This is a genomic window from Pseudomonas sp. SL4(2022) (assembly GCF_026625725.1).
GTDB lineage: Bacteria > Pseudomonadota > Gammaproteobacteria > Pseudomonadales > Pseudomonadaceae > Aquipseudomonas.
Genome location: NZ_CP113060.1, coordinates 3629447 through 4440564, shown reverse-complemented (window position 1 = coordinate 4440564; position 811118 = coordinate 3629447). Strand labels below are relative to the sequence as shown.

Genomic DNA, 811118 nt, shown 5'->3' with positions numbered 1-811118 from the left:
ACAAACCAGCCACTGTCGCGGCTTTTTTGATCAGAATCAGCGCGCCCGTAGGGCACGCCAGTGCTTAGTTAATGGCGTCGCTAAGTGCTTTTGCTGGAACGTATTTGACAACTTTCTTTGCTGCAATTTGCAGCGTCTTGCCTGTTTGTGGGTTGCGCCCTGTGCGTGCTGGCCGTTCAGTGACCTTGAGTTTACCTATGCCGGGCAGGGTGATTTCATCACCATTTTCCAGAGCGTCTGAGACTATTTCGCCGAGCTGCTCAAGGGCTGCACGCACTGTGCTTTTCGGTGTATCGATAGCCTCAGCAATATCGCTGATCAATTGGTCTTTAGTGATGGCCACGTATAACTCCTTTGAGTGAGGGATTGGTGCATTCGGTGCTGCCGAGCGCGCTTAATCATGGGATGTGGATTCTAACGGCCATATGGATAGGGGGCGACTCCCCATCTTCAGTAGCAGCTGGCTTTAGAGTCCTGGGCCAATGTAACGGCTTTCGAGGCCAGTTGCTCGGCATAGGCCGATGGGGTTAGCCCACCAAGCCCTTTCTTCGGTCTCTCTTCGTTATATTCCCTCCGCCAGGACTCAATCACCACCTTGGCGTGCTGCAGACTGGTAAACCAGTGTTCGTTCATCCCGTCGAACTTGCTGCGCCAGACGTAGTCACTGGCCTCTCAAAAACCGTGCCGACGACACAGTTCCTTGATCGGCAGCCCAGCCTCGGCTTCTCGGAGGAAACCAATGATTTGCTCTTCAGTGAAACGCCTCTTCATGTCCAATCTCCTGGTTACTGGGATTGGACTCTAAAGCTGAGCGCTACTCAAATCGGGTGGGATGTCGATGAAACGACGGCACAGATTGCCACTGCTTGTGAAGAACAGAGCCGCGTGACCGAAGAGATTGCTCGCCACATCAGTGATATTCGCGATTTTTCCAATGAGGCTGCGTAGACTTCTGAGCAGGGCGCGCAGGCGAGTCAGCGTCTTCGGAGCTGTCACAAGGGTTGACCAAATTGGTTGGTCGGTTCCGCGTCTGATGGCCGATTCAGTTGGCTAAGTGATTGAAACGGTTGTAACTTCAATTCAAGCCGGTACAATGGCGCAGCTCGCTTCTCGTGAGCTGCGTTATGGTGGCCCTGCCGGTCCCCTCGCAACGATCAGCCGTGAACCCGGTCAGGCCTGGAAGGGAGCAGCCGCAGCGGTGACATTGTGTGCCGAGGTGTGGCTGGTGGGGTTGCCTCCAGTCTTTTATCTGGTTGATTTATAAAGGTTTTTCACTCCAAACCACGCGGTGGTACAAGGAGTGATACAACCGTGTCGACCGTCCCAACCTATCTCCTGTTATCTCGCCACTCGGTCTATTACTTCCGAATCGTGGTGCCTGACGTCATTCGCCCGTTGTTTCATCGCAGGGAGATACGGCGCTCTCTTCAGACCCGCTGCAGACGTGAAGCCCTGATACGTGGGCGTGAGCTATTGCTGCAAGCTCAGCGGCTATTTACCGAAGCTTTCCAGGGTATTAAGCCGTCGGTCGAGCGCCTGCGTGGTACATGGGAGTCGGGCGGCAAAAGGGTCGCGAGTTGGGCGCTATGGCTTAGACAGCAGCAACTTGAATCGCTGTCCTCCAGCGCGCTGCCGGCATTGCCGGAGAGGCCCATAGAGCCTCCGCAGGTGATTGCTCCGGTTAAGCCGATGACAGTGCAGCGGGAAGCCCCAAGCGCGTCTCCAACGCTGTTACAGGTGGCTGAAGAGCATCTGAAAAACCAGCTGCGTGAAGGGCTACCTATCAAAACCCTGGATGACAAGCGCGCCGTTGCGACGTTGTGCGCTCGCATTATTGGCGACCTGCCTGTTGACCAGATAACCCGCAAGCACGCCCACCAGTTCAAAGAGACAGCTCTGAAGCTGCCGCCACGTATGCATCAGTTACCTGTGCAGCCGCTGGAGAAAATCATCGCTGACGCCAAGGCGACCATCAGCCTGACCACGTTCAACAACTACGTGAAGAACCTGACCACTTTTTTTAACTACGCAGTTCGGGAGGGTTACTGCCCACGGAATCCCTTCGACGGCCTGCGGGTTCGGCAGCGGAGGAAGGCCAGCGAGGAGCGCAGTGTGTTCACTGGGGATGACCTGAAGCTGCTGTTCAATAAGGCCGTCTACGCCCCTGCCAATACGTCCAAACCACACCAGTATTGGCTTCCGCTGCTTGGCCTTTACACCGGGGCCAGGCTGAATGAGTTGTGCCAGCTTTACTTGGACGACGTCGTCACCATGAGTGGCATCCCGTGCATCCATTTCCGGGAAACGAGACCTGACCAGAAGTTGAAAACGGACTCGTCTGAGCGCCTAGTACCGATCCACTCCAAGCTTCTTGAGCTGGGCTTCCTTGAGTTTGTTGAGACGCAGCGAGGGCTGGGGCAGCAACGCGTTTTCTCCGAGCTGACACTTCACAAGAAGCATGGTTACAGCGCAATACCGTCCAAGTGGTTCGCCCGGGTCAGGGCGCAGATGGGCTTCGAGGGGAAGAAGGATTTCCATAGTTTTCGGCACACACTTGCGGACCACCTCAAGCAGAAGGGTGTATCGGAGGCGCTTGTCGGCGGCATCCTTGGGCATCAAACCGGGGGTATAACTTTCAATCGCTACGGGAAGGACTTCAGGCCGGAGGTATTAGTTTCTGCGGTTGAGTCGGTTAGCATATCGGTCCTTTGAGCACTGCATGTAAGGGCAGCTACTGGATGTAAGTGTATCAATGTGGGCATGGGTCTTTACGGAGAGGTAAATGAGTAGAACGGTGGGAGATGTTGTTGTTGCTCTGGGGAAGGGAATATGGACGTTTAAACTCAAGAGTTTGGCGTTATTGGCTGGTGCCATTGTGGTTATGTTTGGTGCCTGGAAAGTCGGAGAGTGGTCTTGGGGCCAACTTGACCAGCAAGCCTCGCAAGCCAGGTGGGATATTCAGTATTACCGTCAAAAAGGCTCTGTGAAAAATACTGATTGGCTAGAAAGGAAGCTGTTGTCAGGCAAGGAGGTAGGGAAAGAGGTCGAGCACAAATGCGCCCAATACATCATGGAGCAGCAGAGTTTACTTGGCGTGTGGATTTTCCTGTCGTCGTCGGACCAAGCCGTACATCGAGATGCGGCACGATTCATCTGCTTTGTTCGTGCAGCCAACGAAAAGCATTTCCTCATTCCATGGGAATCGCCGAAGCCACGGGACTCTGACTTCAATAAGTTGTTTACTCTAGGGTATAAGCGCTCCTACGAATGAGCCTTGCGGCTATGTCTGCAGACATTCGCATGCCCCTATCCCAGTAGTTCAGGTAGGCCAGGGTGAGGGCTGGAGGATCGCGGTCTTCGTGTGTTCAGGGTGCCCACGCTTGCCAGGCCGAAGCGGTTCATGGGGCCGGCTTCAGGGTATCCGCGCTAGCCTTCTTTAAGGCACTTCTTCAGTGCGGTGCGGGCAACCTTCTTCAGGTGGTGGAGTGGTCTTGGTGAATACCGCAAGGCTGGCGTCTACGCGGCTCATTCAGCCGCCTCTTGGATAAGTCATGGAGTTGGTATTCAGCCTCTGATGGTCAGCAGTTCATCCCAGCGTGTCGTAAAGCACTGGCTTTTCATATCCCGGCGCATGGCCCAGTCCGGTACGGCAGGTATTAAACCCAGGCGCACCGTACCCCTACCTTCACGCTGGTTGATGGTGTCGATGACCTTCATTAGCCGGTCACTACCAGGGCGTTGCGGTGGTGCAAATAGGTCGGGAGTGACTTCGCCCCTTTGGCTAAGGTCCATCAGCAGGATTGCGCACTTCGAGTATGCATACCCTGGCCTGTAGATACGCTCCAGGGCCTTCAGTGCGGGGCTTAGAAGGTCCCTTGTGTCGTCAGTAGGGAAAGGCAGCGCCACGGTCATTGCGTTGGCGTAGCGCGGCAAGTGGGGGCTGTGGAGCTGTGTCTGAAGGCTGACTTGCAGTGCCCCGCAAAGGGACTGCTGCGACCGGAGTTTTTCTGCTGCCCTGGTGACGTAGGACTCCATAGAGAGAATAGGCAGAAGCGGACGCTTGCTCCTTTAGCAATGCCACTTTTTACTGCCCAGTGAGCGGCGAATGAATTTAATAGAGTTCGAAGCGCGCTATCTGCTATTGCTCCCAAGCATGTTCCGGGTCTGGATCGGGATAGCCTCTAGCTGTGTTTCAAGCGGCGTTCGGCCTTGGGGCATCCGTTCAAGTCGACGGCCTTCTGGTAAAACTCGTTGCGTTGCGCGCGGTTATGGTCGCCTTGCAGGCGGTAGATTTCCGCTTGGAAATCCTGACTGTCGCCGCTGAGCATCGCCATCCCGGTGGGCATTCTTTGCTGTTGGCATTCCAGCATCACCACCGGCTGCGGGTAGTAGTGTTCATAGCGCTCCTGGTTCGCCTCTATGCTGGCGAGGGCGCTCAGAAAGTCTGCACTGGCAGCGAACTCAGGGCAGTAGACGGCGACCATCAATGCTGGGGGCGCAAAGCCCTGGCCAACGCTTTGCAGAAGCAATGGGCAGACCTTCGGCTCAGTCTCCGGGGTGTTGAACTCGTACTCGTAAATTAACGCCAGACGGTACTGCGCTACCGGGTGGCCGAGGGCTGAAGCCTGTTCCAGCAAGGGTAGGGCGACCTTGAGCTGTTGGCCGGCGGCTTCAATCAGAACCATCGCCTGCTTCTTCACCTCGGTATTGGCTCTGGGCGTATCTGCCGGCACGGCATCCAGTTTGGCGCGAGCTTCGTTCAGGTGGGGGGCGGCCTGTTGGTACAACGCTTCACCCTTTGGGTGGAAGGCGACCGGCTGGGCTTGGCAGAAGAGGGGCAAGACACTAAGCAGCAGCGTGCTCGGTAGGGCATGGCGGGACATTGATACGTTCCTTGTCGTGGCGGGTATGGCTCTGTAGCGGCGGATCATAGCGCAAGGCAGCAATGCGGCATGCGGTGTTCCTGCGCGAGGGCTATTTGTGCTGGCGGAAAGGTGGCCGCTCACACTGCGCTGAGACCGACATTACGTTTCGTCGCGCTGAAGCCGACCTGCATAACCTCATCCCGAGCATCGGGGAGGTGAATGGAGACCGGAGCAACTTCGGCTTTGGTTGGCTTCCGCAACAGCCTAGCCAGTACGGCGCATGCCCTATGGTGGTCGACTTCAAGGCGCGTAAGGCGATGCCCCGAAAGGCTGTGCGTGGGATGGTTGCAAGGACCTACTTCTACATGGCCGAACGCTACGCACTGAGGCTGTCCAAGCAAGACCAGCAGCTCTACGCCGCTTGGAACAAGACTTATCCAGTACAGAAGTGGGAGCTGGCCAGGAATCAAAAGATTGCCTGTGTGACGGGGCAGGGGAACCCGTATGTCGGGCCCGTTGATCTGAAGGCTTGTCGCTGACTATTCGGAGGTTGCGGCTAGTGGCGAAAACTTCAGGGGGGGGCGAAGGCATGGACCTCATCCAAGGAGCCCCTAATAGGGGCCCCAAGGAAGTGACGCTAGACGGTTATGCCCGGCGATGCGCTGGTCAGCAGACGATAGGGTTTCTGAAACATAGCAGCGTTCTCCGCCAGTGCATCAGCCTTGTCGTTTCCAGGGTGACCACTGTGGCCTTTCACCCATGTGACGGTGATTTTATGAAAGGCCAGCAATGCTTCGACCTCCAGCCATAGGTCCAGGTTTTCCACGGGCTTCTTAGACGACGTTTTCCAGCCACGGGCCTTCCAGTCCTTCATCCATTCATTGATGCCTTTCACGACGTATTGGCTGTCGGAGTAGAGGTCGAACTGAGCAGGCTGTGGGGTGGCCTTCAAAGCCATGATGGCGGCTGTCAGCTCGGCTCGCTGGTTGGTCTGGCGTTCGCCTTCCAGCGGACCAGCAATTTCTAAGGTGGCTCCTTTGGGGTTGTGTATTAGCGCTCCCCAGCCTGCTCGGGCATTGCTTTTGCCGTTGTTGATGCAAGCACCGTCTACGTAGGCGATGTAGGTATTCGTTGTCATGTTGTTTTCCTTAAAGGTGATTTTTGGGTGTGGGGTGTCCCGCAGCCTCGGGTTCGAGGGCGCGTGATAGGTATTGGGTTGGTTGATGATGGGCGCTGGGCTAGGACGGACCAGCTACGGTCATAGATGTAGGAGGTCCGCTCCGGCGGAAGACCATCTGAACTTCAGGTGCATCAGGACAGGGGCGGGCGTGGAAGACGGCAGTAGCGAAGCTGCTGTCGGCTTTCCTTCGAGACCGACCAAGGAACAGGGACTGAAGATAATTGAGGATGACAACGACGGAGAGGACTTCGTCCCTAGTCTCCTAAGTCCTTTCGGGCCGAACGGCTTTACAACCCCGACAGCAGCTTCGCTACTGCCTGGGTCTCGCCTGGCCATGGTCTATTTATAATATCAGGCAAGTGATTGGCCCCCTGCTAACACTGGTCTGTAGGCATCATTGTCCGCCAAAATCGACGGATCTGAGTACACCAACCCAGTCCAGGCATGCAGCGTCGCGGAAGAGAATATCGCCCCTCCATGCCAACCACGGGTGAACGCTGATTCTTGTCGGCCAGGTTTTCCCCTGGCGGCGAAGTCTCAGGGCGTTAATCGTCGTCAACTCGTTCAGGCTTCTTTCAAGTGTCCTTTTGGGAAGCTGGAGAGCTGCTGCCGGTCGTCGATGGTTCCGAACCAATGATTCCGTGCGGTCAGGTTCTGGGATACGTACCTTAGCGCACGCACCGCGTTGGATGAGACTCGAGTATCCAAGAGGTCGAGGAGCTTGTTTCCGCTTAGGTATTGCTCATCGGTCCAAAAATCAAATGGGGCCGTAGCCGCACGCAACTCATCCGCGTCTCGCGCTTCTGAGGGCCACTTGGTATCGATGCCGACAGCCACACTCACAGTTCGAACAACCCGACGTCTGGGAAGCTTTCTGGTCGAGTGAATTACTTCGCCTGTATCGAACGCTACGAAATAGCTGTGCCCCCGGTCTTGTAAGACGACTACCGACCTGGCTGGAACCTGGGTGATTGCAGCAGGTGCAGTGGAATTGGAGTTTTGGTCTGTCATGGTCATTAGCTAACCCTCGCTGCCGTAGGAAGAAGGGCTATTCCTCCATGACGATGTACCGGACCTACTTGGAGCCAATGACCAGCAACTTTGTCTGGTTCTACCAGGTCCAGTAGATCCTGGTCTTTCCAGGCGAAGCCGGCAGTGAGTGCAGCTTCTAGTGCTTCTCCAAGGCGCACGTCCCGCCCCTTTCGCTTGGCTATTTTGTCTGCCAGCAGGGCGAGTCGAGTGACATGGTCGCTGCGGATATGGAGGTTGACGCGGACCAGCGGGGCTGGCGTTATGTGTCGCATGGGTAGGTTCCTAATGGGGTTGATAGACAAACGCCAGTGTCCGCCAGGATTTTGGCCTGTTAGGGGCAGGTGTTTGTGCTGCGTTAAGAGCTGCGGAGATGGGCTTAGGCCGCGATAGCTGTGCCGGCTTCGGCGGTAACGTCTGCGGTGTCCTGGAGGCGTCTGGTCGTTAGCAAGAAAAGGCGGTGGGTGTGAAGCTCATGCAATGCGTTGAGCATTGTTTTAATGATTAACTCTGAGGAGAACTCCCCTTGCAGGACAGGCAAACCATCGATCAGGTGTTCGAACAAGTCATCAAATGCGGGAAGGTCGATCTTCAGGGCGACGGCAAGATCGCTAACCGCCTGAGCAGTCTCTAGCACGGCGTTTTGAAGTGCGTTTGGAAGCACGCTGCCATAAACCTCATTGACCATCAGGGCACGGGTAGTGCCGTCTTCAGCGGTGGTTTCTTGGTAAGGGAGAGTTTGCTTTTTCATCTGTAGGTTTCCTTTTTTGCTGATGCAGATGCCCGTCGCGAAGAATGTCGACGCGATTGGTGGGCTGTTTAGTGGGGGAGACGAGCCAACTCAGACGGTGGGCTGGTTTGTCGTGGACTGGCCGTAAAGTTTCAGTGATAGTTGGCGATTGCCTTAATCACTGATTTTTATTTTGCTGAGGCATTCACTCAATCGTGCAGCGCTGATGGGCAGGCTTAATACAGGGCGCTCCTTTGTGTTGAGGGCGGGGCGTGTGGAAGTTGAAGCGGGTCAGCTTGCTTGGTGTGTTGTGTCACATGGCGAGGGTTCCTTAGGGCTTCGATAGGTGAACACAGATGCCCCGCCTAGAAGTGTCCGGGCAGGGTTGTCGTGGGTGCGTCGCCGTGGTGGTAAGACTGTGGGCAAATAGCCTGACTGCTCACCTCTGATGCAGGGAGAGTTCCACAGTGCTCAGGAAGTAGGCCGGGTGCTCTTTACTATGTCTGGCCGTAAATGCTCAGCGGATAGGTTCAAAGCCACGAATTTAAAGGGTTTCGTGCCTTTTCAGGTGCTCGTCGTGGCCTGCTCCTGGAGCCTCTTAGCACGCTGCACGGTTGCTGTGCTGGTGCTGGTTACTTTGGCTGTTTCCCGGATGCCCATGCCCTTGGCTAGGCACGCCAGGATGGCCGCATGCTTGCCCTGGTCAATGGACTTGCCCTGATAGCGCTTGTCGCCCTTCGCTTTCTCGATGCCCTGGCGTTGGCGGCGTATACGGTCGTCGTAGTCCTTCCGGGCAACTGCAGCGAGCATATCCAGGAGCATGTCATTGATAGCTGCCAGTATCCGGGCGGTGAAGGCGTCGGCGTCGGTGCTGGCCTTATCCAGGAACTGGTGGGAGGTGGGTAAGTCCTGGGCGACAACCTTAACGTCCTTAGCTTTGATGATGGCCCGGAGCTGCTGCCAATCGCCTTGGGTCAGACGTGATAGCCGGTCTACCTGCTCGACCAGTAAGACGTCCCCTGGCTGCGCGTCATCCAGTAGGCGGAACAGCTCCGGGCGTTGCAGTGATGCCCCGCTCTCATTCTCCGTGTAGTAGCTGGCGACCTTGTGTCCCTTCTCCTGGGCAAACGTGGTCAGAGCATCGCGTGCCCGGCTGGCATCCTGTTCGGCTGTGCTTGCTCGGAGGTAGGCGCGGATGAACATGGCGGAGCGTCCTGTAGTCGTTAAAGTGTGGTCATAGTGGGTGTGGTCGAATAAATAGTCAACAGTATCTAAACGGCCACGAAACTACAGGCCCTGGAGCGTAGTTGTTGAGGTATACCCAAATGAACACGGAAGACACCAATCCAGTTGCTCTTACAGGCGTCTTAGATGACTGAAGAACTCGAGGGCTCTGAGGCATAAGTAACCCCAGATAGAAAGCTCTCTACGTTCCAGCAAAGGCGTGGTTCAAATAGAGCATCGAAAGGTAGAGAACCACGACTAGCCAACCTGGTTAAGTGCTCAGAGCTTGAGATGCTCCGCAGTATGGACGCGGGTGCTGCCTATGAACTGCCAACGTGGTGGAAATAGGGGTTGGTTGTGTATGAACGTGTGCCGTTATGAAAGGTGCCTACCCCGGTAGGGGGGAATCGCGCTCCTTTCTATATTACAAACGGTTGACAGATTTTTCGGCCAAAATGAGTCGCCTTAATCTTTCTTGGCGCTTCTAATGCCTCCTGATTGATGCATTTGGACGACTTGCTTTGGCTCATGGATTGATAGTGGCTTTTGTGGTGAATAGGTTCAGGGTGCTGGTTTAGGCTCAATCGGTTATTGACTAGGATCCCCGTGGCGCTTTTATCCTTTGATGGTCGACATGATGACGTTGATTACATGCTTCATGGCCCTTTCAGGCATGTAGAGAGCGAGACAGGTGGCCGAATAGCTATCGTTCGATCCGAAGCAGCCTCCCTGTAAATAGCAGATAGCCATATTCGCTAGAAATTCATGTACGCATCAAAGTAAACCCATCACAAACCATCGCGCACTAGACGAATCTCGAATAACATGAAAATTTAAAAGCACTAGTGATAAATTGCGAGAACGCAACTATAGAGTTCTCACGCAGACTACCACCACTGTAGACCCGATCGATAATGCAAAAATCCACGATTGATACCCAGCTTTTCTTGAAAATCCCTATTCACTGCGAACAATCCGGATCGACCGGAAACGTAATTTTCAAAGATATTCAGGCACAACCACTGAAACTAGGCGACTGGTTTGCTTTTTCAGATTCAAATGAATTAAAAATTAAAATATTCGGTACGGTTGCCAAAAAGCCTGAATGGGCGATTGAGTACCCACCGGTTGGAAATGGATTTAAAGCCGATTTCACCGTTGATCCAGATCTTAAAAACTCATGTTTCGCTTTGGTAAAAGGTGGATGGCTCCCGCTTATTTATACCTTTTCCAATAGCAACATTATTGCAGACAGGAACATAGTTTCTGAGATTAAAGCTAGATTTTCGAAGGGGGCAATATCACCACCTAATAGAGATCGTGACGATTTTATAGATTACATGAATGACAAAAATTGCTCGTGCACCATCCATACCATATCGTACGCACTAGAAAGCAATCAACGAAAATTGCCCTCCGTAGCCACGATGAAGGAACAGCATCGTGCCGCCCTGAAGACTATATCTAATGCATTGCCTCATATAAAAACCTGGCCAAAATCAGACTCGGATCTTCAGTATCTGACGGATCTTATGGATCAGCTCAGAGGCTACTTTAATGAAGGGGTTAGACTCCTTACTAAAGTAGCTCCATTACTGGTTAACTCACCATCGCGCCGTATGAGAGTAGAGAGATGGAGGAAGATGGCCGAAACAGCAGAAGCTGAAAATATCTCTAAAAACCATGTGGCATTTATTGCATGTTTAAGCGCTTCAGCGGCAGACCAAAGCTTTAACCCTGCCCAGAAGCTAATTAAGCCAAAAATTAATTACACCGTAGAAGATGCCTACAACTCGATGTATGACTTATTTTTGGTTATGCTTTCAAACCTACTCCAAACACAATCACCAGAACGTAAAGTTTCTCTTGTGACGCGCGACAAAAATTTAGCGCTGTTCTGGATGGGGCTTACATTCGCGGACCCCTCAAATTCTGGGCAACAAATGATCGGACTGCATGAAAAGTTTCTACCTGTCTCACAGGAAGAGATGGAAGAGCTTGCGAAGATTCTTGGGGAGGAACGTATAACCCAAACTTGGTGCCTTCCTCGAAGTACCAAATTTTAATTGCATAGTGGGAAAGAATGTGGGCAGAATTATTTTTCGCATTCTAAGCGTTCTCATCTGGGTTGTTTTTCTGCCACGGCTAACCGGCAGCTTCGATTAGATAATTTCCAATCGTAACAGGCTGAGGTCGGCCAAAAGCTGCCATACACGATCGGCATTTTGGGGCCAGAAGGGCTTCTCGGGAAGATGTCTAATGCCTCGTCACAGGCAGTAGTCGCCTGTTAAATACAGGTCGTGGACACGATGGTTACGACTACGTAATCTTATTGCAGGCCATGTCGCTTTTTCTTCCCACCTCATGTCGCGCTTTCACCGTGACTTGCAGGGCGTTTAAGGGCTGACTGGCGACAAGGTACGTTATACGATCGACATTAGAGCCTGCGCTCCGCTTCTAGCATTTTCCCGGCTGAGCGATTAGGCAATAGAAAAGTCGGCATTTGTCGCCTAAGAAAAGCATCAATTAGGACGATCACAAGCTCGCGTCTACTGCGCGGGCGTTAGAACCCAAGGAACCCCATATGTCGATACAGGACACAATCGACGAGATTTTTGATCTCGAGGCGGCTGTTAAATCACTCTGCGGAGAATTCAAGCAGATTGAGGCTGTATATATTTTTGGCTCTCGCAGATACCAAACTCGAAGCACTCGCTCCGACATCGATATCCTTCTTGAGTGTAATGATCATATTAAGAAGTCTAGTCTCAGGGACTTTGTTTTTAGACACAGAACTGCGTTGGATCTTTTCGTTATGGAGAATGGAAGAGCTGAAAGTGTGGCAAATGAGAGCTTTATTACAGAGAAGAGTGATGAGGATTTAATATCCCGCCTTGATGCCGTTGAATTGTACAGGCGAGGAAGTGGCTCCACCGCCTTTTTTACTCAGTACAAAAAGCAGAGTATTGACCGGCGCGTCCAGTTCAAGATGACAGTTCTGCCAGGTGATGCGAATGAAGTATGTGAAGTGCAAGCTCTACAGAAATTTTTCGCAACAGCAAGTGAACATGGACTTCCCAGTCGCCCTTACATAGGGATCTCAACATGCGAGGCGTGCGATTTTATAATATCGGTGATTCGGGCGATTCCCTCAGCAAACCAAAAGGTCAGCAAACATGGCTCAGCAACTTCAGGCTGGACCATTAAGCTTGCGAGTGAGTATGACTTCCAAAACATTTTTTGGATTACAACTAAGCCCTGGCTACCTGGTTTGGGTCGTGAGGAAGTGGCCATAACCTATGACGGAAAAGATAAGAAAGCTGATTTTAATTTGTTTGGGAGCCAGCTTCTCATCGAATTTAAGCATATAAAGGATGCAGGTGATGTCAGAGAGACAACAAAAACACTCGCAGGCCTCGCAGACTTCTATCAGCGTCATCCTAACGTTCGCGTCATTCTCTTCGCAATCTTGGTGGATCCCACGGTTGAAATGGATGACTTCAAAATTGAATCAGACTACTCATTCGATGCGCAGACTCCGAAGGTCGTAACCGTGGTCGTTCGAAATAATTAGAAGATAGGCCTAATATTTCATTCAAGCCGACGCCGATCTGTGGCGTCGCTTAAGTCAAACATTAGGCCTGCTTGTTCTCAAAGCTAAATTGCTCTTACAGCGGCTTCTGGCCGTCACACTTCTGTTATGGCCGGCATGGATCGGCCAAAGGCAGACCTTTAGAGTCGGGAAAATTAATCTGCCTATTTTTCTTCGTGGCATCTATCCCGGAAACAGTGGAGGCCTATAAGCGAATCAAATTATTTTTACATCGAAACTGAAGGTGTCTGTAACTTTCGATTCGCCACCTTTTGCGGCAAGATAGTTAATCTTCAGAATGCTACTTGGCCTTTGAAAATCAAAAATCACCCTAACTATTACCCCGTTTCCTAGAGAAGTGTTCCCATCTCTTGTTTCGAATCCAATAATTTTTCCATCTATCAAAAGATGTTTATCAGGAAAAATTTTATCATCGCCATCTAGCAACTTCAAAAAGTCCGGATAAATCTCATCTCCCAATTCAAAGAATTTTTTTAAATCAAAGCATATAACAACTACAATCTCACCACCAAGTATCCTATTCAGATTCTCGGTAGAGACATCTAAGAGAGCCAATGGCTTAGCCATGGGGTCAGAGAGCGAGTCTGTTAGATTATAAATAGGAAATTTGCAATCCATCGCATGCATCCAGGAATTAAATCCTACGAAACCCATTTTTGGCTCGAGATATGCCCCAATATAAACACAGCCCTCAACATCCCGAATACTCCACGGCTTATCTTCACTGAGACTCTCGATACATGAATTTACCACATCAGCGAAATATTCAGGGGCGACCATAGTTTGGGAAATACGGAGTGGCATACCTGTCAAGCCATCGATCCCTTCTCCTGTGTTAATGGTATTAACCACGTCCGCCATTCGCTTGATCTGCTTTTTAGCGCGAAAATAGTGCTGTTTATCCTTTTCGGTGAAGCCCGATAAAAACTGCTCATCAAAATGAGGGCACTGACTTTCCACTGCGAATTTTGCGCCTTTAGAGATATTGATGTTTTTCACACCCTTCTTTAACTCTAAGAGTTCGGCCCCTCCGCCCACTCTCCGCCTTACGACATCCCCCGAATGTATAAATGTAGTCAGATCCGAGGCAATAGAAATCACAAGCGGATCTGTATTCATCGGAGCAAGTGCGTCTCTAATATAGGTCAATGTATCCAAACTCAAGTTGTCTACGCCACCACGCATCGGTAGTCGTCGAATAGATGAGTGTTCGCAGTCAAGTACAGCCCATACGATGGCATCGATATATTTTCTTAAGATCAGATTTTCCAAAGCTATTAATTCAATCAGGCGGATGCACTCTGTCTTTTGCACGCCATCCTTAAGCTTATGAAATTTTATCTTGTCTTCATTCAATAATTTTAAGTCATGAAAGTTATGAATCAATCGATCTAGCACTAAATTTTGAGCCTTTTTCCAGCCCTCATGAACAGTGGACATATATGCATGGATATTGGATCGATCATTCTCTAAAGGGACTTTGGTTCGCCCGTATTCTCGTAAAAGAGGCATCAACTCTTCGGATAGCCCTTTGAATTCATCCGTCAGATTGAATCCAATGCGAATGAAAGCTCGCATCCTTTCTTCCATGACTTTATCGTTCGCATCGCCATATCCTTTGAATTGGAACATCTGAACCTCCTACTTCGCCTCAGGCTTGGCGTTGCTTCACCCTATCCCAAAGTCCACCGGTGGCTCAATTTAAGGGTTGTGCGATAAGGTAAATATTAATTCTTCTACTCTAAACGTCTGCTTCTGGCCGAAGGCGTTCGTATTATATTTAGCTCCTTGCCACCCCTTCCCAGGCGAACGGAACAAGATCAAAGACCTTATAGGTCTCGGCTAGGTTCATGAGCGTTCCCTTCGGGCGAAGGAGAGCTTCGGTAACCATATATAAGCGCCACTTAGGATTGCTAAGATATTTCTGTTCATTACGCGTCATGAAGAAATGCATGACCTTAGTACTGGTTCCCTTAACTTCAACGTGAAGTTCTTCACCAGTTTTTTTGTGGATTAGGAGGAGGTCGTAGCCACAATTATCATCCTGGCGATCCGTTACTCGATACTCAGTTTCAAAAACGCGCTTGGCCTCGTTGACGGCCGCAATCTCTACCTGCTTTCTGTGCTCAGCATCGGGGAATTTGAATGTGGGCGCTTTGTCATTATTGATGCTTGGCGCAAGCTCCAAAATGGATTCTGCGAGCACCGCAAACTCTTGGCGCCAAGCCTCATTGCGACCGTTTCCTCGTGCGTAGATTATTGGAGACCGTTTGAAGTGGTCGCCCGAAACTACCGTTTGGCGCAGATGTAGTGGAATCAGCGTAGCTCTATCGGCGCTAAAGCAATAGCTGTAGTGATTGCCATGGATATCCATCTCGAAGTCGCCAACCTCATACTCAGGTCGGGTAACGTAGGCATACTCGAACACCGCATTTTCATACCAGCCGACCACAGTCAGGGGCCCATTCCCGTTCCGGGCAGCCACGAATATCAAGAGCCAGCCACTAGAGTCTCGTGGGCTCGGGGCACTCTCATGGCGCCCCAAGGGAGGTATATATCCGTAGAACCTGCCGTCAGGTGCCTTCCTGAAATTGAACCGCTCATGCGCTTCGTTGAATTCGCCGATGTGAGCATGCCTACCGACAACCTCTTCACCTTCGTACGATGTGGCCCAGCCGGTTTTAACGAATGCGATTCGGTCCATGAGTTCTGGTGTCCTTGAGAGCGCAGCCGTGAGGCTAGTTTTCCTGTATCAGCCGGTCAACCTTGAGTCGCTCTAACTAGAACTCTGGATGCTCCATGCCAAATCAGGCCGGTGTCGATACCTGAAGCATTCGGCCGGTAGCTGCCCCTCCAAACCAGCACCAATCAGCCAAAAGCGGACTAATTGCCCTGTAATAAATCTCCCCATTCCCGTTTTTCACATGACCCGCACCACCCGCGAAGCACTTTTAGGGTGGCCAAGTGATATCGCGGGCGGTACATTCCTTTTCACGTTGTGACATGGATAAAGGAATGGGGCCGTGGCTCCTGTAGTAACAAGGATATGGACTGCGAGATGGACCGATGAAAGACCCAGAAGCTAGCCCCAGTGCCGCAGGGTATGGCTATCAGTACGAGCGTGCGCTGTACCGGATCTTCACTGCACCGAATACGCAAACTCGATTTGGCATCGAAACCGCCGATGATGTGGAGGAGATCAGTCAGACCCCATCAGGAACTCGACGGGTATCAGAGCAAGCGAAACTTACTGTCCAGTCGCGTAAAAATCCGCTACAGGACAGCAGCCCAAATCTTTGGAAAACCCTTCGTATTTGGATGCGCGGGTTAGCAGCGGCCCGTCAGGAACATGATGAGCTTGAATACCTGCTCGTCACCAACCGCATACTGAAAGTTGGCACCCTCGCCATACAATTGTCTGAAGCTACCTCAGAACAGGAAGTTGCCTTGGCGCTGGTAGCTTTACGTAATCGCGCCAGCAGCATGACCGGGAAGACAGGCGAGATTGCCAAGGAAGTCGCTGCATTCTCCGACGACGATCTCGCATTTCTGGTCAAACACATGCGTGTAGAGGACGGTCAGTTCAATGCGCAGATGAAGCAACACATCATCGCCTCACTACACCTACCTGAGGATGCACTCGCATCATGCGACACAATCTACTGCGGCCTGGTTGGTTTCTTGTTCGATCAATGCCAACAAAGCTGGGTAAATCGCAGGCCCTTCTGGACTAGCGCACAGCCTTACTACAACCAACGCCAAGCCTTGGTGGATGCATTCATCAATGGCCCTTGGGAGCCTTTGCCCTTCGAAAGAACTGGATTTTCCGAGTGGGCGCAGAAGATTGACCCTGCTGACATGCTGTTCATAGGGCAGCTTAACAAGCTCAGCATGCCCAATGACTTGCTCATGGAGCAATTCAGCTTCTTCTGCGCAACCTACTCGGAGCGTATTCGCCTTTTGGAGTCCGGCCGGGTACTGCTGGGTGATTTTGATAGTGCTGAGAGAGTGTTGAGTGACCGTTGGCGGTCGATTGGGAGTTCTCACCGCATGAGCACGGGCAAGTCTCTAGATCAATTCGATATCCCAGATTATAAAGCCGTGCTGGCTAAAACCCTCTTCCCTGAGACTTTTCCCACAATGAAGGTTGGGCGGATGAACTCATCGGCCCAATACCTGTTCAGTGGGTCATATCACCGGATGGTCAATGGTGTTGAAACACAGTCGCCCATCCATTGGCACCGTGACGCTTCGGAGACGGAAGGTGAGACGTGAGTGAGGCGTACTTGGATCTTCAGTTAATCCACAACTCGTCATTGGCATGCTTTCTGTTGACTCACTTCATTGGTCAATATCAGGACGCCGCATCTGGCCAGACACCCGATCTATCGAAATTGATGCTGGTACTACCTCTGGCCTGGAGCGAAAGCTCGCGTGAGGAGTTAAGCAAACGTAACGCCCGATCAGCCTTGGCGGCGGTACTCAGAGAGTCGCCCGTCTTGAAGATCGACCTTCAGCAAAGGGTTGCCGCTCATGCAGGTGCCACATTGCAGGGGCTCAATCTCGCGGTATCCACACGACTAATTGGGAAAGTTGATTCGACGGCTACCGGTGTGAGATTTCAGGTACTTGTCGATCGCTGGCCGAGGGGCATCAAAAACACGATTCCTACTGCGATGATGCAAACCACCGAGAGGCTCGCCAAGTGGTTCGCTACCGAGTCCACAGAAAATCTGTACAAGCTCTTGTTTGGGATTCCCAATGAAATTCACGATTGACGCTGTCATCCTCTGGCCTCGGCAACCTGGCATGGAGCCACGAGTCATTCCCTTCCATGAAGGGAAGATCAACATCATCCACGGATTGAGCGGCACTGGTAAGTCGTCAATCGTCCACATCATCGACTACGTACTTGGTGCAACTAAGTGCCAAATCCCGATCGGGATCATCCGCGATACGGTTGAATGGTTCGGCCTGAAAATCCGCCTTTTGGATGATATCTATATTGTTGCACGGCGTACTCCAGGTAATTCTCAAGGTTCCAACGATCTGTCCATGAAGCTCGCCGACGATGACAGCATCCCCGATACCGTCGCCAAAACCCATTCGCTAAATCAGTATAAGGCTGCTTTCGATGGCATGGTTCGGGTAAGTGATCTGCCACACTCGGACGATGAGGAGCCGTCCAGTTTTGATCGTCGAAGCTCCTACCGAGACATGGCCGCGTTCAACTTCCTGCCGCAGCACATCGTTGCTAACCCCAATACCCTGTTTTTCAAAACCGACTCGTTCGCTCACAAAGAGCGTCTGACCCGGGCAATGCCCTACGCGTTGGGGATGGTTGACGCCACTTACGTGATGAACGAGCGACGTCGGGACGAGGCATTGCGTGAGCAGGATAGGCTTCGCAAACAAATGGCGGTACACGATGCCGCCAAGGCGACCCATTATTCCGACGTCGATCAATTGTTCGATCGCTGCATTCAACTGGGGCTGCTTCCGACATCCAGTTCATCGGGCCAAGAAAAAGCGGAGCTCCTTAAGCGTGTATTGACCGCTACGCATGAAGGGAGGCTTGAGCAGACACTACTGGAGCCTCAAAGGCTGCATATCTCTCAAAAGCTCAAAGAGATCATTGAGGCGGTCGCCAAGCAGCAGCAAATCGTTGATGACCTAGACGCTAAAATCGATGGTTTCGATCAACTCGCCCTAACCAGCAAGCGATTCGTCGCGGCGATCGAGACCGAGAAATCTCATGTCATCGGGCTCGACTGGCTCAAGCAGAGCGTATCGGAAGGCGGGCATTGCGTAGCCTGCGGCTCGTTCACAAACGTGCTACCCATGGTCATTGAGAATCTGGAAGAGAAGGTCAACAAGGTCACTCGGATCTCCGATGCGCTTCGTGACAATCCGGTCGTCGACAAGCAGCTGTCTATCCTAAAGCGGCAGCGAGCGAAGGAGGAGCGCGAGTTGTCTCGGTTAAAGCGCGAGCAGAATCGCCTGGTTCTGGAAGATGAGCGTACCCACACCGCAATAGGCCAGATCTACTACGTCGCAGGAGAAATCAGCCGACTCCTCAAGCAACTCGACGGCTCAGCGGCTGACGAAAGTCTGTTGAAGCGCACGATTGAGTTAGAAAAGCTGATCCGGCACTACAATTTCGTGATGTCGTCGACTGATATGGCTGAGCAGGAAAGAAAGGTAGATGCCCAGCTGTCCCCCATGTTTGATGACTACGCCAATCAGTTTGGTTTGAATGGCACCCCTGGTGCTCAGATATATCTGGATAGGAAAGAACTCACGCTTCGCTTCGAGTCGGAAGGCAAGAAGGATTATTTGTGGGAGATTGGGAGTGGTGCCAACTGGATGGGATATCACATTGCAACGTTCTTGGGGATCCATGAATACCTTTCCAAGAAAGAGAATCGTAATCTTCCCCCATTCAGCTTCATTGTGATCGATCAGCCAAGTCAGGTTTATTTCCCGAGTAGCACTGGTGGGGCCAACGCACTAGATGAGGGCTTTGAGGCTGTTAGCCAGGCTAGGCTAGCTGATGTTATCGCGACCCGTCGCATCTTCGAAGTTCTCGCGGAGGGTCTTAAGCGTGCTAATCATTTTGTTCAGATCATAGTGCTAGAACATGCCGGGCCTGACATCTGGGGCGAGGTTGATGGCACTGTGAGTGTCGAGGCCTGGGAGCGTAAAGGTGACGGCCTTATTCCTGGTCATTGGATTCAGAGTGCATAATTTTGCGCACACTCATTCAACCGGTTGTGTTGAGTGGTTATTGACGGACTAGGGGACAGATTTTTTAAGTGGAAACAGGCCGTTTTTGGCCGACTTCGGCCTGATGCTTAAGGCTGGAGTCTGCAGATTGTTGTCAGCGGCTAAATGGCGGGCACTAGTAGTTAGGCCTGCCTGTCCGATTAAATGTGAAACGCCGGCTCTATAACAAAACTGAAAGCTACATACTGACTCTGCTTACCGATGAAGCAACCCTTGCTTAGTAACTCCAGCTTTTAGCCGTATCGGCCCGCATGCCTAAGACATCATCAATGATTATCGGCTCAGGATACCGGCGCCAGCCCACCTCAATCTCGTTAACGGCCAGCAAAGACATACGGTCGGCGAGCTCGTTGCCCTCGATACCAATGTGTCCATTAACGTGATGGACCTCGACCTTATCTTTCATCTGCAAGTAGACAGTGTAGATTTCCTGGATCTGCTCAAGGTTCTTGATGTCACCAGCTTTACGCTTCCAACCCATGCTCTCCCAGCCTGCTGCATACTGGGTAATGCACTTGATGGCATACTCTGAGTCGGCGAATACAGCTGCGCTAAGTCCTTTGTTGATTTCCTCTCCGGCGAGTACCAGCCCAAAGTGAAGCGCAGCCAGTTCAGCGGTATTGTTTGTACCCTTCGGCTGGTACCTGCCATACCACAGACTCGACAGAACGCCATGCTTGTAGACGGCCGCACCGGAACCAGCTTCACCAGGGTTCGGATTGCACCCGCCATCGACGAAGATTTTGACGTCGGCTTCTACTTTTCCAATTTGGTGCTTCGATAGGGTAGTTAGGCCTGATTTGGCCCGGCCTGGAGTTGCACGGGAATTGGCAGGGCGGCCAGAAGAACTGGCAGTGGGCTTCGACCCGAAAGCTGCCTCTGCCTCCGCCTGCGAACTGAAGCTTTTGAAACGTGCTCCGGGGAAACCATCAGTCTGTAACTTGCAACTTGCCCAGTCCTGATAGATGCCAGGGATGCGTCCTGCCCAGACGACGTACCATTTTCGGGGGGCATTCTTGGCCATATTTGCTTGGGTATCCTTGGCATACACGGGATCTGGTGGCGCATGTAATGCCAAACCAGGTGGCGGGGTTGATGCTGCTCTGCCGGATCATATCCCGCTGGTTTTGCGCCGTCCGCCAGGTGGTACAAAAGTGAGGCATGTTGGTGGTACAAGCATGGCTTGCTGGCCTCCCTGGTGGTTGGCCTAAAATGACGTCGAATTCAATTTCGTGTGGTCGGTGAAGAACCGAATCAGGACGTAGCCTCAGCCTGAAACCCTCTATGTAGAGGAGGTGAGCTGCGTTATGGTGGCCCTGCCGGTCCCCTCGCAACGATCAGCCGTGAACCCGGTCAGGCCTGGAAGGGAGCAGCCGCAGCGGTGACATTGTGTGCCGAGGTGTGGCTGGTGGGGTTGCCTCCACCTACTGGCTAAGAAATATACGGGTCTAGCCTGTCAGCATACGCCAGTATCGGTATTCCTCTTTTTAGCTTCTATATTCTTGGCATGGCTTTCGGCCAGTCGCCTGCTGCTGTACGCAAATATTCTGCGCGTTTTCTTCCGTAGCTCTTTTCACGTATGCGGCTGTGCTAAGCGGTGCTTGATGGGTAGGCGAGACCCGGCGTAGCGCGGGGCCTCTGCCTGATTCAGTTGGCGTGATAGCTGAGTACGCTGTCCTGTTCTTTGAGCGCCTTGCGCATATCGGCGGGAATGCTGCCGGAGCGCATGGCGAGCTCAAGGCGGATGTCTTCCAGACTTTGTGCAAAGGCTTGTGGGTCTGCACGCTGGGCGGCGCTGAGTACGCGGCTGTAGGCGGTCGTGTCACTGGCATCCAGCAGTGAAAGGATCACGCCACCGTCTGGGCGTGGTGGGCTGAAGGTGGCGCGCAGTGGCGCGAACAGTTGTTCAACAAGTTCGCGGTTAAGGCTATCCATGACGATGCTCCATCCTGAGGGTGATCGATTCAGACCTCAGGATGGCACGATAGTTCGTCTGTTTGTGCTCAGACCGTCAAGGATTGGCGTGCGCGTTCAATTACTTGCTGCAGGTGTGCACCGCTGTACTGGCCAGGGTACAGGCGCTGGCTATGCTGGGCGATGCCGGCATGGTTGACGATGGTGAAGCTGAAACAGCCTTTGCGGGCAGCCAGAATGCGGCAATCAAAGGGTGCAAATGCACTGGATAGGGTGCGAATAGCATCCTGAATTTGGTGTTGTGTATTCATTCTTTTGGTACTTCCTAAAACAACGTGCGCGTCATTGCGCTGAATAAAGCTCCAGGCTGTCGACTTGTTGAGTCGATTGCATGTCTGTGTTGGAGCTGGACTACGCGCACAAGTTCCCTTTAGGGCTGTGCGGGTCGGTACTTCGGAGGCGGGCTTGAATCAGCGCTTGCGCGTGATGGCCAGATCAGTCAGCAGGTTGGGGTCATGGGCGAGAGCTGTGCGGCATTGATGGGGCAATGCGCTCTTTGCCTGGAAACCAGCAAGGTGGGCCAGAGGCCTAATTGACTTACAGCGTGGTACGAACGGTGGGGATGATAATCGATTGATCGTTTTTTCGCCAGGATAATCTGCTGCCTGGTTTTGCTCCTGCTTCATGCGGGCTGCGCATCGGATGCAATTTGCCCCATGCTCCGTTAGGATTAGCCCACTTTTGCTTTCCTCTCGTGACGGGTTTCGATGAGTTATCAGGTTCTTGCACGCAAGTGGCGTCCGCGCTCGTTCAACGAAATGGTTGGTCAAACCCATGTGCTTAAGGCGCTGATCAATGCGCTTGATAGCCAGCGTTTGCATCATGCCTATTTGTTCACGGGGACTCGCGGTGTAGGCAAGACCACTATTGCGCGAATTATCGCCAAGTGCCTGAATTGTGAAACGGGGATCAGCTCGACTCCCTGCGGTGTGTGCTCGATCTGTCGGGAAATCGACGAAGGGCGCTTTGTCGATTTGATTGAAGTCGACGCCGCCAGCCGTACCAAGGTTGAAGATACACGTGAGTTGCTGGATAACGTGCAGTACTCGCCTAGTCGTGGACGTTTCAAGGTCTACTTGATCGACGAAGTGCACATGCTCTCGACCAGCTCATTCAACGCGTTGCTGAAGACCCTGGAAGAGCCGCCACCTCACGTCAAGTTCCTCCTGGCCACTACTGATCCGCAGAAACTTCCGGTCACCGTACTGTCGCGTTGCTTGCAGTTCTCACTGAAGAACATGCCACCAGAGCGCGTGGTTGATCACTTGACCCATGTACTGACGGCAGAGCAGATTCCGTTCGAGAACGATGCGCTGTGGCTGCTCGGGCGTGCCGCCGACGGTTCCATGCGTGACGCCATGAGCCTCACCGATCAGGCAATTGCCTTTGGCGAGGGCCGGGTGCTCGCTGCTGATGTGCGTGCAATGCTGGGGACCTTAGACCATGGTCAGGTTTATGGCGTGCTGCACGCTTTGCTGGAGGGCGATGCTCGCAGCTTGATCGAGGCCGTACGTCATCTTGCCGAACAAGGTCCGGACTGGAATGGCGTGTTGGCCGAGATACTGAATGTGCTGCACCGTGTGGCTATCGCTCAGGCATTGCCTGAAGCCGTAGACAATGGTCAGGGTGATCGTGACCGCGTGCTTGAACTGGCGCGGGTCCTGCCCGCTGAAGATGTCCAGTTCTACTATCAGATGGGCTTGATCGGTCGCCGAGACCTGCCACTGTCACCCGATCCACGCAGCGGCTTCGAGATGGTGCTGCTGCGTATGTTGGCGTTCCGCCCCGCGGACACCAGCGCTGCACCTAGGGTGGCGCTAAAGCCGCTGGGGATTAGTCAGGCCACTGCTGATCCCGCGATCAACCCAGTGGCCGGTGCTGCTATACCAGTACCGGCCAGTGTTGCTGTTGCACCAGTCGCCGCTGTTCTACCTGTTGTCACACCCCAGTCGCCTGCCGCTGTAGGGGTTGCACAAGTGCCGGAGGCGCTGGATTCTCCTGCACCTGAACCGGCCTATATGGCTGTTCAGCCAGCGCCTGAGCAACGTGCCGAGGCTGCTGCGATACCGGCCGTTGAACCTGAGGTTGCGGTCGTCGTCGATTTGCCTTGGGAAGAACCGCAGCGGGTCCCGGCTATGGTTGTCCAGCCTGTTACAGAGGTTGCGCTGGCTGCGCCAGCGCCAGTTGTATCGCCTGAGCCTGAGCAGGCTGCTGCCGCGCCTGTAGTCGATGTTGACGATGATGAGCCGCCCTTGGGCGACTACGACTATGTCGAAATGGATGCCGATTCATTCGATTATGACTTTGATGCCGCCAAGCGCGATGCGTCGGTCGAGCCTGAAGTGCTGCCTGCCGCGCAGCCGGCCACTGGTTTGGCTGCCGACTGGCTGGAGCTGTTCCCCAAGCTTGGCTTGTCGGGGATGACCGGAAGCATTGGTGCCAACTGCACGCTGATGTCTGTAGATGGTGATCACTGGCTTTTGCACTTGGATCCCGCCCATTCGGCGCTGTTCAACCCCACTCAGCAGCGTCGCTTGAATGATGCGCTCAACCAGTTTCATGGTCGCGAACTCAAGGTACAGATCGAGTTGCGCAAGCCTGAACAGGAAACCCCGGCGCAAGCGGCCGCGCGCAAGCGGGCCAATCGCCAGCGTGAAGCCGAAGCATCGATTCACCAGGATCCTGTGATCCAACAAATGATTCAGCAGTTCGCCGCGGTTGTCCGGGCGGACAGCATTGAACCCCTGGATATTTCCGTTAACCCCTGATTACCGAGGATTTGCACCATGATGAAAGGTGGCATGGCCGGCCTGATGAAGCAGGCACAGCAGATGCAGGAAAAGATGCAAAAGATGCAGGAAGAGTTGGCCAATGCTGAGGTCACCGGGCAATCCGGTGCCGGTCTGGTCAGCGTGGTGATGACTGGCCGCCATGACGTCAAACGCATCACTCTGGACGACAGCCTGATGCAAGAAGACAAAGAAGTGCTGGAAGACCTGATCGCCGCCGCCGTGAACGATGCGGTGCGCAAGGTTGAGCAGAACAGCCAGGACAAAATGGCCGGGATGACCGCCGGCATGCAACTGCCGCCTGGCTTCAAAATGCCGTTCTAAAAGCTTTACGGCCGGCATGGCTGCACTGCCCATGCCGGCCGCTGTCGGTTCCTCCCAATCGCTGTTGCCCTTGAGTTGTCCTGCTATGAGTTTTAGCCCGCTGATTCGCCATCTGATCGACTCATTGCGCACCCTGCCTGGGGTTGGGCAAAAGACGGCTCAGCGAATGGCTTTGCAGCTGCTTGAGCGTGATCGGCATGGCGCGTTACGCCTGGCACAGGCGCTGACCCAGGCAATGGAGGGGGTCGGTCACTGCAAGCAGTGCCGCAGCCTGAGTGAAGATGAGGTCTGCCAGCTGTGCCTCGACCCGCGGCGTGACGACAGCTTGCTGTGCGTGGTTGAAGGGCCTATGGATGTCTATGCAGTGGAGCACACGGGCTTTCGCGGGCGCTACTTCGTGCTCAAGGGGCATCTTTCTCCGCTTGATGGCCTGGGGCCGGAAGCCATCGGTATTCCCGAGTTGCTTGCGCGTATTGAAGCCGGCTCCTTCAGTGAGGTGATTTTGGCGACCAACCCGACTGTGGAGGGGGAGGCAACAGCTCACTACATTGCACAGCTACTGGCCGGCAAGGGGCTTATCGCATCGCGCATTGCTCACGGCATGCCTCTGGGTGGCGAACTTGAGTTGGTGGATGGCGGAACCCTGGCGCACTCGATTGCGGGGCGCCGGCCGATTCTGCTTTGACGCAATCGCTTACGGCTTGATTGCCCTTGTACATGGCGTGATCCTCTTCTTGTAAACCAAGCAAGCGCTTGGTAATTTCCCTGAAACCTCAGTGGAAATACCCTCATGTCTGCTTCTCAGGAATATTTTGATGAGTCCCACCAATTGGTGCGTGATTCTGTCAGGCGTTTTGTCGAGCGGGAAATCCTGCCGTATATCAACGATTGGGAAGAGGCCGAGGAGTTTCCTCGCGAGCTTTATCTCAAGGCCGGGGCCGCCGGGATTCTCGGTATCGGCTATCCAGAAGCCTTTGGCGGCAGTCATGAGGGCGATGTTTTTGCCAAAGTGGCTGCCAGCGAGGAGTTGATGCGTTCAGGCTCTGGCGGCCTGGTTGCGGGGCTTGGTTCTCTGGATATCGGTCTGCCGCCAGTGGTCAAGTGGGCCAAGCCGGCGCTGCGAGAGCGCATCGTGCCGCAGGTGTTGGCAGGTGAGAAAATCATGGCCCTTGCAGTGACCGAACCTTCCGGCGGCTCTGATGTGGCTAATTTGAAAACCCGCGCGGTACGTGATGGCGATTATTACCGAGTGAGCGGCAGCAAGACCTTTATCACCAGTGGGGTGCGTGCGGACTACTACACCGTTGCCGTGCGAACTGGGAGGGATGGTTTTGCGGGGGTCAGCCTGCTACTGGTTGAAAAGGGGACGCCGGGTTTCACGGTCGGCCGCAAGCTGAAGAAAATGGGCTGGTGGGCATCCGACACGGCCGAGCTGTTCTTCGAAGATTGCAAAGTGCCGGTGGATAACCTGATCGGTGCGGAGAACATGGGCTTTGCTTGCATCATGGCCAATTTCCAGAGTGAACGCCTGTCGTTGGCGATCATGGCCAATATGACGGCGCAATTGGCGCTGGAAGAGTCGATGCGCTGGGCCAAGTCGCGTGAGGCGTTCGGTAAGCCCATCGGCAAGTTTCAGGTGCTCAAGCACCGTTTAGCTGAGATGGCGACCCAGTTGGAGGTGTCCTGGGAGTTCACTTACCGGCAGGCAGCGAAAATGGCGGCAGGTAAAAGCGTGATCAAGGAAATCTCCATGGCTAAGAACTTCGCCACTGACATTGCCGACCGACTGACCTACGACGCTGTGCAAATCATGGGTGGCATGGGCTATATGCGTGAAAGCCTGGTGGAGCGTCTGTACCGCGACAATCGCATTCTCTCGATTGGCGGTGGCTCACGAGAGATCATGAACGAGATCATCAGCAAGCAGATGGGCCTGTAGCCCAAATGACAGATTGCAGATAAAACAAACCCCGCGAGCGCGGGGTTTGTTTTCAAGCGGACAGGGGCTTAGGCCACCTGTACCTCTTCAGCTTGCATACCTTTCTGACCGCGGGCGGCCACGTAGGTAACAGTCTGGCCTTCTTTCAGGCTTTTGAAACCGTCGCTTTGGATAGCTTTGAAGTGCACGAACAGGTCATCGCCACCGTTAGTCGGGGTAATGAAGCCGAAGCCTTTTTCATCGTTGAACCATTTGACGGTGCCAGTTTCGCGATTTGCCATGGTGTGTCTCTTAAATCGATACGAATTGCGGTGCCAGAGTGCTCATAGCACCTATGCGGTTTTGCTGATTACTACAGTTCAGCTCGACCATCATAGGCCGTTTTCACCATGAGTGTTGGGCTTAACGTTAATTATTCATGTTTTTATTGGGACGAACCCTGGTAGGTCGCTATTTTCCTGGGCTGCATGGCCTCTTGTATCTGAACGCTGCATCGAGGTCCGCTATTGTGGTGCCATGCAGGCCATCACCAGGGCACTGCCGCTGGATCAAGGCCGCCAGTTCTGTCTGGCGCGGGGCCAGGTTGTCGTCGAGAGGATATGGCATCGGGCAAAGCTTCTGTGATTGCCAGCAGCCTATTCCGGTTTTTCAGGCACGTCTGCCGTGCGCGTACTACATAGCAGGATCAGGCATTAATTCGCCAGAAATCGCCTAACTCTGAATGCGCCATCTCGCTGCATCTGTTGTTGTCGCGGCAGCTCTGCCTGCATGCCAGGGCGGGACGCACCGAACAGTAGGGATTGTGTCTGGACGACTTGGCTGAATTCATACAGACCATTCCTGGATGCCTGGATGCCTGGATGCCTGGATGCCTGGGTGTTGAGTTGCAGCAGCTGCCGGATGATACGGCGCAGTGGCTGTTGCAACGCCGCTGGCATTCTTCGCTGTGCCGCTGTTGCAGCAGGTGCTCGACCAGGCTTTGCAGCAAGGCCTGCTGCGTAACCTGTAATGCCAGGCCGTTTGAACAGCAGAACGCCCCGGTACGCTAGCGTATCGGAGTGTTCTGTTGTGACGCGGGTTACTTGAGGCTAGCTTTCAGCGCGGCTGCAGCTTGCTGCATGGCGCTTTGCGTGCCGGGGATCTGGCTGATCACGTTGAGCAAACCGAAATCGTGAATCATGCCGTTGTAGCGCACGGAGGTCACGTTGACCCCCGCCGCATCTAGCTTGCGCGCATAGGCTTCGCCTTCGTCACGCAGTACGTCGAACTCGGCGGTTTGCACCAGGGCTGACGGTAAGCCTTTCAGTTGTTCCACCGATGCCTGCAGCGGCGAGGCGTAGATTTCGGCGCGCTGTTTTGGGTCGGTGGTGTAGTTATCCCAGAACCACTGCATCAGGCTCTTGCTGAGGAAGTGACCGTCGGCGAACTGGTTATAGGAGGCGTTGTTTAAGTTGGCGTCAGTTACCGGCCACATCAGCAGCTGGAATTTGATCGCTGGGGTGCCTTTGTCTTTGGCCATCAGGCTGACGACTGCAGCCATATTGCCGCCCACACTATTGCCGGCCACTGCCAGACGCTTGCCATCGACACCAATCTGCGCGCCGTTCTGCGCCACCCACTGGGTCGCGGCGTAGGCCTGGTTGATCGCGGTCGGGTACTTGGCTTCGGGTGACGGGGTGTAATTGACATACACCGCCGCCGCGCCAGAGCCCACTACCAAGTCATGGATCAGACGTTCGTGGGTCGGGTAGTCGCCCAGTATCCAGCCTCCACCGTGGAAGAACATGAAGACCGGCAGCGTGCCCTGGGCATCGACCGGGCGCACGACTTTCAGCTGGATCGACTGGCCATCGACCTCGATGGTCTTGTCGACCACCTTGATGCCCGATACATCGACCTTGACCCCGGCCTGCGCGCCGACCAATACGGCGCGCGCCTCTTTCGGGCTCAGCTGTTCGAGGGGCTTGCCACCGCCAGCGGCGAGGGCATTGAGAAAACCTTGAGTATTACGCTCCACCCCTGGGCTACCAGCGGCAAACGCGCTGTTGACGGCAAGGGCGAGTACGGCGATCGACAAACGGTGTTTGATGTTCATGTTCAGCCTCCTGGGGCGAGCCGCTGACTGGCAGCGGCCGGATGAGTAGTGAGTTAGTCGATCAGCGTCAGGGTGACGTCGATATTGCCGCGGGTGGCATTGGAGTAAGGGCAAACGATGTGTGCACGCTCGATCAGGGTCTGCGCTTGCTCACGGTTCATGCCCGGCAGGCTGATGCGCAGTTCGACTTCGATGCCGAAACCGTTGGGAATCGCGCCGATGCCCACGACACCTTCAATCGAGGCGTCTGCTGGCATCGCCAGCTTGTCGCGGCCCGCGACGAACTTCATCGCGCCGATAAAGCAAGCCGAGTAGCCCGCAGCGAACAGCTGCTCAGGGTTAGTGCCCGCGCCGCCAGCACCGCCGAGTTCTTTCGGGGTGGTCAGGGCGACGTCGAGTATGCCGTCGGAGGAAATGGCACGGCCGTCACGGCCGCCGGTGGCTTCTGCATAGGCACGGTAAGCAATGGTTTGAATCGACATGGTGGTAGTCCTCTAAAGTCAGTTTGGGTTGGTACGCGTTGCAGGTGTTGCGGTATCTGTGGTTGATCAGCCGGCGTGGTTGATCAGCCATTCTGGGTGCAGGCCTTTGCCATCCTGTTGCTGCTTCTGGCTGTGGTCCGCCAGTACGGCAGCGGAGAGCGTGATGGCGATGGTGAATGTGATCAGGGTTTGCATAACGGTTCTCCTCAGCTGCTGGGTTGTTTGGTTGGTTAGTCGCCGGTTTATTAGCGCTAAAATTTTGCGCGCCAAGTAGTTCGATGAGGCGAACTCTAGTTCGCATTAATTTTGCGCGCAATATATTTTTTTGAAGATTTTGCGATAAGCACTGCTGTGTTTAGGCATAAGCGAGGAATGGCGGGCTGTTGCGCGATTTTTCGAGAGCTGCGGCAGGACGAAATTGTCGACTGGAGCAGGGGGATGACGGGTAAGAGTGGCGCGATGTGGACGACGAGGCGGGCGGCAGCCTGTCGCCCAGGTACTTACACGGCCTGTTGCAGGCTGCTGCGCAGGGCGACCAACTCAGCCCTCAGAGCGCCGAGTTCCGCGGTGGATTGCTGGGTGGCGGTGAGGATGCAGCTGGGGATGCTTTTGGCCTGTTCGCGCAGGGCGCGGCCTTTCTCGGTGAGGAACAACTCAACTACACGCTCGTCGACACTGCTGCGGGTGCGCTTGAGCAGACCTTCGGCTTCCAGGCGTTTGAGCAGTGGGGTGACGGAGCCAGGGTCGGTGAGCAGGCGGCTGCTGATGTCGCCCACGGTGATGCCATCGCCTTCCCAGAGCACCATCATCGCCAGGTACTGCGGGTACGTCAGGCCCAGCCCCTGCAGCAGTGGCTTGTAGACCTTGGTCAGCAGTAGTGAGGTCGAATACAGGGCAAAGCACAGCTGGTTATCGAGCAGCAGTTCGGCGCAAGGGTCTTGCGTGTTCATAGCGTTCTCCGGCGGTACAGGACAGTTGGCGACAATTTATCGTGCTAACTACTGTTATGCCAATTGAATGCACGCGTGTTTATCCTGCGCAGGCAAACGTTGGACGTAAAAAAGCCCCAGACACCTGTGGCGCTGGGGCTTGGGCTTGGGCGTTAGCCGATTACTCCACGGCAGCCTGGGCTTTCTTGCTTGAGCCTTTCGGCGCAAAACGTGCGGCCAGACGCATAGAGGCGGTCACCAGGCGTTGATAGAGCGCTGGCCATAGGCGTTGCATGCCATCCAGAGCGTAGGCGTCCGGGCCGATCAGGATGCGTCGCTTGTTCGCCAGAGCGCCGTTGATGATCACCTGGGCCGCTTTCTCCGGCGTGGTGCGTAGCAACTGATCGTTGAACTGCTGGCGCGCCTGGTCGGCATCCTGACCGGTGACGCTGCTCAGGCTGGTGTTCATCCGCGCGGTTTTGGCGATGTTGGTCTTGATCCCGCCCGGGTGCACGCAGCTGGCCGATACACCACAATCGGCCATGTCCAGCTCCTGGCGCAGCGACTCGGTAAAGCCGCGCACGGCAAACTTGCTGGCGTTATAGGCGCTCATGCCCGGCTGGGCGAACAGGCCGAAGACGCTGGAGACGTTTACGATATGACCCTGACCGCTGGCTTTGATATGCGGCAGGAAGGCCTTGGTGCCGTTGACCACGCCCCAGAAGTTGATGTTCATGATCCACTCGTAGTCGGCGTAGTCGTTGCCTTCCACGGTGCCGCCCTGGGCCACGCCGGCGTTGTTGAAGATTGCATTGATCCGGCCGAACTCGCTCACTACTTGATCGGCCCAGGCATGCACGGCTTCACGGTCGGCGACGTTGACCAGGGTTTCACTGACTTGCACACCGAGCTTGCGCGCCTGGGCGGCGGTTTCCGCCAGCCCTTCGGCATTCACATCGGAGAGCGCCAGTTGGCAACCCTGGCGAGCCAGGCCGAAAGCCAGGGCGCGGCCGATGCCGGAACCGGCGCCGGTGATGGCGGCTACCTTGTTTTCAAACGACTTCATGCGCTGGCCTCCTGGGCAGTCAACTGGATAGCGCTGTTCTGCGCCGGGTGGGCCGCGTGTTTACGGCTGAAATGATAGGCCGCTGGGTCAAAGTTGCGCGTCAGCAAGCGGAAGCGCCAGGTAAAGCCGGGCCACACCGTGCAGTTGCGGCCACTGACCGGATGCAGGTACCAGCTCTTGCAGCCGCCGGCATTCCACACGGTGTTGCCCAGACTGCCCTGCAGCATGCCGTTGAACTTGTCCTGCACCGCTTGCTTGACCTCAAGGCTCTGCAGCTCTTGCTCACTAATCAGCTTAAGCGCACCGAGCACGTAATGGATCTGCGACTCGATCATGTAGACCATCGAGTTGTGCCCTAGGCCGGTGTTCGGCCCCATCAGGAAGAACAGGTTGGGGAAGCCGGCAGTGAGGGTGCCTTTGTAGGCCTGCGGGCCTTCCGGCCAGGTGTCGAGCAGGTCGACGCCGCCGCGACCAAACACCACGCCGCGCGGCAGCGGGTCGCTTGGGGTGAAGCCGGTGCCGAAGATGATCGCGTCAATTTCGCGCTCCTTGCCATCCACGGTGCGGATGCTGCCGCTGCGGATTTCCTCGATGCCGTCGGTGATCAGGTCGACGTTGGGCTGGGTCAGCGCCGGGAAGTAATCGTTGGAGATCAGCACGCGCTTGCAGCCCATCAGGTAATCCGGGGTGACCTTGGCGCGCAGTACCGGATCCTTGATCTGCTTGTTGATGTACCACTTGCCGACTTTCTGCGCGACGGTCATCACCTTGGGTAACATGGCAAAGCCGATTACCCGACTTTCCAGCAGAGCATAGATAGCGCCGCGCCAGAGTTTCTGCAGCAGCGGGAAGCGCTTGAAGCGGTTGCGCTCACGCTCGCTGATGGCGCGGTCCGGCTTGGGCATGATCCACGGCGCGGTACGCTGGTACAGATCGAGCTGGCTGACCTGTTTCTGGATCTGCGGAACGAACTGGATCGACGAGGCGCCGGTGCCGATGACTGCAACGCGTTTACCGGTAAGGTCATAGCTGTGATCCCACTGTTGTGAGTGGAAGATTTTGCCGGTGAAATCGCCCAGGCCCTTGAGCGCCGGAGTCGATGGCGTGGACAGCGCACCCATGCCGGAGACTACGAACTGTGCGGTGTAGCTGTTACCAGCGCTGTCACTGATCTGCCACAGCTCTTGCTGCTCATCCCAAGTCAGGCGGGTGATCTCTGTATTCAGTTGGGTGTGGTTCTGCAGGCGGTACTTGCTCCAGCAGCCTTCCAGATAACCCTGGATTTCCGGCTGTTTGGCGAACATGCGCGTCCAGTTAGGGTTCTGCTCGAAGGAGAACGAATACAGGTGTGATTGCACGTCACAGCCGCAGCCCGGGTAGTTGTTCACCCGCCAGGTGCCGCCGACGCCGGCTTCTTTCTCGAACAGCAGAAAGTCATGTTCACCGGCCTGTTTCAGGCGGATGGCCATGCCCAGGCCGGAGAAGCCCGTGCCGATAATGGCCACCTTGCAGTGGCGGGTGGCAGTTGGGGGTGAGACGGGTGCATTCATGGCCAAGCTCCTGTTATGTTTATTGCTGGCGTATACAGCTGTATACCAAGGTAGACAAATGTATACTCGCCAGCAAGCAGCATTCTCACAAGCCAACTTTTAGGTAGGGTTCGTCATGCAGGCAGACGCCAGCGAGCAGCAGCCAGCCGCAGAAAAAGCCACCGAGGCCCCCGGCAAGACCCTGTTACTGGAGGCCGCGTTACGTCTCACCTCAACCAGTCGCAGCCTCAGCAACCTGGGCTTGCGCGAGTTGGCGCGTGAGGCGGGGCTCAATCCCAATACCTTCTATAGGCACTTCAAGGATGTCGATGACCTGGGGCTGACGGTGATCCGGCAGATCTCTGCCCAGTTGCGTCAGCCGCTGCGCGACCTGCGCCGTGAAGCCGCCGAACGAGCGGTGCAATCGCCTAGTAAAAGCGTGGCTTTACTGTTTGGTATCGACCTGGATCGCGGTCGGCGGGTGTGCCATGAAACCGTGCAACTGTTCTTCGATTTTGTTGCGCAGAACCCCGAGGCCTTCATCATCGGCGTGCGTGAGCTGCATGGCGCCTCGGCCGTGCTGCGGGCGGCGCTGCAGGAGGTGATGGATGAGTTTGGCGCGGACATGGCCGAGGACATCATTGCTTTCAAGCTGCTGCCGGACATGGTCAATCCGGCGGTGGTGCGGCAGGTGTCGAACCTGATCAGTCGCAACCTGTTCCAGCTGTCGCTGGACTATATCGGTCAGCCTGAGTGGCAAGCGGCGATTCGTGCGTTGGCCGAAGAGCAGATTGTTATGCTGTTTACCGGAGCCAGCGTATTGCAGGGGCTTGGACAGCTTAAATTGCCTGTCGATGATTTGTAGCGTTGGCTAAGTAGGTGTTGTGTTTAGTTGCACATAAAAACGGCACCTGAGGTGCCGTTTTTTATTTCTGTTGGCCGTGCACTCAGTTGTGCAGATGCTCGGCGGCATGTAGCGTATTTTCCAGCAGGCAGGCACGGGTCATCGGGCCAACGCCACCTGGCACCGGGGTGATCCAGCCGGCGCGGGACAGGGCGGTTTCATAGACCACATCGCCAATCAGCTTGCCGTCGGTCTGACGGTTGATGCCCACATCAATCACGATGGCGCCAGGCTTGATCCACTCGCCATGCACCAGGCCCGGTTTGCCGGCAGCAACTACGACGATATCGGCCTGACCGACATGCATCGGTAGGTCTTTGGTAAAACGGTGGGTCACGGTCACCGTGCAACCAGCCAGCAGCAGTTCCATCGCCATCGGCCGGCCAACAATATTCGATGCGCCAACCACTACGGCGTGCATTCCATACAGGTCGGCGCCTGTGCTTTGCAGCAAGGTCATGATGCCTTTCGGGGTGCAGGGGCGCAGTAATGGCATGCGCTGTGCCAGGCGGCCAATGTTATAAGGATGGAAGCCGTCAACGTCTTTATCCGGGCGAATGCGCTCTAATAATAAAGATGCGTCTAGATGTTCCGGCAATGGCAACTGCACCAGGATGCCGTCAATGCATGGTTCGTCATTTAGACGGTCGATCAATGCCATCAGCTCGTTCTGGCCGGTGGTGGCTGGCAGGTCGTAGGCCTGCGAGATGAAACCGACTTCTTCGCAATCCTTGCGTTTGTGCGAAACATAGACCTGGGACGCAGGGTCGCTACCGACGAGAATCACGGCCAGCCCGGGTGCGCGCAGGCCTTGCTGACGTCGTTCGGCGACACGTTGGGCTATCTGCTGGCGCAGGCTGGCGGCAATTGCTTTGCCATCGATCAGTTGTGCGGTCATTGCGCTTGGTTAACCATAAAGAAAGGATGGAAAAAGAACGCGCATTCTCGCATGGCCGTGCTGCGGGGCAAAGGCGCGTGCCACGGTTTTCGCGTAACTCCTTTAAATGGCTGAATTTTTTTAACTTTTTCTGTTGACGACCTGAAATGGCATCTATAACATTCGCCCCGCTTGTCGAGCACAGCCAGTCGCTGGGTAAGACGGCAAAGGTCGAAGCTGCAAAGTTTTTTCCGAAGCCGAAAGCTTTAAGTCTGCATATGCAGATGGATAGGCGCCCGTAGCTCAGCTGGATAGAGCATCCGCCTTCTAAGCGGATGGTCGCAGGTTCGAGTCCTGCCGGGCGTGCCATTTGGCGGTCTTGGCTCAAGCAAATGCAATATGGTGGGCGTAGCTCAGTTGGTAGAGCACAGGATTGTGACTCCTGTTGTCGTGGGTTCGATCCCCATCGTCCACCCCATATTCCAAAACGCCAGGTTAACGCCTGGCGTTTTTGTATAAGGCTTTACCACGCGGACGTGGTGGAATTGGTAGACACACTGGATTTAGGTTCCAGCGCCGCAAGGCGTGAGAGTTCGAGTCTCTCCGTCCGCACCATCTTTTAGAACTCCCTCCCGTTTGCCGCCTGCATCTAGGGTGACTTCTGCAAATTGACCCTCTAGAATGCATGCCCTTGATTCGGGGCCGGTAAACGGCCGGCTTATGTCTGTGCAACGAGGATTATCCATGCAAGTTTCTGTTGAAAGTACTTCTGCGCTCGAGCGCCGTATGACCGTAGGCGTCTCTGTTGAGCGCATCGAGACTGAAGTCAACAAGCGTCTGCAGCAGACTGCCCGTCGTGCCAAGGTTCCTGGTTTCCGTCCTGGCAAAGTGCCAATGAGCGTGATTCGTCAGCGTTATGAAGATGCTGCGCGCCAGGAAGCCCTGGGTGATCTGATCCAATCTACTTTCTACGAAGCTGTTGTTGAGCAGAAGCTCAATCCAGCTGGCGCTCCGGCTGTTGAGCCGAAGTCGTTCGAGAAAGGCAAGGATCTGGAGTACGTTGCGACCTTCGAAGTATTCCCTGAGTTCACCGTTGCTGGCTTTGACTCCATCGCTGTTGAGCGTCTGCAGGCTGATGTGGCTGATGCTGACGTCGACAACATGCTGGAAATCCTGCGAAAGCAGAACACCCGTTTCGAAGCCGCCGAGCGTGCTGCCGAGAATGGCGATCAGCTGAACATCGATTTCGTTGGCAAAATCGACGGCGAGGCATTCGCTGGTGGCTCGGCCAAGGGCACTCAGCTGGTTCTCGGCTCCGGCCGCATGATTCCTGGCTTTGAAGATGCACTGGTTGGCGCCAAGGCCGGTGAAGAGCGCGTAATCAACCCGACTTTCCCGGCTGATTATCAGAATCTCGATCTGGCTGGCAAAACTGCTGAGTTCACCGTTACTGTTAACGGCATCGCCGCGCCTCAGCTGCCTGAGCTGAATGACGACTTCTTCGCCTTGTTCGGCGTAAAAGAAGGCGGCCTGGAAGGCTTCCGCGCTGAAGTGCGCAAGAACATGGAGCGCGAGCTGCGCCAGGCCATCAAATCTAAGGTTAAAAACCAGGTGATGGATGGTCTCTTGGCTGCAAATCCGATCGAAGTGCCGAAAGCATTGATCAGCAATGAAGTGAACCGTCTGCGCGTGCAGGCTGTTCAGCAGTTCGGTGGCAACCTCAAGCCTGAGCAGCTACCCGCTGAGCTGTTCGAAGAGCAAGCCAAACGCCGCGTTGTGCTGGGTCTGGTTGTGGCTGAAGTGGTCAAGCAGTGCGAACTGAAGCCGGATGATGCTCGCGTTCGCGAAATGATTCAGGAAATGGCTTCTGCATATCAGGAGCCTGAGCAGGTTGTTGCCTGGTACTACAAAAATGACCAACAAATGAACGAAGTGCGTTCTGTTGTACTGGAAGAGCAAGTTGTAGATACTGTTTTGCAGAAGGCCAACGTGACCGACAAAGCGGTCTCGTACGAAGAAGCTGTCAAGCCGGTAGAAGCACCACAAGCCGCCTGATTTCTTTACCTCGTTCGAACACGCCATAAGCCAGCCTCCGCGCTGGCTTATGCGTATTTGTGACATGACTATTTAGGGAGCGAGTGCAGCATGTCCCGCAATCCTTTTATGCAGCAAATGCCCGATATCCAAGCCGCTGGTGGCCTGGTACCTATGGTTGTTGAGCAGTCGGCTCGTGGTGAACGCGCCTACGACATTTATTCGCGCCTGCTCAAGGAGCGAGTTATCTTTCTTGTCGGTCCTGTAGAGGACTACATGGCCAACCTGATCTGTGCGCAATTGCTGTTCCTTGAGGCGGAGAATCCAGACAAGGACATCCACCTTTACATTAACTCTCCAGGTGGTTCGGTAACGGCAGGTATGTCGATCTATGACACCATGCAGTTCATTAAGCCGAATGTGTCCACGACCTGTATTGGGCAGGCATGCAGTATGGGTGCATTCCTGCTGACCGCAGGTGCTGAGGGTAAGCGTTACTGTCTGCCGAACTCACGTGTGATGATTCATCAGCCGTTGGGCGGTTTCCAGGGTCAGGCGTCGGACATTGAAATCCACGCCAAGGAAATTCTCTTTATCCGCGAGCGTCTCAACACATTGATGGCCAAGCACAGCGGACGCACCCTGGCAGAAATTGAACGCGACACCAATCGTGATAACTTCATGAGCGCACAAGCCGCTCGTGAGTACGGTTTGATCGATGAAGTGCTTGAAAAACGCCCCGCTTAATATAAGCAGCTAAAAGGTCGGCATGTCCGGCTCCAGTGGGCTTGAAAAAGCCCGCTTAAGCCTTCATCTTGTGTTGCAAGCATATCGGATTTGGATCGAACGAATGACTGACACCCGCAACGGCGAGGACAACGGCAAGTTGCTTTATTGCTCCTTCTGCGGCAAAAGCCAGCATGAAGTACGCAAATTAATTGCCGGCCCCTCGGTCTTTATCTGCGACGAGTGCGTTGACCTGTGTAACGACATCATCCGTGAGGAGGTGCAAGAAGCCCAGGCCGAGAGCAGCGCACATAAATTGCCTGCCCCCAAGGAAATCAGCACGATTCTCGATCAGTATGTGATCGGTCAGGAGCGTGCGAAGAAGGTACTGGCGGTAGCAGTGTACAACCACTACAAGCGTCTGAATCAGCGTGACAAGAAAGATGACGTCGAACTCGGCAAGAGTAATATTTTGCTGATCGGTCCAACAGGCTCGGGTAAGACCTTGCTGGCTGAAACGCTGGCGCGCCTGCTTAATGTGCCGTTTACCATCGCTGACGCGACCACCCTGACCGAAGCCGGTTATGTGGGTGAGGACGTTGAGAACATCATTCAAAAACTGCTGCAGAAGTGTGATTACGATGTGGAAAAAGCCCAGATGGGCATCGTCTATATCGACGAAATCGATAAGATTTCACGTAAGTCAGATAACCCGTCGATAACCCGCGACGTGTCGGGGGAGGGCGTGCAGCAGGCTCTGCTGAAGCTGATTGAAGGTACTGTTGCTTCGGTGCCGCCGCAGGGTGGGCGCAAGCATCCTCAGCAGGAATTCCTGCAGGTCGATACGCGTAATATTCTGTTCATCTGTGGTGGCGCTTTTGCAGGCTTGGAGAAAGTCATCCAGGGGCGTTCGACCAAAGGTGGGATCGGTTTCAGTGCCGAGGTTCGTAGCAAGGAAGAGGGCAAGAAAGTCGGCGAGTCGCTGCGTGCCGTTGAGCCAGATGACCTGGTCAAGTTTGGTCTGATTCCTGAGTTCGTGGGCCGCTTGCCGGTTATTGCCACGTTGGATGAGTTGGATGAAGCCGCGCTGGTGCAGATCCTGACTGAGCCGAAGAATGCACTGACTAAGCAGTACGGTAAACTGTTCGAGATGGAAGGTGTTGAGCTGGAGTTCCGTCCAGATGCACTGAAGTCCGTTGCTCGCAAGGCCCTGGAGCGTAAAACAGGTGCTCGCGGCTTGCGTTCTATTCTGGAAGGCATTCTGCTCGACACCATGTATGAGATTCCGTCGCAATCGGATGTCAGTAAGGTGGTCATTGATGAAAGTGTCATCGATGGTGCATCAAAGCCCTTGCTTATCTATGAGAATAACGAGTTGCCTGCAAAGGCCGCTCCGGACGCTTGATTGCGCTGTAACATGTTGAAAGCAAGGGGCCTGCGGGCCCCTTTTGTTTTCCTGTTGTTGTGCTTGTTTTTTGTTTGGGGTGCCCCCATCTTAGCGTTAAGGGTTATCCCATCTGTTTACGGCCGTAAGGCCGCCGTAGAGCCGAAATCATGAAGACAACCATCGAATTGCCTCTCCTGCCGTTGCGCGATGTTGTGGTCTATCCGCATATGGTCATCCCGTTGTTCGTCGGGCGTGAAAAATCTATTGAGGCCCTTGAGGCTGCAATGACGGGCGAGAAGCAGATTCTGTTGCTGGCCCAAAAGAACCCTGCTGATGATGATCCGGATCAGGATGGTCTTTATCGAGTGGGCACCGTGGCCACTGTGTTGCAGTTACTGAAACTGCCGGATGGTACGGTCAAGGTACTGGTCGAAGGAGAGCAGCGCGGAGAGATTGAACGCTTTATTGAGGTCAGCGGTTATTGCAGGGCTGAAGTACAGCTGATCGATGAAGTGGATGCTGCTGAGCGCGAATCTGAGGTCTTTACTCGCAGTCTGCTGAGTCAATTCGAGCAGTATGTACAGCTGGGCAAGAAGGTTCCCGCCGAGGTGCTGGCTTCACTGAATGGTATCGATGAGCCAGGTCGTCTGGTTGATACCATGGCCGCGCATATGGTGCTGAGAATCGAGCAGAAACAGGAAATTCTGGAAATTACTGACCTGGCTGCGCGAATTGAGCATGTCCTGGCCTTGTTGGATGCTGAGATCGATTTGTTACAGGTCGAAAAGCGTATTCGTGGCCGGGTCAAGAAGCAGATGGAGCGCAGTCAGCGTGAGTACTATCTGAATGAGCAGATGAAGGCCATCCAAAAAGAGCTTGGCGACAGCGAGGATGGCCATAACGAGCTCGATGAACTGAAAAAACGCATTGAGAACGCCGGCCTGACGACTGAGGCCCATACCAAGGCCAGTGCCGAGTTGAACAAGCTTAAGCAGATGTCGCCGATGTCGGCTGAAGCCACGGTGGTGCGCTCTTACATCGATTGGTTGGTTAATGTGCCGTGGAAGGCGCAGAGCAAAGTGCGTCTCGATCTAGCAAGGGCGGAAAGTATTCTGGATGCAGATCACTATGGTCTGGAGGAAGTCAAAGAACGCATCCTTGAATACCTTGCTGTGCAGAAACGGGTGAAGAAACTCAAAGGACCTGTGCTTTGCCTGGTTGGGCCGCCTGGTGTGGGTAAAACCTCACTGGCCGAGTCGATTGCCAGCGCCACTAACCGCAAATTCGTGCGTATGGCCCTTGGTGGTGTGCGTGATGAGGCTGAGATTCGCGGTCACCGACGCACCTACATTGGCTCCATGCCGGGTCGTCTGATTCAGAAGATGACCAAGGTCGGCGTGCGTAACCCTCTGTTCCTGCTCGATGAGATCGACAAGATGGGGCAGGACATGCGCGGTGATCCAGCTTCAGCGCTGCTTGAGGTGCTGGATCCGGAGCAAAACCACAATTTCAATGACCATTATCTAGAGGTCGACTACGACCTGTCCGATGTGATGTTTCTGTGTACCGCGAACTCGATGAACATTCCGGGTCCGTTGCTGGACCGTATGGAAGTGATTCGTCTTCCGGGCTATACCGAAGCTGAAAAGATCAACATCGCCATCAAATACCTGGTGCCCAAACAGGTTCAGGCCAATGGTTTGAAGAAGGCCGAACTGGTTTTTGAAGAGTTGGCGATTCGCGACATCATTCGTTACTACACCCGCGAAGCCGGGGTGCGTGGTCTTGAACGGCAGATTGCCAAGGTATGCCGCAAAGCGGTCAAGGAGCACGCGGCCGAGAAGCGCTTCCAGGTGACTGTCACTGCGGATTCACTTGAACACTTTCTGGGTGTGCGTAAGCACCGCTATGGCCTGGCCGAGCAACAGGACCAGATTGGGCAGGTGACGGGCTTGGCCTGGACCCAGGTCGGTGGTGAGTTACTGACAATCGAGGCCGTAGTTGTGCCTGGTAAAGGTCAGCTGATCAAAACCGGCTCATTGGGCGATGTGATGCTGGAGTCGATCACCGCAGCGCAGACTGTTGTGCGCAGTCGGGCCAAGAGTCTAGGTGTGCCTGTGGACTTCTATGAGAAGCAGGATATCCACATCCACATGCCAGAAGGTGCTACGCCTAAAGATGGGCCCAGCGCCGGTATTGGTATGTGCACAGCGCTGGTTTCGGCACTGACGCAGATTCCTGTGCGCGCGGATGTCGCCATGACCGGTGAAATAACCTTGCGCGGCCAGGTTTTGGCTATCGGTGGTCTGAAAGAAAAACTGCTGGCCGCACACCGTGGCGGAATCAAGACCGTGATCATTCCAGAAGAGAATGTGCGCGACCTGAAGGAGATTCCGGACAATATTAAGCAGGACCTACAGATTAAACCGGTTAAATGGATTGACGAGGTCCTGCAAATTGCGCTGCAATACGCTCCGGAGCCCTTGCCTGATGCGGCTCCCATAGTTGCAAAGGATGAAAAGCGCGAGACTGATTCCATGGAGCGAATCAGCACGCATTAGCAGGAGAGCTTCCTTGACACATTTTTAGAGCCCTTGTTATAAAGCGGCTCATATCGTGTCAGCAGGCTCTTCAGCATCAGCTTCGCTTACATTTAAAAGCAAGAAATAAACTCAACAGAAATTAAGGGGACTTAAGAGTGAACAAGTCGGAACTGATTGATGCCATCGCCGCATCTGCTGATATCCCGAAAGCTGTTGCCGGCCGTGCGCTGGACGCAGTTATTGAATCCGTTACTGGCGCTCTGAAGGCTGGTGATTCTGTCGTACTGGTAGGCTTCGGTACTTTCGCAGTCAAAGAGCGTGCTGCTCGTACTGGCCGTAACCCACAGACTGGTAACCCGATCAGCATCGCTGCTGCCAAGATTCCAGGCTTTAAAGCCGGCAAAGCTCTGAAAGACGCTGTTAACTAAGCCTCCTTCTGTTTTGCCTAGCAGGTTGGCTGAATGGCTAATCTGAGGCAGGCGGGATGTTCAGCCAATCACATTTGACTGAATACGACGAATCAGTTGCTTGCGTTCGCTCCGCTTTGCCAGTTACGAGAAGGCGCATCCCTGATGCGCCTTTCTTCTATCCGGAATTTACCCACACTGCGCGGCTGCTTTTTTGTACAGCCGTTCTGGGGGATGCATGCTGCAGAACATCAGGGACAATTCACAAGGTTGGATTGCCAAAACCATTATCGCCATCATCGTCGCGCTCATGGCTCTGACCGGTGTCGATGCCATTTTTACCAGCACCAGTAACAGTCAGAATGCCGCTGAGGTGAATGGCGAAAAGATCACCTCAGTTGAGCTTAGTCAGGCTGTCGAGATGCAGCGTCGTCAGCTGCTGCAACAGTTGGGGCGCGATTTCGACGCCTCCCTGCTGGACGAGAAGCTGCTGCGTGAGGCCGCCCTCAATGGCCTGGTTGAGCGCACACTGCTGCTCGAGAGCGCCAAAGATGCCAAGTTCGCCTTTTCGCAGCAGGCGTTGGACCAGGTAGTTCTGCAGACGCCAGAGTTTCTTGTGGATGGCCAGTTCAATGCGGAGCGCTTTGATCAGGTGATTCGTCAGCTGGGCTACAGCCGCCTGCAATTCCGCCAGATGCTTGAGCAGGAAATGCTCATTGGCCAATTGCGTGCAGGTCTGGCCAACAGTAGTTTCGTCACTGATGCTCAGGTGCAAGCGTTTGCGGCATTAGAGAAACAGACCCGTGACTTTGCCACGCTGACCCTGAAAGCAGACCTGGCTGCGGTGACACTTAGCGATGATGACATCAAGGCTTACTACGATGCTCAAGCTGCAGAGTTCATGAGTCCTGAGCAGGTTGTGCTGGACTATGTCGAGCTGAAGAAAGATGCCTTCTTCGATCAGGTAGAAGTCACTGACGAAGCCTTGCAAAGTGCTTATCAGAGTGAAATTGCCAACCTTGCCGAACAGCGTCGTGCGGCTCACATTCTGGTTGAAGTGAGCGACACGCTGAATGACGATCAGGCCAAAGCTAAGCTGGTCGAGGTGCAGAAGCGCTTGGAACAGGGGGAAGATTTCGCCGCGCTGGCCAAAGAGTTTTCTGATGACTCGGGTTCAGCTGTTGACGGTGGTGATCTGGGCTTTGCCGGTCCTGGTGTATATGACCCGGCCTTCGAAGAAGCACTCTATGCGCTTAGCGAGAATGCTGTGTCGGCACCCGTGCGCAGCGAGTTCGGCTGGCACCTGATTAAGCTCCTGGGCGTCCAGGCGCCGGAATTGCCGAGCTTCGCCAGTCTGGAAGATAAACTGCAGCGAGATCTCAAGGCGCGTCAGGTTGAACAGCGTTTTGTTGAGGTTTCCAAACAGCTTGAAGACGCTGCATTTGAAGCCTCGGATCTAAGTCAACCGGCGCAGGAACTTGGTCTGCAGGTTAAGACCACTGAACCGTTTGGCCGTCAAGGCGGCGCTGAGGGTGTGTCTGCTAACCGCCAGGTCGTGCAGGCAGCGTTCAGTGATGAAGTGCTGGAAGACGGTAGCAACAGCAGTGTGATCGAGCTTGATCCGTACACCGTGGTGGTGGTGCGCGTTAAAGAGCACAACAAACCTGAGCAACTGCCGCTTGAGCAGGTTGCCGATAGTATCCGTGCTCAGCTGACCAAGGTTCGTGCAAGCGAAGCCGTTAAAGCCAGGGGTGAAGAGCAGCTGACTGCTCTGCGCGCAGGTCAGACGCCGGTTACTCAGGCCGATGCCAAGCAGGGCTGGAACGTGGTCGAAGCCGCGACGCGTAGCCAGGAAGGCGTTGAGCCGGCAGTGCTGCAGGCGTTGTTCCGCATGCCCAAGCCTGAGGCTGCTGACAAGCCAACTTTCGCCGGTATCAGCCTGAGCAACGGCGATTTCATGATCATCCGTCTGAATGGTGTGAGCCAGCCGGAGCAAGCGCTGTCGGATGAGGATAAGGCCATGTACAGCCGCTTCCTCGCCTCACGCGTCGGTCAGCAGGACTTTGCTGCGTTCCGCAAGCAGCTGGAAGAAACAGCGGATATCGAGCGCTTCTGATCGAGTCTGCTGAATGTAAAAAGGCCGCTTACTCAAGCGGCCTTTTTTATGCTTGCCATCCGTGGCAGCAACGGTGCTGATGGCGCAGGAAGAGCTGGTCTCCCTGCACAGCCACACTTACTCTTCCATGGCGCCCATGGCGGTGGTGTTGAAACCGCCGTCGACGTACATGATCTCGCCGCTGACGCCCGAGGCCAGGTCAGAGCAGAGGAAGGCACCGGCGTTACCGACTTCTTCGATGGTCACGTTGCGCCGCAGTGGGGTCTGCTTTTCATTGGCAGCGAGCATCTTGCGGAAGCTCTTGATCCCGGAAGCCGCCAGGGTACGGATCGGGCCCGCGGAGATGGCATTGACGCGAGTGCCTTCTGGACCGAGGCTGCCGGCCAAGTAGCGTACACCGGCTTCCAGGCTGGCTTTGGCCATCCCCATGACGTTGTAGTTGGGCATGGTGCGCTCGGCGCCCAGGTAGGACAGGGTCAGCAGGCTGCCATTGCGGCCTTTCATCATCTCGCGGCCAGCTTTGGCCAGGGCGACGAAGCTGTAGGCGCTGATGTCGTGGGCGATGCGGAAGCCTTCACGGGTAGTGACGTTGGTAAAGTCGCCATCCAACTGATCGCCTGGGGCGAAGCCCACGGAGTGAACGATACAATCCAGGCCGTCCCATTTCTTGCTCAGGGCTTCGAATACCGAGGCGATTTCCTCATCGTTGGCTACATCGCAAGGGAAGCACAGATCTGCGTTCGAGCCCCAGCCAGCGGCGAACTCTTCGACGCGGCCCTTGAGCTTTTCGTTCTGATAGGTGAAGGCCAGTTCGGCGCCTTCACGGTGCATGGCTGCCGCGATGCCGGAGGCGATGGACAGTTTGCTGGCGACGCCAACGATCAGTACGCGCTTGCCGCTTAGAAAACCCATGTGTGTTGTTCCTCTTCCTGTCTACAAGGATTGGCAGGCAGTTGAAGAGCTACCTGCGTGGCCATCACTGTATTTACCTTGCGCTGGCGGCATCGCCAGCGCTTTTCAATAGCCGGTTAATTCGCTGGGGCCATAAAGGCTGCTTCCAGCAACTGCTGTGTATAGATGTTCTGTGGCGCAGCAAAGACACGTGCTGCTGGACCTTGCTCGACTACTTTGCCCTGCTTGACCACCATCACCTGATGGCTCAGGGCCCTGACTACCGCCAGGTCGTGGCTGATAAACAGGTAGGTGAGGTTGTATTTGGCCTGCAGCGAGCGTAACAGCTCGACTACCTGGCGCTGCACGGTGCGGTCGAGGGCCGAAGTCGGCTCATCCAGCAGGATCAACGCCGGTTTAAGTACCAGGGCGCGGGCGATGGCGATGCGTTGGCGCTGACCACCGGAAAACTCGTGGGGGTAGCGGTGGCGGGTTTCCGGATCCAGACCTACCTCCACCAACGCGTCGATAATCGCCTGTTCCTGTTCGGCTGCGCTGCCCATGCGGTGGATCTGCAGGCCTTCGCCGACAATTTGACCCACCGACATACGCGGGCTAAGGCTGCCGAAGGGGTCCTGAAACACCACCTGCATCTGCCGGCGCAGCGGGCGTACATCATCTTGCGACAGGCTATCGATCGCCTGGCCCTGGAAGCGGATGCCGCCTTGGCTGCCGAGCAAGCGCAGGATCGCCAGACCCAAAGTGGATTTACCTGAGCCGCTTTCGCCAACGATGCCCAGGGTATGCCCCTGCGGCAGGTTGAAATGAATACCGTCTACCGCTTTGACGTGATCGACGGTGCGGCGCAGCAGGCCTTTTTTGATCGGGAACCAGACGCGCAGGTTGTCGATTTCCAGCATGGTTTTACCCGGTGGCTGATCGACCGGGCCTCCCGTGGGTTCGGCGCCCAGCAGCTCACGGGTGTAGGGGTGCTGCGGATCTTTAAACAGTGTTTCGCAGGTCGCCTGTTCGACGATATGTCCGCGTTGCATCACGCAGACTCGATGAGCAATCCGTCGCACCAGGTTGAGGTCGTGGCTGATCAACAGGATGGCCATGCCCAGGCGTGCCTGTAGGTCCTTGAGCAGCTCAAGGATCTTCAGCTGCACGGTGACGTCAAGGGCGGTGGTGGGTTCGTCGGCGATCAGCAGTTCCGGCTCGTTGGCCAGGGCCATGGCGATCACTACGCGCTGGCGTTGGCCGCCAGAGAGCTCATGTGGGTAGGCCTTGAGGCGCTTGTGCGGTTCGGGAATGCCGACCAGATCAAGCAGCTCCAGGGTGCGCGCTGTAGCCGCCTTGCCGCGCAGGCCTTTATGCAGGCCCAGCACCTCATTGATCTGTTTTTCGATGCTGTGCAGCGGGTTGAGCGAGGTCATGGGCTCTTGGAAGACCATGGCGATGCGGTTACCGCGAATACCGCGCAGCTTGTTCTCGTTCAGTTTGAGCAGGTCTTGCCCGGCGTAGTGAATGCTGCCGCTGGGGTGTTGGGCCAGGGGGTAGGGCAGCAGGCGCAGGATGGAGTGCGCGGTGACCGATTTGCCCGAGCCGCTTTCGCCAACCAAAGCTAGAGTTTCGCCGCGCTTGATGTCGAAGTTGACGCCTTCGAGCACGCGCTGTTTCAGGCTGCCGGTGACGAATTCGACCGCCAGGTCGCGGACCTCGATGAGGGTGTTGGAGTCGGTCATGTCATTTCCTCGGATCGAAGGCATCGCGCGCCGCTTCGCCGATAAACACCAGCAGGCTGAGCATCAAGGCCAGTACGGCAAAAGCGCTGATCCCGAGCCAGGGCGCTTGCAGGTTGGATTTGCCCTGGGCCACCAACTCGCCGAGTGACGGCGCGCCAGGCGGCAGGCCGAAGCCGAGGAAATCCAGTGCGGTGAGGGTGCCGATCGCGCCGGTGAGGATAAACGGCATAAAGGTCATGGTGGAAATCATCGCGTTGGGCAGGATATGGCGGAACATGATCGAGCCGTTCTGCATCCCTAAGGCGCGGGCGGCGCGTACATATTCCAGGTTGCGCCCACGGAGGAACTCGGCACGCACCACATCCACCAGGCTCATCCAGGAGAACAGCAGCATGATGCCCAGCAGCCACCAGAAGTTCGGTTGTACGAAGCTGGCGAGAATGATCAGCAGGTAGAGCACCGGCAGGCCTGACCAGATTTCCAGAAAGCGTTGCCCAGCCAGGTCGACCCAGCCGCCATAGAAGCCCTGCAAGGCGCCGGCAAACACGCCGATCACCGAGCTGGCCAGGGTCAGGGTCAGAGCAAACAACACGGAAATGCGGAAGCCGTAGATCACCCGTGCCAGCACATCGCGGCCCTGATCATCCGTACCCAGCCAGTTTTCCGCCGAGGGCGGCGCGGGGGCGGGCACTTGTAAGTCGTAGTTGATGCTGGAGTAGCTGTAGCGGATCGGCGGCCAGATCATCCAGCCGTCCTTTTCCTTGATCAGCTCTTGGATGTAAGGGCTTTTGTAGTTGGCCTGCAGCGGGAATTCACCGCCAAAGGTGGTTTCCGGGTAGCGCTTGAATACCGGGAAATACAGCTCGTTGTCGTAGCCCACCACCAGCGGTTTATCGTTGGCGATCAGTTCGGCGCCGAGGGTGACGAAAAACAGTGCGAGGAACACCCACAACGACCACCAGCCGCGTTTGTGCGCCTTGAACAGCTGGAAGCGGCGTTGATTGATTGGTGACAGTTTCATCTCAACCCTCCCGGCTTTCGAAGTCGATACGCGGATCGACCAGGGTGTAGGTAATGTCGCCGATCAATTTCACCACCAGGCCCAGCAACGTGAAGATAAACAGGGTGCCGAAGACCACCGGGTAATCACGGTTGATCGCGGCCTCGAAGCTCATCAGGCCCAGGCCGTCGAGGGAGAAGATCACTTCGATCAGCAAGGAGCCGGTAAAGAAAATACCGATAAAAGCTGCCGGGAAGCCGGCGATGATGATCAGCATGGCGTTGCGAAACACATGCCCATAGAGCACGCGGTTGTTGCTCAGGCCCTTGGCTCGGGCTGTGACCACATACTGTTTGTTGATCTCATCGAGAAAGCTGTTCTTGGTCAGCAGCGTCAGGGTGGCGAAGTTGCCTATCACCAGGGCGGTGACGGGCAGCGCCAGGTGCCAGAAATAGTCGAGCAGCTTGCCGGTAAAGCTCAGCTCGTCGAAATTGTTTGACGTCAGCCCGCGCAGCGGGAACCAGTCCCAGTAGCTGCCGCCGGCAAACAGCACGATCAGCAGGATGGCGAAGAGGAAGGCGGGGATGGCGTAACCGACGATGATCGCCGAGCTGGTCCACACGTCGAAGGCGCTGCCGTGGCGAGTGGCCTTGGCGATGCCCAGCGGGATCGACACCAGGTACATGATCAGCGTGCTCCACAGCCCCAGGGAGATCGACACCGGCATCTTCTCGATGATCAGGTCGATGACCTCGGCATCGCGAAAGAAGCTCGAGCCAAAGTCCAGCTGCGCGTAGCTCTTGAGCATCAGCCAGAAGCGTTCCGGGGCGGATTTGTCGAAGCCGTACATGCGCTCAATTTCCGCCACCAGCTCGGGGTCCAGGCCCTGGGCGCCGCGGTAGTTGGAACCGGCCACCGAGACTTCGGCACCGCCGCCGGCGATCCGGCTGGTGGCGCCGTCAAAGCCTTCCAGTTTGGCGATCATCTGCTCAACTGGGCCACCGGGGGCGGCCTGGATGATGATGAAGTTGATCAGCAGAATGCCGAACAGCGTGGGGATGATCAGCAGCAGCCGACGAACGATATACGCCAGCATCTTATTGCTCCACGTCGACAGTGTTTTTTGTGGCAGCTTCGTCGGCCGCCGCTTCAGGGGATTTCTCGCGGGCCCACCAGGTGTAGAGGCCTACGTCGTATTTCGGGCTGATCTTGGGGTGCTCAAAACGGTTCCAGTAAGCCACGCGCCAGGTCTTGATATGCCAGTTGGGCACCACGTAATGACTCCACAGCAGCACACGATCAAGGGCACGGGTGTGGGCGATCAGGCTTTGCCGCGAATCGGCATTGATCAACCCGTCGACCAGGCTGTCCACGGCTGGATCTTTGAGGCCGATAAAGTTACGGCTGCCGGGGTTGTCAGCGCTGCTGGAGTGCCAGTATTCGCGTTGCTCGTTGCCGGGTGAATTGGATTGGGCGAAGCCGCCGACGATCAAGTCGAAGTCACGTGAGCGCAAGCGGTTGACGTACTGAGATACATCGACGCGGCGGATCACCAGTTCAATGCCCAGGTCGGCTAGGTTGCGTTTGAACGGCAGCAGGATACGTTCGAATTCGGTTTGTGCCAGCAGGAATTCGATGCTCACCGGTTTGCCGGTATTGTCGAGCATCCTGTCGCCATCGACACGCCAGCCGGCTTCCTGCAGCAGTTGATAGGCGCGGCGCTGCTGCTCACGAATGATGCCGCTGCCATCGGTGACCGAGGGCTGATACTCGTCGGTAAATACCTGGGATGGAATCTGCGTGCGCAATGGCTCCAGCAGCTTCAACTCATCCGCTGAGGGTAGGTCGACGGAGGCCAGTTCCGAGTTGTCGAAATAACTGCGCGTGCGGGTGTAGGCACCGTTGAACAGTTGACGATTGGTCCATTCATAGTCAAACAGCAGCCCCAGGGCTTCCCGCACACGGCGGTCGCTGAACTGTGGGCGGCGGGTATTGAAGATAAAACCCTGCATGCCGGTGGGGTTGCGATTGGCGATCTCTTCCTTGATCAGCTGACCATTGGCCACCGCGGCAGTGTTATAGGCCGTGGCCCAGTTCTTCGCGCTGGTTTCCAGCCAGTAATCAAACTGCCCGGCTTTGAGTGCTTCCAAGGCGACGGTATTGTCGCGGTAGTAGTCAAACTGCAAGGTGTCGAAATTGTAGAAGCCACGGTTGACCGGCAGGTCCTGGCCCCACCATTCCTTGACTCGCTCATAACGAATTGAACGACCCGCCTGAACATCAGCCACCTTGTAAGGGCCGCTGCCAACGGGGATGTCGAGATCGCTTTTGCTGAAGCCGCGTTCAGCCCACCAGTGCTTGGGCAATACTGGCAACTGGCCGACAATCAGCGGCAGTTCGCGGTTACCGGCATGTTTGAAAATAAAGCGCACGCGCTGTGGGCTTTCGACTTCAACCCGATCGACATCGGCATAGTAGCCGCGGTACATCGGTGCGCCTTTGCTCATCAGGGTGTCGAAGGTGAATTTGACGTCCTCGGCGGTTACCGGTTGGCCGTCATGAAAGCGGGCCTTGGGGTGCAGGTAGAACCGTACCCAGGCGTTGTCCGGCGCTTTTTCGATTTTTTCCGCGAGCAGGCCGTAAACAGTAAAGGGTTCATCCAGACTGGGGCGTGTCAGGCTGTCGTAGATAATGCCTATGTTTTCTTCAGCAACGCCCTTGGAAATGAACGGGTTGAGGCTGTCGAAGCTGCCGAACCCGGCTTGGCGCAGGGTGCCGCCTTTGGGGGCATCCGGGTTTACGTACTCGAAGTGCTGGAAGCCGGCAGGGTATTTCGGCGGTTCGTCATACAAGGTCTGTGCGTGCTTGGGGCCGGCCAGGACCAGGCCGGCAACGCCAAGTAGGGCAAGGCTGCTGAAGCGGATAATCAGGGCGCGCACGGCATGGGTCATTCAGCGTTCTCCATGGATTTCAGCCACCAGGTACGCAGGCCCAAGGTGTAGGGTGGCGTGGTGACGAAGGCAAATCGGTTGCGGTAAGCCAGGCGGTGGTAATCGATATACCAGTTCGGAATGCTGTAGTGCTGCCACAACAGTATCCGGTCAAGGGCGCGTGTAGCGGCAATCTGTTCGTCACGGTTCTGCGCCGAGAGCAGTTTTTCGATCATGGCGTCGACCACCGGGTGGGTAACGCCGGCGTAGTTCCTGCCGCCCTTGACCTTGGCTTGCGACGAATGGAAATACAGCGACTGTTCCAGGCCGGGGCTCAGGGTTTGTGGCAGGGTGACCAGAATCATGTCGAAATCGTATTGATCGAGGCGCTGTTTGTATTGCGCGCGGTCAACGGTGCGCAGCCTGGCCTGGATACCGATGCTGGCCAAGTTTTCGGTAAAGGGCTGGAGAATGCGTTCAAGGTTCGGGTTAACCAGCAATATTTCAAAGCGCAGGGGCTGCCCCTGACTGTTGAGCAGACGCTGGCCGGAGGGCTTCCAGCCTGCATCGGCCAATAGACCGAGGGCGCGGCGCAAGGTTTCCCGTGGGATGCCGCGGCCATCGGTTTGCGGCACGCTGAACGGTTCGCTGAACAGGCGTGACTGAAGTTGCTTGCGGTAAGGCGAGAGCAACAGCCACTCGGCGCCTTCCGGTTTACCGCTGGCGGCGAATTCACTGTTGGGGTAATAGCTCTGGGCGCGGGTGTAAGAGCTGTTGAACAGCGCGCGATTGGCCCATTCGAAGTCGAACATCAGGCCCAATGCTTCGCGCACCTTGCGCTCGGCAAACACCTCGCGGCGGGTGTTCATAAACAGCGCTTGGGACTGGGTAGGAATCTTGTGCGGGATTTCGGCGCGGATTACCTCACCACGGCTGAGTGCCGGAAAGCGATAGCCGTTGGCCCAGTTCTTCGCCTGCTGTTCGATATAAATGTCGAACTCACCGGCCTTGAAGGCCTCGAAGGCCACATGGCTGTCGCGGTAAAACTCCACGTCGACCCGGTCGAAATTGTATTTGCCACGGTTGACCGGCAGCTTGGCGCCCCACCAGTCCTTGACCCGCTCAAAGCGCAGACTGCGTCCGGGGCTGACCTGGGTAATACGGTAGGGGCCACTGCCCAACGGCGGTTCATAGGTGGTGGCTTTGAAGTCGCGATCTTTCCAGTAATGTTGCGGCAGCACCGGTAATTCGCCCAGGCGCAGAATCAGTAGGGAGTTGCCGGCGCGCTTGAGTACAAAACGGATGCTGTGGCGGTTGAGGATATCGACCCGTTTGACTTCCTGCAGGTTGGTGCGGTACTGCGGGTGACCTTCCTTGAGCAGCAGGCGGTAGGAGAAGGCCACATCATAGGCGGTTATCGGTTTGCCATCGTGAAAGCGTGCTTCGGGGCGCAGGTTGTATACCACCCAACTGCGGTCATCGCTGTATTCCACCGACTCGGCGATCAAGCCATAGCTGGAAGCCGGCTCGTCACCTGAAGGGTCATAGGCACCGGTGCCGACCATCAGCGGCGCATTCAGCTCATTGACGCCGTACTGCAGGAAGTTGGCGGTACTGATCGGGCTGCTGCCCTTGAAGGTATAAGGGTTGAGCGTGTCGAAGGTGCCGTTGGCCATCATCCGTAGCGTGCCGCCCTTGGGCGCTTCCGGGTTGACCCAGGCGAAATGGGTAAAACTGGCAGGGTATTTCAGCTCACCAAACTGAGCGTAGCCGTGACTTTTATACAGGGTCGCCCAGGCAGATGAGCTGATGGCCAGGCAGAGAAACAGCGAGAGGAGGGGACGTATCAAGTGAAATATCCGATCCGTGGCGTCTTGTGGGCTGCTGGTCAGGCACATTAACAGCTTGTATCAGCAGGAAAAAGGGTCGTATCGAGAGCCGGTGACGAGAGCACTTTGACTACACTCAGACTATCCACTGCGAGGGCATCATTTTGCTGACAGCCTGCCATGGTTTGCAGTCATGGATTGATCGCTTCAACCAAGCCGAATTACCTGCTCTGGCCACAGTGGTGCATGACTTGCATCGTTTGACTCAGGGGCACACGTCCTCGGTGCAGCAACTGGCCGATGTCTTATTACGGGATGCGGCTTTGACCACGAAGGTCTTACGCGTCGGCAACAGCGTGTTCTACAACCCCTCTCAAGAGCCCATTCGGACCATCTCCCGGGCCATTGTGCTGATTGGCTTTGATAACGTGCGCCAGATTGGTCTGTCGATCAGCCTGATTGATGGCCTGTTGGCGCGCAGCTCTCGCGAGCAGCTCGCCGAATTGCTCGCGCAGTCGTTTCATGCCGCTGTGCAGGCGCGCAATATTGCCGGCTACGTGCTTACCCGAAGTGACGAGGAGGTGTTTATCGCCGCCTTGCTGCATAACGTGGGTGAACTGGCATTCTGGGGCTGCGCCGGTGAAGTGGCTGATGAATTGGCCAGTGCCCTGGCGCAGCCGGGTGTAAATGCCGATGAAGTGGTGATGAGCGTGCTGGGCAGCAGTTTTCGGCAAATGAGTTTGGCTTTGGTGAAAAGCTGGAACCTCGGCGATACCCTGAGTCTGGCGCTGCAGTCGAGCAGTCAGCATGACCCTGCCGGCAAAGCCGTGGCTCTTGGCGCGAAGATCAGTCAGGTGGCGCTTGAAGGCTGGGATTCACCGGCCATGGACGCTTTGGTCGGGCAACTGGCCGGTTTTATCGGCGTGAGCCCGCAGGAGGCTATGCAACAGGTGCTGGCCAGCGCTGAAGAAACTGTAGCGATGGCTGCCACCTTTGGCGTGGGCCAGCTAGGCAAGCTGATTCCCAATACCGATCCGGAGCAGATTCGCCTGCAGCAGGAACAGCGCAAGGCGCGGCTGTTGCAACCTGATCTGCTGATCTTGCAGCAAGCCCTCCAGGACCTTGGGCTGTTGGTTTCGCGGCGTGCCGATTTGGGATTGGTGCTCGATACCCTGTTCAAGGGCCTGCATCAGGGCGCTGGGCTGGAGCGCATCATGTTGGTGGTACTGGCGGACGGGCAGAGTTGCTTTCGCTGCAAGCGGGTGATCGGTGAGGGCACAGGCGGTTGGGCGCATGACTTTATCCTGCCGGTTGAGCAAGCCGAGCAACCGCATATTTTCAGCTATGCCCTGCGTAACAAAGAGGCGCTATGGATGGGGGTGCCGGCCAGTTACAACCTCAATGAATTGGTCACTCAGCCAATCCGTCAGCGTCTGGGACAGGGCATGTTCTTTATTGCGCCGCTGTTGGCAGGAACGCGCGAAATTGGCTTGCTGTATGCCGATAGCCGGGTATCAGGGCGGGCGCTGAAGCATGAGCAATTTGTCGCTTTTCAGCGCTTTACCCAGTTGACCGGGCGCTGCCTGGACGCAATGAGCAAGAAGGCCTGATCAGTTTACGCTGTACAGAGTCAGGGTCTGCCCAGGCTTGAGTGCCTTGCCGGCTCTGGGGTTCCAGTTCTGCAGGCTTTTCATCGGTACCTTGAAGCGCTTGGCGATCAGATACAGGGAATCACCCTGGCGTACTGTGTAGTAGGTGGCTCCTTTGCGGGGCGCGCCGCCGCTTCCCCCGGAAGCTGCCTGGCCGGCTTGCATGGTCAGTACCTGGCCGACGCGCAGGCTGTTGCCGGACAGCTTGTTCCAGCGCTGCACGTCCTTGACTGACACATTGTGGTGCTTGGCAATTAGCCAGAGATTGTCACCATTTTTTACTCGGTAGGTGCGTACCGGCTGACTCTGTGCCACTGGGCGCTGAAACAGTGGTTCATGTGGCGTTACTCCGGGCTGAGTGGGAATGCTCAGAACCTGGCCGAGGCGCAGGTTGTTGCTGGACAGTTTGTTGATGTCCCGGAGGGTATTGACCGTTAATTGATGCCGATTGGCGATGCTGTGCAGGCTGTCGCCCGAGCGCACGCGGTATTGCTGCCAGTCGACTCGTTCCTGAGGCTTCATCAGTGACAGGTTGGCGGTGAGCAGATCAGCCTTGTCGGTGGGTACCAGCAGATGCTGTGGGCCATCGAGGGTAATCCCTTTTTTGAATGCGGGGTTGAGCAGGTAAAGCTCATCTTCATCCAGATCGGCCATGGCGGCGACGCGGGCCAGGTCCATGCGCTGCTTGAACTCGACCTTCTCGAAATAGGGTTCATTGGCGATGGGGTTTAGGCTGACCCCATAGGCCTGCGGCGTCATGATCACCTGAGACAGGGCCAGCAGTTTGGGCACGTAGTTCTGTGTTTCGGTTGGTAGCGAGAGATTCCAGTAGTCGGTCGGCAGCCCAAGTTTCTGGTTGCGCTCAATCGCCCGGCTGACACGGCCTTCCCCGGCGTTATAGGCGGCCAGCGCCAGTAGCCAGTCACCGTTGAACATTTCCTTGAGGCGTGTCAGGTAATTAATGGCCGCGTCGGTAGAGGCCATCACATCGCGGCGGCCGTCATACCAGCTGGTCTGGCGCAGGTTGAAGTTGCGCCCAGTGGAGGGGATGAACTGCCATAGCCCGACCGCGTCGGCTGGCGAGTAGGCCATGGGGTCATATGAGCTTTCAATAATCGGCAGCAGGGCCAGCTCCATGGGCATGTTGCGCGCTTCCAGGCGCTCGACAATGAAATGGATATAAGGGCTGCTGCGTTCGCCGGCTTTTTCGACAAACGATGGATTACTGACAAACCACAGGCGTTGCTGCTCAATGCGTGGGTTGAGGGTTATGCTGTCTTGCAGTTGATAACCGCTGCGTACGCGCTCCCAGATGTCTTTGGGTTCATCGGGGAGCTCTGAGGCCTGGCTGCTGAGCCACTCGGGTTCCTGCTCCAGACCTACTGCGCGATCGGTATCGCGACCGCTGTCGTGGCGATAGTTGCTAGTGGTTTGGCAGCCGGCCAAGACCATGCACATGATCACCACAAGCGTCTGAGCGCATTGTATCAATGCCTTTAAATTCAAGGTCTTGCGTGGTGATAGAGGCATTGGCGGCGGTGTATATCCCGGCAAAAAGTTCGGGGGATTCTAGGAAGCAGCCTGCGCTTGGTCAAGTTTTAACCAGTCTTTTGTGGGGCTGTCGAGGTTTAGAAATGATCCTTCCAGGCCCTTAAGGCGGCGAACACCTGTGTCGGCGTCAGGTTTGCCGCCGCTTCTCGTTGGGCCGCTATGGTGATGACAGCCGGTTCGTGGCAGCGCAAAAATGGATTGGTCGCACGTTCGAGTGCAATGGATGATGGCAGGCTGATTTGTCCGTCCTCGCGCCATTGGCCGACTTGCGCCAGACGCTGCTGGACTTGCGGATTATCCGGTTCAACAGCCGCTGCAAAGCGCAGGTTGCTCAGGGTGTATTCATGGGTGCAATACACCTGTGTCTGTCCGGGGAGGGCGGCCAGGCGGCTGAGCGAGGTGTGCATCTGCTCGGGGCTGCCTTCGAACAGGCGACCACAGCCGCCAGCAAACAGCGTGTCGCCACAGAACAGCCAGTGCTGCTCGGGCTGGATATAGGCGATATGTCCGAGTGTGTGCCCCGGCACTTCATATATATCGAATCGCTGGCCCAGCACGTCAACCTGGTCGCTGTCGTACAACCCCAGGTCACGCCCTTGAATCTTCTCATTGGCCGGACACAATACCCGGGCACCGGTTGCCGCCTTTAGCCGTTCAATACCGCCGACGTGGTCGAAATGATGGTGGGTGATCAGAATGTCGCTCAACTGCCAGCCGGGATTGGCCGCCAGCCAGGCTTCGACTGGCGCAGCGTCACCCGGGTCAACCACCGCGCAGCGACGCTGCTTCTGGTCTTGCAGCAGCCATATATAGTTGTCGGAGAATGCAGGCAGGGCGTCGATTTTTATCATCAGCGGGTCGCTAAGCAGAACACAAAGGTGCATCTTAGGGCGCAATGGCGGTGCTGGCTACGCCGCACGATCTGCTGCGGGTCGGCCCTGCTGCGTTAAAAACAGGCTCGGAATGCTCATGTACAAAAGTACACTCCGCTTCCTCGCCTCTTTATGCCTTGCATGGCTCTAGCTCGCGAGATCGTGAGTAGGTTCTAAGTCCCCGCTCGGTCGTGAATATTACGGGAGTAGCCCCTTATGTCCGATCACCCTTTTGCCCATGCAGACCGTGAATGGCTCGACCTGATTGGTTCCGCGCGCACCTGGCTGAGCGGCCCGCTCGGGCAGTTGTTGTTAGAGCAGGAGCGGCAGTTGCTGGAGGAAGAGCTGGCGCGTTTTTTTGGCGGGTACCTGGTGCATTACGGCCCTGCTGCAGACACGCCGCCGAATGCTCGGCAAATTCAGCGCAGCGTGCGCCTGGGCGCGCCATTCAAGGGGGTGGAGATTGTCTGTGAGGAACAATCCTGGCCGCTCACCGAGCATGCTGCGGATGTGGTGGTGGTGCAGCATGGTCTGGATTTCAGCCTGTCGCCCCATGGCCTGCTTCGTGAGGCAGCGCGTAGCGTGCGGCCAGGCGGTCATCTGCTGATCGTCGGGATAAACCCGATGAGTAGCTGGGGTGTACGCCATCTTTTTTCTCGCGACGCGTTCCGTCTGGCCCGATGTATTGCGCCTAGTCGGGTCAGCGACTGGTTGCACCTGCTGGGCTTCGCGCTGGAGAAACGCCGCTTCGGGTGCTATCGTCCGCCGCTTTCTGCGCCGGCCTGGCAAGCACGCCTGGTTGCGCTGGAGCGCATTGGGGCGGCCTGGCAGCCACCTGGTGGCGGTTTTTACGTGCTGGTGGCCCGCAAGCTGGTGGTGGGGCTGCGACCGTTGCGCCAACCCAGCCGGCAATCGGTGGGCAAGCTGTTGCCGATGCCGGTGGCCAAGGTCAGCCGGCGTGAAACACCGCAGAAGTAGCTGGCATAGGCAGTAGAACCGGCCGGACTAATTGAGCGAGAGATTGCAGATAGATGAGTGAACAGGTCGAGATCTACACCGACGGCGCCTGCAAAGGTAATCCTGGCGTGGGTGGCTGGGGAGCGTTACTGATTTGCAAGGGTGTGGAGAAGGAACTGTGGGGCGGTGATCCCAATACCACCAATAACCGCATGGAGCTCATGGCGGCAATCTGCGCCTTGATCGCACTGACGCGGCCCTGTTCGGTGCGCCTGGTTACCGACTCACAGTATGTGATGAAGGGCATTCAGGAGTGGATGCCGAACTGGAAGAAACGCGGCTGGAAGACCGCCGCCAAGGAGCCGGTAAAGAATGCCGATCTTTGGCAGGCGCTGGATGAGCAGGTCAATCGTCATCAAGTGACGTGGCAGTGGGTACGCGGCCATACCGGCCATCCAGGTAACGAGCGCGCTGACCAGTTGGCCAACCGCGGTGTTGATGAAGTAAGAGGGTTGAAGCATGCGTAGTGTGGTGCTCGATACAGAAACCACGGGTATGCCGGTGGCTGATGGCCATCGGATTATCGAAATCGGCTGTGTTGAACTGATCGGCCGGCGTCTGACCGGGCGGCACTTTCACGTTTACCTACAGCCTGATCGCGAAATCGACGAAGGCGCGATTGCGGTGCACGGCATCACCAACGACTTTGTCAAAGACAAGCCGCGCTTCAAGGACGTCGCCGATGAGTTCTTCGAGTTCATCAAGGGCGCGCAGCTGATCATCCACAACGCGGCGTTCGACGTTGGCTTTATCAACAACGAATTTGCCTTGGTCAAGCAGGACGACCGCGCTGATATCAGTGAGCACTGCTCGATCCTCGACACCCTGATGATGGCCCGCGAGCGCCATCCGGGGCAGCGCAACAACCTCGACGCCCTGTGCAAACGCTATGGTGTCGACAACTCTGGTCGTGATCTGCACGGGGCCTTGCTCGACGCCGAGATTCTCGCTGACGTCTACCTGACCATGACCGGCGGACAGACCAACTTGTCCCTCGCTGGTGACGGCTCGGAAGGTGACAGCAATGGCCGTCAGCAGCCCAGTGCAATTCGTCGGTTGTCGGCTGAGCGGCCTCGCACACGGGTGATCCGCGCCAGTGACGACGAGTTGAATGCCCATTTGGCGCGTTTGGCAATCATCGAGAAGTCGGCCGGTGCTCCGCCACTCTGGGTTCAGCTTGAGCAGCCCAAGGTGGAGGCCTGATCGGCCGCCAGGCGGTTGCCGTTAGCCTGTAGGTGAACGGCTCTAGCGAGTGTTGAGTTATCCACTCGCGACCTTTTCGTACAGCGTCACGCAGAGGGGGTTCCGCCTGGCGGAGCCAGCCTCTACCCTGATGAGATAGGCAGGCTCAGCCTGTCACACTCAGGGACGCCACAATGTATAAAGACCTCAAGTTCCCCGTCCTGATCGTGCACCGCGACATCAAGGCCGATACCGTGGCCGGTGACCGGGTACGCGCCATCGCCCAAGAACTGGAGCAGGACGGTTTCAGTATCCTTTCTACCGCCAGCTCCGCCGAGGGGCGCATCGTGGCCTCCACGCACCATGGTTTGGCCTGCATTCTGGTCGCCGCCGAAGGTGCAGGGGAGAACAAGACCCTGTTGCAGGACATGGTCGAGCTGATTCGCATCGCTCGCCGCCGTGCGCCACAACTGCCGATTTTTGCCTTGGGCGAGCAGGTAACCATCGAAAACGCGCCGGCCGAGGCCATGGTCGATCTCAATCAGCTGCGCGGCATTCTCTATCTGTTCGAAGACACCGTGCCATTTCTGGCCCGCCAAGTGGCTCGCGCCGCGCGCAATTACCTGGATTGCCTGTTGCCGCCGTTCTTCAAGGCGCTGGTGCAGCACACTGCGCAGTCCAACTATTCCTGGCACACGCCCGGCCATGGTGGCGGTGTGGCTTATCGCAAAAGCCCGGTGGGGCAGGCGTTTCACCAGTTTTTCGGCGAGAACACCCTGCGTTCTGATCTCTCGGTATCGGTGCCGGAACTGGGTTCGCTGCTCGATCACACGGGCCCGCTTGCTGAGGCCGAAGCTCGCGCGGCGCGCAATTTCGGTGCCGATCACACCTACTTCGTGATCAACGGCACCTCGACGGCGAACAAGATTGTCTGGCACTCCATGGTCGGCCGCGACGACCTGGTGCTGGTGGATCGCAACTGCCACAAGTCGATCCTGCATTCGATCATCATGACTGGGGCGATTCCGCTCTATCTGTGCCCGGAGCGTAACGAGCTGGGCATCATTGGTCCGATTCCGCTGAGCGAATTCAGTCGTGAGTCGATTCAGGCGAAGATCGATGCCAGCCCGCTGGCGCGCGGCCGTGTGCCAAGTAGCAGTGGCGCGATGGTCAAGCTGGTGGTGGTGACCAATTCGACCTACGACGGCCTCTGTTACAACGCCGAGCTGATCAAACAGACCTTGGGCAACAGCGTCGAGGTGCTGCATTTCGATGAGGCCTGGTACGCCTATGCGGCATTTCATGAGTTTTACCGCGGGCGTTACGGCATGGGCACCGCGCGCAGCGAAGACACGCCACTGGTGTTCACCACCCATTCCACTCACAAGCTGTTGGCCGCGTTCAGTCAGGCTTCGATGATCCATGTGCAGGACGGTGGCAAGCGTCAGCTGGATCGGGATCGCTTTAACGAAGCCTTCATGATGCACATCTCCACCTCACCGCAGTACGGCATCATCGCTTCACTGGATGTGGCCTCGGCGATGATGGAAGGCCCGGCCGGGCGCTCACTGATTCAGGAAACCTTTGATGAAGCCCTGAGTTTCCGCCGTGCCCTGGCCAATCTGCGGCAAAACCTCAGTGCCGATGACTGGTGGTTCAGCATCTGGCAGCCGGCCAAGGCCGAAGGCACCGATGATGTGGCCACCCAGGATTGGCTGCTGCAACCGCAAGCCGACTGGCACGGTTTTGGTGAGGTGGCCGAAGACTATGTGCTGCTCGACCCGATCAAGGTGACCCTGGTGACGCCGGGCTTAACTGCAGACGGCAAGCTGGATGCGCGTGGCATACCGGCGGCGGTGGTCAGCAAGTTCCTCTGGGAGCGCGGCCTGGTGGTAGAGAAGACCGGGCTGTACTCCTTCCTGGTGCTGTTCTCTATGGGTATTACCAAGGGCAAGTGGAGCACGCTGCTGACCGAATTGCTGGAGTTCAAACGCAGCTATGACGCCAACTTGCCGTTGAGTGATGTGCTGCCGTCGATTGCTCAGGCCGGCAAGACCTTCTATCAGGACATGGGCCTGCGTGATCTGTGCGATGCACTGCATGCCTGCTACCGCGAAAACGCCACTGCCAAGGCCCTCAAACGCATGTACACGGTGCTGCCAGAGGTGGCGATCAAGCCCGCCGATGCTTATAACCAACTGGTGCGTGGTGAAGTCGAGGCGGTGCCAATCGAGCAGTTGGAGGGGCGCATTGCTGCGGTGATGCTGGTGCCTTATCCGCCAGGAATCCCGCTCATCATGCCCGGTGAGCGGTTTACCGCGCAGACCCGTTCGATCATCGATTACCTGGCGTTTGCCCGTACGTTCGACCGCAGCTTCCCCGGTTTCGATGCCGATGTGCACGGTCTGCAGCGTGAGGATGGGGCTTATACCGTCGACTGCATTAAGGCCTGACACTTGACCAGCCTGCCGCGTTAAGCGGCAGGCTGGTTGTGCTGTGCGGCTTACCTCTGTAGATCAAGCGCTTATCGCCGATAGGTAAAAATTGAGCTTAACTTTAATGACGTGCCCTGCGTCACAGTGGCCAGCATCGACATTTGTCGGTTGGTTGTTATAGTTGCTCGATTTTTACCATAAGAAAATTTCCATCTTGCGCTTGCGCCCCTGCTGAGGATGACTGCCGTGTCCGACTACAAAGCCTTTAATGTCGTGTTGGCAGATAAGGTCGCCCATGTGGTGATCAATCGCCCGGAAAAGGTCAATGCGATGAACGCGGACTTCTGGCGCGAGATCATCGAGATTTTCCGCTGGATCGATGACACCGATGAAGTGCGTGCGGTGGTGATCTCCGGTGCCGGTAAACACTTCTCCTCAGGCATCGACCTGATGATGCTGGCCTCGGTCGGTAGTCAGTTGGGCCCGGATGTCGGCCGTAATGCCGAAAAACTGCGGCGCAAGATTCTCGAACTGCAGGCCTCATTCAATGCCGTGGACAACTGCCGCAAACCAGTCCTGGCGGCTATTCAGGGTTACTGCCTGGGCGGCGCCATTGACCTGGTATCGGCCTGCGACATGCGCTATTCGACGGTTGATGCGCAGTTTTCGATCAAGGAAATCGACATCGGTATGGCCGCCGACGTTGGTACGTTACAGCGCCTGCCACGCATCATCGGCGACGGCATGATGCGCGAACTGGCCTTTACCGGGCGCACCATCAACGGTGAGGAGGCGCGCAGCATCGGCCTGGTCAACCGTACTTATGCTGACGCTGATGCTTTGCTTGATGGTGTGATGGGCATTGCCCGCGAGATCGCCAGCAAGTCGCCAGTGGCCATCCGTGGTACCAAGGAAATGATTCGCTACATGCGCGACCACCGTGTCGACGATGGCCTCGAATACATCGCCACTTGGAACGCGGCCATGCTGCAGTCGGCCGACCTGCGTGTGGCCATGACGGCGCACATGAGCAAGCAGAAACCGGAGTTCGCTGATTGATGCGGCCCTTACAGTTATTTTTCATTCAGGCGCGGGAGGCGTAATTGCCCATGGTTTCCGGAGCCACGTCGCTTAATCTGGTGCGCGATGAACTGTTCACCACCATGGAAGAGGCCGAGTCGAGCCTTGAGCAATTCATTGCCGATCGCAACAACGGCAGCCTGCTGCAGCAGGCGGTGGAAAGCCTGCATCAAGTGCGCGGCACGCTGAACCTGATCGAGCTGGCCGGTGCCGAACTGCTGGCGCAGGAAGTACTCGATCAAGCCACCGATATCCCAGCCGGTGCCGGTGAGGAACGCGACGTCCAGTTGTCTGCCCTGAGCAATGCGCTGCACGTATTGCGCCGCTACCTGGAAAACGTCGAGGCACATCGTCAGGAAATGCCGGAACTGCTGCTGCCGGCCATCAATGATCTACGTCAAGCGGGCGGTCAACCTGCCTTGCCGGAAAGCTTCTTTTTCAGCGTGCGTCTCGACCATGCCCGGCCACGCACGGCGCCTGCCTCGATTGATGGCGCAGCGCGCGAAGGGGAAGGCCGTCGTCTGCGTCACATGTATCAGGTTGGTCTGCTCGGTTTCCTTCGTGAGCAGAATCCTCAGGCCAGTCTCAAACTGATGGGGCGTGCATTGACTCGCCTCGACAGCCTGTTCGCCAATGAGCCGCGCGGTCGTTTGTGTTGGGTGGGTTGCGCAGCAGTTGAAGCGCAGGTTGATGGACAACTGCTGCCACGCAAGTCGCGCAAGCAGCTGTTCTCGCGGATTGATCGCGAACTTAAGCAGTTGTTGATCAATGGCCAATACGAAGCGCCGCGTAACCTGCTTAAAGAGTTGCTGTATCTGGTGGCATTGGCCGATACCCGCGGTCCATTGGCGACAACCTTGAGTGACGTATTCGGGCTGATGCCGCTGCCATTTACCGACCACATGTTGGAAGAGGAATACCAGCGTCTCGCCGGCCCGGGGCAGGCGGTTATGCGCTCGCTGAGTTCGGCTATCCGCGAAGAGCTCAATAGTGTCAAGGATATGCTTGACCTGATCGAGCGCGGCACGTTGCAAGGCGAAAGCCTTGTTAGCTTGCATGCGCTGCTCGGCAAATTAAGCAAAACCCTCGGTATGGTGGGGCTCAGCTCAGCGGGCAATGCGCTGGGTGCGCAGTTGCAAACTGTGGCCAGCTGGAGTGAGGCGTCCCCGCCGCACGCCCAGGAGCTGCACAGACTGGCGGATGCCGTGCTGTATGTCGAAGGTATGGTCGCCAGCCTGGAGCGTGGTGAGCATCGTGATGCGCGTCCTGCACAGGTGCAACCGGGTGATGAGGCAGAGTCCTTTGCCCTGCACCAACTCACCGAGGCGCGGATTGTTGTGGTGGATGAAGCTCAGGCAGGCCTAGCTTTGGCTAAGCGGGCAATCACGGCATACCTGGAGTCAGGCGGCGAACGCATGCACCTGTCCAATGTACCGTTCAGTCTTCAAGCTGTGCGTGGCGGCTTATGGTTCCTTGGGCAGGAGCGTGCGGCAGGGTTGGTGGGTGCCTGTGCAGATTACATCCAGACGCAGATGTTCGATGCCCAGCAAATGCCGGCCGAACAGATGTTGGAAACCCTGGCCGATGCCCTGAGCAGCCTTGAGTACTACCTCGAGGGCGGCGCTGTGCTGAGGCCGGAAACTCAGCCGAGCGTGCTTGATCTTGCAGCCGAGAGCGTGCGCGCGCTGGGCATGTCGTTGGAGGTTTGAACATGCTCCCTTGGCAACCCAAGGTGCTTGATTGTCAGCAGCCGGGCGGCTGGGCGCTGGTACATTGTCAGCAGCACTTTCTGGCAGACAGCAATGGCGTATTGTTTCCGCGCGAGTGGTTGAAAAAACAGGACTTATCGGTGGTCGCCGAGCATGGCCTGGGTTATTTCAAGGGCGATGCTGTCTATCTGCTTGAACTGCAGCAGTTACATGACATGCCGGGTTTCCTCTGGCAAGGCCTGCGCCAATTCATGCTGCAGGGCGATGATAGCGACACCTTCCGTTTGCTCAGTTACGCCGCGCAAACCTCCACCTGGGCTGCGCAGCACCGCTTCTGTGGGCATTGCGGTGCCGCGATGCAACAGGTGCCTGGTGAGCGGGCCATGCGCTGTGCGGGTTGCGAACAGCAACATTATCCGCGCCTGTCGCCGAGCATGATCGTCTTGGTTACCCGCGGCGATGAAATTCTTCTGGCTCGTTCGCCACGTTTCGTGGCCGGGGTGTACAGCACGCTTGCGGGTTTTGTTGAGCCGAGCGAATCGGTGGAGCACTGCGTGGCGCGCGAGGTGCGCGAAGAGGTCGGTGTGGAGATCTGCAACCTGCAGTACCTGGGTAGCCAAGGCTGGCCGTTTCCGCATTCACTGATGCTGGGGTTTCATGCCGAATACGCGTCGGGCGAGATTGTCATGCAGGTGGATGAAATCGAGGATGCGCGCTGGTTCAGTGTCCATGACCTGCCGCCTCTGCCAGCTCCGCGCTCAATTGCCCGCTACCTGATCGACGTCTATGTCGCGCGTCGTCTAGGCCTGCCCGAACCAGTGCTGCCAGGCTAAGCGAGCCGTCAACGCCAGCACCATCATGATGAATACCGGGCGGATAAACTTTGAGCCGCCTTTGATCGCTGTCCGTGCGCCAAGAAACGCCCCGGCCATCAATGCCAGGCCCATGCTGATGCCCAGCAGCCAGGCGACCTTGCCGCTGATGATGAAGATGCTCAGGGCGCAGGCGTTACTGATGAAGTTCATGCTACGTGCCACGCCACTGGCCCTCACCAGATCGAGCGGATACAGCAGCAGGCTGCTGACTGTCCAGAACGCGCCGGTGCCGGGGCCAACTACGCCATCATAGAAACCCAGCGTCAGACCCTGCGGCCACTGACGCCCCTTGGCAATCGCGGCATCGGTTGTCAGCGGTGCGGTGGGCGGTTTGCTAAACAGCAGGTACAGACCGCAGGCGAACACCACCACAGGCAAGAACTGGTTGAGCCAGTCCGATGGCAGCCAGTGCGCCAGTATCGCGCCCATCAGGGCGCCCATGGCTGTGGCGGTCAGAGCGTTACGCCATTGGCTAGGGTTGAACAGTTTGCGTCGGTAAAAGGTGTAGCTGGCCATCGCAGAGCCAAAGGTGGCGCAGAGTTTGTTGGTGCCCAAGGCCAGGTGGGGCGGCAGACCGGCGGTGAGCAGGGCGGGAATGGTCAACAGGCCGCCCCCTCCGGCGATTGCATCGATAAAACCAGCCGTAAAGGCCACCAGAGCCAGAATCGCCAGGGTCGACAATTCCATGCCGAAATCAAACGGGAAAGCCATGAGCAATTACCGGAAGAGGTTTGATCGCGTGTAGCGTCGGCTTATCACCGGCAGCTTGCCAGATAAGCCGGCAAAATACGCGCTGTGTCTAATTGTGCGTGACTTCGTCTGTTCGCCAGTCAGGTAGCTGCGCATAATGCCGTCAATTCACCGCATAAGGAATGCAAGGCGATGCAATACGGCGGACTGGCTTGGGCAATGGCATTGCTGGCGCTACTGGCGGCATTTGTGGCCGCACGCATTTTGTTCAGTCGGCAGTGGTTTTTGGGTTGGTTGCGCGGTACTTGCGGCCTGGCCTTTGTCGCGCTGACGGCGTTGATTGCTGTGCTTGCCTATGACTTGTACAGCTACGCACCGGTTGCCGCAGGCAAGCCACTGGCGACCCTGAGCTTCAAGGCCGATGGCCCGCTGTACCGTGTGAGTGTGCTGGAGGGCGCCCAGGAGCGTACGCTGACGATGGAGGGCGATCTTTGGCAGCTGGATGCACGCCTTCTCCAGTGGAAGGGGTTGGCTGCGTTGATTGGTCTACAGCCGGGCTTTCGGCTGGAAAAGCTCTCCGGGCGTTTTCTTTCCATTGAGCAGCAGAGCCTGGCACAGCATACCCGTGTCGAACTGGCGCGCAGCCCCTATGGTATTGACCTGTGGCGCTGGTTGCGGCTGGGTTCGCATGATCTGTTCATTTTCGACCCACAGGCGCGTCGGGTGAACTATCTGCCGCTGGCCGACGAAGCCGTTTTCAGTATCAACCTGACGCCTGCCGGCCTGCTGGCTGAACCGATGAATCCGGCGGCCAAGCAGGCGCTGAAAGACTGGCAATAAACTCTCCGCAATAAGAAAGGCCACCGTCACGGTGGCCTTTCTTGTGCAGCAAGAACAGGGGGTTACTTGCCTGCCCAGCGCTTGAGCACCAGGGTGGCGTTGGTGCCACCGAAGCCGAAGCTGTTGCTCATCACGGTGTCGATCTTGGCGTTCTCAACGGTTGTACGTTGAATCGGCAGATCGGCAATTTCTGGGTCTATTTCATCAATGTTGACTGATCCGGCAATGAAGTTGCCTTCCATCATCAGCATGCAGTAGATGGCTTCCTGTACGCCTGCAGCACCCAGCGAGTGGCCAGACAGGCTCTTGGTCGAGCTGATCGCCGGTGCCTTGTCACCGAACACTTCACGTACTGCGCGGCTTTCGGCCACGTCGCCGACGGGTGTCGAGGTGCCGTGGGTGTTGAGGTAGTCGATAGGTGTATCGACGGTGGCCAAGGCCTGCTGCATGCAGCGCACCGCACCTTCACCGCTCGGTGCGACCATGTCGTAGCCGTCGGAGGTGGCACCATAGCCGACAATTTCGGCGTAGATTTTCGCGCCACGCTTGAGGGCGTGCTCGAGTTCTTCAACCACCACCATGCCACCGCCGCCGGCGATCACGAAGCCGTCACGTTTGGCGTCGTAGGCACGCGAGGCTTTCTCCGGGGTTTCGTTGTACTGGGTGGAGAGGGCACCCATGGCGTCGAACAGGAAGCTCTGGCTCCAATGTTCTTCCTCACCGCCTCCGGCAAAGACGATGTCTTGCTTGCCGAGTTGAATCTGCTCGACGGCATTACCGATGCAATGTGCACTGGTGGCGCAGGCCGAAGAGATTGAATAGTTAACGCCTTTGATCTTAAACGGCGTGGCCAGGCAGGCGGATACAGTGCTGCCCATGGTACGCGGCACGCGGTACGGGCCTACGCGCTTGACGCCTTTCTCGCGCAGGATGTCCATTGCTTCCATCTGGTTGAAGGTGGAAGCACCGCCGCTGCCTGCAATCAGGCCGATGCGCGGGCTGGAGATCTCTTCCGCGCTGAGCCCCGCATCCTTAATCGCCTGTTCCATCGACAGGTAGGCAAATGCCGCAGCATCACCCATAAAGCGATAGACCTTGCGGTCGATCAGCTCTTCCAGATTCAGGTCGATTGAGCCGGATACCTGGCTGCGCAGGCCCATCTCAGCATATTGCGGGTTGAAACGGATACCCGGACGGCCAGCGCGCAGGTTGGCTGAGACGGTTTCTTTGTCATTGCCCAGGCAGGAAACGATACCCAGGCCGGTAATCACGACGCGACGCATGTAGAGAATCCTTTAGAAACTGTCGGTAGAGGTGAACAGGCCAACACGCAGGCCTTCGGCACTGTAAATTTCGCGGCCATCGACACTGACGGTGCCATCGGCAATGGCCAGTACCAGGGAACGGGCGATGGTGCGCTTGATCTGGATGTTGTAAGTGACTTTCTTGGCAGTCGGCAGGACCTGGCCGAAGAACTTCACTTCGCCCGAACCGAGGGCGCGGCCACGGCCGGGGTTGCCCTGCCAGCCGAGGTGGAAACCGACCAGCTGCCACATGGCATCCAGGCCCAGGCAGCCTGGCATCACCGGATCGCCTTCGAAATGGCAGGCGAAGAACCACAGGTCAGGAGTGATATCGAGCTCGGCGACTATTTCGCCCTTGCCGTACTTGCCGCCGGTGTCGCTGATGTGGGTGATGCGATCGATCATCAGCATGTTCGGCGCGGGCAGTTGCGCATTACCTGGGCCGAATAGTTCGCCGCGACCGCAGGCGAGCAGTTCTTCCCGGGTGAAGGCGTTTTGTTTGGTCATGCGAGCTCCTCAATATGTCCCATGCGCCAAGGCTGGGCGAATCGTCCTGGCTGGCGACGCAGCCTCTGCGCCTGCCAACAGCCTAGTCATAGACTGTTGCGTTGTGGTGAAAGTCACAGCCTTGTGAGTACAGTTGTACTCCGCTTTTACGCGACTGTTCTGAATGCCTGGCTCTAGCCTGCAGCAGTTGGGCCTTCTTGACTACCCGTCGAAGGTCGAGGGGGTAGCCAACGCTGCAGTATTTGCTGCAAATCGGCACGTTTGAACGGCTTTGCCAGGTAATCGTTCATCCCCGCCTGCAGGCAGGCCTCGCGGTCGCCCTGCAGGGCATTGGCGGTGAGGGCGATGATCGGCAGTTCAGCGCAATCTGCCAGGCGGCGGATCTGCCGGGTGGCTTCGTAGCCATCCATGATCGGCAGGCGGCAGTCCATTAGAATCGCCGCGTAATTCTGCTGGGTGACCTGGTGCACAGCCTGAGCGCCATCGCCGACCAGGCTGACTTGGTAGCCCAGGCTGCGTAGCATGGCCTCGATCACGGTCTGGTTGACCGGGTTGTCTTCAACCAGCAGTACCGGCTGACCCTGGCCACTCTGGCCTGGAGGCCGGTGGTCATGGGCCACCTCGGCGGCCTGCTGGGAAAACGGCAGGGGGATTTCCAGGGTGAATACCGAACCCTGACCTTCTTCGCTGACCGCGCGCAAAGTGCCGCCCATACGCTCAGCCAGCGTGCGAGCGATGGGCAAACCCAGCCCGGTGCCGCCGTAACGTCTTGAAATAGAAGTGTCGGCCTGCTGGAAAGCATCGAACATGTGCTCCAGGCGCTTAGGTGAGATGCCAATGCCGCTGTCGTGCACGGCGCAGCTGAACCACAGCACCTGGTTATCCAGCGCCTGCCAGCTGGCATGCACGCGAATGCTGCCGCTTTCGGTGAATTTCAGGGCATTACCGATCAGGTTGACCAGAATCTGCCGAATCCGCGTTGGGTCGCCCTGCACCTGGAGGTGTTCCACACCGCTCTGCAGTTCCAGTTGCAGTTGCAGGCCGCGCTGCTGAGCGCTGTGCTGGAACACCTGGATCGAATTATGCAAAAGATCCAGCAGGCTGAATGGGATGCGCTCCAGTTCCAGCGCGCCGCGTTCGATGCGCGAGAAGTCGAGAATATCGTTGATGACTTTCAGCAGGTGCTCGGTGGACTCGGTAGCCAGGGCGGCGTATTCCGCCTGCTCCTGGGTCATCTCGGTGGTTTCCAGCAATTGCAGCATGCCCAGTACGCCATTCATCGGCGTGCGCAACTCGTGGCTCATCATCGCCAGGAAGTCAGATTTGGCGCGGTTGGCCAGCTCCGACTGTTCGCGCGCCTGAATCAGCAGGGCCATGGCCCGTTGTTGTTCTTCACTGGCGCTGGCCAGGCCGTGTGCGAGGTTGTTGATATGCCGCGCGAGCGCCTGCAATTCCCCTTCACCGACTTCGGGCAGGGTGGTCTGGTAGTTACCGGCCTGAATCGCACTGACGGCTTCACCCATGGCGCTAAGCGGCTGCGACAGGTGGCGAGCCAGGCGGCGGGCGAGAATAAAGGTCAGGGCCAGGGCGAACAGAGCGAGCAGGGTGGCCTTGAACAGGATTTCCTGTTGGCGGGTGTTGAACGCGTCATTGGACATGCCGACGACAACATAGCCCAGGTAGGCATCCGCACTAGCTGCTGCGGCAGGGTTACCTATGGCAAGACTGGGACGCTGTATCGGCGCCTGGAAAATTTCAACCTGGCTACTGGCATGGCCACTGCCGGGCGTCTGCTCGACATACACGAGAATCTTGCCCGTGCGGTCGCGTACTTCGAGAAAGCGCACATGTGGAGTTTCCAGCGTCGCCTGTAACAAGGCATCGAGCACGCCGAAGTTGCCGGAAATCACACCGTAGGTACTTGCCGGAGCTAGTTGGTTGGCAATTAACTGGCCGTAGTGGTTAAGTTCCTGACGCAGGTCCTGCAAGCGGGCGAAGGTAAAAAAGCCGGTCAGCAGAAGGGTCAGCAGCAAGGCGGGCCCGACACTTATCAGCTGCGTGCGGGTATGGATATTCCAGCCGCGGCGCAGAATCATCGGGCTCCTCCGCTATTACGCAGGCGTTGCGAAAACTGGCGAACCGGCCGATTGTGTGAGGTCTCGGGGAGAAGCCGGGCTTGGGTGCAATAGATCACGCCACAACCTTGTTTGCGTTTTAAAGGTTGCATGTTAACCGAGCGGCCTGGCTTTGCCAGTACCAGGCAAACTGCTAAAAGCTGGCTGCATACAGGTGTCGCCGTATAATGCGAGAAATTCGCCACTTTTAATGGTTTACCACGGATGCGTTATGACTGATCAGCACCCCATTGCTGTGCTTGGCGGCGGTAGCTTCGGCACAGCGATTGCCAATTTGCTGGCCGAGAATGGTCAACAGGTTCTGCACTGGATGCGTGACCCGCAACAGGCTCAGGCGATTCGGCTGACCCGGGAGAACCCCCGTTACCTGAAAGGCATCAAGATTCACCCGAGTGTTGAGCCGGTAACTGACTTGAGCGCGACCTTGAATGCCTGTCAGCTTATTTTCGTGGCCTTGCCCTCCAGTGCCTTGCGCCAGGCCTTGCAGCCAGCGGCCGAGCTGCTTAGCGGCAAGTTGCTGGTGAGCACCACCAAGGGCATCGAGGCGCAGAGCTTTCTGCTGATGAGCCAGATTCTCGAGGACATTGCTCCGCAGGCGCGCATTGGCGTGCTGTCTGGGCCGAATCTGGCGCGCGAGGTGGCTGAGCATGCTTTGACGGCCTCGGTGATTGCCAGTGAGGACGAAGACCTCTGTCGGCAGGTGCAGGCCGCGTTACACGGTCGCACGTTTCGCGTATATGCCAGTGGCGACCGCTTTGGCGTCGAACTGGGCGGGGCGCTGAAGAACGTCTACGCGATCATCGCCGGTATGGCGGCGGCCATGGGCATGGGCGAAAACACCAAGAGCATGCTGATTACCCGCGCACTTGCGGAAATGACCCGTTTTGCGGTCAAGCTGGGCGCCAACCCCATGACCTTCCTCGGGCTTGCGGGGGTTGGGGACTTGATCGTCACCTGCTCGTCGGCCAAAAGCCGCAACTACCAGGTTGGTTTTGCCCTGGGGGAGGGATTGAGTCTGGAGGAGGCCGTAGCGCGTCTGGGTGAAGTGGCGGAAGGGGTGAACACCATCAAGGTGCTGAAGTCCAAAGCCGAGGAGTTGCAGGTGTACATGCCGTTAGTGGCTGGCCTGCATGCCATTCTGTTCGAGGGGCGCACGTTGGATCAGGTGATCGGCGCTCTGATGCGCGGTGAGCCGAAGACCGACGTCGACTTTATCCCCATCAGCGGTTTTTGAGTTTTAACGTTACGACCCTTAAGGAGATGAGCATGAGTGAAAGTAATCAGGATATTGAGCGTGAATCGATACTGTTGCGCATTCTCTGGATGGTGATTTTCGTCATCGTTTGGCAACTGGCGGAAATCCTCCTGGGGGTCGTGGTGCTGCTGCAACTGGGATATCGCCTGTTCTACGGTGCACCGAATGCCGGCCTGCTGGGCTTTGGTGACAGCCTGAGCCAGTACCTGGCGCAGATTGGCCGCTTCGGCACCTTCAATACGGACGATAAACCCTGGCCGTTCGCTGATTGGCCAACCGCGCAAGCACCACGGGGTGAAATCCCGCACAGCATTGCCCCCGCGCCCCATCCGGCACGTGACGAAGAACCGAAACTATGAGCTGTTGTGCAGGGAGGCGCGTGCGGTGAAGCTTTGGTTGTTACGGCATGGTGAGGCTGAGCCGCAGGCCCGCAGCGATGCCGAACGCAATTTGACGGCCTATGGTCGGCAGCAGGTGCGTGAGGCTGCCAATTACATGCTGGGACAGCCGCTGCAGGCGGTATTGGTGAGCCCCTATGTACGAGCCCAGCAGACCGCCGATTTGTTTTGTGAGGCGCTGGGTTTCAGCGGACTACGGGCAACCGTGCCCTGGCTGACGCCGGAAAGCGATCTGCGCCAAGCTCTGCGTGAGTTGGGTGGCGTTGTCCTCGATGAGCTGCTGCTGGTGACCCATCAACCGCTGGTGGGGAGCCTGGCAGGGCTGTTGATCCACGGCCACCGCCAGCAACCGTTGCCAATGAACACCGCCAGCCTGGCGTTGCTGGAAGGCGATGAACTGCTGGCCGGATTAATGAAATTGTCGCTCCACAAGCACCCGGCATATCGCTGACAGCGCACTACACACCGAAACATTTCTCCTCTTGCGGGCCGCCTTTGTGCGTGGAATAGTCCGACCAAGCAATTGCTTGGTTGGCTCCACAAAAACAACAAAGGAGGAAGCCCTGTGGCTGATGCTATCCGTTTGCCGCTTGAGGTGTTTTATGAGCGTGAGGCTCGGCACCCGAATAAACGCTACATGGTGCAGCCGCTGCCGGGCGGCCAGCTGCAGGAACTGAGCTGGGCCGACGTCGGCGAGCAGGCGCGCCGTGCGGCCAACTGGCTGCGCAGCCGCGAATTGCCGCAGGGCAGCCGCATTGCGATCATTTCCAAGAACTGCGCGCACTGGATCGTCACCGATCTGGCGATCTGGATGGCCGGACACGTCTCCGTGCCGCTGTACCCTAACCTCACGGCCGATTCGGTCGGTCAGGTGCTGCGCCATTCCGAGGCAGCATTGGTGTTCGTTGGCAAGTTGGACGATTGGCCAGCCATGTTGGCGGGTGTGCCTGAGGGCGTGCCGACCATTGGCCTGCCGCTGCGTCCGCAGGGTGAGTTCAGCTTTACCTGGGATGATTTGCAGGCCTGTACGCCGATTCAGGACAACCCCAAACCGGCCGCCGATCAGCTGGCCACCATTATCTACACCTCCGGCACCACCGGCACGCCGAAAGGCGTGATGCATCACTTCAGCAACTTTGGCTTTGCCGCCAGCCGCGCCACCGAGTTGTTTGGCGTCGGCGAAAATGACCGGGTGCTGTCCTACCTGCCGTTGTGCCACGTGGCCGAGCGCATGTTTGTCGAGTTGGCTTCGATCTACGCCGGGCAGACGATCTTCTTCGCCGAAAGTCTGGACACCTTCCTCGAAGACCTCAAACGCGCGCGGCCAACCGTGATGTTCGGCGTGCCGCGTATCTGGACCAAGTTCCAGATGGGCGTCTACAGCAAGATGCCGGCGGAGAAACTGGATTTCCTGCTCAAACTGCCGATCATCGGTCGCATCGTCGGCAAGAAGGTGCTGGTCGGCCTCGGCCTGGACGCCGTGCGCTACGCTCTGTCTGGCGCCGCGCCGGTGCCTGAGGCGCTGCTCAACTGGTACAAACGCCTGGGCCTGGATGTGCTTGAGGTCTACGGCATGACCGAGAACTGTGGTTACTCCCATGTCTGCCGGCCGGGCAAATTCAAACAAGGCTGGATCGGTCAGAACAGCCCTGGCGTTGAGGTGCGCATCGCCGAGGATGGTGAGGTGCAGGTGCGCAGCGGCGCGACCATGCAGGGCTACTACAAGGACCCGGAGAAAACCGCAGAAACCATCACCCGCGACGGCTTCCTGCGTACCGGTGACAAGGGTGAGCAGGACGGTGAAGGCAACCTGCGCCTGACCGGGCGAATCAAGGAAATCTTCAAAACCAGCAAGGGCAAATACGTCGCCCCGGCACCGATCGAGAACCTGCTTGGTGAGCACTCGCGCATTGAGCAGGTCTGTGTGGTCGGCGATGGTATGCCACAGCCGATGGCGCTCTGTGTGCTCTCCGATGTCGGCCGCAGCGAGTCCGCCAGTGGCCGTGGCGAGTTGGAGAACAGCCTGAAAAAACTGCTGGAAGAGGTCAATCAGAGCCTCGACAAGCATGAGCGTCTGCAACGCTTGGTGTTGGTCAAAGAAGTCTGGGCGGTGGATAACGGCTTCCTCACCCCGACCCTGAAGATCAAGCGCGCGGTGGTGGAAGGCACCTACAGCGAACGCTTCGGCGAATGGACCGAACGCAGTGAAACGGTGCTCTGGCACGAGTGATCTGGCATGTGGCCGGCAGCTGTGTGCTGGCCGCGTTCTGGCTGAATCGACCTTAAAGGACAAACCATGGCCCTCTGGCAGCAAACCCCGAACCTGGCTCAGCTCAATGGCTTTCTGAAGAACACCATTGGCGAACAACTGGATATTCGTTTTGACGCCTTCGATGACGAGTCGCTGACCGCCAGCATGGTGGTCGATGCGCGGACCCACCAACCCTACGGCCTGCTGCATGGCGGTGCCTCGGTGGTGCTAGCGGAAACCCTCGGTTCCACCGCCAGCCACCTGTGCATCGACAGCAGCAAGTTCTACTGCGTCGGCCTGGAAGTGAACGCCAACCATCTGCGCGGTCTGCGCAGTGGACGGGTTACGGCCGTGGCGCGGCCTGTGCACCTGGGGCGTACCACCCATGTCTGGGATATCCGCCTGAGTGGCGAGGATGGTAAGGCCAGCTGCATTTCCCGGCTGACTATGGCCATTGTGCCGTTGGGTGAGAACGGCCCGGCGCAACGCTAGAACCTGCGCAAAGTTTGCTGCTTGTCGGTCCTGCTGCATTACAAGCAAGCTCGGCAAGCCGCTTGCGGCTAACGCGACCCGTCAGCGTCGAGTCAACTGGCGGGCCTCCCATCAGCTTTGGCTATAGTGCCGTCATTCACTGGCCGTTTTGTCATTGCCGCATCGGCAAGGCTGCCGGACAATCATCCGTAACTTCCCTGACAAGCCGCCGCCATGAACCAGCCCGTTTTTTTTGCCCATGCCAACGGCTTTCCGTCGGCCACCTACGGCAAGCTGTTTGCCGCGCTGGCGCCTGACTACTCGGTGCAGCACCTGGAACAGCATGGCCATGACCCGCGTTTCCCGGTGAACGACAACTGGAGCAACCTGGTCGATGAGCTGATCCACCATCTTGAAGCCAGCCAGCAGCCAGTCTGGGGTGTTGGCCATTCCCTCGGTGGCGTACTGCATTATCACGCCGCTTTGCTGCGCCCCGAGCTGTACCGTGGGGTGGTAATGCTTGATTCGCCGGTGCTGACCCTGGCAGACAAAATGGTGATTCGCGCCGCCAAGCGTTTTGGCTTTATCGACCGTATTACCCCGGCCGGGCGTACCCTGGGGCGGCGGGAAGAGTTTGTTGACCTGGCCGAGGCGCGGGGTTATTTCGCCGGCAAGGGGCTGTTCCGTCGCTTTGATCCGGACTGCCTGGATGCCTATGTGCAACACGGCCTGCAAGCAACGGGCAATAACCTGCGCCTGCGCTTTGATCCGGCTACGGAAATCAGTATCTACCGCAGCGTGCCGCACACCAGCCCTGGTCGTCCGCAGCAGCTGAAGGTGCCGCTGGCGATGGTTCGCGGCCGGCACAGCCGAGTGGTTATGCCGCATCACGCCCATCTGGTGCGCCGCGTGCCGAAGGGCGAGTACCTGACGTTGCCTGGCGGGCATATGTTTCCCCTGGAACGCCCACAAGACACCGCGGAGTTGCTGAAAAAGCTGTTCCAGCGCTGGGCTGGACACCCTGTAAGCGAGCAACGTGCATGAGCCTGAATTTCGAAGAAGTGCGTCTGCGCCTGCCACATATCGAGCTTGCAGCCCATCTGTATGGCCCGGAAGACGGTCTGCCGGTGATTGCCCTGCACGGTTGGCTGGACAATGCCGCCAGCTTCGCCCGTCTGGCGCCGCTGTTGCCGGGGCTGCGCATCGTGGCTCTGGACTTTGCCGGCCACGGCCATTCCGATCACCGCCCGCCCGGTGGCAGTTACGCCATCTGGGACTATGCCCACGATGTGCTGCAGGTTGCCGAGCAGTTCGGCTGGCAGCGCTTTTCGTTGCTCGGGCATTCCATGGGCGCGATTGTTTCGGTGTTGCTGGCCGGTGCGATGCCGGAGCGAATCGAACGTCTGGCGCTGATTGATGGACTGATTCCCTACACCGGTGAGCCGGACACGGCGCCGCAGAAGCTGGGTGAAGCGCTCACGGCGCAGCTGGCCCTGGCTGGCAAGAGCAAACCGGTGTATGACGAGTTCGACCGAGCTGTGCAAGCGCGCATGCGTGGGGTAGGTGCGGTCAGTCGTGAAGCCGCAGAGTTACTTGCTCAGCGTGGCCTGATGCCGGTGCCTGGTGGTTATACCTGGCGCACTGACAGCCGCTTGACCCTGCCGTCGCCACTGCGCCTGACACACGCCCATGCGCTGGCATTTGTGCGCAGCCTGCAATGCCCGACCAAGCTGGTGATGGCGCAGCAGGGCATGTTGCTGGTGCAGCCAAGCATCCGCGAGCTGGTTGCCGATCTTCCCCTCGAGGTGGCTCAGCTGCCTGGTGGCCATCACCTGCACTTGGATGACGACGCGGGTGCTGGCTTGGTAGCAGACTGTTTCAAAGCATTCCTGGGTTCGCCTTGACTTGCTAAAGGCAACTGGGGAAAGGTGTGGTCGATAGCCATGGAGACCCACATGATCGACCTGTATACCGCCGCCACCCCCAACGGCCATAAAGTGTCCATCGCACTGGAAGAGTTACAGCTGCCCTATAACGTCCGGGCACTGAGTTTTGACAAGCAGGAACAGAAGAGTCCCACCTTTCTCAAGATCAACCCCAACGGCCGTGTCCCGGCAATTGTCGACCGCGCTAATGATGATTTCGCCGTGTTCGAATCCGGTGCCATTCTGCTGTATCTCGCTGAGAAAACCGGCCAGTTGCTGCCCAGTGACGTCAAGGGTCGCTCGCGGGTGATTCAGTGGCTGATGTTCCAGATGGGTGGCGTCGGCCCGATGCAGGGGCAAGCCAACGTGTTCTTTCGCTATTTCCCGGAAAAGCTGCAGGGGCCGATCGACCGTTATCAGCACGAAACCCGCCGCCTCTACGAAGTGCTCGACAGCCGCCTGAGCGAGTCGCAGTACCTGACTGATGACTACAGCATCGCCGATATTGCCACCTACCCCTGGGTGCGTATCCATGGCTGGGCCGGTGTTTCCGTCGATGGCCTGGAGCACCTGCAGCGCTGGATGAGTGAGCTGGCTGCGCGCCCAGCTGTGCAGCGTGGTTTGCTGGTGCCACAGCGCGAAGCAGACGGTGAAAAAGTCGTCAAAGCTGCCCAAGCGATGCTGATCAAATGAGCGGCGTTAATCGTTACGGCCTCGGATTGAGTCTGCTGCTGACCAGTGCCGTGGCCTGTGCTGATGTTCCAGGCAGCCAGGACCTTGACGTCCTTCCGCGCTTCGCGAACAGCAAGATTGTCAGTTTCAAAAACCTCACCGAACAGGAGCGCATCTACCCGCAGGGGGCGATTCGTCGCATCAGTGGCACCTTGCGCTATGAGCGTGAAGTGACGGTGCAGGGCCCGCTGACCGCCGTGACCTATGAGCTGCCACGCACCCACACGGCCAATGAAGCCTTTGCTAGCGCCCGTGAAGCTCTGCAGGCGCAGGATGCGCAGTTGCTCTACTGGTGTGTGGGTCGTGAATGTGGCTCCAGCAGCCTGTGGGCCAACGCCGTTTTTGACAACGCGACCCTGACCGGATCGGATGAGCAGCAGAGCTATGCTTTGCTGCGATTGGCCGCGCCGCACCAGGACAGCCTGCTGGCGTTGTACAGCATCACCCGTGGCAACAAGCGTGCGTACCTGCATGCCGAACGGCTGGCGGCGAATGCGCCATTGGCGGATGTGATGCCGACACCGGCCACCCTGCAGCGCCAGCTCAAGGGCAGCGGTGCATTGCAGTTAAGCAAGCAGGTTGAGCCCAGCGCGGTCTGGGTCGAACTGCTGGCGCGTACGCTTAAACTCGACAGCACACTGCGGGTCAGCATCAGTGGCGCTCAGGCCGAAGCCTGGCGTGAAGCCCTGATTGAACAGCGGGTGCGTGCCAGTCGGCTGGAGCTGGGCGAGCCTGATGTCAGTGGCGTGCAACTCAACGTGCTGCGCTGACCCCCTATTTGCCGGTAACCTTGCCGCACTTTACTGCCGTGGCTCTGCCCCTTGTGGCAGAGCCTTTTTGCGCTTTTGCTGGGAGCTGTTTGAATGGCCAATAACGATCGCTTGCTCGTGCAGATCCTGCTACTGGCCTTGCTGGGCGCCAGCCTGTGGGTGCTGGCGCCGTTCTGGTCAGCGCTGTTCTGGGCGGCCGTATTATCGTTTGCCAGTTGGCCGGTGATGCGTGTGCTGACCCGGCTGCTCGGTGGCCGTCAGGCAACGGCCGCCGGTGTGCTGACGCTGGTGTGGACCCTGTTGGTGGCGGTGCCGCTGGTGATGCTTGGGCTGAACCTGGCCGACCACATCAAGGACCTGACTGGCATGCTCAAGGACTTCCAGGTTGACGGCCTGCCGCCGGCTCCGACCTGGTTGGCTGATGTGCCGCTGATTGGGGAAAACCTCCTGGGTTTCTGGCAAACCATCGACCAGCAGGGCGCGGCATTGTTCGCCACGGTGCAGCCGTACCTGGGGCAGGTGGGCAACTGGTTGCTGGCGCGCAGTGCGCGGATCGGCGGTGGCATGGTCGAGCTGGCCTTGAGCCTGGTATTGGTGTTCTTCTTCTACCGCGACGGCCCACGCCTGGCGGCCTTTGCCGAGAGCCTGCTGGAGCGTCTGATCGGTGAGCGTGCCGAGCATTACCTGGAGCTGGTCGCCGGCACCGTGCAACGAGTGGTCAATGGGGTGATCGGGACCGCTGCGGCGCAGGCCATTCTGGCCTGGATCGGCTTCACCATCGCCGGGGTACCGGGGGCGCTGATACTGGGCATTCTGACCTTCGGTTTCAGCCTGATCATGGTACCGCCGCTGATCTGGGGGCCCGCCGTGGCCTGGCTGTTTTGGCAGGGCGAAGTTGGCATGGGGATCTTCATGCTGGTCTGGGGGTTCTTGGTGATCAGCGGCGTGGACAACATCCTCAAGCCGTACCTGATCAGCCGTGGCGGCAACCTGCCGCTGATCGTGGTGCTGCTGGGGGTGTTCGGTGGCATCCTGGCATTTGGCTTTATGGGGCTGTTCCTCGGGCCCACCCTGCTGGCAGTGGCCTACAGCCTGCTGAGCGACTGGGTTGAGGCGCCGCTTGGCCAACCGGTTGCACAGCAGCCGGAGAACCGCGACACGTCGCACAGTTGAGCCTCGTTGCTGGAAACCCGCCGACTTGTTCGAGCGGGTTGGCATTTTCTGTGGATTTTCTGCGGCCCCGCTTGGTCGCCGCTGGGCCGGGTGGTAGCCTTGCACGCGCTTTGCAGCAGCCATTGGCGGCTGCACCTCAAACCACATGTCGCGTCTCTGGCGCTGCCTGTGGCAACAGGGAAGACCTCTTAACCAAGCAACGGATATACCCTTCATGAAGAAAATTCTAGGCAGCGCCATCGGCGTTATTGTTGCCCTTGGCGCATTGAGTACGGCAGGCGCCTGGTACACCGGCCAGCAGTTGCCTACGGTGCTGGATACGGCGATCAAGAACGCCAACGAAGACATGGCCAAGACGCTGCCGGCTGTCGGCTTCAGTGCCACGGTCGAACTGGTTTCACTGGAGCAGCAGCTGTTCAGCAGCGATGCGCGCTACCGCATCAAACTGGTGGGGAGTCTGGACGGCGAGGCCCCGGCCAACTTCGAATGGACCATGATCGATCATATCGAGCACGGTCCTTTCCCGTTGTCGCGACTCAAGGCATTCAAATTGCTGCCGGTCATGGCCACCAGCAATTACGCCCTGGAACGCAGCCCGGCGCTGGACGCCTGGTTTGCCGCCAGTCAGAGTGGTGCACCGCTGCAAGGCCAGGTCAGCCTTGGTTATGACCGTTCAATGCAAGGAAATCTGCGCCTGCAACCCTTGCAGCTGGATCTCGATGAGCAGACTCGCATCGATTTCACTGGTCTGAATGTTGACTTTGATACCACGGCCGACGCCGAGCAGATCAGCGCCACGGGCTTGATGGACAGCTTCAAGATCAGCGCCAAACTGGACAGCGATGAAGACCTGCGTATCGAATTCAAGGGCATGAACCTGGACAGCAACACGCGTAAAGGCGTCAGTGATTTCTACCTGGGGCAGAACGAAGTGCGCCTGCAACTGATCGAGTTGCAGGTTGGCGAGAATGCCCCGGTACTGATCAAGGATTTTGTCCAGCGCGATGAAACCAGCGAAGCCAACCAGCAGCTCTCGGCACGTTACAGCTATGACGTCGGCATGATCAGCTACCAGGGCACGGATATCGGTTCTTCGCAGATGCACTGGAGCGTAAAGAACCTTGATGCCGCTGCACTGAAATCCATGGTCGAGCTTTACGGCACGCTGCTAAAGGACGGCAAGATCGACAGTGAAACCGGTATGCCGGAAGTAACCGACGTGCAAACCGAGCAGTTCAAGACTGATCTGGAAAAACTGCTGGCCGGCAAACCGGGTTTGGCCCTGGAAAAGCTGGCATTCAAGACCGCCAACGGCGAGAGCAGCTTCAGCTTTGGCTTGGACCTGAACAAGCCGGCGTCCTTCGACCTGCCGGCGCCTGAACTGGCCAAGCAGTTGATCGCCCAGCTGGATGCCAAGTTGTTGGTCTCCAAGGCGATGATTACTGATGTGATTGGCGTGCAGGCCACCTTGGCCGGGGAAACCGACAAGGAAGCGATTGCCCAGCAGGCGGCGATGGTGGGTGAAATGGCCAGTGGCATGGCGGTGGCCAGCGAACTGGCGGTGGTGCAGGGGCAGGACATCAGCTCCAGCCTGCAGTACGCCAACGATCAGGTGACCTTCAACGGCAAGCAGATGACCGTAGAACAGTTCGTGGCACTGGCCATGAGCAGCGGTGGTGGGTTGGCGGGCATGGCCCCTGAAACCCCGGCTGAGGAAATGCTGCTGGACGAAAGCGAGGCTGAAAGCCCCATTCAGTAACGCCTTCAGTGCTACGCCCAGGGCGTAGCGAGCGCCACATACGGCCAGACGACCTGTAAAGCAGGGCGCCTGGCCGTTTTTGTTTGTCCGTGGCCCACGATCTTTACGCTTTCTTTATGCCGGGTGGCATCCCCCGCACTCGTTCCTTTACGCCCTGGTTGCCGACAATTTGCCCCAAGCGGTAGCCACCGCAATAAGGAGCAAACACATGAGCATTCTCGACGGGGTGTCCCTGGGCCTGGCCTTGGGACTATTCATTTATCTGCTGGTTGCGCTGCTGCGCGCCGATCAGGCGTAGGAGCGCATATGCACAGTTACGATTTCACCTTGATCCTGGCGTTCTTCGCCCTGGTCCTGCTGCCAGCGCCCTTTATCGGGCGTTACCTGTACCGGGTGATGGAAGGCGAGAAAACCTGGCTGAGCCCGGTGCTGCAGCCGGTCGAGCGTCTCTGCTACCGGATTGCCGGGATCGATAGCAAGACTGAGCAAGACTGGAAAACCTACGCCCTGGCGTTGCTGGCCTTCACCCTGGTCAGCCTGTTGACGCTGTTCGCCATCCTGATGCTGCAAGGCAGTCTGCCGCTCAACCCCCAGCAGTTGCCGGGTCTGGAGTGGACGCTGGCGTTCAACACCGCCGTGAGTTTCGTCACCAACACCAACTGGCAGGCGTATAGCGGCGAAGCCGCGCTCAGCTACTTCAGTCAGATGGTTGGCCTGGGTGTGCAAAACTTTGTCAGCCCGGCAGTCGGTCTGGCCGTGCTGGTGGTGTTCTGCCGCGGCATTGCCCGTCGTTCGAGCAACAGCGTCGGCAACTTCTGGGTTGACCTGACCCGTGCCACGCTCTATGGCCTGCTGCCGTTCTGTCTGGTGCTGGCGCTGTTTCTGGTGTGGCAGGGCGTGCCGCAAACCTTCCTTGAATACGTTACGGCGCACACTCTTGGCGGCACCGATCAAGTCGTACCGCTTGGCCCGGCAGCCAGTCAGATTGCCATCAAGCAGTTAGGCACCAACGGCGGCGGCTTCTTCGGCGTCAACTCGGCGCACCCGTTCGAGAACCCCACGGCCTGGAGCAACCTGTTCGAGGTGGCCTCGATCATCCTGATTCCGGCGGCCTTGTTGTTCACCTTCGGTCATTACGTCAAGGATCTGCGCCAGAGCCGTGCGCTGTTGGCCTGCATGTTGATCATCTTCGTGCTCGGCTTGGGTGTGACCCTGTATGCCGAGCATCAGCCGAACCCGGCCCTGGCTGCGCTGCCGATTGAGCAGAGTGGTTCGCTGGAAGGCAAGGAAAGTCGCTTCGGCATCGCCGCTTCGGCGCTGTGGGCGGTCACCACTACCGCAGCGTCGAACGGCTCGGTCAACGCCATGCACGACAGTTTCAGCGCGCTGGGCGGGATGATCCCGATGTTCAACATGATGCTTGGCGAAGTGATCTTCGGCGGCGTCGGTGCGGGGCTCTACGGCATGCTGCTGTTCGTGCTGATCGCGGTGTTTCTCGCCGGCCTGATGATCGGTCGTACTCCGGAATACCTCGGCAAGAAGCTCGAAGCGCGCGAAGTGCGCCTGCTGGTGGCGACCCTGCTGGTGATGCCGGTTGGCGTACTGGTACTCGGCGCGCTGGCGGCCAGCTTGCCGGGCCCGGCGGCTTCGGTCACCAACCCGGGCGCGCACGGCTTCAGCCAGATTCTCTACAACTACACCTCTGGTGCGGCTAACAACGGTTCGGCCTTCGGTGGCTTCGGCTCCAACACGCCGTACCACAACCTGATGATTGGCCTGGCCATGCTGATCGGTCGCTTCGGCTACATCCTGCCGATCCTGGCCATTGCCGGCAGTCTGGCGGCGAAGAAGCGTGCGCCCGTAGGCAGCAACAGCTTCCCGACCCACGGCCCGCTGTTCGTCACCTTGCTGACCCTGACCATTCTGTTGGTTGGTGGCCTGACTTTCCTGCCGGCACTGGCCTTGGGCCCGATTGCTGAGCACATGACTATGTTCCAGGGCTTCTAAGGGAGAACCATGATGAACGCCCGTACCGAACCGGTGCTGAACAGCGCCGCGCAACAACCGAAAACCTCGATCGCCGCGCTGTGGAAACCCGCGCTGCGCCAGGCCTTCGTCAAGCTTGACCCGCGTCAGTTGGTGCGCTCACCGGTGATGCTGGTGGTCGAACTGACGGCCGTGGTGACCACTGTGCTGTGCTTTATCCCCAACCCTCAGGTGTCTACCGGTCTGGCCGTGCAGATTGCCCTGTGGCTGTGGTTTACCGTGCTGTTTGCCAACTTCGCCGAAGCACTGGCTGAAGGGCGTGGCAAAGCCCGCGCTGACAGCCTCAAGGCCGGCAGTCAGGGTCTGAATGCGCGCCGCAAGAATGGTCAGCAGTTCGAGACCGTGGCGGCCAGCAGCTTGCGCCGTGGCGATATCGTGCGGGTCGAGGCCGGTGAATTGATCCCTGGCGATGGCGAGGTGATCGAAGGGATTGCTGCAGTCAACGAAGCGGCGATTACGGGTGAATCCGCGCCGGTGATCCGTGAGTCCGGCGGCGACCGTTCGGCCGTGACGGGCAACACCCGGGTGGTGTCCGACTGGCTGCTGGTGAAGATCACCAGCAATCCCGGTGAGTCGACCCTGGACCGGATGATTGCCTTGGTCGAAGGTGCCAAGCGGCAGAAGACGCCCAACGAAGTGGCGCTGGATATTCTGCTGATTGGTCTGAGCCTGATCTTCCTGCTGGTGGTCGCGACCCTGCAGCCGTTTGCCCGTTACTCTGGCGGTGATCTGCCTTTGGTGTACCTCGCTGCACTGTTGGTGACGCTGATCCCGACCACCATCGGCGGCCTGCTCTCGGCCATCGGCATCGCCGGCATGGACCGTCTGGTGCGTCTGAATGTGATCGCCAAGTCCGGCCGCGCGGTGGAAGCAGCGGGGGACGTGCATGTGCTGCTGCTCGACAAGACCGGCACCATTACCTTCGGTAACCGCCGTTGCAGCGCGCTGTACAAAGCACCGGGCGTATCCGGCAAGCAGCTTAGCGATGCGGCATTGCTGGCTTCGCTGGCGGACGACACTGCTGAAGGCAAGTCGATTGTCGAATACCTGCGCGGGCTCAGTACCATGCAGGAGCCGGAGCGCAGTGAAATCAAGTCGATCGCGTTCAGCGCCGAAACCCGTCTGTCCGGTGCTGATTACAACGGTCACAGCTACCGCAAGGGCGCGGTGGATGCGGTGCTGCTTTATCTGGGCATCCAGCGCAGTGACGTGCCGCCGGTATTGGCCCGCGAGATCGAGAAGATCGCCCAGAGCGGCGGTACTCCTTTGCTGGTAGCCGGCGACGGTCAGTTGCTTGGCGCCATCCACCTCAAGGACGTGGTCAAACCCGGCATCCGCGAGCGTTTCGCCGAGCTGCGCGCCATGGGCATCCGCACCGTGATGGTGACCGGTGACAACCCCCTGACCGCTGCTGCGATTGCGGCCGAAGCGGGTGTCGATGACCTGATCGCCGAAGCCACCCCGGAGAAGAAGCTGCAACGCATCCGCTCCGAGCAGGCCGAAGGCAAGATGGTCGCCATGTGCGGCGACGGCGCCAACGACGCACCGGCGCTGGCCCAGGCCGATGTGGGCCTGGCGATGAACGACGGTACACAGGCGGCGCGTGAGGCGGCCAACCTGGTCGACCTCGATTCCGATCCGACCAAGCTGCTCGACGTGGTGCAGGTGGGCAAGGAGCTGCTGGTGACCCGTGGCGCACTGACCACCTTCTCGGTGGCCAACGATGTGGCCAAATACTTCGCCATCCTGCCGGCGCTGTTCGCGGGTATCTACCCGCAGCTTGGCGCACTCAACCTGATGCAGCTGCACAGCCCGCAGAGCGCGATTCTCTCGGCCATCGTGTTCAATGCGCTGATCATCGTCGCGCTGATTCCGCTGGCCCTGCGCGGGGTGCGTGTACAAGCCGCTGATGCGGCGAGCCTGCTACGGCGCAACCTGCTCATTTATGGTCTAGGCGGTTTGGTCGCGCCTTTTATCGGGATCAAGCTGATTGATCTGCTGTTGGTGGCGATCGGACTGGTTTAACCGCCTAGCGAACCTTATCGCGCAATGGTGGACATGCCCTGTGCTGTCCACCTTACAAGTGAAGAGTGGAGAATCATCATGCTTAAACAACTTCGTCCAGCCATCAGCGTGCTGGCGTTTATGACCCTGGTCACCGGCGTGGTCTACCCGCTGACTGTCACCGGCGTGGCGCAACTGGCCTTCCCAGCACAGGCTAATGGCAGCCTGATCACGGGTGCTAAAGGCGAGGTGCTCGGCAGCAGCCTGCTGGCGCAGCCATTTAGTGGGGCCGAATGGTTTGCGCCACGCCCCTCGGCGGCGGGCTTCGCCACCGTGGCCAGCGGTGCCAGCAACCTGGCACCGAGCAACCCGGTGTTGGCCGAGCGGATCACCGCCGATGCCCAGCGTTTGCAGGCTGAAGGCCAAGGCGCAGTGCCCATGCAACTGGTGACCACCTCGGCCAGTGGCCTTGATCCGCACCTGTCGCCGGCAGCGGCGCAGTTTCAGATCGCCCGGATTGCCGCAGCACGCGGTATTCCCGCTGCCAGTCTGGAGCGACTGATCGAACAGCACGTGGAAAAACCGCTGGTAGGGCCGGCGGTGGTCAATGTGCTGGCGCTGAACCTGGCGCTGGCCGACAATTCGCCTCCCGCCAAGACTGAGTAAGTTGCATGAGTGATGCCGTACGGGCCGATGCCCTGCTTGATGAAATGCCGCGAGAAGGGCGCGGTCGGCTAAAGGTCTTTCTCGGTGCGGCACCGGGCGTGGGTAAAACCTACGCCATGTTGCAGGCGGCGCAGGCGCAGTTGCGCCAGGGCGTCGACCTGCGCGTGGGCGTGGTCGAGACTCACGGCCGTGCGGAAACCGAGGCGATGCTCACCGGCTTGCCGCAACAGCCGCAGCAGCGTCTGGAATACCGTGGCGTGGCGCTGAGCGAGATGGACCTTGACGGCATTCTGGCCAAGCCACCGAAGCTGCTGCTGGTCGATGAGCTGGCCCACAGCAATGCGCCGGGCAGCCGCCACAGCAAGCGCTGGCAGGATGTGCAGGAACTGCTGGATGCCGGCATCGACGTGTACACCACGGTCAACGTGCAACACCTCGAAGCACTGAATGATCAGGTGCGCGACATTACCGGGGTGCAGGTGCGCGAAACCCTGCCGGACTGGGTGTTGCAGGAAGCGGATGAGATTCTGCTGATCGACCTGCCGCCGCGTGAGCTGCTGGAGCGTTTGCGTGAGGGCAAGGTGTATGTGCCGGAACAGGCGCGCGCCGCCATCGATGCATTTTTTAGCCAAACCAACCTCACGGCTCTGCGCGAGCTGGCGATGCAGACAGCGGCTGCGCGGGTGGATGCTGACCTTAATCGACGCTACCGCCAGCAAGGTCAGCAGGCCCCGACGGTACGCGGCCGATTGTTGCTTGGTATCGACGGCGACGCCCAGGCCGAGCGATTGGTACGGCATGCCTGCCGTGTGGCCGAGCGGCGTCATCTGCCCTGGTCGGTGTTGCACGTAGACACCGGCGGCACGCGCGACGAAGAGCGTCTGGGTAACTTGCAGGCCGCGCAGCAACTGGCCGAACGCCTCGGTGGCGAAGTGGTGCTGCTGCGGGGCAACTCGGTGGCCGACACCCTGGTCGAACATGCCCGCGAGCGTCGCGCCAGCCTGATCCTGGTGGGGCGCAGTCGTCAGCGCCTGCGTCGGCGTTGGCGTTTTGGTCGCGGCCTCGCTGAGCGGCTGTTAAGTCTTGGCGAGGGGCTGGAAGTCAGCGTCTTGGACACCGAGGTTGACCAAGCTCCGGCCGTACGCCGGAGCGCGCCACCGCTGGCCTGGGCCGATTACCTGCTGGCCTTGCTCGCGACCATGGTGGCGGCCGGTGTTGCGCTTGGCTTGTCGCGGTTTCTTGAGTTGCCGAATATCTCGCTGATTTTTCTTATTGCCGTGCTCGTGGTGGCGGTACGCAGCAGGCTGGGACCCGCGCTGGCCTGCGCCGGCCTGTCGTTTCTGGCCTACAACTTTCTGTTTATTCCGCCGACCTTTACCCTGACCATCGAGCGTCAGGAGGATGTGCTGACCCTGCTGTTCTTCCTGATCATGGCTGGCCTGACTGGTAACCTGGCCAGCCGTCAGCGCCGCCAGCTGCAGGCGTTACGTCAGACCCAGGGCGAAACCACCGCTTTGCTTGAACTGTCGCGCAAACTGACAGCCGCCACCGACCGCCAGGCCGTACTGGCCGCAGCGATTCAGCAGTTCAGCCAGTGGCATGAGGTTGAAGTCAGCCTGCTGGCGCGCAGCAGTGACGGCGTATGGAAAGTCGAGGCCGGCGTACAGCGCCTGCTCACCGAGCAGGAACGGGCAGCGGCGGATTGGTCCTGGCAGCACGATCAGCCAGCCGGCCTGGGCACCGGCACCTTGCCGGGTGGGCGCTGGTGGTGGTCGCCTCTGTCGGGCGAGGACGGTCCGTTGGTGCTGCTTGGCATCAGCCCCAAGGATGGCGGTGCACTGCCTGCCGAGCAGCGCCGCTTGATTACCGCCCTCGGCCAGCCACTGGCGCAGGCCCTCGAGCGCGCGCAACTGGCCGAGGATTTGGAAGCCGCACGCCTGCACGGGCAGACCGAGGAGCTGCGCAGCGCGCTGCTGGCCTCGGTCTCCCATGACCTGCGCACGCCACTGACCGCCATGCGCGGCTCAATTGATAGCCTGCTGGCGCTGGGGGAACAGATTCCCCTGGCGGACCGCCGCGAGTTGCTGGAGGGCACCCGCGATGAGGCCGAGCGCCTCGACCGCTATATCCAGAACCTGCTGGACATGACGCGCCTGGGTCACGGTGGGCTGAAATTGGCGCGTGACTGGGTCGCGCCGGCGGATATCGTTGCCAGTGCAACCCAGCGTCTGCGCCCGGTATTGTCTGCCTTGCAGCTGGAAATTCAGGTGCCGCAGCAGCTGCCGCTGCTCTATGTGCATGCCGCACTGATCGAACAGGCGCTGGTCAATGTGCTGGAGAATGCTGCGCGTTTTTCCCCGCCCCAGGGGCGTTTGTGCGTGGCCATCGAGGCGGATGCCGAAGAACTGCGCTTTATTGTCAGTGACCAGGGGCCGGGTATTCCTGAGCATGAGCGCACGAAGATTTTCGATATGTTCTATACCGCTGCCCGGGGTGATCGCGGCGGGCAGGGCACTGGTCTGGGGCTGGCGATCTGCCAGGGCATGCTCGGCGCTCATGGCGGCCGGGTAACAGTGGGCGAAGGGCTGGATGGCCTGGGTGCAAGCCTGACCCTGCACCTGCCGTTGCACACCCAGCCGCCGATGGAAGAAGAACAGTGATGGACAGCCAATGAGCCAAAACCCCGCGACCATTCTGGTCATTGATGACGAAGCGCAGATTCGCAAATTTTTGCGCATCAGCCTGACGGCCCAGGGCTATAAGGTGCTGGAAGGTGCTACGGGGCAGGAAGGCCTGGCTCAAGCTGCGCTGGGCAAGCCGGACCTGGTGGTGCTCGACCTTGGCCTGCCGGATATGGACGGTCAACAGGTGCTGCGCGAGCTGCGCGCCTGGTCACAGGTACCGGTACTGGTGCTATCGGTGCGGGCCAGCGAGGGCGAAAAGGTCCTGGCGCTGGATGGCGGGGCTAATGACTACGTGACCAAACCCTTCGGCATTCAGGAATTCCTCGCCCGCGTGCGCGTGTTGCTGCGTCTTGCCGGTGGCGCGGAACAAGCCAGCTCTGCGGTCTGCAGCGGCCCGCTGCAGGTGGATTTCGCCTACCGTCGGGTCAGCCTGGATGGCGTCGAGGTCAGCCTGACCCGCAAGGAGTACGCCGTACTGGCACAACTGGCCAAGCATATCGGCCGGGTGGTGACCCAGCAGCAACTGCTCAAGGACATCTGGGGCCCCACCCACGGCGAAGACAGCCACTACCTGCGGGTGGTGGTGGGTCACCTGCGGCAGAAACTTGGCGACGACCCCACCGCGCCGCGTTTTATCGTCACTGAGGCCGGGGTTGGCTATCGCCTGCGCGAGAAATTGTGAACGACCATTCGCATTCTGGCGTCGTGCTAGACGGCTTTCTGGAGTCTGCATAGACTGCGCCGCAAAACTGATCTGCACGCGTCTCAGGAGCTGTCATGAATCGCAAGGGTGTCGCTGTTGCCGCATTATTGGGAACCTTGGGCTTACCGCTATATGGACAAGCGTCCGAGTATGCCGAAATCAGTCGACAGGCCGAGCAACAGGCGCGTTGGGGCTCGTTGGGTGCTGCCATCGCTGCGTATCGCCAAGTGCTGGCCAACCCTGATTTAGAAGCGTCGCACAACACCGCTCGGTTGCGTCTGGCGCGCCTGTATCTCGACAGCTTTGATTACCCGGCCGCCCGCAGTGAACTGGCGCAGTTGATCGCGACCGCGCCTGACAGTGAAGAGGCCAAGCAGGCGCGTAAGCTGCAGCGCAAAGCAGCGAGCAAGACCAAAGCGCACAGCTACGGTGGCAAAGTCCAGTTTGCCCTGATCCATGACACCGATACGGCCAATGCTTCTTCTGGCAGCCCGGTCAGTGAACCGTCATTTAATGATGATGACGATGAAGACCTCGACGACGAAGACGGCGATTTTGACGAAGATGATGACTTCGCTGATGCCGATTTTGACGATGATCTGCTCGAAGACGTGGACCTGGACGAGGATGACCTCGACGAAGAAGAGGGCCTGGACGGCGGGGAAGATGAAGAGGGCGCGGATGATGATGCAGATGCTGACGCGGGGGATACCGCTACTCCCGCCAAGCCCAAGCGTTCTGTGCATGACAATCGTCGTCAAGCGTCTGCTGCGCTGCGTTATTCCTATGGCCTGAATGAGCGCGGCGATCGCTGGAATCTCGCCGGTAATTTCAGTCAAGCCCGCCAGGACGACCAGGACACTCTGAACCGAGAGACGATTGCGCTTTCCACGGGGCCGGTTTTTCTGGTGCCGGATTGGCGTTTGAAGGTCAATCCATCGGTCACTTACCTGCAACTGTACAAAGATCACCGCTATGACGTTTCCAGCACCATCTGGTCGCTGGGTGTCAGCCACAAGCTTAATCGCGTGCTGGAGTTAGGGGTTCGCTACAACTACGAAAACCGCGACCTCAACAGCGAGAACAGCCCAGACGTTGAAATCGATACGCTGAAGTTTTCCGTCAAGTTCAAACCCACAAGCCATGACAGTTTCGACCTGAGTTATTCCCCCAAGGTCGAGGACAATGATCAGCGCAAAAAAGACAAGGATCAGGGCGGCTGGAAAGTGGCGTATGCACGCAAATTGCCCTGGGACAGTTTTGCCGGCATCGCCTATACCCGTCGGCATACCGACTATGGCAATGACCCCAAGGGTAAAGAAGAGGATGAAGACAAGTACGCCCTTACATTGGGCCATAAACTGACCAAGGACCTGCTGGTTGCCGTCAGTTATGAGCACAAGGAAAAGGACTCCAACCAGGTCGGCAAGGACAAGAACAACGAGAGCACCTCGTTGAGCCTGTCCTATCGCTTCTGACCCTGGACCTCAGTGATCCCCGCGTTCGTACTTATCCAGCGTATCGCGGGCGATCTGCCGGCCGAGCATGATCAGCTCCGGCGCCTTGTAGAACTCGAAGAAGCGGCACACCCGCTTGGGCACGTTGATCAGGATGTCCGGCGGGTAGCCGGCGATCTTGTATTGCGCCAATGAGGTCTGCATCACTTCGAAACTCTGGTTGATCAGCTCCAGCAGTGACGCCGGGCCGCTCAGATCGGCCACCCGTGAGCCGCTGGCGGATTTCGGGGCCGCCGGTTTATCCAGGTTGCCACGGGCATTCTGCTGCCAGGGGTTGATCGCTTCAGGTTGCACGGCGTGGCGCTGGTCTTCCAGCAGAAGCAGTTCGTCATCCTCACCCTGTTTGCGTTTGAACGAGGGCAAGCGGGAACCGAGGGAACTCATCAGCAGGTCGAAGCGTCCCTTGAGCGCTGGCGTGCGTTCGATCACCGGCAATTCGTAATGCCGCTGCTGGGTCGAGTTGAGGTTGACCGCAATGATCAGATCGCAGTGGCTGGATACCACCGGCACGATGGGCAGCGGGTTGAGCAGACCGCCATCGACCAGCATGCGCTTGCCCTGCACCACCGGGGTGAACAGGCTGGGAATCGCCGCTGAGGCGCGCATAGCCTGGTGCAGGCAGCCTTCCTGGAACCAGATTTCCTGCTGGTTGGTCAGGTCGGTGGCCACGGCGGTGAAGGGGATCGGCAGCTCTTCAATATTGATCTCGCCGACTATTTCGCGAATTTTGCCGAAAACCTTTTCACCGCGAATCGCCCCCAGACGAAAACTCACATCGAGCAGGCGCAGTACGTCCAGGTAATCCAGGCTCTGTGTCCACTCACGGTAGTCATTGAGTTTGCCGGCGGCGTAGATCCCGCCGACCACCGCTCCCATGGAACAGCCAGCGATACAGGCGATTTCATAGCCGCGGGCTTCCAACTCCTCGATTACGCCGATGTGCGCGTAGCCGCGCGCGCCGCCGGAACCCAGTACCAGCGCAATGCGTTTGCTCATGCCGATGCCCTCCGAAACAGATGCCGCGAACATACGCGCCACAACCCCAGTCGCCAAGGCGCGATTTGCTAGTATCCAGTGCAGTGGCCATTGAGCGACCTGGCACTTTTGTCTGTTATGTGCGTCAGAGTGCAGGGATTGATGCAGCGCTATGATGCGTTTTGCTACCGAGTTCTTCGTGGATCTATTTGCAGGAGTTACCTGATGAAACTGTGGATTGTGTTGCCCATGCTGCTGGTGTTGAGCGGTTGTGCGGGGAAAACGGCTTATCGCAACAGTTGCGCCAATCAGCTGGATGCCGCCTGGCGTGAACTGGATCTGGCCAAGGCTGAAGGTTTTGCCGGTACGGTGAGCTATTCCAAGGCCCTGTCGCTGCTTACAGCAGCGAAAACCCAGCAACAGTTTGAGGGCTATGAAGGCTGCACGGCGAAATCCGAGCGCGCCCGTTTCTATATTCGCGAGTCGCGGGCTGGTCGCTGATGCAACTGGACTTTACCTCACTCACACCGCTTGAGCGTTACCGCTGGCTGGCTTCGACCATTACTCCGCGACCGATTGCCTGGGTGTCCAGTCAGTCGGCTGAGGGCGTTAGCAACCTGGCGCCGTTCAGCTTCTTTCAGGTGATCAGCGATGATCCACCAACCTTGATGGTTAACGTCAATCACCGCGCCGATGGTGGCCTCAAGGACACTCTGTTGAATGTGCAGGCCAGTGGCGAACTGGTGATTCAGCTGGTGTCGTTTGCCCAGGCCGAGGCGATGAATGCCAGTGCGGCGCTATTGCCCTACGGCATCAGCGAGTTCGAACAGTGCGGCATCGCCAGCCTGCCCTCGCAGCGAGTCGCACCGCCTCGGGTGGCCGGCGCGGCGGTGGCCTTTGAATGCCGGGTGGCGCAGATCCAGGCCTACCCGGCAGATAAGCCCAATTGCCATCTGATCTTCGCCGAAGTGCTACTGGCGCATATCGACGATGCGGTGCTGAATGAGCAGGGTCGTATCGACAGCAGTCAGCTCGACCTGATTGGCCGTCTTGGCGGCAGTGGTTATACCCGCACCTTGCAGCGCTTTGAGTTGCAGCGTCCCTAAGGGCCTTGCCGCCGCAACAGCCACTTCTCCGCTTCCACGCAGGCGCATACGCCCAGCGCTGCCAGCAGGCACCAACCCCAGGCGTATGCCGGCAGGGCGGCGGTGGTGAAGACCTGCTGCATGGCCGGCCAGTAGGTGAGTATCAGCTGCAGGCTGAGCAATAGGCCAGCCATGCACCAGATCATCGGGTTGTCGTGTAGGCCAAAGTTCGCCGGCCCTTCGAGGCGACGGCTACTGAACAGGTAGCCGATTTCACAGGCAACCACGGCGTTGACCGCCAGGGTGCGGCTGCTTTCAAGGCTCCAGCCAAGAGTCTGGGTGTAGAGGAATAGGCCCAGGCTGGCCAGGGTCATCAGCACCGCGATAAACACTACGCGCCAGAGCAGGTGGTGGCTGAGCAGATTGACCTTGGGATCACGTGGTGGGCGGCGCATCAGGTTGGCTTCTGCCGGCTCAAACGCCAGTGCCAGCGCCAGGGTCACAGCGGTGATCATATTGATCCAGAGAATCTGCAGTGGGGTGATCGGCAAGGTCAGTCCCAGGGCGATGGCCGCCAGTAGAGTAAGTGACTGTCCACCACTGGTGGGGAGGATAAACAAAATGGATTTTTCCAGGTTGTCGTAAACCACCCGGCCTTCTTCGATGGCGTGGGTGATGGTGGCGAAGTTGTCGTCGGCCAGCACCATCTGCGCGGCCTCCTTGGCAGCTTCCGTGCCCTTGATGCCCATGGCCACGCCGATGTCGGCGCGTTTCAGCGCGGGCGCATCGTTGACCCCATCGCCGGTCATGGCCACCCTCGCGCCGCAGGCTTGCAGGCGTTCAACCAGGCGTAGCTTGTGCGCCGGGCTGGTGCGGGCGAATACGCTGGTGATGGGGAGTAGCAGATCCAGCTGGCTGTCGCTGAGGCTGTCGAGTTCGGCCCCGGTCAGCGGTTTGCCACCGCCCAGGCCAAGGCGTTGGGCAATGGCGCTGGCGGTGCCGGCATGGTCGCCGGTGATCATCTTCACCGCGATGCCAGCGCTGTGGCAGTCCGCAATGGCGACAATGGCTTCCTCGCGTGGCGGGTCGAGCATGCCGACCAGGCCGAGCAGCACGTAATCGCCGTCCAAGTCCTGATAATCGAGGCTCTGCTGCGGTTCGCCGAGCGGCCGAATGGCCAGGCCAAGCATACGCAGGCCCTGGTGGGTGCCGCTGTCCAGGGCCTGATGCCAGTGGCGTGGGTCCAGCGGTTCGGGATGGCCGTCACGCCATTGGCGGTTGCAGGCTTCGAGCACGCGTTCCGGGGCACCGATCATATAGATCAGACCATGGCGAGCATGGTCATGGTGCAGACTGGCGGTGCAGCGTTGCTCGGAACTGAAGGGGATGACATCGACCTGCGGCAGGTTGTGCGCCTCCTGCTGCAGCTCCAGACCGACCTTGCCGGCCAGGGTCAGCAGGGCGGCTTCGGTGGGGTCGCCAGTGATGCACCAGCCGTTCTCGCCACTGCGCAGGCTGGCGTTAGTGGCCAGCAGCCCGGCACGCGCGAGTTCACGCAGATCATCGGCAGCGCCTAGTTGGCACAGTTGGCCGTCATCACCGTGAATGCTGCCCTGGGGCGCATAGCCGACGCCGTCTACGCGGTAATGGTGAGCGGCGGTAAACACCTGCTGTACGGTCATTTCATTGCACGTCAGGGTGCCGGTCTTGTCCGAGCAGATCACTGTGACCGCGCCGAGGCTTTCCACCGCTGGCAGGTGGCGAATGATCGCCCGGCGCTTGGCCATGCGCTGCACGCCGAGGGCGAGGATGATCGTCAGCACCGCCGGCAGGCCTTCCGGAATGGCCGCCACCGCCAGGCTGACTGCGGCCAGCAGCATGTCCTCGGCGCTGTAACCCCGCAGCAGGATGCCAAAGGCAAAGGTCAGCAGCGCCAGAACGAGAATGCCCAGGGTCAGGTGGCGGGCAAATTTGGCCATGTCGACCAGCAGCGGCGTTTGCAGGCTGACCACGCTTTCAAGCATGTGACTGATCTTGCCCAGCTCGGTCTGCTTGGCCGTGGCCACCACCACGCCCGCAGCGCTGCCGGCATTCACCAGGGTGCCGGAATAGGCCATGCTGCGGCGGTCGGCCAGGCTGGCCGAGGTGGCTACGGCATCGTGGTGTTTATCCACGGGTAGGGATTCACCGGTCAGTGCGGCCTCGTCAATACGCAGGTCGCGGGTCTCCAGCAGGCGCAGGTCGGCGGGCACGCGGTCGCCGGCCTCCAGCAGCACCCAGTCGCCGGGTACCAGCTGTTCGGCGGCAATGCTGTGCACCTGGCCGTTGCGCCGTACCCGGCTTTCCAGGCTGAGCATCTGCTGAATCGCCAGCATGGCGTGCTGAGCTTTGCCTTCCTGAACAAAACCGACCAGCGCATTGATCAGCACCACGGCAAAGATCACCGCGCTGTCGAGCCATTCGCCCAGTAGCAGGGTGAGCAGGCAGGCGCCGAGCAGGACGTAGATCAGCAGGTTGTGAAACTGCAGGGCAAAGCGCTTTAGCGGCCCGTTGGCCTGTTGTTGCGGCAGCAGGTTGAGGCCGTGCTCGCTGAGCCGCTGGGCGGCGTCAGCACTGTCCAGGCCTTGGCTGCTGCTGTTGAGGTGCTGCAGGCTTTGATGCGCTGGCAGGGCGTGCCAGTTATGGCCAGATGGCGCTTGCATTTGATCTGCTCCAGCGCTGTTCGGGTCTTTAGCCTAAACACCACAAACGAGGTGGGTGTTAGCTTTGATCAATTGAATGGCTCACAAGTTCGTCAGTAAAGGTTTCCAGCCGCTATGCCGTGGCAACGCGGCGCAGTAGCATCACCAATCGGTTTTAAAGGAGTGATACATGCGCGCCAAATTGGAAACTGTGCTGCAGACGGTCAATCACGTGCTTCTGGGCAAGGAGCCGCAGGTGCGTTTGGCACTGACGTGTTTGTTGGCCCAGGGCCATCTGTTGATCGAGGACTTGCCCGGTATGGGCAAAACCACCCTCAGCCATGCCCTGGCCAAGGTGCTGGGCCTGAGCTTCCAGCGCATCCAGTTCACTTCCGACTTGCTGCCCGGTGACATCCTCGGTACCTCGGTGTTCGATAAGGACAGCGGGCAATTTATCTTCCATCCGGGGCCGATTTTCGCTGAGCTGGTGCTGGCCGATGAGATCAACCGCGCCACGCCGAAAAGCCAGAGTGCGCTGCTCGAAGCCATGGAGGAGGGCCAAGTGACCATCGAAGGCGCGACCCGGCCACTGCCGGAACCCTTCTTTGTAATCGCCACGCAGAACCCGGTCAGCCAGGGCGGCACCTTTGCCTTGCCTGAGTCGCAGCTGGACCGTTTTTTGATGCGTCTGTCGCTCGGCTATCCCGGTAAGGCCGCGGAAAAGGCCCTGCTGCTGGGCGACTCGCGGCGCTCCCTGCTGCCCACTTTGCCAGCGCTGCTGGACCACGCTGAACTGGCGCTGGTGCAGGCCGAAGTGCCGAAAGTGCGCGCCAGTGATGCATTGATCGACTACGTGCTGCGCCTGGTCGATGCCACCCGCACCCAGCCGCAATTCGCCTGGGGCCTGTCACCTCGGGCCAGCCTGGCACTGCTCGCGGCTGCGAAAGCCTGGGCCTTCCTCGCCGGGCGTGATTATGTGATTCCAGAAGATGTACAGGCCGTGCTGCCGTCAGTGGTCGGCCATCGCCTGCGCGAGCGCGCCGACCCCGCTGGGCATGGTGCCGGCAGCCTGGTGCAGTGGTTGCTACGTGAGGTGCCGGCGCTTTGATCGCCCAGCTCCGACCGCGCTGGAACCGCTGGCTAGCACGGCGCATTCCGGCAGCCAGCAGCGTACGCCTGAACCAGCGGCGGATCTTTATCATCCCCAGCCGTGTCGGTGGCGCCTTTATGCTGGCGCTGCTGTTGATGCTACTGGCGGCGATCAATTACCAGAACAGCCTGGCCTATGGCCTGACCTTCCTGCTGGCCTCGGTGTTCGTCGTGGCCATTCTGCACACTTACCGGAACCTCGCCGGGTTGATCCTCAAGGCCGGCAGTGCGCCGGCAGTATTTGTTGGCGAGCCAGCCGGTTTTCGCCTGCGCCTGGAAAGCAGCCAGCGGGCCCATCAGGCCGTCAGTCTGGGTTGGCCACCGGCCGAATTGCAGACGCTGGATGTGCCAGCCGAAGGCGTGAGCGAATGCCAGTTGAACCTGCCGGCACTGCAGCGCGGCTGGTTGCGGCCTGGTCGGCTGAGGGTCGAAAGCCGTTTCCCGCTGGGCATTCTGGTGGCCTGGAGCTGGGTCGATCTGGATCAGCGTGTGTTGGTTTACCCACAGCCTTTGCCCGGTGATCTGCCGCTGTCCGCCGGTGCCAGTGAAGATCCGGACGAGGAGGGTAGTCGGCCCCATGGTCAGGGTGTGGATGACTACCAGGGGCTGAAAACCTATCAGCCGGGCGATTCCAAGCGTCGCCTGCATTGGAAAGCCTACTCCCGTGGCCAGGGTTTGCTGGTCAAGGACTTCGCCTCGATCACCGGGCGTGACCTGTACCTGGATTTCGACGCCTTGTCCGGAGATATGGAGACGCGCCTGTCGCTGCTCTGCCATTGGGTATTGCAGCTGTCCGAGCGGCAGCAACCCTTTGCCCTGAGCCTGCCTGGCCAGGTGCTGGAGGTCGACAGCGGCGAATTGCACCGTGATGCCTGCCTGCGCGCCCTGGCGCTGTTCGGGCGTGCACCATGAGTCGGGTTACGACGATTCCGCGCATCAGCCTGACCTGGCTGCTGGTGGCGCAGGTGCTGGTGATCCTTCCGCATCTGACGCATTTGCCGCTGTGGATTATCGGCCTGTGGCTGGGGAGCGCAGCCTGGCGTATTCAGATTTTCCGCATGCGCGCGCGTTATCCGAATGCCTGGGCCAAGGGTGCTCTGATGCTGGCCGCAGCGCTTGGCGTGTTTCTCTCCCGTGGCAGCCTGATTGGCCTGGATGCCGGGGTGGTGTTGCTGGTCGCTGCCTTTGTCCTGAAACTGCTTGAGATGCGTACACGACGCGATGCTTTGGTACTGGTGTTTCTGGGCTTCTTTGTGGTGGTCACCGCTTACCTGTTCGATGACAGCATGCTGGTGGCCTTCTACAGCCTGCTACCGGTCACCGCTTTGCTCGCGGCCTTGATTGGCCTGCAGCAGAGCCGCCTGGCCACTCAGCCCTGGCCGACCGCGCGGCTGGCGGGCGCGATGCTCCTGCAAGCGCTGCCGGTCATGCTGCTGCTGTTTGTATTTTTCCCGCGTATGGGGCCTCTGTGGTCCTTGCCGGTGCCGAATGACAAGGCCACCACCGGTCTGTCGGACAGTATGGCGCCGGCGGATATCGCCGATCTGAGTCGTTCCGCGGCCCTGGCGTTTCGCGCCAGCTTCAACGGCGAAACACCGCCGCGCAGTGAGCTGTACTGGCGTGCACTGACCCTGGATCGTTTTGATGGCCGGCGCTGGTCACAATCCGATTACGCCGAGTTTGGCCCCGGTGCGCAGTGGCAGAAGCAGGGCGAGTCACTGAGTTACAGCATCGTCATGCAGCCCAGTGCGCAGCGCTGGCTGTTTGCTCTGGATGTGGCGGAAACCCCGCTGGAGCAGACTCGGCAGATGAGCGACTTTCGCTTGCAACGCCGTCAGCCGGTGGATCGCTCGCTGATCTATCAGGCCACCTCCTGGCCACAGGCGCTACGCGAGCCGCAGCCGGCCCAGGAGACCCTGCGCCGTGCGTTGCAGTTGCCGGCTCAAGGTGAGCCGCGCAGCCGCGCCTGGGCCGAACAACTTAAACGTGAGCACCCACAGCCCGAACAGCTGGTGCAGGCGCTGCTTAGCCATTTCAACCGTGAGCCCTTTGCTTACACCCTGACTCCGCCAACGTTAGGCGTAAACAATATTGATGATTTTCTGTTCGAAACCCGCAGCGGCTTCTGCGCCCACTACGCCGGAGCCATGACCTATGTGCTGCGTGCGGCCGGCATTCCAGCGCGGGTGGTGGCGGGTTATCAGGGCGGTGAGTACAACCCCACGGGCAATTACGTACAGGTGCGTCAGTTCGATGCCCATGCCTGGGTCGAATACTGGCAAGAGGGGCAGGGCTGGGTCAGTGTCGATCCGACCTTCCAGGTAGCCCCCGAACGGGTCGAAATGGGCCTGGAAGAAGCCTTGGCTGACGAGCAGAGTTTTCTTGAAGACTCGCCCTTTTCCCCACTGCGCTACCGCAATCTCAGTTGGTTGAATCAATTGCGTCTGGCCTGGGACAACATCAACTACGGCTGGCAACGCTGGGTATTGGGCTATCAGAGTCAGCAGCAGTTGGAGTTTCTCCAGCGCTGGTTGGGTCGGGTGGATGCCCAATCGCTGGTGATCGGCCTGGTCGGCGGCGGGGCGCTGCTGCTCGGTTTGCTTTCACTTTGGCTGTTCAAGCCCTGGCAGCGCGAGCGCGATGTGCAGCAGCGCTTGTTCCGCCGTTTCGAGGGTTTGCTGGCGCGTCATGGTGTGCCACGCAAACCCGGTGAAGGCCCGCGCGACTATGCCGCGCGGGCAGCCCAGCAGATGCCGGCCCAGGCGCAAGCGATTGGCAACTTTGCAGCCGCGTTCGAGGCTCAGCGCTATGCCGGGCAAGAACCTTCTGCTGTGCAGTTACGTCAGCATCTAAAGGCGCTGCGGCAGGCATTGCCTTGGCGGCTTACTCGTTTGGACTCATAGCGACCATTGGCCACTTGTGGCTAATCAACCAGTGCATAAGCTGGGTGCGATATCACAGGAGTGAGGCGATGCAAGGCATGATTGATGAAATACCGCGACACGTACTACGCATTCAAATGCGTTTGTTTGCCTGCCGCGAGCGGCTACGTGTGTGCACCGATGACGAGGCCTTGCACGATCTGCGTATTGCCTTGCGCCAATTACGCAGCCTGCTGCGGCCGTTATCTTCGGTCGCGGTCTGTGAGGCCTTGCAGCAGCGTGCGGCCGAGCTGGGGCGCTTGAGCGGTCCACTGCGCGATCTTGAAGTGCTGCAGGCTTATCTGCAACAGCAAGGTCACGAGAGTGCTGCGTACTCGCGGATGCCACTGCTGCAGCAAGGCTATCTGCAGCTATTGGACAGTGCACCGTTGGCGCATTTGCTTGATGCATTGGATGACTGGCCAGAGCAATGGCGCCAGGCTGCCAGCAATGGGCAACTGCACGGCCTGCATAAACTGATCAAGGAACGCTTGCGCAAGGATCGTAAACGCCTGGCACAGGCTCTGCTTGACCCCGCCCATGACCGTCATCGCCTGCGCTTGTTGGTCAAGCGTCTGCGTTATGCCGCCGAGGCCTATCCAGCGTTGGCCGATATGCCTGGGCGTATGCGCTTGCAGCTAAAGCAGGTGCAGTCAGCGCTGGGTGATTGGCACGACCACTGGCAGTGGTTACAACGTGCCGAAGCGGAGGTGGATCTGCAGCCTTGCGTGCTTGCTTGGCGTGACGCTATGCAGAGTGCCGAGCAGCAAGCCAGTCTGGCCTTGCAAGGATTGACCGCAGGGTTTGTTCACGCCAGCAGCTGAGTTGGCTGAAGAGTCGTTATACATTCGGCTTGTTTGGCCGAAATGTCGTGTCATTCATCGCTGCCTTTACCCTAAGATCATCCGCATCTTCAGATTTCGAGGTGGTTATGGGTTTTTCCGAGTTACTTCAGGCCGTGCGCGACAACCCGCAGGCGGTGTTGATTCCCGCGCAGTGGGGACAGGGTCGCGCCAGCTTTGGTGGCCTGGTGGCTGCGCTGGTGTATGAAGCCATGCGCGCCCAGGTGTCGAGCGGGCGACCGCTGCGCTCCCTGGCCATGACCTTTGTGGGCCCGGCGGCGCCGGATGTGCCGGTGCGTTTTGAAGTGGACGTGCTGCGCGAAGGCAAGGCCGTCAGTCAGGTGCTCGGCCGGGCGATACAGGATGGTCAGGTGGTGACCATCGTGCAGGGCAGTTTCGGCGCCGGGCGTGAGTCGCACATCGCGGTCGCAGCTGAGCCGGCACCGCAGGCCACGGCCGTGGAGGCCTGCCAGGAGTTACCTTATATCCCCAACGTCACCCCTGAATTCACCCGTTACCTGGCCATGCGCTGGGCCTTCGGTGGCGTGCCGTTCAGCGGCAATACATCGCGGGACATGGGCGGTTGGGTACGTTTGCGTGATCAGGCGGCGGTTGAACCTGTCAGTGAGGCTCACCTGCTCGCCCTGGTCGATGCCTGGCCGCCCGCCGTGTTGCCGCACCTGAGTGCGCCAGCGCCTGGCAGCACGTTGACCTGGACCATTGAGTTCGTGCAGCCCATGAGTGCGTTGACGACGCAGGACTGGTGCCTCTACCGCGCGCACATCGAGCATGCCCGTGATGGGTACGGCCACGTGGCGGCAGCAATGTGGACGGCCAATGGTGAGTTGCTGGCCATCAGCCGGCAGACGGTGGCGGTGTTCGGTTAAGCGCCGGTTACTGCCGTTGCAGCAGTGTGCAGCACGGCAATAGCTGCTTGGTCCTCTACAGCTTGAGTTGGCGGATAGCCTTGTTCAGTTCGCCGGCCAGGTTGGCCAGGTTGGCGCTGGTCAGCGCCGACTCGCCGGTCTGTCCGACGGTTTGCTCGGTGACATCGCGGATGCGGATCACCGCGCGGTTCATCTCTTCAGCTACTTGGCTTTGCTGTTCGGCCGCCACGGCGATCTGCGTGTTGCTTTCACGCATATGCGCCACGGATTCGGTGATGGCTGCCAGCGCCTGACCCGCTTCATCCGCCTGCTTGACACATTCATCGGCCTTGATCGAGCTGTCCTGCATAAAGTCCACAGCATCGCGTGTGCCGCTTTGCAGGGTATTGATCATCTGGGTGATGAGGTCAGTGGAGTCCTGTACACGCTTGGCCAGGTTGCGCACTTCATCCGCTACCACGGCAAAACCTCGGCCCATTTCACCGGCGCGGGCGGCTTCAATGGCCGCGTTGAGGGCGAGCAGGTTGGTCTGTTCGGCAATTCCATGAATCTCGCTGACCACACCACCAATCTTCTGGCTGTCGGCGGCCAGTTGCTCGATCATCTGCGCGGTCTCTTGCACACCGCTGGACAGGCCGGAAATTGACTGCGTGACTCGATTGACCACCTGTTGGCCGCTGCGTGCCAGTTGTTCGGCATTCTGGGACTGATCGCGGGTGTCGGCAGCATGTTCGGCAATGTGGTGCACCGTGGCGGACATCTCGTTGATCGCGGTGGCCGCCTGTTCGGTTTCACTCTGCTGATCAAGCATGCCCTGGCGTACGTCACGCATGCTGCTGGCCATGCGCTCGGCGCCTTCATCCAGCTGCGCTGCCGATTGTGCGACGATGCCGACAACTCGCTGGTAGCCAGCTTGCATGGCATTGAAGGCACTGGCCATCTGGCCCACCTCATCGCGGCTGTCGAGGGGGACGCGGGCGCTGAGATCGCCGCTTTTCTCCACTTGCAGCATGACATCCTTGAGGGTGTTGAGGTGGCTTAGCAGGAAGCGGATTAGCAACTGTGAGGCGGCCAGGAGCAGCAGCATCAGTAGGGCAACCACCAGCGCATAGCTGGGCGCACGGTCAAGGAATATGTCGGTCGGGCTTGGCGCTGTGGCGGTGACAGCCAGGCGCTGACCGTCCTGGCGGGTGATGACCTCGGCACCGATCAACCCTTCGCTGCCATTGAGCTCGACCCAGCCGCGAGCATTGGCCAGAGCGCTGCCTTGGTTGTCCGGTAGGCGCGGCGTTTGCCCATTGGTCAGTTTCAGCAGGTTATTAGCGCTGGGCAAGGCTTGCTCTGCCGGCCACAGGCTCAGTAGGCGGGCTTGCTGCTGGGCGGCAAGCTTGGCTGCGTCCAGATGGGTTTGATGTTCCAGATGGAGGGCATACAGCACCAGCAGCAGCGTAGTGAAGAAGGCTACCGCGTTGACGGCCCAGAATTTGTACTTCAGGGAAAGATCGCTAATCCAGTGACTCATGCACATCTCTTCCTTGTGGAGGTTGGCTGCTTACTCGCAGGGCGTTATGGGATGTTCGGTATGCAATGGACGGCACAGTCTGTATCGGCGAAGTCCCTGTCGGGTTTAGGCCGATGGCAATAAAAGCATTTGCCACCGTGCCACCAGTATCGGGTAAAACCTGCGCAGGCCTATTGACCCTTATCAACCGCGGGCTCAGGTGTGTGGCTGGCTATTGCCGGGTGCAGGCAATTGGAAAAACGCCTGCGCCGCAGCGCTGGTATGGGCCGCCAAAATCTGTTCGGTTTCACCGCGGTGCAATGCGACTTCACGCAGCACCTCTACCAGAAAAGCCGGCTCATTGCGGCCGTTCTTCGGTTTCGGCCGAAGGCTGCGGGGCAGCAGGAACGGCGCATCACTTTCCAGCATCAGGCGGCCACGGGGTATTTCCTTGACCAGTGGGTGCAGGTGGCTGCCACGGCGCTCGTCACAGATCCAGCCGGTGATGCCGATATGCAGGTCCATATCCAGGTAGTTGAACAACGCGCGTTTCTCCCCGGTAAAGCAGTGCACCACGGCAGCCGGTAGCTGATCGCGGTAGTGACGCAGGATCGCCAGCAGGCGCTCGTCAGCATCGCGCTCATGCAGAAACACGGGCAGCTGCAACTCCACGGCCAGGGCCAGTTGTTGCTCCAGCACCTGCTCCTGCTGTGGCCTGGGGGAAAAGTCACGGTTGAAGTCCAGGCCGCATTCGCCCACGGCGCGAACTCGGACATCGTCCAGCAGAGCCTTGAGTTCGGCAGAGCTGTCACTGTTCCAGCTGCTGGCATCGTGAGGGTGGACACCGGCGGTACTGAACAAATGTGTGCCGCTGCTATCCAATTGCCGGCACAGTTCCAAGGCATGGCGGCTTTCGTCGAGGCGGGTACCGGTCAGCAGCATTTGCTGGACGCCTGCGGCATAGGCCCGAGTGAGGAGGGCTTCGCGTTGCTCGGCAAAGCTGGGGTGGGTCAGATTGACGCCGATGTCGATGAGTTGCATGGTGCTACCTGCTGAATTGACCGGGCAGCATAGCAGAGCTTTTTTGTCTATTTAAAAGGTCAATAAATACAAATAGTTATCCTGTTTATGTGATGTTTTGTGTGACAACTGGCTGGCGTCCATGGGTGGGCTGTGCGAACCTCCGCGCCCCGCGCGAGCGGCCAGTCATGTGTTAGCCGACAGGCGTGTTGCTGATCTGTCGAGCATTTTTCCCTGGAGCCCAGATGCTGCGAGTGTTGCTCACCTGCTGCCTGTTGCTGCTGTCCTGTACAGCGGTAGCACGTGTGGCTGGGCCGCTGGAAGTCGAGCAGCCCAAGGCTGCCCGAGACTTGGCGAGCATTCGTAGCAGTGGTGAACTGCGTGTGCTGGTCAATCAGAGCCGCAACAGCTCGGGGGAAGTCAAAGGCCAGAGTATCGGCGTTGAGTACCACCGTTTGCGAGCCTTTGAGCAGTACCTCAATCGCAACGCGCGCGATGACCGTAGCCTCAAATTGAAGCTTATCCCGCGAGCCAAGGATCAGTTGCTGGCGGCTCTGCAGCGCGGTGAGGGCGATCTGGTGGCCCCCGGAGAGCTGCTTAATATGCCGCGTGGCAGTAAGCTCAGCGCCAGTGCTGCAATACGCCAGGATGTGCCGCTGATCATCGTGGCTCGCCAGGGGAATCGGCGATACCAGAATCTTGAACAGCTCTCCGGGCGCAGCCTGGCATTACCTGCGGGTAGTGTGGCTGCCGAAGCGATTCGGCTGCTTAATCAGAAGTTGATTGATAAGAAGCGCTCGCCCATTGTCATCGAATGGGTCGACCCGAGCCTTGCCGTCGAAGATGTACTGGAGATGGTGCAGGCAGGAATTTTCGCGGTAACAGCGGTCGAGCAGCCGATTGCCGAGCGTTGGGCCAAGGTGATGCCCAAGCTGCGCCTGGATCGTCATCTGCAGCTATCCAAGGACGGTGACATGCGCTGGTATGTGCGGCGAGATACGCCAATGCTCGGCGCCAGCATTGATCGCTTTCTCAAGGGGTACAAAGATCCTGCGGATCTGGATGCCGTGTTCCAGCGCGTTTACCGTCGTCTGTACAAGGTGCATTACCCGCTTGGGCGTACCGAGCGCCAGCGCCTGGAGAAAGTTCGTCCAGTCTTGCAACGCTACGCCTCCCAGCATGATTTTGACTGGCTGGCCCTGGCAGCACTGGCCTTTAAGGAGTCGACCCTCAATCCAGCCGCGCGGGGGGCAAGTGGTGCCACCGGCCTGATGCAGATCACCCCAGTGGCCGCCCGCAGCGTTGGGGTGAGCAATATCAGTGCGCTGGATAATAACGTGCAGGCCAGCGCGAAGTACCTGGCGATGATTCGCCGCAACTACTTCAACAGCCCGCAACTCAATGAGCGCGAGCGCATGGCATTTATTCTGGCCGGCTACAACCTGGGGCCGCAGCGGGTTCAGGGGCTGCGTGCTGAAGCGCGCCGACGCGGCCTGAATCCCAATCAGTGGTTTTTCCAGGTGGAGCGGGTGGCCATGGAGCAGATGGGTATGGGGGTCGTCAGCTATGTGAATAGTGTGAATAAGTACTACCTGGCGTATGACCGTGAGCGTTATCTACTGGAGCCTTGATGCAGCTCAGTGAATAATTAATCTATTTATTAGATTGTTTATAGCAATTTTATTCGCTTTAAGTATTCGATTTTTAGTTTAGTCTGCACCCCATCAACTTCTCACTACAGGACTGCTGCACATGAACGCTCTGATCAAAACCGTTGTTGCAACTCAAGCAGGCTATGGCCTAACTGTCCTGCGTATCATCGCTGGCATCACCTTTGCCGCTCACGGTGCACAAAAGTTGTTTGGCTGGTTTGGTGGGTATGGCCTGGAAGGCGTGGCTCAGTGGATGGAAAGTATCGGTCTGGCACCGGGTTACCTGATGGCCCTGATGGCCGGTAGCGCCGAGTTCTTTGGCGGCTTGGCCTTGATCATTGGCCTGCTGGCGCGCCCAGCTGCTGCGGTACTGGCGCTGACCATGGTGGTGGCGATTGCTACTGTGCATTTGGCCAATGGCTTCTTTATGAGCAATAACGGCTACGAGTTTGCCCTGGCTCTGCTGGCAATCAGTATTGCGGTGATGATCGAGGGGGCTGGCAAGCTGTCACTGGACAAGCGCATCGCCGGTTAAGCGAAGCCTGCGTAAACTGCGGAAAGCCCACTTCGGTGGGCTTTTTGCATTTTAGGGTTGTGCTTTGTTCTGTGTCGCCAACTGTTCAGCGGCTTCCAGGCGCAATCGTTCGCGTTCATCGAAGTTTTCTGCTGCCAGTTGGGCAATCGCTGCGCGCTTATCGCTGGTACTCAGGCCAGGGTTGTTTTCGATTGCGGCCTTGTCGATGCGGTATTGAGCAATCCGCTTCTTCCAGGTCTGTCGTTGTTGGTCGAGCACTTCTAGACGTTGGGTGGCTGCTGCGCCCACCAGTTGTTGGCGCAGTTGGCGAATTTGCTCGGGTTTGGCCCCTGCGGCGTGTAGCTGAGCAGTCTGTTGGCGCAGTTCATTCTGCAGCTGAGGCAGGACAGCATCCTGCATCTCGGCAGGCAGGCTGTTGCGCAGTTGATCGACGGCAGTGGCCTTACCGGCATCGTCCAGTTGGCTGTCGTGCAGGATGGCCAGGCGTTGCAGGGTGAATTGGTTGTAGGCGTCTTCGCGGGCGAAGAATGCCTGTTGCGTTGCCGTGTCGAAGATTCGCGCACGCAGTGCCTGCACGGTTGTTTCTCGGTGCCGCAAGGCGTCCAGGTTGGCAACCTGTGGTAGGTCATGTTCCAGCAAGACCAGCTCGCGTTTGTAGTCGAGGTATTGATCGAGCAGGGCCAGCGCCTGTTCACGAGCATTTGCCGGCAGTTGCTCGGCGATATAGGCCCGCAGCCGCTCCACGCTGGTGCGCAATGGCTCTTCGCCCACGGCGGCGAGGAAGTAGTCGAATATCCGTCGGATGTCTTCGCTGATCAGTAGGTTACCTGCTGCGTCGAGACGAAATGTACCGTCCACCATGGTACCGCTGAAGGAGGCTGGCAGGCTCTGCAGCGCATGTGCAGCCTTAGTTGTTCCGGCTTGCAGCAAGGGGGGGAACGTTGTGGCTGGGGCGTGGCTGCTGCGAGAGGATTGCCGTTGAGTTGAGCAGGGATATCCACCGGTTTCAGGTACAGCGCCAGAGTCACGCAAACGGCAAACACCAGTGGCGATAGCAGCAGAAATTTCTTCACGGGAACTCTTCATCTGGTGTGGAAACGGTTGCACTGAAACCGGGGGCTGTCGCCAGCCCCCGGTCCTGTATTACAGGCCGTCGTTTTTCAGGCGGTTGGCATGTTGGCGGTAGACCGTAACCGGGTCGGTTTCGAACAGGCTGGTCAGCCCCAGTGTCTGGTTGACCTCGTCGAGATGATTCATCCGGTAGTTATCGCGGATCACCTTGCCCATACGCGAGCTGCAGCGGCCGACCAAACCGTCGTTGGCTTCACCCTTGAAGGTCAGAGCCGTAGCGCCTAGCAGTAAATCGCTGGGATCGATGATGTTGGTCATCGGGCTGGTCCCACTCCAAGAGTAGTAGCGCACCCCATTCACGCTGTAGGCCCCTTCACCGCAAGCCGTGGTGGGAATACCCTGCGGGAACTTGGCGTTGAACCGCGCCGCGCCTTGGCTGTTGAGCGACTCCAGGGAGCCGAGGGCGTTCTGCGGGCTGGTACTGGAACTGCCTGAGAGGAAGTTGATCAGCGTGCCGAGGCCATTGACGATGCCGGCTAGCAGGGTTTCACCGGCCGAGCCTGCTGGAACCTGGCGGATAAAATCGGCGGTGGCCGAGCCCTTGTGCGGTGCGCCGACGCTGGTGGCGGAGGCAATCAGGTTTGGTTTGACGGCAGCGACGTAGCGGATGGTCGGCCCGCCATGGCTATGGCCGATCAAGTTGACCTTGGGCTTGCCGCTGATGGCGACAATCTCTTCCACCTGGTTCAGCAGTTCTTCGCCGCGGGCTTCCGAGGTGTTCAGTTGACTGACTTCGGTGATGTACACGCTGGCACCGTCGCGACGCAGCGCGGCAGGAATGCCGTACCAGTAGTCGACTCCCAGGATACTGTCGAAGCCGAGCATGCCGTGGGCCAGTACAACTGGATACTTGGTCTGGGTGTATCCAGAGGAGCCGAACCAGAAGGCATGGGTGTTGCCAGAGGCCAGCAAGCCGGCGCCCAGGCAGAGGGCGAGCAGGGTTTTATTGTTGTTCATTGGTGCTCTCGCTAGGGTTTATCGGGCAGTTAAAGGCAGTCCATGCAGCCAAAACGCCCGTCCCATGGCGCGTACTTCAGCCCCAAGGCAATGGCAGAAAGCATGCCATTCCAGCACAAAATACGTGCAAGGCTCTGCCACGGGCCTTGCGTCTGGTCTGTTGCGCGCCTGTCGCAAACAGGTTGCTGCGCGGTTGTTACGGGCTGAAACGGCCCAACCTTGCTGGCAGGCCCCAGATGTCGGGGCGAGAGGCTAGTGCACGCCGGCTTATTGATGGATTGGCAGGCTGTTTATCTGCTTTTCCAATCGAAGGTTGGGTGGCGGTTGGGCGCGCCGCTGACTTGACAGTTTTGCGCGTGCTTCTCTAGGATGCTGACCCAGCGCCGATTTAAACAGCTACTTGCGGGGCGCCGGGTTACCTGCTGATTGCAGCGCCCTGAGAAGTACTCTCTTGGAGGCTTCGAAATTCCGCTAAAGCGCTGGTTCGGTGTCGCCTCTCACCGCTGCCCAGCGGACTCAATGAGGCGGAGACATATCGATGCACTGTCCCCAACCGCTTATTCGCCTGGCCCCGATCACCTCTGGGCTGACCCTGCGCAATCCGAAAATACTCCTTGGCGGTAGCCATCAGCCGACGCTGTTGCGCTATCTCGATGGCTGGCCCAAGCGCTGGGCAGGGCCACGGACCTTTCTGATCAATTTCGTTCACGATGGCGAGTCGCTTGCGCGCTTTGCCAGCAATCATTTCGATATGGCGGTGATCCAGGCGCCAACGGCCGCGCAGCTGGATGAAACCGTGCGTCAGTTGACGCGTGTAGCCAAGCAGGGGCTGATCACTCGGCGCTGAATGAATCCCGCAATAGCTTTGGCCAAAGCCACTGCCGATCCGCTAGGCTCAAACGATAATGTCAGGGAGTGGGCTATGTTCGAATCCGCCGAGATCGGCCGCCGTATTGATAAAGAAACTTTTGAAGCCGAGGCTCCCGCGCTACGCGAAGCGTTGCTTGAGGCGCAGTACGAGTTGCAGCAGCAAGGACGTTTTGCCGTGCTTATTCTGATCAACGGGATCGAAGGTGCGGGTAAGGGAGAGACGGTCAAGCTGCTTAACGAGTGGATGGATGCGCGGCTGATTCAGGTCAATACCTTCGACCAGCAGACCGATGAGGAGCTGGCGCGACCGCCGGCCTGGCGTTACTGGCGGCAACTGCCCCCCAAGGGGCGTATCGGCATCTTCTTTGGTAACTGGTACAGCCAGATGCTGCAGGGGCGGGTGCATGGGCGGATTAAGAATGCCGTGCTTGACCAGGCCATCGATAGCACCCTGGGGATGGAGCGCATGCTCTGCGATGAGGGTACGCTGATCTTCAAGTTCTGGTTCCATCTATCCAAGCTGCAGATGAAAGCGCGCCTCAAGGCGCTGCAGGACGACCCGCTGCACAGCTGGCGGATCAGTCCGCTGGACTGGCAGCAATCAAAAACCTACGACAAATTTGTACGTGTCGGCGAGCGTGTGTTGCGCCGCACCAGTCGCGACTACGCGCCCTGGTATGTGGTGGAAGGCGTGGATGAGTATTACCGCAGCCTGACGGTCGGGCGCATTCTGCTCGATGGCTTGCAAGCCGCGTTGAAGGCCAAGACGCGCCCCGTGCCCCATCCTCATGCTGCGCCGCTGACCTCCAGTCTCGATCAGCGCGGGCTGATCGACAGCCTGGACATGAGTCAGGCGCTGGATAAGGAGTTGTACGCTGAACAGTTGGTTATCGAACAGGCTCGCTTGTCCAGCCTGATGCGTGATAAGCGCATGCGTCGCCATTCGTTGATTGCAGTGTTCGAAGGCAATGATGCGGCCGGCAAGGGTGGGGCGATTCGTCGGGTGATTGGTGCGCTCGATCCCCGTCAGTACCGCATCGTCCCGGTTGCCGCGCCGACCGAAGAAGAGCGCGCGCAGCCCTATCTGTGGCGTTTCTGGCGGCACATTCCGCCGCGCGGCAAGTTCACCGTGTTTGACCGCTCCTGGTATGGCCGAGTGTTGGTGGAACGGGTCGAGGGCTTTTGCAGCACCGGCGACTGGCTGCGCGCCTATGGCGAGATCAATGACTTCGAAGAGCAGCTCAGCGAAGCCGGCGTGGTGTTGGTGAAGTTCTGGCTGTCGATCGATCAGCAAACCCAGCTGGAACGCTTCAAGGCGCGCGAGCAGATTCCTTTCAAGCGTTTCAAAATCACCGAAGAAGACTGGCGCAATCGCGAGAAATGGCCGCTGTACCGCGATGCAATTGGCGATATGGTCGATCGCACCAGCACCGAGATCGCCCCGTGGACGTTAGTGGAAGCCAATGACAAGCGCTTTGCCCGGATCAAGGTGCTGCGCACTATCAATGAAGCGCTTGAGGCCGCATTCGGCAAAGACTGAGTTACACGGGCAACAGGATGGTCGCGCATACGGCTGATGAATGATTGTCGCTGAGTGAGATTGTCCAGCTTTATTCTTGTTGGCAACTCAACCCAATTACAATGAGGTGCGACATGCGTGAAGTGGTGATCGTTGACAGCGTACGGACTGGTTTGGCCAAGTCCTTTCGTGGCAAGTTCAATCTGACCCGTCCAGACGACATGGCGGCTCACTGCGTCAATGCACTGCTGGCGCGCACCGGTATCGACCCGGCGCTGGTGGATGACTGCATCGTTGGTGCCGGCTCCAATGAAGGCGCTCAGGGCATGAACATTGGTCGCAACGTGGCCGTGCTGTCCGGCCTGGGCACCAATGTGGCGGGCATGACCCTCAACCGTTTCTGCTCCTCGGGCCTGCAGGCCATTGCGATTGCAGCCAATCAGGTGGCGTCGGGTTGCAGCGATGTGATCGTGGCGGGTGGCGTCGAGTCGATCACCATGACCCTGAAAAGCATGAACACGCAGAACCTGTTCAACCCGGTGCTGCAAAAAGATCTGCCGGGTATCTATTACCCCATGGGTCAGACCGCCGAGATCGTTGCTCGTCGTTACAACGTCAGCCGCGAAGCCCAGGATACCTATGCCCTGCAGAGCCAGCAGCGCACTGCGCGGGCGCAGGCTGAAGGTCTGTTCGATGATGAAATCGTGCCGATGCACGTCAAGTATCAGGTCGAAGACAAAGCCACCGGCGAGAAGAGCATCATCGATGGCATCGTCGCTCACGACGACTGCAACCGTGCCGACACCACTCTGGAAAGCCTGGCCGCGCTCAAACCGGTATTTGCCGACGACGGGTCGGTCACCGCTGGCAATGCCTCGCAGCTGTCCGATGGCGCCTCGATGACTCTGGTGATGAGCCTGGAAAAAGCCATCGAACTAGGCCTCAAGCCGCTGGCGTTCTTCCGCGGCTTTGTGGCCGCCGGCTGCGAGCCGGATGAGATGGGCATTGGTCCGGTGTTCTCGGTGCCTAAGCTGCTCAAGGCCAAGGGTCTGAGTGTTGCCGATATCGACCTCTGGGAGCTTAACGAGGCGTTTGCTTCGCAGTGCCTGTACGCGCGCGACCGTCTGGAAATTGACAACGCCAAGTACAACGTCAATGGCGGCTCGATTTCCATCGGCCATCCGTTCGGTATGACCGGCTCGCGCCAGGTTGGTCATCTGGTGCGTGAGCTGCAGCGACGTAACCTGCGTTACGGCATCGTCACCATGTGTGTGGGCGGCGGCATGGGCGCGACCGGGTTGTTTGAAGCCGTGCGCTGATCGTCCTGCGTCCAATAAAAAACCGCGACGTGTCGCGGTTTTTTATTGGCTGGTCTTTGTATTCAATATTTACGAAGTTTTGAAAATGTTGATATTGGTATGCAAATCAATCAAACGCTTGGCAATTTTTTCACTGGCATCAGAAGTCTCTCGGGCACCGTCGGCGGTTTGCTGAGCAATATGGGTTATTCTCAACAGCGTGTTGTTGATCTCTTGAGACACGAAAGCCTGCTGCTCTGACGCCGCAGCAACTTGCGTATTTAGATCAGAAATCCCATCAACGGCAGTCGATACATCGTCAAACGCTTTGGTAGTCTCAACGACTTTTTCAAAGCACAGGGAAGTACTTCTTTTACCGCTGGCCATGCTATTAACAGCTTTATTGGCTTGCTCTTGCAGTCGCTGCACCAACCCCTGAATATCCACAGTTGAATCTCTTGTGCGTTTTGCAAGAGAGCGCACTTCGTCAGCCACTACAGCAAACCCGCGCCCGCTGTCACCCGCCCTAGCGGCTTCAATGGCAGCATTCAGGGCCAGTAGGTTAGTTTGCTCGGCGATGGACTGTATGGTATCCGTCACTTGGCCAATATTGTTGGTTTCCGCCATTAAACCTGAAATAACTTCGGCCGCCTGCTCTACCTCAGTGGCCAGCTGTTCTATGATTTTTTGTGTGTTCTGAGCAATATTCTGGCCTTCACGAACTTTATCTCGAACTGCGTCGGCTACCTGACTGGCTTCGTTGGTAGTTCTGGCAATCTCATTAGTGGTGGCGCTCATTTCTTCAACAGCCGCTGCCACTTGCTCCGTTTCACGATGCTGTGTATCTACGTTCTTAACGGTAATCTCCATCACCCTAAGGCTGACTTCTGCCGAAGTCCCAAGCTCATCAGCCTGAGTGGACACACTTTTGATAACCTTATTCAACACCATCATAAATTTATTAAAGGCTTTAGCCACCTCGCCGGTTTCATCTTTTGCAGAGTCATCAAGACGCAGGCGCAAATCGCCGTCGCCATCAGCAACCTCTCTAAGCCTAGTGAGTAGGTTGTTGATAGGGACAACAATGGAACGGCTTATGAGAAATGGCAGCGCAATCGAAAGAGCAAGCGACACGATGAACAGGCCGGCAATGAGTTCGATGGCAGACTGCTCATCGGCCTCAGCCTGCGATACAGACCGCTGAGTGAAATTTTGGATAGTGTCTAGCAACTCGATAAGTTGAGCATTGACTTCAGCTTCCAGTGCTTCAATGACTTTGGCCTGCTCGATAACGCTGTCAATATCGCCAGCCCTGGCAGAGCTGATAACTTTAGCCGTTAGCCCCTCCAGTACGGTCAATTCAGACGAAACTGCCGCAAGGTCAGAAACTATTGCGCGATACTCTGTCTTGGCTGTTTCGGTATGTAACTTGCTCATTGCGTCCTGTGCAAAGTTCTTCGCGTTATTCAATTCTGCCTGGGCGCTCTTTTGGTACTCAGAAACCTTTTGAATATTTTTATCCAATTCAGACTGGGCACCTGAGTAACCTTCCTTCACTAAGGTGGCTTTAAAGAAGACTCTTTCTAAAACAATAGCTTGTTGTAACTGGTAGTCAGTTGTTTTCGTAATTTTTCGCGTCAGAGGAATATCCTCTTCGGCAACTTCAAGTATTTGAGTGCCTATTTTCGCCATCTGCGCTATTGAAATGCCTCCGATTAAAATCAGCAAGCCTAACTGCACAACACCCATCAAATAGACTTTATGAGATATCTTCAAGAGCGACAGCATATATTCAACCTCAACCTAAGTAACAATTAAATATCATGTTTATCTTCTGTCTCAGCCAATGCCTGCTGCCTAAAGTAAGACAACATCCTTAAAGCAAAACCTGATTCCGTTTGTACTTTTTGATTAAAGGTATCTGGCGAAACATTCAAGAACTCAGAAAAACCATTCAGGCTGGTTATTTCAGGATGATCTAATGAGCGAAAACCCATACTCCAGCCCCCAAACGAACGCTCGTGGATTTCGTGGATGCCGAGCAAATTGACTCTCTTGTGCCGGCTATCGGCTTTGATAACATCAAATAACGACTCTATTATTTTATTATCACCTTCAAGGGCCTGAATAAAGGTGCCGGTTCCGTCATAGAGTAATAGACCCGTAATGCCAAGACGCTGATTTTTTGCTCTTACCTGGGTCAGTAACTGCACCAAATCTTTTGATTTGTATCTCTCATTGGCACTACTGACATAACAAAGCTCAATCATAGTTCAGCCCTCCGATGTAATGAGAACCGTTAGTATAGGAATAGGTTAAATTGTAGACCATCTCGCGGCGGGAGTAGGCTTGACTGAGCACAGGAGTATTCATGCTGCGCAGCTTATCGAGGCGGGTGTTCAACTGCCTCCGCTCGTTTTTTGAGTAGGAGAAAACAGGGGATCTGCATGGAAATGGTGGGCAGAATTCGCCGAATGTATTTCCACGACAAACCATTGCTGCATGAGATATACGCTTACCCCTATCGGCATTGCAGCCATGGTGTGTAAGCCTTTCGCTACAGGCGGGCCATTACCTGAACTGGATCTCGTGTGGCGATACCATCACCGTCATGATGAGGGTGACTACATTGGCGCTTTTTTCTGAAAAGCTCTGTTGAGGTCAGGTTAAAGGCCTGTTGCAAGCCCCGTTCTATGGCCCTCACTGGCTTAGAGAGGGCTGGCTGGGGTGATTCAGAATGCACGGCTTTCGATGATCTCGTTGGCCTGAGCCATTCGACGGATATAAAAGGCAATCTCTCGCTCGGCATCCGTTCGGTTGAAGTAGGGGCCTTCCAGGGTGCCCTCGCGGGTGGAGAAGAAGTATTGGCCGTTGACCGCGCTAACGCGTTCACTGCGGTAGTGGGTGCCAGGGCTGTGATCGACATTACGTTGACCGAACATGGATGAACCTCCCGCAAGATGAGCTGATGAAAATCAGTCTAAACGGCGTTTTTCTGGCTGCTGAATTTAACGACAAATGGTCGTTTTCGCCGAATATCGCCATCTTTTTCCTTGATTTTGTATTTTTGGCGTCAATTGGGTGACTTGATGTTGCCTGGCTATCAGTACAGTTGCAGTGAATAGCACTGCCTAGCTGTGGCTGTGCCGGTCCATGGGCGCGGCCTAGAATGCTGGTTTGCGGCTGCAACCTGCATCAGTCGATGGTTGTAGCGCTGGGTTTAGAGGCGTTTATGCATGTTTCCTCCGGTCGTTGGCTGTATGGGTTGTTCCTGGCACTGTTAACGGCGTTGTTATGGGGCGTACTGCCGATCAAGCTCAAGGAAGTGCTGCAGGTGATGGACCCGGTTACGGTGACCTGGTTTCGCTTGCTGGTTTCCGGCTCTATCCTGCTCGCCTATCTGGCGGCCAGCAAACGCTTGCCCGCCTTCCGTCCGTTGGGCAAGAAGGGCGTATGGCTGTTGCTGCTGGCGATAGCCGGGTTGACCGCCAACTATGTGCTTTATCTGGTTGGCCTCAATTTGCTCAGCCCCGGTACTACGCAGCTGGTGATTCAGGTTGCGCCAATTTTGTTGTTGATCAGCAGTCTGTTTGTCTTCCGCGAGCGTTTCAGCCTTGGCCAGGGGCTGGGCTTGTTGGTGCTGCTGATCGGTTTTGTCTTGTTCTTTAATCAACGTCTGGATGAGCTGCTGACTTCACTGACGGCCTACACCACCGGTGTGTTGATCGTGCTGCTGGCGGCGTTTGTCTGGGCGTTCTATGGCTTGGCGCAGAAACAGTTGCTGACGGTGTGGAACTCGCTGCAGGTGATGATGGTGATCTACCTGGCCTGCGCCATGCTGCTGACGCCTTGGGCACATCCGCTGCAAGCGTTGGAGTTGAGCCCGCTGCAGGGTTGGTTGCTGTTTGCCTGTTGCCTGAACACGCTGGTGGCTTATGGCGCGTTTGCCGAAGCGTTGGCGCATTGGGAGGCTTCGCGGGTCAGTGCGGCATTGGCGATTACCCCGTTGGTGACGTTTGCCTCGGTGGCGCTGGCTGCCAGCTGGTGGCCTGATCATGTGCAGCCTGAGCAGATCAACTGGCTAGCCTATGGTGGCGCAGTACTGGTGGTGCTGGGGTCAGCGTTGACGGCGCTCGGCCCATCCCTGGTCGCCAGCTGGAAAGCCCGCAAGAGCGGCGTGATGCCTGTAGGAGCCCTGAAATGAGTACCGATGAACTGGCGCGAGTCAACGGCAAGATACTGGCTGCCGGAGAGCCGTCTTTACCGGCGGTGACCTTGCGTGATGGCAGCCGAGTCCAGACGGGTACGGTCGCCACCATGCTGCACAATATCGAACTGTACAACCAGGGTGAGCGCGGCGAGGTCGAGCGTGAGTTGGCGTTGGCCGTTCCTACGCTCTGCCGCATTGGCCTGTTCCAGCTGTTTTCCCCTGAGGAGTGGAGCGCCAGTGAAGATAACCCCGGTCGGCGTTATGTCGGTTTGAAAGCCCGTGAGTACCTCGGCGACTAGGCTTTGCCGCCAAGGTTTTCCGCGCGGCGCAACCAGCTTTGGCGCTGTTCTTCGCTCGAGGGGCGTACCGGCGCAAATTCGGCCAGGCGGCGGGTTTTGATGCCGCTGAAACCGAGGATGGTGCGGGTCATCTGCCGATGCCCAGGCGCACCGTAGATCCAGCGGAAGTACCAGGGCGGCGTATCCATGGTCACCAGCAGGTCGGCAGTGCGTCCCGTCAGCAGCTTGTCCCAGAGTTGCGAGCGGTTGCGGTACTTGAAGGCGAAGCCTGGTAGAAAGGTGCGGTCGAAGAAGCCCTTGAGCAGTGCGGGAATACCTCCCCACCAGACCGGATAGACGAATACCAGGTGTTCGGCCCAATGAATCTGCCGCTGTGCTTCCAGTAGGTCGGGTTCCAGTGGCTGGCTTTGCTCATAGCCGTCGCGCAGTACTGGGTCGTAGTCCATTTCACCCAGCTTCAGCTGGCGTACCACGTGGCCCTTGCGGCGTGCGCCTTGAGCGTAGGCTTCACCGAGGGCATGGCAGAAACTGTTGGCCTTGGGTGTGCCGAGAATCATCAGGATGCGTTTACCATCACCTTCCAGTGGTGTTGCGCCGCTCTTTACTGCGTCACTCATGTTGACCCGCCTCCAGCATGTTTTCGGGACGCACCCAGGCGTCGAATTGTTCATTGCTCAGGTAGCCCAGTTGCAGCGCTGCGTCACGCAGGGTAGTGCCATCCTGATAGGCCAGCTTGGCGATTTGTGCGGCCTTGTCGTAGCCGATATGCGGGTTCAGTGCGGTGACCAGCATCAGACCGTGTTCCAGGTGCTCGGCCATTTTCCCTGCGTCCGGTTGCAGGCCCGCGACGCAGTGCTGCTGGAAGTTATGGCAGCCGTCCGCCAATAAACGTATCGATTGCAGCAAGTTGTGAATGATCACCGGTTTGAACACGTTGAGTTGCAGATGGCCCTGGCTAGCGGCAAAGGCAATCGTGGTGTCGTTCCCCAATACCTGGCATGCCAGCATCGACAGCGCCTCGCATTGGGTTGGGTTGACTTTGCCTGGCATGATTGAACTGCCCGGTTCATTGGCCGGTAAACGCACCTCGGCCAAGCCTGCGCGAGGGCCGGAGCCCAGCAACCGCAGATCGTTAGCCAGTTTCATAAGGGCCACTGCCAGGGTTTTCAAGGCACCTGAGAGCGCCACCAGCGGTTCGTGGCCGGCGAGGGCGGCAAACTTGTTCGGCGCACTGACCAGTGGCAGGCCACTCAAAGCGGCCAGTTCGGCAGCCATAGCATCGGCAAAACCCTGTGGTGAGTTCAACCCAGTGCCCACAGCTGTCCCCCCTTGGGCCAGTTCGCAGACGGCCGGCAGAGCGGCCTGGATAGTATGTTCGGCATAACCTAGTTGCGCGACAAAGGCCGATAGCTCCTGGCCGAAGGTCATCGGTGTAGCATCCATCATGTGTGTGCGCCCGGTTTTGACCTGCCGCGCATGCCGTTCAGCTTGTTCCTGCAGTCCAGCACGCAGTTCGCGCAAGGCGGGCAGCAATTGCTGCTGCACGGCGTGCACGGCGGCGATATGCATGGCGGTGGGGAAGCTGTCGTTGGAGCTTTGCGCGCGGTTGACGTGGTCGTTGGGGTGCACCGGCGTTTTACCGCCACGGTCGTTGCCCGCCAGTTCGTTGGCCCGCCCGGCAATCACCTCGTTGACGTTCATGTTGCTTTGCGTGCCGCTGCCGGTCTGCCAGACCACCAGGGGAAATTGCTCATCATGTTGGCCGGCCAAGACTTCATTGGCGGCCTCCTCGATCAGTCGGGCCAGGTCGGCCGGCAACTCACCGATACGCTGATTGACCCGCGCGGCGGCTTTCTTGATCAGCGCCAGGGCATGCACGACCGGTAAGGGCATGTGCTCCTGACCGATGGCGAAGTTGATCAGCGAGCGTTGGGTTTGCGCGCCCCAATAGGCTTCATCGGGTACTTCGATGGGACCCAGGCTGTCGGTTTCAGTGCGGCTCATGGTGGCTCTCCTGATGGTTGCGCATGCAGCATAGGGATTGCCAGGCCAGCGACTGCCAGCCTGGGCGTATCTCAGCTTAGGTCGCTGTGCATCAGCAGAGGTTCAACTGCCGCAGTTAACTACCAGCGGGCGCGGGTTTCACCGAGCCAGCCAAGGGCGTTGTTGACGGGTACGCGCTCACCTTCCGGGCCGCGCAGAACCCCCTCGAAATGCCCAAACCACTGCTGCGTGTCAGCAAAGAACGGCCCAAGCCGGCGGTAGGCCTGGTGGCGCTGGCGCGGGGAAAATGTCAGTTGTACGGCATCATCCTGGCTGCGCAGTTGCCAGGGCGCCAGGCTGGTGTTCGGGCCTTGGGTGATGGCGATAGGGCTGTCCAGGTGCAGCAGTTCACCGCCAAACCACAAGGTGTTTTCGGAGAGCCCGCTATGATCTGTCCAGCCAGCGCCGAAATTGCCAGCGATGCCACCCGGTGCCGCAAAGGCCGCCCGCGTCCAATGGCTATTAAGCGGCCAGACACCGCGACCGAAGTCCAAGGAAGCAAAACTCTGCCCAGGTAGACAACCATATTGGCGTTTACCCAACTGCACTGTTCCACAGCAGGGGAGGCCCAGTTGCCGGCTTGTGGCGTGAAAGCACTTTCCTTTGAGTGGAGCCACCAGGTTCACTGAGTCAAGGTGGGCGGGGCGTTGGATATCCAGTGATGCCTGTAACGGCTGCCCGCCGAGATCAGGTGCATTTATGGTGATACGGGTACGGCCAGTATGTTCCGACACACGCAATTGCAGGCGAGGGTGGTTGAACTCATGGCTGATCTGGGGGTGATCCGGCAGCTCGCAGCCTCGGCCGAACAGGCGGAATTGGCTGTAGGCCATGCCTTGTCCAGACTGCAGGTCCAGAAAGTAGGCCGCGGCGTAGCCCAGGTAATCCAGGTCGGCAATGGTGAACGCAAGCATCCACTGTGGGGTGGTGATGCACCAGTGATTCCAGCGTTTTCGGCGGCCCAGGTTACCGGGAATGGCACAGTCGACCATTGGCCTGGGTGCCCAGCCAACCGCCTGAGGGTTCAACTGGCCATGACTATCGCACAGGGCAATAGCGGCGAAGGGTTCGGGATGAGTAAAGCTGTTCATCAAACACGTCCATGTGTGCGCAACCTTACGAGTCTGGCGGTGCGCTGAAACAGAGATGGCCAATGCTGTGAGCATGCACAGGTGCACATCAACACAGCAATTACTGGCATTTTGAACTTTAAGCAGGTTGTGCGCCAGTGCACAGTTGTAGCTTGATCTGGTTAAAGCGGCGTGCAGGCTTGAGTAGGACAAGCCCTTGGGCACAAAATGCCGCAAAGTGAGTCAAACACGGCTCTTCTCTCATTCAGGAGTAGTACATGTCACGTTTACCTGCCTTTTGCGCTGCCCTAATACTGACGTGCGGTAGTGCTCAGGTGCTCGCCGATGCCAAGGGCCACGCTGCTGATGCCGAGCGTTTTCTCGTACTGGCCCGTGCTGACAAGCTCGCTGTACCGGTGTTTGCCCAGGTGCAGCAGATGTTTGCCCAGCGCTTTGCCGAGAGCAATGCGCCGCAGAGCGAGAAGGCTGTGCTGGAAACCTACCAGGCTCAGGCCAATGCGGCTCTGGAACAAGCCGTGGGTTGGGACAAGCTCAAGCCGGATATGGTCAAGCTCTACACCAGCAACTTCAACGAGCAGGAAATGAAGGACCTGATCCGTTTCTACGAGTCGCCGCTGGGCAAGAAAGTCCTGGAGAAAATGCCAACGCTGACCGCACAGTCGGCGCAGCTGACTCAGGGCAAGCTGGAAACCGCCGTACCCAAGGTCAATCAGCTATTGGCGGAAATGACCACCAAGCTGACTCCAAAGAAGCCCTGAGTGACAGTCCCTATGCCGAAGATCGATTTGTTGCAGGCCGCTCTGGCAAGCTTGCAGCCCCAGCAGCTCGATGTGCTGGATGAAAGCCATATGCACAGCCGGGGGCTGGAAACCCATTACAAGGCGGTGATCGTCAGCGAGCATTTCGCCGGCCTGAATGCGGTCAAGCGGCATCAGGAGGTCTATGCCGCCGTAGGCGAGCTTATGGGGCAGATCCATGCCCTGGCACTGCATACCTATACACCCGATGAGTGGTCACAGCAGGGCGTGGCTCCGGCTTCGCCGACCTGCAAGGGCGGCCACTGAGAACCTGCTTACGATCTCGCGAGCTAGAGCGCCGTAAGGCAAAAGCAGGCGAGGAAGCGGAGTGTACGAGTTGTACATGAGCATCCGAGTCTGCTTTTAACGCAGCAGGGCCGACGCGCAGCAGATCGTAAGCAGGTTCTGAGGCAATTCGCCTCTACACGGTTCCCCTCAAGGGCAGTAAACTGCGCACCCCGCCGGCCTAGCGCCGGCGCTTTTGTTTGTGGCTCAGCAGCCTGTCAAAGCCGCTGCTGGTCACGTTTGTGTCCCGGTCCGCCCTTTACGTGGGCGACTACTGAAGGATTTGCTTATGACTGACAAGATCGTTGTCGCCGCGCTGTATAAATTCGTTTCCCTGCCTGACTTCCATAACCTGCGTGAGCCGCTGCTGCAATGCATGCTGGATAACGCGGTAAAGGGCACCTTGCTGCTGGCCGAAGAGGGCATCAATGGCACCGTCTCCGGCTCGCGTGCCGGTATTGATGCCCTGATGGCCTGGTTTGACTTGGACCCGCGCCTGGCCGACATCGACCACAAGGAATCCTACTGCGACGAGCAGCCGTTCTATCGCACCAAGGTCAAGCTGAAGAAGGAAATCGTCACCCTGGGCGTGCCCGGCGTTGATCCGAACCAGAAGGTCGGTACCTACGTCGAGCCCAAGGACTGGAATGCGCTGATTAGCGATCCCGACGTGCTGCTGATCGATACGCGCAACGATTACGAAGTGTCGATTGGCACCTTTGAAGGCGCGGTCGACCCGAAAACCAAGTCGTTTCGCGAGTTTCCCGACTACATCAAGGCGCACTTCGACCCGGCCAAACACAAGAAAGTGGCGATGTTCTGCACCGGCGGCATCCGCTGCGAGAAGGCTTCCAGCTATATGCTCGGTGAGGGTTTTGAGGAGGTGTTCCACCTCAAGGGCGGCATCCTCAAGTACCTCGAAGAAGTGCCGCAGGAAGAGACCAAATGGCAGGGCGACTGCTTTGTCTTCGATAACCGGGTTACTGTGCGTCACGACCTCAGCGAAGGTGACTACGACCAGTGCCACGCCTGCCGCACCCCGGTGTCGGTGGCAGATCGTCAGTCCGAGTTCTACACCCCTGGCGTCAGCTGTCCGCATTGTTGGGACTCGCTGCCGGAGAAAACCCGCGCCGGCGCCCGCGAGCGTCAACGGCAGATTGAATTGGCTAAAGAGCGCAATCAGCCGCACCCGCTGGGCTACAACCCCCGACAAAATCGCGAGGCTTAAGCATGCACGCACGCCTGCTCTATGTGATGGACCCGATGTGTTCATGGTGCTGGGGTTTTGCCCCGGTACTTGAGTCCCTCGCTGAGCAGGCTGCTGCCGCAGGTGTGGGGCTGGAACTGGTGCTAGGTGGCTTGCGCCGTGATGGCGTGGCCATTGATGCGGCGGCGCGGGTGCGTTACCTGGGCTACTGGCAGGCGGTCAATGCCAGCACTGGGCAGTTGTTCAACTTCAATGCCGGACTGCCTGAGGGTTTGGTCTACGACACCGAGCCGGCTTGCCGCGCCCTGGTCACTGCGCGCAGCCTGGCACCTGAATTGACCTGGCCATTGGCCCGGTTGATTCAGCGGGCGTTCTACACCGAAGGGGTGGATGTCACCCGCGCCAGCGTGTTGGTGGAGTTGGCCGAGCGCGCCGGGATTCCACGTATCGTGTTTGCCGAAGCCTTTGACAGCGCTGCACAGCGCGCCGCCACCGCCGCTGACTTCAGCTGGACCCAGGATCTGGGCATTGCCGGCTTTCCCACGCTGCTCGCTGAACGCAACGGCCAACTGGCGCTGCTGACCAACGGCTATCAACCCCTTGAAGTGCTGCAGCCCTTGCTGACGCGCTGGCTGGAGCGGGTTGCCCATGCCTGATCGTTTGAGTTGGGCGGAAGTTCGTCGGCTGGCCCTGCAGCACAAGAAGGCGCTGATCTGGGCCAACCTGGTTGCCGTGCTGGCGACCCTATGCAGCGTGCCGATCCCGCTGTTGCTGCCGCTGTTGGTCGACGAAGTGCTGCTCAACGACGGTGACGCCGCGCTCAAGGTCATGGACAACTTCCTGCCCGCGCACTGGGAAACCGCCGCCGGCTACATCGGCCTGATGCTGGTGCTGACCCTGTTTTTGCGCGGCGGCGCGTTGGTCTTTAACGTGGTGCAGGCGCGGCTGTTTGCGCGTCTGTCGAAGGACATTGTGTACCGCATTCGTATTCGACTGATCGAGCGGCTCAAACGCATTTCCTTGGGCGAATATGAAAGCCTGGGCGGCGGTACCGTGACCACGCATTTGGTCACCGACCTGGACACGCTGGATAAGTTTGTCGGCGAAACACTCAGTCGCTTTCTGGTGGCCATGCTCACCCTGGCCGGCACCTCGGCGATCCTGATCTGGATGCACTGGCAGTTGGCGTTGCTGATCCTGCTGTTCAATCCGCTGGTGATCTACGCCACGGTGCAGCTGGGCAAGCGCGTCAAACACCTGAAGAAGCTGGAGAACGACAGCACCTCGCGCTTTACCCAGGCGCTGACCGAAACCCTCGAGGCGATTCAGGAAATCCGTGCCGGCAACCGCCAGGGCTTCTTCCTCGGTCGCCTGGGTGGTCGGGCCAAGGAAGTACGCGACTATGCCGTGGCCTCACAGTGGAAAACCGATGCCTCGAACCGTGCCAGCGGCCTGTTGTTCCAGTTCGGTATCGACGTGTTCCGCGCGGCGGCGATGCTCACTGTGCTGTTCTCTGACCTGTCGATCGGCCAGATGCTCGCGGTGTTCAGCTACCTGTGGTTTATGATCGGTCCGGTCGAGCAATTGCTCAGCCTGCAATACGCCTATTACGCGGCCGGTGGTGCGCTGACGCGGATCAACGAACTGCTGGCACGCAAGGATGAGCCGCAGTACCCCGGTCGCGTTGATCCGTTCAAGGGGCGCGACACGGTGGGCATCGAAGTCAGCGGGTTAACCTTTGCCTACAACGATGAACCGGTGCTGAACCAGCTCAACCTAAGCATTGCTCCCGGCGAGAAGGTCGCCATTGTCGGCGCCAGTGGCGGTGGCAAGAGCACCCTGGTGCAACTGCTGCTCGGGCTTTACACGCCGCAGGCTGGGACCATCCGCTTTGGCGGCAGCAGCCAGGAAGAAATCGGTCTGGAAGGCGTGCGAGAGCACGTGGCGGTGGTGCTGCAGCATCCGGCGCTGTTCAACGACACGGTGCGCGCCAACCTGTGTATGGGGCGTGAGCGGGGCGATGACGCTTGCTGGCGTGCGCTGGAGATTGCTCAATTGGCTGACACCATTCACGGTTTGCCACAAGGCCTGGACAGCATCGTCGGGCGTTCCGGCGTGCGTCTGTCGGGCGGTCAGCGTCAGCGTCTGGCCATTGCCCGCATGGTGCTGGCCGAGCCGAAAGTGGTGATTCTGGATGAGGCCACCTCGGCCCTGGATGCCGCCACCGAATACGCCTTGCACCAGGCGCTCAATCAATTCCTCCAAGGCCGCACCACGTTGATCATCGCTCACCGCCTGAGTGCGGTTAAGCAGGCCGATCGGGTGTTGGTATTCGACGGTGGCAGCATCGCCGAAGACGGCGGGCATCAGCAGCTTATCGCCGAGGGCGGGCTTTACGCCAAGCTGTATGGGCATCTGCAGCACTGATAGCTGCGCTGGGCAAGCGTCATCCACCTTACGGTTTCTTCTGATTGCACACTTTTTCGTGGGTCATGACCTTGCCAGGACGCGCTGCTGCCCCGCGCCTGGCAGTTAAATCGACCGCTTTGTAAATTTATCGTTACGCATGGTGGGTGCTTTCGGTCAGCATTCCCGCTGTTTTTCTCGCTGTATTAAAAACTTGCCGAAAGCCATGGCCACACTTGGGGCAGGGCGCTCTGGGCCGGCTTGTGAGCAGGGCTGTGCTCGGTTGTTATGAGGTCAATCCGCGCCGTTGCATCGCGCAGCGGTTGATCAAAACAACAACGAGGAGGCGCAATGAACGCCGTGAACAAGATCCAGCAGCACAACCCCATCGGCACCGACGGCTTCGAGTTCGTTGAATACACCGCGCCGACCCCGGAAGGCATCCAGCAGCTGCGTGAGCTGTTTACCGCCATGGGCTTTACCGAAACGGCCAAGCACCGTTCGAAAGAGGTCTGGCTGTTCCAGCAAAACGACATCAACTTCGTTCTCAACGGCAGCCCCACCGGGCACGTGCGTGAATTCGGTCTGAAGCACGGTCCGAGCGCCTGCGCCATGGCCTTCCGTGTGCAGAACGCGGCTCAGGCGGCCGCCTATGTAGAATCCCAGGGTGCCAAACTGGTCGGTAGTCACGCCAATTTCGGCGAGCTGAATATCCCCTGTGTGGAAGGCATTGGGGGTTCGCTGCTGTACCTGGTGGATCGTTATGGCGACAAGACCATCTACGACGTCGACTTCGAGTACATCGAAGGGCGCAGCGCCAGTGATAACGCGGTTGGCCTGAAAGCGCTGGATCACCTGACCCACAACGTCAAGCGTGGGCAGATGGACGTGTGGTCAGGCTTCTACGAGCGTATCGCCAACTTCCGCGAGATCCGCTACTTCGACATCGAAGGTAAGCTCACCGGACTGCTGTCGCGCGCCATGACCGCGCCGTGCGGCAAGATTCGCATCCCGATCAATGAGTCGGCCGACGACAAGTCGCAGATCGAGGAATTTATCCGCGAGTACCAGGGCGAGGGCATCCAGCATATCGCCCTCAGCACCGAAGACATCTACACCACCGTACGCCAGCTGCGGGCCAATGGCGTGCAGTTTATGGTCACACCTGGCACTTACTACGACAAGGTCGACACCCGCGTGGCCGGGCATGGTGAGCCGAGCGATGTGCTGCGTGAATTGAGCATTCTGATCGACGGTGCGCCGGGCGATGACGGCATCCTTCTGCAGATTTTCACCAATACGGTGATTGGCCCGATCTTCTTCGAGATCATCCAGCGCAAGGGTAACCAGGGCTTTGGTGAGGGCAACTTCAAGGCGCTGTTCGAGTCGATTGAAGAAGACCAGATTAAGCGCGGCGTGATCTCCGAGGAGTAATGCCATGAGCCGGCAATGGATCCGTTTCCCTTTGCGTGAAGGCGAGTGCTCGCGTCAGGCGCACTGCGACTTTCCCGAAGGCACCTACGAGCGCGAGATGGGCCGCGAGGGCTTTTTCGGCCCCACCGCGCACCTGCACCACAAGCATCCGCCCACCGGTTGGATCGACTGGCAGGGGCCACTGCGCCCGCACGCGTTCAATTTCAACACCATTGCCAGCGAGCGCGACTGCCCGCTGGCCGCGCCGCTGACCCTGCATAACAGCGATGTAAAACTGCGCGTGTGGAAAACCCACGGTGCCATGCGCCATTTGGTGCGCAACGCCGATGGCGATGACCTGCTGTTTATTCATGAGGGAGCAGGGCACTTCTATTGCGATTTCGGTCATTTGACCTACCGCGACGGCGATTACCTGCTGATCCCCCGCGGAACCGCCTGGCGTATTGAGGCCTGCGAGCCGACCTTTATGCTGCTGATCGAAAGCACCGACGGCGCCTATCAGCTTCCGGACAAGGGTTTGCTCGGCCCGCAGGCGATCTTCGATCCGGCGGTGCTTGATCATCCACGCATCGATGATGCCTTCAAGGCGCAGCAGGACGAAAACACCTGGCAGATTCGCATCAAGCGCCGCGGCCAGATCAGCACCGTGACTTACCCCTACAACCCGCTGGATGTGGTCGGCTGGCATGGCGACAACACGGTGGTGCGCCTCAACTGGCGCGATATCCGCCCGCTGATGAGCCACCGCTATCACCTGCCGCCGTCAGCGCACACCACCTTTGTCGCCAATGGTTTTGTGATCTGCACCTTCACCCCGCGTCCGGTGGAAAGCGACCCCGGCGCGTTGAAGGTGCCGTTCTATCACAACAATGACGACTACGATGAAGTGCTGTTCTACCACCGGGGCAACTTCTTCAGCCGCGACAACATTGAGCAGGGCATGGTCACGCTGCACCCATGTGGCTTCCCCCACGGCCCGCACCCGAAGGCATTGAAAAAAGCGCAGACCGATCCAGCGACCTTTATCGATGAAGTGGCGGTGATGATCGACACCCGCCGCGCCCTGGAAGTCGGCGAAGCCGCCGCCAGTGTAGATGTTCCCGAATACGTGAATTCCTGGCGTGCGCCGGGCAAGGAATCCTGATGAAACTCGCCTCACTGAATCAAGGCCGCGACGGTGTACTCGTCGTGGTATCCCGCGACCTCAGCCGCGCCACCGAAGTCCCGGCGATTGCCGCGACCCTGCAAGCGGCACTGGATAACTGGACGATCAACAAGCCCAAGCTGGAAGCGGTCTACCAGCGCCTCAACGATGGTCTGGAAGAGGGCGCGTTTGCCTTCGAGCAGGCCGCCTGTCACAGCCCGTTGCCGCGTGCCTATCACTGGGCCGACGGCAGCGCCTACGTCAACCACGTGGAGCTGGTGCGCAAGGCGCGTGGCGCCGAAATCCCGGAAAGTTTCTGGCATGACCCGCTGATGTACCAGGGCGGTGCCGACTGCTTTATTCCGCCGCACAGCCCGATCCTGATGGCCGATGAGGCCTGGGGCATCGATCTGGAAGCCGAGATTGCAGTGATCACCGATGACGTGCCGATGGGCGCGACCGCTGCCGAGGCTGCCGCGCATATCCAGCTGCTGATGCTGGTCAATGATGTGTCGCTGCGTAATTTGATTCCCGGCGAGCTGGCCAAGGGCTTTGGTTTTTACCAGAGCAAACCGTCGTCGAGCTTCTCGCCGGTGGCCATCACCCCGGATGAGTTGGGCGACAGCTGGAAGGAGGGCAAGGTGCACCGGCCACTGGTGTCGCATATCAACGGTGCGCTGTTTGGCAGACCGGATGCCGGCGTGGACATGACCTTTAACTTCCCGACCCTGGTGGCTCACGCCGCCAAGACCCGTCCGTTGGGCAGCGGCACCATCATCGGCTCCGGCACCGTGTCCAACTACGACCGCAGCGCGGGTTCTTCCTGCCTGGCCGAGAAGCGCATGCTGGAAGTCATCGAGAGCGGCGAGGCGAAAACCCCGTTTCTCAAGTTCGGCGATCGCGTGCGCATCGAGATGTTCAACGCCGCCGGCCATAGCCTGTTCGGTGCCATCGACCAGGCGGTGGAGCGCTATGAACACTGAGTTGACGCTCTACGGCTACTGGCGCTCCAGCGCCGCCTACCGGGTGCGGATCGGGCTGAATCTCAAGGGTCTGGCCTACCAGCAAGTGCCGGTGCACTTGGTCAAGGACGGCGGTCAGCAGCACTCGGCTGACTATCAGGCGCTGAATCCGCAGGAGCTGCTGCCCTTGCTGGTCGACAAAGGCAACGGCGGGGTGCGCATCGCTCAATCGCTGGCGATTCTTGAATACCTCGATGAGGTGTTCCCGACGCCCGCACTGCTGCCCAGCGACCCGCAGCAGCGTGCTCAGGTACGTGCTCTGGCGCTGCATATCGCCTGCGACCTGCACCCGCTGAACAACCTGCGGGTGCTGCAGTACCTGACCGGTGAGCTGGGCGTGGGCGAGGGGGCCAAGGACGCCTGGTATCGGCATTGGCTTCATAAAGGACTGGCTGCGGTCGAGGCAGGGCTGGCGGTATTCAATGATCGCCTGTCACTCGGTGAGCGACCCGGATATCTGGAAGCCTGCCTGATCCCACAGCTGTATAATGCGCGCCGTTTTAACTGTGACCTCGATGCGTACCCGCGCATTCTCGCCATGGCGGCGCGTTGTGAGCCTTTGTTGGCCTTTAAGCAGGCTGTGCCGGAGGTGCAACCCGACGCCCAGTGATCCCAGCCGGTTTCGCCGCCGCTAGGGTCGGCGAAACCGGCGCCCTATCACCGGCGAATACAGCGGTGGTCCGTTTGTACTGACGTACCTGGCCTGCATCCTGGCCATCGGTATCCCCGTGATGATGACCGAGATCGCCGTTGGCCGACGCGGCCGTGGCAGCCCCATCGATGCAATCGGGCGGGTGGTCAAGGAAAACAACGGCAACCCGCTGTGCAAGGCGGTCGGCGGCATGGCCATGCTGGCCGGCTTTATGAGCCTGTGTTTCTACGTGGTGGTGGCAGGCTGGGCCTTTGCCTATACGCGGAAGATGCTTGACGGCTCGCTGGCCGCTACCGCGGTCGAGCAACTTGGCAGGGTGTTCGAGGCCCATAACGCCAACCCCTGGCAACTCGGTGGCTAGAGCGTGTGGGTGGCGCGGCTGACCCTGTGGGTTGTCGGCAAGGGCGTGCAGGCTGGTGTCGAAAAGGCCTTTCGCTGGATGATGCCACTGGGCTGATCTTTATGAGCCTGCTGCTGGCCGGTTACGTCCTGCGCAGCGAGATCATGGGTGATGACCTGGACCTGCTGCTGGGCTATGCGCTGTGGCTGTTTATGGTGCGCTACGTCAGCCCGGTGCTGATCATGGTGGTGTTCCTGCACGTCCTGGGCTGGTTGATGTTTGACCCGATTGGCCAATGGTACTGGATTACCGAGCCATCGGTCGGCTGGCGATACAGGGTGAAGTGCTCAGGCCGAACGTCGTGCCGGTACTGGTCGGAGCTTAATCGCGCTAGCTGAGTCGCAGGAGAGAATGGCGCACGGGCAAAAGCTGTGCGCCCTTTTTTGTTGCTGCTAGGTGAGTGGCCTGAACAGCTGTCGCCTGGCTGGCCGCACAATTGCTGGGCTGTATATACTGCGCGGCGTTCCGTGACCCGATGCCTGCGCGCATCCACGCTTGCCCTGGCCAATAGCCCTCGACCACTCCGCTGGATCACAAGTCCTGCGGGTTCGTTCCCGTCACGGAACTGACCGACAGGTGATCGCATGCCACGTATTCGTCCTTCCCTCCGCCTGCTTGGGGGGTGTGCTGATGTCTGAACAGCTGCACGCCGGCCCGCTCAAGCGCGGCCTGAAAAATCGCCACATCCAGCTGATCGCCCTTGGCGGCGCGATTGGTACCGGGCTGTTCCTCGGTTCGGCCGGGGTGCTGCAAAGCGCGGGGCCATCGATGATTCTCGGCTATGCCATCGGCGGGTTCATTGCCTTTCTGATCATGCGCCAACTTGGCGAGATGATCGTCGAGGAGCCGGTGGCCGGCTCCTTCAGTCACTTCGCCCACCGCTACTGGGGTCCCTATGCGGGCTTTTTGTCCGGCTGGAACTACTGGGTGCTCTATGTGCTGGTCGGCATGGCCGAGCTCACGGCGGTGGGCAAGTACGTGCAGTACTGGTACCCGGATATCCCCACCTGGGCCACGGCGGCGGCGTTTTTCGTGCTGATCAACGCGATCAACCTGATCAATGTGAAAACCTTCGGTGAAACCGAGTTCTGGTTCGCTATCATCAAGGTGGTGGCGATCATCTGCATGATCCTGCTTGGCCTGTACCTGTTATTCAGCGGCGCGGGTGGTGAACAGGCGAGCGTCACTAACCTCTGGAGCCACGGCGGCTTCTTCCCCAATGGCATCAGCGGGCTGGTGATGATGATGGCGATCATCATGTTCAGCTTTGGCGGCTTGGAGCTGGTCGGCATCACCGCCGCCGAGGCCGATCAGCCGAAGACGGTGATCCCCAAGGCAATCAACCAGGTGGTCTACCGCATCCTGATCTTCTATATCGGCGCGCTCACTGTGCTGCTCTCGCTGTATCCCTGGGACAGCCTGGTGCAGACCCTAACCGCCGGCGGCGACGCTTACGGCAGCAGCCCGTTCGTGCAGATCTTCTCGCTGATCGGCAGCGACACCGCCGCGCATATCCTCAATTTCGTGGTGCTGACAGCCGCGCTGTCGGTCTACAACAGCGGCGTGTACTGCAACAGCCGCATGCTCTACGGCCTGGCCGAGCAGGGTGATGCACCCAAGGCGCTCATGAAGGTCAACAACCGTGGGGTGCCGGTGCTTGCCATCGGCGTGTCTGCGGCAGTGACCCTGCTCTGCGTGGTGGTCAATTACCTGGCCCCGAAATCGGCGCTGGAATTGCTGATGTCGCTGGTGGTGGCCTCGCTGGTAATCAACTGGGCGATGATCAGCCTGACCCATATCAAGTTCCGCAAGGCCATGCAGGGCCAGGGCGTGGAGCCGAGCTTCAAAGCGTTCTGGTTCCCCTTGAGCAACTACATCTGCCTGGCGTTCGTGCTGTTTATCCTCTGCGTGATGCTGATGATTCCGGGCATTCAGATGTCGGTCTACGCCATACCGTTCTGGGTACTGTTTATCTGGGTTTGTTACCGCCTCAAGCAGGTAAGCAACCCTCAGCGGTAGGCTGTGCAAGTATGAAAAAACCCGGCTCAGGCCGGGTTTTTCGTCTGTGGCGGCGCCTATGTCTGAAACTGCAGCACGGCGCTCTGCATGCTGCGCGCCACGCGGTCGAGGCTTTGTGTGGCAGCGGCCAGCTCGTTGACCGTACGGCTGTTCTGCTGTGACATCTGGGCGATGTGTTCCACGCGCAAGGCCACTTCGTTGCTGGCTTTGCTCTGTTCGTTGATGGTCTGGGAAATTTCTTCCACCACTTCGGCCGCGCGGTGGGCACCGCCACGAATTTCATTGATTGATTCCCCGGCTTGGCGAGCCAGTGAAACGCCGTCATTCACCCGGGTTACCCCGGTCTGCATACTGTCCACTGCTTGTGAGGTGCTGCTGCGGATTCGCTCGATCATTTGCGTAATTTCCTGGGTTGACTGTGCCGTACGGGCAGCCAGGTTGCGCACCTCATCGGCTACTACCGCAAACCCGCGCCCGGCTTCGCCTGCGCGCGCGGCTTCGATGGCGGCGTTGAGGGCGAGCAGGTTGGTTTGTTCGGCAATACTTTTGATCACTTGAATGATCGAGTGGATTTCTTCGGATGACTGGCCCAACGCGGTGATCGTAGCGCTGGACTCATTGACGGCCTCGGCAATGCGGCTCATGCCGTCGACTACCCCCATGATCACCTGGCCACCGCTGCTTGCGAGATGTTCGGACTGCGAGGATATTTCCTGGGCATTACGGGCATGGCCGGCAATCTGGCCAATGTTCTGAATCATCTGCTCCATGGCGCACGCCATGCTGGTGGCGTTTTGTGATCCCTCATTGGCACTGTAGACAATGCTCTGCGAGGCCCCGTTCAGGCTGTGCGCGGTTTGCTGCAATTGCTCGCCTTCGGCCCTGATTTCATCGATCATTTTGCGTAAATTGTTTTGCATGTCGGCTAATGCCTGCTGCAATTGCCCGGCTTCGTCGTCACTGTCGACGCTGATGACATTGCGCAAATTGCCCTGGGCGATGGCGCGAGCCACGTTGACGACGGTTTCCAGCGGGCGAAGCACAGCCCTCATGAGTTGGCCGGTAAGCAGGGTGAGTAGGCAGCACACCAGTAGAATTCCGCCAACCAACAGCCAGGCCGCATCCTTTACGGCTGCTTGGCTGTCGCTACGGGCGTTGGCCGAATGAGCTTCGATCAGGCCGCTCAGTGCCTCGTTTTTCTCTTCCAGTTCAGCAAAGCTGGTGTCGAAATCCGGCATGTGACGGCGAGCTTCCTGAGGGTCTTTCAGTGCGAGGTCGACGATGCTTTCTGCCTGCTGGATATACGCCGCCAGCGCCGGTTGCGACTGGCTGACAGCCTGGCGAATAGCATCGCTGAGCGGCAGTTTGGCATTGTCATTGAGCGTGCGGGTAAACCATTCGCTGTGCTCGCGCAGATCCTTACGCAACTGTGTGGCAGCCGTGCTGTCGTTGGGGTCGATGTAGAAGGCGGCCAGTACATCGGAACGCAAGGCGTCATGCATCATGTCGCCTTCAAGGTGATTGCGCAGCGCGCTGATGCTCAACTGGTTTTCATTCAGCGCGCTGGCCAGGCGGGTTTGCCCCCAGAAGCCAATACAACCTAACAGACTGGCTGCCAATACGCTTATAACCCCACAGGCGATCATTTTTTGCCGGATATTCATTCCTAAACCTCCAACAAGACCAAGTAGGACTTCAGCCTAGCTCATGTAACGGCCATTTGTGGCCTATGGCCAAAAAACCATTATTGCCCGCTACCAAGGGTTACGGGCGCTTTGCGCAGTTCATCGGCCCATGCCAGCAAGGGCACGTCAATGTGCGGCTGCCAGATGCGGGACCACAGCAGTTGCAGGCGAGTAAAATCGCCGCGTTCTACCGGCAGTCGTTCAATCTGTTCAATGGGCTGCCACTGGCCATCGCGTAACGTGGCAAAGACAAAGCGGAAGGGATGGAAGCCTGTCATGCCCAGGCGGATATCGGTCACTACCAGTTGCTCACCCAGTTGGTCGTAGCGCAGCACACCATTGGTAAACCAGGCCAGCCGCTTATGCGCCGGGGAGTCGGCCAGTGCTGTGGCCAAATGGGTGCCACGGGGAATACGCGTCAATTGCGGTGGGGCGTCGTCAAACCAGCTGACCAGTGCCTCATGGTAATCCCCACCATCCAGCACGATTACCCGCCACAGCAGGCTGTTGAACGGTGTTGGGGTGCTGAATATCTGTTGCGCTTCGATACCCTGATTTGTCAGCTCAGCAGCCACGCGCTGTTCGGCCATGTATTTGGCTCCCAGGGTGAAGCCCAGGTACAGCGAAGACAGTAGCAACGCCAGGGTTGGGGCTTTGCCTGCTTTGTCCCGTAATCCGTATAGCAGACTAACCGCCACGGCAACGCACAGCGGAACGGTATACAGCGGGTCAATTATAAAAATACTCGACCAGGCGGTGGGTATCGGCGTCAGTGGCCAGAGCAACTGGGTGCCGTAGCTGGTGAAGCTGTCGAGCAGTGGATGGGTTATCAGCACCAGCCAGAGGGTGAGGAACAGGCGCTGCGCGGAGTAGCCGGGGTTATGCCGGAATCGTCGGGTCAGCCAGGTCAGAAACAGCGCCAGGCCGGTCAGAACAAACAGCGAATGGCTGAAACCCCGGTGGTAGGTCATGTCGGCCACGGCGTCGCCATAGTCGATGATCACATCCAGGTCCGGCAATGTGCCGAGCATGGCGCCATACAGCAGCGCCTTGCGCCCCTGCCAGCGGCCGAGCATCGCGCCTTGGATGCTGGCACCGAGTACGGCTTGGGTTATCGAGTCCATGGCAGGTCCTTGGAAGAAACAAGCGGCTAACTTAGCCCAAGGCTCAAGGATCTGCTGCGGTAAATGTTCGAGAAAAGGTTTCAGTGATGCGTTGGCAGGCTGGGCAGTGCGGTGCGCGGTTCGGGTGCGTTGGCTTCGTATTGGCTGTACCAGGCCATCAGCCCGGTAATCGCCATCGGCTTGCCATAAAAATAGCCTTGTGCGTAATCGCTGCCCAGAGCGCGGATGAGTTGATCATCGGTGTGCTCCTCAATGCCCTCGCAAATCACCGTAAAGTTAAAGCTGTGGCACAACTCGATGATGCTGCGCACCACGCGCTGCAGTTGCGGGTCTTGGCTGATGCCTTGGACGAAGGATTTGTCGATTTTGATGCGCTGCACTTTCAAGCTGCTCAAGTACGACAGCGATGAATAGCCCGTGCCAAAGTCGTCCAGGGCAATATCGATACCCAAGGCATTGACGCTCTGCAAAATTTTCTGCGATTCGTTGAAGTTGGCCACGGAAATGGACTCGGTCATTTCCACCAACAATTGATTTGCGCCTATAGGGGTGTCCACCAGCCATTGTTGCAGGCTATCGGCCAGGCGCAGGGTGAATTGCGAGGGCGCAACGTTGACGGAAAAATACAACTGCGTGCGCATATCCTGCGGCAGCTTGCCGATGTCCTGCCTGAGGCGTTGCAGCAGCCAATGCCAGAACTGCAGGCCGAGTTGGTTGTTTTCAGCCAGCTCAACCACTTCAAGTGGCGAAATGAAACCCATGGCCGGATGGTTCCAGCGCAGCAACACCTCAACCCCGAGGGTGTCGCGTTTGAGACCGATGATGGGTTGGTAATGCAGCGCCAGGCCTGAAAAGTTGCCCTTGAGTGCACGGCGCAGGTCGCTCAATAACTGGCGGCTGCGCAAGTAACGGTTGTTGATTTCTTCATCAAACACCTTGAGTCCGCGCGCATGGCCAAGGCGCAGTTCGCGAGCGGCCAGGGTGGCGCAGTAATAAAGCTTTTCGGCGCTGTGGATCTGTTCGCTGTCAAACACCACGCCAATGCGCGCATTGACCTGAAAGAGTTGTTTGTCATTCTGAAAGTCAAAACACAATGCAGCGCTCAGCGCTTTCAAGGTTTCCATCACAAGATGAGGCGGAAAGTGTTCGGCAAAGGTGATGAGGAATTCATCGCCACCGACGCGGGCGATAAAACTACCTTCAGGTTTGAGCGTGTTCAGCAGGTTGCCAATGCGGCTGAGCAACTGATCGCCCGCTTCATGGCTAATGGTTTCATTCACCGCGCGAAAGTTGTTCATCTCAATCACCGCCAGGGCGCTGTAGGTCAGCCTGGTTTTGTTGGCGTTATGCAGCGCCAGCATGGTTTGCCGGTTAGGCAGACGAGTCAGGGCGTCGTAGTGGGCCAAAAAGTTATTGCGCCGGCTTTCCAGAAACAGCATCAGCAGCAAAGCGCCGCCGCAAAACAACAAGCCCAGCAGCAGGGTTTGGGTGAGAAAGCGCTGGGCATGCACCTCATCGACAATCCGCGCCGCCTCAGGGCCGGTGAAGTTACGCACGATTAATTGGCGAATGGGCAGCCTGAATGCCTCGTAAGCTGCGATGCGTTGCTCAATGGCATCGCCCGGTGTGAGTGAGGCTGACAGCAGCAGGTCTTCATCATTTTTCAGCTGGGTAAACAGCTTGTCCGCCAGCGCTTGCGCGCCAAATCGCTCGCGGATAACGCGGTTTTCCTCGCCGGTCAAAAAAACCGTCAGGCGGTTCCACAACAGTTCGTAATCAAACTGCATCTGTGCGGCAGACGCGGCATTGACTTGAAACAACCGCAGGCTGGTGTGGAACTTGATGAACTCCTGTTCCAGCTGCGCCAGTGACCAAGCCGACAACTGAATGCGCGTGGCGGTCAACTCCGCGCTGCGCTGGTTATTGATTAGGGATGCGACGATGCCCACGGCAAAGCCCAGGGTCACCACCAGCAAAAACACATAGCGCAAACGGCGCATTGGATTAGTCGCTGATCGTCAGGGATTTGAGCTGCCAGACCATGGTCTGGTGAAACTCTTCTTTGCGCAGTTGTGGGTATTCGCTGAGCGGATAAATGATCCAGATCGGGCCTTTGTCACGCACACGCATCACTTGGCCGTTGCTGCGTGTGGCCAAAATCACCGGGTACTGCATGGCCGCCGCGGTGCCAAACGAAATGCTGTAGTCATTCAGTGCGGTGGCCGAAATCGTCGACCCTTTCGCCCCCATTGCATTGAGTAACGCGCTGATACGCACACCGCTGTAGGTGGCACTGCCTTCTGTCCACGGTGTGGTGGTGCTCACCTCGGTTTGTGGCATGGCATCCAGGCGCGCCAGATCAAAGTAGGCCGTACCTTGCGGACAACAGGCCAGATTGCCTGAAATGCTCAGTATGACCGGGTCTTTGGGGGGCGTGGCGAAGGCGTTGTCAGCCAGTAGCGGCTGCGCCGAGAGCAGGGCAGCGAGGGCCATCAGCAAGGCAGGAAAAAATCGTGGCATGGCAGGCACTCCGAGGGTGCATTGACTTATTAAGTTATAGCAGGCGTCAGCGTCTTAATACTCAATGATGCCGTGGCGATATCGCGGTAGTGATGTCACTTAAACTTCAAAGGGGGCAGTCGGTCTGGCTCAAAGCGGTTGCATTCATCAGAGGGGCTGACTGATCAGCTAATCGCGCCTTCTTTCATCCGTAACAGTGCCCAAGCTTTCAAGACATTCACTTCGCTTGCTGGCCAGGTGGAAGCTACGCTTTTGCTCGGCTATTAGCTTAATCCTTCAAGTGCGTCACCTCACAAACCAAAGAGGAAGCAGAGATGAAGATGAAACCCTACTCGACGATGAAGACTGTGCTCAGCACCTTAGTCATCAGTCATCTCGATCGTTTGCGGGCCTTTGCACACCGCACAGGCGTGCACACGCCTCGTATACGAGACGGGCAATCAGTCCTACATCACTGGACGGTCCATGGATTGGATGGATCCTGCCGCCAAAACGGCGCTCTGGGTCTTTCCCAAGGGTATGGAGCGCGACGGGACGGTTGGAGAAAATCCAATTAAGTGGAGAGCCATGTATGGCTCAATTGCTGTCTCTTTTTATGATGTCGGAACGGCCGATGGCATGAACGAGAAAGGGCTTGCTGCCAATCTGTTGTATCTGAAGGAAGCCGAGTGGGGGGATGCAACCAATACGGGAAAGCCCACCCTGACCGCTGGTGCTTGGGCGCAGTATTTCCTTGATAACTACGCAACAGTGAAAGAGGCGGTTACCGCAATGGCCAACCCGCCATTTGCCATCATTGCGCCGACACTGCCAAACGGCAGCGCGGCAGGCTTGCATCTTTCGATTTCTGATGCCACGGGCGACTCTGCGATCCTTGAATACATCGATGGCAAGCTCGTCATTCACCACGGTTCGCAGTACAAGGTGATGACCAACTCGCCCACGTTCGACCAGCAACTAGCCCTTAACGCCTATTGGGAACAGGTCGGCGGAAGTAAATTCCTTCCGGGTACGATCAATGCGGCCGACCGTTTTGTCCGGGCCTCTTATGCTCTTGGCGCCTCACCTAAGTGCGAAGATAACGACCTTGCACTCGCATCGGTGTTCTCGCAAATTCGCGCTGTGAGCGTGCCTCTGGGCATAGCGGATCCAGACCGCCCGAACCTCGCGATGACACTATGGCGCACCTTTGCCGACCATAAGGCGAAGATTTACTACTTTGAGTCTGCTGTCTTTCCTGCCGTGTCTTGGCTCGACATGAACAAGATTGATTTAACAGAAGGTGCTGCTCCGAAGGTCGTCAGGGTTGAGCGTGGGCAGTTCCTTGCGGGTGAGCTTTCGGCAGTACTCAAGCCTGCGGAGCCTTTCAAGTGGCTTGGGGCCGAGTGATCGGGAGTACCGAGGTGGCAAGGCAATACGCCACTCCTTAACTCTGTGTTGGAAAATTCTGGAGCGAGTCACTCCAGCTGACGGCTCCTTGGGGCCGTCGCTGATCTCGATTGAATGGCCCAGAATTTCGTAGGGGCTCAATTTTTAAGAGGAGGTTATGGAAAAGACCACAACCTACTCCAATCCCATGAACGGGCTGGAAAGGTCGTGTGCAAAAGCGTAAGGCCACCGCAGCTGTTTAAGGGCCTGTACGGTAAGAATCAGAAGGCAGCGAGAATCTGGCCTAGCACGGCCATTGCCTCTTCGCTCTGCGCATCCCAGGGATGGCCGTAATTCAGCCGTGCGCAGTTGCCGAAGCGCCGGGTGGCCGAGAAGATCGGCCCCGGTGCCAGGCTGATGCCCTGGACCAGGGCCAGTTGGAACAGGCGCAGGGCATCGACCTGTTCGGGAAACTCGAACCAGAGGAAGTAGCCGCCGCTGGGACGGGTGACCTTGGTACTGGCCGGGAAGTGCCGCGCGGCCGAAGCGAGCATCGACGCCTGTTGCGCCTCCAGGGCATGGCGCAGCTTGCGCAGGTGGCGATCATAACCGCCGTGCTGCAGGTAATCGGCCAAGGCGGCCTGGGCCGGTACGGAGGGCGAGAGGGTGGTCATCAGCTTGAGTCGACTGATTGGCTCGGCATAGCGTCCGCCGGCCACCCAGCCGACCCGGTAACCCGGTGCCAGGCATTTGGAGAACGAGCCGCAGTGCATCACCAGGCCGTCACGGTCGAAGCTTTTCACTGGTTTAGGCGGCTGGCTGCCGAAATACAGCTCGGCGTAAACATCATCTTCAATCAGTGGCACCTGATGGCGCTGCAGCAGTTCATACAACGCGCGTTTTTTGTCATCGCTCATGCTCGCGCCGAGGGGGTTTTGCAGGCTGCTCATAAACCAGCAGGCCTTGATCGGCAGACTGGCCAGGCGCTCGTTCAACACATCCAGATCGATGCCTTCACGCGGGTTGACCGGGATTTCCACGGCCTTGAGCTTCAAGCGCTCCAGCACCTGCAGCGTGGCGTAAAAGGCCGGTGCCTCGATAGCCACCAGATCACCGGGTTGGGTGACGGTTTGCAGGCACAGGTTGAGGGCTTCCATGGCACCACTGGTGATCACCAGTTCTTCCAGCGGCAGCATCACGCCGCTGACCATATAGCGCAGGGCTATTTGCCGGCGCAGGTTGGGGTTGCCCTCGGTCATATCGGCGATCACCGCCTGCGGTTGCATATCGCGCACGCTCTGGGCCATGGAGCGCGCCAGGCGCGGCAGGGGAAACAGCTGCGGGCTGGGGAAGGCCGAGCCGAACGGTACGGTGCCGGGGTCTTTGAGTGAGGCGAGGACCGAGAACACTAACTCACTGACATCCACCTCGGTGGTTTGCGTTGGCTGCTGGCTGGTTTCCGGTTCGGCCAGAGAATGCCGCGCCAGCTCGCGGACGAAGTAGCCGGAGCGGGCGCGGGCCTGGATCAGACCGCGGTCTTCCAGCAGGTAATAGGCCTGGAACACCGTGGACGGGCTCACCCCGTAGGTACGGCTGGCGTGGCGTACCGAGGGCACTTTTTCGCCAGGGGCGAGCATGCCGCTGCGGATCAGTTCGGCAATCTGGTCGGCGAATTTCTCGTAGCGCTTCATCGGGTCCGTAGGGGCGGCCAGTAAATGACCGCACTCTACGGGGAGTTGCCTGGCCATGCGACTGTCAGCGTCCACGCGGCGAAAGAAAAATACTCTGCGTTTGCGCCTGCTCACGGCTATCGGCCAGGTTATGGATTGCGAAGCGCACGGGCAGGGTGTTGGCCTCGGTCTGTTCGCTCTCCAGCACCACGGTCACCGGGACATCGAGAATTTCCCCGGGGCTTAGCTGCAACTGCTGCGGTGCCTCCAGACGCAGGCCGGGGCTGTCGAGCAAGGTCAGGCCATAACGCTGTGGCTGTTGGGTCTTGTTGATCACCTTGAGCAGGTAGGTGTTCTCGATCTGCCCCAGCGGGTTCTCGCGGAACATGCTGCGATCCTTGGCCGAGTCGATGGACAGCATCGAGCGCGCACTCAAGGCCCAGACAAAGGCCGCGAGCATCAACACCAGGGCGATGCCATAGCCGATCAGCCGTGGTCGCAGCCAGTGGGTTTTGCCGCCTTGCAGTTCGCGCTCGGAGTGGTAGCCGACCAGGCCTCGGGCGTAGCCCATCTTGTCCATGACCGAATCGCAGGCATCGATACAGGCCCCGCAGCTGATGCAGTCGATCTGCAGACCATCGCGGATGTCGATACCGGTGGGGCACACCTGCACGCACAGTGTGCAGTCGATGCAATCGCCCAGGCCCTCAGCCTTGTGGTCGCTGTCCTTCTTGCGCGGCCCACGGCCTTCACCGCGCGCGGCATCGTAAGCCACCAGCAGGGTGTCATCGTCGAACATCGCACTTTGAAAGCGCGAATAGGGGCACATGTGCACGCAGACCTTCTCACGCAACCAGCCGGCGTTGAGGTAGGTGGCGGCCATAAAAAACAGCACCCATACCAGCGTGCCGACGTCCAGTTGCAGGCGCAGCAAGTCGCTGGCAAGTGTGCGGATCGGGGTGAAGTAACCGATAAAGGTCAGCGCCGTGATCAGGCTGACGCTCAGCCAGATCGTGTGCTTGGCACTGCGCCGCGCCAGCTTGTTCAGCGACCAGGGCGCGGCATCCAGTTTGATGCGTTGATTGCGCTCGCCCTCGGTCACTTTTTCCGCCCACATAAACACCCAGGTCCACACACTCTGCGGGCAGGTGTAGCCACACCACACGCGCCCGGCCACCACGGTGATGGTGAACAGACCAAAGGCGGCAATGATCAGCAGCGCCGACAGCAGGGTGAAATCCTGCGGCCAGAATGTCGCGCCGAAGATGTAGTAGCGGTGCTCGGCCAGGTTCCACAACACCGCCTGGCGGCCGTCCCAGTCCAGCCAGGCGGTGCCGAAGAAGATCAGAAACAGCAGGCCCGCGCCGTACAGGCGCAGATTGCGAAAGCGGCCGCTGAAACTGCGGGTATGGATCGGTCCGCCCGCTTGTGACGGCGTCAGGCGGATAGGCTGGCGCGGGTCGATGGTTTCGATGATCTGCGCGGGAATTCGTTCGCTCATTACGGGCCTCGTCGGGCTTTATCAGGCGAGGCGCATGATGCGAGCGCAGCTGTCTGGATAACAGACTCAGGTTTTCCAATAAAAAGCGGATCAGATGGCGGGGCAGGCAAGCGCGAAGCGTTCACGATATTCTGGCTGCCCTTTCCTGAACCTGAACCGAAGCCCACCTATGCTGGTTATCTCCAACAGCGTTCACCTTGCCGACGATGAAGTTGAGCTGACCGCCATTCGTGCTCAAGGAGCCGGTGGGCAAAACGTCAATAAGGTGTCCAGTGCGGTACACCTGCGATTCGACAGTCAGGCGTCGAGTCTGCCGCCGTTCTACAAGGAGCGACTGCTGGCCATGCGCGACAGTCGCATCACCACCGGTGGCGTTGTCATTATCAAGGCTCAGCAGTATCGCACTCAGGAGCAGAACCGAAGCGATGCGCTGGAACGCCTGGTCGAGTTGATTCGCAGTGCCGCAAAGACCGAGAAAGCCCGCCGTCCGACCAAACCGACGCTGGGCTCAAAGAAGCGCCGCCTGGAAGGCAAGAGCATTCGCGGCACGATCAAGGCCGGGCGCGGTAAGGTCGATTTTTAGGTGCCTATCCCGTTGAACCTGAATTGAAGTGCCGAGTTTTGTGAGGCCGTGTAGGGTTTTCAGGTCGGCATATTTGACTAGAGTGCATGAATGAAGACGACCCTCGATGAGCTTTTGGCTTTTGTTCGCGTGGTTGACAGCGGTTCGATCAGTGCAGCGGCCGAACAGTTGGCACAGACAGCGTCCGGTGTCAGCCGTGCCTTGAGCCGCCTGGAAGAGAAACTCGCCGTCACCCTGCTGCGGCGCACCACTCGCCGCCTGGAGTTGACGGAAGAGGGCGCAGTTTTCCTAGTCCAGGCCCGCAAGATTCTCGATGCGGTGGACAGTGCCGAAGAGCAGATGAAAGTGCGTCGGCAGAAACCCGCCGGGCGTTTACGGGTCAATGCTGCCGCGGCGTTTATGCTGCATGCGGTGGTGCCGCTGGTAGCGGGATTCCGTGAGCGGTATCCGGACATTCAGTTGGAGTTGCACAGCAGCGACCAGATCATCGATCTGCTGGAGCAGCGCACCGATGTGGCCATTCGTATCGGCTTGCTGCGTGATTCCACTCTGCATGCACGGCCTCTGGGCGCCAACCGTTTGCGCGTACTGGCCAGCCCAACGTACCTCGCAGCCCATGGCATGCCGCACGGTGTCGAAGAGCTGAGTCAGCACAGCCTGCTCGGCTTTACCCAACCCGAAAGCCTCAATCAGTGGCCGTTGCGTCATGCCTTGGGCGATGCCTACAGCATCGCCCCGAGCCTGAGTGCGTCCAGCGGCGAGACGCTGCGTCAACTGGCGTTGGCAGGTGCTGGAATTGTTTGCCTGGCGGATTTTATGACCGCCGCTGACCGCGCCAGCGGTGAATTGGTGCAGCTGTTGGTGAGTGATACCGTCGAGGTGCTTCAGCCGATTCATGCGGTCTACTACCGCAACACGGCGCTGGCCTCGCGCATCACCTGTTTTCTTGACTATCTGAGCAGTCAGCTGTCCACCTAGCCACCTTTGCGCTCTGCGTTGCACGGTAGGGGCAAGGATGTCGATGCGTCAGACGAAGCGCTGCAGGCCGCTTTGCAGGGCCAGATCCCAGGGCGCGACAGGGCCGAAGCGCGCCTTGAGAAACTCCAGCAACAGGCGGCTGCGCGAGTCGGTTTCACGTTCCAGGCGCAAGGCGTAGATGCCGCTGGGTTCGGGAGCAGGCAGGCCATTTTCGCAGAACAGCGGTAGCAACTCACCGCGCAGCAGGTAATCACTGATCAGCCAGGTGGGCAGGTGGGCGATCCCTAAGCCAGCAAGGGTGCTGAACAGCAGGGCTTCGGCATTGTTGGCGGTCATGCGCAGGCGCTTGGGGCGGCATAGTTGCAGTTTGCCGTCCTGCTCGAAGCGCCAGGCGTAGGGCGGTGCCAGGCTGTCCCAGTCAAGGCCGTCATGCTCCAGCAGTTCGTTCGGGCTGCGCGGTACGCCACGTCGGGCCAGGTAATCGGGGCTGGCACAGACGACGCGCACCATGGGTGAGAGTGCTGTGGCAACCAGGCGTGTGTCTGCCAGCGGGCCGATGCGCAGCACCAGATCGACTTCTCCGAGGTGGGTGCCATGCAGGTCGACAAAGCTGTCGATCAGGCGCAGTTGCACATCCAGGCCGGGGTAGGCCATCAGAAACTCGGCGATGGCCGGTGCCAGATGACGGCGGCCGAAGGGGGCGGGCGCATCGATGCGGATCAACCCTTCCGGCGCGCTGCTCAGGGAAACTGCTTCGGCGCGGGCCAGATGCAGCTCGGCGAGAATGCGCCGGGCCCGTTCGGCAAAGGCCAGGCCGGCAGACGTGGCGCGTACGGCGTGGGTGCTGCGGCTGAATAGTTGGCTGCCCAGTGAGCGCTCCAGGGCATCGATGCGCCGGGCCACGGCCGAGGGCGTCAGCGGATGGCGGCGAGCGGCTGCGGAAAAACTGCCGGTTTCCAGCACGTCGATAAACAGGCTGAGTTGATCGGTCAGGGTGTCGGGGTTCATGGTGGGGCTCGGCTGTGCGAATTATGCAAAGCCATTGTGCGTTGCTATGCGTTTCGCTGCCAGTGGCGAATGATTAGTCTGTGCGGCATCTTTCTGGAGGCCTGTGATGACGCTGTTCGACTTTGCCTTGAACCTGCTGCTTGGACTGATTCTGGGTACGTTGGGCGGCCTGTTTGGCATTGGTGGCGGGTTGATTGCGATTCCGGCGCTGGGTGTGCTGTTTGGCCTGGATCAGCAACTGGCTCAGGGTACGGCGCTGGTGATGGTGGTGCCCAATGTGTTGCTGGCGTTGTGGCGCTACCACCAGCGCAATCGTATTGACTGGCGTCATGCCCTGGCCCTGGCGCTGACCAGCCTGTTGTTTGCCCTGGTGGGCGCGGGCTGGGCGGTTGAGCTGGATGCAGCGCGCATGCGCCTGGGGTTTGTGGCTTTTCTGGTGCTGTTGGCGGTCTACAACCTGTCACGGTTGGTCAGCAAGCCGGCCACGCTTGCCGTGGGGATGCGCTATCCCTGGCCCTGGTTGACGCTGTTGGGCAGCGGTGCGGGATTGCTAGGCGGGGTGTTCGGCGTGGGGGGGCGGTTCTGGCGACACCAGTGCTGACCTCGGTGTTCGGTACCAGTCAGGTGGTGGCGCAGGGTTTGTCCCTGACTCTGGCGGCGCCGAGCACGGCAATTACCCTGGCGACTTATGCCCTGCATGATCACGTTGACTGGTTGCTGGGCGCTCCCCTGGCATTGGGCGGTTTGCTCAGCATCAGCTGGGGGGTGAAGTGCGCCCATGCATTGCCTGAGCGGGTATTGCGTGGGTTGTTTGTCGGCTTTCTACTGCTCTGTGCAACCCTGCTCGCACTTAAAGTCTGAAGCCTTCGACAATCTGCTCGGCCAGTGTCTCTGTAACCTGCGACTGGGTCTGGCTGTTGCGCAGTAAAACGATGCTGGCAGAGGGCAGGCCCGGCATACCCTCTGCCTCGCCGAGGATTTGCAAGTCCGGGGTAATCAGGCTATGCAGTTGCGCGGTAATCGCCAGGCCAGCACTAACCGCCGCCATAATTGCCGACAGGCTGGGGCTGGTGTAGGCAATGCGGAAGTTACGCCCCTGGGCATCCAGGCCATTGCAGGCCCAGGAGCGGCAGAAACAGGATGAGTTGAACATTGCCAGGGGCAGTGTTTCCAGCTCATGCAGGTTGGTGTTGCGCGCCTGCGCCCAGACCAGGTGTTCCTGGCGCAACAGCTGGCCGATCTCCGTGCCGGGTTCGCGGGTGACGATGGTCAGGTCCAGATCCTGGCGTTGCAGCAGCTGGAAGGACGGCTCGCAGTGCAGTTCCACCTGAACCAGCGGATAAGCCTGTGCGAAGCGCACCAAAATGCCCTGCATAAACCGCATCACATAGTCGTCCGGCGTGCCGATGCGCACGGTGCCGACCATATGCGGCTCGCGCATGCTGTTCATCACTTCCGCATGCAGCTTGAGAATGCGCCTGGCATAACTCAGGAGCAGCTGGCCCTCTGCCGTAAGGCTGAACTGGCGGCCGTCGCGCAGAAACAGTGGGCGCTGTACCACGTCTTCTTCCAGGCGTTTCATCTGCATGCTGACGGCCGATTGGGTGCGGTTGACCATCTCTGCTGCGCGGGTAAAGCCGCCGTGATCAGCAATCGCGACAAAGGTGCGCAGCAGTTCGCTGTCGATGCTTGGGTAACTGGCCATTCATCAATCTCTGAGATGTATTGCATAAGAAACATTCGTTGGATTGATCATAAGGCCCGCGTGAGACTGTCGCCAACCCCACAAGGAGGGCGACGAGATGAAAGGGCAGAAAGGTTATGCCGTGGTGGGTACTGGGCGCACACAGGCGTTCCGGCCATTAGGTGTGTTGTGCAATATTGGCCGGCAGTTTCAGCGCTGGTGGCAGTTGGCTGAACAGCGTCAGCGTTTGGCGATGTTGGATGATGCGGCCTTGAAGGATCTCGGCTTGAGTCGGGCTGATGTGATGCAGGAAAGCGAACGGCCATTCTGGGACGATCCGCTGGCGCGTTGAGTTGCCGTGTCGCTCAACTCAGCGGCCTATTCGATTTCGCTACATGCAGCGGTACGCAGCGTGTATCGGCAGATCACTGGAGCGGCGCGCGGGTGGCGCATCCGCTACAATGCGCGCCGAATTTGTCTTGCCCGAGAGTCCGCCATGTCCGCTTGTCAGTCCCCGATTATCGTTGCCCTGGATTTCCCGACCCGTGATGCTGCGCTGGCATTGGCTGATCAGCTCGATCCCACGCTGTGCCGGGTCAAGGTGGGCAAAGAGTTGTTCACCAGCTGCGCCTCTGACATCGTCACCACGCTGCGTGACAAGGGCTTTGAGGTGTTCCTCGACTTGAAATTCCATGACATCCCCAACACCACGGCCATGGCGGTCAAAGCCGCTGCCGAGATGGGCGTGTGGATGGTCAATGTGCACTGCTCGGGCGGTCTGCGCATGATGGCGGCGTGCCGCGAAACCCTGGATACATTCAACGGCCCTAAGCCGTTGTTGATCGGGGTGACTGTGCTGACCAGCATGGAGCGTGAAGACCTGGCCGGCATCGGTCTGGATATCGAGCCACAGGAGCAGGTATTACGCCTGGCTGGCCTGGCTAACCAGGCTGGAATGGACGGCCTGGTATGTTCGGCTCAGGAAGCTCAGGCGCTTAAGGCGGCTTACCCGGGGCTGCAACTGGTGACTCCGGGGATTCGTCCGGCTGGCAGCGCCTTGGATGACCAGCGCCGTATTTTGACTCCGCGTCAGGCCCTCGACGCGGGTTCTGACTACCTGGTGATTGGTCGCCCGATCAGCCAGGCTGCCGATCCGGCGCAGGCGCTGGCGGCGGTGGTGGCGGAGCTGGCCTGATCTGCTGCGGCAAGTTCGGTTTCGCGCTTGCCGCCTGAATCTGCTTGAAAGGTTGTATACAATTGCTGCATTTCGACTAGCCAGGTTTTCTCCATGCATCCCGCCGCCGAAGATTCGCCACTGGGCAAATCCAGCGAATACATCGCTACCTACACCCCGTCTTTGTTGTTCCCGATTCCGCGTGCCGCGAAATGGGCCGAGTTGGGCCTGAGCGCCGAGACCCTGCCGTACCAGGGCGTGGACTTCTGGAACTGTTTCGAGCTGTCCTGGCTGCTGCCATCGGGCAAGCCGGTGGTGGCCATGGGCGAGTTCGCCATTCCCGCCGACTCGCCGAATATCATCGAGTCGAAATCCTTCAAGCTGTACCTCAACTCGCTGAATCAGTCGGTGTTCGGCACTGCTGACGAGCTGCTGGCGGTGCTGACACAGGACCTCTCGGCAGCCGCCGGTAAACCGGTTGGCGTGCGCGTGCGCAGCCTGACTGAGGTGGTGGCCGACGGTGTGCAAGCCGCGCCAGGTATCTGCATTGACGAGTTGGATGTTGCCATCAGCAACTATGCACAGCCGCAACCAGAACTGCTGCGTTGTGATGCCGGACGAGTAATTGAGGAAAACCTGCACAGCCATCTGCTCAAATCCAACTGCCCGGTCACCGGTCAGCCGGACTGGGGCACGCTGGTGGTGCAGTACCGTGGCCTGGCGCTGGATCACGCCAGCCTGCTGGCCTACCTGGTGAGCTTCCGCCAGCATGCGGATTTTCACGAGCAGTGCGTGGAGCGGATCTTTCTCGACTTGCAGCGCTTGCTCAAGCCTGAATATCTGACAGTCTATGCGCGTTATGTGCGCCGTGGCGGTCTGGACATCAACCCCTATCGCAGCAGTGGGCCTATCAGCCCCGATAATCAACGCTTAGTGCGCCAGTAATGCAAAACCCCAGCTAGAGCTGGGGTTTTCATTAGCGCTGCGTGCGTTTAGATGCCCATATTCGCCAGACTCTGCAGGATATTGCGCAGGGTGCCGGCAAGAGTCGGGTGGCTGGCTTCGAAACGTTCTACCGCGAGGTTAACCCCGTCGATCAGCGTGGCGTCAGGGGCCGCTGCAGCCTGGCGTGCCAGTTGCAGTTCAATTTCCTGGGTCAACACATACAGCTCGGCGCGTTCCTCTTCACTCAGCGGCGGCTGCTCTGCCAGTTGGTCGCGCAGATCTTGCAGTTGTTGCTGCAGGCGGCTTGCAGGCATGGAATTCTCCCTTCAATGATTGACTGTTTGACTGACCTTGCGCAGGGGCGAAAGGTTCGGCATGTCTTGAGGTTAATCCAAGCCAAGAGGCTTTGCTTGCTTTGGATCAAGCGCCAGGCGATGTGTTATCCGGCAAGCGGCATCAAGGTTTTTCACCTTTCTGACGACGCAAGCTGAGATCGGCCAGGCAGGTAGGCAGATCGCTGAGTTGATCGATTACTGAGTGCACGCCCAGGCGATAAAGGCTGAGGGTAGCCTGGCTGCGCAGGCGGTCACGCTCGCGGATTGGCAGACTCTGCCAGTCTGCTGGCGCTTGACCACAGAGGGGGCCGCTGATGGCCAGACCGATGGTCCAGATGCCCGCATTCAGAGCGGCTTGCAGTAAGCGCGGCTCACCGCTGACCAATACACAGCCGGTGAGCTGTTCAACCTGCAGCTCCAATAGGCTGAGCCAGATGGCATCGGGTGCTGGCCATGGCCGATGACTGCGATTGGGTGTGCCCGAGAGCCAGTCCGGCAGAGCACTGGCCAGGCAGATACTCGCATCGCGCGGCAGCTCGTCCAGCCAGGCGCAAGGCACGCCTTGCTGACGTAGCTGCTCCAACAGCGGCAGAGCAGCGTGCGTGGTCTCGCTATGTTCCTGTGCAGTGCTGCAGAGTGCCTGCTGATAGGTTTGCCACTCGGTGGGCAGCGGCTCCCGCCCCAGGCATTGGGCAAGGCTGTGCGGTTCATGTGCATCGGGGTAAAGCCGTTGCAGAGTCAGCGGCACACTGCGGGCACCAAAGTCCACAAGGCAACCGGACAAGCTGAACAGTACGGCATTAAATGCCGGCGAGGATGCAGAATTATGCATGAGCCATCCCTAGATATGGTCTAGTCCAATTTAGCAGTGTTGCATGACAGGCTGATGACGCATGGGTGGCCAGGTGTCGCCGCCTTGCGGGCCGTTACCGGCTAGATTTTCAGGTATTTGCGCATCCGCTATGCTGTCTTTCTGAGTTGCCGCCTTATACTGCGCCATCTGATGTGGCTGCTGAGTTGTGCGGCCTGAATGCCTTCAAGGAGCGACTGTATATGCGTGTTACCGGTGCGAGCTGGATTGAACGACTGGGCTTGCTGATTGCCTGTACAGGCATCTTATTGCTGCCTGCATTGGCGCAAGCCGAGGAAGAGGATCCATGGCAGGGTTACAACCGTTTCATGTTCAAGGTTAACGATAATGTTGATGCCTATACCCTCAAGCCGTTAGCCAAGGGGTATCAGGCTGTGACGCCGCAGTTCTTCGAGGATGGTGTGCGTAACGTCTTTCGCAACATCGGTGATGTTGGCAACCTGGCGAATAATCTGCTTCAGGGCAAACTGCACGATGCCGGTGTGGACAGTGGCCGTCTGATTTTCAACACGACCTTCGGCGTGCTCGGTTTTTTTGATGTGGGCACGAGCATGGGGTTGCAGCGCAGTGATGAAGACTTCGGTCAGACACTGGGTGTCTGGGGGCTCAACAGTGGTCCGTATGTCGTGCTGCCATTGCTGGGGCCAAGCACTGTACGCGATGCTGCCGGGCGTATCCCGGATATTATGCTGACAGCGCCGATGCACATCAGCCATGTGCCTACACGTAACGTCGTAAGCGGCGTTGAGGTGGTTGATCTCCGCGCCAGACTACTCTCCGCTGAGCGTTTGGTGAGTGGCGACAAGTACATCTTTGTGCGCAATGCTTACTTGCAGAACCGTGAGTTTAAAGTGCGTGATGGCGCAGTCGAAGACGATTTCTGAGTCTGTTGGCTGAAATAAAAAGGCGGCCCTAGTGGCCGCCTTATCGTTTGTTCTGGCTGAATCAATTCATTGATATGATCGCCAGCCCCAGTGCCTGTCGACCATCTTCAAGTTCGGATACGCGAACGACTTCTGCCTGAGCATCCAGTCCACGCAACTCGTTGTGATCAGATGCAATATGGATACGCACCTTGTCGCCCATTTTCACATTGCTTCTGGCTTCAAGTTGCATGCCCGTACTAGAGAGATCCAAGCACAACGCTGGAGTTTCCTGCCCCTCATGGTGCAAGGTAACAGGTGCCTCAAGCCGCATGCGGATGTAATCGCGTTTCTCGCTGTAAGCACGATCATTCTGACTCATGGGGCACTTTCCTCTTGTTATGGGGGTTGTCCTGAGACTCTTATAACCTTGCCCGATTTGAGGTGTAAAGTCGTGTTACGACGACCGGCGCACGCTTGAATCAGCTAGCAGATGGGAGTACCGTCTGCGCCGTGATGCAAGCTGACTCTGCGCGGACAGACCTGCGGTCTGACGCATATGCCAACCTAAACCCGGCGTAGTTTGCCTGGATATCCCATGCACATGACCAGTGCCACGCTGCTGATAATCGACGACGACGATGTAGTGCGCGCAAGCCTTGCCGCCTACCTGGAGGACAGCGGTTTTCATGTGCTGCAGGCCAGTAACGGTTTGCAGGGGTTGGATGTGTTCCGCGCCGAGTCACCGGATTTGGTGATCTGTGATCTGCGCATGCCGCAAGTCGATGGTCTTGAGTTGATCCGCCGCATCAATGCCCTTCAGGTAGAAACCCCGGTCGTTGTGGTCTCCGGTGCAGGCGTGATGAGCGACGCCGTTGAGGCTTTGCGCCTGGGCGCTGCTGATTATTTGATCAAGCCCTTGGCCGATCTTGCTGTGCTGGAGCACTCTGTGCGCCGTGCCTTAGACCGTGCCAACCTGCGTCTGGAAAACCAGCGCTATCGTGAGGAGCTGGAAACCGCCAATCGTGAGCTGCAAGCCAGCCTGCACTTACTGCAAGAAGACCAGAATGCTGGGCGCCAGGTGCAGATGAACATGCTGCCAGTGACGCCTTGGCAAGCTGATGGCCTGAGTTTTGCGCACCAGATCATCCCTTCCTTGTACCTCTCCGGCGATTTTGTCGACTACTTCCGTGTCGATGACAGCCGTATTGCGTTTTATCTGGCAGATGTTTCCGGGCATGGAGCCTCTTCAGCATTCATTACCGTGCTGCTGAAGTTTATGACCACCCGGCTGTTGTATGAGTCGCGCCGAGTGGGCAGCTTTCCGGACTTCAAGCCCTCAGAAGTACTCGGTCATATCAATCGCGGCCTGATCAACTGCAAGCTGGGCAAGCACGTGACGATGCTTGGCGGTGTGATCGATCAGGCGAGTAACCGTCTGACTTACAGCATTGGCGGTCATTTGCCTTTGCCAGTGCTTTACAGCGATGGTCAGGCGCGTTATCTGGAAGGGCGTGGCTTACCGGTTGGGTTGTTTGTCGAAGCTGAGTACAAAGATCTGGAACTGGAGTTGCCAAAGGCCTTCAGTTTGACGTTACTCTCTGATGGCATTCTCGATCTGCTGCCAGGTGATACCTTGAAAGACAAGGAAACCCTGTTACCGCAGCTGATCAGCTCTGCTGGTGGCACCCTGGATGGCCTGCGTACGGCTTTTGGGCTGGCCAATCTGGGGGATATGCCGGATGATATTGCCTTGCTGGTGTTGAGCAGGAACCTTGCATGAACCCTGGGATAAGCCCCGGTAGAATTCAGTTTGCCGAACAAGATGGTACCTTCATCCTGAAGTTTGTGGGTGAGGTACGCCTGACACTTTGTTCGGCTCTGGATGCGACCATTGAGAAAATCTTCACTGCGCTGAATTTCTCAGCCATCGTGATTGATCTGACCGAGACCCGCAGTATCGACAGCACGACCCTTGGGCTTTTGGCCAAGCTGTCGATTCTCTCGCGGCAGAAGATCGGTCTGTTGCCGACAGTGGTGACCACCCACGCCGATATCACTCGACTGTTGCAGTCGATGGGGTTCGATCAGGTCTTCAATATCGTCGACACACCTGTACCGTGTCCGGATTGTCTGGACGACCTGCCGTCGCAGGATCAGTCGGAAGAGCTGGTGCGCGCCAAGGTGCTGGAAGCGCACCGCATTCTGATGGGGCTGAACGACTCCAATCGCGAAGCTTTCCACGATCTGGTCAATGCCCTCGAACACCACTGACTCGGGGCATTCAACAAACGGGGCGCTCAATGAGCGCCCCGTTTGCATTCAGGTTATTCAGGCTTGAGCAGTCAGCAGTTTTTCCAGCTTTTCCTGATCGCGGGCAAACAGACGAATGCCTTCAGCGAGTTTTTCCGTGGCCATGGCGTCTTCATTCATGGCCCAGCGGAATTGGCTTTCGCTCAGGCTCTGCTTGGCTTCGGCAGCTTTTCCAGGGCTGAGTAGACGCGCCAGTGGCTGCTGGTCATCGGCCAGTTGCTGCAGCAACTCTGGGTTGATGGTCAGGCGATCACAGCCGGCCAGTTGTTCGATTTGGCCGATATTGCGGAAGCTCGCGCCCATCACCACGGTCTGGTAGGCGTTGGCCTTGTAGTAGTTGTAGATGCGCGTAACCGACTGCACGCCGGGGTCTTCTGCGCCGACAAAATCACGGCCTTCAGCCTTCTTGTACCAGTCGTAGATGCGCCCGACGAAGGGCGAAATCAAAAATACGCCGGCATCGGCGCAGGCCTGGGCTTGGGCGAAAGAGAACAGCAGCGTCAGGTTGCACTGAATGCCGGCTTTTTCCAGTTGCTCGGCGGCGCGAATGCCTTCCCAGGTCGAGGCGATCTTGATCAGTACACGCTCGCGACCAATGCCGGCCTCTTCATACAAGCCAATCAGGCGTTCAGCGCGGTGCAGGGTGGCCTGGGTGTCGAAGGACAGGCGCGCGTCCACCTCGGTGGAAATACGCCCCGGAATGATCTTGAGGATCTCTCCGCCTACTGCGACGCCGAAGTGATCGCAGGCCAGGCCGAGGTCGCCCTGGCTGGTGTCGACGGCACGTTTCAGCTGTTCGCTATAGCCAGGCATGGCAGCGGCTTTGAGCAGCAGGGAAGGATTGGTGGTGGCATCAACCGGCTTCAGGCGGGCGATGGCGTTGAGGTCGCCGGTATCGGCGACCACCGTGGTGAACTGCTTGAGTTGATCCAGCTTTGAGGTCATGACACAGCCTTGTCGTTGCAGATGCACCGACCTTACCCGAGTCAGCGGCCTTGCAGCAATTGCGCCGCTTGATCGAACAGCGCCAAGGGCTCGCTGGTCTTGTGAATGTCCACCGAGAGCAGTTGGCGAAAGCGCCGCGCGCCGTTGAAACCCTGGCCCAGGCCGAGCATATGGCGGGTGATGTGGTGCATGCTGCCGCCTTCTGCGAGGTGCGCGGCGATATAGCTGTGCATGCTCTGCATCGCCTCGAAGCGGCTCATTACGGCGCGCGTTGAGCCGAACAGCAGTTGGTCCACCTGCGCCAGCAGGTAAGGGTTGTGATAAGCCTCGCGGCCCAGCATCACGCCATCGAAGGTCTGCAGGTGCTGTTGGCAGTCTTCCAGGGTCTTGATGCCGCCATTGAGGATAATTTCCAGCTCGGGGAAGTCCTGTTTGAGTTGCGCCGCGACCTCATAACGCAATGGCGGTATTTCACGGTTCTCCTTGGGTGAGAGCCCTTCGAGAATGGCGATGCGCGCATGCACGGTAAAGCTGCGGCAGCCGGCATCGCGCACGGTGCCGACGAAGTCGCACAGCTCGGCATAGCTGTCGCGGCCGTTGATACCAATTCGGTGCTTCACCGTAACCGGGATAGCCACCGCATCTTGCATGGCTTTCACGCAGTCAGCTACAAGTTGTGGGTGGCCCATCAAACAGGCGCCGATCATGTTGTTCTGCACCCGATCACTCGGGCAGCCGACGTTGAGGTTCACCTCGTTGTAGCCTGCGGCTTGTGCCAGCTTGGCGCATGCCGCCAGATCCGCCGGCACGCTGCCGCCGAGCTGCAGGGCCAGCGGGTATTCCGCCACGTTGTGTCGCAAAAAGCGTTCTGCATCACCGTGCAAAATGGCCCCCGTGGTGACCATTTCGGTGTAAAGCAGCGCGTGCCGTGAAAGCTGACGCAGGAAAAAACGGCAATGACGATCTGTCCAATCCATCATCGGCGCAACGGAGAAGCGACGGGACACCGTAGGCGGCGAGGTTGCTGGGGTTAAGCCTTGTAGCATGGGTGTCTCCGGTGTGCGTGTTTCAGGCGTGTTTCCAGGGGTGGCGGGCATTTTTAAAGCTGGGTGGTGGGCTGTACCGCCCCAGTGCTTGCGTGTACCGACGGCCAATAGGATGTACCACCATGGCAACGATCAGACCGCGAAAGAGGGCTGATGGCACGGTCAGTTACACCGTACAAGTTTGATTTTAAAAATGGGGGTGTAAGTTTACACAGAGAGTTAGACCTTCGCGCGCAAGAAGGCGGCTGAGGCGAGTCACTTCTTGTCGACGGCGTCCGTGATCTTGGAGCACCGTCGAGCAAGATGGCAGTGTTCCTGTTATTGCTAAGCCTAAAAGCCTTCCAGAACAATCTTGCCGCGTGAAGTGCCACTTTCCAGTTGAGCGTGGGCTCGCCGCAGGTTATTGGCGTTGATGCGGCCGAAGTGCTCGCCCAGGGTGGTGCGCAAAATGCCGCCGTCGACCAGTTGGGCGACCTGCTCAAGCAATGCGTGTTGGGCTTGCATGTCCGGGGTTTCGAACAGCGAGCGGGTGTACATGAACTCCCAGTGCAGCGACAGGCTCTTGCGCTTGAGTTTGACCACATCAAGCTGGGCCGGGTCGTCGATCAGCGCCAGTTGCCCCTGGGGTGCCAGGGCTTCGATCAGCTGGTCGTAGTGCTGGTCGGTGTGGGTCAGACTGGCCACATGGTCGACCTGCTGGATACCCAATTGCTGAAGCTGTGGCAGCAAGGGCTGGCTGTGGTCGATCACATGGTGGGCGCCCAATTGCTTAACCCAGGCGGCGGTTTCCGGGCGCGAGGCGGTGCCGATCACCGTCAGGCCGGTGAGCTGGCGCGCCAGTTGGGTGAGGATCGAGCCAACGCCACCGGCGGCGCCGATGATCAGCAGGCTTTGCCCGTTGCTGGCGCTGCCTTGGGCGATCTTCAGGCGTTCGAACAGCAGCTCCCAGGCGGTGATGGCGGTCAGGGGCAGGGCGGCGGCTTCGGCAAAACCCAGGCGCGTTGGCTTGTGGCCGACGATGCGCTCGTCCACCACATGCAGTTCGCTGTTGCCGCCGGCACGTTGCAGGGCGCCGGCGTAATACACCTCGTCACCGACCTGAAACAGGCTGACGTCGCTGCCCACCGCCTGTACCACGCCGGCCACGTCCCAGCCCAGCACCTTGGCCTGGCTGTCGGTGGGGGCGACATTGCTGCGAATTTTTGTGTCCACCGGGTTGACTGAGATGGCCCGTACTTGCACCAGCAGGTCCCTTGGGCCGGGTGTGGGCGCGGGCAGTTCGATGTCCAGTAACGACTCTGCGTCGCTGCTGGGCAGAGACTGGTAATAGGCGACGGCTTTCATGCAAAAACTCCGTGATAGTCAGGCAAGTGGGGTGTGGTAGGTGAGTTTGAAATTGGCCAGCAGGTGGCCGTGTTCGCGACCAAAGCGCAGAAAGTGTTCAGTCTGCCGATGGTGCTCCAGGGCGGCGGCACTGCGCCAGATTTCCAGCATGTAGAAACGCTCAGGCGTGTCGCGGTCCTGGTGCAACTCATACTGCAGGCAGCCAGCTTCGGCCCGGCTGGCCGGCACCAATTGGCGCAAGGCGGCTTCAAGTGTCGGGCCATGGCCTGGATGGGCGTGCAGGGTGGCGAGTAAATGTACGGCGTTGCTCATGGGCGCGCCTCGCGGTCACGCGGGTATGCCGGGTAATCGCTATAACCTTGGGCATCGCCACCAAACAGGCGTGCGCCGTCAAAGTCGGCCAACGGCAACTGTTGGGCCAGGCGCGCTGGCAGGTCGGGGTTGGCAATAAACGGACGGCCAAAGGCGATCATGTCCACCAGCCCTTGTTGCAGCAAATCCTCGCCGCGCTCACGGGTATAGCGCCCAGCCACGATGATGACGCCGCGATAGGCCGCGCGCAGCAACAGGCGAAACTCCTGGGGGATCTGCGGGGCGTCATCCCAGTCGGCTTCCGACAGGTGCAGGTAACCGATACCTACGCGGTCAAGGTACGCGGCAGCCTCAAGGATGGTCGGGATAATGTCCGGGCAGGCCATGTTGCGTGCAGTGATAAACGGTGCCAGGCGCACACCCACCCGCGCCGCGCCGATCTCTTCGGCCACGGCGCTGACCACCTCCTGAAGAAAACGCAGGCGCCGCTCTCGGCTGCCACCATAAGCATCGCTGCGCTGATTAGAGGTGCTGCGCAGAAACTGGTCGATCAGATAGCCATTGGCGCCATGGATCTCCACCCCGTCAAAACCCGCGAGGTCGGCATTGCGCGCGGCGCGGCGGTAGTCCTCGATGATGGCGGCGATGTCGGTGCTGCTCAGTTCACGTGGTGTCGGGCAGTCGAGCATACGGCCGACGCCATCGTCACCCACCACCCACACCTGCGCATCCGGTGCCAGCGCGGACGGCGCCACCGGCAAGCCATCGGCATGAAAGCTGGAATGGGACATGCGCCCCACGTGCCAGAGCTGCAGGTAGATGCGCCCACCGGCGGCATGCACGGCATCGGTCACTTGCCGCCAACCACTGACTTGCTCGGCGCTGTAAATGCCTGGAGTAAAGCTGTAGCCCTTGCCCTGAGGGCTGATCTGCGTGGCTTCCGTGATGATCAGGCCGGCGCTGGCACGCTGGGCGTAATACTCGGCCATCAGCGCGTTGGCACTGTCGCCGGGCTGGCTGCTGCGGGCGCGGGTCATGGGGGCCATCACAATGCGGTTGGGCAGTTCACGGCCAGCCAGGGTCAGGGGGTGAAACAGCGTGTTAGTGGTCATGTGCAGGTTCCTTGTTGGCAGGTTCAGGCCGGTGCGCCGGCGTTGTTCTGATAGTGATAAGTGCTGGGCAGGGGTTGCGCGGCTGGTGCATCCAGTTCCAGCAGCAGGCCGCCGGGGAGCTGTACGAAGATTTGCCAGAGACCGTCTTCCGGCACCTGAGCGATCTGATGGGGCAGGCCACTGGCTTGTACTCGCTGCAATACCACCGCAGCATCGCTGTCGGTGTACAAGGCAATATGGCTGAGGATAGGTTCGCTCACATCGCCGCGCTCAATGACATGCACCAGCGCCTGGTCGCCCTGATACAGCCAGCGGCCAGGGAACGGGAAGGGCGGCCGTGGGCCCGCCTGCAGGCCGAGCAGGTCGCCAAACAGGCGCTGCAACGGCGCGCCGTCGTGGGTGTTGAATGCCAGGTGATCGAAGTGCCAGGTCATGGTCACTGCTCCGTGGTGGGCGTGGTTGCATGATCAAACAATGGTAGTGGCGGAAAAAGCCGGGTAAAAAGGAATCACTTGTTAAGAGTTTTTATCAATGAGCTCGATTCTTGATCTGGACATCTTCGTGCGTACGGCCGACAGCGGCAGTTTTTCCGCGGCGGCGCGGGCCCTTGAGCTGACCCCGGCGGCCGCCAGTATCGCCATCAAACGCCTAGAAACCCGCCTCGGTGTGCGCCTGCTGGTGCGCTCAACGCGAAGCCTGCGCCTCACCGATGAAGGCCGCCGTTATCTGGACAGCGTGCGCCTGGCCTTGGGCGCCCTGGCCGAAGGCGAGCAGGCGCTGCAGGCCCATACCCTGGGCCTGAGCGGCACTCTGCAATTGGCCGCGCCCTCGGATTTCGGCCGTAACGTGCTGTTGCCCTGGTTGGATGAGTTCAAGCAGCAGCACCCGCATATCCAATTGCGTCTGCTGCTTAATGACCGCAATGCCGACCTGTTCCGCGAGCCGGTGGATATCGCCCTGCGTTACGGCGTACCGGTCGACTCCAGCCTGGTGGCCCTGCCGATTGCGCCGCAGCACCGGCGCATGGTCTGCGCCAGCCCAGCCTATCTGGCGCAGCACGGCACGCCGCAGAGCCCGACCGAGCTGGCCGATCATCGGGCGGTGTTGTATCTGCGTAATGAGCGCGCCTACGACCTCTGGCGCTTCAGCCGTGGCAGCGAGGTGCAGGAGGTGCGCGTCAGCGGTGATTATGTGTGTGACGACGGTGAAGTGGCGCGGCGCTGGGCGTTGGCCGGGCACGGCATCGTCTACAAGGCGCAACTGGACGTGCAGGCCGACCTCGATGCCGGGCGTCTGTTACCGCTGCTAACGGACTGGCAAGGCGAGAGCGCGCCGTTCAATCTGTTGTGCCCCCATCGCGCCCAAGTGTCCGAGCGGGTCAAGCTGTTGCAGGCGTTTCTGCAGCAGCGCTGTGTAGCCTTGCTGGCTTAAAAGAGCTTACTGTCAGCTTTCCGTTATACCCCTCAGTCAACGTCCCTGAGAGCTTTTAGGTAAGACACTACTAATGACGCTGGATAGCATGTGAGTAGGCGGGCAGGCACTTGATAAGTTGCTGTTGAATCGTAATTCGGACCCGTCTGGTTTGCTTATGAATAAGCTTGCTATTGTAGATCGAAGATTTAAACGCGCGTGTTGAGAAAGACATATGCCCAGCACCAAATTTTTCAACAAGCCAACCCTACGTGGTGATCTGCTGCTGGTTACTGCAGTGATTCATATTTTGGCTCTGGCTTTGCCTCTGGCGCTTTTGCAAATTTATGACCGCATTCTGCCGAGTCAGTCCTATGGCACAGCACTGGTTTTGGTATTGGGGGTTGGTCTTGCGATTATGCTCGAAGCGCTGCTGCGCTATGGGCGTACGGCTCTGTTTGCCAGTTTCGCTGCTCGCTACGAAGTACAGGCTTATCTCGGGGCCCTGGAGGGTTTGTTGCATGCCGACGTCAATGCCGTCGAGCAGCGCGGGGCTCCTGCGATAACTGATGCTTTGCGCTCAATCGGTCAGGTCCGGGATTTTTGGTCAGGTCAGGCTGGGGTCGCACTGTATGAAACTCCTTTTGCACTGCTTTATCTGGCACTCATAGGCTATATCGGTGGTTGGCTGGTTGTGGTGCCTCTGGCACTGTTTCTGTTCAGCGTACTGCTGGTGTTGCGTTGGACTCGCAGCATCGCCTATGTGGCAGATCAGGTTGAAGAAAGTGATTGGCAGCGCAGGGCGCTGTCCTGGAGCAGTTTCGCCGGTCTCGCCGATATCAAATCAGCCGGTGCCGAGGGGCGTATTGCCGCCGTTTACCGTCGGCTGAATGCCCAATTCATGCGACGCAGTGCCAAGCTGGAAACCCTGCTCGGCTGGGTGCGCGAGAATGCTCAGGCGATTAGCCAATTGGCTACCGTATTGGTGGTTGCCTGGGGGGCTGTTGCAGTGGTTCAGGGTCAGTTGACGACTGGGGCACTGGCGGCCTGCACCATGTTAGTCGGGCGATCGATTGGTCCGGTTATGGCCAGCCTGGGTTATTGGGCGCAGCTATCGAGAACAGGTGCCGCCCAGACCAAGGTCGATCAACTGCTTGATCTGCAAGCCCGTGATCCTTTCGCTAAAGCCGGCCAGGCATCCTACGCGCAGATTAAACAGGGTGACCTGAGGCTGGTCACGCCGGCCTGGTTCTCTGCACCGGTATCCATTGCCGCCGGCGAAGTGGTGCATATCCACTCCGAGCAAGCTACCGACGCATCACAGCTTTTGTCACTGATCGCAGGGCATACTTATGACGAGCGGATCAAGATCAAGCTCGATGGCCAATCAATCGACCAATTCAAACGGAGTGATTATGGTCAGGCTGTCGTTCTGGTTACTCGCCACTCAGCGTTATTGCCTGGCACGATTCTCAACAACCTCACCCTCTTTGATCCGCGCCGCAATGATGAAGTGAAGCATTATTGCCAACTGCTCGGACTACAGCCTTATTTGGACAAGTTGCGTCATGGCGTTCTGACCGAGGTTGGGGGGAGTGCTGCGGAGCATTTGGACGAGGGTATTTATCAGCGCATTTCGATCATCCGCGGACTGTTGCAAAAGCCACGAATATTGCTGCTCGATCATGCAGCAAGCGGGCTGGATCTGGATGGCGTCAAGCGCCTGGCTGAGGTGCTCAAATCACTGCAAGGGCGCACCACGGTGCTGCTGGTGTCGCACAAAGAGCAGTTGATCGAGTCGTGTACACGGCAGTTGATCATGGAGTCGGGGGGCAGCGGTTTATGAGTGCTTCATTCCCTGTAGCAGAGGCGCTCAATTACGCGAGCGAGGCTGATCGACTGGCGGACTTACGCCATGTGCTCGGTGTTCGCAGGCTAACCCAGCCTCTGGCCCGCTGTATCCCGCCTCTGTTGATCGCCCTGGATTGGTTTGGCGCGCCGCAAATCATTTTGGATAGCTTGCCGGCTGCCGAACAGCCACTGAGCTTGCCAGACCTTCAGGAGTTACTGCGCGACCTCGGTTTTCAGACCCGATTGAGCACCTGGCGAGAAGGAAGGACGCTGCCACAGGCCAGTCTCTTGTGCCGGCATGGCGAGGTCTTCGTCTATCTAGGTCGCTATGAAGGCAAAGAGTGTTGGCATGACGGCGAGCAGTTGATTTACGCCGTGCAGCCGCAGGCTGGTGACACTCTGCTGTTCGTACGAAAGGCGAACGAACACAAGTCTGTAGACGCCGCTCATCCGGGTTGGTTGGGCAAGTTAGTTCTTACCGCACGCAAAGAAATTGGCGGTGTGTTGCTGATCAGTTTGGTTGCCAATCTGCTGACATTGGTTGTCTCGCTGTTCACCATGTTCGTCTACAACACCATCATTCCTAGTGGTGCCATGTTGACGCTGATGGCAGTCACGCTGGCTGCCGTTATTGCGGTACTGGGTGGATGGGGGCTGCGTATGGCACGTGCGCAGATTCTGGCGACTATGACGGCGTGGGCTGGCGCGAAAATCGGCAACCTGGCCTACCGAAAGGCGCTCGGCTTGCCGCTGGAAGTGTCTGCGAGAGTGGGCGTCGACAGTAACCTTTCCCGCCTGCGTTCAATCGAGAGTGTGCGTCAGTGGTTTGGTGGCGGCGGTGGCGCGGTCAGTGCCGACTATCCCTTTGCTGTCATTTTCCTGCTGGTGATTGCTCTGCTCGGTGGCTGGATTGTGCTGGTGCCATTGACCAGCCTTCTGCTCTTCTTGATTTTTGCAAAGCCTATGGCTTTGTACGTCGAAAATCGCGCCAACAAAGTCAGTGCTGTATCCCGCAAGTTGAATGACATCAGCCTGACGCTCACCTTGCATCTGCGCAGCCTCAATGGCGTAGCGGGCTCTGTTCTTTGGTACAGACGAATTTCCGAGCTGATTGCCGATGGGGCTGAAGCCAATCGGGACTACGCCTTGGCTACCGGTCTGGCGCAAACGATGGCGCAGACACTGTCTTCGCTAACTGTTCTTGCCACCATGGGTGTGGGTGTCACATTGGTGTTGCAGGAAAGTATGAGCACCGGCGGTTTGATTGCCACCATGATGCTGATCTGGCGGATCACGACACCGGCCCAGCAGATGTTTTCAAATCAAGTACGCCTCCGTCAGCTTGGCGATGCGACCCGTCAGCTAGATCGTCTGCTGCAAAGTGTCGGTGAGATGGCCAGCCCGCAGAGTGTTGCCCCTATCGGTGATCTACAGCATGACATTCAGATCGACCGCCTCTATTACCGCTACAGCAGCGAGCGCGAAGCGGCACTCAATGGTGTCAGCTTTGCCATACCGGCAGGGCAGATAGTCGCCGTTGTAGGCCCGAATGGTTCCGGAAAAACCACATTACTGGAAATACTCGCGGGTATTCGCCAGCCACAGAGTGGGCGCGTGCTGGTGGGTGGCAAAGACATCCGCCAGTTTGATGTAGGTGACTATCGGGCCTGGACAGGTTACGTCCCGCAGCAGGTGCGTGGTCTGCCAGTTACGGTTCGCGAGGCCTTGACTTTGCGCCTGCCTGTGGCGATGGATGCCAGTCTGTTCTCGGCACTGAGCTCAATCGCCGGGCGCTCATGGTGGAATGTTTTGGGCGCCGATTCAGCTGAGCAGGCGTTGGATTTGGTCATCGATCCCTGGAGTGAAAACCCCGCGGATGTACGTAAACGAATGATTGTGCGTTTAGCCTCGGCTTTTCTTGAGGCCCCCGCCATCATTCTTTTGGATGACCCTATCGGTGATCAGGATCCGCTGCTGGATCGGTATTTTCAGGAATTGCTCAAATCGATCCGTGGGCATAGCACCATCGTTATGACGACGCATCGCCCAGATCTCATTCAACTGGCAGATCAGGTCGCCATCTTGAATGAAGGTGCTTTGCTGCACTTCGGCCCGGTTGCTCCTGTCGAGCAGAGTGAACAAGCCGCCCCTGCCACATTGACCAGCGAATGACCCCCATGACTAAAAAAGAAGCACCAGAAATCATTGCGGTTGTTGCGGCTGAGCAAAACTTCAGCGCACGTATCGATAACCTGCTGGATGACTCGCGCCAGACACGCTTGTTGCGTCGCACGCTACTGTCGATTGTGGTGCTGGTCATAGTGTTCATCGTTTGGGCCGCATTTGCCCAGGTTGATGAGTTGGCCCGTGCGCACGGCGACGTTCAGCCTAGTGAGGGGGTACAAAGCCTGCAGGTCGAAGAGGGCGGAAGTATCGTCAAGCTACTGGTACGTGAGGGAGAAACCGTTACTCAGGGGCAGCCCTTGGTCGAGTTCGCAGCGACCAATCTGAATAAGGAACGGGAGCAAAATGAAATCAAGCTGACCTCAGCGTTGATTGACCGTGAGCGGCTGGGCGCGCTGCTCGAGAATCGTCAGCCTGATTTCACGGCGTATATGAAATATCCCCATATGGTGCAGCAGGCGCGAAGGTCCTACGAAATACAGGATGCTCAGCGCAAGTCCCTGAACAATGCCAAACGCAGTGCCATTACTCAGCAGCAGCGACAAATTGCAGAGCTTCAGCGCGACAAGGCCTTGCTGGCTCGCGAGCTTGGAGAGGCACGTAACCGCTTAGTGCGGCTCGACGAAGGCGCTCGAAAGGGGCTAGTGAGTCAACTGATGCTTAGCGAGGCACGTCAGCAGGTTGCAGCGGTCGAGGGGCGTCAATCTGAGCTCGCTTCACGTATAGCGTCTGCTGAAGATCAGATCATCACTCTGCAGGCCGAGATGGCCAGTGTGGATGCCGAGTTCACTCAGGGGGTCAGCATTGAGCTTGGCAAGACCACCGAGCTTTGGCGTGAATTGCAGGCCGAAGAGAGAGCCTTGGCACAGCGCAGCGCACGCTTCGAGATAAAGGCCCCTGTAGCCGGGGTGGTGATGAACCTGCCGCAAACATTGGAAAACGCAGTTATCGCGCCGGGTGGTGTAGTGGCGGATATCGTCCCGGCGGATCAGGCCGTGGTTATGGATGTTATGGTCGCGCCTCGTGATATCGGTTTTATCCAGGTTGGCCAGAACGCTATGGTCAAGGTCGATGCCTATGACTACAGCCGCTTCGGTTCTGTTGCAGGGAAGGTCAAGCGAGTGTCACCGACCTCGATCAAAGTCAAGGAAACGGGTGCCAGTTTTTACAAAGTACAGATCAGTCTGGATAACCCCTATATCGGCTCCAGCGAGCGTCGCATCATCGCCGGCATGACTGGCGAGGCGGATATCGTGACCGGGCGTAAGTCCGTTATTCAGTATCTGCTTAAACCTATTTTTCTGACTGCAGACACTTCATTTCACGAGCGTTGACGTTCTTGTTAGGGTTGTCTTTGTCCGTCAGTTGATGTGCTTGGAGGCCTTCCATGGTCAAGCGTAACGATCCCTCTGCAGTTTCTACTGGTAAAGGTTCGGCGGCCGACCAAGCAGAGCGACTCAAAGCCAAGGATGCGCCTTTAGGTCAGCTTCAGGATGCCCAGCCTGTGACCGAGGTTGGCTGGGTTGTGGACGATACTGCCAGTTCTGCAATCCCTGATGACTCTGAGCAGGCTCTGCCCGCAGATCCAATGCCAGTCATGGCTGAAGAGCCTGTCTTACTTGCCGACGCGCCGTTGGTGGCACCTGATGGCGTTGTCGACTCTGTGGATACGCCTGGTGGCGTTGCTTGGCCGGAAGCGCCAACCCCATCTCCGCAAGTCAATGCGGCCCCAGGCGCTTCAGCGTGGCTTGGCTATAACGCGGCTGATACGGATGTTGCTGACGCCACTCGCTTAGTGCCTCTCAATGCGCCTGAAAGCAATTTTGTGCTTACTGAAGTGCCCAGCGCTGGCAGCATTCATGCAATTAGCGTCCATGGGGAGACGGAAAAGCCCGTAGTCCAAGACCGGCAGCCATTGTCCGCTCTGGCTGTGACCGGAGATACCAGTGGTCATCTACGTGAAGACGCTCAACAGGTTGTCAGCGGCAAGCTGAGTAGCACTGGGGTCAGTGGCACGGAGCATTGGCAGATTGATCGCAGTGTTGGCCTATACGGCCACTTGCAGATCAACGAAGACGGCCATTGGCGCTACACCCTGGACAATACATCGAGCAAGGTGCAAGGGCTTTGCGCGGGTGAGCAGGTTCGTGAGCACTTTGTCGCGGCGGTGACTGATTCTGCCGGACGTACCCGGTTTATTCCGCTGACTATTGCCATTGATGGTACGGCCGATCAGGCAATCATCAGAGGTAGTGATGCCGGGCAGGTTACGGAAGACAGAAATTTATTGGTAAGCGGCACGCTCACGGTGAGTGACGTGGATGCCGACCAGGCGCATTTCCACAGTACGGTACTCAGTGGCCGCCTCGGTATTTTGACCCTGGATACGGCGGGGCATTGGTTCTATCAACTGGACAACGGCAATGTTGCTGTTCAGGCACTTGGCGCAGGTAAAACGGCGACTGACGTGCTGACGGTTTCCAGTATGGATGGCACGACTCACCAGATCACCATCACCGTACATGGCAGCAATGATCGGGCCCTAATCAGCGGTACTCATAGTGCTACGGTCACTGAGGACAACCTGCTGGGCGCGCAGGGCAGGCTGAGCGTGAGTGACGTCGATCAAGGCGAAGCCGGTTTTGTGCCGCAGACGCTGACAGGGGGTTATGGCCAGCTGCAATTGGACGCGCAAGGGCACTGGAGTTACCAGCTGGATAATGCCAACCCAAGCGTGCAGGCGCTGGGTGAAGGAGAGTCGGCTACCGATACCCTCACGGTCACCTCGCTGGATGGCACACCTCAGCAAATCACTATCGTCATTCGTGGTGGTAATGATGTGGCGCAGATCACTGGCAGTCTGACGGGCTCGGTCGCCGAGGACTCAGCACTTTTGGCCAAAGGCACGCTAGTGGTCACTGATGCCGATCAGCACCAGGCGCACTTCAATCCTGAGGTTGTCAGCGGTCAATATGGCAACTTCAGCCTCGATGCTAATGGTCATTGGCTGTACGTGCTGGATAACACCAGCCTAGCTGTACAGGGCCTGAAGTCCGGTGAACAGGTCACCGACGTCATCACCGTCACCAGTGTTGATGGCACTGCATGCCAGTTGCATATTTCTGTTGCCGGAACCAACGACATACCGGTGCTGAGTGCACAGGCTCAGGCCGTAACAGAGGACGGTGTCCTGCTTACCGGTCAGCTTCAGGCGCATGATGTTGACCATCAGGACATGCTGGCTTTCAGCGCTTCGACAACACCGGCAGGGTTTATCCTCAATGTCGATGGTAGCTATAGCTTTGACCCGAGTCATGTTGCTTACCAGCACCTTGCAGCAGGCCAGGTGCAGACGCTGACGATCCCGATCACGGTGACTGACAGCGTGGGTGCGAGCAGCACGCAGAATCTGATGATCTCCCTGACCGGAACCAATGACGGCTCAACCATCTCTGGGGTTGATACCGGCAGCACAGCCGAGGGCAACACCCAGCTCGTCACGGGTCAGCTCACTATTGCCGATGTAGACGACGGTCAGGCGCACTTCATGGCGCAAGTCGGTGTCGCAGGGACTTACGGCACGTTCACCCTGAATGAACAAGGGCAGTGGACCTATCAGCTCGATAACAGTAAGCCTGCGCTGCAGGCGCTGAAAACCGGTGACAGCGTCACGGATCGTTTCACGGTGAGCGGTGCCGACGGCACGATGCATCAGGTGAGCATGACCGTCACGGGCAAAGACGATGGCGCACTGATTGCCGGTACCGACAGTGCTACGGTCACTGAGGATCAGTCCGTCCATAGCGGTCAGTTACAAGCCAGCGGCCAGCTCAGCATCACTGATCCTGACGCTGGAGAGGCTCACTTTACCGCGCAGACGAGCGTGGCCGGCACCTACGGTAGCTTCAGTATCGACACCACAGGCTACTGGACCTACAGCGCTGACAACAGTCAGACGGCTATCCAACAGCTCAAGGCCGGCGATAGCCTGACCGACACGGTCACGGTCACCAGCGCTGACGGAACGAGCCATACGGTGACTGTTACGCTTCAGGGTACGAACGATACGCCGGTATTGCAGGCGCAGACGCAGGCCGTCACAGAAGACGGTACCCAGTTGCAAGGCCGTATGGTCGCCACTGATGTGGATGCACACGACACTCAAGCCTTCAGCATGGCTAATGCGGTGGACGGTTTCACGCTGAACGCCGACGGCAGCTACAGCTTCGCCCCGTCACATGCCAGCTACCAGCACCTGTCCGCAGGCCAAACGCAAGATGTGGTCATTCCCGTCACAGTAACCGACAGCGCCGGCACCATCAGTACAAAAAATCTCACCATTACCGTCACCGGCATCAACGACGGCGCGAGCATCGCGGGCGTGAGCAGCGGCAACACCGCCGAAGACAACCCCCAAGCGGTTACCGGCAAACTCAGCATTGCCGATGCGGACGACGGCCAGGCCCACTTTCTGGCGCAAAGCGGCACCGCCGGTCATTACGGCAGCTTCACCCTGGCCGAGGACGGCCACTGGAGCTACCAGCTCGACAACAGCAAGGCTGCAGTTCAGGCACTCAAAACCGGCGACAGCGTCACCGATAGTTTCACGGTGACCAGCGCCGATGGCACGCCACATCAGGTGACCGTCACCGTTAACGGTAAAGATGATGGGGCGGTGATTGGTGGCTCCGACAGTGGCAACGTCACCGAAGACAGCAACGCTACGGCTGGCCAAATCGCCACGGCCGGGCAGTTGACCGTAACCGACCCTGATGCCGGCCAGGACCACTTCAACGCACAGGTCACGAAAGGTCTTTACGGAACCTTCACCATCGACGCGGCCGGTCACTGGGGATACAGCGCCGATAACAGCCAGGCCGCGATCCAGGGGCTGAAAGCTGGCGCCACGCTCACCGACAGCATGACGGTCAGCAGTGCCGATGGCACCAGCCACACCCTGAGCGTGACGATCCAGGGAAGCAACGACGCCCCCACACTGAGTGCCCAGGCGCAGTCCGTCACCGAAGATGGCGCGCGACTAACTGGCCAGATGGTTGCCAGCGACCTAGATACGGGCGACACGCAAGCTTTCAGCACCCAAAATCCGCCTGCCGGTTTTACCCTCAACGCGGATGGTAGTTATAGCTTCGATCCTGCTGATGCCGCTTATCAGCACCTCGCCGCCGGCCAAACCCAGACCCTGACGATCCCGATCACGGTGACCGATAGCGCAGGTGCGACCAGCACGCAGAACCTGAGCATCACGATCATCGGCAGCAACGACAGCGCCATCATCGGCGGAAGGGTTGCAAACAATATCACTGAAGACTCCGTGGTCTCTGCGGGCGGCATGCTCAGGGCCGGAGGCCAGCTCACGGTCGTCGACCCAGATGCGGGCGAAGCCGTTTTCGTCGTGCAAACCGGCGTTAGCGGTGCTGGGCACTACGGCAGTTTCAGCATCGATGCGAGCGGGCATTACAGCTACACCGCCGACAATACCCAAGCGACGATCCAGCAGCTCAAGGCTGGCGAGACGCTGACCGACCGTTTCACTGTGGCGACAGCAGACGGCACGCAGCAGGTGGTCACCATCACCATCAACGGCGCCGAAGACAAACCGGTACTACAAGCGCAGACCCACGCCATCACCGAAGACGGTGCCCGGCTTACGGGTAAGATGCTGGCTACCGATGTAGACGCGGGCGATACACAACGCTTCTCGGTCGCTCACCCAGTCGCCGGCTTTGCCCTCAATCCTGATGGCAGTTTCAGCTTCAATCCGGCAACTGCGTCCTACCAACATCTGGCTTCAGGCCAAACGCAAGATGTCGTCATCCCCATCACGGTTATCGACAGCGCCGGGGGGACCAGCACACAGAACCTCACCATCACGGTCACCGGCGTCAACGACCGCGCAACTATTTCTGGGGTAAACACAGGCAGCACCGCCGAAGACAACACGCAGGCCGTCACCGGCCAGTTGACGGTGGCGGATGTGGACGATGGCCAGGCGCACTTCGTCGCACAAAGCGGTTCGGCGGGCACGTACGGTACCTTCTCCCTGAACGAACAAGGCCAGTGGAGCTACTCGCTCGACAACAGCAAAGCCTCTGTACAGGCCCTTAAAACCGGCGATAGCGTCACTGACAGCTTCACCGTAACGAGTGCCGACGGCACGACGCATCAGGTGAGTGTGACTGTCACCGGCAAAGATGACGGTGCCGTGATCGGTGGGGCTGACAGCGGCACGGTAACCGAAGACCAGAGCATCACGGCTGGGAAAATCGCCACTACCGGGCAGCTGTTCGTGACTGACCCTGATGCCGGCGAAGACCACTTCACCGCGCAGGCCAATGCAGCGGGTAGCAACGGTTACGGCAGTTTCAGCATTGATACGGCAGGCCACTGGATCTATACCGCCGACAACACCCAGACCGCGATCCAGCAACTCAAAGCCGGCGAAACGCTGACCGACAGCGTGACCGTGACCAGCGTTGACGGCACCCAGCACACGATTTCAGTCACTATCGCCGGTGCCAATGACGGTGCCATCATCGCAGGAACCGATCGCGGCTCCGTGACCGAAGATACTGCCGTCGCCTCCGGCACCATTACCACCTCCGGTATCTTGACCATCACCGATGCCGATGCCGGGGAAGCCCACTTTGTCGCGCAGAGCGCCATTGCCGGCACCTACGGCAGCCTCGCCATCGACGAGCAGGGGCACTGGACATACAACGCCGACAATAGCCAAAAGGCCATTCAAGACCTCAACACCGGGGATCACCTTACCGATACGCTCACTGTCAGGGCGGCAGACGGCACCACGCAGACCATCACCATCACCCTGGAAGGCAAGAACGATAAGGTGCTGGCCGGCAGCCTCAGCGGCAGCGCGGTGGAAGACACTACCCCGATCATCACCGGCGACCTGCATAACATTCAGAGCGGAACTGCGCTGCATCTTGGGGATCAGGTCCTGCACGGTCAGTTTGGTACCCTCGATCTGCGGGACGGTGGCCACTGGATCTATACCCTCGACAATGCCAACCCGCTTGTTCAGGGTTTGAAGGCGGGGGATACACGCACAGAAACCATCACAGTCCATCCGCCACAGGGTGAGCCGCAAGACATCACCATCACCATTACCGGCACGCATGATCAGCCGGTGATTAGCGTGCCGACCGCGGCCGCGCACGGCATAGATGCAGTGTCAGTGATCAACGATATCAACGGGGCGACGGACTTCGGCAGCATTGCCGAAACAGCGACCGGCGTGAATACGGGGCTGAAGGTTGTAGCCATGTACCTGCCGGGCAGCACGGTCAACCAACTGGCAGGCATTCCGGCTGACCAACTGGCTACGACGCAAACCGCCTATGCCCTGAACGGGGGCCTTGGTTTCCAATATTTGTCGTCCAGTGGTTGGCTGGCCACCCACATGCCGACGCTTGCAGCCACTTTCAACACGCACGGCGCACGCAATAACTGGGATGGCGGCATCGTCGTGTTCCAGGACGGCAGCGTCGGGCGCATGATCAATGTGCATGGGGGAAACCCTGGAGAAAATGATTACATCTACTTCAAGCTGATCCCCGGCGTTAACGCCAACCATGGCCTTACCACCTTGCACGGCTCGGGCACGGCAGGCGCCACACTGGAAGTTTTCGATGGCCAGACCTCTCTCGGTCACGTCACCGTGGCCGCCGACGGCCACTGGACATTGACGGCAACCCAAGCGCTGGCCGACGGCGACCATCAACTGCATACGCTCACCAATGGCGTGGCATCCGACCCACAGACCGTGCACGTTTCGGGTGGCGCGGTAACGATTGCCGATCAGGCGGCGTCGCTGGGCGCCGTCACCGAAGATAGCGCCAGCCACTCGGATGTCAGCGGCCAATTGACGGTGTCCGATGTTGACGCCAACGACCACCCGGCTTTCACTGCCCAACACGATAGCCAGGGCACGTACGGAAAGTTCAGTATCGACGCCCAAGGCCAATGGCACTACGTACTCGACAACAGTTTGGCTGCAACCCAGGCGCTGGCAGCGGGTCAGGTCACGACCGAATCCTTCCATGTCACGGTCACCACCGATTCCGGCGAAACCGTTACCCGTGATGTCACCTTCCGCGTGACCGGCAGCAACGATGCCCCCGTCGTCACTGCCGCCACCTCGGTGTCAGCAGCGACGCTTGACCCTGTGACCGAAGACACGGCCAAGTCCTACACCGAAGCTGATCTGCTTAAACTGGTCGGTGCTTCCGATATCGAGGGCGACCACCTCAGTATCACCGGCATAACGGTGGATGCCCAATACGGCAGCTTTACCAAACTGCAAAGCGGCGACTGGCAATTCACTCCGGCGCCGAATGCCCATCACGACGACATACCAGTGAGCATTACGGTGAGCGATGGCCATCAGACCACGACGGCTCACGCGCAACTGGATATCACCCCGGTCACCGATGCACCGACACCGGGTTTGGCTGTGGTGGCCGAGCAGCACGTCATCGAGTTCGGCCAGGCTGGCACCGGGGCAATACTGAACAGCGGCACACTGCAAACCCATGGTGCTATGAGCGCCATGGCCATTGAGTTTTCCGTGATCGGCGGACAGCAAGTGGCTGTAGCGGGTCATAACGGGCCGACCTTAGTCAGCTATGCCACGCCGAGCAATTCGGACGAGTTCTACATCTGGAATCCGGCCAACCTGACCGTTAAGGTGAACGGTCAGGAATACGCCACTGGCGTGAATATGGGCAGCGATACCGCCAGCCACCGCTTCACCTTCCTGTGGGATGGCGCAGCCGGCACGCTGGACGTGCTGCGCGATGGACAGGTCGTCAAGCACCTGGATGGCGTGGGCCAGGGTTACCAGATTCCAGGCGACGGCAAACTGGCCTTCGGCAACGACCAGGACAGCTTCGGCGGCGGTTTCTCGCCCTCAGATGCTTGGCATGGCCAGATGTTTAGCGCCGCGCTGGCCACCGGCCATGTGACCCCCGCGCAAGTGGCGCAAGCTCCCTTGCGCGACGTGTTGCACGGCTCGCCCAGCCTGGTCATCGACATTCAGGCCAGTGGCAGCGGCCTGGTTGATACCACCGGCCACCACACGGTGACCAGCGTGGGCGTCATCACTACACCGTCGACCATGGTCGACACGCAGATTGCCTCGCCTAATCCTGGAGCACTGCTGCATCTAACTCCCAGCTTTGGTACGCCTGCAGACGCTGACGACCATCTGACGCAAGCCCTGATCAAGGGCTTTGCCGCCGGCACTGTGCTAGACGATGGGCATGGCCACGCGCACACCGTCACCGGCCCCGACGACAAAGTCGACATTCACGACTGGAACACCGCCAGCCTCACCGCTCAACTCCCGGCCGGCTCGCACGACAACCTGCGGCTCGAGATGCAAGTCACGACCACCGGCCCGGACGGCGCAACGGCTGTGGCGTGCACCGACATACCCATCGTCATCGACCATGCGCAAGCAGTGCCGAGCGTGACAATCTTTGATCCGGGCGTCGTCGCCCCCGGTGTCATTGATGTGCAAATCCTGCTGAACGGTAACGCCTCAGCCCAGTTCAGCGGCGATGTCACTGGCGCAGTGACTGAAAACACAGTCGTCAGTACCCATGGGCAGCTCACTGTCACCGATAGCGATGCTGGCCAAAGCTTCTTCAAGACACAAACGCATGACGGCAGCTATGGCAGCCTCTCGATCAACCCCAAGGGCCAGTGGACCTACACGCTCGATAACAGCAAGGTCGAGCATCTGGCAGCAGGGCAGACGCTTCTAGAAACGGTCAGGGTAACCAGTGCCGACGGCACACCTCAGGACATCACTATCACCATCCACGGCAGCAACGACGCTCCGGTAGTTAATGCACAAACGCAAAGCGTCACTGAAGACGGCGCTCTACTGCGGGGCCTGCTGGTCGCAACCGACATTGATACGGGGGACACCCAAAGCTACAGCACCACGCAGGCCGTGGACGGCTTCACGCTGAATACCGATGGTAGTTATCAATTCGATCCGAGCCACGCCAGCTACCAGCACCTGGCGGCAGGCCAGACGCAGGACGTGCTGATTCCAATCACTGTCACTGACAGCGCCGGTGCCACCAGTACACAGAACTTGACCATCACCGTCACTGGCTCGAGCGACACCGCGGTCATCGGCGGTCGGATTACCAACTTCGTGACGGAAGACTCCGTGGTCTCCACGGCAGCCATGCTCAGAGCCGGTGGCCAAGTCACCGTAGTCGATCCGGACGCAGGCGAAGCCGTTTTCGTTGCTCAAACCAGCGTGACTGGTGCTGGCCACTACGGCAGTTTCAGCATCGATGCGAGCGGGCATTACAGCTACACCGCCGACAACACCCAACGCGCGATTCAACAGCTCAAGGCTGGCGAGACGCTGACTGACCGTTTCACTGTGGCGACAGCAGACGGCACGCAGCAGGTGGTCACCATCACCATCAACGGCGCCGAAGACAAACCGGTGCTACAAGCGCAGACCCACGCCGTCACCGAAGACGGTGCCCGGCTTACGGGTAAGATGCTGGCTACCGATGTAGACGCGGGCGATACCCAGCGCTTCTCGGTCGCTCACCCAGTCGCCGGCTTTGCACTCAATCCTGATGGCAGTTTCAGCTTCAATCCGGCAACTGCGTCCTACCAACATCTGGCTTCAGGCCAAACGCAAGATGTCGTCATCCCCATCACGGTTATCGACAGCACCGGGGGGACCAGCACACAGAACCTCACCATCACGGTCACCGGCGTCAACGACCGCGCCGTGATCAGCGGCGTCAGCAATGGCAGGATCACCGAGGATCAAGGCTTCAGCGCCACTCACACCCTGAGCTGTGGAGGCAAGCTTGATGTGACGGATGTCGACACCGGTGAGGCTGCTTTCGCCGTCCAGCATGGCGCTGGTGCAAACGGTTACGGCAACTTCGTGCTCGACCCATCGGGAAACTGGACTTACAGCGCGGACAACACGCAGAGCGCAATCCAGCAATTGAAGGCCGGCGAGACGCTTACCGATACCTTTACCGCCAGCAGCACGGACGGCACAACCCATACCGTGACCGTCACCATTCAGGGCACAAACGACGCCCCGGTACTGGCGGCGCAAACGCAGGCCTTCACAGAAGACGGTACCTTGTTGCAAGGCCGCATGGTCGCCACTGATGTGGATGCACACGACACTCAAACCTTCAGCATCGCCCAGCCGGTTGACGGCTTCACACTCAACACCGATGGCAGTTACAGCTTTGATCCGCGCCATGCCAGCTACCAACATCTGGCGGCAGGCCAGACACAAGATGTCGTCATTCCTGTCACGGTGACCGACAGTGCGGGCGCTACGGCCACGCAGAACCTGACGATCAGGCTGATCGGCACTAATGACGCGCCCCACATCAGTGGCGCCGATGTTGGCCGGGTCGTCGAAGACCAGACCTTGTCCGTCAACGGACAGCTGCAAATCAGCGATGCGGATGACGGGCAGGCGCATTTCGTCGCCCAGACCGCCACCGCCGGCAGCTACGGCAGTCTGACGCTGAGCGAGGACGGGCACTGGCAGTACCAGCTGGACAACAGCAAGCCCGAAGTCCAGGCGCTCAAGAGCACAGAGACCGCTACCGACACCTTCACAGTGCACAGTGCAGACGGCAGCAGCCACAGCATCACCATCACCATCCAGGGGCAGCGCGATAACGTCGTCATTGGCGGCGTGGATGTAGGCGTAGTCAAGGAAGACGTGTCGGCGGTCACCGGCGGGCATCTGGTGGCCACGGGCGAGAGCGCGGAATTTGTGCCGCTGCAGCAGCGCACCACGCTGGGCGATTTCTCTATGGATGCCGATGGCGCCTGGACCTATACGCTGGACAACAGCCGTATAGGCACTCAGGCACTGAAGGCCGGAGAGACTGCCACTGAAACGGTCACCATCACCCACACGGACGGTAGCACCCACAGCATCACCCTCTCGGTCATGGGGACGAACGATGCGCCTGTATTGAGCGCCCAGACCCAAGCTGTCACCGAAGACGGTACACAACTGACCGGCCATTTGGTCGCCACAGATGCGGACCATGGTGACACGCAAACTTTCAGCCATGCCAATACCGTCGATGGCTTCACCCTCAACGCCGACGGCAGCTATAGCTTCGATCCGAGCCACGCCAGCTACCAGCATCTCGCCGCAGGTCAGACGCAAGATCTCGTCATCCCTATCACCGTGACCGACAGCACTGGCCTGAGCAGTACGCAGAACCTCACGATCACGCTGACCGGAAGCAATGATGGCGCCACCATCGCCGGCACCGACAGTGGCGCTGTGACCGAAGACAGCCATATCACATCGGGCAAAATCAGCACGTCGGGCACTTTGACCGTGATCGACCCGGACGCCGGACAGGATCACTTCAATGCGCTGATCTCGAACGGCCACTACGGTGTTTTTACTCTGGATGCCGCCGGTCAGTGGACGTATAGCGCCGACAACAGCAAGCCCGAAATCCAGCATTTGAAAGCCGGTGACACGCTGACCGACAGCTTCACGGTCACCAGTGCCGATGGCACTGCACACACGGTGACCGTCATCGTGGCCGGCACCAATGATGCGCCGGTGTTGGCCGCGCAGACGCAGGCTGTCACTGAAGATGGCGCCCAGTTGCAAGGCCACATGGTGGCTACCGATGTTGACGCCAGCGACACGCAAGTTTTCAGCACTGCCCAAGTCATTGACGGCTTCACGCTGAATGCCGATGGCAGCTACAGCTTTGATCCAGCGAATGCGGCCTACCAGCACCTGGCTACAGGCCAGACGCAAAATCTCGTCATCCCGATCACGGTGACCGACAGCGCGGGCGCCACCAGCACGCAGAACCTGACCATCACCATCACCGGTGCCAACGACGGAGCCGTGATCAGCGGCGTCGCCACCGGCACGGTCACTGAAGACCTGACCCTGTCGGTCAGCGGCCAGCTCGCCATCACCGACGCGGACGACGGCCAGGCGCACTTCGTCGCCCAGACCGCCACGGCCGGCAGCTACGGCAGTCTGACGCTGAGCGAGGACGGGCACTGGCAGTACCAGCTGGACAACAGCAAGCCCGAAGTCCAGGCGCTCAAGAGCACAGAGACCGCTACAGACACCTTCACAGTGCACAGTGCAGACGGCAGCAGCCACAGCATCACCGTCACCATTCAAGGTCAGCGTGACAGTGTTGTGATTGGCGGCGTCGATGTGGGCGTGGTCAAGGAAGACGTGTCGGCGGTCACCGGCGGGCATCTGGTGGCCACTGGAGAAAGCGCAGAGTTCGTGCCTGTCAGCTCGCTGCGCACCACCCTGGGTGAGTTCAGCATGGATGCCGATGGCGCCTGGTCCTACACACTGGACAACAGCGCCACCACCGCCCAGGCGCTGAAGGACGGCGAGACCACCACCGATAACGTCAGCATCACGCACACGGACGGTACGACGCACACCATCACCATCACGGTCATGGGTACGAATGATGCCCCGGTTTTGGCGGCACAGACCCAGGCTGTGACGGAAGACGGTAGCCTGCTCAGCGGCCACATGGTCGCCACCGACGTCGACGCAGGCGACACCCAGAGCTTCAGCATCGCCAGTGCAGTGGACGGCTTCACGCTCAATGCCGATGGCAGTTATCAATTCGACCCGACGCACGCTAGCTACCAGCACCTTGCAGCCGGCCAGACGCAAGATGTGGTCATCCCCGTAACCGTGACCGACAGCGCGGGCGCCACCAGCACCCAGAACCTGACCATCACCGTCACTGGCACCAACGACACCGCGGTCATTGGCGGTCGGATTGCCAACTTCGTGACGGAAGACGGCGTGGTGTCCACGGCCGGCATGCTCAGGGCCGGCGGCCAGCTCACGGTGGTCGATCCAGATGCGGGCGAAGCCGTTTTCGTGGCGCAAACCGGCGTGAGCGGTGCTGGCCACTACGGCAGCTTCAGCATCGATGCGAGCGGCCGTTACAGCTACACCGCCGACAACACGCAAAACGCTATTCAGCAACTCAAGGCCGGTGAGACGCTGACCGACCGTTTCACCGTGGCGACAGCAGACGGTACGCAGCAGGTAGTCACCATCACCATCAAAGGCGCCGAAGACAAGCCGGTGCTGCAAGCGCAGAGCCAGTCCGTGACCGAAGACGGTAGTCTATTGCGCGGCCAGATGGTCGCCACCGACGTCGATGCGGGCGATACGCAGCACTTCTCGGTCGCTCACCCTGTTGCCGGTTTTGTCCTCAATCCCGATGGCAGCTACACCTTCAACCCGGCGCATGCGGCCTACCAGCACCTGGCCGCGGGCCAGACTCAGGATGTCGTCATCCCCATCACGGTGATCGACAGCGGAGGCGGTACCAGCACCGAGAACCTGACGATCACGGTGGCAGGTACCAACGACGCGCCCGACATTCGCAGCACACGCGCCTCGGCACGTATGGTCTATGTCGACGCGCCCAGCATAAGCATCACCGGCCAGCTGCATGTCCGCGACACCGATGACGGAGATACCCAGACCTGGTCAGTCTCGGGCGGCGGTCAAGGGCACTTTGGTCACCTGGACTTTGACGCTCAAACAGGTCGCTGGACTTATCAACTCGACAAATCCGATGCTGATACTCAGGCGCTGAAAGCTGGCGAGCAGGCGCAGGAGGCTTTCCAGATCACCGTCACTGATGGCTCTGGCGCTTCGTCCAGCACTATCGTGCGGGTCATGGTCGTCGGCACGAATGACGCTCCAATCCTTACCGCGCAGAGTCAAACCGTTACCGAAGACGGCGCTCAGCTCAACGGCCACATGGTTGCCACCGACGTCGACGCAGGCGACACCCAGAGCTTCAGCATTGCCAACGCGGTGGATGGTTTCACCCTCAATGCCGACGGCAGCTACAGCTTTGACCCGAGCAATGCCGCCTACCAGCACCTCATTGCCGGCCAGACCCAGGATCTCGTGATCCCGGTCACCGTCACCGACAGCGCCGGGGCCAGCCACACGCAGAACCTGACCTTCACCATCACCGGTGCCAATGACGGTGCCGTGATCGGCGGTGCCTTCACCGGCGCGGTGACCGAGGACCAGTCCGTCCAGTCCGGTCAGCTGCAGGCCACAGGCCAGCTGAGCATCACCGACGCCGACAGCGGCGAAGGCCGCTTCATCCCGCAGACCGATGTGCTGGGCAGCTACGGCCTTGGCCGCTTCAGCCTGGACGCACAGGGTCACTGGAGCTATAGCGCCGACAACAGCCAGAAGGCCATCCAGCAGCTGGCCGTCGGCGCCACCCTGAACGACTCCTTCACCGTGCAGGCCGCCGATGGCGCCCAGCACACCGTGACGGTGACGCTGACCGGTACCAATGACGCGCCGCAGTTCCATCTGCAGGTCGCGCCGGACTACCACCCCGAGGTGGAGTCGGGCGATGTTCTGCCCCTTGTCATCAACAACATCGGCAGCAGCCGGATCGCGCAGTACCTGGACATTCAGCAGATCCTGCAAGGCCAGGCCCCCATCGGCGCCTATGCCAACACCTGCGTCACGGTGAGCTTGGGCGGCCTGGCCCTGGTCGGGCCTGACGGGCAGGCGGCCCAGGTCTTCGCGCCCGGGCAGGAGTTCAAGCTGCAGACCTTGGTGGACTGGCAGCAGCAGGGCCCCGGCCACGAGTTCCGCGTGTTCGGCCCCAAGGGCACGGTCGGACTGGATATCAGCTTCCACGATGCCGGCGACCCGAACCACATCACCGGGCCGCAGGGCCAGGCCAGCCTCTACGTCAACCAGGTCAGCATTTGGCCGCCTTTCCACGCCTGGCAAGCCAGTGCCAGCACCGGGACAGCCAGTGACAGCGGCCTGCTGACGGCCACCGAAGGCGGCCCTGCCTTGAGCGGCCAGTTCCACGCCAGCGATATCGATGTGGGCGACACCCTGGCCTTCAGCCTGGGGCACCCGGTGGACGGCTTCACGCTGAACGCCGATGGCAGCTACAGCTTTGACCCGAGCAATGCCGCTTACCAGCACCTGGCCGCCGGCCAGAGCGAGACGCTGAGCATCCCCATCACCGTGACCGACAGTGCGGGGGCTAGCACAACGCAGACCCTGACGATCCTTCTTAGGGGCGCCAACGACGCCGCCACCTTTGGCGGGGTCGAGACCGGCGCCACGCAGGAAGACCGGCCCGATGCACTGAGCGGTCAGCTCACGGTGGCCGATGCCGACGATGGCGAGGCCCACTTCATTGCGCAAAGCGGCACGGCGGGCAGCTATGGGCAATTCAGCCTTGATGAAAACGGCCAGTGGCACTACCAGATCGACAACAGCAAGCCTGAGGTGCAGGCTCTGCGCGACGGCCAGAACGTCACCGACAGCTTCACCGTACGTAGCGCCGACGGCACGGCGCACACGGTCAACATCAGCATCGCCGGCAAGAACGATGCCGCGGTCATCACCGGTGAGGACCACCAGACCCTGACCGAGGACCAGAACGTCAGCGGCGGCCAGCTCATCGCCCACGGCCAGCTGCATGCCAGCACGCCTGATGCCGGCGGCGACCAGTTCACGCCCCTGCAGGACCTGGCCGGCAAGTTCGGCCATCTCTCGCTGGGTGCAGACGGCAGTTGGGTCTACAAGGCCGACAACAACAGCCCCGCCGTGCAGGCCCTGCACGGCGGACAGAGCGCCACCGAGAGTTTCACCGTGCACAGCGTCGACGGCACGGCCCACACCCTGAGCCTGAGCATCCAGGGCGCGGACGAGCCCCGGCACGACATCTGGTCCAGCATCGTCAGCACCATCAAGAGCAACTGGGCGCCTTACAACCTGATCGGCCACGCCATCGATGCCCGGGATGTCGGCGCCCTTGGCTCCATGAGGTTGGCCTTCACCAGCGGCAACCCTAGCGTGGTGGATGCCAACGGCCATGTGCTGGCCAGCGGCAGCAGTCTCGGCGCGTTCGGCCACGACATCAGCATCGGCCAGGTGTTGGACCTGCTGAAGAGCCACCCGGGTGCCCAGCTGGTGCTGGACGGCAACGTCGGCGGCAGCAGTGGCTTCTATCTGCACGACAGCGGCAACGTGATGGAGCTGCACTTCCGCGGCCTGTCCCACTACAACACGGCCAACAACCCCATGGGCCAGGTGCCCATCGACGGCCTGCCCACCCCCTTGAGCGCGGCGGCGACCGTGCCCGATGTCAGCGACTCGCTGACCATCTCGGTCACCGACATCAGCGTCGATCACGCCGGCCAGCTGCAGACCAGCGGCCAGCTCAGCATCAGCGACGCAGATACCGGCGAGAACCACTTCAACGCGCAGAGGGATGTGGCCGGGACCTACGGCAGCTTCAGCATCGACGCCAGCGGCCACTGGGTCTACAGCGTGGACAACGGCCAGGCCGCAGTGCAAAACCTGCAGGCCGGCGCCCAGCTGACCGACAGCTTCATGGTGATGAGTGCGGATGGCACCAGCCATGTCGTATCGGTGGCGGTCTACGGCAAGAATGACGCACCGGTGCTGTTCGCGCAGGCCCAGGCGGTGAGCGAGGACGGTGCGCTGCTGAACGGCCAGATGCACGCCAGCGACGCGGATACGGGCGACACCCAGACCTTCAGCATTGACCAGCCGGTGGCCGGTTTCGCCCTGAAGGCCGACGGCAGCTACAGCTTCGACCCGTCCAACGCGGCCTACCAGCATCTGGCCGAGGGCCAGATCGAGACGCTGACCATCCCTATCACTGTGACCGACCACATGGGCGCTAGCTCGGTACGGGACCTGACCATCACCCTCACCGGCAAGAACGACGCAGCCGTCATCACCGGTGTCGACCAGAGGACGGTGACGGAAGACCAGGATGTCGATGGCTTCGGCAATCTGCATGTCACCGGGCAACTGCAGGTCGATGACCCCGATGGCAACGCCGGGCCTCTGCAGTTCCAGCAGCAGAATACGGTGCAGGCCAGTTACGGGCACTTCACTCTCAATGCGGACGGCTATTGGCTGTATGAAGCCGACAACAAGAACCCCGCCATCCAGCAGCTCAAGACCGGCGAATCGCTGACCGACACCCTCACCGCGCACAGCGCCGATGGCACGGCGCACACCATCACCGTAACCATCCAGGGGCAGGACGATGCGGCTGCCTTTGTGCCGCAGGCCCAGGCGGCGCAGGTGAGCTCGTCCGATGTCTATACCATCATCGGCGTGCAGCTGATGTCCAGCGAGCACCGCGAGTTCCAGTTCATGGCAGAGGTGCTGCTGGGCAACACCGACCCGCGCAGTTACGTCTCGGCCGAAATGTCCTTCACCAACACCAGCGTGGCGCTGCGCGCGCCCGACGGCAGCCTGGCCAGCGTTTACCACGCCGCAGGGGGCATGACGACGGTGCCGCTGATGGACCTGAGGAACTGGCACAACAAGGGACAGGGCTACGACGTGGTGCTGGTGGATGCCACCGGCATGCCGGTCAATGTCTTCCCTCATGACCCCGGCGACCCCGACAAGATGTCGGGCTTCAACCAGTATGTGACCGGTTTCAGCGGGCCCTTCAACGCGGCTGTCGTGCTGTACCCGGACATGCAGGCGGCCAGCAGCGGCGGCGCGGTGCAAGGCAGCGCCGTCGTGCCGGCCATGGCCCCGGTGCTCTACGACGCGGCGCATGTGCTGGAAGACAACGGCCAGCAAATCTCGGGTTTCATCGAGGTGCAGGACGCCGACCAGGGCCAGTCGTCCATGCAGCCGATGACTGTCCATCACGCGGCTCACGGTACCTTCAGCATCGATGTCAACGGCGACTGGGTCTACCAGCTCGACAGCAGCCGCCCCGATGTTCAGGCGCTGAAGGACGGCGAAACCCTGCTGGAGACCATCACCGTGCACAGTGCCGACGGCACGCCACACACGGTCAACATCACCATCCACGGACAAAGCGACGGCGCGGTGATCAGCGGGGCCGACACCGGCCGCGTCATCGAAGACCAGCAGGTCACTGCGGCCGGCCGCATCGAGACGCACGGTCAGCTGACGGTCAGCGATGTGGATGCCGGCGAAGCCGTGTTCGTGGCGCAGAACGCGGTGGCCACTAAGTTCGGTCACTTCAGCATCGACGCCAGCGGCGCTTGGCGCTACGAGGTCGACAACAACAAGGCCGAGGTGCAGGCGCTCAAGCCCGGCGGCACGCCGGGCGAGACGGGCCATGTGTTCCATGCGCTGGCGGAAGCCTTATCGCAGTCGACGCAGCCGGGCTTCCATGCGGTGGGCGAGGCCCTGAGTCGGGGCACGACCGATGGCGTGGAAGGGGCGCTGGATCTGAGCATCCAGGGCGCGGCCATCGTGCTCAGCGGCCCGGCCGGCACCACGCCGGTGGTCTATGCCATGGACGCGCAGGGCCGGTCCACCATCGGCGTGGACGAGCTGCTGAGCTGGATGCACCAGGGCATGGGCTACGAGGTCCATCTGCAGGGCGCGCAGACCGATGTGCAGGCCTTTGTGCACGACCGCGGCGATGCCGCCCGCCTGCACGGCCTGCCGCTCAGCGGCGTGGCCGAGTTGAACGACCCAGCCAGCGCGGCCCAGCACCTGGCCTTGCAATGGCACACGGCGCCGGTGCCGGGCGAGCTGAGCGAGGTCGTCAGCGTGGCCAGTGCCGATGGCACGACGCACCAGATCACGCTGAACATCCAGGGCACGGCCGAGGATGCGGTGATCACCGGGGTGGACACCGGCAGCGTCACCGAAGACGCCCATGTCACCGGCGCGGGCTTGATCGAGGCCCATGGCCAGCTCGCTATCCAGGACCCCGACAAGGGCCAGGCAGCCTTTGCGCCGCTGCATGAGTTGGCTGGCCAGTATGGCCATCTGTCGCTGGAAGCGTCCGGCCTCTGGACCTACACCGCCGACAACAACAGCGCGGCGCTGAACGGACTGAGCAAGAACCAGTCCGCCGTCGAGACCTTTGTGGTCAAGAGCGTGGACGGCACGGCACACACCATCAATGTGACGGTCAACGGCGCCGACGAGAAGCCCGATCTCTGGCCCGAGATCTCCCGCACTCTGATGGCGCAGGGCGGCTGGGACACGCGTGGCTACCAAGTGATCGCCCAACGCATGGCTGCGGGTGACTCGGCCGGCCTGCGCGATGTGGTCATGAATGTGTTCGACGGCAAGCCCACCGTGGTGGATGCCGCCGGCCATGTGTTGCACACCTTCGACCAGGGGACCAAGTTCTTCGGCTACCGCGTGCCGATGGACGAACTTTGCCAGCAGCTCAAGGCCCATCCCGGCGCCATGCTGGTGATGCAGGGCAGTGTGGGCGGTAGCGCCGGCTACTTCTTCCACAACGCGGGCGATGAGGGCATGCTCAGGTTCGAGGGTGCCTACATGAACCAGCCGGCAAATCACCTGCTCGGCAGCGTGCCCATCAACGGCCTGCCGCAGGCGAATGCGGGCGGCGCAGCGCACGGCAATGCCGCCGCCCAGCTAGGCGGCGCTGACAGCGGCAGCGTGCTGGCCGACGGCGATGCGCAGCTGCAGACCCAGGGCCACATGACCGTGCTCGACGCCGACGGCGGCCAGGCGCATTTCACCGTCCAGCACGGCGTGCACGGCCACTACGGCCAGTTCAGCATCGACGCGCAGGGCAGCTGGCACTATCAGGCCGACGGCCATCAAGGCGTCTTGCAACAACTGGCGGCAGGGCAGGCCTTGAGTGACAGCTTCAGCGTCACCAGCGCCGATGGCAGCAGCCACACCGTCACGGTGCAGCTCTTCGGCAGCCGCGTGGCCACCGCGGCGGTGATCAGCGGCGTGGACAGTGGCAGCGTGGTCGAGGATGCGGCCCAAGCGGTGGTCGGCGGTCAGCTGAGCATCGTGGACCCCGATCCGGGCGAGGCGCATTTCATCGCCCAGGCCGACGTGCCGGCCCAGCACGGGCACTTCAGCCTGCAGGACAACGGTGCCTGGACCTACACCCTGGACAACAAAAGCGCCACAGTACAAGCGCTCAAGGCGGGCGAGAGCTTCACCGAACATCTGACCGTCAGCAGCGTGGACGGCAGCACCCATGTGCTGACGGTCACCGTGCAGGGCAGCAATGACACGCCGATGCTGCAGGCCCAGAGCCAGTCGGTCACCGAAGACGGCAGCCTGCTGCGCGGCCAGATGGCGGCGCAGGACGTAGACCACGGTGATGCACTGCACTTCAGCACGCCAAACGCGGTGGGCGGCTTCACGCTCAACGCCGACGGCAGCTACAGCTTCGACCCCAGCCACCATGACTACCAAAGTCTGACTGCCGGCCAGGTGCGGGACATCGACATTCCCATCACCGTCACCGACAGCGCAGGGGCCACGGCCACACAGTTGCTGAGCATTCACATCACCGGCCGCAACGACAGCACCTTCATCTACGGCGTGGACAGCGGCCAGGTGCAGGCCGGTGTGCATCCCCAGACCTCGGGCGATCTGCACGCCAGCGATGACGATGCCGGCCAGGGCGGTTTCCAGGCCGGCACGGTCAAGGGCAGCTTTGGCAGCCTGAGCATCGATGCCCAGGGCCACTGGACCTACCAGGTGGATGGGCACGACAGCTTCGTCCAGCACCTGCTGCCCAACTCCCACATCACCGAACAGCTGACGGTGCACAGCGTGGACGGCACGGCCCATGACATCGATGTTGAAGTAGGCGGTGCGCCGGCGGGGATGCAGTTGCCTCCAGTGATCCAGCTACCAGCCAGCGCCGGCGGACATGATGTGTTTGCCGGCATCCTGGCCGCCGTGCACGCTGCTGGCTATCAATATCAAGGCCTTGCCGACGAGTTGGACAAAGGCAGCTTGGCATCGGTGGGTAACCTAGACCTGAGCATCACCGGTGTGCATGTGCAGGTGGTCGACAAGTTCGGGCAGGTGGTGCAAAGCATTTCGCCCACCGCCGAGAATGCCGCCACGCTGCATGTCAGCGAGCTGCTGCTCTGGCACGCACAGGGGCATAGCATTGTTGCCACCAGTGATAGCGGTTTGGACAGCACCCACATGTGGTTGCACAACAGCGGCGATCTGCACAACATCCAAGTCAGCTTGCCCGACGGCACTGGATTCAATGGCTGGGTCGAGGAATATACGTTTGGTGAGTTGTCTCTGACCGCGCAGCCACCGGCACCGTCGCCAGCACCACCTGCGGCAGATGATTTCGGACCACAATATGACGATCCAACGCCTAGCGTTGATAATCTGCAGGGGGGCACGCATGCTGCGGTCGTGGTTGACCTGAATCACCCCGTCAGCTCGGCAGACAATACCCATCATGAGGCCGCTGCGCCCGCGCAGAGTGATGCGCTTCATGATCCAGGGCTTGATGTACATAGCGCAGGAACAACGGGCGGCGCTGCGGATTCATACTCGCCGGTCGCGGATTACCTGCAGTTTGCCGGCAGCGCCATGCCTTCAGCCGCTATGGGTGAGCATTCCGGCATGTCAAATCCTGCGGTACATGAGTACCTAGCCGCTGCCGGTATTGACTCACTCACGCCAACGGCTGATGACATGCACATGCCGCCTACGGCAGTGCTTATGGATCTGCAGCATGCTGGCGTGTCAGGTGAGCACACCGCTGCGAATGAGCAGTCAGTAGATCCAGTGGTTGATGACTTGGCAGCTATCGAGAACCCTTTGGCTGATGATCCGAATCAGCACCACGGAGGTATCTAGGTAAGGCCCTCTGTCCGCTTATGCGGGCAGAGGGCGCGAAGGCGATACGGCCTTCGCGACGCTCGGTAGCGAGCGCTATGAAATTCCAGATGTGTTTGTAATAGGTGATTGATTCGGAGCTGTCAGACGGTTGACTTGAGAAAGGCACTGTTTTAACTCGACAGGCTCAGCATGGCTGCATAGAACTGATGATTAGGCCTCGGGCCGTTACCGGTCAACTTCTTGAGAGGGGAGCAACATGTTGAAGAAAATCACATTGGTTGCGCTTTCGACTGCTGTGGTGAGTACCGTTGCTTTTGCCACCGATCATAAATATCAGCAGAAGCTTGAACGCTCAGGCTGCACCCAGGTGAGTGAGCTGGAAGGCTGCGATATCAACAAAACCAAGGCGGAAAATGCCAAGGCTGGATTCGGCAGCATGCCCGCAACGTCCACGCACTCGGCAGCACATAACCAAACACGGAACCTGTTAGCCGTGAACGGCGAAGGCAATACCGTGGCGACCATCCGCATTCTGCCCGGTGGTAAGGTTTTGGTGAATGATAAATCGGTAACAGCCAAGCACGCGGGTGCTGCCCTGCATTTTCAGCAGGGGATGATTACATTCACAGTAACTGATGATCCAGCTGGGAAAAGCTTCTGGATGGATACCGAAGCGGGCACTAAGGGCATGATCAAAACCCATTAAGTTGTTCTGAGTGGTTAATGTTCTTGATAAAAAAATGGGCCTTGCGCCAGTGTTTTTTATCAAGAGAATTCGGGCCAATGTGCCACAGGTATTCAATTAATTACGGTGTTGGCTTTTAGGTAGGAGCACTCTTAGATCCGGCCTTTTACACAGACCGAATGCAGGGAATAAACGATGAGTGATCCATTTTCGTCTGCAGTGCAGGCTAGCGCCTTTGACCTCTTTGCACGCATCCGTAAGTGCACTGTTCTAGTCGTCGACGATCTAGAGTCGATGCGCAAGATTACGGTTAATTATCTTCGCGAATTTGGCATCACTCACATCCTTGAGGCGGCTAATGGCGCCGAAGCGTTGAGGTTGTTGGAAAGCCACCCTGTCACGGTCGTGCTCTCCGACTGGAATATGCCGGTAATGAATGGTCTTGAGTTTTTATTGTCGGTGCGCAGTAGCCCTAAGCTGTATGGGTTGCCTTTTATGATGATCACCGCCGAAACTGAACGCGACCTGGTCTTGCAGGCAGCCCAGGCCGGCGTTTCGGACCTGTTGGTGAAGCCATTCTCCTACAGCAGCTTTGCTGAGCGCCTGACGCGTATGCTCAATTGGCATCCGCGTTTCAGCGGGCCGATTGATCCCGTCAAGGCAATGGCCGGGTTGAACTCAAAGGTCTCCGGGGTCGCTCAAGGACTCGATGATGTCGAAGCCACGCTGCCGCCTATTGAAAAGCCGGTGGAGCGAGCAACCATTCTGGTGGTGGATGATACGCCGGACAACCTGCAACTGCTGGCAGGCCTGTTCGAAGATGAGTACCGGGTGAAACTGGCCAATAACGGCGAGAAAGCGCTGCAAATCTGTCAATCGGATACGCCGCCTGATCTGCTGTTGCTCGATATCATGATGCCCGGCATGGATGGATTCGAGGTGGCCAAGGCTTTGCGCAGTCACCCCGCGTCAGAAAATATTCCGATCATTTTCGTTACCGCTATGACCGACAGCGCTGCACGAACGCGTGGCATGGAGTTAGGAGCAATTGATTTTGTAACCAAGCCGATTGACCCCGAAGGCTTGCGTATCCGGATTAAGAATTTCATTCGCTACATTGATCTGCGTCGTCAATTGCAGGCTGATTACGACTGCATGCTGATTACCGAGCAGTTAAAAGATGATGTTGAACGCATCACTCGCCATGACATGAAAGCCCCCTTGGCTGGGGTGCTGGGGCTCATTCAAGGGGTAATCGAGTCGGGCACGCTATCCGGCTCAATGCTTGAGCAGCTGCAGATGGCCGAGGAAGCCAGCTTGCGCACGCTGAGCATGATCAATCTCTCAGCTGAACTGTACAAAATTGAGACCGGACGCTTTGTGCTGGAGTCCAAGCCGGTCGCGTTGGTTAAAATTCTCAAGCGTATTTCCGCAATCGCGCGCAAGACCTTTGCTATCAAGGGGCTGGCCATCGAGGTTGATACCGCGTCGGGTATTAGCGACTCTGCACTGGACTCATTAGGCGATGAGATGTTCTGTTATTCCTTGTTCGAGAATTTACTCAAAAACGCCTGCGAAGCCGCACCGGATGATTCGCGTGTAGAAATTTCCGTGCTTGGCGATAATCCACGTTGCGTGACGATTCTCAACAAGGGCGTTGTGCCAGCTCAGATCCGGGATCGGTTTTTCGACAAGTTTGTAACTGTTGGCAAGCAAGGTGGCTCTGGACTGGGGACTTATTCGGCCCGACTCCTGGTCGAAGCGCAAAATGGCAGCATTGCGATGGAAACCTCAGATGAGACCGAGACAACCACCGTTAAGGTGACGCTGCCATGCGCATAACCTAAACGAGCCTACTGTTCCTTGGTCGTGAGTCTTTTTCAGATCACGTCCTCCATCGAAACGTTTACCCGAACACAGCCGCACTGAGCAGAAATACCGGCAGATGCTATCTGCAGCGAGCGGTGCGCAGATACCTCCTAGAGCAAAGGTTGCAATGCCGCTAAGGCCTCATCGAAGTCGCAGTTCTCGGTGTGCTTCAGAACCACGGCAAAACAATCACGCATTGTTTGATCGGTGATGCCATTAGCCAAGTCGTTGCACAGATCAAGTGCTTCCGAGTCGCTGTCAGCTAGCAGCTCTGCCAGTTGCTTGAATTGCTCCGATGTGGGCTGTGCTGACGCTGCTCGTACGCCGGCCAGTTCAGCGACCTGCAAGGGTTGTAACGCGTGTAGAACGGCGTTGAGTTGCTGCTCAACGAGATCAAAGCGTGCGCCTCTGAGTGCCTCATCGGTACTTGTGCAGGCTTCCTCCAGTGCTTGTGAGGCAAGTTGTAGCTCGGTCGCACCAATAGTCCCGGCAGTTCCTTTCAAGGTGTGAGCAAGACGTTGCGCGGTAGCGAAGTCGTGGCTGGCGATAGCTGCACCGAAATGCTCAACGAAGCTTGATTGGCTCTGCGTAAAACGCAGCAGCATCTTGCGGTAAAGGTGCTGGTCGCCTTGCATTCTCGCCAAGCCCGCTTTTTGATCCAGCATGGGCAGCTCAGGCAACGCTTCATGGATGTTGAGGTTAGCGCTCAGTTGCACGTCGCCGCGTTGGCGAGTGGGTTTGATCCAGTGCGCGAGGGTGATAAACATCTGTTCAACATTCAGCGGTTTGGCAATGTGATCATTCATCCCGGCGGCAATCACTTTGTCCTTGTCGCCGGCCATGGCGTTGGCGGTCATGGCGATGATCGGCAGGTGAGCCCAGGCAGGGTTGGCGCGAATCAGCCCAGTGGCGGTGTAGCCATCCATCACTGGCATCTGGCAATCCATAAGAACGCCGTCGAAGTCGTGGTCCTTGGTCAGAATGGCCAGTGCTTCCTCGCCATGCTGCGCGCAGACCAAGTGGATCTGTGCATTTCCCAGCAGTTCGACGGCCAGCTCGCGGTTCATCTCGTTGTCTTCGACCAGCAGTAATCGGGCTCCAGCTAGCCGCTCACGGGCTTGCTGTTGCTCGTGGCCATCGTGCAGCTGACGACGCTCGATAAGCGGTCCCTTGCCCAGCACACTGCCGACGCTTTCCAGCAGTAGGGAAGAGGTGATCGGGTGATTGATGATGGTGGCGTAGTGCAGGCCCTGCTGACGTGCCAGGCTGACAAAGTCTTCGCGACCGAAAGAGGTAATAACGATAACTGCTGGTGTCTTGCTCAACGATAGCTGAGCAAGCCCAGTAAGACAGGCCTGCGCGGCATGGCTGCCGGTCTTCCAACCGACTAACAGCAGGTCATATGGCGTGCCATCGGCTGCAGCATGCCGCAATTCGACGAGGGCGTCGGCCGCATTTTCGGTGGTGTTGACCTGCAGTTGAATGCTGAGCAGTTGATCCCTGAGAATCTCTCGGGCAGCCGTGCTGCCCTCTAGAAGCAGGGCGCGCGTAGCTGCCAGCTCGTCGGAGCGGAACATGCGTGCAACGGGTGTTTGCTCTGGCAGCGCCAGATGCACGCGGAACTGAAAGCGGCTGCCGGCGCCCAGTTCGCTTTCCACCCAGATGCTGCCTTCCATCAGCTCCACCAGGGTACGTGAAATAGCCAGGCCAAGTCCGGTGCCGCCGTACTTGCGGGTAGTCGAGCTGTCTGCCTGGGAAAACGCCCCAAACAGTCGGCTGCATTGCTCAGTAGTCATGCCGATGCCGCTGTCCTGCACGCTGAAGTTCAACCACACGCCGCCGCTGTCGCTGGACTCCAGTTCGACGCGGATTATGATTTCGCCCTGTTCGGTAAATTTGACTGCATTGCTGGCCAGGTTGAGCAGGATCTGACCCAGACGCAGAGGGTCGCCAATCAGACTGACGGGTAGTTCGTTACGCAGGTCAAAGAGCAGCTCCAAGCCTTTTTCATGCGCTTTGAAGGCAATCAAGTTGGCCAGGTTGTCGAGCACCTCGTCGAGTCTGAACTCAACCTGTTCAAGCTGCAGTTTGCCGGCCTCGATCTTGGAGAAGTCGAGGATGTCATTGATGATCCCGAGCAGACTGTTTGCGGCCTTATCGATTTTTTCCACATGGTTGCGTTGGCGCGGTGCCAGGTCGGTCTGTAAGGCCAAGTGAGCCATCCCGATGATGGCGTTCATCGGTGTGCGGATTTCATGGCTCATGTTGGCGAGGAATTCACTTTTGGTGCGGGTGGCATCCTCGGCGATGCGTTTGGCTTCCAGCACGGTCGCTTCAGCTTGTTTACGCTCGCTGAAATCGAAGAGCACTCCATCAAGGAACTCGGGTTGGCCATTGGCGTCGTAACTGGCCATTCCCCGTCCATCGACCCAGTGGGTGATGCCACGGTGGTCTTTGATTCGGTATTCGTTGATGTACTGTCGCTGCTCGCGAATCGCCACCTCGGTGTTAAGGCTGGTGGGTTCGATATCGTCGCAGTGCATCAACTCACCGAGGGTGCGAGTGGCGTCAGGACCAACAAAGTCACTGGCTGGGTAGCCGGTGAGTGTTTCGATTTCGTCGCTAACAAACAGCATGGTCCAGGGGTGGTAGGGCAGGCAGCGATACACCACACCAGGCACGTTGCGGATCATTGATTGGATACGCTGCTCGCTGTCGTGTAGACGCAGGCGATCGCTTTCGGCACGGTCGCGAGCCTCCATCATGGCGTGCTCGGCAGCGCGGATTGGGCTGACATCAACCAGGCTGCCGACCGCCCCACCCAGGTTGCTGTCACCCAGTTGCACGCCTGAGATGAAGTAGAGCAATTGGTGCGTTTGATCGGTGCCTAGAGGCAGGCTGATTTCTCTTTGCAGGCGCTGGGAGGTGCCGATGACTTGGGTTATTTCCTGCTGAACGCGCTCGCGTTCGCTGGGCGGCAGGATGTTGAGTTCGATGAGGCGTTTACCCAGAAGTGTTTCTGCGCTGACGTTGAACATCTCGCGGAATGCCTGGTTGATACCCAGCAGGCGTGTATCTCGGTCGGTGTAGAACAAGGGATGGGGCAGGGTATCGATTAGGGCCTGCTGGAAGGCAAACAGTTCGGCTCGTTCTCTGGCGCTCTGCAGCTTTAACTGTCTGTCTCGCCATAGCCGTAGGGCTATCAGGCAGAACACCAGTACGCTGCCGAACAGCAGTGCTCGCTTTCCCATTGGCGTGGCCTGGGCCTGCTCGCCAAGTAAGAGCAGGGTCCATGGGCCTTGAGGGTCGTTCCACTCAATGCTTACTTGGCGGGATAGATAGTCGGTGCCATCAATGCGGATGACGGGGGAATCCATTGAGGGAAGTGCGGGTATTGGGTCGGGTGATAAAAACGCACCATACTGCTTGCTCGCTTGCAGCTGTTGCAGGCGCTCGGGGCTCACTGGTTTGACGGAGCGCATCTGCCATTCGGGCTTGTTACTGGCCATGACCACACCGTTCGGCGAGATCAACACGCCGATGGTGTCTTTCCAGCTGGCCATAAATTGATCGAGCTTGGTTATTTCAAAACCAGCAACGACTACGCCGTTGATCCGGCTGTTTGCCGAACGGTCAAGAAAGACCGGGGCCGCCACATAGAACATGCGTTTGCCAGTACTCTGGCTAATGGCTGCGTGAACGTTTTCCTTGCCACTGATGGCTTGGCGAAAGTAGTCGCGAAAGCCAACATTCAGCCCTAGTTCATGGTGACCGTACAGGTCCCAGTCTTGGACGATGATGCCGCTGGCATTGACGACAAAGGTATTGCTAGCCCCTGTGTTTTTGGCTAGGACCTCAAGTGCTTCCCGCGCTTGTACCAGCAACAGGTTGTTGCCGTGCGCGACCTGTTGAATCTCCCGGTTGAGCCTGCCGGCCAATTGCACGGCGCCCATGCCTTTACTCGACAGGGTCAGTTGCGGCAGGTTCTCGGCTTCGCGCTCGATGCGATCGGCGAGCATTTGTTGGTATGCGTTACGCTCCACCAGCAAGTAGATCGCATCGGCAGCAAATGCCAGCAATAGAGATACCAGCAGTGCTGCGGCAAGCTTCCAGCGGGCGTCGGTCATGGAGCCTCGCTCAGGGCCTTGTCGAGGTATGACAGCTTCTCCTGCAACTCTTCATCACTGTCGACAAAGCGCTGGGCAATAGTCCGAAACTCTCCCTCGATTGCCATGAATGCATCGACCAGATCAGGGGTGAAGTGACTGCCACGACCGTCGATGATGATGCCAACGGCTTTTTCGTGAGGCATGCCTTCTTTATATACACGGCGACTGATCAGGGCATCGTAAACATCTGCCACGGCCATCAGGCGTGCCGATAGAGGAATTGCCTCTCCTGCCAGACCTTCTGGGTAGCCGGAGCCATCCCATTTTTCCTGGTGGTACAGGGCGATTTCCTTGGCCATGTCGAGAAAGGCTACGGGCGTCCCGAGAGATTTTTCAGCATGTTCTATTGCTTTGAAACCCAGGGTTGTATGGGTTTTCATCACTTCGAATTCATCGGCAGTGAAACGCCCAGGTTTGAGCAGGATTCGGTCGGGAATACCCACCTTGCCGATGTCGTGCAGGGGGGCCGACTTGTAAAGCAGGTCGATAAACGCGTCACTGATAATGTCGCTGTAGCGCGCATCCTTGCGCAGTTCAGTGGCCAATGCTTTGACGTAGTGCTGGGTACGGCGGATGTGATTGCCTGTTTCTGGATCACGTGTTTCCGCGAGCGAGGCCATCGCCAGAATGGTCACATCTTGGATTGCCGTGATTTCCTGGGAGCGGCGTTGTATTTCGTTTTCCAGGTAGGCGTTCTTGTCGCGCAGAAAATCAGCCGCTCGCTTGAGGCTGAGATGGGTCTCGACCCGTGCGAGGACAATCGGCGGGCTTACTGGTTTGGTGATGTAGTCAACGGCACCGAGTGACAGGCCTAGGCGCTCATCTTCCACTTCGACCTTGGCTGTCAGGAAAATTACCGGGATATCGCGTGTTCGGGCTTGGGACTTGAGTTCTCGGCAGACTTCGTAGCCGTCCATTTCCGGCATCATGATGTCGAGCAAGATCAGGTCAGGTGGGCTGTCCGACTGAGCAAGCTGCAAAGCCTTTGCTCCGTTATTGGCCAGTTTGACCTGATAGTTGGGCTTGAGCAGACTGCTCATCAGACTCAGGTTGTCCGGTGTGTCGTCTACAACCAAGACGATAGGACGCTGTGCCAACACAATTGGATGTTCCATATCTGATACTCACTGATTAGCAGACTGTATGCCGATTTAAGCATAGTCCGTTGGGGGGTGAGACTGTGTTACGGCAGATCACTGCACTGCAGGACGACCACTTTTGACTACAGCCATAGCGCGAGAAAAGGCACTACTTCGTAGCTAACTGTGGCACCAGCAGCTTCGTAAACTGCGAAAATAAGCTCGACAGCAAAGCCATGTTCCGTTGAACTTATTTCGGCCGAATTAAGGTACCAGTCGTCTTCGGCTGCCAGCACGAACTTTTCCTAGGCAGCAGCATCATGGGGAACCAGAAAAGACCGATCAAGACGTTGATCTTGAAGTGCTTCATGAGGCCACGTTTAAAACGTGGTTTTTGGGGTAAGGAGAGCACGTATGCGGACGCTCTTAGCAACGAAAAAAGTTCACGCTAATCCCAGAAGCTTAAGGGTGCATAACCCAAGAGTTTGGACATCCTGCCAGCTGCATGACCCAAATATCGGTGCGGATAAAATCTCTCGCCAAGCGGTCGTCTCAAGGTATTGCGCTGAATGTTCGTGTAGCCCTTTTGTGGTCAACGAATTTTGGGCTTTTGGGGGTTAATCGGGCAGCGGTTCTGCCTAAAGTCGAAGAGCTGAAATACTGTGCGGCTGGAGCCTAAAAATCGCCATCTCTGGTCGATTTGTGTTGGCTGTCAAGGGCGACTCGGGTTGGCTACTGGTGTTTGTGACGGCTAGCTATGAATTGAAGTCGGCAAGTCGGTATGAGTTTATACGTCGTGCATTAACGTGAGTGGTACAAAAATGGTACGTGCTTTTTGGCGCAGCTTATAAGCAAGGTTTTTTAAGGCGTTTAGGAAAAAACTGTCCAATCCATCATCGGCGCTACGGATATGCGATGGGACACCTTAGCCGAGGCTGACGGCACGATCAGTTACACCGCTCAGATTCGAATCAAAAAAGATGGGATGCACGTTTCCACATCACGCCAGACCCTCGCACGCAAGACGGCGGCCGAGGCGCGGGTGAAGCACCGTGAGACTGAGCTGAGTGTTCTTGGTGTAATCGAGTGCACCAAGAAGGGCGGTGTGCTGCTTAAGGATCTAGTCGATAAGTACTTGGCCAAGGTCGGCCATTCGACACGTATCCCGGTCAATGCGTGGCATTGGGAAAATTCGGTCAGTTGACCAGGCGCATTTCTAGCGACAATAAAATCCTACATGCGCGCGGCCAGTTCATTTTCAGCCGCATGGTAAATCGATCTTTAATCAATGTGTGGGCGGTAGCCGCCCACTTCATTGTTGCTCACAGCTTGGCGATTGATACCTCGGTGGATTTGACGAAGGCAATCACTTCGCTGCCCACGCCCAGTTCCAGTTCTTTCACCGAGCGGGTGGTGATCACCGAGGTGACGATACCGGAGGCTGTCTGTACGTCGATTTCCGAGAGTACGTCGCCCAGCACGATTTCCTTGATGGTGCCTTTGAACTGGTTGCGGACGTTGATGGCTTTAATGGTCATGGTGATGCTCCTTTCAGGTCTCAAGTAGCCCGGATGCACTCCGGGAGGATGTTGCACCGCGCCCCAATGCTCCGGGCGCGGGCTGGTTTAAAGTGCCCAGCGCAATTGCGTGGGCAAGGGTGAAACGGGGTCCGGTTGCGGTGGCAGCTCCGGCAGCGACAGCACGCGGTTGAGCACCTGTTCCTCAACAGCCGCCAGGCGTGTCGACGCACGCTGACGCGGGCGTGGCAGATCGACACTGATGTCCAGGCCAACCTGGCCGTCTTCGATCAGAATCACCCGGTCGGCAATCGCCACCGCTTCGCTGACGTCGTGGGTCACCAACAACACGGTGAAACCGTGCTGTTGCCACAGGCGTTCGATCAGTTGCTGCATCTCGATTCGGGTCAGGGCATCCAGTGCCCCGAGTGGCTCGTCGAGCAGCAGCAGGCGCGGTTGATGGATCAGCGCACGGGCCAGGGCCACGCGCTGTTTCTGTCCGCCAGATAAAGCAGCAGGCCATTCATTGGCGCGATCCGCCAGGCCAACGGCTTCCAGCGCCTGTTGCGCTTGTGGTCGCCAGTTGCCGGACAGACCCAGACCGACGTTGTCGATCACCCGCTTCCAGGGCAGCAGACGCGAGTCTTGGAACATCAGGCGAATGTCTTCGCGTGAGGCGGCCAGCGAGCCGTTGCCAGCCTGCAGTTCGCCCTGGGTGGGTACGTCCAGGCCGGCCAGCAGGCGCAGCAGGGTACTCTTGCCGCAACCACTGCGGCCGACCACGGCGACAAACTGCCCGGCGGGAATGTTCAGCTGAACATTCTTCAGCACTTCGCGTTCGCCGAAGGCCTTGTGGATCGCATTGATTGCCAGTGGGATGCCGCGTTTGAGGGTGTGCAGCGCAGTCATTGTCCACCTCCCTTGACCTGATAGGCCGGATGCCAGCGCAGCCAGATACGCTCAAGTGTTCGTGCGGCCACATCCGCCAGCTTGCCGAGCACGGCATAGAGCAGAATGGCCAGTACCACCACGTCGGTTTGCAGGAACTCGCGGGCGTTCATTGCCAGGTAACCGATGCCGGAGCTGGCGGAAATGGTTTCCGCGACGATCAGCGTCAGCCACATAAAGCCCAGGGCGAAACGCACGCCGACCAGGATCGAGGGCAGGGCGCCGGGCAGGATCACCTGACGGAACAGGCTGAAGCCGGACAAGCCATAGCTGCGCGCCATTTCCACCAGCGCCGGGTCGACGTTGCGGATGCCGTGGTAGGTATTCAGGTAGATCGGGAACAGGGTGCCGAGGGCGACCAGAAAGATCTTTGCGCTCTCGTCGATGCCAAACCACAGGATCACCAGCGGGATCAGCGCCAGGTGCGGCACGTTGCGGATCATCTGCACCGAGCTGTCGAGAAAGCGCTCGCCCCATTTCGACAGGCCGGTGATAAAGCCCAGCAACAGACCCAGGCCGCCACCGATGGCAAAACCGATACCGGCGCGCCAGCCGCTGATGGCCAGGTGGGTCCAGATTTCGCCGCTGCGCAGCAGCTCCCAGCCGGCGCTGAGGACCGCGCTGGGGGCCGGCAGAATGCGCGTGGACAGCAGGCCGCTGACCACCGCCAGTTGCCAGGCCGTCAGCAGCGCCACCGGCAAGGCCCACGGGGCCAGGCGCAGAGCCAGGTTGTGTAAGGTTGCGTTGCTCATCGGTTACCTCGAAGAATCCTTGTCCACATCTCCCTCTGCTCCTGAGTGCCGTCAGGTCAGGGGGCTTGCGCTTAACTGGCCGACGCCGCCTTGGGCAGGATGTCGTTGGCGACCATTTCACCGAAGGGGCTGACATAGCCGGCCCCGCTGGGTAGTTCTGGGCGGTTGACGTCCAGGTGCGGGAACATCAGTTCGGCAACTCGGTACGACTCTTCCAGGTGCGGATAGCCGGAGAAGATAAAGGTGTCGATGCCCAGCTCGGCGTATTCCTTGACCCGAGCGGCCACGGTTGGGCCATCGCCAACCAGTGCCGTGCCGGCACCGCCGCGCACCAAGCCGACTCCGGCCCAGAGGTTGGGGGACACTTCCAGGTTGTCCTTGCTGCCGCCGTGCAAGGCGGCCATGCGTTGCTGACCGACCGAATCAAAGCGCGCCAGGGAGGCCTGGGCACGCGCAATGGTGTCGTCATCGACATGGCTGATCAGCTTGTCGGCGGCGGCCCAGGCTTCGGCGTTGGTTTCGCGCACGATCACGTGCAGGCGAATGCCGAAGCGCACTTCACGGCCCTGCGCAGCGGCCTTTTCACGCACCTGAGCGATCTTCTCGGCTACTGCAGCCGGTGGCTCGCCCCAGGTCAGGTACAGCTCGACCTGCTCGGCGGCCAAATCCTGCGCGGCTTCCGACGAGCCGCCGAAATACAGCGGCGGACGCGGCTGTTGAATCGGGGGATACAGCAGTTTGGCGCCTTTGACTTGAATATGTTTACCGGCGTAGTCGACCACTTCACCTTCCAGCACGCGGCGCCAGATGCGGGTGAATTCCACCGAGGCTTCGTAGCGTTCGGCGTGGGACAGGTTGAGGCCATCGCCGGCCAGCTCATCCGGGTCGCCCCCGGTCACCAGGTTGAACAGCGCGCGGCCGTTGGACAGACGGTCCAGGGTCGCGGCCTGACGCGCCGCCACCGTCGGGGAAATGATCCCAGGGCGCAGGGCGACAAGGAATTTCAGGCGCTGGGTCACGGGAATCAGCGATGCTGCCACCAGCCAGGAGTCCTCGCAGGAACGTCCAGTCGGGATCAGAACACCGCCAAAGCCAAGGCGGTCGGCTGCTTGGGCAATCTGCTGCAGGTAACCGTGATCGACGGTGCGTGCGCCCTCGGCGGTGCCCAGGTATTTGCCGTCGCCATGGGTAGGCAGGAACCAGAAAATATTCAAGCTCATGGAGTGGTCTCCTCTTACGAAATCGTGGCGTAGCCCGGAAGGTATCCGGGCTACGGTGGTGCAGCTGTCGCGAGTGGTTATTGGGCTGTTGCGACCTTGTCCGGGGACGCCTTAGTCGGGGCTTTCCAGATCACGTCCTTGATCACCAGGCGCTTGGGGATCAGTTTCAGATCGGTAAAGGTGTCGGCAATCTTCTGCTGCGCCACGACCACTTCCGGGCTGATCAGCTGCGCGCCATAGCTTTGGCGCTCGACGGCAACACGGGTGATTTCGGCCGACAGACCCAGCAATGGGGCAACCTGGGCGGTGGCCTCGGCGCTGTTGCTTTTCGTCCATTCGCCAATGCTGCGGATCTCATCGATCAGCACTTCAACCACTTCCGGGTTTTTCTCGGCGTACGGTTTGGTCGCCAGGTAAAACTGGTGGTTGTTCACCAGGCCTTGGCCATCACGCAGGGTGCGTGCTTGCAACTGGTTCTCGGCGGCAGCCTGGAAGGGGTCCCAGATGACCCAAGCGTCGACGCTGCCACGCTCGAAAGCGGCGCGGGCATCGGCCGGCGGCAGGTACACCGGTTGGATGTCGCTGTATTTAAGGCCAGCATCTTCCAGGGCGCGTACCAGCAGGTAGTGCACGTTGGAGCCTTTGTTCAGGGCGATTTTCTTGCCCTTAAGATCGGCGACCGATTTCAGCGGCGAATCTTTGGGTACCAGAATGGCTTCACTGGTGGGCGCTGGTGGCTCAAAAGCGACATACAGCAGGGTCGCGCCAGCGGCCTGAGCGAATACCGGTGGGGTTTCGCCGGTGGTACCGAAGTCTATTGAGCCGACGTTCAGCCCTTCGAGCAGCTGTGGGCCGCCGGGGAACTCGGTCCATTTGACGTCAATGCCTTTATCGGCCAGGCGCTTTTCCAGGGTGCCCTTGGCTTTGAGCAGTACCAGGGTGCCGTATTTCTGATAGCCGATACGCAATGTTTCGGCTTGTGCTTGGGTGATGGCGCCGAAGGAAATGGCCGCGGCAAACAGGGCGACCAGACTCCGACGCAAAGTGATTGTGCGCATAGCGCTCTCCTTTGCTGATGGGGGTATTGGGTGGCAACCTGCTTGCCCGTTGGCGGGCGAGTAAGGAGGGGTAAAGCGTGTCAGATACTCCAGCGGGCGTTGATCAGTCGATCATTCAATACGCCCGGATCAATCGGGGCTGGCCGACGGGCCAGGGCTTGCTGGAAGTGCTGCAAGGCATCATCCAACCGTTGTTCCAGCGTCGGTGCCAGTTGCGCAGCAGCGCCGTTTTCGCCGTAGGCAATCTGGCCGTCGTCAGCAAAGATGGCGTGCAGCATTTCCTGAGCTTTCAGCGCCGCCAGCACCGGCTTGAGCGCATAGTCCACGGCCAGCATGTGGGCGCTGCTGCCGCCGGTAGCAATGGGCAGCACCACCTTGTGGTTCAGCGCGCGCTCGGGCAGCACATCGAGCAGGGTCTTCAGTGCGCCGGAGAACGACGCCTTGTACACCGGTGTGGCGACAATCACGCCGTCGGCGCGTTCTACCTGCTCGATCAATTGCTGCACGGCCGGGCTGCTGAAGTTGGCAAACAGCAGGTCTTCGGCGTTGAAGTCACGCACCTGGTAGCTGATTACTTCAACACCGCGCAGTTGCAACCAACGCTTGGCGCGCTCGAGCAGAATATTGCTGCGTGATTTCAGGCTCGGGCTGCCGCCCAGTGATACGACAAGCATCTTCAGTCCTTAGCGGTTCGGCTGCGGGGTCAGACGCAGGTAAGGTTTGACGGCGCGGTAGCCTTTGGGGAAGCGCTGCTTGATTTCGTCCTCATCCTTGAGCGATGGCACGATCACCACCTCATCACCGTCGACCCAGTTGGCCGGGGTGGCGACCTTGTGGTTGTCGGTCAGTTGCAGCGAGTCGATCACCCGCAGGATCTCGTGGAAGTTGCGCCCGGTGCTGGCCGGGTAGGTGATGATCAGGCGCACTTTCTTGTTCGGGTCGATGATGAACAGCGAGCGCACGGTCAGGGTGTCGTTGGCGTTCGGGTGGATCAGGTCGTAGAGGTCGGAGACCTTGCGATCAGCGTCGGCCAGGATCGGGAAGTTGACCTTGGTGTTCTGCGTTTCGTTGATGTCGTCGATCCATTTGATGTGCGAGTCCACCGGGTCAACCGACAGGGCAATGGCTTTGACGCCGCGCTCGGCGAACTGCTCTTTCAGCTTGGCGGTAAAACCCAGTTCGGTGGTGCACACCGGGGTGAAGTCAGCCGGGTGGGAGAACAGCACGCCCCAGCTATTGCCCAGCCATTCGTGGAAGCGAATGCGGCCTTCACTGGAGTCCTGTTCGAAGTCGGGGGCGATATCGCCGAGGCGGATAGTCATGTGTGTTCTCCTTGGGTAGGTCGTTACGTGGTGCTCACTATGCTTAGGCTTTTTAGATTTTAAAAAGAATAAATAACAATTTATTTAGCACTTAAATGCATATGAGGTTAGCGATTGAAGACAGGCCGAGGTTGTTGTGAGAGTGGCTTTCGGCTCGGCCATCCTGCTTCGCTCTACCTCCTGCATCCATGCAGTCGTAGCCGCGACAGCAAAGGTTACGACTGCGCCGCTGAAGGCCAAGAGGCCATGCAACTATTGCGTGTTGTGAGGCGATAAACCGTAGGTTGGCGTTGAGCGCAGCGAAGCCCAACAGGCTGCGGCATGTCGCGTTGGGCTTCGTCGTGTTGCTCCTCAACCCAGCCTACCCATGCGCCCTGCGCTCGTATTGTGGGCAACACCTAATGGGTACATAGCCAAAAAAACCGGGCCATGCGCCCGGTAAAGATTCCACCTTGAGGAATTCGTGATTTTGCTAAAGGGCGTGTGATTGATACAACTCGGTCAGGGCTTCGCCACGCAGGTAGGCCAGCTCGGCACTGCGGCGGTCCCGTGGCCGCGCCAGCGGTACCGCCAGTTCGCGTTGCAGGCGGCTCGGTGTGCCGCCGAGGATTAGCACGCGGTCGCTCAGGTAGAACGCCTCGTCGAGATCGTGAGTAACCAGCAGTACGGCGATTTCATAGCGTTCGGCCAGCTCACTGAGCGGGTCCTGCAGTTTCATGCGGGTGAAGGCATCCACCGCGCTGAACGGCTCGTCGAGCAGCAAGACGTGAGGCCTGCCATACAGCCCGCGGGCAATCGCCGCGCGCTGCGCCTGGCCGCCGGAAAGCTGCTTGGGCAGGGCGTCGGCATGGCCGCTGAGGCCGACATCGCGCAGCAGTTGCTGCACCCACTTGTCGTCGGCAATCCAGCCATCGGCGAAGCTGACGTTCTGCGCCACTGTCAGCCAGGGCATCAATCGCGGTTCCTGAAACACCACGCCGATGCCGGTGCCACGACCGAACTGCAGCAGTGGGTTGAATTCCAGCGTGCCGCTGAAGTCTTGATCAAGCCCGGCGGCGATGCGCAGCAGGGTGCTTTTGCCACAGCCGCTGGGGCCGAGCAGGCTGACAATTTCACCGGGCGCCAGGCTCAGGCTGACATCATCGAGGACGTGCAGGCCGTCGTAGGCTTTGTGAATGTTCTGCAGCTGCAGGAGTGCGCTCATGTTCAGTTCTCCCCACACTGATAGCTGTCGCGCCAGCTCAGGGCGTGGGTTTCCCAGTATTTGAGCAGGCTGTCGCTGAGTTTGCCGAGCACCGCCAACAAGAGAATGGCGGCAATCACCAGGTCCGGCCGTGAGGTTTCCCGACCATCACTGAGCAGGTAGCCAAGGCCACGCGTAGCGGCAATCAGCTCGGCCGCCACGAGGAACATCCAGCTCAGGCTCAACGCCCCACGCAGCCCGGTAAACAGGTTGGGCAGGGCGGCCGGTAGAAGAATCCGCCGCACCAGGGCAAAGCGGCTGAGCTGATAGAGCTGACCGACCTCGACCAGCTTGCGGTCGATATTGCGGATACCGGCCAGCAGCGCCAGGTACACCGGAAAGAATGCGCCCATGGCAATCAGCACCACCTTGGGCGTTTCATCAATGCCCAGCCAGAGCAGCAGCAGAGGCACCCAGGCCAGGCTGGGAATGGCCCGCAAGGCCTGGAAGGTCGGTTCCAGATAGGCCTCGGCGCGGCGGCTAAGACTGACCCAGGTGCCAATCACGATAGCCAGGCCGGCACCGATGAAAAAACCAGCCGCCACCCGCAGCAGGCTGGCGTTGATATGCCGCAGCAATTCGCCACTGACCGCCAGGTGGTACAGGGTGTGCGCCACTTGGGTGGGGGCGGGCATCTGGTGCGCGGGCAACACGCCGAAACGCACCAGCGCTTCCAAGCCAAGCAGCAGCGCCAGAGGTACCGCCCAACCACGCAGATTGGCCAGCGATGGACGCAGGCTGGGTAAGCGCTCGGCCCAACGGCTAAGCCTGAGGTTGAGGGTACCCATGACTCAGTTACTCGCCTTGGCTACGGATTGCTTGATCACACTGGCCGCCAGTTGTGGGCTGATCAGTTGCTCCACCACCTTGGCCACGTCAGTACCTGGGCGAACCAGTTGCTCATCCAGCAGGATCGGCGCGGCGGCTTTCAGCGCGGCGATATGCTCGGCACCGGGCTGCGAGTTGCTGAAGTCGGTACGCGACAGTTGCAGCTTGGCCACGTCCAGCGGCAGCTTGGCTTCGTCGGCGAGCAACTGGGCCAGGGCATCCGGGTTGGCAATCGCCCACTCGCGGGCCTGCTCGTAGGCCGCGATCACCTGCTTGATCAGCTCAGGCTGGGTGGCGGCGAATTTCTCGGTGACGTTGAGCACGCCGTAGCTGTTGAAGTCGAGGTTGCGGTACAGCTGGCGCGAACCGGCTTGCAGTTGGCTGGAGGCCATCAGTGGATCAAGACCGGCCCAGGCGTCGACATCGCCACGCTCAAGTGCCGTGCGGCCATCAGGGTGTTGCAGGTGGACAATTTCCACGGCGTTTTTGTTTAAACCGGCTTTCTGCAGGCTTTGCAGGAGGAACAGGAATGGATCGGTGCCTTTGGTGGCGGCGATTTTCTTGCCTTTCAGATCAGCCAGGCTGTTGATCGGCGAATCCTTGGGCACGACCAGGGCGGTCCATTCCGGACGGCTGGCCACGTAGACGGTGTTGATCGGGCTGCCGTTGGCGCGGCTGAGTACGGCGGCCAGGCCCGCTGTGGAGGCAAAATCGGTGCTGCCGCCATTGAGGTATTCCAGTGAGCGGTTGCTACCCTGGCTGAATACCCATTTGACGCTGATGCCTTGCGGCGCGAGGGCTTTTTCCAGCAGCCCTTGTTGCTTGAGCACCAGGCTGGTGGGGGCGTAATAGGCGTAGTCCAGGCGGACTTCTTTGGGTGTTTCGGCATAGGCGCCGGCAGGCAGAATCGCCACAAACAGGGCGGTCAGCCCCCGACGCAGATTGAACAGACTCATGGTCCTTTCCTCTGGTTAGGGTTGTCGCCTGTCGACCCGTGGACGGGCACTTCAGGTCAGAGCTATCTCAGGGTTAAAGCCGGCCTGTGGTCAGGCCGGTTGCCATTTAAGCGTTACAGCAGCGGCAGGCTGTAGCTGACGATCAGGCGGTTCTCGTCAGCATCGGTCGCGGTGGTGTTGCCACGCAGCGAGGCGTTGCGCCAGGAGAAGCCGAGGCCCTTGAGGGCACCTTCCTGCAGCACGTAGTCGAGGCGGAAGTCGCGTTCCCATTCCTTGCGATCACCACCGACGGCGTCGATGTTGTCGCCGGACAGATAGGTGGCGGTGGCTTTCAGGCCCGGTACGCCGATCTTGGTGAAGTCATAGGCGTACTCGGCCAGCCAGGTGCGCTCGCCGGCGGAAAGAAACTTGCCGATCTGGCGGTCGGTGATCAGGTAAGCGGTGGAGCCGTCACCCTGGTTGAGGAACGGGAAGGCGCTGTCGCCCGATACCTGCTGGTAGCCGGCACTCAGCGCGTGGCCGCCGAGGGTGTAGGTGAACAAGGCGCTCCAGGTTTTGTTGTCCACCTCGACACCGCTCACCCGGTTGGCACCGTTGATTTCACCCTGGGCCAGGTAGCCGTCGGCGCGACCGGCAGCGCTGCCGTTCTTGCCGTCGGAGTCGCTGTGGAAGTAGCGCAGGTCGGTCTTCAGCGCGCCTGCGCCCAGACCCAAACTGTGGGTCAGGCCGAGGAAGTGCTGTTTGTAGAAATCGTCCAGGTTGCCGTAGTAGTACTGCGCCAGCAGGTCCTTGCTGATCTTGTAGTCGGCACCGCCGTAGTAGAACTTGTTGCTGTCGGCCTGCACGCCTCTAACCGCAGTGGCACCGGCGATGCGCAGGGAGATGTCGTCGGTGGAGGAGCGTGTCTTGGTGTGCTCCAGCTGGCCGGCGGTGAGCGTCAGGTTGTCGATCTCGTTGGAGGTGACCTGGCCACCCTCGAACAGTTGCGGCAGCAGGCGACCGTCGTTGAAGGTCACCACCGGCAGCTTGGGCTGCAGGGTGCCGAGACGGCCCTCGGTCTTGGACAGGCGTACCTTGGCGGTCACGCCGGCCTTGCTGTAGTCGTCCACCGCCTTGCCATCGCGATCCAGCGGGAACAGCTGGCCAGGCTTGCGGCTGTCACTGGTGTCGCCATCGCCACCACCATCCAGTTTGAGGCCGAGCAGGCCGACCGCGTCCAGGCCGAAGCCGACGGTGCCTTCGGTGAAGCCGGAGGTGTAGTTGAAGAGGAAACCCTGGCCCCACTCGTTGGCTGCGCCGCGGTCGTCGGCGGTGTTCTTGGTGTTCAGGTCGTAATAGAAATTGCGCAGGCCGAGGGTGGCTTTGCTGTCTTCGATAAAACCGGCTGCGGTGGCCTGGTTGGCGACGGCGGCCAAAGTGATGGCCAGGGCCAGGGTGGTTTTTTTCATGCTCGATGCTCCAGTGCAGGTCTGTTATGTGTGTGGCGCTGCAGAGGGGCTCGGGCCGACGGTGTGCGTTGCACCTGTCTTAGCGCAATCAAGGAGCCCCTGTTATGGGGCCGGTGCGGCAGTCCGCTGTCGGCTTGGGCGCACTGTAGGGATTATTGCTAATCCCTAAAAAGAATTTATTTTCACTTTGTAGTAACCAAAAAGAATAAGTCATGCTTAGGCGTGATACCCATAAGCTAATTTCTAAAAATTATTGGCCTCATCTTTTTTAGATCATTTAGCTTGTCACCACCGGATCACCGGACTTCCTGTTCAACCCTGAAGTTTGTGATGATCCGGCCTGCATAAAAGGTCGGCACGTCCTTGATGAGGCCTGCCATGCCCAATCGCTGCGTATTCAAGCGTCACCCTCTTTTAAGTCTGTGCTTGGCGCTGAGCTTGGCGTCGGTCAGCGTGCTGCCTGTCGAGGCTGCAACCTACCTGCGCAGCAGCTATCAGCAGACTGCCCCGTTGAGTAGCCCGCTGTGGGGCCAGTTAGATTCCGCTATTGTCGAGCAGACCCCTGCGCCGCGCCTTTATCAGGTGCGTTTGCTGCTGCCGCAAGGTCGCAATCAACACGCAAAAATTGCTCACGTTGTAGTTAGCGATGGCGGCCTGCGCACAACCGGCAACGGCCCTGATGCGGCTATCTGGAAGGCGCAATAACCATGGCCGCCGAGCTTCGCGCCAATTCCCAGGCCTTCGATAGTGCTGCGCCACTGTTCGACCCACGGCTTTTTCCCAGTGATTTCGCTAACCGCAGCAGCAAAGTCGAGCGCCTGGCGCGCAAGCTGGCGACTACTGCGGTGCAGCGTGATCGGCAGGGCGGCAGCGCTCAGGCGGAACGCCAGCTCTTGCGTGACAGCGGTCTGCTGACCCTGGCCATTCCCCAGCAGTTTGGCGGGCAGGGCCTGGTATGGCCGGAGATCTACCGGATCATTCGTTACCTGGCGGCCGTGGACAGCTCGCTGGCTCACCTGTTTGCCTTTCAGCACCTGCAAGTGGCGACCATTTTGCTGTTTGGTAGCCCCGATCAACAGCGCCACTGGTTGAGCCGCACGGTGCATGAGCGCTGGTTCTGGGGCAATGCCACCAACGGCCGCGATACCCGCCTGAAACTCAGCCGCCGTGAGGAGCATTACGAGCTCAATGGCAGCAAGTCGTTCTGCTCCGGTGCCTTGGGCGCCGATGCGCTGGTGATCAGCGCGCCACGTAGCGCCAAGAAAGACGATCAGGTGTTTATCGTGCTGCCCACCCAGCGTGAAGGGCTGGCCGTGAATGATGACTGGGATGGCTTCGGTCAGCGGCAGACGGACAGCGGCACGGTGCAATTCGACAATGTGTTTGTCGACAGCAGTGAATTACTTGGCCCAGTGGGTGTAAGCCCGCGCACCACGCTACGTGCCTGCTTGTCGCAATTAATTTTGACCCAGCTGTACCTGGGCAATGCCCAAGGTGCGCTGGATAGCGCGCTGCGCTACACCCGTGAGCACAGCCGCGCCTGGCCGGCCTCCGGGGTGGCCTCGGCCAGTGACGATTCCTTTATCCAGCAGCGCTATGGCGAACTGTGGCTGCTCTATCGCAGTGCTCAGCTGCTGGCCGACCACGCTGCGCAACGCCTGCAGAGCGCCTGGGAGAAGCCCGCATTAACTGCCGCCGAGCGCGCTGAGGTGGCCTTGGCCATCAGCGAAGCCAAGGTGGTGTCGGCGCGCGCCGCGCTGGAAATCACCGCGCGCATCTTTGAAAACATGGGCGCCAGCTCCACCCGCTCGAGATACGGCTTTGACCGGTTCTGGCGCAACGTACGGGTGCACAGCCTGCACGATCCACTGGATTACAAGGTGCGCGATCTCGGGCACTGGTTACTCAACGGCAAGGCGCCCACGCCTTCGCTGTATGGCTGATACGACAGGGAGGGGCGCGCAGAAAAGACATGCAGCAGATTGATAAACCCGTAAACCAATAGGGCCATCCGGCCGTGTTTCATAACCGTTGAGGCAGTGTGAAATGACTATCAAAAACCTGTTGGGTGCCGGCCTGTTGGCGGCGGCCACGTTGTTACAAGCCGCGCAGGCGCTGGCCGCCAGTGATGTGCTGGTCAGTACCGAGTGGCTGGAAAAGAACCTGAACAACCCCAAGGTGCGGATCATCGAGGTGAGTGTTGTACCGGGCGTTTACGAGCGTGGGCATATCCCCGGCGCGGTGAACTTTGCCTGGCACCGTGATCTGGTTGATCCGGTGCGCCGTGATATCGCCAGCCAGGAAAACTTTCAGGCGCTGCTGCGTAAATCGGGCATCTCGGCGGACACCACCACGGTGCTCTATGGCGATAACAACAACTGGTTCGCCGCTTGGGGCGCCTGGGTGTTCGATGTGTATGGCGTGGACAACGTCAAACTGCTCGATGGCGGACGGGTGAAGTGGGAGGCGGAAAAACGCGCCCTGGATAACCGCGCGAAAACCCCGGTAGCCGGTAATGTCACGGTCAAGGCAGCGAATAAAAACCTGCGCGCCTTCCTCCCGGACGTACTGGCAGCGGCAGAGAAACGCAGCGACGTGCAACTGGTGGATATCCGCTCCGCGGATGAATACAACGGCAAGGTCTTTGCCCCGCAAGGTGTACAGGAACTGGCTGTGCGCGCCGGTCATGTGCCCGGTGCAGTCAATGTGCCCTGGGGGCAGGCAGTGGCTGCCGATGGCACCTTCAAATCGGCTGAAGAGCTGAAAAAGGTCTACGGCGCGGTGGGTATCGATGGCAGTAAGCCGATCATCACCTCTGCCGCATCGGTGAGCGCTCCAGCCACACCTGGTTCGCCCTGAAGAAAATCCTCGGTTACGACGTACGTAACTACGATGGCTCCTGGACCGAATACGGCAATGCCGTGGGCGTGCCGGTGGTCAACGTGGCCGGCACTGTGTGGGGCGGCAAATAAGCCTGCACTACGGTGAAAAAGTCATGGCATGGGCCAGCCCCATGCCCCTGTTAGGGTGAGCGTTCAGGCAGGGCGCTCACTCTTCTTTTATGTGAGGAGCCACTATGGCAACGACTGCGTTGCAGGCGTCGGGACGCTGGGCCAGTACATGGGCAGTGGCATTGAGCCTGACCCTGGTGTTTGCCGCCTGGCGGTTGGGCGGCGCGGACAGCGACAGCCAGGCGTTGAGCCTGTCCTTGCTCGGCGGGGCGTTGTTTGGCCTGTTGTTGCAGCGTTCGCGCTTCTGCTTTTTCTGCGTGACCCGCGACTTTATCGAGCAGGGCAAACCGGATGGGTTGCTCGGCATCATCGCCGCATTGGCGGTGGGCACCCTGGGTTATCACTTGGTATTCGGTGCATTTCTACCGGACCCAACGCTGGGCCGCTTGCCGCCGGATGCGCATGTCGGGCCGCTGAGTTGGGTGCTGGGGTTGAGCGCTACGGTGTTTGGCATCGGCATGGCGCTGTCCGGTTCGTGCATCAGTGCCCATCTCTACCGCTTGGGCGAGGGCGCGTTTGCTTCGCTGTTTGCGCTGTGCGGCGCCTTGATCGGTTTCTTTCTGGGTTTTCTCTGCTGGAACCCGCTGTATCTGCTGAGCATCCAGCAGGCTCCGGTGGTCTGGTTGCCGGCCTGGCAGGGCTATGGCGTGTCGTTTCTGTTGCAGATCGCTTTGCTCGGTGGTCTGGCCTGCTGGCTGTTGTTGCATGTACAAGCGAGCACTGAACCGCGCGTGGTTGCGCGCAACCTGCGGCAGCTGCTGTTTGGCCAGCGCTGGCCGACCTGGGTGGGCGGTGTGCTGATCGGCTTTCTCGCGACCTTGAGTTACCTGCGTGTTGGCCCACTGGGCGTGACGGCGGAATTAGGCAGTGTGGCGCGCACCGCGGCAGACGGGCTGGGCTGGCTACCGGAGCGGTTGGAAGGTTTGGACAGTTTTTCTGGCTGCGCCACGGCAGTCAAAGAGGCGCTGCTGTCGAACAACGGTCTGTTTATTCTCGGCCTGGTTGTGGCGTCCTGGGCCAGCGCTTTGCTGGCAGGGGATTTCCAGCCCAAGCGTCCGCGCGTCAGTGAACTGCTGCGTAATCTGCTCGGCGGCATTTTGCTGGGCTGGGGCAGCATGCTGGCGCTGGGTTGCACCGTAGGCACGCTGCTCTCGGGGATCATGGCCGGCGCGTTGTCCGGCTGGGTATTTGCGGTGTTTTGTTTAGTGGGTGTTTTGCTCGGGCTGCGTATACGCCGTTACTGGTAATCGGCGTTCTGGCTAGCCAGGGGTGTCTGCGACGTTGATTAAAGTGTGCAGGCGCTCTTGGCTACCGTTGAGCAGTTGTTGCAACCCGCGCAATTGCTCAGGCTGAGCATCATTGAGTATCGCCTCAATCGAGGTTTGCACGGCTGTAAGGGGCGCAACGCTGCCAACCAGATTGAGGTGCTGGCTGAGAATCTCATCACCGCTGCTGACCAGCAGGGCGAAGTGGATGACGTTTTCCAACTCGCGGGTATTGCCTGGCCAGTTGTGCGCTTCCAGGCGCTGCTGCGCGGCATCGCTGATGACTGGCAGCGGCAGACTCAGGCGCTGGGCGTAGATGCCGAGGAAGTATTCCGCCATGGGCAGAATATCGCCGGTGCGTTCACGCAACGGCGGCAGGTCAAGGCGGCCGTCGCTGAGATAACCGTATAGCCGCTCATTGAATTTGCCCGCCGCCACGGCCTGAGCCAGGTCGATGCTGGTTGCAGCCAGCAGCCTGACATCCGCCGGGCTCGGCTGGCTAGCGCCGACGCGCAATGCTTCACCGGTTTCCAGGGCGCTGAGCAGTTCAGCTTGCAGCGGCAGCGGCAGGTCGCCGATTTCATCCAGATACAGGGTGCCGTGGTTGGCCGAGCCAAACCAGCCGGCTCGGCTGCTGGCGCTGCCTTGATAGGCGCCGGCGGCGTAGCCGAACAGTTCTGCCTGGGCATGCTTGCTGCTGAGGCCGCTGCAGCTGAGCGCGACAAATAGCCCTGGCCGTTCGCTGGCGCGGTGGATATGCCGCGCCAACAACTCTTTACCGGTGCCGGTTTCGCCTTCAATCAGCAGCGGTAAAGGTTGTGTGGCAAGCAACTCGACCTGGTCGCGTAGCTGCCGGGAGCGGGGATCGATAAACACCAGCGCCTTGGCGCGGATGCTTAGCGGGCTTTTCTCTGCATCGGGAAAGGTCAGTAGCGGTTGGCCACCGAAATTGTTCTGGCTCATCAACGAGTCTCCAGCCCGGCTCGGATTGCGAGCAGGCAGGTTGCATGATCTTTACAGGGCCTGCGGTCGTTCAGACGATTGGCTTTTCAGGCGCGGCGGCGGTCGGCTTGTTCGATACGGCTCTGCAGGCGATACAGGTAGGCAAAACCTTGCTCCCAACGCTGATGTCCCGATTTCACATTGATATGCCCAGCGCCGCTAAGAATCGCCACATCGCTGCCCCAGTCGCGTGCCAGCTCAATCGCCCGTGCAGCACTGGCGGCGGTGTCGTTATCCGAGCCCACCAACTGGCTGGGGAAGGGCAGTGAGTGCTGGGGAATCGGTGCAAAGTTCTGCAGCGCTGGCGGGCAGTTGGTCCGTTCCACATCGGCTGGGGCGACCAAGAGCGCGGCACGTACCCGGCGCAGCGACTCGACCGGAGCCTGGGTCGCCCAGTGCGCCACCGTAATGCAACCCAGGCTATGGGCAATCAGAATGGTCGGGCGTGGGTCGCTGGCGATATTGCGCTGTAGTTCGCCGACCCAGTCTTCACGCTTGGGGTTTAGCCAGTCGGCCTGTTCCACCCGGGCGCTGTTCGGCAGGCTGCGTTGCCAGTGGCTTTGCCAATGGTCGTCGGCTGATCCTTGCCAGCCCGGCACTATCAGGTAACGGATAGTTTCGTTGCGCATCGTGCGCCCTCCTGCAAGTTTTGATGGTTGCAGTGTAGGCAGGGGTTTCGAATATCAAAAAGAATAAGAACTTATTTACTTATTCCATAGATGCTTTTTCGGTTCGTTACCATCCGGGGATGTCATATGCTAATAAATTATATAAATGTTCTTAAATAATATTTTTAAGAATATTGGTGGTCTCACTATTATCCGCTCCACGCCCACTGACTACGGCCAGTTTTCGCCGCTTACAGGGGCTATTTCAAGGAGCATTACCATGACCGCAACCCTACGAAACCTTGAAGGTCAGGACGACACCAGCATCCTGCGCGAGATCCAGGCTGCGCTGAACGGCCTGAAGTTCGGCTCGGTGGAAATCACCATGCACAACGGCCAGGTCGTGCAGATTGAGCGCAAGGAAAAATTCCGCTTGCAGGCACCGGCCGGCAAGAACGCCTGACCCGTTAAATCAACCCCGAGCCTCAAAACCCGACTGGACCACCGGAGGGTGTGAGCATGAGCCGAGCAGAAACCATGAGCACACACCGGTATTGCAGCTGTCACCCGCGAATGCGTTGTTGACCGCCAACCCCTAAAGAAAAACCAACAAACACTCGAAAATTTTAGGAGCTGCACCATGTCCATTCGCCGTTTTGCCCTCGCTGCGCTTGCCAGCGCCATTCTTGCAGGCCCGGTGGCCGCTGCAGAAACTCTGCTCAACGTGTCTTACGACCCAACCCGCGAGCTGTACAGTGAATTCAACGCCGCGTTCAACAAGCACTGGCAAGCCCAGGGCAATGAAGCGGTGACCATCCAGCAGTCCCACGGTGGTTCGGGCAAGCAAGCCCGGGCGGTGATCGACGGCCTGCGTGCTGACGTGGTGACTCTGGCCCTGGCCGGTGATATCGACGAGCTGTACAAGCTCGGCAAGCTGATCCCGGAAAACTGGCAGGAGCGTCTGCCGCAATCGAGCACGCCGTATACCTCGACCATCGTGTTCCTGGTGCGAAAAGGCAACCCGGAAGGCATCAAGGACTGGGATGACCTGGTCAAGCCGGGCGTTGAAGTCATCACCCCGAACCCGAAAACCTCCGGCGGTGCCCGCTGGAACTTCCTCGCCGCCTGGGCCTTCGCTCAGCAGAAGTACGGCAGCGAAGCCAAGGCTCAGGAATTCGTCGAGAAGCTCTACAAGAATGTGCCAGTACTCGACACCGGTGCGCGTGGTTCAGCTATCACCTTCGTTAACAACAATATCGGTGACGTGCTGCTGGCCTGGGAAAACGAAGCCTTCCTGGCACTGAAGGAAGAGGGTGGCAATAACTTTGAGATCGTTGCACCGTCGCTGTCGATCCTCGCCGAGCCGCCAGTAGCCGTGGTTGATCAGAACGTCGACAAGAAGGGCACCCGCAAAGTGGCTGAGGCCTACCTCAACTACCTGTACAGCGATGAAGGTCAGCGTCTGGCGGCCAAGCACTTCTACCGTCCGCGCAATCAGGAAATTGCCAAGGATTTCAGCCAGCAATTTTCCAACTTGAAGCTGGTCACCATCGACAAGGACTTCAACGGTTGGAAAACCGCACAGCCGAAGTTCTTCAATGACGGTGGCGTGTTCGATCAGATCTATAAGGCGCAGTAAGTCTGATAAGTCAGGGGTGGGTGAGCCGTGCGCTGCCCACCCCTTGTTGTGTAAGCGTCGGTCTTGTTGCAGGCCAGCCGGAAAGGGCGACACCGGCGGCAGGGCTGATTTGAGCGTTCCAACGCAGAAGCAGATAAGGACAGATAATGTCTCGTCGTACTTCCCCGGTCATACCCGGCTTCGGGCTGACGCTGGGCTACACCCTGGTGTACCTCAGCCTGTTGGTGCTGATTCCCCTGGGTGCCATGTTCGTTCACGCCGCTCAGCTAACCTGGGCTGAATTCTGGGCCATCATTTCCGCACCGCGAGTGCTGGCCGCCCTCAAACTGAGCTTTGCCACTGCCTTTGCTGCTGCCATCATCAACGGCATTATTGGCACATTGCTGGCTTGGGCATTGGTGCGTTACACCTTCCCAGGCCGCAAGGTGATAGAGGCGATGATCGACCTGCCTTTTGCCTTGCCCACCGCCGTTGCCGGTATCGCGCTGACCGCCTTGTATGCCCCTAGCGGCCTGGTTGGTCAGTTCGCCACCGACCTGGGCTTCAAGATTGCCTATACGCCTATCGGCATCACCCTGGCACTGACCTTTGTCACCCTGCCGTTTGTGGTGCGTACCATTCAGCCGGTGTTGGCCGATATTCCCCGTGAAGTCGAAGAGGCAGCGGCTTGCCTCGGCGCCAAGCCGCTGCAGGTGTTTCGTCATGTGCTGCTGCCGGCGTTGCTGCCGGCCTGGCTGACGGGCTTCTCGCTGGCCTTTGCGCGTGGCGTTGGTGAGTACGGTTCGGTGATCTTTATCGCCGGCAATATGCCCATGAAGACCGAGATCCTACCGCTGCTGATCATGGTCAAGCTTGATCAGTACGACTATCACGGCGCGACGGCGATCGGCGTGCTGATGCTGGTGGTCTCCTTCATTCTGCTGCTGCTGATCAATCTGCTGCAGCGCCAGATCGCTAAGTCCTGAGGAGGTCGCCATGTCTTCTGTAACCCTAAGCGCGTCAGCCTCGGCCAACGCGGCGCGGCGCGGCAACGTGCTTGGTCGCCGGCTACTGATCATCGGCGCCTGGCTGGTGTTTTTGCTGTTCCTCGTGTTGCCGCTGTTTATCGTGCTGAGTGAGGCGTTGAAGCACGGCTTCGGCACCTTCTTTGGTGCGATTTTCGAACCTGACGCTATCAGTGCGTTGAAGCTGACCCTGCTCGCGGTGGGCATTTCGGTGCCACTCAATCTGGTGTTCGGCGTGGCCGCTGCCTGGTGCGTCAGCAAGTATGAGTTTCGCGGCAAGAGCATTCTGGTCACCCTGATCGACCTGCCGTTCTCGGTGTCGCCGGTGATTGCCGGTCTGATCTACGTGCTGCTGTTCGGTGTCCAGGGTTTCTTCGGCCCTTGGCTGCGCGAGCACGATATCCAGATCATCTTCGCCTTGCCGGGCATCGTCCTGGCCACGGTGTTTGTTACCGTGCCCTTCGTTGCCCGCGAACTGATCCCGCTGATGCAGGAACAGGGCACCCAGGAAGAGGAGGCCGCCCGTCTGCTCGGTGCCAATGGCTGGCAGATGTTCTGGCACGTGACGTTGCCGAATATCAAATGGGGCCTGATCTACGGCGTGGTGTTATGCACCGCACGGGCTATGGGTGAGTTTGGTGCGGTGTCGGTGGTGTCTGGGCACATTCGCGGTTACACCAATACGCTGCCGCTGCATGTTGAGATTCTTTATAACGAATACAATCACGTCGCCGCCTTCAGCGTCGCCAGTCTGCTGTTGCTGATGGCGGTGTTTATCCTGCTGCTCAAGCAGTGGAGCGAGTCCCGTATCAACCGCCTGAAAGCCAGTGCTGGCGAGGAATAAGTCATGAGTATCGAAATCCGTAACGTCAGCAAGAATTTCAATGCGTTCAAAGCGCTGAACGACATTAACCTGAATATCCAGAGCGGCGAGCTGGTGGCCCTGCTCGGTCCGTCCGGCTGCGGCAAGACCACGTTGCTGCGCATCATCGCCGGCCTGGAAACCCCGGACAGCGGCAGCATCGGGTTTCATGGTGAAGATGTCTCCAATCACGATGTGCGCGACCGTAATGTCGGCTTTGTATTTCAGCACTACGCGTTGTTCCGCCACATGACGGTGTTCGATAACGTCGCCTTCGGCCTGCGCATGAAGCCCAAGGGCGAGCGGCCGAATGAAAATGTAATCAAGAAGAAGGTCCACGATCTGCTTGATCTGGTGCAGCTCGACTGGCTGGCAGATCGCTACCCTGAGCAGCTTTCTGGTGGTCAGCGTCAGCGTATCGCCCTGGCCCGCGCCCTGGCGGTGGAGCCGAAAGTGCTGCTGCTCGACGAGCCCTTCGGTGCCCTGGATGCCAAGGTGCGTAAGGAGCTGCGCCGCTGGTTGGCGCGCCTGCATGAGGAGGTGCACCTGACCTCGGTATTCGTCACCCACGACCAGGAAGAGGCGATGGAGGTGGCTGACCGTATCGTGGTAATGAACAAGGGCGTGGTCGAGCAGATCGGCTCTCCGGGCGATGTGTATGAGAAGCCGGCCAGCGATTTCGTTTATCACTTCCTCGGTGATGCCAACCGCCTGTATGTCGGCGACGACACTCACGTGCTGTTCCGCCCGCACGAGATTCATCTTTCGCGCCAGGCCGAAGAGGGCCATCAGGCCGGTGAAGTGCGTGACATCCGCCCGCTGGGCGCGATCACCCGCGTGACCCTCAAGGTCGCGGGGCAGAGCGAGCCGATCGAAGCTGAAGTGGCCAAGGATCATCTCAGCCTGGCTAATCTCACGCGCGGTGAAACGCTGTATTTCAAGCCGAAAGCAGGGCAGCCGCAATCTAATGGTGCTGTGTTATAACGCCATAGGCACGATTCACAACACAGCCGCAACGTAGCAGAAGGCCAGCTTATCGCTGGCCTTCTGCGCTTTTGTTGTGGTGAATTAGCCGCGAGTCTGTCAGCGGGAGATCTGCTGGTTCCTTGTCGTCCCAGAACCGGGCGGTATGAATGGACACCTGTTTTATAGATGACCGCTTTTGGCCCAGGCCGTGTCAAAACGTTGCCGACCTTGCTGTGACTTGATCGATGCAATTTCACCAGCGCTAAGCTTCTGCGGCGAATGGAGGCGATCGAGTCCAGCATCAATCGCTATCTGACCGCACTGGATACCGCTGATCGTCAGGAACCTGCCAGTGCGAAGGTCAAGGTCAAACGCCTCCACGACAAGATCGCAACCCTGAAAGCCAAGATGCAGGAACTCAAGGCGATCGAGGTACAGCTGAATGAACCACCGGGTAAACAGATCTCCCTGACGGATCCCGATGCCCATTCGATGAAAACGCGTGGCACCGGAATGGTCGGCTACAACGTGCAGGCGGCGGTCGACGCGAAGCACCACCTGATGGCGTCTCCCACGACCTCCTGGCACTGAGAAAATCACTCAGCAATTGATGGCCATCGCTTGCTGCGTTTTTACACGGTCTGGGCCAGAAGCGGCCAATAGACGCCTATCGCCAGTATTCGCAAGGCTGCCTGCCGCAGTCTGATCCCCCTAGGCAGAGCGTAAATGTTCAGGGCTTGTCCTCCACGTTGAGGGAGGACAAGAGTAAGTCAGTCACATCGAGAACCCAGACGTGCTGCCACAGCAGCTGAACATCTACCGAGTAGTATCCAAGGCCACGGGTTTATAACTTATGCCGCGCTGCATAGAGGCAGATCATTTCCATCGCCAGTGCAGCGCCGGCAAGCGCAGTAATCTCCGCGTGGTCATAAGGCGGCGCCACCTCCACGACGTCCATACCAATCAGGTTGATACCGCGCAGCCCTCGCAAAATCGCCAAGGCTTGGTGGCTCGATAGGCCGCCGCACACGGGTGTACCTGTGCCTGGCGCAAATGCTGGGTCCAGGCAGTCGATATCGAAGGTCAGATAAACTGGATTGTCACCTACCCGTGTGCGGATGATTTCTGCCAGTTCTTTGGCTGAGTGTTCATGCACCTCGTTGGCATTCAACACCTGGAAGCCCATGACATCATCATTAGTGGTGCGCTGACCAATCTGGATGGACCGCGCAGGGTCAACCAGCCCTTCGCGCACGGCGTGATAGAACATTGAACCGTGATCTATGCGCTTGTCCTCGCCATCGCATTCCAAGTCATGGTGCGCATCGAAATGGACCAGGGACAGCGGGCCGTACTTGGCAGCATGCGCCTGCAAAAGCGGATAGCTGATGAAGTGATCACCGCCCAATGTAAGCATCGCTGCGCCCGAGGCAATAATGCTCTCGGCGTGCGCCCTGATCGCCGCGGGGGTCTGTTCCGGAGTGCCGTAATCGAAATAGCAGTCGCCATAATCGACGCAAGCCAGCAGGTCGAACGGGTCAAACTCCCAAGGCCAGTGACGGGCCCATGCTGACTGTACCGAGGCCTCGCGAATAGCCCGCGGCCCAAAGCGACTGCCTGGTCGGTTGCTGGTGGCAGTGTCGAATGGTACGCCGCTGATGACCAGATCCACGCCTCGCAGATCGCGAGTGTAGCGACGGCGCATAAAGCTGGTGATACCGCCGTAAGTCGATTCGGCTTCGGTGCCGTAGAGGCTCTTGCGTGTCATGGCCTGATCAATGATGGGGGTGTCGTCTGTCATAGGGGGCTCAGTGCTGGTTACGGAAGTTGGCCCAGGCGCGTGTGCGCTCACGCAGCGTGCGCAGGGGGACAGGTTGTTCGCCGAATAAGGTCCGGCGCACATCCTCTGGGGGATAAATGGCGGGGTCAGCAGTAATGCTGGTCGCCAGCAGTGGAATCGCGGCCAGGTTGGCGTTGGCATAGAAAAAACTGCTGGTGAGTTCGCTCATGGCCTCAGGCCGGGTTATGAACTCGATAAAGGCTTTAGCTTCTTGCGGATGGGGCGCATCAACCGGAATGGCCAGGGTATCGATCCAGGTCAACGTGCCTTCTTTGGGAACCGAATATTCGATGCTGAACAGCTTGTTCGCGGCCACGGCCTGACTTCTCGCCAGCACTGCATCACCGCTATAAGTCAGTGCCAGGCAGAGGTTGCCATTGGACAGGTCAGCACTTTGCGTGCCTGTCGAAAAATAGCGAACCGACGGGCGCAAGGTGGCGAGCAGTTCTTGAGCCGCGTGTAGATCGTCGGGGTTCTTGCTAAAGGGGGGGCTACCCAGGTAATTCAGCGCAATGCTGATCACTTCCTGAGGCGCGTCGATAAGCGAAATGCCGCAGTCTTTCAGGCTGCTTGCATATTCAGGCTTGAACAGCAGATCCAGGCTGCTCAGTGGCGGGTTGGAGATACGTTTTTCGACTTCCTGTCGGTTGAATGCCAAGCCCGTGGTGCCCCAGGTGTATGGGACTGCGAAGAAATTCCCCGGATCAACCTTAGCCAACTGCGCAAGCAGCTGGGGGTCCAGATCCGCGACATTTGGCATCCGCTTCATCTCTGTCGGCTGCAATGCCTTGGCCTGAATCAATCGATCCAGGATGGCAATACTCGGCACAACGACGTCATAGCCACTGCCGCCGGTCAGCATCTTGGTTTCCAGCACGTCAGCACTGTCGAAGGTGTCGTACTGGACTTTGATGCCAGTCTCAGCCTCGAATTTCTTCAGGGTTTCGGGTCCAAAGTACTCCGCCCAGGCATAAACCTGAACTACCCGCTCTGCCGCCAGTGTCGGGCCGGCAAACATTATCAACACTGTCAGTAGCGCGGCATGCAGGCTGCCAACTGCCGTACTGAATGGACACCAAGCAATGGAAGTAGCTCTGGTATCTATTGTTTGCCACGGCTGTTGTTGCATGCGCTTCATAGGATCACCGTTGAATTGTTGTTGTCGGCCTCGCTCTGCTGAATTGTTAGGGTTGCTTGGTTTGCAATCAATCTATATATATTGTCAATTTTAAAGACAAAAAAACTAAACAGTAGAGTTGTTATGCCCATGCCACCGCTCCATGCGTTTCGCGTATTTGAATGTGTTGCAAGGCTGGGGCATGTCGGCGCAGCTGCTGCTGAGTTGCATGTCACGGCAGGGGCCGTCAGCCAGCAAATCAGGGCGTTGCAGAGCTCGCTTGGAATCGACCTGTTCTATAAGCAAGGCCGTCAGCTAGTACTGACGGAGCGGGGGTTGGCGCTACAACGCGCGGTCGCACGAGGCATTGGTGAAATCACTGACGGGGTGCGACAGATCTCCGAAGCGCATTTCCGTGAGCCTGCGGCAAAAGTTCTGACCATTTCCACTGAGCCAGTTTTTGGTGCCTCTTGGTTGATGCCGAAGCTGTTCGCCTTTCGAGCAGAACACCCGCACATTCACCTGCGTGTCATCACGGCGGACGATATCTCTGAAGTGGATTGGCGTCGGGCCGATATTGCCGTGCTGTATGACGCTCCGGCCTGGGAAGGTTTTTGGTGGCGACCCTTGCAGAATCTGCACATGTTTCCAGTCTGCTGCCCGCAGTTGCTGCGAGGGCCTCACGCACTCAAGCACCCCTCTGACCTAATCCATCACCGCCTCTTGCATGAAGATGACGGCGCTCAATGGCGACGCTGGTTACTTGAGGCGCGCTTGCCTTATCCAGGGGATGCCGACGTCCATCTGGAAGATCTCGGCATTGCTTTGCAGGCCGCTAGAGATGGCTACGGTGTGGCGCTCAGCGACGAGATCAATTCATCACGCGACCTGGAAGAGGGGCGTCTGGTACAGCCATTTGCGCTTAAGGTGCCGACAGGGATGGACTACTTTTGCATCTGCAACGAGGAGAGTCGTGGCATCCCTGAGATAGCCTTGCTTATTGATTGGCTTATCGAGCAGGCAAAATTCGTCCCGGCCTATCAGTAAAACGCTATTTGGGCGGCTTTTACTCAGTACAAAATTAAACGTTCTTTGGTTTTCTCGTCGTCTGGGCGACTGCTTTTGGTCGATTCTGTTGGCAACGTAGCTTCAGCGGCAGCCTGCTGATCAGGTGTGCCTGCTGCCGAAGTGACTGCAAACCACTTCAAGTTGCCTTTCGGCAATTCACTGAGCGTCCTTGCTCAGGGTTGAGGGTTTATTCGAGGTTTTCTGCTCGCAGCAGGCGTACCTATCCCTTGAGCGGTGGTTCTTGAGGCAAAAGCTTGGCCAAGCGTCGCAGGGTTTGCGCGGTCGCGGCCATGGTGAATTCGTCAGTCGTACCCGTCAGGCCGCGCAGCCCTAAGCGGCCAAATTTCATGATCCAGCATCTCCACCTTCTTTCGTTCGTAACGAGAGATGAGGTATTGCGGTGTCTTGGCGATGCGTCGAGCCACGTCGCGGGCAGCCTCATGGAGGCTACCCGCGATCTTCCGGTTCGGCGTGTTGGGGCAGCATTTCGCTTTCAAAGGACAGCTGGCGCAGTCAGTTTGGCTTGAGCGGTAGATGATGGTATTGGCCTTGGTCACCCGCGATCTTTGCTGGGTGAAGCGCGCCGTTCATGCGCAGTGGTTTGCCGTTGGGGTAGCGATAGTCATTTGCCGACCTGCGCAATGCCGACAACCAGGTTTTTGTCAGCGCCGGTTTCGATCTGCTGCCGCGCACGTTGCCTGACTCTCGTCTGGCAACTCTGATCGAGGCTCTCACCGAAGGAGAAGGGCGCTTGTTGCAGGGCCTCTAATCTTCAGTGCCCGGTGATGTGTTATCAGCCGGGCAAGGGCGTAATTTTCTTTACATGCTCAAGCCAGACTGGATCCAGCCGCGGCTGGTCGGTGTCCATCTCCAGGCTTTCCATGCGTTCAAGGTGTCGGTTGATCTCCGCAACGGCCTCGCTGAGGCCGCTGGAATTGCCATCCAGCTGATGCATTTGGGTCAGACCCTGGTGGTAAAAGCGCAGCAGGCACATGGCTTGCGGATCATGGGCAGTGACCCCGGCTTTGACGTGATGCATGACGTTGGTAATGCGCATCAGGCTGCGTTTGAGTTGCCAGCCGTAGGCCGCGGCAGCCATCCACGGCTGTGACCACATGAAGCGACGCACCACGGCAGCGGTCAGCAGCAGGGCGAGCACCACGCCAGCAAGATTCCAGCGAAAGTTGTCGCCGTCAGGCTGCCCGAACAGCGTGACCGTCAGTGTGGACAGCAGCAGGGCCGTGGCGACGAAACTCAACGCGATGATCACTGTGCTGCGGCGTGTCTGTTGGCGGTAGTGTTCAGGATTGAAGGGCTGGATTTCGAACATCGTGGCCACGGGGCTCTCTCTGCGATGAATTAGGTTGTGCGCGCTCAGCGAGGGAAAGGTATCTTGCCCATCCATTCGCGCTATGGGTTAAGGAAAAAACGGGTTTATGAGGCGTAGTGTGTTTCAAGCTGTAATCGCCTGTGCGGCGTTGCTGGGTTCCAGTCAGGCGTTGGCCAAGGTCGAGGTGCAGGCTGGGCAGCACAAGACTTTGGGGCGGATTCTGGTAGCCAAGGTCTCGGAGGATATTGTGCCGGGCGATTATGAGGCCTTGCTCAAGGGCATCAAGGCCAATCCGGGTAAGTTTGCCCGGAAAGTCGTCATGCTCGACAGCATTGGTGGCAGTGTCAGTGAGGCCATGCGCATGGGCCGGTTGTTGCGGGAAACCGGCTTTGACAGCCTGGTTCCGTCCACGGGCATGTGTCAGGGCAGTTGTGTCTACCTGCTGGCAGCGGGGCGAAATAAGACCGTGCGTGGCCATGTTGGCATCCACCGACCCTATTACTCGGGCAGCGACTCGGTGCACTCGGCCTCCGGCAATCTCAGTCGGGCCAGCCAGGTGGCCTATTTCAGGGACATGCAGGTGTCGCTGGAACTCCTTGATGCAATCAACCGCACAGAGCCGCCGCGCATGCGCGTGCTGAGTCCCAGCGAGCTGGCGCGCTATCGCCTGAAATGAAGCTGTTTCAGGTACTGCGGTGACGTTCGAAAAAGCTCATGACCTGCTTGCTGGCGTCAGCCTGAGGCATGTCATAGCGCTGTTGCACCAGGTTCGTCAGTTTCTCGGCATCGCCGCCGGACTTGAGCAGCTCATCCAGGGTCAGTTCATCCCAGACAATCAGCGCCAGGCCGGCGAGTGTGCGCCAGTTCTTCTGGATGATTTCGGTCAGTGGCCTGCTCATTCGGAACACTCCTGAGATTGCCCGCGGGCGCGGGTAAAGGCATTTGGACTGAGCCGCAGCCTGACAGCCGCAGGGTATGACGTCGGTGCGCTAGAGCGCTTATGCGCGCTGGCGAACTGAACCCAGGTGGCTGGCCAGCTAATCTTTGCCCCACGTCGTTGGGCGATCACTGCAAGGATGTACCGCTATGTCGATGATTGAGTCGGTGCTGCTGACGGCTGTACGGGTTTGCACCTTTAGCGGCCAACAACGGTTGGCGAATGCCAGCGGTTTCTACTTCGCCCATGAGCAGCGTCTGTTTCTCGTCACCAGCCGCCACGTAATGATTGATGAGCCGAGCCAGCATTTTCCGGATCGGCTCGAGATCGAAGTGCATACCGACTTGCATAATGCGGCGCAGACCACAGGGTTCTCCATGCCGCTGTACCGCGATGGTCAGCGTCTCTGGCGTCAAGGCTGCGACGGCGCCGGAGAGGTGGATGTGGCGGTGCTGGAAATCGACCGGGCAGCCCTGCCTGCGAGCATGGTCTACCACGCCTTCACTCCCGCGCACCTGCAGCCGCCTCAGGCGCGGGTCGAAGTGGGCAGCGCGTTACTGGTGGTGGGATTTCCACTGGGGTTTCACGACACCCTGCACCATCTTGCGGTGGTGCGCCATGCGGTGGTGGCGTCTTCCTTCGGCCTGCGCTTCCAGGGGCAGGGCTACTTCCTCACGGATGCTCGGACGCACCGGGGCAGCAGCGGCGCGCCTGTGGTGATGCGCATGCCCGGGAGCGGGCTGGATGCTTTGCCGTGGATGCTGTTGGGCGTACATTCGGCGCGCTTTGACCTAGGCTCGCGGGACCACGAGCGGGATGAGGCTCTGGGACTGAACTGTACGTGGTACGCCGATATTCTGCTGTCACTTACTGTCTAGCAGCGCTCGCTCACTGTGAAGGCTGTGGTGTGCGGTCGTTTGCCATGTTGATGTCCTTGACCAGCCCGGCAGTGGCCTTGATCACTTCGCGGGCCAGAGTGGTTTCCTGCGCACTGTGGGTTTGTGCCAGTAGCACTACGTCGACGGTTTTATCCAGTCGTTTAGTAAGCTTGCCGTGCTGCAAGCCGGTACTCGCCGAAGCGCCGATTACGCTGCCGAGCGCACCCCCCATGAAAGCACCCATACCCATCAGGGCAAAGGGTGCCAGTAGCGCACTGGTATATAACAGGCGCGCCTCGCTGACGATCAGAGCCACCGCGATCAGCGCACCAATACCGATCCCGATGGCCATACCAATGGCGATGTCGATCAGCCTATCGCGCCACTGCCTGTTGCGGCTGGTTTGCGCTACCTGTTCAGGTTGGGCCTGAATGCCGCTGCTGAAAATGTGCAGCTGTTCGCTATGCATACCGCGTTGAATCAGCTGTGCCAGTGCCTGTTCGGCGCTGCTGCGCTGGCTGAAGAAGCCCGATATATGGTGATGGTAGAGGTCCATTTTGCTGCTCCCGAGTGGGTACTGTCATGACAGCCGAAGCGCTCAGCCTAGTGGAGCCGTGTTGGGCTGTCTGTGCGCCGGCGTACTCAGGCCGCCGCAGAGTGGTTCGTTATGGGTTTGGCTATGCGCGCCAGCGAACCGACAGCTTCAAGCAGCCCTGTGATGCTCCACGCATTGAGCTGCACCCTGAGCCAGGGCACAGCGGTATGAGTGGGAGACCGACATGGGGTCATTACTACGACAGTGTTCACGCTCGTCCATGACGTTGTTGCTGTTGCAGCAACTGCAAGGTCGATGGCGACAGTTGTGCGGCGCAATCCAGATGAACTGGGCACGCCTGGGTGGTGACCAGACTTTGCACAATACAGGCCATCGGCTGCGTTTGGCGGGGCTGTTGCAGGCTCGTTATGCGTTCTCTCGAATTGATGCCGAAGCCCAGGTTGCTGGTTTATTCACGTGTCATGGCTATGGCTGTTCGCCAACGCCTGGCAGAACCGTTGAGGCGACCTGCCGCCCCAGGCAACAGGCTGAACGATCATCATGAAAGCGAACTACCGCCTGTTGTTGCTGCTGTTTGCCATGAGCTATGCCGGCCTGGCCTTGGTCAGCTTGAAGATGGCCATGAACCTGGCACAGGACAGCGCAGCACGCTGTGTCAGCGCTTCTTACCCCATTGCCTTCCCAAGCTGCCTGTCGCGCTGATCGGGCGTTTTAGCTTGCCCATCCGGGTGCGTGTGCGGCTCGAGCCGTGACGTGTCCAATTCACCGTTGTTACTGAGGACACCCTTATGAACAGGACTTCATCCACCGTTGCAGGTTTGGCATTACTGCGTATGAGCGGGCTGTGTGCCGTATTGCTGCTTAGCGCTTGCGCTTCGCCGCCTTTACCACCAGGCCAGGCGTTGCAAGCCGCCCAGTCGGCAATCAGCAATGCTGAGCAGGCACGGGTTGCGGACTACGCCTCACCGGAGTTGGGTATCGCCCGCGAGAAACTCGCAGCCGCAAATTCAGCGGTGCAGCGTGAGGAGATGCTGTTGGCTGAACGTTTGGCTGATCAGGCGCGGGTCGAGGCCGAGTTGGCACTGGCCAGGTCACAGGCGACCAAGGCCAAGGTGGTCAATGACGAAATGCAGAAAAGTACCAACAGCCTGAAACAGGAAATGCAACGCAATACGGGAGCAGCACAATGAACACTATTCGGAATCCTTCAGCCCTGCTAGCCGCTGCAATCAGTCTGCTACTGGCGGGATGCGCTGCACCGCCGAGCATGCCGCAAGGCGCCGCAGATGCTCGCCGTAACCTCGCCCGGTTACAGGCCGACCCGCAGTTGAATACCCGTGCTCCTGTTGCCCTCAAGGCGGCTGAGGCTGCGGTGATCGTCGCTGAACAACCGCGCAAGGATCGTGCGGATGAGCAGGCGCTGGGCCAACACTTGGTGGTGATAGCCGACCGCAAGGTGGAAATTGCCAGAGCCCTGGCGCAAACCCGTTTCTATGAGGACCAGCGCAGAACCCTCAGTGAGCAGCGAGAAGGTGCTCGCCTGGATTCACGTACCCGCGAGGCTGATCAGGCGTTGCAGCACAGCAGTGAGTTGCAGCAACAGCTTGATGAACTGAATGCCAAACAAACCGAGCGGGGTCTGGTTATGACCCTGGGCGATTTGCTGTTTGCCACCGGGCGTTCCGAGTTGCGTGCCGGTACGGCCAATAACTTGCACAAACTGGCGAATTTCCTCGATCAACATCCTGATCGTAGTGTGTTGATCGAAGGGCATACCGATAACGTAGGCAGTGAAGAAGCCAATCTGAGCCTGTCACAGCGACGTGCCGATTCGGTGCAGCAGTACCTCATCAGTCAGCGCGTCGCATCCAGTCGTCTGGGCGCTTCCGGCAAGGGAGAAAGCATGCCGGTGGCCGGTAACGAATCAGCCTCTGGGCGGCAGATGAATCGACGGGTTGAGATCATCATCAGCGATGGCATGACGTCGTTGCGTTAGCTTCATCATTGGTGCTGCACGTGGCCCGACCAACTGTCCGGGCGCTCCAGGTCGTTTCTTGTCAGGCTTCTGCGCGCTGCATCAGGGTGCGTTGGCGCCATTCCATGAATGTTTTTAGCAGCAGGGTCAGCAGTGCCATACACGCCAGCAAAGCCGCCGCCGTAAAGGCGGCAGCAGGCTTGTAGTCGTTGTTCAGTTGATCGACCAGCAAGGGCAGGGTGAGGGTTTGGTTGAGGATGGTGCCGGACACCACCGATACCGCACCAAACTCGCCAACTGCGCGGGCATTGGTCACCACCACGCCATACAGCAATGCCCATTTGATTTTGGGCAGGGTGATATGCCGGAAGATCTGCCAGCCATTGGCGCCCAGGCACAGGGCGGCCGTTTCCTCATCCTGGCCCTGGGCCTGCATCACCGGAATCAGGATGCGCGCCACATAGGGTGCGGTGACGAAGACGGTGACCATGACGATGCCCGGCCAGGCAAACATCAGCTGTACGCCGTTGTCGTAGAACCAGCGTCCCAGCGCATGCTCCAGGCCATACACCACCAGGTAGCACAAGCCTGCAACCACCGGTGAGACGGCGTAGGGAATGTCGAGTACGGTGGTCAGCAGTTTGCGGCCACGAAAATCGTAATGGGTCACGCACCAGGCCAGCATGATGCCGAAGCACAGGTTGATCGGCACGGTCAGCGCCGCCACCAGCAGGGTCAGGCCGATGGCATGCAGCATGTAATCTTCGTTGAGGTTGCCCCACAGCAGTTCCAGTCCGCCGGAGAACGCCATGATGAAAATCAGCGCCAGCGGTATCAGCAGAATCAGGGTGACTAGGCTCAGGCCCAGGCCGATCAGCAGCCATTGATGCCAGTGTTGTGGTTTTCTCATTTGCCTTGCCGTTGCCATTTGAACAGGCGGCCTTGCAGCACTTGCAGACTGAACAGCAGCACCAGTGAGGCCAGCAGAATGACCGAGGCAATCGCCGCAGCCGCGTTGTGGTTGAACTCCTGCAACCGCACAAAAATCATCAGCGAGGAGACTTCGGTTTTAAACGGGATATTGCCGGCAATCATGATCACCGCGCCAAACTCGCCGAGGCTGCGGATAAAGGATTGCGACGCCCCGGTGACCAGCGCCGGGGTCAGGGTTGGCAGCACCACATAGAAAAATGTCTGCAAGCGGCTGGCGCCCAGGGTACTGGCTGCTTCCTCATAGTCACGGCCGAGGTCTTGCAACACTGGCTGTACGGTGCGCACCACGAAGGGCAGGCTGGTGAAGACCATGGCAATCAGAATGCCGGGGTAGGCGTAGGCCACCTTGATGCCCAGTGGTGCCAGCCATTGGCCCAGCCAGCCACCGGGGACCAGCAAGGTGGCCAGGGTCAGCCCGGCAACGGATGTGGGCAGGGCAAAGGGTAGGTCGACCAGCGCATCCACCAGACGCCTGCCGGGGAAGTCGTAGCGGGTGATGATCCAGGCCAGCAACAGGCCGATCAGCAGCGCAGCAATGGTCGAATAAAAGGCACCACTCAAGGTCACCTTGTAACTCTGCACTACACGCGGGTCGCTAATCGCCCGCCAGTACTGCGCCCAACTCATGTCGCTGACATACAGCAGCAACGCCGATAGCGGGAACAGGATAACCAGCGAGATATAAAAGGTGCTGAAACCAAAGCTCAGGCCAAAACCTGGCAGCAGCGGATTCTGCAGGAAAAAGCGGGGAGTAGTAGGCACGCAGAAATCTCTAAATGCACAAACCGCCGTAGGGACGGCGGCTTGTGTGATGACGTAAAGCTGGAGTGACTCAGCGCCCCTCAGCCAACAGCTGGTCAAGAATACCATCAGCATCGAAATGCTTGGCAGTGATCTCGTCCCAGGTGCCGAGCACTTCAGTTGGGTTGATCAGGCGGATTTGCGCAAACTGATCCTTAGTCGCTGCGGCCACCTCTGGGTGGTGCACGCGGTAGTTAAAGGTGGTCAGCAGTTGCTGAATGTCTTTGCTGTACTGGAAGTCCAGGTAGGCCTTGGACACATCGCGGGTGCCTTTTTCATCGACCACTTTATCCACCAGCGCGACCGGGAACTCAGCCAATACGCTGACCGGCGGCACGACAATTTCAAATTCGCCGGATTTGAATTCTTCACCATTGGCGATGTTCACCACTTCCGATTCAAAGGTCAGCAGCACATCACCCTGGCCATTCTGAGCGAAAGCGACGGTGGCAGCGCGACCGCCGGTTGGGAAGTTCTCGACGTTGCGCAGGATCTTGCCGATGAATTCCTTGATCTTGGCCTCATCACCGCCGAACGCTTCATTGGCGTGCAGCCAGGCACCCAGGTAGCTGTAGCGTGCGTTGCCGGAGGTTTTCGGGTTCGGGAACACCAGTTTCACATCGGCACGGGCCAAGTCGTCCCAGTTCTTGATGTTTTTCGGGTTGCCTTTACGCACCAAAAAGGCGGTGGTGCTGTAGTAGGGCGAGCTGTTGTTGGGGAACTGCTTGGCCCAGTCTTCGCGCACCAAACTGCGTTTGGCCAGGATGTCCACGTCGGTGACTTGGTTGAAGGTGACAATATCCACCTTCTTGCCCTGGATGATGTCCTGCGCCTGGCGCGAGGAGCCGGCGAACGATTGATCGATCACCAATTCTTTGCCGGTCTGGGCTTTCCAGTGGGCAACGAATTTGGGGTTGATCTCGGCAAACAGCTCACGGGCGATGTCGTAGGAGGCATTCAAAATCGGCTTGTCCTGAGCCAGTGCCGCGACGCTGCCTAGCAGGCTTGAGGTGATGGCGCTGGCCAGCAAAAGTTTCTTTAGCATGATGCAGACTTTCCTCGTCATTGAGCCCGTCTTACAGGCGTTTGCTTGAATGCCTGACCTTCATTGGCCAGGTTGCTGAGCGCGATAGTGCACAACTTTATTATTCTTAAAAAGTAATTTTTAACGATACTTATATTCGATTTTCGTCTTATAGAAGCTGTGTGCTCAGACGGCTGCAGGCTTTGGTTCGAGTGGTTGCCATCCGCTGGCGGCATCTGGTCGATGGACTGTTAACGCCGAACTTGCTGTGCCGGGTAGGCGAGCATGTTGTGCATCCAGAGATGAACTATTACCAAGTGCTGCCCGAGAGCAGCCTCGCCAGCGTTTGATACAGATGTTTGTGGATCGGTTAGATGCTGAATTGGGCAAAGATCTTGGCATGGGTTGATCGATCCTCCGATTGTCGTTTGAGCCGTGGCGTGTGATGTATGGCTGTGGATGTGTGCCCAGGGCGGCTCGTGTTTTCTCATTGTGTGTTTACAGCATGTAGTGCTAGCTTTGTAGCTAACAGACATTTAGGTCGGGGTTTCAATGAGTGCACTGATTCGTCCTGTCACCGACGCTGATGCGGTGCTTGCCAAGGCGCTGCTTAATACCCGTGAACAATTAGGGCTGACCCAGCAGGAGTTGGCAGACATCGTGGGCGTGCATCGGACGGCCATCTCGCGTTGGGCCGATGGGGGGCTGCGTGTGCATAGCAAAACGGGAGAGCTGGCGCTCCTGCTGATCCGTGTTTACCGCTCACTGTTTGCCTTGTTTGGCGGAAACCTGGCAGATATGCAGCATTTTCTACGTACCGATAACCGCCACCTGGATGCGCCGCCACTGTCGCTGATGCTGCAGGTGCAGGGGTTGGTGCGGGTGGTGGAGTATCTCGATGCGATTCGTGGCAAGGGCTAGAGGCAATTTATGAGTTGCTGCGCGCCGGCCCGGCAGCGTTAGCAACAGCTCCAAAGTCGTTTGCCGATCATGCGCTTCAGTGCGACCCGTAGGACGAGCGAAGCGAGTAATGCCCATGAACAAAAGTACACACCGCTTGATTCGCAGCCCTCGTCCTGCGGGCCAGCCGTGGACTGTTCTCCGTAACGCTTCGATTTGCGCCTGTTTTTGCCTCGCTGGGCTCTCGCTCGTGAGGCCCTAAACAGCCGCTGAAAACTACCCTGCAGAATAAAAGTCAAGGACAGCGCCACCATGGATATCTGGCAACACTGCCAAGGCTCGGCTCAGATCAAGCCACTGCGTGGGCGCCTGGTACGCCTGGTCGAGAGTCAGGCCCAGGTCGCGACCCTGCAGCTGGTCGATACCCTGGCCGAGCAGGCTCTGCTAGAAGAGTTGCTGGAAACCAGCAAGCCGCCACTGCCGCAAAGTGCCGAGCCGCTGCATTACCTGCTGAAAACGCCGTTTCGTTATCCTCCGTTGCGTTGGGGGTCGCGCTTTGGATCGGTACATGAGCCGAGCTTGTTCTACGGTGCGCTGCGCATCGATACGGCCATGGCTGAGGCGGCCTATTACCGCTTTCTGCTCTGGGAGGGCATGAGCGTTGCACCGCCCAGCGGGCGCATTCTGTCTGAGCATTGCACCTTCGAGGCGCGCTATCAGGTGGCGCGCGGTATTCAGTTGCAGCATCCGCCTTTTGTGGAATATCAGGCTGAACTCTGCCACGTCAGCGCTTACCAACCTTGTCAGGCACTGGGGGCTGCAATGCGCGTGGCAGGGGTTGAAGCGTTTGAATACCGTTCAGCGCGCTGCCCGCAGAAGGGCAGCAACGTTGCGCTATTCGTCCCTAGCGCGTTGGCAGAAAAGCGACCACGCAACCTGCTGAGCTGGTTATGTGAAACCACGGCTGATTATGTGGCCTTCAAGAGTGCTCAGGTTCCTGACACGCCTAGAGTTTTTCGTCTGGCTACCTATCAGGTGGATGGTCAGCTGCCGCGCCCGGCTTAGGCAGAGCGGCTTTTTCAGAGCGTTTTGCCCTGAAAAAGGGCAATGCGGCGGCGTGACGCAGCAACTTGTGCACAATTGCGATGCGCCTTGTCAAGCAAGATGCAGTGCTTGACGTAAATCCTTGATTTTTTTTGTTGATTCTATAAGTCAATGAAAAATATAGGTTTTTTACGTTGGTGAAAAAACCACCAGTTTAACTCTGAGGCCCACACCATCGGCGATGAAGACGCTTGCTCCCATGTTATCCACGAAGTTATCCACAGCTTCTGTGGATTAACCCGAGCGCTTGCTCTAGACCGCAGGTTGGCGTTTTTTGCAAGGCTTTACCTTGGCGGAAAAAGGAGTAGAGTTGCGCGCCTTCCCGGCCACCGCTGCTTCTTATGCCTCGCGCAATCACTCGTCTGCCTGCTTTACCCGTCACTGTTCCACGCCTGCCAACCCGTGTTGCGCTCTGGCTACTGGACAGCCCCCGTCTCGGCCATGCCCCCTGCGTTAAACGTTTTGCCGGTCGACTACTCAAGCAACCTGCTTTGCAGGGTGTCGTGCAGGCGCAGGTCCGTCTTGGGCAGATGCTGTGCCGCGATTGCGGCAATCCGCGTGATCGGCGCATGGGCTTCGAGCTGCTGCGTCAGGCTGCTCGTGCTGGGGATGTGAGTGCTCAGCTGGAACTTGGTCAGCTCTATAGCCAGCCACGTACCCTGGAGCCGCAACAGGCTCGGCATTGGCTGGAGCTGGCTGCTGGGCAAGGCTCGCTAGAGGCGCAGCACCTGCTCAAGCAGCTCTGATAGAAAGGTTCAGTGGCGGAAAATACTGGTTATACTGCCAGTACTTCTCTGCGGAGCTGCTCAATGCCCATCGATTTGTCCACCGCGCTGGCGCCGGCGCTGCTCGGTTTTGCCGTCGCCGCATTGCCTCTTCTTTACCTGGCCTGGTCACTGCAACGCCGTCTGAACGTCCAGCAGCTGGATTTCAGCCTGCTGCAGGAACGTCTGAACCATGCCCTGCTGGCCCAGACCGGATTAGCGGCGCAGCTGGAAGGCAGCCGCGAGGAAATCGCCGAAATCAACGAGATCAAGGCCGACCAGCAGGCCGAACTGGCCGCGTTGCGCCGTGAGGCCGACCTGCTGCTACAGGAGCGGCAGATTGCTCGCGAAACGGCCCAGACCTGGAGCCATCAGCGCGAACAACAGGAAGCTGAAATCCGACGCCTAGATGCACTGCGGGCCGCGCTCAGTGCTGAACTCAAGGAACAGCAGGGCAGCCATCAACAGCGTTTGAGCGACCTGCAAGGCTCGCGTGATGAGCTGCGTGCGCAGTTCGCCGAGCTGGCCGGAAAAATTTTCGATGAGCGCGAGCAGCGCTTTGCTGAAACCAGCCAGCAACAGCTCGGCCAGTTGCTTGACCCGCTTAAGGAGCGCATTCAATCCTTCGAAAAACGCGTGGAAGAAAGCTATCAGCAGGAAGCCCGTGAGCGCTTTTCCCTGGGTAAGGAGCTGGAGCGTTTGCAGCAGCTCAACCAGCGCCTGGGCGATGAAGCCACCAACCTGACCCGCGCCCTCAAGGGCCAGAAGACTCAGGGCAACTGGGGTGAGTTGGTACTGGAGCGGGTGCTGGAACACGCCGGCCTGGAGAAGGGCCGCGAGTACCAGACCCAGGTCAGCCTGAAGAGCGCCGATGGCGAGCGCTTTCAGCCCGATGTGCTGATCCAGCTACCCGGCGACAAGCAAGTGGTGGTGGACGCCAAAGTCAGTCTCACCGCTTACCAGCAGTTTATTGCCGCCGAAGACGAGGCCAGCCGCCAGCTAGCGCTCAAGCAGCATGTGCTGTCGCTGCGCAGCCATTTGAAGGGCTTGTCGCTCAAGGACTACCAACGCCTGGAAGGTCTGCACAGCCTGGACTTCGTGTTGCTGTTTGTGCCGATCGAAGCGGCCTTCGCCTCGGCGTTGCAGGCCGATCCTGGGCTGTTTCAGGAGGCCTTCGATCAGCATATCGTCATTGTCAGCCCGACCACGCTGCTGGCCACCTTGCGGGTGATCGACAGCCTGTGGCGGCAGGAGCGGCAAAGCCAGAACGCCCGCGAGATTGCCGAGCGCGCTGGCGCGCTTTATGACAAGTTCGTGGCGTTTATCCAGGATCTGGATGAAATGGGCGCACGCCTGCAACAACTGGACAAGACTTATGCCGGGGCGCGCAACAAGCTCTGCGAGGGGCGCGGCAATATCATCAGTCGGGTGGAAAACCTCAAGCTGCTCGGTGCCCGTGCGAGCAAAAGCCTGCCTGTCGAACTGCTCGAACAGGCGGCCGGGGTTAGGGTGCTGGACGAAATAAGTGAATAGGCGCGGTAGGCCCGCAGCTAGGGTTTATGCCCCCAGTAGTGTCTGTTCCGCTGCCGCACGTTGTGCTGCCGGGGAGTTGGCCAGGTAGTCCAGCGCCACGCTGATATCACCTTCACTACGCGGGTGATAACGGGGGTTGAAGTAGCGCAGTACGGAGCGGCCAATGCTGCCCATACGCGGTAGCAAGCCGCGTTTACCCAGTTGATACCAGAGGTAGAGGAAGCCGGGACGGTATCGGGTCACCGGATCCTGGCGCATCAGGGTCTTCATTCCTGTGCTGAACAGAAAGATCAGCACGGGCGTTGCAATCAGCATATACAACCAGCGCATTACCACGCTGCCACCGATATGCACGTGCAGATCATGGGCCACGCTGCGGTGTTCGACTTCCTCGGCACCGTGCCAGCGCAGCAGGTCAAGCATCACCGGGTCGGCATGGTCGAGGCTGCGGGTGGTGATGATCCAGTCACCCAGCACGCAGGTGAAATGTTCAATCGCAGCGATGATGCCGACCCGCTGACGCAGCCACCAGGGCTGCATAAAGCGGCTGATGGCGTTATTGCCCAGGGGGAAATCACACAGCGCGTGGTCGAACAGCCAGTGGAGCGGTCCAGTAAAGGGTGTTGGGTCAATGCCATGACGCAGCAGGTAAGGCGTCAGTGCGCTGTCGTGGGCGCGGGCATGCTGCGCTTCCTGCTTGACGAAGCCCTGGACGTCCTCACGCAGTTGCGGGTCGGTGACCAGGAGCAGAGCCTTGTTATACACCCGGCAGAACCAGAACTCGCCCGCCGGCAGGATCAGGTGCAGGCTGTTCATGATGTGCGAAGCTTCTGGCTCATTAGGAACCCAGTGCAGCGGGGTGTTGGCAAAGTCGAAGCGCACTTTACGCGGCTGCAGGCTGTGGTGTTGGCTCATGGATTGGCTCCTTGCTTAGCTGGTCAGGTTCAGGCGGGCGAGGGCGCGCGACAGCCAGGGGGCGAAGCGCCATTGGGCAATACTCAGGTGCGCTTCTGCGCCCACGGCGACTACGGCCTGATTGCGCGCGATGCCGCGCAACAGGCGACTGGCCACGGTTTCCGCGCTGAGGTTGCGTTTGCTGTAAAGGCGTTGGGTCTTGACCTGTTGTTGGGCTTCGGCTTCGGCGCTCAGGCCGTTGAAGCGGGTGGCCTGGATGATGGCGGTGTTGACCAGGCCCGGGCACAGCGCCGTAACGCCAATACCATGGCTGGCCATTTCCGCACGCAGGCATTCGCTGAGCATCAGCACGGCGGCCTTGCTGGTGGCGTAGGCCGGGTAATTGCGCGACGGCACAAAGGCAGCGGCCGAGGCGGTGTTGACGATGTGCCCGCGTTTGCCAGTCTTGATCATCTGCTGGGCAAACAACCGGCTGCCATCGATCACGCTCCACAGGTTGATGCGCAGCAGGCGTTCCCAGTCAGCATTGCTGGTATCAAGCATGCTGCCGGCCATGCCGATGCCAGCGTTATTGATAACAATGTCGGGGCTGCCGAACTCGTTCTCCACCCAGTTGGCGAACGCCGCCATCGCGCTGCTGTCGCCCACATCCAGCGGGTAGACAAAGGCTTCACTGCCCAGGCTTCTCGCCTGTTCGGCGCTGGCTTCGGCTGCTGCCAGGTTGATGTCGGCAGCCAGCACGTTGGCGCCCTGTTTGGCGAACTCCAGCAAGGTGGCACGGCCGATGCCGGAGCCGGCTCCCGTGACGATTACCAACTTGCCGCTGTAGTCCCCGGCATTGGTTCTGACTTGCGCCTGCTGCAGCGCGCGGCTGCTGCCGTCGCCGTGCAGGTGCTGGATAAATTCACGCAGCCACAGGGCCAGCTGCTGGGGTTCAGCCAGTAGCTGCCAGTGCCCGGCGCGCACTTCGCGACGCCATAACTTGGGCGCCCAGTGTTGCAACCGGTCGAACAGTTGCGGGCGCACAAAGCGGTCTTCGGTCGGCACGATCAACTGCACCGGTACATCGGTATGGCGCAGGCGAGGGGTGAACAGGCTGCGGATAAAGTTGGCGCGGTACAGTTTGACCCCGTGCACACCGTCCGAGCGCTGGCTGCTGCTGACTGCGACATTGCGCAGGCCTTCGACGTTGCGCAGCAACTGTGGCCAGGCGCGGTCCAGGCCCAGGCGCCAGGTCAGCTCGGGCAGCAAGGGCGTGTGAAAGAGTGCGATGTACCAGGAGCTGACCAGTTGGCCGAGCACCTGCATCAATGCGCGCGGGCGTTTCTGCTTGAGCTTGTCACGCATCCAGTGGCCGACATGGTCCAGGCAGGGCCCAGAGATACTGGTGTAAGAGGCCAACAAGGGTTGAATGCGCGGTTCGGTCACCGCTTCCCAGGCCTGGATCGACCCCCAATCGTGGGCCACCAGATGCACCGGCTGTGCAGGGCTCAGGGTCTTGATCACCGCTTCGAGATCGTTGGCCAGCTTTGTCAGGTGATAGTCCAGGCGCTTGCGTGGAATATCCGAAGCGCCAAAGCCGCGTACGTCATAGGCAATGATCTGGTAGTCGGCGGCCATTTCACGCACCAGGGGCAGCCAGACTTCGTGATTATCCGGGTAGCCATGCACGAGCAGCAGTGTCGGGCCATCTGTTTTGCCCCAACGGTAAGCGGCCAGTTCGACCCCATCGCCCTGGATGCGCAGGTGTTCGCCCTGCAGTGCCTCATTTGGCAACACGGCAGGCGCGTTCATGCGCGCACCTGACGCGGGGCAGTAAGTTGGAACGTGCGGGTGAGGCGCGTGAGATTAAGGGGCATGGGGCGTCTCCAGGGGTTGTGACTGTTACATCAATTGATGTCATGGTTATTGTTGGACGCTCTGCAGGCCTCTGCCTAGCCATCGGGCAAGCTCAATCCAGCCCCTGTTACGGTGTTACTGATGAGGCTGCAAGCCTTGTGCAGTGGGGCTTCACCCGGAATCACTGGGGTTACTCGCGACTACAGGCTGGGTAAGTCCAGCCCTTGGTTGGGGCGGTTGTTGGCCGGTTGGCAGGGCGGCTATGATCGCCGCCATGCAAACAGCCTCTGCTTTTCTCCAGCGTTTATTAGGCAGCGCCGCCCCTGTGGTGGAAGCGGTGTCTGTCGAATATCGGGTCGATGATCTGGCCCAGGCTGCACAGACCAGCGTGCGCAATGTGCGTGCCTATCAGGATCAGGGGCTATTGCCGCCGCCTGAGCGGCGTGGCCGTCTGGGGATCTACAACGGTGAGCACCTGGCGCGGCTGAAACTGATCGGTCAGCTGCTGGAGCGTGGCTATAGCATCGCCAGTATTCGCGAACTGTTCGAAGCCTGGACGCAGGGTCGCGACCTGGCCCATGTGCTGGGACTGGAGCAAGCGATCCAGGGGCCTGGCCAGCCGGAGCAGGCTGAGCAGCTGTCCTTTGCGCAGCTGCAGGCATTGTTCGGTGAGGCACTGGATGATCAGGTGATCGAGCGGGCACTGGCGCTGGGCCTGCTGGAGTTTGCCGGCGACCATTTGCGTGTTCCCAGCCCCAAGCTGTTTGCCGCCGGGCTTGAGCTGTACCGTGCCGGTATTCCTTTGCCGGCGCTGCTTGATGAACTGGCAGCCATTCGCGGGCATGTTCAGCAGGTGGCCTCGGGCATTGTCACGATGATTACCCAACAGCTGGTTAATCCGCTGTTGCACAGTGATCTACCGCATGCCGCTGACCTTGAGCGGCTCAGTGTGCAGTTGCTGCAACTGCGCCCATTGGTGGAACAGGTCGTCGTAGCCGAACTGGCGCGTAGTCTGCCCGAGGCGGCCAATCGTGAGTTGAGCGAACGGGTGCATAAACTGCTGGAAGGTTTTTTGCGCGCCGATCATTCAAAACAGCAGTAAGGCCGCCGCGCCAGCCAGCAGACCGGCAGCCATCACCGGCAGAGTCATCAGTGCCAGCTTGCGGCCGCCGATCAACGCCACCAAGAAGCCTTTGACCAGGCTGTTGCTGAGCGCGGCTAGAAAGATTCCCTGTACTGCGACCTGCGTATTCAGTTCGCCCTTGGCGCTGCGCGCAAGTGACAGGGTAATGGCATCTACATCGGCCAGGCCCGAGAGCAACGCCACCAGGTAGACACCGACATCGCCCAGCCAGTGTTGTGCGCCTTCGACCATCAATAGAATGACCGCTAGCAACGCGGCAAAACGCAGCGCCGGCTCAAGTTCAAAGGGGTTTTTCAGCGGTGGTTCGGCCTGTTCTTCACTCTCTGTGCCGGCGCGGCGGAAGTAAAGTAGTGCGCCACCGGCATACACCAGGGTGGCGATGCCCAGCGGCCAGGCTAGATGTGGTAACAGGCTGGCGTTGACCAGGCCAACTTCGAGCAGCACGCGTGGAAACATCAGCGCCGAGGTGGCCAGCAGGCCGCAGGCCAGAATCGCCTGCAGGCTACGCCCAGGAGCCAGGCGCGCCAGGGTCACGGTCATTGCGGTGGACGACACCACACCACCGAGCAGTGCCGTGATCAACAGGCCTTGACGCATACCGACCAGGCGAATTGCCACATAGGCGGCGAAACCGATGCTGGCGATCAGCACCACCATCCACCAGATGGCGTAGGGGTTGAAGGCCTGCCAAGGGCCGTAGCCCTGATTGGGCAGTGCCGGCAGCAGCACCAGGGAAATAAACAGCAGCTTCAGTGCGCCCGATAGTTCTGCCTCGCTGAGCTGCTGCAGGGCACCATGCAGCGACTGCTTGAGGCTCAACAGCAGCGCCACGGCGACTGCGCCGGCCGCCGCCAGCCCGGCATAACCGGCCATGGCCAAACTGCCGAGCAGAAAGGTGATCAGCAGTGCCACTTCGCTGGTCAGACCCAAATCGCCCAGACGCTGTAGTTCGCCAAAGTAGGAGGCCACCACCAGCAAGGCAAAGCCGCAGAAGATCACAGCCCAGGCGATTACGCCGAAGTGCTCGCCTAGCAGCATGGCAAAGGCACCCAGCAAGCTGCTCAGGGCGAAGGTGCGAATGCCCGCTACCAGCTGACTGTCATCGGTATGGCGGCCTTGCCAGCCGCGCTCGGCGCCGATCAACAGGCCGGCGGCCAGGGCGCTGGCAAAGTTCAGTAAGGTGTCTAGGGCTTCTGGCATGGGGCTGTCCTGGGTGAGGAGTGCTGGCAGTTTAGCCAGCGAGCACCTGGCTGTATTGTGTCAAGTCAGGCTATGCGGTTATCGCTGCGCAAGATTGTTCAAGACGGCGCTGCCGTGATACGCCAGGCTGTGTCGTACACAGGAGGGCACATGAGCCGTATGCAGCAGTTTCTCTATGGGGTTCGCGACAGCGTTGCGATGATCGTCGGCATTCTGCCGTTCGGCCTGATTTATGGCGCGTTGGCCAGCCTGGCTGGGCTCAGTCTGTGGCAGGCACTGGGCATGTCGATGCTGGTGTATGCCGGCTCGGCGCAGTTTATTGCCATCAGTTTGTTGACACTGGGCAGTGGCACGCTGGTGATCCTGCTCACCACCCTGGTGGTCAACCTGCGCCATGTGCTCTACAGCGCGGCGCTGCAACCCTATGTGGGCGGGCTGTCGCAGCGTTGGCGGTTACCACTGGCCTTTGGCCTGACTGATGAAACCTTTGCTGTGGTGCAGCGCCGCTACCTGGTGCGCGGCCTGGCCGATCATGGCCAGTGGTATCACGCCGGCGTTGCGTTGGCGTTGTACCTGTCCTGGGTGTCGAGCTCGCTGGTCGGTGCGCTGTTTGGCCAGAGTGTGCCGAATCTGGCGGGTTGGGGTCTGGACTTCGCCATGCTGGCGACCTTTATCGGCATCGTCGTGCCGGCGCTGCGCAATCAACCGCAGGTTGCTGCCGCCCTGGTGGCCGGCGCGGTGGCGCTGCTCTGCCATGCCTGGCCTTACAAGCTGGGGTTGATGGCCGCGGCGCTCAGTGGCATCGCGATCGGCGTTTGGCTGGAGCGTCGCAATATGCCGGTCGTGACTGGAGAGGAGGGGTGATGGAAATCTGGCTGCTGATTCTCGGCATGGCGCTGATCACTTTTGCGATTCGCTACAGTCTGTTTGCCTTTCCCAATCTGCGTTTCCCGCCGCTGGTGCGCCAGGGTCTGCATTACGTGCCAACGGCGGTGCTGAGTGCGATTGTGTTGCCCGGCATGCTGATTCCCGATGGCCAGCAGTGGGCGTTCAACCTCGACAACGCCTATCTGCTGGCGGGGCTGACGACTATTGTCATCGCGGCTTTGACCCGGCATCTGCTGGCTACCATCGGCGGCGGCTTGCTGGTGTTCTTCGTGCTGCGTGGTCTGCTTGGGCAGTTGCCGTTTTAGGCACAAGGTTCTTGCACCTGATTTGATAGAAAATGCAGCAAAAAATGCGCATTGCTGTGGCTTTGTTGGGTGTTCTTGCAGTCAAATGCCTGACAACACCCGCTGGCCACTGCACACAGGTACACGGACGATGACCGAACACTCCCAATTCGCGTTGCTGGGTAAAAAGCGCTTCCTGCCATTCTTTCTGACCCAGTTGCTGGGTGCCTTCAACGACAACATCTTCAAGCAGTCACTGATACTCGTCATCCTGTTCAAAATCAGCTCCACGGCTGACAAGGATCTGCTGGTCAACCTCTGTGCCTTGCTGTTTATCCTGCCGTTCTTCCTGTTCTCGGCCCTCGGTGGCCAGTTGGGCGAGAAGTTTGCCAAGGACTCGCTGATCCGCAAGATCAAGTTTGCCGAAATCCTCATCATGCTGGTGGGCGCGGTCGGCGTGTTGCTCGGCAGCCTGCCGCTGATGCTCTCGGTGCTGTTTGCCATGGGCACCCACTCGGCGCTGTTTGGGCCGGTGAAGTATTCGATCCTGCCGCAGCACCTGGAAGAGCAGGAGCTGGTGGGTGGCAACGCCTTGGTAGAGACGGGTACGTTCCTGGCCATCCTCGCCGGCACCATCGGCGCCGGCATCATCATGGCCAGTAGCGCGTATGCGCACATCGTCGCGGTGGCGGTGGTGCTGGTAGCGGTCCTGGGTTACTTGGCCAGTCGCGGTATTCCTGCAGCCTCCGCTGCCATGCCGCAGCTCAAGTTGGACTGGAACATTCTGCGCCAGTCCTGGGCGACCATGAAATTGGGCCTGGGCCAGCGCCCGGCCGTTTCGCGCTCGCTGGTGGGCAACTCCTGGTTCTGGTTTCTCGGTGCGGTCTACCTGACGCAGATTCCGGCCTATGCCAAAGAGTGGCTGTACGGCGATGAAAGCGTGGTGACGCTGATTCTTACTGTGTTCTCGGTTGGCATCGCGCTGGGCTCGATGCTCTGCGAGCGCATGAGTGGGCATAAGGTGGAAATCGGCCTGGTGCCATTCGGCTCAATCGGCCTGACCCTGTTCGGCATTCTGCTCTGGTGGTTCTCCGGTGGCTTCCCCGATGCTGCGGTCGCACATACCTGGCTGGATGTGCTGGGCTATGGGCAGGCCTGGTGGATTCTCGGCTCGATTCTCGGCATCGGTCTGTTCGGTGGCTTTTACATCGTGCCGCTGTATGCGCTGATTCAGTCGCGCACCGTGGAGCATGAGCGGGCGCGGGTGATTGCGGCCAACAACATTCTCAATGCGTTGTTCATGGTGATTTCGGCGATTGCCTCAATCTTATTCCTCAGCGTTGCCGAGCTGTCGATACCGCAGCTGTTCCTGACCATTTCGCTGATGAACATCGCGGTCAACAGCTACATCTTCAAGATCGTCCCCGAATTCACCATGCGTTTCATGATCTGGTTGCTCAGCCACTCGATTTACCGGGTCGAGCACAAAGGGTTGGAGATCATTCCCGATGAGGGCGCAGCGGTGCTGGTATGCAACCACGTATCGTTTGTCGATGCGCTGTTGATCGGCGGGGCTGTGCGTCGGCCCGTACGGTTTGTCATGTACTACAAGATCTACAACTTGCCGGTACTCAATTTTATCTTCCGCACCGCCGGTACCGTGCCGATTGCCGGGCGCAGCGAAGACCTGCTGGTCTACGATGCCGCGTTCAAGAAAATCGCCGAATACCTGCGCAATGGCGAGGTGGTGTGCATCTTCCCGGAAGGTAAGTTGACCAGCGATGGCGAACTCAATGAGTTTAAAAATGGTATCGAGCGCATTGTGGCGGAAAACCCGGTGCCGGTGATTCCCATGGCGCTGCAAGGTCTCTGGGGTAGCTTTTTTAGTCGCGATCCGCACAAGGGATTTTTCAAGCGCCTGTGGTCGCGCATCACCCTGGTGGCGGGCGAGCCGGTGACGGCGGAGGCGGTCAAGTGCGAGTTGCTGCAGGCGCAGGTGGGCGCGCTGCGTGGTGAACGACGCTAGTCTGCCAAATAGAAAAAGCCCGCCAATCGGCGGGCTTTTTTATGCGGTTTCACTTACTCAGTGGCTGAGTTTCAGGCCGAGCAGACCGCAAACAATCAGCGCAACACTGGCCAGGCGCATGAGTGTCACCGCCTCGCCAAATAGAATGATGCCTGCGATGACCGTGCCGACCGCGCCAACCCCTGTCCAGATGGCATAAGCAGTGCCCAGCGGCAATTCCTTCATGGCCAGGCCGAGCAGCGCCAGGCTGATGATAATGGCAGTTACGGTGAGCAGAGTGGGGAGCGGGCGGGTAAAGCCGTCGGTGTATTTCAGGCCTACGGCCCAACCTACTTCGAACAGGCCAGCCAGCAGTAGAATGATCCAGGGCATAAAAACCTCCATCAGTAATACAGATGGGCCGTCCCGAAATGGTCACTCGTGGAGTGGTGAGGTCGTCCTCACGCTGTGCAGTATTTTGCACATTGGCAGGTTCCTGGCAAGCACAGAGGATCAATGGTCAAATCCTCTGCGCTTGCACGGAGGTGTTTAGATGCCTTGCGGAATCTCTTCGCCACCCAGGGCTTCAAACAGCGCAGGAAGGAAGTCCACCAGGGTCAGCATCATCAGGGTGAAGCTGGCATCCTGCTGGCCGAGGTCGTCGTCGCCACCGTCCTGTTCGGCCTGATCCTGCAGCAGGTCTTCGAAACGCAGGCGTTTGACCACCAGTTTGTCGTCAAGGACGAAGGACAGCTTGTCCTGCCAGGCCAGGGACAGTTGTGTCACTTGCTTGCCTGCGCTCATGTGCAACTGGATTTCATCGCTGGTCAGGTCCTGGCGCTTGCAGCGCACCACGCCGCCGTCTTCATGGGTGTCGCGCAGCTCGCATTCGTCCAGTACATGGAAATCCGGAGCCGCCTGCTGCACTTTGACCCAGTCGGTGAGGGTGGCGCTAGGCGCGATCTTCACGGTCAGTGGGCGTACCGGCAGCGAGCCGATGGCTTCGCGCAGGGTCGACAGCAAGTCTTCAGCGCGCTTGGCGCTGGCCGAGTCGACCAGGATCAGACCCTGTTTGGGGGCGATGGCGGCGAAGGTGGCGGACTTGCGGATAAAGGCGCGTGGCAGGAAGGTCTGCACGATTTCATCCTTGAGCTGGTCGCGCTCCTTCTTGTAGACCTTGCGCATTTGCTCGGCTTCGATTTCGTCGACCTTGTCCTTCAGCGCATCCCGCACCACGCTGCCGGGCAGGATGCGTTCTTCCTTGCGGGCGGCAACCAGCAGGAAATCACCGCTGGCGTGCACCAGTGGCGCATCGGAACCTTTGCCGAAGGGCGCAATAAAACCGTAGGTGCTGAGCTCCTGGCTGGCGCACGAGCGGGCCGGTTTGGCCAGGAGAGCCGTTTCGAGTGCCTCGGCATCAAACGGGATGTCCTGGGTGAGGCGATAAACCAGCAGGTTACGAAACCACATAAGGGGGTGAGTCTCCATTAACAGACCTGCCGGCAGCGGCAAGTATCACAAGTCGTCAGTACCCTGTGCGGGTGCTGTTTCAGGCTGGCTGTTGCGCTATGACCGCTTGGCGAACCTGTGCGTTGCATTCGGGGCGCATTATTCCCCTGACTAATGCCTGAGGCCAAGTCTGCGCTAAGCCTTTGCTGCATCAATAAAAAAATTTAAAACAGGGCTTGCCAAGGTGAAGATCGCTCTCTAGAATGCGCCCCACTTCGAGAGTGAAGGGTGATTAGCTCAGCTGGGAGAGCATCTGCCTTACAAGCAGAGGGTCGGCGGTTCGATCCCGTCATCACCCACCAAACTCGCTTTTTGAAGTTACGCGCAGCGGTAGTTCAGTCGGTTAGAATACCGGCCTGTCACGCCGGGGGTCGCGGGTTCGAGTCCCGTCCGCTGCGCCATTTTTTACCTCGCTACATCCCCTCTGTGACACATCGCAATACTTCGCAAAATCCTTTCTGAATAATCAGCTAAACATCTGAACTTATAGGCATTTTCTGTCTCCTAACACGGTAGCCAGTGATCGCGACAGCCTGCTAAGCTCGTGCTTTCACACCTTTGCCCTAGGGCGCACCGAACAAGGAACAAGCATGAAACAACATCGTTTAGCCGCGGCGGTCGCCCTGGTAGGTCTGGTTCTCGCAGGCTGTGATTCGCAAACCAGCGAAATCACTCTGGAAACCCCAGCACAGAAAGCCTCCTACGGCATTGGTCTGAACATGGGCAAAAGCCTGGCTCAGGAAGGCATGGATGACCTGGATTCCAACGCCGTTGCTCAAGGCATCGAAGACGCCATTGGCAAGAAAGAACAGCGCCTGAAAGACGAAGAGCTGATCGAAGCCTTTGCCTTCCTGCAGAAACGTGCCGAAGAGCGCATGGTTGCGCTGAACGAAGAGTCGGCCAAAGCCGGCAAGAAATTCCTTGAAGACAACGCCAAGCGTGAAGGCGTGACCACCACTGCTTCCGGCCTGCAATACGAAGTGGTGAAGAAGGCTGATGGTGCTCAGCCGAAAGCCACCGACGTAGTGACTGTTCACTACGAAGGCAAACTGACTGATGGCAGCGTATTCGACAGCTCGGTTGAGCGCGGCAGCCCGATTGACCTGCCGGTTAATGGCGTAATCCCTGGTTGGGTTGAAGGCCTGCAGCTGATGCATGTCGGTGAGAAGTACAAACTCTATATCCCAAGCGAACTGGCTTATGGCGAGCAGAGTCCGACTCCGGCGATTCCAGCCAACTCGGTGCTGGTTTTTGATCTGGAACTGATTGCGATCAAAGACGCCGCTGCTCAAGAGTAATTTTTGTTGTTTCGCACAGCGCCCCGTCTCGACGGGGCGTTGTCGTTTCTGGTCTATCTATTCGGCATTTTTGCTTGACTACGCGGTCTTAAAAAGCGTGTTTGGTTGTGTTGGTGTTACGGTTATGCACATTTGTTGGATGACCCGCGACAGTTGCGGGTAACTCGTGACTAGAAACTCTTTGTGTTTTTTAAATTATTGATTTATATGGAAATTTTTCGAGTGAGCAAAAAATATCCGATCTGTTGCGAGGCCGCATGGGCTGGGCGTTTGCCAGGGTTATCGAGAATCTGTTAACAAGGTTATCCACAGCTTTAGTGGATAACCATGGCAATCCCAATGGGTATGGGGGATTGCTGGGAGAAGGCGATGAGAACAGCGAAAAACGTTGTGCGTTACCAACGTTTGGCAAAGCGTTTCCTCAAGGGCGGACGGTTACCGGTACTGTTAGTTTCAGTCGCCCGAAAACGTGAAAAGCTGGGTAAGGGGTTCACAGCTCTGGCTGCTCAGCTCAAATTGCTGCAAGCGCTGTGCTTGGCATGGTGGCGCGGTGAGTATCGAGCCATTGATATGCAGGCCTTGCTGGCAGTGATCGCAGGATTGCTTTATTTCGTAACGCCCATTGACGCCATCCCTGACTGGTTGTTGGGCTTCGGTCTGGTTGATGACCTCGCTGTGTTGGGCTGGGTCATGCGCACCTGGCAAAAAGAACTTGCGGATTTTGAGTTATGGCGTGCCGGCCAGAATCAGGCGGGGCAGGGTGTGGTGGAGGGTCTTGCAGATCGCAAGCAAGAGATTGACTGAGCCAGAAGGGGGAGTGCTGCGCTACATCCGATGGGTGATGTCTCAGGTGGACTTGAGTAACTGTTCGATGGTTCCGTGATTGCGTAGATCTTTCAGAACCTTATCCAATTGTTCGGCAGTGACGGGGAGTTTCGGGCTGTAGGTGCAATACATGCTGTAGCGTTCGACGGCCCATGCATTGAGATGCAGCGGAGCATCCGCATGTTTGGCCATTTGATAGAGCAGAGGCCGGCGCATGTCGATAATTGCGTCCAGGCGCTGTTTGATCAGTAGATTGAAGCCCGCGTGATGGTCACGTAAGTCTTGGCGCATGATTTTCTGATCAGCGAATGCAGCCATCAAGTCGGCGTTGTAGATATAGCCCAGCTGCGTGCCGATGGTCTTGCCGTAGAGATCATGCAGGCTGAGGACTGGCGGGTGCTGATTGTTCAGTAAGAGCACGTCTTCTTCATCATAGAGTGCTTCAGACCAGTGATATCGCTCGGGTTGCTCCATCCATTGCGGGTTGTTATTGCAGATGACATGGATACGGCCGCGTTGCATGTACTCATCGATACGCTTGTTGGGGGTTTCAACAAATGCTGCGGTAAAACCCAGTTTCTGACTGGCTAATTGGCCCAGTTGGTAGATAACCCCCCCGAGCAGTTGCTGCTCTTTTACGTCGACGTAGGGCATGCCGTCGGCGCTGGCAAAACCCCAGCGAAGTTCTTCGGCGCTGAGGGTCATACTGAAAGCCGCAGCAAGAATTGTTATTGGTACGCGCAAGGCGACCCCCGTATGTGTCTTGATTACCCCACATCAGTATAGATCACGCCCTTTGCCGTGCTGGCTGTTAAGATGGCAGCCTGTTCTGGAGTTGCGAGAGTAATGGAAGTGCTCTGCATGGAGATTTACAGATGAATGTGCAAGTGATCGAGCGTGATGGCGAGCCGGAGTATGCGGTTCTACCCTGGGCGCAGTATCAATCCCTGTTACAGGCGGCCGGACGTGCCCCCGATACCGCTGTTGTCAGTGCGCAGAGCGATATCCCTGCACTCAGCCAGCTGACCCGTCTACGTGAGGCCAAAGGCCTGACGGCGGAGCAACTGGCGCGCCATGTTGGTATCAGTCCGCATTACATGGCCATGATCGAGAGTGGTGAACGCCAACCGGATGCAGCGATTCAGCGTGCACTGGCCTGGCACTTGGGCGTTGCGGGCTGGGAGTCGCAGCCTTGAGCGTGCATATCAGTCGGCAGCACTGGCAGGCTTTGTTGGGCGAACTTGAGGATGCACAGCGGCAGCGCCACCTGCTGACCTATCGTGCGCTGATCGAGCGGTTGGCCTTGCCCAGTCCGGCCATGCAAACCTTGGCTGCCGCTCTTGAGCACCTGGCCGCGCTGGATGCGCGTGCTGAGCGTCCTCTGCGCAGTGCTCTGGTGATCAGTCAGGGGGCAAGCCGTCTGCCACGCACTGGCTTCTTCGAATGCGTCAACCGCTTGGGGCGTTTCAGTGGTGCGTCCGATGGGATTGCTGCAGCTTCCTGGCATGCAGCTGAAGTGGCACGGGTATTCGAGTTCAGCTACCCGGAAGAGGCCTGATGCTGATGACGTTGCGGGCTCGTCTGGGCTATGCGCTGGCCCGTCGACTGTTCCACTGGTCCTGGGTGGTCAAGCAGCCGAGAGCCTGGCGTTGGATGGAAGGGCAGTTTGCTCGTATGGCCAATCTTGGATATTGCCCGGCACAAAGCTTTTATGGGCATATCTTGCTGCTTCGCGGTCTGGGAGTGGCTGCGCGTGATGAGGGGCGGCGTCTGCTGGCTCTGGCTGCCAAGTCCGGTGATGCCAAGGCAGCTTACCAGCTTGGCGTACTGAGCCTGACTGGCGATACCCAGCATGCTCCAGATGCACAGCAAGCCATCGTTTGGTGGGCCCAGGCTGCGCAAGCCGGGCATCCTGCTGCCGCATATCGCCTGGCTGAACTGTACCGCGCCGGCGCCCCGGGCATACCGGTTGATCTGGCGCGGGCTGAGCACTTTGCGGCGCTGTCCGCTGCCGCTCAGGTCTAGTTTGGAGAGGCCGACTTAGGCCGCGGTATCGCTGGCAGTGTCGATGATATGTAGGCTGTAACCGGGCACTGCCTTGGCATGCCGCTTGGCCTCTGAGGCCATGGCGGCGAGTTGGCTGGCATCCAGTTGCGCACATTGTTCGGGATGTACATGCACCACACCCAGTGACAAAGAGAGCAGGGCGTATTCCTGGCGCTTGCCGCTGCGGTCGTGGGCGACAAAACAGCCAGCGTGCAGGTCTTCTTCCCGGTAGAACCTTCGGCATTGGCTCTGGAAGTCTTCCAGCAGGCGATTGAGTCGTGCGCGCCAGTCCGGCGAGCCGAGTGCCAGGAGAAAGTCATCGCCGCCGATATGCCCGACAAAGTCACGGCTCGGGTCAACCCGGTCATTCAGGCATTGCGCCAGGCTCAAAAGCACTTCGTCACCTTTGGCGTAGCCGTAGATGTCATTGAACGGTTTGAAATTGTCGACATCGACATAGCACACCACGGCCTCGCGGCCCTGCTGCAGCAAGCGGGTCAGGCACTGCTGGATCGGCACATTGCCCGGTAGCAGGGTCAGCGGGTTGGCGTAGCGGGCCTGCTGGATTTTCAGCTCAGTAATCAGCTTGAGTACGTCGATCACCCGTCCCAGTCCGAGATAGCAGCCGTCTTCGGTGATGATGAAGTCTTCCTCGATACGCTGGCGGGCACGGCTGGTGAGCAGGCGGCTCACCTGTTGCAGTGATTGGCTGGACTCCACTGCCAGGTAGTCGTCACTCATGAGGCGACTGATCGGTTTGCGGGCGAACAGTTCATTGGCAAAAGGCTTGAGCAGAGCTTCGGCCAGGGAGTGACGATGCACGATTCCGACGGGGTGTTGCGCCTCGTTGAGCACTGCCAACGAATTGAGGTTGGCCTGAGCGCGAAACATTTCCAGTACTTCCGTAGTTGGCGTTCCGGCGGCCACTGCGCGCTGCGGGTTGAGCAGGCCGCGTAGGTCGCTGGTCTCCTCGTTAAGCGGGCTACTGGTGGTGGTATTAGGCAGCAGGTTTAACGCGTCGCGTGGCGGTATTTCCTGGGGGCGGCAGAGCAAGTAGCCCTGCAGCAGGTCGACACCCATCTCTGCCAGTACGCTGAGTTCTTCGGGCAGCTCAATGCCTTCGGCGATCACCTGGGCACGAGAAGCTTTGGCCATCTTCAGGATGGAGCCGACGAATTCGCGTTTGACTGCATCCTGATGGATGCCATCGATAAAGTGGCGGTCGATCTTCACGTAATCCGGGCGCAGCTCTGACCACAGGCGCAGGCTCGAGTAACCAGCACCGAGGTCATCGAGGGCAATGGAGAAGCCCATGGCGCGGTAGTGATGCAGGGCGGTGTCGAGCAGGGCGAAATCGTCGGTGGGAGATTGCTCGGTCAGTTCGATTACCACCTGGCTCGGTGGGATGCCCAGTGTCTGCAGCAGCTGCAGGGTGCGTCCCGGTTGATGTTTGGGCTGCATCAGTGAGTCGGGGGAGACGTTGAGAAACAACTTGCCCTCAAGCTTCAAATGGCTGAAGCGCTGGCAGGCGTTTTTACGGCACAAAAGTTCTAGTTCGCTCAGTCGGCCTGCACTACGGGCTACTGCAAAGAGATTGATGGGCGAATGCAGTGCGCTGTTGGAGGGGCCGCGGCTAAGGGCTTCATAGCCGAGGATGCGGCGCTCGGAGAGCGAGAAGATCGGCTGAAAAAGGCTATGCAGATCGCTGTTGGCGAGGATGTTGTCCAGCGCGCTGAACTGCTCGGTGGCAATCATGTTGGATCTCGATAGGCATAAAAAACGGGGACTGGTTGATGACCAGTCCCCGCATTTCACGACAGTTTGATGACCCTTTGATGACGCTCGCTGTTTACTGTTTGGCCAGGCGCGTGTTCAGGCCCAGGTAGTCGAGCAGGATGCGCCCGCTTTCGGCGAGGTAGGCATCATCTTCCGGTTTAGTTTTTTCATCTTCCACCGGCAGAGCATCCTCGTCTTCCTCCTTGAGTTTGTTCAGCAGTGCTTCACCTTTGGCCTGGCGGCGGCTGTTCTCGATGGCCAGTTGCTGGGCTTCGATATCGGCCTGCTGTGCGCGGCGCTTGGTTTCATTGAGGCTGACGGTTTTTTCTTCCATCAACTTCTGCGCCAGTTGCAGGCGTTCACGGGCGAAGGTGAAATCAGCGTTATGAGCCGTACGGCTTTCAAAGCGGTTTTGCAGTTCGGCCAGAAACGGTTTGATCGGATCCAGTTCTGGCTTGATGGCAGGCTTGATGCTGTCCCATGGCAGAGCCTCAGGCAGGGCACTTTCGCCGATGTCTTTGGTATCCATCACATCAGGGTACTGAATATCAGGAATCACGCCCTGATGCTGTGTGCTTTGGCCGGAGACGCGGTAGAACTTGGCCAGGGTCAGCTTCAGCTCGCCATGGTTGAGTGGCTGGATGGTTTGTACGGTGCCTTTACCAAAGGTCTGGCCGCCGAGAATCAGCGCACGGTGATAGTCCTGCATGGCGCCGGCGAAAATTTCCGAAGCCGAGGCCGACAGCCGATTGACCAGCACGGCCAGCGGGCCTTTGTAGTAGATGCCGGTATTTTCGTCGGCCAGTACATCGACGCGGCCATCGCTGTTACGCACCAGCACGGTGGGGCCTTGGTCGATAAACAGGCCGGTCAGTTCGGTGGCTTCCTGTAATGAACCGCCGCCGTTGTTGCGCAGGTCAATCACCACACCGTCGACTTTTTCCTTTTCCAGCTCGGTGAGCAGGCGTTTGACGTCACGGGTGGTGCTCTTGTAGTTCGGATCGCCGGCACGGAAGGCTTTGAAATCCAGGTAGAAGGCTGGAATCTCGATCACGCCGAGCTTGTAGTCGCGGTTCTCGTGCTTGAGGTTGAGAATGGACTTTTTCGCCGCCTGTTCTTCCAGCTTGACTGCCTCACGGGTGATGGAGACCACTTTGCTGGTTTGATCGTTGGGCGCATTGCTCGCTGGAATCACTTCCAGGCGCACGGTAGAGCCTTTCGGGCCACGAATCAGTTTGACCACTTCATCCAGACGCCAGCCGATCACGTCGACCATGTCTTTGCTGCCTTGAGCCACGCCAATGATCTTGTCAGCGGGAGCGATTTGTTTGCTCTTTTCTGCCGGGCCAGCTGGCACCAGGCGTACGACTTTGACGTGTTCGTTGTCACTTTGCAGTACGGCACCAATACCTTCGAGCGACAGGCTCATATTGATGTCGAAGTTTTCCGCGTTGTCCGGCGACAGGTAGGTGGTGTGGGGGTCGTAGGACATGGCAAAGGCATTGATATAGGCCTGGAACACGTCTTCACCGCGGGTCTGCTTGAGCCGTGCGAGCTGGTTCTTGTAGCGCTTGGTCAGCAGTTCCTGAATCGACTTGGGCTCTTTGCCGGCGATTTTCAGGCGCAGCACTTCGTCTTTAACGCGCTTGCGCCAGAGGTCGTCCAGTTCGGCGATGTCCTTGACCCAGGGCGCGTTCTCGCGGTCGATCAGCAGGCTTTCGTCGCGGTCGAGGTCAATCGTGTCGATGCCTTTTTCAAGCATGGTCAGGGTGAACTGCAGGCGGTTCTGTAAACGCTCCAGGTGGCGTTTGTAGATGGCAAAGCCCGGTTGCAGGTCGCCATTTTTCAGCAGGTCGTCAAAGCGCGTGCGCCATTGATCGAATTCGGCGATATCGGAAGCAATAAAGTAGCTGCGTGAGGGGTCAAGCATCTTCAGGTAGCCCTGATAGATCTTCTCCGAGCGCTCGTCATTCAGCGGTGGCTTGTTGTAGTGATGGCGCTTCAACAACTCCACGACGTTGAGGCTGGCGATGACTTGCTCGCGGTCAGGCTGCAGGTATTCCCAGGAGTCGTCACTGGTGGTTTTCGCCGCGAGCGGCAGAGCGCTCAGGGCAAACGAAAAGGCGAGGGTGACGCTGAGTAGGGATCGCTTCATGCTAATTCGACGTGTGGGCAGTTGATAACGCATATTAGGCCGTCTTTAAGGGCGCCAGGTTCCATCGGCGCAATGCAAAAGCCCGGCGGTCAGCGCCGGGCTCGGTTCAAATGCACTATGGAGGCAGCGTGAAGGCATTGCAAGGCGTTGAAGGCCGTGTGGAATGGGCGCAACACCCCGCGCCGGCCTGTGATGTAGGGGAAATTCGCATCCGTGTAGCGGCTGCCGGTTTGAATCGTGCCGACTTGTTGCAGCGGGCTGGGCTTTATCCGCCGCCGCCTGGCGCCAGCGAGGTGCTTGGGCTTGAGTGCGCCGGTATCGTCAGCGAAGTGGGTGCCGGTTGCGACTGGAAAGTAGGCGACCGGGTGTGTGCGCTGTTAAGCGGTGGCGGTATAGCCGAAGAGGTCGTGATCGATGCGCGGCATGCCTTGCCGGTGCCCGAAGGCATGACGCTGGCCGAAGCGGCAGCGTTGCCGGAGGTGTACGCCACGGCCTGGCTCAATCTGTTCCAGCTGGCAGCGTTGAAACCCGGGCAGAAGGTGCTGCTGCATGCCGGTGCCAGCGGTGTGGGGTCGGCAGCTATTCAGTTGTGTAAAGCCTTTGGCAGCCCTTGTTGGGTCAGCGTCGGTTCTGCCGAACGGTTGACCTACTGCGAAAGCCTGGGCGCCCAGGGCGGCGTTTTGCGTGGTGAGGAGCAGCTGCAAGCATTGCGTGATTTTGCTCCGTTCGATGTGATTCTTGATCCTGTGGGCGGCAGCTACGCCGCGCTGAATCTGGACTTGCTGGCTCAGGATGGCCGCTGGGTGAATATCGGTTTGCTCGGAGGGCGCAAGGCTGAGTTGGATCTGGCGCTCGTGCTGGGTAAGCGAGTGCAGTTGATCGGCTCGACCCTGCGCAATCGTGATGGGTTGTTCAAGGCTCAGTTGCTGCAGGATTTACAGCAGTATGTCTGGCCTCTGTTCGCCGAAGGGCGCCTCAAGCCGCAACTTGAACGCAGTTTCGCCGTCAAAGATGCTGAACTGGCTTTTGCGGAGCTGGCGAGTAACCGGGTTAATGGCAAGTTAGTGTTGGTCATTGATTCCAGCCTGGTGTGAGAAGTCGGATCGATTGGCTTACTCAATCAGAATCATGGCGGCAATCAATAAGCTTTTTCCGAATAAGGGGCTAGAATGCGCCCTGTAAATTTCCTAACCCTCAGAAGGAATCAGAGATGTCCCTCATCAATACCCAAGTTCAACCTTTCTCGGCTAATGCGTTCCACAACGGTGAGTTCATCCAAGTCACCGAGCAAAGCCTGAAAGGCAAGTGGTCCGTGCTGATCTTCATGCCGGCCGCTTTCACCTTCAACTGCCCGACTGAGATTGAAGACGCTGCCAACAACTATGCCGAGTTCCAGAAGGCGGGTGCCGAAGTCTACATCGTGACTACCGACACTCACTTCTCGCACAAGGTCTGGCACGAAACTTCGCCGGCTGTTGGCAAGGCTCAGTTCCCGCTGATCGGTGACCCGACTCACCAGCTGACCAACGCTTTTGGCGTGCACATTCCGGAAGAAGGCCTGGCTCTGCGTGGCACCTTCGTGATCAACCCGGAAGGCGTGATCAAGACGCTGGAAATCCACTCCAACGAAATCGCTCGCGACGTCTCCGAGACTCTGCGCAAGCTGAAAGCGGCCCAGTACACCGCTGCTAACCCAGGCCAAGTGTGCCCAGCCAAGTGGAAAGAAGGCGAGAAGACCCTGGCTCCTTCGCTGGACCTGGTCGGCAAGATCTAAATCGCTGTTCAGCACTGCCTCGCGTTGCCGAGCAGTGCTGAGCCGGTTGATCTCTGTTCTGCGCTTTAGGGCTGCTACCCAGCCTCTTGAGTGCCCGATGCCCGGGCGCGATCCGTCCGGGCATTTTATTGCCCAAAATTCTTGTCATTGAGGACTATTCGCCATGTTGGACGCCAACCTGCAAACCCAGTTGAAGGCCTACCTGGAAAAGGTCACCCTGCCGTTCGAGATCGTCGCGTCCCTCGATGACAGTGCGAAATCTCAGGAACTGCTTGAGCTGCTGCAAACCATCGTCGGCCTGACCGACAAGATCACCCTGAAGACCGATGGCAGCGACGCCCGTCGTCCGTCGTTCTCGCTGATCCGCCCAGGCGCAGACATCGGCGTGACGTTCGCCGGTATCCCCATGGGCCACGAATTCACTTCGCTGGTACTGGCGCTGCTGCAGGTGGGCGGTCACCCGTCCAAGCTGGATGCCGAGACCATCGAACAGATCAAGAGTATCGACGGTTCGTTCGAGTTCGAGACCTACTACTCGCTGTCCTGCCAGAACTGCCCGGACGTGGTTCAGGCACTGAACCTGATGGCGGTGCTCAACCCGAATATCCGCAACGTGTCGATCGACGGTGCGTTGTTCCAGGAAGAAGTCGAGCGTCGTCAGGTGATGGCCGTGCCAAGCATCTACCTGAACGGTGAAGTGTTCGCTTCCGGTCGTATGGATGTAAAGGAAATCCTCGCCAAGATCGACACCGGCTCCGCCAACCGTGATGCCGAGAAGATGAGTGCCAAGGAAGCCTTCGATGTGCTGGTGATCGGCGGTGGCCCAGCCGGTTCTGCTGCAGCCATTTATGCCGCGCGTAAAGGTATTCGTACCGCCCTCGCAGCTGAGCGTTTCGGCGGTCAGGTGCTTGATACCATGTCGATCGAGAACTTTATCTCGGTGAAGGAAACCGAAGGGCCGAAACTGGTGCGCGCTCTGGAAGAGCACGTGCGTGAATACGAAGTCGACATCATGAACCTGCAGCGCGCGAGCGCTTTAGTCCCTGCGAGCAGCGAGGGCGGTCTGCATGAGGTGAAGTTCGACAATGGCGCGAGCCTCAAAGCCAAGACCCTGATTCTCTCGACCGGCGCACGCTGGCGCGAGATGGGTGTGCCCGGCGAACAGGAATACAAGGCCAAGGGCGTGTGCTTCTGCCCGCATTGCGATGGCCCGCTGTTCAAGGGTAGGCGTGTTGCAGTAATCGGCGGCGGTAACTCCGGCGTCGAGGCAGCGATTGACCTGGCGGGGATCGTGGCCCACGTGACCCTGCTGGAGTTCGCTGAAACTCTGCGTGCCGACGCCGTGCTGCAGAAGAAGCTCTACAGTCTGCCCAACGTTACCGTGATCAAGAGCGCGCAGACCACCGAAGTCAAAGGCGATGGGCAGAAGGTCAATGCGCTGGTCTATAAGGACCGCAACAGCGAAGAACTGCACAGCGTCGAGCTGGAAGGCATCTTCGTGCAGATCGGTTTGCTGCCTAACACCGACTGGCTGAAGGGCAGCGTCGAGTTGTCGCGTTTCGGTGAAATCATCGTCGACGCTAAGGGTGCGACCAATATCCCGGGTGTGTTTGCTGCCGGTGACGTGACGACTGTGCCGTACAAGCAGATCGTCATCGCTGTGGGCGAGGGCGCCAAGGCCTCCCTGAGTGCCTTCGATCACCTGATCCGCAGCTAACAGGCTCGACGTTCTACGTCGCACCAGAGCGGACAACCTTTGCGGGTTGTCCGCTTTTTTGTGCTCTGCCCTCAGGCGTTTAGTGGGCCTTTCCGGATGTTTTTATGCCTCAGGCGTTTGCAGCATAGCTGCCGATAGTTTTTATTGTGCTCAACATATAATATTCATATTATGTATGTAATATTAATTGGCGCACTATACCTCCAGACACCCTAATCTGCCCCCGCACAGCCAGGAGACGCTCCATGAGCACACATAACGAGAAAGGCACTGCATTGATCACCGGCGCTTCATCAGGCATTGGTGCCACCTACGCCGAGCGCCTGGCACAACGCGGTTACGACCTGCTGCTGGTTGCCCGTGATCTGCCGCGCTTGCAGGCACTGTCTGCGCGCTTGACCGAGCAGTACGGGGTAAAGGTCGAAACGCTGAAGGCCGACCTGACTGACAAGGTTGATCTGCATGCCGTTATCCAGCGCCTGCGTACCGACAAGGCCATCAGCACGCTGGTCAACAATGCCGGTATGGCTATGAACGGTCAGCTGGCCGAGGCCGATCTCGACACCGTGGATCAGATGATTCTGCTCAACGTGGTTTCGCTGACTCACCTGTCCACCGCTGCCGCTGCCAACTTCACGGCTGCCGGGCGTGGTGCAATCATCAATATCGCTTCGGTGGTGGCCTTGGCTCCGGAAATGTTCAATGCCGTGTACAGCGCCACCAAGGCCTATGTACTGAGCCTGACCCAGACCCTTAATGGTGAGGTAAAGGCGCAGGGCTTGCAGGTTCAGGCCGTATTGCCCGGCATTACCCGCACCGAGATCTGGAAACGTAGCGGCATGGATGATTCGGCTCTGCCGGCGAGTATGATCATGGAGGTGGGCGAGATGGTCGATGCAGCGCTGGCTGGTTTCGACCAGGGCGAGCTGATCACCATTCCATCGCTGCCTGATGCCGCTGACTGGCAGGCCTTTACCGATGCACGCGGCAAGCTGGCGCCGAACCTGTCGCACAGCAGCGCGGCGGTACGTTACAAGTAAATCGCTGGTCGTAACAATAAAAGCCCTGGCTGCAAACAGTCAGGGCTTTTGCTATTTCAGCAGTCAGACACTCTGCGCTGAGTCGCCGGTGTTCTGTTCGATCAGCAGGCTGCGCGTGGTTTTCAGCAGTCGGTCAGACAGTTCCGGATCGCTGACGCTGCGTGACAGCAGCAGGGCGCCGACCATGGCGCTAAGAATCAGCACGCTCTGCTCATCGGCATGCTCAACGCTAAGGCCAGCTTCGATGGTTTGCAGACGGTCGCGGATCAGCTCATCGGTCACCGGGCTGGGTGCGCCGCGTTGGCCCAGCTCGGCGGACATGGTCGGCAGCGGGCAGCCATCGCCCGGATTGGCGCGGTGGGCGGACGACAGGTAACCACTGATCAGGCGGGTCAGCGGTTTATCGCTGTTGGCCATCTCGTTGGTGACCGCCGTCAGCTTGTCAGCGCTGTGGCGCAAGGCGGTTTCCACCAGTTCATCTTTCGATTTGAAGTGGGCGTAGAAACCGCCATGGGTTAAGCCCAGGGTTTTCATCAGCGGTTGCAGGCCGGTGGCACCGACGCCGTCGCGGCGAAACAGGCGTGCGGCTTCCTCGATGATGCGCTGGTGGGTCTGGGCTTTGTGGTCTTCGGAATATCGCATGGAGTACCTGGCCGCTGGTTTCAGATGTTGCCTGCAATCTTACCCGCTTCGCTCCGGTGTTTCAGTGCCGGGTGTAGGCGATGTCCCAGGCATACTGAGAATCAGGCAGGTGGTTGAGCCGACGGCGTACAGGCGGTCGTCGACATCGTAAATGCGCCCTTCGGCCAGCGCGGTGGTGCGGCCGATATGCACGATGCGGCCTTCGGCGCGGATCGGCCCGACCTTGGTGCTGAGGGCGCGGATGTAACTGATGCGCAGGTCGGTGGTGGTGTAACCCTGGCCGCGCTGTAATTGCGTGTGGATGGCGCAGCCCATGCAGGAGTCGAGCAGGGTGGCCGCATAACCGCCGTGTACGCTGCCCAGCGGGTTGTAGTGGCGCGCATCGGGCGTGCCCTGAAAGACGAAGCGCCCGGATGCCCATTCCAGCGGAACAAAATCCAGCACATGTCCGATGGGTGGGGAGGGCAGTTCACCGCGGCCGATGCCGTCAAAGAATTCCTGCGGCATCAGTTCGCTGACCTGCGCCAGGCTCATGCTGCCGGGTGCGCCAAGGCTGGCGCGTATGGCCTGTTCGGCGGCGAGCCATTCGGCCAGTTTTTCTTCGCGTGATGGGATGCTCATGGATCAGGCCTCGTCGGATAGTGGCTTTAAAATTACAAGCGTAATTTAATTATTTATATTATGGTCAAAATATTATTGTTTGGCGAGCCACGCCAGCCCATGAGAACAGGACCCACGCCCATGCATCCCTATCCTTTGCCGTCGCGCAGCCTGCTGCTGATTTTGGTGGCTCTGACCGCCCTTGGAGAGATTTCCACTCAGCTGATCATCCCCAGCCTGGGCGTTATCGAGCTGATCATGACGGCCCGCCCCGGCAGCAGCCTGCTGGCTTTATCGACTTTCGTCGCTGCCTTTGGCTTGGGCCAGTTGTTGCTCGGCCCGCTGTCGGATCGCATTGGCCGGCTTCCGGTGCTGATCGCCGGGCTGGTGGTCTATCTGCTCGCCACCTTGTGGATGCTGCTGGCCAGCAGCATGGGCGAGTTTATTGCCGCCCGCGTGCTGCAGGGGCTTGGAGCCTGCGCAGCATTGGTGCTGGCGCGGGCCATCGCCCGCGATGTGTGGCAGGCGCAGGCTGGGCCGGCATTGGCGCTGACGGTGATCGGTATGCTTTGCGCCATCGTCCTGTCACCAATGCTGGGCGGCGTGTTGGTGCTGTATGGCGGCTGGCGGGCGCCGATCTTCCTTGCACTGCTGATCGGCATAGCCATCGTTTGTGCGGTGCTGGGCCTGTACCGTGAAAGCAATCGGCAACTCGATCCACAGGCCGGACAACTGAGCCGTTTGGCTGGTAACTATGCCGACCTGCTGCGCGCCGCCTCGTTCCGCACGCTGGCCCTGACGCTGGCCTGCACCTATGGCGCGATGTTCGCGGTAATTGCCGGCTCTTCGGCTGTGTATATCGGTCTGCTCGGGCTGAGCCCGGCGCAATACGGCATTACCTTCGGGGCAATTGTATCGGCGCTGATCGCCGGCGCGCTGTTTACCCAGAGGCGCATTCTGCAGTTGGGTCCCGAGAAAATAGTGGGCATAGGTGCGGTGCTAGTGGTGACCGGTGCCCTGGCCACATTGGCGACTTATCTGCTGTCTGGTTTGTCGTTGCTCGGCCTGTCGTTACCCCAGGTGTTGGTCACCCTGGGCGGCGGCATGTTGCTGCCGGCATCGGTGGCTGGCGCGGTGATCCCCAATGCCCACCGCGCCGGTTTGGCTGCAGGCTTTATGGGCTTTGCGCAAATGGCCGGCGCCACCTGCAGCGGCGTCTTGCTTAGCTTGCTGGCGGATGGCTCGGCTTGGCCTATGGTGTTGCTGAACACTTTATTCGCCGTCGCGGCGTTCTGCGCCTTCCACCTGCTGCGCCCACGGCCAGCAGTGAACGCGGCCCTGGTTCGTTAAATCTGGGAGTAACTCTATGAGCAACTATGACGTGCTGATCATCGGCGGCGGCCCTGGCGGCTACAACGCAGCCATTCGTGCCGGGCAACTGGGTCTGAAAGTTGCCTGCATCGAGGGGCGTGAGACCCTGGGCGGCACCTGCCTGAATGTCGGCTGCATGCCATCGAAGGCGTTGCTGCATGCCTCGGAGTTGTATGAAGCGGCGACCAGTGGTGAGCTCAACAACCTCGGTGTTGAGGTCACGCCGACGCTCAATCTGGCGCAGATGATGAAACAGAAGGATGAGAGCGTAACGGCACTGACCAAGGGCATCGAGTTTCTGTTTCGCAAGAACAAGGTCGAGTGGATCAAGGGTTGGGGCCGCTTGAATGGACCTGGCAAGGTCACGGTGACCTTCGCCGATGGCAGCGTACGCGAGCTGCAGGCCAAGGACATCGTAATTGCCACTGGCTCGGAGCCGACGCCGCTGCCAGGGGTGCCGATTGATAACCAGCGCATTCTCGACTCCACCGGTGCGCTGGCTTTGCCGAAGGTGCCCAAACACTTGGTAGTGATCGGCGCCGGGGTGATCGGCCTGGAATTGGGTTCGGTATGGCGGCGTTTGGGCAGCGACGTGACGGTGGTGGAGTACCTCGACCGCATTTGCCCAGGCCTGGACAACGAAACCGCGAAGACTCTGCAGCGCACCCTGAGCAAGCAGGGGTTGAATTTCAAACTGGCAACCAAGGTCAGCGCCGCCAAGGTCACGGCCAAAGGCGTCACCCTCGACGTGCAGCCAGCGACTGGCGGCGCTGTCGAGCCATTACAGGCCGACTATGTGCTGGTCGCCATCGGTCGTCGCCCCTATACCGCCGGCCTGGGGCTGGAAACCGTCGGCCTCGCTACCGACAAGCGCGGCATGCTGGAAAACCAGCAACACCGCAGCAGTGTGCCAGGTATCTGGATTATCGGCGACGTCACCTCCGGACCGATGCTTGCGCACAAGGCCGAAGATGAAGCCATCGCCTGTATCGAGCGGATTGCAGGACATGCTGCCGAGGTCAATTACGAGGCGATTCCCGGGGTCATCTACACCAAGCCGGAAGTCGCCACCGTGGGTAAGACCGAGGAGCAGCTGAAGGCCGAGGGGCGCGCCTATAAGGTCGGCAAGTTTCCTTTCACCGCCAACAGCCGGGCGAAGATCAACCATGAGGCTGAAGGCTTCGTCAAAGTGCTGGCCGATGAGCGAACCGACCAGATTCTCGGCGTGCATATCATCGGCCCCAGCGCCGGCGAACTGATTGGCGAATATTGCGTGGCCCTGGAGTTCAGTGCTTCAGCCGAAGATATTGCGCTGATCTGCCACCCGCACCCAACCCGCTCGGAAGCGCTACGCCAGGCGGCGATGAGTGTGCATGGTTGGGCCATGCAAGCCTAAGCACCGAAGCGCTGCAACTGCATCTCCTGTAATCGGCTGAGGGTGCGGCGAAAGGCGAAGCTCAGGTAGCCCTCGGTATAGAGTTCGGCGAGCGGCACCTGGGCTTCGAGGTACAGGGGTACCTTGCGGTCATAGCATTCATCCACCAAGGCGATAAAGCGCCGCACGCTGTCATCCTTGACCGACAAAGCGGGCAGTTGGCGATCGCCGGCCTGTACCCGCTCGACGCCATCTTCGGTGCCTCGGGCGATTTTCGCCGCGCGTTGCGGGCTGCTCAGGTTCGGCACTTCGCTCAGTAGAATGGCCTGGAAGCGGTCGCACAGGGCGATAAAGTCCGGCGCGGCCAAGGGCTGTTCGCACAGATCGGCAAAGCGGCACCAGAGCACGCCGGCGCAGTGACGCAGGGTCTGCACACTGCGGTTACCGAGCGTGAGCGGTTGATCGCAGCTGGGCCTACCTGCGGCCAACTGACTGAAGGTCCGGCTGAGCACACTGGACAGTCCAGGCGTGGCGACCCAGTAGCGGGTATGGGCGGTGCCTGGGTGCAGGCGATGGTCTTCCTCGCCGTTGATGCTGACCACCTGCATATGCCGCTGCAGAGCGGCCACCGCTGGCAGAAAACGCTCGCGGTTAAAGCCCTCGGCATACAGCAGTTCAGGCGGCTGGTTGGAGGTGGCGACCAGCACCACGCCCTGTTCAAACATCACCTGAAACAGACGGCCGAGAATAATCGCATCGCCGATATCGCTGACAAATAGCTCATCGAAGCACAGCACGCGCACCTCACGTGCCAGTTCCACTGCCAAGGCATACAGTGGGTCCGGCGTGCCGGTGAGCTGAAACAGGCGCCTATGCACCCAGCGCATAAAGTGGTGAAAGTGTTGGCGCCGCGCCGGGACTTTCAGCCCCCTGTAGAAGCTGTCCATCAGCCAGGTTTTGCCGCGGCCAACCGGCCCCCACAGATACACCCCGTTGATTAAGTCCAAGGGTTCGTCTTGGTGCAACGCCTGATAGCAATCGTGCAAGGCTTGGGCGGCCTGCCACTGTGCCGGGTCGGATTTGAAACCGTTGCAGTCGATGGCCTGCTGATAGGCGGTAAGTGGGGAGTTACTGGGCATGAAAACAGGCGCGTGGCAGTGAGATGGCGCGTTATAGCCTGTTGGCAGACCTCCGCGCCACATCCAACTTCAATCAGCGCCAGCTGAGGATTGGCCAGCCGGCCTCTTGCGCGTGTTGCAACAAGGTGCGGTCAGGGTTGACCACGTGCGGCTTGTCGACCACCTTGAGCAGCGGCAGGTCGTTGCGTGAATCGGAGTAGAAGTAGGCACCATCCAGGCTTTCGCCTTGTTCCTGCAACCATGCCTGCAGGCGAATAACCTTGCCTTCGCGGTAGGTCATCACGCCCTGGGTGCGACCGCTGTAATGGCCGTGCTGCTGTTCCAGGTCGATGGCCAGTACTTCCTCGATATTCAGACGCGCGGCAACCGCGCTGACCAGAAAATGCGCCGAGGCAGAAATAACCAGGATACGGTCGCCGGCGGCGCGGTGCTGGGCCAGGCAGCGGGTCGCGTCGCTGTAGAAGATCGGCTCGATCACGTCTTCGACAAAGGGCTCGACCACATGGGCAACTTCCTCGGCCGTGCGCCCGACCAGCGGCGACAGGGTGAAGGCCATGTAGTCTTCCATGGCCAGGCTGCCGGCGGCGTACTGACGCATCAGCTCCTGTTCATGGGCGATAAAGCTGTCCGCGTCGGCCCAGCCGAGCTTGACCATTTCCTGGGTCCACAGGCTGGCACAGTCGCCGCCGATCAGGGTTTCATCCAGGTCGAAAATTGCCAGGGCCATCAGGCCACCTCACAGATTGCGTTGTCTTCAATGTTCAGGTTGATACGTTGTCCGCTGGCCAGTAGGTCAGCGGGGGAGCGGTTGAGCACGTCCACCAGCAGTTCGACGCCACGGGCCTCGATGCGGTAACGGATCACGTTGCCGAGCAGGCGATGGCTGTGAATCTGTCCTTCGATCGCGCCCTGTGCTCCGAGCTGGATGGCTTCCGGGCGGATCGCTACACGGCTGGTGATCGGGCGCAGCAACAGGCGGCTGGCAGCGTCAGCATCCAGCAGGTTGTAGTTGCCGATAAACCCGGCCGCGAAGGCGTCCACTGGCGCGCTGTAGAGGCTTTCGGCATTGCCGCTCTGGACAATCTTGCCGGCATTCATCAGCACGATGCGGTCACTCATGACCAAGGCTTCTTCCTGGTCGTGGGTCACGAAAATGGTGGTCAGGCCCAGCTCTTGCTGGATGCTGCGGATCTGTTCGCGCAAGTGCTTGCGAATCCGCGCATCCAGCGCGGACAGCGGCTCATCAAGCAGCAGCAGGCGTGGGCGGGTGACCAGCGAGCGGGCCAGGGCCACGCGCTGACACTGGCCACCGGAGAGTTGGTGCGGGTAGCGCTCGGCGAAGTCGTTGAGCTCGACCAGTTCCAACACCTGCTTGACCCGCTGTTCGGCTTCGCTGCCCTTGATCTTCTGCATGCGCAGACCGAAGGCTACGTTCTGCGCCACGTTCATGTTGGGAAACAGTGCGTAGCTTTGGAACACCATGCCGATGCTGCGTTTTTGCGGTGTCAGCGGTACCAGATCCTGGCCATCGAGGATGATTTGTCCGCCATTCACTCCGGTTAGACCGGCGATGCAGCGCAGCAGAGTGGATTTGCCGCAGCCGGAGGGGCCGAGCAGGGTGATGAACTCGCCCTTGCCGATTTCACAATCGATGTCGCTGAAGATAGGGGTGCTGCCGTAGCTTTTATGCAGGCCGCGGATGCTCAGGTAACTCATGGTCTGTCCTTGTTCAGGCGATTGGCTGCCCAGGTGAAGATCAGCACGAAGAAGAAATAGGAAATCACCAGGGCGCTGTTGAAGTGGCCGCTGCTGTTTTTCATGTTGTTCAGGTACACCTGCAGGGTTTCATAGCGGGTGCCGACCAGCAGGTTGGCAAACACGAACTCGCCAAACAGGAAGCTGAACGAGAGAAACAGCGAAACCATCAGGCCCTTGCGCAGGTTGGGCAACACCACCAGAAAGGCTGCCTGCCAGGTACTGGCGCCGAGCAGCTGCGCGGCATCCATCAGGTCGCGCAGGTTGATGGCCTGCAGGTTGTTGGTGATCGCGCGGTACATGAACGGCAATGCCACAGTGAAGTAGCAACCGATCAGAATCCACGGTGTGCCGACCATTGCCAGCGGCCCTGAGCCATAGACCTGCAGCAAACCCACCGACGACACCACGGGCGGCACGGCGAATGGCAGCAGGATGAGGATGTTCATCAGACCGTCGAGTTTCGGAAAGTGGTAATGCACCACAAACAGCAGCGGCAGAATCAGCAGGGTAGCCAGTAGCAATGAGCCAACACAGACCAGCAGTGATTGACCGAAGGCGGCGAGAAAGCGTGGGTCACTCCACAGCGCCACATACCATTTAAAGGTCAGCCCGGATGGCAGGATGGTTGCTGACCAACTGGTGGACAGCGAATAGAGCAGGGTGCCGGCCAGCGGCAGCAGCAGGATCAGGAACAGCAGCCAGACCACTGTACGGTGATACAACGCAGCCGGTTTGTTATCAGCGAGTGACATGGTAGCTCCTCTTCAGCAGCCATTGGTGCGCGGCAGTGATCACTACCATCAGGCCTACCAGGACCATCGCCAGGGCGCTGGCCATGTCCGGGTTGAGGCTGATATCACCGGCCACCATCGCGGCAATGCGAATCGGCAGTACGTTGAAATTGCCGGTGGTCAAGGCATACACCGTGGCGTAGGCGCCCAAAGCGTTGGCCAGCAGGATGACGAAGGTCCCGAGCAATGCCGGCGTCAGCACTGGCAGGCCGATATATCGCCAGAAGTCCCAGGTGCCGGCGCCGAGCAGGGCGGCGGACTCGCGCCAGTCCTCCCGCAGGGCGTCGAAGGCCGGATACAGCAGCAGCACGCCCAGGGGGATCTGGAAGTAGGTGTAGAGCACGATCAAGCCGGTCTTGGAGTACAGGTTGAAGTCTTCGATGACCCCGGCCTGTTTCAACAGCAGGGTCAGCGCCCCGTTGAAACCCAGGATGATGATGAAGGCGAAGGCCAGCGGTACCCCGGCAAAGTTGCTGGTCATGTTGGAGAAGGCCATGACGAAGTCACGCAGCTTCGAGTCAACCTGGCGCAGCGAGTAGCTGCCGAGCACGGCAATCACGATGCCGATCAGACTTGACCAGAAGGCGATCTGCAGGCTGTGCTTGATCGCCTGCAAGTAGAACTTGGAGCTGAAGATCTTCTCGTAGTTACCCAGCCCCCAGCTGTCACCGACGCTCAGGCTGTGCACCGCCACCCACACCAGCGGGGCGATCTGGAAGGCGATAAAAAACACTGCAAAAGGTAGCAGGCACAGCAGGGCCAGCCACCTGCCGCGATTACCACGGGGTTTGTCCGCTGTCACTTGAGCAGCTCCTTGCACCAGGGTTTGTCATGGGCGGCGCCGAGCAGTGTGCAGATGGTGCCGCACAGCTCTGTCTGCAGTGGCTGTGCATGGCCATCCAGGCTGAACGCGCTGCCCGCAACGAACAGCGGCACTTCACGCTCTTCCGGCAGTAGGCCGTTGTGCGAACGGTCGTTGTTCATGCCGTGGTCAGCCGTTACCAGCACCTGATAACCGGCATCCAGCCAGCGTTGCAGGTACTCGGCCAGCAACAGGTCGGCGACCCGCGCGCTGTTGCGGTACTGCGGCGAATCCAGGCCATGTTTGTGGCCGGCGTCGTCAATATTCATCGGGTGCACCAGAAGAAAATTCGGCCGGTGCTGCACCCGCAGGTGCTCGGCGTCGGCAAACAGGTGCGAGTCCGGATAGTGGTCGGCGTAGTAGAAATGGCCCTGCTGAATGGGCAGGTCAGGGTCACAGGTGTGGCGGTCGCGGGCGGCATCGAAGGGCGCTCGGTTATACAGTTCACTGATCCAGTGATAGGCCGCTGCCGCGGTGGAAAGACCCGCAGCACGGGCATAGTGGAAGATGCTGCGCTGGTTGGACAAACGCACCACATCGTTGTGCACGATGCCGCTGTCGATTGGCGCGATGCCCGTCATGATGCATTCGTAAAGGGGGCGTGACAGTGAGGGCAGCTCGCATTCGAGCTTGTACAGCGCGGCACGGCCGGCACCGCAGTAGGCCTGCAGATGGCCCAGTGCATGGCGGGCCACCTCGAAGTTCAGGCCATCCAGAACCACCAGGATGACATTGTGTTTCATCGAACGATTTCCTTGAACAAAAACGCAGCCCGGCGAGTGTCGGGCTGCGGACCCGCATTTACTGCATTTCGATGATCACATTTTCCTGCCACAGTTGTGGCAGTGCTTTGGAGGTTGCTTCCCAGGCAGCCGGATCCTTGATGGGCTGGACCTTGGCGTACTGCTCGTTAGGCAGCAGTTTGGCCTGTACCTCGGCTGGCAGAGTCAGGTGCTCGGCACGAATCGGGCGCGCGTTACCCTTGGCCAGGTTGATTTGTCCGGCATCGCTGAGGATGTACTCACGCGCCAGTTTGGCGGCGTTAGGGTTCTTGGCGTACTTGTTGATGATGGTGCTGTAGCCGGAGATCACCGAGCCGTCGGACGGGATCAGCACTTCGAAACGGCTTGGATCAATCTGGTCACGGTAGGACAGGCCATTGAAGTCCCAGACAATGCCGACTTCCACTTCACCTTTTTCCAGGGTCTGGATGGTCGGGTTGGACAAGCCCAGGCGGCCCTGTTTGGCGATTGCAGCGAAGAAATCCAGGCCCGGTTGAATATTCTTTTCATTGCCGCCGTTGGCAATCGAAGCCGCCAGGACACCATTAACGGCTTGAGCCGCAGCGCTTACGTCACCGATGGCAACCTTGTAGGTGCCCTGTTTCAGATCAGCCCACGAGCGAGGCACGTCCTTGACCAGTTGTTTGTTGACGATAAAGGCGATGGAGCCGGTGTAGGCCAGCATCCAGTGGCCATCGGCATCCTTGGCCCAGTTCGGAATCTGTTCCCAGGTGCTCGGTTTGTAGGCTTGAGTAACACCTTGCTGTACGGCGATGGGACCAAAAGCAGCGCCCACGTCACCGATGTCGGCCGTGGCATTGTCTTTTTCAGCGGCGAACTTGGCGATTTCCTGGGCCGAGCTCATGTCGGTGTCCATGTGCTTGAGGCCATAGAGCTTGTTCAAATCGGCCCAGGTGTCTTTCCAGTTGGCCCAGCTGTCAGGCATGCCCACACTGTTTACCGCGCCTTCAGCGCGCGCGGCCTGTTCCAGTGCTTTCAAGTCCGTCCCGGCCGCCATAGCGGAAGTCGCCAGGGCGATGGCTGAGCCCATCAGTGAAGCCAGCAGCAGTTGTTTCATTGGAAACTCCTTTGCGAGTGAAGTGCGTGCGGTGAGGATCTGGTCTAGATCAGCAAGACCCAGGCCAATTTAGGCTTGTTAAATGACAGTTTTATGTACGCTGCTCATTAAACGCTGCGATCCACTGCGTCTGAGTGAGAGCACCACAAGCGTAGACCATGAATAAATCTGCTTACCGGCTGCCTGCAAAGCAAGTTTTACCGGACTATGGTGACGCCGGAAGAAAGTTGTCATGGCATGGTCATCAAGACTGCTTAAACTTGAAACATGATTTTTAGTGCGGCACAAACAGGTTTATGCCCTCAAATGGGGCTGGACTAGTCCAATTTTCGGAGGTCTTGATGCGCGATGAAGCGCCGCGGGCAGTCACTGCTATATGTCGGGCATTGGAAGAACAGATCGAGCACGGTCTGTTGCCGTCGGGAAGTCAGTTGCCGGCCGAGCGCAAGCTCAGCGAGGTGTTCGATACCACGCGGATTACCCTGCGTGAGGCGCTAGGACAACTCGAAGCTCAGGGACTGATCTACCGTGAGGAGCGTCGCGGCTGGTTTGTTTCGCCTCCGCGCGTGGCTTACAACCCATTGGTACGCAGCCACTTCCATGCCATGGTCGGCGAGCAGGGCCGGGTGCCGGCCACCGAAGTGTTGAGTGCCAAACTGATTCCCGCTAGTGCGGAAATCTGCCAACTGTTGGCTCTGCCGGCGTTGTCCAGCGTCTACCAGATCCGTCGTGCACGGCGCATTGATGGGCGGTTGGTGCTGTATGTCGAGCACTACCTCAATCCCAATTATTTCGCTGGCATTCTGGATTTCGACCTGACCCGCTCGCTGACCGAGTTGTACGCCAGCGAATACGATATCCATTACGGCCGGGTGCGTTTCGATATGGTGCCCACGGCGTTGCACAGTGAAGCCGCGTCGGCGTTGAAGGTGGCGGTGGGCAGCCCGGCGCTGCGGATTGTGCGGATCAATCGCGATCAGCATGGCCGGTTGATCGATTGTGATCTGGAGTTCTGGCGCCATGACGCTCTGCATGTGAGCGTCGAGGTGCCGGAGTAGCAGGGCTACGCATCGCGCTTTGGTAGGGTGGACATGCGAAGCGTTGTCCACCGCGGCGGATAAACCTCTGGCATGTCCGCTCTACGGGGCGGCTGTCAGGGCAGCTCAGCACTGGCGTAAAACGCCGTCAACACTTTCACCAGATGCGCCAAGTCATGGCTGCCGGCCAGTTCGCGGATCGAGTGCATGGCGAAGGTCGGCAGGCCAATGTCCACGGTGCGTACGCCCAGTTGGCTGGCGGTGATCGGGCCGATGGTCGAGCCGCAACCCATATCGCTGCGGGTGACGAAACTCTGTACCGGCACTTCGTTTTCCAGGCACAGGTGGCGGAAGAATCCAGCGGTTTCGCTGTTGGTGGCATAGCGCTGGTTGCTGTTGATCTTGATCACCGGCCCGGCGTTGAGCTTGGGGCCATGGTTCTGGTCATGCTTGTCGGCGTAGTTGGGGTGCACGCCGTGTGCGTTATCGGCCGATACCAACAGCGAGCGCTGGATGGTTCGGACGAAGGCATCGCCATCTGGCAACACGCGGCGCAATACCTGTTCGAGCATCGGGCCGTCGGCACCGCAGGCCGAGCAGGAGCCGACTTCTTCATGGTCGGTGCACACCAGCACGCAGCTTTCATCATCCGGCGCAGCCAGCAGTGCCTGCAGCCCGGCGTAACAGGACAACAGGTTGTCCAGCCGCGCGCCGGCGATAAAGTCGCCATTCAGGCCAATCACTGCAGCGCTCTGGGTGTCGTAGAAACTCAGCTCGTAATCGAGTACCGCATCGGCACTGAAATCGTGTTCACGGGCTAGCTGGTCGGTGATCAGCGCGCGGAAATCCGCTGTTTCACTGCCTGCGACCTGGGCGAGAATTGGCGGCAGTTCGTTTTGTGCGTTGATGGCCCAGCCCTGGTTTGCTTCACGGTTGAGGTGGATGGCCAGGTTGGGGATCACCGCAATTGGGTTCTGGAAATCGATCAGTTGGCTTTCTACCTTGCCGTCGCGGCGGTAGGTCACCCGGCCGGCCAGCGACAGGTCGCGGTCGAACCAGGGCGCCAGCAATGCGCCCCCATAGACCTCGACGCCGAGTTGGAAAAAGCCCTGGCGCTGCAGCTCCGGTTGCGGTTTGACGCGCAGGCACGGGCTGTCGGTGTGCGCGCCGACCAGGCGAATACCGCCTTCCAGTGGCGCGCGTTTGCCAAGCTTGAAGGCGATGATCGAGGAGTCGTTGCGCGTTACGTAATAGCGACCACCAGCCTCGGTGTGCCAGCTGGCACGCTCATCCAGACGCTGAAAACCGCCTGCTTCGAGGCGCAGAGCCAAGCTGGCCGTGGCATGGAACGGGGTAGGCGAGGCCTTGAGAAATTCGATCAGGCCTTGGTTCAAATCTTCGCGCATAGGGCACTCCGGGCGGCAATCGGCCGAGTTTAGCGGATTTGCCTCAGGCTTTGGGTGGCGGCGCTCGACTGATCAGCGTGGAATGCTGACCAGGCTGAGCAGGTAGCCGTCGAACTCAGTAAACTGGCCTTCAAGCTCACTGCCGGCCGGCCAGTCGGTATGCAGGTCGATCAACAGGCGCATGCGCACTCTATTCTCGGCGTCGACGCTGAGTAGTTCGGCGTCCTGAAAGTAGAAATGACGCAGCACCTGGGGATAGAGCGCCTTGAATAGGCTCTCCTTGAGCGAGAAGGTCAGGCTAATGCGCTGGGCGCGTTGTTCTGTGGGCAGGCTGTTCAGACTGGCCAGTTCGTTCGGGGTGAGGATTTCCCCTGCCAACCGTTCAGCGCGGCTTGCAGGCATGATCAGCTCGATATCCAGGCCGAGGCCGCGCCAATCCGCGCTGTTGCCCACCACTGCGCCGGCCCAGCCACTGCCGTGAGTGATTGAGCCAAGAGTACCTGTCGGCCATTGCGGCGCACGGTCTTCGCCGCTGCCTGGAACTGCCGGTAACCCGGTGAGCTGGTTAAGTGCTGCACGGGCGCACAAGCGGCCGGCGAGATATTCGGTCTGACGCTTGGCAATGCCTGATACCGGCGTAATGGCGCAGCGCCGGAAGTCCTCGTTGCGCAGTTGGGCGGGGTCAAAGCGGGTGCTGTACAGCTGCAGTGACGGTAATGTGTGAGGCAGTGGCCAGTGGGCGCTGAGCGAGGTGCAGCAGGCGGGTAGAAAGTCTGTAGTCATGGCGCATTCTGCCGTGTACGCGCTGCATCGGCCAGCAGGCAGTGTTGTTTACAATTCTTTGCAATGCGACAACAAAGCTAAACGAAGCGGTTGAGGTTTTTTTGTCACACTGGGTCATGCGTTTCTTTGGAGACGCAGGTGAGGTTGTAGCCAGTGCATGCGTGAGGCTTGTGCCGGCATTTCTCTGAAATTGAGTGCGGGAGCCCGTTTGGGCTCCCGTTTTTTTTGCCTGCTCTTTTTGTTGTGGCCATGAAGCTCGAAATGGCAGGAGGGCTTGAAGCCGCAAAGAGGAGTTGCGCTAATGTTGCAGTGCGCATCGAGATTTATTAACGCGCTTGGTATTAGGCTCTGCATGTGTGCGCAATCGATTGTCTGTGGACAGGCTTACTCTTTACCTATTGGGTCGCTTGGGCAGGACCGTTATCCTCTGTGTCTTGATCAAGTCAGTAGGTGAGTGATGTTTTCATCTGTAAGCGTCTTTAAGCTGTTGCCCTTTACGTTGTGTTTACTGCTTTGCGCATGTGTTGGCGGTCCTGCGTTGTCGCCTGAGACCAAGCGCTTACCTGAGCGTGTGGAGTTGGCCGATGTCCCATTCTTCCAGCTCAGTGATGCGCAAGGCGGGCCGTCGGCATTGGCAGCTTTGCTGAACCACTATGGTGTGATCAGCAGCCCGGGGTTGGTGGATGAGCGCATTGCGCAGCTGGCCAAGGGGCAGAGTCCGCAAGCTGGGCTGGAGAAAGTAGCGCGCTCATACGACCTGCTGGTTTACCCCTTGCCAGGTAATCTGGACGCCCTGTTGCAGCAAGTGTCTGCCGGGCATCCGGTGCTGTTGATGCAGGACCGCATGTTTGCTGGCCCCGGTTCGCAGTTCGCGGTGTTGGTGGGGTATGACCAGCGTGAGCGGACGCTGGTATTGCGCTCTGGTAATAATCGGCGCTGGTACACCAGCTTCGCCCGTTTTGATGATGCCTGGGGCGAGGCGGGGCGTTGGGCCGTGTTGGTTCAGCCGGCCAGCCAATTGCCAGCGCAGCCTGTCGAGCAGGTCTGGCTGCAGGCGGCGCGCCAGCTGCAGCAGCAAGGTCGTAACGAGGCTGCGCAGCGGCACTGCGTGCGGCGCGTCAGGTTTGGCCGGATGCGGCGCTGTAGCGCTGATGGTAGGAGGTAACACGCAAAACGGCACCTGAGGGTGCCGTTTGGGTTGTTGTAGGTGGGTTAGATGCCTAGCTTGTCGCGCAGGGTGTAGTACCAAGCACCCAGGGCGCTGAATGGCACCTGGAACAGGCGGCCGCCAGGGAAGGGGTAGTGTGGCAGATCGGCGAATGCGTCGAAACGTTCGGCCTGTCCGCGTAGGGCCTCAGCCAGTACACGGCCAGCCAAGTGGGTGTAAGTCACACCGTGGCCGCTACAACCTTGCGAGTAATAGATGTTATCGCCCAGGCGGCCAACCTGCGGTAGGCGCGACAGGGTCAGCAGGAAGTTGCCGGTCCAGGCGTAGTCGATCTTCACATCTTTCAACTGTGGGAAAGCTTTGAGCATCTTCGGCCGGATGATGGCCTCAATGTTCGCCGGGTCGCGGGCGCCGTAGACCACGCCGCCGCCGAAGATCAGGCGCTTATCGCTGGTCAGGCGGTAGTAGTCGAGCAGGTAATTGCAGTCTTCCACACAGTAGTCCTGCGGCAGCAGGCTTTTCGCCAGTTCAGCGGACAGCGGCTCGGTGGTGATCACCTGGGTGCCACATGGCATCGACTTGGCCGACAGTTCGGGGATCAAGTTGCCCAGGTAGGCGTTGCCGGCGACGACCACGAACTTGGCTTTGATTCGGCCGTTGGGTGTGTGCACGACAGGGTTGGCGCCGCGATCAATGCGGATTGCCGGGGATTGTTCATAGATCACGCCGCCCAGCGACTCAACAGCCGCCGCTTCACCCAGGGCCAGATTGAGTGGGTGTATGTGGCCGCCGCTCATGTCCAGCATGCCGCCCACGTAAACGTCGCTGTCCACCACTTCACGAATGCGCTTGGCGTCCATCAGTTCCAACTGAGTATGGCCGTAGCGTTCCCAGAGCTTTTTCTGCGATTCCAGGTGTTTCATGTGCTTGGGGGTGTTGGCCGCGAAAACGCCGCCGTCCTTCAAGTCGCACTGGATGTTGTATTTAGCAATGCGCTCACGAATGATGCGGCCGCCTTCAAAGGCCATGTCGCCCAGCAGTTTGGCCTGTTTGGGGCCGACGCTGCGTTCGATCACATCAATGTCGCGGCTGTAACTGTTGACGATCTGGCCGCCGTTGCGGCCGGAGGCGCCAAAGCCAACTTTTGCCGCTTCTACAATGCTCACTTTAAAGCCACTTTCCAGCAGGGCGATGGCTGTTGATAGGCCGGTGTAGCCAGCACCGACGATGCACACGTCAGTCTCGACTTCACCATTCAATTCTGGGCGCGGCGGAACCGGATTGGCGGAGGCCGCGTAATAGGATTGTGGATAAGCTGTGTGCGCCATTTTGCAACCTCTGTTCTTTATTTTTTACGAATGGGCGGATGCTACCTGAGTTGAAAATGCTCGGCTAGTGGCCTGTGCGAAATATAAAACGCCGTATAGAACAGTAAAAAATTCAGTTATTCAGGCAGTTAGCGAAAAAATAGGTTGACACTTTTGTTCGCGGCCGTAGAATGCGCACCCATCGTAGGCACGTAGCTCAGTTGGTTAGAGCACCACCTTGACATGGTGGGGGTCGTTGGTTCGAGTCCAATCGTGCCTACCAGATTTGGTAGAAAAAGGGTCGCTTAGGCGGCCCTTTTTTATTGGGTTCTTGCCAGTGAGCCTGGCTTTCTGCAAGCATTCGCGCGGTTAATCGTTGTTTCAAACCTCCAGTGACTCCGGTTTGGTTTTGGTTGGCTGAAAAGCTCCTGCCACTGTATGGCAGGTATACCGCCGAATCGCTTACTGGCTCATCCCAACCCATGTGGCCTTTGGTAGAGGTCACCACTAGGAGAGGAGGCGCCATGCCCATCATTACTCTTCCCGACGGCAGTCAGCGTTCGTTCGATCACCCGGTATCCGTACTCGAGGTGGCGCAATCCATTGGTGCTGGTCTGGCGAAAGCCACATTGGCCGGCAAGGTAAACGGCAAGCTGGTGGATGCTTGTGACCTGATTGAAAGCGACGCCACCTTGCAGATCATTACACCGAAAGACCAGGAGGGGCTCGAAATTATTCGCCATTCCTGTGCGCATTTGATCGGGCATGCTGTCAAGCAGCTGTTCCCGACAGCCAAAATGGTGATCGGCCCGGTCATTGATGAAGGTTTCTACTACGACATCGCCTCCGAGCGTCCCTTTACTCTAGATGATGTGGCGGCAATCGAGCAGCGTATGCAGCAGCTGATCGAGAAGGACTACGACGTCATCAAGAAGGTAACCCCGCGCGCGGAAGTTATTGATGTGTTCGCCGCGCGTGGTGAGGATTACAAGCTGCGTCTGGTGGATGACATGCCGGACGAGCAGGCCATGGGGCTTTACTACCATGAAGAATACGTCGACATGTGCCGTGGTCCGCATGTGCCGAATACGCGTTTCCTTAAGGCGTTCAAGCTGACCAAACTGTCCGGTGCTTACTGGCGCGGCGATGCCAAGAACGAGCAGTTGCAGCGTGTTTACGGCACGGCCTGGGCTGACAAGAAGCAGTTGGCGGCCTATATCCAGCGCATTGAAGAGGCCGAGAAGCGCGATCACCGCAAGATTGGCAAGCGCCTCGATCTGTTCCATACCCAGGAGGAAGCTCCGGGCATGGTGTTTTGGCATCCCAATGGCTGGACCATCTATCAGGTGCTTGAGCAGTACATGCGCGGCGTGCAGCGCGAGAACGGCTACCAGGAGGTCCGTACGCCGCAGGTGGTCGATCGGGTTTTGTGGGAGAAATCCGGGCACTGGGGTAACTACGCCGACAACATGTTCACTACTGAGTCGGAAAGTCGCGATTACGCGATCAAGCCGATGAACTGTCCATGTCACGTGCAGATTTTCAATCAGGGGTTGAAAAGCTACCGTGAGCTGCCGCTGCGTTTGGCTGAATTCGGCTCTTGCCACCGCAATGAGGCGTCAGGTGCGCTCCACGGCATTATGCGCGTGCGCGGTTTTACTCAGGATGATGCGCATATCTTCTGCACCGAAGAGCAGGTGAAGAAAGAGGCGGCGGACTTTATCAAGCTGACATTGCAGGTTTATTCGGACTTTGGTTTCAGTGATGTCAAAATGAAGCTCTCCACACGTCCGGCCAAGCGGGTGGGTGATGATGCATTTTGGGATCGCGCTGAAACGGCCCTGGCTGACGCGCTGAATGATGCGGGCTTGCCTTGGGAGTATCTGCCGGGTGAGGGGGCGTTCTACGGTCCAAAGATCGAGTTCACGCTGCTCGACTGCCTTGGTCGTGCCTGGCAGTGTGGCACCCTGCAGTACGATCCGAACATGCCGCAGCGCCTGGAAGCCAGCTATGTTTCCGAAGATAACAGCCGCAAGGTGCCGGTTATGTTGCATCGGGCGATTCTTGGTTCTTTCGAGCGTTTCATCGGGATTCTGATCGAGCACTACGAAGGTGCATTCCCTGCGTGGTTGGCGCCAACTCAGGCCGTAGTGATGAATATCACTGACAAACAGGCCAATTTTGCTCTGGATGTGGAAAAAACTCTCAACCAAAGCGGTTTTCGTGCCAAGTCCGACTTGAGGAACGAGAAGATAGGCTTTAAAATCCGCGAGCATACTTTGCTCAAGGTTCCTTATCTCTTGGTTATCGGAGATCGGGAAGTTGAGACGCAAACTGTCGCCGTGCGTACCCGTGAAGGTGCTGATCTGGGCTCTATGCCCGTCACTCAATTCGCTGAATTCCTCGCGCAGGCGGTTTCCCGGCGTGGTCGCCAAGATTTGGAGTAATCATTATTAAGCGTGATATGAGACAAGATAAACGAGCTGCACCGAAGGCCCCGATCAACGAGAATATCTCGGCACGCGAGGTTCGGTTAATTGGCGCTGACGGCGAGCAAATTGGCATCGTCTCGATTGATGAAGCGCTTAGGGTTGCTGAAGAATCCAAGCTGGACTTGGTAGAAATTTCAGCTGATGCAGTACCGCCGGTTTGCCGGGTTATGGATTACGGCAAATCGATCTTCGAAAAGAAGAAGCAGATTGCGGCAGCGAAGAAAAATCAGAAGCAGGTCCAGGTTAAAGAAATTAAGTTTCGTCCAGGGACGGAGGAAGGGGATTACCAGGTAAAACTACGCAACCTGGTACGTTTCCTTAGTGATGGGGACAGGGCCAAGGTATCGCTTCGATTCCGCGGTCGTGAGATGGCGCATCAGGAGCTGGGCATGGAGTTGTTGAAGCGGGTTGAAGGTGACCTTGCTGAATATGGCACCGTTGAGCAGCATCCAAAGATGGAAGGACGCCAGCTGATTATGGTCATCGCCCCCAAAAAGAAGAAGTAACCACCAGGGCACGGCAGGCCTTGCGGTTATGTTTATCAACTGAATGCGGAGTATCCGAACATGCCAAAGATGAAAACTAAGAGTGGTGCAGCCAAGCGTTTTCTCAAAACCGCTAATGGCTTCAAGCACAAGCACGCTTTCAAGAGCCACATCCTGACCAAGATGTCCACCAAGCGTAAGCGTCAACTTCGTGGTAGCACCATGGTGCACCCGTCTGACGTAGCAAAAGTGGCGCGCATGCTGCGCGTTCGTTAATCGGTCAAGATAGAGGAAATTACTCATGGCTCGTGTTAAGCGCGGCGTTATCGCTCGTAAGCGTCACAAAAAAATTCTGAAACTCGCTAAAGGCTACTACGGTGCGCGTTCGCGCGTATTCCGCGTTGCCAAGCAGGCTGTGATCAAGGCAGGCCAGTACGCCTACCGCGACCGCCGTCAGAAAAAACGTCAGTTCCGCGCTCTGTGGATCGCTCGTATCAACGCTGGTGCACGTGTTAACGGTCTGTCTTACAGCCGTTTCATTGCTGGCCTGAAAAAAGCGTCCATTGAGATCGACCGTAAGGTTCTGGCTGATCTGGCAGTGAACGAAAAAGCGGCGTTTGCTGCGATTGTCGAGAAAGCGAAAGCCGTACTGGCTTAAGTCCCCGACAATCACCGGGTTCGCCCGGTGCTAAACGTCACCAATAGGGGAAGAGCCTTCAAGCTCTTCCCCTATTTCGTATCTGGAGTCTGTAAATGGAAAATCTGGATGTGCTGGTCTCGCAAGCGCTTGAGGCCGTTAGCCACACCGACGATGTGAATGCCCTTGAGCAACTGCGCGTTCACTATCTGGGCAAGAAGGGCGAGTTGACTCAGGTGATGAAGACCCTGGGCAATCTCTCGGCTGAAGAACGCCCGCAAGCCGGTGCGTTGATCAACGCAGCCAAAGATAGAGTTCAGGATGCTCTGAACAGCAAAAAAGACATGCTGGACCAGGCTGCGCTGAGCGCCAGGCTCGCTGCCGAAAAAATCGACGTCACGTTGCCGGGGCGCGGTCAGGCCTCTGGCGGCCTGCACCCTGTCACGCGCACGCTGGAGCGCGTGGAGCAGTTCTTCACGCGCATTGGTTATGGTATCGCCGAGGGACCTGAGGTCGAAAACGACTATCACAACTTCGAAGCGCTCAATATTCCGGGCCACCACCCGGCACGAGCGATGCACGACACTTTCTATTTCAACGCCAATATGTTGCTGCGCACCCATACCTCTCCGGTTCAGGTGCGTACCATGGAATCGCAGCAGCCGCCGATCCGCATCGTTTGCCCCGGCCGCGTTTATCGCTGCGATTCCGATATCACTCACTCGCCGATGTTCCACCAGGTTGAAGGCTTGCTAGTCGATGAGGGCGTGAGTTTTGCTGACCTCAAGGGCACCATCGAGGAGTTTCTCCGGGTGTTCTTTGAAAAGCCGCTGGGCGTGCGTTTTCGTCCGTCATTCTTCCCTTTTACCGAGCCATCAGCTGAAGTCGATATGCAGTGCGTGATGTGCAGCGGGAAAGGCTGTCGCGTGTGCAAGCAGACTGGCTGGCTTGAAGTCATGGGCTGCGGCATGGTCCATCCGAACGTACTACGCATGTCGGGTATCGATCCGGAAAAATATTCCGGCTTCGCCTTCGGTATGGGTGTTGAGCGCCTGGCCATGCTGCGTTATGGCGTCAACGATTTACGGCTGTTCTTCGATAACGACCTGCGGTTCCTGGCGCAATTTCGCTAGTGCCCTCGCATTCCGTAATCAAATGGGTTCAGGAGAACAGACAGTATGAAATTCAGTGAACAATGGCTGCGCAGCTGGGTGAACCCCACTGTTTCGCGTGATGAGCTAGTGGCCCGCCTGTCCATGGTTGGTCTTGAAGTGGACGCAGTGACTCCGGTTGCTGGTCTGTTCAGCGGTGTTGTCGTGGGTGAAATTCTCAGCGCCGAGCAGCACCCCGACGCCGATAAACTGCGCGTGTGCCAGGTCAGCAATGGCAGCGCCAGCTTCCAGGTGGTCTGCGGTGCGCCCAATGCCCGCGCCGGTATCAAGATTCCCTTCGCCATGATTGGCGCTGAGTTGCCGGGTGACTTCAAAATCAAGCAGGCCAAACTGCGTGGCGTGGAGTCCCAGGGGATGCTCTGCTCGGCTTCCGAGCTGCAAATCAGTGAAGACAACAGCGGCCTCATGGAGTTGGCGGCTGATGCTCCGATTGGTCAGGATATTCGTGTGTATCTGGGCTTGGACGATGCCAGTGTCGAAATCGGTCTTACCCCCAACCGGGGAGACTGCCTGTCGTTGGCTGGTCTGGCTCGCGAAGTGGGTGCCATCTACGGTGCATCGGTAGCACCCGTCTCGGTTGCTCCGGTTGCCGCAGCTCATGATGAAGTGCGTCCGGTCGAAGTGCTTGCCTCCAAAGCTTGCCCGCGCTACTTGGGTCGCGTTGTTCGCCACGTCGACCTGTCCAAACCTACCCCGTTGTGGATGGTCGAGCGCCTGCGGCGTTCCGATGTTCGTAGCATCGATGCTGCCGTTGACATCACCAATTACGTGATGCTGGAACTCGGTCAGCCGATGCATGCCTTCGACCTCGCCGAGATCAATGGCGGTATCCGCGTGCGCATGGCGGAAGAGGGTGAAAAACTGGTTCTGCTGGATGGCCAGGAAGTCAGCCTGCGTGCAGACACCCTGGTGATAGCTGATCACGAGCGCGCTCTGGCCATCGCCGGCGTGATGGGGGGCGAACATAGCGGTGTGAGCGGTAAAACCGCTGACCTGTTCCTGGAAAGCGCATTCTTCGACACCATCGCTGTGGCTGGTAAGGCGCGCTCCTATGGCTTGCATACCGACTCTTCGCATCGTTTCGAGCGGGGTGTGGACTCGCAGCTGGCGCGTAATGCAATGGAGCGTGCTACTGCGCTGCTGTTGGATATCGTCGGCGGTGAAGCCGGCCCGATCATTGAGGTGACCAGCGCCGAAGATCTGCCGAACGTCGCGCCGATCACTTTACGTGCCGAGCGTATCAGTCAGATGTTGGGCATGGAAATGGATGGCGCCGAGGTCGAGCGTCTTCTTGCCGCGTTGGGGCTGGGCGTAACCGCTCAAGGTGCAGGTCAGTGGCAGGTCAGTGTGCCGAGCCATCGTTTTGACATCAGTCTGGAGGTCGATCTGATCGAAGAGCTGGGGCGTCTGTATGGCTATAACCGCTTACCGGTTCGCTATCCGCAAGCGCGTCTGGCTCCGCAAGCCAAAGCCGAAGCCTCCGTCGAGTTGCCCGCCTTGCGTCGTCTGTTGGTCGCACGCGGTTATCAGGAGGCCATCACTTACAGCTTTATTGATCCCAAGTTGTTTGAGTTGTTCAGCCCCGGCATTCAGCCGTTGTTGCTGGCCAACCCGATTTCCGCCGACATGGCGGCCATGCGTTCCTCGCTATGGCCCGGGTTAGTCAAAGCGCTGCAGCACAACCTCAATCGTCAGCAGGCGCGTGTCCGTCTTTTTGAGAGTGGCCTGCGGTTTGTTGGCCAGCTTGAAGGGTTGAAGCAAGAGCCCATGCTGGCAGGGATTGTGTGCGGCACGCGTTTGCCGGAAGGCTGGGCGCATGCGCGTGATGGCGTAGATTTCTATGATGTTAAGGCGGACGTCGAAGCGTTGCTGGCCAGTGCGGGGGCGGGTGGCAGTTTTGCATTCGTGCCAGGCGAACATGCTGCATTGCATCCAGGGCAGACGGCTCGAATTGAGCGGGAAGGTCGCGTTGTTGGCTTCTTCGGCGCTATCCATCCTGAGCTTGCCAAGGTGCTGGGGTTGGATCAGTCCGTGTTCATGTTCGAACTGGTATTAAGTGAGATCACTCAAGGTGTGATGCCGAAATTCCAGGAGCTGTCCAAGTTCCCTGAAGTGCGGCGCGACCTTGCATTACTGGTTGATCGTGACGTCCCCGCGCAGGATCTGCTCAGCGCTATTCGTGACGCAGCTGGCGAGTGGTTAACTGACCTCAGGCTATTTGACGTGTATCACGGTAAAGGCATTGATCCTCATAGAAAAAGCCTGGCTGTTGGCTTGACCTGGCAACATCCATCGCGCACTCTTAATGACGACGAGGTGAGTACCACAACGCAAAATATTCTCACCTCCCTGGGACAAAGGTTCAACGCCACGTTAAGGAAGTAGCGTATGGGGGCTCTGACGAAAGCTGAGATGGCGGAACGTCTGTATGAAGAGCTGGGCCTGAATAAACGGGAAGCCAAGGAGTTGGTGGAACTGTTCTTTGAAGAAATCCGCCAAGCGCTGGAGCTCAACGAACAGGTCAAGCTCTCGGGGTTCGGTAATTTTGATCTGCGCGATAAGCGTCAGCGCCCCGGTCGCAATCCAAAAACAGGAGAGGAAATCCCGATCACGGCTCGCCGTGTCGTGACTTTCCGTCCAGGCCAGAAACTTAAAGCCAGGGTCGAGGCGTATGCTGGAACCAAGTCATAACGACGAACTGCCCGCGATACCCGGCAAGCGCTACTTCACCATTGGTGAGGTGAGTGAATTGTGTGCTGTCAAACCACATGTCTTGCGTTACTGGGAGCAGGAGTTCCCACAGCTCAATCCAGTTAAGCGGCGTGGTAATAGGCGTTACTACCAGCGTCAGGATGTGCTGATGATTCGTCAGATCCGCGCGCTGTTGTATGATCAGGGCTTCACCATTGGCGGAGCGCGTCAGCGTCTCTCGGGTGATGAGGCAAAAGATGACAACACGCAATACAAACAGCTCATCAAGCAGATGATTGCCGAGCTTGAGGATGTACTGCTAGTGCTTCGCAAATAATGCTACGGAAGTAAAAAAAACTTCCACAATTCAGCAGCTTATTGTAGAGTCCTCACCGCTTCCAGTAACACGGAAGCACAGTCGGGGCGTAGCGCAGCCCGGTAGCGCACTTGCATGGGGTGCAAGGGGTCGAGTGTTCGAATCACTCCGTCCCGACCAAAAACCCTAGAAAATCCAACCACCTAGCGGTGGTTGGATTTTTTTATGGGCGATTATTTTTTATTGAGCTTCAAATAAGCGCTTCTGGTGACCGTTTGTGCTGAGCTACGTTTCCGTAGTGGTTGGTTGGCGCGCCATTGCTGGGGGATGCATAAAGCGAGCTGGCCCTCTCCTCCGCACCGCTAGCTGTGATATCTCAGTAGGTCGTTCATCCGGGGGCATTCCCGGAATTCTGGAAGTGCGACCAACCAAATTTTCCAGGAGCCCCGGATGAACCTGCATACACATGCCTGTATTAGCCCGCGAGGTCGAGTTCTGCTAGTGCCATGCTCAAAGGCCTGCGCGTAGGGGATGCCGCGCAAGCCGCGGGAGTAAGTGTTCGAACAGGCTAACTAGGCCGCTTCTGGAGGCCAGGGCACTGGCTCACCAGTGACCGTCAGCAATGCTCGGACGGTGCCGACTGGGAGTTCGTCCATGTAGCCATCGATGATGCGGTCCCGACCGGCCTTCACCAGTCTGCACTTAGGGCGAGCGAGGCAGTAGTGCCTGTCGCGTTACTGCAGCCCCTACGCTACTAGCGCGGGCTGGGTATCCGCTTTCGCCGGGTCATGACGAACAATGGCGCCAGCTAACGCTCCCAGGCATTCCTGCAGCTATGCGCTCGCCTTGCTGCGGCACATCCTTCAAAGCGCAATCCGCCACACACTAGTGGCAAGGCGGAGCGGTTCATCCAGGCTGGTCTGTCCCGGAACTGGTGGAGAGGTCGCTCTGGCCCCCAGATCTGGTGCGATAGCGCTAGCAGTTGGACTGTTCTCTCATAGGTGGTGCAAATTTCTCGAATACAGGGCTTGTATTGATAATTATTATCATTAATATGCGAGTCACATAGTAGCCGAGGATAGATCGGTGGGGACGTTCTACAGCTTGGGAAAGCAGGCGGCATCTATGACATGGATGGACGCCAACATTCGTACAAAGGAGTTGGAGCTCATCTACTGTGAGCATCGACATATCCTCATTGATGCTGCCCGTGGCGTGCTCGGTTGCAGAGCTCGTGCCGAGGATGTAGTGCAGGATGCCTTTCTTAAACTCTTGGAAAGTGCTGAGCGCAATATCATTGAGGAGCCGCTGCGCTACCTTTTTCGTATGGTGCGAAATTTGTCTATTGATCGTTTGCGCCGCTTGGCTCTGGAGGGGCGCTACAGCAATGACGAGGACTCTTTGGATGCACTGCTGGTACCGCAATCCGGTACAGAGCAGCAAGCCATCGGTCAATTGCAGTGGCAGCGCTTGCAACGGGTGCTGGACGAACTTCCGGAGCGCACCCGAGCCGTGTTCACAATGAGCCAATTGGAGGGCTACAGTCAGCGCGAAGTAGCTACTTTCTTAAGCGCCTCGCCGACCCTGGTGCATTTTCTCCTGCGTGACGCCCTTGATCATTGCCGCAGTCGCCTTGAGCCCTCCGCGACATGACACGTGTTTATTTTTCACTCCGGACCTGACCCTATGAAACTGCTCCAACTACTGTTCCGTGATAATCGCCTGCCATTAGTTGGCATCATGTTGCTCAGTCTGTGCAGCGCCGTTCTTAGTGTTGGCGTAATTGCTTTTATCAACTTGCGCCTTATCGGGGTCAAAGATGACTTGGGACTGACACTTATAAGTTTTATTGGATTACTGACACTGCTGCTGGCTTGCGCGGGTGGAGGGCAGGTGGCCTTGCACAGGCTCGGGCATCATTTCGTGTATCGCCTGCGTCGCAACCTGGTGCGTCGAGTTCTGGATACTGATATCGAGCGACTGGAGCAAATCGGTGGTGCACGGATTCTCGCTAGCCTATCGAGCGATATCCGTAACATCACCATCGCCTTTGTGCATATGCCGGAGCTGGTCTATGGCCTGATTCTTAGCATCGCTGCATTCGGCTACTTGGCCTGGCTGTCGCCTGCGCTGTTCGGTATCACCGCCGTCTGGCTGGGTTTAACCCTTCTGGTGGGCTGGTTCTTCGTCGGCAAGGTCAATAAACACATACGGCTATTACGCGAGGCCGAAGATCATCTGTACCAGGATTACCAGGCGATTATTGATGGTCGCAAAGAGTTGGCCTTGAACCGAGATCGCGCGCGCCTACTGTTCGACGAGGAGTTTGATCGCGACGCCCAGGTCTATCGCGACAATGTCACCCGGGCGGATATCTTCAACGGCCTTGCGGGTAGCTGGGCCAATTGCATGGTGCTTGGCAGCATTGGACTGGTGTTCTTCTGTGCCAGCGGTCTGGGCTGGGCCGAAGCCAGCGTCGCGGCCACCTTTGCCCTGACTGTGCTGTTTCTGCGCGCTCCCATGGTCGCGGCCGTGGCGGCGCTGCCCAGCCTGCTGGCCGCGCGCATCTCGCTTGGTAAGCTCGAGTCTCTGGAATTGGCGGCCGAAACTTCGGAGATAGCCAGGCTATCGAGCCCGGCCCACTGGCAATGCCTCCAGTTGGCGGGTGTTGAGTATCGCTATCCGGGTGATGGTGGCGAAGCAGGCTTCGATGTGGGTCCCATTGATCTGCAGTTGTATCGCGGCGAGTTGGTGTTCTTGGTCGGCGGCAATGGCAGCGGAAAATCGACGTTGGCTCGCCTGTTGACGGGGCTGCACCGGCCGAGTGCCGGGGAGATTCGTCTCGACGGTCAGCCAGTGCAGGCTGAACAGTGGCAGGCCTATCGCCAGTTGTTCGCTAGCGTGTTCACTGATTTTCATCTGTTCTCACGCCTGCTTGGGCCGCTCGGTCAGGAGGTGGATGAGTCGCTGGTGGGGCGCTGGCTGGATCAATTACGACTGCGCCGCAAGATACGCTTCTCTGCCGGCCGGTTAGCCGGTACGCGTTTCTCCCAAGGCCAACGCAAGCGCCTGGCCCTTCTTCTGGCAATGCTGGAGGATCGAGATATTCTGATCCTCGACGAATGGGCGGCTGACCAGGATCCGTTGTTCCGTCGCCTGTTTTACCGCGAGTTACTGCCGCAACTTAAAGCGGCCGGTAAGACAATCATTGCCATCACCCATGACGACCATTACTTCGACCAGGCCGACCGACTCCTCAAAATGGATGGCGGCCGCTTGTACGAGCTCAGCGGCCAGGCCCGCGAACGTGCCACGCGCGATGCGGTCATGGAGATAGCTGATCGCGCAAATGCCGAAGTAGTCGGCGCCCCCCTATGAGTTGAAGTTTAAAGCGCCTTCGGGCGAGAGCTTCGCTCGTCCGTAATTTGCAGTTAAATAAAAACTATTAGCAACCTTATTCGTCTTTAAGGCGAGCCAATTCGATTGGCATATGCGAGGTACTGAGAATGAGCCTGGATAATCCGCAAACTACCTTCCTGGTGGTTATCAATGACCAACAGCAATACGCCATTTGGCCAGCCTACAAAGCAGTCCCCGCTGGCTGGCAGGATGCGGGTGTGCGCGGCGACAAGCCTACCTGTTTAGCGCATATCGCCAGCGTTTGGACTGACATGCGCCCGCGCAGCCTGCGTGAGGCGATGGATGTTTAATGCTGCTGCTCTGCCAAGTTCAAGTAGTGCCAGGGTCCACTTACAAATCGGTGGAGCGCCTCACTGAAGCTTGGCGTTTTCGCGGCGTGTTACGCCACGACTTCGACTTGCCCGTGGCTCAGTGCCATCCGTGTCGAGAGAGGCTGTCGAGCGTTTGCGTGTAGTGGGCGCGCCGGACTTCAGCCTGAACGAAAGTCCTGTGCGCCTGGAGGCGTGAAAGTCGCCGTGCTTTCACTCTGGAGTGGCTGGAAGGCGATCACGCCTACCTACGGCTTCAGGAAGACGAGTGGCTATCCCTGATCGAATTCCATGCCTTGCGCCTGTTGCAGCGCGAGGCGGCCGGTGCGCCCCTGAGCGCCTAGGCCAATGCCTGCGAGGTAGTGTTGATGAACGCGCAAACCGAGTGCCAGCCCGTTGCTGCCCTGCAATGGGCTCCGCTGTCCTTCGCCCAGCAGCGGCTGTGGTTCTTCAGCCGCCTGGAAAGCGGCAGCACCGCCTACAACATTGGTGGTCTGCTGCGCTTCGAGGGGGCCCTGGATCTGGACAGCCTGTGTCATGGACTGGATCAGGTCTACGCTCGCCATGCCGCACTGCGCACCGTGTTCCGCGAGCAGGATGGCCTGGCCCAGCAAGCCGTGCTGCCTCCCGGCTCGATGCCGCTGGAGATCATCGAACTGGAAGGCGGCGACGATCACCTTGAGGCTTTGGCGCGTGGTTTCATCGAGGCCGAGTACGATCTGACCCGGGGGCCGCTGGTGCGCTGCGCCCTGTATTGCCTCGGCAAGAGCAGCCACGCCTTGGCGGTGGGCATGCACCACATCATCTCCGACGCCTGGTCGGTGCGGGTGATGGTCGAGGAAATGGCCGAGTTCTATCGTGCCCGCCTACAGAATCGCCAGCCGGTCATGACGCCGCAGCCCCTGCAATACAGCGAGTATGTCGTGGGCCAGCGCGACTGGCTCGATAGCGAGGCGGGCACCCGGCAGATGGCCTTCTGGCGCGAGCGCCTGGGCAGCGAGCAGCCGCCGCTGAGCTTGACTCCGGACTTCCCGCATAGCGCCCAGGCCGCGCGTCGTGCCGCCTACCGCACGCTGCAGGTGGAGCCAGCTCTGGTGGCGCGTCTCAGCGACCTGGCCAAGGCCAATGGCGCGACTCTGTTCACTGTGCTGCTGGCGGCCCTGCAGCTGCAGTTGGCGCGCCTGTCCGGCCAGCGTGAAGTGCGCATCGGCGTGCCAGTGGCCGGCCGTGCCAAGGGTTTCGAGCGCCTGCTTGGTTTCTTCGTCAACACCTTGGTGCTCAAGGCCGAACCACGTCCTGAGCAGTCGGTAGCGGACTGGCTGAGTCAGGCCCGCATCGGCTTGAAGCAAGCTCAGGCCAACCAGGAAATGCCTTTCGAGCGCCTGGTGGAAGAACTGGCGCCGAGCCGTAGTCTGGGCCAGCAGCCGCTGTTCCAGGTGGCGTTCAACTACCGGCGCCAGCATCCGCTGGCAGCCAACTGGCTGCCGGGCATCGAAACCGTGCTGGACGAGGTGCCGTCCAGCCAGATTCCCTTTGACCTGGCCCTGGACGCGGTGCGCGACAAGGGCGACCAGCTGTCGATCAACTTCGCCTACGCCGCCGACCTGTTCGCCGAAAGCAGCATCGAGCGACTGATCGCCGGCTTCCTTGAGGTGCTCGACGGCTTCGCCACCTCGCCGCAGGCCGCGCTGGGCGAACTGGGGCTGGTCAGCAGGGGTGAGCGCCGCTTGCTGGCCGAGTGGAATAAGCCGCGTCAGGCCTTCGATGCCGCGCGCTTGTTGCCTGAATTGATCGCCGAGCAGGCGCGCCTGCGTCCGGATGCCATCGCCCTGGTGCATGGCGGCGAGCGGATTGCCTTTGCCGAGCTGGAGTCTCGCTCCAACCAACTGGCCAATCTGCTGGTTTCCCACGGCGTACAGCCGGAGTCCCGTGTCGGCGTCTCGCTGGAGCGCGGTAATGCGATGATCGTGGCGATGCTGGCGGTGCTGAAGGCCGGCGGCGCTTTTGTGCCGCTGGACCCTGACTATCCGCGTGAGCGCCTCAGCTACATGGTCGAGGACTCGGGGCTGAAGTGGCTGATCACCTCGTCCGATCTGGCCGAGCGCCTGCCGTTGTCCTCTGCGGTTGAACCGCTGTATCTGGATCAGCTGGATCTGTCCGCGTGTGACTCCTCAGCGCCTGAGGTACAGCTCCATCCGCTGAATCTGGCCTACCTGATCTACACCTCCGGCTCCACCGGCCAGCCCAAGGGCGTGGCGGTGAACCACCTCGGCCTGAGCATGCATGTGCAAACCATTGGCCAGCGCTATGGCATGACCCCTGACGATGTGGAACTGCACTTCGCCTCGATCAGCTTCGACGGCGCCCTGGAGCGCTGGACTGTACCGCTGGCCTTCGGCAGTCGCCTGGTGATTCGTGACCAGGAACTGTGGAGCGCGGAGAAGACCTGCCAGGTGATCGCCGCCGAAGGCGTGACCATTTCCTGCCTGCCGCCGAGCTATGCCCAACAACTGCTGGATTGGGTGGAAAGTCAGAACCTGAAGCTGCCTGTACGTTCCTGGACCCTGGGTGGCGAAGCTTTTACCCGCGAAACCTACGAGCGCCTGCAGAAAGTGCTGCAGCCGCAACGGATCATCAACGGCTACGGCCCGACCGAGACGGTGGTCACCCCGCTGATCTGGGAAGCCTATCCGGGTGACAGCTTCGAGGCGGCCTATGCGCCGATCGGCAATCCGGTCGGCCCGCGCCGCCTGTATGTGCTGGATGCCGAGCTGAACCTGCTGCCCATCGGCGTGGCCGGTGAGCTGTATATCGGCGGTGAAGTCGGTCTGGCTCGCGGTTACTTCCAGCGCCCCGAGCTGACCGCCGAGCGCTTCCTGCCCGATCCGTTCGGCCAGGCAGGGGAGCGCATGTACCGCACCGGCGATCTGGCGCGCTGGCGTGCCGACGGCACCCTGGATTACCTGGGACGGGTCGATCACCAGGTGAAGATCCGTGGCTTCCGCATCGAGCTGGGCGAGATCGAGAGCCAGCTGCTGGCCCTCGAAGGCGTGCAGGAGGCGGCGGTCATTGCCCGCGAGACGCCGGCCGGCAAGCAACTGGTGGGCTATGTGGTGGCCAAACAGGGCGCCGATACTGCACCGCTGAAGGCCGAGCTGGCCAAGGTGTTGCCGGACTATATGGTCCCCGCGCAGATCATTGCCCTGGACAAGCTGCCGCTGACCCCGGCCGGCAAGCTGGATCGCGCCGCGCTGCCGGAACCGACCTGGCAGAGCCAGGACTACGAAGCGCCGCAGACCGACAACGAGCGTATCCTCGCCGCCATCTGGGCCGACGTGCTGGGTGTGGAGCGGGTAGGGCGCCAGGATCATTTCTTCGAGCTGGGTGGCGATTCCATCGTCGCCTTGCAGGTGGTCAGTCGTGCACGCCAGCAGGGGCTGGGCCTGACGCCGAAGGACCTGTTCCAGCAGCAGACCCTGGTGCAGCTGGCTGGTGTTGCCCGCAGCGTCACCGCACCGCTGGCCGATCAGGGACCGGTAACTGGCACAGCGCCGCTGCTGCCAATCCAGGCGCGCCTGCTGCAGCGCGAGAGCCTGGCCCCGTGCAACCAGTACCTGCTGCTGGAACTGGCCGAGCCGTTGCCGGCCGCCCATCTGGAACAGGCGCTGCAAGCCCTGGTTCAGCACCACGACGCCTTGCGCCTGCGCTTTGAGCGGCTCGATGGCCAGTGGCAGCAAGTACATGCCGCCGAAGCGGCGGGTTCTCTGCTGCAACGGGTCGAGCTGGCCGCCGGCGAGGACCCGCAGCCGCACTATGACGCCGTGCAGCGCAACATTGATCCGGCCAGCGGTTCACACCTGCGTGGTCTGTACCTGACCCAGCCAGGACAGGCCGATCGCCTGCTGCTGTCCATCCACCACCTGGTGGTCGATGGGGTGTCCTGGCGCGTACTGCTGGAAGACCTGCAGCGTGCCTGTCTGCAACTGGCCAGCGGCCTGGCGGTGCAGCTACCGGCCAAGACCAGTGCCTTCAAAACCTGGGGCGAGCGCCTGGTCGACTGGAATGTGGACGCACAACTGCCGTACTGGCAGGCCCAGCAGACCGGCGGCGAGCTCCCCCTGCAGAGCCAGGAGGCGGGCACCGAAGGAACCCGCAAGCGTATCGAGCTGAGTCTGGAGGCCGGCTTCACTCGCGACCTGCTGCAGGCTGGCCAGCGCGCCTATCGCCTGCGTGCCGACGAACTGCTGCTGACCGCCCTGAGCCGCGCGCTGTGCAGCTGGAGCGAGCAGCCGGCGCTGACCCTGCACCTGGAGAGCCATGGCCGCGCGCCGCTGTTCGAGGATATCGACCTGTCGCGCAGCGTCGGCTGGTTCACCAGCCTCTACCCCGTGCGCCTGCAGCCCGAGACCGAGCTGGCTGCCAGTCTCAAGGCGATCAAGGAGCAACTGCGCGCAGTGCCCGATCTTGGCCTGGGCTTTGGTCTACTGGCCCAACAAGGTCAATTGACCGAGCGCGCCCCGCAACTGCTGTTCAACTACCTGGGCCAGTTCGACGAGGGCAGCGATGGCTTGCGTCTGCGCGAAGGCGGCCTGTGGCGCGAAGCCGATGCGCCCATGGACGCTCCATTGGTCATCAATGCCGAGCAGCGTGGCGGTGCCCTGCAGCTGCACATCGACTTCAACCCTGCGCAGCTGGCGCGCACCACCTTGGAGGGCCTGGTCGCACGCCTGCAGGATGAGTTGCACAGCATCGCCCAGCACTGTGCCAAGGTCTCGCCACGGCTGACCCCCAGCGATGTGCCGCTGGCCGGTCTGAGCCAGATCGAGCTGGATGAACTGGCCGGCGTGGAGGACATCCACCCGCTGTCGCCGCTGCAGCAGGGCCTGCTGTTCCACAGCCAGCTGGAAGGCGCCGGCAGCTATGTCAGCCAGCTGCTGCTGCCGTTCACCGGCCTTGATCCTGCTCGCCTGCAGAACGTCTGGCGCCAGGTGCTGGCGCGCCACGGCGTGCTGCGCAGCCGCTTCCTGCTGGGCGAGCGCCCGTTGCAACTGGTGCAGGCCGAGGTCGAGCTGGACTGGCAGGAGCTCGACTGGCGCGGCGTCGCCGATTTCGAGGCGCAGCTGCAGGCCTTCTGCAGCGCCGAGCGCGAGCGCGGCTTTGCCCTCGACCAGGCGCCGCTGCTGCGCCTGGCGCTGATCCAGCGCGGCGCCGGTGACTTCGTGCTGGTCTGGACCCTGCACCATCTGTTGCTGGACGGCTGGAGCAACGGCCTGCTGTTCGCCGAGGTGCTGGCCCTGTATCACGGTGATCGCCTGCCGGCACCGGGCGGTCAGTTCCGCGACTACATCCACTGGCTCGAAGGCCAGGATGCGGCTACCGAGCAGGCCTTCTGGCGTGAACAGCTGGCCCCGCTGGACGGTGCCACACGCATCGCCGGCTGCCTGCCGTGCCGCGCCCCGGAGCAGGGCCATGCCCGTCATCCGCTGCCGCTCGATAGCGCCACCGAACAACGAATTCGCAGCTTCGCCCATCGCCATGGCCTGACCCTCAATACCCTGGTACAGGCCGCCTGGGCCTTGCTGCTGGCGCGCCTGACCGGCAAGCGCAGCCTGTGCTTCGGCGCCACCGTGGCCGGTCGCCCGACCGAGCTGGCCGGCAGCGAGCAGATGCTTGGCCTGTTTATCAACAGCCTTCCCGTTGCCGTGCAACTGCCGGCCGAGCAGCCGCTGGGCGACTGGCTGGCCGCGCTGCAGGTGCAGAACCTGCAGCTGCGCGAGCACGAGCACAGCCCGCTGCACGATATCCAGCGCTGGGTCGGCAGCGCCGGCGAGGCACTGTTCGACAGCCTGCTGGTGTTCGAGAACTACCCACTGGGCGAGGCACTCAAGCAGGCCGAGCGTGGCGAGCTGCGTTTGGGGCTGCCACAAAGCCACGAGTTCACCCATTACCCGATGACCCTGGCCGTGCTGCCGGGCAGCCGCCTGGAGCTGCTGCTGGCTTACGACCGTGCGCATTTCGATGCCGACGGCATTGCCCAGGTCGAGGCGTTGCTGCGCCAGGCCCTGGCGCAGGTCTGCGGCGACCCAGCGCGTGCGCTGGGCAGCCTGCAGCTGAGTTCCGCCGATGAGCAGGCACGGCTGGCCGAGTGGAACAAACCGCGCCAGTCCTTCGATGCCGCCCGCCTGCTGCCCGCGCTGATCGCCGAACAGGCGCGCCTGCGCCCGGAGGCCATCGCCCTGGTGCATGGCGGTGAGCGGATTGCCTTCGCCGAGCTGGAGTCTCGCTCCAACCAACTGGCCAATCTGCTGGTTTCCCACGGCGTACAGCCGGAGTCCCGTGTCGGCGTCTCGCTGGAGCGCGGTAATGCGATGATCGTGGCGATGCTGGCGGTGCTGAAGGCCGGCGGCGCTTTTGTGCCGCTCGATCCGGACTATCCGCGTGAGCGCCTGAGCTACATGGTCGAGGATTCGGGGCTGCAGTGGCTGATCACTTCCTCTGACTTGGCCGAGCGCCTGCCGCTGGGCGAGGGCGTTGAAGCGCTGTATCTGGATCGGCTGGACCTGTCCGCCTTCGAGGCATCGACACCGTCGGTACAGCTCCATCCGCTGAATCTGGCCTACCTGATCTACACCTCCGGCTCCACCGGCCAGCCCAAGGGCGTGGCGGTGAACCACCTCGGCCTGAGCATGCATGTGCAGACCATCGGCCAGCGTTACGGCATGACCCCGGACGACGTGGAGCTGCATTTCGCCTCGATCAGCTTCGACGGCGCCCTGGAGCGCTGGACCGTTCCGCTGGCCTTCGGCAGCCGCCTGGTGATTCGTGACCAGGAACTGTGGAGCGCGGAGAAGACCTGCCAGGTGATCGCCGCCGAAGGCGTGACCATTTCCTGCCTGCCACCGAGCTACGCCCAGCAACTGCTGGACTGGGTGGAGTCGCAGGGTCTGAAACTGCCGGTACGCTCCTGGACCCTGGGTGGTGAGGCCTTTACCCGCGAAACCTACGAGCGCCTGCAGAAGGTGCTGCAGCCGCAACGGATCATCAACGGCTACGGCCCGACCGAAACCGTTGTGACCCCGCTGATCTGGGAAGCCTACCCGGGTGACTCCTTCGAGGCAGCCTATGCCCCCATCGGTAACCCGGTCGGCCCGCGCCGCCTGTATGTGCTGGATAGCGAGCTGAACCTGCTGCCCATCGGCGTGGCAGGCGAGCTGTATATCGGTGGTGAAGTGGGCCTGGCTCGCGGTTACTTCCAGCGCCCCGAGCTGACCGCCGAGCGCTTCCTGCCCGACCCGTTCGGCGTCGCCGGCGAGCGCATGTACCGCACCGGCGACCTGGTGCGCTGGCGTGCGGACGGCACCCTGGATTACCTGGGCCGCGTCGATCACCAGGTGAAGATCCGTGGTTTCCGCATCGAGCTGGGCGAGATCGAGAGCCAACTGCTGGCCCTCGAAGGCGTGCAGGAAGCGGCGGTGATCGCCCGTGAGACGCCGACCGGTAAGCAACTGGTGGGCTATGTGGTGGCCAAACAGGGCGCCGACACTGCACCGCTGAAGGCTGAGCTGGCCAAGGTGTTGCCGGACTATATGGTCCCCGCGCAGATCATTGCCCTGGACAAGCTGCCGCTGACCCCGGCCGGCAAGCTGGACCGTGCCGCGCTGCCGGAACCGACCTGGCAGAGCCAGGACTACGAAGCGCCACAGACCGACCACGAGCGCATCCTCGCCGCCATCTGGGCCGAAGTGCTGGGTGTGGAGCGGGTAGGGCGCCAGGATCATTTCTTCGAGCTGGGCGGCGATTCCATCGTCGCGCTCAAGGTGGTCAGCCGCATTCGCCAGCAGGGCCTGCAGCTGCCGCTCAAGGCGCTGTTCGAGCAGAGCCGACTGGCCGACTGTGCGGCTTCCCTGCAACGCGAAGCTGTCGATGCGCCGGTGCTGCGCGCGCTGCCACGCGGTGGCGACCTGCCGCTGTCGCATGCCCAGCAGCGCCTGTGGTTCCTCAATCGTCTGGACCCGAGCAACGGTGCCTACCATATGCCGGCAGGCCTCGACCTGCAGGGGCGTCTGGACCGCCAGGCGCTGCAGGCCGCTTTCGACCAGCTGGAAGCGCGCCATGAGGCGCTGCGTACGCGCTTTGTCGAGGTGGGTGGCGAGGCGCGCCAGCGCATTCTGGCGCCGCAGGGCCAGCGCATCGACTGGTTCGACCTGCGTGAACTGCCGGCCAGTGAGCGTGAAATCGAGGCGCGCGATTATGCGCAGAAGCTGCTCACGCGCCCGTTCAACCTGGCTTCCGAGCCGCTACTGCGGGTGAGCGTGCTGCGCCTGGCCGATCAGGAGTACCGCCTGCTGCTGGTCCAGCACCACATCGTCTCCGATGGCTGGTCGATGCAGCGTTTCATCGGCGAGTTCGCCGCCGCCTACGCGGCGTTCGCCGAGGGCCGTACCGCGCAGTTCGCGCCGCTGCCGCTGCAGTACGCCGACTATGCCCAATGGCAGCGCGACTGGCTGAAATCCAGCGAAGCCACGCGCCAACTGGCTTACTGGAAGGCGCGCCTGGGTGAACACCAGCCGCTGCTGGAGTTGCCCACCGACCATCCACGCCCGGCTCAGGGGGCGCGCCAGGGCCTGCGTTGGCGCTTCGAGCTGTCGCCGTTGCTCACCGCGCAACTGCGCGCCCTGGCCCAGCGTGAGGGCAGCACCCTGTTCAGCCTGTTGCTGGCGGCCTGGCAGACCTTGCTGCACCGCTACAGCGGCCAGGAGGATATCCGCGTCGGCGTACCGGTGGCCGGGCGTAGCCTGGCGGAAATGGACGGCGTGCTCGGTTGCTTCATCAACACCCTGGTGCTGCGCGGCGAGCCAGCGGGGCTGAAACCCTTCCGCGATCTGCTCGGCGAACTGGTCCAGGCCAGCCGCAATGCCCTGGCCAACCAGGAACTGCCCTTCGACCAGTTGGTGGAAGCCCTGCAACCGACGCGCAGCCTGAGCCATCACCCGCTGTTCCAGGTGACCTTCAACCATCAGCAGGTGGACTTCAGCGCCCTCGGCAGCCTGCCGGGCCTGCGCGTGCAACCGCATGACCCGGGCGCCGCCGGCGCGCAGTTCGACCTGGCGCTGGATACCGAGGAGGCGGCCGATGGCAGCCTCAGCGGTTTCGTCAGCTACGCCGCCGAGCTGTTCGAGGCGCGCACCATCGCCCGCCTGGCACGGCATTTCGTACGGCTGCTGGAAGGCATCTGCGCCGACCCGAGTCAGCCCATCGGCCTGCTGCCGTTGCTGGAGGAAGACGAGCAGGCGCAGCTGGCCATCTGGAACGATACGGCCAAGGACTACGGGCCGCAGGTTTTCCTCAGTGAGCGCATCAGCCAGCAGGCCGCGCGCACGCCGCAGGCGCCAGCCCTGGTGTTCGGCGAGCAGACGCTGAGCTACGCCGAGGTGGAGGCACGTATCAACCAATTGGCCAACCGCCTGCGTAGCCTCGGCGTGCAGCGCGGCAGCCTGGTCGGTATCAGCCTGGAGCGCTCGCTGGAGCTGGTGATCGGCCTGCATGCCATCGTCCGCGCCGGTGGTGCTTACGTGCCGCTCGACCCGGAATACCCGCTGGAACGCCTGGCCTATCTGCTGGAGGATTCTGGCGTCGACCTGTTGCTGTCGCACAGCGCGCTGGTCGAGCGTCTGCCGCTGCCGGCCGGGCTCAAGGCCCTGGGCCTGGATCGCGAGGACTGCAGTGCCCAGCCGGTCACGCCGCCGGCAATCAGCCTCCAGGGCAACGATCTGGCCTACGTCATCTACACCTCCGGCTCCACCGGCAAGCCCAAGGGCGCCGGCAACAGCCACGAGGCCCTGGCCAACCGCATTCTGTGGATGCAGGAGGCCTATCAGCTCGGCGCTGGCGATGTGGTGCTGCAGAAAACCCCGTTCAGCTTCGACGTCTCGGTGTGGGAGTTCTTCTGGCCGCTGATCACCGGCGCCTGCCTGGCCGTGGCCGCGCCGGGCGACCATCGCGACCCGCAGAAGCTGGTGGAGCTTATCCAGCGCCACAAGGTCAGTACGCTGCACTTCGTGCCCTCCATGCTGCAGGCTTTCCTCCTACACCCGGACGTGGAGCAGTGCCAGAGCCTGACCCGCGTCATCTGCAGCGGCGAGGCGCTACCGGCGGAGCTGCAGGTGCGGACCTTCCAGCGCCTGCCGCAGGCTGGGCTGTACAACCTGTACGGTCCGACCGAAGCGGCCATCGACGTCAGCCACTGGACCTGCGTGGAGGAGGGGCGGCATGCCGTGCCGATCGGACGGCCGATCGCCAACCTGCGCCTGCATATCCTCGATGCCCAGCTCAACCCGGTGCCGCAGGGCGTGCCCGGCGAGCTGTACATCGCCGGCATCGGCCTGGCGCGCGGCTACCACCGCCGTCCGGAACTGACCGCCGAGCGCTTCCTGCCCGATCCGTTCAGCAGCGAGGGCGGACGCATGTACCGCACCGGCGACCTGGTGCGCTGGCGTGCCGACGGCGCCATCGACTATCTGGGGCGCATCGACCATCAGGTGAAGATCCGCGGCTTCCGCGTCGAACTGGGCGAGATCGAAGCCCAGCTCGGTGCCCAGCCGGGCGTCGCCGAGGCCGTGGTGGTGGCCCGCGACAGCCAGATCGGCAAGCAGCTGGTCGGCTATCTGGTGGCCGATCCGCTGCCGGTGGATGAGACCGCTTGGCTGGCCGGCATCAAGGCGGCATTGAAGAGCGAGCTGCCCGAGCACATGGTGCCCTCGATCCTGATGCGCCTGGAGCGCATGCCGCTGTCGCCCAACGGCAAGCTGGAGCGTCGTGCGCTGCCCGAGCCGGTGTGGCAGGCACGGGTTTACCGGGCGCCACAGAGCGAACGGCAGATCGCCCTGGCGGCTATCTGGCAGGAAGTGCTGGAAGTGGCCCAGGTCGGCCTCGACGACAACTTCTTCGAACTCGGCGGGCATTCACTGCTGGCCACCCAGGCCGTGGCCCTGCTGCGCCAGCGCCTGGGGCTGGAACTGCCGCTGCGCGCCTTCTTCGAAGCGGAAAACCTGGCGGCCCTGGCCGCCAACCTCGACGGTCAAGCCCCGGCCGCTGCCGAGGAAGAAGACCAAGACCTGCGCGACATGGCCGCGCTGCTCGACGAACTGGAGGCCCTGTGACCGCGCCCATCGACAAGGCCGCTCTGGCGCGGCGTTTCCTCGCCTTAGGGCCAGCAGAACAGAAGCGTTTCCTCGAACTGCTGGCCAGCAAGGGCATCCGCTTCGACCGTCTGCCGCTGGTGCCGGCGCCGCGTGGCCAGCATCAGCCAGCCTCGCATGCCCAGCAGCGCCTGTGGCTGGTGGCCCAGCTGGAGCCGGACAGCAGCGCCTACCACATGGTCGGCGCCTTCGCCCTGGAGGGTGAGCTGGATCGTGCCGCGCTGATGGCGGCTCTGGAGCTGATTGTCGAGCGCCACGAGGCGCTGCGTACGCGTTTCTACGAACACGACGGCCAGCTATGCCAGCGCATTGACCCGCCAGGTCCGCTGGCCCTGGAGGAGCGCGACCTGCGCGGCGAGGCCGAGGCCGTGCAGACCCTGGCCGATGCCCATGCGGCGCGGGCCTTCGACCTGATCGAAGGGCCGCTGCTGCGCGTGCAGTTGCTGCGTCTGGACGAGCAGCGCTGGCGCTTGCAGATCGTCTGCCACCACATCGTCTCCGACGGCTGGTCGATCGGCGTGTTCGCCGAGGAACTGGGCCGCGCCTATGCCGCGCTGCGCCAGGGGCAGGCGCCGCAACTGGCCGAGCTGCCGATCCAGTACGCTGACTATGCCCAGTGGCAGCGCGCCTGGCTGGAGGCCGGCGAGCGCGAGCGCCAGCTCGGCTACTGGCGCGAGCGCCTGGGTAGCGAGCAGCCGGTGCTGGCCTTGCCCTACAAGCTGGATGCGAGTGGCCAGCGGCACGCCGCGCGCCAGGCTGTCGCGGTGCCGCCAGCCCTGGCCGAGCGCCTGCGCCAACTGGCCCAGAGGGAGGGCGCGACCCTGTTCATGCTGTTGCTGGCGTCCTTCCAGCTGCTGCTGGCGCGCTACAGCAACCAGCGTGATATCCGTGTCGGTGTGCCGGTAGCCAACCGCCAGCGCGCCGAGACGGCGCCGCTGGTGGGCTTCTTCGTCAATACCCAGGTGCTGCGCGCCGAGTTCGATGTCGGCCTGAGTTTCCGTCAGCTGCTGGCCGAAGTGCGCCGTCACGCGTTGGACGCCCAGGACCAGCAGGACCTGCCGTTCGACCAGCTGGTGGAGGCCCTGGCGCCCGAGCGCAGCCTGGGCCAGACGCCGCTGTTCCAGGTGTTGTTCAACCACCAGAAGCGCGACCTCGGCGCCTTGCAGCTACCCGGCCTGCGCCTGGAACCGCTGGCTCAGGGGGTGCCGCACGCACTGTTCGACCTGGCCCTGGACAGCCTGGAAGACAGCGCCGGCCAGCTGCGCCTGACCCTGACCTGGGCCCGCGAGCGCCTCGACGATGGGCAGATGCAGAAGATGGCGGCGCATCTGCTGAGCCTGCTGGAGCGGGTCAGTACCGCACCGGATCAGCCTTTGGTGCGTCTGGAGGTGCTGGATGGTCAGGATCAGTTGCAACTGGCCGAGTGGAACATGTCGCGGCAGAGCTTCGATGCCGCGCGCCTGCTGCCCGCGCTGATCGCCGAACAGGCGCGCCTGCGCCCGGAGGCCATTGCCCTGGTGCATGGCGGTGAGCGGATTGCCTTCGCCGAGCTGGAGTCTCGCTCCAACCAACTGGCCAATCTGCTGGTTTCCCACGGCGTGCGCCCGGAATCTCGTGTCGGCGTCTCGCTGGAGCGCGGTAATGCGATGATCGTGGCGATGCTGGCGGTGCTGAAGGCCGGCGGCGCTTTTGTGCCGCTCGATCCGGACTACCCGCGTGAGCGCCTCAGCTACATGGTCGAGGATTCGGGGCTGCAGTGGCTGATCACTTCCTCCGACTTGGCCGAGCGTCTGCCGCTGGGCGAGGGCGTTGAAGCGCTGTATCTGGATCAGCTCGACCTGTCTGCCTTCGAAGCATCTGTGCCTATGGTGCAACTGCACCCGCTCAATCTGGCCTACCTGATCTACACCTCCGGCTCCACCGGCCAGCCCAAGGGCGTGGCGGTGAACCATCTCGGCCTGAGCATGCATGTGCAGACCATCGGCCAGCGCTACGGCATGACCCCGGACGATGTCGAACTGCATTTCGCCTCGATCAGTTTCGACGGCGCCCTGGAGCGCTGGACGGTGCCGCTGGCCTTCGGCAGCCGCCTGGTGATTCGCGACCAGGAGCTGTGGAGCGCGGAGAAGACCTGCCAGGTGATCGCCGACGAGGGCGTGACCATTTCCTGCCTGCCGCCGAGCTATGCCCAACAACTGCTGGATTGGGTGGAAAGTCAGAACCTGAAGCTGCCTGTACGTTCCTGGACCCTGGGTGGCGAAGCTTTTACCCGAGAAACCTACGAGCGCCTGCAGAAGGTGCTGCAGCCGCAACGGATCATCAACGGCTACGGCCCGACCGAGACGGTGGTCACTCCACTGATCTGGGAAGCCTATCCGGGCGACAGTTTCGAGGCGGCCTATGCCCCCATCGGCAATCCGGTCGGTCCGCGCAGCCTGTATGTGCTGGATGCCGAGCTGAACCTGCTGCCCATCGGCGTGGCCGGCGAGCTGTATATCGGTGGCGAAGTCGGCCTGGCTCGCGGTTACTTCCAGCGCCCGGAGCTGACCGCCGAACGCTTCATGCCTGATCCGTTCGGCGCCGCTGGTGAGCGCATGTACCGCACCGGCGACCTGGTGCGCTGGCGTGCGGATGGCACCCTGGATTACCTCGGTCGCGTCGATCATCAGGTGAAGATCCGTGGCTTCCGCATCGAGCTGGGCGAGATCGAAAGCCAGCTGCTGGCCCTGGACGGCGTACAGGAGGCGGCGGTGATCGCTCGTGAGGCGCCGGCCGGCAAGCAACTGGTGGGCTATGTGGTGGCCAAACAGGGCGCCGACACTGCACCGCTGAAGGCCGAGCTGGCCAAGGTGTTGCCGGACTATATGGTTCCCGCGCAGATCATTGCCCTGGACAAGCTGCCGCTGACCCCGGCCGGCAAGCTGGACCGTGCCGCGCTGCCGGAACCGACCTGGCAGAGCCAGGACTACGAAGCGCCACAGACCGACCACGAGCGCATCCTCGCCGCCATCTGGGCCGAAGTGCTGGGCGTGGAGCGGGTAGGGCGCCAGGATCATTTCTTCGAGCTGGGCGGCGACTCCATCGTCGCCTTGCAGGTGGTCAGCCGCGTGCGCCAACAGGGGCTGCAACTGGCGCCGCGCGAGCTGTTCCAGTTCCCCCGCCTGGCCGAGCTGGCCCAGGCGGCCCGCGCTGCTGGTGAGGAAATCGCGCAGGAACCGGTCACCGGCGAACTGCCGCTGGCGCCGATCCAGGCGCATTTCTTCGCCATGAATCAGGCGGAGCCGGCGCACTGGAACCAGGCGCTGAATCTGGAGCTGCTGCGTCCGCTTGATCCGATCCTGCTGGAGCAGGCACTGCAGGCACTGGTGGCGCATCACGATGGACTGCGCCTGCGTTTCGAGCAGCGCGACGGTCGCTGGGCCCAGCACTACGGCGAGGTGCAAGCTGATCAGATGCTGCTCTGGCAGCGCGAGGCGGCTGACGACGCGCAGGCCGAAGCGCTGTGCAACGAGGCGCAGCGCAGCCTGGACCTGGCCCGAGGGCCACTGTTGCGCGGCTTGCACCTGCGCCAGGCGGGCAAGGCGAATCGCCTGTTGCTCGCCGTCCATCACCTGGTGGTGGACGGGGTGTCCTGGCGCATCCTGCTGGAAGACCTGTTGGCGGCCTATCGCCAGCTGGAAGCCGGTCAGGCCCTGCGCCTGCCGGGCAAGAGCCAGTCCTACAAAGGCTGGAGCGAATCCCTGCAGCAATGGGCACGTAGCGACGCGGCGCAGGTCGAACTGGATGCCTGGTGCAGCCGGCTGAGTGGCCCGGCGCTGGCCCTGCCACGCGAGCTCGACGGCATCAGCGCCAGCCATGGCGACAAGCGCGAAGTGCGCTTGGCCCTGGATGCTGGCGAGACCAAGCGCCTGCTGCAGGCTCCGGCGCAGCTGGGCGTGCGTATCGATGCGTTGTTGCTTACCGCGCTGACACGCGCCCTGTGCCGTTGGAGCGGCCACTCCGGCCTGCGGGTCAACCTCGAAGGCCACGGCCGCGATGCGCTGGCCGGCGACCATGATCTGACGCGCACGGTCGGCTGGTTCACCAGCCTGTATCCGCTGCAGCTGCCGCACCTGGACGATCCGCAGCTGCAACTGCAGCGCGTGCAGCAGCATCTGCAGCAGGTCGAACACGGCGGCCAGGGCTACGGCGTGCTGCGTTGGCTGGGCGATGCGCAGGCGCGGGCTTCTCTTGCCGAGCTGCCGACCGCCGAAGTGATCTTCAACTACCTCGGCCAGTATCAGGCCGGCGCGGCGGCGGACTGGTTCCGCCCGGCCAGCGGCGGTGGTGCGGCGGTGGCGGCCGACAACCCGCTGGCGGCGCGTCTGGCGGTCAACGGCCAGGTGTTCGACGGCCAGTTGCAGCTGTCCTGGGAGTACGCGGCCAACCAGTATCGCGGCGAGACCATAAAATCCCTGGCTGCGGACTATCGCCGGGAGCTGCTTGGCCTGCTGGAGCTGGCGCGCGGCCAGGCCGTGCAGGGCCCGTCGCCCTTGCTGCGCCTGACCCGTCAGCAGGCAGATAAAGCCCCGCTGTTCTGCCCGCACCCGGTCACCGGCCGGGTCACCGGCTACCAGCCGCTGGCGGCGCGCCTGGACGGCACGCGCGAAGTCTTCGGCCTGCAGTGCCGCAGCTTCCTCGACCCGAGCTGGCGCGATGCTGCGCTGACCGAGATGGCCGATGCCTACCTGGCCGCGCTGCTTCAGCAGCAGCCGCAGGGCCAGTATCACCTGGTCGGCTGGTCGCTGGGCGGCAGCCTGGCCCTGGAGCTGGCGGCACGTCTGGAAGCACGGGGGGCGGAGGTGGCCTTCCTCGGCCTGCTCGACTGCTATGTGCCGGGCACCGAGATCGCTGGCGACGACGCCCGCCACCCGCAGGCCCGGGCCAAGCTGGTCGAGCATCTGCAGCTGTTGGCGCCGGAGCTACACGCCAAGGCCTGGGATGGCCTGTTCGAACGACTCTTGCAGCTGGAACCGCTGGACTGGCCGCAGGTCGCCAGCACCTGGTTCGCGGGGCAGGCGCTGGACGGCATGACCCGCCAGAGTCTGGAGGAACTGCTGTTCGCCTGGGCGCTGGAGCAGCATATGCGCCGCTTGTGTGCCGGCTACGCACTTCCCACGGTGAAGGTGCGTCCGCACTGCTGGTGGGCGGCGCAGCCAGCCGGACGCGCGGTCTTGCTGGAGCGTGGCCTGGAGCAGGTGCAGGGCAGGGCGGCCGCGCATCGACTGATCGAGGCCGATCACCAGGGTATCGTTCGTCATCCGCAGGTACTAGCCGAGTTGGCTCAGTTGCTGGAGCGATGACAGCTAAACGAGAAAATTGTCTTAAACGCTAAATTTTTTCCACGCAGGTTCGTCTAGTAGGGGTGAGCGGAATAAATACGAATCTTTCTTATTAGATTTAACTATGGAGCAGTGGATGGAACAGCAGTCGAAGTATCTGGCCAGAGCCCCCTTCCCTAAGGCGCATCTGCACGTGGCAATGGCATGTGCACTGGGTGCGCTGAGTTTTGCCACCTTGGCAGAGGAAGCGGCTCAGAAACCACTGGAGCTAGACGCACAGTACATCAGTGGCGAGCTGGATAGTCCGGTTGGCGAAGATCAAGGTTATGTGGCCAAGAACAGTCGCAGTGCTACCAAGACCAACACGCCCCTTAATGAAACTCCCCGCTCGGTATCTGTAGCTACCCAGCAGGAAATGAAGGATCGCAACGTTCAAACCATCAGTGATGCGCTGCGCTACTCGGCCGGCATTCAGGCTGGATATTTTGGTGAAGACAATAAGCAGGATTGGTTCATTCTGCGCGGCTTCAAGCAGGCCAATAATGGGCTGTTTCAGGATGGCGTACGTGTCTACTCCAGTGGTTTCTACAGCTGGCAGATCGACCCCTATATGCTTGAGCGCGTCGAGGTACTGAAAGGGGCCTCTTCCGTGCTTTACGGTCAATCCACACCTGGCGGCATCATAAATCTGCAGAGTAAGCGCCCCAATGCTGAGGCTAAGAACGAAGTAGGCCTGCAGTACGGCAGCTTCAACCGCAAGCAGCTGCAGTTCGATGTGGGCGGCAAGCTGGATGAACAGGGGGACGTCCTGTTCCGTGTGGTTGGCCTATCCCGCGACACGGGGACTCAGGTCGACGATGTCGATGCCGAGCGCTTATTGCTCGCACCATCCATGACATTCAACTTCAACGATGAAACCTCGTTGACCGTGCTGGCTAACTTCCAGAAAGACCGCTCCGACCCACAACTGCAGTTTCTTCCTGCCGAAGGAACGCTATACAACGTTGGTAACGGCTATATCGATACCGATACTGCGGTCGGTAACCCTGACTACGAAAAGTTTGACCGCACTCAATACTCCCTAGGATACGAGCTGAATCATCGCCTCAGCGATTCCTGGGACTTCCAGCAAAATTTCCGTTACGGTCATCTTGATGTCGACCTGCGCCAGATGTACTACGCCGGGCATTCCATTGACCTGCTGCGAAGCGCGGCTTCTTCCCTTGTTGGCGGCGCAACAAACGGTCCCGCTTTCAACTTCGCCTTTGGCATGGTCAGCGCCGCTTACCCCGATCTGAACGATCCTAGCCGACAGAAGATTATGCGTGGTTTGACCTATACCGATGGTCAAGCCGACAACCTGTCGCTGGATAACCGCCTAGTCAACTACTGGCGCGGTGAAGTGCTTGAAAGCACCTTCCTGGCTGGCGTCGACTATCAACAGCTGAAGATTAACGAAGAGTCCTTTGGTTCTGATCCGCTAATTCGTGAACCGCTCAATGCCTACAACCCCAGTTATGGCAGCGTAAACTTGGTAAAACTGGGTGCCGCAGGACTGAGTCCTGTTACCGCGTCCGACCTGCAAGACAAGCGTACTCGTGCCGATCAAATCGGTATCTATATGCAAGAGCAGCTCAAGGTCGATGATCACTGGGTACTCCTGCTTGGCGGTCGTTACGACAATGCCCGTTCTGATATCGACAACCGTACGACTGGTGTGCACAAAAGCATTCGCGACGAGGAGTTCACTTGGACTGTGGGGTCGGCTTACGTCGCAGATAACGGGCTGACTCCTTATGTCAGCTACTCCGAGTTCTTCCTGCCCGTTAGCGAGATCAACCCGACTACTGGCGATCCGTATAAGCCGGAGAGTGGCGATCAGAAGGAGGTTGGCCTGAAGTACGAGCCGCAAGGATTCGACGGCTCTTTCAACTTGGCTTTGTTTGAGCTGACTCAGCAGAACGTGCGAAAAACTACGGGAAATGGAATTCGCACTCAGTTAGGGGAAGTGCGTAGTCGCGGCATCGAACTTGAGGCCGCTGCGCAGGTGGTCGATAACTTGAGTTTGGTAGGCTCCGTCACTCTGCTCGATGCAGAAACGACCAAGACCACCGTTGGCGCCGAAAAAGGAAAAACCCCTTCGCAAGTAGCTGATCGTTTGGCCTCACTGTGGGCGACCTATCGCTTCAGTGAGGGCTGGTTGAATGGATTTGCTGTAGGTGCAGGTGCTCGCTATACCGGCGAAAGTTATGGCGATAACAGAGAAACCGACACTCTGCGTTTACCGTCTTACACAGTATATGACGCCATGGTCAGCTACAAACTTCAGGACGTAACGTTCCAGGTAAATGCAAACAACGTCACTGACAAGGAATACGTGGCTACCTGTGACTTCTACTGCTGGTACGGCAACCGTCGCAACATCATCGCCAGTGCTACCTATGAATTCTAACAAGCTGACCCGGCTGCCGCTGCCTGATGGTCGGCAGCTGAGCGCCCGCGACGATGGTGCCAGCCTGGCGCTGCACCTGGACGAGCATGCGCTGCTGCGTGCGCAACGTCAGGGTGAGTTGCTGGTTCCGCTGGAACTGGCCCTGGCCGAACAGGCCGAGGCACTATGGCTGCTGGCCTATTGGTGTTTCGCCAACGAGCCACAACGGCAAAGCCTGGTGCTGCGGCTGGAGCAGGTCGACCCGGCGCTGCTGAACAGCGGCCTGCTGGTCGTCGCAGGTGACGAACTGTGCATCGAGCGTGTGCGGTTCTGGCAACTGCCGGGGCCGTTCCTGCGTAACGTCAGTCATGCCGGTTACCCGCAGCAGATGATCATGCACGCCAGTGGGCGGCGTCATCCGCGCCGTGGGCCTAAGCCGGTGGGTGAAGTCTATCGGCGCTTCGATGCCAACCTGGGCGCGTGGATTTCCCTGCGCACGTTGGATATCGACGAGGACCTGGCGCGCTTCAACCGCTGGCAGAACAGTGCCCGGGTGGCTGCGTTCTGGCAGGAAGAGGGCGATCTGGACAAGCACCGCCGTTACCTGCAGGAACTGCTCGACGATCCGCGTGTGCTGCCGCTGATCGGTTGTTTCGACGATCAGCCGTTCGCCTATTACGAAGCCTACTGGGCCAAGGAAGACCGCATCGCGCCGTTCTACGCGGTAGACGACTACGACCGTGGCATCCACATGCTGGTCGGCGAGGAAAACCATCGTGGTCCGCACAAGGTGGCCAGCTGGCTCAACGCGCTGACTCATTACCTGTTGCTCGACGACCCACGCACCCAGCGCATTGTCGCCGAACCGCGGGCCGACAACGCCCGGATGATCGGCCACATGCAGGCCCAGGGTTACCACAAGGACAAGGAATTTCATTTCCCCCACAAGCGCGCGGCACTGATGATCCAGTCCCGCGAGGTGTTTTTCGAACGCTGCAATTTGGCGTAGCAAGCGCAGCAAAAGACTGTCGCTTGGTATGCAGACACAAGATGAGTCGCGCTTAACGCGGCCACTGACTGATGAGGTTGGGCAAGGCGAGTGCCGTTCCGCCATAGAACCCACTTGACCTTCACACGAGCCATTTGCGGGATCGGTGCCTGACATGAGCATAGAAACGCTGGAATACGATGTAATCGGCCTGGGCTTCGGCCCGGCCAACCTGGCCATTGCCGTGGCCCTCGACGAAGACCGCCGCACGCGCGAGCAGGGCGGTCTGCGTTATTGCTTCCTGGAAAAGAAACCGGCCTTCGAGTGGCACGGTGGCATGCTCCTGGAAGACAGCCGCATGCAGATTTCCTTTCTCAAGGATCTGGCTACCCTGCGCAACCCGGCCAGCCGCTTCACCTTCGTCAACTACCTGCACCAGAAAGGGCGCCTGGCGTCCTTTATCAACGTCGGCACCTTCACGCCGTCGCGCCTGGAGTACAACGACTATCTGGGTTGGGCCGCCGCCCAGTTCAACGACCGCGTGCACTACGGCGAGGAAGTCATTGCTGTCGAACCGGTGCTTGATGGCGGGGAAGTGACCCGGGTCAAGGTGATCTCGCGCCTGGCCGACGGCCGCACCCGTGCGCGCATCACCCGCAACCTGGTGGTCAGCATCGGCGGTGAGCCGGTGGTGCCCGAGGCGTTCCGCCCGCTCAAGGGCGATGCGCGTGTGATGCACTCGTCCGGCTACCTGGAGCGTATCCACGCCTGTGGCGAGCCCAAGCGCCTGGCGGTGCTGGGTTCCGGGCAGAGCGCGGCGGAAATCTTCACCGACCTGTGCGGCCGTTACCCGCAGGCCGAGGTCTCGCTGGTGATGCGCAGCCAGGCCCTGCGCCCGGCGGACGACAGCCCGTTCGTCAACGAGATCTTCGATCCGGACTACACCGACGTGGTTTACGGCCAGTCCTCGGAGGAGCGCCAGGCGTTCATCCAGGCCAACGCGCAGACCAACTACTCGGTGGTCAACCTGGACCTGATCGAGAGCATCTATCACCGTCTGTACCTGCAGAAGGTCACCGGTCATGCGCCGCACAGCCTGCTGACGCAGCGCAGCATCGAAGCGGTGGAGGCGGACGCCGAGGGCATTCGCCTAAACCTGAGCGGTCCGCAGGGCGTGGAAGAGCGTCTGTACGATGCCGTGGTCTTGGCCACCGGCTATCGCCGCGACGGCTACAAGCGCCTGCTCGGTGGATTGGCCGCGCACCTGGGCGAAGGCGTCGAGCGCGACTATCGCCTGTGCTGCCAGCCGCACATGAGCGCAGGTATCTATCTGCAGGGCTGCTGCGAGTCCAGTCACGGCCTGAGCGACACGCTGTTGTCTGTGCTGGCCATACGTTCACAGGAAGTGGTCGACGCTTTGTTGGATGATCGCCGCCACCGACACACCCAAGGAGTCGCCAGCGCATGCGCCTGACCCAGGCGGGGGGCCGATGATCCCGGCCATTGCCCCGCTGTTCCAAGGGCCTTTCGCCCATTACCGCGATGTTCTCACCCTTGCGGATGACCCACGCCCGGCACTGTCCGGGCGTGAGTTTGTCAGCGCCGAACGTCTGGAAGAGCAGATGCTGCGCTTCGCCCCCGAGCACGCCGAAGGCGATCGCCGGGCGCTGATGTCGCTGTGGTCCAAGTACTACTTCCTGCGCCTGATTCCGCCGGTACTGGCTGCCGGACTGATCCTTAACTGGCGCCTGCCGCTGGACTTCGACGAGATCCAGGTGGTGGTCGGCGCCGACGGCCTGCCCGAGGCGTTCAAGCTGCCGCATGCCGGCGAGCGCTGGAGCAGCGCGCCGGCCAATGGCTTCGAGCGTTTCGCCGGGCTGCTCGACGACAACCTGCTGCCTTTCATCGACGCACTGCGCAGCCATCGCAAGGTCGCCGCACGGGTGCTGTGGAGCAACGCCGGCAACTACTTCGAGTGGTTCATGAGCACCCTCGGCGGCCTGCCGTTCCCCAAACCGATGCTGGCCCAGGGCTTCGAGGTGCTGGAAAGCCAGCTGCGCCCCGATGGCAGCCGCAATCCGTTGTGCCAGCCGGTGCTCTATGTGCCCCAGGGCGAGGGCTGCGCGCCCTGGCGCCAGCGCAAGCAGTGCTGCATCCGCAACGAGCTGGGCATGGCCATGTGCGACAACTGCCCGCTGCTCGAAGAGCCGCCGGCGGAAGGCGTGGCCGTACTGGATTGAGGGTGTTCGCGAGCCGTTCTCTCGCTCCTGCATGATTGGTTTGCGTAGGAGCGAGTTTCTGCTGGCGAATAGCTTTCAGCCGTAGCCCGGATGCAATCCGGGAAACAGGCGGCTCGGCTCCCGGATTACATCCCGGCTACAAGGCGAGCGAGCAGCCTTGAGAGCCTTAGCGTCGATACAGGCACAGCATGAAGTAGGCGCCACCCAGCAGCGATGCCAGCAGCCCCGCAGGCAATTGCGCGGGGAACAGCAGGGTGCGTCCCAGCCAATCCGCCGCCACCATCACCAGTGCACCCAACAGCGCTGCGCCGAGCAGTTGCGGCACGGCGCGGGCCAGGCCGAGCAAGCGCGCCAGGTGCGGTGCCAGCAGGCCGATAAAGCTCAGCGGGCCGACGATCAGGGTGGCGCCGGCGGTGAGCAGCGCAGACAGCAGCAACAGCACAAAACGGCTTCGTCCCAGCGGCACGCCCAGGGCGCGCGGCGTGCCATCGCCCAGCGGCAGCAGTTCCAGCCAGCGGCCGAAGGGCAGCGCGACGACCAGCAGCACCAGGCTGCAAACCAGTACCCACAGCGCCATCTGCGGGCCGACGAAATAGGTCGAGCCGGACATCCAGCCCAGCAGGTTCTGCCCGCGTGGGTCGCCGCCGGCCAGCAGGATCACCTGCAGGGCGTCGAACAGCGCGGTGATGCTGATGCCGATCAGCAGCACCCGCTCGGGGGCGAAGCCGGAGCGGCGTGACAAGCCGAGCAGCAGCGCAAGGGTTAGACCAGCACCCAGGCCGCCCAGCGCCAACTGGGCCAACGGCCCGGAGTAAGGCAACAGGAACAGCAGGGTGATCAGCCCCAGGGCGGCACCCGCGCTGATGCCGAGCACCTCGGGGCTGGCCATCGGGTTACCGGTCAGGCGCTGGATCATGCAACCAGCCAGGGCCAACATGCAGCCGGCGGCAGCGGCGGCCATCACCCGTGGCCAGCGCCAGTCGAGCAGAGTGGCGTCGCCCAGATTCCACTGCCAGCCGTCCAGGCCACGGCCCAGGCCGAGGGCGATCAACAGTGCGCAGGCTAAAGCCACAGCCAACGGCAGCAAGCGTCTGGCCGGGAATGGATGACGGCTGAACTGATGGCCGTCGCCGCTGTGCGGCTGACCACCGGCCAGGCGCAGGCGTGGCAACAGCCAGAGCAGCAGAGGCGCGCCGAGCAGGGCGGTGGCGGCACCGGTGGGCACCAGTTCGGCGAGGTTGCCAGCCAGACGCTGGATACCCAGATCGGTGACGCTCAGCAGCAGGCCGCCGAGCAGCGGCGCCCAGCGCAGGCGCTGGGCGAAAGTACGCGCGCCGAGCAGGCGCACCAGGGCCGGGGCGGCCAGGCCGATGAAACCGATCACGCCCACCGTGCTGACCACGCAGGCAGCCAGGTAGACGGCCAGAGTCAGGGTGACGAAACGCAGGAAACGCAGCGGCACGCCCAGGCTTTTCACGCCGCTGTCGTCGAGTTCGAGCAGGGCCAGTGGACGCAGCAACGGCAGCAGGAGCAACAGGCCGACGACCAGGCGTGGCACGAGGAACTGCACGCTGCTCCAGCTGTTCTGGCTGAGCGAGCCGGAGCCCCAGATAAACACTGCGTTGAGGTCCTGCTGCTGGACCAGCATCAGGGTCACGTTGAGTGCGCTCAAATACAGTGTCACCACCAGACCGGCGAGGATCAGTGTCAGCGGCGCCAGGCCACGTCGCCAGGCTAGAGCAAACACCAGCAGGGAGGCCAGGCCGCCGCCGGCCAGGGCCACCCATTCGCGGCCGAAATCCAGTAGCCAGGGTGCCCATAAGGTGGCCACCAGCAGGCCTAGCTGGGCGCCGCTGGCCACACCCAGGGTGGTCGGCGAGGCCAGCGGGTTGCGCAACACCTGCTGCATCAGGGTGCCGGCCAAGGCCAGCACGGCGCCGCAGAGCAGGGCCATGCACAGGCGTGGTAACCAGCTGAAATGCAGGATCAGCTGCGCCATGTCTCCGCTTTGTGGGGCAAACATGGCCTGCAGCCATTGTCCGCTCGGAAGACGCTGGTCCAGGTGAGTGAAGGCAAGGGCCAAGGTCAGTGCCAACAGCAGGCCGCACAGCCAGGCAGGATGGCTGGAGAAGCCGCGATGAGTGCGCACGGGCAGTAGTCCTTGAGCCAGGTCGGTCATTGCGTGCTCTCCGGCAGCAGGCGCGCCTCCAGCAGGTTGGCGAATCGCTCTGCGGCCATCAGGCCGTTGAAGCTCCAGACTGGCGGCAGGTCATACAGACGCCCCGCGCGCACGGCCGGCAGCTGATTCCAAAGGGCGCTGGCGACCAGACCATCCTCGGTGCCGGGCGGCATGGGTTTCAGATAGAGCAGGGCGGCCTCGGGCGTCTCCGCCAGGCGGTCGATACCCTGCTGGCTGAAACCCCAGTAATTGGTCGGGCCCTGCCAGGCGTTACGCAGGCCGACGCGATCGAGTACGCCCTGGTAGATGCTCTGCTTGCCGAACAGGCGCACGTGGCGCTGGTCGAGGAAGGTCATCACGTAGAAAGGTGGCAGCGCTTGTGCTGCCAGGCGCTGGCGGACCCGCTCCATCGTGGCATCGATGCGGGTAATCATCGCTTCGCCTTCGGCCTGCCGCCCAAGCAGTTCGGCCAGCTCGCGGGTCACCCGCTGGGCACCGATATAGGCCTCGGTTTCCGGGGTGTAGATGGCCAGCGTGTGCACCGGTGCCACCCGCTCCAGCTGCGCGCGGCTGGCGGCGAACTGCGGGGTGATCAGAATCATGTCCGGCTTGAGCTGGCTGAGCAGCTCCAGATTGGGCTCGATGCGCAGGCCGAGGTCGACCACCTGCGCCGGCAGCTCGGGCGCCTGCACCCAGCGCCGGTAGCCCTCGGTCTGCGCCACGGCGATGGGCGTCACGCCCAGGCCGAGCAGGGTTTCGGTCAGGCCCCAGTCGATCACCGCGATGCGCGGCTGGCGAGTGTCGGCCTGGGCGATTGCCGCCAGCAGGGCGAGCATGCAGAGCAGCCAGCGCATCACACCACCACGGCAATGGGTTGCTGGCCACGCGGGTGGCTGAGCACCTGCATGGGCAGGCCGTAGATGGCCTCCAGGTTGCTGTCGGTCATCAGCTCTGCCGGACTGCCGTCCAGCAGCAGGCGCCCGCTGTGCAGGGCGATCAGACGGTCGCAGTAGCGGCTGGCCATGTTGATGTCGTGCAACACCACGATCACGCTCAGGCCCAGCTGGCGGCTGAGCTGATGCACCAGGCCGAGCACATCCACCTGATGAGCGATGTCCAGCGCCGAGGTCGGCTCGTCCAGCAGCAGGAAACGGCTGTTCTGCGCCAGCAGCATGGCCAGCCAGACGCGCTGGCGCTCGCCGCCGGAGAGGCTGTCGACCATGCGCTCGGCGAAGCGCTCGGTGTCGGTCAGAAGCATGGCCTCGCGCACCTTGGCGTGATCCTCGCTGCCGAAGCGGCCGAGCAGGCCGTGCCAGGGATAGCGGCCGAAGCCGACTAGCTCGCGCACCGTCAGGCTGTCGGCGGGTGGTAGCTGTTGCGGCAGATAGGCCACCTGGCGGGCAAAGTCGCGGTCCTTCCAGGCGGCCAGCGGTAAATCGTCCAGCAGCAGGTGGCCGGAACTGGCCGGTTGCTGGCGAGCCAACATTTTTAGCAGAGTGGATTTACCGGAGCCATTGTGCCCAATTAACCCCACCACCTGACCTTGGGGGATATCCAGTGTCAGCGGATGCAGCAGGATTCGCTCAGCCAGGCTAAAACTGACCGCGTCGAGTCGGAACATGGGCAATCCTTGCGTGCAGGTAATGTTGATGGGATTTTATCTCATTTGATACCGTATCCCAAGTGGTAATGCTGCGTGGAGTTCTCGCGATTAATCCTTTATGGCCCGTATGGCACAGCAATTTAAATGGGGTGAAAAGGGCTATGTGGCACACACTATTTTGGAACAGTGATAGCTAGCGGTGCCGCGAGTTTTGGGCTGAATGGGGATGTGCCGTGCAGCGAATAGTGCAGTCTGAAAAGCAAGTAATAGAAGGGGGCTAGCGTCAGTTGGCGGTCGATTTTGTTGATAAAGCCGGTTTGTGAGTGAGCTCATTACGGCAGCTAAAAAATCGCTCGATCTCGGTGTTGCTACGTAAAACAAAAACAGCTCCGTCTTCTGCGCGAACCAGATTCCACCCTTTACTTCTTGCTGTCCGGGTTGATGGAGAGGTCCTTCCAAATGCAGGAAAACACTCCATTGAGTTCAGTGACAAACGGACTTTTGAAAGGCCCGTTCGTCTTCATCACCACCTGGATGAATGCCTGCGAGTTACATAGCCGTCAGACGGAGGTCGTCACGCGGTCAGCAGGCAGCGAATTGGTGTCGATTCAGTGAGGCTTAAGGGATTTGGGTTATCTTGCTTCACACAACTGCCGCAGCGCGCTGGGTGACAGCCCGGTCCAGCGTTTGAATGAGCGGCGGAAGTTGGTCGCGTCGTGAAAGCTCAGGAAGTCGGCGATCTCCTCATTGCTGTACGCCTTGATCCGATAAAGGTAGAGCGCCACGTGCTTGCGCACACGGTCGTGCTGTTCCTGATAGTGCGTGCCGTGTTTCTGCAGTTTGCGTTTGAAGGTCGCGGGGCTCATCTCGAAGGCGTGCGCGGCCTGCTCCAGGCTCGGTGACTGACGCACGTTGGCTTGCAGCCAGGCATATAAACGGTCCAGCAGGCTGGCTTGATAACCAAGGCCCTGCAGTTGCCGCGCAGCTTCCTGGCGGGCCACCGCACCGGCGGTGTGTGCGGCGTTGGGCCAAGCGGCGGTCATGACTTCGCGGGGCAGGCGCAGCATGTCCAGTTGGCTATCGAAATGCACGTCTTCGCCCAGGTGCACCCAATATTGCTCGATATAGCGTGGCTGCGCGTGGGCGAAGTGGAAGCGCCACGGCAGCTTTTGCCCGGACAGCCAGCGTGCCATCGCCACCACCGCCGTCATGCAGGCTTCGACCAGAAAACGCCAGTGCGGTCCGGCACCGCTGCTGTCGACCCAGTAGAGGTAGGCGTGTTGTTCGTCGAGCAACAGCCTTGGCGCCAGTAACGGGCTGAACAGCGCGCGCATCTCGATCAGCAGCTCTAGCGCCTGCTGCAGGTTGCCAGCTTGTTGCAGCGCCTGGCTGGCCGCGCCGTAATGGCCAGGCAACAGGCGCTGGCCGAAGAGGAAGCTGGTGTCGTCGGCATCCAGCAGGTGTTGCGCGTTATCGATCAGTACCAAGAATTGCTGCGGACAGATGCGCATCTGGCCTGCCAGGATGTCGTCATAGAACAAGCCGGTGCCGCGCAACAATCGATGGGTATCGATCTCACGGCTGATGGCCAAGTCGATCAATGCCGCAGGTTGGTAATGGGCGGCAATAAAGCGGCTGTCGCATTCGTACCAGGGAGTTTTTACGGTCATGGCATCCGCCTCAGGCGCGCTTGATAAAGGGCGGTTGTTTTGCCCGCGCCAGCGCTAGATTTAACCTCTGCAACAAGCCCTCGGGACTGTCTTGTTGCGCCATGACAACCGCGACACTGGCGCTCAGTTGCAGCCGTTCGCCATGCAGGTGGCTTTTATAGGCAAGGTGTTGGATGGCAGCTTGTAGCTCCAAAGACTGATGCCGAGCTTGTTGTTCACCGGTATTGGGCAGCAGCACGACGAATCGGTCGCCAGCTAAGCGACAGAGCAGGTCCTGGCGGCGCAGGTTGAGCACCATCACCTGCGACACTACCTGCAATACGCGGTCACCCTCGGCGTGGCCGTATTCACGATTGACCCGGCTGAAATCGTCCAGGTCGAGGATCATCAGCGACAGCGGCAGTTGCTCGCTGTGCGCCTCCTGCAAGGCTTGCTGCAACTGCAGGCGCAGATAGTCAGCTCCGCCCAGCGGGGTGACTTTGTCGAACAGGCGATGCTCGCGAAACAGCCGCTCGCGCTTTTCCATTTGTCCGCTGATGGCCAGCTGTTCGCGGTGCCAGTGGTAGATGCCCAGTGTCATCAGGATAAACCCCACGGGCATCGGGCCAGACTCCAGCCACTTGTCCCAGGCGATGCTTTCCGACAGTTGCACGAACTCGTCGAGGGTATCCATCCACAGCGAGAAGAACAGGCATGCCAGGCCGTAGAACAGCAGAGTAGTGACTTGCCCGGCCGGGCGACTTTTCAGCAGTAGGCCGATCCACACCAGCACCAGCAAAGCCGAGCCGCCTTCACCGCCGATATCAGTCCAGTTCCATTCGCCCAATGCTTTGAGTGTGCCAGCGCCGAGGTAGGCGAGCAGGCCGAAGTTGGCTGCCAGCAATAGGCCGGTGAGTTTCCATACGTGCAATTTCAGCAGTGGCGGCATGGCCAATAGGCTCCGCAGAGAGTAATGGCCGCCAGCACAACAGATGCTTATGACGGTTTGGTTGCAATGGGGGAGGTCAAATTGGCTCAGGGTTCTTCGCCGGTTAATTGAGCTTTATGGCGATCAGGCGGTTTATGCCGGTGCGTGATGACGCATTTCTGCCGCGCTATAAATGAAGGGGGGCGCTAAACAGCGTACCGGCCTGGCGGGTAGTTGGCCGCTCGGCTGCGACGTTGCGGTCATTTCAGCTCAATTGCGTGTAATAACCCGCTGAAACCCACTGATTTAGCGGTATTGCCGCATGTGTTGTCACAGAAGCGTCATCACTCCTGCCTAGCTTTCGCTCCCCAATAGCCCGGCCATTGCAGCCTGGCAGCGATCAATCTTGGGGAGGGTAGGTGATGAAGGTTCGCAGCAGTTCCGCTCGCAATTCGGGTTTGCATATCAGCGTATTGGCCCTGGCAATCGCTTCCAGTAGCCAGTTGATGGCGGCTGAACCGGCCACCGAATACGTCGAGGTGGTCGGTCAGGCCGTTAGCATCGACAAGGCGCTGAAAGAGCAGCGCAGTTCCGACAACGTTGAGAGCGTGGTGCACGCCGATGGCATCGCTCAGCTGCCGGACGACAACGCCGCCGAAGCACTGCAGCGTATTCCAGGCTTGTCGGTTGAGCGCGATCAGGGTGAGGGGCGTTTTGTCAGCGTGCGCGGTATTGGCCCGGACCTGAACAGCGTGACCATCAACGGCACCCTGGTGCCCTCGCCGGAAAGTGACCGTCGCGCCGTGGCTCTGGATGTATTGCCCTCGGAGCTGGTGCAGTCGCTGACGGTGGTCAAGTCGCTGACCCCGGACATGGACGCCAATTCCCTTGGCGGTACCGTGGAGGTGGAGAGCCTGTCGGCTTTTGATCACGAAGGTCTGTTCTACACCGGCAGCGCCGAAGGCAGCTACGACGAGAACACCGAGCAAACCAGCCCGAAATTTTCCGGCGCGATCAGCGACCGTTTCAGCCTGGGCGACGGTATCGACAACTTCGGCGTGGCCGCCGCGTTGAGCTGGCAGGAGCGCGACTTTGGGTCGGACAACGTTGAGACTGGCGGCGCCTGGGACTTTGATAATGGCGCTCGGCTGGAAGAGCTGGAGCAGCGCGATTACGAAATCACTCGCGAGCGCACGGGCTTTGGCTTGAACTTCGACTACAAACCCGATGACCTCTCCAGCTATTACCTGCGCACCCTCTATAGCCGCTACAAGGACACTGAAACGCGCAATGCCGCCGGGGTCAAGTTTGCCGATGCCCAGTTGGCCGGTGAACGGGGCGATGCCGAAGGCTATCGCGAGCTGAAAAGCCGTGAGGAAACCCAAGAGGTGCAGTCCTATGTGCTCGGTGGTGAACGCGTGCTTGGCCTGTGGACGGTCGGCGCCCAGGCTGGCTACAGCCGCTCCAGCGAAGACAGCCCGGAAGGCATTGCCGGCGCGACCTTCGACGGCAACGACGACTTCACCGACGCCGGCTTTGGCGACACCAAGAAGCCGCGCCTGAGCATTGACTCGGCGTTTTATGACCCCAGCAACTTCACTCTCGACAGCGTCGATTGGGAAAAGCAGAAGACCACCGACACCGAGCAGAACATCAAACTCGATCTGGCGCGTGACTACGACCTCAACGGTTATGCCTCCCAGGTCAAATTCGGTGGCAAGCTCAGCCGCCGGGAAAAGGACAACGACCTGGAAGCCTGGAGCTATGAGGACTTCGACACCTTTGGCCTTTCGGACGCTCAACTCAATCTCAGTCAGTTCAGCAAAGGCTCGGTGGATTACGGCCTCGGCCGCTTCGGTCCCGGTATCAGCGACAAGGCCATCGAACGCCTGCTCGGCGGCTTGAACAAGGCCGACTTCTATAACGAAGAAGAGTCGCGGGTGAATGACTTCGAGATGAGCGAAGACATCAACGCCGCTTACCTGATGAACAGCCTCGACGTTGACGACTGGCGCTTTATCGCGGGTATGCGTTACGAGGGCACCGAGTTTGATGCCAAAGGCACCGGCATTCGCGATGGCGAATACGAGGCGACCCAAAGCGACACACGTTACGAGCACTGGCTGCCAGGCCTGCATGCGCGCTATCAGTTGAATGCCAGCACGCAAGTGCGTGCCGCCTGGACCAACACCGTGGTGCGGCCGACCTTTGGCCAACTGGCACCGGGCTTTGTCATCGATGGCGCTGATGCCAGCTTTGGTAACCCGGATCTCGACCCGCTGGAGTCGATGAACCTCGACCTTGGCATTGAGCACTACATGGGCCGTGCGGGCGTGGTTTCGGCCTTCGTGTTCTACAAAGACATCGACAGCTTCGTCTACAACACCGACCTGGCCGGCACCGGCGAATGGTTGGCCTTCGATGAAGCCTTGACCTTCGCCAATGGCGACAGCGCCGAGCTGTACGGCCTGGAACTGGCCTATTCGCAGAAATTTGACTGGTTGCCCGCCCCTTGGAACGGCCTGTTGATGGGCGCTAACGCCACCTTCAGCCGCTCCGATGCGAGCATCGAAGCGCAGGGCCTGAGCCGTGACATCGACCTGCCGAATCAATCGGAAACGGTCGGCAACCTGATGTTCGGCTGGGAAGACGACAAGCTCAGCCTGCGTCTGTCCGCCAACTACAAGTCCGAGTACCTGGCCGAAGTGGCCGCCATCGACGACAAGGCCCATGACCTCTACGCCGATGAGCAGCTGTTTGTCGACTTCAGCGCCGGTTACTTCCTCACCCCTGCGCTGCAGCTGACCTTCCAGGCGCAGAACCTGACGGATGAGTCCTACTACGTTTACAGCGGCCGCCGCGACTTCAACGCCCAGTACGAAGAGTACGGCCCGACCTACAAGCTCGGCCTGACCTTCACCCACTTCTGACCTGTGTGTCGGCTGGGTGCGCCATGGTCGTGCCCGGTTGGCGGTTAAGTTTTCAGTAAGGATTTGCCCGTATGCCCCTTTTGTTTGTTAAGAGAAACCTGTTGCTCGCCAGTCTGATCGCCTTGAGCGCCTGCCAGAGCACGGTGACCGATAAACCTGCTGCAGCTTTGAACCTGCAGGCGCTTGCCAGCCCGAGCATGAAATCGGTTGAGGCGGCGCAATGGTTGGCCAGCGACAGCTTCTGGCCCGGCGCTGAACGTCTGCAAAGCAGTGAGAAGCAGGGCCTGTTCGTACTTGATGGCCAAGGCGCAACCCTGAGCCAACTACCCGGCACCTTTGCTAGCATCGATCATCGCGTTGGCCCGCGTGGCTTGCTGGTGGCGGCCCTGGATGTCGACCGTCAACAGGCGATGCTGGTCAACCTGGTAGACCAGCGCTGGGGAGAGCCGCTGTACCTGCCGCGCCCGAACTACAAAATCGATGGCCTGTGCCTGTACCGCGATGCTGCGAGCAATGCGTTTGTCTTTCTGGTCGGTGAGGAAGGGATCGGCGAGCAGTGGCTGGTCGCCCAGGACGAAGTGCCGCTGGCAACGCCCAAGCGCGTGCGCGGCATGAGCCTGCCGCCGGCCAGCGAGCACTGCCAGGTCGATGATCTGGCCGAGCGCCTGTATGTCAACGAGGAGGGCGTCGGTCTGTGGGCCTACGCCGCCCATGCCGAGGCTGATCTGGTACGCGAACCGGTAGGCTTGGTGCAGCCGTTCGGTGATATCGGCAAGGCGCTCGCTGGTATGGCCGTGGTGCCAGGTGGAGTGCTGGCGCTGGATCCGGAACGCAACAGCCTGCACCGCTATCAGCGAGGCGAAAAGGGCTGGCAGGCTCAGCCGGTGCTGCCTTTGGGTAAGCTGAATGAGCCGGAAGGCCTCAGCGTGCGCACGGTTGCGGGCGGCCTGGAACTGCTGGTGCGCGATGACGATGGCCTGCAGCACGGTCAGCTGGCCTGGCAGGCGCAAGCCCCTGAGCCGCAGGCGGCGCTGCCGATTCTGCCGGTGCAGGTGCAAACCGATCCGGTACCGAGTTTGGGCGATGCCGCCGATGACCCGGCGATCTGGGTACACCCGAGTGACCCGCGCAAAAGCCGCGTGCTCGGCACCGACAAGCAGGGCGGCCTGTTGGCCTATGACCTGGCTGGCAAGCAATTGCAGGACCTGCGCGTTGGGCGCTTGAACAACGTCGATGTGCGCGCAGGCTTCGACCTTAATGGCCAACTGGTCGATCTGGCCGTGGCCAGCAACCGTGACCACAACAGCCTGCAGTTATTTGCCATCGACCGCAGCAGCGGCGAGTTGCGCAACCTGGGCCAGCTGCCAACACCGCTTAAAGAGATTTACGGTCTGTGCATGTTCAAGGACGCCGGCGGGGCGATTTATGCAATTCCCAATGCCAAGGACGGCACCTTTCTGCAGTACCGCTTGAGTGCGGACGCTGAGCAGATCAAGGGTGAACTGGTGCGCCAGTTCAAGGTTGAGAGCCAGCCAGAAGCCTGCGTCGCCGATGACCGCAACCAGCGCCTGTTCGTCGGCGAAGAGGATGTCGCGGTCTGGACGCTGGACGCTCGCGCCGATGCGCCGACCCGGCTTGAACAGGTGATTGCGTCCGGCAATGTGGTCCACGACGACATTGAAGGCCTGGCTATTTATCAAGGCGCGACCCGCAACTACCTGGTGATTTCCAGCCAGGGCAACGACAGCTACGTGGTGCTTGATGCCACTGCGCCCTATGCCGTGCGCGGTGCGTTCCGCATCGGGTTGAACGCGCAACAAGGTATCGACGGCGCTTCGGAAACCGATGGCCTGGACGTTACTTCGGCCAACCTCGGCGGCATCTGGAGCGCCGGCATGCTGGTGGTACAGGACGGTCGAAAGCGTATGCCCGAAGACCGGCAGAACTACAAGTACCTGCCCTGGACCGCCGTGGCTAAAGCCCTCGGCCTGGAATAGCCCGCGCTGTCGTCATCAATCGGCAACACAAACGTAATCGAATAGTGGCGAGGGCTTTCCTCGGCGCGCGATGCAAGGAGACACCCATGCACAACCCCCTCGAACAGATGACCGTCTGGAGCCTGATCAGTGATGCCAGTCTGCTGGTGCAGGCGGTCATGCTGACCCTGTTGATGGCCTCGCTGCTTAGTTGGTACCTGATCATTCAGCGCAGTGCCGTATTGCGCCGTAACGAGCGCCTGATGAAAGACTTTCAACTGCGTTTTCGCAGTGGCCACGATCTGGCTCAGCTGTATCGCGAAGGTAGCGATGGGGTGGATGAGGATGCCGGCTTGCAGCGTATCTTCCAGGCCGGTTACCACGAGTATGTCCAGCTCAAGCGCGAGCCGGGGATTGCCGGTGAACTGGTGATCGACGGCGTCGAGCGCTCGCTGCTGGTGGCCATCAGCGAGCAGGAAGAACGCCTGGAAAAGGGGCTGCCGTTTCTTGCCACGGTCGGTTCGGTCAGCCCTTATATCGGCCTGTTCGGCACCGTGTGGGGGATCATGAATTCCTTTATCGGCCTGTCACAGGTGCAGCAGGCGACGCTCTCCACGGTCGCCCCAGGTATCGCCGAAGCGCTGATCGCCACGGCTATCGGCTTGTTTGCAGCGATTCCTGCAGTGATCGCCTACAACCGCTTCAGCGCCCGTGTGGCCACCCTGACCACGCGCTACTACGGCTTTGGCAACGAATTGCAGGCGCGGCTGCACCGCAAGCTACACGCCGCCAGCAGCCACGTCAGCGCCGTCGCCTGAGGAACCCGTCATGCGCAAGCCGATCAATAAACACGCGCCCAAGGCCGAGATGAACGTGGTGCCTTACATCGACGTGATGCTGGTGCTGCTGGTGATCTTTATGGTCACCGCGCCGATGCTTACCCAGGGTGTCAAGGTCGAGTTGCCAAAGGTCGCCAGTGAAGCGTTGCCCACCGATACCCAACAGCAGATCCTTACGCTCTCGGTGCAGGCGGACGGTGGCTATTACTGGAACCTGGGCAGCGAGCTGAACACCGAACAGCAGACCGAGCGCACCGTGGGCCTGGAGGAAATGACCGCTCAGGTCACGCAGATCATCGCCGAGCGCGGCGACACCCAGGTGTATATCCGCGCCGACCAGGCTGTCGACTACGCCACCGTGGTCGCCGGTATCGCCGCCTTGCAGAAGGGCGGGGTGAGTAACCTCGGCCTGATCACTGAGACCCCGCAGTGAGCAGCGCGCTGATGGACAATCCCGCTTCTGTTGCCTGGCCCAGATTGCCAATCTCGCGCCTGCGTAATGCCCAGGCTGCGCTACTGACCCTGGCCCTGCATGGTTTGGTGCTGGCGTTGTTGCTGGCCAACTGGCCGGTGGAAAAACCGCCTGCGCCAAGCATCAACACTATCAGTATGCAGTTGCTCAGCTTGCCGCCCCCTGTGCCGGTGGTGGAAGTCCCGCCGACCGTGCCTGTCGTAGCCCCGACGCCGGAAGTGCGTGTGCCGGTGGAGCCGCAGGTCGAGCCAAGGCTCGCCCAGCAGAATCTGGAGCAAGCGGCCTTGGCGCGCAAGCGCGTGGAGCAGAAGAGGCTTGAGCAGGAACGCCAGCGGTTAGCGCACCAGCGTCAGGAGCAGGCTCGGCAAGAACAGCAAGAGCGCGAGCAGGCACAACAACGCCAAGACGCCGAACAGCTTGCCGCGCAGCAACGTCAACAGGCCGCCGATGCGGCTGCCGAACAGGCGCGGCAGGCACAAGCTGCTGCCAGTCGTCAGTATCTGCCGATTGCCAAGCAGGCACCGACTTATCCGCAGCGCGCGCTGGACAAGGGCATCGAGGGCGAATGCACGGTCAGCTACACGGTTAATGCCCAGGGTCGGGTAGAGCAGCCTGAGGTGGTGGGTGCTTGCCATCCCTTGTTCATCCGCCCCTCATTGGCCGCTGCACAGAGCTTTCGTTACCAACCGCGGGTGATCGATGGCCGCGCCGTTGCCGTACCCAATGTGAAAAACACCTTTAACTACCGCATCGAATAAACCCAGGCCCGCTGTCCAGGCTGCTCTGTGTTGAGCAGCGCGGGCCGATGCGCGCCAGCTTTTTGCGAGAGCCGTGATGAACCAGAATCACCAGCAGTTTCACGCCAGCCTTGAAGCCCACGACGATGTAGCGATCAACCCCAGTGCCAACTCGGCGCTGAGCGATTTGCTAAACCCTGCGCGGCGCAATGTGCTCAAGGGCGGGCTCACCCTTGCCGCGCTCGGTTTCTTCGCCGGCGGCATCAGTGCCTGCCGCAGTGCCGGGGGCAGCCCGCTGCTGGGCTTCAAGGGCGTGCCAGTGCAGATCGCCCCGCAATTCGACCGCGTGCTGGTCGCCGAAGGCTATAGCGCCATGCCGTTCTTCTCCTGGGGTGACCCGGTCGAGGCCGGCGCGCCGCACTGGAACCCGGATGCCAGCGACGATTGGCAGGCGCAACTCAAGCAAGCCGGCGACAACCACGATGGCATGGATTTTTTCGCCTTTGACGGCGAAACAGACCGTGGTCTGCTGGTCATGAACCACGAATATGTCAACCCGCCGCTGCATCCCGGCAACCTGATCGACCAGAGCAAGCCTCGGCCGCTAAGCGAAGTGCGCAAGGAACAAGCCGCCCATGGCGTGTCGGTTATCGAAGTGAAAAAGGCCGCCAACGGGCAGTGGCAGCGGGTTATGGATTCGCCCTATAACCGCCGCATTAGCGCCCTGACCAGCATGCGCATTGCCGGTCCGCTGGCCGGGCATGAACTGATGCAAACCGTCGCCGACCCAACAGGCCTTGAAGTGCTCGGCACGATCAACAACTGCGCCACGGGCATCACGCCCTGGGGCACCTTCCTCACCTGCGAGGAAAACTGGCACAACTACTTCATCAACCGTGATCAGGCCGACTACGCCAGCCGCGTGTCGCACAAACGCTATGGTCTGGCCAAAGAAGGCACCAGTAAGAACTACGCCTGGGAGACCGCCGATCCGCGCTTCAATGCCAGCCCGGATCCAACGCAAGCCCACGGCGGTTACGTCAACGAGCCGCATCGCTTTGGCTGGGTGGTGGAAATTGACCCTTTCGACCCACAGGCGCAGCCGGTCAAACGCACCGCTTTCGGTCGTTTCAGCCGCGAATGTGCGGCCCTGAGCCTGGGCGATGACGGCCGTATGGCGTTCTACTCTGGCGACGATGCCAAGGGCGAGTACGTCTACAAATTCGTCCCTAGCGGGCGTTTTGATGCAGCCAACCCCAAGGCCAGCCGCACCCTGCTGGATGAAGGCACTCTTTATGTCGCGCGTTTCGATGTTGATGGCTCCGGTCAGTGGCTGGCGCTGGTGCATGGGCAAAACGGCCTGACCAGCGCCAGCGGGTTTGCCAGCCAGGCCGAAGTGCTGCTTAACGCTCGCGCTGCGGCGGACCTGGTCGGCGCAACGCCGATGGATCGCCCCGAGTGGGCGGCCGTGCATCCTGCCAGCCGTGAGGTGTATGTGGCCCTGACCAATAACGATGGTCGCGGCGACAAACAAGCCACCGACAAAGCCAACCCGCGTCCGCAGAACCTGCATGGGCAAATTCTGCGTTTCAAGGAGCAGGACGCCGACCCCAGCGCTGAAACCTTCACCTGGGAGCTGTTCCTGCTGGCGGGCGAGCAGAAAGGCACCAAGGATGCCAACGGCAACGTGGTGCCCGCCAACCTTACTGGCACCATCAATGGCGACATCTTTTCCTCACCCGATGGGCTGGCCTTCGACAGCCACGGCCGCCTCTGGATTCAGACCGACTACGGCGACGATGAAGCGGCGATGCAGAGCATGGGCTGCAACCAGCTTCTGTGTGCTGATCCGAGCACCCGTGAGGTCAGACGTTTTCTGGTCGGCCCGCGCGGCTGCGAAATCACCGGCTTGGCCTGGAGTCCGGATGGCAAGGCGATGTGGGCGAATGTGCAGCACCCTGGTATCAGCTACCCGGCCAGCGACGGCCAAACCCGGCCGCGCTCAACTACGGTGCTGATCACCAAAAATGACGGCGGGGTGATTGGCAGCTAAGCGGGGACGATAAACCGGTCGAACCGGCGCTGGAAACCACTCAGATGTCCATCCGCGAGAAGCTCGTGGACGCGATTGGGCGCCAGCGCCCGAATAGCCCATCGATGGTTCCCATCGAAACGATGCAGATATATAAGGCCGACTATACCTACGCAGTCGGTACGGGCACCAAAGTGAGGAAGCTTGCAATAAGGTGGCGTCCATATACGGACAGTCACTTGCCTACAAAATTTGGACGATTCACTCCTTTGGTCAGGTGGTAGGCAGGTAGCCTCACTATCACCTAGTATCAAAACACTTCCTGCATTTTAGGATCGTCCATGCTCAAGCTGATGGCTGCTCTGTGGCTAACTCTAGGTATGGTGCAGTGCGCCGTGGCTGAACAGACCCTGCGTATCCTCGCCTGGGAGGGTTATGTCAGCGCCGAGGACCTGGTGGCTATTAACCGCAGCCTGGCCGAGCATGGGCTCGCAGTGAAAGCTGAAGTCATCGCCCCCTACGCCGAAGGCCCTGAACAGATGTTCATGCTGCTGCGCGCCGGCAGAGCCGACCTGAGTTTCCTTACCCTCAACTACCTGAAAATGCAGCAAGGCCGAATGACTGGCTTGTTGCAGGCAATCGACTCCACGCGCTTGAGCCGTTTCAAACAGCTATTGCCGCAACTGGCTCATCTGGACATGGGGATGGATGGCGAGCGCCTACTTTACGTGCCCTTCGGCGGGGGTACTTACGGCATCTGGGCAAATATGCAAAAACTCAGCAAGGACGAATTGCCAAGGCACCTGAGCGATCTGTTGCAGCCACGCTGGAAGGGTAAGCTGGCGCTCACCAGCGGCCAGGTGCAGCCCAACATCGCCATGGCCTTTCTCGCTCTGGGTGAGTCGCCCTTTCTGCTGCACGACCTGATGCGCAGCGGTAAACGCAAAGACGCCAAGCTGTTTGCTGCAGCGGACAGCCCAGCGCAAGATTTCCTTGATCGCCTGTATGCACAGGTCGACGAATTTTGGGTAAGCGCTCCGCAGTTTCGCGACGAGCAGTTGTTAGTCGCCAGCTACGGCCCAGAAATAGCAGCCCAGCGCGCACGTGGTGAGGACTGGCAGCGGGTAGAGTTTGCCGAAGGCGATACTGCCTGGTTGGACACCATGAATATTGCCAAAGGCGTCAGTGGTGAAAAGCTGCGGGCCGCCTATCTGGTGATAGACCACTTTCTCTCCGAGGAGGTGCAGCACCGAGTGGTAACGGAGCTGAACATGGTGGCGGTGGTCTCCAGTGTGGATAACCCGATGCTTAACGCCAATCCCGAGCTTTTTAGCGCAGAACGCTTATGGCCTGCCTATGACCGAACCGCAAATAACCTGATGCTAAAGATGTCCATGCAGGCCATGCAGGCGCGTTCGCCAGCCCAATGAACGATATGGCCTTACGTTTATTCAGTTCGCGAGCAGGGGGGCTTACGCCAATCTGCTACATCATGACGTTGAGGAAAAAACAAAAACCCGCCTAAGCGGTTTTTCAAGACCATTCCAGCATCCTGTCGATAGCCATCCTGGCTATGGTCGATCATCCGTGATCCTGAGCGCGTCCTGCGCTTCAGTTGATGTGATTAGATGAGGTTCTACGGCTATGGTCACAGAGAGGGGATCGCTGCCAGCGTGTGTAAGCCTGTGCCTGAAAGTAGGCTTTTTGATTATGTAAATTGGGTGTTGACCCACGTTGGCCATTTGACTAAATCTGCAGTTCATCTTCTTAGCTAGTTGCCTTAATCGGGGGTGCAGATGGGCTGCCCGCAGGTATGCAGTGGTGCGACATTGCAGTGCAGTTTTGGCGTTGCCCCGAGTGTGTTGAACGTGTTGCCGATGAACCGCACACTGACGACAGGCATGCCGGCGGCGAATATCATGGATCACATCCCTCTGGTGAACATCATGCCCTTTGGCATGTGCCAGAGTTTGGCCAATCCGATGGTGGCGGCTGCCACTGCAGCGGCACTTGGGGTGCTGACTCCCATGCCTTGTATACCGGCTACGGCAACGCCCTGGATACCTGGTGCGCCGACCATGTTGCTGGGCAATATGCCTTCGTTGGATGCCAACTGCTCGCTGATGTGCAACTGGGCCGGGGTGATCAAGATAGTCATGCCCGGTCAGATGCAGATGCTGATTCCCTAGTAAACCGTTGGAAAACGTTAGCGAGGCAGCGACGCCAACGCAGATGGCCTTTCGCCTATTAGGTCTCGGCCGATTCGTTCCATCGCCTCCACCACCAGCGTAGTCGCGAGATGGGCTTACCTTCTGCGTCCAGTGGGCGGCCGTCTTCGGCGAAGCCCTGGCCTTCGTCCATTGGTTTGCCGTTGAGGTAGCGACTGCGATGCGATAACTGGCCGTTGCCATGGAAGCGCTGATAAAGACCGTCACGCACGCCGTCACGGTAGTGTTCAAGTTCGGCCAGGCGGCCATCGGGGTAATAGCTACTGGCCTCTCCATGGATCAATCCCTGGCGGTAGGCGACCTTGCGCTGTAGCCAGCCTTCGGCGGCAAAGTATTGAGCCACGCCATGCAAGCGCCCGTCGGCGTAGGGCAGGTGTGCAGACACCTGGCCGTTGGGGTGGTAGAGGATGCTGGGGCCGTGTAGCACACCATTGGCGTAGCCAAGCTGGGCCTGCGGGCGGCCAGCTTCCTGGATGCGCACCGGGCCATCGAGGGCACCGTCCTGCAATTTACCCTGGAGGCGGCTGTCACCCCGGGTGAGGTCGAGATTACCGTTGGCCATGGGCGCCTCAGTTGACCTTCACCAGGCCGCCCTTGATGGTCAGCATGCCGCCGCCATCCACGGTCTGTTCGGCGGCGGCCTTGTTGGTGAGGCTGACGCCGGCGTCGTTGGTCAAGGTGGTGCCGGCTTTGTTGTCCAGGGAGGTGCCGGCCTGGTTGGTGAGCGAGGTGCCTGCCTTGTCGGTGAGTGCCATGCCGGCCTGGGTGGTGAGGTTCTTGTCGCTCTTGGCGGTGAGGTCGCCACTGCTCTGCAGGGTGAGGGTGCCAGTTACCTTGATGGTGAGGTTGCCGTCCACGGTCAGCTCGTAGTTGCCGCTGACGGTGTGGCTGTAGTTGCCGCCGGTGCTGTGGGTCTGGTCGGCACCGACGCTGACGGTGCGGCTGTCCTTCACGTCGAGGGTGTCGCTGCCGGTCTGGATGGTCACCGTGCGCTTGCCCTTTTCCAGGGTGATGGTTTCGTCGCCTTCCTTTACCGTACGGGTGCGGGCGTTCTGCACCGTGAGGGTTTCGTCGTGGCCGATGGTCGCGGTGCTGTCGTTGAGCACGTTGATCTTCATGTCCTTCTGCGCCTGGAGGAAGACTTCCTCGGCGTCTTTCTTGTCCTCGAAGCGCAGCTCGTTGAAGCCGCCACCGCCCTTCGAGGAGTTGGTCTTGATGCCAGACTGGGTCTGGTTGTCCGGCAGGGCGTAGGGCAGGGTGTTGTCGCCGTTGTAGACGCAGCCGGTGACCAGCGGGCGATCCGGGTCGCCGTCGATGAAGCTGACGATCACCTCCTGGCCAATGCGTGGGATGAACTGCATGCCGAAGCCCTTGCCGCTCCAGGGCAGCACCACGCGCACCCAGCAGGACGAGGTTTCGTCGTTCTTGCCGTCGCGGTCCCAGGGGAACTGGATCTTGATGCGGCCGTACTGGTCAGTCCAGATTTCCTCGCCGGATTTGCCCACCACCTGTGCGGTCTGGGTGTGCATGCGCGGCTTTGGCGTAAGCCGGGGCGGGCGGTAGGCGGTGGCCTTGGGGATAGCCTCGAAGCGGTTGCGGTAGTGTTCGTGGCTGGCGTCATGGGTGACGGCGGTCACCACCCAGTCGATATTGAGGCTGGCGTCGTCATGCCCGGTGAGGGTGAACCAGTGACCGGGCACCAGCCAGCGGCAGTCGCTCTCGCCGATAAGGCGCTTCTCCTGGCTGCGCAGCCCGTCCACGCGCTGCTTGGTCAACGCATCGCCGCGCGCCTTGGCGATATAGCCGCCCGGGTGCTCGTACATCGACAGCGGCCCAGCCACGGCTTCGGCATTGCTGTAGAGCGAGGTGGTGGGAGTGGTGAAGGCGTAGTCCGTGGCGCTGTACACTCCGCTCACTGCCTGCACGCTGTACTGCGCCGAGCGGATGCCATGCAGCTCGCGCTGGCCGATGCTTTGGCCAAGGTAGGGCACCTTCGGCCCGTTGGGGATCTGCACGAAAGCATCGCTGCTGTCGCCCAGTACCAGGGTGTGCTTGCCGTCCTCGTGGGTGAAGAACCAGAAGATGCCTTCCTCCTCCAGCAGCCGCGAAACGAAGGCGAAGTCGGTTTCGCCGTACTGCACGCAATACTCGCGCGGCGAGTAGCTGCCGGAGAGCGACAGCTTGAAGTCGGTGAAGCCATGGGCCTTGAAGAGGGTGGTGACGATGTCGCTGGTGGAAAGGTTCTGAAACACCCGGTTATTGCTGGCCAGCGTCAGCCACCAGAGCCAGGGGCGCAGCACCACTTGATAGCGGTCGGCCGTGGCATCGGCGGGGAGCTGGCGGATCTCTGCGACTAGGGCGTCGAGGGGGCGCTGGTTGGCGTCGTTGTGCAGGGTAGCGGTGATATGCGTGGCCACGGCACTGCTCAACGTCAGCGCGGTGGCGCTGTCACCATTGAGGGTCAGGCTGCCCAGCTCGTTCAACGCCTCGTCCCCGGAAAGCGTCTGGGGGTAGAGATCCGTCAGAGCGGAGGCGCTGAGGGAGAGGCTGGTATTGGTGTCGGTGGGGCGGGGCATTAGAACCTCATGGGCCAATCGTTAAGCGTGGAGCGTCATTAGTAAGCCTTCCCTACAGTTTCTATTCTCAATATATTCAAAGATTAATTTGCATCCAGACGGGAAAGTGGTCACCTTTTTTTGAGTTATAAACGCCGACAGAATTCACGTCCCCGTAACCATTCTGAGGGAGATTGTATAGCCAGAAGCCGTCAAGAGTTCCTCCAGACATTTGCGAGCCACCAGCCAACTCCCACGAACCTATATTCTTCTCTCGTCCAGCTGCCTTATTGAAGTCACCACCAGCTATCACCGGATTGTTACCAGCGAGATTGACTATCTCATCAAGTAAACATCCAGCGACTTTGTCCCAGTCATTTCCTGATGGCGACCAAGCATGTATAGAACAAAGGTATATCGTCATTCCGGCTCGTGGAATTGTCGTATAAAGAACTCCGCGGCCATCTCCTGTCGGATGGGGTATGGTGCCAGAAATAGTTGCGCCTAGACCCTGCTTCAATACTATTGATGTTGCGCCCTGGTACCCGCCATGCCAGCGCATCCTGGATCCTTCATAGTGAACCTTGTTTTCACCGCGCCCAGAGTTACCCACGTAGTCGTAAATATTACCAATGGCATCTCCTCTTTCTGCAGACTCTTGAAGAAAAACAACATCAGCCCCGTCGCGCTGGATTAGTTGCTCCACTATTGAGTTTGCCCCAGTGCCGCCCTGCATATTCCATGTTACGCACTTTAGCAATTATTCCCTCCTCTGCCCGCAGCGCTTTAGCGCTTGAGGCTATAGCTTTTTATTGGGTGAATCGATTAACCCTTTCATTTGGCAGGCGTTTTATTTGATGTTGGTTTTAGGGTGCCTGGTTTTATTTTTTATATTTCAATAGGTGCATTTACATAAAGTCATCCTCATCTGATTTTGGATTCAATGACTCCCCAGTTATTCTTTTGTAAACCTCACTGGCAAAGCTTTGGCAGTCTGCCTGATCGTAGTAGGGCCTGGCTTTCTTTGCATCTGAAAATGCAGTGAAAACGGTTTGTGTGTTTATTTTTTTGTCGGAGATCATTTTTTCGAATAATACGGTTTTGTCATGCTTTCCTGTGATTGCTGCATCTAGCTGAAGTGTGTCTGAGCCGTTTGTTCGTGATATTCTTATATTTGTTGAGTTCTCTAGGAGGATCATTAGCTCATGATGAACTCCCGTTGTGTAGGAGTCGCCCCTTAGTTGAATTTTTTTTACTGGCACATGCTTTATTGCGTAATAGCGCGATTGCTTAGCCTTAAAAAGCGTTGAGTTCTTTTCGCGCCTGCTACCTATATCTGAGAAATCGAAGGCATCGTCCATTTTCTCTCCTGCTATAAGAGTTGCTTATAAATTTGCACTCTTAGCTTCTTGTAGTTGGGGAGATTTCTTGAGTTTTAAGTTTACGGATTTTAATTTGCGTAAAAATGTATTTTTGCTCCGTTGTCTGAGTTTGCATAATATCCGCAATAAGTGACTGTTGTACCTCTTGTTACACATTGCCCTGTTTGTGGGTCTATAAAAATCCTGCTCTCGAAGCCTGTGTGCCATCCATTGCTTATGTATACGGTGTGCACGCTGCTTGGCCAATCGAGCATTGAAAAATACTGACTTATGGCGAGATAATCTTGCTGTGATCCAATATAGGTAGAGCTTCTTAATATGGTGGGCATTTTTATTCCTTATATTCCTGTACGGGCTCATTAAAGAATAGAACTCACTCCAACACCCACTCCGCCAACTTCCCCGTCACCTGCGCCATCAACACGTTCTCGATATCCCGCGCGCCTGCCGCGCTGCACTTGGCGAGCACGGCCTTGACGATGGCGGGGTCGAAGTCGAATTGTTTGCCGGTGGCGGCCTTGTAGCGTTCCCGCAGTTTTTCCAGCTTGGCCAGGACGATGCCTTCCAGCGTCGCTTCGTCTAGCGGGCGGTAGGGCACGACGGTCATGCGGGCGAGGAAGGCGGGGCGGAAGGCTTGGAGCAGCACCTTGCGCAGGCGTTCGTTGAAGGCATCGCTGCCGAGCTGGTCGGTGGGGGTGTCCAGCACCAGTTCGGCGCCGACGTTGCTGGTGGCGAGCATCACGGTGTTCTTGAAGTCCACCACCAGGCCGGTGCCGTCTTCCATCACGCCCTTGTCGAAGACGTTGTAGAAGGCTTCCAGCACATCGGGGTGGGCTTTTTCGATCTCGTCCAGCAGCACCACGGAGTAGGGGCGGCGGCGCACGGCTTCGGTGAGCACGCCGCCGGTGCCGTAGCCGACGTAGCCGGGCGGGGCGCCCTTGAGCTGGCTGACGGTGTGGGCCTCCTGGTACTCGGAGAGGTTGATGCTGATCAGGTTGCGTTCACCGCCGTAGAGGGCGTCGGCCAGGGCGTAGGCGGTTTCGGTCTTGCCGACGCCGGTGGGGCCGACCAGCAGGAACACGCCCACCGGCTTGGCCGGGTCGGTAAGGCCGGCGCGGTAGGCCTGGATGCGCTGGGCGATGGTACCCAGCGCGCTGTTCTGGCCCATGACCCGTTGGCCCAGGCGCTGGCCGAGGGTACGCACGGCGTAGGCTTCGTCGGCGAGCATTTTGCCTATGGGGATGCCGGTCCAGCCGGCGATCACGGCGGCCACGGTGCGTGAGTCCACCTGTTCGGGCACCAGTGGGTCGTCCTGGCGGATGGCGTCGAGGCCGGCTTCCAGGCGTGCCAGTTCGGCGGCCAGGTAGTCGCTACGCTCATCGAGGGCTTCGTCGGGCTGGCGGGTGTCGGCGTTTTCGCTCAGGGCGAGCAGTTCGCGGCGGGCTTCCAGGAGTTCGCGCACGGCTTCGCGTTCTTCACCCCAGCGGGTTTCCAGTTCGCGAATGGCGCTGCGGTTGCTGACGGATTCCAGCTCCAGGGCGGTGATGCGCTCGCGGTGGTCGAGGCCGGTGGTCTGTTCGCGGCGCAGGCGTTGCAGTTCTTCGGCCACTGCCACTTCGCGGTGGCGCAGGCTTTCCAGCGGTGGCGGTACGTCATGCTGGCCGAGGGAGACGCGGGCGCAGGCGGTGTCGAGCACGCTGATGGCCTTGTCCGGCAACTGGCGGCCGGAGATGTAGCGGTGGGAGAGTTTGACCGCGTCCTGAATAGCGCTGTCGAGCACCTGCACGCCATGATGCTGTTCCAGCTTGGCGGCGACGCCGCGTAGCATCTCCACGGCGGTGGCCTCGTCGGGTTCTTCCACTTGCACCAGTTGGAAGCGGCGAGCAAGAGCCGGATCTTTCTCGAAGTACTTCTTGTATTCCAGCCAGGTGGTGGCGGCGAGGGTGCGCAGTTCACCACGGGCTAGAGCCGGCTTGAGCAAATTGGCGGCGTCGCTGCCACCTTCGCTGCCCCCCGCTCCTATAAGGGTATGGGCCTCGTCGATGAACAGGATGATTGGCTGCTCGCTATTGCGTACGGCGTCGATCACGCCCTTGAGGCGCTGCTCGAACTCCCCCTTGACCCCGGCACCGGCTTGCAATAGACCCAGGTCGAGCACCCGCAGGATCACATTCTGCAAGGGCGGTGGCACGTCGCCGGCGGCGATGCGCAGGGCCAGGCCTTCGACCACAGCTGTTTTGCCGACACCGGGGGCGCCCACCAGGATCGGGTTGTTCTGCCGACGGCGCAGGAGAATGTCGATGCTCTGGCGGATCTCGCCGTCTCGCCCGACGATGGGATCGATGCGCCCGGCGCGGGCGTCAGCGGTTAGATCCTGGGTGTACTGGTCGAGCACGCTGTCCTGCGCGGCTTCCTGTACGGGGCGGACCTTGCTTGCTGGGCCGGGGCCACCGCTGTATTCGCGTGAGGCTTGCGTCCATTCCAGCAGATTGGCGCGCAGGGCTTCGCGGGGGATGCGCAGCAGCGAAGAGGCGCTGTTGAGCAGCAGGCTACGGCGTTCGTCGCGATCGAGCAGGGCGAGCAGCAACAGGCCGGAGCGGATGCTCGTCTGGCCCTGCACACTGGCCTGCACCACGGCGTCTTCGAGCAGGCCGATGGTCTGGGCAGAGAGGGCAGGGGTCCGGGTGCTGCCGGCCTTGAACAGTTCCAGGGCGCGGTTGATTTCGGTGGCCAGGCTGTCGCGTTCCAGGCCGAAGCGCGGCAGCAGCCAGGCGAAGTCACCGCCTTCTATGTCGAGTAGTTCAAGCAGCAGGTGCTCGATTTCCACGTAATGGTGACTGCGTTGCAGGCAACGCTGGGCGGCGCGTTCAAGCGCGCGGCGGCTGTCTGCATTGAGGCGACCGATCAGCCCGGCGAGTTCCATCAGACCGTCTCCTTATGCCGCAGGCGGGTGTCGATACGTTGTAGGGTGGTCGCTCCCGCGTACTGCAGGTTGCTACTCCAGCGCAGGCGCGGCGGTTGTTGCCGATCCAGGCGTAAGGGCTTGCCGGGGCGTACCAGCAGGCGCAGGTGGCAGTCGGTATCCGGGCCGAGATAGAAACTGGCCAGATCAGCCAGGCGTTCATGCTGTTCGCCACCAGGCAGATAGGCCTGGGCTTGTTCGGCTGTCAGTGGGCCAAGCGTGAGGCGAATACCGGCATGTTCATCCCAGACTCGGGTGCCGGCGATGGCGTTGCGGCCCAGGCCAAGGTTGCGCCCACCGCGTTGCAGGCGGCTGCGGCTGGCCGGTGGAATCTCGCGCCAGGCGCCTTGGTAGGCGTCGTAGTTCACCGTGACGCCGAACTGATGACGGACCAGCACGGCGAAGCCGGCCAGGGAACGACGTGGGCCATTAAACAGGCCGGAGCGGGTGGTGATGGCAGCGTCGGGTAATGCCATGCGCCCTTGCAAGCTGCGTGGAAGCAGGCCGCTGAGTGCCAACAGCAGTTGTTGTGCCGGGGCCTGTTGCGGACGCTGAAAACCCAGTGCTAGGCGGTGCCGACCGAGCACCCGATAGAGCTGGGCGAGCAGGCGATTGTGGAACAGGTCAAGGAAGTCTGCCGGGGCGTGATCTTTGAGGCGTGCACGCTGTTGCAGCCACTCTTGATAGGCATAGGGCAGCGGGCCATCGGGGCCGCCCAGGCCAAAGACGGCGGTGCTCAATGTGGGTGGCTGGCCGGGAACGTCCTCCAGGCGCACGACCTGACTGGGTGCGAACGTGGGGGTCAATGGTCCACGCAAGCGTACGGCTTCTTGCTCGGGGCTGCTGCCTTGGCCCAGAGGCGTGGCATTGGGTTTCTCGCGCTCCAGCAGCAGCAGGGCCTGGAGAAATTCGAAGGCCTGAGGTGCCTCGCGTAGGCGCTTGCTCAGAGGTGCAGGGGCTTGCCGGCCTGGGGCTGCCATGTCCGCACCTCCTTGTCGTGATCCACCAGCACCGTACGTACGAAACGGTTGGGCGTGGCGTAAAGGGAGAAAAATTGCGCCAGAACGGCGGAGAACAGCACGGCGCTGCTGCCGGCAAAATGCTCTGCATCCAGGCGGATGCGTACTTCCAGGCCATTGCGCCAGCCGCGCCAGGCGTCATCACCAACGCGCGCTACCACGCGCTCACTGGTCAACTCCACCAGGCCTTCCACTTGGCGCCGAGGCCCGGCTTCGTCGCGCAGGTTGTGCAGGTGCAACAGTTCGCGCAGGGCATCGAGGGCATCGGGACCTTCGACCAACGAGAGATGGTTGAGGCTCAGTTGCGAAACCAGGCGCCAGCGCGAAGGGCCGGACAGCCATGGCAGGCTTTGCGCGGTGGGCGTGTTCAGCAGGCTGGCCTGCGCGACCGGGCCAGGACGCTCGAAACCCAGGCGGGTGCCGGCTGGCAGGTTTTCGGCCAGATGCCGACTGGTGCATAGCAACTCGGCGGTGAGGCTGTATTCGGGGGCGTCCTGCCGTGGGTCGAAGGCTGTGTCCACCAAACTCAGCAACAGATCGCTGCCAGGCTGCGTGGGGTTGAGTCCCTGTACCCGGCGAGCGTGCCAGTAGAAGCCTTCAGCGCCATGGTTATGCCCGTAATAGGCTGGGACATGGCGCACGCCCTGAGGTGTAGCCGCACGCATGCTGCGAATGCTGTAGATCTCCACGCTTCTTTCGCGGTGGGCGTCGGCCACTAGGCGGTATTCGCTACGTGTTCCATCCGGGCGCAAGGGCTCTGAGGTACGTGGGAACAAGTTGATGGCCGGGGTGCAGCCCAGGCGCAGTTCACTGGCTTGCAGGTGAGGTCGGCCAGTGGGGGCGCGGTCGAAGGCAATCACCAGTTGGCAAGTATGGCCGCCGTCTGTCGGTGGCAGCAGTGGCAGGTCGAAGAAGGCGAATTTGTCGGGGAAAGCGAAATACTCTGCCAGCAAACGCAAGCCGGGGTGTTGGCCATCCTCATCAGGCAGCAAGGCCTGGTCGTCGGCGAAGCCCACTGGCGCGGCGGTGCCGGATACGCGGCACAGTGGTTTACCGGCTACACCACTCCATAGCCCGAGGCAGTGGGCCGCGAGCAGGTCGTAGAGGATGGCGTTGGTCATGGGGGACGCCGCCAGGTGCACGCGCAGGCTGCGTACCGGCAATTGTGCCCAGTCGAGCTCGCCCAGGCATTCCAGGGTCAGGCGCAGGGCCGAGCGGGCCAGCGGGTGGCCACTGAAAGCCACCGCCGCATCGCCATCGAGCAAGGTGGCTTCACTGATACGCAGCGGCCAGAGGTCGACCTGTGCACTGGTGCGCCAGTGCACGCTGGCCTGATCGGGCGTGGTGACGAACAGCGGGGTATCGCGTGGCAGGCTGTAGCCCTCGGCAAGATTGCCTTGGGTCGGATCGGGCTCAAACTGCACGATGGCGCAGGAGGGAAGGGGACGCAGAACCAGAGGGTAGAGCTGTTCCAGCAGCGCGTCGCTGAATTCGGCGTAGTCATCATCGAGTCGGCGGTGCAGTCGCGCGGTCAACAGGGCGAAGCCCTCCAGCAAACGCTCGACGTGTGGATCGGGGCATTCTCCGGGTGACAGTTCCAGGCGCCGGGCCACTTTGGGGTGGCGCTGAGCGAAGCCTGCGCCGGCATGGCGCAGCCAGGTCAGTTCGCGTTGGTAATAGTCGAGCAGTTCGGCATCGATCGAATCACTCATGGCGGACTTCCATGCCGTCCTCGCCCGGGCTGAGGAGAAACAAGGCCGGCCAGGTGCGTTGTCCGCTGCGCAGTTTTCCAGTCAGGCGAATGGACAAGCGCTGAGGTTGGCCAGGCAGGGGCTCAACGTCGATGTTGCTGAGTTGCAAGCGCGGCTCGAAGTGGTGCACGGCGGCACGTACCTCGCGCAACAGAAGACGCCGATCTTCGGCGCGCAAGGCTTGCAGGGCGGCCCAGTCACCAATGCCGTAATCGAGTAGTGTCAGTGGTTGACCCGCAACACGCTGCGGACGACGGGTATTGAGCAAGCGCATCAACTCCTGGCAAACGGATTCGGCCAAGACCTTGTGGTCAAAGATCGGCGCCTCATCCGCCTGGGCGGAGAGACGCTCGAGAAGGGGCGCACGCACAGCGTGACCCTCTTACTTGACAAGCTTGTTGGCTGCCAGATCCCAGGTAGACGCAGCAGTACCTTCCTTGGTGCCATCGTCCTTCTGCGCGGTAAGCTCCCATTTGATCTTGGTGAAATTCAGCGACAGGGTTTCCACCGGCTTGCCGCCGGCTCCGCCGCTGACGCTGACGTTGGAGAGCACCACGTTGTCGAGGGTATAGACGATAAATGGCAGCAGCTTGCCGTCGCTTTCGGAGGCGTTGCGGCCGATGGTGATGGTGGCTTTCGTGATGGGTTTACCGGCGCAGCAGTATTCGTTGAGCGAGGGGGTCGAGGTATCGACAAATTTGGTGACGGTGAACTCGCCGATATGTGGTTTACCCGAGGTACGTTCTGAGTTACTCACATCGTTGGTGACCTGCATGGCCACGTTGTGGCTGTAAGACATCAATTCGATCTTGTCGGTGTAGCCCTCAAGCAGGCTGTCGCCTTTAATGTCGTCACCAAAGTCGAGAATAATGGCATCCATCGCGGAAAACTCCTGAGTCTAAAAACTGAAATAAGCATCTGTGCTAAGACCTCCGCCGGCATACCGGCGGAGGTTAATGACTAGGCGGCTGCCGGCGGTGGTAAGGTTGCAACCAGGCGGATCGAGGCAGTCAGTTCTTCCAATTGGAAGTGAGGTCGCAGGAATACTGTGGCGCGGTAAACGCCCGGTTTTCCCGCGACTTCTGAGACATCCACACGTGCTTCACGCAGCGGGTACTGAGCCTTGATCTCCTGAGGTGCGTTGTCATTGATCAACACATAATCAGCGATCCAGTTATTGAGGTAGGTCTGCACGTTGTCACGCGTCATGAAGCTGCCTATCTTGTCGCGCATGATCACCTTGAGGTAATGGGCGAAGCGTGAGGCTGCTAGCACGTAGGGCAGCATTGCCGAGATGCGTGCGTTGGCGTTGGCTTCGTTGGTGTTGTAAAGCCTGGCCTTGTTTGTGGTCTGGCCGCCGAAGAAAACCGCAATATCGGTGTTCTTTTTGTGGCACAAGGAAATAAAGCCCAAGTCGTTGAGCTCCTTTTCACGGCGGTCAGTGATGGCGACTTCGGTCGGGCACTTAAGCGACAGATCCCCTGACAGGGTTCGGAACGTGTGTGCTGGTAAGCCTTCAACTGCGCCACCGCCTTCAGCACCACGAATTGCAGCACACCAACCATACTTGGCGAATGCATTGGTGATACGGATCGCCATCAGCCAAGCGGCATTTCCCCACAGGTACTTGGAATGGTCAGTGCCATTGACGTCCTCCACGTAGTCCATGCCTTCAACTGGTTTGGTATCCGGGCCATATGGCAAGCGAAGCAAGAAATTTGGCAATATCAGGGATACATAGCGTGAGTCTTCACTTTCACGGAAGCTGCGCCATTTGATCAGTTCTAGGCTCTCGAAAATCTTGCTTAGGTCACGTGGCACAGCTAATTCAGTGAAGCTGTTCATGTCGAACAGTTTTGGGCTTGCGGCAGCGATAAATGGCGCATGAGCTGCAGCGGCGACATTGGAGAGTTTCTCAAGAAGCGCCACGTCTTGTGGGTGCCGACCGAAGTTATAGTCACCTACCAAAAGACTGAACGGGTGCCCGCCAAACGTGCCGTATTCCTCTTCATAAATTTTCTTGAAGAGCGCGCTTTGGTCGAACTCAACAGCTTTTTCCAGGTCGTTCTGCAGCTCTTTTTGGGTGACGTTCAGCAAGCGCAATTTCAGGCGAGTACTGGTTTCGGTCTTGTCGACCAGCATGTGCAACCCACGCCATGTGGCTTCGAGTTTTTGCATCTCTGGGTGGTGCAAAACTTCATTGAGTTGGTCGCTGATTAGCTTATCTATCTTACTGATTCGATCATTAATCATCGCCACAGTGTCCTTATCGACGGCCATGCCTTCATCAAGGACCTGTGTAGCAAATTCAGCCAGCATGTCGCGCGCATAGCCTTGTTGGCTTTCATCGTGAGCCATCCGGCCATCCGCGATGATGCGGTCAAGCAAACTCAGGGTTTGAGTCGAGCTTTCGCTGGAAGCACCTGTTTGTGTTGCCATTACGTTATCTCCGGAAGGTGGTGGATTTTAGGCCTGCGGTTCTGTCGGAGTATCCGCGTCTGGGGCAGCAGCAGTTGCTGGCTCCGGCTCAGATTTTGGAGCTGCATTGGCACTGCTTGGGGTGCTGTCAGCTGAAGCCGATTGAGCTTCAGGTCGTGTCGCTTTGATTTCTTGTAAGCCTTGGGTGTTACTCACAACGTCTTGAAGGAGTTTGTCGAGATCGTCGTTTCCATCGAGCTTGGTGAGCAAATCACGCAGCCGTTGGCGAGCCTCATAAAGACGGCGCAGTGGGGTGATTTGCTTGACGATGTTGACAGGGTCGAAATCGTCAACGTGCCTGAAATTCAACTCGATGTTGAGTTTGCTGCCATCACCCGTGATCGTGTTCTCCACCTGCAAGGTGCTGCGTGGCGAAATAGAAGCGAGTACTTCATTGAAGTTATCGCGATCGATCTCGGTAAAACGACGGTCAATGAGCTTGGGAAGGGGCTGTTCGGGCTTTCCCGAAAGGTCTGCAAGAATTCCGACAACGAGAGGCAGTTCTTTCTTCTCGATAGCGCTGCCAATCTCAACGTCATAGGTGATTTGAACTCGTGGAGGACGAATCCGATCCAGCTTGTGCTGCGTACTTTCTGCCATGTTGTTCGAACTCCGGGACAGTACCTGGAGCGCAATGCAACGGACAAACTCCGTGTTCGCACTCCCTTGCAGGACCACGAAAGATACGGGGCAGTTTTAGCAGCGTGCCCGTCCTTGGCGATCCATCCGCGCTCGTCGTGACAACGAACTTTCATAGACGCTAGATCAGGTCTATAAATTTGCAAATGCGAATTTTTGTGAGGATGCGATGACACAAGGACGTTTGACACCAACGCTACTGGCGCTTCTGTTCGGCTTGATGGTGCTGCTGGGTGGCTGCTCTTTTTGGTCGGAGAGAGTGGGCCTCAGTAGCCTCACATTAGACGTTGCTGAGCGTGCCAATAACGACACGCCAATCGCCGTCGATTTTGTTGCCATACGAGACCCTGCTTTGCTTAAGCTGCTTTCAGGCATCACCGCGAGCCAATGGTTTTCAGAGCGTGAACAGTACCAACGCGATTACCGGCAGCTATTCTCAGTCTGGAGTCTAGAGCTTGTGCCGGGACAGTTTCGTGATGTTCGGGAATTCCCTTTTTCAGGGAATAAGGCTTCTGGACTTTTAGTGTTTGCCGGCTATAACACTCCAGGTGCGCACCGTTTGCGCCTCAATGAGTCGGGTAGAGTCTGGCTTCGTTTCGACAGCAGGGAGATGCGACTTCTGACTGATCAGAATCGCTAGATTGGACCGGATAAGATCTTGCTTTTTAAACATCGGACGTTGAGGGGAGTAGGATGAAGGTATTGCCGGACGCAGTTTGCTGGCATGAGGGAATGCAGTTATTACCTCAACATTTTCAGTTACAAGCTTTGCGGTCCGAGATGTTGGCGGCACATTTCGCTCAAACCACTAATCCTTGGTTCTGGGGCGTAAGCCAACTTGATGTTGACCCCGTCGCGCTCTGTGCCGGCTTGGTGCGTATACAGTCTGTTGATGCGATTTTGCCTGACGGGCTGCCTGTGAGGCTGGAACCCGGTAGCGGGACTAAGCTTGAGTTAGACATCACTGCATCCGTTGCCACTTCGGAGGGTTATACCGTCACTGTATACCTGGCCGTTAGCCCGCTGACGCGAAGTGGTCAGATACTTCCATTGCAAGGGCGTTTGCGATCTGTTGTCGGTGAGGCGATGCCTGATCTTGCCAGCGGGGAGCACCCGGAACCTCTTACTGTGTGGCACCCAAATCTGCGCCTGGTGCCAGAAACAGAGCGTGCCGATTCTGTCTGCCTGCCTCTCTTAAAAATCAGTAAGGAAGGTGGAGGGTTTGTTCGCCAGCCTTACACGCCACCGTGCCCGCTTGTGCTTCCTGAATCTTTGATTGGACAGGAGATTTCAGAGCTTTGCGCGCGCGGACGAGAGAAATGTATTTTCCTGGCAGGGCGCCTGCGTCAGGCGCAGCTGGCGGATAACTCTGACGATGTCGAGGAAATTCGCCGCCAACTTGCCGCTCTTTGGGCTCGTCTTCCAGAGGTGGAAGCGCTGCTAAATTCGAGAGTCGCTCCGCCTCTTGGTCTCCACGGCTTACTGGCCGGTATGGCCGGATCCTGGAGTGCACTTGATTTAGCCAACGGCGTGCCGGCATTTGCCCCCCTTGATTTTCTTGAATTAAAACGAGGCTTCGACGAGATCATTCAATGGCTTGTTCAGATACTCGACAATGTCCGTGTTGGTTATCGTTGCCTGCCCTTTATCGCCATAAACCAAGGCTTTTCGATTCACTTACCTGACACGGCCACAAGACGACAGCGTTTGGTGATTGGGCTACGAATGTCCGCAGGGTTTGGTCAACAAGCCGCACAAGAATGGTTAGGGCACGCTGTGATTGCGTCTGAAAATCACATTGCGACGCTGAGCCGGCAACGAATGTCGGGGCTTCCTCATCAACCCATGAGCCGCAAAGAGCAAGTCTCTTATGGCCTCGGAGAGGACACCCATTTATTTGTTATCCAAGCTTGGGGCGAGTGGTTTGATCCTGAGATACCATTCTGCTTAGTCGTGTCTGCACAAGCAGGAGTGGTTGCACCCTGGCAGGTCGTTCTTTTTACAGATAGCTCAGATTGACTCTCCTAGTCAGCCAAGGATGCTTAGATGTCAGCAAGGAGCATGAACCTTTATCCCTCTTCTTTCGGTGAAGCGCCTTTAAGTCTTGCGTTTCGCCAAGCGTGGTTGACGTGGTGCGATGCGCGCGAGTCGATAAAAGAAAGTGCGACAGATGAAGCGAAGTTGGTCGAGCTGACCGCTGAGCTCGCGACACGCACGGTTCGTCATCTTTGGCGTGACGCCTTTGCCAGCGTCGGGGCTTCCGCGCCCGGCCAAGTCAAAGCCATGGTCTATGCCTTTGTTGCATTGCTTGATGAACGCTTACTGTTCGACGATTGGCAAGGTCGCGGTGTTTGGCAGTCAAGGCCTTTGGAGGCCCGGCTGTATGGTTCGCGTAGTGCTGGAGAGCGCGTACCAAAAGCCATTCATGAATTGCTTAAAAATCGTTCACCCAGTACCCGCGATCTTGCCAACGTTTACTTGCAGTGTTTGTTGTTGGGTTTTTATGGGGCTTTACGAAGTGAGCGTGGTCGGGCGCTGCATGCTCGCTGGCTTCAAGCCTTATTTACCTTGGCCTGGCAACATGAACCAAGTATGTCTGGGGTCATTACCAGTTTGGAAGGTCCGGCCATTACACCGCCGATGCGTTTGCCATTTAGACGTGCATTGCCTGACGGCCTAAGACTGATGCTCGGCGTTATGGGCTTGGTGCTGTTGTTGACGCTTGCTGGCCATGTGTTATGGCTTGATATTGGCTCTGAGCTTGACCCGGCACTTTATTTGTTCAATGCCCCACAGACCGAGAATTCGCTCGAATGAGTGCAGTATCGATTGGTCTCTACGTACTCGGCGCATTGCTGATAATTGTCTTGTTAATTGCGTTGTTCTGGTGGCTGCGCACCCAGTCAGGTACTGCAATTCGTAGTTTTTATGCGGCTGTGCGCAAAATGGAGCATGACCACGGTATCGAATCCCGTTACCAGGTTCCGTGGTTGATGTTGCTGGGAGATCCTCGTGAGTGCACTCAGCTTTGTGCGGATTGGCAGCTGTCCCCAGTAGGTCGTTCATCCTGGTTTGGACGATGGTGGGCTGATCCTGACGGCGCTGTATTGGTGGTGCCACAAAGCATCTTTCTCCCCCACGACAACAACACGGCACCGACATTCGTCTGGCGCAGATTGCTGGGCATTTTGCAGCGGTTGCGTGGTCAGCGCCCGCTAGATGGCGTGATATGGGTTATCCCCCTTGCTCAGCTCCAAGATGAAGAGCAACTGGCCGCGGATGTTTTGGTCATGCGCCGCCGCTTTGCTGAGATGTTGCAACGCTTAGGGCTAAGCCTGCCTGTTTATGTGATTGTCAGCGGCCTTGAAGCCCTACCTGGGTTTCAGGAGTTGCTGAGTGTTTTGCCAGAAGATAGCCATGATCAGGCGTTTGGTTGGTCATCACCATATGCACTCGATGCCAATTGGCAAAGCTACTGGCTGGATGATGCAGCGGATCAGTTGGTCCAGGCCACGCAAGCGGCTGTTTTAGAGTCTGCTGCTCTACGTGGCGAGTTGAATGAGGATCTGTACCGCTTACCGGACCAATTGATCGACCTCAAGAACAGCCTACGCATGCTGTTAGAACCCATTTTCCAGGGTAATGCTCAAGGTGAGGCACCACGCTTACGTGGCATCTATCTCAGTGGAGCGCGTGCAACTCTAGAGGATGACCCGCTAAGCGCTGTCGACCAGAGCGGGCTTCGTGGCGTATTTACCCGTCAGCTATGGATCGAGCGTTTTCAAGCTGAACAAGGGTTAGCTCAAGCTGTGCCGCGTATTCTGCAGTTACGTCAGCGATGGCAGAAGACAGTGGCGCTCAGTGCAATAGTTGTAGGCATCGGATGGGGTGTGGCGATGCTTTGGGTCTGGCAAGAAAGGCTTGCCGATGCACGTGTGCTCAGTCGCTTGTTACAAGAGACCCATGCGACGCACCAAAGCATCAGTACTGTCTCCAGTGAGCGCAATCAGGCCTACACACGACACAACGTTCAAAGCTTCTGGTTGCTATTGCAACAAGCACCGCGCTGGCATTACGCATCGCTTGTATACCCTACTTCGTGGGGCACTTCTATTGATGATCAGCTTGATCGGTTACTCAGCGCCATGGCGAAACGGTCAGTTGTTACGCCGCTCAGGCAACTTCAAGTCGATGAATTGAGTCGTGTTGAGGCCATTCGTATTACCGACCGTCGTTCGAATGTTGAAGGTGCAATACCCGATCAATGGCCAAGTTTTGTGAAAGCACGCATGCTGGTAAACAGCGTGATGAAATTAGAGCGAGAGAACCGTCTTCTTAACAGCTTGTTACTTGGTCAACAGGGCGTGGTGGAGCCGCTGGCTCAATTGGGTAACGATTCATTGGGGCTGAACCTGGACCCCACCAGCTTAAGAAACAGGGCCTTTTACGACCGTACACTGCGTGACCTTAGCTCATCGAACTTGGCTCCACCTGATCTGGAGTCGATGCGTGTAGAGATTGCCGATCAATTTCAGGGGTTGATGAAGTATTGGTTAGCGCAATATTTTCTGGCCGATAACTTTGTTAAACCTGCTGGCTACCTAAAACGCTACCTAAGTGATATGGAGGGTGGCCGAGATATCACGCTAAATCGACTCGAAGAGATTAATGCCTATATCGCTTATCTCGAAGATTTGATTGTGCTAACCAACTCTGCATGGAGTCACGGTAACAATGATGAACTGACGCCTGGTTACCGTGCACTTATGGAGGATGTACGGCAAAGCAGCCTGTTAGGCCCTGCAACGGCGGACGCGTTGGATCAGCAAGCTAAAAAATTACGGCAAGACTTTCATACTCAGTGGATTGAGCACACTGCAAGTCGAGGAAGCTTGCTGCAACGCCAAGCTGGCGGCACTTTAATGTTACAAGAGTCAATCAGCGATCTATCACGCAGCATTGATTCTCTGCTCAAGCGTGATTTTGCTCTTGTCGCGCTTCGTGATCCTGAAGCCTTACTCAGGCGAGGTTCGCCCATTGTCATGACTGAACAGCGAATCGCTCAGGCATTGGCTTATCAACAAAGCTATCGCGATTACGTTGCTAAAGAGTTAGCTCTTATATCCCCCGACTATCGCGCTGGAATGCTTAAGGCGGCCGGAGATACTGCGGCTCTGGCTATTTGGTCGGCGCTCACACGTTCATCTGAACGGACATACGACGCGGGTATGCATGACACCAGCGCATTCGGTGAGCAAGCCATGTACGTCATTCAAGGGCTAACTGAGTTGGGTCGAAGTGACCTGTCGAGTGACATACAAATGCAGTTGACACTGCAGGCCATGGCCAATGTTGAATCGGCACTGAGTTCAATTGACTCGCTTGCGCTCTTTAAGCAACGAGTTGAAGTTTCAGACTGGAATGGGAGTCCAAACCTAGGCCTGCAATTGTATCGTGCAACAGATGTCCAAGATTTGAAGTCATTTTTGGATAGTCAGTTTGTTGCGGTGAGTAATAGCAGCGACGCTGTAGTGCAAGAGTTGAATTGGCTGCGCAGTCAACGCAATCTTCCATTGGCCATCCAGGATAAGGTTGCGCGGCTGGCTTCTATCCAGGAAGAGATGGTTAAGTATAAATCTCAGAATCCTGCCAGCGCGCCAGCGCTGTTTTCGCAATTGGTCACGCGTGACCTGATTGATATTGATCTGAGCAGTTGTAATCAAGTGCTGTCGACTGCCAGCTTGCCACAAGGCGAGGGTGATTTTTCCCGCTATGCCAACGGCTTGCTTAACCAGACGCTGGCACGCTGCCATGAATTGCAATTGCAGAGTGCTTTTGAATCTTGGGACACGCTGACGAGTTATTTCAACCAGTACCTGGCAGGGCGTTTTCCTTTCGCCTACTCCTTAGAAAGCTCCGATGCAGATCCTGCCCGTGTTAAGCATCTTTTGGAACTGATCGACACCCATGTGGAGTCGGCTGAAAAAGGGCTGCAATTGGTTCCCGCCAATAACCGTCTTGCGGCACAAGACTTCCTTTCAAGGATGAAGCAGGCCAGAAGTTGGCTGGGGCCTTTACTCATCCGTGATAAGTCGGGCGTTCTCGGGGTTGAACTAGAGGTTCGTTGGCGAACGGATAGGGAAGAGGAGCGAGGCGCTGATCAAGTTATTGCGTGGACCATTCGCGGCGCAAGCCAGAAGCTTGGCCATCCCGGTGACTCTGGAGAACGATTGCGTTGGCTAGTGGGAGATCCTTTGCAGTTGGCTCTCCGGTGGGCGCGTGACAGCAACCAGCGCCCGGCTAGTGATCCGCTGCAGCCGAGCATGGCTGTGAATGAACTCGAGGCTGGCTGGGAGTATCAGGGGGCCTGGTCACTATTACGCCTGCTGCGAACCCATGTGATCCCACAACGCCTACCGAATATGGATTACACCGATTTTCCCTTGACCTTGCAGGTGCCTGTAAGGGGAACGTTGGATGCGAATGAGTCTGCGCAAATGTTTATGCGTCTTTCGCTCTTGAGCCAAGGAAGTAAGCTGCCTCTTGCGATACAGCCGCTACCGGTTGTGGCACCCAGTTCGCCTTTTACAAACAGCCACTTTTCTAGCGGTGCGGTATTGCCATGACAGCTTTTTCCGTTGAGCCATTTTTACAGCCTATTGCAGGCGAGGCTGATTGTGGGCCCAGTTTGCGTTACGAAAGTGAATGGGATCGTTTACGAGAGCTTCGCAGAGAGGATGACGCGAGTTTGCCCACGGGTGTCTGGCAGAGTGATCTTAAGCGCGCCGATTGGGCTGAACTTGAAAAGCTTGCCGGGGCTTTACTGAAGGATCGCAGTAAAGACTTGATGATTGCAGTTTGGCTCGGAGAAGCGTGGATACAGCGTTATAAGCTGGCAGGTCTGGCCTCTGCGCTTGAATTGATTATTGAGTTATGCGCGCGCTATCCCGATACGCTGCATCCACAGCCTGTGGAAGGGGATCGGTCATGGCGTGTTTTCCCTTTGGAGTGGATGACGCGTCAATACAGCAGTAGCTTGATGACTGAGGTTCCATTATTCGGCATTGAGGCCGCTGAGTTTGATTCTGTGACCCTGCACGATTGGCTGCAATTACATCAACGTCAGGTACAGGTTACGGAGAGCAAGCAGGACAAAGCCGCTGCGGAGAAGGCTCGCGCAGACTATCGCAAGCTTCATGCAGCTCTTAAGCAAACCACTGCAACTCGCTTCGTTGAGGCATACACAGCTATACAAGCTTCTCTGGCGGCATTGGAACGATTAGATCGATGGTGCAACGATTGGCTGGCGGACCTGGCACCCAGCCTTGGACCATTGCGTCAAACATTGGAAACTGTCCGCACGCAGATGGAGGAGTTTGTTCCCATGGCAGACCAAGGCTTATCCCCAAATCTGAGTGCCGATGCTGATGTGACGGAAGCTGATTCGAATGGTGTTAGCGTTTCGGTGGTTGTTAATGGCGGCCCCCTCAACCGTGAGCAGGCCTACCGGCAGCTTTCGCTAATTGCTGATTTCCTGGCGCGTACTGAGCCTCACAGTCCGGTTCCTTACGTAATTCGCCGCGCTGTTGAATGGGGTAACCAACCGCTGGGTGATCTGCTGGATGAGCTGATCAGTGCCGATGCTGAGTCACGGCGGTTATGGAAGCTGCTTGGGGTTCTGAAATAGTCTCACGCCCGGTTGAATGCTCAGTAGGCATTTTTATGTCTATCTATGACCTAATTGGGTGCGTATAGCGCAGTACGATTTTCGCCAGTGTTCCATCGGCTCGAATGCGGGCAATAGCTGCATTGAGGGGTTTAAGCATATCGGCGCGAGAACTGTGCAGGCGAATGCGCAGCTCAGAGCGATTCACCACTGGCCCTTGTTCAATCCTTACAGCGTGCCCTCGAATTTCTGGGTGGCTGACGAGGAGGTAGGCCAGTTCAAGACGATCAATGATGCCTGCTTCTGTTCGAGCTAAAGCCACACTATTGACTTGGGCAATACTGTTAGGGCTGTCTATACGGGTGAAGTATTGGTTGCCGGCATAACCGTAGCCTCTCACTGTTGAAATGGTGCGCCCTTGCAGGTCTTGCAGACTGGTGAAGGCGAACTGGCGTCCCCGAGGAAAAATAATCACCTCTTCTGCGCTGAGAAGTGGATCACTCCAGAGTGAAACCTTTGCTTGCTCGGGGGAGGCGCGCCACGCGATATTGACGCAACACTCAATCAGAACCAGGGCCTCTTGAAAGTGTTTTTGCGCGCGTAGAGGCGGTTGTGGGCTGTCCGCCTCGAAGGTCTCGTCCAGGTGCGCGTCGAGAGCCTGCATGACATCACTGAGAATGCCACTTACCTGCCCGTCGCGAACAATCCAGTAAGGCTCCCAGCTCTCGTTGGTCACGGCATACCTCAAGGTGGATGCCTGTGACGTCAGTGGTAAAAACATCAGCAACAGTACGACTCGTAAGAACCAGCTATTCACCTTTACCCCCAACAACTACTGCCCAGTTCATGCTGCTTGGTCTGATGATGAATCGCCTCGAAACATCCTCTTTGGGGTTGAGGCCTTGAAGGGTAGATTTTTAAGCCCATACCACGGGTAAATGAAATACTCGCTATGCTCAAATAAAACCGTGAGGGTCACTAAGCTAATGCTCAGTGTTTACAGCGCTAGCCTATGGCATCCAGATTACCTTCTATGTGCGTCAAGCTTGAGCCTGCTTAAAGTCAAGCGCAGCCAAGCCGATAGGAGAGTAACCCGTGCAGCAGCCCGCTTCATAAAAGATTGAGCATGTTGCCTGATTTTTGTCACCCTTTGTACGGTTCTGCCTACAGGGTTGATGTGGTGCCTGATCTTGCTGTTGGAATGAGGAGCAGTTTAAAAGCAGTTCTGGTCGTCCCTACGTAACGTTTAATACAAGCAGGAGTGATGGCATGGCCCTAGTTCCCGTTCGACTGTCTCAACGTTTGACCCTTGGGTGTATCGTTCTGCTGATTCTCACGGCAATTGCCGTTTTTGCTGTGATGGCGTTGCGAGGGCAGCCGCGTGTTGTTGCAGCCAGTGGCGAGTTGATTGAGCAGACCGGTAGCGCCATCGTGCGTCAACTTGCTTTGCAACTGGCGCGCATTGAAGGTGTGACGGCCAGCCTGGCGCATCTTGCAGAGGTGCTGCCGCGTGACGAGGCGCTTTACCTCAATAGCCTGCCGAATTTGATCGACAGTCAAGGTGACAGAGCGATTGCAGGAGGAGGTGTTTGGCCGGAGCCAAATGCATTCAGTGACGGGGTTGTACGTCGAAGTTTCTTCTGGGCACGTGGCGCAGATGGTCGATTGGCCTATTCCGATGATTACAACGCTGACAGTGGTCCCGGTTATCACAATGATGCCTGGTATACCGGCGCGCGCAGCAGTAAGGCGGGGGAGTGCCTGTGGTCGGAGGCTTACCAGGATGCTGTGACGGGTGTCCCGATGGTCACTTGTAGTGTGCCTTATCAGCTTGAGGGGCGATTTGCAGGTGTCGCTACCTTAGACCTGCTGCTGGATGACCTTGCGCGATTTTTGACCGAGCAGGGCCAAGTGACTGATGGCTATGCTTTTGCCCTTGATCAGGCAGGCAACGTTCTGCATTTCCCGAACATGGCCGGTGGCAAAGGCAGTGCAATGATCAAATTCGACGACCTGGTGCAGCAGCATAATTGGCTGAAGCCGGTACAGGAGGCGCTGGCCAGTGGCAGCTCAGGGGCCATTCGAAACCTGGATCTGCAATATGATGAGCAACTCGATCAAGCAAGCCGTATCAGTTTGTTCGTGATGCCCGATACCGGTTGGGTAATAGGTCTTGCAACCCCGCAAGATCGAGTGACTGGGCTGGCCCATGAGCTAACCCGGGAAATCCTACTATTTCTGCTGCCGTTATTGGCAGGGGTGCTGGTGTTGGCCTGGTTAGCCGGGCGTAAGTTGATTGGCCAACTGGAGGAGACCACCGCTCAGATTGATTCGTTGGGCCGTGGATCGGCCAGCCGCGATGTTGCGCTTATCGTGCAGCGTGAAGATGAAATTGGCGCGTTGCGCCATGCGGTCAACCGCTACGCTGGGCAATTACGTACCATGCTGCAGCGCATTGCCGAGGAGGCTGAACACCTGCAGGCTGAAGCTGCACAACTGGGCGGTTTGAGCAGTACGCTGGCCGGCCGCGCGGAGCAGCAGCGGCAAGAAAATACGCAACTGGCAGCTGCTATTACCGAGATGTCGTCCAGCGCTCATGAAGTGGCTCAAAATACCAATGACTGTGCCACTACAGCGCAGAGCTCATTGGTGGTGGTGCAGCAGGGGCAGCAGAAAGTTGCTTCCAATAGTGCGGCGATTCAGGCGCTGTCGGCGGAGATGGCTGACGCTGCTTCGGTGATCAGCCGGTTGGAGAAAGACAGCCAGCAGGTTGGTGCAGTGCTGGATGTAATAAAGGCAATTTCCGAGCAGACAAACCTGCTCGCATTGAATGCTGCCATTGAGGCCGCGCGTGCTGGCGAGCAAGGGCGTGGCTTTGCCGTAGTGGCTGATGAAGTGCGTACGCTGGCGGGGAAAACACAGTCTTCCGCCAATGAGATAGGCAACATGATCAATGCCTTGCAACAGGCTTCGCGTCAGGCAGTGCAGGCCATGCAAGCGGGTGAGGCGCGTACTCAGCATGCGGTAGTTGAAGCAGAGGGCGCAGCTTCGGCGTTGTCGAGTTCAGTGCAGAGTTTTGATGATATTTCACAGCGTGCTCAGCAAATCGCCGTGGCTGCGCAGCAGCAGAGCCATGTTACTCAGGAAATAAACGAGCTTGCGGTTCGTATTCATAGTATCAGCGAAGAAAATGCACGAGACGCTCAGGCACTCGATCAGGTCAGCAGTGCCATGCAAGCATTGTCATCACGCCTTACGGGCATGAGTAGAGGGTAGATATTCGCGCTGATTTTCGGGGCTGGCCGGCAATTTTAATCCGCAGTTGCATTGATGGGCGTCCATGCCAGAGAACGCGACTTTACGCCATGAGTGTGTTCTTCGTGCTAACGAAGATTTGTGATGGCAGGTCCAGATTAAGTCACAGGTGCCTTGATTCATTTTTGACTCAGGCACCTGATTGTTCAGCCGCCACACTGTTTTGCTGGCATCTCAGGTGGTGTGCATGCCGGGCGTTCGCCAGACACTGGGATAGTGATCGTATCTTTGCGTGGCCCTTGGACTTAGCCTTCCTGCGCCCGGTATGCCCCTGGCGTAAGTCCTGTCCATTTCTTGAACGCACGATGAAATGCCGACGGTTCCGAGAAACCGAGTTGCTCGGCAATATCCTGGATCGTCAATTCATCGCGCCCCAGGTGATAGATCGCCAAATCCCGGCGAAGATGATCCTTCAACTCCTGAAAACTCGACCCCTCTTCACGTAAGTGCCGACGCAGAGTTTGCGGGCTCATATGCAATTGCTGAGCGACGGCATCTAAGTCCGGCCAGTTGCTGCAGTCGCGGCCGAGCAGGCGGCGGATCTGGCTGATCAGGCTGTCGCCGCCATCCGGGCGGGCCAGCAGGTCGGCGGGAGAGTGCTGGAGGAATTGCTTGAGCGTGCGTTCGTCTTGCAGCAGCGGCATGCTCAGGTAGCGGGCATGGAACAGCAGGCTGGTGCGCCCGGCACCAAAGCGCCGGGTGCTGGGGAACAGCAGTTCGTACTCGCTGGCATGTGCCGGTTGGCTGTAGGTAAAGGTGGCTTCTTCCAGGCGGATGCGTTGGCCAATCAGCCAGCTGCCAAGGCGATGCCAGATCACCAACAGGCTTTCCACCAGGAAATGATCCGGGTCCCACAGGGTCGAGTCATCCACACTCAGCCGCGCCCAGTCGCCTTCGCGCTGGATGCTGATGGCCGGGGCTTCGGGGAACAGGCTGTAGAACAGCGCGCCGCGGCCCAGGGCTTTTTCCAGCGAATGGCAGTGGATGATCGCGTAACACATCATGGCGAAGGTGCCGCGCTTACTGCGCATGCGGCCAAAGCCCAGGTATTCGTCGTCAAGGCTTTCCCACAGCAGCTGCACCAGGCGGGCGAACTGCTCTGGGGCGACTCGCGCGCGCGGTTCATCGAGCAGGGCGGGTTGAATCCCCAGTTGGCGCAGCAGCGGTGTGCAGTCGTGGCCCTGGCGTTCGGCGCCGCGTAAGGCAGCACGGACAAAATGGCTGGCGATGGTGCGTTCGCGCATGGGGGTCGCTCATTAAAGAAGGCGGGCCGATGGTAGACATGCGACAGCCTGTGTAACAAGCAGGCCCTTCGGTTTGATCGCGACAGGTGCGCTACCCACCCGTTGGGGGATATCCGCCAACGGCGATGGATGGGGCGTGCGGAAATCCGCCAGATCATGCCTAAGATTTCCAGGTTTGTTTTTTATATATATGATTTATAAGGATTTTTATTGTTTTAAAGAAATGGCACAAGGCTTGCGATAGGCGATGTAAGGCTGCGCTGGACGCACCTACAACAAGTCCCCTCAGCCAAGGGGGGTTAGTGCTTATTAGGGTGCTGCGGGTGTCGATGGATGATGCGCCGCAACACCGCTGAGGAACTCTGCCATGACCGCTACGACGCTCGACGTTGCCCGTCAACCGTTCTACAAAATGCTCTATGTTCAGGTGCTGGTTGCCATCACCATCGGTATTTTGCTCGGCCACTTCTACCCGGAAACCGGTGTTGCCCTCAAGCCCCTGGGTGACGGCTTCGTCAAGCTGATCAAGATGGTCATCGCGCCCATCATCTTCTGCACCGTGGTCAGCGGCATCGCCGGCATGCAGGACATGAAAACAGTCGGTAAGACCGGCGGTTATGCGCTGTTGTATTTCGAAATCGTCTCCACCATTGCCCTGCTGATCGGATTGATTGTGGTCAATCTGGCGGAGCCGGGCGTGGGTATGCACATCGATGCCAGCACCCTGGATGCCAGCAAGATTGCCGCCTATGCCCAGGCAGGCGCGCAGCAGAGCACAATCGGCTTTCTGCTTAATGTGATCCCGGCCACCGTGGTCGGTGCCTTCGCCAATGGCGATATCCTTCAGGTGTTGTTCTTCTCGGTGATCTTCGCCTTCGCCCTGCAGCACATGGGTGACTACGGCCGCCCGGTGCTGGAGTTTATCGAGCGTATCGCCCAAGTGATGTTCGGCATCATCAATATGATCATGAAGCTTGCGCCCATCGGTGCCTTCGGCGCCATGGCCTTCACTATCGGCCAGTACGGCGTTGGGTCGCTGGTGCAGCTGGGCCAGCTGATGATCTGCTTCTATATCACCTGCGTGTTTTTCATTCTGGTGGTGCTCGGTGGTATCGCCCGCGCCCATGGCTTCAGCATCCTCAAGTTCATCAAGTACATCCGCGAAGAGCTGATGATCGTGCTCGGCACCTCGTCGTCCGAGTCGGCGCTGCCGCGCATGCTCGACAAAATGGAAAAGCTTGGCGCGAAGAAGTCTGTGGTCGGCCTGGTAATCCCGACCGGTTACTCGTTCAACCTCGACGGCACCTCGATCTACCTGACCATGGCGGCGGTGTTTATCGCCCAGGCCACCGATACGCCGATGGACATCGGCCATCAGATCACCCTGTTGCTGGTGTTGCTGGTGGCGTCCAAGGGGGCGGCGGGGGTTACCGGTAGCGGCTTTATCGTGCTGGCGGCCACGCTGTCGGCAGTGGGTCATCTGCCGGTTGCCGGCTTGGCGCTGATTCTCGGGATCGACCGTTTCATGTCCGAAGCTCGCGCGCTGACCAACCTGATTGGTAACGGCGTGGCGACTATCGTGGTCGCCAAGTGGTGCAAGGAGCTGGACGAAGACACCCTGCAGCGCGAGCTGGCCAGCGGTGGCAAGGAAAATCCTGTGCCAGTAACGGCCAAGCCCGAACTGAGCTGATAGTTTAATGGTGCAATTCAGCCCGCCTTTTGGCGGGCTTTTTTATGCCCTGTAAACCGTGGCGCTCTTTCAGCGAGATGACCGAATGGGTCAATCCAGGCTGAGCGCATGGGTCATTGAGGCGCGCCAGGGGGAGGCCTAACCTGCAGCACGACTTCAATTCCCCAGGGAGCACATTCGCATGCAGCGCCTTATTTTCGATACCGAACACACGATGTTTCGCGACGCTTTTGCCGCCTTTCTGAAAAAGGAAGTGGTGCCCTATCAGGATGAGTGGGAAGCGGCGGGAGTGGTCAGCCGCGAAGTGTGGAAGAAGGCGGGTGACATGGGCTTTCTGCTGCCCTGGGCAGATGAGGAATACGGCGGCTCGGGCCTCAAGGACTTCCGCTATGAGCAGATCATGTGTGAAGAACTGGCCAAGATTAACGAGCCAGGTTTCATGATTCCGCTGCATTCGGCACTTTGCGGCCCCTACATCGCCGAGTACGGCAATGCCGAGCAGAAGGCGCGCTTTATGCCGGGCATCATCCGCGGCGAGCTGATTCTCGCGGTGGCGATGACCGAACCGAGCGCCGGTTCCGACCTGGCCGGCATGCGTACCAGCGCGGTGGATCAGGGGGATCACTACCTGCTCAACGGGTCCAAGGTGTTTATCTCCAACGGTTTGTTGGCCGATGTGGTGATCGTCGCGGCCAAGACCGATCCAAATAACAAGCACGCCATGGGCCTGTTCCTGGTCGAGCGCGGGATGGAAGGTTTCGAGCGCGGCAAAAACCTGGAAAAACTTGGCATGAAGAGCCAGGACACTGCTGAGCTGTTCTTCAATAACGTCAAGGTACCCAAGGCCAACCTGCTGGGTGACGCCAAGGGCGGCTTCTTCTATTTGATGAACATGCTGGCCCAGGAGCGTCTGACCAACGCCTGCGGCGCTGTCGCTGGTGCCGAAGCCGCGCTGCAGACCACTATCGATTATGTGAAGGAGCGTCAGGCCTTCGGCCGACCGGTGTCACACTTCCAGAACACCCGCTTCAAACTGGCGGAAATGCGCACACAAATCGATGTGGCGCAGGTGTTCGTCGATCGCTGTGTAATGGACCATAACCAGAAGAAACTCACCCCGGAAGTGGCTGCCGAAGCCAAGCTGTTTACCACTGAACTGCTGTGCAAGGTGGTCGATGAAGGCGTGCAGCTGCATGGTGGTTGGGGTTACATGTGGGAATACCCGATCTGCAAGATGTACGCAAACGCGCGCATTCAGCGCATCTTCGCCGGCACCTCGGAAATTATGAAAGAGATCATCAGCCGCGGAATGAAACTGTAATGCGCTGGCCCTGCCAGGCGATCTTGACCCTGCGTGGTGGTTGTCTGTTACAACAGGCAATCCGAGCATCAGGGGTGATGCTTGGAAAACAATAAAAACGAGGGAATGCGATGAACGAGCAACTGCCCCTGGAGCGTTTCGCGCTCTGGGTCGAGAAACGCCCGGATGCGGTCTGGCTCAGCCAGCCGGCCAACGGCCAATGGCATGACTTTACCTGGGCGCAGGTCGATGACCAGGCGCGGCGCATGGCCAGCGCTCTGCACGCTCTGGGTTGCGTGCCGGGGGATCGCGTAGCACTGCTGGCGAAGAACTGCGCCGAGTGGTTTATCGCCGACCTGGCGATCATGCTCGCCGGGCTGATCAGCGTGCCGTTGTACCCGCTGCAATCGGCCGAGAGCATCGACTACGTGCTGCGTCATTCGCAGTGCAAGGTGATCTTCCTCGGCAAGCTGGATGAGCCGGCCAAGCTCGCGCCGGGTATCCCGGCCGAGGTAATGCGCATCGCCATGCCATACCCGACTATCGATGCCAACCATGGCTGGCATGCCTTGCTGGCGGCGCATCAGCCCTTGCATGATGGCCACGCACAGTCGCCGGATGAGTTACTGAGTATCCTTTATACCTCCGGCACGACTGGCCAACCCAAGGGCGTAATGCTCTCGGCCAAGGCCTTTGCGGTTGCCGGCGGGCGTTCGGTGAAGGAGCTGCAGATCACCGAACAGGATCAGTTCTTCTCCTATCTGCCACTGTCGCATGCCGCCGAGCGCTTTCTGGTGGAGATGAACAGCCTGTTCAGTGGCGCTCGGGTGGCCTTTGTCGAATCCCTGGAAACCTTTGCCAGCGACCTCAAGCGTGTACGGCCAACGGTGTTCTTCTCCGTGCCCCGTCTTTGGACGCGCTTTCAGCAGGGTGTGCTGGAAAAACTGCCGCAGGCCAAGCTGGCGCGATTGCTACGCATCCCGCTGCTCGGCGGTCTGGTGGCGCGCAAGATTCGCAAGGGGCTTGGGCTGGACCGCGCACGCATTCTGGTCAGTGGTGCGGCGGCGATACCACGAGCGTTGCTCGACTGGTACCAAAGCATCGGCATGACCCTCTGCGAGGGCTACGGCATGACCGAGCACCTGGCCTATGGTTGCTTCAATCGTCCCGGGCAAGTGCGTTTTGGCACGGTGGGCCGACCGATGCCGGGTAATGAGCTGCGTATCGCCGAGAATGGCGAAATTCTCCTGCGTTGCCCCAGCCTGATGCTGGGCTATTACCTGGATCCGGAGAAAACCGCAGAAACCATCACCGACGGCTGGCTGCACACCGGCGACAAGGGCGAGGTCGACGCGACCGGTTACCTGAAAATCACCGGGAGGGTGAAGGACATCTTCAAGACCAGCAAGGGCAAGTACATCGCCCCGGCGCCGATTGAGGGCGAGATTGCCAAAAATCTGTGGGTTGAGCAGGTGTGCCTGATGGGCAGTAATCTCGACCAGCCGCTGGCGTTGATTGAACTCTCGCCCGCCGCGCGTGAGCAACCGCGTGAGCAGATCACGGCGGATTTGCAGCAGACCTTGCAACAGCTCAATGCGCAGTTGCAGGCGCATGAACGGGTCAGTCACTTTGTACTGGTGCGCGAAGCCTGGACCGTAGACAACGGTTGCATGACCCCGACCATGAAGATTCGCCGTAACGTACTGGAAGCGCGCTTCGCCGATCAGCTGGCGGCACTGGATGCCAGGCAGCCACTGCATTGGCAGTGAGCGCTGGGTAGCCCGGATGCAATCCGGGAATTTGTTGATATTCCCCGGATTGCATCCGGGCTACGGGATTGAGTTCCCTGAGGAGCTGTTATGCAAGGCCCGCTGTCGTCATTGAAAGTGCTGGATTTTTCCACCCTGTTGCCAGGGCCGTTTGCCTCTTTATTGCTGGCTGACATGGGGGCTGAAGTACTGCGTGTCGAATCGCCGAGCCGTATGGATCTGGTGCGTGTGCTGCCGCCGCATGACGGCGGCGTATCGGCCAGTCATGCTTACCTTAACCGCAACAAGCGCTGCATCGCCCTCGACCTGAAAAAGCCTGAAGCGGTGGAGATGGTCAAACAGCTGGTAGCCGAATACGACATCGTTCTGGAGCAGTTCCGCCCCGGGGTGATGGATAAGCTCGGCGTAGGCTATGAGGCATTGAAAGCGATTAACCCGAAACTGATTTATGTGTCGATCACCGGTTACGGCCAGAGCGGCCCGTACAAGGACCGCGCCGGCCACGACATCAACTACCTGGCCCTGGCCGGTATCGCCAGCTACACCGGGCGCCGTGAAGCCGGGCCGCTGCCGCTGGGGATTCAGGCGGCGGATATTGCAGGTGGTTCACTGCACGGGGTGATCGGCCTGCTCGCGGCGGTGATTCAACGCCAGGCCACGGGGCTGGGCCAGCAGGTGGATATCAGCATGACCGACTGCGCCTTCAGCCTGCACGGTATGGCCGGCGCAGGGTATCTGGCAGCTGGGGTGGAGCCGGCGATGGAAACCCAGGCGCTGAACGGCGGTAGTTTCTACGATTACTACCGCACCCGCGATGCTCGCTGGTTCTCGGTTGGCAGTCTGGAGCCTCAATTCATGCAGCAGTTCTGCGCCGCAATTGGCCGCCCTGAACTGGCCGCGCGCGGGCTGTCGCAGAAGCCGGAAGATCAGCAGGCGCTCAAGCACGAGATCGAAACCGAGTTCGAGAAACGCGACTTTGCCGAGTGGAGTCAGGTGTTCGCCGGGCTTGACGCTTGCGTGGAGCCGATGCTCAATCTCAGCGAGGCGGTCGAACACCCGCAGATCAAAGCCCGCGGTCTGGTCACCGAGGTGCCGCGTGCGGGCAATAAGCCGCAGGCGCAGATTGCCTGCCCGATCAAGTTTTCCAGCGGCTTGTCTGAACCTCGACATATCGGCGCAACTTTGGGTGCGCACACCAGCGAAGTGCTGGGAGAGCTGGGCTACACCGTTGAGCAGATTGACCAGCTCAGGGCGGCCAAGGTCGTCGTTTGAGTTTGCGCACACGTTTCAAGTCAACTGGTGTGTGGTTTGCTCGTGCCGATTGAAAGGTTGCTCGTAAAACGCTGATTTTTCCGGCATAAGCCTGGGGCATTTTGCCTACGGGCGTATTGGGGTCGGAAAATATGTATCACGGCGAACGTTTCAATGCCTGGACTCATCTGCTCGGCGCGGTGCTGGCCTGCGCCGGGGCGGTGTGGCTATTAGTGCTGGCGAGCCTGGATGGCGAGTTGCGCAAGATCATCAGCGTGGCAATCTATGGTCTGACGCTGGTGCTGCTCTACAGCATATCCACGCTCTACCACAGTGTGCAGGGCCGGGCGAAAGTGCTGATGCGCAAGCTCGATCACCTGTCGATCTATCTGTTGATTGCCGGCAGCTATACGCCGTTCTGCCTGGTGACCCTCGAAGGTGCCTGGGGCTGGACGCTGTTTGGCATTGTCTGGGTGCTAGCAGTCATTGGCATGCTGCAGGAGATCAAGCCGCGTTCTGAGGCGCGGGTGCTGTCGATTGTGATCTACGCGGTGATGGGCTGGATTGTGCTGATCGCGGTCAAGCCGCTGATTGCTGCGTTGGGTATGGAGGGGTTTATCTGGCTGGCCGGCGGCGGGATGCTGTACACGGTGGGGATCGTCTTTTTCGCCTATGACAGCCGCTTTCGTCACTGGCATGGCATCTGGCATCTGTTCGTCATGGGCGGCAGTCTGATGCACTTTGTCGCGGTGCAGCGTTACGTTCTTTGATTGCCCAGGGGGTTATTCGACGCGCTGTTCGCCGGTATAGCTCAAGGTCACCTTGCAACGTCTGCAGTAGTAGCGCCGGCCCTTGCTGACCAGGGCATGGCGCTGGGCGGAAAACGGGAACTCCCCCTGCGGGCAACGGCAACGGTAGATATAGCGGCTGACCGTGCGCCGCTGTACCGCATAACTGTGGCAGCGGTTGGGCGGCAGTTCATACACGCCGCGCATGATCAGTTGCCATTCCTCGCCGTGGGGTTGAATCTTCAGTCCGAACAGCTGATGGGCGATCAGGTGTGCCACTTCATGGGGAACGGTCTGCCTGAGAAAATCTTCGCGGTTCTCCCGGTACAGCTGCGGGTTGAAGCGCAGCTTGTTTTCCGTCAGGTGCGCAACGCCGGCCTTTTGTCCACGCAGCTTGAAGCTGATCTCGGCGCGGGCAAAGGGGCGCTTGAAAAAGGCTTCAGCCTGTTGGTAGCAGTGTTCTACGCGGCTTAGGAGGTGTTCGGGCATAAGTGCGGCTATCGCGGCTGGGGCAGCGATTATGCCCAAGCCGCGCAGCGATCACAGCCCTGAAACGACGAAACCACCCGCGGGTGGTTTCGTCTTGTGTCATTAGCTGTTGTATTAGCTGGTGTAGACCGGTCCTACTCCAAAGCCCCAGAGAATTACCGAGGCGGCAATCATCGCCACCAGCACCACCAGGCCTACAGCCAGCACCGAGCTGGAGAACATAAAGCCTTCATCCTCGGGGATGCCCATAAAGGTCGGTATGCCGACATACAGCAGGTACACCGTGTAACAGATGGCCGCCGTGCCCACTACCATGGCCAACCAGAGGTGCGGGTAAAGCGCTGCCAATCCACCGATAAACAAGGGGGTGGCGGTGTAGGCCGCGAAGACCACGCATTGTGTGAGGTTAGGGCTGGCATCGTAGGTACGTGCCATCCAGTGGATAAACCCCCCCATCACGGCTACGCCAGCCAGCATCGCCAGGTAAGTCATGATGGTCATTTGCAGCGCGCTCGCTTCGGTCAGCATCACCGGTGCTCGATCACCAATGGCCCAGCCAACCTGGGTGGTGCCGATATAGGCAGAGACGGTGGGTATGGCCGCGAGAACCAGGATGTGCGTGAGGTACATGTGGCTGATGGTTTCTTCTTCGCCACGAATTTCCTGCCATTCCTGATCGGGATGGGTAAACAGCCCCAAAACATGATGGATCATGTCAGACCTCCTGTTGTTATAGCGGCCGTCCCCCAGTAGAACGCCTGAGCCGCATGTGCAGCGGTGTCAGGTGCTGTACCAAACCTGTGCGACCGTATGTCGCAGTATAGGCAGCCAAAAGCATTGGCAAAGGGGTTGGGTTAGAGCAAATCGTGCTCTCAAGTGCGGCCGTAATAGCGTTCTAGGATTTCCATGGCCTTGTTGATCGACTGCAGGCGCGCTGTGCTGCCGCCGCGATCCGGGTGATGCTGACTCACCAGTTGCCGGTAGCGGTGTTTGATTGTGGCGAGATTGAGCGTCTGCTCGCGGCCTTCGAGCTCGAACAGCTCCAGTGCCGCCTGTTTCTCTTCGCTGCCGTGCATGCGCGTCCAGAAGCTCAGCAGCAGGTTGGCCACATCCTGTTCATCGGTGTCGTTGAGCTGGCTAAGATTGAGGTAATAGTCGCGCAGCGGGTCGTGTTCGCTCAGTTCGCAGCTGCCGGGCTGATAGGGCAGCAGCTGGATCTTCAGCGCACTGATCTGCAGGTAGCCGCTCTGGCTGGCCAAGAGCTGGTCGCGCAGGCGATAGAGGGCGTTGAACAGGAGAAAATGAGTGCGAAACAGCACCAATTTGTCCGTCAGGGGCTGGTTAGGGATATGCGTGCACTGGCGGGCTTTCAGCAGTTGGATCAACTGGTACTCGCCCAGTCCGCCAGGGGCCGTGCGCAGCAGCTCATGCAGTTGTTCGGGCAGCTCGAAGCTGGTGTCGAAATCGTCGTTCATCGGCCGAGCCTAGCATTTCCGTCACGGTGGGGTAGGGCGCGTCACGCTTTCTGCGTAAAATGCCGCATCCTCAACGACTTCCGGATTCCAGCGCACCATGGGTACCCTCTCGGTCAACCAGAACAAACTGCAAAAACGCCTGCGTCGTCAGGCTGGCGAAGCCATTGCCGACTTCAACATGATCGAGGATGGCGACAAGGTCATGGTCTGCCTGTCCGGCGGCAAAGACAGCTACACCATGCTCGATGTGCTGCTGCACCTGCAAAAAGTCGCGCCAATTAAGTTCGAGATTGTTGCGGTGAACATGGACCAGAAGCAGCCGGGTTTTCCTGAGCACGTGCTGCCGGCCTATCTGGAGTCCATCGGCGTGCCGTACCACATCGTCGAGAAGGACACCTACTCGGTGGTCAAGGAGAAAATTCCGGAAGGCAAAACCACCTGTTCGCTGTGTTCACGCCTGCGTCGCGGCACCCTGTACACCTTTGCCGATGAGATCGGCGCGACCAAGATGGCCTTGGGGCATCACCGAGACGACATCCTGGAAACCTTCTTCCTCAATATGTTTTATGGCGGTACGTTGAAGGCCATGCCGCCCAAGTTGCGCGCCGATGACGGCCGCAACGTGGTGATTCGGCCGCTGGCCTACTGCAGCGAGAGCGATATCGAGGCTTACAGCCAGCTCAAGGAATTCCCGATCATTCCGTGCAACCTGTGTGGTTCCCAGGAAAACCTGCAGCGCCAGGTGGTCAAGGAAATGCTGCAGGACTGGGAGCGCAAGTCGCCGGGGCGCACCGAGATCATGTTCCGCGCCCTGCAGAACGTGGTGCCCTCGCAGCTGGCTGACCGCAACCTGTTCGACTTTAAGAGCCTGAAGATCGACGACAGCGCCACGCCGCGTTTCCTCGATGTGATGAACCTCTGATCCAGCGGTTTCCCGGCTCAAGGATTGCTTGATGCGCGATTACAAATGGCTTAACGAATACTGCCTGAACCGCTTTGGCTCGGCCGCAGCGCTGGAGTCGATCCTGCCGCAGCCGCGCAGCATCGAGGAGTTGCGTGCGATCACTGATGATCGCTACCTGTCGGTGCTCAGCCTGCGGATCTTCCGCGCTGGCCTCAAGCACAGTCTGGTGGACGCCAAATGGCCGGCCTTCGAGCAGGTGTTCTTCGGGTTCGACCCGGAGAAAGTCGTGCTGATGGGTGCTGAGCGCCTGGAAAACCTGATGCAGGACGCGCGCATCATTCGCCACCTGGGCAAGCTCAAGAGTGTGCCGCGCAACGCCCAGTTTATTCTTGATGTGCAAAAAGATAAGGGCAGTTTTGGTGCGCTGATCGCCGACTGGCCGGTGAGCGATGTGGTCGGGTTGTGGAAGTACCTGGCCAAGCACGGTTGTCAGTTGGGCGGGCTGTCAGCACCGCGTTTTTTGCGCATGGTCGGCAAGGACACCTTCGTCCCGACCGATGATGTGGTCGCAGCGCTGAAGGCGCAGCAGATCATCGACAAGGCACCGACCAGCTTGAAAGAGCTGGCTGCAGTGCAGGCTGCGTTCAACCAGTGGCAGGCTCAAAGCGGGCGGCCGTTGTGTCAGCTGTCGGTAATGCTGGCACATACGGTCAATCACTGAGCAGGTAGGTGTAGGGTGGATGAGGCGTTTCCATCCGCCATGGCGCTGTTGCAGGGGACGAAAAGAGCGCTGTCTATGCATGAGGGATCGAGATGGACGAGGTTATTGCCCGCGTTGCCCAGGCAGTCGTAGCGGCTGATCGCATCTTGCTGATTACCGGTGCCGGGCTGTCTGCCGATTCCGGTTTGCCCACCTATCGCGGCCTCGGCGGTCTGTATAACGGCCACACAGCGGAAGGTTTGCCGATTGAGGCGGCACTCTCCGGTTCGATGCTGCAGCGTGATCCTGCGTTGTGCTGGAAATACCTGGCGGAGCTGGGCAGGGCCTGCCTGGGCGCGCAAGCCAATGCAGGGCATCACGCGATTGCCGAGCTGCAGCGCAGAAAACCGCAGTGCTGGTTGTTGACCCAAAATATCGACGGCTACCACCGCGCTGCAGGTAGCCCGATGGAGCGGGTTATCGAGATTCATGGTGAGCTGGCGCCGCTGTATTGCCAGTCCTGCGGCGCTGTCGACGCCGAACTGGCGGAGCACCTTGAACGGCCGCTGCCACCCAAATGCCGGCAATGCGCCGGGGTGCTGCGTCCGCCGGTGGTGTTGTTCGAAGAAATGCTGCCTGAGCAGGCCATCACCACACTCTATGCCGAAGTGCGCAAAGGCTTTGAAGTGGTGATCAGTATCGGCACCAGTGCGAGCTTTCCGTATATCGTCGAGCCGCTGCTGCGCACCCGCCAGGCGGGCGGCTTCACCGTGGAGATCAACCCGCAGCGCACCGACTTGAGCGAGCGGGTGGACGTGCATCTACAAGGGCGGGCGTTAGATGTTTTACCGGCACTTCTGAGTCACATTTAGATCCATAGAATTTGCAAATGTATGCCATAGAGGGCATAGTCGTTTACTTGTGAAATTCATCGACACGGTCGTGCCCATGCTCAAACGCCTCGCACCCCTCGTGCCTCTCGCACTTTCCATGGTTCTGGCCGCTTGTGCCAACCACGCACCTCAATCCGTATTGAGTAGTGAGCCCGAAGTCTTCTCTTCAACAGATCTGGCCGGCTTTGATGAACAAGCCAAAGAAGCCGCTCTCGGCGATTTCACCGAAGAAAAATCCTACAAACTGCCACAGCTGGCTGACAGCATCCTGTCCCATGGTCTGTCACTAGTAGGGACGCGTTATCGCTTTGGTGGTGTCTCGGTCAGTTCCGGTTTCGACTGCAGCGGTTTTATTGGTTATTTGTTCAAAGAAGAAGCGGGCATGCAGTTGCCGCGCTCTTCGCGGGACATGATCAATATTGATGCTCCGCTGGTATCACGTGACGAGTTGAAACCGGGCGATCTGCTGTTCTTCAGTACCAGTGGGCGAAATCGCGTCAGTCATGCCGGCATCTACATGGGTGACAACCAGTTCATCCACTCCAGCAGCAGCCGCAGCGGCGGTGTGCGGGTCGACAGCCTGGAAGACCGTTATTGGAAGCGCACTTTCATCGAGGCCAAGCGTGCATTGGCCATGGCACCCGGCGATAACCTGGTGCGTCACCCCTGAGCCTGTGGACGACTGTCCAATGTGCAGTCGCTTCTCAGGTTTGCTCATCTGATGCATCTCGATAGTTTTCAATAACCTGCCAAGTAAAGCTAAAGCTTGCACTACGATGTGCAAGCCGGCAGAGTAGGGCGCATCCCGGCTCAGGATCGCCTTATCCATGACCGCTATTGCCCGTTTCAGCCTGCTGGTCGTCGTCGCGCTGCTCAGCGCCTGCTCCAGTCGTGCACCTGCTCCAATCCCGCCACCCGTTATGCAAACACCCAACAGCAACTTTAACGGCAATGCTGATGACGTGTTGTTTCGCGCCCTGGGCTTGGTCGGTACGCCATATCGCTACGGCGGCAACACTCCGGATGGTGGCTTCGACTGCAGTGGTCTGATTGGTTATGTCTACCGCGATGCCGCGGGCATCAGCTTGCCGCGCTCGACCCGTGATCTGATCAGCATGCGCGTCCCGGCTGTCGGCCGCGACCGCCTGCAAAGCGGTGATCTGGTGTTCTTTGCCACCAATGGCGGCAGCCAGGTCAGCCATGCTGGCATCTACGTCGGCGATGGCCGTTTTGTTCATGCACCTTCCAGCGGCGGCACTGTGCGCCTGGATAGCCTGAGCAATTCGTATTGGCAGCGCACTTATCTAAATGCCAAGCGCGTGTTCTCCCCGGAACTGGCGCGCAACCCCTAACAGCCTTGGTTTGCAGAGGGAGTAGGCATGACTAATCAAACACTCAATCTCGATACCGGCCTGTACCAATACCTGCTGGATGTCTCGCTGCGTGAAACACCGCTGCTCAAGCGCCTGCGTGAGGAAACCGCACAGTTCAGTACTGCTCGCTGGCAGATTGCCCCCGAGCAGGGACAGTTCATGGCCTTGCTGGTACAGCTGACTGGGGCGCGGCGGATTGTTGAGGTCGGCACCTTTACCGGCTATAGCGCCATCTGCATGGCCCAGGCCATGCCCGAGGATGGCTGGTTGATCTGCTGTGATATCCCCGGCGAGTACAACGCCACGGCCGAGCGTTACTGGCTTGAGGCCGGGCTAAGCTCGCGTATCAAGCTGCGCCTGGCTCCGGCCTTACAAACCCTCGCAGCACTGGAGGCTGAAGGTCTGGCTGGCAGTATTGACCTGCTGTTTATCGACGCCGACAAGGTCAATTACCCAACCTATCTGGAACATGCCCTGCGTCTGGTGCGCCAGGGCGGGCTGATCCTGTTCGATAACACCCTGTGGAGCGGGCGTGTGCTTGAGGAAAACCCCGAAAGCGCCGACACCCGAGCCATTCAGGCGCTCAACCTGGCGCTGCGCGATGATCCGCGCCTCGACCTCTCCCTGTTGCCGTTGGGCGACGGCCTGAGTCTTTGCCGTAAACGCTGAACCCGTATGCCTGAACCGATTCGTCTGCCCGAACAACCTGATGCCTGCGAGCTCTGCACCCGCGCTGCCACGTTGACGCGTCACCATCTGATCCCCAAGGCGCTGCACAACAAGGTTTATGTGCAGAAACGCTTCGGTAAAAGTGAGCGCATCAGCGCCACGCTTTGGGTCTGCCGCGCCTGCCACAACCAGATTCACCGGCTGTTCAGCGAAAAGGAGCTGGCGTTGACTTACAACAACCGCGACAGCTTGCTCAGCGATGAGCGTTTGCGAACCTTTGTCGAATGGCTGGCGAACAAGCCTGCGGGCTTTATGCCGAGGCACTGAGCTGCGCTGTTTGTGTACACGTGACGCAATGGGCGGCGCATTCGTTTGACGCTTAATCATGAACTCTCTAACCTTCGCGCCTTGTAGCAGGTGCCCCCAACGCATTGCGTGTGCGGGGTGAAACAGGGAAGTCGGTGCGCTGTGCGTGTGAACGCCCGCTATTCCGACGCTGCCCCCGCAACGGTAAGTGAGTCAAACGCCGCAAGAGCCACTGTGCGTGATGCATGGGAAGGTGCGGTCGTGAGCCATTCGGCTCGCTCACAAGCCCGGAGACCGGCCTGCTGCAGTCCACGGCATCGCGGAGGGCGATGGCTGGCGTGTGGTGTGCGCTGTGCGCAGGCCCGCGCTTTCCCTATCCCCGCATGCTTTTTCCAGCCAGATCGCCCTGTGGCGGTGGAGCAGTGCGATGACTGAATCGATTGAACGGGACGCCCGGCACAAGGCGCGCATGGCCCGCAAAAAAGCCCTTATCGATGAAAAGATTGCCCAGGCCCAGGATGAGTACGGCCTGCTGCTGGTGCACAGCGGCAATGGCAAGGGCAAGAGCAGCAGCGCCTTCGGCATGGTTGCTCGCGCCCTGGGCCACGGCCTCAAGGTGGGCGTGGTGCAGTTTATCAAGGGTGCAGCCAGCACTGGCGAAGAAGCCTTCTTTCGCCGTTTTCCCGATGAAGTCAGCTACCACGTGATGGGCGAAGGCTTTACCTGGGAGACCCAGGATCGCCAGCGTGATATCGACAAGGCGCGCGAAGCCTGGACGGTGGCGGCGCAGCTGCTGAATGATCCGGCCATTGGCCTGGTGGTGCTCGACGAGCTGAATATCGCCCTGAAATACGGATATCTGGAACTCGATGCGGTGCTCGCCGACATTGAAGCGCGGCCGCTGCTGCAGCATGTGGTGGTAACCGGTCGCGGCGCGTTGCCGGGGATGATCGAGGCTGCGGATACCGTGACCGAGATGAGCCTGGTCAAGCATGCGTTCAAGGCCGGGGTTAAGGCGCAAAAGGGAGTCGAATTTTGATCCGCGCCCGCTCTTGCCCCGCGTTATTGATCGCTGCACCGGCCTCCGGCCAGGGTAAGACCACAGTGACCGCTGCCTTGGCGCGTTTGCATGCACGCCAGGGCAAGCGCGTGCGGGTGTTCAAATGCGGCCCGGACTTTCTCGACCCGATGATTCTTGCCCGCGCCAGCGGTGCGCCGGTGTATCAGCTCGACCTGTGGATGGTTGGCGAGGCCGAGAGCCGTCGTCTGCTCTGGGAGGCGGCGGGTGAGGCCGACCTGATTCTGATTGAAGGGGTGATGGGCCTGTTCGATGGCACGCCTTCGGCGGCCGACCTGGCCCGGCACTTTGGTGTGCCGGTGCTGGCGGTGATCGACGGTTCGGCCATGGCGCAGACCTTCGGCGCCATGGCCCATGGCCTGGCGACCTTCCAAGCGGATCTGCCGTTTTCTGGCGTGCTCGGTAACCGGGTTGGCAGTGTGCGGCATGGCGAGATCCTGCGTGATGCGCTGCCGGCCTCGATCCGCTGGTACGGCGCATTACCACGCAGCGCCGAGGTCGGTTTACCGAGCCGCCATCTCGGCCTGGTTCAGGCGGGCGAACTGCTCGACCTGGATGCCCGTCTGGACGCCGCCGCCGATGCTTTGGCTGCCAGTGCCGATACCAGTCTGCCGCCGCCAGTCAGCTTCGCTGCACCAGAGCATGCAAGGCCCGCGCAATTGCTCAAGGATGTTCGGATTGGCGTAGCACGCGACAGCGCTTTTGCCTTTCTCTATCAGGCCAACCTCGATTTGCTGCGCGCACTGGGTGCCGAATTGCAGTTCTTTTCGCCGCTTACAGATGAGCAGTTGCCGGATGTCGACAGCCTGTATCTGCCCGGCGGTTACCCGGAGTTGCACCTGTCCACGCTTGAAGCCAACCAGCCCATGGCCGAGGCAATCCGCGCTCACCACGAGGCAGGCAAACCGATCCACGCCGAGTGCGGCGGCATGCTCTATCTACTCGACAAACTGACCGACAAACAGGGCGCCAGCGGGCAGATGCTCGGTTTGCTAAACGGCGAGGCGACCCTGCAACCACGCATGACCGCCATGGCCTTGCAACAGGCTGAGCTGCCGGAAGGGCTGCTGCGCGGCCACAGTTTTCACTACTCGGCGCTCAGCAGCGAACTACAACCACTGACCCGTGGCGAGTGCCCGAACTATAAGCGCACCAGTGAGGCGGTCTATCGTCAGGGGCGGATGACCGCCTCCTATATTCACTTCTATCTGCCGTCCGACCCGGTTGCCGCTGCCGCGCTGTTTTGTCCCGGTGCGCCGGCATGAGTGAGCAGGCCTTCAGTGCCGAAGAGCGCGCGGCGGTGTACCGCGCCATCGCTGAGCGCCGCGATATGCGCCATTTCAGCGGTGGCGAGGTGGCTCCCGAGTTGCTCGCGCGCTTGCTCGAAGCTGCGCATCAGGCGCCCAGCGTGGGCTTGATGCAGCCCTGGCGGTTTATTCGCATCACCCGTCCGGCCTTGCGCGAAGCGATCCACGGCCTGGTAGAGGAGGAACGCACGCGCACCGCCGAGGCGTTGGGCGAGCGCAGCGACGAGTTTATGCGGCTGAAAGTCGAGGGTATTCGCGACTGCGCCGAACTGTTGGTGGTGGCCCTGATGGAGGGCCGTGAGGCTCATGTGTTTGGCCGCCGCACCTTGCCGGAGATGGACCTGGCATCCCTGGCCTGCGCGATTCAGAACCTCTGGCTGGCGGCCCGTGCAGAGGGTTTGGGCATGGGCTGGGTGTCGCTGTTCGAGCCCCAGGCCCTGGCGGATCTGCTCGGCATGCCGACCGGCAGCAAGCCATTGGCGGTGCTGTGCCTGGGACCCGTGACGGAATTTTATGAGGCACCGATGCTGGTTCAGCAGGGCTGGGCCGAGCCTCGGCCGCTCAGCGAGTTGCTGTTCGAGAATCAGTGGAGCACGCCATGAGCCTGGTGCTGAGTACCTGCGCCGGGGTCGTTCTGGATGCGATTTTGGGCGAACCCAAGGGCTGGCACCCGCTGGTGGCCTTTGGTCGTATGGCCGAGCGCATCGAGCAGCGCTTCAATCCGGCGGGTGGCGGGTGGCGCAGCCATGGCGTCAGCGCCTGGTGCCTGGCGGTGTTGCCGCTGACCCTGCTGGCCTGGCTGTTGAGTGAGATCAGCGGGCTGGGGTGGGCGGTGGAAATCATTGCCTTGTACGCCGCCCTGGGCCTGAAAAGCCTGGGCGAGCATGCCATGCCAGTGGCGCAGGCGCTGCGTCTGGGGGATTTGCGCCTGGCCCGCGAGCGGGTTGGCTATATGGTCAGCCGTAATACTGCGCAGCTGGATGCCACGGGTGTGGCCCGCGCTGGCAGCGAATCGGTGCTGGAAAACGGCAGCGACGCGGTGTTCGCCGCGCTGTTCTGGTTTGTGCTGGCTGGCGCACCGGGGGTGGTGCTGTATCGCCTGAGCAATACCCTGGACGCCATGTGGGGCTATCGCAATGAACGCTTTGAACGCTTCGGCTGGGCCGCTGCAAAGATTGACGATGCACTCAATTACCTGCCTGCACGGCTGGTCGCATTGACCTATGCGTTGCTGGGTAAAACCCTGTTGGCGTTGCGTTGTTGGCGCACCCAGGCGCCGCTGTGGGACAGTCCCAATGCTGGCCCTGTGATGGCAGCGGGTGCAGGGGCACTGGGCGTCAGCCTGGGTGGTGCGGCGGAGTACCACGGCGAGCTGCATGTGCGGCCTGATTTGGGCGACGGTCCACCGCCCCGCGCACGGGATATCGAGCGGGCAGTCAATCTGGTTTACGGCGGCGTGCTGCTGTGGCTGGCACTGCTAATGCTATGGGGGCTTGCTTATGCTTGAACATGGTGGTCGCCTGCGCGCGGCCTCGCTGCGTTATGGCATTGCCCTGGCGGAGTGGCTGGATTTGTCCACCGGCATTGCGCCTTACGGCTGGCCCTTGCCCGCTATTCCGGCAATTGCCTGGACGCGCTTGCCCGAGCAGCAGGACGGCCTGGAAATCGCTGCGCGCGATTACTACGGCGTCGCCAACCTGCTGCCGGTAGCGGGTTCGCAAGCCGCCATTCAGGCGCTGCCGCGTCTGCTGCGACACGTCACCGTGGGCATTGTTTCACCCGCTTATGCCGAGCATGCGGCGGCCTGGCAGCGTGAAGGGCATCGTCTGCTGGAAATCAGTGAAGGCGCGATTGAGCGCGCGCTGGAGCGCATCGATGTGCTGTTGCTGGTCAATCCGAACAACCCCACCGGGCGCTGTATTGAACCTGCGCGTTTGCTGGAGTGGCATCGGCGTTTGGCCGAGCGAGGCGGCTGGCTGGTGGTGGACGAGGCCTTTATCGATTGCACGCCGGCGTTCAGCCTGGCGGCGTTCAGTGAGTTGCCCGGGCTGATCGTGCTGCGCTCGTTTGGCAAGTTTTTCGGTTTGGCGGGTATTCGCCTGGGCTTTGTCCTGGCGCCGCCGCAGCTGCTGGCGCAACTGGCCGAGTTGCTAGGGCCTTGGGCAATCAGCGGGCCGAGCCGCGTGGTGGCCACGGCGTTGTTGCAGGACATGGCCGGCCAGCAGGCACAACGTGAGCGGTTGCTCGCCGATGCTGAACGCCTGTCTGCGCTGTTGGTTGCGCATGGGCTCAGCCCCACAGGCGGTTGCGCGCTGTTTCAGTTCTGTTGCACACCGCAGGCCGCCTTGCTGCATGAGTTTCTCGCCCTGCAAGGCATTCTTACCCGCCTGTTTGAAAAGCCGCTGAGCCTGCGTTTTGGTTTGCCACCGGATGAAACCGGCTGGCAGCGTTTGCAGCAGGCACTGGCGGTCTTCGCTGGAGAGCTGGCATGAGCACACTGATGGTGCAGGGCACCACCTCCGATGCCGGCAAGAGCACCCTGGTCACCGCGCTGTGCCGTTGGCTCAAGCGTCAGGGCGTCAGTGTGGTGCCGTTCAAACCGCAAAACATGGCGCTCAACAGCGCCGTAACCGCCGATGGCGGCGAAATCGGCCGCGCCCAGGCGGTGCAGGCGCAGGCCGCCGGGCTTGCGCCCCACACCGACATGAACCCGGTGCTGCTCAAGCCCAACAGCGACATCGGTGCGCAGGTGATCATCCACGGTCGCGCCCTGAGCAGCATGGATGCCGTGGCGTATCACGATTACAAAAAGGTGGCGATGCAGGCGGTGCTGCAGTCGCATCAGCGCCTGAGTGCCGCTTACCCGGTGGTGATGGTTGAAGGGGCGGGGTCGCCCGCCGAGATCAACCTGCGCGCCGGCGATATCGCCAATATGGGCTTCGCCGAAGCGGTGGATTGCCCGGTGATTCTGATTGCCGATATCGACAAGGGCGGGGTGTTTGCCCATTTGGTCGGCACCCTGGCGCTGCTCTCGGAGAGCGAACAGGCGCGAGTCAAAGGCTTTGTCATCAACCGTTTTCGCGGCGACATTGCGTTATTGCAACCGGGGCTGGACTGGCTGGAGCAGCGCACGGGCAAACCGGTATTGGGTGTATTGCCGTACCTGATGGATTTTCATCTGGAAGCCGAAGACGCCATTGACACGCGTCAGAGCGCCAAGGCCGTCGAGGTGATCAAGGTGGTGGTACCGGTGTTGCCGCGCATCAGTAACCACACCGACTTCGACCCGCTGCGCCTGCACCCGCAGGTTGAGCTGACCTTTATTGGCCCCGGTCAGCCGATCCCTGCGGCGGATCTGATCATCCTGCCCGGCTCCAAAAGTGTGCGCAGTGATCTGGCCTTTCTGCGTGAGCAGGGCTGGTCGGCAGCCCTTAACAAACACTTGCGCTATGGCGGCAAGTTGCTGGGTATCTGCGGCGGGCTGCAGATGCTCGGCACGCAGATTGACGACCCGCATGGTCTGGAAGGCGCGGCGGGTTCCAGCCCTGGGTTGGGGTTGCTGGATTTTTGCACGGTGCTGGAGCCGCAGAAGCAATTGCGCACTGTGCGCGGTCAACTGTGCCTGGAAAATGCCCCGGTCAGCGGTTATGAAATTCATGCCGGCGTCAGCACGGGCATCGGTTTGAATGCGGCCGTGCGACTCGACGATGGCCGCGCCGATGGTGGCCTGAGCGCGGACGGTCAGGTGCTGGGCACCTATCTGCACGGCCTGTTTGAAACACCCGAGGCCTGCAGTGCCTTGCTGCGTTGGGCCGGCTTGGGTGAGGTACAGGCGGTGGATTACCACGCCCTGCGCGAGCGTGATATCGAACGCTTGGCCGATCTCGTAGAGGCGCATCTCGATACGAGTCAATTACGTACGCTCTGTAATCTGTAGCCCGTTTTATGGCCGGTGATGCGTTTGTGTGGGAGGGGCTTTAGCCGCGACGAGTCAGCCCCGCACAGTCGCGGCTAAAGCGCCTCCCACGGTCTGTGATGCTTTATTCGAACAAAGGTGAACCATGCTTGAACTGATTCTTGGCGGTGCCCGTTCCGGCAAAAGCCGACTGGCTGAGCGTCTGGCCACTGAGTCGGCGCTGGCTGTGACCTATATCGCCACCAGTCAGGCGCTGGATGGTGAGATGAGCGCGCGTATTCGTCATCATCAGGATCGGCGGCCGGCGCATTGGGGGCTGGTGGAAGAGCCGCTTGCATTGGCCCGCGTGCTGCGCGAGCAAGCCAGCGCGGATAAATGCCTGCTGGTTGATTGCCTGACCCTGTGGCTGACCAATCTATTAATGCTGGATAACCTGGCACGCCTGAGCGCCGAGCGCGATGCGTTGCTGGATTGTCTAAGCGGCTTGCCGGGGCGGATTCTGCTGGTCAGCAATGAAACCGGCTTAGGCGTGGTGCCCATGGGCGAGTTGAGCCGGCGCTTTGTCGATGAGGCCGGCTGGTTGCATCAGGCGCTGGCCGAGCGTTGTCAGCGTGTGGTGTTTTGTGTGGCGGGTTTACCCATGGTGCTTAAGGGGGATGCAGTATGAGCCTTAACTGGTGGCAGGCACCCTGTCAGCCACTCGATTATGTGGCGCGCAGCAAAGCTATCGCGCGCCAGCAACAATTGACCAAACCTGCCGGCTCGCTGGGCCAGTTGGAGGCGGTGGTCATTCAACTGGCGGCGTTGCAGGGGCGTGAGCGGCCGCGTCTTGAGCAGGTGGCCATCAGCATTTTTGCCGGCGATCACGGCATCGTCGCTGAAGGGATTTCCGCATTCCCACAAGCCGTCACCGGGCAAATGCTGCGCAATTTCGTCAACGGCGGCGCGGCTATCAGCGTGCTGGCCAAGCAGCTGAGCGCGCGCCTTGAGGTGATCGACCTCGGTACTGTCTCGCCGGCAGAGGCCTTGCCGGGCGTGATGCGGTTGCAGCTGGGCGCAGGCACGCAGAACTTTCTGCACGGCCCGGCCATGAACAATACGCAGCTTGGGCATGCCCTGCAGACCGGGCGCAACAGCCTACAGCGCGCGCAATTGAGTGGCTGCGAGCTGTTTATCGGCGGCGAGATGGGCATTGGTAACACCACGGCGGCCACTGCGTTGGCCTGTTGGTTGCTGCAGCGTCCGGCCCGTGAACTGGTTGGTCCAGGCACAGGTTTAAATGTTCAGGGCGTGGCACGCAAAGCGGAGGTTATTGAGGCCGGTTTGGCCTTGCACCGTCCTGTGCTCGACGAGCCGCTAGACGCCTTGCGCGCTTTGGGCGGCTTTGAGATCGCTGCATTGGTGGGCGCTTACCTGGCTTGTGCGCAGCAGGGCTGTGTGGCCTTGGTGGATGGCTTTATCTGTAGCGTGGCCGCGTTACTCGCGGTGCGCGTTAATCCGGCTTGCCGCGAGTGGCTGCTATTTGCCCATTGCGGCGCAGAACCCGGCCATCAACACGTGCTGCAAGCCTTGCAGGCGCAGCCGTTGCTGGACTTGGGCTTGCGCCTGGGCGAGGGCAGTGGCGCAGCGCTGGCCGTGCCGCTGCTGCAGTTGGCCTGCAGCCTGCACAACGACATGGCCACCTTTGCCGAGGCCGCAGTGGCAGAGGTCTCGGCATGACGGTGTATCTGGAATTGCTGCGCCACGGGGAAACCGAATTGGGCGGCGGTCTGCGCGGCAGCCTGGATGATGCCCTGACCGACACCGGTTGGGCGCAATTGCGCGCGGCGGTGGCCGATGGCACGCGCTGGGATCGCTTGATCAGCTCGCCCTTGCAGCGCTGTGCGCGTTTTGCCGAAGAGTTGGCCGCGCAGCACGGCGTGCCACTGAGCCTGGAGTCTGATCTGCAGGAGCTGCATTTCGGCGCGTGGGAAGGCCGCAGTACCGCCGAGCTGATGCAGACCAGCGCGGCAGAACTTGGCCGTTTCTGGAGCGATCCTTATGGCTTTACCCCGCCCGAAGGCGAGACCTTGCTGGCTTTTGAGGCGCGGATACTGGGCGCCTTGCAACGTTTGCAGGCCCGGCATGCCGGCGAGCGCTTGCTGCTGGTCACCCACGGCGGGGTGATCCGCCTGCTGTTGGCGCGTGCCCGTGGCTTGCCGCGCAATGATCTGCTGCAGGTTGCTGTGGGGCATGCCGAGCGCTATCAGCTGTGTCTGGATGAACAAGGCGAGCTGTGGGAGCGCGCATGACGCCCTGGTGGATTGCCCTGCAGTTTCTTACCCGTTTACCGGTGACCCTGGCCGGCATGCCAACGCCTGAGCAAATCGGCCGCTCGCTGCTGTTCTACCCGCTGGTGGGGTTGTTGATCGGCCTGCTGCTGCTCGCTGTGCAGCACCTGCTGGGCGACAGCACGGTGTTGCTACAGGCGGCGTTGTTGCTGACGCTGTGGGTCGGCATCAGCGGCGGCCTGCATCTGGATGGCCTGGCCGACAGTGCCGATGCCTGGGTCGGCGGCTTTGGCGATAAACAACGCACCCTGGCGATCATGAAAGACCCACGCAGCGGGCCGATCGCAGTGGTGGTGCTGGTGCTGCTGTTGCTGCTCAAGTTTGCCGCGCTGGTGGCGCTGCTGGAACATCAGTCGGCCTGGCTGCTGATACTGGTGCCCTGGTTGGCCCGTGGCTTGTTGCCCTTGTTGTTTCTTACGACACCCTATGTGCGGGCCGGCGGCTTGGGTCACGCGTTGGCCGAGCATCTGCCGCGCCGGCAACTGCCCTGGGTATTGGCCGCCAATGCGCTGGTCATGTTGCTGTTTGGCTGGCCGGCGCTGCTCGCCTTGTTGGTGGCCGGAGGCGTGTTTATCTGGCTGCGCAGCCTGATGCTCAAACGTCTGGATGGCACCACGGGTGATACCGCCGGAGCACTGCTGGAAATTGCCGAGTGCGCGGTGCTGGTGGCGTTGGCCTGCTAGCGTGTAAGGACAGCAAGACACAGCAGGGATGGACATGGGGCGTAGGTGGCTTTACTCAACGCTGGTGACGGCACTGCTTGGAATCGTGCCCTGTAGGGATGCCATTCAGGCCGAGGAGCTGGTGTGGGGCATTGTGCCGATTCCGGGGGCCTTCAATGTGCGTGACGGTGAGGTGGTTGATGGTGTGCTGTACGAGGTCATGCAACTGCTGGCGGCCCGTCTACCCGAGTTGCAAATGCGTTATGAGGTTTTACCCATGGCCCGGGTTGAACAACGCATGAGCGAGCAGGGTGAGCTGTGCAGCAGTGGCCAGCTGCAGAGCCCTGAGCGCGATCAGTTGGGTTATTTCGTACCCTATGTGGCGAGCACACCGATCCATGTGCTGGTACGCAGGCAGACCCTGGACCAACTGCTGATCGAAGACGGTCAGGTCAGCCTCGACTGGTTGTTCGATAATCCTTACCTGCGCGGCGCTCTGGCCAAGAGTCGGGTCTATCCCGCGCCGATTCGCGAACGCCTGCTCCAGGCTCACGCCGAAGGTCGCATCCCCGAGTTGGGGGGGAGCTTGGCGGGGGAGAATCTGCTGCTGATGGTCAGCCATCACCGTCTGGATTATGTCTTCGATTACCCCGTGATCTACACCGAGGTAATGCGCCATTTCAGTCTCAGTGATGCGCTGGTCAGCGTACCGCTACGCGAGAATGCTGAACTGGTGACGGTGGGCATCTATTGCTCGCGCACACCATGGGGTGCGCGCATGGCCGGGCGTCTCGATCAGGCGATTCGCGAGGTTTCCGCCGCACCCGCCAGCACCTTGGCGATCTACCAGCGTTGGCTGCCGCCTGAGGTGTATAGCCATTACCACGAGCAGTTGCTGGCATTCTTCGCCCAACGCGCCAGCGCTGCACCGCTGCTGTTTGACTAGCCGGCGGTTTTCAACGCCGGATTGCCCACGCAGATAGTTTTTCCAGCGACCTGCTGGTCGATGGCCGGCTTGTCGATACGCCCAACTCAGGATGCAATCTGTAGCACTGCATTGCCGAACAGCTGTAGCTGTTACCTGAGCGGGTTGCGGTATATACCTGCGCCCTATTGCTGATCTCTCGATAAGCGGGTCGCTACCCGTAAAGGACAACCTATGACTTCGCTTTGGCGCACCAGTGGCTGGATATTGCTGGGCGCATCTCTGGTGCTGGCACTGTCGCTGGGCATTCGCCATGGCTTTGGTCTGTTCCTGCCGCCGATGAGCGCCGAATTCGGCTGGGGGCGTGAGGTGTTCGCCTTCGCCATTGCCTTGCAGAATCTGATCTGGGGTCTGACCCAGCCGTTTACCGGCGCTCTGGCCGATCGCTTCGGCGCCAAGCGCACAGTGATTGTTGGCGGCATTTTGTATGCCATTGGGCTCGGCTGCATGGGCCTGGCCGACTCGCCTCTAAGCCTGTCGCTGAGCGCCGGGCTGCTGATCGGTATTGGTTTGTCCGGCACCTCGTTCTCGGTAATCCTCGGTGCCGTGGGGCGTGCGGTGCCTATGGAAAAACGCAGTATGGCCATGGGCATCGCGGCGGCAGCAGGCTCTTTCGGGCAGTTCGCCATGCTGCCAGGCACCTTGGGCTTGCTCAGTTGGCTGGGCTGGTCGGTGGCGTTGATGGCGCTGGGGTTACTGGTTGCCATGATCGTGCCTCTGGCAGCGATGCTCAAAGATACGCCGCTGCCGCTGACGGGCGTGGAACAGAGCCTTGGTGAAGCGTTGCGCGAAGCCTGCAGCCACTCAGGCTTCTGGCTGTTGGCATTGGGCTTTTTCGTTTGTGGCTTTCAGGTGGTGTTTATCGGTGTGCATTTGCCGGCCTACCTGGTTGATCAACATTTACCCGCTTTGGTGGGCACTACAGTGCTGGCACTGGTGGGGTTGTTCAACATTTTTGGCACTTACATTGCCGGGTGGCTGGGCGGGCGGATGTCCAAGCCGCGCTTGCTCAGCGCACTGTACCTGGCGCGTGCGGTGGTGATTATGGCGTTCATCCTGGCGCCGCTGTCGGTGTGGAGTGCTTATGCCTTCGGTGTGGCGATGGGGTTGCTGTGGCTGTCTACAGTGCCGTTGACCAATGGCACGGTGGCAACCCTGTTCGGCGTGCGAAACCTGTCGATGCTCGGCGGCATTGTCTTTCTATTCCATCAGTTGGGGGCATTTCTCGGCGGCTGGATGGGCGGCTATCTGTATGACCACACGGGCAGTTATGATCTGGTCTGGCAGATTGCTGTGCTGCTCAGCTTGCTGGCTGCGGCACTGAACTGGCCGGTACGCGAGCTGCCTGTGCCGCGCTTGCAACAACAGGAGGCGAGAGGATGAATGCTGAATATGGATGGAATACTGCGCTGGCCATGGGCGGCATGCTGACCTTGGGATTGGCGTGGTGGGGATGGTTGCAGGGCGGTCTGGCTTTTTTACAACTGGGGCTGGGTGTCTGCTGATCAAGGTGATCCGTTATGTGGCGTACTGTTCTGCTGATTGCTGTCATGTCGTGTGTATGGGGTGGCGTCGTTCAGGCGGTCGAATGCCCGACTCTGCTGCAGGGCGAGGTGCAGAAGCTGCGCAGTGAGGAGCGCATCAATCTGTGCACCCAGTTCGCCGGCAAGCCGCTGGTGGTGGTCAATACCGCCAGCTTCTGCGGTTTTACCCCGCAGTTCAAAGGCCTTGAAGCGCTCTACCAGCGTTACAAGGAGCAGGGCCTGCAAATCCTCGGGGTGCCTTCCGATGACTTCCGTCAGGAGGCCGATAGCAGCGAAGAAACCGCCAAGGTCTGCTATGTCAATTACGGCGTAACCTTCCCCATGAGCGAAACCCAGCAGGTTACTGGCAGCGATGCGTTGCCGCTGTTCAAGGAGCTGGCCGCGCAAAGTCAGGCGCCGCGTTGGAATTTCTCCAAATACGTGATCGACGCCCAGGGCAAGGTGATTGCCAGCTTTCCCAGCAGCACTGCCCCGGATGACCCTGCATTGCTGGCCGCCGTCGAGCAGGCTATCGCCTCGCAGCGCTGAAGCATCACCCATCTGGGCGATAGCCCAGCACCCAGTACCTCCTTAGAGTTGTGAGTACGCCGGACGCAGTTTCCCGGCGTGCCAACAAGAAAAATAAGGAGGCACCCATGCGTCGCGTTATGACTTCTGCTCTAGCTGTATGTGCCCTGGTCGGCGCGGTTGAGGCTCAGGCCAACTACACCAAGACCAAATACCCAATCGTACTGGTACACGGGGTGACCGGTTTCGACACCATCGGCGGTCTGATCAACTACTTCCACACCATCCCCTGGAACCTTGAGCGTGATGGCGCCAAGGTCTATGTCGCCAGTGTTTCGGCTCTGAATGACAGCGAGCAGCGCGGTGCCTCTCTCGCCCAGCAGATCGTGCCGTGGGCCAGTGCCAATGGCGGCAAGGTCAACCTGATCGGCCACAGTCAGGGGTCGCCAACTTCGCGCGTCGCGGCCTCGCTGCGTCCGGATCTGGTGGCCTCGGTAACCTCGGTCAACGGGGTGAACAAAGGCTCGAAAGTTGCCGATGTATTGCGCGGTGTGATCCCGCCCAACAGTGCCATTGAAGGCGGTGCCAACGGTTTGGCCAACGCACTTGGCGCGTTGATCAATCTGTTGTCGGGCAATAACAACCCGCAGAACGGCCTGGCCGCGCTGAAAACCCTGACCACGGCGGGCACCACTGCATTGAACGGTCGCCATCCGTGGGGCGTAAACAGCAGCAGCTACTGCGCCAAGTCCACCGAAGTGCACAACGTGCGCGGGCACAACATCCGTTACTTCTCCTGGACCGGCAACACCTCCTACACCAACGTCTTCGATGCGGTCGATCCGTTCCTGGCGATCACCGGACTGGCCTTTGGCAGCGAGAAAAACGATGGCCTGGTCGGTGTCTGTTCCACCTACCTGGGTCAGGTGATCGGTGATGACTACAACATGAACCACGTGGATGCGATCAACCATCTGTTCGGTGTTCGCGGCTGGACCGAGCCGGTGTCGCTGTATCGCCAGCATGCCAACCGCCTGAAAAATAAAGGCGTCTGACCGTCACCCCGGCGGGCTGCGCCATGCAGCCCGCATTCTGGAGGTCATATGGCCCTGTCGTTACGCTCAATGGTTCCTCTTCTGGTACTGGCCGGCGGCGTTGCCGGCCTTACGCTTTACTGGCAATGGCTTGCCGCCGCTGTACCCGTTGCGCCAACTGCTTCTGCTATCGTCACGGCGCCTCTTCCCGTCGTCCCCAGTCCTTTGCTGCAAACCGCCAAACCTGTCATATCAACTGCCAGAGCGCCGGCAAGCCTGCCGGGTTTGCAGGGCACCGACGTGGATGGCGAACTGAAGGCAGATAGCGCCGGCAATCTGCAGCTGAATCTGGCACTGCGCGATTATCTGGATTACTTCCTCAGCGCCGCCGATCAGGCCGGCCTGGAAACCGTGGTCGAAGTGATGTTGGCCGATGCACGTGCACGCCTGCCAGAGCCTGCCCTTGGGCAGTTTATCGGCCTGCTCGGCGACTATATGGATTACAAACGCGCCAGTCTGGCGCTGTTGCAGCAACCCTTGAGCAGTGCCCAGCAAAGCACCCCCGATGGCCAGCTGGTTGCCTTGCAGCGTGCTTTTGATCAACTGGCGCAGTTGCGTCGCGCGCATTTTTCCAGCGCCGCGACCGAGGCCCTGTTCGGCGCCGAGGAGGCTTACGGCCGTTACACACTGGACAATCTGGCGCTGATGGCCCGCGATGACCTCAGCGAGCACGGTAAGGCCCTGGCACAGGAGCGTTTGCGCGCTCAACTCCCCGAAGCCATGCGCGCCAGCGAAGAGCGCCAGGTCCACGCGCAGGCCTTGCAGGCTCAGACTGACAAGCTTTGGCAGGAAGGCGCCAGCGAAGAGCAGGTGCGCCAGCTGCTGGCCTTGACCTATGATCCGCCCACGGTCCAACGTCTGCTCAGCGAGCAGCGCAATGAACGCGCCTGGCAACAGCGCTATGCCACCTATCAGCAGGAACTGGCCGCGTTGCAGGGCAATGGCCTCAGTGCGGCGGATCGGCAGCAGGAGCAGCAGCGTTTGCGCCAGCGTTTATTCAGCGCCGAAGATCAGCACCGGGTGGAAACCTATGACGCCATTGCCACCAAGCTGCAGGACAATCAACCGCCCGAGTTGTAGGCCGTGAGCCTGGAACGTCAGGAAGCACTGCTATTGGCCCAGCAGCGCCGCGGCTATCGCCGGCTGCGCTTTACCGGCGTGCTGGAAGACGAATTTGTCGAACACCGGGTACAGCGTATCCGTCGTCGCCTGCTGCTGATCATCAGCACGGCGGTGATCTTTCAACTGGTCTACGCCGCCCTCGATCTGTTGTTGCTGCCCCTCAATGCCAGCCTGGCGACCCTGCCAGTGCGGCTATTGGGCATAGTCGGTGCGCTGTTGTCCTTTTTCTACTGCCGCCGGCCCCAGAGCCCGCCGCGCCGCGCACTACTGGTCTATGTGGGCGCTTACGGCCTTAACGGCGTTTGCGTTGCCGTGATTATTCACCTGTGCTGGAGCCTGGGTGTGGCCATGCCCTATGACGGGCTGTTTCTGGTGCTGCTGTTTGGTTACGTGCTGCTGGGCGTGTCGTTTCGCGCCGTCAGCCTGGCATCCTGGGGCGTGTGCGGACTGTTTCTCTGGTTGGGGCTTGTCGCCACGGGGGGCAGTGTGGCGCTGGGTTATCAGGGCCTGTTTCTGTTTTGCGCCAATCTGATTGGCAGTGTCGGCGCCTACCTGCAGGAGCACGGCCAGCGCGGCGCCTGGCTCAATCTGCGCTTGCTGGACCTGGCGCGGCAGCGCGCCGAAGCCGATGATGCGCGCAAGCTGCGCCTGCTCGCAGCCGCCAGCCATGATCTGCGCCAACCGCTCAACGCCATGGGCCTGTATGCCCAGCACTTGCTGGAGCAGAACCAGGCACCCGGCGTGCACCGCATCAGCAGCCGTCTGGCGATTGCCGTGGAGCAGCTCAGCCGGTTGTTGCAGTCGTTGTTCGATTACACCCGCCTGACCTTGCCCGGTGGGGTACAGGCCAAGCCGCAGGTATTTGCCTTGCGCCCCTTGTTGGCGCGCCTGAGCGGTGAAAGCCGCGCCGAGGCCGACGCCCAGGGTGTCGAGCTGCAGCTGCAATGCGCGGAACTCTGGGTGCGCAGTGATCCGCTGCTGCTGGAGCGCGTGCTGCGCAACCTGCTGAGCAACGCCTTGCGCCATGCCCAGGCGCGGCATGTCTGGCTGCATGCCCGTGTCGAACAAGAAGACATGGTGCAACTGGAGGTCGGAGATGATGGCCAGGGGCTGAGTGAGCAAGAGCAGAGTCAGGTCTTTGAAGAGTTCCGCCAATTGGATAACCCTGGACGCAATGTCGAGCGCGGTTTGGGGCTGGGTTTGGCCATCGTTCAGCAACTGGCGCAGTTGCTGGGGCATCCGCTGCGGCTGGATTCCAGCCCTGGCGCGGGCGCGCGTTTTATCCTGCAACTGCCGCAGGCGGAAGCAGGCGATTGGCAAGCCCCCGCAGTCGTTGCTGCAGCATTGAGCGGGCGGGTGCTATTGCTGGAGGACGATGCAGCTGGCCGGGAGGCATTGATCGGTTTATTGCAGCGTTGGGGTTGCGAGGTCTGGGCTTGCGCCGACCCAGCTGAGGCTTTGCAGTGTTTGCCCGATGCGCAGCCGCAGGTGCTGATTAGCGACTATCGCCTGGCCGCCACTGAGGACGGTTTGCGTGTTATCGAGCGCTTGCGTGAGGAGGCCGGACGCATGCTGCCGGCCTTGCTGATTACCGCCGATGTCAGCGCCGACCTGCAGGAGCGCTGCACCCGCGCCCATGTCACCTTGCTCGGCAAACCACTGTTGCCAGCCCGTTTGCGGCAGGCCTTGGCGGTGCTGTTGCCGGCAGAACTCAGATCCAGCCCCGTTGTCGCGCCGCACTGACGCAGGCCGTTCGGGTATGTACGGAAAACTCCTGAAACAGTGATTTCAGATGGGTTTTCACCGTGTCCTCGGAGACGCCCAGCTGACGGCTGATGGACTTGTTCGGCAAGCCTTCGGCCAGCAACTGGAGAATTTCCATCTGCCGGGCTGTGAGCTGCGGTTTATCGCCCGTCTGTGGCACGGGCAGGGTTTCTCCCAGCAGCACGCGGGTTACTGCCTGGCGCAGTTCAGCGCTATTGGCACTTTTCGGGATAAAGCCCAGTGCGCCGGCTGCCAGTGCGGCCTGGGCGTCCAGATTGGAGTCGCTGGCGCTAAGGATTGCCACTGGGGTCATGCGGCCTTGCTGTTGCCAGCGTTGCAGCAACTCCAGGCCTGGCATATCGGGCAGGCGCAGGTCGAGCAGAATCAGGTCGAAGGTGGCGTGTTGCAGGCAGGCTTCGGCGGCGGCCGCGGATTCGGCGGTGTGAATCTGCAGGTCGGCGCAGAGCGGGGCGAGGGCCAGGCTGAGGCCATCGAGAAAGATCCGGTGGTCATCCACCAGTAACAGGCTGAGCTGTTCGGGCAAGGCTGTGCAGAGTGCAGTCATAAGGGCTGTCTCAGGCGGCATTATTGTTTTTGTGTGCGCCGCGCGAGTGTAACCCAAACCGCTGGTTGATTTAGAAGCGGTACGTCACTTGTGCGCCCAGGCCGTGGGCCGTGTTCTTGTAGGTGGCGCGGTAGTCGTCCCGCTCGATGTGGGCGTCGTCTTCCATCAGGTAGGAGTAGGCCAGGTCGATGGTCACATCATCATTCGGGCTCCAGGCTGTGCCTAGGCTAAAGATCGTGCGGTCGCCGGTGGGGATGCGCGGCGAGCGGTCGACATTGTTGGTCGGCGACTGGTCGACGGCCAAGCCGGCGCGCAGGGTCCACTGCGGGTTCAGTTTGTAGGCGGCGCCCACAGCGTGAGCCCAGGTGTCGTGCCAGTTCTGCGGTTCGCTGATGCTGCTCAGGGCTCCTCCAAGGAGGCCACCTACGCCTTTGTTGTCGGCGCGGATTTCTTCCAGACGGCTCCAGCGGGTCCAGGTGCTGCCGGCATAGAGGGTCCAGTCGGCATTCAGTTCGTGGGTTACCGAGAAGTCCACAGATTCTGGGGTGGTCAGCTCCAGTGACGCATCGTAGGTGCCGGCGGAAGAGCCAATGACGAAGCCAGGGCCGGACACCGTGGTGTCACCCTTAAGGCGGTAATCCACCTTGGAGTGGTAGGTCAGGCCGAAACGCGTTTGCGGGGTGACTTCAAACAACACGCCGACGTTGTAGCCCAGCGCCGTGTCATCGCCCTTGATTTCGACCTTGCCGTCACCCGCACCGGGAATCGGGTTGTTGATGGCTGAAGTCAGCTCGCCGTCGATACGGTTGATGGTTGGGCCGAAGCCGATCGACAGCTGCTCGTTGAAGCGATAGCTCAGGGTCGGTTGCAGGGTGATCACCCGCACTTCGCTGCGGTCACCGTGGTAGCGGCCCTGGAAGCTGCGCTCATAGTCGGTCACCAGGCCAAACGGCACGTACAGGCCCAGGCCGAAGCTCCAGTTGTCGTCCAGCGGTTTGACGTAATAGCCCATGGGCGCGCCGATAAACGGCACCATGTCGCCGTCATTGCTGCCGCGGGCAGAGCCGCTGGCGTTGTCGATATCGGTTTTGGCGTGGATCAGGGCAATGCCACTGCTGACTTGTTCGCGCTTGATGCGCGCCATACCGGCCGGGTTACCGAAGACAGTGCTGGCGTCATCGGCGGATGAGGAGCGCCCGGCAAAGGCAGTACCCATGCTGCTGACGCTTTGTTCGTTGATGGCAAAACCACTGGCAAAGCCATGGCTGGCGGCAGAAGCAAGGGCAAGGGACAGGCAGGTCTTGACGACTCTTCTAGTCACGGAGGACTCCTAGGTTTTAGCGGGGGGCGGAAACTAACAACTTTTCCTGACCTCTGCCAAGCCCACGAAGTTCCTCGGATAGAGCGGTTTTTACTGGCAATACAAGCCGTTATCGCAGGTTTCAGGCCACCTGGCTGAGGTTGCCGATGCAGCGTTGCCAAGCAGCGATAAAGTCTTTAGTGCGCCCGTGCGGTTTGAACACTCGGCGCCAAACGTGCGCCATACCCAGCAGGTCATCAGCGGCCGGCAGTTCGCGGTGTTCGGCCTCAATCAGCATCCAGGCAATCGCCGTGGCATAGCGCAGGTTGACGGTCAGCTCCAAGTGCGGCGCAGCAAGGAAGGCATGTTGGCTGGCGAGGCCTCGTACTTGACTGGCAAGGTCCGGATCCAGCGCCAGGTGCTGATCCCAGAGCTGCTGGTGGCGCAGTGCGGCGATTCGGTATAGGCCGTGACCGTGCTTGTCATCGAGGGCAGAGCCAAGCCCGGATTGGCTGGCGGCGGCTCCGAGCAACAAGGCTTCGGCGGCGGTGGAGTGGCGGCCCAGATAGACCAGGGTAGGGCGGATGACGTACTGGCTTAACTCGCAGGCGGCAATTCCCATATAGCCCTCGGCGAAAGGTGACCGATGGGGCTGGGGCGCTGGCAGCTTCGACTTGTTCTGATAAAAGGCCCCACCGGGAGCGGTGGTTAGCCGCTCATGTTGAAGTGTAGTGCGACCTTTCTGCTGTAAAGGGCTGTTTTTAAATTGTTTTCGGCTTTCGGTTATTGCCTATATTCCAGTTGGTGCTTAACACAGCTTGTGGCTGCGTGGTCGGCGGCCGTCAGTCGCCGGTGGCCACGGGTCGAGCGGGGTCGGTGATCCATTCGCTCCAGGAACCGGCATACAACGGTGCCAACGGGTAGCCGGCCAGGCACAGGGCAAACAGGTTATGGCAGGCCGTCACACCCGAACCACAGTAGGCCACCAGCTCACTGGCCGGGCGCCCGCCGAGTTGTGCATCAAAGCGCTGGCGCAGCTGCTTTGGGCTGAGGAAGTGGCCGTCGCTGTCGAGGTTGTCCGTGAACGCCGCGCACTGCGCGCCGGGAATATGGCCTGCGACCGGGTCAATCGGTTCGACTTCGCCCCTGAAACGCGGCAGACCACGCGCATCGAGCAGGGTCATCTGCTGATCACCCAGGCGCTGCTGCAGCTGGGCGGCGCTGACCAGCAGGCGGGCGTCGGCGCTGCCGCTGAACATGCCTGGTGGGGGCGTGGGCAGGTCCTGGGTCAAGGCGCCGCCTGCTTCGCGCCAGGCCTTGAGGCCGCCATCGAGCAGGTACACGCCCTCACTTTTACCCAGCCAGGCCAGCAGCCACCAGGCGCGTGCTGCAAAGGCGCCGGGGCCGTCGTCGTACAGCACCACGTCGTTGTGATTGTGCAGGCCCCAATCACGCAGGCGACTTAGCAGTTGTGTAGGTTCTGGCAGGGGATGACGGCCTGTGATGCCTCTGTGGATCGGCCCGGACAGGTCGCGCTCCAGATCGGCGAACTGTGCACCGGGGATATGCCCGTCGGCGTAGCTGCGCTGTCCATAGGTCAGATCGTCCAGGGCGAAGCGGCAATCAAGAATCAGCAGGTTGGGCGCATCAAGGCGACGCTGTAGCTGGGCAGCGCTGATCAGTTGGGCGAGGGGCATGCCAGTCATCCTGTGGGCAAAAAGTCAGTCAGCATCATAAACCCTGCTGTTGAGCCGTCGCAGCTTCGTTCTGGAAGATTTCTACCTGCTGGGCGCTGCATCTTGGGCTGATTGTGTGCATGCTGCCTGCCCGTTTTCTCTGATCCAGGTTGCCGCGACCCATGAAGCGTTTTGTACTGCTCGATACCGCCCCGATTCCCGATGGCTCAGGCGCCCTGTGCCTGTTCGAGTACGGCGAGGACTTTGTTATCAAGATTGCCGGCGGCGATGGCGGTCAGTTGATGAATACGCGCATGCACGGCTCCGAAGATGCCCTGGCGGCGATTCCCTGCAAGAAGGTTGCGGGGCGTCCTGACTCACGGGTACTGATCGGGGGGCTGGGCATGGGCTTTACCCTGGCGGCGGCGTTGCAGAACCTGGGCAAGACAGCCGAGGTGGAAGTGGCCGAACTGGTGCCGGGGGTGGTGGAGTGGAACCGCGGCCCGCTGGGGGCCAAGGCCGGTTACCCAATCCTCGACCCGCGTACTCGAGTGATTCAGGACGATGTCGCTAACTGCCTGAAAAACGCCGAGCAGCGTTATGACGCGATCATGCTGGATGTCGACAACGGCCCGGAAGGGCTGACCCAGAAACGCAACACCTGGCTGTATTCGGCCCAGGGCCTGCAGCGCTGTTACCAGGCATTGCGCCCCAAAGGCGTGCTGGCGGTGTGGTCGGCCAGTGCCGATCGGGTTTTCAGCGACAAGGTGCGCAAGGCGGGTTTCAAGGTGGAAGAGGTTCAGGTTTATGCCCATGGCAACAAGGGCACCCGGCATACCATCTGGATTGCCAGCAAGTAGCAGTAGTCACCACTGAGCGCGGCAAAGCGCTCAGTGGTGCTCGGGTCAGCTCAGCAGTTCGGCAAAGCCTTTGTCGGCATCCAGAACGGCGGGCAGTTCATCCAGCAGGCTCGGTACATCCAGTCCTTCGAATAGCGGGCCTTGCAGTGTGTCCACCGCTTTGGACATGGCGCCCGGGTGTTCGCGCAGCGCTTCGGCAATCGATACCGCCTGAGCCAGTACGCGTGGCAAAGGCATGTCGACCGGTGCCTGGAAGGGTCGGCTCTGGTAGGCGATGGCATGCTGGATTAGCTCCGGAAGCTGCCAGCGCCGCGCCAGCTCTGCACCCACCTCGGGAAAGCCAAAACCCAGTTGCAGGGTTTCCAACGCCACACGCTGCGCAGCCCCGACATCCTTGCCATTCTGGTTGAGTCGTTCGGCAAGCTCAGGCACACCCGTCTGGATCAGCAGTTCACCGATGTTGTGCATCATTCCGCAGGTAAAGGCGGTCTCAACGGCCACACCTCGGGTTTTGGCCAGTAATCGGCTGATACTGGCCACCTGAAAGCTGTGCGCCCAGAACGCCTTGAGGTCAAAACCCGGTGGTGCCTGGAAAGCACCCGTTACCGCCGATGCCAGCACCAGGGTGCGTAAGGTGTTGAACCCCAAGCGCATGGCCGCATCTTCGACGCTGGCTGACTCACGTGAACCACGAAAGCGGGCGGAGTTGGCCAGGCGCAGCACCTTGGCGGCAATGACCGGGTCGAGGGAGATATTGCGAGCAATGCTGTCGAGGCTGGTGTGGGGGTTGTCAAATTGCTGAATCAGATCCTGAGCGACTTTGGGAATACAGGGCAAGCTGTGAACTTGGGAGAACAGGGCGCTTATATCCATGACAAAAGCCTGCAGAGAAGGTGGGAATTATCAAGATAGCAGCGATTCAGCAGGGCAAAAGTGCGGTTTAGGGCTTGCGCTGATTTGCATCAGGAAAAACTGCCGTCGGGCAGCGATGAACAGATGAGCTGGCAGATTTTTTGCGCACGCGCAGCCCGCAATCTGCCGCTAAGCGGTCTGATTGCGGGTCGATCAGGATTTAGCGGATCTTCAGCTTGCCAATGCGGTCGTTGTCCAGGCTACCGAAGTACAGATAATCGCCCACCGGCTTGACTGAGGTGATCATGCGCAGGTGGGTGCCGCTGGTGTCGTGCAGGCTCTGGGTGATCTTACCTTGCTCATTGAGGGCGATAGCAAAGCCATAAGGCACAGCCTTGGGCCACAGGGCGCGGGGCAGTTTGGCCAGCTGCGCCTTGGCCCAGGGCGAGCGATGCAGCATGTCGGCGTCGGCCTTACGCGGGGTTGGCAGGGCGACCCAGAAGGTGCCGTTGCGGTCACCTTGCAGGTTGTCCGGCAGGCCCGGGAGGTTGTCGATAAAGATATCGTGGGTGCCGGCCTTGTCGCCGCTCAGCCAGTAACGGGTAATGCGGTAGCGGTAGGTCTCGTTGACCAGCACGAAGTCTTCAGCTGCCGATAGTGCTACGCCGTTGGCGAAATACAGGTCTTTGAGCAGCACCTTGGTTTCGCCGTTGGCCGGGTTGTAGCTGAGCAGACGGCCGTGGGGGCGTGCTTCGAGCAGGTCGAGCAGGTAGTCGGGTTGTTCAAAACGCTGGCTGGCATCGCTGAAGTAGATGATGCCGTCGCGGGCGATGTCCAGATCATCGGTGAATTTGAACGGCACGCCTTCGGCTTCAGTGGTCAGTACCTTGATCTGGCCCTGGGCGTCGATGCTGAGCAAGCCCTTGTAGGCGTCGGCAACAATCAGGTTGCCGGCAGCGTCAAAGTCCATGCCCAACGGGCGGCCTTTGGTGTCGACAAAGGTTTCCACGCTGCCATCGGCTTTGATGCGCACGATCTTGCCGTCATGCAGGCCGGCATATACCAGACCCTGGGCATCCACGGCCGTGTCTTCCGGGCCATGCACCTGGCCGCGGCCGAGCAGTTCGGCCTTCATCAGTGTGTCATTGGGCTCCAGAGTGCCGGTCATCGGCGGGATCTTAGGCGCGTCCCAGGCTAGCGGATCAATCGGGCTGGGTGTGACAGCGAGGTAGATCGCCGCCGCAGCAATCAAGGCCACAAGCAGGCCAAGCAGTTTCTTCATTGTTTTTATTCCCTGTGATGAAGGTAAGCAGATGCAAGCGCCGGTCAGATTACAGGGTTCATTCGCGTCTGTGATGCCCAGGGGGTAAATGGCCGGCAAATGCCCGGCACCGTGCCTGGGCATATATACTGCGCGGCATTCTTCAGGGGGAGAGCCGCGTGGCGATTGATATTCAGTGGGTTGGCGATGACGCCAGCCTGGCGCAGCATTGTGCAACCTGGCGCAGCCTGCCGTTTGTGGCGCTTGATACCGAGTTTATGCGGGTCGACACCTTTTACCCGATTGCCGGCCTGCTGCAGGTCAGCGAGGGCGAACGGGCGTACCTGATTGATCCACTGCTGATCAGCGACTGGACGCCCTTTGCCAAGCTGCTGCAGGACCCCGCCGTGGTCAAGGTGCTGCATGCTTGCAGCGAAGACCTGGAAGTCTTTCTGCGTCTGACCGGCAGTCTGCCCATGCCGTTGTTTGATACCCAGTTGGCTGCCGGCTACCTCAACCTGGGTTTCTCCATGGGCTATTCGCGCCTGGTGCAGGCGGTGCTGAATATCGAACTGCCCAAGGGCGAGACCCGCTCCGACTGGCTGCAACGACCCTTGTCGGAAACTCAGGTCAGCTATGCGGCAGAGGATGTGTTGCACCTGGCTGAGGTATACGCGCAGCTCAAGGCGCAACTGTCAGCTGAGAAGTACGCCTGGGTGCTGGAAGACGGCGCCGAGCTGGTCAGTAACCTTGGTCGTGAAGTCGATCCTGAACTGGCCTACCGCGAAGCCAAGCTGGCCTGGAAACTCTCCCGTCAGCAATTGGCGGTGCTGAAGGCGCTGTGCACCTGGCGTGAAGGCCAGGCGCGCAAGCGCAACCAGCCGCGCAACCGGATTATCCGCGAGCATTCGTTGTGGCCACTGGCGCGCACCCAGCCGGACAACCTGGTGGCCCTGGCGCGGATCGAGGACATGCACCCGAAAACCGTGCGTCAGGACGGTGAGTTCATCCTGCAACTGATCAAGCAAGCGGCCAATACTGTGCCGGCGGACTGGCCCGAAGCTTTACCCGAACCTTTACCGCTGGAAGCCTCGGCGCTGCTGAAAACGCTGCGTGCGATCGGCCAGCGTGAGGGTGAGCGCCTGAGCATCGCCCCGGAGCTGATGCTACGCAAGAAAACCCTCGAAGCCCTGTTGAAAACCGGCTACCCCAATGGCCCCTACCAGCTGCCGGATTCCCTGCGTGGCTGGCGACGTGAATTGATGGGTCAGGCGCTGCTCGATTGCCTGGCTGCAACCGGAGACTCCGTGTGAAACGTATCTGCTCAATCTACAAAAGCCCGCGCAAAAACGAGATGTACCTCTATGTGTTGCGCAGTGATGGCCTCAAGCGTGTGCCTGAAGCACTGTTGAGCGCCTTCGGCCTGCCAGCTCTGGCCTTTGAGCTGGTCCTCACCCCCGAGCGCGAGCTGGCCCGCGAGGACATCCACAAGGTGCTGGCCAACCTCGACGAGCAGGGCTACCACCTGCAAATGCCGCCACCGGAAGATGAATACATCGAGCACCTGCCCGATGAGCTGCTGCGCCGTAACGATCCGGTCTGATGAGCCCGCCAGCTGACAACCCTCTGCGCGTGCTGATCGGTGAGGGCGAATATCGCCGCTATGCCGCGCTGCTGCATGAGCAGGCTCCTGAGCTGGAAGTGTACGGCAGCGACCAGCTCGTCGAGCTGCAGCAGGCCCCAACCTGCCCGGTTTGGCTGGGGCAGCCTGATCTGTTGGCCGCCTTGCTGCGTCAGGGTGTTCGGCCGCAGTGGATGCAATCGACATGGGCAGGCATCACGCCGTTGCTGGCCACTGGTTTACCGGCTGACTACCGCCTGAGCCGCGCCGTGGGCATCTTCGGCCAGGTGATGGCCGAATATGTGCTGGGCCATTTGCTGGCCCATGAGCGTCAGTTGTTTGCCCGCCTGGCGGCACAGGTCGAGCAGCGCTGGGACAACCGCGCACCGCAAAGCCTGGCCGGGCGCACGGCGTTGATTGTCGGCACCGGTGATATCGGCTTGAGCGTGGCGCGGTTTCTGGCCCCGTTCGGCATTCAGTTGCTGGGTATCGCCAGCAGCCCGCGCAATCTGCCGCCGTTCCGTCAGGTGGCTGGGCTCGACGAACTGCCAAGCCTAGCGGCTGAGGCCGATTACCTGATCAACCTGCTGCCCGATACGCCAGCCACCCGTGATATTTATGATTCCGCGCTGTTTGCTGCCTGCAAGTCCAGCGCGCTGTTCATCAATGCCGGGCGCGGTGTGGCCGTGGTCGACCAGGCATTGGTCAGCGCGTTGCAACAAGGGCAACTGGCCGGTGCAGTGATTGATGTCTGCCGTGCAGAACCGCTGCCTGCGGGTCATCCATTCTGGGATGCGCCGCGCCTGCTGTTGACCGGGCACAGCGCGGCGCCGACGGACCCGCGTCTGTTGGTGCAGCTGTTTGTCGATAACCTGCAGCGTTGGCAAGCCGGTGAAACCGTACTGGGCCAAGTGGATTTCACCCGGGGTTATTGAACACGCTGCAGCCATTCGGCTTGCCGCCCTTGGCCGCGCCAGGCCGAGCGGCTAGACTGCCGGCCTTTTCGCCGCTCACCGTACCCTCGCCATGGCCGCCAAAGTCGAACCCTTCTGGAAACGCAAAACCCTCGAACAGCTGGATCAGGACGAGTGGGAGTCGCTGTGTGATGGCTGCGGCCTGTGCTGCCTGCAAAAGCTCGAGGATGAGGACGATGGCAGCGTGTATTACACGCGCATCGCCTGCAAACTGCTGGACCTGAAGACCTGCCGCTGCACCGACTACAGCAATCGACGCAGGTTTGTGCCGGACTGCATTCAGCTCACCCCGGCCCAGGCCGATCAGTTTCAGTGGTTGCCACCGACCTGCGCCTATCGCCTGGTCAGCGAAGGCAAGGATCTGTTGCTGTGGCATCACCTGGTGTGCGGCGACCCAGAGCAGGTGCACAAACAGCGGATTTCCCAGGCCGGGCGCATGCTCAGCGAAAACAGCGTGGCCGAGGATGAGTGGGAAGAGCACATGATTTTCCGCGCGGGCTGAACCTCGTCAATAAATGCCAGCCTAAACTCGCTTGAATCAATGTTTTGCACTGTGGAGCTTTGCCATGTTGATGCGTCGTTTGCTGCTGTCTGTTGTTCTGCTGAGCCTGAGCACGCCGCTGTGGGCAAAAAAGGTCGACCTGGATTACCGCGTGCGTTTTCTGCCAGACACAGAACAGGCTGAAGTCAGCTTGACCCTGGAAGACGGTGGGCAGGTGATCAGCCTTGCCTTCAACCTGGGCGAGCAGGGTGCCTACAGCGACTTCAAGGCTGACGGCCAGTGGACACAGGACAGCCCGGAACTGGGCATCTGGCAGCCAAGCAAAGGCGAGTCGACCCTGACTTACCGCGTGCGTATCAATAATGAACGCAGCGCTGGGCGCTTTGATGCGTTGATTACCAAGGACTGGGCACTGCTGCGTGGCGACGATCTGGTACCGGCGGTCAAACTGCGCCAGAAAGATAAAACCGAGCTGATCTCGCGCGTGCAATTTGACCTGCCCAAGGGCTGGAAAAGCGTCGAAACCGGTTGGCCGCGTATCGGCAAAAACAGGTTCCGCATCGACAACCCACAGCGCAAGTTCGATCGCCCGACTGGCTGGATGGTGGCCGGCAAGGTTGGCACGCGCCGCGCCAAACTCGGTGAAACCGATGTAGCAATCGCGGCCCCGGTTGGCGAGGGCATGCGCCGCATGGATGTGATGACCCTGCTGACCTTTGTCTGGCCGCATGCCCAGGATGTGTTCCCGCGCGATCCGGCCAAGCTGCTGATCGTCGGTGCCGGTGACCCGATGTGGCGCGGCGGCCTGTCGGCGGCCAACTCCTACTACATGCACACGGATCGCCCGCTGGTCAGCGAAAATGGCACCAGTTCTCTGGTGCATGAGCTGGTTCATGTATTTAGCCGGATTCGTGCCCGTGATCGCAGTGACTGGATCACCGAAGGCCTGGCCGAGTTCTACGCCATCGAGTTGATGCGCCGCGCCGGCGGCCTCAGTGAGGAGCGTTACCAGAAGATTCGCGAGCAGCTGATTCGCTGGAGCAAGCCGGTGGACAGCCTGCGCACCAACAACTCCAACGGTCCTGTCACCGCCCGTGCGGTGCTGCTGTTGCAGGAACTGGATCGGGAAATCCGTCAGGCCACCAAGGGCACCACCCAGCCACGTTCGCTGGATGACGTGACCCGCGGCCTGATGCGCCTCGACAAAGCCAGCACCAAAGACTTTATCGAGATCAGCGAAAACGTCATGGGCGGAGCCTCCGAGGTGCTGGACAACAAGCTGTTGCGCTAGCACGCGCCCTGAGTAAGCATGCGGCGCAGTTGTCGCTCTGGAGCACCGCATGCGCCGCCTACCGTCTCTTACCGCCTTGCGCACCTTTGAATGCGCCGCCCGGCACGCCCACTTCGGCCGGGCGGCGGCCGAGCTGTGTGTCACCGACAGTGCCGTCAGCCACCAGATTCGCCAGCTTGAAGAACAACTCGGAACTCCGCTGTTTCAGCGTGACGGCCGTCAGGTGCGCCCCACGCCGCAGGCCAAGCGCCTGTTGCGCAGCCTGCAGCAGGCCTTCGAGCTGATCGGCGAGGCCTGTGATGAATTGCGCGATCCCGGCTCCCAGGCGCAGCTGCGCATCGCGGTAACCGCCGAGCTGGCGCAGAAGTGGCTGATTGGCCGCCTGGCGGATTTCAGCGAACGTTATCCGCAGATCACCCTGCACCTCTACGAGCAGCCGCTGGAATCAACCCAGCCCTTTGATCCGATCGACCTGGCGATCACCTATGGCACCGGCCCGGTCGATGGCAGCGCCTACTTCGTGCGGCCATTGCCGACTCTGTTGTTCTTCCCGGTGTGCAGCCCAGGCTTGTTCAACCAACTGCCGCTCAAGCACCCACGTGATCTGGCGCGCCACTGCCTGCTGCATGACGACCAGGACGGTAAGACCTGGACGGCCTGGCTGACCACTCACGCCGGCGATATCCAGCCGCAGCGCCACCTGTATCTCGGCCATGCCGGGCTGACCATGGAAGCGGCTGCGCGCGGTCAGGGTGTGGCGATTGGCGATAACCTGACCAGTGCCGAAGACCTCGCCAGCGGCCGTCTGGTGCGGCCATTCGCCGCCAGTGTGGCCTCGCTCGGGCAGTACGCGCTGGTCTGCGAACGTCTGCGCCTGGAGAAGCCGGCGGTTGCGCAGTTCGTTGAATGGTTCACTGATCAGCTGGTTGATATCTGAATTTAATTCATCGAATCCGCGAAAATGGTCATTGGTCGCGGGCGCTTGAGCGCAGGTACTGTCGAGCTATTCCTCAGCCACCGACGAGTACCTTGCAATGGCCCGCTCCCTGACCTCTCTCCCTAAAATCGATGGTTTCCGCCTGCCTGGCGAATTCGAACCCAAGGCCGGTTGCTGGCTTGGCTGGCCGGAGCGCACCGATGTCTGGCGCAACGGTGCCAAGCCGGCGCAGAAGGTCTGGGTGGATATCGTCACGGCGATTGCCAGCAGCGAGCCGGTGACCGTGTGCGCCTCGGCCAGCCAGTACGCCAACGCCCGTCGCCAGTTGCCGGCCCATGTGCGGGTGGTGGAGATGACTTGCAACGACACCTGGTTTCGCGACAGCGGCCCGGCCTTTCTGGTCAATGATGCAACCGGCGAAGTGCGCGGCGTGGACTTCGAATTCAACGCCTACGGCGGCCTCGATGGCGGTTTGTACTACCCTTGGGACAAAGATGATCAGATCGCGCAGAAGATCCTCGAAATCGAAGGTTATGACCGCTATCGCGCGCCCTTTATCGCCGAAATGGGCGGTATCCAGACTGATGGCCAGCGCACCCTGCTGACCACCGAACAGTGCCTGCTAAACCGCAACCGCAACGCCCACCTGGGCAAGGACGAGATGACCCGCCGCCTGCAGGATTACCTCGGTGCCGAGCAGGTGATCTGGTTGCCACGCGGCTGCAAGTTCGATGAGACCGACGGCCATATCGACGACCTGGCCTGTTTCGTCCGTCCCGGTGTGGTGGTGATGCAGTGGACCGACGACCGCAATGATCCGCAGTGGGAAATCTACCAGGAGGCCTACGATATCCTGCGCAGCACCCGCGACGCCCAGGGTCGCGAGCTGGAAATTCACAAATTGCCGCAACCACGGGTTTTGGAGTGGACCGCGGAGGAGGCCGAAGGGCTGGATCAGGATGATTCGACCCACACCCGTCAGGCCGGCACACAGATCTGCGCCTCCTACATCAACTATTACGCCGGCAACTCGGCCATCGTTGTGCCGCTGTTCAACGACCCGTGCGACCGCGTGGCCCAGGCCACCTTGGCCGAGTTGTTCCCCAAACACCGCATCCTCGGCATCGACAATTCGCGGGAAATTCTCCTCGGCGGCGGCAATGTCGCCTGCATCACCATGCCGCAATACGCCGCGCCCACGCGCGCCTAGGAGGCTCTTATGAAGCTGCATATCAGTCTCTTAGCCCTTGGTTTGGCCGCCAGCGTTCAGGCGCTGGCGGCCGAAGCGCCGAAGCAGGTCAATTTATTTATCTGGGGCGAGTACCTGGCCCCGGACACTCTCAGTAGCTTCGAGCAGAAGACCGGGATTAAGGTGGTGGTCGATCATTTCGACTCGCTGGAAACCGTGGAAACCAAGCTGCTCACCGGGCGCAGCGGATATGACTTGGTGCTCACCGCTGGGCAGCATCTGCAGCGGGCCATCAAAAGTGGGGCTGTACAGCCGCTGGACAAGGCCGCAGTGCCGCATCTTCGTGAGCTTGATCCGGAGTTCACCGGGCATATGGCGACCTTTGATCCGGGTAACCGCTATGCCGGGTTGTATGTGTGGGGCACCACCGGCTTTGGCTACCAGCAGCAGGCCATCAACACGCGCATGGCCAATGCGCCAACCGACAGCTGGGCCATGCTGATGGATCCAGCCGTCGTGGCGAAATTCGCCGACTGTGGGGTGAGTTTCCTCAACGACCCCAATGAGGTGTTTGCCGCTGCGTTCCGCTACCTGGGGCTGGATATCAACCAGCAGCGCCTGGACGATCTGAAACTGGCCGAGGCGCACTTGGCCAAGGTACGGCCATCGATCCGCTACTTCGACAACGACCGTAACATCAGCGACCTGGCCAACGGCGATACCTGCCTGGCGATGTCATGGAACGGCAACGTGTCGATGGCGGCCGGCCAGGCTGAGCAGGCGGGCAAGGCCTACAGCCTGCACTACAGCATTCCGCGCGAAGGCACGCTGATCTGGTTCGATGCGATGGTCATCCCCAAGGATGCGCCGCATCCTGAGGCGGGCCTGGCGTTGATGGATCATCTGATGACGCCTGATGTCATCGGCGCCATCACTAACACTATCTACTACGCCAATGCAGTGCCGGCGGCGAATGCCACGGTCGAGCCAGCGATTCTTGCTGACCCAGGCACCTATCCACCCGCTGCGATACGCGCTCAACTGTACACCAAGAACGACAATAATCCGGCGTTCAACCGCGCCCTGACACGTGCATTCAGTCGGCTCAAGTCCGGGCTTTGATCCCCGCTGTAACACCTGCAAGCAGCGCCACCCATAGGTGGCGTTGTTGTTTGCGCCGCATGTGTTAAGTGGTGCTTGACCACTTCAATCTGAAAATTATCTAATGATAAGCATTATCATTTAAGTCTTGCCGATCAACGTACCGCGCTGCGTTGTACGGTCGCCGCAGGTCAGGAGTTAGGGTGTTCATCAGTTGTCAGCTGTATCAACCGTATCGCCATGGATGAGCAATTTCATGGCTCGATTTCTCTGGCTTACCGCACCTTGCATGCCGAGTTGCTGAAGTTTCTCGGCAAGCGCCTGGGCAGCGCAGCCGATGCTGCTGACCTGGCCCAGGATGCCTTCACCCACTGGCTGTGCTGGCGTGAGCGCAGCACAGTGCAGCAGCCACGGGCATTTCTGTTTCAGATTGCCCGCAACCTGCTGCGCGATCATTGGCGTCGACAGCAGGCCCAAGCACCGTTCAATGACGATGCCGCCACAGGACAAAGTCTGGATACCCTGGTTGATCAGCAGGGCGTCAGTCCCCTGGAGACAATCGAGCAACGTCAGCGCTTGCAGATGTTGGCCCTGGCGTTGGATGAGTTGTCGCCGAGGCGTCGGGAGGCCTTTGTGCTGCATCGCTTCGAGGGCTTGTCCCAGGCCGAAGTAGCTGAGCGCATGGGCATTTCTCTGAGCATGGTGGAGAAGCACATCGCCAGCGCCTTGTTGCACTGCAAGCGGCGCGTCGAAGGCTGCGGTGCCGAGGTGGTGCCATGAATGTGCATTCACTGAATCAGACCGTGATTGATGAACAGGCTGCCGTTTGGTTCAGCCGCTGCTGCCGTGGCCTGTCGAGCGATGAACAGGCGCAATTGGATGCCTGGTTGACGGCCGATATTTCCCATGTGTGTGCACTGGCCGATATGCAGCGCGTCTGGGCAGACTTTGATCTGATGCCGCGTCCAGTCTTGCTACCTGGGGCCGTACTGCCGATGCGCAGAGTGCGGCGCTGGACGCCAGGGCGTGCCCTGGCCGCTTCAGTGGTGCTGTTGTGCAGCGTGTTGGCCACACCCCAAAACTGGTTCGGCGCATTGCCTGTTCAAGAACTAAGCCTGTCCAGCGAAGCGAATGAACAGCGGCAGGTTGAACTCGCGGATGGCACGCGGATTGATCTGAACGTCGGTAGCCGGTTACAGGTGCGTCTGTATCCCGATCATCGCGAAGCTGAGCTGCTGGACGGCGAGGCCTTCTTTGCGGTCGCCCCGGATGTGGCGCGGCCCTTCGAAGTGATCGCGGGTCAGAGCCGTGTACGTGTGGTGGGTACGCGTTTCAGTGTGCGCCGCAGTCGCGAGCACCTGGCCGTGGCGGTAGAAAGCGGTCGGGTCATGGTGCAGCCGCAGCTCGGCTCAGCGCAGCAGGTCATGCTAGGGGCGGGCGAGGGACTTGCGTTCGACCACCGCAGCAAGCACCTACAACAGCTGCGCCTGGGGCATGAGGAAATCGCCAGTTGGCGTCGTGGACTGCTGGTTTTTCGTGATCGTCCATTGGGGCTGTTACTTGACGAACTGTCTCATTACCGCGCAGCCCCCGTGCGTCTGGTCAACACCAACCTGGCCGAGAAGCGTATCTCCGGCAGCCTGAATATCAATGATCCGGATGCCTTTCTTGCGGCGCTGCCTCACCTCTTGCCGGTTCGGGTGGAGCATCAGGGTGATGATGGTGTGTTGATCCATGCGCAATAGCTAGGCGCTTGGTGGTCTTTCATCAGTGTAAATGAAAATATTTTGCATTTGAGGGTGTGGGTTTTGTTCTGTGTTGCGTCTTCCTCGTGTCCGCCGGCTGCGAAGGCGGTTTGGCAGTATCTGGGAGACTTGCATGAAAACCCGCCTCACCTGTTTTACCTTGCGTCAGCTGTGTGTCAGCAGCGCCTTGGCCAGTTGTCTGCTGAGCAGCAGTGCGCAGGCACAGGCGTACAACTTCAACCTACCCGTGCAACCCTTGGCCAGCGCCATCAATGCATTGGCACAACAGAGCCAGTTGCAAATTCTCTTCGATGAAGCGCAGATGCGTGATCTGCAAGCCCCTGCGTTAAGTGGCAAATTGACCCCCCGTGAGGCGCTGGAACACCTGTTGCGTAATAGTGGGCTCGAACTGGTGCCAACCGGGGATGGCTTTGTAGTGCGTCAGCGCAAGCAGGCTGCTCAGGTAAGCAATACGCTCGAGCTAGGCAGTACCACCGTGATGGGCAGCCGCATCACCAGCGAGAGCGTTGGTCGCTCAACGCTCACGGAGGAAGACATCAACCGACAGCAGGCGGACAACATCGCGTCTCTGCTCGATGTGCTGCCAGGTGTTAGTTCCAGCGGTTCACCAAGGCCAGGTGGGCAAACACTCAACATCTGGGGCATGGGCGATGTTGAAGATGTCAAAGTCATTCTGGATGGCGCCCCTAAAGGCTTTGAGAAGTATCGCCAGGGTTCGGTATTTATCGAGCCGGAACTGATCAAGCATGTGGACGTGGATAAAGGCCCCCACAGCATGATGTATGGCAACGGCGGTTTTGGTGGGGTGATCAAGGTTGATACCAAAGACCCGGAAGACCTGTTGCGTGATGGCAAGCCAGTCGGTGCGTTCCTCAAATATGGTTATCACAGCAATGACCATCAGAATATCTACAGTGGTGCCGTTTATGGCCAGACCGAAGAGCGCATGCTGGATGCATTGCTCTTTCTCAACGGACGCGAAGGCGACAACATCAAGCGACCCAACGGTACGCGCTTTGATTATTCGTCCAATAGCCTTGACGCCTTTCTCTTCAAGAGCAACTTGCGCCTGAATGACGAACATCTGTTTACGCTTTCGGCCATGCAGTCTGGCAGTAATGCCTGGGAGCCTTTTGCGGCCAAACGTGACGAAATGGCCGCGCCGACAGCTGCTGAGATCGCCAAATATGGGCTGGATGGTGCATGGAAACGTAAGCTGGTCTATCGCGATCAGGACGATGAAAACTACTCCCTGAAATGGAATTACGCGCCGCTGGATAATTCCATGATCAATGTTACGGCCAGCTACGCCTATTCAAAAACTGACCAGCACGATAAGCGCCCAGCCAATGCCAGCGCTGGCTTTGCTTCCTCGCTGGGTAATGAAAGCTGGGTGGACTACACCGACAGACTTGCCGAGTTGAACAACGAGAGCCGCTTTACCACAGGCGTTCTCGATCACGCAGTGACAGTGGGTATGCAGTGGCACGGGCATCAGCGTGATTCGCTGATGCTGGATCTCAGCAAAATCAAGGATAAGACCTACAACTACGGTCTCATGCAGCCTTATTACATGCCGTCGGGCGAACAGGAAACCCGCAGTGGTTACATTCAGGATGCAATCACCTTTGGTTCACTGACCATCACCCCGGCGCTGCGATATGACGAGGTATACAGCCAAGGTGAGCCTAACCTGGCAGCACGCTACAGCAGCACAAATCCAGCTGTAGGACATGATTACAGCAGCGTGACTTACAGCGGTTGGTCGCCACGTTTGGGTATCTTCTGGACGGCCACCGACAACCTGGCGTTTTTCGCGGACTACAGCAAAACCTGGCGTGCTCCGCTGATTGATGAACTTTATGAAGTGCAGAGTGCGGCAAGCAGCGTGCCTGCTTCTAGCCGCCATCTGGAGCGAGAGCGGATTCGTGGTGTAAGGCTCGGCAGCATTGCCAATTTCGATCGGCTGTTACGCGATGGCGACAGCCTGCAGGTGCGCACCACGTTATTTCGTAATCGCGGCAAGGATGAGATTTTCAAACGCACCGGTATCTCCTGCGTAGAACAGATCAGCACAGGGGCGGGCAACAGCGTGTGTGCCCAACCGCTGAGCAACAACCGCAACCTGCCTGGTTACACGATTGAAGGGGTTGAAGTTGAGTCCTTTTATGACAGTTCGCGTCTGTTCGGCAGCCTTTCGTTTTCCTACATTCGTGGCCAGCGTGATGCATCCCCGCGCAATCCATGGGGAGAGAAAACCTGGATTGCTGAAATTCCTCCGCGCAAAGCAGTTGCCACCTTGGGTGTGAAAGTACCGGAGGTCGACATGGCAGTGGGTTGGACTGGCAATTTCGTGCGCAAGCAGGACCGCTCACCTGAAGATAATGACCCCCTGGCGAGCGGTTGGAGTCTTCCTGAAAGTCAGGGATACGCCTTACACGGTGTATTTGCGAGCTGGCAGCCCACTCAAGTCAAAGGGTTTGAAGCACGCATCACGGTCGATAACCTGTTCAACCGTGAGTATTACCCTTACCTGGGTGAAGCGGTCTCGGGTGTGGGGCGTAATATCAAAGTCAGCGCCTCGCAGTTCTTCTAAAGCCTCGGCGCGTGAAGGATGAGCAGTACCGGTTTGGTGCTGCTCGCCCTGGTATCACTAGCGGTATAAGCCGCCTATTTGAACTTGGGACCGGACTTGGTGTTGTTGCCCTTGGCCATGCGGTCATAGAGCACCACGTTGACCGTCGCGGCAAGGTTCATGCAGCCTTCGGTGGGGATGTAAATCACATCTTCGCACCAGTCGCGCACTTCCTTGCTCAATGAGCCGTCTTCGGGGCCGAAGATATAGATGGCGCGGTCAGGGTGGGTGTATTCCGGCAATGGCCGCGCCCCTTCGACCAGCTCTACGGCCACCGGCGTGCAGCCCAGGGGGATAATCTGCTGCAGATCCGGCACGCCAATCAGCGGAATATCCATGTAGATACGCTTTGTGTCGGTTACAAAGTCTCGGGCGCGTTCGTAGCGCTTGCCGGTGTAGAACACTGAGCTGACGCCATAGCAGCCAGCCGCACGCATCACTGCGCCAACGTTTTCCGGGGATTTCGGGTTGAACAGGCCGATGCAGGCGTATCTTTTATTGGCCACGCGGTACTCGCAAAGATTCGGGAGGTAGAGCGCCGCCCCAGGGTGATCGAAGTGGGTCGCCAAGGGCGGCTGAGCAGAAAAGGCGGGCAAGTATAACGCTGTACACCTTTCGGCTGGGGCGTGATGGCGCCTGCTAGTTCTTTTTCAGTAGGGCGGCAAGGTCCGCGAATGGGTTGTGGGTCGCCTGGGCGGTCTTTGGTGTGCTCAGCGAGGCATCGCTGAAATACTGCTGGTCGGTATAGCGCGCATGCTCGTTGTCATGGCAATACAGGCACAACAACTCCCAGTTGGAACCGTCTTGCGGGTTATTGTCGTGATTATGGTCGCGGTGGTGAACAGTCAGCTCGCTTAGGCGTTTGCCGGAGAATTCCCGTGCGCAGCGGCCGCAGACATGCGGGTACATCTTCAGCGCCTTGTCGCGGTAGCCTTCTTCGCGCGTGCGTTGGGCTTCGGCGAGAATGCGGTCAAGCTTGCTGGTGAAGGCTGGGGATTTATCGCTGCTCATCTGGAATCTCGTGATCTGGTACTTGAGGCGGAGTCTAGCCTTGCCGGCTGTCAGTGAGAACCGCCTATGCGGCACTAAACGCAAAGGTTATGGCCCAACACGATACCTGCTCTGGAGATATTGCCATGCGCCTGATCACAATACTGTGTGTATTGCCCGTGTTGATCGCCACACTGGCGTCAGCTCAGCCGTTGCCAGCGCTATCAATCAAAGCGCCAGCTGCCGGTTCGCCCGGCACCAGCACACCACAGCCTTATGCTCCTGTCGTACTACAGCCTGTACCAGATCAGACCAATGACAATCCGCCTTTGCTAAGGAATCCTGTCCAGCCTGAGTCTGCGCGAAGCAAACGTGACCAGGATTTACTGTTGCTGGAGGAACAGCGGGCGCGAACTCTTAAGCCTAAGGGCACAGTGAAGGTCGATTAAGCCTTGTGGTGACGGCTCATGGCTGTTGGGCCATTAGTCGCTAGAAACTGAAGCGGCGCATAACCACCTGCAGGCGTCCTGACATGGCTTGCAGCGCCTGAGTTGCCTGGACGATGTCATTTTGAGCCGCGGAGTTTTCTTCGACGATTTGTGCAACCTTCTCAACGTTCATGGCCACTTGCTCACTCGCGGCACGCTGCTCTTGCAATGATGAGGCAATGACGCTAACGGCTTGTAGCGACTGATTAAGTGCCTCTCGGATGCCACCCATGGAGCTGCCAGCCTGATCCACCAGTTGTGTACCGCTGCTGAGCCTTTCACAGCCGGCTGCCATGCTGCTCTGTGCCTTATGCATGCCACTTTGAATGGCATCAACCAGGGCCACAATTTCAGTTGTCGAGTGGGCCGTACGACCCGCCAGGCTGCGTACTTCGTCTGCCACAACGGCAAATCCACGCCCTTGCTCACCGGCGCGCGCGGCTTCAATCGCGGCATTAAGGGCAAGCAGGTTGGTCTGCTCGGCGATGCCACGGATTACATCAACGATGGCGCTGATGTTGCGTGACTGATCGGCCAGAGTTTCCACATCTCTGGAACTCTGTTGCACCATTAAGGCAATTTGGTGCATCTCCTCTGAGGCGCGCGCCATCACCTGGATTCCGGTATCGGTCATATCGCCGGCTTTTTTGGCCATGTCATAGGTTTGTTGTGCGTTCTCGGCGATGTGATTGATGCTTACCGCCAGCTCTTCAACCGTCGCGGCCATGGCTGCAGCGGTATCACTTTGAACGTTGGCACTGGTCAGCACCTGCTCAGATGACGAAGCAAGCTGCAAGGCGGCGCATTCAATCTGTTCTGACGCTTCACCGATACTGCCAATCGTGTCTTGTAGCCCGCGGCGCATGGCTTGTACGGACTTCATAACCCCTGTCATGACCTGGTTGCTGAGAGTCTTTCCGCTATCGAGGCGGCCTTCAGCAATGCGAGCACTGATTTCTTCCAGTTCGCCGGGTTCGGCGCCCAGTTTGTCGCTCATCAGGCGTAGGAAGTAGATGACTTGCGCCAGTCCCACAGTCAGGGCAATCAGCAGTACGCTGAGACTCAGCTGGAGTTTGTTGGCGTATGCCGCCTCGCCCAATTCATATTGCCGTTTGGCTTCAACCAGCTGCACTTCAATCAATTCGGCGAACTTGCCTGACAGCGGGTCGATCAATGGGTAAAGCTGGCGAGTGGCAAATGCGTCAATACCGGCTTTATCTTCGTGATTAAGTAAATTCTTTAGCTCGTTCAGGGGCCCCCGGGTCTGATCCATCATCGGTTCGATTTGCTCGATCAAGGCGTGTTCTTCGGCAATCAGTGTGGTTGCCAGGTAGGCTGCCCAGGTTTTCTCGATACGCGTCTGAGCCTCTCCGATCAGTTGCTGTGCGGCTTTACTGCTGAGTTCACCACTGCGAGCCTTGTGTGTGGCATCGACGATGTTCACGGCATAGAGGTCAGCTATCAGCTTGAGATCACGTAGTGGCACAACGCGGTCCAGATACACCGTCTGCAGGCCTTTCACCGTCGCTTGCAATGCATGCAGGCCCAAGCCGCCTACGCAGAGCAAACCGAGCAACAGACAGCCAGAAAGAAGTAGTAAATGGGTGCGTATCTTCCAGTTCTTCATCACGGACCTTCCTGGCTGAACAGGCAGCCAATTCAGGGAGGTGGAATTGAGCCAGCTTGAAATCAGCGTAGCAGAGTCTGGAAGGTCAACCGGCTATGTTTGTACGGATGGTCAAGTGAGTTTCGCACTAAACGTCCGTTGTTTAGCGCGAATTGCTATGAGCTTGTGCTGCTGCAGGCGGCGGAGCAGCGAGGTGGATTCAAGTGAGTCCCACCACCCTGAGGATGAAGGCGTATTCCAAGGCGGCATCCTTTAGTGCCTGATAGCGGCCGCTCATACCGCCATGCCCAGCCTCCAGTTCAGTTTTCAGCAGCAGCAGGTTGTTGTCGGTTTTATGGGCGCGCAGCTTGGCCACCCATTTGGCAGCTTCCCAGTACTGCACGCGGCTGTCGTTGTAGCCCGCCACCGCAAGAATCGCCGGGTAGTCCTGGGCCTGCACGTTCTCGTACGGCGCGTAAGCCTTGATCCGCTCGAATACCTCGGGCTGGTTTGGGTCGCCCCATTCGTCGTATTCGGTGACGGTCAGCGGCAGGTCGGGGTTCTGCATGGTGTTGAGCACATCGACAAATGGCACCTCGGCGATGGCGGCGGCGAACAGCTCGGGGCGCTGATTGAGCACCGCGCCCATCAGCAGGCCGCCGGCGCTGCCGCCGCTGATCACCAGCTGCTGCGCGCGGGTATAACCGGCGGTGATCAGGTGTTCGGCGCAGGCGATAAAGTCGCTGAACGAGTTCTGCTTGTGTTCCAGCTTGCCCGCACGGTACCAGGCTTCGCCGAGTTCACCGCCGCCACGGACATGGGCGATGGCGAAGATAAAGCCGCGCTCCAGCAGGCTAAGGCGCGCATGGGAGAACCAAGGGTCGAGGCTTTCGCCGTAAGCACCGTAACCATACAAGTAGAGCGGAGCAGGGGTGCCGAGGACTTCGCGCTTGGCCACCAGGCTGATCGGCACCTGGCTACCATCGGCGGCCGTCGCCCATAGGCGTTGGCTGACATAGCTATCGGCATCGAACGGCCCAAGTACCGGGGTTTGCTTGAGCACCAATTGTGCGCCTGTGGCCAGCTCCAGTTGACGCACCTGTGCCGGGCGATTGAGCGCTTCATAACGCAGGCGAATCGCCGGGCTGTCGAATTCCAGGCTGTCCTGTACATACAGGCTGTAGGCGGCGTCCGGTAGCTGCACGCGGTAGGCCGCTTGCCCCTGCGGCTGCACGTCGATCATCGGCAAACCGCCTTCACGCAGGCTAAGCACCAGCGCTTGCTGATTGAGGCTAACGCCTTCGAGCATCACGTCGGGGTCATGGGCGCGCAGCAATTGCCAAGCGCTGCGGTTCAGCGTTGCGTCGCAGGCAGTAAACAGCGCGAAGTTGATGCCGTGCTGATTGCTGCGGATAAACCAGCGCCACTGGCCATCTAGGGCGCCGTGGTCGACGTCATATTCGTGGCCTTCTTCGCGCGGGGCCACGCAACTGAACGCGGCTTGCGGTGTTGCGGCGTCCAGTATCCAGGCTTCGCTGGTGGTTTTGCTGCCTAACTGCAGGATCAGCTGGCGCTCGGAGCTGCTGCGGTAGCAGCTGAGGAAGAAACGTCCGTCCGGCTCGTGGAAAACCAGTTCAGCGGTGTCAGTGCCGAGGCGGTGGCGGTAGAGTTTGTGCGGCCGGTGGGTGTCGTCCAGTTCTCCGAAGAACAGCGTCTGGCTGTCATTGGCCCAGGTCATGCTGCCGTCGCATTCCTCGAACGGCAGTTCGATCAGACGGTCGTCGGCCAGTTCCTTGACGAACAGCTGGTAGGTTTCCTCGCCACTGGTGTCCAGGCTATAGGCCAGGCGCTGGTGGTCAGGGCTGATGCTAAAGGCACCGAGCGAAATAAAGCCGCCATCGGCCAGGATGTTGGGGTCGAGCAGCAATTGCTCGCGGGCCTCATCGACCGTCAGCGAGCCATCGGCGGGTTTGCGGCAGCGGTAATGCCGCGGGTATTCATCGCCCGCTGTGGTGCGCTGGTAATACAGATACGGCCCCCAGGGTGACGGTAGGCTGAGGTCGGTTTCGCGGATGCGCCCCTTGATCTCCTGAAACAACGTTTCACGCAGTTGCAGTTGCTCGCTGAGCTGCTGTTCCAGGTAGGTATTTTCCGCCTTGAGGTAATCAAGCACTTCAACGCTGTCGCGGTTTTCCAGCCAGCGATATGGGTCGGCCGCGTTGTCGACGCGGGCAATAGGGGCGTGTTGCATGAGGTAACTCCGTTAGCAGGCGGCCGACAGCGGGGACGCGGAAGCAGGCAAAAGCCGTTATCATAAGCGCCACTTCGCCCGTCGGCTGCTGAAATCTACGCGTTTATGCGCCTAGGCCGCCCGGTCTTCAATGCCAGAGAATTTGCGTTTTATGACTGAAAACGACTACCTGCTTGCCTGGGGCGCCTATCTGGTGGCGGCTCTTGGTTGTCTGTTGGTGTGGTTTCGCCTGACCAGCTGGATGTGGCGTTACCTGCGAGAGCCGCTGCGTGTGCTGGTGCTGGTGCTGCTGTTCAGCCCGACCATTGTCGACCCCGGTAAAGAGCAGTTCGCCCCTGCGGTGGCGATTACTGCCATGGACATGCTGCTTGGCGTGGGCAACAACGCCTGGCGCGCGGTAGCCGATTTGAGCATGTACGCGTTAATCGTCTTTACCTTGTACCTGCTGTTTGTCGCGGTGCGCTGGCCCGTGGAAAGGTGGCGTCAGGCGCGCAAGGGGCCTGCGCCGATTGCCGATAATGAGCCGACCTTGCGCAATATGGTGGCGCGCGATGAGCAGGATTTCGGCGACACCCGTTACGATTCCCGTGGTGACCGCAGGCTAAGAGTCGAGCCACGTCTGTAACTCAAACTTGCGCCGCAGCACACAGCCGTTCAGCATGGCCTGTCATTTATAAGGAGGGGCTATGGAGTGTGTGTTCTGTGCAATCGCTGCTGGGCAGTTGCCTGCCGAACGTATTTATGAGGATGAGCACTTTATCGTCCTGCTGGATATCTTTCCCCTGCGCCCGGCCCATGTGCTGATTGTCAGCCGCGAACATGCGCCCTTTCTCAAAGACCTTTCCTCTGCTGCCGGTGAGCGGTTGCTGCCGTTGGCGCAGCGCATGACCGCGGCCTTGCGCGCGGCCGGGTATGGCGAGCAGGGCATCAACTTTCTGGTCAACGACGGACCGACCGCCAACCAGCATGTGCCGCACCTGCATCTGCACCTGATTCCACGACGCAGCGGCGATGTCACGCAATTACTGTGGCGCGCCCTGACGCGTTTTCTGCCGTTGGCGCGTAAACGTATCGAGGCACGTCTGGCGATTGAGGCGCAGCAGCTGCGCGAGGCGTTGCGCCATGTGTGAATTGCTGGGCATGAGCGCCAATGTGCCGACCGATATCATCTTCAGCTTTACCGGCCTGATGCAGCGCGGCGGGCGTACTGGCCCGCACCGCGATGGCTGGGGCATCGGCTTTTACGAAGGGCGTGGTCTGCGGCTGTTTCAGGACCCGCGCGCCAGCAGCGAATCAGAGGTGGCGCAGCTGGTGCAGCGCTACCCGATCAAGAGCGAAGTGGTAATCGGGCATATCCGCCAGGCCAATGTTGGCCGCGTCTGCCTGGCCAATACCCATCCGTTTGTGCGCGAGATGTGGGGGCGTAACTGGTGTTTTGCGCACAACGGCCAATTGGCCGATTTCGCCCCGCAATTGGATAACTACCGGCCAATTGGCGACACCGACAGCGAAGCGGCCTTCTGCGATTTGCTCAATCGCTTGCGTCAGGCCTTTCCCGAGCCGGTTGTGGTGGAGCAGTTGCTGCCCACCTTGGTCAGTGCCTGTGCCGGCTATCGTCAGCACGGTGTATTCAATTGCCTGCTCAGTGATGGCGACTGGCTGTTCAGCTTTTGCAGCAGCAAGCTGGCGCATATCACCCGGCGCGCGCCGTTTGGCCCGGCGCATCTGAAAGATGCCGACATGCAGGTAGATTTTCAGGCAGAAACCACGCCCAATGATGTGGTCACTGTTTTGGCGACCGAGCCGTTGACCGATAACGAGAGCTGGACACTGTACCAGCCAGGCGAGTGGCGTCTGTGGCGCGGCGGTGAGTGTGTGGCACAAGGCATGGAAGGCTGATTATTAGGGGGAGGGAAGCAATGTTTAGAAGCTATCTGCGGTTGGCCTTGTTTGCCCTGGGCTTGCTGGTTGGGGTTCAGGTGCCCGGGTTTATCGACGACTACAGCAAGCGCGTCGAAGCCCATCGCATTGAGTCGGATTTGGGCCTCAAGGGCTTCCGTGAAACGGCTCGGCGCTTTTTCAAAGGCGATCTGGTGGCCTTGGTTAGCCATTACCAGGCCAGCGCCGACCCAGTGATGCGCAGCGATGCGCAGAGTCTGGGTACGCTGGTCGAGCGTTCGGCCTTTCTTGAGCGTGAATCCAAGGCCATGCAAGGCCCTTGGTATGCGCAGCTCTGGCATCTGGCCACAACGGCTGATCACGAACTGCTGGAGCAGACGTTTGCGGCTTATCGCTACCAAGTGCTGCTCGCGCCCGAGGCCATCACCTGGGGCATCGTCTGCGCGCTGCTACTGGCCTGGCTGGTCGAAAGCCTGCTGGTGCTGTTCGGCATGCTGCTGGGTGTGGGCCGCAGCCAGAAGGTGCAGCAGCGCCATTGGCGCTGAGTTGCATCACCCTCAAGGGCTCGCAAGAGCCCTTGATGTTTCAGTTGATCCGTTTATTGAGGCGATGTCTCAATACCCTGTTGCATGCATTGGGTAGAGCGTGTCATACGCATCAGCGCTGGGTTGCGTGTGTAGGTTGGGTTGAGGAACAGCGCGACGAAGCCCAACGAGACATGCTGCAATCTGTTGGGCTTCGCTGCGCTCAACGCCAACCTACGCCTTATCGCCACGCAACACGCAATGGGTACATGGACTTTCTTATGCTTGCTTGCTGCCTTGAATACAAGCAGCCTCGTTAACAGCCGGCAGAGTCGGCAATTTTTTACGCCGCGACACCAACAACACGCCCGCCACGACCAACGCCGCACCCGCCAACTGGGCCAGTGAAACCGGCTCCGCCAGCAGCATCCAGGCAAACACAATCGTCAGCACCGGCCCCAGCGTACCGATCAGCACCGTGCGCGCCGAGCCTATCAAGCGAAGCGCAGCCGATTGCCAGAAGATTGGCAGCACCGTCGAGAAAATCGCCATGGCTGCGCTGTAGGCGTACACCTCAACCGGTAACTGCAACGCGCTGAACGGCTGGGTGGCGAGAAAATGCAGCTGCGTGGCAAAGGTCGACACGATGATCGCCAGCGCAGCAAAGCGAATAGTGCCCAGCCGGTGAATCGCCACTTCAGCCCCGGCGCTGTACAGCGCATAAGACAGCGCCGAGCCGAACACAAAGGCGGCACCGATCAATACGCTGTGCAGGTCTTCGGCCACGTGCAAGTCGTGGGCAAAGGCCAGGGCAATCCCGGCGTAAGACAGTAGCAGGGCGGCGATCTGGCGTTTCTCTAGGCGCTTGCCCATAAACAACACGCCGATCAACACGGTCATGGTCGGGTAGATAAACAGAATCAGCCGCTCCAGCGCCGCCGAGATGTACTGCAGGCCGATGAAATCGAGAATGCTCGCGCCGTAATAACCGAGCAGGCCCAGGACCAGCAGCATGCCCCAGTCCTTGCGGGTGAGCGGCGGCGCGGCGCGGCACAGCCACAGCGTGGCCCACAGGGCGATGGGTAAGGCAAAACTCATGCGCAGTGCGAGCAGGGTGACGGCATCCACCGGTGCGGCCGCGTAGGCCAACTTGACGAAGATGGCTTTGAACGAGAAGCCGAAGGCGGCAAGGATCGCCAGCGCGATGCCGATGCGATCGGCTGACCAGGATTTCCATGGCATTGCGAATAAATCCCTAAAGAGTTGTTCTGATCCGAATGATGCGAGGGCTAGAATCGCTTTGGAATTGGCTTTTACTTAACTGATCGTTCGGAATTAACTAACGCTATGCACTACGACTTGGTTGATCTGCGCTTGTTTGTCGCCATTGCCGAAGCGAAAAACCTCACCCGTGGTGCCGAACGGGTGCATCTGGCGGCTTCTTCTGCCAGCCATCGCTTGCGCCAGTTGGAAGCGTCGATTGGCACGCCGTTGCTGCTGCGTGAGCCGCGTGGCGTCAGCCTGACCCGCGCCGGCGAGGCCTTGTTACGCCATGCGCGGCAGGTCTTTGCTCAGCTTGAACAAATGCATGCCGACCTCACGCCCTACGCCAAAGGCGTGCGCGGGCATGTCAGCCTGTGGGCCAACACCCACGCCACGCACACCTTTTTGCCCGACAGCTTGGCGACATTCCTGCAGCGTCATCCGCAAGTGAGTATCTCCCTCGAAGAACACACCAGCCCGGATGTGTTGATGGCGGTGGCGCGCGGTGAAGTGGAAGTGGGCGTGGTGGCGGGGGCCATGGAGGGGGCCGATGTCGAACTGATTCCTTACAAGGCCGATCGTCTGGTGCTGATCGCGCCTGCTGAGCACCCGCTGGCTGCGCGCAAGCACTGCCCGTTTGTGCAGGTGCTGGAGTATCCCTTTGTGATGCTGCACGCCGGTTCGGCCATCCACACCTTCACCATGAATGCAGCCGCAGCCTTGGGTCGGCACTTGGAGGTGCGTATTCAGGTGCGCAGCTTTGAGGCTGTGTGCCGTATGGTCGCGGCGGGTGTGGGCATTGGTTTGGTGCCGCGCAGTGCGGTGAGCGAGCGCGGGTTGCCAATCATTGAGTTGGAAGAACCCTGGGCGCAGCGCGATTTGAAAGTCTGTGTGCGTAAGCGGGCGCTGTTGTCGGGCTTTGCCGCCGAGTTGGTCGATTGCCTGACGGCCGAGGCTGACTAAGTAAAACGGGCCCGAAGGCCCGTTGTTTACTTGGAGAGAAAGCGCATGCCTTCTTCCAGGCCTTGCAGCGTCAGCGGGTACATCTGGTCTTCGAGCAACTCACGCATGATGTTGGTCGAGGCGGTGTAGCTCCAACTGTCTTTGGGGTACGGGTTGATCCAGATAAGCTTTTTGTACTTCTCCATAAAACGCTTGATCCAGACGTAACCCGGCTCCTCGTTCCAGTGCTCGACGCTGCCGCCGGCCTGGGTGATTTCGTAAGGGGCCATGGCCGCATCGCCGACGAACACCACTTTGTAGTCCGCGCCATACTTGTGCAGCAGGTCTTGCGTGGAGAAACGCTCAGACGTGCGGCGCAGGTTGTTCTTCCACACCGACTCGTACACACAGTTATGGAAGTAGAAATACTCCATGTGCTTGAACTCGGTTTTGCAGGCGGAAAACAGCTCTTCGCACACCTTGACGTGGGCGTCCATCGAGCCGCCGATGTCGAAGAGGATCAGCAGCTTCACCGCGTTGCGCCGCTCTGGACGCATTTGAATGTTCAGCAGACCGCCGTCTTTGGCGGTGTGGTCGATGGTGCCGTCCAGGTCCAGCTCGTCTTGTGCACCTTGGCGCGCAAACTTGCGCAGGCGGCGCAGGGCCACCTTGATATTGCGCGTCCCCAGCTCGACCTGATCGTCGAGGTTTTTGTACTCGCGCTGATCCCAGACCTTGACCGCCTTGCCCTGACGCTTGCCGGCGTCACCCACGCGGATGCCTTCCGGGTTATAGCCGCCAGAGCCGAACGGGCTGGTGCCGCCGGTGCCGATCCACTTGTTGCCGCCTTCGTGGCGTTCTTTTTGCTCTTCGAGGCGCTTTTTGAATTCCTCGATCAACTTGTCCAGGCCGCCGAGGGATTCGATCTTGGCGCGTTCCTCATCGGTCAGCGAACGCTCGAACTCCTTGCGCAGCCACTCATCGGGGATCAGCGCCTCGATGTGCTGGTTGAGGTTTTCCAGGCCCTTGAAGTAGGCCCCGAACGCGCGGTCGAACTTGTCGAAATGCCGCTCGTCCTTGACCAGAATGGTGCGCGAGAGGAAATAGAACTCGTCCATATCGGCGAACACCACGTTGTGCTTCAACGCGTTGATCAGGTCGAGCAGCTCGCGCACCGACACCGGTACCTTGGCGGCGCGCATTTCATTGAATAGGTTGAGCAGCATGGCTGCGTCCTCACTTGCAGAATCATTCCCGGTTGGGGCGCTCTGTGTAGGAGCCAGCTTGCTGGCGATCAGGTGCATCAGCAGTGTGCTGGATCGCCAGCAAGCTGGCTCCTACAGGTCGAGACTCGTGTCTCTTAACGCGAAGCGCGGCGGCTCATAAAGGCCAGGCGCTCAAGCAACTGCACATCCTGCTCGTTCTTGACCAGCGCACCGGCCAGCGGCGGGATGGCCTTGGTGGGGTCGCGTTCGCGCAGCACGGCTTCGCCGATGTTGTCGGCCATCAGCAGTTTCAGCCAATCAACCAGCTCGCTGGTGGACGGCTTTTTCTTCAGGCCCGGTACTTTGCGCACGTCGAAGAACACGTCCAGCGCTTCAGCGACCAGGTCTTTTTTGATGTTGGGGTAGTGCACATCGACGATCTTCTGCAGGGTCGCGCGATCCGGGAAGGCGATGTAGTGGAAGAAGCAGCGGCGCAGGAAGGCGTCCGGCAGTTCTTTTTCGTTGTTCGAGGTGATGATGATGATCGGGCGTTGCTTGGCCTTGATCGTCTCGTTGGTCTCGTAAACGTAGAACTCCATCTTGTCGAGTTCTTGCAGCAGGTCGTTAGGGAACTCGATGTCGGCCTTGTCGATTTCGTCGATCAGCAGAATGACGCGCTCTTCGGACTCAAAAGCCTCCCAGAGTTTGCCTTTCTTGATGTAGTTGCGCACATCGTGAACTTTGTCCGAATCCAGTTGCGAGTCACGCAGGCGGCTGACCGCGTCGTACTCGTACAGGCCCTGATGAGCCTTGGTGGTGGATTTGATGTGCCAGGTGATCAAGCGTGCGCCGAATGATTCAGCCAGTTGCTCAGCCAGCATGGTTTTACCAGTGCCCGGCTCGCCCTTGACCAGCAGCGGGCGCTGCAGGGTGATGGCGGCATTGACCGCGAGCTTGAGGTCGTCGGTGGCGACGTAGGACTGGGTGCCTTCGAACTTCATCGGTAAATCCTCGAACGGTAACGCGCAGGGCCATACCCGCGGGTTCGGTAGGTGAAAACCAGACTATAACGCGCAGCCCCGGCGACTGTGAACGCAGACGGGGCATTCAGTCACTGAATGGCGGGTCACCGAGCGTCTGTTACCGTGCTAGACGCAAGCGCGCGGGCGTTTTAGTCTGGCGGACTTTCGGCAACTACCGCACAAGGACATCGTCATGAGCCGCATCTTTACTGACAACGCCCAGGCCATTGGCAACACTCCGCTGGTCAGAATCAACCGGCTGGGGCCTGCTGGTGTAACCATCCTGGCCAAGATCGAAGGGCGTAACCCGGCGTATTCGGTGAAGTGTCGGATCGGCGCGAGCATGATTTGGGACGCCGAAGAGCGCGGCGTACTCAAACCCGGCATGACCATTGTCGAGCCTACCTCCGGCAACACCGGCATCGGCCTGGCGTTTGTCGCGGCGGCGCGTGGCTACAAGCTGCTGCTGACCATGCCTGCGTCCATGAGTTTGGAACGCCGCAAGGTACTCAAGGCGCTGGGCGCTGAGTTGGTGCTGACCGAGCCGGCCAAGGGCATGAAGGGTGCTATTGAAAAAGCCGCAGAAATCGCCGCCTCCGATGCCAACACTTATTTTATGCCGCAGCAGTTCAACAACCCGGCCAACCCGGCGATTCATGAAAAGACCACCGGCCCGGAAATCTGGAACGACACCGACGGCGCGATTGATGTGCTGGTCTCGGGCGTCGGCACCGGCGGTACCATTACCGGTGTGTCCCGTTACATCAAACAGACCCAGGGCAAGGCCATTCTTTCCGTAGCGGTGGAGCCGATCAGCTCGCCGGTCATCAGCCAAACCTTGGCCGGTGAAGAGGTCAAACCCAGCCCACACAAAATTCAGGGCATTGGCGCAGGCTTCGTCCCCGGTAACCTGGATTTGAGCATGGTGGACCGCGTTGAACAGGTCAGCGATGACGACGCCAAAGCGGTTGCCCTGCGCCTGATGCGCGAAGAAGGCATCCTCTGCGGTATCTCCTGCGGCGCCGCCATGGCCGTGGCCCTGCGCCTGGCCAATGAGCCGGGCATGCAAGGCAAAACCATCGTGGTGATCCTGCCGGATTCCGGCGAACGCTACCTGTCGAGCATGCTGTTCAGTGACATGTTCACCGAGCAGGAATTGCAGCAGTAAACGTCCAGGCCTTGGGTCGCATGCCGCTGGCCGTGATGACGGATTACCCACAGCCCGCCTAGCGCGGGCTGCTTTCGTATACAACTTATGCGGGACGAGTCAGTCGTGTGAGCGTTTGCTGCCCAGGCGGTACTGATTTTCGCCGCCGCGCTTGGCCTCGTACATGGCCAGATCCGCGATGTGAATCAGTCGATCCATGCTTGATGCGTGATCCGGGTAAGCAGCAACGCCCAGGCTGGCACCGATACACTGCGATTTACCGGCGATAGCCAAGGGTGCCAGCAGTGTTGCGAAGAGTTTTTCGCTGATTGTCTGAGCTTCCTGCTCCAGGCTGCTGTTGAGTGCCAGACCTTCGACAATCACGACAAATTCATCTCCACCGATGCGTGCCACGCTATCGGAGGCGCGCAATGCGCCTTTGAGCCGTTGCGCGGTGGTGATCAGCACTTCATCTCCTGCGGCATGGCCATATGCATCGTTGATGGCCTTGAACCCGTTAAGGTCGATAAACACCAGGGCTACGCGAGTGCTGTTGCGTTGGGCGCGTTTCAGGGCATTGCCCAGGCGATCCTCGAATACCAGACGGTTAGGCAGACCGGTTAAAACATCGTGATGCGCCAATTGATGCAGCTGCTGAGCCCAGGCTTTCTCCTCGGTGATATCGCGCACCACCCCCATCATTTTCACCGCGCTACCCTGAGCATCTTTGACCACATTGCCGGTTTCTCGCAGCCAGCGCATGCTGCCATCGGCCCAGATTACGCGGTATTCCTCGTCATGATTTTCACCGGTTTCGATGCAGCGCAGTTCCCCAGCGCGCACACGCTCGCGATCGTCTGGGTGCACGCTTGCGCAGAACAGATCGTAGCTCGGTGTCACACTGCCTATCTTATGGCCGAACATGGTGTAGATCGCGTCTGACCAGTACAAACGGTTGGTGTTGATCTCCCAGTCCCAGGTGCCGATACGAGCAAAATACTGGCTGCGTTTGAATCGCTCGATATCTTCCTGTGAACGACAGGGTTCATGACTCGGTTGAAGCAGTACAAGGGTTTTAGCATGGCCAAGGCGCAGGCATCTGGCTTCGATTTTCAGACGATGTCCGGAGTTTGCGACAATCTCCAGGCATTGGGTGGCTGCAGTTTCCAGATTGAGCTGCAGCGTTGGTAGATAGTCCGAGACGCATGCACCCAGAAGTTCGTCAGCTCTCTTGCCCAACAGTTGAGCGGCAGCAGGGTTGTATTGATCGATTTTGCCGTTGCGATCGAGTTGTAACACGGCATCCGAGAGCGTATTCAGCAGCTGTTCGTAGACGCCTAGCTGAACGTGCATGGTGCGTCGAGTGTTAAGTGACCAGAGCAGCAGCGACAAAAGCAGCAGGCCGCCGGCGACAAAGACTATGGCAGGCATTGGCTTAGGTTTCGCACTGTGGGAGGTTGGCTGGGTAATGGTTGCATAATGGCATTATGCCGCTCTTTGTGCTCATTACAGGGGGCTCTAGCATGAGGGTTTAACGCCTGTTGATCGGCAATGCGATCAACCGCGAGACAACGAGCGCCAGGTACATGACGCCGGCAAACTCTTCAATCATCACCAGCGCCCGTGCCATGGGTGTGACTGGCAGAATATCGCCCAGGCCAACGCCTGAAAGAGTGGTAAAGCTGAGAAACAACAGCTCCATCCAGCTGCGGGCATTCTGTGGATCAACCATTGCCACAAAACTGCCGGGTAGCAGCAGCTGACAAACATTGAATAGGTAGGCGAAAGCCCAGGCGAGCAAGGTGAACGTCGCACCCACTGCGTAAAGCTCATCGGTTGTCGCGTGCTGGTCAGCGGTCATGTAGGCGATGAGGCTGGCGGCGGCATAAAAGTAAAAGACTGCCTCAACCAGGGCGACCAGCCATTTCAGGGTTGCAGAAGGAAGCAGTATGTCGAGTACCGACAGTGCCAGCACCAGCACTGCCAGCATCACGGCGATCCAGCTTTGGGTTGGACTGCGTTTGACCACATGCAAGGCGAGGCCCAGCACCACCAGACCGAATGAACCGAAGAGTGCGCGGCCAAGCGCGGTGCTTTCCATCCAGGGGTAAAGCAATACGCCAAGCAGTTGCACGAACAGCAGGCCGGCAGAAGGGTGGCGGGTTACATAGGCAATGGGCGACATACGATCCTTGTTTATCAATGCTGACGATGGTCACAAAAAAGCCCGCAGCTGCGGGCTTGATTGCTACATACCTTAATTATCGTAGCCCAGGTTCGGTGCCAACCAACGCTCGCTGACGTTGAGGTCCTGCTTTTTCCGGGCGGTGTAGCTTTCCACCTGATCCTTGTCGATTTTGCCGACGGCGAAGTACTGCGCTTGCGGGTGGGCGAAGTACCAGCCGGACACGGCCGCCGCCGGGAACATGGCGTAGTGCTCGGTGAGGAACACGCCGCTGTCGCCCGCTTTGTTGAATGCGGCCGCTGGGTCGAGCAGGGTGAACAGGGTCTTTTTCTCGGTGTGATCCGGGCAGGCTGGGTAGCCGGGAGCGGGGCGGATACCTTTGTAGGCTTCCTTGATCAGCTCGTCATTGCTCAACTGTTCGTCCGGCTCATAGCCCCAATAGGTGGTGCGCACCTCTTTGTGCAGCCACTCGGCGCAGGCTTCGGCCAGGCGGTCGGCCAGGGCTTTGACCATGATCGAGTTGTAGTCGTCGCCAGCGTCCTGATAGGCCTTGGCCACTTCCTCAGCACCGATACCGGCGGTGGTGATAAAACCGCCGACGTAGTCGGTGATGCCGCTGTCTTTCGGCGCAACAAAGTCGGCCAGCGAGTAGTTTGGCTTGCCGTCCGGTTTGATGGTCTGCTGGCGCAGGTGGTGCAGGGTGGCCAGCTTGTCACCGTTATCGGCGTAGACATCCAGGTCGTCATCATTCACCTGGTTGGCGGGCCAAAAGCCGAACACGGCACGGGCACTGATGAGTTTTTCGTCGATCAGTTTTTTCAGCATGGCCTGGGCATCGGCGTACAAGGCCGTCGCGGCTTCGCCGACCACTTCATCGGTGAGGATGCGCGGGAATTTGCCGGCCAAATCCCAGGAGATAAAGAACGGCGTCCAGTCGATGTACTCGGCCAGAGTGGCCAGGTCGATATTGTCCAGCACCTTGACGCCGGTAAAGCTCGGCACGCTGGGCTGGTAATGGGCCCAGTCAAACTGCGGCTTGTTGGCAACCGAGGCGGCGTAGCTCAAACGCTCGGTGCGGGCGCTGCGGTTAGCGGTGCGCTCGCGCACCTCGATGTAGTCGAGGCGGGTGCGCTCAACGAAGTCGGCTTTCAGCTCTTTGGACAGCAACTGCGTGGCCACGCCGACCGCGCGCGAGGCGTCGGTGACGTAAACCACAGCGTCGTTCTGGTACTTGGGCTCGATCTTCACCGCTGTGTGAGCTTTGGAGGTGGTGGCGCCACCGATCATCAACGGCAGGTGAAAGCCCTGACGCTGCATTTCGCGGGCGACATGCACCATTTCATCCAGTGACGGGGTGATCAGGCCGGACAGGCCGATGATGTCGCACTTCTCATCCTTGGCCACCTGCAGGATTTTCTCGGCGGGCACCATCACACCCAAATCGACGATATCGTAACCGTTACAGCCGAGCACCACGCCAACGATGTTTTTGCCGATGTCGTGCACGTCGCCCTTGACCGTGGCCATGAGAATTTTGCCCTTGGCTTCCGGCTTTTCGCCTTTTTCGGCTTCGATAAAGGGGATCAGGTGCGCCACCGCTTGCTTCATCACGCGGGCGGATTTCACCACCTGCGGCAGGAACATTTTGCCCGCGCCGAACAGGTCACCGACCACGTTCATGCCTGCCATCAGCGGGCCTTCGATCACCTCGATGGGGCGCGCGCACTGCTGGCGGAATTCTTCGGTGTCTTCGACGATGTGCGTGGTCACGCCTTTGACCAGCGCGTGCTTGAGCCGTTCTTCAACGCTCAGGTTGCGCCATTCTTCGGTTTCGGCTTCTTTAACGCTGCCATCGCCCTTGTATTTGTCGGCAATGGCCAGCAGCGCTTCGGTCGCGCCGTCGTTACGGTTGAGCACTACGTCTTCTACAGCGTCGCGCAGCTCTTTGGGAATCTCGTCGTAGATTTCCAACTGGCCGGCGTTGACGATGCCCATGGTCAGGCCGTTCTGGATCGCGTAGTACAGGAACACCGAGTGAATGGCTTCACGCACCGGGTTGTTGCCGCGGAACGAGAACGACACGTTGGACACGCCGCCCGAGCTCAGGGCATAGGGCAGTTCGTCACGGATGTAGGCGCAGGCCTCGATAAAGTCGACCGCGTAGTTGTTGTGCTCCTCGATGCCGGTGGCCACGGCGAAGATGTTCGGGTCGAAGATGATGTCTTCCGGCGGGAAGCCCACTTCGTTAACCAGAATGTCGTAGCTGCGCTGGCAGATTTCTTTCTTGCGTGCGGCGGTGTCGGCCTGCCCCACTTCGTCGAAGGCCATCACCACCACAGCCGCGCCGTAGCGCTTGCAGAGGCGGGCGTGGTGCTTGAACTGCTCCACGCCTTCCTTCATGGAAATCGAGTTGACGATGCCTTTGCCCTGGATGCACTTGAGGCCGGCTTCGATCACCTCCCACTTGGAGGAGTCGATCATGATCGGCACGCGGGAAATGTCCGGCTCACCGGCAATCAGATTCAAGAAGGTGACCATGGCCTTCTGCGAATCCAACATGCCCTCGTCCATGTTGATGTCGATCACCTGCGCGCCGGCTTCCACCTGCTGCAGGGCGACTTCCAGGGCTTCGGTGTAGTTGTCCTCGCGGATCAGCCGGGCGAATTTGGCCGAACCGGTGATGTTGGTGCGCTCGCCGACGTTGATAAACAGCGAGTTGCGGTCGATGGTGAAGGGCTCAAGACCCGACAAGCGGCAGGCTTTGGGAATATCCGGGATGACCCGCGGCGGGTATTTGCTCACCGCTTCGGCAATCGCCTGAATGTGCGCCGGCGTGGTGCCACAGCAGCCGCCGACGATGTTCAAAAAGCCCGAGGCGGCAAACTCTTCGACCACCACTGCCATTTCCGCCGGGGTTTCGTCGTATTCACCAAAGGCATTCGGCAAGCCGGCGTTGGGGTGCGCAGAGACAAAGGTGTCGGCTTTGTTGGCCAACTCTTCCAGATACGGGCGCAGGTCACTGGCACCGAGGGCGCAGTTCAGGCCCACGGAAATCGGCTTGGCGTGGCGCACGGAGTTCCAGAAGGCTTCGGTGGTCTGCCCGGAGAGGGTGCGGCCGGAAGCGTCGGTGATGGTCCCGGAAATCATGATCGGCAGCTCGAAGCCTTGCTGCTCGAAGACTTCCTGCACGGCGAAGATCGCCGCTTTGGCGTTCAAAGTATCGAAGATGGTTTCGATGAGGATCATGTCCGCGCCGCCTTCAATCAGGCCGCGGGTGGCTTCCACGTAGTTTTCCACCAACTCGTCGAAGGTGACGTTGCGGTAGCCGGGGTTGTTGACGTCCGGGGAGATCGAGCAGGTGCGGCTGGTTGGGCCCAGTACGCCGGCAACGAAGCGCGGGCGATCCGGGGTTTCCAGGGTCTTGGCATCGGCCACGCGGCGGGCCAGGCGCGCGCCTTCGATGTTCAACTCATACACCAGGCTTTCCATGCCGTAGTCGGCCTGGGACACCTGGGTGGCGTTGAAGGTGTTGGTTTCAAGGATGTCTGCGCCGGCATCCAGGTAGGCTTTCTCGATTGCGCCGATCACGTCGGGACGGCTCAGGATCAGCAGGTCGTTGTTGCCTTTGACGTCCTGCGGCCAGTCGGCGAAGCGTTCGCCACGGTAATCGGCTTCTTCCAGCTTGTAGCTCTGGATCATGGTGCCCATGCCGCCGTCGAGGATCAGGATGCGTTCCTTCAGGGCTTGCTGAAGTGCGTGGAGGCGGGCGCTGCGATCGGACAGAGACATGGAGAGAACTACCTGGGACGCGTGAAAAAAAGATGCGCGATGATAACAAAGCTGCACGCTTTTGCAGTGGGCTGCGCTTTTACATGAATCTTACTCATGTTTGCGGGTTGGCCTTTGCTAACCGACGCCAGCTAGAATCGGCACTTGAGCCTTTTTAGAGATGTTTCCATGGTCTGCCGTTTACTACTTGGCGTGTGTTTATTGTTCATCGGCTCATTACAGGCGGCCGAACCCATCTCCTACAGCCGCGATATCCAACCAATTTTTACCAAGAACTGCGTGGCCTGCCATGCCTGCTACGACGCGGCCTGCCAGCTTAATCTGGGCAGTGGTGAAGGTGTGCTGCGCGGCGCCAGTAAGGCCACGGTGTATAACGGCACGCGCACCCAGGCGCAGGCCACTACACGGCTGTTTGTTGATGCCCACGGTGAGGCCGCGTGGCGGCGTAAGGACTTTGTGTCTGTGCTGGATCAGCAGGGCAGTCAGGCCGCTTTAATGGCCCGTATGCTGGAACTGGGTCATCAGCAGCCGTTTGCGGCCAATAGCAAACTGCCGGCCGGGTTGGCTATCGGCATCAACCGGGTCAACCAATGTCCGCTTCCGCAGGAGTTTGAGGCGTTTGCCCGTAAAAATCCGCAGGCAGGCATGCCGTTTGCCGTTACCGGCTTGAGCGAGGCGGACTACCAGACGCTCCAGCGTTGGCTGGCCGAGGGCGCGCCGGTCGATCAGCAAACGCTGCAGGCCAGTGCGGCTGAGGCGCAGCAGATCGCCAATTGGGACGCTTTTATGAATGCTCCCGGTGCCCGCGAGTCGCTGGTTTCGCGCTGGCTCTACGAGCATCTGTTTCTCGCCCACCTGTATTTTACCGATGGTGAGCCGGGGCACTTCTTCCAGATGGTGCGTTCGCGCACGCCCAGCGGCCAGCCGGTGGACATCATCGCTACGCGGCGACCCAATGATGATCCCGGCACCGAGTTCTACTACCGGTTGATCCCCGTGCAGGGGGTGATCGTGCACAAGACCCATATCACCTACGGGTTGAGTGCAGCGAAGCTGGCGCGGGTCAAAGCATTGTTCTTTGCCAGTGACTGGCAGGCCGACGCTGTGCCCGGATATGGCCTGCAGCGCCGCGCCAATCCATTCGAGACCTTTGCCGCGATTCCGCCCCAGGCGCGTTATCAGTTCATGCTGGATAACGCCGAATACTTTGTGCGCACGTTTATTCGCGGGCCAGTTTGCCGTGGGCAGATCGCCACGGATGTGATTCGCGATAACTTCTGGGCGATGTTCCAGGACCCACAGCACGACCTTTACATCACTGATGCGCAATACCGTGAGGAGGCCACCGGGTTATTGGCCATGCCGGGACAGCTTGATGGCATCACCGATTTACCGGGCCTGTGGCGCAGCTACCGGGACAAGCGCAATGCCTATGAAGCGCTGCGCATGCAGCGCTACGCTGATGCGCCAGCGGCGAGTTGGTCGCATATCTGGGCCGGCAACGACAACGCACTGCTGTCGATCTTCCGCCATCACGACAGCGCGTCAGTGAGCAAAGGGCTGATTGGCGAAGTGCCGCAAACCCTCTGGTGGATGGACTACCCACTGCTGGAGCGTACGTACTACCAACTGGTAGTGAACTTCGATGTGTTTGGCAACGTTTCGCACCAGGCGCAGACCCGCTTGTATTTTGACCTGATTCGCAATGGTGCCGAGGTCAACTTCCTGCGCCTCATGCCGGCTGAGTCGCGCCAGGGCTATCTGAGTGATTGGTACCAGAGCAGTGGCAAGCTGAAGGTCTGGCTGGACTATCAGGCCATCGACAGTGACAGCCCAAGCGCACTGCGCTTGGCAGCGGGTGACCCGAAACGCAGCTTTGCCGGGGCGCTGCTGGAACGTTACGGCAGCCTGAACGCCCGGCCTGACCCGATCAACCGCTGCACGGGTGCGCATTGTCATCGGTCCGGTATAGCCTCCGAGTTACAGCGTGCCGAGCAATCCCTGAGCCGCCTGACCGGTAAACCGGGTGGCACGCTCAAGGTGATCAACCAGTTGCCGGAAACCACACTTTTACGCGTAGAACTGGCTGGAGGGCAGCGCGAGGTTTACAGCCTGTTGCGCAACCGTGCGCACAGCAATGTGGCCTTTATGCTGGGCGAGGAACTGCGCTACCAGCCCACTCTGGATACCCTGACGGTGTACCCGGGGGTGTTCAGCAGTTACCCGAACTTCATCTTCAACATCCCGGCAGAGCAGGTAGCGGCGTTTGTCACTGCGCTGGAACAGGCGCGTGATCAATCAGCCTTCGATAAGGTGGTCGAGCGCTGGGGGATTCGCCGTACACATCCGCAGTTTTGGCATTACTTCCACGATATGTCGGCCTATATCCAGCAGATCGAGCCAGTGGAAGCCGGCGTGCTGGATATGAATCGATATGAGAATTTATAGGGCGCGGGCAGGTGGCGCACTGCGCGGCAGTGCGCCGATATGGTTAGCGGTTGAAGCGTTCAACCAGAGCATACTGGCCGTTGGCTGTGGCCATCAGCGCCGCACTGAGCAGGGCCGTGTCATGGGCCTCGCCTGAGGTCTGATCGGCTAACTGGGCAATGGTGGTGATGCTGCGGTTGACCTCATCGGCAACGGCGCTCTGCTCTTCGGCGGCTGCGGAAATCTGGTTGGCCATATCGGTGATATTGGCTACCGCTTCGCTGATACCGGCCAGGGCCTCATCGGCCTGCTGCACGCGTTCAACCCCTTCATCAGCCTGTTTGCGGCCGATTTCCATGGTCATCACCGCTTCTTCGGCGGTGCGTTGCAGCTTGGCGATCAACTGATGGATCTGTCCGGTGGATTCGGCCGTGCGTTGCGCAAGCGAACGGACTTCATCGGCTACCACGGCAAAACCACGTCCCATGTCACCGGCGCGCGCCGCTTCGATAGCGGCATTGAGCGCGAGCAGATTGGTCTGATCAGCAATGCCCTTGATCACATCGACCACACCTCCGATCTGATTGCTGTCATGGGCCAGGCGAGTCACGGTCTCACCGGTATCGCCAACAGACTGCGAGAGGCGCTGGATAGCCTGACGGGTTTCGCTGGCGATGCTGCGGCCGGCACTGGTCAAGCGATTGGCATCCTGAGTGGCGATGGCCGTGCGTGCCACATTGCTGGCAACTTCCAGCGTGGTGGCGGCCATCTCATTGATGGCTGTTGCGACTTGATCGGTTTCATTGCGCTGGCGTTCAAGCCCGGCGGAACTGCTGTGAGCAAGTGTATCGGCTCGTTTGGCTTGCTGAGCGAGTTGCTCAGCGGTGTCCTGCAGGCGTGTCAGGCAGGTTTTCAGGCGCGCCTCCTGGCTCAGAATGGACATTTCCAGACGCCCCTGATCGCCACGGCTGTCGGTATACATCTGCGCAATCAGTGGGTCGGAAGTGGTCTGATCAGCCAGGCGTAGCAGGCGTGCGAGGCCACGTTGCTGCCAGTTAAGCCCTGCCAGGCCAAGCGGTATAGATAACCCTGCAGCGAGTGCAAAGCCCCAACTGGAGTCCAGCCAGGCGCCGATCAGGAAGCCGATCTGGCTGACCAGAATAAATGGCAGCCAATCCTGCACGATTGGTAGCCAGCGATCAGTGCTGGGGATCGCTGACTTGCCGCTATTGATCCGTTGATAAAGGGCTTCCGCGCGGCGAACCTGCTCGGCAGTGGGTTTGACTCGAACAGATTCATAGCCAATGACCTGATTGTGTTCAGTCACCGGTGTGACATAAGCATTGACCCAATAGTGGTCACCGCTCTTGCAACGGTTTTTGACGATGCCCATCCAAGGGCGGCCTTTCTTCAGGGTATCCCACATGTGTTGAAACACAGCAGGAGGCACATCCGGGTGGCGTACGAGGTTGTGCGGCGCCCTGATCAACTCCTCGCGAGTGAAACCACTAATGTCCACAAAGGCGTCGTTGCAATAAGTGATCTGACCTTTGAGATCCGTGGTGGAAATGAGTCGTTGCTGCGCCGGGAATGTGCGCTCACGTTGTGTAATGGGCTGATTATTGCGCATGGTGAGTTCTATTCCTTTTGTCGTTATCGGTACTTCGGCCGCAGCCGCCGGAAGTTTAGCTGCGGAACCGCATCTGGGCTGGAAATGCTCCAGGGCTCAGGCTTGAGGCTTTGGGCGCGCATTCTTGCTATCTGCGCAGGAATAGTCACGTTGACTTTAAGCATACAGCGGTGAGTCGGCTATGATGCGCGCCTTGAGGAGAGACTGATGAACACGTTGCTGTTGCACTGCCGCCCCGGATTCGAAAACGAAGTCTGCGCTGAGATTGCCGAACAGGCAGCGTTGCTAAATGTGGCCGGGTATGCCAAAGCCAAGCCGAACATGGCCTGCGCAGAATTTATCTGCACCGAGGCCGAGGGGGCCGAGCGCCTGATGCGTGGGGTGCGCTTCACTCAGCTGATCTTTCCCCGGCAATGGTCACGCGGCACATTTATCGGCCTGCCTGAACTGGACCGTATCAGTGTGCTGCTGGCTCACCTGGCCGACTCACCGGTGTTTGGCAGCCTCTGGCTGGAAGTGCTGGACACCAACGACGGCAAAGAACTGTCGAATTTCTGCAAGAAGTTCGAGGCGCCGCTGCGCAATGCCCTCAGCAAAGCCGGCAAGCTGGTCGACGATGCACACAAGCCACGCCTGTTGCTAACCTTTAAAAGTGGTCGTGAGGTGTTTGTTGGCATGGCCGAGGCGAATAACTCGGCGCTGTGGCCTATGGGTATTCCTCGACTGAAGTTCCCCCGCGAAGCGCCGAGCCGCTCGACCCTCAAGCTGGAAGAGGCCTGGCATACCTTTATCCCCCGCGAGCAGTGGGATGAGCGCCTGTCCGATGAGATGACCGGGGTTGACCTCGGTGCTGCGCCGGGCGGCTGGACTTATCAGCTGGTCAAACGCGGCATGCTGGTCACCGCCATCGATAACGGGCCGATGGCCGAAAGCCTGATGGACACCGGTCTGGTCAATCACCTGATGGTCGATGGCTTCACCTGGACGCCCAAGCAGCCGGTGGACTGGATGGTCTGCGATATCGTCGAAAAACCGGCGCGGACGGCGGCGATGGTGGAAACCTGGATTGGCGACGGCCATTGCCGGGAGGCGGTGGTGAACCTAAAGCTGCCGATGAAACAGCGCTACGCCGAAGTGCGTCGCCTGCTGCAGCGCCTGCAAGACGGCTTTTCCGAGCGCAAGATCAAGGTGTCGATAGCCTGCAAGCAGCTCTATCACGACCGTGAAGAAGTCACCTGTCACCTGCGCCGCTTAGGTAAATAACGCCTCAATGTCTGGCCAGTTGCGGCTGTAGCGGCAGCAGCTGCGGCCACTCGACGCTGCCTTGCAGCGTGCTGCTGGAGAGCTGCCAGGAACCGTTGAACAGGTATTGGCCACTAAAGCCGCTGATACGCAGTCCCAGAGTATCGCCCGGTTGCAGCTGTGCGCTGACGGCAGCCAGTTCCGTGCTGACTTGCCCGTTGAGCGGGGTGACCTGCTCACTGAGTACCTCACTGCTGCCATCGGCGCGCTTGACCACCAGGGCGGCAAACAGCGTCGGCAGTCCCTCGGCGTTTTCCAGATGCACGCGTGGCACGCCCACCAGGGCGCTGCTCGTCTGCACCTGTTGCAGCGGGATAAACCGCGACGCTTGCAGCAGCCCGCTGCTAAACGGCCGAATCGCCGTGGTCGGCAGCGCGATACGTTGATTCGTCGGTAGTTGCTGCAGGGTCACGCCCTGATCCAGATCGAGGCTGACGCAGAAGTCGGGAATGCTCGCCGCCACGCCCTTGCGCCCGCGCAGCTTGTCTTCGTACCAGCTGATGATGCTCTGGTAGAGGTTGATTGCCCGACCGTCGCAGTTCAGCACCGCTTCGTTGTTGAACGGCGGCAGGCCGCTCCAGCGCTGCATCGGCGGCGGCAAAATATGCCCACCCTGCATGCCGAGCAGACGCACATCACGCTCACCCTGTTGCAGGCAATCACGAATCGCCAGCCCCTGGTTGAGTGGGAACAGAGTGTCACGCATGCCCTGGATCAGCAGGGCATCAGCCTGCGGACGCTGGCCTCGTGCGCAGTAGCTGGTCAAGCTGTGGGCTTTGAGTTCGTCGCGCACCGGTTCGCGCATACGGCCATCAGCGCTTTTCAGGTAGGGTGCTTGGACGAACTTGCCCAGGTCATAGCCGGTGGACAGGCCCAAGCTGAGCAGCACGCTTGTCCAGCCGATTTTCAGGTGGCTGTCCGGGGCCAGGGCTTCGCTCAGGTCGTACCAGGTAGCAATCGGCACAATCGCGTCGATGCGCGGGTCCGTAGCTGACGCAAGCAGCTGCACCGCACCGCCGTAGCTTTCGCCGAGCATGCCGACCTTCGGGTCATTCGGCGCGTCCATGTTCAGGCGTGGCAGGTTGGCGGCGGCCCAGTCGATCACGGCCAGGGCATCCTGCACTTCATAGTCGGGGTCCATCATCTCGATATCGCCCTCGCTGCCGCCCCAGCCGCGTTGGTCGTAGCTGATTACCCAATAACCGGCCTGCCAGGCCTTCAACGCGGCGCGACCAGACATCATCTGTGTGCCGTAGAAGCCGTTCGGTCGAGTGACGCGCCAACCGCCCCAGCCGTGGGTGTGCACGATCACCGGGGCCTGCTCGCCGGCCTTCAGCGCTGGCTGGAATACCGTGGCCGATAGCCGCGTGCCATCGCGACCATGGATCACTGCATCGAAATAGGTGGCAGGCAGGTCCTGCTGCGCGCTGGCGCTGAAGTCCGGCAGTTGATCACGGGCGGCGCAGCCGCTGAGCAGCAACGCGGCGAGTAGCAAGGCAGGGCGCATAGATGGCTCTTATTGGAATGGTGGACGCTGCGCAGCCTGCCTGATCAGGGCGTGGCTGCCTGCCCATCCAAGGTTGTGTTGACCTGTTGTCGAGCCAATCTCGCTACACAGGCGTTTTCCATCAGGCGCTAGATGACCTTTGGGTCAGCTTTGCGCGAGAATAGCGGCCTGCTACTGGAGCCTGCCGATGTCTTTGCAAACCACCGCCATTCCCGATGCCACCCTCGACGCCAGCGGGCTCAATTGCCCCGAGCCGGTGATGATGCTGCACAATAAGGTGCGCGACCTGCAGGCCGGCGGCCTGCTCAAGGTGATTGCCACCGACCCTTCGACCCGTCGCGATATTCCAAAGTTCTGCGTGTTTCTTGGCCATGAATTGGTGGAGCAGGCCGAAGAGGGCGCGACCTACCTATACCTGATCCGCAAGAAGCTCGACTAATGAACTGGTACTTCGCCTACGGCTCGAATATGAACCTGGCACGCATGCAGGCCCGTGGCATGACGGTGCTGGAGGCACTGCCGGGTCATCTTCCCGGTTACAGCCTGTGCTTTAACAAGCGGGCGGCGGATCGGGCGCCGGGGCGGGCCTACGCCAATATCCGTCATCAGCGCCAGGGGCGGGTGGAAGGTGTGCTGTATCGCCTGGCCGACGCTGGTGAGATCGCCAAGCTGGATCACTTCGAAGGTACGCCGATCTATTACAGCCGCGAATGCCTGCCGATTGTCGCGGCCCACGGCGTGCAGCCGGCCTGGGTGTATATCGCCAACCCGGTCTTTCGTGAAGAAGGGCTGTTGCCCAGCGCTGATTACCTGGCCCACCTGCTGGCGGGGCGTGAATTGTTGTCCGAAGCCTACTGGTCGACGCTGGCAGCTTGGCCCGTCCATCCCGATTGACCGGGCGCCAGGCCGCAGCTGTTCAGCACGTCCTGCCAACTGCGCACATGCCGTGCGGTGGCCTGTTGAAAGTCCGCCCATAACGACGCCTCGTCACCGCTCAATTGCTGCAGGTATTCCCGCGTCGCTGGGGGTATCTGCGCAACGCCGCTGAGGCTGCGCAGGCTGCTGATCAGTTGGCCGCCCTGGTCGCTGGCATGCAGGGCGAAGCACAGCGGATCCAGCTGCTCGGCACTCGGCGGTAACGCGGCTGGCAGTGTGCTACCGATGCCTGCCAGCTGCGCCAGGGCATCCAGAGTGCGCAGCAGATCGCCTTTACAGGCCAGTTGGCTGCTGGGCGTGAGCTGTTTACCGAGGCTGTTGTTGCGCGGGCTTATCTGCTGTTGCAGGGCAGCGACGCGCGTCGACCAGCAGGTCCAGCAGGCTGATGCGCAGCTCGGCAATTTCTAGCAGTCGTTCGCGCCGAGCGGGTAGGCGATAGCGGGTCAGTTCGCTGGCGTCGAAAGACCTAGCCGGTTTCACGTCCAGAGCATTGCTTAATCGCTGCAGGTAATCTGCCTGCAGCGCCAGGCCATCATCGGTAGGCGTGCAGGCACAGTGCAGCGAGCGGGCGTTCATCAGGCCATCTTAGCGGCTCGGATGCGTTTGCGCGCGCTGCCGGCCAGGCGTACAGCGAGCATGCCGCCAGCGCAGGTCAGGCCAACCACCAGACCCTGCCAGAGCCCGCTGGGGCCGCTGGGTTCGCCGAACCAGTCGGTCAGGCCGAGCACATAACCCACCGGTAAGCCGATGCCCCAATAGGCGAACAGGGTCAGGATCATGGTGACGCGGGTGTCCTGATAGCCGCGCAGTGCGCCGGCAGCCGTCACCTGAATGGCGTCGGAGAACTGGAAGAGCGCCGAATACACCAGCAGCGTGGTGGCCACCGCAATTACTGCGCGGTCTGGGGTGTAGATCTGCGCAATCTGTTCGCGCAATAGCAGCATCAGGCTGGCCGACAGGCAGGCGTAACCTAGCGCCGCCGCCATGCTCACCCCAGCCGCAAAACGCGCCTCACGCGGCTCGCCACGGCCCAGCGCCTGGCCGACGCGCACGGTAGCGGCCATGCCCAGGGAGTAGGGGATCATAAACACCATGGAGCTGAAGTTCAGGGCGATCTGGTGCCCGGCCACCACGGTGGCGCCCAGGCCGCCTATCAATAGCGCGATCACCGCGAAGATACTCGACTCGGCAAACACCGCAATGCCAATCGGCAAACCGACCGAGAGCAGGCGCTTGAGCACCGGCCACTGTGGCCATTCGAAGTGGCTGAAGATTTTGCTCGGCTGATAGAACGGCGCCCACTTCACCCACCAGAGCATGCTCAGGAACATAAAACCCATTACCAGGCCAGTGGCCCAGCCGCAGCCGACGCCGCCCATGGCCGGTAACCCGAACTTGCCATAGATAAAGATGTAATTGAGCGGGATGTTCAGCGCCAGGCCACTCAGGCCGATGACCATGCTCGGCCGGGTATGCCCGAGGCCATCACTGAAGCAGCGCAGCACGTGGTACAGGGCTACGGCTGGAAAACCGCAGGCCACAGCACGCAGGTAGCCCATGGCGGGCTCGATCAGTGCCGGGTCGACGTTCATCAGGCTGAGAATGATTTCTGCGTTCCACAGAATCACCGCCGCCGCGATACCCACCGCCAGCGCCAGCCACAGTGCCTGCCGCACCAGAGGGCCAATTTCGTTTTGCGCGCCTGCACCGAAGCGCTGTGCGACCTTGGGCGTGGTGGCCAGCAGAATGCCGGTCATCAGCAGAAACACCGGCACCCAGATTGAGTTGCCCAGTGCCACGGCGGCCAGGTCCTGCGGGCTGACCCGGCCGGCCATCACGGTATCGACGAAGCCCATGGCGGTGTTGGCCAATTGGGCAATGATGATCGGCGTTGCGAGCTTCAGCAGGCTGTAGAACTCGGTGCTGACGCGCTGCAAGCGGGTTTGGGCAAGCATTGAAGTGTATCCGGCTTATATCAGGAAACCGTGCAGTCTACGCCTTGACGGCTTGGTCAGGAAACCTTGTCGCGTGATGTTTCAGTGCGATGAACGCATTACATGACTCAGCGTAGCCAAGCCGTGCTGGCAGGTTAGAATGCCGGCCTGATTTTTGGAGCACGGGAACAGACCCCTATGCGCATCGTTGCCGACGAAAATATCCCCCTGCTTGACGAATTCTTTGCCGGTTTTGGTGAAATTCGTTGCCTGCCCGGCCGCAGCATCGATGCGGCAGCTGTCGCCGATGCTGACCTGTTGCTGGTGCGCTCGGTGACACAGGTTAACCGTGCGCTGCTCGAAGGCTCGCCAGTAAGGTTTGTCGGCACCTGCACCATCGGCACCGACCACCTTGATCTCGATTACCTCCAGCAGGTTGATATCGCCTGGGCTAGCGCGCCGGGCTGTAATGCCCGTGGCGTGGTCGATTATGTGCTGGGCAGCCTGCTGGTATTGGCCGAGCAGCAGGGCGTTGATCTGGCAACGCGTACCTATGGCGTAGTCGGCGCGGGGCAGGTCGGCAGTCGTCTGCTCAAGGTGCTGCGCGGCCTGGGTTGGCATGTGCTGGTCTGCGATCCGCCACGTCAGGCGGTGGAGGGCGGTGATTTCGTCAGCTTGCAGCAGGTGCTGGATGAATGTGATGTGATCAGCCTGCATACACCGTTGGAACGTCTAGGCGAGCACCCCACCCATCATCTGTTCGATGCCGCTCGCCTGGACTCACTTAAATCCGGTAGCTGGCTGATCAACGCCAGCCGTGGCGCGGTGGTGGATAACAAGGCATTGCGCCAGTTGTTGACGCAGCGCAGCGATCTGCAGGTGGTGCTGGATGTCTGGGAAGGCGAGCCACAGGCCGATGTCGAACTGGCCGCGTTGTGCCGCATTGCCACGCCGCATATTGCCGGCTACAGCCTCGACGGCAAGCTGCGCGGTACGGCGCAGATCTATCAGGCCCTGTGTCGGCACCTGGGTGTTGAGTCGAGTACCGAACTGGCGCAGCTGATGCCCGCGCCGTGGCTGAGTGATCTGACTATCGATGCCAGCGCCGATCCGGCCTGGGCCTTGGCCAGTGTCTGCCGTGCGGTGTATGACCCGCGCCGCGATGATGCGGACTTTCGCCGGAGTCTGCAGGGCGGCGATGCGGCAACGCGGCGGGTGGCGTTTGACGGGCTGCGCAAGCACTACCCGATGCGCCGGGAAATCGACGGGCTCAAGGTTTGCGTAAAGGGTGATGCGCCGGCGTTGGTAAGCCTGGTGCAGGCGTTGGGTGCGAAGCTGAAGGAGTAGGGTGGAGGGTACTGCACCCACCCACCGTTGGCGGTCTTAATGGTGGATGAAAAGACGTCACCCACCCTACAAAGTGACGAGCTTACTTACGCTTAGTGGCTTGCTGCTGGGCTTTTTCCAGCGCGTTGCAGGCCTGTTGGATCATCTCTTCGGTGATCGGAATTTCACGGCCCTGGGCGTCGATGACAAAGCCACCAATCGGCATTTTCGTGTTTTTTTGCGAATTCTGTTGTTGGCTGTGCATGGCTTGTCTCCTCATCGGTTAGCGCGATTTTATGAGTGTTAGATGAAGGCGCTATGACAACTGCGACGGCAGAAAACCGCCGCAAGACACAGGGCAAGATAGCCATTGCAGGCACTGTGCCAGGGCCGGCAGGTATTGAATCAGAGGGTGTTATGGGGCTTTTCCATATTGGCTTGATCATTAACCCATTGGCCGGCCTGGGCGGCCCTGCGGGTTTCAAGGGCAGTGATGGCATGGCCGAGCAGGCCTTGGCTTTGGGGGTTGTGGCCAACGCGGCGCAGCGGACGCAAACGGCTCTTGAGGTACTGCGGCCGCTACGTGAACGCCTGGAGTTCGTCACTTTTCCTGGCGCGATGGGTGCTGACCTGCTGAGTGAGATGGGTTTTGCCCACCGCGTGGTCGGTGCGCTGGATGACGGGCCGAGCTGCGCCGCCGATACCCGGCAAGCGGTTGAGCTGCTGCAGGGGGCTGGTGTGGCGCTGATTTTGTTTGCCGGTGGCGATGGAACCGCGCGGGATATCTGCGCGGCCGTGCGCGAAGGCCAGCCGGTATTGGGCATTCCGGCTGGGGTTAAGATCCAGTCCGGGGTGTATGCCATCAGTCCGCGCGCAGCCGGAGAGTTGACCGCGCGGCTGATCGAGGGTGGCCTGGTGCGCCTGAGCTGCGGTGAAGTGCGCGATATCGATGAAAGCGCCCTGCGTGAGGGGCGTGTGACGGCGCGCTGGTACGGCGAACTGACGGTGCCGCAAGAGGGCGGCTACGTGCAGCAGGTCAAACAGGGCGGCGTTGAGTCGGAAGAGTTGGTGTTGGGCGATCTGGCCGACTGGCTCAATGACAGCTGGGAGCAGGATGTGCGCTACGTGTTCGGCCCTGGATCAACCCTGCATGGCTTGGCACAGAGTCTCGGTATCGAGACCACCTTGCTCGGCGTCGATGTGATCGAGAATGGTCAGCTGCTGGCCAGTGATGTCACCGAGGCGCAGCTGTTCGAACTGATTGATGGCCATCCAGCGCGTCTGCTGGTCACTGCCATTGGTGGTCAGGGTCATATCATCGGGCGCGGTAATCAGCAGATCAGCCCGCGGGTACTGCGCGCCATCGGCCTTGAGCATCTGCGTGTGGTCGCCACCAAGCGCAAGCTCGGCACGCTGGAAGGCCGGCCGCTGCTGGTGGACAGCGGCGATGTAGCGCTGGACGATGCTTTCCCCGATGTCGTGCGCGTGTGGGCCGGTTATAAGGAAGAGCTGCTCTATCCCGTGGCTAAGTAGCGGCTGAACTACTTAAGGAGGCATTATGCGGGCGATTCTGCTGGTTGCATTGAGCATTCTGCTGAGTGCCCAGGCCTGGGCGTTGCAAGCCGATGCTCTGGTCACGGCCGCCCGCGAGCAGGTTGGCATGACCTTGGGCTATGACCCGGCCTATCGCCCCCTCAGTTACCCCAATGGCGATGTACCGCTGAATACCGGCGTGTGCACCGATGTGGTGATTCGCGCGCTGCGCGAGCAGGGGCTCGACTTGCAGCAGGTCGTGCATCAGGACATGCGTGCGAATTTTCGCCTGTATCCCAAGAACTGGGGGCTAAGCCGCCCCGACAGCAATATTGATCATCGCCGTGTGCCGAACTTAATGACCTGGTTCAAGCGACAGGGCTGGGCGCTGGCGCTTGGCCAGGAGGCCGGCTACCGCCCTGGCGATATCGTCACCTGGGATCTGGGCGGCGGCCTGACCCATATCGGCATTATCAGTGACCGACAGACACGCGGCGGTGTACCCCTGGTGCTGCACAATATCGGCCGCGGCACCCAGGAAGAGGACATTCTCTTCAGCTTCAAGATTACGGGCCACTACCGTATCCCGGCCGCATAAAGGCCAGGCAAAAGGAGTTGGGCATGCAGGCGCAAACACAAATACCGCCACCCTTTATCCAGCCAGGCGAACACGTGGTGCTGTTCGACGGGGTGTGCAAGCTGTGTAACGGCTGGGCGAAGTTTCTGATTCGCCATGATGTTGAGCAGCGCTTTCGTTTGGCCTCGGTGCAGTCGGCCGAGGGCCAGTCGCTTCTGGCTTGGGGCGGTTTGCCCACCGAGCGCTTCGAGACCATGGCGTTAATCGAGGATGGCCAAATGCTGCTGCGTTCGGAGGCGGTGCTGCGCATCGTCGCGCAATTGCCTAAGCCATGGCGCTGGCTGGCCTGGCTGCGGCTGATTCCGAGGCCTATACGTGACAGGTGCTATGAGCGTATTGCGTTAAATCGCTATCGGTTATTCGGCCGTTACGACAGTTGCCTCATACCAAACGCCGACCATGCTCGGCGCTTTTTGCATGACTGATCCGCGCCTGCTGCAGATCGCCTGGATTGCGCGCATTAGCTTGGCTTTGGTGTTTATCTGGCACGGCTTGGTGCCGAAGATTCTCTGGCTAAGCCCGGATGAGCTAGCGATGATCCAGGCCCACAATCTGCCAGACCCCGAGTGGGTGGCGCGCATCGCCGGTCTGGCGGAAATCATTCTGGGTGTTTTGCTGCTTTGGCGGCGTCAGCGCTGGCCATTGTTGCTGGCGGGTGTGTTGTTAATTGGCTTGCTGCTTGATGTGGCGCTATTGAGTCCCCATCTACTGCTACAGGCGTTCAATCCGCTGTCGACCAATCTCGCCGCCTTGGCGCTGTGCTGGGTGGCTTGGCGGACGGAAACGCCGCAATCGCCTCCTCATTAACGGGCGTCAGCGCCCCAGCGAGCCTCCATGCTTTCGATCCTGTCTTCCCGTCAGCGCAATGCCCTGCGTATGGCCTGGCGCTTTATCGCGCCGTATCGCGGTCGTGTGTTCGGGGCCTTGCTGGCGCTGATGTTTACTGCGGCCATCACGCTGTCCATGGGGCAGGGCATCAAGCTGTTGGTCGATCAGGGCCTGGCCACTCAGTCGCCAGAGGCGCTGCAGCAATCGATCGGGCTGTTCTTCGTGCTGGTGCTGGCGCTGGCCATCGGCACCTTTACCCGTTTTTATCTGGTGTCGTGGATTGGCGAGCGCTTTGTCGCCGATATCCGCAAGCGGGTGTTCAATCACCTGATTGAACTGCACCCGGGTTTTTATGAGAGCAACCGCAGTTCGGAGATTCAGTCACGGCTGACCGCTGATACCACGCTGCTGCAATCGGTGATCGGCTCATCACTGTCGATGGCGCTGCGCAACCTGATCATGCTGGTCGGCGGCAGCGTGCTGCTGGTGGTGACCAACGCCAAGCTCAGCGGCATCGTGCTGATGGCGCTGCCGCTGGTAGTCGCGCCGATACTGATTTTCGGCCGCCGCGTGCGGGCCTTGTCGCGGCAGAGCCAGGATCGGGTGGCGGATGTCGGCAGCTACGTCGGTGAGGTGCTAGGGCAGATCAAGACCGTACAGGCCTACAACCACCAGAATGAAGACAAGCGCCGTTTCGGCCTGTCCGCCGAGGCGGCCTTCGACACGGCGCGGCAGCGCATCGCCCAGCGTGCCTGGCTGATTACCGTGGTGATCGTGTTGGTACTCGGTGCGGTGGGCGTGATGCTCTGGGTCGGTGGTATGGACGTGATCGCCGGGCGGATCTCCGGCGGTGAACTGGCGGCCTTTGTGTTCTACAGCCTGATTGTCGGCTCGGCCTTTGGTACGCTGAGCGAGGTTATTGGTGAGCTGCAACGGGCTGCTGGTGCCGCCGAGCGCATCGCAGAGCTGTTGCAGGCGCGCAATGAAATCACCCCGCCGGCGTCCGATGCGTTGCATCTGCCGCAGCCGGTGGAGGGCCGCATCGAACTGCAAGGGCTGCGTTTCGCCTACCCGTCGCGACCCGGCAGCTTTGCGGTGGACGGCATTAATCTACAGGTTGCAGCGGGGCAAACCCTGGCGCTGGTCGGGCCGTCCGGTGCGGGTAAATCGACGCTGTTCGATCTGCTGCTGCGCTTTTTCGACCCGCAACAGGGCCGCATCCTGATTGATGGCGTGCCGATTCAGCAACTCGATCCTCGTGAGCTGCGCAGTAGCTTTGCCCTGGTGTCGCAGAACCCGGCGTTGTTCTTCGGTTCGGTAGAGGACAACATTCGCTATGGGCGAATCGATGCCAGCCTGGCTGAGGTCGAAGCGGCAGCCAAGGCCGCCCATGCCCACGAATTCATCATGAAGTTGCCGGATGGCTACCAGACCCACCTGGGTGATGCCGGGCTGGGCTTGTCCGGTGGTCAGCGTCAGCGCCTGGCGATTGCTCGGGCATTGCTGGTTGATGCGCCGATTCTGCTGCTGGATGAGGCGACCAGTGCACTGGACGCCGAGAGCGAGCATCTGATTCAGCAAGCCTTGCCACCGCTGATGGAAGGGCGCACCACCCTGGTGATCGCCCATCGCCTGGCCACGGTAAAAAGCGCTGACCGCATCGCAGTAATCGAGCACGGCAAACTGGCCGCTATTGGCAGCCACAGCGAGCTGGTCAGCAGCAGCCCACTGTATGCGCGTCTGGCTGAGTTGCAGTTCAGTAACGAGGCGGAAGTCGTTGGTTAACCGCCAGGTCGGGTAATCCGGGAGGGGCATTAACCGCAATCAGGGTGTAGCGGTCTAGATCCGTCGTGACTAAACCAGAGCAAGCACGCTCTGGCGCTTAAAGCGGTTTAGCTTTCGGTTTGATCGTCGCTGCCGCACCGGCCGAAGCGAGGATGATTGCACTGATGGCCAGCCATTGACTGAGGGTCAGGCGCTCGCTGAGGAACAGCAGGCCGGAGAGGGCGGCAATCGCCGGTTCCATGCTCATCAGAATGCTGAAAGTGCGTGCGGGGAGGCGCGTCAGGGCGACCATTTCCAAGCTGTAGGGCAGGGCCGAGGACAGCACGGCCACGGCCAAAGCAATGGGCAGTAGATCCATTGAGAACAGGCCGCTACCGGCTTGCCACAAACCGACCGGGAACACCAACAGGGCTGCGACGATGGTGCCCAGGGCGACGGTATGCTTGCCGTGCTCTGCGCCGGCTTTTTGCCCGAAAACGATATACAGCGCCCAACACAGACCGGCGGCCAGGGCCAGGGCCATGCCGACCGGGTCCAACGGTACATCGCGTTGCCCGGTCGGCAACAGCAGCCAGAGGCCGAAAACCGCGAGGGCAATCCAGACGAAATCCACCAGCCGGCGTGACGACAACAGTGCCAGGCCCAGTGGGCCGGTGAACTCCAGGGCAACGGCGATGCCCAGAGGGATGGTTTTCAGCGAGAGGTAGAACAGCAGGTTCATGCCGCCCAGTGACAGTCCATAAGCCAACAGCGAGCGGCAGGACTTGAGGGTCAGCTTGGCCTGCCACGGACGCATCAGGAGGCACAGGATCAGCGCGCCAAGGCTCAGGCGCAGGGCGGTGGTGCCGCTGGCGCCAATTTCCGGAAACAGCCCTTTGGCCAAGGAGGCACCGCTCTGGATCGAGGTCATGGCGATCAACAGCAACAGGATTGGCAGGATCACCATAGAGAATTGCGTTGAACGCGGCATGACTGTTCCTTGGGTTTTTATCCGTTAATAAAAAGCCGGCCACTGAGGCCGGCTTTCAGGCACTTGGCTGGGGCTTAGCGGTATTCGCACAGGTAGGCGGTGTCTACGGCGACTTTGAGCTGGAACTTGCTGTTGGCCGGTACGGTGAACTGGCTGCCGCCCGCGAAGGTTTCCCAGTTTTCGCTTCCCGGCAGTTTGACGGTCAGGGCGCCGGCGATCACGTGCATCACTTCCAGCTGGTTGGTACCGAACTCGTACTCGCCTGCAGCCATCACGCCAATGGTGGCCGGGCCTTCAGCCATGCCGAAGGCGATGGATTTGACGGTGCCATCGAAGTATTCATTGACCTTGAACATCTGCAGTTCCTCGATAAGGGGATTTAAAAGGCTGGCCGCCAGTAGCGACAGGCCATAGAAAAAGGCCCGCCAGTATGCCCAAGCGGTTTTTCTTCGTCATCTGCTTTGCACAGGCAAAACCAGTGGTAATAGCCGGGCGGTATTGCGTGCATCGGTCAGGGCGCGGTGTTGCTGGCCCTGAAACTGCAGACCAGCCAGATTCAATGCCATTTTCAAGCCAATCGGGCTGGGCAGCTGGCGGGCTTCGGCGAAGCGCTTTTTCAGGTTGATGTGTGAAATCTGGCTCAGGTAACTCTCCAGCCCATGGGCGCGCCATTCCTGTTCAAACTGACGGCGGTCGTAATCGCCCCAGCTGACCCAGCCCGCTAGTTGCGCTTGATGGGCCAGCAGCCAGCGTTCGAATTGTGCACAGACCGTACTCAGTGGCGCGGCGGCATCGACATCGGCCTGGCTGATCTGCGTGAGCTGACGGCAAAAGTGTGTCAAATGCGGGCGTCGAGTCGGGCGGACAAAACGCTGAAAGTGCTCGACCTCATGGCCATCACGGGTGACCAGGCAGGCGCCGATTTCGATGATTTCCATTTCTGTGACCGGCCAACCGCCTTCTTCGGTGGTCGCTTCCAGGTCGATTACCAGCCAATGCTGCATAAGCCCTCCTTAGCGTGCCGCGAGTATGGAAGCAGTTTTAACCTTGGGTAAAGCCTCTTGGTGGGGTGACTCATACAGTTTTGCCCGATGGCTGTACTGGCGCTGGTCCCATGTGACGGGCATGCTTGCTGCCGGGTTCGTATCTGCCGCGAAGTGGGGATATGGGGTTAAGCAGAAACGTGCGCTGTCGATTGCGTATGAAGGTAGAGGTGGATATGGCAAAGCTGGCGTTTATCGGGCTGGGCGTGATGGGTTACCCGATGGCTGGGCATCTGGCGCGTGCCGGGCATCAGGTGTGTGTGTACAACCGCACCGCCGCCAAGGCTGCGCAGTGGGCCGCCGAATACGCCGGCAGCCACGCGCCCACCCCGCGTGAAGCGGCCGCGGGGGCTGAGTGTGTGATGGTCTGCGTGGGTAATGATGATGATCTGCGCAGTGTGGTACTGGGCGAGCAGGGCGCTTTTGCCGGCATGCAAGCCGGTGCGGTACTGGTCGATCACACCACCGCCTCGGCCCAAGTCGCTCGCGAACTGGCCGAGCAGGCCGCTGTCCGCCAGCTGGGTTTTCTCGATGCGCCGGTATCTGGTGGTCAGGCCGGCGCGCAGAATGGCGTGCTGACCATCATGGTTGGCGGCAAGGCTGTGGCCTACGCCAAGGTTGAGCCAATCATTCAGGCCTATGCGCGCATGACCCGTTTGATGGGTGAAGCCGGTAGCGGCCAGCTGACCAAAATGGTCAACCAGATCTGTATCGCTGGCCTGGTGCAGGGCTTATCCGAAGCGCTGCATTTTGCTCAGTGCGCAGGCTTGGATGCGCAGGGTGCCATGGAAGTGATCAGCAAGGGGGCGGCACAATCCTGGCAATTGGATAATCGTCATAAAACCATGCTTGCCGGTGAATTTGAACATGGTTTTGCCGTCGATTGGATGCGCAAGGATCTGGGGATTCTGTTGGCGGAGGCGCGCAGCAATGGCGCACAACTGCCTGTAACGGCGTTGGTCGACCAGTTCTATGCCGATGTGCAGAACATGGGCGGCGGTCGGTGGGATACATCAAGCCTATTGGCGCGGCTAAGCGGCCGTAAATGACTGAGACAATGCGCCATCTGTCTGTTCGATGGCGCATTGTCTGGTATTCAGCGATCGCGGACTATACTCAGCACGAGGCCCGTCAAGAGTCGGTTTTTTTGCTTTCTCAGACATTCGGTCAATGCCATGGATGGACAATTTGCGTTCAGTGAAGAAGCCTCCTTTGTCACCCCAGACGAAACAGTTTGGCGCGTATTGGCGGTCGATCGTGATGATGACTTCCAGCGTGCAATGGCCTTTGTCTTCCGTGACATTGAATTGCTCGGCAGCCGCGTTGAGCTGATTCAGGCCGCCAGTTGCCATGAGGCCGAACAGATTTTGGCCCACCATAAAGACATTGCGCTGGTGATGTTTGATGTGGTGATGGAAAGCGAAGCAGTCGGCCTTCGGTTGATCAAATACCTGCGCGAAGAAATCGATAACAGCCATACACGAGTCGTCCTTTTGGCCGGTGAGCCCGGCAGAGCGCCAGCGCCAGCGCTGATGCGTGATTACGACATAAATGATTGCTGGAACAAAAATGAGCTTGATGCAGAGCGACTACTGAACATTTTGACCGCAGCCGTGCGTGCTTATGCGCAATTACGCACAGTGGCCAAAGCCCGTCGCGGTCTGCAGATGATTGTTGAGTCAAGCAATACGTTGTTCTCTTGTAAAAGTCAGGTTGAGTTGGCTGGACGGGTCATCGTTGAAATCAGCCAACTGTTAAATCAAACAATCGATGCGTTGGTGTGCATGCGACTTGATGGATCAGCCATTAGGCTTCCTATCGATGCGCTGATTGTGGGGGCCAGCGGCTGTTATGCACGCTCTTTGAACGTAAAACTTTCTGGCTTAACGGAGCCTGAGGTGTTGACCACACTGCAGCAGTGCTTCTGCACACAACAAACTCAGCGTGTGCATGGCGGGGCGGTGATCTTCCTACCTCGTTTACAAGCCGGTACTGACTATGTGTGTTATCTGCGCGGTGAGCATGATCTTGACGATACTGAGCTGGAATTACTGACTGTTTTCAGTGCCAGTATTAGTCGCTGTTTTTCCAATGTAGCGTTATTCAGCCGCCTGGAAAACATGGCCTATCAGGACGATTTGCTCAATATTCCCAACCGAAATGCGTTGATCCGTACCTTGGATACGACACTGCATTCTTCGGGTATAGCCAAGCAGGTGCTGGTGCTGATTGATATCGATAATTTCTCGGGGGCCAACACAGCATTTGGTACCGGGTACGGTGATTACATCTTGGGGGTTGTCGCCAAAAAATTGCGCGATGCATTTAGCAGTGAAGTGTTTGTTGCGCGCGTGCGTGACGATGTATTTGCCATTTTGGGGCCGCAAAAGCTCATATCTGCTGCTGAGATAGTGGCCTTGTTCGGCAAGCACAAGCGGCCCTATGAGTTGGGGCAGGTTAATAGCCTAAGCAGTGTCACCATGCATTTAAGCGATTTCAGTGGCTCGGCCAGAGTGGCTCTGCAGGATGCGCTATTGACCCTCAAACAGGCTAAACGCCTAGGGCATGACCAGCACAGTATTTATGACCCTGGTCTGCAAAGCGCGCACGCCGAATCCTACCGCTTACTGTTGGCGTTACGTGATGCTGTCGACGCGGGGCATATCAGTGTGGTGCTGCAGCCGCAGGTTGACCTGTTGACCCAGCGTGTGACGGGGGTAGAAGCGCTGGCGCGCTGGTACAAAACAGATGGCAGCATGGTGCCGCCTCTGAGTTTTATCCCTTTGGCTGAAACGACAGGTTATATCTTGCCACTGGGCGATTTGCTGATGCGTTTGTCCTTGCGGGCCGCCAAGCAGTTAGCGGATGCGGGGTATGCGCACATCCGTGTCGCCGTTAACGTCTCTGCCCCTCAGCTGCTGCAGCACGACTTTATTGAGCGGTTTAGTGCCCATTTGAAAATGACGGGCGTATTGCCAGCGCAATTAGAAGTCGAAATTACTGAGTCTGTGGCGATGGGCTCGTTCGATGTTGTCTGCGAGAGGCTGAGTGCCTTGCGGGCCATGGGTGTAGAGGTGGCTATTGATGATTTTGGGACAGGATTTTCATCGCTGAGCTATTTGCAGTTATTGCCTGCGGATCGATTAAAAATTGATCGCAGCTTTGTTATGCAAATTGGTTCTGTTAGTGACCAGCAAATGATCGCTGAAGCCGTTATCCAGATTGCTTCGAGGGTGGGCATGCAAGTGATAGCTGAGGGCGTCGAGACCCCGGAACAGGCTGACTGGATGCTTAAGCATGGCTGCCCGCAGGCGCAGGGCTATTTGTTTGCTAAGCCCATGGACTGTGCCGCGTTATTGGTATGGCTGGGGAAGAACCCGGCCAATAGATCCTAAATCCAGGTTTGTGATCCTTTATCAGCGTTTTTGAGCAGCATTCGCCGTTGGCCTAGGTTGCTAACCTACTATCAAGTCATGAGGTAGCCTCGTAAAATCCAGTGCTTTGCGCTGTTGAGGTTGGTTGTCATGAATTGTCGCGCTGGTTGTGGTGCTTGCTGCATTGCACCTTCTATCAGTTCTCAGATACCCGGGATGCCTGACGGCAAACCTGCTGGTGTCCGCTGTGCTCAATTAGACAGCCATAACATGTGCTTGATATTCGGTCAGCCAGAGCGCCCCAAGGTGTGTTCTTCCTTTCTCGCGGATGAAGAAGTATGTGGTCACTCGCGTGAAGAAGCGATTCTTTTGATTGGCTGGTGGGAACAGAGTACGGCTTTCTAGGCATGAATTGTCTAGTAGGTGTTGGTCGCAGAGTCGGAGAGATCATTTGAGAGCGCTGGTATTAAGCCTTGGTCTTTTGTTTCTGAGTGGGAGCTTGCAGGCTGAACCCTGGAAATTAGTTAAGGACGAAGCCGGTATTCAGGTGTATCTAAAACCTGATAACGGTTCAGATTTTCATGTTTTCCGAGCTGTTACACGCATGCGCTCAACACTCGATCGGTTGATTGCGCTTCAAAATGACGTCGTTCAAGCATGCGCTTGGATGCATGCATGTAACCAACAGCGATTGCTGGCTCAAGAAGGTAACGTGAGTTGGGTTTACAGCCAGTTCAGTGCACCTTGGCCTATAAAACCGCGCGATTCGATTGTGCGGGTGACGACTGAGGTTGAGGCGGGTGGTCGAGTACTACGTATTTTGCAGGGCGACACTGAGTATTTACCGCGTTCAGAGGGGGTTGTTCGTGTCAGTAAAGTGGACGGTTTCTGGCAGTTTACCGCGCAAGGGGAGAGCGTCGAGGTAATCTATCAGGTGAGTTCAGATCCCGGCGGTAGTGTCCCTGCCTGGTTGGCTAATAGCTTTGTGGTGGATGCGCCGTATAACACGTTATACAAGCTCCGACAGTTAGCCGAATAACCATGGCATGGAAATGAAAAAGGCTGCCCAAGGCAGCCTTTTTCTTCAGCGTGGAAAATTACTTTTTCATATCACGCTGCTTGTAGCCGGTGTACAGCTGGCGCGGACGGCCAATCTTGTAAGGGCTGGAGAGCATTTCCTTCCAGTGCGAGATCCAGCCGACGGTCCGCGCCAGAGCGAAGATTACGGTGAACATGCTGGTCGGGATACCGATGGCCTTGAGGATGATGCCCGAGTAGAAGTCAACGTTCGGGTACAGGTTGCGTTCCTTGAAGTAAGGGTCGGTAAGTGCGATCTCTTCGAGGCGCATCGCCAGCTGCAGCTGCGGGTCGTTAGTGATGCCCAGTTCCTTCAATACTTCGTCGCAGGTCTGCTTCATCACAGTGGCGCGCGGGTCGCGGTTTTTGTAAACGCGATGACCGAAGCCCATGAGTTTGAACGGATCGTTCTTGTCCTTGGCCTTGGCGATGAATTTGTCGATGTTCGAAACATCGCCAATCTCATCCAGCATGCTCAGTACGGCCTCGTTAGCGCCGCCGTGGGCCGGACCCCAGAGGGCGGCGATACCAGCAGCGATACAGGCGAACGGGTTGGCGCCCGAGGAGCCAGCAAGACGTACGGTAGAAGTGGAGGCGTTCTGCTCATGGTCCGCGTGCAGGATAAAGATCTTATCCATGGCTTTGGCCAGTACCGGGCTGATCGGTTTGATCTCGCACGGGGTGTTGAACATCATGTGCAGGAAGTTTTCCGCGTAGTTCAGGTCGTTACGCGGGTACATCATCGGCTGACCCATGGAGTACTTATAGGTCATGGCGGCGATGGTTGGCATCTTGGCCACCAGGCGCATGGCCGATACTTCGCGGTGATGCGGATTATTGATGTCCAGCGAATCGTGGTAGAAGGCCGAAAGTGCGCCGACTACACCGCACATGATGGCCATCGGGTGAGCGTCACGGCGGAAACCGTTAAAGAAGGACTTCAGCTGCTCATGAACCATGGTGTGGTTCTTGATGGTGCTGACAAACTTAGCTTTTTCTTCTGCATTCGGCAGTTCACCGTTTAGCAGCAGGTAGCAGGTTTCCAGGTAATCGGATTGCTCAGCCAGCTGTTCAATGGGGTAGCCACGGTGCAGCAGGATGCCCTGGTCACCATCAATATAGGTGATCTTCGATTCGCACGAAGCGGTGGACATAAAGCCAGGATCAAAAGTGAAACGGCCCGTGGCAGTTAAGCCCCGTACGTCAATTACATCGGGACCAACGGTGCCAGTTAAAATGGGCAGCTCGACGGGGGCTGCGCCCTCGATGATCAACTGCGCTTTTTTGTCAGCCATGTGTGGCCTCCTAGTTATGCTTGAAATCATCTGACTGCCCCCCACGCAGGGCCCGCACCACTATAGTGGGATAAATTCGAATGTCAATTTGCGAAAACCCAGATGGCAGAAGGGTTTGCGGGCGATTTTAGGGTGCGTTAAGGGCTTCTATTACGCCATTTATTAACGCGGTGCAATGCGCTTTTAGGTAGGGGGCTTTGCGTTGTCATTAGTAACCTAACTGTCTATACTCTGCGCCCAGCTACCAAGGGCTTTAGCCCGTATTTTGGTGGTTGTCACTCCTTGGGTGATGGGTACCTGACCAGTGCACCTCCCGACAACTTTGCCCTGATAGTTAGGGGCTCTCAGTGTGATAAAAAAGCCGTGAATAGCCAAAGACCTGTAAACCTAGACCTTAGGACGATCAAACTTCCTATCACTGGCGTTACGTCATTCCTTCACCGCGTTTCTGGAATCATTCTGTTCTTCGGCATTGCCGTGCTGCTGTATGGGCTCGACAAGTCGCTGGCATCAGCAGAAGGTTTTGCCGAGGTGAAAGAGTGTCTGACCAGCCCGCTGGCCAAGTTCGTGATTTGGGGTTTGTTGTCCGCTCTGCTGTACCACCTGGTGGCTGGTGTACGCCACTTGATCATGGACCTGGGCATCGGTGAGACGCTGGAAGGCGGCAAGCTGGGCTCGAAAATCGTTCTGGTCGTTTCGACGATCGTGATCGTGCTGCTGGGGGGTGTGGATATGGTAACCAACGTCACTAACTTCTCGCGCTCCGGTCTGTATGACTGGATGGCACAGCGTGTGTCGGCTGTCGTCCTCGCGGTTTATGTGCTTTTTCTGCTCGGTTTTGTAGTGGCAAACCCTGGTCTGGGTTATGCCGAGTGGCATGCACTGTTCTCCAATAACGCAATGCGCATCTTCAGTCTACTGTCCCTGGTGGCGCTCAGCGTTCACGCCTGGGTTGGCATGTGGACCATTTCCACCGACTACCTGACGCCGATGGCGCTGGGTAAGTGGGCGACTGTAGTGCGTTTTCTGTTCCAGGCCGCGTGTGGCGTTGTCATGTTCGCGTTCTTTGCCTGGGGCGTGCAGATTTTTTGGGGTAACTGATCCATGACAAGCATTCGCACTCTTTCTTATGACGCCATCATCGTGGGTGGCGGCGGCGCGGGTATGCGCGCTGCACTGCAGTTGGCTCAGGGGGGGCATAAAACCGCAGTGGTGACCAAGGTCTTTCCGACCCGTTCGCACACTGTATCTGCTCAGGGTGGCATCACTTGCGCCATCGCTTCGGCCGATCCGAATGATGATTGGCGCTGGCACATGTACGACACCGTTAAGGGCTCGGACTATATCGGTGACCAGGACGCTATCGAATACATGTGTTCTGTGGGGCCAGAAGCCGTATTCGAACTCGAACACATGGGCCTGCCGTTCTCCCGTACCGAACAGGGGCGCATCTATCAGCGTCCGTTCGGTGGCCAGTCCAAGGGTCCGAACAACCCAACTCAGGCTGCGCGTACCTGCGCGGCGGCCGACCGTACTGGGCACGCACTGCTGCACACCCTGTACCAGGCCAACCTGAAGGCCGGCACCTCGTTCCTCAACGAGTGGTACGCAGTGGATCTGGTGAAGAACCAGGATGGCGCCATCGTCGGTGTGATCGCCATCTGCATCGAAACGGGTGAAACCGTCTACATCCGTTCCAAGGCTGTGGTTCTGGCCACTGGCGGTGCCGGTCGCATTTACGCTTCCACCACCAACGCTCTGATCAACACCGGTGACGGCGTGGGCATGGCCCTGCGCGCTGGTGTGCCCGTGCAGGATATCGAGATGTGGCAGTTCCACCCGACCGGTATTGCCGGTGCAGGTGTACTGGTTACTGAAGGTTGCCGTGGTGAAGGTGGTTATCTCATCAACGCCCATGGCGAGCGTTTCATGGAGCGCTACGCGCCGAACGCCAAAGACTTGGCGGGCCGTGATGTGGTTGCCCGTTCGATGGTCAAGGAAGTTATTGCCGGCAATGGCTGTGGCCCTGACAAAGACCACGTACTGCTGAAGCTTGATCACCTCGGCGAAGACGTCTTGCACAGCCGTCTGCCAGGTATCTGCGAACTGTCGAAGACCTTCGCCCACGTTGACCCGGTTGTTGCTCCGGTGCCAGTGATTCCGACCTGCCACTACATGATGGGCGGTGTGCCGACCAACATTCATGGCCAGGCCATCACTCAGGATGCCAACGGTAACGACAAAATCATCGAAGGCTTGTTCGCTGTAGGCGAAGTGGCGTGCGTATCGGTACACGGTGCCAACCGTCTGGGCGGCAACTCGCTGCTGGACCTAGTGGTATTTGGTCGCGCTGCTGGCCTGCACTTGGAAAAAGCGCTGAAAGAAGGCGTGGAAGTGCGTGGTGCCAGCGAAACCGACATTGAGCTGTCGCTCAAGCGTCTGGCCGGCGTCAACGAGCGCACCAGCGGCGAAGATGTCGCCCCGCTGCGTAAGGAACTGCAACAGTGCATGCAAAACTACTTCGGTGTATTCCGTACCGGCGAGTACATGCAAAAAGGTATTACCCAACTGGCCGACCTGCGTGAGCGGATCGCGAGCGTCAAGATCGCGGACAAGAGCCAGGCATTCAACACTGCGCGTATCGAAGCATTGGAACTGCAAAACCTTCTCGAAGTGGCAGAAGCCACTGCGATCGCCGCCGAGGTTCGTAAAGAATCCCGTGGTGCTCACGCTCGTGAAGACTTCGAAGAACGTGACGACGAAAACTGGCTGTGCCACTCCCTGTACTTCCCAGGTGAGAAGCGCGTGAGCAAGCGTTCGGTCAACTTCTCGCCGAAGACAGTTCCAGCGTTTGAACCCAAGGTCCGGACTTATTAAGGGTGCCTGATATGTTGCAAGTCAGTGTATATCGTTACAACCCGGAGAAAGATGCTGCTCCGTTCATGCAGGATTTCCAGGTCGACACCGGTGGCAAGGACATCATGGTTCTTGACGTGCTGGCGCTGATCAAGGAACAGGACGAGGGTTTCTCCTACCGTCGCTCCTGCCGTGAAGGCGTTTGCGGTTCCGACGGAATGAACATCAACGGCAAGAATGGCCTGGCCTGCATCACTCCGCTGTCCGCAGCGGGGCTCAAAGGCGGCAAGCTGGTGATTCGCCCGCTGCCTGGCCTGCCGGTCATTCGTGACCTGGCTGTCGATATGAGCATCTTTTACAAGCAATACGAGAAGGTGCAGCCATTTCTGCAGAACGATACGCCGGCTCCGGCCATCGAACGTCTGCAGACACCGGAAGAGCGCGAGAAACTGGACGGTTTGTACGAGTGCATTCTGTGCGCGTGCTGCTCCACCAGCTGCCCGTCGTTCTGGTGGAACCCTGACAAGTTCCTTGGCCCAGCTGCGCTGCTGCAGGCTTATCGCTTCCTGGCGGACAGCCGTGACACCAAGACCGAAGAGCGTCTGGCGTCGCTGGATGACCCGTTCAGCGTGTTCCGCTGCCGAGGCATCATGAACTGCGTGAACGTTTGCCCGAAAGGCCTGAACCCGACCAAGGCGATCGGCCACGTACGCAACATGCTGCTGCAGAGCGGTACCTGATTCACAGTTGTTTGCTAGACCTGTAACACCTGCGGCGCTGGCTTCAACCCCAGCGCCGCACTTATAGCCAGGACTGCTGCTCACAAAGCGGTGGATCCTGATTTTGAAAAATATGACGACCAGCAGGGGCATCCGGGCTGGTGCCCGGACTATCTGCGGGATCCGTAGTGGCTTACCAGTCGCTGCTTCAGGACTGGCAAACCATGCGGTTTCTACGCCGGTGGTGTCCCCTTACCGAGGGTGACCAAGCATGCAAGAAAGCGTGATGCAGCGCATGTGGGACAGTGCCCACCTATCCGGTGGTAACGCTGCCTATGTGGAAGAGCTCTATGAGCTTTACCTGCACGATCCCAACGCTGTGCCAGAAGAGTGGCGCACTTACTTCCAGAAGTTGCCGACTGACGGCAGCGCCGCCACAGACGTATCGCATTCTACGATTCGCGATCATTTCGTTCTGCTCGCAAAAAACCAGCGCCGCGCGCAACCAGTGTCTGCTGGCAGCGTGAGCAGTGAACACGAGAAGAAGCAAGTCGAAGTGCTGCGCCTGATTCAGGCCTATCGCATGCGTGGCCATCAGGCTGCCCAACTCGATCCGCTTGGCCTCTGGCAGCGTCCTGTTCCGGCTGATCTGGCGATCAATCACTACGGCCTGACCGATGCCGATCTGGACACCACTTTCCGTACCGGTGGTCTGTTCATTGGCAAGGAAGAAGCTACTCTGCGCGAAATTCGCGATGCATTGCAGCAGACATATTGCCGCACCATCGGCGCCGAATTCACCCACATCGTCGATTCCGAGCAGCGCAGCTGGTTCCAGCAGCGTCTTGAAAGCGTACGCGGTCGTCCGCAATTCTCCGTCGACGTGCAGAGCCACCTGCTTGAACGTCTGACGGCTGCCGAAGGCTTGGAAAAGTACCTGGGCACCAAATACCCAGGCACCAAGCGCTTTGGTCTGGAGGGCGGCGAGAGCCTGATTCCGCTGCTCGATGAAGTGATCCAACGTTCCGGTTCCTACGGTACCAAGGAAATCGTCATTGGCATGGCCCACCGTGGTCGTCTCAACGTGCTGGTCAACACCTTCGGCAAGAACCCACGCGACCTGTTCGACGAATTCGAAGGCAAGAAAACCGAAGGCCTGTCCTCCGGTGACGTGAAATACCACCAGGGTTTCTCGTCCAACGTGATGACTGCCGGTGGCGAAGTGCACCTGGCGATGGCGTTCAACCCGTCGCACCTGGAGATCGTTTCTCCGGTGGTCGAAGGTTCGGTACGCGCCCGTCAGGACCGTCGTAATGACGCGATCGGCGAGAAAGTACTGCCAGTTTCCCTGCACGGTGATGCGGCATTTGCCGGTCAGGGTGTGGTCATGGAAACCTTCCAGATGTCCCAGACCCGTGGCTTCAAGACGGGCGGCACCATCCACATTGTGATCAACAACCAGGTCGGTTTCACCATCAGCAACCCGCTGGACTCTCGTTCCACCGAGTACTGCACGGATGTTGCCAAGATGATTCAGGCGCCGATCCTGCACGTGAACGGGGATGACCCAGAAGCCGTGCTGTTTGTTACTCAGTTGGCCGTCGATTACCGCATGCAGTACAAGCGTGACGTGGTCATTGACCTGGTCTGCTACCGCCGTCGTGGCCACAACGAGGCCGACGAGCCGAGCGGCACTCAGCCGATCATGTATCAGCAGATCACCAAACAGCGCACCACCCGTGAGCTGTATGCCGATGCTCTGACTGCTGCCGCGCGTCAATCGGTTGAAGAGGTTCAGGCCAAGATCGACGAATACCGCACGGCGCTGGATAACGGCCAGCACGTGGTCAAGAGTCTGGTCAAAGAGCCGAACAAGGAACTGTTCGTTGACTGGCGTCCGTACCTGGGCCACGCCTGGACGGCGCGTCACGATACGCGCTTTGAGCTGAAAACCCTGCAGGAACTCTCCAACAAGTTATTGGAAATCCCGGAAGGCTTCGTGGTTCAGCGCCAGGTGGCGAAGATCCTTGAAGACCGTCAAAAGATGGGTGCTGGTGCGCTGCCGATCAACTGGGGCTACGCCGAAACCATGGCGTACGCCACCCTGCTGTTTGAAGGCCACCCGATCCGTATGACCGGCCAGGACATAGGTCGTGGCACCTTCTCGCACCGTCATGCGGTGCTGCATAACCAGAAGGATGCCAGCGCGTTCGTCCCGCTCAAGACCCTGTACGAAGGGCAGCCTCAATTTGAGCTGTATGACTCCTTCCTTTCGGAAGAGGCTGTACTGGCTTTCGAATACGGTTACGCCACCACCCAGCCAAATGCGCTGGTGATCTGGGAAGCGCAGTTCGGTGACTTCGCCAACGGTGCCCAGGTGGTGTTCGACCAGTTCATTTCCAGTGGTGAGCACAAATGGGGCCGTCTGTGCGGTCTGACCATGCTGCTGCCGCACGGTTATGAAGGGCAGGGGCCTGAGCACAGCTCGGCGCGTCTGGAGCGTTATCTGCAGCTGTGCGCCGAGCACAACATGCAGGTTGCTGTGCCGACCACTCCAGCACAGATCTACCACTTGCTGCGTCGCCAGGTGATTCGCCCGCTGCGCAAGCCATTGGTCGTATTGACGCCGAAGTCGCTGCTGCGCCACAAATTGGCCATCTCGACCCTGGAAGATCTGGCCGAAGGCTCGTTCCAGACCGTGATTCCGGAACTGGATGCAATCGATCCGAAGAAAGTCGAGCGCCTGGTGCTGTGCAGCGGCAAGGTCTACTACGACCTGCTGGAGAAGCGCCGCAATGAAGGCCGCGAAGACATCGCCATCGTGCGTATCGAGCAGCTCTATCCGTTCCCGGAAGATGATCTGGCCGAGGCAATTGCCCCGTACAAGAACCTCAAGCACATCGTCTGGTGTCAGGAAGAGCCGATGAACCAGGGCGCTTGGTACTGCAGCCAGCATCACATGCGTCGCGTGGCGACAGCGCACAAGAAAGCGCTGTTCCTCGAGTACGCCGGTCGTGATGCCTCTGCTGCACCAGCCTGTGGTTATGCATCGATGCACGCCGAACAGCAGGAAAAACTCCTGCAAGACGCCTTTACTGTTTAACGCCTTCGCGCAACAGGCGGCTATCTGGGCCGCCTGCTAGAAGAAACCGAATTTAAGGAACCACACACAATGGCTATCGAGATCAAAGCCCCTACTTTCCCGGAATCGGTTGCCGACGGCACCGTGGCCACTTGGCACAAGAAACCGGGCGATGCGGTCAAGCGCGACGAGCTGATCGTTGACATCGAAACCGACAAGGTAGTGATCGAAGTGCTGGCCGAGGCCGACGGCGTCCTCGCGCAAATCATCAAGAATGAAGGCGATACCGTTCTGTCCAACGAACTGCTCGGTACCCTGGGTGAAGGCGGCGCTGCTGCGCCTGCACCGGCTGCTCAGGCGGCTGCCGCACCGGCCCAGGCCGCTGCACCAGCCGCTGCTGCGGGCGATGACCAAATCCTGTCCCCAGCTGCACGTAAGATTGCTGAAGAAAACGGCATCGACCCGAACAGCATCGCCGGCACCGGCAAAGGCGGGCGTGTCACCAAGGAAGACGTGGTGGCTGCCGTTGAAGCGAAGAAGAGCGCACCGGCTACCAAGCCTGCTGCGCCAGCTGCCGCTGCACCGGTGTTCGCCACTGGTGACCGCACCGAGAAGCGTGTACCGATGACCCGTCTGCGCGCCAAGATCGCCGAGCGTCTGGTCGAGGCTCAGTCTTCCATGGCCATGCTGACCACCTTCAACGAAGTCGACATGACCGAAGTCATGGCACTGCGTTCGAAGTACAAGGACCTGTTCGAGAAGAGCCACAACGGCGTGCGCCTGGGCTTTATGTCGTTCTTCGTCAAGGCGGCCACCGAGGCGCTGAAGCGTTTCCCGGCGGTCAACGCCTCAATCGACGGCAACGACATCGTTTACCACGGCTACGCCGACATTGGTGTTGCGGTGTCCAGCGACCGTGGCCTGGTGGTCCCGGTGCTGCGTAATGCCGAGCTGATGAGTCTGGCTGAAATCGAAAGCGGCATCGCCACCTTTGGCAAGAAAGCCAAAGACGGCAAACTGTCGATCGAAGAAATGACCGGCGGAACCTTTACCATCACTAACGGCGGCACCTTCGGTTCGATGATGTCGACGCCGATCGTCAACCCGCCGCAAGCCGCGATCCTGGGGATGCACAACATCATCCAGCGTCCGATGGCCGTGAACGGTCAGGTGGTTATCCGCCCGATGATGTACCTGGCGCTGTCTTACGATCACCGCCTGATTGATGGTAAGGAAGCCGTGACCTTCCTGGTGACCATCAAGAACTTGCTGGAAGACCCGGCGCGTCTGCTGCTGGACATCTAAAAGCCAGTTTCTCCCACGGCGGCCCTGTCTACAGGGCCGTCCGGTTTATTCGAGAAGGAATACGTTATGACCCAGAAATTCGACGTGGTAGTCATCGGTGCCGGCCCTGGTGGCTATGTAGCGGCCATCAAAGCAGCGCAGCTCGGTCTGAAGACTGCCTGCATCGAGAAGTACCAGGATAAAGAGGGCAAAATCGCCCTGGGTGGTACGTGCCTGAACGTCGGTTGCATTCCCTCCAAGGCGCTGCTGGACAGCTCCTGGAAATACTATGAGGCGAAGGATCACTTCGCGATTCACGGTATCGAAGCCAAAGGCGTGACCATCGACGTGCCAGCGATGATCGGTCGTAAGGCCAACATCGTGAAGAACCTCACCGGCGGCGTTGCCACGCTGTTCAAGGCCAATGGTGTGACCCTGCTCGAAGGTCATGGCAAGTTGCTGGCCAACAAGCAGGTTGAAGTCACCGGCTCCGACGGTAAGACGCAGATCGTCGAAGCCGAGAACGTGATTCTGGCCTCCGGCTCCAAGCCAATCGACATTCCGCCGGCTCCGGTTGATCAGGACGTGATCGTTGATTCCACTGGCGCCCTGGAATTCCAGAGCGTGCCGAAGAAGCTGGGCGTGATCGGCGCTGGCGTAATCGGTCTGGAGTTGGGTTCGGTGTGGGCACGTCTGGGCGCTGAAGTGACCGTGCTGGAAGCTCTGGACAAATTCCTCCCGGCTGCTGACGAGCAGATCGCCAAGGAAGCGCTGAAAACCTTCACCAAGCAGGGTCTGAAAATCTGTCTGGGTGCCCGTGTGACCGGCTCGGAAGTGAAGAAGAAGCAGGTTACCGTCAACTTCACCGACGCCGAAGGCGAGCAGAAGATCGTCTTCGACAAGCTGATCGTAGCTGTGGGCCGTCGCCCAGTGACCACCGATCTGCTGGCGGCTGACAGCGGCGTGACCCTGGATGAGCGCGGCTTTATTTACGTTGACGACCAGTGCGCGACCAGTGTGCCGGGCGTCTACGCCATCGGGGACGTAGTGCGTGGCGCCATGCTGGCACACAAGGCCTCGGAAGAGGGCGTGATGGTTGCCGAGCGTATCGCCGGCCACAAAGCGCAGATGAACTACGACCTGATCCCTTCGGTTATCTACACCCATCCGGAAATCGCATGGGTCGGCAAGACCGAGCAGCAACTGAAGGCTGAGGGCGTTGCCGTGAATGTCGGCACCTTCCCGTTCGCTGCCAGCGGCCGTGCCATGGCGGCCAACGACACCGGTGGTCTGGTCAAGGTGATCGCCGATGCCAACACTGACCGCGTTCTGGGTGTACACGTGATTGGCCCTAGCGCTGCCGAATTGGTGCAGCAAGGGGCAATCGGCATGGAGTTTGGCACCAGCGCTGAAGATCTGGGGATGATGGTGTTCTCTCACCCGACGCTGTCTGAAGCGCTGCACGAAGCAGCTCTGGCAGTGAATGGCCATGCCATCCACATTGCCAACCGCAAGAAGCGTTAACACGTTGTTGGCCTGAGCTACACCTGCGTCGGCGTTGTGTACCGACGCAGGTGTAGCTCCGGCTGAAAGAACCACGGCAGATGGCCCGCGTACAGCTCAGGTTGCTGCGCGGAATATCAGCCGGATTGCTCCAGAAGCAGTCACAGGTGGTGCGGCATCATAAGTGCAGCACCGTATGCGCAATACCTAAACGAAGACGGTAGACAAGCATGAATCTCCACGAGTATCAGGGTAAGCAGCTGTTCGCTGAATACGGCCTGCCCGTATCCAAGGGTTTCGCGGTAGACACCCCGGAAGAAGCCGCAGCAGCCTGCGAAAAAATCGGTGGCACCGAGTGGGTCGTCAAGGCTCAGGTCCACGCCGGTGGCCGCGGTAAAGCGGGCGGCGTGAAGCTGGTCAAGAGCAAAGAAGACGCCAAGGCTTTCGCCGCCAACTGGCTGGGCAAGCGTCTGGTGACTTACCAGACCGATGCCAATGGTCAGCCGGTCAGCAAGATCCTGGTTGAATCGTGCACCGACATCGCCAAGGAGCTGTACCTGGGCGCGGTAGTTGACCGTTCCAGCCGTCGCATCGTGTTCATGGCGTCCACCGAAGGTGGCGTGGACATCGAGAAAGTGGCACACGACACCCCTGAGAAAATCCTCAAGGCGACCATTGATCCGCTGGTTGGCGCTCAGCCGTTCCAGGGCCGCGAGCTGGCTTTCCAGCTGGGCCTGCAAGGCGATCAGATCAAGCAATTCACTCAGATCTTCGTCGGTCTGGCCAAGCTGTTCCAGGACTACGACCTGGCCCTGCTGGAAGTGAACCCGCTGGTAATCAAGGCTGATGGCAACCTGCACTGCCTGGACGCCAAGATCAACATCGACAGCAACGCCATGTACCGTCAGCCGAAGCTGCGCGCCATGCACGATCCGTCCCAGGACGATCCGCGTGAAGCTCACGCTGCCAAGTTCGAACTGAACTACGTCGCGCTGGAAGGCAACATCGGTTGCATGGTCAACGGTGCTGGCCTGGCCATGGGTACCATGGACATCGTCAACCTGCACGGCGGCAAGCCAGCCAACTTCCTCGACGTAGGTGGCGGCGCAACCAAAGAGCGCGTGACCGAAGCCTTCAAGATCATCCTGTCCGACAGCAACGTCGCTGCCGTTCTGGTGAACATCTTCGGCGGTATCGTTCGCTGCGACATGATTGCCGAAGGCATCATCGGTGCAGTGAAAGAAGTCGGCGTGAAAATCCCGGTTGTTGTCCGTCTGGAAGGCAACAACGCTGAACTGGGCGCTAAAGTCCTGGCAGAAAGCGGCCTGAACATCATCGCGGCAACCAGCCTGACCGACGCTGCTCAGCAAGTCGTCAAAGCTGCGGAGGGCAAATAATGAGCGTCCTGATCAATAAAGACACCAAAGTTATCTGCCAAGGCTTCACCGGCTCGCAGGGTACTTTCCACTCCGAACAAGCCATCGCCTACGGTACCAAGATGGTTGGCGGCGTGACCCCAGGTAAAGGCGGCACTACCCACCTGAATCTGCCGGTGTTCAACACCGTCAAGGAAGCTGTGGAAGCCACTGGCGCCACTGCTTCGGTGATCTACGTTCCGGCTCCGTTCTGCAAAGACTCGATCCTGGAAGCAGCCTTCGGTGGCATCAAGCTGATCGTTTGCATCACTGAAGGCATCGCGACCATCGACATGCTGGAAGCCAAGGTCAAGTGCGACGAGCTGGGCGTAGTCCTGATCGGCCCGAACTGCCCAGGCGTGATCACTCCGGGCGAGTGCAAGATCGGCATCATGCCAGGTCACATCCACCTGCCAGGCAAAGTAGGCATCGTGTCGCGTTCCGGCACCCTGACTTACGAAGCTGTTAAGCAGACCACTGACGCCGGTTTCGGTCAGTCCACCTGCGTCGGCATCGGCGGTGACCCGATTCCGGGCTCCAACTTCATCGACATCCTGAAGTTGTTCCAGGAAGACCCGAAGACCGAAGCGATTGTGATGATCGGTGAGATCGGCGGTTCGGCTGAAGAAGAAGCGGCTGCCTATATCAAGGCCAACGTGACCAAGCCAGTCGTATCCTACATCGCGGGTGTAACCGCTCCGGCGGGCAAGCGTATGGGCCACGCCGGCGCGATCATCTCCGGCGGCAAAGGTACTGCAGACGAGAAGTTCGCAGCCCTGCAAGACGCGGGTGTGAAAACCGTGCGTTCCCTGGCTGACATCGGCAAGGCCCTGGCCGAGCTGACCGGTTGGGAAGTCAAAAACGCCTAAGCGTTGCTGACTGCTCATGAAAAGGCCACCTTCGGGTGGCCTTTTCTTTGTCTGCTCGGTTTATATCCGCTCGACCCTATCGTTAATAGGTGATGTGCCGATCTGCCGATGTGTAGGTAGGTAAAGCGCTCAGGCGCTGATAGCCGCGAGTTGCATCCCGGGTTGTCCGGCCACCTCACCAATCACCAGAATGGCCGGACTTTTCAGGCCAAAGTCGTCCGCTGCCTGCTGCATAAGGTTCAGATGGCTACGGCATTCGCGTTGCTCGGGCAGCGAGGCGTTTTCGATCAGGGCCACGGGCATGTCGGCGCGCATACCGCTGGCCAGCAGGTTTTGACGGATTTCCGCCAATTTGGCCACACCCATATAGACCACCAGCGTTGTGCCGCTTTGCGCCAGGGCGCTCCAGTTCAGGCTGCTGTCGTCCTGGTTGTGGGCAGTAATCAGGGTTACGCCACGGGCGACTCCGCGTAAGGTCAGGGGAATACCGCAGTTGGTGGCGCCCGCCAGGCCCGCGGTGATGCCGTTGACCATCTCCACCGCAATGCCATGCGCACCGAGCCAGTCAGCTTCCTCGCTGCCTCGGCCAAATATGCAGGGATCGCCACCTTTAAGGCGCACCACGCATTTGTCCTGACGGGCATAACGCAGCATCAACCGATGGATAAACGCCTGTGGCGTGGAACGGCAACCGCCGCGCTTGCCCACCGACATGATGCGCGCGTTAGGGCAGTGTTCCAGCACAGCGGGGTTGACCAGATCGTCGATCATCACGATCTCGGCTTGATTCAGAGCCTTTACCGCTTTGAGGGTCAGCAACTCCGGATCGCCCGGGCCTGCGCCAACCAGCCAGACTTTGGTGCTCATGCTGCTCTCCTCAGGCATTCGCCACGACGGACATGGTTTGTGTCGCCAGCAGTCGTTTGATTTCGGGTACGCAGGAGCCGCATTGAGTGCCGCATTTCAGTTCCTGCTTAAGGCTATTGAGGTCGAGGCCACGGGCGATACCTGCGCAGACGGCGTCCTGGCTGACATTCAGGCAGTTGCACAGGGTCTTGCCGGAGGCCTTGGCCGTACTGGTTCCGGGTGGCGTGGGCAGTGGTGCGAGCAGCCAACGGCGCAGTTCGGCATCCGCGCCGCCGGTTTCCCAAAGACCCTTGAGCCAGTCGCGAGCGGCGGTTTCACCGGCCAGGCGGATCGCCGTGATGCGACCGTCTTCGATACGTACGCGCTTGCCGACGGCTTTGCGCGGGTCGTCATAGGCCAACACCGGGCCCTTGTTGAGGCCGAGCAGGTGGTCGATCTGTTCCAGCCATTCGGCATCGGGTGCCACTGCGCTGGCCGCTCGGATCAGCAGCGCTGGGCGCTCGCGACCGCTGAGGGTCAGGTTGGCGTAGGCAAGGGCTTCGAACAACGGGCGCAGTGCCTCGAAGCGCGACTGCACATCACCTTCGACCAGGGCAAAGAAGCTCCAGGGCAGCTCGACCTTTTCCACCTCGATGCCGGCATGCTTCAGTTCCGGCTGCTTGGACAGCGGATCGAACGCCGGTTGGGTCAGCACGTTGGTGCCCAGGCCGTTGAGAAAGCGATTGCCCCAGTGCATGGGCATATACGCCTGGCCACTGCGCACCGACTCATCGGCCACCACCGGCACGATCAGACTGCCACGGCGGCTGCGTACCTTGATTAAGTCGCCGCTCTGCAGGCGGCGCCGGCGCAGCTCGTCCGGGTGCAGGTTGAGCAGCGCTTCCGGGGCATGGCCGAACAGTTGCGCGGCCGAGCCAGTACGACTCATGCCGTGCCACTGGTCGCGCAGGCGACCCGTGTTGAGGGTCAGGGAATAGCGTGTCTCGCGCGTTTCCTTGGCGGCGCGGAACGGCTCGGCCTGAAACTGTGCGCGGCCGTTTGTCGTCGGGAACTGGCCATCGCCATACAGGCGCGGCGTGCCCTGAGTCGCGCCGGCCGGGAACGGCCATTGCTGGGGACCTTGGTGATCCAGAATCGCGTAGCTCAGCCCCGAAAGGTCGAGATCGCGTTTGGCCGTCAGGTGTTTGTATTCCTCGAATAGCGCGTTAGGGCTGTCGAAGGTGAACAGGCTGGGCAGGCCGGGGCGGAGCAGACGTTCTAAACGACGGGCGAAATCGGCGGTGATGGCCCAATCCTCTCGCGCGTCAGCCGGTGCGGGCACGGCGCGGCGCACATGGCTGATGCGCCGCTCGGAATTGGTCACCGTGCCTTCTTTCTCGCCCCAGCTGGCAGCCGGAAGCAGAAGATCGGCGTAGTGGCAGGTTTCGGTGGTGAAAAAGGCTTCCTGCACGACGACAAAGGGGCAGGTGGCCAGGGCTTCATGCACCTTGTTTTGGTCTGGCAGCGATTGCGCCGGGTTGGTGCAGGCGATCCACAGGGCTTTGATGTGTCCGCTGCGCACGGCTTCAAACAGCTCAATGGCCGTAAGGCCTGTGGTGTGCGGCAGGCTGTCGACGCCCCAATAATCGGCCACTTCGTCGCGGTGCTCGGCGTTGGCGGCGTCGCGGTGACCGGGCAGCAGATTACTCAGGCTGCCGGTTTCACGGCCGCCCATGGCATTCGGCTGGCCGGTGAGGGAGAAGGGGCCGCTGCCCACTTTGCCGATCTGTCCGGTGGCCAGGTGCAGGTTGATCAGGGCGCTGTTCTTGGCGCTACCTGAGCTGGACTGATTCAGGCCCATGCACCACAGCGAGAGAAAGCTCGGCGCCTGGCCGATGAGGCTGGCGGCTTGTAGCAGGTCGGTCTGGCTGATACCGCAGATGTCGGCTACGGCGGCTGGGGTGTAGTCGCGAACCAGATTCTTGAGCGCGTCGAAGCCTTCGGTGTGGGCATCAATGTAGCGGCGGTCGATCCAGCCTTCCCACATCAGGATATGCAGGATGCCGTGAAACAGGGCCACGTCGCTGCCAGGCAAAATCGCCAGGTGCAGATCGGCCAATTCACAGGTATCAGTGCGCCGAGGATCGACCACGATGATTTGCATGTGAGGGCGCTGGGCCTTGGCTTCTTCCAAGCGGCGGAACAGCACCGGATGGGCGAAAGCCATATTGGAACCGACGATCAGCACGCAATTGCTCTGCTCGATGTCTTCGTAGTTGCAGGGCGGCGCATCCGCACCCAGGCTGCGTTTGTAGCCGACCACGGCTGAACTCATGCATAAGCGTGAGTTGCTGTCGATGTTGTTGGTTCCCACCAACGCTCTCGCCAGCTTGTTGAAGGCGTAGTAATCCTCGGTCAGCAGTTGGCCGGAGATGTAGAAAGCCACGCTGTCCGGGCCGTGTTCGCGGAGGGTTTCGGCGAACACAGTGGCGGCGTGATCAAGGGCGTTGTCCCAGTCCGTGCGACTGCGCGCCAGGCCCTTACCCAGGCGCAGTTCAGGGTAGAGGCCGCGGGCGTCGAGGTCGCCGGTCAGGTGCAGGCTCGCGCCCTTGCTGCAGAGTTTGCCGAAGTTGGCCGGGTGGCTGGGGTCGCCTGCGACGCCAAGAATCTTCTCGCCGTCGTGTTCGATCAGCACGCCGCATCCGACACCGCAGTAGCAGCAGGTGGAGGCGGTGACTTGAGTGGGGCTGGCCATGTTCGGAGCTCCTGGGGCGAGGGGACGTTCTGGTGCGAGGGGCTTCAGCCGCGACCGTCGCCGCTGAAGCGCCTCCCACGAAGCGGGCTAGTTGCGTTGCGCGGATGCCAGCAACACCCGACCGTTTTCCACCTTGGCGTCATGTCGGTGCGCGCAGCCCACGTCCGGTGCCACAGCGCTGCCGCTCTCCAACTCGATCTGCCAATTGTGCAGCGGGCAGGCCACGCGTTTGCCGTAGATCAGCCCCTGGGACAGCGGGCCGCCTTTGTGCGGACAACGGTCGTCGAGGGCAAACACCTCATCTGCGGAAGTCCTAAACAGCGCGATATGGCCTTTCGGGCCGCTGATGATGCGCGAACCGAGCACGTTGATGTCTTCCAGCGCGCAGATATCCAGCCAGTTCATACAGAGGCCTCCTCGAGGTTCACGACGCTGATGCGGTCGAACTCTTTCTTCAGTTGCGGGGTTTCGATGCGTGCCTTCCACGGGTCCTGTTCGAACGACAGGGCGAACTGCAGGCGCGTATTCAGGGCTTTGCGGTTCTCGGCGTTGTCCACCACGGCCTGCTTGATGTGCGCCATGCCGACGCGCTGCAGGTAGTGCACCGTGCGCTCCAGGTAGAAGGCCTCTTCGCGGTACAGCTGCAGGAAGGCGCCGTTGTATTCGCGCACTTCTTCGGCGGTTTTCAGCTTGACGAAAAACTCGGCCACCTCGGTCTTGATCCCGCCGTTACCGCCGATGTACATCTCGAAGCCCGAATCCACGCCGATGATGCCGACGTCCTTGATGCCGGCCTCGGCGCAGTTGCGCGGGCAGCCGGAGACGGCCAGCTTGACCTTGTGCGGCGACCACATGTTGAACAGGTCGTGCTCCAGGTCGATGCCCAGCTGGGTGGAGTTCTGCGTGCCGAAGCGGCAGAACTCGCTGCCCACGCAGGTCTTCACGGTACGGATGGACTTGCCGTAGGCGTGGCCGGAGGGCATGTCCAGATCCTTCCACACGCCCGGTAGGTCTTCCTTCTTGATGCCCAGCAGGTCGATACGCTGGCCACCGGTGACCTTGACCATCGGCACGTTGTATTTGTCGGCCACGTCGGCGATGCGGCGCAGCTCGGACGGGTTGGTCACGCCGCCCCACATGCGTGGCACCACCGAATAGGTGCCATCCTTCTGGATGTTGGCGTGGGCGCGTTCGTTGATCAGGCGCGACTGCGGGTCGTCCTTGGCTTCGCCCGACCAGGTAGAAATCAGGTAGTAGTTCAGCGCCGGGCGGCAGGTGGCGCAGCCGTTGGGCGTGCTCCAGCGTAGCGCGGTCATGGTGTCGGCCATGTTGACCAGGTGCTGCTCGCGAATCGCCTGGCGGATCTGCCCATGGTTCAGGTCGCTGCAACCGCAGATGGCTTTCTCGCTTTTCGGTTTCACCTCGGCAGCGCCGCCGACCGTGCTGATCAGAATCTGTTCGACCAAACCGGCGCAGGAGCCGCAGGAGCTGGCTGCCTTGGTGTGCTTCTTCACGTCATCGACGCTGAACAGGCCGTTCTCCTGGATCGCCTTGACGATGGTGCCCTTGCACACGCCGTTGCAACCGCACACTTCCATGCTGTCGGGCATGTTCGCCGCGCTGCTCTGGCCCTGGTGGCCGACGTCGCCAAGGGCACTTTCACCGAACATCAGGTGGTCACGGATCTGGCTGATGTTGGCGTTTTCCTTGATCTGGCGGAAATACCAGCCGCCATCGGCGGTGTCGCCATACAGGCAGCCACCGACCAGGATGTCGTTCTTGATCACCAGCTTCTTGTACACGCCGCCGATGGGGTCGGAGAGGATGATGGTCTCGGTGCCTTCGCCGCCCATAAAGTCGCCGGCAGAGAACAGGTCGATGCCGGTGACCTTGAGCTTGGTCGAGGTGACCGAGCCCTGATAGCGGGCGAAGCCGAGTTGGGCCAGGTGGTTGGCGCAGACTTTTGCTTGTTCGAACAGCGGCGCGACCAGGCCGTAGGCGATGCCACGGTGGTTAGCGCACTCGCCGATCGAGTAGATGCGCGGGTCGTAGGTCTGCAGGGTGTCGTTGACCAGGATGCCGCGGTTGCACGGGATGCCGGCCTTTTCCGCCAGTTCGGTGTTGGGACGGATGCCGGCGGCCATTACCACCAGGTCGGCGGGGATCACGTCACCGCTCTTGAACTGCACGGCGCAGACCCGGCCTTCACCGTTGTCCATCAGCTCTTCGGTTTGCTCATTCAGGCGGAAGTGAATGCCGCGTGCTTCCAAGGCGCTTTGCAGCAGCTTACCGGCCGTGCGGTCGAGTTGGCGCTCCAGCAGCCAATCGGAAAGGTGCACCACGGTTACGTCCATGCCGCGCATTTTCAGGCCGTTAGCCGCTTCCAGGCCGAGCAGGCCGCCGCCGATGACCACGGCATGGTTGTGGGTTTTGGCGGTGTTGATCATGGCCTGGGTGTCGGCCACGTCGCGGTAGCCGATTACCCCGGCCAACTTGTTGCCAGGGATCGGCAGGATAAAGGGGGTGGAGCCGGTGGCAATGAGCAGGCGGTCGTATTCGGCGCTGCTGCCGTCGGAGGCTGTAACCACGCGTTTCTTACGGTCGACGCTGACCACTTTGCGGTTGAGCATCAGCTGGATGTTGTTTTCGGCATACCAGTTGAGGTCGTTGAGGATGATCTCCTCGAAGGTCTGTTCGCCGGCCAGTACCGGCGAGAGCAGGATGCGGTTGTAGTTCGGATGGGGTTCGGCGCCGAACACCGTAATGTCATAGAGATCGGGGGCGAGCTTGAGCAGCTCTTCGAGGGTGCGTACACCTGCCATGCCGTTACCGATCATCACCAGCTTGAGCTTCTGCATGCCGGCCATCTCCTGATTAAACACGCGCAAAACAAAAAAGGCGTCCCGCTAGTCACCTAGCGAGGACGCCTTTGTCCAAGTCCCGTTCTCTCGGGAAGTGCGACCCTCTTCGTTGAAGGTCGCGCTTTATTAAATTGTGTCAGTGACAATGCAGGTCGTGTGCCAACACATAGCGCGTGCTGTTTTGCAGGGCTTTAAGAGCGTTTGCCTGGTTGAAGGGGTGACTCTGGCACTCTCATGGTGCGCCGTGCGCTGGCGTGGTGCGTCTTGGCGGCAAGGTGCTGCCCTGAAAAACCGTGACCGTCACTGCGATGCCAGATCGGTCGCATGTGACGGCCCCATATGCGCAGCAGAGGTTCAGCGGCTGCCACGGACGTCGGTTGTGTAGATGGCATCCTCTACCGCAGTGCTTAACGCCTGGGTGGGAAGCGGAAGGGTCAGAAGGGCCAGAGCGAGTAGGCTGCTCAACAGCCCGGCGTGGCGGACATGGCTGCGCGTGGTTGGCATCGTGATTCCCTGCTTTTTTGTTGTTCTGCTTTAGGCCTAGCAGAGGATGTGCAGGCTGTCACGTGATGGCTGACTAAAAATTGACCAGTGTCTATGGCTGGTCCAGCCAGTTGACCTTGCTGAAGGTCGTGCTGAAGGACGCTGGCATCGGCACCACTTTACCCAATTTGTAGTTGAAAAAGACAAAGCCGGACTTGGCCATGGCCACCAGGTTGCCATCGGCTGGGCGGGTAATGCGAAAGGTGATATCGCCACCATATTTGTTGAAATCCATCACCCCGACCTCGAATAGCAACTGGTCGCGGGCATGGGCTTCGGCGCGGTAGGTAGTGGCCAGGTCGGTGACGATGATGCCAGTGCCATCTTCCTGGGTTTCGACGATGCCGAACTCGAACAGAAAACGTGCCCGGGCTTCGGAAATCATCGAAATCATCGAGTCGTTGCCCAGGTGATTGGCCGCGTTAATGTCGGTCACCCGCACCGTCAGGTGGGTGCTGTAGCAGAACTGGTCTTCGGGGAACTCAAGTTTCAGGCGGGCCATGCCAGCATCCGGTCGTCAGCGAAAGGTGGCGAATGTTAACCCCGTTCGTCTTTGCCGGGCAGCCGCTGATGCAGGCGGCGGGTAAAACAGTGATGATCTGCCGATCATCCTGATGGCATGGGGCAGGTTAAGCATGAAACTCGGACGATTGAGCATCGGCGCGCTGCTGATGCTGTTGTGCTTAGTGGATGTGCAGGCACAGGGGCTGCGCGATGCCCTGAGTGATCGACGCAGTGCCAAGAGCGCCGCGCAGCTTGGCGCAGAGCTGTTGGCCGATCTGCCTTATGGCACGCATGCGCGTCAGCGTCTGGATGTGTACCGCCCACTAAAGGCCAAGTCGGCACCGATTCTGCTGATGGTGCACGGCGGCGCCTGGGACAAGGGCGACAAACGCATGGACCGGGTGGTTGAGAACAAACTGGCGCGCTGGTTACCCCAGGGGTATCTGTTTGTCTCGGTGAACTATCGCCTGATTCCGGATGCGATGCCCGTGCAACAGGCCGAGGACATAGCCCAGGCGCTGAGCTACGTCCAGCAACATGCAACAGGCTGGGGTGGGGACCCGCAGCGCGTGGTGCTGTTGGGGCATTCGGCAGGTGCGCATTTGGTCAGCCTGCTCAGTGCTGCTCCTGAGATTGGCCAGGCTTATGCTGTAAAACCCTGGTTGGGCACTGTGGCACTCGACAGTGCGGCGTTTGATGTTGAACGCATTATGCGCGACAGGCACTACCGCCTGTATGACAAGGCGTTTGGCCAGGACCCGGCCTATTGGCGTGCTGCATCGCCCGTGCGGCGTTTGCAGCAAGCAGGCGCACCAATGCTGGCCGTCTGCTCCAGCAAACGCGAAGAAGCATGCCGTCAGGCGCAGGGCTTTGCCAAGCGAGGCAGTGAGTTGGGTATGCAGGTCACGGTATTGCCACTGGCGTTGTCGCACGGCGAGATCAATGCGCAATTAGGCATGCCGGGCGCCTACACCGATGCAGTGGAAACCTTCTTCCAGCGCATCGGTGCGACGCCTGCGCCCTAGGCTGCCGGGCGTTGCTGGCGCTGGTAGAGAAACTCCAGCACGGCGGTGCGGTAGGCGTGGTAGTGCGGGTCATTGGCCAGGGTCAGGCGATCCCGTGGGCGCGCCAGCTCGACCTTGACGATATCGCCCACGGTCGCAGCCGGGCCGTTGGTCATCATCACGATGCGATCGGAGAGCAGCACCGCCTCATCGACATCGTGGGTGACCATCACCACCGTGCTGTGGGTTTCGCCGACGATGCGCAGCAGTTCGTCCTGCAGGTGCGCGCGGGTCAGGGCGTCCAGCGCGCCGAAGGGTTCGTCCATCAACAGCACCTTGGGCTGCATGGCCAGGGCGCGGGCGATGCCAACGCGCTGCTTCATGCCGCCAGAGATTTCATTCGGGTGCTTGTAGGTGGCGTGGCTCAGGCCCACCATGGCCAGCGCCGCTTCGGTGCGCTCCTTGAGCTGGGCCTTGCTCTCCTTGCCGGCGAAGACCTTTTCCACCGCCAGGTAGACGTTGCCGTAGCAGGTCATCCAGGGCAGCAGGCTGTGGTTCTGGAACACCACGCCACGCTCCGGGCCAGGACCGTCGATCTCGCGGCCGTTGCAGATCAGACCGCCTTCGCTGGCCTCGAGCAGGCCGGCGATCAGGTTGAGCACGGTGGATTTACCGCAACCCGAATGGCCGATCAGGGTGACGAACTCACCCTTGACAATGCTCAGGTTGACGTCGGTGAGGGCCTGGAAGCGGCCTTTCTTGGTGCCGAAATGCTTGCCGACCTGAGTCAGCTCTACGAATTTATCCATGTTGCGGCTCCTTAGCGTGTCTGCTCAAGCTGGCCTGCTTTAGCTGGCGTAGTCGAAACGTTTGGCCAGCAGCAACAGCAGTTGCTCCAAAGCCAGGCCGACCAGGCCGACGATGATGATGGCGATCAGGATGTGTTCGACGTTGAGGTTGTTCCACTCATCCCACACCCAGAAACCCAGGCCCGTGCCGCCGGTGAGCATCTCGGCGGCGACAATTACCAGCCAGGCCACGCCAATGGCCAGGCGAATGCCGGTCATCAGGTGTGGCAACACGGCGGGAAACAGGATGCGTGTGAGCACCTTGAACTCCGAGAGCTTGAGCACCCGCGCCACGTTCAGATAATCCTGCGGCACGCTGGACACACCGGCGGCGGTGTTGAGGATGATCGGCCAGATTGAGCTGATGAAAATCACCCAGATCGACGCCGGGCCAGCCGCTTCGAACACCAGCAGACCAATCGGTAGCCAAGCCAGCGGCGAAACCGGACGCAGCAGGCTGATGATCGGCGAGAGCATGCTGGCCAAGAAAGCAAAGCGGCCGATGGCAAAGCCCAGCGGAATGCCCACCAACGCCGCCAAACCAAAGCCGATACTGACGCGGCCCAGCGAATGCAGGATATTCCAGCCGATGCCCATGTCATTCGGGCCGTTGTCATAGAAGGGGTTGGCAAACAGCTCCAGTGCCGCCGCCCAGGTACTGACTGGGCCTGGCAGACCCTCGCTTTTGCTCGCAATCAGCGCCCACACGCCAATAAACAGTGCGATGCCGAGTAATGGCGGCACAACCGCCTTGAGCAGGCTGCTCAGCGCCGTCACGCCTGGCAGCACCAGGCGTGACGCTTTGCTTGTTGGCGCAGGCAAGGGCAATGGGGTTTTCAGTGGTGCGTTCATCACGAACCTCCCAATCAGGCTTTAATCGCAAAAGAGTTGGCATAGGCAGCTGGCTCGGAGCCATTCCATACGTTGCCGTCGATCAGCATGCTGCTACGCAGCGAGCTGGCCGGCACAGGGATGTTCAACGCACTGGCGGCTTCTTTGTACAGCGCAACCTGGTTGACCCCGGCGGCGACGACGGGGTAATTCGGGTCTTCCTTGATCAGGCCCCAACGCTTGAATTGGGTCATAAACCACATGCCGTCGGAGTGATACGGGAAGTTCACCGTGCCGTTCTTGCAGAAGGCCATGGCGTGATCGTCTTTCCAGCTGTTGCCCAGGCCGTCCTCATACTGGCTGAGGAAGCGCGGCTCGATCACCTTGACCGGTGCATTGACGTAGGCCTTGCCGGAAATCAACTTGGCCGTGCTCTTACGGTTTTCCTCGCTGGCTTCGATAAACTGGCTGGCGTCCAGCACCGCCATGATCAGCGCGCGGGCCGCGTTGGGGTATTGCTCGATAAAAGTGCGGGTGGCACCGAGGACCTTTTCCGGGTGATCCGGCCAGATCTGCTGAGTCGTGACGGCGGTGAAACCAATCTTGTCGGCAATCGCCCGCGCGCCCCAGGGCTCACCGACGCAGAAGCCGTCCATATTGCCGACGCGCATATTGGCGACCATCTGCGGTGGTGGCACGACGATGGTTTTCACATCGCTCATCGGGTTGATGCCCAGGCTCGCCAGCCAGTAATACAGCCACATGGCGTGGGTACCGGTGGGGAAAGTCTGGGCGAAAGTCAGCGGGTTTCCGCCTTTTTTCACATGCTCGGCCAGTTGTGCACCGTTGGTGACGCCGGCCTCTTTGAGCTGTTTGGAGAGGGTGATGGCCTGGCCGTTCTGGTTCAGGCCCATCAGTACCGCCATATCCTTCTGCGGCCCGGCGATGCCCAGCTGCGCGCCATACATCATGCCGTACAGCACGTGGGCGGCATCCAGCTCGCCGGTATTCAGTTTGTCGCGCACACCGGCCCAGGAGGCTTCTTTACTCGGGGTGATGGTCAGGCCGTATTTCTCGCCAAAGCCCTGAGTAGCTGCGACTACGACCGAGGCGCAGTCGGTCAGCGGAATAAAACCAACTTTCAGCGCAGCCTTTTCCGGTGCATCGGAGCCGGCGGCCCAGGCCACGCTGCGCAGCGAAGCGGGTGCGCTCAGGCCAAGGGCGGCGACACCACCTAAGGTGCCGGCGACAGCTATCGAGGTTCTCAGAAAGTTACGGCGGCTGTGCAGGCTTAGGGCCTTCGAATCACGATCAGTCATAGGTCTGTCCTCTCTGGCCGATAAAACGGCTGAAACAAAAAACGGCGTCCGCCAGGCCACCTCTAATGAGGTGACCTGACGGACGCCGTTGTCCGTGATCCGCGGCTCACCGCCGTTGGTGGGCTGCGCAGGAATCTTGTGAGGACGATAGCAAAGGGCTTGCCAGCTTTACTGGGGTACGGCGGCTGACAACCGCCAGAACCCTCTGAAGCGGGCTCGAACGAGCCTTAGGTTGGTAGGCTTAAACGCTATAAATCATAGGGTTAAGCACAGTATTAAATGTTGGTTAGAAAAAAGTTTTCTTGCCGTAATGCCGTGCCATGCCGCAGACCAGCAGCGCTTTTAGTCATCTTATTGAGCCAATGTTGTGCATGGCTAAGCCGCTGCCAAGCGCTTTTGCTTCGCCTTGGTGCCGCCAGCCTAGGTGTGGATCACGCACCACAGCCTTAGCGGGACAGCGATTTGCCCTGAGTTTCCTCGACAAACTCCTTGAGCCAGCGCAGCACTTCCACCGCCTCCCAGCGCGAGGGGTCGAACATGGCGTAGGTCAGGCCCTGGTAGCCGACCACATCCAGCTGACGGTGATAGCCGGCACGCTGCAGCAAGGCTTCGATCTCGGCAAAACAGGTGTTGAAGTGCACCCGGGAAAACGGCGTTTTGCCCTCGGTGACGATGCCTTCAAGCTGCAATTCATTGACGGTGGCCCGGACTTTTTCCAAGGGCATGCGGTTTACGCTGTGTTTCAGCTGCAGTACGTCGAGCATCTGGGTACTCCTGTTAACGCCTTGTATGGGCCCGATCTGCCGGGCGGCATGGTTGGCTGGATGGCATGACCAAGGGTAATCGAAAAATACTGTACAAATAAACAGTATTCGATAATAGTAAGCCCAAGGCCATAACCGGCACCTACTCGATCACTCGCGCCATCTGCCCGCAAAGCCAATGGCCACAGGCACTGCAGAGGAGTCACTAACAATGCAACAGATGCTGATGACAATTGTGCTGTTGGGTCTTTTGGCCGGTTGTGCGCAACCCCAGCTTGATCAACCGAGGGCCAATGGCACCTACCTGGTGATTGAGAATGGCCAGGCCTGGGCGGTGCTGGTATCCGACGGCAAGCGTGTAGAAGAGCAGGGCACGGTGGTGGATGTGATCAGGCTGCCGAGCGAGGACTCTGCCGTGGCGGCCAGTTATGTGATCGAAACGGCCAATTGCGGCCGCGTGCAGTGGCTGAGCGAACGCTCGGATGCGGCAGATGGCATGACCAATCTGATGTCGCTGCACAGCAACAATCAACTGGGGCAGAGCGGCTGCGTCATTACCAGTGGTCTGAGCAAGGTTTGGACGGTGCTGGATTACTCCGGTTGAAACGAAAGAGGGCCCCCTAAGGTGCCCTCTATCTTCTGCTTACTCGTCGGCCTTGGCCTTCTTGCCGGGTATCAGGCCATCGGCGCGGAACATCGCCTTGATCCCGCGAATCGCCTGACGGATGCGGTCCTGATTTTCGATCAAGGCAAAGCGCACATGGTCATCGCCGTAATCGCCAAAGCCGATGCCCGGGGAGACGCAGACCTTGGCCTCCAGCAGCAGCTTCTTGGCGAATTCCAGTGAACCGAGCTGGGCGTACTGCTCAGGAATTTTCGCCCAGACATACATCGAGGCTTTCGGGTTTTCGACCATCCAGTCCAGCTCGTGCAAGCCTTTGACCAGCAGGTTGCGGCGCTGGCGGTATTGCTCGGCGATATCGCGCACGCATTGCTGATCACCTTCCAGCGCGGCAATCGCCGCCACCTGCAGCGGGGTGAAGGTGCCGTAGTCGTGGTAGCTCTTAATCCGCGCCAGGGCGCTGACCAGCTCCTGGTTACCGACCATAAAGCCGATGCGCCAGCCGGCCATGTTGTAGCTCTTCGACAAGGTGAAGAACTCCACGGCAATGTCCTTGGCACCCGGCACCTGCATGATCGACGGGGCTTTCCAGCCGTCGTAGACGATATCGGCGTAGGCCAGATCGTGAATCACCAGCACGTCATATTGCTTGGCCAGGGCCACCACACGCTCGAAGAAATCCAGCTCCACACACTGTGCAGTGGGATTGGACGGGAAGCCGAGGATCATCATCTTCGGCTTGGGAATCGACTCGCGAATTGCCCGCTCCAGCTCGGCGAAGAAATCCACGCCGGGAATCAGTGGCACTGAACGCACCTGGGCACCGGCGATGACCGCGCCGTAGATATGAATCGGGTAGCTGGGGTTGGGCACCAGAACGGTGTCGCCATGGTCCAGGGTCGCCAGCATCAGGTGCGCCAGGCCTTCCTTGGAGCCAATGGTAACGATGGCCTCGCTTTCAGGGTCGATCTCCACGTCGTAGCGATCCTTGTACCAGCGAGAGATGGCGCGGCGCAGGCGCGGAATGCCGCGTGAGGTGGAGTAGCCGTGGGTGTCTTCACGCTGGGCGACCTGCACCAGTTTTTCGACGATATGCGGCGGCGTGGCACCGTCCGGGTTACCCATGCTGAAGTCGATGATGTCTTCGCCACGGCGGCGCGCGGCCATCTTCAGTTCAGCGGTGATGTTGAAAACGTAGGGGGAGTCGATCGATGCGCGCAAAGCGGCGCGAAGCTTGGTCAGCCATGCTTTCCTCGGAGACGTAAGCGCCCGGAACCGTCCGAGCGACGTTGGCCAGTGTGCTGGCCAGGCGCGAAGATAAGCGCCGCGCTGCTTTTATGTCCAGCACAGCCAGGCGTCAGCACGGCATAACAGTGGTCGAACTCAGCTGCCGAGCATGTCGTGCATGGCGATGATCTGTTCAGCCACCTGCACCAGCTTCTGCTGGCGGCTCATGGCCTGGCGACGCATCAGTGTGTAGGCCTGTTCCTCGTCGCAGCTTTTCATCTTCATCAACAGGCCCTTGGCCACTTCAATGCGCTTGCGTTCGGCCAGCTGGGCATCGCGTGCCTGCAGTTGTGCACGCAACGCCTGGTCGCTCTCGAAACGGGCCATGGCCACGTCGAGAATCGGCTGCAGGCGCTGGGCATGGATGCCCTCGACGATATAGGCGCTGACGCCGCTCTGAATCGCCTGGCGCATCACGCCGGGGTCATGCTCGTCGGTGAACATGACAATGGTGCGCGGCTGGTCGCGGCTGACCAGCACCACCTGCTCCATGACATCGCGGCTCGGTGATTCGGTATCGATCAGGATCACGTCAGGGCGTGCTGCCTCGACCCGCTCCGGCAGATCGATGGTCAGACCAGATTCATCGATGACCTCGAAGCCTGCTTCGGTCAATGCTGTTTTCAGACGGCCAACTTTCTTCGCCGTGTCGTTAATCAGCATGATACGCAGCATCTCAGCAGCTCTCCTGCAGCGCGTCAGTGGGCACATCAACCCGTGCATGCAGTGCAAAGCTGCGGGCATAGCCGACCGGGTCAGTGCCGTCCCAGATCGGGCCATCCAGCAACTGGCTGCTGCGCATGGGCGCCGGTACGGCGATGCCGAGGGTGCTGGCGGCCTGCTGGTAGAGATCGAGTTGTTGCACCTGACGGGCGATAGCCAGGTAGTCCGGGTCATTACGCAGCAGACCCCAGCGGCGGAACTGGGTCATAAACCACATGGCGTCTGATAGATAAGGCATGTTCACCGCGCCCTGACCATGGAAGCGCAGTGGATGAGCGTCCAACCAGGCATGGCCGAGACCGTCCTGATAGTGGCCGAGAAAACGCGGTTGAATGGCCGACAGCGGTGCGTCTACATAATCCTGACCGCTGAGTAACTGGGCGGTGCTGCACTGGTTTTCCTCGCTCTCATCGATAAACCGACTGGCTTCCAGCACGGCCATGATCAGGGCGCGGGCGCTGTTGGGGTGCTGGCGGACAAAGGCACGGGTACAGCCCAGCACTTTCTCCGGGTGATTGGGCCAGATCGCCTGGATAGTGGTCAGGGTGCAGCCGAGGTTTTCTTCCACTGCTTTGGCAGTCCAGGGTTCGCCAACACAGAAACCGTCGATGCGTTGGGCCTTGAGGTGTTCGATCATCTGCGGCGGCGGCACGACCACGCTGTCGACATCGCGCAATGGATGAATGCCCTGGCTAGCGAGCCAGAAATACAGCCACATAGCATGGGTGCCGGTAGGGAAGGTCTGGGCGAAGGTCAGGCGTGCGGCATGCTGGTGCACATACTGGTTCAGTGCCTCACCGCTGGTCACGCCGGTGGCCTGCAGGGGCTGCGACAGGTTGATGCTCTGGCCGTTCTGGTTCAGCCCCATGAGTACAGCCATGTCGGTGGCAGGGGCGCCGCCCAGACCCAGTTGTACGCCATAGATCAAGCCGTAGAGACTGTGGGCAGCGTCCAGTTCACCGCTCAGCAGTTTATCGCGCAAGCCTGCCCATGAACGCTGCCGCTTCAGGTTTAGGGTCAGGCCATATTTTTCGGCAAAGCCCTGCGTTGCGGCGACAATCACCGATGCCGAATCGCTCAGGGCCATGAAGCCAATATTCAACACGGGCTTTTCCGGTGTATCGCTGCAGCTGATCAGGCGCTCATTCATGGTGCTTTCCTGGGCCCACACAGAAAGGTGCCGTGCCACTCGCGGCCCTCGCTTACGAGTGATACGACACCGTTGTCTTGTTGAAGCGTTTCCGCCGTTGGAAAGGCTGGTTGATGCTTAGCAATGCATATGCCACTTAGCCCTAGATACAACAAACCCCGCCGTGGCGGGGTTTGTTGTATGCGAAGTAACTCAGCGTTCCAGCATCTGCTTGACCGAGCTTTGCGGAATCTGCTGTTTGCGGCCTTCACTGTCAGTAAACTCGAGCATCCCGGTCCCTTTATCCAGGCGCGGTTTACCGTCACTGGTGAGCATCTGGCCGTCGGTGGTGCTGATGATGTATTCGCTGCTGCAGCCGGCAAGACAGGACATGCAGAGTGCAACAATGATCCAGTGCTTCATAAATAACTCCTTATGGTCTGTGGTGCGTTATTACACCCCCATGTCAGAAAGTAGCTGCTGGCTTTTGTTGCGCAAGGCAGGCATAAAGAAAAAGCCCCGCACAAGGCGGGGCTTTTTCATTTCAGCTAACGCTTAGACCTGAACAGCAGGGATCTTGGCGTTTGCCGCTGCTTCGCGGAACTCAGCGATCTGATCGAAGCTCAGGTAGCGGTAAACGTCGGCAGCCATGCTGTCGATGTTCTTCGCGTACGCCATGTACTCCTCGACCGTCGGCAGTTTGCCGAGAATCGAGGCGACTGCTGCCAGTTCGGCAGAAGCCAGGTACACGTTGGCGCCGTCACCCAGGCGGTTCGGGAAGTTACGGGTCGAGGTCGAGACGACGGTCGAGTTCGGCTCAACGCGTGCCTGGTTACCCATGCACAGCGAGCAGCCCGGCATTTCCATGCGCGCGCCAGCCTTGCCGTAAATGCCGTAGTAGCCTTCCTCGGTTAACTGATGAGCGTCCATCTTGGTCGGCGGCGACAGCCACAGACGCGTTGGCAGCTGCCCTTTGACCTGATCCAGCAGCTTGCCGGCAGCGCGGAAGTGACCGATGTTGGTCATGCACGAACCGATAAACACTTCGTCGATCTTCTCGCCCTGAACGGTCGAGAGCAGGCGGGCGTCATCCGGGTCGTTCGGTGCGCAGAGCACCGGCTCGTTGATGTCGGCCAGGTCGATTTCGATGACTTCGGCGTACTCGGCGTCCTTGTCGGCTTCCATCAGCTTCGGATCGGCCAACCAGGCTTCCATCGCTTGGGCGCGACGTTCCATGGTGCGCGCATCGCCGTAGCCTTCGCTGATCATCCAGCGCAGCAGGGTGATGTTCGAACGCAGGTACTCGGCAATCGCCTTTTCCGGCAGTTTGATGGTGCAACCGGCAGCGGAACGTTCGGCAGAGGCGTCGGACAGCTCGAACGCTTGCTCAACGGTCAGCTCGTCCAGGCCTTCGATCTCGAGGATGCGGCCGGAGAAGATGTTCTTCTTGCCTTTCTTCTCGACGGTCAGCAGGCCTTTCTGGATGGCCACGTAAGGGATGGCATGCACCAGGTCACGCAGGGTGATGCCCGGTTGCAGTTTGCCCTTGAAACGCACCAGTACCGACTCCGGCATGTCCAGCGGCATTACGCCAGTAGCTGCGGCGAAGGCAACCAGACCGGAACCGGCCGGGAAGGAGATGCCGATCGGGAAACGGGTGTGCGAGTCACCACCGGTACCGACGGTATCCGGCAGCAGCATGCGGTTCAGCCAGCTGTGGATGATGCCGTCGCCAGGACGCAGGGACACGCCGCCACGGGTGCGGATGAAATCCGGCAGGGTGTGGTGGGTGGTCACGTCGATTGGCTTCGGATAGGCCGCAGTGTGGCAGAAGGACTGCATCACCAGGTCAGCGGAGAAGCCCAGGCAGGCCAGGTCTTTCAGCTCGTCGCGGGTCATCGGGCCAGTGGTGTCCTGGGAGCCGACGGTGGTCATCTTCGGTTCGCAGTAGGTGCCCGGACGTACGCCTTTGCCTTCCGGCAGACCGCAGGCCTTGCCGACCATCTTCTGCGCCAGGGTGAAACCCTTGGTGCTGGCAGCCGGTGGCTCAGGCAGCTTGAACAGGTCGGTTGGGCCCAGGCCCAGCTCGGCACGGGCTTTCTCGGTCAGACCGCGACCGATGATCAGCGGAATACGGCCGCCAGCGCGGACTTCGTCGAGCAGTACTGGGGTCTTCATTTCGAAGGTGGTCAGTACTTCGTCGGTGCCGTGTTTGCAGACTTTGCCCGCATGCGGATAGAGGTCGATGACGTCGCCCATGTGCATGTTGGAAACGTCAAACTCGATTGGCAGAGCGCCGGCGTCTTCCATGGTGTTGTAGAAGATCGGCGCGATCTTGCTGCCGAAGCAGAAACCGCCCGCGCGCTTGTTTGGCACGTAGGGGATGTCGTCGCCGAAGAACCACAGCACCGAGTTGGTGGCGGATTTACGCGAGGAACCGGTACCGACCACGTCACCGACGTAGGCGATCGGGAAGCCTTGGCCGCGCATTTCTTCGATCTGTTTCATCGGACCGATGGCGCCTTGCGCATCAGGCACGATGCCGTCACGAGCCATTTTCAGCATGGCCAGGGCGTGCAGCGGGATGTCCGGACGCGACCAGGCGTCTGGAGCCGGCGACAGGTCGTCGGTGTTGGTTTCGCCAGTAACCTTGAACACGCGCAGGCTGATCTTGTCGGCCAGGGTCGGGCGGTTTTTGAACCACTCGCCGTCAGCCCAGGATTGCAGAACGCCTTTGGCGTGAACGTTGCCGTTCTTGGCTTTTTCCGCAACGTCGTGGAAGGCGTCGAACATCAGCAGGGTGTGCTTAAGTTGTTCGGCAGTCACGGCAGCCAGTTCGCTGTCATCCAGCAGGCTGACCAATGTGGCGATGTTGTAACCGCCTTGCATGGTGCCCAGCAATTCAACAGCGTGTTGCTTGCTGATCAGTGGGGAAGTGGCTTCGCCTTTGGCAATGGCAGAGAGGAAACCGGCCTTGACGTAGGCGGCTTCGTCGACGCCTGGCGGCACGCGGTTGGTGATCAGGTCGAGCAGAAAGGCTTCTTCGCCAGTCGGCGGGTTTTTCAGCAGCTCGATCAGGCCTGCGGTTTGTTCGGCGTTCAGCGGCTGGGGCACGATACCCTGAGCGGCACGCTCTGCTACATGTTTGCGATAGGCTTCAAGCACAGTTATTACCCTCATCAGTGGTCCCAAAGGGTTGTCCGGGACGCGATCCAGAAAACATCGAACCAGGCGCTTTGTGGCTTTATGGGCCGCTCAGCCGAGGTTGCGCTGTTTTCTTGCAGAAGCTGTTTTCAAAGTTTTACGCCGGCAGGACGGGCTTGATGAGGGCTGGTGCAGACGCTTGAAGGGTGGCTCAAGGGTCGGCACCAACATCGAACCTGCAGGATTGACTGTGCTCGTGACGCTTTGAAAACAGCTTCCAACGGACGTTGCTGCCTCTAAAAGGCCGGCCGATTCTACTGGAAAGCTTTCATAAAGTTAAGCCAAAGCCCCCGCTTATCTGGGGGTGATCTGCTTTAGACAAAGGGCTAAGATGCCAGCCTGTTTTGCCAGCCACCGTACCTGCCGTTATGTCCAATCAGCGTATCAAAACCCCTTGTGTAGGCCTGTGTTCCACTGTGTACGGTGATCTGGTCTGCCGTGGCTGCAAGCGCTTTCACCATGAGGTAACGCACTGGAACGGTTATAACGACGAAGAAAAGCACGCAGTCTGGATGCGTTTGGAAGTGTTGCTGGTGCAGGTTATGACCGCCAAAGTCGAGGTTTTTGACCCGCTGCGCTTGCGCGCTCAGTTGGAGCAGCGGCAGATTCGCTTTGTAGCGCAACAATCGCCTTATTGCTGGGCCTATCAGTTGATTGCCCGCGGCGCACGGGTGATCAGTCAGCTGGAAGCCTACGGCATGGTGCTGCTACCGGAGTTTCGTGACTGGGCCTTACCAGAGTTGCGTGATGCCATTGACCGCGAATTCTTTCTGCTTTCCGAGGCGCATTACGAGCGCTACATCGCGCCGCGTTTTCTCAGTGAGGGCCTGCAAGCCCGGATATGAACCGCTGGTAATACGGAAAAGCCGCCAATGGGCGGCTTTTCCGTTGCTGGGCGGCCTTAGCGTTGGGCGACCAGGTCTTCCAGATGAGCAATGATGTCGTCTGGCTTGAGCACCAGGATGTCACTCTCCAGTGAATCGAGAATCACCTCGGCCGTGTTGCCGATCAGTGCACCGGACAGCCCGGTTCGTGCCACGGTGCCAATCACGGTGACCCCCGCATTGAGTTCGCGAGCGGTGTGCGGGATCAGTACATCGGCCGGGCCTTCGGCGACATGCAGGCGCTCATCGCTGATCTCGTATTCGGCCTGGAAGGCCTTGCATTGCTCGCGGTAGCGCGCTTCGATGGTCTCCCGCAGCTGGAAGGTTGGGTCGGCTGCCGAGAGCATGGGCGCCGGGTGTGCGCTGATCACATGCAGTTCGGCTTTGGCCAGGGCAGCGATGTCGAAACCATGGCTGACAATGCTGGTGTGCAAGGTGCGGTGTTCGCCATCGGCATTGCCAACATCGACCGCCGCCAGAATCACGCTACCGGCCCAGGGTTTATCGGTTTTCACCATCAGCACCGGAGCTGGGCAGTAGCGCAGCAGTTTCCAGTCATCCGGCGTCAGTAGGGCCTTTTTCAGCGGGTTGTCGGGGAAGTGCTGCTTGATCACCAGGCCGCAGCCCTCAGCTTGCTGCACGTTGACGATGGTCTGGTGCGGGTTTTCATGCCAGGCCTGTTGACCGGAGGCGCTGAACCCTTCGCTATTGAGCAGGCCAGTGAGATCGCGCAGGTAGCCGCTGTGATCACTCTTTTTGTCGCACACCAGTAAGTGCAGGTGCGACTGCGTCACCCCGGCAATTAGCTTGGCGCGTTTGAGCGCCAAGTCTTCGGCGTGATTGGGCTCCATTACCACCAGGATGCTGCGTATAGCTTGCATGATCATCTCCATGTGCAATCAGTTGAACTGCTTATCACTATAGATCGCCGTCAGTTGCCCTGTGCTTGACCAATGTCAATCCAGTGGCTGTTGGCGCGCTCATTCGTATAATGCTCGCCTATTAGCCGCACCACTCAAGCCCGCCCATTTTTGTGAATTTATGTATCTGTTAGCCGAAATCGACGAATTGCTACGCTGTTTTGCACTTCAGGCCGCGCTTTGTCCGGTAGTGGGTGTCCCGTCATGAACTTACCGGAGATTCACGAATTTCTCGGTTGCCGCACGCCGGATGCCTGGATCACCGCCGCCTTGGCTGATCAGCAGACGCTGCTGATTGACCACAAGAACTGCGAGTTCAAGGCCGCCAGCACGGCGTTGAGTTTAATGGCCAAGTACAGCACCTATGTTGACCTGCTCAACGCCATGTCGCGCCTGGCCCGTGAGGAGCTGGTGCATCACGAGCAGGTGTTGCGCATCATGAAGCGCCGCAAGATCGGCCTGCGCCCGGTGTCGGCGGCCCGTTACGCCTCGGGGCTGCGCAAAGTGGTGCGCACCCACGAGCCGCATAAGCTGGTGGATACCCTGGTGGTCGGTGCGTTTATCGAGGCGCGTAGCTGCGAGCGTTTCGAGGCTCTGGTGCCGCATCTGGATGAAGAGTTGGGTAAGTTCTACTTCGGTTTGCTGAAAAGCGAAGCGCGGCATTTTCAAAATTATCTGAAGCTGGCTTACCAATACGGCGATGCCCGTGATGTTGATCAGGCGATTGAACGGGTGAGGGCGGTGGAGCGTGAACTGATCGAGTCGCCGGACACCGAGTTTCGCTTTCACAGCGGTGTGCCGCCGCGCTAAAGCAAAAAGCGCCCAATCGGGCGCTTTTTGGGTGGGCGAGGGTGTGTTGTTTACTGCTGTACTTTCAGATCCAGCGACAGGTCGCGCGCGGCCTTGGTCGCCAGCACTCCCATCAGCTGGCTGATTTCATCCTGGCGGCTGCTGGCGCCATCGCTACCGCCGCCCATCATCACGCTCGGAACCGGTGCTTGAGCAGCCGCTTCGGCCCAGACCTTGTTGATCGCGATCAATGCATCCAGTTTGGGTTGCAGCGCGCCGTCCGCCTTGATCACCGCTTCGCGGGCATGGGCTTCAGCGTCGGCGGTGATCTTGGTGGCGTCGGCGGTGATGGCGGCCTTGTCGCGCAGCAGTTCGGCGGTTTGTTTCTCGATTTCGGCGCGGCCTTTTTCCCGCTCGGCGTTGATGATCGCCAGTTGCTTCTCGGTTTCTGCCTGGGTGGTGCGTTCAATCTGGTCGCGCAGGGTTTCCTGGCGGCGCGCTTCCACTTCCTTTTCACCGCGGGCAGTTACCAGCAGCTTCTCTTCTTCTTCCTTCAGGCGGTTCTGCCGCGCCACGGCCAGCTCAGCCAGGGCTTGCTGCACCTTTACCATGCGCTGCTTGTACTGCGGGTTGGGGTCAACGTTGGTGATGCGCGCCTCCACCACTTCCACACCGTATTTGCGGAACTGCTGCTGCTTGCGGACTGGGATGCCTTTGCTGTCCATGACCTTCTCGGTGACGAACTGACTGGCGTTGTTGTCGCCGAACACGCCCTGTTCGGTACCGGCCTGCAGGATTGCGGTTTGAGTAGGCTGGTGGCCACGCGGACCACGCACTTCCTTGCGTTTGATCAGGTACAGGCCGTCATTCAGCTGGTTTTCAAACTCAGCGGCGAACTCGCTGCGTGCGCCGGCATAGAAGTCGTCAGCGCTCATCAGCGACGCTGTGGCCTGCAGTGTTTCTTTAATGGCCGGAACCAGGGCTGTTTTGATGAAGTTCTCCGGGTTGCGATATTCCTGGGCGATTTTCAGGAATTGCTCACCCGCAGGCAGGCGGAAGCGCGCAGAAGACTCGACTTTGGCGTCAACGTTGCCGAGAAACACGATAGGGAAGGCTTCAATGGTCGCGCCGAGCGAGTCGTTGTCACTGCTGTCGTCGATGGCCAGGGCTTCGGTCAGTACCGATTGCACGCTGAGGGCTTTTTTCCAGGCGGTGGCACGGCCGAACCATTTGGTCGCGTAGCCCACATCATCGACGACCTTTTCCTCACCAAAAATGGTGCGTACGTGGGTGGCGAAACCGGCTTCGTTATAGAAGAACACGCTGTTGAAGCTGACAAAGCCCACGGCAACCAGCGCGGCGGGGGCAATGGCATATTTGAGGATGTGTTCCTTGCTGATCAACATGATCGGTCCCTGATGGCGTTTTGAGGGCGTCGATGCTGATGATCGGCGAATCGTCCGTCAAGAGGGGGCGCTCAGCGCTTTGTGCGCACCGTCAAAGTTTCACGCAGGTTCAAGATCGAAGGCGCTTTGCCGCAAGCCTTGGCTGTCGACCTGCAGTGCCCACCCCTGCTTGTCCCAGTCGCCAAGCACAATGCGTTGCGCCGCCTGGCCGTTCACCTGCAGGTCATGGGTGGCCGGGCGATGGGTGTGGCCGTGAATCAGTGTGCGCACACCGTGCTCGGCCATGATGCGCGGTACTTCGTTCGGGGTGACGTCGACAATTTCGCTGGCTTTCATCCGCGTCTGGGTGCGGCTTTCATTGCGCAGTTTACGCGCCAGCTTCTGTCGGGTGCGCAGGGGCAGATTGCGCAGAATAAACAGCGAGAGCGGGTTGCGCAGCCAACGGCGCAGCTTCATGTAGCCCACGTCCTGGGTGCACAGGCTGTCGCCGTGCATCAGCATCACGCGCTGGCCATTCAGTTCGATCACACTGGGGTCGGGTAGCAGAGTGCAGCCTGCTTCGCGGCAGAACGCTTTGCCGATCATGAAGTCGCGATTGCCATGCATCAGGTAGATGCGTGTGCCGCACTCGCTGAGTTGGCGCAAGGCCTGGGCAATCGTGCGCTGGAAAGGGGTGATGGCATCGTCGCCAATCCACACTTCAAAGAAGTCACCCAGGATGTACAGCGCCTGAGCCTGGATCGCGCGGGTTTCAAGAAAATGCAGAAACGCCCGGCTGATATCCGGGCGCTCCTGTTCAAGATGCAGATCGGAGATCAGTAGAATCACTCAACGATCTCGGCACGCTCGATGACTACATCATCAACCGGTACATCCTGGTGACCGGATTTGCTGGTGGTGGCAACAGCCTTGATGGCGTTGACCACGTCCATGCCTTCCACCACTTCACCGAACACCGCATAGCCCCAGCCCTGAACGGTCGGCGCGCTGTGATTGAGGAAGCTGTTGTCGGAAACGTTGATAAAGAACTGCGCGGAGGCCGAATGCGGCTCCATGGTACGGGCCATGGCCACGGTGCCGATCTTGTTGGCGACGCCGTTGTTGGCTTCGTTCTTGATCGGGGCACGGGTGGTTTTCTGCTTCATGCCCGGCTCAAAACCGCCGCCTTGGATCATGAAGTTGCTGATCACGCGGTGGAAAACGGTGTTGTCGTAGTGACCTTCTTTAACGTATTGCTTGAAGTTGGCCACGGTTTCCGGGGCTTTGTCTTCGAACAGGTTGAGGGTGATAACGCCGTGGTTGGTGTGCAGCTTGATCATGGAGGTAATCGCTCTGTCGATAAATCCGTGAGACGCCGAATTTCCAGCAAAGGGCATTGCGGCGGCTCTTGGGCCTGTCAGGGGGTTGACAGCTTCGGCTATGATAAGCGCTTTGTATAAGCCGGCCTACCCTGAGAGCCTGTCCACAACCTACTGCGCGTTGGCTAAATGGCGTTGAAAGCCGCCTCGGAATGCTCATTTACAGTCGTAAACTCCGCTTCCTCGGCTATTTTCGCCACCGTTTAGCTCTAGCTCGCAAGGTTGTGAACAGGCTCTGAATCGTGCCCCGCACTCGCCAAGGACCCCATGAGCAAGCCAGAAACCGTCGCCGCCGCTAATTTCCTTCGCCCCATCGTCCAGGCCGACCTGGATTCCGGCAAACACGCGAAAATCATCACCCGTTTTCCGCCGGAGCCCAATGGCTACCTGCATATTGGTCACGCCAAGTCGATCTGCCTGAACTTCGGCCTGGCCAAAGAGTTTGGTGGCGAGTGCAACCTGCGCTTTGACGACACCAACCCGGCCAAGGAAGACCAGGAATACATCGACGCGATCAAGAGCGACGTGCAGTGGCTGGGCTTTCAGTGGGCGGGCGAGGAGCGTTATGCCTCCAACTATTTCGACCAGCTGCATGCCTGGGCCATCCAACTGATCAAGGCGGGTAAGGCCTTTGTCTGCGACCTGAACGCAGAAGAAATGCGCGCTTACCGCGGTAACCTCACCGAGCCGGGCAAGAACAGCCCGTTCCGAGAGCGCAGCGTCGAGGAAAACCTTGATCTGTTCGCCCGTATGAAAGCGGGCGAGTTCGCCGATGGCGCTCGTTCGCTGCGCGCGAAAATCGACATGGCCTCGCCGAACATCAACCTGCGTGACCCGATCCTCTATCGCATTCGTCATGCTCACCACCACCAGACCGGTGACCAATGGTGCATCTACCCGAGCTATGACTTCACCCACGGTCAATCGGACGCCATCGAAGGCATCACTCACTCGATCTGCACCCTGGAGTTTGAGGATCACCGTCCGCTGTATGAGTGGTTCCTGGCGCAATTGCCGGTGCCGGCGCAGCCGCGTCAGTACGAATTTGCGCGCTTGAACCTCAATTACACCATCACCAGCAAGCGCAAGCTCAAGCAGTTGGTTGACGAGAAGCACGTCAATGGTTGGGACGACCCGCGCATGTCGACCCTGTCGGGCTTCCGCCGTCGCGGCTACACCCCGGCGTCGATCCGCGCCTTCTGCGACATGATTGGTGTCAACCGCGCTGGCGGCGTGGTCGATATTGGCATGCTGGAGTTCACCATTCGTGATGACCTGGACGCCAATGCAGCACGCGCCATGTGCGTGCTGAAACCGCTAAAAGTAGTGATCACCAACTACCCGGAAGGCCAGGTCGAGAACTTAGAGCTGGCGCGCCACCCCAAGCAGGACATGGGCGTGCGTGTATTGCCGTTCAGCCGCGAAATCTATATCGATGCCAGCGACTTCGAAGAAGTCCCGCCGGCCGGCTTCAAACGCCTGATTCCGGGCGGCGAAGTGCGACTGCGCGGCAGCTACGTGATTCGCGCCGATGAGGCGATCAAGGATGCCGACGGCAATATTGTCGAACTGCGCTGCAGCTACGACGAAAACACCCTGGGCAAAAACCCGGAAGGCCGCAAGGTCAAAGGCGTGATTCACTGGGTGCCAGCGGCTGAAAGCGTTGAGTGCGAAGTGCGCCTGTACGACCGCCTGTTCCGCTCCGCCAATCCGGAGAAGGACGAAGAGGGCGGCAGCTTCCTCGACAACATCAACCCGGATTCACTGGTGGTGCTCAAGGGTTGTCGTGCCGAGCCATCCCTGGCTGAGGCTGCACCGGAAGAGCGCTTCCAGTTTGAGCGCGAAGGCTACTTCTGTGCCGACATTAAGGACAGCAAGCCAGGTGCACCCGTCTTCAACCGTACCGTAACGCTGCGCGATTCCTGGGCTTAATCAAGCCGGACGCGTCATAGACCGGGCCAGCGCACTGGCCCGTGGTTTTCCAAGGAACCCCGATGCTCTCGATCTACAACACGCTGACCAAAAGCAAAGACGTCTTTAAACCGCTGGTGGGTAACCAGGTGCGCATGTATGTGTGCGGCATGACGGTTTACGACTTCTGTCATATCGGTCACGCGCGGGTGATGGTGGCGTTTGATGTGGTGACTCGCTGGCTGCGCCACCGTGGCTATGAAGTGACCTACGTGCGCAATATCACCGACATTGACGACAAGATCATCAAGCGCGCCAATGAGAACGGCGAACCGTTTGAAGCGCTGGTTGAACGTATGATCGCGGCCATGCACGAAGACGAGGCGCGGCTGAATGTGCTGCGTCCCGATCAGGAGCCGCGTGCCACCGGGCATATCGCCGGTATGCACGCAATGATTCAGACGCTGATCGACAAGGGGTATGCCTATGCGCCTGGCAATGGTGATGTGTACTACCGGGTGGGCAAGTTTGTCGGATACGGCAAGCTGTCGCGCAAGAAGATTGAAGACCTGAAGATCGGTGCGCGCATTGAAGTCGACGAAGCCAAGCAGGACCCGCTGGATTTCGTCCTGTGGAAAGGCGTCAAACCCGGCGAACCAAGCTGGGAATCGCCTTGGGGTGCCGGCCGTCCGGGCTGGCATATCGAGTGCTCGGTGATGTCGACCTGCTGCCTGGGCGAGACTTTCGATATTCACGGTGGCGGACCGGATCTGGTATTCCCGCACCACGAAAACGAGATCGCTCAGAGCGAGGCGGCTACTGGCAAGCTCTACGCCAATGCCTGGATGCATGCCGGCGCGGTGCGCGTGGACGGCGAGAAGATGTCCAAGAGCCTGGGCAACTTCTTCACCATTCGTGAGGTGCTGGAGAAGTATCACCCGGAAGTGGTGCGCTACCTGCTGGTGTCCAGCCACTACCGCAGCCCGATCAACTATTCCGAAGACAGCCTGCGCGAAGCCAAAGGTGCGCTGGAGCGCTTCTATAACGCACTCAAGGGCCTGCCTGATGCTACACCGGCGGGTGGCGAAGCTTTTGTCGAGCGCTTTGCGGCAGCGATGGATGATGACTTCAACTCGCCGGAAGCCTGCGCGGTGTTGTTCGAGCTGGCCCGCGAGATCAACCGTCTGCGTGAAAGCGATGTGCAGGCTGCTGCTGGTCTGGCCGCGCGCTTGAAGGAGCTGGCTGGAGTGCTGGGTGTGTTGCAGCTGGAGCCTGAAGCCTTTCTGCAGGCCGGTGCTACCGGTAAGGTCGATGCGGCCGAGGTGGAGGCATTGATCGCTGCGCGTCTGCAGGCCCGCACCGAGAAGAACTGGGGCGAGTCCGATCGTATTCGCGATCAGCTCACCGCCATGGGCGTAGTACTGGAAGACGGCAAGGGCGGTACTACCTGGCGCCTGGCTGATTGAGTCGCTGAGCCTTCCTGAGGCAAACAAAAAGCCCGCTCAATGAGCGGGCTTTTTGTTTGCCGATAGCGCAAGGGTCAGACGATCACACCCTGGCTGCGCAGGTAGTCGTCATAGCTGCCGCTGAAGTCGGTCACGCCGTTGTCCGACAGCTCGATGATGCGCGTGGCCAGGGAGCTGACGAACTCGCGGTCGTGACTGACGAAGATCAGCGTGCCCGGGTAGTTTTCCAGTGCCAGGTTGAGCGCCTCGATGGATTCCATGTCGAGGTGGTTGGTCGGTTCGTCCATCAGCAGCACGTTGGGCTTCTGGCAGGCCAGTTTGCCGAACAGCATGCGGCCTTGCTCACCACCGGACAACACCTTGACCGACTTCTGGATTTCATCGGAGGAGAACAGCATGCGGCCCAGTGCAGCGCGAATGTTCTGCTCGCCCTGGGTCCACTGGCCCATCCACTCAAAGAGGGTGTCATCGGCTTCGAAATCGTGGGCGTGGTCCTGGGCGTAGTAGCCCAGTTCGGCACTGTCGGTCCATTTTACCGTGCCGGCGTCCGGGGTCATTTCACCGACCAGGGTGCGCAGCAGGGTGGTCTTACCGATGCCGTTAGGGCCGATGATCGCCACGCGCTCGCCGGCTTCGATGGTGAAGCTGAAATTCTTGAACAACACCTTGTCGTCGAATGCCTTCGACAGCTTGTCGAGGGTTACCGCCTGGCGATGCAGTTTCTTATTCTGATCGAAGCGGATAAACGGGCTGACGCGGCTGGATGGTTTGACCTCGGCCAGCTGGATCTTGTCGATCTGCTTGGCGCGGCTGGTGGCCTGCTTGGCTTTCGAGGCGTTTGCCGAGAAGCGGCTGACGAAGGTCTGCAGCTCGGCGATCTGTGCCTTCTTCTTGGCATTGTCGGCCAGCAGTTGCTCGCGCGATTGGGTCGCAGCGGTCATGTACTCGTCATAGTTGCCTGGGAACAGGCGCAGCTCGCCGTAATCCAGGTCGGCCATGTGGGTGCAGACCGAGTTAAGGAAGTGGCGGTCGTGGGAAATGATGATCATGGTGCTGTTGCGCGCCGTGAGGATGTTTTCCAGCCAGCGGATGGTGTTGATGTCCAGGTGGTTGGTTGGCTCGTCGAGTAGCAGCACATCCGGGTCGGAAAACAGCGCTTGGGCCAGCAATACGCGCAGTTTCCAACCAGGGGCCACTTCGCTCATCGGGCCGAAATGCTGTTCCAGCGGAATACCCAGGCCCAGCAGCAACTCGCCAGCCCGTGACTCGGCGGTGTAGCCATCCATTTCGGCGAACTCGCCTTCGAGTTCACCGACTTTCATACCGTCTTCTTCGCTCATTTCAGTCAGCGAATAGATGCGGTCACGCTCGGCCTTGACCTTCCACAGCTCGGCATGGCCCATGATCACGGTGTCGATTACGTTGAATTCTTCGTAAGCGAACTGGTCCTGGCGCAATTTGCCCAGGCGCACATTCGGCTCCAGCATCACCTGACCTGCGGAGGGTTCCAGATCACCACCGAGAATTTTCATGAAGGTCGATTTACCGCAGCCGTTGGCACCGATCAGGCCATAGCGGTTGCCGTTATTGAACTTCACAGACACGTTTTCAAAGAGCGGCTTGGCGCCGAATTGCATGGTGATATTTGCGGTTGAAATCAAAATACTTACCTATCAAGGGCTTAGCGGCGGCTGATTTTGTCCTTGGGCCACGCTTGGGGCAGTTTTAAGCTTATTCAGCTCGTCCCAATCGTTCCGAGAGTTAAGCCAGCGCGCATACGTAGACAGCAGCATCTGAACGCTATGGCCAAGTTGCTGAGCGATAAAGGCGGGGTTCATTCCGGACATTAGGCACATTGTCGCATAGGTGTGACGGCAGTTGTATGGCGGCCTGTAGCCGATACCCAACGCGTTCAGGGCTGGACGCCACTGGTGATGCAAATCAGACGTCTGCTTTGCGAGCTCGTTGTTCTTTGATGGCGGGAAGATAAACGGAGTACCGGTGACTTTTCCCGCACTTTTTCTCCGGCGCTCTGCGTATTCCTCGGCATCGCCTAGGGGCGATTTAGAGACAAAAAAATCTGTCCACTTTATTTCACTGCTCAGAGCATCAGCACAGCAATGCATGCTTCATAGGTTCGTGCTATGAAAGGCTCTACCGATTTTCAGCGCCGCACGCACAGAACTCCGGGAGTGTGTGCGTCGCTCATTTTTGCTCGTGCTTGAGTAAGGAAACCCGAGATGAAGCTAATTAAGACATTCCTGTTCTGCGGTTATGCCTGCAGCCTGGTCATGGTAGTGACGGGGTGTCAGGAGGAAATACAAACGACGGAGGCGCCGCGTCCCGTGCGCGCGGTCATTGCGAAGGCTGTCTCCATCGGCGATGAGGTCGCCCAAACGGGCGAAATCCAGGCGAATGTCGAAACTAACCTCGGCTTCCGCATCGACGGCCGCGTCGCGACCCGTATCGCGGAGATCGGCATGAGTGTCGTCAAGGGGCAGGTTCTGGCGACACTCGATCCGAGCGACGTTCAGAACGAAGTGCTGACCGCCGAGGCCGAGGTGAAGAGTGCCGAGGCAGTGGAAGGATTAGCGAAGTCGGAGCTTGATCGACAGCGCACCCTCTTCGCCAAGCAGTTCGTCGCGCGGGCGCGGGTCGAGGAAGCCGAGGCCAACTGGCGTGCCTCCAACGCCAAGCTCAATGTCGCCAGAACGGGACTGCAGACCGCCCGCAACAAGCTGACCTACACCGAGCTCCGTGCGCCCGACGACGCCATCGTCAGCGCGGTCCTGGTCAATGCCGGTCAGGTCGTCGATGTCGGTCAGCCGGCGATCAAGCTGTCTTCCACCCATGAACGCGATGCCGTCTTCAACGTGTCCGAGCGGATCTACACCAGCGTGCCCTCCGACGTGCAAGTCGAAGTGGCGCTCCTATCCGATCCCTCAGTCAAGGTGATCGGCCGGCTCCGCGATGCCAGTCCGACTGCGGACCCGGCGACCCGCACTTATCGTGTCCGTATCGCGCTGCCCGATGCTCCCGATACCATGGCACTGGGCGCCACGGTAACAGGGCGTCTGATCCTGCCCGGCAAGTCGCTCATCATCCTGCCGTCCTCGGCCTTGACGAGCGAGGCTGGCAATCCTGCGGTGTTCGTGGTCCATCCCGCTCGCCAGGAGCTTGTCCGTAAACCGGTGGTGGTGGCGCGCTACACGGCAACGCAAGCGTTGGTCGAGTCCGGGCTCAGCGAAGGCGATGCTGTGGTCACCGCAGGTGTGAGCAAGCTCAGGCATGGCCAGAAAGTCACCTATGATGCCCGCGAGGTGGCCAAATGAGTTCGAGCAAGACAGGTCCGCAAGGGCAGAGCGGCTTCAATCTCTCGGCCTGGGCGATCGCTCAAAAGCCGCTGATCTTCTTCCTCATGCTGATCACGCTGCTCGGCGGCGCGATGAGTTATTCGAAACTGAGCCGCAACGAAGACCCTGCCTTCACCATCAAGACCATGGTGGTGGCCGCACGCTGGCCCGGCGCGAACATCGATGACACGACGAAGCTGCTGACCGATCGCCTGGAGAAAAAGCTCGAAGAGACCCCCTGGCTCGACCGGCTCGACAGCTACACGCGCCCGGGCGAGACGGTGATCATGGTGAACCTGCGCGACGATGCGCCGGCAGACATTGTTCCCGACGCCTGGTACCAGGTGCGCAAGAAGATGGCCGATATCGCCGTGACCCTCCCCAGCGGGGTCCAGGGTCCGTTCTTCGACGACGAATTCGGCGACACCTATGGCCAAATCTATGGGTTTACGGCCGAGGGATTCTCGGATCGGGAGTTGCGCGACTACCTCGAGGGCGTGCGTGCGGAATTGCTGCGCATCCCGAACATCGGCAAGGTGCAGCTCCTGGGCGTGCAGGAGGAACAAATTGCCGTCGAATTCTCCATCAGTCTACTGGCGGCCTACGGCCTGGACGAGCAGGCGGTGCTGAGGGCTCTGAGTGCTCAGAACGCTGTCAGCCCCGCTGGAACGATGCGCCTGGCAGACGACAAGATCGCCCTGCGCGTCAGCGGTAGCTTCGAATCCGAGGAGAGTCTGCGGGCCATGACGCTGCGGGCGAACGACCGGTTCGTGCCGCTGACTGAGCTGGCCACTATCCGACGTATCCCGGCCGACCCGCCATCGCCGCAGTTCCGCGTCAACGGCGAGAAGGCCCTCGGCGTCGCCATCTCCATGGCTTCCGACGGCAACCTGCTTGAATTCGGGGAAGCGGTGCGAGAGCGCATGGACGAGGTAGGGCTGGCGTTGCCCCACGGCATCGAGATGCGTCTGGTTGCAGACCAATCGACCGTTGTTAAGCAGGCCGTGAGCGGTTTCCTGAAGGTGCTGGCCGAAGCGATTGCGATCGTGCTCGCCGTCTCGTTCCTTTCGCTCGGCGTCCGCGCCGGCCTCGTCGTCAGCATCTCGATCCCGTTTGTCCTGGCATTGACCTTCATCGGTATGGAACTCACCGGCATTGGCCTGCAGCGCATCTCGCTAGGTGCGTTGATCATCGCCCTTGGCCTGCTCGTCGACGACGCGATGATCACTGTCGAGGCGATGATTGGAAAGCTGGAGGAGGGCTGGAGCCTCAAGCGAGCGGCGAGCTTCGCCTACGACTCGACTGCCTTCCCAATGTTGACGGGCACGCTGGTGATGATCGCTGGCTTCATCCCGGTCGGATTCGCCGCTTCGAGCGCGGGTGAATACTGTTATTCGATGTTTATGGTGGTATTGATTTCGCTGTCCGCATCCTGGGTGGTCGCAGTCCTTTTCTCGCCCTTGCTCGGCACCTTGCTTCTGCCGAAATCCCTACCGAATCATGGCCATGGCCATGGCCGGATCATGGGGCTCTACCGGCGCGCCTTGTCATGGGCTCTGCAGCATCGCGCGATCACGCTTGCCTCGGCTGGTGTGGCCTTCGCGCTGTCGCTTTTCGCCTCGGGCCAGCTCGAACAGCAGTTCTTCCCGCCCTCCGACCGGCCGGAGCTCCTGGTCAGCCTGACGCTGCCGCAGAACGCGTCGCTGGAGGCGACGGAGCGGGAGGCACTGAAACTCGAGAAACTGCTCAAGGAGGACGCCGGTGTCGAGCTGTTCTCGACCTATGTCGGTTCCGGTGCCATACGCTTCTACCTCCCTATGGAGGTGCTGCTGCAGAACGACAATGTGACCCAGGCGGTGGTGGTGACCAAGGGCATTGAGGAACGTGACGCACTGCAGGCCAAGCTCGCCGGGCTGTTCAAGACGGAATTCCCGGGACTCATCGCGCGGGCGACGCCACTCGAGCTCGGCCCGCCGGTCGGCTGGCCCCTCAAATACCGCGTCACGGGACCCGACCAGAGCAAGGTGCGTGACCTGGCCGGAGAGCTTGCCAACCTGCTCTCGACAAACACGGATACCCGCGAGGTGCATCTGCTGTCGGGTGAACCGCAACGGAGCATCATCGTCGCCATCGATCAGACGCAGGCACGGGCGCTGGGGCTTTCCTCCGAGGAGATCGCCAGTGCCATGGCGTTGATCTTCTCTGGCATGACCGTGACCACTGTGCGCGACCAGGATCGTCTCGTTGACGTGGTCGTCCGCGCGCAGATCGGTGAGCGCACCAACCTCGCGACTCTGGCTAACCTGCAGATCCGCTCGGCCCATGGGGTTGCCGTCCCGCTGTCGCAGATCGCCAGGCTCAGCTACGGCGTCGAGGATCCGATCATCTGGCGGAGGCAGCGTCTCCCGCTGGTCACCGTTCAGGGCGACGTTCGTGAGGGCGTCGAGGCGGCGACTGTCGTACAGGCGCTCGAGCCCGCCGTCGCGCATTTCGCCGCCGGCCTGCCCAAGGGCTACAAGGTCGAAACCGGCGGTGCCGTCGAAGAAGCCGCGAAGGGAAGCGCTTCGCTGGCCGCCGTACTGCCGTTGACTGCCCTCGTGATGTGCGTGCTGCTGATGCTGCAGCTCCGCAGTTTCTTGCGGATGTTCCTCGCCCTGGCGATGGCACCGTTCGGCCTGATCGGAGTGGTCCTGGCCATGCTGCCGACCGGAACGCCCATGGGTTTTGTGGCGCAGCTCGGGGTCATCGCCCTGGTCGGCATGATCGTCCGCAACGCCATCATCCTCATTGAGGAAGTAGACATCAATGTCGGCGCGGGCCAGTCGCCGCGCGAGGCCATCGTACAGGCCGCGACGCACCGGGCACGGCCTATCGTGCTAACGGCCTGCGCAGCGATCCTTGGCATGATTCCCATCGCGTCGCAGATATTCTGGGGGCCCATGGCCTTCGCGGTGATCGGCGGGCTCTTCATTGCGACAGTGGTGACTCTCACTGTGCTCCCTTGCGCCATTTCCCTCCTGCTGCAATGGGATACGGGGCGGCGCAGTCGGTCAGAGCCCGAGCCCTTGCAACATTCATAATTGGGTATCAACCTGGGCCTGGCGTCCAGAAGTGATCGAGAGGTTTATGCCAGGCCCCGAGCCAACAAAGGTCCTAGTATCCATCCCGGCGGGGGCGTTCATGAGCGGCCGCTTCCGTGCTTGCCGGCATGCTGACGCCGCCATTGTCTGGTGTTTGCGAGCCGATTCGTCGAGCACGCGAGGCGGTTCCAGGCCTGCCGATTGCTCGAGTGACGGTCTGAGGGCGGGGACGTCCGCCGGGGTCGCGCTCCTGGATACCGGGCACGCAGTGGGCAAATCAGCACTGCGCGCTTGCTGCATCGGTATTGCCTGGGCTGAACCAGATCAAGTATCGCCCTGAAAGGCGTTGCCGTTACGCTTGCGGCATGTGTTGGCTGCTCATCGCGCAGGAGGGCCAGCGGGCAATCACGCTAACCCGCTGGAAAGGACAGGCTATACGAATACCTGACGGGCCAGGCCGCGCGGCATGCGATGCTTGCCCGGTAGTTGTGTGAGGCGCTGCTGCCATTCGGCGCGAGGCGACAAGGTTGCGGATGGAGTGGCGGAAGCACTTGCTGCGACAGCTTGTTTCGCGGCCTTGGCCGCTGCTCGGAGTTCCGCCAGTGTAGGGGTCTTACGCACGGGCTCGCTCGCTTCCTTCTCAAGGGTACGCAGGCACAGTTTGCAGGAAGCCTGCTTGGCATCTTGGGTCATGTCCAGATTCAGTCCTGTGCGCCCGCATGCAACATTGCCCTGGGAAACGGAGTAATGGATTGCCAATGTGTTGTCTCCTGGATTTTCGGGCGCGGGATTCTACACGTATTGGGCGATATGTAAGTGATTGAATTTAAATACGATTATAGATATCGATCGATATGGCTCGGGCTTTATACGCGGTAAGGCTCGACATGCCACCATGCCGGCAATAAGTCTTTGAGTTTGCTTTGCGCAAAGCGGTCATCCATCAGGTAGACCACGCCTCGGTCGGCCGTTGTGCGAATCACCCGACCAGCAGCCTGAATGACTTTTTGCATACCCGGGTAGAGGTAGGCGTAGTCGTAGCCATGATCCGTGCCGAACATCTGTTGCATGCGATCCTTGATTTCTTCGTTCACCTCGTTGACCTGCGGTAGCCCCAGCGTGGCAATGAAGGCCCCGATCAGGCGCTTACCAGGTAAATCGATACCCTCACCAAAGGCACCGCCCAACACGACAAAGCCGATTCCTTCTGAGTGCAGCGTGAAATTATCGAGAAAAGCCTGGCGCTGGCTTTCATTCATGCTGCGCGTCTGCACGCTGACCGGAATGGCGGGATGCATGGCCATGAAGTGCTGGCGCACTTGCTCCAGGTAGGCATAGCTGCTGAAAAACGCCAGGTAGTTGCCGGGTTCTCGGCGGTACTGTTCCGCCATGATGCGGGTGATCGGCGCGAGGCTCGAGTCGCGATGCTGATAGCGAGTGGACAGGTTGCGCACGATACGGACTTGCAGCTGTTCGGCGGCAAAGGGGGAGGCCACATCAAGCCATTGGGCTTCTTCGGGCAGCCCCAGCAGGTCGCGGTAATAATTGGCAGGGCGCAGGGTGGCGGAAAACAGTGTGGTGGTGTGTGCATCAGCGAAACGACTACCCAGAAATGGCGCAGGTACTACGTTACGCAGGCAGAGCGTGGTGTCGAGGCTGAGTGCATTGTCGTGCTGGCGGGTGATATCAAACAGTGAATGGGGTCCATACGCCTCGCTCAAGCGGCAGAACAACATGGCATCCAGATAGAACTCAAGCAGTTCGCGTTGATGCCCGTCGGGCTGCTCACTGAGGTGATCGGTGATGGCCGTAACGGCTTTCTGCAGCGCGGCCACGAACAGATCTGGCACGGCCGGATAGATTTGGTAGTCCTGTTGCTGTACGCGGTTGAGTTGTTCCCAGTGTCGGCCCACACGTTGCAAGGCACTGCGAATACTCCCCGGTGCCGAATGACTCAGCTGGTGCAGCTGGGTTTGTTGCAGCTCGGCGCTGTACATACTGCGAGCGCGATCCACCAGGTTGTGCGCCTCATCCACCAGCACCGCGATACGCCACTCATTGAGCAGCGTCAGGCCGTAAAGCAAAGCGTTCATGTCGAAGTAATAGTTGTAGTCGCACACGACCACATCAGCCCAGCGGCAAAGCTCCTGACTCAGGTAGTACGGACAGACCTGATGTTCGAGCGCGATGCGGCGTACGTGAACTTGGGGCAGCCAGGCCTGTGCTAATGCAGCAAGACGCGCAGCGGGCAAGCGATCATAAAAACCCTTCGCCAGCGGGCAGGATTGGCCATGGCAGCTTTTGTCCGGGTGCTCGCAGGACTTATCACGAGCAACATGTTCCAGGACGCGTAGCGGAATGCACTCAGCCGGCTCGCGCAGGCTTTGTAGCGCATCGAGCGCCAGGCGGCGGCCGGGTGTTTTGGCCGTTAGAAAGAACAGCCTGTCCAGATGCTGGCCAGGGATTGACTTCAATTGCGGGAATAGCGTGCCCAGGGTTTTGCCGATGCCGGTGGTGGCCTGAACCATCAGCGTGTGACCATCACGCGCAGAGCGGTACACCGCCTCAGCCAGTTGCCGCTGGCCATGACGAAAGCTCGGGTAGGGAAACTGCAGGTTTTCCAGGTAAATGTCGCGCTCGTGACGATGGGCCTGCTCGCGCTCTGCCCAGCGCAAAAACTGTTGGCATTGCTGGGCAAAAAAGGCCTGTAACTCGCTGGCCTGGACCCGCTCGCTGAAGGCGTGTTCGGCGTGGCTCATAACATCGAAATAGATCACGGCCAGCTCAAGCTCTGTCAGCTCAAGCTGCTGACACAGCAGCCAGCCATAAATTTTCACCTGCGCCCAGTGCAATTGACGATGGTTGGTCGGGATACGGCTGATATCACCGCGGTGTGTCTTGATCTCTTCGAGCCGCTGCTGCTCAGGGTCATAGCCATCGGCACGGCCGGTCACCTGCAAACCCGGATAAACGCCGCTCAAGGGCAATTCGGCGATGTAGCCCTCACCACGCCGGCTGACGACGGTCTGATGCCCAGCCATACCCTCCTGTGCCGTGGGAGATGGGGTGAAACGCAGATCGAGATCACCCACCTTGGCTGTGAACTCACACAGCGCTCTGACTGCAATGCGATAGTTCACGTGCTCAGCCAACTCACGTAACAGACCTCAACGGGAATGCCCTGTTCAGCCGCAAAGCTGAGCCAGCGCTTCTGATTATCCTGCAAGCGATCACCAGGGCCTTTTACTTCGATCATGCGATAGCGACGCGCATCCGGGTAGAACTGAATCAGATCAGGCATACCGGCCCGGTTGGCCTTCAGATCACGTAACAAGCGGCGGAAGCAGGCACTCAGGTGCGCCGCCGGAATACACAGCAAGGCCAATTCAAGACGCTCTTCTGTGAACATGTCCCAGAACACAAAGGGCGATTGCAGGCCGAATTTTTCCTGATACCGCGACCTGAAATGCGGCATGTAGTCCGGCTGTTCAAGATGCAGTAGACACTGCTCAAACAGTTGCTGACGGCGGGTATAAAAATCAGGGCTGTACAGATCCACCGGGCCGCTGTGAAACGGATGGAAAAAAGCGCCCGGTAACGGGGCAAAAATTGCATCCCAGCACAGCAGGCCGAATAGGCTGCAGATCAGGGTATTTTCCAGATAATGAACCGGGGCGTTCGCGCAATGGAAATGGTCGCGCACGGCGATTTCCACGCTGCCATGTAACGGTCTAGGTAGCTGCAGATTAATACGTGTTTCAGCAACGCTTACTGCCGCTATTTGCGGCGGCAGGTCGAGTTTTCGACGTAGCCGCGAGAGCGCACGCTCAAGGCGCTGACGCTCCTCATCACTGCCAGGCGCAGCGCTGAAAGCCAGGGCATGCTCATAGGCTTCATTGTCTCTGCCCAGGTGCTCCAGTACGCGGACCTGACGCCAGCGCGCTTCGGCGTGAATACTGCGTTGATATAAAGCCAGGGCTTGCTGCAGTTCGCCATTTTTTTCCAGCATCTGGGCAACCTGGAACAGCAAGCGCGATTGACGCGCACACAAGTGAGCATTCGCTGAGCTGAAGGCCAGCAGCGGAGGCCAAACCGTTTCAAGGTCCGCACCTTCTTCCACAGCCGTACGCAGCGTTCGCAGGTAGAGGTAGTCCTCTAGATCCTGACGATGTTGAAAGCCCCGTGAGTCCGGGCTGATGTCTACCGTCTCGTAGCGATAGATTCCTAGATCCGCGAGCACGTATTCAGACCAGTCTTGTGCCAGATTGCCGAAAAACATCAGGCGCAGGCGGTCGCACAGCTCGCCCACGGTCAGGCTTAACAGCCGATCAGCCAACGCTGGGCACCAATCGCTGAACTTTTGCGCGGGCTGGTTCTGGTCGTTGAGTTGTTCGAGCAAGGCCGATTTTTTCTGGGTTGCACGCCGGTCTGTGAGCGGCAGGTGAGTCAGCACTTCATCCTTGCGCAGCAACTCGACAATCTCATGGCGGCTCAAGAGCGCTTGTTCGGTAATCCAGCCAGAATCCAGCAATTCGCCAGAGGCTCTATGGCTGTCACCAATTTCCGGGTAGTCGAGTTTGCTCAGCCGAAAGTGGCAGCCTTTGCGCATGATCATGCGCACCAGTAATGCCTGGGAAGGCCAGGCCATGGCCTGAAAATTCCGGATAAACCCGTACTCTTCGGCCGTCAGCAGGTCGGCATAGCGTGCTTCGATCCAGGCTAGCGCGGCTCGAAAATTACTGAGGTAGTAGAGTTCTGTGGGGAGGGGGGCGGCTTGCATAACGATGATCACTGTATTCTTGTACAGGATTGTCGACGCTAAGCTCGGATTGATCAACAGCAAGGGGCGTCTCACGGCTTAAATCACGCGCGAACCAATACGACTGATGCAAAGGACATATCAGCACCGCCGCTTACAGGCCTGGCGGCTTGTCTTGCCTGCATTTTCTGACTGCCTGCTAGAATCCGCGCCTGTTTCCGATTTGCTGAGAGCCTGGCCAATGAGCGATCCGATCCGTTTGACCCAGTACAGCCACGGGGCCGGTTGCGGCTGCAAGATTTCGCCGAAAGTCCTGGAGGTGATTCTCGCCGGCAGCGGCGCGCAGAACCTTGATCCCAAGCTGTGGGTCGGCAACGCCTCGCGTGACGATGCGGCGGTGTATGCCCTGGATGACGAGCGCGGTGTGGTGTCGACCACCGACTTCTTTATGCCGATCGTTGATGACCCGTACGACTTCGGCCGCATCGCCGCCACCAATGCGATCAGCGACATCTACGCCATGGGCGGCGATCCGCTGATGGCCATCGCCATCCTTGGCTGGCCGGTCAATCTGCTGCCGCCGGAAGTGGCCCGCGAAGTGATTCGCGGCGGCCGCGCAGTGTGTGATGAGGCAGGCATTCCGCTGGCCGGTGGGCATTCCATCGACGCGCCGGAGCCGATCTTTGGTCTGGCAGTGACCGGTGTGGTCGAGAAAAAGCACATGAAACGCAACGACACCGCCACGGCCGGTTGCCAGCTGTACCTCTCCAAACCACTGGGTATCGGCATCCTGACCACCGCCGAGAAGAAGGCCAAGCTGCGTTCCGAGGATGTCGGCCTGGCGCGTGACTGGATGTGTACCCTGAACAAGCCCGGTTCGCGTTTTGGCAAGCTGGCCGGGGTCACTGCGATGACGGATGTTACGGGCTTTGGTTTGCTCGGCCATCTGGTAGAAATGGCCGAGGGTGCCAAACTCACCGCCCAACTCGACTACGCCGCTGTGCCACGCCTGTCAGGGGTCGACTACTACCTCTCCGAGGGCTGCGTGCCGGGCGGCACCCTGCGCAACTTCGACAGCTACGGTGAGAAGATCGCACCGATTAGCCAGGCGCAGCAGAATCTGCTGTGCGATCCGCAGACCAGCGGTGGTCTGTTGATTGCGGTGACGCCTGAAGGCGAAGCAGAGTTTCTCGCCGTAGCTGCTGAGCTTGGCCTGAATCTGGCGTCTATCGGTCGTCTGGTTGAACGACAGCGCTACGCGGTCGAGGTGCTGTGATGCGCGACAACAGCAGCAACTACCGCGACATCTTCCTCAATGATGTGCCGATGATGGATGCCCGTGCCCCAGTCGAGTTCAGCAAGGGTGCCTTTCCCGGTGTGCTCAACCTGCCGCTGATGGATGACAGCGAGCGTCAGCGTGTCGGCACCTGCTACAAGCAGCATGGCCAGGACGCGGCCATCGCGCTCGGCCATCAACTGGTCAGCGGTCAGGTCAAGGCCGAGCGGGTTGCGGCCTGGGCGGCGTTTGCAAAGGCCAATCCCCAAGGCTATCTGTACTGCTTTCGCGGTGGTCTGCGCTCACAGATCACTCAGCAGTGGCTCGCTGAAGTCGGTATCGATTACCCGCGGATAATCGGTGGCTACAAGGGGATGCGCAGCTTCCTGCTGGAAACCACCCAGCAGGCGGTGGCCGAGTGCGATTTCGTCATCCTCGGCGGGCTTACCGGCACCGGTAAAACCGACGTGCTGGTGCAGCTCAATAACAGCCTGGATCTGGAAGGCCATGCCAATCACCGTGGCTCCAGTTTCGGAAAACGCGCCAGCGGCCAGCCGGCGCAGATCGACTTCGAAAACCGCCTGGCCATTGATCTGCTCAAGCAGCGCGCCCGTGGCACCGAACAGTTTGTGCTGGAAGACGAAGGCCGCATGGTCGGCAGCTGCACCGTGCCGCTGGCGCTGTACCAGGGCATGCAGCAGTACCCGCTGGTGTGGTTGGAAGATGCCTTCGAGGACCGTGTCGAGCGCATCCTGCGTGATTATGTGGTCAACCTGTGCGCCGAATTTATCGCCCGGCACGGTGAGGAAGAGGGCTTTCAGCTCTATGCCGAGCGCCTGTTGCAAAGCCTGAGCAATATCCAGAAGCGCCTGGGCGGCGAGCGCTACCAGCGCCTGCTGGCCATCATGCAAGCGGCGCTGGATGAACAGCAGCGCACGGGCACTGTGGCGTTACAACGGGCCTGGATCGAGGGGTTGTTACGTGAGTACTACGATCCGATGTATGCCTACCAGCGAGAGAACAAAGCTGCGCGGATCGAGTTTGTTGGAGACCAGGACGAAGTTCTCGGTTACCTGAAAGACCGCACGAGTACGCGTGGATAGTCCTACTTGGACCTCTCGGTGCACAATGCGGGGGGGGGCTGGTAGACCCCCTTACGCGCGTTTCAGGCTTTGACCTGCAAGGTTTTCACGGGTGAAGCGTAGTTGGGCGGCGTCCAGGTTCATGCGATGGATCACATTGAGTAGCTGCTGCCTGAGCATCTCATCACCGATCCTTTCAGCCGCTCGCATTACGGCCACTGCCGCGGCCTCATTGTGTGAGGCTACCTGATCGAGGGTTTTACAGATTTCCCGGGTTGTGCGGCTCACAAGCGATGCCTCCGAAATGTGAGCGTGCACCATAAGGTGTTGATGTTTCGATTTAATTTCAGGCCGATCTCAGCGCTTCTTGCTGACCCAGGCCCAGAGCATTTCACACTGGATGGGCTGGATGCCGGCTTCATCGGTCACCGTGACGGCCACCAGTACTTCACCTTTGTCCTGGGTCTGAATCGCATGAACTTGTTCAGGTGTCAGTCGTGCATCTGCGATTAGGCTACCGGTTGCGCGCTTGAGGTAGTCGACCTTGAGGCTTTTGATCAATGGCAGTTTGTCATCGGGCACATTCATGCCGACCAGGAAGCCCGTAGCGGACTCCGCCAGCAGTGCCATGGCAGCGGCATGTACGCCTTTGATGTGATTCTGCACCTTGCGCTTGTTGGCGATGCTCATCACTGCCTGTTGTTGGGTCAGCGTATGCACGCGTACCTTGGCGGTGCCGGCGAACTTCACCTGGGAACCAAACAACAGCGACAGCGCTGGGCCTTGTAGCGTAATGGGTAAGCGGTGAACTCTATCGACGATACGGCTCAAGCGGTTGCTGGACATGCTGATGCTCTTTGCGCAAAGGAAAGGGCATGAGTCTGTCACAGTGAAATGTGACCGGCCAGGGCTGACCGGTCACATCTCTGTTAGTCGATCAGAGCAGTCTGCGACCGTCTTCGCGGGTGATGATCACAGTGGCCGAGCGCGGCCGCTGACCCGGGCCATCAGGCCAGGTGCTGAGCAGATTGGTTGCAGTTGAACCTTCGCCCGGATGCTGGATATTGACGAACAGGGTGCGGAAGTCCGGAGTCGCGGTAATACCGGTCACCTCGGCGCCCACAGGCCCGACCAGAAAACGTTTCAGCTCACCGGTGCGTGGTTCGGCCACCAGCATCTGGTTGTTGCCGAACGGGCCACTGTTCAGTTGGCTACCGCTCATATCCGTTTGAATCCACAGCCGGCCTTCCTCGTCGAACCACAGCCCATCAGGGCTGGCCAGGCGATTATCAGCAGTCAGCGGTTTGCCGTTCGGGCCGATGCTGTCGGCTTCCGGCCCCGCGAGCATGAACAGACTCCAGGCAAATTGCCGGCCGGCGTAATCCTTACTCAGTTCACGCCAGCGGATGATATGACCGTATGCATTGGCAGGCCTTGGATTTGCCGCATCTGGAGTGGTTCGCGCACTGTTATTGGTGAGGGTGAAATACACCTCGCCGTTGTCCGGGTTGACCGCACCCCATTCCGGGCGATCCATCTTGGTGGCGCCAACCACGTCAGCTGCCAGACGGGTATTGATCAACACTTCACCCTGGTCGGCAAAACTCACACCGGCGGTTTTGCAGGCTTGCTGGAACTTCTTGTCGTTGATATCCAGTGCGAGCCATTCCCCCTTGCCGCTGTCATCGAAACGCGCAACATAAAGCGTGCCTTCATCCAGCAGGCAACCATTACTTCGTCCTGGGCGATATTTGTCGCGGCTCACGTACTTGTAGATGTATTCGTTTTGCGAGTCGTCGCCGGAATAGCACACCAATGGACGTCCGGACTTCACGGGCGCAAATACCAAGCCTTCATGGGCGAAACGACCAAGGGCTGTGCGTTTGACCGGCACCGATTCCGGTGCGAACGGATCGATTTCCACAATCCAGCCGAAGTGATTGGGCTCGTTGCGATAATCCGCACTGGCAGTTGTGGTTTTGCGAGTGGCATCGAAACGCTCGAATTCATCGCCAGCCAGATGATCCCAGCCATAGCGACTGCTGCTACGCAGGCCATAGCGGCTCAGTTCGCGGGGGAGGTCGGTATCGCGGGTGGCAAAATAGCCCGCCCAGTTTTCTTCGCAGGTCAGGTAAGTACCCCATGGTGTGAAGCCATGGGAGCAGTTGTTCAAGGTGCCGCGCGTTGATGTGCCTTTGGGGCTGTAGCGGGTTTTCAGGAGTACATGACCGCGCGCCGGGCCACTGATCCGCATAGGCGTGGCGCCGGTGATTCGGCGGTTTCTGGCGCTTGGCAACACGGCCCACTCGCCATTCAGGCCACGACGTACTTCCACCACGGAAACGCCGTGGGCATTGATTTCCTTGCGCACTTCTTCGGCGCTGCTGCGTTTGCCGGCGACCAGTGTCGGGCCATTGCGGTGCAGCAGAGGGGCATCGATGTATTCGTGATTGAGCACCAGCAGGCCGTGGTCGCTTTTCTTGCCGCCGCGTTGTGCATCAATCGGGAAGAAATGCATGCCGTCATGGTGCATGCCCAGTTGCTCGGCCTGATCCTGGGCGCTGTTGCTGCCATCGCTCAGGTAAGCCGGGTAATTGCCAGTGATCGGCGTACCCCAAGGGATAAAGGTGGTGGCCCGGTAACCCGCCGGTACGCTGATGCTGTCCAACCGGTTGGTCGCGATAGCCGTAAAGGGCAGCTTGCTGCGCGCTCTAAAGTGCAGGTTTTCCACGCCTTTGGCGGCTGGCTCTGCCGCAACTGCGGCGCCTGGCATAACACTGCCGAGAAACGCCAGCGTGCCGAACGCCGCACCGGCGGCCAGTACCTGCCTACGGCCAACGTCGTCGATCAGCTGGCTGATATGTGGGTTAGCGGACGCATTGCTGGGCAATTCATCGCCATTGCCGAACAGCACTGAGTTTTCATTATCGTGGTTCATGCAGGCTCCTTGGATTAATCGACGGGTGTCTGACGCTATCCAAGGAAATTGACGTAAACATGACAGCAGCTGTGCGAAAGCGCACAAAACCAGAAAAGGCTGATTTTCAGGCAGAAAAGAGAGGGCGACGCATTTTTAACGTCGCACGACGACGGCCAAAAGGGCGGTTGTCATGGAGGGCCGGCCATAAAAAATCCCAGCATTTCTGCTGGGATTTTCGTCACACCCTCAACCTTGATCGTGGCCTCGGTTGAGTGAACCGGTTCTTAGCTGAACTGGTTCATGGTGTTGTCTTTACCGCCGGCTTTCAGGGCTGCTTCACCTGCGAAGTACTCTTTGTGAGCATCGCCGATGTCGGAACCGGACATGTTCTGGTGCTTAACGCAGGCGATACCTTGACGGATCTCCTGACGCTGAACGCCTTTCACGTAAGCCAGCATGCCTTGGTCTGCGAAGTAACCTTTGGCCAGGTTGTCGGTGGACAGCGCGGCGGTGTGGTAGGTCGGCAGGGTGATCAGGTGGTGGAAGATACCGGCCTGGGCCGAACCATCACGCTGGAAGGTACGGATACGCTCGTCGGCCACTTGAGCCAGTTCGGTTTCGTCGTACTCAACGCTCATCAGTTTGGCGCGGTCGTAAGCAGAAACGTCTTTGCCTTCAGCAACGAATGCATCGTAAGCCTGCTGACGGAAGTTCAGGGTCCAGTTGAACGATGGGCTGTTGTTGTAAACCAGCTTAGCGTTCGGGATGACCTTACGGATTTCATCAACCATGCCCTTGATCTGACCGACGTGTGGCTTCTCGGTTTCGATCCACAGCATGTCAGCGCCGTTCTGCAGCGAAGTGATGCTGTCCAGTACGCAGCGTGCTTCGCCGGTGCCAGCGCGGAATTGGAACAGGTTGGACGGCAGACGCTTCGGACGCAGCAGCTTGCCTTCACGGTTCAGAACGACGTCGCCGTTCTTCAGGTCGGCAGGGGAGACTTCTTCGCAATCCAGGAAGGAGTTGTACTGGTCGCCCAGGTCGCCCGGCTGGCTGGTCACAGCGATTTGCTTGGTCAGGCCAGCACCCAGGGAGTCGGTACGTGCAACGATCACGCCGTTGTCGATGCCCAGTTCCAGGAATGCGTAACGCACAGCGTTGATCTTGGCCAGGAAGTCGGCGTGAGGAACGGTCACTTTACCGTCCTGGTGGCCGCACTGCTTCTCGTCGGAAACCTGGTTTTCGATCTGGATGCAGCAAGCACCCGCTTCGATCATTTTCTTGGCCAGCAGGTAGGTGGCTTCCGGGTTACCGAAACCAGCGTCGATGTCGGCGATGATCGGTACGACGTGAGTTTCGTAGCCGTCGATCTGAGCTTGGATTTCGTCTGCTTTGACTTTGTCGCCAGCAGCGCGAGCAGCGTCCAGCGCGGTGAACAGCAGGTCCAGCTCACGGGCATCAGCCTGGCGCAGGAAGGTGTACAGCTCTTCGATCAGGCCGGAAACCGAGGTTTTCTCGTGCATGGACTGATCTGGCAGCGGGCCGAAGTCCGAACGCAGCGCAGCAACCATCCAGCCCGACAGGTAGAGGTAACGCTTGTTAGTGGTCTTCAGGTGCTTCTTGATCGAAATCAGCTTCTGCTGACCGATGAAACCATGCCAGCAACCCAGGGATTGGGTGTAGACGGAGGAGTCAGCATCGTACTCAGCCATGTCTTTGCGCATGATGTCGGCAGTGTACTGAGCGATTTCCAGACCGGTTTTGAAGCGGTTCTGGGCGCGCATACGGGCCACGGACTCAGGGTCGATAGCGCTCCAGCTGCTGCCTGCGGCGGCTTTAAGGGCGGCAACGGCTTTGATGTCGTTTTGATAAGCTGACATGGTCAATCCTTCAAAGTATGTGTTTGGTTGAGCACCGACTTCCCCACTGAACACCTGTGTTGCTGGAGGTTGTTGTAGCCAACTGCAGAACGCCGAGACATCGACTTGAGACGGAATTGATCCGGTAGGAGGGTGACGAGCTAAACAGTTCGCGGGCTTCAGCTGCTGCAAATGACGGGGTCATTTGGCGTTCACCGGATCAAAGATGCCGTTGTACGACTCAACTTGCTGTGCTCGATGCGCGCTGTTGCTAAACGCTTCCCCGTCCCTCAGGACAACTTCGTTCCAGTCGCAATCTCATCGAACGGCCTTGTGGGCTTTACAACGCAAATCGGCTCGGACGGTAAGTTGGAGCGCGATTCGGAGGGCCTTTCAGCACCTCTGATTAGCGGGAGCGGGGCCATCATGCCTTTGCCAAAAGTGTTCGTCAATTATTTTGTAGTGCTTTTTCCATTACTACTACATAAATTCAGAGGCGACTGACAAGTCAGCTTTTGCCGCTCTATTCGGCGGTCTGCGGGGTTGGGCAATGGTTGCGAGGTATTTGCTTTGTGGCGGCGGCGAAGAGCAGCCGATGAGCGGTTATCGGTACTGGGCTGGGGTGGCCCAGTGCAAGAGGGGCAGCAGGGTTTAGTTCACCACGTCGACTTTGACGCGCATGCTCATGTCTTCGCGGCCCTGGGTCGAGCGGTGTTGCAGAAAGTCGCCTTGCTCGCCCTGGCTTTGCTCGCTGATGCCACCGATGCTGATCCATTCACCAACCCGGCCGCTGACCCGGGTGTCGGTACTCTGCACGTCAATAGCGCCAGGTTGGGTCTGGCTGAGGCGGTCGCGGTTGCTGCTGATGTTGATGTGCACCATTTCACCGCTGAGGCTGGCGGTGACATAAAACCCGCGCGTGACATTGCGGTACTGGGTGTTGCTGTAGGGCTGCCCGTAGGCATCCCGGCCACGGGTGGTCAGCGGTACGCTCTGGCCCACTTGAATCAATGCCGGATAGCCTTCGGTGGCCTGTACTTGCTGGGTGCCGCCGCTGCGGCTATCGGTGCTGCGACGGATGATCCGCACCTGATCGCGCCCATTAATCTCGCCCTGGCCGATCTGGATTTCACCATTGCCTGCGCTGATGCTGCCATCGGCGCGATAGCCCCGATCGGTCTGATAGCCCGACTCGTTGGTGTCGACGCTGATCAGCAGGCGGCGTGGCACGGTGTCCAGCTGTTGCAGCAGAGTGCGTACTTCCTGGATTTTGGCCGGATCAGCATTGACGATCAGCTGATTGCCATAGGCATTCACGCGGCCCTCATGACCCAGTACTGATTGCACCACCGACAACACCTCATCCGCAGTGCGGTAATTGAGGGGGATCACCTCAGTGGCTGCGCTGAGCGACAGGCTGCAGCTAAACAGGGCGGCAGCGAACAGGGCGCGAACCTTCATAGCAGAAAACTCCGTAAGTCAGCATCCGTGATGCTGGTATCCCAGGCCTGGTCGAATTGTGCGCGGCGCTGGCGGTTGCGGCCGGGGGCCTGGTACAGGGCATAACCACTGGCTTGGCCAAGCTCGGGCAGCAACAGCAAGCCACGGTCATCGGCCAGCAGAAACGCCAGCTCTTCATTAGGGTAGTCCGGGTGCAGCTTGCGAATCTGCATATTGCTCGACAGACGGCGCGACAAACCGAGCAGGCGGTGGCCTTCCTTGACTGCACGGCTGGGGTCGCGCAGCAGGATACGCAGCTGGTTACGGGGATTGGCCAGCAGAAAACGGGTGCAGGCGTCCTGAACGCTGCTGTGATGATAAAGCCAGGGTTCCAGGTCGTGGCTGTAGATGCATAGGCTGCGCTGGGCCTGTTGCAACAGTGCTAATGCATGGGCGCGGGCCTGTTCCGGTTGACTGAAGCGTTCCAGTGCGGCATGGGCACCCAGGACAAACGGTGCCGGTTCAGCCTGCGGACTGTCGGGTGTCAGGCTTTGCGGGTTGTGCACAGCAAAACGCCCCGGTGACTCGAACTCGATGACGGGAAGCTCAATGGGCTTCGGTTGCTCGGGCAGGTCATTCGGGGCGTTTTCGTCGTTCATCCTGGCCTCTAGGCGCTATGTCGCACCATGTCTACGTGAGGAATGCCGGCGTCGAGGTATTCACCACTGACGATGGCAAACCCGAGCTTTTCATAGAAGGCGGTGGCGTGCACCTGGGCACTGAGCATTTGCTGCGTCAGGCCACGTTTTTCCGCTTCCGCGATCACCGCCTGAATCAGCGCAACACCCACGTTCAGGCCGCGCCAGTCCTTGAGCACGGAAACCCGGCCGATATGGCCATCGGGCAGTAGGCGAGCGGTACCGATCGGGTAATCACCTTCCAAGGCGAGAAAATGCACAGCATCGGCATCCTCCGCATCCCATTCCAGTTCCGGCGGTACAGCTTGTTCTGCGATAAACACGGTTTCGCGAATACGCCGCAGGTCAGCATTGTCCTTCTGCCAGTCGGCCAGGCGAACCTGTATCTCACTCATCAGCAAACTCCAGGCTGCCTTGTTTGACCAGTTCAACCAGCAGGTTACGCCCTTCGTCATCGGCAAGCCATGCGCCGAGGTTTTCGATGTGCAGGGCGTCGGCGGAACAGACCAGCTTCAGCAGTTCACGGAGGTTGGCAGACAGCAGGCGGCTCTGGCCGCTGGCGAACAGCACAAGGTCTTCACCGACTTCCGACCAGGCCATGCGCGCACTGGGGTTGCGGATCAGAATGGCGCCATCTTCGAGGCCGGCGAGGAAGGTTTCTTCGTCGATCTCGATACCGGCAATCAGCTCCGGGTATTTGGGCTCGGTCATGAACTGGCCGAACCAGGTCATCAGTAGGCGCTCATCACTCATGTGTTCATTGAGCAATGCCTTGAGGCGATCAAGGGCGTCGCGCTGTATCTGTGTCGGGTCATCGGTAGGTTGCGCATCAGCATCGCTGTAGCGCTCTTCGTCAGGCAGGAACTGGCCGAGAAAGTCGGTGAAATGGGTCAGGACTTCAGCGGCGCTTGGCGCACGGAAGCCTACGGAATACGTCATACAGTCATCCTCAGCGGTACCACAGTGGGCCAGAAGTGGCGGCAGATAAAGCATGTCGCCGGGCTCCAGAACCCATTCTTCAGTTTTAACGAATTCGGCAAGGATCCTCAGATCCGCGTGTTGCAGCATTGGGCTATCGGTATTGCACTGCTGGCCGATCTGCCAGCGGCGTTTGCCATAGCCCTGCAGGAGAAAAACGTCGTAATTGTCGTAATGTGGGCCCACGCCGCCACCTGGCACGGCGAAACTGATCATTACGTCATCGATGCGCCATTTGGGCAGGAACTTGAACGCTTCCAGCAACTCAGCCACTTCCGGAACAAACTGATCGACCGCCTGAACCAGCAGGGTCCAGTCGCGCTCAGGCAGGTCGGCAAAGGCGTCTTCGGCAAACGGGCCGCGGCGCAACTCCCACGGGTGCTCGCCGTGCTCGATGACCAGGCGCGATTCGATTTCTTCTTCCAGCGCCAGACCGGCGAGCTCGTCGGGGGAAATTGGGCTTTCGAAACCAGGAATTGCCTGGCGCACCAGCAGCGGTTTCTTCTGCCAGTAGTCACGCATGAACTCGCGAGCAGTAAGGCCACCCAATAGTTGCAGCGGAGTATCAGGATTCATCGCTAAGCCCTTGAAGTCAGTAAATACCCATAAATAAAAACGCCCGGCGCAGCCGGGCGTCTGGGAGGCTGTTGCCGGTTAGATACGCTTGGCCTGGGCAACCGCGTTGCCGATGTAGCTGGCTGGGGTCAGGCGCTTGAGTTCAGCCTTGGCGGCGTCTGGCATGTCCAGGCCATCGATAAAGCTCAGTAGTGCTTCCGGGCTGATGCCCTTGCCGCGGGTCAGCTCCTTGAGCTTCTCGTACGGGTTCTCGATGGCGTAACGGCGCATTACGGTCTGGATTGGCTCGGCAAGCACTTCCCAGCAGGCATCCAGATCTTCAGCAATACGTTGAGCATTGAGCTCCAACTTGCTGATTCCCTTGAGACTGGCTTCGTAAGCGATGACGCTGTGAGCGAAGCCGACGCCGAGGTTGCGCAGCACGGTGGAGTCAGTCAGGTCGCGCTGCCAGCGTGAGATTGGCAACTTGCTGGCCAGGTGCTGGAACAGTGCGTTGGCAATCCCCAGGTTGCCTTCGGAGTTTTCGAAGTCGATCGGGTTGACCTTGTGCGGCATGGTGGAGGAGCCGATTTCGCCAGCAATGGTGCGCTGTTTGAAATAACCCAGGGAGATGTAGCCCCAGATATCGCGATCGAAGTCAATCAGGATGGTGTTGAAGCGGGCAATGGCGTCGAACAGCTCGGCAATGTAGTCGTGCGGCTCGATCTGCGTGGTGTAGGGGTTGAACTGCAGGCCCAGGTCACCTTCGATGAATTGCCGCGCATTGGCTTCCCAGTCGATCTGCGGGTAGGCCGACAGGTGGGCGTTGTAGTTCCCCACAGCGCCGTTGATTTTGCCCAGCAGGGGCACCGCAGCAACCTGAGCGATCTGGCGCTCCAGACGGTAGACCACGTTGGCCAATTCCTTGCCCAGGGTGGTCGGTGATGCCGGCTGACCGTGGGTGCGCGAGAGCATTGGCACCTCGGCGAATTTGATTGCCAGTTCGCGAATCGCTTCAGCAGTCTGACGCATCAGTGGCAGCAGCACGTCGTCACGGCCGGCGCGCAGCATCAGGGCGTGGGACAGGTTGTTGATGTCCTCACTGGTGCAGGCGAAGTGGATGAACTCGCTGACCTTGTCCAGCTCAGGCAGCTTGGCCGCTTGTTCTTTGAGCAGGTATTCCACGGCTTTCACGTCGTGGTTGGTGGTGCGCTCGATTTCTTTCACACGCTCGGCATGCTCGACGGCGAAGTTGTCCGCCAGCTCATTGAGCACGGCATTGGCGTCGGCGGAGAAGGGCGCCACTTCGGCGACGCCTTCGTGGGCGGCCAGGCGCTGCAGCCAGCGCACCTCAACCAGAACGCGGAAACGGATCAGGCCGTATTCGCTGAAAATCGGGCGCAGTGCGCTGGTTTTGCCGGCGTAGCGGCCATCAACGGGGGAAACCGCGGTGAGCGAGGAAAGCTGCATGGGAGGCGTTCTCGGACAATCGGGCATTGAAAAGGGCGCGTATCATACATGAAATCAACGCTTGGCCGCGATTGCTTCAGCGGCCTTTGCGACGGCTGATCGACAGCAGGCTGGCACTGAAAATCAGTGCGGCGCCCAGTAAAGAGGTCAGATCGGGCATTTCACCCCAGCGCAGCCAGGCAATCAGTCCGGCGAACACAATCGCCAGGTAGGCAAAGGGGCCGATCAGTCCGGGCGGCGCCAGGCTGTAAGCCTTGGACATGATGATCTGACTGGCGGTGGCGAGCAGGCCGATCACCAGCAACAGGCCTAGCTCATGCTGAGTCATGGGTTGCCAGGCCCAGGTCAACGGGATGGCTGAAATCAGGGCGCTGAACAGGGAAAAGTAGAAGACGATGCGGAAGGCCGGTTCGGTATCGCTCATTTCGCGGATCGAGACAAAGGCGAACGCGGCCAGCACACTGGCCGCGAGGCCGATCAGGGCCTGGCTGTCGAGCAGGGCAGCCGAGGGTTTAGCCACCAGCAGTACGCCAACCAGACCGATGCCAGTGGTCAGCAGCATGCGCTTACTGAGCGGCTCCTTAAGCCACCACCAGGCGATCAGCGGGGTGAACACCGGTGCCGAGTAGGTGAACAGCATCGCGTCGGCCAGTGGCAGGTGGGCAATGGCGTAGAAGAAGCAGTACATCGCCGCCAGGCCATAGGTGGTGCGCCACAGATGAGACTTCAGGCGTGTGGTCTTGAACGGGCCAACTCCCTTGAGCAAGACCAGGGGCATAAAGAACAGCACACCGATCAGGTTGCGAAAGAACACCACCGATTCGTTGTTGACGCTGACCGATACCTCGCGAATGCCAACGCCCATCAGGGAAAACAGTAAGGCGGAAAGTGCCAGCAAGGCTGCGCCCTGCAACGGCTTAACCGCCCGCGTGCTCATGCGCTCAGGACCGCAGCAGCGGGTAGAGTTCCTTGAGCAGCTTGCTGCGGCTGAACACCATCTGCCAGCGATGCCCCCCCAGTTGGCGCCACAGGCGCGCAGAACGAATGCCGGCGAGCAGCAGTGCACGGATCTTCGCGGCATTGTTGGTCTGCTGCAGGTGGCGCATATCGCCTTGCACCTGAATGCGCTGACGGAAGGTGCTGATGGTGTCCTGATACAGGCTGGCGCAGTTGGATATCACGTTTTCATGGGTCGGCCCGAAGTGCTCGACTTGCTGCTGCACCTGGTCGAGGCGGCTGCCCATGACTTGCAGCATATCGCCACGCTTATCCAGTTGGCGCTCCAGGGCCAACAACGCCAGGGCATAACGCAGCGGATCACGCTGCAAACTGGCCGGATCGCGTTCCAGGGCGCTGACCAGCGCACGGTAGCCGTCGCGCAGATTGAGGTCATCGCCGCCGTAAACGTCCAGCGTGTTCTTCGGATCGCGCACCAACAGGCTGTTGATCATGCAGGCTACGGCGGGCTCGCCGACCTGGCCGGTACGCGCCAACTTGTCGACCAATACGGCCGATTCGAATACCGCGCCGAGGGCGATCAATTGTTCTTGAATCGGATTCACGCCTGCTGCTCCCGCGTAGTCCAGGGGGCGGCGGTTTCAATCACACCGCCACCGAGACAGATTTCACCGTCGTAAAACACCACGGATTGCCCCGGGGTCACGGCGCGCTGCGGTTCATTGAACACGGCGCGGTAGCCATTGGCCGTTTTCTCCAGCCTGCAGGCCTGATCGCTCTGGCGATAGCGCACTTTGGCCGTCAGCTCGCGTGGTGTGCTCAGGTCAATTGGGTTGACCCAGTAAATTTCCGAGGCGAGCAGGGCGCGGCTGAACAGCCAGGGGTGTTCATTGCCCTGGCCAACCACCAGCACATTGCGAGTCAGGTCCTTGTGCAGGACGTACCAAGGCTCATCACTGGCGTCTTTCAGTCCGCCGATGCCTAACCCCTGGCGCTGACCAATGGTGTGGTACATCAGGCCGTGATGGCGGCCGATGATTTCGCCTTCAGTGGTTTCGATATTGCCGGGCTGGGCTGGTAGGTACTGCTTGAGGAAATCGCTGAAACGCCGTTCGCCGATAAAGCAGATACCAGTGGAATCCTTCTTTTTTGCCGTGGCCAACTGGTACTTCTCGGCAATCGCGCGTACCGCTGGTTTTTCCAGCTCGCCGACTGGGAACAGGGTCTTGGCGATCTGCTCACCGCCCACCGCATGCAGGAAGTAACTCTGGTCCTTGTTGGGGTCAAGGCCCTTAAGCAGTTCGGTGCGCCCGTCGATGTCCCGGCGGCGCACGTAGTGACCGGTGGCAATCAGGTCAGCACCGAGCATAAGTGCGTAGTCGAGGAAGGCTTTGAACTTGATTTCGCGGTTACACAGGATGTCTGGGTTCGGTGTGCGTCCAGCCTTGTATTCGGCGAGGAAGTGCTCGAACACGTTGTCCCAGTATTCGGCGGCAAAATTGGCGGTGTGCAGCTTGATGCCAATCTTGTCGCACACGGCCTGGGCATCGGCCAAATCGTCCATGGCGGTGCAATATTCTGTGCCATCGTCTTCGTCCCAGTTCTTCATGAACAGGCCTTCGACCTGATAGCCCTGCTCAAGCAGCAAAAGGGCGGAAACGGACGAATCTACACCGCCGGACATGCCGACAATAACGCGCTGGGAAGTTGGATCTGACATGAGAATACTGGGCACGGGCTTGAATAAAGGTGGCGATTCTATCAGGCCGCGCGGCCTGGCCGTTAATCGCGAATCAGGCTCAGGGCAAAGTGCTGGCCGCTGAGGTAATCATCGATGCAGCGCAACACTAGCTCGCTGCGCCAGCGTTCTGGTTGCGCCGCCAACTCATCACGACTGAGCCAGCGTGGGCCGATGATGCCGTCATCCAAAGGATGGTGAGGCCGTTGGTGCAGTGCTTTACCGGCAAAACACACGCGCTGATAGGTGATGCCATTGCTGGGGGCGGTGTACAGGTAAATGCCCACCACACCTGTCAACTCGATATCCCAGCCGGTTTCTTCGAGGGTTTCGCGCAGCGCTGCCTGTATCAGACTTTCGTCGGCTTCCAAGTGGCCGGCAGGCTGATTAAATACGGCACGGTTATCGGCCATCTCCTCAACCAGCAGAAATTGTCCCTGATCTTCAACTACGGTGGCGACTGTAACGTGTGGGGTAAAGCGCATAGGGAACTCCTTGAGCGGGCGCGTGATCATAGCCGCAGTCACCGCCCGTGGTGATGATCGAAGCAATTGGACAATGAGCTGCTAGGATAAAAACGTCTTGGCGCAAACGCTGTGTAGCGTGCTTGTAGTTTGACTACAAAGCCGTTTTGCTGATTAGCCTGATGCCCGCAAGAACGCGCATGTGCAATGTTTTCAATGGATAAAGTGCGTGACTTTCTGTAGAAAAACTACAAAAATAACTTGCCTTTCCGAGACCCAAAAAGATCTATTCAGCGCGTCATCTGCGTGACTGAATGCCAGACCACGAAAACAACGGAGTCCAGCATGGGATACCAAAAGATCCAGGTGCCTGCCACCGGTGACAAAATCACCGTCAATGCCGATACATCCCTGAACGTACCGAACAATCCAATCATCCCCTTTATCGAGGGCGATGGCATCGGTGTCGATATCAGCCCGGTCATGATCAAAGTCGTTGATGCTGCCGTACAGAAAGCCTACGGCGGTGAGCGCAAGATCTCCTGGATGGAAGTTTACGCTGGCGAGAAAGCCACTCAGGTTTATGATCAGGATACTTGGCTGCCTCAGGAAACCCTGGATGCGGTCAAAGATTATGTTGTTTCCATCAAGGGCCCACTGACCACTCCTGTCGGTGGCGGCATCCGCTCTCTGAACGTAGCCCTGCGTCAGCAGCTCGACCTGTACGTTTGCCTGCGTCCAGTGCGCTGGTTCGAAGGCGTGCCAAGCCCGGTGAAAAAGCCAGGCGATGTCGACATGACCATCTTCCGCGAGAACTCGGAAGACATCTATGCCGGTATCGAGTGGAAAGCCGGCTCGCCGGAAGCAACCAAAGTCATCAAGTTCCTAAAAGAGGAAATGGGTGTTACCAAGATTCGCTTCGACCAGGACTGCGGTATCGGCGTTAAGCCGGTTTCCAAAGAAGGCACCAAGCGTCTGGCGCGTAAAGCCCTGCAGTACGTGGTCGATAACGACCGCGACTCGCTGACCATCGTGCACAAAGGCAACATCATGAAGTTCACCGAAGGTGCCTTCAAAGAGTGGGCCTACGAAATTGCAGCCGAAGAGTTCGGCGCGACCCTTCTTGATGGTGGTCCTTGGATGCAGTTCAAGAACCCGAAAACCGGCAAGAATGTCATCGTCAAAGACGCCATCGCTGATGCCATGCTGCAGCAGATTCTCCTGCGCCCGGCTGAGTACGATGTAATCGCCACCCTGAACCTCAATGGCGACTACCTGTCGGACGCTCTGGCGGCTGAAGTAGGCGGTATTGGTATCGCTCCGGGCGCTAACCTGTCCGACACCGTCGCGATGTTCGAAGCCACCCACGGTACTGCACCGAAGTACGCTGGCAAGGACCAGGTGAACCCAGGTTCGCTGATTCTCTCCGCTGAAATGATGTTGCGCCACATGGGCTGGACAGAAGCGGCCGATCTGATTATCAAGGGCACCAATGGCGCCATTGGTGCCAAGACTGTGACCTATGACTTCGAACGCCTGATGGACGGTGCCAAGTTGCTGTCCTGCTCGGCATTCGGTGATGCGCTGATTTCGCACATGTAAGCAAAGCAGCAATAAAGAAAGGCCGGTCAAGTGACCGGCCTTTTTTATGGGCGATTAACTGCCCGAGTGACTCTATTCAGACTTCAACCGTTGAGCCCTGATGTTGCTTGACTGCGGCGGGCACTTCACTGACGGCATTAGCCGCACTGATGTTTACGGCGTGGAGTCCTTTTGGACCTTGAATAATATCGAAGCTTACCGGCTGGCCAGCCTTCAGCGTTTTATAGCCGTCCATCTGGATAGCCGAGTAGTGGGCGAACAGGTCCTCATCTCGACCATCGGCCAGGATAAATCCATAGCCTTTGGCGTTGTTGAACCACTTGACCTTACCGCTAACCATGCTGATATCCCTCTGCAAAGGACTCCATCACTGGAGTATCATCCACTTCAATTCCACACCCGGTTTTCCAAGACGGGCCGCGTGTGAAACCCCTAATACCCACGCTGGGTATTCATTGTTTGTAACACCGTTTTGCCGATAGTCAAGGCAATGCTGTAATTGGCTGAGAAGCCGGTCAAACTCTGTCTAGCACAGACTATTCGCCCATTAAACGAAGCTATTCAGCATGCATGCACGTAGCCAGATTCGACTAACATTCAATCAGGATCGCCCCGCAGAGCATGAGGACGATTCCTTCGGCCTGGCCGTTCAGGAATCCAAGCCCGCCTTGCAGGCTCCCCCCATGTATAAAGTGGTGTTATTTAACGATGACTACACGCCCATGGATTTCGTGGTCGAGGTGCTCGAGGTGTTTTTCAATCTGAATCGAGAGCTGGCAACCAAGATCATGCTGACCGTCCATACAGAGGGGCGGGCAGTGTGTGGAGTATTTACCCGCGATATTGCTGAAACCAAAGCGACGCAGGTGAATCAATATGCGAGAGAGAGCCAGCATCCGCTACTCTGTGAAATAGAGAAGGACGGTTAACGCCGGACACTTGGGCATGAGGTGAAGCTATGTTAAATCGAGAGCTCGAAGTCACCCTCAATCTGGCTTTCAAGGAGGCTCGTACCAAGCGTCATGAGTTTATGACGGTTGAGCACTTGCTGCTGGCCCTCCTGGATAACGAGGCTGCCGCCAGCGTATTGCGCGCGTGCGGGGCCAACTTGGACAAGTTGCGGCATGATCTGCAGGAGTTTATCGACTCCACCACGCCGCTCATTCCGCAGCACGATGAAGAGCGCGAAACTCAACCTACGTTGGGGTTCCAGCGAGTTTTGCAGCGCGCGGTGTTCCATGTGCAGAGTTCCGGCAAGCGTGAAGTGACTGGCGCCAATGTGCTGGTGGCAATTTTCAGCGAGCAGGAAAGTCAGGCAGTGTTCCTGCTTAAACAGCAGAGCGTGGCGCGCATTGATGTGGTCAATTTTATTGCCCACGGTATCTCCAAGGTGCCAGGCCATAGTGGTCATTCAGAAACCGAACAGGAAATGCAGGATGAGGAAGGCGGTGAGTCTTCCAGCTCCAGTAATCCGCTGGATGCCTATGCCAGCAACCTGAATGAGTTAGCGCGCCAGGGACGAATTGATCCTCTGGTTGGTCGCGAGCAGGAGGTCGAGCGCGTTGCGCAGATTCTGGCGCGTCGGCGTAAGAACAATCCCTTGCTGGTGGGCGAGGCCGGCGTGGGTAAAACCGCAATCGCCGAGGGGCTGGCCAAGCGCATTGTCGACGGTCAGGTGCCCGATTTGCTGGCGGATAGCGTGGTCTACTCGCTGGATCTCGGTGCACTGCTGGCAGGCACCAAATACCGGGGGGACTTCGAGAAACGCCTAAAAGCGCTGCTTAACGAGCTACGTAAACGCCCTCATGCGATTCTGTTTATCGATGAAATTCACACCATTATCGGGGCCGGTGCCGCCTCTGGTGGGGTTATGGATGCGTCCAACCTGCTCAAGCCAATGCTGTCTTCAGGAGAAATCCGCTGCATCGGTTCAACCACGTTCCAGGAGTTTCGCGGCATCTTCGAGAAAGATCGGGCTTTGGCGCGGCGCTTCCAGAAAGTCGATGTGGTTGAGCCCTCGGTGGAAGACACCATTGGCATTCTGCGCGGCCTGAAAGGTCGTTTTGAGCAGCACCACAGTATTGAATACAGCGATGAGGCCCTACGCGCAGCGGCCGAACTGGCGTCGCGCTACATCAATGACCGGCATATGCCGGACAAGGCCATTGATGTCATCGATGAGGCCGGTGCGTACCAGCGCCTGCAGCCGGCAGACAAGCGCCTGACTCGCATCGATGTGGCGCAGGTCGAGGATATCGTAGCGAAGATTGCACGTATCCCGCCAAAACACGTCAGCAGCTCGGATAAAGAATTGCTGCGTAACCTAGAACGCGATCTCAAGCTCACGGTGTTTGGCCAGGATGCTGCGATTGACTCGCTGTCTACCGCAATCAAACTGTCGCGTGCAGGTCTCAAAGCACCGGACAAACCGGTGGGCTCCTTCCTGTTTGCCGGCCCGACGGGTGTCGGTAAAACCGAAGCCGCGCGGCAGTTGGCCAAAGCGCTAGGGGTCGAGCTGATTCGCTTCGATATGTCCGAATATATGGAGCGGCATACCGTGTCGCGACTAATCGGCGCTCCACCTGGCTATGTCGGTTTTGATCAGGGGGGGTTGCTCACCGAGGCCATTACTAAAACGCCACATTGTGTACTGCTGCTCGATGAAATCGAAAAGGCTCACCCGGAAGTCTTCAACCTACTGCTGCAGGTCATGGATCATGGGACGCTGACCGACAATAACGGGCGCAAGGCGGACTTCCGTAACGTGATCGTGATTATGACCACCAACGCCGGTGCTGAAACCGCGGCGCGTGCATCCATTGGCTTCACCCATCAGGACCATTCGTCTGATGCTATGGAAGTGATCAAGAAAAGCTTTACGCCGGAGTTCCGCAACCGCCTGGATACCATCATCCAGTTCGGCCGCTTAAGCCATGAAGTGATCAAAAGCATTGTCGACAAGTTCCTCACCGAACTGCAGGCACAGCTTGAGGATAAGCGTGTCACGCTGGAAGTCAGCGATGCCGCGCGTAACTGGTTGGCCGAGAGCGGTTACGACGTGCAGATGGGTGCTCGACCTATGGCTCGCCTGATTCAGGACAAGATCAAGCGGCCATTGGCGGAAGAGATCCTGTTTGGTGAGCTGGCTGAGCACGGTGGTGTGGTGCATATCGATATTGAAGGCGGTGAGTTGACTTTCGATTTCGAAACCACGGCAGAAATGGCCTAAGCGTCATTTTCTAACGCGCACAAAAACGCCCGGCATCGCCGGGCGTTTTTACAGGAGCTTGGTGTAACAGATGCCGGAAAACTGAGTTTTCGCTGATCTGTTAACGGGCGCGGTAAGTAATCCGGCCTTTGCTTAAGTCATAAGGCGTAAGTTCAACGCGAACTTTGTCGCCGGTCAGAATGCGGATGTAATTTTTGCGCATCTTTCCGGAGATGTGCGCAGTAACGACGTGCCCATTTTCCAACTCCACACGGAACATGGTGTTGGGCAGGGTGTCGACGACAGTGCCTTCCATTTCGAAGCTGTCTTCTTTCGACATGCAGTAAAGCCCTCGGTATCCAATGAATGGCCCGGTGCAACTGGCGCCAGGCAAAAGCGGCGTGCATTGTGCCCGAATTTTGGGGTTTGCGCCAAGGGCTTCAGTTAAGGCTGACCCACCGTTGATTGACGAACAGCTCAATCGGCCGATATTGGGTCTTGTAACTCATCTTGCGGCAGTTCTTGATCCAGTAGCCTAGATAAACCGCATGCAGTCCCAAACGCGCCGCTTCGGCAATTTGCCAGAGGATGGCAAAGCGCCCGAGGCTGCGCCTTTCCTCGCCTGGCTCATAAAAGGTGTAAACCGCGGACAGCCCATTGGGCAGTACATCGGTCACGGCAATTGCCAGCAGGCGGTTGTCATGACGAAACTCATAGAAGCGCGAAAAAGCCAGATCGCGCACCAGAAAGGTCGAAAATTGTTCGCGGTTGGGCGGGTACATATCGCCGTCGGCGTGCCGCTGCTCAATGTAGCGCACGTACAGCGCGTAATACTCTTCGGTAAAGGCCGGGCGTACCTGGCGCACCTGGATATCCTGATTGCGCTTGAAAATCCGTCGCTGCTGACGGTTGTGGGTGAACTGAGCTGCGGGAATGCGCGCCGGGACGCAGGCGGTGCAGCGTTGGCAGTGCGGACGATAGAGATGGTCGCCGCTGCGGCGAAAGCCCATTTCCGAGAGTTCGGCATACACCTGTGCATCCATGGGCTGACTGGGGTCGAGGAACAGCGTAGTAGCCTGTTCGTCGGGCAGATAGCTGCAGGGATGTGGTTGAGTGGCATAAAACTTCAGGCGGGCCAGCTCGGTCATGATCGACTCTCAGGATCAGTCTTCAACCAAGTGTAAGCCAGGCTGGCAAACTCGCCTAGGCAACCCAGTCAGCCTGGTTGGGTTGGTCAAGGTGGTCACTCAGGTAACCGGTAAACGCTGCACGGGAAATCGTCTGAGCGCCGAGACTGAGCAGGTGCTCGGTCGGCATCTGGCAATCGATCAACACAAAGCCCCAGCGTTTCAAGTGTTCAACCAGCGTGACAAAACCCACCTTGGAAGCGTTGTCCGCACGGCTGAACATCGACTCACCAAAGAACAGTTGGCCCATGGCCAGGCCGTACAGCCCTCCAACCAGTTCATTACCACGCCAGACCTCGACCGAATGAGCGATGCCGCGTCTGTGCAGTTCCAGGTAAGCGTCCTGCATTGGGCTGGTAATCCAGGTTTCTGCCGCATAAGTGCGTGGCGCTGCGCAGGCGCGAATGACATCGGTGAACGCCTGATCAAAGCTCACTTGGTAGCGGCCTTGGCGTAATACCTTGGCCAAGCTGCGCGAGATATGCAGCTCATCGGGTAGCAGAATCGTACGCGGATCGGGCGACCACCAGAGAATTGGTTGACCATCCTGAAACCAGGGGAAGCAGCCATGGCGATAGGCTTTGATCAGGCGTTCGGGATGTAAATCGCCACCCGCCGCCAACAGCCCATTGGGTTCGCGCAGGGCGCTATTGAGTGGAGGAAAGTCCAGTGACTCGCGTTGCAACCACGTCAGCATGGGCAGGGCCGGAATTGGACAGGGGGAGGGCAGGGCGGGCCAGTTAGCCCACCTTGCGATCGATCAATTATCGTCAAGGAACTTTTCGACATCCAGCGCGGCCATGCAGCCAGCACCTGCCGAGGTAATGGCCTGGCGATAGACATGGTCGGCTACATCACCGGCAGCGAATACCCCTTCGATGCTGGTGGCAGTGACGTTACCTTCGTTACCACCCTTGATCAGCAGGTAACCGTCGCGCATTTCCAACTGCCCGTGGAACAGGTCGGTGTTAGGTTTATGACCAATAGCAATAAACACACCGGCCAGCGGCAGGTCGGTGGTCGCACCGGTCTGAGTGTTCTTCAGGCGTGCACCGGTGACGCCAGTGTTGTCGCCCAGGACTTCTTCAAGTGCGTGGTTCCAGTGCAGGACCACGTTGCCGTTGGCGGCCTTGTCGAACAGTTTGTCCTGAAGGATTTTCTCGGAGCGCAGTTTATCGCGGCGATGCACAAGGTGAACTTCCTTGGCGATATTCGACAGGTACAGCGCTTCTTCGACCGCAGTATTGCCGCCACCAATCACCGCGACCACTTGGTTGCGATAGAAAAAGCCATCGCAGGTGGCGCAGGCCGATACGCCCTTGCCGGAAAACGCTTCTTCGGATGGCAAGCCCAGATACTGCGCCGATGCACCCGTGGCAATGATCAGTGCATCACAGGTGTAAGTGCCGCTGTCGCCTTTTAACGTGAAAGGGCGCGATTGCAACTCGGCGGTGTGGATATGGTCGTAGACGATCTCGGTTTCAAAACGCTCGGCATGCTTCTGCATGCGCTCCATCAACGCGGGACCGGTCAAGCCTTCAACATCGCCAGGCCAGTTGTCCACTTCAGTGGTGGTGGTCAACTGACCACCGGGCTGGATGCCGGTAATGATTACAGGCTTGAGGTTGGCGCGGGCAGCGTAGACGGCAGCACTATAACCGGCAGGGCCGGAGCCCAGGATGATCAAGCGTGAATGCTTGACTTCGCTCATAAAAACACCTCATAAGCCTTTGTCACAAAAGAGAATGCATGCTCCAATTGAGCCGCACGGAAGATGTTGACGGATATGCTACACCGAAGCAGGCAATGAGCGGGAGTCAACCACTTGAGCTGTTTATGCATACAGTTCATTTTGGTATCGTCTGGCTAAACCCGTACAATCGCTGCATATTTTGCTGTTAACCAATTATTCGGCGCCTCTGGCGCAGGAACAGATGCGTTTTGAAGAAATCTAGCCCAACCGTACAAGCCCCTCTCTGGCGTCAGCAGCTGCCCTATCGATTGAAAGAAGGCGCCCTGATCGGCCTTGGTGCGCTTTGTCTGTACCTGTGGATGGCTCTGCTGACCTACGATGCGGCCGATCCGGGCTGGACTCACACCAGCAACGTAGAACAGGTGCAGAACGCTGCAGGCCGAGCCGGAGCCTGGTTTGCCGACATTCTGTTTATGGCCTTGGGCTATTTTGCCTATCTATTCCCGCTGCTGCTGGCGGTGAAAACCCTGCAGGTGTTTCGTGCACGTCATCAACCCTGGCAGTGGAGCGGCTGGCTGTTCTCTTGGCGGCTGATCGGTCTGGTGTTTCTGGTGCTGTCCGGTGCGGCGCTGGCTTTTATCCATTTCCAGGCCAGTTCCAGCATGCCCGCATCGGCCGGTGGCGCCCTGGGGGAAAGCCTCGGCCAACTGGCAATTAATGCCCTGAATGTACAGGGCAGTACGCTGTTATTTATTGCCCTGTTTCTGTTCGGGCTGACCGTATTTACTGACCTGTCCTGGTTCAAGGTAATGGACCTGACCGGCAAAATTACCCTGGATCTGATTGAACTGATTCAGAGCCTGGCCAACCGCTGGTGGAATGCGCGCCTGGAACGCCAGCAACTGGTGGCACAACTGCGTGAAGTGGATGAGCGGGTCAGCGAAGTGTCGGCTCCGATCGTGCTGGATCGCCGCGAGCAGGCCAAGGTCAAGGAACGGCTGATCGAGCGCGAAGATGCGCTGAACAAGCACATGAGCGAGCGGGTTAACCGTCCCGCTCCGGTCATTACCCCGCCGGCTGTGCCCAAAGCCCCCGAGCCCAGCAAGCGCGTGCTGAAAGAAAAACAGGTCAACCTGTTCGAAGACAGCGCCCTGGCCGGCAGCTTGCCACCGATTTCGATTCTCGATGTGGCGGAAAAAATTCAGAAGAAATACTCCCCCGAGTCGCTGGAAGCGATGTCGCGTCTGCTTGAGATCAAACTCAAGGAGTTCGGCGTCGAGGTGATTGTCGAGTCTGTACACCCAGGTCCGGTGATCACCCGTTTCGAGATTCAACCGGCTGCCGGGGTCAAGGTCAGCCGCATTTCCAACCTGGCCAAAGACCTGGCGCGCTCGTTGGCGGTGATCAGTGTTCGGGTGGTGGAAGTGATTCCTGGCAAGACCACGGTCGGCATTGAGATTCCCAACGAAGACCGGCAGATCGTGCGCTTCTCCGAAGTGCTGTCCTCGCCAGAGTACGATGACGCCAAGTCGCCGGTCACCCTGGCTCTGGGGCATGACATCGGCGGCAAGCCGGTGATCACCGACCTGGCGCGCATGCCGCACCTGCTGGTGGCCGGTACCACCGGCTCAGGTAAATCGGTCGGGGTCAACGCGATGATCCTCTCGATCCTGTTCAAGTCCACGCCGGAAGAGGCGCGCTTGATCATGATCGACCCGAAAATGCTCGAGCTGTCGATCTACGAAGGTATTCCGCATCTGCTGTGCCCGGTGGTGACCGACATGAAGGAAGCCGCCAACGCCCTGCGCTGGTCGGTGGCCGAGATGGAGCGTCGCTACAAGCTGATGTCGAAAATGGGCGTACGCAACCTGGCGGGCTTTAACCGCAAGGTCAAGGACGCCGAAGAGGCGGGTGAGCCATTGGCAGATCCGCTGTACAAGCGCGAAAGCATGCATGACGAAGCGCCGTTACTGAAAACCCTGCCGACCATCGTAGTTGTGGTCGACGAGTTTGCAGACATGATGATGATCGTCGGCAAGAAGGTTGAAGAGCTGATTGCGCGTATTGCGCAGAAAGCCCGTGCAGCGGGTATTCACCTGATTCTCGCGACCCAGCGTCCATCGGTGGATGTGATCACCGGCCTGATTAAGGCCAATATTCCGACGCGCATGGCTTTCCAGGTTTCCAGCAAGATCGACTCGCGTACCATCCTTGATCAGGGTGGGGCCGAGCAGCTACTGGGTCACGGTGACATGCTCTACATGCCACCGGGCACCGGCCTACCGATTCGTGTACATGGCGCTTTCGTTTCCGATGAAGAAGTACACCGCGTGGTCGAAGCCTGGAAGCAGCGGGGCACGCCTGACTACATCGACGACATTCTCGCGGGCGTCGAGGAGTCCGGCAGCGGCTTCGAAGGCGGCAGCGGCGAGGGCGGTAGCGAGGGCAGCGAGTCCGACCCGCTTTACGATGAGGCGGTCAATTTCGTGCTGGAAAGCCGCCGCGCCTCGATTTCTGCCGTGCAGCGCAAATTGAAGATCGGCTACAACCGAGCCGCGCGGATGATTGAAGCTATGGAAATGGCTGGCGTCGTCACTTCAATGAACACTAATGGCTCTCGCGAGGTCATAGCTCCAGGCCCCATGCGCGATTAATTCCCTCAGGAATTGATGCCCCGAAGACCCGAATAAATGAGGAACCCCATGCGCCTGATTCGCATGTTAGTGCTGACCCTGCTGAGTTTTACCAGCATCGCTGCTGTAGCCGATGACGAAGTAGCCATACAACGCCTGACCGAACTACTTAACCAGGCGCAGACGATTACCGCTCGCTTTTCCCAGCTATCTCTGGATGGCAGCGGTACCCAGTTGCAGGAAACTGCCGGTCAGCTCGCGCTGAAACGACCGGGACTGTTCCGCTGGCATACCGATGCGCCGATGGAGCAACTGCTGGTTTCCAATGGCGAGAAGGTCTGGCTGTATGACCCGGATCTGCAGCAGGTGACTATCCAGACCCTCGATCAACGCCTGACCCACACCCCGGCGCTGCTGCTGTCCGGTGACGTGTCGAAGATCCGTGAGAACTTCGAGATCAGCCACAATGAAGGTGGCAACGTCGTGGACTTCATCCTCAAGCCCAAATCCAAGGACACCCTGTTCGACAGCCTGCGCCTGTCGTTTCGCAACAAGGTGCTCAACGATATGCAGCTGATCGACAGCATCGGCCAGCGCACCAATATTCTGTTCCTCAACGTGAAAATGAATGAGCCGCAGGACGATGCGCAGTTCACTTTCGAGATTCCGGCCGGCGCGGACGTGATTCAAGAGTAGAAAGCTCAAAGCAAGAGGCGTTAAACCGCAGTCATGGATCTGTTTCGCAAGGCTCCCGTCGCTCAACCCCTGGCTGCCCGGCTACGTGCCACCAGCCTGGATGAGTACGTCGGCCAGGACCATTTGCTGGCCCGTGGCAAACCCTTGCGTGAAGCCCTGGAGCAGGGCGCACTGCATTCGATGATCTTCTGGGGGCCGCCAGGCGTCGGCAAGACCACCCTGGCGCGCTTGTTGGCGCAGGTTTCCGACGCGCACTTCGAGACGATTTCCGCGGTCCTCTCCGGGGTCAAGGAAATCCGCCAGGCCGTGGAAGTAGCGCAGCAACATGCCGCGCAATATGGCCGCCAGACCATCCTGTTTGTCGATGAAGTGCACCGCTTCAACAAATCGCAACAAGATGCCTTTTTGCCTTACGTGGAAGACGGCACGCTGATCTTTATCGGTGCCACCACGGAAAACCCTTCTTTCGAGCTGAACAACGCCTTGCTTTCACGGGCTCGTGTATATGTGCTGAAAAGTCTCGATGAAAGCGCGCTGCGCAAACTGGTTGATCGCGCCTTGAGTGACCCGAAGGGCCTGGGCGAACGCCAGCTGAGCCTACCGGAAGAAAGCTTCAAGATTCTCCAGGCCGCCGCCGATGGCGATGGCAGGCGTTTGCTCAACTTTCTGGAAAACGCGGCTGACTTGGCAGAGGACAGCAGCGAGATCGGCAGCGAACTGCTGCTCAATCTGCTGGGTGATACCCGCCGGCGCTTTGACAAGGGCGGCGAAGCCTTTTACGACCAGATATCGGCGCTGCACAAGTCCGTGCGCGGCTCCAGTCCGGACGGCGCGCTGTACTGGTTTGCGCGTATGCTCGATGGTGGCTGTGATCCGCTGTATATCGCCCGGCGTGTGGTGCGCATGGCCAGCGAAGATATCGGTAATGCTGATCCGCGTGCGTTGACACTCTGCCTGAATGCCTGGGATGTGCAAGAGCGCCTGGGCAGTCCCGAGGGTGAGCTGGCTGTGGCGCAGGCCATTGTCTATCTGGCCTGCGCACCCAAAAGCAATGCGGTCTACAACGCCTTCAACGCCGCCATGCGTGATGCTGCCGAGCATGGTTCGCAGGAAGTCCCACTGCACTTGCGTAATGCCCCGACCAAGTTGATGAAGCAGCTGGGTTATGGCGATGAATACCGCTACGCCCACGATGAGCCTGATGCCTACGCGGCCGGCGAGGATTACTTTCCGGAAACCTTCGAGCCGCGCGCGTATTACCAGCCGGTGCCACGTGGTTTGGAACTTAAAATTCGCGACAAGCTGCAGCATTTGAAAAACCAGGATAGCAATAGCCCTCGGCAGCGGAGAAAACCATGATTCGTGTAGCCATGGCTGTAGCCCTCGGCGGTGCAGTGGGCTCCGTGCTGCGTTTTCTCACTGCCAGCTGGATGGTCGCGCAGTGGCCTCGGCACTTCTACCTCGGCACCTTCACCGTCAATATTCTCGGGTGTCTAGTGATTGGTCTGTTATCAGGCTTGTTTCTGCTGCGAAGTGACCTGCCAATCGAGTTGCGCAGCGGGCTGATAATCGGCCTGCTCGGCGGCTTCACCACCTTTTCTTCATTCAGCCTTGAACTGCTCAAACTGTTTGAAAGTGGCCGCCACAATGAGGCGTTTGCCTACCTGCTGTGCAGTGTGGTCGGCGGTGTGCTCGCCGTCTGGACCGGTTTTGCCCTGGCGCGCCTCTACCAGTAGCCACGCAAGCTAACGTGCGGTGTGGCACCCACCCCTGTTAAAGCCTTAAACTGCGCGGCATTGCGCGTCATGGCCAAGGCCATGCAAACCCTTGTGATGTGTTGAGACCAGAACATGCTCGATTCCAAACTCGTTCGTACCCAGCTCCATGAAGTGGCTGAGCGCCTTGCTGCTCGCGGCTTTGTCCTTGATGTAGCGCGCTTCGAAGCCCTCGAAGCCCAGCGCAAGACCGTGCAGACCCGTACCGAGCAGCTGCAGGCCGAACGTAACAGCCGCTCCAAATCCATTGGCCAGGCCAAACAGCGCGGTGAAGACATTGCGCCGCTGTTGGCCGAAGTGGACCAGATGGGCAGCGATCTGGAACAGGGTAAGCGTGACCTCGACAGCATTCAGACTGAACTCGACAACCTGCTGCTGAATATCCCCAACCTGCCACACGAGTCGGTGCCGATAGGTGAAGATGAAGAAGGCAACATTGAAGTCTCCCGCTGGGGCACGCCGCGCAGCTTCGATTTCCCGATTCAGGATCACGTCGCCCTAGGCGAGCAGCACGGCTGGCTGGACTTCGAGACCGCGGCCAAACTGTCCGGCGCGCGATTTGCCTTATTGCGAGGGCCGATTGCGCGCATGCACCGCGCTCTGGCGCAGTTCATGATCAACCTGCACACCAGCGAGCACGGCTACGAAGAAGCCTATACGCCGTACTTGGTGCAGGCGCCTGCGCTGCAAGGCACCGGCCAGCTGCCGAAGTTCGAGGAAGACCTGTTCAAGATCAGCCGTGAAGGCGAGGCCGATCTGTATTTGATCCCGACTGCTGAAGTGTCGCTGACCAATATCGTTGCGGGTGAAATTCTCGATCCTAAGCAATTGCCGCTGAAACTCGTGGCACACACCCCATGTTTCCGCAGCGAAGCCGGCGCATCGGGTCGTGATACCCGCGGTATGATTCGCCAGCACCAATTCGACAAGGTTGAGATGGTGCAGATCGTCGAGCCAAGCCAATCCTTCGAAGCGCTGGAAAGCCTGACCGCCAACGCAGAGCGCGTATTGCAGCTGCTTGAGCTGCCGTACCGTAAACTGGCGCTGTGCACCGGCGATATGGGCTTCGGCGCGGTGAAAACCTATGACCTGGAAGTCTGGGTGCCGAGCCAGGACAAGTACCGTGAGATTTCCTCGTGTTCCAACTGTGGCGACTTCCAGGCGCGCCGCATGCAAGCACGCTACCGCAATCCGGAAACCGGCAAGCCCGAGCTGGTACACACCCTCAACGGCTCCGGCCTGGCAGTAGGTCGCACGCTGGTTGCCGTGCTGGAGAACTACCAGCAGGCCGATGGCAGCATCCGCGTACCAGACGTGCTGAAGCCCTACATGGGTGGCATCGAAATTATCGGTTAAGCCGGCTTCAGCTACCTGCGACGGGGCGGCCAGTACCGCCCCGTTTTGTTTACCCGATCGAGAGCGTGCGTCATGGATTTTCTGCCCCTGTTCCACAAACTGCAGGATCGCCTGGTACTGGTGGTCGGCGGCGGCGAAGTTGCCGTGCGCAAGGCGCGCTTGCTCAGTGATGCAGGAGCAACCTTGCGGGTGGTCGCGCCGGAGATTCGCGATGAGCTGCGTGAGATGGCCAGCGCTCGACAAGGCGAGGTGCTGCTGCGTGATTACCAGTCGGCGGATCTGCAGGGCGTGGCACTGATCATTGCTGCCACCGATGACGAACCACTGAATGCGCAAATCTCGGCTGAGGCGCAGGCCCTGGGTATTCCAGTCAATGTGGTAGATGCGCCGAAGCTGTGCAGCGTGATTTTCCCCGCTATCGTCGATCGCTCGCCGTTGATTGTGGCGATAACCAGTGGCGGCGATGCACCGGTGCTGGCACGGCTTATTCGCGCCAAGATCGAGACCTGGATTCCCGCGACCTATGGCCAGTTGGCCGGCCTGGCCAAGCGCTTTCGTGCCCAAGTCAAAGGGCTGTTCCCCGATGTGCAGCAGCGCCGGGTGTTCTGGGAGGATGTGTTCCAGGGCCAGGTGGCCGAAAGTGTCTTCGCCGGTAAATTGCAGGAAGGTCAGCGCCTGCTGGAAGAGAAGATCGCCGGGATTGCCCCGCGCACCCTTGGCGAGGTGTACCTGGTGGGCGCTGGGCCGGGTGACCCTGACCTGCTGACCTTCCGTGCGCTGCGCCTGATGCAGCAGGCCGATGTGGTGCTGTATGACCGGCTGGTGGCCCCAGCGATTATCGAGCTGTGCCGCCGTGATGCCGAGCGTATCTATGTCGGCAAACAACGCGCCGAGCATGCCGTGCCGCAGGAACAGATCAACCAGCGCTTGGTCAATCTGGCCAAAGAAGGCAAGCGTGTGCTGCGCCTGAAAGGCGGCGACCCGTTTATTTTCGGCCGAGGAGGGGAGGAAATCGAAGAGTTGGCCGCCCACGGCATTCCGTTTCAGGTGGTGCCGGGCATCACCGCTGCCTCAGGCTGCGCGGCTTATGCCGGCATTCCGCTGACCCACCGTGACCATGCGCAGTCGGTGCGCTTTGTTACCGGTCACCTGAAAGATGGCAGCAGCAATCTGCCCTGGAACGAACTGACGGCCAGCAGCCAGACCCTGGTGTTCTATATGGGCCTGGTGGGTTTGCCGATCATCTGTCAGCAGCTGATTGCCCATGGTCGCGCTGCGACAACGCCGGCGGCATTGATCCAGCAGGGCACCACGCAGAACCAGCGCGTGTTTACCGGCACCCTGGCCAATCTGGCCGAGCTGGTAGCGAGGCATGAGGTGCATGCCCCGACCCTGGTAATTGTCGGCGAAGTGGTGCAATTGCGGGAGAAACTGGCCTGGTTCGAAGGGGCTCAGGCCAGCGTCTGATTACGTGCCACCCATAATTGGGCGGCGCGCTCCAGAGCGTGTTCGCGCGACTCGCCGAGGGCGCGCAAGGCCAAAGCCATGGTACTGATGACGGCAAGCTGGCCGTAGTCATCGGCCACCTCACCACGCCAGAAGGCGGCCAGATGGGCCGATTGCAGTGATTCAGGTTTTACGTGACGCCGTAACGAAAGCGCCGGCCATTCCTCATCCCAGTTGTCGCCATTGGCCGTGCCATACAGGTGGCTGCTGGCATCCGGGTTGATCTCGATTTCACCGCCTTCACCCTTGATCACCACCGCGCTGTCGCCGAGCAACTGGCTGGCTTCGCGGTGCACCGCCTGATAACCCGGGTGAAAGATGCTCTGTAGGCCGCAACGCGCGCTCAGCGGGTTGAGAATGCGTGCCAGCGAATGAATCGGTGAGCGCAGACCGAGGATATTGCGCAGGCCGATCATCCGCTGCAGCTGTGGCATCCAGTCGCCCAGCGGGATAAACGCCAGCTGTTGTTGCGCCAGCGCCTGCTCAACGCTGCCCCAGTTGCGGCATAGTGGAATGTGCAGGCTTTCAAGAAGCTGTTCGCTGTACAGTCGCCCGGCTGTGTGCGGGCCGCCGCCATGCAGCAGGATGCGAATACCGCTATTCGCTAGCGCTTTGGCTGCTAGCAGGAACCATGGCAGGTGGCGCTTCTTCCCGGCATAGCTGGGCCAATCCAGATCAACCTGTATTGCCGGCGCCTGCAAGCGTGCTCGCACAGCCTCAGCAAAACCGGCCATTTCCTCGGCGCTTTCTTCCTTGTGCCGCAACAGCATCAGAAAGGCGCCCAACTGGCTTTCCTCGGCTTGGCCGTCGAGCAGCATGCCCATGGCGTCACGGGCCTCCTCGCGGGTCAGGTTGCGCGCACCACGTTTGCCTTTACCGAGGATGCGCACAAATTGAGCAAAAGGATGTTCCGGCGGGGTCACAAGGTTCATAGGCAATTGGTCGGCTTGGGCAGGCCCGCCAGCTTGGCGGCAAGTTTGGCGGGAGCGCCATTGAACAGGCGATTGAGATTCAGGCTATTGCCTTTCTCGGGGCCAAGTTTGACGGCAATAAACTTGATCAGCGGACGGTTGGCAGGGGACAACTGAAACTCCTCGTAAAAGCTGCGTACCAGCCAGAGGATTTCCCAGTGCTCGGTGCTCAGGCTGATGCCCTCACGTTGCGCCAGGGCATGCGCGCTGGCTTCGGACCAATCAGCCAGATCGACCAGATAGCCGTCCTTATCCAGCGCCAAAATGCGACCTTCAACATTCAGCGTGCTCATAGCCAAGTGTTTACCTTGTCGTACTGGCAGCTCAGCGCAACGAACGCTGGGTAATCGACCAATGTGAGGCGGGTCGGGTACGCAAGGCCGCGCGCCTGCACATCTTCATCCAGGGCATACAGCGCGATGACGTCAGGCATCAGTTCCAGTGCCTGACGCGGCGCGCTGCCGTCCTGCAAGGCATACACCGCATCACCACACAGCAACAGTGCATCCTGGCGGCCGAGAATGCGCAGGCAACTGCTCAGGCGGCTATCGGTAAAGGGGGAGTGCGAGAGTACGTGCAAGGTAGCCATCAGAGCGTAATCACCTGGTCATAACGGTCAATCAAGGCGCTTATCGAGGAATCATCGAGACACTCGACAGCAAGACTGCTGGCGTGATTACGCAGGCCGCGCTCGTCCAAGCTGCGCTGTGAGGCATACAGTGCCTCGACCCCGAACATCGGCAAGGCCTGTAGATTGGCGCTGAGGTCTTTCTGCTGCAGGTTGCCGGGTTGTTGCGCGCCACTCAGCTGAAATACCCCGTCATCGAGAAACAGCAGGCCAACCGGCAAATCGAAGGCGCCGCCGGCCAGCGCGATATCCAGCGCTTCCCGCGCCCCGGGACCGGACCACGGGGCTTGGCGGCTGATGATCAACAGTGACTTACTCATTTCAAGGCCCCCCAAAGCACACCAGGCGATCCGCCAGCTGCGCCGCTTCGTGCAATTGGCCCAGGCCGGAAAGTTCCCAAGGCGCGTCCAGGTTGGCGGCTGTACGTAAGTAGCGTTGCGCTTCATCGCCATTCAACACACCACGACGCAAGGCGGCGGCGATACACACCACGCCATCCAGCTGCTGCGTTTGCACAAACTCCCGCCATTCACGCGGCAGATCCACTTCGTCCTGCGCGCAGACCACATTGCTCGAAGCGCTGTGGACGCCGTCCTGATAGAAGAACAGTCGCACGATCTCATGCCCACCCGCCAATACCGCCTGAGCAAAGCGCAGAGCCCGGCGCGAGGAGGGTGCATGGGGCGGTGAGAACAGGGCGATGGCGAATTTCATAGCAAACCTGGCAAGCCAATTTGGCGGAATGATAAAGCCTGAGTCGCCAAGATGCGCGCAGCAGGCATAAAAAATGACCCAGAGTGGTTTTTAACCTCGCGCAGCAACGGCCTTCAGGGTGCCTGCCACGGATGGCAAGCATAAAAAAGCCCGCCGAAGCGGGCTTTTAGCAGCGACTTGTATCAGTCGTCGCTGCCCATAATGCCGAAAATCTGCAACAGGCTGACGAACAGGTTGTAGATCGACATATACAGGCTGATGGTGGCCATGATGTAGTTGCGCTCACCGCCATGAATGATTTCGCTGGTCTGATACAGAATGTAGACCGAGGAAAACAGTACAAAACCTGCGCTGATCGCCAACTGCAGCCCGCTGATTTCGAAGAAGAGGCCGGCAACCACTGCACCCAGCAAAACAAAGAAACCTGCAGTGATAAAACCACTGAGGAAGCTCATGTCCTTGCGGGTGGTCAGTACGTATGCCGACAAGCCGCAGAACACCAGGGCCGTCATGGCGAAGGCCGAGCTGACAACTTCAGCACCGTTGGCCATGCCCATGTAGCGATTGAGGATTGGGCCGAGGGTGTAGCCCATAAAACCGGTCAGTGCGAGGGTCGAAACCAGGCCCCAGGCCGAATTACGCAGTTTGGCGGTGAGGAAGAACAGGCCGAACATTCCTATAAGCAATACAAAGATATTCGGATAAGGCACATTGGCGCGCTGCGCGATGAACGCAACCAGGCCACTGAAGGCCAGGGTGATGGCCAGAAGGCCATACGTGTTGCGCAGGACGCGGCTGACTTCTTGCTGCTCAACCTGCGTATGGTCAAGTGCATAATTATGTTCATTCATGGCGGCACTCCTGAAATGGCTGGTGGTTCCGTTACCAAGGTCAGGCTCGATCATAGCAGAGGCAGATAAAGAGCCAACACGTAGAGTTTGACAGCGTGTTGCGTTCGGGTAAGATTGCCGCCCGCAATCGCCGGAAGCGTGGCAGAGCGGTTGAATGCAACGGTCTTGAAAACCGTCGAAGGGGAAACTCTTCCGTGAGTTCGAATCTCACCGCTTCCGCCAAATTTTCTCTGGCTGTCATTTGGTGTCAATTTATTTGACGCTTGTATTTTGACGGTTATGCGCCAAGCTGATGACTTTAAGGCATCAGACTTTCAACCCAGCAGTTGCTCTGAGCAGCTGATGTCGACCGGGGTGACGCTTGATCAGAGTACTCGTTGTTGATGACCACGATCTGGTACGTACTGGCATCACACGGATGTTGGCCGATATCGATGGCTTACAGGTGGTTGGCCAAGCCGAGTCAGGCGAAGAATCCTTAAAGAAAGCCCGCGAACTGAAGCCCGATGTTGTCCTGATGGACATCAAGATGCCGGGTATAGGTGGCCTTGAAGCCACGCGCAAACTGATTCGCAGCCACCCTGACCTCAAAGTCGTTGCCGTTACCGTGTGCGAAGAAGATCCGTTCCCTACGCGCCTGCTGCAAGCCGGTGCTGCCGGTTATCTGACCAAGGGCGCGGCACTTGAAGAAATGGTTCAGGCCATCCGTATGGTGTTCAGTGGACAGCGTTATATCAGCCCGCAGATTGCTCAACAGCTGGCCCTAAAGTCGTTCCAGCCGCAGAGCAGCAATTCGCCATTCGATCTGCTATCCGAGCGTGAAATCCAGATCGCACTGATGATTGCCGGCTGCCAGAAAGTGCAGACTATTTCCGACAAACTTTGCCTGTCGCCGAAAACTGTAAACACCTACCGCTATCGCATCTTCGAAAAACTGTCGATCACCAGCGATGTCGAGTTGGCTTTGCTGGCCGTACGCCACGGCATGATTGATGCCAGCAGCTGACGACAGCCGCGCAGTCTTCGATTCCAGCGCGTTTCTCTCCACCTGCAGTGGTCACCCTGGCGTGTACCGCATGTTCGATGTGGACGCCAAACTGCTCTATGTCGGCAAAGCCAAGAACCTGAAAAAGCGTTTGGCCAGTTACTTCCGCCAGAACGGCTTGGCGCCGAAAACCGCCGCACTGGTGGGGCGAATCGCTCAAGTTGAAACCACCATCACCGCTAATGAGACCGAAGCGCTGTTGCTTGAACAGACGCTGATCAAGGAATGGCGGCCGCCGTACAACATTCTGCTGCGAGACGATAAGTCCTATCCCTATGTATTTCTATCCGATGGTGATTTCCCACGCCTGAGCATCCACCGCGGCGCGAAAAAGCAAAAAGGTCGCTACTTCGGCCCATACCCCAGTGCCGGGGCCATCCGTGAAAGTCTCAATCTGCTGCAGAAGACCTTTCTGGTGCGCCAATGCGAGGACAGCTTTTACAAAAATCGCACTCGGCCCTGCCTGCAGTATCAGATCAAACGCTGCAAAGCCCCCTGTGTCGGCCTGGTAGAACCCGCTGAATATGCTGCTGACGTACGCCATTCAGTAATGTTTCTTGAGGGGCGCAGCACTGCCCTCACCGATGAGCTGTCCAGCGGCATGCAGGCTGCCGCCATGGCCCTCGACTTTGAGCGGGCTGCCGGATTACGCGACCAGATATCGCTGCTGCGCCGGGTTCAAGACCAGCAGAGTATGGAAGGCGGAACCGGTGATGTGGACGTCGTCGCGGCCATGGTCAATCCGGGCGGTGCGTGTGTGCATTTGATCAGCGTGCGCGGTGGCCGAGTGCTCGGCAGCAAGAACTTTTTCCCGCAGGTGGCCATCGAGGAGGAAGGCAGCGGTGTATTGCTGGCCTTCCTCGCACAGTATTACCTGAGTAGTCAGGAGCGCGATCTGCCGAGCGAGCTGATTGTCAACGCACAACACGAAGATTTCCCCACCCTGATCGCCGCCATTGATGAGTTGCGTGGCCGCGAGCTGAGTATCAGCTACCGCGTACGCGGCACCCGCGCACGCTGGCAACAGCTGGCCGTGACCAATGCCGAACAAGCTTTAGCAGCGCGCCTGGCTAATCGACAGCACGTTGCTGCGCGCTTTGATGCCCTGGCCCTGGCCCTAGATATGGATGAAGTGCCGCAGCGCCTGGAGTGCTTCGATATCAGTCATTCCAGCGGTGAAGCAACGGTTGCGTCCTGCGTGGTATTTGGCCCGGAAGGGCCGCTGAAATCCGATTACCGTCGTTACAACATCGAAGGCGTGACGGCAGGCGATGATTACGCCGCCATGCATCAGGCGCTGACCCGGCGCTTCAGCAAGATCAAGGATGGCGAAGGCAAGTTACCGGACATCCTGCTGGTCGACGGTGGTAAAGGCCAACTGGCGATGGCCCGAGAAGTACTTGAAGAGCTGTCAGTGCCCGATCTAATTCTGCTGGGCGTGGCCAAAGGCGCCACGCGCAAACCAGGACTCGAAACCCTCTACCTGAATGACGCTGCACATGAATTTACGTTGCCAGGCAATTCGCCGGCCTTGCACCTGATTCAGCAAATCCGCGATGAGTCGCACCGCTTTGCCATCACCGGCCACCGCGCACGTCGTGGCAAAACCCGCCGCACGTCCACACTTGAAGAAGTTGCCGGCGTTGGACCCAAGCGCAGGCGCGAGTTGCTTAACCACTTCGGTGGATTGCAGGAATTGTCTCGCGCGAGCATTGAGGAAATCGCCAAAGCGCCTGGTATCAGTAAAAAGCTTGCCGAGTCGATTTATGCCTCACTACACAGCGAGTAGAATGCCCGCTCAATTTTCAGCCAAGTTGTGTCGATGAATATCCCCAACCTGCTTACCGTGCTCCGGGTTCTGCTGATTCCGGTGTTTATTCTGTTGTTCTACCTGCCATTCAGTTGGAGTTACTGGGCCGCCAGTGCCGTTTTTGCCATTGCAGCAGCTACTGATTGGCTAGATGGCTACTTGGCCAGACGCTGGGAGCAGAGCACGCCCTTTGGTGCATTTCTCGACCCTGTTGCTGACAAGCTAATGGTGGCTGTTGCTTTGGTTCTACTGGTAGATGAGCACTCCAATCTCTGGCTCACCTTACCCGCTGCGATCATCATTGGGCGCGAAATTGTGGTTTCAGCCTTGCGTGAATGGATGGCTGAATTAGGCGCAAGGGCACAAGTCGCGGTTTCGCGATTGGCAAAGTGGAAAACCGCGGCGCAGATGGTGGCATTGGTAACCTTATTGGCAAATCCGCCCACTTTTACAGTGTGGGTTCTGCTCGGCTATGGGTTGTTGATCATTGCCGCAGTGCTTACGCTATGGTCCATGATTCAGTATCTACTGGCCGCCTGGCCGCATCTGCGAATCACCGCAGAAAAGAAATAAGCTTTTTTGAATCAAGGGGTTGACGAATAGCATTGAAACTATAGAATGGCGCCCGTCAACACGACATGCGGGAATAGCTCAGTTGGTAGAGCACGACCTTGCCAAGGTCGGGGTCGCGAGTTCGAGTCTCGTTTCCCGCTCCAGTTTTATGCAATGAATGATATTGCATGTGATTTAAAGGCTGAGTAGCAGAGTGGTTATGCACCGGATTGCAAATCCGTGAACGCCGGTTCGATTCCGACCTCAGCCTCCAATTTAAAAGCCCCGTAAGTATATGATTTACGGGGCTTTTTCATTTTAGTTTGAAACCTTGCAGGGCTTGGTTGGGCTGTATATAGTCCTGCTCTTGCAACGTAGCGCTACCGCCCGAATGGCGAAATCGGTAGACGCAAGGGACTTAAAATCCCTCGAGGGTAACCTCGTGCCGGTTCGACCCCGGCTTCGGGCACCATATCCAAAGTTAACTCGCACAACTCGCACATGCCCCCAAACCGGCCCAATGCCGGTTTTTTTATGCCCACTAAAAGCAGACTTGTCATCTGCCTGAATCAGTCGCGTCATACGCCTGCCATCTGCTTTAGCTGCAATTGCAGTCACTCACCTGGGGGACTGTCGATGCGGATCTGTGTAATTGGTGCGGGCTATGTCGGATTGGTCTCAGGCGCCTGTTTTGCTGAAATGGGTAACCACGTCGTTTGCGTCGAGCGCGACCCGAAGCGTGTGGCTGGGCTGTCACGTGGCCAGTCCCCGATATATGAGCCAGGCCTGGAGTGCATGCTGCGGACGCACTTGAACAGTGGGCAATTGAGTTTCAATCAATGCCTGGGCGAGGGGATCAAACACGCCGAAATTATTTTTATCGCGGTGGGCACACCCAGCGGTGAGGATGGATCGGCAGATCTATGCCATGTCTTGGCTGTAGCTGATGCGCTGGGCGAAAAACTGGAGCACCACTGCCTGGTTGTCACAAAATCAACAGTACCCGTTGGTACTGCAGAACGGGTGGCACAGCGAATCAATAATGGTCTGAGCAGGCGCAGCATACGCCTTAACGTGACGGTGGCGAGTAACCCGGAGTTTCTCAAAGAAGGCTCGGCAATTGATGACTTTATGCGACCCGATCGCGTGATCGTTGGTTGTGATGAGCCTGCTGGGCATGAGCTTCTGCGTCGCCTTTATGCACCTTTTTTGCGTAATCATGAACGGCTGCTGGCTATGGGGCTGCGCGCTGCGGAGTTCAGCAAGTACGCAGCCAATGCGTTTCTGGCGACCAAGATTTCCTTTATCAATGAAATGGCCAGTCTCTGCGCAAGCCTGGACGTTGATGTTGAAGATGTCAGGCGCGCAATCGGCAGTGACAAGCGAATAGGGACACACTTTATATATGCAGGCTGTGGCTATGGTGGCTCCTGTTTCCCCAAGGATGTGCGGGCACTCATTCGCTGTGCGGAGCAGGAGGGCATTGAACCGGGCATCCTTCGAGCGGTGGAAGCACGTAATGCGCTACAGAAAACCTTGCTCTTTCAGGCTTTGCGCGAGCATTTCTCAGGTTATTGGCAGAACCGTGTGGTCGCTATATGGGGTTTATCTTTCAAACCTGGTACTGATGATCTGCGAGAAGCGCCTAGCCTGGTTTTGCTCGATGCGCTGTTGCTTGCAGGCGTTACCGTGCAAGCGTGTGACCCTGTAGCCACAACCGCCGTGGCTCAACGTTACAGCCAGGCAATCAGTAGCGGCCAACTGCGTTTGAGTACCTCTCCGTACAGTGTTGCTGAAGGGGCAGATGCGCTCGTTCTGGTCACGGAATGGAAGCAGTTTAGACAGCCCGACTTTGTTCGCATCCGAGGCTTGATGCGCATGCCTGTAGTCTTTGATGGCCGCAACATCTACGAATCAACACAACTAGCTGAACTTGGTTTTTTGTACAGAGGGATTGGTAGACCCGCGCAGGGGCATTGTAAGGCCAGTGCAGCCTGATAAACTGCGCACGCATTTTTCACCCATCCAACCCCAAGGTCTCCCATGATCAAGAAATGCTTGTTCCCAGCAGCCGGTTACGGCACCCGCTTTCTGCCTGCCACCAAGGCTATGCCCAAGGAAATGCTGCCAATTGTGAACAAGCCGTTGATTCAATACGGCGTCGAAGAAGCGCTGGAAGCCGGTCTCAGCGAAATCGCCATGATCACTGGGCGTGGCAAGCGCGCCCTGGAAGACCACTTTGACATCAGCTACGAACTCGAACATCAGATCCGCGACACTGACAAAGAGAAATACCTGGTCGGTATCCGCCGCCTGATTGACGAATGCACGTTCTCCTACACTCGTCAGGTCGAAATGAAAGGACTGGGCCACGCGATTCTCTGTGGCCGCCCGCTGATTGGTGATGAGCCTTTCGCTGTGGTGCTGGCCGATGACCTGTGCCTGAACCTGGAGGGAGACGCCGTGCTGACGCAAATGGTCAAACTCTACAAACAGTTCCGTTGTTCAATCGTGGCGATCCAGGAAGTCCCGCCGGAGGAGACTCACAAATATGGCGTGATCGCCGGCGAGATGATTCGTGATGATATTTACCGCGTTAACAGCATGGTCGAGAAGCCAAAGCCGGAAGATGCGCCGTCGAACCTGGCGATCATCGGTCGCTACATCCTCACGCCGGATATTTTTGACCTGATCGAACAGACCGAGCCAGGCAAGGGTGGGGAAATCCAGATCACCGACGCACTGATGAAGCAGGCGCAGAACGGTTGCGTGATGGCTTATAAGTTCAAGGGCAAGCGCTTTGATTGCGGTGGAGCTGAGGGCTATATCGAAGCCACCAACTTCTGCTTCGAGAACCTCTACAAAACTGGCAAGGCCTATTGATTCAGCCTCTGGTGCGGTAATACACAGCCACCTTCGGGTGGCTGTGTGCATTCAGGACACAGGCATATGTTCGGCACCAGTCCCTAATGGCTGGCCGTAGCTGAACTCCACATAGTTGCCTGCTGGGTCACGCAGGCCGCAGTAGTAGCCAACAGGGTAGGGTTCATCACGCGGTTCCCACACCAGGCAGTCTGCAGCCCTTGCCCGCGCTGCCATGTTATCGACCTGCTCACGACTTTCCAGGGCAAAGCCAAAGTGGCTGTAGTCATCTGCAGCCAATTGGCGATATTGCCCACCCGGCATGATCACAAAAATAAAGCTGTGCTCCTTACCCAATTCGGCCATCCAGACAATTCGTGAGCCTTTGCCTGCGCGCTGGTGAATCACCTGCATCGCACAAAACTGCTCGTAAAAGCTTACGCAGGCATCGAGGTCAGGTACGTGCAAGGCCAAATGAGTAAGGGTAGGGCGCATCACGGTTCTCCTGTTCTGCATGCATCAAGTTTAGGCGCTGACGCGCCTTGGGGTATGCTGGCGGCTTGTTCTGGAGGCTGAAATGACCTACGACTTCGACCTGTTTGTAATTGGTGCCGGTTCCGGCGGTGTGCGGGCTGCGCGATTTGCTGCCGGCTATGGCGCGCGCGTGGCGGTTGCCGAAAGCCGCTACCTAGGCGGGACCTGCGTCAACGTCGGCTGCGTCCCGAAGAAGCTGCTGGTCTATGGCGCACATTTCGCCGACGACTTCGAACAGTCGCAAGGCTTCGGCTGGGAACTGGGGGAGGCCAAGTTCGACTGGTCGACCCTGATCAGCAACAAAAACCGTGAAATCGACCGACTCAATAGTATCTATCGCAACCTGCTGGTTAACAGCGGTGTGACCCTGCTCGAAGGCCATGCGCGGATCGTTGATGAGCACAGCGTTGAACTGGGCGGGCAGCATTACAGCGCCAAGCACATCCTGATCGCCACCGGCGGCTGGCCGCAGATTCCGGAAGTTCCGGGGCATGAACATGCCATCGGCTCGAATGAAGCTTTCTTTCTTGAGCAACTGCCCAAGCGCGTACTGGTCGTGGGCGGTGGTTATATCGCCGTGGAGTTTGCCTCGATCTTCAACGGCCTCGGCGCAACAACCGCGTTGCTCTATCGCGGCGATCTGTTCCTGCGTGGTTTCGACAAGGCCGTGCGTCTGCACCTGCAGGATGAGTTGAACAAGCGCGGCGTGGATCTGCAATTCAACAGCGACATCGCCCGTATTGACAAACAGGCTGATGGCAGCCTGCAGGCCACCCTCAAGGATGGCCGCGTGTTTGAGACCGACTGTGTTTTCTATGCCACCGGACGTCGACCGATGCTCGATAACCTGGGCCTGGAAAATACTCATGTGCAGCTCGATGAGCGCGGCTTTATCAAGGTCGACGAGCAATACCAGACGACGACACCGTCAATCCTCGCCATTGGTGATGTGATCGGTCGCGTGCAGCTGACGCCCGTAGCGCTGGCCGAAGGAATGGCAGTCGCACGACGCCTGTTCAAACCGGATGAATACCGCAGGGTCGACTATCGATTGATCCCAACCGCGGTATTCAGCCTGCCCAATATCGGCACGGTGGGGCTCAGTGAAGAGCAGGCGAAGGAGGAGGGCTATAGCGTCCAAGTATTCGAAAGCCGCTTCCGGCCGATGAAGCTGACCATGACCGAAAGCCAGGAGCGCACCCTGATGAAACTGGTGGTTGACGCTGCGACAGACCGCGTACTGGGCTGTCATATGGTGGGCCCGGACGCCGGTGAAATCGTCCAGGGGCTAGCGGTGGCGCTTAAAGCAGGTGCGACCAAGCGGTTGTTCGATGAAACCATCGGCGTGCACCCAACGGCCGCCGAAGAGTTCGTCACCATGCGAACGCCTTTGTCTACCTGAGGTCAGCATGGCGCAACTGTTCTATCTGGCCGATCTGTTTGGCGTCGCGGTCTTTGCCATCACCGGTGCACTGATGGCCGGACGCAAGTCCATGGATCTATTCGGTGTATTGGTAATTGCCATTGTCACCGCGCTAGGCGGTGGCACGCTGCGTGATGTGATTCTGGACAACCATCCGGTCAGTTGGATTCGCAACGATCTGTATATCGTCGTCGCCTCACTGGCAGCTGTTGGTACCGTGGTCTGGGTACGACTGACGCAGCCAATTCACGAGAAAGGCCTGTTATTGGCCGATGCTTTCGGCCTGGCGGTGTTTACCGTTATTGGCACTGAAGTCGCCATGCAGCACAACGTGCCACATAGCACAGCCGTGATCATGGGGGTGATGACCGGGGTCGCCGGGGGGGTGATGCGTGATGTGATCTGCAATGAAATCCCGCTGATCTTCCAGAAGGAAATTTACGCCACTGCGTGTATTGCCGGCGCTCTGGTATTTATCGCTATGCGCACGCTGGATACACCGCACTGGCTGGATACCGTCGTAGCGATGTTGAGCGTGCTGCTAATTCGTCTGGCGGCCATTCGCTGGCATATAGCGTTACCCAGTTTTCATTTATTGGATCGTGACTGAACGCAAGTCAGCGGAGGACTGCAGCAGGGATTAAATTATGTTGCAGCCCTCACGATCCATATAGTTAAAGTGAAGGTCGTTTCGCATGGTGTTGCGTTGCTCTCCAGCTCAGATACCCTGTGAATGCTAGGGTTCATGGGCTCTATTGCGCTTTTGCTCGGGAGTCATGGCCTTGCTGCGTGTCGATGTTGTGCCGCCACGCTCACCGCGTAACTGCTCCACCCATCGACGTAACGCCGTTGGACCTACGCCCATCGACTTGCAGGCTTCGGGAATTGAATAGCCCTGATCTAGAACCAGGCCGGCTGCTTCGAGGTTGAAATCTGTACTGAATAGATCTTCTGGTCACGTAAACACCTCATTGCTGGGCGAAGCTTAACGCCCTATCGGGGTGTCCAGAGTCGTGAGCCACAACACACACCGCCCCCAAGCGAAGCGCGCAAGCTCTTGATTTTTCAGCACAATCGTGTGGATTCTTAGTCTTAACCATTCCCTGATCTTAAAAAACCTCACGATCATGAGGAATTATTGAAACATGCCGCCTTGTTAGCTAAAATCCTCACATTCGTGTGGAATTGTGATTTTCTCTCTGCGCTGCGCAAAAAATCAGCAAGGTCATGAGGCTTTTCAAATGAAAATCGGCATCGAATCCCCTGGGCAAGTGGGGGCGCTCATTCGAGCAAGTCGCAAGGCCATGCAAATCCGTCAAGACGACGCGGCTGGCATCATTGGCGTGTCCGAGAACTTTTTGGGGAAGGTTGAGCGCGGCGGAGAAACAGTGCAGTGGGGCAAGCTGTTCCAAGTCATGCAGGAGCTCGGCCTTAACGTGACCATTGAGGTGCCAGAACCCTATTGCGACGCTATCAGGGCGCTGCTCGCTGACACGGTAAACAAGAAGTTGGCCAAACAAAACAAGGTGTCTGCCTCTAAGAATCCTGCATCAACGAGCAAGGCTAACTAATGGAACGATTGCTCAACGTCTGGATTAACCAGACCCAGGTGGGCGTCCTGCGCGAGAGCAATGGCCTATGGGCCTTTTGCTACAGCGGGCAGTGGTTGGTCGATCCTTTGGCGCATGCATTGTGTCCATTGCTACCCCTACAAGCCGCGGAACACTTCGATGGTGCTACCACTCGCCCTGTGCAGTGGTATTTCGACAATCTGTTGCCGGAAGAGGGGCAGCGGCAGTTAATCGCTATGGCTGCTGGCGCGGCGATTGAGGATGCTTTCGCCTTGCTGCAGCATTTCGGCGCGGAGTCTGCCGGCTCTCTCACTTTGCTTCCGCCTGGGCAAGCGCCAGAACCAGGTAGCAAGCAGGTATTGCCCGATGCTGAACTGTCAGAGCGCATTTTGGCAATGCCGAAGATTCCCTTGGCCGAGCAAGCTGCCAAGAAAATGTCCCTGGCAGGTGCTCAGCATAAGGTGGCGATCATCTACAGAGATGGCCAGCTATTTGAGCCAACCGGCAGCGAGCCGTCGACTCACATACTCAAGCCCGACCATCCCGGCGATGCATGGCCGCACTCCGTGATCAACGAGTGGTATGTGATGAAACTGGCTGATCGTATCGGGTTGCCTGTACCAAGGGTGTACCGCTTATATGTGCCGCAACCGGTCTATTTGATTGAGCGGTTTGACCGCGCCGAAAATGAGCATGATTGGACCCGTCTCCACTGTATCGACGCGTGCCAGTTGAATGGTCTGTCCAGGGAGTTCAAATACAGCGCCGGCAGTGTTGAACGCATTGCAGATCTGGCCAATCAGTGTCGGCCAGCAGCGCTGGCCCGGTTGCGCCTATTTCAGTGGCTGATCTTCAATGTCCTCGTAGGTAATGAGGACGCACATCTGAAAAACCTCAGCTTCTTGATGTCCGGCAAGGGCGTGCATCTATCTCCCTTCTACGACTTGCTGTGCACGGCCGTATACGGCACACGGGCGTATGACCGAGATCAGTGGCCAGGCCAAACCACTATGGCGTGGCCAATTAATGGCACTCAGCGCTTAGTAGAGATCACTACGCCGTTACTGGTAAGCGCTGGCGAAGCCATGGGGATCAAGCCAACAACAGCCCGGGACAACATTCGGAAACTTGTAGACAGTGTGCGCATAGAAGCACCAAAGCTGCTGGAAGAGGTGATTCAACAAAATGCAGAGCTGTTGCAGGACAGGCAAGAGCTTAAGGCCACATTAGCGGGCGAAGTCCGGCTGTTGAGGAGCATTAATGCGATCGTCATCAACGAGATGACGGCTCAGTTGAGCTGGGGCTTTTAAGGCCTGCATTGTCATCACAGGAACTGAGAGCAGGCCGGAAATGGCCCAGCGACCTTTGGCCACTGGGCTTTTTACCATCGGTGTTGAATTAAATAATATTTACACCGGTTTCTGGGACAAACATAAAGCAGTAAAAGCCGTACTCCACCAACAGCTCACGGCTATCAGTGCTGGAGACCGGCCCCTGGTTGACTTGCCAATTGGCCGTCATGGGGTTACTGATCGGGTTGCCGGCAAAGTCAAAGTTGGTCACCTGGTCTGAACCGTCTTTCTGTGACCAGCTGTCGCAAGCACCGGACGAGTTGTCACAGCGCGCCCAGTGGTAGTCGCCTGGCCAGTTGGCATCACCTGCCGTCGAGACCATCAGCGCTACAAAGTGCCCGCCGAGGTAGCCGGCCCCCAAGCTGCCTGGCGGTTGTGGGTTAGTGCCCTGCTTGCTGGATTTGAATGCAAACAGCTCTTCGAGGCTGGTGCCGACCAATTCCAGCCCGTCCTTGACTGCGTAGCTGCTGACCAGAGCTCCCAGATCGGAGAAGGGCTGTTGAAAGTTTGCGGCGGTGAGCAGGTAGCCACTCTGCCGTCCTGGCTGAGGAAAGGTGTTTGGTGTGATGTTGCAGCCGTAGGCATAACAGTTGTTATTGGGCTGGAAACGGAAAGACATGAAGTTGCCCTGGCAGTCTCCTGCGGGGTCGTAGCGACCGGCAGCCTCTCCGTATACGGTGGCCGAGTATTGGGGTACGCCAATGGTCTTCTGTTCAGGCACGCTGATTTGTACCGTTATAACCGTAGGGGCTAAGTAGTGCTCGTCCGGTACCGCGCCTAGCGCTGGGGCGCGGGTGGTTTGGTGAAAGAAGTCATGGGGCGCAATAACACCGCTGAATTTGAAGGGGCGTGCTGAGCTGTTCATGGCGTATTCCTTTTCGCTGGGTGTGTTGGGACTAAGGGTAGAGCTGGTTGGCGCTGACCATGCTGGAGTAGTTGTAGACCTGCATGGATAGGCTGTTACTTGGCGCAGAACTCGCGTAATGGCCGCTGATAACCAGCCGTGAAGACGCGCCACCGAACTGGCCGGTATCGCTGGCCCAGATGGCCTGATTGTTGCGGTTGTAGAACACTAAGTTGCCGTCATCCTGCATGCGCAGGCGACCCGGCAAATCCCCCGCCTGTAAGGTAATGGGTAGGCGCCACAGCGGCGTGTCCTGGCCGCTGGCTAGCAGTACCGGACCTTGGTCTGGGGTGTTAGTCAGGCTGGCGCTGCCATCCAGGGCGCTGATGCTCTGGTTGGGTAGCAGTTCGGCGTTGATCCGGCTGTCGAGGTAATTGACGCTCAGCATTTCGCCAGCCAGGTTGGTTTGCAGCAGGGTCTGCACCTGCTGGCGTGTCCAGCCGTTGGTAGCGGCGGTAGCCATCAGAATCATCAACTTGGCGAGGGCGGCCATGGGCGTCATGTCCGCTGGCGCTAGGGCGCCCACCTGGGGCAGCCAGGCGCCGGAGGCATAGGCGCTGTTGTTCACTGTACCTGCCAAGACCTGGGTGCAATCGACCAGATTGACGCCGCTCTGGTTGGCCTGGCTCAACGCTTGATAGATGGCCCCTGAGCTGGGTGTGTCCGGATTGCCGGAGGGGAAATTACCTTCGCCATAGGACTCCAGAATAATGCCGCGTGCCCCGGCCGTAACCACAGCGTTTATCAGGGTGGCGAGAAAGGCGCTGGGTGGTGAGATGCTGTAAGGCGCGGGGAACGCGTTCAACTGAACAATCGGAAAATTACTGATGCAGGCCGTTATTTGGTTGAGCTGGTTTTGCTGGCCGGCCAGTACGCTTGGGTTCTCCAAGCTTAGGCTAGCGTGCACGGGGCCGGGTAGGCAGGCTGCGTTGTTGAGCGTCAGATTGATGCCATATTCGGCCAGTGCAGGGTAGTTGGGAGATGAGAAAGCGTCGAACTGGCTCGCGTTGGTTTTAACCACGCGGTTGCCACGGTAGAGGTGGTTGTGAAAATACACGCCCACCTCGGCAATACCACTTTGTGCGGCCGTGACTGCACCGCAGAGGTTCTGATAAGCGTCGGTATTGAAGTTCAGGCTTAACGCTTGGCCGCTGCTGGCCTGGTAATACAGCGGCACCTGCGAGCCGGTTATGACCACCGGCTTGTTCAGCACAGCGGTTGCATAGCCATTGGCGTCGAAGCTGTTGAGCAGAAACGCCAGCGCGGCACCCGAGAAGTCCATGCTATCGGTACCGTGGAGAATGACGAAGCCGTCGTAGGCGGCGTAATTGTTCAAGATACCCTGGGCCATGATGCACCAATCGGTGGGTTGCAGATTGGTACTGTCCAGGGTTTTGCTGGCCGACTCGGGGAAACTGATCTGGGTCAGATAGTCGATGCTGAGGTCAGGGAATTGCTGCTGCAGGATTGGGTTGAGCAACTGCTCACTGGCCGCTGCAAAGGCCGTGGCGCTCATCGGTGCAAGCGGGTTGCCGACGCAGCTGATAGTCCCGCCGGTATTGATAATCGCGATACGCATAGGGTGCCTCCTAGCAAGTCTCGGTTGTGGCTTAACGTTGGGTCAGCAGAACCTGGCGCAGCCGTACGAAACTGGGTGCAGTAGTTCGCTTCAGGTGCTGGGCGCTGAGACTGACCACGGGGGCCATGGCGATGGCGAAGGCAGCACCGAGCTTGAGTTGGTCGGAGAACCAGGGGGCCTCATAAGCCGGGGTGGTCGACCAGTTCTGCCGGATTTCTTCGCTTTGCTGGTTGACGATGTTGCTGAACGCCGTGCTGGGGTCTTGCGGGTCTTTGCGGAACTGCAAGGCGATTTCTGCCAATTCGACCAGTTCAGCATGGGTAAAGGGCTGGCCGGCGTCACGAATCTGCACGGGCGGCTGCTCCTGGCGACGCATGATGCAGTACACCGTTTGCCCGCCGCAGGTTGGATCACGCTGGTACAGCTGCAGGTCGTAGGGCTGATTGGTGGCCACGGCGCAGCCATCACCGGAGTAAGTCACGCCGAAATCCCCACGATTGTCCTGCCGAGGGTCACCTTGCAAGAGCGCCAGTTCGCACTGCACAACACGGCTGCCGAGTTGGTCGATGCGGGCTTGCAATTGGCTGGCATTGGCCTGTGCGGTGCTGTTGTCAGGTGGGTTGGCACCTTGTGCAAAGAGTTGCCAGCTATTGGTGGGCTGGGCGGCTATCAGGTCGAAGAAGGCGTCGATGCAGGCCGGGCTGTCGAGGTGGGCCAGGGTCAGGCTGTTGTGGCTATCAAAGTTGCTGACTACGGCAGTGATGATGCAGGAGGTGGCACTGTCGGAGTAGGCCGTCAGCGGGGTGTCGGCCAGCACGAAGGTTTGGTAGTTGCCCTGGTCGACATAGAAGAACCCTTGCGCGGGCGGGGCGATAGGTGATTGGTCGGCGAGCTTGAGGCTGATGTCGATGGGGCTCATGACAGGATCTCCGGAAACAGGCTGAGGGGGTTGGTCTTCGGGTTGCCGTTGATCTGGTACTCACACTGCGCGCTGCCGGCACTGGCACTGAACAGCGCGGTGGCCTGAGTATGAAATTCGATGCCCAGATAGTCGGTTTCACGGCAAATCGACAGCTCTGTTTCTCCGTAGTACTGGTCACTGAGCAGGGTCTTGATACCCTGATGGCTGGGGTCGATTTGCAGAATGGTTTCGGCGCGCTGCAGGCGCAGGTAGGTGCTGTGATTGGCCGCGTAGTCCACAGCATTGGGCTGTAAGCGAAAATTGTTGGTTGAAACGAAGAACCCTCCCGTTCGCTTGATCAGCCGCACCGGGTCCTGGTTAAACGGGTTGGGCATGTACTCGATCAGAATGCTGATCGGCTGCGTCTTCTGGGGATCTGCCCAGCCGCTGATCAAAGAAATGTCCGGTGCCGGAAATGGCGTCTTGCAGCCTGTGTTGCGATAGAAATCAATCAGGCTTTGCGCCGCCTCGATGGCGCTGGTATGGCTGCTGATGCTGGCCTCGTAAGCGGCAAACAGAGCCTCGGCTTGGGCACTGCTGGCGTAATAGTTGGCCGCAGTGGTGGTGTAGGTGTCGGCGGCGACAAACGCCACGCCATGATCGTTGACCCCTGCCCAGATCCCTGCGCTGCCCTGGCGGGTCATGGCAATGTAGCTATTTACGCCATTACTGCCAGTCCGCACATCCGGCAAGTTGAAGGTGGTAATGGGGATCAGGTCGCACTGTTTGAAGGTGTGGATGCTGCCGCCGTCAAAGACGGTTCCGATGGTGCACATAGGGAGTTCCTTTCCTGTTTACGAGATAGAGACGAGCGCGCGCAATCGGTCTCACGCATAGGGTGAGCCGATAAAGCGCCAGGGGTGATTTCTTACGACTGAAACAGCTTTGGCGGTGCAGAACCGCCAAAAGTGATCGCGAAACAGAGGCGCGGCCTTGCGCATGGGTGACATCGCTCGAATTCCTTTTCAAGGTTTACTGAGCGTAGTCCAGTCTGACCGGATGCCAAGGGCCAAGTTGATGAGGCACCACATGAGAATTGGAGGTGTCTTGGAATATAAAGGGCTGTTCAGTACCTGCCTTTCACACGTCGGTCAGCTTCAATTGGCGGGACCATTTGCCTAGATATCCTGAAGTATGAGAATGCCCGTAGGGTGGATGGAAGGGCATAATCGACTGCTACGGCTTTTTCACAGGACAAGGAAGTTACATGCGCGCGCACCGTGGTCCCCGCAGTTTTCTCATCGGTTTACAACTCATCTTGGCGATGTTGTGGCTTCCGGCGTTGCCGCTCAGCGCAGCTCAATCCTCTGCCAGTACCGTGGAGTTCCCCGTTTGGCGTCGCAGCTGGGTGGGTAACTTGGGGAGCAAGCAGGTAGAGGTCGCGCTGAACCGCTCTGCCGATAGCCTTTCGGGCAGCTACTGCTATCAGCCCTGTCGGGCCGAGACGCGCAGGCAGCTTGTACTGAGTGGCCAGATGCGAGGCGAGGGCGCCGTGCTGACCGAGCGAGACAGCGGTAATGGCGCCGCTGATACAGGCACCTGGCGTATCGAGTCTTTTGATAACGGTATTACCGGCACTTGGACCTCGCCCAATGGTAAGCGTGAGCTTCCACTGGCCTTAAGCCCGAACCAGGACGATCTGGAGAAACGCTTCCCCTATGAGATGCGGTTGCTAGCCGATGCTTTGCCGGAAGAAGAGGGCGCTGGTTGCCCCACACCGCCGCTGGTCTCAGCTATACGCCTCTATAAGGATGGCGCATTAATCCAGACCCTGGAGACTGAGTCCCAAGGAACTTGCAGCATTTTCACGCCCGATCTCATTGACGCGAACTTCGATGGTTGGCCTGACCTAAGTCTCGCCATGTTTCTCCCTGCGGGACCAAACATTCCGCATCAGACATGGCTGTACGATGTGGCCACGGGCCGCTTCGTCGATGCGCCCGCAGGGTTACAGGACATCAGTTCGGCCGAGTTCGACCCTGTTCATCGCGTCGTCTACTCCTACTGGCGAGCCAGTTGCTGCGAGCACGGCGTTTCAACCTATCGCTGGACAGATGGCGACCTTGAGGAAATCGACTCCCAGAGCAGTTACTTGCTTCCGCTGATGAGCGGAACCGAGCGACGCAGTTGCTACATCATGCCCAGCTACATTGACGGTAATATCGAGTTCGCCAGTCGGGTTGAACAGGTAAGTGATGGTTCGTTGAAACTGCGTCAGATCGATCCGAAGTCCTGCGACATCGATAGTGGTGCTCACTACGAGCGAACCTATATCGACATCTGGCAGCCCAGCCAGAACGGACAGAAATCGACCCTTTTGCGAACGGAAGAAATAGCCTGGAAACAAACAGAGACGTCTAAAGGCCAACGCTTTTGTCCCGAGGTGCCGTTCTTCGACAGTGGGCGTATCAAGCGCGTAGTGCTCAGTGAGAATCCTGATATGTGCAGAGAGCAGAGCCCGCGGCAGGAATAGTTACGTCTGCGCAGTTGGGCGTAGCACGATCTCGTTACCGCAACATCGGCAGGCTGCTCGACGTTGCGGTAACGCCCTCGATTGCAACACTTCTGAAACGGCATTCATTTAACATAATATACATTATGCGAACCGATGGATTTCTGCAGTGAGTCCAGACACTTCAGGATTCACTGCACTCGCCCTGATTTTGGCTTCGCATAATGAGAGTTATGTTTAATGCAGGCCAAGATCCAGCAACACGCGGCCACGGCTTGGGCAGGTTTCCATGTAACGATGCGCTTCGACTACATCGTCGAAACTGTAAACCTTGTCGATCAGCGGTTTGAGTAAACCATCTGCTGTCAGCTGATTGATGCCTTGCACAGCCTTGGCAACGGCAACTGAATCCTGCGGAATATTCAGCTCTTCCTTGCCAGTGAAATTACCGATGCAATGCACGAAGAATTGAATGTTCTTCTGGAACGCCGCACAAGCTGGGAATGGCGTTTCATTGCCGCCTTGCAGATCGAACAAGATCAGCCGACCGCGCGGCGCGATGGCGTCGCCCAGCAGGCACATCTGCGGGCCGCCAAGCGCATCCATCACCACATTCACACCACGGCCATCGGTCAGCTTGCTGACGCGGCTAACCAGATCCTGTTCCTCAGTGAGGATGATGTGATCCGCGCCCAGCTGCTTGAGAAAGTCACGGTCCTCGGCAAAGGCTGTCGCCGCAATGACTGTTGCGCCCAAGGCTTTGCCCATCTGCACGATGTACGGGCCCCAACAGCGGCTTGCGGCCGTTACCAGCACGGTTTCACCGGGCTGCAAACGCGCCAGTTCGCTGAAACCGAACCAGCCGACCATCGATGGTAGATAGTGCACGGCGGCCTGTTGAGCGGTCAGGTTCTCCGGGTAACGCGCCAAGGAACTGCGTGGCAATACCACATGCTCGGCGTAACTGGGATAACGGTTGGCGCTGTGCCCCGGGAAGCTCGCTACTCGATCACCCACAGTCAAATCAGTCACGCCATCGCCGAGGGCCAGCACCACGCCGGCCAGTTCGTGGCCCAGGCCTGCCGGCAATTGCGTTGGGGTATTGCCCAGATTCTGCCGCCAGAGCACGTCGTACCAGCTGACACCTACAGCTTCAACACCGACCAGCACTTCACCAGCGGCGGGCGCCGGGGCTTGACGCTCTTCGATCTTGAGGACATCGGCCTCACCAAACTCGTGGAAACGCACTATGCGGGACATCGCAAACCTCTTCGGTTGACCCATTCAGGTCGCGGCAACTGTTCAGCATCTCTGCGCGATACAGCGATGGCGACCTCTTATGGCCACGGACTTTATCCGGGCTTTGCCAGCAATTCCACCGCTCAGGGCTGATATTCACCATGCTTGTCGATGATGATGAGTCACGCACACATCATTTCGCCGTGCATATTGCCTGGCAACAGCATTCGGCATTAGCCTGATTCGCGCGCAAAACCGCAGCCACTCCAGAATGGACACCGGATGAACCGTAACGATCTTCGCCGCGTCGATCTCAACCTGCTGATCGTCTTTGAAACGCTGATGCATGAACGTAGCGTGACCCGTGCGGCGGAAAAACTGTTTCTGGGCCAGCCGGCCATCAGTGCGGCCCTCGCCCGTTTGCGCAGCCTGTTCGATGACCCGCTGTTCGTGCGCACCGGTCGCAGCATGGAGCCTACCGCCCGCGCCATGGAGATTGCCGCCCTGCTCTCGCCGGCGCTGGATTCGATTTCTACGGCGGTCAGTCGTGCGGCTGATTTTCACCCAGCCACCAGCACTGCGGTCTTTCGCATCGGCCTGTCGGATGACGTCGAATTCGGTCTCTTACCGCCGCTGATCAAGCGCTTACGCGCCGAAGCCCCGGGCGTGGTGCTGGTGGTTCGCCGCACCAACTACCTGCTGATGCCGGCCTTGCTGGCCTCCGGGGAAATTTCCGTGGGCGTTGCTTACACCGAAGAGTTGCCGGCCAACGCCAAGCGCAAGGTGTTGCGCCGTAGTAAACCGAAACTGCTACGTGCCGATACCGCGCCTGGTGCACTGAGCCTGGATGATTTCTGTGCCAGGCCGCACGCGCTGGTGTCCTTTGCCGGCGATCTGGGTGGCTTTATCGATACCGAACTGGAAAAACAGGGGCGTAAGCGTCGCGTGGTACTCGCCCTGCCCCAGTTCAACGGCCTGGGTACCCTGCTGGCCGGCACCGATATTCTGGCCACCGTGCCGGATTACACCGCAGCCGCCCTGACCTCTGCGGGCGGAGTCCGCGCCGAAGAACTGCCCCTGCCGACGCAGACTTTCGAGCTGCACATGGCCTGGCGTGGCGCACAGGACAACGACCCAGCGGAGCGTTGGCTGCGTTCGCGCATCCAGATGTTCTGCGGTGATCCGGACAGCCTGGAGTAAACCTAGCACCGGAGCAACGGTGCGTTCAGGGCACTTTGTTCACATAGTTGAAATCGATAAAAGCCCCTTCATCATCATTCACGATGATAGTCACCTTCGCGGCATTCGATTCGTTCCACGCCAGAGCGCGCAGCAGACTCCGCCCCATCACAACACCCTCGGGCGGATACACACATGGAACAGTCCAATAACAATCGCTGGCATTTCCCCTTGGCCCTTGCCGCAGTGCTGGTCTTGAGTGCATGCGGAAAATCACCGGAAACCGCACAGCAGATGCCGGCCGCAAAAGTCAGCGTGGCAGAAGTCATCGAACAACCGATCAACGAATGGGATGAATTCACCGGGCGCCTGGAAGCGCCTGAATCGGTCGAGATCCGTCCACGTGTATCCGGTTTCGTTGATCGCGTTGCCTTTGCCGAAGGCAGCCTGGTGAAGAAAGGTGACCTGCTGTTCCAGATCGATCCGCGGCCGTTCCAGGCCGAAGTCAAGCGTTTCGAAGCTCAGCTGCAACAGGCCCGTGCCAGCCAGGCGCGCACGCAAAGTGAAGCTAATCGCGGCGAGCGCCTGCGCCAGAGCAACGCCATCTCTGCCGAACTGGCTGATGCCCGCGCCAGCGCCGCGGCAGAAGCCAAAGCGGCGCTGGCCGGCATCCAGGCGGAACTGGATAACGCCCGTCTTAACCTGAGCTTCACCCGCGTTACCGCGCCAATTGATGGCCGCGTCAGCCGCGCGGAAATCACCGAAGGCAACCTGGTGAATGCCGGTCAGAGCCTGCTGACCACGCTGGTCAGCACCGACAAGGTGTACGCCTACTTTGATGCCGATGAGCGCGTATTCCTCAAATACGTCGAACTGGCGCGTCTGGTCGGCGGTCAGGCGCGTGATGCCAGCCCGGTGTACCTGGGCCTGTCCAGCGAAGACGGCCACCCGCACCTGGGTGAACTGGATTTTCTCGACAACCAGGTTAACCCGCAGACCGGCACCATCCGTGGCCGTGCGGTGTTCGATAACCGTGATGGCCGCTTCACGCCGGGCCTGTACGCACGTCTGAAGCTGGTTGGCAGCGGTCAGTACGCGGCCGCGCTGATCAAGGATGAAGCGGTCGGCACTGACCTGGGCAAGAAGTTCGTTTTGGTGCTCGACAAGGACAACGCCGTGCAATACCGCGCCATTGAACTGGGACCGAAACTGGAAGGCCTGCGTATCGTGCGTCAGGGCTTGGCCAAGGGCGAGAAAATCGTGGTCAACGGCCTGCAACGTGCCTTCCCCGGTTCCACGGTTGATCCGCAGAGCGTGCCGATGGCCGACGAGGCCACCCTCGTCCAACTGCTGCGCTTGCGTCAGTCAGTCGATGAGCGCGATGCGCCACGGGTCGCCAAACAGGACACCCACAACGGCAAGCCTCGCGGCTGACATGACGCCTGGGGCGCACTGCGCCCCCTACCCGACAACCTGATTCGTAGGGCGCGCGTGGCCGTTAGGGCCTGGCGCACCGGCGTCCGAGGACTTTCTGATGAACTTCTCGCAATTCTTTATTCAGCGGCCGATTTTCGCCGCTGTGCTATCACTGTTGATCCTGATTGGCGGAGCCATCTCGCTGTTCCAGTTGCCGATCAGCGAATACCCGGAAGTGGTGCCGCCCACCGTGGTGGTGCGCGCCACCTTCCCCGGTGCCAACCCCAAGGTGATTGGTGAAACCGTTGCCTCACCGCTGGAACAGGCGATCACCGGGGTGGAAGGCATGCTCTATATGTCGTCCCAGGGCACGGCCGACGGCAAGATGACCCTGACCCTGACCTTCGCCCTCGGCACCGATCTGGACAAAGCCCAGGTGCAGGTGCAGAACCGCGTGACCCGGACCATGCCGACCCTGCCCACCGAAGTGCAGCGCCTTGGCGTGACCGTCGACAAGGCTTCGCCCGACCTGACCATGGTCGTGCACCTGACCTCGCCGGACGACCGCTACGACATGCTGTATCTGTCCAACTATGCTGCGCTCAACGTCAAGGACGAGTTGGCGCGCCTGGATGGCGTGGGTGATGTGCAGCTGTTCGGCCTGGGCAACTACTCGCTGCGCGTGTGGCTCGATCCGAACAAGGTCGCGTCACGGGGCCTGGCCGCCAGTGACGTGGTCAATGCCATTCGTGAGCAGAACCGCCAGGTCGCGGCCGGCTCGCTCGGTGCCCCGCCCTCTGACGCTGGCAACAGCTTCCAGCTGTCGATCAACACCCAAGGCCGTCTGGTCAGCGAGGAAGAGTTCGAGAACATCATCATTCGCGCCGGTGAAAACGGTGAAATCACCCGTTTGAAAGACATCGCACGCATTGAACTGGGTTCCAGCCAGTACGCCCTGCGCTCCTTGCTCAACAACAAGCCGGCGGTTGCCATCCCGGTGTTCCAGCGTCCCGGCTCCAACGCCATCGAGATTTCCGATGCGGTGCGCGCCCGCATGGCCGAGTTGAAACAGAACTTCCCGCAGGGCGTGGACTACGAAATCGTCTATGACCCGACCATCTTCGTGCGTGGCTCCATTGAAGCGGTGGTGCATACCCTGCTCGAGGCCATCATCCTGGTGGTGCTGGTGGTGATTCTGTTCCTGCAAACCTGGCGCGCGTCGTTCATCCCGCTGGCCGCCGTGCCGGTGTCGTTGATCGGCACCTTCGCCGTGATGCACATGTTCGGCTTCTCGCTCAACGCGTTGTCGCTGTTCGGTCTGGTGCTGGCCATCGGTATCGTGGTGGACGACGCCATCGTGGTGGTGGAAAACGTTGAACGGAATATCGGCCTGGGCAAAACCCCGGTAGAGGCCACCAAGCAGGCAATGAAGGAAGTCACCGGGCCGATCGTGGCCACGGCCTTGGTGCTGTGCGCGGTGTTTATTCCCACGGCGTTTATTTCCGGGCTTACCGGACAGTTCTACCAGCAGTTTGCGCTGACCATCGCCATTTCCACAGTGATCTCGGCCTTCAACTCACTGACCCTGTCCCCTGCCCTGGCGGCCGTGCTGCTGAAAAGCCACGACGCGCCGAAGGACCGCTTCTCCAAGGTGCTCGACAAACTGTTCGGCGGCTGGCTGTTCAACCCGTTCAACCGTCTGTTTGACCGCGCCAGCCACGGTTATGTCGGTACGGTGAAACGCGTCTTGCGCGGCAGCGGCATCGCCCTGTTCGTCTACGCCGGTTTGATGGGGCTGACCTACCTGGGCTTTGCCACCACACCGAGCGGTTTCGTCCCGGCGCAGGACAAACAGTACCTGGTGGCCTTCGCCCAACTGCCGGATGCCGCGACCCTGGACCGCACCGAAGATGTGATCAAGAAAATGTCGGAAATCGCCGGCAAACACCCCGGTGTGGAAAACACCGTGGCCTTCCCCGGCCTGTCGATCAACGGCTTCACCAACAGCCCGAACAGCGGCATCGTCTTCACCCCGCTGAAGCCCTTTGATGAGCGCAGCGATCCGTCGATGAGCGCCACGGCGATTGCGGCCGAGCTGAACGCCCAGTTCAGCGAGATTCAGGACGCCTATATCGCCATCTTCCCGCCACCACCGGTGCAGGGCCTGGGTACTATCGGCGGCTTCCGCCTGCAGGTGCAGGATCGTGGCAACCTGGGCTATGACGAACTGTACGTGCAAACCCAGAACGTCATCGCCAAGGCCCGTGCGCTGCCGGAGCTGGACCCGATGTCGGTGTTCACCAGCTACCAGGTGAATGTGCCGCAGATCGATGCCGCCATCGACCGCGAAAAAGCCAAGACCCACGGCGTGGCGATCAGCGACATCTTCGACACCATGCAGATCTACCTGGGCTCGTTGTACGCCAACGACTTCAACCGTTTTGGCCGGACCTACCAGGTCAACGTGCAGGCCGAGCAACAGTTCCGCCTGGAGCCGGAGCAGATTGGCCAGCTCAAGGTGCGCAACAACCGGGGCGAAATGGTCCCGCTGTCAGCGTTCCTTAAAGTCAGCGCCAGTTCAGGTCCGGACCGGGTGATGCATTACAACGGCTTCCTCACTGCCGAAATCAATGGCGCAGCAGCCCCTGGCTACAGTTCCGGCCAGGCTGAAGCGGCGATGGCCAAACTGCTCAAGGAAGAACTGCCCAACGGCATGAGCTTCGAATGGACCGACCTGACCTACCAGCAGATTCTGGCCGGTAACAGCGCGATCTTCGTCTTCCCGCTCTGCGTGCTGCTGGCTTTCCTGGTACTGGCTGCCCAGTACGAAAGCTGGAGCCTGCCGCTGGCGGTGATCCTGATCGTACCGATGACCCTGCTGTCGGCCATCACCGGGGTGATCCTGGCTGGAGGCGACAACAACATCTTCACCCAGATCGGTCTGATCGTACTGGTGGGATTGGCCTGTAAGAACGCCATCCTCATCGTCGAGTTCGCCAAGGAGAAACAGGAAGAAGGCATGGACCGCGTCAGCGCGGTGCTGGAAGCCTGCCGCTTGCGTCTGCGGCCGATTCTGATGACCAGTTTCGCCTTCATCATGGGCGTGGTGCCCTTGGTGTTGTCATCCGGCGCTGGCGCCGAGATGCGCCATGCCATGGGCGTCGCAGTATTCAGCGGCATGCTCGGGGTGACCTTCTTCGGCCTGCTGCTGACCCCGGTGTTCTACGTGCTGATTCGCGGCTTCGTGGAGAAACGCGAAGCGCAGAAAGCCGCGCGCCTGCAGGAGGTGCAGGCATGAAGTCCATTAATGCCAAGCCGCTGGCCCTCAGCCTGTTGACCCTGGCGCTGACTGCCTGCGCCGTCGGCCCGAAGTACCAGGCCCCGCAAACCGCAGATGCCCAGCTGAAAAGCGCGCAAAGCGTCAGTTTCGATCGTTCGCGTTTCGAAGTCAGTTGGTGGCAGCAGTTCGACGACCCGGTACTCAACCAACTGGTGCAACAATCACTCGAGGAAAACCGCCAGCTGCGCGTGGCTTTTGCTCGCCTGCGGGCGGCCCAGGCCATTCGTGATGACCTCGGCAACGATCAGTTGCCGACCGTCACCAGCCGCGCCAGCGGTGAATTCGGCAAAGCCCAGCAACCCGGCGTCACCGAGCAGCGCGTGCGCGGCGAGCGTTATGACCTGGGGCTGGACATGCTCTGGGAACTGGACCTGTTTGGCCGCATCCAGCGTCAACTGGAAGCCAGCGATGCCGAGCTGGACGTGGCCGAAGCGGATTATCAGCAGCTGCAGGTCAGCCTGATCGCCGAGCTGGTGGATGCTTACGGCAGCCTGCGCGGCGCGCAACTGCGTGAACGGATTGCCCGCGACAACCTGAGCAACCAGCAGGAATCCCGCGCCATCACCGAGCAGCTACGTGAAGCCGGCGTCGGTAGCCAGCTCGATGTACTGCGCAGCGACGCGCGCCTGGCTGGCACCGAAGCCAGCCTGCCGCAATTGCAGGCCGAACAGCAGCGCGCTAAACACCGCATCGCCACCCTGCTCGGTCAACGCCCGGATCAATTAAGCGTGGACCTCTCAGCCCAGGACCTGCCCGCCATCGCCAAGGCGCTACCGGTGGGCGACCCCGGCGAGTTGTTGCGCCGCCGCCCGGATATCCGCGCGGCCGAACGGCAACTGGCCGCTGCCACTGCCAATATCGGTGTGGCGACGGCGGACCTGTTTCCTCGGGTGAGTATGTCCGGCTTCCTCGGCTTTACCGCCGGGCGAGGCTCGCAGCTGGGTTCATCAGCAGCGCATGCCTGGGGCCTGGCACCGACTATCAGCTGGGCGGCGTTTGATCTGGGCAGCGTACGTGCACGCCTGCGCGGGGCTGAAGCCGAAGCCGATGGCGCGCTGGCCAACTATGAACAACAGGTGCTACTGGCCCTGGAGGAATCCGCCAACGCCTTTAGCGACTACGGCAAACGCCAACAACGGCTGCTCGCCCTGCTGCGCCAATCCGACGCCAGCCGCGCCGCTGCCGAGCAAGCCCGCGTGCGCTACCGCGAAGGTGAAGTGGACTTCCTCGTGCTGCTCGACGCCGAACGTGAACGCCTGAGCGCCGAAGACGCTCAGGCCCAAGCGGAAGTTGAGCTGTATCGCGGCATCGTCGCCATCTACAAGGCCCTCGGCGGCGGGTGGCAGCCTAACGCCTGACTCGCTCAACGACTCTCCCCCCAGGTTGGCCTGGCCAACCCTTTCCCGCCCCGCGGCAGTTGCTCCTTGCTGTGGGGCTTTTTTATTGGGTGGGCTGCGTCAGGCCAGGCGAGTAGAAGGACTCTCGCCCCGCTTGTCGCTCAACTCAACCACCACTAATCTGCGCGCATTTTCAAGGGAACGGCACATGCGTGAGCGCAAGGCAGCACGATTACTGGTCATTAGTCCTTCCAGGGAAGTCCTTCTTTTCAGATTTCACCATACAGACGACGCTTTGGCCGGTACAAGCCATTGGGCCACGCCCGGTGGTGGTTTGGAGCAAGGAGAAACATTCCAAGCAGCGGCAGTACGTGAGCTGTACGAGGAGACAGGCATTCAAGTCCGCACAGTGGCGGCTCCTGTGGCCGACCGAAGGGTTTCATTGATGCTGCCCAGCGGCGAAGCAGTGATCGCCGTGGAGCAGTATTTTATTGTGCATGCCCCAACCATAGCTCTTTGCAGTGCTCATTGGACAACGCACGAGAGAAAGGTCATGGCAGATCATCACTGGTGGTCAGCCCAAGCACTGATAGCCACACAAGAAACGGTGTGGCCAGAGAATTTGGTGCAACTGCTTGTGGATGCTGGGGTATTCACATTGCCTGCCTGACCGCTCTATGAGCAGCTGGCTGTGGGCCACGGCGTATGATTTTCTTATTTTCTGACGTCAGGATTGCCATGTCCCCCGACAAAGCTTGCCCAGTGATACTTTCATCTGCGCGGCCCTACAAAATCCTTTTGTTCCGCCACCCTCTAGCAGGCGTTCAACTGGTAAAGGGCAGCATAAAAAAGGGAGAAACGCCTGGCGTCGCTGCATTGCGTGAATTGACGGAAGAGTCAGGCATCAGTGACGCTGTGATTGAAAACGACCTTGGGGTTTGGGATTCCGAGCATCTAGGCCAGGTTTGGTCGTTCCAATTGTGCCAGGTAGAAAGAGCATTGCCCGAGCGATGGTCCCACCAGACAGTTGATGACTATGGTCATCTGTTCGAATTCTACTGGGCATCACTCGAGAATCCCCCACATGACGAGTGCCACCCGGTGTTTCAGCGGGCACTGGCATTTTTGCGCACAAAGCTGAACGCACCGATAGATGAGCGACGCTGACGCGCGCTACGTGTCTATCGCCAGCGGCATATCCGGATCTTACCCCGCGCAACATTTCACTCGATCCACTTCTCCGCCACTCAACTGGCCTGAGCACAACTCGGCTGCCCGGCCGAGTAACGCAAACCCGGGCTGACTGCCGCGTTGAATTCCTTCAGGGCTGTCGAGCCGATTAATAGCGGGTATTCGAAGGCGCTGCGGTCGGTCAGATTGACTTCGATATTCTTCAGTTCATCGCCTACGCAGATACCCATTTCAATCACCGGACGGGCGGTGTAGAGCTGCTTGTCGCCAGGTTTACGGTCATCGGCGCGGCGTTTGATATAGCTCATGCGCGCCAGCGGTTTTTCAACGATCTGCGCCTGTTCGGCGTCTTTTATGCCCAGCTGAAAGCGTACCCACTCACCACCATCGCGCTTGAACACCTGAATATTCTTGGCGCTGAGTGAAGCTGTTTCGGCCCCGGTATCGAGTTTGGCAGGCAGCTCCAGAGCCAGCTCATGCAAGGAAACCTGTTCGTGCAGGCCAAAGATCTGCGGCTGATTGGCCATTGCGCCGGAGGTTAACAGTGGGCTGCATAGCGCTATAGCCGCAGCGATCTTTTGTTTGAATGTGAAGTTGGGCATGCCGTGGTTCCAGTCGAGGAAGAAAGTCCCCCCACGATAACGGTGCTGACTGAATTGAAACTGAATACGTGCCTTCGCGCGCCACTGCAGCTATCAATATTGCCTGAGACATGTCTGCCTGCTTATTCTGCCTACCACCGTATTCCGTTTCTACGAGCATGCAGACCGTGGATCACACCAGCCCCCTTCCCGCCAGTGACGCCGAAGTATTGGCCTACATGCAGCGTCAATTGCATTCAGGCCGTGTCAAACCAAACGTGCTGGTCAGCCTGACACAGAAGACCTTTGTCGATGTCAGCCATGAGCGCATCGTGCAGTGCTTTAACCAGTTGGACTCAGCCCTGCTCAAGCGTTGAGTGTTGGGTTCAGCATCTGCAGACACGACTGAGTGTTGCTAGAGGTTCACGCCCTCGTAGTCGCCTGTATCGTCGACTATGCGGGTTGATACCATCTGCCGGGCGGTGACAAGCAATCGCTTTGCAGACACGGGACAACGCCCCAGCGAAGCTAATCAGCGTGGGCGCGCTCAACTCGGCACTGGAAACAGTTGAACTTGGAGCGAATGTGTACGTAAGCCACGCTGAGGTCACTGAGTATCTGCTGGCAGGTCTTACTCAGCACGGAACCTGGCACCACCTGGCCGGTGTCATAACGAATCCAGTCATCACTGTCGTAGCCCCTAATCAGTGCAGGCTCAAGAAACGCAAACCAAGCCGGCAACTGTGCCTGGTCATAGTGTTGACAGGGCTCGGCATGCAGGAAAATCGGCCCGACCTCTGCATAGGGCTGTAATTGGGTAAAGGGACGGTAGGCCAAGATCAGTTTGGGGGTGCCGGGCGTGATCAGATTCAGGCAGTGTCTGCAGGGATTGGCCATGCCCTGCGCCACCTTGCGCACCGGTAGCTGACCATGGGCGTCCAGCCCGCCCTGCCAGATACGTTCAGCTGCATCGCTGCTGATGCCGCAAACACGGAGTGCCAGATCAGTTGAAGCATGGGTTGAGGTCATCGCCGAATACCTGTGCATGAGGGATGTGGCAGACATTAGCCAGGCGCGTTGACCTTCGCGATGCGGTTCTGACTTTCAAACTGCGTCGATCTGGCACACGCAATGATCATGCGGCACTGGAATCTGCACTTGTCTACCCATTCACTGGCGATCATCCTTGCGCTGCAACTTAATCCTGTGCCGACAATCTGATGCCCTGGCACGCTATCCGCCTTTACCACTACGCAGGCTCTTTCGGAGATTCAGATGCCCCGTTTCACCTCACTCAAGCCCCTACTCGTCCTGATTAGCCTTGCCTGCTTTGCGATGCTCGGCGGTGCCTTGTTGTTGCAGCATCTGGCCGGTTGGGAGCCCTGCACCCTGTGCATTCAAATTCGTTTATGGCTGCTGTGTGGTGGCGTTGTCAGCCTGCTGATTCTGACGGTAGAAGCCCTGGGGCTGCGTTGGCTGGCCTTGCCACTTTGGCCTTTGCTATTGGCCACGGCAGGTATGGCGGTGTACGACAACACGCATCTGGTGTTGATCGAAACCGGTATGCTGGAAAGCTCCAGTTGCTCCCCCTTCCCGTTCTACGCTTTTTATCTGCCCCTGCATGACTGGCTGCCCAGCGTCTTTATGAGTGCCGGCGTTTGTGGGCAGACCGACTACAACATTCTCGGCCTGTCATTCACCCACTGGACCCTGCTCAGCCTCGCCGTGCTCTTGGCCCTATGCCTCTTGGCTGCCTGGCGCGCCGTGCGCCGCTGATCCCTCCGCTAAGCCGCCTCCTGGAGGTGGCGATAAAACGCCACCGCCACTCAAAATAAGCAGTTATTTGCCGATTTTTATTCGCCAATGGCGACTTTTCGCCAAGTGATGTGCGCTACATCACGGCTGTTTTGCCACCAATACAGCCCTGCAGGCGAGTTGCCACTCTGGCATAGGCATTGCGATACAGGCGATGCACTGCGCACTGTAATCAGCGTGCGACTGTGCCAATCTGACAGCCTAAACCAGCCAGTTTGCTTGAATTTCCTGGAGCGCTGTCAACAAAACAACATAAGAACAATCAGGAACACCGCTATGTTCAAGTCGATCTGCACCCTCGTTGCCAGCAGCCTGCTGCTAGCAGCAACCACAGTTCACGCAGCAACCGACAAGGGGCTAATCGTGATCAAGTTCGCCCATGTGGTGGCAGACAACACCCCCAAAGGCCAAGGCGCACTCCTGTTCAAGAAGCTGGCCGAGGAGCGCCTGGGCGACAAGGTAAAGGTTGAGGTCTACCCCAACTCCACCCTGTACGGTGATGCCAACGAACTCGACGCACTGGCTAAAAACGAGGTGCAGCTGCTGGCTCCTTCGCTCGCTAAATTTGAGAAATACACCAAACAATTACAGGTGTTCGACCTGCCCTTTCTCTTCGACGACCTGGACGCCGTCAATCGCTTCCAGAAACGCGCCAAGGGCCGCCAGCTGCTGCGCTCCATGGAAGACCACAACATCGTCGGTCTGGCCTATTGGCACAACGGCATGAAACAACTTTCGGCAACCAAGGCACTGCAGGTGCCTGGAGACGCTGCCGGGTTGAAATTCCGCATCCAACCCTCTTCGGTGCTTGAAGCGCAGTTCAACCAGCTCGGTGCCACGCCTTTGGCCATGCCATTTGCCGAGGTTTTCGAGGCATTGAAAAACGGCAAGGTGCAGGGCGCAGAAAACCCCTGGTCGAACATCTACAGCAAGCAGCTCCATAGCGTGCAGCCGTTTATCACCGAGACCAATCACGGCGTGCTCGATTACATGCTGGTGAGCAACCCACGCTTCTGGTATGCCATACCGCACCAGATCCGCATGCAGCTGGAAGGCATCATCGACGAGGTGACCTACGAGGTGAATCGCCAGGCCGAAGCTGCCAACCAGGCCGACCGCGACCGTATCGCCGCAGCCACCGGCACTCAGGTCATCACCCTTAACGAGGAGCAACGCAACGCCTGGCGCAAAGCCATGCAGCCGGTGTGGCAACAGTTCGAAGGCGTGATCGGTGCCGACATAATGAAGGCCGCGCAAACGGTTAACCGCAACAAGCGTTAAGAACCTGTTCACGATCTCGCAAGCCTGAGCCATACAAGGCGGAAGCAGGTGAGGAAGCGGATTTTACTGGTGTAAATGAGCGTTACGCCCCGCACTTCACGCTAAAGCGCGTTAGCCGCAAGCGGCTTGCCAAGCCTATTTTCAACGCAGCAGCGCCAACGCGAAACAGATCGTAGGCAGCGTCTAAGACGTGCGCCATCGCACTCCACTGTCTCGCCTGGTGCAGTAATCTGCGTGCCGCTCTAACCAGCCCCTTCTGCGCGCCCCAGGCTAATCACCTGGGGCACCGGCAAAAAGCCGTCACGCTTTTAACCTGTGTATAGCGCCTGATTCAAAACAACTCGCCAGCCTCAACCAAGGACTCCCTATGTTCAAGTCGATTGCTCTTATAGCCGTTGGCACCCTGCTATTCAGTGCATTCAACCTCTGCAACGCTCAAGAACAGGAACCCATTCTGATCAAGTTTGCCCATGTCGCTGATGAGCGCACGCCCAAGGGCCAGGGCGCTTTACTGTTCAAGCAGCTGGTCGATCAGCGCCTGACAGGCAAGGTCAGCGTCGAGGTTTACCCAGCCTCCAGCCTTTTTGGTGATGCCAACGAACTTGACGCACTGGCGAATAACGAGGTGCAACTGCTGGCACCCTCGCTCGCCAAATTCGAGAAATACACCAAACAACTCCAGGTATTCGACCTGCCGTTTCTATTTGATGACCTCGATGCGGTCACGCGTTTCCAGAAGCGCGCCAAAGGCCGCCAACTGCTGCGTTCCATGGAGGCGCACAACATTATCGGTTTGGCCTATTGGCATAACGGTATGAAGCAGCTCTCGGCGACTAAAGCGCTGCAGGCGCCCAGTGATGCGGCGGGTCTGAAGTTCCGCATTCAGTCTTCCAGCGTGTTGGAAGCGCAGTTCCAACAAATCGGAGCGGTACCGCTGGCCATGCCCTTTGCCGAGGTCTTCGATGCGCTGAAAAGCGGCAAGGTACAGGGTACCGAGAATGCCTCGGTCGAATATCTACACCCAGCAGTTGCACACCCAGCAAGCGTTTATCACCGAGACCAACCACGGCGCGCTCGACTATATGCTGGTCAGTAACCAGCGTTTCTGGTTTTCCATTCCTCACCAGATTCGCAGCGAGCTGGAAGCGATCATCGATGAGGTGAGCTTCGCAGTGAATCGCCAGTCTGAAGAAGCCAACCGTGCAGACCGTCAGCGTATCGAGGCGTCCAGCAGCAGCCAGATCATCACCCTCAGTGACGGACAACGTGCTGCCTGGCGTGCCGCCATGCAACCGGTTTGGCAGCAGTTTGAGGCCGATATCGGCGCAGACATACTCAAAGCTGCACAGACGGTTAACCGCAAATCCCGCCAATAACCATCCCCCTAGGTCTTAAGCGTCAATGCGGTGGTTACCTGTGCTGACGCTCAGGGCGCTTCTTGCGCCGGCACCTCTAACTCACCCTGCCAACCACCACCCAGCGCGGCGATCAGTTGCACGCTGGTGGTCAGGCGATTGCCCAGCAGGCTGAGGGTGGTGCGCTCGTTGCTCAGCGCCGTGGCTTGAACATTGACCACACTGTTGAAGTCCACCGTGCCGGCACGGTACTGGTTTTCGATCAGACTCAGGGACTCGCGCGCGGCAGCCAGGGCCTCCTGCTGCACAACGGCCTCGTCCTGCAGCACGCGCAGTTGCACCAGGTAGTCCTCCACCTCACGGAAGCTGTCGAGCACCGACTGGCGGTATTGCGCCACGGTCTGGTCGTAGACGGCCTCGCTGCGCTCCAGCTTGGCGCTGCGGGCGCCGCCGTCGAACAGGGTCAACGCCAATTGCGGGCCAAGGGACCAGAAACGATTGGGCAGATCGATCCAGTCGGCAAAGCTGCTGCCACGGTAGCCACCGCTGGCGGAAATGCTCAGATCCGGGTACCAGGCGGCTTCAGCTACGCCGATTTCGGCGTTGGCGGCTATCACCCGACGCTCGGCAGCGGCGACATCCGGACGACGCTCCAACAGGCGCGACGGCAGAGCCACGGGAATGTCCGGCAACGTCGGCAGTTGCTCACGCACGGCGATACTCAGTTCGGTTGGCGGTACGCCGATCAGTACCGCAATCGCATGTTCCAGCTGCGCGCGTTGCCATTTCAGGTCAATGGCCTGAGCTTGAGTACTTTTCAGCTGGGTCAGCGCCTGAGTGACGTCGGATTTCGGCACGATGCCGGCGTCGTACTGGTTTTCCGTGAGTTTCAGCGACCGGGCATAGGCGGCGACGGTGGCATCCAGTAGGCGCTGCTGATCATCCAGCACACGCAGTTGCAGATAGTTCTGCACCAGTTCTGCCTGCAGGCTGAGTTTGAGTGCGGCCAGATCGGCGGCACTGGCCTCGAAACCGGCGCGGCTGGATTCCAGCGAGCGACGCAGTTTGCCCCAGACATCCAGCTCCCAGGCGGCATTCAGGCTCAGGTCATAGTTCTTGCTGACGCCGCGGATACTGCTGCTGGCGCTGTTGCTGCTGCCCTGGCTGCTGCGGGTGACGCCGGCACTGCTCGACAGGCTCGGGTAAAACGCGGCCCGTGCACCACTGACCAAGGCGCGGGCCTGGCGATACTGCGCCTCGCTGGCGGCCAGGTTCTGGTTGGCGACATTCAGCCGTCCAACCAACGCATTCAGCTCGGCATCACCATACAACTGCCACCAGTTGCCACGCGCCAGCGCATCACCGGGTTGGGCCTGAGTCCAGCCATCAATCTGTTTGAACTGCGCCGGGGTTTGCAGCTGCGGGCGCTGATAATCCGGGCCGATGGCACAGGCATTCAGGGCCAGACTCAACGCCAGCAAGGTGGGTAAACGATAGGCAACGAGGGTTTTCATAATGGGGTTTCCAATGCAGCGTCAGTGCGCACCCCACGCCAGCGGTTGACCCGGTGGCGCAGGCGGTCGAAGTACAGGTAGATCACCGGTGTGGTGTACAAGGTCAACAGCTGGCTCAGCACCAGCCCGCCAACAATGGTGATGCCCAGCGGTTGGCGCATTTCCGAGCCTTCGGCGCTGCCGAGCATCAGCGGCAGCGCGCCGAGAATCGCCGCCAGAGTGGTCATCATGATTGGACGGAAGCGCAGCAGGCAGGCCTGGCGGATCGATTCCTCTGGGCTCATGTGCTGCTGGCGTTCTAACTGCAGCGCCAGGTCGATCATCAGAATGGCGTTCTTCTTGACAATACCAATCAGTAAGAACAGTCCCAACAGCGAGATCAGGCTGAACTCGATGCTCATCAGCTGCAACGCCAGCAATGCGCCCACTCCGGCCGAGGGCAAGGTGGAGAGGATGGTCAGCGGGTGCACATAGCTCTCGTAGAGCACGCCAAGAACGATGTACACCACCACCAGCGCCATCAGGATCATCCACGGCTGGTTCTGCTGGGTTTGCTGGAAGGCCCCGCCGGTACCACCGAGCACGCCCTGTACCTCAGTCGGCAGGCCGACCCGAGCAATGGCGGTGTTGATCGCCTGACTGGCTTGATCGAGGCTGACCCCTTCGGCCAGGGCAAAGCCGATGTTTTCCACGGCGAACTGGCCCTGGTGGTTGACCCGATCCTCTTCCAGGCTACGCTCCCAGCGGGCAAAGCTGGACAGCGCCACGCGCCCGCCATCGGCAGTGATCAGCTGTATCTGATCAAGAGTTTCCGGGTATTGGGCAAACTGCGGATTGATCTCCATGACCACGCTGTACTGGTTCAGGCTGTCATAGATGGTCGACACCTGGCGCTGGCTGAAGGCGTTGTTCAGCACCGCGGTGATCATGTTCATGTCCACGCCGAGGCGCTTGGCCAGATCGCGCTCGACCACTAGGCGGATCTGCTGGGTGCCGTCAGCCTCCTTGGCGTCAATATCGGTCAGCTCCGGCAAGGCGCGCAGGGCTTCGCGCACTGGCGGCAGCCACTTGCGCAGCTCGTCGAGATCGCCCGACAGCAGCATGTATTCGTTTTCCGAGCTGCGCCCTTCCCGCCCACCAATCTGTAGATCCTGGTCCGGCATCAGGAACATGCGCCCGCCGGGAATCTTGGGCACCGATTGACGCAGGCGGTTGATCACCTCCTGGGAGCTGGCATTGCGCTCGCTGATCGGTTTAAGACGCACGATCATAAAGGCGTTACTGATACCGGCCCCGCCGCCGATAAACCCGGCCACGCTGTCCACCGCCGGATCGGCGAGCACCGCGCGGCGGTAGATTTCCAGCTTGGGTTGCATGACCTGAAACGACAGACCGTCATCGCCCCGGATAAAACCGATCAACTGGCCGGTGTCCTGCTGCGGCATAAAGGTTTTTGGCACGCTGACAAACAGGAAGATGTTCAGCGCAATGGTCGCCAGCAGGCTGAACAACATCAGCAGAGAATGCCGCAGCGCCCAGTCCAGGCTGCGCTGGTAGAACGCCAATACACGCGTCTGCACGCCCCCGCCCCAGCGTTGTATGGCCGTGGGTTGATGCTTGATGGCTTCGGCCTTGAGCCAGCGCGCACAAAGCATGGGCGTCAGGGTCAGCGACACCAGCAGAGAGATGACGATGGCCACGGCCAGGGTGAGGGAGAACTCGCGGAACAGGCGCTCAACAATACCGCCCATAAACAGAATCGAGATAAACACCGCGACCAATGACAGGTTCATCGCCAGCAGGGTGAAGCCCACCTCCCGCGCGCCCTTGAAGGCCGCCGCCATGGGCGTTTCGCCGGCTTCGATATGCCGAGAAATGTTTTCCAGCACGACGATGGCATCATCCACTACCAGGCCGGTGGCGATGATCAGCGCCATCAGTGACAAGTTGTTCAGGGAGAAATCCAGCAGGTACATCACCGCAAAGGTGCCGACCAGCGACACCGGCACCGCCAGCGCCGGGATCAGCGCCGCGCGCCAGCGGCCGAGGAAGGCAAACACCACCAGAATCACCAGCACCACGGCAATCAGCAGGGTCTGCTCGGCTTCCTGCAAGGTGGCGCGGATCACCGGCGAACGATCCATGGCCACTTGCAGGTCGATACTGGCGGGAATCACCGCACGCAGAGCCGGCAACTGCTCGCGAATGCCGGCGATGGTTTCGATGATATTGGCCCCGGTCTGGCGGTTGATCACCAGCAACACCGCCTGCTCATCGTTGAAGAAGCCGCTGTTGTAGCGATCCTCGACACCATCGCTGACGGTCGCCACATCGCCCAGCCGCACCGCCGCGCCGTCCTGGTAGCGAATGATCAGCGGCAGGTAATCGGCGGCTTTTTCCAGCTGATCGCTGGCCTGCACCTGCCAGTGCCGCTGGTCATCCTCCACCGCGCCTTTGGGCCGTTTGGCGTTGGCTGCACTGATGCTCTGGCGCACTTCATCGAGGGCGATGCCGTAGTGATCGAGCAGGCGCGGCTCCAGGGCCACGCGCACCGCTGGCAAGGAGCTGCCGCCGATCTGCACTTCACCGACGCCGGTGACCTGGGCGAGCTTCTGCGCCAGGATGGTCGAGGCCACGTCGTACAGCTGGCCTTTGTTCAGTACGTCACTGGTCAGCGACAGCACCATGATCGGCGCCTGCGACGGGTTGATCTTGGCGTAAGTAGGCATGCTGCGCATGCCGCTGGGCAGCAACTCGCGCGAGGCATTGATCGCCGCCTGCACCTCACGGGCGGCGGCGTTGATATCACGGTCCAGGTCGAACTGGATCATGATCCGCGTACTGCCCTGGCTGCTGCGACTGTTCATCTGACTGATGCCAGCAATGGTCCCGAGCGATCGCTCCAGGGGCGTGGCCACGCTGGAGGCCATGATCTGCGGGCTGGCTCCCGGCAGGCTGGCCTGCACAGTGATGGTGGGAAAGTCCATCTGCGGTAGCGGCGCCACTGGCAGCAGACCAAAGCTGACGCCGCCGAGCAACATGATCGCCAGACTCAGCAGCAGCGTGGCCACCGGACGACGGATAAAGGGGCCGGAGAGGTTCATGGGTTGACCACAAGCCCGGCCGCGCTACGGCCAGTGACCCGCCGCGACAGGCGATCGAAGTACAGGTAGATCACCGGCGTGGTGAACAGCGTGAGGATCTGGCTCAGCAGCAACCCGCCGACCATCACCAGGCCCAAGGGCTGGCGCAGTTCAGCGCCGGAGCCGCTGGCCAGCATCAAGGGGATGGCGCCAAACAGTGCCGCCAGGGTGGTCATCAGAATCGGCCGGAAACGCAGCAGCGCCGCCTGGTAGATCGCCGCTTCCGGCTGCATGCCCTGGTTGCGTTCGGCGTCGAGAGCGAAGTCGATCATCATGATCGCGTTCTTCTTGACGATGCCGATCAGCAAAATGATGCCGATGATCGCAATCAGCCCCAGCTCGCTGCCGCTGATCAGCAACGCCAGCAGCGCGCCGACGCCGGCCGACGGCAAGGTGGAGAGAATGGTGATCGGGTGGATATAGCTCTCATAGAGCACGCCGAGCACGATGTACATGGTCACGATGGCCGCCAGAATCAGCAGCAAGGTGCTCGACAAGGAAGCCCGGAAGGCTTCTGCTGCGCCCTGGAAGCGCGTCTGCACCGCTGGCGGAATACCGATCTCTTGCTCAATCCGCTCGATCACCGCCACCGCCTCGCCCAGCGATACACCGCTGGCCAGGTTGAATGACAGCGTGGCGGCCGGGAATTGACCGATATGGTTGATCAACAGGCTGGCGGCGCGTTCCTCGACCTGGGCCAGGGTCGACAGCGCGACCTGCTGACCATCGGCGGCCTTGACGTGAATCTGCCGCAGCGCAGCCGGGCCGATGCTGCCGGCGTTCTCGCTTTCCAGTACCACGCGGTACTGGCTGGCCTGGGTGTAGATGGTAGAAATCTGCCGCTGGCCGAAGGCGTCGTACAGCGCGTTGTCGATATCGGCAATGCTGACGCCGAGACGCCCGGCCATGTCGCGATCAATCTGCAGAAACACCTGCAGGCCACGGTTCTGCAGGTCGCTGGCCACGTCCGTCAGCTCCGGCTGCTCGCGCAGCGCGCTGACCAGCTTGGGCACCCACTCTTCCAGCAGGCGGATATCCGGCGACTCCAGGCTGAACTGGAACTGCGTGCGGCTGACCCGATCCTCGATGGACAGGTCCTGCACCGGCTGCAGGTACAGCTCAATGCCGGGAATCCGCGCCAGTTCCGGGCGCAGCCGTTCGATGATCTGGCTGGCGCTGACATCACGCTCGGCCCGTGGCGTCAGGTTGATCAGCAGGCGGCCGCTGTTGAGCGTCGGGTTGTCACCGTCCACGCCGATATAGGACGACAGGCTGGCCACGGCCGGGTCCTGCAGAATCACCTCGGCCAGGCGCTGTTGGCGCTCGCTCATGGCGCGAAAGGAAATCGACTGCGGCGCCTCGGAAATCCCCTGGATCACCCCAGTGTCCTGCACCGGGAAAAAGCCCTTGGGCACGGCGAGGTAAAGCACTACGGTCAGCGCCAGGGTGACGATGGCCACCAGCAGGGTCAGCGGCTGATGCTTGAGTACCCAGGTCAGCCACACGCCATAACGCGCAATCATGCTGTCGATCACCGCCCCGGCAGCGCGGTAGAAGCGCCCTTCTTCTTCGGGCTTTTCCGCCTTGAGCAGGCGTGCGCACATCATCGGTGTCAGGGTCAGCGACACCACCAGGGAAATCAGGATGGCCACCGCCAGGGTGATGGCGAATTCACGGAACAGCCGCCCCACTACGTCGGCCATAAAGAGCAGCGGAATCAGCACCGCGATCAGCGAAATGGTCAGCGACACCAGGGTAAAGCCGATCTGTTTGGCACCTTTGAGCGCGGCATTCAGCGGGGTTTCGCCCTCCTCCAGATGGCGGGCAATGTTCTCCAGCATGACGATGGCATCGTCCACCACAAAACCGGTGGCAATGGTCAGGGCCATCAGCGTCAGGTTGTTGATGGTGAAACCGGCCAGGTACATCACGCCGAAGGTGCCGATCAGCGACAGCGGCACGACGATGGAGGGGATGATGGTCGCCGACACCTTGCGCAAAAACAGGAAGGTCACCAGCACCACCAAGGCAATGGCCAGCAGCAATTCATACTGCACACCCTTGACTGCGGCACGGATGGTTTCGGTGCGGTCGGTCAGTACGCTAACTTCCACGCTGGCCGGCAGGCCCTGGGTCAGATGGGGCAGCAGCGTCTGGATGCTGTCGACCACATCGATGACGTTGGCACCGGGTTGGCGCTGCACATTGACCAGCACCGCTTCGCTGCGGTTGGCCCAGGCCGCCAGGCGCTGGTTTTCCGCGCCATCGACGATCTCGGCGACATCCTTGAGGCGCAGTGCCGCGCCGTCCTTGTAGCCGAGGATCAGTTCGCGGTATTCGTCGACGGACTTCAACTGGTCGTTGGCATCCAGCTGCGACACGCGGGTCGGGCCGTCGAAGTTGCCCTTGGGCTGGTTAACGTTACTGGCGGTGATCAGCGTGCGCACGTCGCTGAGGTTCAAGCCATAGGACGCCAGCGCCTCCGGATTGACCCGCAGGCGCACAGCAGGACGTTGGCCACCCGCCAGGGTCACCAGACCAACGCCACTGGTTTGTGCGAGTTTCTGCGCCAGGCGGGTATCGACCAGATCGAACACCTGCGGCAGCGGCATGGTTTTCGAGCGGATGGCCAGGGTCAGCACCGGGGTATCGGCCGGGTTGACCTTGTTGTATACCGGCGGCGCGGGCAGATCATTGGGCAGCAGATTGCTCGCACCGTTGATCGCGGCCTGTACTTCCTGCTCGGCAACATCCAGCGGCTCGTCCAGATTGAAACGCAGGGTGATCACCGAAGCGCCGCCCGAGCTGGTCGACGACATCTGTTTCAACCCGGCCATCTGACCAAACTGGCGTTCCAGCGGCGCGGTGACTGCACTGGTCATCACGTCCGGGCTGGCGCCTGGATACAGGGTCATCACCCGGATGGTCGGGTAATCCACTTCTGGCAGCGCCGAGACCGGCAGCAGGCGATAAGCGATCACACCGCTCAAGAAGATCGCCAGCATGATCAACGTGGTGGCGACCGGGCGCAGAATAAACAGGCGGGAGGCGTTCATTGGGCGCGCGGCGCTCCCTTGTGCTCAGGGCTTGACGGTTGGGCCTGGGCTGCAACCGGCAGATCGCCGATGACCTCGACCTTGTTGCCCGAGCGCAGTCGATCCATGCCTTCCAGCACCAAACGTTGGCCGGGCTTGAGGCCTTGCTCGACCACATTCAGCTGACCATTGCTGGCACCTATGGTCACGGGAGTCATCTGCACCTTGTCTTCTGCATCGACTATGTAGACGAACGTCCCGTTGGCACCGAATTGCAGCGCCGCCGACGGCATCAACGTGACGTCCTGCAGGGTCTTTACGCGCAGGCGTACATTGACGAACTGGTTGGGGAAGAGCATTTCCTCGGCGTTGGCAAAACGCGCCTTGAGCTTGACCGTGCCGGTCGCGGTGTCGATCAGGTTATCGACGCTCTCCAGTTCGCCTTCGGCCAGTTTGAGTCTCTCGCTGCGGTCCCAGGCCTCAACGGCCAGGGTTTCCCCCGCGCGCAGCTGCTGTACCACGGCAGGTAGCTCGGCTTCTGGCAAGGTGAAGGTTACGGCGATGGGCAAGGTCTGGGTAATCACCACCAGCGGCAAGGTATCGCCGGAGCCGACCAGGTTACCGACATCCGCCTGGCGAATGCCCAGACGACCGCTGATCGGTGCACGTACCTGAGTGAAATCGAGGTTGAGCCGTGCAGTTGCAACATTCGCCTGCAGACTCTTGATTCCGCCACGGTACTGGTTGACCAGCGCTTCCTGCGTATCAAGCGTCTGCTTGGCGATCGACTCTTCTGCATACAGCCCACGGTAACGCGCCAGGTCCAGTTCGGCATTGCGCAGCTGCGCCTGACTTTCTTGCAGCGCGCCCTGGGCTTGCTGCAGGGCAATTTCATAGGGACGTGGGTCGATCACCGCGAGCAGATCGCCTGCTTTAACCTGCTGGCCATCCTTGAACAGCAGTTTGACCAGCTGACCATCGACCCGGCCACGCACATTAACAGTGTTATAGGCCGTGACGGTGCCGAGGGCCTTGAGTTCAACCTGAAAGTTTCCTGCTGTAGCCTCGGCCACTCTTACCGGGACTGGTCCCATGTCACCAAAAGGCCCGCGGCCCATGGGCGGACGCTGCGCTTTGCTGGGCCAAAACCACCAGAGCAGGAGGAGCAGCGCGGCGAGCAGCACAAGGCCGATCAGCCATTGGCGCGACAGGTTGCGGGGACGGCGGGTGAACTGTGTATCAGGCATGGCAACGATCACTTCCTTTGGGAGTGTGAACGATATTCACTATCAGCCAGCCTGCAAAGCCTCTTTACCGCCTTTTTACCTTTTCCTTACGTAACTAAAGCCCTGATCCGCAAATAAAAATGTCCGGAGCGCTGCCTACCGGCGCGCCACAATGCGCCAAAGGTGGCCAACCTAGATGGCCAGCCCAAAAAAACGGCCTGCAGAGCAGGCCGTAGGTACAACGCTAACCTGCTGTTACTTGAGAACAGCCAAGGCCGCGTCGTAGTTCGGCTCGTCAGCGATCTCGCTCACCAATTCGCTGTGCAGCACTTTGTCGTGCTCATCCAGCACCACCACCGCGCGGGCAGCAACACCCACCAGCGGGCCGCTGGCGATGGCCACACCGTAGTTGTTGAGGAACTCGGCACCGCGCATGGTCGACAGGTTGATCACGTTCTGCAGGCCTTCGGCACCGCAGAAACGGGCCTGGGCGAACGGCAGGTCGGTGGAAATGCACAGCACCACGGTGTTGGCCAGTTGGCTGGCACGGGTGTTGAAGGTGCGCACCGAGGTGGCGCAGGTTGGGGTATCAACACTTGGGAAAATGTTCAGGACTTTACGCTTGCCGGCCAGGCTGGCCAGGCTGACATCACTCAGGTCGCCGGCGACCAGGCTGAACGCCGGGGCCTGTTGGCCTACCTGCGGCAACTGACCGGCAACTTCAACCGGGGAACCTTTGAGCGTGACTTGTGCCATGGGATTGATCCTTATCTGTGCAATTGAGGGGCGGAAAACAAGTAAGGGCGCGAACCCGCCAAATGGCAAGCCGGCGCCCCTGCAACACGGCGAGCATAGCTGACCAAAAAGTCAGACTACCCTGCTCGCCCATGCGGCACATCAATTTTTTGCGAAATGATCCTTGGTCAGTTTGACCACGATCGGGCTGAGCAGCAGCAGCGACAGCAGGTTAGGGATTGCCATCAGGCCATTGAGGGTATCGGCCACCAGCCAGGCAAAGTCCAACTGGGCAATCGCCCCGAACGGCACGGCCAGGACCCAGAGTATACGGAACGGCAGAATGGCCTTGGTGCCTACCAGGTATTCCCAGCAACGCTCACCGTAGTAACTCCAGCCCAGGATGGTGGTATAGGCAAAGATCACCAGTGCGATGGTCAGGATATAACCGCCGACGCCAGGCATGGCCGACTCAAAAGCCGCGGCCGACAAGGCCGCCCCGCTGGCACCGCTGGTCCACACGCCGGAGCAGATGATTGCCAGACCGGTCATCGAGCAGATGATGATGGTGTCGATAAAGGTGCCGATCATGCCGATCATCCCCGAGCGCACCGGGCTGTTGGTGGTACCGGCCGCCTGTGCGATACCCGCAGTACCCAGACCGGCTTCGTTGGAGAAGATGCCGCGTGCCACACCAAAGCGAATCGCCGCCATGACCGCTGCACCAGCAAAACCGCCCGTGGCCGCAACAGGGCTGAAGGCATGGGTGAAGATCAGTTCGAATGCACCCGGAATCGCGTCGGCATGCACCACCAGCACCACAATCGAGGCCATGATGTAGGTCACACACATAAAGGGCACCAGCGACGCGGCAACCTTACCGATGCGCTTGATCCCGCCAAGAATCACCAGCCCGGTGATCACCATGGTCACCACACCGGTCACCCACAGCGGAATGTTGAAGGTGGTGTGCAAGGCGGCTGCCATGCTGTTGACCTGCACCATGTTGCCGATACCGAAACCGGCAAAGCCGCCGAAGATGGCAAACGCTGTGCCCAGCCACAGCCACTTCTTGCCCAGGCCATTCTTGATCGCATACATCGGACCACCGACGTGTTCGCCGCGCTCATCCTTCTCGCGGTAGTGCACCGCCAGCACCACTTCACTGTATTTGGTGGCCATGCCAACCAGTGCGGTACACCACATCCAGAACAGTGCACCTGGGCCACCGAGGAAAATGGCGGTAGCCACGCCAGCGATGTTGCCCGTCCCCACCGTGGCGGCCAGGCAAGTCATCAAGGCCTGGAATGGGCTGATCTCGCCACTTTCCGCATCGCCTTTCTGCCGGCCTTGCCACATCAGCTTGAAGCCTGCACCGATCTTGCTCAACGGCATGAATTTCAGGCGCAACATGAGGAACAGGCCGGTGCCAAGAATCATCACCAGCATGGGCGGTCCCCAGACCACGCCGTTGAGTTGATTGACCAGGGTATTGATAAATTCCATGTTCATTTCCTTATTCTTGTAGTGAACGCGAAGTGGGTAGCCTCGCTTGTCCGATTGCCGGGTAGGCTGGGCTGTTAAAGGGCGCAAACCGGATTGGCGCGCCAGCAGACAGCACATCGGGCTGTCCCTGCAAGTCCAATGACGGCCAGGGCATCAGCGGCGGTCAGTATAGGGAGGCCGGGACAGTGGTTTTCACTGTTTAGATTTGAACGCTCAGATTTTTTGAGCGAAGTGCGCAATTTAAACGCGAATTAACGGGCTTAATCCAGCACAGTTCCGCAGAAAATTGGCTTGCTAAAATTCACGTCGATAAAACAGATCCAAGGAGCTGGCCAATCCGCTGGCGGCCTCAAGGTAAAGCTTGCGGCTTAGCTCGTATCGCAGGGCGATGGTGTTCGCCGGTTCGAACACCCCGACGCCATAACGCAGGCTCAGGCGCTCGGACAGATTCCCGCTGGCCACCACGCTGGTGGTCACACCACTGCCCTGGGTATCCAGTTGAAAATCGCGAATGCCCAGCCCCTGCGCGACGTTGTTAACCAATGATGCACTGCCGGCCATGCCCAGAGCCAACGCGGCCTGCGCCAACATTGTGTTATCCCCTCCGCCCTGCCCCAGCGGACGTCCCATGATCAGGTAGGACAGCGCCTGTTCCTGACTCATCGCGGGCTCAGAAAACACCGTGCTGGTCGGTTGCGCAGCATTGCCACTCAGGCGCAGGCCGGCCGTCACATCATCCACCTGACGCACCGCCTCGATATCGAGAAATGGCTGATCAATCGGCCCGGCGAACAACAGCCGCGCGCGGCGCACATTCAAGCGCTGGCCATAGGCGCGGAAGCGGCCCTTGTTCAGGCTCAGCTCGCCTCGAGTGTCGAGGTCATTGCCGATATGCAACCGGCCAAGCAGCTCGGCATGCAGGCCAAAGCCGCTGAAGGTCAGGCGTTGCTGGCCGACTTCGACATCAATATCCATGGCAATCGCCGTGGCCTGTGGCTCAGTGCTGTCGCGCCCCATCACCTGAGCATCGCTGGAAACCTGCACGGTTGAGGGCGGCAACTCACGCACCTCAATCGTGCCGCTGGGAATCAGCACCTTGCCGGCCAGCGACAGTTGCTCATCACGCAGGCTGAAATGCAGATCCGGCTCGACCTCCAGCGCGGCATAGGGCTCGACAGTGACCGGCAGACGACTGCCACGCAGCTGCATGTTCGCCACCAGTCCATCAGCCCAGCTCAGCTCGCCATTCAGGCTGCCCTGCCCTTGCTCGCCACTGCGCCAGTCGCCCTCCAACTGCAGCTGCTCACCCTCGATACGCGCCTGCAGTTGCAGCTGCTCGATATTCATCGGCAGCTCAGCGCCGCTTAATTCGCCATTAAGCACGCGCAGGTTGCCGTTGATCTGCGGCGCCAACAGCCCACCCGACAAGCTGCCCGCGCCATTCAGCTGCCCGGCAATACGCTCGACCATCGGCACAAACGGGCGAGCCAGCGCCAAGTCCAGACCATTGAGGCGGAAGTTGCCAGACAGCGGCTTGCTCGCCGGGCGCGGATCAAGCTGCGCCTGCAGCGACAGCTCACCCATGGCTGGGCCATGCAGCTCCAGAAGGCTATCAATGCGCTGCGGGCGTAACTGTGTACTCAGGCGCAGGCTGTCGTAGGCAAACTCCAGCCACTGTTGCTGATCACGAATGCGCCAGATGCCGCTGCCGGCATCCAGTTCCAGGCTGCCATTCGGGCCGCTGGCCGGCATATGCAGCTGCAGCCGACCATTCAACTCGCCTTGCCAGGCGAAATCCTTGGGCCACAGGGCCGCCAAACTTTCCATGGGGAAGTTGCTCAGCTGGTAGTTCAGCGTGGGCTGCGGCAGCAGGCGCTGCTCCGTGCCACACAGGCTGGCATCACCAGAACGCCAGCAATGCGCGCCCAGGCTGAGCTGCCCATTGGCCAGCCGCACCAGTGTGGCCGGCTGCTGCAAGCGCCAGTCCTGGCCGCTGCTTTGTATCTCGCCACGGCTCAGGCTGCCGCGCCAGTTACCCTTGTCCAGCTTGCCGGCCAGGGCCAGCTGACTTTGCAGCAAGGGGCCTTGCAGCTGCAATTCAAGGCTCTGTTGCTGCTGATCCGCGGCGGCTGTGGCAGTCAGACGGCCCAGGTCAGTTTCACCGAGCTGAATGCCCTGCGCATCCAGGGTGAGCCGGCTACGCTGGGCGCTGTTCAGATTGGCGTCGAGTTTGAGTTGTTGCAGGCGCTGGTCGGCAAAAGCCAGGCGCTGACCTTGCAGCTGCAATTGGCCCTGGGGGGCTTGCAGGTTGCCGGCCAAATCCAGCTGGCCTTTGAGCTGACCCTGTAGACCCGGCCACAGCTGGCCCAGTCGCGGCATCGTTAGTAGCAACTGACCACTCAGCTGTTGCTGCAAGGCGGCCTTGCCACTGATGCGGTTATCGCCGAGGCGAATATCCAACGCCGTCAGCTCGCCCTGCTCCAGGCCGCCGGCAAACTTCGCCAGCAGCTTGGCCGGCTGACCGCGCAAGCGACCGCTGAGGTCGATATCAGCGGTGAGGTTGAGCTGCTGATTGATCAAGCTGCCTGAGCTGTTCAAGGGGCCCGCCAGGCTGCCGGGTAACTCGGCCAGCCAGTAAGCCGGATCAAGCTGACTCAACTGCAACCGCACATCCCAGCTCAGCGGCTCGGCAAAACCCAGGCTGACCTGGCCTTCGGCGCGCCCCTGGCCAGCGTGCAGGCGCAGTTCAGGTAAATACAGATTTTGCAGATCGCCACTCAGCGGACTTTGTAGGCTAAAGGCACCGGCCGGGCCATCCAGTTTGGCGGCGAAATGCCCAAGGTAGTTGCCATCCTGATAAGCCAGTTCACCCTTGAGCACCCGCAATGTCACCGGCACGGGTTCCTCCAGCGGATAAAGCCGCTGCCAGGGGAAGTTCTGCCAATTGAAGCGGCTGTCCAGGCTCAGGCCCTGCTGCCAGTTCAACTCGCCACTGAGCTGTACCTGCTGCTCAGGGGCGGCAGACAAGCTCAAGTTGCGGATGGTCGCACCGTCAGCCTTGAGCAGCCCCGCCAGCGCCAGGGCAATCGCCCCCTCGGCTGCCGGCAACCTGGCACTGCCAGTGATCTGATAGCCATCCCGCAGATCGCCTTGGGCATTGAGCTCAATCTGCTCAAGATTCAACGTATCGGGCAACTCGGCGCTGGCCTTGAAGCTGGCGACCTGCAAACGCAGTTGCGCTGGCAAGTGTTCAGCCAAAGGCTGCAACCAGCCCGTCAATTCACCCTGCAGATACCCGCTGCTATTGGCTGTCAGTTGCACCCGTTCGCGCAGTTCACCGTTGAGCTGCAATGCCAGCGGCCAAGCCTGCTGCTCGGGCGCAGGCAATCGCAGTTGTCCGTTCAGTTGCAGCGGCCAGTTGCCCGAGGTTTGCACCTGGCCCTGCAACACCACCTGCAGATCGGCGATATGCAAGCTGAGGTTATCGATCTGAATGCCCTGCGCAGTCCAACGCGCGGCCAGCTGCAGCCCTTGCAGCTGTTCGACGCCATTGAGCTGCAGGCTGTCGATCTGCACCTGCCCCAGTTGCAACGCCAGCGGCAGGCTCAGGTCCGGCAGACTGAACGGCTCGCTGCTGGGCTGCTCATCGTCAGGAAAAACCAAGTTGATCGGCCCGCTACGCAGTTGCTGGATACACAGGGTCAGACGCAGTAGACAGGCCGGCGACCAATCCAGGCTAGGCGCCATTACCTGCACACTATTCTCGCCCTGCTGCCAGCGCAGCTGTGTCGCGCGCCAGCTGCCGCCCAAGCGCCCATCGAAGTCGTCCACCTGCAAGCCCGGCACCTGCGCCAATAACCAGCGACTGCCGCCTTGGGTGCCCAGCAGCAGGCACATGCTGATGGCTAACACCAGCAGCAGCCCAAGCAGACTGAACAGCACATTGCGTAACCAGCGCTTCACAGTTCCGGCCCCATGGAGAAATGCAGGCGCACGCCGCCCTGATTATCCAGCGGATGTGCCAGATCCAGGCGCAGCGGCCCGAGCGGCGACACCCAGCGCACGCCAAGGCCCACCGCGCTTTTCAACGAGGGAATCTGCAGCGAATCGAAGGTATTGCCCTGATCGAAGAAGCTCGCCAGGCGCCAGCGCTCGGTCAGGCTGTATTGGTATTCCAGGCTGCTGGTAAACAGGTAGCGCCCGCCGATCTTGTCGCCCGCACGGTTTTCCGGCGACAGGCTCTGGTAGTCATAGCCGCGCACGCTCTGGTCACCCCCCGCGAAGAAGCGCAGCGACGGCGGCACCTTTGAAAACCCATCGGATTCAGTGCCACCCACCTGCACCCGCCCCAGCAGTCGATGGCGCTTGAATAAGGTGGTCAGACCTTTGAGCTGGATATTGCCGTGCAGCACATTGGCATCGGACAGCAGCCCTTTGGCCGCACCAGACAGGTCGAACTGCAAGCGATAGCCGTGGTTGGGGTCGATCTGGTTATCGCTGTGCAGGTAGGAATAACTCAGGCCTGGCATCAGCAGCGTGCTGGTCCCCGCGTCATCGCCCAGGTCGTACTGTTCGTGCTGCCATTTCAGCGACAACACGCGCTGCCAGCCGCTGTCGAGTTTGCTATGCCATTCCGGGCCGACGGTCAGCAGACGGCTGCTGCTGTCGGTATTGGCCAGGTCTTCGGCCTGATAACCGCCAGCGATACGCAACTTGTCGGTCAGTGGTGGATCGAGCGGCACGTCGTACCACAGGCCGACATTCTGCCGCGGTACGGACAGCTCCAACTCCGCGCCATAGCTATGCCCCTGCGGATTGGCCCAGTGCCGCGTCCAGTTGGCCCGGCCGCGCGGGCCAACATCAGTCGAGAAGCCCAAACCCAGGCCCATGCTGCGCGGTTTGCGCACCTGCAATTGAACCTGCACGGGGATCTGCTCACCAGTGGCAGTGCTGGGGTTGGCGTCCACCTGCACCGACTCGAAATAACCGCTGGAACGCAGCGCCTGATACAGCTCGGCAATCAGCGCCGAGTCATAGGGCTGGTGCGTCGGGAACGGCACCATGCGTTGCAGCAATTGTTCATCGAAGGGCGCATCGCCGACAAAACTGACGTCGCCCAGCTGATAGCGCGGCCCGCTGAGATAGATCAGCTCGATATCGGCAACCCCAGCCTCGGGGTCAATTGTCAGTCGCTGCCTGCTAAAGCGCCCGGCGAAGAAGCCATAACGCGAGGCTTGAGTCTGAATTTCGCGCTTGGCCGCATCGTAATGACCGTGGTTAAGCTGCGCCCCGCCCCGCAATTGCGGGTTATTGGGTGTACGAAAAGCGCGCAGTTGCGCCGCTGGTCCTTCAACGCGCACCACCACATCACGCAAACGCACGGGTTCACCCGGCCGAATGCGTACGCTCAGGCGCGGTGTTGCGCCTGAGCTAACTTCAGTCGTGATCTGCGCCTGGTAGTAGCCCAGGGCCTGGGCGGCTTTTTCTGCCTGGTTTTCGGCAACCCGACGATAGCGTTGCAAGGCCTCGGCATCGCGCTCGCCCAAACTGCCGATATAGCCCTCGATATTGCTTTTCAGCGCGCTGTTGGCCGGCTCAACCCGCACGCGCAGCTGGGCTTCGGCCAGGGCCGCAGCACTCAGCAAAAGCAGGCAGAACCCACTGACAAGGTTTGGGAACACAGACATGAGGCGATGCTAGCACGAGCCAAGGGCCGACTTAGAGCCGCACTGCCGGCAAATAGTTGCGACGCGGTGTATCCCGCGTCGCGGCTTTCAGGCGCTGGCCTTGACCGTGACCTGTGGGTTTGGATGGAAGAACACGTGCTCGATTATCGGGCCGATGGCCACCACACCGATCTCTTCATACCCCTGACGCTTATAGAACTCCAGGTAATGTCCATTGCCGGTATCCAGCACCACCCCCTGGGAACTGGCATCTTCGGCGCACCAGTTGTGCAGTGCTTCGAGCAGTTGTTCACCAAGACGCTGGCCCTGGTATTGCGGGTGAATACCGAGTAGCGGCAGCACGTGATAAGGCCCCGGAGGCAGGCAGGCAATCACTGCATCGTGGTATTCCAGATAGCGCTTGGTGCAACGAAAACCGGTGGTCAACAGCATACGCATGCGCCAGGCCCAGCTTTCGGTAATGTCCATGCGCCGCTGTGGCGGTGCGATCAGGGCCATGCCGATCAACCGATCATCAATCAGCAAACCGATGGCGGGCAGGTCTTCGGCAAAATGCTGTTGCACCAACTCACGTACCGTGGCGCGTACGCGCTGGTCATAGCCCGGCCGCTCCGCTTCAAACAGGTAGGCGAATGTGGGGTCATGGCGGTAGGCCTGATACAACAAGGAGCGGGCTTCACGGGCATAACCGCTATCGAGCAAACGAACTTCGGCGAGACTGTCAGGCATCAGGGTGACCTCTGTTGTTCTTGATTTATTGGGCCTGCAGCCACGTTAGCACCGGCCACCCAGCACCGCCACAGGCTGGCCGATGGCGCGCTCAGTGGGCTAGCATTGCCGGCCATCCAGCTGCCTTATTCAGGACTGCCGCCCATGAAGATCGTCTCCTTCAATATCAATGGCCTGCGTGCCCGCCCGCATCAACTGGCAGCGCTGATCGAAAAGCATCAGCCGGATGTAATCGGCCTGCAGGAAACCAAAGTCGCCGACGAGCAGTTCCCCGAGGCCGACATTCGTCAGCTTGGTTATCACGTGTATTACCACGGACAGAAGGGCCATTACGGCGTCGCCCTGCTCTCGCGCCAGCAACCCCTGAGCCTGCACAAGGGTTTCCCTGGGGATGCGGAGGACGCGCAGCGGCGTTTTATCTACGGCACCTTCGCCGATGCCCAGGGCAACCCGGTGACGGTGATGAACGGTTACTTCCCGCAAGGTGAAAGCCGCGACCACCCCACCAAGTTCCCGGCCAAGCAACGTTTTTATGCCGACTTGCAGCAACTGCTGCTCAGCCAGTTCAGCCCAGAGCAGCCGCTGGTGGTGATGGGCGATATCAATATTTCGCCGGAAGACTGCGACATCGGCATTGGCGAACCCAATCGTCTGCGCTGGCTGAAAACCGGTAAATGCAGCTTTCTGCCAGAAGAGCGCGAGTGGCTGGCCACCCTGAAGAACTGGGGCCTGGTTGACAGCTTCCGCCACCTCAACCCCACCGTGAATGATCGGTTCAGTTGGTTTGATTACCGTAGCCGTGGTTTTGAGGATGAGCCCAAGCGCGGCCTGCGCATCGACGTGATTCTCGCCTCCCAGGCACTGCAAGGGCGAATCAAGGATGCGGGAGTCGATTACGACCTGCGTGGCATGGAGAAACCCTCTGACCATGCGCCCATCTGGCTGGAGTTAGGCCTGTAAGCCCATTGCAGAGCCATCGCAGACAACAGTGACTGTCATATTGCAGTCACTTTTTTGTCTTATCGTCGCGGCACTTTCACTCACCCATACAAGGTGTTTGCCGCATGTCGCGTGCCCGCTCAGCCTCAGATCACGAAACGTGGATTCGTACCATCAGCTTTCTGCTGCTCGGCTCAATCTGCTACGCCCTGCCTTGGTCAGTGTTTGCCGCTCTGCCCGTCCCCAGCGATAACAGCAGCGTGCTGCGTATCCAGGGTTCCAACACCATTGGTGCGCGACTGGGGCCGGCGTTGGTCAAAGGGCTGCTGGAAGAGCAAGGCCTGAGTGCGATCCGCATCGAAGCCGGCAATGCCGATAATGAGCAGAAGATCATTGGCAAGACCAGCGACGGCCGCAGCGTGAGCATCGAAGTTGCCGCCCACGGTTCTGGCACCGGTTTCGTTGCCCTGGGCGACGGCAGCGCTGATCTGGCCGCCTCATCACGGCCGATCAAGGACAGCGAGGTGGCCAGCCTGCAAGCCTTTGGTGACCTGCAAAGCCCGAGCGCCGAACAGATCATCGCCCTCGACGGCCTGGCGATCATTCTTCACCCCACCAACCCACTCGGTGCATTGAGCACCGAGCAACTGGCGCAGATCTTTGCCGGTGAGATCAAGGATTGGGCGCAACTCGGCGCCCCCGCCGGTGCCATCACCCTGTATGCCCGTGATGACAAATCCGGCACCTTCGACACCTTCAAGGAGCTGGTGCTGAGTGCCAATGGCAAGAGTCTGGCCGCCAGCGCCAAGCGTTTCGAGAACAGCGAGAAGCTCTCCGACGCCGTCAGCCAGGACCCTAATGGCATCGGCTTTATCGGCCTGCCTTATATCCGCCAGGCCAAGGCTGTGGCGATTGCTGCCGGCAAATCGCAACCGATGCTGCCAAGCCTGACCCTGATCGCCACCGAAGACTATCCGCTGTCGCGTCGCCTGTTTCTCTACAACCAACCGGAGTTGCAGAACCCCTGGGCGCTAGCCCTGGTGAGGTTCGCGCACAGCCCACGCGGCCAGGCGATTGTCGACCAGAACGGGTTTATCGCGCAGACCGTACAGGCGGTGAAAATCCCGCAGAACCCGGATATGCCAGCGTCCTACCAGGAACTGGCCAAGGACGCGCAACGGCTGTCGGTGAATTTTCGCTTCCAGGAAGGCAGCGCCAACCTCGATAACAAGGCCTTACGCGACATCAAACGGCTGATGAGTTACCTGAAAACCCAGGACAAGCTGCGCAACAAGGTGGTGCTGGTCGGCTTTGGCGATGCCAAGGCTGATACGGCCCGCGCCGAGCTGCTGTCCAAGCTGCGCGCCATGGCCGTGCGCCGTGAGCTGAACAAGCAAGGGGTGATCTTCCGCGACATTATCGGTCTCGGCGATGAGCTGCCGGTAGCTGCCAACACCGCAGATGACGGCCGGATCAAGAACCGTCGGGTGGAAGTCTGGGTGTACTAAGAAGCTGTTTACGACCTCGCGAGCTAGAGACATGCAAGGCTAAAGCAGGCGAGAAAGCGGAGTTTACGAGTTGTAAATGAGCATGCCGAGCCTGCTTGTAACGCAGCAGGGCCAAGGCGCAGCAGGTTGTAAAAAGGTTCTAGGGGAAACTGCTGTTGGGCCTGCTAACCTTACTTAAGCGTGACGCCGGGCCCCTCTGGCGGTGAGTCATCACCGTGATGTCGGAGTCACTGAGTTGATCCTCAACTTAGGCAGGCATTCGAGGTGGCTCCATGGACAGTCTATTCGGCGCGCTCAACACTCCGCTTTTCGGTACTCCTGGCTGGTTCTGGCTGACCTTTGCCCTGATTATCATCGGCCTGCTGGTGCTTGATCTCGGCGTCTTGCACCGCAACGAGCATGAGATCGAGATGCGCGAGAGCCTGCTGTTGTACAGCGGCTACTTCAGCGTTGGGGTGGCCTTTGGCGGCTGGATCTGGTGGCAGTTGGGCGCTACCAAGGCGCTGGAGTTCTACACCGGTTTTCTGGTTGAACAGTCACTGTCGATGGACAATGTGTTCGTCATGGCGATGATTCTCGGTTTCTTCGCTATTCCGCGGCAGTATCAGCATCGCGTGCTGTTCTGGGGCATTCTCGGCGTGGTGGTGCTGCGGGCGATCATGATTGGCCTGGGCACGGCGCTGGTACAGAACGTCGAATGGGTGCTGTACCTGTTCGGCGCATTTCTGCTGTTCACCGGGGTGCGCATGCTTTCGGCTCAGGAAGAACAACACCCTGACCTGAGCCAGAACCGTTTGCTGCAGTTCCTACGCAGGCATATTCGGGTAACCGAGGATATGCACGAGGGGCGCTTTCTGCTGCGCAAGCCGGATAGAAAAACGGGTAAGCACCTCCTGCATGCAACACCTCTGCTGCTGGCACTGATCCTGATCGAGCTGGCCGACCTGGTGTTTGCCGTGGACAGCGTACCGGCGGTGCTGGCCATCTCCCAGGATCCGTTTATCGTCTACACCTCGAACATCTTCGCTATCCTCGGCCTGCGTTCGCTGTACTTTGCCCTGGCCGCGCTGATGCACCGCTTCATTTACCTGAAGTACGCCCTGGCATTGGTTCTGATGTTTATCGGTGGCAAGATATTCCTCCACGATATCGTCAAGGTTCCCGCCCTGCTCTCACTCAGCATGACCCTGGGTCTGCTGGCCGGCGGGGTGATCCTGTCGCTACTGAAAACCCGCGATCAGCGTCTACAGGATTAAGTCGTTTGAACGTACCCGAAGTTGTCATCGAGGCCCTGCACCAGCGCGGGAAACTGCATTGGCAGGTGCGCATGGGACGCCGCACCCTGACCTTTCACGAAGAACACGCCGCCCGCGCCTTTGCCGCCCAACTGCATATGCGCCTGGTCTGGCTGCAACAAACCCAGGCGCTGGGTAGTGAAGTTGCGCCTCCGGAAATGAGCCATTAACGAAAAAGCCCAAGACCCGCATCTGCGGGCCTTGGGCTTTCTGTAGCCACTAGAGGTTAACGGCTGGCTTTCATCATGTCCTTGGACACGTACTTGCCGATCTCAAACTTGCCAATAGCTGCGCGGTGCACTTCGTCCGGACCATCAGCCAGACGCAGGGTACGCTGCATGGCATACCAGTAGGCAAGCGGGAAATCGTTGGAGACCCCTGCACCGCCGTGAATCTGAATCGCGCGGTCAATCACCTTCAGCGCCACATTCGGCGCCACGACTTTGATCTGAGCGATTTCGCTGGCGGCGATCTTGTTGCCCACGGTGTCCATCATATAAGCGGCGTTCAGCGTCAGCAGACGCGCCATATTGATCTCCATGCGCGAGTCGGCGATGTGATCGATGTTGCCACCCAGACGGGCCAGCGGCTTGCCAAAGGCAGTGCGGCTGATCGAGCGCTCACACATCAATTTCAGCGCGCGTTCAGCCATGCCGATGGAGCGCATGCAGTGGTGGATACGGCCCGGGCCAAGGCGACCCTGAGCAATTTCAAAACCACGGCCCTCACCCAGCAAAACGTTTTCATAGGGCACGCGCACGTTCTCGAACAGCACTTCGGCGTGGCCATGCGGGGCGTCGTCGTAACCGAAGACCGGCAGCGGACGCAGCACTTTCACCCCTGGGGCATCCATCGGCACCAGAATCATCGAGTGCTGTGCATGACGCGGGCCATCCGGATTGGTCAGCCCCATGAAGATCATGATCTTGCAGCGCGGGTCGCAAGCACCCGATGTCCACCATTTGCGGCCGTTGATCACCCACTCATCACCCTGGCGCACAGCGCTGGCCTGCATATTGGTGGCATCGGAAGACGCCACGCCTGGCTCGGTCATGGCGAAGGCGGAGCGGATGGTGCCGTCCAGCAGCGGCTTGAGCCACTGTTCTTTCTGCGCGTCGTTGGCGTAGCGCACCAGCACTTCCATGTTGCCGGTGTCCGGCGCGGCGCAGTTGAATGGCTCAGCACCGATCAACGAGCTGCCCATAATTTCGGCCAACGGTGCGTATTCAGTGTTGGTCAGACCGGCGCCCAGCTCGGATTCCGGCAGAAACAGGTTCCACAGTCCTTCAGCTTTGGCCTTGGCCTTCAGCTCTTCCATGATCGCGGTAGGCTGCCAACGGTCGCCCTCGTTGACCTGCCGCTCGAACACGGCTTCGGCGGGATAGACATGGGTCTCCATAAACGCGGTGACGCGTTCACGCAGTTCCTGAACCTTGGGGGAGTAGGCGAAATCCATGAGTGGCTACCTTCTGACGCTAATTATGAGGGATTCGGTGAAGTGAAAATGATGCTAGAACAGGGATTAGGATTTATCTAATCTATTCTCGCCGTGTATAAACATTCATCACCGATATATGATCCACTGATACCGACAACCTGCGGAGCGAGCGTGTAATGAATCTGAACAAGGTCGACCTCAACCTCTTTGTCGTCTTCGATGCCATCTACACCGAGGCCAATCTGACCCGTGCCGGCCAGATCGTCGGTATTACCCAACCCGCCGTATCCAACGCCCTGGCTCGCCTGCGCGAAACCTTCAATGACCCGCTGTTCGTGCGCACCGCCCAAGGCATGGTGCCCACGCCTATGGCGCAGAACATTATCGGCCCGGTGCGCAATGCGCTGCAGCAGCTGCGTATTTCGGTGCAGGAAAGCCGCATCTTCAACCCTGTCCAGGCCAACAAGACCTTCCGCATCAGCATGACCGACCTCACCGAGGCCATCATCCTGCCGCCGCTGTTCCAGCGTTTACGGCGCATGGCGCCCAACGTGAATATCGAAAGCATGCTGGCGCGGCGTCGCGAAACCACTAAAGAGCTGGCCGCAGGTCGGTTGGATTTTGCCGTGGATGCCCCGCTCAATACCGACCCGCAGGTGCGTCACGTCAAGCTGATGGAGGACCGCTATGTGTGCGCCATGCGCCGTGGTCATCCGCTCAACAAAGACAAAATCAGCCTGGATGAATACATGGCACTGACCCATATCCACATTTCCAGCCGGCGCAGCGGTTTGGGCCATGTCGATCTGGCGTTAGGCCGGCAAGGTATGCAGCGCAAGATTGCCCTGCGCTCACAACACTACCTGATGGCCACCACCGTGCTGCAAACCACCGACATGGCCATGACCGTGCCGGAGCGTTTTGCCAAGCGCAATGACCTGCACTTTGTCGAATTGCCAATCAAGGACATGACGCCACTGGAAACGCACCTGTACTGGCACGAAAGCACCGATCAGGACCCTGCCAACCGCTGGATGCGCGAGCAGATCATTGAACTGTGCCAACTGGTGTGCGCGCGGGAAAAATCAGAGCAGCAATAAAGCGTTTATCGATCCCGTTTAACAACGAGTTAAACGCACTCAGCTGCTGGACGCATTGGTTTTCAGTTGTAACAAACGGTGCGCCTTCTGCAGTTCCTCATAGTCACTTTTGAATTTGAGGAGCTGATCGGTGGCCGCATCGGTTTCCAGGAAGGCGCTTTCGATAAAGTCTTTTTCCAACAGCGTGCGTGACAACACATCGCGCTCGCGCTCCAGTTGCCCACGCAGCAGTTCAGCCTCTTCGCGCAACAGCGTTTGCAAACGATTCTGCTCTTCAACTTCCCGACGATGATGCTCTACCTGATCAAGCCCCTGTTGCTTGGTATCACTGAGCAAGCGCCGCAGCTCCATTGCTTCAGCCAGGCTTTGCTCACGCTGGTTTTGCAGGTGCCCCATTTCCTCACGCAGGTGCTGAAACTTGACCTGCTGCTGACGGGCCTGTTCCTCCAGCACGTGCAGTTGGCTTTCAACCTCTTTAACCTGATGTTTGCTCTGCTTCAACTGCTGATTGAGCTCTGAGGCTTCCCCCAAACTGTGCTCACGCTCGGTTTGCACATGGGTCATCTGTTCTTTTAGATGCTGCAGCTTAACCTGCAAAGTGCCCAGTTTGTCGTCGCGGCTGTCCGTTTGGCGCTTGTACGCGTGCAGGGTGGTAACCAGTTTATGAGCGCGATCAAGCTTGGCTTTCAGGTCATCGAGCTTGAACTCCATTTCGGCCCGATTGGCTATCAGGGCGTCGAGTTCGGATTGGTGCTGGAGCTTCCACTCGGCGTAATTGGCCTCTGTAACACCCTCAATGGATGAAACCAGTTCATAGCCCTGACTGAGCGCTTGATCGAACGGTTCAATGCTGTGCTCACTGACCTCATTCAGCATGTCAGTCAGCAGTATGTTGTTGGCACGTATTTCGGAGGCCTCGGCTTGCTGAGTTTGCTCAGCCTCCTGCGGCGGTTTGCGCGCTGATAATTGAAAGTAAATCCATGCTGTTAAACCAGCGACTACCGCGACCAGCAACAGGTTGGCGGCGACCGCCAACATGATGCCCAGTTCCAAGTGACTTAAATCGCTCATCAGACTACCTGCGCAGTTGAACGTTTTTAGCTCAGCAGTACCGAGACGAAACCGTCGCCATAAGCGGGAAAGGAGATGCTGAAATCCGCCCGGCCATAGTTGTTACCCATCAATTCGAATAGCTTGCCGAAGGGCTTTTGCACCAGATGGCTGCTCGACAGCGTGCAGCGCTTGCCTGAACTGCGTGAAATCATCCCGGATAAATCACTTAAAAAGGAGGTGCAGTTTTCATAGACGTCGCGGTTTAGGGTTTTGCCCAAGATCGCCGCTTTGACCAGATCGGCGCTTTGCTTGGCCATGGCACCGCCCAGCATACAGGCTGCGTTGAGGTCCATCAGGCAGACGGCGTCCACGCTTTTGCTGTCCGGGGCGCTGAAAATACCGATGACATAGGGCAATTTGACGTGTTCGATAGGTACCGGGTCGATACGCTCAATCTTGCAGACAATCGAGGAAAGGCTGAGGATCGTGGCTATTTCAGCGGCATCAATGGGTTGTTTCGGCGTTGCAACGGCAGTTGCTGGCGAAGGTGCCGCCGCTTCAATGGCGTCTTCGACACCGTCGGCATCCTGCAATACGGACAGCACGGCTTGCTTGAGTTCTTCGGTATTGAACGGCTTGTTCACTACAAAGGCTGCACCATTGCGGTGAGCTTCATCCAGATGCCGGGCTGAGGATTCGGTGGTCACAAAACCGACTTTAATATCGAGCATGTCCAATTGACGAATTGTCTGCAACAACTCCAGCCCGGTCATACCCGGCATATGCCAGTCGGTAAGGATCAGATCAGGCTTCCACCCTTCCAAAATCTCCAGCGCCTCATCGCCGCTCAACGCCGTGCGCAATTCGATCTCGCGGTAACCGGTATTCTCCAAGATACGTTTGATGATGGCCTGAACCGCACGACTGTCATCGACAATCAAGAACTTCATAGGACGCTCCCTCTGCAGGCTGGGATTAAAACAAAAGTCATGGTGCGGGGCTCCAACCGGTAGCAGGGGGCAAGTTCAAACTCTCAAAAATAATCACTTGGATGTGATGCTCGCGTTGCTGGGTAATGTAACTGCCGCTGATCGTACTGGCCGCTAATACACTGAGGAACTGCTGCGCAGTTAAACGTGCCGGTAAACCGAGATCGAGAACCAGGTCACTGTCGACATGCCCGGGCACACCGCTGGCGAAGATATTGCTCAACTCACCACAGGCATCGGTCACGTCCGCTGCACCCAACTCTGCGATGGCCAAGTCAAACATATGACTGGCCAGGTTACGTGCATCGTCCTCAGCAATCGCCAGGCCTACACCCGCCAGATGCCCTTTGGGCGTCGGGTGCAAGGTCACCACAAAATAGTGCTGGGCCTGTAACTCGGCCTGGGTGATGGCTTGCGCCACAAAACTCAGCTGCTCACCGACCAGCATCAGCCAAGTTTTAGCCAGGTGCTCTTCTATTCCATAAACATGCATATGAAGAATTCAACATATCCGGAGGTGGATTAACGCCGCATTGTTTTGAGCCTAGACCTAAATCCGGGCTCCGTTAATCACACATTTCAGTCAATTCGCCCCGCTGGTGAGTACAGACGTCAGGTTGACGTTAACGTAAGGCTAGATTACGTTAACGTAAAGGTAAATAAGAGCCCCTGATGATGTCCGCGATCACCTACTCCATTTCAGACTTGGCCCGCGAACTGGATATCACCACCCGCGCCATTCGTTTTTACGAAGAGCAAGGCATGCTCAGCCCCGAGCGGCGCGGTCAGGAGCGTATCTACAGCGCCAAAGACAAAGTCGCTCTTAAGCTGATTCTGCGCGGCAAGCGCATTGGTTTTTCCCTGGCTGAGTGCAAGGAACTCATCGAGCTCTACGACCCGGTGCATGGCAACCACAAGCAGCTGCACACTTTTATGGCCAAGATCGCTGAGCGTCGCGCCCAGTTGCAGCAACAGTTACTGGACATCGAACAGATGCAGCTGGAGCTGGATACCGCCGAAGAGCGTTGTTTAGCAGCATTAGCTGAAACTGATAAAAAACAAAGCGTTATCTCCTGAACTTAATTCGAACAATTACAGGTGGAACCATGAGCTACCCAACCCTCAACTTCGGTCTCGGCGAGACCATCGATATGCTGCGCGACTCGGTGCACCATTTCGCTCAAGCCGAGCTGGCCCCGCGTGCCGCGCAGATCGACCGCGACAACGAGTTCCCCATGGACATGTGGCGCAAGTTTGGCGACATGGGCCTGCTCGGCATGACCGTGGAAGAGGAATACGGCGGCACCAACATGGGCTACCTGGCGCATGTGGTGGCGATGGAAGAGATCAGCCGCGCCTCGGCCTCGGTCGGCCTGTCCTACGGCGCCCATTCCAACCTGTGCCTGAACCAGATCCGCAAGAACGGCACCCACGAGCAGAAGGCCAAGTACCTGCCCAAACTGTGCTCCGGCGAGCATATCGGCGCCCTGGCCATGAGCGAGCCGAATGCCGGCTCTGACGTGGTGTCGATGAAACTGCGCGCCGAGAAACGCGGCGACCGCTATGTACTCAACGGCAACAAGATGTGGATCACCAACGGCCCCGACGCCCACACCTACGTGATCTACGCCAAGACCGACCTCAACGCCGGCTCACGCGGCATGACCGCCTTTATCGTCGAGCGCGACTACAAGGGGTTCTCCCGCCACCAAAAGCTGGACAAACTGGGCATGCGCGGCTCCAACACCTGCGAACTGCTGTTCGAGGATTGCGAAGTGCCGGAAGAGAACATCCTCGGCGCGGAAGGTGGCGGCGTGCGCGTGCTGATGAGCGGCCTGGACTACGAGCGCACCGTGCTCTCCGGCGGCCCGACCGGGATCATGAGCGCATGCATGGACGTGGTGCTGCCCTATGTGCACGAGCGTCAGCAGTTCAAACAATCGATCGGCGAATTCCAGCTGGTGCAGGGCAAGCTGGCCGACATGTACGCCGGCATGAACGCCTCCAAGTCTTACCTGTACAACGTCGCCAAGGCTTGCGACCGCGGCGAGGAATCGCGCAAGGACGCCGCCGCCGTGATCCTCTACACCGCCGAGATGGCCACCAAGATGGCGCTGGACACCATCCAGCTGCTCGGCGGTAACGGCTATACCAACGAATACCCGGCCGGCCGTTTGCTGCGTGACGCCAAGCTCTATGAGATCGGCGCGGGCACCAGCGAGATCCGCCGCATGCTGATCGGCCGCGAGCTGTTTAACGAGACGAAATAGAGCGGTTGCCACACGCAAGGTGGAAAACGCTCCGCGCGTATTCCACCCGAGCTGGTGGATGGAAACAGCGCCAGCTACGCACCCCGATGCACCCTACGGATTGAACCGGAGCCAACTCAATGGCCATTCTGCATACCCAGATCAACACCCGCTCTCCGGAGTTCGCCGTCAACCAGGCGGCCATGCTCACCCAGGTAAACGACCTGCGCGCCCTGCTCGCCCGCGTCCACGAAGGCGGCGGTGCCAAGGCTCAGGAGCGCCACACCTCACGGGGTAAGTTACTGCCACGGGAACGCATCAATCGCCTGCTGGATATCGGCTCGCCCTTCCTCGAAATCGGCCAACTGGCCGCCCATGAGGTCTATGGCGAAGAGGTGCCAGCGGCTGGCGTGGTCGCGGGTATCGGCCGGGTCGAGGGGGTGGAATGCATGATCGTCGCCAATGACGCCACGGTCAAAGGCGGCAGCTATTACCCGTTGACGGTGAAAAAGCACCTACGCGCACAAAGCATCGCCCAGCAGAACCGCTTGCCGTGCATCTACCTGGTGGACTCAGGCGGCGCCAACCTGCCGCGTCAGGATGAAGTGTTTCCGGACCGCGAGCACTTCGGGCGGATCTTCTTCAATCAGGCCAACATGAGCGCCATGGGCATCCCGCAGATCGCCGTGGTCATGGGCTCCTGCACCGCTGGCGGCGCCTACGTGCCGGCCATGGCCGATGAAGCAATCATGGTGCGCAACCAGGCCACCATCTTCCTGGCCGGCCCGCCGCTGGTCAAAGCCGCCACCGGTGAGGTGGTCAGCGCCGAAGATCTTGGCGGCGCCGATGTGCACTGCAAGACCAGCGGCGTGGCCGACCATTATGCCGACAACGACGAACACGCCCTGGCCCTGGCCCGCCGTAGCATCGCCAATCTGAACTGGCGCAAGCTCGGCGTGCTGAACAACCGTGCGCCGATCAACCCCCTGTACAGCGGCGAAGAGCTGTACGGGGTGATTCCAGCGGACGCCAAGCAGCCCTTCGATGTGCGTGAAGTCATCGCCCGCACGGTCGATGGCAGCGTATTCGATGAGTTCAAGGCACTGTTTGGCGCTACCTTAGTTTGCGGCTTTGCGCATATCCACGGCTATCCCGTGGCGATCCTCGCCAATAACGGCATTTTGTTCGCCGAGTCCGCGCAGAAAGGCGCGCACTTTATCGAGCTGGCCTGCCAGCGCGGCATTCCTTTGCTGTTCCTGCAGAACATCACCGGCTTTATGGTCGGGCAGAAGTACGAATCCGGCGGCATCGCCAAACACGGCGCCAAGCTGGTCAACGCCGTGGCCTGCGCCAAGGTGCCTAAATTCACCGTGATCATCGGCGGCAGCTTCGGTGCCGGTAACTATGGCATGTGTGGCCGTGCCTATGACCCACGCTTCCTGTGGATGTGGCCGAATGCGCGCATCGGCGTAATGGGCGCCGAACAGGCCGCTGGCGTGCTGGTGCAGGTCAAGCACGAACAGGCTGCTCGCGCGGGGCAGAGCTTTTCCGCCGAGGATGAAGCCAAGCTCAAGCAGCCGATCCTCGAACAGTACGAACGCCAGGGCCACCCCTACTACTCCAGTGCCCGCCTGTGGGATGACGGCGTGATCGACCCGGCGCAGACACGCGACATACTCGGTCTGGCGCTGTCTGCCAGCCTGAACGCGCCGATTGAGCCGAGCACATTTGGTGTGTTCCGCATGTAAGGCAGCGCCCTGCCCCGGATTCTAGAGCGACAGACCATGACCGACTTCAACACCATCGAACTGCAAACAGACCCACGCGGCTTTGCCACCCTCTGGCTCAACCGTGCGGACAAGAACAACGCCTTTAACGCCGAGATGATCCGCGAGCTGATTCTCGCCCTCGACGCGGTGATGGCCGACAAAAGCCTGCGCTTCCTGCTGTTGCGCGGCCGCGGTAAGCACTTCTCCGCCGGCGCCGACCTGGCCTGGATGCAGCACGCGGCAACCCTGGACTACACCGCCAACCTGGCCGACTCCCGTGAGCTGGCCGAGCTGATGCACAACCTGTATCAGCTGAAGATTCCTACTCTGGCCGTGGTGCAAGGCGCGGCCTTTGGCGGCGCGCTGGGGTTGATCAGTTGCTGCGACATGGCCATCGGCACGGTTGACGCCCAGTTGTGCCTGTCCGAAGTGCGCATCGGTTTGGCACCAGCGGTGATCAGCCCCTTTGTCGTACAGGCGATTGGCGAGCGCGCCGCGCGGCGCTATGCCCTGACCGCCGAGCGTTTTAGCGGTGAGCGTGCTCAGGAACTGGGGCTGTTTGCCGAATGCTATGCCGCCGATGCCCTGGAGCAGGCCGTGGTCGAGTGGGTCGATACGCTGCTGCTCAACAGCCCGCAAGCGATGCTCGCCAGCAAGGATTTACTGCGTGAAGTCGGCAGCGGTGTGCTCACCCCAGCGCTGCGCCGTTACACAGAAAACGCCATCGCTCGCATCCGCGTCAGCGCTGAAGGTCAGGAAGGTCTGCGCGCCTTTCTGGATAAACGCAAACCCGCCTGGCAGGAGCAATAAACATGACTATCCCCCGCAATAGCCGGCTGGATAAACGCCCATACCTACGGCAGGAGTCAAACCCATGAGCCTCAAGCCTATCGACACCCTGCTGGTGGCCAATCGTGGCGAAATCGCCTGCCGCGTGATGCGCACGGCCAAGGCCATGGGCATCCAGACGGTGGCAGTGCACAGCGCCATCGACGCCCACGCCCGCCATGTGCGCGAAGCCGATCTGGCGGTGAACCTGGGCGGTGCCAAGCCGGCGGACAGCTACCTGTTGATCGACACGATCATTTCCGCAGCCAAAGCCAGCGGTGCTCAGGCCATCCATCCTGGCTATGGCTTTCTTTCGGAGAACGCCGGCTTTGCCCGCGCCATCGAAGCTGCCGGCTTGATCTTCCTCGGCCCACCCGCCGCGGCCATCGACGCCATGGGCAGCAAGTCCGCCGCCAAAGCGCTGATGGAAGCCGCCGGAGTACCGCTGGTGCCGGGCTATCACGGCGAAGCGCAGGATGTTGAAACCTTCCGCGTGGCTGCTGAGCAGATTGGTTATCCGGTGCTGCTGAAAGCCGCTGCCGGTGGCGGTGGCAAAGGCATGAAGGTGGTTGAGCGTGAAAGCGAACTGGCCGAGGCCCTGGCCAGCGCCCAACGCGAAGCGCAGTCCTCGTTCGGCGACGCGCGCATGCTGGTGGAAAAATACGTACTCAAGCCACGCCATGTGGAGATTCAGGTGTTTGCTGACCAGCACGGCAACTGTCTGTACCTGAATGAACGCGACTGCTCAATCCAACGTCGCCACCAGAAGGTCGTCGAAGAAGCGCCGGCTCCGGGGCTGTCAGCCGAACTGCGCCGCGCCATGGGCGAAGCGGCCGTCAAGGCGGCGCAAGCCATCGGTTATGTCGGCGCAGGCACCGTGGAGTTCCTGCTGGATGAGCGTGGTGACTTCTTCTTTATGGAGATGAACACCCGCCTGCAGGTCGAACACCCAGTCACCGAGCTGATTACCGGCCTGGATCTGGTGGCCTGGCAGATTCGCGTCGCCCGCGGCGAGGCGCTGCCGATCACTCAAGAACAGGTGCCGCTGATGGGCCACGCCATCGAAGTGCGCCTGTACGCCGAAGACCCGGATAACGATTTTCTGCCTGCTACCGGAACCCTGGCGCTGTACCGTGAAGCCGATGCTGGCCCTGGCCGCCGAGTCGACAGCGGCGTGACCGAAGGTGATGAAGTCTCGCCGTTCTATGACCCGATGCTCGGCAAGCTGATCGCCTGGGGCGCAAACCGCGAGGAAGCAAGGCTGCGCCTGCTGGCCATGCTCAAGGAAACCTGCGTCGGCGGTGTTAAAACCAACCTGGCGTTCCTGCAACGTGTACTGGCCCATCCGGCCTTTGCCAAAGCGGAGTTGGATACCGGCTTTATACCGCGCCATGAAGCCCAACTGCTGCCACCTGTGGGCGAATTGCCAGCCGAATTCTGGCAACTGGCTGCCGAGGCCTTTGTGCAGAGCGAAGCGCCACTGCAGCGCCACGACGACTGTCACTCACCCTGGACGCATCACAACGGCCTGCGCCTGGGTTTACCGGCTGAAATTGATCTGCACCTGAGTTGCCAGAATGAGCGTCAGGTGGTTCGCCTGCGCCATGCGGCACCTTCTGCCATGCACCTGCACGGTGAGCAGTTGCACGTCGAACGCGACGGTCTGCGTCAGCAACACCGCGCCATTCGCCGTGGCGATTGCCTGTATCTGCACTATGCGGGCGCGTTGCAGGCGGTCAGCCTCTATGACCCGATTGCCGAAGTCGAAGCCAGCCATCAGCAACACGGCGGCCTTACCGCCCCCATGAACGGCAGCATCGTGCGGGTGCTGGTAGAAGCCGGCCAGCATGTAGAAGCCGGCACCGCGCTGGTGGTGCTGGAAGCGATGAAGATGGAACACAGCATCCGCGCGCCACAGGCCGGCACGGTCAAGGCGCTGTATTGCCGCGAAGGCGAGATGGTCAGCGAAGGGACTGTGCTGGTGGAGCTGGAAGAGGCCGGCGCATAGCGGATAGGTGGGAGGGGCTTTAGCCGCGACAACAGCGATCAAAAGCGCGCCGCTAAAGCGTCGCCCACAGGTCGCAACACCTTTATCGCGGGCAAGCACAGTGCTTAGGGTGGACATCGCTGTTTATGTCCACCTTGAAATACACAACAAAGGGGCATGTAGGATGGGTAAAGCGGCAGCTGCGCGCCCCGATCCACCCTACGGAGAAGATGCATGAACATACCCAATCACGTCAGCCTGGTCGAAGTCGGCCCGCGTGACGGTTTGCAGAATGAGAAACAGCCGATCAGCGTGGCCGACAAGGTGCGCCTGGTCGATGACCTGTCCGCTGCTGGCCTGCGCTACATCGAGGTGGGCAGCTTTGTTTCGCCCAAGTGGGTACCTCAGATGGCGGGTTCCGCTGAGGTGTTTGCTCAGATTCAGCAGTTGCCGGGTATTACCTACGCCGCCCTGGCACCCAATCTGAAAGGCTTTGAAGGTGCGTTGGAAGCCGGCGTGCGCGAAGTGGCGGTGTTTGCTGCCGCGTCGGAAGCCTTCTCGCAGAAGAATATCAACTGTTCGATCCGCGAGAGCCTGGAGCGCTTTGTCCCGGTGATGGACGCCGCCAAGCAGCATGGCATCCGCGTGCGCGGTTATGTCTCCTGCGTACTGGGCTGCCCCTATGACGGCAGCGTGCCAGCAGAGCAAGTCGCCAGCGTGGCCCGTGAGCTGTATGCCATGGGCTGCTATGAGGTTTCCCTGGGCGACACCATAGGTGCCGGCACTGCCAGAGCTACCCGTCACCTGCTCAACGTGGTCGGCCGCGAAGTGCCACGTAATCTGCTGGCCGGGCACTTTCACGACACCTACGGTCAGGCTTTGGCCAATATCTATGCGAGCCTCTTGGAAGGTATCAGTGTCTTCGACAGCTCGGTTGCGGGTCTCGGCGGCTGCCCTTACGCCAAAGGCGCCACTGGCAATGTCGCCACAGAGGATGTGCTGTACCTGCTTGAAGGCCTGGGCATCGAAACCGGTATTGATATGGGCCGGCTGATCGCCGCCGGCCAGCGCATTTGCGCCGTGCTGGATAAACCCAATGGCTCTCGGGTAGCGCGGGCAAAACTGGCTAGCGCGTAGGGTGGACATGCCGAAGGTTTGTCCGCCATTTGGATCGAGTGACGAACGATGCTTGACCGTGCCCGCCCCACCCCGTCAGGTTTTGTTTACAGCCTGTAAAGCCAGAGCCCCAGATACAGCGCGCCGGTCCTGCCTTCGGTGCAAAACCGCTACAACAGCCGCCAGGTCGGCAACCGAGCAATAAGGGGCGCTACAGGTCAAGGCCGTCTGCGACCAGTAGGCTAGCGTGCCATCGGCCAGGCGCAACAGCTCGGCACAACAAGAATTACGGCACCTGCCGAATGAGGAACCGACATGCAACAGCCCTTGTGGACCCCCTCCAAGGAACGTATCACCACCACCCGGATGGACGGCTTCCGCCGCTTCGTCAATCAGCGCCACAGCCTGCAACTGGCCGACTACCCGGCGCTGCATGTCTGGAGCGTGGAACAGCGTGAAAGCTTCTGGCAGGCGATTGTCGAGTTCTTCGAGATCCGCTTTAGTGCACAGCCCGAGGCCGTACTGCAAGAAGGCAGCGCCATGCCCAGCGCCCACTGGTTTCCCGGTGCAACGCTGAACTTTGCAGAACATCTGCTGCGTCGCCGCGATCACCATCCTGCTCTGATCGCAATTGGCGAAGATGGCAGCCGCGAACAACTGAGCTATGCCCAACTGGCCGCCCATGTCGCCGGCTTGCAATGCAGCCTGCGTGCCGCTGGCGTCGGTATCGGCGACAGGGTTGCCGCCTTTATGCCCAATACCTGGCAGACGGTGGTCGGCATGCTGGCTGCCAGCAGCCTGGGCGCCACCTGGTCGAGTTGCTCACCCGACTTCGGCACGCAGGGGGTGATCGACCGCTTCGGCCAGATTGAACCCAAGGTATTGATCGCCGCCGCCGGTTACCGCTACGCCGGCAAGAGCCTGGACCTGACGGCCAAGCTCAACGAAATTCTCGAACGGCTGCCCTCGCTTGAGCAGTTGATTGTGGTGCCCTACGCCAATGCCCAGGCCAACGCTGCCGACTTCCACTCGGAGGCCAAAGTTTCGTTGTGGCAGGACTTCTACCAGGCCGGCGGCGAACCCGAATTCACCCAGGTAGCCTTCAATCACCCGCTGTATATCCTCTATTCCAGCGGCACCACCGGCGTGCCCAAGTGCATCGTGCACGGCACCGGCGGCACCTTGCTGCAGCACGCCAAAGAACTCGGCCTGCACACTGACCTGACCCGCGATGACACGCTGTTTTACTACACCACCTGCGGTTGGATGATGTGGAACTGGCTGGTCTCAGGATTAGCGCTGGGCGCGACGCTGGTGCTGTTTGACGGTTCGCCCTTCCATCCTGGGGCCGAACGTTTGATCGACCTGATCGATGCGGAAAACATCAGCATCTTCGGTACCAGCGCCAAGTTTCTCGCGGCGCTGGAAAAAGCCGGTGCCAAGCCCACTCAAACACACAGCCTGCAGCGTCTTAAGGCGATTCTGTCGACCGGCTCGCCGCTGTCCCACGAAAGCTTCGAGTACGTCTACCGCGCGATCAAAGCCGATCTCTGCCTGTCATCGATCTCCGGCGGCACCGACATCGTCTCCTGCTTCGCCCTCGGCAACCCGGTGCTGCCGGTGTGGCGCGGTGAGCTGCAATGCAAGGGCTTGGGCATGGACGTGCAGGTGTGGAACGACGCAGGCACCGCGGTCAGCGGCGAAAAAGGCGAACTGGTTTGCGCACAGCACTTTCCCTCAATGCCGGTGGGTTTCTGGAAGGATGACGATGGCAGCAAGTTCCGGGCGGCCTACTTTGAGACCTTCCCCGGCATCTGGGCTCACGGTGATTACGCCGAAATCACTGAGCACAATGGGCTGGTGATTCACGGCCGCAGTGACGCGGTACTCAACCCCGGCGGCGTGCGCATCGGCACCGCGGAAATATACCGCCAGGTGGAAAAGGTCGAAGCTGTGCTGGAGTCCATCGCCATCGGTCAGGCGTGGGAGGATGACGTGCGGGTGGTGCTGTTTGTGCGGCTGCGCGAGGGCATGGTGCTTGACGATGCCCTGCAGGCACAGATCCGGCAGGTCATCCGCGCCAACACCACGCCGCGCCATGTGCCGGCCAAGATCATCGCCGTGGCGGATATCCCGCGCACCATCAGCGGCAAAATCGTCGAGTTGGCGGTGCGCAACGTGGTGCACGGCAAACCGGTGAAAAACACCGACGCCCTGGCTAATCCAAAGGCGTTGGAGTTGTACCGCGACCTGGCGGAACTACGGGACTGAAGTACCAAAACTCCAGCCAAGACCGACACGCAGTGCTTATACTCCATACCAGTCGTTGCTGGAGTGCTGCCGTGGCTGTGCGCTGGATCTGTCTCGTCGTATTGCTCCCCTCGCTGAGCCTGAGCGTAACAGCACAGGAGCCGCTGGAGCTGCATATGCCGGACGCGCCGCCGCTGACCTTTGCCAGCTTCCAGGGCGGCTATGGCATGGTCGGCGATGTGGCATTGGCCGCCATTTCCCGCGCGGGGTATCTCAGTCATATCCATGTAACACCCTGGCTTCGTGCGCAGCAGCGCGTTAGTCGCGGGCAGAATATGCTGATCATCCCGCTTTCACGCACGCCGGAGCGCGAAGCACTGTACACCTGGATTGCGCCAATTGCGCCGCTTGAACGCGCCTTCTTCAGCCTCGACGCGCCAGTGGCTGACTTTGCCGAAGCACGTAAGCGTTACCGGCGTGTCGCCGTCGGCATGGGCACCGCGCAAATGGAAATACTCAAGGATCAAGGCTTTACCGATGAACAGATTGTCAGCCTGAAGTTGGGCGATAACCCCGCGCGCATGCTCGAGCTAAAGCGCGTCGATGCCTGGTTCGCCGGGGTGCCGGAAGGGTTGTATCAGTGGCACAAAAGCGACAACAGATTGCAGATGAGCCCTGTGTTGGACAGCACCGATCTTTACCTGGCCTGCTCGAAAGACTGCGATGCGCAATTGCAGGAAAATCTGCGCAAGGCAGTCGAAGGGCTACGCGCCGAAGGCATGATCCAGCGCATCCAGGACACCTACCGCCCCGAACGTTAAAGGCAAGCAGCTCTGTCGCCGCCAGTGTTCAAATACCTTTGCGTCCAGGGTCCTCAGGCTGCTGCTCCTCTTCGATATCTTCCAGCTTCAATTCCAGCCCCCACTCTCCCGCCGACGCTGCGGGTGCCACAGGCGCAGCCTGTGTCGGTGCAGCCGCCACTGGTGCGGGAGCAGCGGCAGGCGCGGAGGCTCCTGGGTTATCGCGGTAGAGTTTGAGCTTGAGGCGTACGTTGTTCGCCGAATCGGCGTTTTTCACCGCCTCTTCTTCATCAATCGAGCCATCGTTGACCAGGTCGATCAGCGCCTGATCAAAGGTCTGCATGCCGAGGTTTTTCGACTTTTCCATGATTTCCTTGATCTCGGAAAACTCGTTGCGCTTAATCAAGTCACGAATGGTCGGCGTACCCAGCAGCACTTCCACAGCGGCGCGGCGCTTGCCATCGATGGTTTTGACCAGGCGCTGGGAGACGAACGCCTTGAGGTTGTTGCCCAGGTCATTGAGCAACTGCGGGCGACGGTCTTCCGGAAAGAAGTTGATGATACGGTCTAGCGCCTGGTTGGCGTTGTTCGCATGCAATGTGGAGATGGCCAGGTGTCCGGTATCGGCAAACGCCAGAGCATGCTCCATGGTCTCGCGGTCGCGGATTTCGCCGATCAAAATCACATCCGGTGCTTGGCGCAGGGTGTTCTTCAACGCGGCGTGGAAACTGCGCGTGTCCACGCCCACTTCACGCTGATTGATGATCGATTTCTTGTGCTTGTGCACATACTCCACCGGGTCTTCGATGGTGATGATGTGCCCACCGCTGTTGCGGTTGCGGTAGTCGATCAACGCGGCCAAGGACGTGGATTTACCCGAACCGGTACCGCCGACAAACAACACCAGGCCGCGTTTCTCCATCACCGTCTTGAGCAGCACCTCGGGCAGCTTGAGGTCTTCGAACTTGGGAATGTCCATCTTGATATTGCGCGCCACGATCGACACTTCATTGCGCTGCTTGAAGATATTGATACGAAAGCGCCCAACTCCGGCAATCGAGATGGCCAGGTTCATTTCCAGCTCTCGCTCAAACTCCTCGCGCTGCGCGCTATCCATCACCGAGGCGGCGATGTCCGCTACTTCCCCGGACTTAAGCGGTTCGGCGCTGAGTGCCTTGAGTACACCATTGAATTTGGCGCAGGGTGGCGCCCCAGTGGAAAGATAAAGGTCGGACCCGTCCTGGCTGGACAGGATTTTCAGCATGGCATTGAGGTCCATAACGAGACTTCCCGCGAGTTGGATGTATTACGTTAGGCCAAGATTACGCATCGCTCCCGAGAAATTCGGAAGCGTCCCTGCCAGAGTCCGCTCAAAGGCTCACGAGCTAGAGTCCTGTTCTTAACCCCTCAGGGCCGACGCGCAACAGCACATTGAACAGGCTCTTAGGCGCTAAGCGGCTGATAATACTGGCACAATATATCCATCCAAATCCGAGGAACCCGTCATGGCTAAGGCAATGGCCCGCCACATTCTGGTGAAAACCGAAGCAGAAGCCGCCGCGCTGAAAAAGCGCATTGCCGCCGGCGAAGCATTTGACATACTGGCGCGCAAATATTCGACCTGTCCCTCCGGCAAGAAAGGCGGCGATCTGGGTGAGGTGCGTCCAGGTCAGATGGTGCGCGCCATCGATCAGGTGATCTTCAAAAAGCCGGTGCGTGAAGTACATGGGCCGGTGAAAAGCCAATTTGGCTACCATCTGGTGCAGGTTTTCTACCGCGAATAACCCCAGAGACCCCGAATATGACGCGCGAACAGATCACAGTACTTTGCCTGAGCCTGCCGGGTGCTCGTGAAGACATTAAATGGGGTGGTGTGCAGGTTTTTTCAGTTGCGGGAAACAAAATGTTCGCCCTCTTCCACCTTGATAGGCAGGACGGCCTGGCTTTCAAGGTGGAAGACGATCTGTTTCTCGGTTTCTGCGACCGTCCGGGCATTCGCCCTGCGCCCTACCTGGCTCGGGCCCACTGGATCAGCATGGCTGCTCCCTATCCAATGAGCGATGAGGAGTTGCACACCTTGCTGACCCGCTCCCACCAATTAGTGGTGGCCAAACTTCCAAAGCACACGCGAGCAGGCTTACTGATCTAGACAAGGCCAGCATGCAGAATTAATCCCTGCCCGCTGCCACCACAACGTGGCAGCACTAGATGCGAAATTGACGTACCAGCGCCCCAAGTCGCTCGCCCAGGCCCGCTAGATTTCGTGCAGTCTGCGCCCCTTGCTGAGTCTCATCGGCAACACTGTCCACCGCGACAGCAATCTTGTGCACGCTGCGGTTGATCTCTTCGGCCACGGCGGTTTGCTCCTCGGCAGCGCTGGCAATTTGCGCGTTCATCGCGTTGATAGTGCCGATCAACTGCGCGATGGCATCCAGCGATGTGCCGGCGCGGTTGGCCTGCTCACTGGTGACATCACCGGCATCGCTGGAGCGGCGCATCGCGGTCACGGCGTCCTGGGTACCCTTCTGCAAGCGATCGATCATGCCCTGGATTTCCTGAGTGCTCTGCTGCGTACGACTGGCGAGCGCCCTCACCTCATCGGCGACTACGGCAAAGCCGCGCCCCGCTTCACCGGCCCGTGCAGCCTCGATGGCGGCGTTAAGTGCCAGCAGGTTGGTCTGTTCAGCGATGGAGCGAATCACATCGAGCACACTGACAATCGATGACACGTCTTTCTGCAGGGTGTCGAGGGACACGCCACTGTTGCGGATGTCCTGCACCAACGTGTGAATGCGCTCGATGCTGCCATCGACCACCTTTTTTGCTGCTTGGCCTTCGGTGTCGGTCTTCTGCGCCGCCTCTGCAGCACCCTGGGCGCTTTGCGCAACTTCATGGGCCGCAGCGGACATCTCATTGATTGCTGTCGCCACCTGATCGGTCTCATGACGCTGATGATCCATGGCCTGTTCGGAGCGTTGGGCTTGGGCTGACACCTGACTGACCAGCTCGGTTAGCTGACCGGTCATTTCAACAATTTGCCGAACCAGGCCGTGGATCTTCTCGACAAAACGGTTGAACGAACCCGCCAACTGGCCAAGCTCATCATCACCATTGATCGGTAGGCGATGGGTCAAATCACCCTCACCGGCGGCAATGTCATCCAGGTTGTCCTTAATCTGCTGCAACGGACGCAAGAAGGTGTTGCTCAGCACCACACCGACAATCCCGAAAACAACCAGTAGCACGGCAGCAATTACCATGATGCTGGTAATGATGGTGCTGATGCGCTCATCAATCTCATCCTGTACCTGGGCAATCTGCGCCTCAACACCATCGAGGTTGATTGCGGTACCCAGCGCCATGTCCCATTTGGGCAGGTAGTAGCTGTAGGCCATTTTCGGCACCAGTACTGATTCATCAGTCGGCAGCGGTGAGCTGTAGTTGACGTAATACGTGTTGTTCTTGGCGACATTCACCAGTTCACGGTTGATGTAGACGCCGTTCGGGTCGCGGCGATCTGTCAGGCTCTTGCCCACATCCACTGGGCTGTCACCGCGGAACAGGCGCACCACGTTGGAGTCGTGACCGAAGAAGTAGCCGTCCTTGCCGAACTTGATCTTCGACAGGATCGCCACGGCCTGCTCACGGCTGGCCATATCGCCTTGCGCGGCACCGTCATATAAGGTCTGCACCGAACCCAGCGCGATCTGCACATAATGCTGCAACTCGTTACGGCTTTCCTGCAGCAGGCGCTCGCGGGTTTCTTCAACTTCCTGGGCGGCCAGGTTCTGTAACACCTTGGCGGCAGCCCCACTGAGCACCAAGGCAAACAGCACCACGGGGATCAGTGCAAGTAGCACGACTTTTGACTTCAGGGTAAGGCGCATCAGACAGATCCTTGCTTGGCAGTAGAACGAAATAAAACGGGGCTACCGGTATATCGGTAGCCCCGCTGAAAAGTTGACCCGTCTGAAGCTATCGCGCAGCAGACGCTCATTACTCCGGTCAAATCACCATAGCTGCTGCCCAACCAAATACCAGCAGTGGCAGGTTGTAGTGCAGGAAGGTCGGTACCACGCTATCCCATATATGATTGTGCTGGCCATCGACATTCAGCCCCGCGGTTGGCCCGAGGGTCGAATCGGAGGCGGGTGAACCCGCATCCCCCAGTGCACCAGCAGTGCCGACGATGCTCACAATGGCCAGGGGGCTGAAGCCGAGCTGCAGACCCAGCGGCACGAAAATCGCTGCAATGATAGGCACCGTGGAGAACGACGAACCGATGCCCATGGTCACCAGCAGGCCGACCAGCAGCATTAGCAGCGCACCCAGTGCCTTGTCATGGCCAATCAGTTCAGCGGAGCTGTCGACCAGACTTTTCACTTCGCCGGTGGCCTTCATCACTTCGGCAAAACCGGCGGCTGCGATCATGATAAAGCCGATCATCGCCATCATTTTCATGCCCTCGGTAAACAGACCATCAGCCTCTTTCCAGCGCACAACTCCGGACACCGAGAAAATGACGAAACCGACCAGAGCACCGATAATCATCGAGTCCAGCCACAGCTGCACAACGAACGCCGCGACAATCGCCACACCGGCCACCAGCAGGCTCAAGGGGTTGTAGGCAACATCAGCGCGCTCCACCTGCTCGATCTTGCTCAGGTCATACACGCGCTTCTTGCGGTAGCTGAACAGGGCCACCACTAGCCCGAACAACATGCCCAGCGCGGGTATGGCCATGGCCTTGGTCACATCCAGACCAGCGGTATCCACACCAGCGCCAGCCACGTTGGCTAACAAAATGTCATTTAGGAAAATCCCGCCAAAACCCACCGGCAGGAACATATAAGGGGTAATCAGGCCGAAGGTGAGCACGCAGGCGATCAAACGACGGTCGAGTTGCAGCTTGCTCAGCACATACAACAGCGGCGGCACCAGCAGCGGAATAAAGGCGATGTGAATCGGCAGAATGTTCTGCGAGGAAATCGCCACTGCCAACAACAGCGCAATCAGCAGCCACTTGAGCAGACCAGCGCCTTTGACATCCTGCTTACTGACCATGGAGAGAGCTTTATCTGCCAAGGCATGGGCCAAGCCTGACTTGGCAATCGCCACGGCAAAAGCACCCAACAAGGCGTAGGACAGCGCAACGGTAGCACCACCACCCAAGCCTTTATTAAAGGCTGTCAGCGAACCTTCAATACCCAAACCACCGAGCAGGCCGCCTGCCAATGCCCCAACGATCAGGGCTACAACCACATGCACGCGGCACAAGCTGAGAATCAACATGATCCCCACTGCCGCAACGACTGCGTTCATCGATTTACTCCCGCAATTTAAATAGGTCCGCGAAGGTTTCGACCTTCTCTGGATGCTGCGCCGGCTCGGCGAAGGGCGCGTACTCTGCACAATGCTGACCAAGCTGTCAAAACAGCCGTAAAATATTTCATACAGTGCGTTAATAATTCCGTATAAGCTTGCATGGCGGTTTGCACTGGCCTGCAAACTGCTGAGTTATTGCCTACTTTTACTCTTAAAGAAATACGTCCACCCGCCGATAGGCGGTCAAGCCTCGCCACTTTCCAGAAGGTCCTGAAAATGTTGTTCAGCCGACTCTCGATTCAGTTGAAAATCACCCTACTAGCTGGCTTGTGCCTGCTGGTCGTTGTCGCAGTGTTGGTTTCTGCGTCAATGATCCAGACCTCACGCAGTGCCGACCTGGTGAAAAAGGCAAGTTCAGCAATGCTGGATGAGTCTGCACAACTGCGAATGGAGGCGCGCGGTCAGTCGCAGGCCTTGCACATGCAGCGCTACTTCATGGATGCCTACCAATACGGACGCGGCGCTGCTTCTCAGATTCTGTTTATTCGCGAACAAGCAGAAAAGCGCTTTCTTGACGCTTTTGATTTGCGTGAAGACCTCACCCGACAGATCCGTACGTCGTTGCAAGCCAACCGTAGCCTGCTCGGCATCTATACGGTCTTTGAACCGAACGCCCTGGATGGCAAAGATGAGCTGTTTATCGATCAGGACAATCTCGGCAGTAATGACAAAGGCCGCTTCTCGATTTATTGGTCGCAGGATGACAACGGCGAGCTGAGTGCCGAGGCCATGAAAGAGGACAACCTCAACGACACGACACCCGGAATCAGTGGCGCACCCTATAACGCCTGGTATACCTGCCCAAAGGAAAGCCGTCAGGTGTGCTTGCTTGATCCCTATTGGGATGACACCGATGGGGTGAAAACGCTGATGACCAGCATCGCCTTCCCGCTGATTCAGGGTGACAAGGTGATCGGTGTTCTGGGCGTCGATATCAGCCTTGCCAGCCTGCAAGAACTCAGTAACAGTGCCAATGCCGGCCTGTTTGATGGTGCCGGCCATGTCAGCATTATCAGCCCGGCCGGGCTACTTGCCGGACACAGCCGTGACAGCAGCCTGCTGGGAGGCAAGCTGGCAGCTGCATTTTCTGAGCAACATACTGAAATGCTCAGCGTCCTGGCCAGCAACACCTCCAAAGTCATGTACCACCAAGGCACACTGCAGTTTCTGGAGCCGCTTTTACCGATCCCCGGCAGCAAACCCTGGGGTGTATTACTCGAAGTACCCGAAAGCGTACTCCTTGAACCTGCCGCGCGCCTGGAAGCACAGATGGATGAAGACGCCACGCGCAACACCGCCGTGTCTCTCGGGATTGGCCTGGTAGCAGGGGTGATTGGCATCCTGCTGATCTGGCTCACGGCGCTGGGTGTTACACGTCCGATTCTCGGTGTAGCGGCCATGCTGAAAAACATCGCCAGCGGTGAAGGCGACCTGACCCGCCGCCTGGAGTATGCCAAGCAGGATGAACTGGGCGAACTGGCCAGCTGGTTCAACCGATTCCTCGACAAGCTGCAACCGATCATCGCCGACGTCAAACGCAGTGTTCAGGATGCACGCAGCACGGCTGACCAATCAGCGTTAATTGCCAGTCAAACCAGCAATGGCATGCAACAGCAATACCGCGAAGTTGATCAGGTGGCCACTGCCTTCCAGGAAATGAGCGCCACGGCACAGGACGTAGCACACAATGCTGCACAGGCGGCCGAAGCGGCTCGCACGGCTGACCTCGCCAGCCGTGAAGGCATGGGTGTCATCAGTAAGACCACCTCGACCATTGAACTTCTGGCCAACGAAATGAACGTTGCCATGCAGGAAGTTGAAGGTCTGGCCAATAGCAGTGAGAAGATTGGTTCGGTACTCGAAGTCATCCGTTCAATCGCCGAGCAGACCAACCTCTTGGCTCTGAACGCAGCGATTGAAGCGGCCCGAGCAGGTGAAGCCGGCCGAGGTTTTGCCGTGGTGGCGGATGAAGTGCGCAACCTGGCCAAACGTACCCAGGATTCGGTGGAAGAAATCCGTCAGGTGATCGAAGGCTTGCAAAGTGGCACCAAGGAAGTGGTCAGCACCATGCACAGCAGCCATCGCCAGGCCCAGGGCAGCGTCGAACAGGTGGGACAGGCTGTGGCCGTGCTGCAGCGCATCAGTCAGGCGGTCAGCGTGATTACCGACATGAACCTGCAGATCGCCAGCGCTGCTGAAGAGCAAAGTTCGGTGGCCGAGGAAATCAATCGCAACGTGGCCTCGATCCGTGATGTCACCGAGTCGATTTCCTCCCAGGCCGATGAGTCGGCAAAAATCAGCCAAGGCCTTAACAAACTGGCCAACCACCAGCAGAGTCTGATGGATCAGTTTCGCGTCTGATCGTCAGGCGTGACACCATCGGACCGCCACTCTGGCGGCTTCTTCCTTGTGACGCAGGCTTGCAATCGTTAGCCTGCGTTTTTCATTTATAACTCGTAAAAAGAGGTACACGATGCTCAATATCGCTCTGGTGGCCGGCTCCAGCCGCAGTAACAGCCAATCGGGTAAGGTCGCCCGCTTCTTGCGCCAACGCCTGATTCAGTTGGGTTACAGCGATGATGCGCAGAGCAATGTGATTGATCTTGGCCTCGCCCCATTGCCGCTCTGGCCCGCTGACGATACAGGTCCATGGGGGCTTTACAGCAAGCAACTGGCCGCTGCCGATGCCGTCGTGATCATTTCGCCTGAGTGGAATGGCATGGCCTGCCCTGCCATCAAGAACTTCTTTATTTATGCCAGCAAGGCTGAGCTGGCGCACAAGCCCGGACTGCTGGTGGGTGTCTCGTCGGGAGTGGGTGGTGCTTACCCGATCAGCGAATTGCGCGCCTCCAGCTACAAGAACTGCCGCCTTTGCTACTTGCCCGAACACCTGATTGTGCGCGGCGTCGAAAAGGTGCTGAACACACCTGAGCCAAGCAGCGAAGACGACCACCGCCTGCATGCCCGCATCGATTACGAGCTGGGCATTCTGGCCAAATATGCCGATGCCCTACGTCCAGTGCGAGACAGCATCGACATGAGCAACCCGGCGTTTGCCAACGGCATGTAAGTGCTGCAAACGCATGCCTGAGTAATTCAGGCACGCGTAGCGGGCAGCGTCACGGTAACCTGCAAACCGCCCAAGGCGCTGTCCGCCAGCTGCAACTGCCCCCCCCAGGCATCAACGATATCGCGCACAATCCCCAGGCCCAGGCCATGCCCGGTCACCTGCTCATCCAGACGATTGCCACGACTGAGGACCTCCTCTCGTTGCGCGGCTTCGATACCCGGTCCGTCATCCTCGACACTCAGTTGATACACCTCACCCTGGCAACTGATGTGCAGCTGTACCTGGCTGTCGGCCCATTTGCAGGCGTTGTCCAACAGATTGCCCAGCAGTTCCAGCAGGTCCTCGCGGTCCCAGGGCAAACGCAATCCGGGCTCGGCCCGCCAGCTCAGCTCCAAGTGGTTGCCATGGATCATCGCCAGGGTGGAGATAAGTTCCGGCAACTCGCGGGGACAATCGAAATGAGCCCCAGGCAACGCTTCGCCAGCCAGACGCGCGCGGCCCAGTTCACGGGCGATGCGTTGCTCGATCTGTTGCAGCTGGCCGTTGAGGCTCTCGCGTAGTTCTGGCAACTGCTTGAGTTCTTCCCGGCCAGCCAGGCTGACCAACACCGCCAAGGGTGTTTTTAGTGCATGTCCCAAATTGCCCAACGCATTGCGCGAGCGTCTGAGGGTGTCTTCGGTATGGCTCAGCAGGTGGTTGATCTGTGCTACCAGCGGCTCCAGCTCCAGTGGCACCTGCTGATCCAGCTGACTACGCTGGCCCTGCTGCAGCTGCATGATCTGTTGCCGCGTCTGCTCCAACGGGCGCAAGGCACGGCCGACAATCAGGCGTTGTAGCAGCAGCATCAGTATCAGTGCGGCGATGCCCAGGCCGAGAATAACTTTCTGCACCTGACTGAAACTGTTAAGGATAGGGGTGTAATCACGGGCCACCTGAATCACGATCAGCTGGCCATAGCGCTGATAGTCGGCACGATAGATCAACCACAACTGGCCTTGCGGCCCGTCACCCAATTCATCCTGCAACCCTGGCTGATCGACGCGTTGCAGGTCGCGATCCCAAAGCGAACGTGAGCGCCAGGTCTGCTCGGCAAAGTCGATACGAAAATACAGTCCTGAATAAGGGCGTTTGTAAGCGGCGCTAAGGCGGCGATCATCCAGTTGCAGGCCATTGGGGCCGCGTGCAAAGGCTCCCAGCAACGTCTGAGCCTCATCTTGCAGGGTGGTCTGGATGTAACCACGCAGGCTGCGGTCAAACAGCCAGAGGCTGCCTTGCGCCAGCAACAGGCCGATCACCAATACCACACTGATGAGGCCCAGGCTCAAACGCCGCTGGATGGACTTCAAGCGGTGGCACCGTTGAAGCGATAGCCCTGCCCGCGGCGTGTTTCAATGATTTCACGCCCTAATTTGCGTCGCAGGTGATTGACGTGCACTTCAATAACATTCGAATCGCGTTCGCTTTCACCGTCATACAGGTGCTCGGCCAGGTGGATCTTGGACAGCAATTGCCCCGCATGCAGCATGAAATAGCGCAACAGGCGGAATTCGGCAGCGGTTAGCTGCACTTCATGACCATTGCGACTAACGGTTTGCCGACTTTCGTCAAGCTGCAGACCCGCCGCTTCCAGTTGCGGCTGATTAGCCAAACCCCGGGCGCGGCGCAACAGCGACTGAATACGCAGTTGCAGCTCTTCCGGGTGAAACGGCTTGCTCAGGTAATCATCGGCACCCGCCTTGAGCCCTTCAATACGCTCCGCCCAGGAGCCGCGCGCAGTGAGGATCAATACCGGTGTGGCAAGGCCGCCAGCTCGCCACTCCTGCAACACTTCAAGCCCCGGCTTGCCAGGCAAACCAAGGTCAAGAATGATCAAGTCATAGGGTTCGGTCGCGCCCTGATAGGCGGCATCACGGCCGTCGGCCAACCAGTCCACCGCATACCCCTGACGGGTCAGACTTGCCAGCAGCTCATCAGCCAGGGGGACATGATCTTCAACCAGCAGTAGGCGCATTCAGTCCTCCACCTCGTCCTTAAGTACTTCACCAGTGCTGGCGTGCAACTCCAGCTCACGCACGATGCCCTGCGCCGTCACCAGTTCGACTTCGTAAACCAGTACACCGTCTTCCTCCTCCAGCTCGACTTCCAGCAAAACCGCACCGGGATGACGCTGCAAAGCTGCTTGCATTAGCTGCTCAAGGGGCAGAATCAGCCCCTCACGGCGCAGGCGTAATGCTTCATCCTGATCCAGGTCGCGCGCACTGCTGCCGAACGTCAACGTCAGCAGCAGGCTGGCCAGAAGTGCGCGTGCAGCCCAGGCAGTGGTGTTCATCAATCGTCTCGTTGGTTCTTCAGAACTTGTGCGTTAGTGGCATCCAGCTCGATGTCCCACTGCACGCCCTGGGCGTCGCGAACTTCAACCTGATAGATGTAGCGGCCGTACTCTTCTTCCAGCTCGGTGTCTTCAGTAGTGCTGCCTGGATGCAGCGCCAGAGCGGCGGCATTGAGTTTTTCGAAGGATTGAATGGTACCGGCGTCACGCAGTTTGAGTGCTTCATCCGGGCCCAGGTCACGGGCTTGAACGAGGCCGGCAGTCAAAGTCAGAGCAGCAGCGGCACATACAGCAGTCAGTGTTTTCATGTTCAGATTCCTTAATGGAGTTGGCTTTCGACGGAGTCCAAGTTACTGCACACGACTTAACTCAAGCTGAATTTGCTTAATACTTGGCGCAAGCACTGATTTATCCCAAGCCACGCGCACATCATTCACGCGCTGAAGTCGCTTGGCCTGGCAATCCAGCACCCTATAATCGCTGCCTTGCGCGATGGAGGCCAGCATGAATGCGATATTGATCAAATCCCCTGCGTTGACAATCAAGGCCGGCAAACGTGCCCTCGCGCGGATTCGCGAGAACGGCCTGCAACCCGCGGATGTCGGTATTTTGCCGGGCGCTGCTGGCGGCCCCAAGGCTTTAGGAATTCAAGGGCTGGATCTGGCGCTGTTTGGCAACTGGCTGCAGCGCGCACCGCGCGAGCGTTCGCTGATCGGTGCGTCCATCGGTTCCTGGCGTTTCGCCAGTGCCTGCTTGCCGGATGCTGCTGCGGGCCTGCGTCGCCTCGGCGAGCTGTATACCTCGCAGCGCTTTGCCAAAGGCGTGAGCATGGCGCAGGTGTCGAGTAGCTGCAGCCTGATGCTTGATCAACTGCTCGGCAACGACGACGCCAACATCCTCAGCAACCCGCATTACCGTTTGAATATCGTCGTGGTGAAAAGTCATGGCCTGCTCCAGCACGACCATCGCGGCGTACTCGGCCTCGGCCTGTCTTCGGTGATTGGCAGCAACCTGCTAGGCCGACCGCGGCTGGCCAAGCACTTCGAACGGGTGATTCTGCACGATGCCCGCCGGGCTCCGCCCTTAGGGACGCTCAGCGACTTCCCCTCGCGTTATCTGCAACTCGACAGCGGTAATCTGCGTCATGCATTGCTGGCCTCCGGTTCCATCCCGATGATCATGCAAGGGGTCCGCGATATCCCCGGTGCCGGCCCTGGTACCTACCGCGATGGCGGCCTGCTCGACTATCACCTCGATCTGCCCTACAGCGGCGGCGATATCGTGCTCTACCCGCACTTCACCGATAAGGTCATACCCGGCTGGTTCGACAAGGGCATGCCCTGGCGCCGAGGTGATGGCGGACGCCTGCAGGATGTTCTGCTGCTGGCCCCCTCACGTGACTACCTGGCACGCTTGCCCCATGGCAAACTCCCCGACCGTAAGGACTTCAGTCGTTACCTGGGCGATGATGCCGGCCGCGAGCGCTATTGGCGCACGGCCATGAGCGAAAGCCAGCGGCTTGGCGACGAGTTTCTCGAACTGGTCGACAGCGGCCGTCTAGGCGAGCGCCTGCAAGCACTTTGATAACCCGTGGTGCGAAGTACTTTCGCCACGTAGACATGACCAGGGATGGGCAGAATGAAACTCGCAGTCGCCATTATTCACGGCATCGGCACGCAGCCCGACCTGCGTGACGACGAAGGCCAGCACGCCTTCGCCCACAGCCTGATCGCCGGATTGCGCCAACGCCTTGGCGCAGAGGCCGACCAAGTGGCCTTTCAGACCCTGCACTGGGCCAGCGTGCTGGACAAACGGCAACTGGCTTTTCTCGACAAGCTGCGCGACCAGCCCGTACGCTGGCGCTGGTTACGACGCATCGTTACGCTATTTCTCGGTGATGCCAGCGGCTATCGTAAAGTCAGCCAGGCTTACGACACCACCTATGAAGAAGTCCATCAGTGCCTGCGCAGCGGTCTCAATGCCTTACGCGCCAAGGTCGATGCTGACACGCCACTGGTGGTGCTGGCGCACTCACTGGGCGGGCATATCTTCTCCAATTTCGTCTGGGATCAGCAACGCATCAATACTGCAGAGGAATGCCCACTGGATCCCTTTCTGGCCTTGGAGACCCTGAGCGGGCTGATCACCTTTGGCTGCAATATCCCGCTGTTTACCTTTGCCTATGACCCGGTCGTACCGATCCGCTTCCCCGGCCACTGCCTGACCGAGGCGGTGACCGAACAGGCGCGCTGGCTCAACCTTTATGCCCCCGCTGACCCGCTGGGTTATCCGCTGCGCCCATTGCCCAACTATGCCGCCGTGGTTGCCGAAGATCGCGCTATGCCGGTAGGCCCCTGGTACAAGCGGCATACCCCGTTGAGTCACCTGTGTTACTGGGATGACCGGGGCTTTCACCGCTATGTCGCCGGCTATTTGCGCCAGTTGATGGCTGCCTGCAAGCACCGTGAAAACGCCTAACGCCTGCATTCCTCGCGCTGTTTCTCGGCTTACGCCATTAAAACTGTGATTTATCGGACAATTTCTTGCATTTCTTCGACAAGGTGTGACTTAACAGTCAGCTTCGTTCATCAACACTTATGACTGGCAAGCGTGAGTTCACCGTTTGCCCCTTTGTGTATTTGGGATCACCTCGGAGAAACCGACCCCATGAACGCACCGCTGCGTTTTAACGAAGCTTTGCTGATTGCCGACCGCGCCTTTCAACCTTTCCAATGCGTCGCCTGGGCCCCGCAAGATGGCACAGGTAACCTCAGCCTGAGTGTGATCGACCGTACCAGCACTCGCCTGCTCGGCCGTACTCAACTGTCCAGCACCATCTACAGTGACCCGGTGCAATTTGCCGACGTGCTCAAGCAATCCCGTGAGCAGCTCAGTCAGCAAGGTTTCACCCTGGAGCCATGGAGCATGCCGGAGTAATCGGCTGCTGCAACAAGGGCTCTGAGCTGCCGATTGGCCCCTCTTGTCAGAGCCCTTCCCTTCCTTGCCACGCTGGCGACGCCGCAATGGCCATATCCGTGGGCTTATTGTCCTTGTTGCCAATTACTCGTTAAGCGCAGACTGCCTCCATCGCTTATCGAGATGCCGCCATGGATGTCCCACGAACCATTGCCTGCCTGCTTTATCCGCATGTCATGAGCCTGGATCTGACCGGCCCATTGCAGGTGTTTGCCTCCGCCAATGACGAACGCCAACGCCAAGGCTTGCCCGCTGCTTATCGCCTGCTGGTGCTCGGTCAGCAAGCTGGGGCGATGACTACTTCAGCCGGCTTCCAACTTGTTGCCGAACAGGCCTGGAGTGCCATAGACCCGGCACATATCGACACACTGTTGATTCCAGGTGGTCAGGGCGACAAGGCGCAATGTCAGAACATTGAGTTGCTGACCTGGCTACGTAGCGTCGCACCGCAAATCAGACGCGTGGGTTCGGTGTGTTCGGGTGCGCTGATTCTCGCCGCCGCCGGTCTGCTTGATGGCCGCCGCGCCACCACCCACTGGGCCGATCTCGACTGTTTGCGCCTGGAATACCCGCAGGTGGAAATCAGCGCTGATTGCTTGCACACCTATGATGCGCAAGACCCAGACGGCAATGGCCATATCTTCACCTCGGCCGGAGTAACTGCCGGGATCGACCTGGCACTGGCCCTGGTTGAGGCCGACCTCGGTCGCCCGCTTGCCTTGGCCGTGGCCAAACGTCTGGTGCTGTTCCTACGCCGCCCCGGCGGGCAAGCGCAGTTCAGTGCGCTGCTGACCCCGGAACCAAGCCGAGTACCGCGCCTGGCCAACCTTCTGGAGTGGATACCGTTGCACCTGCATGAGGATCTGTCGCTGGCAGCGCTGGCCGCGCAGGCCAATATGACGCCGCGCACCTTATCGAGAACCTTTAATCAGGAGTTGGGTATGGGACCAGGTCGCTATGTGGAAATCGTACGCCTGGAAGCCGCGCGCAGCCTGCTGCAGAACGCACAAGCCTCAATCAGCACGGTGGCGCGGTTGAGCGGCTTTAACCACCCGGAAAACCTGCGCCGTACCTTTCAAAAGCACCTTGGCATCAGCCCGCATGAGTATGCCGAACGTTTCGCCTGAACACCTAACCGAAGGAGCTTGCCATGCTGGAGATACGAGCCAAGTGCGAATGCTGTAACCGAGTCCTTCCGGCCGACAGCCAGGACGCATTTATCTGCTCATACGAGTGCACATTTTGCCGCGACTGCGTCGACAGCACATTGCATGGGCGTTGCCCGAACTGCAGCGGAGAGCTGCTGCAGCGGCCACGACGTGTAAACACTAAAGACCGTTAGAACGGGCGCCTGGGAAGGGATGGCACATGAGCCTGGGTGTTCAATTGATCCACCGTTGCAGCGAAGTCAGTACTCAGACAATCCACCGTCTCAGGTATAGGCTTTAATGAAACTAAGATTTCAGGATAGGGGTGGCTAATGGACGACGAGAAAAACAAGCCGCTGACGCTCTGGGAGATGCTACAGAGCGTGTTAAGTGCTGCATTGGGTGTACAAAGCGGAAGGAATCGTGCGCGTGACTTCTCACGGGGTAAGCCCAGTCATTTCATCATTCTGGGCGTGCTGTTTACTGCAGTGTTTGTGCTGATGATCTTTGGCGTGGTCAAGCTGGTATTACATCTGGCGGGTGTCTGAGTCACTGCAGCAACGGCAAGACTGAAAATCCATAATTACGGATATTGGGGTTATACACCGCACTGAACTGACGAAAGTCCAGCCCATAGCCTTGGCTACTGAGGCGTTTCTGTAAGCGTTTTGCCTGGTCGGCATCCAGAACGGTAAACAGCGTTTCAACCCTGTCCTTGCCGCCACGCGTGGCAAAATCCGTACCGGCATGGTAATCGTGCAACATCACCATCGCCCAGCCTCCCAGCGTGAAATGCCCCCCAACCAACACCGATACCTTGTTGTCAATGCGCGCCTGCAAAACCTCATCGGAGTTATTCAATGCAGAGAGAAAGATATCTTTGTTCGGGACTCTGCCCATTTCCTGAGCGGCCTGCATGACCCCGAAAGCCATTTCATCATTGGCCGACCAGATCAACTGGACCTCAGGATGGCGGGGTAGCAGTAGTTTAGCCTGCTCATATGCTCGATTACGCCTCCACTCGCCATAAACCAGGCTTTGTAACGTAACCTCGGGATGCTCGACCAAAGCACGACGCAAACCCTCCTCACGCAGCGAGGATGACGGCGTATTACGCACTCCCGCAAATGCCAGCAGATTACCGGGCTTACCGTCCAGACGCGCAATAAGTGCCTCTGCCATCCAATAGCCTGCTTGTTCATCATTGGGAATCAGGCTGCCAATCCAGTTGCGGTACCGCTCACGTGAACGACCAACAATCTGATGTTGCTCGGCTGTCAGGGTACTGTGCAGAGAGAACAGCCTGACAGGGCTATTGGCATACAGGCGTAATAATTCAGGCGCGGTGTACATCTCGTTGACGAACAGCAGATAATCCGGAAGGGTGCCCTCCTCTAACAGCTCACGTGCTCGCTGCAGTAACAAGCGATGGTCACGCTCACCATAAATGACCTGAAGGTGCATCCCCAAGTCATCAGCTGCTGCCTGCATGAACTGGGTATAACCCACCCAAAAAGGCTCATCGGAATAACCTGGATTAAGGAACACGACGGAGGCAGGGGTATTCCCGACTGTGGGTGCTGCCTGAACAAGCGTGGTAAATATGCTCAGCGTCAGCAAACAGACAGCGCTGATCCAGTGCAAAGCCGACTTCAACACGTGCTGCTCTCCAGGTTGGTGAAGTAAGTATATCGGCAATATCATGGCGACTGGCCATCCGCCGCGCCAAGACGCGCGCAAAGTGAATGGTTACAATCGTTGACCTCCCTAATTCCGGCAGTTAGTGCTCTATGTCGCCCCTTGAAACTCTCGCCTCGGCACTTGGTGTATGGGCCGTCTGGCTCACCGTGAGACAGAATCGCTGGTGCTGGCCGCTCGGTCTGCTGATGGTGTTGATGTATGCCTGGATTTTCTATGACGGCAGGCTTTATTCAAACATGCTTCTGCAAGGCGTTTATGCCGTGCTGCAAGGCTACGGCTGGTGGCAGTGGACGCGAGGCGGTAGCAACCACAGCGGCGTGCAGGTCAATCGACTGAGCGTGCAAGGCTTGTCTTTTAGCTTGGCTGCCGGTGGTCTTGGTGCTCTCTTGCTGGCTTATCTGATGGCTACCTTCACCGATGCAGCAGCCCCCTGGCTGGATGCAGCATTGAGCGCCTTCAGCTTGGTCGCTCAGGTGTGGATGGCACAAAAACGCTTGGAATGCTGGCCACTGTGGGTACTGCTGGATTTGCTGTTTGTCGGCCTATTTGTACAACAGGGCTTGTATCCAACAGCTGCGCTGTATGGTGTATTTACCCTGTTGGCGATTCACGGTTGGCTGACCTGGGGACGAGATCGCGCGCTGGTCAGCGCATGAAGGTGCTGGTGCTGACCGGCCCGGAATCCAGCGGTAAAAGCTGGTTGGCCGATGCCATTCAAACAACCTTTGGTGGCGTGCTGGTGGGCGAGTATGTGCGGCACTTTATCGACCAAGAACAGCGCGACACCTGCTATGCCGATATCAGTCGCATCGCCCAGGGTCAGCTGGCCTGGGAAGACCAGGCCCGAGCAGCCGCACCTGAGTTGCTGATACTCGACACCCACCTGCTCAGCAACATGCTCTGGAGCCAGACGCTGTTTGGTGATTGTCCGGTCTGGATCGAAGAGGCGCTCTTGGCGCGCGACTACCACCTGCACCTGTTGCTTGACCCGCGCAGCGTACCCTGGGTCGACGATGGCCAGCGTTGTCAGCCAGAGCTGACTCAGCGTGTGGCGTTCTTTGAACAGTGCGCAGACTGGTTGTGTCAACACCAGCAGCCACTGCAGCGCATTCAGGGCGACTGGACTGTGCGGCGCCAGCAAACGCTTGCAACCGTTGCGCAGTGGCTGAGCTCAACGCACCAGCACACTGGTCCAGGCCAACAATAGGCTCAGACACACCACAATCGTCAGCGGACGCCGCAAGCTTGGGTACCACTGCGGTGCCAGACCCAGCTTGACCGCTCGCAAATCCGCGCCATAGAGGCCGGCAAAAGCGATGAGGCACAGGGGCAAGGCCAGGCTGGTGGGCATGCCACCACTGATCGCCAGCCAGCCCAGTAATGGCGGTACGACCGAAAAACCCAACTGCAATTGCGCCGACTGCCCCGCCTCTTGCGCACGCATGGCCAGCCCCCAGTGGATAGCCCCCATAAAGGCCAGAATTACCGCGGCATAATCCAGCAGCGCTGCCAGCACCACCGGTCGCCAGCCCTCCGGCACCACCCAAATACCCAGGGCTCCGGTGGCAAAAGGCACCAACCCGGCATAGCCCAGCAAAAGCGCCAATTTAGGCGGCTGCGGCGCGTCAAAAGGATGCATACACTCACTCCCGTGGATTAATTCGTCATAAACCGCACTGTAAAGCCATCTTCGGAGCAAAAAGAAGGCTATTTCCTGGGTTTCGTAGTAATGGCTGCTTGCCATCGGCTGCGCCAATTGGCATAAAAACAACAAATAAAAATCGCCACAAGGAAGTATCCATGCGCATTCTCCGTCGGGCCCTGTATGGGCTTCTTTTGTTGCTGGTAGTCGGGCTGCTGATTGCCCTGTACTTCATCGCCAACCCCAACCTTCCGGTCTATCAACAGCCCGACAAACTGCATTACCTTGATCAATGGTCGGCAGAAGAGCGCCAGACCTATTACTACACCCCACAAGGTACTCAGGTGAAAGGCCTGCGCTATGAATGGTTCAGTGCCCTGGAACTGCCGTTCAGCAGCAGCCAATTTGCCACGCCGGAGTACCTGGCGCGGTTCGGTTTCCTGGTTGATCCGCAACAGCAACCCACACCACTGAACCCCGGCAACCTGCCAGTCGGTTTTGCCCGGCATGCCGATGCCGAAACGGGCGAGCACTACCTGGATATCAGCTGTGCAGCTTGCCACACCGGTGAGCTGCGCTACAAAGGCCAGGCCGTACGCATCGACGGCGGCGCCGCGCTGCATTCGCTGGCCTCCACCGTACCGACCGTACGCGGTGGCAGCTTTGGGCAGGCGCTCGGCATGAGCATGGCTTTCACCTATTACAATCCGCTGAAATTCCGCCGCTTCGCCAAGCAGGTACTGGGTGATGAATACGCCAGTGAGAAGGCGCAACTGCGCCGCGATTTCAAGGTGGTACTCGATCGCCTATTGGGCACGGCGTTCAATGACTGGCATCGCGGCCTCTACCCAACCGAGGAAGGCTTCGGCCGTACCGATGCATTCGGCCGGATTGCCAACAGCGTATTTGGTGATGCCATCGACCCGAGCAACTACCGAGTCGCCAATGCACCGGTGAGCTATCCGCAAGTCTGGGATATCTGGAAATTCGACTGGGTGCAGTGGAACGGTTCGGCCATGCAGCCTATGGCCCGCAACGTTGGCGAGGCCCTGGGTGTCGGCGCAACCCTGCGCTTACTGAATACCGATGGCCACCCGGTTGCCGAAGCCGAACGCTACTCATCCAGCGTACGCCTGCGTGACCTGTTCACCCTGGAAGAAACGCTGAAAAAGCTGCAGCCCCCTACCTGGCCGGAAGCCGTGCTCGGTAAGGTCGACCTGCCATTGGCCAGCCGCGGCCGCGCGCTGTTTGCCGAAAACTGCGCCTACTGCCATGCGCCTGACCCGAAAACGCCCCAGGACAGCTTCGCCCCCGCTCGCGATCCCGAATGGCGTATGCGCGTGGTACCGACTTCCATCGTCGGTACGGACCCAACTACGGCGGACAATATTGCCGACCATCGCTTCGATATCAGCAAACTGGGCTGGACCAAGGCCGAACTGAGCAAGCTGGATGTACGCCTGTTTGGCGCGAAGCTGGATGACATCGACATGCGCAGCATCTCCAGCGCAAAGGCCCTGGCCTACGTCACCGCCTACGTGGAGAACCGCGCGTATCAAGATGCCGGCATCACACAACCAGAACGGGGTCGCATGGACGGCTTTGACTTACCGATCGGGGTCCAGGAATTACGCGGCTATAAAGCCCGCCCCTTGGATGGAATATGGGCCACGCCGCCGTTCCTGCATAACGGTTCGGTGCCGACCCTGTTCCAACTTCTGTCGCCGGTCTCGGAGCGGCAAACCCAGTTCTGGGTGGGCAACTTCGAGTTCAACCCGAAACAGGTTGGCTACAACAGCGAAAAATTCACCGGCGGCTTCCGCTTCGATACCCAGGTCACCGGCAACAGCAATCGTGGTCACGAATTCCGTGCGGGATGCCGTGAAGACGGCGTGATCGGCCGCGCCCTGCAACCGGAAGAACGTTGGGCACTGATCGAGTACCTCAAGGTCTTGGGCAATCCGGCTCTGGAACAGCAGCTACAGCCTGTTGCCGCCAAAGAGTGGACCCCGGGGCCGTCTTGCCAGAACTGAACTGCACGCTGCCTGTAATCGCACACTGAGAATAATTAAAAGGAATTGACTCCATGTTTAAACGATTCTGGCTCTGGCTCGGCCGTGTACTGGGCAAACTGCTGGTGCTTGTGCTGGCCATCGCTATCGGTGGCTGGGCCATCGGTGCGGCCTATTACGGCTGGAAGTTCTCCGGCCCGGTATCCACTGAAGAGCAGATCCCGGCCGATGAAGCCGCGCTGACCCAAGGCATCATCGAAGATGCCATTCGTGTGGTCGAACAGCACCGTGACAACACACGGGTACTGCGTGATGCTCACGCCAAGGCTCATGGCTGCATGAAGGCCGAAGTCACCGTCAGCGCTGATATCGATAGCAACCTGCAACGCGGCGTACTCAGTGAGCCGGGGAAAACCTGGCAAGCCTGGATGCGCCTGTCCAATGGTAATGCTTACCCACAATTTGACCGCGCACGCGATGCGCGCGGCATGGCGATCAAGCTGCTTGATGTGCCCGGTGAAAAACTTACGCAAAGCCCACAGCACGCCAGCGAGCAGGATTTCGTGATGTTCAATCACCCAGCCTTTTTCGTGCGTGATGTGGCCGAGTACAAAAGCAATTTCGCTGCCCAGGCCGACGGCAAAAAAATATTGGCGTTCTTCCCCAGCTGGAACCCCAGCACCTGGGAACTCCGCCATCTGATCATCGCACTGAAGACCCTGTCCCCTGCCCCGGAAACACCGGTGGCGACCACCTACAACTCTATTGCACCCTTCAAACTGGGTGAGCACAACATCAAATACCGGGTCATTCCTCAACCAGAAGCATGCCCCGAGTATCAGCTGCCTGAACAGAACCAGGATTTGCCGAATTTCCTGCGCAACGCGCTATATCAGCAGCTGTCGCTGGACCGCGTACCCGCCTGCTTTGCCCTGCAGGTTCAGCGGCAGAACGCCAACTACTACATGCCCATCGAAGACCCTAGCGTTGAGTGGAGCGAGGCCGTTTCACCGTTCGAAACCGTCGCCACCATCAAGGTACCGGCGCAGGACTTTGATAGCCGCGAGCAGAACCTGTTCTGCGACAACCTGTCTTTCAACCCCTGGCATGCGCTACCCGAACACCGTCCGATTGGCGGTATCAACCGTCTGAGAAAGGCGGTTTACGAGGCGGTCAGCATCTATCGGTTGGAGCGCAATCAGCCATAGAACTGTATCCAATCCTCTGTGCTACTCGGTTAACAGCTGCTGAGCTGGTAATATCCGCGCCTTGCCAAACGCGCTGTTAGCCGCGTACCACCCGAGAGAAAGACCGTGGAATTGTTCAAAGAGTTTATGTTCGAGGCCGCCCATCGCCTGCCTCACGTCCCCGAAGGCCACAAATGCGGGCGCCTGCACGGCCATTCCTTCAAGGTGGCGGTGTATATCGAAGGTGAAGTTGACCCTTATACCGGCTGGATTCGCGACTTCTCCGAGATCAAGGCAATCTTCAAGCCACTCTATGAGCAGCTTGACCACAACTACCTGAACGATATTCCTGGCCTGGAAAATCCCACCAGTGAAGTGCTGGCCAAGTGGATTTGGCAGCAACTCAAGCCGCTGCTGCCTGAACTGTCGCGTATCCGTATCCACGAAACCTGCACCAGCGGTTGCGAATATCGCGGTGACTGATCACCCCTTGCCTGGCACTTGATCGAAGCACCAGGCACCTCCCCCAAGATTCGTATCACCAAATATCGCCACGTTCTCTATGTAGGCTGCTGAATCAATAGCGCGTAGCGCGAGAACAGCTGTCAGTGGAAAAGTCACAGAAAGATTTCATAAATTTGAAATCGATTTGAAAAATAGCAGGCGAACTTGTTATTGCCCAGGCACTGCTTTAGGGTGCGCGAGCGCTTTACTTGGATGGGTAAAGCTTCTTATGGATAAGCGAAAAGGAATCACAACATGTTGAAGAAAATTGCTCTGGCTGCCGGCCTGGTTACCCTGCTCAGCGGTTGCGCTTCTGGCCTGTCGCCAGTCAGCGTTGGTCTGATCACCGACGTCAAAGGCCCGATCACTGCCACTACCGCTTCCGGTAACAAAACCGGTACTGCTTGCGCCACCACCATCATTGGTCTGATCAACAAAGGCGACGCGTCCATTGCTGCCGCCAAGGCCAATGGCAACATCGGCACCATCGCTACCGCTGATTACCACACCAAAGGCTTCTACCCGTTCTTCGGCGAAACCTGCGTAAACGTAACCGGTAACTAAGTTGTCGTACTGCCCCCAAACTCTGTTTGGGGGCAGTATAGAAAACCCGCCTTTCTAGAGGCCGAAGCCCGCCAGGGCTGACAAAAACTGCGCCTCGTCAATCACCCGCACACCTAACTCACTGGCTTTTGCCAGTTTCGAGCCCGCCCCAGGGCCCGCCACGACACAACTGGTTTTCGCCGATACCGACCCTGCCACCTTGGCGCCCAGACTTTCCAGCTTTTCCTTGGCCACATCGCGGCTCATCACTTCCAGCGTGCCGGTCAGCACCCAGGTCTGCCCAGCCAGCGGCAAGCCTTCGATAGCTCTTTTCTCGCTGTGCCAGTGCATGCCAAAAGCTTTTAGCTGCGCTTCGATAGCCTGCGCACGTTGCGCATTGGCTGGCACATCGAAAAACTCGCGCACCGCCTTGGCCTGCTTCTCGGGCAGAGTCTGACGCATATCCAGCCAATCAGCCGCCAGCACCGCATCCAGACTGACAAACTTGTCCGCCAGCTTCTGCGCGCCACCAGGGCCTACGAACGGGATATTCAGCTTGTCCAGCATCCCCGCCAGTGTGGCGCTGGCGCTGAGTTCGGCACTCAGCTCGCCTTGCTCCTGCAATTGCAACCCACACTGATCACGGGCCAGCAAAGCCGCAATCACCTGCTGGTTATGACTGTCGGCAAAGAAACTGTGGATCTCATGCGCCACCTCTAAACCGATATCCGGCAGGTAGGTCAGCAATTCCGGCAAGGCCTGTTGTACGCGCTCTAGAGATGCCAGCGAACGAGCCAGCACCTTGGCAGTCTCCTCGCCCACATCGGGTATGCCGAGGGCATAGATAAAGCGCGCCAGGCTGGGTTGTTTACTGTCAGCAATGGCCTGAAGCAGCTTGTTGCTGGAAACCTCGGCAAAGCCTTCCAAGTTGATGATCTGCTCATACTTCAGTTGGTACAGATCGGCCGGCGAGGCGATCAACTGCTCATCAACCAGCTGTTCGATGGTCTTGTCGCCCAGACCTTCTATATCCATGGCCCGACGTGAGACAAAGTGAATGATCGCCTGCTTGAGCTGGGCGCCACACGCCAGACGGCCAACACAGCGGTACACCGAGCCTTCGCTGAAGGTTTCCTTGCCCTTGCTGCGCTTGACCAGCTGGGTGCGCTCGACGTGAGAACCGCACACCGGACAGCTTTCAGGAATCTGTACTGGTCTGGCATCCAGTGGACGACGCTCAGGCACCACTTGAACCACCTGCGGAATCACATCACCGGCGCGGCGGATAATCACCGTATCGCCGATCATCACGCCCAGACGCGCCACTTCATCCATATTATGCAGCGTGGCATTGGACACTGTAACGCCAGCCACTTTGACCGGTTTCAGACGTGCCACCGGGGTAACCGCACCCGTACGGCCAACCTGGAACTCCACATCCAGAAGCTCGGTCAGCTCCTCCATTGCCGGGAACTTATGGGCAATCGCCCAGCGTGGCTCGCGCGCGCGGAAGCCCAGTTCGCGCTGATAGGCCAGGTTGTTGACCTTGAACACCACGCCGTCAATTTCATAAGCCAGTGACTCGCGACGTTCACCGATACTGCGGTAATACGCCAGGCATTCATCGGCACCCTTGGCCAGTTTCAGCTCGCGACTGATCGGCATGCCCCATTGCTTAAGGGCTTCAAGAATGCCGATATGCGTTTGTGGCAGTTCACCTTGCACCTGGCCAATGCCGTAGCAGCAGAATTCCAGCGGACGGCTGGCGGTAATTTTCGAATCCAGCTGACGCAGGCTGCCTGCCGCCGCATTACGCGGGTTGGCGAAAGTCTTACCGCCCTGCTCCAGCTGCCGTGCATTAAGCGCCTCGAAACCGGCCTTGGAGATAAAGACTTCACCCCGTACCTCAAGTACCGCAGGCCAGCCCTCACCCTGCAGCTTTAACGGCACATTACGAATGGTGCGCACGTTGACACTGATATCCTCGCCCGTGCTGCCATCACCACGCGTAGCGCCACGCACCAGCAAGCCATCGCGGTACAACAGGCTGACCGCCAGGCCATCAAGTTTGGGCTCGCAGCTGTATTCAACCTCAGCACCGCCACCAAACAGATCGCCAGCTGGCAAATCCAGCCCTTCGCGCACCCGGCGATCGAAATCCAGCAGGTCGGCTTCTTCGAAGGCGTTGCCCAAGCTGAGCATCGGCACCTCGTGCTTGACCTCGCCGAAGGCCGAAAGCGCCAAGCTACCGACGCGCTGGGTCGGAGAGTCGGCCGTAACCAGCTCTGGGTGTTCGACCTCTAGAGCTTTGAGCTCATGGAACAAACGGTCATATTCAGCGTCGGGAATACTCGGCTCATCGAGTACGTGATAGCGATAGTTATGCCCATCCAGTTCGGCGCGCAGTTGCACTATGCGCTGGGCAGCAATCGAGGCATCGGTCATTGCAGTGTGCTCTCAAACGAAAAGAGCAGCCTTGGCTGCTCTTGGTATTTCATCGGTTAAATCAGCGTTTATTGGTCAGTTGCTTGCGTTCATATTCGACGATGCGCTGGCGGTAGTGCTCGATAGTTTGCGCAGTCATCACGCTGCGCTGGTCATCCTTCAACTCGCCACCCAGTTCATGGGCCAGTTTGCGTGCCGCCGCCACCATTACATCAAACGCCTGCTTGGGATGACGCGGACCAGGCAAGCCGAGGAAGAAACTCACGGCGCGGGTGCTGAATCCTTCTATGTCATCAAGATCAAAAGTGCCAGGTTTCAACGCATTGGCCATGGAGAACAGTACTTCACCATTACCCGCCATGCTTTCGTGGCGGTGGAAGATGTCCATCTCACCGAAACGCAGGCCGCTTTCCAGAATGTTCTGCAAGAGCGCAGGCCCTTTGAAACCCTCCTCACTGCGAGCAATCACGTTGATCACCAGTACTTCTTCTACAGGCGGTAATTCTTTCAGGCTGTCTTGACTCTGGCTGAGCGACTTAACTGCTGGCTCGCCATCAACCGGATTGAGCAGAGTCGGCACCGGCTCATCCTGTCCAAGATTGAGGTCACCTTGTTGTGGCTCGCCTGCACGACGGCGGTTGAGTTCGCGGGCGCTTAGTGAAGGCAGATCCTCTTCATCAAAAGCGGGCTCCTTATTCCGATCAATTACCCGCGGCGGACTCAGCAAGTCCGGATCACTGTCATCGTCTGGCAGGTTGGCAAAACTACGATCAAGTTTGAACTTGAGCTTACCCTTACCACCACGCATCCGCCGCCAGCCATCAAAAAGGATGCCGGCAATCACAATAATGCCGATGACAATCAGCCACTCGCGCAGACCGAATTCCATGAAATACCTTAACCCCTAATAAAAATGTGCTGAAAAAGGCCTTCCAGGGCCATTTTGCTAATTCTTTTTCGCGACGCCAAGCCTATGTTCTGCCAGGCCTTTCCCTGAGTTATAACGCCACGTCTAATAACAATGCGCATTAAGCTAGCACGACGAAAGATAACTTTACACCGCCCTGGCCATCATGATTCAACCAAGGCCAGCGCTTCCTCCACATCCACGGCCACCAATCGCGAACAACCGGGCTCGTGCATGGTTACGCCCATCAACTGGTCGGCCATTTCCATGGCGATTTTATTGTGGGTGATATAGATAAATTGCACGGTTTCCGACATCTCTTTTACCAGCCTTGCATAGCGCCCGACGTTGGCATCATCCAGCGGCGCATCCACTTCATCGAGCATGCAGAACGGCGCTGGATTGAGCTTGAAGATGGCAAATACCAGGGCCAAGGCCGTCAGTGCTTTTTCCCCGCCGGACAATAAGTGAATGGTGCTGTTCTTCTTTCCAGGCGGGCGCGCCATGATGGTGACGCCGGTATCCAGCAAATCTTCACCGGTCAGTTCCAGATAGGCGTTACCGCCACCGAATACTTTCGGGAATAGCGCCTGCAGGCCACCGTTGATCTGATCGAAAGTTTCCTTGAAGCGGTTGCGAGTTTCCTTGTCGATCTTACGGATGACATTTTCCAGGGTTTCCAGCGCTTCCACCAGATCGGCATTCTGCGCATCCAAGTAACGCTTACGCTCGGATTGCTGCTGATATTCGTCAATTGCCGCCAGGTTGATCGGGCCCAAGCGCTGTATACGTACAGCCAGGCGCTCCAGTTCTTCTTCCCAGGCTTTCTCGCTGGCCTCTGGCGGCAAAGTCGCCAACACGCCGTGCAGGTCGTAGTTGTCTTCCAGCAACTGATCCTGCAACGCCTTGCGTCGCACGGTCAGCGATTGCCAGTCCATGCGCTGCTGTTCCAGCTGACCACGCAACAGCTGCGCCTGTTGCTCGGCCTGGGTGCGGCGTTTTTCCGCATCACGCAGCTCGCGGTCGGCATCTTCCAGGGCCAGGCGCGCCAGTTTGAGTTCGTCTTCCACCGCCATGCGCTTGTCGAGCTGTTCTTCGAGCTTGATCCGCAGCTCTTCCAGCGGCGCTTCGCCCTCTTCCAGATTGAGGTTGAGCTGCTCGCGCTTCTCGTGCAGGCGCTCGACCTGCAGTTCCAGGCGTTCCAGGGCCTGGCGGGTGGAGTCATGCTGGGCTTTGAGTGAGCCTAAGCGCACAGCTAACTGGTGAGCGTGATCCTTGTGCTGACGGGCTTCCTGGCGCACGCGATCAAGGCGTTCGCGCAGGCTGTCGCGGCGGGCCAGCAGGCTTTCGCGCTGCTCGTTGTCAGTGGCCATGGCATCCAGAGCATCCTGCAGTTGCAGACGCGACTCACCCAGTTGCTCATGTTCGATTTCGCGTTGTTCGCCCAGCTCCAGCAGCTCGCTGTCCAGACGGGTACGGCGCAATATCAGCTGCTCGACCTTGGCCTGTCCGGCAGACAGCTGAGCCTTCAGCTCGCCGAGACGACGGGCCAAGTCTTGGGCCTGACGGCGTTGCTGCTCGCGCTGTTCTTCCTGAGCACGCTGGTTTTCACGCAGATGCGTCAGCCGCTCATCCAGTACAGCCAGTGCCGCTTCACGCTCATCGCGCTCCAGCGTCAGCCGTTCGATCTCCTGACCACGGGCCAGCACGCCGCTTTCCGCTTCACTGGCGCGGCGCACGCGCAAAAAGTGCCGGCCGACCCAGTAGCCATCACGGCTGATCAGGCTTTCGCCTTCGGCCAAGTGCAAGCGCGCAGCCAGTGCTTCATCCAGGTTTTGTACGGGTTTGACCTTGGCCAGCCAGGGTGTCAGATCAATATTGGCTTCAACCTTATCCAGCAGACTGCCGGCAACCCGCGCACCGCCCTTACTCGGGCTGGCCAGACGTAGATCGCCCTGGGTCAGGCCGGCAAAATCCAGGCCCTGGAAATCATCCAGCAACACGGCCTGCAGATCGGCACCCAGCACGGTTTCCACCGCCAGCTCCCAGCCGGCCTCAACCCGCAGGCCCTCGGCCAGACGCGGGCGTTCGCTCAGCTGCTGTTCGCGCAACCACTCACCGACACCCTTGCCGGGGTCCAGCGCCGCTTGCTGCAGCGCTTCCAGCGAAGCCAGGCGACCATTCAGGCGCTGCAACTCACCTTGCGCCTGCTGTTGGGCCTGACTGCCCTGCTGCAGATCATTGCGCAGTTGCTGCAGACGTTCGCCCTGCTGCTCTTCTTCCAGCTGCAAGTCTTCCAGGCTGATTTCGCCGGCGGCGATCTGCTCGCTCAGTTCGATAATCGCGGCATCTTCCGGGTCGGCAGCCAGTTGCTGCAGCTCATCAGTGAGACGCCGCTGACGCTCGGCCAGGCGCTCCAGGCTCTGCTCCAGCTGGGCAATCCGCGATTGCTGAACCTCGGCCTGCCGCCGTGGTTCGGCGCTGCGCTGGTTGAAGCTGTCCCACTGTTCCTGCCAGCCATGCATGGCTGTTTCGGATTCTTCCAGCCCGGCGGCGGACTCTTCCGCCGCCGCTGCAGTCAGCGCCTGCTCAGGTTCGAGCATGGCCAGCTCTTCGCCCAGGGTCGCCAGCAACGTGCGGTCGTGGCCCAGATGCGATTCGGTTTCCAGGCGCGCGCGTTCGGCTTCGTTGAGGTCGTCCTGCAACTGGCGCAGACGCTGCTGGCCGTGCTGGATGCTCTGCTCGATACGCGCGATATCGCCGCCCACCGAGTAGAAACGGCCTTGCACCAGGTTGAAACGTTCACTCAGCTCGTGATGGCCATCGCGCAACCGCTCGATGCTCGCATCGGCGTTGCGCTGCTCGGCCACCAGGGCTTCGAAGCTGACCTCCTGGTTGCTGATCACCGCCTCGCGGCTACCCACCTGCTCATTCAGCGCCTGCCAGCGCAAGGCGGTGAGCTGGGCTTTGAGCTGACGCTCCTCGGCCTTGTATTCCTGATATTTCTCCGCCGACTGGGCCTGGCGGTGCAGGCGGTCGAGCTGACGCTCCAGCTCCTCACGCAGGTCGGTCAGGCGTGCCAGGTTCTCATGGGTGCGGCGGATGCGGTTCTCAGTCTCGCGGCGGCGCTCCTTGTACTTGGAAATACCGGCGGCTTCTTCGATAAAGTTGCGCAGGTCTTCCGGCTTGGCTTCGATCAGTTTGCTGATCATGCCCTGCTCAATGATCGAGTAGCTGCGTGGGCCCAGGCCGGTACCAAGGAAGATGTCGGTAATGTCGCGGCGACGGCACTTGGTGCCGTTGAGGAAATAGGTGTTCTGGCTGTCGCGGGTCACCCGGCGGCGGATGGAAATTTCGTTATAGCCCGCGTATTCGCCAGTCAGGGTGCCGTCGGAGTTGTCAAAAATCAGCTCGATTGAAGCCTGGGTCACCGGTTTGCGGGTATTGGAGCCATTGAAGATGACGTCGGTCATCGACTCGCCCCGCAGGTTCTTCGCCGAACTCTCACCCATCACCCAGCGCACGGCGTCGATAATGTTCGACTTGCCGCAGCCGTTCGGCCCGACCACGGCCGCCATATTACTGGGGAAGGTCACCGTGGTCGGGTCGACGAAGGACTTAAAACCGGCCAGTTTGATGCACTTGAGCCGCATAGACAGCCTTCCTTAAGCGTCGGCCAGTGCGGCCAGAACCAGCTGGCAATTGTGCTCACCGTAACCCAGCAGCACCTCACGGATGGCCTGGTGGTCGCGGGCGATGATCGCCTGCAACAAGGCGGCAAAGGTGTTGAGAAACTGGCCCATTTCACCTTTGCGCCGCTCCAGCGCCAGGTGATAGGTGCGGCTGATGGCCGGCAGCAGGTTCTCCACGGTTTCCTGCAGGTAGGGATTATTGGAGAACGGGAAGGCGGCACGCATGATGTCGAAGCTGCTTTCGACGAAAGCGTTGATATCTTCGCGCTGCAGGCTGTCCTGAAGACGCTGCTGTATCAGCAGAAACGGCGCCAGGTCGACCTCAACCTGCCAGCTATCCGCCACCGCCTTGCCCAGCAGGATGTACAGTTCCATGACCAGGGCATACAGGCTCTTGACGTTATGCGGTGTCAATTCCGCGACCTGTGCGCCGCGCCGTGGCGGAATCACGATCAGGTGGCGGCGCTCAAGAATCAACAATGCCTCGCGCACCGAACCGCGGCTGACGTTCAACGCCTGGGTGACTTTCTGTTCCTGAATCCGCTCACGCGCCTTCAACTCACCGCGAATGATGCGTTCGGCAAGGTGATGGGCGATCTGCTCAGCGAGGCTATCCGGTGCCTTGAACGTCATGGTGATCCTTAGGCTCTATCTGACCTATTGGGCGCAAACAAGGGTCTCAAGCTCATGCCAGGCTTGGCTTGGGCGGTACAGCGCAGGCCGCGAGTGTAACACAGGGTGTTACCGGGCCAAGGCCGCCTGCGCCCTGCTTTCAAACCAAAAGGTGGGCTGCCGGAGGATGGCCACCAAGGAAGATTGTCCTACAATCCTACCAACCTACTACTCCAACAATAACAAGTACGGAGCCACCATGTTCGAACGCCTGCCCTCAAACTGGATGCTTGCCATCAAAAGCATCGGCTACTGGTTCTGGTTGATCCCGGTATTGGGAATCCCCTTGAGCTATTACTGGTCACTGGACAGCCACTATGCCAACGCCTGGCCCTGGCTGGTGGTGCTGGTGGTGTTCGGGGTAATCCCGCTGCTGGACTTCATCATCGGCCGTGATCCGGCCAACCCCGATGAAACCGTGCAGGTGCCGCAAATGGAGCAGCAGGGTTATTACCGCTTATTAAGCCTGGCCACTGTGCCAGCGCTATTGGGCATGCTCGGCTGGGCTGGCTGGGTGTTCGTCAACCATGAGGCCTGGAGCTGGGTAGGCCAGTTCGGTTGGGTGCTTTCAGTCGGCACAGTCACCGGGGCGATCGGCATAACCGTAGCCCATGAGTTCATCCACAAGGACCCGCAATTGGAGCAGAACGCCGGAGGCCTTCTGCTGGCAGCCGTGTGCTATGGCGGATTCAAGATCGAACATGTACGCGGTCACCACGTGCACGTGTCGACCCCGGAAGACGCCAGTTCCTCGCGCTATGGCCAGAGCCTTTATGCCTTTCTGCCGCACGCCTACAAGCACAACTTCCTCAATGCCTGGAAGCTTGAAGCTGAACGACTGAAACGCAAGAACCTGCCTGCCCTGCACTGGCGCAACGAATTGATTGGCTGGTACGCCATTAGTGCGTTATTCCTGATCGGTTTCAGCCTGGCCTTCGGCTGGCTCGGCGCGTTGTTCTTTATCGCGCAGTCAGTGGTCGCCTTTACCCTGCTGGAAGTCGTCAACTACGTGGAGCACTACGGCCTGCACCGCCGCAAGCTGGACAATGGCCGCTACGAACGCACCAATCCGACGCATTCATGGAACAGCAACTTCCTCCTGACCAACCTCTTCCTGTTCCACCTACAACGCCATTCCGACCACCACGCCTATGCCAAACGCCGCTATCAGGTGCTGCGCCACTTCGACGACAGTCCACAACTGCCCAATGGCTATGCCGGAATGATCGTCCTGGCGCTGTTCCCACCATTGTGGCGCGCGGTGATGGACCCACGGGTGCGCGCCTACTACGCAGGTGAAGAGCACCAACTGACTGATTCACAGCTGACCCATTCCTAAACGCAGACGCAGTAACAAAAAACGCCAAGGGCTCCCACCCCTGGCGTTTTTTATGCCCTGCGTTTGTAGTTCTGCCGCACCTGGCTTGGCACAAAAGCGGCTAGCGTTTAAGCCTGTCCGTAAGCTTTTCCGCTCCCAACAGAATGCTATGACAATCACTTGACCAAAGAGTCAAATTTTTTATTGACCCAAAAGTCAGATATCTCTAGATTTGCCTCATGCCAAGCCGTGTGGAAACGCTGTGCTGCCCAACACAGTCGTTTCAGCAGAGCCTGATACGAGAACAATAAAAGTGCCTGGAGGTCGTCCTTGATCCAGTTTTTACTCAACCGGGAGCTGCGTACTGAGCATGCCCTCGACCCTAACGTGACCGTGCTCAATTACCTGCGTGAGCATCTCGGTAAATCCGGAACCAAAGAAGGCTGTGCTTCTGGCGACTGTGGTGCCTGCACCGTGGTGGTCGGTGAACTATTTGGGGAGCGTGTGCGTTATCGCACCCTCAACTCCTGCCTGACCTTCGTTTCCAGCCTGCATGGCAAACAACTGATTACCGTTGAAGACCTCAAGCACAAAGGCCAACTGCACAGCGTGCAGCAGGCCATGGTCGATTGCCATGGTTCGCAGTGCGGTTTCTGCACCCCCGGTTTCGTCATGTCGCTGTTCGCCTTGCAGAAGAACCAGGCCGCGTCCGGCAGCAGCGGCTTTAACAAGGCCGACACCCTGGAAGCCCTGGCCGGCAACCTGTGCCGTTGCACCGGTTACCGCCCAATTATCGATGCCGCCGAGCAGGCCTGCTGCCAGAAGCAGCCGGATCAGTTCGATGCCGCCGAAGCGCAAACCGTAGCCCAACTGAAAGCCATCGCCCCGCGTGAAACGGCCGAACTCAACAGTGGCGATAAACGCTGCCTGTTGCCGCTGACGGTTGCTGACCTGGCCGATCTCTACGCCGCCAACCCCGAAGCTCGTCTACTCGCGGGCGGCACCGACCTGGCATTGGAAGTCACCCAGTTTCACCGCGAGCTACCGGTGATGATCTACGTCGGCCATATCGAAGCGATGAAGCGCGTCGACGTGACTGCCGAGAGCATTGAAATCGGCGCCGCCACCGCGCTGTCCGATTGCTACGAAGCGCTATCCCAGGACTACCCGGACTTCGGCGAGCTGCTGCACCGCTTCGCCTCGTTGCAGATCCGCAACCAGGGCACCCTGGGCGGCAACATCGGCAACGCCTCCCCTATCGGCGACGCCCCGCCGCTGCTGATCGCCCTTGGCGCGCAGATCGTGCTGCGCAAAGGCAACAGTAGCCGCACCCTACCGCTTGAAGACTACTTCCTCGACTACAAGGTGACTGCACGCCAGGAAGCCGAATTTATCGAGAAGATCATCGTGCCGCGTCACCAGGCCAGCCAGGCGTTCCGCGCCTACAAGGTGTCCAAGCGACTGGACGATGACATCTCCGCCGTCTGCGCCGCCTTCAACCTGGTGGTCGAAGATGGTGTGGTGCAAAGCGCACGTATCGCCTTTGGCGGTATGGCGGCCATCCCGAAACGCGCCGCTGCCTGTGAAGCCGCGCTGCAAGGTTCGGCCTGGTATCCGGGTGTAATCGAACGCGCCTGCGCCGCCCTGGCCGAGGACTTCACCCCACTTAGCGATTTCCGCGCCAGCAAGGAATACCGCCTGCTCACTGCACAGAATCTGCTGCGTAAATTCTTCCTCGAGCTGCAAGCTCCCGAAGTCGAGACCCGGGTGACCGCCTATGTCTAACCACATCCAGCACAAAACCCAAGCCGAACTGGCCGAACTGTTCCGTGCCGACATCACCACCGGCGTCGGCAAGAGCGTCAAACATGAAAGCGCGGACAAACACGTCTCCGGCGAAGCCATCTACGTCGACGACCGCCTGGAATTCCCCAACCAGCTGCACGTCTATGCCCGCATGAGCGACCGCGCCCATGCGCGCATCGTCAGCATCAATACCGCGCCCTGCTACGCCATTCCTGGCGTGGCCATCGCGATCACCAGCAAGGATGTACCCGGCCAGCTGGACATCGGCCCGGTGGTCGCCGGTGACCCGCTGCTGGCGGATGGCAAAGTCGAATACGTTGGCCAGGTGGTGATCGCCGTGGCCGCTGATAGCCTGGAAACCGCACGCAAGGCGGCTATGGCTGCGATCATCGAGTACGAAGATCTGGAGCCCGTACTGGACGTGGTCGATGCGCTGCGCAAGAAGCACTTTGTCCTCGACAGCCACCAGCACAAGATCGGCAACTCAGCCGCCGAACTGGCCACCGCGCCGCGTCGCCTGCAAGGCAGCCTGCATATCGGCGGTCAGGAACACTTCTACCTGGAAACCCAGATTTCCTCTGTGATGCCGAGCGAAGACGGCGGCATGATCGTCTACACCTCGACGCAGAACGCCACTGAAGTGCAGAAGCTGGTCGCCGAAGTGCTGGGCGTGCCAATGCACAAGATCGTCATCGACATGCGCCGCATGGGCGGCGGTTTCGGCGGCAAGGAAACCCAGGCCGCAGGCCCAGCGTGCCTGTGTGCCGTGATCGCGCACCTCACGGGCCGACCGACCAAGATGCGCCTGCCGCGCGTTGAAGACATGCAAATCACCGGCAAACGTCATCCGTTCTACGTCGAATACGACGTCGGCTTCGATGACAACGGCCTGCTACACGGCATCGAAATCGAGCTGGCTGGCAACTGCGGCTACTCGCCGGACCTGTCCGGCTCCATCGTTGACCGTGCGATGTTCCACTCCGACAACGCCTACTTCCTCGGTAACGCCACCATCAATGGCCACCGCTGCAAGACCAACACCGCGTCAAATACCGCCTACCGCGGCTTCGGCGGCCCGCAGGGCATGGTCGCCATCGAGGAAATCATGGATGCGGTCGCGCGCAGCCTGGGCAAAGACCCGCTGGAAGTACGCAAGACCAACTACTACGGCAAGACCGAGCGCAACGTCACCCACTATCACCAGACCGTCGAGCACAACGTTATCCATGAGATGACCGCCGAGCTGGAAGCCAGCAGTGACTACGCCAAGCGCCGTGAAGAAATCCGTGCATTCAACGCCAAGAGCCCAGTACTGAAGAAAGGTCTGGCGCTGACCCCGGTGAAATTCGGCATCAGCTTTACCGCCACCTTCCTTAACCAGGCCGGTGCGCTGATCCATATCTACACCGACGGTTCGATCCACCTGAACCACGGCGGCACCGAGATGGGCCAGGGTCTGAATACCAAGGTCGCGCAAATCGTTGCCGAAGTGCTGCAGGTGGATATCTCGCGTATCCAGATCACCGCCACCAACACCGACAAGGTGCCAAATACCTCACCGACTGCCGCCTCCAGCGGTGCCGACCTCAACGGCAAAGCCGCGCAGAACGCCGCCGAAACCCTCAAGCAGCGCCTGGTTGATTTTCTGGTGCGCGAATACAAGGTTACCCCGGAAGATGTTGAGTTCCGCAACAGCCAGGTTCGCGTACGTGACCTGTTCCTGAGCTTCGAGGAAGTGATCCAGAAGGCCTACTTCGGCCAGGTATCGCTCTCCAGCACCGGTTTCTACCGCACGCCGAAGATCTTCTATGACCGTGACAAGGCCGCCGGACGTCCTTTCTACTACTTCGCCTACGGCGCCGCTTGTTCGGAAGTGATCGTCGATACCCTGACCGGTGAGTACAAGATGCTGCGCACCGACATCCTGCATGACGTGGGCGCCTCGCTGAATCCGGCGCTGGACATCGGCCAGGTTGAAGGCGCATTCGTTCAGGGCATGGGTTGGCTGACCATGGAAGAGCTGGTTTGGAACGGTAAAGGCAAGCTGATGACCAACGGCCCGGCCAGCTACAAGATCCCGGCCATCGCCGATATGCCGCTGGACCTGCGCGTCAACCTGGTGGAAAACCGCAAGAACCCGGAAGACACCGTGTACCACTCCAAGGCCGTTGGCGAGCCGCCGTTTATGCTCGGCATCGCCGTGTGGTGTGCGATCAAGGACGCCGTGGCCAGCCTGGCGGACTACCGCGTGCAGCCGAATATCGACGCCCCGGCAACGCCTGAGCGCGTGCTCTGGGGGGTGGAGCAAATGAAGACACTGCAGCAAAGCGCCAAATCTGCTGCCGCAACAGAGGCAGAGCCGGCCTAAATCCGTCGGACAGATGCCGCTACGAGTGATCGTATCGGCATCCGCCCCATGCAAGACCAGGGTGTACAACAATGACAAAACACACCGAAGTGAAACCGCAAACACCACGACCCATTCCAGTCCCCATACTGGATCCGTCACCGAGCAACTGGCGCTTGCCGCGCCCCGGACAACTGCCACCTACCTGGAGGCTGAGCAAATGAGCTGGATCAGCGCCCTCGCCGACCTGCAGCAACGCGGTGAACCCTGCGTGCTGGTGACCATCATCGAAGAACGCGGCTCAACCCCGCGCAATGCGGGCTCGAAAATGGTGGTCACCGCTGACCGCATCTTCGAGACCATCGGTGGCGGTCATCTGGAATTCAAGGCGATGGAGCTGGCCCGCGAAATGCTCAGCAGCCGCAGCCAGGACACCCGCCTGGAGCGTTTCAGCCTGGGCGCCAGCCTCGGACAGTGTTGCGGCGGCGCCACCGTGCTGCTGTTCGAACCCATGGGCCAGCCGCAGGCGCAGATCGCCGTGTTCGGTGCCGGCCATGTCGGCCGCGCCCTGGTGCCGCTGCTCGCCAGCCTGCCATGCAAGGTGCGCTGGATCGACTCGCGGGAAAACGAGTTTCCTGAACAGATTCCGGTTGGAGTCGAGAAAGTGGTCAATGAAGAAGTGATCGACGAGATCGAACGTATGCCCGCCGGCAGCTACTTTATCGTCATGACCCACAACCATCAGCTCGACTTGGAGCTGACTGCGGAAATCCTCAAACGCAACGATTTTGCCTACTACGGCCTGATTGGCTCGCAGACCAAACGCGCCAAGTTCGAACACCGCCTGCGTGATCGCGGCTTTGACCCAGCGGTAGTAGCGCGCATGCGCTGCCCGATGGGCCTGGCCGAGGTCAAAGGCAAGTTGCCGGTGGAAATTGCCGTATCCATCGCCGGCGAAGTAATCGCCACCTACAACGCCGCCTTTGGCCAAGAGAGCAAAAAGGGCCAGCCCAGCGTTGCCAAGCTGCTGCCCGCCTCTCGCCGAAGTCAGGCCTGACTATCTGCCCAGGCGCACGCGCTTGGGCGACCAACTCCATAGATTGAGATCAGCGTTACATGACTAGCCCAGTGAAAGCCTACCGCGCCGCCATCCTGCACAGCATTGCCGACCCTGCCGTGGTGGGCGTTGAGCAATCCTATGAGTATTTCGAAGACGGTCTGCTGGTCGTCGAGAACGGCCAGGTGGCCAACGTCGGCCACGCCGCCGACCTGCTGCCAACGCTCAAGGGCGTGGAAATAACCGAATACCGCGACGCGCTGATCACCCCCGGTTTTATCGACACCCATATCCACTACCCGCAAACCGGGATGATCGCCTCCTACGGCGAGCAACTGTTGGATTGGCTGAACACCTACACCTTCCCCACCGAGCAGCAGTTTGCCGACAAGGCCCATGCGAGTGACGTGGCCGGTATCTTCCTGAAAGAGCTGCTGCGCAACGGCACCACCACTGCGCTGGTGTTCGGCACCGTGCACAAGCAATCGGTAGACGCCTTCTTCGAAGCTGCCGAGCGGCTTAACCTGCGGATGATCGCCGGTAAGGTGCTGATGGACCGCAACGCCCCGGACTACCTGACCGACACTCCGGAATCCGGCTACGCCGACAGCAAAGAGCTGATCGAACGCTGGCACGGCAAGGGCCGCCTGCATTACGCCGTCACCCCACGCTTCGCTCCGACCAGCACCCCGGAACAACTGACCCTGGCCGGTAAGTTACTGGGCGAATACCCGGACCTGTATATGCACACCCACCTGTCCGAGAACCGCAAGGAGATCGAGTGGGTCAAGGCGCTGTTCCCCGAGCGCAAGGGCTATCTGGATGTGTACGACCACTACCGGCTGATCGGCGCGCGCTCGGTATTCGCCCACGGCGTGCACCTGTGTGACGACGAATGCAAACGCCTAGCCGAAACCGGCTCGGCCGTTGCCTTCTGCCCGACCTCCAACCTGTTCCTCGGCAGCGGCCTGTTCGACCTCAATAAGCTCGAAGAACACGGTGTGCGCGTCGGTCTGGGCACCGACGTGGGTGCCGGCACCAGCTTCAGCCAGCTGCAATCGCTGAACGAGGCCTACAAGGTGATGCAGCTGCAAGGCAAGAAACTTGACCCGTTCAAGTCGCTGTACCTGGCCACCCTCGGTGGTGCTAACGCGTTGTACCTGGACGACAAGATCGGCAACTTCGAGAGCGGCAAAGACGCCGACTTCGTGGTGCTCGACTACAACGCCACACCGCTAATCAGCTACCGCATGCAACAGGCCAAGACCCTGGACGAGAAACTCTTCGCCCTGACCATGCTTGGCGACGACCGCGCCGTGAAGGAAACCTTCGCCGCCGGTCAGTCGGTACACAGTCGCGACTGACAAAGCGCCATAGACGTGCCTGCGACCTTCGGCAGCGGGCACGATCATAGCAGTAGCGGACTGCGCTGGATTACAAATGCCTGCATTGCGCAAACACAACAGGCATAGCCGCGAAGCGCAGGCTGTGCCTGTAGAAAAAACACCGGCTTAGTAGTAAGCGTTTTCCTTGATGCTGTGATCAGTCACGTCGCGTACTCCTTTCAATTCAGGAATCCGCTCCAGCAGGGTTTTCTCGATGCCTTCCTTGAGCGTCAGGTCGACCTGGCCGCAGCCCTGACAACCGCCGCCAAACTTCAGTACAGCAATGCCATCTTCAACCACATCGATCAGGCTGACTTCGCCGCCATGGCTAGCCAGGCCGGGATTGATCTCGGTCTGCAGGTAGTAGCTGATGCGCTCGTTGATCGGGCTGTCTTCATTGACCATCGGTACTTTGGCGTTAGGCGCCTTGATCGTCAGTTGGCCACCCATGCGATCGGTGGCGTAATCGACCACGGCGTCTTCCAGAAACGGCTCGCTGACCGCATCGATCCAGGCGGTGAAGCTGGCCAGGCCCAGTGCGGTGTCTTCGGCCTTCTGCTCACCCGGCTTGCAGTAGGCAATGCAGGTTTCGGCGTACTGGGTGCCCGGCTGGGTGATAAACACCCGAATGCCGATGCCCGGGGTATTCTGCTTGCTCAGCAGATCAGCCAGATAATCGTGGGCAGCGTCGGTAATGGTAATGGTGCTCATGGCAACTCCTCGCAAACATGGGCGCAGTGTACGCCACTCGCCTGCGGCGGCAAAGTCATAGTGTTTTAGTAGGAATAGACCCCGCGCTCCGACGCCAGACTTCGCCGGCTATGTGCAGAGAAACTCGGCAATTGCCTCGGCCGCTGCAAGCATGTGCTGCTGATGGGTGAAGCCTGAGCTTTTTAGCGGCTTGAGGTCATGATCCCCAGCGGTCAGCCAGCGCAGTTTGATCGCCTCAGAAAGCGCGTAGCCCGCCACCGCCTGGCGATTTCCCAGGGCATCGCGCTCGCCCTGAATGATCACTGTTGGCGTGCGCAGTGCGGCCAAGTGCGCCACCCGTGGTTTTTCCGGTTTGCCGACTGCATAAAAGGGATAGCCCAGGCAAACCAGCGCATCGGCACCCAACTCATCGGCCAGCAGACTGGCCATACGCCCCCCCATAGATTTGCCGCCAATCGCCAGCGGCCCTGCGACCTGTTGGCGCACCTGGCGGTACACCTCGCGCCACTGTTCGAGCAGCTTGGCCTGAGGATTAGGGGGGCGTTTTTTGCCGTCCAGCCGCCGCGCAGCCATATAGGCAAATTCGAAGCGCAGTACGGCAATCCCTCGCGCTGCAAGGCTTTGCGCTATGTGCTGCATGAACTCGCTGTCCATCGGCGCACCCGCACCGTGGGCCAGAATCAGGGTGGCGTGCGTCTCGCCAAGCGGGCGATCCCACAGCCATGCGCCCTCACCCTGCCCCTGCACGTATTGATCCCCGTCAATACCCGCAACCTGCCCTTTGCTCATGCTTGCCTCGCTCAGAACCTATTTACGATTTCGCGAGCTAGAACCATGCAAGGCAAAAACAGGCGAGGAAGCGGAGTGTACGAGTTGTACATGAGCATTCCGAGCCTGTTTTTAACGCAGCAGGGCCGACGCGCAGCAGATCGTAAGTAGATTCTTGAAGAATCCGTTGGACTGCGGCGCTGATCGTACAGGCCCGCAGCCGCTGATTTTCGATGATCTGCCTATAAACCGTGGATGGAAGCCCAGACATGAACACAGCAACCAGTTCCGCCTACAACTACAGGGTGGTTCGCCAATTCGCCATCATGACGGTGGTGTGGGGCATTGTCGGGATGGGGCTCGGCGTGTTTATCGCCGCGCAACTGGCCTGGCCCGAACTTAACTTCAACCTGCCGTGGACCAGCTTCGGCCGTCTGCGTCCGCTGCATACCAACGCGGTGATCTTCGCCTTTGGCGGTTGCGCGCTGTTCGCCACCAGCTATTACGCGGTGCAACGCACCTCACAGGCAACCCTATTCGCCCCCAAGCTGGCAGCCTTTACCTTCTGGGGCTGGCAACTGGTGATCGTCCTGGCGGCCATCAGCCTGCCACTGGGCTGGACCAGCTCGAAAGAATACGCCGAGCTGGAATGGCCGATCGACATTCTGATCACCATTGTCTGGGTCAGCTACGCCATCGTGTTCTTCGGCACGGTGATCAAGCGTAACGTCAGCCACATCTATGTGGGCAACTGGTTCTTCGGTGGTTTTATCCTCACCGTGGCGCTGCTGCACCTGGTCAACAACCTGGAAGTACCTGTCACCCTGACCAAATCTTACTCGGCCTATGCCGGGGCCACCGATGCAATGATCCAGTGGTGGTACGGCCATAACGCTGTGGGCTTCTTCCTCACTGCGGGCTTTCTGGGGATGATGTACTACTTCGTGCCCAAGCAGGCCGGTCGCCCGGTGTATTCCTACCGGTTGTCCATCGTGCACTTCTGGGCGCTGATTGCCGTGTATATCTGGGCCGGCCCGCATCACCTGCACTACACCGCGCTGCCGGACTGGGCACAGAGCCTGGGTATGGTGATGTCGCTGATTCTGCTGGCACCCAGCTGGGGCGGCATGATCAACGGCATGATGACCCTCTCCGGGGCCTGGCATAAGCTGCGCACCGACCCGATCCTGCGCTTCCTGGTGGTCTCCCTGGCGTTCTACGGCATGTCGACCTTCGAAGGTCCGATGATGGCGATCAAGACCGTCAACGCCCTGTCCCATTACACCGACTGGACCATCGGTCACGTCCATGCCGGTGCGCTCGGCTGGGTCGCCATGGTGTCCATCGGCTCGCTCTATCACATGCTGCCGAAAGTCTTCGGCCGCGACGAAATGCACAGCATCGCCTTGATCAACGTGCACTTTTGGTTCGCCACCATCGGCACCGTGCTCTATATCGCCTCGATGTGGGTCAACGGCATCGCCCAAGGCCTGATGTGGCGTGCAGTCAACGAAGACGGCACCCTCACCTACTCCTTCGTCGAAGCGCTGGAAGCCAGCCACCCCGGCTTTGTGGTGCGGGTGATCGGCGGTGCGATTTTCTTCGCTGGCATGCTGGTGATGGCCTGGAACGTCTGGCAGACCGTGCGCCATACCAAGGCTGCAGACATGGAAGCCGCGGCGCAGTTTTCGCTTGAGGGAGCCCACTGATGAGACACGAAATACTCGAAAAAAACATCGGCCTGATGGCGCTGATGATGGTGCTGGCCGTGAGCATCGGCGGCCTGACGCAGATCGTTCCGCTGTTCTTCCAGGACGTCACCAATGAACCAGTAGCCGGCCTCAAGCCCTACACCGCGCTGCAACTGGAAGGCCGCGACATCTACATCCGCGAGGGTTGTGTCGGTTGCCACTCACAGATGATCCGCCCGTTCCGCGCCGAAACGGAGCGCTACGGCCACTACTCGGTCGCCGGTGAAAGCGTCTATGACCACCCCTTCCTCTGGGGCTCCAAACGCACGGGGCCGGACTTGGCCCGCGTGGGCGGTCGCTATTCGGATGAATGGCACCGCGCGCACCTGTACAACCCGCGCAACGTGGTGCCGGAGTCGAAAATGCCCGCCTACCCCTGGCTGGTCGAAGGCACGCTCGACGGTCAAGACACCCCAGCCAAGATGAAAGCCCTGCGCCTGGTAGGCGTGCCTTACAGCGATGAAGACATTGCTGGCGCCACCGAAGCCGTCAAAGGCAAAAGCGAGATGGATGCCATGGTTGCCTACCTGCAAGTGCTTGGCACTGCCGTGAAGAACAAGAGGTAAGCCATGTCATTCGAATTTATTGATACCGGCACCCTGCGCGGCATCGGTACGGCATTGGTTCTGCTGTCGTTTGTCTGCGTAACCCTGTGGGCTTACAACGGCAAACGTCGCGCAGCCTTCGATCAGGCCGCCCTGCTGCCCTTTGCCGATGAACCCAAGCTGGCTGCACCAAGGAGCAATACCCCATGAGCACTTTCTGGAGCTGGTACATCACCCTGCTGACTGTCGGCACCCTGATCGCGCTGTTCTGGCTGATTTTCGCCACCCGCAAGAGCGAAGTTCACAAGAGCCCCACCGATCAGACCATGGGGCATGCCTTCGACGGCATTGAGGAGTATGACAACCCGCTACCCAAGTGGTGGTTCATGCTGTTTCTCGGCACACTGATCTTCTCGATTGGCTACTTAGTGTTGTATCCGGGCCTGGGTAGTTGGAAAGGCGTGCTGCCGGGTTACGAAGGCGGCTGGACTCAGGTCAAGCAATGGCAGCGCGAAGTCGACAAGGCTGATGAGCTATATGGGCCAATTTTCGCCAAATACGCGGCCATGCCACTGGAAGAAGTCGCCAAAGACGAGCAAGCCCTGAAAATGGGCGGTCGCATGTTCGCCACCTACTGCGCGGTCTGCCACGGCTCTGACGCCAAAGGAGCGGTGGGCTTCCCCAACCTGACCGACAGCCACTGGCGCTGGGGCGGTGAGGCTAATGTGATCAAGACCACCATCCTCAATGGACGCACTGGAGCAATGCCGGCCTGGGCTGCCGTAATTGGCGAAGACGGCGTACAACAGGTAGCAGCCTATGTGCGCAAGGATCTGGCCGGTTTGCCACTGCCTGCCGACAAGAGCTTTGATCTGGAAAAAGGCGCAGCCATCTTTGCCGCCAACTGCCAGGCTTGCCATGGCGCACAAGGCACTGGCATGGCCATGCTCGGTGCCCCGGACCTGACCAAGCCTGCCGGCTGGATTTACGGCAGCAGCCTGGTGCAGTTGCAACAGACCATCCGTCACGGCCGCAACGGCCAGATGCCGGCACAGGATCAATACCTGGGCAACGACAAAGTGCATTTGCTCGCGGCCTATGTACTGAGCCTGAGCAAATCGCAGCAGGACGCCGCCCCTCAATAAGTCGCCCGCAGCAAACTGACTGGCGAGCCTGCCTCGCCAGTCAGTATAAAACCCCGCTCTCCGCGCTGGACAGTCGTCCCAGCCATGCGACCCAAGGTCGCACCCTTCCGACCAAGTGCACGCGCGACGTTTGACTTGAGCTAATCTTGTCGACAGTCGCCACCTGTCATAACTCCAAGGCGATCCCATCTTTCGCGCTACGCCATTGGGCGTTTTTTGCTTGCGGCAATGCCCTGCATAGGCGGCCATGCATGCTTGCCAACAGCCCTGAAAGCCTTATCGCGCCGGCTTGTGTCGTTGCAATGAACACCTGCTTTCTCCATACTTGCCGCCGATTTTTGCCCCTAAAAAATCCATTAACCGTGGAACCCATAATGAGCACAGCAATCAGTCAGACTGCTTATAACTACAAAGTGGTTCGCCAATTCGCCGTAATGACGGTGATTTGGGGAGTCATTGGCATGGCTCTAGGTGTTTTCATCGCCGCACAACTCGTGTGGCCTGAACTCAACCTGGGCATGGAATGGACGAGCTTCGGCCGTCTGCGTCCGCTACACACCAACGCGGTAATCTTCGCCTTCGGCGGTTGCGCCCTGTTCGCCACGTCTTACTACGTGGTTCAGCGCACCTGTCAGACGCGCCTGGTTTCCGATGGTCTGGCTGCTTTCACCTTCTGGGGCTGGCAAGCAGTGATCGTTGCTGCGGTGATCACCCTGCCGATGGGCTTCACCGGTTCCAAGGAGTACGCTGAGCTTGAGTGGCCAATCGATATCCTGCTGGGTATCGTCTGGATCACCTACGCCGTGGTGTTCTTCGGCACCATCGTCAAGCGTAAAACCAAGCACATTTATGTGGGCAACTGGTTCTACGGTGCCTTCATCCTGGTTACTGCGATGCTGCACATCGTCAACAGCGCTGCCGTACCGGTCAGCCTGTTCAAGTCGTACTCCATGTACGCGGGTGCAACTGATGCGATGATCCAATGGTGGTATGGCCACAACGCCGTGGGCTTCTTCCTGACCACCGGTTTCCTGGGGATGATGTACTACTTCGTACCCAAGCAAGCTGAGCGTCCAATCTACTCGTACCGCCTGTCCATCGTGCACTTCTGGGCACTGATCACCCTGTATATCTGGGCCGGTCCGCACCACCTGCACTACACCGCACTGCCGGACTGGGCTCAATCGCTCGGTATGGCGATGTCGGTCATTCTGCTGGCTCCGAGCTGGGGCGGCATGATCAACGGCATGATGAGCCTGTCGGGCGCCTGGCATAAGCTACGCACCGACCCAATCCTGCGCTTCCTGGTGGTATCGCTGGCGTTCTATGGCATGTCGACCTTCGAAGGTCCGATGATGGCGATCAAGACCGTCAACGCTCTGTCTCACTACACCGACTGGACCATCGGCCACGTACACGCCGGCGCGCTCGGTTGGGTTGCGATGATCTCCATCGGTGCCCTGTACCACCTGCTGCCTAAAGTCTTTGGTCGCCCGCAGATGCACAGCGTTGGCCTGATCAACGCACACTTCTGGCTGGCCACTATCGGCACCGTGCTGTACATCGCCTCGATGTGGGTCAACGGCATCACCCAGGGCCTGATGTGGCGTGCAGTCAACGAAGACGGCACCCTCACCTACTCCTTCGTTGAAGCGCTGGAAGCCAGCCACCCGGGTTACGTGGTGCGCATGATTGGCGGCGCCTTCTTCGTCGCCGGCATGCTGCTGATGGCTTACAACACCTACCGCACCGTGCGTGCCGCCAAGGCTTCTGAATACGAAGCAGCCGCACAGATTCCTGCCGCCCAACTCACAGCAGGGAGCGCGCACTGATGAAACACGAAATCATTGAGAAGAATATCGGCCTGATGGCGCTGCTGATGGTTCTGGCTGTCAGCATCGGTGGCCTGACTCAAATCGTTCCGCTGTTTTTCCAGGACGTTACCAACGAGCCGGTGGAAGGCCTCAAACCTTACACCGCGCTGCAACTGGAAGGCCGCGATGTGTACATCGCCAACGGCTGTGTCGGCTGCCACTCGCAGATGATTCGTCCGTTCCGTGCTGAAACCGAACGCTACGGCCACTACTCGGTAGCCGGTGAAAGCGTCTGGGATCATCCGTTTCTGTGGGGTTCCAAGCGTACCGGTCCAGACCTGGCTCGCGTTGGCGGTCGTTACTCGGATGAGTGGCAGCGTGCGCACCTGTACAACCCGCGCAACGTAGTACCGGAGTCGAAGATGCCGGCCTACCCATGGCTTGTCGAGAACAAACTCGACGGCAAGGACACCGCCAAGAAGATGGAAGTCATGCGTGGTTTTGGCATCCCGTACACCGATGAAGACATCGCCGGTGCAAAAGAGGCTGTAAAAGGCAAAACCGAAATGGACGCCCTCGTTGCGTACCTGCAGGTTCTCGGCACTTCCATCAAGAACAAACGGTAACGCGCGATGGATATCGGGACTATTCGCGGCATAGGCACAGCAGTGGTGTTCATCGCCTTTATCGGCGTGGTGCTCTGGGCCTACAGCAGCAAGCGTAAAGACAGCTTCGACGAGGCCGCCAACCTGCCATTCGCCGACGATCCCACACCCAACGAGCGTGACGAGCAATCTTCCAGGAGCAATAACCAATGACCACGTTCTGGAGTTGGTACGTAACCATTCTGTCTCTGGGCACCATCTTTGCCCTGACCTGGCTGGTCTTCGGCACCCGCAAGGGCCAGCGCGAAGAAACCACCGAAGAAACTGTCGGCCATTCCTTCGACGGTATCGAAGAGTTCGACAATCCGCTGCCCAAGTGGTGGTTCATGCTGTTTGTCGGCACCATCATCTTTGCCCTCGGCTACCTGGCGCTCTACCCGGGCCTGGGTAACTGGAAAGGCCTGCTGCCGGGCTACGACTACCTCAACACCGAGGCCAAGACGCCGTTTGCTACCAACGTACAGATCGCCGGCGATGCCGAGCGCAATGGCGGCTGGACTGGCGTGCACCAGTGGGAAAAAGAGATGGCCAAGGCTGACGCTCAGTACGGTCCGATCTTTGCCAAATACGCCGCCATGCCGATTGAACAAGTGGCCCAGGACGAGCAAGCGCTGAAAATGGGCGGTCGCCTGTTTGCATCCAACTGCTCGGTCTGCCACGGTTCTGACGCCAAGGGTGCCTATGGCTTCCCCAACCTGACCGACAACGACTGGCTGTACGGTGGCGAACCGGAAACCATCAAGACCACCATCATGGCCGGCCGCCAAGCTGCCATGCCGGCGTGGAAAGACAGCATCGGTGAAGAAGGCATCCGCAACGTTGCCGGCTACATCCGCAGCCTGTCTGGCTTGAAGAATCCGGAAGGTATCGAAGTTGACCTTGCCGCAGGTCAAGACATCTTCGCCGCCAATTGTGCAGTCTGTCATGGCGCTGAAGGCAAGGGCCAACAGGCCATGGGTGCCCCCAACCTGACCGACAAAGTCTGGCTCTACGGCTCCAGCTTTGCCCAGGTGCAACAAACTCTGCGCTACGGCCGTAACGGCAAGATGCCAGCCCAGGCTGATTTCCTGGGTAACGATAAAGTGCATCTGCTGGCGGCCTATGTGTACAGCCTGTCGCAAGGTAAAACCGAGAAGTGATTCTCCGGCTCTGGCAGGCGCGACCGCTGGTCGCACCTGCCGAGCAATCGTCAGGCGTACCATAGCGCAAGAGCCCGTATGACTTCGGCCGGCACGTATCGGTTGAAGCAGCCAATCAACCGCCGTGGTACGAACTGATGAGCGCACAGATTCCAGTTAAAGACGTCACCCCTGCCCCGGCCAAGGTCGAAGTTGTCGACCTGTACGCCAACCGCGAAAAAATCTACACCCGCTCCTTCACCGGCCTCTTCCGCAACCTGCGCATGCTCGGTGGTGCAGCCCTCTTTCTGTTGTACTTCGGCACCGTATGGTTGAACTGGAATGGTCGTCAGGCCGTCTGGTGGAACCTGCCGGAGCGCAAGTTCTACATCTTCGGTTCAACTTACTGGCCGCAGGATTTCGTCCTGCTCTCGGCCTTGCTGATCATCTGTGCCTTCGGCCTGTTTTTTATCACCGTGTTCGCTGGCCGTGTCTGGTGCGGCTACACCTGTCCACAGAGCGTATTCACCTGGGTCTTCATGTGGGCAGAAAAGGTCACCGAAGGTGATCGCAATCAGCGCATGAAACTCGACAAAACGCCCATGAGCGCACAGAAATTCCTGCGCAAGCTGGCCAAACATGGCATCTGGGTCAGTGTGTCACTGGTCACCGCGATCACCTTCGTTGGCTACTTCACCCCGATCCGTGAACTGATCCCGGAGCTTTTTACCCTTGAGGCCAGTGGCTGGGCGCTGTTCTGGGTCGGTTTTTTCACCCTTGCCACCTATGGCAACGCCGGATACCTGCGCGAACAGGTGTGCATCTACATGTGCCCTTACGCACGTTTCCAAAGCGTGATGTTCGACCAGGACACCCTGATCGTCTCCTATGACCCCCGTCGTGGCGAATCCCGTGGCCCGCGCAAGAAGGACGCCGACTACAAGGCCCAAGGCCTGGGTGACTGCATCGACTGCAAAATGTGCGTGCACGTTTGCCCTACAGGCATCGACATCCGCGACGGTCTGCAGATCGAATGCATCGGCTGCGCGGCTTGTATCGACGCCTGCGACAGCATCATGGAGAAGATGAACTACCCGAAAGGGCTGATCAGCTACACCACCGAACACAACCTTTCGGGACAAAAGACCCACCTGGTGCGCCCACGCCTGATCGGCTACGCCATCGCCCTGCTGGCCATGTTCTGCGTCTTCGCCTGGGCCATCGCCGAACGCTCGCTGGTAGAGTTGGACGTGCTCAAGGACCGCGTGCTCTACCGCGAGAACGAAGAAGGCCGGATCGAGAACGTTTACACCCTGAAGATCATGAACAAGGCCCAGCACGAGGTTACTTACCTGATCGAAGCCGATGGCCTTGATGGCCTGGTGTATGAAGGCAAGCGCGAGATCAGGGCAATTGCTGGCGAGGTACTGTCGCTGCCTGTCGAGCTGTCCATCGACCCTTCAAACCTGCCTTCGAGCACCAATGAAATCACCTTCCACCTGCACTCGGTGGATGACCCCAGTATCAAAACCGACGCTGCCAGCCGTTTTATCGGTCCCAGCGTGCGCTGACTAGAGAAGCCCATGTCTGAACCCATATCTGAAAAGAACCCCGACATCATCAAGCCCTGGTACAAGCAATTCTGGCCCTGGTTCCTGATAGGCCTGCTGGCTTACTCAGTGGTCCAGGGGCTGACCCTGTTGACCATCGCCACGAAGAACCCGCCAGGGCTGATTTCCGATGACTATTACGACGTCGGCAAAGGTATCAACCAGTCACTGGAGCGGGAAAACCACGCCATTCGCCTCAAACTGCACGCCACACTGCAGCTCAACGATGACAACGGCACGGCTACCCTGCAGCTGAACGGCAATAGCCGTCCGCAGCAGCTGGTGCTCAATCTGATCTCGCCGACCCAGCCGGAACGCGACCGCCGGGTGATCCTGCAACCGCAGGCCGATGGCAGTTACAGCGGGCAGATGATCGATGCGGTTGAAGGCCGCCGGTTTGTCGAGCTGATCGGCCAGGAAGGCGGCAAGGACTGGCGCCTGTTCGAAGAGGAAAACGTGCAGAGCGGACAGACGATTAACCTCGGGGATGCCCAATAAGCGCACCGATGGCCAGTCCAACTCCCTGCTATCACTGTGGTCTGCCAGTTCCTGCCGGCAGCCGTTTCCATGCTCAGGTACTGGGCGCAACCCGTGAGATGTGCTGCCCGGGTTGCCAGGCAGTGGCCGAAGCCATTGTCAGCGGTGGTCTGGAGCACTACTACAAGCACCGCAGCGAAAGCGCCGCCAACCCGCAGAGCCTACCCCAGGCGCTGCCGGATGAGCTGGCGCTGTATGACCGCAGCGATGTGCAGCAACCCTTTGTTGAGCATGACGGTGAACTCAGCGAAACCTGCCTGCTGATCGAAGGCATCAGCTGCGCGGCCTGTGGCTGGCTAATTGAAAAACACCTGCGCACCCTGCCGGGCGTCAGCGAGGCGCACCTCAATCTGTCCAATCACCGCCTGCAAGTGCGCTGGGCCGACAGTCAGTTGCCGCTCAGCAGCCTGCTCAAGGCACTGCGCAAGATCGGCTACGCCGCCCACCCCTGGCAGGCCGATGCCGCCGCTGAACAGCTACACCGCGAGAACCACCGCGCCATGCGTGAGCTCGGTGTAGCCGGCATGCTGTGGATGCAGGTGATGATGGCGACCATGGCCACCTGGCCGGAATTCAACATCGACCTCAGCCCCGAGCTGGACAAGATCCTGCGTTGGGTCAGCCTGTTTCTCACCACGCCGATTGTCTTCTACTGCTGTGGCCAGTTCTTCCGTGGCGCGCTGCGTGACTTGCGCACCCGCCATCTGACCATGGACGTTTCGGTATCCCTGGCGATTGGTGGCGCCTACATCGCCGGTATCTGGTCAACAGTGACCGGTCAGGGCGAGCTGTATTTCGATGCGGTGGGCATGTTTGCCCTGTTCCTCCTGGCTGGCCGCTACCTGGAACGCCGCGCCCGCGAACGCACGGCTGCTGCCACCGCGCAGCTGGTCAATCTGCTGCCAGCATCCTGCCTGCGCCTGACTGCTGACGGGCAGAGCCAGCGCATTCTGCTCAGTGAGCTGCACGTTGGTGACCAGGTGCTGGTGCCACCCGGCGCCCTGCTACCTGCGGACGGGTGGATTGTTCAGGGCCAGTCGAGCGTGGATGAATCCCTGTTAACCGGTGAGTACCTGCCGCAGCCACGCAAGGTCGGCGATGCCGTTACTGCTGGCACCCTGAATGTCGAAGGGCCGCTGCAGATTGAAGTGCAGGCCCTCGGCGATGCCACGCGACTGTCGGCTATTGTTCGCCTGCTGGAGCGCGCGCAGAGCGACAAACCGCGCCTGGCGGTACTGGCCGACCAGGTTGCGCAATGGTTCCTGCTGATCGTCCTGGTGGTGGCCGCCGTCGTCGGCCTGGCCTGGTGGCAGCTCGACCCTTCCCGTGCATTCTGGATTGTCTTAGCCCTGCTGGTCGCCACCTGCCCTTGCGCGCTGGCCTTGGCCACGCCTACGGCGCTCACGGCGGCGACTGGCTCACTGCACAAACTGGGCATGTTGCTGACCCGTGGCCACGTACTGGAGGGCCTGAATCAGATCGACACCCTGGTTCTGGACAAGACCGGTACCCTCACCGAAGGCCGCCTGACCCTCAGCGCTATCCACCCTTTGCGCGAGCTAGACGCCGATGCCTGCCTGGCCCTGGCCGCCGCGCTGGAAAACCGCTCAGAGCACCCAATTGCCCGCGCCTTCGGCCAGGCACCAGAAGCTGCCGATGCAGTCGACAGCCATCCGGGACTGGGCCTGCAGGGGCGTGTTGGCAGCCGCTTGCTGCGCATCGGCGAGGCCAATTTCGTCTGCGCGCTCAGCACCCAGACCGCCCCAGCCATTGCAGGTAAACACGGCCAATGGCTACTGCTGGGCGATGAGCAAGGGCCGCTGGCCTGGTTTGTTCTGGATGACCGCCTGCGCGAAGATGCCCCGCAACTGATCGACATGGCCAAGGCCAAAGGTTGGCAAATCATGCTGCTGTCCGGTGACAACTCGCCCATGGTCGGCGAAGTGGCACGCCAGCTGGGCATCATGGACGCCCGTGGTGGCCTCACCCCAGATGCCAAACTGGACGTGCTGAAACAGCTGCACAGCCAGGGCCGCCGGGTGCTGATGCTGGGTGACGGGGTTAATGATGTGCCGGTATTGGCCGCCGCCGACATCAGCGTGGCCATGGGCAGCGCCACCGACCTGGCCAAAACCAGCGCCGATGCCGTGCTGCTGTCCAACCGCCTGAGCAGCCTGGTGCAGGCGCTACACATGGCGCAACGAACCCGTCGCATCATCATCGAGAACCTCACCTGGGCCAGCCTGTACAATGGCCTGGTGCTGCCCTTCGCCGCTATCGGTTGGATTACGCCCATCTGGGCCGCGCTGGGCATGTCAGTCAGTTCATTGCTGGTGGTATTGAATGCCTTGCGACTAACACGCCCGTAGGGTGGATCACGCTTCACCGATCCACCACCGCGCCGCCATGGTGGAAATAAAAATTGACCTCCACCTATCAAACAGTCCACTGACACGCTCGGCGAGGTCTTATGCGAAACAACATGACTGGCAAGGTTGTATGGTGGCTGCGCTTACTGGCTGTGGCTTTGCTCAGCCTGCAGCTGTTTATGGCCTACCCTTTTGCCGCCACGCTGATCAGCCAGCAAACCACACTCAGCAGCCTGTTTACTGACAGTCTGCCGGACACCCTGATCATGCTTTTCGTTAATGTCTTATTTGCCTTCGTCGCGCTGACCGGCCGCAGCCCTGACAGACTCTTTCCAGTTACCAGCCTTGATCTACGGCAACTCTTGCGCCGGAGCCACTAAACCATGCCCGCTCTCTATATCCTGATCCCGGTTGCCATTGCTTTGGTGGCCTTTGCTATCTGGCTGTTCTTCTGGGCGGTGGACAGCGGTCAGTACGACGACCTCGACGGACCGGCCCACAGCATCCTGTTTGACGACGAAGACCCCAAACACACTGCCGCCGTAAACCAGGTGCAGCAACTCGACGAACCTCAGTCCGAGCAGGACAAGCCCGGTGCTTGAGCTGCTGCCGCTGCTGGTTTCAGCACTGATTCTCGGCCTGCTAGGCGGCGGACACTGCCTGGGCATGTGCGGCGGCCTGATGGGCGCGCTGACGCTGGCCATCCCACCCGAGCAGCGCGCACAACGCGTTCAACTGCTGCTGGCCTATAACCTGGGGCGCATTCTCAGCTACAGCCTGGCCGGCCTGCTGCTTGGCCTGGCGGGTTGGGCAGTAGCCAATAGCCCCGTGGTTATGGGCCTACGGGTGATTGCAGCGTTGCTGCTGATTGCCATGGGGCTCTACCTTGCCGGCTGGTGGAGTGGCCTAACCCGTATAGAAGCCCTCGGTCGTGGTCTCTGGCGGCATATCCAGCCGCTAACCCGGCGTTTTATGCCGGTCACCAGCCTGCCACGTGCGGTGATACTCGGCAGCTTATGGGGCTGGCTGCCCTGCGGGCTGGTCTACAGCACCCTGCTGTGGGCCGCCAGCCAAGGAAATGCAGTCGACAGCGCAGCCCTGATGTTGGCTTTTGGCCTCGGCACCCTGCCGGTACTACTGGCCACTGGCATGGCCGCCGAACGCCTGACCGCACTGCTGCGTAAACAGGGCGTACGAATGGCTGGCGGCATTCTGGTGATCCTGTTCGGTCTGTGGACTCTGCCCGGCCCGCACCAGCACTGGCTGATGGGCCACTAGCAGACCATTGAAAACGAAGGCGAGGCCGCCAACGCAAGGCAAAAACAGGCAAAAACGGAGGTTACGCGCTTTAAATGAGCATTTTGAGCCTGTTTTGAAGGCTGCAGGAGCAACGCAGGTAGTTTTCCAACGGCCTGCCAAGCGATAAGAGGCCGCTTGATACAGGTCAAAACACCCCAGCCCCAGCGCTCATAGACTGCCCGGTATTGAAAGCCAAACCGGGAATACCCGCATGCTCAACCTCATCCAGTGGGACAGCACTCTGATCCGCCGCTACGACCAGGCCGGCCCGCGCTACACCTCCTATCCGACCGCCGTGCAGTTCCACGAGCGCATCAGCCAGTTCGACCTGCTGCACGCCCTGCGCGAAAGCCGCAAAGCGCTGCGGCCGCTGTCGCTGTATGTGCACATCCCGTTCTGCGCGCACATCTGCTATTACTGCGCCTGCAACAAGGTGATCACCAAGGATCGCGGGCGCGCCCAGCCCTATCTGGAAAAACTCGAACGTGAAATCGAGATCATCAGTCGCCATCTCGACCCGCAGCAGAGGGTCGAGCAGCTGCACTTCGGCGGCGGCACGCCGACTTTTCTCAGCCACGATGAGCTGCGCCACCTGATGGGCCACCTGCGCCAGCACTTCAATCTGCTGGATGACGATAGCGGCGACTACAGCATCGAGATCGACCCGCGCGAAGCCGACTGGTCGACCATGGGCCTGCTCCGCGAGCTGGGTTTCAACCGTGTCAGCCTGGGCGTGCAAGACCTCGACCCGGCCGTACAGCGCGCGGTCAACCGCTTGCAGACTCTGGAGGAAACCCGCGCCATCGTGGAAGCCGCGCGCACCCTGCAGTTCCGCTCGGTAAACATCGATCTGATCTACGGCCTGCCGCTGCAAACGCCAGAACGCTTCGCCCGCACCGTGGCCGAGGTGATTGCCCTGCAGCCCGATCGCCTGTCACTGTTCAACTACGCGCACCTGCCGGAACGCTTTATGCCGCAGCGGCGAATCAACACCAGCGACCTGCCCAGCCCAGGCGACAAGCTGGCCATGCTGCAGGCAAGCATCGAGCAACTGAGTGCCGCCGGTTACCGCTATATCGGCATGGATCACTTCGCCCTGCCCGACGACGAGTTGGCCAGCGCCCAGGAAGATGGCAGCCTGCAACGCAACTTCCAGGGCTACACCACCCACGGTCATTGCGACCTGATTGGCCTGGGGGTTTCATCGATCAGCCAGATTGGCGAGCTTTACTGCCAGAACAACAGCGACCTGAGTAAATACCAGGACAGCCTCAGCCATAGCGAACTGGCCACCGTGCGCGGCTTGCATTGCGATGCCGACGACCGTCTGCGGCGGGCGGTGATTCAGCAGCTGATCTGCCATTTCCAGTTGCGCTTTGTTGATATCGAGCAGGCTTATGCCATCGATTTCCGCAGCTACTTCGCAGAAGTCTGGCCGCAACTGCAGCAAATGGCCAGCGACGGCCTGATTGACTTGAGCGCCCAAGGCATCGATGTCAAGCCGGCGGGTCGACTGTTGGTCAGGTCGCTGTGCATGCTGTTTGATCGCTACCTGTGCGAACAAAGCCAGCAGCGTTTCTCGCGGGTTATCTAGTCCCTATTTCATCAGCAGGCTGGACACTTCCTGCATCTGCTGATCGGTCAGGCCTAGCTTGGACAAGACCTTGAGCAGCGTGGCATTGGCGCTGCTCAAGGCACCCTGCAGCGACGCCAGTTCACCCTGCAAGGTTTCAATCTTCAAGCGTTTGGCCTCGGGATCAAGGCTCTGGTCACTCATAACCGCATTCAACTCCTCTTTCTTGACCTCGATCTGCTCCTTGAGCGCGCGAATTCGCTTGAGCAGGTCCTTGATCAGATCCGGCAGGCTGCTGTCATCGATATCTTGGTTTTTCTGGGCGGCGGCGGAACGGGCCTTGCCCAGCTCCGACAAACTGACGCGCAGACTATCGCGCAATGCCTGATCATCCTTCTCGACGCCCTCGACGCCCTCGACGCCCTCGACGGTCGCGCTTTTGCACTCAACCGCCATCCCCAGGCGGCCAATCATCGATGTCAATTCCACGCGCATAACCTTACTCACTTGCAGATCCCTTAACCGCCTGAACTATCGGCTGTTCAGCGCCATACTTGAACACTTGGTCAAGAAGCCATGTGACTGGCTGTCACCCGCTGGCTGCTGTAACCTTGAGCCTATTGTCTGCTCAGCTCAGGAACACTGACGATGTCCGAAAGCATCAAGTTGCATACCCCACATCAAGCCCATTGCAAGGATTGCAGCCTGGCGAGTTTGTGCCTGCCGCTGTCTTTAAATCTGGAAGACATGGACGCGCTCGACGAAATCGTCAAGCGCGGTCGGCCCCTGAAAAAAGGCGAATTTCTGTTCCGTCAGGGCGATGCCTTCAGCTCGGTCTTTGCGGTACGTTCCGGCGCATTGAAAACCTTCAGCCTGAGCGATGCGGGTGATGAGCAAATTACCGGTTTCCACTTGCCCAGCGAGCTGGTTGGTCTATCCGGAATGGACAGTGAACTCTATCCCGTTTCGGCTATGGCCCTGGAGACCACTTCAGTCTGTGAAATTCCCTTTGAGCGCCTGGATGAGCTCGCCGTACAGCTGCCGCAATTGCGTCGTCAGCTGATGCGCATCATGAGTCGAGAGATCCGTGACGATCAGCAGATGATGCTGTTACTGTCGAAAAAGACCGCCGACGAACGTATTGCGACCTTTCTGGTCAATCTTTCTGCACGCTTCCGTGCTCGCGGCTTTTCGGCTAATCAATTCCGCCTTGCCATGTCGCGCAATGAGATCGGTAACTACCTTGGCCTTGCAGTCGAGACTGTGTCGCGGGTATTCACACGCTTTCAACAAAACGGTCTGCTGGAAGCCGAAGGCAAAGAAGTCCACATACTCGACCCCATTGAACTATGTGCCCTGGCTGGCGGTAACCTGGACACCTGATTTATTGCGTGAAGCAAGACGGAAAGACCATGATTTTTGACGAGTTCAGCATCAAGACCCTAATTCGCCCGGTGGTGGACTTCCCCAAGCCGGGGGTTATCTTCCGTGACATCACTCCGCTTTTTCAGTCTCCACGCGCCCTACGCATGGTGGCCGACAGCTTTATTCAACGCTATGTCGAAGCTGACTTCAGCCATATCGGTGCCATGGATGCGCGCGGTTTTCTGATTGGTTCAATCATTGCCTATGAACTGAACAAGCCGCTGATACTGTTCCGCAAGCAAGGCAAGCTACCCGCTGATGTACTCAGCGAGAGTTATCAGACTGAATACGGCGAAGCCAAGCTCGAGGTGCATACCGATAGCCTCTGTGAAGGCGACAAAGTACTTATTTTCGATGATCTGATCGCCACCGGCGGAACCTTGTTGGCAGCTGCACAACTCGTACGGCGCATGGGTGCCAGCGTCGTCGAAGCTGCAGCAATCATTGACTTGCCCGAGCTCGGCGGCTCTCAGAAGTTGCAAGACAGCGGCATCCCTACCTTTGCCCTCACCTGCTTCGCACTCAACGACCAATAACCGAACGCTCTCGACAAACGCCCGCATTCTGCGGGCGTTTGCATTTGGATGGTCGCCGCATGCGCAAAGGCAAAGTGTCCGACAACTATCCATAAGTTGGCCCATTTGCGCCCTCCCTGGCCACGAATGACCTCGCACCGAAAATCGCCTCGGCTAATGATAAATGACGGCCCCGGGCAGTGTGATCTGTCCTCTGGGCCCAATAACAAGAGCGGTCGCCACATGCGACCAATATGCCAGGAGTCGCCTTTATGACAGCCAAGATCAGCACCCCACCCGCCAGCTTCCCTGTGCGCCGCATGGACTTCAGTTTTGATGAAAGCCAGAAGTTCTGGTTTGCCGGTGACCCATTCATGAGTCACTTCATGAATAACCTGTCTTCGCTGTTCCCCTATGGCGAGAAGTTTTTCGTCGACAGCGTGCGTGCCGTGCGTGATCAAGTGACCGAACCTCAGCTGAAGAAGGACATCAGCGCCTTTATCGGCCAGGAAGCCATGCACTCAAAAGAACATGCGGCATATAACGACTACGCCGCCGAGCACAATATCGACCTGGAGCGGCTAGAGCTACGCATCAAGGTGCTGCTGGAGTGGGTCACCAAGATCACCACTAAGAAGCAGCGCCTGGCAGCCACCTGCGCCCTTGAGCACTTCACCGCAACGATGGCCGAACAACTGCTGCAACGCGAAGACCTGACCACCCAGATGAACGATCCCAAGCTGTACCAGCTGTGGATGTGGCATGCCATTGAAGAGAACGAACACAAGGCGGTGTGCTACGACGTGTACCAGAAAGTCTATGGCGGCTACTTCACCCGCGTCGGCATGATGGCCATTTCCACGGTGATCTTCTTCGGCGTGATTGCCTGGTTCCAGCTGCACCTGCTGCGCAAGGATGGGCAACTGTTCAACTGGCGCAGCTGGGGTAAGGGTCTGAAAACCTTGTTCGGACTGCGTAATGGTTTCCTGACTAAGCTGATCCCGGCCTATCTGGACTATTACCGTCCAGGCTTTCATCCATTCGACCACGATAGCAAGGCCTTGGAACAACGCTGGCGCCAACGCTTGGGCTTCAATTAAATACGGCTCGCCAGCGGCTGCACGTCTGACTGGCGACCGTATTCAAGATAAAAAACCCGAGAACAGAATTGATCTCGGGTTTTTACTTTTCAGCCTCATCAACAGAAGCGCAGCACTCCTGTCACTTATGCAGGCAACTCACTCAAGGCAGATTGACAAGTACACGACCAATCTGTTTTCCCGCCAGAATATTCGCAATTGATTCCGGTAACTGTTCAAGGCTCACCTCTGTTACCAGTGACTCCAGATCCAGCTTCCATTGCAGTGACAACTTGTCCCACATGGACGCTTTGACCACCAACGGCAACTCAACCGAATCAACCCCCAAAAGGTTGACGCCACGTAGAATGAAAGGCAGCACACTGCCGGAAAAGGCTGTGCCTGCCGTCAAACCGCAGCAAGCAACACTGGCCCCATAACGCAATGATTTGACCACATTGAATAGAATATCGCCCCCGACACAATCAACCGCACCCGCCCACTGCGGCTTGAGCATCGGCTTTCCAGCGCCCGCCTCCAACTCAGTACGCGAAACAATCTGTTGCGCACCCAGTGCTTTGAGGTATTCAGCTTGATCAGCTTTACCGGTAGAAGCTGCAACCTGGTACCCCAGCGTAGTTAGCAATGCCACCGCAACACTTCCGACGCCGCCCGTCGCGCCTGTCACCAAGACTGGCCCTGCATAAGGCGTCAAGCCGGCCTGCTCCAGCTTTTCCACACACAGCGCCGCTGTGAGTCCTGCCGTCCCCAAAACCATAGCCTCACGCATGGAAAGCCCTTGGGGACGTTTCAGAGCCCAACTGGCAGGAATTCTGATGTACTGGGCAAAACCACCCGCCGTGTTCATCCCAAGATCATAGCCCGTGACGATCACCTCATCACCGACACTGAACTCCGACACAGAAGAGGCTTCTACTATGCCCGCGGCGTCAATTCCTGGCGTGTGCGGGTACTCTTTGCTAACGCCCCGATTGCCGCTGGCTGATAGCGCATCTTTATAGTTAAGCGAGGAATACTTGACCCGAATCAGCAGCTCACCAGCGGGCAAATCATTGACATTGCGCTGCACAATCACCGTTTCGAAACCACCCGCTGCACTTTCACGGGCTTGCAATGCACTGAACGTACTCATGTTCTTCCTCTGTGTGTCGACCATTTACCAGAAGCGTTGCTGATTCAAGCGACTCAGCCAACTCAGAACGAAACGGTCCAGCGCCACGCTGCCCGCCAGTCCAACACGCTCCTGCAGGGTTTTCTTCTCGGCATAGTGCAAATGAAACAGCTCGGCACTCTTGGCACGTTCCGCCAGGTATTCGTCACTGGTTTTCAACTCATCAACCAGTTGTTTCTCCAGAGCCGCCAGGCCTAGCCAGACTTCGCCAGTAGCAATTTGATCAATGTCCAGTTGAGGCCGGTAACGGGCAACAAAGGCTTTAAACAGCTCATGGGTGGTTTCCAGGTCTTCCTGAAACTTCTCTCGGCCCTTTTCGGTGTTCTCACCGAATACGGTCAAGGTACGTTTGTACTCACCGGCGGTAAGTACTTCAAAATCAATGTCATGCTTCTTCAACAAGCGGTGCACGTTAGGCAGTTGAGCCACCACACCAATGGAGCCGAGAATGGCAAAGGGCGCTGAAACAATTTTCTCGCCGATGCACGCCATCATGTATCCACCGCTGGCTGCCACTTTGTCGATGCAAACGGTCAGTGGTACGCCGGCCTGACGAATACGCGCAAGTTGAGAGGATGCCAGCCCATAGCTGTGAACCATGCCGCCACCGCTTTCCAGCCGCAGCACGACTTCATCCTGCGGTGTTGCCATAGACAGTAAAGCAGTGATTTCGTGACGCAGGCTGTCGGTTGCCGAGGCTTTGATGTCACCGTCAAAATCCAGCACATAGACACGGGATTTTTGCCCCCCGGCTTTCCTTTCCAATTTGGCAGCCTTGGCTTCGGCTTTGGCTAGTGCTTTCAGCTGATCCTTGTCGAGCACAGCATGCTCGAGACGCTGCTGTAGTTGCTTAAAGAAATCATTGAGCTTTTGCACCTGCAACTGCCCACTACCCTGCCGTCCCTTGCTGCGCAGTGCCGCTACGGTGAGAAGCACCACTACAATGGCTACCAACAAGGTGAGCGTCTTGGCCAGAAAGCTTATGTACTCTGCAAAAAACTCCACGTATTTCCCTCTCAATCAAGTGGCAACGCCCATTTATCCCGAACGCTGATTGTCCGCAAGCATACCTAGGCCACTGAGTATCGACCAGCAACCCAAGGCCTGGTTATTCAGCCCATCAATGCAATTCAAACAAGCGTATGTTTTTACGTTGACAGCTCCTGAGCTTCCTCATACCCTCGCGAAACTTTCAACGTACCGGAATCGAGCGGACGTGGGCAGCATCTACCTGATTCGACATGGCCAAGCCTCATTCGGCGCCGACGATTACGATGTGCTTTCGCCCATCGGAATTCGCCAGGCCGAAGTGCTGGGCGAGCACCTCGCGCAACTTGGCACGCGCATAGATCGCAGTGTCAGCGGTGCTCTACGCCGACAGCAACACACCGCCAGCAGCGCGCTCAAGCAACTCAAAAATGCCGATCTAGCAGATACCACACTGGATATTGATGCCGCATTCAATGAATTCGACGCTGATGCCGTGATCCGTGCCCTGCTCCCTGATCTGCTTCCTGAAGAACCGGAGGCACTGCACACGCTGCGCAATGCCGCACAAAATCGCGGAGAGTTCCAACGGCTGTTCGCCAAGCTGATCGCTCGCTGGGTCAGTGGCGAGCATAGCAAGCCTGGCCTACAGAGCTGGCAGGAATTTGTCGCACAAGTACAAGGCGGCCTGGAACGTCTGCTACAGCAGGCTGACAGCAAACAGAACATCGCAGTCTTCACATCAGGCGGTACGATTACCGCCCTGCTGCACTTGATCACCGGTATTGCGCCCGCTCAGGCCTTTGAACTGAACTGGCAAATTGTTAACACCTCACTGAGCTGCCTGAAGTTTCGCGGCACGCAAGTGAGCCTGGCTTCCTTCAACAGCCATGTGCATTTGCAGCTGTTGAAGGCGCCGGAACTCATCACGTACCGCTGAGTCCGGCCCACTGCACCCCAAGGTGCTAGTAACCCCCAAGAAAAAGGAAAACATCATGAGCGTTGCAGACATCGTCCAAACCATGCACTCCAAGTTCAACGCCAGCGCTGCTGCAGGCCTTGATCTGGTATTCCAGTTCAACATCGAAGACGGCGAGAACTACGCGCTGATCGTTAAAGACGGCACCTGCGCCGTTGAGCAAGGCGACAACGCCAACGCCAACGTGACCCTGATCATGGACACCGAAACCCTGAAAGGCATCACCAGCGGTGAAACCGACGGTATGCAAGCCTTCATGTCCGGCAAACTGCGCGCCGAAGGCGACATGATGTTGGCCATGAAACTGGGCGAACTGTTCCCGGTTTAAGCCAAGCTGGCGTTATTGCTACTCGAAAAACCGAAGTCCCTGACTTCGGTTTTTTTATGCCTGCGGCCTTTATAAACAGGTCAATCAGGCCGCTTGATTGAGCGGCAACACGCTGGCCTATTAAGGCGGGCAATGCTTGTTCACAACCTGCAGCAGCATTAGATTAACCAATAGTCTCAGGCACCTATCATAAGCAGAAGGGATAAACATGGCGCTTACTGACCAGTCAACCCGCATCCGTGAAGGCGAGGAACTCGACGCCACGGTCATCGACCAGTACCTCAAGGCGCATATCCCTGGCCTGACAGGTGAGCCGCGCATCAGCCAGTTCCCCGGCGGCGCATCCAACCTCACCTACCTGCTTGAATACCCCGGCAAAGAGTTTGTGCTGCGCCGCCCCCCGTTTGGTCACAAAGCCAAATCGGCCCACGACATGGGCCGCGAATACCGCATCCTCAACCAACTCAATGCCGGTTTCCCTTATTGCCCCAAAGCTTATGTGCATTGCACCGATGAATCGGTGATTGGTGCTGAGTTCTATGTGATGGAGCGGGTTAACGGCATTATCCTGCGGTCCGATATGCCGGCTGAGCTGAACTTCAGCGCCGAGCAAACCCGCACGCTGTGCAAGAGCTTTATCGACAAGATGGTCGAGCTGCACAATGTTGATTACCAAGCCTGCGGCCTGGGTGACCTGGGTAAGCCTGAAGGCTATGTGCAGCGCCAGATCAGCGGCTGGAGTGATCGTTACGAAAAAGCGCTAACCCCCGATGCGCCCCTGTGGGAGCCAGTCAAAGCGTGGTTGCGCGACAAGATGCCGACCGACCACCACAAGCCAGGCATCGTGCATAACGACTACCGCTTCGATAACGTGATTCTCAGTCCACAGAACCCAAGTCAGATCATCGGTGTGCTGGACTGGGAACTGACCACTATCGGCGATCCACTGATGGACCTGGGCAACACCCTCGCCTACTGGATCGAGGCCGCCGACCCTGCCCCCGTACAAATGATGCGCCGTCAGCCAAGCAACGCACCCGGCATGCTCACGCGCCAGCAGTTTGCCGATTATTACGCTGAGCGCGCCGGCATCGAAATCAAGAGCATCGACTTCTATTACACCTACGGCCTATTCCGCCTGGCCGGTATCGTGCAGCAGATCTACTACCGCTATTTCCATGGCCAGACCCAGGACAAGCGCTTCGCACAGTTCATTCATATGAACAAGCTACTGGAACAGATGAGCCTGCAGGTCATCAATAAGTCGCAGTTGTAAACGGCCGAACAGGCCTCTCATAAGAAAGGAAAAAACCATGTCCAAGACCCATCTGTTCGACCTCGACGGCAAGATCGCTTTCGTTTCCGGTGCCAGCCGTGGCATCGGCGAAGCCATCGCCAAACTGCTGGCCCAACAAGGTGCGCACGTCATCGTGTCGAGCCGCAAGATCGACGACTGCCAGAAAGTCGCGGATGCCATCATTGCTGATGGAGGCAAGGCCACTGCGATGGCTTGCCACATTGGTGAAATGGAGCAGATCAGCAACGTCTTTGCGCACATCAAGGAACAATTCGGCCGCCTTGATATTCTGGTTAACAATGCCGCCACCAACCCACAGTTCTGCAACGTCCTCGACACCGATCTGGGCGCGTTCCAAAAGACCGTTGACGTAAACATCCGTGGCTACTACTTCATGTCCATCGAAGGCGGCAAGCTGATGAAAGCCAACGGCGGTGGTTCGATCATCAACGTGGCCTCGATCAACGGCGTCAGCCCCGGCGAGTACCAGGGCATTTACTCGGTGACCAAAGCCGCTGTGATCAGCATGACCAAGGTGTTTGCCAAGGAGTGCGCGCAATTCGGCATTCGCTGCAACGCCCTGCTGCCGGGCCTGACCGACACCAAGTTCGCCTCAGCACTGACCAAAAACGATGCCATCCTCAAAGTCGCCTTGCAGCGCATCCCGCTCAAGCGCGTCGCTGATCCGAGTGAAATGGCCGGCACCGTGCTGTACCTGGCCAGCGATGCCTCCAGCTACACCACTGGCGTAGCGCTAAATGTGGATGGTGGCTTTCTCTCCTAAGCCACTGTTTTACAGCTTTAACAAGGGACCTGCCGGTCCCTTGTTTATGGCTAAGGCTAAGCTTCAAATAGTGAAGCGGGCCACCAGCGCATTCAAATCCACTGCCAGGCGTGACAGCTCCTGACTGGCAGAACTGGTTTGATTAGCCCCCGCCGATGATTGCAACGACAGGTCACGGATATTAACCAAGTTGCGGTCCACCTCACGAGCGACCTGTGCCTGTTCTTCCGAGGCGCTGGCAATCACCAGGTTGCGCTCATTGATCTGCGAAATGGCCGCTGCAATTTCATCCAGCGCCAAACCGGCAGCTTTGGCCACCTCCAGCGTCGAGCGGGCGCGGCTATTGCTGTGCTGCATGGCATTGACCGCTTTGTCGGTGCCTTGCTGAATGCCACTGATCATCTGCTCGATTTCACGGGTCGACTGCTGGGTGCGATGTGCCAATGCGCGCACCTCATCCGCCACAACGGCAAAGCCGCGTCCGGCATCGCCAGCTCGAGCGGCCTCAATTGCAGCGTTAAGCGCCAGCAGGTTGGTCTGCTCGGCAATCGAACGGATGACATCGAGAACCTTGCTGATATCACGCACCTGCCCGGCCAGCTGTTCGACCTCAGAAGCAGTATTCGTTACATCGTCGGCCAGGTGGCTGATCGAATCCACCGTCTCACGCACTTGCTCACGACCAAGCTGCGCCGTGCGATTAGACTCGCTTGAAGCTTCTGATGTCGTGACGGCGTTGCGTGCAACCTCTTCCACTGCGCTGGTCATTTGATTGACAGCTGTGGCCGCTTGTTCGATCTCATTGTTCTGCAGGTGCAGACCACGGGTCGAGTCTTCTGTAACCGCGCTCAGTTCTTCTGAGGCGGAAGCCAGTTGGGTTGAAGAATGCGAAATGTTCTGAATGGTGCTGCGCAGACTCTGCTGCATGCTTTTTAACGATCCCAGCAGCCGGGCCGGTTCATCCGTCCCCTCGACCTCAATGGCCTGGGTCAGGTTGCCGCCAGCGACAACCTCCGCCACCCTGACAGCTTCAGCAAGCGGGCGAACAATACTGCGGGTCAACAGCAGGGCCAACACAACAGTCAACCCAAGTGCTACCAGCATCATTATGATCACCCATGTCCGGGCACTGGCAAAGACCGCATCAGCTTTATCGGCAGCCGACGTCGCGCCAAGCCGGTTCATTTCAGCCAGCTCGCTTAGGGCTTTTGTCATTTTGTCGGCATGGCCATTGAGCGGACCATTGGCGACTGCCAAGGCTGCATCCAGGTCATTTTGCCGAACGGCTTCGACAATCTTTATTTGCTCTTGCAGGTAGCTGATTTCAGCTTGTTCAAAACGTTCATAACCTGCCCTTTCTGCTGGGCTGGAAATCAGCTTCTCGTATCGGTTCTGCGCCTGTTCCAGCTCCTTCTTGAACGCCTCAACCCGGGCAATGTTCTGCTGCCGAACACTTTCATCACTGTTGAGCATCAAGCGTAGGGTCATGGCGCGCAGACGCAGGATATCCTGACTCATTTCACCCAGATTCAGCACGCTGGGTAGCCAGTTTTCATTCACCTCTTCAGATTGCTTGTTCATCTCGGACATCTGCATCAGCGAGAAACTGCCGACCAGCATCACCAACAATGCCACCATACCGAAACCCGATGCGGCCCTAGGTGCAATATTTATCGTTCGAAGACTCATCTCCACAACCCTCGTATTGCCTCACACCACAACTGATATCACAGCGACATCACTCAGCTATCACTCAAATACTCTTTATCTGTATAGCAGACTGCCCTTAACTATCGACCGACTGTGCATGTGCTCGAACAGTCAAAAAAAAACCCGAGCCAGGCTCGGGTTCTAAGCGCCTAATTAAAGGCATCAGCGTACGGTGAAGCGCTGCTCCAGCAGCTTGCGGTCATCCTGAAACACCATGAAGTGCCACTCGCCGGCAACGACTTCATGCGGCTCGGTGAACTCGAATGCCATGACATCATCAGGGGCACCGACCACCAGCTTCTGCGTAACAACAAACTTGTCATGGCGCTTGCCATCTGGAGTGACCACACCCGGGGTGAGATACAGCAGAGTCAGCGGCGCCTCTGAAGCAGTCTTGCCCACCAGGTTGTAGCGCACACCAAATTTAGTGCCGAGTTTGGCAGGGATCGCATCGCCAGCTTCGATTGGCTGATTGCTGCGGGTCAGGACCCGCTCGCCAGCCTGATAATCCTGATAGTCACTGACAAAAACACCGTATTCGACCGGGCCCTCAACCCGCACTTCGGCCTGCACCAGGCCACTGATCAAGACACCTGCCGCTAGGGCACTGAAACGGATGAATTGCATGTCGCGCTCCTTGTTTAGATGGCGCGAGCCTATGACACCCGTATGACAAGACCATGACAGTTATCAACGTGCACAGAGCCACGATTGCGAGCGTCGCGGCCTAAAAGTGGGCAAACAGCACCAGCAGGGCTCAGATCGCGACCCGACGCACCAGTGCAGGGCAATAAAACCGCCTGTTTTCCAGCGATAGCAGCATGACGCCCACTCAGTGATGGCACTTGGCTTGCAGTGCTACTGCCAACCCTCTAAAGGAATTCGCCATGCTTCAGCTATTGCGTTCGACGCCCAACAAGAATGCGGACGACACTGCACTCGACGCGCTCCTCAACCAGTACGACCTGACCAGTCGCCTGAGCGATAACTATCGCTGGATGTCGCGTCTGAATGACTTCAGCGCCGGCCTGCACCAGCGCATCCGCAGCAGCCTCGGCGCAGCCGTCGGCATTGCCTCACACGCTCCGCAATTAGCACGTATTGCCGCCGCCAACCAGCAGAGCGGACAAACCCTGGCGCAGTCTTCGGAACTGATCGCCAGCGCCAGCGAACAGGTCACCACCACCCTCGACACCGAGTTGGTGCCCGGCGCTGCCGAAGTCGCCCTGCTGTCCGCAGAGGTCACCGCAACCCTGCATGGTTGCCAGCAAAGCGGCCAGGCGGTGCTGCAGCAGGTCGAGGTGATCGGCAAGAGCGAACAGCAACTGGCGCTGGTGATTCAGCAGCTGACCAGCCGGCTTGAGGAAGTCAGCAAGGTGATTGGGGTGATCGCCAGTATTTCCCAGCAGACCAACCTGCTCGCGTTGAATGCGGCCATCGAAGCCGCCCGCGCGGGCGAGCATGGCCGTGGCTTTGCCGTGGTCGCCGAGGAAGTGCGACGCCTGGCTGGGCATACCACCGACGCCACCACTCAGGTCGGCGACATCATCGAGCGCTTTCGCAACGGTATGCAGCAACTCACCGAGGCGGGTAAGCACATGCACCAGGCTGTAGCCGATGGACGTGATGGCATGCACGCTGTGGGCACTGGCCTGGACAGCACCCGTCAGGCCATGGATCGCCTGGACAGCCGCGTAGGGCAGATTGCAGCCGGCACCAAACAAATCGGCCAGGCCGTGCGCTCCATCAACGGTGACGTGCAAAACATCGCCCGAATCGCTGGTGAATTACTCGGCAAGGCCGGCCAGGTGCTGCACCATAGCCAGGCGGTACGCGAGGATGGCGACCGACTGCTGGCAGGGCTTGGTGATTTCCGCCTGGAAATTCACCACGCCGTACAGGCCAGTGTCGAACAGCTGGCGTGCCAACCCGGCCTGAGTGCAGATGTGGCCAGCGCCGAACGCCTGCTTGGTAACACGCTCAACCTTGATACACGGTTCGAACTGTTCTATCTGGTCGACAGGAATGGCGTACAGCTATCCGAAAACATCTTTGCCGCCGATGTGCCTCACAGCGACAGCAGCAGCTGTAAAGGTCGCAACTGGCAGCAACGCCCCTGGTTCCGCGCCGCGGCCGATAGCCTGCGCAGCCATATCACCCAGGTCTATCGCTCATCGGCCACCGACGACTTCTGCTTCACTATCTCGGTGCCGATCCTCGACACCCGTGGCCAATTACTGCGCGTACTGGGGGCCGATGTGCGGCTTTCTGCGCTGGTCTGAGGCCTGCGCCATGAGCTAGGCTGGCCACTCACTCAAGCCCATGGAACTCCTATGATCAGCATCAGCAACGAGAAAGGCCTGCTACAGCGCATCAACATCGGCCCGCACACCCTGCACAGTGACGTATCGGTGGAACTGGGCGGCGAAGGCTCAGCGCCCGAGCCGCATGATCTGTTCGATGCGGCTCTCGGTGCCTGCAAGGCGCTGACCCTGGCGCTGTATGCCAAGCAGCGCGGCTTACCGCTGGAAGGCCTCGATGTAAAGCTCAACCGCGATGACAGCCAGGAGCGCCAAGGCATCTACCGTCTGGATGTCGAACTGACGCTGCACGGCGCGCTGGATGACTCACAGCGCCAGCAGCTGCTGCGCGTCGCCGATAAATGCCCGATCCACAAGCTGATGACCAGCAGCGAGGTTCAGGTCAGCACCCAGCTAAGCGAGGGTGCATAGTGAGCGACTTTCTACTGATCCAGCCGCGTCCGGAAAACCTCGGCGGACAACCTATCCTGCGCCCCCTGCCTTCGGCCAAGTGCCGCAGCGTAGGGCCGTTCGTGTTCTTCGACCATATTCTGGAAAACACCTACCCGGCCGGCAGCGGCATGAATATCAACCAGCACCCGCATATCGGCCTGTCCACCCTCACCTACCTGTTTGAGGGGCACCTGCAGCACAAGGACAGCCTCGGTTCGAATCAACTGGTCCGCCCCGGCGAAGTCAGCTGGATGACCGCAGGCCGTGCCGTCGCGCATGTCGAGCGTACACCACAGCCGCTGTGGGAAAGCGGCTCGCACATGCATGGCCTGCAGGTCTGGCTGGCCATGCCCACCGCTGAGGAGCAAGGCGAACCCCGCTACAGCCATCACCCCGCAGACAGCCTGCCGCGCAGCACCAGCATGGGCGTGGACATCTGCCTGATTGCCGGCACTGGCTTCTGCCTGCAATCGCCAGTGCCGGTGCTGTCGCCAACGGTCTATGCCGAGATCAAACTGGCCGCAGGCAGCGCACTGCAGATACCCAATGAGCATGCCGAGCGCGCCCTGTACCTGATCGACGGCGAGGTCACACTGGATGACCAGCAACTGCCGCTACGTGGCTTGCTGGTGCTGCATGAAGGCGAGATTTACACCCTCAGCGCCTGCAGCGAGAGCCACCTGGTGTTGATTGGCGGTGCACCGATTGGCCCCCGGAAGATCAACTGGAACTTTGTCGCCAGCGATTCGGTGCTGATCGATCAAGCCCGCCAGCGCTGGGCCGCACAGGACTGGCCAAGCGTGCCAGGCGAGACCGCACGCGTCGAGTTGCCGCGCTGACAGAGAAGATGTGCACTTGCACGACATGCAAAGCGCAGGTGTTCGGGTTGGCCATCACCCTACTCGGCCGCAGTGATCAGACTGAAGACTGCGTGCACGATGCCTTTGTGCAGATCTGACGCAATGGCCAGCGTTCCCAGCGCGCGCTGAATCAGCTGCGCAGCCGTGGTCGCACGCTGGAATTGGATGACGACTTTATCGAACGTGCTGTCGATGACAGCCAGCAGGCCGCCGAATTGCTGGAACAACAAGGCGAACAGCAGCAACTAGGCCGTTGCCCACAAAGCGACAAAAAAGCCCGCCAGTGGCGGGCTTTTTTGGGGGTTACAACAATCAAGCAGAAAGTTCGACCAGCAGCTTGTTCAAACGCTGCACGTAAGCGGCCGGGTCCTTCAGGTTATCGCCGGCGGCCAGAGCAGCCTGATCAAAGAGGATGTGGCTGAGGTCGGCAAAACGATCTTCATCGGCTTCGGCGTCCAGCTTCTCGATCAGCGGATGACCTGGATTGAATTCGAAGATCGGCTTGGAATCCGGCACCTTCTGCCCGCTGGCTTCGAGGATCTGGCGCATTTGCAAGCCAAGATCCTGCTCGCCAATGGCCAAGATGGCTGGCGAATCAGTCAGGCGGTGCGAAACGCGCACTTCGGCAACCTGCTCACCCAGCGCAGTTTTCAGACGCTCGACCAGACCTTCTTTGGCCTTGGCGACTTCTTCCTGAGCCTTCTTGTCTTCTTCCGAATCCAGCTTGCCGAGGTCCAGATCGCCACGGGCCACGTCGACAAAATGCTTGCCGTCGAACTCGGTCAGGTAGCTCATCAGCCACTCGTCGATACGGTCGGTGAGCAGCAGCACTTCGATGCCTTTCTTGCGGAAGACCTCCAGATGCGGGCTGTTCTTCACCTGGGCGTAGGATTCGCCCGTCAGGTAGTAGACCTTGTCCTGACCTTCGGCCATACGCGCGATGTACTCGCCCAGGCCCACGCTCTGCTCGCCATCCTCGGTGCGGGTGGAGGCAAAGCGCAGCAGGCTGGCGATCTTCTCTTTGTTGGCGAAATCTTCCGCTGGGCCTTCCTTGAGCACCTGGCCGAAGTTCTTCCAGAAGCCCTTGTAGTGCTCAGGCTCGTTCTTCGCCAGTTTCTCCAGCATGTCCAGCACGCGCTTGGTCAACGCCGATTTCATCGAATCGATGATCGGGTCTTTCTGCAGAATCTCGCGCGACACGTTCAGCGACAGGTCGTTGGAGTCGACCACACCTTTAATAAAACGCAGGTACAGCGGCAGGAACGACTCAGCCTGATCCATGACAAATACGCGCTGCACATACAGCTTCAGACCACGAGGCGCTTCGCGCTGATACAGGTCGAATGGCGCACGCGCCGGGGTGTACAGCAGCGAGGTGTATTCCAGCTTGCCTTCGACCTTGTTGTGGCTCCAGCTCAGCGGGTTCTCGAAATCGTGACCGATGTGCTTGTAGAACTCCTGATATTCCTCGTCCTTGATCTCGGTACGCGGACGGGTCCACAGGGCGCTGGCGCGGTTGACGGTTTCCCACTCAACTTCTGCTGGTTTGTCCTTCTCTTCGCCGTGGAACTCCTTCGGCAGCTCGATCGGCAAGGCGATATGGTCGGAGTATTTCTTGATGATGTTGCGCAGGCGCCAGCCATCGGCAAACTCGTCTTCACCGCTTTTCAGGTGCAGCACGATACGGGTACCGCGCTCGGCTTTTTCAACGGTGGCCACTTCGAACTCGCCCTCGCCTTTGCTCGACCAGTGCACGCCTTCGCTGGCCGGGCTACCGGCGCGACGGCTGAACACTTCAACCTTGTCGGCAACGATAAAGGCCGAGTAGAAGCCCACACCGAACTGGCCGATCAGGTGCGAGTCCTTCTTCTGGTCGCCGGTCAGGTGCTTCATGAAATCGGCGGTGCCCGACTTGGCGATGGTGCCCAAGTGGGTGATCGCGTCTTCACGGCTCATGCCGATGCCGTTGTCTTCGAGGGTGACGGTCTTGGCGTCCTTGTCGAAGCTGATGCGGATTTTCAACTCTGCGCCGCCTTCGAGCAGCTCAGGTTTGGCCAGCGCTTCAAAACGCAGCTTGTCACTGGCATCGGAGGCGTTGGAAATCAGCTCACGCAGGAAGATTTCCTTGTTCGAGTACAGCGAATGGATCATCAGGTGCAGCAGTTGCTTCACCTCGGTCTGGAAGCCCAGGGTTTCTTTTTGAGTTTCCACACTCATGCTCTCTTACTCCACGTTGTTGACGAAGCCGCAGTGCGGCGGATGTCATACAGGTGGGGGCAACTGGTGGAATTTCAAGGTCTAAGGTTCGAGCAGTTCGATGCGGGTTATTTCTTCCGGCTGCAAGGTATAGGTCACCTCACCCTGAGCGCTCATGCGTTGGCGCAGGATGATTTGACCTTGCTGGTCAATGCCTTGAAAGCGTCCTTCGGCACTGTTACCGCGCTCGGTTGTAACCCGCATGCTGAGGTTTTGATAACGGTTGGGGCTGCGCAGCAAACCGTCCAGACTGAAGCGCACACGGCGATCCAGGGGCCGGCTGACCCGCTCAGGCGCGGCCGCGGCGGCAGCACTGACTGCCTCACTCGCGGCCGCCGGTTTGACTGCCACCGTTTCATTACTGGGCAAGGCAGGGAAGTTGTCACCGCTCACCTGCCAGCCACGCTTCTCCTGCTTCTGCAGCACGATCGGCAGTTGCTGCAGATCACCATTGATTCGCGCCTGCACGTTCAGCTCAAAACGCTGATAAGCAAAGCTCAGCGTGCCCAATGGCTGCAGCTGCACTTGGCGCGTGGCAAAACGACGTTCCAGATAGTCCTCAACAACATGGGTCAGGGTATCGACGGAGTCGAACTGCCGATCAACCTGGCCATCGCGGTAGCGCAGGCCGTTGCTGAACAGCTCCAGCTTGCCGCTCAGGGTGGTCTTGAACTGCGGCGGCAGCACCAGATGGAAGTCACCAACCAGCTTGTTCGGTGACAGCGGCTGCAAGTCCAGATGCAGGGTGTAACCACGGCTCAAGCGCCGCGCCTCGGGCAACTCTTGCTCGGGCAACAACCAACTGATTTCCACCTCTGGCAGAATCCCTTCATCGGCAGGCAGCACATCGACCCGCACCGGGCCTTTGTCGGCCTTGGGCAGGCGGATCACCAACTCACTCTGGGCAAAGAAATCCTGCCCTTCACGCAGGCTCAATACACCGTCGATCAGTTCGGCCTGTTGCGGCATGAAGGGCCGGCCATGTAGCTCACCGCGCAGATTAATTGCCAGTTCGGCCGGCGCCGGCGTTTGTGGCTTAAGCCATGCCAAGCTGAGGATGGCTTCCAGGCGCTGTGCATCATGGCTGGCCAGCAGGGTCAGACCGACCACCAGCGGGATGATCCCCATCCCCGACAGCGCCAGGGCCGGGCGGGCCGAGCGCCAATGACGCAAGGCATACAGCAACGCCAACGGTGGCAGAAAACTGGCCCAGCCCCACAGCAGGCTGGTGGCAAAAGCGCGCATTACCAGCCAAACGAGGCCTGCGAGAATCAGCAGCAAGCCCCCCAGAATCAGCAGCGCATCCATTCAGTATTCCTTAGCAAGGGTTCGGCAAGCGGCCAGTGCCGCACTCAGGGCTCATCTACCTTGAAGTGTGCACGTGCCGTGGCAATCGGCTCGGTCTGGTTGGTCTGCCAGGCCGTGATAGCCACATTGGCCACGCGGCGGCCCTGCCGCCAGACCTGGCACTGTACAAAGGTGTCACGATAATGGCCGGCGCGTAGGTAATCTATCGAGAAGTCGATGATTTTAGGTAAATGTGGAATGCCCATGAACATCAGCAAGTGAAGCATGGCCGAGTGTTCCATAAACCCGGCGATCACTCCGCCATGCAGAGCCGGCAAGGTCGGATTACCGATATTGTCCTGGTTGGCTGGCAGACGAAACACCATGTCATCGCCCAGGCGTAAACACTCGATGCCGATTAGCCTGGCATAGGGAATCAGGCTGATTAGCTTGTCGTAATTGTTCTGTTCGTGGGCTTCACGCACCAACTGGTTGAGGTTCAGGGTGCTCATTGACCAGCTCCTTTAGCCGCACGTTGTAGATCAGCCGGTTTGCCCATACGCATGAAGGCACCCACCACATGGGCAATCGGCTCATCGGGATTGTCCTGATAGGCATAGCCGCGGGTGAAGATGATGTTCTCGGTCACCCGATAGCACTCGGCAAAACCGAATACATCCTTGTTCGGCTCAGCCGGGCGCATGTAGTCGATGCGCAGATCCAGGGTCGGGCAGATTTCGAACTCAGGCAGCACGCACACGGTTGAAATACCGCAAGTGGTGTCCATCAGAGTAGTGATGGCGCCGCCGTGAATCACTCCGGTCTCCGGATTGCCAACAATCTGGGGGCTGTAAGGCAAACACAGGATCAACCCCTGGGGTTCTGCGCGGTGCACGCGCATGCCCAGTAATTGGCAATGACGCAGCACTGATAAAAACCGCTGTGCCCGCTCAACAATGGGGGACTCGCTCATGATTTCAGTTCCGAAGCAACCATACGAAAGGCGAGCATGATACTCCTTGATGAAACCTGCTTCACCCTAAGAGCCCCATCTCACCTGAAAACACATGTAAAAGACGCGGAACTTCGGCGATCTTACGCTGTTTAATGGCTATGCCTGGAGAACCAGACATTGCTCACCCCTTATCAGGAGTATTTATTGTGCAAAAGCCATTCACCTATGCCCTGCTTCTCGCCGCCATGCTCGGCCTGGCGGCCTGCGAAAAAACGCCGGAAGACAAAGTAGAGTCGGCCAAGGAGTCCGCAGCTGAAGCCATCGAATCCATGGGCGACGCTGTTGAGAAGACTGGCGAAGCCATTGAGCAAAAAACCAATCAAGTAACCGGTAATGAGCCAACCACTGGCGAGAAAATCGAAGACGCGGCCGATGACGCTTCCAAGGCCATCAAAGATGCCGGCGATGAAATCAAGGACGCCGTAGAAGGCCAATAAACCATTCACCTGAAAACCAGCAGGCCCGCGTAATGCGGGCCTGCTTGCTTAACCATTGGCGATTAAAGTACCGGAGTGAGCATCAGCAGCAGGCTGCACAGCAGCCCCACCACCCAGACCATACTGCGCTGCCAGTGCAGATCAGCCCAGTAGAAAATCAGATACAGCACCCGCGCCACGACAAAGGTCACCGCCAACACGTCAACCAAAATGCCGTGATTATTGGTGACATGAGCCATCAGCACGCCAGCGGTAAACAACGGAAAGGCCTCAAAGCTGTTCATATGCGCCGCCAGTGCACGCGCACCAAATCCGCTCAGGCGCGCCTGCTGATCACGGGGATAGCGATTGTCGTAGCGGCCACCACCCTCTTTGGCCATGGCCCTGGCCACCGGGGCCTTGGCGACGAAGATCAGGATCGCACTGATAAAGATGCACCAAAATGGCAGGCTCATTCGCTTTTCTCCTTGGGCGGATCGAATGTCGGCGTCTGGGTATAGACCATCACCTCTAGCACATCCGAGTGAAACTCGCGGTGGTATAGCACCAGCACGACACCGGCAGTCACCAGCATGAAAAACCAGGGATTGATGAACCAGGACAAAGTCGCCATGCCGAAGTAATAGGCGCGCAGCCCCTGGTTAAACTGGTTGGCGGCCATCGATATGACCCTCGCGGTGCGTTCGGCAAAGGCTTTGCGCTCCTGCTCAGTGACATGCCGCTCACCGATCATCGGTGCCGAGCCCACCAGTACAGCGGCAAAGTTGTATTGGCGCATACACCAGCTGAAGGTGAAGAAGGCATAGACGAATACCACCCCCAGACACAACAGCTTGACCTCCGAGACTTCGCGACTGGCCGCCTGAACAAAGGGCAAATCAGCCAATAGGGATACCGCCCGATCAGAAGCGCCAAGCACCGTGAGGATACCGGCAAGAATGATCAGCGTGCTGGATGCAAAGAATGAGGCGTTTCGCTCCAGGTTGCCGATCACATTGGCATCAGCGATACGGTTATCGCGAAGCAACATGCGGCGCATCCAATCTTCACGATACAGGTGCAGCACACTGGCCAGACAGGGGGTTGTGCCCCCCTTGACCTGGGCATATCGGGTATAGCCGGCCCAACAGATCACGAACCAGAGCACAGCAAGCAAATGTGGCAGGTAATAGTCGCTGATCGGCATGCTAACTCCTTGTTGAACTGCGCCGATTATAGACAGCCCAGGCTTTCAGCTGGCCAACAAAAAGGCCGCTCAGTGAGCGGCCTGATGTAAATAACAGCCATCAGGCTGCAGCGGGTTTTGCAACGCCCAGGACACGATCCAGTACAACAGCCAATACCAGGGTCAGCAAAACCGGAATCAGCCAGCCTAGACTCTGGTCCGCAAGCGGCAAAGCACTGAAGAACGCTGGAATGAAAGCCTTGCCACCCGCAGCGGCAAGGCCATCGACCAAGCCAAAAACCAGGGTGACAGCCATCACCGGACGGAAAACCCGTGCCGACGAACACCACAGACCATCCATCAGGCTCAACGCCACCAACACGATGGCCAGCGGGTACAGACCAACCAGCACCGGAATCGAGAAACTGATCAACTGGGTCAGCCCCTGATTCGCAACCAGCAGGCTGAACAACCCGAAAGCGATCACCACCGCACGATAAGACACCGGCAACAGGCTGCTGAAAAACTCGCCGCAGGCGGTCAGCAGACCCACTGCGGTGGTCAGGCATGCCAGAGTAATGACCACTGCCAGCAGCAGACTGCCTGCTGTGCCAAAGGTGTGCTGCACATAAGCGGTGAGAATCTGCACACCATTCTGCGCCTCGCCAGCAATGCCCTGACTGGTCGCACCGAGGTAAAACAGCGCGAGGTAAACCAGCGACAGCCCCACGGCAGCGATCAAACCCGCAATCACCGAGTAACGGGTAATCAGCTTGCCGTCGGTGATACCGCGATCCCGAATAGCGGTGGCAATCACAATGCCGAACACCAGCGCACCGAGGGTATCCATGGTCAGGTAGCCCTGCAGAAAGCCCTGCACAAACGGCGCACGCTGGTAATCCGGCGCCACTTGACCGATTGGCCCCGCAGGTACTAACAGCGCAGCACCTCCCAGGACCAAAAGCGCAGCCAGCAGTACAGGGGTAATGTATTTACCGATGCGATCAACCAACTGCCCAGGATTCAGAGAGAGGAACAGTACAGCAGCAAAATAGGCCAATGTGTAAATCAGCAAAGCCGTGCTGCTGGCGCCACTGAAGGGCACCACACCCATTTCGAACGACACCACAGCCGTTCGTGGGGTCGCAAACAACGGGCCGATGGCCAGGTACACCGCGACCGCGAACAGCAGTCCGGCCCGTTTACCCAGCGGCGCAGTGAGCAACGCCATACCGCCACCGACACGGGCCAAGGCGACAATAGTGAGCAGGGGCAAGCCAACGCCTGTAAGCAGAAATCCCAGCGCTGCTGGGCCTATATTTTCACCCGCAGCCAAGCCAGCACTAGGTGGAAAGATGATGTTGCCTGCGCCAAGAAACAGCGCAAAAGTCATAAAGCCGAGGGCTACAAGGTCAAGTCGTTGCAACGCTTTCATTAAGAGCAGTACCAAAACAGGAAGTCAGAGAAGTGCCGATTTTCCCGACTCATGATCAGGACAGGATGGCTGCGGGGTTACGGGCCACACACGTCAGCGCACCTGACCCTTGTGAGGCCGCGCCGACAGGGGGCGCACGATAATGCAACGCCGCCGCGCCGACGACTCATGCTGGTCGAGGCGTCGAACCACAGAGCGTGCATGTCGCATTTCTATAATTTCATCGAGACTCACTGACGACTCACACATGAAAGTGTTCGATGAGACGATTCAACTGCTGCTCAAGCTCACGAATACTCTGTGCTGCAGCCCGAGTCTGTTCGACGGTGGCAAACGTACTTTCATTGATCTGATTGGCTCGAACCAATCCGGCCCCGATGCCTTCCGATACGTTCGCCTGCTCGGCAGCAGCAGCCACCAGCTGTTGAATACTCTGATCGATGGCCGACACCGCTTCAGTAATACGCAGCAGCGAACCGCTGGTTTGCTCAGCACTGTCGTGTGCCAGCGCTACCGCCTGACGACTTTCAGCCATCACAGTGATGGACGCCTGACTACGCCGTTGCAGGGTCTGAATGATTTCCTGAATTTCCTCAGTCGAACTTTGTGTTCGGCGCGCCAGGTTACGCACCTCATCGGCAACCACAGCAAAGCCTCTTCCCTGGTCACCTGCACGGGCAGCTTCAATGGCTGCGTTGAGTGCCAACAGGTTAGTCTGCTCGGCAATCGACCCGATGACTGCCAATACCGAGCCGATACGCTCACTGTCAGTGCTTAGGCTTTCAATCACTTCAGACAGACGCGAAAACTTATCGGTAAGTGTCTGCATTGCCTGGCGATTGCTCTCGACACAACGCAGCCCCGCCTGGGCATCCTCATGAGTATCGCCTGACAGTTGCTGCCCCTGCGCCGCACTGCCGGCCACTGCCTGAGCGCTGGCAGCCATCTGAGACATGGCAGAAGCAATCTGAGCACTTTCACCGCGTTGCTGTTCGACATTCTGATGTGCACGTTGCGCCGACTGCTGCAAATTTTCGCCTGCACGTTCAAGGGTATGGGTTGCATGCGCAACTTCGGCAACGGTCTGGCGGATTTTCTCGACAAATGTATTAAAACTACTGGCCAATAAGCCGAGGTCATCTTGGCCGTGGATCGGCAAACGCTTGGTCAGGTCGCCCTCTCCTTCGGCCATATCTTGCAGCATCAGATTAATCTGCCGCAGCCCACGTACCAGAGCATGACTTACGCCGTAAGCAAGCGCCCCACCCAAAATCAGCGCGGCAACCAGCAACGCCCAAAGCAGCTGATTGACTTGCTTGACGGCATGGTCAGTGACCTTGGCAGCATCCTGCATATCCACCATCAGATGCTGCTGTAAACGCTTGGCCAGATCGGCAATTTGTGGATCGATACGATCCATCTGCGCCAAGGCCTCATTACGCTGCTTGACCAGTTCTACCACATTGGCGGCTGCGGTTTTGTAGCGCTCAAGACTCTCCAGTGCCTGGGTCAACTGTGCGATCAATCGTTCACTGCTACTGCGGTCCCGCAAGACCCCAATCATGCTTTGCGCACTCTCCAGTTCACGAGTGAAAGCAGCAACCTGAGCGTCCTGATTTTCCTGCAGGAACTGGTAAAGATACTGACTCCCCAGCAACAGATGACGCATCGCCGCACTGGCATAGAACACTGCGTCCAGATTGAAACTCTGCTGAGCATTAGTCAGTACGGCCGACAATGCCTGTTCAATAGCCGGTCCGTGCTCGCTTAGCTGGCCACTGATCAACACCTGCCGCTGCTGGCTCAACGGTACGAGCCGATCACGGAAAAGCTCACTGTATTGCACATGCAGCGCGGCGATAGACGCCAACAGACGCTGTTGCTCAGGATTAGTCAGCCGACGAGTCGCTTCCTGAAGCGCCTGCCCCAGCTGCTGATCCAACGTTGCGATTAGCGACTCAGCCTCCGTGTCGCCACTGCGTGCATAATGGCTCACGGAAAGCTGCAAGTGCGCCATGCTGTCACTGACTTGGGCAACGCGCTCAATGCTAGGCCCCAAGTCTCGCGTCACAACTTCAGCCCGATCAGCAATATTTTGCAGTGAGAACAACGAGACGATGCCCAAGATCACAAGTAGCAAGCACAGCACTACTGGCACGATGGCGATTTTGTAAGCAATCCGCAGATTGGCAAACCAGCGCATAGAAGCCTCCCCTAGCTGCAAACTCGACTTGAGCAAGCCGCTTGAACGACTATAGCAGCCAGATATCGCAGGGGTTTTCAGGCCAATTTACGTACATGCGAAGCAGCATCAACCGATGCCACATTACACCTGACATAAAAAAACCCGGCCAAAGCCGGGTTTTTTGTGCAACCAGATCGCTTACTGCTTGATCTGAGCTTCTACTTCAGCTTCTACGCGACGGTTCACAGCACGACCAGCGTCGGTAGCGTTGTCGGCAACCGGGCGGGACTCACCGTAGCCAGCAGCGTTGACGCGAGAAGCTTCTACGCCGTACTGGTTGACCAGTACATCACGAACAGCGCTGGCACGACGCTCGGACAGCTTCTGGTTGTAAGCGTCACTGCCTTTGGAGTCAGTGTGACCTTCAACCACGGTGGTGGTCTGTGGGTACTGTTTCATGAAGTCAGCCAGGTTTTTAATGTCGCCATAGCTTTCCGGCTTGACCTGGGCTTTGTCGAAGTCGAACTTCACGTCCAGCTCAACACGAACCAGCTCCAGCGGCTCTTCAGCAGCTGCAACCGGCTCTGGAGTCGGCTCAGGAGCTGGAGCAACAACAGGCGCAGGCTTGCTGCCGCCACCGAAGTTCATACCGATACCCACGCTTGGAGCCCACTCGGTATCGCCCTGATCAATGTTGTACTGAGCTTCAACACCAGCACGGGCGTAGAAATTGTCAGTGAAAAAGTACTTGGCACCGCCGCCTACGTTAGCGAAGGTCGAACCGTTACGGCCGTTACGATCAGTCTGGCCAATGCTCTGGTCGGAGAACCCGGCAGAAACGTAAGGACGCAGTGCATCGCCAGCATTGTTGAAGTGGTACAGCGCATCCAGTGCGGTGTTGGAGCCTTTGATATTGCGGCCGTCTTCACCACGTGCGTTGTGCACTTCGTCATAGCTCAGACGCAGTTCAACGTCGTCAGTCAGGTAATAGCCAATGCTACCGCCGAACAGATTGCCATTGTTTTTGAAGTCACGGGCGCTGTCGAAGATTTCCTTCTTGGCAAAACCCTCCACTTCTACAGCGCCTTGTCCCTGAGCAAGAGCGCTCAGCGAAGAGGTGGCCAGCAGCGAGCCAATTACAGCGCCTAGAGTGTTTTTCAGTTTCATTACAGAATCCCTATCTTGGTGGTCAGTAAGTTGTCTGACGGACGCAAGACAACTCAGCCGGCAATTCTACCAGAATTAACCGCTAGTTAAGACGCCTATCTGCCAACTAAGTTTCGGCAGTGTCAGAAAATTTATCACGCAGACGATCAAGCGCTCGCTTGTAGCGCATTTTCGTGGCACTCAGCCCCATATGCATAATGTCGGCAATCTCCTGAAACTCCAGCTCTGCGACAAAACGCAGCACCAAGATTTCCCGATCAATGGGGTTGACATATACCAACCAACGGTCAAGACCGCCCTTTTCTTCAGGCTTTGGGGCCTTTTCCTCGGACGCCTCTTCAAGCGGATCCAGACTCAGGGCGTCAATGAGACGACGTTTACGCCGCTCTTTGCGATATTGGGTAATACATTCGTTATACGTAATGCTGTACAGCCAGGTTTTGAACTTCGATTTCCCCTCAAAGTTCTTCAAACCATATAAGACCTTGAGCATAACTTCCTGACAGACATCGTCGGCGTCACGCTCATTACCCAAATATCGCGCACAGACATTGAACAAGGTGCGCTGATAGCGACGCATCAGCTCTTCGTAGGCGCGGGTTATGTGGAATAACTCCTCATGCGCACGCGCCACCAACTCTTCATCCGAGAGTTCGCGAGGGTCGTAGCGTAGAGACACAGAATGGGCTTTATTCAAAACGAGTCGGGCCGACAGTCAGGACAAAAGCCAGCGCAGCCCTAAACAGGGCTGCGGATTGGCCGCATACAATAGCAGGGATTAGCCTTAGCGGCTGCTGACCTGCTGCTCAAGCAAAGTACGGTTGGCCACTGAGACCAGCTCGCCAGCGTCCGTCAGCAACGTGGTTTTAACCGTGCCAATTTCCTCGATCTGCCCTTCGACCGCACCGACCTGCACTTGTTGCCCAACCTCATACAACTCGCGCACATAAATACCTGCCAGTATCTGGCTAGCAATATCCCGACTGCCCAACCCCAGCGCCAGGGCGACCGCCAGGCCCACCGAGATCAGCACAATGGCGATCACGTTGTTGAGCAGATCGGTTTTCACCTCAAGCTGACCGATAGCCACCGAGATGCTGATGATGATCACCAGCCCCTGAGCCACGCGACCCAGCCCGCTCGCATAGTCCAGCCCAACACCTTCTGCAGCGCCGCGTACCAAGCCGCTTACCAGTTGCGCCAGCAGCACGCCAGCGAGCAGCACCAAGGCTGCACCAAAGACTTTAGGCAGGTACAAGGCCAGTACATCAAGCGTCGCGGAAACCCGCTCCAGACCAAGAGACTCGGCGGCCGTAACCAGGAAGATCAACAGTACAAACCAGTAGACGATCTTGCCGATCAGGGTCGATACCGGCACCTGAATGCCGGCACGGCTCAGCAGCTTGGTCAAGCCAGTACCTGCCATCAGGCGATCCAGGCCGATCTTGCCGAGCAACTTCGACAGCAGCGTGTCGAGGAACTTGGCCACCACAAAACCCAGCAGTACCACCACCATGGCGCCAAACAGACGCGGGATAAAGGCGGCAATCGGGGTCCAAACGCTGGCCATCGCGTCAACCAGAACTTGAGTAAATTCCATGCTCAGTCAGCCTTATTAACAGTTGATTCGGTGGTTTTACGACGCGAGACCGGCGCTACATGCGCCGAACCGTTGTTCAGCGCGAGCATCAAGGCGCCGGCCCAGTGTCCCATCAGGGCAAACAGATCACCTGCACCGACCTGGCGGTTGGCGGTTTTCAGCACACGATGCAGACAGGCGTCATCGTCATGACTCGAGGTGGGCGACTTGAGCAAGTCGCGCAGTGATTCTTCAAAGGGATCGTGCATGGCGCACCTCACAGGATGTGTCGGCTAGACGAGACGAGTACCGGGCGAGTCACATCAGATCCAGCGCAAGCGACGAAACAGCAGCCACTGCACCAGCGCCACGGCGGCCATCAGCGAACACGCCAGGAGAAACCCATGGGGGCTTTCCGAGCCTGGGATACCGCCGACATTGATACCGAGCAGTCCGGTGAGAAAACTCATCGGCAGGAAAATCCCGGTGATGATGCCGAAGCGGTACATGGTGTGGTTCATCCGCTCATCCATCCGCCGATTTTCCGCCTCAAGCAGCAGATTGACCCGCTCACGGCTCAATTCCAGCTCTTCAAGGTAGCGCGTCAGGCGGTTATTCAGCTCGTTCCAGTAGCTGCTATCGGCACCGACCAGCCAGGCCTGAGCACTGGCCGTGAGCTGCCCATAGATATCCCGCTGTGGCGACAGAAAACGCCGTAAGCTGGCGGCACGGCGGCGGATTTGCAGCAGCGCAGCATGATCAGGGGCCTGACTCTCCAGCGCATCGGCGCGCTCCTCCTGATCGTCGACCTGCTCGGACAACTCGCCGACCAGCAGTTCGACCTTGTCGGTCAGGTAATGCGCCAGGCGCAAAATCAGCTCAGCCGAGGTTTTCGGCCCCCGACCCGCCAGCAGGTCCTCAATCAAGGCTTCGGTTGCGTGCAGAGGCCGTAACCGCAGGGAGATCGCGCGCTGCGCATCGGCAAAGATGCGCACCGAGACCATGTCCTCAGGCTCCGCCCCGGGATTGAGGTTCAGTCCACGCAGAAACAGCAACAATTGCTGCTCAGGCAACGCCAGCAGGCGCGGACGAGTATTCTCTTCAAGTAGCAGGTCGCAGGCAAAAGCGCTCAGGCCACTGTCGGCACGCAACCAAGTCTGCGTCTGCGGGTGACTACGATCCCAATGCAGCCAGAGGCTTTCCTGCTCGCCCAAGAGCAGACCGTGCAACTCCTGCCGGGCAATGCTGCGGGCACCGCCCTGACCATTAAGGACAAAGGCGTGCACCAGGCCCCATTGCGCGTTGTCACCTTCGTGCATAACAGTTTCCTGCAAGCGCCCTACTCCGGCATCTGCAGCGCAGAGGGCGAGATGATCACGCCATTGTTGTCGGCATAGATAAACTCGCCCGGACGAAAGGTCACACCGCCAAAGGTCACCGCGACATTGAGATCACCAATACCACGCTTGTCCGTCTTCATCGGGTGACTGGCCAGAGCCTGGATACCCAGATCGGTCTGTGCCAGGACGTCGACATCACGCACGCAGCCATACACCACGATACCTTCCCAGCCGTTCTTCGCAGCCTTTTCGGCGAGCATATCGCCCAACAGTGCGCGCCTCATGGAAGCACCGCCGTCCACCACCATCACCTTGCCCTTGCCGGGCTGCTCGACCTGCTCCTTGACCAGCGAGTTGTCCTCAAAGCACTTGATGGTGACGATCTCACCACCAAACGAATCACGACCACCAAAGTTGCTAAACATCGGCTCAACCACTTGAACCAGCTCAGGGTAGGCGTCACACAGATCAGGGGTGATGTAGTGCATGGAAAAGCTCCTTGGATGAAATAAATATGTCGCCGGCAGTCCACTCGAAATCATCTTATTGCCGCCGCCACAGACGTGACGCCAAAACGCGATACTAGCCGCAAGCTTACTCAGCTGGAACGGCTTTCTCTCGCTCTAGCTCGGCGCGCTCAAGCTCAGCAGCCACCTGCGGGCTTTTGCGCAGCCATTGTTCAACCAGCGGCCACACCTCACGCTGCGCCTCTTTGCTGACGAGCATTTCTACATGGCCGAAATCACCGCTGAAACCATGCTTCTTGCCCAGACAAAGGAACTCGCTCAACGGCGAACCAAACTGCTTGAGCAGCTTTTCACAAGCCCAAGCCGGATCTTGTTTATCGCCTAATGCTGCAACTGCCATAACCGGTACGCGCACATCTGCCAACCCCGCCCACCAATCACACTCTGCATCACCAAAGCGACCAAATAAGCCATGCCAGCGCAAGCTCTCGACAGCCAAGCCAATCGGCTCATCCTCCGGACCGCGCTTGAAGCGAGGACCAGAAACAAGCGAAAAGCGCTTGAGCAGAAAACGCCCCCCCCACTCCACCGGCGGAATCTTTAGCGGCCAGTAGATCCGGCTAACCTGACTACCAAATAGCACACAGGAAGCCACTTTAGTCTCATCCAGATGATGCCCGCCAAGACCACCCGCAAGAATAATTCCACCCAACGAATGACCCAGCCAGTGGGCTTTCTGCGGATTCTGTTCATAGACAAAATCAGCGATCGCCGGCAGGTCATAGCGCACATAATCACTGACCGTATTGCGCTCATAGTCGCGGTTGCGCGGCGAAAGACCATGACCACGCATTTCAGCTATCCAAACATCAAAACCGGCGCGCGCCAGAAACGGCCCCAGGCCAATGCACTTGGGCGAATACCAGAAGCGGCGATTGGAAAAACTACCGGGAATAAGGAGCACCGGAACACCGCGCGCCTGCTCATGCCCAGCACGCCCAAGGCGCGTCAGGGCCAACTCGACACTGCTGTCCGGACTATTACCTGGCTTGAGGCGATAAACGTCCTCACTCAGGTCTCCTCGAAACTCCGCGCTGATCAAGGCGACGGGAAAAAGCTCACTGCTGCTTTGCATCTATGTTCGCTCTGGTACAACCCATTACCGGGAAAACTTCATTCATGCCGCATCAGGCGGCCCCGGGAGTGAAGCACAGGAATGTGCTGGCACAAAAAAGGGCAGGATAAACCCGCCCTTGGATCAAGATGTCAGCGGGCGATCAGGTCGACTGGCCTTCGGCCAGGAAGAACCAAGTATCGAGGACCGAATCCGGGTTCAGTGACACACTCTCAATCCCCTGCTCCATCAGCCAACGTGCCAGATCTGGATGATCAGAAGGCCCCTGACCGCAGATGCCGATGTACTTGCCCGCCTTGTTACAAGCCTGAATAGCATTGCTCAGCAACTTCTTAACCGCCGGATTACGCTCATCGAACAGGTGCGCGACGATGCCGGAGTCACGATCCAGGCCCAGGGTCAGCTGGGTCAGGTCATTGGAACCGATGGAGAAGCCATCGAAGAACTCCAGGAATTCCTCAGCCAGAATAGCGTTGGACGGCAGTTCGCACATCATGATGACCTTGAGACCATCCTGACCGCGCGCCAAGCCATTCTTCGCCAACAGCTCAACCACTTGCGAGGCCTCGCCGAGGGTGCGCACGAACGGCACCATGATTTCGACGTTGGTCAGCCCCATCTCATTGCGCACTTTCTTCAGCGCGCGGCACTCGAGCTCGAAACAGTCGCGGAACGATTCACTGATGTAACGCGACGCGCCACGGAAGCCGAGCATCGGGTTCTCTTCTTCCGGCTCGTAGAGTTTGCCGCCGATCAGGTTAGCGTATTCGTTGGACTTGAAGTCCGACAGACGCACGATGACCTTCTTCGGCCAGAACGCCGCAGCCAGGGTACTGATGCCCTCAACCAGCTTCTCGACGTAGAAGTTGACCGGGTCATCGTAACCGGCGATACGCTTCTCGACGCTGTCCTTGATCTCCGGTGGCAGGCCGGCATAGTTCAGCAGCGCTTTCGGGTGCACGCCAATCATGCGGTTGATGATGAACTCCAGGCGCGCAAGACCTACGCCTTCGTTCGGCAGCTGGGCGAAGTCGAAGGCGCGGTCAGGATTGCCGACGTTCATCATGATTTTGAACGGCAGCTCAGGCATGGCATCGACCGAGTTCTTGCGAATATCGAAACCCAGCTCGCCCTCGAAGATAAAGCCGGTGTCGCCTTCGGCACAGGAAACCGTCACCCCCATACCGTCTTTGAGCACCTGGGTAGCGTTGCCACAACCCACTACCGCCGGAATACCCAGTTCACGGGCGATGATCGCCGCATGGCAGGTACGCCCGCCACGGTTGGTGACGATGGCGCTGGCGCGTTTCATCACCGGCTCCCAATCCGGATCGGTCATGTCGGAGACCAGCACGTCGCCAGGCTGGACCTTGTCCATTTCCGATACATCGTGAATCACCCGCACCTTACCCGCGCCGATCTTCTGTCCAATGGCGCGGCCTTCAACCAGCACAGTGCCAGTTTCCTTCAGCAGATAACGCTCCATGACATTGACGCTGGAACGACTTTTCACCGTTTCCGGGCGGGCTTGCACGATGTATAGCTTGCCGTCATCACCGTCCTTGGCCCACTCGATATCCATCGGACGGCCGTAGTGCTTCTCGATGATCATCGCCTGCTTGGCCAGCTCGCTGACTTCGGCATCCGTCAGGCAGAAGCGTGCACGTTCGGCGCGATCTACGTCGACCACCTTGACCGATTTTCCGGCCTTGGCTTCATCGCCGTAGATCATCTTGATCGCTTTGCTGCCCAAATTGCGGCGTAGAATCGCTGGGCGACCGGCTTCCAGCGTCTGCTTGTGTACGTAGAACTCGTCGGGGTTGACCGCACCCTGCACCACGGTTTCGCCGAGGCCGTAAGCGCCGGTGATAAACACCACATCACGGAAGCCCGACTCGGTGTCCAGAGTGAACATCACACCGGCAGTGCCGGTTTCCGAACGCACCATGCGCTGCACGCCAGCAGACAGGGCGACCAGTTTGTGGTCAAAGCCCTGGTGTACGCGGTAGGCGATGGCGCGATCGTTGAACAGCGAGGCAAACACTTCCTTTGCAGCACGGATCACGTTGTCCACGCCGCGAATGTTCAGGAAGGTTTCCTGCTGGCCAGCAAATGATGCATCTGGCAGGTCTTCGGCGGTGGCCGAGGAACGCACGGCAACGGCCATATTGTCGTTACCGCCAGCCATTTCGGCGAAGGCGGTGCGGATCTGGGCGTTCAATTCTTCGGGGAAAGCAGCGTCCATCACCCACTGACGGATCTGCGCACCGGTTTTGGCCAGCGCGTTGACGTCATCAACATCAAGGGCGTCGAGGGCTGCATGAATCTGTGCGTTCAGCCCGCTCTGCTCGAGAAAGTCTCGGTAGGCCTGAGCCGTAGTGGCGAAACCACCGGGCACCGATACACCAGCACCGGCCAGGTTGCTGATCATCTCGCCCAGGGAGGCGTTCTTGCCCCCTACGTGCTCAACATCATGATTGCCGAGCTTATCGAGGGAAACTACGTACTCTACCAAGGTGATCTCTCCACTAAGGTGTTGGAAAAGCTCAAGGGGCTGGGAAAGTTCGGCGGCAACATGCCGGCACGATTGTGGCCTGGCCCTGGAAAATAAGTAACAATGCAGACCAGATCGGCCCTGCAAAGGCGGGCCTATGATAGCCAAGATTCGTCCTCAGCTTAAGGCCCATGGCGCAAATGAAACGAACCGCTTTCTTTATCTCCGATGGCACCGGCATTACTGCCGAAACCCTGGGCCAGAGTCTGTTGGCACAGTTTGAAACCATCGATTTCACCAAACTCACGCGTCCCTACATCGACAGTGTGGAAAAAGCGCGCGCAATGGTACAACAAATCAACAACGCAGCCGAGAAAGACGGCTCTCGCCCGATCATCTTCGACACCATCGTCAACCAGGACATCCGCGACATTCTGGCCGAATCAGAAGGGTTCATGATCGACATCTTCTCGACCTTTCTCGCCCCGCTCGAACAGGAGCTGACGTCGCACTCCTCGTACTCGGTCGGCAAGTCCCATTCCATCGGCCACAACTCCAACTACATGGAGCGTATCGAGGCAGTGAACTTCGCACTCGACAATGACGATGGCGCGCGCACCCATTACTACGACAAGGCCGATCTGATTCTGGTTGGCGTCTCGCGCTGCGGTAAAACGCCCACCTGCCTGTATATGGCCATGCAATACGGCATTCGTGCCGCCAATTACCCGTTGACCGAAGACGACATGGAGCGCTTGCAGTTGCCAGACGTGCTGAGAAAGCACAAGGACAAGCTGTTCGGCCTGACCATCGACCCGGATCGCCTAACCGCCATTCGCCACGAACGCAAACCCAACAGCCGCTACGCCAGCTTCGCACAGTGCGAGTTCGAAGTGCGCGAGGTGGAAAACCTGTTCCGCCGCGAGAACATCAACTTTATCAACTCCACCTATTTCTCCGTTGAAGAGATCTCCGCGAAGATCTTGGTGGAAAAAGGTGTTGAGCGCCGCCTCAAGTAACTCGCACAACTCATTGAAGCTAAAAGAAAAGACTCGAACTCTTCGAGCCTTTTCTCACGTTTAAACATTACCAAATATCGCCCGGCACACGCACCCAACCTTCCATCAAGATTCGTGCGCTGCGACTCATGATCGCCTTGGTTACTGTCCACTGACCATCGACCAGCGCCGCCTGCGCACCCACGCGTAAAGTGCCGGATGGATGGCCAAAACGCACGGCCTCCCGCGCACCGCCGCCCGCTGCCAGATTGACCAAGGTACCGGGAATTGCCGCTGCGGTGCCGATGGCCACCGCGCAGGTACCCATCATGGCGTGGTGCAGCTTGCCCATAGACAGCGCACGCACCAGCAGATCGATCTCGCCCGCAGGCACCGTTTTGCCACTGGAAGACAGGTAATCCTTGGGTTTAGCAACAAAGGCGATTTTCGGCGTGTGCTGGCGGGTCAGTGCCTCATCCGCCGTTTTGATCAGCCCCATGCGCAACGCCCCCGCCACACGGATTTTCTCGAAACGCGCCAGCTGCTCAGGGTCGCCGTTGATCTGCTCGCGCAGTTCAGTGCCCTGATAACCGATGTCCTCGGCATTGACGAACACGGTCGGAATGCCCGCAGTGATCAGGGTTGCCTTGAAGGTGCCGACACCCGGCACGTCCAGGTCGTCCACCAGGTTGCCGGTAGGGAACATCGAGCCACCCTCCTCGCCGTCGTCAGACGGATCGAGGAACTCCAGCACGATCTCGGCGGCCGGAAAGGTGACACCATCCAGTTCGAAGTCGCCGGTTTCCTGCACCTGGCCATTACTGACCGGCACATGGGCAATGATGGTTTTCTGGATATTCGCCTGCCAGATCCGCACCACGCACACACCGTTTTCCGGGATGCGCGCAGGGTCCAACAGACCGGCATGAATGGCAAAAGCCCCAGCACCGGTAGACAGGTTGCCGCAGTTACCGCTCCAGTCGACGAAGGCCTTATCAATCGAAACCTGGCCATAGAGGTAGTCGACGTCGTGCTCCGGTTGACTGCTTTTCGAGAGGATTACGCATTTGGAGGTCGAGGACGTCGCGCCGCCCATGCCGTCAATCTGCGCGGCATAGGGATCGGGGCTGCCGATCACACGCATAAACAACTTGTCGCGCGCTGCGCCTGGAACCTGGCAGCTTTGCGGCAGGTCCTGCAGGCGGAAGAACACGCCCTTACTGGTACCGCCACGCATATAGGTGGCAGGGATTCTAATCTGGGATGGATGAGCCATGGTTTGGTCCTGGCTGAAGAGTGAAAGTGCCGTAGGGTGGATCACGCTTCACCTTCGGTGCGTGAAAGCGGTGGATGGAAAAGCGCCATCCACCCTACGGAATCAGGCGACGGCGCCTTCGAGGAAGTCCTGAGCGAAACGCTGCAGAACGCCACCGGCCTTGTACACGTGCACTTCGGCTGCAGTGTCCAAACGACAGGTCACTGGCACCTTGACCACTTCACCATTGCGGCGATTGACCACCAGGGTCAGGTCACAGCGTGGCGACACATCGCCCTGGATGTCATAACTCTCGGTGCCGTCGAGGCCGAGGGTCAGGCGGGTAGTACCCGGCTTGAACTCGACCGGCAGCACGCCCATGCCCACCAGGTTGGTGCGGTGAATACGCTCGAACCCTTCTGCCGCGATTACTTCCACACCCGCCAGGCGCACGCCCTTGGCCGCCCAGTCACGCGAGCTGCCCTGGCCGTAATCGGCACCGGCGACGATGATCAGGTTCTGCTTGCGGTTCATGTAGGTTTCGATGGCCTCCCACATGCGCATCACCTGACCTTGCGGCTCGACGCGGGCCAGCGAACCCTTCTTCACCACACCGTCAACCACGGCCATTTCGTTGACCAACTGCGGGTTGGCGAAGGTGGCGCGCTGCGCGGTCAGGTGGTCACCGCGGTGGGTGGCGTAGGAGTTGAAGTCCTCTTCCGGCAAGCCCATTTTGTGCAGGTACTCACCGGCCGCCGAATCCAGCAGGATGGCGTTGGACGGCGACAGGTGATCGGTGGTGATGTTGTCCGGCAGGATCGCCAGCGGCAGCATGCCCTTGAGCGTACGCTCACCGGCCAGCGCCCCTTCCCAGTAAGGCGGGCGACGGATGTAGGTGCTCATCGGTCGCCAGTCGTACAACGGGCTTTCGGCCTCGGTGACAGTGCCCAAATCGAACATCGGGATATAGATCTGCCGGAATTGCTCAGGCTTCACCGAGGAGGCGACGATGGCGTCGATCTCTTCGTCGCTCGGCCACAGGTCTTTGAGGGTGATCGGATTGCCGTTTTGGTCATGACCGAGCACATCCTGCTCAATGTCAAAACGCACGGTACCGGCAATGGCGTAAGCCACTACAAGCGGCGGCGAAGCCAGAAACGCCTGCTTGGCATATGGGTGGATGCGGCCGTCAAAGTTGCGGTTACCGGACAGCACGGCAGTGGCATACAAGTCACGGTCGATGATTTCTTGCTGGATCACCGGATCCAGTGCACCGGACATGCCGTTACAGGTGGTGCAGGCGTAGGCGACGATGCCAAAACCCAGCTGTTCCAGCTCACTCAGCAGGCCAGCCTCTTCCAGGTACAACTTGGCGACTTTCGAACCCGGCGCGAAGGACGTCTTGACCCAGGGCTTGCGCAGCAGGCCGAGCTGGTTGGCTTTTTTCGCCAGCAGGCCGGCCGCCACCACGTTGCGCGGGTTGGAGGTGTTGGTGCAGCTGGTGATGGCGGCGATGATCACCGCGCCATCCGGCATCAGGCCCTCCCCCTCCTCCAGCTTGCCAGCGGCCAACTTGGCCTCATCGGCAATGCCACGCTCGTGCAGCGCCGAGGTCGGCAGGCGCTTGTGCGGGTTGCTCGGGCCGGCCATGTTGCGCACCACGATCGACAGGTCGAAGCTCAGCACGCGCTCATATTCAGCACTGACCAGGGCATCAGCCCACAGGCCGGTGGTTTTGGCGTAGTGCTCGACCAGCGTCACCTGCTCCGGCTCACGCCCGGTAAGCTTGAGGTAGTCGATGGTCTGCTGGTCGATGTAGAACATCGCCGCCGTTGCGCCGTACTCCGGGCACATATTGGAGATGGTTGCACGGTCACCGATGGACAGGCTGCCTGCGCCTTCGCCGAAGAACTCGACCCAGGCGCCGACCACCCGCGACTGGCGCAAAAACTCGGTCAACGCCAGGACGATATCGGTGGCGGTGATCCCAGGCTGGCGTTTGCCGGTCAGCTCGACGCCGACAATGTCGGGCAAGCGCATCATCGACGGCAAACCGAGCATCACCGTCTCAGCTTCCAGGCCGCCAACACCAATGGCGATCACGCCCAGGGCATCGACGTGCGGGGTGTGCGAGTCGGTGCCTACACAGGTGTCCGGGAACGCAATACCGCCACGCGCCTGGATCACCGGGCTCATTTTCTCCAGGTTGATCTGGTGCATGATGCCGTTGCCGGCCGGGATCACGTCGACGTTCTTGAACGCTGTCTTGGTCCACTCGATAAAGTGGAAGCGGTCCTCGTTGCGGCGCTCTTCCACGGCGCGGTTCTTCTCGAACGCATCCGGGTCAAAGCCGGCGAATTCCACAGCCAGGGAGTGGTCGACGATCAGTTGGGTCGGCACCACTGGGTTGACCTTGGCCGGGTCGCCCCCTTGCTCGGCGATGGCATCACGCAAGCCAGCCAGGTCGACCAGCGCGGTCTGGCCGAGAATGTCGTGACACACCACCCGCGCCGGGTACCAGGGAAAATCCAGATCTTGCTTGCGGTCAATCAGCTGCTTGAGCGCATCAGCCAGTGCTGCAGGTTCGCAGCGACGCACCAGTTGCTCGGCCAGCACGCGGCTGGTGTACGGCAGCTTGGCGTAGGCACCCGGGGTGATGGCATCGACCGCCTCGCGGGTATCGAAATAATCCAGCGACGTGCCGGCCAGCGGTTTGCGGTATTGAGTGTTCACTGGGCTGCTCATTATGTGCGGTCCTTGAGCGGCACAAACTTCAGGTCTTCAGGGCCTGTGTAGTTGGCGCTCGGACGAATGATCTTGCCGTCGATGCGCTGCTCGATCACATGGCTGGACCAGCCGGAAGTGCGCGCAATCACGAACAACGGGGTGAACATGGCGGTGGGCACGCCCATCATGTGGTAGCTGACGGCGCTGAACCAATCAAGGTTGGGGAACATCTTCTTGATGTCCCACATGATGGTTTCCAGACGCTCGGCGATGTCGTACATCTTCATATTGCCCTGCTCGATAGACAGCTCGCGGGCCACTTCCTTGATCACCTTGTTGCGCGGGTCCGCCACGGTGTAAACCGGGTGACCAAAGCCGATCACCACTTCCTTCTTCTCGACCCGCGCGCGGATATCGGCCTCGGCCTCGTCCGGGGTGTCGTAGCGTTTCTGCACCTCGAAGGCCACTTCGTTGGCACCGCCATGTTTCGGGCCACGCAGCGCACCAATACCGCCGGCGATGCAGCTGTACATGTCCGAGCCGGTACCGGCGATCACCCGCGAGGTAAAGGTGGAGGCGTTGAACTCGTGCTCGGCATACAGGTTGAGCGAGGTGTGCATGGCACGCACCCAGGATTCACGAGGCTTCACGCCATGCAGCAGATGGAGGAAATGCCCGCCGATGGAATCGTCGTCAGTTTCCACGTCAATGCGCTTGCCGTTGTGGCTGAAGTGGTACCAATAGAGCAGCGCAGAACCCAGCGAAGCCATCAGCTTGTCGGCAATGTCACGAGCGCCGGGGTGGTTGTGGTCGTCCTTTTCTGGCGACACGCAACCCAGTACCGACACAGCCGTGCGCATCACATCCATCGGGTGAGCAGACGGCGGCAATTGTTCAAGCGCAACCTTCAATGCCGCCGGCAAACCCCGCAGTGCCTTGAGTTTGGCCTTGTAGCCGGCCAGTTCGGCGGCATTGGGCAGCTTGCCGTGCACCAGCAGGTGGGCGATTTCCTCGAACTCGCAGCGGTTGGCAAAATCCAGCACGTCATAGCCACGGTAGTGCAGGTCGTTACCGGTGCGGCCCACGGTGCACAGGGCGGTGTTACCGGCAGCAGTGCCAGAGAGGGCCACGGATTTCTTCGGCTTGAAGCCTGGGGTGGTTTCCGGGGTTGCGCTCATGCTTATCTCCTCAAATCCGGTTGGTGCGTTGTTATTTTTTTGCGGCAAACAGGGCGTCGAGTTTCTGCTCGAAGGCGTGGTAGCCGATGCGGTCATAGAGTTCGGCGCGGGTCTGCATCAGCTCGATCACGTCTTTCTGGTGGCCGTTCTGGCGGATCGAGGTGTAGACACTTTCTGCGGCCTTGTTGGCGGCGCGGAAGGCCGACAGCGGGTAGAGCTGAATGGCCACGCCCACCGAGGCCAGTTCGTCGCGGGTGAACAACGGTGTGGCGCCGAACTCGGTGATGTTGGCCAGTACCGGAACATTCAGCGCATCGACGAAGCGCTTGTAGGTCGGCAGGTCATAGGCCGCTTCGGCAAAGATGCCGTCGGCACCGGCCTCCACGTAACGCAGGCAGCGCTCGATGGCAGCATCCACACCCTCGGCCTGAATCGCGTCGGTACGGGCAATCAGGAAGAAATCAGGATCAGTTTTGGCATCGGCGGCAGCGCGCACACGGTCGACCATTTCCTCGCAGGAGACGATCTCCTTGCCCGGACGGTGCCCACAACGCTTGGCACCCACCTGATCTTCGATATGCGCGGCAGCTGCGCCGGCCTTGATCAGGGTCTTGATGGTGCGCTCGATATTGAACGCGCTCGGGCCAAAGCCGGTGTCGATGTCCACCAGCAGCGGCAGGTCGCAGACATCGGTGATACGACGCACATCGGTGAGCACGTCATCCAGGGTGTTGATACCCAGGTCAGGCAAGCCAAGGGAGCCTGCGGCCACACCGCCACCGGACAGGTAGATAGCCTTGAAACCTGCGCGCTTGGCCAGCAAGGCATGGTTGGCATTGATCGCACCGATCACCTGCAGGGGCGACTCGGTAGCAAGCGCCTGACGGAAACGCTGGCCGGGGGAAAGCTGACTCATGACTCACCTCGTGGTTTGGCTGTCTTGGTGTGTGCGCTCACCCCCATGCTGCTGGAGAAATGGCGCTCGATATTGCGTTTTGACGCACCGATATGACGACGCATCAGCAACTCGGCCAGCTCGCCGTCTCGGTCGGCGATGGCATCGAGAATACGGTGGTGTTCCGCAAAGGCCTGACGCGGCCGATTGGGCGTTGCAGAGAACTGCAGGCGGTACATGCGCACCAACTGATACAGCTCGCCACAGAGCATCTGGGTCAGGGTCTTGTTACCGCTGCCCTGGATGATCCGGTAATGGAAGTCGAAATCGCCCTCCTGCTGGTAGTAGCCGACGCCTGCCTTGAAGGCTGCGTCCTGCTCATGCAGGTCCAGCACCTGGCGTAACTCGTCGATCTCGGCCTGGGTCATGCGCTCGGCGGCTAAACGGCAGGCCATGCCCTCCAGGGACTCGCGAATTTCATAGAGCTCGATCAACTCGGCATGGCTAAGCGACACCACACGCGCACCCACATGGGGGATGCGCACCAGCAGGCGCTGGCCTTCCAGGCGGTGAATCGCCTCACGCAGCGGCCCCCGACTGATGCCATAGGTACGCGCCAGTTCAGGCTCGGAAATCTTGCTGCCCGGGGCAATCTCGCCCTTGACGATGGCCGCCTGAATAAGCCGAAAAACCTGTTCGGAAAGCGTTTCAGAATCTTCCTGATACGTCTCAAGCGACTCAGTGGCACCCAGCATATTGTCGACACTATTCAAATTAAGTGCCGAAAAACTACGCCAGGAGCCAATACCTGTCAAACAAATAAAGGAAATTGTCGACAGTGTTTGCAGGGGCTTTAGTCACGCAAGAATGCGACCTTACTTGCACAAACGCCCATAAGCGCCTGTCCGGACTGAAAAATGCCATGTTAGAATGCGCACCGGCTGGTGATCGAAGAGGAATTCTCGAGCGCCTGCTAGACTCCCAAAGCAGACCTGCCAATCGCCAGGCAGGCACATGGATGTTTTCTTTATTTCCAGACACCATGCCACAGGACTTATGACACTAAAGCCCTTCCTTCTGTTGCTATGCCTGCTCGTTGTACCCGGCCTGGGTCTTGCCGCGGGAAAGACAGTCTATGGGCTTAATGAATACGTCCGCCTGTTCGACCTCGATCTGAAGCTGGCCGCCAAACTCGACACTGGTGCCAAGACCGCCTCGCTCAGCGCCCGCGACATCAAACGTTTCAAGCGCGACGGGGAAACCTGGGTGCGTTTCTACCTGGCCATCGACGAAGCCCACACCAGCCCGATCGAGCGCCCACTGGCACGGATCAGCAAGATCAAACGGCGCGCAGGCGACTATGATCCAGAGGAAGAAAAAACCTACACGGCGCGCCCAGTGATCGAGATGGATGTCTGCATGGGCCATAGTCTGCGCACAATTGAAGTGAACTTGACCGACCGCAGTGCATTCCAATACCCGTTGTTGATAGGCTCAGAAGCACTCAAGCGCTTTTCGGCCCTGGTCGACCCGAGTCTTAAATACGCAGCAGGCAAGCCTGCTTGCACCCCTGACGCAAACCCTGGCGAGTAATTCCCATGCGCTCTCTTACCCTCCATCTGAAAGTCCTGGTCATACTCCTCGTGAGCCTGGGCGTTCTGATTACGGCTTATCAGATCTTTATCCTCGGCATCCCGATGACTGAAGATGAGACTGACGACCTGTGGAACATCGACGCCAAGGTCGAATTCCAGGCCAACCCACGCGAGCCGGTCAAACTGCAGATGTTTGTACCGCCGCTGGCCCAGGATTACGTCAGCCTTAATGAGAGCTTTATCTCCAACAACTACGGTGTGAGCATCAACCGCGCCGATGGCAACCGCAAAGTCACCTGGTCCGCCCGGCGCGCCAGCGGCAAGCAAACCCTCTACTATCGCCTGGTACTGACCAAGCGCTACAGCGGTGAACAGGCCAAGGCTAAGGGGCCGATCTTCCGCGACAGTATTCCGGTCGAGGGGGTTGAGAAGATTGCTGCCGAAGCGCTTCTGGCGCCGATCCGCCAGCACTCTGCGGACGTCGAGACCTTTATCAGCGAAACCATCAAGCGCGTTAACAACAGCAATGACGACAACGTCAAACTGCTGCTGAGCGGCGATGCGTCGACTCCGAACAAAGCCAAAGTCATCGAACTGCTGCTGTCCATCGCCCACGTGCCGATGGAGCGTGTGCACACCATTCGCCTGGCTGCCGAAATCCAGCAGAGCCCGGAATTGTGGCTGCGCAGCTTCAACGGCGAGAAATGGCTGTACTTCAACCCAGAAAGCGGCGAGCAGGGTCTGCCAGCTGACCGCCTGGTCTGGTGGATCGGCGATGACAACCTGGTCAGCCTGGAAGGTGGCAAGCAGGCACAGGTCAGCTTCAGCCTGAACAACAGCGAGATGAACGCCATCCGTCTGGCCAAGCTGACAGACGAAAACACCGACGCCGACTTCCTTGAATACAGTTTGTACGGCCTGCCACTGCAGACCCAGCAAACCTTCATGATCATGGTGATGATTCCGATTGGCGTGCTGGTGATCCTGATCCTGCGTAACCTCGGCGGTTTGCAGACACTCGGCACCTTCACCCCGGTACTGATCGCCCTGGCCTTCCGCGAGACACAGCTGGGCTTCGGCATCGTGCTGTTTACCGTGATTACCGCGCTTGGCCTGTCACTGCGTTCCTACCTTGAACACCTGAAATTACAGATGCTGCCGCGACTGTCGGTGGTCCTGACCTTCGTGGTGGTGCTGATTGCTGTGATCAGCCTGTTCAGCCATAAACTCGGCCTGGAGCGCGGCCTGTCGGTCGCGCTGTTCCCAATGGTGATTCTGACCATGACCATCGAACGCCTGTCGATTACCTGGGAAGAACGTGGCGGTGGCCATGCCTTCAAAGTCGCCATCGGGACACTGTTCGCCGCCACCCTCGCGCACCTGCTGATGAGCGTGCCGGAACTGAACTACTTCGTGTTCACCTTCCCGGCCGTGCTGATGATTCTGGTGGGCTTCATGCTGGCAATGGGTCGCTACCGCGGCTACCGCCTGACCGAACTGTTCCGCTTCAAAGCCTTCCTCAAGGACTAATGCCATGTTCGGTCTGATCAAGACGTGGAAAGCCCTTGAAGCCAAAGGCATCATGGGCATCAACCGGCGCAATGCGGACTACGTGCTGAAATACAACAAACGGCACCTGTACCCGATTGTGGATGACAAGATCATCACCAAGATGCGCGCCATCGAAGCCGGTATCGATGTGCCGGAGATGTACGGCATCATCGACACCGAAAAAGGCATCGACAACCTGCGCACGATCATCGGCGACCGTCCGGATTTCGTGGTCAAGCCAGCGCAAGGCGCTGGCGGTGACGGCATTCTGGTGATCGCGGATCGCTTCGAGGAGAAGTATAAAACCGTCTCGGGCAAGATCATCAGCCATGAGGAGATCGAGCATCAGATCTCCAGCATCCTCACCGGCCTCTACTCCCTCGGCGGCCACCGTGATCGTGCCCTCATCGAATACCGCGTCACCCCGGACCAAATCTTCAAAAGCATCAGCTATGAAGGCGTGCCGGACATCCGCATCATCGTACTGATGGGCTACCCAGTCATGGCCATGCTGCGCCTGCCCACCCGCCAATCCGGCGGTAAAGCCAACCTGCACCAGGGCGCCATCGGCGTGGGTGTGGATCTGGCCACCGGCGTGACCCTGCGCGGCACCTGGTTGAACAACAAGATCAGCAAGCACCCGGACACCACCAATGCGGTGGACGGCGTACAACTGCCAAACTGGGATGGCTTCATGACACTCGCCGCCGGCTGCTATGAGCTGTGCGGCCTGGGCTATATCGGCGTGGACATGGTGCTGGATCAGGACAAGGGGCCGTTGATTCTCGAACTCAACGCCCGCCCCGGCCTGAACATCCAGATCGCCAACGACTGCGGCCTCACCCACCGCGCCCACGCTGTCGAAGCGCGCCTGGCCGAGTTGGCCAAGAAAGGCATCGTGGAAACAGCCGAGGAGCGTGTACGTTTCTCGCAAGAGCTTTTCGGTCACGTATCAATCGCCCAGATATAAGTCTCTGGTACGCCATAAAAAAGCCCGGAATTATCCGGGCTTTTTTATGGCGGTTGTTTGGCTTGTTCAGCGCACAATGGCCAGCTCAAACGCACCCTCATCACTGTGGGCATGACTCTGCATACCTGCCTCATCCAACGCCAAGGCCTGCAAAGGACGCTTGAACGGTTTGTTGTCCAGGGTCTGCAGACTGCGATCCTCATCCGTGGTCAGCAGCAATACATAGTGCTCACCTGCCGCAGCCCTCACCGGCACCGTACCCTCGATAAAGGCATAGCGGTACCAGGTTTCAGCATGCAACTGATACACCGCATCACTGACCAGACGGGTTGGCTGCTTAGCCTGGTCAAGGAACAGCAAAGAGGGATAAGCCACCTTCTTGTTGGCAAAACTGCGAATGCGCAGGCCAAAGTCATACTGCGAACGCGGCAGCTTCAAGGCGGCGTAATAACTCTTGCCCATAGGGAAGTCCAGGCTCGGGGAAAAACGATTCAACTCCTCATAGCGTGGCTCGTCGGAGCTAAGCGGGGTGAAATCATCCTCGCTCAACTGCCCGCAGCAACGTTCGAGCAGTGCCTGATAGCGCCCTTCACTTTCGGCCTCGGTTCCCGCCAGCAGGGCCTGCATAGCCGCCGTTGGTTGCCCGTCCAACCCCGGAAGGCTATGGGGTTTGACGTCGAAGGTCACTTCTCGCCCCTGATTCAGCGGCACATTGTGCAAGGTAGGTGTTGGCGCTTTGACGTCCTTAGGCGGCACCTTGGAGTTGCGCATGCGCCCCTGCTCATCGACCCAGGTGAAGTAGCGACCATCCTGCTCATCCCGCGCAAAATCGCGCCCCTCCAGCACATCCGAGTTGATATAGACACTGGAACGCTCACCTGTACCCAGCAGCACCTCATCGCCACCGGCCTGAACCTGCTGGCCAGCGTAAAAACTGTTCTGCAGGTTGCCGCTGGCATCGACCCAGGTGAAATAGCGCCGCTTGCTCTCTCCAGCACTCTTCTCGCCCGGCCAGCCGCCCGAAGTCACATCATCACGCAAGCGTGCCTGATCACTGCGTTGAATTGTGCTGGCAGCTGAACGCTGGTGAGCCACATAAGGGGCACCCACAAAGGTGTTGTGCACACCACCCTGATCATCAATCCACGTCAGGTAACGGCCGCTGGCACCCACTTCTAGGCAGATCAAAAAGCCGAACACGCCCCACAGCACACGCATATCAATAACCTAGAAAGTGGTGCGATAGGTCAACGCCAGCACATAGGCTTTGACACTGGTTTTTACATCAAGATCGGCATAAGGGTTGTAAACCATGCTGTCGATGGTCGAACAGTTGATGTTGCAACTGGAGCGTGCCGGGATGTCCTGCTTACTGACCAAGTAGTTAAAACCGAGATCGATAACAGTGTCCTTATCCCATTGATAACCCAGCCCCACCCCATAGAGTTTGGCATCCCCAAGAGGCGCCAGCACATCAGCCTTGTTCCCCGGGATTGCCGACGGCCGCGGTTCATAGCCAGCACGCAGACTCAAACGATCATTGACCTGATACTCAACGCCTACAGCCCAACTCCACACCGATTCATAGCCACGATCCAGGATAATGCTGGTTGACGTAGCGTTTTTCGGTGAAAACAGACTGGCAATAGTCAAGATATCCAGTTGCCGATCAAACTCCAGCTCGAACTGATCCCAGGCGGCATAGTCCGTCCATTTGACGTCGAGATTGATTTGCCAGCGATCATGCGGTTTGAATTTGATCCCAGAGGCAAAATGGGCTGGGTAAGTCATATTGAGCGAGACATTACCGCGCTCTTTATCGAAAAGCCCATCCGGAGTGATCGTGCTGAAAACTGCACCGATAAACGAACTGTCCAGCCCCTGCCAGAAGCCCTGCCAGTTCTGCGAGTAGTCAACCACATACTGCCCTTTCAGGCGCATCCGCGCCTCACTCTGGTAGACCGCACCGAGAGCAAACCAGTCATTCGGCTCCCAGAGGAAACCCAGGTTCCATGTTGGCGAAAGTGTTTGCTGCATATCAATGTCGATATTGGCAATGTCTGTGAAGGGTCCCAGTTCCCCTCCACAGATATTGAGAAAAATCTCGAATGGGTTGTTGTCCACCAGGCACAGTGCGTCCTGGGCAACGCCGACAAACCCGGTGAGGATACCCGGCGCACGGAAGTCCTGGTTGAGCGCCATGGCCTGGTGAGAAAAGCCAATGGACATCCCCACGGAAAGCTCATCGTTGACCTGATATGCAAGCGATGGCGAAAAATAGGTCAAGCGCTGAAGCACCAACTCCTTGCCCTGATAACGCCCTGGGTCATCGTCATCACGTGCAAACCCGAGCGCTTGCGGGGTGTACATGTTGGTTGCAAAGGTCAGCTTTGAACCGGGGGGATTGATCGACAATCCGGCAAGAGGCGCAAACAGCATGGGCAGTTCGGTTGCACCACCGACACCGGGTAAGTACATCATGGCCGAACCCGCACGGCTGGAAGAGTTGGCAACCGAGTCATTTCTCAAGCCAAGAAAATTAGCGCCATAGCCGGCCGGGGCATCAAACTCGGCGCGAATATCCATCATCCCGGTGATGAATTTGACTGTTGTTTGACGCCCCTTGAGTTTGGTCAGCGCGGCGGGGTTGTAATGCACCGAGTCGATCCCGGTAAAGTCTGCCGTCACAGCATTGCCAAGAGCCATGGCCTTGGGGCTACCAATCGTCAGGTTCTGCGCCAGTTGCGCATGCGCTGCGCTGGCGCTGAACAGAGCAACCCCTAGAACCGCCCGCGTGAGCAGCGAAATTCGCGTTTTCATGACGTTCTCGCTCGCGTTTATTGGGCCTTCAGGCCTTTGATGTCCAAAGGCATGGAGATGCCCAACAGCACATCCGGCGAGTCCTCGGTCATACCGAAACCGGCGCTGACGTTGACGATTCGCTCCGGCGAAGTTCGCAGGCCCAGCGAGAAGTTCATGACTGAACTGGTTTGCCCTCGTCCCTCAGCTTCGCCATCCGCAAAGGTGAATGTCGGCTTGAGGGAATGCGACATCTGGTATGACGTAGCCAGTGACACGTCATAGGACAAGGCATAGGCAAAGCCCATGCTCAGAGAGAAAGAGGAACCCGGATCAACCTCTTCGAGCAGACGGCCGCCCCGCACCTGACCAATACCGGTGATTGGCACGTTGTAGGTATAACCAACCGAACCAAACAACACGACGGGATCGATAACATAGGAAAGGTTTGCACCAAGGCCAAGGCTATAGGCACCACCACCCGTTGATAGATCACTGTCTGTATTGATGTCATACGGGCTATTCCCGGTGGGAAGCCCCAAGGTGGCATAAAGCGTTGTGACCGGTTTACCCCGTAATGACGTCCAGGGTTGCCAGCGCAAACTGGCAGAAATATCACCCAGGCTGTAGGCATTGAGATCACGTTCAGTGTCGTATTTAGCCACCATGGGCAGACGCACACTGAAGGTCAGGTTGTCCCAAACGCCATAGTCAAAGGTGAAGGAGTTGGTAAAGGTGTGCTGGGCTTCACTCTGCCCAACAACGCTGAACACATTATTTCCGGTACGAACAGTCTCAATCACCGTATCGCGAACCAGTGAATAGTCGAAACCATAGGTCAATGTGCGCTCACCCTTTTTGAGCAAGGTGTAGCTTTTTTCCGCAGCCTGAAACACCTCTTCCAGCGCTTTCGCGCTATCGGCATCGTCTTCCTGCTTGGTCAACGCTTCACGCGCCTGATCGACAGACGCTGTTTCAGCATATGCCGCTGAACTGGCAGCAGTTGCCAGTATGGCTAGCCATACACAACACAAAACTCTCATGGCACAGCCCCCAAATATTATTGTTATGCCGGGCGTTTTTTTATTTACGTCGGATGTACTGAATAGTGCCGCCAGAGCCAAGCTCGGTGGCCTGGTTTTCAGTGAATTTGGTCATCTGTGGAAACTCACGAAATGCCAACAAGCTAACCGTACGATCATCAATGATGCGCAGGTCTTGCTCAGTCAAGGCAAGGGCATTAGGTGGTTCGTTACCATTCGGAAAAATCACAAACACCACATTTTGATCCCAGATTTCTTCGAACCGGGTACGGGTGAAACTGATATTGCCAAGTGCCGGATCAGCGACAAATACATGATCGTTGTAAACGTCACGTACCACCACGAAATGCTTAAAACCGGCATATTCAATCGGCACGATAGCGGGATGTTCCAGCCCATCAAGATCAGCGAATGCCGCACGGAAACCGCCACTTTTATAACCCAGCGCAGTAACAAAGCGTTTCATGTCGAGCAGAGAAAAACCACGCCGCTCGACGATTTTATCGGCCTCGCCAAACTGCAAAAGACCTTCCATGACCTGGCGCTCTTGCAGGTTGCGCCCAAGAAAATAGTCAAGTAGAGAGGTCAACGCTGCGGAACCGCAGCTGTAGTCATAAGCCTGGCGGATTACATTTCGAAACTGCAGTTGGCTCATCGGCTCAAGCGTTACCGTCTCGCGCAAAGGACCGTCCGGCAACAGCTGTTGATTGATATATACAGTACCTGGCGCTGGCGGCTTGGTATCCACGGCTTCGGTGAAACCCCAAACGCCAATCAGACTGCCTAGCAAAATTTCGATCATCCGCCCACTGCACTCCCGCCCATCAAGAGAAAAGTCCTACCGGTCAAAACCGGTAAGACTTTTCATCACACTCAGCAACTAAGCGAACTTAGTGGCCCCATACTTTTACAGTGGTACCTGCCATGTTCATGCCATTAATAGCGAGGGAACCGATGCTAGCGCCGGTGCCCATTTTGATTGCACCAATGCTGACCTCACCAGTGATGGTTGGCAGGCTGATTTGCAGTTGCTGAGTAGCAGTACCGTTGATGTCAGTGCTCACTACGTCGACCAGAACAGGAGCAGAGTCGGAAATGTTAAAGCCGCTGAATGCGACGGTTTCCATGTTCAGGCTGTTACCGTCATCGATATAGCTGATCTTGCCAATACTGCCGTTGAAGTTACCGGAAATGCTGATACCAGCTTGACCTGTCACGGAAGACAGCGAGCTGTCATCCATGGCTTTGAGCTCAGCTTGAGCCATGAAAGGAACAGCCAGAACAGCGGCGGCCAGAGCCAGTTGCTTGAGGGTTTTCATTGTTATTGTCTCCACAGTTCACTAATGGGTTGTCCCCGGCAGGCTGCTCCGGACTCCTGTCCTGCTCAGCTTCAGCGGCTCACGCCACTTACCAGGTCTGACACTGCTTCCCTATTCGTGCCAGGCTTGGAATCGTGAAGCACGATGCTTCTCGTCCTAGTGACAAAGCTACTGGTGACTGCCCTGACTGCCAGCCCATCCAAGGGATGGAGCACTTAACCCCACTTATTTTTCAGCACTGGGCTTATGCCTCACTCAATAACCCCAGGCTCTTGCCCTTCAATACAGCCTGAGTGCGACTGCGTACGCCAAGCTTGGCGAACAGGTTATGCAGATGCCATTTGATCGTGGCCTCGGATAAGTGCACCGCTTGAGCAATATCACGGTTCGACAAACCTGCTGCAACAAAACGCAAAATCTCTCGCTCGCGATGACTAACGTCTTGATTTTCATCAAATGTTTCTAGGTCTATAGACAAGCGACGGCACTGTTCCCGTAGTTGCTCGGCCAATCCCTGCCAGGCCGCAGCACGCTTGGCTTCAACCGCGTGCCAGGCATCCCAGAGTGGTAACAGCCAGAGGGCATCATCCAGGAAAATACGCCGATATCCGCTTGCCCAAGCGTCTTCCAGAGTTTGTTTGAAAAGGGCAAAGGCTTTATCGCTGTTACCTTTGCGCCAATACGCCACAGAAAGTAACAAGGCAAGACGCAAGCGCCGGTCGCGCTGATGCTCTGCCGTCTGTTTGGCCAGGCAGGCCTCAAGCACGGTTTGCGCCTTATCGGCGCGGCGTTCTGTCAATGCCAAGCGCGCCTCTGAAAGCGCCAATACTGTATCTGCATCGGCATAGCGACCCGCTGGCAAAACAGCCAGATGACGCTGCAACTGCAAACAGGTGCGTTCGGCCTCATTCGGCCGACGTAACCACAATAAAAACTGCACTTTACAGCTCATGCTGAGTGCATAAACCCGCTCATAACCAGGCCCATGCAAGCCCGCGAGCCACTCATCCAGCTCGGCCAGGGCCGACTCCCCTTCCCCTGCGAAGAAACGTGCCTTGGCCATGACCAACTTGCCGCGGCTGATTAGTTCAACCGGTGTTGCCACATCACGCCAGGTTGTGGCCAGCGGCAACTCGGCCAGAATGGCAGCATGCCGATCCTGCTCGTAGAGCAAGTCGGCATAGGCCAGTGCCAGAGGCCCGCCCACACGACTGCGTCGCCCAAACACTTGTTCGACCCGCACGCGGGCACTTTCGGCGAGGATACGGCCGCGTTCAGGCTGGCCCATTTCTTTACAGATCAGCGCTTCAATAAGGCTGACCACGGCGTGCAGGTATTCGCTGTCCGCTTGCTGCAGGTTGTCACGGGCTACCGCGATTGACTTTGCCGCATCGCCAAAATCGCCGAGCAGTGCATAGGCTGCGGCCTGGATGCAAGAGAGACTGGCACGGAAGATAGGCTGATTGTCCGGTACCAGAGCCAGCCAATGACGCGCCACTCGCAACGCGGCCTCAAGCTTGTCCTGATACAGCAGCACCAGCGCCTTGAGCACCTGAGCCATAGCCAAAAGAACCGCCAGGCCAAAGTGCATGGGCTTGCCACGCCCTTGCATCAGCCGGGTACTGACTTCTTCAATCAGCGCCTCAGCCTCTGCATATTTCTGCTCAAACGCCAATTGCCAGGCATAGAAAATCTGAAAGACCGGGTGCTCGCGGATAACCTCAGCAGGTACATCCTTGAGCACAACCAAAATGCCATAGACTTGATTTCCGGCAATCAGGCTGGCGCCCTGCCGTTCAAGCAGTTCTGCTGCAAAGTTGTAGTCACGTGCACGCAGGGCATATTTCACTGACTTATCGGCCAACTCATGGCTTTCACACCAGCGTGCCGCAGCATGCAGCAAATGGGTGGGATCCCCCTTGCGACTCAGGCGACCTTGAAGAAATTCGGCAAATAAATGGTGATAGCGAAACCACTCGCCCTGCTCATCCAGGGCAATGATGAACAGCTGTGCCGCTTGCAAGCGACGCAGCATTTGGGCCCCATCACTGCGCCCCGTCAGGGCATTGCACAGCTCGGCGTTGAACTCATCAAGCACCGACGTCTGATCGAGAAAAAGCTGCTGCTCATGCGGCAGGTGATCCAGTACATCCTCAGCCAGATAGTCAGCAATATTGCGTTCCGTACCGGATAGCTTATTGAGAAAGCTGCTGCGCTCAGGTTGACGGGCAAGTGCTAGCGCTACCAAGTGAAGCGCGGTTATCCAGCCTTCGGTACGTCGATAGAGCAGATCCAGCTCAGCATCACTCAACTGTAATTGCTTGAGTTCGTGAAAATAGGCTTCCGTTTCCACACGGCTCAGGCGCATCTCATCCGCTTGTACCCACATAGCCCAGGGTGCATTAGCAGGAACATTGTCCATAAACCGCGGCTGGTACCGTGTGCTGCCGATCATTCGTACATTACCCGGTACCTGAGTCACGAAGTAATTAACCAGCGGCCCCAGGTCGACATGTCTTACCCGGTGAAAATCATCAAATATCAGATACAAATCACCCTGAACCTTCTTCAGCTCAGCAATGAATGAATCCAGCAGCACCTCATTGGGCACACTCAGATCATCGCGCAGTAAACGTGCAGTACTGGCGCCGAATCCCGGCAGTTGCTCCTGAATCGCAGCAATCAGGTAATGCAGCAAACGTTGCGGCTCACTGTCGGCCTCATCGCAAGACAGCCAAGCCACACGCGCCCCGGTTTCCAGCAACCGCAAGCGAAATTGGCCGAGCACCGTACTCTTGCCAAAGCCAGCAGGGGCACTCAATAAAATCAGACGCTGCTGGCGCGCATTGAACAGGCGGTCCAACAGTGCCGCACGCGCCAGCAAGGGCCGGCCAGCCGACTCAGCGGGAAACAATTTGGTTCGCAGTAACGGCAACTTGCCCTGACGGGGTGAAGATAGGCTGTTCATAGATCCAGAAGACTCAGTTCTCGGGCGCGACGGATGGCTTGGGTACGGTTACGCACCTTGAGCTTTTCGTAAATATTGTGCAGGTGCCATTTGACCGTACCGAGTGCCAGGCAAAGCTGTTGGCCAATCTCATCATTGGACATACCCTGAGCGGCCAGGCAGACCACCTCCCGTTCACGTTCGGTCAGCCCCTCCTCCAGCACCTCAAGTGACTGCCGCGCGCCATTGCCCGGCCAAACAGCCAGCAAACCGCGAATAAACCCTTGCAACGCCGGCTGGCGCTCGGCAGCTTCCAACTGCTGCAGCATTAAGCGAATGGCCTCACCTTCTTCGACAAACAGGCTTCGCACGCCTTCACGTTCGGCACCGATGAGACACTGCACCAACAAACTCTGTGCGCGCTCCTGATACCCCAGTCGCTGGTAACTGAGCGCAGCCAAAAGGTCGAGACGCAGACGCTGCAAACCATGCCAGTTGTCCAACAACATAGCGCGCAGTTGCGTGATTTCATGCAAGGCCTCACTGAAGTGACCTCGCGCCTGTTGCAGGCGAATCCGAGTCAGCCCACGCACCCACAACACCGGGTTGAAACGCATGTGCTGGTAATGCTCAGCGAGTTTGTTCCAATCAACCGTCTTGAGCCGTTGCTCGGCGCGCTTCAATCGATCAGCGGCAGGCTCCTGAAGAATCTGTGCCACTTCATCGGCAACTGCCTGGGCGTAGAAACGCCAGGACTGATTACGCGCAGCAAGATTCTGCATCAGCACCAGACTGGCGTAGGCATCTTTGGGGGTGTCTTGCATGCGCTGGACATGGGCCATGCACAACATGCCCTGAGCATAGAGATCAATCGGATTGATCACATCGACCGTTGCCAGCGCCCAACGCAGACGTTCTTCAATACCTTCCAGGCGACCCTGGTTATACGCGATCAGTGCCTCGGTAATGGTCGGTAACGCCAGCGCCCGCGAGCGATCGGCAAACCAAGGAATGACACGCGCACGCAACTGCGCAAACAACAGTTCGGCCTGCCGAATCTGCCCCTGCTCCAGACTCAGCAGCACCTCGACGTTGGCCAACTGCATGTCCAGGTAACGCCCCTCAAGGAAGTGATTGCGCTGCTGGGCCAGAGCCAGCATACGCTTGGCCTGATCCGGCTGACCGATCATGACATTCGCCAGAGCCCCGACAATTAGCATGGCTACTTCAAGGAAGGCCGTGTGCTGACCGAGCTGAACTTCGACGCGACGCGCCAGAGCAATGCAGCTCTGCAGATCATCCTTCTGCAAGGCAATCACCGCCTTGATCGCCAGGGTGGCCAGTAGCTTGTCGCTTAACGGCCCATTGGCCTTGGCCTCCCCCCAACGCTCAAGCAACTCATCAAGCATACGATTGGCTTCTGCCAGCCCCAATTCGGCAGCCCGCGTCCAGACATCCGCCAGCACCAACACAGGAAAGCGCTCGGCAATCTCATCTGGCACATGCTGGCGCCATTTATAGATCAGGTTGAGCTGACCACGATTGATCAGCTCAAGGCCACAGCCATCGACCAGCGCGGCAAGCATTTCCGGGTCTTCGGCCAGGCAGGCATGCTCGATAGCCAGGTTCTGCATGTGATGATTGGTAAACCACAGACTGGCATTGAAATGCAGCTGTTTGAAACGCTCAGGATCTCGCTCTTTCAGGCGACCGCGCAGAAATTCGGCAAACAGGTTGTGGAAGCGATACCACTGCCGTTCACGGTCCAGCGGTAGAAGAAACAGCTGCATGGCTTCCAGCTCCTCAAGCAGCGACTGACCATCATGGCGCCCCGTCAGGGCGTTGGCCAAATCACCGCTGAGCTGCTGAGCGATTCCCAAAGCAAGCAACAGCTCCTGCTTATCGGCAGGCAATTGTTCAAACACACTACGCAACAGATATGCACCAACAGCGGCCTGATCGGTGCCCATATCGGCAATTTGCGTGGCCGCTTGGGGCTGATGGCGCAGCCAGAGGCTGGCCAAATGCACCCCAACCATCCATCCCTCGGTCTGGCTGTACAGCGCGGAAAACGCCACAGCATCCAGTTGCAGACCGCAGCGTTGCAGATACTCACGGGTTTCCGCCTTGCTCAGGCGTAACTCCTGCTCACCAACTTCAACCAGCAATCCCTTGGCACGCAAAGTGGCCAGGTTCAGCGCCGGTTGCGAACGACTGCCGATCGCCAGTGTAAAACCTTCAGGGGCAAACTTGATCAACCGGTTGATGGCCCCCAGCAACTCGCTGTCCTGAATCAGGTGCAAATCGTCAAGGACCAGCAATACCGGGGTTTCCAACTGCGCCAGATCCACCAGCAGACTTTCCATGACAGCTGAAACAGGCACACGCATGGTGTTTTGCAGATAAGCCTGAGCCTCATTGCCCAATCCGGGCAGCAGGCCGGTCAATGCTTCGATCAACTGCAGCAGGAAACGTGACGGCTCATCGTCACCGGGCCCTAGCGACAGCCAGGCGACAGCCTGACCGCTCTGCGCCCGAGCCTGAGCCAATGCAACCAGTGCGCTGGTTTTGCCAAAACCTGCTGGGGCAGCCAACAGCAACACGCGCGCATGGGGGTTGGCACGCAGGGCAGAATCAAGCTGCGGTCTGACCAGATAATCGGCTGATGCCTGAGGTGGCATCAACTTGGCACGCAAGAGACTCCCAGCGGCAGGATCCGCTACTTCATCCATGGCCTTGATCCCGTAGTAATTATTGTTTTATGAGTCACATCGAACATCCGGGTACTTACCCATACTAATAAGCACAAGCATTCCGAGTAAACCCGTTCGCAAGCTCTAGGATGAATGTTAGCGACGTTCTACAATCGGCATCCGCGCATCTTGAACCTGCCATATGCCTACTTGTCTTGTACAGGCTCTGCCCTACCAGGCAGACCCTTCTCGCTACTTCAGCCTGATCCTGGACGCGCCCGGCGCCGTTCTACTGGATGCCGGACGTCCGACCGCGCAGCGTGGACGCTATGACCTTATGAGCGCCTGGCCATTGGCAGAGTTGGCACCGATGCCTGACGAAACGGCCAAGGCTTTCCTGCAACGTCTGCGCCAGAGCCTCAGCGAGCTTGGCCAATGCCAACCACCGGCAAACACTTCGCTTCCGTTCGTCGGTGGAATCATTGGCTACCTGAGTTACGACTTTGGACGGCGATTGGAACAGCTACCTGAGCGGGCTTTCGACGACCTGGGTCTGGAAGATGCGCGGTTTGGCTTATACGCCTGGGCCTTGATTACCGATCATCAGCAGCAGCTGTGTCATTTGGTCTTTCACCCTTGCCTGGCTGCCGACGAGCGCCATCGTCTGACCACCCTATTCAACACATTGTCTAGGGCTACACCACAGCCCTTCAGACTGCTCAGCCCCTTCAAGGCCGATACAAGCGAAACCCAGTATCAGGCATCTTTTGCGCGTATCCAGGCCTATATCCAGGCGGGTGACTGCTACCAGGTCAACTTTGCCCAGCGCTTTCGTGCCCCCTACGAAGGTTCGCCCTGGACCGCCTATCAGGCACTGCGCGCAGCTTGCCCGACCCCATTTGCCGGCTTCCAAACCCTTGCGCAAGGCGGGGCCATCATCAGCCTTTCCCCCGAGCGCTTCCTGCGTATCAGTGCTGGTCAGGTCGAAACCCGGCCCATTAAAGGCACCCGCGCACGACATGCTGACCCACAGCAGGACCAGGCCCAGGCCGATGCATTGCTGGCAAGCCGCAAAGACCGCGCTGAAAACCTGATGATTGTCGACCTGCTGCGCAACGATCTGGGTCGCAGCTGCCGTATCGGCTCGGTAAACGTTCCGGAACTCTTTGCACTGGAGAGTTACCCCAATGTGCATCACCTAGTCAGCGCGGTTACTGGCGAGTTGGCTGCGGATAAGGATGCCCTGGACCTGATCGCCGGCAGCTTTCCTGGCGGTTCGATCACCGGCGCGCCCAAAATCCGCGCCATGCAGATCATCGACGAGCTGGAGCCAAACCGCCGAGCTTTGTACTGCGGCTCCCTGCTCTACCTGGATGTACGCGGCGAAATGGACAGCTCAATCGCCATCCGCAGCCTGCTGGCCAAAGATGGACAAATCAGCTGCTGGGGCGGCGGTGGCATTGTCGCTGACTCCGACTGCCAGGCCGAGTACCAGGAATCCATCACTAAAGTACGTGTCTTACTCGACACCCTGCAGCAACTGAGCTGATAGCGCAGGCTCAGGTGCGGCCTATTTTGCCGCCAAGAAGCCTGATTAGCGTGCCTTCTGCAGTGCCGCAAGACCACTGTGCGCATTGGCCTGAGCCGCCAGCTCAAGCTCTTCAGCGCTGGCGTAGTCACGGTCCCAGGCTTGTACTTTGGGTGTCATCAGGTGATGCCAGAGCGGAGGCAGCATGGCCACCAGAATGGTCGTCAAATACCCTCCAATCATCATCGGTGCATCGGCGTAGGGCTTGAGATCCTGATAAGGCACCTCACCTTGAGCATGGTGATGCGAATGGCGGGTCAAATTGAACATGGCCCATGAACTGATGCGGCGGTTGGTGTTCCAGGAATGCCTTGGCTGCACCGGCGTAGCGGGATTGCGCACCATGCCGTAGTGCTCCATGTAGTTGACGATTTCCAACAAAGCCTTACCCCACAGCGCGCAGGCAATAAAAAACAGCGCCGCGCCAAGACCGCCGACCAGGTAGGCAAGCGCTACCAGCAGTGCACTCATCAGATGGCCGCGAATCACCGCATTACGCCATCCCAGGACCGCATAGCCCTTGCGCAACAGACGTCTTTTCTCAATACGCCAGGCACTGCGATTGCCCTTGAGCGTGGACACCAGAACATGCCAGTAGACGTTACGTCCGCGAGGGGCCGTAGCCGGATCTTCACGCGTAGAAACATAACGATGATGGCCATACACATGCTCAATTGCGAACACCGTGTCAAAGCTGAACGCCAACAACCAGCGGCCTATCAACATAGAAACCGGGTCCCAGGTACGGTGCGTCAGCTCATGGGCCGTAATGGTGCCCACCATACCGATCATCAGCCCGGTAATCAGCCAGGTGGACACGTGATGAACGCTGGCCGTGGCATCGCGGGCAGCGATCAGGTCATAGCTGACAAGCGAACTCAATACGGCGCCAAAACCAAGAGCATCGCCGCTGCTGACGCTCCAGAGCGCTGAAAACACGATAACACTTAACAAAGGCAGAGCCAGCCAGAGTTGAAACGTCAGAATGGCGGGGTACTTGAAGTCCGGCGTGCTGGTGTCATCACCACACAACGCATCGCCCAGCACATATATGACCAGTATCGCTAACAGACCAAAAGTGATCCACGCACCACCGGCGAGAATCGCAATAACAGACAAAAGGCCGACAGCATGAAAGAGAAAATATTTGAGGTAATGCAGCAGGTTCATAGAAACCTCTTTGATTGTGAATTAAACGACTAAAGGGTTACGAGCTGAGTGTTATGCGCCGTGATAAAGCGGTCGGCATGGATATGCTGACGACTGATACCCTGTTTTATCAGCAGCGCCATAACGCTATCGATCATCACTGGTGGGCCACATAGATAGGCATGCATACCGGCCTCAAGCACCTGATGCAGGTGCTCGGTAACCAACCCGCGCGCACCTTGCCAGGCGTCCTCCGCAGTGGCCTCGGACAGAACGGGCAAAAAACGAAAGTCCGCGGGCCATTGCGCGGCAATCGCACTCAATTCATCAAGCGCATAAAGATCACGCTCTCGCCGCGCACCAAAGAGCAGCGTGACAGCGCGTCTTACGCCCTCCAGCTGCGCCTGTTGCAGTAACGCCAGGAGCGGGGCTAGCCCACTGCCGCCGGCCACCAGCAGCAGCGGAGCCGATGACTCACGTAACCAGAACTCGCCCAACGGTCCTGCGACCGTGACCCGCTGACCAGGCAGATCAGCCTGTGCCACATAACTGGAAAACACCCCAGCGGGGACATGGCGTACAAAAAAGCTCACCAGCCCATCAGTCCGAGCGGCACTGGCAAAGGAGTAGCTGCGCGCTATGCCCGGCAACCCAGCCAGGCTCAGCTGAGCGTATTGGCCCGCCTTATAAGGCAGGTTTCGTTCAAGTTGAATCAACACGCGAGTGATGTCATGGGTCAGGCGTGTCTGTGCCAGCACCTGGCCCGACACAGCCAATGGCTGCCCCTGGGCGACCCCATCCACCTCAATGCACACATCACCTTTGGGCACGCTCTGGCATGCCAGAATGTAGCCCTGATCTAACTCTTCATCGGTAAGGATGTAGCCGGTTTCGGTCAACTCCCTTACTTGGCCCGCCAACAAACGGCACTTGCAGCTGGCACAGCCGCCCACCCGACAGCTATGGGGAAATGCCACGCCCTGACGCAACGCTGCCTGCAGTAAGGTTTCCTTGGGTTGAACGCTAATCGGCCGGCCATTGATACTGGCCGTCACGGGCTTTGCCCGCGCAAAGAGTGAAAACATACGACCTCCACTTGTGCTTGTTATGGGTCAGTTAATGCCTTCAGGTTAAAGAGGACATTCCGCTTACGTGAGGTTTGCGGTTGACAAGCGCAGGTCATTTATTGACATTCTGCTGCGAGCGCTTCTCCACTTAGCCACCAGAACCGAGCACAGGCAGATGCACGATCTAATTCTTCCCATGCAGTACGTTCGCCAGATCAGCAGCCTGGTGACCGACATGGGTATTGATGCAGATGCCTGGCTCGCCCGCTCACAACTGTCCCAGGCGCAGCTGCAAGAAGACGAAATGCCGTTGTCCCTTGCACAATTCTGCCGACTGGTTGAAGACGTACTGAGCTGTACTGCTGAGCCGGCCTTTGGCCTGCTGCTGGGGGAGCGACTGATCGTCAATACCCACGGCCTGCTGGGCTATGCAGCCATGAACAGCACAAACTTGCGCCAAGCCGCACACTTGATTGAGCGCTACATCGGTCTTCGCACCAGCCTGATCAATGTGCGCTTGCAGGAAATTGCGGGCGAAACTCGACTGAGTTTCAGTGAAACAACTCCGCTAGGCGGAATCAGCCATACCGTATTTGAAGCCGTCATCCTGGCGATCAAGAACGTATTGGACTTCATGACTCTGGGCAGTTGCCCACTACACCGCATCGCTTTTGCCTTCCCCAGTCCGAGCTATGCAGACTTGGCCTGCGAGGTGTGCAAGTGTGAAGTTGAATATGAGCAGGGCTGGAATGGTTTTGTACTGCCCACTGCCGCTCTCGACCAACCACTAAAAATGGCTGATGCCGCCAGCTTTCGTGATGCCGAACAAATCCTGCAACGCGAACTGGACAAACTCAGCACTGAACAGTCAATGAGTGCCCGTGTACGCCGGGTGATGCTGGAAAAGCAGCACGGCTTTCCCTCACTCAACCTGACCGCACGCCTGTTCCACCTAACACCACGCACACTTCACCGGCGCCTGCAGGCCGAAGGCACATCGTTCAAGGCGTTGCTCGAGGAAGTACGCCATCGTTTGGCGGTAGAGCATTTGAAAAGTGGCCATATGAGTGTCGAAGAAATTGCCTACAGCCTGGGCTATACCGACCTGGCCAACTTCCGCCGAGCATTCAAACGCTGGCAACAGCAATCACCTTCGGCTTTTCGCAATGCGCAGCGCGGTGGCCACCCACCGCCGGCGACTGGCTAACAGACATAAAAAAGCCGCTGGCAATGGCCAGCGGCTTTTTAGACAGCAGCCTTTACAGACTCAAGTCACGGCTAGACGCTTTGAGGAACTCGCGCTTGAGGTCTTCATAGGTGTGCACCGCCGGAAACTGCGGGAACTCGCGAATCACATTGTCTGGCGCATGGAACAGGATGCCTGCATGGGCTTCGCTGAGCATGGTGGTGTCATTGTAGGAGTCGCCCGCCGCAATCACGCGGTAATAGAGACTTTTGAAGGCGATAACCGACTGACGCTTGGGATCTTTCTGGCGCAGTTGGTAATCGACCACACGATCGGTTTCATCGGTGATCAGCTTATGGCACAGCAGCGCGGGGAAACCCAACTGACGCATCAGCGGTTGAGAGAACTCGTAGAAGGTGTCAGAAAGAATCACCACCTGAAAGCGCTCACGCAACCAGTCGACAAACTCCACCGCACCTTCTAGAGGCTTGAGGGTAGCAATCACTGCCTGGATATCGGACAGTTTCAAACCGTGCTCGTCCAGGATGCGCAGGCGCTGCTTCATCAGCACGTCATAGTCCGGAATATCCCGGGTGGTCGCTTTCAGCGATTCGATGCCAGTTTTTTCCGCGAAGGCGATCCAGATTTCCGGGACCAACACGCCTTCCAGGTCGAGACACGCGATTTCCACAGGACACTCCTAGCTTGGATTTATTTGAGAAGGCGGCACTCTAGCGACTCCCCCAACGCTCTGCAACGCAGAGCCTTATAGCCGAATGAAAGGTCAACCATTGAACTTGGTTATTTAGCCGCATAACCGGCTTTTGCTACCATCGCGGCACAAGACGCATGACGTCACCATAACTAGGAATTCAGCCCGATGAGCCACCCCTTCGACGTAGCCGAACTGGCGGCGAGCTACGCCAACAAGTCCCCCCAAGACATTCTCAAACTCGCCTTCGAGCATTTTGGCGATGAACTGTGGCTGTCCTTCAGCGGCGCCGAGGACGTGGTACTGGTCGATATGGCCTGGAAGCTCAACAAGAACGTCAAAGTCTTCAGCCTCGATACAGGCCGCCTGCACCCGGAGACCTACCGGTTTATTGATCAGGTGCGCGAGCACTACAGCATCAGCATTGACGTATTGTCGCCAGAAGCCGCTGCACTGGAGGCTATGGTCAAGCAAAAGGGCCTGTTCAGCTTCTACAAAGATGGCCATAGCGAATGCTGCGGCATCCGCAAGACCGCCCCGCTACGACGCAAGCTTGCCACGGTAAAAGCCTGGGCCACCGGCCAACGCCGTGACCAGAGCCCCGGCACACGCAGCCAGGTGGCGGTGTTGGAAATTGACGGTGCCTTTTCTACAGCGAATAACACCCTGTACAAGTTCAATCCACTGGCACAAATGAGCAGTGAAGACGTCTGGGCCTATATCCGCATGCTGGAACTGCCTTACAACAGCTTGCATGAGCGCGGTTTTATCAGCATCGGTTGCGAACCCTGCACCCGCCCGGTTCTGCCGAACCAGCACGAACGTGAAGGCCGCTGGTGGTGGGAAGAAGCCACACAGAAAGAATGCGGTCTGCATGCCGGCAACCTGATCACCAAGAACTGACAACAACAACCTGGGTATTCCAAACGCACAAAAAAGGCCAGTCATCGACTGGCCTTTTTTGTGCGTGACGTGTTCTCAGCTCTTATCCGTCTGCCGCTGACGACGCACCATATAACGCTCAACATAGGAGCACGACGGAATCACCGTATAGCCCAGGCGCTCGGCATATTGCAGCGCATGCTCGGTCAGGGCCGCAGCAATACCGCGCCCACGCAGCGAGTTGGGAACAAAGGTACGATAGATATCCAGGGTCTGCTTCCCTAGGTCCATATAAGCCAGGTACGCCCGATCACCATCTACTGTGGTTTCGAATTGATGACCGGTCAGGTCATGGTGAATGGACAACGCCTCGCTCATCGCAACTCCTTTGTTAACTCGCGCAACCCGCTATTGGCTCGTGCCGTAATCGGGATCAACACACCCTGCATCTATTAAGTTGTAGGCAATAATCAGGAGCTTATCAGGCCAAAACCGCTGCGGCCACGCGAATCAATGACTTAGACGGCATAAGTGCGACCTTGCCCAAGCCGCCCCTTACCTGATTTGCTGCCGCATACACTGCAACGGGTTCTGACCATACATTGGCACATACAGACGCTTGTCTACCTTAAGCGTTCAACAATCAGTGCCACAATCAAACCACCATAAACGTTGCGCAAAGAACTGCCAGGCGCCATAGGACTGATTGTTTTTTAACCAAAATATGCCCAACAACGGGGCAATTTCGCAGTAAACAGAAAAAAATCTATGCGTCTTGCCTTGCCTCCGTTTACTTACTACAAGTTACAGGTAGTATGTACGCCGGCTAATTTCCTACCATCAGGAAATTGCTTTTATGGAAAAACTCCACCTCAAGGGGAACACGATGAACAACGTTCTGAAATTCTCTGCTCTGGCATTGGCCGCAGTTCTGGCTACCGGTTGCAGCAGCATCTCCAAAGAAACTGAAGCTCGTCTGACTGCAACTGAAGATGCAGCTGCTCGCGCTCAAGCCCGTGCCGACGAAGCCTATCGTAAGGCTGATGACGCTCTGGCTGCCGCTCAGAAGGCTCAGCAAACTGCTGATGAAGCCAACGAGCGCGCTCTGCGTATGCTGGAAAAAGCCAGCCGCAAGTAATAGCTCACAAGGCTATGACAAGCCGACCCAGTTTCTGGGTCGGCTTTTTTATTGCCTGCGATTCGTCGGGCAATAAAAAACCCGCCGGCTTTTACGCATAGCGGGTTCGTTGAGCGCAGCAGGTGCTTGCTTAGATGGCAGACTCGCCGGCTACCACCGCCTGATCAGGCTGAGCAATCTCTACTGGCAGGCCATCTTCAGCAGCCACCACTTCACGCAGCATTTCCCAATCCAGGCGCAGATCAGCGAACGCATCATTTTTCAGCAGTGCATTGATCACCGCCGTGTGCTTGTCCACGACCGAAGCATCGCCCGAATCATCCAGCGGCGCATGCGCCTCCAGATAGACCTTGCCGCCGCTGCGACCAAACTTGTAAGGCTCGTTGATGATGCGCACCGATGTCCCCACAGACACCATCGACGCGAGCTTCAAGACGTTGTGGTTGAGCATGCGGAAGCAGCCATGGCTGACGCGCATGCCAATACCAAACTTCTTGTTCGAACCGTGAATCAGGTAACCCGGAACCGACAAGCCCATCTTGTAAGGACCCAGCGGGTTGTCCGGACCTGGAGGCACATAGGCAGGCAATGGATCGCCATCAGCAGCATGTTCTTCACGAATCGACTTGGGTGGCGACCAGCCCGGGTTCGGCGTTTTGGCTGTAATGCGCGCATTGGCAACCGGCGAGCTCCAGCCCTCACGACCAATGCCCAATGGGTAGGTGTAAACCACATTGCGGCCTTTCGGGTAGTAGTACATGCGGTATTCGGCGAGGTTGATCACGATACCCTCGCGCGGGCCAGGCGGCAGGATGTAACGCGTAGGTAGGATGATCTCGGTGCCTTCGCCAGGCAACCAGGGGTCAACACCCGGGTTGGCCACTACCATTTCCAGATAACCCAGGTCATTGGCCACGCCCAGGTCGGCGAAGGTGTCTTCATACTTGGCCTTGACCACCCGAATCTCGCCCACCACGTCCTCACCAGGCGGTGGTAAAGGCAACTCGAGAGCATTGGCGGACGCTACCGCAAAGACAGCAGCAAGTGGCAGGCAGCGGGTGACGGCAAAAGCACGCGACAACATCCGGTAATTCCTGACGAAAATGGTTGATAAAAGTAAGCAGCGATTGTACACCGATTGAACAGCCGCTTGGAAAGCTCAGCGCCCGGGCAATGCCGAACGTTCGCCCCGCTTCTGCGCCTCGAATGTCGCCCGACAGGCCGGACACAACCGCTTGTCACGCAACATTGTCTTGTCCAGATCGCGCCATACCGGCTGCGCGGGCAACAAACCACCGCACAGCGTACGGTCAGCGAACTCGCCCAGTTCAAGCTGGCGCGCCAGCAGATGCACGCGCACTTCGCGGCAGGCGAACAGGTCAAGCTGCTCGTCAGGCTCGATCAGTTGATAGGCGTGCAAGGACCAGGCAGGACGCGGCATTGAGGGCTCCAATACGGGGCCGCCACATTAGCCGAAAGGCACGATACAGAAAAGCCTGTCAGAGCAAAGGTTTCAGGGTCGGCCAGACGTTTTCCAGCAACTTGGGTTGTGCCTCGGCCGTGGGGTGAATGCCGTCGTTTTGCATCAGCGAAGGCACGCCACCTATGCCTTCCAGCACGAAAGGCACCAGGGCAGCGTCATGCGCCTGCGCCACCTTGGGGAACACCTCAGCGAACGCCGTGGTGTAGCGCACACCGTAATTGGGCGGTAGCTGCATGCCCAGGATCAGCACCTTGGCGCCCTTCTGCTGCGATGCCTGCACCATGGCCGCAAGGTTTTGTTGCAATTGCGCTGGCGGCTGACCGCGCAGGCCATCGTTGCCTCCCAACTCGATAATCACCAGCTCCGGCTGATGCTCGGCAAGTAACGCAGGCAGCCGTGCGGCGCCGCCTGCACTGGTGTCGCCGCTAATCGAAGCGTTGACCACCTGGTGGGCAAAACCCTCTTCGGCCAGGCGTTTTTCCAGCAAGGCGACCCACCCCTGGCGGGTATCCAGGCCAAAAGCAGCGCTGATACTATCGCCGACGACCAGTACGGTACCCGCGAACGCCGCAGGCCCCCACAGCAGCAGGCTCAGGGCAGTACCGATCAACCACTTACGCATTGGATTCTCCATGAGCTCAAGTATTCTCACCGCGCGAAACCTTAGCAAAGTGGTCCCCAGCACGGAAGGCGAACTCACCATACTCCATGATCTGTCGCTGGAGCTGGTATCCGGTGACAGCCTGGCGATTGTCGGCAGCTCCGGCTCGGGCAAATCCACCCTCCTCGGCCTGCTGGCCGGGCTCGATCTCCCCAGTAGCGGCAGTGTGGTGCTGGCAGGCAATGACCTGGCCGTCCTTGATGAAGACCAGCGCGCCCGTGTACGCGCCGAGCATGTGGGCTTTGTTTTTCAGTCCTTCCAACTGCTCGACAGCCTCAATGCCCTGGAAAACGTCATGCTACCGCTGGAGCTTGAAGGCCATGCCGATGCCCGCCAGCGCGCCCGCACCCTGCTCGACCGCGTCGGCCTGGGCCAACGTCTCACCCACTACCCACGCCAGCTCTCCGGCGGTGAGCAGCAGCGTGTGGCGATCGCCCGCGCCTTTGCCGCCGAGCCTGCCGTGCTGTTTGCCGACGAACCCACAGGCAACCTCGACAGCCATACCGGGGAGCGCATCAGCGACCTGCTGTTCGAGCTGAACCAGGAGCGCGGCGCGACCCTGATACTGGTCACCCATGACGAGCGCCTGGCGCACCGCTGCCAACGCCTGATCCGCCTGGAAGGCGGCCACCTGGTCGACCACGTGGAACCCTGATGAAACAGCTGCCATTTACCCGCCTGCTCTCTCTCGCTAGCCGTCAGTTGCTGCGCGATGCCCGCTCAGGCGAGCTGCGCGTGCTGTTTTTCGCCTTGCTGATCGCGGTCGCCGCCAGCACGGCCATCGGTTATTTCAGCGCACGCCTGAATGACGGCATGCTGCTACGCGCCACCGAATTCCTCGCCGCCGACCTGCGCCTGACCGGCAGCTCGCCCAGCACACCCGAGCAAATCAGCACGGGTAAACAGTTGGGGCTGGAACATGCCCAGCTGGTGGAGTTCTCCAGCGTGGTAGCCAGCGATGCCGGCATTCAGCTGGCCAGCATCAAAGCAGCGGACAGCGCTTACCCGCTGCGCGGCGAACTGAAGAGTGCCGCCGCGCTGTATGACGCTGAACAAATCGGCACCGGCCCGCAGCCCGGTGAAGCCTGGGCCGAAGCCCGGCTGTTTGTCGCCCTCAATCTCAAACCCGGCGACAGCGTTGAAGTCGGCGCCAAGACCCTGCGCCTGACCCGCGTATTGACCTTTCTCCCGGATGAAGCCGGTGACTTTTACAGCCTGACCCCGCACTTGCTGATGCACCTGGACGACCTGGCCGCCACCGGCGTGGTGCAACCCGGCAGCCGCGTGCGTTATCAGGAGCTGTGGCGCGGCGAGGCTGATGCCTTGGCGCAGTATCGTCAGGGCATCACCCTCGCCCCCAACCAGCGCCTGGAAGACGCCAAAGATGGCAATCGCCAGGTCGGCAGTGCCCTGGGCCGCGCCGAACGCTATCTGAACCTCGCCAGCCTGGCCGCCGTGCTGCTGGCCGGGGTGGCCGTGGCCCTGTCGGCCGCACGCTTTGCCGCCAGGCGTTTCGATGCCAGTGCACTGCTGCGCTGCCTGGGCCTGTCCCGTAACCAGGCACTCGGCCTGTTCAGCCTGCAACTGGCACTGCTGGGGATTACTGCCAGCCTGATCGGCGCACTGCTGGGCTGGCTGGCTCAGCTGGCTCTGTTCAACCTGCTGCAGGACCTACTCCCAGCGCAGATCCCACCCGGTGGCCTATGGCCCGCGCTAGCCGGTATGGCTACAGGACTGGTCGCCCTCGCCGGCTTCGCCTTACCGCCACTGGCCGCACTCGGCCGTGTGCCGCCGTTGCGAGTCCTGCGCCGCGATCTGCTGCCGGTGCCGGCCAGCTCCTGGATGGTGTATGGCGCCGCTCTGCTGGCGCTGGGCCTGATCATGTGGCGCTTGAGCCTCGACCTGCAGCTGACTTTCGCCCTGCTCGGTGGCGGCTTGGTCACCGCACTGCTACTGGGTGGATTGCTGCTGCTCGGCCTGCAGAGCCTACGCCGCATGCTGGCCGGCGCTTCGCTGCCCTGGCGGCTGGGCCTGGGCCAATTGCTGCGTCACCCACTGGCTGCAGCCGGACAGTCGCTGGCTTTCGGCCTGATCATTCTGGCCATGGCGCTGATCGCCTTGCTGCGTGGCGAACTGCTCGACACCTGGCAGGATCAGCTGCCCGAAAATGCGCCTAACCACTTCGCCCTGAATATCCTGCCGGCAGACAAGGACGCCTTCGCCGCTCGCCTTAATGAAGTATCACAGCACCCCGCACCATTGTTCCCCGTGGTGCCCGGTCGACTGGTGATGATCAATGGCGAACCAGTACGACAGATCGTCAGCAAGGAATCCCAGGGCGAGCGCGCGATTCGCCGCGACCTGAGCCTGACATGGGCCGAGGATTTGCCAGCGGATAACAACTTGATCGCCGGTAACTGGTGGACAGATGCCAATACCAGCGAATTGCCGGGCGTATCGGTGGAGTCCGAACTGGCCGAAAGCCTGCAACTGAAACTCGGCGACCGCTTGAGCTTCAGCGTCGGCGGCCTTAACCGAGATGCGGTGGTCAGCAGCCTACGTGAAGTGGACTGGAATAACTTCCAGCCCAACTTCTATATGATCTTCCAGCCCGGCACCCTGCAGGATCTACCGGTCACCTACTTGACCAGCTTCTACCTGCCGCCGCAGTACGAAAAGCAACTGGTTGAGCTGTCGCGTGCCTTCCCGGCCGTGACCTTGCTGCAGGTCGAGGCGCTGCTGGAACAACTGCGCAGCATCCTCGCCCAGGTCACCCTGGCCATCGAGTTTGTCCTGCTGTTCGTGCTGGCGGCCGGCCTTGCTGTGCTGTTCGCCGGGCTGCAAGCCACCCTAGATGAACGCATTCGCCAGGGCGCTCTGCTGCGCGCGCTGGGCGCCGAACGCAAACTGTTGATCAAGGCGCGCCGTGCCGAGTTCGGCCTGCTTGGCGCATCCAGCGGCCTGCTGGCGGCCTTTGGTTGTGAGCTGATCAGCTTTCTGCTCTATCGATTTGCCTTCGACCTCACCTGGCAGCCGCATCCCTGGCTACTGCTGCTGCCGTTGATCGGTGCGTTGCTGGTCGGTACGGCAGGCGTTCTTGGCACGCGCCGCGCCTTGAATATCAGCCCGCTGACGGTGCTGCGCGAGGGCTGATAGACTCGCGCACCACTCCCAACAAGCTGAACTATGAGTCGCTACCGCCCACCCCGCTCTGCCGGCACTCCCCTGATCACCCCCGAGGGCGAGGCACGCATGCGTGCCGAGTTGCATGAACTGTGGCATGTACGCCGCCCTCAGGTTACCCAGTCGGTCAGTGAAGCTGCCGCCCAGGGCGACCGTTCAGAGAATGCCGAATACACCTACGGCAAGAAGATGCTGCGCGAGATCGACAGCCGTGTACGTTTCCTGACCAAGCGCCTGGAAAACCTCAAGGTGGTCAGCGCCCGCCCCAGCGACCCGGACAAAGTCTACTTCGGCGCCTGGGTTACTCTGGAAGATGAAGACGGCAGCGAGTCGCGCTACCGCATCATCGGCCCCGACGAGCTGGACTTAAAAAACAACCTGATCAGCATCGACTCCCCCCTGGCCCGCGCCCTTGTGGGCAAGAGCCTGGACGCCGAGGTGCGGGTACAGACGCCAACTGGCGAGAAGACCTGGTACATCGTTGCCATCGACTACCCGTGACCGAGCCCCACATGCCCACCCCAGAAGCCCCCACCCAGCACGCACACCTTGAATGGGATGAGCAGGGCCAACCGCTGTCCAGCCAGTTCGCTGATGTGTACTTTTCCAACGAGAATGCGCTGGCCGAAACCCGCTATGTGTTTCTCGCCAACAACCAGCTGCCGGAACGTTTTGCCGCGCTGACGGCTCATCAGCAACTGGTCATCGGCGAAACCGGCTTCGGCACCGGGCTGAACTTCCTCTGTGCCTGGCAGCTGTTCGAGCAACACGCCACGGCAACTGCGCGCCTGCACTTTGTCAGCGTGGAAAAATACCCGCTACACAAAGCCGACCTACAGCGTGCACTGACCTTATGGCCGGAGCTTGCGCCCTACGCCGAACAGCTGCTGGCGCAGTACGTGGCGCTGCACCCTGGCTTTCAGCGCCTGATTTTTGCTGACGGGCGTATCGTCCTGACCCTGCTGATCGGCGATGCCCTAGAGCTGCTCGGTCAACTGGACGCCCAGGTCGACGCCTGGTTTCTCGACGGTTTCGCCCCGGCGAAGAACCCGGATATGTGGACGCCGGAGCTATTTGCCGAGCTGGCCAGGCTGTCCCACGCCAGCACCACCCTGGGCACCTTTACCAGTACCGGTTATGTACGCCGCCGCCTGAACGAGGCTGGCTTCAAGATGAAGCGCGTACCGGGCCTGGGAAAAAAATGGGAAGTGCTAAAAGGCGGCTTTATCGGTACAGCTGAAACCGCCGAAAAGCCCTGGTTTGCCCGCCCACAGCAGCCGGTTGGCGAGCGCAGCGCACTGGTGATCGGCGCAGGGCTGGCCGGTTGTGCCACTGCCGCCAGCCTGGCCCAGCGCGGCTGGCAGGTCACCCTATTGGAGCGGCACGCCGCCATCGCCCAGGAAGCCTCGGGCAACCCGCAAGGCGTGCTGTACCTCAAGCTGTCCGCCCATCACACCGCTCTGTCACGCTTGATTGTCAGCGGCTACGGCCACACGCGTCGCGTGCTGGAGCACCTGCACAAGGGGCAGGACTGGGACAACTGCGGCGTGCTGCAACTGGCCTTTGATGCCAAGGAAGCGCAACGCCAGGCGCAGCTTGCTGCTGCCTTCCCCGCCGACCTACTGACAAACCTGGACAGAAGCGCCGCCGAAGCCAAAGCCGGCATAACCCTGCCCGCTGGCGGCCTTTTCTACCCCGAGACGGGCTGGGTGCATCCGCCGGCGCTGTGCGCACTGCTGAGCCAGCAGCCGAACATCCAGCTGCAACTGCATCAGGAGGCCTTGGAGCTGCGCCGTGAAGGCGATCAATGGCAGGCCTGGAATGGCGAGCAGCTGCTGGCTAGCGCCAGTGTCGTGGTGTTGGCCAGTGCTGCGGAGATCAAGGGGTTTACCCAAAGCGCAGGCTTACCGCTTAAACGCATTCGCGGGCAGATCACTCGCTTGCCTGCCACCGCAGCCAGTCGCGCATTGAACACCGTGGTATGCGCCGAGGGCTACGTCGCGCCGGCACGCCAGGATGAACACACCCTGGGGGCGAGCTTTGATTTCAACAGTGATGATCTGACGCTGAACAGCGCCGATCACGCAAGCAACCTGCAGTTATTGGACGAGATATCGCCCGAGCTTTGCGGCGCACTAAACGCGGCGGCACTCGATCCCGAACACCTGCAAGGCCGCGCCGCCTTTCGCTGTACCAGCCCGGACTACCTGCCGATTGTCGGCCCACTGGCTGACGCCACCGCCTTTGTCGAGGCCTATGCAGTACTCGGCAAGGATGCCCGGCAAGTGCCGAATACGCCCTGCCCCTGGCTCGACGGCTTGTATATCAACAGCGGGCATGGCTCACGGGGGCTGATCACCGCGCCACTGTCCGGTGAGCTGATTGCCGCCTGGCTGAATAACGAACCGCTGCCCGTGCCTGCCGATGTGGCCCAGGCCTGCCACCCCAATCGCTTCGCCTTGCGTGCACTGATCCGCAACAAGGCTTAACCCGGCGCGCCTGTCAGCAGGCGCGCACATGGGTCAACCGCGCAGACTGAAACGCCAGGCGCGGTGGATTTTCGGGTTACGGGCGAAATCCGGATCCAGGGTCGAGGCACTGATCTCTTCAACCTGATAACGCGCGGCCAAGCTCTGATCGAGCTCAAACTTGCGGAAGTTGTTGGAGAAATACAGCACCCCGTCCTTGGCCAGACGGGCCATGGCCAGGTCGAGCAGCTGTACGTGATCGCGCTGCACATCGAAGATGCCTTCCATTCGCTTGGAGTTGGAGAAGGTCGGCGGGTCAATAAAGATCAGCTCGTATTCGCCACGGTCTTCGGCCAACCAGGCCATCACGTCGCCCTGCTCCAGACGGTTTTTGTCCGAATAGCCATTGAGCGACAGGTTGCGCCGCGCCCAATCCAGGTAGGTTTTCGACAGATCGACACTGGTGGTGGTGCGTGCGCCGCCCTTGGCGGCATGCACAGTGGCGGTAGCCGTGTAGCAGAACAGATTGAGGAAACGCTTACCGGCAGCCTCTTGCTGAATACGCAAACGCAGCGGCCGGTGATCGAGGAACAGGCCGGTGTCCAGGTAATCGGTCAGGTTGACCAGCAGCTTCACGCCGCCCTCGCTGACCTCCAGAAACTGCCCCTGCGTGGCCTGCCGTTGATATTGCTTGGTGCCACTCTGGCGTTCGCGGCGTTTGATCACCACCTTGTTCTTGTCGACGCCCAGCGCTTGCGGAATCGCGGCGATGGCATCAAACATGCGCGCCTTGGCTTTCTCAGGATCAATCGACTTGGGCGCGGCATATTCCTGCACATGCACCCAATCGCCGTACAAATCCACCGCCATGGCGTATTCCGGCATGTCGGCATCGTACAGGCGGTAGCACTCAACGCCCTCCTTACGCGCCCACTTGCCCAATTGCTTGAGGTTTTTCTGCAGGCGGTTGGCAAACATCTGCCCGCCTTCGCTCAAGCGCGCCTGTTCAACCACAGGCGCCGGTGCTGGCGCAGGTTTGATCGGATTGCCGTTCTTGTTGTACTGACGCTCCAGCGGCGCAAGCGGTGCCTTATCGACCTCGGCCTGTTCGCGCTCGCGTTCACGCTGCTCAGGGGTACGGCGCTCGCCCGTGACGAACTGCTCGGGCTGCACTTTGATCAGCAGCAACTTGCACGGCAACGCGCCGTTCCAGAAGGCGTATTGCTTGTGGCTGCGAATGCCCATGCGCTTGCCCAGGTCCGGCGCGCCGGTAAACACCGCTGCTTCCCAGCCCATGCAGGCCTGACGCAAACGCTCGCCGAGGTTCTGGTAGAGGTACAGCAAACTGGCCTCATCACCCAGGCGCTCGCCATAGGGTGGGTTGCAGATCACCAGGCCTTTTTGGTTCTGATCCGGGCGCGGCTCGAAGGTCGCCACTTCCCCCTGATACACCTTGACCCAATCACCCATGCCGGCACGCTCGATGTTATTACGCGCCGGCTGAATCAGCCGTGGGTCGGCCTCATAACCGCGAATCCACAGCGGTGGTTTGGCCATGCCCGCTGCTGCGCGCTCTTCGGCCTCGGCATGGACTTTCTTCCACAAGGCGGGCACGTGGCCCAACCATTTGCTGAAGCCCCATTGCTCACGGGTCATGTTCGGTGCGATGTCGGCGGCGATCATCGCCGCCTCGACCAGGAAAGTACCCACGCCGCACATCGGGTCCGCCAGTGCACCACCTTCGGCAGCGATGCGTGGCCAGCCGGCACGGATCAATACGGCGGCAGCGAGGTTTTCCTTCAGCGGCGCGGCGCCCTGCTGGAGACGATAACCGCGCTGGTGCAGGCTATGGCCAGAGAGATCGAGGGAGAGAATCGCCTCGCCGCGATCCAGACGCAGGTGCACGCGCAGGTCCGGGTTGAGCTTGTCGACCGAAGGCCGTGTGCCGTCTTTCAGGCGCAGCTTGTCGACGATCGCATCTTTGACCTTCAGTGCGCCGAAATGAGTGTTATCGATGCCCGAGCCATTGCCACTGAACTCCACCGCCAGGCTGCCGCTGGATTCGAGGTGTTCGAACCAGTCCACTTCCAGTACGCCTTCATACAGGCTCTGAGCGTCTTGCACGCTGTAGCGCTTGAGCACCAACAGCACGCGGTTGGCCAAGCGCGACCATAAACACAAGCGATAGGCGGTTTCCATGTCGGCCATACCGCGAATGGCAGAGGTGTGCTCACGTGCGTCTTCAAGGCCGAGGCCGCTGGCTTCTTCAAGCAGCAGGCCTTCAAGGCCCTTGGGGCAAGTGAGGAAGAGTTCGTAACGATCCGACATGGGAGTTTCCAGTGCCTAAGGCAATCAACGGCGCGCAGACAAATCAGCACGGCCAAAATAAGTGACAAAGCGTCGCAACGCGACCCTTCGTCGGAATAAACAACAATCTCAATCGCTACACATTCGCGATAGCACAACACCAGCACACCCGACGCATACGCCCACAGCATAGGCGCTGCAGCGGAAAATCCAGGCGCTGGTCATGGCGGCTTATGGCCTGACCAGCAAAAAGGTTACGGCCTTATGACGAAACGGTCATTCACAGGCCCCCACGCATTCGTTAGAAATCTACTCAGGCCAGCACCGCAATGGTGCTTGCAAGGAGGCTCGCGACGCCGGCAGCGGACTCCGTAGGCAGACCATTTCTGCCTGACCTTGCTTCAAGGTCTAAGGGACATAACAGTCAACATTGAGGGCTTCACCCTATGAGAAGACTTAAGCGTGATCCGTTAGAAAGAGCTTTTTTGCGCGGCTATCAATATGGCATCAGTGGCAAATCCCGCGAACTCTGTCCATTTACCCTCCCCTCTGTCCGCCAAGCTTGGTTAAACGGCTGGCGCGAAGGGCGCGGTGACAACTGGGACGGCATGACCGGCACCGCCGGCATCCATCGACTCAACGAACTTCACGCTGTCGGCTGATTCAGGAACCTACCGACTCACCATGCGCGCTCCATCCGAGCGGCGGGCGCGAGCCCAGGGGCTCCTTTAGGGAGCCCTTTTTATTGCCTGCCATTCATGGGAGCAACCCTTAGGGCCGTCGCGAAGCGACGTTAAAAATGGCTCCACGCCATTGTTTATTGACCCCAGGTTTAGGCCTGAGGCTTTTGCGGCAGCGCCGCAATCGCATCGACCGCTTCGCGGATCAATGCCGGCCCCTTGTAGATAAAGCCTGAGTAAATCTGTACCAGGCTGGCACCTGCGGCGATCTTCTCAGCTGCATGCTTGCCTTCGGTAATCCCGCCCACGGCGATGATCGGCAAACGGCCTTTCAACTCAGTGGCCAATACTTGAACAATGTGCGTGCTCTTCTCACGCACCGGTGCACCGGACAATCCACCGGCCTCGTCGGCACACTCCAGGCCATGCACACCCTCGCGGCCCAGCGTAGTGTTGGTGGCAATCACCGCATCCATACCGGCTTCAACCAGCGCATTGGCCACCTCGATGGTTTCCTCATCACTCATGTCCGGCGCGATCTTGATCGCCAGCGGTACACGCTTGCCGTACTGGGCAGCCAGATCTTCCTGACGCTTACACAGGGCTTCGAGCAATTGTTTAAGTGAGTCACCAAACTGCAGGCTACGCAGCCCTGGGGTATTCGGCGAGCTGACGTTAACGGTGACGTAGCTGGCGTGTTGATAGACCTTGTCCAGGCACAGCAGATAGTCATCCACCGCGTTCTCGACTGGGGTATCGAAGTTCTTGCCGATATTAATGCCCAGCACGCCTTTGTATTTGGCTGCCTGCACACGGGCCAGCAGGTGATCGACGCCGTGGTTGTTAAAGCCCATGCGATTGATGATCGCCTCAGCCTCAGGCAAGCGAAACAGACGTGGCTTGGGGTTACCCGGCTGCGGACGCGGCGTTACGGTGCCAATTTCCACAAAACCGAAGCCCAATTGTGCAAAGCCATCAATGGCGTCGCCGTTCTTGTCCAAGCCAGCCGCCAAACCGACCGGATTGGGAAAGTCCAGTCCCATCACCTTAACCGGCAGCGCGGCTGGGCTCTTGGTCACCAAGCCGTTAAGCCCCAAACGACCACCGGCACCGATCAAGTCGATGGACAGTTCATGGGAGGTTTCGGGGGAAAGTTTGAACAGCAGCTCGCGGGCCAGGGTATACATGGGCAGGCTTAGCTCGATAAAGTTACAAAGGCCGCGATTATAGCCGCCTGCGTAGCTGATAGGCGAGGCACACGGCACTATCAGCCCAGATCAGCCCAGGCGGCGCAGACTGAGTAACTCACCGGACAAGCTGAACTCAAGTTCGAAGGAACCATAGACACCGTCATGGGTCAGAAAGGGGCGGAAATGGTGAGCCGGCACACTGACACTCCGCCCGTCGCGACTTTGCACTAATATCCGGTTGGCACGCCCTTGATAAACCACGCGCAAGCGCTCGGCCGATAACGCAATATCAAACACCAGACTGGGCATGGAGGCACCTTTGCAACTGACTGCAGCAATCTTGCCACACACCGTGCGCCTGCCCGGTAAAAAATGGCCGGCATCCCTTCTTGGTACCACCTGCGGCGTCCTGTCGGACCGTCACCCATGCTATATAAACCTTAAAATACCTGCCCAAACCGCCGATAAAGCCTGTGCAGCGCCTTGCAGCGTCTGCCAAACTGCTTACGGTGATTATGGAGTTTGTACCTGGCCATGAGTTTGTCTGAGCAGCCTTCTACCCTCAGCTCACGCCTTGGTGCTTTGGCGCAACGGCTAGGCCTTATTGGTCGCGGGCAACGCCAGATACTTGAACGTGCCAGCCACCTACGCCTCCCCTTTAGCCCCCTGCCTGTCCCACGCCAAAACATCTGCTGGCAAAACGCTCCGCAGCTGCATCGCCTGGTCGATCTGCCCCGCAGTGCGTTGTCCGGACCGGTTCAGGAAGACAAGGCACAGGCTCACGCCATGCTCGTGCGCGTAGTAGAAGTCCATGAGCAGCCATTAAGCTCCTTCGATCTACGCCTGATTGATGGCCTCTCCACCTGCAGCCCACAACAAGCCGAGCAGCAGAGCTTCGAAACCTTTGCCGCCAGCGAGAGCTGTCGCCAAATTCGCATCATCAGCTACAAGGATTTCGTCAAAACCATCAGCCTCGCACTACCGCGTTTTTTAGCCGGTGAGTGCATCAGCCTGAGCCAGGCAAGCTGGCGCGGTGAGCGAGTGTTCTGGACTGGCGATCACCACAATGAGGCCTTCGCCTGTGCGATTGCCTATGCGCGGCGACGCGAGCTTGAGGTCAACTTGCCTGCGGTGATCAGTCATTACCACCTCAGCGAACAAGGCCTGAACAGCCTACAGCAGCGCTATCATGTACTGGCCATGCCCAATGCGGCCTGGAGTGACCCCGCCTTTATGGCCCTGCTGCTGGATAACGGCCTGCCTTATGCGCGCCTGTCACAACTTGGCGGTCCTGGGTCACCGGAGTTCCTTCTTCTTCCCAAACATTCAGCCGAAGCCACTGCCCTGGGGGAAGGCCTGCGTCTGGCCGGGGCACCCGACGTGGTGGGATATTTACAAAAACTGCACAGCTAGACCGAGCGTTACTCAAACACCCCTTAAACACATGGGATAAAAAACCGCCACCGGTCAGAGTGGCGGAGTCTTCATGAAGGTGTCAAATCTGTTCCAACACCCGACCTGGTTATCACGCTACTTTCAAAGCATTGTCATCGAGCATTCCACTGATAATGGCCGCGGTGTCTGCACTGCCGTAATACGCACTGCTGGATAGATCTACACCCTCAAGCACGATCGTCTGATCGACAGCCCCTCCATCACCAGCTTTATCCACACTGATTGTCGTGCTGCCACTGGCAAAACCAAAACTCAGGTAGCTGCTCAATGCACTGGCTCCGGGCTGATCTGGGAGTCCCGAAAGCAGGTCTGAAAGATCCAGCATGTCAGAACCGATACCGTTAATGTCGACCGAGAAACCAAACACCCGATCCACACCACCCTCCTCTCCAGCGCGCCATACATAAGCATCCTTGCCGGCGCCACCGGTCAGTGTGTCGTTGCCCAGACCTCCAATCAGAATGTCATCGTCGGCATCGCCCAGCAGATTGTCATTACCGGCCCCTCCGAGTAGCGCATCACTGCCTGCGCCGCCATAGAGCTGATCATCGCCAGCACCGCCTTCAAGAATATCGTTGTTGTCATTACCGTTGAGGATATCGTCTCCAGCGCCTCCTACCAGGTGATCATTGCCCGAACCACCACTGAGGGTATCGTTTCCAGCGCCGCCATAGACGATGTCGTTGCCGTTCAGCCCATTCAGGGTGTCATTGACATCCTCACCCCCAATGAAATCACTGCTGTTCGAAGCTGTTGCAGGGTAATTATGATCCGCCAGGTTAATAGTCAGTATCGCACTGGACGTGCTGCCATCAGCATCAACAATGCTGTAGGAAAAACTGTCCGATGCACCTGTGTGGTAGTCCTGCTGATGCTGTGTGTAGGTGTACTGGCCATTAGAGGCTATTTGCAGCGTGCCGTAGTCCCCAGCAATGCTTACCCCACCGACCACAACTGCAACACCGTCAACGGCAGTGACCTTGAGACCTGCATCGGCACCGGGTTGGTCATTGGCGAGTAGATTGCCACTCAGCATGGCTGCGACCCACATCAGTGCCGGTGCAGTAACGTTCACTGTTTGAGTACTAGGCTGGGTGTAACTGTAACTACTGTAAGAGAATCTACTGATATCAAGATCCGCACGGTTACTGGTGGAGTTATCGAACACTGTAAACCTTACGTAATAGGCTCCAGACTCGGTTATCCCGCCGATGGTTTTGTTCGCCACACTACCAGTCTGCCCCAGCAGCTCAGCAACAGGAGAAGAAGAACCGACTTTGAATACCTGAGCCTGCCAACGGTCGGCACTGTTGAAATCATTAACGGTGGCGTTAAAACGTATCTCAACTGGATGAGCCGTATCTGCAACGACAGTAAACCCTGACGAATCACTGGATTTCTGACCACCATTGGGTGTGTTGGAAATATCACCACCTGTCAGGGACTGAGACACTGGAGTAACACTCCAGCTGCCGTCTACCTCAAACACTGCCGAGTAGAGATCATTGCCAGTACCCACGGCCCAATGACCTTCGTTCAGACTGCGAACATCATTGACTGCAAGGGGAACACTGTCCGTTACATTGATAATCAGATCTGCACTGGAAGCATCACCATCGCTATCAGCAATCGTGTAGGTAATAACTTCCTGTACGCCTGAGACAACGTTACCTGGTGAGCTGTAATGATAAGAGCCTGTTTTATCGATGCTCAGCGTACCACCCAATGGGGTTTCGATAATCAGATCGCTGCCATTTGCCGGAACATTGAAAGTCACCATCGTGGTTGTGGAACCAACCACCAAGGTAGCGCCCTGCCCCTGATACTGGGCCAACAACGTCAGGTTTGCATTATCTACAGCAAAATTGATCTGGGTGAGCGTCACAGGCAAATCATTGCCTGGTAGGTCTTTCCCAGCCACGCTATCCACATCCAGAATCACGTTGCCATCAATTGTTCCGGGCACTGTCTCACCGAGCGCGGCAGAGAGTTCAGCCGGGTTCTGCACCAGTACAGCTTCCTCGCGAGCATTTGCGACTTCTTTGAGCTCATTCTCTGCATCGGAGCCGTCGGGGATTTGAATCCCGACGGCAATCACATCAATGCCATTACCATCGACAAAGCTCTGCCAGTCATCCGGCGCATCTGCACTGCTCGGGTTTGGCTCACCGTCAGACAGGAAGTAGACCTTGTGCTGGTAGCCCGCCAGGTACTCAGAGCCACCTGGGGTCATTTCATCCTCAATCTCACTGCGCGCCATATTCAGTGCAGCAGCGTAGTTAGTGCTGCCGCTGGCCCCCAGAGAACCATCGAGAATGGCCTGCTTGGCCGCAAGCAGATCATTGCCCTCATAGCGCAATGAGGCATTTTCGCTGAAGGCAATAAAGTTGATATTGAGCAGCCCCAGATCACCCAGTGCAGCATAGCTGTCAATCAAATTCACCAGCGCCTGTTTCGCTACCTGCAGCCGAGTTGTATTTTCCAGAGTACCGTCACCATCCAGATCGGCCTTAATGACGTCATCATCCATACTGCCTGAGCGGTCCAGAATCAGGGTGAGGCTGAATGGACGCAAACCACTTTCCTCAACACTGACGGTATTGTTCCGTGCCACCGGTGCACCATCCTCGATGCACACAGTCAGCTTGGCTTCAGAACTGCTGCCATCGGTATCTTTGACGCTATAGGTGAAAACCTCTTGGCTATCCCCTGCGACATTGGCGGGTGCACTGTAGGTATAAGTCCCGTCCCCCGCGACTTTGAGCAAGCCACCTTTAGGGGTGTCAATTAATCCAGTCGTGCCCCCCTCAACCTTGTAGGTGACCAGAAACTGTCCTGCGCCCAGATTGGCCACGCTATCGGCATCATTACCGCTACCATCCTGGTAAGCCGACGCGTCAGCAACAATGAAGCTGATATGTGTCACCGTAACCGGGCCGTCAGCTCCTGGTAGATCAGCGCCTGCCACAGCGTCCACATCGGTGATCAGGTTACCCGTAACCGGATCAGGCACAGTGGCATCGAGAGCGGCAGATAATTCATCTGGATTCTGCACCAGCACGGCCTCTTCAGTGCCATTGGCGACCTCTTTGAGTTCTCCTTCCGCATCAGAGCCGTCAGGGATTTGAATACCCACAGCAATGACGTCAATGCCATTACTGTCGACGAAGGGTTTCCAACTGGCCGGGGCATCGTTACTGCTTGGGTACGGCTCACCGTCAGAGAGGAAGTAGACCTTGTGCTGATAACCGGGGAGGTATTCGCCACCGGGGCTCAGTTCATCTTCAAGATCACTTTTCGCCAGGTTCAGTGCAGCTTCGTAATTAGTCGTGCCATTGGGGCTCAGACCGGGATCAAGGATCGCCGCTTTGGCAGCCGCCGCATTGCTTCCTTCATAAAGCATGCTGGCGTTGCTACTGAAACCAATGAGATTGAAGTTAACGGGTACACCCAGCGACACATAGCTATCAATCAAATTGACCAATGCCTGCTTCGCGACTTGCAACCTGGAAACCGTATCAAGGTCACCATCACCGTCAATATCGGCCTCTACCAAGGAAGACATACTGCTGGATCGATCGATAATCAGGGTGACACTGAACGGTGGCAACCCCGTTTCTGGAACGCAGATCGAATTATCCTTAGCGATCGGTACGTCATCGACAATGTCGATAGTTAGCTTGGCCGGCGCAGAGGTTTCTGATGCGTCACGGGTGGTCAACGTAAACTCATCCTGCTCAGGGCCAGGTACATTCTCGGTGCGCTCCGTCAACTCATAACGGTATTGCGCAACACCTGTCTCCGTGTCGTAAGCCGTTATAGTCAGAGTGCCGTGATTCCCAATTATTGGGTTGTTAGTGCCCAGAGCGCCGATCAGGATTTCCTGTCCATTTATGGTTACCGCCAGGATCTCACTCAGGCCATCGGGGTCAGAGACCTTGAATGTACCCACAGCAAACTCACTGCTACTCAATGCTTCAGTTCCGCTGCCATCAAGCCCCGCTTCGAAGACTTGGTTACTCACCGGATCAACACTAATTTCTGGAGCACTGTTATTACCCACAATAGTGATGGTCAGCTTGGCGGTAGAAATATCCCCGTCCGCATCACGCATGCTGTACTTCAGACTCTGGGCGATGGTCTGACCATCAAGCAGGTTGATGACATCCGTATCGCTGTTGTCCAGAACAAAGCTATAGCCACCACTGGCATGGTTAAGCACCAGAGTTCCGTAGCGGGCCAATTCGGCTATCGCTGCGCCATTGGCAGCATTATCCCAGGCCACAAAAACCTTGCCGCCATCATTACCAGCAGCATCATTGTCCAGAACGCTCCCAGAGACTTGGCTAGCCGCCGCACTGCCTTCCACCAGCTCGGTTGGATTGTCATCAACGGCCAATGGCCCATCATCCCTGAAGCTGACGACCTTGCCGATGTCGAGGTTAGCGCTGCGGGTATCTCCATCGCCGTCAGTAACAGTGGCTTTCAGGCTGACATACCCTGCGCCAAGGAATTTGGCTTCATTCGCATCACCGGTGGGGTGCATTACCGCGCGCACTTGATTCAAGGTGACAGTGCCGCCAGCATCCACCGAAAGGGTAAACACCAGTTCACCATTTGTGCCCGCGCGCCCTTCTATTACGCCAGCAGGATTGACACCGAGCACGACAGGCTTGTTAGTGAGCGTGTCAACCAGACCGGTGGTAGTGGTTTGTACGGTCAGCTCATAATCGACTTTCTTCAGGCCATCGGCGCCAGCCTGAACATTGAATACACCGTTGAAATTGGCCTTGGCATCAACATCGAAATTCGATTCGTCAACCTGCAACGATGAACCCCAGGTAACACTGGTGCTGACATCGTTGTAGTCGTAGTCAGACGTTTCAGTCTTGTCTTCCCAGTTCTGATTCCCTGCGTTGCTGGTGTCTTGCAGGTGTGAACCGCCAGGATTGAGCCCAGCTGCGCTGAACAGCACATTGGCACCATCTGCGCCGGTCAGCGGGTTCCCACCTAGCATCGCGGTCCATTTGCCTTCAATCAGTTTGAAGGTCAGGTCAGTATTATTAGCCAAGCCTGGGTTGACCCCACCATTTGGGATGATGAAGAAGCCAACACTGTTGGGGTCCAAACCATTCAGGCTGGCGGTATCGCCTGCCTCTTGATCGTGCACATTTGCCCAGATCACTTTGCCGCTGATGGGGGAACCATCAGGGCCTTTTATGTAATACCCGTAACTATTGGCGTAACCCGCATCCGTGCCATAGAAAGTGACATAGGAGCCCGTATCAATGTTGCCGGCCTGGATGGTGGGGGTGTCATCATCAATCGTGACGACCAGAGAACCATCAACATGGTCATCGTCACCGTCAGTTACCCTGTAGCCAATATTAAGGGTTATGTTGTCTTCAGTATCCGCAACAGGGTGCATCAACGGTTTCAACAGATTGACGGTATAAGCCCCCGTAGCCGGATTGGTCAGCGTTACGTTAACCAGAAGCCCGCGAACACTGCTGATACTCAGCGTGTTTGTGGCTGCATGCCAGGTTGAGGTAACAGCTTCACTGCCCAGACTAAGTGGCCCGCTGAGCACAATGCTCTTGAGTCCATCAGCCCCTGCACTGTAACCCAGAGAACCGCTGATACTGGTCAAGGCTTCCGCAACATCAGCGTCACCGCCATTGATGCCACCCGGCAAGCCTTCATCGTCCAGGGGTTTGGCCGCAGTGACATGACTGGCCGTTGGCGTGTCGTCATCCACGTCGATCTGCAACATACCGTTAGCGTAATCACCGTCCTTGTCGGTAACGCGGTAGTTCAAGGTAAAGCCGATATTGTTCTCGTTGTTACCAGCCTCATGGCGAATGGCTGCTAACTGGATAACCCGGTATTCGCCCGTGATGATATCCAACTCGATACGCAGTACATCGGTGCTGCCCTGCTTGATCAAGAGGTCGTCACCATCCTTCACATAGCTGAAACCAGCTGGGGCTGTTCCACTTTCAAGCAACTGCACACTGCCCGCGCGATCTGCTCCAAAATCATGCCCGAGAATGCCCTGCAAGGGCGAAACGCCATCGTCGCCAGTGCCGCCAGGCAACCCAGCCGGGAGATCATCGTCATCCAATTGCACAAGGCTGTTTGGCGTCGAACGCGGACCATCATCGCGGAAACTGATCACTGCCCCCAGGTCGATGCTGGCATTGGCAGAGTCTCCGTCCTTATCTAAAACTGTGGCGGTGAGTGAGATATGACCTAAGCCAAGGAACCTGGCCTCATCAGGATCTACTGTGTTGTGGAAAATTGCGCGCTGTTGGTCGAGGGTGACTTTACCCGCGGTATCAACGCTGAGTTTGAATACCAGCTCACCGCTACCCGCCGTGCGCCCTTCAAGTACACCAGACTCATTGACACTCAACATCACGGCTTGATTGGTAAGGGTATCGACCAGCCCACTGTCACTGTCGTTGACATCGAATTGGTAGCTCAGGCGTTGCAGCCCATCCGCTCCGGGCTGCACATTGAAGACGCCGCTAAAATTGGCACTGACATCAATATCCAGGCGTGTTTCATCAACCTGCAGCTGCAAGCCACTGCCCCAAGTGACATTTGTGCTGACGTCGTTGTAGTCATAATCAGAGCCAGTGGTCACATCCTCCCAGTTCTGATTGCCAACGCCGCTGTTGTCCTGCAGGTGTGAGCCACCTGGATTGAGGGCGGCATCACTGAACAAGACATTGGCCCCCAAATCACCGGTCAACGCCGTTGAGCCAAGGAACGCTGTCCATTTACCCGCCACCTGCTGGAACGTCAGTTCAGCACCATTGATCAAGCCGCTATTGGCGCCGCCATTGGGGATGATGAAGAAGCCGACTTGGGCCGGGTTGAGTCCAGCCAGGCTAGAGGTATCGCCATCGACCTGATCCTGCACATTGGCCCAGATTACTTTCCCAGTCTGTGGCGTGCCATCGGCGCCCTTGATGTAGTAGCCATAACTATTGGCATAGCTGGCATCAGTGCCGTGATACGTCACAAACGAATCGGTAGAAAGGTTGCCTGCCTGAATGGTCGGCGTGTCATCGTCGATACTAACTACCAGTGAACCGGTCGCTGTGTCGTTATCACCGTCCGTCACCTTGTAGCCAATATTCAGGGTGATATTGTCCTCAGTGCCACTTGCGGGGTGCATCAACGGTTTCAACAGGTTGATGGTGTAGGCACCGGTAGCGGGGTTGGTCAATACAACGGTCACCAGCGAGCCACGTGAGCTGCTAATGGTTAGCGTATGACTCACGGCATCCCAGCTGGAAGAAACCGTTTCAGTGCCCAGCGTTGCCGGCCCACTGAGAGCAAGTGACTTCAAGCCATCAGCCCCTGCTGCAAACACCAGATTACCGCTGGTGCTCGTAGCGGCTCCTAGGGTGTCTGCCGGGCCACCATTGATCCCACCAAGCAGGCCTTCGTCATCCAGCACAAGCGCAGCCGTGGTTTGACCGGCGCTTGGGGCGTCATCCTCGAAGCGAATCACATGGCCGATATCGACTTTGTCCACCGCGACATCACCATCACCATCAGTAATGGTCAATACGGCCTTGATCTTGCCGCTGAGTGTCCGGGCTTCATCAGCACTGCCGCTATCAAGGTGCTGAATGGAAATGTACTGCGCCACACTCAACTTGCCGTCACTGCCAATTGCAACGGCAAAGGCAGCTTTTCCGTTCTCGCTGCCACCATCCACTCGGCCGACGACAAGTGAGCCTTCAACACTCAAGCGAATGGTAAAACCGTCAGTCGTCTTCAGACCGGAATCTTGCCCATTACTCCCCTGCAGAGCCAGGCTAAGCACGGACGTCGCACCTTCCTCGTCCTGGCCGACAGAACTCCCTGCCGTACTCACCACTGAAGTGGCGCTTTGCGCATAACCGGTTGTACCGAGATCAGTGCCCGGATGCATTACACCACTGAACAAGGCAGACAGATCCGCCACGTCGTTATCATCTGCATCCCCCACAATTGAGGGAGTCAGCACTGCATTCTGCAGGCCTGCTGACTCGTCATGGGTCACAGACGCATTCCGTACCAGGCTGATGCAAGCGGTGGGGCCGTCATCCTCAAAACGGATCACGCTGCCAATATCAACTGTATCGACCGCTACATCATCGTCGCCATCGGTCACTGTAACCACGGCGAGAATCTTGCCAGCTAGTGTTTCGGCATCGTCATAGTTGCTACCACCGAGCGAATGCCGCAGCGACACATACTGAGCCAGACTCAATGAACCGTCTGCGCCAATGGCTATCGCAAACGCAGCCTTGCCAGTATCGCCGCCACCAACAATACGCCCAACGATCAAGGCACCCTCTAGATGCAGCGTAATGGTGTGGCCGTCAGTGGTTTTCAGGCCAGAGTCTGTTCCATTGCCATTTTTGACCAGCAAGCTGAGCTGGGTGGTAGCCCCCTCTTCGTCCTCGCCATAGCTGCTGCCCTGGGTCGTCACTACAGGCGTCGTGCTTTTGGCATAACCGGCGGGGGTGATATCAGTGCCTTTATTGGCCACACCGTTAAACGCTGACAGGAACGCCACATCATCATCGCCGATATCACCGGGCGTCCAGGTCGTCCAGAAGTTCTGCAATCCAGCCGTTTCATCGTGGGTGACGTCGACCCACGGGCCTTTGAGATTAATGTTCGCGCTGGGGCCATCATCCTCGAAACGAATAGCGCTACCGATCTGGACCTTGTCGATCGCAACATCGCCATCACCATCGGTCACCGTCAGTACTGCCTGCACTTTGCCTGCGAGACTTACCGCTTCGTCATAGCTACTGCCACCGGTAGGATGCTGCAGCGAGACATATTGCGCCACGCTGATCGTTCCATCCGCGCTGATGGCAACAGCAAAGGCTGCCTTGCCATTATCTGGCCCACCCACAATACGACCGACAACCAGGTCGTTTTCCATGTACAGCTTGATGGTGAAACCCGCAGTGGTTGTACGCCCAGAATCAACCCCATTACCCCCAACAATCGCCAGGCTGAGTTTTGAAGTAGCACCTTCCTGATCCTGGCCATAGCTGCTGCCAGCGGTACTTACCAAAGGACCATTGCTTTGCGCATAACCTTTAGGGGAAAGATCACCACCTCTATTGACCACACTATTGAACAGGCCGGATACGCCATTACTGTCATGGTCATTGGCATCCTCAGGAGCAGCAGGTGTTGCGCTGGCATTCTGCAGCGCAGGCGATTCGTCATGTACAACGATCGCCCCCTGAATCAGTTTGACGCTAGCAAGCGGGCCATCGTCCTCAAAACCGATCACATGGCCAATACTGACCTTATCCACTGCCACGTCACCATCGCCGTCGGTGACAGTCACGACTGCTTTGATCTTGCCAATCAGATTCACGGCTTCGTCATAACTGCTGCCACCAGCCGGGTGCTTCAGTGACATGTACTGGGCCACACTGATCGAACCATCGCCACCAATGGCCACCGCGAAGGCTGCTGGCCCAACAGCGTCGCCACTGGCAACACGCCCCACGATCAACGCACCCTCAAGGTAGAGGTTGATCGGTTTGCCATCGGTGGTTCTGAGGCCCGAGTCACTGCCTTGGGCACCGCTCAGTTCCAGACTGAGCACAGTACTGCCCTTGCCATCCGCGCCATAACTGCTGCCGAAAGTACCGACAATTGGCGTCAGACTCCGGGCAAAACCAGCAGGATCAATGTCAGAGCCTTTATTGCTCACACCATCGAAAACAGAAGCTGAGCTGACATCATTGTCCCAGTCTCCCGGCTTCCACCAGGAAGTGAAGAAGTTCTGCTGCCCCGCACTTTCATCATGTACGACCTGTGCCCATGGACCTTTCAAATGGATGCATGCCTGCGGGCCATCGTCTTCAAAACTGAATGCCCCGGCAGCACCAAGGTCGATCGATGCGCTGTCGCTGTCGCCGTCACCATCGGTCACGGTCTGCGTCAGCAGCAGTGCATTTTCAGCCAACTTCAGCACTTCGCTGTCATCAGCATCCGTGGTGTTGTCATGCCAGATGTTATCCAGCAGACCCAAGGTCACAGCACCGCTGACTGGGTCGATAGTCAGGGTAAAGTAATCCACACCACCGGCACTGCCAGTGATGATATTGCCGAGTTGATTCAGAACAATGGGCTCGCCCTTGCCTTGCGGAGCATCCGCATTGACCGCAAACAGCCCGCTCGGCACATCCTCCCCGCTCAGCTCCAGGCTGTACACCGTGCCGGCATTGCCTGCGGCAGCACCATCAGCGCCGAACACACTGGAAAACTGCGACTGCACTATCTCGCTACTCAGGACAGCAGAAGCATTGCCATCGGAATAGACGCCACCTAGAACCGCCAGACTTTCATCCACCGGTTTAGCGACTAGCTGACGAGACTCTTCACTGAGTTGAGCCAATGGGCCATCGTCTTCAAAGCTGAATGCCCCGGCAGCGCCAAGGTCAATCGACGCGCTGTCGCTGTCGCCGTCACCATCGGTCACGGTCTGCGTCAGCAGCAGGACATCTTCCGCCAACCTCAGCACTTCGCGGTCATCGGCATCCGTGGTGCTGTCATGCCAGATGTTATCCAGCAGATCCAAGGTCACAGCACCGCTGACTGGGTCGATAGTCAGGGTAAAGTAATCCACACCACCGGCACTGCCAGTGATGACATTGCCGAGTTGATTCAGAACGATGGACTCGCCCTTGCCTTGCGGAGCATCCGCATTGACGGCAAACAGCCCACTCGGCACACCCTCCCCACTCAGTTCCAGGCTGTACACCGTGCCGGCATCGCCTGCGGCAGCACCATCGGCACCGAACACACTGGAAAACTGCAACTGCACAACAGCCGCGCTCAAGACCGCCGAGGCCACACCATCGCCCAAGGCACCGCCCAGGGTCTCCAGACTTTCGTCCACCAGGACAGAGGGCAACTCGCCAGCTTGCTCACTGACGGAAGCCACTGGTCCGTCATCATTAATGAGAACATCGATAAAGGCCGTTGGAGATACATCACCATCCAGATCAAACACGCGCACAGCAAAACGATCAGTGACCTGATCATCAGCGCCTGTAGCATTGGGATTGGTGTGATCGAACGTGTTGCCGGTCAGCGTATATGTCCAATTACCGGTTGCATCAACACTCAACGTGCCGTACTGGCCCTGTAAAACACCACCAACGGTGACATCTATCCAGTTGCCATCAACGTCTTGAACCTGCAAAGCAGAAACGCCATCAGGCGAAGTGATGAGAATGCTGCCATTGGCCTGCTCAGCATTGCTTGCTGAGTTGCTCCCATTTTCCAGTCCCTCTTCATCCACCACCACCGGTCCTGCAAAAACAGTCCCGCCCACATCCTCGTACTGCACATCAACGGCTGGGCTGAAATCTGGCGCTTCATCAACATCAACAGGATCGGGGTCTGGGAACTCCGGTCCGTTATCCAAACCTTCGGTCGCAAAACCGATGATCGGATCCAAGGCTCCACCCGTTTCCCCCAGCAACACAAAAGAATGGCCACCGCCTGCGCCACCGGCACCACCTGCACCACCAGCGCCTGGACCAGCCGCAGTGGCTTCACCTTCCAGCGTAGGGTCTACGCCAGCCTCAATAGCGGCCTGCAGCTGCTCCACATCGGTCAATTCCCCATCGTTCGGGGTCGCCGGTGTCGAATCCGCATCAGAATTTGCCGGATTGCCACCTGCAGATACCATCTGCTCGATGAGGTTCAGACTGCTGTCACGCCCCAGCGTTAATTGCTGTCCATTGCTCATGGCAACCGCAATAGATCCAGCGACTCCAGTAACGATCTGCTCCCCTGCAAATACTCGATCACCATCACTGAGTGGCCGACGCGTTCCATCGCCAGCTACTGCATAGACTTCGCCGATAACCTGGCTGACGACACCAATCAAAGTAGCCATGATTCCATCCTCACTACAGCTGTCGACCACCGTCGACACGTATGCCAAAAAAGGCCGGAATACCTTTCAAGGAGAGAACAAAACCACTGGCCGATCACAACGACGTAAAACTTAAAAACTCTAACGACAAAAAAATGTCACCCCAACCCGCGCCGTTTACCGCACCAGCAAGATCCCGCCCCTTTGTGTATCTGACCGCTTGTTTTAGCCGCGTAAACCCACGAAAAGCACGAAGTACACGGCTTCTGATTGAAAACAATGTGCTGGTTTTCGCAGTCTGCATAAGATTTTTTTCTCATATGCGTAGTAGCAATTTTTTCTTAGCTACGCTGAAAAGTGTTCTTAGCTATGAGGTTACAAACTCAGAACAAAACATCAGGGAAAAGAGCCATTTTTTTGGCGACTGGATTGATACTTTAATAAAGGAGAGTTACCAGATGCGCTCACTCAACCCTCTATGGAGCAGTATTGTGTTGGCCATGGCCTGTACACAGGCACAAGGCATAACGTTATCGGAAGCGATCCAAAGTACGCTGGACAACCACCCAGAAATTCATGCAGGCGTCAACAGCCGTCTTTCATCAGATGAAGAAGTCAAGATTGCCAAAGGCGGCTACCTCCCGACTGTTGACTTGTTGGTGGGCTATGGCCGTGAACATACCGACAGTCCCAGCACGCGAGCCTTGGGTAATCACAACACTGAAACACTGAACTACGGCACGTCGGAGTTACGCCTGCGGCAAATGCTGTTTGATGGGTTCAACACCCCCAATGAAGTTGAACGCACCAAAGCCGTGGTCAACTCTCGGGCTTACCGCCTGCTGGGTACATCTGAAAGTCTGGCATTGCGTACTGTTGAGGTGTATCTAGACCTGCTGATGCGCCGCGAAATGGTCGAGCTGGCCCGCAATAACCTGCAGGCTCACCAACGCATTAATGATCAGATCAGCCTGCGTAGTCAGCAGGGTGTAGGCAGTACGGCTGATCTCGATCAGTCTGAAGCGCGCCTGGCCCTGGCAGAAAACAATCTCTATACCGAAAAGGTCAACCTGGCCGATGCCGAAGCCAATTTCTTCAGCGCCGTTGGTCGTATGCCAGATGAACTGGATTCGCCCGCCTCACTGAAAGGCTCACTGCCAGCCACGCTTTCCGATGCGCGCCAAACGGTGATCGAGAACAACCCTTTCCTCAAGTCGGCACAAGCTGACGTGCACGCCGCTGAGAAGCAATATGAAGTCGCCAAATCCACCTTTTACCCACGCGTAGATCTCGAACTGGCCACCAATGCCGATAATGACACTCAAGGTGATGAGGGGCACACCAAGGGTTGGCGGGCCGCGGTGGTGATGAATTACAACTTGTTCAACGGTATGCGCGACAAAGCACGCCTGCAGTCAACCGCGCACCAGATCAATGAATCGATGGATATCCGCAACAACGCCCTGCGTGTACTCAACGAAAACCTTTCCCTGGCTTGGAACGCCATGGAGAACGCCCAGCTGCAAACCCCGAAAGCCCGCGATTATGCGGATTACACCCAACGCGTCCGCGAAGCTTATCAACAGCAGTTCAGTCTCGGTCAACGTACCCTGCTCGACCTGCTCGACAGTGAGAACGAGCTGTTCACTGCCAACCGTCGCTACACCGAAGTGCGTTTTCTCGAAGAGTTTTCCATGTACCGCGTAACCACTGCGATGGGGGATCTGTTGCGGCAGCAACAAGTAGTCGTACCGGTAGAAGCAGTAGCCCTCACCGAAGTGAAAAGTGAGGCGCGTCTGCCGGACATGAAGTAGAACCGGCATAAGGAGTAGTAGACCTTGACCACCATGGAACGGCCAGGGCCAGCCAGCGATCCACGCCTCAACCACGATGACCCGCTGCTAGATGGCTTGTTGATTCTTTGCAAACTCCACGGTTGTTCAGCCAGCCGTGGCAGCCTGAGTGCTGGCCTGCCATTACCTGAGCAGCGCCTGACTGCCGATCTACTGCCACGAGCTGCAGCAAGAGCGGGATTGCAGGGACGCCTTCTGCAACGCGACCTGACAAGCATCTCGACCCTCAACCTGCCGGTATTACTGTTATTAAAAAACGGTCGCAGTGCCGTTTTGCGACAGTGGGGGCCTAATAATCAAGCGCAGATTTTACCGTGCGAAGCTGATGGCGGCGAACAGTGGGTCAGCCTCGAACAGCTTAAAGCGGAATACAGCGGTAAAGCGTTTTTCGCCCGTCCACGGCATGAACTGGAAGAAACACGAAACCCATTGGTGCCGCGAATTGAAGCCTGGTTTCGTGACACCCTCAAGTTGTCACGCTGGCTGTACACCGACGCCATTCTCGCCAGCCTGCTGATCAACCTGCTTGGCCTCATGGTGCCGCTTTTTGTCATGCAGACCTACGACCGTGTCGTACCCAATCAGGCAACCTCGACGCTGTGGGTTTTAAGTATCGGTTTGCTGATCGGAATGGGCTTTGAACTACTGCTGAAAGTCCTACGTTCGCACCTGCTCGATACGGCCGGCAAAAAAACCGATGTCGTACTCTCGGCAACACTCTTCGAGCGAATAACCGGCATGTCCATGAAGGCCCGGCCGGCGACCATTGGTGGTTTTGCGCAGAGTATTCATGACTTCCAGGGATTACGAGAGTTTCTTACCGCCGTAACCCTGACCAGCCTGATCGACCTGCCGTTCTCGATTTTGATGATTGTGGTGATCTGGCTTATTGGCGGCTGGTTGGTTGCCATCCCCTTGCTGGCTTTCCCAATTACAGCCTTGTTTGCCTTCATCATTCAGGCCCGAATGCGCGATACGGTTGAGAAAAGCCTGCAATTGGCCTCACAACGCCAGGCACTGCTGATTGAAACACTTGGCGGCTTGGAAACACTCAAAGCCTGCAGCGCGGAAAGTGAGCGCCAACACCAATGGGAGAAAACCCACGGCGCACTCACCCGTCTGGATGTACATGCCCGCTCTCTGGCCGCCATAGCCACCAACGGTACCCTGTTTCTGCAACAGTTTGCCGGTATGGCCACCATCATCTGCGGGGTGTACATCATTATTGCCGGCAACCTCAGCGTAGGCGCTCTGGTCGCCTGCTATATGCTGGGAAGCCGTATTCTTGCGCCCTTGGGGCAGATTGCCGGACTTATTACCCGCTATCAGCAAGCGCGCCTGACCATGACCAGCACCGACGCGCTGATGGCCTTACCCCAGGAACGTCAGTCGAAACAGCGCCCATTGGATCGTACCCAATTACACGGTGCCCTCGATGTACGTGACGTGACCTTCAACTACCCTGGGCAAAGCACCCCAGCCCTGGCCGGCGTAAGCCTGCGTATGACAGCTGGCGAGCGGATTGGCATCATCGGCCGCAGCGGCTCTGGCAAGAGCACGCTTGCCCGCCTGGTAATGGCCTTCTACAGCCCGGACAAAGGGCAGATTCTGCTCGACAACCTCGACCTGCGTCAGCTTGATGTAGCCGATCTGCGCCACCAGATTGGTTATGTCGCTCACGATTTGCCATTGCTCGCTGGAAGCCTGCGCGACAACCTGACGCTAGGTGCCCGCTACGTCAGTGATGCGCGCATGCTTGAAGTGGCCGAGTTAACCGGTGTCGTTGACTTGGCGCGGCAACACCCACAAGGCTTTGACCGCCCGGTGGGTGAACGCGGTCAATTGCTTTCTGGCGGCCAACGGCAAGCCGTACTGATGGCCCGTGCGTTGCTACTCGATCCTCCCATCCTGTTGCTCGATGAACCCACCAGTGCAATGGACAATACCAGCGAAGAAATTCTGCGTAACCGCCTGCAAACCTTCGCTCAGGGCAAGACCATGCTGCTCATTACCCACCGCGCTTCCATGCTCAGCCTGGTTGATCGCCTGGTGGTACTGGATAACGGCCACATTGTTGCGGACGGCCCGAAAGAAGCAGTGATTGAGGCGCTACGCAAAGGTCGAGTAGGCCCAGCAGCGGTATAGGAACAGCCATGTCCACACGCCACTCGATTCGCGATTACTTTGCCAGCATGCATCAGCGCAAGCAGGATACCGAGTTCATGCCAGAGGTCGACGGGGCCATTCTCGAAGACTCACCTTGGTTCACCCGAATCACCGTCTGGGTGGTCAGTACCTGCCTGTTAGCGGCATTGGCTTGGGCCCATTTCGCCATTTTGGAAGAAGTCACTACCGGTGAAGGTAAAGCTATTCCTTCTAGCAAGATCCAGGTCATCCAGAATCTTGAAGGCGGCATTGTCAGTGAAATTTTCGTGCGCGAAGGCCAAGTGGTGGAAAAAGGTGCTGTGCTGTTGCGCCTGGATGACACACGCTTCCTCTCCAACCGTGGTGAGACCGAAGCCGACCGACTGGCCCTGGTCGCCAGGGTCGAACGCCTGACGGCTGAGGCTGAAGGCCGACCACTCAATATGCCCACCGATATCCTGAACCAGGCACCGCAGCTGGCCGAGGATGAATTGGCGCTTTACCAGTCGCGGCAAAATCGGCTGCAAAGCGAGCAACGCACCCTCGGCGAACAACTGCGACAGAAGACTCAGGAACTGGCCGAGTTTCGTGCCAAATCCCAGCAGTACCGTTCCAGCATGGGCCTTTTGCAGCAGGAACTGGACATGTCGCAACCATTGGTAGCTACCGGTGCCATTTCGCAGGTAGAAATTCTCCGCTTGCGCCGTAGCCTCGTGGAAATACGCGGCTCACTAGACGCGACCAACCTGGCCATTCCCAGAGCCGAATCGGCGATGGATGAGATCAAGAGCAAGATCGAGGAGTCAGAGCTGAGCTTCCGCTCGGAAGCCTTCAAAGAGCTCAACGAAATCCGCACGGAACTGCAAAAAATTACCGCCACCAGCCTAGCCATCGATGACCGGGTCAGCCGCACGACAGTAGTTTCACCCGTACGTGGCATCATCAAGCAGCTCAAGGTCAACACCATTGGCGGCGTTGTCCAGCCCGGTAGTGACATGCTGGAGATTGTCCCGCTGGATGACAGCCTGCTGATTGAAGCCAAGGTACGGCCACAGGATGTAGCCTTTCTGCACCCGGGCCAAAAGGCCATGGTTAAGTTCACCGCCTATGACTACACCATCTATGGCGGACTCAAGGCCAACCTTGAACTGATCAGCGCCGATACCATCACCGACGAAGAAGGCAACAGTTTCTACCTGATCCAGGTGCGCACCAATAAGAGCCATTTGGGCAGCGAGGAGCGTCCACTGCTAATCATCCCCGGCATGGTCGCTACCGTGGACATCATCACCGGAGAGAAAAGCGTGCTCGACTACCTGCTCAAACCGGTACTCAAGGCGCGCTCAGAAGCAATGCGCGAACGCTGAGGACACTTAGCCCGCCGCATCAGCATGGTTACGCTGAAAGGTGTGCTCACCCATCGCCTGGATCTGTCCCTCGATCAACGCCTCGAATGGCGCAAGCAGTGTATCGAAACAACTGGGCGCCTCAATAATGTTGAGCGCTGACACAATCGCTTCGATAGTCGATATCGCCCCTGGCATGGGCGCTTTACGCAAGCGATAGCGCGACTGCAGCCCCGGCGGCAACATCACCCGCGGCAAAGCTGCCAGAAGCGGGTTCAGGTGCAACAGTTTACGAGCCTTACGCCAGGTGCCATCAGGCACTACCAAAAGTAACGGGATGTCATGGCTCTGTTCGGCAAACGGCAATAATGCCTCGGCCTGCTCTCCAGGGAACAAGAGGCAGGCACGATAGCCAGGCTGCTTGAGCAACGCAGGCAGCGCGTCGAACACTTCACCTACCCACAACTCAGCATTGGTCAATCCCAATACAGCCAGACGTGCCGTGTTAAGTGCATGCTGCACCTCACTCGGGTGCTGCAATATCAACACCCGAGTACGGCTCGGCAAATGGGGAATCAGCGCACAGAGGCAGCGATTGCTTGGACGGGTACAGCGCGGGCATTGCAGGCGTGGCATGGTGTTCTCCTCTGCCACGCAGTGTGCCACAGACACTATTCGGAGGCGCCAACCTCACAGGGATCTGAGGCTGACTTCAGCGGTTGAATCGTTCGGCCAGGCTATGCAGGTAGTCAGCCATGTCCTCTAGTTCCTGACCAATCTGCGCGCCCTGATGCGCTTGATCAGCACTGCGATCAGATAGCTGGGCAATCTGAGTAATCTGCCGACTGATGTCTTCAGCCACATGGCTCTGCTCTTCGGATGCGGCAGCCATCTGTTGGCTCATACTCGTAATACGGCTTACCGCCTCACTTATTCCAGCCAATGCGGTACGCACAGATTCGACACTACCGACACTTTGCTGGGATATCTCCTCGCCTTTACCGGCCGTGACCACTGCACGTTCAGCACCAGCCCGCAGCGACGAGATTATTTGATGGATTTGTTCAGTGGACTCACGAGTACGCGAGGCCAGCGAACGAACCTCATCGGCTACCACGGCAAAACCTCGTCCTTGCTCACCAGCCCGAGCCGCTTCGATGGCGGCATTTAATGCCAACAGATTGGTTTGCTCAGCAATTGAGGTGATTACATCTGCCACACTACCGATGGACTGTGTTGAATTAGCCAAATCATTTACAGCCTGACCAATATCCATCACCGCGTTGGCCATCTGCTGCATCGAACTCAGACTGCCACTGGCCAACTCCAGCCCCTGCTTGGCCAACCGATCAGCATCTTCGGCCGCATGTGAAGTGTTTTGCACGTTGTGCGCCACCTCTTGAATGGTGGCGGCCATTTCGTTGATCGCCGTCGCTGACTGATCCGTCTCAGTGCGTTGTTGATCCAGCATCTGTGCGCTGGAACGAGACAAGTCGGCAGAACGTGCGGCATGTTTCTTGACGTTATTACCGGCATCCTCGATCCGTGTAAGCGCTGTTTGCAAACGCGCCTCTTCGCTGATCATGGCCATATCGAGCAGCGCTTGCGCGCCACGACTGTCGGTATAGGTAAGCGCAACGAGGGCGCTGGTAAAGGCTTTGGGATGTTCTGCCAGCGTCCTACGTATAAGGCTGCGTTTGCTGTAAAGCTGAAAAGAGCCGAGACCAAACATGGCCGCCACGATAAACCCTAATAACCAGAGATCGGTCAATACAAAGTGTGCCCCAAGAATAATCAGACCAATGAGAATAAGCGGCCATGACTGAATAATGTCGAGGGTCCAGTACTCAAGCTTCGGCACCGGTGATTTACCTTCACGCAAACGCTTATATAAGTCATCTGCACGACGCTTCTGGGCATCGTCAGGTACTGAGCGGACTGACTCATAACCCACAACGCGCCCATTTTCGTAAATGGGCGTAACGTATGCACTGACCCAGTAAAAATCACCATTCTTCGCACGGTTCTTGACCATGCCCATCCAGGGTTTGCCCTGTTTGATGGTCTCCCACATATGAGCAAAAACGCTGGGAGGCATATCAGGGTGGCGCACCAGATTGTGGGGTTGCCCCAGCAACTCTTCGCGGGTAAAGCCGCTGATTTCTACAAACGCATCATTGCAATAGGTAATGATGCTGTTGATGTCGGTTGTGGAAATAAGCCGTTCATCCTTGGGGAAAGTTCTTTCTCGCGGGGTCACTGGAAGGTTCTGGCGCATCGAAGCTATCCCTGTTTTACGATTTACAACTCTAGGTCTAGCACAGCCCCTCAAAGCCGCTAGGTCATGCGCCGTTGAATATGTATTTATGATGACTTGGAGCAATTCACAGACAATACGACACAGCAGCTAAATACATGACTGCTGTGTTGAGGATAAACAGAGTGAATGGGCGGTTAGTGACGGGGGCCTTTCGGGTTCACCGCATGGTTATGCACAGGAATCGGCTGCAGTTGCGGTTGCCTACGCAAGCCGAGAATAACTAACAGATCCAGCAAGACAGTCTGCAACTTGGTATTCATGAAATTGCCTCCAGCCAGGAACATCGGACAGGTGCATGCACACCTGTCTCAAGCCTAGATCAGGCCTGAGTAATCTGCTGGCACAACCGTTAAAACATCACCCGCACGCCGGCATACACAGTGCGCCCCGGACCTGGCTCGAAGTAGCGCGCATTGCCGTCATTGATACGCAGGTTGTCGAAGTAGTCGCGCCCCAGCAGGTTATCGATGCCCAAGTAAGGCTCCAGGCTTTGCTCGGCAAACTGCAGACGTTTGCCAAGCCGCAGGCTGAGCAAGGCATGCCCAGGGGCAGACTGAGTATTTCGGTCATTGGCGTAGACCTGCGTCTGCGCTGTGACGCCCAGGCGCAGATAGAAGTCTTGATGTTCATAAGCCACTTCACTGAACAGGCTCTGCGCCGGAATACCCGGCACACGCTTGCCAGAAAAATCCTCAGCCTGGGCCTGATAATCGATAAAGCGGTAGCGGTTGTAGGCATAAGCCAGGGACCAACGCCAGGCATCGGCAAGCTGCCAGTCGAGGCTCAGCTCCACACCATCGCGCCGTGATTGCCCGGCGTTGCGGTAAAAGTTGCGTCCCGGTTGCGCCGGCAAGCTAAACGCCAGCAGTTCATCCTCCAGATCGATGCGGTATAGCGCCAGGGCATAGCGCAGCGCAGGCCATTCCCCCTTGATGCCCAGTTCACGACTGAACGCCTGAGCCGGTTGCAAAGTGCTGTTGAAGCCTGCGCCTTGGGGGTTCCCCAGCTCGTTGATGGTGGGCGTTTCGAACGAACTGGCCAGACGCGCATAGAGTGATTGCTGAGCGCTGAAGCGATAACTCAAACCGCTGCTGTAATTCCAATCAGCCAGGCGCCGTGAACCAGAGTCATCACGGTTATCGATCAGGTAGGCATCATCCACCGCCAGGCGCACGCGGTCGTAGCGCAGCCCGAGCGCCGCCTGCCATTGCTCGCTGAGGTCGATCTGATTCTCGACAAACAGCCCCTGACTCAGCGCCGACTCCTCCTGTTGCTGGCGCAACGTGCCGCGTTCGCCGAGTAGGTTGTCATGGCGCAGCCGATCGTCGCGCTGCGCCTCCAGGTCAAAACCGGCGCTGAGTTTATGCGCCAGACCGGCCACATCACGGTAATGGCTGTACTGTCCACCCACGCCGCTGAAATAGCGCTCAAAGGTGGTCTGCCCGTTTCGCTCAAAACCCAGGCGGTTGCCAAACTCGCGATGCCCCAGGTAACTGCGCAGCTGATACTGGTCAGCTCCCGCGCCATAACCCTCCCAGACCAAGCCAAGGCGTTGCTGGCGGATATATTCATCAGCATCAAAGCGCAGGTTGCCGGCTGCCGCCTGGCGGCGATCTGCCTTGACTTCAGCTGCCGTCAGGCCACCTGGGTCTTCAGCGCGGTTGTCGATGGCATTGACGCTTAAGCGCAGTTGGCCGTTAGGCGCATACCAGCGCAGCTTGCCGGTCAGGCTGTTGGTCTGCGCGCGGCTGTGCTCACGGTAACCGTCCAGCTGGCTGCTGTTGAAGGCCAGCAGACCACCCAGATTGCCATCACTGCCGCCCAACTCACCACGCCAGCGCTGATAACCTAACCCGGCTGCGCTCAGGTCCAGCTGCATGGACGGCAGACTTGGCGGCTCGCGGGTGTCGATGACCAGTATGCCGCCAGCGGCATTGCCATACAGCACTGAGGCGGGGCCGCGCAGCACCTCCATACGCTCGACCAGGCCAAGGTCGAGGCCATCGAGTTCAGTCTGGCCATCCGGCATGGTCAGGGGCACACCGTCGACCAGTACCCGAATCCCACGCACACCAAAATTACTTCGCGCGCCAAAACCGCGAATGGCCGGACGCAGCCCTTGAGCCAGGTTGTAGCGGTTGAGGCTAAACACGCCGGGCACGCGGGCCAGCCAGGCACCCAGGGCGAGGGACTGCTCACCCTGGGTGGTCGATGCGTCAACCACGGTTACCGCAGCAGGCGTACTCAGCCAGCGCACATGGCTACGCGGGCTGGTAATCAGCAGCGGCGAGAGTTCTACCGCCGTCGCCTCGACCTCGGCCGCCAGCAGCTCTGGGCGCTCCGCCAGTAGCCACAGCCCGGCAGTCAGTGCGGCACAGGCAACACGCACGCGGCTCAATACTCCTTGTCGGCCTGATCCTTGCGCCGATAGGGGAATACGTCGATCACCTTGCCGGCACGAATGGCCTCCTGCAGGCTCTTCCAGTAATCGGCGTCATACAGGTCGCCATGCAGTTCGCTGAACAACTTGCGCTGCTTGATATCGGCAAACAGGAACGGCGGAAACTCCTCGGGGAACACATCCAGAGGGGCCACCGAATACCAGGGTTCGGAGGACATTTCATCCTCGGGGTAGCGCGGTGGCGGAATGCGTCGAAAGTTGGCTTCGGTGAGGAAGCAGATCTCGTCGTAGTCGTAGAACACCACACGGCCGTGGCGGGTAACGCCGAAGTTCTTCAGCAGCATGTCGCCGGGAAAGATGTTTGCTGCCGCCAACTGCTTGATCGCCAGGCCGTAGTCGTCCAGCGCCTCGCGCACCTGAGCTTCGCTGGCACTTTCCACATACAGGTTGAGCGGGGTCATGCGCCGTTCTGTCCAGCAGTGGCGCACCAGCACCGTGTCGCCATTGACCTCGACGGTGGACGGCGCTACTTCCAGCAGCTCCGCCAGGCACTCGGGGTCGAACTTGCTTAATGGGAAGCGGAAATCGGCAAATTCCTGGGTGTCAGCCATACGCCCTACCCGGTCGACGGTTTTCACCAGGCGGTACTTCTCAATCACCGTGGCGCGGTCGACGTTCTTCGAGGGTGAGAAGCGGTCCTTGATGATCTTGAACACGGTGTTGAAGCCCGGCAGGGTGAATACGCTCATCACCATGCCACGCACCCCCGGGGCCATGACGAACTTGTCGTCGGTGGTGGCCAGGTGGTTGATCAGCGAGCGGTAGAACTCCGACTTGCCGTGCTTGTAGAAACCGATCGAGGTGTACAGCTCGGCAATGTGCTTGCCCGGTAGGATGCGTTTGAGGAAGCCGACGAACTCCGCCGGATAGCCGACCCGCACCATGAAGTAGGAACGGGTAAAGGAGAAGATGATCGACACTTCGGCTTCGTCGGTAATCAGCGCATCGATCTGAATCCCCTGCCCTTCGCGGTGCAGCAACGGAATCACCAGCGGCCATTGCTCGTCGCGGGTGTAGATACGCCCCACCAGATAGGCACCCTTGTTGCGGTACAGGCGCGAAGCGAACAACTCGATGCGCAGATCAGGGTCCTTGCACACCCAGTCCGGCAGGCTGTCGCGCAATTGCTTGAGCAGGCGCGCGAGGTCACGCTCAAGGTTCTCGTAGCCGACTTCGAAACTGAAATCTTCGAAGATCTGCCGCAGAGCCGGCTCTACATCGCCCTTGGGCTCGTACACGCGGGTTTGCGGGGCGCGCTCATTGACCCGCAGAGCCGGGCGGGTGGTGTGGATGAACATGCAGCCGTCGTTGATCTGATCATGGCTGAACAGGCCGCAGAAGATCGAGTTGAACCAGGTTTCCGCCAGTTCATCGTCGTAGCGCAGGTCGATCAGGGCGATATAGGCCGACTTGACCAGCGGCCACTGTTCCACATCCAGCAGCACGTCCGCTTCATAGGCCTTGCGCAGGCGCTCGCTGACCGCCGTGACATATTCTTCATACAAGGCAATCCGGGCCGCAGATGCCTGCTGGATCTCCTGCCACTGGGCCTGTTCGAAACGCACCCGCGCCCCGTTGGTAATCTGCCGGAACTGCTCGCGGTAATCGTCGAAGCCTTCGAGGATAAGTGCGGCAATCGCGCTGGCCGGCCATTGTTGTGGCATAAACGAACCCCTACAGAAGAAATGCGGATAATCCGCCGAGCTTATCCAGTGGCCGCGCCAAGTAAAAGCCGGCAATGCATGGATAGACGCTTATCTACAAGGAAATATTGCCAGTTCAGTACTTTGAAGGCGTATTTCGGATTGCCTTGGCAGACGCTCCCGGCAACACTGCTCGGCCTGTTTCGCTGTCGTGGAGTCTGTTGTGCGTCTTGCTGACCTGATCCGTCTGCTATTGCTTGCTGCCATCTGGGGTGCCAGCTTTCTCTTCATGCGCATCATCGCGCCGGTACTGGGCAGCATGCCGACCGCGTTTTTCCGCGCCAGCCTGGGCATGCTCGGCCTGCTGGTGATTCTCCTGCTGATGCGCGTGCGCTGGGACTTCAGTGGCAAGCTCAAGCACTGCCTGATGCTTGGTGTGATCAACGCCGGCCTGCCCTCGGCCATGTATTGCATGGCCGCGCTGGTACTGCCGGCCGGCTATTCGGCGATTTTCAATGCCACCACCCCTATGATGGGCGTCCTGATCGGCATGCTGTTCTTCGCCGAAGCCCTGACCCTGAGTAAGGCGGTCGGCGTGGCCATCGGTCTGTTCGGGGTGGCGGTGCTGACCCGCACCGGCCCGGTGGAATTCGACCTTAATCTGCTGCTGGGCGCGGCCGCCTGCCTGGTGGCGACCGCCTGCTATGGCGTTGCCGGTTTTCTCACCCGCCGCTGGATTGGCCAGCAAGGCGGTCTGGACAATCGCCTGACGGCCTTCGCCAGCCTGTGTGGTGCCAGCCTGTTTCTGCTGCCCTGGTTTGCCGGCTCCCTGGTGATGCAGGCACCAGCCAGCTGGGGCGGGCTGGAGGTCTGGCTTTCGCTGGCCGGGCTGGGCTTTATCTGTACAGCATTCGCCTACGTGCTGTATTTCCGCCTGCTCAGTGATATCGGACCGATCAGGGCCAGCACCACCACCTTCCTGATCCCGCCCTTCGGCGTACTCTGGGGCGCCTTGCTGCTCGATGAGCCGCTGTCCTGGGCCTACCTGTATGGCGGAGTACTGATCGCCATCGCCCTGTGGCTGGTGGTTCGCCCGACAGCCGGAAAACCCGCTTGATGCCAGCTTGGGTCAGGAAAAACCGCATAAAAAAGCCCGCTGTGATGCGGGCTTTTTTATGCAAAACCGCTCAAGCAGCGCTCAGCTCAGGCGCGAGGTCGACTTGCGAATGATCTTGATCGAATGTTTGAGTGTCGGCTTGCGCGTCACGCTGATGGCACGGCGAGTCACGGTGTCGATCGTGATATTCCAGAAGCCGCTGCTAGGCACAGTGATCTTCGCTGGGAAGGTGTCGAATGCGCCACCGTGGTAGGTATGCCGACCGCCATTTTTAAAACTGCGGAAGTTGGCATCACTCATCAGGCGAATGTTGCAGGTCTGCGAACACTCGATCACGACGATATCGTCTTCGTTGAGGTGTTCGCGCTGGTGTATAAATTTCATTTACCGCTCCGCACAGCTGGGTCAGGCCAATCAGGTTGCCAGTATGAGTGCCCGGCGCGGCTTGAGCAAAGGCTAGTCGTTTTGTATGCGCATCCGATGCTTGTCCATCTCAACGCATACCACCGCAACCTGGCCGGTGGTAGCATGCGCGCCCCATGCATATTCACGAATTTCAGCAACGCCTGACCGACCTCGGTGCCAAACCCATGCACATCGGGCGTATTACCCGTGCCTGGCTGCGCGGGATGCCGCTGGACACCGGTACGCGAAACCAGAAGACCGAGAACTTTCTGCCACTGGCAGTGCGCAATGCTCTGCCCGAAATCAGCAGCGAACTCGATGGACTGGCGCGCCTCAGCTCCGAGCACTCGGCAACGGACGGGTCGGCACGCTTGCTGGTGGAGTTGGCCGACAAGCAGATGGTGGAAAGCGTGCTGCTGCCGCGCGATGGCCTGTGCGTCTCCAGCCAGGTGGGTTGCGCAGTGGGCTGCGTGTTCTGCATGACCGGCAAGAGCGGCCTGCTGCGCCAGCTGAGCACCGCCGAGATTGTCGCCCAGGTGGCCCTGGCGCGGCGCTTTCGCGCAGTGAAAAAGGTGGTGTTTATGGGCATGGGTGAGCCGGCGCACAACCTTGATAACGTGCTCGAAGCGATCAATCTGCTCGGCACCGAGGGCGGTATCGGCCAGCGTAATCTGGTGTTTTCCACCGTCGGCGATCCACGGGTGTTCGAGCGTTTGCCGCAGCAGCAGATCAAGCCGGCCCTGGCGCTTTCGCTGCATACCACCAATGCTGAACTACGCCAGACGCTGCTGCCGCGCGCGCCGCGTATCGACCCTGAAGAGTTGGTCGAGCTGGGCGAAGCCTATGCCCGACAGATCGATTACCCCATTCAGTATCAGTGGACACTGCTCAAGGGCATCAACGACAGCCAGGCGGAAATGGATGGCATCCTGCGTTTATTGAAGGGCAAGTACGCGATCATGAACCTGATTCCCTACAACAGTCTGGAAGCGGATGCGTTTCAGCGCCCCGAGGGTGACCGTATCGTGCAGATCGTGCGCTACCTGCACAGCCGTGGCGTGCTGACCAAAGTGCGCAACTCGGCCGGCCAGGATATTGATGGCGGCTGCGGACAATTGCGCGCCCGCGCGAGTGAACTCGTCAGCAAGCGCAAGACTCGCACTGAATAGCCGGGCCAGGTTTTCTCTAATGCTTACGCCGTAGCCGGCACATATTGGCGCTGCAAAAAATCCAGCAGTAAGCGGTTAACCTGCTCGGCCTTCTCGTTCTGAATCCAGTGCCCGCACTCACTCAGCACATGCTGCTCCAACTGGGGCACACGTTTGGGCATCTGCTTGAGGGTGTAAGCCTCCAGAGTGCCGACCGGGTCCTGATCACCCAGAAGAAATAACGCAGGCTGTTCAATCTGCCGATCCGCCAGGGCCTCAGTGCGCAGCCAGTTGCGTTCGAAATTGCGGTACCAGTTCAGCGCACCATAAAAGCCGCGACCCTCGAAGGTTTTCCGGTAGTGATCGAATGCCGCGTTATCACACCAAACAGGCAGAGCGCCGGGGTCGAGCATGCCCTCGAACAGCCCTGCCCCAGCCGGCTTTTCCTGCAGAAAGTGGTCCTTGGGCACAGCCGCCGACGTGTTGTGCATCATCATGCGCAGGGTGCTTGGGATGTCAGCATCCATTTCCGCCTCGGCTACTCCAGGCTGCTGAAAATGCAGGATGTAGTGAAAACGTTCGGCGTACAGCTGACGCATGATCTCGATGGCCGGTTGCCTGGGGCGTCCGCCAAACGGCACCGCCATGCCGACTACGGCCTGCACCCGTTCAGGTTCAAGCAAGGCCAGGTGCCAGGCAACGGGTGCGCCCCAATCGTGGCCGACCACGCACACCTGTAACTGGCCGAGTTGGTCCATGGCTGCCTGGATATCGGCGCAGATGGTCAGCAGATCGTAAGCCGCAGGATCACGCGGCGCGCTGCTCTGGCCATAGCCGCGCATTTCCGGAATCTGCACGCGATAACCGGCAGCCGTTAACGGCTCGATCTGCTGGCGCCAGGAATGCCAGCACTCGGGAAAGCCGTGCAGCAACCAGACCGGTCGCCCAGTCGCGGGACCGGCGCTGTATAGACTCAGGTCAATGCCGTTGACCTGAAGGATGTGCTGCTCGAGCTGATGCATATAAGCCTCCATTAACCGAGGCCACTATGACAAAGGCACATCCAGGAATGGGCCTTTATTTATCCGCCGAATATCTGGAGCTTGTTGCCGTTTCGTTCGCGGCCGCGCCGTCGCCTGTTTTAGCGCGAGGCAAGGCACGAGACACGAAGTTTGGTTGTTGCAAATGAGTGTCGAGAATCCAGTACCGCGCTAAAACAGCGCCAGGCTCTTACCCAGCAATCAAGATTGCGCCGTGCTCCAGTCAATCCACTGCAGCTGCCAGGTCGCCAGAATCAGCAAGCCAAAGCCGATGCGGTACCAGGCAAACGCCGCATAGCTATGCTTACCGATAAAACTGAGCAACGCCCGTACTGCAATCATGGCGAAGATAAACGAGGTGACAAAGCCAATTACAAACACCGGCAAATCACTGGCCTGAAACAGGTCACGGTACTTGTAGCCAGAGTACACCGCAGCACCAACCATGGTCGGCATGGCAAGGAAGAAGGAAAATTCGGTCGCAGCCTTGCGCGACAGACCGAACAGCAGGCCACCGATAATCGTCGCGCCGGAGCGTGAAGTACCGGGAATCATTGCCAGGCACTGCGCGAAACCGATCTTCAGCGCATCCTGCCAAGTCATGTCATCCACGCTCTCGGCGTGTACCAGATGCGTACGCTGCTCAGCCCAGAGCATGATCACCCCACCCACCACCAACGCCAGCGCCACGGTGATCGGGTTGAACAGGTAATGATGAATAAGATCGGCGAACAGCACGCCCAACGCCACGGCCGGCAAAAACGCAATCAGCAGATTGGCGGTAAAACGTTGTGCCTGCGGCTCTCTAGGCAAGCCGACAACAATGCCGAGAATCTTGCGCCGGTACTCCCAGACCACAGCAAGAATCGCCCCAAGCTGAATGATGATATTGAAGGCCATCGCCCGCTCACCGCCAAAACCGATCAGATCAGCAACGATGATCTGATGCCCGGTGCTGGAAATCGGCAGGAACTCGGTGAGCCCTTCCACTACGCCCAGAATCAATGCCTGAGCGGCAACCCAAAGATCCATCCCACTCCCCCAAAATGTGCGTTACCCCGCACGACACAACGATGATGAATCCGCGAGGGCTTCTACAGTCTGTCCGAATGCAGGGATTTAAAAGACACAAGTCCAGCCAAATCACAGGCTTAACGTACAGCGGCGCAAATCCTAGCAGAGAACATGCGCCCCAGTACGGGCAACCGTGTGTCTTGTACCCACCTGACTTGCTGCAGCCAGCGGCTCTCTACACGGCGTTTATGCCCTGATTGGCCTAATGTCTAACGTAAGAAACGGCGCAGCACGCTTGTAAAAGCGCCTCATGGAAAAACACGGGAGCATCCCCCATGAATAGCTTACGCAGTCTGCCCATCAATCGTCGTCTTTGGCTGATACTGGCAGTGGCGATCATCATGCTGGTAATCCAGGGCGGCCTGTTACTTAAGCAGATTCACACCGACCTGCACGCAGCGAAAAGTGAAAAAACCCAGCATGTTGTACAGAGCGCAGCGGGCATCCTGAAGTTCTTTCAGGATCAAGAAGCAGCCGGCAGCCTTAGTCGTGAGCAAGCGCAGAAACAGGCGATGGAAGCCATACGCAGCATGCGCTATGCCGGCCAGGAGTACTTCTGGATCAATGATCAAACGCCAACGATGATCATGCACCCCACCAATCCCAAGCTTGAAGGGCAAAACCTGTCAGGTTTCAAGGACCCTGATGGCAAGGCACTGTTTAACGAGATGGTTGCGATCAGCAAGAGCCAAGGCTCAGGCCAGGTAAACTATCGCTGGCCCAAGCCTGGGGCCAGCGAGCCAGTCCCCAAGATTTCCTATGTGCAACTGTTCAAACCCTGGGGCTGGATCATCGGCTCAGGCGTCTATGTCGATGATGTGCAGGTCGAGTTCCAAGAGCACGCGCTGCACGCAATGTTGATCGGGCTGGTCATTACCGCGCTGGTCGCGCTAATCATTGTGTTGATCATTCGCAGCATCACCCAGCCACTGCAGCAAGCCGTTAACGCGATGATCAACATAGCCAGCGGTGATGGCGACCTTACACGCCACCTCGACACCCATGGCAGCGATGAGCTGTCCACCCTCGCCAGGCACTTCAATGCCTTTACCGAAAGACTGCGCCTGGTCATTCGACAGGCACTGGCATCTGCTAGCAAACTGGATAGTGCAGCCCGCGAACTTGGGCTGGTATCCAACCAGGCGCAACACTTCAGCGAACAACAATCACAGCAGATGCAGCAGATCGCCACAGCCATCAACGAGGTGACATATGGCGTACAAGATGTCGCGAAGAACGCAGAGCACGCCTCTTCGGAAGTGCATAACGCCGAAGAGCAGACACAGCAAGGTCAGCAAAACATTGAAAGCAGCCTGCGTCAGATCAATGATCTATCCACAACCATCAGCCAAGCGGTCAGCGTGATTCAGGCCTTGGCCCAGGAAAGTACACAAATTGGCAGCGTGCTCGAAGTAATCCGTTCAATTGCCGAACAGACCAACTTGCTGGCGCTCAACGCCGCGATTGAAGCGGCTCGCGCCGGCGAGCAAGGGCGCGGATTTGCGGTGGTTGCCGATGAGGTGCGCCTATTGGCTCAACGCACGCAAAAATCCACAGCTGAAATCCAGGTCATGATTGAACGCCTGCAAGGTAACTCTGAGGCGGCAGTAAAAGTTATCAACGAAAGCAGTCAAGCCTCACACCTGACGATTGAACAAGCCAGCCAAGCTGGCGGGAGCCTCATTCAGATCGCAGGCGGCTTGCGCAAACTCAGCGTGCTCAACACTTCCATCGCCAGCGCGACACTGCAACAATCCCACGTCGTCGAAGACATCAATCAGACTATTACCCAAGCGGCAGGCCTGGCTCATAACAATGCACAGGCCGCTCAGCAATCCAGTGTGGCGGGACAGCAGCTTGGCCTACTTGCCGAGCAGCTCAATAAACTCCTTGGGCAGTTCAGAGTATGAGACGTCGATGAGCAGCATGGAACATCAGGAAGTTGACCTGAGCAAACCGCAGAATCAGGACCTCATATGGGACCTGGACAGCATTGCGAGACGCGAGCTGGCGGAACGCTTTATCAAGCTGTTTGAGAACCGTCTATGCGTGTATTCGGAATCTACACGCCAGCTCTATACCAACTATGACCTGCATTTTCCCAGTGATCTGGGCCGCAAGATGGTCGTGTTACCAAACCCTTATGCCTTTCATGACACATTGCATGGCATCGAAGCTCATGCCGTACGCAAAACCGGCCTATGCGTTCTCCCCGGTATCGTGCTGCAAAAGCCCGGCTTACTACTAACCACGGTCATCAAAGACGGCGGTCCAACACCAAAGACCATGCCATTCAAACCCGCACTGGCGCAAATCATCAGCAACCAGAAAAAGACGGGGGATATTTTTCTGCCCATTATGATGAAAGGCGACCTACGCGAATTTGATCAACACATGCCCTACATCCACCTGCATCGCCTGCAGATCGGCCGTCTTGCACGCCTATCAACCTTCGAGCGCGATGATATCCAGCAGACCATTACTCGAAAGCTGCTGATGCTCTACCGCCAGGCCGACAGCCTGAGTTGCCATTGAGGCTGAGCACAGGGCAATAAAAAAGCGAGCACCAGCCCACTGATGCCCGCCTTGTTGTATTGGTCGCCGGGTCTTACTGCTGACTGACCCAGAACACCGCAGTGGCGACAAAGATCAGAATCAAGGCAAAGATGGCCCTGGCATCGACCACGCTGTCAGCATTATCCGGTTCACTGTGTTCGGTCATGGACTACCCCTCTTGTTGTGTTTATGGGTGAAGCGCCTCTAGCAGTTAAGACCAGCGTGCGGGCTTCCTCAAGCCGTCCGGCTATGTTGGCTCGCGTCCTTATCACTTTAAGTTCTGTCCATATACTCAAACATCACTTTTGCGCATAACCCTGAACTGATATCTTCCACCGGCTCCGCAGGGAGTGCGCGGCCGTGCGCGCTGATTAGCTGTAAAAAGCCTGATAACAGGACACTCCATGTACGTATACGACCAGTACGATCAAAAAATCGTCGAAGACCGCGTTAAGCAGTTCCGCGATCAAACCCGCCGTTACCTTGCCGGTGAACTGAGCGGTGAAGAATTCCGCCCGCTGCGCCTGCAGAATGGCCTGTACATCCAGCGCTTTGCGCCCATGCTGCGCGTTGCCGTGCCGTACGGTCTGATGTCGTCCACCCAAGTGCGCATGATGGCCAAGATTGCCCGTGACTACGACAAGGGTTACGCGCACATCAGCACCCGTCAGAACGTCCAATTCAACTGGCCAGACCTGGAAGATGTGCCTGACATTCTTGCCGAGCTGGCCACCGTGCAGATGCATGCGATCCAGACCAGCGGCAACTGCATCCGCAATACCACCACCGACCAATTCGCCGGTGTGGCCAAGGATGAAATCATCGACCCACGTCCGTGGTGCGAGATCATTCGTCAGTGGTCGACCTTCCACCCCGAGTTCACCCACCTGCCGCGCAAGTTCAAGATTGCCGTCAACGGCGCAGTGAGCGACCGTGCCGCGATTGAAGTGCACGACATCGGCCTGGAAGCGGTACAGAACGACGCTGGCGAGCTGGGCTTCCGTGTTTCCGTCGGTGGCGGCCTGGGCCGTACCCCGATCGTCGGCAGCTTTATCAACGAATTCCTGCCGTGGCAGCACCTGATCAGTTACCTCGACGCCATCCTGCGTGTGTACAACCGCTATGGCCGTCGCGATAACAAGTACAAGGCGCGCATCAAGATTCTGGTCAAGGCGTTGACCCCTGAAATCTTCGCCGAGCGAGTCAATGCTGAGTGGATCCACCTGAAAGACGGTCCGACCACCCTGACCGAAGCTGAAGTGGCTCGCGTTGCCGCGCACTTTATCGACCCGGCTTACAAAGCCCTCGAGGATCAGGATGTAACACTGGCTGCCCTGGATGCCGAACACCCAGGCTTTGCCCGCTGGCGTCAGCGCAACACCTTCGCCCATAAGAAACCGGGCTATGTGGCCGTGACTCTGTCGCTCAAGCCAACCGGCGTGGCACCGGGCGATGTCACCGACAAACAGTTTGACGCGATTGCCGACCTGGCCGACCGCTACAGCTTTGGCGAAGTGCGCAACAGCCACAACCAAAACATCATCCTCGCGGATGTTGAGCAGGCGCAGCTGTTCACCCTGTGGGGAGAACTGCGTGAAAACGGTTTCGCCACGCCGAACGTCGGCCTGCTAACCGACATCATCTGCTGCCCCGGCGGCGACTTCTGCTCGCTGGCCAACGCCAAGTCGATCCCAATTGCCGAAGCCATCCAGCGTCGTTTCGACGACCTGGATTACCTGTTCGATATCGGCAATATCGATCTGAATATCTCCGGCTGCATGAACGCCTGCGGTCACCACCACGTTGGCCATATCGGCATCCTCGGGGTGGACAAGAAAGGTCAGGAGTTCTATCAGGTATCGCTCGGCGGCAGCGCCGGTCGCGACGCGAGCCTGGCGCAGATCCTCGGCCCCTCCTTCGCCGAAGCGGACATGGCTGACGTGATCGACAAGATCGTCAAGGTCTATGTTGAGCGCCGCACCGAAGAGGAGAGTTTCCTCGACACCTTCCGCCGTATCGGTGTAGACCCGTTCAAGGAGCGCGTATATGCAGCGAATCATTAAGAACGCTCAGCTGATTGACGAAAGCTGGCACCTGCTGCCCAAGGACGCCACGCTGGACGGCATTCCCAACTGCGACGACCTGATCGTACCGCTGGGCTTGTGGGTCGAGCACAGCACCGCGCTCAAGGCCCGCGATGGCGGCCTGGGAGTGTGGCTGGATGCCGGAGAGGAAATCGAGGAAATCGCCGATCAACTGGATAACTTCCAGGTCATCGCGCTGAACTTCCCTGCTTTTACCGATGGCCGCCACTGCTCCACCGCCTACCTGCTGCGCAATCGTTACGGCTATAGAGGCGAAGTGCGCGCCATCGGCGATGTTCTGCGTGATCAGTTGTTCTCCTACCAGCGCGTTGGCTTCGATGCCTTTGCTCTGCGGGAAGACAAAGACCCAGTGGACGCTTTGAAAGCCTTCGAGGAATTCAGCGAGGTGTATCAGGCCTCCACCGATCAGCCGCTGCCGCTGTTCCGTCGGCGTGCCTGAAGACCTGGACTACAATAAAAAGCCCCGCATAAGCGGGGCTTTTTATTGTGGTGAACTCACGGCCGAATTAGCGGCCTGACGCTTTTTTCTTCCCGCTGGGCAATAAGTGGGAAAACACTGCATGCAAGTCGTCTGATGCGGTTTCGCCATCCAGATTGAGCTTCGCATCCACACTGTCCATATGACGCATCATCAGGTCGACCGCCACATCCACATTGCCGGCTTCAATCGCATCGATGACCTGATCATGCTCGGCATCCGAACAATGGGTGCGACTGTTGCTTTCGTACAAGGCGATAATCAGTGAGGTCTGCGAAATCAGGCTGCGCAGAAAGCCCAGCAAGGTCAAGTTGCCTGCCGCTTCGGCGAGCTTCAGGTGGAACTCACCGGACAGACGAATACCCATGCCACGGTCACCACGGGCGAAACAGTCGCGCTCATTGATCACCATCTGGCGCAGCGCGGCAATCTGCTCAGGCTTGGCATTCTTGCAGGCCAGTTCGGTAATCGCGCGCTCGATCATCCGCCGCACATAGAAGATCTGCCGGGCTTCTTCCGCCCCCGGGCTGGCCACTACCGCACCACGGTTCGGGCGCAGCAGCACCACCCCTTCATGGGCCAGGCGCGACAGTGCACGGCGGATGATGGTGCGACTGACGCCGAAGATTTCACCGAGCGCCTCTTCACTGAGCTTGGTGCCAGGCGCCAGACGCTGCTCAAGAATGGCATCAAAGATATGGGCGTAAACGACATCGTCCTGAGTCCCGCTGCGAGTGCTTTTGCCTTCGCGCGTCTGCTTCTTTAGGGGCTGCAATTGTTCGTTCATTGTGGCTCGCGTGATCTGGATTCGGCGTTGCTGATGCAACTCTACTGTGTGTTACCCACTGGTTGGCAAGGTAAGTCAGTGAAAAGTCACAGATAAAAAGCCATTGCATTGTACACAATGTGATCAGCGCGTACACAGCCATCACGGCATAACACCCCTGCAATTGTGCATTAGCAGACCTTTTCTGGCCTTGGTGCACAGGGCTGCGCGTGCAGCAGGAAAGAACACCGCTCGCGGCATACATCTTCTCTGCACAAAAGCCACCTGCGCATCACCGTAAACGTCTTGTGGTGTACGACAGATGTTGCGCCAAGCTAGGAGAAATGGGCACTTGGCAGGTTTCGCCCGTCTTGCTCTAACCCCGGCCACCGTGATCTCGGTAACTCATCTGTTTTGCATAGATAAAAACCGAGTACATCCTTAATTTTAAAAAGAAACATTATTTGCTTTTTTTGTATACAACATCATAATCGGCGCAGTGCGATTTATTGACCAGAAAGTCAGCTAAGCGCGCCAGCAAGCCCTAAAGCACCACCTACCTCAAGAGTCGAGCAGTGCGCAGCACAGGCTCTGGGTGGCACACAACAAGAGATGAGGAGCACCCCTGTGGAAAGCGCTAAACAAGAACAACACGCAACCTACGCAGTGACCCCGCCAGGCGCTGGTTTAATTGAACGCCTGTTCAAACTCAGCCAGCACCGCACCACAATCAAGACCGAGCTGGCCGCCGGCCTGACCACTTTTATCACCATGGCCTACATCATCTTCGTCAACCCCAACATCATGGCCGATGCCGGCATCGACCATGGCGCAGCCTTTGTGGCTACCTGCCTGGCAGCTGCAGTCGGCTGCTTCCTGATGGGCCTGTATGCCAACTGGCCAGTCGGCCTGGCACCAGGCATGGGCCTAAACGCCTTCTTTACCTACACCGTAGTCGGCGAGATGGGCTACAGCTGGGAAACCGCGCTCGGTGCAGTGTTCCTATCTGGCGTGCTGTTTATGATCCTGACCTTCTCGCGGATCCGCGAATGGCTGCTTAACAGCATCCCCAGCAGCTTGCGTTTCGCCATGGGCGCAGGGGTTGGTCTATTCCTTGGGCTGATCGGCCTGAAAACCGCTGGTATCGTAGTCGCCAGTCCGGCAACCCTGATCAAGTTAGGCGACCTGACCAGCGCCGGCCCTCTGTTGGCGGCCATCTGCTTCCTGATGATTGCCATTCTTGAGTACCACCGCGTGTTCGGCGGCATCCTTATCAGCATCCTCGCCGTCACCCTGGCTGGCTGGGGTTTGGGTATGGTCGAATACGGCGGCCTGTTCTCTATGCCACCGAGTCTGGCCCCAACTTGGCTGGCGATGGATGTAGCAGGTGCCTTCGAAGTGGGTATGATCAGCGTGATTCTGGCCTTCCTCTTCGTGCACATGTTCGACACCGCCGGCACCCTGATGGGTGTTGCGCAGCGCGCCAAGCTGGTGGATGAGAACGGTCATATCGAAAACCTCAGCAAGGCGATGAAAGCCGACAGTACCTCCAGTGCACTGGGTGCCCTGGTCGGCTGCCCGCCTGTCACCAGCTACGTGGAAAGTGCCGCCGGCGTTGCAGCCGGTGGTCGTACTGGCCTGACCGCAGTCACCGTCGGCGTGCTGTTTATCGCCGCGATGTTCTTCGCCCCACTGGCTGGCATGATCCCGGCTTACGCCACTGCTGGCGCGCTGATCTATGTTGCGATGTTGATGATGAGCGGCATGGCGCACATCGACTGGGAAGACCACACCAACACCATCCCGGCCATCATCACCGTGGTGATGATGCCGCTAACCTTCTCGGTTACCGATGGTCTGGCGCTGGGCTTTATCACCTTCGTAGCACTGAAACTGTTTACCGGTCGCTATAAAGAAATCACCATCAGTCTGTACGCGCTGGCGGCGATCTGCCTCGCCAAGTTCATCTTCCTGTAAGGTTTACTGACGAGCACCCGAGCCCCTGCGCACTGCGTCGGGGCTTTTGCATATGTGGAGAAATGCGCAATGAGTCTGGATACCTGGCTGCTGTTCAGCAGCGCCGCCTTGATCGTGATCCTGATCCCGGGGCCACTGTCGCTGCTGATGGTCAGCAACAGCCTGAACTACGGCCTGCGTCGCTCGGCCCCAGCGTTTCTGGGTGGTGTATCGGCGTCCATCTGCCTGCTCAGCGCATCGGCGCTGGGACTGGGTGCGCTGCTGCTGGCGTCCGAGCAGCTGTTCAGCCTGTTGAAGATTGTCGGCGCGCTCTATCTGTTCTACCTCGCCTGGCAGAGCTGGCAGGAATCACGCAAAGCCGCCAAGCCGTTGACGGCCGAAGAGCAGCCGGTTAACCCGGGCGTTCGCGGCATGTTCTGGAAAGCCTTTGGTCTGGGTGCCAGCAACCCTAAGGACATCCTGTTCTTTGCCGCCTTTCTGCCGCAGTTCATCAACGCCGAACGGCCCATGCTTAGTCAGTTGCTGGTAATGATCGCCACCTGGGCGGCGTTGGATCTGGCCTGCAAGCTGTTCTATGGCCTCAGCGCCCAAGGCGCCGCGCGCTACCTGCGCTCGGGCAAGGGCCAGGTGTGGTTCAACCGCATCAGTGCTGCCTTGTTCGGCGGTGCTGGCGCTGCATCGCTGCTTAGTCGCTGAACTCGCGAAGTCCGAAGTCCTGGGCTTCGCGCACCTCCCCCGCCCTACTCAGCCCCTCAAATCGCAGGCCAAAAAAAGCCCGCAGTGTGGACGGGCTAGGGACTCTTAAATTGAGTCAGAGGGTGACAAGCATTCGGTTCAGCTACCGCGATAGGTGGAATAGCTGTACGGAGAAATCAGCAACGGCACGTGGTAATGCTCCTGAGCAGCATCGATACCAAAGCGCAGCACTACCACATCCAGAAAAGCCTGCTCAGGCAATTTGACGCCGCGCGCACGGTAATAGTCGCCCGCATGGAAATGCAGCTGGTAAACCCCGCTGCGGTAGTCTTCACCTTGTAGCACCGGGGCATCACAGCGCCCATCGTGGTTGGTGACTACGCTGGTCAACAGCTCTAGCTGAGCCCCTTCAACGCGATACAGTTCGATCTTCAGTTCGCTGCCAGGGCAACCGTGGGCAGCATCCAGTACGTGTGTAGTCAATCGTCCCATTGCATATGGGCATCTGCCTGAACCGGCCAGCACAGACGCCGCACCTCCTCTACTTTTATTTAAATTCGCCAGAGCAGTCAGAGCAGCAGCCGTAACGACTGCTCAGCAGAGCATCTGAGCCAAAGAATAAGACATTCACACCAATAATTGTACACAATAATTCGATATTTATGCTTTAAGAGTCGGCTCAAAGCAAACCTAAATCATGGATAAGCGCTTGCCAGCTCTGGTTTTATCGTAAAACTCCTGACGCCCTGGACAAATTCGTCGACAACGCACTTTTTCACAAAATAAGTGAACTTTCGATTTACAAGATGCAAATCACTTTGTATACAATTAGCCCATCACGGTCGTGCAGCCTATCCATGCCTGCCCAATGACCGCCACAAACAGCAAGAAGGAAGACTGCAGTGAGCGCTGACTACCCACGCGACCTGATCGGTTATGCCAACAACCCGCCCCATCCGCACTGGCCCAACGATGCACGCATCGCCCTGTCGTTTGTTCTCAATTATGAAGAAGGCGGTGAACGCAACATCCTGCACGGCGATAAGGAATCCGAGGCGTTTCTCTCGGAGATGGTGGCAGCGCAACCGCTGCAGGGGCAGCGCAACCTGTGCATGGAATCGCTCTACGAGTATGGCAGCCGTGCCGGCGTCTGGCGTCTGCTTAACCTGTTTCAGAAGCACAACATCCCGCTGACCATTTTTGCCGTGGCCATGGCCGCGCAGCGTCATCCAGATGCGATCAAGGCGATGGTCGACGCAGGCCACGAGATCTGCAGCCACGGCTACCGCTGGATCGACTACCAGAACATGAGCGAAGCCGAAGAGCGCGAGCATATGCTCGAAGCCATCCGCATCCTGACTGAACTGACTGGCGAACGCCCGGTGGGCTGGTACACCGGCCGCCTCGGGCCGAACACTCGCCGCCTGGTCCGTGAAGAAGGTGGCTTTCTGTATGACAGCGACACCTACGACGATGACCTGCCCTACTGGGACCCGGCCAGCACCCTGGACAAACCACACCTGGTGATCCCTTACACACTCGACACCAACGACATGCGTTTCACCCAGGTGCAGGGCTTCAATAAGGGCGACGATTTCTTCGAATACCTGAAAGACGCCTTCGATGTGCTTTACGCCGAAGGCGTGGCCGGCGCGCCGAAGATGCTTTCGATCGGCATGCATTGCCGCCTGCTCGGCCGTCCGGCGCGTCTGGCATCACTGGCGCGCTTCCTTGAATACGTGCAAAGCCACGAACAAGTCTGGTGCGCCCGCCGCGTCGACATTGCCAAACACTGGTACGCGACCCATCCGCTGCAAGAGCCATCCAAGGAGAGCTCTAAATGAGCCGTTTTCAAACCCTGACCCCGTCCCGTTTGAGCCGTGAAGACTTCGTCAACGTCTTCGCCGATATCTACGAGCACTCGCCCTGGGTCGCCGAGAAGGCTTTTGACCTAAGCCAGGACGCCGGGAGCCCAGACCCCAGCATCGACGAAATCAACGGCCTGCATCAGCGCATGGCCGACCTGTTGCTCAGTGCCAGCCACGCTGCACAGCTGGCGCTGATCAATGCTCACCCGGATCTGGCCGGCAAGGCAGCCGTTCGTGGTGAGTTAACTGCCTCTTCGACGTCGGAGCAGGCTGGTGCGGGCATTCATGAATGCACCGCAGAAGAGTTCGCCCGCTTTACCGAACTGAACGATGCCTACAAGGCCAAGTTCGGCTTCCCCTTCATCATGGCGGTGAAAGGCAGCAATCGGCACCAGATCCTGGCGGCCTTCGAGGAACGGATTCACAACTCCCCGGAGCAGGAATTCGCCTGCGCCCTGGCCGAGATCAACAAGATCGCGCTGTTCCGCTTGCAGCAGCTGTAGGCCGCAAGCCCACCGCCCTCCCCAACGCCACCACTAAGGCAGACATTTCATGAAAGCTTACGCCGTACCCTTTGAGAAATACGTCAACCTCGCCGACGCACGCCTGGGCACCAAGGCCATCTCGGTCACCGACGACTGGTTCGCCGACGTCAACCGTCTGTTCCAGCCGACTCCGGCCGTATGGAAGGAGGGCGTGTTCGATGACAACGGCAAGTGGATGGATGGCTGGGAGTCGCGCCGCAAGCGCTTCGAAGGTTACGACAGCGCGGTGATCCGCCTGGGCGTACCGGGCTCGATCAAGGGTGTGGACATCGACACCAGCTTCTTCACCGGTAACTTCCCGCCGTCGGCATCCCTGGAAGGCTGCTTTGTCGCTGAAGGCGACCCGACCGACGCCACCGAGTGGACTGAAGTACTGGCCGCAGTCGAGCTGCAAGGCAACAGCCACCACTACCACGAAATCAATAACGCCCAGGCCTTCACCCACCTGCGCTTCAACATCTACCCGGACGGTGGCGTCGCTCGTCTACGCGTCTACGGCGTACCGTTCCGTGACTGGTCGAACGTAGGTGACAACGAAGAAGTTGACCTGGCTTCCGCACTAAATGGCGGGCGGGCGCTGGCCTGCTCGGATGAGCACTTCGGCCGCATGAGCAACATCCTCAATCCGGGCCGTGGCATCAACATGGGCGACGGCTGGGAAACTGCACGCCGCCGTACGCCAGGTAACGACTGGGTGATTGTCGCCCTCGGCCATCCGGGCGAAATCGAGCGCATCGTCGTCGATACCTTGCACTTCAAAGGCAACTACCCGGACAGCTGCTCGATCCAGGGCGCCTTCGTCAAAGGCGGCACCGACAGCCAGATCGAAACCCAGAGCCTGTTCTGGCGCGAGCTGCTGCCAAGCCAGAAGCTGCAAATGCACGCCGAACACGAGTTCAGCGAGCAGATCAACGCCCTCGGCCCAATCACCCACGTACGGGTGAACGTGTTCCCGGACGGTGGCATCAGCCGTCTGCGCCTGTTCGGCAAAGTCGCCAAGTAAGCCATTAAACCCCTCTCCCATTGGGAGAGGGGCATAAACGAACGAACAAGAAGACCCACATGCGCACATTGATCATCGAGCCGCTGAGCAAAGAAGCCTTCGCCCCCTTTGGTGACGTTATCGAAACCGAAGGCAGCGAGTACTTCATGATCAACAATGGCTCCACTCGCCGTTATCACAAACTGGCTACGGTCGAGACCGCACAGCCAGAGGATAAGGCGATCATCAGCATCTTCAGTGCCGAGGCACTGGATATGCCGCTGACCATTCGCATGCTGGAGCGCCATCCGCAGGGCAGTCAGGCGTTTATCCCACTGCTCGGCAACCCCTTTCTGATCGTGGTCGCGCCACTTGGCGATGCACCTGAATCAGAGTTGGTCCGCGCCTTCCGCAGCAACGGCAGGCAGGGCATTAATTACCATCGCGGCGTTTGGCACCACCCGGTGCTGACGATCGAAAAGCGGGATGACTTCCTGGTGGTTGATCGCAGTGGTTCTGGCAACAACTGCGATGAGCATTTCTTTACCGACGACGAGCAACTGCTCCTCGCCCCCCACCAATAAGAGAAGCCCAGCATCGGCGTGCCGGCACTGGGAAAGAGGTACTGATTGTGGAAGCGCATTTGACTGAATGGCTGAACCTGGGCATCCGCTGGATCCATATGATCACCGGCATCGCCTGGATCGGCGCATCCTTCTATTTCGTCTGGCTGGAAAACAACCTCAACCGCAGCAACCCGCGCGAAGGCCTGTCGGGTGACCTCTGGGCGATTCACGGTGGCGGTATCTACCACCTGGAAAAGTACAAGTTGGCTCCGCCCAAAATGCCGGAAAACCTGCACTGGTTTAAATGGGAAGCCTATTTCACCTGGCTGTCGGGTGTGGCACTGATGCTGGTGGTCTACTACCTCAACCCGAGCCTGTACCTGGTTAAACCGGGCGTTGATCTGGCCCCGGAAATGGCCATTGCCATTGGCTTCGGTTCGATGGTGGCGGGCTATGTGGCGTATCACTTCCTCTGCGACTCGCCGCTGGGCAAGCGCCCGGCCCTGCTTGGCGCCGTGCTGTTCGTGCTGATCATCGCGGCCGCTTATGGCTTCAGCCAGATCTTCAGCGGCCGCGCTGCCTATATCCATGTCGGCGCGATCATCGGCACCATCATGGTCGGCAACGTGTTCTTCACCATCATGCCGGCCCAGCGCGCGCTGGTTAAGGCCATCGAAGACAACACCACGCCGGACCCGACCCTCCCAGCCAAAGGCCTGCTGCGTTCACGCCACAACAACTACTTCACCCTGCCGGTGCTGTTCATCATGATCAGCAACCACTTCCCGAGCACCTACGGCAGCCCATACAACTGGCTGATTCTGGCGGGCATCGCGATGCTAGCGGTCCTGGTACGCCACTACTTCAACACCCGCCATGACAGCAGCAAATACGTCTGGACTCTACCTGCCGCCGCACTGGGCATGATCTGCCTGGCGTTTGTCACGGGGCCGAGCATGAAAGCCGCCAGCACCGAAGCGCCCCAAGCAGCCGCTATTACCTATGCAAAAATTCCGGCCACTGCCGTAAGCGGTAATCCGCAGGTAGCGAAGGCAGCTGAACCCCCCAGCACACCTGCTGAGCCAGCAGCCACCGCACCAGCGGTAGCAGCTGTCGAGTTTGCTAAGGTCAGCAGCGTGATTCAGGAACGCTGCAGCGTCTGTCACTCGGCCACGCCGAGCAGCCCACTGTTCAGCGCACCACCGGCCGGCTTCATGCTCGACACCCCTGAGCAGATCAAAGCGCAAGCCGCAAAGATTCATGCGCAAAGCGTGGCTTCACAGATCATGCCGCTGGGCAACATCACCCAGATGACCCAGGAAGAACGCGAGCTGATCGGCTCATGGATCGACCAAGGCGCACAAATCAACTGATTAACAAAAAAGCCGCATCCTCGGATGCGGCTTTGGCTGTCCCTTATGCGCTGCTTTTGTGCACCAGACACACCCACCCCAAGCCCTCGACCTCCCCTCGTAAACCCTCTCCAACATTGTTGTAGACCACGACTGACGTGGCCTGCAGGCAACTTCGTCGACAGCTACTTTTTGTGCACAATGTTTAAATAAATTGTTTTAAAGAATGTAAACAAATTGTTATAGTTAGACCCTTCTGACCCGCAGGACAACTTCCTGCCTGATCAGCTGGAGGCACCGTGAAGCCTCGTGTAAGCCAATGACCAAGAACAACAACTGGCAGGCTATGACATGACCACGCTCGCAGCATCCATACCCCAGTCACGCCTGGACTCCGCTGGCATACAACGCCACAGCCAACACATCTCAGTTTTTCACCCCGCCGCGCAGTCGATTTCCAGCGGGGCGGCAAGCCCCCAACAACTGCCGCGATGCCAAGCACCGCCTGCCCATACGCACTTCCCGCGTACACGACTGATTTACCGTTTCTCCGCTTGATCCACTGTCTGGTTTTGCGGCTTGCCGCAGAGACGAGCAACCTTGTAAATCCACAATAAGGAAAACGTGATGAAACTGAAGCACCTGCCCCATTGCATCGCCCTCTCAGCCGGTCTGTTTACCGGCCAGCACGCCTTCGCCGAGGGTGCCTTTCTTTGGCAAGACACTAGCCTCTCCTACCTTTATGGCAGCAACTTCCAGCGCCTGAACAACAACGCCGAAGAGCAGCGTTCGCAAAGCACCTTCACCTTGGAAAACGCCAGCGGCTGGACGTGGGGCGACACGTTCTTCTTCCTCGACTACGTAGACGCTGACAACCGGCAGGCACGTGGAAGCAACTTCGGCAACTTGAGCGTCAAGGAGAAGAGCAGCTTCTACTACATGGAATTCTCGCCACGCGTCAGCCTCAGCTGGCTCACCGGCCAGGATCTGTCCGCAGGCCCGCTGAAGGATGTCTACGCAGCCTTTACCTATGAAAAAGGTAACGGCGGCCCTGGCACCGAGAACTACCTGTACGGCATTGGCACCGCCTGGAACGCTCCAGGCTTCGCCTACCTGAACGCCAACCTGTATGCAGTGAAGGTCAATAACCACATCTTCTTCGATCATGACTTCAAGGCATCGGACAAGGGTAACGGCCACACCTACCAGCTGACAGTGAACGGCGCTTATCCGTTTGCCATTGGTGAACAAGACTTTGTGGTCGACGGCTACATCGACTGGCGCGCCCCATCCAAGGATGCCGGCACCCAGACTTCGGTCGGTTCCTCAATCCAGATCAAGTGGGATGCGGGCAAAGCGCTATTCGGTGAAGGCCGCAAACTGTACGTCGGTACCGAGCTGAACATGTGGCACAACAAATACGGCATCAAACCAATCGACGGTTCCACCCATGGTTTTGATCAAACCGCCGTGCAGGCCTTGGTTAAATACCATTTCTAAGTAGCGGGATGACCATGCGCTTGCTGGGTAAGCGGCAAACGCAAAAAACGGGGATGGCAGCAGTGCCATCCACCGTTTTTTAGCGCGTGGCAAAAGTGAAACAAAAACCTAAAGCCCGAAATGCGAGCACGCTCCATTGCAATTCACGCCGGCACACTGCATCCGAAACACCATTCGCACCAGACCGTGAACCGCACACACATTGGCACTGCCGGACTCGGCTACTGCGATTGAGCCTCCTTGAATTTTTTCCGCTCCAGGAAGTCTAATTTCCATTGCTCCAGGCCAATATGCTCGGGGTCCAGGTTAGCCTCGACCCGATACTGCTGCTTGAGCGCAGCGATTTCGGCCTGGTACTCGATCAAGAAGCGATCAAAACGTTGCATCAGCTGAGTCTGTTTGATCGTCGAGAGCTTGAAGCTACCCCGGTTGTGCGGCAATGTCGGATCAAAGATCAGTGCCCCTGGCCGTGCCCTGATGTTATCCAGGTAATGAGTGGCCACCACCACGTTGAAATAGGCGCCATCTGTGTCTTTCCTGAGCGCCTGGCGAATCATCTGGCGCAGGTCATCGCTGTAGGTCAGTTCAATCTGCCCGCCATCGATACGCTCCTGATAGCCCCAGGGTGTCCAGCCATTGACCATGGCCAGGCGCTTGACCTGCTCAACCGGCAGCCCCAGACGCTGTGGCGCAACCAGCACGCCATCGACATACTCGACCACGCCCTGGCTGTAGCTCAGTGACTTACCAGTCTTTTGCGCCTGCGCCCAAGTCTCGCTATCCGGATATTTCAGATCCACTTGACCCGCCAGCAACGCAGGGAGCAACTGCTCGACCGGCAGCACCTTGTAGCTCAGCTCTATCCCGCTTTTTTGCGCAAACAAATCGAATAAATCGCGCGCAAAGCCCTGGTACTGGCCTTGTGCATCGACACTGTAATGCGGTGCGAAAGCCAATTTCTCGACACCTATCACGTAGCTTTCTGCCTGGACGGCGGTGGAACAGACTACGGCGAGCAAACTGCAGATGTGCAAAAGCTTCACAGCAAACCTCCTGTTAAGTGTGACGTGGGTGGGTAATGGCAAGTGATGCGGTCTAGCCGCCGGTCATGCTCATAAAGCGTACGACTTGAACCTGCTCATCGCTCTGGAAGTGGTGGCGTTCGGGCTTGAGTTGCAGCGCATCGAGCAAGGCCTGGCGCAAGCGTTGACTGTCACCCGGGTGGGCGCGCATCAACCCCTTCAGATCCAAAGCATTTTCATGCCCCAGGCAGAGCACCAGCTTGCCCTCTGCGGTGACGCGAACGCGGTTGCAGTCGCCGCAGAAGTTGTGGCTATGAGGCGAGATAAAACCAACCTGGGTGTCGCTGCCGACCACTTGCCAATAGCGCGACGGCCCGCCAGTCAGCTTGCTGCTGCGCACCAGAGCATGGCGCTGCTCGATGCGCTCACGCACTTCATCGCTCGAGCAGAAGGTCTGCTCGCGCTGATGGCTGGAAATACTGCCCAACGGCATTTCTTCGATAAAACTGATATCCAGGCCCCGCGCCATGGCGAACTCGAGCAGGTCGAGCACTTCGTCATCGTTACGGTCTTTCTGTACCACGGCGTTGAGTTTGATCTTGCGAAAACCCGCAGCACGGGCCACCTCGATACCGTCCAGCACCTGATCGAGTTTGTCGCGCCGAGTAAACGCAGCGAAGCGCTCGCGCTGCAGCGAATCCAGGCTGACATTCAGGCGCTTGACCCCAGCCGCATGCAGTTGCGGCGCCAGCTCGGCCAATTGCGAGCCGTTGGTGGTAATGGCCAGGTCGTCCAGTTCCGGGCGCTGGCCCAGGCGGCTCAGCAGGCTGAGCAGATTCTTGCGTACCAGCGGCTCGCCGCCCGTGATGCGGATACGTTTGACCCCAAGACCAATAAAGGCATCAGCCACGCTATACAGCTCCTCCAAGGTAAGGATCTGTTCACGTGGGGTGAACACCATGTTTTCGCTCATGCAGTAGGTGCAGCGAAAATCACAGCGGTCAGTAACTGACAAGCGCAGGTAGGTGATACGTCGACCGAACGGGTCAACCAGTTGATTGATCACGACGTGTCTCCTGGAGCTCAATGAGCCGAGACTTTTTGTTATGAATACATGGGGCGAGATAAAAACAGAAAAAATAAATTTTGTATACAACAACCTGACCTGCAAGTCAGATAGCCCGCCAGAGCCCAGGCCACAAGCCTTGAGCGCCGCGCAAAGCCGGTGCTACCATCCCGGCGCAGCCCAGCGACGGGCGTTCGACAAAAGCAAAGAGGCTTATGACCAGTATTCGCGAGCGTAACAGAGAGCTGATTTTACGCGCAGCCAGCGAGGAGTTCGCCGACAAGGGCTTTGCTGCCAGTAAAACCAGCGATATCGCCGCCAAGGCTGGGGTACCCAAGCCCAACGTCTACTACTACTTCAAGTCGAAAGAAAACCTCTACCGCGAAGTGCTCGAAAGCATTATCGAGCCGCTGCTGGAAGCCTCCGCGCCATTCAACCAGCCGGGCAAACCGGCCGACGTACTGCGCGCTTATATCCGCTCGAAAATCCGCATCTCCCGCGAGCTGCCGTTTGCCTCCAAGGTATTCGCCAGCGAAATCATGCACGGCGCACCGCACCTGTCTGCCGACCAGACTGCGCAACTGAACGCGCAGGCCAAACACAATATTTCCTGCATCCAGGGCTGGATCGACCAGGGCCTGATGGCCAAGGTTGACCCGCATCACCTGCTATTCAGCATTTGGGCTGCGACCCAGACCTACGCCGACTTCGATTGGCAGATCTCCACCGTCACCGGCAAAACCAGCCTGGACGAAGCCGACTATGAAGCTGCCGCGCAGACCATCATTCGTCTGGTGATCAAAGGCTGCGAGATCGACGAAGCCCAACCCAGCCCGTCCGAGCAGGTCACCAACGCCTAAGCCCTGCCCTTGGTTTAAGGCCGCAATAAATAAAAACGGTGAATGCCGCAAAGCATTCACCGTTTTTTATTGCCTGAAACCACTGTGGGAGGCGCTTTAGCGGCGCGCTTTTATGCGCAGTTGTCGCGGCTGAAGCCCCTCCCACAAGCCGTGCACTGTCAGGCGGCGATACCCGCGTCCGCCTTAAGCCCCACCGACTCAACAGCGCTCACCCCGCACTGCTCATCGATATCCGACGTATCACCGGTGATGCCCACTGCGCCAATCACCTCGCCGCGCTCATCACGAATCAGCACACCACCCGGTGCCGGCACCAGCTGACCGTCTGCCAGGTTGTTTACCGCGCCGATAAACGCTGGGCGCTGCTGCGCGTCGGCAGCGATCAGCCGCGAACCCTTGCCCAGAGCCAACGCCCCCCAGGCCTTGCCGATGGCAATTTGCGGGCGTAGCAGGCTGGCGCCGTCTTCGCGCTGCAGGCTGATCAGATGTCCGCCGGCATCCAGTACGGCCACGGTCAGCGGTGCGGCGGAAATTTCCCGGCCGACCGCCAGGGCGCGATTACTGATGGTGGTGGCGATTTGCAGATTCAACGTACTCATCTTGGGTCTTCCTCAATGCTGATAAATCCAACGAAACACCCAGTGCTGCGCTGCCTGCAGGGCGATTGACAGCAACCGGGCAATCCAAAGCTCGACACCACTATCCCACCAGAAACAAAAAACTCAATAGACGAATACAATAGAAGCATCACTTGTATACATTTATTCAAGATATTTTCCGCACAAAATCAAGCAACCCAGCTAAAACGCTTGTTTTAAAAGATTTTTTACCAGGCAACGCCTCGACGACAAAACGTGTTGACCAGAAGGTCAGGCCATGAATAGAATCCAAGCCAGCTTTTTTGTATACAATCTGATAACAAACGAGGCACAAGACAATGGCCAAAATGAGAGCAATCGAGGCCGCCGTACTGGTGATGCGCCGCGAAGGCGTTGACACTGCGTTCGGCATCCCCGGCGCCGCCATCAACCCCCTGTACGCTGCACTGAAAAAAGTCGGCGGTATCGACCACGTCCTGGCTCGCCACGTCGAAGGTGCCTCGCACATGGCTGAGGGTTACACCCGCACCCATGCCGGCAATATCGGCGTGTGCATCGGCACCTCCGGCCCTGCGGGCACCGATATGGTGACCGGCCTGTACTCGGCATCGGCCGACTCCATCCCGATTCTGTGCATCACCGGCCAAGCGCCGCGTGCCCGCATGCACAAGGAAGACTTCCAGGCCGTCGACATCACCAGCATCGTCAAGCCGGTGACCAAGTGGGCCACTACCGTGATGGAGCCAGGCCAAGTGCCGCGCGCCTTCCAGAGAGCCTTTTATGAAATGCGCAGCGGTCGTCCAGGCCCCGTACTGATCGACTTGCCGTTCGACGTCCAGATGGCCGAGATCGAATTCGATATCGACGCCTACGAGCCACTGCCGTTGGCCAAGCCGGCTGCCAACCGGGTGCAGGCGGAAAAAGCCATCGCCATGCTCAACGACGCCGAGCGCCCGTTGCTGGTTGCCGGTGGCGGTATTTTCAATGCCGACGCCGCCGACAAGCTGGTGGAGTTCGCCGAACTGACCGGCGTGCCGGTAGTACCGACCTTGATGGGTTGGGGCGTGATCCCGGATGACCACAAGCTGATGGTCGGCATGGTCGGTCTGCAGACCTCACACCGTTACGGCAACGCCACCCTGCTGGCTTCCGACCTGGTGTTCGGTATCGGTAACCGCTGGGCCAACCGCCATACCGGCTCGGTTGAGGTCTACACCGAAGGCCGCACGTTCATTCACGTCGACATCGAACCGACGCAGATTGGCCGTGTATTCAACCCGGACCTGGGCATCGTGTCCGATGCAGGCTCGGCGCTGGACGCGTTCCTGGAAGTGGCCCGCGAGTGGAAAGCCGCCGGCAAACTGAAAGATCGCAGCGCCTGGCTGGACAGCTGCCGCGAGCGCAAGCGCACCCTGCAGCGCAAGACCCACTTCGACAACGTGCCGGCCAAGCCGCAGCGCGTCTATGAAGAGATGAACGAAGCGTTCGGCAAGGACACCTGCTACGTCACCACCATCGGTCTGTCGCAAATCGCCGGTGCGCAGTTCCTCCACGTCTACAAGCCGCGTCACTGGATCAACTGTGGCCAGGCCGGCCCGCTGGGTTGGACCATTCCGGCAGCGCTGGGTGTGGTCAAGGCCGACCCGACCCGCAAGGTCGTGGCGTTGTCTGGCGACTATGACTTCCAGTTCATGATCGAAGAACTGGCGGTGGGTGCGCAGTTCAACCTGCCGTACATCCACGTGCTGGTGAACAACTCCTACCTGGGGCTGATCCGTCAGGCGCAACGCGGCTTCGAGATCGACTACTGCGTACAGCTGGCGTTCGAGAACATCAACGCGCCGGAAATCAACGGTTACGGTGTTGACCACGTTGCCGTGGTGGAAGGCCTGGGCTGTAAGGCTATCCGCGTGTTTGACCCGAACGAACTGCAAAACGCCTTTGCCGAAGCCAAGCGCCTGATGGCCGAGCACCGCGTACCGGTGGTGGTGGAAATTATCCTGGAGCGTGTCACCAACATCTCCATGGGTACCGAAATCAACGCCGTCAACGAGTTCGAAGAACTGGCCGAGCGCGGCGTCGACGCCCCGACTGCCATCTCGCTGCTCGACTAAATCGCCTTCTGAACCAGCAGCCCGGATGCTTTATCCGGGCTGCGCAAGACAAGGAGCACACCATGCCCCGTTTTGCCGCCAACCTGTCCATGCTGTTCACCGAAGTGGACTTTCTGGACCGTTTCGACGCTGCCGCAGCCGCAGGCTTCAGCGGTGTCGAATACCTGTTTCCCTATGATTGTCCGGCTGAAGTGATCAAGGCGCGCCTGGATGCCAACCGTCTGGAGCAGGTGCTGTTCAACCTGCCCGCCGGCGATTGGGCCAAGGGCGAGCGTGGTATCGCCTGCCACCCCGACCGCGTTGAAGAGTTCCGCGCCGGTGTCGATAAGGCCATCGCCTACGCCAAGGTGCTGGGCAACAAACAGATCAACTGCCTGGCCGGTATCCGTCCGCAGGGTCTTGATTGCGCCACCGTCGAGCAGACCTTTGTCGACAACCTCAAGTTTGCCGCTGGCAAGCTCGAAGCCGCGGGCATCAAGCTGGTCATGGAAATGATCAACACCCGCGACATTCCCGGCTTCTACCTGAACACCACGAAGCAGGCGCTGGCCATTCGCGACAAGGTCGATAGCAGCAACCTGTACCTGCAATACGACATCTACCACATGCAAATCATGGAAGGTGACCTGGCGCGTACCGTCGAGGCCAATCTGTCTGTGATCAACCATGTGCAGTTGGCCGACAACCCGGGCCGCAACGAGCCGGGCACGGGCGAGATCAACTACCGCTTCCTCTTCGAGCACCTGGACCGCATCGGCTACCAGGGCTGGATCGGCTGTGAATACAAGCCGGCAACCACCACCGCTGCCGGCCTCGGCTGGATGAAAGCGCACAACGCAACCTGAATCAGAGGATAGTTCTCATGGCAAAAATCGGATTTATCGGCACCGGCATCATGGGCAAGCCTATGGCGCAGAACCTGCAAAAAGCCGGGCACACCCTGTTCTTCTCCGAGCACTTCGACAAGGCGCCGGCCGACCTGTTGGGCGACAACGGCATCGGCCTGGCCAACCCACGCGAAGTGGCGCAGGAAGCCGAATTCATCATCATCATGGTGCCGGATACCCCTCAGGTTGAAGACGTACTGTTCCGCGAAGACGGCGTTGCCGCAGGCGTGGGCGCTGGCAAGGTGGTGATCGACATGAGCTCGATCTCCCCTACCGCCACCAAGCAGTTCGCCGAGAAGATCAAAGCCACTGGCGCTTCCTACCTCGACGCGCCGGTATCCGGCGGTGAAGTCGGTGCCAAGGCGGCCACCCTGTCGATCATGATCGGCGGCTGCCCGAATGCCTTCGAACGCGCGCTGCCGCTGTTCCAGGCCATGGGCAAGAACATCACCCGCGTTGGCGGTAACGGGGACGGTCAGACCGCCAAGGTCGCCAACCAGATCATCGTTGCTTTGAACATCCAGGCTGTGGCTGAAGCCCTGCTGTTCGCCGCCAAGAATGGCGCCGATCCAGCCAAGGTGCGTGAAGCGCTGATGGGCGGTTTCGCCGGTTCGAAGATCCTTGAAGTGCACGGTGAGCGCATGATCAAAGGCACCTTCGACCCAGGCTTCCGCATCAGCCTGCACCAGAAGGACCTCAACCTGGCCTTGGCCGGCGCGCGCGAACTGGGCCTTAACCTGCCCAACACCGCCAACGCCCAGCAAGTGTTCAGCACCTGTGCGGCCATCGGCGGCAGCAACTGGGATCACTCGGCGTTGATCAAAGGCCTGGAACATATGGCCAACTTCAACATCCGTGGTGAGTAAGCAGCACCGTAGGATGGGTTGAGCCTGCGATACCCATCGGAGGAACAACACCACGTGATGGGTATCGCTTCGCTCAACCCATCCTACACAACCCTTTCGATCTGCCCGGCAGGCGGTGTCACGGCCTGCCGGCCGGGTGGGTCGATTCCAGTGCGCAGCGTCTTTCCCCAGGGCGCTGCGCACTAGAATCGAACGTGCTCAGCAATAAGAATTTGCTCCGGCCCTATCAAGAGAGATCGCCATGTCCATCGATCCGTCTTTCAATCCAACGTCTCTGCTGCGCGAACTGTTCGCCAGCGCCATCGACGCCGCCCACCCGCGGCAAGTTCTGGCTGACTACCTGCCGGCAGATCGCAGCGGCCGCGTTATCGTGATCGGTGCCGGCAAAGCCGCCGCGGCCATGGCCGAAGTGATTGAGCAGGAATGGCAAGGCGACGTCTCTGGCCTGGTGGTCACCCGTTACGAGCACGGCGCCAACTGCAAAAAAATCGAAGTGGTAGAAGCCGCCCATCCGGTGCCGGACGACGCCGGTGAGCGCGTGGCGCGCCGCGTATTGGAGCTGGTCAGCAACCTGAGCGAGTCCGACCGGGTGATCTTTCTGCTGTCCGGCGGCGGCTCTTCCCTGCTCGCCCTGCCCGCCGAAGGCATCAGCCTGAAAGACAAGCAGGCGGTTAACAAAGCCCTGCTCAAATCCGGCGCCTCGATTGGCGAAATGAACTGCGTGCGCAAGCACCTTTCTGCCATCAAGGGCGGCCGCCTGGCCAAGGCCAGCTGGCCAGCCAGCGTCTACACCTACGCAATTTCCGATGTGCCGGGCGATGAAGCCACGGTGATCGCCTCCGGCCCAACCGTGGCCGACCCGACCACCTCCGCCGAAGCCCTGGCGATCCTCGCGCGCTACAGCATCGATATCCCAGCCAATGTGCGTAGCTGGCTGCAGAACCCGGCCTCGGAAACCGTCAAGCCGGGCGATCCGTGCCTGGCGCGCAGCCACTTCCAGCTAATCGCCCGGCCGCAGCAATCCCTCGACGCCGCGGCCGCCAAGGCCCACGCCGCCGGTTTGCCGACGCTGATCCTCGGTGATCTGGAAGGCGAATCGCGGGAAGTCGCCAAGGTGCACGCCGGCATCGCCAAACAGGTGCGCCTGCATGGTCAACCAATCAAAGCGCCCTGCGTGATTCTCTCCGGCGGCGAAACCACGGTGACCGTGCGCGGCAATGGCCGTGGCGGACGCAACGCCGAATTTCTCTTAAGCCTGAGCGACAGTCTCAAAGGCATGCCCGGCATCTATGCACTGGCCGGCGACACCGACGGCATCGACGGTTCGGAAGACAACGCCGGGGCCATTATGACCCCCGACAGCTACGCCCGCGCCGCGGCGCTGGGGCTAAGCAGCCGCGATGAGCTGGATAACAACAACGGCTACGGCTACTTCGCCGCCCTTGATCAACTGATCGTCACCGGGCCGACGCGTACCAACGTCAACGATTTTCGCGCCATTCTGATTTTAGGGTCTGTTGACGTTTCGCTCGCGGCCGCGCCGGAGCCAGTTTTTGCGCGGGGCAAGGCATGAGGAGAGAAGTTTGGCCATTCCAAATGAACGACGAATAACGCAGTACCGCGCAAAAACTGGCCCGGCCCTCCGGGTTGCGCGGCAAATGACGCCATGCGGCGTTGCGAGACTTGGCAAGGGAACAACCATTGCCTGCGTCCCGCGCCTTGCCTGGCGTCATTTGGCGCAGCAACGCGGCTCGCGCCGAAACGTCAACAGACCCTAGGGACCCCTGCCCAATGAACGCCAACAAGAAAGTAAAAATCCTCGCCACCCTTGGCCCCGCGATCAAAACCATCGATGACATCCGCCAGCTGGTGGAGGCCGGGGTCAACCTGTTCCGCCTCAACTTCAGCCACGGCGAACACGCCGACCACGCCCAGCGCTTCGACTGGGTGCGTGAAGTCGAGCAGCAGCTGAACACCCCAATCGGCATCCTCATGGACCTGCAAGGGCCGAAGCTGCGCGTCGGCCGTTTTGCCGAGGGCAAGGTCAACCTGCAACGCGGCCAGACCCTGCGCCTGGACCTCGACAGCACCCCGGGTGACGTCAATCGGGTCAACCTGCCCCACCCGGAAATCATCGAAGCGCTGCAGCCGGGCATGAGTCTGTTGCTCGACGATGGCCGCCTGCGCCTGCAAGTCACCGCCAAGCACAGCGATGCGGTAATCACCGAGGTGATCGCCGGTGGCGAGCTGTCCGACCGTAAGGGCGTCAACGTGCCGGAAGCCGTGCTGCAACTGAGCCCGCTGACCGAGAAAGACCGCCGCGACCTGAGCTTCGGCCTGGAGCTGGGCGTGGACTGGGTGGCGCTGTCGTTTGTGCAGCGCCCGGAAGACATTGTCGAAGCCCGTCAGCTGATCGGTGATCGCGCCTTCCTGATGGCCAAGATCGAGAAGCCGTCTGCGGTGATTCACCTCGAAGCGATCACCCAGCTGTGCGACGCAATCATGGTCGCCCGTGGCGACCTGGGCGTGGAAGTGCCGGCCGAGAACGTGCCGCGCATCCAGCGCGACATCATCCGCACCTGCCGCCAGCTCGGTAAGCCGGTGGTGGTGGCCACGCAGATGCTCGAGTCCATGCGCTTCTCCCCTGCACCGACTCGCGCCGAAGTTACCGACGTGGCCAACGCCGTGGCCGAAGGCGCCGATGCAGTCATGCTCTCGGCGGAAACCGCCTCCGGCGACTACCCGCTGGAAGCCGTGCAGATGATGAGTAAGATCATCCGCCAGGTGGAAAACGGCCCGGACTTCCAGGCCCAACTCGACGTCAGCCGCCCGCAGGCCGAAGCCACTGCCTCGGATGCAATCAGCTGCGCGATCCGCCGCATCAGCAGCATCCTGCCGGTGGCCGTGCTGGTGAACTACACCGAGTCGGGCAACTCCAGCCTGCGCGCTTCACGCGAGCGGCCGAAAGCGCCGATCCTCAGCCTGACGCCGAGCCTGGAAACCGCGCGACGCCTGAGCGTGGCGTGGGGTGTGTATTCGGTGGTCAATGCACGCCTGAGCAAGGTCGAGGAAGTCACCCGCACGGCCCTGGAAACCGCCCGCAGCGCAGGCCTGGCCAACACCGGCGACACCGTGGTGATCACTGCTGGCGAGCCGTTCGGTCAACCGGGCAGCACCAACAGCCTGCGGATTGAAATCCTGCATTAAACAGCTACAGGTTCGTAGGGTCCCACGCTGGCTTTGCCAGTTTTGCAGGCACTCACTGTTCCCGCGGCGAGTGCCTCTTTTTATTACCAGCCCCGGTGATTGTTTATTCAGGTTCGTCTGTATGTCGCCATTACCGCTCACCACCCACGCCTTGCAGGGGTTTCGCACCCTGCTCAACGGTTTTAGCCAGATCTTTCTGCAAGCCCATCCCGGCTGCGGCTTGCTGGTGCTCCTGGCGATTGCGATCGGCGCACCACAGCTACTCGGCGGCGCCCTGCTCGGTGGTCTCAGCAGCACCCTGACGGCGCAGCGTCGCGGTTATACCAAAGCCGACATCGAACTCGGTTTGTACGGCTACAACGGGGTTATGCTGGGCATGCTGATCAGCCTGCAGTTCGCCTGGTCAGCGCTGTTGCCGCTGCTGATCATCGTCAGCGCCGGAGCCTCAAGCCTGCTGCTGAGCGCCTGGATGCGGCGCATGCGCGAACGACAGTGGCTGCCTGCATTCACCTTCCCTTTTGTCGGCCTGAGCTGGCTGCTGCTGTGGCTGGCACCTGTTCTGCAGCTTGATCTGACACACGCCGTAGCAAGTAATGCACAACCACTGGACTGGTGGGCCAGCCTGATCGCCATGGCGCGCGGCTTGGGCCAGGTGATTTTCCTCGATCATCCACTGGCCGGCGTCGGCCTGTTACTTGGCCTGCTTCTGGCGGATCGACGCGCCGCCTGCTGGGCACTGCTCGGCTCAATGGGCGGACTGGCGCTGGCGTTGTACCAGGGGTTGCCACAGCACAGCGCCCTCACCGGCCTGTACGGCTATAACACCGCCCTGGCAGCCATCGCGCTCAGCCAGGTGCATCGCCGCCCTTGGCTGCCAGCCCTTGGTATCGCCCTGGCGCTGGTGTTGCAACCGGGATTCAGCGCCCTCGGCCTACCGGCGCTGACCATGCCGTTTATCCTCACCTGCTGGTTGGTCAGCGCCACCCAACGCCTGTTACGCAAAGCGGCGGCCGACTGCTCGCCGCTACCACCAACCGGCAAGGACAGGATTCATTGAAACAGAATGCCCTGAAAGGAGACTCAGCCGCGCTCGATGGGCGTCGACGTCAGCTCGAATGGGCTGTTGCTGCGCCGTTGGTTGCGGTCTTCACGTGGGGTGGCGCCAAAAAAATTGCGATAGGCGCTAGAGAAGTGCGGGCCGGAGGAGAAGCCGCAGGAAAGGCCGATCTGAATGATCGATTTGCTGGTTTGCATCAGCAATTGGCGCGCTTTATTCAGGCGCAGTTCCAGGTAGTACTGGCTGGGTACGCGGTTGAGGTATTGCTTGAAGATGCGCTCCAGCTGACGGCGCGAAACACATACGTGTTGGGCAATTTCGTCGGTGGTCAGCGGCTCTTCGATATTGGCTTCCATCAGCAGCACGGCCTGAGTCAGCTTGGGGTGGCTGGAGCCCAGACGATTCTGCAGCGGAATGCGCTGACGCTCACCGCCCTCACGGATACGCTCGACCACCAACTCTTCGGATACCGCACCGGCCAATTCAGCGCCGTGATCACGGGCCAACAAGGCCAGTAACAGGTCGAGCACGGCCAAGCCGCCACAGGCGGTCAGGCGATCACGGTCCCAATCGAACAGATGGCTGGTGGCGATCACTTTAGGGAAGCGCTCGCTGAAATCATCCTGCCAGCGCCAGTGCACCGAAGCGCGGTAGCCATCGAGCAAGCCCAGCTGCGCCAGCGGGTAGACCCCGGCGGCAATCGCACCGATCACGCAACCGCCGCGCACCAGTTGCTTGAGCGCGCCGGAGAGTGCCGCCGGCATCGGCCCTGGCGGCTCGTCGGCGAGCAGAAAGAGCTTCTGGCAGCCTTCCAGCTTACCCACCCAGGCTTCCCCTGGAAGCCGCCATGCACCTTCGAGCGGTGCCTCAGCCTGCAGAAACACCAGCTCATAGACCACCTCGGGGTGGACGCGCTGGGCAACGCGCAGCGCTTCTTCCGCCAAGGCCAGGGTCAGGGGCTTGGTGTTGGGCCAAAGCAGGAAGCCAATTCGGTGGGCATTCATGGGGGGCAGTTTAGGCTCTGTTGGCGATTATGGGCATAACGTGGGTGCGTGCGGATGTTGCCGCGGGTTATTTGAGACTGCCAGAGAGGAACTGCTGCAGACGTTCGGATTGCGGATTGACCAGCACTTCTTTCGGGCAACCCCGCTCTTCCACCACACCTTTGTGGAGGAACACCAACTGATTGGAGACTTCACGGGCAAAGCCCATTTCGTGGGTCACCACCACCATGGTACGGCCTTCCTGCGCCAGGTCCTGCATGACTTTCAGTACTTCACCGACCAGCTCAGGGTCCAGCGCCGAGGTCGGCTCGTCGAACAGCATCACCTCAGGCTCCATGGCCAGGGCGCGAGCAATCGCTACACGCTGCTGCTCGCCGCCGCTCATGTGCGCCGGGTAGGCATCTTTACGATGGGCCACGCCAACCTTGTTCAGGTAGTGCTCGGCCTTTTCCAGGGCTTCCTTCTTGCTCATGCCGAGCACGTGCACCGGGGCTTCCATGACGTTTTCCAGGGCGCTCATGTGCGACCACAGGTTGAAGTGCTGGAACACCATGGACAGGCGCGAGCGCATGCGCTGCAACTGTTTGGGATCGGCCGCTTTCAGACCACCCTCCTTGTTGGCCACCAGTTTCAGCTCTTCGTTGTTGAGCAGAATCTTGCCACCGTACGGTTGTTCCAGCAGGTTGATACACCGCAGGAAGGTACTCTTGCCCGAGCCGCTGGAGCCGATGATGCTGATCACATCGCCGGCTTTGGCCGCCAGAGACACGCCTTTCAATACTTCGTGGCTGCCGTAGCGCTTGTGCAGATCCTGAACTTCAAGTTTGTACATGGTTTCCACTCTCTTGAATCAGTCGCTGAGCAAGCGACCCTGGCGAATAGGGGTACGACCGGCCACTTTGGCCAACCACAAACCGGGTTGGGCAAAGCGCAACCGCTCGCGCGCATAAAGCACACCGTCTGTGGCGGCGCAGACAGTCGTGTGGCGATCGTCCAGCGGATCGATCACTTCAAATAGGGGGTCACCGGCCAAAACCCGCGCGCCCACCGGCTGCAGAAAGCTCACCACACCGGCATGCGGGGCATAAGCGTATTGCGCCCCAGCAAACGGCGTGGCTTCGCAACATTGATCGGGTGCTGGCGACCAGTCACCGGCAATCAGGCCTTGCTCGGCAAGGAACGCCAGAATGCTTTCGGCACGGGCCTCGGCCTCGAGCTTACCGGTATCGGCCATGCCACCCAGCTCGACTGTTACCGCCAGGCATGCCGGAGGTACAGCCGCCTGAGGAAAATCCTGCGCCAGCTGAACCCAGGGCAAGGCGCAGGCCTCATCAAAGGAATTACCGCCGGAGTCCTCGACGGTCAGCGCCGCACCGGCCTGCAGGCGAGCAGCCAGGGTGCGCAGCTGTGGCCACTGTTGCGGCAGCAAGTAGAGATGCACTGCGGCGTCAAAATCACAGTGCAGGTCGAGCACCACATCGGCATCGCAGGCATGCTTCAGCAACAGGCGCTGCAAGCCTTGCAGCTCCGAGCCGGCGGGTGGCAAGGCTTCCAACGCCGCTTGCATGGCAGCGCGAATCAGCCGCACATTGCTCGGTCCGTCCTGACCCAGGCAACCGTACAACGCCGGTGCAATGGCGGCAGCCAGGTCAGGGAAATCACGGTTGAAGTTTTTCCCGCTGCCCAGCTCAAAACGCCCCTGATGGCTGGCCTGAAACATCTGTCCCAGACCAATCGGGTTGGCCACTGGCACCAGTTCGATCACCCCGGTCAACCGCCCCTGGGCTTCCAGCTCACGCAGGCGGCGCTTGAGCTCTACTGCCACGCGCATTCCAGGCAGCTCATCGGCATGCAGCGAGGCCTGGATATAGGCCTTGCATGGGCCATGGCCGAAACGAAACACACTCAAGCGGCGTTCGGTTCCGGGGCAGCCCCAGGGCAGTGAATGATCAATACGCTGCATGCTCTGTTCCTCAGGCCTTGCGCGGGGCCAGGTAGGCCAACCAGCGGCGTTCGGCCAGCTTGAACAGGCGTACGAGGATAAAGGTCAGGCACAGGTAGAACAGGCCGGCCGTGATAAATGCCTCGAACGGCAGGTAGTACTGCGAACTGACAGTGCGTGCTGCGCCGGTGATGTCGATCAGGGTGACGATCGAGGCCAGCGAGGTGGTGTGTAGCATCATGATTACTTCGTTGCTGTACTGCGGCAGTGCGCGGCGCAGCGCCGACGGCAGCAGGATTCGGCGGTACAGCTTGAAGCGCGACATGCCCATGGCCTTGGCGGCCTCGATCTCACCATGCGGTGTGGCCTTGAGGCTGCCGGCGAGAATCTCCGCGCTGTAGGCGCTGGTGTTGATGGCAAACGCCAGGCAGGCACAGAAAGTGGCACTGGAGAAATACGGCCACAGCGCACTCTCACGCACCGCCTCGAACTGGGCAAGACCGTAATAGATGAGAAACAGCTGCACCAGCATCGGCGTGCCGCGAATCACATAGGTGTAGAGCCAGGCCGGAAAGTTCACCAGCGCCGACTTGGAGACGCGCATCAAGCCCAGGGGGATGGCCAGGGCCAGGCCGCATGCCAGGGAGATCAGCAAAATTTTAAGGGTAACGCCTACCCCGCTGATGTACAGCGGCAGGTTTTCCCAGATTACGGTGTAGTCAAAAATCATCGCTACGCTCCCCGCTTACAGATCAGCGGCTTTGATGCCGACCGAGTAACGTTTTTCCAGGTAACGCAAGGCCAGCAATGACACGCTGGTCAGCACCAGGTACAAAGCCGCAACGGCCAAGTAGAAGGTGAATGGCTCGCGGGTGGCATCAGCCGCGCTTTTTGCCTTGAACATCATGTCCTGCAGACCAACCACGGAAATCAGCGCGGTGGCCTTGGTCAACACCAACCAGTTGTTGGTAAAACCGGGAATGGCGAAGCGAATCATCTGTGGCACCAGGATGCGGAAGAACACCTGCATGCCATTCATGCCATACGCCGCGCCTGCTTCAGCTTGCCCTTTGGGGATGGCCATAAAGGCGCCGCGGAAGGTCTCCGACAGGTAAGCACCAAAGATAAAGCCCATGGTGAACACGCCGGCAATAAAGGGGTTGATATCGATGTAGTCGTCATAACCGAGCAGCGGTGCGATACGGTTCACCATATCCTGGCCACCGTAGAAAATCAGCAGAATCAACACCAGGTCGGGAATCCCGCGGATCACCGTGGCGTAGGTTTCACCCAGCAGCGCCAGCCACTTGATTGGTGACAGGCGAAACGCCGCACCCACCAGACCCAATACGATGGCCACGGCCATCGAGGTCAGCGCCAGAATCAGGGTGAGCCAAGCACCCTCCAGAATGGTCGAGCCGTAGCCGTTGAGCATGCTCTGCTTACCTCATGCAAACGCCACATGGCGCCTGGGAGTACAACAAAAATAGTACCGGGAGCAATGTCACGTCGCTCCACGACAGCATGATGGGTGGTCACAAAAAAGTGGCGCAAACATGAGGTTGAAGCCAGTTTGCGCCACTTTCAGTGCAAGCGATTAAGCGAACTCAATCACTCGCCGTAGACGTTGAAGTTGAAGTACTTGTCCTGAACTTCCTTGTACTTGCCGTTGGCACGGATTGCCACAATGGCAGCACTGATCTTGTCAGCCAGGGCCTTGTCACCTTTACGCACGGCGATACCGGCGCCCATGCCGATATATTTCTCGTCGCTGAAGTCCGGGCCGACCAGGGCGAAGCCTTTACCGGCGTCAGTCTTGATAAAGCCATCGTCGATATTCACGACATCCGCAAAGGTGGCGTCCAGACGACCGGAAGCCAGGTCGAGGAAGGCTTCGTTCTGCGAGCTGTAACGTACGATCTCGATACCGGCAGGGGCAAAGATATCGGTGGCGTAACGGTCGTAGGTGGAGGCGCGCTGTACGCCGACTTTTTTGCCTTTCAGATCCACCAACGGGTCGTTGATCACGGTGCCGGCCTTCATCGCCAACTTGCCCGGGGTCTGGTAGTACTTGCCGCTGAAATCAACTGATTTCAGGCGATCTTCGGTGATGCTCATCGACGACAGTACGGCGTCAAACTTGCGTACCTTCAGGGCCGGGATCAGGCCGTCGAATTCCTGCTCGATCCACTTACATTCCACTTTCATCTCTTCGCACAGGGCGACGCCGATGTCGTAGTCGAAACCGCTGATGGCGCCTTCAGGTGTTTTGAAGGCAAACGGTGGGTACGCGGCTTCGATACCGATGCGCAGAGGCTTGGCCTCTTCAGCCATGGCCAGCGGCGACAGCATGGACAGCGCCAGTGCGCCGAGAAGTGCAATCTTCTTCATTTTGTGACTCCTTCGAATGGGAATGGCATCGGTTGGCAGAGATTGTGAGGGTGCATCCGGCCTTGCATGAATTGTAGTGAGTCACCGCCAACCTGCGCGCTGCGCATCCGCTGGACGGCCCTAGCCGGGTGAGCGGCATTCTAGCGACAGCTCGAAAGTCGATATTTCTTCAATGCGACAAGTAATTACAAAAGACCCGGACGGGTATAGCGAGGATATTGACAGCCCCTGAAAAACATGCAGAGACAGAAAAGACAGATAACCCGTTAATAAAGCAATTAGCGCGCCCAAAATCTGCAAACCCACTGATTTAGCGGTTTGCTCGACGATTCTATTTTCCAGCCCACATAAATCACCGCACTATTTTGGCGCAAAATGTTCCCGCACACCCCATAAAAGTGCGCACCGTTACACCCAGGTGACAGCCAACTACCCAGATGAAAATCGGTAACAGCGCACAACGCACAACGCCCTGCCCGGCTTGTGGCCGAAACAGGGCGTTGTTTACAGACAGCTGAGCGGGCTCAGGCCGCCTGCATCTCGCGGTGAGTGTCGATAAGGTGCTGCACCACGCCAGGATCGGCCAGCGTGGAGATGTCGCCGAGTGCATCGTATTCGGCGGTGGCGATCTTGCGCAGGATGCGGCGCATGATCTTGCCCGAGCGGGTTTTCGGCAGGCCAGGGGCCCACTGAATCACGTCCGGCGAGGCAATCGGCCCGATTTCCTTGCGCACCCAGTTTTTCAACTCTAAGCGCAATTGTTCGGAAGGTTCTTCTCCACCATTCAAGGTGACGTAAACATAGATACCCTGCCCTTTGATATCGTGCGGCACACCGACCACAGCCGCCTCGGCGACTTTCGGGTGGGCGACCATGGCACTCTCAATTTCGGCGGTGCCCATGCGGTGGCCAGATACGTTGAGCACATCATCAACGCGACCAGTGATCCAGTAGTAACCGTCTTCGTCGCGGCGCGCACCGTCACCGGTGAAGTACATGCCTTTGAAGGTCTTGAAGTAGGTATCGACAAAGCGGTCGTGGTCACCGTACAAGGTGCGCGCCTGGCCCGGCCAGGAATCGATGATCACCAGATTACCTTCAGCCGCGCCATCGATCAGGTTGCCCAGGTTATCGACAAGTGCCGGCTGAACGCCAAAGAATGGACGGGTTGCCGAGCCCGGCTTGAGCGCGGTGGCACCGGGCAGCGGGCTAATCAGAATGCCGCCTGTTTCGGTTTGCCACCAGGTATCGACAATCGGGCAACGCTCTTTACCGACGGTTTTGTAATACCAGTTCCAGGCTTCCGGGTTGATCGGCTCACCGACCGAACCGAGCAAGCGCAGGCTGGAACCGTCAGCACCGGCTACCGCCTCCTGGCCCTGAGCCATCATGGCGCGGATCGCCGTGGGGGCGGTGTAGAGGATATTGACCTTGTGCTTGTCGATGATCTTCGACACGCGAGTAATGTCCGGGTAATTCGGAATACCTTCGAACAGCAGCGTGGTCGCACCGTTGGCCAGCGGGCCGTAGACGATATAGCTGTGACCGGTGACCCAGCCCACGTCGGCGGTGCACCAGTAGACGTCACCGGGTTTGTAGTCGAACACCCGCTCATGGGTCAGCGCGGCATACACCAAATAGCCGCCAGTGGTGTGCTGCACACCTTTCGGTTTACCGGTGGAGCCGGAGGTGTAGAGGATAAACAGGGCTTCTTCAGCGCCCATTTCTTTCGGTGCGCAGTGGCTTGAGGCCACGGCCATCAGGTCTTCGTACCAGATGTCGCGATGCTGGTTCCACTTGATCGGGCTGGCGGTGCGCTTGCAGACAATTACTTTCTGCACGCTGCTGGTTTCCGGGTTGGTCAGCGCGTCATCAACGTTGGCTTTGAGCGGGGTTTTCTTACCGCCACGCAAACCTTCGTCTGCCGTGATCACCACTTTGGACTGGCAGTCGATGATGCGGCCTGCCAATGCCTCCGGGGAGAAACCGCCAAACACCACCGAGTGGATCGCGCCAATGCGGGTACAGGCCAGCATCGCCACCACGGCCTGCGGGATCATCGGCATATAAATGGTTACGACATCGCCGCGATGAACATCCTGACCGCGCAGGGCATTGGCGAACTTGCACACTTGCTCATGCAACTGGCGGTAGGTGATTTCCTGATGTTCGGACGGGTCATCGCCTTCCCAGATGATCGCCACCTGGTCACCACGAGTTTCCAGGTGGCGGTCCAGGCAGTTGTAGGAAACGTTCAGGGTGCCATCGGCGAACCACTTGATATCAACGTGATGATCGTCGAAGGACGTCTGTTTGACCTTGGTGAACGGCTTGATCCAGTCGATACGCTTGGCCTGCTCTCGCCAGAACCCATCAGGATTGATCACCGATTGCTGGTACATGGCTTTATAGGTCGCCTCATCCGTCAGCGACTGGGCAGCCACCTCCGGGCGCACGGGATACAAGGACGCAGCACTCATCTGAAACACCTCAGTGGGTAGTTGTTGTTCTATGTGCCATTTTGTAGCCCGCGCTCTACCAGAGGGCCATTCGACCATGGTCTTAACGCTCTACGGCGATCGTGTTAGGGGTTTTAGCAGGCAAAAAGGCGACCTGAGAGGTCGCCACACACATCATTCCGGGGGAGGAATGGAGAAGCGCTTGCACCCAAGCCATTCAGGAATGGATCGCCTCAGTCTCCTCTGCACGCGCACACCGAGCCATTGCACCTTGGTCGTAGGGAACAACTAACGGGCCGCCAACTCGACAAACCAGGGTTCCAGACGCCGGCCAAAGGCTAGTTCGGCGCTAAAGCGCTTGGCATGCCCCGCTTCCGTTTGCACGTCGTATTCCTTCAGGTTGGCGAAAGTCGCATGCCAGCGCCGCGGCAGATTGAGGCTTTGCAGACCAGGCGTGTCGGCCGAACCGCCGAACTGCCAGACCCAGCGCTGCGCTTGCGGACGCGGGTCATCGCCCTCACCGGTCCATTGCGTGACCACGCTGCTGGCCTGCGCCTCAACAATCGCGCGCACGATGGCATAGCGCTGACGGTCCGGGTAACGCGCCCGCAGCACCTGCTGATCGAGCCCGACATCCACCACCAGCAAGCGACTGGCGCGCTGCTGCTCTTGCTCAAGTGCCTTGCCGGCATAGTCAGCCGCCTCGCGCAGCTCCTGGCTGTCCGGTACGGACTTGGCCAGGCGCAGCGCCTCGGCATAGGCCGCCTGGGCCAGGGCCACCTCACGCTGATAGGCCGGCCCATCCAACTCCAGCACCAGTAATGCATCGCGATCCAGCTGCCGACGGTAGCGGCGCACGCTCTCATCGTTCAACTCACCAGGCAAGGCAAACCCCAGCTCGGCCATTTTCTCGGCGCTGATCGACAAGTAGTCATGCTCGCTGTCGCGGCTGGGCCAGCGGTAATCCAGGCGCAGCGTCAGGCTGCTGTTGTCCTTGCGCCAATAGGCGTAGGTGTTGCCCAGCTCGCGCTCGCTCAGCTGCAGGCTGCTTTCCGCCGGTTCCTCGCGATTCCAGGCCGCGCCCAGCAACGCGACTGCATTGACCAGGCCGATCAGCGCTAGGCCGGCAACCAGGTAACGTAGATGGCTCATTGCCCACCTCCCAGCAGCCCATGGCGGCTGCGCAAGCGCCGCAGTAGCAAGAGAATCAGCACTGCACTCAGGCCCAGTACCAGGAAGAACAGGTACTTGGGCATGCTGTCCCACCACCAGTCGAACAGCTTGGTGTAGAGGAAGATCACAAAGAAGCTCAGACCAGTATTGACCACATCCGCCCAGCCGCGGCGCACGCCCAGCCAGATCACCAGCGCAGCCAGGATAAAGCCAGCCGACTGGTAAGCCGTCTCGATCACCTCCACCGGCCAATCCAGGTAACTGGCCGCGCCCCAGTAAGCCAGCACCAGTACAGGCAGAAACACCCCAAGCAGGCCAAATACCCGGTAGATCACGGCAAAGCCATCGAAGCGGCGTTGATCAATCAGCAGCGGCAACGCGAAGATCAGCAGCGCAGCCGGGATGAAGTTCTCCGGACGCTGGGCAAATCCCAGCCAGAAGATGCCGCCCCAACTAGCGATCCGCGCTGCGGCAAAGGCCAGCAAACAGCTGAGACCGGCCGCCAGCAGCAGCCGCGCACCGCAGGCATAGGCCAGCAGCAACCCATAAAGTGCCCAAGGCAGTAAGGCGTTATTCGATGGCGTGATATTGAATATCTGCCCGAGCATGACGATGTTCAGCACAAAGCAGGTAAAGGCCACCAACGCCGCCAGCTTGCTGAAGTAGCCCGAACTATCGAGGCGTTGCACCCATAGCGTCAAACCAAACGAAGCGATGCTCGCTGTCAGCAGAATCGCCACTTGGCTCTGAGTGCCGAACAGCCCCCAGAATTGATAAAACAGGAAAAACACACTGGCCGCCAACGCCAGCGCCCCCAGGAACGAGGCAATACGCATCCCCAGCGACAATTGCCGGGCCTGGGTGTTGTGGTCGATATCAAAGGCGGCCAGGTAGCGATTGAGCAACTGCTGCTGGTAGTCATGCAGCTTGGCACGCTGACTGTCATTCAGGCTCAGAACCTGTTCGGCCTCGAGGCGCGCCAGTTCACGGTTGAATACGCCGATCTCATCGGCGCGTTGCTGGGCATCACTGCGATTTATGTTCAGCATGGCAATCCTTGCGGCGGCACCGCTGCGTAAGCGGCCTCAGCACACTCTAGCGCTAAACCCTATTGTCTTCGAGGCCAGAACCCTATTCCTTCCCCAACCCATGCTGACGCAGCTTGTTGGCGATGGTGGTGTGCGAAACGCCGAGGCGTTTGCCCAGTTGACGACTGCTCGGGTGGTCATGGAACAGGCGCTCCAGCACGGCTTTCTCGAAGCGTCCAAGAATTTCATCCAGATCACCTTCCACAGAAAACTCGCCCAGCGGCTGCGGCGCGCCGTAGTCGGGCAGACGAATATGTTCGCCCTTGACGACCCCGCCGTCACACAGTGAAACGGCCTGAAACAGGACGTTCTCCAGTTGGCGCACATTGCCCGGCCAGTGGTAATGGCTGAGCTTGTCCAGTACCAGCGGCGCAAGTTTGGGCAGCGGGCAACCGATCTGTCGGCTGGCCTGGTCAAGAAAGTGCTCCACCAGCGGCGGCAGGCCATCCAGGCATTCGCGCAGCGGTGGAATGTGCAGGCTGAGCACGTTGAGGCGGTGATACAGATCCTGGCGGAACTCGCCCTTGGCACAGAGTTCGGACAGATCCACCTGAGTGGCGCAGATCACCCGCACATCCAGGTACACCTCCTCGTCACTGCCGACCCGACGGAAGCAGCCGTCTTGGAGAAAACGCAGCAGCTTGGCCTGCAGGCGCGGGCTCATCTCGCCGACGCCATCGAGAAACAACGTGCCACCGGCGGTCAATTCCAACAGGCCCAGCTTGCCTTCCGGCCGCGCGCCTTCAAAGGCACCCGGACCGTAGCCGAACAGCTCAGTCTCGGCCATGGATTCCGGCAAGCCGGCGCAGTTCAGCGCCATAAACGGCGATTGTCCACGCGGACTGGCCAGGTGACAGGCACGCGCCAGCAACTCCTTGCCGGTGCCGGTTTCGCCCTCGATCAGCAACGGCGCATCCAACGGGGCCATGCGCCGCGCTTCGCGCACCACAGCAGCCATCACCTTGGAACTCTGAAAAATCGAATCGAAACCGCGCAGCTCCTGCTTGCGCACGTTGTAGATGCGCTCACCCACACGGTCAGCGCGATGCAAGGTCAACACCGCGCCGGCCATGGCATCGCTTTCGTCATGCTCGGTTTGCAGTGGCGCGATATCGGCGAGAAACACATCGCCCTTCACTTTCACCCGCAGGCCATTGATCCGCGACTTGTTGGCACGCACCAACTCCGGCAGGTCGAAGTCCTCGGCGTAGCGCGACAACGGAATACCCGGCACTTCATCCACCCGCACGCCCAAGAGCTGAGCGGCGCTGCGGTTGGCCGCGACGATTGAGCCGCCCATGTCGATCGACAACACCGGGAAATCCAGCGCGCCAAGCAGCGCATTCAGTTCCAGATGACGGCGCTCGCTGGGCATCAGGCCGACGCGCTTAACGCCGAATACCCCGGAAATCGCCTCGAACTTCGGCCGTAGTGACTGGAACTGCAGGTTGATCAGGTTCGGACAGTGCAGATAGATAGCATTGCCCTGCTCGCCACCGACTTCGCCACGGGCGACGTTGATGCCGTATTCGACCAACAGGTTGAGGATGTCGCGCAGGATGCCAATTCGGTTCTGGCAGTGGACTTTGATACGCATGGCAGGGCTCTTATGGGTCTTGTTATGGCCGCCAACGGCGAACAATCGATGAAGGCGACGGATTATTCGTCAAGAATATGTGACAGATTAGCGCAGCAGCAAGACGACAGTTCGCCACACAGCCGACCACGTAACCATTTCTTTACGAAATAACAGCCCTTTCCTCCTGCATCAGACCCAGACCTGGGCTGCATAACCGCACGAGCTGGCGTATTCCTGAATCCAATAAAACAACAAAGCCCCAGCAGGAGGCCGCGATGAAAAGCACGCAGTACCAGGCGCGCGAACCGGATGACAGTGGCTTTATCGATTACCCGGAGGCCGAGCATCAGGTGTGGAATACCCTGATCACCCGCCAGCTCAAGGTGATCGAAGGTCGCGCCTGCCAGGAATACCTGGACGGAATCGAGCAGCTCGGCCTGCCCCATGAGCGCATTCCGCAGCTCGGCGAGATCAACCACGTGCTGCAAGCCAGCACCGGCTGGCGCGTGGCGCGGGTGCCGGCACTGATTCCGTTTCAGACCTTCTTCGAACTGCTGGCCAGCAAGCAATTCCCGGTAGCGACTTTTATCCGCACACCCGAGGAGCTGGACTACCTGCAGGAGCCGGATATCTTCCACGAGATCTTTGGTCACTGCCCGCTGCTGACCAACCCCTGGTTCGCCGAATTCACCCACACCTACGGCAAGCTCGGCCTGGCCGCCAGCAAGGAAGAACGCGTATACCTGGCGCGGCTGTACTGGCTGACCATCGAGTTCGGCCTGCTCGACACCAGCCAGGGCCAACGCATCTACGGCGGCGGCATTCTCTCCTCGCCGAAAGAAACCCTCTACTGCTTGTCCGATACGCCACAGCGTTTGGCCTTCGACCCGATTGAGGCGATGCGCACACCCTACCGCATCGACATCCTGCAGCCGCTGTATTTTGTCCTGCCCGAGCTCAAGCGCCTGTTTGAACTGGCCCATGAAGACATCATGGCCATGGTGCAGCAAGCCATGCGTCTAGGCTTGCATGCGCCGAAGTTTCCGCCGAAAGCCGCGTAAGGTGGACATGCCGCTAGGATGTCCCGGCACTCCAACAGACGGTGGACAAGCCGCGCATGTCGACCCTACAAAATCTCATATCTAGGAGAATCCCCATGTCCCTTGCCCAAGCACAATGCGAAGCCTGCCGCGCCGATGCGCCGAAAGTCAGCGATGAGGAGCTGGCCGAACTGATCCGCGAAATCCCGGACTGGAATATCGAAGTGCGTGACGACCATATGGAACTGGAGCGGGTTTACCTGTTCAAGAACTTCCGCCACGCCCTGGCTTTTACCAACGCAGTCGGCGCCATCGCCGAGGAAGTTGGCCACCATCCAGCACTGCTCACCGAATGGGGCAAGGTCACCGTGACTTGGTGGAGCCATGAAATGCGCGGCCTGCACCGCAACGACTTCATCATGGCCGCACGCACCGATGTGTTGGCTGCAGGTGCCGAGGGCCGCAAGTGAGCCATTTCCACAGCATTGTGCGCGTGCCGGGCGATCCGATTCTCGGCCTGATGGACGCCTACCGCGCTGACCGTAACCCAGCCAAACTCGACCTCGGCGTGGGCGTTTACAAGGACGCTCAAGGCCTGACGCCGATTCCACGCGCGGTCAAGCTGGCCGAACAGCGGCTGGTGGAAAGCGAAACCACCAAGAGCTATATCGGCGGCCATGGCGACCCACTGTTCGGCAGGCTGCTCAGCCAACTGGTATTGGGCGCCGACAGCCCACTGTTGGCTGAACGTGCGGGTGCCACCCAGACCCCTGGCGGCACTGGCGCGCTGCGCCTGTGTGCGGACTTTATCGCCCACTGCCTGCCGGGCCGTGGCGTCTGGCTGAGTGACCCGACCTGGCCAATCCACGAAAGCATCTTTGCCGCTGCTGGTCTGCGCGTTGGTCATTACCCTTACGTTGGCGCGGACAACCAGCTGAATGTCGAGGCGATGATCGCCGCCCTCGCCCACGTGCCCAAAGGCGATGTGGTGCTGCTGCACGCCTGCTGCCACAACCCCACCGGCTTCGACCTCACCCCGCGTGACTGGAAGCGCGTACTGGAGGTGGTCAAAGCCCGTGAATTGCTGCCGTTGATCGACTTTGCCTATCAGGGTTTTGGCGACGGCCTGGAGCAGGACGCCTTTGCCGTGCGCCTGTTTGCCGCCGAGTTGCCCGAACTGCTGATCACCAGTTCCTGTTCGAAGAACTTCGGCCTGTACCGCGAGCGCACTGGCGCGCTGATCGTCTGCGCCGCGACTGCAACAAAGCTGCAGGATGTGCGCAGCCAGCTGGCCTCTATCGCGCGCAATCTCTGGTCCACCCCACCCGCCCACGGCGCGGCAGTGGTTGCCAGCATCCTGGCTGACAGCGAGCTGCACAGCCTGTGGGTCAGCGAACTCGACGCCATGCGCCAGCGCGTCGCCAGCCTGCGCGCCGGCCTGGTGGAGGCCTTGCAACCGTATGGCCTGAATGAGCGCTTTGCGCATATCGCGGTGCAGCGCGGCATGTTCTCCTATACCGGCCTGAGCCCAAGCCAAGTGCAACGCCTGCGCGATGAGTTCAGCGTGTACATGGTCGGCTCAGGTCGGGCGAATATGGCCGGGTTGGACGCCGAGCGCCTGGATCAGCTGGCCAGCGCCATTCGCCATGTCTGTAAACAGTAATGAGCGCATGTGGCGGTGAGCACAACCCACGGCCACACGCTGCGAGGCAATTTTACAGGTGCAGCCGCACACAAAAACTCGCTCCGCCCAAGGATGCGTCGCCCAGTCGTAACTCACCGTCGTAGCTTTCGATGATGTCCTTGATCACTGCGGTACCGATACCCTGCCCCGGATGCTGAGTATCCAGCCGCTCGCCACGGCGCAGGATGCGTTCGCGCTGATCAGCCGGCACGCCAGGGCCGTCGTCGTCCACACACAGTTCGAGCATGCCGCCCTGCTGACGCACGCTCACACGCACCTGACCAAGACATAGGCGGTAGGCGTTTTCCAGCAGGTTGCCGAGTAACTCCAGCAACGCGCCGCGTTCCATTGGCAGGTGCTGTTCGCTGGCAAAATCGCGCAGCACCTGCACCTGTTTGTCGCGGTAGACCTTGTCCAGTGCGCCGCAGAGCGTATCGAGTAACGGCCCCAGGTGTGTGCTGTGGCGGATCAAGCCGCTTTTTCGCAGGCTAGCACGCTGCAGTTGATAGCCGATCTGCTGGCTCATGCGCTCGATCTGCTGCTGCAGCACCTGCGATTGCTCGCGGTTCTGCGCCTGCTTGTCGATCACTTCAGCCACGCTTTGCAGCACTGCCAAGGGGGTTTTCAGGCTGTGCGCCAGGTCGTCCAGGGAATGCCGGTAACGTTCGCGCTGCTGACGTTCGCTCTCCAGCAGGCGGTTGAGCGAGCCCGTCAGGCGCAGTAACTCTCGCGGGTGCTCTTCACTCAGGCCGGCGCGGGTGCCCGCCTCCACCTGATCCAACTCGGCACTAAGCCCGCGCAGGCTGCGAAAGCCCCAGGTCAGGCCGAACCACAGCAGCCCAAGCAACACCAGCAGCGCACCACCGAGCCAGAGGTAGAGCTGGCCCATAAAGCCGTCGTACATGGTCTGATAATCACTGGCCGGCTGCATGGTGACCACGCTGAAGGCCGCGCGCTGTTCGCGCAGCAGGTCGATTTCCACGTCATAAACGAAGAACTCGCGACCCTCAGCATCGTGAATGCGTACAAACTCGTGGCCACGGCCGTCATAGCGCGGGCGGTAGCTGACACTTTCATCCAGCGAGGAGCGTGACTGCCAGACCAGTTTGCCCTGGCGGTCGTAGATAAAACCCAGCAGCTTGGCTTCCAGGCTGTCGAATTCTTCAGCCGGCAGTTTGTCCGGCATGTTCAATCGACCCTGCTCGGTACGCGCGGCAGAAACCAGGCCGGCGGCATCCGAAGCCAGACGTTTTTCGATGGACTGCTCCAGGGCGATGACAAAAGCGCCACGCAAGGCCGGCAACAGCGCCAGCATAAACAGCACGGCCAGCACCGCTGTACCAAGCATCAGGCGTAGACGCAGGGATTCGCCGCGACGGCCAGTGAACGACTCGCTCAGCTCGGCCTCACTCATCGGCAGCGCTCGGTGAACAGGTAGCCTTGGCCGCGTACGGTTTGGATGGGTTTGAAATCCAGCTGACCTTCAAGCTTGCGGCGCAAGCGGCCGACCAGCACTTCGATGACGTTAGGGTCGCGCTCCTCGTCATCCGGGTAGAGCTGCTCGATCAGCCGCTCCTTGGCCACCACCTGCTGCTGGTGACGCATCAGGTATTCAAGGATGCGGTACTCGTAGGCCGTCAGTTGCAGGGCTCCGCCATCAAGCAGCGCCTGCTTGCGGTTGAGGTCGAGCTGCAGAGGGCCGGCGACAATGCTGGCCTGGGTAAAGCCCGAAGCGCGGCGTAGCAAGGCGTTCAGGCGCGCTTCCAACTCTTCGAACTGAAAGGGTTTGACCACGTAATCATCGGCCCCAGCGGCCAGGCCTTCGACCTTGTCCTGCCAGTTGCCACGGGCGGTGAGTATCAGAATGGGAAAACTTTTGTCCTGACTGCGCAACTGGCGAATCAAATCCAGCCCGCTCATGCCCGGCAGGCCGAGATCGATCACCGCCAGATCATGGTTGTATTCGGCAGCGCGGTACAACGCTTCTTCAGCATTGGCCACGGCATCGACCACATGGCCCTGCTCACCCAGCCGGCTATAGAGGTGGTGACGCAGCAACGCTTCATCTTCCACGACCAACAGTTTCATCCTGCAAATTCCTCCAATAAAGCGGCCGGGCATTATGCCCGGCCCTTTTGGCCTACCTGCTTAGAACTTGTAGTTGGCACCCAGGTAGAGCTGGCCGCTGCTGTGCAGGTCCAGCGAGCCAGCTTTGCCTGCACCGTGTGGTGCCATTTCCGTGCTGGCATTGGTGCGCAGGTAGCGGTAGCCAGCTTCAATCGAGGCATTCTGGTTGATGTCCTGAAGAATGCCAGCCTGCAGGCCGAGGGCAAAGCCGATATCGCTGTCACGCTTGAAGCCCTTGCTCTCCTGCTCCAGCTTGACCAGGCCAGCGGTTGCACCGCCGAACAGCTTGGTGTTGTAGTCGCCAATCGGCAGGAACACATCGTAACTACCCAACAGATTCTGCTGACGCAGCTTGTTGCCGCTATCGGTGTCCGAGACATTCTCGTAGGTCATGTAGTAACGGTTTGTATCGCTGACCTGACCGGCACGCACGCCCCAGGTGCCGGTATCGTTGATCACCTTATCGAGCTTGGGGTTGTTCAGGTTGCTGTTGAGTGCACTGGATTTCTGGATGTTGTTATCGGTCTGCCCCCAGGTCAGGCCAACAAAGTTGTCGCCGGCATTGGCCGCAGCCGCAGCGAAGGTCAGGGAAGTCGCCAGGGCCAGTTTGCTAAGAGTGCGGTTCATGGTGTGTCCTCAGTGGTTAGTCGGTGTTGCTTAACTCGAGGTCCATGTTGCCTACCCCTAGCTGAACGCCCACTGAATCTTTGCTTAACAAACACTGAACAGTAAGGGCGGGCCAAAGACGTGATCGTCTTCAGCCACCTTGTGGTCTCCCCTGTCAGGCATCTACGAATAGAACCTGGCCGGTGATGAACCCATCAACGGACCGCTCGAAGGCTTTGCCTACCAGCACGCCGGGAACAGGCTGGAAACCAGGCATCATTTCACCATATACATTCCAGGCTTCTTCCAGAACGGTCGGGTTTACTACGTTGATCCTAATGCCACGTGGCAGCTCGTGGGCTACGCACTGTACAAAGGTGTCGATGGCACCGCTGGTGGTGGCGTCCGCGATTGCCATCGGAATGGGTTTGATATTGAGAATGCCCGAAATCAGCGTGAAAGAGCCGCCATCGTTGATGTAGTTCAGGCCCACATTTACCAGATTGATCTGGCCGACCATCTTGCTTTGGATAGTCGTGCCCCACTGTTCATCGGTCATTTCGCTGAAACTAGCGTATTCGCAGTAGCCAACTGTATTAACGACGGCATCGAACGGCCCCACCTTTTCGAACAGAGCCTTGATCGACGCCTTACAGGTGATATCGACCGTGTGGTCGCAGCCTGTGCCGGAGCGGCTAGCGGTGATGACGTTGTGGTTCTTGAGGCCGGTCATGGCGGCTTGGCCCATGTGCCCTTGGGCACCAATCAAGATTACGGTTTTCATGGCAATGCCTCGTTAAGTCTTAAGGAGGCGATACTCTAGGCGCGCACTGATACAATGAAAATCACGACTTATTTGTATGAGATACAATCAAAATGATTGAAAAAATCGATATCAGGCACATGCGGGTTTTACTGCATCTCGTGCGCGAGAAAAACGTTTCTCGCGTTGCCGAGCGGCTTGAGATATCACAACAGGCGGTTAGCAACTACCTCAAGCGCATGCGTGAAGTGTTTCCCAATGAGCTGTTCCTGCGCCAGAGCGCAGGCCTACAGCCAACCGACTATGCGTACGAGCTCGCGGCTAAATTCGAGAAAATAGTTGAAGAGGTCGACGGCATCTTCAATTCATTCCCATTCGATCCCGCAACAAGTGAGTACGTATTCAGAGTCATCGCAAATGAATATGCACAACTGTCTATCATCCCATCGCTTTCGTTGCTCATACGCGAACGCGCACCCGGGGTAAAACTTGAAGTCATTGACTTCAACCCCAATCAGCATGCCAAGACGCTGGCGCAAGGAGAGGCTGACCTGGTGATTGGTTTTTCTGACTACGTCGATCCGGGACTGGTACGCAATACACTGAGACGCGACCACTACTGCTGCGTCGCTCGGCAAGGTTCGCCGCTACCCCGGCAGATAAAGGCGCTTGCCGATGTGTCCTTCCATCCTCATGTGGATTTCGCCAGTGGCGTAGGCAATCTGGGAAGTCGAGTAGATGATTTCCTTAGTGCCAAGGAGGTCCGCCGCACCGTGATTGCCACTTTGCCCTGCTATACATCGCTGCAAGCGTTTATGCACGTGAATGACACGGTGGCGTTCATACCCTCGGCCATTGCTGCTGCCGGTGGTTTCCAAGTAATTGACATAGACATGTCTTCCTTAAATTTCAATGTCGTTGCGGGATGGCATAGAAGAGCTTCGGGCAGTGCATCCCGAGATTGGCTTGTACGGGTTATTGCCGATTTAGATACGCCTACAGGAAAATTGCGCCCTGCGACTTAACCAAGCCCCATGTACGCGAATTTGCCTATGTCAACGCGTTTCTTCGCGATTCATTATCTAGTTTTGTACCCATGGAGTGGGTCGCCCGCCAGCTAGGGCATACCGATACAACGATGGTTAAGAAGCACTATGGACGCTGGATACCGCGCGACATAAAAAGCATGACCCACTCAGTCTCAAAGATGATGGGATTTTGATGGCTAGAAACGGTTTAGAGCGGACTGAGGCGAAGTGTTTTTGTCCAAATTTTGCCCAAACACCAAACCATGGAAACGAAAAGCCCCCGAAACTCTAGGAATTTCAGGGGCTTAGACGATCTATATGGCGGGAAGATAGGGATTTGAACCCGTTTCGACACCTATCCATTGTTGGCATATTTCGGACTAAACCAGCAATTCTGCGCCCTTCTTAGGTGGCCATTTTGGCCATTCCTAGCCTTCGATGGCTAGTGATTTCGACACTTTATCGACACCTAGCCTATTTGGTACTGCTTTATGTGTAGGCGCTGGCCCAACCTGAACACCCTGCTGGCCTAACCTGACACCTTGAACCGAAAAAGTCTGAACACCCTGCTGGGGAAATTGATACACCTGGCGAGGCAGACCGCTAGTCGTGAGCGTGGCGTGAGATACCAAGCGCTACAACTCTGCCGGCACAACTGCCGATGTCTAAAGATTTGATACAGGAATGAAAACAGCTATTCGGAAGCACAACTATACAAGGAGTATAAGGGTGGCAATATAAAACTAGAGGTCATGACTCAAAAGTGAGTGCCTCATGCAGACCGCATGATTATGCTCTGCACGAGTTATTGATTTCCGCTTAAACCAATTTTAATGATTCAACCCATTTATTTGGCACGCCCGCGTGAAAGTCTCTAAGCCGATCCTCAACATGCTCAGCACTCCAAACGGCCGCACGCTCTAAACCCTCACATGCCTCTTTTGAAACTATTTGACCATCTTCGCCATCGACTGTAAGCGAGTATTTTTTACTGATGGGATCTTGCTTAAAGAACTGTTGCGGCTCTTCCATAGAGGCGTTCAACACAGTGTTTCCCACTACTCGCCATCGTCCTGACTCTATAGCGCCATTCATAACCCACAACTTAAATAAAGCAGGGCAATCAAGCGTAAAATCAACCTTCTGAGCTTCAGTAAAAAAGCAATTATAAAAAGCAATTAGCGGCTCTTTCAAAACAACAGCAACTGAAAAAGTCCCACCACCAAGGTCAATATGTAAAACATCACCCACCTTACGCTTAATTTTTTTTGCCTTCACCGCATCAACCTCACTAAAACGCGTTACCAGCGTCATTCAAACCCAAAAAAACCAAGCACGTAGGACACATGACTTAGATTGGGGCTCGTGACTGGATGCTAGTTAGAGATGGAGTACTAATTGCTTCTTAATAATGAAAAAGAGCGCTACATATAAAAACGTAGCGCTCTAATTTACTGAAAGGCGTCTCTAAGGGCTGACAACAAGCATAGAATTATCCCTAGGTTGAAACAAGCTAGCACTTCCTGAAAAACTTGAGGCAAAGAATTTATTCTTCACCCTTTCACTTTCCTCACCAAAGCATTGCAGATATACCTGCTCTACTTTTGAGGTATTCCCCTCGCGAAATAGTACAGTTGCATTGCAGTTTTCACTGACGTATTTCTGCATATCGAGCATCACATTTGTTTTTTGCATGCAAAGGGAATTCTCTAGAAACTCACTTACATCATCACTGGAAAGATACTCTACCGAACCCACAACCCAGCCTTCAACAGCAAGCTCCCAAGTGGTTTTCGCGCTCGCGATAAAAATGGCCTCATAGGGTCTTCTATTCACTATGATTTACTCCCAGATTCTAACCGGTACATTTTGAATTCCAGCCTTATTTGCAGCTGCTGCCCTATGGTGGCCATCGATAATGTCATACCTATTACTTCCAGGAACACGCTGAGCATCAATCGGACCATACTTGTTTACATCATATCCATTTGCACGCATGTCTTTTGCCATTCGATCGACCTGCGAGCCACTGATCTCATTTTTACTTTGCGTGGGATTTAGGTTCCTTGGATCTTTATACTCAACTGCTGGTTCTTTAGGGCAAAGCTCTGGGAACAGTTCGCACGGATCAGGTGAGCTCGTCGTACTTGATGTTGTAGGCGGACAGTACGTTGGGTCTATCGAGTCATTTCCATCAGAGTACATGCCGCTATTTGCTGCATACCCTCCAGAGTTAACTGCAGCAACACCCGCTACTCCAGCGCCTCCGGTGAACCATACCCAAGCAGGTATTCCGAACCAGACCATGCGGCCATCCGGATCGAAATTTGCTATTGGGTTTTGATAGGCATATCCAAACGTATTCAGCCCACCCGCTAACCCAATCGGGTCGCTTTCGACGTATCGCCCGGTCTCGGGGTCGTAATCGCGGAAGTAGTTGTAGTGCAGCCCGCTTTCCTGATCGAAGTACTGTCCAGGGAAACGCAGATTCATTGCCAAAGTGCCACTTGCTTGGCCCACACCAAACGCATCCGACTGCCATTGCCAAACATTCTGCTGGCTTTGGTTAGTGGCCATACGCGGAGTATTCAGGTGATCACTGTGCAGATAGAACGGCGTACTACTCGCGATAGCGCCTTGGGAATCAAAGGTGATGCTGACACCACCCAGCGGCATGCTGTCGAGCCAGAAATAGTACTGAGCGCTTAGCTTGCTGCCTTGGCTATTGAATAATTGTTCTCCTAGCAATTGACCATCTGGCCCATAGAGGAATGTGGTAGTGCCTTGTGCGCTGATTTTGTGGGTACGCTGGCCGAGGGCGTTGTAGCGAAACTCAGCTATAGTGCTGCCGGCAATTTTGACTGTGGCTAGGCGATTCTGTGCGTCGTACACCAGCTCACGATTGGCACGATCCCGGGTCAGGTTACCTGCAGCATCAGCACTTACCGCTTGAAAATTGACCTTCGTTAAACGGTTACTGGTAGTCGCATAGGTATAACTTGTGCTGTCTTGGATAGACGGCTTGTTAATATTTCCGTTAGCAAACGAGTAACGTTGACTGCTTGTACGATTTAGAACTGAATCATAGTTATAGCTCTGCTGTTTCGTCGTTGAGCGCTCACGTTGTAGCTGATCCAAATCCCCATACTGGTAATCCATCCAGCCTGTATCGACTAGGTAGCCTGTACGGCCAATAATATTACCGTTAGCATCATATAAATAGTGCGTACTTTGAGTGCCTAGAGCACTAACCTTGAGTTGGTAATCTTGATCGTAGGTGCGCTCTAAAACCAGACCGTTACCCCAAGTCAAAGACTTAATGGGACCAAATGGTAAGTAATCGATACCGCTAGCCAGCACTGTATTATTGCCGCCCACATCCAAACTAACCGAATTAACTTGGCCTGCACTATTGCGGACGTAATTCAGGCTAAGCCCTATCGGATAGTTGATACGAGTCAACTGCCCAGCCATATCGTAGCCGTAACCTAAGCTATCGTAATGATCGATACCGCTAATGCTTAGCGAACGGATTTGCTCGACCAACTGACCTTGTGAGTTGTAGTGATAGCCGATTACGCCACTGGCGTCCTGCACCGCCGTAAGACGACCTATGCCGTGGTTACCCTCGGCAACCATGTCGTAGTGGTACTGAATATTAAGTGCAGGATTAGCTGGGTACTGACGAGATATTAAACGGTTCAATGCATCGTAATTGTATATAGTGACAATCCCGCGAGCATCAATTCTCTTCGTAACATTACCAGCAGAATCATGCTCATAGGCCGTTGTTCCACTGTCCGGGCTAGTGAGCCGTGCAAGGTTTCCGAGCCCGTCGTAAAAGTAACTAGTCGTGACTCCACGGGGATCTTTTACCGTAGCCGTTTTACCCGTTGCGGTGTAAGTAAACTGAGTTGTTTTGCCGGTTGAATTACTGCTTACTAACTGATCAAGTGCGTCATAGGTACTGGTGGTATAGTAACCACGAGGATTTTTGGTTTCGATAAGATTGTCGTTTCGGTCATAACCGTACGACCTTACTTGATTAGCAGCGCCAACGTTCTTTAACAAGCGCCCCAATTCGTCATATACCCATTGCTGTTGTTGGCTGAGAGTGCCGTCGCTATCTATCATACGATGACTGGTGCGATTGCCCATAAGGTCGTAATCGTACTCAACAATATCGCCCAGACTATTACTTACGACCTTTAGTTGGCGCGCATCGTTCCAACTAAAGCTGATCCAACTACCGTCACCCTGGGTTACTTTTGTTATTTGCCCTATCTCATCGTGCTCGAAGCTGGTAACACTGCCACCCACATTCACTGAAGCGAGCAATCCTTGGGCACTATAACTCAACAGGCTCAACACTCCATTAGAATCGGTAACCTGATGTGGGTTGCCGTGAAAGTCGAAGTCAGCCATTTGAGTTGAATGGCCTAAGGCATTTGTTACCTGACTTAAATATCCCTGGGCGTTGTAGTTATAAGTGGTGATATCGGCAACGTCTGTACGCGGGCCATCCGCGCTGAGAAGAAGCCCGTTGTTATCGTAGGTGTATGCCCAGGTGCGGGTAGCATTCTCTCCAGTAAGCGTTGTGTCTTGATGAGTACGGCTCAGCAATCGACCTTCGCCATCGTAATGGTTACGAATCTCCAGACCGGGACGAGTTATTTTGGTGGGGAGATAGAGTTCAGGATGCCACTCTGTAGAGGTCGTACGAGAAACAGACGTGCCTGAAGCGTCTGTGCGACTTATTTCTAAGTCGCGGCTATCATAGACCAGAGTAGTTATATTGCCGTTATTATCTTTTTGAGTACGTAAAAGCCCTTTACCATCGTAAGTAAACGTGGAGTTGCTTGCAGCACAGTTCGCCGAAACTATGCCGTCAACTGCACTAACTCGCCTTACACCCTGACTTGACAAGAAACTGTATGTTGTCTTTCTTCCTAGAGCGTTAGTAACAGTAGTTTTACCATCATTGCTATAGGCAATCTGTACTTTCTCTACACTACCGGCGTGTTCGCTACTTACCGGACGGCCCTCAATATCGTAACTCCATGTAGCAAAGCGCACACCACGCTCATCGGTGATACCGGTAAGCAATTGAGAACCATGGCTATCTTCGTAATGGAAGAAACGTTGGAAATTTTCTCCATTCACGTTACTACTCAGACTGCTCAACCTACCCGTTTCGTTGTAGCTATATGTAATAGACACTCCTGCGCCAACCATAAGACTTATCGGTTGGCGCTGGTCGTCCTCAGCGAAGTGAAGACTGTTACCGAATGCATCGCTAACTGTGACTTGATCATCGTGGTAATTCAGTAGAAGCCTTTCACTACCATTGCGCCCCTGCTCTACCAGCCGACCAGAATTGTCGAAAGCCCAGTAAGCATTGTCCGGCGAGCTGTAAAACCAGTGATCGCCTATTTTCTGTAGGTTGCCTCTCTCCCCAACGAGCGCTGTAGCTTGGCTGCCATTGACTTGAAAGAAGGCTTCACGGCCATCAGCCATTACTACTACCAACCGCGTCGCACCGACCTTTAGCCGTGCTGAATAACCATGCCGCCATAGACCATCCTGGCTGTTATAGGTGCGCGAAAAATCTAGCGCGCCAGGGCCATCGAAGTCCGTCTCGATTTGGAATTTATTACCAGTAGCAAAGTTGATGGGATTGCCAACGACAGGACAGCTTTCTGTAGGCATGCCTTTTTGGCTGTTGGCGTGGCACAACACTGCATCAGGATCTAATGTTTCTGCAAAATCACAAGTTGCAGGTTTTCCGTAACACTCTAAAGGCGACAATTTCCCTTGAGTGCAGCTTTCAGTAATTCTGATAGCCAACTTTGTGAACCATGTCGTCATAGGCGATGTTGCCACACCACATTGCCGCTGATCTAACCCCCCTGTACCTAAATAGAGTGGCATGCCTTGATAGAATGAATTTTCGTCCACTATAGCTCTGCAGGCTGCAGAATCAGTCGAGTACCGAGTGGTTGCTCCGTCGAAGGTCCAATAACTAACTGACTCCGCAGCATGAACTACGGAAGTGTTAATTAGTACGGCCAAAGCGGCAATAACTACATATACAGAGAGACAACGGGAAAATTCTCGCATGAGCGAATTCCAATTTAATAAAAATACGAATTTGAGTAAAACCTATGCTCACTAAAAACTAATCAGTAGAATGAAATTCTTCCAAAAATAAGTTACCGTTTGCACTATTTATTTTTAATTATGTTCGCAATTGGTTTATCAAGCATATTTCCAAACAGCATCTACCGTAGTGGGCAGATTTGTCGTAGAAGCTTCAGCATTCCGCCTGCAGCGGTAGGTAACTCCGATGTACTTAGGTACTTCGCTTCAATCAACCGTTCCCCCTACCTCTCCCTCGGGCGTACCAGCGCCTAGTCACTTCCTTGGTAATCGCTATCCCGCGTTTTGATTGGTCAAGTTTCGGTTGGCTTCGTCGTACTCGGGGCTGGTTTGGCCGCTCTCTGGGGCAATTTTCCCGCTAACCAGCCAAAGCGCGTACTCAGGGGCAATGTCGACGATGACTTTAATGTCATCTTCGTTCACCCGCCGCCCGCCTTTCCTGAGCGCATACCACTTCTCACGGTCGATTCCGCTGAGCTCTTCCAGTCTCTTTGCGGTGAGCTTTTTATGCTCAAGTATTGCGACTATCCGCTCTCTCATATTCCAAATTCATCTATAAAGCCGGCAAATATTGCTGGTTAACATTATCCGCAAGCTTATAATCGTCACTATTGAACCGGCAAATAGTGCCGGCTAGTCATTTTCCAACATAGACCAACATAGTGCAGGAAAGGCCATGAATGGGGAAGGAATCAACCTCACGCTTAAAGACCTTTTGGCACCACCTCCGGTGATGCCTTGGCGCGAGTTTGCGAACTGGATTCGCATGAATAACGACCACGACATTGTTTGGGGTTGGATACGCAACGGCTACATCCCCTCTCACAAGGTCGGCAAGCACGTCATGGTCAATGTCGCGCTGCTCACCCAACACCTCATGGAAAAGGAATTCATGGCATGACCATCAATTCTGTTTCCTGCCTCCCTCGTGAGGGCATGAGCTATGACGCCATTGAGCTACAGCAACCATCAGCACGCCCAGAACTGCGACTGCTCTGTCTGCTGGTCAAAGGCCGAAATGGCCAAGCCCGATCCCTGCCCGTCCACACCCTGCGACCAATGCCGCCCCGCGTCTGCCCGACCCGTGCAAACACTGAAAATGCGCCTCGTCGCTGGTGCCTGGACGCCTTTGCTTTCCCAGTGGGCAATCACACCGGCCTTTACCTGCGCCAAACACACGCCAAGCGACCGACCGCCCAAGTATTGGAGCGTTGTGCAAAACATCGGCAAGCCCGTCCCTTTCGTGCCGTTGCACGAACCTTTCGAGCTGATGGGGTGAGCCATGTGTAGTTCTTTCATCGTGATCGGCGAGTGCTTTTACTGCGACGAAACGCTGATTGAAGACCGTAAAGACTTCAACGTGGCTGACCTTCCGGACGTTTTGGTCTGCACCTCCTGCGAACCCGTGCATGCCCTGCGCCTAGCTTCCGTTGCACGCTCCGACACTCCACAGGTGACTAAATGACTGTCTCCTTTCGCGCAGGCCGCTATCTGGTCGCATTGCTTTGGAGCTGGTCGCTCCCTGCCTTTATCGGTGCTGTCGTCGGTTTCCTGTTCGCTACGTGGCAAGTGCTGGAAGTCCTCAAGGCCAGTGACGAATTGTTATTCGATGCCCTGGACGCCTCCATTACCCGAGTCGCCGAATCATGCGCCATCCCGGCCGATTCGCCCGACTTGCTGTCGCCGCCTGTGTCCGTGACTGGCCGACGCCTAAACCCCGGCCAGCCCACGCACTCACCGCCAGTCGCGGGCGCAGGTGGCGAAACGGGATGACAAGGGCGCGGCCCTTGGTGTCCACCACTCAACAGTTCAACGCATAACCCGGCATTAACCCCGGCAAGCCGAAACAACCCAGCAGACTCGAACTTTGAAAGTTCACCTGCTCGGGATCGCTCGGCCTGCAGAAAGGCAAAACCGCGCACTAACGCGCAACTAAGCGAGGAAACAAAAGATGGCACGTTCAACCATGGAAGTTGCATTTCTCGGCACTCAGATGACCCAAGTCGAGGACACCAAATACGCCAAGGTTTTCTACGGTGACGAACCGGACGGCAAAACCGAGCACGGCCTATCCATCATCGGCATGGCGATCTCCGAAGACGCCGCCGACGAAGTGTTTAACGCCGGCTCCCAGTTCGAACCGCTGCAACTGGTGCGCATCACCTTCGACGTTGCCCGTGGTGGCCAGAACAAGGGCAAGAATCTCGCCCTGCACATCGAAGCGGTAGACAAGCCAACCGCCCGCGCTGCGGCTCCACAAGCCAACGCCCAGCAGCAAGCCAAACCAGCGGCCCAGGCTGCTGACCCGGCCAAGTCCTAAACAGGCCGGCTCCCGTGGTGTGGATGTTCTGCAATCACTGCCGCAAGACCTCACCGGCTTCTAGCTGGCGTGTGATCTGCGCGTGTCCGCACTGCCGGAGTCCCCTGTGAACTTTCTGGCGTGTGAGGGCGAATGGGTGGCCGGCCCAGGTGGTGAACCCATCTGCGCCGGTCAGCTGCTCAACCTGACCCGCGAGGAACTGCAGAGCCTTTCCGGCGCTGCATTGAGTTGGGATCAGGTCAGCGAACTGCAGGGCGAAACCATCGTGCTGTTTGCCCTGGTGTTCGGCTTCCTGGTTCTGAAAAAAGTCCTGAAATAGCGAGGTAACAACCATGAAAAACAAACTGCAAAACCTGAAACGCTCCCTTGGCGCTGCTGCTGCCCTGGGTGTCCTGGCCACTCAACAAGCCTATGCCGCGGTGCCTGCCGGTGCCACTGACGCACTCAACACCGCAGGCACCGACGTCGGCACCATCGGTTGGGCGGTGTTCGGCGTACTGGTCGCCGCTGCGGCCTTCAAGTACATGCGCCGCGCCCTGTAACCGCTGCGTGTTCCATCCAAGTCCCGCTTCGGCGGGACTTACTTTTCAGGGTCACCCCATGAGCTACGAACTCTACGTCCTGATTGTCACCGTGGTGGCGGTGTACCTCGTATTTTTCGGGCGGGTCTGATCATGCGTACACCTCTGTTTTTGCTGCTGGCTCTGCTGCCGCTCTTTGCCGTAGCCAATGAAAAGCCCTTCAAGATTCGTGGCCACGACGGTTTTTATAAATCGGTTGAAGCGGCCTGTGCGGGGTTCAACTACTCAAGCATTGCCCAGCCGATCAACCTGATGAACCCCAGCTACGCGGGCAGCTACAACGCACTGCAAAACACCACATCGTTTGCCTGCAAATACAACTTTAGCTATCACCCTTACGGCAGACCCGACCAACCTATTCAACAAGGAGGCCCGTCCTCCGGTGCCGTTATCGTCGATACCATGCCTGCCTGTGCTGCGGGTACTGATTCGACCTACACCTGGCCCCTCGGTCGGCGTGACTCTTCTGCAGAATTCAACATTGCGCCGGGCACTGCCATTTCCCCGCCGGCCTTTGCCTGCATTGATGGCTGTAAAGCCCGTCATGATTCTGTGTCGTCCTGCTTCAACGAAAGCGAAACAGACGGCTCCATTACCTACTGCGACTACAACGCCAAGCTAACCGGCGAAACCTGCACCACCTCCGAAAACCAGCCGCCCGAGGTTCCCCAGCCGACCAATCCCGGCGACGGGGGCACCGATCCGGGTGATGGTGGAACCGACCCAGGCGACGGCGGCACCGATCCCGGTAACGGTGGCACGAACCCCGGCAACGGCGGCACCAATCCCGGCGACGGTGGCACGAACCCCGGTAACGGTGGCACCAACCCCGGCAACGGTGGCACGAATCCCGGTAACGGTGGCACCAATCCGGGCAATGGCGGCACCAACCCTGGTGGCGGCAACAGTAACGGCAATAGCGCCTCCGGCGTTGAATGCAACAAGCCCTTGGCCTGCTCCGGCGATGCCATTCAATGCGCCATTTTTGAAACCCAAAAGCGCGCCCGTTGCGATGCCCTGACCGCTGGCAACTTCCCCGCACAAGAAGGCGACATCACCGGTTTTATCAACGGCAAAGGCGACAGCGCCAAGCTCGACGAAGGCGACGGTGAAATTGATGTATCCGGCCTGTTCAGCGGCCCGACCGACCCGCGCTTTTTGCCTGCGGCTTGCCCACCGGCTAAGACCTTCACCCTCACCAGCCAGGGTGGCCGCACCTTCGAATTTACCTATGAGCCGCTGTGTCAGTTCGCCACCGATCTTGGCTACCTGATCGTCATAGCCGCTTCGCTTTTCTACGCCATTTACGTTGGCCGCGCCTCAGGAGGTGAGTGATATGCCTGCATTTCTATGGGTTGCCCAGTTCCTTTGGCTGATCGCCGGCCCGCTGGTGATGACCGTCCTTCGGGCCATCGGCTTTGGCTTCATTACCTACTTCGGCTTCAACGCGCTGATCAACGCCGCCCGCGATTACATGATCACCAACATGGGCAATTCAGGGATCGTGATTCAGCAGATTCTCGGGCTGGCCAAGATCGACATAGCCATAAACATCATGCTTTCCGCCGTGTTCACCCGCTTCATCATCGCGGGCATCAACAAGGCCCAGGATCGCAAACGCAATCAGGTCTGGCGCAAGCCGGGCGGCACGTCCATCGAAGCGTAAGGAGGCGCGACCATGCTCTGTATCCGCACCGGCAAACCCGGCCACGGCAAGACCCTCAACACCATTAAGGAAGTGGATCAGAAGGCCCATGCAGAAGGCCGCACCGTCTACTTCCACAACATCAACGGCCTGCAGCCTGAGCTTCTAAAGGCTTCCTGGTACAAGTTCGACGATCCCGAAAAATGGTTCGAACTGCCCAACGACTCAATCATTGTCGTGGATGAGGCCCAAGGCTGGTTCGGTGGTCGTGATCCTCGGGCGCGTCCGCCTGAACATATCACCCGCTTTGAAACCATGCGCCATAGCGGCCACGAAGTGCACTTGATCACCCAGGACCCGCGCTATCTGGATGTGCATTTGCGCCGCCTGTGTAACGGCCACGTGCACTACTGGCGCGTCTTCAAATCACAGCAACTGCTGCGCTTTGAATCCGATGCGGTGATTGAAAAAGTAGAAGTGAAATCCAGCTTCAAGGATGCCGAGAAAACCACGGTACGCCTCGATAAGAAGTTTTTCAGCGTCTACACCAGCAGCAACGCGCAGCACCACTTTCAAACCAAGCTACCGACCAAATTCATCTTGGCCGTGTTGGTCATCGCTGGTGCGGTCTTCATGGTCTACCGCGCCTACGAACGCTACGAAGCCGGCAAACAAACCGAACAGGCCGTACAAGCCCAGGCCGAAACCAGCACTCCGACCGGCGTGGTCGATCAAGTGAAAACCTCGGTCGGCTCCCTGATCAACCCCGTAAACAACAAACCCGGCACGAAGGCTTTAAGCCTGGATGAATACCTAGCCGCCCGAGTGCCACGCATACCGGATGTGCCCAGCTCGGCCCCCATCTACGACGAACTGACCAAGCCGCAAAGCTACCCGCGTCTGTCCTGCGTGATGAGTTCGGATGAGGGGTATATCGACCGCAATTCGAAGCGCTACCGGGTCGTCAGGACGGCAGAGAAAGCCTTTATCTGCGAGTGCTTCACCCAGCAAGGCAGCTGGCACAAAACCACCTTTGCCTACTGCAAGAGCACGGTAGAGCGCGGCGTATTTGACCCGGCCCGCCCTGACCCCGGTGCGCGCCCCGATCTGCAGCAAGCCAAGAACCAACCCCAGCAACAGCCACAACAACCCCAGGAAGCCCCGCAAAGCATCACCGTGACCCAAATCCCCTACGAGAAAGGCCGCTTCCTATGGTGATCACTCAGCGCCTTCGCTTGGCGCATTTGAGCGCAGGCGCGAGGCACGAGCGCGGCGCCAAATGCGCGCGCTGACGTCCCTGTAGCACGTCAGATAGAACCAGAACATATCGGCCATTACTGGTTAATAAAGGAAAAACAGATGAGCGTTAAAGACCAAAGAAGACTTGATCGACTGACCGGGCTGGAGTCTGCGACAGGTCGCCTGTTTATCGATGCGGCATCTGCTGCGCTGACCGACCTGTCAGGCGTTCGCCTGCTCCGCTGTGGCGTCGATACCGTGCGCCAGTTGTACCGGGGCATGATCCGCCCGGAAATCATGGCACTGTTTGAGAATCCGGGCACCCTGGTTGATTTCGCCGGTCAGCGCTGGCATTCAGGCCGTGTAGGTAAAGACTCCGGGTATCAGTTCAAACTGCAGAATGCTGACCTTGGCATCATCCTGTTGGTGAAGAACTTCAACGCCAAGTTTGAAAACATCGGCCCACACCTGAAAATCGAAGTGTCACCCCATGCAATCGATAGCCTGTCGCCTGAGCGTCTGCAGGCCCGGTTAGATTTCTACGCCTCCCAGGTTCTGACCCACGTTGAAATCAACCAGTGCGCCGTACACCTCGCGTTAGACCTGCAGGGTTGGACGCCACCTGACGAACTGGTTGCACAGATGCACTGTCGCGCCAGGGCTACACGCGATATTTCGGGCATTAAAGAGATTCAGTGGACCCTTGAGTCGGCCAGCTACGGCAAAGGCCAGTCGTATATCTTTGGCTCTGCATCAGGTGTTCAGCTTGGCATCTACAACAAAACCCTGCAGGCCAAGGCCACCGACAAGCTCGACTACTGGGAAAGCGTTTGGCGTCGCCGTGACAGCTTCGACGAAACCGACCCCGACAACTACAACTCAGCCCAGGACGTTTGGCGTGTAGAGCTGCGCTATCACCATTCCGTGATCCAGCAATTCGCCAGCGGCTCCATGGACGTGCGCACCGGTCAGCCAATCGACACACGCTCATTTGCAGCCTTTGCAGGTCATTTGGACGGCCTTTGGCGCTACGGCCTACGCCAGTTCAAGTTGCTCTGCCGCCCAGGCTACTTCGCGCCGATCTGGACGTTGATCCGTGAAGACGTGCGGGTAGACCTCCCGGTTGATTCGCTGCTGGATGACACCGAGTACAAGCGCTATTACAAAACCTCACGGGGCTTCTCGGGCAAGAACGTGGAACTCTTCCTGGGAAACTTCGTAAGCCTGCTGGCACGGGAGAGAGTGGGCGCTAGACGGGCATTTCACCGGCTTAAGGATTGGGAATGCTGGCCAGTGATACGTGACCACTATGCCGCCAAGGGCATGGATGAAGACGGGCTGTATAAGCACATCAAAGGCATCCTTGAAGAACGCCATGTCCGTTGGGGGCGTGCCGTCTAATGGCTATCGAACAACAGCCTGACGGGCGCTGGAAGGTCGATGTAGAGCCGATCAAAGGCAAGCGCTTCCGTAAGACCTTCAAGACCAAGGGCGAGGCCCAGCGCTTTGAGGCAACGTGCCGTGCCAAGGTCATAGACACCCCTGCTTGGTCACCGAAACCCAAGGACACACGCCGCCTGAGTGACCTTATCGACCGATGGGCAACACTGCATGCACACACGCTTTCAGATGGTGAGGCCCGCCGCCGTTTGCTTGATATGCTCGCAAAAGACTTGGGCAATCCGATAGCCATTAAGCTGACGGGTAATGATTACGCCGAGTACAGAACCAACGCGCTCAAGGCTGGTGCCAACCCCAAGACCTTAAACAATCGTCTTGGCTATCTGCGCTCCGTATTCAATGTGCTGTTCCAGCTCAGTGACATTGACTATGCAAACCCGCTGGCGCGTGTCCGCCCTCTTCGCCTGCAAGAAAAGGAACTGACCTACCTGACCGATCAGCAGATTGGAAAACTGTTTGCCACCATCCACAGCTATTGCCGGACACCTCACGTCGCCATGATCGCGGCCATCTGCTTGGCTACGGGTGCTCGATGGGGTGAAGCTCAGGCACTGACACCTGAAAAGGTACGCAACCAGCTGGTTACGTTCGTGAACACCAAAGGCAAGCGCGTCCGCTCGATCCCAGTCGCCCTGGAACTGGAACAGCAGATACACCGACACTTCAAACAGCACGGCCAGTTCAGCAACTGCCTCAACAGCTTTGATAAGGCTCTGGCTGAATCTTGCATACCGGTTCCGGCTGGCCAGTCATCGCACGTCCTGCGGCATACCTTCGCCAGTCATTTCGTCATGAACGGCGGCAACATCCTCACGCTGCAGAAGATCCTGGGCCATACCACCTTGGCCATGACCATGCGCTATACACACCTTGCACCCGATCACCTGCAGGATGCTGTCAAATTCGGCCCAGCTAGCGACAATCAGCGCTTTCTCAGCATCATCACACCTCAACCATAACCGATGACCTGTGCTTTCCTATGCGGCGTGCATTGTTTAGCATGCATACAACGTATATACGTTGTAGATACGAATTTACTTAGGGGTTACGCACCATGGCCAAAGAAGCCGTTTTCAATTTGAAGTTGGAACCCGAGCTACGCGAAGGATTCATGGCAGCCGCTCAAGCCGCACACCTGCCGGCCTCACAAGTGATGCGTGACCTCATGCGCGATTTCATCCGCCAGCAGCAACAGGCCAAAGAGCATGATGAATTCGTGCAACGTAAGGTTGCTGCAGCCAGGGCATCGGTCGAGGCTGGCCGTGGTCGATCGAATGATGATGTAGAAGCAGAATTCGCCGCTCGCCGTGCTAAGGCTCAAGGGAACTGATGAAGGTTATTTGGACACCCGAGGCTCTACAGGATCGTCTGGATATCTGGGAATACATCGCCGCCGATAACCCTGCCGCTGCCGTGCATATGGATGAACTATTCAGCGCGGCTGCTTCCACCCTTGCTGACTTTCCGCAAAGAGGGCGACTTGGAACAGTTGTCGGCACCCGCGAGCTAATACCTCACGAAAACTACCGCCTGATCTATCAGACCGAGAGTGACGGTGTCTGGATTCTCGCCCTGGTGCACGTTGCCAGAATGTGGCCTCCGCTCCAAAGCTAACGCCCTACCCCAGCTTTCGACACTTCTTCGACACCTGCCCATCCTGAAACGAAAAAGCCCCCGAAACTCTAGGAATTTCAGGGGCTTAGACAATCTATATGGCGGGAAGATAGGGATTTGAACCCTAGGTACCATCGCTGATACAACGGATTTCGAATCCGTCCCGTTCGGCCACTCCGGCATCTTCCCGTGGCGGCGCGCATGATAACAGCTGAAGTGCGTTTGGCGAACCCCAGTTTTGAAATTTTTCACATACTTTCAGATGCTTGCGATCAAAGGCGATGACCAGCGGCACATTCTGGCGGGTGGAGGCTAAACAATCGCCCACAAAAAGGGGCGCCGTAGCGCCCCTCTGTATCGCGCTTACGCGCGCATTGCTGCGACTTAGACGGTCAGGCGCGTCAGGGCTTCGCGGTATTTGTCGGCGGTTTTCTGCGCGACGTCGGCAGGCACTGCGGGGGCTGGTGGTTCTTTGTTCCAGCCGGTGGATTCCAGCCAGTCACGCACAAACTGTTTGTCGAAGCTTGGCGGATTCTTGCCTTCTGCATAGCTGTCTGCCGGCCAGAAACGGCTGGAGTCTGGCGTCAGGGCTTCGTCCATCAGAGTCAGGGTGCCGTCTTCGTCCAGGCCGAATTCGAACTTGGTGTCGGCGATGATGATGCCGCGCGTGGCTGCGTATTCAACCGCTGCGCTGTACAGGGCAATCGAGGTGTCACGCACTTTGGCGGCCAGCTCGGCGCCGATGATCGCTTCGCATTGCTCGAAACTGATGTTCTCGTCGTGGTCTCCCACGGCGGCCTTGGTGGAGGGGGTGAAGATCGGCTGCGGCAGTTTGGCCGCTTCTTTGAGGCCCGCAGGCAGTTGAATGCCGCAGACGGTGCCGCTCTTTTGATATTCCTTCCAACCGGAGCCAACGATGTAGCCACGTACGATGGCCTCTACCGCGACCGGCTTAAGACGCTTGGCGACGACTGCGCGGCCTTCCACCAGAGGCAGTTCGGCGGCGGGGACGATGTCTTCAACCTTGTCGCCGGTGAAGTGGTTGGGCACCAAATCCTTGAGTTTGTCGAACCAGAAGTTGGAGATGGCGGTGAGGATCTTGCCCTTTTCCGGAATCGGCTCGCTGAGGATCACGTCGAATGCCGAAAGGCGGTCGGTGGCGACCATCAGCATGCGTTTGTCGTCGATCTCGTAAAGATCACGGACTTTGCCCGAATAGATTTTCTTCAGGCTCAGGGTAGTGGCTGTGCTCATGTCGGAATTTCCGCCTTTGGTAAACAAAACAGGCGAAACCCGCCGGGTTTCGCCTATTGGTAGTGCCGGTGCAGCAGTTGCCTGCTGTCAGCCAAGGTTTTCCTGGATCAGGTCCAGCACCTTGCGCGCCACGTCGGCGGGAGCAATGGTGTTGAGGTCTTTTTCCACGGTGACCTGCACGCTGTCGCCAACAGCAGTCAGGCGTACCTGATAGCGCTCGGCACGGGCGTCGATCTCTTCCTTGCTCGGCGCGCTGCCGAACACGCTACCGAAGAAGCCAGGCTTGTCGTCCGGCTTCTGCGCACGCTCGGCCAGGTTGATGTAGTACACACCCAGGCTGCGGTTGATGTCGTCGATACGGACATCCGCCATTTCCAGTGAGCGCCCAACGCCGGACCAGGCGCGGTCGAAATCAGCACCCAGGCTCAACACCGGGTTGCCGTTGCCGTCTTCAGACAAGCTAACGCGGTTCGGTGCGTCGTAATCACGAGCAGCCAGCAAGGAGACCGAACCACCCTGCTCGGCGCTGCGCGCCAGGGTCACGAGCATTTCATCGAGCAGCGCGGCATCCAGGCTTGGGTTGCTGCTGCGGTTGGTGAACGCGACATCGGCAGTGCTGCCAGCTGGACGCTCGGCGCTGACCACGAAGATTTCGCTGGTATTGCGCTGCACACCCGGTTCGATACGCACCCGCACACGGGTTTCGGCATCCGGATTTACGCCAGATACACGGCTGCTCAGACGACGCGCCATGGATTCGGACAGTGCATCAAAACGCTGCCAAGCGGTGCTGAACTCGCCAGTCTGCGGACGCTCTTCTGCAATCTGGAAGCCGTTGTCAGCAAAGAACTGACGCGCCACAGGCCAGACTTCGGCCGGTACGCGCTGCGCCACAACCCAGCGCGACTCGCCGCTCTTCTGCAGACTGAACTCGCTGGCATCACCGGTCACAGCCAGGGCTTGCGGGCGCGGCACGATAAATTCGCCGGTATCGGTGGTGGTGGCAACCTGCTGCGGCACGGGCAACAGTGGGTCGATACGCTTGGCGTCGACGTTTGGCGGCATTTGCATCGTGGCCGTCTGACGGGCTTCGAGGTAGTCGCTACCACGGTCACGGAAATAGCCGTTTTCGCCATAGATCCAGCCGCAACCACTGGTACCAGCGATGATCAGGGCCAGGGTGGAGAGTCCGGTGAGTCGCTTCATGCGCAGTAATTCCTCAATTAAACCAATACGCCGGACTGGCGCAGGGCCTGACGCAGCGGTTCATGACAACGTGGGCTGAGCCAGGTCAGTGGCAGACGAATACCGTCTGGCATCAAACCCATTTCATGCAGAGCCCATTTCACCGGAATCGGGTTGGATTCGATAAACAGCGCCTTGTGCAGCGGCATCAGACGAT

The 811118-nt window shown here is 58.8% G+C and carries 685 protein-coding genes, 12 tRNA genes, 2 other RNA genes, 24 pseudogenes and 1 riboswitch (1 of these 724 cut by a window edge); of the genes and pseudogenes, 401 read left to right on the top strand and 322 right to left on the bottom strand.

Annotated features, from left to right (window positions below; genetic code table 11):
* Positions 1-64: 64 nt before the first annotated feature.
* The 3 genes and pseudogenes from OU997_RS20820 to OU997_RS20810 form a co-directional block, all read right to left on the bottom strand.
* Positions 65-343, bottom strand: a complete 279-nt coding sequence (locus OU997_RS20820) for an HU family DNA-binding protein (RefSeq protein ID WP_108486056.1) — start codon at positions 341-343, stop codon at positions 65-67.
* Between the two features lie 107 nt (positions 344-450).
* Positions 451-633: pseudogene (locus OU997_RS20815) on the bottom strand (integrase core domain-containing protein); the annotation flags it as partial.
* 42 nt (positions 634-675) lie between these two features.
* Positions 676-771, bottom strand: a pseudogene (locus OU997_RS20810) (transposase); the annotation flags it as partial.
* A gap of 75 nt (positions 772-846) precedes the next feature.
* Here OU997_RS20810 and OU997_RS20805 point away from each other — a divergent pair.
* From OU997_RS20805 to OU997_RS20790, 4 genes and pseudogenes are all read left to right on the top strand, one after another.
* A pseudogene (locus OU997_RS20805) lies at positions 847-1034 on the top strand (methyl-accepting chemotaxis protein); the annotation flags it as partial.
* Between the two features lie 100 nt (positions 1035-1134).
* Positions 1135-1231: signal recognition particle sRNA small type (gene ffs / locus OU997_RS20800), an RNA gene on the top strand.
* Between the two features lie 80 nt (positions 1232-1311).
* Complete coding sequence (locus tag OU997_RS20795) at positions 1312-2712, top strand: site-specific integrase (RefSeq protein ID WP_267808426.1); 1401 nt, start codon at positions 1312-1314, stop codon at positions 2710-2712.
* A 70-nt stretch (positions 2713-2782) separates the two neighbouring features.
* Positions 2783-3271, top strand: a complete 489-nt coding sequence (locus tag OU997_RS20790) for a hypothetical protein (RefSeq protein ID WP_267808423.1) — start codon at positions 2783-2785, stop codon at positions 3269-3271.
* A gap of 293 nt (positions 3272-3564) precedes the next feature.
* On the opposite strand, the gene OU997_RS20785 is transcribed toward OU997_RS20790, so the two are convergent.
* Entirely contained in the window at positions 3565-4035 is a 471-nt protein-coding gene (locus OU997_RS20785) for a DUF4113 domain-containing protein (protein WP_267808422.1), read from the bottom strand.
* A 146-nt stretch (positions 4036-4181) separates the two neighbouring features.
* Positions 4182-4883, bottom strand: coding sequence for a hypothetical protein (locus tag OU997_RS20780; RefSeq protein ID WP_267808420.1), 702 nt, complete (start codon positions 4881-4883; stop codon positions 4182-4184).
* A gap of 98 nt (positions 4884-4981) precedes the next feature.
* Here OU997_RS20780 and OU997_RS20775 point away from each other — a divergent pair.
* A pseudogene (locus OU997_RS20775) lies at positions 4982-5404 on the top strand (endonuclease I family protein); the annotation flags it as partial.
* A gap of 98 nt (positions 5405-5502) precedes the next feature.
* On the opposite strand, the gene OU997_RS20770 reads toward OU997_RS20775, so the two are convergent.
* The 3 genes from OU997_RS20770 to OU997_RS20760 form a co-directional block, all read right to left on the bottom strand.
* Positions 5503-6003 carry a ribonuclease H family protein gene (locus OU997_RS20770; protein ID WP_267808419.1) on the bottom strand — a complete coding sequence of 167 codons (501 nt, stop codon included), beginning with the start codon at positions 6001-6003 and terminating at the stop codon, positions 5503-5505.
* 1450 nt (positions 6004-7453) lie between these two features.
* A complete protein-coding gene (locus OU997_RS20765) occupies positions 7454-7825 on the bottom strand; it encodes a hypothetical protein (protein WP_267808418.1) in 372 nt (123 codons plus the stop codon).
* Between the two features lie 543 nt (positions 7826-8368).
* Positions 8369-9007 (bottom strand): recombinase family protein, encoded by a 639-nt coding sequence (locus OU997_RS20760; RefSeq protein ID WP_267808417.1) that lies wholly within the window; start codon positions 9005-9007, stop codon positions 8369-8371.
* Positions 9008-9942: 935 nt separating this feature from the next.
* Between OU997_RS20760 and OU997_RS20755 the strand changes: the two genes are divergently transcribed.
* Positions 9943-11094 (top strand): hypothetical protein, encoded by a 1152-nt coding sequence (locus tag OU997_RS20755; RefSeq protein ID WP_267808415.1) that lies wholly within the window; start codon positions 9943-9945, stop codon positions 11092-11094.
* Positions 11095-11612: 518 nt separating this feature from the next.
* Complete coding sequence (locus tag OU997_RS20750; RefSeq protein WP_267808413.1) at positions 11613-12602, top strand: hypothetical protein; 990 nt, start codon at positions 11613-11615, stop codon at positions 12600-12602.
* Positions 12603-12836: 234 nt separating this feature from the next.
* On the opposite strand, the gene OU997_RS20745 is transcribed toward OU997_RS20750, so the two are convergent.
* Both OU997_RS20745 and OU997_RS20740 read right to left on the bottom strand, forming a co-directional pair.
* Positions 12837-14273, bottom strand: coding sequence for a hypothetical protein (locus OU997_RS20745; RefSeq protein WP_267808411.1), 1437 nt, complete (start codon positions 14271-14273; stop codon positions 12837-12839).
* Positions 14274-14421: 148 nt separating this feature from the next.
* Positions 14422-15345, bottom strand: a complete 924-nt coding sequence (locus OU997_RS20740) for a protein NO VEIN domain-containing protein (RefSeq protein ID WP_267808409.1) — start codon at positions 15343-15345, stop codon at positions 14422-14424.
* A gap of 362 nt (positions 15346-15707) precedes the next feature.
* On the opposite strand from OU997_RS20740, the gene OU997_RS20735 reads away from it, so the two are divergent.
* From OU997_RS20735 to OU997_RS20725, 3 genes are read left to right on the top strand one after another with little or no spacing between them, the layout of a single operon-like run.
* Positions 15708-16916, top strand: a complete 1209-nt coding sequence (locus tag OU997_RS20735; protein WP_267808408.1) for an ABC-three component system protein — start codon at positions 15708-15710, stop codon at positions 16914-16916.
* Positions 16913-17419 carry a three component ABC system middle component gene (locus OU997_RS20730; protein WP_267808407.1) on the top strand — a complete coding sequence of 169 codons (507 nt, stop codon included), beginning with the start codon at positions 16913-16915 and terminating at the stop codon, positions 17417-17419. Before OU997_RS20735 ends, OU997_RS20730 begins: the two co-directional genes overlap by 4 nt.
* Positions 17403-19388, top strand: coding sequence for a DUF3732 domain-containing protein (locus tag OU997_RS20725; protein WP_267808405.1), 1986 nt, complete (start codon positions 17403-17405; stop codon positions 19386-19388). The genes OU997_RS20730 and OU997_RS20725 overlap by 17 nt, the downstream gene beginning before the upstream one ends.
* Before the next feature lie 256 nt (positions 19389-19644).
* On the opposite strand, the gene OU997_RS20720 is transcribed toward OU997_RS20725, so the two are convergent.
* The gene (locus OU997_RS20720; protein ID WP_267808404.1) at positions 19645-20451 is read right to left on the bottom strand and encodes a ribonuclease H family protein; all 807 of its coding nucleotides are present in this window, start codon (positions 20449-20451) and stop codon (positions 19645-19647) included.
* Positions 20452-20744: 293 nt separating this feature from the next.
* Here OU997_RS20720 and ffs (OU997_RS20715) point away from each other — a divergent pair.
* An RNA gene (gene ffs, locus OU997_RS20715) (signal recognition particle sRNA small type) lies at positions 20745-20841 on the top strand.
* Between the two features lie 233 nt (positions 20842-21074).
* On the opposite strand, the gene OU997_RS20710 is transcribed toward ffs (OU997_RS20715), so the two are convergent.
* A complete protein-coding gene (locus tag OU997_RS20710; protein WP_108486057.1) occupies positions 21075-21362 on the bottom strand; it encodes a DUF3509 domain-containing protein in 288 nt (95 codons plus the stop codon).
* A 68-nt stretch (positions 21363-21430) separates the two neighbouring features.
* Positions 21431-21652, bottom strand: coding sequence for a hypothetical protein (locus OU997_RS20705; protein WP_108486058.1), 222 nt, complete (start codon positions 21650-21652; stop codon positions 21431-21433).
* 456 nt (positions 21653-22108) lie between these two features.
* On the opposite strand from OU997_RS20705, the gene dnaX reads away from it, so the two are divergent.
* The 4 genes from dnaX to OU997_RS20685 all read left to right on the top strand — a co-directional run bounded on the left by dnaX (position 22109) and on the right by OU997_RS20685 (position 26453).
* A complete protein-coding gene (gene dnaX / locus OU997_RS20700; protein WP_267808402.1) occupies positions 22109-24169 on the top strand; it encodes a DNA polymerase III subunit gamma/tau in 2061 nt (686 codons plus the stop codon).
* A gap of 18 nt (positions 24170-24187) precedes the next feature.
* The gene (locus OU997_RS20695; RefSeq protein ID WP_108486060.1) at positions 24188-24514 is read left to right on the top strand and encodes a YbaB/EbfC family nucleoid-associated protein; all 327 of its coding nucleotides are present in this window, start codon (positions 24188-24190) and stop codon (positions 24512-24514) included.
* Between the two features lie 85 nt (positions 24515-24599).
* Positions 24600-25199 (top strand): recombination mediator RecR, encoded by a 600-nt coding sequence (gene recR, locus OU997_RS20690; RefSeq protein WP_108486061.1) that lies wholly within the window; start codon positions 24600-24602, stop codon positions 25197-25199.
* A gap of 105 nt (positions 25200-25304) precedes the next feature.
* Positions 25305-26453 (top strand): acyl-CoA dehydrogenase family protein, encoded by a 1149-nt coding sequence (locus tag OU997_RS20685; protein ID WP_267808399.1) that lies wholly within the window; start codon positions 25305-25307, stop codon positions 26451-26453.
* 68 nt (positions 26454-26521) lie between these two features.
* On the opposite strand, the gene OU997_RS20680 is transcribed toward OU997_RS20685, so the two are convergent.
* The 7 genes from OU997_RS20680 to OU997_RS20650 form a co-directional block, all read right to left on the bottom strand.
* Entirely contained in the window at positions 26522-26734 is a 213-nt protein-coding gene (locus OU997_RS20680) for a cold-shock protein (protein ID WP_069516724.1), read from the bottom strand.
* A gap of 797 nt (positions 26735-27531) precedes the next feature.
* Positions 27532-28548 carry an alpha/beta hydrolase gene (locus tag OU997_RS20675; RefSeq protein ID WP_267808396.1) on the bottom strand — a complete coding sequence of 339 codons (1017 nt, stop codon included), beginning with the start codon at positions 28546-28548 and terminating at the stop codon, positions 27532-27534.
* 53 nt (positions 28549-28601) lie between these two features.
* On the bottom strand, positions 28602-29030 hold the full coding sequence (locus tag OU997_RS20670; protein WP_108486064.1) for an organic hydroperoxide resistance protein: 429 nt from the start codon (positions 29028-29030) through the stop codon (positions 28602-28604).
* Between the two features lie 66 nt (positions 29031-29096).
* Positions 29097-29225: a hypothetical protein gene (locus OU997_RS20665; protein WP_267808394.1), complete on the bottom strand. Its 129-nt coding sequence runs from the start codon at positions 29223-29225 to the stop codon at positions 29097-29099.
* Between the two features lie 305 nt (positions 29226-29530).
* Positions 29531-29980 carry a MarR family winged helix-turn-helix transcriptional regulator gene (locus OU997_RS20660; protein WP_108486065.1) on the bottom strand — a complete coding sequence of 150 codons (450 nt, stop codon included), beginning with the start codon at positions 29978-29980 and terminating at the stop codon, positions 29531-29533.
* Positions 29981-30140: 160 nt separating this feature from the next.
* Positions 30141-31025 (bottom strand): SDR family NAD(P)-dependent oxidoreductase, encoded by an 885-nt coding sequence (locus tag OU997_RS20655; RefSeq protein WP_267808392.1) that lies wholly within the window; start codon positions 31023-31025, stop codon positions 30141-30143.
* Entirely contained in the window at positions 31022-32575 is a 1554-nt protein-coding gene (locus OU997_RS20650; protein WP_267808391.1) for a flavin-containing monooxygenase, read from the bottom strand. Before OU997_RS20650 ends, OU997_RS20655 begins: the two co-directional genes overlap by 4 nt.
* Before the next feature lie 115 nt (positions 32576-32690).
* Here OU997_RS20650 and OU997_RS20645 point away from each other — a divergent pair, with 115 nt between their 5' ends.
* Positions 32691-33419, top strand: a complete 729-nt coding sequence (locus OU997_RS20645; protein ID WP_267808389.1) for a TetR family transcriptional regulator — start codon at positions 32691-32693, stop codon at positions 33417-33419.
* 82 nt (positions 33420-33501) lie between these two features.
* Here the strand turns inward: OU997_RS20645 and folD are convergent, their stop codons facing one another.
* Entirely contained in the window at positions 33502-34356 is an 855-nt protein-coding gene (gene folD / locus OU997_RS20640) for a bifunctional methylenetetrahydrofolate dehydrogenase/methenyltetrahydrofolate cyclohydrolase FolD (protein ID WP_108486069.1), read from the bottom strand.
* A gap of 271 nt (positions 34357-34627) precedes the next feature.
* On the opposite strand from folD, the gene OU997_RS20635 reads away from it, so the two are divergent.
* The 9 genes from OU997_RS20635 to OU997_RS20595 all read left to right on the top strand — a co-directional run bounded on the left by OU997_RS20635 (position 34628) and on the right by OU997_RS20595 (position 43548).
* A tRNA-Arg gene (locus OU997_RS20635) sits at positions 34628-34704 on the top strand.
* A 33-nt stretch (positions 34705-34737) separates the two neighbouring features.
* Positions 34738-34813, top strand: a tRNA-His gene (locus OU997_RS20630).
* 52 nt (positions 34814-34865) lie between these two features.
* Positions 34866-34950, top strand: a tRNA-Leu gene (locus OU997_RS20625).
* A 129-nt stretch (positions 34951-35079) separates the two neighbouring features.
* Positions 35080-36390 (top strand): trigger factor, encoded by a 1311-nt coding sequence (tig, locus tag OU997_RS20620; RefSeq protein ID WP_108486070.1) that lies wholly within the window; start codon positions 35080-35082, stop codon positions 36388-36390.
* Between the two features lie 90 nt (positions 36391-36480).
* Positions 36481-37116 (top strand): ATP-dependent Clp endopeptidase proteolytic subunit ClpP, encoded by a 636-nt coding sequence (clpP, locus tag OU997_RS20615; RefSeq protein ID WP_108486071.1) that lies wholly within the window; start codon positions 36481-36483, stop codon positions 37114-37116.
* Between the two features lie 103 nt (positions 37117-37219).
* A complete protein-coding gene (clpX, locus tag OU997_RS20610; protein ID WP_108486072.1) occupies positions 37220-38500 on the top strand; it encodes an ATP-dependent Clp protease ATP-binding subunit ClpX in 1281 nt (426 codons plus the stop codon).
* A gap of 149 nt (positions 38501-38649) precedes the next feature.
* On the top strand, positions 38650-41043 hold the full coding sequence (gene lon, locus OU997_RS20605) for an endopeptidase La (RefSeq protein WP_267808387.1): 2394 nt from the start codon (positions 38650-38652) through the stop codon (positions 41041-41043).
* Positions 41044-41180: 137 nt separating this feature from the next.
* On the top strand, positions 41181-41453 hold the full coding sequence (hupB, locus tag OU997_RS20600) for a nucleoid-associated protein HU-beta (RefSeq protein WP_010490206.1): 273 nt from the start codon (positions 41181-41183) through the stop codon (positions 41451-41453).
* 217 nt (positions 41454-41670) lie between these two features.
* Positions 41671-43548 carry a SurA N-terminal domain-containing protein gene (locus OU997_RS20595; RefSeq protein ID WP_267808382.1) on the top strand — a complete coding sequence of 626 codons (1878 nt, stop codon included), beginning with the start codon at positions 41671-41673 and terminating at the stop codon, positions 43546-43548.
* A 117-nt stretch (positions 43549-43665) separates the two neighbouring features.
* On the opposite strand, the gene fabI is transcribed toward OU997_RS20595, so the two are convergent.
* The 6 genes from fabI to OU997_RS20565 all read right to left on the bottom strand — a co-directional run bounded on the left by fabI (position 43666) and on the right by OU997_RS20565 (position 51961).
* Positions 43666-44460 (bottom strand): enoyl-ACP reductase FabI, encoded by a 795-nt coding sequence (fabI, locus tag OU997_RS20590; RefSeq protein ID WP_108486075.1) that lies wholly within the window; start codon positions 44458-44460, stop codon positions 43666-43668.
* Between the two features lie 116 nt (positions 44461-44576).
* Positions 44577-46184, bottom strand: coding sequence for an ABC transporter ATP-binding protein (locus OU997_RS20585; protein WP_108486076.1), 1608 nt, complete (start codon positions 46182-46184; stop codon positions 44577-44579).
* 1 nt (position 46185) lies between these two features.
* Entirely contained in the window at positions 46186-47205 is a 1020-nt protein-coding gene (locus OU997_RS20580) for an ABC transporter permease (RefSeq protein ID WP_108486077.1), read from the bottom strand.
* A gap of 1 nt (position 47206) precedes the next feature.
* Positions 47207-48280, bottom strand: a complete 1074-nt coding sequence (locus OU997_RS20575; RefSeq protein WP_108486078.1) for a microcin C ABC transporter permease YejB — start codon at positions 48278-48280, stop codon at positions 47207-47209.
* Position 48281: 1 nt separating this feature from the next.
* Positions 48282-50135, bottom strand: coding sequence for an extracellular solute-binding protein (locus tag OU997_RS20570; protein ID WP_267808380.1), 1854 nt, complete (start codon positions 50133-50135; stop codon positions 48282-48284).
* A complete protein-coding gene (locus tag OU997_RS20565; protein WP_177479856.1) occupies positions 50132-51961 on the bottom strand; it encodes an extracellular solute-binding protein in 1830 nt (609 codons plus the stop codon). The genes OU997_RS20570 and OU997_RS20565 overlap by 4 nt, the downstream gene beginning before the upstream one ends.
* A gap of 167 nt (positions 51962-52128) precedes the next feature.
* Here OU997_RS20565 and OU997_RS20560 point away from each other — a divergent pair, with 167 nt between their 5' ends.
* Positions 52129-53553 carry an HDOD domain-containing protein gene (locus tag OU997_RS20560; protein ID WP_108486086.1) on the top strand — a complete coding sequence of 475 codons (1425 nt, stop codon included), beginning with the start codon at positions 52129-52131 and terminating at the stop codon, positions 53551-53553.
* Here the strand turns inward: OU997_RS20560 and OU997_RS20555 are convergent, their stop codons facing one another.
* Together OU997_RS20555 and gloB are read right to left on the bottom strand one after the other, a co-directional pair.
* The gene (locus OU997_RS20555) at positions 53554-55122 is read right to left on the bottom strand and encodes a lytic transglycosylase domain-containing protein (RefSeq protein WP_267808378.1); all 1569 of its coding nucleotides are present in this window, start codon (positions 55120-55122) and stop codon (positions 53554-53556) included. It lies immediately after the preceding gene.
* Between the two features lie 98 nt (positions 55123-55220).
* Complete coding sequence (gene gloB / locus OU997_RS20550; RefSeq protein WP_267808376.1) at positions 55221-55994, bottom strand: hydroxyacylglutathione hydrolase; 774 nt, start codon at positions 55992-55994, stop codon at positions 55221-55223.
* A 237-nt stretch (positions 55995-56231) separates the two neighbouring features.
* Here gloB and OU997_RS20545 point away from each other — a divergent pair, with 237 nt between their 5' ends.
* The 7 genes from OU997_RS20545 to nudC all read left to right on the top strand — a co-directional run bounded on the left by OU997_RS20545 (position 56232) and on the right by nudC (position 64271).
* Positions 56232-56993, top strand: coding sequence for a class I SAM-dependent methyltransferase (locus OU997_RS20545; RefSeq protein ID WP_108486082.1), 762 nt, complete (start codon positions 56232-56234; stop codon positions 56991-56993).
* Between the two features lie 53 nt (positions 56994-57046).
* Positions 57047-57499 (top strand): ribonuclease HI, encoded by a 453-nt coding sequence (rnhA, locus tag OU997_RS20540; protein ID WP_267808375.1) that lies wholly within the window; start codon positions 57047-57049, stop codon positions 57497-57499.
* A complete protein-coding gene (gene dnaQ / locus OU997_RS20535) occupies positions 57492-58235 on the top strand; it encodes a DNA polymerase III subunit epsilon (protein ID WP_108486084.1) in 744 nt (247 codons plus the stop codon). The genes rnhA and dnaQ overlap by 8 nt, the downstream gene beginning before the upstream one ends.
* 173 nt (positions 58236-58408) lie before the next feature.
* Entirely contained in the window at positions 58409-60667 is a 2259-nt protein-coding gene (locus tag OU997_RS20530) for an Orn/Lys/Arg decarboxylase N-terminal domain-containing protein (RefSeq protein WP_267808373.1), read from the top strand.
* A 228-nt stretch (positions 60668-60895) separates the two neighbouring features.
* A complete protein-coding gene (locus tag OU997_RS20525) occupies positions 60896-61708 on the top strand; it encodes a crotonase/enoyl-CoA hydratase family protein (RefSeq protein ID WP_267808372.1) in 813 nt (270 codons plus the stop codon).
* 50 nt (positions 61709-61758) lie between these two features.
* Complete coding sequence (locus tag OU997_RS20520; RefSeq protein WP_108538002.1) at positions 61759-63438, top strand: ferrous iron transporter B; 1680 nt, start codon at positions 61759-61761, stop codon at positions 63436-63438.
* 2 nt (positions 63439-63440) lie between these two features.
* Positions 63441-64271 (top strand): NAD(+) diphosphatase, encoded by an 831-nt coding sequence (nudC, locus tag OU997_RS20515; RefSeq protein WP_108488832.1) that lies wholly within the window; start codon positions 63441-63443, stop codon positions 64269-64271.
* On the opposite strand, the gene OU997_RS20510 is transcribed toward nudC, so the two are convergent.
* On the bottom strand, positions 64239-65000 hold the full coding sequence (locus tag OU997_RS20510) for a TSUP family transporter (RefSeq protein WP_371920607.1): 762 nt from the start codon (positions 64998-65000) through the stop codon (positions 64239-64241). The two genes, nudC and OU997_RS20510, sit on opposite strands and share 33 nt — an antisense overlap.
* Positions 65001-65195: 195 nt before the next feature.
* On the opposite strand from OU997_RS20510, the gene OU997_RS20505 reads away from it, so the two are divergent.
* A complete protein-coding gene (locus OU997_RS20505) occupies positions 65196-65843 on the top strand; it encodes a hypothetical protein (RefSeq protein ID WP_108488830.1) in 648 nt (215 codons plus the stop codon).
* Positions 65844-65905: 62 nt separating this feature from the next.
* On the opposite strand, the gene fabB is transcribed toward OU997_RS20505, so the two are convergent.
* The 3 genes from fabB to OU997_RS20490 form a co-directional block, all read right to left on the bottom strand.
* Entirely contained in the window at positions 65906-67126 is a 1221-nt protein-coding gene (gene fabB / locus OU997_RS20500) for a beta-ketoacyl-ACP synthase I (protein ID WP_108488829.1), read from the bottom strand.
* Between the two features lie 12 nt (positions 67127-67138).
* Positions 67139-67654, bottom strand: a complete 516-nt coding sequence (gene fabA, locus OU997_RS20495; protein WP_108488828.1) for a 3-hydroxyacyl-[acyl-carrier-protein] dehydratase FabA — start codon at positions 67652-67654, stop codon at positions 67139-67141.
* A 173-nt stretch (positions 67655-67827) separates the two neighbouring features.
* Positions 67828-69750 carry a response regulator gene (locus tag OU997_RS20490; protein WP_108488827.1) on the bottom strand — a complete coding sequence of 641 codons (1923 nt, stop codon included), beginning with the start codon at positions 69748-69750 and terminating at the stop codon, positions 67828-67830.
* Positions 69751-70000: 250 nt separating this feature from the next.
* Here OU997_RS20490 and OU997_RS20485 point away from each other — a divergent pair, with 250 nt between their 5' ends.
* From OU997_RS20485 to OU997_RS20400, 18 genes are all read left to right on the top strand, one after another.
* The gene (locus OU997_RS20485; RefSeq protein WP_108488826.1) at positions 70001-71023 is read left to right on the top strand and encodes an NAD(P)H-dependent glycerol-3-phosphate dehydrogenase; all 1023 of its coding nucleotides are present in this window, start codon (positions 70001-70003) and stop codon (positions 71021-71023) included.
* 32 nt (positions 71024-71055) lie between these two features.
* Positions 71056-71403, top strand: coding sequence for a DUF4389 domain-containing protein (locus OU997_RS20480; RefSeq protein ID WP_267808370.1), 348 nt, complete (start codon positions 71056-71058; stop codon positions 71401-71403).
* A 25-nt stretch (positions 71404-71428) separates the two neighbouring features.
* Positions 71429-71893 carry a phosphohistidine phosphatase SixA gene (gene sixA / locus OU997_RS20475; protein WP_108488824.1) on the top strand — a complete coding sequence of 155 codons (465 nt, stop codon included), beginning with the start codon at positions 71429-71431 and terminating at the stop codon, positions 71891-71893.
* A gap of 114 nt (positions 71894-72007) precedes the next feature.
* Entirely contained in the window at positions 72008-73672 is a 1665-nt protein-coding gene (locus OU997_RS20470; protein WP_267808369.1) for an AMP-binding protein, read from the top strand.
* Positions 73673-73738: 66 nt separating this feature from the next.
* Positions 73739-74185, top strand: coding sequence for a hotdog fold thioesterase (locus tag OU997_RS20465; protein WP_108488822.1), 447 nt, complete (start codon positions 73739-73741; stop codon positions 74183-74185).
* A 213-nt stretch (positions 74186-74398) separates the two neighbouring features.
* A complete protein-coding gene (locus tag OU997_RS20460) occupies positions 74399-75208 on the top strand; it encodes an alpha/beta fold hydrolase (RefSeq protein WP_267808368.1) in 810 nt (269 codons plus the stop codon).
* Complete coding sequence (locus tag OU997_RS20455) at positions 75205-76068, top strand: alpha/beta fold hydrolase (protein ID WP_108488820.1); 864 nt, start codon at positions 75205-75207, stop codon at positions 76066-76068. The genes OU997_RS20460 and OU997_RS20455 overlap by 4 nt, the downstream gene beginning before the upstream one ends.
* A gap of 51 nt (positions 76069-76119) precedes the next feature.
* Positions 76120-76782 (top strand): glutathione S-transferase family protein, encoded by a 663-nt coding sequence (locus OU997_RS20450; protein WP_267808366.1) that lies wholly within the window; start codon positions 76120-76122, stop codon positions 76780-76782.
* A complete protein-coding gene (locus tag OU997_RS20445) occupies positions 76779-77591 on the top strand; it encodes a DUF4892 domain-containing protein (RefSeq protein ID WP_108488818.1) in 813 nt (270 codons plus the stop codon). Before OU997_RS20450 ends, OU997_RS20445 begins: the two co-directional genes overlap by 4 nt.
* A 93-nt stretch (positions 77592-77684) precedes the next feature.
* Positions 77685-78764, top strand: coding sequence for an AI-2E family transporter (locus OU997_RS20440; RefSeq protein WP_108488817.1), 1080 nt, complete (start codon positions 77685-77687; stop codon positions 78762-78764).
* A gap of 214 nt (positions 78765-78978) precedes the next feature.
* Positions 78979-80523: a YdgA family protein gene (locus OU997_RS20435; protein WP_158271535.1), complete on the top strand. Its 1545-nt coding sequence runs from the start codon at positions 78979-78981 to the stop codon at positions 80521-80523.
* A 208-nt stretch (positions 80524-80731) separates the two neighbouring features.
* Positions 80732-80821, top strand: a complete 90-nt coding sequence (gene kdpF / locus OU997_RS20430) for a K(+)-transporting ATPase subunit F (protein ID WP_090253391.1) — start codon at positions 80732-80734, stop codon at positions 80819-80821.
* Positions 80822-80829: 8 nt separating this feature from the next.
* Entirely contained in the window at positions 80830-82530 is a 1701-nt protein-coding gene (kdpA, locus tag OU997_RS20425) for a potassium-transporting ATPase subunit KdpA (protein ID WP_108488815.1), read from the top strand.
* Positions 82531-82542: 12 nt separating this feature from the next.
* Complete coding sequence (kdpB, locus tag OU997_RS20420; protein ID WP_267808363.1) at positions 82543-84594, top strand: potassium-transporting ATPase subunit KdpB; 2052 nt, start codon at positions 82543-82545, stop codon at positions 84592-84594.
* Positions 84595-84672: 78 nt separating this feature from the next.
* Entirely contained in the window at positions 84673-85239 is a 567-nt protein-coding gene (gene kdpC, locus OU997_RS20415) for a potassium-transporting ATPase subunit KdpC (protein WP_267808361.1), read from the top strand.
* 5 nt (positions 85240-85244) lie between these two features.
* Positions 85245-87899: a sensor histidine kinase gene (locus OU997_RS20410; RefSeq protein WP_267808360.1), complete on the top strand. Its 2655-nt coding sequence runs from the start codon at positions 85245-85247 to the stop codon at positions 87897-87899.
* Between the two features lie 10 nt (positions 87900-87909).
* Entirely contained in the window at positions 87910-88605 is a 696-nt protein-coding gene (locus OU997_RS20405) for a response regulator (RefSeq protein ID WP_108488811.1), read from the top strand.
* A gap of 95 nt (positions 88606-88700) precedes the next feature.
* On the top strand, positions 88701-90104 hold the full coding sequence (locus OU997_RS20400; RefSeq protein ID WP_267808357.1) for a tetratricopeptide repeat protein: 1404 nt from the start codon (positions 88701-88703) through the stop codon (positions 90102-90104).
* Between the two features lie 9 nt (positions 90105-90113).
* Here the strand turns inward: OU997_RS20400 and OU997_RS20395 are convergent, their stop codons facing one another.
* Positions 90114-91139: a patatin-like phospholipase family protein gene (locus OU997_RS20395; protein ID WP_108488809.1), complete on the bottom strand. Its 1026-nt coding sequence runs from the start codon at positions 91137-91139 to the stop codon at positions 90114-90116.
* A gap of 204 nt (positions 91140-91343) precedes the next feature.
* Between OU997_RS20395 and OU997_RS20390 the strand changes: the two genes are divergently transcribed.
* Together OU997_RS20390 and OU997_RS20385 are read left to right on the top strand one after the other, a co-directional pair.
* Positions 91344-91619: a hypothetical protein gene (locus OU997_RS20390; RefSeq protein ID WP_108488808.1), complete on the top strand. Its 276-nt coding sequence runs from the start codon at positions 91344-91346 to the stop codon at positions 91617-91619.
* On the top strand, positions 91619-92224 hold the full coding sequence (locus tag OU997_RS20385) for a flavin reductase family protein (protein ID WP_108488807.1): 606 nt from the start codon (positions 91619-91621) through the stop codon (positions 92222-92224). Before OU997_RS20390 ends, OU997_RS20385 begins: the two co-directional genes overlap by 1 nt.
* Here OU997_RS20385 and OU997_RS20380 read toward each other — a convergent pair.
* On the bottom strand, positions 92221-94905 hold the full coding sequence (locus tag OU997_RS20380) for an HAD-IC family P-type ATPase (protein WP_267808354.1): 2685 nt from the start codon (positions 94903-94905) through the stop codon (positions 92221-92223). The two genes, OU997_RS20385 and OU997_RS20380, sit on opposite strands and share 4 nt — an antisense overlap.
* A 169-nt stretch (positions 94906-95074) precedes the next feature.
* Between OU997_RS20380 and OU997_RS20375 the strand changes: the two genes are divergently transcribed.
* The 5 genes from OU997_RS20375 to OU997_RS20355 all read left to right on the top strand — a co-directional run bounded on the left by OU997_RS20375 (position 95075) and on the right by OU997_RS20355 (position 100683).
* Entirely contained in the window at positions 95075-95992 is a 918-nt protein-coding gene (locus OU997_RS20375) for an AAA family ATPase (protein WP_108488805.1), read from the top strand.
* A complete protein-coding gene (locus OU997_RS20370; protein WP_108488804.1) occupies positions 95989-96945 on the top strand; it encodes a DUF58 domain-containing protein in 957 nt (318 codons plus the stop codon). Before OU997_RS20375 ends, OU997_RS20370 begins: the two co-directional genes overlap by 4 nt.
* Positions 96942-98936 (top strand): transglutaminase TgpA family protein, encoded by a 1995-nt coding sequence (locus tag OU997_RS20365; RefSeq protein WP_267808351.1) that lies wholly within the window; start codon positions 96942-96944, stop codon positions 98934-98936. The genes OU997_RS20370 and OU997_RS20365 overlap by 4 nt, the downstream gene beginning before the upstream one ends.
* A 68-nt stretch (positions 98937-99004) precedes the next feature.
* On the top strand, positions 99005-99778 hold the full coding sequence (locus OU997_RS20360) for a CHAD domain-containing protein (protein ID WP_267808350.1): 774 nt from the start codon (positions 99005-99007) through the stop codon (positions 99776-99778).
* Between the two features lie 107 nt (positions 99779-99885).
* Positions 99886-100683 (top strand): acyl-CoA thioesterase, encoded by a 798-nt coding sequence (locus tag OU997_RS20355; RefSeq protein WP_108488801.1) that lies wholly within the window; start codon positions 99886-99888, stop codon positions 100681-100683.
* Positions 100684-100738: 55 nt separating this feature from the next.
* Here OU997_RS20355 and OU997_RS20350 read toward each other — a convergent pair whose 3' ends face one another.
* Together OU997_RS20350 and OU997_RS20345 are read right to left on the bottom strand one after the other, a co-directional pair.
* A complete protein-coding gene (locus OU997_RS20350) occupies positions 100739-102205 on the bottom strand; it encodes a methyl-accepting chemotaxis protein (protein ID WP_108488800.1) in 1467 nt (488 codons plus the stop codon).
* 195 nt (positions 102206-102400) lie between these two features.
* The gene (locus OU997_RS20345; protein ID WP_267808348.1) at positions 102401-103225 is read right to left on the bottom strand and encodes a TatD family hydrolase; all 825 of its coding nucleotides are present in this window, start codon (positions 103223-103225) and stop codon (positions 102401-102403) included.
* A gap of 224 nt (positions 103226-103449) precedes the next feature.
* Between OU997_RS20345 and OU997_RS20340 the strand changes: the two genes are divergently transcribed.
* Both OU997_RS20340 and OU997_RS20335 read left to right on the top strand, forming a co-directional pair.
* Positions 103450-104835 carry a transglycosylase SLT domain-containing protein gene (locus OU997_RS20340; protein WP_267808347.1) on the top strand — a complete coding sequence of 462 codons (1386 nt, stop codon included), beginning with the start codon at positions 103450-103452 and terminating at the stop codon, positions 104833-104835.
* A gap of 121 nt (positions 104836-104956) precedes the next feature.
* On the top strand, positions 104957-105391 hold the full coding sequence (locus OU997_RS20335) for a DoxX family protein (protein ID WP_108488797.1): 435 nt from the start codon (positions 104957-104959) through the stop codon (positions 105389-105391).
* Positions 105392-105442: 51 nt separating this feature from the next.
* Here OU997_RS20335 and OU997_RS20330 read toward each other — a convergent pair whose 3' ends face one another.
* Both OU997_RS20330 and OU997_RS20325 read right to left on the bottom strand, forming a co-directional pair.
* Positions 105443-106321: a lipase secretion chaperone gene (locus OU997_RS20330; protein WP_267808345.1), complete on the bottom strand. Its 879-nt coding sequence runs from the start codon at positions 106319-106321 to the stop codon at positions 105443-105445.
* Positions 106322-106534: 213 nt separating this feature from the next.
* Positions 106535-107479: a triacylglycerol lipase gene (locus OU997_RS20325; protein ID WP_108488795.1), complete on the bottom strand. Its 945-nt coding sequence runs from the start codon at positions 107477-107479 to the stop codon at positions 106535-106537.
* A 538-nt stretch (positions 107480-108017) separates the two neighbouring features.
* Between OU997_RS20325 and OU997_RS20320 the strand changes: the two genes are divergently transcribed.
* The 3 genes from OU997_RS20320 to OU997_RS20310 all read left to right on the top strand — a co-directional run bounded on the left by OU997_RS20320 (position 108018) and on the right by OU997_RS20310 (position 111187).
* The gene (locus tag OU997_RS20320; protein ID WP_108488794.1) at positions 108018-108326 is read left to right on the top strand and encodes a hypothetical protein; all 309 of its coding nucleotides are present in this window, start codon (positions 108018-108020) and stop codon (positions 108324-108326) included.
* A 75-nt stretch (positions 108327-108401) separates the two neighbouring features.
* Complete coding sequence (gene pap / locus OU997_RS20315) at positions 108402-109889, top strand: polyphosphate:AMP phosphotransferase (protein WP_108488793.1); 1488 nt, start codon at positions 108402-108404, stop codon at positions 109887-109889.
* A 113-nt stretch (positions 109890-110002) separates the two neighbouring features.
* Entirely contained in the window at positions 110003-111187 is a 1185-nt protein-coding gene (locus OU997_RS20310) for a thiolase family protein (protein ID WP_267808343.1), read from the top strand.
* Between the two features lie 69 nt (positions 111188-111256).
* Here the strand turns inward: OU997_RS20310 and OU997_RS21155 are convergent, their stop codons facing one another.
* The 4 genes and pseudogenes from OU997_RS21155 to OU997_RS20295 form a co-directional block, all read right to left on the bottom strand.
* A complete protein-coding gene (locus OU997_RS21155) occupies positions 111257-112036 on the bottom strand; it encodes a methyl-accepting chemotaxis protein (RefSeq protein ID WP_371920606.1) in 780 nt (259 codons plus the stop codon).
* Between the two features lie 84 nt (positions 112037-112120).
* Positions 112121-112603, bottom strand: a pseudogene (locus OU997_RS21150) (HAMP domain-containing protein); the annotation flags it as partial.
* Positions 112604-112980: 377 nt separating this feature from the next.
* Positions 112981-113436: a BLUF domain-containing protein gene (locus tag OU997_RS20300; protein ID WP_267808342.1), complete on the bottom strand. Its 456-nt coding sequence runs from the start codon at positions 113434-113436 to the stop codon at positions 112981-112983.
* A gap of 462 nt (positions 113437-113898) precedes the next feature.
* Positions 113899-114108, bottom strand: coding sequence for a DUF6316 family protein (locus tag OU997_RS20295; RefSeq protein WP_108488789.1), 210 nt, complete (start codon positions 114106-114108; stop codon positions 113899-113901).
* 290 nt (positions 114109-114398) lie between these two features.
* On the opposite strand from OU997_RS20295, the gene OU997_RS20290 reads away from it, so the two are divergent.
* Both OU997_RS20290 and OU997_RS20285 read left to right on the top strand, forming a co-directional pair.
* A complete protein-coding gene (locus OU997_RS20290) occupies positions 114399-115370 on the top strand; it encodes a DMT family transporter (protein WP_108488833.1) in 972 nt (323 codons plus the stop codon).
* Positions 115367-115675, top strand: a complete 309-nt coding sequence (locus OU997_RS20285) for a DUF7709 family protein (protein ID WP_108488788.1) — start codon at positions 115367-115369, stop codon at positions 115673-115675. Before OU997_RS20290 ends, OU997_RS20285 begins: the two co-directional genes overlap by 4 nt.
* On the opposite strand, the gene OU997_RS20280 is transcribed toward OU997_RS20285, so the two are convergent.
* The 3 genes from OU997_RS20280 to OU997_RS20270 form a co-directional block, all read right to left on the bottom strand.
* Positions 115672-116292 (bottom strand): NAD(P)H-dependent oxidoreductase, encoded by a 621-nt coding sequence (locus OU997_RS20280; protein ID WP_267808339.1) that lies wholly within the window; start codon positions 116290-116292, stop codon positions 115672-115674. The genes OU997_RS20285 and OU997_RS20280 overlap by 4 nt on opposite strands.
* Complete coding sequence (locus OU997_RS20275; protein ID WP_267808337.1) at positions 116285-117679, bottom strand: class II fumarate hydratase; 1395 nt, start codon at positions 117677-117679, stop codon at positions 116285-116287. Before OU997_RS20275 ends, OU997_RS20280 begins: the two co-directional genes overlap by 8 nt.
* 119 nt (positions 117680-117798) lie before the next feature.
* The gene (locus OU997_RS20270; protein WP_267808336.1) at positions 117799-118809 is read right to left on the bottom strand and encodes a DUF2804 domain-containing protein; all 1011 of its coding nucleotides are present in this window, start codon (positions 118807-118809) and stop codon (positions 117799-117801) included.
* A 257-nt stretch (positions 118810-119066) separates the two neighbouring features.
* Here OU997_RS20270 and OU997_RS20265 point away from each other — a divergent pair, with 257 nt between their 5' ends.
* The 11 genes and pseudogenes from OU997_RS20265 (at position 119067) to OU997_RS20215 (ending at position 130175) form a co-directional block, all read left to right on the top strand.
* Complete coding sequence (locus OU997_RS20265; RefSeq protein WP_267808335.1) at positions 119067-119567, top strand: DUF2059 domain-containing protein; 501 nt, start codon at positions 119067-119069, stop codon at positions 119565-119567.
* Positions 119568-119579: 12 nt separating this feature from the next.
* Positions 119580-119873, top strand: a complete 294-nt coding sequence (locus tag OU997_RS20260; protein ID WP_267808333.1) for a BolA family protein — start codon at positions 119580-119582, stop codon at positions 119871-119873.
* 307 nt (positions 119874-120180) lie between these two features.
* Entirely contained in the window at positions 120181-121119 is a 939-nt protein-coding gene (locus OU997_RS20255; RefSeq protein WP_108488782.1) for a rhodanese-related sulfurtransferase, read from the top strand.
* Between the two features lie 2 nt (positions 121120-121121).
* A complete protein-coding gene (locus OU997_RS20250) occupies positions 121122-121754 on the top strand; it encodes a DsbA family protein (protein ID WP_108488781.1) in 633 nt (210 codons plus the stop codon).
* Positions 121747-123525, top strand: a complete 1779-nt coding sequence (locus OU997_RS20245) for an ABC transporter ATP-binding protein (RefSeq protein ID WP_267808331.1) — start codon at positions 121747-121749, stop codon at positions 123523-123525. The genes OU997_RS20250 and OU997_RS20245 overlap by 8 nt, the downstream gene beginning before the upstream one ends.
* A 330-nt stretch (positions 123526-123855) precedes the next feature.
* The gene (gene hppD, locus OU997_RS20240) at positions 123856-124938 is read left to right on the top strand and encodes a 4-hydroxyphenylpyruvate dioxygenase (protein ID WP_108488779.1); all 1083 of its coding nucleotides are present in this window, start codon (positions 123856-123858) and stop codon (positions 124936-124938) included.
* Positions 124939-124942: 4 nt separating this feature from the next.
* Positions 124943-126082 (top strand): homogentisate 1,2-dioxygenase, encoded by a 1140-nt coding sequence (locus tag OU997_RS20235; RefSeq protein ID WP_267808329.1) that lies wholly within the window; start codon positions 124943-124945, stop codon positions 126080-126082.
* Positions 126082-127065, top strand: a complete 984-nt coding sequence (locus OU997_RS20230) for a fumarylacetoacetate hydrolase family protein (RefSeq protein ID WP_108488377.1) — start codon at positions 126082-126084, stop codon at positions 127063-127065. The genes OU997_RS20235 and OU997_RS20230 overlap by 1 nt, the downstream gene beginning before the upstream one ends.
* Positions 127055-127714 (top strand): maleylacetoacetate isomerase, encoded by a 660-nt coding sequence (maiA, locus tag OU997_RS20225; protein ID WP_267808327.1) that lies wholly within the window; start codon positions 127055-127057, stop codon positions 127712-127714. Before OU997_RS20230 ends, maiA begins: the two co-directional genes overlap by 11 nt.
* A gap of 46 nt (positions 127715-127760) precedes the next feature.
* Positions 127761-128481: pseudogene (locus OU997_RS20220) on the top strand (sodium-dependent transporter); the annotation flags it as partial.
* A gap of 305 nt (positions 128482-128786) precedes the next feature.
* Entirely contained in the window at positions 128787-130175 is a 1389-nt protein-coding gene (locus OU997_RS20215) for an amino acid permease (RefSeq protein ID WP_371920604.1), read from the top strand.
* A gap of 56 nt (positions 130176-130231) precedes the next feature.
* Here the strand turns inward: OU997_RS20215 and OU997_RS20210 are convergent, their stop codons facing one another.
* From OU997_RS20210 to OU997_RS20195, 4 genes are all read right to left on the bottom strand, one after another.
* Positions 130232-131839 carry a methyl-accepting chemotaxis protein gene (locus OU997_RS20210; RefSeq protein ID WP_108488379.1) on the bottom strand — a complete coding sequence of 536 codons (1608 nt, stop codon included), beginning with the start codon at positions 131837-131839 and terminating at the stop codon, positions 130232-130234.
* Between the two features lie 80 nt (positions 131840-131919).
* On the bottom strand, positions 131920-132984 hold the full coding sequence (locus tag OU997_RS20205) for a metal-dependent hydrolase (protein ID WP_267808326.1): 1065 nt from the start codon (positions 132982-132984) through the stop codon (positions 131920-131922).
* 80 nt (positions 132985-133064) lie between these two features.
* On the bottom strand, positions 133065-134984 hold the full coding sequence (locus OU997_RS20200; RefSeq protein WP_267808325.1) for a putative bifunctional diguanylate cyclase/phosphodiesterase: 1920 nt from the start codon (positions 134982-134984) through the stop codon (positions 133065-133067).
* Between the two features lie 4 nt (positions 134985-134988).
* The gene (locus OU997_RS20195) at positions 134989-135504 is read right to left on the bottom strand and encodes a molybdopterin-dependent oxidoreductase (protein ID WP_267808323.1); all 516 of its coding nucleotides are present in this window, start codon (positions 135502-135504) and stop codon (positions 134989-134991) included.
* Positions 135505-135897: 393 nt separating this feature from the next.
* Between OU997_RS20195 and OU997_RS20190 the strand changes: the two genes are divergently transcribed.
* Complete coding sequence (locus OU997_RS20190; protein WP_267808321.1) at positions 135898-136893, top strand: linear amide C-N hydrolase; 996 nt, start codon at positions 135898-135900, stop codon at positions 136891-136893.
* A gap of 260 nt (positions 136894-137153) precedes the next feature.
* Here the strand turns inward: OU997_RS20190 and mapR are convergent, their stop codons facing one another.
* Both mapR and ccoG (OU997_RS20180) read right to left on the bottom strand, forming a co-directional pair.
* Positions 137154-138563 (bottom strand): GntR family transcriptional regulator MpaR, encoded by a 1410-nt coding sequence (gene mapR / locus OU997_RS20185; protein WP_267809938.1) that lies wholly within the window; start codon positions 138561-138563, stop codon positions 137154-137156.
* A gap of 64 nt (positions 138564-138627) precedes the next feature.
* Positions 138628-140043 carry a cytochrome c oxidase accessory protein CcoG gene (gene ccoG / locus OU997_RS20180; protein ID WP_267808320.1) on the bottom strand — a complete coding sequence of 472 codons (1416 nt, stop codon included), beginning with the start codon at positions 140041-140043 and terminating at the stop codon, positions 138628-138630.
* 169 nt (positions 140044-140212) lie between these two features.
* Between ccoG (OU997_RS20180) and arfB the strand changes: the two genes are divergently transcribed.
* A complete protein-coding gene (arfB, locus tag OU997_RS20175) occupies positions 140213-140626 on the top strand; it encodes an alternative ribosome rescue aminoacyl-tRNA hydrolase ArfB (protein WP_108488386.1) in 414 nt (137 codons plus the stop codon).
* Positions 140627-140716: 90 nt separating this feature from the next.
* Entirely contained in the window at positions 140717-141604 is an 888-nt protein-coding gene (locus OU997_RS20170) for a LysR substrate-binding domain-containing protein (RefSeq protein WP_108488387.1), read from the top strand.
* A gap of 48 nt (positions 141605-141652) precedes the next feature.
* Here OU997_RS20170 and OU997_RS20165 read toward each other — a convergent pair whose 3' ends face one another.
* The gene (locus OU997_RS20165) at positions 141653-142612 is read right to left on the bottom strand and encodes a LysR family transcriptional regulator (RefSeq protein ID WP_108488388.1); all 960 of its coding nucleotides are present in this window, start codon (positions 142610-142612) and stop codon (positions 141653-141655) included.
* A gap of 106 nt (positions 142613-142718) precedes the next feature.
* Here OU997_RS20165 and OU997_RS20160 point away from each other — a divergent pair.
* Positions 142719-143473: pseudogene (locus tag OU997_RS20160) on the top strand (sulfite exporter TauE/SafE family protein).
* Here OU997_RS20160 and OU997_RS20155 read toward each other — a convergent pair.
* Positions 143463-144317, bottom strand: a complete 855-nt coding sequence (locus tag OU997_RS20155) for a LysR substrate-binding domain-containing protein (protein WP_108488390.1) — start codon at positions 144315-144317, stop codon at positions 143463-143465. The pseudogene OU997_RS20160 and the gene OU997_RS20155 overlap by 11 nt on opposite strands.
* A gap of 97 nt (positions 144318-144414) precedes the next feature.
* Here OU997_RS20155 and OU997_RS20150 point away from each other — a divergent pair, with 97 nt between their 5' ends.
* From OU997_RS20150 to queF, 3 genes are all read left to right on the top strand, one after another.
* Positions 144415-144648: a DUF1127 domain-containing protein gene (locus OU997_RS20150; RefSeq protein WP_108488391.1), complete on the top strand. Its 234-nt coding sequence runs from the start codon at positions 144415-144417 to the stop codon at positions 144646-144648.
* A 144-nt stretch (positions 144649-144792) separates the two neighbouring features.
* Complete coding sequence (gene pyrF / locus OU997_RS20145) at positions 144793-145491, top strand: orotidine-5'-phosphate decarboxylase (protein ID WP_108488392.1); 699 nt, start codon at positions 144793-144795, stop codon at positions 145489-145491.
* Positions 145492-145584: 93 nt separating this feature from the next.
* The gene (gene queF / locus OU997_RS20140; protein ID WP_267808317.1) at positions 145585-146415 is read left to right on the top strand and encodes an NADPH-dependent 7-cyano-7-deazaguanine reductase QueF; all 831 of its coding nucleotides are present in this window, start codon (positions 145585-145587) and stop codon (positions 146413-146415) included.
* Between the two features lie 47 nt (positions 146416-146462).
* On the opposite strand, the gene OU997_RS20135 is transcribed toward queF, so the two are convergent.
* The gene (locus tag OU997_RS20135) at positions 146463-146729 is read right to left on the bottom strand and encodes a DUF4404 family protein (RefSeq protein ID WP_108488394.1); all 267 of its coding nucleotides are present in this window, start codon (positions 146727-146729) and stop codon (positions 146463-146465) included.
* A 142-nt stretch (positions 146730-146871) separates the two neighbouring features.
* On the bottom strand, positions 146872-147582 hold the full coding sequence (locus tag OU997_RS20130) for a phosphatase (RefSeq protein WP_108488395.1): 711 nt from the start codon (positions 147580-147582) through the stop codon (positions 146872-146874).
* Between the two features lie 221 nt (positions 147583-147803).
* Between OU997_RS20130 and OU997_RS20125 the strand changes: the two genes are divergently transcribed.
* Positions 147804-148505 (top strand): VacJ family lipoprotein, encoded by a 702-nt coding sequence (locus OU997_RS20125; RefSeq protein WP_267808316.1) that lies wholly within the window; start codon positions 147804-147806, stop codon positions 148503-148505.
* Between the two features lie 61 nt (positions 148506-148566).
* On the opposite strand, the gene OU997_RS20120 is transcribed toward OU997_RS20125, so the two are convergent.
* The gene (locus OU997_RS20120; protein ID WP_108488397.1) at positions 148567-148866 is read right to left on the bottom strand and encodes a PilZ domain-containing protein; all 300 of its coding nucleotides are present in this window, start codon (positions 148864-148866) and stop codon (positions 148567-148569) included.
* A gap of 216 nt (positions 148867-149082) precedes the next feature.
* Between OU997_RS20120 and rssB the strand changes: the two genes are divergently transcribed.
* On the top strand, positions 149083-150267 hold the full coding sequence (rssB, locus tag OU997_RS20115) for a two-component system response regulator RssB (RefSeq protein WP_108488398.1): 1185 nt from the start codon (positions 149083-149085) through the stop codon (positions 150265-150267).
* An 8-nt stretch (positions 150268-150275) separates the two neighbouring features.
* Positions 150276-150758, top strand: coding sequence for an anti-sigma factor antagonist RssC (gene rssC, locus OU997_RS20110; protein WP_108488407.1), 483 nt, complete (start codon positions 150276-150278; stop codon positions 150756-150758).
* 57 nt (positions 150759-150815) lie between these two features.
* Here the strand turns inward: rssC and tal are convergent, their stop codons facing one another.
* The 6 genes from tal to OU997_RS20080 all read right to left on the bottom strand — a co-directional run bounded on the left by tal (position 150816) and on the right by OU997_RS20080 (position 155990).
* Positions 150816-151742, bottom strand: coding sequence for a transaldolase (tal, locus tag OU997_RS20105; protein ID WP_267808313.1), 927 nt, complete (start codon positions 151740-151742; stop codon positions 150816-150818).
* Between the two features lie 41 nt (positions 151743-151783).
* A complete protein-coding gene (gene dusA / locus OU997_RS20100) occupies positions 151784-152788 on the bottom strand; it encodes a tRNA dihydrouridine(20/20a) synthase DusA (RefSeq protein ID WP_267808311.1) in 1005 nt (334 codons plus the stop codon).
* Positions 152789-153118: 330 nt separating this feature from the next.
* Positions 153119-154132 (bottom strand): zinc-binding alcohol dehydrogenase family protein, encoded by a 1014-nt coding sequence (locus OU997_RS20095; RefSeq protein ID WP_267808309.1) that lies wholly within the window; start codon positions 154130-154132, stop codon positions 153119-153121.
* Between the two features lie 18 nt (positions 154133-154150).
* Entirely contained in the window at positions 154151-154444 is a 294-nt protein-coding gene (locus OU997_RS20090; protein ID WP_267808307.1) for a putative quinol monooxygenase, read from the bottom strand.
* Complete coding sequence (locus OU997_RS20085; RefSeq protein ID WP_267808305.1) at positions 154441-155556, bottom strand: alkene reductase; 1116 nt, start codon at positions 155554-155556, stop codon at positions 154441-154443. The genes OU997_RS20090 and OU997_RS20085 overlap by 4 nt, the downstream gene beginning before the upstream one ends.
* A gap of 23 nt (positions 155557-155579) precedes the next feature.
* Entirely contained in the window at positions 155580-155990 is a 411-nt protein-coding gene (locus tag OU997_RS20080) for a hypothetical protein (RefSeq protein ID WP_267808303.1), read from the bottom strand.
* Positions 155991-156087: 97 nt separating this feature from the next.
* Between OU997_RS20080 and OU997_RS20075 the strand changes: the two genes are divergently transcribed.
* The 7 genes from OU997_RS20075 to OU997_RS20045 all read left to right on the top strand — a co-directional run bounded on the left by OU997_RS20075 (position 156088) and on the right by OU997_RS20045 (position 186263).
* A complete protein-coding gene (locus OU997_RS20075) occupies positions 156088-156987 on the top strand; it encodes a LysR family transcriptional regulator (RefSeq protein WP_267808302.1) in 900 nt (299 codons plus the stop codon).
* Between the two features lie 214 nt (positions 156988-157201).
* Positions 157202-158812, top strand: a complete 1611-nt coding sequence (locus tag OU997_RS20070; RefSeq protein WP_267808301.1) for an ABC transporter transmembrane domain-containing protein — start codon at positions 157202-157204, stop codon at positions 158810-158812.
* Positions 158809-160989 (top strand): peptidase domain-containing ABC transporter, encoded by a 2181-nt coding sequence (locus OU997_RS20065; protein ID WP_267808299.1) that lies wholly within the window; start codon positions 158809-158811, stop codon positions 160987-160989. Before OU997_RS20070 ends, OU997_RS20065 begins: the two co-directional genes overlap by 4 nt.
* A 5-nt stretch (positions 160990-160994) precedes the next feature.
* Positions 160995-162335, top strand: a complete 1341-nt coding sequence (locus OU997_RS20060; protein WP_267808297.1) for an HlyD family type I secretion periplasmic adaptor subunit — start codon at positions 160995-160997, stop codon at positions 162333-162335.
* A gap of 581 nt (positions 162336-162916) precedes the next feature.
* Positions 162917-183754, top strand: a complete 20838-nt coding sequence (locus tag OU997_RS20055) for a VCBS domain-containing protein (protein ID WP_267808296.1) — start codon at positions 162917-162919, stop codon at positions 183752-183754.
* 238 nt (positions 183755-183992) lie between these two features.
* Positions 183993-184442 (top strand): hypothetical protein, encoded by a 450-nt coding sequence (locus OU997_RS20050; protein WP_267808294.1) that lies wholly within the window; start codon positions 183993-183995, stop codon positions 184440-184442.
* 174 nt (positions 184443-184616) lie between these two features.
* Positions 184617-186263 carry a response regulator gene (locus OU997_RS20045; RefSeq protein WP_267808292.1) on the top strand — a complete coding sequence of 549 codons (1647 nt, stop codon included), beginning with the start codon at positions 184617-184619 and terminating at the stop codon, positions 186261-186263.
* Between the two features lie 137 nt (positions 186264-186400).
* Here OU997_RS20045 and OU997_RS20040 read toward each other — a convergent pair whose 3' ends face one another.
* Together OU997_RS20040 and OU997_RS20035 are read right to left on the bottom strand one after the other, a co-directional pair.
* Positions 186401-190417, bottom strand: a complete 4017-nt coding sequence (locus OU997_RS20040) for an ATP-binding protein (RefSeq protein ID WP_267808290.1) — start codon at positions 190415-190417, stop codon at positions 186401-186403.
* Positions 190414-191574 (bottom strand): response regulator, encoded by a 1161-nt coding sequence (locus tag OU997_RS20035; RefSeq protein WP_267808288.1) that lies wholly within the window; start codon positions 191572-191574, stop codon positions 190414-190416. The genes OU997_RS20040 and OU997_RS20035 overlap by 4 nt, the downstream gene beginning before the upstream one ends.
* A gap of 949 nt (positions 191575-192523) precedes the next feature.
* Between OU997_RS20035 and OU997_RS20030 the strand changes: the two genes are divergently transcribed.
* Positions 192524-192742, top strand: coding sequence for a hypothetical protein (locus OU997_RS20030; RefSeq protein ID WP_267808286.1), 219 nt, complete (start codon positions 192524-192526; stop codon positions 192740-192742).
* A gap of 118 nt (positions 192743-192860) precedes the next feature.
* Here the strand turns inward: OU997_RS20030 and OU997_RS20025 are convergent, their stop codons facing one another.
* From OU997_RS20025 to OU997_RS19975, 11 genes are all read right to left on the bottom strand, one after another.
* Positions 192861-193076, bottom strand: a complete 216-nt coding sequence (locus OU997_RS20025; RefSeq protein WP_056842174.1) for a TOBE domain-containing protein — start codon at positions 193074-193076, stop codon at positions 192861-192863.
* 87 nt (positions 193077-193163) lie between these two features.
* Complete coding sequence (gene ssuB / locus OU997_RS20020) at positions 193164-193964, bottom strand: aliphatic sulfonates ABC transporter ATP-binding protein (protein ID WP_267808281.1); 801 nt, start codon at positions 193962-193964, stop codon at positions 193164-193166.
* A complete protein-coding gene (gene ssuC, locus OU997_RS20015) occupies positions 193961-194755 on the bottom strand; it encodes an aliphatic sulfonate ABC transporter permease SsuC (RefSeq protein WP_108488727.1) in 795 nt (264 codons plus the stop codon). Before ssuC ends, ssuB begins: the two co-directional genes overlap by 4 nt.
* Positions 194756-194826: 71 nt before the next feature.
* Entirely contained in the window at positions 194827-195975 is a 1149-nt protein-coding gene (gene ssuD / locus OU997_RS20010) for an FMNH2-dependent alkanesulfonate monooxygenase (RefSeq protein ID WP_267808279.1), read from the bottom strand.
* Positions 195976-196052: 77 nt separating this feature from the next.
* A complete protein-coding gene (locus OU997_RS20005; protein ID WP_267808277.1) occupies positions 196053-197033 on the bottom strand; it encodes a sulfonate ABC transporter substrate-binding protein in 981 nt (326 codons plus the stop codon).
* 80 nt (positions 197034-197113) lie between these two features.
* The gene (gene ssuE / locus OU997_RS20000) at positions 197114-197707 is read right to left on the bottom strand and encodes an NADPH-dependent FMN reductase (RefSeq protein WP_267808275.1); all 594 of its coding nucleotides are present in this window, start codon (positions 197705-197707) and stop codon (positions 197114-197116) included.
* A 9-nt stretch (positions 197708-197716) separates the two neighbouring features.
* Positions 197717-198355 carry a peroxiredoxin gene (locus OU997_RS19995; RefSeq protein WP_267808273.1) on the bottom strand — a complete coding sequence of 213 codons (639 nt, stop codon included), beginning with the start codon at positions 198353-198355 and terminating at the stop codon, positions 197717-197719.
* A 472-nt stretch (positions 198356-198827) separates the two neighbouring features.
* Positions 198828-199559: an ABC transporter ATP-binding protein gene (locus OU997_RS19990; protein ID WP_267808271.1), complete on the bottom strand. Its 732-nt coding sequence runs from the start codon at positions 199557-199559 to the stop codon at positions 198828-198830.
* Positions 199560-199561: 2 nt separating this feature from the next.
* Positions 199562-200386, bottom strand: a complete 825-nt coding sequence (locus tag OU997_RS19985; protein ID WP_267808269.1) for an ABC transporter permease — start codon at positions 200384-200386, stop codon at positions 199562-199564.
* A 3-nt stretch (positions 200387-200389) separates the two neighbouring features.
* On the bottom strand, positions 200390-201382 hold the full coding sequence (locus OU997_RS19980; protein WP_267808267.1) for an aliphatic sulfonate ABC transporter substrate-binding protein: 993 nt from the start codon (positions 201380-201382) through the stop codon (positions 200390-200392).
* A gap of 113 nt (positions 201383-201495) precedes the next feature.
* Positions 201496-202830 (bottom strand): OprD family porin, encoded by a 1335-nt coding sequence (locus OU997_RS19975; protein ID WP_267808265.1) that lies wholly within the window; start codon positions 202828-202830, stop codon positions 201496-201498.
* A gap of 378 nt (positions 202831-203208) precedes the next feature.
* On the opposite strand from OU997_RS19975, the gene OU997_RS19970 reads away from it, so the two are divergent.
* The 4 genes from OU997_RS19970 (at position 203209) to OU997_RS19955 (ending at position 207088) form a co-directional block, all read left to right on the top strand.
* Positions 203209-203535: a hypothetical protein gene (locus tag OU997_RS19970; protein WP_108488718.1), complete on the top strand. Its 327-nt coding sequence runs from the start codon at positions 203209-203211 to the stop codon at positions 203533-203535.
* A gap of 2 nt (positions 203536-203537) precedes the next feature.
* Complete coding sequence (locus OU997_RS19965) at positions 203538-204773, top strand: acyl-CoA dehydrogenase family protein (RefSeq protein WP_267808263.1); 1236 nt, start codon at positions 203538-203540, stop codon at positions 204771-204773.
* 103 nt (positions 204774-204876) lie between these two features.
* Complete coding sequence (locus OU997_RS19960; RefSeq protein WP_267808262.1) at positions 204877-205689, top strand: sulfurtransferase; 813 nt, start codon at positions 204877-204879, stop codon at positions 205687-205689.
* 217 nt (positions 205690-205906) lie between these two features.
* Positions 205907-207088, top strand: a complete 1182-nt coding sequence (locus OU997_RS19955) for a YeeE/YedE family protein (RefSeq protein WP_267808258.1) — start codon at positions 205907-205909, stop codon at positions 207086-207088.
* 12 nt (positions 207089-207100) lie between these two features.
* On the opposite strand, the gene OU997_RS19950 is transcribed toward OU997_RS19955, so the two are convergent.
* Both OU997_RS19950 and OU997_RS19945 read right to left on the bottom strand, forming a co-directional pair.
* Positions 207101-208069 carry a sigma-54-dependent transcriptional regulator gene (locus OU997_RS19950; RefSeq protein ID WP_267808256.1) on the bottom strand — a complete coding sequence of 323 codons (969 nt, stop codon included), beginning with the start codon at positions 208067-208069 and terminating at the stop codon, positions 207101-207103.
* 86 nt (positions 208070-208155) lie between these two features.
* Positions 208156-208737, bottom strand: a complete 582-nt coding sequence (locus OU997_RS19945) for an alpha/beta hydrolase (RefSeq protein ID WP_267808253.1) — start codon at positions 208735-208737, stop codon at positions 208156-208158.
* Positions 208738-208996: 259 nt separating this feature from the next.
* Here OU997_RS19945 and oscA point away from each other — a divergent pair, with 259 nt between their 5' ends.
* From oscA to OU997_RS19915, 6 genes and pseudogenes are all read left to right on the top strand, one after another.
* Complete coding sequence (oscA, locus tag OU997_RS19940) at positions 208997-209179, top strand: sulfur starvation response protein OscA (protein ID WP_267808252.1); 183 nt, start codon at positions 208997-208999, stop codon at positions 209177-209179.
* Between the two features lie 177 nt (positions 209180-209356).
* A complete protein-coding gene (locus OU997_RS19935) occupies positions 209357-210355 on the top strand; it encodes a sulfate ABC transporter substrate-binding protein (protein ID WP_267808250.1) in 999 nt (332 codons plus the stop codon).
* A gap of 146 nt (positions 210356-210501) precedes the next feature.
* A complete protein-coding gene (gene cysT, locus OU997_RS19930) occupies positions 210502-211320 on the top strand; it encodes a sulfate ABC transporter permease subunit CysT (protein ID WP_108487444.1) in 819 nt (272 codons plus the stop codon).
* A gap of 10 nt (positions 211321-211330) precedes the next feature.
* Complete coding sequence (gene cysW, locus OU997_RS19925) at positions 211331-212203, top strand: sulfate ABC transporter permease subunit CysW (protein WP_267808248.1); 873 nt, start codon at positions 211331-211333, stop codon at positions 212201-212203.
* A 3-nt stretch (positions 212204-212206) separates the two neighbouring features.
* The gene (locus OU997_RS19920) at positions 212207-213205 is read left to right on the top strand and encodes a sulfate/molybdate ABC transporter ATP-binding protein (RefSeq protein WP_108487446.1); all 999 of its coding nucleotides are present in this window, start codon (positions 212207-212209) and stop codon (positions 213203-213205) included.
* A gap of 231 nt (positions 213206-213436) precedes the next feature.
* Positions 213437-213757: pseudogene (locus OU997_RS19915) on the top strand (IS5/IS1182 family transposase); the annotation flags it as partial.
* A gap of 274 nt (positions 213758-214031) precedes the next feature.
* Here OU997_RS19915 and speB read toward each other — a convergent pair.
* Positions 214032-214988: an agmatinase gene (gene speB / locus OU997_RS19910; protein WP_108487447.1), complete on the bottom strand. Its 957-nt coding sequence runs from the start codon at positions 214986-214988 to the stop codon at positions 214032-214034.
* A 7-nt stretch (positions 214989-214995) separates the two neighbouring features.
* Positions 214996-216075 (bottom strand): extracellular solute-binding protein, encoded by a 1080-nt coding sequence (locus tag OU997_RS19905; RefSeq protein WP_420713284.1) that lies wholly within the window; start codon positions 216073-216075, stop codon positions 214996-214998.
* Positions 216076-216288: 213 nt separating this feature from the next.
* Between OU997_RS19905 and OU997_RS19900 the strand changes: the two genes are divergently transcribed.
* Positions 216289-217191 carry a LysR substrate-binding domain-containing protein gene (locus OU997_RS19900; RefSeq protein WP_108487449.1) on the top strand — a complete coding sequence of 301 codons (903 nt, stop codon included), beginning with the start codon at positions 216289-216291 and terminating at the stop codon, positions 217189-217191.
* A 241-nt stretch (positions 217192-217432) separates the two neighbouring features.
* Here OU997_RS19900 and OU997_RS19895 read toward each other — a convergent pair.
* Positions 217433-217848, bottom strand: a pseudogene (locus OU997_RS19895) (transposase); the annotation flags it as partial.
* Between the two features lie 157 nt (positions 217849-218005).
* Positions 218006-218542, bottom strand: a complete 537-nt coding sequence (locus OU997_RS19890) for a DUF3087 family protein (protein WP_267809937.1) — start codon at positions 218540-218542, stop codon at positions 218006-218008.
* A 106-nt stretch (positions 218543-218648) separates the two neighbouring features.
* Here OU997_RS19890 and OU997_RS19885 point away from each other — a divergent pair, with 106 nt between their 5' ends.
* Positions 218649-219218, top strand: a complete 570-nt coding sequence (locus OU997_RS19885; protein ID WP_108487450.1) for a hypothetical protein — start codon at positions 218649-218651, stop codon at positions 219216-219218.
* Positions 219219-219225: 7 nt separating this feature from the next.
* Here OU997_RS19885 and OU997_RS19880 read toward each other — a convergent pair whose 3' ends face one another.
* The gene (locus OU997_RS19880; RefSeq protein ID WP_108487451.1) at positions 219226-219441 is read right to left on the bottom strand and encodes a general stress protein CsbD; all 216 of its coding nucleotides are present in this window, start codon (positions 219439-219441) and stop codon (positions 219226-219228) included.
* Positions 219442-219628: 187 nt separating this feature from the next.
* Between OU997_RS19880 and OU997_RS19875 the strand changes: the two genes are divergently transcribed.
* Positions 219629-220357, top strand: coding sequence for a S1 family peptidase (locus tag OU997_RS19875; protein ID WP_256582897.1), 729 nt, complete (start codon positions 219629-219631; stop codon positions 220355-220357).
* A 10-nt stretch (positions 220358-220367) separates the two neighbouring features.
* Here the strand turns inward: OU997_RS19875 and OU997_RS19870 are convergent, their stop codons facing one another.
* Entirely contained in the window at positions 220368-220913 is a 546-nt protein-coding gene (locus OU997_RS19870) for a hypothetical protein (RefSeq protein ID WP_267808244.1), read from the bottom strand.
* Positions 220914-221453: 540 nt separating this feature from the next.
* Here OU997_RS19870 and OU997_RS19865 point away from each other — a divergent pair.
* The 3 genes from OU997_RS19865 (at position 221454) to OU997_RS19855 (ending at position 222909) form a co-directional block, all read left to right on the top strand.
* Entirely contained in the window at positions 221454-221615 is a 162-nt protein-coding gene (locus OU997_RS19865) for a hypothetical protein (RefSeq protein ID WP_158271536.1), read from the top strand.
* An 86-nt stretch (positions 221616-221701) separates the two neighbouring features.
* Positions 221702-222103 (top strand): DUF4398 domain-containing protein, encoded by a 402-nt coding sequence (locus tag OU997_RS19860; protein WP_267808242.1) that lies wholly within the window; start codon positions 221702-221704, stop codon positions 222101-222103.
* On the top strand, positions 222100-222909 hold the full coding sequence (locus OU997_RS19855; RefSeq protein WP_267808240.1) for an OmpA family protein: 810 nt from the start codon (positions 222100-222102) through the stop codon (positions 222907-222909). The genes OU997_RS19860 and OU997_RS19855 overlap by 4 nt, the downstream gene beginning before the upstream one ends.
* 61 nt (positions 222910-222970) lie before the next feature.
* Here OU997_RS19855 and cysW (OU997_RS19850) read toward each other — a convergent pair whose 3' ends face one another.
* The 3 genes from cysW (OU997_RS19850) to cysP all read right to left on the bottom strand — a co-directional run bounded on the left by cysW (OU997_RS19850) (position 222971) and on the right by cysP (position 225727).
* A complete protein-coding gene (gene cysW, locus OU997_RS19850; protein ID WP_267808238.1) occupies positions 222971-223798 on the bottom strand; it encodes a sulfate ABC transporter permease subunit CysW in 828 nt (275 codons plus the stop codon).
* Positions 223795-224643 (bottom strand): sulfate ABC transporter permease subunit CysT, encoded by an 849-nt coding sequence (gene cysT, locus OU997_RS19845; RefSeq protein ID WP_256582898.1) that lies wholly within the window; start codon positions 224641-224643, stop codon positions 223795-223797. Before cysT (OU997_RS19845) ends, cysW (OU997_RS19850) begins: the two co-directional genes overlap by 4 nt.
* Before the next feature lie 70 nt (positions 224644-224713).
* On the bottom strand, positions 224714-225727 hold the full coding sequence (gene cysP, locus OU997_RS19840) for a thiosulfate ABC transporter substrate-binding protein CysP (protein WP_108487456.1): 1014 nt from the start codon (positions 225725-225727) through the stop codon (positions 224714-224716).
* Between the two features lie 531 nt (positions 225728-226258).
* Between cysP and OU997_RS19835 the strand changes: the two genes are divergently transcribed.
* From OU997_RS19835 to rmuC, 4 genes are all read left to right on the top strand, one after another.
* The gene (locus OU997_RS19835) at positions 226259-226627 is read left to right on the top strand and encodes an antitoxin Xre/MbcA/ParS toxin-binding domain-containing protein (protein ID WP_108487457.1); all 369 of its coding nucleotides are present in this window, start codon (positions 226259-226261) and stop codon (positions 226625-226627) included.
* Between the two features lie 291 nt (positions 226628-226918).
* Complete coding sequence (locus tag OU997_RS19830; protein WP_108487458.1) at positions 226919-227671, top strand: RES family NAD+ phosphorylase; 753 nt, start codon at positions 226919-226921, stop codon at positions 227669-227671.
* Positions 227672-228051: 380 nt separating this feature from the next.
* Entirely contained in the window at positions 228052-228456 is a 405-nt protein-coding gene (locus OU997_RS19825) for a tetratricopeptide repeat protein (RefSeq protein ID WP_108487459.1), read from the top strand.
* 189 nt (positions 228457-228645) lie between these two features.
* A complete protein-coding gene (gene rmuC / locus OU997_RS19820; RefSeq protein ID WP_267809936.1) occupies positions 228646-230007 on the top strand; it encodes a DNA recombination protein RmuC in 1362 nt (453 codons plus the stop codon).
* A gap of 24 nt (positions 230008-230031) precedes the next feature.
* Here the strand turns inward: rmuC and OU997_RS19815 are convergent, their stop codons facing one another.
* On the bottom strand, positions 230032-230922 hold the full coding sequence (locus OU997_RS19815) for a metal-dependent hydrolase (RefSeq protein WP_108487461.1): 891 nt from the start codon (positions 230920-230922) through the stop codon (positions 230032-230034).
* A 15-nt stretch (positions 230923-230937) separates the two neighbouring features.
* Positions 230938-232716: an SDR family oxidoreductase gene (locus OU997_RS19810; RefSeq protein ID WP_108487462.1), complete on the bottom strand. Its 1779-nt coding sequence runs from the start codon at positions 232714-232716 to the stop codon at positions 230938-230940.
* A gap of 319 nt (positions 232717-233035) precedes the next feature.
* Here OU997_RS19810 and OU997_RS19805 point away from each other — a divergent pair, with 319 nt between their 5' ends.
* Positions 233036-233863, top strand: coding sequence for a MerR family transcriptional regulator (locus OU997_RS19805; RefSeq protein ID WP_108487482.1), 828 nt, complete (start codon positions 233036-233038; stop codon positions 233861-233863).
* Here OU997_RS19805 and OU997_RS19800 read toward each other — a convergent pair.
* Positions 233849-235105: an MgtC/SapB family protein gene (locus tag OU997_RS19800; RefSeq protein ID WP_108487463.1), complete on the bottom strand. Its 1257-nt coding sequence runs from the start codon at positions 235103-235105 to the stop codon at positions 233849-233851. The genes OU997_RS19805 and OU997_RS19800 overlap by 15 nt on opposite strands.
* Before the next feature lie 150 nt (positions 235106-235255).
* On the opposite strand from OU997_RS19800, the gene OU997_RS19795 reads away from it, so the two are divergent.
* The 3 genes from OU997_RS19795 (at position 235256) to OU997_RS19785 (ending at position 238303) form a co-directional block, all read left to right on the top strand.
* Positions 235256-235969, top strand: a complete 714-nt coding sequence (locus tag OU997_RS19795) for an AzlC family ABC transporter permease (protein ID WP_108487464.1) — start codon at positions 235256-235258, stop codon at positions 235967-235969.
* Positions 235969-236298 carry an AzlD domain-containing protein gene (locus OU997_RS19790; protein WP_267808235.1) on the top strand — a complete coding sequence of 110 codons (330 nt, stop codon included), beginning with the start codon at positions 235969-235971 and terminating at the stop codon, positions 236296-236298. The genes OU997_RS19795 and OU997_RS19790 overlap by 1 nt, the downstream gene beginning before the upstream one ends.
* 130 nt (positions 236299-236428) lie before the next feature.
* On the top strand, positions 236429-238303 hold the full coding sequence (locus tag OU997_RS19785) for an MFS transporter (RefSeq protein WP_108487466.1): 1875 nt from the start codon (positions 236429-236431) through the stop codon (positions 238301-238303).
* A gap of 57 nt (positions 238304-238360) precedes the next feature.
* Here the strand turns inward: OU997_RS19785 and sugE are convergent, their stop codons facing one another.
* Both sugE and rdgC read right to left on the bottom strand, forming a co-directional pair.
* Positions 238361-238675 carry a quaternary ammonium compound efflux SMR transporter SugE gene (gene sugE, locus OU997_RS19780; RefSeq protein WP_267808233.1) on the bottom strand — a complete coding sequence of 105 codons (315 nt, stop codon included), beginning with the start codon at positions 238673-238675 and terminating at the stop codon, positions 238361-238363.
* Between the two features lie 156 nt (positions 238676-238831).
* Positions 238832-239752, bottom strand: a complete 921-nt coding sequence (gene rdgC, locus OU997_RS19775) for a recombination-associated protein RdgC (RefSeq protein ID WP_267808231.1) — start codon at positions 239750-239752, stop codon at positions 238832-238834.
* Positions 239753-240017: 265 nt separating this feature from the next.
* On the opposite strand from rdgC, the gene OU997_RS19770 reads away from it, so the two are divergent.
* From OU997_RS19770 to OU997_RS19755, 4 genes are all read left to right on the top strand, one after another.
* Positions 240018-240093: transfer RNA gene (locus tag OU997_RS19770), tRNA-Val, on the top strand.
* Positions 240094-240115: 22 nt separating this feature from the next.
* A tRNA-Asp gene (locus tag OU997_RS19765) sits at positions 240116-240192 on the top strand.
* Positions 240193-240381: 189 nt separating this feature from the next.
* The gene (locus OU997_RS19760) at positions 240382-241089 is read left to right on the top strand and encodes an FKBP-type peptidyl-prolyl cis-trans isomerase (protein ID WP_108487469.1); all 708 of its coding nucleotides are present in this window, start codon (positions 240382-240384) and stop codon (positions 241087-241089) included.
* Positions 241090-241458: 369 nt separating this feature from the next.
* A complete protein-coding gene (locus OU997_RS19755) occupies positions 241459-241893 on the top strand; it encodes a YkvA family protein (RefSeq protein ID WP_267808228.1) in 435 nt (144 codons plus the stop codon).
* Positions 241894-241935: 42 nt separating this feature from the next.
* Here the strand turns inward: OU997_RS19755 and OU997_RS19750 are convergent, their stop codons facing one another.
* The gene (locus tag OU997_RS19750; protein ID WP_108487470.1) at positions 241936-242619 is read right to left on the bottom strand and encodes a substrate-binding periplasmic protein; all 684 of its coding nucleotides are present in this window, start codon (positions 242617-242619) and stop codon (positions 241936-241938) included.
* A 170-nt stretch (positions 242620-242789) separates the two neighbouring features.
* On the opposite strand from OU997_RS19750, the gene OU997_RS19745 reads away from it, so the two are divergent.
* Genes OU997_RS19745 through OU997_RS19735 form a run of 3 tightly spaced genes read left to right on the top strand, consistent with a single transcriptional unit; the run spans position 242790 to position 243939 of the window.
* Positions 242790-243110: a helix-turn-helix domain-containing protein gene (locus OU997_RS19745; RefSeq protein WP_108487471.1), complete on the top strand. Its 321-nt coding sequence runs from the start codon at positions 242790-242792 to the stop codon at positions 243108-243110.
* Positions 243107-243472: a hypothetical protein gene (locus OU997_RS19740; RefSeq protein WP_108487472.1), complete on the top strand. Its 366-nt coding sequence runs from the start codon at positions 243107-243109 to the stop codon at positions 243470-243472. Before OU997_RS19745 ends, OU997_RS19740 begins: the two co-directional genes overlap by 4 nt.
* Positions 243472-243939 (top strand): sel1 repeat family protein, encoded by a 468-nt coding sequence (locus OU997_RS19735; protein ID WP_267808224.1) that lies wholly within the window; start codon positions 243472-243474, stop codon positions 243937-243939. The genes OU997_RS19740 and OU997_RS19735 overlap by 1 nt, the downstream gene beginning before the upstream one ends.
* Before the next feature lie 15 nt (positions 243940-243954).
* Here OU997_RS19735 and OU997_RS19730 read toward each other — a convergent pair whose 3' ends face one another.
* Positions 243955-245715 (bottom strand): bifunctional diguanylate cyclase/phosphodiesterase, encoded by a 1761-nt coding sequence (locus OU997_RS19730; RefSeq protein ID WP_108487474.1) that lies wholly within the window; start codon positions 245713-245715, stop codon positions 243955-243957.
* 94 nt (positions 245716-245809) lie between these two features.
* A complete protein-coding gene (locus tag OU997_RS19725; RefSeq protein ID WP_256582987.1) occupies positions 245810-247891 on the bottom strand; it encodes a carboxy terminal-processing peptidase in 2082 nt (693 codons plus the stop codon).
* 128 nt (positions 247892-248019) lie between these two features.
* Here OU997_RS19725 and OU997_RS19720 point away from each other — a divergent pair, with 128 nt between their 5' ends.
* The 4 genes from OU997_RS19720 (at position 248020) to OU997_RS19705 (ending at position 252422) form a co-directional block, all read left to right on the top strand.
* The gene (locus OU997_RS19720) at positions 248020-248985 is read left to right on the top strand and encodes an NAD(P)H-quinone oxidoreductase (RefSeq protein ID WP_108487476.1); all 966 of its coding nucleotides are present in this window, start codon (positions 248020-248022) and stop codon (positions 248983-248985) included.
* A gap of 116 nt (positions 248986-249101) precedes the next feature.
* Positions 249102-249665: an alkyl hydroperoxide reductase subunit C gene (ahpC, locus tag OU997_RS19715; RefSeq protein ID WP_108487477.1), complete on the top strand. Its 564-nt coding sequence runs from the start codon at positions 249102-249104 to the stop codon at positions 249663-249665.
* A 163-nt stretch (positions 249666-249828) separates the two neighbouring features.
* Complete coding sequence (gene ahpF / locus OU997_RS19710) at positions 249829-251382, top strand: alkyl hydroperoxide reductase subunit F (protein WP_267808220.1); 1554 nt, start codon at positions 249829-249831, stop codon at positions 251380-251382.
* A gap of 245 nt (positions 251383-251627) precedes the next feature.
* Positions 251628-252422 (top strand): SDR family NAD(P)-dependent oxidoreductase, encoded by a 795-nt coding sequence (locus OU997_RS19705; protein WP_267808218.1) that lies wholly within the window; start codon positions 251628-251630, stop codon positions 252420-252422.
* A 63-nt stretch (positions 252423-252485) separates the two neighbouring features.
* Here the strand turns inward: OU997_RS19705 and OU997_RS19700 are convergent, their stop codons facing one another.
* Entirely contained in the window at positions 252486-253064 is a 579-nt protein-coding gene (locus OU997_RS19700) for a TetR/AcrR family transcriptional regulator (protein WP_108489062.1), read from the bottom strand.
* 39 nt (positions 253065-253103) lie between these two features.
* Positions 253104-253685, bottom strand: coding sequence for a PaaI family thioesterase (locus OU997_RS19695; protein ID WP_267808216.1), 582 nt, complete (start codon positions 253683-253685; stop codon positions 253104-253106).
* Between the two features lie 120 nt (positions 253686-253805).
* Between OU997_RS19695 and OU997_RS19690 the strand changes: the two genes are divergently transcribed.
* Positions 253806-255014 (top strand): MFS transporter, encoded by a 1209-nt coding sequence (locus tag OU997_RS19690; RefSeq protein ID WP_267808215.1) that lies wholly within the window; start codon positions 253806-253808, stop codon positions 255012-255014.
* A gap of 16 nt (positions 255015-255030) precedes the next feature.
* On the top strand, positions 255031-256431 hold the full coding sequence (gene lpdA, locus OU997_RS19685; RefSeq protein ID WP_267808213.1) for a dihydrolipoyl dehydrogenase: 1401 nt from the start codon (positions 255031-255033) through the stop codon (positions 256429-256431).
* Here the strand turns inward: lpdA (OU997_RS19685) and zapE are convergent.
* The 7 genes from zapE to OU997_RS19650 all read right to left on the bottom strand — a co-directional run bounded on the left by zapE (position 256428) and on the right by OU997_RS19650 (position 262820).
* A complete protein-coding gene (gene zapE / locus OU997_RS19680) occupies positions 256428-257549 on the bottom strand; it encodes a cell division protein ZapE (protein WP_108489058.1) in 1122 nt (373 codons plus the stop codon). The two genes, lpdA (OU997_RS19685) and zapE, sit on opposite strands and share 4 nt — an antisense overlap.
* A gap of 73 nt (positions 257550-257622) precedes the next feature.
* The gene (locus OU997_RS19675; protein ID WP_108489057.1) at positions 257623-258276 is read right to left on the bottom strand and encodes an HAD family hydrolase; all 654 of its coding nucleotides are present in this window, start codon (positions 258274-258276) and stop codon (positions 257623-257625) included.
* Positions 258276-259265 (bottom strand): ABC transporter ATP-binding protein, encoded by a 990-nt coding sequence (locus OU997_RS19670; RefSeq protein ID WP_267808210.1) that lies wholly within the window; start codon positions 259263-259265, stop codon positions 258276-258278. Before OU997_RS19670 ends, OU997_RS19675 begins: the two co-directional genes overlap by 1 nt.
* Positions 259262-260059, bottom strand: coding sequence for an ABC transporter permease (locus OU997_RS19665; protein ID WP_267808208.1), 798 nt, complete (start codon positions 260057-260059; stop codon positions 259262-259264). Before OU997_RS19665 ends, OU997_RS19670 begins: the two co-directional genes overlap by 4 nt.
* Entirely contained in the window at positions 260046-260900 is an 855-nt protein-coding gene (locus OU997_RS19660; RefSeq protein ID WP_108489054.1) for an ABC transporter permease, read from the bottom strand. Before OU997_RS19660 ends, OU997_RS19665 begins: the two co-directional genes overlap by 14 nt.
* Positions 260897-261703, bottom strand: a complete 807-nt coding sequence (locus tag OU997_RS19655) for an alkaline phosphatase family protein (protein WP_267808207.1) — start codon at positions 261701-261703, stop codon at positions 260897-260899. Before OU997_RS19655 ends, OU997_RS19660 begins: the two co-directional genes overlap by 4 nt.
* A 58-nt stretch (positions 261704-261761) precedes the next feature.
* Positions 261762-262820 (bottom strand): ABC transporter substrate-binding protein, encoded by a 1059-nt coding sequence (locus OU997_RS19650; protein ID WP_108489052.1) that lies wholly within the window; start codon positions 262818-262820, stop codon positions 261762-261764.
* A gap of 341 nt (positions 262821-263161) precedes the next feature.
* On the opposite strand from OU997_RS19650, the gene OU997_RS19645 reads away from it, so the two are divergent.
* The gene (locus OU997_RS19645; protein WP_108489051.1) at positions 263162-263878 is read left to right on the top strand and encodes a UTRA domain-containing protein; all 717 of its coding nucleotides are present in this window, start codon (positions 263162-263164) and stop codon (positions 263876-263878) included.
* Positions 263879-263973: 95 nt separating this feature from the next.
* On the opposite strand, the gene OU997_RS19640 is transcribed toward OU997_RS19645, so the two are convergent.
* Together OU997_RS19640 and OU997_RS19635 are read right to left on the bottom strand one after the other, a co-directional pair.
* Positions 263974-265263: a M18 family aminopeptidase gene (locus OU997_RS19640; protein ID WP_267808206.1), complete on the bottom strand. Its 1290-nt coding sequence runs from the start codon at positions 265261-265263 to the stop codon at positions 263974-263976.
* A 72-nt stretch (positions 265264-265335) separates the two neighbouring features.
* On the bottom strand, positions 265336-266046 hold the full coding sequence (locus OU997_RS19635) for a 4'-phosphopantetheinyl transferase family protein (protein WP_108489049.1): 711 nt from the start codon (positions 266044-266046) through the stop codon (positions 265336-265338).
* A 538-nt stretch (positions 266047-266584) separates the two neighbouring features.
* Between OU997_RS19635 and OU997_RS19630 the strand changes: the two genes are divergently transcribed.
* Positions 266585-267211 carry a peptidase C39 family protein gene (locus tag OU997_RS19630; protein ID WP_267808204.1) on the top strand — a complete coding sequence of 209 codons (627 nt, stop codon included), beginning with the start codon at positions 266585-266587 and terminating at the stop codon, positions 267209-267211.
* Positions 267212-267258: 47 nt separating this feature from the next.
* Here OU997_RS19630 and OU997_RS19625 read toward each other — a convergent pair whose 3' ends face one another.
* Positions 267259-268542: an NAD(P)/FAD-dependent oxidoreductase gene (locus OU997_RS19625; protein ID WP_108489047.1), complete on the bottom strand. Its 1284-nt coding sequence runs from the start codon at positions 268540-268542 to the stop codon at positions 267259-267261.
* Between the two features lie 185 nt (positions 268543-268727).
* On the opposite strand from OU997_RS19625, the gene OU997_RS19620 reads away from it, so the two are divergent.
* From OU997_RS19620 to fhuF, 20 genes and pseudogenes are all read left to right on the top strand, one after another.
* Positions 268728-268804, top strand: a tRNA-Val gene (locus OU997_RS19620).
* A 241-nt stretch (positions 268805-269045) separates the two neighbouring features.
* Positions 269046-270968, top strand: coding sequence for a threonine--tRNA ligase (thrS, locus tag OU997_RS19615; protein WP_267809935.1), 1923 nt, complete (start codon positions 269046-269048; stop codon positions 270966-270968).
* The gene (gene infC, locus OU997_RS19610; RefSeq protein ID WP_177479970.1) at positions 270968-271519 is read left to right on the top strand and encodes a translation initiation factor IF-3; all 552 of its coding nucleotides are present in this window, start codon (positions 270968-270970) and stop codon (positions 271517-271519) included. Before thrS ends, infC begins: the two co-directional genes overlap by 1 nt.
* Before the next feature lie 60 nt (positions 271520-271579).
* Complete coding sequence (gene rpmI / locus OU997_RS19605; RefSeq protein WP_079202156.1) at positions 271580-271774, top strand: 50S ribosomal protein L35; 195 nt, start codon at positions 271580-271582, stop codon at positions 271772-271774.
* A 25-nt stretch (positions 271775-271799) separates the two neighbouring features.
* Positions 271800-272156 carry a 50S ribosomal protein L20 gene (gene rplT / locus OU997_RS19600; RefSeq protein WP_040069108.1) on the top strand — a complete coding sequence of 119 codons (357 nt, stop codon included), beginning with the start codon at positions 271800-271802 and terminating at the stop codon, positions 272154-272156.
* 95 nt (positions 272157-272251) lie between these two features.
* Positions 272252-273268 carry a phenylalanine--tRNA ligase subunit alpha gene (gene pheS, locus OU997_RS19595; RefSeq protein ID WP_108489044.1) on the top strand — a complete coding sequence of 339 codons (1017 nt, stop codon included), beginning with the start codon at positions 272252-272254 and terminating at the stop codon, positions 273266-273268.
* A 45-nt stretch (positions 273269-273313) separates the two neighbouring features.
* A complete protein-coding gene (gene pheT / locus OU997_RS19590; protein ID WP_267808198.1) occupies positions 273314-275692 on the top strand; it encodes a phenylalanine--tRNA ligase subunit beta in 2379 nt (792 codons plus the stop codon).
* Positions 275693-275695: 3 nt separating this feature from the next.
* A complete protein-coding gene (ihfA, locus tag OU997_RS19585) occupies positions 275696-275998 on the top strand; it encodes an integration host factor subunit alpha (protein WP_003243414.1) in 303 nt (100 codons plus the stop codon).
* Positions 275979-276335, top strand: coding sequence for a MerR family transcriptional regulator (locus OU997_RS19580; protein WP_108489042.1), 357 nt, complete (start codon positions 275979-275981; stop codon positions 276333-276335). The genes ihfA and OU997_RS19580 overlap by 20 nt, the downstream gene beginning before the upstream one ends.
* An 82-nt stretch (positions 276336-276417) precedes the next feature.
* Positions 276418-276494: transfer RNA gene (locus tag OU997_RS19575), tRNA-Pro, on the top strand.
* A gap of 945 nt (positions 276495-277439) precedes the next feature.
* The gene (locus OU997_RS19565) at positions 277440-277967 is read left to right on the top strand and encodes a sigma-70 family RNA polymerase sigma factor (RefSeq protein WP_267808177.1); all 528 of its coding nucleotides are present in this window, start codon (positions 277440-277442) and stop codon (positions 277965-277967) included.
* A gap of 33 nt (positions 277968-278000) precedes the next feature.
* A complete protein-coding gene (locus OU997_RS19560) occupies positions 278001-279692 on the top strand; it encodes a multidrug ABC transporter permease/ATP-binding protein (protein WP_267808176.1) in 1692 nt (563 codons plus the stop codon).
* 128 nt (positions 279693-279820) lie between these two features.
* On the top strand, positions 279821-280024 hold the full coding sequence (locus OU997_RS19555; protein WP_108490660.1) for an MbtH family protein: 204 nt from the start codon (positions 279821-279823) through the stop codon (positions 280022-280024).
* Between the two features lie 386 nt (positions 280025-280410).
* A pseudogene (locus OU997_RS19550) lies at positions 280411-287931 on the top strand (amino acid adenylation domain-containing protein); the annotation flags it as partial.
* 42 nt (positions 287932-287973) lie between these two features.
* Positions 287974-291147 (top strand): annotated as a pseudogene (locus OU997_RS21145) (amino acid adenylation domain-containing protein); the annotation flags it as partial.
* Between the two features lie 50 nt (positions 291148-291197).
* Positions 291198-296582 carry a non-ribosomal peptide synthetase gene (locus tag OU997_RS19545; protein ID WP_267808173.1) on the top strand — a complete coding sequence of 1795 codons (5385 nt, stop codon included), beginning with the start codon at positions 291198-291200 and terminating at the stop codon, positions 296580-296582.
* Between the two features lie 115 nt (positions 296583-296697).
* Positions 296698-299013, top strand: a complete 2316-nt coding sequence (locus OU997_RS19540; protein WP_267808171.1) for a TonB-dependent siderophore receptor — start codon at positions 296698-296700, stop codon at positions 299011-299013.
* Positions 299003-300001 (top strand): GNAT family N-acetyltransferase, encoded by a 999-nt coding sequence (locus tag OU997_RS19535; RefSeq protein ID WP_267808170.1) that lies wholly within the window; start codon positions 299003-299005, stop codon positions 299999-300001. Before OU997_RS19540 ends, OU997_RS19535 begins: the two co-directional genes overlap by 11 nt.
* A 154-nt stretch (positions 300002-300155) precedes the next feature.
* Positions 300156-301454, top strand: coding sequence for a lysine N(6)-hydroxylase/L-ornithine N(5)-oxygenase family protein (locus OU997_RS19530; RefSeq protein WP_267808168.1), 1299 nt, complete (start codon positions 300156-300158; stop codon positions 301452-301454).
* Positions 301405-302220 (top strand): siderophore-iron reductase FhuF, encoded by an 816-nt coding sequence (fhuF, locus tag OU997_RS19525; RefSeq protein WP_267808166.1) that lies wholly within the window; start codon positions 301405-301407, stop codon positions 302218-302220. The genes OU997_RS19530 and fhuF overlap by 50 nt, the downstream gene beginning before the upstream one ends.
* A gap of 166 nt (positions 302221-302386) precedes the next feature.
* Here the strand turns inward: fhuF and fhuB are convergent, their stop codons facing one another.
* The 5 genes from fhuB to OU997_RS19500 form a co-directional block, all read right to left on the bottom strand.
* Entirely contained in the window at positions 302387-304399 is a 2013-nt protein-coding gene (gene fhuB, locus OU997_RS19520; RefSeq protein WP_267808164.1) for a Fe(3+)-hydroxamate ABC transporter permease FhuB, read from the bottom strand.
* Positions 304396-305253 carry an ABC transporter substrate-binding protein gene (locus tag OU997_RS19515; RefSeq protein ID WP_267808163.1) on the bottom strand — a complete coding sequence of 286 codons (858 nt, stop codon included), beginning with the start codon at positions 305251-305253 and terminating at the stop codon, positions 304396-304398. Before OU997_RS19515 ends, fhuB begins: the two co-directional genes overlap by 4 nt.
* Positions 305253-306020: an ATP-binding cassette domain-containing protein gene (locus OU997_RS19510; RefSeq protein WP_267808162.1), complete on the bottom strand. Its 768-nt coding sequence runs from the start codon at positions 306018-306020 to the stop codon at positions 305253-305255. The genes OU997_RS19515 and OU997_RS19510 overlap by 1 nt, the downstream gene beginning before the upstream one ends.
* A gap of 614 nt (positions 306021-306634) precedes the next feature.
* A complete protein-coding gene (locus tag OU997_RS19505; RefSeq protein WP_108486349.1) occupies positions 306635-307672 on the bottom strand; it encodes an AraC family transcriptional regulator in 1038 nt (345 codons plus the stop codon).
* 10 nt (positions 307673-307682) lie between these two features.
* Positions 307683-308600, bottom strand: coding sequence for a GGDEF domain-containing protein (locus OU997_RS19500; protein WP_108486350.1), 918 nt, complete (start codon positions 308598-308600; stop codon positions 307683-307685).
* Between the two features lie 401 nt (positions 308601-309001).
* Between OU997_RS19500 and OU997_RS19495 the strand changes: the two genes are divergently transcribed.
* The 8 genes from OU997_RS19495 to OU997_RS19460 all read left to right on the top strand — a co-directional run bounded on the left by OU997_RS19495 (position 309002) and on the right by OU997_RS19460 (position 319754).
* Positions 309002-311509 (top strand): TonB-dependent receptor, encoded by a 2508-nt coding sequence (locus OU997_RS19495; RefSeq protein WP_108486351.1) that lies wholly within the window; start codon positions 309002-309004, stop codon positions 311507-311509.
* A 71-nt stretch (positions 311510-311580) separates the two neighbouring features.
* Positions 311581-313506: a phytase gene (locus OU997_RS19490; protein ID WP_267808159.1), complete on the top strand. Its 1926-nt coding sequence runs from the start codon at positions 311581-311583 to the stop codon at positions 313504-313506.
* 86 nt (positions 313507-313592) lie between these two features.
* Positions 313593-314303 carry a protein TolQ gene (tolQ, locus tag OU997_RS19485; protein ID WP_108486353.1) on the top strand — a complete coding sequence of 237 codons (711 nt, stop codon included), beginning with the start codon at positions 313593-313595 and terminating at the stop codon, positions 314301-314303.
* 10 nt (positions 314304-314313) lie between these two features.
* A complete protein-coding gene (gene tolR / locus OU997_RS19480) occupies positions 314314-314757 on the top strand; it encodes a protein TolR (protein WP_267808157.1) in 444 nt (147 codons plus the stop codon).
* Positions 314758-314768: 11 nt separating this feature from the next.
* A complete protein-coding gene (locus tag OU997_RS19475; RefSeq protein WP_267808156.1) occupies positions 314769-315554 on the top strand; it encodes an energy transducer TonB in 786 nt (261 codons plus the stop codon).
* Positions 315555-315630: 76 nt separating this feature from the next.
* Positions 315631-317586 (top strand): PhoX family protein, encoded by a 1956-nt coding sequence (locus OU997_RS19470; protein WP_267808155.1) that lies wholly within the window; start codon positions 315631-315633, stop codon positions 317584-317586.
* Between the two features lie 320 nt (positions 317587-317906).
* Complete coding sequence (locus OU997_RS19465) at positions 317907-318995, top strand: ABC transporter substrate-binding protein (RefSeq protein ID WP_267808153.1); 1089 nt, start codon at positions 317907-317909, stop codon at positions 318993-318995.
* A 366-nt stretch (positions 318996-319361) separates the two neighbouring features.
* Positions 319362-319754, top strand: a complete 393-nt coding sequence (locus OU997_RS19460) for a DUF4280 domain-containing protein (protein ID WP_108486361.1) — start codon at positions 319362-319364, stop codon at positions 319752-319754.
* Positions 319755-319812: 58 nt separating this feature from the next.
* Here the strand turns inward: OU997_RS19460 and OU997_RS19455 are convergent, their stop codons facing one another.
* The 11 genes from OU997_RS19455 to tssB form a co-directional block, all read right to left on the bottom strand.
* Positions 319813-320355: a toxin-antitoxin system YwqK family antitoxin gene (locus tag OU997_RS19455; protein ID WP_108486359.1), complete on the bottom strand. Its 543-nt coding sequence runs from the start codon at positions 320353-320355 to the stop codon at positions 319813-319815.
* Between the two features lie 7 nt (positions 320356-320362).
* Positions 320363-322369 (bottom strand): type VI secretion system tip protein VgrG, encoded by a 2007-nt coding sequence (gene tssI / locus OU997_RS19450; protein ID WP_267808150.1) that lies wholly within the window; start codon positions 322367-322369, stop codon positions 320363-320365.
* A gap of 76 nt (positions 322370-322445) precedes the next feature.
* Positions 322446-323108 carry an endonuclease/exonuclease/phosphatase family protein gene (locus tag OU997_RS19445; protein WP_267808148.1) on the bottom strand — a complete coding sequence of 221 codons (663 nt, stop codon included), beginning with the start codon at positions 323106-323108 and terminating at the stop codon, positions 322446-322448.
* 148 nt (positions 323109-323256) lie between these two features.
* Positions 323257-323709, bottom strand: coding sequence for a hypothetical protein (locus OU997_RS19440; protein WP_108489770.1), 453 nt, complete (start codon positions 323707-323709; stop codon positions 323257-323259).
* Between the two features lie 394 nt (positions 323710-324103).
* A complete protein-coding gene (tssH, locus tag OU997_RS19435; RefSeq protein WP_267808146.1) occupies positions 324104-326653 on the bottom strand; it encodes a type VI secretion system ATPase TssH in 2550 nt (849 codons plus the stop codon).
* Positions 326653-327672, bottom strand: coding sequence for a type VI secretion system baseplate subunit TssG (gene tssG, locus OU997_RS19430; protein WP_267808144.1), 1020 nt, complete (start codon positions 327670-327672; stop codon positions 326653-326655). Before tssG ends, tssH begins: the two co-directional genes overlap by 1 nt.
* Positions 327636-329423 (bottom strand): type VI secretion system baseplate subunit TssF, encoded by a 1788-nt coding sequence (tssF, locus tag OU997_RS19425; protein ID WP_267808143.1) that lies wholly within the window; start codon positions 329421-329423, stop codon positions 327636-327638. Before tssF ends, tssG begins: the two co-directional genes overlap by 37 nt.
* The gene (gene tssE, locus OU997_RS19420) at positions 329416-329832 is read right to left on the bottom strand and encodes a type VI secretion system baseplate subunit TssE (RefSeq protein ID WP_267808142.1); all 417 of its coding nucleotides are present in this window, start codon (positions 329830-329832) and stop codon (positions 329416-329418) included. Before tssE ends, tssF begins: the two co-directional genes overlap by 8 nt.
* 12 nt (positions 329833-329844) lie before the next feature.
* The gene (locus OU997_RS19415; RefSeq protein WP_108487540.1) at positions 329845-330342 is read right to left on the bottom strand and encodes an Hcp family type VI secretion system effector; all 498 of its coding nucleotides are present in this window, start codon (positions 330340-330342) and stop codon (positions 329845-329847) included.
* A gap of 80 nt (positions 330343-330422) precedes the next feature.
* Positions 330423-331901: a type VI secretion system contractile sheath large subunit gene (tssC, locus tag OU997_RS19410; protein WP_267808138.1), complete on the bottom strand. Its 1479-nt coding sequence runs from the start codon at positions 331899-331901 to the stop codon at positions 330423-330425.
* A gap of 27 nt (positions 331902-331928) precedes the next feature.
* Complete coding sequence (gene tssB, locus OU997_RS19405; RefSeq protein ID WP_267808136.1) at positions 331929-332540, bottom strand: type VI secretion system contractile sheath small subunit; 612 nt, start codon at positions 332538-332540, stop codon at positions 331929-331931.
* A gap of 208 nt (positions 332541-332748) precedes the next feature.
* Between tssB and OU997_RS19400 the strand changes: the two genes are divergently transcribed.
* Genes OU997_RS19400 through tssA form a run of 5 tightly spaced genes read left to right on the top strand, consistent with a single transcriptional unit; the run spans position 332749 to position 340266 of the window.
* Entirely contained in the window at positions 332749-333219 is a 471-nt protein-coding gene (locus OU997_RS19400; RefSeq protein WP_267808134.1) for a type VI secretion protein, read from the top strand.
* Between the two features lie 53 nt (positions 333220-333272).
* Positions 333273-334598 (top strand): type VI secretion system baseplate subunit TssK, encoded by a 1326-nt coding sequence (tssK, locus tag OU997_RS19395; RefSeq protein WP_267808132.1) that lies wholly within the window; start codon positions 333273-333275, stop codon positions 334596-334598.
* A gap of 27 nt (positions 334599-334625) precedes the next feature.
* Positions 334626-335396: a DotU family type IV/VI secretion system protein gene (locus tag OU997_RS19390; RefSeq protein ID WP_420713215.1), complete on the top strand. Its 771-nt coding sequence runs from the start codon at positions 334626-334628 to the stop codon at positions 335394-335396.
* Positions 335393-339205, top strand: coding sequence for a type VI secretion system protein (locus tag OU997_RS19385; protein ID WP_267808130.1), 3813 nt, complete (start codon positions 335393-335395; stop codon positions 339203-339205). Before OU997_RS19390 ends, OU997_RS19385 begins: the two co-directional genes overlap by 4 nt.
* Entirely contained in the window at positions 339202-340266 is a 1065-nt protein-coding gene (gene tssA / locus OU997_RS19380; protein ID WP_267808129.1) for a type VI secretion system protein TssA, read from the top strand. The genes OU997_RS19385 and tssA overlap by 4 nt, the downstream gene beginning before the upstream one ends.
* Positions 340267-340309: 43 nt before the next feature.
* On the opposite strand, the gene OU997_RS19375 is transcribed toward tssA, so the two are convergent.
* Positions 340310-340981, bottom strand: a complete 672-nt coding sequence (locus OU997_RS19375; RefSeq protein ID WP_256582983.1) for a substrate-binding periplasmic protein — start codon at positions 340979-340981, stop codon at positions 340310-340312.
* Between the two features lie 533 nt (positions 340982-341514).
* Between OU997_RS19375 and OU997_RS19370 the strand changes: the two genes are divergently transcribed.
* On the top strand, positions 341515-343521 hold the full coding sequence (locus OU997_RS19370; protein WP_108487526.1) for a methyl-accepting chemotaxis protein: 2007 nt from the start codon (positions 341515-341517) through the stop codon (positions 343519-343521).
* A 284-nt stretch (positions 343522-343805) separates the two neighbouring features.
* Here the strand turns inward: OU997_RS19370 and OU997_RS19365 are convergent, their stop codons facing one another.
* Positions 343806-344804, bottom strand: a complete 999-nt coding sequence (locus OU997_RS19365) for an AraC family transcriptional regulator (RefSeq protein WP_267808125.1) — start codon at positions 344802-344804, stop codon at positions 343806-343808.
* Between the two features lie 367 nt (positions 344805-345171).
* Between OU997_RS19365 and OU997_RS19360 the strand changes: the two genes are divergently transcribed.
* The 5 genes from OU997_RS19360 to trhA all read left to right on the top strand — a co-directional run bounded on the left by OU997_RS19360 (position 345172) and on the right by trhA (position 351584).
* Positions 345172-346494 carry a dicarboxylate/amino acid:cation symporter gene (locus tag OU997_RS19360; protein ID WP_267808123.1) on the top strand — a complete coding sequence of 441 codons (1323 nt, stop codon included), beginning with the start codon at positions 345172-345174 and terminating at the stop codon, positions 346492-346494.
* A gap of 181 nt (positions 346495-346675) precedes the next feature.
* Positions 346676-347815, top strand: a complete 1140-nt coding sequence (locus tag OU997_RS19355; protein WP_108487521.1) for an acyl-CoA dehydrogenase family protein — start codon at positions 346676-346678, stop codon at positions 347813-347815.
* Between the two features lie 110 nt (positions 347816-347925).
* A complete protein-coding gene (locus tag OU997_RS19350; RefSeq protein WP_108487519.1) occupies positions 347926-349563 on the top strand; it encodes an AMP-binding protein in 1638 nt (545 codons plus the stop codon).
* Positions 349564-349653: 90 nt separating this feature from the next.
* Entirely contained in the window at positions 349654-350835 is a 1182-nt protein-coding gene (locus OU997_RS19345; protein ID WP_267808120.1) for a CaiB/BaiF CoA transferase family protein, read from the top strand.
* A gap of 131 nt (positions 350836-350966) precedes the next feature.
* Positions 350967-351584 carry a PAQR family membrane homeostasis protein TrhA gene (trhA, locus tag OU997_RS19340; RefSeq protein WP_267808118.1) on the top strand — a complete coding sequence of 206 codons (618 nt, stop codon included), beginning with the start codon at positions 350967-350969 and terminating at the stop codon, positions 351582-351584.
* 12 nt (positions 351585-351596) lie between these two features.
* Here the strand turns inward: trhA and OU997_RS19335 are convergent, their stop codons facing one another.
* The 3 genes from OU997_RS19335 to OU997_RS19325 form a co-directional block, all read right to left on the bottom strand.
* On the bottom strand, positions 351597-352091 hold the full coding sequence (locus OU997_RS19335; protein WP_267808117.1) for a SprT family zinc-dependent metalloprotease: 495 nt from the start codon (positions 352089-352091) through the stop codon (positions 351597-351599).
* Positions 352092-352205: 114 nt separating this feature from the next.
* Positions 352206-352805 (bottom strand): Yip1 family protein, encoded by a 600-nt coding sequence (locus tag OU997_RS19330; RefSeq protein WP_108487512.1) that lies wholly within the window; start codon positions 352803-352805, stop codon positions 352206-352208.
* A 158-nt stretch (positions 352806-352963) separates the two neighbouring features.
* Positions 352964-353566, bottom strand: a complete 603-nt coding sequence (locus OU997_RS19325; RefSeq protein ID WP_108487511.1) for a DNA-J related domain-containing protein — start codon at positions 353564-353566, stop codon at positions 352964-352966.
* 97 nt (positions 353567-353663) lie between these two features.
* Here OU997_RS19325 and ttcA point away from each other — a divergent pair, with 97 nt between their 5' ends.
* The 24 genes from ttcA to OU997_RS19205 all read left to right on the top strand — a co-directional run bounded on the left by ttcA (position 353664) and on the right by OU997_RS19205 (position 374699).
* Positions 353664-354488, top strand: a complete 825-nt coding sequence (ttcA, locus tag OU997_RS19320) for a tRNA 2-thiocytidine(32) synthetase TtcA (protein ID WP_257778575.1) — start codon at positions 353664-353666, stop codon at positions 354486-354488.
* A gap of 31 nt (positions 354489-354519) precedes the next feature.
* Positions 354520-355191: a DNA-3-methyladenine glycosylase I gene (locus OU997_RS19315; RefSeq protein ID WP_267808114.1), complete on the top strand. Its 672-nt coding sequence runs from the start codon at positions 354520-354522 to the stop codon at positions 355189-355191.
* Positions 355192-355277: 86 nt separating this feature from the next.
* Positions 355278-356042 (top strand): NAD-dependent deacylase, encoded by a 765-nt coding sequence (locus tag OU997_RS19310; protein ID WP_371920648.1) that lies wholly within the window; start codon positions 355278-355280, stop codon positions 356040-356042.
* 76 nt (positions 356043-356118) lie between these two features.
* The gene (locus tag OU997_RS19305; protein ID WP_108487549.1) at positions 356119-356733 is read left to right on the top strand and encodes a C40 family peptidase; all 615 of its coding nucleotides are present in this window, start codon (positions 356119-356121) and stop codon (positions 356731-356733) included.
* Between the two features lie 157 nt (positions 356734-356890).
* Positions 356891-357415, top strand: a complete 525-nt coding sequence (locus tag OU997_RS19300) for a C40 family peptidase (RefSeq protein ID WP_108487507.1) — start codon at positions 356891-356893, stop codon at positions 357413-357415.
* Positions 357416-357442: 27 nt separating this feature from the next.
* Positions 357443-358105, top strand: coding sequence for an O-methyltransferase (locus tag OU997_RS19295; RefSeq protein WP_108487506.1), 663 nt, complete (start codon positions 357443-357445; stop codon positions 358103-358105).
* Positions 358106-358111: 6 nt separating this feature from the next.
* Complete coding sequence (locus tag OU997_RS19290; RefSeq protein WP_108487505.1) at positions 358112-358432, top strand: hypothetical protein; 321 nt, start codon at positions 358112-358114, stop codon at positions 358430-358432.
* A 71-nt stretch (positions 358433-358503) separates the two neighbouring features.
* Positions 358504-358729: riboswitch (cobalamin riboswitch) on the top strand.
* 109 nt (positions 358730-358838) lie between these two features.
* Positions 358839-359450, top strand: coding sequence for a cob(I)yrinic acid a,c-diamide adenosyltransferase (gene cobO / locus OU997_RS19285; RefSeq protein ID WP_090253090.1), 612 nt, complete (start codon positions 358839-358841; stop codon positions 359448-359450).
* Positions 359447-360754 carry a cobyrinate a,c-diamide synthase gene (locus OU997_RS19280; RefSeq protein ID WP_267808112.1) on the top strand — a complete coding sequence of 436 codons (1308 nt, stop codon included), beginning with the start codon at positions 359447-359449 and terminating at the stop codon, positions 360752-360754. The genes cobO and OU997_RS19280 overlap by 4 nt, the downstream gene beginning before the upstream one ends.
* Positions 360751-361398, top strand: a complete 648-nt coding sequence (bluB, locus tag OU997_RS19275) for a 5,6-dimethylbenzimidazole synthase (protein WP_267808110.1) — start codon at positions 360751-360753, stop codon at positions 361396-361398. The genes OU997_RS19280 and bluB overlap by 4 nt, the downstream gene beginning before the upstream one ends.
* Complete coding sequence (gene cbiB / locus OU997_RS19270) at positions 361395-362303, top strand: adenosylcobinamide-phosphate synthase CbiB (protein ID WP_267808108.1); 909 nt, start codon at positions 361395-361397, stop codon at positions 362301-362303. Before bluB ends, cbiB begins: the two co-directional genes overlap by 4 nt.
* Positions 362296-363288, top strand: a complete 993-nt coding sequence (gene cobD / locus OU997_RS19265) for a threonine-phosphate decarboxylase CobD (RefSeq protein WP_108538055.1) — start codon at positions 362296-362298, stop codon at positions 363286-363288. The genes cbiB and cobD overlap by 8 nt, the downstream gene beginning before the upstream one ends.
* Positions 363285-364733 carry a cobyric acid synthase gene (locus OU997_RS19260; protein ID WP_267808107.1) on the top strand — a complete coding sequence of 483 codons (1449 nt, stop codon included), beginning with the start codon at positions 363285-363287 and terminating at the stop codon, positions 364731-364733. Before cobD ends, OU997_RS19260 begins: the two co-directional genes overlap by 4 nt.
* Positions 364734-364857: 124 nt before the next feature.
* Complete coding sequence (gene cobU / locus OU997_RS19255) at positions 364858-365379, top strand: bifunctional adenosylcobinamide kinase/adenosylcobinamide-phosphate guanylyltransferase (RefSeq protein WP_267808105.1); 522 nt, start codon at positions 364858-364860, stop codon at positions 365377-365379.
* Complete coding sequence (cobT, locus tag OU997_RS19250; RefSeq protein ID WP_267808103.1) at positions 365376-366431, top strand: nicotinate-nucleotide--dimethylbenzimidazole phosphoribosyltransferase; 1056 nt, start codon at positions 365376-365378, stop codon at positions 366429-366431. The genes cobU and cobT overlap by 4 nt, the downstream gene beginning before the upstream one ends.
* Entirely contained in the window at positions 366428-367003 is a 576-nt protein-coding gene (cobC, locus tag OU997_RS19245; RefSeq protein WP_267808101.1) for an alpha-ribazole phosphatase family protein, read from the top strand. The genes cobT and cobC overlap by 4 nt, the downstream gene beginning before the upstream one ends.
* Positions 367000-367725 (top strand): adenosylcobinamide-GDP ribazoletransferase, encoded by a 726-nt coding sequence (locus OU997_RS19240; RefSeq protein ID WP_267808099.1) that lies wholly within the window; start codon positions 367000-367002, stop codon positions 367723-367725. Before cobC ends, OU997_RS19240 begins: the two co-directional genes overlap by 4 nt.
* A gap of 64 nt (positions 367726-367789) precedes the next feature.
* Positions 367790-368650 carry a hypothetical protein gene (locus OU997_RS19235; RefSeq protein WP_267808097.1) on the top strand — a complete coding sequence of 287 codons (861 nt, stop codon included), beginning with the start codon at positions 367790-367792 and terminating at the stop codon, positions 368648-368650.
* Positions 368651-368863: 213 nt separating this feature from the next.
* Positions 368864-370072 (top strand): MFS transporter, encoded by a 1209-nt coding sequence (locus tag OU997_RS19230; protein ID WP_108486995.1) that lies wholly within the window; start codon positions 368864-368866, stop codon positions 370070-370072.
* The gene (locus OU997_RS19225; protein WP_256582981.1) at positions 370069-370194 is read left to right on the top strand and encodes a hypothetical protein; all 126 of its coding nucleotides are present in this window, start codon (positions 370069-370071) and stop codon (positions 370192-370194) included. The genes OU997_RS19230 and OU997_RS19225 overlap by 4 nt, the downstream gene beginning before the upstream one ends.
* Before the next feature lie 15 nt (positions 370195-370209).
* Positions 370210-370761 carry a glutathione peroxidase gene (locus OU997_RS19220; RefSeq protein WP_108538054.1) on the top strand — a complete coding sequence of 184 codons (552 nt, stop codon included), beginning with the start codon at positions 370210-370212 and terminating at the stop codon, positions 370759-370761.
* Positions 370762-370868: 107 nt separating this feature from the next.
* Positions 370869-371795 carry an esterase/lipase family protein gene (locus OU997_RS19215; protein WP_108489999.1) on the top strand — a complete coding sequence of 309 codons (927 nt, stop codon included), beginning with the start codon at positions 370869-370871 and terminating at the stop codon, positions 371793-371795.
* A 48-nt stretch (positions 371796-371843) separates the two neighbouring features.
* Positions 371844-372914 carry a lipase secretion chaperone gene (locus OU997_RS19210; protein WP_267808095.1) on the top strand — a complete coding sequence of 357 codons (1071 nt, stop codon included), beginning with the start codon at positions 371844-371846 and terminating at the stop codon, positions 372912-372914.
* 3 nt (positions 372915-372917) lie between these two features.
* A complete protein-coding gene (locus tag OU997_RS19205; RefSeq protein ID WP_267808093.1) occupies positions 372918-374699 on the top strand; it encodes a hybrid sensor histidine kinase/response regulator in 1782 nt (593 codons plus the stop codon).
* Here the strand turns inward: OU997_RS19205 and OU997_RS19200 are convergent.
* The 4 genes from OU997_RS19200 to OU997_RS19185 all read right to left on the bottom strand — a co-directional run bounded on the left by OU997_RS19200 (position 374668) and on the right by OU997_RS19185 (position 378282).
* On the bottom strand, positions 374668-375285 hold the full coding sequence (locus OU997_RS19200; RefSeq protein WP_108489997.1) for a response regulator transcription factor: 618 nt from the start codon (positions 375283-375285) through the stop codon (positions 374668-374670). The two genes, OU997_RS19205 and OU997_RS19200, sit on opposite strands and share 32 nt — an antisense overlap.
* A 70-nt stretch (positions 375286-375355) precedes the next feature.
* A complete protein-coding gene (locus OU997_RS19195) occupies positions 375356-376606 on the bottom strand; it encodes an OmpP1/FadL family transporter (protein ID WP_108489996.1) in 1251 nt (416 codons plus the stop codon).
* Positions 376607-376727: 121 nt separating this feature from the next.
* Entirely contained in the window at positions 376728-377207 is a 480-nt protein-coding gene (locus tag OU997_RS19190; protein WP_108489995.1) for a hypothetical protein, read from the bottom strand.
* Between the two features lie 220 nt (positions 377208-377427).
* A complete protein-coding gene (locus tag OU997_RS19185; RefSeq protein WP_267808089.1) occupies positions 377428-378282 on the bottom strand; it encodes a sulfurtransferase in 855 nt (284 codons plus the stop codon).
* 161 nt (positions 378283-378443) lie between these two features.
* Here OU997_RS19185 and OU997_RS19180 point away from each other — a divergent pair, with 161 nt between their 5' ends.
* On the top strand, positions 378444-379121 hold the full coding sequence (locus OU997_RS19180) for a spermidine synthase (RefSeq protein WP_108488361.1): 678 nt from the start codon (positions 378444-378446) through the stop codon (positions 379119-379121).
* A 45-nt stretch (positions 379122-379166) separates the two neighbouring features.
* Here OU997_RS19180 and OU997_RS19175 read toward each other — a convergent pair whose 3' ends face one another.
* Together OU997_RS19175 and OU997_RS19170 are read right to left on the bottom strand one after the other, a co-directional pair.
* A complete protein-coding gene (locus tag OU997_RS19175; RefSeq protein WP_108488360.1) occupies positions 379167-379994 on the bottom strand; it encodes an HDOD domain-containing protein in 828 nt (275 codons plus the stop codon).
* 199 nt (positions 379995-380193) lie between these two features.
* Positions 380194-381255, bottom strand: coding sequence for an SMP-30/gluconolactonase/LRE family protein (locus OU997_RS19170; protein WP_267808085.1), 1062 nt, complete (start codon positions 381253-381255; stop codon positions 380194-380196).
* A gap of 158 nt (positions 381256-381413) precedes the next feature.
* Between OU997_RS19170 and rnd the strand changes: the two genes are divergently transcribed.
* The 11 genes from rnd to OU997_RS19115 all read left to right on the top strand — a co-directional run bounded on the left by rnd (position 381414) and on the right by OU997_RS19115 (position 393211).
* The gene (gene rnd, locus OU997_RS19165) at positions 381414-382547 is read left to right on the top strand and encodes a ribonuclease D (RefSeq protein ID WP_267808083.1); all 1134 of its coding nucleotides are present in this window, start codon (positions 381414-381416) and stop codon (positions 382545-382547) included.
* Positions 382544-382837, top strand: coding sequence for a YcgL domain-containing protein (locus tag OU997_RS19160; protein WP_108488357.1), 294 nt, complete (start codon positions 382544-382546; stop codon positions 382835-382837). Before rnd ends, OU997_RS19160 begins: the two co-directional genes overlap by 4 nt.
* Positions 382838-382860: 23 nt before the next feature.
* On the top strand, positions 382861-383790 hold the full coding sequence (locus tag OU997_RS19155) for a D-2-hydroxyacid dehydrogenase (protein WP_267809934.1): 930 nt from the start codon (positions 382861-382863) through the stop codon (positions 383788-383790).
* Between the two features lie 91 nt (positions 383791-383881).
* Positions 383882-384331 (top strand): YcgN family cysteine cluster protein, encoded by a 450-nt coding sequence (locus OU997_RS19150; RefSeq protein ID WP_108488356.1) that lies wholly within the window; start codon positions 383882-383884, stop codon positions 384329-384331.
* Between the two features lie 64 nt (positions 384332-384395).
* Entirely contained in the window at positions 384396-385622 is a 1227-nt protein-coding gene (locus OU997_RS19145; RefSeq protein ID WP_267808080.1) for a hypothetical protein, read from the top strand.
* Positions 385623-385671: 49 nt separating this feature from the next.
* A complete protein-coding gene (locus OU997_RS19140; protein WP_267808078.1) occupies positions 385672-386559 on the top strand; it encodes a LysR substrate-binding domain-containing protein in 888 nt (295 codons plus the stop codon).
* Between the two features lie 97 nt (positions 386560-386656).
* Entirely contained in the window at positions 386657-387769 is a 1113-nt protein-coding gene (aguA, locus tag OU997_RS19135) for an agmatine deiminase (protein ID WP_108488353.1), read from the top strand.
* A gap of 9 nt (positions 387770-387778) precedes the next feature.
* A complete protein-coding gene (locus OU997_RS19130; protein WP_267808076.1) occupies positions 387779-388870 on the top strand; it encodes an extracellular solute-binding protein in 1092 nt (363 codons plus the stop codon).
* Positions 388871-389089: 219 nt separating this feature from the next.
* Positions 389090-389629 (top strand): RNA polymerase sigma factor, encoded by a 540-nt coding sequence (locus OU997_RS19125; RefSeq protein WP_267808075.1) that lies wholly within the window; start codon positions 389090-389092, stop codon positions 389627-389629.
* Positions 389626-390594 (top strand): FecR family protein, encoded by a 969-nt coding sequence (locus OU997_RS19120; RefSeq protein ID WP_267808074.1) that lies wholly within the window; start codon positions 389626-389628, stop codon positions 390592-390594. The genes OU997_RS19125 and OU997_RS19120 overlap by 4 nt, the downstream gene beginning before the upstream one ends.
* Before the next feature lie 133 nt (positions 390595-390727).
* On the top strand, positions 390728-393211 hold the full coding sequence (locus OU997_RS19115; RefSeq protein WP_267808073.1) for a TonB-dependent receptor: 2484 nt from the start codon (positions 390728-390730) through the stop codon (positions 393209-393211).
* A gap of 74 nt (positions 393212-393285) precedes the next feature.
* Here OU997_RS19115 and OU997_RS19110 read toward each other — a convergent pair whose 3' ends face one another.
* Together OU997_RS19110 and OU997_RS19105 are read right to left on the bottom strand one after the other, a co-directional pair.
* Positions 393286-393756 carry an RNA methyltransferase gene (locus tag OU997_RS19110; RefSeq protein ID WP_108488348.1) on the bottom strand — a complete coding sequence of 157 codons (471 nt, stop codon included), beginning with the start codon at positions 393754-393756 and terminating at the stop codon, positions 393286-393288.
* Positions 393757-393889: 133 nt separating this feature from the next.
* Complete coding sequence (locus OU997_RS19105; protein ID WP_108488347.1) at positions 393890-394261, bottom strand: YajD family HNH nuclease; 372 nt, start codon at positions 394259-394261, stop codon at positions 393890-393892.
* 125 nt (positions 394262-394386) lie between these two features.
* Here OU997_RS19105 and OU997_RS19100 point away from each other — a divergent pair, with 125 nt between their 5' ends.
* Positions 394387-394689, top strand: a complete 303-nt coding sequence (locus OU997_RS19100) for a hypothetical protein (RefSeq protein WP_146180686.1) — start codon at positions 394387-394389, stop codon at positions 394687-394689.
* A gap of 40 nt (positions 394690-394729) precedes the next feature.
* Here the strand turns inward: OU997_RS19100 and OU997_RS21140 are convergent, their stop codons facing one another.
* The 3 genes and pseudogenes from OU997_RS21140 to OU997_RS19090 form a co-directional block, all read right to left on the bottom strand.
* Complete coding sequence (locus OU997_RS21140; RefSeq protein ID WP_371920647.1) at positions 394730-395317, bottom strand: methyl-accepting chemotaxis protein; 588 nt, start codon at positions 395315-395317, stop codon at positions 394730-394732.
* Positions 395318-395827: 510 nt separating this feature from the next.
* Positions 395828-396355: pseudogene (locus tag OU997_RS21135) on the bottom strand (Tar ligand binding domain-containing protein); the annotation flags it as partial.
* Positions 396356-396554: 199 nt separating this feature from the next.
* A complete protein-coding gene (locus tag OU997_RS19090; protein ID WP_267808070.1) occupies positions 396555-398585 on the bottom strand; it encodes a S9 family peptidase in 2031 nt (676 codons plus the stop codon).
* Between the two features lie 151 nt (positions 398586-398736).
* Here OU997_RS19090 and OU997_RS19085 point away from each other — a divergent pair, with 151 nt between their 5' ends.
* The 4 genes from OU997_RS19085 to OU997_RS19070 all read left to right on the top strand — a co-directional run bounded on the left by OU997_RS19085 (position 398737) and on the right by OU997_RS19070 (position 401029).
* Positions 398737-399210, top strand: a complete 474-nt coding sequence (locus OU997_RS19085; protein WP_267808068.1) for an MFS transporter — start codon at positions 398737-398739, stop codon at positions 399208-399210.
* A gap of 61 nt (positions 399211-399271) precedes the next feature.
* Positions 399272-399715 carry an HIT family protein gene (locus OU997_RS19080; protein ID WP_108488343.1) on the top strand — a complete coding sequence of 148 codons (444 nt, stop codon included), beginning with the start codon at positions 399272-399274 and terminating at the stop codon, positions 399713-399715.
* Positions 399708-400484, top strand: a complete 777-nt coding sequence (locus tag OU997_RS19075; protein ID WP_267808066.1) for a class II glutamine amidotransferase — start codon at positions 399708-399710, stop codon at positions 400482-400484. Before OU997_RS19080 ends, OU997_RS19075 begins: the two co-directional genes overlap by 8 nt.
* Positions 400485-400504: 20 nt before the next feature.
* Positions 400505-401029 carry a DUF2937 family protein gene (locus OU997_RS19070; RefSeq protein ID WP_267808065.1) on the top strand — a complete coding sequence of 175 codons (525 nt, stop codon included), beginning with the start codon at positions 400505-400507 and terminating at the stop codon, positions 401027-401029.
* Positions 401030-401287: 258 nt separating this feature from the next.
* Here OU997_RS19070 and OU997_RS19065 read toward each other — a convergent pair whose 3' ends face one another.
* A complete protein-coding gene (locus tag OU997_RS19065) occupies positions 401288-402250 on the bottom strand; it encodes a DMT family transporter (protein ID WP_267808064.1) in 963 nt (320 codons plus the stop codon).
* 105 nt (positions 402251-402355) lie between these two features.
* Between OU997_RS19065 and OU997_RS19060 the strand changes: the two genes are divergently transcribed.
* On the top strand, positions 402356-403234 hold the full coding sequence (locus tag OU997_RS19060) for a LysR family transcriptional regulator (protein ID WP_267808062.1): 879 nt from the start codon (positions 402356-402358) through the stop codon (positions 403232-403234).
* Positions 403235-403260: 26 nt separating this feature from the next.
* Here OU997_RS19060 and OU997_RS19055 read toward each other — a convergent pair whose 3' ends face one another.
* Both OU997_RS19055 and OU997_RS19050 read right to left on the bottom strand, forming a co-directional pair.
* The gene (locus tag OU997_RS19055; protein ID WP_108488338.1) at positions 403261-404439 is read right to left on the bottom strand and encodes a vWA domain-containing protein; all 1179 of its coding nucleotides are present in this window, start codon (positions 404437-404439) and stop codon (positions 403261-403263) included.
* A 134-nt stretch (positions 404440-404573) separates the two neighbouring features.
* Positions 404574-405419, bottom strand: a complete 846-nt coding sequence (locus OU997_RS19050; protein WP_267808060.1) for an AAA family ATPase — start codon at positions 405417-405419, stop codon at positions 404574-404576.
* A 214-nt stretch (positions 405420-405633) separates the two neighbouring features.
* Between OU997_RS19050 and cysK the strand changes: the two genes are divergently transcribed.
* Positions 405634-406608 carry a cysteine synthase A gene (gene cysK / locus OU997_RS19045; protein ID WP_108488336.1) on the top strand — a complete coding sequence of 325 codons (975 nt, stop codon included), beginning with the start codon at positions 405634-405636 and terminating at the stop codon, positions 406606-406608.
* Between the two features lie 99 nt (positions 406609-406707).
* On the opposite strand, the gene OU997_RS19040 is transcribed toward cysK, so the two are convergent.
* The 3 genes from OU997_RS19040 to metH form a co-directional block, all read right to left on the bottom strand.
* Entirely contained in the window at positions 406708-408018 is a 1311-nt protein-coding gene (locus OU997_RS19040; protein WP_108488335.1) for a diguanylate cyclase domain-containing protein, read from the bottom strand.
* A gap of 100 nt (positions 408019-408118) precedes the next feature.
* Positions 408119-408772 (bottom strand): potassium channel family protein, encoded by a 654-nt coding sequence (locus tag OU997_RS19035; protein ID WP_267808058.1) that lies wholly within the window; start codon positions 408770-408772, stop codon positions 408119-408121.
* Between the two features lie 72 nt (positions 408773-408844).
* Positions 408845-412561: a methionine synthase gene (gene metH / locus OU997_RS19030; protein WP_267808057.1), complete on the bottom strand. Its 3717-nt coding sequence runs from the start codon at positions 412559-412561 to the stop codon at positions 408845-408847.
* A gap of 168 nt (positions 412562-412729) precedes the next feature.
* On the opposite strand from metH, the gene OU997_RS19025 reads away from it, so the two are divergent.
* Positions 412730-415009, top strand: coding sequence for a fatty acid cis/trans isomerase (locus OU997_RS19025; protein WP_267808056.1), 2280 nt, complete (start codon positions 412730-412732; stop codon positions 415007-415009).
* A gap of 43 nt (positions 415010-415052) precedes the next feature.
* Here OU997_RS19025 and OU997_RS19020 read toward each other — a convergent pair whose 3' ends face one another.
* The gene (locus OU997_RS19020; protein ID WP_108488332.1) at positions 415053-416618 is read right to left on the bottom strand and encodes a methyl-accepting chemotaxis protein; all 1566 of its coding nucleotides are present in this window, start codon (positions 416616-416618) and stop codon (positions 415053-415055) included.
* 207 nt (positions 416619-416825) lie between these two features.
* Here OU997_RS19020 and rlmM point away from each other — a divergent pair, with 207 nt between their 5' ends.
* On the top strand, positions 416826-417881 hold the full coding sequence (gene rlmM / locus OU997_RS19015) for a 23S rRNA (cytidine(2498)-2'-O)-methyltransferase RlmM (RefSeq protein WP_267808055.1): 1056 nt from the start codon (positions 416826-416828) through the stop codon (positions 417879-417881).
* A gap of 4 nt (positions 417882-417885) precedes the next feature.
* Here the strand turns inward: rlmM and OU997_RS19010 are convergent, their stop codons facing one another.
* Entirely contained in the window at positions 417886-419427 is a 1542-nt protein-coding gene (locus OU997_RS19010; RefSeq protein WP_267808054.1) for a CocE/NonD family hydrolase, read from the bottom strand.
* A 187-nt stretch (positions 419428-419614) separates the two neighbouring features.
* On the opposite strand from OU997_RS19010, the gene tusA reads away from it, so the two are divergent.
* Both tusA and OU997_RS19000 read left to right on the top strand, forming a co-directional pair.
* Positions 419615-419866, top strand: coding sequence for a sulfurtransferase TusA (gene tusA / locus OU997_RS19005; protein WP_108488329.1), 252 nt, complete (start codon positions 419615-419617; stop codon positions 419864-419866).
* Positions 419866-420321 (top strand): gamma-glutamylcyclotransferase family protein, encoded by a 456-nt coding sequence (locus OU997_RS19000; RefSeq protein WP_108488328.1) that lies wholly within the window; start codon positions 419866-419868, stop codon positions 420319-420321. Before tusA ends, OU997_RS19000 begins: the two co-directional genes overlap by 1 nt.
* Here the strand turns inward: OU997_RS19000 and OU997_RS18995 are convergent.
* Genes OU997_RS18995 through OU997_RS18985 form a run of 3 tightly spaced genes read right to left on the bottom strand, consistent with a single transcriptional unit; the run spans position 420279 to position 422318 of the window.
* The gene (locus OU997_RS18995) at positions 420279-420764 is read right to left on the bottom strand and encodes a DUF3080 family protein (protein WP_267808052.1); all 486 of its coding nucleotides are present in this window, start codon (positions 420762-420764) and stop codon (positions 420279-420281) included. The genes OU997_RS19000 and OU997_RS18995 overlap by 43 nt on opposite strands.
* Complete coding sequence (locus tag OU997_RS18990; RefSeq protein ID WP_256582978.1) at positions 420670-420939, bottom strand: DUF3080 family protein; 270 nt, start codon at positions 420937-420939, stop codon at positions 420670-420672. The genes OU997_RS18995 and OU997_RS18990 overlap by 95 nt, the downstream gene beginning before the upstream one ends.
* Positions 420939-422318, bottom strand: a complete 1380-nt coding sequence (locus tag OU997_RS18985) for an MATE family efflux transporter (RefSeq protein WP_108488327.1) — start codon at positions 422316-422318, stop codon at positions 420939-420941. Before OU997_RS18985 ends, OU997_RS18990 begins: the two co-directional genes overlap by 1 nt.
* A gap of 177 nt (positions 422319-422495) precedes the next feature.
* Between OU997_RS18985 and pdxB the strand changes: the two genes are divergently transcribed.
* A complete protein-coding gene (gene pdxB, locus OU997_RS18980) occupies positions 422496-423644 on the top strand; it encodes a 4-phosphoerythronate dehydrogenase PdxB (protein ID WP_267808050.1) in 1149 nt (382 codons plus the stop codon).
* Between the two features lie 82 nt (positions 423645-423726).
* Here the strand turns inward: pdxB and OU997_RS18975 are convergent, their stop codons facing one another.
* Positions 423727-423903 carry a PA1571 family protein gene (locus OU997_RS18975; protein ID WP_420713213.1) on the bottom strand — a complete coding sequence of 59 codons (177 nt, stop codon included), beginning with the start codon at positions 423901-423903 and terminating at the stop codon, positions 423727-423729.
* Positions 423904-424040: 137 nt separating this feature from the next.
* Between OU997_RS18975 and OU997_RS18970 the strand changes: the two genes are divergently transcribed.
* Genes OU997_RS18970 through OU997_RS18950 form a run of 5 tightly spaced genes read left to right on the top strand, consistent with a single transcriptional unit; the run spans position 424041 to position 428406 of the window.
* Positions 424041-425156, top strand: a complete 1116-nt coding sequence (locus tag OU997_RS18970) for an ATP-NAD kinase family protein (RefSeq protein ID WP_267808048.1) — start codon at positions 424041-424043, stop codon at positions 425154-425156.
* 25 nt (positions 425157-425181) lie between these two features.
* Positions 425182-425754, top strand: coding sequence for a DUF1287 domain-containing protein (locus OU997_RS18965; protein WP_108488324.1), 573 nt, complete (start codon positions 425182-425184; stop codon positions 425752-425754).
* Between the two features lie 23 nt (positions 425755-425777).
* Complete coding sequence (locus OU997_RS18960) at positions 425778-426218, top strand: thiol-disulfide oxidoreductase DCC family protein (protein WP_267808046.1); 441 nt, start codon at positions 425778-425780, stop codon at positions 426216-426218.
* Positions 426211-426600, top strand: a complete 390-nt coding sequence (locus OU997_RS18955) for a DoxX-like family protein (RefSeq protein ID WP_108488323.1) — start codon at positions 426211-426213, stop codon at positions 426598-426600. The genes OU997_RS18960 and OU997_RS18955 overlap by 8 nt, the downstream gene beginning before the upstream one ends.
* A 27-nt stretch (positions 426601-426627) precedes the next feature.
* Positions 426628-428406 (top strand): ABC transporter transmembrane domain-containing protein, encoded by a 1779-nt coding sequence (locus OU997_RS18950; protein WP_267808043.1) that lies wholly within the window; start codon positions 426628-426630, stop codon positions 428404-428406.
* Between the two features lie 97 nt (positions 428407-428503).
* Here OU997_RS18950 and rhtA read toward each other — a convergent pair whose 3' ends face one another.
* The 3 genes from rhtA to OU997_RS18935 all read right to left on the bottom strand — a co-directional run bounded on the left by rhtA (position 428504) and on the right by OU997_RS18935 (position 430380).
* Positions 428504-429376, bottom strand: a complete 873-nt coding sequence (gene rhtA, locus OU997_RS18945; protein WP_267808041.1) for a threonine/homoserine exporter RhtA — start codon at positions 429374-429376, stop codon at positions 428504-428506.
* Positions 429377-429450: 74 nt separating this feature from the next.
* Complete coding sequence (locus tag OU997_RS18940; RefSeq protein WP_108488320.1) at positions 429451-429732, bottom strand: pyrimidine/purine nucleoside phosphorylase; 282 nt, start codon at positions 429730-429732, stop codon at positions 429451-429453.
* Between the two features lie 96 nt (positions 429733-429828).
* The gene (locus OU997_RS18935; RefSeq protein ID WP_108488319.1) at positions 429829-430380 is read right to left on the bottom strand and encodes an exonuclease domain-containing protein; all 552 of its coding nucleotides are present in this window, start codon (positions 430378-430380) and stop codon (positions 429829-429831) included.
* A gap of 197 nt (positions 430381-430577) precedes the next feature.
* Between OU997_RS18935 and OU997_RS18930 the strand changes: the two genes are divergently transcribed.
* The 4 genes from OU997_RS18930 to OU997_RS18915 all read left to right on the top strand — a co-directional run bounded on the left by OU997_RS18930 (position 430578) and on the right by OU997_RS18915 (position 434832).
* Entirely contained in the window at positions 430578-431468 is an 891-nt protein-coding gene (locus tag OU997_RS18930; RefSeq protein ID WP_256582988.1) for an NAD(P)-dependent oxidoreductase, read from the top strand.
* Between the two features lie 126 nt (positions 431469-431594).
* Complete coding sequence (locus tag OU997_RS18925) at positions 431595-433814, top strand: putative bifunctional diguanylate cyclase/phosphodiesterase (protein ID WP_267808038.1); 2220 nt, start codon at positions 431595-431597, stop codon at positions 433812-433814.
* Positions 433815-433943: 129 nt separating this feature from the next.
* Complete coding sequence (locus OU997_RS18920; protein WP_108488317.1) at positions 433944-434198, top strand: YkgJ family cysteine cluster protein; 255 nt, start codon at positions 433944-433946, stop codon at positions 434196-434198.
* 46 nt (positions 434199-434244) lie between these two features.
* Complete coding sequence (locus OU997_RS18915; RefSeq protein WP_108488316.1) at positions 434245-434832, top strand: START domain-containing protein; 588 nt, start codon at positions 434245-434247, stop codon at positions 434830-434832.
* 58 nt (positions 434833-434890) lie between these two features.
* Here OU997_RS18915 and gltA read toward each other — a convergent pair whose 3' ends face one another.
* Complete coding sequence (gene gltA / locus OU997_RS18910; protein ID WP_267808036.1) at positions 434891-436165, bottom strand: citrate synthase; 1275 nt, start codon at positions 436163-436165, stop codon at positions 434891-434893.
* Between the two features lie 363 nt (positions 436166-436528).
* Here gltA and sdhC point away from each other — a divergent pair.
* The 9 genes and pseudogenes from sdhC to sucD all read left to right on the top strand — a co-directional run bounded on the left by sdhC (position 436529) and on the right by sucD (position 447893).
* Positions 436529-436904, top strand: a pseudogene (gene sdhC, locus OU997_RS18905) (succinate dehydrogenase, cytochrome b556 subunit).
* A complete protein-coding gene (gene sdhD / locus OU997_RS18900; protein ID WP_267808035.1) occupies positions 436898-437266 on the top strand; it encodes a succinate dehydrogenase, hydrophobic membrane anchor protein in 369 nt (122 codons plus the stop codon). The pseudogene sdhC and the gene sdhD overlap by 7 nt, the downstream one beginning before the upstream one ends.
* 3 nt (positions 437267-437269) lie before the next feature.
* On the top strand, positions 437270-439042 hold the full coding sequence (gene sdhA / locus OU997_RS18895; RefSeq protein WP_108488313.1) for a succinate dehydrogenase flavoprotein subunit: 1773 nt from the start codon (positions 437270-437272) through the stop codon (positions 439040-439042).
* A gap of 11 nt (positions 439043-439053) precedes the next feature.
* Positions 439054-439761, top strand: a complete 708-nt coding sequence (locus OU997_RS18890) for a succinate dehydrogenase iron-sulfur subunit (protein ID WP_108488312.1) — start codon at positions 439054-439056, stop codon at positions 439759-439761.
* A gap of 250 nt (positions 439762-440011) precedes the next feature.
* Positions 440012-442843: a 2-oxoglutarate dehydrogenase E1 component gene (locus tag OU997_RS18885; RefSeq protein ID WP_267808027.1), complete on the top strand. Its 2832-nt coding sequence runs from the start codon at positions 440012-440014 to the stop codon at positions 442841-442843.
* A 69-nt stretch (positions 442844-442912) separates the two neighbouring features.
* Positions 442913-444127, top strand: a complete 1215-nt coding sequence (odhB, locus tag OU997_RS18880; protein WP_267808026.1) for a 2-oxoglutarate dehydrogenase complex dihydrolipoyllysine-residue succinyltransferase — start codon at positions 442913-442915, stop codon at positions 444125-444127.
* Between the two features lie 66 nt (positions 444128-444193).
* On the top strand, positions 444194-445630 hold the full coding sequence (lpdA, locus tag OU997_RS18875; protein ID WP_108488309.1) for a dihydrolipoyl dehydrogenase: 1437 nt from the start codon (positions 444194-444196) through the stop codon (positions 445628-445630).
* Positions 445631-445839: 209 nt separating this feature from the next.
* Positions 445840-447006 carry an ADP-forming succinate--CoA ligase subunit beta gene (gene sucC, locus OU997_RS18870; protein ID WP_108488308.1) on the top strand — a complete coding sequence of 389 codons (1167 nt, stop codon included), beginning with the start codon at positions 445840-445842 and terminating at the stop codon, positions 447004-447006.
* The gene (sucD, locus tag OU997_RS18865; RefSeq protein WP_108488307.1) at positions 447006-447893 is read left to right on the top strand and encodes a succinate--CoA ligase subunit alpha; all 888 of its coding nucleotides are present in this window, start codon (positions 447006-447008) and stop codon (positions 447891-447893) included. Before sucC ends, sucD begins: the two co-directional genes overlap by 1 nt.
* Before the next feature lie 129 nt (positions 447894-448022).
* Here sucD and cobA read toward each other — a convergent pair whose 3' ends face one another.
* The 5 genes from cobA to OU997_RS18840 all read right to left on the bottom strand — a co-directional run bounded on the left by cobA (position 448023) and on the right by OU997_RS18840 (position 455400).
* Positions 448023-448760 carry a uroporphyrinogen-III C-methyltransferase gene (gene cobA, locus OU997_RS18860; protein ID WP_267808024.1) on the bottom strand — a complete coding sequence of 246 codons (738 nt, stop codon included), beginning with the start codon at positions 448758-448760 and terminating at the stop codon, positions 448023-448025.
* Between the two features lie 10 nt (positions 448761-448770).
* A complete protein-coding gene (locus tag OU997_RS18855) occupies positions 448771-451494 on the bottom strand; it encodes a nitrate reductase (protein WP_267808022.1) in 2724 nt (907 codons plus the stop codon).
* Positions 451495-451581: 87 nt separating this feature from the next.
* Positions 451582-451899 (bottom strand): nitrite reductase small subunit NirD, encoded by a 318-nt coding sequence (gene nirD / locus OU997_RS18850; RefSeq protein ID WP_267808020.1) that lies wholly within the window; start codon positions 451897-451899, stop codon positions 451582-451584.
* Positions 451896-454352, bottom strand: a complete 2457-nt coding sequence (gene nirB / locus OU997_RS18845; protein ID WP_267808019.1) for a nitrite reductase large subunit NirB — start codon at positions 454350-454352, stop codon at positions 451896-451898. The genes nirD and nirB overlap by 4 nt, the downstream gene beginning before the upstream one ends.
* Before the next feature lie 598 nt (positions 454353-454950).
* Positions 454951-455400, bottom strand: a complete 450-nt coding sequence (locus OU997_RS18840) for a thioesterase family protein (protein ID WP_267808017.1) — start codon at positions 455398-455400, stop codon at positions 454951-454953.
* Between the two features lie 133 nt (positions 455401-455533).
* Between OU997_RS18840 and OU997_RS18835 the strand changes: the two genes are divergently transcribed.
* Positions 455534-456427 carry an alpha/beta hydrolase gene (locus tag OU997_RS18835; protein ID WP_267808016.1) on the top strand — a complete coding sequence of 298 codons (894 nt, stop codon included), beginning with the start codon at positions 455534-455536 and terminating at the stop codon, positions 456425-456427.
* Here OU997_RS18835 and OU997_RS18830 read toward each other — a convergent pair.
* The 4 genes from OU997_RS18830 to OU997_RS18815 form a co-directional block, all read right to left on the bottom strand.
* A complete protein-coding gene (locus tag OU997_RS18830; RefSeq protein WP_267808015.1) occupies positions 456424-457215 on the bottom strand; it encodes an ABC transporter ATP-binding protein in 792 nt (263 codons plus the stop codon). The two genes, OU997_RS18835 and OU997_RS18830, sit on opposite strands and share 4 nt — an antisense overlap.
* A 39-nt stretch (positions 457216-457254) precedes the next feature.
* Entirely contained in the window at positions 457255-458106 is an 852-nt protein-coding gene (ntrB, locus tag OU997_RS18825; protein WP_267808013.1) for a nitrate ABC transporter permease, read from the bottom strand.
* Positions 458107-458120: 14 nt separating this feature from the next.
* Positions 458121-459404 (bottom strand): CmpA/NrtA family ABC transporter substrate-binding protein, encoded by a 1284-nt coding sequence (locus tag OU997_RS18820; RefSeq protein ID WP_267808011.1) that lies wholly within the window; start codon positions 459402-459404, stop codon positions 458121-458123.
* Positions 459405-459850: 446 nt separating this feature from the next.
* Positions 459851-460168, bottom strand: a complete 318-nt coding sequence (locus tag OU997_RS18815) for a transcriptional regulator (protein WP_108488299.1) — start codon at positions 460166-460168, stop codon at positions 459851-459853.
* A 211-nt stretch (positions 460169-460379) separates the two neighbouring features.
* On the opposite strand from OU997_RS18815, the gene OU997_RS18810 reads away from it, so the two are divergent.
* Positions 460380-460772, top strand: a complete 393-nt coding sequence (locus tag OU997_RS18810) for a hypothetical protein (RefSeq protein ID WP_267808009.1) — start codon at positions 460380-460382, stop codon at positions 460770-460772.
* 39 nt (positions 460773-460811) lie between these two features.
* Here OU997_RS18810 and alaC read toward each other — a convergent pair.
* The 5 genes and pseudogenes from alaC to acnB all read right to left on the bottom strand — a co-directional run bounded on the left by alaC (position 460812) and on the right by acnB (position 467094).
* Positions 460812-462036: pseudogene (alaC, locus tag OU997_RS18805) on the bottom strand (alanine transaminase).
* A gap of 137 nt (positions 462037-462173) precedes the next feature.
* A complete protein-coding gene (locus OU997_RS18800; RefSeq protein ID WP_108488296.1) occupies positions 462174-462752 on the bottom strand; it encodes an ANTAR domain-containing response regulator in 579 nt (192 codons plus the stop codon).
* Position 462753: 1 nt separating this feature from the next.
* Positions 462754-463950, bottom strand: coding sequence for a CmpA/NrtA family ABC transporter substrate-binding protein (locus tag OU997_RS18795; protein ID WP_267808007.1), 1197 nt, complete (start codon positions 463948-463950; stop codon positions 462754-462756).
* A gap of 192 nt (positions 463951-464142) precedes the next feature.
* The gene (locus OU997_RS18790; protein ID WP_108488294.1) at positions 464143-464352 is read right to left on the bottom strand and encodes a YgdI/YgdR family lipoprotein; all 210 of its coding nucleotides are present in this window, start codon (positions 464350-464352) and stop codon (positions 464143-464145) included.
* 132 nt (positions 464353-464484) lie between these two features.
* The gene (acnB, locus tag OU997_RS18785) at positions 464485-467094 is read right to left on the bottom strand and encodes a bifunctional aconitate hydratase 2/2-methylisocitrate dehydratase (RefSeq protein WP_108488293.1); all 2610 of its coding nucleotides are present in this window, start codon (positions 467092-467094) and stop codon (positions 464485-464487) included.
* Between the two features lie 407 nt (positions 467095-467501).
* On the opposite strand from acnB, the gene OU997_RS18780 reads away from it, so the two are divergent.
* Positions 467502-467978 (top strand): DUF1289 domain-containing protein, encoded by a 477-nt coding sequence (locus OU997_RS18780; RefSeq protein WP_267808005.1) that lies wholly within the window; start codon positions 467502-467504, stop codon positions 467976-467978.
* Between the two features lie 56 nt (positions 467979-468034).
* Here OU997_RS18780 and OU997_RS18775 read toward each other — a convergent pair whose 3' ends face one another.
* Positions 468035-468898 (bottom strand): universal stress protein, encoded by an 864-nt coding sequence (locus OU997_RS18775; RefSeq protein ID WP_108488365.1) that lies wholly within the window; start codon positions 468896-468898, stop codon positions 468035-468037.
* Positions 468899-469141: 243 nt separating this feature from the next.
* On the opposite strand from OU997_RS18775, the gene OU997_RS18770 reads away from it, so the two are divergent.
* Positions 469142-469747, top strand: a complete 606-nt coding sequence (locus OU997_RS18770) for a tRNA-(ms[2]io[6]A)-hydroxylase (RefSeq protein WP_267808001.1) — start codon at positions 469142-469144, stop codon at positions 469745-469747.
* Between the two features lie 50 nt (positions 469748-469797).
* On the opposite strand, the gene OU997_RS18765 is transcribed toward OU997_RS18770, so the two are convergent.
* From OU997_RS18765 to OU997_RS18755, 3 genes are all read right to left on the bottom strand, one after another.
* Positions 469798-471132 carry an SPFH domain-containing protein gene (locus tag OU997_RS18765; RefSeq protein WP_108488290.1) on the bottom strand — a complete coding sequence of 445 codons (1335 nt, stop codon included), beginning with the start codon at positions 471130-471132 and terminating at the stop codon, positions 469798-469800.
* A 99-nt stretch (positions 471133-471231) separates the two neighbouring features.
* Complete coding sequence (gene lpxH / locus OU997_RS18760) at positions 471232-471960, bottom strand: UDP-2,3-diacylglucosamine diphosphatase (RefSeq protein ID WP_108488289.1); 729 nt, start codon at positions 471958-471960, stop codon at positions 471232-471234.
* The gene (locus OU997_RS18755; RefSeq protein WP_108488288.1) at positions 471957-472451 is read right to left on the bottom strand and encodes a peptidylprolyl isomerase; all 495 of its coding nucleotides are present in this window, start codon (positions 472449-472451) and stop codon (positions 471957-471959) included. Before OU997_RS18755 ends, lpxH begins: the two co-directional genes overlap by 4 nt.
* Before the next feature lie 306 nt (positions 472452-472757).
* On the opposite strand from OU997_RS18755, the gene OU997_RS18750 reads away from it, so the two are divergent.
* Entirely contained in the window at positions 472758-474422 is a 1665-nt protein-coding gene (locus OU997_RS18750) for a glutamine--tRNA ligase/YqeY domain fusion protein (protein ID WP_267807998.1), read from the top strand.
* A 62-nt stretch (positions 474423-474484) separates the two neighbouring features.
* Entirely contained in the window at positions 474485-475867 is a 1383-nt protein-coding gene (cysS, locus tag OU997_RS18745; protein WP_267807996.1) for a cysteine--tRNA ligase, read from the top strand.
* Between the two features lie 74 nt (positions 475868-475941).
* Here cysS and OU997_RS18740 read toward each other — a convergent pair whose 3' ends face one another.
* The gene (locus tag OU997_RS18740; protein WP_108488285.1) at positions 475942-477528 is read right to left on the bottom strand and encodes an ABC-F family ATPase; all 1587 of its coding nucleotides are present in this window, start codon (positions 477526-477528) and stop codon (positions 475942-475944) included.
* A gap of 12 nt (positions 477529-477540) precedes the next feature.
* Positions 477541-477915: pseudogene (locus tag OU997_RS18735) on the bottom strand (site-specific integrase); the annotation flags it as partial.
* Positions 477916-478107: 192 nt separating this feature from the next.
* On the opposite strand from OU997_RS18735, the gene OU997_RS18730 reads away from it, so the two are divergent.
* A complete protein-coding gene (locus tag OU997_RS18730; protein WP_108488283.1) occupies positions 478108-479199 on the top strand; it encodes an efflux RND transporter periplasmic adaptor subunit in 1092 nt (363 codons plus the stop codon).
* Complete coding sequence (locus OU997_RS18725) at positions 479196-482300, top strand: efflux RND transporter permease subunit (protein WP_267807993.1); 3105 nt, start codon at positions 479196-479198, stop codon at positions 482298-482300. Before OU997_RS18730 ends, OU997_RS18725 begins: the two co-directional genes overlap by 4 nt.
* Positions 482301-482732: 432 nt before the next feature.
* Here OU997_RS18725 and OU997_RS18720 read toward each other — a convergent pair whose 3' ends face one another.
* The 3 genes from OU997_RS18720 to OU997_RS18710 all read right to left on the bottom strand — a co-directional run bounded on the left by OU997_RS18720 (position 482733) and on the right by OU997_RS18710 (position 487080).
* Positions 482733-483059 carry a hypothetical protein gene (locus OU997_RS18720; RefSeq protein ID WP_108488280.1) on the bottom strand — a complete coding sequence of 109 codons (327 nt, stop codon included), beginning with the start codon at positions 483057-483059 and terminating at the stop codon, positions 482733-482735.
* 107 nt (positions 483060-483166) lie between these two features.
* Positions 483167-485440 carry an ATP-dependent DNA helicase gene (locus OU997_RS18715; protein WP_267807991.1) on the bottom strand — a complete coding sequence of 758 codons (2274 nt, stop codon included), beginning with the start codon at positions 485438-485440 and terminating at the stop codon, positions 483167-483169.
* Complete coding sequence (locus OU997_RS18710; RefSeq protein ID WP_267807989.1) at positions 485437-487080, bottom strand: VRR-NUC domain-containing protein; 1644 nt, start codon at positions 487078-487080, stop codon at positions 485437-485439. The genes OU997_RS18715 and OU997_RS18710 overlap by 4 nt, the downstream gene beginning before the upstream one ends.
* A 220-nt stretch (positions 487081-487300) precedes the next feature.
* Here OU997_RS18710 and selD point away from each other — a divergent pair, with 220 nt between their 5' ends.
* A complete protein-coding gene (gene selD / locus OU997_RS18705) occupies positions 487301-488335 on the top strand; it encodes a selenide, water dikinase SelD (protein WP_267807987.1) in 1035 nt (344 codons plus the stop codon).
* The gene (gene mnmH / locus OU997_RS18700) at positions 488335-489438 is read left to right on the top strand and encodes a tRNA 2-selenouridine(34) synthase MnmH (RefSeq protein ID WP_267807986.1); all 1104 of its coding nucleotides are present in this window, start codon (positions 488335-488337) and stop codon (positions 489436-489438) included. Before selD ends, mnmH begins: the two co-directional genes overlap by 1 nt.
* Positions 489439-489774: 336 nt before the next feature.
* Here the strand turns inward: mnmH and OU997_RS18690 are convergent, their stop codons facing one another.
* The 12 genes from OU997_RS18690 to OU997_RS18635 all read right to left on the bottom strand — a co-directional run bounded on the left by OU997_RS18690 (position 489775) and on the right by OU997_RS18635 (position 502517).
* Positions 489775-490263 carry a DUF4442 domain-containing protein gene (locus tag OU997_RS18690; RefSeq protein ID WP_108488276.1) on the bottom strand — a complete coding sequence of 163 codons (489 nt, stop codon included), beginning with the start codon at positions 490261-490263 and terminating at the stop codon, positions 489775-489777.
* 91 nt (positions 490264-490354) lie between these two features.
* Positions 490355-492355 carry a PhoX family protein gene (locus tag OU997_RS18685; RefSeq protein WP_267807982.1) on the bottom strand — a complete coding sequence of 667 codons (2001 nt, stop codon included), beginning with the start codon at positions 492353-492355 and terminating at the stop codon, positions 490355-490357.
* A 266-nt stretch (positions 492356-492621) separates the two neighbouring features.
* Positions 492622-494217, bottom strand: coding sequence for an isocitrate lyase (locus OU997_RS18680; protein ID WP_108488274.1), 1596 nt, complete (start codon positions 494215-494217; stop codon positions 492622-492624).
* 630 nt (positions 494218-494847) lie between these two features.
* Positions 494848-495657 (bottom strand): secretin N-terminal domain-containing protein, encoded by an 810-nt coding sequence (locus OU997_RS18675; protein WP_267807981.1) that lies wholly within the window; start codon positions 495655-495657, stop codon positions 494848-494850.
* Positions 495654-496295: a histone acetyltransferase HPA2 gene (locus OU997_RS18670; RefSeq protein ID WP_108488272.1), complete on the bottom strand. Its 642-nt coding sequence runs from the start codon at positions 496293-496295 to the stop codon at positions 495654-495656. The genes OU997_RS18675 and OU997_RS18670 overlap by 4 nt, the downstream gene beginning before the upstream one ends.
* 8 nt (positions 496296-496303) lie before the next feature.
* Positions 496304-496729, bottom strand: coding sequence for a GNAT family N-acetyltransferase (locus OU997_RS18665; RefSeq protein WP_090253657.1), 426 nt, complete (start codon positions 496727-496729; stop codon positions 496304-496306).
* Positions 496722-497888, bottom strand: coding sequence for a cupin domain-containing protein (locus tag OU997_RS18660; protein ID WP_267807980.1), 1167 nt, complete (start codon positions 497886-497888; stop codon positions 496722-496724). The genes OU997_RS18665 and OU997_RS18660 overlap by 8 nt, the downstream gene beginning before the upstream one ends.
* A 78-nt stretch (positions 497889-497966) precedes the next feature.
* On the bottom strand, positions 497967-499337 hold the full coding sequence (gene purB, locus OU997_RS18655) for an adenylosuccinate lyase (RefSeq protein WP_108488270.1): 1371 nt from the start codon (positions 499335-499337) through the stop codon (positions 497967-497969).
* Between the two features lie 76 nt (positions 499338-499413).
* Positions 499414-500274, bottom strand: a complete 861-nt coding sequence (locus tag OU997_RS18650) for a DMT family transporter (protein ID WP_267807978.1) — start codon at positions 500272-500274, stop codon at positions 499414-499416.
* Between the two features lie 4 nt (positions 500275-500278).
* Positions 500279-500899, bottom strand: a complete 621-nt coding sequence (gene hflD, locus OU997_RS18645) for a high frequency lysogenization protein HflD (protein WP_108488268.1) — start codon at positions 500897-500899, stop codon at positions 500279-500281.
* Complete coding sequence (mnmA, locus tag OU997_RS18640) at positions 500896-502014, bottom strand: tRNA 2-thiouridine(34) synthase MnmA (RefSeq protein ID WP_267807977.1); 1119 nt, start codon at positions 502012-502014, stop codon at positions 500896-500898. The genes hflD and mnmA overlap by 4 nt, the downstream gene beginning before the upstream one ends.
* A 62-nt stretch (positions 502015-502076) precedes the next feature.
* Positions 502077-502517, bottom strand: coding sequence for an NUDIX hydrolase (locus OU997_RS18635; RefSeq protein WP_108488266.1), 441 nt, complete (start codon positions 502515-502517; stop codon positions 502077-502079).
* A 324-nt stretch (positions 502518-502841) separates the two neighbouring features.
* Between OU997_RS18635 and icd the strand changes: the two genes are divergently transcribed.
* Positions 502842-504098: an NADP-dependent isocitrate dehydrogenase gene (icd, locus tag OU997_RS18630; RefSeq protein ID WP_090253672.1), complete on the top strand. Its 1257-nt coding sequence runs from the start codon at positions 502842-502844 to the stop codon at positions 504096-504098.
* Between the two features lie 76 nt (positions 504099-504174).
* Here icd and cspD read toward each other — a convergent pair whose 3' ends face one another.
* Positions 504175-504438 (bottom strand): cold shock domain-containing protein CspD, encoded by a 264-nt coding sequence (cspD, locus tag OU997_RS18625; RefSeq protein ID WP_108488265.1) that lies wholly within the window; start codon positions 504436-504438, stop codon positions 504175-504177.
* A gap of 226 nt (positions 504439-504664) precedes the next feature.
* Here cspD and clpS point away from each other — a divergent pair, with 226 nt between their 5' ends.
* Together clpS and clpA are read left to right on the top strand one after the other, a co-directional pair.
* Positions 504665-505027: an ATP-dependent Clp protease adapter ClpS gene (gene clpS / locus OU997_RS18620; RefSeq protein WP_108488264.1), complete on the top strand. Its 363-nt coding sequence runs from the start codon at positions 504665-504667 to the stop codon at positions 505025-505027.
* A gap of 29 nt (positions 505028-505056) precedes the next feature.
* A complete protein-coding gene (clpA, locus tag OU997_RS18615) occupies positions 505057-507327 on the top strand; it encodes an ATP-dependent Clp protease ATP-binding subunit ClpA (RefSeq protein ID WP_267807973.1) in 2271 nt (756 codons plus the stop codon).
* 100 nt (positions 507328-507427) lie between these two features.
* On the opposite strand, the gene infA is transcribed toward clpA, so the two are convergent.
* The 4 genes from infA to trxB all read right to left on the bottom strand — a co-directional run bounded on the left by infA (position 507428) and on the right by trxB (position 510204).
* Positions 507428-507646, bottom strand: a complete 219-nt coding sequence (gene infA / locus OU997_RS18610; RefSeq protein WP_002553999.1) for a translation initiation factor IF-1 — start codon at positions 507644-507646, stop codon at positions 507428-507430.
* A 100-nt stretch (positions 507647-507746) separates the two neighbouring features.
* Positions 507747-508454 (bottom strand): arginyltransferase, encoded by a 708-nt coding sequence (locus OU997_RS18605; RefSeq protein WP_267807971.1) that lies wholly within the window; start codon positions 508452-508454, stop codon positions 507747-507749.
* Between the two features lie 55 nt (positions 508455-508509).
* Entirely contained in the window at positions 508510-509190 is a 681-nt protein-coding gene (gene aat / locus OU997_RS18600; protein ID WP_267807970.1) for a leucyl/phenylalanyl-tRNA--protein transferase, read from the bottom strand.
* A 63-nt stretch (positions 509191-509253) separates the two neighbouring features.
* Entirely contained in the window at positions 509254-510204 is a 951-nt protein-coding gene (trxB, locus tag OU997_RS18595) for a thioredoxin-disulfide reductase (RefSeq protein ID WP_108486016.1), read from the bottom strand.
* A gap of 230 nt (positions 510205-510434) precedes the next feature.
* On the opposite strand from trxB, the gene ftsK reads away from it, so the two are divergent.
* The 6 genes from ftsK (at position 510435) to cysG (ending at position 518113) form a co-directional block, all read left to right on the top strand.
* Positions 510435-512840 carry a DNA translocase FtsK gene (gene ftsK / locus OU997_RS18590; RefSeq protein WP_177479880.1) on the top strand — a complete coding sequence of 802 codons (2406 nt, stop codon included), beginning with the start codon at positions 510435-510437 and terminating at the stop codon, positions 512838-512840.
* Positions 512841-512888: 48 nt separating this feature from the next.
* On the top strand, positions 512889-513515 hold the full coding sequence (gene lolA / locus OU997_RS18585) for an outer membrane lipoprotein chaperone LolA (RefSeq protein WP_108486015.1): 627 nt from the start codon (positions 512889-512891) through the stop codon (positions 513513-513515).
* 33 nt (positions 513516-513548) lie between these two features.
* Positions 513549-514874, top strand: coding sequence for a replication-associated recombination protein A (locus OU997_RS18580; protein WP_267807968.1), 1326 nt, complete (start codon positions 513549-513551; stop codon positions 514872-514874).
* The gene (gene crcB, locus OU997_RS18575) at positions 514871-515251 is read left to right on the top strand and encodes a fluoride efflux transporter CrcB (protein ID WP_108486013.1); all 381 of its coding nucleotides are present in this window, start codon (positions 514871-514873) and stop codon (positions 515249-515251) included. The genes OU997_RS18580 and crcB overlap by 4 nt, the downstream gene beginning before the upstream one ends.
* Before the next feature lie 114 nt (positions 515252-515365).
* The gene (gene serS / locus OU997_RS18570; RefSeq protein WP_108486012.1) at positions 515366-516646 is read left to right on the top strand and encodes a serine--tRNA ligase; all 1281 of its coding nucleotides are present in this window, start codon (positions 515366-515368) and stop codon (positions 516644-516646) included.
* Between the two features lie 72 nt (positions 516647-516718).
* On the top strand, positions 516719-518113 hold the full coding sequence (cysG, locus tag OU997_RS18565) for a siroheme synthase CysG (RefSeq protein WP_267807967.1): 1395 nt from the start codon (positions 516719-516721) through the stop codon (positions 518111-518113).
* Here the strand turns inward: cysG and OU997_RS18560 are convergent.
* From OU997_RS18560 to OU997_RS18535, 6 genes are all read right to left on the bottom strand, one after another.
* Positions 518098-519084 (bottom strand): glycosyl transferase family protein, encoded by a 987-nt coding sequence (locus OU997_RS18560; RefSeq protein ID WP_267807966.1) that lies wholly within the window; start codon positions 519082-519084, stop codon positions 518098-518100. The genes cysG and OU997_RS18560 overlap by 16 nt on opposite strands.
* Positions 519081-519416, bottom strand: a complete 336-nt coding sequence (locus OU997_RS18555; RefSeq protein ID WP_267807964.1) for a TusE/DsrC/DsvC family sulfur relay protein — start codon at positions 519414-519416, stop codon at positions 519081-519083. The genes OU997_RS18560 and OU997_RS18555 overlap by 4 nt, the downstream gene beginning before the upstream one ends.
* Positions 519413-519712 (bottom strand): sulfurtransferase complex subunit TusB, encoded by a 300-nt coding sequence (gene tusB / locus OU997_RS18550; protein ID WP_267807963.1) that lies wholly within the window; start codon positions 519710-519712, stop codon positions 519413-519415. The genes OU997_RS18555 and tusB overlap by 4 nt, the downstream gene beginning before the upstream one ends.
* Positions 519712-520071 (bottom strand): sulfurtransferase complex subunit TusC, encoded by a 360-nt coding sequence (gene tusC / locus OU997_RS18545; RefSeq protein WP_267807962.1) that lies wholly within the window; start codon positions 520069-520071, stop codon positions 519712-519714. Before tusC ends, tusB begins: the two co-directional genes overlap by 1 nt.
* Position 520072: 1 nt before the next feature.
* Positions 520073-520465 carry a sulfurtransferase complex subunit TusD gene (gene tusD / locus OU997_RS18540; protein WP_108486006.1) on the bottom strand — a complete coding sequence of 131 codons (393 nt, stop codon included), beginning with the start codon at positions 520463-520465 and terminating at the stop codon, positions 520073-520075.
* 182 nt (positions 520466-520647) lie between these two features.
* Positions 520648-521316: a Bax inhibitor-1/YccA family protein gene (locus OU997_RS18535; RefSeq protein ID WP_267807961.1), complete on the bottom strand. Its 669-nt coding sequence runs from the start codon at positions 521314-521316 to the stop codon at positions 520648-520650.
* Between the two features lie 132 nt (positions 521317-521448).
* Here OU997_RS18535 and OU997_RS18530 point away from each other — a divergent pair.
* The 9 genes from OU997_RS18530 to galU all read left to right on the top strand — a co-directional run bounded on the left by OU997_RS18530 (position 521449) and on the right by galU (position 527606).
* A tRNA-Ser gene (locus tag OU997_RS18530) sits at positions 521449-521538 on the top strand.
* 139 nt (positions 521539-521677) lie between these two features.
* Positions 521678-522322 carry a UvrY/SirA/GacA family response regulator transcription factor gene (uvrY, locus tag OU997_RS18525; RefSeq protein WP_108486004.1) on the top strand — a complete coding sequence of 215 codons (645 nt, stop codon included), beginning with the start codon at positions 521678-521680 and terminating at the stop codon, positions 522320-522322.
* The gene (gene uvrC / locus OU997_RS18520; protein WP_108486003.1) at positions 522309-524150 is read left to right on the top strand and encodes an excinuclease ABC subunit UvrC; all 1842 of its coding nucleotides are present in this window, start codon (positions 522309-522311) and stop codon (positions 524148-524150) included. The genes uvrY and uvrC overlap by 14 nt, the downstream gene beginning before the upstream one ends.
* 33 nt (positions 524151-524183) lie before the next feature.
* On the top strand, positions 524184-524744 hold the full coding sequence (pgsA, locus tag OU997_RS18515) for a CDP-diacylglycerol--glycerol-3-phosphate 3-phosphatidyltransferase (protein ID WP_108486002.1): 561 nt from the start codon (positions 524184-524186) through the stop codon (positions 524742-524744).
* Between the two features lie 67 nt (positions 524745-524811).
* A tRNA-Gly gene (locus tag OU997_RS18510) sits at positions 524812-524887 on the top strand.
* 36 nt (positions 524888-524923) lie between these two features.
* Positions 524924-524997 (top strand) — tRNA-Cys (locus OU997_RS18505).
* 111 nt (positions 524998-525108) lie between these two features.
* Positions 525109-525195 (top strand) — tRNA-Leu (locus OU997_RS18500).
* 164 nt (positions 525196-525359) lie between these two features.
* Positions 525360-526721: a UDP-glucose dehydrogenase family protein gene (locus tag OU997_RS18495; RefSeq protein WP_267807959.1), complete on the top strand. Its 1362-nt coding sequence runs from the start codon at positions 525360-525362 to the stop codon at positions 526719-526721.
* A 45-nt stretch (positions 526722-526766) separates the two neighbouring features.
* On the top strand, positions 526767-527606 hold the full coding sequence (gene galU / locus OU997_RS18490; protein ID WP_108486000.1) for a UTP--glucose-1-phosphate uridylyltransferase GalU: 840 nt from the start codon (positions 526767-526769) through the stop codon (positions 527604-527606).
* Between the two features lie 51 nt (positions 527607-527657).
* Here the strand turns inward: galU and OU997_RS18485 are convergent, their stop codons facing one another.
* A complete protein-coding gene (locus tag OU997_RS18485) occupies positions 527658-528080 on the bottom strand; it encodes a VOC family protein (RefSeq protein ID WP_108485999.1) in 423 nt (140 codons plus the stop codon).
* 82 nt (positions 528081-528162) lie between these two features.
* On the opposite strand from OU997_RS18485, the gene gorA reads away from it, so the two are divergent.
* On the top strand, positions 528163-529521 hold the full coding sequence (gorA, locus tag OU997_RS18480) for a glutathione-disulfide reductase (protein ID WP_267807957.1): 1359 nt from the start codon (positions 528163-528165) through the stop codon (positions 529519-529521).
* 7 nt (positions 529522-529528) lie between these two features.
* Positions 529529-530152, top strand: coding sequence for a trimeric intracellular cation channel family protein (locus OU997_RS18475; protein ID WP_108485997.1), 624 nt, complete (start codon positions 529529-529531; stop codon positions 530150-530152).
* Between the two features lie 147 nt (positions 530153-530299).
* Here OU997_RS18475 and OU997_RS18470 read toward each other — a convergent pair.
* Positions 530300-530485 (bottom strand): annotated as a pseudogene (locus OU997_RS18470) (transposase); the annotation flags it as partial.
* A gap of 298 nt (positions 530486-530783) precedes the next feature.
* Between OU997_RS18470 and OU997_RS18465 the strand changes: the two are divergent.
* Positions 530784-531113 carry a transcriptional regulator gene (locus tag OU997_RS18465; protein ID WP_267807956.1) on the top strand — a complete coding sequence of 110 codons (330 nt, stop codon included), beginning with the start codon at positions 530784-530786 and terminating at the stop codon, positions 531111-531113.
* Entirely contained in the window at positions 531113-532423 is a 1311-nt protein-coding gene (locus OU997_RS18460; protein ID WP_267807954.1) for a HipA domain-containing protein, read from the top strand. Before OU997_RS18465 ends, OU997_RS18460 begins: the two co-directional genes overlap by 1 nt.
* 88 nt (positions 532424-532511) lie before the next feature.
* Here the strand turns inward: OU997_RS18460 and OU997_RS18455 are convergent, their stop codons facing one another.
* The 4 genes from OU997_RS18455 to OU997_RS18440 are packed head-to-tail and all read right to left on the bottom strand — an operon-like array spanning position 532512 to position 536685.
* Positions 532512-533330 (bottom strand): hypothetical protein, encoded by an 819-nt coding sequence (locus OU997_RS18455; RefSeq protein WP_108485993.1) that lies wholly within the window; start codon positions 533328-533330, stop codon positions 532512-532514.
* Positions 533331-533361: 31 nt separating this feature from the next.
* A complete protein-coding gene (locus OU997_RS18450; RefSeq protein WP_267807953.1) occupies positions 533362-534948 on the bottom strand; it encodes an asparaginase domain-containing protein in 1587 nt (528 codons plus the stop codon).
* A gap of 31 nt (positions 534949-534979) precedes the next feature.
* The gene (locus OU997_RS18445) at positions 534980-535867 is read right to left on the bottom strand and encodes a hypothetical protein (RefSeq protein ID WP_267807951.1); all 888 of its coding nucleotides are present in this window, start codon (positions 535865-535867) and stop codon (positions 534980-534982) included.
* The gene (locus OU997_RS18440) at positions 535864-536685 is read right to left on the bottom strand and encodes a hypothetical protein (protein ID WP_108485990.1); all 822 of its coding nucleotides are present in this window, start codon (positions 536683-536685) and stop codon (positions 535864-535866) included. Before OU997_RS18440 ends, OU997_RS18445 begins: the two co-directional genes overlap by 4 nt.
* Before the next feature lie 431 nt (positions 536686-537116).
* Here OU997_RS18440 and OU997_RS18435 point away from each other — a divergent pair, with 431 nt between their 5' ends.
* Positions 537117-538382 (top strand): XAC2610-related protein, encoded by a 1266-nt coding sequence (locus OU997_RS18435; RefSeq protein ID WP_267807950.1) that lies wholly within the window; start codon positions 537117-537119, stop codon positions 538380-538382.
* Between the two features lie 216 nt (positions 538383-538598).
* Here the strand turns inward: OU997_RS18435 and OU997_RS18430 are convergent, their stop codons facing one another.
* Entirely contained in the window at positions 538599-539621 is a 1023-nt protein-coding gene (locus OU997_RS18430; protein ID WP_108488967.1) for a zinc-dependent alcohol dehydrogenase family protein, read from the bottom strand.
* 261 nt (positions 539622-539882) lie between these two features.
* Between OU997_RS18430 and OU997_RS18425 the strand changes: the two genes are divergently transcribed.
* The 6 genes from OU997_RS18425 (at position 539883) to OU997_RS18400 (ending at position 548039) form a co-directional block, all read left to right on the top strand.
* Positions 539883-540800: a LysR family transcriptional regulator gene (locus OU997_RS18425; RefSeq protein ID WP_267807948.1), complete on the top strand. Its 918-nt coding sequence runs from the start codon at positions 539883-539885 to the stop codon at positions 540798-540800.
* 174 nt (positions 540801-540974) lie between these two features.
* Complete coding sequence (gene mexE, locus OU997_RS18420) at positions 540975-542213, top strand: multidrug efflux RND transporter periplasmic adaptor subunit MexE (RefSeq protein WP_267807946.1); 1239 nt, start codon at positions 540975-540977, stop codon at positions 542211-542213.
* A 100-nt stretch (positions 542214-542313) separates the two neighbouring features.
* The gene (locus tag OU997_RS18415; protein ID WP_267807944.1) at positions 542314-545493 is read left to right on the top strand and encodes an efflux RND transporter permease subunit; all 3180 of its coding nucleotides are present in this window, start codon (positions 542314-542316) and stop codon (positions 545491-545493) included.
* A complete protein-coding gene (locus tag OU997_RS18410) occupies positions 545490-546893 on the top strand; it encodes an efflux transporter outer membrane subunit (RefSeq protein WP_267807943.1) in 1404 nt (467 codons plus the stop codon). The genes OU997_RS18415 and OU997_RS18410 overlap by 4 nt, the downstream gene beginning before the upstream one ends.
* 187 nt (positions 546894-547080) lie before the next feature.
* Positions 547081-547542, top strand: a complete 462-nt coding sequence (locus OU997_RS18405) for an NUDIX hydrolase (protein ID WP_267807941.1) — start codon at positions 547081-547083, stop codon at positions 547540-547542.
* 68 nt (positions 547543-547610) lie between these two features.
* On the top strand, positions 547611-548039 hold the full coding sequence (locus tag OU997_RS18400; protein WP_108489004.1) for an NUDIX hydrolase: 429 nt from the start codon (positions 547611-547613) through the stop codon (positions 548037-548039).
* Between the two features lie 80 nt (positions 548040-548119).
* Here OU997_RS18400 and OU997_RS18395 read toward each other — a convergent pair whose 3' ends face one another.
* The gene (locus tag OU997_RS18395; RefSeq protein ID WP_420713210.1) at positions 548120-548665 is read right to left on the bottom strand and encodes an ATP-dependent zinc protease; all 546 of its coding nucleotides are present in this window, start codon (positions 548663-548665) and stop codon (positions 548120-548122) included.
* Between the two features lie 167 nt (positions 548666-548832).
* On the opposite strand from OU997_RS18395, the gene OU997_RS18390 reads away from it, so the two are divergent.
* Positions 548833-549021 carry a hypothetical protein gene (locus OU997_RS18390; protein ID WP_177479876.1) on the top strand — a complete coding sequence of 63 codons (189 nt, stop codon included), beginning with the start codon at positions 548833-548835 and terminating at the stop codon, positions 549019-549021.
* A 151-nt stretch (positions 549022-549172) separates the two neighbouring features.
* Here OU997_RS18390 and OU997_RS18385 read toward each other — a convergent pair whose 3' ends face one another.
* Complete coding sequence (locus OU997_RS18385; RefSeq protein WP_267807940.1) at positions 549173-549673, bottom strand: DUF1203 domain-containing protein; 501 nt, start codon at positions 549671-549673, stop codon at positions 549173-549175.
* Between the two features lie 246 nt (positions 549674-549919).
* On the opposite strand from OU997_RS18385, the gene OU997_RS18380 reads away from it, so the two are divergent.
* The 3 genes and pseudogenes from OU997_RS18380 (at position 549920) to OU997_RS18370 (ending at position 553116) form a co-directional block, all read left to right on the top strand.
* The gene (locus tag OU997_RS18380) at positions 549920-550420 is read left to right on the top strand and encodes a disulfide bond formation protein B (RefSeq protein ID WP_108488975.1); all 501 of its coding nucleotides are present in this window, start codon (positions 549920-549922) and stop codon (positions 550418-550420) included.
* A gap of 315 nt (positions 550421-550735) precedes the next feature.
* A complete protein-coding gene (locus OU997_RS18375) occupies positions 550736-551740 on the top strand; it encodes a TRAP transporter substrate-binding protein (protein ID WP_108488976.1) in 1005 nt (334 codons plus the stop codon).
* Positions 551741-552107: 367 nt separating this feature from the next.
* Positions 552108-553116, top strand: a pseudogene (locus OU997_RS18370) (DctP family TRAP transporter solute-binding subunit).
* A 50-nt stretch (positions 553117-553166) separates the two neighbouring features.
* Here the strand turns inward: OU997_RS18370 and OU997_RS18365 are convergent.
* The 9 genes from OU997_RS18365 to OU997_RS18325 form a co-directional block, all read right to left on the bottom strand.
* Positions 553167-554609, bottom strand: a complete 1443-nt coding sequence (locus OU997_RS18365; protein ID WP_267807939.1) for an efflux transporter outer membrane subunit — start codon at positions 554607-554609, stop codon at positions 553167-553169.
* Entirely contained in the window at positions 554606-557713 is a 3108-nt protein-coding gene (locus tag OU997_RS18360) for an efflux RND transporter permease subunit (RefSeq protein WP_267807937.1), read from the bottom strand. The genes OU997_RS18365 and OU997_RS18360 overlap by 4 nt, the downstream gene beginning before the upstream one ends.
* Positions 557710-560808, bottom strand: coding sequence for an MdtB/MuxB family multidrug efflux RND transporter permease subunit (locus OU997_RS18355; RefSeq protein WP_108488980.1), 3099 nt, complete (start codon positions 560806-560808; stop codon positions 557710-557712). The genes OU997_RS18360 and OU997_RS18355 overlap by 4 nt, the downstream gene beginning before the upstream one ends.
* Entirely contained in the window at positions 560805-562034 is a 1230-nt protein-coding gene (locus tag OU997_RS18350; RefSeq protein ID WP_267807935.1) for an MdtA/MuxA family multidrug efflux RND transporter periplasmic adaptor subunit, read from the bottom strand. The genes OU997_RS18355 and OU997_RS18350 overlap by 4 nt, the downstream gene beginning before the upstream one ends.
* 234 nt (positions 562035-562268) lie before the next feature.
* Entirely contained in the window at positions 562269-562769 is a 501-nt protein-coding gene (gene tpx, locus OU997_RS18345; RefSeq protein ID WP_108488982.1) for a thiol peroxidase, read from the bottom strand.
* A 141-nt stretch (positions 562770-562910) separates the two neighbouring features.
* On the bottom strand, positions 562911-564254 hold the full coding sequence (locus OU997_RS18340) for an alanine/glycine:cation symporter family protein (RefSeq protein WP_267807932.1): 1344 nt from the start codon (positions 564252-564254) through the stop codon (positions 562911-562913).
* A 294-nt stretch (positions 564255-564548) separates the two neighbouring features.
* Positions 564549-568217, bottom strand: a complete 3669-nt coding sequence (locus OU997_RS18335) for a translocation/assembly module TamB domain-containing protein (RefSeq protein WP_267807931.1) — start codon at positions 568215-568217, stop codon at positions 564549-564551.
* On the bottom strand, positions 568214-569941 hold the full coding sequence (locus OU997_RS18330; RefSeq protein WP_267807929.1) for an autotransporter assembly complex protein TamA: 1728 nt from the start codon (positions 569939-569941) through the stop codon (positions 568214-568216). Before OU997_RS18330 ends, OU997_RS18335 begins: the two co-directional genes overlap by 4 nt.
* Positions 569942-570028: 87 nt before the next feature.
* The gene (locus OU997_RS18325; RefSeq protein ID WP_267807927.1) at positions 570029-570670 is read right to left on the bottom strand and encodes a GNAT family N-acetyltransferase; all 642 of its coding nucleotides are present in this window, start codon (positions 570668-570670) and stop codon (positions 570029-570031) included.
* A gap of 144 nt (positions 570671-570814) precedes the next feature.
* Here OU997_RS18325 and xthA point away from each other — a divergent pair, with 144 nt between their 5' ends.
* The 4 genes from xthA (at position 570815) to OU997_RS18305 (ending at position 574582) form a co-directional block, all read left to right on the top strand.
* Positions 570815-571630, top strand: coding sequence for an exodeoxyribonuclease III (gene xthA / locus OU997_RS18320; protein WP_267807925.1), 816 nt, complete (start codon positions 570815-570817; stop codon positions 571628-571630).
* Positions 571631-571734: 104 nt separating this feature from the next.
* Positions 571735-573117: a substrate-binding domain-containing protein gene (locus OU997_RS18315; protein WP_108488988.1), complete on the top strand. Its 1383-nt coding sequence runs from the start codon at positions 571735-571737 to the stop codon at positions 573115-573117.
* A gap of 272 nt (positions 573118-573389) precedes the next feature.
* Complete coding sequence (locus OU997_RS18310; RefSeq protein ID WP_267807924.1) at positions 573390-574373, top strand: TerC family protein; 984 nt, start codon at positions 573390-573392, stop codon at positions 574371-574373.
* Positions 574374-574378: 5 nt separating this feature from the next.
* Positions 574379-574582: a hypothetical protein gene (locus OU997_RS18305; RefSeq protein ID WP_108488990.1), complete on the top strand. Its 204-nt coding sequence runs from the start codon at positions 574379-574381 to the stop codon at positions 574580-574582.
* A gap of 56 nt (positions 574583-574638) precedes the next feature.
* Here OU997_RS18305 and OU997_RS18300 read toward each other — a convergent pair whose 3' ends face one another.
* Entirely contained in the window at positions 574639-575868 is a 1230-nt protein-coding gene (locus tag OU997_RS18300; protein WP_267807922.1) for an acyl-CoA dehydrogenase, read from the bottom strand.
* Between the two features lie 158 nt (positions 575869-576026).
* Between OU997_RS18300 and OU997_RS18295 the strand changes: the two genes are divergently transcribed.
* Positions 576027-576950 carry a LysR family transcriptional regulator gene (locus tag OU997_RS18295; protein WP_267807921.1) on the top strand — a complete coding sequence of 308 codons (924 nt, stop codon included), beginning with the start codon at positions 576027-576029 and terminating at the stop codon, positions 576948-576950.
* Between the two features lie 39 nt (positions 576951-576989).
* Here the strand turns inward: OU997_RS18295 and OU997_RS18290 are convergent, their stop codons facing one another.
* From OU997_RS18290 to OU997_RS18280, 3 genes are read right to left on the bottom strand one after another with little or no spacing between them, the layout of a single operon-like run.
* Positions 576990-578021, bottom strand: a complete 1032-nt coding sequence (locus OU997_RS18290; RefSeq protein ID WP_267807920.1) for a hypothetical protein — start codon at positions 578019-578021, stop codon at positions 576990-576992.
* A 26-nt stretch (positions 578022-578047) separates the two neighbouring features.
* Positions 578048-578953 carry a response regulator gene (locus OU997_RS18285; protein ID WP_267807918.1) on the bottom strand — a complete coding sequence of 302 codons (906 nt, stop codon included), beginning with the start codon at positions 578951-578953 and terminating at the stop codon, positions 578048-578050.
* Positions 578954-578990: 37 nt separating this feature from the next.
* Positions 578991-579485 (bottom strand): hypothetical protein, encoded by a 495-nt coding sequence (locus OU997_RS18280; protein WP_267807917.1) that lies wholly within the window; start codon positions 579483-579485, stop codon positions 578991-578993.
* A 182-nt stretch (positions 579486-579667) separates the two neighbouring features.
* Here OU997_RS18280 and OU997_RS18275 point away from each other — a divergent pair, with 182 nt between their 5' ends.
* From OU997_RS18275 to OU997_RS18240, 8 genes are all read left to right on the top strand, one after another.
* Positions 579668-580069: a MerR family transcriptional regulator gene (locus OU997_RS18275; RefSeq protein WP_267809932.1), complete on the top strand. Its 402-nt coding sequence runs from the start codon at positions 579668-579670 to the stop codon at positions 580067-580069.
* Positions 580070-580098: 29 nt separating this feature from the next.
* Positions 580099-581262 (top strand): isovaleryl-CoA dehydrogenase, encoded by a 1164-nt coding sequence (locus OU997_RS18270; protein WP_267807915.1) that lies wholly within the window; start codon positions 580099-580101, stop codon positions 581260-581262.
* Between the two features lie 119 nt (positions 581263-581381).
* On the top strand, positions 581382-582989 hold the full coding sequence (locus OU997_RS18265) for a carboxyl transferase domain-containing protein (protein ID WP_267807913.1): 1608 nt from the start codon (positions 581382-581384) through the stop codon (positions 582987-582989).
* A 36-nt stretch (positions 582990-583025) separates the two neighbouring features.
* Entirely contained in the window at positions 583026-583820 is a 795-nt protein-coding gene (locus OU997_RS18260; protein ID WP_267807911.1) for a gamma-carboxygeranoyl-CoA hydratase, read from the top strand.
* Between the two features lie 64 nt (positions 583821-583884).
* Positions 583885-585846, top strand: a complete 1962-nt coding sequence (locus OU997_RS18255) for an acetyl/propionyl/methylcrotonyl-CoA carboxylase subunit alpha (protein ID WP_267807909.1) — start codon at positions 583885-583887, stop codon at positions 585844-585846.
* A 213-nt stretch (positions 585847-586059) separates the two neighbouring features.
* Complete coding sequence (locus tag OU997_RS18250) at positions 586060-586962, top strand: hydroxymethylglutaryl-CoA lyase (RefSeq protein ID WP_267807907.1); 903 nt, start codon at positions 586060-586062, stop codon at positions 586960-586962.
* 294 nt (positions 586963-587256) lie between these two features.
* A complete protein-coding gene (locus tag OU997_RS18245; RefSeq protein ID WP_267807905.1) occupies positions 587257-589212 on the top strand; it encodes an acetoacetate--CoA ligase in 1956 nt (651 codons plus the stop codon).
* Positions 589213-589283: 71 nt separating this feature from the next.
* The gene (locus OU997_RS18240; RefSeq protein WP_256582906.1) at positions 589284-590012 is read left to right on the top strand and encodes a substrate-binding periplasmic protein; all 729 of its coding nucleotides are present in this window, start codon (positions 589284-589286) and stop codon (positions 590010-590012) included.
* Positions 590013-590040: 28 nt separating this feature from the next.
* On the opposite strand, the gene OU997_RS18235 is transcribed toward OU997_RS18240, so the two are convergent.
* Positions 590041-591270 (bottom strand): PilT/PilU family type 4a pilus ATPase, encoded by a 1230-nt coding sequence (locus OU997_RS18235; RefSeq protein WP_267807903.1) that lies wholly within the window; start codon positions 591268-591270, stop codon positions 590041-590043.
* A 226-nt stretch (positions 591271-591496) separates the two neighbouring features.
* Between OU997_RS18235 and OU997_RS18230 the strand changes: the two genes are divergently transcribed.
* The gene (locus OU997_RS18230; protein ID WP_108488007.1) at positions 591497-591775 is read left to right on the top strand and encodes a peptidylprolyl isomerase; all 279 of its coding nucleotides are present in this window, start codon (positions 591497-591499) and stop codon (positions 591773-591775) included.
* Positions 591776-591792: 17 nt separating this feature from the next.
* Positions 591793-592140, top strand: coding sequence for an MmcQ/YjbR family DNA-binding protein (locus tag OU997_RS18225; RefSeq protein WP_267807902.1), 348 nt, complete (start codon positions 591793-591795; stop codon positions 592138-592140).
* Between the two features lie 55 nt (positions 592141-592195).
* Here the strand turns inward: OU997_RS18225 and OU997_RS21130 are convergent.
* The 3 genes and pseudogenes from OU997_RS21130 to OU997_RS18215 all read right to left on the bottom strand — a co-directional run.
* Positions 592196-593212 (bottom strand): annotated as a pseudogene (locus OU997_RS21130) (methyl-accepting chemotaxis protein); the annotation flags it as partial.
* 114 nt (positions 593213-593326) lie between these two features.
* Positions 593327-593878: pseudogene (locus tag OU997_RS21125) on the bottom strand (cache domain-containing protein); the annotation flags it as partial.
* A 118-nt stretch (positions 593879-593996) separates the two neighbouring features.
* A complete protein-coding gene (locus tag OU997_RS18215; protein WP_267807901.1) occupies positions 593997-595313 on the bottom strand; it encodes a Na+/H+ antiporter family protein in 1317 nt (438 codons plus the stop codon).
* A gap of 162 nt (positions 595314-595475) precedes the next feature.
* Between OU997_RS18215 and OU997_RS21120 the strand changes: the two are divergent.
* The 3 genes and pseudogenes from OU997_RS21120 to OU997_RS18205 form a co-directional block, all read left to right on the top strand.
* Positions 595476-596879 (top strand): annotated as a pseudogene (locus OU997_RS21120) (HAMP domain-containing protein); the annotation flags it as partial.
* Positions 596880-596981: 102 nt separating this feature from the next.
* On the top strand, positions 596982-597737 hold the full coding sequence (locus OU997_RS21115) for a methyl-accepting chemotaxis protein (protein WP_371920612.1): 756 nt from the start codon (positions 596982-596984) through the stop codon (positions 597735-597737).
* Positions 597738-597849: 112 nt separating this feature from the next.
* Positions 597850-598446 carry an NADPH-dependent FMN reductase gene (locus OU997_RS18205; RefSeq protein WP_108488002.1) on the top strand — a complete coding sequence of 199 codons (597 nt, stop codon included), beginning with the start codon at positions 597850-597852 and terminating at the stop codon, positions 598444-598446.
* Positions 598447-598472: 26 nt separating this feature from the next.
* On the opposite strand, the gene OU997_RS18200 is transcribed toward OU997_RS18205, so the two are convergent.
* The 5 genes from OU997_RS18200 to OU997_RS18180 are packed head-to-tail and all read right to left on the bottom strand — an operon-like array spanning position 598473 to position 601299.
* A complete protein-coding gene (locus tag OU997_RS18200; RefSeq protein ID WP_267807899.1) occupies positions 598473-599792 on the bottom strand; it encodes a sensor histidine kinase in 1320 nt (439 codons plus the stop codon).
* Positions 599789-600457, bottom strand: a complete 669-nt coding sequence (locus tag OU997_RS18195) for a response regulator transcription factor (protein ID WP_267807897.1) — start codon at positions 600455-600457, stop codon at positions 599789-599791. The genes OU997_RS18200 and OU997_RS18195 overlap by 4 nt, the downstream gene beginning before the upstream one ends.
* The gene (locus OU997_RS18190) at positions 600458-600775 is read right to left on the bottom strand and encodes a PepSY domain-containing protein (RefSeq protein WP_108487999.1); all 318 of its coding nucleotides are present in this window, start codon (positions 600773-600775) and stop codon (positions 600458-600460) included.
* Positions 600775-601083 carry a PepSY domain-containing protein gene (locus OU997_RS18185; RefSeq protein WP_108487998.1) on the bottom strand — a complete coding sequence of 103 codons (309 nt, stop codon included), beginning with the start codon at positions 601081-601083 and terminating at the stop codon, positions 600775-600777. The genes OU997_RS18190 and OU997_RS18185 overlap by 1 nt, the downstream gene beginning before the upstream one ends.
* A 42-nt stretch (positions 601084-601125) precedes the next feature.
* Positions 601126-601299: a hypothetical protein gene (locus tag OU997_RS18180; RefSeq protein WP_158275946.1), complete on the bottom strand. Its 174-nt coding sequence runs from the start codon at positions 601297-601299 to the stop codon at positions 601126-601128.
* Between OU997_RS18180 and OU997_RS18175 the strand changes: the two genes are divergently transcribed.
* From OU997_RS18175 to OU997_RS18150, 6 genes are all read left to right on the top strand, one after another.
* Positions 601280-602359, top strand: a complete 1080-nt coding sequence (locus OU997_RS18175) for a patatin-like phospholipase family protein (protein WP_267807895.1) — start codon at positions 601280-601282, stop codon at positions 602357-602359. The genes OU997_RS18180 and OU997_RS18175 overlap by 20 nt on opposite strands.
* A gap of 54 nt (positions 602360-602413) precedes the next feature.
* Complete coding sequence (locus tag OU997_RS18170; protein ID WP_108487996.1) at positions 602414-603253, top strand: hypothetical protein; 840 nt, start codon at positions 602414-602416, stop codon at positions 603251-603253.
* Between the two features lie 189 nt (positions 603254-603442).
* Positions 603443-603712 carry a hypothetical protein gene (locus OU997_RS18165; protein ID WP_108487995.1) on the top strand — a complete coding sequence of 90 codons (270 nt, stop codon included), beginning with the start codon at positions 603443-603445 and terminating at the stop codon, positions 603710-603712.
* A 170-nt stretch (positions 603713-603882) separates the two neighbouring features.
* Positions 603883-604878, top strand: coding sequence for a GlxA family transcriptional regulator (locus tag OU997_RS18160; RefSeq protein WP_108487994.1), 996 nt, complete (start codon positions 603883-603885; stop codon positions 604876-604878).
* 23 nt (positions 604879-604901) lie between these two features.
* Positions 604902-605093, top strand: a complete 192-nt coding sequence (locus OU997_RS18155; protein ID WP_108487993.1) for a DUF1272 domain-containing protein — start codon at positions 604902-604904, stop codon at positions 605091-605093.
* 138 nt (positions 605094-605231) lie between these two features.
* The gene (locus OU997_RS18150; protein WP_108487992.1) at positions 605232-605447 is read left to right on the top strand and encodes a DUF2970 domain-containing protein; all 216 of its coding nucleotides are present in this window, start codon (positions 605232-605234) and stop codon (positions 605445-605447) included.
* A gap of 1 nt (position 605448) precedes the next feature.
* Here OU997_RS18150 and OU997_RS18145 read toward each other — a convergent pair whose 3' ends face one another.
* Entirely contained in the window at positions 605449-606558 is a 1110-nt protein-coding gene (locus tag OU997_RS18145; RefSeq protein WP_267807894.1) for an ABC transporter substrate-binding protein, read from the bottom strand.
* A gap of 131 nt (positions 606559-606689) precedes the next feature.
* On the opposite strand from OU997_RS18145, the gene pnuC reads away from it, so the two are divergent.
* Positions 606690-607256 carry a nicotinamide riboside transporter PnuC gene (gene pnuC, locus OU997_RS18140; RefSeq protein ID WP_267807892.1) on the top strand — a complete coding sequence of 189 codons (567 nt, stop codon included), beginning with the start codon at positions 606690-606692 and terminating at the stop codon, positions 607254-607256.
* Positions 607253-607807, top strand: coding sequence for an AAA family ATPase (locus OU997_RS18135; protein WP_267807890.1), 555 nt, complete (start codon positions 607253-607255; stop codon positions 607805-607807). Before pnuC ends, OU997_RS18135 begins: the two co-directional genes overlap by 4 nt.
* Here the strand turns inward: OU997_RS18135 and OU997_RS18130 are convergent.
* Together OU997_RS18130 and OU997_RS18125 are read right to left on the bottom strand one after the other, a co-directional pair.
* On the bottom strand, positions 607772-608239 hold the full coding sequence (locus OU997_RS18130; RefSeq protein WP_108487988.1) for a DUF3429 domain-containing protein: 468 nt from the start codon (positions 608237-608239) through the stop codon (positions 607772-607774). The two genes, OU997_RS18135 and OU997_RS18130, sit on opposite strands and share 36 nt — an antisense overlap.
* Positions 608240-608264: 25 nt before the next feature.
* Positions 608265-608402 carry a hypothetical protein gene (locus OU997_RS18125; RefSeq protein ID WP_158271537.1) on the bottom strand — a complete coding sequence of 46 codons (138 nt, stop codon included), beginning with the start codon at positions 608400-608402 and terminating at the stop codon, positions 608265-608267.
* On the opposite strand from OU997_RS18125, the gene OU997_RS18120 reads away from it, so the two are divergent.
* From OU997_RS18120 to OU997_RS18105, 4 genes are all read left to right on the top strand, one after another.
* The gene (locus tag OU997_RS18120; RefSeq protein WP_267807888.1) at positions 608401-610275 is read left to right on the top strand and encodes a di-heme-cytochrome C peroxidase; all 1875 of its coding nucleotides are present in this window, start codon (positions 608401-608403) and stop codon (positions 610273-610275) included. The two genes, OU997_RS18125 and OU997_RS18120, sit on opposite strands and share 2 nt — an antisense overlap.
* A gap of 53 nt (positions 610276-610328) precedes the next feature.
* Complete coding sequence (locus tag OU997_RS18115; protein ID WP_108487986.1) at positions 610329-611462, top strand: catalase family protein; 1134 nt, start codon at positions 610329-610331, stop codon at positions 611460-611462.
* A 105-nt stretch (positions 611463-611567) separates the two neighbouring features.
* Positions 611568-611924 (top strand): 6-carboxytetrahydropterin synthase QueD, encoded by a 357-nt coding sequence (gene queD / locus OU997_RS18110; protein WP_090241991.1) that lies wholly within the window; start codon positions 611568-611570, stop codon positions 611922-611924.
* 276 nt (positions 611925-612200) lie between these two features.
* Positions 612201-612509, top strand: coding sequence for a TRL-like family protein (locus OU997_RS18105; protein WP_090253600.1), 309 nt, complete (start codon positions 612201-612203; stop codon positions 612507-612509).
* A 54-nt stretch (positions 612510-612563) separates the two neighbouring features.
* Here OU997_RS18105 and ligA read toward each other — a convergent pair whose 3' ends face one another.
* The 4 genes from ligA to OU997_RS18085 form a co-directional block, all read right to left on the bottom strand.
* Positions 612564-614933: an NAD-dependent DNA ligase LigA gene (gene ligA / locus OU997_RS18100; RefSeq protein WP_267807883.1), complete on the bottom strand. Its 2370-nt coding sequence runs from the start codon at positions 614931-614933 to the stop codon at positions 612564-612566.
* Between the two features lie 61 nt (positions 614934-614994).
* The gene (gene zipA / locus OU997_RS18095) at positions 614995-615822 is read right to left on the bottom strand and encodes a cell division protein ZipA (protein ID WP_108487983.1); all 828 of its coding nucleotides are present in this window, start codon (positions 615820-615822) and stop codon (positions 614995-614997) included.
* Between the two features lie 182 nt (positions 615823-616004).
* Positions 616005-619493, bottom strand: coding sequence for a chromosome segregation protein SMC (gene smc, locus OU997_RS18090; RefSeq protein ID WP_267807882.1), 3489 nt, complete (start codon positions 619491-619493; stop codon positions 616005-616007).
* A gap of 12 nt (positions 619494-619505) precedes the next feature.
* Complete coding sequence (locus OU997_RS18085) at positions 619506-620165, bottom strand: GntR family transcriptional regulator (RefSeq protein WP_267807880.1); 660 nt, start codon at positions 620163-620165, stop codon at positions 619506-619508.
* Between the two features lie 238 nt (positions 620166-620403).
* Here OU997_RS18085 and OU997_RS18080 point away from each other — a divergent pair, with 238 nt between their 5' ends.
* The 5 genes from OU997_RS18080 (at position 620404) to guaD (ending at position 628096) form a co-directional block, all read left to right on the top strand.
* The gene (locus OU997_RS18080) at positions 620404-621543 is read left to right on the top strand and encodes an alkane 1-monooxygenase (RefSeq protein ID WP_108488132.1); all 1140 of its coding nucleotides are present in this window, start codon (positions 620404-620406) and stop codon (positions 621541-621543) included.
* A 309-nt stretch (positions 621544-621852) separates the two neighbouring features.
* Entirely contained in the window at positions 621853-623307 is a 1455-nt protein-coding gene (gene xdhA / locus OU997_RS18075; RefSeq protein WP_108488133.1) for a xanthine dehydrogenase small subunit, read from the top strand.
* On the top strand, positions 623300-625696 hold the full coding sequence (gene xdhB, locus OU997_RS18070) for a xanthine dehydrogenase molybdopterin binding subunit (RefSeq protein ID WP_267807878.1): 2397 nt from the start codon (positions 623300-623302) through the stop codon (positions 625694-625696). The genes xdhA and xdhB overlap by 8 nt, the downstream gene beginning before the upstream one ends.
* A 199-nt stretch (positions 625697-625895) precedes the next feature.
* A complete protein-coding gene (gene xdhC, locus OU997_RS18065; protein ID WP_267807877.1) occupies positions 625896-626732 on the top strand; it encodes a xanthine dehydrogenase accessory protein XdhC in 837 nt (278 codons plus the stop codon).
* A gap of 59 nt (positions 626733-626791) precedes the next feature.
* Complete coding sequence (gene guaD / locus OU997_RS18060) at positions 626792-628096, top strand: guanine deaminase (RefSeq protein WP_267807875.1); 1305 nt, start codon at positions 626792-626794, stop codon at positions 628094-628096.
* A gap of 147 nt (positions 628097-628243) precedes the next feature.
* On the opposite strand, the gene nfuA is transcribed toward guaD, so the two are convergent.
* Entirely contained in the window at positions 628244-628828 is a 585-nt protein-coding gene (nfuA, locus tag OU997_RS18055) for a Fe-S biogenesis protein NfuA (protein WP_090256151.1), read from the bottom strand.
* A gap of 108 nt (positions 628829-628936) precedes the next feature.
* Positions 628937-629617, bottom strand: a complete 681-nt coding sequence (locus tag OU997_RS18050) for an alpha/beta family hydrolase (protein ID WP_267807873.1) — start codon at positions 629615-629617, stop codon at positions 628937-628939.
* Between the two features lie 248 nt (positions 629618-629865).
* On the opposite strand from OU997_RS18050, the gene ccoN (OU997_RS18045) reads away from it, so the two are divergent.
* The 15 genes from ccoN (OU997_RS18045) (at position 629866) to hemN (ending at position 644043) form a co-directional block, all read left to right on the top strand.
* A complete protein-coding gene (gene ccoN, locus OU997_RS18045) occupies positions 629866-631305 on the top strand; it encodes a cytochrome-c oxidase, cbb3-type subunit I (RefSeq protein ID WP_267807871.1) in 1440 nt (479 codons plus the stop codon).
* On the top strand, positions 631305-631913 hold the full coding sequence (gene ccoO, locus OU997_RS18040; RefSeq protein ID WP_177479873.1) for a cytochrome-c oxidase, cbb3-type subunit II: 609 nt from the start codon (positions 631305-631307) through the stop codon (positions 631911-631913). The genes ccoN (OU997_RS18045) and ccoO (OU997_RS18040) overlap by 1 nt, the downstream gene beginning before the upstream one ends.
* A 3-nt stretch (positions 631914-631916) precedes the next feature.
* The gene (locus OU997_RS18035) at positions 631917-632102 is read left to right on the top strand and encodes a cbb3-type cytochrome oxidase subunit 3 (protein ID WP_177479872.1); all 186 of its coding nucleotides are present in this window, start codon (positions 631917-631919) and stop codon (positions 632100-632102) included.
* Positions 632099-633037 carry a cytochrome-c oxidase, cbb3-type subunit III gene (ccoP, locus tag OU997_RS18030; RefSeq protein WP_267807869.1) on the top strand — a complete coding sequence of 313 codons (939 nt, stop codon included), beginning with the start codon at positions 632099-632101 and terminating at the stop codon, positions 633035-633037. The genes OU997_RS18035 and ccoP (OU997_RS18030) overlap by 4 nt, the downstream gene beginning before the upstream one ends.
* A gap of 374 nt (positions 633038-633411) precedes the next feature.
* Positions 633412-634869 (top strand): cytochrome-c oxidase, cbb3-type subunit I, encoded by a 1458-nt coding sequence (gene ccoN / locus OU997_RS18025; protein WP_108488180.1) that lies wholly within the window; start codon positions 633412-633414, stop codon positions 634867-634869.
* Positions 634869-635477: a cytochrome-c oxidase, cbb3-type subunit II gene (gene ccoO, locus OU997_RS18020; protein ID WP_108488179.1), complete on the top strand. Its 609-nt coding sequence runs from the start codon at positions 634869-634871 to the stop codon at positions 635475-635477. The genes ccoN (OU997_RS18025) and ccoO (OU997_RS18020) overlap by 1 nt, the downstream gene beginning before the upstream one ends.
* Positions 635478-635483: 6 nt before the next feature.
* Entirely contained in the window at positions 635484-635669 is a 186-nt protein-coding gene (locus OU997_RS18015; RefSeq protein WP_108488178.1) for a cbb3-type cytochrome oxidase subunit 3, read from the top strand.
* Positions 635666-636655, top strand: a complete 990-nt coding sequence (gene ccoP, locus OU997_RS18010) for a cytochrome-c oxidase, cbb3-type subunit III (protein WP_108488177.1) — start codon at positions 635666-635668, stop codon at positions 636653-636655. Before OU997_RS18015 ends, ccoP (OU997_RS18010) begins: the two co-directional genes overlap by 4 nt.
* 137 nt (positions 636656-636792) lie before the next feature.
* Complete coding sequence (gene ccoG / locus OU997_RS18005) at positions 636793-638205, top strand: cytochrome c oxidase accessory protein CcoG (protein WP_267807867.1); 1413 nt, start codon at positions 636793-636795, stop codon at positions 638203-638205.
* Between the two features lie 12 nt (positions 638206-638217).
* Complete coding sequence (locus OU997_RS18000) at positions 638218-638742, top strand: FixH family protein (RefSeq protein ID WP_177479871.1); 525 nt, start codon at positions 638218-638220, stop codon at positions 638740-638742.
* Positions 638743-638750: 8 nt separating this feature from the next.
* Complete coding sequence (locus tag OU997_RS17995) at positions 638751-641150, top strand: heavy metal translocating P-type ATPase (RefSeq protein ID WP_267807866.1); 2400 nt, start codon at positions 638751-638753, stop codon at positions 641148-641150.
* Between the two features lie 113 nt (positions 641151-641263).
* The gene (locus OU997_RS17990) at positions 641264-641530 is read left to right on the top strand and encodes a hypothetical protein (RefSeq protein WP_108488174.1); all 267 of its coding nucleotides are present in this window, start codon (positions 641264-641266) and stop codon (positions 641528-641530) included.
* A gap of 3 nt (positions 641531-641533) precedes the next feature.
* Positions 641534-641752 carry a cbb3-type cytochrome oxidase assembly protein CcoS gene (ccoS, locus tag OU997_RS17985; RefSeq protein WP_108488173.1) on the top strand — a complete coding sequence of 73 codons (219 nt, stop codon included), beginning with the start codon at positions 641534-641536 and terminating at the stop codon, positions 641750-641752.
* Positions 641745-642428, top strand: coding sequence for a sulfite exporter TauE/SafE family protein (locus tag OU997_RS17980; RefSeq protein ID WP_267807864.1), 684 nt, complete (start codon positions 641745-641747; stop codon positions 642426-642428). Before ccoS ends, OU997_RS17980 begins: the two co-directional genes overlap by 8 nt.
* A gap of 232 nt (positions 642429-642660) precedes the next feature.
* Positions 642661-644043: an oxygen-independent coproporphyrinogen III oxidase gene (hemN, locus tag OU997_RS17975; RefSeq protein WP_267807863.1), complete on the top strand. Its 1383-nt coding sequence runs from the start codon at positions 642661-642663 to the stop codon at positions 644041-644043.
* Positions 644044-644046: 3 nt separating this feature from the next.
* On the opposite strand, the gene OU997_RS17970 is transcribed toward hemN, so the two are convergent.
* Positions 644047-644517: a hypothetical protein gene (locus OU997_RS17970; RefSeq protein WP_267807862.1), complete on the bottom strand. Its 471-nt coding sequence runs from the start codon at positions 644515-644517 to the stop codon at positions 644047-644049.
* 153 nt (positions 644518-644670) lie between these two features.
* Between OU997_RS17970 and fnr the strand changes: the two genes are divergently transcribed.
* From fnr to OU997_RS17955, 3 genes are all read left to right on the top strand, one after another.
* Positions 644671-645405: a fumarate/nitrate reduction transcriptional regulator Fnr gene (gene fnr, locus OU997_RS17965; protein ID WP_108488169.1), complete on the top strand. Its 735-nt coding sequence runs from the start codon at positions 644671-644673 to the stop codon at positions 645403-645405.
* Positions 645406-645434: 29 nt separating this feature from the next.
* Complete coding sequence (locus OU997_RS17960) at positions 645435-645983, top strand: adenine phosphoribosyltransferase (RefSeq protein WP_108488168.1); 549 nt, start codon at positions 645435-645437, stop codon at positions 645981-645983.
* Between the two features lie 251 nt (positions 645984-646234).
* Positions 646235-647062, top strand: a complete 828-nt coding sequence (locus OU997_RS17955) for a metal-dependent hydrolase (protein ID WP_108488167.1) — start codon at positions 646235-646237, stop codon at positions 647060-647062.
* A gap of 142 nt (positions 647063-647204) precedes the next feature.
* Here OU997_RS17955 and OU997_RS17950 read toward each other — a convergent pair whose 3' ends face one another.
* Together OU997_RS17950 and sohB are read right to left on the bottom strand one after the other, a co-directional pair.
* Entirely contained in the window at positions 647205-648194 is a 990-nt protein-coding gene (locus OU997_RS17950) for a YhdH/YhfP family quinone oxidoreductase (protein ID WP_108488185.1), read from the bottom strand.
* Positions 648195-648218: 24 nt separating this feature from the next.
* Positions 648219-649238 (bottom strand): protease SohB, encoded by a 1020-nt coding sequence (gene sohB / locus OU997_RS17945; protein ID WP_267807861.1) that lies wholly within the window; start codon positions 649236-649238, stop codon positions 648219-648221.
* Between the two features lie 211 nt (positions 649239-649449).
* Here sohB and OU997_RS17940 point away from each other — a divergent pair, with 211 nt between their 5' ends.
* From OU997_RS17940 to OU997_RS17925, 4 genes are all read left to right on the top strand, one after another.
* Positions 649450-650160: a histidine phosphatase family protein gene (locus tag OU997_RS17940; RefSeq protein ID WP_267809931.1), complete on the top strand. Its 711-nt coding sequence runs from the start codon at positions 649450-649452 to the stop codon at positions 650158-650160.
* Between the two features lie 52 nt (positions 650161-650212).
* Entirely contained in the window at positions 650213-650527 is a 315-nt protein-coding gene (locus OU997_RS17935) for an SCP2 sterol-binding domain-containing protein (protein ID WP_108488184.1), read from the top strand.
* A 208-nt stretch (positions 650528-650735) separates the two neighbouring features.
* Complete coding sequence (locus OU997_RS17930; protein ID WP_267807860.1) at positions 650736-651803, top strand: phosphotransferase family protein; 1068 nt, start codon at positions 650736-650738, stop codon at positions 651801-651803.
* 37 nt (positions 651804-651840) lie between these two features.
* The gene (locus OU997_RS17925) at positions 651841-652608 is read left to right on the top strand and encodes an SDR family oxidoreductase (protein ID WP_108488163.1); all 768 of its coding nucleotides are present in this window, start codon (positions 651841-651843) and stop codon (positions 652606-652608) included.
* 63 nt (positions 652609-652671) lie between these two features.
* Here the strand turns inward: OU997_RS17925 and OU997_RS17920 are convergent, their stop codons facing one another.
* Positions 652672-654228, bottom strand: coding sequence for a methyl-accepting chemotaxis protein (locus OU997_RS17920; protein ID WP_420713283.1), 1557 nt, complete (start codon positions 654226-654228; stop codon positions 652672-652674).
* Positions 654229-654480: 252 nt separating this feature from the next.
* Positions 654481-654945 carry a DUF3859 domain-containing protein gene (locus OU997_RS17915; RefSeq protein ID WP_267807856.1) on the bottom strand — a complete coding sequence of 155 codons (465 nt, stop codon included), beginning with the start codon at positions 654943-654945 and terminating at the stop codon, positions 654481-654483.
* 260 nt (positions 654946-655205) lie between these two features.
* Between OU997_RS17915 and OU997_RS21110 the strand changes: the two are divergent.
* The 4 genes and pseudogenes from OU997_RS21110 to OU997_RS17900 all read left to right on the top strand — a co-directional run.
* Positions 655206-656036, top strand: a pseudogene (locus OU997_RS21110) (methyl-accepting chemotaxis protein); the annotation flags it as partial.
* A gap of 18 nt (positions 656037-656054) precedes the next feature.
* Entirely contained in the window at positions 656055-656600 is a 546-nt protein-coding gene (locus OU997_RS21105; RefSeq protein WP_420713282.1) for a PDC sensor domain-containing protein, read from the top strand.
* A gap of 51 nt (positions 656601-656651) precedes the next feature.
* Positions 656652-657050 (top strand): OsmC family protein, encoded by a 399-nt coding sequence (locus OU997_RS17905; protein WP_108488159.1) that lies wholly within the window; start codon positions 656652-656654, stop codon positions 657048-657050.
* Positions 657050-657910 (top strand): pirin family protein, encoded by an 861-nt coding sequence (locus tag OU997_RS17900; RefSeq protein ID WP_267807854.1) that lies wholly within the window; start codon positions 657050-657052, stop codon positions 657908-657910. The genes OU997_RS17905 and OU997_RS17900 overlap by 1 nt, the downstream gene beginning before the upstream one ends.
* Positions 657911-657969: 59 nt before the next feature.
* On the opposite strand, the gene OU997_RS17895 is transcribed toward OU997_RS17900, so the two are convergent.
* The 5 genes from OU997_RS17895 to OU997_RS17875 form a co-directional block, all read right to left on the bottom strand.
* On the bottom strand, positions 657970-658176 hold the full coding sequence (locus OU997_RS17895) for a hypothetical protein (RefSeq protein ID WP_267807852.1): 207 nt from the start codon (positions 658174-658176) through the stop codon (positions 657970-657972).
* Between the two features lie 67 nt (positions 658177-658243).
* The gene (gene htpG / locus OU997_RS17890) at positions 658244-660148 is read right to left on the bottom strand and encodes a molecular chaperone HtpG (RefSeq protein WP_267807851.1); all 1905 of its coding nucleotides are present in this window, start codon (positions 660146-660148) and stop codon (positions 658244-658246) included.
* A gap of 81 nt (positions 660149-660229) precedes the next feature.
* Positions 660230-661495, bottom strand: coding sequence for an MFS transporter (locus OU997_RS17885; RefSeq protein ID WP_108488155.1), 1266 nt, complete (start codon positions 661493-661495; stop codon positions 660230-660232).
* A 44-nt stretch (positions 661496-661539) separates the two neighbouring features.
* Positions 661540-661986, bottom strand: coding sequence for a PaaI family thioesterase (locus OU997_RS17880; protein ID WP_108488154.1), 447 nt, complete (start codon positions 661984-661986; stop codon positions 661540-661542).
* A complete protein-coding gene (locus tag OU997_RS17875; RefSeq protein ID WP_108488153.1) occupies positions 661983-662447 on the bottom strand; it encodes a PaaI family thioesterase in 465 nt (154 codons plus the stop codon). The genes OU997_RS17880 and OU997_RS17875 overlap by 4 nt, the downstream gene beginning before the upstream one ends.
* Positions 662448-662635: 188 nt before the next feature.
* Here OU997_RS17875 and OU997_RS17870 point away from each other — a divergent pair, with 188 nt between their 5' ends.
* The gene (locus OU997_RS17870; RefSeq protein WP_108488152.1) at positions 662636-662926 is read left to right on the top strand and encodes a hypothetical protein; all 291 of its coding nucleotides are present in this window, start codon (positions 662636-662638) and stop codon (positions 662924-662926) included.
* A gap of 62 nt (positions 662927-662988) precedes the next feature.
* On the opposite strand, the gene OU997_RS17865 is transcribed toward OU997_RS17870, so the two are convergent.
* The 13 genes and pseudogenes from OU997_RS17865 to ppsA all read right to left on the bottom strand — a co-directional run bounded on the left by OU997_RS17865 (position 662989) and on the right by ppsA (position 675914).
* Positions 662989-663381, bottom strand: a complete 393-nt coding sequence (locus OU997_RS17865; RefSeq protein WP_108488151.1) for an MAPEG family protein — start codon at positions 663379-663381, stop codon at positions 662989-662991.
* Positions 663378-664112, bottom strand: coding sequence for a DUF599 domain-containing protein (locus tag OU997_RS17860; protein WP_108488150.1), 735 nt, complete (start codon positions 664110-664112; stop codon positions 663378-663380). The genes OU997_RS17865 and OU997_RS17860 overlap by 4 nt, the downstream gene beginning before the upstream one ends.
* Positions 664113-664212: 100 nt before the next feature.
* Positions 664213-665526 carry a branched-chain amino acid transport system II carrier protein gene (brnQ, locus tag OU997_RS17855; protein WP_108488183.1) on the bottom strand — a complete coding sequence of 438 codons (1314 nt, stop codon included), beginning with the start codon at positions 665524-665526 and terminating at the stop codon, positions 664213-664215.
* 241 nt (positions 665527-665767) lie between these two features.
* Positions 665768-666358, bottom strand: a pseudogene (locus OU997_RS21100) (methyl-accepting chemotaxis protein); the annotation flags it as partial.
* Between the two features lie 264 nt (positions 666359-666622).
* Positions 666623-667729 (bottom strand): annotated as a pseudogene (locus OU997_RS21095) (MCP four helix bundle domain-containing protein); the annotation flags it as partial.
* A 180-nt stretch (positions 667730-667909) separates the two neighbouring features.
* Positions 667910-668878: an OmpA family protein gene (locus OU997_RS17845; RefSeq protein ID WP_108488148.1), complete on the bottom strand. Its 969-nt coding sequence runs from the start codon at positions 668876-668878 to the stop codon at positions 667910-667912.
* A 106-nt stretch (positions 668879-668984) separates the two neighbouring features.
* On the bottom strand, positions 668985-669575 hold the full coding sequence (gene sigX / locus OU997_RS17840; RefSeq protein WP_108488147.1) for an RNA polymerase sigma factor SigX: 591 nt from the start codon (positions 669573-669575) through the stop codon (positions 668985-668987).
* An 87-nt stretch (positions 669576-669662) separates the two neighbouring features.
* A complete protein-coding gene (locus tag OU997_RS17835; RefSeq protein ID WP_108488146.1) occupies positions 669663-670478 on the bottom strand; it encodes a mechanosensitive ion channel family protein in 816 nt (271 codons plus the stop codon).
* Positions 670479-670480: 2 nt separating this feature from the next.
* Complete coding sequence (locus OU997_RS17830; RefSeq protein WP_108488145.1) at positions 670481-670726, bottom strand: CrfX protein; 246 nt, start codon at positions 670724-670726, stop codon at positions 670481-670483.
* A 54-nt stretch (positions 670727-670780) separates the two neighbouring features.
* The gene (locus OU997_RS17825; RefSeq protein WP_108488144.1) at positions 670781-671776 is read right to left on the bottom strand and encodes a zinc transporter ZntB; all 996 of its coding nucleotides are present in this window, start codon (positions 671774-671776) and stop codon (positions 670781-670783) included.
* Between the two features lie 20 nt (positions 671777-671796).
* Positions 671797-672285, bottom strand: coding sequence for a ribonuclease E activity regulator RraA (gene rraA / locus OU997_RS17820; RefSeq protein WP_108488143.1), 489 nt, complete (start codon positions 672283-672285; stop codon positions 671797-671799).
* A gap of 106 nt (positions 672286-672391) precedes the next feature.
* Positions 672392-673399, bottom strand: a complete 1008-nt coding sequence (locus OU997_RS17815; protein ID WP_267807843.1) for an alpha/beta fold hydrolase — start codon at positions 673397-673399, stop codon at positions 672392-672394.
* A 142-nt stretch (positions 673400-673541) separates the two neighbouring features.
* Positions 673542-675914 (bottom strand): phosphoenolpyruvate synthase, encoded by a 2373-nt coding sequence (gene ppsA / locus OU997_RS17810; protein ID WP_108488141.1) that lies wholly within the window; start codon positions 675912-675914, stop codon positions 673542-673544.
* Positions 675915-676093: 179 nt separating this feature from the next.
* Here ppsA and ppsR point away from each other — a divergent pair, with 179 nt between their 5' ends.
* The gene (ppsR, locus tag OU997_RS17805; protein ID WP_108488182.1) at positions 676094-676912 is read left to right on the top strand and encodes a pyruvate, water dikinase regulatory protein; all 819 of its coding nucleotides are present in this window, start codon (positions 676094-676096) and stop codon (positions 676910-676912) included.
* A gap of 67 nt (positions 676913-676979) precedes the next feature.
* Here the strand turns inward: ppsR and prpF are convergent, their stop codons facing one another.
* From prpF to OU997_RS17780, 5 genes are all read right to left on the bottom strand, one after another.
* Complete coding sequence (prpF, locus tag OU997_RS17800; protein WP_267807842.1) at positions 676980-678167, bottom strand: 2-methylaconitate cis-trans isomerase PrpF; 1188 nt, start codon at positions 678165-678167, stop codon at positions 676980-676982.
* A 102-nt stretch (positions 678168-678269) separates the two neighbouring features.
* Complete coding sequence (gene acnD, locus OU997_RS17795; protein WP_267809930.1) at positions 678270-680879, bottom strand: Fe/S-dependent 2-methylisocitrate dehydratase AcnD; 2610 nt, start codon at positions 680877-680879, stop codon at positions 678270-678272.
* Between the two features lie 11 nt (positions 680880-680890).
* Positions 680891-682051 (bottom strand): bifunctional 2-methylcitrate synthase/citrate synthase, encoded by a 1161-nt coding sequence (gene prpC, locus OU997_RS17790; RefSeq protein WP_108488189.1) that lies wholly within the window; start codon positions 682049-682051, stop codon positions 680891-680893.
* Between the two features lie 31 nt (positions 682052-682082).
* Complete coding sequence (prpB, locus tag OU997_RS17785; protein WP_108488190.1) at positions 682083-682967, bottom strand: methylisocitrate lyase; 885 nt, start codon at positions 682965-682967, stop codon at positions 682083-682085.
* Positions 682964-683701: a GntR family transcriptional regulator gene (locus tag OU997_RS17780; protein WP_267807840.1), complete on the bottom strand. Its 738-nt coding sequence runs from the start codon at positions 683699-683701 to the stop codon at positions 682964-682966. The genes prpB and OU997_RS17780 overlap by 4 nt, the downstream gene beginning before the upstream one ends.
* A 301-nt stretch (positions 683702-684002) precedes the next feature.
* Here OU997_RS17780 and OU997_RS17775 point away from each other — a divergent pair, with 301 nt between their 5' ends.
* Genes OU997_RS17775 through OU997_RS17765 form a run of 3 tightly spaced genes read left to right on the top strand, consistent with a single transcriptional unit; the run spans position 684003 to position 687062 of the window.
* The gene (locus OU997_RS17775; RefSeq protein ID WP_108488192.1) at positions 684003-684539 is read left to right on the top strand and encodes an ATP-dependent zinc protease; all 537 of its coding nucleotides are present in this window, start codon (positions 684003-684005) and stop codon (positions 684537-684539) included.
* Positions 684540-684544: 5 nt separating this feature from the next.
* Positions 684545-686071 carry an inactive transglutaminase family protein gene (locus OU997_RS17770; RefSeq protein ID WP_108488193.1) on the top strand — a complete coding sequence of 509 codons (1527 nt, stop codon included), beginning with the start codon at positions 684545-684547 and terminating at the stop codon, positions 686069-686071.
* Positions 686072-686075: 4 nt separating this feature from the next.
* Entirely contained in the window at positions 686076-687062 is a 987-nt protein-coding gene (locus OU997_RS17765; RefSeq protein ID WP_108488194.1) for an alpha-L-glutamate ligase-like protein, read from the top strand.
* Positions 687063-687128: 66 nt separating this feature from the next.
* Here OU997_RS17765 and OU997_RS17760 read toward each other — a convergent pair whose 3' ends face one another.
* The 7 genes from OU997_RS17760 to OU997_RS17730 all read right to left on the bottom strand — a co-directional run bounded on the left by OU997_RS17760 (position 687129) and on the right by OU997_RS17730 (position 697902).
* Entirely contained in the window at positions 687129-688280 is a 1152-nt protein-coding gene (locus tag OU997_RS17760) for a MalM family protein (protein ID WP_267807839.1), read from the bottom strand.
* Positions 688281-688289: 9 nt separating this feature from the next.
* Positions 688290-689882 (bottom strand): outer membrane protein transport protein, encoded by a 1593-nt coding sequence (locus OU997_RS17755; RefSeq protein WP_267807837.1) that lies wholly within the window; start codon positions 689880-689882, stop codon positions 688290-688292.
* Positions 689883-689899: 17 nt separating this feature from the next.
* On the bottom strand, positions 689900-690904 hold the full coding sequence (locus OU997_RS17750; RefSeq protein ID WP_108488197.1) for a transporter: 1005 nt from the start codon (positions 690902-690904) through the stop codon (positions 689900-689902).
* A gap of 40 nt (positions 690905-690944) precedes the next feature.
* Positions 690945-691706, bottom strand: coding sequence for a C39 family peptidase (locus tag OU997_RS17745; protein ID WP_108488198.1), 762 nt, complete (start codon positions 691704-691706; stop codon positions 690945-690947).
* 88 nt (positions 691707-691794) lie between these two features.
* Positions 691795-692223: a DUF6160 family protein gene (locus OU997_RS17740; protein WP_108488199.1), complete on the bottom strand. Its 429-nt coding sequence runs from the start codon at positions 692221-692223 to the stop codon at positions 691795-691797.
* Between the two features lie 244 nt (positions 692224-692467).
* On the bottom strand, positions 692468-695191 hold the full coding sequence (locus tag OU997_RS17735) for a helix-turn-helix transcriptional regulator (protein ID WP_267807836.1): 2724 nt from the start codon (positions 695189-695191) through the stop codon (positions 692468-692470).
* Positions 695188-697902, bottom strand: a complete 2715-nt coding sequence (locus OU997_RS17730) for a LuxR C-terminal-related transcriptional regulator (RefSeq protein WP_177479870.1) — start codon at positions 697900-697902, stop codon at positions 695188-695190. The genes OU997_RS17735 and OU997_RS17730 overlap by 4 nt, the downstream gene beginning before the upstream one ends.
* Before the next feature lie 163 nt (positions 697903-698065).
* Between OU997_RS17730 and pabB the strand changes: the two genes are divergently transcribed.
* Positions 698066-699412: an aminodeoxychorismate synthase component I gene (gene pabB, locus OU997_RS17725; RefSeq protein ID WP_267807835.1), complete on the top strand. Its 1347-nt coding sequence runs from the start codon at positions 698066-698068 to the stop codon at positions 699410-699412.
* Between the two features lie 45 nt (positions 699413-699457).
* On the opposite strand, the gene OU997_RS17720 is transcribed toward pabB, so the two are convergent.
* Both OU997_RS17720 and OU997_RS17715 read right to left on the bottom strand, forming a co-directional pair.
* Entirely contained in the window at positions 699458-700621 is a 1164-nt protein-coding gene (locus OU997_RS17720; RefSeq protein ID WP_267807833.1) for an alkane 1-monooxygenase, read from the bottom strand.
* A gap of 29 nt (positions 700622-700650) precedes the next feature.
* Positions 700651-701685 (bottom strand): 2Fe-2S iron-sulfur cluster binding domain-containing protein, encoded by a 1035-nt coding sequence (locus OU997_RS17715; protein ID WP_267807831.1) that lies wholly within the window; start codon positions 701683-701685, stop codon positions 700651-700653.
* Between the two features lie 157 nt (positions 701686-701842).
* Between OU997_RS17715 and OU997_RS17710 the strand changes: the two genes are divergently transcribed.
* Complete coding sequence (locus OU997_RS17710) at positions 701843-702874, top strand: AraC family transcriptional regulator (protein WP_267807829.1); 1032 nt, start codon at positions 701843-701845, stop codon at positions 702872-702874.
* A 52-nt stretch (positions 702875-702926) separates the two neighbouring features.
* Here OU997_RS17710 and thrH read toward each other — a convergent pair whose 3' ends face one another.
* Positions 702927-703544, bottom strand: a complete 618-nt coding sequence (thrH, locus tag OU997_RS17705; protein WP_108488205.1) for a bifunctional phosphoserine phosphatase/homoserine phosphotransferase ThrH — start codon at positions 703542-703544, stop codon at positions 702927-702929.
* Between the two features lie 189 nt (positions 703545-703733).
* Here thrH and OU997_RS17700 point away from each other — a divergent pair, with 189 nt between their 5' ends.
* Positions 703734-704468, top strand: a complete 735-nt coding sequence (locus OU997_RS17700) for a phosphoadenylyl-sulfate reductase (RefSeq protein ID WP_267807828.1) — start codon at positions 703734-703736, stop codon at positions 704466-704468.
* A gap of 75 nt (positions 704469-704543) precedes the next feature.
* Here OU997_RS17700 and OU997_RS17695 read toward each other — a convergent pair whose 3' ends face one another.
* Positions 704544-704825, bottom strand: coding sequence for a GNAT family N-acetyltransferase (locus tag OU997_RS17695; protein ID WP_108488207.1), 282 nt, complete (start codon positions 704823-704825; stop codon positions 704544-704546).
* Between the two features lie 508 nt (positions 704826-705333).
* Between OU997_RS17695 and oprI the strand changes: the two genes are divergently transcribed.
* The gene (oprI, locus tag OU997_RS17690) at positions 705334-705585 is read left to right on the top strand and encodes an outer membrane lipoprotei OprI (RefSeq protein WP_108488222.1); all 252 of its coding nucleotides are present in this window, start codon (positions 705334-705336) and stop codon (positions 705583-705585) included.
* 130 nt (positions 705586-705715) lie between these two features.
* Here the strand turns inward: oprI and OU997_RS17685 are convergent, their stop codons facing one another.
* The 3 genes from OU997_RS17685 to OU997_RS17675 form a co-directional block, all read right to left on the bottom strand.
* Positions 705716-706669 carry a L,D-transpeptidase family protein gene (locus OU997_RS17685; protein WP_108488208.1) on the bottom strand — a complete coding sequence of 318 codons (954 nt, stop codon included), beginning with the start codon at positions 706667-706669 and terminating at the stop codon, positions 705716-705718.
* Between the two features lie 75 nt (positions 706670-706744).
* A complete protein-coding gene (locus OU997_RS17680) occupies positions 706745-707026 on the bottom strand; it encodes a hypothetical protein (RefSeq protein ID WP_108488209.1) in 282 nt (93 codons plus the stop codon).
* Between the two features lie 58 nt (positions 707027-707084).
* Positions 707085-707690, bottom strand: coding sequence for an arylesterase (locus OU997_RS17675; protein ID WP_267807826.1), 606 nt, complete (start codon positions 707688-707690; stop codon positions 707085-707087).
* A gap of 10 nt (positions 707691-707700) precedes the next feature.
* On the opposite strand from OU997_RS17675, the gene OU997_RS17670 reads away from it, so the two are divergent.
* Genes OU997_RS17670 through mnmC form a run of 4 tightly spaced genes read left to right on the top strand, consistent with a single transcriptional unit; the run spans position 707701 to position 713401 of the window.
* Positions 707701-708384: an ABC transporter ATP-binding protein gene (locus OU997_RS17670; RefSeq protein WP_267807825.1), complete on the top strand. Its 684-nt coding sequence runs from the start codon at positions 707701-707703 to the stop codon at positions 708382-708384.
* On the top strand, positions 708384-710882 hold the full coding sequence (locus OU997_RS17665; RefSeq protein WP_267807824.1) for an ABC transporter permease: 2499 nt from the start codon (positions 708384-708386) through the stop codon (positions 710880-710882). The genes OU997_RS17670 and OU997_RS17665 overlap by 1 nt, the downstream gene beginning before the upstream one ends.
* A gap of 33 nt (positions 710883-710915) precedes the next feature.
* Positions 710916-711413 carry a transcription elongation factor GreB gene (greB, locus tag OU997_RS17660; RefSeq protein WP_108488213.1) on the top strand — a complete coding sequence of 166 codons (498 nt, stop codon included), beginning with the start codon at positions 710916-710918 and terminating at the stop codon, positions 711411-711413.
* 11 nt (positions 711414-711424) lie between these two features.
* On the top strand, positions 711425-713401 hold the full coding sequence (gene mnmC / locus OU997_RS17655) for a bifunctional tRNA (5-methylaminomethyl-2-thiouridine)(34)-methyltransferase MnmD/FAD-dependent 5-carboxymethylaminomethyl-2-thiouridine(34) oxidoreductase MnmC (protein ID WP_267807823.1): 1977 nt from the start codon (positions 711425-711427) through the stop codon (positions 713399-713401).
* A 33-nt stretch (positions 713402-713434) separates the two neighbouring features.
* On the opposite strand, the gene rlmKL is transcribed toward mnmC, so the two are convergent.
* Entirely contained in the window at positions 713435-715708 is a 2274-nt protein-coding gene (gene rlmKL / locus OU997_RS17650; protein ID WP_267807821.1) for a bifunctional 23S rRNA (guanine(2069)-N(7))-methyltransferase RlmK/23S rRNA (guanine(2445)-N(2))-methyltransferase RlmL, read from the bottom strand.
* A gap of 425 nt (positions 715709-716133) precedes the next feature.
* Here rlmKL and rmf point away from each other — a divergent pair, with 425 nt between their 5' ends.
* Positions 716134-716349, top strand: a complete 216-nt coding sequence (gene rmf, locus OU997_RS17645; protein ID WP_090255928.1) for a ribosome modulation factor — start codon at positions 716134-716136, stop codon at positions 716347-716349.
* Positions 716350-716519: 170 nt separating this feature from the next.
* Here the strand turns inward: rmf and OU997_RS17640 are convergent, their stop codons facing one another.
* Positions 716520-717554: a quinone-dependent dihydroorotate dehydrogenase gene (locus OU997_RS17640; RefSeq protein ID WP_267807818.1), complete on the bottom strand. Its 1035-nt coding sequence runs from the start codon at positions 717552-717554 to the stop codon at positions 716520-716522.
* 90 nt (positions 717555-717644) lie between these two features.
* A complete protein-coding gene (locus tag OU997_RS17635; RefSeq protein ID WP_108488223.1) occupies positions 717645-717866 on the bottom strand; it encodes a DUF2835 domain-containing protein in 222 nt (73 codons plus the stop codon).
* A 225-nt stretch (positions 717867-718091) separates the two neighbouring features.
* Here OU997_RS17635 and OU997_RS17630 point away from each other — a divergent pair, with 225 nt between their 5' ends.
* Positions 718092-718970 carry a DUF6685 family protein gene (locus tag OU997_RS17630; RefSeq protein WP_108488217.1) on the top strand — a complete coding sequence of 293 codons (879 nt, stop codon included), beginning with the start codon at positions 718092-718094 and terminating at the stop codon, positions 718968-718970.
* Between the two features lie 112 nt (positions 718971-719082).
* On the opposite strand, the gene OU997_RS17625 is transcribed toward OU997_RS17630, so the two are convergent.
* Complete coding sequence (locus OU997_RS17625) at positions 719083-730959, bottom strand: retention module-containing protein (protein ID WP_267807815.1); 11877 nt, start codon at positions 730957-730959, stop codon at positions 719083-719085.
* A 437-nt stretch (positions 730960-731396) separates the two neighbouring features.
* Here OU997_RS17625 and OU997_RS17620 point away from each other — a divergent pair, with 437 nt between their 5' ends.
* From OU997_RS17620 to OU997_RS17610, 3 genes are read left to right on the top strand one after another with little or no spacing between them, the layout of a single operon-like run.
* Positions 731397-732752 carry a TolC family outer membrane protein gene (locus OU997_RS17620; RefSeq protein WP_108486401.1) on the top strand — a complete coding sequence of 452 codons (1356 nt, stop codon included), beginning with the start codon at positions 731397-731399 and terminating at the stop codon, positions 732750-732752.
* A 33-nt stretch (positions 732753-732785) separates the two neighbouring features.
* The gene (locus OU997_RS17615) at positions 732786-734936 is read left to right on the top strand and encodes a type I secretion system permease/ATPase (protein WP_108486402.1); all 2151 of its coding nucleotides are present in this window, start codon (positions 732786-732788) and stop codon (positions 734934-734936) included.
* A gap of 8 nt (positions 734937-734944) precedes the next feature.
* Positions 734945-736303, top strand: a complete 1359-nt coding sequence (locus OU997_RS17610) for an HlyD family type I secretion periplasmic adaptor subunit (protein WP_267807813.1) — start codon at positions 734945-734947, stop codon at positions 736301-736303.
* 6 nt (positions 736304-736309) lie between these two features.
* On the opposite strand, the gene OU997_RS17605 is transcribed toward OU997_RS17610, so the two are convergent.
* The 5 genes from OU997_RS17605 to aceK all read right to left on the bottom strand — a co-directional run bounded on the left by OU997_RS17605 (position 736310) and on the right by aceK (position 742727).
* Positions 736310-736918 (bottom strand): tRNA-uridine aminocarboxypropyltransferase, encoded by a 609-nt coding sequence (locus tag OU997_RS17605; RefSeq protein WP_267807811.1) that lies wholly within the window; start codon positions 736916-736918, stop codon positions 736310-736312.
* Positions 736919-736994: 76 nt separating this feature from the next.
* Entirely contained in the window at positions 736995-738560 is a 1566-nt protein-coding gene (locus OU997_RS17600) for a PAS domain-containing methyl-accepting chemotaxis protein (RefSeq protein ID WP_267807809.1), read from the bottom strand.
* Between the two features lie 176 nt (positions 738561-738736).
* Positions 738737-738862 (bottom strand): PA1414 family protein, encoded by a 126-nt coding sequence (locus tag OU997_RS17595; RefSeq protein ID WP_256582993.1) that lies wholly within the window; start codon positions 738860-738862, stop codon positions 738737-738739.
* Between the two features lie 89 nt (positions 738863-738951).
* Positions 738952-740991 (bottom strand): TonB-dependent receptor family protein, encoded by a 2040-nt coding sequence (locus OU997_RS17590; protein WP_267807807.1) that lies wholly within the window; start codon positions 740989-740991, stop codon positions 738952-738954.
* 5 nt (positions 740992-740996) lie between these two features.
* Positions 740997-742727 (bottom strand): bifunctional isocitrate dehydrogenase kinase/phosphatase, encoded by a 1731-nt coding sequence (gene aceK / locus OU997_RS17585; RefSeq protein WP_108486406.1) that lies wholly within the window; start codon positions 742725-742727, stop codon positions 740997-740999.
* A gap of 202 nt (positions 742728-742929) precedes the next feature.
* Here aceK and OU997_RS17580 point away from each other — a divergent pair, with 202 nt between their 5' ends.
* Complete coding sequence (locus tag OU997_RS17580) at positions 742930-743823, top strand: DMT family transporter (RefSeq protein ID WP_267807805.1); 894 nt, start codon at positions 742930-742932, stop codon at positions 743821-743823.
* Between the two features lie 81 nt (positions 743824-743904).
* On the opposite strand, the gene OU997_RS17575 is transcribed toward OU997_RS17580, so the two are convergent.
* On the bottom strand, positions 743905-744207 hold the full coding sequence (locus OU997_RS17575) for a DUF1883 domain-containing protein (protein ID WP_108486408.1): 303 nt from the start codon (positions 744205-744207) through the stop codon (positions 743905-743907).
* A 155-nt stretch (positions 744208-744362) separates the two neighbouring features.
* Here OU997_RS17575 and OU997_RS17570 point away from each other — a divergent pair, with 155 nt between their 5' ends.
* The gene (locus tag OU997_RS17570; protein WP_267807804.1) at positions 744363-745397 is read left to right on the top strand and encodes an RNA methyltransferase; all 1035 of its coding nucleotides are present in this window, start codon (positions 744363-744365) and stop codon (positions 745395-745397) included.
* Between the two features lie 23 nt (positions 745398-745420).
* Here OU997_RS17570 and OU997_RS17565 read toward each other — a convergent pair whose 3' ends face one another.
* Both OU997_RS17565 and OU997_RS17560 read right to left on the bottom strand, forming a co-directional pair.
* A complete protein-coding gene (locus OU997_RS17565) occupies positions 745421-746398 on the bottom strand; it encodes an alpha/beta fold hydrolase (RefSeq protein ID WP_108486410.1) in 978 nt (325 codons plus the stop codon).
* A gap of 219 nt (positions 746399-746617) precedes the next feature.
* Entirely contained in the window at positions 746618-747448 is an 831-nt protein-coding gene (locus tag OU997_RS17560) for an undecaprenyl-diphosphate phosphatase (RefSeq protein WP_108486411.1), read from the bottom strand.
* A 317-nt stretch (positions 747449-747765) separates the two neighbouring features.
* Between OU997_RS17560 and OU997_RS21090 the strand changes: the two are divergent.
* The 5 genes and pseudogenes from OU997_RS21090 to OU997_RS17540 all read left to right on the top strand — a co-directional run.
* Positions 747766-748542, top strand: a pseudogene (locus tag OU997_RS21090) (cache domain-containing protein); the annotation flags it as partial.
* A 123-nt stretch (positions 748543-748665) separates the two neighbouring features.
* The gene (locus tag OU997_RS21085; protein ID WP_371920653.1) at positions 748666-749400 is read left to right on the top strand and encodes a methyl-accepting chemotaxis protein; all 735 of its coding nucleotides are present in this window, start codon (positions 748666-748668) and stop codon (positions 749398-749400) included.
* 7 nt (positions 749401-749407) lie between these two features.
* Positions 749408-750025, top strand: coding sequence for a hypothetical protein (locus tag OU997_RS17550; RefSeq protein WP_108486413.1), 618 nt, complete (start codon positions 749408-749410; stop codon positions 750023-750025).
* A 425-nt stretch (positions 750026-750450) separates the two neighbouring features.
* Positions 750451-752109, top strand: coding sequence for a nitrite/sulfite reductase (locus OU997_RS17545; RefSeq protein WP_267807802.1), 1659 nt, complete (start codon positions 750451-750453; stop codon positions 752107-752109).
* The gene (locus tag OU997_RS17540; protein WP_108486415.1) at positions 752093-752590 is read left to right on the top strand and encodes a DUF934 domain-containing protein; all 498 of its coding nucleotides are present in this window, start codon (positions 752093-752095) and stop codon (positions 752588-752590) included. Before OU997_RS17545 ends, OU997_RS17540 begins: the two co-directional genes overlap by 17 nt.
* 67 nt (positions 752591-752657) lie before the next feature.
* Here the strand turns inward: OU997_RS17540 and OU997_RS17535 are convergent, their stop codons facing one another.
* Positions 752658-753416: a GntR family transcriptional regulator gene (locus tag OU997_RS17535; RefSeq protein WP_108486417.1), complete on the bottom strand. Its 759-nt coding sequence runs from the start codon at positions 753414-753416 to the stop codon at positions 752658-752660.
* A gap of 606 nt (positions 753417-754022) precedes the next feature.
* Between OU997_RS17535 and OU997_RS17530 the strand changes: the two genes are divergently transcribed.
* A complete protein-coding gene (locus OU997_RS17530) occupies positions 754023-755372 on the top strand; it encodes an NCS2 family permease (RefSeq protein ID WP_108486418.1) in 1350 nt (449 codons plus the stop codon).
* A gap of 69 nt (positions 755373-755441) precedes the next feature.
* Positions 755442-756068 carry a LysE family translocator gene (locus OU997_RS17525; RefSeq protein WP_267807800.1) on the top strand — a complete coding sequence of 209 codons (627 nt, stop codon included), beginning with the start codon at positions 755442-755444 and terminating at the stop codon, positions 756066-756068.
* 138 nt (positions 756069-756206) lie between these two features.
* Here the strand turns inward: OU997_RS17525 and uraH are convergent, their stop codons facing one another.
* A complete protein-coding gene (gene uraH / locus OU997_RS17520; RefSeq protein ID WP_177479977.1) occupies positions 756207-756590 on the bottom strand; it encodes a hydroxyisourate hydrolase in 384 nt (127 codons plus the stop codon).
* 380 nt (positions 756591-756970) lie between these two features.
* Here uraH and puuE point away from each other — a divergent pair, with 380 nt between their 5' ends.
* The 6 genes from puuE to OU997_RS17490 all read left to right on the top strand — a co-directional run bounded on the left by puuE (position 756971) and on the right by OU997_RS17490 (position 762881).
* Positions 756971-757912 (top strand): allantoinase PuuE, encoded by a 942-nt coding sequence (gene puuE, locus OU997_RS17515; protein WP_108486421.1) that lies wholly within the window; start codon positions 756971-756973, stop codon positions 757910-757912.
* A complete protein-coding gene (gene uraD / locus OU997_RS17510) occupies positions 757909-758439 on the top strand; it encodes a 2-oxo-4-hydroxy-4-carboxy-5-ureidoimidazoline decarboxylase (RefSeq protein ID WP_267807797.1) in 531 nt (176 codons plus the stop codon). The genes puuE and uraD overlap by 4 nt, the downstream gene beginning before the upstream one ends.
* Positions 758440-758488: 49 nt before the next feature.
* Complete coding sequence (gene alc / locus OU997_RS17505; RefSeq protein ID WP_108486423.1) at positions 758489-759484, top strand: allantoicase; 996 nt, start codon at positions 758489-758491, stop codon at positions 759482-759484.
* Positions 759485-759543: 59 nt separating this feature from the next.
* Positions 759544-760047, top strand: coding sequence for an ureidoglycolate lyase (locus OU997_RS17500; RefSeq protein ID WP_108486424.1), 504 nt, complete (start codon positions 759544-759546; stop codon positions 760045-760047).
* Positions 760048-760094: 47 nt separating this feature from the next.
* Positions 760095-761402: a urate hydroxylase PuuD gene (locus tag OU997_RS17495; RefSeq protein WP_267807794.1), complete on the top strand. Its 1308-nt coding sequence runs from the start codon at positions 760095-760097 to the stop codon at positions 761400-761402.
* Positions 761403-762008: 606 nt separating this feature from the next.
* Positions 762009-762881, top strand: coding sequence for an outer membrane protein OmpK (locus tag OU997_RS17490; RefSeq protein WP_108486426.1), 873 nt, complete (start codon positions 762009-762011; stop codon positions 762879-762881).
* Between the two features lie 221 nt (positions 762882-763102).
* On the opposite strand, the gene OU997_RS17485 is transcribed toward OU997_RS17490, so the two are convergent.
* Positions 763103-763924: a substrate-binding periplasmic protein gene (locus tag OU997_RS17485; protein ID WP_267807793.1), complete on the bottom strand. Its 822-nt coding sequence runs from the start codon at positions 763922-763924 to the stop codon at positions 763103-763105.
* A gap of 52 nt (positions 763925-763976) precedes the next feature.
* The gene (moaA, locus tag OU997_RS17480; protein WP_371920650.1) at positions 763977-764969 is read right to left on the bottom strand and encodes a GTP 3',8-cyclase MoaA; all 993 of its coding nucleotides are present in this window, start codon (positions 764967-764969) and stop codon (positions 763977-763979) included.
* A gap of 215 nt (positions 764970-765184) precedes the next feature.
* On the opposite strand from moaA, the gene OU997_RS17475 reads away from it, so the two are divergent.
* Positions 765185-765829, top strand: coding sequence for a TetR/AcrR family transcriptional regulator (locus OU997_RS17475; RefSeq protein WP_108486429.1), 645 nt, complete (start codon positions 765185-765187; stop codon positions 765827-765829).
* A gap of 158 nt (positions 765830-765987) precedes the next feature.
* On the opposite strand, the gene OU997_RS17470 is transcribed toward OU997_RS17475, so the two are convergent.
* A complete protein-coding gene (locus tag OU997_RS17470) occupies positions 765988-766428 on the bottom strand; it encodes a GlcG/HbpS family heme-binding protein (RefSeq protein WP_108486430.1) in 441 nt (146 codons plus the stop codon).
* Positions 766429-766766: 338 nt separating this feature from the next.
* Here OU997_RS17470 and gcl point away from each other — a divergent pair, with 338 nt between their 5' ends.
* The 6 genes from gcl to OU997_RS17440 all read left to right on the top strand — a co-directional run bounded on the left by gcl (position 766767) and on the right by OU997_RS17440 (position 774559).
* Positions 766767-768542, top strand: a complete 1776-nt coding sequence (gene gcl, locus OU997_RS17465) for a glyoxylate carboligase (protein WP_108486431.1) — start codon at positions 766767-766769, stop codon at positions 768540-768542.
* A gap of 62 nt (positions 768543-768604) precedes the next feature.
* Complete coding sequence (hyi, locus tag OU997_RS17460; protein ID WP_267807790.1) at positions 768605-769387, top strand: hydroxypyruvate isomerase; 783 nt, start codon at positions 768605-768607, stop codon at positions 769385-769387.
* A gap of 17 nt (positions 769388-769404) precedes the next feature.
* Complete coding sequence (locus tag OU997_RS17455) at positions 769405-770295, top strand: 2-hydroxy-3-oxopropionate reductase (RefSeq protein ID WP_267807789.1); 891 nt, start codon at positions 769405-769407, stop codon at positions 770293-770295.
* A 241-nt stretch (positions 770296-770536) separates the two neighbouring features.
* Entirely contained in the window at positions 770537-771868 is a 1332-nt protein-coding gene (locus tag OU997_RS17450; protein ID WP_267807787.1) for a glycerate kinase type-2 family protein, read from the top strand.
* Between the two features lie 218 nt (positions 771869-772086).
* Positions 772087-773502 (top strand): pyruvate kinase, encoded by a 1416-nt coding sequence (gene pyk / locus OU997_RS17445; RefSeq protein WP_108486435.1) that lies wholly within the window; start codon positions 772087-772089, stop codon positions 773500-773502.
* Positions 773503-773623: 121 nt separating this feature from the next.
* Complete coding sequence (locus OU997_RS17440; RefSeq protein ID WP_267807784.1) at positions 773624-774559, top strand: urea transporter; 936 nt, start codon at positions 773624-773626, stop codon at positions 774557-774559.
* Positions 774560-774582: 23 nt separating this feature from the next.
* Here the strand turns inward: OU997_RS17440 and argR are convergent, their stop codons facing one another.
* The 10 genes from argR to OU997_RS17390 form a co-directional block, all read right to left on the bottom strand.
* Positions 774583-775563, bottom strand: a complete 981-nt coding sequence (gene argR / locus OU997_RS17435) for a transcriptional regulator ArgR (RefSeq protein WP_267807783.1) — start codon at positions 775561-775563, stop codon at positions 774583-774585.
* 67 nt (positions 775564-775630) lie between these two features.
* Positions 775631-776395 carry an ABC transporter ATP-binding protein gene (locus OU997_RS17430; protein ID WP_108486438.1) on the bottom strand — a complete coding sequence of 255 codons (765 nt, stop codon included), beginning with the start codon at positions 776393-776395 and terminating at the stop codon, positions 775631-775633.
* Between the two features lie 18 nt (positions 776396-776413).
* The gene (locus OU997_RS17425; protein ID WP_267807782.1) at positions 776414-777526 is read right to left on the bottom strand and encodes a succinylglutamate desuccinylase/aspartoacylase family protein; all 1113 of its coding nucleotides are present in this window, start codon (positions 777524-777526) and stop codon (positions 776414-776416) included.
* Between the two features lie 10 nt (positions 777527-777536).
* Positions 777537-778235, bottom strand: coding sequence for an ABC transporter permease (locus OU997_RS17420; RefSeq protein WP_108486440.1), 699 nt, complete (start codon positions 778233-778235; stop codon positions 777537-777539).
* Positions 778236-778250: 15 nt separating this feature from the next.
* Positions 778251-778940, bottom strand: a complete 690-nt coding sequence (locus OU997_RS17415; protein WP_108486441.1) for an ABC transporter permease — start codon at positions 778938-778940, stop codon at positions 778251-778253.
* 176 nt (positions 778941-779116) lie between these two features.
* Positions 779117-779896, bottom strand: coding sequence for an ABC transporter substrate-binding protein (locus OU997_RS17410; RefSeq protein WP_108486442.1), 780 nt, complete (start codon positions 779894-779896; stop codon positions 779117-779119).
* Between the two features lie 524 nt (positions 779897-780420).
* Positions 780421-782376, bottom strand: coding sequence for an acetate--CoA ligase (gene acs, locus OU997_RS17405; RefSeq protein WP_108486443.1), 1956 nt, complete (start codon positions 782374-782376; stop codon positions 780421-780423).
* A gap of 267 nt (positions 782377-782643) precedes the next feature.
* The gene (locus OU997_RS17400; protein ID WP_108486444.1) at positions 782644-783507 is read right to left on the bottom strand and encodes a DUF4824 family protein; all 864 of its coding nucleotides are present in this window, start codon (positions 783505-783507) and stop codon (positions 782644-782646) included.
* Positions 783504-784577, bottom strand: a complete 1074-nt coding sequence (locus OU997_RS17395) for a DUF2157 domain-containing protein (protein ID WP_267807780.1) — start codon at positions 784575-784577, stop codon at positions 783504-783506. The genes OU997_RS17400 and OU997_RS17395 overlap by 4 nt, the downstream gene beginning before the upstream one ends.
* An 82-nt stretch (positions 784578-784659) precedes the next feature.
* Positions 784660-786213, bottom strand: a complete 1554-nt coding sequence (locus OU997_RS17390; protein ID WP_267807778.1) for a sigma-54-dependent transcriptional regulator — start codon at positions 786211-786213, stop codon at positions 784660-784662.
* Between the two features lie 257 nt (positions 786214-786470).
* Between OU997_RS17390 and phhA the strand changes: the two genes are divergently transcribed.
* The 3 genes from phhA to OU997_RS17375 all read left to right on the top strand — a co-directional run bounded on the left by phhA (position 786471) and on the right by OU997_RS17375 (position 788898).
* Positions 786471-787256, top strand: a complete 786-nt coding sequence (phhA, locus tag OU997_RS17385) for a phenylalanine 4-monooxygenase (protein WP_108486447.1) — start codon at positions 786471-786473, stop codon at positions 787254-787256.
* A gap of 95 nt (positions 787257-787351) precedes the next feature.
* Entirely contained in the window at positions 787352-787705 is a 354-nt protein-coding gene (locus tag OU997_RS17380; protein WP_108486448.1) for a 4a-hydroxytetrahydrobiopterin dehydratase, read from the top strand.
* Positions 787702-788898 carry an amino acid aminotransferase gene (locus OU997_RS17375; protein WP_267807776.1) on the top strand — a complete coding sequence of 399 codons (1197 nt, stop codon included), beginning with the start codon at positions 787702-787704 and terminating at the stop codon, positions 788896-788898. Before OU997_RS17380 ends, OU997_RS17375 begins: the two co-directional genes overlap by 4 nt.
* Before the next feature lie 52 nt (positions 788899-788950).
* Here the strand turns inward: OU997_RS17375 and OU997_RS17370 are convergent, their stop codons facing one another.
* The 4 genes from OU997_RS17370 to OU997_RS17355 form a co-directional block, all read right to left on the bottom strand.
* Entirely contained in the window at positions 788951-790333 is a 1383-nt protein-coding gene (locus OU997_RS17370; protein WP_267807775.1) for an ATP-binding protein, read from the bottom strand.
* A complete protein-coding gene (locus tag OU997_RS17365; RefSeq protein ID WP_108486451.1) occupies positions 790330-791007 on the bottom strand; it encodes a response regulator in 678 nt (225 codons plus the stop codon). The genes OU997_RS17370 and OU997_RS17365 overlap by 4 nt, the downstream gene beginning before the upstream one ends.
* Before the next feature lie 60 nt (positions 791008-791067).
* The gene (locus OU997_RS17360) at positions 791068-791673 is read right to left on the bottom strand and encodes an outer membrane beta-barrel protein (protein WP_267807772.1); all 606 of its coding nucleotides are present in this window, start codon (positions 791671-791673) and stop codon (positions 791068-791070) included.
* A gap of 154 nt (positions 791674-791827) precedes the next feature.
* Positions 791828-792436 (bottom strand): short chain dehydrogenase, encoded by a 609-nt coding sequence (locus tag OU997_RS17355; protein ID WP_267807770.1) that lies wholly within the window; start codon positions 792434-792436, stop codon positions 791828-791830.
* A gap of 92 nt (positions 792437-792528) precedes the next feature.
* On the opposite strand from OU997_RS17355, the gene OU997_RS17350 reads away from it, so the two are divergent.
* On the top strand, positions 792529-793440 hold the full coding sequence (locus OU997_RS17350; RefSeq protein WP_218276617.1) for a LysR substrate-binding domain-containing protein: 912 nt from the start codon (positions 792529-792531) through the stop codon (positions 793438-793440).
* 822 nt (positions 793441-794262) lie between these two features.
* Here OU997_RS17350 and OU997_RS17345 read toward each other — a convergent pair.
* The 4 genes from OU997_RS17345 to OU997_RS17330 all read right to left on the bottom strand — a co-directional run bounded on the left by OU997_RS17345 (position 794263) and on the right by OU997_RS17330 (position 800142).
* A complete protein-coding gene (locus OU997_RS17345; RefSeq protein ID WP_267807767.1) occupies positions 794263-794757 on the bottom strand; it encodes an Imm26 family immunity protein in 495 nt (164 codons plus the stop codon).
* 153 nt (positions 794758-794910) lie between these two features.
* Positions 794911-795279 carry a hypothetical protein gene (locus tag OU997_RS17340; protein WP_267807766.1) on the bottom strand — a complete coding sequence of 123 codons (369 nt, stop codon included), beginning with the start codon at positions 795277-795279 and terminating at the stop codon, positions 794911-794913.
* 6 nt (positions 795280-795285) lie between these two features.
* Positions 795286-799401, bottom strand: coding sequence for an RHS repeat-associated core domain-containing protein (locus OU997_RS17335; protein ID WP_267807764.1), 4116 nt, complete (start codon positions 799399-799401; stop codon positions 795286-795288).
* Positions 799402-799875: 474 nt separating this feature from the next.
* Positions 799876-800142: a DNA-binding protein gene (locus tag OU997_RS17330; protein ID WP_267807762.1), complete on the bottom strand. Its 267-nt coding sequence runs from the start codon at positions 800140-800142 to the stop codon at positions 799876-799878.
* A 136-nt stretch (positions 800143-800278) separates the two neighbouring features.
* Here OU997_RS17330 and OU997_RS17325 point away from each other — a divergent pair, with 136 nt between their 5' ends.
* The 14 genes from OU997_RS17325 to OU997_RS17260 all read left to right on the top strand — a co-directional run bounded on the left by OU997_RS17325 (position 800279) and on the right by OU997_RS17260 (position 808462).
* Complete coding sequence (locus OU997_RS17325) at positions 800279-800503, top strand: DNA-binding protein (protein WP_267807760.1); 225 nt, start codon at positions 800279-800281, stop codon at positions 800501-800503.
* A 42-nt stretch (positions 800504-800545) separates the two neighbouring features.
* Positions 800546-800881, top strand: coding sequence for a lysogeny maintenance protein PflM (pflM, locus tag OU997_RS17320; RefSeq protein WP_267807758.1), 336 nt, complete (start codon positions 800546-800548; stop codon positions 800879-800881).
* A 3-nt stretch (positions 800882-800884) separates the two neighbouring features.
* Complete coding sequence (locus OU997_RS17315) at positions 800885-801067, top strand: hypothetical protein (RefSeq protein WP_267807756.1); 183 nt, start codon at positions 800885-800887, stop codon at positions 801065-801067.
* Entirely contained in the window at positions 801064-801375 is a 312-nt protein-coding gene (locus OU997_RS17310) for a hypothetical protein (protein ID WP_267807754.1), read from the top strand. The genes OU997_RS17315 and OU997_RS17310 overlap by 4 nt, the downstream gene beginning before the upstream one ends.
* Positions 801376-801553: 178 nt before the next feature.
* Positions 801554-801922 carry a hypothetical protein gene (locus tag OU997_RS17305; protein WP_090247766.1) on the top strand — a complete coding sequence of 123 codons (369 nt, stop codon included), beginning with the start codon at positions 801554-801556 and terminating at the stop codon, positions 801920-801922.
* A gap of 106 nt (positions 801923-802028) precedes the next feature.
* The gene (locus tag OU997_RS17300) at positions 802029-802241 is read left to right on the top strand and encodes a hypothetical protein (protein ID WP_267807751.1); all 213 of its coding nucleotides are present in this window, start codon (positions 802029-802031) and stop codon (positions 802239-802241) included.
* A gap of 13 nt (positions 802242-802254) precedes the next feature.
* The gene (locus OU997_RS17295; protein WP_267807749.1) at positions 802255-802464 is read left to right on the top strand and encodes a major capsid protein; all 210 of its coding nucleotides are present in this window, start codon (positions 802255-802257) and stop codon (positions 802462-802464) included.
* A 132-nt stretch (positions 802465-802596) separates the two neighbouring features.
* On the top strand, positions 802597-803838 hold the full coding sequence (locus tag OU997_RS17290) for a virulence factor TspB C-terminal domain-related protein (protein WP_267807747.1): 1242 nt from the start codon (positions 802597-802599) through the stop codon (positions 803836-803838).
* Position 803839: 1 nt separating this feature from the next.
* Positions 803840-804169 carry a DUF2523 domain-containing protein gene (locus OU997_RS17285; RefSeq protein ID WP_267807745.1) on the top strand — a complete coding sequence of 110 codons (330 nt, stop codon included), beginning with the start codon at positions 803840-803842 and terminating at the stop codon, positions 804167-804169.
* Between the two features lie 12 nt (positions 804170-804181).
* Positions 804182-805366 carry a zonular occludens toxin domain-containing protein gene (locus OU997_RS17280; RefSeq protein WP_267807744.1) on the top strand — a complete coding sequence of 395 codons (1185 nt, stop codon included), beginning with the start codon at positions 804182-804184 and terminating at the stop codon, positions 805364-805366.
* A 141-nt stretch (positions 805367-805507) separates the two neighbouring features.
* On the top strand, positions 805508-806788 hold the full coding sequence (locus tag OU997_RS17275; RefSeq protein ID WP_267807743.1) for a hypothetical protein: 1281 nt from the start codon (positions 805508-805510) through the stop codon (positions 806786-806788).
* Entirely contained in the window at positions 806788-807807 is a 1020-nt protein-coding gene (locus OU997_RS17270; RefSeq protein ID WP_267807741.1) for a tyrosine-type recombinase/integrase, read from the top strand. Before OU997_RS17275 ends, OU997_RS17270 begins: the two co-directional genes overlap by 1 nt.
* A 95-nt stretch (positions 807808-807902) precedes the next feature.
* Positions 807903-808178 (top strand): antitoxin of toxin-antitoxin stability system, encoded by a 276-nt coding sequence (locus tag OU997_RS17265; RefSeq protein WP_267807740.1) that lies wholly within the window; start codon positions 807903-807905, stop codon positions 808176-808178.
* Positions 808178-808462 carry a type II toxin-antitoxin system RelE/ParE family toxin gene (locus tag OU997_RS17260; RefSeq protein ID WP_267807739.1) on the top strand — a complete coding sequence of 95 codons (285 nt, stop codon included), beginning with the start codon at positions 808178-808180 and terminating at the stop codon, positions 808460-808462. Before OU997_RS17265 ends, OU997_RS17260 begins: the two co-directional genes overlap by 1 nt.
* A gap of 99 nt (positions 808463-808561) precedes the next feature.
* Here OU997_RS17260 and OU997_RS17255 read toward each other — a convergent pair.
* From OU997_RS17255 to dapA, 4 genes are all read right to left on the bottom strand, one after another.
* Positions 808562-808651 (bottom strand) — tRNA-Ser (locus tag OU997_RS17255).
* 195 nt (positions 808652-808846) lie between these two features.
* Positions 808847-809716 carry a phosphoribosylaminoimidazolesuccinocarboxamide synthase gene (locus OU997_RS17250; RefSeq protein ID WP_108486498.1) on the bottom strand — a complete coding sequence of 290 codons (870 nt, stop codon included), beginning with the start codon at positions 809714-809716 and terminating at the stop codon, positions 808847-808849.
* An 87-nt stretch (positions 809717-809803) separates the two neighbouring features.
* The gene (gene bamC / locus OU997_RS17245) at positions 809804-810922 is read right to left on the bottom strand and encodes an outer membrane protein assembly factor BamC (protein ID WP_108486499.1); all 1119 of its coding nucleotides are present in this window, start codon (positions 810920-810922) and stop codon (positions 809804-809806) included.
* A 17-nt stretch (positions 810923-810939) separates the two neighbouring features.
* A protein-coding gene (gene dapA, locus OU997_RS17240) for a 4-hydroxy-tetrahydrodipicolinate synthase (protein ID WP_108486500.1) crosses the window boundary here: on the bottom strand, positions 810940-811118 show its final stretch. It continues 700 nt past the right edge of the window; only the last 179 of its 879 coding nucleotides appear in the window; its start codon lies beyond the right edge, outside the window — the gene reads right to left on this strand; it ends in the stop codon at positions 810940-810942.

What these genes read in the sequence shown, in the direction of transcription:
- OU997_RS20790 (WP_267808423.1), top strand. Translation starts at nt 2,783, where the DNA reads ATGAGTAGAACGGTGGGAGATGTTGTTGTTGCTCTGGGGAAGGGAATA.
- OU997_RS20785 (WP_267808422.1), bottom strand. Translation starts at nt 4,035, where the DNA reads ATGGAGTCCTACGTCACCAGGGCAGCAGAAAAACTCCGGTCGCAGCAG.
- OU997_RS20780 (WP_267808420.1), bottom strand. Translation starts at nt 4,883, where the DNA reads ATGTCCCGCCATGCCCTACCGAGCACGCTGCTGCTTAGTGTCTTGCCC.
- OU997_RS20770 (WP_267808419.1), bottom strand. Translation starts at nt 6,003, where the DNA reads ATGACAACGAATACCTACATCGCCTACGTAGACGGTGCTTGCATCAAC.
- OU997_RS20765 (WP_267808418.1), bottom strand. Translation starts at nt 7,825, where the DNA reads ATGAAAAAGCAAACTCTCCCTTACCAAGAAACCACCGCTGAAGACGGC.
- OU997_RS20760 (WP_267808417.1), bottom strand. Translation starts at nt 9,007, where the DNA reads ATGTTCATCCGCGCCTACCTCCGAGCAAGCACAGCCGAACAGGATGCC.
- OU997_RS20755 (WP_267808415.1), top strand. Translation starts at nt 9,943, where the DNA reads ATGCAAAAATCCACGATTGATACCCAGCTTTTCTTGAAAATCCCTATT.
- OU997_RS20750 (WP_267808413.1), top strand. Translation starts at nt 11,613, where the DNA reads ATGTCGATACAGGACACAATCGACGAGATTTTTGATCTCGAGGCGGCT.
- OU997_RS20745 (WP_267808411.1), bottom strand. Translation starts at nt 14,273, where the DNA reads ATGTTCCAATTCAAAGGATATGGCGATGCGAACGATAAAGTCATGGAA.
- OU997_RS20740 (WP_267808409.1), bottom strand. Translation starts at nt 15,345, where the DNA reads ATGGACCGAATCGCATTCGTTAAAACCGGCTGGGCCACATCGTACGAA.
- OU997_RS20735 (WP_267808408.1), top strand. Translation starts at nt 15,708, where the DNA reads ATGAAAGACCCAGAAGCTAGCCCCAGTGCCGCAGGGTATGGCTATCAG.
- OU997_RS20725 (WP_267808405.1), top strand. Translation starts at nt 17,403, where the DNA reads ATGAAATTCACGATTGACGCTGTCATCCTCTGGCCTCGGCAACCTGGC.
- OU997_RS20720 (WP_267808404.1), bottom strand. Translation starts at nt 20,451, where the DNA reads ATGGCCAAGAATGCCCCCCGAAAATGGTACGTCGTCTGGGCAGGACGC.
- OU997_RS20710 (WP_108486057.1), bottom strand. Translation starts at nt 21,362, where the DNA reads ATGGATAGCCTTAACCGCGAACTTGTTGAACAACTGTTCGCGCCACTG.
- OU997_RS20705 (WP_108486058.1), bottom strand. Translation starts at nt 21,652, where the DNA reads ATGAATACACAACACCAAATTCAGGATGCTATTCGCACCCTATCCAGT.
- dnaX (WP_267808402.1), top strand. Translation starts at nt 22,109, where the DNA reads ATGAGTTATCAGGTTCTTGCACGCAAGTGGCGTCCGCGCTCGTTCAAC.
- OU997_RS20695 (WP_108486060.1), top strand. Translation starts at nt 24,188, where the DNA reads ATGATGAAAGGTGGCATGGCCGGCCTGATGAAGCAGGCACAGCAGATG.
- recR (WP_108486061.1), top strand. Translation starts at nt 24,600, where the DNA reads ATGAGTTTTAGCCCGCTGATTCGCCATCTGATCGACTCATTGCGCACC.
- OU997_RS20685 (WP_267808399.1), top strand. Translation starts at nt 25,305, where the DNA reads ATGTCTGCTTCTCAGGAATATTTTGATGAGTCCCACCAATTGGTGCGT.
- OU997_RS20680 (WP_069516724.1), bottom strand. Translation starts at nt 26,734, where the DNA reads ATGGCAAATCGCGAAACTGGCACCGTCAAATGGTTCAACGATGAAAAA.
- OU997_RS20675 (WP_267808396.1), bottom strand. Translation starts at nt 28,548, where the DNA reads ATGAACATCAAACACCGTTTGTCGATCGCCGTACTCGCCCTTGCCGTC.
- OU997_RS20670 (WP_108486064.1), bottom strand. Translation starts at nt 29,030, where the DNA reads ATGTCGATTCAAACCATTGCTTACCGTGCCTATGCAGAAGCCACCGGC.
- OU997_RS20665 (WP_267808394.1), bottom strand. Translation starts at nt 29,225, where the DNA reads ATGCAAACCCTGATCACATTCACCATCGCCATCACGCTCTCCGCTGCC.
- OU997_RS20660 (WP_108486065.1), bottom strand. Translation starts at nt 29,980, where the DNA reads ATGAACACGCAAGACCCTTGCGCCGAACTGCTGCTCGATAACCAGCTG.
- OU997_RS20655 (WP_267808392.1), bottom strand. Translation starts at nt 31,025, where the DNA reads ATGAAGTCGTTTGAAAACAAGGTAGCCGCCATCACCGGCGCCGGTTCC.
- OU997_RS20650 (WP_267808391.1), bottom strand. Translation starts at nt 32,575, where the DNA reads ATGAATGCACCCGTCTCACCCCCAACTGCCACCCGCCACTGCAAGGTG.
- OU997_RS20645 (WP_267808389.1), top strand. Translation starts at nt 32,691, where the DNA reads ATGCAGGCAGACGCCAGCGAGCAGCAGCCAGCCGCAGAAAAAGCCACC.
- folD (WP_108486069.1), bottom strand. Translation starts at nt 34,356, where the DNA reads ATGACCGCACAACTGATCGATGGCAAAGCAATTGCCGCCAGCCTGCGC.
- tig (WP_108486070.1), top strand. Translation starts at nt 35,080, where the DNA reads ATGCAAGTTTCTGTTGAAAGTACTTCTGCGCTCGAGCGCCGTATGACC.
- clpP (WP_108486071.1), top strand. Translation starts at nt 36,481, where the DNA reads ATGTCCCGCAATCCTTTTATGCAGCAAATGCCCGATATCCAAGCCGCT.
- clpX (WP_108486072.1), top strand. Translation starts at nt 37,220, where the DNA reads ATGACTGACACCCGCAACGGCGAGGACAACGGCAAGTTGCTTTATTGC.
- lon (WP_267808387.1), top strand. Translation starts at nt 38,650, where the DNA reads ATGAAGACAACCATCGAATTGCCTCTCCTGCCGTTGCGCGATGTTGTG.
- OU997_RS20595 (WP_267808382.1), top strand. Translation starts at nt 41,671, where the DNA reads ATGCTGCAGAACATCAGGGACAATTCACAAGGTTGGATTGCCAAAACC.
- fabI (WP_108486075.1), bottom strand. Translation starts at nt 44,460, where the DNA reads ATGGGTTTTCTAAGCGGCAAGCGCGTACTGATCGTTGGCGTCGCCAGC.
- OU997_RS20585 (WP_108486076.1), bottom strand. Translation starts at nt 46,184, where the DNA reads ATGACCGACTCCAACACCCTCATCGAGGTCCGCGACCTGGCGGTCGAA.
- OU997_RS20580 (WP_108486077.1), bottom strand. Translation starts at nt 47,205, where the DNA reads ATGAAACTGTCACCAATCAATCAACGCCGCTTCCAGCTGTTCAAGGCG.
- OU997_RS20575 (WP_108486078.1), bottom strand. Translation starts at nt 48,280, where the DNA reads ATGCTGGCGTATATCGTTCGTCGGCTGCTGCTGATCATCCCCACGCTG.
- OU997_RS20570 (WP_267808380.1), bottom strand. Translation starts at nt 50,135, where the DNA reads ATGACCCATGCCGTGCGCGCCCTGATTATCCGCTTCAGCAGCCTTGCC.
- OU997_RS20555 (WP_267808378.1), bottom strand. Translation starts at nt 55,122, where the DNA reads ATGCCTCTATCACCACGCAAGACCTTGAATTTAAAGGCATTGATACAA.
- gloB (WP_267808376.1), bottom strand. Translation starts at nt 55,994, where the DNA reads ATGATAAAAATCGACGCCCTGCCTGCATTCTCCGACAACTATATATGG.
- OU997_RS20545 (WP_108486082.1), top strand. Translation starts at nt 56,232, where the DNA reads ATGTCCGATCACCCTTTTGCCCATGCAGACCGTGAATGGCTCGACCTG.
- rnhA (WP_267808375.1), top strand. Translation starts at nt 57,047, where the DNA reads ATGAGTGAACAGGTCGAGATCTACACCGACGGCGCCTGCAAAGGTAAT.
- dnaQ (WP_108486084.1), top strand. Translation starts at nt 57,492, where the DNA reads ATGCGTAGTGTGGTGCTCGATACAGAAACCACGGGTATGCCGGTGGCT.
- OU997_RS20530 (WP_267808373.1), top strand. Translation starts at nt 58,409, where the DNA reads ATGTATAAAGACCTCAAGTTCCCCGTCCTGATCGTGCACCGCGACATC.
- OU997_RS20520 (WP_108538002.1), top strand. Translation starts at nt 61,759, where the DNA reads ATGGTTTCCGGAGCCACGTCGCTTAATCTGGTGCGCGATGAACTGTTC.
- nudC (WP_108488832.1), top strand. Translation starts at nt 63,441, where the DNA reads ATGCTCCCTTGGCAACCCAAGGTGCTTGATTGTCAGCAGCCGGGCGGC.
- OU997_RS20510 (WP_371920607.1), bottom strand. Translation starts at nt 65,000, where the DNA reads ATGGAATTGTCGACCCTGGCGATTCTGGCTCTGGTGGCCTTTACGGCT.
- OU997_RS20505 (WP_108488830.1), top strand. Translation starts at nt 65,196, where the DNA reads ATGCAATACGGCGGACTGGCTTGGGCAATGGCATTGCTGGCGCTACTG.
- fabB (WP_108488829.1), bottom strand. Translation starts at nt 67,126, where the DNA reads ATGCGTCGCGTCGTGATTACCGGCCTGGGTATCGTTTCCTGCCTGGGC.
- fabA (WP_108488828.1), bottom strand. Translation starts at nt 67,654, where the DNA reads ATGACCAAACAAAACGCCTTCACCCGGGAAGAACTGCTCGCCTGCGGT.
- OU997_RS20490 (WP_108488827.1), bottom strand. Translation starts at nt 69,750, where the DNA reads ATGATTCTGCGCCGCGGCTGGAATATCCATACCCGCACGCAGCTGATA.
- OU997_RS20485 (WP_108488826.1), top strand. Translation starts at nt 70,001, where the DNA reads ATGACTGATCAGCACCCCATTGCTGTGCTTGGCGGCGGTAGCTTCGGC.
- OU997_RS20480 (WP_267808370.1), top strand. Translation starts at nt 71,056, where the DNA reads ATGAGTGAAAGTAATCAGGATATTGAGCGTGAATCGATACTGTTGCGC.
- OU997_RS20465 (WP_108488822.1), top strand. Translation starts at nt 73,739, where the DNA reads ATGGCCCTCTGGCAGCAAACCCCGAACCTGGCTCAGCTCAATGGCTTT.
- OU997_RS20460 (WP_267808368.1), top strand. Translation starts at nt 74,399, where the DNA reads ATGAACCAGCCCGTTTTTTTTGCCCATGCCAACGGCTTTCCGTCGGCC.
- OU997_RS20455 (WP_108488820.1), top strand. Translation starts at nt 75,205, where the DNA reads ATGAGCCTGAATTTCGAAGAAGTGCGTCTGCGCCTGCCACATATCGAG.
- OU997_RS20450 (WP_267808366.1), top strand. Translation starts at nt 76,120, where the DNA reads ATGATCGACCTGTATACCGCCGCCACCCCCAACGGCCATAAAGTGTCC.
- OU997_RS20445 (WP_108488818.1), top strand. Translation starts at nt 76,779, where the DNA reads ATGAGCGGCGTTAATCGTTACGGCCTCGGATTGAGTCTGCTGCTGACC.
- OU997_RS20440 (WP_108488817.1), top strand. Translation starts at nt 77,685, where the DNA reads ATGGCCAATAACGATCGCTTGCTCGTGCAGATCCTGCTACTGGCCTTG.
- OU997_RS20435 (WP_158271535.1), top strand. Translation starts at nt 78,979, where the DNA reads ATGAAGAAAATTCTAGGCAGCGCCATCGGCGTTATTGTTGCCCTTGGC.
- kdpF (WP_090253391.1), top strand. Translation starts at nt 80,732, where the DNA reads ATGAGCATTCTCGACGGGGTGTCCCTGGGCCTGGCCTTGGGACTATTC.
- kdpA (WP_108488815.1), top strand. Translation starts at nt 80,830, where the DNA reads ATGCACAGTTACGATTTCACCTTGATCCTGGCGTTCTTCGCCCTGGTC.
- kdpB (WP_267808363.1), top strand. Translation starts at nt 82,543, where the DNA reads ATGAACGCCCGTACCGAACCGGTGCTGAACAGCGCCGCGCAACAACCG.
- kdpC (WP_267808361.1), top strand. Translation starts at nt 84,673, where the DNA reads ATGCTTAAACAACTTCGTCCAGCCATCAGCGTGCTGGCGTTTATGACC.
- OU997_RS20410 (WP_267808360.1), top strand. Translation starts at nt 85,245, where the DNA reads ATGAGTGATGCCGTACGGGCCGATGCCCTGCTTGATGAAATGCCGCGA.
- OU997_RS20405 (WP_108488811.1), top strand. Translation starts at nt 87,910, where the DNA reads ATGAGCCAAAACCCCGCGACCATTCTGGTCATTGATGACGAAGCGCAG.
- OU997_RS20400 (WP_267808357.1), top strand. Translation starts at nt 88,701, where the DNA reads ATGAATCGCAAGGGTGTCGCTGTTGCCGCATTATTGGGAACCTTGGGC.
- OU997_RS20395 (WP_108488809.1), bottom strand. Translation starts at nt 91,139, where the DNA reads ATGAGCAAACGCATTGCGCTGGTACTGGGTTCCGGCGGCGCGCGCGGC.
- OU997_RS20390 (WP_108488808.1), top strand. Translation starts at nt 91,344, where the DNA reads ATGAAACTGTGGATTGTGTTGCCCATGCTGCTGGTGTTGAGCGGTTGT.
- OU997_RS20385 (WP_108488807.1), top strand. Translation starts at nt 91,619, where the DNA reads ATGCAACTGGACTTTACCTCACTCACACCGCTTGAGCGTTACCGCTGG.
- OU997_RS20380 (WP_267808354.1), bottom strand. Translation starts at nt 94,905, where the DNA reads ATGCAAGCGCCATCTGGCCATAACTGGCACGCCCTGCCAGCGCATCAA.
- OU997_RS20375 (WP_108488805.1), top strand. Translation starts at nt 95,075, where the DNA reads ATGCGCGCCAAATTGGAAACTGTGCTGCAGACGGTCAATCACGTGCTT.
- OU997_RS20365 (WP_267808351.1), top strand. Translation starts at nt 96,942, where the DNA reads ATGAGTCGGGTTACGACGATTCCGCGCATCAGCCTGACCTGGCTGCTG.
- OU997_RS20360 (WP_267808350.1), top strand. Translation starts at nt 99,005, where the DNA reads ATGCAAGGCATGATTGATGAAATACCGCGACACGTACTACGCATTCAA.
- OU997_RS20355 (WP_108488801.1), top strand. Translation starts at nt 99,886, where the DNA reads ATGGGTTTTTCCGAGTTACTTCAGGCCGTGCGCGACAACCCGCAGGCG.
- OU997_RS20350 (WP_108488800.1), bottom strand. Translation starts at nt 102,205, where the DNA reads ATGAGTCACTGGATTAGCGATCTTTCCCTGAAGTACAAATTCTGGGCC.
- OU997_RS20345 (WP_267808348.1), bottom strand. Translation starts at nt 103,225, where the DNA reads ATGCAACTCATCGACATCGGCGTCAATCTGACCCACCCCAGCTTTGCC.
- OU997_RS20340 (WP_267808347.1), top strand. Translation starts at nt 103,450, where the DNA reads ATGCTGCGAGTGTTGCTCACCTGCTGCCTGTTGCTGCTGTCCTGTACA.
- OU997_RS20335 (WP_108488797.1), top strand. Translation starts at nt 104,957, where the DNA reads ATGAACGCTCTGATCAAAACCGTTGTTGCAACTCAAGCAGGCTATGGC.
- OU997_RS20325 (WP_108488795.1), bottom strand. Translation starts at nt 107,479, where the DNA reads ATGAACAACAATAAAACCCTGCTCGCCCTCTGCCTGGGCGCCGGCTTG.
- OU997_RS20320 (WP_108488794.1), top strand. Translation starts at nt 108,018, where the DNA reads ATGCACTGTCCCCAACCGCTTATTCGCCTGGCCCCGATCACCTCTGGG.
- pap (WP_108488793.1), top strand. Translation starts at nt 108,402, where the DNA reads ATGTTCGAATCCGCCGAGATCGGCCGCCGTATTGATAAAGAAACTTTT.
- OU997_RS20310 (WP_267808343.1), top strand. Translation starts at nt 110,003, where the DNA reads ATGCGTGAAGTGGTGATCGTTGACAGCGTACGGACTGGTTTGGCCAAG.
- OU997_RS21155 (WP_371920606.1), bottom strand. Translation starts at nt 112,036, where the DNA reads ATGGAGATTACCGTTAAGAACGTAGATACACAGCATCGTGAAACGGAG.
- OU997_RS20300 (WP_267808342.1), bottom strand. Translation starts at nt 113,436, where the DNA reads ATGATTGAGCTTTGTTATGTCAGTAGTGCCAATGAGAGATACAAATCA.
- OU997_RS20295 (WP_108488789.1), bottom strand. Translation starts at nt 114,108, where the DNA reads ATGTTCGGTCAACGTAATGTCGATCACAGCCCTGGCACCCACTACCGC.
- OU997_RS20290 (WP_108488833.1), top strand. Translation starts at nt 114,399, where the DNA reads ATGCATGTTTCCTCCGGTCGTTGGCTGTATGGGTTGTTCCTGGCACTG.
- OU997_RS20285 (WP_108488788.1), top strand. Translation starts at nt 115,367, where the DNA reads ATGAGTACCGATGAACTGGCGCGAGTCAACGGCAAGATACTGGCTGCC.
- OU997_RS20280 (WP_267808339.1), bottom strand. Translation starts at nt 116,292, where the DNA reads ATGAGTGACGCAGTAAAGAGCGGCGCAACACCACTGGAAGGTGATGGT.
- OU997_RS20275 (WP_267808337.1), bottom strand. Translation starts at nt 117,679, where the DNA reads ATGAGCCGCACTGAAACCGACAGCCTGGGTCCCATCGAAGTACCCGAT.
- OU997_RS20270 (WP_267808336.1), bottom strand. Translation starts at nt 118,809, where the DNA reads ATGAACAGCTTTACTCATCCCGAACCCTTCGCCGCTATTGCCCTGTGC.
- OU997_RS20265 (WP_267808335.1), top strand. Translation starts at nt 119,067, where the DNA reads ATGTCACGTTTACCTGCCTTTTGCGCTGCCCTAATACTGACGTGCGGT.
- OU997_RS20260 (WP_267808333.1), top strand. Translation starts at nt 119,580, where the DNA reads ATGCCGAAGATCGATTTGTTGCAGGCCGCTCTGGCAAGCTTGCAGCCC.
- OU997_RS20255 (WP_108488782.1), top strand. Translation starts at nt 120,181, where the DNA reads ATGACTGACAAGATCGTTGTCGCCGCGCTGTATAAATTCGTTTCCCTG.
- OU997_RS20250 (WP_108488781.1), top strand. Translation starts at nt 121,122, where the DNA reads ATGCACGCACGCCTGCTCTATGTGATGGACCCGATGTGTTCATGGTGC.
- OU997_RS20245 (WP_267808331.1), top strand. Translation starts at nt 121,747, where the DNA reads ATGCCTGATCGTTTGAGTTGGGCGGAAGTTCGTCGGCTGGCCCTGCAG.
- hppD (WP_108488779.1), top strand. Translation starts at nt 123,856, where the DNA reads ATGAACGCCGTGAACAAGATCCAGCAGCACAACCCCATCGGCACCGAC.
- OU997_RS20235 (WP_267808329.1), top strand. Translation starts at nt 124,943, where the DNA reads ATGAGCCGGCAATGGATCCGTTTCCCTTTGCGTGAAGGCGAGTGCTCG.
- OU997_RS20230 (WP_108488377.1), top strand. Translation starts at nt 126,082, where the DNA reads ATGAAACTCGCCTCACTGAATCAAGGCCGCGACGGTGTACTCGTCGTG.
- maiA (WP_267808327.1), top strand. Translation starts at nt 127,055, where the DNA reads ATGAACACTGAGTTGACGCTCTACGGCTACTGGCGCTCCAGCGCCGCC.
- OU997_RS20215 (WP_371920604.1), top strand. Translation starts at nt 128,787, where the DNA reads ATGTCTGAACAGCTGCACGCCGGCCCGCTCAAGCGCGGCCTGAAAAAT.
- OU997_RS20210 (WP_108488379.1), bottom strand. Translation starts at nt 131,839, where the DNA reads ATGAATATCCGGCAAAAAATGATCGCCTGTGGGGTTATAAGCGTATTG.
- OU997_RS20205 (WP_267808326.1), bottom strand. Translation starts at nt 132,984, where the DNA reads ATGGACTCGATAACCCAAGCCGTACTCGGTGCCAGCATCCAAGGCGCG.
- OU997_RS20200 (WP_267808325.1), bottom strand. Translation starts at nt 134,984, where the DNA reads ATGCGCCGTTTGCGCTATGTGTTTTTGCTGGTGGTGACCCTGGGCTTT.
- OU997_RS20195 (WP_267808323.1), bottom strand. Translation starts at nt 135,504, where the DNA reads ATGCCACGATTTTTTCCTGCCTTGCTGATGGCCCTCGCTGCCCTGCTC.
- mapR (WP_267809938.1), bottom strand. Translation starts at nt 138,563, where the DNA reads ATGAAGCGCTACGAGAAATTCGCCGACCAGATTGCCGAACTGATCCGC.
- ccoG (WP_267808320.1), bottom strand. Translation starts at nt 140,043, where the DNA reads ATGAGCGAACGAATTCCCGCGCAGATCATCGAAACCATCGACCCGCGC.
- arfB (WP_108488386.1), top strand. Translation starts at nt 140,213, where the DNA reads ATGCTGGTTATCTCCAACAGCGTTCACCTTGCCGACGATGAAGTTGAG.
- OU997_RS20170 (WP_108488387.1), top strand. Translation starts at nt 140,717, where the DNA reads ATGAAGACGACCCTCGATGAGCTTTTGGCTTTTGTTCGCGTGGTTGAC.
- OU997_RS20165 (WP_108488388.1), bottom strand. Translation starts at nt 142,612, where the DNA reads ATGAACCCCGACACCCTGACCGATCAACTCAGCCTGTTTATCGACGTG.
- OU997_RS20155 (WP_108488390.1), bottom strand. Translation starts at nt 144,317, where the DNA reads ATGGCCAGTTACCCAAGCATCGACAGCGAACTGCTGCGCACCTTTGTC.
- OU997_RS20150 (WP_108488391.1), top strand. Translation starts at nt 144,415, where the DNA reads ATGAAAGGGCAGAAAGGTTATGCCGTGGTGGGTACTGGGCGCACACAG.
- pyrF (WP_108488392.1), top strand. Translation starts at nt 144,793, where the DNA reads ATGTCCGCTTGTCAGTCCCCGATTATCGTTGCCCTGGATTTCCCGACC.
- queF (WP_267808317.1), top strand. Translation starts at nt 145,585, where the DNA reads ATGCATCCCGCCGCCGAAGATTCGCCACTGGGCAAATCCAGCGAATAC.
- OU997_RS20135 (WP_108488394.1), bottom strand. Translation starts at nt 146,729, where the DNA reads ATGCCTGCAAGCCGCCTGCAGCAACAACTGCAAGATCTGCGCGACCAA.
- OU997_RS20130 (WP_108488395.1), bottom strand. Translation starts at nt 147,582, where the DNA reads ATGCATAATTCTGCATCCTCGCCGGCATTTAATGCCGTACTGTTCAGC.
- OU997_RS20125 (WP_267808316.1), top strand. Translation starts at nt 147,804, where the DNA reads ATGCGTGTTACCGGTGCGAGCTGGATTGAACGACTGGGCTTGCTGATT.
- OU997_RS20120 (WP_108488397.1), bottom strand. Translation starts at nt 148,866, where the DNA reads ATGAGTCAGAATGATCGTGCTTACAGCGAGAAACGCGATTACATCCGC.
- rssB (WP_108488398.1), top strand. Translation starts at nt 149,083, where the DNA reads ATGCACATGACCAGTGCCACGCTGCTGATAATCGACGACGACGATGTA.
- tal (WP_267808313.1), bottom strand. Translation starts at nt 151,742, where the DNA reads ATGACCTCAAAGCTGGATCAACTCAAGCAGTTCACCACGGTGGTCGCC.
- dusA (WP_267808311.1), bottom strand. Translation starts at nt 152,788, where the DNA reads ATGCTACAAGGCTTAACCCCAGCAACCTCGCCGCCTACGGTGTCCCGT.
- OU997_RS20095 (WP_267808309.1), bottom strand. Translation starts at nt 154,132, where the DNA reads ATGAAAGCCGTCGCCTATTACCAGTCTCTGCCCAGCAGCGACGCAGAG.
- OU997_RS20090 (WP_267808307.1), bottom strand. Translation starts at nt 154,444, where the DNA reads ATGAGCAACGCCGTACATTTACTCGCCACCCTGCACGCCCATCCAGGC.
- OU997_RS20085 (WP_267808305.1), bottom strand. Translation starts at nt 155,556, where the DNA reads ATGACCACTAACACGCTGTTTCACCCCCTGACCCTGGCTGGCCGTGAA.
- OU997_RS20080 (WP_267808303.1), bottom strand. Translation starts at nt 155,990, where the DNA reads ATGACCTGGCACTTCGATCACCTGGCATTCAACACCCACGACGGCGCG.
- OU997_RS20075 (WP_267808302.1), top strand. Translation starts at nt 156,088, where the DNA reads ATGAGCTCGATTCTTGATCTGGACATCTTCGTGCGTACGGCCGACAGC.
- OU997_RS20070 (WP_267808301.1), top strand. Translation starts at nt 157,202, where the DNA reads ATGCCCAGCACCAAATTTTTCAACAAGCCAACCCTACGTGGTGATCTG.
- OU997_RS20065 (WP_267808299.1), top strand. Translation starts at nt 158,809, where the DNA reads ATGAGTGCTTCATTCCCTGTAGCAGAGGCGCTCAATTACGCGAGCGAG.
- OU997_RS20060 (WP_267808297.1), top strand. Translation starts at nt 160,995, where the DNA reads ATGACTAAAAAAGAAGCACCAGAAATCATTGCGGTTGTTGCGGCTGAG.
- OU997_RS20050 (WP_267808294.1), top strand. Translation starts at nt 183,993, where the DNA reads ATGTTGAAGAAAATCACATTGGTTGCGCTTTCGACTGCTGTGGTGAGT.
- OU997_RS20045 (WP_267808292.1), top strand. Translation starts at nt 184,617, where the DNA reads ATGAGTGATCCATTTTCGTCTGCAGTGCAGGCTAGCGCCTTTGACCTC.
- OU997_RS20040 (WP_267808290.1), bottom strand. Translation starts at nt 190,417, where the DNA reads ATGACCGACGCCCGCTGGAAGCTTGCCGCAGCACTGCTGGTATCTCTA.
- OU997_RS20035 (WP_267808288.1), bottom strand. Translation starts at nt 191,574, where the DNA reads ATGGAACATCCAATTGTGTTGGCACAGCGTCCTATCGTCTTGGTTGTA.
- OU997_RS20030 (WP_267808286.1), top strand. Translation starts at nt 192,524, where the DNA reads ATGCACGTTTCCACATCACGCCAGACCCTCGCACGCAAGACGGCGGCC.
- OU997_RS20025 (WP_056842174.1), bottom strand. Translation starts at nt 193,076, where the DNA reads ATGACCATTAAAGCCATCAACGTCCGCAACCAGTTCAAAGGCACCATC.
- ssuB (WP_267808281.1), bottom strand. Translation starts at nt 193,964, where the DNA reads ATGACTGCGCTGCACACCCTCAAACGCGGCATCCCACTGGCAATCAAT.
- ssuC (WP_108488727.1), bottom strand. Translation starts at nt 194,755, where the DNA reads ATGAGCAACGCAACCTTACACAACCTGGCTCTGCGCCTGGCCCCGTGG.
- ssuD (WP_267808279.1), bottom strand. Translation starts at nt 195,975, where the DNA reads ATGAGCTTGAATATTTTCTGGTTCCTGCCTACCCATGGCGACGGCAAA.
- OU997_RS20005 (WP_267808277.1), bottom strand. Translation starts at nt 197,033, where the DNA reads ATGCGCACAATCACTTTGCGTCGGAGTCTGGTCGCCCTGTTTGCCGCG.
- ssuE (WP_267808275.1), bottom strand. Translation starts at nt 197,707, where the DNA reads ATGCTTGTCGTATCACTGGGCGGCAGCCCGAGCCTGAAATCACGCAGC.
- OU997_RS19995 (WP_267808273.1), bottom strand. Translation starts at nt 198,355, where the DNA reads ATGACTATCCGCCTCGGCGATATCGCCCCCGACTTCGAACAGGACTCC.
- OU997_RS19990 (WP_267808271.1), bottom strand. Translation starts at nt 199,559, where the DNA reads ATGAGCGCACTCCTGCAGCTGCAGAACATTCACAAAGCCTACGACGGC.
- OU997_RS19985 (WP_267808269.1), bottom strand. Translation starts at nt 200,386, where the DNA reads ATGGGTACCCTCAACCTCAGGCTTAGCCGTTGGGCCGAGCGCTTACCC.
- OU997_RS19980 (WP_267808267.1), bottom strand. Translation starts at nt 201,382, where the DNA reads ATGAGTCTGTTCAATCTGCGTCGGGGGCTGACCGCCCTGTTTGTGGCG.
- OU997_RS19975 (WP_267808265.1), bottom strand. Translation starts at nt 202,830, where the DNA reads ATGAAAAAAACCACCCTGGCCCTGGCCATCACTTTGGCCGCCGTCGCC.
- OU997_RS19970 (WP_108488718.1), top strand. Translation starts at nt 203,209, where the DNA reads ATGCCCAATCGCTGCGTATTCAAGCGTCACCCTCTTTTAAGTCTGTGC.
- OU997_RS19965 (WP_267808263.1), top strand. Translation starts at nt 203,538, where the DNA reads ATGGCCGCCGAGCTTCGCGCCAATTCCCAGGCCTTCGATAGTGCTGCG.
- OU997_RS19960 (WP_267808262.1), top strand. Translation starts at nt 204,877, where the DNA reads ATGACTATCAAAAACCTGTTGGGTGCCGGCCTGTTGGCGGCGGCCACG.
- OU997_RS19955 (WP_267808258.1), top strand. Translation starts at nt 205,907, where the DNA reads ATGGCAACGACTGCGTTGCAGGCGTCGGGACGCTGGGCCAGTACATGG.
- OU997_RS19950 (WP_267808256.1), bottom strand. Translation starts at nt 208,069, where the DNA reads ATGAGCCAGAACAATTTCGGTGGCCAACCGCTACTGACCTTTCCCGAT.
- OU997_RS19945 (WP_267808253.1), bottom strand. Translation starts at nt 208,737, where the DNA reads ATGCGCAACGAAACTATCCGTTACCTGATAGTGCCGGGCTGGCAAGGA.
- oscA (WP_267808252.1), top strand. Translation starts at nt 208,997, where the DNA reads ATGACCGCAACCCTACGAAACCTTGAAGGTCAGGACGACACCAGCATC.
- OU997_RS19935 (WP_267808250.1), top strand. Translation starts at nt 209,357, where the DNA reads ATGTCCATTCGCCGTTTTGCCCTCGCTGCGCTTGCCAGCGCCATTCTT.
- cysT (WP_108487444.1), top strand. Translation starts at nt 210,502, where the DNA reads ATGTCTCGTCGTACTTCCCCGGTCATACCCGGCTTCGGGCTGACGCTG.
- cysW (WP_267808248.1), top strand. Translation starts at nt 211,331, where the DNA reads ATGTCTTCTGTAACCCTAAGCGCGTCAGCCTCGGCCAACGCGGCGCGG.
- OU997_RS19920 (WP_108487446.1), top strand. Translation starts at nt 212,207, where the DNA reads ATGAGTATCGAAATCCGTAACGTCAGCAAGAATTTCAATGCGTTCAAA.
- speB (WP_108487447.1), bottom strand. Translation starts at nt 214,988, where the DNA reads ATGACAGACGACACCCCCATCATTGATCAGGCCATGACACGCAAGAGC.
- OU997_RS19900 (WP_108487449.1), top strand. Translation starts at nt 216,289, where the DNA reads ATGCCCATGCCACCGCTCCATGCGTTTCGCGTATTTGAATGTGTTGCA.
- OU997_RS19890 (WP_267809937.1), bottom strand. Translation starts at nt 218,542, where the DNA reads ATGTTCGAAATCCAGCCCTTCAATCCTGAACACTACCGCCAACAGACA.
- OU997_RS19885 (WP_108487450.1), top strand. Translation starts at nt 218,649, where the DNA reads ATGAGGCGTAGTGTGTTTCAAGCTGTAATCGCCTGTGCGGCGTTGCTG.
- OU997_RS19880 (WP_108487451.1), bottom strand. Translation starts at nt 219,441, where the DNA reads ATGAGCAGGCCACTGACCGAAATCATCCAGAAGAACTGGCGCACACTC.
- OU997_RS19875 (WP_256582897.1), top strand. Translation starts at nt 219,629, where the DNA reads ATGTCGATGATTGAGTCGGTGCTGCTGACGGCTGTACGGGTTTGCACC.
- OU997_RS19870 (WP_267808244.1), bottom strand. Translation starts at nt 220,913, where the DNA reads ATGGACCTCTACCATCACCATATATCGGGCTTCTTCAGCCAGCGCAGC.
- OU997_RS19865 (WP_158271536.1), top strand. Translation starts at nt 221,454, where the DNA reads ATGAAAGCGAACTACCGCCTGTTGTTGCTGCTGTTTGCCATGAGCTAT.
- OU997_RS19860 (WP_267808242.1), top strand. Translation starts at nt 221,702, where the DNA reads ATGAACAGGACTTCATCCACCGTTGCAGGTTTGGCATTACTGCGTATG.
- OU997_RS19855 (WP_267808240.1), top strand. Translation starts at nt 222,100, where the DNA reads ATGAACACTATTCGGAATCCTTCAGCCCTGCTAGCCGCTGCAATCAGT.
- cysW (WP_267808238.1), bottom strand. Translation starts at nt 223,798, where the DNA reads ATGAGAAAACCACAACACTGGCATCAATGGCTGCTGATCGGCCTGGGC.
- cysP (WP_108487456.1), bottom strand. Translation starts at nt 225,727, where the DNA reads ATGCTAAAGAAACTTTTGCTGGCCAGCGCCATCACCTCAAGCCTGCTA.
- OU997_RS19835 (WP_108487457.1), top strand. Translation starts at nt 226,259, where the DNA reads ATGAGTGCACTGATTCGTCCTGTCACCGACGCTGATGCGGTGCTTGCC.
- OU997_RS19830 (WP_108487458.1), top strand. Translation starts at nt 226,919, where the DNA reads ATGGATATCTGGCAACACTGCCAAGGCTCGGCTCAGATCAAGCCACTG.
- OU997_RS19825 (WP_108487459.1), top strand. Translation starts at nt 228,052, where the DNA reads ATGCCTCGCGCAATCACTCGTCTGCCTGCTTTACCCGTCACTGTTCCA.
- OU997_RS19815 (WP_108487461.1), bottom strand. Translation starts at nt 230,922, where the DNA reads ATGAGCCAACACCACAGCCTGCAGCCGCGTAAAGTGCGCTTCGACTTT.
- OU997_RS19810 (WP_108487462.1), bottom strand. Translation starts at nt 232,716, where the DNA reads ATGAACGCGCCTGCCGTGTTGCCAAATGAGGCACTGCAGGGCGAACAC.
- OU997_RS19805 (WP_108487482.1), top strand. Translation starts at nt 233,036, where the DNA reads ATGCAAACAGCCTCTGCTTTTCTCCAGCGTTTATTAGGCAGCGCCGCC.
- OU997_RS19800 (WP_108487463.1), bottom strand. Translation starts at nt 235,105, where the DNA reads ATGCCAGAAGCCCTAGACACCTTACTGAACTTTGCCAGCGCCCTGGCC.
- OU997_RS19795 (WP_108487464.1), top strand. Translation starts at nt 235,256, where the DNA reads ATGAGCCGTATGCAGCAGTTTCTCTATGGGGTTCGCGACAGCGTTGCG.
- OU997_RS19790 (WP_267808235.1), top strand. Translation starts at nt 235,969, where the DNA reads ATGGAAATCTGGCTGCTGATTCTCGGCATGGCGCTGATCACTTTTGCG.
- OU997_RS19785 (WP_108487466.1), top strand. Translation starts at nt 236,429, where the DNA reads ATGACCGAACACTCCCAATTCGCGTTGCTGGGTAAAAAGCGCTTCCTG.
- sugE (WP_267808233.1), bottom strand. Translation starts at nt 238,675, where the DNA reads ATGCCCTGGATCATTCTACTGCTGGCTGGCCTGTTCGAAGTAGGTTGG.
- rdgC (WP_267808231.1), bottom strand. Translation starts at nt 239,752, where the DNA reads ATGTGGTTTCGTAACCTGCTGGTTTATCGCCTCACCCAGGACATCCCG.
- OU997_RS19760 (WP_108487469.1), top strand. Translation starts at nt 240,382, where the DNA reads ATGAAACAACATCGTTTAGCCGCGGCGGTCGCCCTGGTAGGTCTGGTT.
- OU997_RS19755 (WP_267808228.1), top strand. Translation starts at nt 241,459, where the DNA reads ATGAGAACAGCGAAAAACGTTGTGCGTTACCAACGTTTGGCAAAGCGT.
- OU997_RS19750 (WP_108487470.1), bottom strand. Translation starts at nt 242,619, where the DNA reads ATGACCCTCAGCGCCGAAGAACTTCGCTGGGGTTTTGCCAGCGCCGAC.
- OU997_RS19745 (WP_108487471.1), top strand. Translation starts at nt 242,790, where the DNA reads ATGAATGTGCAAGTGATCGAGCGTGATGGCGAGCCGGAGTATGCGGTT.
- OU997_RS19735 (WP_267808224.1), top strand. Translation starts at nt 243,472, where the DNA reads ATGCTGATGACGTTGCGGGCTCGTCTGGGCTATGCGCTGGCCCGTCGA.
- OU997_RS19730 (WP_108487474.1), bottom strand. Translation starts at nt 245,715, where the DNA reads ATGATTGCCACCGAGCAGTTCAGCGCGCTGGACAACATCCTCGCCAAC.
- OU997_RS19725 (WP_256582987.1), bottom strand. Translation starts at nt 247,891, where the DNA reads ATGAAGCGATCCCTACTCAGCGTCACCCTCGCCTTTTCGTTTGCCCTG.
- ahpC (WP_108487477.1), top strand. Translation starts at nt 249,102, where the DNA reads ATGTCCCTCATCAATACCCAAGTTCAACCTTTCTCGGCTAATGCGTTC.
- ahpF (WP_267808220.1), top strand. Translation starts at nt 249,829, where the DNA reads ATGTTGGACGCCAACCTGCAAACCCAGTTGAAGGCCTACCTGGAAAAG.
- OU997_RS19705 (WP_267808218.1), top strand. Translation starts at nt 251,628, where the DNA reads ATGAGCACACATAACGAGAAAGGCACTGCATTGATCACCGGCGCTTCA.
- OU997_RS19700 (WP_108489062.1), bottom strand. Translation starts at nt 253,064, where the DNA reads ATGCGATATTCCGAAGACCACAAAGCCCAGACCCACCAGCGCATCATC.
- OU997_RS19695 (WP_267808216.1), bottom strand. Translation starts at nt 253,685, where the DNA reads ATGAGCATCCCATCACGCGAAGAAAAACTGGCCGAATGGCTCGCCGCC.
- OU997_RS19690 (WP_267808215.1), top strand. Translation starts at nt 253,806, where the DNA reads ATGCATCCCTATCCTTTGCCGTCGCGCAGCCTGCTGCTGATTTTGGTG.
- lpdA (WP_267808213.1), top strand. Translation starts at nt 255,031, where the DNA reads ATGAGCAACTATGACGTGCTGATCATCGGCGGCGGCCCTGGCGGCTAC.
- zapE (WP_108489058.1), bottom strand. Translation starts at nt 257,549, where the DNA reads ATGCCCAGTAACTCCCCACTTACCGCCTATCAGCAGGCCATCGACTGC.
- OU997_RS19675 (WP_108489057.1), bottom strand. Translation starts at nt 258,276, where the DNA reads ATGGCCCTGGCAATTTTCGACCTGGATGAAACCCTGATCGGCGGCGAC.
- OU997_RS19670 (WP_267808210.1), bottom strand. Translation starts at nt 259,265, where the DNA reads ATGAGTTACCTGAGCATCCGCGGCCTGCATAAAAGCTACGGCAGCACC.
- OU997_RS19665 (WP_267808208.1), bottom strand. Translation starts at nt 260,059, where the DNA reads ATGTCACTCGCTGATAACAAACCGGCTGCGTTGTATCACCGTACAGTG.
- OU997_RS19655 (WP_267808207.1), bottom strand. Translation starts at nt 261,703, where the DNA reads ATGAAACACAATGTCATCCTGGTGGTTCTGGATGGCCTGAACTTCGAG.
- OU997_RS19650 (WP_108489052.1), bottom strand. Translation starts at nt 262,820, where the DNA reads ATGAAACAACTGCTGCTGGCTTCACTGATGGGCTCAGCCATCGCCCTG.
- OU997_RS19645 (WP_108489051.1), top strand. Translation starts at nt 263,162, where the DNA reads ATGCGCGATGAAGCGCCGCGGGCAGTCACTGCTATATGTCGGGCATTG.
- OU997_RS19640 (WP_267808206.1), bottom strand. Translation starts at nt 265,263, where the DNA reads ATGCGCGAAGATTTGAACCAAGGCCTGATCGAATTTCTCAAGGCCTCG.
- OU997_RS19635 (WP_108489049.1), bottom strand. Translation starts at nt 266,046, where the DNA reads ATGACTACAGACTTTCTACCCGCCTGCTGCACCTCGCTCAGCGCCCAC.
- OU997_RS19625 (WP_108489047.1), bottom strand. Translation starts at nt 268,542, where the DNA reads ATGGCGCACACAGCTTATCCACAATCCTATTACGCGGCCTCCGCCAAT.
- thrS (WP_267809935.1), top strand. Translation starts at nt 269,046, where the DNA reads ATGCCCATCATTACTCTTCCCGACGGCAGTCAGCGTTCGTTCGATCAC.
- rpmI (WP_079202156.1), top strand. Translation starts at nt 271,580, where the DNA reads ATGCCAAAGATGAAAACTAAGAGTGGTGCAGCCAAGCGTTTTCTCAAA.
- rplT (WP_040069108.1), top strand. Translation starts at nt 271,800, where the DNA reads ATGGCTCGTGTTAAGCGCGGCGTTATCGCTCGTAAGCGTCACAAAAAA.
- pheS (WP_108489044.1), top strand. Translation starts at nt 272,252, where the DNA reads ATGGAAAATCTGGATGTGCTGGTCTCGCAAGCGCTTGAGGCCGTTAGC.
- pheT (WP_267808198.1), top strand. Translation starts at nt 273,314, where the DNA reads ATGAAATTCAGTGAACAATGGCTGCGCAGCTGGGTGAACCCCACTGTT.
- ihfA (WP_003243414.1), top strand. Translation starts at nt 275,696, where the DNA reads ATGGGGGCTCTGACGAAAGCTGAGATGGCGGAACGTCTGTATGAAGAG.
- OU997_RS19580 (WP_108489042.1), top strand. Translation starts at nt 275,979, where the DNA reads ATGCTGGAACCAAGTCATAACGACGAACTGCCCGCGATACCCGGCAAG.
- OU997_RS19565 (WP_267808177.1), top strand. Translation starts at nt 277,440, where the DNA reads ATGACATGGATGGACGCCAACATTCGTACAAAGGAGTTGGAGCTCATC.
- OU997_RS19560 (WP_267808176.1), top strand. Translation starts at nt 278,001, where the DNA reads ATGAAACTGCTCCAACTACTGTTCCGTGATAATCGCCTGCCATTAGTT.
- OU997_RS19555 (WP_108490660.1), top strand. Translation starts at nt 279,821, where the DNA reads ATGAGCCTGGATAATCCGCAAACTACCTTCCTGGTGGTTATCAATGAC.
- OU997_RS19540 (WP_267808171.1), top strand. Translation starts at nt 296,698, where the DNA reads ATGGAACAGCAGTCGAAGTATCTGGCCAGAGCCCCCTTCCCTAAGGCG.
- OU997_RS19535 (WP_267808170.1), top strand. Translation starts at nt 299,003, where the DNA reads ATGAATTCTAACAAGCTGACCCGGCTGCCGCTGCCTGATGGTCGGCAG.
- OU997_RS19530 (WP_267808168.1), top strand. Translation starts at nt 300,156, where the DNA reads ATGAGCATAGAAACGCTGGAATACGATGTAATCGGCCTGGGCTTCGGC.
- fhuF (WP_267808166.1), top strand. Translation starts at nt 301,405, where the DNA reads ATGATCGCCGCCACCGACACACCCAAGGAGTCGCCAGCGCATGCGCCT.
- fhuB (WP_267808164.1), bottom strand. Translation starts at nt 304,399, where the DNA reads ATGACCGACCTGGCTCAAGGACTACTGCCCGTGCGCACTCATCGCGGC.
- OU997_RS19515 (WP_267808163.1), bottom strand. Translation starts at nt 305,253, where the DNA reads ATGCGCTGGCTGCTCTGCATGCTCGCCCTGCTGGCGGCAATCGCCCAG.
- OU997_RS19510 (WP_267808162.1), bottom strand. Translation starts at nt 306,020, where the DNA reads ATGTTCCGACTCGACGCGGTCAGTTTTAGCCTGGCTGAGCGAATCCTG.
- OU997_RS19505 (WP_108486349.1), bottom strand. Translation starts at nt 307,672, where the DNA reads ATGACCGTAAAAACTCCCTGGTACGAATGCGACAGCCGCTTTATTGCC.
- OU997_RS19500 (WP_108486350.1), bottom strand. Translation starts at nt 308,600, where the DNA reads ATGCCGCCACTGCTGAAATTGCACGTATGGAAACTCACCGGCCTATTG.
- OU997_RS19495 (WP_108486351.1), top strand. Translation starts at nt 309,002, where the DNA reads ATGAAGGTTCGCAGCAGTTCCGCTCGCAATTCGGGTTTGCATATCAGC.
- OU997_RS19490 (WP_267808159.1), top strand. Translation starts at nt 311,581, where the DNA reads ATGCCCCTTTTGTTTGTTAAGAGAAACCTGTTGCTCGCCAGTCTGATC.
- tolQ (WP_108486353.1), top strand. Translation starts at nt 313,593, where the DNA reads ATGCACAACCCCCTCGAACAGATGACCGTCTGGAGCCTGATCAGTGAT.
- tolR (WP_267808157.1), top strand. Translation starts at nt 314,314, where the DNA reads ATGCGCAAGCCGATCAATAAACACGCGCCCAAGGCCGAGATGAACGTG.
- OU997_RS19475 (WP_267808156.1), top strand. Translation starts at nt 314,769, where the DNA reads ATGGACAATCCCGCTTCTGTTGCCTGGCCCAGATTGCCAATCTCGCGC.
- OU997_RS19470 (WP_267808155.1), top strand. Translation starts at nt 315,631, where the DNA reads ATGAACCAGAATCACCAGCAGTTTCACGCCAGCCTTGAAGCCCACGAC.
- OU997_RS19465 (WP_267808153.1), top strand. Translation starts at nt 317,907, where the DNA reads ATGCTCAAGCTGATGGCTGCTCTGTGGCTAACTCTAGGTATGGTGCAG.
- OU997_RS19460 (WP_108486361.1), top strand. Translation starts at nt 319,362, where the DNA reads ATGGGCTGCCCGCAGGTATGCAGTGGTGCGACATTGCAGTGCAGTTTT.
- OU997_RS19455 (WP_108486359.1), bottom strand. Translation starts at nt 320,355, where the DNA reads ATGGCCAACGGTAATCTCGACCTCACCCGGGGTGACAGCCGCCTCCAG.
- tssI (WP_267808150.1), bottom strand. Translation starts at nt 322,369, where the DNA reads ATGCCCCGCCCCACCGACACCAATACCAGCCTCTCCCTCAGCGCCTCC.
- OU997_RS19440 (WP_108489770.1), bottom strand. Translation starts at nt 323,709, where the DNA reads ATGGACGATGCCTTCGATTTCTCAGATATAGGTAGCAGGCGCGAAAAG.
- tssH (WP_267808146.1), bottom strand. Translation starts at nt 326,653, where the DNA reads ATGGAACTCGCCGGGCTGATCGGTCGCCTCAATGCAGACAGCCGCCGC.
- tssG (WP_267808144.1), bottom strand. Translation starts at nt 327,672, where the DNA reads ATGGCAGCCCCAGGCCGGCAAGCCCCTGCACCTCTGAGCAAGCGCCTA.
- tssF (WP_267808143.1), bottom strand. Translation starts at nt 329,423, where the DNA reads ATGAGTGATTCGATCGATGCCGAACTGCTCGACTATTACCAACGCGAA.
- OU997_RS19415 (WP_108487540.1), bottom strand. Translation starts at nt 330,342, where the DNA reads ATGGATGCCATTATTCTCGACTTTGGTGACGACATTAAAGGCGACAGC.
- tssC (WP_267808138.1), bottom strand. Translation starts at nt 331,901, where the DNA reads ATGGCAACACAAACAGGTGCTTCCAGCGAAAGCTCGACTCAAACCCTG.
- tssB (WP_267808136.1), bottom strand. Translation starts at nt 332,540, where the DNA reads ATGGCAGAAAGTACGCAGCACAAGCTGGATCGGATTCGTCCTCCACGA.
- OU997_RS19400 (WP_267808134.1), top strand. Translation starts at nt 332,749, where the DNA reads ATGACACAAGGACGTTTGACACCAACGCTACTGGCGCTTCTGTTCGGC.
- tssK (WP_267808132.1), top strand. Translation starts at nt 333,273, where the DNA reads ATGAAGGTATTGCCGGACGCAGTTTGCTGGCATGAGGGAATGCAGTTA.
- OU997_RS19390 (WP_420713215.1), top strand. Translation starts at nt 334,626, where the DNA reads ATGTCAGCAAGGAGCATGAACCTTTATCCCTCTTCTTTCGGTGAAGCG.
- OU997_RS19385 (WP_267808130.1), top strand. Translation starts at nt 335,393, where the DNA reads ATGAGTGCAGTATCGATTGGTCTCTACGTACTCGGCGCATTGCTGATA.
- tssA (WP_267808129.1), top strand. Translation starts at nt 339,202, where the DNA reads ATGACAGCTTTTTCCGTTGAGCCATTTTTACAGCCTATTGCAGGCGAG.
- OU997_RS19370 (WP_108487526.1), top strand. Translation starts at nt 341,515, where the DNA reads ATGGCCCTAGTTCCCGTTCGACTGTCTCAACGTTTGACCCTTGGGTGT.
- OU997_RS19365 (WP_267808125.1), bottom strand. Translation starts at nt 344,804, where the DNA reads ATGCGCGAACGCACCATCGCCAGCCATTTTGTCCGTGCTGCCTTACGC.
- OU997_RS19360 (WP_267808123.1), top strand. Translation starts at nt 345,172, where the DNA reads ATGACCGCTACGACGCTCGACGTTGCCCGTCAACCGTTCTACAAAATG.
- OU997_RS19355 (WP_108487521.1), top strand. Translation starts at nt 346,676, where the DNA reads ATGCAGCGCCTTATTTTCGATACCGAACACACGATGTTTCGCGACGCT.
- OU997_RS19350 (WP_108487519.1), top strand. Translation starts at nt 347,926, where the DNA reads ATGAACGAGCAACTGCCCCTGGAGCGTTTCGCGCTCTGGGTCGAGAAA.
- OU997_RS19345 (WP_267808120.1), top strand. Translation starts at nt 349,654, where the DNA reads ATGCAAGGCCCGCTGTCGTCATTGAAAGTGCTGGATTTTTCCACCCTG.
- trhA (WP_267808118.1), top strand. Translation starts at nt 350,967, where the DNA reads ATGTATCACGGCGAACGTTTCAATGCCTGGACTCATCTGCTCGGCGCG.
- OU997_RS19335 (WP_267808117.1), bottom strand. Translation starts at nt 352,091, where the DNA reads ATGCCCGAACACCTCCTAAGCCGCGTAGAACACTGCTACCAACAGGCT.
- OU997_RS19330 (WP_108487512.1), bottom strand. Translation starts at nt 352,805, where the DNA reads ATGATCCATCATGTTTTGGGGCTGTTTACCCATCCCGATCAGGAATGG.
- OU997_RS19325 (WP_108487511.1), bottom strand. Translation starts at nt 353,566, where the DNA reads ATGAACGACGATTTCGACACCAGCTTCGAGCTGCCCGAACAACTGCAT.
- ttcA (WP_257778575.1), top strand. Translation starts at nt 353,664, where the DNA reads ATGGGTACCCTCTCGGTCAACCAGAACAAACTGCAAAAACGCCTGCGT.
- OU997_RS19315 (WP_267808114.1), top strand. Translation starts at nt 354,520, where the DNA reads ATGCGCGATTACAAATGGCTTAACGAATACTGCCTGAACCGCTTTGGC.
- OU997_RS19305 (WP_108487549.1), top strand. Translation starts at nt 356,119, where the DNA reads ATGCTCAAACGCCTCGCACCCCTCGTGCCTCTCGCACTTTCCATGGTT.
- OU997_RS19300 (WP_108487507.1), top strand. Translation starts at nt 356,891, where the DNA reads ATGACCGCTATTGCCCGTTTCAGCCTGCTGGTCGTCGTCGCGCTGCTC.
- OU997_RS19295 (WP_108487506.1), top strand. Translation starts at nt 357,443, where the DNA reads ATGACTAATCAAACACTCAATCTCGATACCGGCCTGTACCAATACCTG.
- OU997_RS19290 (WP_108487505.1), top strand. Translation starts at nt 358,112, where the DNA reads ATGCCTGAACCGATTCGTCTGCCCGAACAACCTGATGCCTGCGAGCTC.
- cobO (WP_090253090.1), top strand. Translation starts at nt 358,839, where the DNA reads ATGACTGAATCGATTGAACGGGACGCCCGGCACAAGGCGCGCATGGCC.
- bluB (WP_267808110.1), top strand. Translation starts at nt 360,751, where the DNA reads ATGAGTGAGCAGGCCTTCAGTGCCGAAGAGCGCGCGGCGGTGTACCGC.
- cbiB (WP_267808108.1), top strand. Translation starts at nt 361,395, where the DNA reads ATGAGCCTGGTGCTGAGTACCTGCGCCGGGGTCGTTCTGGATGCGATT.
- cobD (WP_108538055.1), top strand. Translation starts at nt 362,296, where the DNA reads ATGCTTGAACATGGTGGTCGCCTGCGCGCGGCCTCGCTGCGTTATGGC.
- OU997_RS19260 (WP_267808107.1), top strand. Translation starts at nt 363,285, where the DNA reads ATGAGCACACTGATGGTGCAGGGCACCACCTCCGATGCCGGCAAGAGC.
- cobU (WP_267808105.1), top strand. Translation starts at nt 364,858, where the DNA reads ATGCTTGAACTGATTCTTGGCGGTGCCCGTTCCGGCAAAAGCCGACTG.
- cobT (WP_267808103.1), top strand. Translation starts at nt 365,376, where the DNA reads ATGAGCCTTAACTGGTGGCAGGCACCCTGTCAGCCACTCGATTATGTG.
- cobC (WP_267808101.1), top strand. Translation starts at nt 366,428, where the DNA reads ATGACGGTGTATCTGGAATTGCTGCGCCACGGGGAAACCGAATTGGGC.
- OU997_RS19240 (WP_267808099.1), top strand. Translation starts at nt 367,000, where the DNA reads ATGACGCCCTGGTGGATTGCCCTGCAGTTTCTTACCCGTTTACCGGTG.
- OU997_RS19230 (WP_108486995.1), top strand. Translation starts at nt 368,864, where the DNA reads ATGACTTCGCTTTGGCGCACCAGTGGCTGGATATTGCTGGGCGCATCT.
- OU997_RS19225 (WP_256582981.1), top strand. Translation starts at nt 370,069, where the DNA reads ATGAATGCTGAATATGGATGGAATACTGCGCTGGCCATGGGCGGCATG.
- OU997_RS19220 (WP_108538054.1), top strand. Translation starts at nt 370,210, where the DNA reads ATGTGGCGTACTGTTCTGCTGATTGCTGTCATGTCGTGTGTATGGGGT.
- OU997_RS19215 (WP_108489999.1), top strand. Translation starts at nt 370,869, where the DNA reads ATGCGTCGCGTTATGACTTCTGCTCTAGCTGTATGTGCCCTGGTCGGC.
- OU997_RS19210 (WP_267808095.1), top strand. Translation starts at nt 371,844, where the DNA reads ATGGCCCTGTCGTTACGCTCAATGGTTCCTCTTCTGGTACTGGCCGGC.
- OU997_RS19200 (WP_108489997.1), bottom strand. Translation starts at nt 375,285, where the DNA reads ATGACTGCACTCTGCACAGCCTTGCCCGAACAGCTCAGCCTGTTACTG.
- OU997_RS19190 (WP_108489995.1), bottom strand. Translation starts at nt 377,207, where the DNA reads ATGGGAATTGCCGCCTGCGAGTTAAGCCAGTACGTCATCCGCCCTACC.
- OU997_RS19185 (WP_267808089.1), bottom strand. Translation starts at nt 378,282, where the DNA reads ATGCCCCTCGCCCAACTGATCAGCGCTGCCCAGCTACAGCGTCGCCTT.
- OU997_RS19180 (WP_108488361.1), top strand. Translation starts at nt 378,444, where the DNA reads ATGAAGCGTTTTGTACTGCTCGATACCGCCCCGATTCCCGATGGCTCA.
- OU997_RS19175 (WP_108488360.1), bottom strand. Translation starts at nt 379,994, where the DNA reads ATGGATATAAGCGCCCTGTTCTCCCAAGTTCACAGCTTGCCCTGTATT.
- OU997_RS19170 (WP_267808085.1), bottom strand. Translation starts at nt 381,255, where the DNA reads ATGAAGAAACTGCTTGGCCTGCTTGTGGCCTTGATTGCTGCGGCGGCG.
- OU997_RS19150 (WP_108488356.1), top strand. Translation starts at nt 383,882, where the DNA reads ATGGCCGCCAAAGTCGAACCCTTCTGGAAACGCAAAACCCTCGAACAG.
- OU997_RS19145 (WP_267808080.1), top strand. Translation starts at nt 384,396, where the DNA reads ATGTTGATGCGTCGTTTGCTGCTGTCTGTTGTTCTGCTGAGCCTGAGC.
- OU997_RS19140 (WP_267808078.1), top strand. Translation starts at nt 385,672, where the DNA reads ATGCGCCGCCTACCGTCTCTTACCGCCTTGCGCACCTTTGAATGCGCC.
- aguA (WP_108488353.1), top strand. Translation starts at nt 386,657, where the DNA reads ATGGCCCGCTCCCTGACCTCTCTCCCTAAAATCGATGGTTTCCGCCTG.
- OU997_RS19130 (WP_267808076.1), top strand. Translation starts at nt 387,779, where the DNA reads ATGAAGCTGCATATCAGTCTCTTAGCCCTTGGTTTGGCCGCCAGCGTT.
- OU997_RS19125 (WP_267808075.1), top strand. Translation starts at nt 389,090, where the DNA reads ATGGATGAGCAATTTCATGGCTCGATTTCTCTGGCTTACCGCACCTTG.
- OU997_RS19120 (WP_267808074.1), top strand. Translation starts at nt 389,626, where the DNA reads ATGAATGTGCATTCACTGAATCAGACCGTGATTGATGAACAGGCTGCC.
- OU997_RS19115 (WP_267808073.1), top strand. Translation starts at nt 390,728, where the DNA reads ATGAAAACCCGCCTCACCTGTTTTACCTTGCGTCAGCTGTGTGTCAGC.
- OU997_RS19105 (WP_108488347.1), bottom strand. Translation starts at nt 394,261, where the DNA reads ATGAGCAGCGATAAATCCCCAGCCTTCACCAGCAAGCTTGACCGCATT.
- OU997_RS19100 (WP_146180686.1), top strand. Translation starts at nt 394,387, where the DNA reads ATGCGCCTGATCACAATACTGTGTGTATTGCCCGTGTTGATCGCCACA.
- OU997_RS21140 (WP_371920647.1), bottom strand. Translation starts at nt 395,317, where the DNA reads ATGCACCAAATTGCCTTAATGGTGCAACAGAGTTCCAGAGATGTGGAA.
- OU997_RS19090 (WP_267808070.1), bottom strand. Translation starts at nt 398,585, where the DNA reads ATGCAACACGCCCCTATTGCCCGCGTCGACAACGCGGCCGACCCATAT.
- OU997_RS19085 (WP_267808068.1), top strand. Translation starts at nt 398,737, where the DNA reads ATGACTGAAAACGACTACCTGCTTGCCTGGGGCGCCTATCTGGTGGCG.
- OU997_RS19080 (WP_108488343.1), top strand. Translation starts at nt 399,272, where the DNA reads ATGGAGTGTGTGTTCTGTGCAATCGCTGCTGGGCAGTTGCCTGCCGAA.
- OU997_RS19075 (WP_267808066.1), top strand. Translation starts at nt 399,708, where the DNA reads ATGTGTGAATTGCTGGGCATGAGCGCCAATGTGCCGACCGATATCATC.
- OU997_RS19070 (WP_267808065.1), top strand. Translation starts at nt 400,505, where the DNA reads ATGTTTAGAAGCTATCTGCGGTTGGCCTTGTTTGCCCTGGGCTTGCTG.
- OU997_RS19065 (WP_267808064.1), bottom strand. Translation starts at nt 402,250, where the DNA reads ATGCCATGGAAATCCTGGTCAGCCGATCGCATCGGCATCGCGCTGGCG.
- OU997_RS19060 (WP_267808062.1), top strand. Translation starts at nt 402,356, where the DNA reads ATGCACTACGACTTGGTTGATCTGCGCTTGTTTGTCGCCATTGCCGAA.
- OU997_RS19055 (WP_108488338.1), bottom strand. Translation starts at nt 404,439, where the DNA reads ATGCTGCTCAACCTATTCAATGAAATGCGCGCCGCCAAGGTACCGGTG.
- OU997_RS19050 (WP_267808060.1), bottom strand. Translation starts at nt 405,419, where the DNA reads ATGAAGTTCGAAGGCACCCAGTCCTACGTCGCCACCGACGACCTCAAG.
- cysK (WP_108488336.1), top strand. Translation starts at nt 405,634, where the DNA reads ATGAGCCGCATCTTTACTGACAACGCCCAGGCCATTGGCAACACTCCG.
- OU997_RS19040 (WP_108488335.1), bottom strand. Translation starts at nt 408,018, where the DNA reads ATGCCTGCCATAGTCTTTGTCGCCGGCGGCCTGCTGCTTTTGTCGCTG.
- OU997_RS19035 (WP_267808058.1), bottom strand. Translation starts at nt 408,772, where the DNA reads ATGTCGCCCATTGCCTATGTAACCCGCCACCCTTCTGCCGGCCTGCTG.
- metH (WP_267808057.1), bottom strand. Translation starts at nt 412,561, where the DNA reads ATGTCTCTGTCCGATCGCAGCGCCCGCCTCCACGCACTTCAGCAAGCC.
- OU997_RS19025 (WP_267808056.1), top strand. Translation starts at nt 412,730, where the DNA reads ATGGTCTGCCGTTTACTACTTGGCGTGTGTTTATTGTTCATCGGCTCA.
- OU997_RS19020 (WP_108488332.1), bottom strand. Translation starts at nt 416,618, where the DNA reads ATGCGCAATAATCAGCCCATTACACAACGTGAGCGCACATTCCCGGCG.
- rlmM (WP_267808055.1), top strand. Translation starts at nt 416,826, where the DNA reads ATGAACACGTTGCTGTTGCACTGCCGCCCCGGATTCGAAAACGAAGTC.
- OU997_RS19010 (WP_267808054.1), bottom strand. Translation starts at nt 419,427, where the DNA reads ATGCGCCCTGCCTTGCTACTCGCCGCGTTGCTGCTCAGCGGCTGCGCC.
- tusA (WP_108488329.1), top strand. Translation starts at nt 419,615, where the DNA reads ATGTCTTTGCAAACCACCGCCATTCCCGATGCCACCCTCGACGCCAGC.
- OU997_RS19000 (WP_108488328.1), top strand. Translation starts at nt 419,866, where the DNA reads ATGAACTGGTACTTCGCCTACGGCTCGAATATGAACCTGGCACGCATG.
- OU997_RS18990 (WP_256582978.1), bottom strand. Translation starts at nt 420,939, where the DNA reads ATGAACGCCCGCTCGCTGCACTGTGCCTGCACGCCTACCGATGATGGC.
- OU997_RS18985 (WP_108488327.1), bottom strand. Translation starts at nt 422,318, where the DNA reads ATGCTTGCCCAAACCCGCTTGCAGCGCGTCAGCACCGAGTTCTACAGC.
- pdxB (WP_267808050.1), top strand. Translation starts at nt 422,496, where the DNA reads ATGCGCATCGTTGCCGACGAAAATATCCCCCTGCTTGACGAATTCTTT.
- OU997_RS18975 (WP_420713213.1), bottom strand. Translation starts at nt 423,903, where the DNA reads ATGAGGAGACAAGCCATGCACAGCCAACAACAGAATTCGCAAAAAAAC.
- OU997_RS18970 (WP_267808048.1), top strand. Translation starts at nt 424,041, where the DNA reads ATGGGGCTTTTCCATATTGGCTTGATCATTAACCCATTGGCCGGCCTG.
- OU997_RS18965 (WP_108488324.1), top strand. Translation starts at nt 425,182, where the DNA reads ATGCGGGCGATTCTGCTGGTTGCATTGAGCATTCTGCTGAGTGCCCAG.
- OU997_RS18960 (WP_267808046.1), top strand. Translation starts at nt 425,778, where the DNA reads ATGCAGGCGCAAACACAAATACCGCCACCCTTTATCCAGCCAGGCGAA.
- OU997_RS18955 (WP_108488323.1), top strand. Translation starts at nt 426,211, where the DNA reads ATGACTGATCCGCGCCTGCTGCAGATCGCCTGGATTGCGCGCATTAGC.
- OU997_RS18950 (WP_267808043.1), top strand. Translation starts at nt 426,628, where the DNA reads ATGCTTTCGATCCTGTCTTCCCGTCAGCGCAATGCCCTGCGTATGGCC.
- rhtA (WP_267808041.1), bottom strand. Translation starts at nt 429,376, where the DNA reads ATGCCGCGTTCAACGCAATTCTCTATGGTGATCCTGCCAATCCTGTTG.
- OU997_RS18940 (WP_108488320.1), bottom strand. Translation starts at nt 429,732, where the DNA reads ATGTTCAAGGTCAATGAATACTTCGATGGCACCGTCAAATCCATCGCC.
- OU997_RS18935 (WP_108488319.1), bottom strand. Translation starts at nt 430,380, where the DNA reads ATGCAGCATTGGCTGGTAATCGACCTGGAAGCGACCACCGAAGAAGGC.
- OU997_RS18930 (WP_256582988.1), top strand. Translation starts at nt 430,578, where the DNA reads ATGAAGGTAGAGGTGGATATGGCAAAGCTGGCGTTTATCGGGCTGGGC.
- OU997_RS18925 (WP_267808038.1), top strand. Translation starts at nt 431,595, where the DNA reads ATGGATGGACAATTTGCGTTCAGTGAAGAAGCCTCCTTTGTCACCCCA.
- OU997_RS18920 (WP_108488317.1), top strand. Translation starts at nt 433,944, where the DNA reads ATGAATTGTCGCGCTGGTTGTGGTGCTTGCTGCATTGCACCTTCTATC.
- gltA (WP_267808036.1), bottom strand. Translation starts at nt 436,165, where the DNA reads ATGGCTGACAAAAAAGCGCAGTTGATCATCGAGGGCGCAGCCCCCGTC.
- sdhD (WP_267808035.1), top strand. Translation starts at nt 436,898, where the DNA reads ATGGTAACCAACGTCACTAACTTCTCGCGCTCCGGTCTGTATGACTGG.
- sdhA (WP_108488313.1), top strand. Translation starts at nt 437,270, where the DNA reads ATGACAAGCATTCGCACTCTTTCTTATGACGCCATCATCGTGGGTGGC.
- OU997_RS18890 (WP_108488312.1), top strand. Translation starts at nt 439,054, where the DNA reads ATGTTGCAAGTCAGTGTATATCGTTACAACCCGGAGAAAGATGCTGCT.
- OU997_RS18885 (WP_267808027.1), top strand. Translation starts at nt 440,012, where the DNA reads ATGCAAGAAAGCGTGATGCAGCGCATGTGGGACAGTGCCCACCTATCC.
- odhB (WP_267808026.1), top strand. Translation starts at nt 442,913, where the DNA reads ATGGCTATCGAGATCAAAGCCCCTACTTTCCCGGAATCGGTTGCCGAC.
- lpdA (WP_108488309.1), top strand. Translation starts at nt 444,194, where the DNA reads ATGACCCAGAAATTCGACGTGGTAGTCATCGGTGCCGGCCCTGGTGGC.
- sucC (WP_108488308.1), top strand. Translation starts at nt 445,840, where the DNA reads ATGAATCTCCACGAGTATCAGGGTAAGCAGCTGTTCGCTGAATACGGC.
- sucD (WP_108488307.1), top strand. Translation starts at nt 447,006, where the DNA reads ATGAGCGTCCTGATCAATAAAGACACCAAAGTTATCTGCCAAGGCTTC.
- cobA (WP_267808024.1), bottom strand. Translation starts at nt 448,760, where the DNA reads ATGAGCACCAAAGTCTGGCTGGTTGGCGCAGGCCCGGGCGATCCGGAG.
- OU997_RS18855 (WP_267808022.1), bottom strand. Translation starts at nt 451,494, where the DNA reads ATGGCCAGCCCCACTCAAGTCACCGCCTCCACCTGCTGCTACTGCGGT.
- nirD (WP_267808020.1), bottom strand. Translation starts at nt 451,899, where the DNA reads ATGAACTGGCTGGATATCTGCGCGCTGGAAGACATCAACGTGCTCGGT.
- nirB (WP_267808019.1), bottom strand. Translation starts at nt 454,352, where the DNA reads ATGCAGAAGCTCAAGCTGGTGATGATCGGTAACGGCATGGCAGGTGTA.
- OU997_RS18840 (WP_267808017.1), bottom strand. Translation starts at nt 455,400, where the DNA reads ATGGCCCGCCTGAAACTTGAGTTCCCCGAAGACCAGTTCTGCTACAGC.
- OU997_RS18835 (WP_267808016.1), top strand. Translation starts at nt 455,534, where the DNA reads ATGAAACTCGGACGATTGAGCATCGGCGCGCTGCTGATGCTGTTGTGC.
- OU997_RS18830 (WP_267808015.1), bottom strand. Translation starts at nt 457,215, where the DNA reads ATGGATAAATTCGTAGAGCTGACTCAGGTCGGCAAGCATTTCGGCACC.
- ntrB (WP_267808013.1), bottom strand. Translation starts at nt 458,106, where the DNA reads ATGAACGCACCACTGAAAACCCCATTGCCCTTGCCTGCGCCAACAAGC.
- OU997_RS18820 (WP_267808011.1), bottom strand. Translation starts at nt 459,404, where the DNA reads ATGACTGATCGTGATTCGAAGGCCCTAAGCCTGCACAGCCGCCGTAAC.
- OU997_RS18815 (WP_108488299.1), bottom strand. Translation starts at nt 460,168, where the DNA reads ATGCTCGACGTACTGCAGCTGAAACACAGCGTAAACCGCATGCCCTTG.
- OU997_RS18810 (WP_267808009.1), top strand. Translation starts at nt 460,380, where the DNA reads ATGCAACAGATGCTGATGACAATTGTGCTGTTGGGTCTTTTGGCCGGT.
- OU997_RS18800 (WP_108488296.1), bottom strand. Translation starts at nt 462,752, where the DNA reads ATGCTGCGTATCATGCTGATTAACGACACGGCGAAGAAAGTTGGCCGT.
- OU997_RS18795 (WP_267808007.1), bottom strand. Translation starts at nt 463,950, where the DNA reads ATGAATGAGCGCCTGATCAGCTGCAGCGATACACCGGAAAAGCCCGTG.
- OU997_RS18790 (WP_108488294.1), bottom strand. Translation starts at nt 464,352, where the DNA reads ATGAAGCACTGGATCATTGTTGCACTCTGCATGTCCTGTCTTGCCGGC.
- OU997_RS18780 (WP_267808005.1), top strand. Translation starts at nt 467,502, where the DNA reads ATGTCCAATCAGCGTATCAAAACCCCTTGTGTAGGCCTGTGTTCCACT.
- OU997_RS18775 (WP_108488365.1), bottom strand. Translation starts at nt 468,898, where the DNA reads ATGCAAGCTATACGCAGCATCCTGGTGGTAATGGAGCCCAATCACGCC.
- OU997_RS18770 (WP_267808001.1), top strand. Translation starts at nt 469,142, where the DNA reads ATGAACTTACCGGAGATTCACGAATTTCTCGGTTGCCGCACGCCGGAT.
- OU997_RS18765 (WP_108488290.1), bottom strand. Translation starts at nt 471,132, where the DNA reads ATGTTGATCAGCAAGGAACACATCCTCAAATATGCCATTGCCCCCGCC.
- OU997_RS18755 (WP_108488288.1), bottom strand. Translation starts at nt 472,451, where the DNA reads ATGATCAAGCTGCACACCAACCACGGCGTTATCACCCTCAACCTGTTC.
- OU997_RS18750 (WP_267807998.1), top strand. Translation starts at nt 472,758, where the DNA reads ATGAGCAAGCCAGAAACCGTCGCCGCCGCTAATTTCCTTCGCCCCATC.
- cysS (WP_267807996.1), top strand. Translation starts at nt 474,485, where the DNA reads ATGCTCTCGATCTACAACACGCTGACCAAAAGCAAAGACGTCTTTAAA.
- OU997_RS18730 (WP_108488283.1), top strand. Translation starts at nt 478,108, where the DNA reads ATGAAGCTAATTAAGACATTCCTGTTCTGCGGTTATGCCTGCAGCCTG.
- OU997_RS18725 (WP_267807993.1), top strand. Translation starts at nt 479,196, where the DNA reads ATGAGTTCGAGCAAGACAGGTCCGCAAGGGCAGAGCGGCTTCAATCTC.
- OU997_RS18710 (WP_267807989.1), bottom strand. Translation starts at nt 487,080, where the DNA reads ATGCAAGCCGCCCCCCTCCCCACAGAACTCTACTACCTCAGTAATTTT.
- selD (WP_267807987.1), top strand. Translation starts at nt 487,301, where the DNA reads ATGAGCGATCCGATCCGTTTGACCCAGTACAGCCACGGGGCCGGTTGC.
- mnmH (WP_267807986.1), top strand. Translation starts at nt 488,335, where the DNA reads ATGCGCGACAACAGCAGCAACTACCGCGACATCTTCCTCAATGATGTG.
- OU997_RS18690 (WP_108488276.1), bottom strand. Translation starts at nt 490,263, where the DNA reads ATGTCCAGCAACCGCTTGAGCCGTATCGTCGATAGAGTTCACCGCTTA.
- OU997_RS18685 (WP_267807982.1), bottom strand. Translation starts at nt 492,355, where the DNA reads ATGAACCACGATAATGAAAACTCAGTGCTGTTCGGCAATGGCGATGAA.
- OU997_RS18680 (WP_108488274.1), bottom strand. Translation starts at nt 494,217, where the DNA reads ATGTCAGCTTATCAAAACGACATCAAAGCCGTTGCCGCCCTTAAAGCC.
- OU997_RS18675 (WP_267807981.1), bottom strand. Translation starts at nt 495,657, where the DNA reads ATGAAGGTTCGCGCCCTGTTCGCTGCCGCCCTGTTTAGCTGCAGCCTG.
- OU997_RS18670 (WP_108488272.1), bottom strand. Translation starts at nt 496,295, where the DNA reads ATGAACGACGAAAACGCCCCGAATGACCTGCCCGAGCAACCGAAGCCC.
- OU997_RS18665 (WP_090253657.1), bottom strand. Translation starts at nt 496,729, where the DNA reads ATGAGTGAGATACAGGTTCGCCTGGCCGACTGGCAGAAGGACAATGCT.
- OU997_RS18660 (WP_267807980.1), bottom strand. Translation starts at nt 497,888, where the DNA reads ATGAATCCTGATACTCCGCTGCAACTATTGGGTGGCCTTACTGCTCGC.
- purB (WP_108488270.1), bottom strand. Translation starts at nt 499,337, where the DNA reads ATGCAGCTTTCCTCGCTCACCGCGGTTTCCCCCGTTGATGGCCGCTAC.
- OU997_RS18650 (WP_267807978.1), bottom strand. Translation starts at nt 500,274, where the DNA reads ATGAGCACGCGGGCGGTTAAGCCGTTGCAGGGCGCAGCCTTGCTGGCA.
- mnmA (WP_267807977.1), bottom strand. Translation starts at nt 502,014, where the DNA reads ATGTCAGATCCAACTTCCCAGCGCGTTATTGTCGGCATGTCCGGCGGT.
- OU997_RS18635 (WP_108488266.1), bottom strand. Translation starts at nt 502,517, where the DNA reads ATGCGCTTTACCCCACACGTTACAGTCGCCACCGTAGTTGAAGATCAG.
- icd (WP_090253672.1), top strand. Translation starts at nt 502,842, where the DNA reads ATGGGATACCAAAAGATCCAGGTGCCTGCCACCGGTGACAAAATCACC.
- cspD (WP_108488265.1), bottom strand. Translation starts at nt 504,438, where the DNA reads ATGGTTAGCGGTAAGGTCAAGTGGTTCAACAACGCCAAAGGCTATGGA.
- clpS (WP_108488264.1), top strand. Translation starts at nt 504,665, where the DNA reads ATGCATGCACGTAGCCAGATTCGACTAACATTCAATCAGGATCGCCCC.
- clpA (WP_267807973.1), top strand. Translation starts at nt 505,057, where the DNA reads ATGTTAAATCGAGAGCTCGAAGTCACCCTCAATCTGGCTTTCAAGGAG.
- infA (WP_002553999.1), bottom strand. Translation starts at nt 507,646, where the DNA reads ATGTCGAAAGAAGACAGCTTCGAAATGGAAGGCACTGTCGTCGACACC.
- OU997_RS18605 (WP_267807971.1), bottom strand. Translation starts at nt 508,454, where the DNA reads ATGACCGAGCTGGCCCGCCTGAAGTTTTATGCCACTCAACCACATCCC.
- aat (WP_267807970.1), bottom strand. Translation starts at nt 509,190, where the DNA reads ATGCTGACGTGGTTGCAACGCGAGTCACTGGACTTTCCTCCACTCAAT.
- trxB (WP_108486016.1), bottom strand. Translation starts at nt 510,204, where the DNA reads ATGAGCGAAGTCAAGCATTCACGCTTGATCATCCTGGGCTCCGGCCCT.
- lolA (WP_108486015.1), top strand. Translation starts at nt 512,889, where the DNA reads ATGCGCCTGATTCGCATGTTAGTGCTGACCCTGCTGAGTTTTACCAGC.
- OU997_RS18580 (WP_267807968.1), top strand. Translation starts at nt 513,549, where the DNA reads ATGGATCTGTTTCGCAAGGCTCCCGTCGCTCAACCCCTGGCTGCCCGG.
- crcB (WP_108486013.1), top strand. Translation starts at nt 514,871, where the DNA reads ATGATTCGTGTAGCCATGGCTGTAGCCCTCGGCGGTGCAGTGGGCTCC.
- serS (WP_108486012.1), top strand. Translation starts at nt 515,366, where the DNA reads ATGCTCGATTCCAAACTCGTTCGTACCCAGCTCCATGAAGTGGCTGAG.
- cysG (WP_267807967.1), top strand. Translation starts at nt 516,719, where the DNA reads ATGGATTTTCTGCCCCTGTTCCACAAACTGCAGGATCGCCTGGTACTG.
- OU997_RS18560 (WP_267807966.1), bottom strand. Translation starts at nt 519,084, where the DNA reads ATGAACCTTGTGACCCCGCCGGAACATCCTTTTGCTCAATTTGTGCGC.
- OU997_RS18555 (WP_267807964.1), bottom strand. Translation starts at nt 519,416, where the DNA reads ATGAGCACGCTGAATGTTGAAGGTCGCATTTTGGCGCTGGATAAGGAC.
- tusB (WP_267807963.1), bottom strand. Translation starts at nt 519,712, where the DNA reads ATGGCTACCTTGCACGTACTCTCGCACTCCCCCTTTACCGATAGCCGC.
- tusC (WP_267807962.1), bottom strand. Translation starts at nt 520,071, where the DNA reads ATGAGTAAGTCACTGTTGATCATCAGCCGCCAAGCCCCGTGGTCCGGT.
- tusD (WP_108486006.1), bottom strand. Translation starts at nt 520,465, where the DNA reads ATGAAATTCGCCATCGCCCTGTTCTCACCGCCCCATGCACCCTCCTCG.
- OU997_RS18535 (WP_267807961.1), bottom strand. Translation starts at nt 521,316, where the DNA reads ATGAATGAACATAATTATGCACTTGACCATACGCAGGTTGAGCAGCAA.
- uvrC (WP_108486003.1), top strand. Translation starts at nt 522,309, where the DNA reads ATGCCAGCAGCTGACGACAGCCGCGCAGTCTTCGATTCCAGCGCGTTT.
- pgsA (WP_108486002.1), top strand. Translation starts at nt 524,184, where the DNA reads ATGAATATCCCCAACCTGCTTACCGTGCTCCGGGTTCTGCTGATTCCG.
- OU997_RS18495 (WP_267807959.1), top strand. Translation starts at nt 525,360, where the DNA reads ATGCGGATCTGTGTAATTGGTGCGGGCTATGTCGGATTGGTCTCAGGC.
- galU (WP_108486000.1), top strand. Translation starts at nt 526,767, where the DNA reads ATGATCAAGAAATGCTTGTTCCCAGCAGCCGGTTACGGCACCCGCTTT.
- OU997_RS18485 (WP_108485999.1), bottom strand. Translation starts at nt 528,080, where the DNA reads ATGCGCCCTACCCTTACTCATTTGGCCTTGCACGTACCTGACCTCGAT.
- gorA (WP_267807957.1), top strand. Translation starts at nt 528,163, where the DNA reads ATGACCTACGACTTCGACCTGTTTGTAATTGGTGCCGGTTCCGGCGGT.
- OU997_RS18475 (WP_108485997.1), top strand. Translation starts at nt 529,529, where the DNA reads ATGGCGCAACTGTTCTATCTGGCCGATCTGTTTGGCGTCGCGGTCTTT.
- OU997_RS18465 (WP_267807956.1), top strand. Translation starts at nt 530,784, where the DNA reads ATGAAAATCGGCATCGAATCCCCTGGGCAAGTGGGGGCGCTCATTCGA.
- OU997_RS18460 (WP_267807954.1), top strand. Translation starts at nt 531,113, where the DNA reads ATGGAACGATTGCTCAACGTCTGGATTAACCAGACCCAGGTGGGCGTC.
- OU997_RS18455 (WP_108485993.1), bottom strand. Translation starts at nt 533,330, where the DNA reads ATGAACAGCTCAGCACGCCCCTTCAAATTCAGCGGTGTTATTGCGCCC.
- OU997_RS18450 (WP_267807953.1), bottom strand. Translation starts at nt 534,948, where the DNA reads ATGCGTATCGCGATTATCAATACCGGCGGGACTATCAGCTGCGTCGGC.
- OU997_RS18445 (WP_267807951.1), bottom strand. Translation starts at nt 535,867, where the DNA reads ATGAGCCCCATCGACATCAGCCTCAAGCTCGCCGACCAATCACCTATC.
- OU997_RS18440 (WP_108485990.1), bottom strand. Translation starts at nt 536,685, where the DNA reads ATGTGCACCATCGGAACCGTCTTTGACGGCGGCAGCATCCACACCTTC.
- OU997_RS18435 (WP_267807950.1), top strand. Translation starts at nt 537,117, where the DNA reads ATGCGCGCGCACCGTGGTCCCCGCAGTTTTCTCATCGGTTTACAACTC.
- OU997_RS18430 (WP_108488967.1), bottom strand. Translation starts at nt 539,621, where the DNA reads ATGTCCCGCATAGTGCGTTTCCACGAGTTTGGTGAGGCCGATGTCCTC.
- OU997_RS18425 (WP_267807948.1), top strand. Translation starts at nt 539,883, where the DNA reads ATGAACCGTAACGATCTTCGCCGCGTCGATCTCAACCTGCTGATCGTC.
- mexE (WP_267807946.1), top strand. Translation starts at nt 540,975, where the DNA reads ATGGAACAGTCCAATAACAATCGCTGGCATTTCCCCTTGGCCCTTGCC.
- OU997_RS18415 (WP_267807944.1), top strand. Translation starts at nt 542,314, where the DNA reads ATGAACTTCTCGCAATTCTTTATTCAGCGGCCGATTTTCGCCGCTGTG.
- OU997_RS18410 (WP_267807943.1), top strand. Translation starts at nt 545,490, where the DNA reads ATGAAGTCCATTAATGCCAAGCCGCTGGCCCTCAGCCTGTTGACCCTG.
- OU997_RS18405 (WP_267807941.1), top strand. Translation starts at nt 547,081, where the DNA reads ATGCGTGAGCGCAAGGCAGCACGATTACTGGTCATTAGTCCTTCCAGG.
- OU997_RS18400 (WP_108489004.1), top strand. Translation starts at nt 547,611, where the DNA reads ATGTCCCCCGACAAAGCTTGCCCAGTGATACTTTCATCTGCGCGGCCC.
- OU997_RS18395 (WP_420713210.1), bottom strand. Translation starts at nt 548,665, where the DNA reads ATGCCCAACTTCACATTCAAACAAAAGATCGCTGCGGCTATAGCGCTA.
- OU997_RS18385 (WP_267807940.1), bottom strand. Translation starts at nt 549,673, where the DNA reads ATGACCTCAACCCATGCTTCAACTGATCTGGCACTCCGTGTTTGCGGC.
- OU997_RS18380 (WP_108488975.1), top strand. Translation starts at nt 549,920, where the DNA reads ATGCCCCGTTTCACCTCACTCAAGCCCCTACTCGTCCTGATTAGCCTT.
- OU997_RS18375 (WP_108488976.1), top strand. Translation starts at nt 550,736, where the DNA reads ATGTTCAAGTCGATCTGCACCCTCGTTGCCAGCAGCCTGCTGCTAGCA.
- OU997_RS18365 (WP_267807939.1), bottom strand. Translation starts at nt 554,609, where the DNA reads ATGAAAACCCTCGTTGCCTATCGTTTACCCACCTTGCTGGCGTTGAGT.
- OU997_RS18360 (WP_267807937.1), bottom strand. Translation starts at nt 557,713, where the DNA reads ATGAACCTCTCCGGCCCCTTTATCCGTCGTCCGGTGGCCACGCTGCTG.
- OU997_RS18355 (WP_108488980.1), bottom strand. Translation starts at nt 560,808, where the DNA reads ATGAACGCCTCCCGCCTGTTTATTCTGCGCCCGGTCGCCACCACGTTG.
- OU997_RS18350 (WP_267807935.1), bottom strand. Translation starts at nt 562,034, where the DNA reads ATGCCTGATACACAGTTCACCCGCCGTCCCCGCAACCTGTCGCGCCAA.
- tpx (WP_108488982.1), bottom strand. Translation starts at nt 562,769, where the DNA reads ATGGCACAAGTCACGCTCAAAGGTTCCCCGGTTGAAGTTGCCGGTCAG.
- OU997_RS18340 (WP_267807932.1), bottom strand. Translation starts at nt 564,254, where the DNA reads ATGGAATTTATCAATACCCTGGTCAATCAACTCAACGGCGTGGTCTGG.
- OU997_RS18330 (WP_267807929.1), bottom strand. Translation starts at nt 569,941, where the DNA reads ATGTCTGTGTTCCCAAACCTTGTCAGTGGGTTCTGCCTGCTTTTGCTG.
- OU997_RS18325 (WP_267807927.1), bottom strand. Translation starts at nt 570,670, where the DNA reads ATGCCTGACAGTCTCGCCGAAGTTCGTTTGCTCGATAGCGGTTATGCC.
- xthA (WP_267807925.1), top strand. Translation starts at nt 570,815, where the DNA reads ATGAAGATCGTCTCCTTCAATATCAATGGCCTGCGTGCCCGCCCGCAT.
- OU997_RS18315 (WP_108488988.1), top strand. Translation starts at nt 571,735, where the DNA reads ATGTCGCGTGCCCGCTCAGCCTCAGATCACGAAACGTGGATTCGTACC.
- OU997_RS18310 (WP_267807924.1), top strand. Translation starts at nt 573,390, where the DNA reads ATGGACAGTCTATTCGGCGCGCTCAACACTCCGCTTTTCGGTACTCCT.
- OU997_RS18300 (WP_267807922.1), bottom strand. Translation starts at nt 575,868, where the DNA reads ATGGATTTCGCCTACTCCCCCAAGGTTCAGGAACTGCGTGAACGCGTC.
- OU997_RS18295 (WP_267807921.1), top strand. Translation starts at nt 576,027, where the DNA reads ATGAATCTGAACAAGGTCGACCTCAACCTCTTTGTCGTCTTCGATGCC.
- OU997_RS18290 (WP_267807920.1), bottom strand. Translation starts at nt 578,021, where the DNA reads ATGAGCGATTTAAGTCACTTGGAACTGGGCATCATGTTGGCGGTCGCC.
- OU997_RS18285 (WP_267807918.1), bottom strand. Translation starts at nt 578,953, where the DNA reads ATGAAGTTCTTGATTGTCGATGACAGTCGTGCGGTTCAGGCCATCATC.
- OU997_RS18280 (WP_267807917.1), bottom strand. Translation starts at nt 579,485, where the DNA reads ATGCATGTTTATGGAATAGAAGAGCACCTGGCTAAAACTTGGCTGATG.
- OU997_RS18275 (WP_267809932.1), top strand. Translation starts at nt 579,668, where the DNA reads ATGTCCGCGATCACCTACTCCATTTCAGACTTGGCCCGCGAACTGGAT.
- OU997_RS18270 (WP_267807915.1), top strand. Translation starts at nt 580,099, where the DNA reads ATGAGCTACCCAACCCTCAACTTCGGTCTCGGCGAGACCATCGATATG.
- OU997_RS18265 (WP_267807913.1), top strand. Translation starts at nt 581,382, where the DNA reads ATGGCCATTCTGCATACCCAGATCAACACCCGCTCTCCGGAGTTCGCC.
- OU997_RS18260 (WP_267807911.1), top strand. Translation starts at nt 583,026, where the DNA reads ATGACCGACTTCAACACCATCGAACTGCAAACAGACCCACGCGGCTTT.
- OU997_RS18255 (WP_267807909.1), top strand. Translation starts at nt 583,885, where the DNA reads ATGAGCCTCAAGCCTATCGACACCCTGCTGGTGGCCAATCGTGGCGAA.
- OU997_RS18250 (WP_267807907.1), top strand. Translation starts at nt 586,060, where the DNA reads ATGAACATACCCAATCACGTCAGCCTGGTCGAAGTCGGCCCGCGTGAC.
- OU997_RS18245 (WP_267807905.1), top strand. Translation starts at nt 587,257, where the DNA reads ATGCAACAGCCCTTGTGGACCCCCTCCAAGGAACGTATCACCACCACC.
- OU997_RS18235 (WP_267807903.1), bottom strand. Translation starts at nt 591,270, where the DNA reads ATGGACCTCAATGCCATGCTGAAAATCCTGTCCAGCCAGGACGGGTCC.
- OU997_RS18230 (WP_108488007.1), top strand. Translation starts at nt 591,497, where the DNA reads ATGGCTAAGGCAATGGCCCGCCACATTCTGGTGAAAACCGAAGCAGAA.
- OU997_RS18225 (WP_267807902.1), top strand. Translation starts at nt 591,793, where the DNA reads ATGACGCGCGAACAGATCACAGTACTTTGCCTGAGCCTGCCGGGTGCT.
- OU997_RS18215 (WP_267807901.1), bottom strand. Translation starts at nt 595,313, where the DNA reads ATGAACGCAGTCGTTGCGGCAGTGGGGATCATGTTGATTCTCAGCTTG.
- OU997_RS21115 (WP_371920612.1), top strand. Translation starts at nt 596,982, where the DNA reads ATGCAACAGCAATACCGCGAAGTTGATCAGGTGGCCACTGCCTTCCAG.
- OU997_RS18205 (WP_108488002.1), top strand. Translation starts at nt 597,850, where the DNA reads ATGCTCAATATCGCTCTGGTGGCCGGCTCCAGCCGCAGTAACAGCCAA.
- OU997_RS18195 (WP_267807897.1), bottom strand. Translation starts at nt 600,457, where the DNA reads ATGCGCCTACTGCTGGTTGAAGATCATGTCCCCCTGGCTGATGAGCTG.
- OU997_RS18190 (WP_108487999.1), bottom strand. Translation starts at nt 600,775, where the DNA reads ATGAACACCACTGCCTGGGCTGCACGCGCACTTCTGGCCAGCCTGCTG.
- OU997_RS18185 (WP_108487998.1), bottom strand. Translation starts at nt 601,083, where the DNA reads ATGAAAACACTGACTGCTGTATGTGCCGCTGCTGCTCTGACTTTGACT.
- OU997_RS18175 (WP_267807895.1), top strand. Translation starts at nt 601,280, where the DNA reads ATGAATGCGATATTGATCAAATCCCCTGCGTTGACAATCAAGGCCGGC.
- OU997_RS18170 (WP_108487996.1), top strand. Translation starts at nt 602,414, where the DNA reads ATGAAACTCGCAGTCGCCATTATTCACGGCATCGGCACGCAGCCCGAC.
- OU997_RS18165 (WP_108487995.1), top strand. Translation starts at nt 603,443, where the DNA reads ATGAACGCACCGCTGCGTTTTAACGAAGCTTTGCTGATTGCCGACCGC.
- OU997_RS18160 (WP_108487994.1), top strand. Translation starts at nt 603,883, where the DNA reads ATGGATGTCCCACGAACCATTGCCTGCCTGCTTTATCCGCATGTCATG.
- OU997_RS18155 (WP_108487993.1), top strand. Translation starts at nt 604,902, where the DNA reads ATGCTGGAGATACGAGCCAAGTGCGAATGCTGTAACCGAGTCCTTCCG.
- OU997_RS18150 (WP_108487992.1), top strand. Translation starts at nt 605,232, where the DNA reads ATGGACGACGAGAAAAACAAGCCGCTGACGCTCTGGGAGATGCTACAG.
- pnuC (WP_267807892.1), top strand. Translation starts at nt 606,690, where the DNA reads ATGTCGCCCCTTGAAACTCTCGCCTCGGCACTTGGTGTATGGGCCGTC.
- OU997_RS18135 (WP_267807890.1), top strand. Translation starts at nt 607,253, where the DNA reads ATGAAGGTGCTGGTGCTGACCGGCCCGGAATCCAGCGGTAAAAGCTGG.
- OU997_RS18130 (WP_108487988.1), bottom strand. Translation starts at nt 608,239, where the DNA reads ATGCATCCTTTTGACGCGCCGCAGCCGCCTAAATTGGCGCTTTTGCTG.
- OU997_RS18120 (WP_267807888.1), top strand. Translation starts at nt 608,401, where the DNA reads ATGCGCATTCTCCGTCGGGCCCTGTATGGGCTTCTTTTGTTGCTGGTA.
- OU997_RS18125 (WP_158271537.1), bottom strand. Translation starts at nt 608,402, where the DNA reads ATGGATACTTCCTTGTGGCGATTTTTATTTGTTGTTTTTATGCCAATT.
- OU997_RS18115 (WP_108487986.1), top strand. Translation starts at nt 610,329, where the DNA reads ATGTTTAAACGATTCTGGCTCTGGCTCGGCCGTGTACTGGGCAAACTG.
- OU997_RS18105 (WP_090253600.1), top strand. Translation starts at nt 612,201, where the DNA reads ATGTTGAAGAAAATTGCTCTGGCTGCCGGCCTGGTTACCCTGCTCAGC.
- ligA (WP_267807883.1), bottom strand. Translation starts at nt 614,933, where the DNA reads ATGACCGATGCCTCGATTGCTGCCCAGCGCATAGTGCAACTGCGCGCC.
- zipA (WP_108487983.1), bottom strand. Translation starts at nt 615,822, where the DNA reads ATGGAATTCGGTCTGCGCGAGTGGCTGATTGTCATCGGCATTATTGTG.
- smc (WP_267807882.1), bottom strand. Translation starts at nt 619,493, where the DNA reads ATGCGGCTCAAGTGCATCAAACTGGCCGGTTTTAAGTCCTTCGTCGAC.
- OU997_RS18085 (WP_267807880.1), bottom strand. Translation starts at nt 620,165, where the DNA reads ATGACGTTCAAGGCACCGGATAGCCTCGCTGAGCAGATCGCCCATCAC.
- OU997_RS18080 (WP_108488132.1), top strand. Translation starts at nt 620,404, where the DNA reads ATGTTCGAACGCCTGCCCTCAAACTGGATGCTTGCCATCAAAAGCATC.
- xdhB (WP_267807878.1), top strand. Translation starts at nt 623,300, where the DNA reads ATGTCTAACCACATCCAGCACAAAACCCAAGCCGAACTGGCCGAACTG.
- xdhC (WP_267807877.1), top strand. Translation starts at nt 625,896, where the DNA reads ATGAGCTGGATCAGCGCCCTCGCCGACCTGCAGCAACGCGGTGAACCC.
- guaD (WP_267807875.1), top strand. Translation starts at nt 626,792, where the DNA reads ATGACTAGCCCAGTGAAAGCCTACCGCGCCGCCATCCTGCACAGCATT.
- nfuA (WP_090256151.1), bottom strand. Translation starts at nt 628,828, where the DNA reads ATGAGCACCATTACCATTACCGACGCTGCCCACGATTATCTGGCTGAT.
- OU997_RS18050 (WP_267807873.1), bottom strand. Translation starts at nt 629,617, where the DNA reads ATGAGCAAAGGGCAGGTTGCGGGTATTGACGGGGATCAATACGTGCAG.
- ccoN (WP_267807871.1), top strand. Translation starts at nt 629,866, where the DNA reads ATGAACACAGCAACCAGTTCCGCCTACAACTACAGGGTGGTTCGCCAA.
- ccoO (WP_177479873.1), top strand. Translation starts at nt 631,305, where the DNA reads ATGAGACACGAAATACTCGAAAAAAACATCGGCCTGATGGCGCTGATG.
- OU997_RS18035 (WP_177479872.1), top strand. Translation starts at nt 631,917, where the DNA reads ATGTCATTCGAATTTATTGATACCGGCACCCTGCGCGGCATCGGTACG.
- ccoP (WP_267807869.1), top strand. Translation starts at nt 632,099, where the DNA reads ATGAGCACTTTCTGGAGCTGGTACATCACCCTGCTGACTGTCGGCACC.
- ccoN (WP_108488180.1), top strand. Translation starts at nt 633,412, where the DNA reads ATGAGCACAGCAATCAGTCAGACTGCTTATAACTACAAAGTGGTTCGC.
- ccoO (WP_108488179.1), top strand. Translation starts at nt 634,869, where the DNA reads ATGAAACACGAAATCATTGAGAAGAATATCGGCCTGATGGCGCTGCTG.
- OU997_RS18015 (WP_108488178.1), top strand. Translation starts at nt 635,484, where the DNA reads ATGGATATCGGGACTATTCGCGGCATAGGCACAGCAGTGGTGTTCATC.
- ccoP (WP_108488177.1), top strand. Translation starts at nt 635,666, where the DNA reads ATGACCACGTTCTGGAGTTGGTACGTAACCATTCTGTCTCTGGGCACC.
- ccoG (WP_267807867.1), top strand. Translation starts at nt 636,793, where the DNA reads ATGAGCGCACAGATTCCAGTTAAAGACGTCACCCCTGCCCCGGCCAAG.
- OU997_RS18000 (WP_177479871.1), top strand. Translation starts at nt 638,218, where the DNA reads ATGTCTGAACCCATATCTGAAAAGAACCCCGACATCATCAAGCCCTGG.
- OU997_RS17995 (WP_267807866.1), top strand. Translation starts at nt 638,751, where the DNA reads ATGGCCAGTCCAACTCCCTGCTATCACTGTGGTCTGCCAGTTCCTGCC.
- OU997_RS17990 (WP_108488174.1), top strand. Translation starts at nt 641,264, where the DNA reads ATGACTGGCAAGGTTGTATGGTGGCTGCGCTTACTGGCTGTGGCTTTG.
- ccoS (WP_108488173.1), top strand. Translation starts at nt 641,534, where the DNA reads ATGCCCGCTCTCTATATCCTGATCCCGGTTGCCATTGCTTTGGTGGCC.
- hemN (WP_267807863.1), top strand. Translation starts at nt 642,661, where the DNA reads ATGCTCAACCTCATCCAGTGGGACAGCACTCTGATCCGCCGCTACGAC.
- OU997_RS17970 (WP_267807862.1), bottom strand. Translation starts at nt 644,517, where the DNA reads ATGCGCGTGGAATTGACATCGATGATTGGCCGCCTGGGGATGGCGGTT.
- fnr (WP_108488169.1), top strand. Translation starts at nt 644,671, where the DNA reads ATGTCCGAAAGCATCAAGTTGCATACCCCACATCAAGCCCATTGCAAG.
- OU997_RS17960 (WP_108488168.1), top strand. Translation starts at nt 645,435, where the DNA reads ATGATTTTTGACGAGTTCAGCATCAAGACCCTAATTCGCCCGGTGGTG.
- OU997_RS17955 (WP_108488167.1), top strand. Translation starts at nt 646,235, where the DNA reads ATGACAGCCAAGATCAGCACCCCACCCGCCAGCTTCCCTGTGCGCCGC.
- OU997_RS17950 (WP_108488185.1), bottom strand. Translation starts at nt 648,194, where the DNA reads ATGAGTACGTTCAGTGCATTGCAAGCCCGTGAAAGTGCAGCGGGTGGT.
- OU997_RS17930 (WP_267807860.1), top strand. Translation starts at nt 650,736, where the DNA reads ATGGCGCTTACTGACCAGTCAACCCGCATCCGTGAAGGCGAGGAACTC.
- OU997_RS17925 (WP_108488163.1), top strand. Translation starts at nt 651,841, where the DNA reads ATGTCCAAGACCCATCTGTTCGACCTCGACGGCAAGATCGCTTTCGTT.
- OU997_RS17920 (WP_420713283.1), bottom strand. Translation starts at nt 654,228, where the DNA reads ATGCTGGTCGGCAGTTTCTCGCTGATGCAGATGTCCGAGATGAACAAG.
- OU997_RS17915 (WP_267807856.1), bottom strand. Translation starts at nt 654,945, where the DNA reads ATGCAATTCATCCGTTTCAGTGCCCTAGCGGCAGGTGTCTTGATCAGT.
- OU997_RS17905 (WP_108488159.1), top strand. Translation starts at nt 656,652, where the DNA reads ATGATCAGCATCAGCAACGAGAAAGGCCTGCTACAGCGCATCAACATC.
- htpG (WP_267807851.1), bottom strand. Translation starts at nt 660,148, where the DNA reads ATGAGTGTGGAAACTCAAAAAGAAACCCTGGGCTTCCAGACCGAGGTG.
- OU997_RS17885 (WP_108488155.1), bottom strand. Translation starts at nt 661,495, where the DNA reads ATGGATGCGCTGCTGATTCTGGGGGGCTTGCTGCTGATTCTCGCAGGC.
- OU997_RS17880 (WP_108488154.1), bottom strand. Translation starts at nt 661,986, where the DNA reads ATGAGCACCCTGAACCTCAACCAGTTGGTGCGTGAAGCCCACGAACAG.
- OU997_RS17875 (WP_108488153.1), bottom strand. Translation starts at nt 662,447, where the DNA reads ATGAGCGAGTCCCCCATTGTTGAGCGGGCACAGCGGTTTTTATCAGTG.
- OU997_RS17865 (WP_108488151.1), bottom strand. Translation starts at nt 663,381, where the DNA reads ATGAGCCTGCCATTTTGGTGCATCTTTATCAGTGCGATCCTGATCTTC.
- OU997_RS17860 (WP_108488150.1), bottom strand. Translation starts at nt 664,112, where the DNA reads ATGCCGATCAGCGACTATTACCTGCCACATTTGCTTGCTGTGCTCTGG.
- brnQ (WP_108488183.1), bottom strand. Translation starts at nt 665,526, where the DNA reads ATGAAAGCGTTGCAACGACTTGACCTTGTAGCCCTCGGCTTTATGACT.
- OU997_RS17845 (WP_108488148.1), bottom strand. Translation starts at nt 668,878, where the DNA reads ATGAAACTGAAAAACACTCTAGGCGCTGTAATTGGCTCGCTGCTGGCC.
- OU997_RS17835 (WP_108488146.1), bottom strand. Translation starts at nt 670,478, where the DNA reads ATGGAATTTACTCAAGTTCTGGTTGACGCGATGGCCAGCGTTTGGACC.
- OU997_RS17830 (WP_108488145.1), bottom strand. Translation starts at nt 670,726, where the DNA reads ATGCACGATCCCTTTGAAGAATCACTGCGCGACTTGCTCAAGTCGCCC.
- OU997_RS17825 (WP_108488144.1), bottom strand. Translation starts at nt 671,776, where the DNA reads ATGCACGAAGGTGACAACGCGCAATGGGGCCTGGTGCACGCCTTTGTC.
- rraA (WP_108488143.1), bottom strand. Translation starts at nt 672,285, where the DNA reads ATGCACTACATCACCCCTGATCTGTGTGACGCCTACCCTGAGCTGGTT.
- OU997_RS17815 (WP_267807843.1), bottom strand. Translation starts at nt 673,399, where the DNA reads ATGCAAAGCAGCAGTGAGCTTTTTCCCGTCGCCTTGATCAGCGCGGAG.
- ppsR (WP_108488182.1), top strand. Translation starts at nt 676,094, where the DNA reads ATGAAACGAACCGCTTTCTTTATCTCCGATGGCACCGGCATTACTGCC.
- prpF (WP_267807842.1), bottom strand. Translation starts at nt 678,167, where the DNA reads ATGGCTCATCCATCCCAGATTAGAATCCCTGCCACCTATATGCGTGGC.
- prpC (WP_108488189.1), bottom strand. Translation starts at nt 682,051, where the DNA reads ATGAGCGCAACCCCGGAAACCACCCCAGGCTTCAAGCCGAAGAAATCC.
- prpB (WP_108488190.1), bottom strand. Translation starts at nt 682,967, where the DNA reads ATGAGTCAGCTTTCCCCCGGCCAGCGTTTCCGTCAGGCGCTTGCTACC.
- OU997_RS17780 (WP_267807840.1), bottom strand. Translation starts at nt 683,701, where the DNA reads ATGCTGGGTGCCACTGAGTCGCTTGAGACGTATCAGGAAGATTCTGAA.
- OU997_RS17775 (WP_108488192.1), top strand. Translation starts at nt 684,003, where the DNA reads ATGACACTAAAGCCCTTCCTTCTGTTGCTATGCCTGCTCGTTGTACCC.
- OU997_RS17770 (WP_108488193.1), top strand. Translation starts at nt 684,545, where the DNA reads ATGCGCTCTCTTACCCTCCATCTGAAAGTCCTGGTCATACTCCTCGTG.
- OU997_RS17765 (WP_108488194.1), top strand. Translation starts at nt 686,076, where the DNA reads ATGTTCGGTCTGATCAAGACGTGGAAAGCCCTTGAAGCCAAAGGCATC.
- OU997_RS17760 (WP_267807839.1), bottom strand. Translation starts at nt 688,280, where the DNA reads ATGCGTGTGCTGTGGGGCGTGTTCGGCTTTTTGATCTGCCTAGAAGTG.
- OU997_RS17755 (WP_267807837.1), bottom strand. Translation starts at nt 689,882, where the DNA reads ATGAAAACGCGAATTTCGCTGCTCACGCGGGCGGTTCTAGGGGTTGCT.
- OU997_RS17750 (WP_108488197.1), bottom strand. Translation starts at nt 690,904, where the DNA reads ATGAGAGTTTTGTGTTGTGTATGGCTAGCCATACTGGCAACTGCTGCC.
- OU997_RS17745 (WP_108488198.1), bottom strand. Translation starts at nt 691,706, where the DNA reads ATGATCGAAATTTTGCTAGGCAGTCTGATTGGCGTTTGGGGTTTCACC.
- OU997_RS17740 (WP_108488199.1), bottom strand. Translation starts at nt 692,223, where the DNA reads ATGAAAACCCTCAAGCAACTGGCTCTGGCCGCCGCTGTTCTGGCTGTT.
- OU997_RS17735 (WP_267807836.1), bottom strand. Translation starts at nt 695,191, where the DNA reads ATGAACAGCCTATCTTCACCCCGTCAGGGCAAGTTGCCGTTACTGCGA.
- OU997_RS17730 (WP_177479870.1), bottom strand. Translation starts at nt 697,902, where the DNA reads ATGGATGAAGTAGCGGATCCTGCCGCTGGGAGTCTCTTGCGTGCCAAG.
- pabB (WP_267807835.1), top strand. Translation starts at nt 698,066, where the DNA reads ATGCCTACTTGTCTTGTACAGGCTCTGCCCTACCAGGCAGACCCTTCT.
- OU997_RS17720 (WP_267807833.1), bottom strand. Translation starts at nt 700,621, where the DNA reads ATGAACCTGCTGCATTACCTCAAATATTTTCTCTTTCATGCTGTCGGC.
- OU997_RS17715 (WP_267807831.1), bottom strand. Translation starts at nt 701,685, where the DNA reads ATGTTTTCACTCTTTGCGCGGGCAAAGCCCGTGACGGCCAGTATCAAT.
- OU997_RS17710 (WP_267807829.1), top strand. Translation starts at nt 701,843, where the DNA reads ATGCACGATCTAATTCTTCCCATGCAGTACGTTCGCCAGATCAGCAGC.
- OU997_RS17700 (WP_267807828.1), top strand. Translation starts at nt 703,734, where the DNA reads ATGAGCCACCCCTTCGACGTAGCCGAACTGGCGGCGAGCTACGCCAAC.
- OU997_RS17695 (WP_108488207.1), bottom strand. Translation starts at nt 704,825, where the DNA reads ATGAGCGAGGCGTTGTCCATTCACCATGACCTGACCGGTCATCAATTC.
- oprI (WP_108488222.1), top strand. Translation starts at nt 705,334, where the DNA reads ATGAACAACGTTCTGAAATTCTCTGCTCTGGCATTGGCCGCAGTTCTG.
- OU997_RS17685 (WP_108488208.1), bottom strand. Translation starts at nt 706,669, where the DNA reads ATGTTGTCGCGTGCTTTTGCCGTCACCCGCTGCCTGCCACTTGCTGCT.
- OU997_RS17680 (WP_108488209.1), bottom strand. Translation starts at nt 707,026, where the DNA reads ATGCCGCGTCCTGCCTGGTCCTTGCACGCCTATCAACTGATCGAGCCT.
- OU997_RS17675 (WP_267807826.1), bottom strand. Translation starts at nt 707,690, where the DNA reads ATGCGTAAGTGGTTGATCGGTACTGCCCTGAGCCTGCTGCTGTGGGGG.
- OU997_RS17670 (WP_267807825.1), top strand. Translation starts at nt 707,701, where the DNA reads ATGAGCTCAAGTATTCTCACCGCGCGAAACCTTAGCAAAGTGGTCCCC.
- OU997_RS17665 (WP_267807824.1), top strand. Translation starts at nt 708,384, where the DNA reads ATGAAACAGCTGCCATTTACCCGCCTGCTCTCTCTCGCTAGCCGTCAG.
- greB (WP_108488213.1), top strand. Translation starts at nt 710,916, where the DNA reads ATGAGTCGCTACCGCCCACCCCGCTCTGCCGGCACTCCCCTGATCACC.
- mnmC (WP_267807823.1), top strand. Translation starts at nt 711,425, where the DNA reads ATGCCCACCCCAGAAGCCCCCACCCAGCACGCACACCTTGAATGGGAT.
- rlmKL (WP_267807821.1), bottom strand. Translation starts at nt 715,708, where the DNA reads ATGTCGGATCGTTACGAACTCTTCCTCACTTGCCCCAAGGGCCTTGAA.
- rmf (WP_090255928.1), top strand. Translation starts at nt 716,134, where the DNA reads ATGAGAAGACTTAAGCGTGATCCGTTAGAAAGAGCTTTTTTGCGCGGC.
- OU997_RS17640 (WP_267807818.1), bottom strand. Translation starts at nt 717,554, where the DNA reads ATGTATACCCTGGCCCGCGAGCTGCTGTTCAAACTTTCCCCCGAAACC.
- OU997_RS17635 (WP_108488223.1), bottom strand. Translation starts at nt 717,866, where the DNA reads ATGCCCAGTCTGGTGTTTGATATTGCGTTATCGGCCGAGCGCTTGCGC.
- OU997_RS17630 (WP_108488217.1), top strand. Translation starts at nt 718,092, where the DNA reads ATGAGTTTGTCTGAGCAGCCTTCTACCCTCAGCTCACGCCTTGGTGCT.
- OU997_RS17625 (WP_267807815.1), bottom strand. Translation starts at nt 730,959, where the DNA reads ATGGCTACTTTGATTGGTGTCGTCAGCCAGGTTATCGGCGAAGTCTAT.
- OU997_RS17620 (WP_108486401.1), top strand. Translation starts at nt 731,397, where the DNA reads ATGCGCTCACTCAACCCTCTATGGAGCAGTATTGTGTTGGCCATGGCC.
- OU997_RS17615 (WP_108486402.1), top strand. Translation starts at nt 732,786, where the DNA reads ATGGAACGGCCAGGGCCAGCCAGCGATCCACGCCTCAACCACGATGAC.
- OU997_RS17610 (WP_267807813.1), top strand. Translation starts at nt 734,945, where the DNA reads ATGTCCACACGCCACTCGATTCGCGATTACTTTGCCAGCATGCATCAG.
- OU997_RS17605 (WP_267807811.1), bottom strand. Translation starts at nt 736,918, where the DNA reads ATGCCACGCCTGCAATGCCCGCGCTGTACCCGTCCAAGCAATCGCTGC.
- OU997_RS17600 (WP_267807809.1), bottom strand. Translation starts at nt 738,560, where the DNA reads ATGCGCCAGAACCTTCCAGTGACCCCGCGAGAAAGAACTTTCCCCAAG.
- OU997_RS17595 (WP_256582993.1), bottom strand. Translation starts at nt 738,862, where the DNA reads ATGAATACCAAGTTGCAGACTGTCTTGCTGGATCTGTTAGTTATTCTC.
- aceK (WP_108486406.1), bottom strand. Translation starts at nt 742,727, where the DNA reads ATGCCACAACAATGGCCGGCCAGCGCGATTGCCGCACTTATCCTCGAA.
- OU997_RS17575 (WP_108486408.1), bottom strand. Translation starts at nt 744,207, where the DNA reads ATGAAATTTATACACCAGCGCGAACACCTCAACGAAGACGATATCGTC.
- OU997_RS17570 (WP_267807804.1), top strand. Translation starts at nt 744,363, where the DNA reads ATGCATATTCACGAATTTCAGCAACGCCTGACCGACCTCGGTGCCAAA.
- OU997_RS17565 (WP_108486410.1), bottom strand. Translation starts at nt 746,398, where the DNA reads ATGCATCAGCTCGAGCAGCACATCCTTCAGGTCAACGGCATTGACCTG.
- OU997_RS17560 (WP_108486411.1), bottom strand. Translation starts at nt 747,448, where the DNA reads ATGGATCTTTGGGTTGCCGCTCAGGCATTGATTCTGGGCGTAGTGGAA.
- OU997_RS21085 (WP_371920653.1), top strand. Translation starts at nt 748,666, where the DNA reads ATGCAGCAGATCGCCACAGCCATCAACGAGGTGACATATGGCGTACAA.
- OU997_RS17550 (WP_108486413.1), top strand. Translation starts at nt 749,408, where the DNA reads ATGAGCAGCATGGAACATCAGGAAGTTGACCTGAGCAAACCGCAGAAT.
- OU997_RS17545 (WP_267807802.1), top strand. Translation starts at nt 750,451, where the DNA reads ATGTACGTATACGACCAGTACGATCAAAAAATCGTCGAAGACCGCGTT.
- OU997_RS17540 (WP_108486415.1), top strand. Translation starts at nt 752,093, where the DNA reads ATGCAGCGAATCATTAAGAACGCTCAGCTGATTGACGAAAGCTGGCAC.
- OU997_RS17535 (WP_108486417.1), bottom strand. Translation starts at nt 753,416, where the DNA reads ATGAACGAACAATTGCAGCCCCTAAAGAAGCAGACGCGCGAAGGCAAA.
- OU997_RS17525 (WP_267807800.1), top strand. Translation starts at nt 755,442, where the DNA reads ATGAGTCTGGATACCTGGCTGCTGTTCAGCAGCGCCGCCTTGATCGTG.
- uraD (WP_267807797.1), top strand. Translation starts at nt 757,909, where the DNA reads ATGAGCCGTTTTCAAACCCTGACCCCGTCCCGTTTGAGCCGTGAAGAC.
- alc (WP_108486423.1), top strand. Translation starts at nt 758,489, where the DNA reads ATGAAAGCTTACGCCGTACCCTTTGAGAAATACGTCAACCTCGCCGAC.
- OU997_RS17500 (WP_108486424.1), top strand. Translation starts at nt 759,544, where the DNA reads ATGCGCACATTGATCATCGAGCCGCTGAGCAAAGAAGCCTTCGCCCCC.
- OU997_RS17490 (WP_108486426.1), top strand. Translation starts at nt 762,009, where the DNA reads ATGAAACTGAAGCACCTGCCCCATTGCATCGCCCTCTCAGCCGGTCTG.
- OU997_RS17475 (WP_108486429.1), top strand. Translation starts at nt 765,185, where the DNA reads ATGACCAGTATTCGCGAGCGTAACAGAGAGCTGATTTTACGCGCAGCC.
- OU997_RS17470 (WP_108486430.1), bottom strand. Translation starts at nt 766,428, where the DNA reads ATGAGTACGTTGAATCTGCAAATCGCCACCACCATCAGTAATCGCGCC.
- gcl (WP_108486431.1), top strand. Translation starts at nt 766,767, where the DNA reads ATGGCCAAAATGAGAGCAATCGAGGCCGCCGTACTGGTGATGCGCCGC.
- hyi (WP_267807790.1), top strand. Translation starts at nt 768,605, where the DNA reads ATGCCCCGTTTTGCCGCCAACCTGTCCATGCTGTTCACCGAAGTGGAC.
- OU997_RS17455 (WP_267807789.1), top strand. Translation starts at nt 769,405, where the DNA reads ATGGCAAAAATCGGATTTATCGGCACCGGCATCATGGGCAAGCCTATG.
- OU997_RS17450 (WP_267807787.1), top strand. Translation starts at nt 770,537, where the DNA reads ATGTCCATCGATCCGTCTTTCAATCCAACGTCTCTGCTGCGCGAACTG.
- pyk (WP_108486435.1), top strand. Translation starts at nt 772,087, where the DNA reads ATGAACGCCAACAAGAAAGTAAAAATCCTCGCCACCCTTGGCCCCGCG.
- OU997_RS17440 (WP_267807784.1), top strand. Translation starts at nt 773,624, where the DNA reads ATGTCGCCATTACCGCTCACCACCCACGCCTTGCAGGGGTTTCGCACC.
- argR (WP_267807783.1), bottom strand. Translation starts at nt 775,563, where the DNA reads ATGAATGCCCACCGAATTGGCTTCCTGCTTTGGCCCAACACCAAGCCC.
- OU997_RS17430 (WP_108486438.1), bottom strand. Translation starts at nt 776,395, where the DNA reads ATGTACAAACTTGAAGTTCAGGATCTGCACAAGCGCTACGGCAGCCAC.
- OU997_RS17425 (WP_267807782.1), bottom strand. Translation starts at nt 777,526, where the DNA reads ATGCAGCGTATTGATCATTCACTGCCCTGGGGCTGCCCCGGAACCGAA.
- OU997_RS17420 (WP_108486440.1), bottom strand. Translation starts at nt 778,235, where the DNA reads ATGATTTTTGACTACACCGTAATCTGGGAAAACCTGCCGCTGTACATC.
- OU997_RS17415 (WP_108486441.1), bottom strand. Translation starts at nt 778,940, where the DNA reads ATGCTCAACGGCTACGGCTCGACCATTCTGGAGGGTGCTTGGCTCACC.
- OU997_RS17410 (WP_108486442.1), bottom strand. Translation starts at nt 779,896, where the DNA reads ATGAAGAAGATTGCACTTCTCGGCGCACTGGCGCTGTCCATGCTGTCG.
- acs (WP_108486443.1), bottom strand. Translation starts at nt 782,376, where the DNA reads ATGAGTGCTGCGTCCTTGTATCCCGTGCGCCCGGAGGTGGCTGCCCAG.
- OU997_RS17400 (WP_108486444.1), bottom strand. Translation starts at nt 783,507, where the DNA reads ATGAGCCATCTACGTTACCTGGTTGCCGGCCTAGCGCTGATCGGCCTG.
- OU997_RS17395 (WP_267807780.1), bottom strand. Translation starts at nt 784,577, where the DNA reads ATGCTGAACATAAATCGCAGTGATGCCCAGCAACGCGCCGATGAGATC.
- OU997_RS17390 (WP_267807778.1), bottom strand. Translation starts at nt 786,213, where the DNA reads ATGCGTATCAAAGTCCACTGCCAGAACCGAATTGGCATCCTGCGCGAC.
- phhA (WP_108486447.1), top strand. Translation starts at nt 786,471, where the DNA reads ATGAAAAGCACGCAGTACCAGGCGCGCGAACCGGATGACAGTGGCTTT.
- OU997_RS17380 (WP_108486448.1), top strand. Translation starts at nt 787,352, where the DNA reads ATGTCCCTTGCCCAAGCACAATGCGAAGCCTGCCGCGCCGATGCGCCG.
- OU997_RS17370 (WP_267807775.1), bottom strand. Translation starts at nt 790,333, where the DNA reads ATGAGTGAGGCCGAGCTGAGCGAGTCGTTCACTGGCCGTCGCGGCGAA.
- OU997_RS17365 (WP_108486451.1), bottom strand. Translation starts at nt 791,007, where the DNA reads ATGAAACTGTTGGTCGTGGAAGATGAAGCGTTGCTGCGTCACCACCTC.
- OU997_RS17360 (WP_267807772.1), bottom strand. Translation starts at nt 791,673, where the DNA reads ATGAACCGCACTCTTAGCAAACTGGCCCTGGCGACTTCCCTGACCTTC.
- OU997_RS17355 (WP_267807770.1), bottom strand. Translation starts at nt 792,436, where the DNA reads ATGAAAACCGTAATCTTGATTGGTGCCCAAGGGCACATGGGCCAAGCC.
- OU997_RS17350 (WP_218276617.1), top strand. Translation starts at nt 792,529, where the DNA reads ATGATTGAAAAAATCGATATCAGGCACATGCGGGTTTTACTGCATCTC.
- OU997_RS17345 (WP_267807767.1), bottom strand. Translation starts at nt 794,757, where the DNA reads ATGACGCTGGTAACGCGTTTTAGTGAGGTTGATGCGGTGAAGGCAAAA.
- OU997_RS17330 (WP_267807762.1), bottom strand. Translation starts at nt 800,142, where the DNA reads ATGAGAGAGCGGATAGTCGCAATACTTGAGCATAAAAAGCTCACCGCA.
- OU997_RS17325 (WP_267807760.1), top strand. Translation starts at nt 800,279, where the DNA reads ATGAATGGGGAAGGAATCAACCTCACGCTTAAAGACCTTTTGGCACCA.
- pflM (WP_267807758.1), top strand. Translation starts at nt 800,546, where the DNA reads ATGACGCCATTGAGCTACAGCAACCATCAGCACGCCCAGAACTGCGAC.
- OU997_RS17315 (WP_267807756.1), top strand. Translation starts at nt 800,885, where the DNA reads ATGTGTAGTTCTTTCATCGTGATCGGCGAGTGCTTTTACTGCGACGAA.
- OU997_RS17310 (WP_267807754.1), top strand. Translation starts at nt 801,064, where the DNA reads ATGACTGTCTCCTTTCGCGCAGGCCGCTATCTGGTCGCATTGCTTTGG.
- OU997_RS17305 (WP_090247766.1), top strand. Translation starts at nt 801,554, where the DNA reads ATGGCACGTTCAACCATGGAAGTTGCATTTCTCGGCACTCAGATGACC.
- OU997_RS17295 (WP_267807749.1), top strand. Translation starts at nt 802,255, where the DNA reads ATGAAAAACAAACTGCAAAACCTGAAACGCTCCCTTGGCGCTGCTGCT.
- OU997_RS17290 (WP_267807747.1), top strand. Translation starts at nt 802,597, where the DNA reads ATGCGTACACCTCTGTTTTTGCTGCTGGCTCTGCTGCCGCTCTTTGCC.
- OU997_RS17285 (WP_267807745.1), top strand. Translation starts at nt 803,840, where the DNA reads ATGCCTGCATTTCTATGGGTTGCCCAGTTCCTTTGGCTGATCGCCGGC.
- OU997_RS17280 (WP_267807744.1), top strand. Translation starts at nt 804,182, where the DNA reads ATGCTCTGTATCCGCACCGGCAAACCCGGCCACGGCAAGACCCTCAAC.
- OU997_RS17275 (WP_267807743.1), top strand. Translation starts at nt 805,508, where the DNA reads ATGAGCGTTAAAGACCAAAGAAGACTTGATCGACTGACCGGGCTGGAG.
- OU997_RS17270 (WP_267807741.1), top strand. Translation starts at nt 806,788, where the DNA reads ATGGCTATCGAACAACAGCCTGACGGGCGCTGGAAGGTCGATGTAGAG.
- OU997_RS17265 (WP_267807740.1), top strand. Translation starts at nt 807,903, where the DNA reads ATGGCCAAAGAAGCCGTTTTCAATTTGAAGTTGGAACCCGAGCTACGC.
- OU997_RS17260 (WP_267807739.1), top strand. Translation starts at nt 808,178, where the DNA reads ATGAAGGTTATTTGGACACCCGAGGCTCTACAGGATCGTCTGGATATC.
- OU997_RS17250 (WP_108486498.1), bottom strand. Translation starts at nt 809,716, where the DNA reads ATGAGCACAGCCACTACCCTGAGCCTGAAGAAAATCTATTCGGGCAAA.
- bamC (WP_108486499.1), bottom strand. Translation starts at nt 810,922, where the DNA reads ATGAAGCGACTCACCGGACTCTCCACCCTGGCCCTGATCATCGCTGGT.